Source organism: Parabacteroides vesiculifaciens (assembly GCF_049860805.1).
GTDB lineage: Bacteria > Bacteroidota > Bacteroidia > Bacteroidales > Tannerellaceae > Parabacteroides.
On sequence record NZ_CP187555.1, the window covers coordinates 2883573 to 3806318 of the forward strand.

675 protein-coding genes, 20 tRNA genes, 3 rRNA genes, 11 pseudogenes and 2 riboswitches (1 of these 711 cut by a window edge) are annotated in these 922746 nt (G+C 45.7%); of the genes and pseudogenes, 355 read left to right on the plus strand and 354 right to left on the minus strand.

Annotation, left to right across the window (positions count from 1 at the left end; genetic code table 11):
• Window positions 1-22 precede the first annotated feature (22 nt).
• From ACPYIV_RS11755 to mnmA, 5 genes are all read left to right on the plus strand, one after another.
• Window positions 23-466 carry a DUF2141 domain-containing protein gene (locus ACPYIV_RS11755; protein ID WP_302132916.1) on the plus strand — a complete coding sequence of 148 codons (444 nt, stop codon included), beginning with the start codon at window positions 23-25 and terminating at the stop codon, window positions 464-466.
• A gap of 4 nt (window positions 467-470) precedes the next feature.
• The gene (locus ACPYIV_RS11760) at window positions 471-2849 is read left to right on the plus strand and encodes an outer membrane beta-barrel protein (RefSeq protein WP_425883141.1); all 2379 of its coding nucleotides are present in this window, start codon (window positions 471-473) and stop codon (window positions 2847-2849) included.
• Between the two features lie 53 nt (window positions 2850-2902).
• On the plus strand, window positions 2903-3493 hold the full coding sequence (locus ACPYIV_RS11765) for a hypothetical protein (RefSeq protein ID WP_293734146.1): 591 nt from the start codon (window positions 2903-2905) through the stop codon (window positions 3491-3493).
• Window positions 3478-3762 (plus strand): winged helix-turn-helix domain-containing protein, encoded by a 285-nt coding sequence (locus tag ACPYIV_RS11770; protein WP_293734145.1) that lies wholly within the window; start codon window positions 3478-3480, stop codon window positions 3760-3762. The genes ACPYIV_RS11765 and ACPYIV_RS11770 overlap by 16 nt, the downstream gene beginning before the upstream one ends.
• Window positions 3763-4038: 276 nt before the next feature.
• Window positions 4039-5115 carry a tRNA 2-thiouridine(34) synthase MnmA gene (gene mnmA / locus ACPYIV_RS11775; RefSeq protein WP_293739845.1) on the plus strand — a complete coding sequence of 359 codons (1077 nt, stop codon included), beginning with the start codon at window positions 4039-4041 and terminating at the stop codon, window positions 5113-5115.
• Between the two features lie 97 nt (window positions 5116-5212).
• Here mnmA and ACPYIV_RS11780 read toward each other — a convergent pair whose 3' ends face one another.
• The 4 genes from ACPYIV_RS11780 to ACPYIV_RS11795 form a co-directional block, all read right to left on the minus strand.
• Window positions 5213-7810, minus strand: a complete 2598-nt coding sequence (locus ACPYIV_RS11780) for a DUF5916 domain-containing protein (RefSeq protein ID WP_425883144.1) — start codon at window positions 7808-7810, stop codon at window positions 5213-5215.
• A 126-nt stretch (window positions 7811-7936) separates the two neighbouring features.
• Window positions 7937-8878 carry a ribose-phosphate pyrophosphokinase gene (locus ACPYIV_RS11785; protein ID WP_293734142.1) on the minus strand — a complete coding sequence of 314 codons (942 nt, stop codon included), beginning with the start codon at window positions 8876-8878 and terminating at the stop codon, window positions 7937-7939.
• Window positions 8879-9024: 146 nt separating this feature from the next.
• On the minus strand, window positions 9025-10716 hold the full coding sequence (locus tag ACPYIV_RS11790; protein ID WP_425883147.1) for an alpha-amylase family protein: 1692 nt from the start codon (window positions 10714-10716) through the stop codon (window positions 9025-9027).
• 58 nt (window positions 10717-10774) lie between these two features.
• On the minus strand, window positions 10775-11614 hold the full coding sequence (locus ACPYIV_RS11795; protein ID WP_293734881.1) for a patatin-like phospholipase family protein: 840 nt from the start codon (window positions 11612-11614) through the stop codon (window positions 10775-10777).
• Between the two features lie 180 nt (window positions 11615-11794).
• Between ACPYIV_RS11795 and ACPYIV_RS11800 the strand changes: the two genes are divergently transcribed.
• From ACPYIV_RS11800 to ACPYIV_RS11810, 3 genes are all read left to right on the plus strand, one after another.
• Window positions 11795-13999, plus strand: a complete 2205-nt coding sequence (locus tag ACPYIV_RS11800; RefSeq protein ID WP_425883149.1) for a sodium-translocating pyrophosphatase — start codon at window positions 11795-11797, stop codon at window positions 13997-13999.
• Window positions 14000-14512: 513 nt separating this feature from the next.
• Window positions 14513-16705 (plus strand): glutamine synthetase III, encoded by a 2193-nt coding sequence (locus ACPYIV_RS11805; protein WP_293732750.1) that lies wholly within the window; start codon window positions 14513-14515, stop codon window positions 16703-16705.
• A 97-nt stretch (window positions 16706-16802) separates the two neighbouring features.
• The gene (locus ACPYIV_RS11810; protein WP_293732751.1) at window positions 16803-17963 is read left to right on the plus strand and encodes a 6-bladed beta-propeller; all 1161 of its coding nucleotides are present in this window, start codon (window positions 16803-16805) and stop codon (window positions 17961-17963) included.
• Here the strand turns inward: ACPYIV_RS11810 and ACPYIV_RS11815 are convergent.
• Complete coding sequence (locus ACPYIV_RS11815) at window positions 17937-20792, minus strand: ATP-binding protein (protein WP_301703987.1); 2856 nt, start codon at window positions 20790-20792, stop codon at window positions 17937-17939. The genes ACPYIV_RS11810 and ACPYIV_RS11815 overlap by 27 nt on opposite strands.
• Window positions 20793-20968: 176 nt before the next feature.
• Here ACPYIV_RS11815 and ACPYIV_RS11820 point away from each other — a divergent pair, with 176 nt between their 5' ends.
• Window positions 20969-21325, plus strand: a complete 357-nt coding sequence (locus ACPYIV_RS11820) for an Hpt domain-containing protein (RefSeq protein WP_293732753.1) — start codon at window positions 20969-20971, stop codon at window positions 21323-21325.
• 69 nt (window positions 21326-21394) lie between these two features.
• Here the strand turns inward: ACPYIV_RS11820 and ACPYIV_RS11825 are convergent, their stop codons facing one another.
• The 7 genes from ACPYIV_RS11825 to ACPYIV_RS11855 all read right to left on the minus strand — a co-directional run bounded on the left by ACPYIV_RS11825 (window position 21395) and on the right by ACPYIV_RS11855 (window position 34088).
• A complete protein-coding gene (locus ACPYIV_RS11825) occupies window positions 21395-23125 on the minus strand; it encodes a discoidin domain-containing protein (protein WP_425883152.1) in 1731 nt (576 codons plus the stop codon).
• Window positions 23126-23127: 2 nt separating this feature from the next.
• On the minus strand, window positions 23128-25431 hold the full coding sequence (locus ACPYIV_RS11830) for a hypothetical protein (RefSeq protein ID WP_425883154.1): 2304 nt from the start codon (window positions 25429-25431) through the stop codon (window positions 23128-23130).
• An 11-nt stretch (window positions 25432-25442) separates the two neighbouring features.
• On the minus strand, window positions 25443-27683 hold the full coding sequence (locus ACPYIV_RS11835) for a hypothetical protein (RefSeq protein ID WP_425883156.1): 2241 nt from the start codon (window positions 27681-27683) through the stop codon (window positions 25443-25445).
• Between the two features lie 28 nt (window positions 27684-27711).
• Window positions 27712-29295 carry a glycoside hydrolase family 43 protein gene (locus tag ACPYIV_RS11840; RefSeq protein WP_425883158.1) on the minus strand — a complete coding sequence of 528 codons (1584 nt, stop codon included), beginning with the start codon at window positions 29293-29295 and terminating at the stop codon, window positions 27712-27714.
• A 14-nt stretch (window positions 29296-29309) separates the two neighbouring features.
• A complete protein-coding gene (locus tag ACPYIV_RS11845; RefSeq protein WP_425883160.1) occupies window positions 29310-31733 on the minus strand; it encodes a beta-galactosidase in 2424 nt (807 codons plus the stop codon).
• Window positions 31734-31785: 52 nt separating this feature from the next.
• A complete protein-coding gene (locus ACPYIV_RS11850) occupies window positions 31786-33780 on the minus strand; it encodes a DUF5054 domain-containing protein (RefSeq protein WP_300761425.1) in 1995 nt (664 codons plus the stop codon).
• A gap of 173 nt (window positions 33781-33953) precedes the next feature.
• A complete protein-coding gene (locus tag ACPYIV_RS11855) occupies window positions 33954-34088 on the minus strand; it encodes a lipocalin family protein (RefSeq protein WP_425883162.1) in 135 nt (44 codons plus the stop codon).
• A gap of 290 nt (window positions 34089-34378) precedes the next feature.
• Here ACPYIV_RS11855 and ACPYIV_RS11860 point away from each other — a divergent pair, with 290 nt between their 5' ends.
• Both ACPYIV_RS11860 and ACPYIV_RS11865 read left to right on the plus strand, forming a co-directional pair.
• A complete protein-coding gene (locus ACPYIV_RS11860; RefSeq protein ID WP_293732759.1) occupies window positions 34379-34984 on the plus strand; it encodes an HU family DNA-binding protein in 606 nt (201 codons plus the stop codon).
• Window positions 34985-35111: 127 nt separating this feature from the next.
• Window positions 35112-36281, plus strand: coding sequence for an ATP-binding protein (locus ACPYIV_RS11865; RefSeq protein WP_425883165.1), 1170 nt, complete (start codon window positions 35112-35114; stop codon window positions 36279-36281).
• 76 nt (window positions 36282-36357) lie between these two features.
• On the opposite strand, the gene ACPYIV_RS11870 is transcribed toward ACPYIV_RS11865, so the two are convergent.
• From ACPYIV_RS11870 to ACPYIV_RS11890, 5 genes are all read right to left on the minus strand, one after another.
• A complete protein-coding gene (locus tag ACPYIV_RS11870; RefSeq protein WP_425883167.1) occupies window positions 36358-37812 on the minus strand; it encodes a family 43 glycosylhydrolase in 1455 nt (484 codons plus the stop codon).
• Between the two features lie 25 nt (window positions 37813-37837).
• On the minus strand, window positions 37838-40351 hold the full coding sequence (gene galB, locus ACPYIV_RS11875) for a beta-galactosidase GalB (protein WP_425883169.1): 2514 nt from the start codon (window positions 40349-40351) through the stop codon (window positions 37838-37840).
• A 130-nt stretch (window positions 40352-40481) separates the two neighbouring features.
• Complete coding sequence (locus tag ACPYIV_RS11880) at window positions 40482-42182, minus strand: RagB/SusD family nutrient uptake outer membrane protein (RefSeq protein WP_425883171.1); 1701 nt, start codon at window positions 42180-42182, stop codon at window positions 40482-40484.
• A 41-nt stretch (window positions 42183-42223) separates the two neighbouring features.
• The gene (locus ACPYIV_RS11885) at window positions 42224-45493 is read right to left on the minus strand and encodes a TonB-dependent receptor (protein WP_425883173.1); all 3270 of its coding nucleotides are present in this window, start codon (window positions 45491-45493) and stop codon (window positions 42224-42226) included.
• 253 nt (window positions 45494-45746) lie between these two features.
• Window positions 45747-46772, minus strand: a complete 1026-nt coding sequence (locus tag ACPYIV_RS11890) for a FecR family protein (protein WP_425883175.1) — start codon at window positions 46770-46772, stop codon at window positions 45747-45749.
• A 142-nt stretch (window positions 46773-46914) separates the two neighbouring features.
• On the opposite strand from ACPYIV_RS11890, the gene ACPYIV_RS11895 reads away from it, so the two are divergent.
• On the plus strand, window positions 46915-47508 hold the full coding sequence (locus ACPYIV_RS11895; RefSeq protein ID WP_301703999.1) for an RNA polymerase sigma-70 factor: 594 nt from the start codon (window positions 46915-46917) through the stop codon (window positions 47506-47508).
• A gap of 19 nt (window positions 47509-47527) precedes the next feature.
• Window positions 47528-48418, plus strand: a complete 891-nt coding sequence (locus ACPYIV_RS11900) for an AraC family transcriptional regulator (protein ID WP_301704000.1) — start codon at window positions 47528-47530, stop codon at window positions 48416-48418.
• Window positions 48419-48474: 56 nt separating this feature from the next.
• On the opposite strand, the gene ACPYIV_RS11905 is transcribed toward ACPYIV_RS11900, so the two are convergent.
• The 6 genes from ACPYIV_RS11905 to ACPYIV_RS11930 form a co-directional block, all read right to left on the minus strand.
• Window positions 48475-52257: a glycoside hydrolase family 97 catalytic domain-containing protein gene (locus tag ACPYIV_RS11905; RefSeq protein WP_425883178.1), complete on the minus strand. Its 3783-nt coding sequence runs from the start codon at window positions 52255-52257 to the stop codon at window positions 48475-48477.
• A 158-nt stretch (window positions 52258-52415) separates the two neighbouring features.
• Window positions 52416-53765, minus strand: a complete 1350-nt coding sequence (locus tag ACPYIV_RS11910) for a TolC family protein (protein WP_293732768.1) — start codon at window positions 53763-53765, stop codon at window positions 52416-52418.
• 17 nt (window positions 53766-53782) lie between these two features.
• Window positions 53783-54904 carry an efflux RND transporter periplasmic adaptor subunit gene (locus ACPYIV_RS11915; RefSeq protein WP_293732769.1) on the minus strand — a complete coding sequence of 374 codons (1122 nt, stop codon included), beginning with the start codon at window positions 54902-54904 and terminating at the stop codon, window positions 53783-53785.
• A gap of 106 nt (window positions 54905-55010) precedes the next feature.
• On the minus strand, window positions 55011-56276 hold the full coding sequence (locus tag ACPYIV_RS11920) for an ABC transporter permease (protein WP_425883180.1): 1266 nt from the start codon (window positions 56274-56276) through the stop codon (window positions 55011-55013).
• A 107-nt stretch (window positions 56277-56383) separates the two neighbouring features.
• A complete protein-coding gene (locus tag ACPYIV_RS11925) occupies window positions 56384-57649 on the minus strand; it encodes an ABC transporter permease (RefSeq protein ID WP_425883182.1) in 1266 nt (421 codons plus the stop codon).
• Window positions 57642-58325, minus strand: a complete 684-nt coding sequence (locus ACPYIV_RS11930) for an ABC transporter ATP-binding protein (protein WP_293732783.1) — start codon at window positions 58323-58325, stop codon at window positions 57642-57644. The genes ACPYIV_RS11925 and ACPYIV_RS11930 overlap by 8 nt, the downstream gene beginning before the upstream one ends.
• 462 nt (window positions 58326-58787) lie before the next feature.
• Between ACPYIV_RS11930 and purT the strand changes: the two genes are divergently transcribed.
• On the plus strand, window positions 58788-59969 hold the full coding sequence (gene purT / locus ACPYIV_RS11935; RefSeq protein WP_425883184.1) for a formate-dependent phosphoribosylglycinamide formyltransferase: 1182 nt from the start codon (window positions 58788-58790) through the stop codon (window positions 59967-59969).
• Window positions 59970-60030: 61 nt separating this feature from the next.
• Here purT and ACPYIV_RS11940 read toward each other — a convergent pair whose 3' ends face one another.
• Window positions 60031-60984: an Rpn family recombination-promoting nuclease/putative transposase gene (locus ACPYIV_RS11940; protein WP_425883186.1), complete on the minus strand. Its 954-nt coding sequence runs from the start codon at window positions 60982-60984 to the stop codon at window positions 60031-60033.
• Between the two features lie 158 nt (window positions 60985-61142).
• On the opposite strand from ACPYIV_RS11940, the gene ACPYIV_RS11945 reads away from it, so the two are divergent.
• From ACPYIV_RS11945 to ACPYIV_RS11980, 8 genes are all read left to right on the plus strand, one after another.
• Entirely contained in the window at window positions 61143-61865 is a 723-nt protein-coding gene (locus tag ACPYIV_RS11945; protein ID WP_425883188.1) for an MBL fold metallo-hydrolase, read from the plus strand.
• A 42-nt stretch (window positions 61866-61907) separates the two neighbouring features.
• Window positions 61908-62285, plus strand: coding sequence for a VOC family protein (locus ACPYIV_RS11950; RefSeq protein ID WP_293732775.1), 378 nt, complete (start codon window positions 61908-61910; stop codon window positions 62283-62285).
• A gap of 120 nt (window positions 62286-62405) precedes the next feature.
• Window positions 62406-63368, plus strand: a complete 963-nt coding sequence (locus ACPYIV_RS11955) for an ROK family protein (RefSeq protein WP_293732776.1) — start codon at window positions 62406-62408, stop codon at window positions 63366-63368.
• Between the two features lie 90 nt (window positions 63369-63458).
• Window positions 63459-63971: an NUDIX domain-containing protein gene (locus tag ACPYIV_RS11960; RefSeq protein WP_293732777.1), complete on the plus strand. Its 513-nt coding sequence runs from the start codon at window positions 63459-63461 to the stop codon at window positions 63969-63971.
• 80 nt (window positions 63972-64051) lie between these two features.
• Complete coding sequence (locus tag ACPYIV_RS11965; RefSeq protein ID WP_425883191.1) at window positions 64052-67051, plus strand: tetratricopeptide repeat protein; 3000 nt, start codon at window positions 64052-64054, stop codon at window positions 67049-67051.
• 9 nt (window positions 67052-67060) lie between these two features.
• Window positions 67061-68812, plus strand: a complete 1752-nt coding sequence (locus ACPYIV_RS11970) for a TonB-dependent receptor (RefSeq protein ID WP_425883193.1) — start codon at window positions 67061-67063, stop codon at window positions 68810-68812.
• Between the two features lie 177 nt (window positions 68813-68989).
• Window positions 68990-70318, plus strand: coding sequence for an MATE family efflux transporter (locus tag ACPYIV_RS11975; protein WP_293732780.1), 1329 nt, complete (start codon window positions 68990-68992; stop codon window positions 70316-70318).
• A gap of 63 nt (window positions 70319-70381) precedes the next feature.
• Window positions 70382-71659, plus strand: a complete 1278-nt coding sequence (locus ACPYIV_RS11980; RefSeq protein ID WP_293732781.1) for an O-acetylhomoserine aminocarboxypropyltransferase/cysteine synthase family protein — start codon at window positions 70382-70384, stop codon at window positions 71657-71659.
• 471 nt (window positions 71660-72130) lie between these two features.
• Here ACPYIV_RS11980 and ACPYIV_RS11985 read toward each other — a convergent pair whose 3' ends face one another.
• The 3 genes from ACPYIV_RS11985 to ACPYIV_RS11995 form a co-directional block, all read right to left on the minus strand.
• A complete protein-coding gene (locus tag ACPYIV_RS11985; protein WP_425883196.1) occupies window positions 72131-73285 on the minus strand; it encodes a glycosyltransferase family protein in 1155 nt (384 codons plus the stop codon).
• Complete coding sequence (locus ACPYIV_RS11990; protein WP_425883198.1) at window positions 73282-74082, minus strand: UDP-2,3-diacylglucosamine diphosphatase; 801 nt, start codon at window positions 74080-74082, stop codon at window positions 73282-73284. Before ACPYIV_RS11990 ends, ACPYIV_RS11985 begins: the two co-directional genes overlap by 4 nt.
• Before the next feature lie 127 nt (window positions 74083-74209).
• Complete coding sequence (locus tag ACPYIV_RS11995; RefSeq protein ID WP_293733811.1) at window positions 74210-76366, minus strand: elongation factor G; 2157 nt, start codon at window positions 76364-76366, stop codon at window positions 74210-74212.
• Window positions 76367-76581: 215 nt separating this feature from the next.
• On the opposite strand from ACPYIV_RS11995, the gene hemW reads away from it, so the two are divergent.
• The 4 genes from hemW (at window position 76582) to ACPYIV_RS12015 (ending at window position 81023) form a co-directional block, all read left to right on the plus strand.
• Window positions 76582-77709, plus strand: a complete 1128-nt coding sequence (gene hemW, locus ACPYIV_RS12000; RefSeq protein ID WP_425883200.1) for a radical SAM family heme chaperone HemW — start codon at window positions 76582-76584, stop codon at window positions 77707-77709.
• A gap of 173 nt (window positions 77710-77882) precedes the next feature.
• The gene (locus ACPYIV_RS12005; RefSeq protein ID WP_008154394.1) at window positions 77883-78458 is read left to right on the plus strand and encodes a zeta toxin family protein; all 576 of its coding nucleotides are present in this window, start codon (window positions 77883-77885) and stop codon (window positions 78456-78458) included.
• Window positions 78451-78621, plus strand: coding sequence for a hypothetical protein (locus tag ACPYIV_RS12010; RefSeq protein WP_005637232.1), 171 nt, complete (start codon window positions 78451-78453; stop codon window positions 78619-78621). The genes ACPYIV_RS12005 and ACPYIV_RS12010 overlap by 8 nt, the downstream gene beginning before the upstream one ends.
• Before the next feature lie 125 nt (window positions 78622-78746).
• Window positions 78747-81023 carry an ATP-binding cassette domain-containing protein gene (locus ACPYIV_RS12015; RefSeq protein ID WP_425883204.1) on the plus strand — a complete coding sequence of 759 codons (2277 nt, stop codon included), beginning with the start codon at window positions 78747-78749 and terminating at the stop codon, window positions 81021-81023.
• 485 nt (window positions 81024-81508) lie between these two features.
• Here ACPYIV_RS12015 and ACPYIV_RS12020 read toward each other — a convergent pair whose 3' ends face one another.
• Window positions 81509-81868 (minus strand): hypothetical protein, encoded by a 360-nt coding sequence (locus tag ACPYIV_RS12020; protein ID WP_293733808.1) that lies wholly within the window; start codon window positions 81866-81868, stop codon window positions 81509-81511.
• A gap of 465 nt (window positions 81869-82333) precedes the next feature.
• Window positions 82334-83470: an aldose epimerase family protein gene (locus tag ACPYIV_RS12025; RefSeq protein WP_293733807.1), complete on the minus strand. Its 1137-nt coding sequence runs from the start codon at window positions 83468-83470 to the stop codon at window positions 82334-82336.
• Between the two features lie 137 nt (window positions 83471-83607).
• Between ACPYIV_RS12025 and ACPYIV_RS12030 the strand changes: the two genes are divergently transcribed.
• From ACPYIV_RS12030 to ACPYIV_RS12060, 7 genes are all read left to right on the plus strand, one after another.
• Window positions 83608-84402 carry a thymidylate synthase gene (locus tag ACPYIV_RS12030; protein ID WP_299361530.1) on the plus strand — a complete coding sequence of 265 codons (795 nt, stop codon included), beginning with the start codon at window positions 83608-83610 and terminating at the stop codon, window positions 84400-84402.
• A 51-nt stretch (window positions 84403-84453) separates the two neighbouring features.
• Window positions 84454-84951 carry a dihydrofolate reductase gene (locus ACPYIV_RS12035; protein WP_293733805.1) on the plus strand — a complete coding sequence of 166 codons (498 nt, stop codon included), beginning with the start codon at window positions 84454-84456 and terminating at the stop codon, window positions 84949-84951.
• A 96-nt stretch (window positions 84952-85047) separates the two neighbouring features.
• Entirely contained in the window at window positions 85048-90735 is a 5688-nt protein-coding gene (locus ACPYIV_RS12040; RefSeq protein ID WP_425883207.1) for an alpha-2-macroglobulin family protein, read from the plus strand.
• Window positions 90736-90996: 261 nt separating this feature from the next.
• On the plus strand, window positions 90997-91374 hold the full coding sequence (locus tag ACPYIV_RS12045) for a DUF1573 domain-containing protein (RefSeq protein WP_293733803.1): 378 nt from the start codon (window positions 90997-90999) through the stop codon (window positions 91372-91374).
• A gap of 26 nt (window positions 91375-91400) precedes the next feature.
• The gene (locus ACPYIV_RS12050) at window positions 91401-92516 is read left to right on the plus strand and encodes a DUF1573 domain-containing protein (RefSeq protein WP_293740606.1); all 1116 of its coding nucleotides are present in this window, start codon (window positions 91401-91403) and stop codon (window positions 92514-92516) included.
• 92 nt (window positions 92517-92608) lie between these two features.
• Window positions 92609-93709 carry a methylmalonyl Co-A mutase-associated GTPase MeaB gene (gene meaB, locus ACPYIV_RS12055; protein WP_293733801.1) on the plus strand — a complete coding sequence of 367 codons (1101 nt, stop codon included), beginning with the start codon at window positions 92609-92611 and terminating at the stop codon, window positions 93707-93709.
• A 125-nt stretch (window positions 93710-93834) separates the two neighbouring features.
• Window positions 93835-96240: a PQQ-binding-like beta-propeller repeat protein gene (locus ACPYIV_RS12060; RefSeq protein ID WP_425883210.1), complete on the plus strand. Its 2406-nt coding sequence runs from the start codon at window positions 93835-93837 to the stop codon at window positions 96238-96240.
• Window positions 96241-96318: 78 nt separating this feature from the next.
• Here ACPYIV_RS12060 and pfkA read toward each other — a convergent pair whose 3' ends face one another.
• The 4 genes from pfkA to porQ all read right to left on the minus strand — a co-directional run bounded on the left by pfkA (window position 96319) and on the right by porQ (window position 100195).
• Entirely contained in the window at window positions 96319-97299 is a 981-nt protein-coding gene (gene pfkA, locus ACPYIV_RS12065; RefSeq protein ID WP_293733799.1) for a 6-phosphofructokinase, read from the minus strand.
• Window positions 97300-97395: 96 nt separating this feature from the next.
• Window positions 97396-98268, minus strand: a complete 873-nt coding sequence (locus ACPYIV_RS12070; protein ID WP_425883212.1) for a 4-hydroxy-3-methylbut-2-enyl diphosphate reductase — start codon at window positions 98266-98268, stop codon at window positions 97396-97398.
• Window positions 98269-98270: 2 nt separating this feature from the next.
• Window positions 98271-98963 (minus strand): (d)CMP kinase, encoded by a 693-nt coding sequence (gene cmk, locus ACPYIV_RS12075; RefSeq protein ID WP_293733797.1) that lies wholly within the window; start codon window positions 98961-98963, stop codon window positions 98271-98273.
• Window positions 98964-99202: 239 nt separating this feature from the next.
• Window positions 99203-100195 carry a type IX secretion system protein PorQ gene (porQ, locus tag ACPYIV_RS12080; protein WP_293733796.1) on the minus strand — a complete coding sequence of 331 codons (993 nt, stop codon included), beginning with the start codon at window positions 100193-100195 and terminating at the stop codon, window positions 99203-99205.
• Between the two features lie 222 nt (window positions 100196-100417).
• Between porQ and ACPYIV_RS12085 the strand changes: the two genes are divergently transcribed.
• The 8 genes from ACPYIV_RS12085 (at window position 100418) to ACPYIV_RS12120 (ending at window position 105563) form a co-directional block, all read left to right on the plus strand.
• On the plus strand, window positions 100418-101107 hold the full coding sequence (locus ACPYIV_RS12085; RefSeq protein WP_293733795.1) for an energy transducer TonB: 690 nt from the start codon (window positions 100418-100420) through the stop codon (window positions 101105-101107).
• Between the two features lie 65 nt (window positions 101108-101172).
• On the plus strand, window positions 101173-102147 hold the full coding sequence (locus ACPYIV_RS12090) for a polyprenyl synthetase family protein (protein ID WP_293733794.1): 975 nt from the start codon (window positions 101173-101175) through the stop codon (window positions 102145-102147).
• A 1-nt stretch (window position 102148) separates the two neighbouring features.
• Window positions 102149-102934, plus strand: a complete 786-nt coding sequence (locus ACPYIV_RS12095; protein ID WP_293740611.1) for a TatD family hydrolase — start codon at window positions 102149-102151, stop codon at window positions 102932-102934.
• 147 nt (window positions 102935-103081) lie between these two features.
• Window positions 103082-103169, plus strand: a tRNA-Ser gene (locus tag ACPYIV_RS12100).
• A gap of 82 nt (window positions 103170-103251) precedes the next feature.
• Complete coding sequence (locus ACPYIV_RS12105) at window positions 103252-103989, plus strand: MotA/TolQ/ExbB proton channel family protein (RefSeq protein WP_293740612.1); 738 nt, start codon at window positions 103252-103254, stop codon at window positions 103987-103989.
• A 9-nt stretch (window positions 103990-103998) separates the two neighbouring features.
• A complete protein-coding gene (locus tag ACPYIV_RS12110; protein ID WP_293740613.1) occupies window positions 103999-104472 on the plus strand; it encodes a hypothetical protein in 474 nt (157 codons plus the stop codon).
• Window positions 104473-104505: 33 nt separating this feature from the next.
• The gene (locus ACPYIV_RS12115) at window positions 104506-105096 is read left to right on the plus strand and encodes an ExbD/TolR family protein (protein WP_300761380.1); all 591 of its coding nucleotides are present in this window, start codon (window positions 104506-104508) and stop codon (window positions 105094-105096) included.
• Entirely contained in the window at window positions 105096-105563 is a 468-nt protein-coding gene (locus ACPYIV_RS12120; protein WP_293740615.1) for an ExbD/TolR family protein, read from the plus strand. The genes ACPYIV_RS12115 and ACPYIV_RS12120 overlap by 1 nt, the downstream gene beginning before the upstream one ends.
• Before the next feature lie 69 nt (window positions 105564-105632).
• Here the strand turns inward: ACPYIV_RS12120 and ACPYIV_RS12125 are convergent, their stop codons facing one another.
• The gene (locus tag ACPYIV_RS12125) at window positions 105633-106190 is read right to left on the minus strand and encodes a GNAT family N-acetyltransferase (protein ID WP_425883217.1); all 558 of its coding nucleotides are present in this window, start codon (window positions 106188-106190) and stop codon (window positions 105633-105635) included.
• 150 nt (window positions 106191-106340) lie between these two features.
• On the opposite strand from ACPYIV_RS12125, the gene ACPYIV_RS12130 reads away from it, so the two are divergent.
• Complete coding sequence (locus tag ACPYIV_RS12130) at window positions 106341-106814, plus strand: Lrp/AsnC family transcriptional regulator (RefSeq protein WP_008152579.1); 474 nt, start codon at window positions 106341-106343, stop codon at window positions 106812-106814.
• Between the two features lie 67 nt (window positions 106815-106881).
• Here ACPYIV_RS12130 and asnS read toward each other — a convergent pair whose 3' ends face one another.
• The 3 genes from asnS to purB form a co-directional block, all read right to left on the minus strand.
• Window positions 106882-108288 carry an asparagine--tRNA ligase gene (asnS, locus tag ACPYIV_RS12135; RefSeq protein WP_293734833.1) on the minus strand — a complete coding sequence of 469 codons (1407 nt, stop codon included), beginning with the start codon at window positions 108286-108288 and terminating at the stop codon, window positions 106882-106884.
• Window positions 108289-108354: 66 nt separating this feature from the next.
• Window positions 108355-109860, minus strand: a complete 1506-nt coding sequence (locus tag ACPYIV_RS12140; RefSeq protein ID WP_293740618.1) for a pseudouridine synthase — start codon at window positions 109858-109860, stop codon at window positions 108355-108357.
• 61 nt (window positions 109861-109921) lie between these two features.
• On the minus strand, window positions 109922-111265 hold the full coding sequence (purB, locus tag ACPYIV_RS12145; protein WP_425883221.1) for an adenylosuccinate lyase: 1344 nt from the start codon (window positions 111263-111265) through the stop codon (window positions 109922-109924).
• A gap of 169 nt (window positions 111266-111434) precedes the next feature.
• On the opposite strand from purB, the gene ACPYIV_RS12150 reads away from it, so the two are divergent.
• The 3 genes from ACPYIV_RS12150 to ACPYIV_RS12160 all read left to right on the plus strand — a co-directional run bounded on the left by ACPYIV_RS12150 (window position 111435) and on the right by ACPYIV_RS12160 (window position 111712).
• Window positions 111435-111509 (plus strand) — tRNA-Val (locus tag ACPYIV_RS12150).
• A 27-nt stretch (window positions 111510-111536) separates the two neighbouring features.
• Window positions 111537-111611 (plus strand) — tRNA-Val (locus ACPYIV_RS12155).
• A gap of 26 nt (window positions 111612-111637) precedes the next feature.
• A tRNA-Val gene (locus ACPYIV_RS12160) sits at window positions 111638-111712 on the plus strand.
• Window positions 111713-111893: 181 nt separating this feature from the next.
• On the opposite strand, the gene ACPYIV_RS12165 is transcribed toward ACPYIV_RS12160, so the two are convergent.
• The gene (locus ACPYIV_RS12165; protein WP_293734626.1) at window positions 111894-112334 is read right to left on the minus strand and encodes a DoxX family protein; all 441 of its coding nucleotides are present in this window, start codon (window positions 112332-112334) and stop codon (window positions 111894-111896) included.
• Between the two features lie 107 nt (window positions 112335-112441).
• Window positions 112442-112515: transfer RNA gene (locus ACPYIV_RS12170), tRNA-Arg, on the minus strand.
• A 197-nt stretch (window positions 112516-112712) separates the two neighbouring features.
• Between ACPYIV_RS12170 and asnA the strand changes: the two genes are divergently transcribed.
• On the plus strand, window positions 112713-113750 hold the full coding sequence (gene asnA / locus ACPYIV_RS12175) for an aspartate--ammonia ligase (protein WP_293741041.1): 1038 nt from the start codon (window positions 112713-112715) through the stop codon (window positions 113748-113750).
• A gap of 115 nt (window positions 113751-113865) precedes the next feature.
• Window positions 113866-114528 carry a uracil-DNA glycosylase gene (locus ACPYIV_RS12180; protein ID WP_425883223.1) on the plus strand — a complete coding sequence of 221 codons (663 nt, stop codon included), beginning with the start codon at window positions 113866-113868 and terminating at the stop codon, window positions 114526-114528.
• A gap of 7 nt (window positions 114529-114535) precedes the next feature.
• Here the strand turns inward: ACPYIV_RS12180 and ACPYIV_RS12185 are convergent, their stop codons facing one another.
• Window positions 114536-117298, minus strand: coding sequence for a putative LPS assembly protein LptD (locus ACPYIV_RS12185; protein ID WP_293734623.1), 2763 nt, complete (start codon window positions 117296-117298; stop codon window positions 114536-114538).
• Window positions 117299-117363: 65 nt separating this feature from the next.
• Window positions 117364-117906, minus strand: coding sequence for an HDIG domain-containing metalloprotein (locus ACPYIV_RS12190; protein ID WP_293734622.1), 543 nt, complete (start codon window positions 117904-117906; stop codon window positions 117364-117366).
• 90 nt (window positions 117907-117996) lie between these two features.
• Between ACPYIV_RS12190 and ACPYIV_RS12195 the strand changes: the two genes are divergently transcribed.
• Both ACPYIV_RS12195 and ACPYIV_RS12200 read left to right on the plus strand, forming a co-directional pair.
• A complete protein-coding gene (locus tag ACPYIV_RS12195) occupies window positions 117997-119190 on the plus strand; it encodes an exo-beta-N-acetylmuramidase NamZ family protein (protein WP_425883226.1) in 1194 nt (397 codons plus the stop codon).
• A 143-nt stretch (window positions 119191-119333) separates the two neighbouring features.
• Complete coding sequence (locus ACPYIV_RS12200; RefSeq protein ID WP_293734620.1) at window positions 119334-121130, plus strand: sensor histidine kinase; 1797 nt, start codon at window positions 119334-119336, stop codon at window positions 121128-121130.
• A 53-nt stretch (window positions 121131-121183) separates the two neighbouring features.
• Here ACPYIV_RS12200 and ACPYIV_RS12205 read toward each other — a convergent pair whose 3' ends face one another.
• From ACPYIV_RS12205 to ACPYIV_RS12215, 3 genes are all read right to left on the minus strand, one after another.
• Window positions 121184-121627: an META domain-containing protein gene (locus tag ACPYIV_RS12205; RefSeq protein ID WP_293734619.1), complete on the minus strand. Its 444-nt coding sequence runs from the start codon at window positions 121625-121627 to the stop codon at window positions 121184-121186.
• A 10-nt stretch (window positions 121628-121637) separates the two neighbouring features.
• On the minus strand, window positions 121638-122063 hold the full coding sequence (locus ACPYIV_RS12210; RefSeq protein WP_293734618.1) for an META domain-containing protein: 426 nt from the start codon (window positions 122061-122063) through the stop codon (window positions 121638-121640).
• A gap of 635 nt (window positions 122064-122698) precedes the next feature.
• Window positions 122699-123598, minus strand: coding sequence for an Rpn family recombination-promoting nuclease/putative transposase (locus ACPYIV_RS12215; protein WP_425883229.1), 900 nt, complete (start codon window positions 123596-123598; stop codon window positions 122699-122701).
• Window positions 123599-123823: 225 nt separating this feature from the next.
• Between ACPYIV_RS12215 and ACPYIV_RS12220 the strand changes: the two genes are divergently transcribed.
• From ACPYIV_RS12220 to ACPYIV_RS12230, 3 genes are read left to right on the plus strand one after another with little or no spacing between them, the layout of a single operon-like run.
• Window positions 123824-124306, plus strand: coding sequence for a helix-turn-helix domain-containing protein (locus ACPYIV_RS12220; RefSeq protein ID WP_293733860.1), 483 nt, complete (start codon window positions 123824-123826; stop codon window positions 124304-124306).
• Window positions 124299-125549 (plus strand): M23 family metallopeptidase, encoded by a 1251-nt coding sequence (locus tag ACPYIV_RS12225; RefSeq protein WP_301842684.1) that lies wholly within the window; start codon window positions 124299-124301, stop codon window positions 125547-125549. Before ACPYIV_RS12220 ends, ACPYIV_RS12225 begins: the two co-directional genes overlap by 8 nt.
• 10 nt (window positions 125550-125559) lie before the next feature.
• Window positions 125560-125928 carry a YccF domain-containing protein gene (locus tag ACPYIV_RS12230; protein WP_293733862.1) on the plus strand — a complete coding sequence of 123 codons (369 nt, stop codon included), beginning with the start codon at window positions 125560-125562 and terminating at the stop codon, window positions 125926-125928.
• A 10-nt stretch (window positions 125929-125938) separates the two neighbouring features.
• Here the strand turns inward: ACPYIV_RS12230 and ACPYIV_RS12235 are convergent, their stop codons facing one another.
• The 9 genes from ACPYIV_RS12235 to ribD form a co-directional block, all read right to left on the minus strand.
• Entirely contained in the window at window positions 125939-126598 is a 660-nt protein-coding gene (locus ACPYIV_RS12235) for a M15 family metallopeptidase (RefSeq protein WP_293733863.1), read from the minus strand.
• Between the two features lie 37 nt (window positions 126599-126635).
• The gene (gene murI, locus ACPYIV_RS12240; RefSeq protein WP_293740955.1) at window positions 126636-127469 is read right to left on the minus strand and encodes a glutamate racemase; all 834 of its coding nucleotides are present in this window, start codon (window positions 127467-127469) and stop codon (window positions 126636-126638) included.
• Between the two features lie 99 nt (window positions 127470-127568).
• Window positions 127569-128066 (minus strand): OmpH family outer membrane protein, encoded by a 498-nt coding sequence (locus ACPYIV_RS12245; protein ID WP_293740956.1) that lies wholly within the window; start codon window positions 128064-128066, stop codon window positions 127569-127571.
• Between the two features lie 72 nt (window positions 128067-128138).
• Window positions 128139-128654 carry an OmpH family outer membrane protein gene (locus ACPYIV_RS12250; protein ID WP_005637338.1) on the minus strand — a complete coding sequence of 172 codons (516 nt, stop codon included), beginning with the start codon at window positions 128652-128654 and terminating at the stop codon, window positions 128139-128141.
• Window positions 128655-128861: 207 nt separating this feature from the next.
• Window positions 128862-131555, minus strand: coding sequence for a BamA/OMP85 family outer membrane protein (locus ACPYIV_RS12255; RefSeq protein ID WP_301705462.1), 2694 nt, complete (start codon window positions 131553-131555; stop codon window positions 128862-128864).
• Between the two features lie 14 nt (window positions 131556-131569).
• Window positions 131570-132313 carry an isoprenyl transferase gene (locus ACPYIV_RS12260; protein WP_293733867.1) on the minus strand — a complete coding sequence of 248 codons (744 nt, stop codon included), beginning with the start codon at window positions 132311-132313 and terminating at the stop codon, window positions 131570-131572.
• Between the two features lie 17 nt (window positions 132314-132330).
• Window positions 132331-133050 carry a DUF6089 family protein gene (locus ACPYIV_RS12265; protein WP_293740957.1) on the minus strand — a complete coding sequence of 240 codons (720 nt, stop codon included), beginning with the start codon at window positions 133048-133050 and terminating at the stop codon, window positions 132331-132333.
• Window positions 133051-133137: 87 nt separating this feature from the next.
• Window positions 133138-134562: a DUF6242 domain-containing protein gene (locus tag ACPYIV_RS12270; protein WP_308526334.1), complete on the minus strand. Its 1425-nt coding sequence runs from the start codon at window positions 134560-134562 to the stop codon at window positions 133138-133140.
• A gap of 71 nt (window positions 134563-134633) precedes the next feature.
• Window positions 134634-135680: a bifunctional diaminohydroxyphosphoribosylaminopyrimidine deaminase/5-amino-6-(5-phosphoribosylamino)uracil reductase RibD gene (gene ribD / locus ACPYIV_RS12275; RefSeq protein WP_301705523.1), complete on the minus strand. Its 1047-nt coding sequence runs from the start codon at window positions 135678-135680 to the stop codon at window positions 134634-134636.
• 283 nt (window positions 135681-135963) lie between these two features.
• On the opposite strand from ribD, the gene prmC reads away from it, so the two are divergent.
• Both prmC and ACPYIV_RS12285 read left to right on the plus strand, forming a co-directional pair.
• Window positions 135964-136812 carry a peptide chain release factor N(5)-glutamine methyltransferase gene (prmC, locus tag ACPYIV_RS12280; protein ID WP_425883235.1) on the plus strand — a complete coding sequence of 283 codons (849 nt, stop codon included), beginning with the start codon at window positions 135964-135966 and terminating at the stop codon, window positions 136810-136812.
• A complete protein-coding gene (locus ACPYIV_RS12285; RefSeq protein ID WP_425883237.1) occupies window positions 136809-137309 on the plus strand; it encodes a regulatory protein RecX in 501 nt (166 codons plus the stop codon). The genes prmC and ACPYIV_RS12285 overlap by 4 nt, the downstream gene beginning before the upstream one ends.
• Before the next feature lie 43 nt (window positions 137310-137352).
• Here ACPYIV_RS12285 and ACPYIV_RS12290 read toward each other — a convergent pair whose 3' ends face one another.
• Genes ACPYIV_RS12290 through ACPYIV_RS12300 form a run of 3 tightly spaced genes read right to left on the minus strand, consistent with a single transcriptional unit; the run spans window position 137353 to window position 138659 of the window.
• The gene (locus ACPYIV_RS12290) at window positions 137353-137913 is read right to left on the minus strand and encodes an outer membrane beta-barrel protein (protein ID WP_293733873.1); all 561 of its coding nucleotides are present in this window, start codon (window positions 137911-137913) and stop codon (window positions 137353-137355) included.
• Window positions 137914-137917: 4 nt separating this feature from the next.
• Entirely contained in the window at window positions 137918-138406 is a 489-nt protein-coding gene (locus ACPYIV_RS12295) for a C10 family peptidase (RefSeq protein WP_425883239.1), read from the minus strand.
• On the minus strand, window positions 138399-138659 hold the full coding sequence (locus ACPYIV_RS12300; protein ID WP_293733875.1) for a hypothetical protein: 261 nt from the start codon (window positions 138657-138659) through the stop codon (window positions 138399-138401). The genes ACPYIV_RS12295 and ACPYIV_RS12300 overlap by 8 nt, the downstream gene beginning before the upstream one ends.
• Window positions 138660-138820: 161 nt before the next feature.
• Here ACPYIV_RS12300 and ACPYIV_RS12305 point away from each other — a divergent pair, with 161 nt between their 5' ends.
• The 8 genes from ACPYIV_RS12305 (at window position 138821) to ACPYIV_RS12340 (ending at window position 142895) form a co-directional block, all read left to right on the plus strand.
• Window positions 138821-139504, plus strand: a complete 684-nt coding sequence (locus tag ACPYIV_RS12305; RefSeq protein WP_293733876.1) for a ComF family protein — start codon at window positions 138821-138823, stop codon at window positions 139502-139504.
• Between the two features lie 126 nt (window positions 139505-139630).
• Window positions 139631-140272 (plus strand): orotate phosphoribosyltransferase, encoded by a 642-nt coding sequence (gene pyrE / locus ACPYIV_RS12310; protein WP_008152633.1) that lies wholly within the window; start codon window positions 139631-139633, stop codon window positions 140270-140272.
• Between the two features lie 6 nt (window positions 140273-140278).
• On the plus strand, window positions 140279-140689 hold the full coding sequence (locus tag ACPYIV_RS12315) for an SRPBCC family protein (protein ID WP_293733877.1): 411 nt from the start codon (window positions 140279-140281) through the stop codon (window positions 140687-140689).
• 11 nt (window positions 140690-140700) lie between these two features.
• Window positions 140701-142038 carry an argininosuccinate lyase gene (gene argH / locus ACPYIV_RS12320; RefSeq protein WP_425883242.1) on the plus strand — a complete coding sequence of 446 codons (1338 nt, stop codon included), beginning with the start codon at window positions 140701-140703 and terminating at the stop codon, window positions 142036-142038.
• A 6-nt stretch (window positions 142039-142044) separates the two neighbouring features.
• On the plus strand, window positions 142045-142506 hold the full coding sequence (locus ACPYIV_RS12325; protein ID WP_425883244.1) for a hypothetical protein: 462 nt from the start codon (window positions 142045-142047) through the stop codon (window positions 142504-142506).
• A gap of 96 nt (window positions 142507-142602) precedes the next feature.
• Window positions 142603-142675, plus strand: a tRNA-Gly gene (locus tag ACPYIV_RS12330).
• Window positions 142676-142696: 21 nt separating this feature from the next.
• A tRNA-Leu gene (locus ACPYIV_RS12335) sits at window positions 142697-142781 on the plus strand.
• A gap of 41 nt (window positions 142782-142822) precedes the next feature.
• Window positions 142823-142895: transfer RNA gene (locus tag ACPYIV_RS12340), tRNA-Gly, on the plus strand.
• Between the two features lie 124 nt (window positions 142896-143019).
• Here ACPYIV_RS12340 and gltA read toward each other — a convergent pair.
• The 8 genes from gltA to ACPYIV_RS12380 all read right to left on the minus strand — a co-directional run bounded on the left by gltA (window position 143020) and on the right by ACPYIV_RS12380 (window position 151507).
• Complete coding sequence (gene gltA, locus ACPYIV_RS12345) at window positions 143020-144489, minus strand: NADPH-dependent glutamate synthase (protein WP_425883246.1); 1470 nt, start codon at window positions 144487-144489, stop codon at window positions 143020-143022.
• A gap of 18 nt (window positions 144490-144507) precedes the next feature.
• Entirely contained in the window at window positions 144508-145305 is a 798-nt protein-coding gene (locus ACPYIV_RS12350) for a sulfide/dihydroorotate dehydrogenase-like FAD/NAD-binding protein (protein WP_293733881.1), read from the minus strand.
• A 95-nt stretch (window positions 145306-145400) separates the two neighbouring features.
• Window positions 145401-145784 (minus strand): co-chaperone GroES, encoded by a 384-nt coding sequence (locus tag ACPYIV_RS12355; protein ID WP_005637370.1) that lies wholly within the window; start codon window positions 145782-145784, stop codon window positions 145401-145403.
• Between the two features lie 109 nt (window positions 145785-145893).
• Entirely contained in the window at window positions 145894-146466 is a 573-nt protein-coding gene (locus tag ACPYIV_RS12360) for a DUF4251 domain-containing protein (RefSeq protein ID WP_293733882.1), read from the minus strand.
• Between the two features lie 71 nt (window positions 146467-146537).
• Window positions 146538-147890, minus strand: coding sequence for an MATE family efflux transporter (locus ACPYIV_RS12365; protein ID WP_425883249.1), 1353 nt, complete (start codon window positions 147888-147890; stop codon window positions 146538-146540).
• Window positions 147891-147982: 92 nt separating this feature from the next.
• The gene (locus tag ACPYIV_RS12370) at window positions 147983-148990 is read right to left on the minus strand and encodes an ABC transporter ATP-binding protein (protein WP_293740856.1); all 1008 of its coding nucleotides are present in this window, start codon (window positions 148988-148990) and stop codon (window positions 147983-147985) included.
• A 7-nt stretch (window positions 148991-148997) separates the two neighbouring features.
• Window positions 148998-150032, minus strand: a complete 1035-nt coding sequence (locus tag ACPYIV_RS12375) for an iron ABC transporter permease (RefSeq protein ID WP_293733885.1) — start codon at window positions 150030-150032, stop codon at window positions 148998-149000.
• Window positions 150033-150079: 47 nt separating this feature from the next.
• Window positions 150080-151507, minus strand: coding sequence for an MFS transporter (locus ACPYIV_RS12380; protein WP_425883252.1), 1428 nt, complete (start codon window positions 151505-151507; stop codon window positions 150080-150082).
• Window positions 151508-151703: 196 nt separating this feature from the next.
• Here ACPYIV_RS12380 and ACPYIV_RS12385 point away from each other — a divergent pair, with 196 nt between their 5' ends.
• Window positions 151704-155774: a hybrid sensor histidine kinase/response regulator transcription factor gene (locus ACPYIV_RS12385; protein ID WP_425883254.1), complete on the plus strand. Its 4071-nt coding sequence runs from the start codon at window positions 151704-151706 to the stop codon at window positions 155772-155774.
• A 186-nt stretch (window positions 155775-155960) separates the two neighbouring features.
• Here ACPYIV_RS12385 and ACPYIV_RS12390 read toward each other — a convergent pair whose 3' ends face one another.
• From ACPYIV_RS12390 to ACPYIV_RS12405, 4 genes are all read right to left on the minus strand, one after another.
• Window positions 155961-156860, minus strand: a complete 900-nt coding sequence (locus ACPYIV_RS12390; protein ID WP_293734012.1) for an alkaline phosphatase — start codon at window positions 156858-156860, stop codon at window positions 155961-155963.
• Between the two features lie 74 nt (window positions 156861-156934).
• A complete protein-coding gene (locus ACPYIV_RS12395; RefSeq protein ID WP_425883257.1) occupies window positions 156935-158146 on the minus strand; it encodes a glycoside hydrolase family 88 protein in 1212 nt (403 codons plus the stop codon).
• Between the two features lie 407 nt (window positions 158147-158553).
• Window positions 158554-159639 carry an IS110 family transposase gene (locus ACPYIV_RS12400; RefSeq protein WP_293740859.1) on the minus strand — a complete coding sequence of 362 codons (1086 nt, stop codon included), beginning with the start codon at window positions 159637-159639 and terminating at the stop codon, window positions 158554-158556.
• Between the two features lie 119 nt (window positions 159640-159758).
• Window positions 159759-161687: a heparinase II/III family protein gene (locus ACPYIV_RS12405; protein ID WP_425883259.1), complete on the minus strand. Its 1929-nt coding sequence runs from the start codon at window positions 161685-161687 to the stop codon at window positions 159759-159761.
• 1017 nt (window positions 161688-162704) lie between these two features.
• Between ACPYIV_RS12405 and ACPYIV_RS12410 the strand changes: the two genes are divergently transcribed.
• The 4 genes from ACPYIV_RS12410 to ACPYIV_RS12425 all read left to right on the plus strand — a co-directional run bounded on the left by ACPYIV_RS12410 (window position 162705) and on the right by ACPYIV_RS12425 (window position 171296).
• Window positions 162705-165941, plus strand: a complete 3237-nt coding sequence (locus ACPYIV_RS12410) for a SusC/RagA family TonB-linked outer membrane protein (protein WP_293734008.1) — start codon at window positions 162705-162707, stop codon at window positions 165939-165941.
• A 14-nt stretch (window positions 165942-165955) separates the two neighbouring features.
• The gene (locus tag ACPYIV_RS12415; RefSeq protein ID WP_293734007.1) at window positions 165956-167671 is read left to right on the plus strand and encodes a RagB/SusD family nutrient uptake outer membrane protein; all 1716 of its coding nucleotides are present in this window, start codon (window positions 165956-165958) and stop codon (window positions 167669-167671) included.
• Between the two features lie 111 nt (window positions 167672-167782).
• The gene (locus ACPYIV_RS12420; protein ID WP_293734006.1) at window positions 167783-169708 is read left to right on the plus strand and encodes a heparinase II/III domain-containing protein; all 1926 of its coding nucleotides are present in this window, start codon (window positions 167783-167785) and stop codon (window positions 169706-169708) included.
• A gap of 4 nt (window positions 169709-169712) precedes the next feature.
• A complete protein-coding gene (locus tag ACPYIV_RS12425) occupies window positions 169713-171296 on the plus strand; it encodes a sulfatase family protein (protein WP_425883262.1) in 1584 nt (527 codons plus the stop codon).
• A gap of 48 nt (window positions 171297-171344) precedes the next feature.
• Here the strand turns inward: ACPYIV_RS12425 and ACPYIV_RS12430 are convergent, their stop codons facing one another.
• The gene (locus tag ACPYIV_RS12430; RefSeq protein ID WP_425883264.1) at window positions 171345-173381 is read right to left on the minus strand and encodes a glycoside hydrolase family 2 protein; all 2037 of its coding nucleotides are present in this window, start codon (window positions 173379-173381) and stop codon (window positions 171345-171347) included.
• 174 nt (window positions 173382-173555) lie between these two features.
• The gene (locus ACPYIV_RS12435; RefSeq protein WP_425883266.1) at window positions 173556-176111 is read right to left on the minus strand and encodes a TonB-dependent receptor domain-containing protein; all 2556 of its coding nucleotides are present in this window, start codon (window positions 176109-176111) and stop codon (window positions 173556-173558) included.
• A 181-nt stretch (window positions 176112-176292) separates the two neighbouring features.
• Between ACPYIV_RS12435 and ACPYIV_RS12440 the strand changes: the two genes are divergently transcribed.
• The 10 genes from ACPYIV_RS12440 (at window position 176293) to ACPYIV_RS12485 (ending at window position 192218) form a co-directional block, all read left to right on the plus strand.
• A complete protein-coding gene (locus ACPYIV_RS12440; RefSeq protein ID WP_293740734.1) occupies window positions 176293-176928 on the plus strand; it encodes a SagB/ThcOx family dehydrogenase in 636 nt (211 codons plus the stop codon).
• 322 nt (window positions 176929-177250) lie between these two features.
• Window positions 177251-177823 (plus strand): RNA polymerase sigma-70 factor, encoded by a 573-nt coding sequence (locus ACPYIV_RS12445; protein ID WP_293734001.1) that lies wholly within the window; start codon window positions 177251-177253, stop codon window positions 177821-177823.
• 1058 nt (window positions 177824-178881) lie between these two features.
• Window positions 178882-179808 (plus strand): FecR family protein, encoded by a 927-nt coding sequence (locus ACPYIV_RS12450; RefSeq protein WP_425883269.1) that lies wholly within the window; start codon window positions 178882-178884, stop codon window positions 179806-179808.
• A 110-nt stretch (window positions 179809-179918) separates the two neighbouring features.
• Window positions 179919-183302 carry a TonB-dependent receptor gene (locus ACPYIV_RS12455; RefSeq protein ID WP_293740731.1) on the plus strand — a complete coding sequence of 1128 codons (3384 nt, stop codon included), beginning with the start codon at window positions 179919-179921 and terminating at the stop codon, window positions 183300-183302.
• Between the two features lie 11 nt (window positions 183303-183313).
• Window positions 183314-185161: a RagB/SusD family nutrient uptake outer membrane protein gene (locus ACPYIV_RS12460; RefSeq protein ID WP_300762788.1), complete on the plus strand. Its 1848-nt coding sequence runs from the start codon at window positions 183314-183316 to the stop codon at window positions 185159-185161.
• A gap of 22 nt (window positions 185162-185183) precedes the next feature.
• On the plus strand, window positions 185184-185879 hold the full coding sequence (locus ACPYIV_RS12465; RefSeq protein ID WP_425883271.1) for a DUF3823 domain-containing protein: 696 nt from the start codon (window positions 185184-185186) through the stop codon (window positions 185877-185879).
• A gap of 66 nt (window positions 185880-185945) precedes the next feature.
• Entirely contained in the window at window positions 185946-187085 is a 1140-nt protein-coding gene (locus tag ACPYIV_RS12470) for a glycoside hydrolase family 130 protein (protein ID WP_293734346.1), read from the plus strand.
• Between the two features lie 8 nt (window positions 187086-187093).
• On the plus strand, window positions 187094-189787 hold the full coding sequence (locus ACPYIV_RS12475; protein ID WP_425883274.1) for a glycosyl hydrolase 2 galactose-binding domain-containing protein: 2694 nt from the start codon (window positions 187094-187096) through the stop codon (window positions 189785-189787).
• A gap of 205 nt (window positions 189788-189992) precedes the next feature.
• Window positions 189993-191084, plus strand: a complete 1092-nt coding sequence (locus ACPYIV_RS12480) for a metallophosphoesterase (protein ID WP_425883276.1) — start codon at window positions 189993-189995, stop codon at window positions 191082-191084.
• Window positions 191085-191090: 6 nt separating this feature from the next.
• A complete protein-coding gene (locus tag ACPYIV_RS12485) occupies window positions 191091-192218 on the plus strand; it encodes a metallophosphoesterase (protein ID WP_293740725.1) in 1128 nt (375 codons plus the stop codon).
• A 115-nt stretch (window positions 192219-192333) separates the two neighbouring features.
• Here ACPYIV_RS12485 and ACPYIV_RS12490 read toward each other — a convergent pair whose 3' ends face one another.
• Both ACPYIV_RS12490 and ACPYIV_RS12495 read right to left on the minus strand, forming a co-directional pair.
• The gene (locus tag ACPYIV_RS12490; protein WP_299360085.1) at window positions 192334-194097 is read right to left on the minus strand and encodes a S41 family peptidase; all 1764 of its coding nucleotides are present in this window, start codon (window positions 194095-194097) and stop codon (window positions 192334-192336) included.
• A 47-nt stretch (window positions 194098-194144) separates the two neighbouring features.
• Entirely contained in the window at window positions 194145-195122 is a 978-nt protein-coding gene (locus ACPYIV_RS12495; protein WP_293734351.1) for an adenosine kinase, read from the minus strand.
• A gap of 108 nt (window positions 195123-195230) precedes the next feature.
• On the opposite strand from ACPYIV_RS12495, the gene ACPYIV_RS12500 reads away from it, so the two are divergent.
• The 6 genes from ACPYIV_RS12500 (at window position 195231) to ACPYIV_RS12525 (ending at window position 199776) form a co-directional block, all read left to right on the plus strand.
• Window positions 195231-195304: transfer RNA gene (locus tag ACPYIV_RS12500), tRNA-Asn, on the plus strand.
• Window positions 195305-195340: 36 nt separating this feature from the next.
• Window positions 195341-195414 (plus strand) — tRNA-Asn (locus ACPYIV_RS12505).
• Window positions 195415-195452: 38 nt separating this feature from the next.
• Window positions 195453-195526 (plus strand) — tRNA-Asn (locus ACPYIV_RS12510).
• A 133-nt stretch (window positions 195527-195659) separates the two neighbouring features.
• Entirely contained in the window at window positions 195660-197030 is a 1371-nt protein-coding gene (locus ACPYIV_RS12515; RefSeq protein ID WP_425883279.1) for a PepSY-like domain-containing protein, read from the plus strand.
• 849 nt (window positions 197031-197879) lie between these two features.
• Entirely contained in the window at window positions 197880-198638 is a 759-nt protein-coding gene (trmB, locus tag ACPYIV_RS12520) for a tRNA (guanosine(46)-N7)-methyltransferase TrmB (RefSeq protein WP_293740987.1), read from the plus strand.
• A 28-nt stretch (window positions 198639-198666) separates the two neighbouring features.
• Window positions 198667-199776 carry an Mrp/NBP35 family ATP-binding protein gene (locus ACPYIV_RS12525; protein ID WP_293740988.1) on the plus strand — a complete coding sequence of 370 codons (1110 nt, stop codon included), beginning with the start codon at window positions 198667-198669 and terminating at the stop codon, window positions 199774-199776.
• Between the two features lie 97 nt (window positions 199777-199873).
• Here the strand turns inward: ACPYIV_RS12525 and hutH are convergent, their stop codons facing one another.
• From hutH to secDF, 6 genes are all read right to left on the minus strand, one after another.
• Entirely contained in the window at window positions 199874-201364 is a 1491-nt protein-coding gene (gene hutH, locus ACPYIV_RS12530; RefSeq protein ID WP_293734383.1) for a histidine ammonia-lyase, read from the minus strand.
• 12 nt (window positions 201365-201376) lie between these two features.
• The gene (locus ACPYIV_RS12535; protein WP_425883282.1) at window positions 201377-202012 is read right to left on the minus strand and encodes a cyclodeaminase/cyclohydrolase family protein; all 636 of its coding nucleotides are present in this window, start codon (window positions 202010-202012) and stop codon (window positions 201377-201379) included.
• A gap of 218 nt (window positions 202013-202230) precedes the next feature.
• Window positions 202231-203481, minus strand: coding sequence for an imidazolonepropionase (hutI, locus tag ACPYIV_RS12540; protein WP_299361848.1), 1251 nt, complete (start codon window positions 203479-203481; stop codon window positions 202231-202233).
• Between the two features lie 3 nt (window positions 203482-203484).
• Window positions 203485-204390 (minus strand): glutamate formimidoyltransferase, encoded by a 906-nt coding sequence (ftcD, locus tag ACPYIV_RS12545; RefSeq protein ID WP_425883284.1) that lies wholly within the window; start codon window positions 204388-204390, stop codon window positions 203485-203487.
• On the minus strand, window positions 204387-206390 hold the full coding sequence (locus ACPYIV_RS12550; protein WP_425883286.1) for a urocanate hydratase: 2004 nt from the start codon (window positions 206388-206390) through the stop codon (window positions 204387-204389). Before ACPYIV_RS12550 ends, ftcD begins: the two co-directional genes overlap by 4 nt.
• A gap of 173 nt (window positions 206391-206563) precedes the next feature.
• A complete protein-coding gene (secDF, locus tag ACPYIV_RS12555; protein ID WP_425883288.1) occupies window positions 206564-209578 on the minus strand; it encodes a protein translocase subunit SecDF in 3015 nt (1004 codons plus the stop codon).
• A 164-nt stretch (window positions 209579-209742) separates the two neighbouring features.
• Here secDF and ACPYIV_RS12560 point away from each other — a divergent pair, with 164 nt between their 5' ends.
• On the plus strand, window positions 209743-210744 hold the full coding sequence (locus ACPYIV_RS12560) for a DUF4468 domain-containing protein (protein WP_293734389.1): 1002 nt from the start codon (window positions 209743-209745) through the stop codon (window positions 210742-210744).
• 8 nt (window positions 210745-210752) lie between these two features.
• Window positions 210753-211304, plus strand: coding sequence for a DUF4468 domain-containing protein (locus ACPYIV_RS12565; protein WP_425886520.1), 552 nt, complete (start codon window positions 210753-210755; stop codon window positions 211302-211304).
• A gap of 347 nt (window positions 211305-211651) precedes the next feature.
• Here the strand turns inward: ACPYIV_RS12565 and ACPYIV_RS12570 are convergent, their stop codons facing one another.
• The 9 genes from ACPYIV_RS12570 to ACPYIV_RS12610 all read right to left on the minus strand — a co-directional run bounded on the left by ACPYIV_RS12570 (window position 211652) and on the right by ACPYIV_RS12610 (window position 221556).
• Window positions 211652-212653, minus strand: coding sequence for an IS3 family transposase (locus ACPYIV_RS12570; protein ID WP_425886495.1), 1002 nt, complete (start codon window positions 212651-212653; stop codon window positions 211652-211654).
• Complete coding sequence (locus ACPYIV_RS12575) at window positions 212638-213015, minus strand: transposase (RefSeq protein WP_425883291.1); 378 nt, start codon at window positions 213013-213015, stop codon at window positions 212638-212640. Before ACPYIV_RS12575 ends, ACPYIV_RS12570 begins: the two co-directional genes overlap by 16 nt.
• Before the next feature lie 70 nt (window positions 213016-213085).
• On the minus strand, window positions 213086-214714 hold the full coding sequence (locus tag ACPYIV_RS12580; RefSeq protein WP_293734391.1) for a flotillin family protein: 1629 nt from the start codon (window positions 214712-214714) through the stop codon (window positions 213086-213088).
• 20 nt (window positions 214715-214734) lie between these two features.
• Window positions 214735-215229: a hypothetical protein gene (locus ACPYIV_RS12585; RefSeq protein WP_293734392.1), complete on the minus strand. Its 495-nt coding sequence runs from the start codon at window positions 215227-215229 to the stop codon at window positions 214735-214737.
• A gap of 934 nt (window positions 215230-216163) precedes the next feature.
• Window positions 216164-217162: an IS110 family transposase gene (locus ACPYIV_RS12590; RefSeq protein WP_290092606.1), complete on the minus strand. Its 999-nt coding sequence runs from the start codon at window positions 217160-217162 to the stop codon at window positions 216164-216166.
• Between the two features lie 471 nt (window positions 217163-217633).
• On the minus strand, window positions 217634-218812 hold the full coding sequence (locus ACPYIV_RS12595; RefSeq protein ID WP_425883294.1) for a 6-bladed beta-propeller: 1179 nt from the start codon (window positions 218810-218812) through the stop codon (window positions 217634-217636).
• 56 nt (window positions 218813-218868) lie between these two features.
• On the minus strand, window positions 218869-219990 hold the full coding sequence (locus ACPYIV_RS12600) for an endonuclease/exonuclease/phosphatase family protein (protein ID WP_425883296.1): 1122 nt from the start codon (window positions 219988-219990) through the stop codon (window positions 218869-218871).
• Window positions 219987-220865: a rhomboid family intramembrane serine protease gene (locus tag ACPYIV_RS12605; RefSeq protein WP_293734185.1), complete on the minus strand. Its 879-nt coding sequence runs from the start codon at window positions 220863-220865 to the stop codon at window positions 219987-219989. Before ACPYIV_RS12605 ends, ACPYIV_RS12600 begins: the two co-directional genes overlap by 4 nt.
• Entirely contained in the window at window positions 220846-221556 is a 711-nt protein-coding gene (locus ACPYIV_RS12610) for a rhomboid family intramembrane serine protease (RefSeq protein WP_293734184.1), read from the minus strand. Before ACPYIV_RS12610 ends, ACPYIV_RS12605 begins: the two co-directional genes overlap by 20 nt.
• A gap of 187 nt (window positions 221557-221743) precedes the next feature.
• Between ACPYIV_RS12610 and ACPYIV_RS12615 the strand changes: the two genes are divergently transcribed.
• The 3 genes from ACPYIV_RS12615 to ACPYIV_RS12625 all read left to right on the plus strand — a co-directional run bounded on the left by ACPYIV_RS12615 (window position 221744) and on the right by ACPYIV_RS12625 (window position 224868).
• Entirely contained in the window at window positions 221744-222016 is a 273-nt protein-coding gene (locus ACPYIV_RS12615) for an HU family DNA-binding protein (RefSeq protein ID WP_293734183.1), read from the plus strand.
• A gap of 180 nt (window positions 222017-222196) precedes the next feature.
• Window positions 222197-223990, plus strand: a complete 1794-nt coding sequence (gene argS / locus ACPYIV_RS12620; RefSeq protein ID WP_293741004.1) for an arginine--tRNA ligase — start codon at window positions 222197-222199, stop codon at window positions 223988-223990.
• A gap of 5 nt (window positions 223991-223995) precedes the next feature.
• Window positions 223996-224868, plus strand: a complete 873-nt coding sequence (locus ACPYIV_RS12625) for a VIT1/CCC1 transporter family protein (RefSeq protein ID WP_299359613.1) — start codon at window positions 223996-223998, stop codon at window positions 224866-224868.
• A 62-nt stretch (window positions 224869-224930) separates the two neighbouring features.
• Here the strand turns inward: ACPYIV_RS12625 and topA are convergent, their stop codons facing one another.
• Window positions 224931-227276: a type I DNA topoisomerase gene (gene topA, locus ACPYIV_RS12630; protein ID WP_293741005.1), complete on the minus strand. Its 2346-nt coding sequence runs from the start codon at window positions 227274-227276 to the stop codon at window positions 224931-224933.
• Between the two features lie 149 nt (window positions 227277-227425).
• Here topA and ACPYIV_RS12635 point away from each other — a divergent pair, with 149 nt between their 5' ends.
• The gene (locus tag ACPYIV_RS12635) at window positions 227426-227689 is read left to right on the plus strand and encodes a tetratricopeptide repeat protein (RefSeq protein ID WP_293741006.1); all 264 of its coding nucleotides are present in this window, start codon (window positions 227426-227428) and stop codon (window positions 227687-227689) included.
• A 66-nt stretch (window positions 227690-227755) separates the two neighbouring features.
• Here the strand turns inward: ACPYIV_RS12635 and nagB are convergent, their stop codons facing one another.
• The 4 genes from nagB to ACPYIV_RS12655 form a co-directional block, all read right to left on the minus strand.
• On the minus strand, window positions 227756-228568 hold the full coding sequence (nagB, locus tag ACPYIV_RS12640; RefSeq protein ID WP_186930675.1) for a glucosamine-6-phosphate deaminase: 813 nt from the start codon (window positions 228566-228568) through the stop codon (window positions 227756-227758).
• Window positions 228569-228644: 76 nt separating this feature from the next.
• Complete coding sequence (locus tag ACPYIV_RS12645; RefSeq protein WP_293734177.1) at window positions 228645-229841, minus strand: FprA family A-type flavoprotein; 1197 nt, start codon at window positions 229839-229841, stop codon at window positions 228645-228647.
• A 29-nt stretch (window positions 229842-229870) separates the two neighbouring features.
• Complete coding sequence (gene lgt / locus ACPYIV_RS12650; protein WP_293734176.1) at window positions 229871-230704, minus strand: prolipoprotein diacylglyceryl transferase; 834 nt, start codon at window positions 230702-230704, stop codon at window positions 229871-229873.
• Window position 230705: 1 nt separating this feature from the next.
• A complete protein-coding gene (locus tag ACPYIV_RS12655; protein WP_425883302.1) occupies window positions 230706-231602 on the minus strand; it encodes a diaminopimelate dehydrogenase in 897 nt (298 codons plus the stop codon).
• Between the two features lie 186 nt (window positions 231603-231788).
• Here ACPYIV_RS12655 and ACPYIV_RS12660 point away from each other — a divergent pair, with 186 nt between their 5' ends.
• Window positions 231789-232463 (plus strand): response regulator transcription factor, encoded by a 675-nt coding sequence (locus tag ACPYIV_RS12660; RefSeq protein WP_425883304.1) that lies wholly within the window; start codon window positions 231789-231791, stop codon window positions 232461-232463.
• 62 nt (window positions 232464-232525) lie between these two features.
• Here ACPYIV_RS12660 and ACPYIV_RS12665 read toward each other — a convergent pair whose 3' ends face one another.
• The 6 genes from ACPYIV_RS12665 to ACPYIV_RS12690 all read right to left on the minus strand — a co-directional run bounded on the left by ACPYIV_RS12665 (window position 232526) and on the right by ACPYIV_RS12690 (window position 241096).
• Window positions 232526-235039, minus strand: a complete 2514-nt coding sequence (locus ACPYIV_RS12665; RefSeq protein ID WP_425883306.1) for a hypothetical protein — start codon at window positions 235037-235039, stop codon at window positions 232526-232528.
• Window positions 235040-235492: 453 nt separating this feature from the next.
• Window positions 235493-237082: a vitamin K epoxide reductase family protein gene (locus ACPYIV_RS12670; protein ID WP_425883308.1), complete on the minus strand. Its 1590-nt coding sequence runs from the start codon at window positions 237080-237082 to the stop codon at window positions 235493-235495.
• 202 nt (window positions 237083-237284) lie between these two features.
• Window positions 237285-237467, minus strand: coding sequence for a hypothetical protein (locus ACPYIV_RS12675; protein WP_425883310.1), 183 nt, complete (start codon window positions 237465-237467; stop codon window positions 237285-237287).
• Window positions 237468-237503: 36 nt separating this feature from the next.
• Window positions 237504-238454: a GLPGLI family protein gene (locus ACPYIV_RS12680; RefSeq protein WP_425883312.1), complete on the minus strand. Its 951-nt coding sequence runs from the start codon at window positions 238452-238454 to the stop codon at window positions 237504-237506.
• A 1268-nt stretch (window positions 238455-239722) separates the two neighbouring features.
• Entirely contained in the window at window positions 239723-239923 is a 201-nt protein-coding gene (locus ACPYIV_RS12685) for a hypothetical protein (protein WP_425883314.1), read from the minus strand.
• A 183-nt stretch (window positions 239924-240106) separates the two neighbouring features.
• Window positions 240107-241096, minus strand: coding sequence for a sugar phosphate isomerase/epimerase family protein (locus tag ACPYIV_RS12690; RefSeq protein ID WP_299364598.1), 990 nt, complete (start codon window positions 241094-241096; stop codon window positions 240107-240109).
• A 141-nt stretch (window positions 241097-241237) separates the two neighbouring features.
• Here ACPYIV_RS12690 and ACPYIV_RS12695 point away from each other — a divergent pair, with 141 nt between their 5' ends.
• Together ACPYIV_RS12695 and ACPYIV_RS12700 are read left to right on the plus strand one after the other, a co-directional pair.
• Window positions 241238-242197, plus strand: a complete 960-nt coding sequence (locus tag ACPYIV_RS12695; RefSeq protein ID WP_293740230.1) for a hypothetical protein — start codon at window positions 241238-241240, stop codon at window positions 242195-242197.
• 71 nt (window positions 242198-242268) lie between these two features.
• Complete coding sequence (locus tag ACPYIV_RS12700) at window positions 242269-242679, plus strand: hypothetical protein (RefSeq protein WP_301704710.1); 411 nt, start codon at window positions 242269-242271, stop codon at window positions 242677-242679.
• Window positions 242680-242712: 33 nt separating this feature from the next.
• Here the strand turns inward: ACPYIV_RS12700 and ACPYIV_RS12705 are convergent.
• Window positions 242713-242784, minus strand: a tRNA-Arg gene (locus tag ACPYIV_RS12705).
• Between the two features lie 72 nt (window positions 242785-242856).
• Window positions 242857-243582, minus strand: coding sequence for a DNA repair protein RecO (recO, locus tag ACPYIV_RS12710; RefSeq protein ID WP_299359720.1), 726 nt, complete (start codon window positions 243580-243582; stop codon window positions 242857-242859).
• A 94-nt stretch (window positions 243583-243676) separates the two neighbouring features.
• Between recO and ACPYIV_RS12715 the strand changes: the two genes are divergently transcribed.
• The 10 genes from ACPYIV_RS12715 to ACPYIV_RS12760 all read left to right on the plus strand — a co-directional run bounded on the left by ACPYIV_RS12715 (window position 243677) and on the right by ACPYIV_RS12760 (window position 253205).
• On the plus strand, window positions 243677-244072 hold the full coding sequence (locus ACPYIV_RS12715; RefSeq protein WP_293740233.1) for a DUF2721 domain-containing protein: 396 nt from the start codon (window positions 243677-243679) through the stop codon (window positions 244070-244072).
• A gap of 132 nt (window positions 244073-244204) precedes the next feature.
• Window positions 244205-244276, plus strand: a tRNA-Glu gene (locus ACPYIV_RS12720).
• Between the two features lie 43 nt (window positions 244277-244319).
• Entirely contained in the window at window positions 244320-244577 is a 258-nt protein-coding gene (rpsT, locus tag ACPYIV_RS12725; RefSeq protein ID WP_293740234.1) for a 30S ribosomal protein S20, read from the plus strand.
• Window positions 244578-244637: 60 nt separating this feature from the next.
• Window positions 244638-244709: transfer RNA gene (locus ACPYIV_RS12730), tRNA-Glu, on the plus strand.
• 162 nt (window positions 244710-244871) lie between these two features.
• Window positions 244872-246827, plus strand: a complete 1956-nt coding sequence (gyrB, locus tag ACPYIV_RS12735; protein WP_293740235.1) for a DNA topoisomerase (ATP-hydrolyzing) subunit B — start codon at window positions 244872-244874, stop codon at window positions 246825-246827.
• Window positions 246828-246922: 95 nt separating this feature from the next.
• A complete protein-coding gene (locus tag ACPYIV_RS12740; protein ID WP_425883318.1) occupies window positions 246923-248701 on the plus strand; it encodes a membrane dipeptidase in 1779 nt (592 codons plus the stop codon).
• A gap of 10 nt (window positions 248702-248711) precedes the next feature.
• Window positions 248712-249710, plus strand: coding sequence for a M28 family peptidase (locus ACPYIV_RS12745; protein WP_293740236.1), 999 nt, complete (start codon window positions 248712-248714; stop codon window positions 249708-249710).
• 14 nt (window positions 249711-249724) lie between these two features.
• Entirely contained in the window at window positions 249725-250150 is a 426-nt protein-coding gene (locus ACPYIV_RS12750) for a SufE family protein (protein WP_293734054.1), read from the plus strand.
• A gap of 558 nt (window positions 250151-250708) precedes the next feature.
• The gene (locus ACPYIV_RS12755) at window positions 250709-251872 is read left to right on the plus strand and encodes a 6-bladed beta-propeller (RefSeq protein ID WP_293740237.1); all 1164 of its coding nucleotides are present in this window, start codon (window positions 250709-250711) and stop codon (window positions 251870-251872) included.
• Window positions 251873-252035: 163 nt separating this feature from the next.
• Entirely contained in the window at window positions 252036-253205 is a 1170-nt protein-coding gene (locus ACPYIV_RS12760) for a 6-bladed beta-propeller (RefSeq protein ID WP_293740238.1), read from the plus strand.
• Window positions 253206-253217: 12 nt separating this feature from the next.
• Here the strand turns inward: ACPYIV_RS12760 and ACPYIV_RS12765 are convergent, their stop codons facing one another.
• The 4 genes from ACPYIV_RS12765 to ACPYIV_RS12780 all read right to left on the minus strand — a co-directional run bounded on the left by ACPYIV_RS12765 (window position 253218) and on the right by ACPYIV_RS12780 (window position 256091).
• Entirely contained in the window at window positions 253218-253817 is a 600-nt protein-coding gene (locus ACPYIV_RS12765) for a ribonuclease HII (protein WP_293734051.1), read from the minus strand.
• A 320-nt stretch (window positions 253818-254137) separates the two neighbouring features.
• Complete coding sequence (locus ACPYIV_RS12770) at window positions 254138-254395, minus strand: hypothetical protein (RefSeq protein ID WP_425883323.1); 258 nt, start codon at window positions 254393-254395, stop codon at window positions 254138-254140.
• 53 nt (window positions 254396-254448) lie between these two features.
• Window positions 254449-254853 (minus strand): VanZ family protein, encoded by a 405-nt coding sequence (locus ACPYIV_RS12775; protein WP_293734049.1) that lies wholly within the window; start codon window positions 254851-254853, stop codon window positions 254449-254451.
• A 23-nt stretch (window positions 254854-254876) separates the two neighbouring features.
• On the minus strand, window positions 254877-256091 hold the full coding sequence (locus tag ACPYIV_RS12780; protein ID WP_293734048.1) for an aminotransferase class V-fold PLP-dependent enzyme: 1215 nt from the start codon (window positions 256089-256091) through the stop codon (window positions 254877-254879).
• Between the two features lie 192 nt (window positions 256092-256283).
• Here ACPYIV_RS12780 and ACPYIV_RS12785 point away from each other — a divergent pair, with 192 nt between their 5' ends.
• Both ACPYIV_RS12785 and ACPYIV_RS12790 read left to right on the plus strand, forming a co-directional pair.
• Window positions 256284-256580, plus strand: a complete 297-nt coding sequence (locus tag ACPYIV_RS12785) for a nucleotidyltransferase family protein (protein ID WP_293734047.1) — start codon at window positions 256284-256286, stop codon at window positions 256578-256580.
• Window positions 256581-256712: 132 nt separating this feature from the next.
• On the plus strand, window positions 256713-256946 hold the full coding sequence (locus ACPYIV_RS12790) for a DUF86 domain-containing protein (RefSeq protein WP_425883326.1): 234 nt from the start codon (window positions 256713-256715) through the stop codon (window positions 256944-256946).
• Window positions 256947-256956: 10 nt separating this feature from the next.
• On the opposite strand, the gene ACPYIV_RS12795 is transcribed toward ACPYIV_RS12790, so the two are convergent.
• The 6 genes from ACPYIV_RS12795 to ACPYIV_RS12820 form a co-directional block, all read right to left on the minus strand.
• Window positions 256957-257745, minus strand: coding sequence for a glycoside hydrolase family 16 protein (locus ACPYIV_RS12795; protein WP_370648508.1), 789 nt, complete (start codon window positions 257743-257745; stop codon window positions 256957-256959).
• Between the two features lie 106 nt (window positions 257746-257851).
• Window positions 257852-260512, minus strand: coding sequence for a glycoside hydrolase family 2 TIM barrel-domain containing protein (locus ACPYIV_RS12800; protein ID WP_425883329.1), 2661 nt, complete (start codon window positions 260510-260512; stop codon window positions 257852-257854).
• Window positions 260513-260607: 95 nt separating this feature from the next.
• Entirely contained in the window at window positions 260608-262659 is a 2052-nt protein-coding gene (locus ACPYIV_RS12805; RefSeq protein WP_425883331.1) for a beta-N-acetylhexosaminidase, read from the minus strand.
• Window positions 262660-262797: 138 nt separating this feature from the next.
• On the minus strand, window positions 262798-264354 hold the full coding sequence (locus ACPYIV_RS12810) for a RagB/SusD family nutrient uptake outer membrane protein (RefSeq protein WP_293734043.1): 1557 nt from the start codon (window positions 264352-264354) through the stop codon (window positions 262798-262800).
• 13 nt (window positions 264355-264367) lie between these two features.
• Window positions 264368-267658 (minus strand): TonB-dependent receptor, encoded by a 3291-nt coding sequence (locus ACPYIV_RS12815; RefSeq protein ID WP_425883333.1) that lies wholly within the window; start codon window positions 267656-267658, stop codon window positions 264368-264370.
• A gap of 259 nt (window positions 267659-267917) precedes the next feature.
• Window positions 267918-268865, minus strand: a complete 948-nt coding sequence (locus ACPYIV_RS12820) for a FecR family protein (RefSeq protein WP_293734041.1) — start codon at window positions 268863-268865, stop codon at window positions 267918-267920.
• A 155-nt stretch (window positions 268866-269020) separates the two neighbouring features.
• On the opposite strand from ACPYIV_RS12820, the gene ACPYIV_RS12825 reads away from it, so the two are divergent.
• From ACPYIV_RS12825 to ACPYIV_RS12845, 5 genes are all read left to right on the plus strand, one after another.
• On the plus strand, window positions 269021-269212 hold the full coding sequence (locus tag ACPYIV_RS12825) for a hypothetical protein (protein ID WP_425883336.1): 192 nt from the start codon (window positions 269021-269023) through the stop codon (window positions 269210-269212).
• Between the two features lie 2 nt (window positions 269213-269214).
• Window positions 269215-270081, plus strand: coding sequence for a hypothetical protein (locus ACPYIV_RS12830; protein ID WP_425883338.1), 867 nt, complete (start codon window positions 269215-269217; stop codon window positions 270079-270081).
• 203 nt (window positions 270082-270284) lie between these two features.
• Window positions 270285-271151 carry a rolling circle replication-associated protein gene (locus tag ACPYIV_RS12835; RefSeq protein WP_425883340.1) on the plus strand — a complete coding sequence of 289 codons (867 nt, stop codon included), beginning with the start codon at window positions 270285-270287 and terminating at the stop codon, window positions 271149-271151.
• A gap of 28 nt (window positions 271152-271179) precedes the next feature.
• A complete protein-coding gene (locus ACPYIV_RS12840) occupies window positions 271180-272826 on the plus strand; it encodes a major capsid protein (RefSeq protein WP_425883342.1) in 1647 nt (548 codons plus the stop codon).
• A gap of 54 nt (window positions 272827-272880) precedes the next feature.
• Window positions 272881-273249, plus strand: a complete 369-nt coding sequence (locus tag ACPYIV_RS12845) for a hypothetical protein (RefSeq protein WP_425883344.1) — start codon at window positions 272881-272883, stop codon at window positions 273247-273249.
• 756 nt (window positions 273250-274005) lie between these two features.
• Here ACPYIV_RS12845 and ACPYIV_RS12850 read toward each other — a convergent pair.
• The 15 genes from ACPYIV_RS12850 to ACPYIV_RS12920 form a co-directional block, all read right to left on the minus strand.
• Window positions 274006-274797, minus strand: coding sequence for an O-methyltransferase (locus tag ACPYIV_RS12850; RefSeq protein ID WP_293734040.1), 792 nt, complete (start codon window positions 274795-274797; stop codon window positions 274006-274008).
• 242 nt (window positions 274798-275039) lie between these two features.
• Window positions 275040-276035 (minus strand): Gfo/Idh/MocA family protein, encoded by a 996-nt coding sequence (locus tag ACPYIV_RS12855; RefSeq protein ID WP_293732086.1) that lies wholly within the window; start codon window positions 276033-276035, stop codon window positions 275040-275042.
• 28 nt (window positions 276036-276063) lie between these two features.
• A complete protein-coding gene (locus ACPYIV_RS12860; RefSeq protein WP_425883347.1) occupies window positions 276064-276834 on the minus strand; it encodes a glucosamine-6-phosphate deaminase in 771 nt (256 codons plus the stop codon).
• Window positions 276835-276977: 143 nt separating this feature from the next.
• The gene (locus ACPYIV_RS12865) at window positions 276978-278294 is read right to left on the minus strand and encodes a sugar MFS transporter (RefSeq protein ID WP_425886521.1); all 1317 of its coding nucleotides are present in this window, start codon (window positions 278292-278294) and stop codon (window positions 276978-276980) included.
• Window positions 278294-279634, minus strand: coding sequence for a Gfo/Idh/MocA family oxidoreductase (locus tag ACPYIV_RS12870; protein ID WP_293740250.1), 1341 nt, complete (start codon window positions 279632-279634; stop codon window positions 278294-278296). Before ACPYIV_RS12870 ends, ACPYIV_RS12865 begins: the two co-directional genes overlap by 1 nt.
• 50 nt (window positions 279635-279684) lie before the next feature.
• The gene (gene nagA / locus ACPYIV_RS12875) at window positions 279685-280878 is read right to left on the minus strand and encodes an N-acetylglucosamine-6-phosphate deacetylase (protein ID WP_425883349.1); all 1194 of its coding nucleotides are present in this window, start codon (window positions 280876-280878) and stop codon (window positions 279685-279687) included.
• Window positions 280879-280975: 97 nt separating this feature from the next.
• On the minus strand, window positions 280976-282133 hold the full coding sequence (locus tag ACPYIV_RS12880) for an AraC family transcriptional regulator (protein WP_293732090.1): 1158 nt from the start codon (window positions 282131-282133) through the stop codon (window positions 280976-280978).
• Complete coding sequence (locus tag ACPYIV_RS12885; protein ID WP_293740252.1) at window positions 282126-283445, minus strand: TolC family protein; 1320 nt, start codon at window positions 283443-283445, stop codon at window positions 282126-282128. The genes ACPYIV_RS12880 and ACPYIV_RS12885 overlap by 8 nt, the downstream gene beginning before the upstream one ends.
• Before the next feature lie 85 nt (window positions 283446-283530).
• Window positions 283531-286572 (minus strand): efflux RND transporter permease subunit, encoded by a 3042-nt coding sequence (locus tag ACPYIV_RS12890; protein ID WP_293732092.1) that lies wholly within the window; start codon window positions 286570-286572, stop codon window positions 283531-283533.
• A gap of 8 nt (window positions 286573-286580) precedes the next feature.
• Window positions 286581-287678 (minus strand): efflux RND transporter periplasmic adaptor subunit, encoded by a 1098-nt coding sequence (locus ACPYIV_RS12895; RefSeq protein ID WP_293740254.1) that lies wholly within the window; start codon window positions 287676-287678, stop codon window positions 286581-286583.
• 188 nt (window positions 287679-287866) lie between these two features.
• Window positions 287867-289921: an alpha-L-fucosidase gene (locus tag ACPYIV_RS12900; protein ID WP_425883352.1), complete on the minus strand. Its 2055-nt coding sequence runs from the start codon at window positions 289919-289921 to the stop codon at window positions 287867-287869.
• 159 nt (window positions 289922-290080) lie between these two features.
• The gene (locus tag ACPYIV_RS12905; RefSeq protein ID WP_425883354.1) at window positions 290081-291577 is read right to left on the minus strand and encodes a hypothetical protein; all 1497 of its coding nucleotides are present in this window, start codon (window positions 291575-291577) and stop codon (window positions 290081-290083) included.
• A complete protein-coding gene (locus tag ACPYIV_RS12910; protein WP_425883355.1) occupies window positions 291574-293334 on the minus strand; it encodes a DUF6057 family protein in 1761 nt (586 codons plus the stop codon). Before ACPYIV_RS12910 ends, ACPYIV_RS12905 begins: the two co-directional genes overlap by 4 nt.
• A gap of 76 nt (window positions 293335-293410) precedes the next feature.
• Entirely contained in the window at window positions 293411-295162 is a 1752-nt protein-coding gene (locus ACPYIV_RS12915) for a RagB/SusD family nutrient uptake outer membrane protein (protein WP_293732097.1), read from the minus strand.
• A 19-nt stretch (window positions 295163-295181) separates the two neighbouring features.
• The gene (locus ACPYIV_RS12920) at window positions 295182-298478 is read right to left on the minus strand and encodes a SusC/RagA family TonB-linked outer membrane protein (protein ID WP_293732098.1); all 3297 of its coding nucleotides are present in this window, start codon (window positions 298476-298478) and stop codon (window positions 295182-295184) included.
• 897 nt (window positions 298479-299375) lie between these two features.
• Between ACPYIV_RS12920 and ACPYIV_RS12925 the strand changes: the two genes are divergently transcribed.
• From ACPYIV_RS12925 to ACPYIV_RS12970, 10 genes are all read left to right on the plus strand, one after another.
• Window positions 299376-299960 (plus strand): RNA polymerase sigma factor, encoded by a 585-nt coding sequence (locus ACPYIV_RS12925; protein ID WP_293739025.1) that lies wholly within the window; start codon window positions 299376-299378, stop codon window positions 299958-299960.
• Between the two features lie 78 nt (window positions 299961-300038).
• A complete protein-coding gene (locus ACPYIV_RS12930; protein WP_293739026.1) occupies window positions 300039-301250 on the plus strand; it encodes a FecR family protein in 1212 nt (403 codons plus the stop codon).
• A 116-nt stretch (window positions 301251-301366) separates the two neighbouring features.
• Entirely contained in the window at window positions 301367-304732 is a 3366-nt protein-coding gene (locus ACPYIV_RS12935; RefSeq protein ID WP_425883359.1) for a TonB-dependent receptor, read from the plus strand.
• A gap of 20 nt (window positions 304733-304752) precedes the next feature.
• Window positions 304753-306225, plus strand: coding sequence for a RagB/SusD family nutrient uptake outer membrane protein (locus ACPYIV_RS12940; RefSeq protein WP_301704504.1), 1473 nt, complete (start codon window positions 304753-304755; stop codon window positions 306223-306225).
• Window positions 306226-306442: 217 nt separating this feature from the next.
• Complete coding sequence (locus ACPYIV_RS12945) at window positions 306443-309214, plus strand: glycoside hydrolase family 2 TIM barrel-domain containing protein (RefSeq protein ID WP_425883361.1); 2772 nt, start codon at window positions 306443-306445, stop codon at window positions 309212-309214.
• Window positions 309215-309492: 278 nt separating this feature from the next.
• Window positions 309493-312693 carry a SusC/RagA family TonB-linked outer membrane protein gene (locus tag ACPYIV_RS12950; protein ID WP_425883363.1) on the plus strand — a complete coding sequence of 1067 codons (3201 nt, stop codon included), beginning with the start codon at window positions 309493-309495 and terminating at the stop codon, window positions 312691-312693.
• Between the two features lie 14 nt (window positions 312694-312707).
• A complete protein-coding gene (locus ACPYIV_RS12955; RefSeq protein WP_293732105.1) occupies window positions 312708-314192 on the plus strand; it encodes a RagB/SusD family nutrient uptake outer membrane protein in 1485 nt (494 codons plus the stop codon).
• Window positions 314193-314371: 179 nt separating this feature from the next.
• A complete protein-coding gene (locus ACPYIV_RS12960) occupies window positions 314372-316657 on the plus strand; it encodes a GH92 family glycosyl hydrolase (RefSeq protein ID WP_425883366.1) in 2286 nt (761 codons plus the stop codon).
• A 10-nt stretch (window positions 316658-316667) separates the two neighbouring features.
• Window positions 316668-317750, plus strand: a complete 1083-nt coding sequence (locus ACPYIV_RS12965; RefSeq protein ID WP_425883368.1) for a Gfo/Idh/MocA family protein — start codon at window positions 316668-316670, stop codon at window positions 317748-317750.
• Between the two features lie 54 nt (window positions 317751-317804).
• Complete coding sequence (locus ACPYIV_RS12970) at window positions 317805-318365, plus strand: RNA polymerase sigma-70 factor (protein WP_300761991.1); 561 nt, start codon at window positions 317805-317807, stop codon at window positions 318363-318365.
• A gap of 19 nt (window positions 318366-318384) precedes the next feature.
• On the opposite strand, the gene ACPYIV_RS12975 is transcribed toward ACPYIV_RS12970, so the two are convergent.
• The 8 genes from ACPYIV_RS12975 to rimP all read right to left on the minus strand — a co-directional run bounded on the left by ACPYIV_RS12975 (window position 318385) and on the right by rimP (window position 327793).
• Entirely contained in the window at window positions 318385-318765 is a 381-nt protein-coding gene (locus ACPYIV_RS12975) for a VOC family protein (protein ID WP_293739031.1), read from the minus strand.
• 91 nt (window positions 318766-318856) lie between these two features.
• The gene (gene sufD, locus ACPYIV_RS12980; RefSeq protein ID WP_293732109.1) at window positions 318857-320209 is read right to left on the minus strand and encodes a Fe-S cluster assembly protein SufD; all 1353 of its coding nucleotides are present in this window, start codon (window positions 320207-320209) and stop codon (window positions 318857-318859) included.
• Entirely contained in the window at window positions 320202-320957 is a 756-nt protein-coding gene (gene sufC, locus ACPYIV_RS12985) for a Fe-S cluster assembly ATPase SufC (RefSeq protein WP_293732110.1), read from the minus strand. The genes sufD and sufC overlap by 8 nt, the downstream gene beginning before the upstream one ends.
• A gap of 87 nt (window positions 320958-321044) precedes the next feature.
• A complete protein-coding gene (sufB, locus tag ACPYIV_RS12990; RefSeq protein WP_293732111.1) occupies window positions 321045-322490 on the minus strand; it encodes a Fe-S cluster assembly protein SufB in 1446 nt (481 codons plus the stop codon).
• A 33-nt stretch (window positions 322491-322523) separates the two neighbouring features.
• Entirely contained in the window at window positions 322524-323015 is a 492-nt protein-coding gene (locus ACPYIV_RS12995; RefSeq protein ID WP_293739033.1) for a CvpA family protein, read from the minus strand.
• A 2-nt stretch (window positions 323016-323017) separates the two neighbouring features.
• Entirely contained in the window at window positions 323018-326023 is a 3006-nt protein-coding gene (infB, locus tag ACPYIV_RS13000; protein ID WP_293732113.1) for a translation initiation factor IF-2, read from the minus strand.
• Window positions 326024-326043: 20 nt separating this feature from the next.
• Complete coding sequence (nusA, locus tag ACPYIV_RS13005) at window positions 326044-327318, minus strand: transcription termination factor NusA (protein WP_293732114.1); 1275 nt, start codon at window positions 327316-327318, stop codon at window positions 326044-326046.
• 7 nt (window positions 327319-327325) lie between these two features.
• Window positions 327326-327793: a ribosome assembly cofactor RimP gene (rimP, locus tag ACPYIV_RS13010; protein ID WP_293732115.1), complete on the minus strand. Its 468-nt coding sequence runs from the start codon at window positions 327791-327793 to the stop codon at window positions 327326-327328.
• Window positions 327794-328359: 566 nt separating this feature from the next.
• Here rimP and ACPYIV_RS13015 point away from each other — a divergent pair.
• The 3 genes from ACPYIV_RS13015 to ACPYIV_RS13025 are packed head-to-tail and all read left to right on the plus strand — an operon-like array spanning window position 328360 to window position 331805.
• Window positions 328360-330570, plus strand: coding sequence for a TonB-dependent receptor (locus ACPYIV_RS13015; RefSeq protein WP_293732116.1), 2211 nt, complete (start codon window positions 328360-328362; stop codon window positions 330568-330570).
• 13 nt (window positions 330571-330583) lie between these two features.
• On the plus strand, window positions 330584-331192 hold the full coding sequence (gene pnuC / locus ACPYIV_RS13020; protein ID WP_293732117.1) for a nicotinamide riboside transporter PnuC: 609 nt from the start codon (window positions 330584-330586) through the stop codon (window positions 331190-331192).
• Window positions 331176-331805 (plus strand): thiamine diphosphokinase, encoded by a 630-nt coding sequence (locus ACPYIV_RS13025; protein WP_293739037.1) that lies wholly within the window; start codon window positions 331176-331178, stop codon window positions 331803-331805. The genes pnuC and ACPYIV_RS13025 overlap by 17 nt, the downstream gene beginning before the upstream one ends.
• Before the next feature lie 120 nt (window positions 331806-331925).
• Here the strand turns inward: ACPYIV_RS13025 and ACPYIV_RS13030 are convergent, their stop codons facing one another.
• From ACPYIV_RS13030 to ACPYIV_RS13040, 3 genes are all read right to left on the minus strand, one after another.
• Complete coding sequence (locus tag ACPYIV_RS13030) at window positions 331926-332270, minus strand: hypothetical protein (RefSeq protein ID WP_293732119.1); 345 nt, start codon at window positions 332268-332270, stop codon at window positions 331926-331928.
• 102 nt (window positions 332271-332372) lie between these two features.
• Window positions 332373-333842: a DUF3868 domain-containing protein gene (locus ACPYIV_RS13035; RefSeq protein WP_293732120.1), complete on the minus strand. Its 1470-nt coding sequence runs from the start codon at window positions 333840-333842 to the stop codon at window positions 332373-332375.
• Between the two features lie 8 nt (window positions 333843-333850).
• Window positions 333851-334408, minus strand: a complete 558-nt coding sequence (locus ACPYIV_RS13040; RefSeq protein WP_008154165.1) for a DUF3575 domain-containing protein — start codon at window positions 334406-334408, stop codon at window positions 333851-333853.
• A 367-nt stretch (window positions 334409-334775) separates the two neighbouring features.
• Here ACPYIV_RS13040 and ACPYIV_RS13045 point away from each other — a divergent pair, with 367 nt between their 5' ends.
• Window positions 334776-335057, plus strand: coding sequence for a prevent-host-death protein (locus tag ACPYIV_RS13045; protein ID WP_425883375.1), 282 nt, complete (start codon window positions 334776-334778; stop codon window positions 335055-335057).
• A 225-nt stretch (window positions 335058-335282) separates the two neighbouring features.
• On the opposite strand, the gene ACPYIV_RS13050 is transcribed toward ACPYIV_RS13045, so the two are convergent.
• The 15 genes from ACPYIV_RS13050 to ACPYIV_RS13120 all read right to left on the minus strand — a co-directional run bounded on the left by ACPYIV_RS13050 (window position 335283) and on the right by ACPYIV_RS13120 (window position 358159).
• A complete protein-coding gene (locus tag ACPYIV_RS13050) occupies window positions 335283-338342 on the minus strand; it encodes a fimbrial protein (RefSeq protein WP_425883377.1) in 3060 nt (1019 codons plus the stop codon).
• Window positions 338343-338360: 18 nt separating this feature from the next.
• Entirely contained in the window at window positions 338361-339371 is a 1011-nt protein-coding gene (locus ACPYIV_RS13055; protein ID WP_425883379.1) for a fimbrial protein, read from the minus strand.
• 30 nt (window positions 339372-339401) lie between these two features.
• Entirely contained in the window at window positions 339402-340454 is a 1053-nt protein-coding gene (locus tag ACPYIV_RS13060; RefSeq protein WP_425883381.1) for a hypothetical protein, read from the minus strand.
• Window positions 340455-340780: 326 nt separating this feature from the next.
• The gene (locus ACPYIV_RS13065) at window positions 340781-341674 is read right to left on the minus strand and encodes an Rpn family recombination-promoting nuclease/putative transposase (protein WP_425883383.1); all 894 of its coding nucleotides are present in this window, start codon (window positions 341672-341674) and stop codon (window positions 340781-340783) included.
• A gap of 175 nt (window positions 341675-341849) precedes the next feature.
• A complete protein-coding gene (locus ACPYIV_RS13070) occupies window positions 341850-342515 on the minus strand; it encodes a hypothetical protein (protein WP_293739045.1) in 666 nt (221 codons plus the stop codon).
• A gap of 1 nt (window position 342516) precedes the next feature.
• A complete protein-coding gene (locus ACPYIV_RS13075; protein WP_425883385.1) occupies window positions 342517-342978 on the minus strand; it encodes a hypothetical protein in 462 nt (153 codons plus the stop codon).
• 196 nt (window positions 342979-343174) lie between these two features.
• A complete protein-coding gene (locus ACPYIV_RS13080) occupies window positions 343175-344518 on the minus strand; it encodes a fimbrial protein (RefSeq protein WP_425883387.1) in 1344 nt (447 codons plus the stop codon).
• Between the two features lie 48 nt (window positions 344519-344566).
• Complete coding sequence (locus ACPYIV_RS13085) at window positions 344567-345679, minus strand: fimbrial protein (RefSeq protein ID WP_293739048.1); 1113 nt, start codon at window positions 345677-345679, stop codon at window positions 344567-344569.
• A gap of 19 nt (window positions 345680-345698) precedes the next feature.
• Window positions 345699-346640, minus strand: coding sequence for a FimB/Mfa2 family fimbrial subunit (locus ACPYIV_RS13090; protein WP_425883389.1), 942 nt, complete (start codon window positions 346638-346640; stop codon window positions 345699-345701).
• Between the two features lie 38 nt (window positions 346641-346678).
• The gene (locus ACPYIV_RS13095) at window positions 346679-347998 is read right to left on the minus strand and encodes a fimbrial protein (RefSeq protein ID WP_425883391.1); all 1320 of its coding nucleotides are present in this window, start codon (window positions 347996-347998) and stop codon (window positions 346679-346681) included.
• Between the two features lie 305 nt (window positions 347999-348303).
• Complete coding sequence (locus ACPYIV_RS13100; RefSeq protein ID WP_425883393.1) at window positions 348304-349611, minus strand: fimbrial protein; 1308 nt, start codon at window positions 349609-349611, stop codon at window positions 348304-348306.
• Window positions 349612-350144: 533 nt separating this feature from the next.
• Complete coding sequence (locus ACPYIV_RS13105; protein ID WP_293739052.1) at window positions 350145-351038, minus strand: hypothetical protein; 894 nt, start codon at window positions 351036-351038, stop codon at window positions 350145-350147.
• Between the two features lie 200 nt (window positions 351039-351238).
• Window positions 351239-353368 (minus strand): hypothetical protein, encoded by a 2130-nt coding sequence (locus tag ACPYIV_RS13110; RefSeq protein ID WP_425883396.1) that lies wholly within the window; start codon window positions 353366-353368, stop codon window positions 351239-351241.
• A gap of 16 nt (window positions 353369-353384) precedes the next feature.
• Entirely contained in the window at window positions 353385-355979 is a 2595-nt protein-coding gene (locus ACPYIV_RS13115) for a hypothetical protein (RefSeq protein ID WP_425883398.1), read from the minus strand.
• Between the two features lie 140 nt (window positions 355980-356119).
• Window positions 356120-358159 carry a response regulator gene (locus tag ACPYIV_RS13120; RefSeq protein ID WP_293739056.1) on the minus strand — a complete coding sequence of 680 codons (2040 nt, stop codon included), beginning with the start codon at window positions 358157-358159 and terminating at the stop codon, window positions 356120-356122.
• Between the two features lie 1031 nt (window positions 358160-359190).
• On the opposite strand from ACPYIV_RS13120, the gene ACPYIV_RS13125 reads away from it, so the two are divergent.
• A complete protein-coding gene (locus ACPYIV_RS13125; RefSeq protein WP_425883400.1) occupies window positions 359191-360114 on the plus strand; it encodes a FimB/Mfa2 family fimbrial subunit in 924 nt (307 codons plus the stop codon).
• A gap of 609 nt (window positions 360115-360723) precedes the next feature.
• Window positions 360724-361647 carry a FimB/Mfa2 family fimbrial subunit gene (locus tag ACPYIV_RS13130; RefSeq protein ID WP_301703647.1) on the plus strand — a complete coding sequence of 308 codons (924 nt, stop codon included), beginning with the start codon at window positions 360724-360726 and terminating at the stop codon, window positions 361645-361647.
• Window positions 361648-362783: 1136 nt separating this feature from the next.
• Here ACPYIV_RS13130 and ACPYIV_RS13135 read toward each other — a convergent pair.
• Window positions 362784-362857: transfer RNA gene (locus ACPYIV_RS13135), tRNA-Met, on the minus strand.
• Between the two features lie 199 nt (window positions 362858-363056).
• Between ACPYIV_RS13135 and ACPYIV_RS13140 the strand changes: the two genes are divergently transcribed.
• From ACPYIV_RS13140 to ACPYIV_RS13160, 5 genes are all read left to right on the plus strand, one after another.
• On the plus strand, window positions 363057-363440 hold the full coding sequence (locus tag ACPYIV_RS13140) for an START-like domain-containing protein (RefSeq protein WP_293732137.1): 384 nt from the start codon (window positions 363057-363059) through the stop codon (window positions 363438-363440).
• A gap of 101 nt (window positions 363441-363541) precedes the next feature.
• Window positions 363542-365476, plus strand: a complete 1935-nt coding sequence (locus ACPYIV_RS13145; RefSeq protein WP_425883401.1) for an LptF/LptG family permease — start codon at window positions 363542-363544, stop codon at window positions 365474-365476.
• Between the two features lie 27 nt (window positions 365477-365503).
• The gene (locus ACPYIV_RS13150; protein ID WP_293732139.1) at window positions 365504-366721 is read left to right on the plus strand and encodes a bifunctional 3,4-dihydroxy-2-butanone-4-phosphate synthase/GTP cyclohydrolase II; all 1218 of its coding nucleotides are present in this window, start codon (window positions 365504-365506) and stop codon (window positions 366719-366721) included.
• 25 nt (window positions 366722-366746) lie between these two features.
• Entirely contained in the window at window positions 366747-367940 is a 1194-nt protein-coding gene (locus tag ACPYIV_RS13155; protein WP_293732140.1) for a pyridoxal phosphate-dependent aminotransferase, read from the plus strand.
• A gap of 221 nt (window positions 367941-368161) precedes the next feature.
• Window positions 368162-369520 (plus strand): transposase, encoded by a 1359-nt coding sequence (locus ACPYIV_RS13160; protein ID WP_425883030.1) that lies wholly within the window; start codon window positions 368162-368164, stop codon window positions 369518-369520.
• Window positions 369521-369759: 239 nt separating this feature from the next.
• Here ACPYIV_RS13160 and tsf read toward each other — a convergent pair whose 3' ends face one another.
• The 9 genes from tsf to ACPYIV_RS13205 form a co-directional block, all read right to left on the minus strand.
• Window positions 369760-370749 (minus strand): translation elongation factor Ts, encoded by a 990-nt coding sequence (gene tsf / locus ACPYIV_RS13165; RefSeq protein ID WP_293733019.1) that lies wholly within the window; start codon window positions 370747-370749, stop codon window positions 369760-369762.
• Between the two features lie 149 nt (window positions 370750-370898).
• A complete protein-coding gene (rpsB, locus tag ACPYIV_RS13170) occupies window positions 370899-371741 on the minus strand; it encodes a 30S ribosomal protein S2 (RefSeq protein WP_122298226.1) in 843 nt (280 codons plus the stop codon).
• A 141-nt stretch (window positions 371742-371882) separates the two neighbouring features.
• Window positions 371883-372269, minus strand: a complete 387-nt coding sequence (gene rpsI, locus ACPYIV_RS13175) for a 30S ribosomal protein S9 (RefSeq protein ID WP_293739060.1) — start codon at window positions 372267-372269, stop codon at window positions 371883-371885.
• 5 nt (window positions 372270-372274) lie between these two features.
• The gene (rplM, locus tag ACPYIV_RS13180) at window positions 372275-372730 is read right to left on the minus strand and encodes a 50S ribosomal protein L13 (RefSeq protein ID WP_005637644.1); all 456 of its coding nucleotides are present in this window, start codon (window positions 372728-372730) and stop codon (window positions 372275-372277) included.
• A gap of 277 nt (window positions 372731-373007) precedes the next feature.
• Window positions 373008-373937: an Rpn family recombination-promoting nuclease/putative transposase gene (locus ACPYIV_RS13185; RefSeq protein WP_293733021.1), complete on the minus strand. Its 930-nt coding sequence runs from the start codon at window positions 373935-373937 to the stop codon at window positions 373008-373010.
• Window positions 373938-374614: 677 nt separating this feature from the next.
• Entirely contained in the window at window positions 374615-377326 is a 2712-nt protein-coding gene (locus ACPYIV_RS13190; protein WP_293733022.1) for a fimbrial protein, read from the minus strand.
• Between the two features lie 40 nt (window positions 377327-377366).
• A complete protein-coding gene (locus ACPYIV_RS13195) occupies window positions 377367-378947 on the minus strand; it encodes a hypothetical protein (RefSeq protein ID WP_301703631.1) in 1581 nt (526 codons plus the stop codon).
• A 26-nt stretch (window positions 378948-378973) separates the two neighbouring features.
• Window positions 378974-380179: a hypothetical protein gene (locus ACPYIV_RS13200; protein ID WP_425883407.1), complete on the minus strand. Its 1206-nt coding sequence runs from the start codon at window positions 380177-380179 to the stop codon at window positions 378974-378976.
• Window positions 380180-380752: 573 nt separating this feature from the next.
• Window positions 380753-381382 (minus strand): porin family protein, encoded by a 630-nt coding sequence (locus ACPYIV_RS13205; protein ID WP_293733025.1) that lies wholly within the window; start codon window positions 381380-381382, stop codon window positions 380753-380755.
• Between the two features lie 126 nt (window positions 381383-381508).
• Here ACPYIV_RS13205 and dnaE point away from each other — a divergent pair, with 126 nt between their 5' ends.
• Together dnaE and trxA are read left to right on the plus strand one after the other, a co-directional pair.
• On the plus strand, window positions 381509-385309 hold the full coding sequence (gene dnaE / locus ACPYIV_RS13210; RefSeq protein WP_293733026.1) for a DNA polymerase III subunit alpha: 3801 nt from the start codon (window positions 381509-381511) through the stop codon (window positions 385307-385309).
• Between the two features lie 69 nt (window positions 385310-385378).
• Window positions 385379-385693 carry a thioredoxin gene (gene trxA, locus ACPYIV_RS13215; RefSeq protein WP_005637649.1) on the plus strand — a complete coding sequence of 105 codons (315 nt, stop codon included), beginning with the start codon at window positions 385379-385381 and terminating at the stop codon, window positions 385691-385693.
• Here trxA and mnmD read toward each other — a convergent pair.
• Window positions 385688-386368 (minus strand): tRNA (5-methylaminomethyl-2-thiouridine)(34)-methyltransferase MnmD, encoded by a 681-nt coding sequence (gene mnmD / locus ACPYIV_RS13220; protein ID WP_293733027.1) that lies wholly within the window; start codon window positions 386366-386368, stop codon window positions 385688-385690. The genes trxA and mnmD overlap by 6 nt on opposite strands.
• Before the next feature lie 80 nt (window positions 386369-386448).
• Between mnmD and ACPYIV_RS13225 the strand changes: the two genes are divergently transcribed.
• Together ACPYIV_RS13225 and ACPYIV_RS13230 are read left to right on the plus strand one after the other, a co-directional pair.
• On the plus strand, window positions 386449-388839 hold the full coding sequence (locus ACPYIV_RS13225; protein WP_293739065.1) for a TonB-dependent receptor: 2391 nt from the start codon (window positions 386449-386451) through the stop codon (window positions 388837-388839).
• Window positions 388840-388943: 104 nt separating this feature from the next.
• On the plus strand, window positions 388944-391295 hold the full coding sequence (locus ACPYIV_RS13230; RefSeq protein ID WP_301703607.1) for an ATP-binding protein: 2352 nt from the start codon (window positions 388944-388946) through the stop codon (window positions 391293-391295).
• An 18-nt stretch (window positions 391296-391313) separates the two neighbouring features.
• Here ACPYIV_RS13230 and ACPYIV_RS13235 read toward each other — a convergent pair whose 3' ends face one another.
• Together ACPYIV_RS13235 and ACPYIV_RS13240 are read right to left on the minus strand one after the other, a co-directional pair.
• The gene (locus ACPYIV_RS13235) at window positions 391314-392315 is read right to left on the minus strand and encodes a sensor histidine kinase (RefSeq protein ID WP_293739067.1); all 1002 of its coding nucleotides are present in this window, start codon (window positions 392313-392315) and stop codon (window positions 391314-391316) included.
• A complete protein-coding gene (locus ACPYIV_RS13240; protein ID WP_293733031.1) occupies window positions 392312-393676 on the minus strand; it encodes a sigma-54-dependent transcriptional regulator in 1365 nt (454 codons plus the stop codon). Before ACPYIV_RS13240 ends, ACPYIV_RS13235 begins: the two co-directional genes overlap by 4 nt.
• Window positions 393677-393846: 170 nt before the next feature.
• Here ACPYIV_RS13240 and ACPYIV_RS13245 point away from each other — a divergent pair, with 170 nt between their 5' ends.
• On the plus strand, window positions 393847-394761 hold the full coding sequence (locus ACPYIV_RS13245) for a hypothetical protein (RefSeq protein ID WP_301703605.1): 915 nt from the start codon (window positions 393847-393849) through the stop codon (window positions 394759-394761).
• Window positions 394762-394773: 12 nt separating this feature from the next.
• On the opposite strand, the gene ACPYIV_RS13250 is transcribed toward ACPYIV_RS13245, so the two are convergent.
• Window positions 394774-396228, minus strand: a complete 1455-nt coding sequence (locus ACPYIV_RS13250; RefSeq protein WP_293733033.1) for a sensor histidine kinase — start codon at window positions 396226-396228, stop codon at window positions 394774-394776.
• Between the two features lie 269 nt (window positions 396229-396497).
• Between ACPYIV_RS13250 and ACPYIV_RS13255 the strand changes: the two genes are divergently transcribed.
• Genes ACPYIV_RS13255 through ACPYIV_RS13285 form a run of 7 tightly spaced genes read left to right on the plus strand, consistent with a single transcriptional unit; the run spans window position 396498 to window position 411226 of the window.
• Complete coding sequence (locus tag ACPYIV_RS13255) at window positions 396498-397964, plus strand: TolC family protein (protein ID WP_293733034.1); 1467 nt, start codon at window positions 396498-396500, stop codon at window positions 397962-397964.
• 21 nt (window positions 397965-397985) lie between these two features.
• A complete protein-coding gene (locus ACPYIV_RS13260) occupies window positions 397986-399236 on the plus strand; it encodes an efflux RND transporter periplasmic adaptor subunit (protein ID WP_301703604.1) in 1251 nt (416 codons plus the stop codon).
• Window positions 399237-399268: 32 nt separating this feature from the next.
• Entirely contained in the window at window positions 399269-401632 is a 2364-nt protein-coding gene (locus tag ACPYIV_RS13265; protein WP_301703603.1) for an ABC transporter permease, read from the plus strand.
• A gap of 16 nt (window positions 401633-401648) precedes the next feature.
• Window positions 401649-404051, plus strand: coding sequence for an ABC transporter permease (locus tag ACPYIV_RS13270; protein ID WP_425883413.1), 2403 nt, complete (start codon window positions 401649-401651; stop codon window positions 404049-404051).
• Window positions 404052-404063: 12 nt separating this feature from the next.
• The gene (locus ACPYIV_RS13275; protein WP_425883415.1) at window positions 404064-406469 is read left to right on the plus strand and encodes an ABC transporter permease; all 2406 of its coding nucleotides are present in this window, start codon (window positions 404064-404066) and stop codon (window positions 406467-406469) included.
• Window positions 406470-406482: 13 nt separating this feature from the next.
• On the plus strand, window positions 406483-408876 hold the full coding sequence (locus ACPYIV_RS13280; RefSeq protein WP_425883417.1) for an ABC transporter permease: 2394 nt from the start codon (window positions 406483-406485) through the stop codon (window positions 408874-408876).
• A 25-nt stretch (window positions 408877-408901) separates the two neighbouring features.
• Entirely contained in the window at window positions 408902-411226 is a 2325-nt protein-coding gene (locus ACPYIV_RS13285; RefSeq protein WP_425883419.1) for an ABC transporter permease, read from the plus strand.
• A 403-nt stretch (window positions 411227-411629) separates the two neighbouring features.
• On the opposite strand, the gene ACPYIV_RS13290 is transcribed toward ACPYIV_RS13285, so the two are convergent.
• Together ACPYIV_RS13290 and ACPYIV_RS13295 are read right to left on the minus strand one after the other, a co-directional pair.
• Complete coding sequence (locus ACPYIV_RS13290) at window positions 411630-412631, minus strand: IS3 family transposase (RefSeq protein WP_425886495.1); 1002 nt, start codon at window positions 412629-412631, stop codon at window positions 411630-411632.
• Complete coding sequence (locus ACPYIV_RS13295; RefSeq protein ID WP_425883291.1) at window positions 412616-412993, minus strand: transposase; 378 nt, start codon at window positions 412991-412993, stop codon at window positions 412616-412618. The genes ACPYIV_RS13290 and ACPYIV_RS13295 overlap by 16 nt, the downstream gene beginning before the upstream one ends.
• 590 nt (window positions 412994-413583) lie before the next feature.
• On the opposite strand from ACPYIV_RS13295, the gene ACPYIV_RS13300 reads away from it, so the two are divergent.
• From ACPYIV_RS13300 to ACPYIV_RS13370, 15 genes are all read left to right on the plus strand, one after another.
• A complete protein-coding gene (locus tag ACPYIV_RS13300) occupies window positions 413584-415974 on the plus strand; it encodes an FtsX-like permease family protein (protein WP_425883421.1) in 2391 nt (796 codons plus the stop codon).
• A 19-nt stretch (window positions 415975-415993) separates the two neighbouring features.
• Complete coding sequence (locus ACPYIV_RS13305) at window positions 415994-418351, plus strand: ABC transporter permease (protein ID WP_425883423.1); 2358 nt, start codon at window positions 415994-415996, stop codon at window positions 418349-418351.
• 7 nt (window positions 418352-418358) lie between these two features.
• Window positions 418359-420710, plus strand: a complete 2352-nt coding sequence (locus tag ACPYIV_RS13310; RefSeq protein ID WP_425883425.1) for an ABC transporter permease — start codon at window positions 418359-418361, stop codon at window positions 420708-420710.
• Between the two features lie 443 nt (window positions 420711-421153).
• Entirely contained in the window at window positions 421154-421783 is a 630-nt protein-coding gene (locus ACPYIV_RS13315; RefSeq protein ID WP_302137972.1) for a DUF4858 domain-containing protein, read from the plus strand.
• 107 nt (window positions 421784-421890) lie between these two features.
• On the plus strand, window positions 421891-422394 hold the full coding sequence (locus tag ACPYIV_RS13320; protein ID WP_293739079.1) for a hypothetical protein: 504 nt from the start codon (window positions 421891-421893) through the stop codon (window positions 422392-422394).
• A gap of 106 nt (window positions 422395-422500) precedes the next feature.
• Complete coding sequence (locus ACPYIV_RS13325) at window positions 422501-423214, plus strand: FadR/GntR family transcriptional regulator (protein WP_301706220.1); 714 nt, start codon at window positions 422501-422503, stop codon at window positions 423212-423214.
• Window positions 423215-423234: 20 nt separating this feature from the next.
• Window positions 423235-425826, plus strand: a complete 2592-nt coding sequence (locus tag ACPYIV_RS13330; RefSeq protein ID WP_425886522.1) for a sodium:solute symporter family transporter — start codon at window positions 423235-423237, stop codon at window positions 425824-425826.
• Between the two features lie 4 nt (window positions 425827-425830).
• On the plus strand, window positions 425831-426742 hold the full coding sequence (locus ACPYIV_RS13335; protein WP_425883428.1) for a dihydrodipicolinate synthase family protein: 912 nt from the start codon (window positions 425831-425833) through the stop codon (window positions 426740-426742).
• Between the two features lie 85 nt (window positions 426743-426827).
• On the plus strand, window positions 426828-429992 hold the full coding sequence (locus ACPYIV_RS13340; RefSeq protein WP_425883430.1) for a SusC/RagA family TonB-linked outer membrane protein: 3165 nt from the start codon (window positions 426828-426830) through the stop codon (window positions 429990-429992).
• A 36-nt stretch (window positions 429993-430028) separates the two neighbouring features.
• Window positions 430029-431483, plus strand: coding sequence for a RagB/SusD family nutrient uptake outer membrane protein (locus ACPYIV_RS13345; RefSeq protein WP_425883432.1), 1455 nt, complete (start codon window positions 430029-430031; stop codon window positions 431481-431483).
• A gap of 9 nt (window positions 431484-431492) precedes the next feature.
• On the plus strand, window positions 431493-432431 hold the full coding sequence (locus ACPYIV_RS13350) for a dihydrodipicolinate synthase family protein (RefSeq protein WP_234212590.1): 939 nt from the start codon (window positions 431493-431495) through the stop codon (window positions 432429-432431).
• 21 nt (window positions 432432-432452) lie between these two features.
• Window positions 432453-433580, plus strand: coding sequence for a sialidase family protein (locus ACPYIV_RS13355; protein WP_425883435.1), 1128 nt, complete (start codon window positions 432453-432455; stop codon window positions 433578-433580).
• Between the two features lie 5 nt (window positions 433581-433585).
• Entirely contained in the window at window positions 433586-434398 is an 813-nt protein-coding gene (locus ACPYIV_RS13360; RefSeq protein ID WP_425883437.1) for an alpha/beta hydrolase, read from the plus strand.
• A 15-nt stretch (window positions 434399-434413) separates the two neighbouring features.
• Window positions 434414-435850, plus strand: a complete 1437-nt coding sequence (locus ACPYIV_RS13365) for a sulfatase (protein WP_301703851.1) — start codon at window positions 434414-434416, stop codon at window positions 435848-435850.
• 6 nt (window positions 435851-435856) lie between these two features.
• Complete coding sequence (locus ACPYIV_RS13370; protein WP_425883439.1) at window positions 435857-437491, plus strand: exo-alpha-sialidase; 1635 nt, start codon at window positions 435857-435859, stop codon at window positions 437489-437491.
• A 70-nt stretch (window positions 437492-437561) separates the two neighbouring features.
• Here the strand turns inward: ACPYIV_RS13370 and ACPYIV_RS13375 are convergent, their stop codons facing one another.
• The 4 genes from ACPYIV_RS13375 to tnpB (ACPYIV_RS13390) form a co-directional block, all read right to left on the minus strand.
• Window positions 437562-439706: a DPP IV N-terminal domain-containing protein gene (locus ACPYIV_RS13375; RefSeq protein ID WP_425883441.1), complete on the minus strand. Its 2145-nt coding sequence runs from the start codon at window positions 439704-439706 to the stop codon at window positions 437562-437564.
• A 34-nt stretch (window positions 439707-439740) separates the two neighbouring features.
• Window positions 439741-440526: an NAD(+) diphosphatase gene (gene nudC, locus ACPYIV_RS13380; protein ID WP_293734823.1), complete on the minus strand. Its 786-nt coding sequence runs from the start codon at window positions 440524-440526 to the stop codon at window positions 439741-439743.
• A 593-nt stretch (window positions 440527-441119) separates the two neighbouring features.
• Window positions 441120-442700: an IS66 family transposase gene (gene tnpC, locus ACPYIV_RS13385; RefSeq protein ID WP_425883139.1), complete on the minus strand. Its 1581-nt coding sequence runs from the start codon at window positions 442698-442700 to the stop codon at window positions 441120-441122.
• 61 nt (window positions 442701-442761) lie between these two features.
• The gene (gene tnpB / locus ACPYIV_RS13390) at window positions 442762-443295 is read right to left on the minus strand and encodes an IS66 family insertion sequence element accessory protein TnpB (RefSeq protein WP_336527059.1); all 534 of its coding nucleotides are present in this window, start codon (window positions 443293-443295) and stop codon (window positions 442762-442764) included.
• A 283-nt stretch (window positions 443296-443578) separates the two neighbouring features.
• On the opposite strand from tnpB (ACPYIV_RS13390), the gene ACPYIV_RS13395 reads away from it, so the two are divergent.
• From ACPYIV_RS13395 to ACPYIV_RS13415, 5 genes are all read left to right on the plus strand, one after another.
• On the plus strand, window positions 443579-444253 hold the full coding sequence (locus tag ACPYIV_RS13395; RefSeq protein WP_293734352.1) for an ABC transporter ATP-binding protein: 675 nt from the start codon (window positions 443579-443581) through the stop codon (window positions 444251-444253).
• A 139-nt stretch (window positions 444254-444392) separates the two neighbouring features.
• The gene (locus ACPYIV_RS13400) at window positions 444393-444584 is read left to right on the plus strand and encodes a hypothetical protein (RefSeq protein WP_293739090.1); all 192 of its coding nucleotides are present in this window, start codon (window positions 444393-444395) and stop codon (window positions 444582-444584) included.
• A gap of 60 nt (window positions 444585-444644) precedes the next feature.
• Window positions 444645-446585, plus strand: a complete 1941-nt coding sequence (locus tag ACPYIV_RS13405) for a TlpA family protein disulfide reductase (protein WP_293734354.1) — start codon at window positions 444645-444647, stop codon at window positions 446583-446585.
• 10 nt (window positions 446586-446595) lie between these two features.
• On the plus strand, window positions 446596-448296 hold the full coding sequence (locus ACPYIV_RS13410; protein ID WP_425883444.1) for a formylglycine-generating enzyme family protein: 1701 nt from the start codon (window positions 446596-446598) through the stop codon (window positions 448294-448296).
• A 60-nt stretch (window positions 448297-448356) separates the two neighbouring features.
• Entirely contained in the window at window positions 448357-451041 is a 2685-nt protein-coding gene (locus tag ACPYIV_RS13415; RefSeq protein ID WP_425883446.1) for a prolyl oligopeptidase family serine peptidase, read from the plus strand.
• On the opposite strand, the gene ACPYIV_RS13420 is transcribed toward ACPYIV_RS13415, so the two are convergent.
• Window positions 451038-452039: a HAMP domain-containing sensor histidine kinase gene (locus ACPYIV_RS13420; RefSeq protein WP_321781476.1), complete on the minus strand. Its 1002-nt coding sequence runs from the start codon at window positions 452037-452039 to the stop codon at window positions 451038-451040. The genes ACPYIV_RS13415 and ACPYIV_RS13420 overlap by 4 nt on opposite strands.
• Before the next feature lie 759 nt (window positions 452040-452798).
• Between ACPYIV_RS13420 and ACPYIV_RS13425 the strand changes: the two genes are divergently transcribed.
• From ACPYIV_RS13425 to ACPYIV_RS13440, 4 genes are read left to right on the plus strand one after another with little or no spacing between them, the layout of a single operon-like run.
• Window positions 452799-454034 carry a 6-bladed beta-propeller gene (locus ACPYIV_RS13425; protein ID WP_425883448.1) on the plus strand — a complete coding sequence of 412 codons (1236 nt, stop codon included), beginning with the start codon at window positions 452799-452801 and terminating at the stop codon, window positions 454032-454034.
• 6 nt (window positions 454035-454040) lie between these two features.
• Window positions 454041-455345, plus strand: a complete 1305-nt coding sequence (locus tag ACPYIV_RS13430; protein WP_293734360.1) for a DUF4933 domain-containing protein — start codon at window positions 454041-454043, stop codon at window positions 455343-455345.
• An 18-nt stretch (window positions 455346-455363) separates the two neighbouring features.
• Window positions 455364-456575 (plus strand): 6-bladed beta-propeller, encoded by a 1212-nt coding sequence (locus ACPYIV_RS13435; RefSeq protein WP_293734361.1) that lies wholly within the window; start codon window positions 455364-455366, stop codon window positions 456573-456575.
• Between the two features lie 32 nt (window positions 456576-456607).
• The gene (locus ACPYIV_RS13440; RefSeq protein WP_293734362.1) at window positions 456608-457921 is read left to right on the plus strand and encodes a DUF4933 domain-containing protein; all 1314 of its coding nucleotides are present in this window, start codon (window positions 456608-456610) and stop codon (window positions 457919-457921) included.
• 14 nt (window positions 457922-457935) lie between these two features.
• Here ACPYIV_RS13440 and ACPYIV_RS13445 read toward each other — a convergent pair whose 3' ends face one another.
• Entirely contained in the window at window positions 457936-458568 is a 633-nt protein-coding gene (locus tag ACPYIV_RS13445; protein WP_425883451.1) for a response regulator, read from the minus strand.
• Between the two features lie 388 nt (window positions 458569-458956).
• Here ACPYIV_RS13445 and ACPYIV_RS13450 point away from each other — a divergent pair, with 388 nt between their 5' ends.
• Window positions 458957-461359, plus strand: coding sequence for an ABC transporter permease (locus ACPYIV_RS13450; RefSeq protein WP_425883453.1), 2403 nt, complete (start codon window positions 458957-458959; stop codon window positions 461357-461359).
• A gap of 8 nt (window positions 461360-461367) precedes the next feature.
• Here ACPYIV_RS13450 and fsa read toward each other — a convergent pair whose 3' ends face one another.
• From fsa to ACPYIV_RS13465, 3 genes are all read right to left on the minus strand, one after another.
• Window positions 461368-462024 (minus strand): fructose-6-phosphate aldolase, encoded by a 657-nt coding sequence (gene fsa / locus ACPYIV_RS13455; protein ID WP_299360829.1) that lies wholly within the window; start codon window positions 462022-462024, stop codon window positions 461368-461370.
• 75 nt (window positions 462025-462099) lie between these two features.
• Window positions 462100-463371 (minus strand): porin family protein, encoded by a 1272-nt coding sequence (locus ACPYIV_RS13460; protein ID WP_425883455.1) that lies wholly within the window; start codon window positions 463369-463371, stop codon window positions 462100-462102.
• Window positions 463349-463909 (minus strand): RNA polymerase sigma factor, encoded by a 561-nt coding sequence (locus ACPYIV_RS13465; protein ID WP_293734550.1) that lies wholly within the window; start codon window positions 463907-463909, stop codon window positions 463349-463351. Before ACPYIV_RS13465 ends, ACPYIV_RS13460 begins: the two co-directional genes overlap by 23 nt.
• Before the next feature lie 124 nt (window positions 463910-464033).
• On the opposite strand from ACPYIV_RS13465, the gene ACPYIV_RS13470 reads away from it, so the two are divergent.
• Genes ACPYIV_RS13470 through ACPYIV_RS13480 form a run of 3 tightly spaced genes read left to right on the plus strand, consistent with a single transcriptional unit; the run spans window position 464034 to window position 467306 of the window.
• The gene (locus tag ACPYIV_RS13470; RefSeq protein ID WP_425883457.1) at window positions 464034-464864 is read left to right on the plus strand and encodes a hypothetical protein; all 831 of its coding nucleotides are present in this window, start codon (window positions 464034-464036) and stop codon (window positions 464862-464864) included.
• Between the two features lie 35 nt (window positions 464865-464899).
• Window positions 464900-466366: a glycoside hydrolase family 30 protein gene (locus tag ACPYIV_RS13475; protein WP_425883459.1), complete on the plus strand. Its 1467-nt coding sequence runs from the start codon at window positions 464900-464902 to the stop codon at window positions 466364-466366.
• A gap of 43 nt (window positions 466367-466409) precedes the next feature.
• Window positions 466410-467306, plus strand: a complete 897-nt coding sequence (locus tag ACPYIV_RS13480; protein WP_425883461.1) for an endonuclease/exonuclease/phosphatase family protein — start codon at window positions 466410-466412, stop codon at window positions 467304-467306.
• On the opposite strand, the gene ACPYIV_RS13485 is transcribed toward ACPYIV_RS13480, so the two are convergent.
• From ACPYIV_RS13485 to ACPYIV_RS13525, 9 genes are all read right to left on the minus strand, one after another.
• Window positions 467281-468375, minus strand: a complete 1095-nt coding sequence (locus tag ACPYIV_RS13485; protein ID WP_425883463.1) for a DUF4249 domain-containing protein — start codon at window positions 468373-468375, stop codon at window positions 467281-467283. The genes ACPYIV_RS13480 and ACPYIV_RS13485 overlap by 26 nt on opposite strands.
• 6 nt (window positions 468376-468381) lie before the next feature.
• Entirely contained in the window at window positions 468382-471090 is a 2709-nt protein-coding gene (locus ACPYIV_RS13490) for a TonB-dependent receptor domain-containing protein (protein WP_425886523.1), read from the minus strand.
• Between the two features lie 815 nt (window positions 471091-471905).
• Complete coding sequence (locus tag ACPYIV_RS13495; protein ID WP_293733290.1) at window positions 471906-472916, minus strand: DUF4249 domain-containing protein; 1011 nt, start codon at window positions 472914-472916, stop codon at window positions 471906-471908.
• 5 nt (window positions 472917-472921) lie between these two features.
• Window positions 472922-475582: a TonB-dependent receptor gene (locus tag ACPYIV_RS13500; RefSeq protein WP_425883465.1), complete on the minus strand. Its 2661-nt coding sequence runs from the start codon at window positions 475580-475582 to the stop codon at window positions 472922-472924.
• 11 nt (window positions 475583-475593) lie between these two features.
• Window positions 475594-476439, minus strand: coding sequence for a FecR family protein (locus tag ACPYIV_RS13505; protein WP_425883467.1), 846 nt, complete (start codon window positions 476437-476439; stop codon window positions 475594-475596).
• Between the two features lie 39 nt (window positions 476440-476478).
• Complete coding sequence (locus ACPYIV_RS13510) at window positions 476479-477249, minus strand: outer membrane beta-barrel protein (RefSeq protein WP_301705122.1); 771 nt, start codon at window positions 477247-477249, stop codon at window positions 476479-476481.
• 82 nt (window positions 477250-477331) lie between these two features.
• Window positions 477332-477847 (minus strand): RNA polymerase sigma-70 factor, encoded by a 516-nt coding sequence (locus ACPYIV_RS13515; protein WP_425883470.1) that lies wholly within the window; start codon window positions 477845-477847, stop codon window positions 477332-477334.
• 231 nt (window positions 477848-478078) lie between these two features.
• Window positions 478079-479131 (minus strand): tryptophan--tRNA ligase, encoded by a 1053-nt coding sequence (gene trpS / locus ACPYIV_RS13520; protein WP_293733295.1) that lies wholly within the window; start codon window positions 479129-479131, stop codon window positions 478079-478081.
• A 67-nt stretch (window positions 479132-479198) separates the two neighbouring features.
• The gene (locus tag ACPYIV_RS13525) at window positions 479199-480065 is read right to left on the minus strand and encodes an ion transporter (protein ID WP_425883472.1); all 867 of its coding nucleotides are present in this window, start codon (window positions 480063-480065) and stop codon (window positions 479199-479201) included.
• Between the two features lie 126 nt (window positions 480066-480191).
• Here ACPYIV_RS13525 and ACPYIV_RS13530 point away from each other — a divergent pair, with 126 nt between their 5' ends.
• The 5 genes from ACPYIV_RS13530 (at window position 480192) to ACPYIV_RS13550 (ending at window position 486762) form a co-directional block, all read left to right on the plus strand.
• Window positions 480192-481337: a 6-bladed beta-propeller gene (locus ACPYIV_RS13530; RefSeq protein ID WP_425883474.1), complete on the plus strand. Its 1146-nt coding sequence runs from the start codon at window positions 480192-480194 to the stop codon at window positions 481335-481337.
• A gap of 5 nt (window positions 481338-481342) precedes the next feature.
• Complete coding sequence (locus ACPYIV_RS13535; protein WP_293733297.1) at window positions 481343-482425, plus strand: 6-bladed beta-propeller; 1083 nt, start codon at window positions 481343-481345, stop codon at window positions 482423-482425.
• 111 nt (window positions 482426-482536) lie between these two features.
• Window positions 482537-483538, plus strand: coding sequence for a 6-bladed beta-propeller (locus tag ACPYIV_RS13540; protein ID WP_425883476.1), 1002 nt, complete (start codon window positions 482537-482539; stop codon window positions 483536-483538).
• Window positions 483539-483638: 100 nt separating this feature from the next.
• Window positions 483639-485192: an ATP-binding protein gene (locus ACPYIV_RS13545; RefSeq protein ID WP_425883478.1), complete on the plus strand. Its 1554-nt coding sequence runs from the start codon at window positions 483639-483641 to the stop codon at window positions 485190-485192.
• Window positions 485193-485208: 16 nt separating this feature from the next.
• Complete coding sequence (locus tag ACPYIV_RS13550) at window positions 485209-486762, plus strand: ATP-binding protein (protein ID WP_293733300.1); 1554 nt, start codon at window positions 485209-485211, stop codon at window positions 486760-486762.
• A 729-nt stretch (window positions 486763-487491) separates the two neighbouring features.
• On the opposite strand, the gene ACPYIV_RS13555 is transcribed toward ACPYIV_RS13550, so the two are convergent.
• On the minus strand, window positions 487492-488598 hold the full coding sequence (locus tag ACPYIV_RS13555; protein ID WP_425883481.1) for a hypothetical protein: 1107 nt from the start codon (window positions 488596-488598) through the stop codon (window positions 487492-487494).
• Window positions 488599-488742: 144 nt separating this feature from the next.
• On the opposite strand from ACPYIV_RS13555, the gene ACPYIV_RS13560 reads away from it, so the two are divergent.
• From ACPYIV_RS13560 to ACPYIV_RS13620, 13 genes are all read left to right on the plus strand, one after another.
• A complete protein-coding gene (locus ACPYIV_RS13560) occupies window positions 488743-488973 on the plus strand; it encodes an NVEALA domain-containing protein (RefSeq protein ID WP_293733302.1) in 231 nt (76 codons plus the stop codon).
• A 2-nt stretch (window positions 488974-488975) separates the two neighbouring features.
• Window positions 488976-490031, plus strand: a complete 1056-nt coding sequence (locus ACPYIV_RS13565; protein ID WP_293740567.1) for a BF3164 family lipoprotein — start codon at window positions 488976-488978, stop codon at window positions 490029-490031.
• A gap of 7 nt (window positions 490032-490038) precedes the next feature.
• Complete coding sequence (locus ACPYIV_RS13570) at window positions 490039-490902, plus strand: DUF1573 domain-containing protein (protein WP_425883484.1); 864 nt, start codon at window positions 490039-490041, stop codon at window positions 490900-490902.
• 231 nt (window positions 490903-491133) lie between these two features.
• The gene (locus ACPYIV_RS13575) at window positions 491134-491367 is read left to right on the plus strand and encodes an NVEALA domain-containing protein (RefSeq protein WP_217803232.1); all 234 of its coding nucleotides are present in this window, start codon (window positions 491134-491136) and stop codon (window positions 491365-491367) included.
• Between the two features lie 80 nt (window positions 491368-491447).
• On the plus strand, window positions 491448-492473 hold the full coding sequence (locus tag ACPYIV_RS13580; protein ID WP_425883486.1) for a 6-bladed beta-propeller: 1026 nt from the start codon (window positions 491448-491450) through the stop codon (window positions 492471-492473).
• 65 nt (window positions 492474-492538) lie between these two features.
• Entirely contained in the window at window positions 492539-494569 is a 2031-nt protein-coding gene (locus ACPYIV_RS13585; RefSeq protein WP_425883488.1) for a discoidin domain-containing protein, read from the plus strand.
• A gap of 25 nt (window positions 494570-494594) precedes the next feature.
• On the plus strand, window positions 494595-495458 hold the full coding sequence (gene lepB / locus ACPYIV_RS13590; protein ID WP_425883490.1) for a signal peptidase I: 864 nt from the start codon (window positions 494595-494597) through the stop codon (window positions 495456-495458).
• A gap of 13 nt (window positions 495459-495471) precedes the next feature.
• A complete protein-coding gene (locus tag ACPYIV_RS13595; RefSeq protein WP_425883492.1) occupies window positions 495472-497295 on the plus strand; it encodes an O-antigen ligase family protein in 1824 nt (607 codons plus the stop codon).
• A 70-nt stretch (window positions 497296-497365) separates the two neighbouring features.
• Window positions 497366-498430: an efflux RND transporter periplasmic adaptor subunit gene (locus ACPYIV_RS13600; RefSeq protein WP_293733309.1), complete on the plus strand. Its 1065-nt coding sequence runs from the start codon at window positions 497366-497368 to the stop codon at window positions 498428-498430.
• 68 nt (window positions 498431-498498) lie between these two features.
• Complete coding sequence (locus ACPYIV_RS13605) at window positions 498499-501642, plus strand: efflux RND transporter permease subunit (RefSeq protein WP_425883494.1); 3144 nt, start codon at window positions 498499-498501, stop codon at window positions 501640-501642.
• Between the two features lie 61 nt (window positions 501643-501703).
• Complete coding sequence (locus ACPYIV_RS13610) at window positions 501704-503149, plus strand: TolC family protein (RefSeq protein WP_299362238.1); 1446 nt, start codon at window positions 501704-501706, stop codon at window positions 503147-503149.
• A gap of 168 nt (window positions 503150-503317) precedes the next feature.
• Window positions 503318-506590, plus strand: coding sequence for an efflux RND transporter permease subunit (locus ACPYIV_RS13615; protein WP_425883496.1), 3273 nt, complete (start codon window positions 503318-503320; stop codon window positions 506588-506590).
• Window positions 506591-506873: 283 nt separating this feature from the next.
• Entirely contained in the window at window positions 506874-508700 is a 1827-nt protein-coding gene (locus ACPYIV_RS13620) for an O-antigen ligase family protein (protein WP_425883498.1), read from the plus strand.
• Between the two features lie 76 nt (window positions 508701-508776).
• Here the strand turns inward: ACPYIV_RS13620 and ACPYIV_RS13625 are convergent, their stop codons facing one another.
• Window positions 508777-510606, minus strand: coding sequence for a heparinase II/III domain-containing protein (locus tag ACPYIV_RS13625; RefSeq protein ID WP_425883500.1), 1830 nt, complete (start codon window positions 510604-510606; stop codon window positions 508777-508779).
• A gap of 395 nt (window positions 510607-511001) precedes the next feature.
• On the opposite strand from ACPYIV_RS13625, the gene ACPYIV_RS13630 reads away from it, so the two are divergent.
• The 5 genes from ACPYIV_RS13630 to ACPYIV_RS13650 all read left to right on the plus strand — a co-directional run bounded on the left by ACPYIV_RS13630 (window position 511002) and on the right by ACPYIV_RS13650 (window position 520290).
• Window positions 511002-512414, plus strand: a complete 1413-nt coding sequence (locus tag ACPYIV_RS13630) for a C10 family peptidase (protein ID WP_301704683.1) — start codon at window positions 511002-511004, stop codon at window positions 512412-512414.
• A 27-nt stretch (window positions 512415-512441) separates the two neighbouring features.
• Window positions 512442-512978, plus strand: coding sequence for a hypothetical protein (locus tag ACPYIV_RS13635; protein WP_301704684.1), 537 nt, complete (start codon window positions 512442-512444; stop codon window positions 512976-512978).
• A 269-nt stretch (window positions 512979-513247) separates the two neighbouring features.
• Entirely contained in the window at window positions 513248-516466 is a 3219-nt protein-coding gene (gene carB / locus ACPYIV_RS13640) for a carbamoyl-phosphate synthase (glutamine-hydrolyzing) large subunit (protein WP_293734794.1), read from the plus strand.
• 193 nt (window positions 516467-516659) lie between these two features.
• The gene (locus ACPYIV_RS13645; RefSeq protein WP_425883503.1) at window positions 516660-518717 is read left to right on the plus strand and encodes a triple tyrosine motif-containing protein; all 2058 of its coding nucleotides are present in this window, start codon (window positions 516660-516662) and stop codon (window positions 518715-518717) included.
• 196 nt (window positions 518718-518913) lie between these two features.
• A complete protein-coding gene (locus tag ACPYIV_RS13650; RefSeq protein WP_425883505.1) occupies window positions 518914-520290 on the plus strand; it encodes an NAD(P)/FAD-dependent oxidoreductase in 1377 nt (458 codons plus the stop codon).
• A gap of 397 nt (window positions 520291-520687) precedes the next feature.
• On the opposite strand, the gene ACPYIV_RS13655 is transcribed toward ACPYIV_RS13650, so the two are convergent.
• The 4 genes from ACPYIV_RS13655 to ACPYIV_RS13670 form a co-directional block, all read right to left on the minus strand.
• Complete coding sequence (locus ACPYIV_RS13655) at window positions 520688-523975, minus strand: DUF6383 domain-containing protein (protein WP_425883507.1); 3288 nt, start codon at window positions 523973-523975, stop codon at window positions 520688-520690.
• Window positions 523976-524884: 909 nt separating this feature from the next.
• Entirely contained in the window at window positions 524885-526006 is a 1122-nt protein-coding gene (locus ACPYIV_RS13660) for an ABC transporter substrate-binding protein (RefSeq protein WP_425883509.1), read from the minus strand.
• A 2-nt stretch (window positions 526007-526008) separates the two neighbouring features.
• Window positions 526009-527415 carry a DUF5074 domain-containing protein gene (locus tag ACPYIV_RS13665; protein ID WP_425883511.1) on the minus strand — a complete coding sequence of 469 codons (1407 nt, stop codon included), beginning with the start codon at window positions 527413-527415 and terminating at the stop codon, window positions 526009-526011.
• Between the two features lie 20 nt (window positions 527416-527435).
• Window positions 527436-529442 carry a TonB-dependent receptor plug domain-containing protein gene (locus ACPYIV_RS13670; RefSeq protein ID WP_425883513.1) on the minus strand — a complete coding sequence of 669 codons (2007 nt, stop codon included), beginning with the start codon at window positions 529440-529442 and terminating at the stop codon, window positions 527436-527438.
• A gap of 34 nt (window positions 529443-529476) precedes the next feature.
• Window positions 529477-529791, minus strand: a riboswitch (cobalamin riboswitch).
• Window positions 529792-530286: 495 nt separating this feature from the next.
• Here ACPYIV_RS13670 and atpD point away from each other — a divergent pair.
• The 11 genes from atpD (at window position 530287) to nrdG (ending at window position 540517) form a co-directional block, all read left to right on the plus strand.
• A complete protein-coding gene (atpD, locus tag ACPYIV_RS13675) occupies window positions 530287-531804 on the plus strand; it encodes a F0F1 ATP synthase subunit beta (protein ID WP_293734265.1) in 1518 nt (505 codons plus the stop codon).
• A gap of 6 nt (window positions 531805-531810) precedes the next feature.
• Entirely contained in the window at window positions 531811-532044 is a 234-nt protein-coding gene (locus ACPYIV_RS13680; RefSeq protein WP_425883515.1) for a F0F1 ATP synthase subunit epsilon, read from the plus strand.
• 16 nt (window positions 532045-532060) lie between these two features.
• Window positions 532061-532489: a hypothetical protein gene (locus tag ACPYIV_RS13685; RefSeq protein WP_293734267.1), complete on the plus strand. Its 429-nt coding sequence runs from the start codon at window positions 532061-532063 to the stop codon at window positions 532487-532489.
• Entirely contained in the window at window positions 532467-533525 is a 1059-nt protein-coding gene (gene atpB / locus ACPYIV_RS13690; RefSeq protein ID WP_425883517.1) for a F0F1 ATP synthase subunit A, read from the plus strand. The genes ACPYIV_RS13685 and atpB overlap by 23 nt, the downstream gene beginning before the upstream one ends.
• Window positions 533526-533593: 68 nt before the next feature.
• Entirely contained in the window at window positions 533594-533848 is a 255-nt protein-coding gene (gene atpE / locus ACPYIV_RS13695; RefSeq protein ID WP_075965872.1) for an ATP synthase F0 subunit C, read from the plus strand.
• Window positions 533849-533860: 12 nt separating this feature from the next.
• Complete coding sequence (atpF, locus tag ACPYIV_RS13700; protein WP_293734269.1) at window positions 533861-534361, plus strand: F0F1 ATP synthase subunit B; 501 nt, start codon at window positions 533861-533863, stop codon at window positions 534359-534361.
• Between the two features lie 3 nt (window positions 534362-534364).
• A complete protein-coding gene (locus ACPYIV_RS13705; protein ID WP_293734270.1) occupies window positions 534365-534907 on the plus strand; it encodes a F0F1 ATP synthase subunit delta in 543 nt (180 codons plus the stop codon).
• Window positions 534908-534920: 13 nt separating this feature from the next.
• Entirely contained in the window at window positions 534921-536507 is a 1587-nt protein-coding gene (gene atpA, locus ACPYIV_RS13710; protein WP_293734271.1) for a F0F1 ATP synthase subunit alpha, read from the plus strand.
• Window positions 536495-537352 carry a F0F1 ATP synthase subunit gamma gene (locus tag ACPYIV_RS13715; protein ID WP_293734272.1) on the plus strand — a complete coding sequence of 286 codons (858 nt, stop codon included), beginning with the start codon at window positions 536495-536497 and terminating at the stop codon, window positions 537350-537352. Before atpA ends, ACPYIV_RS13715 begins: the two co-directional genes overlap by 13 nt.
• A gap of 440 nt (window positions 537353-537792) precedes the next feature.
• On the plus strand, window positions 537793-540006 hold the full coding sequence (locus ACPYIV_RS13720; RefSeq protein WP_293734273.1) for an anaerobic ribonucleoside triphosphate reductase: 2214 nt from the start codon (window positions 537793-537795) through the stop codon (window positions 540004-540006).
• Between the two features lie 10 nt (window positions 540007-540016).
• The gene (gene nrdG / locus ACPYIV_RS13725) at window positions 540017-540517 is read left to right on the plus strand and encodes an anaerobic ribonucleoside-triphosphate reductase activating protein (protein ID WP_293734276.1); all 501 of its coding nucleotides are present in this window, start codon (window positions 540017-540019) and stop codon (window positions 540515-540517) included.
• A gap of 29 nt (window positions 540518-540546) precedes the next feature.
• Here nrdG and ACPYIV_RS13730 read toward each other — a convergent pair whose 3' ends face one another.
• Both ACPYIV_RS13730 and ACPYIV_RS13735 read right to left on the minus strand, forming a co-directional pair.
• A complete protein-coding gene (locus ACPYIV_RS13730; RefSeq protein WP_300761886.1) occupies window positions 540547-541896 on the minus strand; it encodes a threonine/serine ThrE exporter family protein in 1350 nt (449 codons plus the stop codon).
• 199 nt (window positions 541897-542095) lie between these two features.
• Entirely contained in the window at window positions 542096-543184 is a 1089-nt protein-coding gene (locus tag ACPYIV_RS13735) for an acyltransferase (RefSeq protein WP_293740961.1), read from the minus strand.
• A gap of 516 nt (window positions 543185-543700) precedes the next feature.
• Window positions 543701-543906: riboswitch (cobalamin riboswitch) on the plus strand.
• Window positions 543907-544034: 128 nt separating this feature from the next.
• Between ACPYIV_RS13735 and ACPYIV_RS13740 the strand changes: the two genes are divergently transcribed.
• From ACPYIV_RS13740 to ACPYIV_RS13750, 3 genes are all read left to right on the plus strand, one after another.
• Complete coding sequence (locus tag ACPYIV_RS13740) at window positions 544035-546395, plus strand: carboxypeptidase-like regulatory domain-containing protein (protein WP_425883522.1); 2361 nt, start codon at window positions 544035-544037, stop codon at window positions 546393-546395.
• A 24-nt stretch (window positions 546396-546419) separates the two neighbouring features.
• Window positions 546420-547709, plus strand: a complete 1290-nt coding sequence (locus tag ACPYIV_RS13745; RefSeq protein WP_293734910.1) for a hypothetical protein — start codon at window positions 546420-546422, stop codon at window positions 547707-547709.
• A gap of 225 nt (window positions 547710-547934) precedes the next feature.
• Window positions 547935-548246 carry a hypothetical protein gene (locus ACPYIV_RS13750; RefSeq protein WP_293734909.1) on the plus strand — a complete coding sequence of 104 codons (312 nt, stop codon included), beginning with the start codon at window positions 547935-547937 and terminating at the stop codon, window positions 548244-548246.
• A gap of 163 nt (window positions 548247-548409) precedes the next feature.
• Here the strand turns inward: ACPYIV_RS13750 and ACPYIV_RS13755 are convergent, their stop codons facing one another.
• Complete coding sequence (locus tag ACPYIV_RS13755; RefSeq protein ID WP_293741053.1) at window positions 548410-549198, minus strand: inositol monophosphatase family protein; 789 nt, start codon at window positions 549196-549198, stop codon at window positions 548410-548412.
• Window positions 549199-549372: 174 nt separating this feature from the next.
• Between ACPYIV_RS13755 and ACPYIV_RS13760 the strand changes: the two genes are divergently transcribed.
• Both ACPYIV_RS13760 and ACPYIV_RS13765 read left to right on the plus strand, forming a co-directional pair.
• Entirely contained in the window at window positions 549373-554001 is a 4629-nt protein-coding gene (locus tag ACPYIV_RS13760; protein WP_425883525.1) for a translocation/assembly module TamB domain-containing protein, read from the plus strand.
• A complete protein-coding gene (locus ACPYIV_RS13765) occupies window positions 553998-556301 on the plus strand; it encodes a BamA/TamA family outer membrane protein (protein ID WP_425883527.1) in 2304 nt (767 codons plus the stop codon). Before ACPYIV_RS13760 ends, ACPYIV_RS13765 begins: the two co-directional genes overlap by 4 nt.
• Window positions 556302-556395: 94 nt before the next feature.
• On the opposite strand, the gene rocF is transcribed toward ACPYIV_RS13765, so the two are convergent.
• Together rocF and rocD are read right to left on the minus strand one after the other, a co-directional pair.
• Window positions 556396-557292 carry an arginase gene (gene rocF, locus ACPYIV_RS13770; RefSeq protein ID WP_293732201.1) on the minus strand — a complete coding sequence of 299 codons (897 nt, stop codon included), beginning with the start codon at window positions 557290-557292 and terminating at the stop codon, window positions 556396-556398.
• 6 nt (window positions 557293-557298) lie between these two features.
• Window positions 557299-558507 (minus strand): ornithine--oxo-acid transaminase, encoded by a 1209-nt coding sequence (gene rocD, locus ACPYIV_RS13775; protein WP_425883529.1) that lies wholly within the window; start codon window positions 558505-558507, stop codon window positions 557299-557301.
• A gap of 678 nt (window positions 558508-559185) precedes the next feature.
• On the opposite strand from rocD, the gene ACPYIV_RS13780 reads away from it, so the two are divergent.
• Both ACPYIV_RS13780 and ACPYIV_RS13785 read left to right on the plus strand, forming a co-directional pair.
• On the plus strand, window positions 559186-562152 hold the full coding sequence (locus ACPYIV_RS13780) for a DUF6383 domain-containing protein (RefSeq protein ID WP_425883531.1): 2967 nt from the start codon (window positions 559186-559188) through the stop codon (window positions 562150-562152).
• A gap of 248 nt (window positions 562153-562400) precedes the next feature.
• Window positions 562401-562622: a hypothetical protein gene (locus ACPYIV_RS13785; RefSeq protein ID WP_425883533.1), complete on the plus strand. Its 222-nt coding sequence runs from the start codon at window positions 562401-562403 to the stop codon at window positions 562620-562622.
• 403 nt (window positions 562623-563025) lie between these two features.
• Here the strand turns inward: ACPYIV_RS13785 and ACPYIV_RS13790 are convergent, their stop codons facing one another.
• Window positions 563026-564258, minus strand: coding sequence for an MFS transporter (locus tag ACPYIV_RS13790; RefSeq protein ID WP_293732198.1), 1233 nt, complete (start codon window positions 564256-564258; stop codon window positions 563026-563028).
• A 226-nt stretch (window positions 564259-564484) separates the two neighbouring features.
• Here ACPYIV_RS13790 and ACPYIV_RS13795 point away from each other — a divergent pair, with 226 nt between their 5' ends.
• Window positions 564485-568453, plus strand: a complete 3969-nt coding sequence (locus ACPYIV_RS13795; RefSeq protein WP_425883536.1) for a two-component regulator propeller domain-containing protein — start codon at window positions 564485-564487, stop codon at window positions 568451-568453.
• A gap of 149 nt (window positions 568454-568602) precedes the next feature.
• Here the strand turns inward: ACPYIV_RS13795 and ACPYIV_RS13800 are convergent, their stop codons facing one another.
• The 17 genes from ACPYIV_RS13800 to ACPYIV_RS13880 form a co-directional block, all read right to left on the minus strand.
• On the minus strand, window positions 568603-569940 hold the full coding sequence (locus ACPYIV_RS13800) for a Gfo/Idh/MocA family protein (protein WP_299362592.1): 1338 nt from the start codon (window positions 569938-569940) through the stop codon (window positions 568603-568605).
• A 476-nt stretch (window positions 569941-570416) separates the two neighbouring features.
• Complete coding sequence (locus ACPYIV_RS13805) at window positions 570417-571574, minus strand: 1-acyl-sn-glycerol-3-phosphate acyltransferase (protein WP_425883539.1); 1158 nt, start codon at window positions 571572-571574, stop codon at window positions 570417-570419.
• Window positions 571575-571579: 5 nt separating this feature from the next.
• Entirely contained in the window at window positions 571580-572557 is a 978-nt protein-coding gene (locus ACPYIV_RS13810; protein WP_293732194.1) for a D-alanine--D-alanine ligase, read from the minus strand.
• Window positions 572558-572560: 3 nt separating this feature from the next.
• Complete coding sequence (locus ACPYIV_RS13815; protein WP_293740850.1) at window positions 572561-573640, minus strand: RluA family pseudouridine synthase; 1080 nt, start codon at window positions 573638-573640, stop codon at window positions 572561-572563.
• Window positions 573641-573642: 2 nt separating this feature from the next.
• Window positions 573643-574275, minus strand: a complete 633-nt coding sequence (locus ACPYIV_RS13820) for a PASTA domain-containing protein (RefSeq protein WP_293732192.1) — start codon at window positions 574273-574275, stop codon at window positions 573643-573645.
• A gap of 120 nt (window positions 574276-574395) precedes the next feature.
• Complete coding sequence (gene rpmH / locus ACPYIV_RS13825; RefSeq protein WP_005633099.1) at window positions 574396-574548, minus strand: 50S ribosomal protein L34; 153 nt, start codon at window positions 574546-574548, stop codon at window positions 574396-574398.
• Between the two features lie 140 nt (window positions 574549-574688).
• Window positions 574689-576530 (minus strand): O-antigen ligase family protein, encoded by a 1842-nt coding sequence (locus ACPYIV_RS13830; RefSeq protein WP_425883545.1) that lies wholly within the window; start codon window positions 576528-576530, stop codon window positions 574689-574691.
• Between the two features lie 13 nt (window positions 576531-576543).
• On the minus strand, window positions 576544-577407 hold the full coding sequence (gene lepB, locus ACPYIV_RS13835) for a signal peptidase I (protein WP_301704323.1): 864 nt from the start codon (window positions 577405-577407) through the stop codon (window positions 576544-576546).
• A gap of 5 nt (window positions 577408-577412) precedes the next feature.
• Window positions 577413-578897 (minus strand): transglutaminase domain-containing protein, encoded by a 1485-nt coding sequence (locus ACPYIV_RS13840; RefSeq protein WP_301704322.1) that lies wholly within the window; start codon window positions 578895-578897, stop codon window positions 577413-577415.
• Window positions 578898-578937: 40 nt separating this feature from the next.
• Window positions 578938-580026, minus strand: a complete 1089-nt coding sequence (locus tag ACPYIV_RS13845; RefSeq protein ID WP_293740844.1) for a 6-bladed beta-propeller — start codon at window positions 580024-580026, stop codon at window positions 578938-578940.
• A 7-nt stretch (window positions 580027-580033) separates the two neighbouring features.
• The gene (locus ACPYIV_RS13850) at window positions 580034-581050 is read right to left on the minus strand and encodes a BF3164 family lipoprotein (protein WP_293740843.1); all 1017 of its coding nucleotides are present in this window, start codon (window positions 581048-581050) and stop codon (window positions 580034-580036) included.
• Window positions 581051-581113: 63 nt separating this feature from the next.
• A complete protein-coding gene (locus tag ACPYIV_RS13855; RefSeq protein WP_301704320.1) occupies window positions 581114-581344 on the minus strand; it encodes an NVEALA domain-containing protein in 231 nt (76 codons plus the stop codon).
• Between the two features lie 424 nt (window positions 581345-581768).
• The gene (locus ACPYIV_RS13860) at window positions 581769-582929 is read right to left on the minus strand and encodes a 6-bladed beta-propeller (protein ID WP_301842357.1); all 1161 of its coding nucleotides are present in this window, start codon (window positions 582927-582929) and stop codon (window positions 581769-581771) included.
• A 121-nt stretch (window positions 582930-583050) separates the two neighbouring features.
• Window positions 583051-583278 carry an NVEALA domain-containing protein gene (locus tag ACPYIV_RS13865; protein WP_301704318.1) on the minus strand — a complete coding sequence of 76 codons (228 nt, stop codon included), beginning with the start codon at window positions 583276-583278 and terminating at the stop codon, window positions 583051-583053.
• A 225-nt stretch (window positions 583279-583503) separates the two neighbouring features.
• Window positions 583504-584367 (minus strand): DUF1573 domain-containing protein, encoded by an 864-nt coding sequence (locus ACPYIV_RS13870; protein ID WP_301704317.1) that lies wholly within the window; start codon window positions 584365-584367, stop codon window positions 583504-583506.
• A 7-nt stretch (window positions 584368-584374) separates the two neighbouring features.
• A complete protein-coding gene (locus ACPYIV_RS13875) occupies window positions 584375-585388 on the minus strand; it encodes a BF3164 family lipoprotein (protein WP_425883549.1) in 1014 nt (337 codons plus the stop codon).
• Window positions 585389-585432: 44 nt separating this feature from the next.
• A complete protein-coding gene (locus tag ACPYIV_RS13880) occupies window positions 585433-585564 on the minus strand; it encodes an NVEALA domain-containing protein (protein WP_425883551.1) in 132 nt (43 codons plus the stop codon).
• Between the two features lie 288 nt (window positions 585565-585852).
• Here ACPYIV_RS13880 and ACPYIV_RS13885 point away from each other — a divergent pair, with 288 nt between their 5' ends.
• A complete protein-coding gene (locus tag ACPYIV_RS13885; protein WP_425883553.1) occupies window positions 585853-586875 on the plus strand; it encodes a DNA-binding response regulator in 1023 nt (340 codons plus the stop codon).
• Window positions 586876-587570: 695 nt separating this feature from the next.
• Here the strand turns inward: ACPYIV_RS13885 and ACPYIV_RS13890 are convergent.
• A complete protein-coding gene (locus tag ACPYIV_RS13890) occupies window positions 587571-588536 on the minus strand; it encodes a tetratricopeptide repeat protein (protein ID WP_425883555.1) in 966 nt (321 codons plus the stop codon).
• Between the two features lie 182 nt (window positions 588537-588718).
• Between ACPYIV_RS13890 and ACPYIV_RS13895 the strand changes: the two genes are divergently transcribed.
• The 5 genes from ACPYIV_RS13895 (at window position 588719) to ACPYIV_RS13915 (ending at window position 595630) form a co-directional block, all read left to right on the plus strand.
• Window positions 588719-589000 carry an OadG family protein gene (locus ACPYIV_RS13895; protein WP_293732180.1) on the plus strand — a complete coding sequence of 94 codons (282 nt, stop codon included), beginning with the start codon at window positions 588719-588721 and terminating at the stop codon, window positions 588998-589000.
• A gap of 25 nt (window positions 589001-589025) precedes the next feature.
• Window positions 589026-590936 carry a biotin/lipoyl-containing protein gene (locus tag ACPYIV_RS13900; protein WP_300761877.1) on the plus strand — a complete coding sequence of 637 codons (1911 nt, stop codon included), beginning with the start codon at window positions 589026-589028 and terminating at the stop codon, window positions 590934-590936.
• Window positions 590936-592171, plus strand: coding sequence for a sodium ion-translocating decarboxylase subunit beta (locus ACPYIV_RS13905; protein WP_293732178.1), 1236 nt, complete (start codon window positions 590936-590938; stop codon window positions 592169-592171). Before ACPYIV_RS13900 ends, ACPYIV_RS13905 begins: the two co-directional genes overlap by 1 nt.
• A 174-nt stretch (window positions 592172-592345) precedes the next feature.
• Window positions 592346-594259 carry a DUF349 domain-containing protein gene (locus tag ACPYIV_RS13910; protein WP_425883558.1) on the plus strand — a complete coding sequence of 638 codons (1914 nt, stop codon included), beginning with the start codon at window positions 592346-592348 and terminating at the stop codon, window positions 594257-594259.
• Between the two features lie 162 nt (window positions 594260-594421).
• Window positions 594422-595630 (plus strand): hypothetical protein, encoded by a 1209-nt coding sequence (locus ACPYIV_RS13915; protein ID WP_293740376.1) that lies wholly within the window; start codon window positions 594422-594424, stop codon window positions 595628-595630.
• Between the two features lie 421 nt (window positions 595631-596051).
• Here the strand turns inward: ACPYIV_RS13915 and ACPYIV_RS13920 are convergent, their stop codons facing one another.
• Entirely contained in the window at window positions 596052-596546 is a 495-nt protein-coding gene (locus ACPYIV_RS13920; protein WP_425883560.1) for a cupin domain-containing protein, read from the minus strand.
• A gap of 70 nt (window positions 596547-596616) precedes the next feature.
• Between ACPYIV_RS13920 and ACPYIV_RS13925 the strand changes: the two are divergent.
• Window positions 596617-596846, plus strand: a pseudogene (locus tag ACPYIV_RS13925) (type II toxin-antitoxin system YafQ family toxin).
• A 66-nt stretch (window positions 596847-596912) separates the two neighbouring features.
• On the opposite strand, the gene folE reads toward ACPYIV_RS13925, so the two are convergent.
• From folE to ACPYIV_RS13995, 14 genes are all read right to left on the minus strand, one after another.
• Complete coding sequence (gene folE, locus ACPYIV_RS13930) at window positions 596913-597506, minus strand: GTP cyclohydrolase I FolE (protein ID WP_293732174.1); 594 nt, start codon at window positions 597504-597506, stop codon at window positions 596913-596915.
• A 1-nt stretch (window position 597507) separates the two neighbouring features.
• Window positions 597508-598008: an SPOR domain-containing protein gene (locus ACPYIV_RS13935; protein ID WP_299362563.1), complete on the minus strand. Its 501-nt coding sequence runs from the start codon at window positions 598006-598008 to the stop codon at window positions 597508-597510.
• Between the two features lie 112 nt (window positions 598009-598120).
• Entirely contained in the window at window positions 598121-598882 is a 762-nt protein-coding gene (gene tpiA, locus ACPYIV_RS13940) for a triose-phosphate isomerase (RefSeq protein WP_008153249.1), read from the minus strand.
• Between the two features lie 32 nt (window positions 598883-598914).
• Window positions 598915-600189 carry a BT_3928 family protein gene (locus tag ACPYIV_RS13945; RefSeq protein WP_293732172.1) on the minus strand — a complete coding sequence of 425 codons (1275 nt, stop codon included), beginning with the start codon at window positions 600187-600189 and terminating at the stop codon, window positions 598915-598917.
• A 21-nt stretch (window positions 600190-600210) separates the two neighbouring features.
• Complete coding sequence (locus ACPYIV_RS13950; protein ID WP_293732171.1) at window positions 600211-600768, minus strand: DUF1599 domain-containing protein; 558 nt, start codon at window positions 600766-600768, stop codon at window positions 600211-600213.
• 139 nt (window positions 600769-600907) lie between these two features.
• Window positions 600908-602155, minus strand: coding sequence for a peptidoglycan DD-metalloendopeptidase family protein (locus tag ACPYIV_RS13955; RefSeq protein WP_293740373.1), 1248 nt, complete (start codon window positions 602153-602155; stop codon window positions 600908-600910).
• Between the two features lie 210 nt (window positions 602156-602365).
• Complete coding sequence (recG, locus tag ACPYIV_RS13960) at window positions 602366-604462, minus strand: ATP-dependent DNA helicase RecG (RefSeq protein ID WP_425883564.1); 2097 nt, start codon at window positions 604460-604462, stop codon at window positions 602366-602368.
• A gap of 15 nt (window positions 604463-604477) precedes the next feature.
• Window positions 604478-605173: a 2-C-methyl-D-erythritol 4-phosphate cytidylyltransferase gene (locus tag ACPYIV_RS13965; RefSeq protein WP_293732168.1), complete on the minus strand. Its 696-nt coding sequence runs from the start codon at window positions 605171-605173 to the stop codon at window positions 604478-604480.
• On the minus strand, window positions 605173-605370 hold the full coding sequence (gene xseB / locus ACPYIV_RS13970) for an exodeoxyribonuclease VII small subunit (protein ID WP_293732167.1): 198 nt from the start codon (window positions 605368-605370) through the stop codon (window positions 605173-605175). The genes ACPYIV_RS13965 and xseB overlap by 1 nt, the downstream gene beginning before the upstream one ends.
• 53 nt (window positions 605371-605423) lie before the next feature.
• Entirely contained in the window at window positions 605424-606785 is a 1362-nt protein-coding gene (gene xseA, locus ACPYIV_RS13975; protein WP_425883567.1) for an exodeoxyribonuclease VII large subunit, read from the minus strand.
• Entirely contained in the window at window positions 606766-608136 is a 1371-nt protein-coding gene (locus tag ACPYIV_RS13980) for a S8 family peptidase (RefSeq protein ID WP_293732165.1), read from the minus strand. Before ACPYIV_RS13980 ends, xseA begins: the two co-directional genes overlap by 20 nt.
• A gap of 90 nt (window positions 608137-608226) precedes the next feature.
• Window positions 608227-608694 carry an Lrp/AsnC family transcriptional regulator gene (locus ACPYIV_RS13985; protein WP_293732164.1) on the minus strand — a complete coding sequence of 156 codons (468 nt, stop codon included), beginning with the start codon at window positions 608692-608694 and terminating at the stop codon, window positions 608227-608229.
• Between the two features lie 173 nt (window positions 608695-608867).
• Window positions 608868-609578: an FKBP-type peptidyl-prolyl cis-trans isomerase gene (locus ACPYIV_RS13990; RefSeq protein WP_293732163.1), complete on the minus strand. Its 711-nt coding sequence runs from the start codon at window positions 609576-609578 to the stop codon at window positions 608868-608870.
• 14 nt (window positions 609579-609592) lie between these two features.
• A complete protein-coding gene (locus ACPYIV_RS13995) occupies window positions 609593-610180 on the minus strand; it encodes an FKBP-type peptidyl-prolyl cis-trans isomerase (protein ID WP_293732162.1) in 588 nt (195 codons plus the stop codon).
• A gap of 784 nt (window positions 610181-610964) precedes the next feature.
• Here ACPYIV_RS13995 and ACPYIV_RS14000 point away from each other — a divergent pair.
• The 5 genes from ACPYIV_RS14000 (at window position 610965) to ACPYIV_RS14020 (ending at window position 617133) form a co-directional block, all read left to right on the plus strand.
• Entirely contained in the window at window positions 610965-612104 is a 1140-nt protein-coding gene (locus ACPYIV_RS14000; RefSeq protein ID WP_425886524.1) for a glycoside hydrolase family 76 protein, read from the plus strand.
• A 13-nt stretch (window positions 612105-612117) separates the two neighbouring features.
• Window positions 612118-613587 carry a glycoside hydrolase family 125 protein gene (locus ACPYIV_RS14005; protein WP_293732161.1) on the plus strand — a complete coding sequence of 490 codons (1470 nt, stop codon included), beginning with the start codon at window positions 612118-612120 and terminating at the stop codon, window positions 613585-613587.
• 213 nt (window positions 613588-613800) lie between these two features.
• Window positions 613801-614499, plus strand: coding sequence for an SIR2 family NAD-dependent protein deacylase (locus ACPYIV_RS14010; RefSeq protein ID WP_425883571.1), 699 nt, complete (start codon window positions 613801-613803; stop codon window positions 614497-614499).
• 2 nt (window positions 614500-614501) lie between these two features.
• A complete protein-coding gene (locus tag ACPYIV_RS14015; RefSeq protein WP_299362540.1) occupies window positions 614502-615968 on the plus strand; it encodes a Na+/H+ antiporter NhaC family protein in 1467 nt (488 codons plus the stop codon).
• Complete coding sequence (locus ACPYIV_RS14020; protein ID WP_293740367.1) at window positions 615937-617133, plus strand: dicarboxylate/amino acid:cation symporter; 1197 nt, start codon at window positions 615937-615939, stop codon at window positions 617131-617133. Before ACPYIV_RS14015 ends, ACPYIV_RS14020 begins: the two co-directional genes overlap by 32 nt.
• On the opposite strand, the gene ACPYIV_RS14025 is transcribed toward ACPYIV_RS14020, so the two are convergent.
• From ACPYIV_RS14025 to ACPYIV_RS14060, 8 genes are all read right to left on the minus strand, one after another.
• Window positions 617117-617896, minus strand: coding sequence for a DUF5040 domain-containing protein (locus tag ACPYIV_RS14025; protein ID WP_425883573.1), 780 nt, complete (start codon window positions 617894-617896; stop codon window positions 617117-617119). The two genes, ACPYIV_RS14020 and ACPYIV_RS14025, sit on opposite strands and share 17 nt — an antisense overlap.
• A gap of 48 nt (window positions 617897-617944) precedes the next feature.
• A complete protein-coding gene (locus ACPYIV_RS14030; protein ID WP_293732157.1) occupies window positions 617945-618469 on the minus strand; it encodes a 3'-5' exonuclease in 525 nt (174 codons plus the stop codon).
• A 163-nt stretch (window positions 618470-618632) separates the two neighbouring features.
• Complete coding sequence (locus ACPYIV_RS14035; RefSeq protein ID WP_425883576.1) at window positions 618633-621872, minus strand: S41 family peptidase; 3240 nt, start codon at window positions 621870-621872, stop codon at window positions 618633-618635.
• A gap of 45 nt (window positions 621873-621917) precedes the next feature.
• The gene (locus tag ACPYIV_RS14040) at window positions 621918-622328 is read right to left on the minus strand and encodes a hypothetical protein (RefSeq protein ID WP_293732155.1); all 411 of its coding nucleotides are present in this window, start codon (window positions 622326-622328) and stop codon (window positions 621918-621920) included.
• Window positions 622329-622836: 508 nt separating this feature from the next.
• Entirely contained in the window at window positions 622837-624639 is a 1803-nt protein-coding gene (locus ACPYIV_RS14045) for a RagB/SusD family nutrient uptake outer membrane protein (RefSeq protein ID WP_293732154.1), read from the minus strand.
• A gap of 22 nt (window positions 624640-624661) precedes the next feature.
• Window positions 624662-627997: a TonB-dependent receptor gene (locus ACPYIV_RS14050; protein WP_425883579.1), complete on the minus strand. Its 3336-nt coding sequence runs from the start codon at window positions 627995-627997 to the stop codon at window positions 624662-624664.
• 88 nt (window positions 627998-628085) lie between these two features.
• Window positions 628086-629072 (minus strand): FecR family protein, encoded by a 987-nt coding sequence (locus tag ACPYIV_RS14055; protein ID WP_425883581.1) that lies wholly within the window; start codon window positions 629070-629072, stop codon window positions 628086-628088.
• A gap of 267 nt (window positions 629073-629339) precedes the next feature.
• Window positions 629340-629915: an RNA polymerase sigma factor gene (locus tag ACPYIV_RS14060; protein ID WP_308526286.1), complete on the minus strand. Its 576-nt coding sequence runs from the start codon at window positions 629913-629915 to the stop codon at window positions 629340-629342.
• Between the two features lie 130 nt (window positions 629916-630045).
• On the opposite strand from ACPYIV_RS14060, the gene ACPYIV_RS14065 reads away from it, so the two are divergent.
• The 3 genes and pseudogenes from ACPYIV_RS14065 (at window position 630046) to ACPYIV_RS14075 (ending at window position 633744) form a co-directional block, all read left to right on the plus strand.
• Entirely contained in the window at window positions 630046-633309 is a 3264-nt protein-coding gene (locus tag ACPYIV_RS14065) for a S41 family peptidase (RefSeq protein ID WP_425883583.1), read from the plus strand.
• Between the two features lie 121 nt (window positions 633310-633430).
• Window positions 633431-633593: pseudogene (locus ACPYIV_RS14070) on the plus strand (AAA family ATPase); the annotation flags it as partial.
• Window positions 633574-633744, plus strand: coding sequence for a PD-(D/E)XK nuclease domain-containing protein (locus ACPYIV_RS14075; protein ID WP_425883585.1), 171 nt, complete (start codon window positions 633574-633576; stop codon window positions 633742-633744). The pseudogene ACPYIV_RS14070 and the gene ACPYIV_RS14075, both read left to right, overlap by 20 nt.
• A gap of 115 nt (window positions 633745-633859) precedes the next feature.
• Here the strand turns inward: ACPYIV_RS14075 and ACPYIV_RS14080 are convergent, their stop codons facing one another.
• The 6 genes from ACPYIV_RS14080 to ACPYIV_RS14105 all read right to left on the minus strand — a co-directional run bounded on the left by ACPYIV_RS14080 (window position 633860) and on the right by ACPYIV_RS14105 (window position 637902).
• A complete protein-coding gene (locus ACPYIV_RS14080; RefSeq protein WP_425883587.1) occupies window positions 633860-634360 on the minus strand; it encodes a hypothetical protein in 501 nt (166 codons plus the stop codon).
• Window positions 634361-634371: 11 nt separating this feature from the next.
• Window positions 634372-635115, minus strand: a complete 744-nt coding sequence (locus ACPYIV_RS14085) for a hypothetical protein (protein WP_425883589.1) — start codon at window positions 635113-635115, stop codon at window positions 634372-634374.
• A 26-nt stretch (window positions 635116-635141) separates the two neighbouring features.
• Window positions 635142-635927 carry a DUF6261 family protein gene (locus ACPYIV_RS14090; protein ID WP_293732147.1) on the minus strand — a complete coding sequence of 262 codons (786 nt, stop codon included), beginning with the start codon at window positions 635925-635927 and terminating at the stop codon, window positions 635142-635144.
• A 664-nt stretch (window positions 635928-636591) separates the two neighbouring features.
• Complete coding sequence (locus ACPYIV_RS14095; protein WP_293732146.1) at window positions 636592-637218, minus strand: lysine exporter LysO family protein; 627 nt, start codon at window positions 637216-637218, stop codon at window positions 636592-636594.
• Window positions 637215-637493, minus strand: coding sequence for a LysO family transporter (locus ACPYIV_RS14100; protein WP_293732145.1), 279 nt, complete (start codon window positions 637491-637493; stop codon window positions 637215-637217). Before ACPYIV_RS14100 ends, ACPYIV_RS14095 begins: the two co-directional genes overlap by 4 nt.
• Before the next feature lie 13 nt (window positions 637494-637506).
• A complete protein-coding gene (locus ACPYIV_RS14105; RefSeq protein ID WP_293732144.1) occupies window positions 637507-637902 on the minus strand; it encodes a hypothetical protein in 396 nt (131 codons plus the stop codon).
• Between the two features lie 257 nt (window positions 637903-638159).
• Between ACPYIV_RS14105 and ACPYIV_RS14110 the strand changes: the two genes are divergently transcribed.
• On the plus strand, window positions 638160-640418 hold the full coding sequence (locus ACPYIV_RS14110; protein ID WP_425883592.1) for a GH92 family glycosyl hydrolase: 2259 nt from the start codon (window positions 638160-638162) through the stop codon (window positions 640416-640418).
• 131 nt (window positions 640419-640549) lie between these two features.
• Entirely contained in the window at window positions 640550-640876 is a 327-nt protein-coding gene (locus ACPYIV_RS14115) for a YbjQ family protein (RefSeq protein ID WP_293732142.1), read from the plus strand.
• Window positions 640877-641474: 598 nt separating this feature from the next.
• Here ACPYIV_RS14115 and rrf read toward each other — a convergent pair.
• The 6 genes from rrf to ACPYIV_RS14145 form a co-directional block, all read right to left on the minus strand.
• Window positions 641475-641585 (minus strand): 5S ribosomal RNA (rrf, locus tag ACPYIV_RS14120).
• 109 nt (window positions 641586-641694) lie between these two features.
• Window positions 641695-644570, minus strand: a 23S ribosomal RNA gene (locus tag ACPYIV_RS14125).
• A 183-nt stretch (window positions 644571-644753) separates the two neighbouring features.
• Window positions 644754-644827 (minus strand) — tRNA-Ala (locus ACPYIV_RS14130).
• A gap of 11 nt (window positions 644828-644838) precedes the next feature.
• Window positions 644839-644915: transfer RNA gene (locus tag ACPYIV_RS14135), tRNA-Ile, on the minus strand.
• A 157-nt stretch (window positions 644916-645072) separates the two neighbouring features.
• Window positions 645073-646599: ribosomal RNA gene (locus tag ACPYIV_RS14140) — 16S ribosomal RNA — on the minus strand.
• The 16S, 23S and 5S rRNA genes sit together here with 2 tRNA genes alongside, the layout of an rRNA operon.
• A 530-nt stretch (window positions 646600-647129) precedes the next feature.
• Entirely contained in the window at window positions 647130-647972 is an 843-nt protein-coding gene (locus ACPYIV_RS14145) for a LytR/AlgR family response regulator transcription factor (protein ID WP_425886525.1), read from the minus strand.
• A 182-nt stretch (window positions 647973-648154) separates the two neighbouring features.
• On the opposite strand from ACPYIV_RS14145, the gene ACPYIV_RS14150 reads away from it, so the two are divergent.
• A complete protein-coding gene (locus tag ACPYIV_RS14150) occupies window positions 648155-649300 on the plus strand; it encodes a DUF6051 family protein (RefSeq protein WP_293733958.1) in 1146 nt (381 codons plus the stop codon).
• A 71-nt stretch (window positions 649301-649371) separates the two neighbouring features.
• Here the strand turns inward: ACPYIV_RS14150 and ACPYIV_RS14155 are convergent, their stop codons facing one another.
• Entirely contained in the window at window positions 649372-650814 is a 1443-nt protein-coding gene (locus ACPYIV_RS14155) for an MFS transporter (RefSeq protein ID WP_293740795.1), read from the minus strand.
• 154 nt (window positions 650815-650968) lie between these two features.
• On the opposite strand from ACPYIV_RS14155, the gene ACPYIV_RS14160 reads away from it, so the two are divergent.
• Window positions 650969-652918: an alpha/beta fold hydrolase gene (locus tag ACPYIV_RS14160; RefSeq protein WP_425883595.1), complete on the plus strand. Its 1950-nt coding sequence runs from the start codon at window positions 650969-650971 to the stop codon at window positions 652916-652918.
• 537 nt (window positions 652919-653455) lie between these two features.
• Here ACPYIV_RS14160 and ACPYIV_RS14165 read toward each other — a convergent pair.
• The gene (locus ACPYIV_RS14165; RefSeq protein WP_425883597.1) at window positions 653456-653890 is read right to left on the minus strand and encodes a helix-turn-helix domain-containing protein; all 435 of its coding nucleotides are present in this window, start codon (window positions 653888-653890) and stop codon (window positions 653456-653458) included.
• A gap of 203 nt (window positions 653891-654093) precedes the next feature.
• On the opposite strand from ACPYIV_RS14165, the gene ACPYIV_RS14170 reads away from it, so the two are divergent.
• Window positions 654094-654501, plus strand: coding sequence for a hypothetical protein (locus ACPYIV_RS14170; RefSeq protein WP_293733954.1), 408 nt, complete (start codon window positions 654094-654096; stop codon window positions 654499-654501).
• Here ACPYIV_RS14170 and ACPYIV_RS14175 read toward each other — a convergent pair.
• Genes ACPYIV_RS14175 through ACPYIV_RS14185 form a run of 3 tightly spaced genes read right to left on the minus strand, consistent with a single transcriptional unit; the run spans window position 654496 to window position 658981 of the window.
• Complete coding sequence (locus ACPYIV_RS14175; protein ID WP_425883600.1) at window positions 654496-655461, minus strand: hypothetical protein; 966 nt, start codon at window positions 655459-655461, stop codon at window positions 654496-654498. The two genes, ACPYIV_RS14170 and ACPYIV_RS14175, sit on opposite strands and share 6 nt — an antisense overlap.
• Before the next feature lie 15 nt (window positions 655462-655476).
• The gene (locus tag ACPYIV_RS14180; protein ID WP_425883602.1) at window positions 655477-657762 is read right to left on the minus strand and encodes a glycosyl hydrolase; all 2286 of its coding nucleotides are present in this window, start codon (window positions 657760-657762) and stop codon (window positions 655477-655479) included.
• Window positions 657763-657784: 22 nt separating this feature from the next.
• Window positions 657785-658981 (minus strand): DUF4272 domain-containing protein, encoded by a 1197-nt coding sequence (locus ACPYIV_RS14185; RefSeq protein WP_425883604.1) that lies wholly within the window; start codon window positions 658979-658981, stop codon window positions 657785-657787.
• A 152-nt stretch (window positions 658982-659133) separates the two neighbouring features.
• On the opposite strand from ACPYIV_RS14185, the gene ACPYIV_RS14190 reads away from it, so the two are divergent.
• Entirely contained in the window at window positions 659134-659961 is an 828-nt protein-coding gene (locus ACPYIV_RS14190; protein WP_293733950.1) for a hypothetical protein, read from the plus strand.
• 209 nt (window positions 659962-660170) lie between these two features.
• On the opposite strand, the gene ACPYIV_RS14195 is transcribed toward ACPYIV_RS14190, so the two are convergent.
• The 6 genes from ACPYIV_RS14195 to ACPYIV_RS14220 form a co-directional block, all read right to left on the minus strand.
• The gene (locus tag ACPYIV_RS14195) at window positions 660171-660776 is read right to left on the minus strand and encodes a hypothetical protein (protein WP_425883606.1); all 606 of its coding nucleotides are present in this window, start codon (window positions 660774-660776) and stop codon (window positions 660171-660173) included.
• Between the two features lie 179 nt (window positions 660777-660955).
• The gene (locus tag ACPYIV_RS14200) at window positions 660956-661162 is read right to left on the minus strand and encodes a Fic family protein (protein ID WP_425883608.1); all 207 of its coding nucleotides are present in this window, start codon (window positions 661160-661162) and stop codon (window positions 660956-660958) included.
• A complete protein-coding gene (locus ACPYIV_RS14205; RefSeq protein ID WP_425883610.1) occupies window positions 661155-662312 on the minus strand; it encodes an ATP-binding protein in 1158 nt (385 codons plus the stop codon). The genes ACPYIV_RS14200 and ACPYIV_RS14205 overlap by 8 nt, the downstream gene beginning before the upstream one ends.
• Before the next feature lie 337 nt (window positions 662313-662649).
• Window positions 662650-662723, minus strand: a tRNA-Ile gene (locus ACPYIV_RS14210).
• A 77-nt stretch (window positions 662724-662800) separates the two neighbouring features.
• A protein-coding gene (prfB, locus tag ACPYIV_RS14215) for a peptide chain release factor 2 (RefSeq protein ID WP_293733947.1) occupies window positions 662801-663926 on the minus strand; the annotation gives its coding sequence in 2 pieces (ribosomal slippage) (window positions 662801-663862 and window positions 663864-663926; 1125 coding nt in all).
• Window positions 663927-664168: 242 nt separating this feature from the next.
• On the minus strand, window positions 664169-665989 hold the full coding sequence (locus ACPYIV_RS14220; RefSeq protein WP_293740784.1) for an AMP-dependent synthetase/ligase: 1821 nt from the start codon (window positions 665987-665989) through the stop codon (window positions 664169-664171).
• A gap of 186 nt (window positions 665990-666175) precedes the next feature.
• Between ACPYIV_RS14220 and ACPYIV_RS14225 the strand changes: the two genes are divergently transcribed.
• Genes ACPYIV_RS14225 through ACPYIV_RS14235 form a run of 3 tightly spaced genes read left to right on the plus strand, consistent with a single transcriptional unit; the run spans window position 666176 to window position 668354 of the window.
• Window positions 666176-666502 carry a PadR family transcriptional regulator gene (locus ACPYIV_RS14225; protein ID WP_005635619.1) on the plus strand — a complete coding sequence of 109 codons (327 nt, stop codon included), beginning with the start codon at window positions 666176-666178 and terminating at the stop codon, window positions 666500-666502.
• 12 nt (window positions 666503-666514) lie between these two features.
• The gene (locus tag ACPYIV_RS14230; protein WP_293733945.1) at window positions 666515-667606 is read left to right on the plus strand and encodes a PspC domain-containing protein; all 1092 of its coding nucleotides are present in this window, start codon (window positions 666515-666517) and stop codon (window positions 667604-667606) included.
• A gap of 16 nt (window positions 667607-667622) precedes the next feature.
• Window positions 667623-668354 (plus strand): head GIN domain-containing protein, encoded by a 732-nt coding sequence (locus ACPYIV_RS14235; protein ID WP_425883614.1) that lies wholly within the window; start codon window positions 667623-667625, stop codon window positions 668352-668354.
• 216 nt (window positions 668355-668570) lie between these two features.
• Here ACPYIV_RS14235 and ACPYIV_RS14240 read toward each other — a convergent pair whose 3' ends face one another.
• The 3 genes from ACPYIV_RS14240 to ACPYIV_RS14250 all read right to left on the minus strand — a co-directional run bounded on the left by ACPYIV_RS14240 (window position 668571) and on the right by ACPYIV_RS14250 (window position 670818).
• Window positions 668571-668966, minus strand: coding sequence for an HIT family protein (locus ACPYIV_RS14240; RefSeq protein ID WP_293733943.1), 396 nt, complete (start codon window positions 668964-668966; stop codon window positions 668571-668573).
• A gap of 12 nt (window positions 668967-668978) precedes the next feature.
• Window positions 668979-669449, minus strand: coding sequence for a transcription elongation factor GreA (gene greA, locus ACPYIV_RS14245; protein ID WP_293733942.1), 471 nt, complete (start codon window positions 669447-669449; stop codon window positions 668979-668981).
• 211 nt (window positions 669450-669660) lie between these two features.
• Window positions 669661-670818 carry a TlpA disulfide reductase family protein gene (locus ACPYIV_RS14250; RefSeq protein ID WP_293733960.1) on the minus strand — a complete coding sequence of 386 codons (1158 nt, stop codon included), beginning with the start codon at window positions 670816-670818 and terminating at the stop codon, window positions 669661-669663.
• Between the two features lie 199 nt (window positions 670819-671017).
• Between ACPYIV_RS14250 and pnp the strand changes: the two genes are divergently transcribed.
• Window positions 671018-673273 carry a polyribonucleotide nucleotidyltransferase gene (pnp, locus tag ACPYIV_RS14255; RefSeq protein WP_293740782.1) on the plus strand — a complete coding sequence of 752 codons (2256 nt, stop codon included), beginning with the start codon at window positions 671018-671020 and terminating at the stop codon, window positions 673271-673273.
• A gap of 712 nt (window positions 673274-673985) precedes the next feature.
• On the opposite strand, the gene ACPYIV_RS14260 is transcribed toward pnp, so the two are convergent.
• Window positions 673986-677333 (minus strand): DUF6383 domain-containing protein, encoded by a 3348-nt coding sequence (locus tag ACPYIV_RS14260; RefSeq protein WP_425883617.1) that lies wholly within the window; start codon window positions 677331-677333, stop codon window positions 673986-673988.
• 1032 nt (window positions 677334-678365) lie between these two features.
• Window positions 678366-680006, minus strand: a complete 1641-nt coding sequence (locus tag ACPYIV_RS14265; protein ID WP_293732951.1) for a fumarate hydratase — start codon at window positions 680004-680006, stop codon at window positions 678366-678368.
• Window positions 680007-680142: 136 nt separating this feature from the next.
• Here ACPYIV_RS14265 and ACPYIV_RS14270 point away from each other — a divergent pair, with 136 nt between their 5' ends.
• The 8 genes from ACPYIV_RS14270 (at window position 680143) to ACPYIV_RS14305 (ending at window position 690310) form a co-directional block, all read left to right on the plus strand.
• Window positions 680143-681795 carry a trypsin-like peptidase domain-containing protein gene (locus ACPYIV_RS14270; RefSeq protein ID WP_425883619.1) on the plus strand — a complete coding sequence of 551 codons (1653 nt, stop codon included), beginning with the start codon at window positions 680143-680145 and terminating at the stop codon, window positions 681793-681795.
• A gap of 304 nt (window positions 681796-682099) precedes the next feature.
• Window positions 682100-683791, plus strand: coding sequence for a hypothetical protein (locus ACPYIV_RS14275; RefSeq protein ID WP_293732953.1), 1692 nt, complete (start codon window positions 682100-682102; stop codon window positions 683789-683791).
• A gap of 111 nt (window positions 683792-683902) precedes the next feature.
• Window positions 683903-684115, plus strand: coding sequence for a hypothetical protein (locus ACPYIV_RS14280; protein WP_301705581.1), 213 nt, complete (start codon window positions 683903-683905; stop codon window positions 684113-684115).
• 227 nt (window positions 684116-684342) lie between these two features.
• On the plus strand, window positions 684343-685341 hold the full coding sequence (locus ACPYIV_RS14285) for an IS110 family transposase (protein WP_290092606.1): 999 nt from the start codon (window positions 684343-684345) through the stop codon (window positions 685339-685341).
• A gap of 44 nt (window positions 685342-685385) precedes the next feature.
• The gene (locus ACPYIV_RS14290) at window positions 685386-685865 is read left to right on the plus strand and encodes a hypothetical protein (protein ID WP_301706088.1); all 480 of its coding nucleotides are present in this window, start codon (window positions 685386-685388) and stop codon (window positions 685863-685865) included.
• Window positions 685866-685985: 120 nt separating this feature from the next.
• A complete protein-coding gene (locus ACPYIV_RS14295; protein ID WP_425883622.1) occupies window positions 685986-688295 on the plus strand; it encodes a GH92 family glycosyl hydrolase in 2310 nt (769 codons plus the stop codon).
• Between the two features lie 17 nt (window positions 688296-688312).
• On the plus strand, window positions 688313-689965 hold the full coding sequence (locus tag ACPYIV_RS14300; RefSeq protein WP_425883624.1) for a hypothetical protein: 1653 nt from the start codon (window positions 688313-688315) through the stop codon (window positions 689963-689965).
• Between the two features lie 90 nt (window positions 689966-690055).
• Complete coding sequence (locus ACPYIV_RS14305) at window positions 690056-690310, plus strand: DUF6722 family protein (protein WP_425883626.1); 255 nt, start codon at window positions 690056-690058, stop codon at window positions 690308-690310.
• A 490-nt stretch (window positions 690311-690800) separates the two neighbouring features.
• Here the strand turns inward: ACPYIV_RS14305 and ACPYIV_RS14310 are convergent, their stop codons facing one another.
• The 4 genes from ACPYIV_RS14310 to ACPYIV_RS14325 all read right to left on the minus strand — a co-directional run bounded on the left by ACPYIV_RS14310 (window position 690801) and on the right by ACPYIV_RS14325 (window position 697499).
• Complete coding sequence (locus ACPYIV_RS14310) at window positions 690801-692270, minus strand: glycoside hydrolase family 28 protein (protein WP_425883628.1); 1470 nt, start codon at window positions 692268-692270, stop codon at window positions 690801-690803.
• Between the two features lie 36 nt (window positions 692271-692306).
• Window positions 692307-695189, minus strand: coding sequence for a glycosyl hydrolase (locus ACPYIV_RS14315; RefSeq protein WP_425883630.1), 2883 nt, complete (start codon window positions 695187-695189; stop codon window positions 692307-692309).
• A gap of 14 nt (window positions 695190-695203) precedes the next feature.
• On the minus strand, window positions 695204-695956 hold the full coding sequence (locus ACPYIV_RS14320) for a glycosyl hydrolase family 28 protein (protein WP_293732960.1): 753 nt from the start codon (window positions 695954-695956) through the stop codon (window positions 695204-695206).
• A gap of 61 nt (window positions 695957-696017) precedes the next feature.
• Complete coding sequence (locus ACPYIV_RS14325) at window positions 696018-697499, minus strand: glycoside hydrolase family 28 protein (RefSeq protein WP_293732961.1); 1482 nt, start codon at window positions 697497-697499, stop codon at window positions 696018-696020.
• Between the two features lie 657 nt (window positions 697500-698156).
• Here ACPYIV_RS14325 and ACPYIV_RS14330 point away from each other — a divergent pair.
• Window positions 698157-699089: a TolB family protein gene (locus ACPYIV_RS14330; protein ID WP_425883633.1), complete on the plus strand. Its 933-nt coding sequence runs from the start codon at window positions 698157-698159 to the stop codon at window positions 699087-699089.
• A gap of 13 nt (window positions 699090-699102) precedes the next feature.
• On the plus strand, window positions 699103-700788 hold the full coding sequence (locus ACPYIV_RS14335; RefSeq protein WP_425883635.1) for a DUF6057 family protein: 1686 nt from the start codon (window positions 699103-699105) through the stop codon (window positions 700786-700788).
• Window positions 700789-700855: 67 nt separating this feature from the next.
• Here the strand turns inward: ACPYIV_RS14335 and ACPYIV_RS14340 are convergent, their stop codons facing one another.
• Entirely contained in the window at window positions 700856-702697 is a 1842-nt protein-coding gene (locus ACPYIV_RS14340) for a RagB/SusD family nutrient uptake outer membrane protein (protein ID WP_425883637.1), read from the minus strand.
• A gap of 12 nt (window positions 702698-702709) precedes the next feature.
• The gene (locus ACPYIV_RS14345; protein WP_425883639.1) at window positions 702710-705868 is read right to left on the minus strand and encodes a SusC/RagA family TonB-linked outer membrane protein; all 3159 of its coding nucleotides are present in this window, start codon (window positions 705866-705868) and stop codon (window positions 702710-702712) included.
• 199 nt (window positions 705869-706067) lie between these two features.
• Between ACPYIV_RS14345 and ACPYIV_RS14350 the strand changes: the two genes are divergently transcribed.
• Window positions 706068-706988 (plus strand): AraC family transcriptional regulator, encoded by a 921-nt coding sequence (locus ACPYIV_RS14350; RefSeq protein WP_425883641.1) that lies wholly within the window; start codon window positions 706068-706070, stop codon window positions 706986-706988.
• Between the two features lie 13 nt (window positions 706989-707001).
• Here the strand turns inward: ACPYIV_RS14350 and ACPYIV_RS14355 are convergent, their stop codons facing one another.
• Window positions 707002-708612, minus strand: a complete 1611-nt coding sequence (locus tag ACPYIV_RS14355) for a dipeptidase (protein WP_425886526.1) — start codon at window positions 708610-708612, stop codon at window positions 707002-707004.
• Between the two features lie 228 nt (window positions 708613-708840).
• Between ACPYIV_RS14355 and ACPYIV_RS14360 the strand changes: the two genes are divergently transcribed.
• Window positions 708841-709497: a hypothetical protein gene (locus ACPYIV_RS14360; protein WP_293732969.1), complete on the plus strand. Its 657-nt coding sequence runs from the start codon at window positions 708841-708843 to the stop codon at window positions 709495-709497.
• Window positions 709498-709582: 85 nt separating this feature from the next.
• On the opposite strand, the gene typA is transcribed toward ACPYIV_RS14360, so the two are convergent.
• On the minus strand, window positions 709583-711379 hold the full coding sequence (gene typA / locus ACPYIV_RS14365) for a translational GTPase TypA (protein ID WP_293732970.1): 1797 nt from the start codon (window positions 711377-711379) through the stop codon (window positions 709583-709585).
• A gap of 170 nt (window positions 711380-711549) precedes the next feature.
• Between typA and rpsO the strand changes: the two genes are divergently transcribed.
• The 3 genes from rpsO (at window position 711550) to ACPYIV_RS14380 (ending at window position 714231) form a co-directional block, all read left to right on the plus strand.
• Complete coding sequence (gene rpsO / locus ACPYIV_RS14370; RefSeq protein WP_293732971.1) at window positions 711550-711819, plus strand: 30S ribosomal protein S15; 270 nt, start codon at window positions 711550-711552, stop codon at window positions 711817-711819.
• Window positions 711820-711978: 159 nt separating this feature from the next.
• Window positions 711979-712563, plus strand: coding sequence for a helix-turn-helix domain-containing protein (locus tag ACPYIV_RS14375; RefSeq protein ID WP_293732972.1), 585 nt, complete (start codon window positions 711979-711981; stop codon window positions 712561-712563).
• A gap of 12 nt (window positions 712564-712575) precedes the next feature.
• Window positions 712576-714231 carry an AMP-binding protein gene (locus ACPYIV_RS14380; RefSeq protein ID WP_293732973.1) on the plus strand — a complete coding sequence of 552 codons (1656 nt, stop codon included), beginning with the start codon at window positions 712576-712578 and terminating at the stop codon, window positions 714229-714231.
• Between the two features lie 146 nt (window positions 714232-714377).
• Here the strand turns inward: ACPYIV_RS14380 and ACPYIV_RS14385 are convergent, their stop codons facing one another.
• A complete protein-coding gene (locus ACPYIV_RS14385; protein ID WP_293732974.1) occupies window positions 714378-714791 on the minus strand; it encodes a DUF5053 domain-containing protein in 414 nt (137 codons plus the stop codon).
• A 659-nt stretch (window positions 714792-715450) separates the two neighbouring features.
• On the opposite strand from ACPYIV_RS14385, the gene ahcY reads away from it, so the two are divergent.
• From ahcY to ACPYIV_RS14415, 6 genes are all read left to right on the plus strand, one after another.
• The gene (gene ahcY / locus ACPYIV_RS14390) at window positions 715451-716869 is read left to right on the plus strand and encodes an adenosylhomocysteinase (protein WP_425883645.1); all 1419 of its coding nucleotides are present in this window, start codon (window positions 715451-715453) and stop codon (window positions 716867-716869) included.
• Window positions 716870-716934: 65 nt separating this feature from the next.
• Window positions 716935-717705 carry a class I SAM-dependent methyltransferase gene (locus tag ACPYIV_RS14395; RefSeq protein WP_293732975.1) on the plus strand — a complete coding sequence of 257 codons (771 nt, stop codon included), beginning with the start codon at window positions 716935-716937 and terminating at the stop codon, window positions 717703-717705.
• 309 nt (window positions 717706-718014) lie between these two features.
• Window positions 718015-718338, plus strand: a complete 324-nt coding sequence (locus ACPYIV_RS14400; RefSeq protein WP_293732976.1) for a nucleotidyltransferase domain-containing protein — start codon at window positions 718015-718017, stop codon at window positions 718336-718338.
• Window positions 718265-718849 carry a plasmid pRiA4b ORF-3 family protein gene (locus tag ACPYIV_RS14405; protein WP_293732977.1) on the plus strand — a complete coding sequence of 195 codons (585 nt, stop codon included), beginning with the start codon at window positions 718265-718267 and terminating at the stop codon, window positions 718847-718849. Before ACPYIV_RS14400 ends, ACPYIV_RS14405 begins: the two co-directional genes overlap by 74 nt.
• A gap of 2 nt (window positions 718850-718851) precedes the next feature.
• Window positions 718852-719850 (plus strand): glycosyltransferase, encoded by a 999-nt coding sequence (locus tag ACPYIV_RS14410; RefSeq protein ID WP_425883648.1) that lies wholly within the window; start codon window positions 718852-718854, stop codon window positions 719848-719850.
• Window positions 719851-719965: 115 nt separating this feature from the next.
• Window positions 719966-721228, plus strand: coding sequence for an ATP-binding protein (locus ACPYIV_RS14415; RefSeq protein WP_425883650.1), 1263 nt, complete (start codon window positions 719966-719968; stop codon window positions 721226-721228).
• A 4-nt stretch (window positions 721229-721232) separates the two neighbouring features.
• Here the strand turns inward: ACPYIV_RS14415 and ACPYIV_RS14420 are convergent, their stop codons facing one another.
• The 4 genes and pseudogenes from ACPYIV_RS14420 to ACPYIV_RS14435 all read right to left on the minus strand — a co-directional run bounded on the left by ACPYIV_RS14420 (window position 721233) and on the right by ACPYIV_RS14435 (window position 726251).
• The gene (locus ACPYIV_RS14420; RefSeq protein WP_425883652.1) at window positions 721233-723752 is read right to left on the minus strand and encodes a YfhO family protein; all 2520 of its coding nucleotides are present in this window, start codon (window positions 723750-723752) and stop codon (window positions 721233-721235) included.
• Between the two features lie 25 nt (window positions 723753-723777).
• Window positions 723778-723933, minus strand: a pseudogene (locus ACPYIV_RS14425) (glycosyltransferase); the annotation flags it as partial.
• A 68-nt stretch (window positions 723934-724001) separates the two neighbouring features.
• Entirely contained in the window at window positions 724002-725465 is a 1464-nt protein-coding gene (locus ACPYIV_RS14430; RefSeq protein WP_425883654.1) for an ATP-binding protein, read from the minus strand.
• Between the two features lie 24 nt (window positions 725466-725489).
• Window positions 725490-726251, minus strand: coding sequence for a glycosyltransferase family 2 protein (locus ACPYIV_RS14435; protein ID WP_425883656.1), 762 nt, complete (start codon window positions 726249-726251; stop codon window positions 725490-725492).
• Between the two features lie 253 nt (window positions 726252-726504).
• Here ACPYIV_RS14435 and ACPYIV_RS14440 point away from each other — a divergent pair, with 253 nt between their 5' ends.
• The 3 genes from ACPYIV_RS14440 to ACPYIV_RS14450 are packed head-to-tail and all read left to right on the plus strand — an operon-like array spanning window position 726505 to window position 727987.
• Window positions 726505-726720 carry a helix-turn-helix transcriptional regulator gene (locus ACPYIV_RS14440; RefSeq protein ID WP_293739933.1) on the plus strand — a complete coding sequence of 72 codons (216 nt, stop codon included), beginning with the start codon at window positions 726505-726507 and terminating at the stop codon, window positions 726718-726720.
• Complete coding sequence (locus ACPYIV_RS14445; protein WP_293739932.1) at window positions 726717-727049, plus strand: HipA N-terminal domain-containing protein; 333 nt, start codon at window positions 726717-726719, stop codon at window positions 727047-727049. Before ACPYIV_RS14440 ends, ACPYIV_RS14445 begins: the two co-directional genes overlap by 4 nt.
• Window positions 727046-727987: a HipA domain-containing protein gene (locus tag ACPYIV_RS14450; RefSeq protein ID WP_301703948.1), complete on the plus strand. Its 942-nt coding sequence runs from the start codon at window positions 727046-727048 to the stop codon at window positions 727985-727987. The genes ACPYIV_RS14445 and ACPYIV_RS14450 overlap by 4 nt, the downstream gene beginning before the upstream one ends.
• Before the next feature lie 18 nt (window positions 727988-728005).
• Here ACPYIV_RS14450 and ACPYIV_RS14455 read toward each other — a convergent pair whose 3' ends face one another.
• Window positions 728006-728335: a hypothetical protein gene (locus ACPYIV_RS14455; RefSeq protein WP_293734967.1), complete on the minus strand. Its 330-nt coding sequence runs from the start codon at window positions 728333-728335 to the stop codon at window positions 728006-728008.
• Here ACPYIV_RS14455 and ACPYIV_RS14460 point away from each other — a divergent pair.
• The 5 genes and pseudogenes from ACPYIV_RS14460 to tnpC (ACPYIV_RS14480) all read left to right on the plus strand — a co-directional run.
• A pseudogene (locus tag ACPYIV_RS14460) lies at window positions 728295-728435 on the plus strand (glucosaminidase); the annotation flags it as partial. The gene ACPYIV_RS14455 and the pseudogene ACPYIV_RS14460 sit on opposite strands and share 41 nt — an antisense overlap.
• 10 nt (window positions 728436-728445) lie before the next feature.
• Window positions 728446-728721, plus strand: a complete 276-nt coding sequence (locus ACPYIV_RS14465) for a hypothetical protein (protein ID WP_425883660.1) — start codon at window positions 728446-728448, stop codon at window positions 728719-728721.
• A 182-nt stretch (window positions 728722-728903) separates the two neighbouring features.
• Complete coding sequence (gene tnpA / locus ACPYIV_RS14470; protein ID WP_301424079.1) at window positions 728904-729248, plus strand: IS66 family insertion sequence element accessory protein TnpA; 345 nt, start codon at window positions 728904-728906, stop codon at window positions 729246-729248.
• A 57-nt stretch (window positions 729249-729305) separates the two neighbouring features.
• Window positions 729306-729611: an IS66 family insertion sequence element accessory protein TnpB gene (tnpB, locus tag ACPYIV_RS14475; protein ID WP_425883662.1), complete on the plus strand. Its 306-nt coding sequence runs from the start codon at window positions 729306-729308 to the stop codon at window positions 729609-729611.
• 87 nt (window positions 729612-729698) lie between these two features.
• Window positions 729699-731363: an IS66 family transposase gene (gene tnpC / locus ACPYIV_RS14480; protein WP_425883664.1), complete on the plus strand. Its 1665-nt coding sequence runs from the start codon at window positions 729699-729701 to the stop codon at window positions 731361-731363.
• Between the two features lie 374 nt (window positions 731364-731737).
• Here tnpC (ACPYIV_RS14480) and ACPYIV_RS14485 read toward each other — a convergent pair whose 3' ends face one another.
• From ACPYIV_RS14485 to ACPYIV_RS14590, 22 genes and pseudogenes are all read right to left on the minus strand, one after another.
• Window positions 731738-732970: a glycosyltransferase gene (locus ACPYIV_RS14485; RefSeq protein WP_425883666.1), complete on the minus strand. Its 1233-nt coding sequence runs from the start codon at window positions 732968-732970 to the stop codon at window positions 731738-731740.
• Between the two features lie 114 nt (window positions 732971-733084).
• Window positions 733085-734509, minus strand: coding sequence for a phosphoethanolamine transferase (locus ACPYIV_RS14490; RefSeq protein WP_425883668.1), 1425 nt, complete (start codon window positions 734507-734509; stop codon window positions 733085-733087).
• Between the two features lie 458 nt (window positions 734510-734967).
• On the minus strand, window positions 734968-735984 hold the full coding sequence (locus ACPYIV_RS14495; protein WP_425883670.1) for a GNAT family N-acetyltransferase: 1017 nt from the start codon (window positions 735982-735984) through the stop codon (window positions 734968-734970).
• Window positions 735985-735997: 13 nt separating this feature from the next.
• The gene (locus ACPYIV_RS14500) at window positions 735998-736228 is read right to left on the minus strand and encodes a hypothetical protein (protein ID WP_425883672.1); all 231 of its coding nucleotides are present in this window, start codon (window positions 736226-736228) and stop codon (window positions 735998-736000) included.
• A gap of 133 nt (window positions 736229-736361) precedes the next feature.
• Window positions 736362-736526 carry a hypothetical protein gene (locus ACPYIV_RS14505; RefSeq protein WP_425883674.1) on the minus strand — a complete coding sequence of 55 codons (165 nt, stop codon included), beginning with the start codon at window positions 736524-736526 and terminating at the stop codon, window positions 736362-736364.
• Window positions 736523-737155, minus strand: a complete 633-nt coding sequence (locus ACPYIV_RS14510) for a hypothetical protein (protein WP_425883676.1) — start codon at window positions 737153-737155, stop codon at window positions 736523-736525. Before ACPYIV_RS14510 ends, ACPYIV_RS14505 begins: the two co-directional genes overlap by 4 nt.
• Window positions 737156-737395 carry a hypothetical protein gene (locus ACPYIV_RS14515; protein ID WP_425883678.1) on the minus strand — a complete coding sequence of 80 codons (240 nt, stop codon included), beginning with the start codon at window positions 737393-737395 and terminating at the stop codon, window positions 737156-737158.
• 152 nt (window positions 737396-737547) lie between these two features.
• Entirely contained in the window at window positions 737548-738549 is a 1002-nt protein-coding gene (locus ACPYIV_RS14520) for a hypothetical protein (RefSeq protein ID WP_425883680.1), read from the minus strand.
• Window positions 738543-738770, minus strand: coding sequence for a hypothetical protein (locus ACPYIV_RS14525; protein ID WP_425886540.1), 228 nt, complete (start codon window positions 738768-738770; stop codon window positions 738543-738545). The genes ACPYIV_RS14520 and ACPYIV_RS14525 overlap by 7 nt, the downstream gene beginning before the upstream one ends.
• Entirely contained in the window at window positions 738697-739083 is a 387-nt protein-coding gene (locus ACPYIV_RS14530) for a methyltransferase domain-containing protein (RefSeq protein WP_425883682.1), read from the minus strand. Before ACPYIV_RS14530 ends, ACPYIV_RS14525 begins: the two co-directional genes overlap by 74 nt.
• 167 nt (window positions 739084-739250) lie before the next feature.
• A complete protein-coding gene (locus ACPYIV_RS14535) occupies window positions 739251-740147 on the minus strand; it encodes a hypothetical protein (protein ID WP_425883684.1) in 897 nt (298 codons plus the stop codon).
• A 51-nt stretch (window positions 740148-740198) separates the two neighbouring features.
• Window positions 740199-741098 carry a glycosyltransferase gene (locus tag ACPYIV_RS14540; protein ID WP_425883686.1) on the minus strand — a complete coding sequence of 300 codons (900 nt, stop codon included), beginning with the start codon at window positions 741096-741098 and terminating at the stop codon, window positions 740199-740201.
• 39 nt (window positions 741099-741137) lie between these two features.
• Window positions 741138-742124 carry a glycosyltransferase family 8 protein gene (locus ACPYIV_RS14545; RefSeq protein ID WP_425883688.1) on the minus strand — a complete coding sequence of 329 codons (987 nt, stop codon included), beginning with the start codon at window positions 742122-742124 and terminating at the stop codon, window positions 741138-741140.
• 114 nt (window positions 742125-742238) lie between these two features.
• Entirely contained in the window at window positions 742239-742955 is a 717-nt protein-coding gene (locus ACPYIV_RS14550) for a class I SAM-dependent methyltransferase (RefSeq protein WP_425883690.1), read from the minus strand.
• Complete coding sequence (locus ACPYIV_RS14555; RefSeq protein WP_425883692.1) at window positions 742948-743700, minus strand: class I SAM-dependent methyltransferase; 753 nt, start codon at window positions 743698-743700, stop codon at window positions 742948-742950. Before ACPYIV_RS14555 ends, ACPYIV_RS14550 begins: the two co-directional genes overlap by 8 nt.
• Window positions 743690-744538 (minus strand): hypothetical protein, encoded by an 849-nt coding sequence (locus ACPYIV_RS14560; protein ID WP_425883694.1) that lies wholly within the window; start codon window positions 744536-744538, stop codon window positions 743690-743692. The genes ACPYIV_RS14555 and ACPYIV_RS14560 overlap by 11 nt, the downstream gene beginning before the upstream one ends.
• The gene (locus ACPYIV_RS14565; RefSeq protein ID WP_425883696.1) at window positions 744535-745974 is read right to left on the minus strand and encodes a lipopolysaccharide biosynthesis protein; all 1440 of its coding nucleotides are present in this window, start codon (window positions 745972-745974) and stop codon (window positions 744535-744537) included. Before ACPYIV_RS14565 ends, ACPYIV_RS14560 begins: the two co-directional genes overlap by 4 nt.
• A gap of 50 nt (window positions 745975-746024) precedes the next feature.
• Window positions 746025-746801 carry an FkbM family methyltransferase gene (locus tag ACPYIV_RS14570; protein ID WP_425883698.1) on the minus strand — a complete coding sequence of 259 codons (777 nt, stop codon included), beginning with the start codon at window positions 746799-746801 and terminating at the stop codon, window positions 746025-746027.
• Between the two features lie 160 nt (window positions 746802-746961).
• Window positions 746962-747590 (minus strand): annotated as a pseudogene (locus tag ACPYIV_RS14575) (BRO-N domain-containing protein).
• 248 nt (window positions 747591-747838) lie between these two features.
• Entirely contained in the window at window positions 747839-748156 is a 318-nt protein-coding gene (locus ACPYIV_RS14580) for a nucleotidyltransferase domain-containing protein (RefSeq protein ID WP_008147053.1), read from the minus strand.
• 78 nt (window positions 748157-748234) lie between these two features.
• Window positions 748235-748669 carry a type II toxin-antitoxin system antitoxin SocA domain-containing protein gene (locus tag ACPYIV_RS14585; protein WP_425883701.1) on the minus strand — a complete coding sequence of 145 codons (435 nt, stop codon included), beginning with the start codon at window positions 748667-748669 and terminating at the stop codon, window positions 748235-748237.
• A 25-nt stretch (window positions 748670-748694) separates the two neighbouring features.
• Complete coding sequence (locus tag ACPYIV_RS14590; protein ID WP_293734190.1) at window positions 748695-750008, minus strand: UDP-glucose dehydrogenase family protein; 1314 nt, start codon at window positions 750006-750008, stop codon at window positions 748695-748697.
• A 463-nt stretch (window positions 750009-750471) separates the two neighbouring features.
• Here ACPYIV_RS14590 and ACPYIV_RS14595 point away from each other — a divergent pair, with 463 nt between their 5' ends.
• The 14 genes from ACPYIV_RS14595 to ACPYIV_RS14660 all read left to right on the plus strand — a co-directional run bounded on the left by ACPYIV_RS14595 (window position 750472) and on the right by ACPYIV_RS14660 (window position 764103).
• On the plus strand, window positions 750472-751605 hold the full coding sequence (locus ACPYIV_RS14595) for a hypothetical protein (RefSeq protein ID WP_425883703.1): 1134 nt from the start codon (window positions 750472-750474) through the stop codon (window positions 751603-751605).
• Complete coding sequence (locus tag ACPYIV_RS14600; protein ID WP_293734192.1) at window positions 751593-753458, plus strand: DNA topoisomerase IV subunit B; 1866 nt, start codon at window positions 751593-751595, stop codon at window positions 753456-753458. Before ACPYIV_RS14595 ends, ACPYIV_RS14600 begins: the two co-directional genes overlap by 13 nt.
• Window positions 753445-753918 (plus strand): pantetheine-phosphate adenylyltransferase, encoded by a 474-nt coding sequence (gene coaD / locus ACPYIV_RS14605; RefSeq protein WP_293734193.1) that lies wholly within the window; start codon window positions 753445-753447, stop codon window positions 753916-753918. The genes ACPYIV_RS14600 and coaD overlap by 14 nt, the downstream gene beginning before the upstream one ends.
• 11 nt (window positions 753919-753929) lie before the next feature.
• The gene (locus ACPYIV_RS14610) at window positions 753930-755522 is read left to right on the plus strand and encodes a S41 family peptidase (protein ID WP_293734194.1); all 1593 of its coding nucleotides are present in this window, start codon (window positions 753930-753932) and stop codon (window positions 755520-755522) included.
• A gap of 74 nt (window positions 755523-755596) precedes the next feature.
• On the plus strand, window positions 755597-755791 hold the full coding sequence (locus ACPYIV_RS14615) for a hypothetical protein (RefSeq protein ID WP_227225855.1): 195 nt from the start codon (window positions 755597-755599) through the stop codon (window positions 755789-755791).
• Window positions 755788-756066 (plus strand): type II toxin-antitoxin system YafQ family toxin, encoded by a 279-nt coding sequence (locus ACPYIV_RS14620; RefSeq protein WP_005651399.1) that lies wholly within the window; start codon window positions 755788-755790, stop codon window positions 756064-756066. Before ACPYIV_RS14615 ends, ACPYIV_RS14620 begins: the two co-directional genes overlap by 4 nt.
• A gap of 6 nt (window positions 756067-756072) precedes the next feature.
• The gene (locus tag ACPYIV_RS14625; protein WP_299364178.1) at window positions 756073-756603 is read left to right on the plus strand and encodes a chromate transporter; all 531 of its coding nucleotides are present in this window, start codon (window positions 756073-756075) and stop codon (window positions 756601-756603) included.
• A gap of 1 nt (window position 756604) precedes the next feature.
• On the plus strand, window positions 756605-757156 hold the full coding sequence (locus tag ACPYIV_RS14630; RefSeq protein WP_293734196.1) for a chromate transporter: 552 nt from the start codon (window positions 756605-756607) through the stop codon (window positions 757154-757156).
• A 140-nt stretch (window positions 757157-757296) separates the two neighbouring features.
• Window positions 757297-758652 carry a TolC family protein gene (locus tag ACPYIV_RS14635; RefSeq protein WP_293734197.1) on the plus strand — a complete coding sequence of 452 codons (1356 nt, stop codon included), beginning with the start codon at window positions 757297-757299 and terminating at the stop codon, window positions 758650-758652.
• Window positions 758653-758784: 132 nt separating this feature from the next.
• Window positions 758785-760014, plus strand: coding sequence for an efflux RND transporter periplasmic adaptor subunit (locus ACPYIV_RS14640; RefSeq protein WP_293734198.1), 1230 nt, complete (start codon window positions 758785-758787; stop codon window positions 760012-760014).
• A 44-nt stretch (window positions 760015-760058) separates the two neighbouring features.
• A complete protein-coding gene (locus ACPYIV_RS14645; protein WP_293734199.1) occupies window positions 760059-760799 on the plus strand; it encodes an ABC transporter ATP-binding protein in 741 nt (246 codons plus the stop codon).
• 144 nt (window positions 760800-760943) lie between these two features.
• Window positions 760944-762164, plus strand: a complete 1221-nt coding sequence (locus ACPYIV_RS14650; RefSeq protein ID WP_293734200.1) for an ABC transporter permease — start codon at window positions 760944-760946, stop codon at window positions 762162-762164.
• A gap of 112 nt (window positions 762165-762276) precedes the next feature.
• The gene (locus ACPYIV_RS14655; RefSeq protein WP_425883709.1) at window positions 762277-763344 is read left to right on the plus strand and encodes a sensor histidine kinase; all 1068 of its coding nucleotides are present in this window, start codon (window positions 762277-762279) and stop codon (window positions 763342-763344) included.
• 42 nt (window positions 763345-763386) lie between these two features.
• Window positions 763387-764103 carry a LytR/AlgR family response regulator transcription factor gene (locus ACPYIV_RS14660; RefSeq protein WP_425883711.1) on the plus strand — a complete coding sequence of 239 codons (717 nt, stop codon included), beginning with the start codon at window positions 763387-763389 and terminating at the stop codon, window positions 764101-764103.
• A gap of 75 nt (window positions 764104-764178) precedes the next feature.
• Here the strand turns inward: ACPYIV_RS14660 and dacB are convergent, their stop codons facing one another.
• Window positions 764179-765636 carry a D-alanyl-D-alanine carboxypeptidase/D-alanyl-D-alanine endopeptidase gene (gene dacB, locus ACPYIV_RS14665; RefSeq protein ID WP_425883713.1) on the minus strand — a complete coding sequence of 486 codons (1458 nt, stop codon included), beginning with the start codon at window positions 765634-765636 and terminating at the stop codon, window positions 764179-764181.
• A gap of 133 nt (window positions 765637-765769) precedes the next feature.
• On the opposite strand from dacB, the gene ACPYIV_RS14670 reads away from it, so the two are divergent.
• From ACPYIV_RS14670 to ACPYIV_RS14690, 5 genes and pseudogenes are all read left to right on the plus strand, one after another.
• Window positions 765770-766918: an AI-2E family transporter gene (locus ACPYIV_RS14670; RefSeq protein WP_425883715.1), complete on the plus strand. Its 1149-nt coding sequence runs from the start codon at window positions 765770-765772 to the stop codon at window positions 766916-766918.
• A gap of 78 nt (window positions 766919-766996) precedes the next feature.
• Window positions 766997-767069, plus strand: a tRNA-Lys gene (locus tag ACPYIV_RS14675).
• Between the two features lie 242 nt (window positions 767070-767311).
• Window positions 767312-768298 (plus strand): annotated as a pseudogene (locus ACPYIV_RS14680) (phage integrase SAM-like domain-containing protein); the annotation flags it as partial.
• Between the two features lie 565 nt (window positions 768299-768863).
• Window positions 768864-770684, plus strand: a complete 1821-nt coding sequence (locus ACPYIV_RS14685; RefSeq protein ID WP_425886488.1) for a reverse transcriptase domain-containing protein — start codon at window positions 768864-768866, stop codon at window positions 770682-770684.
• Window positions 770685-770790: 106 nt separating this feature from the next.
• Window positions 770791-771030 (plus strand): annotated as a pseudogene (locus tag ACPYIV_RS14690) (tyrosine-type recombinase/integrase); the annotation flags it as partial.
• A gap of 55 nt (window positions 771031-771085) precedes the next feature.
• Here the strand turns inward: ACPYIV_RS14690 and ACPYIV_RS14695 are convergent.
• The 5 genes from ACPYIV_RS14695 to ACPYIV_RS14715 all read right to left on the minus strand — a co-directional run bounded on the left by ACPYIV_RS14695 (window position 771086) and on the right by ACPYIV_RS14715 (window position 774080).
• Window positions 771086-772198 (minus strand): putative phage abortive infection protein, encoded by a 1113-nt coding sequence (locus tag ACPYIV_RS14695; protein ID WP_425883717.1) that lies wholly within the window; start codon window positions 772196-772198, stop codon window positions 771086-771088.
• Between the two features lie 320 nt (window positions 772199-772518).
• The gene (locus ACPYIV_RS14700) at window positions 772519-773046 is read right to left on the minus strand and encodes a GNAT family N-acetyltransferase (RefSeq protein ID WP_425883719.1); all 528 of its coding nucleotides are present in this window, start codon (window positions 773044-773046) and stop codon (window positions 772519-772521) included.
• A gap of 92 nt (window positions 773047-773138) precedes the next feature.
• Window positions 773139-773432, minus strand: coding sequence for a helix-turn-helix domain-containing protein (locus ACPYIV_RS14705; protein ID WP_425883721.1), 294 nt, complete (start codon window positions 773430-773432; stop codon window positions 773139-773141).
• 53 nt (window positions 773433-773485) lie between these two features.
• Entirely contained in the window at window positions 773486-773779 is a 294-nt protein-coding gene (locus ACPYIV_RS14710) for a DUF3876 domain-containing protein (protein ID WP_425883723.1), read from the minus strand.
• Window positions 773766-774080, minus strand: a complete 315-nt coding sequence (locus ACPYIV_RS14715) for a helix-turn-helix domain-containing protein (protein WP_036610024.1) — start codon at window positions 774078-774080, stop codon at window positions 773766-773768. The genes ACPYIV_RS14710 and ACPYIV_RS14715 overlap by 14 nt, the downstream gene beginning before the upstream one ends.
• A gap of 329 nt (window positions 774081-774409) precedes the next feature.
• On the opposite strand from ACPYIV_RS14715, the gene ACPYIV_RS14720 reads away from it, so the two are divergent.
• The 13 genes from ACPYIV_RS14720 to ACPYIV_RS14780 all read left to right on the plus strand — a co-directional run bounded on the left by ACPYIV_RS14720 (window position 774410) and on the right by ACPYIV_RS14780 (window position 787124).
• Complete coding sequence (locus ACPYIV_RS14720) at window positions 774410-775243, plus strand: AraC family transcriptional regulator (protein ID WP_425883726.1); 834 nt, start codon at window positions 774410-774412, stop codon at window positions 775241-775243.
• An 85-nt stretch (window positions 775244-775328) separates the two neighbouring features.
• Entirely contained in the window at window positions 775329-775814 is a 486-nt protein-coding gene (locus ACPYIV_RS14725) for a DinB family protein (protein WP_425886527.1), read from the plus strand.
• Window positions 775815-776190: 376 nt separating this feature from the next.
• On the plus strand, window positions 776191-776994 hold the full coding sequence (locus tag ACPYIV_RS14730) for a class I SAM-dependent methyltransferase (RefSeq protein ID WP_425883728.1): 804 nt from the start codon (window positions 776191-776193) through the stop codon (window positions 776992-776994).
• A 39-nt stretch (window positions 776995-777033) separates the two neighbouring features.
• Window positions 777034-777660 carry a hypothetical protein gene (locus ACPYIV_RS14735; RefSeq protein ID WP_425883730.1) on the plus strand — a complete coding sequence of 209 codons (627 nt, stop codon included), beginning with the start codon at window positions 777034-777036 and terminating at the stop codon, window positions 777658-777660.
• Window positions 777661-777789: 129 nt separating this feature from the next.
• Window positions 777790-778122: a helix-turn-helix domain-containing protein gene (locus ACPYIV_RS14740; RefSeq protein WP_425883732.1), complete on the plus strand. Its 333-nt coding sequence runs from the start codon at window positions 777790-777792 to the stop codon at window positions 778120-778122.
• A gap of 284 nt (window positions 778123-778406) precedes the next feature.
• A complete protein-coding gene (locus tag ACPYIV_RS14745; RefSeq protein ID WP_425883734.1) occupies window positions 778407-778940 on the plus strand; it encodes a BfmA/BtgA family mobilization protein in 534 nt (177 codons plus the stop codon).
• A gap of 4 nt (window positions 778941-778944) precedes the next feature.
• On the plus strand, window positions 778945-779913 hold the full coding sequence (locus ACPYIV_RS14750) for a DUF5712 family protein (protein WP_425883736.1): 969 nt from the start codon (window positions 778945-778947) through the stop codon (window positions 779911-779913).
• Window positions 779914-780080: 167 nt separating this feature from the next.
• A complete protein-coding gene (locus tag ACPYIV_RS14755; RefSeq protein WP_425886528.1) occupies window positions 780081-780290 on the plus strand; it encodes a helix-turn-helix transcriptional regulator in 210 nt (69 codons plus the stop codon).
• A complete protein-coding gene (locus ACPYIV_RS14760; RefSeq protein ID WP_425883738.1) occupies window positions 780287-781339 on the plus strand; it encodes a DNA cytosine methyltransferase in 1053 nt (350 codons plus the stop codon). The genes ACPYIV_RS14755 and ACPYIV_RS14760 overlap by 4 nt, the downstream gene beginning before the upstream one ends.
• The gene (locus ACPYIV_RS14765; protein ID WP_425883740.1) at window positions 781332-784328 is read left to right on the plus strand and encodes an ATP-binding protein; all 2997 of its coding nucleotides are present in this window, start codon (window positions 781332-781334) and stop codon (window positions 784326-784328) included. The genes ACPYIV_RS14760 and ACPYIV_RS14765 overlap by 8 nt, the downstream gene beginning before the upstream one ends.
• Window positions 784312-785970 (plus strand): response regulator receiver domain, encoded by a 1659-nt coding sequence (locus ACPYIV_RS14770; protein WP_425883742.1) that lies wholly within the window; start codon window positions 784312-784314, stop codon window positions 785968-785970. The genes ACPYIV_RS14765 and ACPYIV_RS14770 overlap by 17 nt, the downstream gene beginning before the upstream one ends.
• 63 nt (window positions 785971-786033) lie before the next feature.
• Window positions 786034-786420, plus strand: coding sequence for a very short patch repair endonuclease (locus tag ACPYIV_RS14775; RefSeq protein WP_425883744.1), 387 nt, complete (start codon window positions 786034-786036; stop codon window positions 786418-786420).
• Complete coding sequence (locus ACPYIV_RS14780) at window positions 786420-787124, plus strand: hypothetical protein (RefSeq protein WP_425883746.1); 705 nt, start codon at window positions 786420-786422, stop codon at window positions 787122-787124. The genes ACPYIV_RS14775 and ACPYIV_RS14780 overlap by 1 nt, the downstream gene beginning before the upstream one ends.
• Before the next feature lie 414 nt (window positions 787125-787538).
• On the opposite strand, the pseudogene ACPYIV_RS14785 reads toward ACPYIV_RS14780, so the two are convergent.
• The 10 genes and pseudogenes from ACPYIV_RS14785 to ACPYIV_RS14830 form a co-directional block, all read right to left on the minus strand.
• Window positions 787539-788183: pseudogene (locus tag ACPYIV_RS14785) on the minus strand (GNAT family N-acetyltransferase); the annotation flags it as partial.
• A gap of 129 nt (window positions 788184-788312) precedes the next feature.
• On the minus strand, window positions 788313-789851 hold the full coding sequence (locus ACPYIV_RS14790; RefSeq protein ID WP_293739911.1) for a YifB family Mg chelatase-like AAA ATPase: 1539 nt from the start codon (window positions 789849-789851) through the stop codon (window positions 788313-788315).
• A gap of 92 nt (window positions 789852-789943) precedes the next feature.
• Window positions 789944-791059, minus strand: coding sequence for a redoxin domain-containing protein (locus ACPYIV_RS14795; RefSeq protein ID WP_425883748.1), 1116 nt, complete (start codon window positions 791057-791059; stop codon window positions 789944-789946).
• A gap of 151 nt (window positions 791060-791210) precedes the next feature.
• Window positions 791211-792818: a phosphoenolpyruvate carboxykinase (ATP) gene (gene pckA, locus ACPYIV_RS14800; RefSeq protein ID WP_293733204.1), complete on the minus strand. Its 1608-nt coding sequence runs from the start codon at window positions 792816-792818 to the stop codon at window positions 791211-791213.
• Window positions 792819-793064: 246 nt separating this feature from the next.
• Window positions 793065-793469, minus strand: coding sequence for a DUF86 domain-containing protein (locus ACPYIV_RS14805; protein ID WP_425883750.1), 405 nt, complete (start codon window positions 793467-793469; stop codon window positions 793065-793067).
• Window positions 793453-793746, minus strand: a complete 294-nt coding sequence (locus tag ACPYIV_RS14810) for a nucleotidyltransferase family protein (protein WP_425886529.1) — start codon at window positions 793744-793746, stop codon at window positions 793453-793455. The genes ACPYIV_RS14805 and ACPYIV_RS14810 overlap by 17 nt, the downstream gene beginning before the upstream one ends.
• Window positions 793747-793857: 111 nt before the next feature.
• Entirely contained in the window at window positions 793858-794874 is a 1017-nt protein-coding gene (locus tag ACPYIV_RS14815; protein WP_293733202.1) for a 2-oxoacid:ferredoxin oxidoreductase subunit beta, read from the minus strand.
• A gap of 3 nt (window positions 794875-794877) precedes the next feature.
• Window positions 794878-796734 carry a 2-oxoacid:acceptor oxidoreductase subunit alpha gene (locus ACPYIV_RS14820; protein WP_293733201.1) on the minus strand — a complete coding sequence of 619 codons (1857 nt, stop codon included), beginning with the start codon at window positions 796732-796734 and terminating at the stop codon, window positions 794878-794880.
• An 89-nt stretch (window positions 796735-796823) separates the two neighbouring features.
• Window positions 796824-798023 (minus strand): alanine dehydrogenase, encoded by a 1200-nt coding sequence (locus ACPYIV_RS14825; protein ID WP_425883753.1) that lies wholly within the window; start codon window positions 798021-798023, stop codon window positions 796824-796826.
• 89 nt (window positions 798024-798112) lie between these two features.
• Window positions 798113-798634, minus strand: a complete 522-nt coding sequence (locus ACPYIV_RS14830) for a shikimate kinase (RefSeq protein WP_293733199.1) — start codon at window positions 798632-798634, stop codon at window positions 798113-798115.
• Between the two features lie 326 nt (window positions 798635-798960).
• Between ACPYIV_RS14830 and ACPYIV_RS14835 the strand changes: the two genes are divergently transcribed.
• Complete coding sequence (locus tag ACPYIV_RS14835; RefSeq protein WP_293733198.1) at window positions 798961-799593, plus strand: viroplasmin family protein; 633 nt, start codon at window positions 798961-798963, stop codon at window positions 799591-799593.
• Between the two features lie 282 nt (window positions 799594-799875).
• Entirely contained in the window at window positions 799876-800325 is a 450-nt protein-coding gene (locus ACPYIV_RS14840; RefSeq protein WP_425883755.1) for an HI0074 family nucleotidyltransferase substrate-binding subunit, read from the plus strand.
• On the opposite strand, the gene ACPYIV_RS14845 is transcribed toward ACPYIV_RS14840, so the two are convergent.
• The 7 genes from ACPYIV_RS14845 to ACPYIV_RS14875 form a co-directional block, all read right to left on the minus strand.
• Window positions 800320-801609 (minus strand): nucleotide sugar dehydrogenase, encoded by a 1290-nt coding sequence (locus ACPYIV_RS14845; RefSeq protein ID WP_425883757.1) that lies wholly within the window; start codon window positions 801607-801609, stop codon window positions 800320-800322. The genes ACPYIV_RS14840 and ACPYIV_RS14845 overlap by 6 nt on opposite strands.
• Window positions 801610-801624: 15 nt before the next feature.
• The gene (locus tag ACPYIV_RS14850) at window positions 801625-802506 is read right to left on the minus strand and encodes a beta-1,6-N-acetylglucosaminyltransferase (protein ID WP_300762465.1); all 882 of its coding nucleotides are present in this window, start codon (window positions 802504-802506) and stop codon (window positions 801625-801627) included.
• 1 nt (window position 802507) lies between these two features.
• Window positions 802508-803332, minus strand: coding sequence for a glycosyltransferase family 2 protein (locus ACPYIV_RS14855; protein ID WP_370648535.1), 825 nt, complete (start codon window positions 803330-803332; stop codon window positions 802508-802510).
• A 140-nt stretch (window positions 803333-803472) separates the two neighbouring features.
• Window positions 803473-804939, minus strand: a complete 1467-nt coding sequence (locus tag ACPYIV_RS14860) for a glycosyltransferase (protein ID WP_425883760.1) — start codon at window positions 804937-804939, stop codon at window positions 803473-803475.
• An 8-nt stretch (window positions 804940-804947) separates the two neighbouring features.
• A complete protein-coding gene (locus ACPYIV_RS14865) occupies window positions 804948-805664 on the minus strand; it encodes a glycosyltransferase family A protein (RefSeq protein WP_293733192.1) in 717 nt (238 codons plus the stop codon).
• 48 nt (window positions 805665-805712) lie between these two features.
• Entirely contained in the window at window positions 805713-806747 is a 1035-nt protein-coding gene (locus tag ACPYIV_RS14870; RefSeq protein ID WP_301704929.1) for a glycosyltransferase family 9 protein, read from the minus strand.
• Window positions 806748-807323 (minus strand): DUF4254 domain-containing protein, encoded by a 576-nt coding sequence (locus ACPYIV_RS14875; protein ID WP_293733190.1) that lies wholly within the window; start codon window positions 807321-807323, stop codon window positions 806748-806750.
• Window positions 807324-807512: 189 nt separating this feature from the next.
• Here ACPYIV_RS14875 and ACPYIV_RS14880 point away from each other — a divergent pair.
• Window positions 807513-807794 (plus strand): annotated as a pseudogene (locus ACPYIV_RS14880) (winged helix-turn-helix domain-containing protein); the annotation flags it as partial.
• Between the two features lie 171 nt (window positions 807795-807965).
• Here ACPYIV_RS14880 and ACPYIV_RS14885 read toward each other — a convergent pair.
• Window positions 807966-811589, minus strand: a complete 3624-nt coding sequence (locus ACPYIV_RS14885; protein ID WP_425883763.1) for a glycosyl hydrolase 2 galactose-binding domain-containing protein — start codon at window positions 811587-811589, stop codon at window positions 807966-807968.
• A gap of 119 nt (window positions 811590-811708) precedes the next feature.
• On the minus strand, window positions 811709-812509 hold the full coding sequence (locus ACPYIV_RS14890; protein ID WP_293733182.1) for a KilA-N domain-containing protein: 801 nt from the start codon (window positions 812507-812509) through the stop codon (window positions 811709-811711).
• Window positions 812510-812869: 360 nt separating this feature from the next.
• Between ACPYIV_RS14890 and ACPYIV_RS14895 the strand changes: the two genes are divergently transcribed.
• The 5 genes from ACPYIV_RS14895 (at window position 812870) to ACPYIV_RS14915 (ending at window position 815518) form a co-directional block, all read left to right on the plus strand.
• Window positions 812870-813241, plus strand: coding sequence for a hypothetical protein (locus ACPYIV_RS14895; protein WP_425883765.1), 372 nt, complete (start codon window positions 812870-812872; stop codon window positions 813239-813241).
• Window positions 813242-813394: 153 nt separating this feature from the next.
• Window positions 813395-813886: a MutS-related protein gene (locus ACPYIV_RS14900; protein WP_425883767.1), complete on the plus strand. Its 492-nt coding sequence runs from the start codon at window positions 813395-813397 to the stop codon at window positions 813884-813886.
• Between the two features lie 98 nt (window positions 813887-813984).
• Complete coding sequence (locus ACPYIV_RS14905) at window positions 813985-814185, plus strand: helix-turn-helix transcriptional regulator (RefSeq protein WP_293733180.1); 201 nt, start codon at window positions 813985-813987, stop codon at window positions 814183-814185.
• 2 nt (window positions 814186-814187) lie between these two features.
• Window positions 814188-814514, plus strand: a complete 327-nt coding sequence (locus ACPYIV_RS14910) for a HipA N-terminal domain-containing protein (RefSeq protein WP_293733179.1) — start codon at window positions 814188-814190, stop codon at window positions 814512-814514.
• The gene (locus ACPYIV_RS14915; protein ID WP_425883770.1) at window positions 814511-815518 is read left to right on the plus strand and encodes a HipA domain-containing protein; all 1008 of its coding nucleotides are present in this window, start codon (window positions 814511-814513) and stop codon (window positions 815516-815518) included. Before ACPYIV_RS14910 ends, ACPYIV_RS14915 begins: the two co-directional genes overlap by 4 nt.
• A 412-nt stretch (window positions 815519-815930) precedes the next feature.
• On the opposite strand, the gene ACPYIV_RS14920 is transcribed toward ACPYIV_RS14915, so the two are convergent.
• From ACPYIV_RS14920 to ACPYIV_RS14935, 4 genes and pseudogenes are all read right to left on the minus strand, one after another.
• Complete coding sequence (locus ACPYIV_RS14920; protein WP_293733177.1) at window positions 815931-816488, minus strand: AAA family ATPase; 558 nt, start codon at window positions 816486-816488, stop codon at window positions 815931-815933.
• 1097 nt (window positions 816489-817585) lie between these two features.
• A complete protein-coding gene (locus tag ACPYIV_RS14925) occupies window positions 817586-817963 on the minus strand; it encodes a hypothetical protein (RefSeq protein WP_293733176.1) in 378 nt (125 codons plus the stop codon).
• Window positions 817964-818189: 226 nt separating this feature from the next.
• The gene (locus ACPYIV_RS14930; RefSeq protein ID WP_425883772.1) at window positions 818190-819998 is read right to left on the minus strand and encodes a reverse transcriptase domain-containing protein; all 1809 of its coding nucleotides are present in this window, start codon (window positions 819996-819998) and stop codon (window positions 818190-818192) included.
• Between the two features lie 574 nt (window positions 819999-820572).
• Window positions 820573-821715 (minus strand): annotated as a pseudogene (locus tag ACPYIV_RS14935) (site-specific integrase); the annotation flags it as partial.
• A 687-nt stretch (window positions 821716-822402) separates the two neighbouring features.
• On the opposite strand from ACPYIV_RS14935, the gene ACPYIV_RS14940 reads away from it, so the two are divergent.
• From ACPYIV_RS14940 to ACPYIV_RS14965, 6 genes and pseudogenes are all read left to right on the plus strand, one after another.
• On the plus strand, window positions 822403-822531 hold the full coding sequence (locus ACPYIV_RS14940; protein WP_425883774.1) for a hypothetical protein: 129 nt from the start codon (window positions 822403-822405) through the stop codon (window positions 822529-822531).
• 201 nt (window positions 822532-822732) lie between these two features.
• Entirely contained in the window at window positions 822733-823032 is a 300-nt protein-coding gene (locus tag ACPYIV_RS14945; protein ID WP_425883776.1) for a type II toxin-antitoxin system HigB family toxin, read from the plus strand.
• Between the two features lie 10 nt (window positions 823033-823042).
• Complete coding sequence (locus ACPYIV_RS14950) at window positions 823043-823405, plus strand: helix-turn-helix domain-containing protein (protein WP_293733173.1); 363 nt, start codon at window positions 823043-823045, stop codon at window positions 823403-823405.
• A 376-nt stretch (window positions 823406-823781) separates the two neighbouring features.
• Window positions 823782-824648 (plus strand): HlyD family efflux transporter periplasmic adaptor subunit, encoded by an 867-nt coding sequence (locus ACPYIV_RS14955; protein WP_293739899.1) that lies wholly within the window; start codon window positions 823782-823784, stop codon window positions 824646-824648.
• Between the two features lie 15 nt (window positions 824649-824663).
• Window positions 824664-826348 (plus strand): annotated as a pseudogene (locus ACPYIV_RS14960) (peptidase domain-containing ABC transporter).
• A 601-nt stretch (window positions 826349-826949) separates the two neighbouring features.
• Window positions 826950-827081 (plus strand): hypothetical protein, encoded by a 132-nt coding sequence (locus ACPYIV_RS14965; RefSeq protein WP_293734499.1) that lies wholly within the window; start codon window positions 826950-826952, stop codon window positions 827079-827081.
• Window positions 827082-827138: 57 nt separating this feature from the next.
• Here the strand turns inward: ACPYIV_RS14965 and ACPYIV_RS14970 are convergent, their stop codons facing one another.
• The gene (locus ACPYIV_RS14970; protein ID WP_293734498.1) at window positions 827139-828497 is read right to left on the minus strand and encodes an ATP-binding protein; all 1359 of its coding nucleotides are present in this window, start codon (window positions 828495-828497) and stop codon (window positions 827139-827141) included.
• A 715-nt stretch (window positions 828498-829212) separates the two neighbouring features.
• Here ACPYIV_RS14970 and ACPYIV_RS14975 point away from each other — a divergent pair.
• From ACPYIV_RS14975 to ACPYIV_RS14990, 4 genes are all read left to right on the plus strand, one after another.
• Window positions 829213-832560, plus strand: a complete 3348-nt coding sequence (locus ACPYIV_RS14975; protein ID WP_425883779.1) for a DUF6383 domain-containing protein — start codon at window positions 829213-829215, stop codon at window positions 832558-832560.
• Window positions 832561-833151: 591 nt separating this feature from the next.
• A complete protein-coding gene (locus ACPYIV_RS14980; protein WP_293740035.1) occupies window positions 833152-834006 on the plus strand; it encodes a hypothetical protein in 855 nt (284 codons plus the stop codon).
• Between the two features lie 35 nt (window positions 834007-834041).
• Window positions 834042-835154 carry a 4-phosphoerythronate dehydrogenase PdxB gene (gene pdxB / locus ACPYIV_RS14985; RefSeq protein ID WP_425883781.1) on the plus strand — a complete coding sequence of 371 codons (1113 nt, stop codon included), beginning with the start codon at window positions 834042-834044 and terminating at the stop codon, window positions 835152-835154.
• A gap of 18 nt (window positions 835155-835172) precedes the next feature.
• Window positions 835173-836372, plus strand: coding sequence for an MFS transporter (locus ACPYIV_RS14990; protein ID WP_293740037.1), 1200 nt, complete (start codon window positions 835173-835175; stop codon window positions 836370-836372).
• Between the two features lie 11 nt (window positions 836373-836383).
• Here ACPYIV_RS14990 and ACPYIV_RS14995 read toward each other — a convergent pair whose 3' ends face one another.
• Both ACPYIV_RS14995 and ACPYIV_RS15000 read right to left on the minus strand, forming a co-directional pair.
• Window positions 836384-837628, minus strand: a complete 1245-nt coding sequence (locus ACPYIV_RS14995) for a glycosyltransferase (RefSeq protein WP_293734492.1) — start codon at window positions 837626-837628, stop codon at window positions 836384-836386.
• Between the two features lie 179 nt (window positions 837629-837807).
• Window positions 837808-838659: a helix-turn-helix domain-containing protein gene (locus ACPYIV_RS15000; RefSeq protein WP_293734491.1), complete on the minus strand. Its 852-nt coding sequence runs from the start codon at window positions 838657-838659 to the stop codon at window positions 837808-837810.
• 155 nt (window positions 838660-838814) lie between these two features.
• On the opposite strand from ACPYIV_RS15000, the gene ACPYIV_RS15005 reads away from it, so the two are divergent.
• Both ACPYIV_RS15005 and ACPYIV_RS15010 read left to right on the plus strand, forming a co-directional pair.
• Window positions 838815-840005, plus strand: coding sequence for a DUF4925 domain-containing protein (locus ACPYIV_RS15005; protein WP_425883784.1), 1191 nt, complete (start codon window positions 838815-838817; stop codon window positions 840003-840005).
• An 11-nt stretch (window positions 840006-840016) separates the two neighbouring features.
• Window positions 840017-842686, plus strand: coding sequence for a TonB-dependent receptor (locus ACPYIV_RS15010; protein WP_425883786.1), 2670 nt, complete (start codon window positions 840017-840019; stop codon window positions 842684-842686).
• Window positions 842687-842691: 5 nt separating this feature from the next.
• On the opposite strand, the gene purN is transcribed toward ACPYIV_RS15010, so the two are convergent.
• The gene (gene purN / locus ACPYIV_RS15015) at window positions 842692-843264 is read right to left on the minus strand and encodes a phosphoribosylglycinamide formyltransferase (protein ID WP_293734488.1); all 573 of its coding nucleotides are present in this window, start codon (window positions 843262-843264) and stop codon (window positions 842692-842694) included.
• A 154-nt stretch (window positions 843265-843418) separates the two neighbouring features.
• On the opposite strand from purN, the gene ACPYIV_RS15020 reads away from it, so the two are divergent.
• The 3 genes from ACPYIV_RS15020 to rnc are packed head-to-tail and all read left to right on the plus strand — an operon-like array spanning window position 843419 to window position 845864.
• On the plus strand, window positions 843419-843655 hold the full coding sequence (locus ACPYIV_RS15020; protein WP_005639879.1) for an acyl carrier protein: 237 nt from the start codon (window positions 843419-843421) through the stop codon (window positions 843653-843655).
• A 21-nt stretch (window positions 843656-843676) separates the two neighbouring features.
• Window positions 843677-844942 (plus strand): beta-ketoacyl-ACP synthase II, encoded by a 1266-nt coding sequence (gene fabF / locus ACPYIV_RS15025; RefSeq protein WP_293733229.1) that lies wholly within the window; start codon window positions 843677-843679, stop codon window positions 844940-844942.
• A 1-nt stretch (window position 844943) separates the two neighbouring features.
• On the plus strand, window positions 844944-845864 hold the full coding sequence (gene rnc / locus ACPYIV_RS15030) for a ribonuclease III (protein ID WP_299362518.1): 921 nt from the start codon (window positions 844944-844946) through the stop codon (window positions 845862-845864).
• A gap of 24 nt (window positions 845865-845888) precedes the next feature.
• Here the strand turns inward: rnc and ACPYIV_RS15035 are convergent, their stop codons facing one another.
• Window positions 845889-846902, minus strand: a complete 1014-nt coding sequence (locus ACPYIV_RS15035; protein WP_293733227.1) for an ATP-dependent 6-phosphofructokinase — start codon at window positions 846900-846902, stop codon at window positions 845889-845891.
• Between the two features lie 106 nt (window positions 846903-847008).
• On the opposite strand from ACPYIV_RS15035, the gene ACPYIV_RS15040 reads away from it, so the two are divergent.
• Entirely contained in the window at window positions 847009-847905 is an 897-nt protein-coding gene (locus ACPYIV_RS15040; protein ID WP_293733226.1) for a sugar phosphate isomerase/epimerase family protein, read from the plus strand.
• A gap of 167 nt (window positions 847906-848072) precedes the next feature.
• Window positions 848073-849578, plus strand: coding sequence for a GH3 auxin-responsive promoter family protein (locus ACPYIV_RS15045; protein WP_293740042.1), 1506 nt, complete (start codon window positions 848073-848075; stop codon window positions 849576-849578).
• Here ACPYIV_RS15045 and ACPYIV_RS15050 read toward each other — a convergent pair.
• Window positions 849575-850342 carry a phosphatase PAP2 family protein gene (locus tag ACPYIV_RS15050; RefSeq protein ID WP_425883793.1) on the minus strand — a complete coding sequence of 256 codons (768 nt, stop codon included), beginning with the start codon at window positions 850340-850342 and terminating at the stop codon, window positions 849575-849577. The genes ACPYIV_RS15045 and ACPYIV_RS15050 overlap by 4 nt on opposite strands.
• A gap of 360 nt (window positions 850343-850702) precedes the next feature.
• Window positions 850703-852958, minus strand: coding sequence for an inorganic phosphate transporter (locus ACPYIV_RS15055; RefSeq protein ID WP_425883795.1), 2256 nt, complete (start codon window positions 852956-852958; stop codon window positions 850703-850705).
• 195 nt (window positions 852959-853153) lie between these two features.
• Here ACPYIV_RS15055 and ACPYIV_RS15060 point away from each other — a divergent pair, with 195 nt between their 5' ends.
• The 7 genes from ACPYIV_RS15060 to ACPYIV_RS15090 all read left to right on the plus strand — a co-directional run bounded on the left by ACPYIV_RS15060 (window position 853154) and on the right by ACPYIV_RS15090 (window position 867152).
• Window positions 853154-853717 carry an RNA polymerase sigma-70 factor gene (locus tag ACPYIV_RS15060; protein ID WP_293733223.1) on the plus strand — a complete coding sequence of 188 codons (564 nt, stop codon included), beginning with the start codon at window positions 853154-853156 and terminating at the stop codon, window positions 853715-853717.
• A 189-nt stretch (window positions 853718-853906) separates the two neighbouring features.
• The gene (locus ACPYIV_RS15065) at window positions 853907-854899 is read left to right on the plus strand and encodes a FecR family protein (protein ID WP_301704464.1); all 993 of its coding nucleotides are present in this window, start codon (window positions 853907-853909) and stop codon (window positions 854897-854899) included.
• 219 nt (window positions 854900-855118) lie between these two features.
• Window positions 855119-858391 (plus strand): TonB-dependent receptor, encoded by a 3273-nt coding sequence (locus ACPYIV_RS15070; RefSeq protein ID WP_425883797.1) that lies wholly within the window; start codon window positions 855119-855121, stop codon window positions 858389-858391.
• Window positions 858392-858418: 27 nt separating this feature from the next.
• Window positions 858419-860104, plus strand: a complete 1686-nt coding sequence (locus ACPYIV_RS15075; protein WP_293740046.1) for a RagB/SusD family nutrient uptake outer membrane protein — start codon at window positions 858419-858421, stop codon at window positions 860102-860104.
• A 125-nt stretch (window positions 860105-860229) separates the two neighbouring features.
• Window positions 860230-862230, plus strand: a complete 2001-nt coding sequence (locus tag ACPYIV_RS15080; protein WP_425883799.1) for an FAD-dependent oxidoreductase — start codon at window positions 860230-860232, stop codon at window positions 862228-862230.
• 50 nt (window positions 862231-862280) lie between these two features.
• Complete coding sequence (locus ACPYIV_RS15085; protein ID WP_425883801.1) at window positions 862281-865283, plus strand: FAD-dependent oxidoreductase; 3003 nt, start codon at window positions 862281-862283, stop codon at window positions 865281-865283.
• Window positions 865284-865289: 6 nt separating this feature from the next.
• The gene (locus tag ACPYIV_RS15090; RefSeq protein ID WP_425883803.1) at window positions 865290-867152 is read left to right on the plus strand and encodes an FAD-dependent oxidoreductase; all 1863 of its coding nucleotides are present in this window, start codon (window positions 865290-865292) and stop codon (window positions 867150-867152) included.
• A gap of 503 nt (window positions 867153-867655) precedes the next feature.
• Here the strand turns inward: ACPYIV_RS15090 and ACPYIV_RS15095 are convergent.
• Window positions 867656-869623 (minus strand): family 20 glycosylhydrolase, encoded by a 1968-nt coding sequence (locus ACPYIV_RS15095; protein WP_425883805.1) that lies wholly within the window; start codon window positions 869621-869623, stop codon window positions 867656-867658.
• An 87-nt stretch (window positions 869624-869710) separates the two neighbouring features.
• Here ACPYIV_RS15095 and ACPYIV_RS15100 point away from each other — a divergent pair, with 87 nt between their 5' ends.
• From ACPYIV_RS15100 to ACPYIV_RS15125, 6 genes are all read left to right on the plus strand, one after another.
• Entirely contained in the window at window positions 869711-870436 is a 726-nt protein-coding gene (locus ACPYIV_RS15100; RefSeq protein WP_301704471.1) for a tRNA threonylcarbamoyladenosine dehydratase, read from the plus strand.
• Window positions 870437-870498: 62 nt separating this feature from the next.
• On the plus strand, window positions 870499-871152 hold the full coding sequence (locus ACPYIV_RS15105) for an ABC transporter ATP-binding protein (RefSeq protein WP_425883807.1): 654 nt from the start codon (window positions 870499-870501) through the stop codon (window positions 871150-871152).
• 27 nt (window positions 871153-871179) lie between these two features.
• The gene (locus ACPYIV_RS15110) at window positions 871180-872547 is read left to right on the plus strand and encodes a sodium-dependent transporter (protein WP_425883809.1); all 1368 of its coding nucleotides are present in this window, start codon (window positions 871180-871182) and stop codon (window positions 872545-872547) included.
• Window positions 872548-872708: 161 nt separating this feature from the next.
• Window positions 872709-872891, plus strand: a complete 183-nt coding sequence (locus ACPYIV_RS15115; RefSeq protein WP_425883811.1) for a hypothetical protein — start codon at window positions 872709-872711, stop codon at window positions 872889-872891.
• Window positions 872864-873199 (plus strand): type II toxin-antitoxin system RelE/ParE family toxin, encoded by a 336-nt coding sequence (locus ACPYIV_RS15120; RefSeq protein ID WP_363317885.1) that lies wholly within the window; start codon window positions 872864-872866, stop codon window positions 873197-873199. Before ACPYIV_RS15115 ends, ACPYIV_RS15120 begins: the two co-directional genes overlap by 28 nt.
• A 12-nt stretch (window positions 873200-873211) precedes the next feature.
• On the plus strand, window positions 873212-873982 hold the full coding sequence (locus ACPYIV_RS15125; RefSeq protein WP_425883814.1) for a helix-hairpin-helix domain-containing protein: 771 nt from the start codon (window positions 873212-873214) through the stop codon (window positions 873980-873982).
• Window positions 873983-873985: 3 nt separating this feature from the next.
• Here the strand turns inward: ACPYIV_RS15125 and ACPYIV_RS15130 are convergent, their stop codons facing one another.
• The 4 genes from ACPYIV_RS15130 to ACPYIV_RS15145 form a co-directional block, all read right to left on the minus strand.
• Entirely contained in the window at window positions 873986-874864 is an 879-nt protein-coding gene (locus ACPYIV_RS15130) for an endonuclease/exonuclease/phosphatase family protein (protein ID WP_425883816.1), read from the minus strand.
• A gap of 26 nt (window positions 874865-874890) precedes the next feature.
• Complete coding sequence (locus ACPYIV_RS15135; protein WP_425883818.1) at window positions 874891-876663, minus strand: RagB/SusD family nutrient uptake outer membrane protein; 1773 nt, start codon at window positions 876661-876663, stop codon at window positions 874891-874893.
• A 19-nt stretch (window positions 876664-876682) separates the two neighbouring features.
• On the minus strand, window positions 876683-879961 hold the full coding sequence (locus tag ACPYIV_RS15140; RefSeq protein WP_425883820.1) for a SusC/RagA family TonB-linked outer membrane protein: 3279 nt from the start codon (window positions 879959-879961) through the stop codon (window positions 876683-876685).
• 214 nt (window positions 879962-880175) lie between these two features.
• Window positions 880176-886613: a YDG domain-containing protein gene (locus tag ACPYIV_RS15145; RefSeq protein ID WP_425883822.1), complete on the minus strand. Its 6438-nt coding sequence runs from the start codon at window positions 886611-886613 to the stop codon at window positions 880176-880178.
• Between the two features lie 1002 nt (window positions 886614-887615).
• Here ACPYIV_RS15145 and ACPYIV_RS15150 point away from each other — a divergent pair.
• Window positions 887616-888383, plus strand: coding sequence for an AAA family ATPase (locus ACPYIV_RS15150; RefSeq protein ID WP_425883824.1), 768 nt, complete (start codon window positions 887616-887618; stop codon window positions 888381-888383).
• A gap of 104 nt (window positions 888384-888487) precedes the next feature.
• Here the strand turns inward: ACPYIV_RS15150 and ACPYIV_RS15155 are convergent, their stop codons facing one another.
• Together ACPYIV_RS15155 and ACPYIV_RS15160 are read right to left on the minus strand one after the other, a co-directional pair.
• Window positions 888488-892618, minus strand: coding sequence for a hybrid sensor histidine kinase/response regulator transcription factor (locus tag ACPYIV_RS15155; protein ID WP_425883826.1), 4131 nt, complete (start codon window positions 892616-892618; stop codon window positions 888488-888490).
• 88 nt (window positions 892619-892706) lie between these two features.
• Window positions 892707-893213, minus strand: a complete 507-nt coding sequence (locus tag ACPYIV_RS15160) for a flavin reductase family protein (RefSeq protein WP_425883828.1) — start codon at window positions 893211-893213, stop codon at window positions 892707-892709.
• Between the two features lie 147 nt (window positions 893214-893360).
• Here ACPYIV_RS15160 and ACPYIV_RS15165 point away from each other — a divergent pair, with 147 nt between their 5' ends.
• Window positions 893361-894761, plus strand: a complete 1401-nt coding sequence (locus ACPYIV_RS15165; protein ID WP_425883830.1) for an alanine/glycine:cation symporter family protein — start codon at window positions 893361-893363, stop codon at window positions 894759-894761.
• A 7-nt stretch (window positions 894762-894768) separates the two neighbouring features.
• On the opposite strand, the gene ACPYIV_RS15170 is transcribed toward ACPYIV_RS15165, so the two are convergent.
• Window positions 894769-895995, minus strand: coding sequence for a M16 family metallopeptidase (locus ACPYIV_RS15170; protein ID WP_425883832.1), 1227 nt, complete (start codon window positions 895993-895995; stop codon window positions 894769-894771).
• A gap of 548 nt (window positions 895996-896543) precedes the next feature.
• On the opposite strand from ACPYIV_RS15170, the gene ACPYIV_RS15175 reads away from it, so the two are divergent.
• The 4 genes from ACPYIV_RS15175 (at window position 896544) to ACPYIV_RS15190 (ending at window position 901126) form a co-directional block, all read left to right on the plus strand.
• A complete protein-coding gene (locus ACPYIV_RS15175; RefSeq protein WP_293741062.1) occupies window positions 896544-897161 on the plus strand; it encodes an SIS domain-containing protein in 618 nt (205 codons plus the stop codon).
• A gap of 5 nt (window positions 897162-897166) precedes the next feature.
• The gene (locus tag ACPYIV_RS15180; RefSeq protein WP_293734853.1) at window positions 897167-898096 is read left to right on the plus strand and encodes a carbohydrate kinase family protein; all 930 of its coding nucleotides are present in this window, start codon (window positions 897167-897169) and stop codon (window positions 898094-898096) included.
• Between the two features lie 78 nt (window positions 898097-898174).
• Window positions 898175-899239 carry a tyrosine-protein phosphatase gene (locus ACPYIV_RS15185; RefSeq protein WP_308526374.1) on the plus strand — a complete coding sequence of 355 codons (1065 nt, stop codon included), beginning with the start codon at window positions 898175-898177 and terminating at the stop codon, window positions 899237-899239.
• Window positions 899240-899365: 126 nt separating this feature from the next.
• On the plus strand, window positions 899366-901126 hold the full coding sequence (locus ACPYIV_RS15190; RefSeq protein ID WP_299361335.1) for a DEAD/DEAH box helicase: 1761 nt from the start codon (window positions 899366-899368) through the stop codon (window positions 901124-901126).
• A 236-nt stretch (window positions 901127-901362) separates the two neighbouring features.
• On the opposite strand, the gene ACPYIV_RS15195 is transcribed toward ACPYIV_RS15190, so the two are convergent.
• Entirely contained in the window at window positions 901363-901998 is a 636-nt protein-coding gene (locus tag ACPYIV_RS15195; protein WP_293741064.1) for an outer membrane beta-barrel protein, read from the minus strand.
• 711 nt (window positions 901999-902709) lie between these two features.
• On the opposite strand from ACPYIV_RS15195, the gene ACPYIV_RS15200 reads away from it, so the two are divergent.
• The 5 genes from ACPYIV_RS15200 (at window position 902710) to ACPYIV_RS15220 (ending at window position 905729) form a co-directional block, all read left to right on the plus strand.
• Window positions 902710-902791 (plus strand) — tRNA-Leu (locus ACPYIV_RS15200).
• A 91-nt stretch (window positions 902792-902882) separates the two neighbouring features.
• Complete coding sequence (locus tag ACPYIV_RS15205; protein ID WP_425883835.1) at window positions 902883-903779, plus strand: metal ABC transporter solute-binding protein, Zn/Mn family; 897 nt, start codon at window positions 902883-902885, stop codon at window positions 903777-903779.
• Entirely contained in the window at window positions 903763-904524 is a 762-nt protein-coding gene (locus ACPYIV_RS15210; RefSeq protein WP_425883837.1) for a metal ABC transporter ATP-binding protein, read from the plus strand. The genes ACPYIV_RS15205 and ACPYIV_RS15210 overlap by 17 nt, the downstream gene beginning before the upstream one ends.
• Window positions 904517-904720, plus strand: coding sequence for a PLDc N-terminal domain-containing protein (locus ACPYIV_RS15215; RefSeq protein WP_293741057.1), 204 nt, complete (start codon window positions 904517-904519; stop codon window positions 904718-904720). The genes ACPYIV_RS15210 and ACPYIV_RS15215 overlap by 8 nt, the downstream gene beginning before the upstream one ends.
• Window position 904721: 1 nt before the next feature.
• Entirely contained in the window at window positions 904722-905729 is a 1008-nt protein-coding gene (locus ACPYIV_RS15220; RefSeq protein WP_425883839.1) for an NAD-dependent epimerase/dehydratase family protein, read from the plus strand.
• Between the two features lie 22 nt (window positions 905730-905751).
• Here the strand turns inward: ACPYIV_RS15220 and ACPYIV_RS15225 are convergent, their stop codons facing one another.
• Together ACPYIV_RS15225 and ACPYIV_RS15230 are read right to left on the minus strand one after the other, a co-directional pair.
• Entirely contained in the window at window positions 905752-906537 is a 786-nt protein-coding gene (locus ACPYIV_RS15225) for a head GIN domain-containing protein (RefSeq protein WP_425883841.1), read from the minus strand.
• A gap of 82 nt (window positions 906538-906619) precedes the next feature.
• Complete coding sequence (locus tag ACPYIV_RS15230) at window positions 906620-907432, minus strand: head GIN domain-containing protein (protein WP_425883842.1); 813 nt, start codon at window positions 907430-907432, stop codon at window positions 906620-906622.
• A 550-nt stretch (window positions 907433-907982) separates the two neighbouring features.
• On the opposite strand from ACPYIV_RS15230, the gene ACPYIV_RS15235 reads away from it, so the two are divergent.
• The 7 genes from ACPYIV_RS15235 to ACPYIV_RS15265 all read left to right on the plus strand — a co-directional run bounded on the left by ACPYIV_RS15235 (window position 907983) and on the right by ACPYIV_RS15265 (window position 914280).
• Window positions 907983-908183 carry a helix-turn-helix domain-containing protein gene (locus ACPYIV_RS15235; RefSeq protein ID WP_293732616.1) on the plus strand — a complete coding sequence of 67 codons (201 nt, stop codon included), beginning with the start codon at window positions 907983-907985 and terminating at the stop codon, window positions 908181-908183.
• A 5-nt stretch (window positions 908184-908188) separates the two neighbouring features.
• On the plus strand, window positions 908189-909166 hold the full coding sequence (locus tag ACPYIV_RS15240; protein ID WP_425883844.1) for an adenine-specific methyltransferase EcoRI family protein: 978 nt from the start codon (window positions 908189-908191) through the stop codon (window positions 909164-909166).
• A gap of 372 nt (window positions 909167-909538) precedes the next feature.
• Window positions 909539-910390: a BRO-N domain-containing protein gene (locus tag ACPYIV_RS15245; RefSeq protein ID WP_425883846.1), complete on the plus strand. Its 852-nt coding sequence runs from the start codon at window positions 909539-909541 to the stop codon at window positions 910388-910390.
• A 20-nt stretch (window positions 910391-910410) separates the two neighbouring features.
• The gene (locus tag ACPYIV_RS15250) at window positions 910411-911580 is read left to right on the plus strand and encodes an HNH endonuclease family protein (protein ID WP_301704452.1); all 1170 of its coding nucleotides are present in this window, start codon (window positions 910411-910413) and stop codon (window positions 911578-911580) included.
• 46 nt (window positions 911581-911626) lie between these two features.
• Entirely contained in the window at window positions 911627-912550 is a 924-nt protein-coding gene (locus ACPYIV_RS15255) for a tyrosine-type recombinase/integrase (protein ID WP_293738874.1), read from the plus strand.
• 450 nt (window positions 912551-913000) lie between these two features.
• Complete coding sequence (locus tag ACPYIV_RS15260) at window positions 913001-913384, plus strand: GntR family transcriptional regulator (protein ID WP_293738872.1); 384 nt, start codon at window positions 913001-913003, stop codon at window positions 913382-913384.
• 2 nt (window positions 913385-913386) lie between these two features.
• Entirely contained in the window at window positions 913387-914280 is an 894-nt protein-coding gene (locus ACPYIV_RS15265; protein ID WP_293732622.1) for a slipin family protein, read from the plus strand.
• Window positions 914281-914523: 243 nt separating this feature from the next.
• Here ACPYIV_RS15265 and ACPYIV_RS15270 read toward each other — a convergent pair whose 3' ends face one another.
• Window positions 914524-915813 carry an O-acetylhomoserine aminocarboxypropyltransferase/cysteine synthase family protein gene (locus ACPYIV_RS15270; RefSeq protein WP_293732623.1) on the minus strand — a complete coding sequence of 430 codons (1290 nt, stop codon included), beginning with the start codon at window positions 915811-915813 and terminating at the stop codon, window positions 914524-914526.
• 175 nt (window positions 915814-915988) lie between these two features.
• Between ACPYIV_RS15270 and ACPYIV_RS15275 the strand changes: the two genes are divergently transcribed.
• Complete coding sequence (locus tag ACPYIV_RS15275) at window positions 915989-916459, plus strand: Lrp/AsnC family transcriptional regulator (protein WP_293732624.1); 471 nt, start codon at window positions 915989-915991, stop codon at window positions 916457-916459.
• Window positions 916460-916485: 26 nt separating this feature from the next.
• Here the strand turns inward: ACPYIV_RS15275 and ACPYIV_RS15280 are convergent, their stop codons facing one another.
• From ACPYIV_RS15280 to ACPYIV_RS15295, 4 genes are all read right to left on the minus strand, one after another.
• Entirely contained in the window at window positions 916486-917505 is a 1020-nt protein-coding gene (locus ACPYIV_RS15280; protein WP_293738868.1) for a Gfo/Idh/MocA family protein, read from the minus strand.
• Between the two features lie 9 nt (window positions 917506-917514).
• Window positions 917515-918663: a DegT/DnrJ/EryC1/StrS family aminotransferase gene (locus tag ACPYIV_RS15285; protein ID WP_425883850.1), complete on the minus strand. Its 1149-nt coding sequence runs from the start codon at window positions 918661-918663 to the stop codon at window positions 917515-917517.
• A gap of 173 nt (window positions 918664-918836) precedes the next feature.
• Entirely contained in the window at window positions 918837-920876 is a 2040-nt protein-coding gene (gene metG, locus ACPYIV_RS15290) for a methionine--tRNA ligase (RefSeq protein ID WP_293738866.1), read from the minus strand.
• A gap of 50 nt (window positions 920877-920926) precedes the next feature.
• Window positions 920927-922746, minus strand: partial view of an InlB B-repeat-containing protein gene (locus ACPYIV_RS15295; RefSeq protein ID WP_425883853.1) — the end only. Its footprint extends 2392 nt past the window's final position; only the last 1820 of its 4212 coding nucleotides appear in the window; the start codon falls outside the window, past its right edge — the gene reads right to left on this strand; the stop codon is at window positions 920927-920929.

Genomic DNA, 922746 nt, shown 5'->3' on the forward strand with positions numbered 1-922746 from the left:
CAAACTTAGAAAGGAGTCAAAAATGGAAGCAACAACAGAGACAGACAAAAGAAATCATTCATTATATTATCAAACAAGAGGAGGAGAGAAAATGAAACGCATTATTATAACAAGCATATTGGCCCTGATTTTTAGTTGCAGTTCGGTTATGGCACGGACCATTATCGTGAAAGTCAGCAATATCCGGGGTGAAAAAGGAAACATCCTGGTGATGGCACAACAAGGAAAAGAGAGCAAACCGGTTTATGGAATGGCAAAGGCCGAAAAGGGAACTGCCGTCATTAAATTGGAAAATGTGGAATGGGATGAATTCGACCTGTCCGTTTTTCATGACGAGAACGACAATTGGAAAATGGATTTCTCTGAAGATAAAAAGCCTGCGGAGGGTTACGCAATGAAAAGCTGTAAGCCCAAACAGGACGAAGAAACCGTCAGCCTGAAATTGTACTATCCGACTAACGAATAAAGCCATGAAACGGGTATCACTCCTGATCCTGCTGACGTTAACCAATCTCTCCGCTTACGTATATGGCCAGACGAATACGACAGTATACGCCGGCCATATACAAGGCCCGCAAGGGGAAGCGATAGATTATGCGACTGTCATCCTGTTACGGAACGGCGACCAAATAGCCGGAGGCGTAACCGACAGCATCGGTGACTTCGCATTGAAGGTCGACACGGGAGCCTACACGCTAATCATTCAATGCATAGGTTTCGAACCGATACGAAAGTCAATCCGGATATCAACCGACACACACGAGAAATTTGTATTGCAAACTTCAACCTATGCCTTGAAAGAGGTGGTGGTGCAGGCCAGAAATATCGAGCGCAAAGCAGACCGTTTCGTCATCAACGTCTCTCCCACCAGTGGCAAAGACGGGACGGAACTGTTGACACAGGCACCGGGCATATGGCTGGCCGACGACAATATTTCCATCAACGGAGCCTCGGGAACCAAAGTATTTGTGGACAACCGCGAAATCAAACTGAGCGGGGAAGAATTGCTTTCCTATCTGCGTTCGCTGAAATCGGAAGATATCAGGCAGATCGAAGTGATCCCGATCGCCGGAGCCGAATATGATGCCAATATGCGGGGTGGAATTATCCGGATCACGCTCCGCCGCAGACTGGACAACGGCGTACAGGGGAATGTTGCGATAGGAACGGTTTTGGCTCCTTCATTAACCCGGTATTTGCCTTCCGCAAGCATTTATGCGCGAATCGGAAAATGGAGTGTTAATGCGGCAGCTTCGGGGATATTCACACCGGACGATAAAAGCAAGATGGGTTCGGAAAGGAAATACCCGCAGGAAGATGTCCGTTTCTCGAGCCTTTCCGGATTCGACATCCGCTCCGGTTACGGTACAGGACGTTTGGGGGCGATCTTTGAGATAGATACGGTCAACAGTGTCGGAGGAGAAATCGAATACATCCGGCAAACGGCCAAAGGACCGTCCTGGAGCCGGACGGATCTCACGAAAGGAGGATTCATAATGAACAGTAACGGGAAATACGGGCAGACGAGCCAATACCAAACTGTTGCCGCCACAATAAATTACCTGCGCAAAATCGACAATAGAGGTTCGGCTCTCAAACTGATCGTCGATTATGCAAATAAGAAATCGGAAGGCGATAACGACTACAATGTCACACAAGAAACAGAGATGCTGAAACACGACAGCCTCTACAGGAGCCATGCGGATGCGACATACAAAATTGTCACCACCGACCTGTCGGGAATGAAATATTTCAGCAAAAAACTATCCCTGAATGCCGGAGTGAAGTACACGCATACCTCTATGGATGACTATTCCCGCTATGACGGCCTGACGCTACGGCAGGAATGGGAAGAGAATCCGGCATACGGGTACATCCTGAAATACAAAGAGAATATCATGGGAGCGTATGCCTCCTTTTCGGCCGAAGCAGGCAAATGGTCGCTTATCGCCGGCCTACGGGGAGAATACACACGAACGGACGACCGGAGCGACCACATCGAACGGGATTATTTCGATCTGTTCCCCAACCTGAGTGCCACGTATGCATTCGACCGGATGAAAAGATGGCTGCTGGTCGGACAATACGCCCGCAACGTCGAACGTCCGGCATTCTACACCCTGAATCCCAACCGGTTGCAGACGTCCGACTTCAGTTACCAGATCGGGAATCCCTATCTGCGTCCGACTTACATCAACAGATTCAGTGCAACATTGGTCTACAACTACCGGTATACGTTGACCGTCGGCGGTAACCTCCACCACGACCTGATTCGGGAGTTTTGCAAACAGGATAAAGGAAATCCTGATATCTCCTACATTACCTACGAGAACCATCACTCGGAAAACCATTGGTTCGTTGCCATCAACCTGCCGATGCAACCGACCGCGTGGTGCAATCTGACAGCAAACTTCGTAGGCGTGCGGCAGGACATCCGGATGACGGAAGAGGCCGCCTTTAAGGCGCATTACCTGGCCTTCGTCAATGCCAACGCGACGTTTCTCTTGCCGGCGGATTTCACGGTGGAGGTCCAATATAGCGGGACAAGCCGCCTCTATTCAGGGAACAGCGAGGTCGATCCCCGCCATACGATCAATCTGAGCGTACGCAAGAAGTTTGCCGACAACCGTTTCCTTCTGACGGCTTCCGCCAATAACATTTTCGACCGCCAACAGTCTTTCGTCAGCCGTATCGACGCCTACACGACTTACAGCCGGTACGAAAGCGCTCTTTCGGGACGGACTTTCAAAGTATCCCTCACCTGGAACTTCAACAGCGGGAAGAAAGTGAAAAAGAGCAAGATCGAAAGAAGTTCGGCGGACGAAAGAAGCCGTCTCAATGAAAAATAATTATCTTTGAATTAATAAATTACATACGAACAAAATAAAAAACAAATAAAGTCATGGAAGACAGAAAATTAAACGAAAAAGAGAGTCTGGAGCTAATAGCCAGGATGATTAAGGAAACCCAGGAAAACACAGCCCGCTATGCCGCCTATCCACTCCTGATATGGGGGTACACGACGGTCCTTGTCGCAATCGTCATTTGGTGTACCTATTTGCTGACCGGCTCATACAAGGTGAACTATATATGGTTTGCCCTACCCGCTATAGCCGGTCCCTTCACATGGTTTTTCAGCAGGAAAAATGATAAAAGAGGGATAAAGAATTATATGGACCGGATTACCAACCAGATATGGCTCGTGTTCGGATTAGTCGGCTGGTTCCTGTCACTTGTCGCTTTTGCAGGAAAGGTGGACATTTTGTTTATCATCCCGTTGCTAATGGGAATGGCAACTACGCTTTCAGGATGTGTCAGCAAATATAAACCGATGATCATATCCGGCACAATCAGCACAGCTTTGTCCTTTTCCATCCTGTTCATCCACGGAACCGATAGATTATTAGCATTTGCCGTAATCTTTATTATCATGATGGTTATACCGGGACATCTCTTGAATAAAAAAATGAAGCAGTTATGTTCAAAGAATTAGATCCATTATTACATTCCCAGCTCCGGCTTGCGGTCATGTCCATTCTCTTGTCGGTAGACGAAGCCGATTTCGTCTACCTGAAAGAAAAGACACAAGCGACCGCCGGCAACCTAAGTGTGCAGATAGACAAGTTGAACGAAGCCGGATATATCGAAGTCGAGAAGAGCTTCGTCGGGAAAAAGCCTCGCACAGCCTGCAGGATTACGCCTGTCGGAAAGCAGGCTTTCGAGGATTATGTGAATGCACTGAAAGGATATATCGGGACCTAAAAATTTACACCAAAAGTAGATATCCACCTACTCCATCAGTAGAAGGGTATCTACTCTCTTAGAAGAGGGGCATCTATTAATCCCGTAACAAATCGCGTGCAAAAAACTTTATCGAAATCAGCCGGATACGCCAATAATTGATACATCAAAACTTTTACCATCCGGTAATGCCCGGCCGCATTCGGATAAAGGCGATCCGAGCGTCCAAAGCATCGATCCTGTTTTTAATTGAAAAATTTACCGTACCTTTGTACAATTCTTATTCATTGTAGAAATATGGAAATTGCAGCATTAGTTTCGGGAGGAGTGGATAGCTCCGTAGTCGTCCACCAGTTGAAAGAGGCAGGATACGATCCTACCATTTTCTATATCCGTATCGGCATGGAAGATAAAGACGGATATATAGACTGCCCCGCCGAAGAAGATATCGAGATCACCTCTTATATAGCCAAGAAGTACGGATGCCGGTTTGAAATCGTCTCCTTGCACGAGGAATACTGGGATCGCGTCGTGAGCTACACCATCGACTCCGTAAAGCGCGGCCTCACGCCTAACCCGGATATGATGTGCAACAAATATATCAAATTCGGTTGTTTTGAAGAGAAATGGGGCAAAGACTTCGATAAAATAGCAACCGGCCATTACGCCACAACGACCGAGATAGACGGTAAAGTATGGCTCTCGACCGCCAAAGATCCGGTGAAAGACCAGACCGACTTCCTGGGCCAGATCACCCGTTTGCAAATACAGAAGTTGATGTTCCCGATCGGACACCTGATGAAGAGCGAAGTCCGCGCCATCGCCGAACAACAGAAATTACCGAGCGCCAAGCGGAAAGACAGCCAGGGAATTTGCTTCTTAGGCAAAATCAATTACAATGATTTCATCGAGCGCTACTTAGGTAAACGGACCGGAAAGATCGTCGAGTTGGAAACGGGCAAGGTGTTGGGTAAGCACAACGGCTACTGGTTCCATACCATCGGGCAGCGTAAGGGGTTAGGCTTGAGCGGCGGCCCGTGGTTCGTGATCAAAAAGGATATCAAACGGAACATCATCTATGTGTCCAACGGCTACGACCCGGAAACACAGTACGGCAAGATCATCAACCTGCACGGCTTCGACTTTATCACCGAAGACCCGTGGGGAGAGTTTGCAGACGAGAAAGAGATCACGTTCAAGATCCGCCATACGCCGGACTTCACGCACGGCCACATCCGTCGCATCGGTGACCTGTACCGTATCGAATCCGACAACAAAATCCAGGGAATCGCCCCCGGACAGTACGGAGTGGTCTACGATAAAGACCATCATCTTTGCCTCGGTAGCGGCATGATTATAGATGAAGAGAAATAGGCAAATTGCCGATTATTATGTCTATCTTTGTGTCAAGTCGTAATATTCAAATTAAGCAAAGATGATAACCGGTACGCATGCCGATCTATACTGACCGTTACAGATTAAACCAATAATTCATCTTAATCATAAAAGTATTCGTTGCGGGAAGGCCGAACATACGGTCCAGGTTATTGCCCCAGCCGGAAAGGGAATGGCTGTCGCGGTCCGACATCCGGTGCTCCCAGACAAAATACAAGGTCGAACCGGGCAGATACTCCCAACGGGCCACCAGATTGGAGCGGAACTCATTAAAACTGAAATCCGGCTTTTCCTTTATAAAAGACATTTCGTCCTCCGACAACGGGCGGAAACGGTCTTCATACGTACGTGAAGTCGTATTTGTCATGGATTTGAAATCACTGAACCGGGCGGTCGAGGTAAAAGGCGATCCGTAGAACTGGACCGAGATATCCGGCGTTACGTTTACCTGCAACTTCATGGTCAGCCCGTAGGTTTTCTGATCCATATATGCCGTCATATAAGGCGCCGTACCGCTCTCCGGTGCAGCCTGCACAAATTGCATATTATCCGTGTTCCAGGCATAATTCACCTGCCCGGAAAGATAGACATGGTTTCCAAGGCGGAAGGTCAGCCCCGGCATAAAGGAGTTGAACCGGTTAAATCCGTCCAGATTATGATTCCCTTCATATTGCAACGTCAGCATAACCCGTTTAGCCTTGTCTGTATTAAACTTGACCGATGTTAGGAAATAAGGATCAAACCGCACATCCGGTCCACCCCGCAACAAACGGCTATCTAAGCTATTCCAACAGAACGTTTCCGACAATACCAATTCATAACGGCTCATCGTCATCGTTTGCCATTTCAAAGCCGCATCATTATAGAAAGGATCCCCGCCATAATTCCATTTGTTCCGTTGTGTCAACGTAAAAGCATTATAACGGAACATCTTCCAAATATCCGTCTGCCGATACGCAACCTCCGTTTCATTCGACAAATTATCCGTTTGCTTCAGATAACCGATATCATTCAGGTCGAAACCGGGGGACGACCAGCTGAATGTCTCCGCAAAAGCCCATTTTGCATTTCCTTTCCTCCCCAGTTTCAGATAACCTCCCGTTCCGCTCAATGAGCGCCGGTCGGGATCGACTCCCAAATAACCGGCGGAAGACGACCGTTGATAATAATGCACCGCATTTTCCTGTAAGGCACGGATCGCCTCTTTACTACCATTCAAGGAGCTGACCATCGCTTTCGCCTCGATATAATACAAGCGGTTCTTAAAGTACTGGGTAAAATCAATCCCTGCCGTAAATGCATTGCGCACCATGAGCTCCTCTAAATACGGCTCGTCCAAAGCCCGGTTTACAGAGGTAACCATTCCACCCAACAACGTATTCCCTTCCCAGTTTTTCTGCACACGGGCTACGGTATAATTGGTTAACGGTTCCACTACGACCTTATCCTCCATGCCGTTGAGCGTCACTTTAGAAGACGACTGAGCCGTCAAGCTCTGCACCACTCCGATCGTCACCCCCCTGCGATTCGTCCCCGTCAGCTTCAAGGCTCCGATAATAGGAATATTCTCTTTCCGGCTGGCGAAGTTGTTGACATTATCGATACCCGGAGGGGTGTAGGAAGGGGCTGCCCCGATACGGCGCGTGTAAAACATCATATCATTGCCATTAGCAAAATCTAAAATATGCTTGCCTTCCAGGAAGAAAGGACGCTTTTCATCATAGAAAGTCTCGTAGGCCGTCAGGTTCATCACCGAAGGATCCAGCTCCACCTGTCCGTAATCAGGATTGATCGTCAAGTCCAACGTAAAATCCGACAAAGCGAATTTGGCATCCAACCCCACATTTCCGCCCCAGCTATGCCCCTTCTGATAAGGGCTGCCGGGAATCTCCGGCTCACTTCTATACTTGCCCATCACATAGGGCAAGAATTCTATACCGCGAGGTTTCGGCAATCCGGTCATGCCGTGCATCTCCCCGAAAGAAAAGACATGCCCGTTGTTCTTCAAAGGGATCATGCTCCAGTTCTGAACCTCATTGTTCCGCCGGATGATGCGCCGCACATGAAGTCCCCAGATACCATCTTCGGACTTCTGGTTATAACGAAGCTGGCTGAACGGAATACGTAATTCCGCCGTCCAGCTCGAATCCGGCAGATTGACTTGCGTCTTTCCTTCCCAAACGGCATTCCAGCTCAGGTTCACATTCAACTTGTCCGTCACAATCAAATCGGTCTTGTTCCCGCCCAGATTAATATTGAATTCCGGGGCCGCCCGATAGTCATGGTAGGTATCGAAGGCCACGCTGATCAGGTCACCCATGCTGTTATCGTCCCGGTTCCCGATAAAACGGTTCATCTTCCCCGGAACTTTATCTTTGCAATAAACCCCTACGTAGATATATTTATCATCATAAAAGAGCTTGACCCGCGTAGGCGAAGAAGAGACGATCCGCTCATAAGGGATAATCTGGACAAAACGGTCGGACCACTCGCCCTGCTCCGTCCAGAAAGGCTCGTCCAGCTTTCCGTCTATTACCGGCTTGCTGCCCGACACTTTCGTTACATTATAGACACGCTTGTAAGCATCCTTGAAAGGGACAATAGAGTCCTGTTGCCCATAGCATAACGTACAGGCCGACATAAAGAGGAGATTTAAGAGATAACGGTATTTCATGGTCAAACGAATCAAGCGAGAAGGTTATCGCTCTTTTTCATGCACACAAAGTTAAGAATTATATGGAAATAAAAAAGGCTGCTCTCCCGACACGGGATCGCAGCCTTTACTTGATATATGAATTAATTAAATAGCATATAAGGAACTGATAGACTCACCGCTACACACACGACGGATAGCTTCGGCAAACATATCGGCAACAGACAACACTTTCACCTTTTCGCATTTCTTTGCATAAGGGATGGAGTCTGTAAAGATCATTTCAGTCAAAGCAGACTGGTCTACACGTGTAGAAGCAGGATCAGACATAACAGCATGGCTGGCAATAGCACGTACAGATTTAGCACCATTCTCAAGCATAAGGTTGGCAGCCTTGGTAATCGTACCGGCTGTATCTACCATGTCATCAACCAAAAGGACATCCAAACCTTCTACATCACCGATGATACGCATTTCTGCCACTTCATTGGCACGCAGACGTGACTTGTGGCAAATAACCATCGGTAAGCCCAGATATTTGGAATAACTGCTGGCACGTTTCGTACCTCCGACGTCCGGTGTAGCGATACACAGGTTATCTAAAGGCAAAGATGTTTTAATGTAATCCAGGAAAATGGAAGATGCATACAAGTGGTCGACCGGAACATTAAAGAATCCCTGAATCTGATCGGCATGCAAATCCATCGTAATCAAGCGGTCGATGCCGGCTGTACTCAGCATGTCTGCGATCAGCTTGGCACCGATAGACACACGCGGTTTGTCTTTTCTATCCTGACGTGCCCAACCGAAATAAGGAATAACTGCGATTACAGAGTGTGCAGAAGCACGCTTGGCAGCATCAATCATCAGGAGAAGCTCCATCAGATTGTCAGAGTTAGGAAACGTTGATTGTACCAGGAATACATCGCGACCGCGGATAGACTCTTCGTAAGAAACGGAGAACTCTCCATCAGCAAAGTGTTGAATGTTCATCTGTCCCAGCGGACAACCAAGACTATTGCAAATTTTCTCTGCAAGATACCGGGAGTTGGTTCCCGAAAACACCAAGAAAGGAGTTTGTGCACTCATTATTCCGAATATTTATCTTAAGTAAATAGATTTGAATTGTGGGTGCAAAGGTACAAAACAATTATGATTTATGATTTATGATTTATGATTTATTACCAAACACATCGGTCAGAGCAGATCATAAATCATAAATCATAAATCATAAATCAATATGTAAACTTCAGTAAACGACCGGAATAAGCAGGTATGACGACTTGGTAAGGCCAGGCAGCCGTCAAGGTGCTGATGCAGGTTTCGCCGGTCATCAGGTCGGTCAGCGCCGCCACCTTGTTGTCTCCGAAGTCGAGCGCATTGAATGCCTGGTCGGGCACCTGGATGCGTACCGTCTGCTCCGCCTTGTCAAAATTAACCACCACTAACAGCACTTCATTCTGATATTTACGCATGAACACGAATTGGCGGTGCGGATTAAAATAGGGGTTGCTCAGGTTTGCATACATCAAATCATAAAAAACACCTTCCGTGATAACCCGTTCGGACTTGGATATATTCAGAATCTTTGCATACGCCTCGCGCAATTGCCGTTGCTCAGCCGTCAGTTTACCACCATCGAAAGCCCCTTCGTTTATCCAGTTGCGCAAGCTGGCAAGGCTCCAATAATCAAAAATCGTCGTGCGCCCGTCACGTCCGCTGAAACCTTCATCGTCCATTCCCGGCTCCCCTAACTCCTGTCCACTATAGATCATCACCGGGTTGGTATTCATCACTGCCGACACGATCATTCCCGGGATGCCCGGACGTGGATCACCGGCAAAGAAGTAAGAAGCGATACGTTGTTCATCATGGTTTTCAAGGAAGTTCAACATATTATGCTGGATGCCCTCAAGCGACTGCCAACATCCGGAAATACTGCTTGCCGGAGCCTGGTTGCACATGACAGCCCGTACCGTATCGTACAATCCGACCTTATCATACAGATAATCGAAATGTCCGTTCCGGATATAATTACGATATTCCGCAGGATTGTAAACTTCAGCGATAAAGCAAACATCATACACCTGCTTCACCTTCGGGATCACCCAGTTCCAGAATTCAACCGGAACCATTTCCGCCATGTCGCACCGGAAACCGTCCACCCCTTTTCCCGCCCAGAAAAGCAGGATATCCAGCATCTTCGCCCATGTATTGGGAACCGGATCGAAATGCGGGGTACGGCCGTTCATATAATCAACACCATAATTCAATTTGACCGTCTCATACCAATCGTTTTGTCCGGGACAGGTGCTGAAGCAATCGTTACCCGTGACTTTTGCCGGAAATTCGCTATATTCAAAATCTTCCTGCTGAGCTCCGAATTGCAGGCACAAGGTCTGCCCCGGTATATAATAGAAATTATTATTGGGATCGAAAGCTTTCGAAGTATTGTCTTTTTGTCCCAGATCTTCGACATACGCCATCTTGGCATCCGAATAATACTGGCGGGCAACATGGTTGGGTACGAAATCGATGATTACTTTCATTCCGGCTTCATGCGTCCTTCTGACCAGCGATTCGAATTCTTTCATACGGTCAGGCACATGATCGGCCAGATCCGGATCTATATCATAATAATCTTTGATAGCATAAGGTGAACCGGCATTTCCCTTCACGACCGCCGCATGATCTTTTCGTATCTGGTAAGCAGTATAATCGGTATTCGTAGCATGTTCAATCACTCCGGTGTACCACACATGAGTGGTTCCCAACTCTTTAATTTTGGACAAAGCAACCGGTGTAAAGTCCGAGAACTTTCCTACTCCGTTTTCTTCTTTACTGCCATTCTTTATCAGGGATGATTTCTTATTTCCAAACCAACGTGGAAAGACCTGATATATTACCATCTTATTTGTCTGTTTCATCGCGCTATTTGTCAACTTAGTTAATATTTGGGGTGAACACTGGAACATCCGGAACAAGCTATGGCATCAGGGCATTGTTTCTTCTTGCCATAATAGCGTTCACCAGGGTTTCATATTTATTTTCTTTTATCACGACCTCGAACGCCCGGATTGCCGCAGCATATCCGATATCAACGATCTGATCTACATTTTCCAGGTCGAATGTCTTATACATGCCGAACTCCTCCGCTTCAATCAACACATCACACATCTCGCGGTCTTCCAACGTATTCGCCCGGAACATATAATGGTAAGAACGTTCTGCGATATGGAAAATCGTCTGCTTGTACTTTTGCGGGACAAGTGGACTGACATTCACACCGACGACACGTTCACATTCCTCACGGATAATGGAAACCGGGAAATTATGGAAAAGACCTCCGTCGACATAATGCACCCCGTTTATCACGACCGGACTAAAGATAATCGGAATGCTACAAGAAGCAGTCACCGCCTCCACGATGGGACCGCTACGGAACTCATGGCTTTCACCGTTGTCAAGATCGGTAGCCACGACAACCAAAGGAGTTTTCAGTTCTTCAAACGTTTTAGCTCTCAAATGGCGCCGGAGGAAATAACGGAACCGCTTGCTATCGAACAACCCCGATTTCGGGATTTGCAACTGGGCGAATTCGGAGAACTCACGTCCGGTAAAGAGTTCTTTTATTTCGTCAGCCGTATAGCCATCGGCAAACAAAGCGCCCATTAACGAACCGACACTTGTACCTACGATGATATCAGGCTTCAGGCCGCATTCTTCGAGTAATCTAAAAACTCCGATATGAGCAAAGCCTTTCGCTCCTCCTCCGCTCAGAGCCAAGCCCAGCTTGTAGGTCTTATGGTCCGTTTCTTCCGTCATTTGCGTTTTCATTCTTATTCAGTGACAAATATGCTGTTTTTTTTAGAATGAAACATTATTATTTACGAAAAAGTTTCTCTACGTCTTTATTTTCGTTATATTTACAGGTGAACAATAAAGGATCGTAAGACACTAAGTGTCAAAACGACTAAATCCATATTAAATTTAAATCTCATTGCTATGATTACACCTATTTTTTGGATCATACCGGTAGCCTCTATCCTGGCGCTGGTATTTGCCTGTTTTTTTTTCAGGCAGATGATGAAAGAGAGTGAAGGGACAGAGTTAATGGCAAAAATAGCCCGACATGTACGCAAAGGGGCTATGTCGTACCTGAAACAACAATACAAGGTTGTTGCTTCGGTGTTTCTCGCCTTAGTGGTTTTATTCTCCATCATGGCGTATGGGTTCGGGGTACAAAACGAATGGGTACCGATCGCCTTCCTAACCGGCGGTTTCTTTTCCGGCCTTGCCGGTTTCTTAGGTATGAAAACAGCCACTTATGCATCCGCGCGTACCGCCAATGCCGCCCGTTCGTCTCTGAACAGCGGCTTGCAGGTTGCTTTCCGGAGCGGTGCCGTCATGGGGCTGGTCGTCGTCGGGCTCGGTCTGCTGGACATTTCGTTCTGGTATATATTATTGAATATCTGCATCCCTGCGGAAGCGATGGATGCCACACATAAACTGACCATCATCACCACCACCATGCTGACCTTCGGAATGGGAGCTTCCACCCAGGCGCTCTTCGCCCGTGTCGGCGGAGGCATCTACACGAAAGCGGCCGATGTCGGGGCGGACCTGGTCGGGAAAGTAGAGGCCGGCATCCCCGAAGACGACCCGCGCAATCCAGCAACCATCGCCGACAATGTGGGAGACAACGTAGGCGACGTGGCCGGTATGGGGGCGGACCTGTACGAATCCTATTGCGGTTCGATCCTGGCAACCGCCGCATTGGGAGCTGCTGCATTCGTGGCGTCGGGTGACGTGGAGATGCAATATAAGGCGGTCGTAGCTCCAATGCTGATCGCCGCGGTCGGGATCGTCCTGTCGATCATCGGTATCTTTGCCGTCCGTACAAAAGAGAATGCGACGATACGCGAACTGCTGAAAGCGCTTGCGATAGGGACAAACCTCAGTTCCGTATTGATCGCCCTTTCCACCTTTGGAATCCTTTATTTGTTAGGGTTGGACAATTGGTTCTGGATCAGCAGTTCTGTTATCGTCGGGCTATTGGTCGGAATCGTGATCGGGCAATCGACGGAATACTATACTTCCCAATCCTTCAAACCCACCCAGCGGGTTTCGGAAGCCGGGCTGACCGGACCGGCAACGGTGATCATCTCCGGATTGGGATTGGGCATGCTGTCCACCGCAATTCCGGTACTGGCCGTAGTAGTCGGGATCATCTGTTCGTTCCTATTTGCTTCCGGGTTCGATTTCAATAACATAGGAATGGGATTGTACGGCATCGGTATCGCCGCCGTCGGAATGCTTTCGACTTTGGGCATCACACTGGCAACAGATGCCTACGGGCCTATTGCCGACAATGCCGGAGGCAATGCGGAAATGTCTGGCCTGGGCAAAGAGGTTCGCAAACGTACGGATGCGCTCGACTCCTTAGGCAACACGACCGCCGCAACAGGTAAAGGGTTTGCGATCGGATCGGCAGCCTTGACGGGCCTGGCATTGCTGGCCTCTTATGTAGAAGAGATTAAAATCGGCTTGCTCCGGTTGGGCGAAACGGTTCTGCAATTTGCCGACGGCAGGGCGATCGAAGTGTCAAAAGCATCATTCTCCGATTTCATGATTTATTATGACGTAACGCTTATGAACCCTAAAGTGCTGGCGGGGATGTTCCTCGGTTCCATGATGGCTTTCATGTTCTGCGGATTGACGATGAACGCAGTCGGACGGGCCGCCGGACATATGGTGGAAGAAGTACGCCGCCAGTTCCGGGAAATTCCGGGAATTTTGACAGGAAAAGCCGAACCCGATTACGCCCGTTGCGTGGCTATCTCGACAAAAGGGGCACAACACGAGATGGTTCTGCCTTCCCTCCTGGCCATCATCGCCCCGATCGTCACCGGCCTGATATTCGGAGTGACGGGAGTCGTCGGCCTGCTGATCGGCGGATTGAGTACGGGTTTCGTACTGGCGATCTTTATGGCCAACTCGGGAGGGGCCTGGGATAACGCCAAAAAACATATCGAAGAAGGGAATCATGGCGGAAAAGGCAGCGAAGCCCATAAAGCAACAGTAGTCGGCGACACGGTCGGCGACCCGTTTAAAGACACTTCCGGACCCAGCCTCAACATCCTGATCAAGTTGATGAGCATGGTGGCAATCGTCATGGCGGGGTTGACGGTCGCCTGGAGCTTATTCTAATCCGGTTCACTATCAACAGATTAAACCAGCAGGCATTCGTGACAATATGACAATATTACAATATTACAATTAAGTAAAAAGAACAGATAAAGACTTTATAGTATATTTATATATAATATATATAAATATACTATAATACTATTTTTCCTCCCCCAACGGCGATTCTTGTTATTGTAATATTGTAATATTGTCACATTGTCACACATCAGGATACAGGTAGGCGGAAAAGCTAAAACATAGTTTTATCCCGGACAAAACTATGTTTTACGGGATAAAAACCTAAGAGTTACAGATATTAACAGATTTTTACGCCTTATCCCCCTCTCCGATTTGCAAAAGGGGACATGAAGCCCTTATCTTTGCGATATGAAACGGTTCAAAAACCGGCAACATGCAAAACGGCACGTACCGGATCAAATCGTTTCTTGCTCATCTATTTTTAACTACCGGATGAAAGCATTCATGAAGAATTGCATGTATCTTTGCAGCCGGAATAACATAAAAACAATCTGTATGTCAATCTCACGCTTTAATGCAGTGGAGAAAGCATCCAACCGAAAGGCCGTGGAAGCCATTACTCCCAATCAGAAAGTATCCGAATATTATGGCGAGAACGTCTTCAACCGGAAGGCAATGCAAAAGTATCTCTCCAAGGAAACCTACAAAGCCCTGACTCATGCCATCGACAACGGCACCCCTATCGACCGCGAAATAGCCAATCATGTGGCTGCCGGTATGCGCATGTGGGCACTGGAAAAAGGAGTTACACACTACACACACTGGTTCCAGCCTCTTACCGACGGAACAGCCGAAAAGCACGACGCTTTCGTCGAACATGACGGTGGTGGTGGTATGATCGAAGAATTCAGCGGTAAGCTGCTCGCCCAGCAGGAACCGGACGCCTCCAGTTTCCCCAACGGCGGATTGCGCAACACATTCGAAGCCCGCGGTTATTCAGCCTGGGACCCTTCCTCACCTGCGTTTATCGTAGACGACACCTTATGTATCCCGACCGTATTCATCGCCTATACCGGTGAAGCGCTGGACTACAAAACCCCATTGATCCGCTCTATCGAGGCGCTGAACAAGGCAGCCAAAGAAGTCTGCAATTACTTCAACGAAGAGGTGGGCAAAGTTATCACCTATTTAGGTTGGGAACAGGAATATTTCTTAGTAGACGAAGACCTCTACTCCGCCCGTCCCGACCTTTCGCTGACCGAGCGTACCCTGTTGGGTCACGAAAGCGCCAAGAACCAGCAGTTGGACGACCACTATTTCGGAGCCATCCCCTCCCGTGTACAGGAATTTATGAAAGACTTGGAAACAGAATGCTATAAGTTAGGCATACCGGTCAAGACACGCCATAACGAGGTTGCCCCGAACCAGTTCGAACTGGCACCTATTTATGAGGAATGCAACCTGGCCAACGACCATAACCAGTTGTTGATGTCGGTGATGAAACGCGTTTCCCGCCGCCATAACTTCCGCGTGCTGCTCCACGAAAAGCCTTTTATGGGCGTGAACGGTTCCGGCAAACATTGCAACTGGTCGATGGGGACCGATACGGGCATCAACCTCTTCTCTCCGGGAAAAGACCGGGAAGACAACCTGCGTTTCATCACATTCGTGGTCAACTCGCTGATGGCCGTTTATAAATACAACGCCTTGTTGAAAGCCAGCATCGCTTCGGCCACCAACGCACACCGCTTAGGAGCCAACGAAGCCCCTCCTGCCATCATCTCTTCCTTCTTAGGAACTCAGATCACCGAAATCTTGGACAAATTCGAGAACTGTTCCATCGAAGATGCCATCGAGGTGGACGATAAGAAACGCCTGCACTTGGGCTTCGGGCAGATCCCCGAACTGCTGTTAGACAATACGGACCGTAACCGTACCTCTCCTTTTGCTTTCACCGGAAACCGTTTCGAATTCCGCGCATTGGGATCATCGGCCAATTGTGGCTCGGCTATGTTGGCATTGAACTCGGCCGTTGCCTACCAGCTCCGCCAGTTCAAACAAGATGTCGAGGCATTGCGCGCCAAAGGGAAGAGCAAGGAAGCCGCCATCTTCGAAGTGCTGAAAGCCTACATCAAAGAATCCAAACCGATCCGCTTCGACGGAAACGGCTACGGCGACGAATGGAAAGAAGAGGCTGCCCGCCGCGGCCTGGACTGCGAGAACAGCGTTCCGTTACAATACGATGCTTACCTGAAACCGGAAGTCATCCGGATGTTCAAGGAAACCGGTGTACTGAGCGAAAAGGAGCTGGAAGCCCGCAACGAAGTGAAATGGGAAATCTATATAAAAAAGGTACAGATCGAAGCCCGCGTCCTGGGCGACCTCTCGCTCAACCATATCATCCCGGTTGCCGTCCGCTACCAGTCGTTGTTGCTGGACAACATCGCCAAGTTGAAAGAGACATTCGGCGGATATCCGGAATATGACGATATGTCGGAAGAACCCCGCCGACTGGTCCGCAAGATTGCCGGACATATCTGTTCCGTCACCCGCATGGTAGACGAAATGGTGGAAGCCCGCAAAAAAGCAAACCGTATCACGGATTTGCGCACCAAGGCGATCGCTTACCACGATACGGTCGCTCCTTACTTAGACGAAATCCGTAGCCATATCGACGATCTGGAACTGATGGTCGACAACCAGATGTGGCCGTTGCCAAAATACAGAGAACTTCTGTTCATCCGTTAAATTAGATTAATCATCTAACTATAATATAAGTATGAATAGTTCGTATCTACGAATTATTCATACTTTTGTTTTTATAATCACTTAAATCTGCATGAATATGAAAACAAAAACACTCCTTCCCGCCATTGTTCTTCTCTTGGCAAGTCTTGCAAGTTGTAATTCTTCCACACCGAAATCGTTGAAAACAAACGACGGGAGTGTCAGTATAATCGAAAACCCGGACGGCCCGCTTTACATCTGCGACCTGAAAGCGGCAAGCGACACAATAGACATCCCGTTGAGCGAATTGATCGAAGATTGCCGGATCGTGCGTTTCGAGACTTCCGACGAAGCCATGTTCAATGCCTGGTGGATAAATGTAAGTGACAATTATATATGTATACGGCAGGAATCGAACGTGGTCAAGCTATACGACAAGGACGGAAAATATCTTTGCGACGTAGGGGCAATGGGGAACGGCCCCGGTGAGTATTCGATGACCGTGTATGACGAAATTATCGACGAAAAGGGCGGCCATATATTCTTCTCTCCCTTTTATGGAAAGAAAATCATGATGTACGGCCTCGACGGGAAGTGGATAAAAGATATCGACCTGCCCGGACAAATCAATAAACCGAAAATCGAAATCAATGCAGACGGTACACTCTCGGTCGTCCACATGCCATTTGAAGAAGGAGCGCCGATCGCTTTCCGGATGGATACGGACGGAAAGATACTCTCACAGGTTCCGGCACGCGACTATATGCTGGCAGGAAATTTCGACGGTGAGATTTTCTCTTACCGGAATACCGGAACATTCGACTTCTTCTATACCGGTATCGACACGACTTTCACATACGATGCGGTAGCAAACAAACTGGTCCCCCGTTTCACGATGAACTTCCCGGGGCTTGCCCAAAAGCCTATCCATATTTACACGGAACTGCCTGACCATATCCTCGCCTACTACTACACTTGGGACAAAGGCCGATTCATACCCGGAGGAAATATATTGGTTGACAAGAAGAAAATGTCGTCTTCCCAATACCGCCTGGTCAACGACTTCTACGGGAATCTCCCGATTCCCAATCCGAACATGCGTTTCAACAAGGGCCGATTCATTTTCAATGTCGAACCGAGTGCACTTCAGGATATGATCGAAACACACCTTTCCTCCGGCAAATGCCCTGACCAAGACAAAGCTAAACTGAAAGAGCTGGCGGCAACCTTGCATGAAAACGACAACAATCTGCTATTTGTCGGCAAATTGAGAAGATAGAGCCAGGTATTCTTTCATCTTCTCATACACGGCATGGACATCCAATGGTTTGGATATATGGGCGTTCATGCCGGCCTCCTTACTTTTCTCCACATCCTCGGCAAACGCGTTGGCCGTCATGGCGAAGATCGGAACCTTGCAGGCATCGGGGCGCCCCAACGTCCGGATATGCCGGGTTGCTTCGTAGCCGTCCATGTTCGGCATCTGTATATCCATCAGAATCAAGTCGTAATATCCTACCGGCGAATCTTCGAACGCTTTCACCGCTTGCACGCCGTCTTCGGCACTCTCCACACATGCACCGGTGGCACCGATCAGTTCCATCGCGATCTCCCGGTTGAGTTCGTTGTCTTCAACCAGCAGAATCCGTTTACCCTTGAAATCATAATCCGCCACATTGTAGCTGTCCACAAGGTCAGGCTGCTTATCGATATCGGAGAAATAAGCCGTCTCGCCCTTTTCCTTTACCTTACCGAAAGGCAGATCCACCGTAAAGACACTACCATTGCCTAACTCGCTCTTCACCGAAATGCTTCCCCCCATCAGCTCGATAAAGTTTTTAACAATCGCAAGGCCGAGGCCGGTGCCCCCGTATTTATGAGTGATATCGGCACTCTCCTGTTCGAACGATTCAAATATCTTATCGTAATTTTTTTCAGCGATACCGCAACCCGTATCGATCACTTCAAAACGGATATGCACGTTATTGCCATCATCGGACGTCCGGGAAACCCGGAGTGTGACGGTTCCTCCGGCAGGCGTAAACTTCAGCGCGTTCGACAACAGGTTGGAAAGTATTTGATTCAGGCGCAGGGAATCCCCCACCAATTGCACCGGGATATCACCAACCAGAACCGTTTCGTAATCCACCCCTTTGCCATGGGCTTGTTCATGATAGAGATTTTCAAACATGCCGAGAAAAGTCCGGAAATCGAAAACCGCCAACTTCAATTCCACTTTCCCGCTTTCGATCTTGGACATATCCAGCACATCGTTGATAAGCATCAGGAGATGCCGGGAAGACATGACCACCTTCTCGAAGCAGTCTTCCACTTTAGCGCTATTACCCAGATTTTGCATAGCGATGGCGCTCATACCGATAATCCCGTTCAGAGGCGTACGTATCTCGTGGCTCATGCGGGACAGGAACTCACTCTTCGCCCGGCTTGCGGCCTCGGCCCGTTCCAGGTTGCCCTGCATCACGACAGACTTGACCCGTGCCCTCGCTACCAGCAATAACGCCAGAACCAAAACCAGAATGAACGAGATTACGATGCTTATGAACAACACCGGGTTAGCATAAATAAAGTCTGTCAAGGAAAACCGTACCGTACCGATTGACACCAGATTGCGATTGCGTATGTTGTCCTTCTCCGAGCTTGAGAGGTTATTGATTGATTTATTGAGTATTGTAAGCAAATCGGGATCAGCCGCCCTTACGGATAGGGCAAAGCATATGGCACACGGATCGTTGCCCAGAGTGACAGGAATAAGGTTTGCGAAATGGTAACGTTGAATATTCTGCTCTATACGGGACGACAAACCATACACAAAGTCAACCTCCCCACGATTAACAGCAGACAGGGCCGCCGTTATACTCGGATAGGAACGTATTTCGGCAACCGATATATCGTCGGGCAATTCCCTTCCTTCCAGCACCGCCCCCGACAAACCAGTAGCAGGGTAGCTGCAAGCCTTGTTACGAACAATGATGTTATTCATACTCGTATAGACGGCCGTAAGGGCCAATCCTTGGCGGATCGCATCGTCTTCATCATCCAAAAAGAATCCCAAGACATCGGCATTCCCCTGCTGGACCTGATGAATTGCATCTTGATAATTCTTAGCATAGACGTATGAAAACTCGAGGCCGGTGAACTTTTTGATTTCATCCAGCATATCCACTACGATCCCGGAATTACCCTCCCCGGATGTCCCTCTGCTGAACAAGGGAGCCCAATCATCGAGAACAACGACCGTGACGGTCTTCTTCCGCTCGATATAGGCCAGGTCCCGATCAGACAATTGTATATTCACAAAGCTGGCGGGGAAATTGGCGGCAGAACGTTCCGCGGCAAAATTAGGGTTCGCTTCCAAAATCCTTTCCAGAGCCATATTCAGTCCATCCAGGACTAACTGGTTGCCCGGCGTCGTCACAATGTAGTAAGGTTGTGAGTCGTAAGCCGCCACCACACGGACAGAATCCCGGTTGAATGAAATGTTGTTCAAGAGCAAGTCGATCTCCTTATTCATAAGGAAGTCATGCCCTCCCTTACTATTCTGCATTTCTTCCCCGGTAAAATACCGTAGGTTGCATTGCAAACCGTTTATGGCCAAAAACTCTTTCAGCCGACGGACGTTTTCTTTGGAATCCTCACGCACACCGATGGTTTTCCCATTCATACTCGTCAGGTCGTAACTATGGACATTCCGGTCGTTATTGCGGGCCAAAATGACTGAGCGGCTATATCCAGTATTGTAATCGGGATAAGCGAAATATTTTTCCAAAACAGGATAGTAGTAGCATCCCCCAACCAAATCAAACTTACCCGCTTCATATTCATTCATCATGGTACGTCCATCAGTATCGATGTATTCATACTCCCAACCCGTATATTTCGCAATCTCATTGAGGTAGTCCACCAACAGGCCATGGTGACTTCCGTCGGCCGCCGTCCAACTCATACCCTGCACCTGTGGAAAAGCCACCCGTAGCAAGCGCCTCCGACTCTCTTCTGCCTGAACAGCGAAAGTCGATACCAACACCAGGAACGCCACCAAACACAAAATGATCTGTTGCCCGAAATGTTTTCGAGGTAAATCTGCCATAATTACCCTATTCATGCATTACTTTTTCAAACATCTTCGCAAATATAAGTACTAATTTTCAAGTTTTCAACAAATGATATTTGCATTTTCCCTTGTCTATATAAGATTTTCTCAATACCTTGCCCCCCGAATTTCAAATTCAGTACAGTCTTGGTTTCAAGCAACTTTTATCTCTTATGACAAATACATACAAAAAGCAATTACAGGAAGCCGGCGTCAACTTAGACAAAGCCCTGAATCGTTTTATGGGAAATGAAGCGATGTATGACAAATTCCTCTTCTCTTTCACACAGGAGAAAAGTTTCGGAAAACTGGAAGAAAGCCTGAACAATAAAGACATCAAAGAATCCTTCATGCTGGCCCATACGATGAAAGGGATCGTTTCAAACCTGGAAATACAGTCCCTTTTAGACCTCATCTCTCCGATGACGGAACAATTAAGAAACGGGAACATGGAAGGTATAACAGAACAATGGGAATTGTTGAAAAGCAAATACAATGAAGTTTGCAACTTGATCAAAGACAATCATTGAGAGTGCCTCCGCCGAAAATATTTCCACCGGAAGCACTACCACCAATAATCGTAATCGGAGAAGAAATACTTAGCGGATCAAATAAGTCATATTGCTTTTTGTAATTCCATTTTCATTATAACTATCAATAGTAAAATAATAATTCACTCCGCTATTCAAGCCGGTCAATTCGAAACGGGTGCTATCCGTTACCTGATAGTTATGGTAGAGTTTATCTACTGCGATACCGGAACGAATGATATATCCTTGGGTATTATCCACCGGAGTCCAGGATATGACAGCCTTGCAGGAATCGTCCGGATTCCGGACAACTGAAAATTGGGATACCGCACCGGGAACTTTCCCCTTGCCTTTCCCGAAAACACGTAACTCACGGAGAGAAACATGGTCGGCTATCGTATAGCCACAATTTTCCCATTTGATATAACGCGCCGAAAAAGGAGATTCGAACTCGACATAGTCATGAGGGGTATCTGTCCGCTTCATACGCTTGTCCGCCACCACATACCACTTCTTTCCATCATGGGAGGCATACAAGACATAACTCTGATACAGGTCCGGATTAATCCCCTTCTGCGTAGCGCCATACTCATCATAATTCAGTTGGATCGCATATACATCTGCCTCTCTTTCCAGATCAATTTGGACCCACTCCGTACCCTTTTTGCCATCAGCAACCCAAGCCGTACGAACCTCTTCGTCCACAAGATTCTCCGCCGGATATCCGGATAAAGAAGATGAAACGGTTACAGGCTTACGAAAAGAAAGAAGCATCCAGTCCGGACGGCTGCCTTCCGGATCGACGGTGGGCAGGTACATGGGATAATCACCCAGATAGGTGTCCGTATACATATAATCATCCTGATCGAAACCGGAAGGAAAGAAAGATATCCGACGTTCAAACATATGCCGTACGGAAATCGAGTTCGTCGCCACTTTCCAATACCGGCCTCCCATCTGGAAGACGCATCCATGACCGGCTCCCCCGATAAAACCGGTCGGTTTGTACGAAACAGGACTATTCCCGGCATACCGGAACGGCCCCATCGGCGTATCGCCGACATAAACACCATCGGCATAAGATTTCCATTCGGTTCCAGGCCCGGCATATTGCAGATAATAGCGACCATTATGTTCCGTCATCCAGGCACCTTCAATATAGGGACGGCGAGGCAGTTCGTTTTGTTCGCCTGTACGTTCCCAACCGTGATGTTCCTTGTCGCTGTTCAGGCAATCGATCACCTCGCTCTTTTCCTCCAATGTATTCAGGTCCAGAACCCGGGCATGAATCGGATCGATAGGGGAACAACCATAATACATATAAAGGTTATCTCCCTCCACATAAAAGGCAGGGTCCCAATACGACCAGATTTCCCTGACAGGTTCCCACCTGCCGGCTACAGGATCATTTGAGCGGTAAAGCATCCCTTTGCCATGCGTAGAACCGACATAATAGACGTAATCATTGTGAACGAACAAAGCGGGCGCATAATCCTCAACCGGCAATACCGTATCGGGTATAATCACATGATCCCAATTCACAAAATCTTTAGAATACCAATAGCCGGACGACTTGGAAGCAAATAGCAGATACATATCCCAATAAGGGACAACTACCGGATCGGCAGCTTCCCTGATGCCGTCCCCTCCTTCAATCACCATAAAACGATAATCCAGATTCACCGGATTACAAAAAGTCTTCGGGCTCTCTGCTATCCGGGCGTGAATCTCTTTCTCCTGCTGGCATCCTGTCCATAAGAAAGAAGTGCATGCCAGTAACATAAACAGTTGCTTTTTCATATTTATCTTTTATCTATCGAATTTGCAGTTTTTTGTGTGATCGTACTTGATAAGTTGAAAGACTCGCATACCTGTCCGTCTTCCAGGCGATGCAAGGTCCAATGGTTACCATCTCCCAACGCTTCCAACGTCCAATCGTATTCAGGATTTCGAAGCATTTTCCTGACATAGCGGGGGAACGCATTGGCTGCACGGGCATCCTGCCAGGTACGGATTGCCTGAAAGATACGGTCTTTCTGCGGACAGCTTTCCACATCTTTCTGGTTGATGCGCAAAAAATAAGTAGCACCATATCCCACGGAGATCGCTTGCACATGCTCGTATTGCTCGACCGTAGAAGTATCTTTTATTGCAAAATTTCCACCGAAAGAGACCGGAAAGAAATTAGAATAAGTCACATCGCGAAGATCTTTCCCCTGGCTGGTCGTACTTCCCCATTCACGGGTATCGATATCGTACAGGTTGCGTCCGCCGCCGACATTCCAAACACTTTGATAATGCCATGAACCTTCGGACAAGGTCGCACCGGAGAAACGGATATAAGGAACGCCCAATTCTTTGGCTCGTTCAAACATCTTCCTGAAAAAACGCTTAGCCGAATAATAGCCATGCCCATTGTTGAATAAAAATTCCTGTCCGTCGAAATCATAAAGCGTCACACCGCTATGGCAGGCGATTTCGGCATAATGCCCGGCAATCTTGTCCTGAAGGGCCATATTGGGGATCAGGCCGTCATATCCGTAATTAACCGTCACTTGCAATTTATAGACAGCCTCATCTGCTTTATGCGCCATAGCCTTTGTTCCCCAATACCCTCGTGTCACGTTTTGCAAGGTATAAGGGGCGGTATCCGACACACCTAAGTAGTGTATCAGTTCCTTGCCGATCTTTACGATATTCAGATTCCTGCAATGTCCCTCCCAGCTGGCTATCTCGTCCAAGTACTTGGGTTCGTCCACCACGATAAGCGTATCATCGGCAGAGATGTCTTTTGCCAATTTCTTTTTTTGTTGAAAACAAAGACTGTCACTCGGCAGCGGGCTGGCATCCGACGTACCGGGAGCCAGTGCATTGGTGATACAGACACGCCCCAACATAATACCCTGTTCTGCCGCCATATCAGCAAATTCGCGATGCGACTTATTGCCGGAAGTAAACTTGAAAGGCTTCCTGGTTTGATCATTTCCATCCAAATAGCCTTCATTCCTTCTGTCGGCACGCAAGAACCCTTGGTCATAAGCATGAATGGCAGGAAACCCCAACCGGGCTGTATAAGAGATAATGCTGTCATACTGTTGCCCATCGGTCATCACGTCCGGACTGAATGAAGCGGGATCCTTCACCCATTTTCCATTTACCATCGGATAAGGTAAACCTTCTGATAAAACAATGTCTTGTATTACATCCATCAAAGCCGTACTGTCAGGGCTTCCCCACAAAGCCACCGACGAACCAATAAAATCGACTCCGGGCAAAGGCTCTACTTCTATATGATTCGGCGTATTGGCTGCCATATTCGGAATCAAAGAATAATACACTTCTCGCTCCTTTGAACGGTCACGAGACTGGTAATTCAGGAAAACACGTCCTTTCCCGTCGACCAAAGCCGCATTGCCATACATAATCCTGTAGTAAGGCTCCTTGTTCGCATAAAAAGCGACATCACTGATGCCATTCCCTCCAAGCGTAAACACCTGGCCTTCATGCAGACTGTCCGGCAACGGATAGCGTCCGGCATCGGGAGTATGGATAATATACTGGAAAGGAGCGGCATCTCCCTCGATATCAGGCGTCCCCCCTATCGTATTGTCATCCAGTGCCAATATACCGATGCTATAGTTCACGGCATCGCTGGTATCACGGGCTACACCGATGATTTCCCCAAACAGATTCGTAATATTCGTATAATAAGTTCCCCATTGAATCGCATCTATGCCATTTCGCGGCTCCAAACTTTGCAAAGTCAGCCTAAAATATTTGTTACAAGGCTTCAAACCGACTTTCGCCACGGATCCGTTCGGATATTCCAATGTAAAACAACCGTTTGTTTCATCAAAGGAGGCGTCTTGAGGCAAATAATAAACTTTCTTTCCGCTATCATACAAAGATAATAACGGAGAAGGCTTGTCGACCGGACTGAATTCACGATTCGGCACAACGGTCGTATTACGCATACTTGTGATATACCCCTTGCCATTTATTTCTATACAGAAATAATCCGTATCGAAATTCCAACTATCTCCTCCCATACATCCACAAAGCGACATAGCAGCCGCACAAGCCGGAAGGATCTTCTTCAAATTCATAATAATACCAGTTAGTTTATTCTGAGTCTATATTTCACATCTTTACCGGCTTTCACCACGACCTTATCCTTCCAATGCAAAAAAGCATTGTCACCCAAGGGGCAGGCCGCCTCTTCCGCGTTTTCGGCAAAAACGGTTACAACTGCATCATAGGCAGTCGGATTAGTAACCTGCAAAAGCAAATATTCGGGATTCCGTTTCAAGATCTTTGCTTCCACATGGTCGAACACATAAAGCCTTCCCTTGTCCGTACGGACATAAATGCCCGGAATCTCCAATGCCATCAAAGCCCCGTTCGTCTCGTTCCATCCGGTATTCCAACCATCCGCCCGGCTTCCTCTATGGTCTGCATCACAATAAGTCAGCCGTTCTGATATTTTACCGTCCGGCTGGATCCCCTCGGCATGAGCATGGATAATATCGCGCAGCAGTTCTGCATATAAAGTATCGCCCGTAGCCCGGTAAAGCTTAAACAAAGCATCTCCTGACTGTGTACAAAATCCCGGAGTACCATGCTTATTCTGCGTGCTGGCCCATACCGCTCCGGTTAATTTCGCTCCTAACCTGGCTAACGGAGTTTCCTTAGGCAGACGGTAAGGAAAAGAGACCGTCCAGGTTGCGCATAAGTTCGCCAAGTCGGCAGACTGTTCCAGATAAAGTTCCTCTCCTGTCACTTCATATAACGTCATCAGAGAGGTCATAAGCGCAGCGGCTGTCTCCGAATCCGAGTTTTGCAAAATATCTCCACAACCGCCCGAAGTAAAGCCGACCAAAGCAAAACTGTCATAATAAACTTTGGCAGCCTCGCGGGCGATCGAAAGATAAGCGGGTTCCCGATAATAGACCGAAGCCAAAGCCATGCCTCCGACAGCCATTGCACCTCCCGTCGTATTATAAACGGCCACCTCTCCAGTTTCCACATTCACATAATTGCCCCATGTCCCGTATTTCCGCCAAGTCGACTTAAAAGCATCTGCCAATTTCCGCACATCCGATTCCCATGCAGACGAAATCTCACAACCTTTACCCTGTTTCTTCAATAAACCAAATTGCTTGACCATCCAATAAAGGACATCCGCATTCCGGCGGGTCAATCCGATTTGCGGAACAAAAGCGCTGGCATCCCTCCGGACCACCTCTTTATTGGCCCGCACGACATCGTAGTAATAGCCGCTTTTCCCTTTCGCGTTGGGAAGCGCGAAGTCAAACGTATTTTTGACCTTCTGCAAACGTCCCGCATCTCCCATCACCAGCATCGGATAAGTATTGATCAGGCCGCCTATCCAACCATAAGACATCCAGTCGGCATTTTCCGGACGGTAGAAACCGACTTCACCATCTTCATAATAACGTCTATCGATATTTTTCGACATGATCGAAAACACTTCGCTCATCGGTATCAAATGACGGACATCCTCTCCGGTATTATACCATTTGCGTACTTGCATGAAACGATTCAGCAAAGCCGGAACATCAGGACAAAGAAAGTCAAACTTCGTCATCTTCAAGACAATCCTGTCGCCCTTTGCAACAGAAAGTCCCCGATCATGGCTTTCGCTGAAACCGATAAACTCCGGCTTTCTCGAACGGACACCTGGAGCACTGATGACAAAAGAGGCTCTCTGCCGATCCGGAGTTTCCGCAACAATCAGTCCGTGATCCAACACTTCGCCGTTCCGCTCAATCCCCTGCTCAGCCAGCAAGATCGTCCCGATACCCTTCTTCCGGTCCAGCCACACGATTGCCGGCGTAGCCGCATTGCAGACGCTCAATTCCAACAAGGAAGGAGTGCCGAAATCCGGAGACAGTTGCGGGATCGGATTGGAAGTCAAAGCCAAATCCGCCCGATAATAGTCCGTACTATCCAAACCCGTTGCATATTTTCGGTTGACTATACGCTGGCGGTTCCCATTATAAACCGAAGCCGGAACCATCACATAATTATCGCTACTCCAGTCATACTCGTCGAACGCCACGGCCACCCCAGCATTCTCCAACTCCCGACGGGCAGTAAAAGTAAAGGTATAGGAAATACCGTCGGCAACCTTTTCCTCCTTTGTCTCGACCAGCCAGGAAGCCGAAGCCGGAAGGACCGGCCGGCAAGTTTCCAACCGTACTTCCCGGTAATCGCATTCCAACAAACGGAAAGCAGACTCTCCGGGAAGAGCCTGCGGCAACCAACTTTGCGCCCTTGATATTCCGGCCAACAGGCACAAAGCAGTTATCAGTGAGAATCTATGGTTTATCTTCATTATCCGATGACAATATTCATTCTACTTTTCATTTTCCGTTAAACCGGAACCAATTGAAATCTGCGGTTCCATTTACTCCGGTTTCGCGGGTGGTAAAATTAAACAAGGCAAACCGGTTAGCCGTCCAGGGTAATCCCAATCCCATCTTCAGCACATCGCCTACAGGAGAAAAATCGACTCCGTCCAGGCTGTAATAAAAACGGGCCGTAAAATCCTTGTCCGTCACGCGTGCCTTGATCCAGAGTTTGTTTTGAGTCAGGTTATCCACCGCCGTCTCGACAATCTTTCCATCATTGCACATGACGACTTTCCTGACATTCCCCTCCTGCTGAACCGCTACATAGGCATACGGAAATTCAAACACGCCGAAACCAGCCACATTGCCATCTTTCAAACCGGAAAGATCCATCTCCACTGTTCCTTCCGAGTTCGGCCCCTGTACCCGCTGTGTCAGCGTGTTCCGGGCACTTTTGAAATCGGACGCCAGAGATGCTTTCAAACGCATATGGCCCGGACGCTCGGACAGGGACCATTTTGTAGGATCCGGATTATGGTTCCACTGCCATTGCAGCTCCAATTTCTTACCATTGAATTCATCAGTTGTTGCCGGCACTTTCACCTTATACGTCTTGCCGACATCCGGTTTACGGTACGTTACGGCATCTTTTCCGTCGATGCCCAAAACCGGCCAGCCATCCACCCATTTGACAGGCAACAGATGAGGCACACGCCCGATCGGTCCGCGGTCCTGCATGATGACAAACCACCAATCTCCATTCTTCAACTGCACCATTCCTCCCTGATGCAAACCGTTTGGCGGATAGGAACTGTCGTCCTGCAAAATCACCTTATGCTCGTAAGGCCCGTAAATATTCTTCGAACGAAGACAAACCTGCCAACCTTCCGTACCTCCGGCAGGACAGGTGATATAGTACATTCCGTTTATCTTATACACGTGCGAACCTTCCATCCCGGCTTTCTTCCCGGAACCCCGGCTATCGTCCACACCTTTGTTCCAGATCTCGACCGGTTCCCCTTTGACGGATTTCACATCGGCATTCAGTTCCGTGACATACAGTTTATGTTGCCCGTGCACGACATAAACCTTTCCGTCGTCATCAAACAGCAATCCCGGATCATAGAGATATTCAGGAAAGACCGTCCGTTTCCACGGTCCCTCCGGCTTCTCCGCTTCACAAACGGAGAAATGCCCTTTTTCCGTTCCCCAACCATAAGGTGTACAAAAAGCAACATAGAATTTCCCGTTATGGTGCCGGATGGAACTCGCCCACGAGCCATTCAGATAAAGATTCCCGCCTTTCAGATCATAACGGGGATCATCATCATACCGGTCTACCGCATATCCGACCATCTCCCAGTTCACCAAATCTTTAGATTTGGCTATCGGGCAACCGGGTACATAGTGCATACTGGTAGAGACGAAGTAGAAATCGTCCCCTACCCGTATCACATCCGGATCGGGCCAATCGCCCCACATGATCGGATTGGTAAACGTCCCGTCGCCATTATCCGGCGTCCATACTTGCTGTGCCTCCACCGAAAGAGCACTCATTCCGAAAAGGCAACCTGCTAAAAAAACTTTTATATTCATAATGCAAATCGTTTTTACTTTCTGATTTCCGCCATATCCCGGTAAGGAGCAATCTCCACCGCCTTCAATTTAGCCCCGTTGGCTGTTTGGCGCAGCCCCATCACCAGTACATTTTTCTTCCCAGATCCGAAATCGAGCCAACATTCCGGCAGATAAAACTCACGTTGCGGGCCCGCTTCCCAATGGCGGCCGATATTATGTCCGTTCAGCCACATAAACCCGTTGCCGGACGCATTGATCCGCGCCAGCCAAGGAATCCAGACACCGGCTTCCTGCTTCGGTAACTCAAACTCAATCCTGTACCAGGTGAAAAGGCCGTCCGGCCCTTCTTTCAGCTGCACGCCGTTTCCTTTCGCCGGTATTTCTCCGTTTGTATCCAACGCTACGACCTCCCAATCTCCGGACATGAACTGCGGCAAATTCCAACCTTCGGTTATTCCGGCCGCATCCACCGCACATTCCCATTCCAACGGATGCGTCAGGGCTGTCTCGGTTACGGAAAGCCCGGCTTCGCGGATACCGGCCAACTCCTCCATCGGGAAATAACCATGTGCATGGCCCAAGTTTTCATAAACGACCAATATCTCGTTTTCTCCCTCTTTCAACAGGCCGGACACATCGAAGCGGTTATCATATTCATCCGGACGTATCCGGTCGAAACAATCGCGGGTGGTCCATGACTGGGCATCGGCACAGTCGGGAAACAAACGTTCGGCCGTTTTTCCATTTACCTGGACCGACACGATGTCTCGCGTGTACATATTAAATAATAAGAAACGTTCCTTGGCTGCCTGGCCGGCGGTCAGTTGCACCTTCGAACGGTATAGACTGTAACGGAAATCATTTACCCCCAAATCAGACAAAGAAACCAAACGCGGCAATTGTACCCAACCGGCTTCGGCAAAAGCATCTTCCTTTCTTTGTACAGAAGCTATGCGAACAGGAGCCGGCAAACGGGACGGGCGCAACGGACGCATCTGTTCCCGCGGCCACCATTCCCCTTGTTTCGCCGACTTACCGGCCTGAATCACCAATACTTTCGTACCCAAAGCTGGCAGGTCATAATCGACATCTATCGGGTCTACCGTCACCATCTTGTCGTCCCCCGCATCAGAAGCAGTAATCAAGACTTTCTCTCCATGCTGGTTGATATTGTACATCGGCTCGGCCGGGCAATCCTGCTTACCCGGGATCAGGCGGGCTTTACCTTTGACCGGATTCTTCGGGTCCGTATTGTGCAAAAAGACAAAACGGGTTCCGTCGACTGCCACCCGAACACCACCGAACAATGATTTCACTCCACCTTCGACCGTACAAGGGCCACCGGCCGAGCGGACCAATTGCGGCTCGAAAGCCCGGATGAACTGCCCGATCGCCTTCGCTTCATAATACTTATCACCCAACGCTCCATTTTCGCGGATCGCAGCATTGTAGTCGTAGCTGGTAGTCATGCCACGCGCTCCCCATCCGGCAAAATGAGTCCCGCCAAAAAACATATAATAATTGATGCCGGAAGCACCTCCCAACAATGACATCAAACCTACAGCCTTAAAATGGCGTGCATCCGAATAATGGTCTTCGCTCAAACGCCCTGTGACCAAAGAGAACCATCCTCCCTGAAGCTCGGTCACGAATCCCGGTGCATCCGGCTGCGCCTTTTTCAGGTTGCTCATGCGATAAGCACAATCAGGGGCGGAAGAAAGGCCGACATAATAATTGTCGCTATCGAACACCTGAGACAATTCCGGGTCCCGGCTGCTACGACACTCATTCGTCAGACAAGTAAAGACCGGAATATCCAACCCACTCTTACGAACAGAACCATAAAGGGCTTTCAACAGTTTTTCCTTTCCGTCACAGCCATGATGATTGTATTCGTTCTCGATCTGAATCAAAATAATACCCTTATCACCAACCGGCTTACGTGTGATCTGCTCGTCCGCCACAGCTTTACAAACAGCATCGAACCAATGCTGCGACCAGCGGATATGCCGCTCGTCCGCACTTCTCAGCCAGAAATCATCTACACTTTCAGGACGATACTTAGCCAGCCAACGCGGATAACCACCTCCCGAATATTCGGCACAAATAAAAGGTCCCGGACGGACGATCGTATAAAAACCGTATTCTTCCTGCGCCATCTTCAACCACCGTTTCAGATCGGAAAAATCGAAATGAGTCGTATCGTCCAGGCTAAGCGGCATAGTCCTTTCATGCCAGTTCCAAGGAACATAAGTCTCGACCGTATTAAATCCGGCCTCCTTGATCTGGCGGAAACGATCTTTCCACAATTCCTCCGGACAACGGAAATAATGAAAGGCCGCACTATAAACAAACACATCTTTTCCTTCGATCGTCATACACGAACCGTCATAGCGGACGCGTTCAGGATGCACAAACTTCTTCTGCGCAAAAGATAACTGGCTAATAAAAACCATTAAAGCAAACAATAAGCTTTTCAAGATATACTCCATATTCATCTATTAAGATTTATAACATTTCCACAGTAAAGCGATACGTCAGCGAACCTTCGTTCCACATGCTGAAATTCGTACCCCAAAGATTGTTGCTCAGGTTAAAATGAACACCGCCACGCTTATCCGGATACCGGGTCGAATAGTTGAGACCTCTCGCTTCCCCCACATTGACCAGGAAAGCGGCCTCGCTCCAGATACGGACCGTTCCGCCGGAAGTGATCAGATCGACATAGCGGTCTATGCCGTGCTGCTGCCGGTTCCCTTTCTCCACCACATCGAGCAAGTCGACCGCCGCCCCCGTTTTCTCGGCAACGAGCGAGACGATATCGTCCGTATTGAACGAGAGCCAATAGGCTTCGGGGAGGCGGACGGCCGGTTTATTGAATACGGTCAGTTCTATTTCCGCTCTTTTCCCGTTCTTGTAATCCAAGCAGTTCACGATCATTTTCTCTGGATACACACGTTCATCCACACCTTCCTGCCGGGGAAAAGACAGTTCATAGAGCGTGCGTGTCCCTTTCTTCTCCTTCTGCACTTCCCGTTTTACGACTTGCGCCGGCAACGAGACGCTGACAGCCTTCGAACGGTCCAATCCAGTTTTACCCAGATCATCCAGCGCCCAACCATAACGGGCACGCAGATAATTATCCAGAAAACGATCATAGTCATGGCTGTCATACATCTGGTAAAACAGACCTTCCACTTTTAATTTATCATTTTTCAGCAAAGAGAGTTTCCAAGGTTCGGGCTGCACATCAACTTTCTTTTTCGAGAAAGCCGGCAAAACGGGAGAATCGATTTCCTTCATCTTAGCCAATGCCTCCTCTTGCAAAGATCCGGGCAAGCAATCGATCGCTTCATAAATATACCAGTCGATCTCCTTCCAGGACCTTTCGACTTTCCGGAACGGTTCGGTCGGACGGGCGGCAAGAAACAGATCCATGTCATATTTGTCCCAATTCCGGAGATGAGTCTTGATATCCATCCCTTGCGTATGTTCGGCAATCAGTCCGAGTTCCACGGCGAAGTTCAAAGACTCGTCACTTCCACGTTCCAGTTTTTTCTCCTTCAGCCATTTCGAATAAAGGGAAGAGAGCGCCCTGAATTTCGCCATCCGTACGGGAGCACTTCCATATCCATAGATCCAAGTATCCCCAATCTCGGAAGTCACGACAGGCAGCGACGCCTTCATGTCCAATAGCTCCTGTGCAATTTCATTAAAGGAAGCAGCTACCAGCTGCGCATGGGGATAACGTTTATGCAGATTGGCGTAAATCTCTTTTACCTTTTCATACGAATGCGGTCCGTGATTATCACCGGTAAAGTTGACCGATATAGCCGTCTTCCCTCCCGGCAACACATTGTCGGAACCATAATCCTGCTGGTAAACCAATATCAGTTCGTTCCCCTCCGGGTCCCTCCACCGGCAAAACTCAGGAACAGCCGGTATAGGAGATGCCGGATTCACTCCGATATGAAGGAAACGGATACCGGCGCGGTTCATCGGGGCAATGATGCTGCGGGTATGCCCCGGAACATCGGTCATCTTGGCGGCTATCGTCTTTTTGCCGTATTTCCTGTCCAGCTTATGTGCAAGCAACAAATTGGTTTCCAGCAAATCCAGATTCATCGACTCGGTTTCCACCGTATAGGGAACACCGTTCCAGACAATGTCTCCCTGCCGGATCGCTTTTTCCAAGCGTTCCACGTCGCGGTCAGAAGCCGTTTGAAGATATTTCCAAATCAGCCAGGAACCGGTTGTCCAGACATATCGTTCACCGGAACGGTCCGCCCTCAACTTTTCCGCCACATCCAGTGCTTTCGGAATAAACTCGTCGACATAGCGTTTTTCTACAACCGAGCTCAGATCGGTGAACCCGACATCGAGGTGTGTCTTAAATACGACATAGACTTTCGAGACCTCTTCGTTCGCTTGTGCTTGCCCGGCACTTATCGCCAGGCAGCAGCACAATAGAATTAATAACAATTTAATAAGAGAAGTTTTCATGGTATTTGATTTCAACTATCGCTACTTATTGTAAATAATACAAGATCAAGGCGACAAAAATAGCAGATTCAGCCAGATATCACCTTATCTTTTATTACTATTTATTTGGACAATCTTTCGACCTCCGCCAAAATAAAGGCAGATTAGCCCGCTTGCTTCCGGGTCAATCCCGCTCAAGTTTTCACATCGTTGACCCTGGCATACCTCTGCACATAATCACCTTGGCAGATGATCAAACTGTCCGACGTCAACTTTTCGATTGTCCAAGTATCAGAGAAAGAGGCTGTACCCATGCCCCTTCTCGACATGGTAAATGTTTCCCGACGTCTCAGGGCACGGACACTCTTAGCTGATTTAAAATTTGCATATCTTGTAAAGATAAGGCAAAAAAACAGATACAACAAGCCTTTATCCCATTATTCTTTGTATCTTTAGTGCCATGTTTGTTATTGCCCGACAGCTGTGAAACGCTTGTAAGACATATGACGAACAAGCGTCTCACAACTGTCGCACAAGCGTCCGGCAATTGAGAGACGAAATAGGGCATGGCAGCCAGCTGCCAACGAGTGCAATATTTAATCTTAAATATAATACGGATATGTGTGCAAGATACAGATTAGTCCGGAATCCGGACCCGACAGGAGAGCATAAAAAACAGGCTTTGCATCCTCGTGTCGTACCTTACGGGACGCTACGCATCAGTGATTTGATGTACCAGGTGGAATCACGTAGCGGCCTTTCGGCAGGAGATGTCAAAGGGGTTTTGCAAACGCTTGCCGACGTGATGGCCGACAAATTGGAGGAAGGATACATCGTCGAGTTAGAAGGAATCGGCTTTTTCAGCATCTCGCTTTCCTCCCGCCCGGTCATGGACAAGAGCGAGATCCGAAGCGAATCGATCCACTTCCGCAGCGTCAACTTCCGTTGCGGGAAATACCTGAAAAAGAAACTGAAAACGATGCATCTCGAACGTATGCCGGAAACCAAATCGACTCTTCCGCCTTTTGAAGAACGGCTTCGCCGCCTGACAAACTATCTGAATACGCATCATTACATCACATGCGGCGACTACCGTGAACTGACCGGCTGCTCCAAATACCGCGCCTTGCAGGACCTGAACCAACTGATAGATGAAGGAAAATTGACGAAAAACGGGTATAGGAGTACGAGGGTTTATTCATTTCCTTCATCCGTAGGCAAGTAAGGGACAATTGGATAGGCTTACGGATGAAGGAATGCTGATTTAATTCGGCAATTTCATATAGAAACTGCTAATTTAATTCGGCAATTTTCGTATATTTGCCCATACGAACTATTCAACCGGACAGGACATGGAACAACTTATAGAACTTTTCAGAAGATTGCTCAGACTCACCGATACGTCATACGTCAGATACCTGCACGACCAGATCGACTGGTCCTCCCGTATGTTGGGCATAGTCGGTCCCAGAGGTGTCGGCAAAACGACTATGCTGTTACAGCACATCAAGCTATACCACGACATAAAAGACACACTTTTTGTCAATGCCGACGATCTGTATTTCACGGAACATCGTCTGTTTGACTTAGCATCGGACTTCTACAAGAACGGAGGGAAGCACTTATTTATCGATGAAGTACACAAATATCCGAACTGGTCAAAAGAATTGAAAATGATTTATGACTATTATCCCGATTTCCATGTGGTTTTTACCGGCTCTTCCATTTTGGATATCCATAAAGGAAATGCGGATTTGAGTCGCCGTGTACTCAGTTATTTCCTGTCCGGACTCTCTTTCCGCGAATATCTTATACTGGCAAAAGCGATCCGGTTACCGGCCTATTCCCTATCGGAGATATTGGAACACAAGGTAGAACTGCCGGGCACGGAACGTCCGTTGGTGCTGTTCAAGGAATATCTGAAAAATGGATATTATCCTTTCTTCAACGATCCGGGTTATGACACACGCTTGCGCAACGTGATCACCCTTACCGTCGAAAACGACATTCCGGCTTATGCCAAACTGAACGTCGCTTCCACAAAGAAAATCAAACAACTGCTCTACGTCATAGCACAAAGCGTACCTTTCAAACCCAACTTTTCCAAAATCGGACAGATGATAGACCTGCATCGTAACCAGGTGGCGGATTTCCTCTTTTATTTAGAAAAGGCAGGCATCGTTTCGCAACTCAGAGGAACAACAGAAGGCATCCGGCAATTAGGAAAAGTAGAAAAGACCTACTTAGAAAACACCAACTTAGCTTATGCACTCTCCGACAGCACACCGGAGATCGGAAATATCCGGGAAACATTTTTCCTTTCGCAAATGAAAGTAAACAACGAGGTCTTTGCTTCCGACAAATCAGATTTCACAATCGGCCCTTATACCTTCGAAGTAGGCGGTCCTAACAAGCAACAGAAACAAATACAAGGGATCAACAATGCCTACATTGTGAAAGATGACATCGAATACGGCCACAAGAACATAATTCCTCTTTGGCATTTCGGGTTTAATTATTAAGGAGGATGCTCCATTTCCTTCATCCGTAGGCAAGTAAGGGACAATTGGATAGGCTTACGGATGAAGGAATGAAGGATTATTTTTGGGAAAGTTTTGTGGGGTGAGTCGTAGAAAAAGTAAACCATTCCAGATTCATCAGGTCCTCTTCCTCTGTTCCAGCTGGTTCTGCTGCTTTAAAGACCAAAACCAACGCATGTTTACCGGTAACCGGTTTGATATCGGTTTCATGGATAGCATAAGCTACCTCACCATTCATTGCCTCCAGGTCACAGACTCCGAGCAACTCGCCCTCCGGACTATCCAACCGGATTTCAATCTTCGCTTTCTTGTTCTTATCCCAAGTCTTACAAATAAAACGATCCACATCCGTACCGGTAAAATCGTAATATTTCCAATAGGCATGATCGCCATCACGGATAGACGACAAATACTCTACCGGAACATCATTGTCCGGCCTGCGTACGGCAACCGCCACATGACCGGACAACAAGCAAGCCCTGGCCGCATCCATCCGGTAGGACGGAGAGATCGGACCGCCAATGCCTTGTGTTGTCATTTCCACTTCCGGTATCGTGCCATCCGGATTAAAAATGATGGGTTCCAAGCAGGCTTTCCGCATGGTTCCAGTCTCTGTCGCATGGGTAGGACGATGATAAGCGATATACCATTGTCCATTGATTTCGATGATACAGCCGTGATTGTTCACCAAGTTACGGTCGCTTCCCCAATTGTCAATAATCACTCCCCTATAAGTATAAGGTCCCAGAGGAGAAGTGGCTGTCGCATAGTCCAATGTAGCACAATTAGACTCACCGTGCCGAGAATGGCTACCATAGATCAAATAATAGATACCATTCCTTTTTCGAACAGAGCTTCCTTCGTTGAAGAAATGCGTTTTATAAGTCAATAAACTATCATGGACAGCCCCTTCGATAGAAAGCATATCCTTGCTTAACTTTGCACCTCTGACATGCCATTGCCCCCAAAACAGATAAGTCTGCCCGTCATCATCGACAAAAATCGAAGGATCTATGCCTGAAATTCCCTTAATCGCTTTTCCCTCTTTGAACGGGCCATAAGGAGAAGAAGCAACAGCTACCCCTTCGTTTTCACCATCAGCTGCCAAACAATAATAAAGGTAATATTTCCCATTATGATAAATGCAATCCGGAGCATAAAGGATCTTGTCCGTATAATCCGTCTGCTTTCCCGGTCCTTTCGTAGCAAAAGAAAATTGTTCCACATGCCAGTCTACCAAATCTGAAGAAGAGAGCACGTTATAGGAGTTTGAACACCAACTGTTACCAGGTTCGTCACGCGAACCATAAACATAGATCCGTCCATCAGGCATCTGTCTGACCTCCGGATCAGCAATGAACACACCCGGAGGAGCAATTGGATTGAGTGCCCGATGGGTAGTAACAAGACTCTTGTTTTCCTTTTTATCGGACAAGTCACCTCTCTCACCGGGTTGACATCCGGCTAATAAGCCTGCAATAAGCAAATTACAAGTTTTTAAATAAAAATTCATAAACATCTTTTTTTATCATTTTCACTCACATCGTTATATCCACCACCGCTTTTTCCAGGTCTTTCGATTCGATTGTCAGACGGATCGGTTTGTGTCCGCCACGTTTCGCCTTGACGATGGCCAAGAATAAACCGTTAAAGGCCGGGCGGGTAGGTTCTGAAAAGGTGATCAGGCAAGTCGGGTCACCATTGTCCGTTGCCACAATCTCCCCGTCGCCCGTCAAACTACAAGAAATAACAGGCTCGGCTGTCGGCACGGCACGCCCTTCCCTATCGACCAGCGATACCGTCACAAAAACAAGGTCTTCTCCATCCGCTTTGATTCTCTTCTTGTCAGCCACGGCCTTCAATGCAACGGCTTGTCCCGTAGTCCGGACAAATGTTTCCGCCCATTTACGGCCTTGCTTATAGGCGATTGCTTTCAGTTCACCGGGTTCATACACCACACTATCCCAACGAAAACGATATTCATACGGTTTCCTTTCCTTCTTCCCCAACGATTTTCCATTCAAAAACAGCTCGACAACATCGCCTGAACTATAAACAAACACCGGAGTAACCTCCCCAATCCTATCTGGGAAATTCCAGTGCGGAAGGATATGTACCATCGGCGTATCGGGCATCCAACGGGATTTATATAAGTAGTAGCGGTCTTTCGGGAAACCGGCCAAATCGACAATACCAAAGTAGCTGCTACGCGATGTCGGGCGGTTACGTTCTATCCGAACCAACTCTTCACGCTGTTTCTGCAACTCTTCTTCCGTCATGGCGGCTGAATGGTTGAGCAAAACGCTGGCATCGCTATTGAAAGGAGTGGGCTCACCCAAATAGTCAAAACCCGTCCAAACAAATTCTCCGCAAATACCCGGATATTTATCCAAAGCGGCAAATTCCCAATCGGGTAATCCGCCCCATCCGGGTTCCGTCAAATCATACGAATCTACATGGAACTTACGTGGAAAGTATTCCCCTCTCGAACTCATCGTCGAACTGGATTCACTCGAATAGCCCGAAAGATGTTCGTGTCCTTTCTTATTCAGGAACTCACCATAAAAATCAGGTCCGCCATACACGCCTGCCGCGTAATTCATGCCATGTACATCCACCTGCAACTCCGTCCCGTTCATCGCCGACTTGCTGGGATAAGAGGCGCCGAACGTCGCCGGACGAGTCGTATCGAAACGGTGTACCACCTCTGTCAGATGTCGGGCAACGCCTGTTTCCGGTTTATACTGCTCGTACACCTCGTTACCGGTACTCCACATAATGACCGACGGGTGATTTCGGTCGCGGCAAACCAACATCTCTATATCTTTCTCGTGCCACTTCTCAAACAGCGTACTATAATCATTCTCTTGCTTCCCGACCGTCCAACAATCAAACAGTTCATCCATCACAAGAAACCCCATCTTGTCAGCCAACTCCAACAACTCCGGAGCAGGAGGATTGTGGGAAGTACGCAACGCATTACAACCAAAGCTTTTTAAGATCCGCAACTGGCGTTCCAGCGCAACCCTGTTCACCGCCACCCCCAATGCACCTAAATCATGGTGATTGCAAGTGCCATTGATGGGTACCCGTTTCCCATTCAGCAAAAAGCCATTATCGTGTGTAAATTGAATGGTACGAAAACCGAAAGGAGTCTCATAAACATCCGCCAACTTGTTTTTGTCATATACGGAAACACAAGCCATATACCGATTTGTGTGTTCCAAATCCCATATTTTCGGAGATTCTACACGCAAAGAGACCGAATCCACAACCGTCGATGCAGCATTCAACGCAATCGGACGTTTGCTCGTCGAAGCTACCCTCTTCCCGATCACGTCATGGGCATCCAATTCATAAATATCAACCGTATAGTGTCCGGCAACCGCCTGTTGCCTATTATTGTCAATTTCTACACGAACAGAAGCCATCGCATAATCGTCCGTAATTTCGGGAGTTGTCACAAAAACACCCCAATGTGCCACATGGACCGGCTCGGTTTTTACCAGCCGGACATGCCGATAGATACCGGCTCCCGGATACCAACGCGCTCCGAACTTTTCCGTATTCAGGCGAACCGCCACCACATTATCCTCTCCAAAACGGACATACGGTGTCAAATCCACCCGGAAAGAGCTATAGCCAAAAGGACGCCCACCGACTTTTTGCCCGTTCAACCACACTTCAGCATTCGCCATCGCTCCGTCGAAATCCAGATAAAACCGTTTCTTTTTATCCTTGACCGACACCGTAAAATGCTTCCGATACCAACCGATCCCCTTCCAAGGCAATTTCCCGGTAAACCCTTCCAGATCAATCCGGAAAGGGCCTTCGATGGCCCAGTCATGCGGAACATCCAACTTCCGCCACCCTGTATCGTCTGTTCCATACGCTTCCAGCGAATCCGGTTCAGGCAAACGTGCCCCGTCTGCCTGCAAGCCGAATCGTGCAAAACGCCAATCCCGGTCAAAGTTCGAAACTTCCCGTTGCCCCCAAGCCGATAATCCGAGCAAGTCCAAACAGGCGATTGCAAAAAAAATGATCTGTTTCATATTCCTCTTTTCTCTATGTTTAATTGCCAAACCAAGAAGAGCCATATTAAACCCTACTTACGAGTAATAATATGGCTCTCCATCACTGATCCTACATCAGTCCGTCACTGATCCTACATCAAGAAAATGGTTAACGCAACCACCACTTATCTTCCTGCTGCTTAATGTTTTCATTTTGGTCGATAGACTCTTGAGGAATAGGCCAGAAATAACGGCCTTCGCCTTCTGCCCAAATACGTTGTTCAAAAATAAGCGGATTATCGTGTTTCTGAGTTTCCTCGTTCCAACGTTTCCATCCATAGGCAGGTCCATTGAGTACTTTAGGCGCAATACCCCAACGTATGATATCGTAGTAACGCAATCCTTCGAAAGCCGTTTCGACACGACGTTCATGGCGCACTTTGGCAATCATATCGCTTTGGCTGGTCACGGCCGGATACTCGGGCATTTCAGCACGATTACGAATATCGTTAATAAGGTTCAAGGCTTCACCTAAATTTTCATTTAACTCGATCAGTGCTTCAGCTCTCATCAACAACACATCGGCATAACGGAAAATCGTTATGTTCTTATGTCCCAACCAACGATCAGGTTCCTCCCCTTCCAAATCCGTCCACTTGGTCAACAAGAAACCGGTACTTACAGGTTCTTTACCAATATAGTCACGGCTATCAGGGTCTTCTACACCATAGTGTGAATCCACTTTACCACCTTTAATCCATTCCCATCCCGGGTGAATAATCGTTGATTTCAAACGGGGATCACGGAACTCATATTCGCCATAGCTCAACATTCCGGCTTGATCCAGAGCTGCACGTTCGGCAACGTGAGGACAATTCAACGCTTCACATTGATCGTAAGGGTGACCTTCGACACATTCGTATTCATCAACGATATCTTGCAAAGGAAGCAAACCCTTCCATCCGCAATATACGGATGAAGGATACGAAAGGTTGTTATTCAAGTTATGAGTCTTCAAAGAAGGGAAATATTGACGTTCGAAAATCACCTCATTGTTATTCCCATCTGCCTGAGGCCGGAACAATTCTTCGTAGCTATGCTTTTTAGGATCACCATCGTAGGCACGATATAATCCATAACGCCCACCATCGATAATCGCTTGAGTAGCTGTCAACACTCTTTTATAAAGATCTTCTGTTGATTCTTTACTATTCTTCAAAAAACCAATGTATTTCGATTTGGCCGCTTCGTGTAAAGAGATGCGAGCAATCATGGCATTCACCACATCCTCGGTAACACGACCTGATTCGAAATTAGGCGCTTTCTTGATGTCCACCAAACATTCTTCCAATTCACTGATTACAAAATCATACACATCAGCACGAGGAGTACGGGTCAGCGCACGCGATTCTTCCACGGTCAACACTTTGTCCACCAAAGGGACATCGCCAAAGAAAAAAAGCATATCATAGTAGTTCAACGCACGAATGAAACGAACCTCGGCACGCATATGAGCATATTCATCCGGCTTCAGATACTCTTTAGAAAGCTCCAACCCTTGAATCACATAGTTCATCTTAGCAATGGCTTCGTACTTCCATTCGTCTTTCAGGCCACGAGAGGTCGGGCGCAAATCGCCATTGGCAAAATGTTCTAACCCCCACCATGTCGAATTATCGGTCCAAGCGTCACGGAAAGCAATGATGTTGTCGCCATCGCCTTGGTAAACGTAATCGTAGCATCCGTCTACCATCATTTTAGTTTGCTGCTCGTTCTTCCACCAGGCATCTTCTGTAATTTTATCCAACGGAGGAGTAGTCAGGAAGTCTTCACATCCTGTCAAGGCAACCGTACAAAGTGTTGCCATCATAATATGTTTTAAAGTATTCATTACACTATCTTTTTTTTCAATTAAAACTGTAGATTCAAACCGAATGAGTAAGTTCTTGACAATGGATACGTAAACGCATCGAGTGTTTCAGGATCGTATCCGGGAGTAAAATTACTGATGGTAAACAGGTTGTTTGCCGAAAAGTACAGGCGGATATTGGAGAATCCTGTGTTCTTCAACAGATCGCTCGAGAAATTATAACCAACCTGCAAGTTCTTCATACGCAAATAACCGGCGTTGATCATCCAATAATCGGATGTCATGTGATTGAATCCCAAAGAGCTTGTCGCTTCCAACAAACGTGGATATTTAGCGTCGCGATTGTCTTCCGTCCAATAGTCTAACTGATGTTCGAAAGCCGGACCTTTACCCTGATCCGACAAAGGACGGATGCTCGGACCATTCAATATATAGTTACGTTTACCAACTCCTTGCAAAAATACACTAAAGTCGAATCCTTTCCATGCACCATTCAGGGTGATACCGAACAAATAATGAGGATCGCGGTCACCCAGAACCACCCGGTCGTCTGCATCGATCACACCATCATTATTCTGGTCTTTGTACTTCACATCACCCGGCTTAGCGTAACGACGACTGTATACGGCAGAGTTTTTAACTTCTTCTTCTGTTTGGAACAAACCTAAAGCTTGATAACCATAGTAAGAATTCATGGCTATACCTTCAGCCGTATAACCATCCTTCCAAGGACTGGTTCCACCCAAGTCTTTTACTTCATTCTTATTATTAGACAAGTTGGCTTGTACACCATATCTGAAGTCACCAATATTATCGTTCCAGCTCAATTCCAATTCCCAACCCTTGTTTTGCACTTCACCAATATTGACATTGGGTTTACCAAAACCATATTCCAAAGGAACAGGAAGACCGATCAAGATGTCTTTGGTGTTTTTGATATAATAGTCGAACGTTACCCCAAAGCGGTTATCCAACATACGAGCATCAAAACCGAAGTCAAGCATAGAAGTTTTTTCCCAACCCAATTCAGTGTTTCCCAATCCACTCAAATAAGCCGACAAAATATATTGATTACCCAAAGCAGCATTTCCAAAATCTATAGTAGTGTAGCTCGGATAGAGGCCGATACCAGTAGTTGCACCTGTCAATCCCCAAGAAGCGCGAATCTTCAAATCATTCAGGAAATCTTGTGTCTTTTCCATGAAACTTTCGCTGCTGATACGCCATGCAGCCGAAACGGAAGGGAAGGTTGACCAACGATGGCCACTCGCCAAACGAGAAGATCCATCCGAACGCATCTTCAACGAAAGCAGGTACTTGCTGGCATAGTCATAGTTCACGCTACCGATGAAAGAAGCAATGGCCCAATGGGTAGCCGTACCATAGTTTGACCAGTTTTCTTTCGAACCGGCATTGAGGACATGCAGGATATCGGTCGGGAATCCGTCACGATAAGCCCCCATGTTATCCCACTTTTCATTTTCCTGCTGATAACCGGCCAAGACATCCAAATTGTGTTCGCCGAATTTTTTCTGGTAAGTAAGCAATGCCTGCAAGTTATAGTATTGGTTAAAGGAACGTCCTTCGTCTAATGCGTTTTGCCCCATATACGTTATCTCTTGCGTGTCAAAGTTGGTGTAACCTACCTGACGATGGAAAGTCGTTGTTTTTCCAAACTTATAGTTCACGTTGGCAATACCCTGGAATTTCAAACCATCCCAAATATCATAGGTCAACTTAAAAGTACCCGAAGCATCGTGGGTGTCATTCAAATCATGGCCTTTTTGATGCAAATCGGCCATAGGATTGACTACGGATTTGGGGTTCAAGGCATAGCTTCCATCGGTATAGTAAGCGATATCGGTGGGGTTCATTTTGTACACATCGATAATGATGCCATCTATACCACTGACTTCATCCCTTTGTCTTAAGATATAACGCAGATCAAATGCTAAATTCAACTTTTTTGTAAGCTGAGCATCAATATTCGAACGGACATTGTACACCTTATGTTGCGATTCGGGCAACGCACCTGTCTGATAGTCCATGCCGGCACTCAAGAAGTACTTCACATTCTCAGCACCACCGTTAGCCGAGATAGAGTGGCGAGTCGTGATACTGTTTTCGAACATCAAATCCACCCAGTCCGTATTACCATAGTGGTTCCGATCTGACCCATCGGCATATTTACGTATTTGTTCTTCACTATAATATTGGTTTTTACCGGCTTCCGGCTTCAAATTATACATAGCTTCATTACGCATACGGGCATATTGTGCCGAGCTGACCATCTTAGGCATATCGGTCGGAGTGTTCACCCCCACGTAACCATTGTAGCGGAAAACAGGCTTACCTGCTTTACCTCGCTTGGTCGTAACCAAAATCACACCGTTGGCAGCACGCGAACCGTAGATAGCAGCCGAAGCGGCATCTTTCAAAACAGATACGCTCTCGATATCTTCCACGTTCAAGTAGTTGAAGTCCTCTGCATCAGTAGGAATACCATCGACCAACAACAATGGTGAACCACCCGAATTTAGAGATGTAGCACCACGCAATTGCATACTGGAGGCTTCCCCCGGACGACCGGATTGAACGATTGACAGACCCGGAACTTGGCCTTGCAAAGCATCTGCCATCGAACTGACAGGACGGTTTTCCAGCACTTCAGCCTTCACAGAAGTGACCGCATTAGTCAGGTTGCCTTTCTTGACAGTACCATACCCTACGACTACCACTTCATCCAACGCCTGCATATCCTCGCGCAATGTAATATTGATCACACTCTCCTTGCCGATTTTCACCACTTGTTCATTAAAACCGATAAAAGAAATTTGCAAACTGCTTCCCGGCGTAACAGTCAACATGTATTTACCGTTTGCATCCGTCACCGTTCCGTTGGTTGTGCCTTTCTCAACAACGTTCGCACCAATGACAGGATCACCGAACTCATCTTTAATGATACCGCTTACCGTTTTCTTATCCTGTTGGACACCGGAAACAGAAGCTGATTCTGTGGACAGGATAATCTTCTTATCCACCACCGAATACCTTACATTCGTCCCGGCAAAAATATTATCCAGCACTTTGAATATATCGCTTTCCTTTGCAGATACTGACACCTTGCGATTTAAGTCAACATGTCGATTGTTGAAAAAGAAAGAAAATTCCGTTTGGTTTTCAATCTTATCAAGTACCGTTTCAACTGTCTGGTTTTGAGCATTCAGGCTGACAGTCGCTTTTTGGGCATAACTACCAGCTGCGTGGCTTATGGCCATCGAACCGACTAACAATAATGTAGATAGTTTCATAACTCTCGGGATTTTACTCAAGGGATTCCAGCATCTATTTTTATCCCTAAGTAATTGGACATTACAATGTTTTTGCATAATTTTGTAGTGATCTAATTAATAAAAAATGATTTATTACTGCTTGTCGCCAAACAAGCGTTTTAAAGTCAACTCATTTCATCCGGGAGAATACGCCAAATTTTTCCGGATGTTTTTCTTTAAGGCGGAAAATCTGTGTGCTTCATCATACATTTTGTGTGTTTAATAGTGTTTATCAATAAATTTCAATTTTAGTTTTTTCATGCTGTGCATCCTGCGTATCCAAATAACGCCATCTGATATTGGATGATATTTTGAAGATCTCCAATATACGCTCCAACCGTTGATGACTGAAAGATCCGGTAAACGCTTCATTCCGAAGGCGGTCATTGGATAAGACGAAAGCTACATTAAACCGCTTTTCCAGCATCCGCAAAGCTTCGGGCAAAAGGGTCGCTTGGAAAACAATCTTTCCGTCTTTCCAGGCTATTTCTGACTCACCATTCGTTTTTATCAGTTGTACACGGGAAGAAGAAGAGTCATAGGTCAGTTTCTGCCCTGGCTTCATCTGTACAGCCATGCCCCGCCCGTTCTTCATATAATCGAAACGGACCTTTCCTTCGATCAGGGTAGTAGAGACAAAAGCGTCTTTTTCAAATGCCTCGACATTGAATGAAGTGCCCAACACTTCTATTTTCGTTTCATGAGGAGTAGAAATGATAAAGCCATGTTCCGGGTCTTTCCGCACTTCGAAAAAAGCCTCTCCCTGCAAAGTTACTTTTCTTTTGTCCTTATCGAAGAAAGACGGATAAGACAGTCTCGATTCCGAATTGAGATGGACGACGGAACCATCCGGCAATTGCACCGTAGTCGTCATGCCCGGATTTGTTTTTACTTCGATCATCCGGGCGATTTCGACCGGACGGGGTTTTAAGTTTTGATAAACGAAAATAGTTAAAAGAGGAATAAACAGAATGGCTGCAACGCGTTGCAGCCAAGTAACCCTGGTTACTTTAGGACGAACACTGTTTTTGCTCATCTTTTGACAAACAGAAGACAACGCTTTCTCCGTATCCACTTTCGATAATACCTGCATCGTATCCGTTGTCAGATAAAGAGTATGAATTTGCTTGGCAATCCGATAATTCTCATCCGATTGCCTTATCCATTCCTCAACCTGTCGACACTCTTCGACTGTCGCTTCGCCGGAACAATAGCGGGGAAGAAGGTCTTCTATTCGATCTGTATTCGGTGTTTCCATGTCCGTCTTTATCCTTGTTTATCTATTAGACAAGAGAAGTCGAACGGATTCCTAAACGAAAATGCAATTTTTTTCAAAAATAAATTTGGAACAGTTGTCCTGCCGGAAATATAGCCAAAAGCATTATCTTTGTAAACATATTATGAAAGGAGAAAAACTACAAACCACAGAGGAGCGCTTTTTACTTTCAGCCATGCAACATGGAGATCTAAAAGCCTATGGTGTCTTGTTCAGGAGATACTATCCGATACTCTGTGCTTATGCGACAAAGTTTGTGGATTTAAAAGATTCCGAAGAGATCGTGCAGGATGTGATGCTGTGGCTATGGGAAAACCGGGAAACGCAGACTTTCGAGACATCCCTAAGCCAATATCTGTTCAAGACTGTTTACCATCGCGCCATCAACCAGATTGTCCGCCATCAATCCCAACTAAGAGCCGACACCCTTTTCTACGAAAACATGCAGGAGATGCTACAGGACACCGATTTCTACCAACTCGAAGAGCTGCAAAGAAGGATCAGGGAAGCGGTAGACGCTTTGCCTCCAGCTTACCGGGAGGCTTTTGTCATGCACCGCTTCGATAATAAAAGCTATAAAGAAATAGCCGAAGTCCTGCAAGTATCCCCCAAAACAGTGGATTACCGGATCCAACAGGCATTGAAACAATTACGGATAACGTTGAAAGATTATTTGCCGTTGATCCTGCTATTGTTACCCAGAAATATGCTATCATAAAACCCTTATTTAAAAGAATATGACTAAAAAAAAAGAAGGTTTTAAAGGAGAACGTTTTATTTATTTGCCGGAAGAATTACTATTGGAATACAAGAAAGATCCCCTTATCGGAAATCTTTATGTTCGCAAGATCGGATTTTTCCCAAAAGTAAAATCTCATTATGTCGAGAAGGAAGAAGGAACCGACTATGCCATGCTGATCCATTGCATAGAAGGAAAAGGGTGGTATCATATCTATGGTAAGACATATCCTATACAGAAAAATCAGTATATCATCGTACCTCCCCACGTCCCTTATTCATTTGAGGCAGACAGCCATGATCCCTGGACAATCTATTGGGTCCATTTCTGCGGTAAACTAACCGAATCTTTCCTTTCCCCCAACCCTGCCCCACAAGAAATCTTGGCAGACGAACATGTACGGCAACTTGTCCGCATCCGTCTGTTTGAAGAAATATACAGCAGTTTTGCCAGAGGTTATATAAAAGAATATCTGGCTTATTCATCCATGTGTTTATATACGTTTCTCTCAACTTTCATTTTTCAGGAGCAGTTTCGCCATATCGATCTCCCGACACACAAAGAGAATCCATTCTCGACGCGGGTTATCTATTACTTACAAGAACATGTGGAAACAAATCTGACCTTAAAGGATTTAGCGGAATATTTCAACTATTCGGAATCCCATTTTTCCACCTTGTTCCAGAAAGAAACAGGAACTTCCCCCATCCATTACTTTACACGCCTGAAAATACAGAAAGCCTGCCAGTATATCGAACTTACGGATATGAAACTGAACGAAATCGCGATGCGGCTCGGATTCGAAGAGCAAGCCTATTTTTCCCGTGTCTTTACCAAAGTCATGGGAATATCACCTTCCGCTTACCGAAAAAAAGAAACAGATAAATAAAAAGAAAGCCGGAAAAGGGATATCCCCCTCCGGCTTACCGAGTTGAAATAATCCTATTAAAGATTAAGAATCGAAAAATGCAACACACATCCACTATTCCCGATCAGATCGATAGTAATCTCATTGCGGTTATCCAATTTGATCTTCTTGATATCAACGACATCCTTTTTCTGCTCGGAAGCCTGATAATAGAGTGTGGCGGTATAGCCCTTCTTGTTTTTCAGAAAATCAAGAGGTAAGGAGATTTGCTTCTTGTCTCCGGCATTCAACATGCTCACATACCAATCGGAACCCGAACGGCGGGCAACCACAGCGTATTTGCCCATCTCGCCCTCCAGAAAGCGGGTTTCGTCCCATACGGTCGGAATAGAATTATAAAAACGGGTGGCGGCATCTGTTTTTATCACAGATTCGACAGAGCCTGCACCACCGGCCCGTCTCGGTGATTTTTCGGGACGGTCATACCAATAGACAAATTGCCAAGGACTGTAAATAGCGACCAATTTAGCCAATTGGCCAGCACGTCCCCCCATCTTTTCGGTAACCCGTTCGGCGAAATAGCAGTTGGTGTTGTCCCCGGCACCGGCAATCATGCGGTTATAAAGCGTGTAGATGGATTGTTGCAAGGAAGGGGATTCCTCATCACCCCGGATGCCCTCTTGTGTCAGTAGGTTCGGATACGTACGTGAATAGCCTGTCGGACGATACTCGTCATGGATATCAACCATCAATTCATATTTGGCTGCTTTGCGCACTGCCTGATGCAACCACGCCGTAGCATACTGGTCACCTACATTCACAAAACCATATTTTACACCTTTGATCCCCCATTTCTTATACAAAGGCAGGATTTCATCCAGTTGCTGATGCAGTGCTTTTTTATTCACATAGACCAGTATGCCAACTCCTTTTGAATTGGCATATTCTATTACCTTAGGCAGGTCGAGCGGACCTTTCGAACGGGCCGGATCGACTGTAACGGTGGTCGCATCCGATTTTACGTCTTCTTCCGCCCCATACCAACCGGCATCAAACAACACATAAGCGATATTATTTTCTGCTGCAAAATCAATACAAGCCATACTGCCAGCCGTTGTCAACGTGACTTCACGAATCACCTGTCCGGGCTTGATCCAGTTAGTATTCGCAATCTGATTCGGTTCGTTCAAATTTAAGACAAAGTAATTATTTTCGACCAACTTTCCCGGATGACCGGCAACCATCACATAACGCCAGGGAGATCGATAGCCGGCCAGATCCAGATTGACCTTTCCCGACAAAACAGATTGTACCCCGAACCCAGTCTCACTCTTTTCCAACTTCATGCGGGAATAATTGACAAGAGCAGCTTCCCCGATTGCAACAAACCGGTTATCATCGACCCGGATCACCTGAGGACGATCGGCAGCCCCTTTCAATCCACTCAAATTCGTTTCGGAATAAGCACCTTGTGCCATACCGGTCACCCAAGTCTTACAGTCTTCCTGAAAAAGAAATTGCGTCTTCTCATCGGTGACCGTACGATTCCAGAAATCCAGTTTATCGAATGCATAACGAAACGCCAGTCCTTCATCGTAAAGACGGACACTCAACACCATCTCTTTCCGGTTCTCATCCGATTGAAGCGTTAGCTCAACCTCATTATACCGGTCTGACACGACAGAGCACTCCCCATAGACCGGTTGCCAAGTCTGGTCGACCGATTTCCGTTTCTGATCAATGACACGCCAGTCGCCTTTCAGAATATTTTCATCGAGGAAGAGCTGCAACGTTTTTGCCGTCACCACCTTTTCACCCTTATCAAATAAATCTATTTCTACATTCTTCCCCCCGACTTTGATATCGGCATTCATTTTTTCGGAAGGGCTGACAAGCGGAATTGTAGCTTGCTCACAAACACGCATAGACGGAGTTTTCTTAATAACAAGGCACGCACCACCACCGGGAGCCAGCTTCAATGTCAGTTTATCATTGTTTGTCAGTTGTCGGGTCGTAGTCTTCAAGCTTTCGCGATTTGTCAGATAGTGGGCATCATCACCGTCTTCAATGATCTCCACATCATACTTCCCTTTTTCCAGGAAAGAAAGAGGCAATTCAATCGTTCTACCGGATTCATTCGTGGCCGCACCGACCAGATACGCTTCATCCGTTTCCCTCATCATAACGATATACTCCCCGATCTCACCGGCCAGGGTACGGCTCTCTTTCCACGGCATCTTCTGGGCAGACAGGAAGTTCAGCAAAGCCGGATACTTCCGGTAATATTCAGGAATATCCGGTAAAATAGTCACACCTGAAAAAGTTATTAACGTACGGGCGGCCTCCGAAACCAATGTAGAAGGAACCGGCTGGCTCTCATCCACACGTGTCGTATGTCCCTGGCGCAGGTCGAACATCCCGTTGTTCATATCGACCGGGCCGGCAACCATATTGACGAAAACGGTCGTCACAAATGTTTTAGGTTCGAACACATGATGTCCGTCTAATTGGGCATGGCAATATTCGCGTGTCACGGCATTCGGCCATGTACGCATTTGTCCATAAGGATGAACCGGACCGTCATGGAAATCGACTAACAGATGGTTTTGTGCACAAAGCTCGGTAATCTTCTTCGTCCACTGGTTTTTTTCTTCCTGTGTTCCGTTCATAAAACCGTATTTAACTCCGGCTGCTCCCCAATCGCCATACTGTTTCAAGGTCTTTTCTATCGGATATTTCCGGCCTCCGACATCATTCAGATAAAGCCAAATTCCGACACCTTTTTCTTTTCCATACTTCAACAGCCGTTGTACATCCTGCGCTTTTTCCCCTTTAATCGGATCGGAATCCGATTCGAATTCCGGCCCGTACCAATTGGCATCCAACACCAGATATTTAAAGCCCTGTTCAGCAGCAAAATCGATCATCCGTACCCAAGAAAGATAAGACATTCCATATGTGAACCCATCCCACACAGCCCCGTTGATACGCCAGTCCCAGACAGCCAATCCCGGTTTCACCCACGAAAAGTCATAGCGAGGGTCGGGGTCCGGATTCAGCAACTCCAACAAATGGGAATCGGTCAACGCGCCGGGCGTCGTCCCATACAAAACGACACGCCAAGCTGAAGTATATCCCGGTGACAAACCGGCCGGCTTAGAAGCGACCGAAAAGAGCGATTCGCCCCCTTTGGATTGTAAGACAAGAGGTGCTCCTGTTTCCAGACAAGCTTCATGGATCGCCATATAATGTTTATCGCCCGCCTTCACTGTCATGACCGGTAGACGGGTTCCATCTGTTTCCGTCAACTTTTCAGGTCCTAAATTGTGGTTCTCTCCATTATAGAACCATGCCGTATAATCTCCGGCAAAGTTATAAGCCGTCAGTTCGGACTGCACATTTACGCACTTTCCTTCACCTTCCGGTATTTTATAACAGAATGCAAAGCCGTCATTATACCCCCGGACCACCAACTGCATCCGCTCGGGTTGCCCGGCCGGATTCAGCAAATCGATCACCAATTCATTGAAATGGTCTTCGACCACAGCCCGCTTTCCCCAAAGCGGTTTCCATTCATCCCTGACTTTCCGATCAGAGACTTTCTCTATTTTCCAACCGGAAGAAGGAACCGTCTCTTGCGATTCCAGCTTGAATCCCAACGGGGATTCTTTAATCAAAACTTCTCTATTGGCTGTAAAAGTGTATGTCAGCAAACCGTCGTTATGCCGCTGAATAGCCATCACCAACTTTTTATCAGGAGAGAAAACCGGATAAAGCTTGGGAAGATATTGAGCCCAAACGCTGTTCCCCCCCAGCCATACGAACAGTAGCAAAACAAATGTTACAAATCTTGTATTCATAATATGTTTTTGTAGGTATTAATATTAGATTCTTCCATTCTACTTTCATGGTCCTCGAACTGTAGATCATCATCTATCGGGCAAATATAAGAACAAAAAGAAGGTTTCCATCACAGAGACCTTCTTTTTCTTAAACAAATGTGTCTAACCTAAATATGTTATAGTGTTATGGGTGTGCCGTTATAGAAGTCCAGGATTTTGGTGCGGAAGATGAAGTCATACTTGGCTTGAGCCTGTTCGGACAGGCTTTGGGCATACTTCGTCTTGGCTTCGCTGTATTCGAAGACTGTGCTCTTGCCGGCGGCATAACGGTCTTCGGCATAAGAGAAAGCTTCTTTGCTGGCGAGGACCGATTTGTCGGATGCGGTGTATTTATCCTGGGCGGCGGTCGCATTATAATAGGCTTGCTGGATTTCCTTATACAACACTTTCTTCGTATTCTCCATCATCAACTCCCGGTTCCGGATGCCGATACGGGCGGAACGGACATTGTTGCGGACCTGGAAACGGTTGAACAGCGGGATGCTCAAGCTGAACCCGATCGTTTTACGCCCGTTATTCTTCAGCTGATCACTGAAAGCGAGGTTCGTATAGTCGCCATCGCCGGAATAATGGTAGTAACCGTTGCTGTAGCTGGCGCCGAAATTCAGTTTCGGATAGTAGCCGGCCTGAGCCACTTTCAGCATCTTCTTCTGGCTTTCCAAGAGATATTCCTGTTCCTTGATCTGCGGTTTGAAAGCAACGGCATGATCATAGACATTGTCAGGCGGGAGGATGCTGCTCATATATTGTTCGACGGCATCTTCAACCTCAGGGACTACGATGTCGAAGTTTTCACCGTCGCGCTCCAGTTCGAGGCTTTGCGTCAGGTCGAGCAATGCCAGTTTCACATTGTTGCGCGCTTCGGTCAACGACACTTCGTCCTTGGCCAGCTGCGCTTTCATATCGTATAGCTGGGAAAGGGGGACTTTCCCGTTCTTTACCAACGCTTCGGTCTTCACGACCTGCTCGTTGCTCAGTGCGACCTGCAACTCGGCTATCTTCTGGACTTCCTTATTATACAGGACCTGCACATAGAAGGAAGCGACCTGTATAGACAAGTCTTCCTTCGCCTTGTTCAACGTCTCGACAGCCGCTTTCAGATCCAGCTTGCGGGCGGCGATATCGTTCGGGATGCGCAAACCGTCGAACACCGGCATGCTCAAAGAAACGGAGGCCGAGGTATTGGCCGAGTTCTGATCCACAATCACACCCGATTTGGAGGGAGAACGGCCGAAGTCGAAGTTCTGCCCGACATTGGCATTCAGATCGGGCAACCAACTGAACTTGCTGGTGTTCAATTCCACTTTCCGGCTTTCCTGGTCCTGTTCTTTCTGCTTCAGATCGATGTTGTGCTCGATCGCGTAACGGATGCATTCTTCCAAAGACCATTGTTTGGCGGATTCCTGCCCCCAGGCAAAAGTGCCGGAAAGGAACAAAGTCGTAGCTATTATTAATTGGCTTCTCATCATTTTATCGTTTACAATTATTTCTTATTCGGATCGGCAATCGCCCCGCGTATCTTTTCGTTTTCGGCAAGACCTTCCTTTATCTCGATCTTGATGCCATCGGACAAACCGACCTTAACGGCCCGCTTTTCAAACTGTTGTTCTGGCTTTTCCGCTTTTACCACCTGCACGAAAGTAGAGTCGCCGCTAAACTCGACGCAACTTTCGGGTACGGCCAAGACATTCTCCGCACGCTTCAGCACGATCTCGGCATTGGCACTGTAGCCGGCACGGATAAAAGCATCGCCGGGCATATGCACGGCAGCCTTCACTTCAAACAGCACGGCCCCGTTTTCTTCCACTCCCTTAGGAGCCACATATTCCAGTTCGGCATCGAACGTGCGGCTTTCCATTGCGCCGACCGTCAGTTTGATCGGCATCCCTTCGTGGATGCGGCCGACTTCCGTCTCGTCTACTTTCCCCTTAAAGATCATATTGTTCATATCGGCAACGGTCGCAATCGTCGTACCGTCATTGAACGTGTTCGACTGGATCACCGAGTTGCCGACCTTGATAGGCACATCCAAGATCATGCCGGTGATGGTGGAACGGACCTGTGTCGTACTGGAAGCGGCAGACCGTTTGGAGATCCCCTCGCGGATGATCTCAAGAGCGTCCTGGGCGTTCTCGGCCTCTTCCTGCGCCTTCTTATAGTTGGCAAGAGAAGTCTCGTAATCTTCTTTGGAGATAACGCCCTGCTTATGCAACTCTTCATCCCGCTTGAAGGTAGCGCTGATCTGTTCGAGGCTGATCTTCGCCACCCGCACACGCGATTCGGCGCTGTTCAACTGGACCATTTCAGGGATCACCTTGATACGGGCAATAATCTCCCCTTCTTTCACCATCTGTCCGGCTTCTTTCATCAGTTCGGAGATAATACCCGACATCTGCGGTTTGATAAGGACTTCATCACGAGGTTCGACCTTTCCGGTCGCCACGGTCTTCGTCTCAATCGTGTCACGTGCAGGAGTAACCAACTCATAGACGGTAATGACGGGTTGCGCTTTCTTCCACAAGAAATAGAAAGTGCCGACAACAGCAGCTCCCACTAATACCAAAAAGATGATCCGCAGGGCTTTTTTTACGATACGATTCTTCATAACTATATTCTTTTTTAATTGACAATGGAAATATTTATGATTTCAGATTTATGATTTATGATTTGTATCAACGTATAAATCATAAATTATAAATCATAAATCCAATTTACTCTTCCCTAATAGCATCAATAGCCTTGATCTGCATAGCACGCCAGGCAGGGATCAACCCGGCGAGGAGGCCGCTGAACAGTAGGATTACGGTAGACGCCACCGCTGTTCCGATATGGATTTCGGGATTGGAGAAATAGGTCTCGTTAGACGCCTCTCCGCCGCCGCTTGCCATCGCATTGTTCACCACATCGAGCAGGAACACACCGACGCTAAGCCCGATCAGCCCGGCAAGGGATGTCAGCAGCAAGCTCTCGCTCATGATCTGCGATATAATATCGAAAGGCTTCGCTCCGATCGCACGGCGCACCCCGATCTCGCGCGTCCGCTCCCGGACCGTCACCATCATAATATTGCTCACCCCGATGATACCGGCCAGCAACGTGCCGATACCGACCAGCCAGACCAGAATATTAATGCCGGTAAACAGCATATCGAATGTTTCAAACTGCTTGGCTATCGTAAAACTGCTGATGGCATGTTCGTCTGTCGGGGAAATCTCGTTCTGCGAACGCAGGACCGTCTTTATGTCTTCCACCATCTTATCACAGGAGTAACCGCCATCGGCCGTCGCACACAGGAACCAGAATTTATCTCCCTGGTTGGAAGCCTGCTGGAGCGTCTTGAACGGGATCATCACGCTCTCCTCCGTACGCCCGCCGATCTGGACACGGGGCTTCGGCTTGATCACACCCACTACCTGGTAATAGATGCCGTTCACCCGTATGTACTGCCCGATAGGATCTTCATCCGGGGTGAAAAGGACTTCTCGCACGATATTACCGATCAGGCATACCTTACGCTTCTCGATCATGTCGATTTCGTTCAACAGACGTCCTGCCAAGATATGCTGCGTTTCGATATTGAAGTATTCGGAATAGACGCCACGCACGTTGTATGTCCCCGCCTTCTGGCCTCTCACCACATTGTTCTGTCCGCCCCATTGCATAATCATCGGCGAAAGATAGCGCACCCCTTTCACACGCTGATGGATCGTCTCCAAGTCGCGGTTGCGCATCTGCCAGTAACGTCCTTTCTTATACCCTTTGTAAGGTTCGCCGGTCCGTTCGGAAAAGAAGAATGCAGAGTTCGTCGAAAAACCGTCGACGTTCTTCAACACGCCGTTCTTCAAACCGTTGCCGGAGCCCAACAGGATCACGAGCATCAGGATGCCCCAGAACACTCCGAAGCCGGTCAGCAGGCTACGGGTTTTATTACGGGTGATCGTCACCCATATTTCCACCCAGCGATCTATATCAAACATTTTACTTTGATTTATGATTTATAATTTATGATTTATGATTCCCGATCCATGATTTAACTTTATTCCGCTTGACGCCATAAATCATAAATCTAAAATCATAAATCTTTTCATTCATTACGCATAGCTTCAATCGCCGTGATCTTGACCGCCTTGCGGGCAGGGAAATAGCCGGCCAGCACGCCTGCCCCGATGATCAGGGCCGTAGCAGACAACGCCACATTGAGGTTCACCGTCGGGTTCAGGAAGATGCTCATGTCATCCCGTGAAAGATCCTTTCCGGCATTCATCATCTCCATGACCGAATTGATCCCTTCCGTCAACCCGATTCCTAAGATCATGCCCAAATAACCGAATACCGCCGTGATCAGGATGGACTCGACAATAATCAGTTTCAGGATGGAAAACGGAGTCGCCCCTATCGCCTTCCGGATGCCGAACTCCCTCGTCCGTTCCCGTACCGTTATCAGCATGATGTTGCTCACGCCTACAATGCCGGCGGTCAGTGTCCCGATACCGATCACCCAGATAAAGAGAGCGATGCCGTTCAACATCCCGTTCAGCATCATGAAGTTTTCGAGCGTGCTCCACATTCCGATCGCCCGGCGGTCTTCGGGGTCGAACTTATGCCGTGCTCCCATCTGCTCGCGGAAACGTTTCTCGAAAGCGTCAAATTCTTCTTGTGTGGAAACGCCTTTCACCGTAAAGACGATCTCATCCAACCCGTAGCCGGCATTATACAAGGTCTGCGCCGTGCTGAAAGGGATATAGGCCGGCGCGTTGTTGTCGTTGTTTTCCGTCTTATAGACGCCAATCACCTGGTAGGCGACACTTCCGGCATTCACATATTTGCCCAGCGGGTCTGCGCCTTTGAAAAGCACTTCTTTCATACGGGGGCTCAGGACGATCACTTTCCTTTTTTCCTTTACATCTATATCATTGATAAAGCGGCCGTTCCCAGCCGTCATTTCAATATTGTCGATCACCGCCTTCGACGGATGCACGCCGTTTAAGGAATAGGCGTTATATTCGTCTCCGTAGGAAAGCGTATCGCTCCGGCTGATACTCGCCGTGATCAAGTCTACTTCAGGGTTTTCACGCGGGATGGCGACCAGGTCTTCATCCTTGTATTCGATCCTGCGGTTCATCTGCATGCCCTTGTACGGCTTGCTCGTGTAGCGCGGCCATGTCTCCACCCGGTTCAAGCTGAAATTGCTGAAGTTCGACATGATCCCGTTCTTCAACCCGTTGCCTGCCCCCAAGAGGACAATCAACATGAAGATCCCCCATGCCACGGAGAAGCCGGTCAGGAAGGTACGGAGTTTATTCTTCTGGATCGTACTCCATATTTCTCGGAAATTATCAAAGTCAAACATGTCCCAACCCTTTTTCTATTGTTTCTATCAAACCGTCTTTGACACGTACGATCCGGTCAGTCGCATCGGCCACCGATTGTTCGTGCGTCACGATCACCATCGTCAACCCTTCGAGGTTCACTCTCCGGAGCAGCTCCATCACCTCGACCGTCGTCTTGCTGTCCAACGCTCCGGTCGGCTCGTCCGCCAGGATCACCTGAGGTTTGGCAATCAGGGCGCGTGCAATGGCGACACGCTGTTTCTGTCCGCCGGACATTTCGTTCGGCATATGTTCCGCCCAGTCCTTCAGACCGACCATATCCAGATATTCCAACGCCATAGCATTCCTCTTCTTGCGGCTTACCCCCTGGTAGTACAGGGGCAACGCTACATTTTCCATCGCATTTTTGAATGAAATCAGATTGAAGGACTGGAAGATGAAACCGATCATCCGGTTGCGTAATTCGGCCGCTCGGGTTTCGCTCAGATTGCGGATCAACTGTCCGTTCAAGGTATAGGTTCCCGTATCGTATGTATCCAGTATCCCCAAGATATTCAGCAAGGTGGATTTTCCCGATCCCGACGCGCCCATAATAGACACCATCTCTCCCTTCTCTATATCCAAGTCTATACCTTTCAATACATGCAGCGGCGCACCGTTGAAATACGTTTTGTTAATTCCTTCCAGATGAATCATCATATTTGTTGTTGCTTTTTCTATTAGACGAACATTTTGCAAAATTGTTACACAAATAGGAAAATATTTTGTTATTAACTGCCACAAATATATATCTTACCAAGATACCTTGTATCACAAGGTACTAATATTTAACCTATGTTAACCGCATAAAGATTCATATTCCTTCGCAAAAGGTTATATTTACATCAGCATCTAACTTCCGATGCTTCAGAATCCGTCCTACATTTTACTGCATCCATTTTGTTTTCGACGTCGTCGTGTATATTCTCGACGATGTCGAATATATATACGGCAACGTCGAGAATATACACGACGACGTCGAAAACAAATTACACTTACATCAAATAGGAAATACATCCACATCAAATTAAAAATACATTCCTATGCTCTTCTTGTTAATTGCCGATATTACCCTACCTTTGTGCCTTATAAGAAAAAACAACATTACATCAATTTAATATGGTAACAATAGGAACACCGAAATCGGCTACCGCAACAAAGATTTTGCTTTGCGGTTCCGGTGAATTAGGCAAAGAGTTTGTAATCGAATTACAGCGTTATGGAGTGGAAGTGATCGCATTGGACAAATATGCAGACGCCCCGGCCATGCAGGTCGCTCACCGTTCATATGTAGTATCGATGTTGGACGGAGATGCTTTGCGTGAGATTGTAGAAAAAGAAAAACCTGATTATATCGTTCCCGAAGTGGAAGCTATCGCGACACAGACGTTGATGGAACTGGAAAAAGAAGGATTCCACGTGATCCCGACTGCCCGTGCCACCTGGTTGACCATGAACCGCGAGGGTATCCGCCGCCTGGCAGCCGAGGAATTAGGCTTGCCGACCTCTCCTTACCGCTTTGCCGCGACGGAAGAAGAGTTTATCGAGGCTGTCAAAGTGATCGGAATGCCCTGTGTCGTCAAGCCGATCATGAGTTCGAGCGGACACGGACAGAGCGTGATCCGCAAAGAGGAAGACATCGACCGCTCCTGGCATTACGCGCAGGAAGGCGGACGTGCCGGCGCCGGAAAGGTGATCGTGGAGGGCTTTGTCGATTTCGATTACGAAATCACCCAGCTGACGGTTCGCCATATCGGGGGTACTTCATTCCTGGAACCGGTCGGGCACATACAGGTCGACGGCGACTATCGCGAGTCCTGGCAGCCACAGGCGATGAGCCCTGTTGCCAAAGAAAAGGCACGCGAGATCGCAGGCAAGATCACAGAGGCGCTTGGTGGCCGCGGTATTTTCGGGGTAGAATTGTTTGTGAAGGGCGAAGAGGTTATTTTCAGCGAAGTCTCTCCCCGTCCGCATGACACGGGAATGGTCACGATGATCACGCAAGACCTTTCGCAATTCGCCTTGCATGCCCGTGCCGTATTGGGCTTGCCGATCCCGAACATTGCTTTCCACGGTGCAGGCGCTTCGCGTGCCGTTGTGGTCGAAGGGGACAGCAACCAGCTTTCGTTAGGCAACTTAGATAAGGTACTGGAACAACCGGACACACAAATGCGTTTCTTTGGCAAGCCGGAGGTTCACGGACATCGCCGTATGGCTGTGCTGCTGGCCCGCGGACTGGATGTGGCCGATGCACGCCGGAAGACCGGAGTGATGATGGAAAGGTTGGAGATAAAGTTGTAATATTCAAAAAAGCCGCTTGTCTTAATCATGGACAAACGGCTTTCTTTTGATTTCTCAGATTCTACAATGTCGCAATCGTTTCAGCGTTCAGGCCCGTAACTGAGGTAATGGTAGCAAAGTCTATTCCTTGCTTTTTCATCTTGGCTGCCACCAAATATATGCCTTTCTCCATACCTTTTTCCATTCCTTTCTCCATACCTTTTTGCATTCCTTTCTCCAATCCTTTTTGCATTCCCTTTTGCATACCTTCCTTTATACCCTTTTCCATACCTTCTTTTAAACCCTTTTCAACACCTTCCATATATCCTTTCTCAATAGCATAATCCAATACACCCTGATTATCTCGATATATTTTGAGGCTTTCCTCGTATTCCATGCGTTCTTTCTTGTTCATGTTGACTATCTTTGCCAACCTTTCCAATTTTTCAAACAGCTGTTTCTGACCTTTGAACGGTAATGTTTCCAACTTTTCCATATACTTTAGTGTATAAAGCCAATAATCTAAACTCGTTTTACATTCAGCCTCTTCCTTATTGAAGAAGGGCATCTCCAAATAGATCTGGCGCATCGTGTCGCTCATCTGTTTTCCGGTTTCACGATCCGCCAATACAATATCGGTACGCACTTTATCCGTCTTCCCGGATTTAAAATTCAAAAGAAAAATACCATACACCGGATAAAGTTCAAACTTCCAATCATTTCCACGCCGGTCCTGATCGCTGATAATACGACAAAGATAATATAAACCTCGTTCATAAAAATAAGTTTGAGGAGCATTTTGTACTTCGACGATGAAAATACGACCCTCATTGTCCTTGCATTTCAGGTCAAAAACCGCCGCACGGCTATCCGTACTTTCCGCCGGCATTTCCACATTCAAAAAAGATAATTCCGTGATTACCCGTTCACCTTCGAACAGGCCGTTCAACAGGTCGATAAGAAGTTCCTTACTGTCTTCTTGTCCGAAAAGATGCTTAAAGCCTCTATCTACAAAAGGATTGATAAATGTTGCCATAGTTATATGGTTTTAGGTTGTTGTCATTCAATAAGCGAATGATGCCTCAAAAATCGGATTTTTATTTTGAAAAAACAAATATTCTTACCAATTTTACCTTTGCACAACAAGAATGCAACTTTCCGTGTTTTGTTTATAAAAAGAAAGGAAAAATAGGAATGAGACTTACTTATATCTATCATAGCGGTTTTGCTATCGAGGCAGACGGATTTGCCATTTTGATCGATTATTACAAAGACACAGGGAAATCACCGGAAAAGGGCTTTGTACATGAGGAATTGTTGAATCGCGCGGGTACATTATATATATTAGCATCCCATTTCCATCCCGATCATTTCAACCCGGAAGTATTGAGATGGAAAAATTATAAGAAAGATATCGTTTACATATTTTCGAAAGATATCCTTAAACGGGGACGAGCCGGAAAAGAAGATGCGATCTATCTCAAAAAAGAAGATACCTATGAGGATCACAACCTGCGGATCGAGGCATTCGGATCGACAGACTCCGGTATATCCTTCCTGATTGATGCCGGAGGGAAACGGCTTTTCCATGCCGGCGACCTGAATAACTGGCATTGGAAAGACGAATCGACTCCCGAAGAAGTAGCGGAAGCGGAAAAGAATTATCTGAAAGAGTTAGATGACCTGGTGAAAGTGGCCGACAAGCTGGATGTCGCCATGTTTCCGGTCGATCCGCGCATCGGGACCGACTTCATGCGCGGTGCACAACAGTTTGTAGATCGCATCAAAACCAATATCTTTGTCCCGATGCATTTCTGGGAACGTCCGGCGGAAGTAGTTGCTTTCGGGCCTTATGCAGAATCGCACGGTTGCCGGTACGTGCTGATTTCCGTTCCGGGGGAAGGGACAGACATTTGAGGATTGAAAATTAAGAATTGAAAATTGAAAAATAGAGAGAGTATGGAGATAAAGAGTAGATTTGATCATTTTAATATTAATGTCCTGGATCTGGACAGAAGTATTGCGTTTTATGGAAAAGCGCTTGGTTTGAAAGAACATCACCGCAAGGAAGCGGCAGACGGTTCCTTTATTTTGGTCTACCTGACGGACAATGAGACAGGCTTTCTATTGGAACTGACCTGGCTTCGCGACCGGAAAGAAGCGTACGAATTGGGAGACAATGAAAGCCATCTCTGTTTCCGTGTAGCCGGTAATTATGACGAGATACGCGAATACCACCGTGAACTCGGATATATCTGTTTCGAAAATAACGAGATGGGATTGTATTTCATCAACGACCCGGACGATTACTGGATTGAAATTTTACCTGCTAAATAACATATAAGGTAACATATTCACGCCTATTTCGGTTTTTTTTGAATAAAATCATTGCGCCTTACCAGATTCCTCTTATATTTGCTTTCCAGAAAAAGCATTATTAATCTAAAATATAAAATCATGGAGAAGCCTTATGTAGTAGGTATCGATATAGGTGGTACCAATACTGTTTTTGGCGTAGTAGATGCAAGAGGAACAATCTTGTACAGTAGTTCAATTAAAACCGGAAAGTATACTGACATCGACGATTATGTCAGCGAACTTGCTAATGGCTTGAAATTAGTGATCGACCAGGCTGGTGGCGTGGACAAAATAAAAGGTATTGGCGTAGGAGCTCCGAACGGTAACTTCTTTAACGGTTGTATTGAATTTGCACCGAACCTTCCCTGGAAAGGTAAAATTCCTTTGGCCCAATTGATCAGCGAAAAATTGGGTGGTGTGCCAGTAGCATTGACAAACGATGCGAATGCGGCTGCTATCGGTGAAATGACGTATGGCGCTGCCCGCGGTATGAAAGACTTTATCGTGATCACACTGGGAACCGGTGTCGGTAGCGGTATCGTAATCGGTGGTAACTTAGTTTACGGACATGACGGATTTGCAGGCGAGTTGGGTCACGTGATCATGCGCCGTAACAACGGACGTCCTTGCGGTTGCGGTCGTCAGGGTTGTCTGGAAGCGTATGCTTCGGCTACAGGTGTTGCCCGTACCGCACGCGAGTTTCTGGAAATCCGTAAGGATGACAGCCTGCTTCGCGAATTGGATCCGGACGAAATCACATCAAAAGATGTGTATGACGCAGCGATGAAGAACGACAAGTTGGCTTTGGAGATCTTCGAGTTCACAGGTAATATCTTAGGTGAAGCATTCGCTGATTTCGTTGCTTTCTCAAGTCCTGAAGCGATCATCCTGTTCGGCGGTCTGACCAAATCCGGCGATCTGATCATGAACCCGATCAAACGTTCAATGGAAAAGAACATGCTGAAAGTGTTCGAAGGCAAGACTAAATTATTATTCTCTCAATTGAAAGAAAGCGATGCTGCCGTATTAGGCGCAAGCGCACTGGGTTGGGAAGTAAAATAAATTTCAGTTGAAAGTTGAAAGTTAAAAGTTGAAAGTTGCGACAAGCCATATTTTCAACTCTCCACTTTCAACTTTCAACTTTTAACTCTTATGCATCCTTTACATCAATTTGAATATTGCCCAAAATGCGGAGCCAGGGCATTTGTGGAACGCAACGAGAAAGCCAAACACTGTACGGCCTGCGGGTTCGTCTATTATTTCAATCCTTCCTCGGCCGTTGCCTGCTTTATCCGTAACCCCAAAGGAGAATTGCTGCTGGTACGCCGGGCCAAAGAACCTGCCAAAGGGACGCTCGATCTGCCGGGTGGCTTTGTCGATATGCATGAATCGGCAGAAGAAGCAGCCCACCGGGAAGTGAAGGAAGAAACAGGCCTCGACATCACCGGTTGCCGCTACCTTTTTTCCATACCCAACCTCTATCCCTATTGCGGCTTCGAAGTGCATACGGTCGATATGTTTTTCGAATGCCTCACCGATTCCTTCGACGGAGCAAAGGCTGAAGACGATGCTGCCGAGATCATTATCCTGCCCGCCAACCGGTTGAATCCGGACGATTTCGGATTGCAATCTATCAAAAAAGCAGTAGACCGCTATATAAAGTAATATATTTCTTATATTTGCAACTTAGAACCAACATATACCGTTATATTTATATATATCTGTATTATAAAAGCTAAGGAGTGATGAAAAGAATACTTATTCCACTGTGCATAGTGGTGGGGAGTCATGTTGCATACGGGCAACGGTCGTACCAGTTTGATGCACCGGATCGCCTATTTGTAGAAGGAAAAGAGTTGTTTAGTTTAAAAAATTATGCTGGTTGCATCGACAAGTTGGAAGCCTACAAGCAGCATTCCAGCGATGCCGACCTGATCCAGGAGGCAGACTATATGCTGGTCTATGCCGCTTATGAACAGGGGCGTCCCAATGCAGACGAGTTGCTAAAGGACTACCTAGAAGAATACCCGGCTTCCCGCCATAGTGACGAAGTCGACTACATGATCGGTTCCGTGCATTTCGAACGCGGAGAATATGAAAAAGCAATCTTCTGGTTCAACGAGGCCGATATCGACGTGTTGAGCCCCGAACAACAGGAGGCTTATTCTTTCCGCCTGGCTTATTCGCTGTTGCAGACAGGCGAGATGGAAAAGGCTCGCGGCTACTTCGCCCGGATCGAACAGATCGGGGACAAATACAAGGAGGCTTCGACCTATTATGTCGCCTACATCGACTACGCGATGGGGAATTACAACAATGCCCTGATCGAGTTCTCGCGTCTGAAAGAGAGCCCCAAATACCGGGAGCAGTCACAATACTACATCGCACAGATTTATTTTATCCAGAGCAAATACGAAAAGGTGGTGAAAGAAGGTGAAGAACTTCTCTCCCTCTACCCCGATAGCAAAAACAACAGCGAGATGTACCGGATTGTCGGTGATTCATATTACCACTTAGGCGACCAGGGAAAAGCGATCCAAATGTTGAGCAAGTATGTTTCTTCCACGGAAAACCCGCTCCGCAGCGATTTATACATTTTAGGTATATGCTACTTCAATAAAGGAAATTACAGCAGTGCAGTCAACGCCTTGAGCCGGACCGTACGCCAGAACGACGAGCTGACACAGAACGCTTATCTCTATCTCGGACAGTCTTACCTGAAGTTAGGCGACAAAAATAATGCCCGCATGGCATTCGAGGCAGCCGCCACCTCTTCATTCGACAAACAGATAAAAGAGGTAGCCATGTATAACTACGCATTGCTGATCCACGAAACGGCCTTTACGGGATTCGGCGAATCGGTGACGATCTTCGAAGACTTCCTGAACGATTTCCCGAATTCGCAATATGCGGACAAGGTGAACGACTACTTAGTCGAGGTCTACCTGACCACCAAAAACTACGAAGCCGCCCTGAAATCGATCAACAAGATCAAACATCCGAGCACCAAGATACTGGAAGCCAAACAAGACATTCTCTTCCAACTCGGCACACAGGCTTTTGCCAATGTCAAACTGGACGAAGCCGTCAGTTTGTTCAGCCAGGCAATCCAGCTCGGTTCCTACAATATGGAAGCCCGCAACGACGCTTATTTCTGGCGCGGCGAATCCTACTACCGCATGGGCGAATACGAAAATGCGATATCGGACTATCGCACATACCTGAACAATACGCGCCAGCGCAATACCGACATGTACGCTCTGGCTTATTATAACTTAGGTTACAGCTACTTCAAACTGAGGGATTACAGCGCGGCCCTGAACCGCTTCCGCCAGTATGTCGACCTGGAGAGCAACCAGCAGGCGGCATCCCTGGCAGACGCTTACAACCGTATCGGCGACTGCCTGTATCAGAACCGCCAGTTCAGCTTAGCCGAAGAAAACTATTCACGTGCAGCCCAGTTGTCTCCTTCCGCAGGCGATTACTCGATCTACCAGAAGGGATTTCTGCTGGGGTTGCAGAAAGACTATAGAGGCAAGATCAGCGCAATGGACCGCCTGATCAGCGAATATCCGGAATCACAATACGTAGACGACGCGCTGTTCGAGAAAGGACGCTCCTATGTATTGCTGGAAAACAGCTCTTCCGCCGCACAGGCATTTGAAAAGCTGATCCGCGAATTTCCGCAGAGCAGCTTAGCACGTAAGGCTGGCATCCAGCTCGGTTTGCTCTACTACAATGACAACCAGCCGGAAAAGGCGCTCGCCGCCTACAAGCAGGTGATCAGCAATTATCCGGGTAGCGAAGAGGCAAAAGTCGCTTTGCAGGATTTGAAATCCGTTTATATCGACCTCAACGATATCAATGCTTATGCCAACTATGTAAACTCCATAGGCGGCAATATCCGTCTGGAAGTGGGCGAACAAGATTCGTTGACCTATATCGCCGCCGAAAAGCTCTTCATGCGCGGTGATAACGACGGCGCGCGCCGAAGCTTAGTCAACTACCTGCAAACATTCCCCGAAGGAGCGTTCAGTTCGAATGCAAACTTTTACTTGGGAAGCATCGCTTTCGCCAAGAAAGAATTCGACGAGGCGATCCAGCGTTTCAAATCGGTTATTGCAAGCAATGACACCAAGTTCCTCGAAGAATCGGTTGCCCGCACGGCTGAAATCGAATATCTCAACAAAGATTACCCGGCAGCCTTGGAAAGCTTCAAACGCTTGCAGATAGTAGCCGAAAACCCGGAGAACAAACAGGCCGCCCGCTTAGGTATCATGCGCTGCGCTTTGCAGACCGGACAGCAGAAAGACGCACTCCTGGCGGCAGACGAGTTGCTGAAAGAGCCGAAACTCTCGCCCGAACTGGAAGCCGAAGCCCGTTATGTACGTGCGAAAGCCTATATCGACCAGAAACAGGCGAACAAGGCGCTTGCCGACCTGAAAGAACTGAGCAAAGACACCCGCACGGTACACGGTGCGGAAGCCAAATATCTATTGGCCCAACTGTATTACGACACCAACGACGACAAGAATGCCGAAAAGGTGTTGATGAACTTCATCGAAAACGGTACGCCTCACCAATACTGGCTGGCTCGCGGATTTATCCTGCTTGCCGACGTTTATATCCGCCAGGGTGACGATTTCCAGGCTCGTCAATACCTTACCAGCCTGCAGAACAATTATAAAGGGGATGACGATATCGCCGGTATGATAGAAAATAGATTGGGTAAACTTAAGAACTAAGAAGAAGTGATGAAGACAATATATAACATCAAAGCATTGTGTGTGATGGCCCTGTTAGGCAGCGTCGCAACCGTTAGCGCACAGGAAGACAAAACGAAAGAAAAAGACCTGAACCGGGAAATGACGCTCGAACGCGAATATGACCCGACTGTACAAGATGCCAGCAAGGTGAACACCCTACCGGTCATTAAAGAGCCGGTTGTCAAGAAGATGCCGATCGACTACGCAACTTTCACCGTCCCGACTGATCCGGAAAAGGAAATCAGCCTCCTGCCCTCAGGCAATATCATGACGGATATCCAGTATAATAAACGTCGTGGCTATTTCAACTTCGGCGGCGGCACGTACCTGAACCTGAACGGCGACTTGGGCTATCATATCCTGAGCACGGACAAGGATAAGCTGAATATCTGGTTCTCCCATCGCTCGACGAACGGGAAGGTGAAATATATCGATACGGACTTCGACAAGGTGAAGGCCAAATTGAACGACAACTTAGGCGGCCTCAACTTCAAACATACGTTTGAGAAGCTGTCGCTGGATATGGGGATCAAATACGGATACTCCGCATTCAATTACTATGGGCTGCCGGTTCCCAGTCCCGAATCGTCGGTTACATTAGTACCGGACGATTTCGACCGTGAAACCAATCAGGTAAACCAGGCTATCCAGGCAAAGATCGGAGTCGAATCGAAAGAAGACGCTCCTGTCGGCTATCTGTTAGATCTCGGATATACCAACTTCTCCCATAAATATGCGTTAAGCAAGGAACAGGACGGACCTACGGAACATACTTTCGATGTCAAGTTCGACCTGAACGCCCGTTTCGGCGGTGAGCAGCGCATCGGATTAGGGGGTAACGTAGAGTACTTCAATTACAACCTGCCGACAATGGGCGGACAGGAATATTTAGAATTTGAGAACCATGCCGAAGCAACCCTTTCGCCTTATTATAAGGTGTCGGGAGACAACTGGAATCTGAAACTTGGCGCAAACATCATGTTCGTGACCGGTGACAACAGCAAGTTTATGGCTTCTCCGAATATTACGGCCGATGTTGAAGTTGCCGATAAAACACAGCTTTACTTAGTTGCCGGCGGTAAGCTCTACTCTAACAGCATGTACGATATTTCCCAGGTCAACCGCTATATCAACCCGGCGATGGAACTGCTTCCTTCCCGTAACTATCTCGACGGAACGGTCGGTATCAGAAGCGGTATCGCTCCCGGTTTCTGGTTTGATGTATTCGGCGGTTATAAGATCACGAACGACGAGGTTTTCTTCGTTCCGACTCTTCTTGCTCCAAGTGCGCAAGGCGATATTTTTGCCAATACTAGCAGAGCTTTGCAAGCAAATGCAAAACATGCGTTCGGCGGTGTCAATCTGAAATACAGCTACCAGCAATTATTCGACATCAACCTGAAAGGAGTTTACAACAATTGGAACGTCGATGACCTCGGAGCTGCTTACGGCAAACCCGAAATGGAATTGACAGCCGGTGTTACCGTCCGCCCGATCAGCCAGGTAACAGCTTCTTTGGATTATTATTTAGCTACCGGACGTAAGGCTTTCTTAGGATTACCTGAGGGAGAAAAGATGAAAAACATCAACGAACTCAACCTGACCGGTTCCTACACCCTGAACGACACCTTCGGGCTGTATCTGAAACTGAACAACGTCCTGTTCCAGAAATACGAACTCTATTACGGCTATCCGATGCAGAGTTTCAGCGCGATGGTCGGTGTGAACATCAATTTCTGACAATATTTTCCTCCACGACAGCCTGCCGCCACTCCGCGACAGGCTGTTCTCGTTTATAGAGAGGCTGTCGAGCTGCTCGACACCCTCCTTTCCACAAAAAACACCCCGGCGAACTGCTCGACAGCAACCTTTCAGCAGAAAACATCGTATCTTTGTCCCCGAATTAAACAAACGGACATGCAAGGGACAAAAAATCTGACGGAAGGGCCTATTAAAAAACAGCTATTCAATCTGGCGCTTCCCATCATGGGAACCTCTTTTATCCAAATGGCGTATAGCATTACCGATATGGCCTGGGTGGGACGCTTAGGCAGCGAAGCGGTAGCCGCCATCGGGGCAGTCGGTATTCTGACATGGATGACGACTTCGATCTCTTACCTGAATAAGGTAGGCTCGGAAGTCAGCGTAGCGCAAAGTATAGGAGCGCGTGAGGAAGAGGAAGCCCGCGCTTTTGCCTCCCATAACCTGACGATCGCACTCATTATCTCCATCTGCTGGGGATTCCTGCTATTCGTCCTGGCAAATCCGGTGATCGGTTTTTTCAAGTTGGAAAATGATATTTCGGCACAGGCGGTGTCCTACCTGCGGATCATTGCGACCGGTTTCCCGTTCATACTCCTGTCGGCCGCCAGCACGGGTATCTATAATGCTGCGGGATTAAGCAAAATCCCGTTCTATGTCAGCGGCAGCGGATTGATTATGAATATGGTGCTCGATCCGCTATTTATATTCGGGTTCGGGATGGGTACGAACGGTGCTGCCTGTGCAACCTGGCTATCGGAAGCGACCGTATTTGCCATTTTCATCTATTATCTGAAAAAGAAGAACAAACTGTTTGGAGGATTTCCTTTCTTTGTCCGGTTAAAAAACCGCTACAGCAAACGTATTTTCCAGTTAGGGCTTCCCGTTGCATTGTTAAACAGCTTGTTTGCCGTTATCAACCTGATGATGGCGCGCACGGCATCCACCTATGGCGGACATATCGGACTGATGACGATGACAGCCGGAGGACAGATAGAAGCGATTGCCTGGAATACCTCGCAAGGATTCAGTACGGCACTTAGTACGTTTGTAGCACAGAATTTTGCCGCCCGTAAGAAAGAACGTGTCTTGGGCGCCTACCATACAACCCTGAAGATGACGGCTCTGTTCGGTATCTTCTGTACCCTGCTTTTCGTATTCTTCGGCAGTGAAGTGTTCTCGCTGATCATACCCGAAAAGGCAGCTTATGAGGCGGGAGGCGTTTTCCTTCGTATCGACGGCTACTCGATGTTGCTCATGATGCTTGAAATAACGATGCAAGGATTGTTCTACGGGACAGGGCGTACGATCCCTCCCGCCATCATCAGCATCACGTTCAACAGCCTGCGTATCCCGCTGGCGATCGCACTGACGGCTATGGGGCTGGGCATTACCGGCGTCTGGTGGGCGATCAGTATCTCCAGTATGTTGAAAGGAATCGTTGCATTCATCTGGTTCCGTATTTTACAGAAGAAGATATTGTGATACAAACAAACTATTCCTTATTTTTGCCGGATAATAACAAATACATAGTAAAACATTATCATAATGAACAATTCATTAAAGCCGGAAACCCTCTGCGTGCAGGGAGGCTGGCAACCGAAAAAGGGAGAACCGCGCGTCCTGCCTATCTATCAGAGTACGACATTCAAGTATGACACCAGCGAACAGATGGCCAAACTCTTCGACCTCGAAGAAAGCGGATACTTCTACACCCGCCTGCAAAACCCGACAAACGATGCTGTTGCCGCCAAGATCGCCGCTTTGGAAGGTGGCGTAGGCGCTATGCTGACCTCCTCCGGGCAGGCTGCCAACTTCTATGCCGTGTTCAACATCTGCCAGGCCGGCGACCATATGGTTTGCTCGTCCACGATCTACGGCGGAACGTTCAACTTGTTTGGCGTGACAATGAAAAAATTGGGTATCGAAGTGACATTCGTCGATCCGGATGCTTCGGAAGAAGAAATCTCGGCCGCTTTCCGTCCGAACACAAAAGCTTTGTTCGGCGAAACCTTGTCCAATCCGGGTATGAGCGTACTCGATATCGAGAAGTTTGCCCGTATCGCCCACAGTCATGGCGTGCCTCTGATCGTGGATAACACGTTCGCAACACCGATCAACTGCCGCCCGTTCGAATGGGGAGCCGATATCGTGACCCATTCAACAACCAAATATATGGACGGTCATGCGACAAGCGTAGGTGGTGCGGTTGTAGACAGTGGCAATTTCGACTGGGACGCACATGCCGACAAGTTCCCCGGGCTGACAACTCCGGACGAATCCTACCACGGCCTGACCTACACTAAGGCTTTCGGAAAGATGGCTTATATGACGAAGGCTACGGCACAGCTGATGCGCGACTTAGGCTCTATCCAGGCTCCGATGAATGCCTTCCTGTTGAACTTAGGGCTCGAAACCTTGCACCTGCGTATGCCGCAACATTGCAAGAACGCCCAGCAGATTGCCGAGTGGCTCGAAGCAAACGAACAGGTTGCCTGGGTGAACTTCCCCGGTCTGAAGAGCAACAAGTATTACGAGCTGGCTCAGAAATATATGCCGAACGGTACTTGTGGCGTAATCGCCTTCGGCCTGAAAGGTTCCCGTGAAGACGCAATCCGTTTTATGGATAACCTGAAGATGATCTGCATCGTGACCCACGTAGCTGACGCCCGCACCTGTGTCCTCCACCCTGCCAGCCATACGCACCGCCAGCTGACAGACGAACAGCTGATCGAAGCAGGCGTAGCTCCCGACCTGATCCGCCTCTCCGTCGGCATCGAAAATGCAAACGACATCATCGCGGATATCGAGCAGGCGTTGAAATAGTATATAACCATTAAATGAAGATTTATCTGTTACTTTTGGCTTGATCCAAAAGTAACCAAAAGATCAAGGCTTAACCGGCTGAGCTACTCCGGGCAAAGACTACGCTGTCGCCTGCGAAACTCGCTGCGCTCAGACAGCGCAGGCTCCGGACGCTTCGTCTTTACCCTCCGCTTTACGCCCACCCGCTTAGGCCTTTCTTAGAAAGCTGCGCTTTCTCTTGGGATGGCCGATACCGTCTCTTGCATAGGTGTCGGTATCGGCCATCCTCAAAGAGCCGTCAGGCTCTATTTCCGGCCTAAGCTGGTGAGCGTTAAGCGCAACGACCGCAGTGAGTGCCCGGAGCGTCTGCTGTTTGAGCGAAGCGAGTTTCAGACGCGACAGCGAACGAAGGGAACGGAGTAGCGAAGCAGGTTCGGCCTTGATCTTTTGGTTACTTTGGGATCAAGCCAAAAGTAACATAATTCATCCCCATCAAATCGATAACGTCTTCCCCAACCGGTATATCCACCGGGTAGATAAACGATGCCACAGGGAAGGAGGTGTTTCCTCCATCAACAAGTCCGGTCGGAATTCACGTAAGATCAGCCAATCCGCCTGTTTCACCCAATGAGAAAAAGCGGGATTCGGCCGATGAGTTCGCGATAGTTCCAACAAAGCATCCAGATCAAACCGGTCTGCAACAACCCCTGCGCCTGCCTGAACCGCGTCGAAAGCATTACAGGACTGTTCGATATGGGTCGGTACCATCAAAACGGGCTTCCCCAGATACATGGCCTCGCAAACAGACTCGAAGCCGGCAGTCGTAGCATACGCTTTCGCCCCTGCCATATAGCGGACAAACAGCATATCATTTAATTGATGAAAAGAAAGATGGGCATCCACTCTTACTTCCGGCCGAACGTCTTTTTTATCCCAGAAGATATGAAGATCGACTGCTGGATGAGCCTTATGCCAAGAACGTATTTCCTCACTGAAGCCGCTATTTAAAATATATCCATGCAGATAATCACCCTTCTCAGGTGTCATATCCAAAACCTCTTTACGCAAAAGAGGAGGGACCACGACAATCCCTTCCGCCGGTACCTCGCGCATCTTGCGAAAAGACAAAGCCAGCTTTTTAGCGGCTCCTATAGCCGTGATACGGGTGAAAAACTTCAGAGAAGCAAGTGATAATTTATTTTGTTTCGGAAAATCAAAGTCCGGATGCAGAAATAAATACTGGTGCGCAATACAAACCATCAGGGCTTTCGGACGGCAAAACAGATAAGTCAGCCCGGTCAGCAGTTCGTAGAAGTTCACAACGACATCCGCTCCCATCTCCTTTATCATCCGGTTGATATACCGGATACTAGAAAAATATTTATGCAATCTAAACAGGTTATAAGCCACACTCCTTACCAAATTGACCTGCTTATTCTTGGCCGAAGGAAGGAAGTTCGGGCTCTCGAACGGATAAACAGGAACACCGATCTTCTCGCTAAAAAAAACGGGAAGCCTGCGTGCCGGACTTTTTCCGACCAGAACCCCCACGATCTCATGTCCTTCATCCGCCAATTTCTGGCGAAGAGAAAGCGCCTGGGTCAGGTGACCACGTCCTTCACCTTGTATGACAAACAGTATTTTCATATTACTTCGGCATAATACAGACCGGAAGAGACCTTTTCATTACGGTCATAATCTTCCTTACTATATGAAACAATATTCCATTCGCCTTGTTCATTTTCAACGAGTGCCGTAAGGCTTTCCACCCAGTCGCCGGAATTCAGGTAATGGATATTCCCGTACCGTACGTTAGCTGCCTGATGGATATGTCCGCAGATAATACCGTCCAATTTCTTTGCTTCGGCCAGCTTGACAAGTTCTTTTTCAAAATCAAAGATATAGGGAACAGCGCTTTTCACCTTATGTTTGACATGCTGGGAAAGGGAGAAGTAAGGCTTTCCTACTTTTTCCCTCCGCTGGTTGTATATACGGTTCAGCCACAACAGAAAAGTATAGCCCATATCTCCCAACATCGCCAGCCAACGCATATTCGTCGTAACCGTATCGAAGATATCTCCATGCGTCACTAAGTAGCGTTTCCCGTGCGTATTCAGAATATAATCCTTTACGATAGACAAGTTGGAAAAGGTAAACGGGACCAGGTTGTCCAGAAAATCGTCATGATTGCCACGTATATAGATAATCTCCGTCCCCTGCTTCTCCATCATCTTCATCAGGACTTTGAAGAAGTCGGTCTGTTGCTGCTTCCAACGGCGCCCGGATTTCTGAAGTTGCCAGCCGTCGATTATATCGCCATTCAGTATCAGGCGGTCGCAGTTAACATGTTTAAGGAAATTCGTCACTTCTTCGGTCCGGGAATGCTCGGAGCCTAAGTGAATGTCCGACAGGACAAGGGTTGGATAGTACTTTCTTAGTTTCATGTTGTTTCTATTAACACAATACAAAAAAACGTACTTCATATTACGCCGCTACAACAGCCGTATGAAAAAACAATGAAGGCCACTCCTTCACAGGGGCAGCCTTCATCCAATTTATAGAAAATCCAAATCAATCTTCTGCCTGAGTTGCCTCGTAAGCTTTCAACAGCTTATCCTGGACATCCGACGGAACCAGTTCATAGCTGGAGAACTTCATAGTAAATGAAGCACGTCCACCAGTGATGGAACTCAAAGATGTCGAATACGAAGACATCTCTTTCAAAGGCACTTTAGCTAACAGCTTTTCGTAGCCTTTTTCACTATTCATACCCATAATGATGGCACGACGTCCTTGCAGGTCGCTCATCACGTCGCCCAGATAATCAGCCGGAACCGATACTTCTACATCATAAACAGGTTCCAGGATCTTAGGACCGGCTTCTTTAAAGGCGGTACTGAAAGCATTACGGCCAGCCAGCATGAAAGAAATTTCATTACTGTCCACCGGGTGCATCTTTCCGTCATAGACGATGATGCGCACGTCACGGGCATACGAACCAGTCAACGGTCCCTGCTCCATACGGGCCATAATACCTTTCAGGATAGCCGGAAGGAAACGGGCATCGATGGCTCCACCAACGATACTGTTAATAAATACCAGCTTTCCACCCCAGTCCAAATCTATAGTCTGCGTATCACGTACGCTGATTTTATATTCTTGTCCGCCAAAACGATATGTATCCGGTGCCGGCATACCTTCGTAATACGGTTCGACAATCAGATGAACTTCACCGAACTGGCCTGCGCCACCCGACTGTTTCTTATGGCGGTAGTCCGCACGGGAAGCTTTCGTGATGGTTTCACGATACGGGATCTTCGGTTCGTAGAACTCGATCGGCAATTTATCATTGTTCTCAATTCTCCATTTCAACGTACGAAGATGGAATTCTCCCTGGCCGGAAACGATTGTCTGTTTCAATTCCTTCGACTGTTCGATCATCCACGTCGGGTCTTCTTCGCGCATACGCATCAGGATTTCCATCATCTTTTCGGCATCTGCTTCATTAACCGGTTTCACGGCACGGCGATACTTTGGATCCGGATATTTGATAAAGTCGAAACGATAATCACATCCCTTACCATTCAAGGTATTACCACGGCGTACATCTTTCAGTTTAACCGTAGCACCGATATCGCCGGCAACCATTTCAGTCACGGAATTACGGGTTTGTCCGGCAACCGAGAACAACTGTGCGATACGCTCTTTCGAACCGCGATCGGCATTCAACAAGTCGTCACCTTCTTTTACTTTACCTGATATCACTTTAAAGTAGGAAACCTGGCCGATATGCGGTTCTACAGTTGTTTTAAAGAAGAACAGGCTGGTCGGTCCGTTCGGGTCGGGAGTCACTTCCACACCTTCGGTAGTAACCGGGCGTGGCATCTTATCCGTACAAGGAACCACATTTCCTAAGAATTCAAGCGTACGGCGAACGCACATATCACGGCCTGCGCATACACAAAATACCGGAAACATCCCCCGGATAACCAGACCGGCACGAATACCTGCACGCATATCGTCTTCACTCAATGTACCTTCTTCAAAGAATTTTTCCATCAGCATATCGTCATGTTCGGCAGCCGATTCAACCAATGCCTTGTGAAGTTCCATTGCCTTATCCATTTCTTCCGCCGGAATTTCCAATACTTCGGGGACACCGCCTTCGGGCTTCCAGCGATACATTTTCATCTTCAACACATCGACAACCGCATTAAAAGACGAACCTGTAGAAACCGGGTACTGGATAGGAACAACCTTAGCTCCCCACTGATCCCGCAACTGGGCGATTGTCCCGTCATAATCAGCCTTATCATTATCCAGTTGGTTCACAACAAAGATAACCGGCTTATGAAATTGTTCTGTATACCGGAACTGGTTGATCGTACCGACTTCCACACCATACTGGGCATTCAGTACCATCAGCGCAGTGTCTGTCACGTTCAAAGCGGAAACTGCGCCGCCGATGAAATCGTCTGAACCCGGACAATCGATGAAATTCAACTTTCTGTCCTGCCATTCTACACTGAAAACGGTCGAGAATACCGAGTAGCCATACTCTTTCTCAACCGGGAAATAATCGCTCACAGTGTTTCCGGATTCCACACTTCCACGACGTTTTATAACTCCACCCTCGTAAAGCATCGCTTCAGCGAGAGTGGTTTTCCCAGAGCCCGAACTTCCCAAGATAGAGATGTTCTTGATTTCGTTTGTTTGGTATACTTTCATGATATCAAGGTATTAATTTGTGTTTAACAATAAAGATTGACCGTAAACCCTTTTTATTCACGGGACCGCAAATTAGAGATTGTAAAGGAGAAAAACAATTTCAAACCCGGTGTTTGAGAACTATGTTATTTAACAGATCAAAGATAAAGGGCGGAAAGAAAGATAGATAGAGATAAAAATGTTGCTATCTTTGTATTACTAAAAAGCAGAACAGAGTGGCAGGTTTATATATCCACATCCCTTTTTGCACCAAACGGTGCCTGTATTGCGACTTCTTTTCCAATACGGATATGAAGTTCAAAGAACCGTATGTCAATGCGGTTATCCGGGAGATGGAATTACGCCAAGGATATATAGAAGGAGAACCCTTTGAAACCATTTATTTTGGAGGCGGTACCCCTTCTCAACTTCAACAGGCTGACTTCGAGCGGATATTCGAGGCTACAGACCGCCTGTTCGATACAAGCGCATGTAAAGAAATCACGCTGGAGGCCAATCCCGACGATATGACTCCGGAATATGTAGCTTCCCTCCGCAACCTACCCTTCAACCGGGTCAGTATGGGCGTGCAGAGTTTCAAGGAAAAGGACCTCCGTTTCCTGAACCGCCGCCATAACCGCGAACAAGCCTTGCGTGCAGTCGGGCTTTGCAAAGAGAACGGCATCCAAAACATCAGCATCGACCTGATATACGGATTACCCGGACAAACCTTGGATGAATGGCAAGAGAACCTGGATGAAGCGATCCGCCTGGAGATTCCCCATATCTCGGCCTACCATCTAATATATGAAGAAGGGACAGCCTTATATAAGCTGATGGAAGCCGGAAAAGTGACACCCGTCGAAGAAGATCTGAGTGTCGCCCTTTTCTCCACCTTAATAAATAAGTTGACCGGAGCCGGCTATCTCCATTATGAGATTTCCAATTTCGCCCGTCCCGGCTCCTTTTCCCGGCACAACAGTTCCTATTGGACCGGCAAGAAATATATAGGCATCGGACCTTCCGCCCATTCTTATAACGGAGAAAGCCGCCAATGGAACATCTCTTCCCTTCCACTCTATCTACAAGGGATCAAGGCCGGCATTCCCGATACGGAAATAGAAGAATTGAACCCCAACACAAAATACAACGACTTTATCATCACCGGTCTACGCACCATGTGGGGAATCCGGTTGGCCGATATCCGGGAGCGGTTCGGCAAGGAAAAGCAGGCCTATTTCGAACGGCAAGCAGCCACCTATTTACGTCAGGGATTACTTATCCGCGAAAACGACACCTTAACCCTCTCGAAGGAAGGTATTTTCATCTCCGACGGCATAATGAGCGACCTTTTATGGGTATAAAGGTATGTTGCAGACATTTGACAAAGCCATTAAATTACACCAAACAGCCTGTTTTTATAACGAACCGAGGGGTTAGCCGTACATTTTCTGCACATTTTTACTATTTTTGAGAATAAAATTAACCAACATATTAAACTATTATCTATATTTGCCCCAACAAAAGACAGTAAGTAGTGCCATATCTATACATAATATCGGGATGCAACGGGGCAGGAAAGACGACAGCTTCCTTCACAATTCTTCCAGAGATGTTGAAGTGTAAAGAGTTCGTTAATTCCGACGAGATTGCCAAGGGGCTTTCCCCTTTTAATTCTGATAGTATCGCGGTAGCCGTTGAAGCCAGTCGTATTATGTATAAACGCATTAAAGAACTAATCGCTTCGGGCGAAACGTTTGCAATGGAAACTACACTGGCTACCCGTTCAGGCGCAAACCTGATCCGGGAAGCACAAAGGGAAGGATATTATGTGACATTGCTATATTTCTGGTTGAACACACCGGACTTGGCAGTGGAGCGAGTTAAAATGAGAGTGGCCGCCGGAGGACATAACATTCCGGAAAGTACTATCCGCCGTCGTTACGAGGCAGGTATACACAATCTTTTTGAACTATATATCCCCATTTGTGATTATTGGATGATTGCAGACAACTCTATGTCGCCGATGGAAGTAATCGCCAAAGGCTTCAGGAGTGACAAAAAAGAGATATATAATTCGGATATTTATACAAAACTTGAGCATCATGAGTGAACAAGAAGTCAGAGAATTTGAAGAGAATATAGTTAAAGGTGCCAATATCGCTTTCCAGCGATTAGTAAACCAGAAAAAGAAAGAAGACGGTGAATTAGTCTTCTCGCGCAACGGATACATCTTCCGCGTAAAAGCTGCTGATTTAGAAAAAGGAATGTTTTAACTATCATATTGGATATACGAAAGAGGCTGGTGAATCAGATTCGCCAGCCTTTTTTATATCCGGACGTTTCTTCTTACAAATTATATGATTACTTTTGAATCTGCCCAAAAAGAAGAATTATAAATATGGAAAATATAAAAGTAACAGGTGCTTACGAGAATAACCTCAAACATATCTCACTGGAAATCCCCAAGAAACAGATTACGATCTTTACAGGAGTTTCCGGCTCCGGCAAATCATCCTTAGTATTGGACACCATTGCCGCCAGCTCACGGCGGGAACTGAACGAGACTTTTCCCAGCTTCGTCCAGCAATATCTGCCGAAATACGGACGTCCGCATGTGGACAGGATCGAACACCTCCCCGTAGCAATCGTGATCGACCAAAAGAAACCGGCGCCCAATGCCCGCTCGACCGTGGGGACTTACACGGATATCTATTCCCTGCTCCGGTTGCTGTTTTCCCGCATCGGCAAACCTTTTGTCGGGTATTCCGACACGTTCTCCTTCAATCATCCGCAAGGAAGATGCCCCCGTTGCGACGGATTGGGGGAAGTGCGCGAACTGGATGTCCACAAACTCGTCGACTTCAACAAATCGCTGAATGATGAAGACACGATCCATTACGTCGCCTTCCATCGCGGCGGATGGCGATGGATCCGGTATGCTTGCAGCGGCCTGTTCGACTTAGACAAAAAAATCAAGGACTATACGCCGGAAGAATTGGAGCTATTTCTTTATTCACCCCAAATCCGGCTCAAGAACCCGCCGGCCGACTGGCCCCGGACCGCCAAATACGAAGGTCTGGTCACCCGTATGTACCGCAGCATCATCAATTCGGAAGAAGGCAAACTGCATCAGAAATTACTGGAACCGATGGTAACGATGGGTGTATGTCCGGATTGCGGTGGCTCGCGTCTGAACCGTACTGTTCTTTCCTGCCGGATCGGTGGGAGAAACATTGCCGAGGTTACCAGTCTCGCCATTCCCGATATCCTCGACTGGCTACAGAAAATCGACGATCCTTTGGCAAACGACCTGAAGCAGGCTATCGGGAGCCGTCTGTCCGCCCTCGAAGAGATCGGATTGGGCTACCTGACACTCGACCGCAATATGGGAACACTTTCCGGAGGCGAGGCACAACGTTGCAAGATTGCCAAATATATAAACTCCGCCCTGTCCGATATGCTGTATGTACTCGATGAGCCCAGTGTCGGACTGCACAGCCACGACATCCGCCTGCTCAAAGCATCCGTACGGAAGTTGCGCGACCACGGCAACACAGTTCTTTTAGTAGAACATCACAAGGAAATGATTCAGATCGCGGACCATATCGTCGATATGGGTCCCGGTTCCGGCATGGACGGCGGCAATATCCTATATGAAGGTAGCTATGAGGGCTTATTGGAAAGCGGCACACAAACCGGATCGATGATCGCAGAGAAATCGCCACTGAAAACAGAAGTCCGTAGGCCGTCCGGTTGGTTTACACTCGAACATGCGGGAGAACATAATCTGAAGGATCTGACAATCCGCTTTCCACTCGGCCTCTTTACCGTGATTGCAGGAGTTGCCGGTTCGGGAAAAAGCTCCTTGATGGAGTGTTTCCGCCAAGCCTGCGAAGAAGATGTGATTTACATCAGCCAGAGAAATATCGGCATCAGCCTGCGCTCTACCCCCGCGACCTATATCGGAGTAGCGGATGATATACGCAAACTCTTTGCCCGGAAAAGCAAAGCCGGATTGAGCATGTTTACCTTCAACGGAAAAGGCGGTTGTCCGGTATGCGGTGGAAAAGGCGTCATCGTGTCGGACATGGCTTTTATGGATTCGATCGAAACCGTCTGTGAAGCCTGTGGCGGATTACGCTATTCGCAAGAAGCACTGCAATACACTGTCGACGGATTGAATATCGCAGAAGTAATGAACCTGACCGTACGGAAAGCCTCGCTCCGTTTCGCCGGGACAGAAATAGAAAAGAAATTACAGCCCCTGATGAAAGTCGGCCTGGGCTACCTGCACCTCAACCAGGCGCTTTCGACTCTTTCCGGAGGAGAGCTACAGCGTGTCAAACTCGCCTCCTATCTGGATAACAAGGGTAAAATCTTTATCTTGGACGAGCCGACCGACGGGCTCCATGTCAAAGATATACATCAAATCATCCATCTTTTCGATTCAATGGTAGACCAAGGTAATTCCGTCTTCCTGATAGAACATAATCTGGATGTTCTGAAAGCAGCCGACTATGTGATCGAACTGGGGCCCGGTGGCGGACAAATGGGTGGCGAACTGCTTTTTTCCGGTACCCCGACAGAAATGCTTGCATGTCAACAATCCGTCACTGCGGAATATTTAAAGAAAGAATTGCCTCACCCGATATTCTCTGCGGCAGATGAAGTCTAAAGTATTGTTTAAACATGAAACAAGTAGCCAGTATACATCCAAAAGCAAAAGGAATCGTGCCGATATGCATTTATGAGGAGGTTATTTCATCAACATCAGGTATTTTTTTTAATAAAACAAGCAGGAAAAGAGCGGAAAACAAGCAGAAATGTTCAGAAACACCCCCATCTTCCGGCTTTCTACACCCGGATGTAGCCACTCTCTACATCCGGATGTTCAGGACGGCTCCACCCGGATGTACAGATTTATCTCATACTATTGTATTGTAATTAAGACGCTTACCATATAATAAAAGATTATATGTATCCCCAAAACATAGATAGGGTGTGATAGATATGTGACACAAGTGTGATACATGAATCCGGTATCTATCACACCCTACACATCGTGTTTATCAAAGCATACAAAGCAAAGTGTGATAGAGTGATAGAGAATTCCGCAAAAACCACATGAATATTCGTCAGTATTCTTTTACCCTATCCCCTTTATTCCGTCCTGCTGATCGTCAATATCTCGGAGAACGAGATCGGCCATTCGATGGCATTCATTAAGGTTTCGAAAGCGATCCTCAAATTGAGGGAAACGTGTGCGTGAGCGGAATAAAGATCGCAGACAGTCAAGGCGAGCAGCATCTTCTTATTATAGTGCATACCCTTCAAAGTAACCAGGCTGGACAATACCGAGACGGAGCGTGCCCGTTCAAAGTCAGAATCGGTAATATCCGTTTTATCTCTCAACGATTGATAATGGCGACAGCTCTTTATATCGGCACTTGTACCCATAGCTTCCACAATATCCAATAACACGCAACAGATTGCAATTTTCTCCGATTCTCCTGAGCTCATACTCAAATTATGGTGCCGCCCTGCTCCCCTACGTTTGGCATCTATATAATTAAAAAGCGTGGGAACTGTTAATTTACTATTTGAAACTGAGGTATCGCCAAACACCCATCGGACAAATAATAAACAACAGCCCACGCTCTATTCTATATACACGAGTATATATAACAAGCGTGAGCGTCCAGTTGTCTATTATCTTTGTCCGACTTGAAAGTTGGCGATTTTCAGTTCCAAAGATAATATCTTAAACGCTTAACGTTATCCTCAGTAAAACAGCCGAAAAGTCAAAGCATCGGCGATTCTACGTCAAATGCAAAGATAAATAAAAACGGCAAACTATATTGTTTACAAAGAAATATTAACAGATATAAATCATAGATTCTTGCTAATAAAAGGGGCGGCCTTTTACAGCCGCCCCTTTCCAATCATTCCGATTGTCAGAAAGTTTCCCCAAAAATATAATGTCTTTTACTTTTCAACCGTAAATTTATAAATACATTCGCTGAAATACTTTTCACCGGGACGTAACACGACGCTCGGGAAGTTCGGCTGGTTGGGAGTATCAGGATAGTGCTGTGTTTCCAGGCACAACGCGCCGCGATGCGGATAGATCACTCCCAATTTTCCTTTATCGCCATCCTTTGCCATTGCATTTCCGGCATAGAACTGGATGCCCGGTTCGTTGGTATATACTTCAAGGCCGATACCGCTCTTTGCAGAAACGGCCTTTGCAGCCAGGACATTGATGTCGCAATTATTATTCAGCACCCAGTTATGGTCGTAGCCTTTGCCCCTTACCAACTGGTCGAACGGTTCGTCGATGTGCGCACCGATGGCAACAGGTTGACGCAAATCCATCGGAGTTCCTTCAACAGGATCGAGCGTACCGGTCGGAATCAATGTTTCATCCACCGGGACGTAAGTATCGGCCGCAATCATCAGCGAATGATCCAGAATCTGGGAACCCGGAACGCCGGAAAGGTTGAAGTAACTATGGTTTGTCAGGTTTACGACAGTCGGTTTGTCTGTTGTAGCCTCATATTTGATATCGACAGCATTATCGTTTGTCAGCGTGTACGTCACCTTCAGGTTCAGGTTTCCCGGAAAACCGGCTTCACCGTCTTTGGAGAGATAAGTCAACTCCACACTCTGGTCATTCACCTGCTTGGCATCCCAAACAACCGTATGATAGCCATCCGGACCACCGTGCAAGCAATGCCCGTTGTTATTCTGCGGCAACTGATATTCAACACCGTCCAACGAGAATTTACCGTTCGCGATACGGTTACCATACCGACCGATCAATCCGCCATAATTATTGTTGGGATTGTCCACATACTGTTGGATGTTATCATACCCCAGAACGACATCCGTCATTTTGCCATCCTTGTCAGGAACCATAACCGACACCAGTCGTCCGCCCCAATTCGTCACACATGCTTCCGCACCATTCTGGTTCTTCAACACATATAATGCAGTCGGTTTTCCCTGTACTTCCGATACGAAATTAGATTTCATCAGTCCGGAAAGAGTGGCCTCCTCTTTTTTCTCAGTACATGACAACAAAACACACATTGCCATGACAGCCATACATAGTCTCTTCATTTTTGATACCTATAAATTAAATGTTTGTTAGATATGCAGCAAATATACGCTATTATTGTCAAAAACAAACGATGCTGTAGAATAATGTTGTTTAATACAAATCACTTTCGTACATTTGTCTGTCATAATAGAGAAAAATGAAACAGTATTTAGAATTACTCGATCGTGTCCTCCGTGAAGGAGTTAAGAAAGAAGATCGGACAGGAACCGGTACATACAGTGTTTTCGGACATCAGATGCGCTTCAATCTTGAAGACGGTTTTCCTCTGCTCACAACAAAGAAACTGCATTTGAAATCCATTATTTATGAACTGCTTTGGTTCCTTCAAGGTGATACAAATGCAAAATACCTGCAGGAACATGGAGTGAGAATCTGGAACGAATGGGCCGATCCGGATGGGAACTTAGGACATATCTACGGTTTCCAATGGCGTTCATGGCCGGACTACAAAGGCGGAAGCATCGACCAGATCAGTGAAGCGGTAAAGACAATCAAGCATAATCCGGATTCACGCCGTATCATCGTCAGCGCCTGGAATGTGGGAGATCTGGATAATATGAATCTGCCTCCCTGCCACGCTTTCTTCCAGTTTTATGTAGCCGATGGCCGCCTGAGCCTGCAAATGTACCAGCGCAGTGCCGATATATTCTTAGGCGTACCCTTTAACATTGCCTCATACGCCCTGTTATTACAGATGATGGCACAGGTAACCGGACTGAAAGCCGGAGATTTTGTCCATACGCTTGGCGATGCACATATTTATACGAACCATCTTGAACAGGTGAAGTTGCAACTGACACGTGATCCGCGGCCGCTCCCCCGGATGGAAATCAATCCGGAAGTGAAAGACATATTCAGTTTCCGATATGAGGATTTCAATCTGACGGGATATGATCCCCATCCTCACATCAAGGGTGAAGTAGCGGTATAAGAGATTGAAGAAAAGATAAAAACAGCAAGTTCTATTAAATTCGATAAGTTTATGAGTACTATTTCAATTGTAGCAGCTATTTCCGACAACAATGCAATCGGAAAGGATCTCGGACTGCTTTGGCACATGCCGGCAGATATGAAGCGTTTTAAAGATCTGACAACAGGTCACGCCGTAATAATGGGACGTAAAACTTTCGAGTCTTTACCTAAAGGCGGATTGCCCAACCGTAAAAATGTCGTACTGACCACCATGCCGGAAGCGGGCTTCATCAACTGCTTTGCCTGCGAATCCATGCACGACGCATTAGACATATGCGAAAAAGAAGAAGATATCTATATCATCGGAGGTTCCTTAGTTTACAGACAAGGGCTGGGAATCGCCGACAAGATGTACCTGACTCGCATACACGGAGAGTTTCCCGATGCAGACGCGTTTTTCCCCGTTGTCAACTGGGATCTGTGGGAAGAGGTGGAACGCCAGGAATTCCCGGCAGACGAGAAAAATCCATATCCCTACACATTCCTGACTTACGTCCGTAAAAAATAAAATTACTCCTAATTAACGGTAATTTTACAACTTTTTGCTCTTTCTTTGTATCTATACTTGAAAGGATGTTTGTTTAACAAGTAAATCCATATAGATATGAAGATAAGAGCAATTATTGTTTCAGCCCTGATCGTATGCGGAATAGTATCTACTATATTTTACGTGAAAGCGGATCGGGCCTCCGTCAACGAAAAGGCTATAACAGAAGCCATTCAAACGAAAAATACTCCGTTGCTGATCCAGTCGCTTATCACCCGGATGAAAAACCAACTGGAAAAAGATACCGACACATTCCCGGAACTGATCAAGGAAGTGGAAACGTATGCCAAAACATGTCCCGATCCGGCATCGGTGGCAGTCCTCCATTCCATGATTGCGGAAATGTACAACAACTTTTATATGCAAAACCGCTGGAGCGTCAACCAACGGACCCAGCTTGCAGGCTATGTGCCCGAAGATATCCGCGAATGGACTTCCAACCTTTTCCGCGACAAGATCAAACAAGAGCTGACGCTATCCCTCCAACCGGCACAGTTGCTGCAACAAACACCGGTCAGCCAGTATAACCTGATCCTGAAGAAAGGAAAAGACACGCCTCAACTCCGCCCTACCCTGTATGATTTCCTGGCTTTCCGGGCGATCGACCTGCAGCCGTCGGATAAATGGTATGAAGATTTGATCGCTTTCCGCCGTACACAACCGGAGAAGAAAGCCTTATTGTTGGACGAACTGGATTACTGGCAATACAAATACGACATCCAGTCGGTAAATGCCACCGACTACAGAAACGCGCTGGACAGTTTGTATAAGGTGTACGATAAAAAAACCTTTGCCGCCGAAATACGCATTGCCGAAATGAATCTTCTCCAACGGGAACGTTACCAAGGCGACAAGGCTCACCAAGACTCCATCCAGGCACTCATTTATACGCTTTGCAAAGAAAGTATTGCGCAATATCCGGACTACGACCGTGTAAACGTTTTCAAGAACCAATTGAACGAAATGGAAACGCCGGTCCTGAATATCCAGTCCGATAATAACGTTTATCCCGGCAAGGATCTGACGCTGCAACTCAAATATGTCAACACGCCTCAACTAACCGTACGCATCTACAAAAGCCTCCGTCAGCCAGAAGATGTCTGGCGGAATCTGTATAAGAACAGTAAAAGTATGCGGGGAGAACTGGTAAAAGAAGTCACATTCGACATGCATCTCCCCAACTCCTACACCGAGGCCGATTCCATCCTTACCATCCCGATGGATAAGTTAGGATTGTACGAATACGTGATCACGGTTCCCGGCAAGCAACTAACAGTTTCCAACCGTTTCAGCGTCAGCCGCCTGGCGGCCCTTACCCGCAGCCAGGCAAACAATTCGGAAGTACTTGTCACCGACCTGGAAAGCGGCAAACCGATCGAAGGCGCAACCGTAATCTATTACAAAACCAACAGGATGAACGGAACCGTCCAACGTCAGGGAGAAGTGAAAACAGACCGGTTAGGTATTGCCGTCCTCCCTGCCAAAAAGAATATCACGCAAATACGTCCGGTGTTCCGTGAAGACACCTCCTCCATTTTCACGAATATATATCCTTACGGTTCTTTCCGTTCGGGACAGGATAAAGAAGAAGTCGACCTGTCGCTCTTCACCGACCGGGGAATCTACCGGCCGGGGCAAAACGTATTCTTCAAAGGCATCGCCTACGTAAAAGATACGGACAACCCGCATGTCGTAGCCGGACGAACCTACACCGTCGCCTTGCGGGATGCCAACTACAAGGAAGTAGCCAGCAAAACATTCAAGACCGATAAATTCGGTTCCTTCAACGGCGAATTTACCATTCCGGCACAGACATTGGGCGGAAGCTTCACTCTTGTATCGGAGAGGGCCCGCACAAACATCCGGGTAGAAGAATACAAACGCCCGACATTTAAAGTCAGCTTCCTGCCACTCAAGGAAGAAGTATCTTTCGGCAACCCGGTGAAGCTGACAGGCGAAGCACAGACATTCTCCGGTATCGACCTTCAGACAGGCGAGGTGAACTGGACGATTACGCGCCGTCCGTTCTGGGCACGCCTCTACATGCCGAACCCGTTCGACTTCACATACAAGCAGGTTGCAAGCGGAACAGCAAAAGTAGACAGCAAAGGCAACTTCACGATCTCTTTCGTACCCGAACGGCCGGAAACAACAGGTCTGCGCCCCGCCTTCCAGAGCTACGAGGTAACGGCAACCCTGACCGACAGCAAAGGGGAGACGCAAGAGGCAAGCTATACTTTCTCGGTTGGCGATACGGGCATCCTGTTGGATATCCAAATGCCCGGACAGGAAATGGAGAGCGATTCCGCCAAAGCAGTGATAACGGCTTATACGCTAAACAGACAAAAAGCATCCGCGGAAGGAAGTTATACCATTTATTCCTTACTGGATGAAAAGCCGGAAAAGGACCTATTCGGTGTAGACCGGTATAAGATCGATAAACAGATGGCTACAGGCAACTTCATTACAGGAGATGAAATATCGCCTGTCGTATTCCGTGAACTTCCCGCCGGGCGCTATCGCTTGGAAGTAAAATCGACCGACTCCAACGGGAAAGAGGTTTCCGCCAATCAGGACTTCATCCTCTACAGCCGCCGGGACAAACGCCCGCCCGTATTTATGCATACCTGGCTGATCAAGGAACATACGAGTTGCGTGCCGGGAGAAGAGGCCGCGTTTATATTCGGGACCTCCGACAAAGACACGCATATATTATATGAAATTTATACAGCATCCAACAAATGCATGGAACGTAAATACATCCGGTTGAGCGATGAAAACCGGACATTCCGCATCCCGTTTAAAGAAACGGACGGCGAAGGTTTCACCGTATCTTTCACGTTTGTCAAGGACGGCAAGATGTATGTCACCGAAGTACCGGTTTACCGCCGCCAGCCGGACCGGAAACTGAACATCCAGGCAAAGACGTTCCGCGACCACCTGCTGCCGGGAAGCAAGGAGAACTGGAAATTCCGTATTACGGATGCCGATTCCGCAACCGTCTCCGCAGAGGTTCTGGCGAGCATGTACGATGCTTCATTGGATAAGTTATTGCCTTTTAGCTGGTCTTTCTCTCCCCGGAGATCTGTTTACCTGTCAGCTCCGCGCTTCTCGGAAGGGGCTGCATTCAATAGCAGCAGCCGGTACGAGACAGGAGACCGGAAAGGATTGAACGTCCCGCAATACCAATACGACCGCCTCAACTGGCAGGACGTGTTGTCATTAGGATACCGTTACGGACGTAACAACCGCACCTTTGCAACCGGAGCCGTCATGAAATCGGCTGCCGCCCCAGCAGTGGCCGAAGCCATCAGCATCACAAACGACAGTGCACCGCTGGAAGAATCTGCAGTAAGGGCGGACCAGGGTGTTGCAGATATCATAGCAGAAGAAGAGGTGGAAGAAAACGGAAAATCTTTCGTTCCGAACAACCCGATCGAACTCCGCGAAAACTTTGCCGAAACCGCATTCTTCTATCCGGCATTAGTGACCAACGAAGCAGGCGATGTTGCATTCAGCTTCACAATGCCCGAAAGCAACACGACCTGGAAACTGCAACTGTTAGCCCAGACGGAAGACCTGAAATACGGCTATCTGTCCCGCGAAATCATCACCAGCAAACCGCTGATGGTAACCCCTAACCTTCCGCGCTTCCTGCGCCAGGGCGACGAAGTGACCATCACGACACAAATCAGCAACCAGTCGTCCGCCACCATCGACGGACGCGCCAGCCTGGAACTGTTCGATCCGGACAACGACCAGCCGGTGATCTGCCTGACCAAATCGCAGAAGCCATTTACACTGCCGGCCGACAGCACCACGACCGTAAGTTGGTCGTTCAAGGTGCCGGCAGCAGCGGGCGGCGTCATCGGTTGCCGTATCGTGGCCGATTCGGATAAAGGGAGTGACGGCGAACAGCATCTGATCCCGGTTCTATCGAACGAGATATTGGTGACGGAAAGTACCCCGTTCTACCTGTTCGACAAGAGCGAAGAAGTGATCCGCCTGAAAGACAACAAAGGCATCCGGCCGTTCCGCACGACACTGGAGCTGACGGCCAACCCGGTCTGGTATGCCGTACAGGCGCTACCGACCCTCACCCAGCCGGAAAACGACAACGTCATTTCCTGGTTCGCCTCTTATTACAGCAATACGCTGGCAAGTTACATTGCCACCGCCCACCCGCGCATCCAGCAGGTCATCAGCCAGTGGAAAGCACAGGGCGGAAATGCCTCTACGCTCTATTCCAACTTAGAAAAGAATGCAGAACTCAAAAACATCCTTTTGCAAGAAACTCCCTGGGTGTTGGAAGCGGACAATGAAACGGAACAAAAACAGCGTTTGTCCCTCCTTTTCGACATGAACCGGGCAGCCGGACAACGGGAAATAGCCCTCCGCCATCTTCTCGACCTGCAAACGCCGGATGGAGGCTGGAGCTGGTTCAAAGGCATGTATCCGAGCCAGGAGATCACGCTTTATATATTGAAAGGGATGAGCCAGCTGACAGAACTGAATGCAGTCGAATATAACCAGCAGGAAAAAGAGATGCAGATAAAAGCGCTCAAATTTGTAGACAAACAAATCCAGTCCGATTATGAAGCGCTCCAGAAGATCAAGAACTGGCAGAAAAACGAAATTTCCCCATTGGAAATCGAATACCTGTTTGTCCGCAGCAATTACCGCGACATCCCCGAATTGGGTTCGGCCCGTGAAGCGATCCGCTACTACACGAACCTGGCAGAAACGCAGTGGAACAAACAATCCATCCACGGGAAAGGCGAAATTGCCTGGCTCATGTGGCGGAACGGGAAGAAAGAAGTGGCCGGAAAGATCATTGCCTGGCTTCGTAAAACAGCTTCCACCTCATCAGACAAAGGCATGTACTGGGCGAACAACCGGAGAGGGGAAAACTCCTTTGTCTCCCCGGTCGAAACCCATTGCCTGTTGATGGCTCTCTTCAACGAAACGTCGCCAAACAAGCAAGACACCGACCGCCTGAAACAATGGTTGCTCAGCCAGAAGCAGACACAGAACTGGGAGTCCGTCCCAGCTACGGTCAACGCGATTTATGCTTTACTCCTGACAGGTAGCGACTGGTTAGACACAAACAACACCTGTACCGCCGTGTGGGGTAAGCAAACGTACAGCACGACAAACGGCGAATTGGCCACCGGCTACCTGAAAGTAACCGTATCGGATGAAAAAACAATTGCATCCGAAGGTAATTCCATCTCCATCCAAAAGGAAGGTTCCGCACCTGCGTGGGGAGCTGTCTACGAACAGTATTTCCAGAACATCAACGATGTGAAAAAACAGAAAGGGGTCCTGAACGTAGAAAAAAAACTGTTTGTCGAAACGAATAACGGAACGGAACAACAACTTCGTCCGGTCACCCCGGATAAGCCGCTTCGTATCGGCGACAAAGTGATTGTCCGCCTCGTTGTCCGCACCGACCGTGAAATGGATTACGTCTTCCTGAAAGACCTTCGTGCCGGTTGCTTTGAACCAGCGAACCAACTTTCCGGTTCTGTCTACAGAGACGGGGTTTGGTATTACCAGTCACCGACGGATGTTTCGGAGAATTTCTTCTTCGACCGCCTGCCGCAGGGGACTTTTGTCCTGGAATATGCCGTATACGTCAACCGTCCGGGTGAATATGCAGGTGGGATCAGCACGATCCAATGTCTCTATGCGCCCGAATTCGTATCGCATACGGAAGGGAACACCGTCCGGGTGGAGTTCTAAACTCCCGGCAGAAGCCGATACACGTGCAGCTGCGCCCGCTGAATGCCAGCGAAGCCAGCTGCATGTGAATCTGCTCCCGCTGGCACTCAGCGAAACCGGCTGCACATGAATCTGCCTCCGCTGAGAGCCAGCGAAGCCAGCTGCACGCAAATCCGGCGTCACCGGTTCCCAGGGAAAGCAGAATTTCATTTTTTTAAAGAGACTAATTCCATCGTAAACATTATCTTTGCATTCTAAACAATAGCTAAATAAAAAGAGAAGATGAAACAGATTATTTTTATTTTTATGGCAATCCTGCTGGCAACAGGGATGGCTTCGGCTCAGAACAAGGCCGTAATCTCGGCAGATGAAACCTCTCATGATTTCGGAACGATCAAGGAAGCGAACGGAAACGTGTCGCACACTTTTAAAATAAAAAATATCGGCGAAGCGCCGTTAGTCCTGACACGTGTCATCGCCTCTTGCGGCTGCACGACACCGGAATGGACCAAAGAACCCATCGCTCCGGGTAAGACAGGCGACATCAAAATCACGTACAACCCGAAAGATCGTCCCGGTCCTTTTGTCAAGACTATTTCAGTGTACAGCAATGGCAAAACCGGTAGTTTTATCCTGACAATCCGGGGAGAGGTAGAATAATAACAGGAAAACTGAATAATCTAAGAATGTTGAACAGAAGCAAACTGGTCTTTATTCTTGCCGGTATACTGTTTGCAATAAGCAGTATATCGGCACAAAATAACGCCCAAATCAGTGCAGACGAGCTGATCTATAACTTCGGTACGATAGGGGAATCCGATGGATTGGCAAGTCACATATTTACGATCAAAAACACAGGTAACGGTCCGCTTGTCATCACGCGGATCACGGCTTCTTGTGGTTGTACACAACCCGAATGGACCAAAGCCCCCATCGCTCCGGGAAAGACCGGAGAAGTCAAAGTTACTTATAACCCGAAAGGGCGTCCCGGCCCTTTTTACAAGACAATCGCCATCTACAGCAACGGCAAGAAAGGCAGCTTCTCGTTAGGCATCAAAGGAAACGTGACCCCTAAAGAGGCTCAACCCATACTAATTTATCCTTACAGCATCGGCGATCTGAAACTGCAAACCAAGAACATCCTTTACAGCACGATCCGCCCGGAAGAGACGCTGGGAGAAAAGATCGGCATTATCAATGAAGGAAAGACATCCCTGAACATTCATTTAGGAAAAACGCCTCACTATCTGAACGTCGTAGCCAATCCGGCTAAACTGGCTCCGGGAGAGACTGGTGAAATATCCATCCTCATGAATGCGAAAGAGGCAAAACGGAAAGGACGCGTGACTGCCGAAATCCCGTTGACCGTCGAAAGTATCGGCCAAAAGAAAGGGAAGGAAAGCTACCTGCACGTTGCCGCCAATATCATAGACGATTTCAGTAAACTGACTGCATCGGAAAAAGCGAAAGCTCCGGTAGCACAACTGTCCGGCACATTGCTCGACTTCGGCAAACTGCCCAATAAAGGCAGCTTTATCCCGTTGGTAGGCGGCCGGGTGAGCGGCACGATCGAAATTACCAACTCCGGCAAATCACCGCTTATCGTCTACAGCGCCACCTGCGATGACGAACGCGTAGCCGTTTCCGGCGGTAAAAGAGAAATCAAACCGGGTACGACAGCCACTTTCAAAGTGACGGTCCGCCCGAAAGAGATAAAAACAAAACTGGAAGCCCTCATCAATTTCGTATGCAACGACCCGAACGGTCCGGTACGGCTTGTGAAGGTAACCGCAGAAAAATAATTAATCAGTTGAAAGGTGAAAGTTGAAAATTGAAAGTTTAATAATCTTTCTCTCCCAACTTTCAACTCTCAACTCTCAACTTTCAATTAAATATGCAACATCCCGAGAACGACGATCTGTACAGAGGATTAAAGGTGAATAAGGGAGTAGCCGATGTACCGACCGTAAATCCTTATCTGAAAAAAAGGATTCAACGCAAAGAATATACGCCCTCCGAATTTGTTGAAGGTATCCTGAAGGGGAACATTACGATCCTCAGCCAGGCAGTGACGCTGGTGGAAAGTTCCAAATACGAACACCAGCAAGTAGCGCAAGAGATTATCGAAAAATGCCTACCGCACGCAGGAAAGTCTGTCCGCATCGGTATCACCGGAGTGCCGGGAGCCGGTAAAAGTACGTCTATCGACGCGTTCGGTATGCACTTGATAGGCGAAGGACGTAAACTGGCAGTGTTGGCAATCGACCCGAGCAGCGAACGCTCGAAAGGCAGTATCCTCGGCGACAAAACCCGTATGGAGGCTTTGTCACGCGAAAAAAATGCTTTCATCCGCCCTTCACCTTCGGCAGGATCCCTGGGTGGCGTCGCCCGCAAAACACGCGAGACGATCGTCCTTTGCGAAGCAGCCGGATTCGACACGGTATTTGTTGAAACGGTCGGTGTCGGACAAAGCGAAACGGCCGTCCACTCGATGGTCGACTTCTTCCTGCTGATCCAACTCGCCGGTACCGGAGACGAATTGCAAGGTATCAAACGCGGTATTATGGAGATGGCAGACGGCATCATCATCAATAAAGCGGATGGCGACAACCTCGAAAAGGCCAAATTAGCGGCAGCCCAGTTCCGCAACGCCCTGCACCTGTTCCCCGCGCCCGAATCCGGTTGGTTCCCGAAAGTATTGACTTATTCAGGTTACTACAATCTGGGGATTAAAGAAATCTGGGACATGGTCGGAGAATATATGGAATTTACCAAAAAGAACGGCTACTTCAACTACAAGCGCAACGAACAGGCCAAGTACTGGATGTACGAAAGCATCAACGACACGCTCCGCGAAACGTTCTACCACAACCCGGCTGTGGAAAACATGCTGAGCTTCACGGAGCAGCAGGTATTGAATAACGAGATCAGCTCGTTCGTCGCTGCCAAACGGATGATGGACCTGTTTTTGGAGAATCTGTCTGCTAAGAAATAAATAGAAATACACAATACCGGTCTTATCCGGTCACAAAGCTGTGTCAAAACAGTCCCGTTCCCGCACTTGACACGGGATCGCATAAGAACTGTTTTGACACACATTCTTTATTAATCTAAATTATCATGGAAAAGAAAAAACTTATACTGCTATTACTAAGTTGTGCGGCAATCACGGAGGCTCATGCAGCCTATCAAGGTCGCGTGTATATAGATTCCAATCAAAACGGGATTTATGACAAAGGAGAGAAAGTTTTAAAAGACGTCCGGGTGTCCGACGGATTAAACGTAGTTAAAACAAATACCGAAGGTGTTTACACACTCCCCGGACACGAACGGGAACGGTTTATCTTCATCACTACTCCTTCCGGCTACAGGACAGACAACCGGTATTACCAACGGATCGAAGGGACGGAACAAGCATACGATTTCGGGCTGCAACCCTGGAAAGGACGCATCAAGCCGGATGGCAATCACAAGTTCATCCATATTTCCGATACTGAAATATTCAATACGGAAAACCAGGAAGACTGGGCGAATAACATCCGGGATTACGCGGCCAATCAGGATATCGCATTTATCATCCACACCGGCGACATCTGTTATGAAAACGGATTGAAGAGCCATATCCATCTGATGAATACGTCCAATATGGACTGCCCGATGTTCTACTGTGTCGGCAACCATGACCTGGTAAAAGGAAAATACGGGGAAGAAGTATTTGAAAATGTCTACGGGCCGGTTTATTATTCTTTCGATTTCGGAAACGTCCATTATGTCGTAACCCCGATGGCAGGAGGCGATTACCAGCCCGGCTATACAAAAGAAGACCTATACCGTTGGTTAAAGAACGACCTGGCGCAGGTTCCGGCAGAAAAGCCGGTCGTCGTTTTCAATCATGACTTGCTGACTTACGGCAATGACTTTGTTTTCGGCATCAACGAGAATGAGAAGGTCAACCTGAACGAACATAACCTGAAAGCCTGGTTGTACGGCCATTGGCACAATCATTTCGTACGCAGGCAAGGAGAAGTCTTAACCATATCGACAGCGACACTCGATAAAGGGGGAATCGACCACTCGACTTCTGCCTTCCGCGTGATAAACGTAGACCGGAAAGGGGATATCCGAACAACCCTCCGCTATACATATATAAATAAGTCCATTGAAATTGCCTCGATCGCAAATGATGCAAGTGCAATGACGGCGGACGGAAAGGTTCCGGTATCGGTCAACACATACAATGCGGTTGCTCCCGCCGTACGTGTCACTTACAGTTGTACCATGGACGGCAAGACTGTCTTGCCGGAAACGCAGCTTACTCAAAATACAGACTGGAACTGGTCCGGAATGGCCAAGCTCCCGGCAGACTGTAAAGGCAAACGTGTTTTCATCACAGCAAAAGCGTTGTTCAACAATGGAGAAATAGCAGTCAGCCGTTCCTCTTTCTTGTCCCAGCCGGAAGAGATTGGCGGAACTCCGCAACTGGCTTGGATCCGTAATGTAAATGCCAACCTGTACTTTTCTTCTCCGGTCGTTGCCGGCGGCAAAGTATATGCCGCTTCTGTCGATGAAGATTTGAAGGGAGAAGGCGCAGTCTTCGCTCTGGATGCAAAGACAGGTGAATTACAATGGAAGTATCCGGTTCGCAACTCCATCAAGAATACGATTGCCGTAGACGAAGGAACCGTCTTCGCGCAGGATGCGGAAGGTTATTTATACGCTATCGATGCACAGACCGGCAGACTTAAATGGGACAAAAAGATGAATGTTGCCGGTCTTCCCGTCCTGGTTGACGGATTGACAGCCGCTAATGGTATTGTCTATGCCGGAAGCGGAAAAGCATTCGGGGCGTACAACGGGAAAACAGGCGAAGCTATCTGGTTGAACAAAGGCTGGCCGCAAGGAGAAGCCACGACATCTACCCCTCTGCTTGCAAACGATGTTATCGTTTCAGGCGCTAACTGGCGGGGCTTCTACGGCAACGATGCAAAAACGGGAGAACTGCTCTGGAAACTCGATAAAGACGGGATCACAGACAGAGGTGCAACGCCGGCTTGTGTCGGCAACCTGCTTTACGTCGCTTCCCGCCAGTCTTTATTCATCATCGACAGCCGTCGGGGAAAGGTGATTGTCCGCAAAGAATTGCCATTCAATGTTCAGGTTAATTCCACTCCATTAGTCACGGACAACCTGATTATTCTCGGAACGCAAACAGACGGTCTGGTAGCACTCGACCGTGAAACATTTGAAGTCAAATGGAAAGCTCAAACTTCACCGGCACTGGTTTATACCGCTCCTTACTCCCGCCATCCCGTCGCTACTATCGAAACAAGCCCTCTGCTTGTCGGAGGTACGGTTTACTTCGGCGCATCCGACGGCATTATCTATGGAGTCGATCCCCAAAACGGAAAAACGACCTGGAAGCACAAAACAGGAGCTCCGCTATTCTCTACATTCACAACAGACGGCAATATGATTTTCGCTACCGACTTCGGAGGGAATGTCTATGCTTTCAGATGCAACAAATAAATAGAGTTGGATTCTATATATAAAAAGCCCCGCGAATGAAATATTCGCGGGGCTTTTTATATGCTTGTTAATGACAAATCAAATAGAAGAAATACGAAGCGTATTCAACAGATCGCGATTGATCGGTTTGTCATTCTTGATTGCTTTGGAGAAAGGAACGTAAACAATTTCATCGTTTTGGATACCCATCATCACGTTACGCTGGTCATCCAGCAATGCATCGACGGCAGCCACTCCCATACGAGTAGCCAGAATACGGTCCTGTGCCGTCGGCGAACCACCACGTTGCAAGTGTCCCAGGATAGAAACCCGTACGTCGAACTGCGGATATTCGCGTTCTACACGTTCGGCAACTCCCATAGCGCCACCGGTCACTTCGCTTTCCGCCACCAGCACGATACTACTGTTCTTGGATTTGCGGAAACCGTTTTCGATCATTTCCGCCAACTGGTCCTTCTCAAGAGAGATTTCCGGGATGATAGCTGCTTCGGCGCCCGATGCAATCGCACCGTTCAAGGCAAGGAAACCCGCGTCACGTCCCATCACTTCGATAAAGAACAAACGGTCATGTGAGGTTGCCGTGTCACGGATTTTATCGACACACTCCATGATTGTGTTCAATGCCGTGTCATAGCCGATCGTAATATCCGTGCCATACAAGTCATTATCGATCGTACCGGGCAAGCCGACAATCGGATAATTAAACTCTTGGGCAAAGATACGGGCACCTGTCAGTGTTCCGTCACCTCCAATGGCAACCAAGGCATCGATACCATGCTCCATCAGTTTGTCGTAGGCCTGCTTACGGCCTTCCGGTGTCTTAAACTCTGCACAACGGGCCGTCTTCAGGATAGTACCGCCACGCTGAATAATATTACTTACGTTCTGAGTCTTGAAATCTTCAATTTCGTCGGTTATCAAACCTTTGTATCCACGATAGATACCCTTAACGGACATTCCGTTGTAAATAGCGGAACGTGTCACTGCACGAATGGCAGCGTTCATTCCGGGAGCATCACCTCCGGACGTTAAAATGCCAATACACTTAACTGCAGACATAGCGTCTTATATTTTATATGTTCGCGGCAAAAGTAATAATTATTTGCCAAAAAGCTGTCTATTTTCCAAAACTTCATCAAATCTTAACCCGAAAAGTCAGCGGTTGGCATTCAACTCACGGATACGCACAGCCACTTCCTCCATCAACCATTTCGGAGTGGATGTAGCTCCACACACACCGACACTGTTCACACCCTCCGGCAGCGGTTCGGTAATTTCCTTCGCCTCCGAGATGAAGACCATGTTCGGGTTTGCCTTCCGGCATTCTTCCAGCAGCATCTTACCATTGGAACTTTTCTTTCCGGCAACAAAATACACCCAATCATGCCTGGAAGCAAACGTCTTGATGTTCGGCAACCGGTTGGCGACCTGGCGGCAGATCGTATCGAAATATTCGAATTGAACTCCGTCCGCAATACGCCGTCGGATTTCAGCCACTACTTCGCGGAACCCGTCCAACGACTTGGTCGTCTGTGAGAACAGGCAGATGTTCCGGTTAAAATCAAGACGGTCGAGGTCCTCCACCTTCTCGATAACGACAGCAGTGCCTTCCGTTTGCCCGACTAAACCGTTCACCTCGGCATGCCCTTTCTTTCCGTAGATCACAACCTGCGTACGGCTATCGCGCGTAGCCACATAACATTTATGGATCTTACGCTGCAATTGGAGCACCACCGGACAGGTCGCATCTACGATCGTGATGTTGTTCTGCCGGGCAATCTCGTAGGTCGACGGCGGCTCTCCATGTGCCCGAAGCAAGACCTTTTCGCCTTTCAGGCGGGTAAACTCGTCGTGCTCGATCGTCCGCAGTCCCGACTCCTCGAGCCGTTCCACTTCCAGGCTGTTGTGCACGATGTCCCCGAGACAATACAACCTGTCCGTATTTTTCAGTTCACGTTCGGCACTTTCGATAGCTGTCACCACACCAAAACAAAAACCGGAACCTTTATCTATCTCGACTTCTATCATGGCTACTCCGCTGTGATTACCTTCTTATACTGTTCCAAAAGCCAAGCCTTCTGCCCGGCAACCGTCATATACGAGTTATCCAGTTCCAATGCATCGTCTGCTTTGCGGAGAGGGCTCTCGGCACGCGTCATGTCGATATGGTCGCGTGTCTTCACATTTTCAAGGACTTCCTCAAAAGAAGCCGCCTCCCCTTTGGCTTTCAGTTCGTCCAAACGCCGCTGAGCACGCACTTCCGGACTGGCTGTCACGTAAATCTTGAGTTCCGCATCCGGGAAAACGACCGTGCCGATATCCCGGCCGTCCATCACGATCCCTTTCGCTTTTCCCATCTCCTGCTGCTTGGCAACCATCGCACGGCGTACAAACCCCAGGGCCGCGATCAGGCTTACCCGGTTGGCGACTTCCATCCCGCGGATCTCCTTCTCCACTTTCACACCGTTCAGATAGGTGTCGGGGCGCCCGGTTTCCGGATTAAAACGGAAAGATATATCGATATCGCCCATAGCGTCCTGCAATTTGTTTTCATCGATTACCCCGTCCATAAAGAATCCATGCTGCAGACTGTACAACGTAACCGCCCGGTACATGGCTCCGGTGTCGATATAGGTATATCCCAGTTCCTTTGCCAAATCTTTTGCCATCGTGCTCTTCCCCGTGGAAGAGACACCGTCTATCGCTATAATTATTTTTTTCATCGCTACATATATATATTAATGTATAGGGAATGCAAAGATAAAACTTTTACCGTTACCCAATAAGAACATCCCGGCAATCCGGTATGTTTTCCTGTCGTTTCCTGCCGAGGGAACTGCCGTTTCCTGCCTGGGGAACTCGCGTTCCCTGCACGGGAAACTTTTGTTTCCTTGGTGAGGAAACTCCAATAGGTTGCTTTATAAGCAATTACAGAAAGGAGAAAAAAGAGAGGAAAAACGCATCAAAAATCGCTAATCGTAGTGGAGATGCTCAGCATCATGGAGAGGGCCGAAGGATGGTATTTGGCAACGGAAAAGCCCACGTCGAACATCCTAATCCGCACACCGGCACCACCGGAGAAACCGGCGAAGGCATTCCCGCCCTGCAATTTCATATCCAATGCCGTTTTAGGATTATATCCGATACCGAGCCAGAAGTTGTCGGAAGGAACATAGTCGACACCGATCACCAAGTGTTTCACAAAAGATTTGAAAAAATTATCCCCTGTATATTCTTTATCGTTATCGTCTATGTAATCGATCTTCCATTTCGTCAGATACTGCGCGGTGAGCGACAAGCGAATCGGTGCATGCGCCATCTGCTTGGTGATTCCCAGCTGGATATCCCAGGGCATTTTCTGGCGCTCGTCTTCATAAGCCTTTAGTTGCGCACCGATATTCTTGAAAGCAAAGCCGAAAGAGAATCCTTTTTCAGAATCATAATAGCTCAAGCCGGCATCGACAGCCAACCCGATCGACGTATAATCCCCGATGCCCGAATACAAAAACTTCAACGAAGCCCCGCCACGCCAGCGCTCGGAAAGGTCATACGAAAAGAAACCGTTCAAACTGATATCCTTTGCCGTAAAATCGCCCGTCGGAAGACCTTCCTCCGACATTCCCCGTATCTTTCCCTGGCTGAAAAACGAAGCTCCCACACCCCAGGCGCCTTTTTCCTTATACGCCTTGGTAAAAAGGGCGCTGCCGACATTAATATCCGATATGTAATTCAGATAATTCAGATTGACCATTTTATCCATCTCGGCTCCCAACAAAGCCGGGTTATGAAAAATCAGGGAAGGGTCCCGTTCGATCAAAGACATCGTATTGCCTCCCATCGCATTGGCCCTTGCCGAAGAAGGATAACGGAGAAAGGTATATCCGGTGTCGCCGGTTTGTGCGACTACAGACTCCAACAAAAAGGAAAAGAAGAGTATAAATAGAATATTTCTCATATTTCTCTGGTAAAATGCATACAAAGATAAATAAATACGGGTATATACGTCCCAATTACAGAAACGGGAAAAAGCCGAAAAAGGTATATGAGAGCTATTATTTTTATTCCCAGTCAAAAAAAAAGTAAAAATAGCGTATATTTAATACGAATTATTCGGATTTAAAAAATAACTCCGTATATTTGTCGCAAAAGAAAAACACATCTTTAAACATTAAGAGATATGGAAGTTAAGAAATCACCAAAAGCGGACCTGGAAAGAGGTAAGACGATGGGTATCCTGATGGGTATGATCGTCGGACTTGCAGTACTGTTCGTTGGCTTCGAATGGAGCGACCGTGAGATCACAATCGTCCAAGATCAGGGCGTTGCTGATATCATCGCGGAAGAAGAAGTTGAAATCACGAGACCGGAGGATACTCCTCCCCCTCCTCCGCCACCCCCTGCACCTGCAGCTGCAGAAGTATTAAACGTTGTAGAAGATGACGTCAAGTTGGACGATGTCGAGATCATTTCTTCGGAAGACGATGCATCATCGGCACAGGTTGAAGCCTATACGCCTCCAGCAGTAGTTGAAGAAGAAGAAGAATCTTCACAGCAGATCTTTACGGTTGTAGAAACAATGCCCGAATTCCCGGGTGGACAGGGTGCTTTGTTGCAATACCTGGCAAAATCTATCAAATATCCGGTTATTGCCCAGGAAAACGGTATTCAGGGTCGCGTATCCTGCTCGTTTGTGGTCAACAAAGACGGTTCTATTGTAGATGCAGAAGTTATCCGCGGAGTAGACCCTTCATTGGATAAAGAAGCTCTCCGTGTGATCAACAGCATGCCGAAATGGTCACCGGGTAAACAGAGAGGTAAACCCGTACGTGTTAAATACACAGTGCCTGTTACTTTCAGACTGCAATAATAACATGTAAATATGACAAAAAAGGCTGCTTCAATCGCAGCCTTTTTTATTTAAACAAAAAATCTATGTTCGCTTTTAATGATATCCTTCAGAAGATAGAGCAGGAAATAGCTCAACTTCAATTCACCTATCCTCCCAAGAGTTTATACGATCCCATCGAATACATCCTTTCACTGGGTGGGAAAAGAATCCGTCCGGCACTCGTACTCATGGCGTGCAACCTATATAAGGAAAATGTAGATGCAGCAATCAAACCGGCATTAGGGCTCGAAGTATTCCACAACTTCACTCTTTTGCACGACGACCTGATGGACGAAGCCGATAAAAGAAGAAACAAACCGACCGTACATAAAGTATGGAATGCCAACACAGCCATCCTTTCAGGCGATGCCATGCTGATCGCGGCCTATCAACTGATCGGCGAAACGGAATCTGAATCATTAAAAGATATATTGAATCTGTTCACCATTACGGCGCTCGAGATATGCGGCGGACAGCAGTACGACATGGAATTCGAATCGAGGACGGATGTGACGGAAGCGGAATACATAGAAATGATCCGGTTAAAAACAGCTGTATTGCTTGCCTGCGCCCTGAAAATGGGGGCCATTATGGGAAATGCTCCCGAAGCAGACGCAGAAGCGTTGTATCAGTTCGGCATCAATATCGGACTGGCTTTTCAGTTGCAGGACGACCTGTTGGATGTCTACGGCGACACGGCCACGTTCGGCAAAAATATAGGAGGAGATATACTCTGTAACAAAAAGACATGTATGCTGATCAATGCTTTCCATCGTGCTTCGGATACGCAGAAAGCCGAACTGAACAGCTGGATCGGCAAAAAGACATTCGATCCGGCCGAGAAGATCGCCGCCGTAACAGCTATTTACGACCAGCTGCGGCTAAAAGAGTTGTCTGAAGAAAAAATACATACATATTATAATCAGGCGATGAAGTGCCTTGCCTCGTTAAGCGTCGCTCCACAAAGGCTGAACATCCTGAAAGAGGTCAGCGCCCGTTTAATGAACCGCCAGTCTTAATATGAAACTGATCGACACACACAATCATCTATATTTAGAAGATTTTGACCCGGAGCAGGACCAATTAGTCACTGCCGCCAAGGAGTCAGGCATAGACACATTGCTCCTTCCGAATGTCGACACGACCACCATCGGGCGGATGCACGATTTATGCGATCGTTATCCTGATTTCGCCTATCCGATGATGGGTTTGCATCCGACCAGTGTGGACGGGCACTATGTTGAAAACTTAAAAGAGACAGAGTCGTGGCTCGGCAAACGAACTTACTGCGGAATAGGAGAAATAGGCATAGACTTATACTGGGACAAAACATATCTGAAAGAGCAAAAAGAGGTATTCGAAGAGCAGCTCAGATGGAGCCTCGATCTCAATTTGCCAGTTGCCATCCACACCCGTGAAGCATATCCGGAAGTTTTCGAATCTTTATATAAAGTGGGAGCCGATGCCCTCACTGGAGTCTTTCACAGTTTTACCGGCAATGAAACCGAGTTGGAAGAAATAAATAAACTAAAAAATTTCAGAATCGGAATAAATGGGGTTATTACATTTAAGAACTCCCGCCTATCGGAAATAATCCGTCAAACAGACATCAATAAAATAGTATTGGAAACAGATGCTCCTTACCTTGCTCCTGTCCCTTACCGGGGGAAAAGGAACGAGCCGGCCTACATCTGGAAAACGGCTGAAAAAGTAGCCCAGACCTATGGACTGACGCTTGAAGAAACCGTTGAAACAACAAGAAAAAATGCTCTAAAACTATTTAAAATCGAGAATAAACCGATATAGTGAGATATTTTAACGCGTATTCAAAATTTATCTGTCAGATATTGTGCATATGTCAGGCAAAAACTATAGATTTGTGCACTGAAACGTTTGGATATGCGATTTTTTTCGTATTTTGCACCCGTTTTAGAAAAGCGGTGACTTGTTTTTGGAGAGATGCTCGAGTGGTTGAAGAGGCACGCCTGGAAAGCGTGTAAACTCCTAAAGGGTTTCGCGGGTTCGAATCCCGCTCTCTCCGCTTTAAGATACCATGATGATTATTAATAACAAAAAAATAAAAACAAATAAGAGAATTATTAATCTTAAAAATTAAACACACAATGAAAAAGTATTTTGCAAAAACATTCATGAGTTTATGTGCTCTTGGAATCTCTTCTGTAGCATTCGCACAAGAAGCTGCCACAGCCGCAGTTGAAGGTGGTATGTACCAGGCATTGAAGACTAAGTTTATCGAAGGTGGTGCCAACTTCATGAGTTTGGTTGCTATCGCATTGATTTTCGGTTTGGCTTTCTGCTTGGAAAGAATTATTTATCTGAACTTGGCTGAAACTAATTCCAGCAAATTGCTGAAAGGTATCGAAGATGCATTGGATAAAGGTGATGTAGAAGGTGCAAAAGCCATCGCTCGTGACACAAGAGGTCCTATCGCTTCTATCGCTTATCAGGGTTTGATGAGAATCGACCAGGGTATCGATGTAGTTGAAAAATCTATCGTTTCTTATGGTGGTGTTCAGGGCGGTCTTTTGGAAAAGAACATGTCTTGGATCACATTGTTTATCGCAATGGCTCCGTCATTAGGATTCTTGGGTACTGTAGTAGGTATGATCATGGCGTTCGATAAAATCGAACAGGTTGGTGATATCAGCCCGACGGTTGTAGCTGGTGGTATGAAAGTGGCTTTGATCACAACTGTAGGTGGTTTGATCGTTGCTTTGATCCTTCAGATATTCTATAACTATTTGTTGAGCAAATTGGAAGCTATCCTGAACCAGATGGAAGATGCTTCTATCACTTTGCTGGACTTAGTTATCAAATACAACCTCAAATTCAAAAAATAACAAACAACTATGGCAGTTACTAAAATAAGAAAAATGTCCAGTTGGACACTGCTGATAGTATCGCTTATCAGTATTGTCGTACTGGGTATGTTCTTCGGCGGAGGAATTACGAATCCGGGAGAAGAAATGATAGAATATGTATACACAGGCCTGTTGCTCAACTGGACCTCTGCATTATTCTTTATTACGATCATAAGCATGGTGCTGTTTGCAATCTGGCAGTTTGTCACATTGCTGACATCTAATCCAAAATCAGCTATTACCTCATTGATTGTTGTTGTAGCTTTTGTTGCCGTATTGTTCATCACTTATTCAATAGGCGATGCCACTCCGCTACAAGGATTGAATGCAGATTCTCAAGAATTTAACACAGCCGGCTGGTTGAAAATTACAGATATGTGGATTTGGACAACAGTAGTTCTGTTGGTTCTGATCGTCGCTTGTGTTATTTGGGGTTCCGTTAAAAGAATGATCAATAAATAATAGTAATAACGAATTCGATTAAACAAGAAAGAAATGGGTAAGAAAAGAAAGACACCGGGTATCAATGGATCTTCCTCAGCCGATATTGCTTTCATGTTGCTTATCTTCTTCCTTATTACTACATCCATGGATACAGATAAAGGTTTGGCAAGACGCTTGCCGCCTCCTGTGCCTAAAGATCAAAAGAAGGATGAACAGGTCGATGTAAATAAGAGAAACTTGCTAGTTGTATTGATCAACAGTAGTAATCAGATTCTCTGCGGCGACCAGTTTGTTGACATCAAGCAATTGAAAGACAAGGTTAAAGATTTTATTGATAATCCGTACAACGACGCTAATAAGCCCGAAAAAGTAGAAGAGGACGTTCCTTTCTTCGGAAAAGTAATGACTGCTAAAAAACACGTAATTTCTTTACAGAATGACCGTGGTACTGAATATCAGGCTTATATCAGTGTTCAGAACGAATTGGCAAAAGCATATAATGAACTGCGTGATGATGTTTCCAAAAAGAAATTCGGAAAAGCATTCGCAGATCTGGAAGAAGATCAACAAAAGGCTGTGCAGCAGATTTATCCGCAAAAGATTTCTGAAGCAGAACCTAAAAATTATGGAGATAAGAAGTAATGGGAAAGTTTAGTAAAGCGGGCGGACGTGAAATGCCCGAATTGAATACGTCATCATTACCTGACTTGGTGTTCGCTTTCTTGTTCTTCATCATGATGGTAACATCTATGCGTGAAGTAACATTGATGGTGCAATTCCGCGCTCCACAGGCTACTGAACTTCAGAAGCTGGAAAAGAAATCGTTGGTTACATTCATCTATGTAGGAAAGCCGACTCAGGAATATCAGGCGAAGATGGGTTCTGAAGCCCGCTTGCAGTTGAACGACAAGTTTGCTGAAGTAGCTGAAATTCAGGACTACATTGCTCAGGAAAAATCCAGTATGAAAGAAGAAGACCAGCCGTTTATGACTGTATCTATCAAGGCCGATCAGGAAACAAAGATGGGTCTGATCACAGACGTAAAGCAGGCGCTTCGTGAAGCATACGCATTGAAGATTAGTTATTCTGCCCGTCAGGCAGCTGAGTAATCTCAGGATATACAAAACAAAAAAGGCGGGGTTTTTATCCCGCCTTTTTTATTGCCCTTTTGTTTCCGATTAGAAGTCTTTCACTCCATAGACATTCTTGTGCAAACAATTCTTCACCTGCTCGAAAGAATGCTCCAGATCTATATTTCCATACGTCATAAGCCGCATCTCAAGCCATTCTCCACCATTCCGGTATGGAGGCTGGTGATAGACATGATTATCCAGCTTAAAGCCCAGACGCTCATAAAAACCGATTCTACGTTTACTCATCTCATCAACAGGCATTTCTACCTCCAAAACGACCGGAGTCCCGCAGAAAGCCAGAAATTGCTTCATAGCCTCAGCCCCGATTCCACCATTACGGGCAGACGGATCGATCGCAAAATGCTCCGCATAGGTATAACCATCGAAAAGCCAACCGGTAATGAAACCCACATAGCGGTTCTCCCTTGACAATGCATACACAATAAATTTCGGTTCATCCTTTACCAAACCGCGAACAAGAGAGAAGTCACGACGTTCTACTTCCGGAAAAGATTCCGTATATGTTTTCTCTATCAAGTCCAATACCGGATCTAAAAAATCTTTTACAGGCCGGCATACTACTACTACTGATTGTAAACTCATAAAACTACAAAATTGATGATTATTATTACAAAAGGAACTTACAAACTAAAATATTCCACTAAAAAATAGAGGTTAATCATTAGATATTATTTATATTTGTATTAAGAATGTAAGACACTGATAATACAGATATACAAATATACATAAATTATGGCACACCATCAACTGGATGAACTCGACGAGAAGATATTAAAACTAATCATAGGCAATGCCCGTATGCCTTTCCTCGAAGTTGCACGGGAATGTAATGTATCAGGTGCTGCAATACACCAACGCATACAAAAACTCACTAATCTGGGTGTAATCAAAGGGTCTGAATTCATCGTCGACAATACGAAAGTGGGCTATGAGACTTGTGCATATATGGGCTTATTCCTCAAATCTCCCGGACAATTCCCATCTGTTACGGAAGCACTGAAAGAAATCCCGGAAGTAGTTGAATGTCATTACACAACAGGGCAATACGACTTATTTATAAAGATATATGCAAAGAATAATCAGCATTTATTAAGCATTATCCATAATAAATTGCAGCCGTTGGGCCTTGCCCGAACCGAATCGCTGATCTCCTTCAAGGAAGCATTCAAACGGCAGATTCCAATCGATCTCGAAGATGAAGATTAAATAAAAAAACTCCGCATAGAACATTCAGAACTATGCGGAGTTTTTATTTTTTCAGTTCCATACGGAATTAGAAATCTGCATTCTTCGGTGTACGCGGGAAAGGAATCACGTCGCGAATATTTGTCATACCTGTCACAAACAGCAACAAACGTTCAAAACCCAAACCAAAACCGGAATGAGGCACTGTACCGAAACGACGAGTATCCAGATACCACCACATATCCTTCATCGGAATACCCATTTCATTGATACGGTTCATCAACTTATCATAATCCGCTTCACGTTCGGAACCGCCGATGATTTCACCGATTTTCGGGAACAATACATCCATGGCACGAACCGTTTTACCGTCTTCATTCTGCTTCATATAGAAAGCTTTGATCTCTTTCGGATAGTCTGTCAGGATTACCGGACGTTTGAAATGGTCCTCAACCAGGAATCGTTCATGCTCAGAAGCCAAATCGACACCCCAATATACAGGGAATTCAAATGTATGTCCTTTTGCAACCGCTTCTTCCAGAATCTTGATTCCTTCCGTATAAGGCAAGCGAACGAAATCTTCTTTCAGCACTCCCTGCAAACGTTCGATCAAACCTTTATCGAACATATCGTTCAGGAATTTGATATCATCCATACAGTTGTCCAAAGCCCATTGTACACAGTACTTAATGAACTCTTCCGCCAGCTGCATATTATCCAGAATATCATTGAATGCCACTTCCGGCTCGATCATCCAAAACTCGGCCAAATGACGCGGCGTATTGGAATTTTCTGCACGAAAAGTCGGACCGAACGTATAAATCTGCCCTAAAGCCGTTGCAGCCAATTCACCTTCCAATTGTCCGGAAACAGTCAGGCTCGCCTGCTTGCCAAAGAAATCGTTATCATAAATGATAGACCCGTTTTCATCCTTCTTCAGATCGTACAGGTTCATGGTTGTCACCTGGAACATCTGGCCAGCACCTTCACAGTCAGAAGCCGTGATCAGCGGCGTGTGAAAATAGAAGAACCCTCTGTCATGGAAAAATTTATGAATGGCATAAGCCATGTTATGACGGATACGGAACACTGCACCGAATGTATTCGTACGCGGACGGAGATGAGCGATCTCACGCAAAAATTCCATCGAATGGCCTTTCTTCTGCAAAGGATAAGTATTCGGATCGGCAGAACCGTAAATTTCTATTTCAGTAGCCTGGATCTCCACATTCTGTCCTTTACCCTGTGACTGCACCAACGTACCGTTTACACTGATACTGGCACCTGTTGTTATCGGCTTCAGATATTCTTCGCCCAACTTATCCACGTCTACAACGATCTGAACATTATTTATTGTAGAACCGTCATTCAGGGCTATGAAACTAACCTGTTTACTACCACGGCGGGTACGCACCCAACCTTTCACATTAACGGTCGTACCGAAAGCATCGCTTTTCAGCACATCTACAATCTTTGTTCTTTTAATTGCTTCCATGTTTATATTTTTATTCTTAGGTAATCAAAACAAGTTAGCCGGCTTTTCCACCGGCTAAACTCCATATTATTCAAAAGCACCCATGCGGAGCGCGTTCACCTCACGTTCGTTCAGATAACGCCACTTTCCACGTCCCAGGTTCTTTTTAGTCAGACCGGCAAAATATACACGGTCCAGTTTAACCACATGATAGCCCAGCGATTCGAAAATACGACGGACGATACGGTTGCGTCCTGAGTGGATCTCGATACCGACCTGGCTCTTATCATCTTCGCTTGCATAACTGATAGCATCAGCATGGATTTCTCCGTCTTCAAGCTCCAGCCCGTTAGCGATCTTTTCCATATCTTCAATAGAAACGTTCTTGTCCAACCACACATGGTAAATCTTCTTCTTCTTGAATGACGGATGCGTCAGCTTAGAAGCCAGATCACCATCGTTAGTCAGAAGCAGTACGCCTGTCGTATTACGGTCCAGACGACCCACCGGATAGATACGTTCCTGGCAAGCGTTCTTTACTAAATCCATAACCGTCAGACGTTCCTGAGGATCATCAGAGGTTGTCACACAGTTTTTCGGCTTATTCAGAACGATATACACTTTACTTTCGATCTGAACCGGTTGATCTTTGAACAACACCTTGTCCTGGCGGGTAATCTTCGTTCCCAATTCGGTTACAACCTGATCATTTACCTGAACAACGCCTGCCTGGATAAATTCATCTGCCTCGCGACGTGAACAAACACCTGCATTAGACAAGAACTTATTCAAACGGATCGGCTCATTCGGATCAGCCAACACTTCCTTATACTTCAACTGCTTCTGGAAGTTATACTTGGCATTCGGATTGTAATCACCGGTACGGCGATTATTGTTCGGACGTCTGCCGTTGTTGTAGCCTCCACGTCCTCCACCACTATTCCCATAACGGTTGTTGTTACCGAATGAAGGTCTGCCTCCACCACGATTATCGCGGTTGTCGTAAGGCGAGCTTACACGGGTATCACCAACACGCGGCCTTCTTTTCTTTACACCATCACCCGAAACGCCATCACTGGACGGAGTGGCTGAATAAGCCTTTCCTCTGTCTTCATAGTTCGGACGAGACGGACGATTGTACGGGCGGTCGTTTCCATAAGAACGATCATTGCCGTAAGAGGGACGATCGCTGCTACCGTAAGAAGGACGATCGTTGTTGCCATAAGAGCGATTACTGCCATAAGAAGGCCTGCTGTTATAGCCACCTTCACGATTAGAGTTACCATAGCTACGGTTTCCACCATTATCGCGGTTATACGGTTTATTGTAACCGCCATCACGGTTATCATACGTACGTGGGCGACTCGGTCTGTCACCATAAGAAGAGCGGTTGTCCCCATAAGAATTATAACCTCCGCGGTCATCCCGGTTAGGACGGTTATATGGTCTCCGTTCATAGTTGTTTCCTTCAGGTCTGTTATAACCTTGATTGTAAGGTCTTCTTTCAGAATCCTGGTCTGTGTTTTCCCGTCTGATACTTGGTATCACCTTTCTTGGACGCGGTTGAGATTCATCTCTTTCTTCTGTGCTCATTTGATGTAAATTAAATGATAATTAACTACTTGGTAACCTCACGGCTACCCATTGTTTCTCACTAAATACCTGTATAATTATGCGGCGTTATCGCCTTTAATTCAGCTTTAACAGCATCACTCACCTGCAGCGTTTCGATGAAATTACTGATCGATGCGGCTGTGATGCCTTCATTCGTACGGGTTAAGGCTTTCAATGCTTCATAAGGTTTCGGATATCCTTCACGACGAAGAACAGTCTGAATTCCTTCGGCCACTACAGCCCAGCAATTATCCAAATCCCGGTACAATGCTTTTTCGTTTAATAACAACTTACCCAGCCCTTTTGTTAAACTTTTGAATGCGATTTCGATATGAGCCATCGGCACGCCAACATTACGAAGGACTGTAGAGTCTGTCAGGTCACGCTGCAAACGTGAAATCGGCAACTTAGTCGCCAGATGCGTCAGGATAGCATTTGCCATTCCCAAATTACCCTCTGCGTTTTCAAAATCGATCGGATTCACCTTGTGCGGCATGGCAGAAGAACCCACCTCACCAGCTTTGATCTTCTGTTTAAAATATTCCATAGAAACATACTGCCAGAAATCACGGCACAGATCGATCAAAATCGTATCGATGCGTTTCATCCCGTCGAAAACAGCAGCCACATTATCATAATTGGAAATCTGTGTAGTCCATTCCTCACGGCTCAGTCCCAGCACTTCATTCACAAACTTATTTCCAAACGCCTTCCAATCATATTCAGGATAAGCCACATGATGTGCATTGAAGTTACCGGTTGCTCCGCCGAACTTTGCAGAAACAGGAGTCGCTTTCAACAGCTTCACCTGCTGTTCCAAACGGTAGACAAACACCATCACTTCTTTGCCCAAACGGGTAGGAGAAGCCGGCTGTCCATGTGTTTTGGCCAACATAGGAACATCCTTCCAGTCTTCAGCATATTTCTTCAACATATCGATTACCTCCTGCAGACCGGGGAAATACACTTCATTCAGTGCATCCTTGATAGACAATGGAACAGATGTATTGTTTATATCCTGGGAAGTCAATCCGAAATGGATAAATTCCTTGTACTTCTGCAAAGACAACAAATCGAATTTTTCTTTGATAAAATATTCAACTGCCTTTACATCATGATTTGTCACACTCTCGATCTCTTTAATACGGGTAGCGTCCTCAACCGAAAACTCGCGGTAAATTTTCCGCAAAGCTTCTTTATTCTCCACAGTCGCTAACGCACGAAGCTGCGGTAAAAATTCAGACAGAGTAATAAAATACTCGATCTCTACCTGCACTCTATATTTAATGAGCGCATACTCTGAAAAGTAAGCCGCCAGGTTCTCGGCTTTATTTCTGTATCGCCCGTCTACAGGCGAAATTGCTGTCAGTGTCGAAAATATCATATACATTATTAATATGGAGTTGCAAAGTTACTATAAATCTTAATACATATAGGAAGAGATGAAGTTTTTTTCTACTTTTTCTCAAAAATATTTGGAGGTAATAAAAAAAGCCGTATCTTTGCAGCGCTTTAGAGAGATAGAGCGTATTAAACTTAATGAATTAATGAAAGGGCGTTTAGCTCAGCTGGTTCAGAGCATCTGCCTTACAAGCAGAGGGTCGGCGGTTCGAATCCGTCAACGCCCACCTTTCATAACGAATTGATTTCACTTTGGGCGTTTAGCTCAGCTGGTTCAGAGCATCTGCCTTACAAGCAGAGGGTCGGCGGTTCGAATCCGTCAACGCCCACTCATTACCAAAATGATTTCACATTCGGGCGTTTAGCTCAGCTGGTTCAGAGCATCTGCCTTACAAGCAGAGGGTCGGCGGTTCGAATCCGTCAACGCCCACCTCTTTTTAAGAGCAATCATGATTACATGGTTGCTTTTTTTATTTTCCCAACCAACACAAAAGCACCTTATTCTCCCACTATTTTTAAGAGAAGGCTAACACAACAAAAAGGCAGGAATAATAAATCCCGCCTTTTTTGTTTCCTTCCGGATGCATATATAGTTTCGCTAGTACAAAACCTCACCGTTTCTTTTTCGATAATGCAGAAGATATGATATGGTCGATAGAAAATTTACCCGGTCCCGTTATATACATCAATATAAATACCACCAGATAAATAAAGGCCAATTCTTTTATAGCAAAGGGATCATTCGCATGTATCACAAAGAAGGCCATCCCCATCGTAAAGATCATTGGGATCAGAGCCAGGCGATAGAACGCCCCGAAGATAAACCCCACGGAACAAAACACCTCTCCGAAAATAGCCAGTCCCAACGACAACGTACTCCCTACACCCAGCGGGTCCGGGAAAGATCCAGACATAGCACTAAAATTCATCCATTTCTGAACACCATGTGAAAGCAGCAATACACCAAAGAGAATACGTAATGCTAACAAAAAAAGGGAAAACGCATTTCCTTCCGGCTTGGAAGGAAAAAGAAATTTATAAACTACTGCCATAAACCTTGTTCTTAATTAATTATTTATTTATAAAACATGAACAAAAAAGAAAAGTTTACGCGTAAGCCAATAAAAAAAAGGACTTCCAGCACTTGGAAGTCCTTCTGTGATCCGGGTGGGATTCAAACCCACGACCTTCAGAACCGGAATCTGACGCTCTATTCAGCTAAGCTACCGAACCAAAGACAGCGCAAAAGTATATATAATCTTGCAGGAAAACAAATGAACGGGCAAAAAAAGATTACATTTGATATTTTGCAAGCTACCTATCGACAATCACTTCCATTTTGCAAATAAAAAAAGGCGCACAATTGCTATTTTGCCATTAATTTGTATCTTTGCCACGCATTATTTACAAACATAAAGCACAACAAGTATATGAGCTACTTAATTAAACCAGCAGGATATAAGGCTTTATTGAACTTATCGCAGACCGAGATGGGTATCAAAAAGATCAAAGACTTTTTCCAGCAAAACCTGTCTTCCGAATTACGGCTACGGCGCGTCACCGCCCCATTGTTCGTTTTAAAAGGGATGGGTATTAATGATGACCTGAACGGTACAGAACGCGCTGTCACGTTTCCGATCAAGGACCTGGATGATTCCAAGGCAGAAATCGTCCACTCGCTTGCCAAGTGGAAACGCCTTACTCTCGCCGATTATCAAATCGAAAAAGGTTACGGTATCTATACCGACATGAACGCCATCCGGTCCGACGAAGAATTGGGGAACCTCCATTCTTTATATGTCGACCAGTGGGACTGGGAGCGCGTCATGGGAGCCGAAGAACGGAATGTGGAATTTCTGAAAGAGATCGTGCGTCGCATCTATGCCGCTATGGTCCGCACCGAATATTTAGTCTATGAGATGTTCCCGGAAATCCGTCCGACGCTTCCGCAGCAAATCCATTTCATACATTCCGAAGATTTGTTACAGAAATATCCGGCTTTCACGCCGAAAGAACGGGAAGATGCGATCACAAAAGAATACGGAGCCGTATTCATCATCGGTATCGGTTGCAAGTTAAGTAACGGAGAGAAACACGACGGGCGTGCCCCGGACTACGACGACTGGTCGACAGTTGCCGAAAACGGACAAGTCGGGTTAAACGGCGACCTGCTCGTCTGGGATGAAGTCCTGAACCGCTCGATGGAACTGTCATCTATGGGTATCCGCGTGAATAAAGATGCGCTACTTCGCCAACTGGAGATTTGCAATGCAGAAGAAAAGAAAGAACTATACTTCCATAAACGCCTGCTGAACGGCGAACTACCCCTGAGCATCGGCGGAGGTATCGGACAGAGCCGCCTATGTATGTTCTACCTGCGTAAAGCCCATATCGGGGAAATCCAGGCAAGTATATGGCCGGAAGAAATGCGCCGCGAAGCACGCGCTGCCGGTATGTACCTTATTTAAATGAAAATTAAAAATTGAAAATTGAAAATTAAGGATGGATTATTGATAATTATTTCTGATATTCGCGTGACAAAGATAATTTTCAATTTCTAATTTTCAATTTTCAATTACCGATATGGACGTCAAGATAGAACAAAGCTGGAAAGAGAGACTAAGTTCAGAGTTTGAAAAAGACTATTTCAACCGGTTGATCACATTTGTTAAAGAAGAATACCGCCAAAGAACCATTTATCCTCCCGGTCGCTGCATATTCAGTGCGTTCGAACATTGCCCGTTCGACAAAGTCAAAGTGGTCATCCTCGGACAAGACCCCTATCACGAACCCGGGCAGGCACACGGACTTTGTTTCTCCGTCCAGGACGGGACTCCTTTTCCCCCGTCGCTCGTCAACATCTTCAAAGAAATCGAAAGCGATTTAGGCAAACCTGTTCCGCAGACCGGAAACCTGCTCCGATGGGCAGACCAAGGCGTCTTGCTTCTCAACGCAACCCTGACCGTTCGTGCACACCAAGCCGGCTCACACCAGAATAAAGGCTGGGAAGAATTTACCGATGCCGTAATCCACCGTCTGGCAGAAGAGCGGAGCCATATCGTTTATATCCTGTGGGGTTCCTATGCGCAGCGGAAAGGTGCTTTCATCGATGCCTCCCACAACCTGGTCCTGAAATCGGCCCACCCGTCTCCCCTATCCGCTTACCGCGGGTTCTTCGGGAACAAGCATTTCAGCAAAGCAAACGATTATCTGATCGCAACCGGACAGACTCCTATCGAATGGTGATATTTTATTAATCCCATTTCTGTCCGTCACGATAGTTGCTGCTCTGGCGCCATTTCAGGTCTTTCAGCAGAGACGAACTTACAGCGATATTAAAGGTATAGGACTTATACGGGCCCACCGGAACAAAGCTGGCTGTCATTTGCCAACAATGCAGGTCACGGGTTATATTACAAGTCATATAAGAGATCTTATGCGTGTCAAAGTCATAGGTGGCGTTGAAGTTAAAACGCCAGTTCTTCGTCGGCTGGATATTGCCGTTAAAGCTCAACGCATGCGTCAACTTGTACTTATACTCGAGTTTGTTCGGATCAAAGTCTCCATAACGCAATTGCATGCTATAGCTGAACGAAAGGCTCCAGGGCACTTTATTGATCATATAACCATACGAATCATATTCGCCCGTCTCTTTCTTTGCGCCACGCAAACGGCCACCCTCGGTTTTACCCTGTTCACCGTCTTCCCCCGAAGAGATTTGTTCGAATTCAGGATCGTTAGATGCATTCGGATCAGTCGGAGGATTATCGGAATCGCCGTTGCTATCCTTCTTACCGAACAATTTGCCGAACGTATCGTTATTAAAGGTATAAGAGAAACTCGTTCCGGTCTGGCGCAAACGTCCGATCCCCTTACCGGCCTGCCAACGCGGGATATCCAGGCGGCGGACTGTCCCGGTCGATTTATCATAACCATAGGTGTACGTATCGAACGTCCCGTTCAGGTTCAAGGTATAGCTCTTTGAAAACTTAAGGCGCAAGCCTACGCTCAAGTCACTCCATTTGAATGAATCGGCCGCCATATTATAGCTCATGCCCAGCGACAACTTATCGATCAGGCTGATCTTACGCTCACCCGTCGAATCGCGATCCGACTTGATCTTCATTTCAAGGTTGTTATCCAGCTGGAAGCTAAGGCTCCCCGACTTCCCGTTGGGAGCATAACCAAACATTCCACTCTCGAACGGAGTATAAGAGACATGTTGCTCTTGTCCAAACTGGTCTTCATACATAAGGTCTTTCCAAAAACCATATTTGGAGGCTCCGAAATCAGGCGTATAGCTCAAGGTTACCGAAGGCTCGAAGCGGTGACGGATCATCTTAACCTTATCCCCCAAAAACGGCAGCGGTTTGTAGAAACCATATAAGGTAGTAGAAGCCGAAACCGAAGTGCTGTAATCGAATACGCGGTAGAAACCGTAGGTCGTATCACGCGCAACCACCTGTTTCTTCTGCATATCGTATGCTTTCTCCACCTTATTGGTGTACCAACGTTCGGTATAGTTGAACGACGGGGAGATATTCAGATATTTGAACAAGGAGAAAGTCGCACTCACCGGAATCTGATGCTGCATGGCATTCCGCCAGTCCTTCACTAAGCTCGACTTGAACAATTTGTCTTCTTTCGTATCGATACTGTTACGCAGGTAACCGTTGTAACTCATGGAAATCTTTTCATACCACCGTTCTTTGCCGACCGCATTCTTGCGTTTGAACGGAAAGATACGGCTCATTGTAATCGTAATATCGGGCAAAGTCAACGAGATCGTGGAGTCTTTCGAGCGCTGGTTCACGTTCATAGTAGCCGACAGGCTGAACGGATTGTTCGGGAAACGCTGTGTAAGACTGATACTGGACCCTTTGGTATTCTGGTTTGCATCTGCAAATCCCTGCGAGCCCGGATAGAAACTGTTCAGGTTGTTACGGTCGTAGCTGCTGGTCGCAAAGTTCACACTTGCTGAGAAAGTCCGGTACGGGTTGGCTTTCGGGTCCTGCGAATGTGTCCAGTTCAGTTTGAAGTCCTTCGACAGGCTATAGTCGGGAAGCCCTTTGTCGCCCAAGCGGGTAACCAGATAGGAAGCATTGAAGCTACCCGAATATTTATACCGCTTGCGGTAGGAAGAGCGTGCAGACAATCCCCAAGAACCTTTCGTATAGATTTCACCGGTCAGCGCCAGATCCATATAATCGCTTAAAGCAAAATAATACCCCCCATCGCGGAGGTAAAAGCCACGCGAGCTTTCATCCCCGAAAGTCGGCATGATAATACCCGAAGAATAAGAGCTTGAGAATGGGAAGAAACAGAAAGGCAGGCCGATCGGATAAAGCGGAACATCTTCAAACACCATATAGACAGGCCCCGTCACGATATTCTTCTTCGGCCGGACTTTCGCCTTCGTCATCTGGATATAGAAGTGGGGATGATCATGTTCGTCGCAAGTCGTATAACGTCCGCCGACCATATTCAGGACATCGTTATCCATCTTTTTGGTACGTCCGGCCGTCACATATCCTTCGCCCTGTTGCGTGATCACATCCGTGATGTATCCCTTCTTCGTACCGAAATTATAACGCATAGTCTTTGATTCATATTGCTGGTCACCGTCTTTAAAGAGCGGATAGCCGAATTCTTCACCGATCGAGTCGAGACCGAACGTGGCATAGACGAGGCTACTATCCATATTCATCTCGATTTTATCGGACTGGAGTTCGATCTGCTGGTACTTCACGTTACTTTCCCCGAACAGATATGCCCAGTTCGCCCCCGTCATGATAATGGAGTCTTTCGCCTGGTAAGAGACCGGAGCGTCCAGACCCGCCTGCTTTTTGGGAACGCTGTCCAAGGCAAGCACACTATCCTGTCCGGCGGGTACGATCGTATCGCCCACGACAGCCATCACAGTGTCGGTCGGGGCAATAAGTTCCTGCGCCTCAGTCATCATGTTTCCGGTGAGGAAAAGCAACAAAATAATCAGGCATTTGTATTTCAAAAACATTCCGTCGTTATTTGCAGTGTGTTACAGCGGGCAAATGTATAACAATTTAGTGAGCCAATCCCTTTTTATTCCCCTAAAAAGAGTTTACACCAGTTATCAAACCGTTCGACCGTTTCGCTTCCATACTTGGAGAGGCCTTGTTTTACCTTTACGACAGACTTTTCTTTGTCCAGCTTCGTTTTGCTGTAAAACTTATCGGCGAAACAAATCAGTTGTTCTTCCAACGTTTCCGGCATAAAATCGCGGTGCGGAAGAGGCAGGTCACGCTCTTCGATCATGGCCAGCGTGATGCCCGTTCCGGTATGCCGTTCGCACACACGGGCATGGCGTGGATAGCCCTCCGTCCGCATCAGTCCGGCCCCCAGGTAACCATGGCAAATATACTCCGCATCCCCATGACAATCTATATCGGGAGCATTACAACGGAAAATACCGATATCGTGCAGCATGGCTGCTTCCTCTATAAAGGTAAGGTCGAGATTCATCTCCGGATGCATCCGGGCTATAGCCAAAGCTTTATCCGCCACACTTCTACTATGAACAACCAAAATCCGGCGCACCTCCGAATCTGCCGGGTAATATTTGGCAATAATATCTAAAGGGTTCATAACATTCAATCACTTTATTGGGAGACAAAGATACGTAATAAACAAAAAGAATCGTTACTTTTGCAGAAACAAATAGTAAGGAATGAGTCTATGAGAACAGTTATCAGGTGTGCCTTCTGGCTGTTAAGCCTGTTCTTAATATCCGAAATTCAGGCTGTCACTCCACAGAAAGAACCTCTAAAGCTGGGAGCCGAACGTATGGATGTCGTTACCCGCCTGTTGAAAGACAAACAGGTCGGATTAGTGGTGAACCAAACCTCCATCCTCGAAAAGCAGCAGAAACATTTGCTTGACGCCCTGTTGGAAGAGGGTGTCAACGTAAAGAAAGTGTTTGCCCCCGAACACGGTTTCCGCGGGACGGCCGATGCCGGCGCGGAGGTCAAAGACAGCCGTGACGTGAAAACAGGCGTCCCCATCATCTCTTTATATGGCAAAAACAAGAAACCGACGGCTGAACAACTGGCCGGCTTGGACGTGGTCGTATTCGACATCCAGGATGTCGGAGCCCGTTTTTATACCTACATCAGCACCATGCACTACGTGATGGAAGCCTGTGCTGAAAACGAAGTCGAGTTTATCGTCCTGGACCGCCCCAACCCGAACGACTTCGTCGACGGCCCAGTCCGCCAGAAAGGATTCGAATCGTTTGTCGGCGTGGACCCGTTGCCCATACTGCACGGGCTGACGATAGGCGAACTGGCTTGGATGATTAATAAGGAAGGTTGGCTGAAAAGCACGCCCGACACCTGTAGACTGCATATCGTCAAGATGGAAAACTGGCGTCACGGCGATCCGTACTGGTTGCCGGTAAAGCCCTCCCCCAACCTGCCGAACGACCAGTCGATCCGCCTGTATCCGTCGCTCTGTTTCTTTGAAGGTACGAATATCAGCGTAGGACGCGGTACCTATTACCCGTTTCAGATACTGGGCGCTCCAGATCCGCGATACGGAGATTTCACATTTACGCCAACTTCGCTGCCCGGATTCGATACGAAACCGTTGCACCAGGATAAAGAATGTTACGGCCTGGACCTTCGGGAATATCCTTTTGCGGGAGGACTGACACTGAAGTTCTTCCTCGATTTCTATAATAAAGCCGGCAATGACCAGGCCTTTTTCTTCACCCGCCCGCAATGGTTCGACCTGCTTGCCGGAACAAAAGAACTGCGCTTCCAGATTGTCCGCGGCTTAAACGAGGACGAAATACGCGCAAGTTGGCAACCGGCATTAAACGAATATAAGAAAATCAGAAAGAAATATTTGTTATATCCCGATTATCGTTAACTTTGAACGTTTTTTACAAAACAATACGGGTACAATTGATAAGTGTTTCTTCTTTGAAAATACATATATACATAGCGATACTAATATTAGCCCTTTGTTTTCCGCATGAAGCAAAGGGTTTCTCCGATAAAAAAGAAAAGGATTTGTTTCATATCCTTGTCATACAGTCTTACAATCAAAGTCTGAGTACCTACTCCAAGTTCGACGAGTTGTTGCACGGGAAACTCGAGGAAAAACAGATACACTCTTCCATCCACACATTCTACCTGGACTGCGAGCGTTATAATGCCACAGACGAAGAAGCCCGGATGTATTCCTTCCTCGACACTTTAAGTTTCAAACCGGACATCATCATTTCCAATGACGACCAGGCCACCTACACTTTAATGGCCTGCAATCATCCGCTCGGCAAGACGATCCCGGTTGTCTTTTCGGGTGTCAACTTCCCCAACTGGGAACTATTGGAACAGCATCCCAACTTCACCGGCTACTGGGACAAGCCCGAATACCTGAAAAACATACAACTGATCGAAAAGCTATACGGAAGATCGAAAATCCTGATCTTTAAAACGAAAGAGTTCATCGGCAGAAAAGCGTTCGAAGCCTTGATGGAGAATATCCAAGGTCATGGAATAGCCGTTTACGAAGGTCTGTATCAAACAAGACCCCAAACGACTTCCACAGAAATCCAGCCGGGCAAAGAAGGCGCATCCGCTCTATATACGACCGCAACCGCAAGCCTGACCGCCCGCCAGCTTCTTTGGGTGTTCGAAGACAAGCCCTACACCGCTTGTATGCAAATCATCCTCGACTTCAATGTCCTGACTGTCGGACGCCTGGCCAATGTACCGAACTTCACGGTCATTAACAACGGTTTTAACGACAACAAGGGGATCACCGGAGGCTATTTCACAACCCTGCAAATACAGGCTGAGTGTGTTGCCAAAACAGCTGCCCGCATCCTGAAAGGCGCTTCTCCAACTGACATTCCTATCGTAGAAAGTCCCAAAACATTTGCTTTCGACTGGAAAGAGATGCAACGTTTCAACATACGGCTGGACGATCTGCCACAAGGAAGCGTCATCTATAACATGCCATTGGAAGTCCGTTACCGAAACTATATTATTGCAGGTGGAATCCTGCTCGCCATAGCGGTCGTCTATATCATCCTCCACCTCATTTACATGTATCGCCGCGAAAGCGAACGGAAAAAGCAGGTACAGCTCCGGTTGGTCGAAGAAAAAGAGCGGGCCGAAGAAGCCAATAAGATGAAATCGGCATTCCTCGCCAATATGAGTCATGAAATACGTACGCCCTTAAATGCGATAGTCGGCTTCACCAACCTGCTGCAAGACGAACAAGATCTGAGCAATGAAGAAAAGGATCTTTTCCGCGATACGATCAATAAGAACAGCAACCTGTTACTCAAGCTAATCAACGACATTCTGGAACTCTCGCGCATCGAGTCGGGACGTATGTCATTTACATTCGACGATTGCTCCCTGAACGAGTTGCTGGAGGAGATTTACCAGACGCATCATCTGCTTATGCCTTCCAATATCCGCTTTCTGAAAGAGTTCCAGGAGACGGAACTGGTTATCCATGTAGACCGTTTCCGCTTTACACAGGTGATAACGAACTTCATCAACAATGCCGTCAAATTCACTTCAAAAGGCCATATCCTGTTAGGGTATATCTACAAAAAGGAAGAAAAAGAAGTTCATATTTTCGTCGAAGACACCGGAAAAGGGATGTCGGAAGAAAATCAAAAAAAAGTATTCGAACGCTTCTTCAAAGCAGACGAATTTGCACAGGGAACCGGCTTGGGCCTGGCGATCTGCCAGACCATCGCCGAACGCCTGAACGGACGGATCACCCTCTCGTCCCAGGAAGGCAAAGGCAGCCGCTTCACTCTGATCATCCCCTGCAGGCCGAAATAAAAAAGGCGGACCGTGTGCCGGAACCGCCTTTTAAAACATTTCTACAATGAATATCACTTCTTTTCCAATACCATCAGTTTAGTATTGTCTATGCCATACAGAGCGATCTTATCGACTGGCTTCGTATCTCCTTCCGCTTCAAAGCGAACGACTTTGTCCAAAGCCTCCAACAGTTCGCGCTCACCACTCATATCCGGGCAAGCCATACGCGTCGTCGCGACCTGCGGGAACTTAATGATATGCTTGTGAGAATCGCTATATTCGATCTGCCCCATCATCCGGTTACAACCAGCCTTCCCGGAAAGAGAATGACGAGCCACGTCAAACTCGATCACCTGGTTCGTTTCGGCAGGATTCAACGTCTTTCCGTTCAGCTCGATAATGTTCCAGCTACCGTCCAGATCGGAGAAAGTCGCCTCCACGCCCTTTTTCGCCTTACAGGAAGCAAAGATACCGATGCTCAAAACAGCCAGGCAAAGATATATGTACTTCTTCATTTCCGTCCGATTAGTTTTTTGACAAAACCAACAATACGTTACCGTTGGCATCGACCAGCAGCATTTCATTCTCAGACTGGCCGGCTTTTACGCCTTTCACGTCTCCCATAGCTTTCAGGATCGCATCTTCGGTTTCCATATCCGGGCAAGCCATCATAGTGGTAGCGGCAGGATTGATCGTGATGGAAGAAACATCCTGGTCATCCAGCACGACAGTCGAATTAAAGATGTTACATCCCGCATTACCGTGGACTTTATTATCTTTCATATCAAACTCCATATTGGGCAAACCTTCTTTCAGTAACTTTTCACCTTTCACTTCCACAATATTCCATTTACCTTCCAACTTCTTTGCATCTGTTTTGGCTTCAGAGCAAGAAAACAACATCCCGACAAAAGCAGGAACCATCAAAAGTGTCAAAATAGCTTTTTTCATCTTTTTCTTTTCATTTATAATTATCACTCGTAAGGATAAGACGTCGAATCCTTGCAAAAAGTTCCCGAAGGAGTTATTATTTAATATATCTTAACGCATAGTGTTCCTGATAAAACAAGTATAATCCATACTGTCAAGAATGAAGCTGCCTCTGCTTATTAAAACACAGGTATTTTGATTGCAAAGCATATATGTTTTGAAATCGAATCACCGGTGTTTTGAAAAGGAATGCCTGGCCCTTCCCCAAAAAGCAGGCATTCGTTGCCGAAAAGATGCCTACCTTTTTTCCATCCCCCTATAGGCTTTTCCCCAACACCCTTAAGGGTATTTTTTTTAGCCTTTAGGCTATATTTTATGGGACAAACCCCAATCCGCCCTCCTATATCACAAAACCGAAAACCGGGTTCACAGGTTGTAAAAGACCTAATGATCAATATTTTGAAGTGAAGGCAGTGAAGTTTGATTACATGATTGAATAAAAAATATGGAAGAGGAGACTATCAATCACGATCTATTTTAGCAGACATTCACAGATTTCACAGTAATATTCTGATTTTTAACACCTCACAGCAAGGTGAACCCAAATTGAATAAAACAACCGGAGAAGGTCATTTAGAGGATAAGCATCGATAGATTTACAAACCGCTGATTTCTTCCACCGACAGACCGGTGCATTGCGCTATCGTTTCGATATTTACTCCCTGTTTCTTAAAATTGGCAGCAATAAGGCGCTGTTCTTCCGCTTTGCCTTCCATTTTACCTTCCGCTTTACCTTTCTCCATCCCGTCTTCAAAACTGGTATCGAGGGCGGCAGAAAGATCGCGTTCGACGGAAAGACTCAATTCGTATTCTAAGCGCTGGTCGGGAGTCATGCGCTCTACCTCCACGATGCTTTTCAGCTTCCGGAATATCTGATTGTTCAGTTCTTTGGGTAATCGTTCCATGATCTCGATGTTGTTTAAGACATATAACCACTTCTTATAAAGCGTATCGCACTCATGCAAAGGTAATACAAATTTCGGCATTTCAAGATAGATTTCATTAAGCGTTTCACTAAACGGAACCTTCAACTCACGATCCATGCGGACGATGTCCCAGCGGTATTTGTCTGGCAATGACGGTTCCATGATGTAATTCAGGACACAAATGACGTACACTTTATTGATCTGGTAGTTCCAACATTTACGAACCGCCTCGTCGGGTTCCTTCTCCAACTTTTCCTTTACGATCATCGTCTGTTGCTGGATAGCAAACGAAGCGTAGTATAACACTCTGTCGGAGAAATACTTCTGACGGCTTTTCTGCATCTCGACAATAAACACTTCGCCTTTTTCATTCTCACAAAAGATATCGAAGACAGCCCGTCGCTGGTCTTGTTTCAGGCCGAGCATCTCGACGTTCCGAAACGTGATGTCGACTATCACTTCTTGCTGGATAACTTCATTGAGAAAACTGATAATAAGATCTTTACTTAATTCACTCCCGAAAATCAACTTCCACCCGTAGTCCGAAAAAGGATTGACAAATTTACTCATAGCTAAAATGTTTTAGTTATGCCCAATAGCAGGCATGCGGTAAATGTAGGCATTATTATTTACATCGAATACCTATTGAGGGATTTATTTCAAGATCTGCAGGATATGAACTATAAATGATGGATCAAATCAGCCAATATCCTAACCACCAACAAAGGATTTAGCCAATTAAGAAGCCTTATGGATTAATTTTGTATATTTGTTGCAACGTAAAAATAGTATAATATGGACGCAAAAGATTTATTGAACAACAGCTGTATACATCATGGACGCAACCTCGTTCGTCTTATGAACAGAAAAGGACTCAAAGTGGAAGATCTGGAGAAAGCACTCCAATTATCACAAACACAGATACAGGAACTAATGGAGATGAAAAAGATCGATGACGAGATGTTGGATAAACTGGCAAAGGCTTTGGATGTTTCGGTTGAGACGATTAAAGAAATGAGAGAGGATGAGGCTTCGGTCAATATTGAAAATAACACATTCAATATTGAAAATGAGAATAACACCAACAGCCCTGTTTATAATAATATAGTTGGCAATCAGGAACAGACGAACAACCACAAATACGACAACGTTTCTTTCACCCAAATCATCGAAGCCTACAGGCTGATGCTTAAACAGGAACGGGAAGAAGTGAGCAAACTTCAAAAGCGTGTCGATGAATTGGAAAAGCAAAAGAACCGGAAGCCTGAGAATGAATAAGAGTATCGTCCTATATTTGTTACTGGCAGGATTGCTGACCTGCTTTTCCTGTACACATACGAAACAACAACCCGAAGAAGAAGGCGTCGACAGCGAATGGCTCGACAGCCTGCAGCACGTATACCAGTACGGCGTTTGTATCGATTCGCTGAACGTGACGGAATATAAGATGAAAAACGGCGATAACCCCGCCTCTATCTTTTCCAGTCTCGGTTTCTCCGCCATGAAAGCGGACAGCATCACGAAGGCTTCGATCAATGTCCTGGACCCGACCAAGCTCCGCGCGGGCATGAACTACTATACGTTTACGACCCAGGACAGCGTGGCTGATATCCGATATATCGCTTTTGCCAAGTCGCTCGTCGACTACGCCGTCATCGACCTGACAGGCGATTCGATCCTGGCTTACGAATTTAACAAGCCCATCACCATCAAACGCCATTATACGGAAGGCACGATCAATTCCTCTCTCTGGAACGTGATCAAGGCGAACGGGGCGGACCCGTTGCTGGCTATCAAGATTTCGGATGTGTATGCCTGGCAGATCGACTTCTTCGACGTGAAAGAAGGAGATTCGTTCCGGGTGCTGTACGACGTCGCCTATATTGACGACACGACCGCCCTCAATATCACATCCATCGAAGGGGCCGTATTCACGCATCAGGGAAAAGACTTTACCGCCATACCGTTTACACAGGATAGCGTTTTCGAATATTTCGACCTCGAAGGGAACAGCCTCCGGAAAGCATTCCTAAAAGCGCCGCTGGATTTCTTCCGCATCACTTCGCGCTTTACAAACGCCCGCTTCCATCCGATCCTAAAGCGCTACCGGGCGCACCACGGAGTGGACTACGCGGCTCCCGTCGGGACGGAGGTCAAGAGTATCGGAGCCGGAACTGTCATCGCCAAAGGATATATGGGCGGTGGCGGCCATACGTTGAAAGTGAAACACAACTCCGTATACACAACTTCCTACATGCACCTGAGCAAATATGCCAAAGGCATACAAGTCGGCAGCCACGTACAACAAGGACAGGTGATCGGCTACGTCGGTTCGACCGGCCTCTCGACAGGGCCTCACCTCGATTTCCGGGTATATAAGAACGGACAGCCGATCAACCCGCTACAGATGGAAGCTCCGCCTTCGTTGCCGGTCAAACCGGAACTACGCGACAGTTTCGCGATCGTGAAACGGACGGTATTGGCGGAATTGGACAGCATGAGAGTTAATAACAATTTATAATAATGACACTATGAAGTTTTTGGGAAATATCATCTGGCTTATCTGCGGCGGATTGATCACGGCCGTGGAATATCTGATATCCAGCTTGCTGCTGATGGTTACGATAATCGGTATCCCTTTCGGGTTGCAGACCTTGAAGTTAGGGATGCTGGCCCTCTGGCCTTTCGGCAGCCGGGTGACGGACAACGGCAATTCAGGCGGTTGCCTGTGCCTGATCATGAACGTGATCTGGATATTCATCGGCGGCTTTTGGATCTGCCTGACGCATTTATTCTTCGGGTTGCTGTTGTGCATCACGATTATCGGCATTCCCTTCGGCAGGCAGCATTTCAAAATGGCTGCGCTGGCTCTTACGCCGTTCGGAAAAAATATCGTTTAGAAGAAAAGAATCAGTCTATCACCGGATAGCTCTGCCGTGCCTCTTGGCGCGTGCAGGCGTTGAAATGCCACCATTCGTACAGGATGGAACGGAATCCTGCTTTTCGCATCAGCCGTCGTAACAGACGGCGGTTTCCGTATTCGGTGCGGGTAATCCGGCCGTTCTCCAGCAATGCCTCTTCATTATTGGTATGCGCTTCTTCGCCAAAATAATCGAAAGGAGTGCCCATAGGAAGAGGCATGCCTTTTTCGTCGAGGATCGTCAGATCGACTGCCAAGCCGTAGTTATGCAGGCCTCCCCCGTTTGCCGGATTGCTGACATAGTTAGTTTTATCCGTTCCACGGACAAGCGCCCACATCTTCTTTTGTACCGACATGGGACGGGCGGCATCATAGATTACAAACCGCCATCCGGGATGTTCCTCTTTCAACAGTCGATGGGCGGCAAGCAGTTTGCGGGCCGCATCGGGATGCAGCCAGGCACGCGTGATCCCGGAATAAACAGCCTTCCCAAGAAAATTCTCCGCCGTCGCATACACCAAATCCACCCGCAACGTCGTATCCATAGCAGAAACATCCACCAAGTCCCGTTCTGCCATATATCCATCCAAATCCTGCCCCTGACAGAATACGGAGATAAGAAAAAAGAGTATGACGTAAAGATATTTCATAATTGACAGATATGAACTACCTCATATTCTTATATTTTCAATCAATCGAAATCTGTTCCACCTCTACGGGATGGCTCAGGAAGACAGAGGCGGCATCGGAGAATTTGGTGGCGGACTCGGTGGTCAGGAAACGGCAATTACCCTGTTTTGTCAAACGGCCATCCATTTCGGGATGGCGACGCAGGTAATCGATCAGGCTTGCGGCCACGTATTCCCCTTGCGAGAATAAAGTAATTCCGGCAGGCAGGAATGCCTTGATCTTTTCAACCAGCAACGGATAATGCGTGCACCCCAAGACAAGCGTATCGATCTCCGGATCGGCAGCCAGGATATGCTCCAGATGCTTCCGTACGAAATAGTCCGCTCCCGGCGAAGCAAACTCATTATTCTCGACCAGCGGGACCCACATCGGACAGGCTTCACCCGTAACCGTTATATGCGGGAACATCTTCTCTATTTCCATCGCATAAGAGCCGGAAGTGATAGTTCCGGTCGTCCCCAGAATGCCGACATGCTTGCTCCTGCTGATCTGATCCATCAACTCCACCGTAGGCCGGATTACGCCCAACACCCGGCGGTCCGGATCCCACTGTGGCAAGTCCCGCTGCTGGATCGTACGCAAAGCTTTTGCCGACGCCGTATTGCAAGCCAGGATAACAAGCTGGCACCCTTCATTGAAAAGCGTCTCCACAGCCTGCCTTGTAAAACGGTAGACGACTTCGAACGAGCGTGTGCCATAAGGCGAACGGGCGTTATCGCCTAAATAAATATAATCATACCCCGGCATGGCTTCCCGTATCTTATCAAAGATGGTAAGCCCTCCGTAACCGGAGTCGAAGATACCAATCGGGCCTGGTGCAGATGAAAACATGGGAGAAGTTATTTATTTTGAACTTTGAAAGATATATAGACAACGAAGGATGCCTTTCCGAGAGAGGCATCCTTCACTATTTTATGATTGCTAATGCTATTAGTTAATACCTAACTTAGCTTTTACGAACTGAGTTGCGTCAACAGCAGCGTTACCTTGATAAAGAACAATCTGCGGATCCAGAATATAAACATATCCTTTTTCATCACCGACTGCCTTGATTGCATTTTTCAGTTTGTCCTGGATCGGAGTAAACAACTCACCCTGCTTCTTCTGGAAATCCTGCTGGGAGATCTGGATGAAGTTCTGTGTACGCTGTTCCATATCCTGCAATTCCTGCATTCTTCTCATTTTGATATTTTCTGTCAATGAATCCTGCTGAGCGACAAAATCAGAATACTTTTTATTGTATTCGTCCTGCATTACCTGCATTTCGTTCTTGTATTTGGCTTCCATGTCAGCCATCTGTTTCTGCATAGTTGCAAATTCCGGCATAGCCTGGATTACTTCCTGCGTGTTTACAATCGCAATTTTAGATTCTTGAGCAAAAACACCCAAGGGGAGCATCATCAACAAAAAAATAATCAGTTTCTTCATTTTCCTATAAAATATTACTTGTTATTAATCATATTCTTAACTTGCTTCATTAAAGCGCACAAATGTAAGCATTTATTTTGAATATCCTAACTTTATCAGGACTTCATTGCTTATATCGATCTTAGGAGAAGCAAAAATGATATTCATCGACGAAGCCCGGTCCATGACCATCTGATAACCTTTGTCTTCAGAGATTTCCTTCACGGCATTGTAAATTTCATCCTGTATCGGTTTCATCAGGCTTTCACGTTTCTTAAACAGCTCGCCTTCGGGACCGAAATACTTACGCTTCAGATCCTGTGCTTCCTGTTCTTTCTGAACGATCGCTTCTTCACGTTTCGATTTCATCTCGGCAGACAGGAATACAAGATCACTCTGGTAAGTTTTGTACATATTCTGTGCTTCCTGCTGGATAGCATCCACTTCATTCTGCCATTTCTTGGAGACCTGGCTCAACTGCTCATTCGTCATCTCATAAGCCGGAATATTTTTCAATATATATTCCATATCTATTAAAGCAAACTTTTGTGCGTGCCCTGCAAACGAGCAGAGGAACAACAGACAGCTTAAGGCAATAATCTTTTTCATACACATGTCATTTATAGTTTTACCTTCTGACCGCAAAGATAAGAGATTTGAAAGTTGAAAACTGAAAATTGAAACTTAATAAGATACAATTAACAATTTAACAGACTTGGGATAACTTCGTAAGGAAAGCCCGAACGCAAAAAAGGCAACCGGAAACGAATCCGATTGCCCTTTCTATCTAATTTTCAACTTTCACTTCTCAATTTCCTAAAATTCCTGTCCGATAATGAAGTGGAAGTTGCTGCCACCTCTTTGCGAACTTCCGTCAGGACGATCGAAACCGTAAGCCCAGTCGATACCCATCAGACCGATCATCGGGAGGAAGATACGGACACCGGCACCGGCAGAACGCTTCAACTGGAACGGGTTGAAGTCTTTCAAATCTCTCCAGGCATTACCCGCTTCCACGAATACCAGACCATAGATCGTTGAAGACGGTTCGAGCAAGAACGGATAGCGCAACTCCATCGACAAGCGAGAGTAGGCATAACCATACGAATTGTAACCACCGTTACCGGCTATACTACCGTTTTCGTAACCTCTCAAACCGATCGTTTCAGTTGCATAAGTACTGGAATATCCACTCATACCGTCACCACCCATATAGAAAGTTTCGAACGGCGATTTCTTATACTTGTTGTAAGAGCCCAGGAAGCCGTATTCGACACGTGACATCAACACCGGTGTACGTTTCACAGTCAGCGGAGCCAACGGCGAGAAGATCTTCGCTTTGAATTTCCACTTATGATATTCGATCATGCGGAACTTCGATTCATCCTGGTCGCTCATATTCTTATAATCCTTTCCGTCCCACAATGACCAAGGCGGAGTAGCGGCAACCGAGAACATGAACTGTGAACCTCTACGTGTGTACAGCGGGTTGTCGATAGAGTTACGTTGCAGGTTCAATTCCAAGTTGATGTTATGGCAATTACCATTATTTACCAGGAAGTAATCCCAGTCTTTCATCATATATAACTGGTAGTTCAAAGTCGCCATAAACTGGAAGTAGTCATCCGGCCAGTTCAAACGCTTACCGTAACCGGCTGAAAGTCCGAACATCATGATCGACTTGTCTGGGTCGTATGCCAACTCATAGTTGTTATAACCGCCATAACCATAATTGCCATAACCGTAACCGTAACCGTAGCCATAACCACCATAACCGCCATAGCCACCATAATACGGATATCCACCGTAACCATAGCTGTTATTGCTCAGATAATTGCTACTGATATCCGTCTGTTTGGAGAAGTAGGCGCTTACGGACAATGTATTCGGGCGTTTGCCGCCGAACCACGGATCCATAAATGAAATACTGTATGCCTGGTAATAACGTCCGTTTGTCTGGCCGCTCAATGTCAACGTCTGTCCTTCACCCTGCGGGATAATACCTTTATAGGTGCTTGGGTTCAGCAAGTTCTTCATGGAGAAGTTTGTAAACTTCAAACTCAACTTACCGATCACACCTGTCTGTCCCCAACCGGCCGAGAACTCGATCTGGTCGTTAGCCTTTGACACGAGGTTGTACTGGATATCCACCGTTCCGTTATCCGGATCGGGCAGCGGTTGCGGAACTAAGTTTTCCGGGTCGAAATGTCCCATCTGGGCGATTTCACGGGTAGAACGCATCAGGTCTTCACGGCTGAAAAGCATACCCGGCTTCGTACGAAGTTCACGACGAACGATATCTTCATACAAACGGTCGTTACCGTTAATGATCACCCGGTTGATAGTTGCCTGGGGACCTTCCTGGATACGGACTTCCAAAGAGATGGAGTCGTTGTCGACATCCACTTCCACGGGATCGGCGCCGAAGAAGATGTAACCGTTGTTGTAATACAGGTTGGAAACGGCATCATCGTCCGTCGTCAACCGTTCGTTCAGTTTCTTCTGGTTGTAAACGTCGCCCGGCTTCATACCTAAAATATACAACAGCTGTTCGGTCGGATATTTCGTATTACCGACAAAGTTGATATCTTTCAGGTAATATTTGTCGCCTTCTTCGACTTTCAGGAAGATATCCACCCGTTTATCGTTATAGTTCACAACACTGTCTTCAAGAAGGACTGCATCACGATATCCTTTTTCATTATATTTCTCGATAATGTGTTTCTTATCGTTTTCGTATTCTTCAGTCGTAAATTTCTTTGTACTGAATGCTTCCAGGATACTGCTCTTCCAGTCATTCTGCAAGTTGAACTTTTCGTTCGTCTTCTTCATCGCCTTTTTCAACTCGCGATCAGACAACGCACTGTTCCCTTCGAAATGGATCTTGTGGATTTTGGTCTTTTCGTTCTTGTTGATATTGATGTCGACGATCACTTCGCCTTCATGTGCGAGATCGTCCTTCTGAAGGATTTCGACATCCACATTCTTAAAGCCTTTGCCATCGAAGAACTTCTTGATCAACGTGGTTGCACGATCGATCAGGTTAGGGGTCACCTGATATCCTTTGCGCAAACCCAGGCGGGCTTCCAGATCCTCACGTTCCCCTTTCTTGATACCATGATAGTTGACTTCCGAAATACGCGGACGCTGCTTGAGTTGGATTTCCAACCAAACCTGATCCCCCTCGATCTTAGTTGCCAGAATCTTTACATCCGAGAATAGTCCATGTTTCCAGAAACGCTTTACAGCATCTGTAATCGCTCCGCCCGGCTCGGGTATAGTGATCTCATCCCCTACCGACAAACCGGAAAAGCCTATTAACACGAAATCATCATAATTTTTAATCCCCGTCACCTTGATATCCGCAATTTTATACCTTTTGGGAGGTGACGAATAGGAAATGACCGGCACTTCTGCCGGCTCTTCAACCTTGGTAGTGTCAGTTTCCTGAGCAAAAGCCCCGAAGGCAAATCCCAGGAACATGAAAAACAGCACTATTCTTTTGTACATATAACAGCTATTGTTTATAAGATTAATTGCTCACTTGTCTTACCAAAGCGCCGTTCACGCTGCTGGTAATACAATATAGCTCCATACAACTCTTCTTCTCTAAAATCCGGCCAATACACATCGGTAAAGAAGAATTCGGCATACGACAACTGCCAAAGCAGGAAGTTGCTGACGCGTTGTTCTCCTCCGGTACGGATCAACAAATCCGGATCGGGAATACCTTTGGTTGTCAGGTGATCCGAGACGACAGCCTCGGTTATATCGTTGGGGTTTATTTTCTTCTCCACCGCCTCCCCGGCCAGGCGTTTCACAGCTTCGGTAATCTCCCAACGGGCCGAATAGCTCAAAGCCAATACGAGCGTAGTGCCGGTATTGGCCGAAGTCTGTGCGATACAATCCAGCAAGGTGGCATGTGCATCCGCCGGCAAGCGGTCGAGATTGCCGATAGCCATCAGACGGACGTTATTCTTCATCAGGTCGGGAGTCTCACGATGGATGGCTGCAACCAGCAAACTCATCAACGCCTGCACCTCCGCCTCCGGACGATTCCAGTTTTCGGTCGAAAACGTGTACATCGTCAGATATTTCAAACCCACGGTTGTAGCAGCTTCCACGACCTTACGAACCGAAACAACGCCCTCCTGGTGTCCGTAGCTCCGGTCTTTCCCCTTCGCTTTGGCCCAGCGTCCGTTGCCGTCCATAATAATCGCCACATGCTGCGGCAATCGATTCTTATCTATTTGTTCAATCAGCGACATAGTGTTTTCATCTATAACTACTGTATATTATCTATATTCCTCGCGTTGTTGCAGGTTCTGCACCGCGGACCGAAATCCCAGGTTACTGTAAACAACAAAAAAGAATACCAATCTTTATTCTTCAAAAAACTACCTTTCATGTGGTAGGGATCATCCAAAAACGCATTGTTGTCGTCCGTCACGTCCAAGCCGTCGCCAAAGAGTTTGCGGAACGAAAACTCGCATCCCAGGTTAATCCGGTTCTTCACCTTATATTTCACACCCACACCGAGCGGGATATTCGGACCGGCAAAAGTCTTCCCGCTGCCTGGCGCTACCGTCACACCCAATCCCATAAAAATATAGGGAGTGAAACGTTTTGCGTTTGAATATGCAAACTTATCACTGTACGGAAAGAAGTTGAACTCCATCTGTCCGCCCAGTTCGATCAGGCTCCGGCTGAAGGAACCTTGTGCATGATCCGGAAAAACATTCTCTTGCCCTTCCGTCGTGCCTGAAACCTGCCCCCACATCAGATTGGTCTTTAACGCCCACCTGAAATTGGGATTATAGCGGAAAACAGCTCCGAACGCGGGATTCAGCCCTTTAAAAAAAGCGTTCTTGTTGACATCGCCCATATAAAAGGCTCCGCCTGCCATTCCTCCGATCTCGTATTTATATTCTTGTGCGTGAAGACCGGCAATACTACCGGCCAAAAGGACTAATATGAGTATACGCTGAAAGAAAGTTGAAGTCATAATCGTTTTTTATTATAATCTATACCTTCTTTTCTAACGCTGAATCGCTCATAAAATTATATGGTCCTCCACGAACTTTCTTTATGCTTAAAAACCCAGGCGGTTAATACGGCCGCGCCAGATTTGATTCAATACATTCGAACTATTGGTTTCTTTTCCGCCGAAAAGATACATATAATTGTCCTTATCCACATGGATAGAAGAGAACCCTCTTGCTTTGAAATCCTGCGGCATCATGACTAACGAGTCGGAGACGTTCCAGGTTATGCCGCCGTCTCTGGACAGGTAAACGTCGGAAGAAGCCTTGCCTGTCTCGCCGATTCCGCTCAACATGAAGAGCTTCTCGTCATATTCCGCCACGGCTACGCCTTCCTGCTTATCGAAAGGAGCCGCTTCGTCATCCGTCAGCTTCGTCCAAGCTTTGCCATCATCCGTCACCCAAGCCGTATTCGTCAGTTTATTGTCCTTATCTCTTCCGGCAACCACCAACAGGCGGGCGCGGAACATTAAATTATAGGAAAGGCTGCCGAAACCGGTCAAAGGAAAACCTTCGTTCAGAAGAGTACCTTCATTCCATTCCATCTCTTTATTCATATATCCGTAAAGCAGCGTGCCGTCCTTATCGATGACTGCGCTAAGGGCCGACGGCTGTTTGCCGGCTGCCGTAAAGTCATCGTCCACATCGATCGCACCTAAAAGGGCCTTGATCACCGGAGTATTCCCAACAAGCGTCCAGTTCTGGCCATCGGTGGAGCGGTAGAGAGCGCCTTTCGTCGTCACGGCGTAGAACGCATCGCCGTAAGCCGTAATCTGGGACAGACGGACTTCTCCGGCGGGAAGACCTGCGACCGTCAGTTTCGTCCAGTTTTTGCCGTCCGAAACAGCCGAGCGGTACAACTGATAGCCTTCGCTTGCATTCGCAGGCTGCGTATACATATAATAAGACTCGTCATTTCCTTCACCGAAAACAACGACTTTTTCTTCCTTGACTGCACCGTCCGTAATGCCCTCTTTATAAATGCCCCAGACCATCGAGTCGGGAACAACCTGGTGGATATTGACTTGTGCGAGGTATGCCTTCGTGGTCTGTAGATCCCACAAGGTATTTATGAACTTCACCGGCTTAGAGAAATCCAACGAATCCTCCAGATTCCAGGAAATCGTATCGCCGACCGCTTCCTGTATAACCTGGCAGCTATACACTGTCGAAGCCAGCTTAACCGTACAAATCACCTTTTCGTCCAGCTTCGTTCCATAAGGCATGGAATCTATATTGAAGATACGCCCGGTTGTCTGATCGATCGTAAACACGACATTCTTCAATTCCGGGATAGAATCGTTCGACAAAGAAAAAGATAGAATCTGACAATCTCTACTCAGCTCATATTCATTATCGTCCGAACCAAGGCAAGAAGACAACAAAAGAGCACAACATCCGGCTATAAACAGTACTATTCTATTTTTCATCAAAAAATAAGTTTGTTGCATATAAAGGCACAAAAGTAGAAACATTTTTTGCTTTATACCTCATATAGGACAATATTTATAATATTTTAGTGTCGTTACGAATTATAAAGTTCATTTCAAACCTTTCGTTTCCAGGTTTCCAAGAGATGCCCATGCCTCAGCTCCGTACCGGTCAGCACACCGGGAACAGCGGGAGCTTTTACGCCTGAACCGAGAACCGCCGGAGCCGTTTCAACCCAGGCCTCGTCCCATAAGCCGGCGTCGAGGAAGCTACCCAACAGCGCAGCGCCTCCTTCCACCATCAATGAATCAAGTTTCTGTTCATATAAATATTGTAAAACCTGCGGCAAGACCTCCTGCCCAAAATCAATTCGCACATATTCCACATTCGGACGGCTTCCGGCCTCACACGCCGTAAAAACGAGCGTACGCACCGCACCGTCCAACAAATGCGCATCTGCCGGCAGCTTCAGCGTCTGGTCAAGAACCACCCGGACGGGAGATTTCCCGGCCCAATGCCTCACCGTCAGCGAAGGATTATCCAGCAAAGCCGTACGGGTCCCCACCATAATGGCAGCCACTTCGGAACGGAGCCGGTGAACCCTGCGGAGCGTCTCTGCTGAAGACAGGAGAACCGGCGGCACAGACGCAGCCTCGCGGTGTGCATCCATAAACCCGTCCGCACTCTGCGCCCATTTCAGATAAATATAAGGACGTTTCAGGATTTGGAATGTCATAAAAGCAGGATTCAAGGCGCGGGCTTCCTTTTCCAACACACCTGTCACAACCTCGACACCTGCCTCGCGCAACATGCGTACTCCCCGTCCCGACACTTCCGGAAACGGGTCCAACGTACCGACCACGACACGCGGAATGCCTTTCTTTATGATCAACTCGGCACAGGGAGGCGTCTTTCCATAATGGGAACAAGGTTCAAGACTCACATAAATCGTAGAATCCCGCAAAAGCGTTTCATCCCCGACGGAGCCCACCGCATTCACCTCGGCATGCGCCTCGCCGCACTTGCGATGAAACCCCTCTCCTATAATCTTCCCGTTATGCACAATCACCGCACCGACCATCGGGTTCGGAGCCGTATTTCCTTCTCCTCCCCGCGCAAGCTCGATGCAACGGGCCATAAACTTCTCTTCGACAACCATCATTGTAAACTATTTTTACATCCCAACAAACAATGATTCGCCCCGCATCCATTCCTGAATTACTTCCCAGGTAATTGCCTGCCGACAATTGTCGGCAGGCCTGCTGACAATTGTCGACAAACCTGCCGACGGTTGTCGACAAGCCTGCCGACAATTGTCGACAAGCAAATTATTCGCTACTAAGGTACGGAGAAATCCGCTATATTTTTTATTCCCTTCATCATATTTTCAAAAATCGGCCTATATAAGCGAAGAATTCCGTACTTTTGCAGAAAAAGAATATCTCATGACTGAAACCATCACATACATTAAAGATTCTTTAAGGGATCTATATCCACCTTCCGAGGTCAGCAGCCTGGTTCGCTTGATCATGGAACGAGTTTGTAATATTCAACCGCATCATTTTTTATTTTGCAAAGACAAAGAACTGCCCGAAAGCGAAAAGAAGCGGATCCATGAAATAGTCGAACGCCTGAAACAAATGGAACCTATTCAATATATATTAGGTACGGCCGACTTTTACAGTCTCCAGTTCGAAGTGAATCCGTCTGTCCTGATCCCGCGTCCGGAAACAGAAGAGTTGGCCGAACAGGTCATTCTCGACAATGCCGATAAAAAGATTAAGATATTGGATATCGGGACCGGTAGCGGTTGCATTGCCGTTACGCTCCGGAAACATCTGAAAAAAGCAAGCGTGATTGCAATGGACATCTCAGCGGAAGCGCTCGAAACGGCTCGCAGGAATGCCAAGCGCAATAATGCAACGGTCACTTTTATCCAAACGGATATCCTGGACCCGGAGAAAGCGGAAATGGACATACCGTTCATCTTAGATGTTATCGTCAGCAACCCGCCCTATATCAAGGAAGAAGAAAAAAAGGATATGGAAAGGAACGTGCTGGACTACGAGCCGCACCTGGCTCTTTTCGTCCCCGACAACGACCCGTTGCTGTATTATTGGCATATCGCCCATTTCGGTAAGAAAAAGCTGAGAAGAAACGGCCGCCTCTATTTGGAAATCAACGCGGCATGCGGCAGTATGGTTGTCGAGATGCTGGAGGAAGAAGGCTATAAGAATATCGAATTGATACAAGACCTGTCGGGCAGGAACCGGATCATAAAAGCACGCAAATGAAACAGATCAGCGAGTCTGAAATGCTCCACCGGGCAGCGGCCTATTGCTCGGCCAGCGAACGTTGCATCCAGGACGTAGAGAAGAAAATCAAAGCGGCGGGATTAACCGGGGAAGAAAGCGACCGGATTGTCGCACGCCTGCTGGAAGAACGTTTCATAGACGAAAGCCGCTTCGCCCGCTATTTCGTTAACGACAAACTGCGTTTCAACAAATGGGGACGAATCAAGATCAATTACGAAATGCAACGGAAGGGAATCCCGTCCGATATCCGCTCGGAAGCATTGGCGGGTATCGACGAACAGGAATATCAGTCTATCCTCCTTTCCCTTTTGAAAAGCAAAAAAAAATCTACCCGTGGCAAAGACGACCGGGATGTTTACACCAAACTGCTCCGGTTCGCCGCCGGCCGCGGGTTCGAAACGAAGGATGCCGGCCGTTGCCTGAAACAGTTTTTCAACAGTTCCAGCAATGAAGAATATGACAACGATGACTATTGATCGAATAGCTTCATTTCAATGGTCATCGTTGTCATTACATAAACTACTTGTTCCTTCTATACAAACACCAACCAACCGATATCTGAAATACACTATTCCTCATAGAATCGAAACCGCTTGTTTTCATATTTGACAATAAACCGATGTTATAATTGGCAGCCAAGTCTAATCCGAACTGAAAGCTATATCCCAGACCAAACGTTGCAGACAGCATACAGTTGCGAGGTTCGGCAGGAGCACCTCCATCAAACAGCATCGTATTGCGATCCAGACAAATATCCAATTGAGGTCCAGCAAAAACATTTAAACCTTTGCAGGCCGGTATATAATATTTACCTTTTAAAGGAATCAACAGGTAATGATCTTTCTGGCGATACCCATCGAAGTCTGCTCCCTGCATCGAATACAAAACATCAGTTTCCAATGCCCAACAATCTTTTTTCCATTCCCCAAACAGCCCTACATTTCCGAAACATCCCCAATCATCATTGTAATTGGTTATTTTGGCCACATTCAAACCTCCACGCAGACCAACAGACAGTTCTTGAGCCGAGGCGGTTAGAAAGAAAAAAGATAATACAAAATACACTACTATTTGTTTCATGACATCATTTTATTCCATTTAACATTTTCCTGTTTTTAGTATAATTGAAAGGTTCTTTCTTTCCTTCACCTTTATCATAATAACCAGTAAAGCAACTATACCAACCATCAGCATTACCATATTGCCCCCAATTACATCTCAGATATTGACTTATCGTTCCTCCAATATCTACTTTTATCCTCCAAATATCATATCCATCATCTTTTTCATATAAATCATAATTCGTGACAATCACAGTTTTTGTTCCTTCCACCAACCATGCATGCCCTCCACTACTATCACCTCCTCTAATTAAAACAGGCCCACAAGTATTTAACGCCTTTTGCAAATCGAGATAATCATAATCACATTCATTTCCTACACTATATCCATTATTCTTTAAAAACGTCGCAGCCTTCCCCAAACTGGAATTAGTTCCAGAGACTTTCGGATCCCCTATCTTCATACTATAAAATAAATCATACATAAGTGATTGCAATTTTTTATTATTCAAATAGATCATTGTTTTTTGTTTGAACATTTTCCATGAACACTTTTTGGACCATTAATACTGCCTCTTTCTCAGGAATAACAGTACTACCATTCGATTCAATCCTTAATGCTAAAGCCTCGTCCAAAGACAAATTCAGTTCCAGCATTTTCACATTACACCCTACTTCCTCTTTTGTATTTTCCGAACAAGAAATAAAAACAGAAAGCATCAATCCCAAGTAAATTAAATTGCTACTAAATAAAGTTTTATTCACAATCATATTATTTATGAAGTTAATCATTCATTCCGCTATAAAGATATCAAAAAATCAAGACTTGATCACAAAAAACATAATAAAAAAGTACATTGGTTAAAGTTTAACATTATAGCTCGACAACCAATTATTTCTTATCTTTACAAAAACAATTAATAGTTATGACGATTTTGAATGACCTCCTGAACCTTTTCTATCCCCGCCTCTGCCTGCTTTGCCAGGCGCCTTTGATGGAAGGGGAAGAGCATATTTGTTTGCGTTGCTCGAACCATTTGCCCTATACGCATTTTACAGATATGGAGACTAATCCGGTCTGCCGGCTTTTTCAGGAAAAAGTCTCTTTTGTTGCCGCTACCGCTTTGCTCCACTTCAGGAAAGGAGGAAGCGGACAGAAGTTGATCCATTCCTTGAAATATCATGGAAATAAAAAGCTCGGATACGAACTGGGACGCATGGCGGCAACCGCCTATCGGGAGACCGGACTGTTCGACACCGTCGATCTCCTTTTGCCGGTTCCGCTCCATCCGAAGCGAATGAGGCAAAGAGGTTATAACCAGTCGGAATGGATCGCACGAGGCATCCGATCCGTCACAGGAATCGCGATCGACACCTCGTCCCTGTCCCGCGTAAAAAAGACAGAAAGCCAAACCCGCAAGCAGATATTCGAACGCTCGGAAAACGTAGAGAACATCTTTCGTTTGGAGAATGCCGGCGCATTGAAAAACAAACACGTTTTATTGCTGGACGATGTCATTACGACCGGCTCCACCATAAGCGCCTGTGCAGAGGCGATGAAAGCCATATCCGGCATCCGGATCAGTATATTAGGCATAGCCGTCGCCTAAACCGGCACAAACTCACCCTAAACCTGTTATACAATATATATGGCTTATTTTTTTGAATAACTACAAGGTTATCTCATTCCCTTTGTCTACCTTTGCGGACTGATATAAACATATTTATTAGGTTGTATGAAAACACTGGAAAGATTAGTAGCAGAGAGATTATTAAAGATTAAGGCGGTCAAATTGCAGCCAGCCAATCCTTTCACATGGGCATCCGGTTGGAAATCACCAATCTACAACGACAACAGAAAGACACTTTCCTATCCGGAAATCAGAAGTTTCATTAAGTTGGAACTGGCTCGCACAATCAGCGAAAAGTACGAAAATGCCGATGCTATTGCCGGTGTTGCAACCGGAGCAATTGCTCAGGGTGCATTAGTTGCCGACCTACTGGGTCTGCCGTTTGTGTACATCCGTTCAACTCCTAAAGATCACGGATTGGAAAACCTGATCGAAGGCGAACTGAAGCCGGGCTCAAAAGTCGTGATCGTAGAAGATTTGGTTTCTACAGGCGGCAGCAGCTTGAAAGCAGTACAGGCTGTCCGTAATTTCGGTTGCGACGTGGCCGGTATGGTTGCCATCTTCACGTATGGTTTCCCTGTTGCAGTAGAGGCTTTCAAAGAGGCAAAAGTAACACTGACGACTTTGAGCAACTACGATGCTGTCCTGGAAGAAGCATTGCGTACAGATTACATTGACGAATCCGAAATCGCAGTCCTTCAGGAATGGCGCAAAGATCCGGCAAACTGGAATCCCGAAGCAAAGTAAGTAGAAATGACTGAATTTGTTAGTGAAGTGAAAACGATCCCCTTTAACGAGGATCGTATTTTTAATATGCTGTCCGACCTATCCAACCTGGAAAAGGTGCAGGACCGCATACCTGAGGATAAAATTAAAGATTTCGAGTTCGACAAAGACTCTTGCAGTTTTTCCGTCGCACCGGTAGGTAAGATAACCTTCCAGATCGTGGAACGTGAACCGAACAAAACAATCAAATTCACGACTACGAACTCCCCTGTTCCCCTGTTCCTCTGGATCCAGCTGAAACAGGTGGAAGAGAACGACACACGGATGAAAATAACCGTCCGCGCCGAACTGAATCCGTTTATCAAACCAATGGTATCAAAACCGTTGCAGGATGCGATCGATAGAATATCGACCATACTGGCATCCCTGCCTTATTAATTGTATTTTTGATGGCTCAGAAACTTTGGGAAAAGAATGTTCAGGTAGACCAGGAAGTGGATACCTTTACGGTAGGTAAAGACCGTGAGATGGATCTCTATCTCGCCAAGTACGACGTGCTTGGCTCGATGGCTCATATCACCATGCTGGAAAGCATCGGGCTGCTTACCAAAGAGGAACTGACGGTTCTGCTTGCCGAACTGAAAAATATCTATGTCGTTGCCGACAGCGGCCAGTTTGTAATTGAAGAAGGTGTGGAAGACGTCCACTCGCAGGTGGAACTGATGCTGACACGCCGCTTGGGTGATACGGGGAAAAAGATACACAGCGGCCGTTCACGTAACGACCAGGTGCTGCTGGACCTGAAACTGTTCACCCGCGCACAGATCCAGGAAATCGTAGAGCTCGTATCCGGCCTGTTCGAGGTGTTGATCTCGCAGAGCAACCGGTATAAGGACGTGCTGCTTCCCGGATATACGCATTTACAGATTGCCATGCCGTCATCTTTCGGACTTTGGTTCGGCGCTTATGCCGAAAGCCTGGCCGACGATTTACAGATGATGCAGGCTGCTTATAAGGTTTGCAACCGCAACCCGTTGGGTTCTGCGGCCGGATATGGTTCTTCTTTCCCGCTGAGACGCCAGATGACAACGGATCTGCTCGGCTTCGACTCGCTCGACTACAATGTCGTGTATGCCCAGATGGGACGCGGCAAGATGGAACGTACCGTGGCTTTTGCCATGGCGGGAATTGCGGCAACCCTTTCCAAACTGGCTTTCGATGCATGTATGTTCAACAGCCAGAACTTCGGTTTCATCAAGTTGCCGGACCAGTTCACGACAGGCTCCAGTATCATGCCGCATAAAAAGAATCCGGACGTATTCGAGTTGACGCGTGCCAAATGCAACAAGTTGCAAGGATTGCCCCAGCAGATCACGTTGATCTGCAACAACCTTCCGTCGGGCTATTTCCGCGACTTGCAGATTATAAAGGAAGTATTCCTTCCCTCTTTCGACGAGTTGAAGGATTGCCTTCGCATGGTTACGCACATGATGCGTGAAGTAAAAGTGAACGAGCATATTCTGGACGATGACAAATATGCACTCCTTTTCAGTGTGGAAGAGGTAAACCGTCTCGTGCTGGAAGGCGTGCCTTTCCGCGACGCCTACAAACAGGTTGGATTGAACATCGAAGCGGGTAAATTCGTCCCTGTTAAGGAAGTCAATCATACGCATGAAGGAAGCATCGGTAATTTATGCAATGATCAGATTTCTGCCTTAATGCAAAATATTGTGGATGGTTTCGCGTTTAATAGAGTAAATGAGGCTGAACAACAGCTATTATCTTAATAAACGATGAAACGATTTTTATATTGCTTACTTATATTATTGGTATGTTCGTGTTCCAAATTTGAGGAATCGGATATTCCTTATGCACCGGTATATTTGGAAATAGACCTGCGCTATCAGGACAAAGATTTAGTAGGCATATACAATCACAAATCCATTACCAAAGCTCGTACCGCCGGAGAAAAGACCGGATATTCGGGTGTATTGGTCGTTTGCGGGATCGATTCGTATGGCAATACGACATACTTTGCTTTCGACCTTTGTTGCCCTCATGAAGCAAAAAGAAACATCATTATCGAACCTAACGATGCAGGTACGGCAACTTGCCCCGAATGCGGCACAGAATACGACATAGCTGCTTATGGCGGTACAGGAGCTCCGGTAAAAGGGGTTTCCAAATATCCTTTAAGAAGGTATGCTGTCTCCTCCAATTCGTCCAGCAGACAGGAATGGGTCGTGATAAATTAAAAAATACAAGATAAAACGTAACTTTTTTATCCAAATATTTGCAGAAACAAAAATTTCATCTACCTTTGCACTCGCAAACGAAAACAATGCAACAACGCGGAAGTAGCTCAGTTGGTAGAGCATAACCTTGCCAAGGTTAGGGTCGCGGGTTCGAGTCCCGTCTTCCGCTCATCTCTTAAGAGAAAGGGATGCTCGAATGGTGGAATCGGTAGACACGAAGGACTTAAAATCCTTTGGCCATTGCGGCTGTGCGGGTTCAAGTCCCGCTTCGAGTACCTGTTGAGACGCACGGCCGTGCGTCTGTACACAAAATATTGCGGAAGTAGCTCAGTTGGTAGAGCATAACCTTGCCAAGGTTAGGGTCGCGGGTTCGAGTCCCGTCTTCCGCTCGCTTCCAGAAGGCCTCGTTATTCTTAGGAATAGCGGGGCTTTTTACTTTCAATAGTATATTTACTAAAAAAGGGCAAGGATACTATATCCATGCCCTCTTTATTATCATATTAAAACTCTAAATTATCCCCGTAACGCCTCATCCATTGCAGCAGCAGCCTTACGACCGTCACCCATTGCCAGGATTACGGTTGCGCCACCACGAACGATATCGCCACCCGCATATACATCAGGCAAGGCAGAGCGCATATTCTCTTCATTCACCACTATTGTTCCCTTCTTGCTTACTTCCAATCCCTGGAAAGCACGCGGGATAAGCGGATTGGGAGAAACGCCGACGCTGACAATCACTTCGTCCACATCAATTGTTTCGATCGCTCCTTCGACAGGTATAGGACGACGACGTCCGGAAGCATCCGGTTCACCCAGCTCCATCTTCTGCAAGCGCATCTGTTTGACACGGCCCCGTTCATCACCAAGATATTCGACCGGATTATGCAAGGTCATAAACTCCACACCTTCCTCTTTGGCATGCTTCACCTCCTCCAGTCGGGCAGGCATTTCTTCCTCGCTACGACGGTAAACGATCATAGCTCGTTCAGCTCCCAGACGACGTGCGGTACGAACAGAGTCCATAGCCGTATTACCACCACCGATTACAGCCACTTTCTTACCCTGCAAGACAGGCGTATCGCTATCCGGATTGGCAGCATCCATCAGATTGACACGTGTCAGATATTCGTTGGACGACATCACCCCGATCAGGTTCTCACCCGGAATGTTCATAAAGTTAGGAAGTCCGGCACCACTGGCTGCAAAGATTCCTTTGAAACCATCCGCATGCAAGTCATCATAGCTGATCGTCTTACCGACAATACAGTTTGTCAGGAACTTCACACCCATCTTGCGCAGTCCTTCAATTTCGACATCCACAATCTTATTCGGCAGGCGGAATTCAGGAATACCGTATTTCAACACACCACCGATCTCGTGCAAAGCTTCGAATACCGTCACGTCATAGCCGCGCTTTGCCATATCGCCGGCAAACGAAAGACCGGCGGGACCGGAACCGACAACGGCAATCTTAATACCGTTCTTCTCCGCTACTTCCGGAACGGAAATGTTTCCGCTCTCCCGTTCATAATCGGCGGCAAAACGTTCCAAGTAACCGATAGCAACAGCCGGTTTACCCATCTTCAGATGAATACACTTGCTTTCGCACTGCTTTTCCTGCGGACATACACGACCGCAAACAGCGGGCAACGCGCTTGTTTCCTTCAGCACTTTAGCCGCTTCCAGAAACTCGCCCCGCTCGATGTTCTTCACAAACGTCGGGATATTGATACTTACCGGACATCCCTGCATACAAGTCGGATTCGGACAGTCCAAACAACGCTGGGCTTCCTGCATGGCCTGCTCTTTCGTCAATCCGAGGTTCACCTCTTCGAGACGGGTATGGCTACGGTATTCCGCATCCAGTTCATTCATTTCCACACGGGGAATATCCGTGCGCTCTTTATTCTTTTTACTTTTACGCAGTGCTTCTCTCCACGGTTCGGCACGACGGGCAGCGATCAATTCTTCTGTTGTCATTTGTTTACTGTGGTTTTATTATTTCTTTTCAATATCTTTATAAGCACTAAGGCGCATCAGCATCTCGTCGAAGTCAACCTGGTGGGCATCAAATTCCGGTCCATCCACACAAACGAACTTTGTCTTTCCTCCGACTGTAATCCGACAAGCGCCGCACATACCAGTTCCGTCCACCATAATCGTGTTCAGAGAGGCGACTGTCGGGATCTCGTATTTCTTCGTCAAGGCAGAGACGAATTTCATCATGATAGCCGGACCGATCGTCACACACAGATCCACCTTTTCCCGGTTGATCACACTCTCCACGCCATTCGTCACCAAACCTTTCGTACCGTAAGAACCGTCGTCTGTCATCACGATTACCTCATCGGAGTTGGCACGCATCTGCTCTTCTAAGATCACCAGGTCTTTTGTACGGGCAGCCAGCACCACGATCACACGGTTGCCTGCCTTATGGAAAGCCTCTACGATAGGTAATAAAGGAGCCACACCGACACCACCTCCGGCACACACGACCGTACCGACTTTCTCGATATGGGTGGCTTGCCCCAGCGGGCCGACCAGGTCGGTGATATAATCGCCGGCATTCAGTTCGCATATCTTCTTTGACGAACCGCCTACCGCTTGGATCACGAGTGTGATAGTTCCTTTCGTGGTATCAGCTCCGGCGATGGTCAGAGGAATACGTTCCCCCTTCTCACCTACCTTCACGATAACAAAGTGGCCTGCCTTACGGGAGCGGGCAATCAGAGGTGCTTCCACTTCCAGTTTCACTACGTTGGCAGAGAAATGTTCTTTACTTACAATTTTATTCATTATAATCGCTACTATTGATAGTTAGTCTTGTTGATTTGGTTGCAAAAATACATCAAAAAACTGGATAGCATAGTATTTTGCCAAACAAAAAGGAGTTATTCAAACAAACCTTCGTCGCGAACCAACATCAAAATAGCCGAATGAGGAACAATCAGAAACTTCTCTTCATTAAAATTGATCTCGTAGGCCGCATTCTGCAGAAATACAGCCAGATCGCCCTCATGCGCCTGTAAAGGGAGATAATGAACCTCGCCTTCTTTCTTCTTTTCCCACACTTCATGTTCCTCACTCTGGGAAGGGAGTGGAAAACCGGGACCGACCTTGATGATATAGCCGCTCTGGATCTTTTCCTGCTGGACGGTAGGCGGCAGGTACAATCCGGATTTTGTCTGACTCTGCGGGTTCTTCGGCTTGATAAGCACCTTGTCGCCTACCATCAGGAACTTATCGATGTCTTTCTGATCTATTGCTAATTGCATAACTTTTATGTTTATGATATTTTAGAGAACAAAGATATAAAATACGTTGCATAAAAAAAGCTGCTTCCCTTTCCGAAAGCAGCTTTTCCTGAACAAAAGAATCTACACATCAGATGGCACGTCCCTTAAATACATTAGACTGATCCGACGGATACAGATAACCGGTAAACGAAATACGGTTGCTGTTGAAGTTCGGACTCACAGTTGCCGTACACTTATTCGTACCTTTCACCATGCGGATTGTCACATTGGCGGAGACTGCAACACCTTGTACCATCATACTGAATGTAACATTTCCTTTTTTGTCTGTTTTCATTTCTATATTCGAAGCGCTTCCATCAACCGTAATACCTCCGATTCCGTTCGGTCCGGCAGCGGCAACATTAAAAGCCAGCTGGATAGTAGCCCGGTCGCCATCCATAGAAACGAAATTCGTACTCGGAGTCACATAAACGAATTGTCCACGCTTAAACTCGACACGTTCGGCTTCCAATACGAAATCTTTATTTTTCAGTGCTTGTACACCTTGTTCGAACAAGGCCATCTGTTCGGCTGCTTCGGCAGCTTTCTTTGCTTCTTTCTCTGCTTTTTTGGCGGCCTTTTCGGCAGCTTTATCCTGCTGGGCCATCATTGTTCCTGCGCTAAAAAGCAGGACAGCCAGTAATAATAATACTCTTTTCATACTTCTCATTCTTTTAGTTGAAACCTAAATAATCTACTTTCATATAGTAGACAAACAACATACTGAAAAGTTCAATGTAAATTCTTACTTTTCATGTTTTTAACATGATGCCATAAGAAGAGCCAGGCAGTTGTAGCGGCCAGAAAATCCGAAAACGGCGCGGCATACCAGACGCCATCCAATCCCCAAAAACGGGAAAACAACAACATCGCCGGTATAAGGAACAGCACCTGGCGGCTTAAACTCAAAAACATTGCCTTCCAGGCAATCCCGATGCTCTGGAAGAACTGGCTGATCGAGATCTGCGAACCGACGACTACAAACACCAGCAAACTGATCCGTAAACCATTCGCCGTGACATCCAGCAGAGCCGGGTCATTCGTAAAAGCACGGGCGATCAGTTTCGGAAATGCCACACTACAAAAGCAACCGATCCCCATAATAATGGTAGCGGTAATAATGACCAGACGCAAAGTTTCCTGGACACGCTGATATTTCTTTGCTCCGAAGTTAAAACCGACAATCGGCTGCATCCCTTGCGCAATCCCGATAATCAGCATCACCAAAAGCATCCCGACGCTGGTAATGATACCGTTTGCCCCTAATGCCAAATCTCCCCCGTGTTGTTTTAGCGCATAATTCTGGATCACCACCACCAGGCTTCCTGCCAGCTGCATTGCAAAAGGAGAAACCCCGATCGTCAGGATATTCCATACCACATGCTTCTCCAACTTGAATATGCCCTTATGGAAGCGGACAACGCTGTCTTTCTGGAGAAAATGGTTCATCACAAAAAGGGTACAGAGCAGCATCGAGATGATCGTCGCTATCGCCGCTCCCTTAATTCCCATATCCAGCCAGAAAATGAAAATCGGATCGAGTATCACATTGGTTATCGCCCCGATCAACATGGTGTACATCGCCTTCTTCGGATAACCGGAAGCACGCATGACCGCATTGAAACCAAAGCTGAGTGAAGTCAGGATCGTCCCCGGAACGACAATATCCAGGTAGTCTTTTGCGTACGGAATCGTCTGTTCGCTTCCTCCGAAAGCAAGCAACAAGTCCTTCATCCAGATCATACAGGGAACTACCGTCACTAGCGTTATAATAAATGTCAAGGTCAATGCATTCCCTAATACTTTCTCCGCCATGTCATTCGCTCTGCGTCCCAGATGAATGGAAACACGCGTCGCAGCACCGGCTCCGACGAGCATGCCGAACGCCTGAAGAAACAACAGAATTGGGAATGTCAGCGTAAGCCCCGCCATCGCCAGCGGGCCAACTCCCTGACCGATAAAGATACGGTCGACAATGTTATAAAGAGCATTCACCATTGTACCGATCACTGCCGGTATCGCATAATGTAACAATAATCGGCCGATCTTCTCATGTTCCAGCCGCCATGTTATTTCGTTCGCCATATTTATATTTTTAATCTAAATTATACCTTTTGTTCCATACCCATGAAACTATGTTTTCATCGGCATGGAACTATAGTTTCACAAGCATGGAACTATGTTTTCATGCTAACGAGAGACACGAGCTCCGCCACTGTCCTGAGTTCTTTTTCCCCACCTTCGGGAAAAGCCACGATCAGTTGATGAGGACTTTTGCAAGTGACATTCAACTGTCCCCTTTTTACGGGCGAAGGACGGTAGCCATTACGGATCAGAGCATTTCCCACCCAATAGGAAGTCAGGAAGTCACCTTCCACACCTATCGGCAATGTGGGGGCTTCCGTATTCAGCTTTCCGGTCGCCGGATCGAAAACGATTCCTTCCTTGCCGAAAAAGGATTCAAAAGCCCCGCTCATAATCAGGTCTTCGGGAGTTCCGCAAGCCATCGGGCGCCCTTTCTCCTGCAACCAGAGGCAATCGCCCATTTGGATAGCCAAATCCAGGTCGTGGGTAGAAAGCAGAATCGCTTTCTGTTGTTCGACGGCCAGACGATGCAACAGAACCATTGTCTCGATACGGCTGGTTACATCCAGGAAGGCAGTCGGTTCGTCCAGCAAGATTATCGGGCATTGCTGGGCAAGCGCTTTGGCTATCATCGCTTTCTGCCGTTCCCCGTCGCTCAGTTCCGAAACATAGTTATGGGCTTTATGGGATATTCCGGCAGCTTCGAGCGATTGTTCTATGATCTCACGATCCGGCTTCTTCAATTGCCCGAAAAAGCCGGTATAAGGATGTCTTCCGAGCGAAACCAGTTCATATACGGTAATTCCACCCGCATTCGTTTTTTCCGTCAGTACAACACCGACGGTCAGGGAAAAGTTTGCCTGAGAGTAATCGGAAAGCGGTTTCCCCATCAAGCGTATTTCCCCTCCGAGCGGAGGCTGGAAACCGCAAAGCGTACGGAGCAATGTCGATTTGCCGGCTCCGTTCAAGCCTAACAAACAGGTGACTTCACCGGGGACGAGTTGCAGGTTCAGATCGTCGTGGACCACTTTCCGTTTACCGCCTTTCAGCAGGTAGCCGATAGCGAGTCCTTTTGTTTCTATTGCAGATATTCTTGTCATAAGTCGATCAGTCAAAGTATTGGATATTCTTCCGGTTCACAATCACATAAATAATAACAGGCGCGCCAAGCATCGGGGTCACGGCATTCAACGGCAAAATGTTATGAGTACCCGGTAACACCATCAACAAATTACAAAGCAACGCAATGCAAGAGCCGGTCAACAACGTGACGGGAACCAGCATCTTATGATTGGATGATCCTAACATCAAACGGGCGATATGCGGAACCGCCAGACCGATAAAGGAAATCGGACCGCAAAAAGCAGTCGTTGTCGCAGTAAGCAGGCCCGTACACAACAGGATCAGAATGCGCGTCCGCTTAATCTTTATCCCCAGATTGGCGGCATACATTTCTCCCAAAAGCAACGCATTCAGAGGTTTGATCAAGAGTATCGCCAATAGCAACCCTATGCATGTAAAACCTGCAAAATAAGGCAACTGCTGTAAAGATACCCCGGAGAAGTTTCCCAATCCCCACATCACAAATGCATGCACCTTATCGGTCGAAGCATAATAATTCAGAACCGAAATCAATGAAGATGCCAGATAGCCGATCATAATACCGATGATCAGCAACATGACATTATTTTTGACCTTCGCCGAGAAGTAAATAATCAATCCTAAAATACAGGCCGCCCCACTAAATGCAGCCAGAATCACCGCCAGGTAGCCACTGACAGGCAAATCGGTTACCATACTCAGCGAACCACCGAAATAGAGCATAATCGCGGCAACTCCCAGGTTAGCCCCGTCACTAATACCCAGGATAGATGGACCGGCAAGCGGGTTCCTGAACAATGTCTGTAGCAACAATCCGCTAACGGCCAATGAAGCACCAGCCAACAATGCCGTCACCGCCTGGGGGAAACGGCTCTGCAACACAATGTTCTGCCATGCAAGCCGCTCCGTCCCTTCTCCCGACAATATATTCACCACACTCTCAACCGGAATAGAAACGGCACCATAGACCAGACCACCGGCAAACAGCATCAACAGGAGAACCAACAAAAGCGGATAAAAAATAAAGGCTTGCTTTTTCATGCCTGCAAAGATAATGCTTTTTTAGTTGTCCCATCCAATACTTTTGGCTACCTTGCACGGGACGTCACCCGATCATACACAAATAGAGCAAAAGCCGCTCCTACGCCAATTGCCAACAAGACCAGCCAGATTTGTGAAGGGTGATAGGTGTCCCACAGGTAATTCGTCAATTCCCGAGGGCTCATACCGGACTGACTGGCAACCTCATCGAAATAAGCATTATTCGATAGCCCTTCCGGAATCCGGAATCCTTTCTCTGCCACATACTTCTGAACAATCATCACCTTATCCGACATCTGCTGGTAGACTGATCCGGAGATAATACCGGCTAAAACATTTCCCAAAAAGACAGGAATAAAGGAATATCCCATATACAGAGCTTTCTTGTCAGCCGGAGCAATCCGTCCGATATATTCTGTAATTTTGGGCGATCCCGCCATCTCTCCCAAAGAGAAAACCAGAATGGCGACCATCGTAAACAACACATTCTGGAAAGCAAGCGTCAACGACATGCCAATCGCACAAACCAAAAAACCGGACATCATGGAGCGCAATGGCTTCATCTTCATCACGACACTCGAAACCATGACCTGAAGCAGAATAATGTAAAGCGCATCTATATTCGTCACAAACTCCGAGTCCATGACACCGGGAGCGGGACTATAGTTATGGCTGATAAATGGGAAATGAGCCTGAAAGAAATCATATAAGACACTCGTATCTACCCATTGCGAGATAAACACCGGCAAGGTAAAAAACAACTGGTTATACATCGTCCAGAAACCAGCCACAATCAGAAGGAAAACGATAAACTTCACATCTTTCAGGATACTTCCCATATTCCGGAATATACTGGCAAACGTTTCAAACAGGCTTTCCGTACTCTTTTCATTCTCCACACGCCCCGGTTCCTTATAGAACAGCAGCAAAATAAAATTCAACGAAACAATCCCGGCCGACACATAAAAAATCAAAGACGAAGTCCCCTTAAAAAGCAAAGTGACAAGAGGCCCGAAGAAAGCCCCGATATTCACCATCATATAAAAAATGCCGAAACCGATAGAAGCCGTTGCATTCGTTGTTGTCTTGGCTATCGTAGCCGATATGATCGGTTTAAACAACGCCGCTCCTACTGCCAGATACAAAAACATAAGAAAAACACCCGTAAAAGTAGAGAACTGAGGTAATAACAGAAAAGCCGATACATAGATCATAAAAGCCAGCAACAACACCTTCTTGTATCCGTATCGGTCAGCGATCGCCCCGGTCAAGACCGGAAGGAAGTAAAGAATCCCTGTCCCGACTCCCATCAACCAACCTTTCTGCTCCTGGGTAAACTCCAAACCACCGGCATCGGACGAACCGGTCAGATAGTTCGCAAACAGCATAAAAAATCCATACCAGGCCCATCGTTCGAATAGTTCTATCACATTGGCCACCCAAAAAGTTCGGGGAAACTTTCCAAAAACACTCATAATTGTATTTGTTTATATCATATTGTCATCAAAGCATCGGTAAAGATAAAACATTTTTACAAAATTGAGTAAACAATTATACGAATACCTTTTAAATATAGATACCAGGCAGAACATTTAAGACAACATCCTTTAACTATCAGAAAAATTTCTTTATCTTAGCCCCTCAAACAAATAGCTGCTAATGTCATATACTATGAGAAGAATCATCATATCACTCATAATGCTTTTAGGATTCTGTTCCGGCATATATCCAATCTATTTCAAACATATAGGCATGCAGGAAGGCCTGTCACAACTATCCGTCATGGCAATCTACCAGGATAATTTAGGTAGGATGTGGTTCGGAACGGAAGAAGGCATCAGCATATACGACGGGGTCCAGACCACGGTCTACAAACCGTCGGAATATCACCGTCAGAGCACCAACCCGATAGGCAACCAGACGCATTTCATCGCCGGCGATAAAGACGGGAATGTTTTCTTCGACTCCGACTATTCCTTGATCCGTTACGACATGCGGGCACAAGAATTCAGATGCCTGCGGGAATCAAACGTATATAGCGTAGCCTCTATCAAAGGAACGATATGGGTCGGAATAGCCGACTCCGTATTCACCTGGAATCCGGATAAGAACGAACTCGATTTCGTTACGAAGCTGGAAAACCGGCACCAACATGCGACTTGTTTCAGGCAAGATTCCAACGGCCGGTACTGGATCGGCACCACAGAAGGGTTATTCAGGATGAATGACGACAAATCCCTCACCTGTATGATCATGGGTGAAGACATTTACGGCCTGTATGAAGACTCCAGATACAACCTCTGGATATCCATCCGCATGAACGGCATGTACAAAAAAGACGTACGCGGCAATTTCACACGTTACCGCTATGACCCGTCCAATCCCAACAACATATCGAGCAACCAGGTACGGGATTTTGTGGAAGATAATTTCGGAAATATCTGGATCGGAACCTTTACGGGATTGAACAAATACAATCCGATCAGCAACCAGTTCGAGGTTTACGCCCGGAACCCGTTGCCCGGAAGTATGGCTCACTCATCCGTATTCCCCGTTTACAAAGACCGGCAGGGCACGATCTGGCTGGGCACCTATTATGGTGGCGTCAATTATTTCAATCCGGAGACAGACCTTTTCACGGTTTATGCAGCCAACAATGTCCGAAACGATTGCCTGAACTACCCTTTCGTCGGTAAAATGGTGGAAGATAAAGACAATAACATCTGGATCTGTACCGAAGGCGGCGGACTGAACTTCTTCGACCGGAAAAAGAAAAAGTTCACCTACTTTATGGCCGATGAAAACCGTAATTCCATCGCCCACAACAACCTGAAAGCAATAGCCTACAGCCCGGAGCATAACAAACTCTATATCGGGACCCATACCGGAGGACTTTCAATCTTCGACATCAAAAGCAAGAGGTTTAATAACCCCTACTTCGAAGATCCGTCTTACGCCGTCATTGCAGGCGACCGTATCAACCAGATGAGAATCTACAAAAACGAATTGATCTGCACCGGTCCGAAAGGGATCTTCAAAATGAACCTGGACACCGAAAAAGTATCTCCGCTGTTCAAGAGTGGCAAATATTACGGGAACACTTGCTTTCTGATCGACTCCAAAGGATATATGTGGCTGGCTTATGGCAAAGGTGTCTGGAAGATCAACCCCGAAAACGAAGAAGACCAAGTACAATTCCGTTCAGGCGAAAACGGCTTGGGGACATTTCCCATCTCCCAAATAATCGAAGACAAAGAGGGACGGATTTTCCTCGGGACCCGGGGCTCCGGACTGTTCTATTACGACGAGGAAGATAAACGGTTCATCGGGTATACGACCGAAAACAGCTTTATCGCCAGCGACTATTGCTATGAACTGACATTGTCGACGCTGAACCAATTAGTGATAACCGGCGATAAAGGCATTACCTTCTTCGATCCGGACCAAAACCTGTTCAAGGTTGTGGAACTGGGAACCGCACTTCCCCTGACAGGTATAAACATCGGTTGCGGCATCTTAGTCTGCAAAAACGGGGAAATATTTGTCGGAGGCAGTAATGGCATGGCGACTTTCTTCGAGCAACAATTGTTCAACTCCGCCAAAGATTACCAACTGTATTTTTCCGACCTGTTTATCAACAATGAACTGGTTTTTCCGGGCGACCACAACAAGGTGCTCACCGCCGCCCTGCCCTTCACCCAGGAGATAGAACTGGCCTATAACCAGAACAACCTGATCTTCACTTTTACATCCAACAACTATGTCAACACGCTGAAAAAGGCGTCTTATGAATATATGCTGGAAGGTTTCGACAAAAAATGGATTCCCAGTAAGGACAACAACATATTCTATACGAACCTGAACCCCGGAAAATATACGCTTATCGTCCGGGAAATACAATACGACCCGAATCTGGAACAACCCCGCACCATCAAGATGGATATCCATATACATTCCCCCTGGTATGCTTCCAAATTGGCTTATTTCATCTATCTGGTATTGATCATAAGCATACTCTACAGTATTTACCGTTTCAAGAAGTCACAATACATGTTGCAAACTTCCTTAGAGATGGAACGGAAAGAAAAAGAGTCGATCGAAGAGCTGAACCAGGCAAAGCTACAGTTCTTCTCCAATATCTCGCATGAATTCAGGACACCGTTGACGCTGATTATTTCCCAGATAGAACTTCTGTTGCAAAGCAGTTCATTGTCTCCTTCCGTGTACAACAAACTACTGAAAGTGTATAAGAACACCTATCACATGCGGAACCTGATCAGTGAGTTGCTGGATTTCCGTAAATTAGAACAAGGACACATGAAACTGAAAGTGTACGAACAAGACATCGTCCCGTTCCTAAAAGAGATTTACCTGTCTTTCTACGAATATGCATCCAGCCGTTCCATCACTTATAACTTCACGGCTCCAAAAGGCCCTGTTATATGCAACTTCGATCCGAAACAAATGCAAAAGGTATTCTATAACCTGCTTTCCAATGCCTTCAAATATACCAAATCGAATGCAACCGTTGAAATGATATTAGAGAACAAAGAGGATGAAGTTATTATTAAAGTAATCGATAACGGTATCGGTATCAGCAAAGAGGATATAGATAAGATATTCGACCGCTTCTATCAGGCGGAAAACGGCATTTCGAATATCACCAAGACCCCCAGCACGGGTATCGGGCTTTCATTGACCAAAAATATTATCGAGTTGCACCACGGGACGATACTGGTGGAAAGTACGCCGGGCTACGGTAGTATTTTCATTGTCCGTCTCCAGAAAGGCTCTGCTCATTTCACCGAAGAGGAACGGACAGAAGGTCGGCAGGAAAAGCTACCTGAAAACCTGATTCCCGACACGGTCGCCTTCACAGACCACATGGAAGAATTTTCCGATACCGAACAAAAGGAGGTGTTGATCAAAGGAGACGATTCACCCCGCACGATCCTGCTGGTCGAAGACAATGAAGAACTGCTTCAGATCCTAGCCTCCCTGTTCTCGCCGATCTACCGCGTCTTGTTGGCACGAGACGGTAAGGAAGGGTTGGAAAAGGCACGCGAGGAACGGCCGGATATTATCGTGAGCGACGTCATGATGCCGGAAATGTCCGGTACAGAGATGTGCTTGAAGATCAAAAATGATTTTGATGTATGCCACATCCCGGTCGTCCTGCTTACAGCACTCACTTCCGCCGAGCAAAACATCGAAGGGTTGCAGCGGGGCGCCGACGACTATATCAATAAGCCGTTCAATGCCAAGGTACTGTTGGCACGCTGCAATAACCTGGTCCGCAACCGTATTATCCTGCAAAAGAAATTCAGCCAGCAGAAGGATTTCGACGCACAATCGCTGGCAAGCAACCCGATCGACCAGAAATTCCTCGATACGGTCAACTCGATCATTGAAAAGAACTTAGATAATATCGACTTCGACATGAATATGATGGCACGTGAACTGGGACTCAGCCGCAGCTCGTTGTATGCCAAATTCAAGGCGCTAACCGGCATGACGCCCAACGACTTTGTCCTCAGCTGCAAGCTGAAGCGAGCCGCAGCTATGTTGACCGGTAACCCCGATTTACAGATTGCCGATATCTCCGACCGGTTAGGCTTCGGCTCTCCGCGTTATTTCACCCGCTGTTTCAAAGCCCAGTTTGAAATTACCCCGGCAGAATACAGGAAAAAGTCCGAGAAAGAAAAGGAGGGAGAGAAAAAAGAAGAAAAAGGGGAAGCATAAGGCTACGAAACGTCTGTTTCCATCATAAAAGCCTCGTTGCGCATGCGCAAAAGGACATTTTATTAAGGTAATGACCAGTTGCGCACGCGCGAAAAGGTATTTTAATCTCAAAACGACGAATTGCGCATGCGCGACAGGTCTTATTCTAAGAAAAACAACGTATCGTACACGCTACGGGACATTTTGTCATTTAAACACTTGAGTCATCGGGCGACCGATCCAAACCTGCGGTTGTTTCAACCCGAAGATATAAGCGATTGTCGAAGCACAGTCGAACTGCATCATGCTTTCTTCAAATTCATATCCTTTCTTGATCCCCTTACCGGAAATAATAAAGGCTGTTTCCATCTCTTCCATTGTCTTGCCGCCGTGTCCTTTTTTGATGCCGCCATGATCGGCTGTCACGATAAAGATCGTCTCATCCAGCATACCTGCATCCTTAACCGCCTGGATGATCTGGCCGACATAACCGTCAAGTTCTTTCAACTTTTCATAATAGGCAGGCGTGTCATGTCCTTCCGCATGGCCGACATGGTCCGGTTCGTCAAAAACGATATTCACCAAGGCAGGACGTGCACTCTTGATATAATCGACCGCACATTTGGTAGTGGCAGGATTCTGTGGCTTTTCCGTGATATTTTTATCATAGCTCAAAGCCAACGTATCGACAACATAACGGATTCCCGCCCATTCGCAAATACAGCCGATTTCGGCTTTCGGATCGGATTCACGGAGCAAACTGAATACGGTCGGGAAAATGCCATTCTTATTCACCACTCGCGAGGGCAATTCCGGGGTTTGCGATCCCCATTCCGTATACCCGTGAAGTTCCGGTCCCGCTCCCATATACATAGAAGCCCAGTTCACGGCACTGGAAGATGGAAGGACCGAACGTTTTTTCAACGTATAAGATCCTTCGGCCATCAGCCTCTTCACATTCGGCATATCGGCCTTGTCCACACTATAAGCGCCCCAGCCGTCCAGCCCGATCAAAACTACATGTTTGGCTTTCCATTTGGCAGCCATCGAAGCATCGGCAAACAACATCAGAAATGCCAATGCAAAAATCAATTTTCCTATTTTCATACTATTCTAATTAACGATGCAAAGATAGTTTACAGGTGTGATATTTAGTCATCTTCGGACAGTTCAAATCTCGATTAAATATCTTTTTCAATATCCCGTTTACGTTTTAATGCTTCCAGGTAATAGTAATCGGCATAGTTCAGCGGAACGTCTATTTCGGAATTGTGGGGAATGCTGCCTACGGAATGCATCAACAGGAAGTTTCCGTTCGTCCCCAAAGCTGCGCGATAAGCCGGAGAAGAAAGTGAGACCATGATACTGTCGGCATACGTTTTATAGCCAGCTGCATCCGGCACATCCATTGTACTAATCTCGTAAAGGGCGGAAGCGATACAGGAAGCCGTCGAAACGTCACGCGGTTCGTTCGGGATGTTCGGGGCGGACATATCCCAGTAAGGGATCAGGTCTTCAGGCATATTCTTCAGGTTCTTCATCATATTGAAAGTCTTCAGGGCCTGGTCCAGATATTTACGATCTTTGGTTTCACGATAGCATACTGTATAGCCATAGATAGCCCATGCCTGCCCGCGGCTCCAAATAGACTCGTCGGCATATCCCTGTGCCGTCTGGCGATGGCGCACCTGACCATCTTTGACACTATAGTCGATCACATGATAGCAACTTCCATCCGGACGGAAATGCTCCTGCATCGTACGGTCGGCATGAGACACGGCAATTTTATAGAAAGAAGAATCACCAGACAAACGCGTTGCTTCGAACATCAGTTCAAGGTTCATCATATTGTCGATGATAACCGGACACTCCCAACCCCGTTCGGACTGCCAGCCGCGTTCCACATCCCACGACTGGATAATACCGGCTGCCGGACGGAAACGGGTAGACAATGACTGGGCCGCCTGTACCATCACATCCTTATAAGAAGGCGTTCCGGACAACCGCAAACCATTCCCGAAACTGCAATTTATAATAAATCCGATATCATGATGCCAGGTCAGGTTCTTGGCTTCCTCTATGGCATCCGTATATTTGGCGGCCAACGGCATCAACGTACTGTCACCCGTCAATTCATATAAATACCAGACTGATCCGGGGAAAAAGCCGCTCCGCCAATCCGCATAACTGCAATAGTAGACGGAACTGTCCGTCTTCAGCGTTACAGGGTTCAGGCATTTCCCACTCGCTTCAATCACACCGATCTCATTTCCTAATTGTGCACGGGCAAAATCGATATTCTCGTCGATAAAACTTTTTTCCTCTGTTTTAGGGGCACCTGCACAAGATAGCAGAAATGCCGAAAAAGCAAATGCAATCAAATTTTTCATCATGATTCAATTTTCCATTTAAAATCCAAACAAAGTTGGATAATTCATTAATAATTAACTTTTGTATCTTATCTTTGTATCAGGATGTTAAGAGGAAGTAGGCTCTGCAGAGGAGCAACCTACCAGCAATAAACATCCTGACGGTACGCAGTAATGCTACTTGGGGAGGCGGTCACACGCCTCTCTTTTTGTATTACTGATATCGTCTGATATGGCTAAGAAAACCTGAGCCAAAATCCTATGGTAAAACAAACTTTCCACAGCGGACATCAACCAAGTGAGCCGCAAGTTCCTTTATCAGTCAAACCATGTAATGAGAGTTACAAACTATTTTGAGCGGACTTCAATGCCGCAATAATCATGTAGTATTTCTCTCAAAAGAAAGTTGTTTTACCTTATAGGATTCCATATCATTTGACAACACATGGCACATATTCCTTTTCATGTTTGAGTACATAATATACTCTGTTTACCAGCCGGCGGGCAATCTTTACAATAGCCTTTTGCGGATTCATACGTTTTCTGTATTCCGTGTAAGCCTGTGTCATGGCCGGGTCTTTTCGGATGGCTATCCAGGCGGCTTCCACCAACAGACATCGGAGCATGAAGTGACGACGGGGCGTAATGTCACCCACATTATCGTTATCACCACTGGAGTGACACATGGGAACCAATCCAATGAAAGAGGCTAAATGCTCCGCATTGCTGAAACGGACTATGTCGTCAATCTCGACCATCAGGGTGGCGGCGGTTGTAACGCCTATACCCGGAACGGATCTCAACAGACGTATAGGTTTGTCGAATGGTGCCTTCCGGGATATTTCACGGATGGCACGTGTTTCCTGCAAGAGCATCTTCCTCAAACGGATGAACTGTTCAAGATGAAGTCCCAGTGTTTTCTTGCCATATTCAGTTGAGAGTTCAAGCGAGTGCAGCCAAGAAAGAAAACGTTTCGACCAGCAGCCTATGGAACAACGGGGAAACTCTTCAGGAATCTCCACGCCATGAAAACGGAGCAATGACTTGATACGGTTCTTGGCACGTGTGCTGTCCTTTACGATCAGGTTTCTCTGTCTTATCAAAGAGCGCATTTCCAGGATGTCAGCCCCCGGAACATATATCCCTTCCAACGACCCGGAACGTAGCTCACGAGCGAGCTTGTTACAATCCACCGCATCGGTCTTACGTAACTTCTCCTTACTCATGGTCGGAACATCGGCAGGATTGACCACTATGTTGTTGATACCTAAATCCGTTAACTTCTCGTGTATCCAGAAGCCACAGAAACCAGCTTCATAAACCGAGAAGTAATTGGCTCCCGGATAATTGCTCACTAAATATTTGTGCAACACTTCCGGCTCCGGATCTTGTCTGAATCTCCTCAGTACGGAATGCTCTGATAAGATCGCTACAGACCAACTCTTCAAGTGGACATCAATTCCTACATAAATATTTTGCCCAATAAAATCTAATGTGTTACTTTGTACACGTTTCATAAGCTATATCGTTATTAGTTAATATTGTTTTCCTTATATGCAAAGTTAACTATAATGGTATAGCTTTTTTAGGGCTATCGTATGTTATCCGTCACTTCCGATTTTAAACATAGGAACTATTATTTTATTGTTGTTATTGTATAAGTATAAGAGCCGGAAAGGGTTTGTTTCTTGACGTTCAACGATACCCGGTAGATCTGCTCGCCCCAGACATTTGACAGCCGGGGATCGTCCAAGCGGACCGTTTCGACAACCGGTGTAAAGACGCTCTTATTGTAGGTCATCCGGGCTTTCTCACCGTTCACCTCAACCGTGACTACTCCCGGAACCGAAACATCCACTTTCCCCCAGGTGAGGAAATTGACCTGATTCGGTTTATCCGCCTTGTTCAAAGAAAACGAATCTTCTATTTTCAGAGAATTCTTTCCCAATTGGTATGAACGAACCCATTTTTTCACATTCGCCTCAGCCGGATAAGCAGTCGCAATATTTGCAGAGAAATACATACGCTTCGGATCGAACTTCACATCCGAAGCTTTGTATTTCGCGCCGAACTGCTGAGGCGTACCATTGATCATCGGCAGGTTATGATAGTTGCTCTGCATCGTCCAGATAGAATAGCGTTCGGAGCTGAATGTCTGGCGGGTATATGTACCGACCCCGGCATCAATAAAGACAGGCGTTGTATTTAAGTAAAGGGAGAAGGTTCCTGCATCGTTGTGGTTGTGGCTTTCATTATTATATCCGCCTTTCGTTGCCACGAAAAAGCCATTCTTGTTTGTCATATAGCAAAACTCAGTTTCCGGATACCAGGAATAAGGAGATGTCTGGTAACCGCTCGTCCTTGCCTTCAGTTCGTCACGCGAAAGCAAAGATTGGAACAAGCGGAATGCATCGCCCGAAGGTGCCTCGTTTTGGGCTGAAAGCTTCCTGAGATAGGCAGCATAATCCATCATAAGCGAACTTCCCGTCGCTTTTCCATACCGAAAGATCAAGTCGGAATCGCCTCCGCCTTTTGCCGATGCATCGGCAAAATTGACCACCCAGCCGTTACCCACATACGAGCGAGCGATATATTCGCCCATGTTCTTGACAATAGGCTGATCGAAAAGGGAGACTTGTCCTCCGGTTCCGTCAGAAAGCATTTGCAGGTAATCGTACATCTTGCCGGCAGCATGCCCCCAATAAGAAGGGCCTTCCTCGCATCCGCCGTCCGAATGCGTATAGTTGATGAAATGATCCACAGAGGTCATCGTCCGGTAAACCGCCTTGGCCAGTTTGTCGCGGTCGTTTTCGAGCAGGAAGAAACATTGCAGCACATTGAAGTTACACCACGGGTTCCAGTTGTTGACTAATCCGCCAGGTTTCAGATGGAAAGCCATCCACCAGAAATGATCTTCATTCATATATGTATCAAGGATGCGCACCTGCAATTCATGCCGGAGCCGTTTCGCGACCAAAGGATTCACCTGATCTAAAGAGGGCTTCAGAAAATAATAAATCCAAGACAACTGCGAACCAAGGTTCCCGGCGCCCAAATCGATCACATGCTCTTCGTAGCTTGGGAAACATCCTCTGACTTTCTGCAACCCCAAATGAGCCGAGGCTGCCCAACTTGTCATCTCACAAAAGACGAAAACGCCATTGACAATCTGGTCGACAAAACGCCCTTTACCTTCCGCCATCTCTGCCATGAACAGACTTGCGAGCGCGGTATCGTTCTGACCGAACAGTTTTTGCATGATCGACCGGTTGCCACTACGTCCGAACTCTAAATAGTCCGTAGCCTTTACGACTTTCCATTCATAATCCAGAAAACTTTCTCCTTTCCGGATATACTCATCTTTATATTCGCCAAGAAACTTATCCCAACCGGCCCGGTCGGAATAATCAGGATAGGGCACCCACTTTTGCCCCATTACCAATGCGGATTTTACTTTTTCAAAATCAGCTTCCTTCTGTAGCAAGTTGCGTTTTTCATACGCGTGCAAGTGTGCGACTGTCCAAAGCAACAGGCACACGATTGTAATGAATCGTTGTGTTCTCATAGGTATTATTTTTCAATATCACAAAAATAGAGTTCCCCTTAATGAGAAAGAGACATATTCATCCAATTCATGTGCACAGATTGTCCAAAAGCAAAGATTTAAGAAGTTTCCTGCCACATAATAATTCTCATTTCCCTAAATTGACACCTTGTATTTTTCTATACGTACTTTTTTCAAAAGAGTATTTTTATCGTAGTTCTTCAAGAACTATGGTACTTCGTCATCCTTTACGATCCAATATAGGCAAAAGGCGAGGGCGGATATCTATATAGTTTTTGCTGGATTCTCTATCACTCTATCACACCTTGCTTTATAAACATTGATAAACATAACGTACAAGGTGTGACAGATACCGGATTCATCTATCACACCTGTGTCACACATCTATCACACCCTATCTATGTTTTGGTGATATATATAGTCTTTTCTTGTACAATAGGCGCCTTAATTACAACATATTAGTATGAAATAATTCTGGACATCCGGGTGTAGCCGTCCCGAACATCCGGATGTAGAGAGCGGCAAGATCCGGGTGTAGAAAGCCGGAAGATGGGCGTGTTTTTGAACATTTCTGCTTATTTTCCTCTCTTTTCCTGCTTGCTTTCTGCAATAAAACACCTTATGTTGACAAAATAATCTTCGCGCAAATACGTATCGGTTTCAATGTCAAATGGTGATACAGGTGTGACAGAGGTGTGATACATAAATTCTAAACAAACATATTGCTTATTAAGCCTAATTTATATGTTATATAAAATATGCAAACCACAACACATTAATATATAAAGACTTAACGTATTGCTAAAAACTCACTGCTGGAAGATTAGTGCATATCAAATGGATAAAATTATACATCCATGCATATTATTAACATCTAAATTTGCAGCGTTTTGGTCATAGTTCTTGAAGAACTTAGATCAGTAACACACTTTTGTGAAAAACACATTTGAAAAACACAAAGTGCCTATTTAGAGAAATGAGAATTATTATCAATTTATTAATCAATCTGGTGTTATTATGACAAAAGATTTTAAACGCTTTTATGTATCGAGAGCGATGTTCCTGGGAGCTTCCATGTTCCTGGCATCAATCGGGATGGCCTCAGCTAATCCTTCTACCGATACGTTTGGTTCAAACGAACCGAATCCCGTTGTAGCTTCTCCTCAACAGGCAAAACACAGTATCAAAGGTGTAGTCGAAGATGCACTTGGTCCTATCGCTGGAGCTAATGTTGTAGAAAAAGGAACTACCAACGGTACAATTACCGACATGGATGGTAATTTTTCTTTGGAAGTATCTCCTAATTCTATTCTTGTTGTTTCTTATATCGGATATAAGGACCAGGAAATCCCCGTAAAAAACCAGACTTCGTTCAAGATTGCATTGGCTGAAGATTCACAGGCTTTGGAAGAAGTTGTAGTTGTAGGTTACGGCACACAGAAAAAAGTTAACTTATCCGGATCTGTTTCGACCATTAATGTTGCAGAATTGACAGAAAGCCGTCCTATCACCAACGTTTCTCATGCATTAGCAGGTCTTGCTGCCGGTGTAAACGTACAAGGTACGGCCAATCAGCCGGGTAACGACAATGCCTCTATCAAAGTGCGTGGCCAGGGTACACTGAATGACTCTGCTCCGTTAGTTATCATTGATGGTGTCGAAGCTGGCATTAACACTGTCAACCCACAGGATATCGAATCAATGACCGTATTGAAAGATGCCGCCTCTTCGGCAATCTACGGTTCTCGTGCTGCCAACGGTGTCATTTTGATCACGACAAAGCAAGGTAAAGCCGGTTCTATCAAATTAGACTATAACGGTTACGTATCATTTACCTCCCCGGAAATTCCAAGTTCCATGGATCCGGTATCAGATTATGCCACCTATATGGAATTGATCAACGAAGGATACGAAAACTCGGGATTAAAGAAACAATTCTCACAAGAAGTTATCGATGAATGGCGTGCCGATGGTGGAAGAGATCCGCTCAGATATCCGAATACCAACTGGTTAGATGAAACATTCAAAAATTCGACATCCCACAATCATGTGATCTCGATGAGCGGCGGTAGCGACAAGATCCGCTTCTATTCATCATTCGGTTATCAGAAAAATCCGGGTGTCATGGAAAACACGGCATTCGAGAAGTATAACGGACGTGTCAACATCTCCGCCGATGTGAAACCTTGGTTAAACTTAGGAGCTCAGGTGAGTGGCTATGTATCCAATATGGATCCGGCTGCCAAATATACGGCTAATGATCAGAAAGACACAAATGTCGATGATGTATTCACATATGCTTCAGCAACAACTCCCGGTATGGTGTTCCGTGCACCGGACGGACGATACGGAGCCATGAATAACAGCGAAGATGATGCACAGGCTGCTGTCAATAACCCATTGCGCCGTTTGAATGCTACTGCCGGTAACATCCGTAAAACCAATATGCGTTCCCGTTTCGTCGGTACTTTGAAACCGTTTGAAGGATTTTCGATAACAGCCTCTTACTCGTATGAGTTTGTAGACGAAGAGCGGAGCAAAAAACCGGTATTCATTGACGCTTGGAACTTCCGCGACGAAGTGATCACCTCTTCTACACGCGGTAAAACGAGTATCATGAACTATGACGGCAAAGTAGAACGTTTCTTCGGCGATGTTGTGGCACGCTATGAAAAACGTTTCTTAGATAGTCGCTTAGGCATGAACGCTATGGTCGGAGCCAGCCAGGAAATGTATCGCAGCAAGAATTTCTCCGCCACAAAATATGATATGATCGACTTAAGCCTGAACGTGATCAATGCCGCTATCGGCGATGCGTCCGCTTCCGGTTCAAGCACAGAATGGGCGATGCGTTCTTTCTTCGGTCGTGTCAATATGGACTGGGATAACAAATATTTGTTGGAAGTGAATCTTCGTGCAGACCAGTCATCCCGTTTCCTTTCCAATAACCGTACAGGGTATTTCCCCTCTGCTTCCGTCGCTTGGCGTATGGACCAAGAAGCATTCATGGAAGACTGGGTAGAAAAAGGATTGAGCAATTTAAAACTGCGTCTTTCTTACGGTTCTTTAGGTAATAACTCCGTCGGCAACTATGATGCCCTCGCGACTTATGCCAACAAACCAAGTAGCGGAAGCGCTTTCAACTACTCATTGAACAATGCCTTAGTTTTGGGACTTGCACAAGCTAAATTGGCAAACCCGAACCTGACTTGGGAATCCACCTACATGACTAATATCGGTGTAGACTTCGGATTAGTTAACAACAAACTTACCGGTACAATCGATTATTTCAACAAGAAAACTAAAGACATCTTGATCAACCTGCCTGCTCCCGATGTACACGGTACGGCTTCCATTCCTAAGCAGAACAGTGCAACCGTTACGAACCAAGGTATCGAAATGACACTTGGATGGCAAGATAAGATCGGCGACTTCTCTTACGGTGTGAACGGCAACTTTACATTTGTAAAGAATATGGTCAACAAATTCAAGGGGAAAGAGAAAGGTGGCCAGTCTATCGACGGCGCCAACTTGATCTGGGAAGGACACTCGATCAACTCTCAATATTTGTTGCGCGCAGATCGTATCATCCAGACAGATGAAGATTTGGCTTTGGTACAAAAAATGATCGACAACGCACCAATAGACGAAAAAACAGGTAAAAAAGTCAATCCGTTTGCAGCATTCGGTACACCTCAAAAAGGTGATTTACTGTACAAAGACATCAATGGAGACGGGATTATCGATATGGATGACCGCGAAATTGTCAGCGATGGTCCAAACCCGAAATTCCAATTCGGTTTGAACCTGAATGCAGCCTATAAAGGTTTCGACTTTTCCGTCCTGTTCCAAGGACAAGCAGGTGTAAAGACGTATTGGCAGCACGATTTAGCCAACACTTCATCCGTTCGTTTCGGATACCAGCTGAACAAAGAAGTGGCAGAAGGCCGCTGGACTGAAGGCCGTACGGATGCTACCTATCCGCGTTTGCTTCAGTCCCAGAATGAGATCAACAAGCAGAGAAGCGACTTCTATCTGTCAAACAAAGCCTATTTGAAGATTCGTAACATCCAGTTGGGTTATACCCTTCCAAAGACTGTTACAGATAAGATGCAATTGGAAAGACTCCGTTTCTACGGTAGTTTGGAGAATTTCTTCACCTTCACGTCATACAGAGGTCTTGATCCGGAAATCAGCGGTTTAGGTTATCCGGCCATGAAATCGGCTGTATTAGGTATTAATGTCACCTTTTAATTGAATAAAACATCATGAACAAATATAAATTATTTTTCACTTGCGCTGCTTCGCTTTTATTCATGAGCAGTTGCTATGACCTGGATCGTTATCCGGAAGACCAAATGAGTGCCGGAACCTTCTTCCAGACACAAGACCATGCCGATCAGGCAATGATGGGCGTTTACAGCCAGATGACGCATGACGACGTATTTGGCCGCCAATTCGGTTTCGACTGTTTGGGTGGTGTAGGAGCCGGATATGACGCTCCTTCCTATCCGAATATCGGGCGTGGAACCTATACTACGACAGAAGGAGCTGTCGGCAATAAGTTCAAACAATTGTATGAAGGTGTCGCACGTGCAAACATCGTTTTGCAGAATGTAGACAAATGCGATATGTCAGATGAGTTGAAGAGCCGTTACAAATCGGAAGCTCGTTTCATGCGCGGCCTCTATTATTTCACCTTGCTCGATTTCTGGGGTGGTGTTCCTATCTATGACGAAAAGACAATCGTAGCGGAAGATTTCTCCAACATGATGAACCCGAGAAGCTCAGCCGACGAAGTGCGTACGTTTATCATCCAGGATCTGGATGACGCCATAGCTAACCTTCCGGCAAAATGGGACGACACGAATAAAGGTCGTGCCACATCCGGCGCCGCAATGGCATTGAAAGGGAAAGTGCTTCTTTTCAACAAGCAATATAAGGAAGCCGCCACATGCTTTGAAAGTGTAGTTAACAGCGGCGAATATGCCTTATATTCCGACTATGCCGATCTGTTCAAACCGGGTGGTGACGATAGTTCCGAAATGATTTTTGCGATCCAGAACATCGGTGGTATTGGGACAGACTTCGGTATGCCGACAACCTTCTATATGGGAAGCCGTGCTTCTTTCGGAAGTTGCTGGAACAATGTAATGGTCGCCACTGATTTCGTAGACTCTTATGAATGGACCGATGGCCGTCCGTTCGATTGGAACGAAGTAATTCCAGAATTCAACGAAAGTGACGATGTGAAGAAAGCTACATTCTATGCGACACTGAACAAAGGGTTGGACAAAGTAGAAACCTATCCGGCCGCCAAAGACAAATTGTTGGATATGTACAGTAAACGCGACCCACGTATGATGGCTTCTATCATCCTGCCGTACACTACTTATAAAGGCTGGTACGCCAACGCTCCGATGGATACCGAATACATAATTACTGCAAAATCCGGACAGGCAAACGAAAAGAACGGTTTCATCCGTGTCAACGGAAACTACGAAATGTATTTATGGCGCAAGTTCGTTGCCGAATACGATATGAACGGAGCCATCAACAATCGTGCCGATACGCCGATAAACTTCCCGTTGATCCGCTATGCAGACGTTCTGTTGATGTTGGCAGAATGCTATAATCAGACAGATCAGCAGAGCAAGGCAGTAGATCTGATTAACCAGGTTCGTGCACGTGTAGGTATGCCAGGACTCAACAGTGGTCCGGACTATTTGAAGGCGACAACCAAAGACGAAGTATTCAATCGTATCAGACATGAACGTGCAGTCGAATTGGCAGGTGAAGGTCATAGCTTCAGTGACATGAAACGTTGGAAACTGCTCGAATCTCTGGATGGAAAAGTAAAAGGTTTCACCGGACAGTTCTATTATAATCGTGTCGTTCAGGAACGCGACTACCTGTGGCCGATTCCAAATAGTGAAACGGAAAAGAATCCGAGTCTGAAAGAAAATCAGAACCCTGGATGGTAATCATCTACCATTAGACGAATACAAATAAGAGGGCAGGCAGTAATGTCTGCCCTTTTTAGTTATATTTGTACTTCATTATCTATATACTTCAATCGGTAAAAGGAACTACGTATGAAAAAAGCATTCTATATCATTTTACTATTATCCTGTCTCGGTACAGTTTCTGCCCAGGACAACCTTTTAGAACATAGCATCTCTAAAGAGAAACTATTTTCAGTATTAGCGGCAGATGAACATTGGATCTCATATCCTTCTTATCAGGACCGGGAAAAGTGGCAACATATAGCCACACCGGAAATCAGGCAAACTATCATATCCGAAGGCGAGAAAGCACTTTCTCATATTTGGAAACCGGATTTGGCAACAGATTATCTGGCTTATAAACGCACCGGAGAAATCCTAACCGGCCGTGAAAATCACATGGCGTTAATATCTCTCACTTTAGCCGAGTTAGTAGAGGGGAAAGGGCGTTTTATGGATGCCATCATCAACGGAGCATGGTTTCTATGTGAAACTTCCTGGGTACATTCGGCACACGCCTATTTTCAAAAAGACCAGTCAGGCCTGCCCGATCCGGACGAACCGACTGTCGAACTCGTCGTAGCCGATATCGGTGCGCAAATGGCCTGGACATATCACTTTTTTAAAGAAGAATTCGATAAAATCAGTCCGCTAATTGCCAAAAGAATAAAAAAAACAGTCATAGAACGATTGATCGACCCTTATTTTTCCCGTACCGATTATTGGTGGATGGGGCTGCATGGAGAAAAAAACGTAAATAACTGGAACATCTGGATTAACTATAATGTATTGCAAGCCGTCATGCTATTGGATGACGACCAACACCAAAAGACCGAACACGTATATCGGTTGATGCGTTCGGCCGATCGCTACATCGACGTGCAACATGAGGACGGAGCTTGCGAAGAAGGTCCGACCTATTGGGGACATGCCGGAGCTAATTTGGTTAAATTCTTGGACCTACTGTATCGTATTACCGATGGGAACATCAATATTTTCAACCGGGAAAAGATACAAAATATTGGAAAGTACATCTATCGTGTCCATATTTACGACCGCTATTTTGTGAACTTTTCCGATGCGGGAGCGGTTTGCAATATCAATTCCGGAGCGGTTTACCACTATGGCAAATGTATCGGTGATCCTGTTATGACCGGTTTTGCCTCTGATTTTGCCAGAATAAGCAACTGGGCAACCACACTTCACCGGGGAAGTATCTTCGCAAGGGTCCTGGACGATGTCATCCTGTCAAAAGAGATTCTGGAGGGAGAAGGTTGCGACATCGACTTCCTTTCTTATTATTTCAAAGATTCCGAACTTTGTGTTGCCCGGGATAGGAAAAAATTAAATGACGGATTCTTTTTTGCCGCACACGGAAGCCATAACAATGTACCGCACAATCATAATGATGTCGGGAGTTGTATGCTTTATTATAACGGTTTGCCGGTTCTAATCGATGTCGGTGTCGGGCGTTATACCCGTAAGACATTCAGTTCCGAACGCTATTCAATCTGGACCATGCAATCGTGCTATCATAACCTGCCGACCATAAACGGGTATGACCAGCAAAACGGGGAAAAATTCAAAGCGGCTGATGTACATTTCAGAGATACCAAGCAAAGCGCCTATTTCACTGCCGACATTGCGAATGCCTATGCAACAGAAGCTAATATCAAATCCTGGATCAGAACGTATCAGCTAAAACGCAAAAAGGAATTTATTATTTCCGACAGTTGGTCGTTAAATAAGACAACAGGAGAAACAGTTGTGAACTTCATGACAGCCTGTGAAATAGAAGAGAAAGACGGCTCGCTGTTCCTGAAAAGAGACGATGTGAGAATACAAATCATGTACGACAAAAAACTATTGTCTCCAACAATAGAGACGATTAAAATCGATGACAGTTCACTATTATCTTCCTGGACAAACGGAGTTCTTTACAGAATCCGTTTTTCTATAATCAATCTGCAACAAAAAGGTAATTGCAAAATATCATTACGTCCTATAAATCAATAAATATATGTATAAACAAATCAATCATTCCAATCAGGATGCGGTATATCTTTTAGGGGGGATTCTTCTTTTTTCCTTACAAGGATGCAAAGAGCAACCTGTCACCACCCAAGATTTATCGAACGCCCCTAACGTCATCTACATCTTCCCCGACCAGATGCGTAACCATGCGATGGGGTTCTGGAGGGAGACGGGATTCAGGGAGGCGGTGAACTTTGAGGGGGATCCGGTGCATACGCCTAATTTGAACCGATTTGCGAGAGAATCCGTTGTGCTGACTTCGGCTATGAGCAACTGCCCGCTGAGCAGTCCGCACCGGGGAATACTGTTGACGGGGATGTATCCGGAACATAGCGGCGTGCCACTGAACTGCAATGCCAACCGCCCGGTCAGCACGTTGCGTGAAGATGCGACCTGTATCAGCGACGTGTTCAGCCAGGCCGGCTATAATTGCGCTTATATCGGCAAATTGCATGTCGACTGCCCGACTCCCAATGACCCGCAACGTCCCGGAAAATTTGTAGAAGATCGCGTTCCGGCCTGGGATGCATATACGCCAGCGGAACGCCGGCACGGTTTCGACTACTGGTATTCGTATGGGACCTACGATGTACACAAGCATCCGCATTATTGGGACACCGAAGGCGTAAAGCACCAGATCAACGAGTGGTCGCCCGAACATGAAGCGGATAAAGCAATCTCCTACCTGCGGAATGAAGATAATGTGCGGGACCCTAAGAAGCCGTTCTTTATGATGGTCAGTTTCAATCCGCCCCATAGTCCCTATGCTTCGCTGGAAGATTGCATGGAAGAAGATTATAACTTGTACAAAGACCTTCCGTTAGACAGCCTGCTGATTCGTCCGAATGCGGACCGGGAAATGAAAAAAGCACCTTCCGTACGTTATTATTTTGCTTCGGTTACAGGCGTTGACCGGGCTTTCGGACGAATATTGGACGAGCTTAAGAAGCAGGGATTGGACAAAAATACAATCGTTATATTTTCTTCCGATCATGGAGAAACCATGTGCAGCCAGAAGACGGACGATCCTAAGAACTCGCCCTATGCCGAAAGTATGAACGTCCCGTTTATGGTCCGTTTTCCGGGAAAAGTGCCCCCCCGGATTGACAACGAACTTCTGTTGTCTTCTCCCGATATCATGCCGACTATCCTCGGACTCTGCAACTTAGGGAAACAGATCCCGGCGGAGGTGGAAGGGCGGAATTACGCAGGACGTTTCACAGGAAAAGATTCCTCCGTCCCTTTGCGTGAAGGGGCTTTGTACATCAAAAATGTAGACGGAGACAAAGATACCGACGGAAAAGTCATTTCTTATTTTCCGGTAGCAAGAGGAATCAAGACACATCGATATACGATGTCGCTCACAATCGACCGGAAGACAAAAGGACTTAAGGAAGTCCTTTTATTCGATGATCAGAAAGACCCGTACCAGATGCAGAACCTGCCCTGGCAGGAGAACAAAGAAATCGTGTCCGATTTATGCAAGCAAATGGTCCCGTTGCTGGAAGAGGCGGACGATCCGTGGTACAAGGAACAAATACTAAAAGAACTGATTCCTTATGGAAACTAAGAAAAAGGAGGTGATTTTGACACACCTCCTTAAAAATACTAACCATTATTATTTCACCGTCCAGGCCACCTTATCGCTTACATTGTTCTTCTTTTGGGTCGAACGAGCCTCTATCGTGTTCTCCCCCTCCTGCAAAGCGACACCTTTCCATTCAAATGTCGCATAGTCGTCCGGCTTTTGCTTGCCGATGCTCTTTCCGTTCACAAACAATTCGACTTCGGGCTGATTGGAGAAGATCATGATATCCGTTATAGCTAATGAGCGGTCGCGATGGCGGCGGTTCGTGATGTAAACGAACGGTTCGTCTTCATTCCAGTTCGCTTTATAGAAATAGAATGCATCTTTCTTTACCTTACGGTCGAAAGTCACCAAACCTTTGTCGTTGATCCCGGGACGATCGCCTTCCACGCGATGAGCAGCACCGAAATCAAACAGGTTCCAAATGAAAGAGCCCCAGACAAACGGACGTTCGGCCAATGCTTTCCAGTTTCCGATATGATAATAAGTCTGATAATTTTCGGGATGCCACCAACCGGAAGCAATCCCCCGTTTTACCGAATCCTGCTGATGGTAGATGCTTGCTCCGGCTCCATATTCACTGATGGCGATTTTATATTCCGGATGCGCCTTATGATTAGCATCCAACCATTTCCCCATATCGGACGGAGAACCGCCATACCAACCGAAATACTGGTTCCAGGCAATCACATCGGTTACCTTGCTGATATCATCATCATACGAAAGGAAGCTGGCAGATGTAGTGAGGCGTGTCGGATCTTCCTTGTGTGCCAGATCGTTCAACTCCTCGATATATCCGGTCGGGTTGTCGCCAATGGTTTTCAATTCATTAAACAATCCCCAAAAACAGATGGACGGATGATTATAATGCTGGCGAATCAGTTCTTTCAACTGCTCTTTCCCGTTCTCGCGGAAAGAAGCCTGGTTGATGTAGCCCCTATCCTGATATCCGCCCGGTCCGATCTGCGGGATTTCAGCCCAGGTAACAATACCGTACTTATCCATCAAGTCATAAAAATAAGTAGCTTGCGGATAATGGGCCAGACGAACGGCATTTGTTCCCATCTCGACCATAATAGCGGCATCTTCATCGTGATGCATCTTGTAAAGTGCATTTCCTCTTTCGGCCCGGTCCTGGTGTCGGCATACTCCTTTCAGTTTCAGATGCTCGCCATTCAGGAAGAAACCTTCCTCCGCATCCACATGATAATAACGCAGGCCCAACGGCTGTACGATCCGATCGATTATTTTGCCCTCGGAGAAAAGGGATATCTCGGCCTTATAGATGAACGGATCTTTGCGGCCATTCCATAAATGAGGGTTCCGGATGGTCAAATCCATTCCGGTCGTTGCCCAATCATTAGCATCCACAGTCACCTTTATATCCTGCTGTTGTACGAGCTTATCGCCATCCCAGATCTTGACATCCACCTTTACAGGCTGAGCCGTCGCGCTTCCGTTAGAGACGAGCACTTTTGCCCTTACATCGGCTTGCTCTTTCGTTACTTTATTCTGGATCAGATAGACACCGGGAGAAGCATAATCGGTCAGCGAGATATTGACCGGATCCGTGATAATCAGATTTACGTCCCGGTAGATACCTCCATAGAAGTTAAAATCGCCGACCAACGGCATGACATCCTGCTGCAAGGCGTTGTTGACCTTCACCAATATCCGGTTGTCGGCATCATATTTCACTTTATCCGTAATCTCGAATACAAAGGCGCCATATCCCCCACGGTGTTCGCCGATATGGACATCATTGATGAAAACATTCGCGATTGTATTGGCTCCTTCAAAACGCAGAAAGAGGCGTTTGCCTTTCCATTCGGGTTTTACAAACAGCGTTTTGGTATAATTACCCATCCCGCGATAGTAATCCTGTTTACCGGAAAGGGCATCGCCACTGTTCCAGGTATGGGGCAGGTTCACCCGTTCCTCACTTTTAAACTGTACCTGATGGGAAAAACGGAACATCCAGTTCTCGTTCAACAGAATTTCCTTACGTGCAGCAAAGATCGATGTGCTGATAAAAAGGAGTACCAGACTCAAGATTGTGTGTTTCATGTTTACAAAATTCTTAATTTACGGTTCAAAAGTAGGTGATTGGCGGCAGAGATACAGGCACAATTTGTCTAATTGGACGGATAGATTTGTCCGAGAGCGCCATTTTAAATAAAAAAACCAGCGAAGATGCCTCCGCTGGTTTTCAGTAACCGATATATTTCTAATAGGACAAGATTACATCGTTTGTTCTCCACCGCCTGAATTGTTTTCTCCACCACCTTTGGAATCATCGTTGCTGATACCACGGCGAACCTTCTTGATCTGGCCTTTCATCGTACCGAAACGGTAAGATACGCTCAAACGGAATTCGCGGGCATGGCGCCAAGTGGTAGATACGTCGTGGAAACCTTCACCTTTCGTAGTCGTCTCCATCTTCATCGTTTTCCAGAATGGGTTTTGTGCTCCAAGCGAAATAGACAGCTTCTTCTTCAGGAAATCCTTACTGATATTCAAACCTGCAAAGTAGAAAGGAGACATCTTGCTCTGCAACTGAATCCAGGGGCTGAAATAACCGCCATGCAGATTAATGCGGAAATCTTTCGGCAACGTGAACTGTGAACCGGCGAACACACGTCCACTCCAGCCTTTGTTGCTCATGCCCAAATCGGAGGCCTTCATATCCGTATAATCCGCACCACCATTCATATAAATACGGAACCAAGTTGTCGGAGACCAGTTTCCATACAGGAAAATACCGACCTGTTGCTTTTTACCGATATTATCGTATGTATTCCACAAAGCTCCATTATATTGGGAACGGGGATCGGTCAATGGGAAATCGGCCGTCGTCGTATAACGTTCGATCGCATTATTGACAAACGTATAACTTAAACTGGCATTAATACTGAACTTCTGAGTGAACTTACTGAAGTTCAAGTTCACATTATTACTCTTTTCCGAATCCAGATTCGGATTACCCTGCGAGATATTCTGCGGGTTCACGTCATTGATATATGGATTCAAGAACCAAATACCCGGACGCTGAATACGCATATTATATCCTAACCGGATTTGGGAAGACATATCCATCTGATAAGTAAGCGTCGCATTCGGAACCACATCGAAATAGTCTGTACTGAAATTCAAATTCGGCTTACGGGCAAAAGACGCTTTCAAGCTTGTTCCTTCAGCACGCACACCTGCTTTGATACCGAACTTATTCAATCGTATCAGATATCCTAAATAAGCAGAATAAATATGTTGCGTATGTTTAAACTGACTGTTGTCTCTCGAGCGATCTTCCCAGATCTTGGTAGAATCGTTATAAATCTGTTCCAGCGTATTACTCTTATTTTGCCTGTTGATATATTTTACACCAACTTCCAATGTTTGTTTCTCGAACAAAGGCGTTGTATAATCGACCTGCCCGGTGTGTTCTACGGTAGAAGCATCATTGATATTCCATTTCGGATATTCTCCAGACAAATAGTAATAACCTTCTTTCACATCGACCTCCGTATGTCCTTCATTGTCATTCGGAGACTGGCTAAAGCGGTAAGACAACGTCAGCAATTCATCTTTCTTGCTGGTCGAATGCTGGAAATCGACATTAACATCCGTAGAACCGAACGTGCCCTGCGAAACAGAGTTACGGTTATACCTGTAGACAGGATCGAAAGAACGCAAACGGTTTTCCAGCCCTCCCAACGGGTTCAAAACAGCATCCAATTCGGAATAGCTCTTGTTCTTTCCTCTGAAAAGGTTCACCCCGACACTCAACAAATTCAGCGTGTCGATCTCGTAGCTACCTTCCAAATACCCGTATTGGAACGGGCCTTTATTCTTACTACGTCCTTTTTCCTCCAACTGGGTGGGATTGCCATCTGCCAACATATCGGCATCCGTAAAACGTTCACTATATGAATCGTTCCATGGCGAATTACGATTGTTATATCCATAATTGGCAGTAAGCCCCAACTTACCTGCTTTCAGCGAAACATACGCGCCGCCACCAAAGCTCCCCAACGTACTGGCATTGGCACGAACCGTACCCGTATATCCCTGCAGTGCATTCTTGGTTGTAATGATATTGATAATACCGCCAACCCCTTCCGCATCATATTTAGATCCCGGATCGGTAATGACCTCGATGTTCTTGATCGAACTTGCCGGCATACTTTTCAGCACATCGGAAGCATTGTCACCGCTCAGCAGGTTTGAGGGCTTGCCATTCATGTAAATTTTGTAATTGGAAGATCCTTTCAACTGGATTTTATCTTCGCCATCCACTGTGACCATCGGAACTTTACGGAACATTTCCAATGCATTGCTGGTTTTAGCTTCCGGGTCGTCTTCCAGGCTGTAAGTCAATTTATCGACCTCAACCTTGACCAATGGCTTTTGGGCTGTTACGGTAACTTCTTTCAGTTGCTGCGTATCGTCATTCATAAACAGCTTACCGAAATTCACGACTTTCTTGTTTTCCGACAATGTAAATGCTTTTTTGGCGGGGATTTTCCCTAACGATTCCATCGTCATGATATACTTACCCGGTTTGTTCATCGTTGCCGAAAACTTACCATCATCATCACAAGCCAACAATTTCACAGGATTCTGTGGCGCGGAAGCCAAAGCTATCCTCAATGTGGCATAAGGTACTGACTCGTTAGATAACGAGTCGACTACTTGTCCTTTAATCGTAAAGGCGGTAGCTGATCCACTTCCGGTTTGCGCAAACACTGACGCAGACACGAATAGTATCAGCATTAAGTAGAGTAGTTTTTCTTTCATTAAATTTGAGAATTTAGATATTATCGATTATACATTCACATAAAACAGTTGCAAATGTAACTTTATCTACGAAGCATTCGTATATTTACGATTTAAAGAATTGTAAAAGTTGTATTTTGGTGTTCGATTTATACAGATTTCACTTATTTTTGTAGAAACCATTCGTAAAAAGAACAAGTTTATGAGAAGATTATCATTCATTTTTACAGCATTATTGCTAATTGTCACTATGCATGCACAAGATCTGAAAACAGTCAAATTAAACTCTCCTGATAAAAGCAGGGGTAGTTCCGTCATGAAAGCGCTATCCGATCGCCACTCCGACCGGGAATATGCGGATAAAGAACTCAGTCTACAGGATCTGTCGGATTTGTTGTGGGCTGCAAACGGCATCAACCGCCCGGATGGGAAACGCACTGCCCCCTCCGCTCTGAACAAGCAAGACATCGATATTTATGTCATCATGAAAGAAGGTGCTTATCTGTATGATGCCAAAGCAAACAGCCTTCAGCCAATAGCTAAAGGAGATCATCGCGCCGCCGTTGCCGGGAGTCAGGACTTTGTGAAATCGGCGCCGGTCAGCCTCGTGCTCGTTTCCGATCTTTCACGCTTCGGAAACATTGCTGACCATACCAAACTGATGGCCGCAGTCGATGCCGGTATCGTTTGCCAAAACATCAATATTTTCTGTGCTGCCACCGGTCTGGCAACTGTTCCCCGTGCCACTATGGATCAAGCTGCTTTAAAGCGAATTTTGAAATTAACAGATAACCAGTTACCGATCATGAATAATCCGGTAGGATATCCCCTAAAGTAGATATACACATCAAGCATATTTGCCTGTAATACAATATAACAATTACAATAAAAGCCATAGTCCTAAGAGAACTATGGCCTTCAAAATTATAAATTTATTTCTGAATTGTTGAAATATGTTGTAAAGAATTAGTTTTATTGCGTTTTTCAGCTACTTTAGGCTTAAAAATCACACTTGACATAAAGAAAGAGTCAGTAAACAAAAATTATCTCTAAAAACACAATATCCTGAATCATAAAGATATAGTTTTTCTCTTCCCTATGCTGATGAAAAAATATGGCCATAGTTCTCTTAGGACTAAATCCCATTCGAACAGCACATCATGGATGAGAAAACGGACATAAAAAGATTCAACAATATATTCGTTACCCATCGGGAACGATACATTCGATTCGCCTATTCTTATACATACAACCAAGAAGCTGCAGAAGATCTGGTAACGGAAAGCCTGATGTACTATTGGGAAAACCGTAAACGGTTACAGGATGTCAAAGACATACCTTTATATATATTAGTCACCCTAAAAAACAAATGCCTGGATTATCTTCAACGTGAACGCACATGGAATAATATCGCAGAAAACTTACTCTCCAACAAAGAGTGGGAATTGCAAATGCGCATTTCCAGTTTGAAAGCATGCGAGCCGGAGACACTGTTCAGTAATGAAGTACAGGAACTTATCAACCGGGCTTTGGCCAAATTGCCGGAAAAGTCCAGCCACATTTTTATCATGAGCCGATACGAGGGGAAAAATTATCAAACAATTGCCGAGGAAACCAACCTCTCGGTAAAAAGTGTCGAGTTCCATATCAGCAAAGCACTGAACATATTGCGTAAAGAATTAAAAGACTATCTCCCCTGCCTGTTATTCGTATTGGATTTCTTTTATCAATAGGCAGGTAAACAATCATGATTCATAGTATCTGCCAAGAAGTGAACCTGTCTTTTTGATATGTTAAATCATACAGGAACCTCTCCTAAAAGGCGAATATTCATATCTATTTATTACTCAGCATTTTATATTATCACAAGTTTCTTAAAAAATATTACCCGCAAGGGTAATTTGAAATAGATGGGGTAGAAAAACGAATTTCATGCACTACTGTTTCGATTTGGACCAACGGGTATTTTAGTGAATCGTACAATAAGTAAGAGATGACAATAAGATTCGTATTGAGGAAATAATGAACCTTTTGGGCAATGTGCCAATAGACCAATGGAAGAAAATGTGAACCTATTAAATGATTCACATCTGGCAATATTTGAATTCTTCTTTTTCCATTAAGACGGGAAATATATCACGACTCAATTTGTTGCATATATAGGTCATTTACCTTCAATTTGGTCTTTTTCAGACGTTTTTTCTGACACGCATATTCCTGTATTTATGTTTTTCAGCCTAAAGCCCACTTGTTTTTGTGCCCTTTCCGGAAAATCATCTAAATGATTTTTCAAATGATCTCAATGATTTTCCAAAATCATTAGGATGTTTCAGGCAAATCATCGGGATGAATTTGGGAAATGATCTAAATGATTTTGTCGGGCGGACTGAAACAAAGGGAAAAAAGGTTGTAAAAAGGCTCAAAAAAGGCCTTTGAAAACTATTTTAACACCTCACAGGCCCTATAAGGAAGACCTTCGGCGATTGACGTTTTAACAGAAATCCGCCCTTTCTACCGACACGCCCATTTATTCTTCTGCACCACTCCGGCTTTCCGACGACAAAAAAATAACTTTCCAGTGCTCCTGCGAACAAAATGGCAATTACAAACCCCGTTTCCTTGTCCTCTATGCATCCGTTTAGACGAATGAACACATACAGACGAATCAGAGGATAGCTAATTTAGCATTTTGTAAAAACCATGTTAGCCCATGTAATCCGTACCTAAAAAAATTCATTTTCCCTTTAGGGTATTTTCCTTCCCGTTCGCCCTTAATATAGAAACGGAAAAAATGGAACAGAAACTACTACATAAAATGTTTAGCGGAGAGGCAACGGACAAAGAATTGACTCAGATCCGCCAATGGGTGAATACCGATAATGCAAACAAAAAGGCTTTCTACCATGAACGCGCTTTGTTTGACGCACTCCAATTAAATGCTTTTCAAAAGGGGAACCATATTCGCAAACCTTCCGTATCACTCTGGAAATGGGTGGGTAGCGTTGCTGCTGCCGTTATCACCCTGTTCCTATTATATAATATTCCTGTATTCATGAAAAAGGATGTTCAGCAAGAAATAGCCCTTAACACCATTAAAGTACCTGCCGGACAACGGGTTGAGGTGACATTGGCAGACGGGACCCACATCTGGTTGAATGCCCGGTCGGAGTTTTCCTATCCGGTTTCATTTAATGGAGACAAGCGGGAAGTTTATCTGAAAGGAGAAGCCTTTTTCGAAGTAGCCAAAAATAAAGACAGAAAATTCATTGTCAACACCGGACGTTGCGAAGTTGAAGTTTTAGGGACACAATTTAATGTAGAAGCCTATGACGAAAATGAATTTTCTACAGCCCTTATACGAGGAAGCGTAAAAGTCACCGACAAATCGCAACCAAACGAGTCAGTTGTGTTAGAACCCAATAATGCCGTCAGCCTCTACAACGGGAAATTGACGGTCACTCCCATCACCGACTTCAATCCATACAGTTGGAAAGAGGGACTTATCACATTTAAGGATATCAATTTCAAGGATTTGATGAAGAAGCTCGAGAAAAATTTCGGTATCCGGATAATTGTCGACAATCATACGCTCGATAATTACGCATGCAGTGGAAAGTTCCGTACCTCCGACGGGATTGAACAGGTGCTGAGGGCTTTACAACAAGACGCCCACTTCACCTTCGAGCGAGAGAGCGGAACTGAAATTCGTATTCAATAAACAATTAAATATATAGCCTATGAAGAGGAGATAATTAGAATGAAGGACAAACTATGTCCAATGTAAAAATGAAGTTTCAATCTAATATCATTTATTTAACTATCACAAAGATGAAGAAAAGAAAAATTTGTGTATCTCGTGTTTTAAAGATGACATCTCTGTTCTTCCTTTCTTGTGCCATGTTCGCACAAGCAGAAACGGAAAGTTCACAGAGCATACGCATCACACTCAACAAAAACAATGTCCGGCTGGAAAATATCTTAAACGACATTGAAAGCCAGACCAATTTACTGTTCATTTACAATAAGAACGTAAATGTTAACCGAAAAGTCTCAGTAAATGCCGAAAATACTTCTTTGCAGGAAGTATTGCAAAACCTGTTCGACAACAATGTATCCTTCAAAATCGAAGGTTCTTACATCGTTCTCTCACCGGCAGGAGCAACAGGCAGCCCACAACAAGCGAAACACACAGTTAAAGGTGTGGTAGAAGATGCATTAGGCCCTATCGCCGGTGCCAATGTTGTAGAGAAAGGCACTACCAACGGTACGATTACCGATATGGATGGTAATTTCACATTAAATGTAGCCCCGAACGCCGTACTGGTTATTTCGTATATCGGCTACAAAGACCAGGAAATGCCGGTAAACAACAAGACAAACATCCAAGTCAAATTGGCCGAGGACTCACAAGCATTGGATGAAGTAGTCGTTGTCGGTTACGGTGTCCAGAAACGTGCATCCGTAACAGGATCGGTCGCTTCACTTCAAGCCAAGGATATCGCCACTGTCAAAACTCCGAATGTCAGTAATGCGTTAGCAGGTAAATTACCCGGTTTACGTGCCGTACAAAGAAGCGGTGCTCCGGGTGACGACGATGCAAGCATCGATATTCGTGGTTATGGTGATGCCTTAGTCATTGTCGATGGCGTAGAACGTGATTTCAAGCAAATCGATGCCAACGATATCGAATCGATCAGTATCTTGAAAGATGCTTCCGCCGCCGTTTACGGTTTTAAAGGCGCAAATGGTGTCATCCTTGTTACAACCAAAAAGGGGGAAGTTGGGAAACCTAAGATCAATTATAACGGATATGTCGGAATACAGAACATTACCCGTTATCCGGAATATTACAACGGATACGAGTATGCGACTTTGTACAACGAAGCCCAGCAGAATATCGGAGTTACAGCCCCCTATTCAGCTGAAGATCTGGAACGCTTCAAACAAGGAATCGGGACGACAGACTGGTATGATGAAGTCATTCGCAAAACAGCTCCTGCCACTTATCACAATCTAAGCGTATCGGGAGGTGCAGAAAAAGTAAAATACTTCTTTTCACTTGGTTTGACAGATCAGGAAGGTATCTACAAATCCAAAGCGTTCAACTATAAAAAATATAATGTACGTTCCAATATCAGTGCAGAAATCGTCAAAGGCTTTACCGTAGACTTACAGTTAAGCGGTCGTCTGGATACTCGAATGAAACCATACGAAGCAGAGCCGTTAAGCCGTAGCATCCAGATGGCAAAACCCGTATTCCCGATTTACGCTAACAACAATCCGGATTATTGGTCCAATCCGGGTGATAAAGGGAACCCTGTACATCTGTCCGATATCGACAATGTCGGCTACGACAGAAGAGATCGCCGTGAATTTAACGGATCAATCGGTCTGAACTGGGAAGTGCCCTGGGTGAAAGGTTTATCCGCAAAAGCGTTGTTCTCTTACGACTACAACAACAAATACAGCAGAAAATGGTATAAAGAATATTATGAATATACCTACGACGCGGTCAATGATGTTTATAATGCTTCCGGCAGCCACACCATTTCAGAGTTGACAACTCAGAATGACAACTATTTCAGACCGAACGGACAAATCTCGCTGAATTATAAGAATACATTCGGCAAGCATGATATCGGAGCGTTGGTGTTGTGGGAATTCTACAACGACCGTACCGACATCCTGAAAGCATACCGCCAGTTTACAGTCGGAGCACTCGATCAGATAGACGCAGGTGACAAGACAAACATAAACAACGGCGGAACAGCTCGTGTTTCCGCTCATGCCGGTTTGGTCGGACGTCTCAATTATGCCTACGACAACAAATATCTGGCAGAGCTTAGCTTCCGTTATGACGGTTCCTACAAGTTTGCCCCGGACAATCGTTGGGGATTCTTCCCTGCCGTATCTTTGGGTTGGCGTGTCTCTGAAGAAGCATTCTTCAAAGAAGCATTACCGATGGTCGACAACTTCAAGATCAGAGGCTCCTTCGGAAAAGTGGGAGATGAAGGGGTAACCGGTTATAGCGATGATGACGAAAAGAATGGCAAATACAGAGCTTATCAGTATTTAATGGGATATCGGTATCCCTCAGGAAACTATGTTTTAGGAACAGGCGGTCTGACGAACGGAGCAAAGGACAGAGGTATGCCGAACTTGGCTCTGACTTGGTATGAATCTAAAACAACCAATGTCGGATTCGAAGCATCCGTATTATCCGGTTTAATCAATGTCGAATTCGATTATTTCGTTCGTAAAAGAAGTGGTCTGCTGACAAAGCGCCAACTTACATTACCGACGACATTCGGCCAGGAACTTCCGGTAGAAAACCTGAACTCCGACAGAAACCAGGGATTTGAAATCGTTCTCGGACACCGTCATAAAATCGGAGATTTCACCTACGATGTAAAAGGGAACTTCTCTACTACCCGTATCTACAATGAGCATGTTGAACGTGCAGCTTCAGCCAATATGTATGATGACTGGAGAAACAACAGCAATGATCGTTATAAAGATATCCAGTGGGGTAAAGTCTGCATCGGACAGTTCCAAAGCTACGAAGAAATCCTCAATTCACCGATCCAGGATAACAACGGTAACAAATCATTGATGCCGGGCGACTTGAAATTCCAGGATTGGAACAATGATGGTATCATCGACGGAAAGGACGACCAGCCGATCGGACATGGAAATACACCGCGCCTGTATTATGGATTGAACCTTTACGGAGAATACAAAGGTTTCGATTTGACTCTCTTCTTCCAAGGGGCTGCCGGTCATGAAGTATTCACGACTGGAGACTTTATGGCTCCATTCATCCAGCAAGGTCTTGGTAATGGTATCACACTAAACTTGGATCGCTGGCATCGTGAAGATCCTTCAGATATGAGTAGCGAATGGATTCCCGGATATATGCCGGCACTCCGTCCGACTGGTTTCTCTGCCAATGCAGGTACAAATACTTGGACAAGACAAAAGGCTAACTATTTACGCCTGAAAACCATCGAATTAGGATACACATTCCCAAAGAAATGGATGCAAAGAGCCGGAATCGAAAACCTGCGTATTTATGTAAACAGTTTCAATACTGCAACAATAACAAGCCGCGAAGGCATCATGAAATACATGGACCCGGAGAACAAAGACGGTATGTTCCGCTATTATCCGCAAATGAAAACATTCAACTTCGGTGTTAATCTAACATTCTAAAATAAGAAACGATGAAGACAACAATTATAAAAAATATCGGATGTGGATTACTTTTGTTAGGTACGACAGCATGTGCCGACTACCTTGAAAAAGAATCTTTCGACATCATCACTCCCGAACAAGTTTGGAAAGATCCTAAACTGATCAATGGTGTCATGGTCAACCTATACAATGACCTGAATGTTGAAGATTTCAACTATTGGTATCGTGACTCATGGCGCCTGCAAAACGCCTCTTCCATGTCTGACGAAGCACAAGGTTCTTTCCAGAAAGATCCTCTATTTGACAATGGAAATGCGACATACACGTATGAAGATCATCTATTTGAACAAAAATTTGCAGACCGCTATAAAAACATCCGTAACTGCAACGACTTTATCAGCCAGTTACAGGAAGCGACAGCCTTGTCGGACTCTGAAAAGAAATTACTGTTGGCCGAATCCCGTTTTATTCGTGCCATGCACTATTTCACATTGGTAAAACGCTATGGCGGTATACCTTTGATTGATGCTCCGCAACAATATGACCCCAATAATCTGGAAACCTTGATGGTTCCTCGTAATAAAGAAGTCGAAATTTATGATTTCATCGTGAAAGAATGCCAGGAAGCCGCTCAGGATCTTCCCGAGACAAGAGATGCCGGAGCCAAATACCGGGCAAGTAAATATGTAGCCTTATCCTTATGTTCACGGGCAGCCTTGTATGCCGGTTCCATTGCTCGCTATGGGACAGTTCAAAAAGAGGGACTCGTAGGTATCCCGTCATCCGAAGCAGACCGCTTTTTCCAAACGGCATACGATGCATCCAAAACGATCATCGCTTCCGGCAAATATGCCTTGTACAACAAAAAGCCCGATAATAAAGCACAGAACTTTTGCGACATGTTCCTGAAAGGTAACGGTGATAACGGAGAATATATCTTCCAGAAACAATATAACGTTGCAGGAGGCAAAGGCCACGACTGGGACAAACGTAACGCACCGTTCTCTTATCGTGCCGGTGGTTGGGGATGCGGTATCGCACCTACCCTTGAAATGGTTGAATCATACGAATATATAGACGGTTCAGAAGGCACTCTGAAGTTGGAAGAAAATGGCAAACAGCTTCGGTTCGACGATCCTTACGAAGTATTCGCAAACAAAGATCCGCGCTTGTTCGCTTCCGTTTATCTACCCGGTTCCCCTTGCCAGAGCACAAAGGTCGAATGGAAAAGAGGTATCATCGTTTCCGACAACGAAAGATATCAGGCGACCAGCCAGCCGGATGGTGGTAATACGGTTGAAATCAACGGAGTCACCTATAGCACATCAGGCAAAGATGGTGGAGCCGATGCCGGAGATGCCTCCAAAACAGGTTTCTATCAGAAGAAATTCTGGGACGAAACATTGACCGATATGAATATGGGTAAGTCAGAAACTCCATGGCCGGTTTTCCGTTTAGGAGAAATTTATCTAAATTTGGCGGAAGCTGCAATGGAGTTGAACAAATCATCTGAAGCATTGGATGCAGTCAACAAGATTCGTGAACGTGCCGGAATCGCCTTATTGTCAAACATCAATATGGAAAAGATCCGTCACGAACGTAGAGTGGAATTGGCATTCGAAGGTCATCGCTTCTGGGATATGAAACGTTGGAGAATTGCTCACTTGGATGTAGCACAAGGCGGTTTGAATGGATTCAGAGGAACGGCATTGTATCCTTGGTATGATATTCGTGATGGTAAATATGTATTCGAAAGAGGAGCCAACACTCCGAAACAGAAACGTATTTTCTTGGAAAAGAACTATTATACAAAGATCAACCAGACAGATATGAATTCAAATCCGAATCTCATTCAGAACCCGGGTTATACCAATTAATCATCTAATTTAGAAATTTGATATGAAAAAGATAAGTTTATTACTGATGGCCGTTTGCTCGTTATGCTTCACAAGCTGTTTGAGCGATCTGGATAATTATGAATCTCCCAACGGAGGTATCAAAGGACAAATTCTGGATGCAGAAACGAATGAACCGATTCCACTGCCTGTTCAGGGATCCACAGGTGTTATTATCAATATGTTCGAACAAAACACAGATGCAACACAATCGGTCGATTTTTATGCAAAGATGGATGGTTCATACGAAAATGCAAAGTTGTTCAACTGTGATTATAAAATTGTTGTAAACGGTCCGTTTGTTTCTCCTTGCGAAGAATTTGTAACCATAAAAGGACAGACAACATTGGATCTGAAAGCAACTCCTTATGCAAGAATCAACGCTTCAGCACAAGTTACAGGTAAAAAAATCACGATTACATACAAGGTGAACCCAACAAGTAGCAATTTCAATGTATCCGAAGTGTACGGTTACTGGAATTTTGCTCCGGGCGTCGATAATGGAAATGCCAACCAAGCAGGAAAGCAAATCGTTAAGGAGCAGGAAGGGACGATCGTTTTCGATCTGGAAAACGATAAAACCTACAAGGACAATCTGTACAAAATACAAGCAAATGGCAACAAAATATATGTACGTGTCGGTGCTAAAACAGAAGGCGCAGTCAACTACAGTTCCATTATCGAAGTAATTATAAAATAATACAAAGCGAAAAAAGCACAGATATCATAACCTATGAATATCTGTGCTTTTTCTTATTTTTGAAGCATGAAAAAAAGTATCATATTCATCAGTATGCTTGTTTTACCCTTGTTCGGACATGGGCAAAACATATTACCGGATTGGGCATTAGGAGGATTCGTCAGACCGGCTAATGTAAATCCGATTATCACGCCGAATCCTAATAACCATTTCGACTGCCCAATGCAAGGAAAATCTATGGGGTGGGAAGAAAGCGATGTCTTTAATCCGGCAGCCACCATCAAAGATGGCAAAATCTGTGTTTTATATCGTGCCGAAGACAATTCGGCAATCGGTATAGGTAAACGGACTTCTCGAATCGGGCTTGCCGAATCAAAAGATGGTATAAACATGAAACGTCGGAAAACCCCCGTGATGTATCCGGATAACGATAATGCTAAAGAGTTTGAGTGGACCGGCGGTTGTGAAGACCCTCGTGTCACAATGACAGAAGACGGCTTGTATGTCATGGCTTATACGGGATGGAATCGGAAGGTAGCTCGTTTATGCATTGCGACTTCACGCGATTTGATCACTTGGGAAAAGCACGGTCCGGCTTTCGCTAAAGCCTACGATGGCCGGTTCAAAGACATGTTTTGCAAATCAGGTTCGATGGTAACAACAATCAAAGATGGCAAACAGGTGCTGGCCAAGATTGGAGGCAAATATTTTATGTATTGGGGAGAGCATGCTGTTTATGCGGCAACTTCCGATGACTTGGTAAACTGGACCCCGATATTGGATGAAAATAACGAACTGGCAACCGTCATCAAACCCCGCCCACAATATTTTGACAGTGCTTTAACGGAATGTGGCCCCCCCGCAGTCTTGACCGACAAAGGAATCGTTTTGCTTTATAACGGTAAAAACCAAACAAACGATAGCAAACGGGACAAGCGTTTCACAGGTGGGGCTTATTGTGCCGGACAACTTCTGACCGACTCGAAAGAGCCAATGAAAGTATTGGGGCGATTGGATGTCCCTTTCTTCCGTCCAATGGATGCTTTTGAAAAAAGCGGACAGTATGTAGACGGAACCGTCTTCATCGAAGGGCTTGTATTCTTTAAAAACAAATGGTATCTCTATTACGGATGTGCCGATTCACAAGTGGGTGTGGCAATTTACGATCCGACCCAAAAGACTGTTGGTGATCCGATTCCCTATTAAAAAAGCAGATGATGAAACATATTATTTTTGGATTGTGCTTACTCCTGTCTTCAGGATTAACACAAGCTCAGACACCCAATTATTACCGGAACCCGGATAAAATATATCTGGATTCGAAAGAAGGACATAACGGAAGTTTCACCTGGCAGATGCATAAGGCCGACGAGACGAAAGATCCGGCTGAAAAAATCTCGCAACCAGGCTATCAGACCGGACAATGGATGCCGGCAATCGTTCCGGGAACAGTCCTGAACTCCCTCGTCCACAACAAGGTATATCCGGAACCTTATTATGGCATGAATAACAAGTTAGACCGGAATATCATCCCGGATCTTGCCAAAACAGGACGCGAGTTCTACACCTATTGGTTCCGTACGGAATTTGACGTACCGGAAAACTATAAAGACAAAATCGTCTGGCTTCAGGTAGACGGTATCAATTACCGCGCCGAAATATGGGTAAACGGCTATCTGCTTGGCAATATGTCCGGTATGTTCAAACCGGAATATATCAATATCACTGATTTCGCCCGCATCGGCCAGAAGAACGCTCTGGCAATCAAGATTCATCCGGTCGATATGCCGGGGACCATCAAGCCGAAACAGTGGGGAGCCGCCGGTGAGTTTCACAATGGCGGAGACGGTAACATCGGACTGAACACAACCATGCTGATGAGTGTCGGTTGGGATTTCACCTTCAACGACGGTATCCGCGACCGTAATACCGGTATCTGGAAAAACATCAGCCTCTATGCTACGGACAAAGCGGTCATCCGCCATCCGTTCATCAAATCCGAACTCTCCAAACCAAGCTACGATTTGGCAAAAGAGACGGTCAGTGTAGAGGTGACAAACCCGACACAGCGTGGCGTAAAATGTACGGTCAAAGGAGAAATCGTCGGTGAGAACATCACATTCAGCAAAGAGTTGAGCCTGTTCAGGGGAGAAACGCGGGAGGTTTGCTTCACTCCGGAAGAATTTCCGCAACTGACAATCAAGAACCCGCGTCTGTGGTGGCCGGTCTTCAAAGGGAAACCGGAGCTGTACGAACTGAAACTGACCGTAAGCGTAGACGGTAAAGTGTCCGATGAGACGAAAACCCGTTTCGGTATCCGGGAAATTACATCCGACCAGAATACACCGGACAAATCCCGCCAATTCTATGTGAACGGCAAGAAGCTCTTCATCCGGGGAACCAACTGGATTCCGGAAGGAATGCTCCGTACCTCCGACGAACGTACTTATGCAGAATTGCGTTATACAAAACAATCCGGTATCAACCTGGTCCGTATGTGGGGAGGTGGAATTGCCGAATCAGACTATTTCTTCCAGCTCTGCGACGAAATGGGACTCCTTGTCTGGCAAGAATTCTGGATGACCGGCGACACCAAACATCCGCAGGATAAAGATTTATATCTGAGTAATGTCGAAGCAACCGTAAAACGCCTGCGCAACCATCCTTCACTGGCCTATTATGTATCTTCCAACGAGAGCACGGAAATGCCGGGAGCAAAAGACCTGATCATGAAACTGGATGGGACACGCGGCTACCAGATGCAGTCGGAATGTGACGGCGTACACGACGGCAGCCCCTACAAACAGGTGAACCCGATGCAGCACTACGAGAATACGGCCTCCGAACGCGGTAGCCGTGTCGATGGCTTCAACCCGGAATATGGTTCGCCCACTATCCCGACAGTCGAAACGCTCCGCGAAGTAATGGACGAAAAAGATCTCTGGCCGATCAATAAAGAGGTATGGGATTATCATGATGGCGGAGGATTCCATCTCATGTCAACCATGTACACAGACCTTACCAACCATTATGGTCCTTCCTCCTCCATCGAAGAGTTTGCCACCAAAGGTCAGGCAGTCGGTGCCATGAACTCCAAATCGATCTGGGAAGTCTGGAACTATAACAAATTCGGTTATGGCGACCGCTATGCATCAGGCTTATTGTTCTGGTATCATAACTGTCCTGTAAGTCAGGTTTGCGCCCGTATGTGGGATTATTCTTTGGAACCGACCGCCTCTTTATATCATACCCAGAACGCATTGGAACCGCTTCATGCCCAGTTTGATTATCTGAAAAATACGGTTTCCGTTTATAATGACTACTATCAGGCATTCAACGGCTATAAGGTAGCTGCCGAAGTCTACGATCTGAACAGCAAGAAGGTGTGGAGCAAAAGCCAGAAGATCGATATCCCGGAAGACGGTGTCGTAAACGATGTCTTCACAATCGACTTTCCTCAGAACATCACGCAAGTTCATTTTATAAAACTACGTCTGTTCGATACGAAAGGGAAAGAAGTCGCCAATACATTCTACTGGCGCTCTAACGATAAATATGAAGGTCGCAAGACCCTGACAGGCCCGACCTCATCCGGCTTCGAAGATCTGTCGAAACTGAAACAGGTACAATTGAAGACTCGCTACAAAGCTTATCAAGAAGGCGACCGCCATTTCATTAAAGCAGAAATAAGGAACCCGTCTTCAACCGTAGCATTCTTCACCCAGCTTCAATTGCTCGATCAGGACAAAAAGCCGGTGCGCCCCAGCTTCTACACAGACAACTTCTTCTCGCTCTTACCGGGAGAAAGTAAAACCGTCATCATAGAAACGGCCACAAGCGATATGCCATCCGAACCGACATTCGTTGTGAAAGGCTGGAATATCAAACCAAACAATTTCAAATTGTAATATCATAACGGTAAATGAAGTATAAGATAGGTTTCCTTGTTGATATCGGCAAGGGAACCTATCTTTGTATTATATAATGACACTTCAAGCTTGCCGACACCTGCCTGACTGCCCAAGACCATTTCAAGGCTTTGTTGGACAAATTCCGGATTAAATACGAGAATAACTAAAATTGTTTCCGTACTTTTGCCGAAAATTTACAACTATGCCGACATTTTTTGTTGTCCTCATTAGTATTTATCTTGCAGGAAACATTTATATATTCAGGAGAGGGGCACAGGCTTTGGTAGCTCAGCCTTTCGGGGTTAAAGTTTTATTAGCTGTACTGTTTTGGTGCGGAGCATTAGCATTCATCGGTAGCTTCCTGGCTCGAGATACAAAATTACCAGTCGTTTTGGCCCATACGGCCCACGAAATAGGAACCGGCTGGTTGGTCTTTACGCTTTATATGGTATTGTTTCTGATCGTATTCGACTTATTCCGACTTTTCAACTTTCCGTTCAAATATGGGTTTTATATGTCCTTATTTCTAACACTCAGCCTGTTAAGTTATGGATATTATAATTATCAACACCCGAAAACAGAAGTTATCAACATAGTTATCAACAAGCAGGCGGTTCATAACGAACAACCGTTGAAAGTTGTTTCCGTCAGCGATATCCATTTAGGATACGGGACAGACAAGGAAGAACTCAAACAATATGTCGGGATGATCAACGCACAAAAGCCGGACCTGATCCTGATAGGTGGCGACCTGATCGACAACAGCGTAGTTCCCCTTTATGAAGAGAAGATGATGGAGGAATTAGCGGAATTGAAAGCCCCTTTAGGTATTTACATGGTACCGGGGAATCATGAATACATCAGTGGCATACGGAAAAGCATACAATTTATTAATGAGACACCGATCCACCTGTTGCGGGATGAAGTCGTAACGCTGCCTAACGGTATACAAATAGTCGGACGGGATGACCGCAGCAACAAATCCCGGCTATCCTTGCAGGAGCTGACGAAAAACATTGACCCGGCAAAACCTGTTATTCTTCTGGATCATCAACCGTACAATCTGTCGGATACGGAACATGCAGGCATCGACCTTCAGTTCAGCGGGCATACGCATCGCGGACAGGTATGGCCGCTCAGCCTTATTACCGACCATATATTCGAACAAAGCTACGGTTACCGCAAGTGGGGGGACAGCCATGTTTATGTTTCCTCCGGCCTTTCGCTCTGGGGGCCTCCTTTCAGGATCGGCACCGACAGCGAACTTGTCGTATTCAACATTACTTATAAATAGCTTAAAATGAGGGTTTTCATTCAATCGATAGTTGCACAGATATTACTGAATCCTTATATCTTCTGGAGAGGGTATCAGGCAATTCCTCCCAAAAAGAGCTGGCGGATTCCCTATATCTTGTTTTTTATCCTTGAATTATCTCTCTTCTTCTTCGGCTTTACATTCCGCAATGTGCTGCCGGATCCTGTCATGATTGCCATCCAGTATATTTGCAACACCTGGTATATCGCTTCTCTTTACATCACCCTCTCCCTGCTCCTGTTAGAAGTGCTACGTCTGGGCAACCGCTTTTTCCATTGGTTCCCCGGTTGGGTTACGGCACATTGGAGGCAGACAAAACTGACTTTATTCTTCCTGATCATAGTTTTTGTGACCGGCTTGATGTTTCATGCTTATCATGTCGTTGCCTACCCGGTGGTCAAAGATGTATATGTCACCCTTCCCAAAGGGAGCAGCGACCGGGATAGCATGACGATTGTCATGATGAGCGATCTCCATATCGGGGAAGTGATCGGCAAGGAACTGGTACAACGATACGTGAAGATGAGCAACGAACAGCATCCCGACATGGTCGTATTGGTAGGCGATATCATGGATTATGAATCCCGCTTTGCTGAAAAAGCCCGTATAGAAGAGGATCTGAAACAGCTGAAAGCCCCGTTAGGTGTATATGTGGTGTATGGCAACCATGAGTATCGTGCCAACCGCATAGCCAAATACCGCTGGCTGAAGAAAACAGGGGCAACGCTTCTGATCGATTCCGTTGCCCGGCCGGATTCATCCTTCTACCTGATCGGACGGGACGACTATATCAACAAGAAAAGAAAACCGTTGCATGCGCTTATGGCAGGTATCGACACAACCAAGCCGGTCATCGTATTGGATCATCAACCCTGGTCGTTTGCCGAAATGGCGATGAACGGAGTAGACCTCGGACTCCACGGGCACACCCATAACGGGCAACTATGGCCCTACCCCCTCGCAATGAAACTGATCTACGAATGTCCGTACGGCTACCATAAGAAAGGACCGACCCAGTTCTATGTATCTTCCGGCATCGGGATAGCCGGACCTCCCTACCGGGTCGGGACTGTTTCGGAGATGGTAGTGCTGCATATCAAGTTTGTCAACTAAATATCACGTTTTTTTATTTTTATCATTAGTCAATAACTTGCGTGACAAGTTCAAAAACAAACAGACTCAAGGGTTAGTTTAGTCCCCTACGAAGTCTGTTATTATGACAAATTACTTATACAAAGAATATGCCGGGATTATACTGGTAAGCCATTTCTCCTCCTCCTTTACCGGATACAGGCTTTTTGTTGGTTACCGGTTGTTCTTCGGTTTTCTCGGGAGCGCTAAGCGTTTGCTTGTAAATCTCCGGATCACCCAACACTTCCAGCGCCTTATCCAAAACGTCATCTTCCTTCAGGCTGTTTACCAGCTCGCCTTTCTGGAAATAATAACGCTTCATGATCTCGGAAGTCAACAGCTTCTTGATTTGATCCTTGTTACGATCGAAATCCCGTTCCAGATCCGGAGTCAGTTTAGCTTCCAAAGACTTGAAGATAGTGGAATCGTTATCCATATAGCCTTCAAACTTAGCTACCTCTTTCAGATTCTTCAACAGCTTTTCACTCTGCCGGTCATAGGTGAAGTTCTTTTCTTTGGCATATTGCTTGAAAGCTTCAAAGTCTTCGTCCGTCACCTCGAAATCTTCAGGCGAAGCGATTTTCTTATGCTTCTGTGACCAGTTGGCGACAAAATCCGTCAGGATAAAATCCGTCATCAAATAGAACATCATGGTCGGCGTTTCCGGTTCTTCTATTTTGAAGTCAGGGGTAATACCGCCTCCATCCCGCACGGGACGCCCTTTGGATGTATAAAAGACAGATGTCAGGCTATCCGGAATAGCCCCGACACTTCCATCGGCTTTCCGGTGCGAATAGTCCATCTGCTGGATACAACGTCCGCTGGGAATGTAATACTTGCTCATCGTCACTTTCACACTCCCGTTATACGGAAGTTCACGGGTAGACTGCACGAGCCCCTTTCCGAAAGAACGCTGTCCGACCAACACGGCACGGTCCATATCCTGCAAAGAACCCGAAACGATCTCGGCAGCAGAAGCAGAAGCTCCGTTAATAAGGACAGCCATCGGGATCACCGTATCGAGCGGTTCGTTAGGCGTGCGGTAGGTACGGTCCCACTGGCTGATCTTTCCTTTTGTCGAAACCACCTCTTTTCCCTTCGGGACGAACATGCCGACAATTTGCGTGGCACTTTCCAGCAGACCGCCGCCATTGTTACGCAAATCCAGAATCAACGATTTAATGTGATGGTTCTTTTTCAGATCCTCGAACGCATTTTTCACTTCCTGCGCACTCTTATCCGTAAAACCCTTCAAATAAATATAACCTACACCGTCACCACGCACACCATAGTAAGTAACCTGGTTTTCCAGAATCTGTTTACGCACCAGTTCCACTTCACGCGGTTTCTTGTCATACGGACTCTGTATCTTCAATACCATTTTCGTATTGGGGACACCTTTCAGCAAGGCGCTTACCTCATCCGAAGATTTGTCGGTCACATCCACCGTGTCGATCGCCAGGATGCGGTCGCCCGCTTTCAATCCGGCCAAAGCAGCCGGCATCCCTTCAAACGGCTCGATAATATAGACACCGCCCTCTTTCCGTTCACGGATATAAGAACCGATACCGCCATATTCACCGGTCGTCATGAATTTGAGCTTATCCATTTCCTGCTCAGGGTAGTATTCGGTATAAGGGTCCAGCCCTCCTAACATGGCATCGATCCCCCGGCGTACCGTTTTCTCGACGTCGACCGAATCCACGTAAAACATTTCCACCTCTTTTACCAGAGCGTTAAAGATATCCAGGTTTTTACTAACCTCGAAACGGTTGTCTTTCTGTGCCTGTCCGGGGGTCACGCCACCCAACAGGAGCAGCAAACTAAAAAGAGCTATTATTTTCTCTCGTTGTTTATACATAGAATATTTAGTTAATTAACGACGTAAATGTATATAATAAACGCTTGTCAGGCCAATATACCATTTACTTTTAACTTTATTTGTTCCCATTTATCATCCGGTATCTGTGCCCCGATCACATCGATTATGTAGCCTGCCAGAAGCGAACCGATACGGGCCGACTGTTCCAATGTCGCACCGACCGACTGCCCGTACAGGAATCCGGCAGCAAAATGGTCGCCGGCCCCCGTCGTATCAACCGGTTTGCCCCCTTCAGCCGGAACAGCGATGACCTGTCCTTTGCTTCCCACCAAGGCACCCTCTTTTCCTAAAGTAACTAAAGAAATCTCCACCTGTTCCGACAGGACTTTGACAGCTTCGTGCGCTTTCAGCCCGGTGAAGGCTTCCGCCTCGCTTTCGTTAGAGAAAAGAATATCGACATATTTAGGGATAATATCGTCCAGCAGCCCCCGGAAAGCATTCACGATATTGAAGTTGGAAAGGTCGAGGGCGACCTTCAATCCCAACTTCTTTGCTTTCTGCATAGTGGTGCGTACAAGCTCTTCGTTCACCAACAGATAGCCTTCGATATAGATACATTGGTAAGAAGAAAGCATATCTTCCGTAATTTCATCCGGTATGATCGTCGGGGCCGGTCCGAGGAACGTCCCCATCGTGCGCTCGCCATCCGGTGAAATCAAAACCGTACAGCTACCGGAAATACCATCTGTCTTGGCAAAATAGGGAGAGACATTCGCTTTTTTCAAGGCTTCTTCATAATATTCACCTACGGAATCAGAACCGATCTTACCTATAAATCCGGCATTTGCTCCTAAAGTTGCCATCGCACGCATAGTATTGCATACCGAACCGCCCGGTGCCTGGCTACGTTCGAGGCTTTCCTGCGACTTACGGATTTTAATCATCTGTTCCTGGTTAATCATATCCATTGCGCCTTTCTGTATGCCTACTTCCGCCAACACATCATCGTTTTCAAGCCTCAGCAGAACGTCTACCAAAGCGTTTCCTAATCCAATCGTATTCATTTTTTCTATTTTTTTTCGCAAAGATATTGCATATTTCAAAAAGAACCTCTACTTTTGCAGTGCAATTTCAGAAAGGGGTACGATAAGTACTAAACTGAAAAAAATTATTCTTCCTTAGCTCAGTTGGTTAGAGCATCTGACTGTTAATCAGAGGGTCCTTGGTTCAAGTCCAAGAGGAAGAGCAAAAGACATCGGGAAAGACTGAAAAAGACATATTTTCTTCCTTAGCTCAGTTGGTTAGAGCATCTGACTGTTAATCAGAGGGTCCTTGGTTCAAGTCCAAGAGGAAGAGCAGGAAAGACATCGGGAAAGACTGAAAAAGACATATTTTCTTCCTTAGCTCAGTTGGTTAGAGCATCTGACTGTTAATCAGAGGGTCCTTGGTTCAAGTCCAAGAGGAAGAGCGAAAAAAGAGATACTTCACAAGAGTGTCTCTTTTTTTATACCCGGCAAGATTAATCATATTTAACTCCGATACATTCGTATCTTCCAGATATTCTCTTACATTTGTGTAGTTTACCACAAAGCAGAAAATATATGAAAACACTACTACGTGCATTATGTTTAGTATTGAGTTTGTCTCTGGTTTCATTTTTTTACGGATGTTCCAATGACGAAATGGAAAGGACACAAGAAATAGAAGCTGAAGCACTGCCTCCTTACATCAAATCGTTTCTTTCCAATGTCTTCCCCGGTTTAACATTAGAGAAAGCCGAGAAGATCAACATTATAGATTCGACCTCCATGTATCCATACAAAGTATATCTTCCGTATGAAATAACGGTGGAATTTAATGAAGAAGGAATATGGCAACAAGTTAACGCCACTGAACAAACCCCACAAGAACAGCTCAGGCCTCTTTTAAGAGACATACTGTCCTACATCCAAACAAATCACCAGAATGAAGTGATCACCAAGGTCTTTCAGAAAGATCAGGGGACAGGTGTTGTATTGGGAAATAACAAGAAACTGGTATTTCAGTCTTTTGAGAGTCAATTCTTAGGATATGAACTTAATAAAGACGAATATACTTCACTTCCTTCACAAATCCGGAACTTCATATCAACACATTTTCCTGATGTGGACTACAAGGAGGTATTATATAAAGAAAAAGAAGATGAAAAAGACAAGGGGGATTACACCTATCTGATATATCTGGAAAATAATATGGATTTAAGATTCAATCATAATCTGGATTGGACCTTGATTGAAGGAAACGACCAACTGCTGCCGGCTTCGCTTATTGAATCGTTGCCCGAAAAAGTAAAAGAAATGCTACAAGAATATTCTGACGTCGCCGTAACAAGGATGGCTTTTTTCTCTCCCGAATATCATATAAGGATAAGTAGCAGCACTACTGTGATTATTAATCTGAATGCAAAACCGGTCGTTATCCCGTACGAAACCATCAACAAATTCGTCAAAACCTATTTCGGAGAATTGCACCATATAGCAATCAGCCATCCTCTTCATGAAGACAGGATTATTTTCAACATTTCAATTCCCAACGGATTCGATTTCACAACAGATGAGGCAGGACAATGGTTCAAAATGAACGGACATGGCTATCCTGTACCGGAATCGTTAATAGCTACATTACCTTCGGGCATCCATGAATATGTAAGCGCACAATATGACGCTAAAATCACAAGGATAGAAATATCGGATCATTATCTGATCGAATTGACGGATGGTACAGGTCTGCTATTTGATAGACAAGGTATATTTATCAATAAAGAAAAGATAGAACCCAGTGCTTATGACAAGGCCTATTCATATATACGCTATCGATACCCGGAAGATCTCAATGCACATTTCTCTTCTTGGAATGGCAAAGACGGATTTACTTTTAATTTGGGAGATGGAACCGTCGTCAAATTTGATTTGGAAGGCAATTTGATCGAATAAATGAACAGCCGTCGACATCAAAAACAGCTATAGAGACCTGCAAGATACCCTATTCATAAAGAGCTATGTATAAACACTATACCTCAGAGAGGCCCAAAAAGGGCTAAAAAGGCACTCGATAGTTTTTTCAGAAAATGAATCATAATTGATGATTTTCTTGTTACTTTTGGCTTGATCCAAAAGTAACCAAAAGATCAAGGCTTAACCGGCTGGGCTACTCCGGACAAAGACTACGCTTTACGCCCATCCGCTTAGGCCTTTCTTAGAAAGCTGCGCTTTCTCTTGGGATGGCCGATGCCGCCACCTAATATAACAGGCGGCATCGGCCATCCTCAAAGAGCCGTCAGGCTCTATCTCCGGCCTAAGCTGGTGAGCGTTAAGCGCAGTGACCGGAGTGAGCGCCCGGAGCGTCTGCTGTTTGAGCGAAGCGAGTTTCAGACGCGACAGCGAACGAAGGGAACGGAGTAGCTCGCCAGGTTAAGCCTTGAACTTTTGGTTACTTTTCTTTCAAGAGAAAAGTAACAGATAAAATAAGCATCGGATAAACCAATGCATAACCCTGCAATGCCAATCAGAACAAAACGACATAGAGACGAAGAACATTCCGAACAAACAACTATTTATCAATAGATTATCAAAATTATTTCTTTCTGCACATCCAAAATGTAGAGAGTGCCTTTTCAGCCTCTTTTGTCCTTTTCTATATTCCGACACTTCAAAAACACGTTTCAAAGCTCAAAAAGCTATAGCTTTTCCGTTTGCAAGTTATACCCTTTTCGATAAAAAGCTATAGCCTTTTGCCTGACAGGTTATAGCTTTTTTTACGCGTAATTATATTACCTTTGCAACATGGGAAAGAATAAATTAGCAAAGTTTGACGACATGGAGGGTTATCCTCATGTGTTCCAATATCCGTTTGCAACCCTTCAGGAGAAAGGATTCGAATTGAAGGGGCACTGGCACGAACGGTTCTTTAAGAACGACAATCCGATCGTGCTTGAATTGGGTTGCGGAAAAGGAGAATATACGGTAGGTTTGGGAAAGCTGTTCCCGGACAAGAACTTTATAGGCGTCGATATCAAGGGAGCGCGTATGTGGACAGGCGCGAAAGAATCGCTCGAGGCAGGCATGACCAACGTGGCGTTCCTCAGGACCAGCATCGAACTGATCGCCCACTTCTTCGCTGCCGGAGAGGTAGCCGAGATCTGGCTCACCTTCCCCGACCCGCAGATGAAGAAGGTGAACAAACGCCTTACCTCCACCCGATTTATGAAGATGTACCGCGAGATACTGGCAGGAGACGGTATCGTGCATCTGAAGACGGACAGTAACTTCATGTACACCTACACCTCGGAGATGGCGAAGGCGAACCGTTATCCCGTACTGTTCAGCAACGACGACCTGTATCATTCCGACCTCGCGGACGACATTCTTTCTATCAAGACCTATTATGAACAGCAATGGTTAGACCGCGGCCTGAACATCAAATACATCAAGTTTGTTTGTGAAGAGCGGGAAGAACTGGTCGAACCGGAAGTGGAAATCGAATACGACCCGTACCGCAGTTTCAACCGCAGCAAACGGAGTGCATTGGCCTCCGGCAAATGACAAGGTAATTAACAATTAACAATACATTATGGCAATATATCCTAAACTGATCATGGACGCCCTGGCAAAGGTGCGTTACCCGGGAACAGGGAAAGACCTTGTTACGATGGGCATGGTAGAAGACAACATCCGGATCGACGGTAACAAAGTGAGCTTCTCGCTTCTTTTCGAAAAACCGAACGATCCGTTTATCAAATCGGTGGTGAAAGCGGCCGAGACAGCCATCCTTACTTATGTAGGCGAGGATGTGGAAATCAAAGGTAACATCACGGTAGACGCCAAGCAGGCAGCCCGTCCCGAACCGGACAAGCTGCTGCCGGAGGTAAAGAATATCATCGCCGTATCTTCCGGTAAGGGGGGTGTGGGCAAGAGTACCGTTGCCGCCAACTTGGCGGTGGCGCTGGCTCTGCAAGGCTATAAGGTCGGTTTGCTCGATGCCGATATCTTCGGGCCTTCGCAGCCTAAGATGTTCAATGTGGAAGAAGCCCGTCCCTATATGGTGGAGGTAGGTAACCGCGAACTGATAGAACCGGCTGCCAACTACGGAGTTAAACTGTTGTCCATCGGTTTCTTTGTCAATAAGGAAGATGCCGTTCTCTGGCGTGGTGCGATGGCAAGCAATGCCCTGAAGCAGTTGATCGGAGATGCCAACTGGGGAGACTTGGATTACTTCCTGATCGACCTGCCACCGGGAACAAGCGATATCCACCTGACAATGGTACAGACTTTGGCTATCACAGGTGCCATCGTTGTCAGCACGCCGCAGGAAGTTGCATTGGCAGACGCCCGCAAAGGTATCAGTATGTTTATGGGCGAGAAGATCAACGTGCCCGTATTGGGATTAGTCGAGAATATGTCCTGGTTCACGCCTGCCGAACTGCCGGAAAACAAATACTATCTGTTCGGCAAAGAAGGGGGCAAACGCCTGGCGGAAGAGCTGAATATCCCGCTACTGGGACAGATCCCTATCGTACAAAGCATCTGTGAAGGCGGAGACAGCGGGAAACCGGTTGCCCTCAATCCGGACAGCATCACCGGACAGGCTTTCCAGAAGTTAGCAGAGAATGTAGTGAAGCAGATCGACTACCGCAACGAACATTTGGATCCGACAAAACGGGTGGTCATTACTAAGAAATAGAAAGTTTCAGCCCAAATAAGAAGTGTGTCAAAACCGCCCTATTCCCGTGCTTGACGCGAGGACAAGGGAATTTTGACACACCTTCGAACTATTTTCCTTACCCCGAATACCGCCTCAGGAAAGCGACCGTCCGGTGGATTTCGGGATACATGATGATGTCTTCGTCTATGAAGGGAACCTCTTTGCGATAGGCTTTCAAAAATTTCTCCAGGACAGGTGAAGTACGCGCCGGACGGCGGAACTCGAGACCTTGTGCCGCATTCATCAGCTCGATCGCCAGGATATGATCGAGGTTGTCCATAATCTTAAAGAGCTTTGTCGCCGCATTGGCTCCCATACTCACATGATCTTCCTGCCCGTTGCTGGACACGATCGAATCGCTGCTGGCGGCATAACAGTACATCTTGTTCTGGCTCACCATGCTTGCTGCCGCATATTGCGGGATCATAAATCCGGAGTTCAGTCCGGGATTGGCAACCAGGAATTCAGGCAAGCCCCGAAGCCCCATGATCAGCTGCGCCACACGCCGCTCGGAAATATTCCCCAACTCAGCCAAAGCAATTGCGAGAAAATCATAGGAGATCGCCAACGGCTGACCGTGGAAATTACCGCCCGAGATGATCTTGTCCTCGTCGGGAAAGATCGTCGGGTTGTCCGTCACGGAATTGATCTCGGTAAGTAACACACCGGAGACATACCGGATCGCATCTTTCGTCGCCCCATGTACCTGCGGGATGCAGCGGAACGAATACGGGTCCTGCACATGCTCCTTCTTCCGGCCGATCAGTTCGCTGCCCTCCAGAATACGGCGGAAAGCATCCCCCGTCTCGATCTGTCCTTGATGCGGGCGCATCTGCTGGATACAATCCATAAAGGGATCGATCCGCCCGTCGAAGGCTTCGAGAGACAGAGCGGCAATCAGGTCCGCCCGCTTCGACACGGCAAAAGCGCGCATTAGGGCAAAGACTCCGTTAGCACTCATAAACTGCGTGCCGTTCAGCAACGCCAGCCCCTCCTTGCTCATCAGCCGTACCGGCTTCCAGGCAAACTCGTCCAGGACGCTGATAGCCTCCCTCTTCTTCCCTTTATAATACACATCTCCCACACCGATAAGCGGAAGGAAAAGATTCGCCAGCGGAGCCAGGTCGCCCGAAGCCCCGAGCGAACCCCGGTCATAGACGATCGGGAGCACGTCATTATTAAAGAAATCCAGGATACGCTGCACCGTTATCACCTGCACGCCGCTATGCCCCAGTGACAGAGCATGTGCTTTCAGGAGCATCATCAGGCGGACAATCACCGGACTCACCTCATCCCCCACGCTACAGGCATGGCTCTTCACTAAGTTTTCCTGCAAGGTGCTGAGTTCGTCCGGCGAGATATTCTTATTACACAAAGAGCCAAAGCCTGTCGTGATGCCGTAAAGCGGTTCACTCTGCGTCTCGATCTTCCGGTCCAGATAATCGCGGCAACGCTGGATGCGTTCCTTCACTTCCGGGGTCAGTTCCAGCTTCATGTTCCCAGTCAGTATCTCTTCGATACGTTCGAACGTCAACGGTTCCGCCCCCACATAATGTACATTTCCCATAACTTTCAACTTTCAATTTCCAACTTTCAATTGCTCCTGCGTCCAATCCAGTAACTTCTTTTCGATCCGGACGGCTTCCGATTCGAGGAAATCCGCTTTCTCCGCCATCCGTCTGACAAAAGCCTCATCCTTGATGGATGTAAGATTGATGCGGACATTCAGTAAAGCCCCCAGCACACAGGTACGAGCCGTCATCATCGCCACACAGGCATCGGTCACGGCATTCCGGTTACCTTTATGCGCCACATATATGATAGTCTCCATCACCGATGCGATCTCTTCGGCCACTTCCATCGGGACCATCGCCGCCTGTTTCGTCGCGTCCTGGATCACCCGGCTGCGTTCGGCCTTCTCCTCCTCCGTTTCCTTCGGGAGTTTGAAGGCGGCAAAAACGCGGTCGTATGCTTCGCTGTCGCAGTCTATATCGCGGATCAGGCGTTCACGGATAATAGCCGCTTCCGTCGCGATTGTCTTCATCTGGCCTTCCACTTCGGCATATTTTTTCTTCCCGATCGTCAGGTTTGCCACCATCTCGGTAAGCGCTGTCGCAATAGCCCCGTTCAGAGCCGAAATACTTCCACCGCCAGGAACAGGTGCGTTACCTGCCGTTTCGGCAAGAAATCCTTTGATTGTCAAATCTGCAAGCATAGTGTCTATTATTTAAGATTAAACATTTTATTCAGTTTCATTGTAAACAAATGATTTACGGATGTGAAGCCTGGATGGCAGGGCTCTGCCCTGCCCATAACCAGGGCAAGGCGGACGTTATTTTCATTGGGCGGAGTAGAACCCCGCCCCTACGAGCCGTCTTATCAATTCGCAACGGTGAATCATCATTTACTCATACTATTTAATTTTTTATCCTGTCAAATAATATAAAGTACCCCATCTTTAATAACAGTATCTACTATATTCATTCCTACATGATAAGGAAGGAACTTATACGAAGGGAACTTCAACAAGATCAGGTCCGCTTTCTTTCCGACATCGATACTGCCGGTCTTCTTTTCCCGTCCCAAGGCCGCCGCTCCGTTGATCGTCAGTGCAGTCAGAGCTTCTTCGGGAGTCAGCTTCATCTGGATACAGGCCAGGGCGAACAACAACGGGATCGAACAGGAGAAGCAACTGCCCGGATTCAAGTCGGAAGCCAGCGCCACGGCACAACCGGCATCTATCATCCGGCGTCCCGGAGCATAAGGTTCATCCAGCGAGAAAGCGGTAAGCGGAAGCAAAGTCGCGATCGTCCCCGAACGTGCCAGCCGCTTAATGCCGGTGTCGGACACGTGCAACAGATGGTCGGCACTCACGGCTTTCAGGCGGGCAGCCAGTTCGGCGCCCCCGAAAGGCACGATCTCGTCGGCATGAAGTTTCAGCTTGAAACGCTGGCTGCGGGCTGCTTTCAACAAACGTTCGCTTTGTTCGATCGAGAAAACGCCTTGTTCGCAAAAGACATCACAAAAGGTTACGGAGTGTTCCGCACGGACATGGGGTAACACTTCCTCTATTAGATAGTCGACATATGCATCCGTACGCCCGGCAAATTCGGGAGGAACGGCATGCGCCCCCAAGAAAGTGGAGACCACATCCAACGGGTGTTCGTCATTCAGTTCTTTCATTACGCGGAGCTGGATCAGTTCGGTTGCGAGGTCAAGGCCGTAGCCACTCTTTCCTTCGACAGTGGTTACACCCATGTCCATCATTGTGTCGAGACGGTCGTATGCATCCCCGAACAGGTCGTCATAACTGGTGCTGCGGGTTGCATTCATCGTATTGACGATACCGCCGCCCCTTTCCATGATCGACATATAACTGTCTCCCTTCATCCGCCAGGAAAACTCTTCTTCCCGGTAACCACCGAAAACGAAGTGCGTATGACTATCCACAAACCCAGGAAGAAGTGCGCGCCCGGAAGCGTTTACCTCCAGATAGTCTGCGGCATCCACTTGCCGGAGGACTTCCTCGGTCGGTCCCACATGCGTAATAATACCATTCGAAACAGCAACCGCTCCGTCTTCGATCACCCCGACATCAGACATAGCCTTACCTTTCTTCGCCTCAAAGCCGGAGCAGGTCACCACCTGCGCAGCATTCCGTATCAATATCTTTTCTTCTTCCATAGTCTATTCCATTATTCTGGCTTCCAACACCTGATCCATTGAAAAGTCTTCCAGTCCCAAATAATAAGAAGCCGTGTCGATCAACGCCTCCATCGGGAGCAGCCCGATGATCTCGCTCCCGACAACCGGAACACCGTAACGGCGGGCTTCGATGCGTACCAACTCGAAAGCCCGGTAGAGGGCTGTGCGGGTATAATCCGTCATATTGATCGAAACCTGCACGATGCCACGCTCTTTCAGTTCCACTCCCATCGCCTTGCAGTAGCGGAGTCCGCCACCTATGAAGCGGATCTTCTTGGCGATGCTGCTCGCGATTTCCAGGTTTGCCGTACCAAGGTTGACGTTATATGCCACCAATGGCATACGTGCACCGATCGCCACTGTTCCCGCCGACGGGTGCCGTTCGGCAGGCCCGAAGTCCGGTTTCCATTCCGGCAGCTTGATCTTTTCTTCCATACCTTCAAACTCTCCTTTACGGATAGCAGCCAGGTTCTCCCGGTGCGGGGCCGAAGCCGACTTCTCATACAGGAAGACCGGCACTCGATAGAGAGCCGCCACCTTCTCGCCCACTTCCCGGGAGAGTGCGATCGCCTCATCCATCGTACACCCTTTGATCGGGATAAACGGAACGACATCTACCGCTCCCATCCGGGGATGCTGCCCGGAGTGCTTCGTGAGGTCTATCAGTTCCACCGCCTGCCCGATGGCTTCGAGCAGTGCGTCTTTCAAGGCTTCCGGTTCGCCGACTACCGTCACGACCAAGCGGTTGTGATCTTCGTCATTACTGTAATCCAACAGCTTTACACCGGCTTTGGCACGAAATTTATCTACTATCTTTTCTATTTTCGCTAAATCTCTTCCCTCGCTGAAATTGGGGACACATTCCATTATTTTACTCCAGGCACTCATACTTTGTGATTTAAAGAGGTACGTATACTATTTTGAATCAAATCTTCTTTCGGAATAAAAGGCAGCGTGATATGATACCAGTCGCCATAGCTTTCGTTAAAGGCAGCACTCGTAGACATGGCGTTGGGATTCCGGGCCCAGGAACGGCGTGCCACTCCTCCCATCACATCCCAAAGCATGGCGGAACGAAGGATTTCGTCCACCCGTTCGCTTCCGTCCAGCACCATCCCGAAACCACCGTTCACCGCTTTACCGATACCGACGCCACCCCCATTGTGAAGGGCAACAAGGCTCATGCCCCGTGCCGCATTCCCGGCAAAACATTGGACGGCCATATCGGCCATGACGTTGCTTCCGTCATAGATATTGGAGGTTTCCCGGAAAGGCGAATCCGTCCCGCTTACATCATGATGGTCCCGGCCGAGCATGATCGGGCCGACTTCACCGTCGCGCACCATACGGTTGAAGCGGAGTGCGATATTCAGCCGCCCTTCCGCATCCTGGTAGAGGATGCGTGCCTGTGTGCCGACCACGAGCCGGTTCTTCCCGGCATCACGAATCCAGTTGTAGTTATCCATGTCCTGTCCGCGCCGGCTGGGATCGATACAATCCATAGCGGCACGGTCGGTCTTCACCAGATCTTCCTCTTTCCCGCTCAGGCATACCCAGCGGAAAGGCCCGTAGCCGTAATCGAACAGCTCCGGCCCCATGATATCTTCGACATAAGAGGGCCAGATAAAACCGTCTTTCTCATCGATCCCGTTCCGGGAGATTTCCTTCACGCCGGCATCATAGATAGCTTTCATAAACGAGTTCCCGTAATCGAAAAAGTAAGTGCCGCGAGCCACCAATTTCCTGATTACTTCGAAATGGCGATGCAGGGAGCGATCGACCAACGAGCGGAAACGGTCTATATCGTGGGAAAGGAGTTCCGTGCGTTCGGCAAAGGAGATGCCGGCAGGGCAGTAACCTCCTTCATAAACGGCATGGCAGGAAGTTTGGTCGCTCAGCAGCTCGATCCGGATCGCCTGCGAATCGGCAAACTCCAACAAGTCGACTATATTGCCGTGATAGGCAATCGAAACCGGTTTCTTTGCCTGCATAGCTTCCTTTGCCATGCGGAAGGCTTCTGCTTTATCTTCGGTCACATATTGCACCCAGCCCTGCGAATAGCGAGTTTCGATGCGGGAGCTGTCCACTTCGGCAATAATGCTGGCGGCGCCGGCTATAACGGCCGCTTTCGGTTGCGCCCCGCTCATACCCCCGAGTCCGGAGGAAACAAAGAGATGTCCGCGCAAGTCCTGATCCTGCGGAATGCCTAATTTCTTGCGGCCTGCATTTAATAAGGTGTTGAATGTGCCGTGCACGATTCCTTGCGGACCGATGTACATCCAGCCGCCTGCGGTCATCTGTCCATAGTTGGCAACACCCATCTGGGCAGCGACATGCCAGTCTTTCTGGTTATCGAACATACCGACCATCATGGAATTGGTGATAATCACGCGGGGAGCGTCCGGCCTGGAACGGAACAGCCCTAACGGATGCCCGGACTCGATCACGAGCGTCTGCTCGTTTGTCAGTATTTCGAGATACTGCTTGATCAGCCGGTATTGCATCCAGTTCTGGCAAACCTGTCCGGTCTCGCCATACGTAACCAGCTCATAGGGATAAAGGGCTATATCGAAACAAAGGTTGTTATCGATCATTACCTGAAATGCTTTCCCCTCCAGACATCGGCCTTTATACTGGTCGACAGGCTTGGCTTTCAGGTCACCCTCCGGCCGGTAACGGTATCCGTAGATACGGCCACGGGTCAGCAACTCTTCCATAAACTCGGAAGCCAGCACCTCGTGCAACTCTTCGGGAACGTAGCGAAGGGCATTCTTCAAAGCAGTCTCTGTTTGTGCAGGCGTAAGCGAATAGCCGCGATCAGGGGCGCGGCGAATACCGGGAACAAAAGATGGATAAACCGGCAATTGGTTACTCAGGCGTACTTCCATAACATGACATTTTAAGGTGTTTGCTTACAATCTGTAAGTAAATAGCAGAAGTAAGAGGCCTACAAGATAAGCATTCTCTTTCATCTTGCCAACCGGCACGGTTATGTTTAGAAGCACAAAAAGGGCCATTCCATACAAGGAACAGCCCTTTTTTATCGGATTAAAATGTATTCTTATTTACCTGCTTCAGCAGCTGCTTTCTTATTGATCTTTTTCTTCTGCAATTCGTAAGCGATAGGAGTTGCCACGAACAGAGTAGAATATGTACCGATAATGATACCTAACAAGATAGCGAACGTGAAGCTACGGATCGTTGCACCACCCAGGATGAAGATACACAATACAACAACCAAAGTAGTTAATGATGTATTAAATGTACGAGACAAAGTCGAGTTCAATGCATCGTTGATCACCTGGTAACGGTCGCGCTTCGGATACAGGCCGATTGTCTCACGGATACGGTCGAATACAACAACGGTATCGTTGATAGAGTAACCGATGATCGTCAGGATAGCCGCAATAAACGTCTGGTCGACTTCCATAGAGAAAGGCAATACCTTCCAGAGCAATGTGTAGAATGAAATAATACACAAAGTTGTAACAGCTACGGAAGCGAATGCACCGATAGAGAATGAAATGTCACGGAAACGGAGCAAAATGTAAGCCGCCATACAGAACATTGCGAAGATTACAGCTAAGAATGCTGCATTCTTGATATCGTCAGCCATACTCGGTCCCACTTTCTGCGAACTCTGGATATACTGTCCTGTGAACTGATCCAGTGTCGTGCCTGCCGGAAGCAAGCTCTTGACGCCTTCAAACAATTTATTTTCGATTTCCTGGTCGATAGCCGGATCGTTGTCGTCAATCTTATAGTTGGTAGAGACACGAACCTGGTCGGGAGTACCGATCTGGATAACGCTTACCGAACCGTCCAACTGGGCATCCAACATATTACGAACTTCGTCAGTCTTCACATCCTGGTCGAAACGGATCACATAGTTGCGTCCACCCGTGAAGTCGATACCGTTGTTCAAACCGATAGTAGACATGGATATCGCACCTAAAACAATGATACCGGCCGGGATCAGATAGCCTACCTTACGGGCGGCAAGGAAGTTGATCTTCGGATTCGTCAACAGGTCTTTTGTAATAGAAGTCGTAAAGGTTACGTTCTTCAGTTTATCTTTTGCCAACAGCGCTTCGTAAACGATACGAGTCAGGAAGACTGCCGTCAGGAAGGATGCGAACAAACCGATAATCATCGTCGTGGCAAAACCACGGATAGGACCTGTACCGAAATAGAACAATACAACACCTGTGATAATAGAAGTCAAGTTCGAGTCGAAAATAGCAGAGAATGCATTTCCGTAACCATCGGCGATAGCTTTGCTTAATGACTTGCCTGCACGGAGTTCTTCTTTCGTACGTTCGTAGATCAACACGTTAGCATCGACAGCCATACCCAGTGTCAACACCATACCGGCAATACCCGGCAATGTAAGAACAGCCTGGAAGGAGGCAAGGATACCCATCGTGAAGAAGATGTTCAACACCAGAGCGCCGTCGGCGATCAAGCCCGGAATAACTCCGTAGAATGCACACATATAGAACATCAACAATACCAATGCCAACGCAAATGAGATAACACCGGAGTTGATAGCTTCCTGACCCAGAGACGGACCGACAACGTCTTCCTGTACGATACTTACCGAAGCAGCCATCTTACCGGACTTCAATACGTTTGCTAAGTCCTTCGCTTCTTCCGGAGTAAAGTGACCTGTAATTTGAGAACGTCCACCTGTGATTTCCACCTGTACGTTCGGAGCCGAATAAACCATATCGTCCAGAACGATAGCAACCGCTTTACCGATATTTTCTTTTGTCAGGCGGGCCCATGCTTTAGCACCTTCTGCGTTCATGGTCATGCTGACCTGCTGTTCCGAACGACCGGCCTGCTGAACGAAGTCGGCGTTAGCATCCGTTACAACGTCACCACCCAAAGCAGGCGTTCCGTCGCGGTTCGTCATCTTGATTGCATACAAGTAGAAATATTGTTCTTTTTCATCGATAGCCTTTACACCCCATTTCAAAGAAAGGTTACGCGGCAAGATATCTTTTACCTGCTTCATGTTCAGGTATTCGTTGATCTTGGCAATGTCTTTCTTATCGGCAATACCGACAACAGGACCGGAAGCCAACTGTCCGTTATACTGGTTGATTTGCAGGATAGCGAACAACGGATGTTGCTTTGCAAATTCTTCCATGCTCTTGGCAGCCTGTGCTTCAGGTTTGTCTTCACCGATCTTAGCCAACAAAGAATCAGCATCGTTTGTTGTTTCGGCAGCGGCATTGTCGGCAACCACTTCTCCTGTTGCTTCGGTAGCGGTCGTTTCCGTACCTTCGGCAGCAGTATCGTCCGATTTCAGGATTGTAGCCAGCATATTATCGGCTGCAACCAACTGCTGGTAGATTTCCGGCAAGTTGTATGTTTCCCAAAATTCGAGGTTGGCACTACCCTGTAACAATTTACGCACACGTTCCGGTTCTTTCACACCCGGAAGTTCAACCAGGATACGACCTGCTGTTTCCAGACGCTGGATGTTCGGAGATACCACACCGAAACGGTCGATACGGGTACGCAACACGTTAAATGAATTATCGATAGCGCTCTTCAGTTCTTCCTTCAACACAGCAATTACCTGTGCGTCCGTACTCTGCGGAGTGATTTTGTCTTTCAATTCGAAAGTACTGAAAATAGCGGATAAACGGGCGCCATTATCTAACTTCTTATACTCTTCTGCAAATAGATCAATAAAATCCTTCTGACTTGTAGCCTGGTGTGCATAGGCCAAATCCAATGCTTTGTTGAAGTTCTCATCCTGGTTGTTATTTGAAAGCGAGCGGATTACATCTGCCACATTCAATTCCAGAACGACGTTCATACCGCCCTTCAAGTCAAGTCCTAAACTGATTTCCATTTCACGGCACTGCTTGAGCGTATAGCCCAGCCATACCTTCTGAGTAGATAACGAGTCCAAATAAGAACTCTCTTTTACCGGATCTCCACCTGCATACTCAGCGGCTTTACTGTTGTAATGTCTTGTCACGAATGAGAATGACAGATAAAACATACAGACAAGCGTAAGTAACACCGCAAAGACCTTTACAAATCCTTTGTTTTGCATTTGAATCTTATGTTTATGTTATTATTCGTTTTTTCACAGGGTGCAAATATAGGCTTTTTTTCTTTGTCCAACAGTAATTAGATTAATTTATTTGTCACACTCTTAGTTTATTTCAGCCACAATTATATATCTTTGCCCGTAAAAAACATAAGTAAAGAATAACCATGAAGCAACTTTTATTATTAACACTATTTATCCCGACCCTGCTCTGGGCTCAGGACGATTCCAAGTATTTAGCCGGTGCTGTTCCTATTGAGAACGGCAAAGTAGTATTTGCAAAAGAGATAGACGCTCCTTCTTTTTCAAAAGATGAAGTATATGACCGGATGCTGGATTGGGCGGACGGATTCTTCAGCGAAGACGGCAACCGCGTTGTCTATTCGGACAAGGCAAAAGGCGACATCGCCGCTGTAGGACAAACCAACTTAGTGTTCCAGAGCACGGCCCTTTCTTTGGACCGTACGGAAATGAACTATCGCGTCACGATGGAATGCGAGAACCGGAAATGTGTTATGAAAGTGGCCGGTATCCGTTATGAATATAATGTATCTTACCAGCGTGAGCCGGAAAAATACACTGCTGAAGAATGGATTACCGATAAATATTGTTTGAACAAGGACAAGACCAAACTGAACCGCGGCAATGGCAAGTTCCGCAGAATGACGGTCGATTTCGTTGACGAGATGTTCGCCTCCGCCTCTGTCGCTTTAGGTGCACAGGTAGCCGCCAACGTAGTTCCGGCAACTCCGGTCACTCCGGCCCGGGCTGTGACACCTGCCCAGACCACCCGACCGGCAACTCCGGTTCCGGCAAAAGAAGGATATGTGGCTTTTGCCGCCGACAAGGTTCCGTCTACATTATTACAAATGTTGCCCGAAAGCGATATGCAGGTTGCATCTGCCGGTAAACCGGAAACCAAAGAGACATCTGCCGAATGGAAAGGCACAGGTAATATGTTCGGCAAATCGATCGCCTCGATCGCTATCAGCAAAGACAGCCCTGTTTATAAAGAAATAGGAGACAACGACACCTACAGCCTGTCTTTCTTTAAGAAAGGCGAAAGCGGAGATGCCTGGTTGATCATCGACTGCCGCAAACAGGGCGAAACGGCAGAAGGCCAGCAGATAACCGTTATCGGTGAAATTATCAATGTATGGATGAAATAATCCGGATGATGAGAAAGCTGGTTTTCCTTCTATTAATCATGCTCCCTGTGCTGGCAATGGCACAGGGGCATAAAGGCGAAGTCGACGAGTGTGCTCCGATGAAAGACGGGAAAGTATGCTATCGCGACACGGTCCATGTGAATGACATGAGCCAGGATCAGATATTCGAAGTAATCAGCCAATGGGCGAAGAAAAACTATGCGAAAGATGTATTCCTGTCGAATGTCAACTCCAAGAAGTCAAAAGGTACTATCAACGTTTCATCCAAAGTTGAGATGCTGTTGAATGATACGGACAAAACGATCATCAAATACAAGATGAAGATTACCTGCCACGACAATAGTTACTCGGCGGAAGTAAGCAATATCGTCTACCAATACGATCCGGAAAACAATAAGAAATTTAAAACGTATTCGGCTGAAAGCGTGATTTCAAATAATGGCAAGAGTAATACGGTCGCTTTGATCAAAGACCCGAAGTTGTTCTGCAATGCCACGTTCTTCTTTGTCGAGAACCTGTTTGCCAATATCCTGGATGCAGTGAACGAAGCGGAGCTTTAGCATGAAAAGCTAATTCCATAGGCATGGAACAAAAGTTTCACAAGCATGAAACTATATTTTCACGGGCATGAAACTAAAGTTCCCCTATAGAGAAACTATGTTTTCTTTACAGGGGATGTCTTTTCCTGATTTAGCTAGACACTTTTTTTGTTTATAAACGTAATCAATAGACAGATCTTAGAAAGTAGTACTGATAGAGTAGTCACATCTTAAATCTTCATACTGATAATATAGACAAATATCCTCTGCCTTTAGCCGTATTAAGTAGTCACATGCTGGATTTGCAGAGCCCGTGCTTGCTTGTTCGGCAAGACAAATTGCCCCTCGCATGGGGCAGTTTGTCTTCGTCAGATGCGCTGGCATGTGCCCTCGCCCGGACTTGTTGTTCGGCTTTGCAAAGATATTGTATCCATCTGTTTTTCTCTACTTTTTATCGAAGCTTTTTTCTTTTGCCAGATCTTTATCTGTACTCCCTCTTCCTTATGCACTACGCCGGGAGTTTTATAACCGACACTCATGTGCGGTCGGCGGTAGTTGTAGAAGTGGATGTAGCGCCCAATCACACTTGTGGCATGTTCGAGGCTATCGAATACCCCTTGTTTATAGAGGCGTTCCACTTTGATTATCCCATTGACACGTTCCGCCACGGCATTATCCGTGGGCTTGTAATCCTCTGTCATGCTGATGGCAATGCCATAGTGTTGAAGCCGCTCCACGTAGGCATCGCAACAATACTGTACTCCACGGTCTGAATGGTGTATCAGACCTTCCAGATTCTCACTTCCTGTCATCTCCACGGCCTGGTCTATGGCCTGCTGCAATGCTTCAAGCGTAGCGGATGCACGTAGAGTGTTTGCTAGGCGCCATCCCACTATTTTATGAGAATAAGCATCCGTAACCAGATGCAGGTAACAGACATCTCCACCGGCAAGCGGTATATATGTAATATCGCTAACCCACAGTTGATTGGGCGAAGTTGGAACAAAGCCTTTTATCAAGTTTTTCCACTTATGGTAGCGGTGGTTGGAATTGGTTGTGCTCCTGCCTTTGCGGGGAGGAAGCATCAGACGGTGCCGGCGAAGCAGCGTATAGAAGCTGTCGCGACCGGGCATGAACTTCTCTCCGAAGAGGGCGATGAGCATGATCCACAGCTTGTAACCACCAATACCGGGATCCTCACTACGTATCTCACGTACGGTATCCAGCATGAGACGCTCATTCTTTACCTGGACCTCAATGTCTGCCTTGGACTGGTAATAGGCTTGACGACAATGGCCAAACAGACGGCAGGCGGGTGCAACTTTTATTTTGCCCTGCCCGACCAGTTCCGTTACTATTTGGCCCCAGATTTTTTTCTGATGGGAATGTTAAAATACTCTTCTGCACGCGTAATCATTAAATCACGGGCTTCGGTTTCCAACTGCGAGAAGGCAAGCGCCTTCTCTAACTCCTTAACGCGCTTCTTGAGTTGCGCATTTTCATCCTGGTAATCTTCTTTGCTTCGATTGCTCATATCCGTAGGGGCTTGACAAGGAGCTAAAGATACCTCTTTTACCTCTGATTCATACTTCGCCAACCATTTATTTAACAAAGTTATACCACTAATACCATGTTGTTTGCAAAAACGAGTTTTGCTCATACCTGATAGATAATAAGATTGAAGAAGATGCAATTTCTCTTCTTCGCTGTAATGCTGATGTTTTTCCCGCATAGTTATTACACATTTTATTGTTTTTGAATGTGTCTACCTATATCAGTATAAGACAGGAACTTTTTATATATTATAATGTAGGAGCAGGATCATCCTTGCCTTTCTCGTCCGGCTTGATCATGTTCTTAACCGTTTCGCCGATCGGCAGCTTATCCAGTACGCCGAGACTTGGGGCAACAGTCTTTACCAACTGGTTCAGGAAGTTCCCGGTAGCGCCGTTTCCACCATCGAATACGGTAATATTGCCGAGATTGATATGCTCGAAAGCCTTTACCTGTTCACCTGCGATCTCTTTCCACTGGTCGACCATCTTGTATTGGATCGCAATCGCCGGATTCGACTCGGCCGCTTCGACCATCGCCCGGAATCCATCGGCTTCGGCCAGCAATGATTTCTTCTTACCGTCGGCTTCGGCTTCCAGCTTCATGCGGATGGCAGAGGCTTCGGCCTCGGCCTGTGCCAGCAATGCTTTCGCACGTGCTTCCGCCTCGCGGATCGTCTTTTCAGCAACGGCATCGGCCTGGAGGATGGCTTCCTGCTTAGCGACTTCGGCTGGAACAATCTTTTGGGCTTTCAAAGCCGATTCGACCTTTTTGGCTTTTGCCTCTTCCACTTCCTTCTGGGCTATTTCGCGAGCAGCCTGGACAGCGGCTTCCGAACGGGCGGCGGCTTCACCGGCTTTCTTATCGGCATCCGCCTGCGTCACGGCAAGTTCGGAGTTGGAAAGTGCGATGTCTTTACCGGCTTCGTTTCGTCCGATAGCCGCTTTCTTCTCTGCATCGGCTTTTTTGATTTCCATATCAGAGTTCAGTTCGGCAATACGGCTTTCCTTTTCCGTATTGGCTTTCTCTATATTGATATTTTTCTCGGCTTCAGCTTTTGCGACTTGCGATTCTTTTTCGGCATTGGCTATGGCAACCTGGGAAATACGGTCCTTGTCGGCATTGGCTACCGAGATTTCCTGCTGCTTCTTGGTTTCGGCAATCGCGATATCCTGGTCTTTACGAGTTTCGGCCACCTTTGTTTCACGTTCCTTTATCTGGTTAGCTATTTTGATCGCACCTAACTTTTCCTGTTCTTCGATATTGGCCTGCGCCTCATTCAAGGCCTTGCTTTCAGCTTCCTTACCGAGGTTGACGATATAGTTGGCGGCATCGCGAATATCACTGATATTGATATTCATCAGATAAAGACCGAACTTACGGAGTTCCGTATCGATATTTTCACGCACCTTGGACAGGAATTTATCACGGTCGGAGTTCAATTCCTCAATCGTCATATCGGCAATCACCAGACGCATCTGTCCATAGACGACATCCGTAATCAGGTTTTGTTTGTCTTCAGACTGTAACCCGAGCAAACGTTCGGCTGCATTCTGCATCACTTCGGGATCGGTACTGATGGCTACCGTAATCGTCGTCGGCACATCCACGCGGATATTCTGGGCAGACAAAGCGCCGGTCAGTTTGCAATCGATCTGCAAAGGTTTCATCGATAAAAATTCATATCCCTGGATGATCGGCCATACGAATGCAGCACCACCATGATAAAGCTTGGCAGACTTTTCCCCGGAAGTCTTACCATAAACAACCAACACCTCATCACTCTTACATTTCCGGTAGCGCGAAAGGATGCCGATAAACGAAATGATGACCACTACAACCAGTATAGCGATCATGATTAACATCTCCTGTGTCATAATTTTAATAGATTTGTTATTTACTGAATATACATAATTCCCGATTCGACTCTGACAATCGTCGTCTTGTCTCCCGTCTGATACTTCCGCCCTTCAAGCGAGCGGACATCCATCTCACGCAAGGCTCCGTTGACGGCAATCTGCACGATATAGCGATTCCCGTCGTGAGCATAGATCGTGCACTCCCGTCCTAACAAGGCCTCCGGCTTCTCCGGTTTATTCTCTTTCTGCAATTGCCAGGCTTTCTTATACAGGAACCAGAGCACAAACACAAAGACAAGTCCAACCAGAATACCGACTACATAAGACGAGATATCCGTCCCCTGTGTGATATACATATACCAGCCCATACCGATACAGAAATGCGTCAGTCCCTTAAAAGAAATGACACTGCCGATATCGGCATCCATATCGACATCCGTATCGATTTCACCAAAAAAGATGGAAACAATGAACTGAATCAGAAAGATAGCCGTTGCAACGATGGCTACTGTAAGGAAGATTGTGCTTGTCATGATCGCCTTAATTTAATTAGGTGGGTAAGATATGAAAAAAATCAAGAATGGGCAATTATCACGGATTAATTGTTTATTTCTATAAAAAGAAGAGGCTGTGCAAAAACTCACTCTCCTATTATTTCCGGCCTAACCCGGAATCTCATCCTGGACTGATTATCAATGCCTCACACATCCATCACACCCTATCTATGCTTTGGGGATATATATAGTCTTTTCTTGTGTACTAAGTAATAAAATACAGCGAATTAGTATGATATAATTCTAAACATCCGGATGTAGCCGTCCTGGACATCCGGAGGTACAGAGTGGCAAGATCCGGGTGTAGAAAGCCGGAAGATGGGCGTGTTTTTGAACATTTCTGCTTGTTTTCCGCTCTTTTGCAGCTTGCTTTCTGCAATAAAACACCTTATGTTGACAAAATAATCCTCGCGCAAATACGTATCGGCATGTTTCCTTTCGTTTTTGAAACAATACCGGCTACCCGTTTCAATGTCAAATGGTGATACAGGTGTGACAGAGGTGTGATACATGAATCCGGCATCTATCACACCTTGTATGTTATGTTTATCAACGTTTGTAAGGCAAAGTGTGATAGAGTGATAGAGAATTCCGGAAAACAATGGAAGGAGATCAATCGTTTTTAGTGAAATTTTAACAAATAAGACAGGCTCGTAGGGGTGGGGTTCTACTCCACCCAGAGGATAACAGGATAATATTTAATGTGTTGTGGGCAGAGCAGAGCCCTGCCCCTACGGAATGACAATCATTTTGTATAACTCTGTCATCCATGTTTCATGCCGGTAAATCAGCATTTAATAGGTTCATTATTTCCTCAAAACGAACCTTATTGTCATTCCTGGCTTATTGTAATCTATGTTCCCAACCAAATAAACGGAAAGATTTTAAAACAAATTAAGAATATTGCAAAAATCTAAGCCGTTTGGTCGAAAGTTTGGTTCCTGACCAATGCACAGATTCGATGTATCAGTTTGTTTCTAATATTGTTTATAACTAAATTATGATGCTTCCCCTCTTCTCTTTTGCGCCTGTAATATTCTCTTAATATTGGATCATGTATGGCAGCGGTTCGTGCCGCTTGGGTGAGTAGCGTGTTTAGTTTTTTATTGGCAAATCCACTTGTCTTGGCATTGCTTTTGACACTGGAGCCGGAGGTTCGTTGGAACGGTACCACTCCCGCATAGCAGGCCAGCTTGCGCGGATCGTCAAAACAGGTGAAGTTTTCGGTATAAACGATCAAAGCAAGGGCGTTGACAAAAGCCACGCCTTTGATGGATGTAATACGCTCATAATTGTTTTTGATCTCCTCTTCACTGTTGATCAGATCCATTATTTCCTTTTCCACATCTTTTATTTCACGGTTCAAGTTATCCACTTGTGTCAGGCTATGTTGATATATGTAATCTGTTGCGTGATTCCCTTTTAGGACCGAATGGAGTTCTTTGGCATGTACCAATGCTTCATTTTTCATTTTCACCAATAAATCACGGAATGTGAAAAATGAGTGCAGCGCCCGGATGGTTTCCGTATTGGGGGTATAGACCTTGGCCATATCCTCGAAACGGCAAGCGTATTGTGCGATCAGCAATGAATCCAATTTATCGTTTTTCCCGCGTTGCATGCCGCTGCTGTGTTTGATCCTGTAAGGATGTTCCAGCCACAGTGTATAACCCTCGTGCGCGAGAGTGTTACTCAAACAAACGCTGTAAAGTCCCGTGTTCTCACCGCAAAAGAGCATCTGATCTTTGCCTGTCTGCGGATAGCTATCACAAAGCCATGCCAACAGACTCTCATGTCCGGCAACATCATTACTGAACTCACGGTGGACACCTGAAGATATGTTTTCTTTCTCTATCACACTTACATCTACTTTTTTCTTGGAGAAATCAATCCCGATAAATAATTTATTCATACCTTTATATTGTTTTTGGATTAACCGAAAGCAGGAATGGGCTACTACTCTAAATGATATCCTATTATATATCAATAATCTATTTAGTCTTTGCCTGCTTGACTAACGGAAGTCTGTTACAATAACTAGTCTTTAAAGACTATCGTTTTCCATTAGTGTACTTCCGTTAGTCGGTTAATTTAGTTTCTTCATACAACAAAGATATAAATTAACCTCAGCTTCTTGCTTTACGCAAACTTAGAGTACAGTTTTCCGAAATACCCGTTGGTCCAAATCGAAACAGTAGCACATAAAATTCGGTTTTCTACCCCATCTATTTCAGATTACCCTTGCGGGTAATATTTTTTAAGAGTGCGCGCCACGACCACCGTGCGGCTCCGGTAGAACCGGTGCAGGTGCTCCATGATCTTCTTTCTCGCTATTGGCGTCCAAGGCATTCGTCGCTTCGTCTAAGAAGATAAACTCCGAGTACTATTTGAAGTAATATTTAACAATTATAGGATTCATTTCTTCCCTTGCATCTAATAATTCATGGTATTTTTTCCGGTTGTTTTCATCTAACATGTCTTCGGTAATATAATTTTCCAATTCACCATGTTCATACCATGTCAACACATATTCGTTTGTTATTTTTCGAGGAATAAAACCTACCGATTCTGTAAAATGTTTAATATATTTACATTCGTCAATGGATTTGTCGTGTATCAAATAAGCTCTCGCTCTATCACGTAGGTATATATAAGCTATTACATACCGATTATTTTGACCCTGAATATCTATTTTATAAGGAAGAGTAGTAATGCTATTTGGATCATTGGGCAAATTTAAATTTTTCGCATCATAATTATACTTCCCAAAATCCCATGTATAAGCACTTCTTAAGGAATCCATCCCCACTTCATAAGTTTGATTATCTAAAAGGCGATAAAAATAATACTTCCCATTATATTCATAAAATGGAGGAACTGTAGGAACTTGAGCATAATTATTTAAAAACTCATCCTCTACATACTCCTTATGAATGATTTTATTTTCCTTTGCGTCATAATAATTGATTTTATACGCATCTAAACTATTAAACAACAATATAAAACAAACATACAAATTATCGCTAAGAGGTATTATGTTCCAATAAAATCCGGAAGCCTCTTCATTCCTCGGAATTGTTCTTACATGTTTGCCGGTCAAGTCATAACTGTAAATACAGCCCATGTCTGTAATGTCAATGTTTCCGGTAAAAGGATTAAGGAAAATGCTTGTTAAATTAGGGGTGTACTCACCGGGGCCCTGTCCCCGCTTGTCTATGAGAGATATGAATTTTCCGTCTTGGTCAAAAATCTGGACAACGGCCCGTTTCCTGTCGAAAATATAATACCTATTTTGAAAGGGGACAAGATCCTCACAATACCCTATCAATATATCATCGTTTGTCTCCAATGGTATCAATTCTATATGACTGAAATAATCAAAAAGCGAGACTTTTTGATTATTATCAAGATTCACTATAATACGGTCGTCTTGTATAGGGTAACATACAAATGAATCCGAATCTGCAGCCCCAGATATAGCCCCCTCTACTTTATATGCTTGTTTGGGTTTGTTACAAGAGCAGCAGATGACAAATACAAAAAACAAATAATTAATTTTCATGGTATTAGAGCCTGTCTAAATTTTGCAGTTTGAAATAAAAAGAGTGTTTCTTCTTGTCAATTATCCATTTTCAATTGCAAATAACACCACATCGGATAATGGTCGGAATAATGCACCTTGTCGACCGTACAGTTGATCGGTTTCATGTTGGCAGAATGTAGGATATTGTCAATCCGGAACCAGAAAAAGTTTTCATTATAGGTGATCCCGACACCACGTCCCGAAGCGGCATAAGCATCTTTGAGCGGTCCTTGAATCGTACGGTGAGCATAAGATATAGGCGTATCGTTGAAGTCGCCACAGACCAATATATAATCCGTATCGATCTTTTTTATTTCATCCGCAACTGCTCTCGCTTGGCGTGCCCGTATGCGAAATGCAGGTCCTAACTTCTGTTCGATGGAACTTCGCAGGCCGTCGAGCGTTTCAGAATTCAGATTCTTGAGAAACGCGGAATAATGGCTCCGGTCCTCCATTGTCAGCTTGAAAGACTCCAGATGGTTGTTGATCAAAGTCAGTTTCTTTCCGTTTATATCCAGTTCATGGATAGAGGAACCGTTAAAGGAACTCTCATATTTGATCTTACGGGATTTGGAGATCGGATATTTAGAGAATACAGCTATGTTGAATTTGAGCGTACCGGAAGTTCCGACCGGGATAACAGAGCGATATCGATACATTTTCAAAGCATCGGCTATCTTCTGATTCGTTAAAAAACTCTTGGAAGTACCAACCGCATATTCCTGCAAGCATACGATATCGGCATCCGAATTTGCAATATAACGTATGATCGGATTCGGAGAGTCTTCCGTATGGCCTTTATACCCGAATCCCATAACATTATAGGTCAAGACTTTCAGCACGTTCTCTTTCGGTATCTCGCTCACTCTGTTGTGGAAAGGGAAATAACGGGTTACAGGTCCCCTGCAGATCAGGAACGAACACAGGCCGATCAACACGAACCGCCATTCCCAAAGGAACAGCCAATAAATAATAAAACAGAGGTTCAAAATGCAAAACACAGGAAATCCCAACCCAAGATAAGAGAATAACACGCTCCTATCCGGTGAAATCCGGTCAGAGAAGGCAGAAGCAATGAATAGCAGGATGACTATCACATTGGCAGTACCGACTACAGACTTAAACAGAATCCTGATCGCTTTAAACCGCTCGCTCATTTTTTGCTGGCATCAAATAGTTTTTTCTTTTCTTCTGCCGAAAGGCTTTCGTAACCGGAACGTTTTAATTTGTCTAATATTGCATCCAGATCGACTGTTTCCTGATGTTTACGGGCGTTATAATCATAATCGGTCTCCGGGCGTTTATAGGTTACACGCATCTTAGGTTTCCGTTTTCCCAGATTCACCACCCAATCGAGCAGGCGGTTCATCGGAGCCGTCAAATCTTTGCCTTCCTTAATCCGGGCTGCAAACCAGATACCGAACAACGCTCCACCGATATGGGCGATATGACCGCCGGCATTTGTCGATGTAATAGCCAACAAATCGATAACAAAAGTAAACAGTGCCAGGTAAATCAGTTTGATCCTTCCGATCAGGAACAAGCCGATCTCCAGATCTTTCCGGTAAAAAGAAACCGCAAACACAATCGCCATAACCGAAGCCGATGCTCCCATCAGATAACTATAGGCGGCAACACTGCGGAAATATGGGAATATATTATATGCTACCAGGAACAAGATAGCCCCCGCAATACCCCCTAACAGATACAAACCGCCCAACTGCCGTTCACTGAAGAAAGTCAGGAACAAACCACCGAACCAGTATAACCACAGCATATTAAACAAGATATGCAGGAAGTCGAAATGCGTGAACATATAAGTGATGATCGTCCACGGACGGTACAGAAGCAATTCGGGAGACGAAGGCATCTGCAGATACTGTAAAAACGGAAAACCGCTCAGATTGAACAGCATCAGGATCACACCTGTCAACCGTATGAGAACAAACAACCCGACATTGATATAGATCAGTTTCGCCAGGATGTTACCGGAATTAAAAGTCCGTTTGAGATTAATAAAAATATCGCCCATTGCCTATATCTTTCTTTTTCCAATACCGAACTAAGAAATAACCGAAAACCATACCACCCAAGTGTGCAAAATGCGCCACTGAGTCGCCGCCATTATTGGCGACACCCATAAACAATTCGGCCAACCCGTAAAAGATCACAAAATATTTAGCTTTGATAGGAATCGGGATGAACATCAGATACAGCGGAACATTCGGGAACAACATGGCAAACGCCAGCAAAATACCGAATACGGAACCTGAAGCACCGACCGTAATCAAATAGTTCAACGAGGGATCGCCTGCAACCAATTGTGCTAAAGTAATCCCGTTCGCACTTGCGAAAGAATGGACGGAGTACAACCAAACCAGCTCCTGCGTGAGACCGGCACCGATACCCGTCACCATATAAAAAATCAGGAAACGCTTCGGCCCCCAGACATTCTCCAGTACACGCCCAAACATATACACACCGAACATATTGAAAAATACGTGCGCAAACGAATGCGTATCATGCATGAACATATAAGTCACAAACTGGAAAGGATAAAAATCCTTCACACCCGGAAAGTGCAATCCGAATAACTGGACTAAATCAATCCCTACTTTAGGTAAAACAAGGCTCGCTACCCAAAACAACAGGTTGATAATGATAAGGTTTTTCGTAACCATCGGGATGCTGCTCAGAAATCCCGAACTATTTTGATTCATCATATATTTATCAATTTAAGGACAAAGGTATATATATTTTGGTAGTTTTCTGACAAAACAGCACTAAAACATAGTAAATCAATAAAAAAAACTCTTTTTTTCTTTGCGATATATTAAAATAGAATTACATTTGACACCAACTTTTTAGGCTATCACAAAAATTGTTTAATATATTAATTATCAAACCATCATGAACAAAACAGAATTTATCAATGCTATATCGGAAAAATCCGGTTTAAGCAAAGTTGATGCAAAAAAGGCTGTTGAGGCTTTTGTTGAAACAGTATCCAGTGAATTAAAAGAAGGCGGCAAAGTTGCCCTTTTAGGTTTTGGTTCTTTCTCTGTAGCTGAAAAATCTGCACGTAAAGGCGTTAACCCGAAGACTAAACAACCAATCGAAATTCCGGCACGTAAATCAGTTAAATTTAAAGCGGGTGCTGAATTGACAGAAATCATTAAGTAAATTAGTCTTACATTCTCATAGTAAAAAGGCATTCCTTTCCGGAGTGCCTTTTTTATTGCATACCGCCCACTTTATCAAATCATAGTTATGTCTTTCCTTACTCATACCGATCCTATGGTTTTTACAAAATAAACCTGTACCTTTGCAGACAAAATAAATCCGAACATATACTAAACGAATATGGTTATCGAACAACAGATTACCGGTGCGATTATAGCCGGCATAAAAGAACTATATGGCGCCGATGTGGCCGCCAGCCAGGTACAACTGCAAAAGACAAAGAAAGAGTTCAAAGGACATTTGACTCTGGTAGTTTTTCCATTCCTCCGCATGTCGAAGAAATCGCCGGAACAGACAGCCCAGGAGATTGGCGAGTACCTGCTTCAGCATGAACCGGCCGTAGCCGGATTCAATGTGATCAAAGGATTCCTCAACCTGACCATCGCCTGTGCCTGCTGGATCGATTTATTAAACGGAATTAACAGCCAGCCGGCATACGGGATCATCCCCGTGACGGAGCAGTCTCCGCTGGTCATGATCGAATATTCCTCCCCTAACACAAACAAACCGCTTCACTTGGGACACGTGCGCAACAACCTGTTAGGCTACAGTTTATCCGAGATCATGAAAGCGAACGGTAATAAGGTGGTAAAGACGAACATCGTGAACGACCGTGGTATTCATATCTGCAAGTCCATGCTCGCCTGGCAAAAATGGGGCAACGGCGTGACTCCCGAGACGGCCGGAAAGAAAGGCGACCACCTGATCGGTGACTTCTACGTCCTTTTCAGCAACAAACTAAAAGAAGAGACTGCTGCCCTCGAAGCAAAAGGCATGACGAAAGAAGAGGCGGAAGCCGCTTCTCCTCTGATGGCCGAAGCACGCGAAATGCTCCGCAAATGGGAAGCTGGCGACAAAGAAGTACGTGCTCTCTGGGAAATGATGAACAACTGGGTATACGCCGGATTCGACGAGACATACAAAAAGATGGGCGTAGACTTCGATAAGATCTATTACGAATCACAAACCTATCTGGAAGGTAAGGGCAAAGTGATGGAAGGCCTTGACAAAGGCATCTTCTACCGCCGTGAAGACGGTTCCGTATGGGCGGACCTGACAAAAGACGGCCTGGATGAAAAACTCCTGCTCCGTGCCGATGGTACTTCCGTCTACATGACACAGGATATCGGCACAGCCAAGTTGCGTTTCGACGACTACCCCATCAATAAGATGATCTACGTAGTTGGAAACGAACAAAACTACCATTTCCAGGTATTATCCATCCTGTTGGATAAATTAGGTTTTGAATTCGGCAAAGGCCTTGTACATTTCTCTTACGGAATGGTCGAACTGCCCGAAGGAAAGATGAAAAGCCGCGAAGGCACGGTTGTAGATGCCGACGACCTGATGGAAGAGATGGTAGGCACAGCCCGCGAAATCTCACAGGAGTTGGGCAAAGTGGATGAAATGACACCGGAAGAAGCCGAAAACATCGCCCGCATGGTCGGCCTCGGTTCCTTGAAATACTTCATTCTGAAGGTAGACCCGCGCAAGAACATGACCTTCAATCCGAAGGAATCGATTGACTTCAACGGTAATACCGGCCCGTTCATCCAATACACATACGCCCGTATCCGTTCCGTGTTGCGTAAAGCAGCCGAACAGGGTATCGTATTGCCGGAACAATTGCCGACAACGACTACTATCTCTGAAAAAGAAGAAAACCTGATCCAGATGATAGCAGACTATGCTTCTATCGTTCGCGAAGCAGGAAAGGAATACAGTCCCGCTCTCATCGCCAACTATACTTACGACCTGGTAAAAGAATACAACCAGTTCTATCACGATTTTTCCATTCTCCGCGAAGAAAACGAGGAACTGAAGAAATTCCGCCTCGTCCTCTCCGCCAACGTAGCCAAAATTGTAAAATCGGCTATGTCGCTACTGGGGATAGAGGTTCCGGAGAGAATGTAATAATCATGAACATAGATCAACAGACATACGATGCTCTCCTGCGGTTTCAGCGTAATGAAATCACGGAGAGCATTGTTTATACAAAGCTGGCGGTAATCGAGAAAGATCCGGACAACCGAGACGTGTTATTGCGTATTTCTGCCGATGAAAAAGGGCATTACGGCATCCTGAAGAAATATACCGGCCAGGATGTTACTCCTTACAAATGGAGGATACTGAAATATTACCTTCTCGCCCGCATATTAGGGATTACGTTTGCCATCAAGCTGATGGAAGGTAATGAAGAGGGAGCAAAAAATGGTTATGCCGCCTATAAAAACTATCCCGATCTTATGCAAATTGCTAAAGATGAAGATGAGCACGAAGAGAAACTCATTGCGCTGATCAACGAAGAACGGTTGGAATATATGGGATCGGTCGTCTTGGGTCTAAATGACGCTCTGGTAGAATTTACCGGGGCTTTGGCAGGCTTCACGCTAGCATTGAGCGACTCCAAACTGATTGCCCTTACAGGAAGTATCACCGGGATTGCCGCCGCCCTCTCGATGGCCTCGTCCGAATATCTATCCACAAAATCGGAAGGAGAAGCAGGTAAGCACCCGATAAAAGCGTCCCTCTACACAGGGATCGCCTATATCTTCACAGTCATTGCGCTGGTGGCTCCTTTCATTTTTATCAATAATGTATTGGTGGCATTAGGCATTATGCTGCTTTCCGCACTACTGATCATCGCCTTATTCAATTACTACTATTCCGTAGCCAGAAGCGAAAGTTTCCGTAAACGGTTTACCGAGATGGCAGTCCTTAGTTTCAGTGTCGCCGCACTAAGCTTCCTGATCGGATATGCGTTAAAAGAATTTACAGGCATAGATGTATAAAAAAAGATCCGGCACTTTCCACTATGGGAAAATGCCGGATATTCTTTTTCCAGGGTTTTGCACTATTTTTTCTTACGTGTCGTTTTCTTTCCTGTCGCCGCCTTTTCAGGAGCATCTGCAATAATTTTCTTACAATCTTCCAGCGTCATGGCAGTCGGATCGGTAACTGTCTTCGGAATACGATAGTTCGCTTTCTGATAAGAAATATAGGGACCAAAGCGACCTTTCAGGATTTCCATCTCCGGATCCTCTTCGAATTTTTTGATAAAACGCTGTTCGTCTTTCTCTCTTTTCCCATCAATCAAGGCGATCGCCTCCTCAGCCGTGATCGTCAGCGGGTTCAAGTCTTTCGGGATAGAAACGAATTTACCGTCATGGCGGATAAACGGTCCGAAACGACCTACCGCAGCCACCATCACCTTACCTTCATATTCACCGACCGTACGGGGAAGGTCAAAGAGTTTCAAAGCCTCTTCCAATTTAATCGTATCGATAGACTGGCCTTTCATCAGAGAAGCGAACTGTGGCTTCGGAGCCTCTTTATCGTCGGCATGGGCAACCCCGATCTGAACAACAGGACCGTAACGGCCGATCTTTACAAACACAGGATTACCGCTCTTCGGATCGATACCGAGTTGACGCTCCCCTACTTTGTGCTCGGTCTTAACGGCAGCCGTTGCCTCCACGATGGGATGAAAAATCTTATAAAATTTATCGATAGCCTCCGTCCAGATTAATTCACCTTCCGCCACCGAGTCGAATTCCTTTTCAACGCTGGCCGTAAAGTTATAATCCAACACATCCGGAAAATACTCCATCAGGAAGTCGTTCACCACCGTACCGATATCCGTCGGCATCAATTTATTACGGTCGGCCCCGACAATCTCAGTCTTCTCCGTCTCTTTGATCTTTCCTTTGGAGAGCGATACAACCGTATACGTACGTTCAGTACCTTCCTTATCACCTTTCACCACGTATTCGCGGTTCTGGATCGTCTGGATAGTCGGTGCATAGGTAGACGGACGTCCGATACCCAGCTCTTCCAGGCGACGGACCAGGCTGGCTTCCGTATAGCGCGGCGGACGCTGCGTAAAGCGTTCTGTTGCCACAATATCTTTCAACGACAGGACCTCATGAAGCTTTACCGGAGGAAGCAAGCCGTTTTCCTGTTCTTTCTCCACGTCATCGTCATTGCTTTCCATATAAACCTGAAGGAAACCTTCAAAACTGATCACTTCGCCGACAGCGACAAAACGCTCTGTCTGTCCGCTGATACCGACCGAGATCGTCGTACGTTCCAATTCGGCATCCGCCATCTGGCAAGCGATCGTACGTTTACGGATCAGTTCGTACAACTTCTTTTCCTGCGGAGAATTTCCGGCCTCCACATTACTGATATAGGTGGGACGGATCGCTTCGTGCGCTTCCTGCGCCCCTTTGCTCTTGGTATGATACTGACGGAACTTATAATATTTCTCACCGTATGTCTCGAAAATAGCCTCTTTTGCCGTACCTAATGCCAGATCACTCAGGTTCACGGAGTCAGTACGCATATAGGTGATCAACCCGGATTCATATAAACGCTGTGCGATCATCATCGTCTGTGAAACGGAATATCCCAACTTACGAGCCGCTTCCTGCTGCAAAGTGGAGGTTGTAAAAGGGGGGGCAGGCGATTTCTTCACCGGTTTCTTCGTGATATCGTCGATCGTAAACGCAGCATTCTTACAGGATTCGAGGAACGCTTCCACCTCTTTCTTATCCTTCAGACGGCGATTCAGCTCGGCTTTCAGCACCGTCGTTCCGTCGGGCAGGATGAAGTTGGCAATCACACGGAAAGCCGCCTCGCTGACAAAGTCGTTGATCTCCCGCTCCCGTTCCACGATCAGGCGAACAGCCACAGACTGCACACGACCGGCCGACAAAGCCGGTTTGACCTTACGCCACAAGATCGGCGATAGTTCGAAACCCACGATACGGTCCAACACACGGCGTGCCTGCTGGGCGTTCACCAGGTTAATATTGATGTCGCGCGGTGTTTCAATAGCATGCAGAATCGCATTCTTAGTAATTTCATGAAAGACGATACGTTTAGTATTTTCCGGTTTCAGACCCAGTACTTCATACAGGTGCCAGGATATTGCTTCTCCCTCACGGTCCTCATCGGACGCGAGCCATACCTGTTCGGCAGACTTGGCTTCAGCTTTTAGTTCGCTGACTAACTTCTTCTTATCAGTCGGTACCACATACTGCGGAGTGTAGTCGTGTTCAATATCAATACTAAACTCTTTCGTCTTCAGATCGCGGATGTGACCGTAGCTTGACATAACCTTATAATCTTTTCCGAGGAACTTTTCAATGGTTTTTGCCTTAGCGGGTGACTCCACTATTACCAGATTCTTTTGCATAATAACGTCTTATCTATTTGAAATCGGGTGCAAACTTACACAAAATCTATGATTTATAGTTTATGATTTATGATTTATGATTTAAATTTGCACTTTATCTGCCCAAATCGGCATCGATAATTCATAAATTATAAATCATAAATATCGAAATGGAAACTATTAAACAACTCATTACCGAGGGTAAAACAGATGAAGCTATCCGTTTGTTGGACGAATACATAGAAAAAAACGCCTCTTCCGATGAAGCGTATTACTTACGCGGCAATGCCTACCGCAAAAAAGGAGATATCCGGCAGGCCTTGAACAACTATCTTACGGCGATGGATTTGAATCCCGACAGCCCTGCACATATCGCTCACAATCAGTTGATTTCAATCATGAATTTCTACAATAAAGATATGTTCAACCATTAAAAAGGCTGCATCTATCGCAGACACAGCCTTCCAATGTTAAATCAAAACTATTATGAATAAAAAAAATCACTTCAATAAAGAACAAGGACAAAGATTATCTTTCTCGATGTCTTTAAAATAGTTGTATGTACCGACTTTAAGATCTGCACAAGCAGCTTCGTCGGCAACAATTATACCCTTCGGATGCATCTGCAGAGCCGTGATGGTCCACATCTGGTTTACTGCACCTTCGACAGCCTGTTGCAAAGCGCGGGCTTTGTTGTGGCCATTTACCATGATCAGCACCTCTTTTGCATCCAGTACCGTAGCGACACCAACCGTAACGGAAGTCTTCGGAACTTTGTTAACATCGTTGTCGAAGAAACGGGAGTTAGCGATAATCGTGTCGGTAGTCAAAGACTTGACACGGGTACGGGAAGACAAAGAAGAACCCGGTTCGTTGAAAGCGATATGCCCGTCAGGACCGATTCCCCCCAAGAACAGGTCTACACCACCGACAGCTTTCATCTTCGCTTCGTAAGCAGCACATTCGGCTTCCAGATCTTCTGCGTTTCCATTCAGGATATTCACATTCTCCGGCTTGATGTCGATATGGCTGAAGAAGTTATTCCACATGAAAGAATGATAGCTTTCAGGATGATCTTTCGGCAGGCCTACATATTCATCCATATTGAAAGTTATGATATTCTGGAAAGAGATCACGCCCTGTTTGTTCAGTTCGATCAGGTTCTTGTACATGCCCAAAGGAGATGAGCCGGTAGGCAAGCCCAATACAAATGGTTTTTCTGCCGTAGGATTCGCTTTCTTAATCTTAGCAGCTACATAGTTAGCAGCCCACTTTGAAAGCTGCTCGTAATTAGGTTCAATAATTAGTCTCATAACGCTTTTTTTTAATTTAGTTCTTTCGTTCCTAAAAGTAGTATCTTTATTCTTTCCGACCAAGAATTTTCCATTCTCAATTCTTAAATTTCAATTTCCGGGCCATTTCTTCTCCCAAAGCCCAGCATTCTTCGTATTTGTCTGCTTTCAGAGCTTGTTTCTGCTCGACCGGAGCACCCACAACGTCCCATTTCATCTTCTCGCCGAATGCTGCCAAGTTTTTCACCGCAGCTCCTGCCCAAGTGAAAGAACCGAAATATCCGTAGAGGCGATGCTTCACTTCACGTGTTTCTATTTTATCGAGGATCGATTCGATTTCGGGGAACAAACGGTTACTATAAGTCGGACTGCCAATAATCAATCCCTTATACTTGAAAACATCTTTCAAGACATAGGATGCAGGACTTTTGCTAACATTGTGCATGACAACATTCTTCACTCCGTTTTCGGCCAAAGATGCAGCAATAGCTTCCGCCATCTGCTCTGTGTTGCCATACATACTGCCATATACGATTACCACACCTTCTTCACCTTCATAACGGCTCATGCGGTCGTAAATATCGATTGCTTTCGCTGCATATTCGCGCCACACCGGACCGTGGGTCGAACAGATTGTCCGGATATCCAGAGCCGACAACTTCTGCAAAGCGCGCTGTACAGGATTTCCATATTTACCGACAATATTGGAATAGTAACGGATCATTTCCTCCCAATAATGCTCCACATTCATTTCAGAGTCGATCACACCGCCGTCCAGTGTCCCGTAGGTTCCGAAAGCATCGGCAGAGAACAGAATCTTATCAGTCGAATCGTAAGTGACCATTACTTCCGGCCAGTGTACCATCGGAGCCATATAAAAAGAGAGCTGGTGACGGCCCACACTCAACGTGTCCCCTTCTTTTACTTCATACAATCCGGTTGAAATACCGTGATATCCGTTCAGCATGCCGAAAGTCTGCTTATTTCCGATAATCTGGACATCCGGATATTGCTGGCGCAACAAACGGATACTACCCGCATGATCCGGTTCCATATGGTTTACGATCAGGAAATCCAAAGGACGCCCCTCAAGAGCATCTGCAATCTTTTTCAAGAAAATATCGGAATAACACACATCTACCGTATCGACCAGGACCGTTTTCTCATCCACGATCAGATAGGAATTATAAGATACTCCGTAAGGCAAAGGCCACATATTCTCAAAAAGAGCTTTTTGCCGGTCATTTACACCTACATAGTAAACTTTATCTGCTATTTCTTTTAATTTGTACATCTTGGTAATTAAAAATTGAAAGTTGAAAATTAAGATTTAGGGGACATATTCCCTTTCTTCAACGCACGCCATACGAAGTAGACACCCGCTAAAACAAACGGAATGCTGAGCCATTGCCCCATATTCAACATCATATCGGCCTCGAACTCTTCCTGGTTATTTTTCAAAAATTCAATGAAGAAGCGCGATCCGAATACGCAAATCATAAACACACCGAAGATAAGCCCCTCCTTCTTCCAAGCATCTTTTTTGAAGTAAAGCCACATGCAAATAACGAAAGTCACTAAATAGCTGGCGGCTTCATAGAGCTGTGTAGGATGGCTGGGAACGGAAAAGATGGGAGCCGCCCCTCTTTTCCAAGCGTGCAGATTCTCTATAAAACGGAATCCCCAGGGTAAATCTGTCGGATGCCCGTATATTTCATGATTCATCAGATTTCCTAAACGGATCATGGCAGCCACAAGCCCTGTAGGAACCACCAGTTTGTCGAATGTCCAAAGCATACTCCTGTGGCTAACCCGTTTAGAATAAAAATATACAGCTATGATTATACCCAACGTACCACCGTGACTGGCAAGTCCCCCTTCCCAAACTTTTAAAATTTCGATCGGGTGGGCCAGATAATAATCCGGCGCATAAAACAGGCAATGTCCCAAACGGGCACCGATCACCGTTCCCAGCATCGTATAAATCAGCAGGGAGTCGATCCATGCCGGATTGAGTTTTTCTCTTTTCCACATCTTCTCCACGATCTTGTAACCGATCAGGAAACCGATGGCAAACGCCAGTCCATACCAGCGTATCTCACGCGAACCAATGGAAAAGATGGCGGGATCTGCCGTCCAGGTAATAAAATCAAGCATATTAAACGAGTTTACGAATTAAGTCTTCTCTTTCGCCGTAAAGCATATCGATCACCGGCAATTCGATCATCGTGTAGGCACCGGGCTGCTGTTTGAAACTTGCACGGGCAACACAAACCAAAATTTGAGCCGTCAGAGCCGGATTGTTGATCTTCATGTCGAATTCGATCAACTGGTTCTGCGTTTTACCGGAAACACCTTTACGAACAAGGTTCACGCCATGTCCCATATCTTTCAGGTCATCCACACAGTCAACCTGGATCACATGCGTTTCGTCGTGAACAAAATAGTCGTCAGCCTTAATAGCAGCGGCAACTTTATCGAAATCATATCCTTCTTTCACTTCGATATAAACCATACGGCGATGAACACCTGTTCCCATCGGGATCGTCATAGACAGGGCGGCCTTTACACCTTCGATGGCTTTCACCGCAACGGTATGTCCCATGCTCATGCCCGGTCCGAAGTTTGTATACGTAATCCCTTTCGGAACGATCGCCTGCAACAAAGCGCGAACAATAGAGTCGCTCCCCGGATCCCATCCGGCAGAGATTACAGCCACCGTATTATGAGCCTTAGCAACAGCATCGAGCGAATGGCGCAACTCAACAATACCTCCGTGAATATCGAAACTATCCACCGTATTGATGCCTAAAGAAAGTATTTCTTTGGCGTAAGTCTCTACGCTACGGGTCGGAGTTGCCAGAACAGCAACATCTACTTTATCTAACTTCGTGATATTATCAGTGACAGCATATCCTTTCAATTCGTCCGGAATATCATTCGGATTACGACGTACAACACCCGCTACCTCAAAATCGGGAGCAGCTTCCAAAGCCTCCAATACATACTTTCCAATATTGCCATATCCAACAATGGCAGCTCTAATCTTTTTCATACTTTAGTTTTTACTTTTTCTTCAGCCACAAAAGTAGTTATAATTAGGGGATTGACAAAAGAGGGGGATGTTGTTTTTGTTTAAAATGAAAAGGGATCGTTTGGCGACAACAGAAAATATCTCACGACAATCATTACCGCCATCCGTCATATTTTTATTATCTTGCCCCCGGAAACAAAAAGGCAGATGATGAAAAACAGACTCATATACATCGAAGATGATCTGATTTTAGGAGCTGTGATAACACAAGCTTTGGCTAAAAACGGATTTGAAGTTGACTTTAGAACAACTTTAAACGAGCTTCCGGAAACATTGTTCTCTACATTACCCGATTTATTGATATTGGAAATTGAAGTAAATAGTCAAAATTCCCTCGATATTCTCCCGGCCATCCGCACGCAACACCCGCATCTCCCGATCATTATCGCTTCCTCTCATACGGATGGTAACGCAATCATTCGCAGTTATAAAGCCGGAGCCAGCCATTACATCAAAAAACCGTACGACATAATGGAGTTGTTATTTCATATTCAAAAAATATTACAACAGCCGGCAAAACCAACAGCAAGCGTATGGACAATCGGCAATTATCGAGTAAACACAGAAAAACACCTTCTGATTTATCCTAATAAAAAAATCCAAAGTCTCTGTCCTAAAGAATTTCTGGTATTACAGCGATTATTTTTTAACAAGGGGCAAGTCGTTACACGCAAACTTTTGCTTGAAGAGATATGGGAAAATGATTCAAGCGACGAAAGCCTGAATAACATTATCGCACATCTCCGGAAATATTTCCGTCAGGATGAGCGCATTCGTATCAAGACCTATCCTTGTATCGGATATCTGCTCGACTTTTATTAATTGGTTTCTAAAGAGAATAGCCAATCCCCCAGGCACACCATTTCGATAAATATAGTTGATCTTTATAACAGTTTAAAACGAACCCGCAATAGGATCTCCCCGGGCCGCAGATCATATTCGGTATAATAACGTCCTGTTTCGTTGAAAACAGTCGATACATAACGACGTGTATTAAACAAATTCGTATAATCTAACCGAAATTCCACCTTTTTAAGCATATAAGATATATTCATATCGGCAAACCACATATTACGACTACCAGAATGAATTGCGTCATTATAAAAGTGTTCGCATGATATTCCAGCTATCAACTTTTTTATTGGCAACCAACTGAATAAGAGTCGTTGGGAAAGTAACCATACCGGATTAATATTCAATTTACTTTCCTGAAATAAACTTTTATTCCAGCTTCCCTGTATCTTATAATCCAGAATAAAATGCTGATTTATCTTTGTATGAAACTTACCGCCTACAGATACTCTATGAGATTTATAACCAGATATCTCACCTTGCAAAATCTGTAAAGAACGATTGTAATGGTAATCGGCATTCAATGAAAAAGAAGAATTTATCGCTCCCAAATCCTTTCCGACCACCAGATTGGAAGACAATGACTGTGAATTATTGGGGATATGCAAAGTTGACTTTTGTGCCAAAATTCCTTCATACAGATACTCACTTAACAAACGGACACGTGTATGTATATAGAAAGTAGTCAGTGAAGCAAACAAAGAGGAAAAAGGACTTTTATACCCCAATATCCACCAGAGGGTATGTATTTTATAACGATCCCGCTCCCCATCATTCCTCATGAGATTCCGGTATGAAGTCATGACATTTCCGGTATACGCATTTCCAATACCCGAAATATCCTGAGTAAACGAATAATTCAAAGAAGAAGACAGATAGGCCGAAACCAGCTGTTCTAATACCAAAAACGGATCTACAAACAGGTAATGCGATGTATTCCTCTTCCTCCCTATTGTTTTATCGTGCTCACGCACCAACAGATAGCGGACCGGACAGAAAAGATGAACATTAATGTTATCTCTCAACGCAAAACTATGTGAAACATTCAATTTCCATTCATAATGTTCCCGCTTCAGATTATTTGAAAGCGAGTCGCCTCCGACCATCTCCATGCCGTTACCCTTCAAAAATAGATTGCTTTGAAAATGTTGTATATGGGCATTGAAATCCAAAGAATAATTCTGTGTTACCTTTCCTTTCCGTCCGTACGTAAACGTATTAGCCGTTGTAAAATCCTTCATCATTGCATTTTGCCTCATCCCATCCATTGCCAATGAAGCCGAAGGGAATAGATTTTCATACAAAACAGGCAAAACATCCAATGTTTGAGACATATCTTTATAACCGGCAAACGAGGTTATCTTCAACATATTCCTTTCATTCGTCTTTACCCACTCGAACTGATTACTAATCCCATATACCGGATTATCCAAATGTTGGCGTATAGAGTCGCCTGTAAAAACGCGTCCATTTTCCTTATCCCAGTGTCCCTCTGCCCTGATACGGTTTTTTAAATAAAAATTATCCGTATTGGCCTTTAACTCTATTTCTGCATCCATTCTGTTCTGATACATATTGGAAAAATTACTTTCCTGTATCGTCAAGCTACTGTCACCGGGCAAATAATAATCGGTCACCACATTACTTTCCCGCTTCGGTTCATCATAGGCATAATGAATATTCGTGCTTAAAGTATAATGTTTCTTCAATGCATGCAGATGATTAACCGTTCCGATATGTGCATCATTAAACAGATACCGTTGCTGGCTGACTGCAGGTAGACGGGGTTTCAAAACACTGAGCCAATCCAGATCCTGCACCTCCGGTTCCGGATTATACAAGCTATTCAATTCACCGGTAATATCCCGTCCAGAATTATCTCCTTTATAAACGCTCAAATCCTGCATCTTTTTGGAGAAATACATCCCGAGCAGCTCATTACTAAGTAATAACGGAGAAGCTCCCACCCCTAACTGTGCTGTAGCCATTAAGATACCTTTTGAGGATTTCTTCAATTTCAGGTTTATAGCGGCCTCTGAAGACGATTCATAATCTTTTAATGCCCTCACTGGTTGATGACGCTGAAGGACCTGAACCGTTGCCACATCATCCGGGTTCAAATTGTTTGTAGCTATCCCATACCGATCCTTCAACATGTCCATATCTTCTATATAAAAACGATTTATCGGGTTATTCTGATAAAGAATCATTCCATTTTCCAGAACTTGTATCCCTGGCATTTTCTGAAGTACATCCTTTAATGTGCGGTCTGTTTCATCCGTAAATCGTTCGACATTATAATTCAAAGTGTCACCAGATTCATTAATCTTAGGAGCCACAACAATCACTTCCTTAATCGAAATCATCTCATTCCCAACCATAAAGTCAACAATCTGGCTTTTATTCGCTATATTTTTTGCAACTTTCTTCAAATTAAAACCGGTGACTGCAAGAGTAATACTATCTTGTTTGCCTTTATATACAATCTGATATTCCCCTTTTTCATCCGTTTGCGTATAAGCCAGAATCCTATTACTTTTTAGCATTGATAAACAAACAGTTGCAGCCTCAACAGGCATTTTAGTTTTCTGTTCCGTAATAAAACCCTTAATTACGGTTTGAGAAAATAATGGCTGTGAGATTAAAAGTATATATAGAAATATATAATATTTCATTCACAATAATTATTTACGATTCTGACAATGTTCTTCATATATAAATAATAATATAGCAAAATCTCTCAGCATATTAATACTAAGGCGATACAGTATCTTCCCATTCTTTAACTGATAGGATAAAATCCTATGAAAACCTATATCATCAGCTTTCTTACAAATCTCCAACATAGAAATAACATCTTTCATTAATATAATTTTTTCTCTCACAAGACAAAACGAATATGTTTACCATAATAAGCAGCAATCATTTATAAGCTGGTAAGAGTGCTATACATTACGTAAGATTATTCCCATAGAACTAATCTCACCACTCAAAATTAATCAATAATTCGCAATAACTGATAGAATATCTCCGTCTGATAATAACAAAGGCAAGTCTTTAAAATTATAAACAGAAGGAAACTTCTTATTGTTAATAAAGATCGATGGCACAAAATCGACTCTATTTTCTCTTATCCATTTAAAATGTTTTTCAAATAAATTAGAAGAAATAGCATCATCAATAGTAACATTATATATATTTAATTTTTCATTCATACACCACATTTTAAGCAAATAAAAAGCTCTACATTTATCCTTCATATATTCAGCAATAATTGCTTTAAACACCGTACACTTATCCAAATTATAATTCATACAATAGAAGCGAATATTCCACTTTATATTAAAATTTTTATTTTCTATTATATTTATCAATAACTCTACCAAACTCTTACAATGTTTACATGATTCACTTATAACAGTTGTAAGCACACAATTAGAATTCAAATTTCCAAAACAAATGTCATCTACAGAAAAATTCATTAAATAATTATTTTGCAATCGATATACAATTTCAAATATTTGAGAATTACGTTTAAATCTCATTGATTTTATCTTGATATCCAAATTAAGCATGCGTTCTTCAAAGATAGAACGAACCAACATCACAAAAGCAAATACATTTATATAAATAAAACAAAGCAATAATAAAGTTTTATATGACACAAAAAACGCTCTTGTTAACATAAGATTATAGGAAATAAATAATCCCCACATCATTGATATAGCCACTAAACAAAAAGGACACCATTTATGAATAACAAACTTTTGGTAAATCAAAGAATATAGAGTATAAGGTAATGAACATATTGCTATTATATATAAACTATTCAAATAAGATTCTTTATCTACAATTATTGGCAAAATAAAAAGCATCAAAGTAGTTGCAAGAAAATAACTCAATCCAATTTCTCCTAACGATATTTTCCCAAACAACATCGATGATTTAGAAGACAGAACTGCATTACAATCTATATTTTTACCCATTTTACAAATATTCTCAGTAAATCTATCTTCAAGATGTAACTCATGTCGGTTTATAAACCAAGTTACTGCAACTCCAATTATACTAATTATCAATGGTAGCAGACAAATTAAAAAGCCTAATAAACAGCATAACATAGCATACATCAATACAATCAACAATACACAAACTACAATAATATTATTTTTCACTTTATCAAGATTAAATATATTATTTCTTTTATAGTTCGTATTACTTTCTATTTCTAAAGATATTTTAGACCATTTACTCAAGAACTCTTTTTTAGCTATTGTTACTTTCTTATTCAAATTAAAATCATAATAATAAATTTGATTATTTGTAGCAAAATCTAATATCACAAAATTTCCACCATTTATAGTATTTAAATGCAAAAGACTATTTCCCTGCTTTAATAAATCTTCATATTCCAGTTTATATACAAAATGTGGAATATCTAACAATGTCAAAGTATCAGAAATTGACGCTAAAGAAGGAAAATCAGGATGAGAACATAATAACTCATATATGAAATTTTTCTTAACCTTATAACCTCTAATTCTTATTAAATTAACAATTGGTAAAACAACCGAGTCTATATCTTTCATGATTTTATCAGATTTTCATATCGTAATCAAAAAGGATGTGTAAAAGTATATGTCACAATAAACTTGATCTTTCAACTAACACTAAGTATTTGTGATCAATAATATATACAAACATGTTCAATTTCAGAACAACAAGATAGCAACTTTTAACACATCCTCTTTTTAAGATCAAAGCAAACCATGCATCACGTTTAGCAATTAATTATCTCTCACAATTTCTAGAGCAATCTAATTTAAAACCACAATGCCCTTTCTCAGAGCCAACATTTGCACCATTACAAGCTTCGCAACTAAGATTATTATTGTTTGCTATTATAAATAGCTGATTACAATAATCACCACCCTTAATTGCCTTCATTTCTTCTCTTGAAAGTTCTCTTTTCATAACATTAATAATTTTACAATACATCAACTTTACACACTAGTTAATCTCTAATTCTTCAAATAGCCTCCTATCTATATCAAAGTTAGTAGAAAGAACACCATCCGAATCCAAATAATTACGAATATACTTTTTCTTAAATTCTAAAGTTCTTATCCGTTTGCGATCAATATCAAAATACTGATCTTTCAATATGTTTATAGGAAAATCATTCAAAGCCTGCAAACCTATTGTCTGAAAAGCAAATGCTCCGTTATCAACTTCAACCTTTAAGATTAAGCCTGGAAGCCCATACAATTTCCAAGGACCATCCTGTATCGGAATTTCCGGAGTAAACCAAGCAATATATTGCCTACCTCGAAAAGTCGTTTCCGCTTTTTGACAAACATAGCCTAAAATAGCCATTGTATCTTCATTCAAATTCCACGATTGGGGGCAGACTTCATCTATACATTTGTAAGCCGCATTCATATCTCCATCAACAATCATGACATACTGTTTCTGTTTATTCTTATATACCTTAGATGTTTCTCCCTTATTAGACAATTCCCGATAAACCCCATTTCCCTGTTTTCGCAAATCTTCTATCTCATTTACCCTCATTCCTTGCCTGATAAGTTTAGTCTTATATCTGATTTTTTCACCTTCGGAAGCATAGACAGAATCCCGCATAAATCTATTTTGATCATAATAAACAGAATATTTAAGACCGACATCCAGAGTAAAAGTGTCAATTACTTGCTCCTTTACTCCCTCATTCAAACAGTAGTGAGTAAACTCATACCAGCAACGCAAAGTCGCTTTATCCAAAACCTGTTTCTTCAATTTTCCTTCTATACGATCTGATGTACTTTTTGATATCACAAATTGCGGATACATATCGGTACAAATAGTAAGGAAAAAGACAATTGCCAATAAAGATTTTATTTGCCTGTGAAATATAGAATATCCTTTAATGGATGCTATTTTAGAAATCCTTAAACTTATCATCTTATTGAATATTATTTTTTACATAAAAATCGTACTAAAAAGTAAACCTCTACATAACAAAAACATCATATTTATATCTAAGACACATTATAAATATAACTTCTCCATTAATGTAACCGGAAAGGACAATGGTATTTTTATCATAATAATAGTTTTGGCAAGTCATAATTATGATTTTTCAAAACTACAACTATAAAACAGAGGATAAGCATTCGTCAACACAAGATCAGTTCTCTTAGCACCCAACAACTCAGTTTATTTCCGTTAAGATAAGATGTAAAAACAAAAGCCCTTCATCACATCGGGTATTTTCACGTTCAACAGCTCCCGATTGAACGTAATATAAATAAAGAGGTGTGGAAACTGTCGATATACTCATTGGGGCTCTGGAAAACCCAAAGAATGATGATTTATCGGCATTGCCAACCATCCGGAGTCGCACATATCCAAAAAACAATTTGACAATATGATAAATTGTCAGATTTACTATCCTCAGATTCGTCCGTATGCGTCCATTTCCCGGAATGGTTGCAAATAGGAGAAGGAAACAGGGTTTGCAATTGTCATTTTGTTCGCAAGACCATTGGAAAGTTTTTTTCCTGTCGCCGGAAAACCGGAATAGTGCAGAAGAATAAATCGGAGTATCGGTCGGAAGAGCATATTTCTGTCAAAACGTCAATCACAAAAAGGCTTCCCTGTAAGGCTTGTGAGGTGTTAAAATAGTATTCAAAGGCCTTTCGGGAGCCTTTTTATAACCTCTTTTTCTTTGTTTCAGCCAGTCCGGTAAAATCATCTAAATGATTTTCCGGATTCATACTGATAGTTTGCATGAAACATCCAAATGATTTTGGAAAATCATTTGGATCATTTGAAAAACCATTTAGATGATTTAAAGAAAAGGGTGCAAAAACAAGTGGGCTTTAGACTGAAAAGCATAAAAACAGGAATATACATGTTAGCAAAAACGTTCAAAACAAAACGATTTGACAGCAAATAGCACATATTTACAACAAATCAAGTAGCAAGATGCTTTTCCCCTTGAGGGAAAAAACAATGGTTCAAATATCCTCAATTATAAACCTGAAATGATGATTTATCCGTTACTTTTGGCTTGATCCAAAAGTAACCAAAAGATCAAGGCTTAACCGTCCGGTCTACTCCGGGTAAAGGTTCCGCTGTCGCCTGCGAAACTCGCTTCGCTCAAACAGCGCAGGCTCCGGACGCTACACCTTTTCCCTCCGCTTGACGACCGTCCGCTTAGGCCTTTCTTAGAAAGCTGCGCTTTCTCTTAGGATTGCCGACACCGACAGATCTTTTGCGGCCCCGTGCGGGGCACGGGGACAAGCCTGTTCCCGCACTTGATGCGGGATCGCAGGAAAACTGCCGGTATCGGCAATCCCCAAAGAGCTGTCAGGCTCTATCTCCGGCCTAAGCTGGTGAGCGTTAAGCGCAGTGACCGCAGTGAGCATCCGGAGCGTCTGCTGTTTAAGCGAAGCGAGTTTCAGACGCGACAGCGAACGAAGGGAACGAAGTAGCGAGACAGCTTAAACCTTGAACTTTTGGTTACTTTTCTTTCAAGAGAAAAGTAACAGGTAATTCATCATTTACCGGAGATACCAATAATTTATATTTATATGACAATTCACATTTTTTTATCTTTCAAAACAAGCATCAAAAGCATGCGCCGACGGCTGGAAATCCACCTGTTTGACAAAAGCGCAGGATTCGCGTGCTCCATGTTCGCGATCCATACCGCTATCTTCCCACTCTACCGAGAGAGGACCTTGATAGCCTGCATCGTTCAGAGCACGGATGATTTCTTCAAATTGGATCTTACCACGCCCCAGGCTACGGAAATTCCAAAAACGACGGGCATCTCCGAAAGTGGAATGACCGCCAAACACGCCGATCTGTTTCGGGCTATCGCTCCAATACACATCTTTCATGTGTACATGGAAAATGCGATCCGGGAATTGATTGATAAAGTCTACATAATCTACTCCCTGATATCCCAAATGGCTCGGATCGTAGTTAAAGCCGAAAGCCGGATGATAACCGATAGCTTCAAGAGCTTTACGGGTGGAATAAGTATCGAATGCGATCTCGGTCGGATGCACTTCGAGGGCGAAACGGATACCTAACTTTTGATATTCGTCTAAAATCGGGATAAAACGCCGGGCAAAATCAGCATACCCTTCATTAACCATCTCATCGGTAACAGGAGGAAAAGAATAGAGCCATTGCCATATCGAACTTCCCGTAAAGCCGGCTACAGTATCGATTCCCAACATTTTAGCGGCATGGGCTGCCTGGATCATATTTTCGGCTGCCCGTTGATGTACCCCTTCGGGATCACCATCTCCCCAGATATAATCAGGCAATACGGATTTATGCCGCTGATCGATATTATCACATATAGCCTGGCCAATCAGATGATTCGAAATACAAAACAATTTCAAATCGTACTTATCGAGCGTAGCTTTGATATTCCGATAATACTCAGGATCTGTCCGCCGGACATCCAAATGAGAAGGTAAACCTAATTCAACACCATCAAAACCAAATGATTTTGCTTTCTCACAAACAATTTCCAGTGGTAAGTCTCCCCACTGCATCGTACATAATGTTACAGGACGTGCCATGTTTTTCGTTCTTTTTTAAGGTTAATACATTGTGTCTATTCGACAAATATAAAATATATTTTTAAATTTATCCACTAATATTTTTTATTTCTGAATATTTATCTTTCCTTTGCAGCATTACAGAAACTAAAAAGCTTAGCTATGAGAAAGAAAGTGTTTTATGCACTTGCCTGTGTGCTTTATCTGACAGGCTGTAGTAATAATCCTTCACTTGAAGAAGTTATTAATCCGCAAACAGAGATTTACCCTATTCAATTCAGTGTTCAGATGGAAAAAGAAATCATATCTTTTCCTACTACCCGCAGTATGCCTGACTGCACGATTCCGGAACCAGCGGTTTCGAAAGCCGGAGAGAATGATGTGGAACTGAACGAGCTATGCTCCACCATCGAGTATGTGGTATTTAAGGATGAAGGGACTCCCGCTTTTATCAAACACAAGCAGTTCACATACAATCCTACTGATTTAGATGCGGATTTCAGCTGCATATACGACAGTTTGCCGCAAGGCAATTATAACTTCTACTTTTTGGCCCACAATTCTAAAACCGCAACATTGTCCGGCTCGACTTTCGCTTTCGATAGTATTTCAGATACATTCTATGAAATGCTTTCTCTGAACATTAGCGTTGCTGAAGTAGTCAACAAAGACATATCCCTGCAACGCATCGTCAGCCGCATCGAATTTATGGCAACCGATTCAGTCTCTGACTTACTGAAACAGTTCAATATGGAGATCGACGGCATAGCCAATCAACTGGATATCACCACCGGGCTGGGAATTAAAACCCCGGACAAGCAACTATTTTCATATACATTCAAGGATGATGAAATCGGAGAAGTAAACAAAATACATTCTTTCTACACCTTCATCCCTGCCACCGACAATAAAATAGCCGCCCATCTTTCAGCCATCGCCCAAAACGGCGAACTGATCCGTGAACGGCAAATCAATAATATCACCCCGGAAAAGAATAAAATCGTCCGCTACAAAGGCCGCCTCTACAGCCGCTCCGAATCCGACGACACATTTCAGGTCAGCATTTACAATAATGGGAAATGGGAGGTGACGACGGATGTCGATTTGCCTGATTACGAGTAAAGAGAGTTCGTACTTTCTATTATATCGTTTTAATTCATATCTTTGCCATTGAATAGTAAAAGCATGGAATTATGATTAAAAAGAATATACTCGGCTTATTATTTCTGCTGTCCGCACTCTGCTTGTTCAACAGTTGCGAGGATTATCCGTATTATGATGATTACGGTTGGGAGACCGATGCTTTATGCAACAATACTTGGGTTGATTTTTACACCAATAGTAACGGGTATAAATGCGAACAACGACTTGACTTCTATAACGACCACACGGGAAAGGATTTTACAATCATATACTATCCCAATGGCATGACCGACGAACTGAAAACAAGTTTTTACTGGGACTGGGAAGACGATTATTTCGATTCTTTCTATGTCGAATATGTAAACGGGACTGATTATTACGAAGACGTCCGGATAAGCAACGGATATTTAAAATGTGTCCTCAATGGAGACCGGGTCACATTTGAACCATTTTACTGGTAACAAGAAAGGCAATCGCAATGATTGCCTTTTTTGTAGCTCCGAGGGGAATCGAACCCCTATCTAAAGTTTAGGAAACTTCTATTCTATCCGTTGAACTACAGAGCCGTTTTTTCGTAATAAGTGCGGCAAAAGTATAACCTTTTCTGCAAACTGGCAAGTATTTAACGGGGCAATATGCTAATCGAACAAACTTTGCATGACAGATAAGGACTTTATTTCGGGAAAATCAGGCAAATGCAAACGATAATATTCAAGAATACGATTTATAACATCCACGCGATCCTGGCGGGAAAAAGAATATAACGACATGTTCTCAAAACTGATCTTCAACAACCGGGCAAAGACCACACTCTCCTGTGGATTCAGATAATGACGGTGCATCGGTATGCGATCGACAAACACGCCGTTCAACATATCGAAGCAGGAACCTGCCACATACGAATCGACATTCGGATATATCCCCATATAATGCAAAAGCCGCAGCAGGAAGACCAGATGAAAATTAGCGACTCCTTTATCCGAAAGTTCCAACAACTGTATCGACTCGGACAAATATTCGAAAAGACGCGGGTCCGGTTCCGTCTCCTTCACCACGCGGAAAAGGACTTCGGAAAGGAAAAGAGCAAGTACGTTCTTTACCGGATTACAGAACACTTCGGTCAACGGATAGCAGAGTTTCGTTTCACGGATACGGTGCAAATCCCGTTTATTCAGATGCTCCACCTCCATCTCCACTACCGAAAGAGGCATGAACAGAGCTTTCGAGACAGACGATCTCTTCCCTCGAGCATGGGCAACCAGATAAGAAGCACGTCCGAAAGCCTCCGTATACATATATATAATAGAGTACTTATCATTATATGGAATGGAATGCAGGACAATCCCGCGCGTTTTACATAACATACGGCTGAAATTTGGGAAACAAAGTTACAACATTTTCCGTTTCCGTTTTGTTTTATGATATAACAAACTACTAAATTATAAAGGACATACAAACATGCAAGAACTCACGCTTACCACCCCATCGTTGCTATTTTCGGCAGTATCTCTTATCCTGTTGGCTTATACGAACCGCTTCATCTCGTATGCGAGTCTCGTACGTACATTAAAAGAGAAGCATCAACAGACACACGATCCGAAAGACGTTGCCCAGATAGCCAACCTCCGAAAACGGTTATACCTGACACGCACCATGCAAATATTAGGACTGCTCAGCCTGCTCTTTTGCGTGGTCTCGATGTTTTTCATCTACATCTCGTGGCAAATCATAGCCGCCTGGATATTTGGAATAGGGCTACTCCTGCTGGCAGCATCGCTATGTGTATGTATCTGGGAAATAAATATTTCCGTCAACGCATTAGAGATACATCTACAGGATATGAGTTCCAAATAGATGTTAAATGCGACAGACATCCAATATTTTTCTTTCAAATATTTTGTCAGTTTAAAGAGAACATCTATCTTTGCACTCGCAATCGGGAAATCAACAATCCCAGATAGCTGAAAGCAAGAGCTTTGACATGATGGCCCGTTCGTCTATCGGTTAGGACGCAAGATTTTCATTCTTGAAAGGGGGGTTCGATTCCCCCACGGGCTACAATAAACAGGATTAAAGAATAAATAAAGAGAATAGCTAAGAAATGGCAAATCACAAGTCATCAATTAAGAGAATCAGACAGACCAACGCAAAACGTCTGCATAACAGATATTATGCTAAGACTGCAAGAAATGCAATGAGAGTTTTGCGCGCTACTGAAGACAAGAACGAAGCTCAGGATCTGTTCCCGAAGGTGTGCTCTATGTTGGACAAGCTTGCTAAGAAGCACATTATTCACAAGAATAAGGCTGGCAACTTGAAATCCAAATTAGCAAAGCACGTTAACGCACTTGCAAAATAAGGTATTATACTTTATATAGTATAAAGCCGGACTGGTTAGCCCGGCTTTTTTAAACCCGCCGGCCCGTTCGTCTATCGGTTAGGACGCAAGATTTTCATTCTTGAAAGGGGGGTTCGATTCCCCCACGGGCTACCTTTTTAAAAGAGACAAAGTTTGACTTTGTCTCTTTTTTTGTTATACCTCTTCTTTTGACTATTTTCACACTATCTATGCCATCTAAGTTAATTATTTTCACTATATTTGTTAGCTTTTTTAGACAGACAGATAATTACAGATTTTAAACGATAAAGACTCATGAGTGAAGAAATTAAGAATACTTCCACAGAGTACTCTGCGGATAGTATTCAGGTACTTGAAGGGTTAGAGGCAGTGCGAAAGAGACCGTCCATGTATATTGGCGATACCAGCGAAAAAGGTCTCCACCATTTAGTATACGAAGTTGTTGACAACTCTATTGACGAAGCACTGGCCGGATTTTGTACCCAAGTTGACGTAGTGATAAACGAAGATAACTCCATCTCTGTTACGGACGATGGACGTGGTATTCCGGTAGATATTCATGAGAAAGAAGGTGTGTCAGCACTGGAAGTCGTATTGACTGTGCTCCATGCGGGAGGTAAGTTCGACAAAGGCTCTTACAAGGTTTCAGGAGGTCTGCACGGCGTGGGTGTATCCTGCGTAAACGCACTTTCCACTTACCTGAGAGCAGAAGTCCGTCGTGACGGAAAAATCCATATGCAGGAATTCTCCTGCGGTAAGCCGCTTCATTCCATCGAGGTGATCGGCGAAACAGACGTGACCGGTACAACTGTCCTGTTCAAGCCGGACGCAAGCATTTTCTCCGTAACCGAGTATAAGTATGAGATCTTGGCCACACGCTTGCGTGAGTTGGCATTCCTGAATGCCGGTATCACACTTAGCCTGACTGATAAACGTGTCGTGAAGGAAGACGGGAACTACAAATCCGAGATCTTCCGTTCCGAAGAAGGTTTAAAAGAATTTGTCCGCTACATCGACCGTTCCAAAGAGCAGCTGATCCCGGATGTGATCCATATCGTAACTGAAAAGCAAGGCATTCCGGTTGAAGTAGCCATGACCTACAATACTTCATTCAACGAAAGCGTATTTTCGTATGTAAACGATATCAACACGATAGAAGGTGGTACGCACCTGGCCGGTTTCCGCCGCGGTCTGACCCGTACGTTGAAAAAATATGCAGACGACTCGAAGTTGCTGGAAAAAGCAAAGGTTGAAATCTCCGGTGATGACTTCCGCGAAGGACTGACAGCGGTTATCTCCATCAAGGTAGCGGAACCGCAGTTCGAAGGACAGACCAAGACGAAGTTAGGAAACAACGAAGTTACCGGTGCCGTTGACATGGCAATCGGCGAAGCATTAGGCTATTACTTGGAAGAACACCCGAAGGAAGCCAAGATAATCGTCGACAAGGTGATCCTGGCAGCCCAGGCACGCCAGGCAGCCCGCAAAGCCCGCGAACTGGTACAGCGCAAATCGCCGATGACAGGCGGCGGCCTTCCCGGCAAACTGGCCGACTGTTCTTCTAAAGATGCCGAGCTTTGCGAGTTGTTCCTCGTCGAAGGGGACTCTGCAGGTGGTACAGCCAAGCAGGGACGTGACCGTAACTTCCAGGCAATCCTGCCGCTTCGCGGTAAGATCCTGAACGTTGAGAAGGCGATGGACCATAAGATATTCGAAAGCGAAGAAATCCAGAATATTTTCCGCGCAATGGGTGTGACCATCGGCACGGAAGAAGATCCGAAAGAGTTGAACCTAAGCAAGCTGCGCTATCATAAGGTAATAATCATGACCGATGCCGATGTGGACGGAAGCCACATTGCCACTCTGATTCTGACCTTCTTCTTCCGCCGTATGCGTGCGTTGATCGAAAACGGATATGTCTATCTGGCCACCCCACCCCTCTACCTGTGTAAAAAAGGTAAAGTGGAAGAATATTGCTGGACAGAACAGCAGCGCCAGGCATTCATCGACAAATTCGGCGGTGGTAACGAAAACCAGATTCACACACAGCGATACAAAGGTTTGGGAGAAATGAACGACCACCAGTTATGGGATACGACCATGAACCCGGATAACCGTACGCTGAAACAGATCACGATCGACAGTGCAGCCGAAGCAGACCAGGTATTCTCCATGTTGATGGGTGAAGATGTCGGTCCGCGCCGTGAGTTTATCGAAGAAAATGCTACATACGCAAACATCGATGCGTAAAGATTTATGATTTATAATTTATGATTTATTACCGGTACATAAATCATAAATTATAAATCATAATCCAAAAATCATAAATCAGAAATAATAAATACATGAAGCTCCGTCGTCCGAATTTAGAGGCCCTCTACAGGGAAGTTGATAATTATATTCCGAAAAAAGAAAGTCTTCAACCTCCCCGCATAGGAATATCCGCCAATCGGAAAGACGGACTTTCCTGTATAGCTGAAACATACGTGCAGGCGGTACTGAAAGCCGGCGGCGCTCCGATCCTGGTTCCCGCCATTACGGATATCGAGGCACTGACAGCGATCGTGAACGGATTGGACGGACTGGTCATGAGCGGAGGTGGCGACATCAACCCGCTTTATATGCAGGAAGAACCGATCCCCGCCTTGCAGGATGTGGACACTTACCGGGATGAATACGATCTGATACTGCTCCGTCTGGCTACCAACCGTCAACTACCTGTTATGGGGATATGCCGCGGACATCAGATACTCAATGTCGCATTCGGTGGGGGCGTATACCAGGATATCCATACCCAACACGGACAGAAGTTACTGAAACACAGTCAGACACTGCCCCGCGAACAGGCTTCCCATTCCGTCACGCTGAACGAAATCCCCTCTAAGCTCCGCACCATCCTGGACGGAGAAAAAGAACTTTTGGTCAACTCCTTCCATCACCAGGCAATCAAAGAGCCGGCCCCCGAATTTATCGCTACGGCGACAGCCCGCGACGGGATCAACGAAGCGATGGAGCATCCGGAAAAAGAAATATTCAGCGTCCAATGGCATCCCGAAGCAATGGCTGCCAACGACGACGAACAGATGTTGAAACTTTTCAGGCATCATGTCGAATCGTCCCGCCTGTTCAAAGCGGCCAAACACATCCATCACCGCAACGTGACGCTCGACTCCCATACCGACACCCCGATGATCTTCCCCGGTGAATTCAACATCGGGCTGAAAGAGGGCGGCAAGGTCAACCTTCCTTTTATGGAAGAGGGGCTGATCGACGCAACAATCATGGTCGCCTATATCCCGCAGGGACCGAGAGACGAAGTTTCATTGCAGAAAGCGACGGACTTCGCCATGAACCGACTACAGGAAATTCACCGGCAAATGGAACTGAACCGTACCCGTATGTGCATCGCCTACACACCGCAGGAGGTCCACGTACTGAAAGCAGCCGGAAAGAAAGCAATCATGCTGGGCGTGGAAAACGGATATGCAATCGGCAAAGACATCGAGAATATCACCCGCTTCCGGAAAATGGGAGTCTCCTATATCACCCTCTGCCACAACGGAAGCAACGATATATGCGACTCGGCAAGGGGAGACGCGGAATGGAACGGTCTCAGCCCTTTCGGAAAAGAAGTCGTGCGCAAAATGAATGAATCCGGCGTGCTGGTCGATATCTCGCATGCTGCGGAAAGTACGTTCTACGACGCACTCGAAACAAGCGTTTACCCGATCATCGCCTCCCACTCTTCCGCCCGCTCGCTTTGCAACCATCCGCGCAACCTGACGGACGAACAACTGAAAGCACTGGCCGAACAGGGAGGCGTCGCACAGATATGCCTCTACAAAGGATTCATCAACGAAGATGCCGAAAAAGCGTCTCTAAGCGATGCGATCCGCCACATCGACCATATCGTGGACCTGATCGGGATCAACCACGTCGGGATCGGTTCCGACTTCGACGGTGACGGCGAACTGATCGGCTGCCGGGCAAGCAACGAGCTGATAAACATCACTATGCGTCTTCTGAAAGAAGGATATACAGAAAATGATATTGCTAAAATATGGGGAGGCAACCTGTTGCGCGTGATGAACAAAGCGCAATCCGCCCCCGATAATTCCTTATAAACGACAAGATATGACTAAACTGATTTTATTATTATTCTCTATGGCCCTGTTTTCATGCGGTCAGAAAGGAGCCGGCGAAACAGCGGCTCCCGTCCCGGAAGTGAAGAAAGCATCGGCAACAGCCGCCCCATCGTTCGATGCGGACAGTGCCTATGCTTATGTCGAAAAGCAAGTGGCATTCGGTTACCGCGTCCCGAACACGCCGGGCCACAAGGCTTGCGGCGATTACCTGGCATCCGAGCTAAAACGCTTCGGAGCACAAGTCTACGAACAGGAGGCTACACTCAAGGCATACGACGGGACTCCGTTGGAAGCGCGCAACATCATCGGCTCCTTCAATCCCGACAAAGATAAACGTATCTTGCTTTTTGCCCATTGGGACACGCGTCCTTATTCGGACCATGATCCCGACCCGGCCAATCACAAGAAACCATTGGATGGCGCCGATGACGGTGCAAGCGGCGTAGGCGCCCTGTTGGAGATCGCCCGGCAGATGGGAATGAAGGCACCTGAAGTAGGGGTAGACATCATCTTCTTTGATGCTGAAGACTACGGGACACCCGAATTTGCGAAAGACAGATACAACGACACGAGCGACACTTGGTGCCTCGGCAGCCGTTTCTGGGGAAAGAACCCGCACAAACCGGGCTACAAGGCCGAGTTCGGTATCCTGCTCGACATGGTCGGAGCCAAAGATGCCGTGTTCTACAAGGAATACATCTCCATGAAATATGCCGCCCGCTATGTGGACGAAGTATGGGAAGCGGCCCGCAACTTAGGATATGGCAAATATTTTATCAATGCAAACGGCGGAGGCGTGACAGACGACCATGAAGCGGTCATCGAAGAAACCGGCATTCCCTGCCTGGACATCATCAACTACGATCCGAACTCGGAAAATGGGTTCCGCGAGCATTGGCATACACAGAACGACAACATGAGCAATATAGACAAAAACGTACTGAAAGCCGTTGGCCAGACAGTACTCGAAGTTGTATATAACAGATAAAAGATAAAAAAGCAATGACAATTAATGAACTTCAGGACAACGTCATCGAAGAGTTTGCAGACTTCGACGACTGGATGGACAAGTATGCGTTACTGATAGACCTGGGTAACTCGCTTCCCCCTTTGGAGGAAAAGTATAAAACAGAAAGCAACCTGATCGAAGGTTGCCAGAGCCGTGTCTGGTTGCAAGCGGATTATGTGGATGGCAAGATCCTTTTCAAAGGCGAGAGCGATGCTGTGATCGTCAAAGGGATCGTCTCTTTGCTGATCAGCATCCTGTCCGGCCATACCCCGCAGGAAATACTGGATGCCGACCTTTATTTCATTGAAAAGATCGGCCTGAAAGAACACCTCAGCCCCACCCGCTCGAACGGCCTCGTGGCTATGGTCAAGCAGATGCGTATGTATGCACTGGCGTTCCGGACAAAGGAACAGGGATGATGTTCAAAGCATATAGGTTTCAAAAAGGATGCCTACAGCTCTCTGGAAAGGTAGGCATCCTTCTCGGAAAAGGTTAGCACCTGTCGGGAGACAGCCTATAACCTTTTTGCCAATAGGATATAGGCTATATCGTATAGGTCGGGAGCCCATAATTACCGGATTCCCCCCCATTATCTAAAAAAACAAACGGGGTTCACCCTCCCGTAAAACGATAAATTTCAAGAGTTTGTGGTGAAGACTGGAAAAACGGAACTGCCCAGAACTATTTTTACCCGGAAAAACGGACTGGATTCACAGCATTCACTGTAAAACAATGATTTAATAGGGCTTACAGTAGTGTGAACCCAATATAAAAAAACAACAGAGTAGGTTAAACCCGTGCTTATCCCCTCCAATCTGTGCCTTCTGCGTCTCTTGATAACCCCAAATATAGCGATTCACCGAATGGACACCGTACAGTCATTAATAACATTTAACCTCAATAACCTCTAAGGTTTACTAATTTGCAGTAGTTTTGCGAAAAAACAGTAATAAGCTGTCTGTTAAAATAATAACACCATGAACAAAGTGAACACATTCTTAGCGATCTCCCTGTTTGCAATGACAAGCTGCGGAGAGGGGAACAAACAACCTGCAGAAGTTATCACCGTAGACGTAAGCACCAATTATCCGGAGAAAGAATTAATCCTCCAAGATATAATGGATGTGGAATATGTCCCTTTGGAAACTACCGACGAATTTATTACCAAGGGCGTAGTAAAAGCCATCGGAAAAGACCTCCTGTTTGTCACCAACCAGAGTAGCGACGGGGATATTTTCATCTTTGACAGGAAAACCGGCAAAGGATTACGGAAGATAAACCGTATGGGACAGGGCGCTGAAGAATACTCTTATGTCTCCGCCATCGCCCTGGACGAAGAGAACCAGGAAATATTTGTCTCAGACTTTGGAATCCGGAAAATATTGGTATATGACTTGTCCGGAAACTTCAAAAGAAGTTTCAAGAACGCCGATACCTCCTACTATAACGATCTATTCAATTATGACCGGGATCATTTGATCACGTACAAGAGCTATCCGACACCGAAAGAAAACGAACAAGCCTGTCATATACTGATTTCCAAGCAAGACGGTAGCATCGCCCGTGAAATCCGAATCCCTTTTAAAGAGATGGAAACGCCTATTGTAACGAAAGATGAATACGTAATATCTCCGGAATTTCACCAAACATACCCGATGCATACGGACTGGTTGCTTGTCAATACTTCATCCGATACCCTGTACTGTTATCTGCCGGACGGCAACATAAGCCCCCTTATCGCCAGAGCCCCTTCCATACATACGATGGAAGCTCAAATATTCCTTTTCCCTACCGTCATGACCGACCGCTATTATTTTATGCGGGCCATGAAGAAAGAAGTGAGCTTTAAAACGTTCAGAGGATTCCCTACCACCGACCTGGCATACGATAAGCTGGAAAAGACGCTGTTCCAATATACTTTGTGCAACGCCGATTATTCGAACAAGCAAAAAGTATCATTAGGACTAAATTTCAACGGTATTGTCAATCAAGAGATAGCAACCTGCCAGTCTTTAGAAGCAGCAGGCCTGATCGAAGCCAACGAGAAAGGACTACTGAAAGGCAGACTGAAAGAAATCGCGGCCGGCTTAAATGAAGAATCGAACGCCGTAATCATGTTGGTAAAATACAAGAAACAGTAACTCCCGACACCCAATCTTTCGTCCATTAACAACGTTTAACCAGATAAGCGTCCTCATTCTACTTAAATTAAATAGATTTGCGTGTAAATAGTAGATTATTATTCAATAAAATAAAAACAATCTTCCTATCTAAAGTTTTATTAAACATCTTAAATCGACAAACATGAAAAGCGTAAATTCTATTTTAATCATGCTCCTGCTCGTTGTAGCAGGATGCGGAGAGAGCAAACCACCGACAGATGATCTTATCACCGTAGACGTCACAGCCAATTACCCCAAAAAGGAACTGATTCTACAAGACTTTATGGATGTCGAATACATTCCGTTGGAAACGAGTAGCGAATTTATTACAATGGGATGGTTACATGCCGTCGGTAAGAAAGTCATAGTAGTCAGGAACAGAAATCGGAATACCGACGGAGACATCTTTATCTTTGACAGAAGCGGTAAAGCCGTGAATAAGATCAACCGTTTAGGTCAAGGTAACGAGGAATATCAATTTCTTTTGGGGATTACTTTAGATGAAGATAACAATGAAATCTTCGTCAACGACCATTGGAGAAAAAAGATAATGGTGTATGACCTGTCCGGCAATTTCAAACGGAGCTTCGACCATAAGCAAGGCTGGTATGGCATGGATATATATAACTTCGACCGGGACAATCTCATTTGCCGCATTAACGGTACCGATGACAATGACAATTCGAATGCATTTGTGGTTGTGTCCAAACAGGATGGAAGTATAACTAAGGGAATTTCTATTCCTTATAAAAAGAAAATATCGTCGTTGGTCTTTTCGGCAGACAGCAGCTACGTAATGCCAATCCGCAACCGGACATTGGTTCCACACCGTGGTGATAGTTGGATGCTCATGTACGATCCGGCCGATACGATATATAAACTCCGGACAGATTACAGTTTGGCTCCTCTTATTGCCCGTACCCCTCCCATCGGTTTGATGAATCCCCGGATATTCCTGTATCCGGCAGTAGTAACAGACCGTTTTTATTTCATGCAAACCGTAAAGGCCGAATGGGATTGGGTTGCCAACACCGGACATAAACGGACCGACCTGATGTATGACAAACAAGAAAATGCCATATTCGAATATGTAGTAAAAAATGCCGATTACCCCAACGAACAGCCTGTCAGCATGATGGTATCGGAAATCACATTCGGAAATGACGAAATCGCACTTGTGCAGAAATTAGAAGCATACGAACTTATAGAAGCCTACCAAAAAGGCCATCTGAAAGGCAGACTGAAAGAAATCGCGGCCGGATTGGAAGAAGACTCTAATCCGGTGCTGATGTTGATAAAATATAAAAAGTAAATTCTACCCTGTTCAGAACTTCAATTCCAACTGTTCCGGCAGCAAGGTAAATGTCTTGCGGTGATACGGGGTTATCCCACATTCCCGGATGGCTTCACGATGGGCTTTTGTGGGATAGCCCTTGTTCTCCTTCCAATGGTAAGCCGGATATTCCAGGTCGAGGTGGTCCATATAGTCGTCACGATAAGTCTTCGCCAGGATGGAAGCGGCGGCGATGCTTAAATATTTACCGTCTCCTTTTATAACCGTCGTATGCTTGATATCGGGATAGGGTGTAAAGCGGTTTCCGTCGATCAGCAGATGTTCAGGTTTGATCTTCAACCTGTCGATTGCCCGGTGCATGGCCAGGAAAGAGGCTTTCAATATATTGATCTTGTCGATCTCTTCTGCCGTGACGATACCGATAGCCCAGGCAATTGCCTCACGCTCGATAATCGGACGGAGCGCATATCGTTTCTTTTCACTCAACTGCTTACTGTCGTTCAGATCTTCATTATGAAAATCAGGGGGAAGGATAACTGCGGCGGCATAAACCGAACCCGCCAGACATCCACGACCGGCCTCATCACAGCCGGCTTCTATACGATTTGCTTCTAAGTAGGGTAGTAACATTATTATTCAACTTCTTTTATCAAATCCAGCAAATGACCGGGATCTTGTCTGCAGTCCCACAACAAATGGATAAATATATAATTTTCTTCAACCGTATAAAGTATTTTATTATGCTTAATAACAAGGTAACGGTAGACCAAAAGTTCTTTCCTCCAAAAGCGGCTCGACAGTCCCCATATTAGGAAATAATTTCAATAGGAAAACCTTTTTCTCAATCTCATTTTTGACACGAAAAGCAATCCGTTTACCAAAAGCCACTTTTAAATAACAAACCAAGTCAGCCACTTGCTGCTTGAAAAGTATGCTTGACCGAATTTCCATCAACAAAAAGATTGAAAGAAATCACGCATTTCCTGTTCGGAAACGTAAATTCCGTTTTCCTTATCCCGATTTGTTTCTTTCAACATTTCCTTCACTTCCTCCAATGTGAAGCAATTTGGACGTTTCAGTTCCGATTTTTCAATCTTAATCAACTTACGGGCAAGGCTTTCCATATAGGATATCGCCTCCTTGCTATTGCAAGCCTGCAAAATATCCAACGCCCAGTTTTTACGTTCTTGTAATTCCAATGCAGTCATAAGACATCTGAATTTTGATACAGTACAAAAGTAACATTCTTCCGGCACATAAGCTAATGAACCCCAGTCTTTCTTTTCATCATCCAGGGACGAAGGATGAAATAAGAAAAGAGTGTGGCAAGTATGACACCGCAGATATTTGCGAGGAAATCGAACCAGTCGCCCCCGCGGTAGGTCGTACAGTATTCCTGCAAAAGTTCGATTGCCCCGCTCATCAGAATCGGGCACAGGACAGCTCCGATCCAGGCATGCCACAACACATCGTCGTATTTGCGGTGATTGCGCAGGAACTCGATCCACAGCATACCCGACAGACCGGCGTACATACAGATATGGGCGACCTTGTCTATCCCCACGATCTTACTTACCTCCAACGAAGGCGGTTTAAAGAAAGAGAGATAGATCACCACTGCGATAATCGTCAGCGAAACCGGATATTTCTTCAGGTAATACAACATCACAATTGCTATTTCAGATATGATCAGAACATCTTCCGCACCCGTTCGATACCGGCGGCAAAAGTATCTATTTCTTCTTTTGTATTATAGAACGAGAAGGAGGCGCGAACCGTCCCCTCGATTCCCAAATCCTGCATCAGCGGCTGGGCGCAATGATGCCCGGTACGGACTGCAATACCCAGGCGGTCCAACAGCATTCCCATATCATAATGATGGATATTGCCCACCAGGAAAGAAAGCACCGCCCCTTTATGAGCCGCCTGCCCGAAAATACGCATACCGTCGATTGCATTCAGTTTATCGGTTGCGTAACGTAGCAGTTCGTCTTCATAGGCCGCAATATTGCCCATTCCTAAACGGCCTACATAGCGCAGGGCTTCTGCCAAAGCCGTACTTCCGATATAATCAGGCGTCCCGGCCTCGAACTTGAATGGCAGTTCGTTGAAAGTCGTCTTCTCAAAGGAAACGGAAGCGATCATCTCCCCTCCTCCCTGATACGGAGGCAACCTGTCCAGCCACTCCTCCTTGCCATACAGGACACCGATACCGGTAGGACCATACACCTTATGGCCGGAGAAAACATAAAACTCGGCATCCAGATCCTGCACATCCACTTTCAGATGGGGAACGGCCTGCGCTCCGTCGATCAATACCGGAACTTCGTGATTATGGGCTTCCTCGACAATCTCCTTTACCGGATTGATCGTACCGAGCACATTGGAGACATGCGTAACCGAGACAAGTTTCGTCCGTTCGGAGAAAAGGCTGCGGAACGTGTCCATGCACAATTCGCCCTTTTCATTCATCGGAATCACTTTCAGCGTGATCCCTTTACGGGCCGCCTGTATCTGCCAGGGAACGATATTGGAATGGTGTTCCATCACCGAAACGATCACCTCGTCGCCGGCCGACATACATTCGTCGGTAAAACTGGAAGCAATCAGGTTGATCGCCTCTGTCGTCCCGCGTGTAAAAATAATCTCGTTGGAAGAACGGGCGTTCAGGAATTGCTGCACGGTCTTGCGTGCGTCTTCATGCGCTTCCGTCGCCGCCTGGCTCAAGAAATGGACACCACGGTGAATATTGGCATTCACATTATAGTAACCGCTCTCGATCTTTTCCACCACACAGCGCGGTTTCTGGGTTGTCGCTCCGTTGTCGAAGTAAATAAGCGGCTTATCGTATATCTTATGATCCAGAATCGGGAAATCCTTCCGGATAGACTGTACATCTAACATAACTGTAACTATTTAACTTAATAACAAGCGCCAAAGATACGATGTTTAAATGATTTATTCATAATCAAAAAGATTACCTTTATAGAATGCCTGTGAAATAACATCTCTCCACCAATATTTTCGTCTGAAAACAATTTATCTTCAGAATAATATTTATCTTCGCATTGGTTATTGATACTAAATGTAATAGCGATGAAAACAAGAAACGAATACATAGATATGCTCAAGGCATGCGGTAACGTGCTGCGTACGCGTTTTGGTGTTAGCTCACTGCGTTTATTTGGTTCCGTAGCACGAAATGAACAAACTGAAAATAGTGATATCGATGTTTGTGTAGAAATGAAACCTAATTTATTTCAGCGTATCCAATTAAAACAATATCTGGAAGAGCAATTAGGTTGCCAGGTAGATGTTATACGCATTCATAAGAATATGAATGAATTGCTAAAAAGTCAAATAGAAGAAGATGGAATATATATCTTTTCATAAGAAGAAGGTAGCTGTTGGCATCTTAAGACAAATTGAAGACGCCATTCAACGATTACAGGAAAGGACTGCATGCATTCATTGTGTGGATGATTTTTTATTGAGTCCGAACGGAATGGAAAAGTTAGATGCCACATGATGTTACTCATCGCTATTGGAGAAAGCTTGAAAAGCTTTGATAAAGTAACAGAAAAGAAAATTTTATCCACCTACCCTTCCATTCCATGGAGTGATATTATGGGGGTCCGGGATGTTATAGCCCATCACTATTTCAACATAGATGCAGAAGAAATATTCAGCATCATAGATCAGGAATTAGATCCTCTACTAAAAGCGATTCGCGATCTTATTACGACTTTGTCCGAATAGCCTCCCCTCTTTATTTCTTCTTCTGATAGAAACGAACCCAGTCGATCTCCATCTCAACAGGCAAGTCGGAAGGATTGACTTCTCCTACCCAACTTCCGCCTAACTGCATATCGAGCAGCAAATAGAACTCTTTGTCTGTGAACGGGAACTGCCCTTCCTTGTCCGTTTCGATGCGGGGATAAGCAAAAGTGCGGGTATTGTTGATAAAGAAGACGAGACTGTCCCGGTACATTTCCACACTATATACATTATAATCATCGCGGTCGATCGCACCGGTCCCTCCCTGCTGCGGATTGTCTTTGATCCCCAAGACATGGGTATAGGCAGAATGAACGGTCTGATACGCGATCGTATCATTATTCAAGCGTTCCATAATATCGATTTCCCCTCCATCCGGCCAGCCTTCATTTTCAGGCAACAGCCAAAAAGCAGGCCACGCTCCGGTCGCACCGTACAGCTTGGCTCGGATATCCAGGCGCCCGTCGGAGAAACCGACCTTACCCTTCGTATAAACGCCTCCCGTGATAAACGGAGCCGTATCGGCCGGCAAGCTATAATTGACTAATCCACGCAAAACCAAATTGCCGTCGCGCATGGCATAGCAGGAATCGAAGTCCGACATATAATTATTCCAGTCTGACCTTCCACGCGGTATCTTACTCCACGAAGCCTCATCGAAATGATCCGTCTGGTCGAAATTATCCTCCCATACCAATTTCCATCCCTCCTGTTGTGGCCGGCAACCTGCCATGATCGACAGAACAACCGACATTCCTAATGCGAATAATCCCTGCTTCATTCTTAATCTGTTTTCGATTTTTTGCAAAAGTAATTCTTTTCAACACAAAGGTACAGAGATTCCTGTTCATTTTAAACACCAAACTCCGTACCTCCGTATTTTAGAACTACTCTTTTTCGCCAAACTCCGACTGCTGCCGTTCCACCTCTTTCAGCTTCAAGGTGTTCAGTTCCTTGCGCAGACGTTCCACTTCCCGCTCGGCATCCGTTTTGGAGGCGGTGTTCTGTCCGGCGGAGACGCTGGCAAGCGGGATGCGGGCGGCATCCGCAGCATCATAAACCAACGGGAAAGCAGACGGTTTCGATTCGAGTTCCAGCTCACCGCTTATCGGCATTTGCGAACCTTCGAACAAGACGCTCGCCGTGACCCGTATCTTACCCGGTTTCAAGGTAGACTGAACTAAGACAGGTGCAGTCCCCCACTTTACGGGAGCCGGATTTGCCAATACGCCGGGTCCACCCAACAAACGGCCTTCGCCTTCAATGGAGAAGCGGATGTTGTAATTATTCAGCCGTTTGATATTTCCGTTCTTATCCGCAACGGCAGCCACTACCGTCACGAAATCGGAACCATCGGCTTTCAGGTCCGTACCCTCGTTGTCCACCCACAACAGAATCTTTTCGGGGCGGCGGGCAGGTACGACTTTATGCGTAGCCACGACCTTGCCGTCGATCAGACCTTCGGCAAGCAGATAGACATCGTCTTGTTTTTGAGCTCTCGAAAGCGCCTTGTCGACCATAAAATCATAGACATCCGGGAAGGTGATAACCGGCGAAGGCATTCCCGGGCGGTTCTTGTCTTTCTTATACGTATAGGTCTTTCCCCCTTTATTAAACGTGAGGCGGACCTCGTCGCAATTGGAATAGACCGTCACATCCTTACCGGAGAAGGGTGTCATTTCATGCGCGATATACACCATCGGCCCGCTGCCGGCAAGTTGTGCGTCCTTCACTGCCGGACGTTGTGCCATAAACATATAATACGAATATTTCGGCTGGCGGAAAACGTCCATTAAACCTCCGTAGAACGGATCGGGATGGTAGCCGCGCTGGTGGTCGAATGAATGCCAGAGGCAACCGCCGACATGTTGCGGAGACTGTTTATAAAGGATATCGTAGTTAGTCACCGGATAAGAAGGGCTTGCATAATGCCGGGCCTGTACGCGCATCGGTTCTTCACCCCAGTTACGGGCTACACGGCTCGGCGAATTGTGCGAACTCCAGTCATCCACATTGTCGCCCCACTCACGGGTGAAATAGGTCTTCGTCGGATCGATCTCTTTCGAAGCATCCTGCATATTGGAGGGATGGGCAAAATAGACCGGGAAATTCTCATGTCCGCGTGCTTCGCTGTCACTCCCGCTGTAACAGTAGGGATAGGGGTACTCGGCATCCACGATATCACGGGTGTTCTTGGCAAAATCCGCCGGATACCAGGTCTCGTTCAGGATCGGTTCCCACAGCCAGACAGAGGGATGATTGCGGTCGCGGCGCACGACATTGCGGATATCGCTATACACGCGCTGCGCAAATTCGGGCGCATCATTCCAGAACTGCCAGCCGGGCGTATTGACGATCACGAACAAGCCCAACTCGTCGCAGGCATCCATAAAGGCCGGGTCCTGCGGACAGTGGGCGTTACGGATAATCTCCATCCCGGCCTCCTTCAGCTTCTTGGCATCCCGCCAATGGATGCTGTTAGCGACCGCGTTTCCGACGACAGCAAAATCCTGGTGGCGGTTCGCACCGATCAGCGGCTTTTCATACGGTTTGCCGTTCAGGTAAAAGCCGTCTTTTCCCTTAAACTCAATGCTGCGGATTCCGACGCGGCGACGATAACCGTCGATCACATTTCCGTCTTTATCGAGCACCCGCACCAGCAGGTTGTACAAAGTCGGCGTCGAAGGCGTCCAGAGCATCGGCTGCTCGACCGTCATCCGGTCGGAAACGGTAGTAGTCTTCCCCGCCTTCACCTGGATCTTGTCACTCAGGCGGGCGACTTCCATGCCGTCCGGCTGTAACAACGTATATTCCACCTGGCCGGAAAAAGACTTCTTCGCTGCATTGCGTACCTGTATTTTTAACTGTACCTCCGCCAGCGCATCCGAGATCTTCCCGAAAGCGACAAACAAGCCGCCTCCTGCCACCTCGTTTTCATAATTGGGATCGGTGATGAACACCTGGTTATGGGCGATCAGCCAGCAGTCCCGGTAAATACCGCCGAAATAGGTATAATCCAGCACATCCTGCGCCTTTCCGGGAGGGTAGGAAGGATCGTCGCTGTTATCGGCCCAGACGGCAATCACATTGTCGGCGTTCCAGTCCAACGCATCCGTCACATCGACGATAACAGGCAGGTAGCCACCGAAATGCTCCGTCAACAGTTTGCCGTTCACGAACACCTTGCTTTTCCCCATTATGGCCTCGAAATGCAGGAAAAGTTTCTTCCCTTTCAGTGCGACATCGGGCGTAAAGTGCTTGCGATACCAGACTTCGCCCTGGTAATTGATGCAACCGCTCGCCTCGGTCGGCAGATACTCGATGCCGTTCGGCAAAGAGACGACCGTCCAGTCTTTATCATTAAACTCTTTCGTTTCCGCACCATCGGCAGCGCCTTTATAAAAGCGCCAAGCCGGGTTCATCGAAAACACTTCACGCCCGCTATTGTCCAGCCGGAAGAATCCTGCTGTCGAAAACTCAGGCTGATGGGCCGCCCACAAAGAGAGGCTAAGCCATATAAACACGAAACTGAATATAATTTTCTTCATAACATGAATATTTATAATTTCTCATTAAACGGATCATCCGTTTTCGTCGTAGTACTTCAATGAGGCCAAAATATTTTTTTGGTCATTCTGTACGACTATTTCATCCACGCGCGTACTTTCTTCACCATCGGAATCTCGTAATAATACCACCAGTCACTATTGTTCGTTTTCGATGCCAAATGATTATGATGGTTCAGGTCGGAGATGAAGCCTTCGGGCTGCTCCATGAAACGGGTTTCGGAATAGACCGATTCCAGGTCAGAGCGCATGACTTCGAAATAATCGCATACCTCTGCGACCTTCTCCAAAGCCGCTTTCCGGGCTGCATCGTCCTTTGCCGTGTCATAAGCGTTCAACGTCAGGATCAGGCGTACCGGATAGTTTTGCAGGTTATTCGTTTGCTCGTAGACCTGCAACGCATAGCGGTTGCGCAACGCCTCTGCCTCCGCCGTCCGGATTCCTTCGGCAATCTTCTCATAGCGGCCGGCTTCGATCTTTGCCTGCGCAATTTTATCTTTATACAGTTCGCTCCATGCACCCGGATTCGCCTTGTCGGGCAACCCGATCAGGGTAAAGCCGGACGTGCCCCAAGCCGGATTGCGGTGACCGGAAGTCACCAATGCGCTATCGAAGAAAAAGATCGCCTTTTCCAGTTCGTCGAGAAATTCCATCCGGTTATCCTCCGGGCGGAAACCGTATTCGCGCTGTGCATGTACTTTCTTAAAAGTCGCGATATCCCGTGCCGACGGATTCCAGCCGAACTCCCCTTGCGCAATGAGACCTCGCCAAACCGTTTCCATGTGCGGCGAGCCATCGTCCCAGGCTGTCGCCAATATTCCCTCCAGATGATTGTCGGAAACCAACTGGCTGAATCCTTTCACATATTCCGAACGGGTATTCCGACGCGGCAAGAAAGGCGAGTCGCCGGCAGAAGCAGCCGTCGCTCCCATCACCTTCAGTCCCTTATCATGATACCATTTCAAAAGGCGGCGATGGGCAGGCGTCGTCGCATCTTCATATTTCCAGCGCATATACACGCATTCTTTCGGGAAAAGATCGATCGCCTTATCCAGCTTATCGGTATTCCAGACTTTCGCCACTTCCTCTTCGGTTTTATCGCTTAACGCCAGTTCCCAGATCCCGGCATATTTCAACGGCATATCATCCCAGAAGATCGGAATGCGCCCATGTTCGACTGCGAACCGACAGACTTTCTTCAACCAGATCATCTGCAATTCGAAAGCCGTCTTGCCGGTCGCCTTGCAACGTTCGTCGATACCGATTGCCGTGATCTCATCGCCTCCGACATGCAGGTATTTGCCGTACGGCATCGCTTCGATCGCATCTAAGTAGAGGTCGAACTGCACCTCGTAGGTACGCGGATCGGACGGACAGAACTCCCAGTCGCTCGCCGGATTCTCGCGCAATTCCCAGTGATGCTTCAGGATAAAACCGGCATGGCCGAGTCCCTGCACAAGCGGGCTGATCTCCACATTCCGTTCCTTCGCATACCGGCAGAGCGCCTGCATCTCCTGCTTGCTGATCGCATTCGGAGCACCTATTTCCGGACGGCGGGTGAAACGGAGCTTGTCTTCCAGTTCCCAGATAACCGCATTCACCTTATAGCGCGCCAACCGATCGACCATCCGATAGTAATAGTCCATCCGATCCAGATGATGCTTCGTGTCGAGATGAACAGCGCGGTAGGCAATGGCCGGATAATCGGTGATCTTCATCTGCGGGATCTCCCGCCCGAAATCGCGGCTGTCTTCCAACAACTGTTCCAACGTCTGGCAACCGTAAAAGAGTCCGGCTTCCGTACGGGCCGTCACCGTCACCCCTTTATTATTCACTTCCAGGACATATCCTTCAGGCGAATCGGGCACGTGCTGTCCGGACAGTTGCAGGAACAATCCTTTTCCCGCACGTCCGGCACGGGGAAGGACATCCGTCAACGCTCCCAATACGGGAACAGGTGTGCCGGGTGCGGCCGAGACAAACTTCAAATCCGAATATAGAATTCCTTTCCCCGGAAGCACCTCGACCGATTGGGGTTGGGGCAACAGCCGGAACGCCTTATCCAAGCTACGGGCATGGAGACTGCTTGCCGCAAGCAACAGACTGATCACAAATAGCTGTATTTTCATGATATACATATTTTTTCCAAAGATACATTTACAAGGGAACAAGACCTAACGAATCGATAAGAAAAGGGCCGGCCATGATACGTTAGACACCATTACAGCCGACCCATAAAGATAATACCTATTAAAAAATACCTCTAATTACCAACCTTCGTTCGGTGTACACAACGGATTTGCCGAGATTTCCTTCGCCGGTATCGGATAATAGTAATAACGGTTCGTATCGCCGACTTTTCCGGTATTCAGCTGTTTGTAACGGTTCTCATTACAAGTCTGCATACGGGTTTCCAACAACCCCCACCGGCGCAAGTCGTAGAAACGTTCTCCTTCGACAAAGAACTCCACGGCACGCTGATGTTCGAGATCTTCGAAAATTCCGTCATAGGTCTGCGGGCCACTATACGGATTCAGGTTCGCACGTTCGCGGATCTGATTCAGGTAACCGATCGCTTTCGCCAGATCCTGTTTGCCGGTACTGCGCAGGTACGATTCAGAAAGCAAAAGAAGGACGTCGGCATAACGGATTGCACGCTCGTTGATGACTGACATAGGAGGATCGGCTTCCGATTCAGCCGTATTCCAGTTTTGATATTTCAAAATCCAATACGTATTCCATTTTTCTTCATTAAAGATTTGGCGGAAAGGCTTCAGATAATACATGCAACCGTCATAATCCCATGCTACAGACGAGCGGGCACGATAATCATAATTGCCATCCTTATCCTTTTCTTTCAGGAAGATATTCATCATCTGCTGGGTAGGATTGGCCTCGTACCAGCCACTGGCCTCAGGAGCTGCATATTCTTTCGGACGAGTGTTCGTCTGAGTAGAGTTGATATTTTCACCGTCTCCCCAGATATCGGTACCGCCGACCGGTTCCATCAGTAATTCGAAAATGCTTTCGACGTTGTTCTCATGCGTATCGTCAAAGTTCCATGAGAAATCTTCGACCAGGCGATAAGTATAAGGAGACTGCGTCAGAGGTTCCAACACATCGATCGCCTTATCGAAATCTTCTTCATACACATATATCTTGCCTAAGACAGCATAAGCAGCACCTTTGGTAGGTTTGCCGATAACATCATTCGTCACCGGCAGCAAAGAAGCAGCCGTAATCAGGTCCTGTTCGGCCTGCGCCCAGATCTCGGCCTGTGAAGATTTTTCCAACGGGAAAGTAGACGGAGACTGTGAAGCAGTCAGGCGCAAAGGCGCGTCCTTAAACTCCTTACCCAACTGGAACAGATAAAATCCACGTATAAACAGACATTCGCCTTTCACTTTATTGATAAATTCTTCGGAAAAATCTCCTTGTTTTTCTTCCAGCTTCTGCATGATCGAGTTCGTCCGGTACAAAGCATTATAGAACTGGTAGAACATTCCCTGCGACAGTGTGTTGCCATTCGTATTGGTGAAATAGCAGGCTTGGAAAACTTCAGTGATATCATTCCTGAACTCCACTTCGTCGGCACGCGCAATACGCATCATGACTCCGCGAGTTCCATAATATCCGCCGTTCAGCGCATTCTTCAAAGGAGTATAGCAAGAGGTCAAAGCTAACTCGAAATCAGCTTCGTTCTTCCAGAAAGTATCTTCCGTCGCCTTGTTCGGATTTATTTGTTCCAATTGGGCGTCACATGATGTGCACAAGCCGACAACAGCCATTGCACAAAATATAAAATATAGATATATTCGTTTCATATAATTGCTTTATTTAAAATGTTACGTTCAAACCCAACATAAATGTACGGTTGGAGGGATATATAAATTCGTCGAAACCACGGGAATATACATTTGAAGAGTTTACGTCCGGCGTATAACCCGAATAAGAAGTAATCGTAAAGAGGTTTTCTGCATTGACATACACGCGGGCTTTCTGAACAAAGCCGTGGAACCAGGCTACAGGCAACGTATAACCTACTTGCAGGTTTCTCAGACGGAAATAAGAGCCGTTTTCCAGGTAACGATCGGATTCGGAACGGGCGTTCCGGTTCGGGTCGGTCCAGATCAGACGGGGCTGGGACGCGTTATGATTTTCCGGTGTCCAATAGTCTAAAGTGCTCGCCAGATAATTCGTGCCACGCGTGACATCCGTCAATTCCAACCGGGTCGCATTATAAATTTTATTACCGGCAACTCCCTGGAACCCGATGGAGAAGTCCACATTCTTATAAGTAATGTTACCATTGATCGAATAGGTAAATTTCGGGAACGGACTACCGCTATACACACGGTCATCGTCATTGATCGTACCATCGTTGTTCGTATCTTTGAAACGGATATCGCCCGGTTCAGCACTCGGCTGAATCAAGACACCGTCCTTCTGGTAAGCCTGTACTTCCTCCGTGCTGTTGAAATAACCGTCGGTCGGGATCAGCCAGAAACCACCGATAGGATAACCGGCTAATGTTCTACTTGTGTACGTTCCGTTATGAATCGTACCGCTTTCAATCGGTTGCATCCCTTCTCCCAAGGCAATCACTTCGTTCTTATTATAAGTTCCTAAGAAACTTACGCCATAAGACAAATCTTTATTCAGCGATTCATTCCATCCGATATTAAATTCAAAACCCTGGTTCCGGATCTTACCGGCATTCTGGATCGGATCATTCGCACCACCGGACGATATAGGAATCGGGACATTCAACAAAATGTCTTTCGTATTCTTCACATACCAGTCGGCAGTCAACGTCAAACGATTGCGCAAAGCCATGAAGTCGATACCGACATTCGTCATTGCAGTTTCCTCCCATTTGATATCCGGGTTGGCAAACGTTTTCGGGAAAGCACCCTGTATCAATCCGCTCTTTCCATCCGGGTAGTTAATACCAGTTGTCACGACTGATACATATTGGTAATTGTCTATTTCCTGATTACCCAGCACACCATAACCACCTCTCAGTTTCAACTGGTCCAGCCAAGACACGCTATTCTTCACAAAATCTTCCTCCGCGATATTCCATCCGGCAGAGAACGACGGGAAATTACCATACCGATTGTTAGATCCGAACTTGGAAGAACCGTCACGACGGATAGTAGCCGTCAACAGATAGCGGTTCTTGTAAGAATAGAACGCACGGCCTAAGATTGAAGTCAACACGCTACGGTTTGAATTGCCGCTTACAGCCAATCCTTGGGCGGCAGCATCTATCTCCTTGATTCCGGTAGGCATGCCTTGTCCTGATCCCTGCATATAACGATACCGGGAATCCTGGTAAGTATAACCGGCAAGAACCGATATTTTGTGATCACCGAAAGTACGATCGAAAGTCAACAAGTTTTCAACCAGCACGTTGCGAGTCCGGGTCTGCTGTTCCGTCACCTGCGTGATATCGTTTTTATTCAATCCGTAATCATACAAGCCCAGATAGCTGTTGTAACGGTAGAACTGGAAATCGGGAGTCAAATTCAATTTATATTTCAAACCCTTCATAAACTCAACGGAAACATAAGCATTGGCATAAATTTTCACGTTTTCGCTATAACGGTTCATCAGATTATCATCCACCATGCCTAACGGGTTATAGAGGTTTACGACGTCGCCATACAGAGCGCCATAACCGCCTGTCTGGTTCGCGTCATATTGTTCAAGTGTCGGAATCGCTTGTATCGTATGGCCGACATATCCTCCGCGAACTTCCGAAAGCAGCGGTTTATCCTGGTTATAAGTCAGGACGATATTCGTTCCTGCCGAGAAAATACCTTTCTTGAAGTCCTGCTTGCTCTGCAACGTGTAACGCTGGTAATTCGTTCCCTTCATCACACCGTCCTGGTTCGTATAGCCCACACTATTATAATAGGTAGAATATTTTCCACCGCCTTTCACCGACAAGTTATAATTCTGCATCAAGGCCGGGCTGAACATCAGGCTCTGCCAATCATTGTCCGGCTTGGAAGCCAAATCCGTCGCCATTTCGAGCGGGTTCATTCCTGCCGCTTTTCTGGAAACAGTCGTCACTTCCGCCCATCCGGCAGCATCCAACAAATCCAAATATTTGGATGGCGAGCTGACTCCGACATTGGCCGAAAGGTCGATGATCGGTTTCCCCTCGGTATTGCTACCCTCTTTCGTCGTCACGATGATGACACCGTTGGCAGCACGTGAACCGTAGATAGCGGACGAAGAAGCATCTTTCAACACGTCGATACTGGCGATATCGTTCGGGTTGATATGATCGATTCCACTCATATACATACCGTCCACGATATACAAAGGAGACGAGTTGTTCAACGTTCCGATACCACGGACCATGACACGGGTACTACCGCCCGGCGCACCTCCCTGCGAAACGATATCCACACCGGCAATCTTACCTTGCAAGGCCTGCCCGATAGTCGTGTTGCTCTGCGTATTCAAATCGTCCGTGCTGACATTGGCTACGGAACCGGTCAAGTCCGCCTTTTTCTGCGTACCATACCCGATCACGACAACTTCGTCCAGCGTTTTCGTATCTTCCAATAATACGACATTGATTGTTTTCTGGTTACCGACAACGATCTCTTTTGACAAGTAACCAATATAAGAAATATTCAAAACCGATTTAGGATCAGCCTCGATAGAGAAGTTACCATCTATATCGGTAACCGTACCATTTGTAGTGCCTTTCACCACCACATTCGCCCCAATGATCGCTTCGCCGTTATTATCGACGATCCGGCCTGTCACTGTTTGTGTTTGTTGTTTAACGGCAGCGATCGCATCCCGGCTCTTAGAGGATAGGATAATGTGAGTTCCTTCCATTTCATATTCGATCCCCTCATTTTTAAACAGGTTATCCAATACCTCGGAAACAGGCTTCGTTTTTGCTTTCACCGAAACCTTCCGGTTAACATTTACCTGGTTATTATAGATAAACAAGTAATCTGTCTGACTTTCAATCTCATTCAGAATCTTTTCCAACTGAGTATTGTTCTTGTTAATACTAACCCGGGCGTTCTGTGAATGCGAATTTTCAGCATACGAACAGAATACACAGGCTCCCAATAGGAATGTGGATATTCGCATAGTTCTCAAGATTTTTTTACCTGACGGGGTTTTCGGATAATATCCTCCCGACAAAAAGTTTTTTTTCATACCTTTGTAACTGATTTGAAGTTGATACAATGAATTTTAAAAAAATTGTGTTGATTGGAATGCCGGTAAATGCCCCCCAGCGCTTGCCGGCATTTTTCTGTTATTGACTGTTTGTTTTCATGTCTCTTACTATTTATAAGGTTAATACTAATTATTGTGTTTTTTATTTCTGATCTTTTATCACTTGTGTTTATCTGATATAAATAATTTGATTTTCATCGTCCCGTTCATATTTGAAGCGAATATCCCTCTGCAAGACCCTCAACGCGTAGTCGATACCGTCCGCCTGCCTGAACTTTCCCGTGAAATAATATTTCAATACATTTTTATTCTCAACAACTATGCTGACTCCGAAATATTTCTCCAGATCATTCATAATCGAAAGGAATGATTCGTTCCGGAAACAAATCAACCCTTCTTTCCAGCGATAGGGGTTGTAATCGTCGACCGGAATGACTTTCAGTCTGCCGTCCTTTTGCAGGCAAGCCTTACTGTCCGGCTTCAACGTCAATGTATCTCCCAGACCTATACGGGAGGCTACCCGCACGCTTCCTTCCATCAGCGTAACCTCGAAATCGTCTTTATCGGAATAGCCTTCCACGTTGAACTTTGTTCCCAGCACTTCCATATTGCATTTGCCCGTCTCCACGACAAAAGGTCTTTTCTTATCCTTGGCAACATCGAAATAGGCTTCTCCGTCTACCGTTACCTGACGTATTGAGTTGTCGAACACAGCCGGATAAACGATCTTCGTCCGGGCATTCAGCCAGACATTCGTCCCGTCCGACAGCGTTATGTTCACCCGTTGTCCGGTAGGGACGTAAATGGACTGCATCGGCACGTCTCTGTTCTTATCCGAAACAAATTGATATAAGAAGCTAAGTCCCAATGTGACAGCGACAACTGCTGCAACCTTGATTAACTCAGTTCCGAGAGAACTTAAGTTCCAGGACCTGTTCCGCTTCTTTTCTTCAATCGTTTTTTCATCGCCAAGAAGCAACATCGAATCGAATATCTTTCTCTCTTTCAGGAATTCGCGTCTGTTTTCCGGGGAATGTTCCATCCATTGCCGGATCCGAACTTCTTCTTCATAAGAAGCCGTTCCTTCAAAGAATTTATATAGCATTTCCCTATCCATTTTCATCTTTTTTACTTACGCTTACATAATACTAACAGTTCACAAGACGGCATCCCTAGTTGAAAAAAGAAAAAAAATTTCATTTTAATACATTTTTCTTTCAACACTGGTACTGTAGTTCTCTCGGAACTACAGTAACTTTTAATTACACAATTATGAAACAGTTCTATTTTCATGTTCAGTATGTTGATACTCAAAGAATTGAGCATTTTCGTTCTATTCAATTTGCCGCCCGTGATATGATTCAAGCCCATACCGCTGGTAGAAAATTGGTAACTCTTTTGGCTATTGATCTCGAGATAGTTGATATAACTGCTTATTATTTGGAATCTTTAAAACTTAGTTAATTATGGCTATTGGTGCTGCAATAATTGGTGGTCTTGGCGCTCTTGGTAGTTCTTTAATTGGAATGTCCTCACAGCGTAAGGCTAACATTCAAAATATGGAGCTTGCCAAATATCAAAACAATTGGCAGACGGCTGAGAATGAGCGTGCTTACGCTCGCAATTTGGAGATGTGGAACATGCAGAATGCGTATAACGCACCTACTGCGCAAATGTCCCGTCTTCGGCAGGCTGGCCTTAATCCCAATCTTGTTTATGGTAATGGTGTTACTGGCAATAGCGCTGGTTCAGCTCCGCAGTATGAACCTGCGAAAATTCAGCGTGCTCACATGGAGCCCTACCGTGGCTGGAATCTTGGTCTTTCGGATGCTGCTTCTATGTACATGGCAGCTCGGCAGAATAAAGCACAGGTTGAAAATATGGAGGCTCAAAATAAGCTCATTCGTGAACAGGCACGTACCGAAGGTATTCGACAGGGCAATATTGCAATGTCTACTGCTCGTTCTGGTTTTGACCTTAATTTGGCTCGTCAGCTTCGTGATGTTTCGATCGATCGTGCTATAGCAGAGAAAAATCTCGCAGAGGCTCGCAATGCTGGTTCTTGGACTGATGCGAATCGTAAGGTTTTGCAATATGAGCTCGATCGTGCTTTGTTTGATAATAAGGTTAGGCTTTCACAGGCTGAATATTCTTCCGTTATGGAGGGTCTTCGCAAGCTTAAACAGGATAATGATATTAATGCATTTAGGTATCATCTTGAACGTGTTATTGGTAATGGAAAAACAGCTATTGAAGTGGCTCGTGAATTTGCTGCTCGTTTGGCTGCTTCTCTTTCTGATGACCGTTTGGATAAAATGTTTAACCCCAAATAAATTATTTTATGAGACGTAGAAGAAGCAGAGGCCGTAGACGTGGATTTCTCGGCCGTAGTCGTAGACGCAGGATTCGTAGTTATCGTGTAAGTAGAGGAGGTATTCGCTTATGAAACCTGTTTGGAAAATCCTGCTCGTAGTTCTTGAAACGGTCATAGATGCTGTTAAGACTATTTTTGGTAAGGATGATACTCCGGCTTTAAATGGCTAAGTGTCTTCATCCTATGTATCTCGCCAGTGTTGAATCTAAAGTGCCTTGTGGTTGGTGTGTAAACTGTCGGCAGAATAAACGCCAATCTTGGGTATATAGATTACAGGCGGAAGCTAAAGAGTATCCGTTCTCCTTGTTTGTCACTTTAACTTATGATGATGAACATTTACCTATAGAACGAATTGGTAGTGACCTATTTCAGTGTAATGTAGCCGTGGTATCTAAGCGTGATGTACAATTATTTATGAAACGGCTTCGAAAGAAATATGAGGATTATAAAATGAGGTATTTTGTTACCTCTGAATATGGCGCCAAAGGCGGCCGACCTCACTATCATATGATACTTTTTGGCTTTCCCTTCACTGGCAAGAAAGCTGGTGATTTACTCGCCGAATGTTGGCAAAACGGTTTTGTACAGGCCCACCCGCTTACGGTAAAAGAGATTGCTTATGTCTGTAAGTATATGTATGAAAAATCTATGGTTCCGTCTGTTTTAAAGGATGAGAAAAAGTACAAGCCGTTTATGCTGTGTTCTCGGAATCCTGGTATCGGTTTTGGTTTTATGAAGGCCGATATTATTGATTTCTACCGTAAACATCCTCGTGATTATGTTCGTGCTTGGTCAGGCTATAAATTGGCTATGCCACGTTATTATGCCGACAAACTTTATGATGATGATATGAAGGCTTTTCTTAAGGAGATGCGTGAGGAATTTTTCCGCAACAAAATGTATGACGAATGGGTTCATTTTTGTTGCTCTCCCGGTACAAAGGATGGTGTTCTCACTGATCTCATGAAGCTCGAGCAAACAGAGGAATATGAGAATAGAATGAATGAACGTTTAAGATGTAAAATGTAAAATGGCAAATATTTTTAACTCGATCAGAATGAAGCGTCCTAAAAGAAACGCTTTTGATCTTTCATATGAATCTAAGGTTACAATGAACATGGGTGAACTTGTTCCTATCATGTGTAACCCTGTTGTTCCTGGTGATAAATTTCGTGTGAATACTGAAATGCTGGTGCGTTTGGCTCCGCTTGTTGCTCCTATGATGCATCGTGTAAATGTGTTTACACATTATTTCTTTGTCCCTAATCGTCTCCTTTGGGACGAATGGGAAACATTTATTACTCAAGGTATTGATGGTGAACAAAAACCTGTTTTCCCGAAAATTCAATTAAATGATAGTATTCCTATCATGGACCTTGCTGACTTTGGAGACTCATCTCTTTGGGACTATCTCGGTTTGCCGTCTCTTCAGTCTGTTGGTACTTCTAATTCTAAGAATCCTCCTGCAAATGGTGTGAAGGCTCCTAATGGTTTTGCAGTTTCTGCACTTCCTTTTCGTGCTTATCAGCTTATTTATAACGAGTATTATCGTGATCAAAATTTAACTGACCCTGTTGATTTTCTTTTATCTTCTGGAAATATTACAGATGGTAATGAGATCACTCGGTTGTTAACTCTCCGTCGGCGAGCTTGGGAAAAGGATTATTTTACATCCGCTCTTCCTTGGTTACAACGTGGCCCCGAAGTTACTGTTCCTATTCAAGGTTCTGGACAGAGTGTTGATGTTATTTATCAAAATGATAGTAATGGTGAATTACGTCAGAATTGGATAGATGCTTATGGTCGTAATTGGGACCAAGGAGATTTTTATAATGCTCGAGTTGTCACTAAGGACTATGATGGTGGTAAAGATGGTTATTTAGTTGGTGCTGCTAATTCCGGTGGTTCGAATAATCGTGCTCCCGAATTTGACCCTAATGGAACCCTTAAGGTCAATATTGATGAACTCGGTGTCAATATCAATGACCTTCGTACTTCGAATGCTCTTCAACGTTGGTTTGAACGTAATGCTCGTGGTGGTTCTCGTTATATTGAGCAAATCCTCTCCCACTTTGGCGTTCGCTCCTCTGATGCTCGTTTGCAGCGTCCGCAGTTCCTCGGTGGTGGCCGCATGCCTGTTTCTGTTTCCGAAGTACTTCAAACTTCTTCTACTGATGAGACTTCACCGCAGGCAAATATGGCCGGACACGGTATTTCTGCTGGTGCGCATAATGGTTTTAAGCATTATTTTGAAGAACACGGATATATCATTGGTATTATGTCCATCACTCCGCGTACAGGTTATCAGCAAGGTGTTCCTCGTGATTTTACAAAGTTCGACAATATGGATTTCTATTTCCCCGAATTTGCTCATTTGTCAGAGCAGGAAATAAAAAACCAAGAACTTTTTCTTTCCTCCGAGGAATCTTATAATCAGGGTACTTTTGGTTATACTCCGCGCTATGCTGAATATAAATACAAGGCCTCTGAGGCTCACGGTGATTTTCGTGGTAATCTTGCATTTTGGCATTTAAATCGAATTTTCCAGTCTCAACCGAATTTAAATACTACTTTTGTCGAGTGTAACCCGAGTAATCGTGTTTTTGCAACGTCGAATACTAATGACGATAAATTTTGGGTACAGATTTATCAAGATGTCAAAGCTCTTCGTTTGATGCCTAAATATGGTACTCCAATGTTATGATGTTATGTTTATGTTTTGGTACTTTGTTTTGTTTTTTTTGATTTTTGGATGCTTATGTTTGTTACCGCTTATAATTATAGCAATGTTCCTTCGGAAGTGGTTCAAGAAAAAGTAAGTAATGACTTGCTTGTTGAGCCTTCTGAAAGTTTTACAGTTCGTGAGCTTGTTTACAGGTTAGCAATGGGAATGCCTGTTTCATCTGGTCTTCGTTCTGGTGAGTACCCTGATAGAGATCAGGATTTTGACGATGTTTTGCCGACCGATAATCCCGATTTTGATTTCGCGGATTATGCAACCCTCTCACGTGAGATTTCAGAGCGTGAAAACGCCCGGAATGAAGCTAAAGAGAAAGCTTACAGAGAAAAGCTCGCTAAAGAGAAGGCTACCGTTGATGAGAATAACGAGACGGTGAGCACTTCGTAAATTTTTCTCTTATTTGAACATTTGATTTAGAACTGTCTGTAGACCTCACTTCGTTGTTTCGGAGTGAGGCTACTTTGTTTAACCCTAAAGGAAGTGAGGCGAAGTTTGGGTAGAAATGAGGTAGCGTAGCGTCCCGAATGTATACCCAAACTTCGCCGAGCGACCGCCTTCGGCTCACGTAGTGAGACGTGATGAGACTGTCGAAAAAAGTTAAGACAGTCTTAATAAAGTATAAATATAGATAGCGTGAAAACGCTTCGTGTACGTATAAAACACGCCTGTGCGCGCGTAATAGGTAACTTGATTAATTATGCGCGCACTGACACCAACACAATTTTTAACAATTGTGTTTTAGTGGCTGTTGTGTATGTCGATTTTAGTTTGGAGCTTTGTATAGTTCTCTCGGAACTACGTTAAATTCAAGGAAAGCAAACGCCCCTTCCAATAACAGTTAAGGCCGGAACAACTATACGGAAAAGAAAAACGGATAAGCCTCATTTTGTTTTCATTTTCTTTCTATCCATTCCTTGTCCGACAGCTATCTGCTAACCATTCGATATCCAACCCATTACAGTTTCCCTGCCGAGGAAACGACAGTTCCCTGCCGAGGAAACGACAGTTCCCTGCCGAGGAAACGACAGTTCCCTGCCGAGGAAACGACAGTTCCCTGCCGAGGAAACGACAGTTCCCCGCCGAGGAAACGACAGTTCCCTGCCGGGGAAACGGTAAAACGATCGGGAGACTTCTTTTTCTTCCTTAGAAATAAACAATATAATTCTTCTTATGCAGCCTCTTGTTAAAAAACACGATTCCCATCGAATACAGGTCGATTGTCACCGTCACTTCGGGATGTCCGCATACTTCCTGCCAGAACTCACGCATCTTGCGGCTGGCTTTGATGCCTTCGAAGACAAAGACCGTATCACCGTGTACATGCTTCAGACATTCTTCAAACAGCCAGCTGTTGTTTTGCTGTTCATACAAGGTATTGAAAAAGACGAAATCAAGCTGCTCCATATCTTTCAAGGCTGCCGGGAGTAAATCCTTATACCCTCCGACACGCAGGTCGACCGGATTGCGGGCTGCCTTATCGAAAGCGATACGGGCGATGGAGGCAAACTCCGGCACGTTTTCCAGGGCGATACATTTCAGATTGGATGCGTATGAAGTCAGATACAAAGTGGACAAGCCCATAGAAGGGCCCAACTGAAGGATATGTTTCGATTTGAAATAGTTGGTAAGGCGGAAAAGCAGGGCACCGTGTTTGGGACGTATCGCCTCCCGTTCGACAATCTGGCCGATCGTGCGCCTACGCATCTTTCCCCTTTGCTGGCGGTCGGGATAGGTGATCCCGCCATTTTGGAAAAGCAACTGTTTGCGGATCAGTTCGATGTCATAGAAACTATAGTATTGGCAACGCTCCTCGATCACCTTCGTGATTAGGTTGAAAACAAAAGGGGAATGCACCCCGAAGCCTTTGCGGTAACGGATGCCCCGGTATAGAAGTACGCCTTTTCTTAGTGTATTAGCTTTGGGGATGATCTGCATAAATTATTAATTATAGGTTTCCTCGGGGGTAAATGATGATTTATGGGTGTGATGGAATGACATCGTTGTCGAAATGATTGTCGTTCTGTAGGGGGCAGGTTCTAAACCTGCCCGATATCGACAAATATACATGTTGTAATTGGGCGGGTTTAGAACCCGCCCCTACAGCGACACCTTAAATATACCGATAAATCATCATTTACCTGCGATAATAAGGCAAAGTTAATACTTTCTACCTGAATTCAGCGCACAATAGGAGCCTCTTTAGTAGCTTTATCGTATACGGATTTGATTGTCACAGGTTTCCCTCCCTGCCGTTTACTCTCGTTAGCGGCTTCCATAAAGGTGTAGATCTCCAGGGTTTCCACTTTGTCGACAGGCGAAACGCGGGTTTTGAAGAAAGTCAGGATCGTTTCCAGCAGCTTCCCATAGCCCTCGTAACCGCCTGCGGGAAACATCTTCTTCTCGCAGAAAGCGGTTCCCCCGTAAGGGCGGGCGCCTTCACGCAAGCCTCTGAATGTGCCGATACGCCCGTCTTTCCAGACGCCGACAGCCACATCGGTTCCTTCGGTCGACACGCAGGAGACGGATTCGCAGCCCGTTCCCATCAGCGTATAAAGCGTTTCCACGCCATGAATACCGTACCAGTAGAAGCCGGCGTGCGAAGGTTCTTCCGTGCAGGGAGAATAGCAGTCGGCACCGACAACTTTGCCTTCCTTTCCTGCTCTCAGTTCCTGGTTTCTGGGCGAGTAGCGCAGGGCGGACGAGGAGAAGATCGGGACGTTCCGTTCTTCGGCAAAGCGATAGATGGCGATGGCATCCGGCAAGGTGGCGGCAACGGGCTTGTCGAGGAACAGGGGTTTACCGCTTTTGATGACTTCCACGGCTTGTTCGAGATGAAGCGTCCCGTCGTTTGTCTCCAACAGGACGCAATCGACCGTTTTCAGCAGTTCGGCTATCGAGGAGGTGATCTTCACGCCATTCTTTTTAGCTCCTTCCGTGTATTCGGGGATGCGTTTCATACTCGATTCGATAGTCCTGGAGCCGTAAGGATAGGCAGCCACGACCTTGAAGCCTGCGTATTGCGGTTCCGGGTTTGCCGCATTCAGAAGACGGATAAAGGCCTCTGAATGGGAGGTGTCGAGCCCGACCACGCCTATGCGGATTACTTCCTGTGCCTGAAGAGCGAACCAGGCGAAAAGCTGGACTAATAAGAGTAATGCAATTCTATGTTTCATGTCTTTTAATTATTAAAAGGTTATTCATTTATTCACCTGCCCGGTCCTCCGGAAGAAGAGACGCACTGCCGGCATCTAAATAAAGCCGGGCATTCTCTTTACGGCGGAGGATAGTCGAAGGATTCCGCTCGCTGACCGCGGCATAGAGCGTGTTATAGACGGCCTCGGCTTTCGAGCGGGCGGGGACGATGCAGAAGGTGTAAGGGGCGGATATCAAGACCGGGATCGTGAGCGTGAAAGCACGTTCGGGGACTTCCGCAAGGGTGGAAAAACACCCGTCGTTCACCTGTTGACGGCGGCATCGCGGATCGAGTTCCACGACCTTCATCGGTACGGGATCGGCAAAGTCCGCGACATGCGGATCGTTAAAGGCGATATGACCGTTTTCTCCGATTCCCATGCAGACGATATCGACTCCTTTACCGGCCAGCAGGCGGGAATAGCCGGCTATGGCGGCAGCGGGGTCGGTGGCGTCGTTCGGGATGTAATACACGTTCCGGAAAGACACTCTGTCGAACAGGCGCTCTTTCAGAAAGTTACCGAAACCTTGCGGGGCGTCCGGGGAAAGCCCGATGTATTCGTCCATGTGGAAAGCGTTCACGCGTCCCCAAGGTATGGAAGGATCGGCGGTCAGGGCGGCTAAGAATTCGTTTTGCGAAGGAGCGGCAGCGAAGATCATGCCGATCTCCGCTTTCCTCTCCAACAACTCCCGTATCGCCGCCGAAACATCGGCGGCAGCTTGCCTCCCCATCGCCTGCCTGTCCGGGAAAATATAGATGGATAGATTGTCTATTTTCATTTTAATTTAATCAGCTGTTTGATGATTGGATGAAAAGTGATTTACCGGTATGGTTTGCCAGTTATGTTTTGCCTCTTTCCATGCCGTCTGCTGAAGCTGACGGCAAAAGAGAACCGACAGATCTTTCATCCGTATTATTAAACCTATTTGTTGCGACTCCAATGTGTGATCCGGTAACCTGATACTGCATACCAGATCAGGTACAGGAAACAAGGGATCAGTACCCAGTAGCCTTGTTGCAGGGAAGTCATGTCCGCCATTTTGCCGTAGACGAGCGGCAGGATTGCATTTCCACACAACGCCATCACCAGCAGAGAAGAACCGATCTTCGTGAACCGTCCCAGATCGCGGATCGCATGCGGCCATATACCCGCGTATATCAACGAATTAGGGAAGCCCAATGAGGCTAAGAACCAGATGGACAGATTCGCGTCATGCCCCAGGAAAGAGACATTCACGTCGGCAAAGACCACACCAAAGGAAAGCGCCAGCCCCAACACCGTACAGAAGATCAACGCATTCTTTTGGGAAACCACTTTAGGGATCAGCAGGATGCCCAACATATAGCCTAAAATAGTAGCTCCCAACGTATAGGACGGAAAGAACTTGGCATCCAACAACCCGACTCCCATCGAGCCGGCATAGCTGATGATCGTATCGATCGCGATCACCTGCGTACCGACATGCAGGAACAGCGCCAGCACGCCCAACACTAAATAGGGGAACTGGAAAACGGATGTCTTATCCGAATTGGCAGCCGCCACCTTCTCATCCTCATCTTCGGGATTGATATCCGGCAATACGGAACGGTAGATAAACACGCCGATCGCCACCAACAAAAGCGCCAACACGCTATAAGGCAGGATCACGCCCCGGATCAACTCGTCTAAGGCCGCTTCCTTATCCGCCCCGGACAACAGCCCGTCCTCGACCGCCCGCAAGATGTCTTGGCTCTTTCCCAATACGACAGCCGCAAAGATCAGGGGCGAGACGATGCCGGCAAACTTGTTGCAGACGCCCATAATACTGATCCTTCGCGCCGCGCTTTCGATCGGCCCGATAATCGTGATATACGGGTTTGCCGAAGCCTGCAGGACAGAAAGCCCCGTCCCCATCGTAAACAGGCCGGTCAGGAAAACCCCATAGGCGCGGTTCAACGCGGCCGGCACGAACAACAAGGCGCCGACAGCCAGACAGAAGAAACCGTACATCATTCCTTTCTTATAGCCCGTCCGCTTCAGCAGGTAGGCTACAGGAACCGACATCACCAGATAGGCGATGTAGAAGGAGAAAGTGACGAAATAGGACTGATAGTTCGTCAACTCACAGGATATCCGGAAATAAGGGATCAGGATCGAGTTCACCCACGACACGAAGCCGATGATGAAAAACACGACTCCGATAATGGCAATCCCGATCGCCACCTGCCGCTTATCGGCTGTATGGTCAGCAGTCGCCATCATAACTTCATCTCCCAACCTTTTTCATATGTACGGGCCCAATACTTACCGGCAGCCTCCTTATTCCGGATATGGCCGTCGGACGGATCGACCAGCAGGCGTTCGGACGAGCGTTGGGCGATATTTCCCAATTGCACCAGCAACGTGCTCTTATGGCCGGACAGGATATCGGCATGAAGCGGCGTTCCTTTCGTGATGCCGTCGAAGAAGTTCTGGATATGAAGGGCATCTAATTGCTGGGCGGGGTTCATCTTGTTACGCGGGTCGATCTGTATCTTGCTTGTCACGTGTTTGATCACCTGGTTCTTATGATCCAGTATCTTATATTCGTTGCCGCCGCCAATCAGCAGGTTCGCTTTCTCGCCATAGAACAAAAGGCCGACCACTTCACCCTCGATGCGGAACGGATTGCAACAATGGCCTTCCCACATCATCGACTTTTTGCCGCCGAAATCCAGATTGATCACTTGCGTATCGGGCGCTTCCCAGTCGTCCTTGTAATAGTAACGGCCGCCGGTAGAGGTCACAGCCGTAGGAAAGTCGAGATCCATCCCCCAACGCAGCAGATCGACCATGTGCGTCCCGTTGTTCAAAGCCTCGCCGGTTCCCCAACGCCAGAACCAATGCCAGTTGTAGTGGAGGAAGTTATCTTTGTATGCAGTGCGCGGAGCCGGTCCCTGCCACAGTTCCCAATCGAGCCATTCGGGCACGCCTGTTTCCTTGCCGGTCCCGATGGAAGGACGGTTATTCGTGTACCAGGATTTGCCGAAATAGACATTTCCGATTGTCCCGGCTTTGATCTCATTGATAGCCTCTACGATATTCGGCCACGAACGGCGCTGGTTACCCATCTGGACCACCCGTTTATACCGTTTGGCAGCCTCGACCAGCATCTCGCCTTCCGCCGGAGTGTGGCTACAGGGTTTTTCCAGATATACATGCTTTCCCGCCTTCATCGCCAGCAAGGCGGCAGGCGCATGCCAATGGTCGGGCATAGCGATCACGACGGCATCGACATCCTTATGCTCGAAGGTCTTGCGAAGGTCTTTGTCTCCGGCAGGCTTCTGTCCCGTGATTTCATCTACGGCCGCAATACATTTGGACAAGGCGCGCGAATCGACGTCGCAGATGCGCGTAACCTGGCAATTCGGCTGCTTGGCAAAGTTCTGCGCCAACGCTTTTCCACGCGAATTGACACCTATCACGGCTGCGTTTATCCGCTCGTTCGCCCCGACTATATTGGCATAACTCCGGGCACTGAAACCGGGTAAAATTCCTCCAAACGAAGCGATCGCCGTACCGGCTGCCGCTCTCTTCAAAAAACTACGTCTCGTTATCATAATTGATTATTTTTAGGTTTTTCATTCCTTGATTTCTATGTAACCCGTGCCTAAACGATCCGATCGAATATGGCAACTGTCTTTCCGCCGATCAACGTCCGGGCAACGCGGATGTGGTCGTCGAAGAGGATGATATCGGCATCTTTTCCGACTTGCAGGCTGCCTTTCCGGTCGTTCACACCTAAGATACGGGCCGGTGTGGCCGTCATCATCCTGACGGCTTCCGCAAGCGGGACTCCGGCTGTTTCAACCATCGTCCTCACCAGACGGTCTGCGGTTGCCACACTTCCCGCGAAAGCTGTGCGATCCGGCAACTTGGCTACTCCGTCTTCCACCACGACTGTCTGCCCTTCTTTCAGGCTGCCTAATTTATAGGTTCCTTCCGGCATACCGGCTGCACGCATCGAATCGGTAATCAGGGCGATCCGGTCCGCACCCTTGAATTTATAGATCAGTTGTAAGAGACTTTTAGGCAGATGAATGCCGTCTGCAATAATCTCGACATCCATCCCGTCGATTAGGAACGCCGCTTCGACTGCGCCGGCATAGCGGTAAGCGTTCCGGCGGGTAACGCCTTGCATGCCCGAATAAAGATGAGTCATCAGGGAATATCCGGATTCGAAAGCCTCCGTTACCTCCTCGCAAACGGCATCCGTATGCCCGACCGAGGGCAGGATATAGCGGCTTTTCAACAGCCGCCCCAGTTCGAGGGCGCCCGGCAACTCAGGCGCAATGCTCCAACGGACGATATCTCCGGATGCTTCCAATATTTTCATATAATGTTCGGGAACGGGTTGTTTCAGATTGGCCGGATCTTGCGCTCCCCGCTGGCTGTAGGCGAAATAAGGGCCTTCCAGATGGATGCCTAAAAAATGTGCGCCTTTCGTATTCCGGGCTTTAGCTTCCGTGTAGACATCGAACATATGGAACAGTTCTTCATCCGGGCAAGTAAGTGTAGTCGGCAACAAAGCCGTCGTCCCGTAGCGGGCATGTGTCTCTGCCACGGTGAGATAAGCCTCGACAGTGCCGTCCATAAAGTCGGCTCCACCAGCTCCATGCGTATGCAAGTCTATAAAACCGGGGGAAATATAAAGGGAATGGGCGTCGATCACTTCGCCGGAAAGCGGGCCGGCCGGTTCGCCTTTCTCCACGGCCGCAATTTTGCCGTCTTCTATTACGACATACCCGGTTTCTCCTATTCCGCCGGGCAGAATCAAACGTCCGTTTATCAGTGTTGTCCCCATGGCAATCGTATATTAGATTATCTATGCACAAATTAAGCACATTATTTTTCGCAATTAGGGTATAATCACGAAACAAAATCCTCAAAACACGAATACTTTACCGGATGGCAAACCGTTTTCGGTACTGCAATGGCGTCATGCCTTTCATTTTAACGAAAATGCGAGAGATGTTTTTGTAGTCGGTGAATCCGGCATTGGCCGCCGCTTCGACTAAAGGAAGGTGGGTTGCGATCAGCAGAGAGGCGAACTTATCGATGCGCTGCTGCTGAATGTACTGGTAGACGGACATACCGGTCTCGCCCTTGAATTTCTTTTCCAGCACACGGCGGGAATAGGGAATGATCCGGATCAGGTCGTCCACAGAAAGCGGATTGCGATAGTTCTCATCGATATAGTCCAGCACTTGGCCGATATATTTATCGGACACGGCAAAGCGCTCCGTCGAACCGCGGGCAACGATCCGTACCGGCTTGATGATAACGTCGACAGGAGCCGTGATTTTCTTCTCGATAAACTGGTGAAGCAACTTGCCGACTTCATACCCTCCGTTCTCGACATCCAGCTCGATCGAGGAGAGGGACGGGTCCGAGATATTGCACAACAGATTGTCATTGTCCACACCCAGGACGGCGATATCTCCGGGAATATCGATGTTGTACATTTTACAAACCTCTGTAATCTGCAAGGCATAATAATCGTCACAGGCAAAAAGGGCAACCGGTTTAGGCAGGTCGAGCAACCAACGGCTGACACGTTCGGCATCGAAGTTCCACTGTCCACCGGACATCTGTCCATCATCATCCAAGACATAAACGGGATAACCATGATCCGCCACCGTGTCCCGGAACCCTTCGCCCCGTTCCCGCATCCAGACCGTATCCAGAAAACCATAATAGGCAAAAGCCTTATATCCTTTGCGAATGAAAAAACTGGCTGCCATCACACCTGTGCCATAATAATCGCCGGTCAGGTTGGAGAGGCCGTGATAGCGCTCTTTGTAGTTCTGGACAATAATCGGGATATCGAGCCGGTTCAGAATATCCAGATCCACATCGGTCAACTGGGCAATAATCGCATCGGCTCCCCATTCCTCGGCCCAACGTACCACTCCTTCATCACCATGCAGTTCACGATAATAGAGCGGCATCCGGTAAAAGGCCCAGGGACCCGCCTCACGGGCATACCGGACCACACCTTCCAGCAGGCTACGTCCGTAGCCGCTGGAGAAATCCGTCAGCAACAGAATCTTAATCATGAAACATATCCATAATTTTTCCACTAAGCTGCAAAAGGGAGATTTCGCATATCTTGGTGGCATACTCGGCGATGGACTGCCGTTCTTCCGCTTCTAACAGGCTGTTCTGGGCTTCACGCAGTTCGATACCGGACAGGTCGCCCAGCTTGTAACGGTCGATCGCAATCCGGTAGTTCTCCTGTGCGGCAACTAAATTCTCTTTTTCCAGGCTCCACAAATCCAGGTTGTTCCGATAGGCCATCCAGAAATTGCTCATATCGGCCCGCAGCCCCAATTCCAGTTCCCGTGTACGCAGTTCCTGGTTCTGGATCTGGATCCGGGCATTCCGCTGCTCGCGTTTGCGGTTGAAACCGTCGAACACGTTGATGCCGACCGTCACACCGTAGTTCAACCCGAGACGGCGTTGGAGGTCGGTCGCTCCCACCTCGTACCAGTTCGCCGTATAACCATATCCTGCATTCAGCTTGACGTATGGATAGTTACGGCTCTTTATCTTTTTATAGTCTAACTCAGATATCACCTGGTTCTTCTTGGCGATCAGCAGGGATGAATTGGTCGAAAGCGTACTTTTCCAGAGTTCCACTTCGTCTAAGAACGGATTGGGGGTAATGAGGGAATCTTTGATCTGTACCTGCTCCTCCACATCTTCCAAAGCCATCAACCGGTTCAGACGGATCCGGGAAGTATGCACCTGCTCCAACTGGTTCAGGACATTGGAACTGTCGGCATTGAAATCGACCTGTGCCTGCTGGAGATCGAGGCGGGACATCGAACCGATATAATACCGTTCTTCCACGATACGCAAGCGTTCACGCGAAAGATCGAGCGTGGAATGGAGGTTGCGGAGGCGGATCTTCTGGCGGATCAGATTATAGTATTCGCTCGAAAGATCGGCAACGAAGTCCTCGATCGTCATGCGGGTGTTCAGTTCGCCTAAGTTCTGCAACTCTTTCAGTTTGTCGTAAGTGGCCTGTATGCCCAACCCGTCGAAAACGGTCCAGTTCACATTCAGGCCGACATCCGCCGTCTCGTTACTGACGCCGTTCGTCTTTTCGGTCGTGCCATCGGAGAGTTTATTGCTGTTGTTATTAAGCGTACCGCTAAGACCTCCGCTCAGGTCAACGGTCGGCAAATAGCCGGCATTGCCGGGAGTCGCATTGTTCGCGCTGACCTGCTGTTCGTTGCGAATGATGCGGATCGAGTAATTACGTTCCAATCCGGTCCGGATACAGTCGTCGAGGCTGAACACCCGTTGCGCCCTGGCCGGAACAACTGCAAATGCTATACATATTAATAAAAAGAGTCGCTTCATATTTCAAACTTTTATAGTCTTTCCCGTCTTAGCCCTTAGACGACACTCGTCTTAACCCTAAGACGACACCCGTCTTAAATAATTTTCAATTCTCAATTTTCAATTTCTTCTGCCTGTCGGTAGAAATAAAGCTGTACATTGCCGGGACGATAAACAACGTCAGGAAAGTAGAAACCATCATACCTCCCACAACAGCGATACCCATCGCAATACGTCCCTGTGCCCCTTCGCCCGATGCATATACCAGCGGGACCAACCCGAGGATCGTCGAAATACTCGTCATCAGGATCGGACGCAGACGTTGGACGGATGCCGAACGGATCGCCTCTGCCATACTTGAACCCGCCTCCTGCCGCTGGTTGGCAAACTCCACGATCAAGATACCGTTCTTCGCCACCAGACCGATCAGCATAATGATACCGATCTGGCTGAATATATTCATCGTCACACCCGAATAACTCATAAAGATCAACGCCCCCGCAATCGCCAGCGGAACGGTGAACATCACCACCAGCGGATCCTTGAAACTCTCGAACTGCGCCGCCAAGACCAGATAAATCATGAACAAAGCCAGAATCATGGCAAACATCAGGCTGGACGAACTCTCGCGAAACTCCTTCGACTCGCCGGAGAGTGCCGTACGGAAACTGTTGTCCAACGTCTCTGCCGCGATACGGTCCATTTCGTCTAAGCCGTCCCCGATCGTATATCCTTTGTTCAGGCCGCTGGACACGGTTGCCGCCACAAAACGGTTATAACGATATAACTGAGGCGGCGCCACGTCCTCTTTCAGTGAGACGAGGTTATCCAACTGGATCATCTCGCCCGTATTGCTGCGCACATAAATGGACCTCAGATCCAACGGCGTGTTACGCTGCTGGCGGTTGATCTCGCCCAATATCTGGTATTGTTTCCCATTCATATAGAAATAGCCCATGCGCTGGCCGCTCAATGCATATTGCAAGGTTTGCGCAATCGTACGGGTACTGACACCCAAAGACGAGGCCTTGTCGCGGTTGATCTCGATACGGGCCTCCGGTTTCGTAAACTTAAGATTCACATCCGCCATCTGGAACACCGGGCTTTCGCTTACCTTCTGCATGAAGGCAGGCAAATGCTCCTGCAGCTTCTCTAAGCTGGTCGCCTGCAAAACATACTGCACCGGCATACCGCCACGGCGGCCGCCGAAAGTGGACTGCTGTTGTACGAAAGCGCGTGCCTCCGTCTTGCCGCGCACATGGGCCGAAAGGACATCGGCTATCTCCATCTGCGAACGTTCACGTTCTTTGATATCGGGGAGCAGGACGGTGATATATCCCATGCTACTGTTCGCACGCACCGTCAGCGATTGGCGCTCCGGGGCGAGCGTATCGGCCATCGCAGCCACCTGATCCGTAAAGTCGCGTATATATTCGAAGGTCGCCCCTTCCTGTGCCGAGATGCGGATAGATATGGAAGAACGGTCTTCCAACGGAGAAAGTTCGGAACGGATCGTCCGCCAGAAATAACCGATAGAGCCGAAAAGGATCGCCACAATCGGCAACGCCCACCACTTGCGGTTCAGGAATGCATTCAGCGCCTTCGTATAGACATTGTTCATCCCGTCGAAGAAAGGTTCTGTCTTGGTATAGAGCCAACCTTTATTTTCACGTTTTTTCAACAACTTGGTCGCCAGCATCGGCGTGAAGGTCAATGCGACAAAAGAAGAGATCGTCACCGAACCGGCAATCACGATACTGAACTCCTTGAACAGACGTCCCGTCATCCCCTCCATAAACACAATCGGGAGGAAGACGGACACCAGCGTCACCGTTGTCGAGACGACGGCAAAGAAGATCTCCTTCGATCCTTCTATACCCGCCTCTTTCGGTTCCATCCCCTGCTCGATACGCACATAGATATTCTCCGCCATCACAATGGCATCATCCACCACTAAGCCGACCGAGAGTACCACGGCCAACATCGTCAGCACGTTAATGGAGAATCCGGAAATATACATCACGAAAAACGCCCCCACCAGCGAAACCGGAATAACCACCACAGGCACCAGCGTCACGCGCCAGTCGCGCAGGAAAAGGAAGATGATCAGTACCACCAGCAGAAAAGCGACATAGATCGTCTCTTCCACTTCGCTGATAGAAGCACGGATAAAGCGGGTGTTGTCATAGACCATTTCGACCGTCACATCTTCGGGCAGGTCTTTCTTCAGTTGCTCGATACGTTTGTATGCCTCATCGGCAATCTCGATCTGGTTGGCTCCGGGCTGCGGGATGATCACGTCGATCACCATCGGTTCGCCGTTCTTGCGCATCACGCTTCGCAAATCCTCCGGGCTTACTTCCGCCCTGCCGACATCCTGAAAACGGATGATATTATCACCTTCCTGTTTAATGATCAGGTCGTTAAACTCTTTAGCCGTATGCATCAGCCCTAACGTACGGATGGACAGGTCGATCGTATTTCCCTCGATGCTGCCGGAAGGAAGCTCCACGTTTTCAGCATCCACCGCATTTTTCACATCCAACGGAGTGACGCCATAGCCTGCCATCTTGATCGGGTCCAGCCACAAGCGCATGGAATAACGCTTCTCTCCCCATATATCGACGCTACTCACGTTCGGAATGGTCTGGAGCCGTTCCTTCACCGTCAGTTCGGCGATTTCGCTTAATTCCATCAACGACCGTTTGCTACTCCGGATACCGATCTGCATAATCGGCGTTGCATCCGCATCCGCTTTCGACACGGTAGGAGGGTCGCAATCCCGCGGAAGGTAACGCTGGGCGCGCGAAACTTTGTCACGCACATCGTTTGCCGCCGTTTCCAAGTCGACTGACAATTCAAATTCCACCGTGATGCGGCAACTGCCCTGGCTGCTGACACTACTTAGCGAGCGGATGCCGGGAATACCGTTGATATTCTGTTCCAACGGCTCCGTAATCTGGTTCATGATCACCTCCGCATTAGCCCCCGGGTAGGAGACATTGACCGAGATAATCGGGTTATCCACACTCGGGAACTCACGCACCCCCAGGAACTTATAGCCGATCATTCCGAACAACAGGAGGATAATCATCATCACTGTCGAAAGAACGGGTCTCTTTATGCTTATTTCAGAAATATTCGCCATATCGCTCCTTACTTCAGATTATCAATCGCAACTTTCATACCCGTGCGGAGCTGCATCACACCGGAGGTGATCACCGTATCGCCCACACTCAGCCCTTTCAGCACCTGGACCTGGCTTTCCGTACGAAGTCCCAGAATAATCTCGGCAGGTTCCGCCACACCTCCCTTATACAAATAAACGATGTTTTTCCCCATTTCAGGGATCAGCGCCTCGCTGGGGATAGCCAATGCATCCTCTATCTCGCGGCGGGTAATTTCGACAGAGGTATAACGTCCCGGCACGATCGACTCATCCCGGTTCGGATAGGTCGCACGTACTTTCAGCGAACGGGTCGCCTCGTCGATTTTACTCTCTACGGCATAAACGGTCGCTTTATAGTCCTGCATCATGCCGACGGACGAGTTCATCCTGAACACGATCGGTGTGCCGTCCTTGATATCCGCCGAGTAGCGTTCGGGAACGGAAAACTCGATTTTCAGAGGAGAAATTTTTGTCAGTTTGGTGATAACGGTCGAGGGAGAGGCATAGGCGCCTTCGCTGACATTTCGAAGACCGATGATCCCGTCGAACGGCGCCCGTAGCTCGGTCTGGGCGATATTGGCCTTTACCAGCTCGATGTCCGCCATCAGTTTTTCATATTCGGTCGCCACCTGTTCATAGGCTTCCTGGCTGACAGCGTCCTTTTCCAGAAGCGTATGCTGGCGATATACGCGGTCTTTGGCCAGCGGCACCTGCGCCTCCAACTTTTTCAGTTCGGCCTGTAACGGTTTATCGTTGATTTTAGCAAGCAGGTCACCGGCTTTCACATGCGTTCCTTCCGTGAAATAGATAGCCACGATCTTGCCCGACGACTCGAACGACAGATCCACCTCTTCATCGGGAATCGTACTGCCGGTTACAATGGTTTTATCGGTCAAAGACTGATATTTCAACACTTCCGCATTAATATTCAAAACTTGTTTCCGAACCTGGTTTCCGGCAGGCGGAACCACTTCGGCTGCATCCTTGGATGCTTTCATCCGGCTTTTAATCTGCGGATAAGCGATCATCCCGACAATCATCAAAACAATTACGGCAGTCACGCTCCACTTCACTTTCTTTGTCATATTTTCCAGGTATTCTACTTAAAAACACGTATTGACACGTAAATATACATAAAGTACGTGCAAATATAGACGAACCGGTAACAAAAAGGTTTAATAAAAAACAAACTTTTATTTTCTTCCGACAGAAAAAAGACAGCAAGGACCTTCACAGGCACTTGCTGTCAAACACAAATTATGTTGAAAATCGTTTAGTCTTCCGTGATAACGGAGAACTCAGCAATTCCAACACGTTTTACGTTATCCACTATTCGTGTCGCCTTAAAAACTAATTTTTGGCCTTTGACAGGCGCAAAACGTATTTCTTGTTCAATCGGGTTATGCTTGATGTTCGAGAACTCACCGGAGGCCACGACCTTTCCGTCCACTAACAGTTGGAAGTTCGAAATATGTCCCTGTGAATCACGTCCCTGGTTGGGTGTATAAACAAAACCGCTGATCGTATGGGGAGCAGCCAGCTCCACAACTATTTCGTTCTTACCAACGGGCAGGTAATAGGTAGAATAGCCATTTCCGTCAAACATGAGATCCGCCTGTTCGTCGGAAGGGCTAAGCACCTTATAATCGGCAGCAGGCAAATCGAAGTTACGGATGGCAACAGGGCCGGATTTGCCGGACTGGGCATCGTAAGTAACCGCCTTGACCGTTCCTTTATGGTCCAATGTAAAAGGAGCATCATATTTTGCGGACTGTGCCGTCGGCTCCGATCCATCTACCGTATAATAGATGTCGGCTCCCTCGCTTTCCACTCCGATGCGCACTTCGTTCTTTGCATTTCGCACAATGCGCGGCTGTTCCAGCAAAGGAGGAGCCAGAAATGCTTCCACATTATTAATGCACAATGGTCCTTTCGCCTCCGTGAAATGGATGCGCAAAGCATCTGCCGGAGTCGTTTTGAAACGGACGAGACGTTTGTAACCCACTGTCGAAAGCGTATCGGCTGTTTCGACCGGCATCCATTTGCCATCTTTTTCCACTTCTATGGTAAAGGCGCATACACGCTGTCCGAGCGGGATATATTCCTGTATCATGACCCGGTTCAGCGAAGTTCCTGCCGGTAGCGGGAAAGTCAGGGAGCCGTCCGTTACCTCATCGGAAGTCGCCCAATAAGAATCCCAGTTGCCGTCCGTCACGTTTGCGGGCTTATAAGCACCGCCGCGGGTTTCGTTTGCCTTCGGCTTGATGCCGGCCAAAAGGTTCTCTTTCAACTCTGTCTGCATCGTATGATACCAGTCGACGGCGCGGGCGGAATCGACCGGATGGATCTGTCCGCTGAGGGCTACCGGGAAGTTCAGCAGGAAGTTGGCATTATGCCCTACGCTGCGGTAATAAAGGTCCACCAGGTTCGGAACGGTACGTACCTGATGATCCTCACGATGGTGGTAAAACCATCCCGGACGGATCGACACGTCACATTCTCCCGGCAACCACCGGTCGCCGTCTTTCATGCCCCATTGATTCTGTGTATAATGGGTTTCCTTATCCAGAGAATAGGGCGACCAGTTCGTTTCGCCAGCCCAACCGGACTCATTGCCGATCCAACGGATATCGGGAACCGTCCCGCCGAAGATCATCGCTCCCGGATGTTTCGCCTTGATCATCTCACGGGCCGTCTCATAACCGTAATACGTTTTCGGATCGATCGAACGTGTTTCATTCGCTCCGCCGTACCAACCGTTTCCACCATTCGCTCCGTCAAACCAAAACTCGAACAGCGGGCCGTAATTGGAAGTCAACTCGTTGATCTGTTCGTGGTAGGTCTTTTGGTAGCCTTCCCGCCCATATTCGGAATTATGGCGATCCCAGGGAGAAAGGTAAAGCCCGAATTTCAAGCCGTGCTTCTTGCAGGCATCGGACAGTTCGCGAACCATATCGCCTTTTCCACCTTTATAAGGGGAATTGGAGATATTATAATCGACCGTCTTCGTCGGCCATAAACAAAAACCGTCATGGTGCTTAGCAGTCAGGATCACGCCTTTCAAACCAGCCGCCTTGATAATCCGCACCCATTGTTCACAATCCAAGTCTGTCGGGTTAAACGTTTCGGCGGGTGTATTTCCATATCCCCATTCCAAATCATTAAACGTATTCAACCCGAAATGCACAAATGCATAGTTTTCCATTTTCTGCCACTCGATCTGTTCCGGCGTCGGAACCGGCAAAACAGGTGCAGGCGGTTCCACTTCCTTACAGGAAAGGAACAACCCGGCAAACATACCGGCAATTAAAAGATTCTTTGTGTTCATGTTACTGTATATTACTATATGTTAGTTTTCAAATCATGTTTCACATCCACATATCTTATTGAGATACATCCTCTTGTTGTGAACCCTGGTTTATTTATTCCATGCTTGTCCGTCCTCAAGCGGACAGGCAGTTATCCGGTAATGGCCCGGCATCCGTTTTCAGCGGCTGCCGGGCCGTTTCTTTTGATTCAGGTCCGAACCGCTCCCGGCAAACTTCACTTTCCGAAGATTCCCTTCCTTTACTTGTGAAGCCAACTTATAAGTATCCGTTTTCACTTTGCCCTTGATAAATTCCGGGATATTATACGATTTGGTCAGGAAAGTATAATAGTCCGTCGATTTTTGGGGCAAGACGAACGGTTTGGAGAGAACGCCTCCTTCACCGACGTGGGCGATGAAAGGACGTGTGTACAGGCCGTCCAGACGACGGCTGCTGAATACCACCCATTTGCTGTTGGACGACCAGGAATGATAGCTGTCCGTATCGGGACTGTTCGCATCGTCCGCCGGAACCTGCTCACCTGTACGCAGGTCGAACATACACAGGTCCGCATCTTTATGCCAGATCGGGAACGTACCGTAAGAGGTCGTTGTACAGAGCAGGTACTTCCCGTCCGGCGAAACACGCGGGAACAGGATGCTCCGCTGCTCCATTTCCGCCTGAAAGATCGTGTCGACAACAGAACCGAATGTCCGGCTTTCCGGATCGAAAGATATACGACAAAGGCTATAGCGAAGGTCACGCAATTCGCCCGGAACCTTCAATGCCGGGGCGGAACAAAAGTAAAGTTGTTTTCCATCCGGTGAAAAGGTGGGAAATGTTTCAAAACGCTTTTTCGAGAACAATGCTTGCGTCGTGACGATTTCCTGTTTTTCTACATCGTAGACGACGACATCCGATACCTTGTCATATACTTCTGTACGATGTACCGGATGCGTATCCTGAGTTGTATTATTGATGGAAAAAGCAACAAACTTTCCCGAAGGATGCCAGGAAGGATAGACCAATGCCGATATCGTCCGATCGGTTTTCGTATCGAGCGTTTCTATCCGATCGCCATCCACCAACACGGTACAACCATGTTTTGCACGGACATGAAACAGCATTTTATCCGGATCCTGCATACAAAACGAATGACAGTTCATGCAGTTATTATCCGTCAGGCGGTTTTCCAGAATCGGCTCCTGATCGAAAGAAGCCAGTTCCCGCTGATAGATTCCCATCTCGTTCCACAGCTGGTAACCGGGATCGATCAGGCGGTAAGCAATATACGGATCGACCGGATCTTCCGAAACCCGGATATGGAACGGAAGAAAGGCATTCCATTTCCCCTTTTCTTCCGTCAGGACAGAAACTTCCACCTGTTTGCCCTTTGCCGCAACCAACAACTTTTTCCAGTCCGCTTCAGGAATAGAAAATGCTCCGTCGGAGGCATAAACGGCAAATGTATATCCTTCGGCCGTGAATACCGCACACGCTTTTCCATCCGTCCGCACACTGAAATTCAACGGAGCGATCGATTCCGGCACAGTCACACCGGCATAATCCGGATAGATAACCGGCAGTTTCTCTATCTGCCCGGAGACGGCAGGCGGCTGGTTGGAAGAACATCCTCCCAACAGCAACAGGAATATGTAGAAAAACAATTGTTTCATTTGTCTATCGTATTAAACATATAATAGTACCAATACGTCTTGCCATACTCGGACGCCAAAGCCACCGCCGGGTTCTGTCCCGAACGGGAAATATCCTGTACCTTCTGCATAAAAGCAAGCGCCTTGTTCCTCACTTTGATGCTCACACCGTGCTCCAGCCAGAAATGCGGATCATTGGGGCTGCAAATCACAATCGCCTCCTGCTGGCACTCCGTCATATCACGCCAGGCGGGGGTGCGGTACAAGCTCTCCTGCAAGACTCTATATGTCTCAATGTCTTTATTCAAGAGCAAAAACGAAGTCAGATACTGTAATCCCACCTTGTTTTCCGGACAAGACGGAACCAGATGAATCAGAGTGCTGACCGGGTCTGTATATACTTCGGGAATAAGCGTTTCCGCTTTCCAGCAACGGCGTCTCACGCCCAATTCCTTATCTTCTTCTATAGCCTGGTCATTATAGAGAAAACGGCGATGAGCAGCGGCCCAGTCCTTATAATACCAAGTGTTTTCCAATAACCGTATATATTTTTCCGCGGCCGGATAAGCCCCCGTAATAAGATTGGTTTCCACCAACCTTTTCAACATCCGGGGATTTCCGGAAGGATGCGAACTGACGAATGCCTCAAAAGCGAACTTCTGCGCCGTACTGATGATTCCCATGCAATAATAGAGGTCACTATGCAGCTCCGCTGTAAATACCGACTGGTCCCAGCGTAACATCAACGTCTCGATTCCGCGTTGCGGATAATCCAACAACCTTTCCGAAAGTATCCCTTTGTGGGCAAGCGCTAAGTTCAAACCGCACATACGGCGCTTGGACAGAGTGGTTTGATTAAACGACGTTATCACCTTATCCCATTCTCCATTGCGAATATAATAGTCCTGTTCGAGATGGTCGATCGTATCTAATCGTCCCCAATGCATAATTCCCTCATAAGCTACGAACCCCATCACCACCCACTGAATCCCGATCCAAATACATTTTTTCTTTAAAGATGTGGGTTCTTTCCATTTTCTTAAATACGCGCCCAATACCATCATAACCGGCAAGGCATACCAGGAATAATAGATCCGGGAAGTGTGTAACATCGGATCATAATAGGCATCCGGTAAAAAAGCGAACTTCAAATTCCTGCTAAATCCTAAATAAGTCCCGATAACAGCAGACAAAACAGCAACAAGCGGATAGACCAAACTTGTATATTTTTTATTTCCATTGGTAAGAAAATCAAACAACAAAGCGGAAAGAGCAAATAAATGAACAACAGGTCCGCCAATGCAATATAATACAGGGATTAAGCAAATTCCGTATATCAACCGAATCTTGGGCTTCAGATTCGTGTACAACCATAAGAAGAACAATAAAAAAAGATAAGCGACCGTTCCCTGTTCTTGATAATCGTAATCCAATTGCATAATAAACAAGGAAAGCCAAGGAAGCAGGCCGACGAAAGGAAGATCGTAACGCAATGCTATTTTCTTTAAAAAGAGGAAAGAAAAAAAAGCAATTCCTGTCAGAATAAGTGCAGCGATAACAGGCCCTATACCTATTACGACATAAAACTGAGAAAGAAATTCTGAAATATAAAGAGCGACACCACCGGCCTGCCCTAACGTAGTAGTTGCGTATTGGTTTGTAAACTGAAACATTTGCAATTGCTCCTTAAAGGGGAACAAATAGCAAAAGGCATAATAAAAGACTGTCACTTGCAAAAGGAACAAGAGGAATCCGGATATTAAGCTCTTATATTTCATATAGATACATAATGAAAAAGACAGGAAGACTATGCCAAAATGACTTTTGACACAGTCCTCACCTGTCAATTATTTATCATTTCCAACCTGGGTTCTGTTCCAGATTCGGATTCAATGTCAATTCGTCTGTCGGTAATGGGCTTAACCAACGCTTATCGTCGGCAGACCATTTGCGACCTGCATCATTCAAGTTCTTGCTCGGATACTGGTACAAATAAGTTTTACCTTGATATTCAATAACCGGACGACCACCTTCACCTCCAAATGTGATATTACCTGGTTTATATTGTTCACGGACAGCGTCGGTAACTCGAACACCGAACATGGTTTTTGGATTTTCTAAAGCAGTCATACCGTTCCAACGTTTCAAATCGTCTAAACGGAAGCCTTCTGCAACCAGTTCAATACGACGTTCACGACGGATTTCATAAATCAGGGGAGATACAGAATAACCATAATTGATGGCAGCAGGGTCAGCAACCGGATTGGTTGTCAAATGAGGCATATCTACACGATCACGCAACAGATTAATGGTCTGATCCAACACAGCTTGAGTACATTGTCCTAATTCTGCATTTGCTTCTGCATTGATCAGCAAAACTTCTGCATAACGATATACAAACCAGTCATAAGAAGTCTGGTTTGCTTCCCATTGTGCCTGTAACGGAGAACGGTATTTTACACACGGATAACCTGTTACGGCGCTTGTAGCACTACAATCCGGATAAGGATTCGTCTGACGTTCTCCATTAATAATCGTGTAAGGCTTGTGCTGGTTGTCTACTATCTGATACATACGCGGATCGCGATTTTCAAATTCATTATCCAGCGTTTCATCACCTTTATACTGATCACTGATCGATATAGGTTTTCCATCTTTACAAAGAAATGATTCGACAAAATCTTTAGACAAACCGGTTCCGCTGCTTCCAGCCTGACGGCCTGTTTCATGCATTAAAACACCTGTTTCATAAATACGTGCCAAAATGCATTCTTTGTTCTTTGTCAAATCTTCCTGAACAAACTGATTTGAATAATACAAAGGATAATTCTCAAACGGATCTTGACCGCAACCGGCATCCGAACCTTTGACAATTTCATAATTTCCCGTTGCGATAACGTCATTTGTCAGACTAACTGCTTTTTTCAATAGTTCTTCTGAAGAAGGAGTACCGCTTTCATTATGGTATTTTTTGTATGTGCCGAAATACAAACATACACGTGCTAATTGAGTACGAGCTGCATCTTTAGTCAAACGGCCACTTTCCTGCTGTCCATAATCAGGTAACCACTGAATCGCAAATTCCAGATCTTCTATAACCTTGCCCAATACGAAATCACGGGAATCCCGACCTTTATAAAGTTCTTCCGTATCAGAAGTCTGCAAGTCCTTTTCATACCAAGGGACATCTCCGAATTTCTTTATCTTGCCGAAATAGTCCAATGCACGGAAGAAACGAACTTCGGCTACATACAGATTGATTTCGCTTTCAAGACCTTCCACACGCTTATAGCGTTGAAGGAAGAAGTTACACGCACGGATATTATTCCATTTCCAATCTGCGTTATCAGCCGTTGTCGGAATCACAATTTCATTAAATAGCGTTGAACTATAATTGGTTGTCACACAATTGTCGCTTGTGTTGTCCTTGTCTACGCCTGGTTTATCCAAATTATCATATAAACCGTTTGCATAATATTTCAGATCGCTAACCTTGGTCCAATACGATTCGTCAGTAAAAGAATCGATTGGCTTTTTATCAGTCACATCGCAGGAGTTCATCAATCCTACAGCTGCAACCATTCCAAAAATATATTTCAGTTTCATATATGTTCCTTGTTTTTTATTAGAATGTTAAATTAAGTCCGATAGAATACTTCTTCTGAATCGGATAAGACATATTATTCAAAGTCTCAGGATCGAATGAATCGATAAGAGGAGTGAATGTTAACAAGTTTTCGCCCAATACATATACTCTCAGACGGCTGATGCCAACTTTAGAAAGATGCTTTTGTGGAATTGTATAACCGATGGTCAGATTCTTCAAACGCAAATAAGCGGCATTTTGTAAATAACGATCTGTGTTTTGTCTATTACCACCGTTTACCCAAGTCGGACGCGGGAAATATGCACCTGTATTTTCAGGTGTCCAATAATCCAAAGCTTCTTTCAAAGGAGTATCCCATTCTGAAGTGATTCCCCAGAAAGCATTACCGCCGCACATGTAATCACGTTTTCCAATTCCTTGCCAGAACATTTCAAAGTCAAAGCCTTTATATTCGAAACCGGCAGTAAAACCGTAACTGTAGCGAGGAGTATCATTACCGATGATTTTTTCATCTCCCATATTGCTTAATGTTTTACCCTTCGTGATTTTTCCATCATTATTACGGTCGACGTAGCTTACATCACCTGCTGCCCATGTTCCGCCATATAATTCGGATTTATCTAATTTCTGTGCATCAGCATCTGTTTGGTACAAACCATTGGATTCATAACCATAAATTGTTCCAATCTTATAGCCTTCGTAATACATATTTTTATTATCTTTATCTCGAAGAGTTCCTGTCGGATTAGCAAATCGGGTAATTTCTGATTGATAGTCAGACAAAACACCTTTCACCCAATAGCCAAATCCACTTTCCAAACGATCATTCCATCCAAGGGACAATTCCCATCCTGTCGTTTTCAAATCAGCAGCATTTTCAACTGGAACACTGGCCCCTAATACAGCAGGCAATGCCTGTCCAGCTGTTAACATATCTTTTGTATCACGACGATACCAGTCAAAACCGGCACTCAAGCGCTGGTTCAAGAAAATAGCATCGAAACCGAAGTCCATCTGATTAACTGTTTCCCAAGTAAATGCAGCACTAACCAAGCCGGCCGGTGTAACGGCGACTGGACGAGCACCTCCTAAAATCATGCCATAGCTGGTTTTTGTTCCATAAGATGCCAAATAAGGGAAGTTTCCTAAATCACCTGTAACTTGATTACCCAACGAGCCATAAGAAGCACGAATCTTCATGTCATCCCACCATGTTCTTAATGGTTCCCAGAATGATTCCCCGGAAATACGCCAAGCAGCAGATACTGAAGGGAAGAATGCATAACGATCATCTTTCGGGAATTTGGAAGAACCGTCATAACGTCCGTTAAATTCAATCAGATAACGTTGTTCGTAGTTATAATTCAACCGGAAGAAGAAACCGTTTATAGACCAGTGAGTTTCTTCATATCCAACGTTCTTTTCACCTGTAGCTAAGTTCATTGCCGGATTAGAATCGTCAATCAATCCTTTACGACCAGCCCAAAAATATTTATTATGCTTATATTCCTGGTTGTAACCAGCCATCACCTTGAAATTATGAGAGCTATTGAAAGTTTTTGTATATTCGGCAAAAGCATTGAAAGCCGTATAATAATCCTCGTTATTTGTCATTACTACACTGCTTGGGTTTGTCCAGGGATAAACACCCTCTGTTCCAGCGACAGCCTTATACTCCGTAAAACTCTGCACATGTTGTTTAGAGCCTTTATTATACATATTGAATGTATAGTCTGCATTTATAATCAGCCCTTCCAATGGAGTAATGCGGATAGCACCTGTCATCCATAAGTCATTTTGCTTATAGTCGTTATTACCACCCTGTGCTTGTAAAGCGATCGGGTTCGTATAACTACCCATACCGGCATAATAACGTTGGCCGTTATCCACATATTGCTTGCCTCCAAGCGTTGTAATGCCTAACGTCGGATCGTTGATTGCAGCAGCTCCGGCTGTATTATATAAAAGTCCGGTGTGGCCATGATAGACAGGCATTAACGGGCTCAAGTCATTTTTCATCATACCGCTATAAGCCTCAATACCAGACCATGCCGTAGAGTTCATTGCTGTTGTACCGCCGGAAGGATGGGACTCTTTCGTATAAGTATGCATAACTTTAGCAGAAACATTCAACCACTTTGTAACATCAGTTGAAACATTCATGTTTACGTTAAACTTATGGTAACTATCATCTGCCTCTTTTAACAAACCTCCAACATCATTATAACCAACAGAAGCATAATAAGTCGTTTTTTCACTACCCCCGTTAACATTGACATTATACATTTGAGAGAAGCTTGCTTTTTTATACAATTCGCGGAACCAGTCTGTATTACCGCAATACTGCCACTTGTTCGGATCAGACGATTCATTATAAAATTCAGGATAAGCATATTCACCATTGGCATATGCTTCCGCATATTTATAAACATCTTCATTATAATAATGACCGTTACCACCACCATTCTGGTAGGCCAAATCCTTCATCGTCAGGAATTCCATTGAATTTGCATTCTGAATTCGCTTAGAAGGACTTTGCCAATAACCATTGGCAGTCAAAGAAACCTGAGGTTTACGTTCCTTCTTTCCTTGTTTAGTTGTTATCAAAATGACACCATAGGCAGCACGTGCACCATAGATAGCAGCAGATGCGGCATCTTTCAAGACAGAGATAGAAGCAATATCATCCGGATTAACCAAGTTTGCATCCATCTGTACGTTATCGACCAACACCAACGGGCTACCACCATTGATAGATGTTGTACCACGAACGTTGAAATCAGATCCTTTACCCGGAGCGCCGGATTTGATGGTTACGTTCAAGTTAGGAACGACACCCTGCAAACCTTGTCCGATATTGGCGATAGGACGGTTTTCCAAAACATCACCTGCCACCTGTGCAACCGCACCGGTCAGGTTAGCTTTCTTTTGTGTGCCATAACCTACGACCACAACTTCTTCAAGAGCTTGTGAATCTTCCTTCAAATTGATTTTCAAAGATGATTGTCCAGTATACTTGATCTCCTGCGTAACATATCCGATAAAAGAAATCTGGATAATATCTCCTTTGTTTACACCATCTAAAGTAAAGTTACCGTCCATATCGGTAACGTTACCATTAGTCGTTCCTTTTACTACCACAGATGCACCGGCTACAGGGCCCAAAGCATCTTCTACAACACCGGACACTTTCCCGTTTTGTTGGAAAATGTTCGTTTCTTGCTTAAACGGTGCAGTTTCAGCAAAAGCACCTACGGGGACAGCTAAGGCTCCCGAAAGCAAAATCAAACTTACTAATTTAGTTTTCTTCAACATAGAGTATATATTTAAAAGAATAATACATACTACGAAAATGGCTTTCATCTTTTGAGTGTCTCGTTAGATCAGGCTCATTAGATTTGGCATATTTTTATAGCGTTTTTCTGTGTTTTTATATTTAGTTCTATCAGAACTAATGCATTTGCTAAGAAACATATACAATTGATGTGATTTTTTTACAATTAACACGGTTTACAAATAAATACCAAATGATTATTTAAGGTAGGATTAATCAAAATCATTGATATTACGAGGCATTAGTTAGAAATATATAAATCCAAATTGTTAAAATCGAACCTCGCACTAACTTTTTTAATAATAATACACACAATGAAATGAAATTTTCATATCTTTGGCCCAGAAATGAGATAATTGAAAACCATAGTTCTGATAGAACTCACACTAATTCCACAATGCCTACTCTTAAAATATAATCTTATTTTTATAATATTACCCATTTATCTGAATATTTTGCAGTTATGTATTTTCCCATTCGCACAGGACGTACTTCTAAATCGGCTAAGAAGAAGATATAGGAACGATGAGTAATGAAACACAATGCCTCTGTTAAATTTTCCAACATAACCGGAAAGAAAAAAACTTTACTTGGGATGTATCTGAAATGAGTCGGAATGAAATTGGAATTTTGCCTCTATCAATTCCTTAACCGACAGCTGTCGGCTAACTGTTCCACAACTGTCAGCCAGCTGTTCGACATTTGTCGGCTGGCTGGCTGACAGTTGTCGGATAAGAAATAAATACTATACGAATTGAAAACAGATACCGATTATACGGAATTATCATCCGGATAATAAAAAATAAGTCCGGGACAACGATACCGGAACGTTCGTTATTCTGATAAAAGTCTTATATTTGTGTCCATACAGCAAATTTATGCGGGAAGACGAAAGTAAAATAAAATGGGACTTATTCTTAGCCGGTGATAATGAAGCTTATTGCTGGATATACAAGGTCTACATACAAATGCTATTCCGTTACGGCCATCGTTTCACCTCCGATACGGAACTTATAAAAGATTGCATACAGGACGTTTTTACCGGATTATACAAAAACAGGAAACAACTGGTCACCCCCAAAAACATAAAAGTGTACCTGCTCATCTCTTTGAAGAATAACCTGCTCAACGCCCTTTACAGGAAAGACCGCTTTACGCCTTATAATAATGAAACAGTCTCCTTCACGCTCGGACTGACCGTTGAAGAACAGTATGTAAACGACGAACAACAAACCAACCAACAGAAAAAGGTACAGGAAATCCTGAATGTACTGACCCCGCGCCAAAAGGAAATCATCTATTACCGTTTTATCCAGGAACTTAGTTTCGATGAAATCTGTATCATGATGGACATGAATTACCAGTCCGCACAAAACCTGATTCAACGCTCTCTGAAGAAGATACGCGACTTATACGGACCGGCAGAAGTATTCCTCCTGCTCCTATCCATTTCCGCCCAATAAGAAAAATAAAAAAATTCCACTACCGGTGAGTATAAAGAAGAAATGACTTTGTCCTTTATATAAAATGTTTACCGGAGAATGGATAAAAACTATATAACATATACCACAGAGCAACTGCTGAATGATGACTTCTTCATACAGTCGGAATTACACCCGACAGAAGAAAGCCGGACTTTCTGGAGTAATCTTCAGGAAAAAAATGCTGCTTTGTCCACAGAAATCGAAAATGCCCGCCTCTTCCTATATGCCATTAATATAGAACAAAATTGTTCATCCTTGTCTGACAAGGATGAACATGCGTTATGGCAACGCATCGAATTAAAAAATAGAGAGGTGGAGAAAAAGGCGAAGCGCAAGCAATTTATCCGCTTTGGCATCAGTACGGCAGCCTCCCTCCTTCTGCTATTGGCAATCGGCTGGTATGCGACCCAACGCCCGGAGGAAACCGAAACCGACTATCTGGCGATCATTCAAGCGAATCCGGCACCGGATAGCACAAACGAAAAAGTGCAATTGGTCCTTTCCAACAACGAGAAGCTGACCATCGACGGAACGGAAACCCAACTCGAATATAAAAAGGAAGGAAAGGTTAACGTAAACTCGGAACAAGTGGACCTCAGCCCGAAAGACAACCCGGAGCAGGTGCAGGAATTTAACCAACTGATCGTACCTGTCGGCCGGCGATCGTCCATCACATTTGCCGACGGAACCCGTATCTGGGTAAACTCCGGCTCGAAAGTCGTGTATCCGGTCAAGTTTACAAAAGAGAAAAGAGAGATATTCGTCGAAGGAGAAATATACCTGCACGTCAGCCAGGACGAACAAAAACCTTTCATCGTCAAAACACATCAGATGGATATAAAAGTGCTGGGGACGCAATTCAACGTCACGGCCTATGAAAACGAAGCGGATACGCGGGTGGTCTTAGTCAGCGGAAAGGTCGAAGTAAACCTCAACAAACACAAAAACGTCCTGACTCCAAACCAGATGTTCTCCTACGACAGCAAAATGCATAAAGGAAAAATAACGACAGTCGATACCGACGACTATGTGGCCTGGAAAGACGGATATTACCAGTTCCGTCAACAGCCGCTCAAAGAGATCGTGAAAAAACTATCCCGTTATTACGGAGTCCGCATCTATTGCGAAGGACCGGCCGACAAGCTGACTTGCAGCGGTAAGCTGGATCTGAAAGAGAGCCTGGACGAAGTGATGAAGGCTCTGAAAGAAGCGGCCCCGATTCAAATAGAAAACAAATATGAGAGTGTAGAAATAAAAGTCAAACATTAAAAACAGTACAGTATGGATCCTTAAATCACAACGACACAGGAGGAGAACGTATATCCTTCTCCCCTATTAAGATGAGAAGTATTAAATCTTTACCAACTTAAATCACTATAAGCAATATGAAAAATAACACAAGGTTTAGCATTTGCCTGCTTTTTTTATGGATGAGTATGAGTTTCTGCCTGGCGGCGGAGACATACTCGCAGGAAACATTCTTCACCATCGAATCGAACAGTCTCACGGTGAAAGAAGTATTTAATAAAATCGAGAAAGAGAGCGAATACATCTTTTTCTATCTGGATAACTCGGTCGACCTGAACCGCAAAGTATCCGTCAAAGCACAGAAAGAACAGGTAAGCAAGATTCTTGATCAAATATTTGAAGGAACCGACACACATTATTACATCTCCGACCGGCAGATCATCATCTCGAAGGATGAAAAAGCCGCTCCGGTCAGTTTACAACAAAAAGGGCAGACCATCACCGGTATTGTCAAAGATGCGACAGGCGAACCGGTCATCGGAGCTAATATCGTAGAGAAGGGAACGACCAACGGTACGATTACCGACATGAACGGTCATTTCACCCTCACCGTTAATCCGAAGGCAGTGTTGCAGATTTCCTATATCGGCTTCAACACACAGGAAATGCCGGTAGGGAACAAATCATCGTTGACTATCAAACTAACGGAAGACACAAAAGCATTGGATGAAGTGGTCGTCGTAGGTTATGGAGTGATGCGCAAAAGCGACCTGACGGGTTCCGTCGGATCTGTAAAGTCGGACGTAATCCAGAAACAGGCGATCTCATCTTTCGACCAGGGCTTGCAAGGCAAAGTGGCCGGTGTGCAGGTTATGGCGACCTCCGGTTCTCCGGGCGGCGTTGTCGATATCCGTATTCGTGGCGGCAACTCGCTGACTTCGGGTAACCAGCCTCTGTATGTAATCGACGGTTATCCTGTTACGGCAGGCGGTTCGGCCGGTGGTTCCGGTGCCGGACAAAACCCGCTGGCGACTTTGAACCCTGGCGACATCGAAAGCATGGAAATCCTGAAAGATGCTTCCGCCACTTCTATCTACGGTTCACGTGGAGCCAATGGTGTAATCCTGATCACGACCAAGAGAGGTAAACAGGGAAAGACAACAGTCACTTATGACGGGTATGTCGGTTTCCAGCATGTAGCAAAGAAACTGGATATGATGAACGCAACCGAATGGGCTGAAATGGCAAACGAAGGAGCCACGACAGACGGTCGTCCCATCTACTATCCGAGCGCATCGCCCAACCCGCTGTATCCGTCTGTCGACCAGTTGGGAGAAGGGACAAACTATCAGGACCTGATTTTCCGTTCCGCCCCGATACACAGTCATAATGTTTCGGTAAACGGGGGAAGCGAAAACACGAAATTCTCGGTTGTTGCCAGCTATTTCGCACAAGACGGTGTTGTGAAGAACCAGGATTTCAACCGTGTTTCTTTGCGTAACAACATCGACACAAAAATATCCAAAGTCGTCGACCTGTCGACCAGCTTCACGATCAGCCGTGTATTTTCCAATATCGGACGCGAAAACGGTGATGGCGGTGGTAACACTTCCGTTATCAATGCCGCACTTGTATTGCCGCCGACCGTTCCGGTACGGGATCCCGAAACAGGCGACTTTATCCGCATGAACTACCTGTCCGGCTCTTCTGCCGTTCCCAACCCGGTTCCGTATGTGGAATATCTTCAGGATAAAGGGACGATCGACCGTATATTGGCTTCTGCCGACCTGACGTTCCACATCATCGACGGACTGACGCTGAAAGTCAGCGGTGGTGCCGATATGTCAAGTGCTTTGCGCGAAGTGTACGAACCGAAAGAAACGAACACCGGCTACAATGCAAACGGTATCGCACAGCAGCAAAACCGCCGCAGCAGTTCTTACTCAAATGAAAACATCCTGACGTATATCAAAAAGTTCGGTGCACATTCGCTGAACGTAATGGTCGGTTCTTCCCTGTTGTATGAAGAAAACAAGACCAGTTCCATGACGGCCCGCGATTTCATCAGCGACGTATACGGATATAACAATCTGGATGCCGGTGCACAATGGGACAAACCGAATACGGGAAGAAGCAAAAGCACGCTATTATCCGGTTTCGGACGTATCAACTATGTCCTGATGGACAAATATCTTTTCACCGTAACGGGACGTGCCGACGGTAGTTCCAAGTTCGGGACGAACAACAAATGGGCGTTCTTCCCGTCATTCGCTGCCGCCTGGCGTATCAACCAGGAAAAGTTCATGAAAGATCTGGACTGGATCAGCAACCTGAAAATCAGAGGCAGCTGGGGTGTAACCGGTAACCAGAATATCTCCAGCTATTCCTCACAGGAAAAGATGAATACGTATGTCTATCCGATCGGGGGCGTGACCAGTGTAGGTATCGGTGCAGGCAATATGCCGAACCCGGACCTGAAATGGGAAACGACGGCTATCACCGACATAGGTGTTGACTTCGGCGTACTCAACAACCGCATCAACTTCACGGCCGACTATTATTACAAAAAGACAACCGACCTGCTGTGGAACATCTCCGTCCCGCTGACAACCGGTTTCGGCACGGTATTGAAAAACATCGGTAGCTTGCAGAATAAAGGCCTTGAATTGAGCGTGTCTGCCGATGTGCTGACCGGACAGTTCAAATGGAACACTATGGTCAACTGGTCAACCAACAAAAACAAGGTGCTGGAAATTCCGGGATATATCCCGACTCAGCAAGGTACGATCTCCGGCCACCTGAAGGTGAACGGTAGCTGGCTCGAACCCGGATTACCTGTCGGTGTATGGAACTTATTGAAGACGGACGGTGTGATGCGTACGGACAAAGAATGGCAAGACGCTCCGCGCGTAGCAGACTCCAACTTCGACAAAGTAGGGGATATGCGTTTCGTGGATAAGAATGGAGACGGCAAGATCAGTTTCGGAGAAGACCGTCAGATCGTCGGTGACCCGAACCCGGATTTCATCTTCGGTTGGACCAACAATTTCTCTTATAAGAATTTCGACCTGTCTATCTATATTAACGGTTCTGTCGGCAACGATATATATAATGTATTACGGGCCGAGACGAATATCGTCAGCACTTGGGGTAACCAACGCAAAGAAGTGATGAACCGCTGGACGGCCAACAACCCGAACGGCAAGTACCCGCGTGCCCACGTATTGGTAAACCAGAACTTGCTGCAGTCCGACTTCCTCATCGAAGACGGTTCTTTCCTGCGTGTACAAAACGTGACATTTGGCTATACTTTCCCGAAAGTTTCATTCCTCAGGTCACTACGTGTTTATGCCACCGCACAGAACCTGCTGACGATCACGGGCTATTCAGGTTTCAATCCGGAAGTGAACAGCCAGGGACAAAGCAATCTCCAGATGGGTGTGGACTATAACGCCTACCCGACTGCCCGCTCTTTCATTCTTGGTGTAAACATTGGTTTTTAATCATCTAAAACGAACAGAATATGAAACTATATAAATATATAATCGGATTAGCATTACTGGTGTCCTCTTCCTCCTGTGATTTTTTGGATGAAGAAGCGTACGAGTTTATCACACCCGACAACTTCTACAAAACGGAAGCTGATGCAAATGCTGCGCTGACAGCTGTATACAATACATTCAACGACGATAAGGGTTTCAGACGTTATATCTGGATGGGAGCCGATTTTCCGGGCGAAGCGGCTTATGCCAATGCCAGTGCTCCCTCGCGTGTGGAAATGGACAACCTGACCTGGACGCCGACAACGGACTTTTGCAAAAATATCTGGCAGATCTCTTATTCCACCATTCGCCGGGCAAATAACCTGTTGCTGAACATCGATAAGATCTCATTCAAATCGGAAGATACGAAAAAACAGGTTATCGGACAGGCTAAGTTCCTGCGCGCGCTCTATTACTTTACCCTGATGCGTTTTTATGATCATGTTGTAGTGATTCGTGAGACAGACAACCTGAACGAAGAAACTCCCTCTAACCAGGGCACGGACGATGCCGCCTGGACTTTGATCGAAGAAGATTTACAGTATGCGGAATCCGTTCTGCCGGTAAAATGGGGAGACTCTGATGCCGGACGCGCTACCAAAGGTGCTGCAATGGCCATACTGTCCAAAGTTTACCTGACACAGGCTGGCTGGCCCTGGAACAAAGCCGGTTTCTGGGAAAAGGCTGCTTCCAAAGCAACCGAAATTATCAACAATGAAGGGGCTTTCGGTTACGGACTGGAAGATAACTTCAGACGTATTTTCGATGTGACCAACGAACACGGCAAAGAATATATCTTTGATGTAGAATATCAGACCAATATCAATGGCCAGGATATTCCGGCTTTGTCGGGCATGCGCGGTTACAACATCAAGAAAACGGACGGTTGGTCTTCTTTCATTTCCACCCCTGAATTCTATAAGACTTATGAAGTGGGTGACAAGCGCTTGTCTACCACATTTGTAACGGAATTTACGGACATGAAGAACGGGAAACACTATGTTTACGATCCGGACAATGTAACGGAGCCGTCTTTCCCGCTTTGCCATTTTGCAAAATATCTGGACCCGAACGACAATCAGTCCACAAAAGCAGGCGACTATGGTTGCAACTGGAAGATTGTCCGTTATGCCGATGTCCTGATGATGCAGTCGGAAGCCTATTGCGAGATGAATCGTGTCGGAGATGCATTGACGGGTATCAATCGGGTACGGGCAAGAGCCGGACTCGATCCGATTCCTTCGTCCATCTCACAAGCAGACTTGCGGAAAGCGATCATACAGGAACGTATTTGGGAGTTTGCAGCAGAAGGTCACTCCTTATTCGACATGAAACGGCAACATTGCATGGCAGAACGCTTGGGCAGAGCAGTAGATGATAAATATTATTCATTACCTTTGCCTCAGGACGAAACGGATAAAAATCCGAATCTGAAACAGCATCCGCTGTGGTAGTTCGATAAATGATGATTTATCGGTATATTTAAGGTGTCGCTGTAGGGGCGGGTTCTAAACCCGCCCGATTGCAACATGTATATTTGTCGATATCGGGCAGGTTTAGAACCTGCCCCTACAGAACGACAATCATTTCGACAACGATGTCATTCCATCACACCCATAAATCATCATTTATCATCCTTATTTATCAGAAAACCTCTTAATTCCTATCTATATGATGAAATATTTTTATTCTTTTTTATTTTTAATAGGTAGCCTGTTTGCAAGCGGGCAGACCACTGATGTAAAATACCTGTCCGGACAAGGTTCGGACGATGCGGTCGAATGGGACTTCTTCTGTACCGGTGGCAGGAAGAGCGGGGAATGGAATAAGATCAAGGTTCCCTCCTGCTGGGAAATGGAAGGATACGGAACTTTCAATTACGGGCATGACAAGCCGAAAGCCGATGAATCAGGATTGTACAAAACGACATTCGAAGTACCGGCGGCATGGAAAGGGAAACGTATCTTTATCGTTTTCGAAGGTTCTATGACTGATACGGAGATTAAGGTAAACGGAAAACAGGCAGGTCATCCCCATCAGGGAGCTTTCTACCGGTTCAAACGGGAAATAACCCAATTAGTCCATACGAACAAAGAGAACCTGTTGGAAGTCAAAGTGAATAAAATGTCGTCAAACACCAGTATCAACGAGGCGGAACGGCAATGTGACTTTTGGGTGTTCGGAGGCATCTTCCGTCCGGTTTACCTCGAAGCTGTTCCTAATAACTTCATCGAATATACAGCGATCGATGCCCGGCAACAGGGTGAACTGAACGCAGATATCTTTATCGACAAGAAACTTTCCGGCATAAAAGCGGAAATAGAGATCAAAGATGTCCAGAACCAGACGATGGGGAAAATCACATCTGCTCCCATAAACGAAAAAACAGGAAAAATATCCCTATCTGGCAAAATCGACAATATCAAACCCTGGTCAGCCGAAGACCCACAATTGTACACCGCCATAATCACCCTTCGCCAGAAAGACAAGGTACTGCATACCATAACCGACCGGATCGGGTTCCGTACAGTCGAAATGAAGCCGAAAGACGGTGTCTATGTCAACGGGGTGAAAATACGCTTCAAAGGGGTGAACCGCCACTCCCACTGGCCCACTACGGGACGAACGACAAACAAACAGCTTAGCATCAATGACGTCAAGCTGATGAAAGAAATGAATATGAATGCAGTCCGTATGTCACACTACCCGCCCGACAAACATTTTCTGGAAGTTTGCGACTCATTGGGAATGTATGTGATCGACGAACTGTGCGCCTGGCAATATCCTCCTTATGATACGGAGGTCGGAACCATATTGGTAGGTGAAATGCTGAAGCGGGACCTCAACCGTCCGTCTATCATTTTCTGGGCAAACGGAAATGAGGGAGGTTTCAATTTCGACCTCGACCCGTTATTCCCGCAATATGATCCGCAAAAACGGGCCGTCCTGCATCCCTGGGCGTTATCGGGAAATATCAATACGGTACATTACATCAAATATAATTCCGGCATCGGCAATATGTTCCACGGAAGGGATATCTTTATGCCGACAGAAATCCTGCACGGATTATACGACGGAGGTCACGGGGCCGGGCTCGACGACTACTGGAACCTGATGCTCTCCAATCCGCTCTCCGCCGGAATGTTCCTTTGGGACTTTACGGACCAAGCTGTTGTTCGCGAAGATAAAAACGGATTTTACGATACCGACAAGGATCATGGAGCCGACGGTATCGTGGGACCTTATCGTGAAAAGGAAGGCAGTTTCTTTACAATCAAAGAAATATGGTCGCCTATCCATCTGCCGGAACGCTATCTCACACCGGGATGGGACGGTCGTTTCGAAATAGAAAACAGATATGCGTTCACAAATGCAAACGCCTGTGGTTACACATACCGGCTGGCTAAAATCAATTCGCTTTCGGAAAAGGCCATACAATCTGTTTCCGGCAAGATCGAGGCTCCGGATATCCGTCCCGGAGAAAGGGGCTACTTACAGCTTGAACTTCCCTCGGGCTGGCAGGACTACGACTTCTTATATGTCACAGTAAAAGACCGCGACAATCAGGAATTATTCACCTGGAGCTACGAGATCGGCACACCCGACCGTCTTGCCAATCGTCTGTTGTCACAGGATGGTATCACACCGGTTGTAAAAGACAATAGCGATCACTGGAGTTTTTCCGCCGCCGGTACGGAGGCCTTGTTCGACAAGCAAAACGGCCTGCTCCGGTCGGTCATTTCCGGTGGTAAAGCAATACCTTTGAACAACGGGCCGGTACTGATATCCGACCAGGATCTCATCTGCAAATCGGTCGAATATAAAAAGGATGGAGAAAAGCCGCAATTGATTGCCACCTATACAACCAAGAACGGAAAATACACGGTCTATACATTCACCTGGACCATGCTTCCTACCGGTATCGTTGAACTGGATTACAATTACCGCCCCCAGGATATGGTCAAGATGGCGGGTATCACATTCGACTTCCCTGAAAAGGAGATCGCCGGAGCAACCTTGCTCGCCAACGGGCCATACCGTGTATATAACAACCGGATGAAAGGCGGTTCACTGGATATCTGGGAAAAGAAGTATAACAACACCATCACCGGTGAAAGCTGGGATTATCCGGAATTCAAAGGGTACTATTCTTTGTTCTACGGGATGAAGCTCGATTGCCCTACTCCTTTCGAAGTTTACAGCGGTAAAGAAGATGTTACCTTGCATCTCTTTACCCCTGCCGTACAAAAACAATACGATCCGAAACGCAACCATACGATTGTCGACTATCCGGAAGGAAATATATCTTTCATGAATGCAATTCCGGCAGTCGGGACGAAATTCGGAAAAGCGGAAGATTTCGGTCCCCAATCGCAGCCGCACCGTGCCAGAGGAAACGGACCGGAAAATAATGTCAGTGGAAAATTGTATTTCCGCTTCTGACAGAAGCGAATACAATTAAAAGAGATTAACAGTTATATTCGGAGCGCCCCGGAATAGCTGTTAATTTTTTTTGTTTAATAACAACTTTATCTATATTTGTAAAATCTTAAATGAAATCAGAGAACGTAAATGAATTGTGTTTTATAAATATAAACTTAAATCAATCATCCAATGGGACCATGAAGTCAAAGAATCTTTGTATGTAGAGAATAACTACGGCAATTCTCAATATCCATATAGTTAACTTATTGAGTAGTAACTTAAAATACCACGTGAACATGAAAAATAACAAATTGGCAAAAATTTGCCTGCTTTCTCTTTTGCCCAGCATCAGTGTTCTGGCAAGTGAGAACTACATCACGGCCCCTGCAACGAGCCTACGGGGAAAATCAGACTCGGCAGCTCCTACACGTTTGCAACAAAACGGAAAAACCATCACAGGAGTCGTACAAGACGCACTCGGTCCTATAGCCGGCGCCAACATTATCGTAAAAGGGACGACAAACGGGAATATTACGGACATGGACGGTAAATTCACGCTTGAGAATGTGCCCGCAAACGCTATCCTCGTTGTTTCCTACATCGGGTTTACTCCACAGGAAATACAAGTAGGAAATCAGAGCACTTTTAACATCATTCTTCAGGAAGATTCGGAAGCACTGGACGAAGTTGTAGTAGTCGGCTACGGTGTCATGAAGAAAAAAGACTTGACAGGAGCCGTTTCACAATTGGGCAGCAGTTCGATGAAAGACCTCAAAGTGTCGCATCCGACAGAAGCGATGGCCGGAAAACTGGCCGGTGTACAGGTACAACAGGTCGGAGGGCAACCGGGGCAAGCGGCCACAATCCGTGTGCGCGGGTCCGGTTCCATCACGGCATCCAGCGCCCCGTTGTATGTTGTCGACGGATATCCGCTGGGAGAACAAAACCTGAATGCGATCAACCCGAACGATATCGAATCTATCGAAGTATTAAAAGATGCTTCGGCAGCCGCTATCTACGGTTCGCGTGCAGCCAACGGTGTCGTATTGGTCACAACCAAGTCGGGAAAGACCGGCAAGGTCAGTGTAAGCTTGGATATCTATGCAGGTTTCCAGAACGTAACAAAGAAGATGGACCTGATGAACGCACAGGAATTTGTCGAATTCAGCCGGGAAGCTTTCAATAACAACTATATAAACAAGGTTCCGGGAGCATCTGCCAGCGATCCGCTGAGTATGCGTCCGTCCGGAAACCGCTATCGCTATCCGGCTATCTACGACGATGCTACCTATATTGCCTCTTTAGGTGCCGGAACAGACTGGCAGGATGAAATCTTCCGCACTTCGCCCGTTCAGAACTACCAGTTGACAGTAACAGGCGGTGACGAAAAGACCAAATATATGTTCTCTGCCGGCTATTTCAACCAGCAGGGGGTCGTTATCAACAGTGATTACGAACGGTTCTCGGCAAGAGCCAAAATCGACAGCGAACTGAACAGTTGGCTGAAGATGGGCGTTAATCTGGCTCCAACCTATATGAACGCGAACAAGACAACCCAAGGCCATTGGGCAAGTGACGGTGTCATCAACGCTGCTTTGGCGACATCCCCCGTAGTACCTGTATACAATGAAGACGGTACATGGGCTTCACAGTCCATGTACGCCGTCGCCAGCGACGGGTTGACCGGTGTACCGAATGCTGTGGCATGTACGAATATCCACAATTACGACACGGACCTCCGCCTGTTCAGCAACGGTTACATCGAACTCTCCTTGTTGAAAAACCTGAAGTTGAAATCCACGATCGGTGCCGACATCCGCGAATACAGAAGCGAATACTTCCGTCCGGCAAACATCCCTAACAACGGTAATGTAGCTCCTCTTCCTTCAACGGAAAGAAAAGCGACAGAAAAGTCCACCGAGGTAATCAACTGGCTGAACGAAAATACCGTTACCTATTTCGGATCATGGGACAAACACGAACTCGACGCTGTCGCCGGTGTCACTGCACAGAAAAACATCTACCGCTACACCGAGGCTACAGGTTCCGATTTCCCGAATGATAAAATCCAGACACTCAACAATGCAACCGTAAAAAGCAGCAAGTCGGAACGCAAGACCTGGACATTGCTTTCTTATCTGGCACGTGTCAACTATCGTTATAACAACAAATACTACCTGACCGCATCCATCCGTGCAGACGGTTCTTCCCGCTTCGGCAAAAACAACCGCTATGGTTACTTCCCTTCCGGATCAGTAGCATGGCGCCTGTCTCAGGAAGACTTCCTGAAAGATGTAAAATGGTTGTCGGACATGAAGATCCGTGCAAGCTACGGTATCACAGGTAACAATAATATCGGTGATTATGCGTCGATCGGTATCATGGAAAATGCTAACTATGTATTGGGAACGGGTACGGGTAATATCGTAAACGGTGCAGCCCAAAAGAGCTTCTCCAACGCTGACCTGACCTGGGAAAAGACACGCCAAACCGACCTCGGTTTCGAAATCTCCGTTTTGGACAGCCGTCTGTCTTTGTCTCTGGACCTGTACTATCGTAAGACTACCGATCTGTTGATGAACGTCGACATCCCGACAATCACTGGATTTGATAAAGCCATGCAAAATATCGGAAAAATGCGTAACAAAGGTCTTGAAATCACTATTAGCGGTACTCCGTTCAGAGGAAAAGACTTTACTTGGGATGCAACCGGGAATATCTCCGTCAACCGCAATAAAGTACTGGCTTTAGGACCGACAGGCGACCCGATCTTCAGCGACGGCGGTGCCGGGACGACCCATATCACGATGGTAGGCGAACCGATCGGTGCTTTCTACGGATATAAGATGCTGGGAATCTTCAAAACGAAAGAAGAACTGGATTCATATCCTCACCTGGCCGACACGCAGGTGGGTGACGTTATGTTCGAAGATGTCAACGGAGATCAGAAAATCGATGCCGACGACCGTACGATCATCGGTAACAATATGCCGGACTTCACCTGGGGGATGACACACTCTTTCACCTACAAGAACTTCGATGCCAGCATCTCCCTGCAAGGGGTTGTCGGAAATGAAGTGCTACACTTGGGAAGACGTTTCTACACACAGGGCGAAGGCAACCAGAACCAGCTGAAAGAGATGATGGGACGGTGGCAGTCAGAATCAAATCCGGGCAGCGGATGGATTCCGAGAGCCAACTCACAGCCGACCGGACAGAACAATGCCATCTCCTCACGCTGGGTGGAAGACGCTTCTTTCCTCCGTGTAAACAACCTGACAGTCGGTTATACGCTGCCCGAAGCATTCACAAAGAAATGCAGCATCCAACGTGCACGCGTATATGTTTCCACACAGAACCTGCTGACAATCACAAGTTATAGCGGCTACAACCCGGAAACAAGTTTCAAGGAAGACAACGTAACAGCTCCCGGTACCGACTACGGTATGTACCCGCTGTATCGCACCTGTACTTTCGGTATTAACGTAACCTTTTAAATAGCAGACGAATTATGAAACTAAAATATAATCTGATCGCAATTGCTCTCCTGGGATTCAGCTTCTCATCCTGCAGCGACTTCCTGGAACAAAATCCACAAACGGATTTAAGTGAAAACGATTTCTACAAGACGGCCGACGACATTCTCTCGGCAGTAAACGGAGCCTACTCTTCCCTACAGGAGAATGACATATATGGTAACTGGTATGTTTTCGGAGAAATACCCTCCGATAATACCCGCAACCAGCTCTCCGGTTCGGTAACGACCCAGAACGAGTTCGACCAGTTCTACATCGACACGCAGAACAGTATGATCGCCAATTTCTGGAAAGCGGCCTACAAAGTCATCAACCGTACCAATACGGTCTTGGGACGCATCGACGGCATCGATATCAACGCCGATCTGGCAAACCGCTATAAACTGGAATGCAAGTTTATCCGCGCCCTGATGTATTTCAACCTGGTCCGCGTCTACGGCGATGTACCTCTGGTACTGAAAGAAATAAGCATCTCGGAATCTTACGACATCCTGCGCGAACCGAAAGAAAATGTTTACAACCAGATCATCGCCGACCTGAAAGAGGCACAAGGTCTTCCTGTATCCTATCCGACAGCCGAAGACGGACGTGCCACCCAGGGAGCAGCCAAAGCATTACTGGCAGATGTCTATATGACTTTGCACAAATATGCAGAAGCGGAAACGATCCTGGCCGAAATTATTAACAGTGGACGGTACAGTTTGTTGGAAAATACGCCGGGAAGCCTGAACATCGACGGTTACAAAAACGTGTTCAGCCCGGTTAACCACAATAGCAAGGAAGGTATCTTCGAAATCCAGTTCCTGAAAGGTGGCTATGGCGAAGGCTCCAACTATGCCAATAACTTTGCGCCTGAAAACTCAGGAACAAATGTAGTGGCAGTCGGCGGTACAGGTGGTAATAATATCCCGGAAATGGACATTTACAATGCTTATGAAGAAGGCGACCTCCGCCGCGACTTCTCCATGTCCTTAGGATATTACGATAACCGTAAGAACAACGAATGGGTGGAATCCCGCTATGTTTGCAAGTACATGGACGTTCCATACCAGAACAATGATGCCAGCAACAACTATCCGGTGATCCGCTATGCCGACGTGATCCTGATGTATGCCGAAGCCCTGAACCAGAACGGAAAGACGGCAGAAGCCTGCAAGTATCTGAATATGACGCGTCGCCGTGGTTTCGGTTACCAGACGACAGAGACCAGCCCGGTCGACCTGCAGACAACCGACAAGGCCCAGTTCTCCCTGATGGTGGAACAGGAACGCCGCGTGGAACTGGCATTCGAAAACCATCGCTGGTTTGACCTGATCCGCACCGGACGCGCAGTCGAAGTGATGAGAAGTAAAGGATTCTCTCTGAACGAGACAAACCTGATCTGCCCGATTCCGCAAAAGCAGATCGATGTCAATCCGAAGCTGACGCAGAACGACTACAGGATCGAGTCCCGGAATTGACAGACCAAACAACACATACTGACAGATGCTCAAAACGACATCTTGATGTCACCCGCTATGACATCAAGATGTCCCCACTGCCGACATCGAGATGTCCCTGCCCCTGACATCCCGATGTCGTTTTGAGGCTTCCAAGCCCTCCTTTTTTGTATATTTGCACCATCTATAATTCTAATGACATGAAGACCTGGACAATTTTATTAAGTACGTTGTGTTTATTCTCATGTAACCAACAGGAAAGCAAATTCGAGAAGTATGTCAACCCACTGATCGGTACGGATATCCGCATCGTACAGGGGAAAGATAAGAATTCGACGGAAGAGCGTGGACAGATCATGCCGGCTGTCGGAGTCCCGCACGGTATGACCAATTGGGTGGCGCAGACACAGGCGACCGAACAGAAATGCCATCCCCCCTATTATTATTTCCAGGACGCTATCCAGGGATTCCGCGCCAGTCACTGGATGAACGGTTCCTGCACACAAGACTACGGAAGCGTCACGATCATGCCGCTCAGCAATAAGCTCGAAACAGACCCGGCCAAACGCGCCTCCTCTTTCGACCATGCACGGGAAACAGCGACTCCCTCCTATTATTCAGTCGATCTGAACGACTATGGCATCCATGCCGAACTGACCGGACTCTCCCGCGCCGGTATCATGCAATTCAGCTTCGGGCAGGATGGCGACCACTATATCGTGATCGAGCCTAACAGCGACGAAGGTGTCGCCTTTGTCGAAGTCGATCCGGAGAAGAAAGAAATTACCGGTTACAACCCCGTACACCGCATCTACCAGGGATACGGCAAGGAAGCCGGATTCAGCGGACATTTCGTGATCCGGCTGAATGAAGAAATTGCCGACTATGGCGTTTGGGACAACACGACCGTCACAGCCGGCCGGAAATCGGCCCAGGGACAAAAGCACTCCGTCGGAGCGTGGGTTAAGCTGGCCTCCCAAAAACCGGGTAAGACATTAATCAAGGTAGCCACTTCCTTTACAAGCATCGACAATGCCCGCAAAAACCTGGCCGCCGAAATCCCAGGATGGGACTTCAATGAGGTGCGCCAGGCTTCATCCGACATCTGGAATCAAGCGTTGGGCCAGATCGCAGTCAAGGGGAACAACGAGGAAGAAAAGATCAAATTCTATTCCGCCCTTTACAACGCGCACTTCCTGCCCCGCACATTCAGCGATGTGGACGGTTCCTATCCGAAATTCGATGGCGGCGGACAGGTTATGAAGATGGACCACGGAACCTATTATTGCGACTTCTCGCAATGGGACACCTACCGTGCTGTCCACCCGCTCTTCTCCATCCTCAATCCTTCCCGCAACGGGGATATGGCGCATTCGCTCGTATTGAAAGGACAGCAGGGCGGCTGGTTGCCCATCTTCCCGTCCTGGAACAGCTACACGGCTGCCATGATCGGTGACCATTGCATCGCCATGATCGGAGACGCCATCGTCAAAGACGCTCCGGGCTTCGACTATGAAGAAGCTTACACGCTGATGCGCAAAAATGCTTTCGAAGCTAATCCGGACTCCAACAGCTACCGGGACGGGAAAGGCCGCCGGGCAATGGAATCTTACCTGAAATACAACTACGTCCCGTTAGAGGATCAAGTAATGGAAGCATTCCACCGCCGTGAACAAGTCTCCCGCACACTGGAATATGCCTATGATGATTTTGTCCTTGCACAGGTTGCCAAGAAGTTAGGCAAGACAGACGATTATAAAACGCTCATCAAGCGGGCGGAAAACTACCGGAACGTAATCGACCCCGAAACCGGCTACGCCCGTGGACGCCATGCCGACGGAACCTGGATCGAACCCTTCGATCCGTTTGCCTCCACTTCGTTTATCTGTGAAGGGACTCCTTACCATTACACCTGGTACGCTCCCCAGGACATAGCCGGGCTAATCCGGCATATGGGCGGAAAAGAGCGCTTCATCAACCGCCTGGATACCTTCTTCGAAGGAGACTATTACTGGCATGGCAACGAACCGGGACACCACATCGCCTATCTTTTCGCTTATGCCGGCGAACCCTGGAAGACACAAAAATGGGTGCATGACATCATCAACCGCGAGTATTTCACGACCCCCGACGGACTTTCCGGCAACGACGATGCCGGCCAGATGTCTTCCTGGCTGGTTTTCAGTATGGTTGGCTTCTATCCGGTCTGCCCGGGCATGCCCTACTATGTGATCGGTAGCCCGTCATTCGAAGAAAGTGTTATCACACTTGAAAACGGCAAGAAATTCACGATCGAAGCCAAAGGAGCATCGGAAAAAAATATCTACATCCAGTCGGCCACCCTCAACGGCCAGCCGTACGACAAGAGCTACATCCTCCACAAAGACATCATGAACGGGGGTATCCTCTCGTTCATCATGGGAGATACCCCTAACAAAGAATGGGCCTCAGCTACCGGATCGCTTCCACCTTCACTCGGTTTATAAAGAACGACACATGAAAAGAATCATTCACATACTCCTGCTCTGTCTTGCCGTCCTGTCGGCAAAGGCAGGGCAGGATGCACCCGTCAGATTAGGAATCATCGGGCTGACCCACTCGCATGTGGGAGGTGTTTTAAACGATAAAAACAAACCTTATGTCATAGCCGGCATTGTCGAACCTGACAAACAATTGGCGGAACGTATGTCCAAGCGATTCGGTTTCAGCATGGAAATCGTATATTCCACCATGCAGGAACTTTACGACCAACAGCATCCTGAGGCTGTTGCCTGCTTCAACGCAACCTATTATCATCAGGATGTCGTCCGGTTCTTCGCACCCAAAAAGGTTCACATCATGGTCGAGAAACCGTTGGCTACGAATAGTAGACAAGCCAAAGAGATGGCGGAACTTGCCATCCGGCACGGAATACACCTGCTGACCAACTATGAAACGACTTGGTATGGTTCTCATGAGGCAGCCGCACAACTCATACGGAAAGGGGAAATCGGAGAAATACGCAAAGCGATCTTCCGCGACGGACATACCGGCCCAGTAGAACGGAAGACGCATCCCGAAATGATCCCCTGGATCAAAGACCCTGTCTTAAACGGTGGTGGTGCCGTGATGGATTTCGGCTGTTACGGAGCCAATTTGATGACTTGGCTGATGGACAACCGGAAACCTCTCTCCGTAGTATCGGCTTTCCAGACCATCAAACCGGATCAATATGAAGAAGTGGAAGACCAGGCCACCGTTATCCTGACCTATCCGGAAGCCCAATGCATCCTCGAAGCCTCTTGGAACTGGCCGGTCAATATGAAGACCTCCGAGATATACGGAAAAAGCGGCTATATTCAGATTCCGGACAAAGAAACGCTACTGATCCGTACAGGCGAAAAGTCCCCCGTACAACAAATCAATCCGGTAAGCCGTACCGCCCCCTATAATAACCCGTTCTCCTATTTTTGCGCCGTGGTTAGAGGGAGTGCAGAAGAAGATCCCCTGTCATCCCTGCAGAATAATCTGATTGTAATGGAAATTCTTGATGCAGCAAAAGAATCGGCAAAAACGGGAAAGGTAATCTATCTGAAATAAGTATCGCATTTCCTTTAAATTTTACTATATTTACGCGCTAATCGATAGGAGGTAATGGAATATTCAGCAGATTTAAAGGCTTTCAATCAATTATTCTCAGATTATCAAGGACGGTTCATCCGCTTTGCTAATATGTATGTAAGGGATATGGCCGTAGCTGAAGATTTCACCATAGAAGCCTTGATGCAATACTGGGAAAACCGGAATGTGCTGAAGGCTGATTCCAATGTCCCCGCCTATATACTCACAATCATCAAGAACAAATGCATCAATTACCTGCAACATATACAAGTCCGGGAAGACGTCAGCGAACACCTGAAGAACCATGCCGAATGGGAACTGAACACCCGCATCTCCACCCTCGAAGCCTGCAACCCGGAAGAACTGTTTACGGCGGAGGCGCAAGAGATCGTCAATAAAACCTTGGCAACCCTGCCCGAACAGACCCGCCGTATATTTATCATGAGCCGCTACGAAAACAAACCCTACAAAGAAATAGCTGAAACACTCGGTATGACTACCAAAGGCGTGGAATACCATATCGCGCAGGCCCTGAAAAGGCTTCACACCAATCTGAAAGACTATATTCCTCTTCTGCTATTTTATTTGTATTAGTCGCTCGTTTCCGGCGTTATCAGGCTATCACCTCGATATGGTTGCCGTCCGGATCTAAAAAAGCCCCCTCGTAAAAACCATCCCCCGTTGTTCTCGGTTCACCGATGATGGTATACCCGTCACGGCGCAACTGTTCGATCATGCCATCCACATTCTCTTTCGTCCCAACAGAAAATGCGAAATGTGCAAGACCGATATATCCCCCGTTTTTCTCTTCCGTTATATCCGTCCGCTGCATAATTTCCAGAGAGGCGCCTCCTTCAAAAGTCACAAAATACGAAGCAAAGCCTTTTTTCGGGTTGACATACTTCTCGTTGCTTTTCCCTCCGAAATACTTCACATAGAAATCTTTCGAACGTTCGAGTTCATTAGTCCAGATAGCAATATGAGTTAACTGCATAATTAAATAAATAGTTGATTAGACGCAAAGATACAAAAAAGCCCGGATAGAGAAACTCTTCATCCGGGCCTTTATAACCAGAATATTATTCCTATTTGCAAATCCGGCAACCGGCGCATCTCGCCAGTTCTCCGCGGAAACGTTTTTCCACTAATTTGTGCAGACGGTCTTTCAAGGCATCCAGACGCACATAGTCAATCACATCCGAGGTGAAAGCTACACTCAGCAACATACGCGCCTCATCGCGGGGAATGCCGCGGCTCTGCATATAGAACAAGGCGTTTTCGTCCAACTGCCCGGTGGTCATACCATGCGAACATTTCACATCGTCGGCATAGATTTCCAACTGGGGCTTGCTGTACATGCGGGCTTCACGGGTCGCGCAAAGATTGCGGTTCGTCTGATAGGCCGCTGTCTTCTGTGCATCTTCCTTTACTAAGATACGGCCGCTGAACGCACCGACCGCATGGTCATCCAAGACATTCTTGAACAGCTCGTTGCTGGTGCAATGAGGTACGGCATGCGTAATATGGCTGTAGGTATCTAACTGCTGTTCCTTGTCCAGGATCGACATACCGCACAAAGTCGCTTCAGCCTGTTCGCCGTTCAGCTCGATATAATAGTTATTGCGGGTAAGGCCGTTATTCAGTGTAATGCCGTTCACCAATACGTTACTGCCCGCTTCCTGCTTCACATGGACGGAGGCAAAACGGGTAGTCGACACGCTGCTCTCTTCGAGGTCGTAATAATCGAAGATGGCGCCTTCGCCCGCGAAGATCTCGACAACCTGTGTCGCTAAGAACTTGACATCGTCGATACTATGGTCGCACACCAGCAACTTGGCTTCCGAACGGGCCTCCATAATCACCAGGATACGACGGTTCGCCATCGTGTCCACATCACTACGGAAAATATTCACCAACTGGATCGGACGCTCCACAACGACACCTTCCGGCACGTAGACCACAAAGCCGTCCTGAGCCAGCATCGTGTTCAGGGCAATGATCCCATCCTTACCGGTCGGAGCCGCTTTGCCGTAATAACGGGAGGCCACTTCGGGATATTTCTCCATGAAGGTCCGCATCCCACCGGCATAGACACCTTCGGGAAGATGGGCTTTCGGCAACATCTTGTCGTAGAAAGTATCGTTCACAACAAAATAAAGCGAAGTACTCAGGTTGGGAACGTCGCAACGGAACACGTCGTACGGATTGACCGGGATATCGAGACGATTGATATTCACCCCGTAGTCCGGAGCAAAAGCCTGCGCCACATCGGTATACTTATAATCTTCACTCTTCACCGGCGGGAATCCCAACCGCTCCAAATCGGCCAAAGCCTGTGTACGGGGTGCATTCTGCACGTCCGAGGCATGGCGGCGGATCAGGTCCTCATAGCGGGTGAAAAGATCAATATATTGTTGTTCAGCCTTCATGTCACTCATCTCCCATCTCTTTCTTGATCCAGTCGTAGCCTTTTTCTTCGAGTTCGAGGGCCAGTTCGGGACCGGCGGTTTTGACGATACGTCCTTTGTAGAGGACATGGACCACGTCGGGCTTGATATAATCCAGCAAACGCTGGTAGTGCGTGATAACGATAGCCGCATTCTCCGGTGTACGGAGTTGGTTCACACCATTTGCCACGATACGGAGGGCATCGATATCCAGGCCGCTGTCCGTTTCGTCGAGGATCGCCAGCTTCGGTTCGAGCATCGCCATCTGGAAGATTTCGTTCCGCTTCTTCTCACCGCCCGAAAAACCCTCGTTCACGCTGCGGCTCGCCAACTTATTGTCTAATTCGACAATCGCACGCTTCTCGCGCATCAGCTTCAGGAAGTCGGTAGCCGAAACGGGTTCCAGCCCTTTGTACTTACGATGTTCATTCAGAGCGGCACGCATGAAGTTCACCATGCTGACACCCGGAATCTCAACCGGATACTGGAAACTCAGGAAAATACCTTCGCGGCTACGATCTTCCGGCTCGAGATCCAGCAGGTTCTTCCCGTTGAAGATCACCTCCCCTTCCGTTACTTCGAATGCCGGATTACCGACCAGTACACTGCTCAAGGTACTTTTACCGGAACCGTTCGGTCCCATGATAGCGTGCACCTCACCCGCCTTGACAGAAAGGTTGATCCCTTTCAATATCTCTTTGCCATTGACATTGGCATGTAAATTCTTTATCTCTAACATAACTTTATAATTTATGATTTATGCGATTTATGATTTATGATTTATGATTTATCATCAACGCATAAATCATAAATCATAAATCATAAATCATCCTACGCTTCCCTCTAAAGAAATGGTCAGCAGCTTCTGTGCCTCAACCGCAAACTCCATAGGGAGCTTGTTCATCACCTCGCGTGCATATCCGTTCACAATCAGGCCGACAGCTTCTTCCACCGAGATGCCGCGCTGCTGGCAGTAGAACAATTGCTCTTCGCTGATCTTGCTTGTTGTCGCTTCATGTTCCACTACCGCCGTTTCGTTCTGGATATCGGCATAGGGGAAAGTATGGGCTCCGCAAGTCGAGCTGAGCAGCAGGCTGTCGCACTGGCTATGGTTACGGGCGCCTTCGGCACGGGGAGAAACCTTCACCAAGCCGCGATAGCTGTTCTGGCTATGTCCGGCAGAGATACCTTTGGAGACGATCGTGCTACGGGTATTCCGTCCGAGGTGGATCATCTTCGTACCGGTATCGGCCTGCTGGTAATTGTTGGTGACGGCCACCGAATAGAACTCGCCAACCGAATTATCGCCGGCCAGGATGCAACTCGGATATTTCCAGGTGATGGCGGAACCGGTCTCCACCTGCGTCCAGGAGATCTTGCTCCCTTCGCCTTTGCACAGTCCGCGTTTGGTCACGAAGTTGTAGATACCTCCCTTTCCTTCCTTATCGCCCGGATACCAGTTCTGGACGGTTGAATATTTTACTTCGGCACGTTCGTGCGCCACGATTTCGACGATAGCGGCGTGAAGCTGGTTCTCGTCGCGCATCGGTGCAGTGCAACCTTCGAGGTAGCTGACGTAAGCTTCATCGTCTGCCACGATCAACGTACGTTCGAACTGTCCGGTATTGGCCGCATTGATACGGAAATAGGTGGAGAGCTCCATCGGGCAACGCACGCCTTTCGGGATATAGACAAACGAACCGTCCGAGAATACCGCCGAGTTCAAAGCCGCAAAGAAGTTATCGCGATAGCTGACCACGCTTCCCAGATATTTCTGTACCAAGTCGGGATGATGCTGGACGGCTTCGCTGAAAGAGCTGAAGATAATACCTTTCTCGGCCAGCGTTTCCTTAAATGTCGTTTTTACGGAGACACTATCCATCACGGCATCGACTGCCATCCCGCTGAGTTGTGCACGTTCGTGCAGGGGAATCCCCAGTTTGTCGAACGTCTTCATCAGCTCCGGATCCACCTCGTCAAGGCTCTTCGGGCCTTCCTTCTTCTTCGGGGCGGCGTAGTAGATGATATCCTGATAGTCGATCGGCGGGATATTCAGGTGAGGCCAAGCAGGCATCTCCAGCGTCTGCCAGTGGCGGAAGGCTTTCAAGCGGAACTCAAGCAGCCATTCCGGTTCGTTCTTCTTGGCAGAAATAATGCGGACGGTCTCTTCATCTAATCCGCGATGAATCACCTCCGTATCAATATCGGTAACGAATCCGTATTTATAGTCACCGGTCGTTACCTCGTTTAGTATGTCGTTTGAATCTTCCATTATACATTATATATATTGTTCTAATTATGAAACTCATTCCTGCTTAAAAAACAAATTTTGGAAGTAAATAGTTGGGATTATCTCTTTGACTGAATTATAAAAACGGGATTCGACCTTTGCCTCACGCGGGATCAGGACCGATCCCCGGTCTATCATCTCCATACTGTTCAGCAGGAGGCTGACAAATGCCATCATAAAACAAAGCCCGACCACACCTCCGGCCAAATGGTTCAACACACTCAACGGCGTCGCTCCCACCACACGCGTCAGAATCTCTCCCGCCAGCAAGATGACACCCACGATCAGCAGGAATCCTGCCACGTAGCTGAGCACCGTCACCCCTTGCTCGGGAAACCAGCCCAATGCCAGTATATATCCGCGCAGCCAGAGTGCCGCTTTCGTGCAAAAGAAAATCCCGACCAAGAGGGCTATAAGCGAAACAACCTGTTTGATGACTCCATCAAACAGGCCTTTCACAAATCCTATTCCTGCCAGACATAGCAATGTAATGTCCAACCAGTTCATGTCTACAACGTCTTCTTGATTTCCGTTTCTTCGTATGCCTCGATGATATCACCTACCTGGATATCATTGTAGTTCACCAAATTCAAACCACAATCCAATCCGGCAACCACTTCTTTCACATCGTCCTTGAAACGTTTCAAAGATTCCAGCTCACCGGAATGAACCACGATACCGTCACGGATCACGCGCACTTTGTTCGAACGTTTGATCTTACCTTCACGAACCATACATCCGGCAATCGTACCCACTTTCGTAATCTTGAATACCTGCAGTACTTCCACGTTGGCCGTGATCTCTTCCTTGATTTCCGGTGAAAGCATACCTTCCATAGCACTCTTCACTTCTTCAATCGCATCGTAGATGATCGAATACAGACGGATTTCGACTCCTTCTTTCTCTGCCAGACGACGTGCAGGCAATGCCGGACGCACCTGGAACCCGATGATGATCGCATCGGAAGCGGCAGCCAGTACGACATCCGATTCGGAGATCTGGCCGACAGCCTTGTGGATCACGTTCACCTGGATTTCCTCCGTAGACAGACGGATCAGAGAGTCTGACAACGCTTCTACCGAACCGTCCACGTCACCCTTCACGATCACGTTCAGTTCCTGGAAGTTGCCGACTGCGATACGGCGGCCGATATCATCCAATGTAAGCATCTTCTGCGTACGCAAGCCCAACTCACGCTGCAGCTGTTCACGACGATTGGCGATTTCGCGGGCTTCCTGATCTGTCTCCAGTACGTTAAACGTATCGCCGGCCTGCGGAGCACCGTTCAGACCGAGGATCAGCGCCGGTTCGGAAGGACCAGCCTTTTCGATACGCTGGTTACGTTCGTTGAACATCGCTTTTACACGACCGAAATGAGTTCCGGCCAATACGATATCGCCGACCTTCAGCGTTCCGTTTTCAACCAGCACGGTAGAAACATATCCACGTCCTTTGTCGAGCGAAGACTCGATGATGGAACCAACAGCACGTCTCTTCGGGTTAGCCTTCAGGTCGAGCAAGTCTGCTTCGAGCAATACTTTTTCCAACAGGTCCTCTACCCCCATGCCCTTCTTGGCTGAGATTTCCTGGCTCTGGTATTTACCGCCCCAGTCTTCAACCAAATAATTCATGTTAGCCAGTTCTTCCTTAATCTTGTCGGGGTTGGCATGCGGCTTATCGATCTTGTTGATGGCAAATACGATAGGTACGCCGGCAGCCGAAGCATGGTTAATCGCTTCGACAGTCTGCGGCATGACATTATCGTCGGCAGCCACAATGATAATCGCGATATCCGTCACCTTGGCACCACGGGCACGCATAGCGGTAAAGGCCTCGTGACCCGGCGTATCTAAGAACGTGATACGGCGTCCGCTCTGCAACTTCACGTTGTAAGCACCGATGTGCTGCGTGATACCGCCCGCCTCACCGGCAATTACGTTTGCATTACGGATATTATCCAGCAAAGAAGTTTTACCGTGGTCAACGTGCCCCATCACCGTTACGATAGGCGGACGTGCTACCCAGTCTTCTTCGTTGTCATCTTCCTCGTCGGCCTTGATGGCTTCCACCACTTCGGCACTTACATATTCAGTCTTGAAGCCGAATTCTTCGGCTACTATATTAATTGTTTCCGCATCTAAGCGCTGGTTGATGGAAACCATGATACCGATACTCATACAAGTCGCGATAACCTTGGTAACCGGAACATCCATCATGTTGGCGAGGTCGTTGGCGGTAACGAATTCCGTCAGCTTCAATACCTTGCTTTCCATTTCTTCCTGCTCCATCAGTTCGTGTTCACGCTTCTGGAAGGCATCACGTTTGTCACGACGGTACTTGGCGCCTTTATTGTTCTTATTCCCCTTGTTGGTCAGGCGTGCCAAGGTTTCTTTTACCTGCTTCTGTACATCTTCCTCGCTGATCTCCGCCTTCACCGGCTTACGCAGGCGCGGCTTGCGATCGTCGTTCGGACGTGACGGGCGTGCGTTGGTTCCCGGCGTATTGTTTACGTCTACGCGGTCTTTCTTGATACGGTTGCGTTTCTTCTTTGCATCCGCAGCACCGCCTTCTCCCGGTTTGACGGGAGCACCGGGTCTTGCTGCCGCATCTTTCGGTCCTTTGTTGAAAGGTCCGTTACCCGACTGTTGCCCCGACTTGTTACCGGCGAACTTCTCGCGCTTGTCTTCGCGCTCTTTCTTCCGTTCTTCCTTGGTCTTTTTCTTCGGACGGGTAGACTGATTCAACGCGTTCAGGTCTATCTTCCCTGTTACCTTGATTTTCGACTCGAACTTCGGAGTATTCAACCGGAATAATTCTTCATCAGAACCGTTGCCGGCAGGTGCCGCGGGTTCTTCGGATTTCGCGGTCGTTGACTCTACATTTGCAGCTTTCGGCTCCTGTACAGGCTCCGGTTTAATCACTTCTGCTGGTTCCTTTTCCACTACTATAACTTTTTCTTCTTTTATCTCCTCAGGCTGCTGTTTTACTTCCGGGGCTTTCACCTCCGGCATTTTCACCTCCGGCGCTTTTACTTCAGGGGCTTTTGCTTCGGGAGCTTTTGCTTCGGAAGCTTTCACCTCTTGAACCGGGGTTTCAGCAGTTTTTGCTGCAGGCGCCTCGACAGGCTTCTCTACATTCTTTTCCACAGGAGCGGAAACAGGCTGATGCTGTACCTCCTGTGCTTTTTTATGCGGTCTGTCCAGATCGATCCGGCCCTTCGTCACAATTTTGGGCTTGAATTCTTCCGGTATCACAGTCTTTATTTCCGAACTCTTTTCTTCTTTCACAGAAGAAGCCTCCCTGTGAGGACGTTCGGGTACAGCCCGTTCACGCTCACGTCCGCCGTTCGGTAAATCTTTTCCAAACTCTTTTACGAGCAAAGCATACTGTTCATCACCGATTCGCGTGTTGGGATTGTTATCCTCAACCTCGAACCCTTTCTTGCGTAGAAACTCAACAACTGTGTTGATCCCTACATTTAATTTCCTTTGTACTTGTATTAATTTTATGGGCATATCAAACTTTGTCGTAATACTTATTCCTGGGTTTCATCCTGTTCTTCTTCAAATTCGGCAGATAAGATAGCAAGTACCTCGTCAACTGTCTGTTCTTCGAGGTCGGCACGTTCTATAATCTCTTCACGGTTCATAGCCAATACGCTCTTCGCCGTGTAGCACCCGATATTTTTCAGTGCTTCGATTACCCAGCTGTCGATTTCATCCGAGAATTCATCCAAATAGATGTCCTCTTCATCTGCACCTTCCACATCGCGGAAGACGTCGATAGCATACTCGGTCAGCATACAGGCGAGCTTGATATTCAAACCACCCTTACCGATAGCCAATGAAACTTCTTCAGGACGAAGATAAACCTCTGCCTTACGTTCTTCTTCGTTCACTCGTATAGAGGAAATTTTTGCCGGGCTTAATGCACGCTGGATAAACAGCGATACATTGGATGTATAATTAATAACATCGATATTCTCGTTTCTCAGCTCGCGAACGATACCGTGAATACGTGAACCTTTCATTCCGACGCAGGCGCCAACCGGGTCGATGCGGTCATCGTACGACTCAACGGCCACTTTTGCTCTCTCTCCCGGAATACGGGCAATCGCCTTGATGGTGATCAGGCCATCGTTGATTTCCGGCACTTCAAGTTCGAACAAACGCTGCAGGAATAATTTGTCCGTACGGGAAAGGATGATCTTCGGATTGTTGTTGTAGTTATCCACCCGCTGTACGATAGCACGTACGGTTTCACCTTTGCGGTAAAAGTCTGTCGGGATCTGTTCTGTTTTCGGGAGCAGCAACTCATTCCCCTCATCGTCCAACAACAGGATCTCTTTCTTCCATACCTGATAAACATCGGCTGCGATGATGTTGCCGATTTTATCCTTATATTTAGCAAACAAGCTGTCTTTCTGTAATTCAAGTATCTTTGAAGCCAGCGTCTGGCGCAGGTTCAGGATGGCGCGACGTCCGAAATCGGCAAAATGCACTTCGTCGGTCACCTCTTCGCCCACTTCACAGTCGGCATCGATCTTGCGGGCCTCAGTCAGTGTCAGCTGAAGATTCTCATCTTCCAGTTCTTCATCGGCGACAACCGTACGGTTTCTCCAGATTTCGAAGTCACCTTTTTCCGGATTGATAATTACGTCGTAATTTTCATCCGTACCGAACATTTTAGCGATCACGTTGCGGAATGAGTCTTCCAACACGCTGATCATCGTATCTTTATCTATATTTTTCAACTCCTTGAACTCAGCAAGTGTGTCAATCATACTGATTGTTTCCTCTTTCTTGGCCATAATCTTTTTACTTGAATCTTATTAGGTATTTTGTATATTTTATTTCATCGAATGTATATGACTGGTCTTCCTGGACAGTCATTTTACGCTTGGCTCCTTCGGGTTTCACTTGTTTTTCAACAGTGACTACCACTCCGTTTTCGTCGGCCGACTTCAATACGCCGGTCAGCTTCGTGCCGTTTTTAAGCAGCATTTCCACTTCATTGCCTATATTTTTCACATACTGGCGAAGCACTTTAAACGGAGATGTTATGCCTGCGGAGCCGACTTCCAGCTCGAAGTCTTCCACATCCCGGTCCAGGTGACCTTCCACATAGCGGCTCAATTCCGCGCAGTCGTCGATACAAACACCCTCATCATTATCTATTTCTATGATAATCAGGTTACCTGGTTTAATCACTACGTCTACTAAATAATTGTCGGAAGAAGCTAATTTTTCTTCTACCAACTGACTTATCACGTCCTTTTCAATCATATACATACAGTTAAGAACAAAAGAAGGGGACTGCCCGCCCCCTCCTCATCTTCGCTTAATCGCCCGCAAATATACAAATAATCAGTGAGTTTTCAAATAAATATATATTTTTTCTGCATATTCTGGAGTTTATCGTGTATATATTATGCCTATATCCCCGGTAACGGATTATTATCAAAATGACACCCCTATCCCATCTAATTCAAATTAATAGGGCATCTTTTGAAAATTACCCGCAAGGGTAATATTTTTTAACATTCTATTTGATAGCAAATATCCTCTTGGGCTATCGAAATGATAATACGAAAGGAAGAAAATATCGAAAAAAGGTCTTCTTTTGGTGTAGCCATCCTAAAGTATTTGATCATTACCCGTTTTTTTCGTTCCTTTGCCTACGAATATAAGGGGTGCTTGCCGGAATGACGCCCAGAAACAGGAAGGCAGGCTGAGATCATACCCATTGAACCTGGACGGGTAATGCCGGCGAAGGGAAAAAGTGTATCTTCAGTAAAAACAGCCCACCTCTGCTATTCCTTCTAAAATTCAGGTTATCAAAAAGAAAAAGGATGAAAAGAGTTTTTATCATTGCCTCATCATTATTAGTGACATTGTCGGCGCAAGGCAAGACAACCATGCCTGCCGATTCACTGAGAATCACAAAAGACATCTCATTGGACGAAGTAGTCGTCACCGCAACCAAAGTAGCCAAAGGGACACCGGTTGCCTACAGCGAACTAACAAAAGACGAACTGAGCCGCCGGAACGACGGGCAGGGAATCCCCTTCCTGATCCTCCAATCGCCATCCGTGATCATGACATCGGATGCGGGAACAGGCATCGGCTATTCCGGCTTCCGCATCCGGGGGACGGATGCCAACCGTATCAACATCACCGTCAACGGCGTACCGGTCAACGACTCCGAGTCGCACACGGTCTTTTGGGTGAATATGCCGGACTTCGCTTCTTCGGTCGATAATATCCAGATACAGCGTGGAGCCGGGACCTCGACCAACGGGGCAGCCGCTTTCGGGGCCACCGTCGCCATGCAGACGCAGAAATCGGAATTGAAACCTTATGCCGAATATTCAGTCTCGGCCGGCTCATACGGGACAGTCAAAAACATGGTCAAGCTCGGAACCGGGCTGCTACAGGACCATTTCGTCTTCGATGCCCGTTATTCCAATATCCAAAGCGACGGATACATCGACCGGGCCGATGCCAACATGCACTCCTACTTTGCCTCGGCGGCTTACTACGGAGATAACACGCTGATCCGCTTCCAGACATTCGGCAGCATCGAAAAGACCTACCAGGCATGGACCGGCGTCCCCTCCTATATGCTGGACTCGAACCGCACCTACAATCCTTGCGGGGAATATGAGGAAGACGGGATCACCCGATATTACAAGAACCAGACGGACAACTACCAGCAGCAGAACTACCATCTTACTGCCAGCCAACGCCTTAGCGACCTTTGGAATATGAACCTGACGCTCCATTACACACATGGGGCCGGCTACTACGAAGATTATAAAAGCGGAGCCAAATTCAAAAGCTACAAACTGGCTCCTTATATCGACAGCGAGGGAGACACCATTGCCAAGACAGACCTCGTCCGCCGCAAGTGGCTGGAAAACGATTTCTACGGAGCCATCTACAGCGCCAACTACCGGGGAGAGCGTTTGCAATTCTCCGCCGGAGCCGCCATCAACCGCTACGATGGCGACCACTTCGGACGCGTCATGTGGGCGAAGCAGTCGAACAGCCTTCCCGAACCGGACTACGAATATTACCGTAACACGGGCGACAAGCTGGACTATAATATGTACGCCAAGGCCAACTACCAGTTCCACCCCTATCTGAACGGCTATTTGGACATGCAGTACCGGGGCATCCACTACACCATCGAAGGTAGCGACGACAAAGCCGGCGACCACGTGGATGTCGACAAGCACTGGAACTTCTTCAACCCCAAAGCGGGCATTAATTTCCAGAAAGGCGGCCACAACGCTTTCGTCTCCTTCTCGGTAGCCAACCGCGAGCCGAACCGCGACAACTTCACCGAAGCCGGCCAAGACGAACGCCCGCAACATGAGACACTCTACGATTATGAAGCCGGCTACGGTTTCGGCAACTCGCGCTTCCACATCGGCGCCAACCTTTACTTCATGGATTACAGCAACCAGCTGATCCTGACCGGGAAAATCAGCGAAATCGGCGAAGCCCTCACTTCCAATATCAAAGACAGCTACCGGATGGGAATAGAACTCACGGGAGGCGTGGAAATCGCCCGTTGGTTAGACTGGAGCGCAAACCTGACACTAAGCCGGAACAAGATCAAGAACTTCACCGAAAGCATCGAGGTCTACGATGCCGGCTGGAACTACCTGCGCGAGGATCGCAACAACTTAGGAACGACCAATATCGCCTTTTCGCCGGACATCATCGCCAACAGTATGTTCAACTTCAGCTGGAAACAATTCAGTGCGAGCTTCAATTCCCAGTTTGTCGGCCGCCAGTATATCGACAACACCTCTTGCAAAGAGCGTTCCATCGATCCCTATTTCGTCAGCAATCTGCGTGTCGGATATGTTTTCAAACCGAAGTTCATGAAAGAAATAGCCCTCGATGTCACAGTAAACAACCTGTTCAACGAACAATATGAAACGAATGCCTGGGTCTACTCGGCAATCGTCGGCGGCGAACGCTATAAAGAAGACGGCTATTTCACCCAAGCAGGCACAAACGCGATGGCGCGAGTCACATTCAGGTTTTAAAGCAAATTATCATATGCAACTATTGGAATATTTCGGAGTATTGACCGGGCTGCTTTATCTGTTTTTGGAGATCAGGCAGCACCGGGCCATGTGGGTGGTAGGTTTCCTCACCTCCCTTGTCTATGTCTTTGTCTTTTTCTTTTCAAAGATATATGCGGATATGGGATTGAATATATATTATGTAGCGATCAGCATATACGGTTTCTGGCAATGGACACGCAAGAGCGGGACCGGAACGTCCGGAACCGGTGAAGCCGCCGCCTCCCAAGAAGCAATCCTCTACCGCAATATGACGCCCCGCCTTTTTGCCGGGATCAGCTTCGCCATCCTCGCCCTGTTTGCGTTGCTCTATTACGTTTTGCATCATTTCACCGATTCGCCGATACCGGTCGGCGATGCTTTTACCACCGCCGTCGGGATCGTCGCCACCTGGATGCTGGCCCGCCGGATCATCGAACACTGGATATTCTGGATCATCGTCAACTGCGTGTCCGTCTATCTTTATTACCTGCGTGGGCTCTATCCCACAATGTTTCTCTATATTTGCTACGCCGTACTGGCGGCAATCGGATTATACACTTGGAAAAAGAAAGGAATAAGAAAAAATGATAGCACCTTATAATTGCGTAGTCGTGGCAAACGGCAGTTTTCCTCAAACAGCTTTGCCGCTTCGTCTCCTTCACGAAGCCTCTGTCGTCATCGCCTGTGACGGGGCCGTCGAGGCATTAGACAAAGCAGGCATCCCCCCGGCAGCCATTGTCGGCGACTTAGACAGCATCCCGCCCCGTTTCCGCGAACGCTATGCCGACCGCATCCATATCGTAGAGGACCAGGAAATAAACGACCTGACGAAATCCGTCCGTTTCGCCCACCGGTCCGGACAGCAGGAAGTCCTGATCTTAGGGGCTACCGGGCTGCGCGAAGACCATACGTTGGGCAATATCTCCCTGCTGATGGACTATGCCCCACTGTTCCACCGGATAGAGATGCTTTCGGATTATGGCATTTTCACCCCCATCAGCCAGACAACGACGTTGGAAAGCGAGCCCGGAACCCAAGTGTCCCTTTTCTCCCTTGCCCCTTCCGCCACGATTTCCACTACCGGACTGCGCTGGCCCATCCGCAACCGACGGCTGACAGCCTGGTGGCAAGGCACATTAAACGAAGCGACAGGTAATAACTTCACCATCACCCTCTCACCGGAGGCCCGCGTCATAGTCTACCGTACTTTCTAAATAAAAAGTCCCGAAGGGGATCTTACAATCAGCCTTCGGGACAAAATACACCCTCAATTTTACAACTTAATATTTATTCAAGCCTCACGGCTGTTTAATAAAAATGCAATTCTACGCCTGTCACGCAGGCAACTTATTCAATTGAGAAGCCTTCCACTCGGGAAAACCATCAATGTTGTCATAAATGTGGAACTGTAACTTGTCATCCGCCACCTTTTTCAACTCCGTTTTAGGAGCCAGTGGCAAACACATGTCATCCACTGCAAACAATGCTTTTAACAAAACCACATCATATCCTTCACGGATCACTTCTTTCTGCAGTACTACCGGCACATTCAACCTGGCCAGATAATAAGCAGATCGTTCATACGCGCACCATGAATTGCCTTCAAGATATAAGTAGACACCATTCTGGTTGTCTATCTCATTGATCAAGACTTTCTCGACATCAGCTATGCGTTCCATAATTTTTTTAATTTTAAATCCTCAATCTTTTATATGCAAACTCTATACTGCAAAGATATGGGCTATTCCTGCAATCGTTGTACTGCAAAAGTCTCAATCATACTACTCAAAGCTATCAAAAAGCTGATTATCGGCCTCTTTCTTTCGCAACTCGTCCAAATTGGCCGCAGCCCCCTTCACACCGGCAGCTTTTGCCTGTTCCAACAGCTTTCCTGCCTCGTCCAGATTCCCTTCCAACAGGTTCAGGACACCCCGTGCATGGATGGCTTCGGGGCTATTGCCAGCCTTAGCCAGATAAGTCCGGGCGGCATCCAGATCGTTCTTCGACAATGCGATATTGGCGGCGTTCAGGTTAGCGACAGGATCATCGCCATACATACGGACCGCAATCTCAAACACTTCATTATATTCTTTGCTTCCGATCTCGTAGCTGTTGGCCACCGCAAACATTTCGCTCAAACTCAACTGCTGCGGACGTGTCTTGATAATCTCGCGGCCTTCTTCGACCGTAAAGAAACGCACCTGGTAAGCGACACGGTAGTCGGAACGACGCAACGAAGGATAGATATTCTTCAATACATACCGGTAAGGAGCGCCACCATCCAAAGCTGCCAGCTTGGCATCCTTCTTATCCGGGTCGTCATTGCTGTTGATGATAGCCAGCACAGCCTCACGTGAAGGGACACTCCGGTCGGCCTCCACTTTCGCTTTCAGGCCTTCCCAATCTTCTGAACCGTTTTCCAACGTGAAAAGCTCCGGCTTGAAGTCATGTTTCTTCCGTATATATTCGGAAAGCGCTTTCACACGATTGCCGGCCAGGACCGTATTGGACTTATAGCTGCCTTCGGGCGATGCAAAACCTTTCAGGATAATACCTTCCAGCGTGATGTTCTTATCGTTTACAACCGTACTGATCGTATTGTCGATCTTTGCCAGTTCCACCGCATTATTACGGAAATCCGGAAGGATCGCATATTTACCCACCTGGAAGTCCAGATAAGCCGTTCCTACCTCGGCACGATGTTTGACCGTTTCGGCCTCCGGAGAAATATAAGCCAGAGTAGGCTGCACTTCATACCGCTTGTCCGGACGAGTCACAACCTTGTCGGCGATCAGCAGCGGTGCGCCCTGTGCTTCCTTGCCGCATCCGCACATATTCGGGACCAGCACGAAGCGCGCATCCTTCATCCACGCTTCAAAAGGGACAGTCATTTTATAGTTGATCACACTATTGCCCTTTCCGGCCTGCACCACGAGAAAACGGGGTTCATCCTGCAAATTGTTCAACGCGATCTCGCGGTCATAGACTTTCTGGCTGATCCGTCCGTTCAACAAGATGGAAGGCAGCCCTTCTTTCTGCGAAGCCGATTCCAGGACCGGTGTCAGGGAGAGATTCTCACGCGATTTGATCTGGCTGCCGTCGACCGTGATCACGGCGTCGATAACCAGTTCATTTCCTTTTTGTCTCAGTTCGTTACTAACCACTTTTACCGGGGCCTGAGCCAGGATAGCCGGCGAAACGACAGCCAGCAAAGCTGCTGCCATCATATATATTTTCATTGTCTTCTTCATAGCTCCGATTATTTAATAAAGTAAATAATAGAAAGAGCAGCCTTCGTCACCCCGAAATAGTCTTTCGTCTCGCTCTTCTGGACCGTGCCGCATGATGCGCACGGATATTTATCATAGTCCAGATGCGCCCATCCGATACCGATCACTGCCTCCATGCTCCACCGGTTGCTGAGCAGCCATTGGTAGCCATAGGACAAGCCGGCTCCGTAGAGGTTGCCCTGATAACGATAATTCTCCATATTTTTACTCAGGAACTTGATCCCGCCGACATTATAATCGGCATAATGGGCATGCACTCCGAGAAAATGGCCGTTAAACTTCTCACATAGCCAATAACGTGCCTCCGGCTGAACCATCCAATGTTTCCAACGCATATCGTCGCCAAACTTCCACCCGTTGTAGTTACCAGACAAGTCCAGTGTCCACTTCTTGCTCAATCCCATCTCAACCCCTAAGTTGATCGTTGCAGTCGCGTCGTACAGTAAGTTTGACTTTACCGCAAACTTCTGCCCATAGACGTTCGTCATTCCGGCCAGAAGCAAAAAGAGGAAAAGTACTTTTTTCATACACTTCATTTTTAATTATCTTTTGTTTTTCTATCGCATATTAAACAACAAAGGAGATAAAACTGTTTATTCCGATACAAAAATAGAATAAGTCTTTACTACGCGCGATAGGTGCACGTTTCAAGTTTCACGGGCAAAGCTACCAAGAACGAACCGTGTGATATAAATACCGACGAAAAAGGGACAGGACGATAGAAATACCGATTAACACACGGAAATATTATCATATCGATGACTTCATCATACAAGCTTCACCATAAAAAGAATCAAGAAGACAAAAAGCACCCCAAAACTATAAGCAGGATTAAAAACTTTTCCGTATATTCGCAAAAGTTTAAAGTATGATTAAAACGAAAGAGAGGTTTTTATGAGGATTATTAGCAGTCGTGAATTTAATGACAATCAAAAATTGTACTTTGACTTGGCGGATCAAAATGAACAAATTATTGTTCAAAGAGGAAAAGACAAGGCTTATATGCTTATCCCCATTACCGAGTCAGACAGGTTGTCGACAAGCCCTGCCCTGATAAATAAGATCAAAGATGCCGAAAGAGCCATCCGCGAAGGAAAGACGACAAAAATCAATGATATTGACAATATATGGGAAAGTATTACTTCTCCGATTCCCTCTCGAAACGCGCCCATCTGAGTTTTTTGTTGACTACTTCCGAAGCACGGACGTGCATGCCCTTTACGAAAATGGATTCGGCTCGGCAGGTTTCATAAAGCAACGAAATACGGCAGCCTTGCCGGGTGAACCAGACCTCCCCTTTTACACTCCAATCCGGTCTTTATAAGAGTGGTTTACAAAGAAAGAGGCTTCAGCCCAAGGATACACCTAAGACTGAAGCCTCAAAAAATTCTTATCTTGAAGTTACTTGCTTTTCACATCCTTTACACAACGAACATTAAATTTAGTGTTATCTTTATTTGGATACAAACCGATAATATTTTTTCCAGTATTATCATTTAGTTGCTGATAAAACACAGAGCCAAATTGAGCTCTCTCCTTCAATTTCAAAGAAGATCTTGTACGAGACAAAGTTATATCCTTTGTTGCTATGTATGAAACAATCAGCATAAGCTCTCTTTGGTTAGGCATACGCCAAGTACCTTTATCATCATTCGATTCCGAATAATCTTTGCACGGGCTTTTACCTTCATAAACCTCCTTTTGGGTAATTTCACCTGATGTCAATTCTTTTGCGACCTTGAAATATTTATAAGGACGATTAGCCTGATTAAGTTCATCCGTAACAGCAAGCTCTCCTGTATAAAAATCGGTACGAATAGCCTTACTATTCATTTTTGTCAAATCAAAAATCCGCGTATTCGGATCATAAGATATATAATCAAGAGGCTCCTTTGCTTTTTCAGGAGTATCTTTATAATACCCCCCTAAATTACGGACACAACGGTAATCTAAAGGATTATTATCATTATTATTTCCTGTAGCAGCCCCTTCTTCCGCCCAAAACATAACATTATTACTATTCTGGAAATGGTACTTATCACGACCACTCTCTCCAACAATCTTTGTAGGATCACCATTAAACAGGTAAACCTCCGAAGATGAGAATCCATTACGCCCGGTCCACATACCGACCATCTGATTGATTGAAGGCAGATACCATCTAACTTCATCATCAGAAATAAATCCATCTCCATTCAAATCCCGATTCCGTTGTAAACAAGCATACGCTACTTTATTATACGTACTCGTAAGAGTGTTAGTCGAAGATTGAACATAAGTGCTCCAACTATTCCCTGTATACTTCATATAGTCGTACATATTCCAACGGCCATTGGTCAAACTGGCATTTCGAGAATTTATATTCCCTTTATTCAACATCTCACCTTCACGAACAGTTTCCACTCCCCAAGCGGTTGCAGCATTATCCAGATCGTAGAATGTTTTAATAGACTTCTGACTAATCAAGAAATTAGATGTTGTCAAACTGCTTTCCTGATCTTGACTGTATCTCGTATCGCAAAGAATATGCATTTCGCGATTCGGGACATTCACAAACTCCTTCCAGTCTGATGCATGATCTTCATAATAAAACTCATCTATAAATACGGTAAATGCAGCCTTACCTTCAGCATCATAAATCGAAGTTGCACTGGGTTCCTCATTCTTGTGAGCTTGCAACAATTTGATTAAGTCTTTAATATTTATTCGCTTGCCGACATAATCAGTACCAGAGTAATTTCCTGAAGTATTCTTATATTTACTATTTACAAAAGAAGCAAAATTAGTCTCTCCTTTTTTATACTTCCATCCATTATTAGAAGCTGGAACAGCTGGAGTCCATTCACGTTTTTTATAACCATACTTATACTCCCTACTACGCTTACGCCAAGCATAATCACTATTATCTTCATCAAAAGTATCAGTATTTGAACCTGTATAGCATTGAATGTCTTCACGCCACTTCAAAGTCACTTGTTCTGAATATGTATAATATCCACGAGTTCCTTCCGTCCTATCCTCTACCTTTTCATTCTGCACAAACCACACCCACTCATAATCAGTAGCATTATCTCCTATTCCATTCGGATCATACGGAGTCTTAACACGGAAAGAGGCATCATCAGAAACTAATTCTTTTGAAAAAGTTATAGACTTGGTCACATAATGGGCATCGACATAAATATATTCTTTCGATTTTACCACATCCCCTTCTGCACCCGGCTGTCCTTCAGTCGGCTCTTCCTGATCTGAAGTTTCAACCTCCACTTCAATAGCTGTAACGCCCGTTACACGTACATTATATGTATAATCACAAGCTCTTCTACTTCTAAAATTACTTGCATCATCGCTTTCATACCCTAAGTGGATCGTATATTTTACTTCTGCACTCTTTTCAACATCAGTACTTGTAGCATTTTGGTGGAAAGAGCCTGTCATTTCAACATAAGTGGCATATTTTGCAGCATATATATAATCTCCATTCTCCACAATGGTATTACCACTTGCATCCTGCCCTTTATTTTCTTTCTCTTGTTTTTCCCTTAATTGGTACGGAACAACATTTTTATCTCGTGCATCCTTATTGATGTCACCTTGTACATTCTTTCTATTTTCCAACATATAAAAGGTAAAACTCCCCCCCTTTGTCACATCACCATCAATAGCTTTCTCAAAATTAGATAATGGAGAAGTGAAATAATCGTCGGCTGCGTCATAACCAACAGCATCATGATCGGTCCCTCCTTCTACATAGTTTTTTTCTATGACATTAGAAGCAATTGGGACATTAACTACCCTCCATTCTTTTGGAGTAAAAGATATTCCATCCGCAGTAGTTACGACAAATGTAATCTTAGAATCCAAATGTTTTAGTCTGATCTTACCTGAAGATAGAGTCTTATTATTATCTTCGGGGCTAATCGTGACCGTACCATCTACATTATTCCCTGTCTCAAACATACCACTCATTACCAAATTAGATTGTCCGCGCTCAACTGTTTGAGTATTCATGATAGCTGTCAATGCTAAAAACTGATCTAATGATTCGACAGCTTCAAGATTAGCAATTGGCATCAAAGGGTTACCTTTCCCATTCGCAACAGCATAAATACGTTTAATCCCTGAAGTTATAGAAAGTGAAACCGTGCCTGCAGTAGATCCGCCATCAGCCGTTTTGTTGGAAGTTGTTGTATAGGCCTCCGTCATTGTCTCTTTTACCCAAGTATCATTCACTTGTTTAAACACAAAAACCAGCATATTATACACACGATACTCTTCCGTTACATCTATTTCGCTTTTTGTCGCAACCTTATCAGCATCCTGCGTTGCGAAAGAGAGAGAAACCGTCGTCGGTATTCCATCTATCACATCTTTGTCCTTTTTCACTATATCATCGTCCACACAAGCATTCCATGCAAAAAGACAAAATAAAAATCCTATAATATTTATATATCGTTTCATATCCAATGTTTTTATGTATTATTCAAAATCAGGAATTGTTACTGACACCGATTCAAGAGATTTCACTTCCCACTCTATTGTACAATTAAGTTCTACATCTATCGACATATTGCCTGTAACCTCATAATAATGACCATGTACAATACCATTTGTCGAACACTTGTCTTTTTCGTATGCCGGCAATAAAGAGAGCTTATACGTCTTCTTTTCAGAACGGCCGCCATAACTTAAATTTACCGGTACTTCTATAGTAACAGGAGTATTTTTTTCATACGTATAAAAAGACATCTTATTATCAGAGACTGGAACACTTGTCTTGTTTTTCAAATTGGCATCGCCAAATGTATAATTATTAATATCGTATTTGGGCAAAAAGACTTGTGATCGGACGTTAATATCTTTTATCGTATTATTTTCTATTTGTGCATTCCAACCATTTTCAACTGTTACTTTATATGTAACATCTACCCGCGCTGCAACTTGAGTAAGTGGAACTACTATTTCAGACTTAGCTGTAGTTGCTATCTGTGCTGTAACCTCGCCAAACTTAATCAGATTCGATGCAACAAAAGAATTTGCATCGTCATAAGCGACTGATTGGTTTTTGAATTTAGCATAAGTATCTAATTTTTTTAATTCTGTTTCACTCAAAGTAGAATTAGCCACCACCAATATTTTAACATTGCCGGACCTTGTCTCAATATCCGCAACTTTGTAAGCTTCTTTTTGTTCATAGGTAGCATTAGAAGTTCCATTAAATGTGGAATATTTAAATCCAACCATCCTACTATCTCCATCTCCTGCAAATACAGCAACAGCACAAGTCTGGATTTTAATTTCCTCCGCCGTTGCATGTTCATATCCGGTTGGAGCAGCTTTCGTTTCAACTCCTCCGGAAACAAGTGTGATATCAAAAGAGGTATCAGGTTTTCCTATCACATCCGGTCCGTCAATCGCCGATTCCTCTGAACAAGAAACCAGCATCAGACTCATTGCAGATATTAATCCAAATATATTCTTTAGTTTCATAATATAAAAATTTACCCGTTTATACCCTAATTATTTAATCTCACTCATATCTACAGACACCTCATCATGCTCCCAATCCTGAGTATAGCAAATAACATCGGTATCAACGACATGAGTATTAACCGTCATGTTTACATTTACACGATAAAGATAGCCAGAATTTACATAATTATTACTTCCTTCCCCTTCAAATGTTGTATTATCATTTGATTTATTAATGACGTAAGTTTTTGTAACAGTTTCTGCTTGCATACTGCCAACTTCATCAATACGGAAAGTCAATGTCATTTTTACAGGAGAGGATGCATTCGTATTTGCATAAGAATAGATAGAGCTACCTATTGAATTTTCACCTTCCGCTAAAGATCTATTCATTTCAAATGTTTTAGAATCTTTTAGAAGTGCAGATTCATTGAATACATGACTTTTTTTGTTTATATTATCAAAAGACACAGAAGTCAGAGTTACCGTTTTTTTCTTTTGAATACCAGTTGCATATCTGATATTAAATTCAGACAATTGTATTTTTGCGGCTAATTGAGAAACCTTAATGGTTACCGACAATGTGTTTTCTTCGGTCTGAGCTGTAGAAGAAGAGCCGAAGCCTGCAGGGAATTCAATTAATTTTTCTCCTTGTTTGACTAAACACTCTGTACCATTAGGATCAATTACAACTTCTTTATTCAAATCACTACGGGTCGCTGCACCTAAATAAGCAGCAGGATCAGCTACATTAACTATTGCAATAACACTCAAACCGCTTTTTACTTTAGTCAAAAATGTTACGCCATTCACTTTCCCAGTTTCAGCAATATCATTTGATGTTCTTACCGAAAGAACATCATTGCCTTGCATTAATGCCAATACGCAATTGTTCAACTTCAATTCTTTATCGCCCGTAGCATTTACCGTTGCTTTAGTAAGTAAAGCATTTGCATCCAAATTAAAGCTTAATATAGCTTCCCTATTAGTATCTTGATTCTGGATTTCTTTTCCTGCATCATTTAGGATATCATCTTCCATCGAGCAAGCGGCTGCTACAAATAAAAAGCACAATACGGATAATATATTCTTTAGTTTCATAACCCTAATATTTTTTCGTTTAACTTACGTCAGCAAAAGTAGGGGGAATATAAAGAGGGGGCGATAGGCGAAACTTTCAAGATTAATAGGTAAAAATACCAGAGGAAAGATTGAGAGGCGTACCCTTTAAATGCGATAGAAATAACGACAAAACAGGAGGTTCTGATAGAAAAGAGGACTAAACGGGGATATTTTCGAGTTTTAATAGAATTACCGTTATTTATGAAAGGTTTGGCTATGAGAACGGCGTATAAGGAATAAATAGAATTGTGCCAAAAGCATCATACTCACATCGATAAGGCTTTTGACACAACTATATCTATAAATTACAAGGCAACGATCGCTTCGGCATCCAGACCGGTGCAAGCAATGATAGAAGCAAGATCAATCCCACGTTCTCTCATGTTGCGGGCTATTTGGTATATTGCTTCTTCACGACCTTCCTGGCGACCTTCTTCGCGACCTTCTTCGCGACCTTCCTGACGGCCTTTTTCATGGCCTTCCTGGCGGCCTTCTCTGAGGGCGTAGTCCCAGACGTTTTTGTTGTCGCGGTAAACTTTGAGGCACTCTTCATATTCATCTCGCTCTTTTTTGTTGAGGTTGACGATTTTAGCTAATTTTTCAAGCCGCTCAAAGAGGGCTTTCTGGCCTTTGAAAGGCAGAGTTTCTAACTTTTCCATATATTTCAACGTATAAAGCCAATAATCCAATCCGTTTTCACATTCCGCCTCTTCTTTGTCGAAGAAGGGCATTTCCAAAAAGATTTGCCGCATCAGGCCACTTGCCTGGCAGCCGGTTTCGCGGTCGGCCAGCACAATGTCTGTACGCACCTTATCCGTATTGCCGGATTTGAAATTCAAAAAGAAGATGCCGTAAACCGGACAAAGGGAGAAATCCCATTCATCCCCTTTCCGGTCTTGAGCGCAGACCGTACGACAAAGATAATAAAAACCGCGTTCATAGAAGTGATCTTGACGAGCATTTTGTACTTCGACTATAAAAAAGTTGCCTTCTTGGTCACGGCATTTCAAGTCAAACACTGCCGCCCGGCTATCCGGACATTCTGCCGGCATTTCCACATTCAGGTAAGAAAGGTCAGAGATGATATGCTCACCTTCAAAAAGATCATTCAAGAGGTCTATCAGCAAAATCTTGCTTTCTTCCTTACCAAAAAGGATTTTAAAACCTCTGTCAACAAAGGGATTGATAAATATTGCCATAGTTATATGGTTTTAGTGGTTGTCATTCAATAAACGAATGGTACAACAAATATAAACATTGTTTAAATAAAAAGCAAGTGGGCAGCACTGAAAATATTTTAAACATCGGCCCGGTGAAAGTACAATTATTCACTGTGCCGGCTGCAATCCCGGCTCAAGTCCGGGATGACAGGATTTAGAGCTTGATCGCATTCTGGGGAATGATATACTTTACTTCACCTATCAAATATTTTACAGGATGGAAAGAATATCCAATCGCTCCATCACGACACGTAGAGGAAATGATCAGCTGATCTATTCCTTCATAATATTTGATTGCATTCTTATATCTTTCAACAATATCGTCCTTATTATCTGCTAATAATGGATTTATCTCCAAAATACGCTGTAGATCAGCCTCTATGTCGGCTCCACATTTAAAATAAGCCACGAATTTACGCAATTTGTATTCCGGCTCCACAGACAGTTCAACTTCAGGATTTCTATATTTTTTCCTGTTGGGATCTATTTCAAAGACGATAAGGGGAAAACCGGAAAGTTGCAATTTCTGTTCGCCATACAACTTTTTTACAAGAATGCCATTACCGGTATGTATTCCATTCTGTGCCATCGACTCGCCGTCAACAACAAAAATGTCATAATCCGAAATATTCTGCTTCTCTCCGTTATAAACAAAAATCTTCTCGTCAAGATTATTTATTGTCGCAGTCAAACTCGGCAATTTGGATATCTCGCCAGCTTTAACAATCTTGCACTTTGTTCCTTCCTGTGGTTTCGTATTTACCAAGAACAGGACCAACACTCCTATCAGGAATAAAAAAACAATAACAAGTACAATCATACTATAACTCCGGTTTAATTAAGTTAATCACATCTTTATCTGCTATAATCAAACTAACCCATTTAAGTGCCGATACTAAAAGGAAAGTACCAATAAAGCAAATGACTTTTACCGTAGGATCAGTAAAATACATAGCAAAAACAATTCCAATCAGCGAAAAGGCTAAAAGGATAATCATATAGATAAACCCCATTCTCATCTTATTAGGGCCTGGACTGATGGTCGCCAAAGTGTAAGTCGTATCCAATAAATATCCTACAATGATCATTGTCATCGGGACGACAAAATTAACAATGCCGCTCTGACAATCAGACGTGCTGATCAAACAGGACGTATCACCTTCCAATACTAAACGCGGAAAAGCGGCAAATAACATAACTGCACACCATCCAAGCAAGTAGAGTAAACGCTGTCCATTCCTTTTAAGCCATGCCGATAACTTATTGAATTTTCCTTTGTACATACTACCAATTACATAACAAGTCTGTTTTCTCTTTTGTTTAATAAGAAAAGAGGCTAACAAAAATACGAAAAATAATTTAAATACAATCTTTTTGAGAGATAATACACATCTTTAACAGAGAAATACATAGGTAAAACAAAAAAAGCAGGCAATCCATAGAATGGATTGCCTGCTTTTTAAAATTTGTAAATGTCGATTAGTTGGCATCATCTTCGTTCTGCTCAACCACGTTCCACGGAGCAACATCGATTGTTGCGGCGACGTGGGCGTTCAATTGATAATCATCTTCATTACCCGAACCTTCACCGGTGATTGTCACAGTCAATTTGTAAATATAATTCGCAACAACGCGATAATCAACTACAGTACTCGGATCATGATCGATCTTCACACGGAAATGTCTCTTTTCTGCTGTAGAAGCCGAAGTCGCTTTATAGTCGCCGGCAATCAGTAACAAAGTATAACCCGTTGCATCTTTTTCATTCGGAGTACCAAGAGAGGCGGAGCCTAACGTAAATTTAAACGTATCGTTTCCTTCATTCGGATATATATAAGAGACAAATTGATCAAGAGCATCCGTTTCCGTACCAAAATTATATGTACCGGTATTGAAAGCCTGCGAAGAAGTATAACTCTTCACCAACGAAGGTACAGCTTCGTCATAAGGATCCGCGGAATAAGGAGCGATAACCGTATCCTTGGAGACAAAATTCTCACTCTGATACCCTTTTGCCCAAACACTGGTAGTTGCAGTAGTACCGACAGGAGTCACATCCGTATGTACATTAGCCAAAGCCAAATGTGTCAATTTGAATGTTGCATTCGAACTGATAGCAGACAGATCCACTTCAATCTTCTCAACCTGGACACGTGCAACCAAACGCTCTACAACGACATCTGCATTGTCGGAAGGAGCCGTAACCGAAGCTTCATGGGCAGTCTTATCAACAGGATCTGCAGATTTTACTGTACTGTTATTCTGAATCCAGTTCTCCACATACAAACCATCTGAATTAACTAACGGCTTTACACCTGTGAAAGTGATTTTTTTAGCCATCGGCAGATATTTATAAGTGCTGGATTGCTCGTCATTAGTAAAGTCCTCTACCGATTTTGCAGCTACAGCAGATTCAAAAGTAGACAAAGTCGTAGCTGTTATATCATCGCAATTGGCCAGAAAATAGGCAGTGAACTGATCAGTAGAAGCCTCATCCAATGTATTTCCCGGACTAACTTTTACCACAATATGGTCAACCTGGGAAACAGTTACTCCATTTTTAGCATTTACGGTTTTCTTATTTGCCAATGTAGCAGTACCATCCTGGCCTCTGAATACATAGACATCCAGTTTGTTTATAAAATCTTCCTTTACCGAACCATCCTCTGTTTCCGCCTTTGTTTGCAGTTCATCGCTTGTTACTACAAATGCCAAGGAAGCATCTACATCGGCTTTCGGACCGTTATTCGAATCGTCGTCTTTTGAGCAGCTCGCCATCGTTGCGATAGCCAGGCCTGCGAATAATAAGTTTCTTAGTTTCATAATTTCTTTTGTTTTTCTTTGTTCGATTTTCTATTTACCCTATATGCTTTAGATTTCCACTTCCTGGTTCACAGGTCCCCAGCCAACAACTTCGACTTGTACATCCAGTTCGCCTGTAGTAGGTACCGGAGGCGTAGGGGGCGTGGGAGGTACAGGCTCGTCTTCTTCGATGCCTTCGAAGCTGTTCGGGCCGAAGGAGATGTTCAGGCGGTAGATGTAGTTGCGCTTCACATATTTGTGAGCTTCGCCTTTCAACACGACTCCGTTTTCATTGATGGTAGCGGCAAACTCTTTTGTTTCGGCCTGGTAGCCGGTAGAAGCCAAAAGGGTAGCGTTGATCACAATCTGCGTCGGGTTGGCGCTGTCGGTGTTTTCCATCACATACTGGCGGAAAGGAGTTCCGGAAACCGGAAGGTTCTGTCCCAGATTGGAAGCGGCGCTGTTGCCCAGATGACCGTCTGCCATCACTGCACCCCAATAAACGGTACTGGCAAAGCGGGATGCTGTTTTCTGGTTGGCAATATAGATGCTGTTGATACGGACGGTACGGCCATTCAGCCTTGCATTCGTTGCAAAATTGGTTGTCGCGCCGACCAGTTCGATGCGGGCTGCCAAGCGGGTCAACTCCAAGGGAGAGGAAATGCCGTTTATATTGTCTTGCGTCGCATATCCGATGTAATTATCTCCATCTACCAAGCTGGCATTAGCAGCAATCACATAAGCGCTCATGGCGAGGTTGCTTTGCGACTGGTCCGAGAGTTGCGCTAGGCGATCCTGAAAATCGCTATAGGAAGCCACTCCGCTGAAAGCATTCTCCGGAACATTGGCAAGGACAGCAATCAGGGCGTTGGTAGCCTTTGTCGGAACGTTGAGCACGCTTGCCTCGCCACCGGTAGAGGTCACACTAGCCCAATAGGGATCGACCAGAATCTGCGAGCCGTCTGCCGTGAACGACAGGACTGCCACATTATTTATATTTGTCTCGCCGGGGAGAGCATTGTCGTCACCGTCCGCTTTTGTAGCTCCCGGAGCAGATGCCTTTAGCGAAATATTCACTTTTGCATCTTTCATATCACTCACTTCCACAGGCTGGCTGTCTTTCGAGCAACTCGCCAGGGTGACCAGAGACAAACCGACTGCTATTATATTTTTCAGTTTCATATCTTAACTTCTTTAGAGATTAAAATTCAATGTCATCCTCCACTACGCCCCACGGAGTGATACGCATGCGGGCCGAGATACTGCCGTCTTCGCCGAAAAGGATCTGTACGTCCATACGACCGCCTTCAGGTATTTCGAAAGGATTACCTTTGTCATCCACATATACAGTTCTATTGACAGCCCCGTCATTGCTGACGATCTTTATACCCAAGTTTTCGCCGGAAAACGAATTTTGTTTTCCTCCAAAACTTGCGTTATCAATAATTCCCTTTGTCAGCCATTCCTGCGTAGCATCATATTCGCCTTCGGGATTATAGGTGACGCTGTCGCCACTGAGGACACCGGCATTATTGTATGTGTCCAGCGTCTGGTCGATATAGAAATCGAAGTCCGAGGCGCTCTTCAAGCCATAGGCTTTCAATGCGTTCGACAGGCCGATTGTCTTGATCGTATAAGTTCCAGTCTTGAGGCGAACCACCACTTCACCATCGCCACCGACGATACCGCTACCCAGTGATGTCACTTCTTTCGTCCCGAAATAGAGGCTGTCGGGAGATTGGGCATATCCTTCGGCGCTCTTCAGTTGCAGTTGCAGGTCGTCCATATTTTTCGGCTGGGTGATTTGTTGGTTTCCCCCTCCGAGGTTTCCCCAGGCAACGATATGCAACTTCGTATGGTCCGGATATTTATCCAGTTTGATTTCTTCTTTTGCCAAGATGAAATCTGCATCCAGTTCGCGCGCTTCCAGGAGGTTCTTGTTTTCATCGAAGATATACAAGGTCGCGTCGGTGACCAACCCCAACCGTGTGATGTCGAGTATCTCTCCATTATTAAGCCCTTCGACTTTCAGCGTCAACTTGCTACATTCTGCCAGATCGTCCTTGATGCAGCCGGTCATCAACACGGCCAAAGCTGCAAGTGCAAGGAATAATGTTTTCTGTGTAAATAATTTGTATTCCATATTCAAATCTTTTTTCACTATTGTTTACCCTATATTGATTAATCTACGCCTTCGTTGATCTCTACAACGTTCCACGGCATCACCTTGACAATCGCGGCTGCATGTGCATAAACATCCCAACCGTAAGGAGTAGAAGAACCCGTGCTGGCAATTGTCAGGGCAATATTATATTTCACGTTGCGCTTGATAAATTCATGCTTGGCAACCCCCGTAGGCGTTTCCGCTCCAAATTCCTTGTTATTTACCGGAACAGCATAATAGCCATGTTCCGTTACCTGAGCGCCATTATCAAACTTGCGGGTATAACGTCCACAGACCACCAGAATAGTCTGTTCACCCAACGGAACGAGATTTTCCTTGTTGCGGCTCATATTTTCGTAGACAAGGAATGATTTGCCAAGGCCGTTAACATCTTCAATTGTAGTATTTGTTGTTGTAAGAGTCTGTGTTTTGTCCCATTTCTTCTCTTCCACTGCTTTAACAACATTATAAAGCAACAAGTCTTTCTGCTCTCCGCTGACCTTGCTCAACGTATCATTGTAGGCATCCGTATTGAAAGCACCGAACCACCACTGATTAGTACCGTCCATATCTGTTTCGACAGCTGCCCAATTATTATTATCGGTCTTACTTCCCAAATATTTATTTGAAGCGATTTTTGAAGCGGATTTCACGTTTGATACAAAGATTGAATCCAACTCGAAACTTACCGGTTTGCTGCCGTCGGGCAATACATACCCAGATCCATCATCATTTTTCGTTTTCAATGTCAGGCTGACCAGGTTGATCTTTGCGACATTGCGCACCAGAACCACAGGATCAGAAGAAAGGGAAGCCTGAGGCGTATGCGAAGAGAAATCGCTGGAAGCCCCCATAATATTATGTTTTCCTGGAACAATCGTAATATCATATACTTGGCTGCTCATGGTATAACCATTATTACCTTCTTGTTCCAAGGAAGCAGTATTCTCTATGATATCCGACAATGTAGGAGAATTTGATACACTTATCTTCGGATAATTAGCTAAAACCAACAGAGAAGCCGAACCGGACTGGACCGGCAGGTCTTCCAGTTTAGCGGAAGTAGCAGGGTTTGTAAGTACCGTATCTTTGGAGGTCTGATACGTTGCATTATCACCTGTCCCTGAAAATACAAACATCTGCAATCTGTGAATCATTGCATCATTCGAAGTGTCATACGAAGCATTCGCTTTTGTTTCTTTCTCCCCCGTTCCTGCCGTCAGCGACAAGGTTGCATCAGGAGTAAAGACATGCACTTCAGGAATGTCATCATCCGACGAACAGGCAAAGGCTGCTCCTACCACTATACTTAATAGAAAATAACTCCTAAATTTCATAATATATATATTTTTTGTTTCTACTTTATCCCTCACTAATTATATGCAACAAAGGTATTAATCTTTGATTATGGCATGAATAGGTGCTACTCTCTTTATTAATAGATAAATCTATCACACAAGCGTTTTGATAGATTTGCATAGGTTTGTGCAACAGATACCGCAAAGATACAAATATTTAAACCAAGAGCCTTTTTATTTGACATTGAAAATCAATATATATTAAAAAAATACTCCCCTACTGTTTATCGGAAACAAAAAATCCCCGGCGTTTGCCGAGGATTCTTGTTTTATGGGAGGTGGGATTAGATTTCCACAGACTGGTCAACTGTTCCAAACGGAGCTACTACACATTCAACATCCAAGAATGTATAATCATCCAATTTCGGACCAAACGGAGTTTCATAACCAGGACCATTAACTGTCAAAGAAATGCGATATTCCAAGTTTCTCAAAACACCAGCAATATCACGACTAACCAAGGTTCCTGCTGGTTTTGCAGTACTTCCCAAACCATCTGTACCAATACCTACCGTATAATAAGAATAATCAACATTTGTTGCGTTCGTATTTCCATCAGGATAGAACTTTCCGACAACAACCAATAAAGTAGTATCACCACCTTGAACAGCCGGATTTTCATATACATAGAAAGAATCCACTTTGGAAACTGAAGAAGTTTTAGTAGCAGTAAAGTTGCTCACTGCTTCTCCTAAAGAAGTAACCGCAGTTACGTCATAATTATTAGTAGCTGTTTCAAAGTATTTTTTCACTGCTGCTTTACCATTCATTAAAGTAGCCCATTTCTGATACAAACCACCAGATACACCGTTCAAATAATTAGCTACGTCATCTACCTTTACAGCAGTTGCGCCCCATCCCTGACCAGATGTACTGTTATTGGCAGCTAAATTAGAGTATTTACGTGCATGCAGAATATATACACTGTCGATCTTCAAAGAAGCATTCGGATATTTAGCTTCGCTTCCTGTTTTCATCTTCACTTCAGACAACATAACTTTTGCAACATTACGATACAAATAAATAGGAGATGTTGCTACTGCTGTCGTAGACTCTGCACTTACCGTTGCATCAATAGCACCCGTCGGTTTGGTTGTATATCCCAGACAGTTTTCTTCACCTGCCTTTACATACAATGTATAAACTGCACTATTCATCGATAAACCATTAACCTCTGCAGTAGAGTAAGTTAATCTTTGAGCGCAAAGATTTTCCAATGTAGAAGTTCCAGCAGTTAACGTTGCAGTTGCATTTGCATTTGCCAAAACAATAACTTTCTTCATACCTGCTGTTACAGGAATCTTTTCAACCTTCTTAGCTGCTGTCGCAGTCTGGCTCGTTTCATAAACAAAAGAAGAACCACCATCTAAACTTCTGAATACATAAGCAGTTAAAGTATTAATAGTAGAATCAGTCACTGCTGTTCCAAAAGGATTCGATTTAGTATCTACGCTACCAAAAACCTGTAAAGACAGAGTAGCATCACCTTCAGCTTCCGGTTCAGTACCTGGAGTTGGGATAACATCGTCCTTTGAGCAAGAAGCGAACGCACATGCAATCATAGTTGCATACATAAAATTTCTTAGTTTCATATTCTTTAAAAAATTAAAAAGTTAATAAATTCGTTTATCTAATGATTATTATTTCTCTTACCCTATAGCTTACTGAGTTGTTCGGAACGACTGTTGTGTTTTGTGTTGTCCTACTCCTTCCCATCGGCTAATTACCTTTACTTTACTTATACCATTTGTAATATCACCTTTATCTATGTTCATCGTCTTAGGTTGTTGTCTTTCGACATTGCAAAGATGGATGAAAAAGTAAAGATGTGTTAGCGGCATACCTCTCAAATTTAAGCGGTATCCCTCTAAACCTCATTTTTGACTTATTTGCATATAATTTTGATAGTATTTTGGGAAAGAATATGATTTTTTCCCCTCAATTTTTTACCCTTTGCTACCCGTCCCCCTAAGTATGTGTTTTTTCGTTTACCCTTCAAATCATCCCTCAATCATGCCCGTAACGGATAACAAATCAATGGTATAAAATAATTTGATAGAAATGCATGGGGAGGTTGATAATTTTAACGTCAAAAGTTAAAAAATACAGCAGTCCTGACATTTGTTCACCCCCTGTCCAACTCTTCTCTTGTGACTTCGATCAGATTGCGAAGAATACTCTGCAACTCTTCTAAACGAGCCTTTACATCTTCCGGAGACAAATGAGGTATCTGCCTGGATGTCTTTTTACCCCATGAACGGGCTTTAGAAAGCACACAATGTGCATTCATGTCCAGATAAAATGGCTCTAATGTCTTAAAAAGAACCTGTATCTGAAGAAGATATACTAAGAAATAATTCAAGTATTTTTCATTTTGGCTATCATTAGATGATGAAAAGCTATCACAGTCAAAAGTATGTATATAAACAGAATTCTTTTCCAATAGAAGACGAAAAAGAATGATCCAATGTTCTTTCTGTTCGGGTGTAAAATAGTGACGGCTAAGTTCTTTCAAAGTTGTCGCACAGTTGATCACGGCTGATATCTCATTAAAGATATGCATCTTCTGATAGTTGTTATTCAATTTTTTCAAGAATAACTCTTCTTCGCCTTTCAAATCATCCATTATTTTCAGCTCTATATTAGCCGCATGTGTTGAAAAGTTGAATTTAAGCTGCTCTGTTTCATTATATATTGCTTTAATTTCTTCTTTAGCATTCGCGTAGTCTACTTTATATTGATTTTCAAATTGCTTCTGTTGTTCCCGGTGATCAAAACGGACCATATAGGTTATCAACAGAGGCAACACAACTCCCATAAAAGAGAGTGCGCCAAGCCAGAGCGTCAACCATGTATTAAGCGAACTTAGCTGGTTATTAGTTTCTTGTCTGAGGTCAGACAGGGTATAGTCCAGGCGTCTGTTGTACTCACTATCGATCTTAACGACCCAGTCACCAACTTCTTTTGCGAAACGGCGGACACTATCTGCAGCATATTCCGTCTGTAAATCCTGCATCATAACCGCGAGGTTTGTGCTTCTTAACCCACTCGAATCTTTTAAAGCCTGAGCATACTTCATGCTTTTGGTCGCCATGCTATCCAGCCTGGTATACGTGCAACATCCCAACAAAATCAAAATGCCAGCTTCAACCAGCAACAAGTTGAATATAGCTCTTTTATATCCAATCTTTTTCCCTTTTTCTTTTAGCCAACACATAGTCAATCACCCTCCTCGTCAAACAATTTTAAATACAAATTACTAAATCCATATCCTTCCGGGTCTATACAATTTTGCTTCTCGCTTTTGTTTTCCATGACCCGCTTGTAATCCAGAAGCCTTCCGAAAATAACATTGCTCTTCTGATTTTCTTTTTCAAAGGCAGTCTCGATGGCATCAAACACCAGTTCGTCGTGCGTAAAACAGATCAACTGCATCTTCATCTTGCTGTTTCCCCATATACGGCGGAACAGCACGTTCAGCTCTTTGACAAATGAGGTGATAAGCTCGCGGTTATAATAGTCGCTTGCATAAAACACATCATCAAGGATAATAGGAAAATTAATCCGGTAACGCTTCATGACTGCCAGTGCGACCGAGAGTTTCAACATCATGCAAAAAAGCTTGTATCGAAAGGTGTTATAATATTTACGAGGGGTCAGCACCGGTTCTTTCCGGCTACCGCTTTTATCATCTGCACACTCGTCGTAGCGGATCTGCACGCTGATCTTCCCTCCTTCCGTATAGAGCAAATCGATGTCTTCCTTATCGATAGGAGAATAGACAAAGTGGCTCATCACGCGCTTAACAGTTTGGCGAATAATGGAAAAGACATCACGGGTAGTTGCGTCGAGGGCTTTTTCGAGTTGGCTTCGATAAGCCTCCAAAGCATCATGGAGCGCCACTACATTTTCTAAGTTCGACTTGGCAGCTTCTTCAATTTCGACCCGGAGCTTTTCATGTTGAATAATAAGGCTTGAAAGCTCTTCGAACCTTTCAGGAGAATAGTTTTTCACCTTTTCGGCAGCAAGGCTGTCAAGCTTCGAAAGTATTTCTTTGATAAATTGGGAACAACCAACCAGATATTCATCCAAATAACGATTATTCATGTACTTATCCAGGTCGGTAAAGGCCTGCAACAAAGCGGCTGGGCTCAACTTATCGTCTTTGGTCATCTCGTTCCAGAGGTTATCCAAACTACGCTTATACATTTTCAACATTTCCAAATAGGTATCGACGGGCACTAAAGTGACTTGACTCAAGCGCTCCAACAGCCTAGAAACTCTCTCCCTGACTTCTCGCAAATCTTCAACATATTCGTCCATACAAGCAGTAACCAGCCGTTGTTCTTCTTCGTTTTCCGTCATCAGAGGCAGTTCGTCCACACGTTTTTTATTAACTCTCAGCCTCATTTCCTTATCAAGCCATTCTTTTGCATCACGCTTGAAATTGGCTATTTTTATATTGCTCTTGGCGTTCACTTTCCGTAATTGAGCAAGGCAGTTCTTTTCCTCCGCAATCTGCCTGTCTAATTCTTCCAGATTGTCTCTCTGGGTTTTCAAATCCACGCCATGACTCATATTAATCAGTCCGGCCAGTTCTTTTTGCCAGTCCGCTAAAGTTTTTTTCAAATCAATCAATTCACCAAATCCGAGATTTTCAGCAAAAAAGTCATGAAAAGCAGCTTCCTGCTCATGCCCACCTTCCGCCTTCCTCTGTCCGATCGAAATAATATCCCACTCCGAACAAAAGAAAGGATTGACATTCAGATCGCCAATAGATTTCTTAAAATCGGCGAATGAAGTAAAAACACCTTCACGAGTAAATATCCTAATTTCGTGGGAAGAGGCATCGGCTTCTGCATCCGAGTGGGTGGCAAACTCTTCGACCTCATAATTTCGCAGGCGCGCTTCACTGATAATGCCTTCGAAGATATACTCGAAAGAAGCAAAGAGGGAGCTTTTCCCTACGCCGTTCTTACCCAAAAGAATCAGGCTTTCCGGGTCGTCCTTATCCTGACTGCTCAATTTGAGCCCAAAAGGGATATCGAGCTTGGGAAACTTACGAAAGTTATTGATCGTCATGCAGTTGATTCGAAAGTCGCGCACTTTGTCAGCCGTTTCTTTATACTGCTCATCGTTCTGCTTTTCTTGATCAGCCTGGTCCAATTTAACTCGCAACTCCTCGTGTATCTCCCACTTGAATGCTGGAGCAAAATGCTGGCGCCACAAATCCAAAGGCAGATCTTTCAGTAATCCGCCTTTATAAAAATACTCGAGGAGCATATGTGACAAACGGGATTGGAGTTTTTTGTCTATTTCGTATAGGATTCTAAGGTTATCTGCGTTCATACCTGTAGTTGATTAATTACCAATAATCCAATATAGTTAATATATTATCTTTCACAACATTATTATCTTGTTCCACGAAAAATTCCCGGTTTTTCATATATTCGAGCCATTTTGAAAGTTCGTAACTTCCTTCGATCGGAGAAATAGAAGCTATAAGCACATCGATCTCGTTTGTTATAAAATCGGGATTTTTCAATACAAACTTATAAATAACCAAAAAAGCCAATGCATGGTAAACATTGATCCGAGTATTTACCGACGAAAAATAGGAGTCATTTATCACTCCATCAATAATCTTATCTATCTTTTCGAACAATTTTTGCGTCAGAACTTTTATGTCCGCATCTGCATTATTTTTCAAATGAATATCAAGATCACGCTTAATTTTTTTTAAATCGTCGATCGAAGGAAATCGCTCACGCAATACATTGATACCATTCAAAAGCATAAAATGTTTCACCCCCAGCGTGCTTTCTAACGATTCGTTCTTGAGCGCTTCCATAAATATTTCTTCCTTCCAAAGATGAAGTTCGTCAACAAACCGTGTATAATCTTGCTTTATCAACCAATTATAGATTTCGCGTATGCCCTCAATGCCAGCATGCCAACCTATAAAATGAGCCACTTTAACATATTTGCATATTTTTTCTATGGTTTCACCATCAAGTATGCACCCCCCTTCCAAATATTCCGTATATTCCGTATGGTTGAGCCGCCAAAAACCATCACTTTCTTTAGTCAGGAAATTATAATCAGCCACATACTCTAATAAATCTCGGGATTGATTTTCATCGCAAGTTTCATTTAAGAAAACAGTTCGATAGAATCCAGCCCGCTCATCATATACCACCCGAAACTCAATGCCTGCCAATTGGCTGAAAACCTCTTCGCCAACCAGATTGGCGGCAATCAGATTGAAACAGGCAAGAATCAACTCTTGGGGCAACACGACCGATTTATATTCTTTTGCCAATTCCGACAACATGATCCAGACAACTCTGTGCAACTGATCCTTATATTTGTCTTCATTCTCTCCGGCACGGAAAAGGCGCAACCACGAAGTTTCGGTGTATCCTTCCACTCGTACATACTTTGGGACAATACTTCCCATGTCAATTCTTTCATCCATACCACGGTGCAAATCGTACCGAACCGATGAACCACCGAAATAGAGTTCTGCTTTTTGCTGCATCGAAGTATAAGACTCGCCGAATGAAAGCCGATCGAATGAACTTACGTCGTCTTTGCGGGTCGCCAACTCCAGAAAGCGATGCTGGTTGCTGTAATTACAGGAAAGGAACTCCGACACGCTGGCACATTTCACAAATTCCATGCGATTATGATACAGGAAATTATCACTGTATCTTTCCGGCAAGACCTCATGTTTTGATAACGGGTCGATACGAACGACAGGGAAATGTATCTTAGTGCCTTCCACATAAAGCTTCTGCAACTCACCAACCATCTCTCCAGCAAGTTTTTCACCGATCAGAAGCGATAAATCATTTCTATCCAGCAAGCAACTAACACCTTTCAGGCAGGAGGCTTCGAAAGCGTTATCCATCTCGTTTTTCATATCCAGCAAAAGCGCAAATGACAACAAGTAGTTTGCCCAAATCAACAGACTGCATGAACGATGGTAAAGATAGTCTTTCACTTGTTCATTCCAACGAATTTCCAACGTACGTTCATCCTCCGACTGATGCAACACATACTTTGCATATTCTGGGCGGTAGACCCTTCGGCCAGGTAAAGGCCAAAAGGCGGCATTCCACACACGTGCCCACAAGGGAGCTAACGGAGTGCCACGAAATAAGGGGGAATCTTCGACAAGCATATCGTCGGTTAATATATGAGGAGCAAAAGACGCTATACAAAGCTTATCATCCTTTACAAAAAAACGCAGTTTCCTAAACTCCGGCTTCACGCGATATTTGTTATCAGGAATCAGGATGTTCAACAATAAAGTCCAATTTTCTTCCTGTATTCCCGTACCTCCTTGCAGGTGTTTCAATGAATAAGGATTATCGAAAGAAGCCTTTTTCTCTAAAGGAAGCCTAATCTCTAAAATTGATTTTAACCTTTTAAGAAAATCGGGCATCTTTTCCTTTATATTCACTTCTGAAAAATGAACATATAAAAGCGGAAATTCTACATCATAGGGCTTTCCCAAATGCTGAAATTCAGAAATAAGTGAATTTATATAATAAGGTATCTCATTTTTTTCCACTATTTGCGGCTCATAACCACCCAGACATTCCACTATAGGGAAAAAACGTTTTGCTTCTACCGAAAGAATCGCCGGCCTACCAACAACCCGGCTTGGTGGCATATCCCCGCCTCGCAACGCAATAGTCGTTAAGACACAACTGTATATCCGTTCAAATGTACTGCCAAAATATATCGCATCATCTGCAATAGCAATTGATTTGATAGAAGGAATGTCTAAAAAGGGGATAGCATGTTCAGATACATATCCCTCTTCCGAATATTCGGGATTCCATTTTTTAGCCCTGCAGAATTCAACCATCCTAGGCCCTTTTCTGGCAATAACAAGCTTTAGGCCGACAGTAGAAAAAAAATCTACATACCAACTCTTCAGAATCTCCATAAAAGAGCTCTTACTATTAATCTGCGTTTGAAAATCTGCCACTGCTTAACATTAAATTACACGAAAAAGGCTACTACAGCCTAAATGTGCGAAAAATACGATTTAATTCAATAAACAATCCCTTATAATTATTAATTATACTAAACAGGATAGGATATTCCATATTGCGACGGCGTAACTCCGTATTGCTCGGTAAAACGTTTACGGAATGTGGCTGTATCATTAAATCCTACCATTTCAGCGACTTCCTGTACGGAATATTGCTGGCTGGCAAGCAGTTCGGCGGCTTTTTTCAGTCGGATGTTACGTGTCAGTTCGAGGATGCTCAGATCGGAATATTGTTTGATCTTCCGGTACAAGGTCGGCAGACTCATATTCAATGAGTCTGCGAGCACTTTTGCTTCAAAAGTGGAGTCGTCGAGGTGTTTTTCAATATTTTTGATGACAGCATCCATGAACGGGTTGGAGGGCAGCGTGTTTTCTTCATTGCTCGAGGCAGTAGAAGAATTCGAGAAGTAGCGTTTCATATCGTCTCTCTTCTTCATCAGGCTGTTGATCTTGCTTCTGAGGATTTCCACATCGAAAGGTTTCGTGATATAATCGTCTGCCCCCGCTTCGATCCCGGTAATCACATCTTCGCTTTCCACTTTGGCCGTCAGCATCACGACCGGTGTTTGTGCCATTTTGGGATCGCTCTTAATTTCGCGGCAGGTTTCATATCCGTCTTTCACCGGCATCATGACGTCGCAAAGGATCAGGTCCGGCTCTTCTTTCAAAGCGACGTTTACCCCGTCCTGGCCGTTGCGGGCTTCCAATATCTCGTATTCCTTATTAAATACATGCTTCAGGAACCAGCGGATCTGGTCGCTGTCATCGATTACGAGGAGCTTCTTTCCGGTTTCCTTCTTTTGCGGGATCACCTGGATCAATTCGGCGATCTCTTCTTTCTGGCGGGCATTCAGTTTGACCAAGTCGGCTTCGGGTTCCACAAACTCGACACGGCGGTCCAGCAGATGTTGTTTGCCCAGCGGGATCATGATCGTGTAGGATGTTCCGTTTTTATCAGATTCACTGCGGTAAATACCACCTATCGCGTCTGCCATGTCGATGATCTGCTTCAGGCCACGGCGTGCACTTTCGTCTTCGTCCAAGCCTTCATCGGTCACGACCACTGCACTGTAGGCTTTGCCGTTTTCGCTCACGACGGATATGTCGAGCGACACTTTACCATAAGCAAACGTATTTTTGAAGGCATTCGACAACAACATACGCAAAGCGAACTCCATCTTACGTCGGTCCATCCAAACCCAAAGGACGGGTGTCTGCGTGTTGATACGGAAATCGACATTGTTCATGGCCACCCAATCGACAAAGATATCACAGATCTGGCGGGAAATCTCGACCATATCGTAACGGGCTATACGCAAATAGTTGGCGACGTCGTTCGAACGGCGCGTGCCGATCAACTGGTCTGCCAAGTCCTGCATGGCAAGTGTGTTACGATAGGCGGAAAGCAGCTGGGTGGACATATCCTTCTCCGGATCGTCGTTCTGCACCACTAAGGCAAGCGAACCCAACACTAAGGAAAGCGGGGTACGCATTTCGTGGATCGTCTCGATAAAGAAATTGTCGTGGATGCTCTCGGCGTCTTTCAGGCGGTTTTCCGCTTCGGCAAGTTTGTCGGCAGCTTCGCGCTGGATCGTATCGTTTTCCTTAATCTTGGCTACAATGAGTTGCTCCAGCTCTTTCTTATTATTATTTAATGTAGAAATCACCAATTGAAGTTCGTTGTTCTTCCGGACCAAATCGTTGTTTGTTTTTGCCAAATCGTCATTTTGGGTACGCAAAGCCTGGGTCCTTTCTTCCAATTGCCCTATTTCGCCTTCCAATGACTTGTTCCGGGAATCAATTTCTTCATTCCGGGCTTTCATCTCTTTATTCAGATTTTCAAGTGCGGCGTTTTCTTTAATGATCTGGTCGGAACGGTCATTCATATTGGAATGCAGTTTTCTCACATAAAGAAACAAGGGGACAAAGAATAGTAGTAAAGCAATGACTACAATCAGTGTCTCACTTCCGAATAGTTGTTCGTTTTCATTGGCAGCTAAAATTAATGAAGTACTGACAAAAAGACCAGCCAATACTCCACTCACCCTCCTGAACAGAGATTTCTTCTTCATATTTATATGCATTTATTAAAAATCCTTCTATATCTTGCAAGCTCATCGTCTGCATTACACTACAAAGATGGTAAAAATATTTGTCTTACGATACATTTAACACTAATTATTTTTCAAAAATATCATGATAATCATCATATTTTACACTTCCTCAATCATTCTATGCCCGGAACAGGGCCCATATTTCATAATAACCAGTATTATAGCCTTCCTTTTTTGCAAGCCGCGATACGAACACCTATGCTTTGATATGTTTAACATCTTTTACGCACCGATTATTGCAGAACTGCAAAAGCTATTTTATCTTTGTACAAGAATAAAGGACAGAGATTTCGACAAGTGCTTATCAATCCTAAATGAGGTATTATAAAATACTGCTTGTTTCATCGAAAACAAGCGTTATCATCAATAATATATAGTACTAAGGACTTTCCAAACTAAGCCTATAGAAATGATTTGTCCGAAAACAGAACTATTTCATTTGATTTATTTTACCCTCAATTTTTTATATGCATAGGCGTACATCCGGATTGTTCCGCGTGTGCGCCACTTTTTTTTTGTCAACGACGATTCGCGCGTACATTATATAATATATACACACATATCGCCACATCGATCCGGAACAGCCAACACCCTTCACAGAAAGAAGACACTTTCGCTACTTATGTTTGACACTTTTGCCACTCATATTTGATACTTTTGCCACCATTATTGCCTACCTTGATTTTATTCAGACACAGATTACATCGTTTTTCCCATTTATCCTTTCCATGAAATCCGTGTAATCCATGTAATCCGTGCTTAAATGACATTTTTACAACCACAAAACGACATTATTAACCTCCTATTTGATATTATCTCCGATTATTTTGATCGGTTTAACATATTTTACACGTAAAACTATTGCGAGTATCGAAAAGCCATGATATATTTGCAATATCAAAAAGGAACAAAGGTTTCGATGAGGGTCTTAACCGGAAAAAAGTTTCTTTGAGAGTATAGGGTATTAATTAGCATATAAAATTAGGGTCATGAAAAAGGGTAAAATTTTCACAAATTGTTTGTTTTCTATCTGGACTTTGTCAGTAGTTCTTTCGTTCGCAAGCTGCTCAGCCGATAGCGATTCCAATTCAATCATAGACGAAAGAGTTCCTCTGGAAACGGAAGTTCCTTTCTCTGTAATCCTAAAAGCATATTCTGAAAACACAGACATCACTGCTAAAGGTGATGTAAAAAGCACTACACTGTATATTTTCGACGAAAATAATGATTTCTACAAACAAATCACGGTGGACAGAGATTACCTTTTGCAGGTAAAGCCTGTTGAAATAAGCTGTCCGGGATCTGAAAAGATCACTGTTGTGGCTTGGGCAGGCCTTTCAAGTGAAAACGAAGAAATCAGCAATATGAATCAGGCAAACATCATCTCCGATCTGCAGGTAAGCCTGAAACAAAACAATGGTGTTGCAAATAATCTTCCGGGCGACCTGTTTTACGGACAAATCGTTCTGCACCGCTCTTCCACTAAAGCCATTGCACAGGAATTAAAAATCGAACGCAAAGTTTCCGCCATGTCGATCTTGGCAAAAGGAGCTTTAAAGGTTTTCGATTCCAAAGAAGGCAATTATTATTATAAAATCAAAAGAACTAAAAGTTCATTCAACTGCAATGGAGAATTGACAGGCAGTGATATCGAATATATTATTCCGGCTTCTTTGCAAGACAATGGAAACCTGACTACAGGCACATTCTCTATTTTACCGGCAGATAATATGACTATTGAGCTTTATAGAGACGACGTTTTGGTACTTTCTTCCGAAAATGTCAAAAATTCAGAAAACGTGGCTGCAAACGAAGGAGAACAAACGAATATCGTTTTTGACCTTTCACGCAACAATATCAATATTAACGTTTCAGACTGGGGTACTGTTATTCAGTACGTTACAGTCGGATAATTCGACCCTCAATTTTTTATATGCAATAGGCGCACATTCGGATTGTTCCGAGTGTGCGCCGTTTTTTTGTAAATATACGATTCTCCGTGATAGGAATACCCATCTATTTGATACTATCACAATCCACAAAATATATTAAGATCAACAATGCAGATACACGATCAAGGCTTATGATACGAATACACACCTTAATAAAACAAATACCCATCATCATAAAAACAAACACATCCAGCACAAGCCGTTTGAGACTTTTAGCAACGACATTCAATACATTTACCCCTCACTGACCCGCTCAGGATGCTATTCTATTTTCTTTCAGGCATGGATCACACAGTTTTTCCTCATTTATCCTTAGCATAAAAACTGTGTAATCCACACCTAAGTGATATTTTCACAACCACATAATGAGACTATTGCCCACCTATTTGACATTTTCCCCGATTATCTTGATCGGTTTAACATATTTTACACATAAAACTATTGCGAGTGTCGAAAAGCCATGATATATTTGCAATATCAAAAAGGAACAAAGGTTTCGATGAGGGTCTTAACCGGAAAAAAGTTTCTTTGAGAGTATAGGGTATTAATTAGCATATAAAAATTAGGGTCATGAAAAAGGGTAAAATTTTCACAAATTGTTTGTTTTCTATCTGGACTTTGTCAGTAGTTCTTTCGTTCGCAAGCTGCTCAGCCGATAGCGATTCCAATTCAATCATAGACGAAAGAGTTCCTCTGGAAACGGAAGTTCCTTTCTCTGTAATCCTAAAAGCATATTCTGAAAACACAGACATCACTGCTAAAGGCGATGTAAAAAGCACTACACTGTATGTTTTCGACGAAAATAATGATTTCTACAAACAAATCACGGTGGACAGAGATTACCTTTTGCAGGTAAAGCCTGTTGAAATAAGCTGTCCGGGATCTGAAAAGATCACTGTTGTGGCTTGGGCAGGCCTTTCAAGTGAAAACGAAGAAATCAGCAATATGAATCAGGCAAACATCATCTCCGATCTGCAGGTAAGCCTGAAACAAAACAATGGCGTTGCAAATAATCTCCCGGGCGACCTGTTTTACGGACAAATCGTTCTGCACCGCTCTTCCACTAAAGCCATTGCACAGGAATTAAAAATCGAACGCAAAGTTTCCGCCATGTCGATCTTGGCAAAAGGAGCTTTAAAAGTTTTCGATTCCAAAGAAGGCAATTATTATTATAAAATCAAAAGAACTAAAAGTTCATTCAACTGCAATGGAGAATTGACAGGCAGCGATATCGAATATATTATTCCGGCTTCTTTGCAAGACAATGGAAACCTGACTACAGGCACATTCTCTATTTTACCGGCAGATAATATGACTATTGAGCTTTATAGAGACGACGTTTTGGTACTTTCTTCCGAAAATGTCAAAAATTCAGAAAACGTGGCTGCAAACGAAGGAGAACAAACGAATATCGTTTTTGACCTTTCACGCAACAATATCAATATTAACGTTTCAGACTGGGGTACTGTTATTCAGTATGTTACAGTCGGATAATTCGACCCTCAATTTTTTATATGCAATAGGCGCACATTCGGATTGTTCCGAGTGTGCGCCGTTTTTTTATAAATATGCGATTCTCCGTGATAGGAATACCCTTTAGCATGATAGGAATACAATCGTTAATAAGTATTATTGCTAACTATCAACACTTTACAAGCACAAAGAATGACACGAATACAACACCCTATGACAATTTCACCATGCATAAAAACGCAATTGATGATGTAACTTTGTAGCAAGAAATAACACAATACAATTTGTGAAATTTTACCCTATACTCTGTTTGCACGAATCCCTTAATTCTGCAAGCAAACCTAATTAATATAACCGTGAGGTTACATAATTATTATAAAAGTCCAGACTTTCTGTTTCTTTTATAGAAAACAGATGATCTGGACTTTTTCCATCTCCCTCTCACCCACTGGAATCACATTCACTACTTGGCAAATATGCGCCATTTACTGTCAATAAGATTTTTTTTGAATGTTTTTACTGACATGCATATTTCTGTTTTTAGGGTTTTCAGTTTAATGGATGCTTGTTTTTACACCTTTCCCTTCAAATCATCTAAATGATTTTTCAAATGATCTGAATGTTTTTGAAAAACCATTGGGATGTTTCAGGCAAACTATCCGGATGAATCCGAAAAATCATTTAGATGATTTTGCAGGACGAACTAAAAAAAAGAAAAAGACATTGCAAAAAAGCTTTCCAAAAGTACTCAAAAGTCATTTTAACACCTCACAAGTCCGACAGGAGACATCTTTTTCTATTGACGCTTTGACAAAAATCTCCCCTTTCAACCGACACTTTTATTCACACATCCACACTATTTCGGCAACATAAAAATTACTTTCCGGTGATTTTGCAAACAAAATGACAATCACAAAGCCCATTTCCTTGTCTTATTTGCAACCATCCAGATATATGGGCCTATCCAAGCGAATCTAAGGATAGCAAATTTGGCATTTTGACAAATTGTTTATTTGGATAATCCCCTCCTCAGGTTTTCAGAATGAACTAAGATAAGATTTTTTCATTCCCTCAGAATTTCGGTATGCGCCCGAATTCGCTCTTTCTAAAAAAACAAACATAAAAAAAGGCACTCCTTTAAAGAGTACCTTAATCGGTAGCGAGACCCGGGATTGAACCGGGGACCTCATGATTATGAATCATGCGCTCTAACCAGCTGAGCTATCTCGCCATCATGTTGTCATCATTTCTTTGATTGACGCTGCAAAAGTAGAGCTTATTTTTATATTGTGCAACACTTTCATGAAAAAAATTTCAATTATTTCGAATGTCTCATATTAAGATCTTAATACATAGATTCTTTTTTTATAGACAGATTTGGCAAATACCAATTCTTTTACTACCTTGCTGCGCAATAAACACAATGAAAGATGAAAAAAGAGAAATTTCATATCGAATACATTTTCGATAAAGTTTCAAGACGAAGCTTATGGAATCACCTCACTACTCCTCCAGGGCTGTCTGCCTGGTTCGCCGATGATGTTATTATTAATGGTAACATATATGTTTTTAAATGGAACAAAGCCGAACAGGAAGCAGAAGTACTGTCTATGAAACCGGAAATAAGTATCCGTTACCGTTGGACGGATGAAGAGGATGAAAATGCCTATTTCGAATTCCAGATCCACAGCCATGAATTAACGGGATCGACTTCTTTGCAAATAACGGATTTTGCCGAACAGGATGAAAAAAGGGATTCTATCGATTTATGGGACACCCAAGTAGAAGAACTGAAGCGTACACTCGGTATTTAGGTTGTTTTAGTGATTTCTGTTAGCTACAGAATCGTTTTTTCACTACTTTTGCGCCGTCAACCGGATAAGTAATGTTGAAAATAAAACGATTATATACATTTATGCTGCAGACTTTCCTGCCGTTGTTCTTGATGACCTTCGGCATCTGTCTGTTTATTGTGCTCATGCAGTTCCTGTGGAGGTACATTGACGACATGGTCGGGAAAGGTCTGGGGATTCCTGTTTTGGCGGAAATGTTTATGTATGCCGCCCTTTTTCTCGTGCCGATGGCACTTCCACTGGCTATTTTGCTTGCCTCGCTTATGACTTTCGGGAATCTCGGCGAACGATTGGAATTGTTGGCTATGAAATCGGCGGGCGTCTCGCTTGTCCACATCATGCGCCCGCTAATCATCACGATCAGTATTATAAGTATAGGGGCTTTCTTTTTCCAGAACTATGCCATGCCTGTCGTACAGGTCAAACTTTACACGTTACTTTGGTCCATGCGCCAGAAATCACCGGAACTGGATATTCCGGAAGGAGTTTTCTATAGCGAGATCACCGGATTTAATGTATATGTAAAGCATAAGGATAATAAGACGGGGCTCCTCCGCGACATGATGATCTATGATTATTCAGAAGGATTCAACAAAGTAAGCGTGATGGTCGCGGATTCGGGACGCCTGAAAACTTCGGCAGACAAAATGTTCTTAGTCCTTTCCTTATTTAACGGGGAATCGTTCAGAAGCTTAGACAAACAATCGAGTACCACAGGGACTAAAAGTTCCGTTCCCTACCAGAGGGAGACATTTAAAAGCCGGGATATCCTGATCGAATTTGATGCGAATTTCTCACGGACGGACGAATCGTTCATGCAAAACCAGTTTATGGGAAAAAACATGCATGATTTGCAAATCTTCGTGGACTCCGTTTCCGTGCGTTTGGACAGCATACAAAGCGTAAATGCCAAGAACGTCTACGAAACTTCATACAAAAAGACGCTTAAGAAACCGCAAGACGTAAAGCAAAGCGGTTCAAAGGACGATCCTGACAGTGAAAAAGGAGAAACAAAGGCAACAGCCGTGAGCAAGACGGATGAACCGGTAATCGTCATGAACTTCGACAGCCTTTACCAGGCAGAAAATCCCGGAAAGAAAGCGACTATCCTGACACGCGCGAAATCGAGCATCGAGAATACAAAAGCCGATTATTTCTTTAAAGCAGCTACTATCGGAGACGAGGCCTACAGGGTGCGCCGCCATTTGACGGAGTGGCATAAAAAGTTCACCCTGTCTTTCGCCTGCATGGTCTTTTTCTTTATCGGTGCACCATTAGGCGCCATTATCCGTAAAGGTGGCTTGGGAATGCCGGTCGTTATTTCGGTCGTACTATTTATTTTCTATTATATCATAGACAACATCGGCTTCAAGATGGCCCGCGACGGCGTATGGGAAGCATGGCAAGGAATGTGGTTGAGTTCCGCTGTTTTGGCTCCGCTGGGTATCTTCCTGACTTATAAAGCAGTTAACGATTCTGTTATCCTGAATGCCGACACCTATCTGAATGCATTGAAGAATCTGTTCGGGAAACGCTCAGGCAGAAAAGTGGAACTGAAAGAGGTGATCATGTTTAACCCGGATTACGGGCAGATCATCCCCCGCCTGAAACAACTGGTAGAAGAAAGCAATGCATATCTGGCCGGACATAAACGATGGACAAACTATTTCCGTTTCTGGAAACAGGGTGGCCGTGACCATACGGCCGAACAATTGGCGGTAGAAATGGACGGTATCATCGAAGAGTTATCGAATTCAGACCAGAATTTAGTTCTGAACAAGTTGATGGACTATCCGGTCATTAGCGGTTACAACCAGATAAATGCGAAAATAAACGGAAAATCAGGATTGGCAATCGGTCTCTTTTTCCCGATCGGGCTGCCGGTATATCTGCTTGCCACGTACCAGCGCAAACTTCTGCGGCATGATATTAAGATGGTACAAAAGACAAGCAATGAACTGATTGATATAATTGAAAAATTACCCGTATCTTTGTGAAATAAGAAATATAAGTAAAAAAAATATATGAGCGAAATCAAATTAAACACCATTGAAGAAGCTATTGAAGACTTCCGCGAAGGAAAATTCTTAATCGTAGTCGATGATGAAGATCGCGAAAACGAAGGTGATTTTATTATTGCAGCCGAAAAGATAACTCCCGAAAAAGTAAACTTCATGTTGAAAAACGGCCGTGGCGTATTGTGCGCCCCGATTACGGAAGAGCGTTGCCAGGAATTGGAATTGGATATGCAGGTAGCAAACAACACTTCTTTGTTGGGAACTCCTTTTACAATAACGGTAGACAAATTAGGAGGCGGCTGCACGACAGGCGTTTCGATGTTCGACCGTGCAGAAACCATTCTGGCGCTGGCCGATCCGAAAACAAAGCCGTCCGACCTGGGCCGTCCGGGACATATCAACCCGCTTCGTGCCCGTTCGCGTGGTGTGTTGCGCCGTGCCGGACATACCGAAGCAGCTGTAGATCTGGCACGCCTTGCCGGTTTATACCCTGCCGGCGCATTGATCGAAATTATCAATGAAGACGGGACAATGGCCCGCCTGCCCCAACTGATCGAGGTTGCCAAGAAATTCGATATCAAAATCATCTGTATCAAAGACTTGATTTCATATCGCCTGAAAACAGAATCGATCGTAGAAAACGGTGTCGAAGTAGACCTGCCGACCGAGTATGGGCACTTCCGCCTGATCCCTTTCCGACAGAAGAGCAACGGACTGGAACATATCGCCCTGATAAAAGGCAAGTTCGAGCCGGACGAACCGATCTTGGTACGCGTACATTCTTCTTGTGCGACCGGCGACATCTTCGGTTCCATGCGCTGCGAATGTGGCGAACAGTTGCACAAAGCGATGCAACGCATTGAAAAAGAAGGGAAGGGCGTAATCGTTTACTTGAACCAGGAAGGACGCGGCATCGGGCTGATGGAAAAGATGAAAGCCTATAAACTTCAGGAAGACGGTTTGGACACTGTCGATGCGAACCTGCATCTCGGACATCAGGCTGACGAACGCGACTACGGTGTCGGTGCCCAGATCCTGCGCCACCTGGGAGTCACCAAGATGCGCCTGATGACTAACAATCCCGTTAAGCGTGTCGGATTGGAAGCATACGGGCTGACAGTCGTAGAAAATGTTCCCATCGAAGTGGCCCCGAATCCCTACAACGAATTCTATATGAAGACGAAAAAGGAACGTATGGGACACGTCTTACACAATATCAAATAATTCATAATTACATAATAACACTATCATGACACAAGTATCAGCACGTTTAGCAAGTTTGTCGCCATCCGCAACATTGGCGATGTCCCAGAAGAGCGGTGAATTGAAAGCTCAGGGAGTTGATGTTATCAACTTAAGCGTCGGAGAGCCCGACTTCAATACTCCCGAGCATATTAAGGAAGCTGCCAAAAAAGCTATCGACGAAAACTATTCTCGTTATTCTCCCGTTGCTGGTTATCCGGCCCTGCGTAACGCCATCGTTGCCAAACTGAAAAACGAAAACGGATTGGAATACACAGCCAACCAGATTTCCTGTGCAAATGGTGCCAAGCAATCCGTTTGTAATACAATCATGGTATTGGTAAATCCGGGCGACGAAGTGATTATCCCGGCTCCGTTCTGGGTTAGCTATCCGGAAATGGTAAAGTTAGCCGAAGGTAAACCTGTTATAGTTGCAGCTGGTATCGAACAGGATTTCAAAATCACTCCGGCACAGTTAGAAGCAGCTATCACTCCGAAAACAAAAGCTTTGATTCTCTGCTCTCCGTCCAACCCGACCGGTTCGGTTTACAGCGCTGAAGAATTGGCTGGTCTGGCTGAAGTCCTGAAAAAACATCCGGAAATCATCATAATTGCAGACGAGATCTACGAACATATCAACTATATCGGCAAACATAACAGCATCGCACAGGTGGACGGGATGAAAGACCGTACCGTCATTGTCAACGGTGTATCCAAAGCATATGCCATGACCGGATGGCGTATCGGTTTCATTGCCGGACCGGAATGGATCGTTAAGGCAGTGAACAAATTACAAGGACAATATACTTCAGGCCCGTGCTCTGTATCCCAGAAAGCGGCAGAAGCAGCTTACACGGGCTCACAAGCACCGGTAGAAGAAATGCGCCAGGCATTCGAACGCCGCCGCAACCTGATCGTCAAGTTGGCGAAGGAGGTTCCGGGATTCGAAGTAAATCAACCGGAAGGAGCTTTCTACCTGTTCCCTAAATGCAGCTATTACTATGGTAAGACCGACGGCACACGTACGATCGGGAATGCTGACGACCTGGCCATGTACCTGTTGGAAGTCGCCCATGTAGCTTGTGTCGGCGGTACATCGTTCGGTGCTCCCGAATGCATCCGCATGAGTTACGCTACCAGCGATGAAAACATCGTGGAAGCGATCAAACGTATCAAAGAGGCTTTGGCTGCTTTAAAATAAGAAGATCAAAATCCCCTTGTTCCCGCGTCAAGCGCGGGAACAGGATAGTTTCGACACACCCTCGCCTAAAAATAAGAAGGGATATTCAGTAAATCCTATAAAATTAGCCAACTAATTCATACTAAAAGTATTGCGAATTAGTTGGCTTTTTTGTATCTTTAGGTATTCCCCCGTAAAATACGGTTTGACGGCCAAAACGGGGGAAATATCCACACTAAGATATGGCGAAGATACAAAATATTTCAGAAATTCACCCTACTTTAGGGTTTACAGAATTCGATATTCTGGAAAAATATCGTAAGAGTTTTCATGCGAGTGAACTTGGCAGTCTTCATTCCGTGTTTCCGTTCGAGAGCATAGCCAAAGAGATAGGCCTTTCACAATCCCGCTTGGGTCGCAGGAACAGTTTCAGTCCTTCCTCGAAGATAGCCCTTATGGTACTGAAGGCTTACACCGGATTCTCTGACAGGTTATTGGTAGAACATCTTAACGGAAACATACACTATCAGTTGTTCTGTGGTATCATGATAGACCCGTCCTGCCCTATAACGAACTACAAGATAATCAGTGCTGTCCGTAATGAGATAGCATCCCGTCTTGACATCGACTCCCTTCAGAAAATCCTTGCCTCACACTGGAAGCCTTATCTTGAGAACCTTCACGTATGCATGACCGATGCCACATGCTATGAAAGTCATATGCGTTTCCCTACGGACATGAAGCTCCTTTGGGAAAGCATCGAATGGCTCTACCGGCATATCCGCATACATTGTGGGCAACTCGGCATAAGGCGTCCCCGTAACAAATATGCGGATGTTGCGGTATCCTATCTATCCTATTGCAAGAAAAGAAAGAGGAAGGCTTCAAGGACAAGGATGCTGAGGCGTCGCATGATCAGACTCCTGGAAAAACTCATCATACAACGGGATGACATTCACAGAGAATACGGCTCTTCACTCACATATACACAGGATTATCAGAAGCGGCTTTCCATCATCAGAAAGGTCCTTGTACAGGAAAAGGAACTCTTTGAAGGCAGGAAGGTCAGTGACCGTATTGTCAGTATTGACCGTCATTACGTACGCCCTATCGTAAGGGGCAAGGAGGTAAAATCTGTAGAGTTCGGCGCAAAGGTTAATAACATACAGATAGACGGGATCTCGTTCATCGAGCACGTCTCTTTCAAGGCATTCAATGAGGGCATACGCTTGAAGGATTGTATCCGTATGCATCAGAAGTTGATGAATGTAAGGGTCAGGTGTGTGGCCGCCGATTCCATATACGCCAATAATGCCAACAGGAAGTTCTGTACAAAATATGGGATATCAACCTCCTTTGTACGCAAGGGAAGGGTCGCGAAGGATGAGCGGGTGAGGAAGGTTCTCAGGAGTGAACTCTCAAGGGAAAGAGCCACCAGGCTTGAAGGCAGTTTCGGTACGCAAAAACAGCATTACTCGCTATCGAAAGTCAAAGCACGGAACAGGAAAACAGAAATCCTGTGGATTTTCTTTGGAATACATACGGCAAACGCCATATTGATGATTGATAAAATCAAAAACAGACAGAAGAGAGCTGCATAGCATAAGTATAAAGAATCTATTAGAAGAAGTCCCAGGCTTCTTCCGGAACATCGTGCCCGAAAGGAGAAGATTTTAGGTCAGAGAGAAAAAATTGATAATAAAAATGGCATATGAGATGATATGAACAAAGCATCTTCATATGCCATTTTATGTTTTTAAAGACATTTACTGAATGTCCCTAAGAAAGGAGATGTTTTTTGAAAACACCTCCTTTTTTATTTCATACTGCCGCAGCAGAATTATTCGGCACGCAAAGTGAAGCGTTTGAATGCAAGGATCTGCAATTCAGGATCAGCTTCCTTCATTGTTTCTCTTACCGTCTTCTTGCCATCCATGATATCTTCCTGGTTCAGCAAGCAAACTTCCTTCAAGAACTTGCCAAGACGTCCCTTAGCGATGTTCTCGATCATCTGCTGAGGCAGGTTTGCTGCTTTTTCTGCAGAAACAGTAGCGATAATTTCTTTTGCCTTGGCAACATCTTCAGCCGTGATCCAACCTTTAGCCATATTGCTTTCCATATGATCTTCGCTGTCAACGTGCGTCGGGTTGATGCCGGCTTTCTTCAGAGCAGCTTCAACAGCTTTCTGAACCTGTTCAGCCTTTGTCTTTTCGATTGCCACCTGGATTTCCTGTTCTTTTACAGCTTCAGGAACACCGGCTTCATCGATAGCGATCGGGTTCATGGCAGCGATCTGCATAGCGATGTTGTGGGCAGCCTCTTCAGATTCCTTGTTGAATGCAGCGATCGTACACAACTGGTTCTTTCCCATATGGTTGTAAACAGTGGTATAAGCACCTTCTACAACGTTATAGCCGTCCAGTTCCATCTTTTCGCCAGTGATACCACTACGGTCGGTAACAGCATCCTGCACAGTGCCTTTACCCATCGGCAAAGCTTTCACTTCGTCCAGAGTCTTGCACTTGTTAGCCACAGCAGCATCTAAGATGGCCTGAGCCAACGCGACGAAATCTTCATTCTTAGCCACGAAGTCGGTTTCGCACTTCAAAGCGATGATAGCAGCGAATTCTCCGTCTTTCTTTGCCAAAACGCAACCTTCGGCAGCGTCGCGGTCAGAACGCTTAGCAGCGATAGCCTGTCCTTTTTTACGGATAATTTCCATTGCCTTTTCGATATCACCGTCGGATTCGGTCAAAGCCTTCTTGCAGTCCATCATACCAGCTCCGCTCATTTTGCGTAGCTTGGTAATATCAGCCATAGTTACAGCCATAATCTTATTTCCTTATTTATTTAATGTTTACTTTATTAATTGACAATGGACAATTGACAATTGACAATTCAAGTCAAAAGCCAATTGCCCATCGTTTCATTTTATGTTTCTCTTAATTTTCAATTGTCAATTTTCAATTGTCAATTGAATTACTCTTCGTCCTTAGCGAATTTGTCAGCAACGTTAGCGTTCAGTGCTTCGTCGTCTTCCTTCTTAGTACGTTCTTTCTTTACAGCAGCTTTAGCTTTGCGATCTCTTTTAGGAGCTTCGCCTTCGCCAGCAGCTTCCGTATCGATCTTTTCAGCTTTACGTTCCTGCAGGCCTTCGTTCATGGCTTCGCAGATAGCGCCTAAGATAACTTCTACAGATTTTGTAGCGTCGTCGTTAGCCGGAATCACGTAGTCGATGTTGTTCGGATCGGAGTTAGTATCAACCATTCCGAATACAGGAATACCCAGACGGTTCGCTTCACGAACTGCGATATGTTCTTTCATTACGTCAACAACGAACAAAGCTGACGGAAGACGAGTCAGGTCTACGATAGAACCCAAAGTCTTTTCCAACTTAGCACGCTGACGAGTGATCTGAAGTTTTTCTCTCTTGGAAAGATTATCAAATGTACCATCTTTTGTCATCTTATCGATAGTAGCCATCTTTTTGATAGCTTTACGGATAGTCGGGAAGTTGGTCAACATACCACCCGGCCAGCGTTCGATAACGTAAGGCATACCTACAGAAGAAGCCTTATCAGCGACAACTTGTTTAGCTTGTTTTTTAGTAGCAACGAAAAGCACTTTCTTGCCCTGTTTTGCCAGGTTCTTCATTACTTCTGCTGCTTCGTCTACTTTAGCAACTGTTTTATATAAGTCAATGATATGAATACCATTGCGCTCCATGAAAATATAAGGAGCCATTGCGGGGTTCCACTTTCTTTTTAAGTGTCCGAAGTGTACGCCAGCTTCTAATAACTGATCAAAATTAACTCTTGACATTGTTTTTTTCTTAAAATCGTTTACTTTCTTTTGTTTAACTCAATCATCAGGTAGTCCTCCCGTATGTCAGCATATAAAAAGAATCCTGATAATTTAGATACTAAACGCTTTGCTATACTTGTAAGGGACTCACAAATAAGATTAACGTTTACTGAACTGGAATCTCTTACGAGCTTTAGGACGTCCCGGTTTCTTACGTTCAACAGCACGCGGGTCACGAGTAACGAAACCTTCTGCGCGAAGAGCGGGTTTGTCTTCCGGATTGATCTTAACCAGTGCGCGGGCGATAGCCAGGCGAGCAGCTTCAGACTGTCCTTTGAAACCACCTCCATCGAGGTTGATCTTGATATCATATTGTTCTGCAACGTTCAGCTTTGCGAGCGGCTGCTTAACAATGAACTGAAGGATTGTAGAAGGAAAGTAATTAGCCAGATCACGTTTGTTGATAGTAATCTTTCCTGTACCTTCGCTTACGAATACGCGAGCAACTGCTGCTTTACGTCTTCCTATTGCATTTACTACTTCCATTGTGATTATTTATATGAGTTTATATCGATTAATTTAGGCTGCTGAGCTTCGTGTTTGTGCTCTGTTCCTGCATATACATACAGATTGTTCAACAGTTTAGCACCCAGACGATTCTTCGGAAGCATACCTTTTACTACTTTACGGAACAGACGGTCGTCACCTTTAGCCTGTAAGTCAGCCGGTGTATAAGCGATCTGTCCACCGGGATATCCGGTATATCTCAAATAAATACGATCGTTCCATTTATTACCTGTCAGAACGATTTTGTCTGCATTGATGATAATTACGTTATCACCACAATCAACGTGCGGAGTAAAATTGGGTTTGTACTTACCACGCAAAAGCTTTGCTACTTTTGCGCAAAGGCGTCCCAAAGTCTGTCCTTCGGCGTCAACAATGACCCACTCTTTGTTTACAGTTGCTTTGTTTGCAGAAATGGTCTTAAAACTTAAAGTATCCACTTGCTTAAAAAATTAATAAATTAATAACTCTAAAAAACAAGAATCCAATTCCCGCGTGCGCTGTCACTACGGACACTTGACGCAACAACGTGCTAAGAATTAAACTCTTAGTACAATTTTGATAATATTCGGCTTGCAAAGGTACGGTTTTTCTGCAAAACTCAAAACTTTTCATGAAAAGAATTTGCACAAGTAGGTCAATTACAGGAAAAAAAGGTCCGGCACCCCTCAAGCTACCGGACCTTAACATTATATCTTCACCAAACGATTATTCCAACTACAATTCCGCAATCGTCCCGGCATCCAGACCGGTACACTCCATAATGGCAGCGACCTCCATGCCTTTTCGTTTCATATTGAGGGCCACTTGGCGGACTCCCTTTTCCATTCCCTTTTCCATTCCCTTTTCCATCCCTTTTTTTAGTCCCTTTTTCAATCCATCTTCCAGACCCTTTTTCAACCCGTCCTTCAATCCTTTATCCACACCTTCTTGATAGCCTTTCTCTATTGCATAATCCCACGTGTTCTGATTATCACGATAGACTTTCAGACATTCTTCATACTCCATACGTTCTTTTTTGTTGAGATTAACAATCTTTGCCAACCTTTCAAGTCTCTCGAACAAAGCTTTTTGACCTTTGAATGGTATTGTTTTTAACTGTTCCATATATTTCAATGTATAAAGCCAATAATCCAAACCCGTTTTACACTCCTCCTCTTTCTTATCGAAAAAGGGCATCTCAATAAACACTTCGCGCAGCAGGTTGCTGGCTTGGCAACCTGTTTCACGATTCGCGAGCACAATATCCGTACGCACCTTATCGTTTTTGCCCGACTTGAAGTTCAGGAAAAAGATGCCATAGACCGGACATAAAGAGAAGTTCCACTGTTCACCTTTCCTGTCCTGATCACAGATCATACGACAAAGATAATATAATCCTCGTTCATAAAAATAAGTTTGCAGTGAATTCTGGACCTCAACGATAAAAAAAGCTCCATCTTTATCCTTACATTTCAGATCGAACACAGCATTACGTCCATCGGTACAATCAGCAGGAGCTTCCACATTCATAAAAGATAGTTCAACGATCGCACGTTCACCCTCCAAAAGATCATTCAAAAGATCGATCAAAAGAGCCTTACTGTCCTCTCTTCCGAAAAGGAGTTTGAAACCACGATCCACAAAGGGATTAATAAATATAGCCATAGTTATATGGTTTTAGTTGTTGATTATAAAGAGAAAGAAGATTCATTCCCTCTTTCCTTACCGGCAAAGGTAACATTTATTTAGAAATGACCAAATAGATATCAACTTTTATACTTTTAGATTTACACAAGCAGGATATTTATGTCCGAACCGCCTTATGCCATATTTATTAATCACGGGTTCACACTCCGATAAACAGCTATAAAGCAGCGTTTAGATGTGAACCCTGTGAACGTTGTCCCAACGCCGGTCAAAAACGTTACCCGCATTCACAAGGTTCACTTTTAGACATTGACTATCAGGGATGTTGCGGACGTGTGAACCCGGAATTAATTTTCCTGGATATATAGAGAGAAGTGATAAATCCGATGTTTATCGGTTTCGGAAAGGATGCTTGTCCGGTCGGAAAACGATACGCATCCCCAAAAAGCCAGTCCCTATCCGATAAAAAACAGCCTATAGGCTATGCATCAAAAGGCTATAGCTTTTACCCCAAAAGATGCCGACCTTTCGAGAAAGAAGTACATACCTTTCGGCACATTTTTTCAAGTGCGTTGCGACAATATTATACACTACCTTCCATATATCACAAAGGGCACGAAGAAAATCTCCGCGCCCTAAGTTACCTATATCCCGTTAAGGATTCGGTGTATGTAAGTTAAATGAAAAAATATAGGCTATCTTGTTGATCTGACACAGCGGACAAAACTTCCATGCAGATAAGAATCAATACCTGTATGACCTTTACTCGGATCCCAGTCCACATACGACTCTTCAACATTCGGGTCTAAAAGATCATAGGAAAAATTCACACGCGATAAACGATCACTATCACTAAACTTAGTAGCGCCCCAATAATATGCACCATACGTATGTTCTTCTATATTTCCGGATGTCCAATTTAAAAACTCATAATACTTCAAATATCCCATCCTTGAATAGCGACCATTATTATTTTTACTACTATCATCTGGCCCTCTATGGCCAACACCTATTTCATCAATCAGATTGTTATCTCCACCTGCAGGTACTGTTTTTATCCCTTTCCCATAAGTAAAAAAGATACTTGAACCATTTCCATTTACAAGCAAAGAACCTTTTGCCGGATTACAATGGTTGCCTGTTCCTACTACAATTTCATGACCCGAACTACCCATTCTATACCCATAAGGTAAGTTATCCTCATTACCATCCGACGGATAATCATCATCATAAACATAACCGGTATAAGCGGTGGAGCTCTGGAACAAATTATAGAAATTTTCACCGGAGGCCAATCTATATCCCTCCGGACAAGGACCTTGCTGTGCCACTCCACGTGACGAAACCCAATTTTCAACACCCTGTCTTGGACCAGATCCTGGTATAGCTTCGAAAGAACGATTCCGGCCATCCGAACAAGGCAAGCTACTGTTCGGATTTACTTCATACCCCGGTTCATACGGTGACATCGCGATGTCACATGCGCCTTTAAACAGCCAACCGGTCTCTGTCGGATAAGAGGTATAAGCTTGTTGACCGTTTGATTGTTCGCCCAAACAATTGAACATAGACCAAACGGAACCTCCCATCGTAGTCGGCTGATATCCCTGACGAACATAAATACGGTGTTCACACTGTTCATTATGATATTTAACAAGTATCACGCCATAACGTGCCTTATCCGCATTATTTAAATCTTGTGCAAAAGACAAGTTCTTATTACTAACTCTATCATCACTATTATTATTTTCAGATTTAGGTTGATAGGTAAATGTTACAGGTCCGTCTCCACGTATGACACTTCCTTGCTGATCTGCGCGACCTTCATCATTACGAATTTCAAACCAGCACCCACTGCTTCCTGAATATGATTCAATCGTGGCACTCCACGGACCTACTGAAGACAATAAATCATAATTTTTAGTTTTTGCGCTATATTCTTTAACCTTAATAACAGAAGGATTGGTGTTTTTTGCATTCTTAAAAATAGCAATCGGATCGACCAAACGAGGAACCTGGGTTACCTTTGCGGTGTACCGAGTTCCACTTTTCATTGTAAATGTAACGGTACAAGTCCTCCTTCCATTATCATAATCGTTAATATTATTCTTTAAAGCTGACACATAATATCTACCCTCTGTATCAGAGACTTTTTCTAAATCCTCCCCCTTAAAAATAGTGTTCTTATCATCAACTACATTAGTTGTTATCTCGTAAGATACAATATCACCAATATCCCCTACGATAGGAATATATGTTTTTGAACCGGCTACATATCCGACATAAGCATCAGATACAGTAATCACCCCCATAAAGTCTTTAGTCACACGCCAAGAAGCTTCATCAGTACCTCCATTGCCGGCAAGATTCAATGTCAACTTATAATAGCAATTTCGTTCTACATCAAAATTATTATATGAATTCTCCCCCAGGAAAAAACGATAAATAATCTTATCGTTATCAGTTTTACTTTCTCCTCCACTATACTTCGCTATCAATTCGATATAAGAACAGGTTCTATCTTTTCCCGATATTTCACGGTCTTTTGTTGCTTCGGTAATTGTAGGAGGAGTTTTATATGATTCATCGTCTTTATGTACCCCTGTATTATTCCCATTACCCTGCATATTTTCATACAGAAATAAAGGAATGGCCTGATCATGTCCCTCCTTCAAAAAGTCAGAGCTATTTCCTGCCTCTATTATTGTACCCTCTTCCACACATTCAACAGAATTTGAACCGATCTTATTAGGAGCAGTTACATATCCTTGATTCGGAATGTGTTTCAGTTGCAATGATAATGGGGTAATCACAACCCCACTGTTCAAATTACCGGTATTGACCTGTACAGTCAACATCGAATAAATACGAACCAACCGAGCACTAACCTGTGAGTTTCCATTTCCGACATTAAAACTTTGTCCTTCTGCAAACATGACCAATTGAGGATCTAAACCATTCAAACCGACAGAATACTTTTTGACAGATTCCTCCGTATCAAGTACATTTCTAACGTCACCGGCATTTGCCAATAAATAAACTTTCTTATCACCCGGCTCAATCGGAATCGTATAAGTATGAGATACGTCATTGCCATCCGTACTTTCTTCGCTTAAATCCGACAATCCTTCATTATCACCATTCGTAGAATAATATTTAGACTCTTCCTGTATTAAGTTGCCACTATTATCATAAATCAAGACTGACAAATCATTGACACGCTCCGTATCCTCTTTCGTAGCTTTCGTCATCGGTGTTGACACACGGCTTGGAGTCGTACTGATCGTGATCTGCAGGTGTTTTCCGTCACCAGAAGCTTCTCTTTTCTCCAATTCTTCTTCGGAACAAGAAATAAGTCCCAAACCGAGAAAGAAGCATATTGTTAATATCGAATATATTGATTTCATATTATTATTGCTTAAAAAATTCATATTACTAATCAGTCTATTACTTTCCATAATTAACCTCAACATCCTTTTCGCTCCAAGCTGCCTTAACAACCGTAACTTGCAAATCGTTCTGCTCTACACGAACATTCAATTTGTAACGATAACCATGTTGCAACGTGACCGGGTTTCCCGACCCGTCTGTTAAATCTTTCCAGTTCAACACGTAAGTAGTTTCGCCACCTGCTTTGGTTGAAGCGGCTTTTGTCGTAGTGACATCCTCGATGATATCATCGTACCAAGTAATAGCATAGCTATTGATATTATCCGCCGTAAGTTCTGGTGCACCGCTCCATCCGTTGTTGCCACGCGTTTGCATCAAAATGCCATATACATATTTCGCACTAACCGCCGTTTCGGTTGAAGAACCGGGGGTAGATAAACTTGTATTTCCGGTAATCGTTAATTTCAACGGCACTTCATCCGGATATTCATACGTATAAAAAGAGGTATTTACAGCGATATTACCATCCAAGTAAGGAGAGCTTGCCAGATTATTGCGCTCTGCACCCGACATCAGAATATTAGTCTTACCATTTATTCCCTCTATTGCGATATTTGTCGGGGTAAAACCACCCTCAGAACCTCCACTTGTTTCCGTTTCATAAGTCACGACTTTCTTACGGACGATTAGGAGGCGGTTTTGGTAGTAGCAGGTGCGTTCCATTTTTTCATATCCCAACCTATCAACTGTTTTTTTATAGTCAGAAATCAAGGCATCATAATATGCTCCAAAAGTTAAGACTTCATCCCAATTTGAATAATACTCCCTTGTAGCAATCAGATTAAATGATTCTGTCTTATCCAAATATACACCTTTTTTCAATTCAAGATCCCCACTCCAAATCACACTTTCCTCAATCCTACCTTTAATCAAATTCAGAATCGCATCCCCCGGTAACGTTGAGCAATATTCATAACCTTCGATTTCTTCACGGTTTGTCCCCGCAGCAGCCTTTGTTTCAACTCCAATCGTTCCAAAGTCGATTCGTGCGGAAAGCTGAGTCAGCGGAACGGTAAGGGTAATTGTCGTACCTTTTACCAAAGCCGCCGCATCGCTTTTTCCTGCTTTGGCCAGTTTATCAGCCTCAAAAGACTGAGTATCAATGGCTGTCTTTGTCGCATCCACATAGTCCGAATAGTTATCATAACCGGAAAGCGTTGTATATAATGAACTCGCATTAGCGATAACCATAGCATATACTTTCTTATCAGCACTTAGGTTACGTAAGTAAACATCATTGAAATCAACTTTATATCCTGGTTTGCTATCAATCGTTACAGCTGTCACATCAGAAGAAGCGGTAGCAGCAATCGTTTTATCCGCTATTTTAATATTCGTTTTCGCATCAAAGATTGCCACATAGAAATCATTGATCTTTATCTCATCCGCCGTTGCAATCGCATAGCCATCATCCGTCGCCGGACTGTCAATCGCTTTTGTCGAAACATCCCCCACCGAAAGGACTACAGAAAGGGCTACATCCCCTTGTTCCTGCTCTCCAATCAATTCTTCGGATGTGCAGGAGAACAACCCCAACACAGCCAAACTTATTCCACTTACTAATTTTACTATTCTCATAATATTTTGTATTTTACCCGTTAACATTAATTATTTGAAGGTTTAAGGACGATGTCATAAGAACCGCCTTCTTTCCAGTCCTGCGTATAACATTGCACGGCAACGTTGGCTACATTATTCGTGATCTCAACGTTTATGCGATATAGATAACCGGCTTTGACTGTTTCAGAATAACCGTTTCCTGATGTATCAGGTGTTTTAACCGAGAAAGAAATCGTTTGATCTTTGCCGTCTCCATTTACATACGGAATCGTGATCATCGTTGCATCTGCCGTATTCTGATAAGTGTAAAAACGATATCCCATAGGGTTGGATTGTTCTTTTTCCTCTGCAGACATCTTGTTATATCCCGTTAAATAAGATGTGTAGCTTCTGACTTTGGAATTGGCCTCACCTGCATTCAACATAGTGTTGACAATCTGCCCTCCCTGTTTTGGAGTACCTAACTGGATATCCTTTACTACTGCTCTCGTTGCGGATGCACTATTAGCCGTTTCGCTATCAAAGGAATAGTTTCCTTTTGAATCTTTAATCTTAAACGATGCGATCTCGATAGCAGCCGCCCGAAGTGCCAACGTAATATCAGCGTTTCCACATTTTACTTCACCGCCATTACAGTTAAACTGTGTTGTCTTGTCAGAAGACTGATAACCATTGGGATGGGTTGCATCATACGGATGGATTTCTCCTTCTCCGACCTTGATAAAATCAGATAGAGAGTTGCCCTCGTCGTTTGCATTTTTCCCTATAACAGAACTCTTTAAAGTGCTCAAAGATGTTGCTTTTGAGAATATGTTAGTTTCAAAATAAGATCCGTTATCATTTTTCATCCCGACAACATAGACTTTCAATATCGGTTGATTATTCTTCGGCACCTTAACGAGGATATGCTTCGTTAAAGTATATTTTCCATCGGAAAACTCCATGTCTGCACTTGTATAATGTCTACTACCAATAATAGCATTATCATCTGCCACAAAGACAAAACAATGGTTGACAGCCATTTCGTTATTTTTAACATCATTATCAGTACCATCAGTCGGCCCGCTTACAGAAGAAGATTTGGTAACTAATTCAGTTTTCGATGAAATATTAAATTGAAGGGCAGCATAGACTTCTTCTCCATCTACCGGATTCATTCCATTATCATTCTGAGCGATATCGTCTTCCATCGAACAAGAAAACATGGCTACAAGGAACCCTATACCTAATGCGATGTTTTTCAGTTTCATATTGTTTATCTTTTTATTGTTTTTATCTTACTTCCAATTCTTCCTATAATTGACATAGTTCTAATAGAACTTAGAGTAAGAAAAGCTGAAAAACAAACAGTTACGGAGAGTTTTAGATAAGCATATAGAAAAGCGAAACTGGCTTAAGTACTGATTTACAAAACAAAAAAACGACATAGTCCTATTAGAACTATGTCGTTTTTATCACTGTTTTAACTTTACATTGCAAAAATATACCAGATAAATAAGAGAGATAATAGGCACAACTTTCATCTTTAAGGGGTAAATGTGGCAATCAATCAAATTGAGAGAGATACCCCTTGAAACGATAGATTTACTGTAATAGAAGAAAGAATAGGGTTCATAGCGTTTCTAAGGTTCATAGGGCTTATAGCACGACTATCAAAATGTCACTACCATCCCATCAAAATAGGATTACTACCCCATGTATTTGGAATTAGTAGTAAGGGTAATATTTTTTAACATTTCTATTTGACATATAACGCCCTCTTTTCTCTGTCTAAATGACAAAGAAGGATCATCTCGTTTTCGGTATGCCGGAGTAATAAATATTTACCGGAACATGTATCCCAACGACAACGTCACATTGTTCTGATAAAGGGAAGATTCGCCTTCGCGCTCTATGGCACGGCGATCCAGCGTACCGCAAAGGGCACCGATGGAAAAGAAGTAGCGGCTGTAATCCACGCGCAAGCCGACATTGACACCCAAGTCAAATGTTTTCAAGTCGGCTTCTTTGTTTTGGCCGAAATGGATGTCGACGTTCTGGTTTTCGGTTTTCATCTTTCCAAAGAGAGAAAAGTCGAGAGCCGGACCGGCGTAAACGCCCAATTGTACATCGTTTATAATAAAGGTATAGGCTAAGTTCACCGGAACCTGGATAGAATAGTAACTGCATTTATTGAAAGAATTCTTTGCACCTTCCACCTGCGGATTGGAATAAAAAGAACCTCCCTGGTTCGTAAACGCCAGTTCGGGACGCAAGGATAAACCTTTATATAAATGTATATCGGCAAGACCGGCTAAACTAAAACCAAAACGGGCGCCGGCGTTATAGGTACCTTCGACTTTTTGCACCAGAGAAGAATAAGCACCACCTGCACGTACACCGAAAGTAACCTGGCTGACTGCCGGCATAATCATCAACATTGCCAAAAAGGCGATAAATATAATTTTTCTCATATTGCTAACCTCTGCTTTATCAAAAGCAAAGATAGAATTTTTCAGCCGGATTATAACAGCCGATAGAATAAATTTATAAAATAACCCGTATCTTTATAGGCCGAAATAAAAAGATTAAGAATTGATATGGAACCGTTTATACATCTGCACGTACATACCCAGTATTCCCTGCTGGACGGACAAGCATCGATCGACGCTTTGATTGACAAAGCGCAAAAGGATGGTATGCCGGCAATTGCCGTTACCGACCACGGTGTGATGTTCGGGATAAAAGAATTCTTCAACAAGGTATCCAAGAAAAACGGCAAGCCGTTAGGAGCCATCAAGGATTATGAGAAAGAACTGAAGGAACTGAAAAGTAAAACGGAACTGACTGCGGAAGAGCAGGCCCGTGCCGGAGAGATACCCGCTAAGATCGAAGAAGAAAGGAAAAAGATATTCAAACCGATCTTCGGTTGCGAGTGCTATTGCGCCCGCAACGGACGGCTTAGCAAACTCGCTTCGCAGAACGACCGGAGCGGATGGCATTTGATCGTGCTGGCTAAGAATCTGAACGGATACAAGAACCTGATCAAGATGGTTTCCCTCTCCTGGACAGAAGGGTTTTACGGACGTCCGCGTATCGACAAGGAACTTCTGGAAAAATATCACGAAGACCTGATCGTATGCTCCGCCTGTATCGGTGGGGAAATTCCGCAGCATATCCTGAACGGACGGATGGACAAGGCGGAAGAATCCATCCTTTGGTTCAAAAACCTGTTCGGAGAAGATTACTATCTGGAAATACAACGGCACGAGACACATGATCCGAACGCCGCACAGGATGTTTACCCCCACCAGGTAACGGCCAACAAGGCGATTCTGGAACTGGCGCGTAAACACAACATCAAGGTTATCGCAACCAACGACGTCCACTTTGTCAACGCGGAAGATGCCGAAGCGCACGACCGCCTGATCTGCCTCAGCACGGGAAAGGACCTGGACGATCCGAACCGTATGCGCTACACCAAACAGGAATGGATGAAGACGACTGCTGAGATGAATACCATCTTTTCTGACATTCCTGAAGCCCTTAGCAACACGCTGGAAATAGCCGACAAGGTGGAATTCTATTCCATCGACCACGGCCCTATCATGCCTACCTTCGCCATCCCGGAAGATTTCGGAACGGAAGAAGGATATCGCCAGAAATTCACCGAACAGGATTTGTTCGACGAATTCACCCGCGATGAAAATGGAAACGTTGTCTTAAGCGAAGAAGCGGCCCGCGACAAAATAAAGAAATTGGGGGGCTACGAAAAGCTATACCGTATCAAGCTGGAAGCAGACTATCTGAAAAAGATCACATACGACGGTGCAAAGGTCTGTTACGGAGATGACCTGAACGACGAGGTCAAGGAACGGTTGAACTTCGAGTTGCATATCATGAAGACGATGGGTTTTCCGGGCTACTTCCTGATCGTGCAGGACTTTATCCGTGCCGCCCGTGAAGAACTGGGCGTTTCGGTCGGCCCCGGCCGTGGTTCGGCTGCCGGTTCGGCTGTTGCCTACTGTTTGGGGATTACCAAGATCGACCCGATCAAGTATGACTTGCTGTTCGAGCGTTTCCTGAATCCGGACCGTATCTCCCTCCCCGATATCGATACCGACTTCGATGATGACGGCCGGGGGGAAGTGCTTCGCTGGGTAACGGAGAAATATGGAGCCGAACGTGTGGCGCATATCATCACCTATGGTACGATGGCTACCAAATCGGCTATCAAGGATGTCGCACGCGTACAGAAACTCCCGCTTTCCGAATCGAACCGCTTGGCTAAACTCGTCCCGGACAAGATTCCGGATATGAAGAAGTTCAAGCTGAAAGATGCGATCAATTATGTGCCGGAGCTGAAAGAGGCGGCTACCGGGAACGATCCTCTGGCGCGTGACACCCTGAAATATGCCCAAATGCTGGAAGGCAACGTACGCAACACGGGGGTACATGCCTGCGGCGTCATCATCGGGCGTTACGATATATCGGATGTCGTACCTGTCAGCACGGCAAAAGACAAAGATACCGGCGAAGAGATGCTCGTCACCCAATACGAAGGTTCGGTTATCGAAGAGACCGGTTTGATCAAGATGGACTTCCTGGGACTGAAAACATTGTCCATTATCAAGGAAGCTATCGAAAACATCCGGTTGACGACGGGCCATGAACTGGATATCGACCATATCAGCCTGGAAGATCCGGCAACCTACAAACTGTATTGCGACGGAAAGACAACAGGGACATTCCAGTTTGAATCCGCCGGTATGCAAAAGTATCTGAAAGAACTGCAACCATCCAAATTCGAGGATTTGATTGCGATGAACGCCCTGTATCGTCCGGGACCAATGGATTATATCCCTTCTTTCATCGCCCGTAAACAGGGAAAAGAGGAAATCAAATATGATATTCCTGTCATGGAACGGTATCTGAAAGACACGTATGGCATTACCGTCTACCAAGAACAGGTCATGCTCCTGTCCCGTTTGCTGGCGAACTTCACCCGTGGCGAGAGCGACGCCCTTCGTAAAGCAATGGGTAAAAAGCTGATTGAGAAGATGAACCACCTGAAATCCAAGTTCATGGCAGGTGGGAAAGCGAATGGCTACAAAGAAGAGACCTTAAATAAGATATGGGCCGACTGGGAGAAATTCGCTTCATACGCTTTCAATAAGAGCCATGCGACCTGCTACTCATGGGTGGCCTACCAGACGGCTTTTCTGAAAGCGAACTATCCGTCTGAATATATGGCTGCCGTCTTGAGCCGGAGTTTGTCTAACATTGTGGATATCACAAAGTTTATGGACGAATGTAAAGCGATGGGTATTCAGGTTCTGGGACCGGATGTGAACGAATCGATCCTGAAATTCAGCGTAGATAAAGATAAAAACATCCGCTTCGGCCTGGGGGCAGTCAAAGGTGTCGGTGAAGCCGCCGTACAAAATATTATCGACGAACGGAAGAAGAACGGTCCGTACAAAGATATCTTTGATTTTGTAGAACGCGTCAACCTGACAGCCTGCAACAAGAAAAACATCGAATCGTTGGCATTAGCCGGCGCCTTCGATAATTTCGGCATTCAACGGGAACAGTTCTTCACCGAAACCGGGAAAGGGGAAATATTCCTCGAAACGCTGGTTCGCTATGGCAATAAGTTCCAGACAGACAAGAGTACAGCAACGAACTCTCTGTTCGGAGGAGATGCTTTTGTCCCCATCGCCAAGCCGGAGATTCCCAAATGTGAACGCTGGAGCGACCTTGAACGCCTGAATAAGGAAAAAGAACTGGTCGGCATCTATCTTTCCGCCCATCCATTGGATGAATACCGTATTATACTGACTTATGTATGCAATACCGGCATGGCGGAAATAAACGACAAGGAAAACTTAGTAGGGAAAGACCTGTTATTCGGAGGTATCGTTACGGATTTCCGCGAAGGGATGACCAAGAAAGGGAACCCATACGGCATTATCAAAATAGAAGATTTCACCGGTAGCGGAGAAATAGCATTGTTCGGTAAAGATTTTGTCGATTACAGCAAATTTGGCAAACGCGGTATGTATTTGTTAATCAAGGCACGTGTGGAAGACCGCTACAATTCCGGCCGTTTGAGCCTATCTATCGGATCCATACAGTTGCTGCAGGAAGAGAAAGACCGCCTGATCGAAAAGATCAGTATCACGGTCCCGATCCATGACCTGGACGAACCGACCGTGAATGAACTGTCGACCTTGATTAAAAACAATCCGGGCCAAAGTCTGTTATATTTTAAGGTGGTTGACGGCGAGCACAATATCATGCAGAATTTTTTCTCGCAAAACATACGGCTCAATGTCACACGCAACTTAGTCGAATTCTTGCAAATGAACGAGAATATGGATTTTAAAATTAACGGGTAGTATTTGTACGGTATAAAAGAATTTGTACTTTTGCAACAAAATTCGAATATATAATTCATAATTAAAGATATGGCACTACAAATTACAGATGCAAATTTTGAAGAGTTGGTAAACTCTGGTAAGCCTATGGTTCTCGACTTCTGGGCTGAATGGTGTGGTCCTTGCCGCATGGTCGGCCCGATCATTGACGAACTGGCTACCGAATATGAAGGCCGTGTAACAATCGGTAAAATGGATGTAGACAACAACAACGACGTGGTTGCACAGTTTGGTATCCGCAACATCCCGACCGTTCTTTTCTTCAAAGACGGCAAGGTTGTGGACAAACAGGTAGGTGCTGCTCCTAAAACTACATTCGTATCTAAAATCGAAGCTCTTTTATAATTTAATAGCACGAAGCATTTCGCGCTTTCCAGGGGGGCCGGGTATTCTTTCGACAGAATATCCGGCTTCTTTCATCATGCGCCTGACGACACCTTTCGCACAATAGGTCGTCAGAAGCCCGCCTTCGGTCGTATGGGCATACAACCGGTTGAAGATTTCCTGGTTCCACATCTCCGGCTGCTTATCAGGAGCAAACGCATCGAAATAGATCAGGTCGATCTGTTCCGGCAAACCGCACGTATTACTGTCTCCTTGTATTTTATGCAGTTCAAAAAACTCCGTGACCCGGACTGAAGTATTCCATTCCGCCCCGTGCAAGGCACGGAAAACATCTTTTCGTCCGCCACAAATGATTTCTCCGTAATTCAGGCTCTCGATTACATCGATATCCAAAGGATAGAGCTCAACCGAATAGTAATGTATTTTTTGTTGATGCGCTTCAGCATCCAATAAAGTCAGAAAGGCATTGAGCCCGGTGCCAAAACCTATTTCCAGGATTGTGATCTCCTCCCGTTCCAGACGGTGCAACCCGGCTTCAATAAAGACATGGCGCGATTCCTGTACGGCACCGTTCACAGAATGATAGTGCTCGTCCATTTCGGGGATAAAAAGCGTATGGCTTCCATCTGCCGTCAGTTGTAATTCCCGTTTGATATGATTCGTTGCGTTCTGCATATATTTTTATAATATGCCTGCAAAGGTAAGTTTTTACTCCCGGTTTTTATATATCTTTGTGATCATAACAAGAATCAAGGATGACCAAGAAATTCATTTTTCTTTTACTCTTGCTGTTTACGGGTTTACAGATTATTCAAGCCCAACAAACATACTCCATAAAAGGTATTTTAAAAGATGCTGCCAATGGTGAACCAGTAAGTTTTGCCAATGTAGTTATCTGGAATACGACAAAAGGAACTGTCACTGATTCGATCGGCCAATTCGAGATTACCGGGGTTGCTCCCGGAAGCTATCGCCTGCAAGCCTCCTTCATTGGCTATAAACCAACAGTCACGGCTGAATTCAGAATTTCCAACAAAGATATGTTTTTCCCTATTGAGCTGGAAGAAAGCAGTGAAAGCCTCCAGGAGGTAAGTGTCGTTGCCTCCCCATTCCGCAAAACAGCTGAAAGCCCGCTCGGACTACGTGTAATCGGCTTCAAAGAGATCGAGAAAAGTGCCGGAGGCAACCGGGACATATCACGAGTCGTACAATCTTTTCCAGGTGTAGCATCAACGGCTGCCTTCCGAAACGACTTGATGGTCAGAGGTGGAGGGCCGTCTGAAAACCGTTTCTTTCTCGATGGCGTAGAAATACCCAATATTAACCACTTCTCCACGCAAGGTGCTTCGGGCGGACCTGTCGGGATCATTAATCCGGACTTCATACGCGAAGTCAATTTCTATTCAGCCGCCTATCCCGCCGCACGTGGAAATGCTCTCAGCTCGGTTCTCGACTTCAAGCTACAGGATGGCAACAAAGAAAAGTTTTCACTTCGAGGAGTAATAGGAGCTTCGGATATCGGTTTTTCAGCCAATGGCCCAGCCGGGAACAAGACGACTTACCAGGTATCCGTTCGCCGTTCATACTTGCAATTTCTGTTTGATATGATCGGACTGCCCTTCCTACCGACCTTTACAGATGCGCAATTCAAGGTGAAACATACATTCAACCGGAAAAACGAACTGACGATTTTAGGATTGGGAGCTATCGACGATATGAAGCTCAATACGGGAATGGAAGATATGAGTGAAAAGAACCAGTACATTCTGGCCTATCTCCCGGTTGTCAAGCAAAAAACATATACGCTGGGAGCGGTTTATAAACACTACTCCGGCAAAAACATTTATTCGCTGATTGTCAGCCGGAGTCAATTAAATAACCGGAATACCAAATACAAAGATAATGACGAAAGTTCGGAAGAGAACCTGACACTCAATTATCGCTCGGACGAGACCGAAAATAAGCTGCGCAGTGAAAATATATTCCGCTTCCCCCTTTTCCGGCTGAATGTCGGTGGGAATCTCGAATATGCGACCTATACCAACCGCACATACCAGAAGCAGTTCACCACAAGCCCCAAAGTAATCAACTATCACACCGATCTCGGGCTTTTGAAATGGGGGCTTTATGCCACAGCCATATATGAAAGCGACAACGAGCGTTTTACCGCGTCTTTAGGTGTACGGGCAGACGCCAACGATTATTCATCGGAGATGAACAACCTCCTGGACCAGCTCTCCCCTCGCCTCTCCCTTTCCTACCGTCTGTTTGGAGCGGTCTATCTGAACGGGAACATCGGCAGGTATTACGAATTGCCTCCTTATACAGTTCTCGGATTCAAAGACAACCAAGGCAATTATCTGAATAAAGCCAACCGCTTGACTTATATCCGAAGCGACCAGGCAGGACTCGGGCTGGAATATCGCCCTTCCTCTTATCTGAAATTCTCCGCTGAAGGCTTTTACAAGAAATACGACCAGTACCCGATGTCATTGATAGATAGCATTCCACTTGCCTCCAAGGGCACGGATTACGGGGTTTTAGGAAACGAAGCGGTCAACTCGACCGCTACCGGAAGAGCATACGGCCTCGAACTTACCGGACGATGGTATAACTACAAAGGGCTGACTTTTATCGCCTCTTACACTTACGTCCGCAGCGAGTTCAAGGATGGGCGCGGAAGCGGGAAATACATCCCGTCAGCCTGGGACAACCGCCATCTTTTTACATTCAGCGGAACCTATGCATTACCTAAAAACTGGGATATCGGAGCCAAATTAAGGGTAGTAGGCGGCGCGCCTTATACTCCATATGACGTTGAAAAAAGCAGCTTAGTCGAAGCTTGGGACGCCAGCGGCAGCCTTTATTACGATTACAGCCGTTTCAACAGTGAACGGCTAAAGCCTTTCACACAACTGGATATCCGGATAGACAAGACCTTCTATCTGAAAAAGTTCATGTTGGGAGCTTATATTGACTTGCAAAATATCCTGAATTCCAAATATAAAGAACAAGATGTGTATATCAAAACAGGTAAAATCTTAAATCCTGAAGCTCCCCTCGATCAACAACGCTATGAATTAAAGTCAGTGGAACGTCGTACCGGCACCCTATTACCCAGTATAGGGATCATGATCGAATTTTAGAAAAGTATTGATTTATGCAAGGTTATATCAAATAATTCCTATTTTTGCATGCGGGATTCAAAATGGGATTAATTTTGGAGCTTTAGAATAATAATATTTATTTAATGAACAAATCATCTGTTTACAACGCAAAGCACAGGTGGCTATTTTTTTTCATAATCATATGCCTGCTCTTCACATGCCAAGTTCATGCTGATGAAAATAATCCTATACTGATAATAAGTTCTTACAATCCCGACACACGCAATACGACACAAAATATTTCCGAGTTCATGGAAGAGTACAAGAAGCATGGAGGGAACTCGCCTGTAGTAATCGAGAACATGAACTGCAAGAGTCTTCCCGAAGCTCCCCTCTGGAAAAGAAGAATGAGGAAGCTACTGAACAAATACCAGGGAGAAAACCGCCCCAACCTGATTGTGATACTCGGACAGGAAGGATGGGCTTCTTACCTTTCTCAAGATGACAGCATAGTCCGGGATATCCCGATACTTTGCGGAATGGTCAGTCGAAATGCCGTTTTATTACCTGACAGCAATATAAATATTGCGGAATGGAATCCGGAAAGCGTAAACGTTGAAGATCTGAAAAACAAAGAAAGGAACCTGGCCGGATTTGTCTACAATTATGATATCAAAGCCAATATAGAATTGGTCCGCAAACTGTATCCGAGCACCCGGCATTTTGCCCTGATTACGGACAACAGCTATGGAGGTATTTCTCTTCAGGCTCTGGTAAAAAAGGAAATCGGAAAAATTGACGGGATAGACTTCATCCCCCTGGACGGACGAAAGAACGACATCTATAGCATCATCGAAGAGATCAAGCAATTGCCTCCACAAACTGTCATTCTTCTGGGTACCTGGCGTGTCGACGTCAATGACGGATATTATGTCGGCAACGCGACCTACACAATGATGCTGGCCAATCCCAAAGTCCCGGCATTCTCCCTGACTTCTATCGGATTAGGCCATTGGGCGATCGGAGGATGTATTCCTAAATACCGCTCGATAGGAAAAGATCTGGCTCTCCAAGCCATTCACCTGTTGAAAGAACACCCGGATGAGCTTGACACGGAAACGATTCCCAACGTATATACATTCGATGCCAAGAAGCTGAAAGAACGAGGTATCGTGACAAAAGAACTGCCACCACATTCGGTATTAATCAATACAGAAGTGGGATTATTCGTCCAATATAAATTTGAAATCCTGTTGCTGGTAGCAATCGTGTTGTTACTGTTCCTTATCATGGTGCTTTATTTCTACTTGCGAACCAGCAAGCTGAAAAATAAATTACTGGTCCTGATCGACAAACAGAAGGAAGACGAAATCGAGCTGAGAAAAGCCAAAGACAAAGCAGAGGAATCCGACCGGTTGAAATCAGCTTTCCTGGCCAACATGAGCCATGAAATCCGTACGCCGTTGAACGCGATTGTAGGTTTCTCCAATCTGCTGACCATAGCAGAAAACGAAGAGGAACGGGATGAATATATCAACATCATCAGTAGTAACAACGAATTACTCCTGCAACTGATCAACGATATCCTGGATGTAGCCAAGATCGAGGCCGGCACACTGGAATTTATCGACTCTGAAATAGATCTCAATGTCCTATTATCCGATATCGAACAGTCTTCCCGCCTGAAAGCGCCGGAAGGGGTACAGGTCTCCTTTGTCGAAAAAATGCCTCACTGCATCATCACATCGGACAAGAACAGGCTGGCGCAAGTCATTACAAACTTCATCAACAACGCCATAAAGTTCACGAAAGAAGGAAGTATCCGGTTCGGTTACCGGCATAAAGACAATAAACTGATATTCTACGTCAGTGACACCGGTTGTGGTATCGAACCGGAAAAGAAAGATCTCGTGTTCAACCGTTTCGTAAAGCTGAACAGTTTCGCACAAGGTACAGGCCTGGGACTTGCCATTTGCCAGATGATCGTCAAGAAGCTGGGCGGCGAGATCGGTGTGGAATCCGAACTGGGGACAGGTTCGACTTTCTGGTTTACTTTACCGGATACAGTCATTCATGACTTAAAAGTCCAGCCGGTAAAACCAATGACGGATAAAGAGGTCACAATCGACAATACGAACCCGCAAAAAGCGACATTACTGATTGCTGAAGATAACGAAAGCAACTACATACTGATTCGTGCAGTCCTGAAAGATTATAACCTATTGCATGCCCATGACGGGGACGAAGCAGTCCGGCTTTATCGCGAGCACCATCCGGACCTTATCCTAATGGATATTAAAATGCCGAATATGGACGGATATGAAGCGACTGCCGAGATCAGAAAAGAGGATCCCGATATCCCCATTATTGCCGTAACAGCTTTTGCTTTTGCAGAGGATGAACAACGGGTAAAACAAAGCGGCTTCAACGGTTATGCAGCAAAGCCGATCAAACCGGCGGAGTTGAAAAATATCATCACCCGGCATCTACACTAAGCCTCCACGGAACCATCCCTACAGCACGCGAGTCTGGGGAAATCGCAAAGTGAAAGTGGTACCCTTCTCTTCTTCCGAAATTACGGAAATGCTGCCGCCATGCCGGTTCATGATCTGGCGGCAAACGCTCAGGCCGATCCCCGAACCTCCCTGCTTAGTCGTAAAAAACGGGACAAATACTTTATCCATAGCTTCCGGCACAATACCATATCCGTTGTCGGAGACCGTAATAACCGGAACCCCTTCATGCCTGAACGCATTCACCCGTACTTCCGGATAAGGACGCTCCTGGCAGGCCTCGGCTGCATTTTTCAACAGGTTTATCAACACCTGTTCAATCATGGCCCGGTCCGCATAAATACGCAAATCCGTCGGACGGACAGAAAAAGAAAACGAGACAGCACCGGCAGGATACAACCCCCTTAAATCGTTAAAAAGAGAGAAGACCGGAAACAACTGCAGTGTAGGAGCCGGAATACGGGTTAGTTTCCGGTAATTCTCGACAAAGTCCAGCAACCCTTTGCTGCGGCGGTGTATCGTTTGCATGGCTTGCAGCATAATGCCGTAATCCCGTTCGTTCAGACCATTGGAGGTCGCCCGTTCAGTCACAGTCTCCGATAGAGAAATGATCGGAGCGATAGAATTCATGATCTCATGCGTCAGTACACGGATCAGTTTTTGCCAGGCATCAGTCTCCGCCTCCGCCACCACTACATTATATAAACGGGTACGAAATGCAGAAAGCGCTTCATTCATGGCACGTGTCAAGTCTGCTTCCGGTCCTTCCGCCGAAGGGACAGGAAAAGACAGGTTCATATCGCCGTAGTGGATATTAGCAATGAGATGCTCCATCCTCTGAAGCATTTTCCGCTGGTCCAGATAGAGTGAAAAAGCAATTCCCAGCAAGATTATAAAACACATGACAGATGTAAAATACAGACCCTTCAAAAGCAGAAAAGCGATCGAAAGGGATAGTACGACCAGTAATCCGATCTTCAGGAAAAGGACATATCGTCTCATAGGCCCAACTTATCCAATTTCCGGTACAGGGCAAAACGGGTAATTCCCAGCAATTCGGCAGCACGGGTAATATTTCCGTCCGCCCGGCGAAGGGCACGTTCGATCGCTTCCTTCTCGAGGATGCTTAGGTTCAGTTCATCCGGTTCTCCTTTCTTTTGGGCAGGCGCAGGATGCAGCATAAAGTTTTCCGGTTTCAACATGGAGCTGTCGGAAAGAATAACGGCACGCTCGATTGCATGTTGCAGTTCGCGGACGTTACCCGGCCATGCATAACTTTGCAACTTCGTTTTCGCATCCCGGGTAAGACCTCCTATTTTCTTCTTATACTTGCGGGCATACCGGTTCAGGAAATGGTCGGCCAACAACAAGATATCATTTCCCCGCTCACGGAGCGGAGGGATATGGAGTTCGATCGTATTGATCCGGTACAACAAATCCTGCCGGAAAGTTCCTTCCTGGACCATCGCGTGGATATTCATATTCGTAGCTGAAACCAACCGGACATCGATCGGGACGGAACGGGTAGCTCCCAAACGAAGAATCTGTCTTTTCTCAATAGCCGTCAACAACTTCGCCTGCATCGGCAGGCTCAAATTACCGATCTCATCCAGAAACAAGGTTCCCCCGGAAGCTACCTCCATACGTCCGGGTTTATCGCGACGGGCATCCGTGAAAGCACCTTTCTCATATCCGAACAGTTCGCTTTCAAATAGTTGTTCCGGAATACTCCCCAGATCGATACTGACAAAAACCTGGCCGCTACGGGGCGAATGATGATAGAGTGCACGTGCTATCAAATCCTTTCCAGTCCCGTTCTCTCCTAAAATCAAGATATTGGCATCCGTATCTTTCAGTTTGGCAATCGTTCCGAAAAGTTCCTGCATGGCATCGCTTTCACCGATAATATCGAAACCGGTATCTTCCGTACTTTCCAATACTTCAACCCGTTGTTTCAACGTATGGACTTCCGTACGGCTTTCACGCAGTTTCAAGGCTGCCGAGAGCGTTGCGAGCAGTTTCTCTTTTTCCCAAGGTTTCGGAATAAAATCGGTAGCTCCCGCTTTTATGGCACGTACGGCCTTCTCCGTATCTGCATAAGCCGTAATAAAAAGGACTACGGCATCAGGATCGGCGGCCTTTATTTTTTCGAGCCAGAAGAACCCTTCCTGTCCACTGATCGCATCCCGCCGGAAATTCATATCCAACAAAATAACATCAGGTACGAATGTCGACATAAAATGTTCGATCCGTTCCGGTTGTGTCGTTACCTTCACCTGTTCCACATAAGGCTCAAGCAACAGATTCAACGCGAAGAGGACATCTTCGTTATCATCGATAATCAATATTTTCCCGTTCTTCATATTCCTGCTATTATTCTATTTCCTGTAAAAATCATCCTTGACGTGGCAAAGATATGTATTATATATATGGAATGTATGTGCGATATTGCACATAATTTGTGCGGAATAACACATTTTTTTCATACATTTACAGGCAAATACAACATAAACCATTTTTAAATATTACTACGATGAGAACATCCCTGCTATTGATTTCCGCCATTATAGGTATGGCAATCCTTACAGGTTGCCAACCTGCGGTTAAGTCAGACAATACCTGCAATGGTACATGTACCTGCCCGGCAGTAACAACCGAAGAGGCTCCGATCGCGTTGTTGACAGACACTCCTGCAATCACCGCTCCTCCTGCTGAACTCAAACTCGATCCCTTCTATAAAAAATATATGAATGTGAACGGCATTCATGTCGCCAGTTCATGGCGTGTACCCGACTCCTGCTTTTACGCTGCTTATATCAGCATTAAGGCCTTGACTGACGTGCTTCCGCGCGAAGTCATGAAATCGTTAACCGACCGGCATACCCGTATCGGTATCATGGCACGTTACGAAGGGACGACAGACATTCCCGAACATGCTTTCCTGGCAAAAGACACTACGCTTAACTGGGATGTACGTGCCCGTGGCCTGGGTGGCGATTCGGAACACCCGTTCTCGACTTGTGCCGAAGAGAATATCCTCGCCTACCAGATTGATAAATATCATGCGGAAGATATCCTGATACACGAGTTCGCCCATACCATACACGGGGCCGGTATTCTCCCGATCCATCCTGAGTTCAACGACGAATTGCAGGCTTCTTTGGATGCAGCCGTAGCGAAAGGACGCTGGAAAAATGTCTATGCCGCAACAAATGTCTGGGAATATTGGGCGGAAGGAGTCCAGGACTGGTTTAACGTGAACGCCGAGGTCAATACGGATGACGGCGACGGCAAACATAATAAAATCAACAGCCGTGAAGAACTGAAAGCATATGATCCGGGGCTCTATGCCATTCTTGCCCGATACTTTTCGGAAGTAAAAGAACAGGTCAGCCGACATAAAAAGATCGATTCATACCACTGGACAGAAATCTACCCTCATCATTAAACAACACTTCAGCTACTTCCTGTCACATTCAAATGGAAGTTTAAAGCTAAAGGAAGATCCTTTCCCTTCTTCCGAAGTAACCCATATCGAACCTCCCATTCCTGTTACCAACCCTTTACAAATAGCCAATCCCAAACCGACTCCCTGTTCGAACTCGTCCAATTGTACAAAACGGTCGAAGATCAATCCTAATTTGTCATGCGGAATACCCCGTCCCGTATCCGTGACATAAAATTGTACGCTAACAGGATAGAGCGACTTATATCCAAAATGGATTTCTCCCTTCGTCGTGCATCGCGCCGCATTCAAAATCAGTTTGACCAGTATTTGCAGGATTTTCCGTTTGTCGGAATGAATAACGACTTCCGGCACAGCATCGACAATCAACTTTACGCCTTCTGGCACACGAGATACAGCCATCTCATACACGGCATTTAAAATCGGGGTCAGATAAATGTTCTCAAAGTCCCACACGACCATATTCGCGTCAATCCTCGACATTTCCAACAAGTCATTGACAAGTTCCAGAAGAGCGCAATTATTACCTTTAATAATATCTATATACATTTTCCGGGCTACCGGATCTGCTTCATCTTCCAGCATATCTGAAAAACCGACAATGGCGTTCAGAGGTGTTCTGATCTCGTGCGACATATTATCCAAGAATGTCGATTTGAGCATTTCCAATGCCTCCGCTCCCTGATGTTCTTCATGCTCGTGCTCGTTTCTTTCGATCACACTACCCAAAATCACATGTGGAACACCTTCTTCATCCAAATCAGCCCCCTTCCCCGTAACTTCATACATTTTATAAGTTCCATCTTGACCTTTCAAATGGAATATCACATTATATCCGGGCAACTTTTCATCATGTATCTTGTTGAACAAATAAAAAAAATCCAAGCTGTCGTCCGGCTTGCGTACTGAAGACAAGGCGCGGCAAATAAATCGATTTTTATCCAATAACGTATTTGTTTTACCATAAAATTGGAAACAACGATTACAATGCTTTTTATCACACGCTTGAAAACGGTCAAAGCTAAATGAATAGGCAGCCAATTTCCCATCTTCCAATGCCATCCGCATCAACATTCGGCTCTCGGCCAACTGCCCCATTAACAATCTATTTTCGCGATCTACTTCTGATTTTCCCTGTTCCAGTAGCCAGAGCGAATAACCAATCGAATCATCACAATCAGAATGAATCATCTCTACTTTAAAAGGGACAGGCTCGTCACAAACGACCGTTTCACCTTCTCTCAACAGATCCTGTTGATGGGCGTTCAAAACTACATTATCAAAAAGGTTGTCTATCACAAAATCATGTTTGTCCGAAAGGGAGAAGGCTGTAATCATCGCACGGTTCAGATCAATCAGTTTTCCCTCTTTATCATACATAGCCCCAGCTAACGCGCATGAATAAAATGTGGCGGACAAAAGGTCATTCATAGAATCAGTATTTTTCATATTCTTATGATTTTATGGCGTAGGTCAATTATTATCTGTTATTTATAGAATCCAAAGATAAGAATTATTTTGATAATCAAGACGAAATAAAAATATTATCTATAATAGGTATTCCTATACAGATATTAGAGACATACGAGGCTCGGCATATAGTGCAAATCCGCACAAAATATGTGCGGATTTGCACTATAAAGATTCGGCACTTTCTCTCATTAACACTTAAAGCCAACGATTTACGACTATGGCATATATTTTGCTTTGTATTAATCATGAAACAGATATTATTCATATTTATATGTATGCTGTCCTCCTCTCAGCTTTTGGGACAGAAAACACTTACGCTGACATTGGACGAAGCGATCGAAATGGCACGCCAGCATTCTCCTGAAGCCATTGCCGCCCGCCATGCTTTTAGGGCTTCTTACTGGAACTGGCGTTCGTTCCGGGCAAAACAGTTACCGAGCCTGACGCTTACATCCGATCCGAGCCTAAATCGTTCCATCCAGTCGGTTACATTGGAAGACGGTAGCGACAAATTCGTACACCGGAACCAACTCTCGGTCGATGCCGGACTCGAAATCCAACAAAACATCGCCCTTACAGGCGGTAAGGTTTTATTGAAAACCGGACTGGAAAGGCTGGATATGTTCACCGACAATGTCTCGTCTTATAAGAGTACCCCGGTCGTCGTAGGATATGAACAAGATTTATTCGGTTTCAACGACCTTAAATGGGAACGCCGCATCGAACCGATCAAATATGAAGAAGCCAAAAAGAACTATATCGAAACACTCGAACTGGTAGCAGCCTATACGACCAACCGCTTTTTCAACTTGGCAACGGCACAGACCTCGCTGGAAATCGCAAACTATAATTTCGCATACGCCGACACGCTCTACCGGTATGCACAGGGACGCTACAATATCGGGACAATCACCGAAAACGAAATGCTCCAACTGGAACTCAACAAACTGACCGAACAGACAAACCGCCTCAACGCACAAATCGAGGTGGACGATTATATCCAGTCGCTCCGTAGCTATTTAGGTATTTCTGAAAATATCACATTAGCGGTGATCCCCGACGACAGCATTCCTCACTTCACAGTCGATGTAAACGAAGCCATGCAGCTTGCATTCCAGAACAATCCGGATATCAGCGCCTTCGAACGCCGCCGGCTGCAAAGTGAAAGTACCGTTGCCGAAGCAAAAGCCAACCGGGGTTTTAAAGCTGCTCTCTATGCACAGTTCGGCTTGACGCAGAGCAACGAAAAGCTGAAAGAATCCTACCGCGATCCGATGGACCAGCAATTGGTGACATTGGGCATACGCATACCGATACTGGACTGGGGCGTAGGAAAAGGCCGGGTGAAAGTAGCCAAAAGCAACCGCGACAAGGTCTACACCGAACTGGAACAGGAACGGATGGACTTCGAACTGAATGTCGCCAAGATCGTCAAACAGTTCAACATACAGGCCGGTAAAGTCGCCATAGCCTACAAGACAGACCAAACGGCCCAGCGCCGTAACGATGTGGCGCGCAGGCTTTACCTGTTGGGTAAATCGACTATCCTCGACCTCAACGCTGCCATAGCCGAAAAAGACAACTCCCGCCGTGCCTACATCGCGGCTTTATATAATTATTGGAACCTCTATTATGGTCTCCGCAGCCTGACCGGTTACGATTTCGAAAAGATGATTCCGATCACGGAAGATTACGAACTCCTTCTAAAATAATTCATCAATCAACAATCACAAATGGATAAACCAATTGCAAAGAAACCCGTTTATTACCGTTACCGCTGGCATATCGCCGGAGGAATCGCATTCATCGCTCTTCTCGTCTATGTCGGGGTCGCTGCCTCCGGCGGCAGGAAACTCCGCACCGAAGCAGAAAATCTGATCATCGGCGAAGCGACTAATGATAAGTTTCTGGAATATGTAGACGTCGAAGGGGTCGTGCAACCGATTCTCACCATCCAGATCAACGCCCGTGAAGCCGGTAGCGTTGACCGGATCATCGCAGAAGAAGGAACCATGATGGAAAAGGGAGATACAATCCTGACACTCAACAACCCCGACCTTATCCGTACCATTGAGGACCAGCAGGATGAATGGGAAAAGCAACTGATCTCTTATAAAGAGAAAGAGATCGAGATGGAACAGAAAAGCATCGACCTGCAACAACAGACTTTGCAGACAACTTACGAACTGAACCGTCTCAAAAAAAGCTATGCACTCGACGAAGAGGAATTTAATATGGGAGTCAAAAGCAAGGCACAGCTCGAAGTGGCGCGGGACGAATTCGACTACAAAACCCGGAGCACCGCCTTGCAACTGGAAGGCCTGCGCCATGACAGTGCAGCTACGATCCTGCGCCGGGAATTGATGAAAAACGATCTCGAACGCGAACGTAAAAAGTTCGAACGCGCCCAGGAACGCATGGAGGACCTGGTTGTCCGCGCGCCCCTCTCCGGCCAGCTCAGTTTTGTCAAAGTAACCCCCGGACAACAGGTACAGAGCACCGAAGCGATCGCCGAGATCAAAGTCCTCGACCAGTTCAAGATCCATACTTCCCTCAGCGAATACTACATCGACCGGATCACCACCGGCCTGCCCGCCACCGTCAGCTGGCAAAGCAAGAAGTTCCCGCTCCGGATCACCAAAGTCGTACCGGAAGTCAAAGACCGTAACTTCGACGTCGACCTGGTCTTTACGGAGACAAGCCCGGAAAACGTACGCATCGGCAAAAGTTTCCGTGTCCAGATCGAACTCGGACAGCCGGAAGAGGCTCTCGTCATCCCGCGTGGCGACTTCTTCCAGACCACCGGCGGCCAATGGATATACAAGCTGAACGAATCCGGCACAAAAGCCCGGAAAACCCCGATCAGCATCGGCCGCCAAAACCCGCAACAATACGAAATAACCGGCGGCCTCCAACCGGGCGACAAGGTAATTGTCACAGGATATAGTACCTTTGGGGATGCGGAAGAGTTGATTTTAAAATAAAAGAAGGATAAGCCTGATATAGCTGCATAAATATGAAAATAATACTATTAGCTTTACGATCGCTGACACGTTTCAGACTCTACAGTGCCATCAACATCATGGGGTTGGCACTGAGTCTGGCGTGTGTCATAATCATCAGCAGGTATGTCTATAGTGAATTGACAACGGATCACTTCGCGTCCAACCATGAACGGTTGTACTTAAGCGTCAGACATTGGAATAATAACGAAAAAGCCCCTCTCTTTTTTACTACACAGAATGTCATGATGAGAAAGGATTACAAAAACCCTCTGGATATTCCTGAAATAGAAAAACATACTTCATTCGTTTCTCTTAAAAACGTAACGGTCGAAGCCGGAAATAAAGGATTCAGTGCAGATGTACTGGCGGTCGATTCGGTTTTCTTGCAAATACTGAACTTCCCGGTCTTGAAAGGCGATGTGGCAAAGCTGTTAAAGGAACCCAAAGGCGCAGTCCTCACCGATTCTTTCGCAAAAAAACTGTTTAAAGACCAGGATCCCATCGGAAAAATCATAAACTATAACGGGCAACTACTGACCGTACAGGGAATTACGGGGAAAGCCGGGACTAAAAGTTCTCTTTCTTTCGACCTCATGATTTCGCGTGAGTTACAATGGAGATGGCCCCCTGTGAATTATTACAGCATAGCTTTGACTGTTCCGCACGCTGATATAGACGACATAAATAAGAAACTGAAATCCATGTACGATCCACAAAACACACGCAGTTTCCTGTTCCAGCTTTTTCCTTTGGATAAATTATATATGGAAACCTACATCCAGAAGGGAGAAAAGACATTTTTGCAAGGAAATGCCAGCAGCGTTCATATCCTGTCCGTCACAGCCTTACTGCTTTTACTTATCGGGGTATTCAATTTTGTCCACCTCAACTCTGTTGTCATCCTTAAAAGAAGAAAAGAGTTCAGCATGAAAAAAGTGTTCGGAGCCCGACCATTCCAACTTTTCATCCAGCTGTTTATAGAAAACCTCTTTATGACGGCACTTGCCCTGTTCCTGGCTTGGGTTATTATCGAAATGACTTATGGCATACAAAGCCATATACTGGAAATCAAAGCCATAGTTTCCGAACGTTATAATATCGGGATATCTATTCTATTATTGTTATTCTTACCTGTAATCACAGCTTTACATACATTCGTGCGTTTCAGCCGGAAGCCGGTCACAAGTTCCCTGCAAAACATTGACCGGAGCAAAGGTAAGCCGGAGATAAAAACCATATTTCTTACTTTGCAATATGGACTGACACTCTCTTTGATCGTTTGCTCTCTATTTTTTATCAAGCAATTGAATTATATGCTGGATACAGACCCCGGGTACCGGACTAAAGACATCATAAAGGTTTGGTTCCAACGCCCAACCTCTTCGATGTCATACACCGTCGAGGAAATAAAACATCAAGAGGATGCCAATAAATACATTCTGGAGACGCTGCAATCTTCTCCGGTCTTCGAAACTTCCTGTTTCGGTATAAGCCCATATGAATTTCCGTTGAATCCTATTAATAAAAAGAAAGTAAGAATTCCGGGAGGTCAATGGGAAGAAGTTATCCATATAACTGTCAGCCCTGACTTCCTTAAGCTATACGACATTCCGATTTCCGGAAAAGATCTTCCTGTTGCAGAAAACGAGGTCCTGCTAAACGAAACAGCCAAAAGGCTTTTCTCTAAAAACGGAAAACTGCCTGAGGAACTGGAAGATGAAAGAAGTGCAAAAGGGACATCACTGCTTGTCAAAGGATTTACCGGTGACTTTCAAACAGTACATCTTTCGCAAAATAACGAACCGGTCATTCTATCCATACACAACGAGTCTCCTTTTTCACAAAATAAGCTGATGGCTGCAATCTCACCGGGCCATCGCCAAGAGGCCATTCGTTTTTTGAAAAAATTACATGGCGAAGTGGGGCAAGGTGATTTTGAATATACTTTTGTTGCAGATGAAATCGAAGAACTATACAATAAAGATAAGCTGGCAGCTATCATCTATACGGTTTTTGCCTTAATAGCAATCCTGATCTCCTCATTAGGTTTGTTCGGCCTATCCCTGTTTGACGTACAGCAACGCTACCGGGAGATAGCTATCCGCAAAGTCAATGGGGCAACAACTTCCATTATCATGCAAATGCTACTACGGAAATATTATAAGCTTCTTGCAATCGCATTTATTGTGGCGACTCCTGTCACCTGGCTTGCCATTCACAAATATCTGGAAAATTTCGCCCACAAAGCATCGATCTCCTGGTGGTTGTTTGCAGCCGCTTTGTTGCTCACTGGCACAATCTCTTTGCTGACTTTAGTTTGGCAAATACGCAAGGCAGCCCGGACTAATCCGGCGGAAGCTATCAAATCGGAATAAAAACAAACAATCATATATGAAAATAATACTATTAGCCTTACGATCGCTGACACGTTTCAGACTCTACAGTACCATCAACATCATGGGGTTGGCACTGAGTCTGGCGTGTGTCGTTACCTTGTCCCGATATCTCTATCAGGAAACTACAGTAGATCATTTCCACGAGCATCTGGATCGTCTCTATTTTACGACAATTCAATACCGGAATTCTCCAATGATACGCTTTTCCGGGAGTTTCAATATGAATCACGAACCCGACTACAGAGAACCGTTAGAAGATATTGCGGTAGAACGAAGCACCACATTCATCCCCATGCAGGAGTCTGATATCTATTATGAAAATAAGAAGTTCACAACAAATCTATTCGCTGCAGACACCAACTTTCTGCAAATGTTAGATTTCCCGATCCTCATTGGAAATCGAAATACACTACTTTTAAAACCGGAAAGTGCGGTAATTACACGGGAATTCTCAAAAAAGCTGTTTGGGAATGAGAATCCGATCGGTAAAACTCTTTCTTTCACATTCGGGCAACCGGTAACAATCGAAGGTATAATTGGAAATCCAACAGGCAAAAGTTCCTTGCACTTCGACATCCTGATCTCCAAGTCTATGCAAAAGAAATGGTCGAGAATGCCTCAAAGCATTGCCCTGCTTTATCCGGGAAGTGACCTGAAACAAGTAAACAAACGGTTGGATTATTATATGTATATGAAAGCAGGAGAACGATACCAACGATATCAGTTCTTTCCCATGAAGAATGTTTATTTCAACCATACTATTCATGACTTTAATTTGTTTCATAAAGGAAATAAGACAAATGTCCGGATATTGACAGTCGTAACTTTTTTAATCCTGATTATCGGGCTTTTTAATTTCACCAACATCTATACTGTACTTATACAAAAACGAGCCCGGGAATTTGGTATGAAAAAAGTATTCGGAGCAAAACGCGTGCATCTGCTCGGACAAATCTACATCGAAAATATATTTATTATCGCTTGTGCCTTGTTTATCGGATGGGTATTTGTAGAGTTAACACAAGATTATCTGAGCAACCGCTGGGACATCTCTCAATCAAACGACTGGCATTTGAATCTTATGCTTGCGTTCATATTATTGATTCTTTTACCCATGTTTACCTCTTCTTATCCTTTTTTCAAATATCAATATGCTACACCGATTCATACTTTGCAGTCCATAAACAGAGGAGGAAATTCAGTCGCTTCAAGAAATATATTCCTGGTTATCCAATACGGTATATCGCTCTCTCTCATCATTGTGTCGTTATTTTTCATTAAACAATTACATTTCATGTTGAACTACGATAATGGGTATCGTACGAAAGACATCATCAAAGTCCAATTTCTCCGTAACGATTATGCATTAGATGATACAAATGAACAGGCAAAGGCCAAAAGAAAGAAACAAAGGCAACTCGACAATATCATCACGACAAAGATGAATGAATCTCCTCTGTTTACAGATTGGGCTTACGGAAAAAGCCCTTACGAATATAGAGAGCCACACACACAATTCGAATTCCAGGGAAAAAAACAAATGGTTGTTTATAATAACATAGACGAAAGGTACATGAAGATATATGATCTTCAAATGGTAGAAGGACGTAGCTGGAACGATTCGATCGATCATTTCGGCACATACGACTTGATTATCAACGAAACCGCAAAAAAGATATTTGGCATCACCGATATTGCGACAGCCAAGTTACAACCTGAAAGTAGATTATGGTGGAGTTCCGACATGCCGGATATGGATAAAAACCCCGCTTACAACATCGTGGGCATAGTCAAAGATTTTCAAATAGGACATTTGTCTCAAGCAACACTTCCACTCGTTTTTGCCTATGACATAGGATACCGTTATGAACGTTTGACGGCTCACATTGTTCCGGGCAAACGTCAAGAAGCAATTCGTTTTCTACAAAAGTTACATGAAGAAACTGTTGGAGGAGAATTCATCTATTCTTTTGTAGAAGATGAGATAAAAGCAATTTACAAAGAAGACCAAAAGCTGACTAATATCTATACGGTTTTTGCACTAATAGCAATCCTGATCTCCTCATTAGGTTTGTTCGGCCTATCCCTGTTTGACGTGCAACAACGCTACCGGGAGATAGCTATCCGCAAAGTCAACGGGGCAACAACTTCCATTATCATGCAAATGTTACTACGGAAATATTATAAGCTTCTTGCAATCGCATTTATTGTGGCGACTCCTGTCACCTGGCTTGCCATCCACAAATATCTGGAAAGTTTCGCCCACAAAGCATCGATCTCCTGGTGGTTATTTGCAGCCGCTTTGTTGCTCACTGGCACAATCTCTTTGCTGACTTTAGTTTGGCAAATACGCAAGGCAGCCCGAACTAATCCGGCGGAAGCTATCAAATCGGAATAAAAACAAACAATCATGATACTACAACACTACATCAAAATTGCATTTCGCAATCTGGCAAAATATAAAGTACAATCCGCTATCAGTATCGTCGGATTGGCGATCGGACTGATCTGTTTTACGTACGGATGGAACTGGTACCGGTATGAGACGACCTATGACGGGTTTTATCCGCAATCAAAAAACATCTACAGAGTCTATGGAATTGACAAACAAACGGGAAAAAAAGCAGAGGAATTACCACTTATCCTGGCACGCAAACTGAAAAAAGATTTCCCGGAAGTAATAGAGACAACGCAGATTTATTCAAAATTCGGTTCTACTTTCAATTATGGGGAAATAAGCCTGGAGGATCCGGAAGAAGAGTTCATTGACGAACAGTATTTCAATTTCTTTCCACGTCCCGTAATTTGCGGTAAAAAGAATGATATTCTAAAAACACTCGATGAGATAGCCGTTACCCGGTCTTTTGCCGTGAAATATTTCAAAACACCGGAGAATGCATTAGGTAAAACTCTCAAAAACGGATACCGTAAAAGCATTACGATCGTCTCCGTCCTGGAAGATTCGCCCAACAACTCCATGATGCAAGCCGATGTTTATGAACTGGATAAATTCGACCGTGACCGGGAAAATCGGATCACAGACGAAAAGCAATGGGCTCTGCTAAACACTAAAATCTATCTATTATTAGAACCTAACATTAATATAAAGGTATTTGAGAAGAAGATCAATTCTTATATAGTTGAACATGAATATAATAAATCAATCCTGTTAAAGTTAGTTCCCCTAACGGATGTCCGCCATACATTCGGTAGTGAATTGACTTTTAATCTTTCTTATATCCGGACATTCACGATAACCGGGCTCTTATTATTGCTCTGCGTCTTCTTCAATTTCACCAACCTGTTGTTGAACCGCGTCTATTTGCGAAACAGGGAAATGAAATTAAGAAATGCGATCGGCGCCGATAAAAAAAATCTGGTTATCCAATTGCTACTTGAATTGACATTGCTCGTCGGGATCAGCTTTTTACTGGCCTCTTGCCTGTTGGAATTAACGGCTGGCGGTTTCTCACACCTCTTCGAAACGACATTACAGCGGAAACTACTATTTAGTCATCTATGTATCATAGCTGGTATTAGCTGGTTTATACTCACAATTATCTGCCTACCGCTATTCTTGCATTTTGTCCGTGCTTCTTCTCTATTAATATCCGGTGGAATCTCTCCCACCCGGAAAAGCGGTTTCCGCAAAGTCAGCATGGCGCTACAACTGGGTATTTGCATTTTCTTCCTGATGAGCACATTCATCATGTTCAGGCAAATATCTTTCATGCAACATAAAGACTTGGGATTCCAAAAAGAGGGTCTGATCCAGATGAAAATGACATTCAGAGACCGGGAAGGAATTAGCCGCGAGATTTCTTCACTGGCCGTTCTGAAAGGATTCACACAAGCCGGGATATTCAATATCACCCATGAGCCTTATACACAAAACGAGGTCGAATGGGAAGGCAAGCCTTTGGATTTCAATCCAAACTTCCAAGTTCTACAAGTAGGCGGCAACTTCCCGGAAGTTTTCAACATACCGATACTGAAAGGCCGTTTCATCGATGAAGGAGATTTGGCAAACGATGAAGGTTGGCGAGCCTCTTGGACAAAAGCCGTCATCAATGAAGAGGCAGCTCGCCTCATGGGCATCGATAACCCGATCGGCAAGAAGATCAGCATTTGGAATTATACGACCATGCGAGACGGAAGCAGAGGACGTGCCGAAATGGAGATCGTCGGGATCATCCAAAACTTCCAAGCAGCCAGTTTACGCAACCCGATACTGCCGCAAGTGATCGTGATCGATGAAAGCAAATGGGACAGCTACTTCTATTATGCGAAAACAGAACCGGGAAAAGAGGCTGCAGCGATCAAAGCAATCCGAAATATATTCAAAAAGCACTCCAAGCAAGGCGACCCTGCCACCTGCGAAGTACAGACCATGAACCAGATACTCGATCAGCTCAACACTTCCGAGAATGCCAGCCTGCAACTCTTTACTTTGCTGGCACTGTTCTGTACGCTTATCTCCATCTTCGGACTTTATTCCATTTCGTCCAGTAATATGGGACAACGGAAGAAAGAGATTGCCGTACGGAAAGTGATGGGCGCCTCTGCCGGAACGATTGTCAAGATGTTTTTCCGGGAATACCTTGTAATTGTATTGATTGCCAACCTGCTGGCATTGCCGCTGGCATGGCTGTTCATGCAAAATTGGTTGCAGCAATATGCCTACCGGAGCAGTATTTCTGCCTGGATGTATATCCTAATCATATTTGTCACCGTCATCCTGATTATCGGAACCGTCCTTTATCAAACGATACGGGCTGCCCGGACAAATCCGGCAGATGTGATCAAGTCGGAATAAATATCAGAACATCATGATACTCCATTATATAAAAATAGCCTGTCGGATCATAGCCCGATATAAGTTACAGAATACTATTTCAGTCGTCGGATTATCTGTCGGCCTACTCTGTTTCAGCCTTTGCCTGTATTGTAGCCGCTTTATGCAAAGCATCGATTCTTGTTTTTCGAACCATAAACGGATTGCAGAAATCCAGTTCTATATAGACAACAGGCTTTTTTCAGGGACAACGGCCTCTTTTGCCCATGTACTGAAATCCATGCAATATCCGGAAATAAAAGAGATTTGCCGCACGGCATTCTCAAGAGAGCGTTCGTTTAACGTCTGGCTAAAAGAGGAAAAAAATCTTCCTTATACATTTCAGACAATAGAGGTCGATACTTCCTATGCCTGCATATTTACCCCGACTATCCTTTTCGGCAGTTGGCAACAGGCAGTGACATCCGCAAACTCGATCGTCATTACGGAAACAACCGCACGTAAAGTTTTTAAGAATGCCGCGGAAGCGATCGGCAAACAATTGGAGTTAAATAAACGCCTTCTCACATCTCCCGAATCAACCCCCGAAACGGGAGGTATTTATTATACTATCCGGGCTGTCATAAAAGACCTGCCGACAAACACCAGTATGCATCTGATGGAAAACATAGATTTGCTGACACTCAACGACAGCGAAGGCTTATTCATGTTCGAAGGAAATAATGCGATGACCGGTTGCCACACATACGCCCTTCTGAAAACAGGCAAACGGCCGATCGATTTAGACCGGCACTTGACCAGGGAAAAACAAACATATCCCCTCTTCGATGCAGAAGCTGACATCAGAAGCACACAAATCGGGAATGACAAGTACGTACGGCAAATAGCTAATATACTGTCATTGATAACCGGTATCACCGGGATATTGATCTTACTGACCGGATTACTGAACTTTTTCTATTTCCTGATCGGTCAGTTTATGAACCGGACGCATGAGTACAGTATACGTAAAGTCAATGGCTGCAATGGCATCCAATTATTCACCCAACTTTTTATACAGTCGGCATTGCTGGTCTTCTTAACAGCCATTCTAACAGGATGCCTATTGGAACAGATCGCCTCCGGGTTACAAATCGATCTGTTCAAAATACATCTTACATTCGACACGAAACTATTATTGCTGCATACCGGAGAATATATCCTGCTGATTCTTCTTGCCTGTATATTCGTATGCCTTCTGATCGTCTTACGCATCCGGAGAATATCGATCCAAAAAAGCATCAGGGGTGGAGAGTTGCGCCACGGAAAACATTCCAGACGCAACATAATGCTGGGAATACAATTTTTTATCTGTTGGTTATTTGTTTCATTGACATTCGCACTCTACATGCAAACAGAGACAACCACAAAAGCAATTTTCAACACACTCAGTTTGCAGGAGAAAGAGTCTATTCTCAGCTTTACACTCGATTATCCGTTTATGAAAGCAGAAGAAAAACTGGCTATCGTTAACCGTATCCGTCAGCAGGCAGGGGTAAAAGATGTACTGTTAACCAGCCAGTCTTATACGGAAGACAATTCCCAGACAGGTTTCTATACCGACAAAGCCAATACGGGCAAAGCAATAGAAGTGCAAGTGCAATGGATACCCGCCAATTTTTTCTCATTCATGCAAATCCCGCTGCAATCCGGACACACGTTAAACAATCCGGGTGAAATGCTCGCAGATGAAGTGTTCATACAAAAACATCAAGGGATCAGTATCGGCATGACATTATACAATTACAACGATGCTTATCAACTGTGCGGTATCTCCTCTTCATTCTATTCCGATATTTATAGTCAAAACATCGGAACCGTTTTCCTACCGGATAAATTGGAGAAAAAGATCGGGCACTGTTACATCAAAGCATATCCGGGACAAGAAAAGCAGATTCGAAAACATATTTATACGGTACTCCGGGAAACTTTACCGTCTAATATCCAACCCTACATCCGGACATTCAGAGATGATATAAGCGAAAAGCAGGCATTGGAAACCAAGATGAAAAGTATTATCCTTTTCTTCACGATCGTTTGTCTGATCATCACATTATTAGGGGTATACTCCGCCATTACACTCGACACCGAACATAGGCAAAAAGAGGTGGCTATACGAAAAATAAACGGGGCGACTTCTACAGCCATTATACGGCTGTTTGCCATGTTCTACATCAAACTGCTACTATTTTCGGCGTTGTTGGCGATTCCCGTCATCCTGCTTATCCTGCATTTCTGGAAACAAATGTACATTGTCTTCTTCAAACAGGGATTTATATATTGGGGTAGTATTTCATTTACGATCCTGCTACTGACAACCTGTACAGTCATATTCCGGATCAAAAAAGCAGCCGGCCGAAACCCGGCAGAAGCGATTAAAACCGAATAATAAAAACAAATTAAATCATAGAGCCATGTTACATCATCACATCAAAATAGCTTTCCGCAATCTCCTGAAATACAAATTGCAATCTTTCATTTGTATTGCCGGACTCGCGATCGGATTTACCTGTTTTGCCTTGTCGTCGCTTTGGATACGGTATGAACTGACGTATGATACGTTCAGGAAGGATGCAGACCGGATTTATTATGTACGGGTGGAATCGGAAACCAACGACCAGGGACTATCGAGCGTTACTCCTTACCCGCTGGCCCGGTATTTGAAAGAAACATTCCCGGAGATAGGGGAAAGTTGCAATACCAGAGCCTGGAAAAACGAGTTCCTTTACAACGGAAAGAAATATGATTCTTTCGAATTGTCAATCGATTCAGCCGCCGAACATATGTTTGAAATCGAACTGATCTCCGGCAACCGGGATTTTATGATTCCGGGAAGCAACAAAATCGCGATCACGGACAGGCTTGCCAAAGAAGTCTTCGACACTAAAAATCCAATGGGCGAGAAGCTGAAGATTTGGTCTGACGAAATGGAGATATGCGCCATTGCCAAAAGCCAGGACCAACACTCGAACTTCCCGTTCGGGATGCTGAGACCGGCCCGGCAATTAGAAGATTGGAACATTTCCTCCTGGCAAACTTTCATAAAGGTTCGCCCGGGTACAGATATAGAAGCCTTTAAAAAGAAACTTTACGAACACAAAGTAAAAAAAGACAGAGATTCGCTGACTCATCTCGTCCTGACATCGGTCACCTCCATGCGATATGACCGTCCCTCAGAGGAACCGACCATCAAGTTCGAGCATATCCTGCTTTTCGCCCTCGCCGGCGGACTGGTGATCCTGTGTGCACTGTTCAACTATCTGACCTTGTTTGCCAACCGCATACGGATTCGGAGCAAAGAGATCGGACTCCGGAAAGTGTGCGGATCGTCCGACGGCAACCTGTTTGCCCTTTTCGCATCCGAATACCTGTTGACACTTTTCATCGCTCTTTTAGTCGGGATAGCCCTGATCGAAATTATATTGCCGACATTCAAGGATCTGTCGAATGTAAAGACAGATTCGTGCAACCTCTATCTGGAAACATTTGTCTATTTCGGCATCATCACCTTGCTGGCTTTCCTGTTCTCTTTGTTCCCTATCTACTATTTCAGGAAGCGGTCGTTGCAGAAAGCCCTTAAAGGTTCATCCGACGGAAAAGGGAAGAATATCTTCCCGAAAGTCAGCCTTACCTTACAACTGATTATCAGCATCGGGTTCATATTCTGTTCATCGGTACTGGTCAAGCAAATTTATCATTTGCATACGACCGATCTCGGATTAGACAGGAAAGACCGGGGCGATGTCAGTATATTCCCGAAAACAGACGGTTTGAAAGAAGAGGTCGCCAAACTATCTTCTATCGCAGAAGTATATCCGGACAGAAACGATCCGCTATTTCCAAGTCACTCCCGCTCCTACAGCTACTTTACCGAGTGGGAAGGCAAGCCGGCCTCCGTGGAAGGTCTCACGATCCAGATGATACCATGCAACAATCGTTACTTTGAATTTTATGGCCTGCAATTGCTAAAAGGCAAGTTTCCGGAAGGAGATACCGAACGGCATATACTCCTGAACGAAGCAGCGGTAAAAGAGTTGAAGATCGATAATCCGGTCGGCAAAACGCTTAGGGCCAAAAATCAGAAAGGATTTATCATCGACGGTATTTTCAAAGACTTCTACATAGCCCCGCCCACCGTTCCGGTAAAGCCGGTGATGCTCGACTTCAGCCCGGCAAAGAAAAATATACAGAACGATTACTCGACGGATGTCATATTCCGGCATCAGCCGGGAAGCCGCGAACTGTGCAGACGGCAGGTCGAACAGTTGGCAAAGAAGATGCAACCGGACGCAGTCGACATACACGTCGCTTTTATGGAAGAGGAATACGAAATGTTTCTGAAATCGGAAAAGGCATTGCTCAAGATGCTGGACTTCGTAACCCTTGTCTGTATCCTGATCTCGTTGTTCGGCGTATTCTCCCAGGTAACTCTGGACTGCGAACAGAGAAGGAAAGAGATCGCCGTCCGCAAAGTGAACGGAGCAACGGCATCGGATATCATGAGCCTGTTTTTTGCCACCAATCTGCGCCTGTTATGTATTGCTTCGGTCATCGCATTTCCGGTCAGCTATCTGATCATGAAATCATGGATCGAGAACTATGTGTTACAGGCTACGATCAGCTGGTGGCTTTACCCGGTCATCTGGGCTGTCCTGGTCCTGCTACTAACTTTTTGCACCGGCTGGCGCATCCATAAGGCTGCCAACCAGAACCCGGCGGAGGTGATCAAGTCGGAGTAAAAAGGGCTTTGCATCCGTTAGTCTACGGACCGGCATTCATGGATAGTTTCATGCCGATGGAACTTTTGTTTCATGCCGATGGAACTTTTGTTTCATGCCGATGGAACTTTTGTTTCATGCCGATGGAACTTTTGTTTCATGCAGGGGAAACTTTTGCCGGCCGGTAGTCTTGTGTCTTTTCCTGATTTAGCTAGACACTTTTTTTGTTTATAAACGTAATCAATAGACAGATCTTAGAAAGTAGTACTGATAGAGTAGTCACATCTTAAATCTTCATACTGATAATATAGACAAATATCCTCTGCCTTTAGCCGTATTAAGTAGTCACATGCTGGATTTGCAGAGCCCGTGCTTGCTTGTTCGGCAAGACAAATTGCCCCTCGCATGGGGCAGTTTGTCTTCGTCAGATGCGCTGGCATGTGCCCTCGCCCGGACTTGTTGTTCGGCTTTGCAAAGATATTGTATCCATCTGTTTTTCTCTACTTTTTATCGAAGCTTTTTTCTTTTGCCAGATCTTTATCTGTACTCCCTCTTCCTTATGCACTACGCCGGGAGTTTTATAACCGACACTCATGTGCGGTCGGCGGTAGTTGTAGAAGTGGATGTAGCGCCCAATCACACTTGTGGCATGTTCGAGGCTATCGAATACCCCTTGTTTATAGAGGCGTTCCACTTTGATTATCCCATTGACACGTTCCGCCACGGCATTATCCGTGGGCTTGTAATCCTCTGTCATGCTGATAGCAATGCCATAGTGTTGAAGCCGCTCCACGTAGGCATCGCAACAATACTGTACTCCACGGTCTGAATGGTGTATCAGACCTTCCAGATTCTCACTTCCTGTCATCTCCACGGCCTGGTCTATGGCCTGCTGCAATGCTTCAAGCGTAGCGGATGCACGTAGAGTGTTTGCTAGGCGCCATCCCACTATTTTATGAGAATAAGCATCCGTAACCAGATGCAGGTAACAGACATCTCCACCGGCAAGCGGTATATATGTAATATCGCTAACCCACAGTTGATTGGGCGAAGTTGGAACAAAGCCTTTTATCAAGTTTTTCCACTTATGGTAGCGGTGGTTGGAATTGGTTGTGCTCCTGCCTTTGCGGGGAGGAAGCATCAGACGGTGCCGGCGAAGCAGCGTATAGAAGCTGTCGCGACCGGGCATGAACTTCTCTCCGAAGAGGGCGATGAGCATGATCCACAGCTTGTAACCACCAATACCGGGATCCTCACTACGTATCTCACGTACGGTATCCAGCATGAGACGCTCATTCTTTACCTGGACCTCAATGTCTGCCTTGGACTGGTAATAGGCTTGACGACAATGGCCAAACAGACGGCAGGCGGGTGCAACTTTTATTTTGCCCTGCCCGACCAGTTCCGTTACTATTTGGCCCCAGATTTTTTTCTGATGGGAATGTTAAAATACTCTTCTGCACGCGTAATCATTAAATCACGGGCTTCGGTTTCCAACTGCGAGAAGGCAAGCGCCTTCTCTAACTCCTTAACGCGCTTCTTGAGTTGCGCATTTTCATCCTGGTAATCTTCTTTGCTTCGATTGCTCATATCCGTAGGGGCTTGACAAGGAGCTAAAGATACCTCTTTTACCTCTGATTCATACTTCGCCAACCATTTATTTAACAAAGTTATACCACTAATACCATGTTGTTTGCAAAAACGAGTTTTGCTCATACCTGATAGATAATAAGATTGAAGAAGATGCAATTTCTCTTCTTCGCTGTAATGCTGATGTTTTTCCCGCATAGTTATTACACATTTTATTGTTTTTGAATGTGTCTACCTATATCAGTATAAGACATTGTGTTCATCGGCTGCTTTCTATAGGCCGAAAGCGAGCAGCCGAAAGCCGGTATTTATAATACACAAAGATAACACAGGTTTGTCCCAAAAGAAAGTGAAAAAGCAAAAAAATAAAGAAAAAGTGGTAGATAAAGGCATATAGTGGTAGATGCTTTTTCACCTGCCACCACAGATGTAAGAGTTGTTAAACAAGGTATTCAAAGAACAGTGGCAGTTATTGCTGTTGTTTTTACTAATTGAAATATGAAGTAACTGATGGTCTATATTCAATTCGGATTGGGAGTTTGTTCGCATCGTGCGGAAAGGAACGCCTTTTGTGCGAATACACACGTTTTCCGCATTCAAGGGGCAGAGGTAACAAACATTCTAATAACCGGTTACGGCATTGGCACAACTTTTGCGTCTTCATTTATTGCGATCAGCATCTTATGGACTTTTATCGGCTGTATGCAGAAAGGAGATAAACCGAAAGGCTGCTGATGCCGGTGCGGAGATTTTAAACTATATATTTGAACAAAATATCATAACAAACAATGCTAACACACTATATCAAAGTTTCTTTCCGGGAACTGCTTAAATACCGGACCCAATCGGTCGTCAGCATCATCGGTCTGGCTGTCGGATTTACTGCCTTCATCTTAGGCGGCTACTGGCTATGGTGGGAAACACATTTCGATAGTTTCCACCCGGAGGCAGACCGGCTTTATTGTCTGACGACGGAAGGGCTTGTCAAACGTGCCAACGGGACGCAAGCCGATCTGGACCAGTTGCATATTAACGACCGGGAAGAATTGTTTAAATTGCTCCCCGAAATTGAAACTTCCTGTTCATTTAACCATCTCAGCTTTACCCTGAAACAGGATAATGAGACAATCACTCTGCACGGGATGGAAAGCGGACAGTCTTTCTTCGAGCTTTTCCGGACTGATTTTATCGAAGGAACACATAAAGGGATCGCTCCCGACGGCAGTTCCGTCATACTAACGGAGCGGACAGCCCGCCAACTGTTCGGGACAACGAGCTGCATCGGCAAGGAGGTGGCATTGGACGATAACCTGCGTCCTTCGGTAGCTGGTGTCATACGGGATTATCCGGACAATACTGATTTGCTGTTCGACTTCCTGCTGATCAGGACACCCGAACCCAATCATGTCAAACGCATGACGACCTACGTGCGACTCCAAAAAAGTACAAACGTAGCTAAAGTACGAAACAAACTGGCGCATTATAAAAGTCATGCCGAAGACAAATGGGATCGGGAACAGGTAAAAGATTGGAAAATAAACTTGTTGACGGCCTCCGAAGTGCATCTACGATGCCATCCCGAACTGACGGACCGCATCCGTAACATCCATATCCTGGCATTAGCCGGGGCAATGGCTTTCCTGAGTGCTCTTATCAACCTGCTTGTCCTTTTTATCGGGCAACAGCAACGGAAACAACAGAAAAACCGGACGTATCTTTGTGTAGGAGCCTCAACCGGAAGCATGATCCTAAAAGGTTTTACCGAGTTGATCTTGCCCTTGATCATCGCTTTTATGGCCGCTTTCTGCCTGATCGAAAGCCTCTATCCCTATTATGAAAGCTACACGACATGGAACAGGTACGGCATCTATGAAAACATCAGCCGTCATCTTTCACGTACTTCGCTTTTCGGCAATACGCTGTCGCTCGCCGGAATCAGCATTCTGGCTTTCCTTCTTATCTGTTATTATCCGATACGGAATCTTTTGGAACACAAGATACAAAGACCGGTCCTCTTTAAACAAAGCCTGATCGTTGTCCAGATATTTATCGGTTCGTTGTTCTTTATTACCTCTTTGGGATTGTTCCGGCAGTTGCATTTTATCCTTTCGAAAGACAAAGGGATCGATTACGAACGGGTCATACAGGTCAATTTAGGCTACAGCACCGCCCACCAGACAGATCTGAGCGTCCTGAAACCGGAAATGGCCAACCATCCGTATGTAGAGGGAGTCACCTTTACCTGCGAAAACGCGCCGGTCTTTACGGAACAGGGAGATTGGTACGGTTCTTTCTACTCTCACTTTTGTTTCGACGCGAATGAATCCGACCCAAATAGCAACAACGCGGTAGTGGTTACCGACAAAGACTTCTTTTCGTTCTTCAACCTGCAACTGAAAGCTGGCAGCTGGCCGACGGAGGCAAACCCATACAGCTATCTCGTAAATGAAACTTGCCTGCAATCATTAGGATACACAGACCTGCTTGAACGGCCTATATACAAAAGAGGGCAGGCGAGCCAAGCCAATGTTTGCGGTGTCATAAAAGATTATCTCTATGCCCCGATGCAATATCCTATATTACCGCTGTTCTTTACCACGTATGACAATCCGAGGGTAAAAGACTTCGTGCGTCCTTACCTTCTTTATGTCCGCTATGCAAAAGGGCATAAAAAAGAAGTGCTGGAACATCTTCGTGAGATAACATCGCATATTCAGAATGACAATGTCAACCGGAGCAAAATGTTCACGGAGCTATCCGATCTGGTCGACCTTTTCAACCGGCCGGAGAAAGTGATCTTTACCATCTTTAGCATCCTTTCTCTGGTTTGTATACTGATCTCCACTTTCGGCATCTACTCATTAGTGAGCCTCGCCACCGAACAACGCCGGAAAGAGATTGCGATCCGCAAAGTAAACGGAGCTACGTTTTATCACATCCTTCAACTGTTCTTCCGGGAGTATTTCCTGTTAGTGGCATTAGGCAACGCTTTTGCCCTTCCGGTCGGCTACTTGGTAACAAAACGCTGGTTCGAAACGTATGCCAATCATACCACGTTGCCGGTATGGTTGTTCCTTCTGGTCTTTCTGATCACCAGCGGAATCGTGTTGCTCTCTATTTTCCGCCAAGTTAAAAGGGCGGCCGCTACCAACCCGGCGGAAATTATTAAAACCGAATAATAACAAAAGACATCACATCATGTTCAGACACTACTTAAAAATGGCCGTCCGGCAGATTCTTAAAAACAAGACGCAATATTTGCTTTCCATTATCGGAATCGCAATCGGACTCCTTTGCTTCAGCATGACCTCTTATTACATAAGAAGATTCAATAACCAGTTTACGGCTTGGGCAAACAGTGACCGAATGGCGAATGTATATGTCAAATCGACTCAAAACAACTATGAGAATCCTTATATTCCAGGCAAAGTTGTGCAGGAGTTGATGGGGAATCCGATAGCCGGAATCGGACGGGTTGCTTATTCATACGGATACGGGCGTGCTAATATCACCCTGTCCAAAGACGGTCAGGAAGAAGTTTCGTTCCAATGCAGTTTCCAGAATATCACAAAAGACTTTCCGGTCATATTCGGCGTTCAGACGTTGGAAGGACAGGTACCGGCGTTAGAACCGGGAGAAGTCTGGATCAGCAAATCAGCGGCGGAAAAGATATTCGGTCAAGAGAATCCTATCGGAAAAACGCTCTATTTCAGCCGGGCGGACAGCGATACGTCTGCCATCCGATATTCCACGATCAGCGCCGTTATCAGGGACCTGCCGGACGGGGCGCGTGAAAAGAGCGACCTCTATTTCCCGGAGACAGCAAGCATCCAGCCGAAACGTGAATACCGCGATCTGGTGATCCTGCTGGATAAAAATGTCTCGAGCAAGGAAATAAACCAGCGGCTACGCCAGCAAATACCGGCTTTCGGTGAAAAAAACGATTGCTATCTGGCTGTACGCACTTTTAAGGAAGAGATGTACAAGCCGGACAATATCAGTGCGACATTCTTCATCCCGCTGATCGGCTCTCTGATATTGATTGCTGCAATGATAAACTTCCTGAAGTTCTGTATCCAGTCGTTCTATAACCGGACGCGCGAACTCAGTCTGAGAAAGTGTTTAGGCTCGGACTCAAAAGGGTTGTTCGGTTTGCTCTTCAGTGAAATTGCGGTCCTTTTTATTTTGTCGGCATTGACGAGCCTTGCTCTGATCGAATGGATTATACCTGTCTATTACCAATATATGGCTTCGAAAGAATTGATCAATGAAAACCTGTTTATCCACACGCCAACCTTGATCCGCCAGGAAATGGAATACCTCGGTTTCCTGTTCATTCTCTGTGCCTCGATTGCTGCATTAGCCGTTTTCCGCATCAGGCACATAACATTGACGGAAGGTGTGAAAGGTATGAAACGAAAGAAACATAGTGTAAGAAACTTCATGCTGGGAGTCCAGTTGTTTATCTGTTTTCTTTTTATTGCAGGAGCGATCGGATTAGGAAACATATATCAGCTCGCGGAAGAAAAAAGGAATAACACTTTGACGGAAGAAGAATGCGATCGTATCTGGAAGATGGAACTTTGGGAACCGCAGGTACAGGGGCATGAAGAGGAAATCGTCTCCCGTATCCGTACGCTTGCAGGGGTGGAAGATGTCCTGCTGGAAACTACCGGCAAATATCTGGATTATAAGAACAAACATGGAGAAGTGCTACATGGGCTGCAATACCTTACCGGCAAGAATTATCCGTCTTTTATGAAACTGCCGATAGAGGGAAGGATGCCAGAGGCTTCTAACGAGATACTGGTTTCGCGTTCTCTTATCTGGGAATTGGAGAAAGACGGGGAAAAGAACCCGACATCCGTGCAATTAGGCGATCAGACTTTCCAGATCACCGGCATATACGGGCAGCTCCCGTTCGAACCGGTATATAACAGGGAACAGACAGCAAAAGCAAATCAATATCTGCGTTTCTCTTTCATCACCGTTCCCGAAAAAGCAAATTACAGAACAGTCTACGTCAAATGTGTAGCCGGACAGGAACAGAACATACGAAAAGAAATACTCAAAATCGTACATAGCCGGCTGCCGGCATCCATTCCCTTCCTGTTGACCACCAAGCAGGAAGAGCGATTCCGGTCCAACGGGGAGTCGAAATTGATAAGCGACCTGTTCACCCTCCTGTCCGCCATCAGTGTAATCATCACGGTTTTGGGTATCTATTCCGCCATTACGCTCGACACAGTCAGCCGGCAAAAGGAAGTTGCGATACGCAAAATTAACGGGGCCGGGCCAAAGGTTATCGCTCTCTTATTCGGAAAGCTGTATATTCGTTTACTGGTTATTTCAGCCATCCCTTCGTTGGCAATTGTCTATATCCTCCTGTGGATATTGACGAAAGAAAAGATAACGATTGCCCCTGCATGGCTGAACAATCCACTGATGTGGTTAGGAATTATTCTTCTAACCGCCACAATCGTATTCGTAACCGTCGCCTACCGGATCTGGCTGATTTCACGGTTAAACCCGGCGGAAGTAATCAAATCAGAATAAAACCAATATGATGTTTGCACACTATTTCAAAATAGCATTCCGTCACCTGCTTGCCCAAAAAGGGCAAACACTGATCTGTGCTATCGGCCTTTCAATGGGAATCTTAGTATTCTCGGTCTGCACCTATATAGTCACGCTCATTTCAGAAGTGAATCATCAGTTTCCCGAATACAAACAGATGGCAGAGTTAATTCCCTATAACGACAGGGGAGGGAAATGGTATGCCTATCCTTATTCGGAAGTAAAAAAGCTGAAAGAGGCACGATTACCTGAAATCAGAAAAATCGTATTTGGCAGCCGCGAAGGGAACAAGGTGTGTTCCTTCCAAACAGGCCAGCAGAAGGAGACCGTTTTTGAATTGGCTTATACTAAAATCAATGACGGCGTGCCCGATTATTACTCCATGCAACTCGTCTCCGGCACGATCAAAGAGGCCTTCCATTCCCCTTTCTCATTGCTTATTTCTGAACCTATGGCTAAAAAAGTATATGGGAACAGTCATGAGGCGGTAGGAAAGACGGTCAAAGTGGAAAATGTGTTTTATACAATCCGGGGGGTTATCAAAGAGCTATCGTTGCCCAATCAGTTGACCGGGACAAAGAGAGCCGAATTATTCCAATGTTGCACGGAAGACGAACTATTAGAGCTAAACGCCCGCGTGGCACTTTTGCTCACACCGGATGCCGACATAAAAAAACTGAACCGCAAAATAGCAGAATTGGGAATTTGCTTCAACTATAGCCATATCGACCCCCGTTTCGGGCTGGGCGATGAACCGTATCATTTTAAAGTTGAACGTATCAATGAAGAGATGAGAGGGGCAAAAGGATTTGCAGACAGGATATTATTACAGAGTTTAGGTTTCCTGATCCTGTTAAGCGGTTTGATAAACTTCTTCAACCTGAGTATCGGTTCTTTCTATAACCGCACAAGGGAATTAAGTATGCGAAAAAGTATTGGTGCCGGTAACCGGCATTTGTTCTTCCAACTATTTATAGAACAAGCACTCACTATATTATTGGCAACAATCCTTGCTTTCTGCCTGAGTGAAACATTCCTGCCGTGGGGCATCCAATTGTTGGATTCGGTCACGGAAACCGGAATCTATCTGGATATACAGGCTTTTTGGCTGGAAACGGCCGTCATCTTCCTGGAATTATTAATCGTAAGCGCCTTTATCGTCGGTATCACAATCTGGCGCATCCATAAGATCCCGACAATGAAAGGGATGAGAGGTGGTAATGCGACAGGCAACAAACATCGGGTACGCAACGTGATGTTGGCTATTGAGTTCCTTATCTGCCTGTTGTTTTTAGGTGGTTCCGAAATGCTCTACCTGCAGAACAGCAAAATGGATGCCAGCATCTATTCCACCTGTCCGAAGGAAGAACAGGAACGAACATTTATAGTCCCGCTCACAGCCGGGCAGTTAAAAGGCATTGAAAAAGAAGTAATTCGAAAGCTCACGGAAAACTCACTGGTCACGGAATATCTGCTGACAGAGAATACGACCTTATGCAATTCCGAAACAGTCAGTCATATAACGGTAGAAGATATTGAATACCTTATCCTGATTCTCAAAGTTTCACACAATTTCCCGGAATTTATGCACATTCCCGTTCTACAAGGAAAAAGCCCCGATGGAGAAAAGCAAGTCATAGTCACAAAAGCTTTAGCCGACGCGATGGAAAAAGAGAAGATGGGAAACAGGTTATCTCTTGACAGCACAGATTATACCGTCTGCGGAATAATGGATAATATCTCCCAATTATTCAAATACGAAGAAGGCTATTATGCTGTTATGCCTGTAGAAAATCCGCGATATTGTTACCTTCGTTGTTTACCGGGCAACGAACAAAAACTGATCCTGCATATTGACCAAGTTATGCGGCAGTGGATTCCGAGTACACTTCCGGTTCAGGTTAAAACGTTTTATGAAGACCTGAATAACACGATGCTGGTACTTAGGATTATGCAATACATACTGATCGTTTGTGCCTTAATGTGCATCTTTATTACGATATTAGGGATTTATGCGGCTATCACGTTGGATACTGAAAAGCGACAAAAAGAAGTGGCCATCCGCAAAGTAAACGGAGCCACGTTCGGAAATATCGTGCTATTATTCGGTAAGTTATACATACGCATTTTCTGTATTGCCGCATTGTTCGGTGTCCCGGTTTTATGGAGTCTCGCGACCTCCATACAGGAGGATTTCCGGGAAAAATATAATTTCAACAATCCTCTGTTCTGGCTCCTTCTTTTGACTGTAACAGCCGGCATCATTGCTATCACAATCGGGTATCGCCTCTACAGAATTGCCCGTATCAATCCGGTAGATACGATTAAAACGGAATAAAGATCAATCATTTAGGATTGCAATTCAAATCAATGTTTACCTTTAGCCTGTTAAACTATAAAAACGAAACTATGAACTATCATCGAATCCTTCACCAAGCTTCGGGTATTCTCCCGTAATCTTTCTTCTTTTGCACAAGAAAATGATTCCGACAAACAAAAGAGCCTTTTAGAAAGAAGTAGCGAACTCTTGAACGATCTACTTGATACAGACGGAGATTTTACGGAAAACGAATCGACCGTCGAACTGAATCTTGCCATCCTCAAGATGAAGAGAACAATAAAAAAGAAAACCAAAAACTAATTAAGCTAATACATTCCAAAAACAATTAACATTTTAAATCGATAAGACAAATTACACTAATTATAGCTTATAAGAACAGTAACTTATCTACTTTCGCATCAAATTTATGGATTTTAATGCACAAACAGCTACTTATAGTGATGTTGATTTGTCTGAGAGGTGCCGATTATATATCGGCACAGCAATGGACAAAAAAGGATTCAATCTGGCTTCAGAACGTTCTATCCGGTAAAGAAAAGCTGGAACTGAATCCAGAGACGATGAAAGCGATTCAATCAGGTTCTTTTATCAACCTGGATGAACCGGCTTCTAATATGAAGATGTCGCCAACTACCCCGTTACCCATTCTTAAAGATTTTACCGAATACATACGTACGGATTCGACACACCGCAAGAAAGCCATGAAAGACCTCCCGCCGGGCGTCTTTTGGCTATACGCTCCTCCTCCCGGAAAAATCCTACCGGTCTACAAAAATATGCTCGAAGCGTGGAAAAGCGATCCTATGAATCGTTCTCATAATACAGGCTTTGCCACTTTCGACTTCGCAGAAATGACCAGCAGAAAGAGTTATATACACAAACGTAATGCCAAAAGAGAGGGGACGTGGAAGAATTACAACAATCTGCCAACTCCCGACATCATCAAGAAAAAGAAGAAATTAGCAGAAGATCATCCGGAGATAGCCGGACAAGATACACTTTTGTTACACAAAGACTCGTTGCTGTCGAAGGACACGACACACGTAATATCCCCCGCTATGATGAACTAAATAACCTATAAGATAACTTTTTTTCAAAAAAGTCGTATTATTTTGCAACAATTTAGTGTTATATAACGTCTTATAGTTATACAAGAAACATTAATCGGAAACAGATTATGACAAAAATACAACTATTAGCTACGCTGTTGGCACTTTTCATCATTGCCATGCTGGGAGCATGCAGCAACGAAGACTATTCGGAACCGGATGTATTCAAGGTAACGCCTGACCTCCGTGCCCGCATCAATACAGGGGTAAAAATGGCCTCCCGTAAAGAGAAGGGGCTGTTCAATGAGAAATTCAACTCCTTCCTAAATAAGTGCGATGAAATGGGACCGGAAAACACCCCTTACCAATATATGGAAACGGAAGAGTATGCCGACTTGAAAAACCAAGTCCTGTCATCCTCTCCCGCTGCCTGTTATCTGCTAATGGACCGCTATCTGAAGCGTAACCCGCCGTTCTTCTCTTTCATTCTGAACGATCTGATCGAAACAGCCTATCCCAATACGGCGGACGAAATTGCCAATCGGATGAAATCATCGACCACCGTACAGGAGACAATGGAACTATTTCCCCAGGTTTGCCTGGAGATCTGGCTGGATGAGATAGAGAAATAGTTAATTTATTCAAAAAAAACAGCTTTTCTATTGCATGTAAAATATCTTTTGCATTAATTTGTCTGACAAATAAGATTAATCATAATTATCGTCTAATATTATTGCAATGGATACATTAAAAGTACATAATCAAACAATCACCCTTGTGGACCAGGTTGAAGACAAACTTCTCAACTATTTAAAAGAAAAAGATATTCGTACAGGAGATTCTATTCCAAATGAATTAGAATTAGCAGCTGCACTTGGTGTAGCCCGTAGCGTTCTTCGAGAAGCATTAAGTCGGCTAAAAATGATGGGAATGATAGAAACTCGTACTCGCCGGGGAATGATCCTAACAGAACCGACTATTCTTGGAGGCATGAAACGAGTCGTCGATCCACGTATCTTAGGAGAAGAGGCACTTTTTGATATTTTAGGATTCAGAATTGCTTTGGAGATAGGGATATGTAGTGATATTTTCAGAAATATTACCCCAGAAGACATTTTAGAACTTGAAGAAATAGTAAAAATGGGAATTGTTTTTGAAAACAATGAATATGCTCCAGTCAGTGAGTTTACGTTTCATGCTAAATTATATGAAATTACCGGAAATAAAACTATTTCCGAATTTCAAGGGATTATTCATCCTGTAATGATCTTTGTGAAAAATAAATTCAAAGATCTATTAGAACCTATTAATATAGAAATGAAAGAACAAGGTCAGATAATCACTCACGCAGATCTTCTTAAATTTCTCAAAAACAGAGATGAATCAGGGTATCGAAAAGCTATTGAACAACATTTTGAAGTGTACAAAAGATTTTTGAATAGCAGAAAATGAATAACCAACTTGTTAATAATATGTCTAATACAATCAAAATAGAAATAATTCTTCTGATTTGTTTCTTGAATCTATTTCAAGGCAAAGCTTTAAAAGGAAGTATGTCTTCAACTAATTCCAGATTGGAAAAAATCGAATGGGATAATTCTTTAACATTACCTGATCTAAATGGAAAACCAAATATCGGAGTTGCGGGTGCTTTTTCAGGTTTTATAGGTAATAACCTGATAATTGCAGGAGGAGCGAACTTCCCAGACACTACACCTTGGAATGGAGGGCATAAGACTTATTGGAATACTATATATTATATAAATACAACCAAACCAAACTCTAAATGGATAATATCATCAGAAGGTATGCCAAAGCCTTTGGCATACGGCAATTCTATAGAATTGCCTACAGGAATATTATGCATTGGAGGTTGCGACTCCGCCCAATGTTACAATGATGTTTTTCAAATTCAACTAATTGATGGACAAATAAAAATTGATACAGACTGGCCAGTCCTACCTGTACCCTTAGCAAATGCAACCGCCTCTTTACTAAATGAAAAAATATATGTAGCCGGAGGTCAAAAAAGCACAAAAGACCCAGAAGCGACCAACCATTTTTTTGTTCTGGATCTCAACAATCGCAATAAAGGTTGGAAAGAATTACCATCATGGCCTGGAGAACCTCGAGGATATGCGGTTAGTGTATCCCAAAGTGACGGTTTTGATAAATGCTTTTATCTTTTTAGTGGACGTAATTACAAAGCCAACGGATACATAAAAACGCTTACGGATGGCTATGTCTTCAATCCTCGTTTAAATTCATGGAAAAAAATAGAACAAAACTTTCCAGTTATGGCAGGCAATGCATTGGCCTCTGGAGCAAACCATATTCTTTTTTTGGGCGGTGTACCTCAATTAATTTCAGGTTCTGATAACCATCCTGGTTTTGATAATACAATTCGCCTTTTCCACACTATCACTCAAAGTTTGATAAAAAAAGAGATTGTTCCTTATCCGATCTCTGTTACAACGAATATTGCCAGAAAAGATGATACATTCTATATCGGAAGTGGTGAAATTAAACCTGGTATTCGCACATCTCATATTCTGAAAGGTAAAATTATTCCATTCGAAAAGAAATTGGGGTTAGCTAATATAATTGTTATCATTTTATATTTTGCGTCTCTTGCCTGGATTGGCTACTATTTTTCTAAGAAGCAAAAAAATACAGATGATTATTTTAAAGGAGGAGGACGACTCCCTTGGTGGGCTGTCGGATTAAGTATTTTTGGAACAAGTTTAAGCGCTATCACATTCATGTCCATACCTGCAAAAGCTTATTCTTCCGATTGGAGCTATATGCTTGTAAACGCAGGCATCATAATGGTTGTTCCTTTAATATTGTACCTGTTTATTCCTTTCTATCGAAAATTGAATGTTACAACTGCATTCGAATATTTGGAACAACGGTTCAGCCCTTTAATTCGCGTACTTTGTAGTTTAGCTTTCATCCTGTTTCAGATTGGCCGTATGGGAATCGTCTTATTCTTACCCGCCATAGCCTTGAATGTCGTTACAGGCTTTGACATATTTCTTTGTATAGGACTAATGGGAGCATTAAGTCTTATCTACACTATGATGGGAGGTATTGAAGCAGTAGTGTGGACTGACGCTTTACAAGTTGTTGTCTTATTAGGTGGTGCTATTTTGGTTATTATTATGGCAGCATTCAATATTCCAGATGGGATCTCTGGTATTATCCAAGAAGCTGCAACTGACAATAAATTCGACCTAGGAAGTTTAAATTTTGACCTGAAACAATCGACTTTATGGACTGTACTAATTGCAACTTTTTTCACCAATTTAACAACTTATGGTACAGATCAGACAATGGTACAACGCTATATGACTACCGAAACAGAGAAACAAGCTCGGAAAAGTGTATTGACAAATGCAGTTCTTACTATTCCTGCGACACTTCTTTTCTTTTTCGTAGGTACAGTATTGTATGTTTACTACAAAAATAATCCGACAGATTTAAGTTTGACAATCACAGACGGTGATGCTATTCTCCCATGGTATATTTATTCTCAACTACCGGAAGGTATCACAGGGCTTTTGATTTCAGGGATATTTGCAGCAGCCATGTCAACTCTCAGTAGCAGCATGAATTCAGCCGCAACAGCCTACATTGTCGATATTCATAGTAAAATAGTAAAAAGAGAAAGGGGAGACAGCTTACACACAGCTAAAATAGCGACCCTTTTCTTAGGAATTTCAGGAATTGCATTTGCTTATATGATGGCTACATGGGAAATAAAATCATTATGGGACGAATTTAATAAAATATTAGGTATCATATTAGGCAGTCTAGGAGGACTTTTCCTATTAGGAATGATTACACGAAAAGCTAATACATCAGGAGCTTTATGTGGCATTATCGGCAGCATATTTATACAGTTGATCGTCATTCAACAACAGTCCGTACATCTTTTACTATACACAACTACAGGATTTGCCTCTTGCTTCATTATTGGGTATACAGCAAGTTGGCTTATTCCCTGTAAGACAAAAGATATAGATCATCTAACAATTTACAAGATATTCTCAAAAAAATAGAAACATGAAAAATTATCAACGTTTAAAAGGATTGATTGCGGCATCTTTCACTCCTATGGATGCCAAAGGAGAGATTAATCTTTCCGTAATCGATAAGTATGCAGATCTGATGGCTAAATCTGATATGACAGGAGTGTTCGTATGCGGAACGACCGGAGAGTCTCAATCTCTAACAACAGATGAGCGAAAAAGCATTCTGGAGCAATGGGTTAAGTCTTCGAATGGCCGTTTTAAGGTTATAGCTCATGTAGGAAGCAATTCACAGGTAGAAGCGATAGAATTAGCCCACCATGCAGCAGAAACAGGTGCTAATGCCATTGCAGCAATGGCACCTTGTTTCTTCAAACCGGAAACAGTCAAAGACCTGATTGACTTCTTTGCTCCGATAGCCCATAGTGCAGAAGAACTACCATTCTATTATTATAATATGCCATCTATGACTGGTGTATCTTTATCAGTTGCCACCTTCCTGACAGAGGGCAAAAAAGTAATGCCTAATCTTGTGGGAACAAAATTCACACATAATAACCTAATGGAAATGGGTGAATGTTTAGCATTAAATGACGGTGAATTTGAAGTGCTTCACGGGTATGATGAAATTCTAATCTCAGGATTAGTATTTGGAGCGATAGCAGGTGTTGGAAGTACCTACAACTATCTCCCCGAAGTTTACCACGGCATTTTGAAAGCAGTTGAAAAAGGAGATTTCCATAATGCAAGGAAATTACAGATGAAATCAATAGAAATAGTAAAAATAATCATTAAATACGGAGGAGGTGTACGAGGAGGAAAAGCAATTATGAATTTGATCGGAATAGATTGTGGTCCATGCAGACTGCCCATTCCTGCTGTAAGCAAGGAAGAATATGATATGCTGAAAAACGATTTACTAAAAATCGGTTTTTTATCTAAATAAAAAAGACACGGGGAATAAAACTTTGACCGGTGATTATTCCCTCGTGTCAATCTTAAAATAGCACTATTTTAAAACCAGTACAAAGATGAATAAATTAAATCATTTATGTTTACTGTTAGTCCTCTTATTATTCCCTTTTATCTCAATTTCTGCTCAAGAAATGAATATTTCGGGCGTTGTTATAGACAACGATGGACTAACTATGCCAGGAGTTTCTGTTTCTGTCAAAGGAACAACAACAGGTTCTATTACCGATATTGACGGTAAATACAGCCTCAATGTACAAAAAGGGGCTACTCTTCTTTTCTCTTTTATCGGATACTCTACAAAAGAAGTAAAGGTAGAAAAGGATAATATTATAAATATCACACTTAACGCCTCTACTATAGGCTTGGATGAAGTTGTAGTAGTCGGTTACGGAACACAATCAAGAAGAACAATCACTTCTGCCATTACAAAAGTAAGTGGCGATGCATTGAAAAATGTTCCGGTAAATACTATTGGTGAAGGCTTGAAAGGTAAAATTGCCGGAGCACGCCTATATTCCAATAACAATACCCCGGGAGCCGATGCTACGATCCGTATCCGTGGTGGTTCTTCTATCAATAAAAGTAACGACCCTCTGATCTTGGTAGATGGTGTCGAACGGGCATTCTCGGGTATTAATCCAAATGACATTGAATCTATCGAAGTTTTAAAAGATGCAGCATCCACTGCAATCTATGGTTCAAGAGCTTCTAATGGTGTAATTCTTATCACTACAAAAAAAGGATCAGCCAATCAAGCCCCCCGAATAACATTCGAGGCCAACTTGGCACTACAACAAGCAGAAACATTGTATGATTTTATGAATGCCGAAGATTATATCAATACTGTCCGTCCTGCTGTTGCCTTAGGTCCAAAATCTCACTATAACTTTATGGATGGCTATTCAGCAAGTTCCGGGAATACAGAATCCTCAATCTATTCAACTCGTTACCTAAAAGATGGGGAAAATGTACCAGCAGGATATAGATATATGCCGGATCCATTAGATCCAACTAAAACATTGATCTTCCAAGATAACAACTTTCAAGACGAAATCTACAAAAACGCACTATGGCAAAACTATTACGTAGGAATTGATGGAGGAAGTGAATCAGTCAGATACAGTGCCAGTGCAGGATATACAGATGACGGAGGAGTCGCTTTAGCAACAGGTTATTCCCGTTTAAGCATGCGAAACAATTTGGATGTAAAAATCAATAGTAAATTATCCTTTGCGATGGGTTTTGATTATTCAAAAACCAATTCTTCCGAATATCCCAATCAGATGAATGTAATATCAAGAGGTTTAGCAACTCCACCGACTCAAAAGAAATACAATGAAGATGGAACACCTACAAAAGGCTATAATGCAACCTCTCCTAACCCATTGTGGTATCAATATTACAACGACCAAAGCAAAGAGGAAAAACGAATGTCTGCATTTGGGAAGCTGACATATCGTATTATTGACGGCCTGAGAGCAGACGTACAAATGTCCACTTACAATCATCACTGGAGGAGTGACAGTTTCGAAAAAGCCAATGAATTTAGTGGCTTACGCACTACTACAGCTAAATTCGGAGAATTAAACAGAAACAAATTGGAAGCCTATGGAACATACAATAAAACAATCAAAGATCATTCCTTCTCTGTAATGGCTGGTTATTCCTATCAGAAAGATAAAAATCAATCAATGGAAGCAACCGTTACAGGTGCCAGTTCAGATAAAGTTCCGACATTAACAGCAGGACCCAATAAAAAAGACGCAAAAAGCGATTTCACAGAAGATGTCACAATTGGTTATTTCGGCCGATTATCCTATGATTTTCAAAAGAAATATTTGTTTTCTGCAACATTTAGAGAAGACGCTTCTTCCCGTTTTGCGACAGGAAATCAATGGGGCTTTTTCCCTGGTGCTTCTGTGGGTTGGGTTATGTCTGACGAATCCTTCATGCAAAACATAAAAACCATTGATAACTTGAAATGGCGCATAAGTTATGGACAAACAGGTAACAATGCAATCGGGCTATATGACGCTTATGGCAAATATTCAACAGATGCCAAATACGATGGAGTTGCAGGAATTGTCCCGTCTACTATGCCTAATTTAGGATTAACATGGGAGGTTTCTACACAGTTAGATGCAGGCTTCGATTTGTCAATGTTTAATAATCGTTTAAACATCAGTGCAGACTATTTCGACAAAAGAACTGACAACCTATTATTTAGCAAAGAATTACCCAATACTTCCGGTTTTGCCAATGTTCAAACTAACATCGGTAAAGTCAAATTCTATGGTTTCGATGTCGAAATCAGTTCCACAAACATCGAAACAAAAGATTTTATATGGACATCCAAATTCACATGGAGCTACGTAAAAAATAAAGTTTTAAAACTCCCTGATAATGGACGAGACAAAAACCGTATAGGAGGTATTACCTTGGCAGATGGAACAGCCTTTGGGGGAACAGCAGAAGGAGAACCGTTGTATCGTTATTATGGCTATGTAGTTGACCATATTATTGAAACACAAGAACAGGCAGACAATGCAATGTATGATAATTCTGCAAAAGGTTATCGGCCTTCTGATGGGAAAAACATAGCCGGACGTAAAGAAATCGGTGATTACGAATGGAAAAACCGTGAAGGCAGCCAAACAAAAGATGGGAAAGATTATATTGACAGTCAGGATCAATTCTTGCTTGGTTATACAGTTCCACATTCAACCGGAGGTTTGAACAACAATTTCACTTATAAAAATTTCACTTTGAATATCTTTTTAGATTGGGCTTTAGGCCACTCCATCAACAATAATTCAGAAATGCGTTATTTCATGAATACATTTGCAAACAATTATACGCTAATTGATGAAGTAAAACAATGTTGGAAACAGCCGGGCGATAATACAAAATACGCACGTTTTACTGCCAATGATCCGGATGATGGAAATGCTAATTTTAGCCGTACATCGAATGTGTTCAACTACAAAGGCGATTACCTCTGCATCCGTGAAATAAGTCTGCAATACAATGTACCGACAAATAAGCTGACAAAACTGGGTATTCAAAATTTGGCTATTACATTAGCAGGAAACAATCTGCACTACTTTACAGCTGTAAAGGGTGTCTCTCCTGAAGTGGGTGCTTCTACGACCTATAATAAGGATTATTACAATTATCCTCCTATTCGCAAATATTCCGTAGGAGTAAAAGTTACTTTCTAATCAAATGATTTCTTAAGTTATAAAAACATTTATATCATGAAAATCAAAACAATATTATCAATATTATTGGCTGGAACTCTACTTGCTTCATGCCATGGTGATCTGAATATCATCCAGAAAAGTGAAGTATCAGCCAACTCCATGTGGCAAGATGAAGGAGATGCTACTTCTGCCATGTATGGCATGTTCAATAAATTCAGAGCGACATTCAGTACTGGTTACATTTACTGGGGAGAATACAGGACCGGTCTTTGGGCAGACGGTTTAGCCGGACAAACAGCACGTGACCAAGTATATCAAAATCAGATACCAACTAACCATGGTTATGCAAATTGGGCTGATTTATATACGACAATCAACAATGCTAATTTGATTTTAAAATACACACCGGATATTGCGTTCAATAGCGAAGATGCTAAAAACAAGATTTTAGCAAACGCGTATTATGTAAGAGCATTTTGTTACTACTGGATTGGACGTATCTGGGGAGATGCTCCCATATTACTGGACGGATTTGAATCGGATCAGCAAGAAGGGCTTTTTCCGACTCGTCAACCAGCCGAAGATGTTTTCAAACAGGTAGGAAAAGACATCAACAATGCTTTAACCTTGATGCCTACATCTGTAACAGACAGAAATTTGGCATCATCAGGAGCCATTAATATGCTGAAAGCAGACTACTATTTATGGATGTATAAAGTACGGAATGCAGGAGAGTCAGCACTCGACAATGCAAACACTGCTGTCCAAGCTGTTTTGAACAACTCAAATTACTCACTTGAAGAAGATTTCGGCAATATTTTTTACAACGAATTAGGTAATGAGATTATATTTGCGTGGAGTTACATTCAAGATGAATATACAGGTGGATATCCAGGAGATTATCTGGTTCCTTCTCAATATGTTTCTGTCGAAGCAATAGAAAATCCGGTGAAAGTAGGTAGCCATCAGCAATGGTGCTTCTATACAGAAGATTACAAAGCTTTACTTTCAGAAAATAAAGAAGATCAAAGAACAATTGTAAGTTTCGAAACATATTTCGATGAACCGAAAAATGCAACATTTCAATGGATCAATAAATTTGCCGGAACATGGACAAACGGAACACGTATCTTTGATTCAGATATAATCGTATACCGTTATGCAGATGCCATCCTGTTTGATACAGAAATCAAATTAGCAAAAAATGATATTACCGGTGCGATTGCTTCACTTAACAAAATAGCGGAACGGGCTTACGGTAAAAAGGACTTCTATCCTTCCTCCATGGCTGCTAATGATTTGAATGAAGCCATTGTAACAGAGAGGATGAAAGAGTTTGCTGCCGAAGGTAAACTATGGTGGGATTTCATCCGTTTAGGAGTTGTCTTCAAAAAGGCTCCTTATCTGGTTGGTCGTGAAAACGAGCTAAATATTTTGTTATGGCCCGTAGCTCAGACATCAATCAATAAGAACCCGAATATCACACAGACTCCGGGATATGATAAATAATTGATATTTATGCATCCGTTAACACATACAACTCTTGTCGGCAACTGGGCAACTCTTTTGCTGGCAACAAATAAAAACGGAGAAATAGATTATAATCGCATGGGAGATGAAATAGATATCTTAATAGCATCATCTCCCTGCGGAATCTATTCGAATGGGACAGCGGGAGAGTTTTATACTCAGGACGAAGAAGAGTTTATAAAAATAAGTGAATTACTGGCAGAGAAATGTTCCGCTGCCAGTATTCCCTTTCAAATTGGTGTCAGTCACATGAGCCCACAAATATCTCTGTGTCGGCTACAAGCTGTCAAGTCTCTAAATCCGGGAGCAGTCCAAGTGATCTTACCTGATTGGTTTCCGGTCACATTGGAAGAGTCTGTTATTTTTTTGCAAAGAATGGAAGAAGTTGCAGACGGAATTCCTATCGTCCTTTACAATCCGCCACATGCAAAAAAGATACTTTCTCCTCATGATTGGATGTATCTAAAACAACACATACCATCTTTGATCGGTGTCAAAGTTTTTGACGGAAACCGGAATGCCGAATGGTATAAACAAATCAGAGAAAAGGTACAAGGATTATCCGTTTTCATTCCAGGCCATAATCTGGCAAGCGGTATATTCTCCGGAGCTCATGGAGCGTATTCCAATATAGCTTGCCTAAACCCTTTTGCTGCTCAAAAATGGTATGAACAAATAATAACGAATAAGGATATGGCACTCGAATTGGAGAAACGTATTCATCTGTTTATGGACAAATTGATAACCCCTTTCATCGTAAAAGATCATTTTCCAAATCATGCTTGTGATCGTTTTATGGCATTAGTAGGAAAATGGGCTGATATAGGCAGTCATTTGAGATGGCCTTATCGTTCGATACCGGAAGAATTTGTTATTAAAGTAAGAAAAGAAGGCAGCCGTATCATTCCAGAATTTTTCAATCAATAATCTCAAATCAGTTAACAAATCATGAAGAATATAATAGTAACATGCTTTTTCGTTTTGATGCAATTGGGGATTTTAGTCCAAGCACAAACAAATACAACAACAGACATTTACCAAAAAGGGCAGGATGGATATGCTTGCTTCCGTATTCCAGCTATCGTCCAAAGCAAAGCGGGAACCCTGCTTGCCTTTGCTGAAGCCCGAAAAAAGAGTTGTTCTGACACCGGCAATATAGATTTAGTAGTGAAACGTTCCGAAGACGGAGGTAAAACTTGGAGTCGCACAATTACGATATGGGACGATGGTGATAACGTATGTGGCAATCCGTCTCCTATAGTAGATCAAGAAACAGGTCGTATCATCTTAATCAGTTGTTGGAATTTAGGAGAGGACCATGAGAAACAAATCATCGATAAAACAAGTAAAGACAGCCGGAGAGTATATGTTCTTTATTCCGATAACGATGGCAAAAGCTGGTCTGCCCCCAAAGAAATCACATCATCTGTCAAACGCCCTGATTGGACTTGGTACGCAACAGGTCCCTGTCATGGAATCCAATTACAAGGTAAAAAGAATAAAGGACGGTTAGTGGTTGCCTCCAACCATATGGTGGCAGAAACAAAGACTTATCATTCCCAACTTATTTATTCCGATGATAAAGGTGAGACTTGGAAACTTGGAGGAATCGTCAGCGAACATGGAGGAAATGAAAGTAGTGTTGTAGAATTAAAAAATGGAGACTTAATGCTAAACATGCGCAATTATAACCGGAAAGAAAGTAAAACCCGTTCGTATGCAATTAGTAAAGACGGTGGAGAAACGGTCTCCCAAATGTCATATCTTCCTGAACTGGTTGAGCCTATTTGTCAAGGGAGCACACTAAATTATATGAAAAGGGGAAAGATCAGCAATAACATTTTATTCTCCAATCCCGCTTCCGCAGACAAAAGAGAGAAGATGACAATCAAACTGAGTGAAAATAATGGTAAAACCTGGCCCTATGCCTATCAAGTCTATTCAGGTCCAAGCGCTTATTCAGACCTGACCAATCTGGGAAATGGGAATATCGGACTGTTATATGAATATGGTATAAACAATCCGTATGAAAAAATCGGTTTTACAATAATACCATTCGAACAACTAAAAAAATAAAACAAATGAGATCTTTTCTTTTACTTTTCCTGTCTTTATTCACTTCAGTAATCTGGGCACAAAATATAGAGCAATCCAAACTCTGGCCAGATAAACCGAATGCAAATGAGGCAGAAATATATATATACCAGCCGAAAAAAAGTGATAAGGCCGTACCAGCCGTACTAATCTGTCCAGGAGGAGGTTATTCGGGATTGGCAATGGATCGTGAAGGGCATGATATGGCTAAATGGTATGCATCCAATGGATTTGTTGCAGTTGTTTTAAAATATAGAATGCCGAAAGGCATACACTCTGTTCCATTGGAAGATGCAGAAAAAGCAATATCGGTTATCCGAGAGAACGCTGATAAATGGAACCTGGATAAAAATAAAGTCGGAATAGTCGGTTCTTCTGCAGGCGGCCATCTGGCAGCCTCATTATGTACGATAGCTAAAGATGCCAATCGTCCCAATTTTGCAATCCTATATTATCCGGTAATTAGCTTTGACAGCAAAATGGCACATAAAGGTTCTATGAAAAATCTATTAGGAAAGGATATTGATAATAAAGAACTGGTCGATCATTATTCTCTGGATAAACAGGTTGATGACAAAACTCCAAAGACACTACTTCTACTAAGCAATGATGACCGTGTTGTTCCTCCAATGAACTCTATTTTGTATTATATGGCTTTGAATGAGCACCACATTCCAGCTTCGCTTTATATGTTTCCTAACGGAGGGCACGGATGGGGTATCAGATATGATTTCGGTTATTATCAAGAAGTAAAAGATCTCATACTAAAATGGCTGAGACGTATGCAAATTATCGATTAACTAAAAGAAAGACGCATGAAACAGAAGACTACTCTGACAGCCATTTGGGTATTATTACCTTTTTGCATACAAGCAAAAAATGATGTCAAAAATGTACTTTTCATAGCTATAGACGACTTGCGTCCGACATTGGGATGTTATGGCGATCCATACGCCGTAACTCCCAATATCGATGCATTTGCGACTAAAGGTCTCCTCTTTGAAAACACATACTGCCAGCAATCTGTCAGCGGTCCTTCACGGGCATCCCTGCTAACAGGATTGCGCCCGGATGAAATCGGAGTTACCGATCTAAACACACATTTCAGAGAAAAATGTCCGTATATTACTACTCTGCCACAACTTTTCAAGAATAATGGATATGAAACTATCGGTATAGGTAAAATCTATCATGGCAGTTCCAAGACGCAGGACACAGTTTCCTGGTCCCAAGTTCCCATATACAATTTATCTATTAAAAAGGAAGAATATACATTGGCACAGAACCGACAAGGAAATAAAGCGACAGCAATTGAAGTTGCCGATCAACCGGACACTTCTTTTCTGGATGGTAAAGTTACCTCAGAAGCTCTGAAGACATTGGATAAATTATCCGAATCCAAGCAGCCTTTCTTTTTGGCAGTCGGATATATCAAGCCCCACCTACCATTCAGTATGCCGAAAAAATACTGGAATATTTACCAAAATAAATCCTTCATTCGAAAAGAGGCAGAAAAGAAACGGCCTGTACATGCTCCTGTTATATCCTTCCACAATTGGGAGGAGTTGAGAGGATATACCGACATACCTAAACACGGAAATCTCTCAACAGAAAAGCAGGAAGAACTTTGTAAAGCTTATTACGCATGCGTCAGTTTTATCGACTCACAAGTTGGAAAATTATTTGGCAAACTCAAAGAACTCGGATTGGAGAAAAATACAATCATTGTCATTTGGGGTGACAACGGTTTCCATCTCGGAGAGCAGCACCTATGGGGAAAATCAACAAATTTTGAATTAGATTGTAAAGTCCCTCTACTTATATACAGTCCAGAATATAAAGATCATCCGAAACGAATAAACGACATTGTAGAGTTGATTGACATCTATCCGACATTGACCGACCTATGTGGACTAAAGCCTGCACATACTTTATCCGGGCAGTCTCTTCGTTTTCTGATAGAAAACAAAGCAAACTGGAAGAATCGTGCTTTCAGCCAATTTCCAAGGCCTTATAAAGCAGTAATTTCCTATAAGAACCAGACACACATGGGATACACAGTCCGGACTAAAAACTGGCGTTACATTCTGTGGTACGACAATGCGTCAAACCATATTACAGACCGGGAACTTTATTGCATGAGCGGTAATAAAGCAGAAAAAGAAAATCTAAGCGGAAAAAGAGAATATGTTGACATTGAAAATGAACTACAACAAATGATTGAAGATTATAAAAACACTCATAATAAATAAGATTCCATGAATAGAGCATTATTATTTACAATCTTTTCAAGCCTGTCATTATCCTGTACGAACTATACAGATAACATATCCATGACAGCAGAGCATCCGGTACTTCCCATTCTTACCATGAAGGAAGCCAACCCTATCTTTAAAATTGAACTGATAAGACATCAAACAGGCGATAATTATTCATTACAAAAATTAGAAGTGGATCTTCATGGCACAACAGATATCGATGATATTGAAAGTATTGGTCTTTATCATACTAATTCCAAAGGGATGATCGATATCAATAAGCCGATTCTCCACGCTGCGTCCGCATCTGAAAAAGTTATTTTCAATACAGATATTTCAATTGACACGGATACTTTCCCTCTTTGGGTATCTTTTAAGTTAAAAGACAAAATAGATCTCAGCCATCGCTTTAAAGCAGGCTGTACCAAGATAGAGACAAATGAAGGAGAGATAAAAGTGCCCGTAGCTGTTTCGCCTGAGCTTCGTGCAGGCGTGGCTGTACGCCAGCACAAACAAGACGGCGTTCACACGTCCCGTATACCAGGGTTAGCAACATCTACAAAAGGAACATTATTAGCGATTTATGATGCCCGCTACGAAAGTCCACGAGATTTACAAGGAAATATAGATATTTGTCTGAATCGCAGCACAGACGGAGGACAAACCTGGCAGCCTATGCAAATAATCCTGGACATGAAAGATTGGGGTGGATTACCTGAAAAATACAATGGAGTTAGCGATGCCAACATCCTGGTTGATGAAAAAACAGGTGATATTTATGTAGCCGGTCTTTGGATGCATGGAGTATTAGATGGAAAAACAGGGAAATGGATGTCCGGGATGACAAAAGATAGTACCCGTTGGATGCACCAATGGCGTGAAAAAGGTTCCCAACCCGGGTTTGGCGTAAAAGAAACCTGCCAATTCCTTATTACCAAAAGTACTGACGATGGCCAAACCTGGAACGCTCCTATAAATATAACGAAACAAACCAAGCGAAAAGAATGGTGGTTGTATGCCCCAGCTCCTGGACACGGTATTACACTAAAAGACGGAACCCTTGTTTTTCCGACACAAGGACGAGATAAAGACGGGCACACATTCTCTAACATAACCTGGAGTAAAGATGGAGGTAAAACCTGGACTGCCAGTAACCCGGCTTTCAAAAACGTAACAGAATGTATGGCTGTACAACTATCTGACGGTAGTATAATGCTGAATATGCGCGATAATCGTAACCGAGGAAATAAAGAGGTGAACGGACGACGTGTTTGTGTCACTTCAAATCTGGGGAAGACTTGGACTGAGCACAATACTTCACGAAAAGCATTAATCGAACCGACTTGTATGGGCAGCATACATAAACACACTTATCACCAGGCCGACAAGGTAAAATCGATTCTGCTTTTTGTTAATCCGGAATCATATTCAGAGCGTAATCACATTACATTGAAGGTTAGCTATGACAATGGAAACACCTGGCCGGAAAATAAGAAAATCTTATTAGATGAATACAACGGACGCGGCTATTCCTGCATCACATCTGTAGATGAAAACACAATCGGTATTTTATATGAAAGTAGTCAAGCCGATATGGTATTTCAGCAAATCAAATTAGAAGAATTACTACCTTAAACAGGAAATATCCTGTATCCGAAGTTCAAAACCTTTCAGATACAGGATATTTTTACTATTTAATACTCCCTTATTCCCATGCCGGCGGCTCCTGCCCCAGCAAGTTCTTTACGAAAAAGTCGTGCATCTTGTGCATTTCGAACGGGCCGCCGAGGCTGTGTGTCTTGCCCGGCAGGTAAAGCTGTTCGAAGTTCTTGTTCGCTTTCATCAGGGCGCTGACTACCTGTAGAGTTGAGGCCGGATCGACATTGTCATCCAGTTCGCCGTTGATCAGAAGCAACTTGCCTTTCAGACGGTAAGCATTGTCGACATTGGAGGAGGCGCTATAAGACTCGTCGATCGGGTAGCCCATCCACTGTTCGTTCCACCAGATTTTATCCATCCGGTTGTCATGGCAGCCGCAAAGGGCGACCGCAACCTTATAAAAGTCGTTATGGAACAGCAGAGCCGCCATTGCATTCTGTCCGCCGGCCGACCAGCCATAAATGCCGACACGATTCAGGTCCATATAATTATACTTCGCACCAGCCGCCTTCATCCAGGCGATACGATCCGGGAAACCGGCATCTTTCAGGTTCTTCCAGCATATATCGTGGAAAGCTTTCGAGCGGTTGGACGTCCCCATCCCGTCGATCGAAACGACGATAAAGCCGAGTTCCACCAACTTTGAGATCAAATGATTAGCCGGTTTAAAATCCTTATCCACGTGCGAATCATGCGGACCGGCGTAGATCATCTCTACTACCGGATAAGATTTGGACGCATCGAAGTGCATCGGGCGGTAAATGTTCCCCCAGATATCCGTCCGCCCGTCCCGTCCTTTCGCACAGAACACTTCCGGCATCTGCCAGCCTTCCTCCTGCAGCACACTCACATCACACTTCTGTAATCCGGCAACCAAAGACGCATCCGATGTCCGCTTCAACTGACTGACAGCCGGCAGATCGGGACGGGAATATACATCGGTAAAATAAGAACGATCGGCAGAGAAGGTCACGCGGTGGTTTCCGTTCTCAGGAGTCATATCGGTAAAGCCCGTTCCGTCCAGGTTAATCCGGCAGTAATGCAGGTTATAAGGATCTTCGCCTTTATTGAAGCCCGAAGCGGTGAAGTAGACAACCCGGTTCGCTTCATCCACATAATCGACCTGGCGAACCACCCATTCGCCCTTTGTGACCTGTTGCTTCACCTGTCCGTTCATGCCGTCTATCAGGTAAAGATGGCGCCATCCGTCCCGTTCGGAAATCCAGAGCAACTCTTTCCCGTCGGCGAGGTCATACCTATAGTTGTTATAATAATAGATAAAAGTCTTTGTCTGTTCATCTACCAGATGACGGATAGAACCGTCGGCCGCATTCACTTCGCCAATCACATAACGCTGATGGCCACGCTGGTTGAACTCGAACGTGAACGCACGGCTGTCTTTCCGCCAGCCCGTCAGATTCAGATAATACTGGTTTTCGTAAGGAGCGACATCAAGCGCCACCTGCTTACGTGCCTCCACATCGAAAAGGACAGGCAAGTAAACCGGCAACACGTCGCCCGGCTTCGCATAATCGCGCCATTGCAAGATCGGTTGCTTCTGGCTGGACGGGCTGGATTCGATCAGCGGAATACGGCGTTCCTGCACGTCGCGCACTTTCACCGCCGCCAACTTCCGGGAGTCGGGCGACCAGATGATCGACCAGGCGTCATAACGCAGGTTGTTCGTGCCGTCCATCGTCAGGGCAACCTCTTCTTTCGGCTTATCCTTCTCTTTCTCATCCCGGACAGGCGAGATATAGAGGTTGTTGTCTTTCACATACGCTTCCCATTTCTTATCAGGCGAGACGACAGGAGCCGGAGCTTCTTCGCGACGGCGCCAGCGGTCCGGTTTCTTTTCCTCTTCTTTCAGCAAGGATTCGGCCAGCTCCTTCTGTTTTTTAGAGAAGAATGCCGCCAACCCCTTCTTGTCTGCGGCACGTTGCTTCTTTCCGTTCTCCGCATTGACAAGATAAAAGAAATCTCCCTCTTTCTCATGATTCTTATACCAGAAATAGTGAGAACTGTCTATCCATTCGGGATGAATAGCGGGAGAATAAACCCGGTCGGAACATTTCAGGATCGTGTCGGCGCGCTCATAATCGGCACGCGTCACCTGGGCTGCGGTGCTTCCTGCACCGAACGCCATCGCCAACAGGCACAGGCAAGAGATAAACAAAGTCGTTTGTTTCATAATAAACAATGATTTAATTTTCAATTCTCAATTCTTAATTCTCCAACCACCAGTCGATCATCTTCCGCGCCAAGCTCAGTTTGCGCGGTATCTCCGGCAGGTTGTCTTTCGAGAAGAACGAGCCGGAGCTCAACTCCTCATCCTGCAATTTGATCTCCCCGCTGACATAATCGGCAATAAAACCGATCATCAGGTTGCTCGGATAAGGCCAGGGCTGATTGCCGAAGTAAGTGATGTTACGGATCGTCAAGCCGGTTTCCTCCCGCACTTCACGTTCTACACATTGCTCCAACGTCTCACCCGTTTCCAGGAAACCGGCGACAAGCCCATGAAACGTCCCCCGGAAGTTACGTGCATGCACCAACAGGATTTCCTCGCCTTTCCGTATCAAGACAAGAATGGCGGGCGACACTGCCGGAAACATCTCGTTCCCGCATTCCGGACATTTCTTCATAATCGGCCCTTTCTGCTCCGTCGGCGTTCCGCACACAGGGCAAAACCGGCTGTGCTGATCCCAATAAATAATCTCGTACGCCTTCCCCGCCTGGTCGTAAAAGCAGCGGTCGATATGATCGTAAGAGGCCCGGAGTCCCATTGGCCGGTAAACGTCCGTCTCCACCAGCGGCTCGGCGGTCGCAACAACCATTGCCATCGTCCCGTCCTGCATTTCGACCATCTGTTGCAGAGACACACGGCCGTGCGTCTCTACAGGCGATTTATCCATAAAAGGGATAACATAGCCATCGGCTTTCTTTTGCAGTAAAAGCTGGTCATTGTAGAAAACATACCAATATAGAGGAGCGTTATTTGTCATTTTCATACGTCTGATTCATTATATCGAGGACAAACATACGAAAAAAAAAACACCTAACTACCACTATCTTTTCCTATCGCAAAAGAAAACATATCGCATAGGTAATACATCTTCGCCGAATGCCTTATTATTCTATAATCAGTGGTTGCGATTTTATAATCAGTGCCGTTGATTATAAAATCGCAACCACTGATTATGTAATCGCTGCCACTGATTATAAAATTATATGGCATCTAAGTAAGCATCCGCCCCGGTACATCATCCTTATCCAAATCAGTAGGATCCTGGGCTATAACTTCGCTTGTAAAGACTATATGTATAAAAGCAGCAAGGGTTGCCGCCTGAACCAAGCGACAACCCATCCTACCAATTTTCATAATTAAAGTTTCAAACGTGTACGTGTTTATTTGTGCCCAAAACGTGAAAGAATTCGTCTTTACATATAAACCGCCACCAGTCACCCCTTGATGTTCCCATCGGACAACGTTGCAAAGGAACGCATTTATAACCAGCCATCCTATATTTTAGACGATTATTACTTGCCGTTTTACATGTTTGAGAGCATAAGAAGCAGGGCCTTGGCCTGGTCATGGGAGGGATTACGCTTCTTTCCAGTTGAAAGGCAGCAGGCTCGAGTAGTCGTTAGCCACTGCCAGGCGTTCGTCTTTCACCCTGATGAGCGCGTCCTGCATCCATTTTTCGGGATTGACATTGTTCTCTTTGCAGCAACCGATCAGTGTGAAAAAAATGGCGGCGGCATGGGCGGCTTCGTGGGAACCTGAAAAAAGGGTATTCTTACGGTTCAGGGTTAGGGGACGGATGCTTCTTTCCACTGCGTTGGAGTCGATATGGAAGTCGGCATTAGTCACGTATAGCGATAATTGCTCCATACGGGCATAAGTGTATTGCATGGCTTTGTCCATCGGACTGCCACTTTTCACCTGCCCTATGTTACTCTTGATCCATGCCTCTATTTCCTGCAATACCGGATAAGCCTCCGCCTGGCGGTAAGCCGTTTTCGCATTTCCTTCAAGCTCTTTTTCCCTGATTTCGGATTCGGTTTTGTAAAGTTTTCCGATCAGGGAAAGTATTTCCCCCGCCCGGGGAGGATCGCTGTTCTCGGCTTCTTTGAACTTCCGGCGGGCATGTGCCCAGCAGCACAGATGCAGGTAACCGGGCAGGTCGTCAAAGATGTCGTATACCTGATAACCGTCGCTTTGGACTGCTTTCCCACCCTCCAGCAACAGCCCGATGCAACTTGCCCCCCTTCCCTTATGATACTCGAAAAAAGGGCTCTTCACCTCCGGGCAGTAGAAATTCCACATGTAGCCCTGGTGTAAGCTCCCCTTACGGTCACTTCCCTGGACTTTGTAAGGAGTTTCGTCGGCTATGACATAGCGTGAGGAACGGACTTTTTCACGTAATTCGTTGTAGATTGGTTCCAGTTCCTGGGCTGTGGACAGGCACCAGTCGCTTACCGTCGAGGCCGGCAGGTGAAGGCCGATGCGCGAGAAGATATCTATTTGACGGTACAGAGGCAGGTGGTCGCCATATTTGCCCACTGCGATATGGGATAACACGCTGGCGCCTGCCTTGGCGTGGGCTATGGCTTGGACCGGCAGGGGCGCTATCAGGATACGTCCATCCGGGGTTTTGTATTTGTTGCGGATGATTTGACGGACATACACATTCTTTTCTATCTCCAGTTTTTCCGTGATTTCCTGTCCTATATGGCGACAAGACGACAAGTCCCCTGCCGGGTCCAGAATCTCCTGCCGCCGAGGAATATCCAGGGGGAAAGGCTTACGGATATTTCCTTTATGTTTCTTCTTTTTGAACCCGTCGCGATCATGCAAGTAGTTTTTCTCTTCCTTTTCTACTTCCCCACGTGCTTCTTCACGCACGGTTTCCACCGGAGCCGAGTCTACCGGCGTTTCCCAGCAGATATTCAACTGGGAGGGATCCCGGGGAAGTCTTTTTTCGCTTTTGGGACTCCAAAGGCGGCGTTTGAGGTCGTAAATCTCCCACACATACTGTTGGTTCAGGTCCAATAAGCGCTGACGTTCGAGTAGCCATTGCATCCGCTCCTCCTCTAACGCCTTGCGTCGGGCAAGCAGCGCCTGGTAATCGGCCAGCGGGACCTTGACTTCGGGGACTTTATTTGCCGTCTTTGTTTTCATCTCTTTCACGTAATAAAGATACGAATAATATTTGATATTATGGCACTGATTTATAAATATATTACTTGCTTTTACGCCTTTTTTTCGGACAATCGAGCAACCGGACGAGAGAGGTACGGTTTACCTGTTCGTAAGATTGTTTTTCAAATTGCCGGGGAAGGTCATAAGTCCCTTCCGAAAGATGGTAAAGGTAAACCCGTTCCTGGTTAGGGGACAGGTAATATACTTTAAGCTGCTTGTGTCCGCCGTTGATGAAGACATAGATTTCCCCCTCTTTCGGATAATGTCCCAAACGGCTGTTCACGATGCCGCTAAGGCACGGGATGCCGGCATGGAAATTCTTCAGGGGAAACAAATAGACACGGTCCGTTGAGGGAAGGCCATAATGCCGGTCTTCTTTACTTTTGACAAGATCGGATACGTTATAAATGCCCAAGCTCTCCGGAGAAAAGCGGTAATGGTGAATCCTGAAGCGGACCGCACCGCCCGATTGGTAACGCAGGTACTCGAAGGTTATTTCATTCAGTTCACCCGGTTCTGACAACATTGATAACAATTGGGCGTTTTCAAAGATTTCTTTTTCACGATTTTTCATCTGAGTCCTTTTTTTTGTTTTTTCGGAACAAAGATAAAGAGCACATATAATTAGAGGAGGATGTACTGGGGCGGATGCTTACGCATCTAACAATCTTTTCCAGTAAGGGATAAAAAGATTTTCTTATGCAGGCCGGAAGAATAATCGTGCGTTTCCGAACTCCATCCGTGCGGACAAGCACAGTTACAGATTCACGGATAAACGATAATCATCTACATATAAGAAACTTATGATTATGGCACGGCTTTTGTCCAATTACTCATAAACAAAACAATTGAATGATATGATTAAAACAGTTGCATTAGAAAAGATCTTCCGTACGGAAGAGGTGGAGACGTTGGCTCTAAACAAAGTAAGCATAGATGTTAAAGAAGGAGAGTTCGTTGCCATTATGGGGCCTTCCGGATGCGGCAAATCTACGTTGCTGAACATCTTAGGATTGCTGGACAACCCGACTACCGGAGAATATTACCTGAACGGGATCGAAGTTTCTCAATATACGGAAGCCCAGCGTACGAAGTTGCGTAAAGGGATCATCGGTTTCGTCTTCCAGAGTTTCAACCTGATCGACGAGTTGAACGTGTACGAGAATATAGAACTTCCTTTGCTTTACATGGGCGTTTCAGCTGCCGAGCGGAAGAAGAAAGTGCAAGAAGCGATGGAGCGCATGGCGATCGTGCACCGCGAAAAACATTTCCCGCAGCAGTTGTCCGGCGGTCAGCAACAACGCGTCGCCATCGCTCGCGCCGTGGTAGCCAACCCCAAACTGATCCTCGCCGATGAACCTACCGGTAACCTGGACAGTAAAAACGGACAGGAAGTGATGAACCTGCTTAACGAACTGAACAAAGAAGGGACGACGATCGTCATGGTAACGCACAGCCAGCACGATGCCGGATTCGCTTCACGCATCATCAACCTGTTCGACGGACAGGTGGTGACGGAAACCCTGATCTAAGCCGTAAATGTTATAAAAGGGAAAGAAGAAGCCGTAGCGTATTAAGATATGTTACGGCTTACGAGATTATCGTATTTTACTCGATTCCAAATCAAATAAACTTGTATATTGCCGGCACTAATCATAAATCGAATTGCTTATGAAGACACTTGCATGGTTGTTTGGAATCTTTTTCTGCGTTTCTTCCGCCTACGGACAGAAGACCGTTACGATCGAAGGGGATATACGGAATATGCCGGATACCGTTCGATTCTCCTGCGCAGCATGCACTTCCTACATTTATCTATATTACACCGGAAAGCTCCGTTCTGAAAGTCGGACAAGGGTATAAATTCTTATCGGAAGAGATCCGTACATATATAAAAGACAAATAAACTAATTCAAATTCAATATGAAACAGACGCTACTTATATGTTTATTACTTCTGGGCTGCACAGGATTGCAGGCACAGGAGCGCGTAGTCGAACAACCGGCTTTTGACGCTTGGAACTCGACAACGATGGAAATAGATAAAATCGTACTGAGCGACACCGCTACGGTCTTTTATATCGACGCTTACTACCGCCCGAAATATTGGATTCAGGTCGCAAAGGAAACCACCTTGCGGGCCGACGGCAAAACCTATCCGATCAAGGCGGGCGACGGCATCACCCTGAGCGAAAAGTTCTGGATGCCTGAATCGGGAGAAGCCTCTTTCCGCTTGATCTTCCCTCCGTTGCCGAAAGGGACGAAAACCGTTGACTTTTCCGAGGGAGACGTAGAAGGCGCCTACAAGATATGGAACATCCGGTTGGACGGCTCACCTGCCTACTCTTCCTTGGCAGGGAAAAAGAACCCGGCAGAAATTCCGGTACTGGAAAAGCCGGAATTCAAAAACGGCACGGCTGTACTGAAAGGACATATCGCCGACTATAAGCCGGACATGAACCTGAAAGGACGCGCCTGGAATTTCAACTTGTTGAACGGAGGCACGGATGAATATAACATTACGGTACAACCGGATGGAAACTTCACGCTGGAAGTTCCGCTGTATTATCCTACCAGCCTGAACATTGCCAGCAGCTTCATAAACGGCCTGATATATCTGAAACCGGGAGAAACGACTTTCGTAGAAATCAATATGCCGGAGATTTGCCGTTCACAGTCCAAAAAGCAGAAAGACAAACCGTCATTGGGCGAGAAATATTATTTCACCGGAGCATCGGCGGCCCTCAACAACGAATCCTGCAATTCCTCCCTTCGTTTTGTTTCCGTCTCCCCCAAGTCGCAGAAAGACTATATGCAGATGTTTTCCGATATCAGCACGATGAATGCAGATCAGTTCAAGGCTTACTGGATGGATCGTTACCAGAAGGAGAAAGCCGTATTGGACAGCCATACGGAATTAAGCGACGCTTACCGCACGCTCCTGCAAAACAGCCTGAAAAAAGACTTGGCCGAACAATTGCTCAGCATCAGCGGAATGATGGAGTACGCTTATCGTACTATCAATCAGATTCCGCGCGACTCGTTGATACCTAAAGACAAAAAGGTAATACCGGCTATGGAATACTATGACTTTATCCCGGAACTGGTAAGCAACGATCCGTACCTGCTGTATGACGGCTCTTTTACCTATCTGATCTCTTACTTGCAATATACGAACTTCACCGGAGCAGAAAGGGTAGCCGGAAAGGAAGCCCCCGATAACACCGCCGATCTTATCAAGGTCATGGGAACGGACAAAGGGATTCTTTTCGACCTTCTTACCGCACAGCGCCTGGCCAAACCGATAAAAGAATTCCGTCCGCTAAGCGACGAAGAGATTGCGCAGGCCGGGAAAATATCTCCGGTCATCCAGGACGCACTCACCCTGATGAACAACAAAGTCAAGCAACTTATCGAAGAAAACAAAAAGAAATCCGGCTACACCGTCAACCGCGTGAACATTGCCGACATCCCGGCCGAGGAGTTGTTCAATGCCATCACCACGCCTTACCGGGGCAAAGTCGTGTTTGTCGACTTCTGGGCGACCTGGTGCGGCCCGTGCAAGGCAGCAATGAGAGAGTCCGAACCGGTCAAGAAAGACTTCGCAGGAAAGGATATCGTATTCCTCTACCTGGCGGGCGAGAACTCCCCGAAAGGGACCTGGGAGCAGATGATTCCGGACATCAAAGGCGAGCATTACCGGATGACGGATGCGCAATGGACCTATATCTGCAACAAGTTCGGCGTGCAGGGCGTTCCTTCTTATATGATCATCGCCAGAGACGGCACACCGACCCATTTCCAGGTTGGCTTCATGGGAGCGGACAAAATGAAAGAGATGCTCACGAAGGAATTGGATAAATAAAACGGTTACTATGTATAAAACGTTGCTTGCTCTATTGTTTTCAGGGATCAGCCTGTTGTTACATGCGGATGATTCCTATGTCATACAGGCCCGGATACGGGATGTGAAAGACGGGACTGTATTCTTCCTGAAACAATTCAGCACGCAGCGGATTATAAATTCGATGCGCCTCGAAGGAGGCAAGTTGCAAATGAAAGGCGAGCTGGTAGACACTCCCCAACATCTTTGGCTTTGTACGACCGTCAAAGATGAGTTCTATTATTGCGACCTGCTGGTAGACACGGGGAAGATCGTGATCGAAGGAAGCATCCACGATTTCCCCAACGGCCTGCACTTCGAAGGGGCTCAAACCCAAATGCAATATGCCGCTTATCTGAACCGGACGCAGGAAGTACATCATAAGCTCGACAGCCTGAACCAATTGTCCATGCAATTGCATAGGCTCAGTACCGGAAGCGATGCATACAACAAACACGTCGTAGACGGAGGTTACAAGCTCAGGGAGGAAATCGAGATAGAACAACTTTCCCGCCGGCTGGACTCCATCCGGTCTGTCTTTATTCAAAACCACATGAACCAGTATGCCGGCCAATTCCTGTTGACGCGCGTCATGAAAAATATTCCGCCCGATTCGCTCAAGGCACTTTACCGCCTCATCCCGGTCGAGATGAAGAAAACCAGGTTCACCCGTTTGATCAGTAACCAGATCAACCCGTATGCCGACAGTTACATCCGGGAGGCGGACGACTTGTTGCGCCTGACAAGCCGCAAATCCGAAGAGATGGACAGCTACGCGGAAGAGGCTTACAAGCTGTATGCCAAAGCAGTCCGGCTCGATTCCACCCGGACAGACGGATATATGGCTTTGGCGACTATGGCCGAGCGGTTGCTTCCGGTTAAAGGGATCGAGGCCTATGATATTTCAATCCGCTACCTCCGGAAATTTATGGAAAGCGATATCCGTCCGAACGAGTATGAAGCTGCAGGGAAAAAGATGGAAGATCTTCAATTCCGAAAATGGCTAAAGCAGAATGAGAGCCCGGAAATGGTAACGGTCAAAGGAGGGACTTTCGAGATGGGATCTACTTATAAGGAAGATAATAACCCGCCTCATCAGGTAAAGGTAGACAGCTTCCGGATCAGCCGGTATGAGATAACGAATTACCAGTTCGCCCGCTTTCTGGCTACGCTGGATAACGAAAAGATAAAAAACAGTCCTCCCATGTATTATCCCTGTAACTGGGGAATCCTGAACGGGGAACCAGTACCGGGTTATGAGGCTCATCCGGCGATCTACATTACCTGGTACGGCGCACAGGAATATTGCAAATGGGCCGGAGGCCGCTTACCGACCGAAGAGGAATGGGAGTTCGCCGCACGGGGCGGCAACTACGGAAACCGCGACCATCTCTATAGCGGCGGCATGGAACTGGACAGCCTGGGTTGGTATGCCGGAAACTCCGGCGGCAAACCGCATCGGGTAGGGACACTAAAACCCAACGAATTGGGTTTGCACGATATGAGCGGAAACGTATGGGAATGGTGCAGCAACACCCAAATAAGAGACGGCAAAGAATATGTCGCCGTCCGTGGCGGAACCTGGTTCAACGAACGTGCCATCTGCCGTCCGACCTGCCGCTATTATATCTTCCCCAACAGCAAACATTTCAACAATGGTTTCAGGCTGGTAAAAGATATTGCCAAACGATAAAAAGATTTGTTTCCTTATTTGATCTTTTCATCATACATTTGTACAAACAAAATATGTATCATGAAATATTCCAAGCAATTCGTGTCTCTGATCTGCCTGCTCACTAATTTGGCAGTTCAAGCCCAGGAAAAGAGAGCGATGACATTCGAAGAGATGGTCGGATGGGAACGCATATCCGAACAACGTATTTCCGATGACGGGAAATGGGTATTCTGCAAGATGGAACCCTGGCGGGGAGATGCCACAATCCAATTATACAACGGCAAAGGAGAAGAGAAAGGTATTTTCAAACCCGCTTCGAAAGCGCAGTTCAGCGCTTCATCCGAATATCTGTTGGTGACAAAAGTCCCTCCTTTGGAAAAGGTGGAAGCCGAGAAACTGAAGAAAACAGACAAGGATAAAATGCCGATGAACAGCCTCGTCATCTCCCGGCTTACAGGCGGAGAAGAGACGGTAGATTCACTCAAGACATACAAACTTTCTGAAACGGCTGATTGGCTGGCTTATCAGCGCGGAAATAAAAAAGACTCCACCCTTTATATCCGTTCGCTCGACGGGATGCAAAAAGATTCGTTCCCGGCAGTAAGCGATTTCGGATTCGCTAAAAAGGGAAATGTCCTATACGTCGTCTCCGACTCTGTCTTATACACCTACATTCCAGAGAAAGGGAACAACCGGATATCCGGCGAAAAAGGAGTATTCAAAAAGATTGCATTCAACGAAACCGGCAACAAGCTCGCCTATCTGTTCTGCGCAAACAAAGACTCCGCGGCAACCCAAAGCAGCCTGTATCTGGCAGAGGACAATGCCCCCGGCAAACGGATCGCGGAACGGGGAGACAAAGCATTCCCCGCGTCGTGGATAATCAGCGAAAACGGAACCCTTTATTTCTCCGAAAACGCAAACCGCCTGTTCTTCGGCACAGCCCCGGAACCCCGACAGAGAGACACGACCGTACTGGCCGAGAACCGGCCGGACGTACAAGTGTGGAGCTGGGACGAAAAAGTGCAATATACGCAGCAGTCCTTTAACAAGGCATCCGACTTGAAGCGGTCTTATACGGCGGTCTACAACATCGGTTCCGGACGTCTTATCCAACTGGCGACTGAAGAACTCCCCGCGCTACAAACCGCCGATGAAGGGAATGCCCCGCTGGCACTTCTCTCCACATCAAAACCATACGGCACACAAAGTATGTGGACAGCCAAAAACTTTTATGACATTTATACGGTCGACCTGGAAACCGGGGAACGCCGGCAGATAAAAGAAAAGAGTCCCGCTCACATGCGTTTCTCCCCGAAAGGGAAATACACATACTGGTATCAGGAGCAAGACAGTTCCTGGTACACCCGCTCCATGACCGACGGGAAAGAATACCGCCTGACCACACCGGAGACATTCATTGCCTGGGACGAAGACAACGATGTTCCGGACTATCCTTCCCCTTACGGAATTGCGGGGTGGACGGACGACGACCAGGCCATCCTGATCCGGGATCGCTACGACATCTGGAAATTTAGCCCGACGGCTTCCTCCTCCCCGACCAACCTGACCGTAAACGGCCGGAAAGAGAAGATCACCTACTCGCTGATTCAACTGGACCGGGAAAAAAGGTCGTATAACCTGGATGCTCCCCAATACCTCAACGGCTTCAACGAAGTCACCAAAGGTTCCGGATATTATACCGCCCGCCTGAACAAACCGGTTGCCCCCAAAGCATTGCTGGCCGGTAACTTCAAGCTGGCCGCCCTGTCGAAAGCGAAAGACGCGGATGCCGTAATCTATACGCAGGAGACTTATGAGCAATATCCGGACACCCGGCTGTCCAACCTCAGTTTCCAGAAATCCATCCGGCTGACGGACGGCATCCGCCAGCAAGACCCGATCATCTGGGGAACAGCCGAGCTCACTTCCTGGATCTCCTTAGACGGCCGCCCCCTGGAAGGTGTCATCTACAAACCGGCTGATTTCGATCCGAATAAGAAATATCCGGTAATCGTGAATTTCTACGAACGCAATGCCCATACACTGTACAGCTACCATATGCCCAGCCCGGGACGTTCCACAATCGACTACCCGTTCTACCTGAGCCACGGTTTTATCATCTTCAACCCCGATGTCCGTTTTACAGACGGCTATCCGGGTGAGAGTTCCTACAATTGCGTGATGCCGGGGATCACCTCCCTGATTGCAAAAGGGTATGTCGACGAAAAAGCAATCGGCGCGCAAGGCCATAGCTGGGGAGGTTACCAGGTTGCCTACCTGGCCACCCGCACCAACCTCTTTGCCGCAATCGAATCGGGTGCTCCGGTAGTCAATATGCTGAGCGCCTACGGCGGAATACGCTGGGGTTCGGGGCTAAACCGTTCCATGCAATATGAACACGGGCAAAGCCGCATCGGGGGGAACATTTGGGAAATGCCGCTGCAATACATCGAGAACTCTCCCCTTTTCAATATGAACAAGGTGACCACCCCGATCCTGATCATGCACAACGATGCAGACGGACACGTGCCCTGGTATCAGGGAATCGAATATTTTATCGCCCTCAAACGCCTCCAAAAACCGGCTTGGCTGCTCAACTACACCGGCGAGCCTCACTGGCCGGTGCGTTTGGCAAACCGCATCGATTTCCAGAAACGTATGTTCCAGTTCTTCCACCACTACCTGCAAAACGCTCCCATGCCTAAATGGATGAGCGAAGGTGTACCGGCGGTAGACCGGGATTTCGAGTTGGGATATTAAAACTCCATCTTAAACGTTGTCCGGACATTCGGGATGGATGAGACGGACAGTTTACCGCCATGCAGTTGCATGATACGTTGGGAGATAGGCAGGCCGATACCGCTACCACCGGATTTGGTGGAATAGAAAGGCGTAAAGATAGCAGACAACCGTTCGGAAGGAATGCCCGGGCCGTTGTCTGTTATCGTTATAAGGAGACGGCCGGATGCTCCGATGCATGCATCTACCTTGACGATTCCATCCTGTTGCCCCTCCACCGCCTGCAATGCGTTCCGGATCAGATTGATCAATGCAAGTGTAACCAGATTGGCATCACCATACATTTGAAGTTCCTTACCAGTCGATCTATCGGCCTTACCAGCGGAGTAAACGATCCGTCCGCTCCCCGGTTCTGCCTGTAACAGCCGTTCCAACTTAGTAAATAACGCCTGTATCGTAACCGTCTTATATTCCGGCTCCGGCAAATGGGTCAGGCGATGATACGAATCGAGAAAAGCCGTCAGGTTCTTTGCCTGGCTGTTGATAACTTCAAGCTCTTCGCGTTGCTGCGATACGGAAGTATGATCCAGATGTTTTAACAGGTCCGCCGAAAGAGATGCAACCGGGGCGATAGAGTTACGAATCTCATGCGTCATCACCCGGAGAATACTTTCATAATAGAGGCTTTTTTCCTCAACCTCAATATGTTTATCGGCTAATTGCCGGAGGATATGATTCATATCGGTATATAAAGAACTCAAAAAGGGATCGGCCGGATCGACCGGGAAATGCTGTGTCGTATCCTCATTCCGCATTGCTTCGAAGAAGACGGACAACTTAGAATTAAGATGGGTTGCCAACCGGATTATAAACAGAGTTATCAACAGGATAAATATCAGGCATACAAAAGACAAGGTATATGACAGCTGCGTTATTAACAACCAGGAGCCAACCAGGGATAAAAGCACAATCAATACTACGCTCCCTACAATCTTAGCATATAACCTGCGACTGTACATGAGGCAAAGATACATTAATTACCACAAACCCACAAAAAGACACACTGAATACATATCCGTTTGAAAAAGGATGCTTGCCGCCCGAGAAAGGGACCGTTATCCGTTTGGAAAAAGGTGGTAACCTTTCCTCCGGAAAGCAGGCACCTTTTGCTCCGGAAGTCGGTACCTTTTCCCGAACGGCCTATAGGCTATAAAATATAGCTATAAGGGTATATTTTATAGCTCCCGTCCCATAAGAAACTACCCTATAAGGTGTTTTTAATGCGCCATCACACACTTGCAACACATTAAATAACTGCGAGTTGTTGTGAACCTAGCGATTTTCATCGATATTGCCAGTACTTCCGTGTTTACCGCCTTGCCTCCTCCATTTTTCTCTATTTATTTACTTCTTCTTCTTTCCATTTGTTTTTAAGACAAAGGCAGGTACTCTTTTATTTTTGGAAAAAAGGGGACTGCGGAGACGCTTACCTGCATGATACGATCAAGGGTTCACAGGGTTCACACCAAACCACTGTCCTTAAATTGTTTACAACGATGTGAACCCTTTATATAGTCACATCTTTACGGTTATTGGAACGTGGAAAGATGATTGCAGGTATCTTTCCTCAATATTCCAGCGCGGTTGCCATGAAAGGATACGGATTGTACGTTTATTTACGAATAAATAGTAATAAACTTGTTTTTAACAAATTAAATTGCTTTATTTGTATCAGACTATCTAATGCAAATAAAGTACAAACAATTAATCCGGAGATTATGAACAAGACAACAAGACTTTTAGGAGGTTTGCTGATTGCCGCAATAGCAACATCCTGCGGAACGGGAGGCAAAAACCAACCCGCACAAACCACCGATCCGTTGGCCAATAGCCCGGTAGTCGGTCAATATGTACAAGTGGGGGATGATCAGGTTATGTCGTGCGACCAGAAATTCCTGGGCGATACCGTACGCATCCCGCTCAGCCACTTTGCCGAAGAAATGGAGATTGTCAAGCTGGACAGCCGGGATGAGGCATTGGTCGGACAAACCGCTATAACAGTCTCCGATAATTATCTTCTGGCACACAGCGGCTACCCACCTACGGCATTCAAACTCTTCGACAGAAAAGGAAATTATATTGCCGAAATAGGAGGAATCGGTCAAGGGCCGAATGAATATACATCTGTCTACGACGCCCAGATCGACGAACTGAACCAACGTATCTACCTTATGCCCTGGCAAAGCGACAAACTGTTGGTTTTCGATATGCAGGGGAAGGTTTTGGAACCGATCCCGCTCGGTTATCGTTGTCCGAAAGCAAGATTTTATGTCGATCCGGTCAAAGGTACAATTACCGTAGCAACGCTTCCCTGGTCGAAGACACCGGCAATCGTATGGATACAAGATAGGACAGGGAAACATCTGCAGGAAATAGAACCGGGACATCTGAAAGTTGAACACGATACCTTCAATCAGGAAATTATGTACAGCCCTACTCTTCCTGACGTATTCAATCTTTGTCTGTTTTCCATGTTCCCGCCGCAAGTGGACACCCTGTATCAGTATGATACGGAAAGAAACCGTCTGAAACCGGTCTTTACATTCAATCATACGATAACCGACCCGGTTCCCTGGCACGGCTACTTCGAATGGCCGGATCATTTTGTAGGAGAATTTTCAGAACCTCCCGTCGAGCGAAAGACTGAAGAATCATGGACCTTCACACAAGGGGAAACCTTCTCGTATATCATTGACAAAAAGAGCGGCAAAGGGGCCTACCTCAAACTGTATAACGATTATCTCGGGAATCAGGACATACAGTTTCCCGATGGTATTTTCAATAAAGGATATTTCGTCCGCAGCATCGAACCGGGCAACCTCCTGACCGACATCGAGAACGCGCTGAAGAAGCAGGACATTACCGATGCCATGCGTAAGAAACTCACAGACCTGCAAGGCACGATCGACGAAGATGACAACAACTACGTCATGATCGCCAAGCTCAAAAAATAATCTTCCATGAACAAACAACTACTTCTCATCCTGTTGCCGGCACTCCTGTCGGCAACAGGATGTAAACAGCAAAAGGAATCCGAAGCGGGAGAACCGGCAGAACAGACAGCAGTTCATCAGCCGCTTCCGCCGAAATACACGGCCCGGTACGATCAGTCGGTTCCACCTGCACGTATCGATATAGAGAAAGCAGTTGCCGACTCCGTCCCTGTCAACCTGAGTAAGGTTGCCTCTTCCATCGAGTATTTTATGGTCGGAGACGACAAATACCCGATTACAGATGTAGTTGCCGCTAACGAAGGTTTTATTGCACTGAATCAGCCTAAGCTATATCTGTATCGTAAAGGAATGAAGCGGAAACGGGTGGGGTTGAAGACAACGTACGGGAACTGGATAAATGTATCCGGCACAAAAATCTGTTTTGATAAGGCCACCACGCGCCTGTATGCACATCTGAAACGGATCAATCCCGAAACCGGCTACGGAGAAAAATATATTGTGGAACTTCCTCCGTTGGACACTGTTTTGGCAAGAGTTTATTATCTGTATCCGGATTCGTTGCCCAACCGGTTTTTCCTTCCTCAAAAAGCATCCTTCGTCAGATATCTGTCACCGGATCGATATGTTACCAAAAAGGAAAACGAGAACGGACATCCCGAAGGCATTATAACATTCAATCTGAACAGTGATACAATCTGTACATTTACCGGAGGCATAGATCCTACCACTAAGGTAGGTGCTTACTTGTATCAGCCTCCCTTCTTCGACAAAATATACCGCCATGGCGAGCAGATCACATTCCGTCTGTCTTTCTGCGATACCATCTACCGGCTCGTGGACGATCAGACTTATGCCCCGGCATTCGTTACCGATTTCGGGAAGATGCGTCTGACTGCAATCGAAAACATCCAGGGGAAAGATCTGAAGAACAAGGCATGGATGAGCGCACTCGAAGAGAATGCCAAGGCCCTCTTTATCCAGATATATAAGGAAGGGAAAAGCACAAAAAGCGGCTGGCTGGATGCAGACCGCGAGCCGGACAGGCCATCGGAAGAACGGCAAATCGTTTATTTGAAATCATCCAAACAGACTTTTGCACTACCGTTTAAAAGCCGGGGGCTTACAAACGACCTGGACGGTGGCCTCCCCTTCTGGCCGGACGGGCAGACAGATGGTTACCTCTATATGATCCGCCCCGCCAAAGAGTTGAAAGCTAATATTAAACTGACTGGATCGCCCAGGCAGAAAGAATTGAAAGCGTTTCTGGACGGCGTAGACGAGAAACAGAATGTGATGATCGTTGTCAAATAAAAAAGCAATTGTAGAAATATGAATAAACTTCTTGCCCTGATAATCGGTGTATGCTGTTCAGCCTGGACAGGTTGCAGCAGCATAAGCACCAAAACACTGGATGAATGCCCCGTTGTGACTCAAACAGAAACTCTTGCCGGGCATCCGTTAACGGTATGCGACCAGAAACTGTTAAACGATACTCTGCAAATACCTCTCAGCCTGTTTGCAGAAGATTTGGATATCATCCGTTTCGATAACCGGGATGAAGCGCTGATGGGCGAACAAATGGTTATCGTTTCAGAAAATTACCTGCTGGTATGGAATCAGGAACATCCGGTCAGACTATTCGACCGGAAAGGGAAATTCCTGACAAACATCGGAGCGAACGGACAAGGCCCGGGTGAATATCAATCCCTTTACGATGCGCAGATCGACGAAGCCAACAACCGGATCTATATGCTCCCCTGGACAGTCGGCCAACTACTGGTTTACGACTTGCAGGGGAATGTGTTGCCGTCTATTCCGCTTTGCCTGAATATCCCGAAAGGCAAACTATGGATCAACGCAAAGGATTCCCTGATAGCCGTATTCGCCCTGCCCTTCCCCAATATACCGGCAGTAGCCTGGACACAGGATTTCAAAGGGGAACGGAAGAGCTTTATTGAAGCGGGATCGCTCACGGCCTACGATTTTAACTCGGAAGTATATTGCGGTTACAACATAGACGGCGTGTTCGATTGTATGCTCAACTATTACCTGCCGGCACGAAAAGACACGCTTTATCATTATGATTTTCATAATAACCTGTTGATGCCTCATTTCACAATGACTTTTACGACCACCAATCCGGTCCCGAACCATACATTTTATGAACTGCCGCATCATTTCCTGGGTACTACAGCCGAAAGCATACAAATATCCAAAAACATCTTCGGTTCCACCAATCACAAACATTTCATCATCGATAAAGCAACCGGAAAAGGCGCTTATATGCACCTGATCAACGACTTCCTGGGAAACGAAGAGTTGCCGCTCAGTAGCTTTGACGGCAATTTTCCTCCCTACCCCAATTTCCGCAACGGTTACTATATCCTGAACCAGGACCCGGGAAACCTCCGCGACAGACTTGAAAAGAGCATGAAAACAGGCAAACTTTCCCCCGAACAGAAAGAGAAAGTAACCCGACTTCTCAACTCCATCAACGAGAACGACAACAACATTCTCTTTTTAGCTAAGTTAAGGAAATAATTCATTACATTTACCACAAATACAGTTTTAAGATGAAAAAACAGTTCCATACTTTAAGTATTCTCTCCGCACTCATGATGATAACGGGATGTAAGCAAGCGGAAGAAGCGAAACAACACATTCCGACCGCCCCGCAGACGGAAGCCCGGATAGACCGTTCCGAGCCGGTGAAGATCGTGGATGTAGAACAAGCCTCGCAGAAGCCCGAACCGTTGAAGTTGAGCCAGATCGCATCCAAGATCGAATACTATACCGTTGGAGACGCCCGGTTCACCGTCACCCAGGCGATCGAGCTGCCGGACAGCAATGCTTTTATCACGTTCAACAATCCGCGCATCTACTACCGCAAACAAGGTATTCCGAGTAAGCGGTACGGCTTCAAAGCATTGGCCTATAAATGGAACAACGAGATGAACGGACAGAATATGTTCTATGACAAGAAGACAACCCGTATGTATGTAGCCCTCAGCGGAAAGACACAGGAAACACGGAGAACCGGGACGGACAGCATCCCCTTCATCGGCGTTTTGCCGCCATTGGACACGATGCTGACAATCAAAAGTTACTTCTTCCCCGAAAGCCCCATCGAGAAATACCAGCTCGGCCGGCGTGGCGATAGGCTGCTCGGCTTCTCCTCCACCGGCTACACTTTGTGCAGCTACAGAGAAACGGCGGGAGAACCGGACGGAATCACGACATTCAACCTCCAAGGCGATACACTCTGCAAGTTCCGGTTGAAAGAAGGGGAATTGGCCCCGCGCACGATGACGGACAGCATTCCATTCTTCCAAACGTTCTACTGGAACACCGGGCAAGACAAAATGACATTCATGATGCCCTATTGCGACACCGTCTACCAGTTGCATGATCCGCAAACCGTCGCCCCGCTCTATGCCATCCGTTACGGGGAGCAAGGACTTAACCTGAAAGAGATGAAAGATGCTAAAATCCCGAAAGGCAAAATGTGGCTGAAAACCTTTTACGAGAATCCCAAAGGGCTGTTCATGGGCCTTTACCAGAAAGGGGGACGGATCATCGCAAACTGGATCGGTTGGGAATATGACTACAAACCGAGCTTGACCCACCAGGCTGTCTACCTGAAAGAAGAAGGACGCACGGTCATGCTGCCGGCCGACAAGAACAGGGGCTTCATCAACGACCTGGACGACGGGATGCCTTTCTGGCCGGACGGACAAACAGACGATTGCCTGTATATGCTCCGTACCGTCACGGAAATGCGCGTACTGGTGAAACGAACCGGCTCGCCCAAGCAAAAGAAACTGCTCGAACTATTAGACAACCCGAAGGTGTTGGAACGGGATTATGTGATGATTGTCGTACGATAGGGACAAGCCCCCGGTTACAAACCGTATTTCCGCATCTTGTTATATAATGTCTGCCGGCTGATATCCAACTGTTGGGCACAGAGCGTCAGATTGCCGTTCTTCTCGCGCAGCACTTCACTGATAAACTGCTTCTCCATCTCCTCCAAGGTCACCGGGTGGGATGTGGAAGCCGTTTTTTCTATATGGGAATCGTCCGCCCCAAGCGAAGGCGAGTCTGTTAGCAGGACGGCCCGCTCGATCAAAGCCATCTCTGCCCGCTCTTTCCGCCTCCGCCGGAAAGCCTCTTTCAAAGTCGCCACCAGCTTCTCGTTATCCCAAGGTTTTACAACAAAATCCGCCGCTCCCCTTTTCAAAGCGGAGATGGCCAGTTCGATATCACCAAAGGCAGTGATCAAGACGACTTGAGGCGGATCGGGACGGTCGGCGATGCGCTCCAACCAGAACAGACCTTCGCTTCCATCATGTCTCCCGGTACCGAAATTCATATCCAGCAAGACAACGTCAACATCTTCTTCACGCAACAAAGCTGGCAAAAGCGTCGGGACAGACACTCCCACTACCGTTTTGAACTCGCGTGCCAGAATCATCTTCAACGTTTTCAGCACCGCTTCGTTGTCATCCACAAGGATTATTTTCCCGTCCTGCATTGTCTCATTTCTTTTAGTAATACATAAAAATAAAATGGTGTAAATGATGATTTATGTACCATGTTATTACCCACTATCTATCGGCAACAAAAATAGGATTTAATACCTGTCTTTCCGAAAAAAGAATAACTTATTTTTCCGGCGTTACATTCGTGACGATATGACAATATGACAATAACCTGAAATCAGAAAAGAAACGTATAAAAGGCTTTATATTTGCAAAAGGACGCTTGGCCCTTTACCTTTGCGATGCGAAAAAGAAACACAGCCCCTTTCCTGAACTGTCCAACAATTAGACAATTTATATGCTCTCCGGAGAAAAAGAAGATTATCTTTTGACGCGTTCGGGAAAAGAGGATAGTTTTGATTCGTATAAAAAAATAAAGTCATGAAAGCTGTAGCACTCAAACTCGTCCTCCGTAGTTGGTGGCGAAACAAAACATTCTCCGTTATTTCGATTGTCAGCCTGGCGATCGGGATTGCCTGCACGAACCTGTTGGCGGCTTTCGTCATCTATGAATTCAACATTGAAGCGGGCAATCCGGATAAGGACCGGATCGTCTATATGGCACAAGATTCGCCGATGAAGTCGGGAGAAACTGTTTCGTATGTGGCCGGTGACATTCCGGTCCAGTTGAAAGAGAAATATACGGAAGTGGAAGATTACCTGCGTTTCAATGCGATCGGTTGCAGCTCCGTCACAATAGGAAACAAACAATACGAACCGATTACGATTGCAACTACCGATACGGCATTTCCCCGTTTTTTCAGGTATAAAGTGCTATACGGCGATCTGCACGACGCACTTTCCGCCCCGGACAAAGCTGCATTAAGCGAATCATGCGCCCGGAAACTGTTCGGAGATGTAAATCCGGTGGGAAAGATCGTTCAAATAGATCTTACGGATGGAGGTATGCGATACAATGACGAAACAACGGAACCTTCCCGCTCTTTCCAAATCGCCGCCGTATTGAAAGAATATCCGCAATCCTACCTCACGTTCGATATGCTTACCGGCAACGGACAGGATTTCTACGGCGGGATCACTTTGCTGAAAGTCTCCGCTTCGTTCGACAAAAAGGAATTTGCCAAGAAGATAAAAGCGGATGGAGTCCCTACTCTCCAACAAGAGAAAGGAAGCTATCATTTCTACACCTTGCAGGACTCCTATTTCCAACGCTATACGCAAGAGACCATCCCTTACATCACCCGTTCCCAACGTCCGCTGTTACTCGTCGGGATGATCTCGGCGCTACTGATTCTGCTGATCGCTTGCTTCAACTATATCAACCTCAGCTTTTCCCGGATTCTTAAACAGATACGGATCGTACACACCCAGAAATTGATGGGAGCGACACATGCTGAGATCAATTACCAACTGTTTTTAGATACATTCCTTACGGTCGGCATCGCATTCCTGCTCTCGCTGATGATCGCCCATGACCTGATCCCGCTATTCAACCGGATCATGTCCGGACGGATCACCACCGGCTTCTTCCTAAACAGGCAGGTCTTGCCTTTCATCTGCGGACTAATCCTGATCCTCTCCGTCATTCCCGCCTGGTACATGAGCCGCAAAGTCTCTGCCCTGACGGATAGCAACTACCGCCTGTTCTTTACCGGAAACAAGAAGCGGAAGATTGTCACCGCACTCTCCATCGCACAATACGTCATATCCATCGGGCTGATTATCGGCACGCTGACCATACACGCGCAACTCGGGCTGATCCGAAAGAAAGGAGAATGTTATCGCAACCTGATCGAGATCGGGAACTGGAGAAGCAGGAATCCGGACGTCAGCACATTTGCGACTGAGCTGAAGAACAAGCCCGAAATAGTTTCCGTCACACGCGCCGGAGGCTCTATCCTCAATGCCTGGCTCCGGCAGATCATTATTGAAAACAAGGATGGATCGGAGACCTATTACTCCATGATCCAGTATATGGGAGAAGAAAACCTCCTGCAAACATTGGGCCTGCAAATCCTCCGGGGTGTAACTCCGCAGGAAGCGATACGGAAATATGACCGCCCGGTCTACATCAACCAGCGGTATGCCGACATACTGGTTCCTGCCGGCGAAGATCCGATCGGGCATCCGGTCAACCAGTACGACAAGTCTTTCAACGACGGTCCGGCCGGCAATCCGGAACAGGCGTGTACGATCTGCGGGATCGTAAGCGACCTCTACATCAATTCGATTGAAGAAGAGGCGATGCCTTCCCTGGTTTATCTCAACAATTCAAGTGCCGGGAATTTCCAAATGCTTTACATCAAGCTAAACGAAAAATTGAAAACGGAAGGAATGGAAGCGATACGGACCGTATGGGAAAAGGTAAATCCCAGCGAATATTTCACCTACGAAGATGTATATGCCGTATTCATGCAACGTAACCGCAAAACGACCGATATGGCGAACTTGCTGTTGATGTATTCCGTCATCAGTATCTTCCTGACTTGCTTCGGCCTGTTCGGAATGGCTTTGTACGCGACCGAGCAACGGACAAAAGAGATCGGCATCCGGAAAGTGAACGGAGCCAGTACCCGGAGCATCATGTTCCTCCTGATCCGGCAGTTCATCAAATGGATAGCGGTAGCATTCGTGATCGCAGTGCCTCTAACCTGGTTACTACTGAACCGTTGGCTGGAAAGCTTCGCCAACCGGGTGAGTGTTTCGCCGCTCTATTTCCTGCTGGGCGGAATTATCGTCCTGGCTATCACGTTGCTGACGGTAGGCTGGCATACTTACCGGGCCGCCTCGGGCAACCCGGTAAAAAGTCTCAGGAGTGAATAAAAGAGAAATTATCCGTTCACTTTCTTATAGTCGGCCAGGAAAGTAGCCAAGCCGCTATCGGTAAGCGGGTGTTTCAATAAGCCTTTGATAGCGGAGAGCGGGCAGGTTGCCACATCGGCGCCTGCCTCCACGCATTGCATGATATGTTGCGTGGAACGGATGGAGGCCGCCAGGACCTGCGTGTCATAATCATAATAATCATACATTTCGACGATCTTGCGCACCAGTTCGATTCCGTCACTGGCTATGTCGTCCAAACGGCCTACAAAGGGAGACACATAGGTCGCACCGGCTTTGGCCGCCAACAACGCCTGCCCGGGAGAAAAAACGAGCGTACAGTTCGTACGGATGCCTTTGCCGGAGAAGTGCTTGATTGCCTTAATACCGGTTTCGATACAAGGGACTTTCACCACGATATGCGGATTCAGGGCGGCCAACTCTTCACCTTCCCTGATCATGCCTTCGTAGTCCGTGGCAATCACTTCGGCACTCACGTCACCATCTACCATTTCGCAGATCTCGATGTAATGTTTACGCTGGTTTTCTACTCCCTTGATCCCCTCTTTTGCCATCAGGGAAGGATTGGTGGTAACGCCGTCGAGCACACCTAATTCGTTTGCTTCCCGGATCTGATCCAGGTTAGCCGTGTCAATAAAGAATTTCATCGCCTGTTTTTATTTAAGTAACTATAAGATATAACAAGCGGAACCGCATTATAGTTTATGCCGCTTCATTGATTTTCAGAACTCGAAACGTATACCGGCTCCTATGCCTACCAAGGTCGTGTTCTCGGTGCGATAGCTCACCGGCTGGTTGTTATCGAAATAATAAGAATAACGCGGTTCCAGGTACAAGCTCCAATCCCTATAGAAACGGTAAGAAACGCCGATAGACAGGTTCAACGACCATTGCAGACCGTCTATACCGGAACGATAGGTGGCCGATTTATGCTCCTTCAGGTTATACGCGTCCAGGCGATAAAGGGAATGCAACCCTTTCTCCATCATAAAGCCTCCGGAAAGATACACGTTCCAGTTCGGATTGTCACACAACTTAATCACTAAGTTGACCGGGACACCCAAATAATGGAGGGCGAGTGTCGCTTTATAGCTGGCAGATACGTTTTCCTGCATTTTCGAATATAAGTATGTATAGACCAGCCCGCTTTCAAGAGCGACACGGTTGTTCAGGTTCTTGCGGACCGTAAAGCCGAAAGATAGCGGAGGCGCACAATCTATGTCGGCAAAGGATTCCGGCTTCTTATCCATGTCCAAAACCGGCTCTTTGTCAATAGGAGGATGAGGCCAACCGGGTTCCGCCGGATCATTATTCATGCTATCGTTAGAAGCGTCATCCATTCCGTCCAGAAAATGAAAAGAAAGATGTCCTCCTGTCCCCATATTCGCTCCGACTTGCCATTTGCCGCCTTTCGCTTTTGGCCGGTCCGTCCTTGCGACCAGGTTCCCGGCACGACGTTTTTCCGGTTCCGGTCCCCGATGTCGTACGCCCGGAATTTTTACCTCCGGTTGTGCGGTTTCCGCCTTAGCAGGAAGCCCGACTTCCCCTTCTTCTCCAATAGCATCTTCCCAAGCAATCGTATCGACAAGAACGGGAACGACTGCATTCTTTTGTACTACACGGGCAACTACCCGTTCCCGCGCTTGATGCGGGATCGCAAAGGGACCTCCTTTATCCGGTCGTTGCTTTTCAATATCCATTTTCTTAGGATTCGTCCGTTCAGCAATCTGTTCGTTCTTCTGCGTTCCCGCGTCAAGCGCGGGAACGAGTTCGGGTTCGTACAAGCGGATCACGAACAACAACGCAAGAATAGCTACGGCGGCAGTTATCCAGCCACCGATCCGCCAGACGGAAAGACGCGGACGGCCGGTCACCTTCGCCTCGATCTGTTCCCAGCACTCCGTATCAACGGGCAGCCGGTGATCTTCCAGTTTCTGCTTTAACTTTAAACTGAACAGGTCTAAATGCTCATTATGTTCTGTTTCTGCTGACATTGTCCTGCGCTATTAAAGATTGAACCATTTCCTGCAATGCTTTCCTTGCCCGCGCAAACTGGGAGCGGGAAGTGATCTCCTGGATATGAAGCATAGCCGCTATTTCCTTATGCGTATATCCTTCGATGGCATACAGGTTGAAGACGGTCCGGTAACCGTTGGGCAACCGGGAGATGCATTCCAGCAAATCGCCGGCCGACAAGCGGTCCAGCACGGAAGCATCCACATCTTCAACCTGTTCTCCATATTCATCAATCGGGGCACTCAACCGGAGAGCATCGTATTTACGGAGATATTCGAGTGCCGTCGTCACAAATACCCTTCGTATCCAGGCGCCAAACGGACCTGTCGCCGAATAGGTATGTATCTTGGTGAATACTTTGATAAATCCATCCTGAAGCAAGTCACGGGCCGTCTCCCTGTCACGGACGTAACGGGCGCATACGCTCATCATGGCAGGTGCGTACAGCTCGTATAATTCCTTACGAGCCGATGCTTCGCCACGCTTACATCCGTCGATTAACAGTTGTTCGTCCATAAATACTTGCTACTCTCTGATTATATGATGAAACAGGTTTCCGGATAGTTGCACCTATCTTCATTATTTATATACAAATATCTAAATTTATTTTTATCTTCGCAGAAATTAAATGAGTTGTTGTATGAAGCGGGGAATAAATTTAATCATATTGTTATTGTGCACATTATGTCTGCAAGCACAATCCGATCTGACTTGGATCAGGACCAGAGAGGGGAAAATGGTAGCAGTACCTAAACGGGCGGTTTTCGACCTGAACCTACCCAAGTTCGCATACAAAAGCTTTACGCCATCAGAGAGACAACTGATCGAAGCCAAGCTGCGTGAATTCATTCCCGACCTGCCGGTCCAATCGGCCTATGAGCAGGAGCGTCCGATGGATATGATTATTTCATCTGCCGCTTACCAGCCTTTCTTCAATCCGTACACACCGATGTTAAGGCGCGTTTCGCCGATGGCACTGGATTTCCATGAGATCTCGGTCGTCCCTGTCGGCGAACAAGTGGACTTTATCACAAGCGGACAACAATACACATGGCCGGGCGTAGGCGGTCTTACCCGGATCAATACGGAACTGCTATGGACACACGACCGGTTCTCCCTGTCGGGAGGCGCTTTCGCCGGACGCTATTTCACACCGTTCAACCCCTCGCCCCAATTCATGGGCGGCTTCAACGCGATGGCCAGCTATGACTTGACCGACTGGATGACGGTCAGAGGCTGGGGACAATATACGTTTTACGATCATAACGAGAAAAAGAACCCGCACATGCTGATGAACCCGTTCTACAATCATACAAACGTAGGCGGCGCATTCGAATTCAAGGTGAACGACAGCGGTTTCAAGGTCGGCGTAGGAGTCAACTACGAATACAATCCGATCCGTGGAAAGATGGAACGCCAGTTCATGTTTTACCCGGCAGGTAAGATCGGAACGTTCCGGATCGGAAACTGAACAGAAAGAAAAATTAAACAAAAACACATAATCACATGAGAAGATCCAATCCTACACAAATGGACAGATACAGAAACATCTTTCTTTTCATCCTTATATCCGTCATCGGCTTTTCCTGCAAAGAAGCGCAAGAACCGGACTGTAAGATAAATATTCTCTGGAATAATGAAAAACAGACCATAGACGGCTTCGGTGTTGCACAGGCCGGATGGTCGGATAAACTTTACGCGCATTTCAAACGGGAAGAAGTGCTGCAAAAAATGTTCGGAAACGAAGGACTCCGCCTCAGCATCCTGCGGGGTGAAGTTTTCCCCCATTACTGGGAAAACCCGCAAGACAAAGATTTCGACCTCGATGCAGATATCGACCTTCCCCTGACGGACAGTTTCTTCACCGGAGAATCGGATGACCTGAAACGTCGCGGACAATTGTGGATCGCCCGTTATGTAAAAGAGAAATGCAAAACCGACAAACTGTTCTTCTCCGTCTGGAGCGCGCCGGCTTACATGAAAAGCAACGGCAAAGTGTCGCAAGGCGAACTGAATCCGGCTTATAACCAGGCTTATGCCGATTACCTTGCCGCATTCTACCAGGCATACAAATCCGTCGGATTGGAACCTTATGCTATTTCACCATCCAATGAACCCGGTTATGCAGCTCCCTGGAACTCTTCTTTATGGACGCCTGAGAAGATGGGCGAGTTCATTATGGAATATCTGGGGCCGACTTTCCGGAAAGAAGAAATACCGGCACGTATCGTATTCGGTGAAAACCCGTTCTGGTCAGCCGTCAGCCAACAAGCGGCTTTCGTTTCTTCCCGGCATTTCACCGATGCAATCATCAGCCAGTATCCGGGCATAACCCAATACCCGGTAATTGCTGCCGGACACGGATACACGTTGCCCGACTCCTACCCGGCCCCCAAAGACAGCCTAAGTACACCTATCGAACCGTTTGGCGAAGCTGAAAAGACGGATATCCCGGTCTGGCTAACGGAAATAAGCAATACGGAAGCCTTAGATACCACCATCCGGGACGGTATCGAATGGGCAATCACATTCCATAAGTATCTGTCCATAGCCAATGCAAGCGCCTGCATCTGGTGGGCTGGTGCACTCCCCGCCGGGAACAATGAGGGATTGATCGTGCTGGATCCCGACCGGCAGAATTACCTGACGACAAAACGTTTCTATACATTCGGCAACTTCTCCCGTTATATTCCGGTCGGAAGCAAGCGCATCGGTACCGAAATCAGTAGTGCCGCCACGGACAGTTTATTCTTCTCCGCCTATAAAAACGGGAAAGACTTCACCGTTGTGGCAATCAACCCGACAGCCACCGGCAAACGTGCCAGCCTGCAGATAGACGGACAGGTTTTATCGGGGAAATTAAACTGTTTCCTTACCGACGAAAAGAACAACTGGAGCAGCTCGGAAACAAAAGGAAACCAAATCGAGATCCCGGCTAACAGCGTAGTGACGGTTACCGGAACGATCAAATAGAAGAAACTGAAAAACTAAACATCAAGAATAAAACAACATAACCATGAAACGTCTTCACTTACTCTATATCTTCCTGTTCACGCTATTAGTGCCCGTAACAAGCTATGGACAACCGGCTGGAAAAGAGAAACTGCGGGTTGTCTCCTACAATATTTGGAATGGTTTCGAGAACGATACTTCCCGCCGGACAAACTTTATCAACTGGGTAAAAGGACAGCAACCGGACATTCTGGCCATGACCGAACTGGTGGGTTTTACGGAAAAGGATCTGGGTAAACTGGCCTCCGAATACGGTCATAAGTATTATGCCATCGTGAAAGAAGAGGGATATCCTGTCGGCATAAGCTCCGACGAACCGATCACAGTCGTCAGGAAACAGGTGGAAGGTTTCTGGCACGGTATGCTGCATGTCCAAACTCACGGGCTGGATATCATCGTCACCCACCTCAGTCCCCACGACTGGAAATTTCGTTTGAAAGAAGCGCAGATGTTGACAAAATACATACAGGACAACCAGCTGGACGGTTGTATGATCATGGGAGACTTCAACTCTTATTCGCCTTTTGATGCCGATTGGGTAGAAACGCACGGCCAACTGATCGAGAACATGCGGAAGTGGGATGCCGAACAGGAAACATACCGGAATATGCGTGACGGACGGTTCGATTATTCCGTCCTGTCCCAGTTCCTTTCGGCCGGGCTCACCGACATATGCCGTATGTATGTTCCCGCCGATAAACGAACGACATTCCCGTCCGCTTTCCTCTACGGATGGCAACATGGCGACACCCGCCTGCACGGGATAGGCGAACGGTTGGATTATATACTGGTTTCTCCGTCCTTAGTTTCCCGGTGTGTCGATGCCCATATTCATAACGGGATAGAGGCGGAAGGGATTTCAGATCATTATCCGGTCAGCGTGGACCTTCAAAAGAAATGATATCCCTTTCATCCCACTCATAAATACATTCCGTTGCGCTACCCAGTACTCCCGTTCCCCCTTCCACGTTGGAAGGGAGACGGATCGGTTCTGCAAAACCGGCTGACGCAAGATCGCCGGTAAAGGAGCCGGACTTAAGTTCCTGCAACGTCTTCAAATAATCAAAATAGTCCTTGGAAATAGCCTGCAGATAAAAACGGAACTTTCTGGGATAAAGAATCGACTGGTCTTCCTTGCTCTGATAAATAGTATAACCATACCATCCGAGAGGAAGCTGCATGCTATAAGTCCGTCCATCTATCAGCTCATCGGAAAAAGCCCCCCAATAGTTGTTTTGGGAACCTCCGGTACCAAAAATATAATCGAAAGCTGTTACCACGTTTTTAAACAACGGTTCTTCGGAAAAGTGGATGTAGGTATAATTCCAATAAACAGTATCACCCTGATTTACGTCGAAACCGTTAACTCCACCTTCATATCCATATCCTGCCCCATTCTCATATCCATATCCATATTTGCCACGCCAGAATTCTTTTCCATAGATCAGGTAATAGTTCGCCTCTGCCGGCTCATCCTTGACCGTCAAATCCAACGTGTAATTTACACTATATTGACGAACAGAATCATCATCTACAACCAATGATTTCTGAGCCAGCAACCGACAACTGGCAACCGGCATAGGCAGCGGAAGTTCGGAAACAGCAGCAATGTCAGGATAGCCGGGAGCGGAAGCCGTGATACGGATACGGTCACCGGCCGAAGGAGAATAGGCCGCTTCATAAGAACCGGATTGAGCCTCTTTGGCTGGAGCGACAAATGTCAACTGTTCAAGGAAAACATCGTTCACATATAATCTCACGTCTGCATCCGGGATCGTCAGGTTAGGTTTTCCATCCGTATGGAACCAGGTACGGGAAAGGTTTGCACGTACCGGTTCACCCGCTTTCGCCACCCCGTTAAGCACCAATTTCGGAGCGGGCTTGAAAGAATCGAGTTCAACGATTTGTTCACAACTTTGAAAAAACACTGCCAAGAAAAGCAGGAACGGGAATATCTTGTTTGTCTTCATCTTCTTTTAAAATTTATAAGTGTAAGTGATAGACGGGACTATCGGTAAGAAACTATATTGCTTAAACACAGGATACGATTTCTTTTCGGCAGAATCATACTCTTCCGTCTTTTCGATCATAAAAGGGTTCATCCGGCAATAGGCATTGTAAACGCTGACATTCCAGATACCCATACGTCCCTTTTTCTTCGGACGATAGATATTGATTCCCAGGTCAAGACGATGATAGGCCGGAAGCTGGTAATTATTGCGATCGCCGTAAAGGTCGAACTCCTCTTGACTGGAACTGCCATATGGATCCTTAGACGGAGGATTCAAGCCCTCGTAATTTTCTGTCGAGAGCGTGGTATAGTTGCCGGATGTATAGGTCCAGGCAGCCGAAAGTTCCACACGTTTCGAGAGTTTATGCATGACGACAATATTCAACTTATGGCGGTTGTCGTAGCGGGAAGGGAACCGGCGTCCCCCGTTCAGTTCGTCAAACTGGCGGTCCGACCAGGCAAGGGAATATCCGATCCAGCCGGTCGTACGTCCTGTAGACTTCCTCACCATCCATTCCAAACCGTAAGAACGTCCTTTTCCGGCAACCAACTTCCGGTCCCATGTGATCGATGAGGGGACCAAGCTGTGTCCATCCTTATATTCGAGCAGGTTACGGCTATCCTTATAATATCCTTCCATCGAGAAGTCCAGATCCTTCCAGTTGTAGTAGGCACCCAACGAATACTGGTCGCTGATCAGCGGCTTCAGGTTGCGGGTGACAGGCATCCACGAATCGGTCGGCAAATTAAGAAAACTGTTGCTGATAAGGTGCACATATTGATTCATCCTCGAATAGGAAGCCTTCAAACTAAGGTTTTTGCCGAGCAGCCAGCGCAGAGATACGCGCGGCTCGACACCGGTATAGGTTTTCCGGTCGATGTTGAAAAGGCTCAAACGGACTCCGGCGTTCAGACGGAGCGCAGGCGTCAATGTCCAGTCGTCTTCTGCAAATGCCGACAACTCGTATGCCAGCAATTTCTCGTTGCTGAACACTTTGCCGACCTGCATGGAATCCGGTTTATTACTCTCCTCTGTCAGGAAACGGCTGTATTCGGGACGGAAATCATGCCGCACATAATCGCCTCCGAAACGGATATGATGGCTCGACACCGGCTGATAGTCAAACGACGTACGGACACCGAAATCATTGATCCCGGAAGCGCTGACCGTTTCGTCAAAACTCAGGGAATAGGCTTCGTTATTATAATCCCACGACTTCTCTTCTTCCCGGTAGGATATTTTCGCATTATAACGGGTATAGAAACCGGCAATCTTACCGAACAGGCGGTTATTGAACGCATACGTCCAGCCAGCGGAAGCGACAAGATTCCCCCAGCGCATGGAAACCCGTGTTTTATCCAGATAGCCACTGATAGAGCCATCCCTCTTCGGATTGTCTTCACTTGTAACCTTCAGCACATCGTTCCCGTTATAGATACTGACAAAGAGACGGCTCCGGTCGTTGACGCGGTGGTCTATACGGGCATTCAAATCATGAAAGGCATAACGGAAATTAATATCGGAACTCTTATCTTTTTTCACGGCATTGAAGATTGCCAATGTGGGAGCGGTAATCGCATCGAGCCAAGTACGGCGTAGAGCGATCGAAAAGGAGGTACGATCTTTGACAATCGGACCTTCCAGGCTCAGGTTCCCCGCAATCAGCCCGACCGACGCACTACCGTGGTATTCTTTCATATTTCCTTCCTTCGTCTGCACATCGACAACCGACGAAAGGCGGCCGCCGTAACGGGCAGGAAAACCTGCCTTATAGAAATCCATACTTTTGATCGCTTCGCCGTTAAAAGCGGAAAATATTCCTCCCAGGTGGTTAAGCTGATAAACCGGATTGCCGTCTATCAAGAACAGGTTCTCGTCGACATTCCCCCCGCGCACGTACAGGCCGGAGACACCTTCGGTTCCCATCGAGACGCCCGGCGTCAGCTGTAATGTCCGAATAATATCCGCTTCACCCATCAAGGTCGGAGTGGCGCGGATCGTCGCCTGGTTTACCTCCAAGGCGCCCATCTGCACATTGTGGACGGGCGAACGCAACGAACGTTCATTGCCAGTCACCACCACTTCGCCGATCGAAGCATTTGTCTGTAAAAACAAGGTAAGCATCGTATCGCGTTCTAATGCGGGAAAATCGAGTTTCCGGTTTTCATAACCGATATAGGATACCGAAATCCGTACCGGATCATCGGAGGCAGGTATCGTAAGGCTAAAAAAGCCAAAAGCATTCGTAGCAATCCCCAGCCGGCTGCCGATATCATACACAGAAGCCCCGACCAGGGATTCTGCGGAAGTTTTATCCCGCACAAAACCGCTGATCGTGACCTGCCTGGGTTTGCGTTTCAGAACGACAATGTTTCCTGTCCTCTTGTACACGATCGGATAGCTGGCAAAAAGTTGTGTCAGGCAATCGTCAAGTGCTGCATCTTCCACCTTGAAACTCGTCTTCGGAAACTCTTTCAACAAAGATGATTCATACGAAAAAGTCACTCCGGCCTGCTTCCCGATCTCTGTCAGAATCTCTTTCAAAGAAACGTTCAGCATGTTCAATGTAACCGTTCGAACCTCATCTCCACCGTTTACCTCTGCCAACATCTTCTCTGACATCAAAAAACAACTCAAACACACAAATGCACAGGTAAACCATCCTCTCAACATTAACTTCTTCATCTTATCTTTATTGACTTTTCATCCATAAGACAGGGAAAACGGAAAAACCCCTATCCGATCCGGTAAAAAAAGAAATAAAAGCAAATTGTCAGATGAAATGCGAGTATTCCAAATGCTGGTTTGTCAATGCACTTTGTAGGGTTTAGCTCCTAAAAAGACAAAATGCATTTCACATTTTCCCATAAACGATCTTTACACTAGGGCAACCGCACCAAATCCAGCAGTAACAATTTTTTATTTCCATGGAGAGAAAAAACCGTTTTTATCCCGAATAATTCTTTCTTAAGTGCCTGCTAATTCTGTAATCGGTGTCAGTGACTTTATAATCAGTGGTTGTGATTATATAATTGCTGGCACTGATTTTATAATCACTGGCACTGATTATAGAATTGATAGGCATTCCGATGTTTTTTATGCCTATGTAGATAAGTTTTCTTGTAGCGGGGATAGATTATTCCTTATATTATGTAGTCCATAAGATCGTATTGCTTAAAAATTTTGGTGCGGTCGCCCTGTCACGGATAGCCTTAAGGGTATATTTTATGGCCTTAGGGCTATATTTTACAGCTCCCGTCCCATAGATACACATCCCGGGAAGACCTTTTATATAAATTGCATTCCCCCTTCACTTCGTTGCAACTTGCTGAATATATGCCGGTTGCATATGAGCATTTAACGGGTAAACCCTAAAAAACAAAAAACGGATATGAAGGTTCTTTTACTGAATCGGGACCTTTTTTAGGTCCGCCAAAGAACGCAGGTCATCCTGTAGATACCAATTTTCAGATAATATCCTGATGCGGTTACCATGGATTCCAGTAGGGCTCCTTGTCTCCGAAAGGCATTGTGAAACGGCGATGGGCCAGTTGGCAACCGGCTACGATTCCAAAGCCGCCTTCTACATTCGTATAGGTGGCGGTAGGCTCCACCAGGCCGTCTAAGTAAGCATCGCCCAACGAGATTGAAAAATTGCGGATTACGACCAGATACCGGTAATATTCTTCCGAAATAGCCACCAGACGGACATCATAGTGTACCGTTGTCGTGACCGAATCACCCTTAAAGGAATTATCGACAGGCCAGAAAGAGGAGCGGACCGTATAGTCTTCGCCATCGAACATATCATCCGTAAACGTGCCCCTGCAGGTCGCCCCGTCCAACTGTTCGATAACCGGATTCGTCGCCGTCGAGCGAAATACCGGATCTTCATAAACCACACTCAACCAATCCGTATAATCAGGTTCCGACCGGTACATCGAACTACAGGTTATCACGCTGTCTCCTTTCTGAAACTCCGTCAGCTTCTCGATAATCAGGCGATAATAATTGCGTTTGTCCGGTTTGTCCCGGAAGCGGATATACAACCGTATGGAAGGATATTCGTATCCGCCATAGCCAAAACGGGTAAAACGGGCCGTATCGACAGACAACACCTCCACCGGATCCGGAATAACCGTTTCCCCTCCTACCGGATCGAAACCTCCGGCCCCAGCTTCCAGCCGTAAGCGATCGCCGGCCTTCACCCGGCAACCGGGCAAAACATATTGCCCGGTAATACGGCTATCGGAAACGGGCTGCATACGTCCTTGCAAACGGCCGTTTATAAATACGTGTATGTTGCCGTCCGCAACCCCGTCGTCCGTGACCGTGTCCAGGACAAACCAGCTTTTGGACAAGAAGGCCGTCACATCCGTATCCGGCGAGACGGAAGCATTCAACACTAAGCGCGGAGGCACGGGCGGCAGAACCAGCACCACGTCGCGGGTACAGGAGGCAAACAAAAGCAGGCACAAGGCAAACAGTATCTTTTTCATCGCCATCAGAATTTATATGTATAAGAGACGGAAGGGACGAAAAGGAACAACAAGGTCTGTTCCAGCACGACCTCCCGGCCTTTTTCCGTTTGAGAATAAACAGGACGGACCGAGAAAGGATTCGCCTTAAAATAGGCATTGCAAAGGCTCAGGTTCCAGATTCCCATACGTCCGTTCTTTTTATACCGGTAGAAATTAACGCCCAGATCGAGCCGGTGATAAGCAGGTAGCTGGTAATTATTGCGCGAACTTGCGTTCTGCCCATCTCCCCACCAAAGTTCCTCCTGGTAACCGCGCTCCGTCAACTCCGGTAACGGACGGTATTGTATGTCCTGAATCGTCAGGTGATTGCCGGATTTATACATCCACGCAGCCGTCAGTTCCACCTTTTTAGAGAGTTTGTAGGAAGCGACGATATCGATCTTATGCCGGTTGTCGTATTTGGAAGGGAAACGGCGCCCTTTATTGACCGTCCCGTCCGGGAACCAGCGGTCCGACCAGGAGAGCGTATACCCGATCCAACCGTTAAACCGCCCCGTCTTTTTCTGTACCATCAATTCCAGGCCGTAGGAACGTCCCTTACCTACTCCAACCCGGTCTTCCCAACCCGAAAAAGAAGACAAAACCGGACCGTTATCCTTATATTCCACCAGATTATTCATCCGTTTATAATAGCCTTCAGCCGAGAAGTCCAACCCTTTATAATGCCAGAACAGACCACCCGTCGCCTGGTGCGCATGCATCGGGCGGATACTCCCGGTTACCGGCACCCAAATATCCGTCGGCTGACTGATATAACTGTTGGACAATAAATGGATATATTGGTTCATCTTCGTATAAGACACTTTTGCCGACAAGTTCCGCCCCAGCAGGTAGCGGGCGGAAAAACGGGGTTGGAACGACTGGTAAGTCTCTCCCTGCACATGGAAAAGGGTAAAGCGCAACCCGGCATTCACCCGCAGCCGGTCGGTCAGCGACATTTCGTCTTCCGCATACAGGGAAACCTCATGGCCATGAATCAGGGAATGCGAGAAGATCGTATTATTCATTTGCGAAACAACCGAATCCTTATACCAGGAACTCATGTTACTCTGTTCAGGACGAAAAAGATGAAACAGGTAATCGCTCCCCATCCGGATCCGGTGGTCGATATTCAGGCGATAGTCGAAAGAGGCTCTCAGGTTCACATCTTCCATAGCCGAACGGTAATGTCCTTCCTGGAAATAAACCTGTCCGCTCTTATCCGGCGAAGAGACAAATGCATTCTGCTTCTGGATAATATGTGAACGGTAACGGGTATATCCGCCTGTAAAAGAGGCAAACAGCTTCTGATTGATCAGGTAGTTCCAGCCAGCGGACCCGATCAGGTTCCCCCAACGCCAACGGAAATCCCGGTCTTCGCCATGCACGTCTTTCGAGGCCTCGCCGTTCCGGTAACTGTCGCTTCCCATATAAAAACTCAGGTACCCGCGGCTACGGTCCGTAAAAGAATAATCCACCTTGGCATTCATATCGTAGAAATGATATCCGCCTTTCACTTCCGTATCTGCCCTTTTGCTCACAGCCGTCATGATGGGCCAGGTAATCAGTTCCATCCAGGTACGCCGCACCGACACATTGAACGAAGAACGGTCCTTGATGATCGGCCCTTCCAGATTGGCACGCGCCGCCAACAATCCGATCGAGATGTTCCCGTGATATTCCTTCCGGTTCCCCTCGTTCGTACGCACATCTATAACGGAAGAAAGTCTCCCGCCATATTCCGCCGGAAAACTTCCTTTATAAAAAGTGGCATTCTTTACAGCATCCGGATTGAAAGCCGAGAAAAAGCCCAACACATGATCCGTATGATAAACCGGGTTGCCATCGAGTAAAAACAGGTTATCGTCGCCATCGCCTCCCCGTACAAACAAGCCGCTCATGCCTTCCGTACCACCGGCGACTCCCGGTAACCGTTGCAAGGTCTTGACTACATCTGTTTCACCTAACAGGGCCGGCAACGATTTCACCCGGCTTGCCGGGACATCCGACACGCCCACCCGGCTGTTCAAAACATCCGATCGGGGCGAGATACCTTTTATTACGACTTCCCCCAGCACACCGGCAGGCGACAAGGGCAGGTCGATCATCGTATCGCGGGTCAACTCGAACGTAACGGAACAAGGCTCGTAGCCGACATAAGAGGAAGACAGCTCCACCTTCCCCGGAGGCAGCGTAATGCTGTAAAAGCCGTAATTATTGGAAACCGACCCTTTCCCGGAAGAACGCTCCACCACGGTTGCTGCAATCAAACTCTCGTAGGAAGCAGAATCCCGCACAAAACCGCTAATGGTATATTGCCGGGGCTTACGTTTCAATATCACATAACTTCCCGTAATCCGGTAAACAAGAGATAAAGGTTCGAACAGCCGTTTCAGGCAATAGGAAAGGGACTCGTCGTGCGCCGTCAACGAAACATGGCGGTATTCTTTCAACATCGACGACTCATAGGAAAAAAACAGGCCGGTCTGCCTTTCTATCTCCAGTAGAATATCCTGTAGCGGCACCCGCCTCATATCTAATGTGACAGTAGGAGTCGGATCCGCCAACAGGGACAGAGGTTCTTTCGCCCTGATCAGCGGGCAACACATACAAATCCCGATGACAAATAGGTAAACACGATACATATGTTCTTTTTTTACTTATCCTTCCGGGGAGCCAGTCGGATATCTAACGTCTGATTGATAACCAGCAAGACTTCGTCAAGAGGCAGATCGTTGAATGTGGCGGTCAGCCTGGAATCCGGCGAATCCACCTTGTTGGTGATCTCCACCCGGTAATACTCGTTCAGGTCCCTGATCACCTTTTCCAAAGGCGTATCGTTGAACCTCAGTTGCTTCGTTTTCCAGGAAAGATTATTCGGATTTTCTTCCGCCAAGATATCTATCTCTTTCTTTTCATTCGAATAAGAGGCCGACATTCCCGCCGTCAAGATAACAGGTTCAGCTTCTTTCCCGGCAGCGAAACGGACTTTTCCCGTCACGACATCGACTTCCGTCATACCCGGTTGTTCGCTTACCTGGAAACTGGTTCCTAAAACCGTTACCTCCGTCATGGCCGTATGAACGGAGAAGGGGCGTGCCTCATTCCTCTTCACCTGGAAAAACGCTTTTCCAGTCATCTCCACAACACGCCTTTCCTTTCCATATTCTTTCAAATCATACCGGAGCGACGAATTCCCGGCCATCGAGACCAGCGTACTATCCGGCAGATAAACATCTTTCAACTGTCCCGATGCGGTAACGACAGATACCCATTCGGGGTTATTCCGCTCCTTCATATAAAAAGTACCGAATCCAATAAGCAAGAGCATGACAGAAGCTGCCGCCATCCAATAACGGCGGAAAAAGACCTGACGACGGATTCCCTGCCGGGCGGCAAACCGTTCCCAGGCCTTATCCTCATCCAGGCTTCCCTCTTTGTAGCGCCGGGCTACAAAACGAAGGCGTTTTTCAAATCTATCATCTTGCTCGTTGTTCATCATTTATCCAGTTACGAATACCCGCAAGGGGCATCTCTACGATTATTTACCTAATTTGAATTTATACCCGACAGACAAACTGAAGGTATGATATTTCAGGCTGGCGGAATCCCATTTGTACTCTTTGCCCAAAGAGGCGTCGTATCCGACGTTTATGACCCATTGTCTCACTTCCAATCCAACCTGGAAAGAAACGCCCCAGTCTAAAGGATTGTCATGAGTCCAACCTTCACTCCTAAAACCTTGCCCAGCCCATCCGCTTCCATATAGATAGCCATCGTTACCACCTACATAAGTATAGTTGTTTGAACCATAGCTATAACCATAGCCAAAACTCTTACCGCCGGTCGAAATATATTCGCTATATTCAGCCAGGCCTTTATCTCCCAACGAATAAGCGATATAGGGACCGGCAGCCAGATTCAGCCGCACATCATCTGCCAACCTGATGGAAAAATTCGCCATCAAAGGGACTTGCAAGAAATGCCGGTTCGTTTTGTACCACATCTCTCCGAATGTGTTGTCATTCTGTCCCGAAACCGAATAATAGCCTCCATATGACATCGAATGAAACGAATATCCACGTTGCGTATAATACAGTCCTGATTTCAAAGAAAAGACATCCGGTTTAACCGCATATTCCACGCCCACTCCGACTTTCCAACGCGTATTGTATCGCTGCTCGGCCGGATGGGCGCCTCCTCCTCTTTTAATGGCTGTCATTCCCATCTCAGGGGTTAGCGACCAACGTTTTTGGGCCCAAAGCGAACTCACACTCATCATCAACATCACAAATAACACGAATTTCTTCATTTCTCTTTTTGCATTAGTGATACATAAACATTTTAACCTTTCTATCACTAAGACAAGAAATCATGAAAAACCCCTATCCTTATCAAGAAAAAAAGAAACAATAAATCCGTACGGCAGTTTCCCGCAAAGTCTTTAGCGCTTTCCCGATCTGGTTTTCAACTGTTTTAATGGAAATATGCAACTCCTCCGCAATCTCCTGATATTTCAATCCGTCCCGTTTGGAAAGCAAAAATATCCTCTTCCGTTCGGCAGGCAATTCGTCGATAGCCGCCCAAAGGCGCGCATCCCGTTCCGATTGATATATCTGCTCCTCTTCCGACAGGTCCTCCATATCGGCAATACATTCTGTCGCCTGTAATGTATCGGAAGATTGGGCAATAAGCGTAAGCGAACGATTCCGTACCGCCTGGTAGAGATAGGATTTAAAGTTAGCAATTACCACATTATGGCTGTTTCTATCCCAAACGTCGGCAAAAGCCTGCTGCACGACATCCTCGGCATCTTCCATTTTTTCTGTAAAACGGAGTGCAAACAGACACAGGGGCTTATAAAGCTCCTTGAAAATACGTTCAAACTCTCCCGCAGATATTGCCGCCATACATTTGTTACTTGTCTCTATTCACCGCAAAGTAAAGTAGTTTTCCATTTAACATTCCGATTTTCAGGTTATTTATTATGATTTTAATAAATTATATCGTATTATGAGAAGGTACAGTTTTTTTATACTAAAAGAGATAAAAAAGAACTGTGTCAAAACGGCCCTGTTCCTGCGCCTGAGGCAGGGACAAGGCTGTTTTGACACAGCCCCCGGTTATAATTTTATAAATGCTTATCCTCTGAATCCGATAATCTCGCGTACTTCACGCAACGTTTTTGCTGCGCTCTCGCTTGCTTTCTCGGCACCCATACGGGCGACTTTCGCCAGATATTCCTCGTTAGAACGAATATCTAAAATACGTTCACGAATCGGAGCACAGAAATTATTGATATCTTCAGCCAATTGCTTTTTCAAATCTCCGTAACGGATTTCACAATTGTTATATTTCTCATTGAAGAAATCAAAAGTATCTTTTGCCGATACGATTTCCATCATCGTAAACAAATTGGCAATCGGTTCGGGCTTCACGCTGTTCGGCTCCGTAGGACCTGCATCCGTCACTGCTTTCATCACCTTTTTCTTAATTGTCTTTTCATCATCGATCAAGTAGATGGCATTCCCTTCGCTCTTACCCATCTTTCCGGACCCGTCCAGACCGGGCACTTTGATCGCTTTGTTGGAATAATAAAAAGAGGCGGGTTCCGGGAAACATTCGACTCCATAGGTCGAATTGAAACGGCGGGCAAAACGGCGGGCCATTTCCATATTCTGTTCCTGGTCTTTCCCTACCGGCACCTTCACTGCCTTATGGATAATGATATCGGCTGCCATCAGAGTCGGATAGGTCAACAAACCGGCGCTTACGCTATGTTTGTTCCCCTCGTTGAAGATTTCCTTTTCCACATCGCCTTCCGTGGTGTTGACACGGTCAATGTGCAATTGTTGGCGTGCCTTGTCCTTGAAAGAAGTAGTACGCATCAACTCGCCGATTCCGGCATTCATGTTCAGATACAGATACAGTTCGGGGATTTCGCGCACATCGCTCTGCAGATAGATGGTCGCTTTTTCCGGATCGATGCCGCAAGCCAGATATTCAGCCAGGATCGTCTTTACACTGTTACGGATATTATCAGGATGCGGATGTGTAGTCAACGAGTGCCAGTCTGCAATAAAGAAAAAGCAATTATACTCATTTTGCATTTGCAAAAATCCTTTTACTGCTCCGAAGTAATTCCCCAGATGCAAATTACCCGTTGGGCGAATGCCACTTACTACTGTTTCCATATTCTTTCTTAATTATTAATATCAAATGGCGGCAAAGATACTAATTATTTTGACAGATTCCGAATCTTTATGCCTCCGGCTGATCCAATTTAGTACCGCAATATTTACAATATTCCGCCCCCTCTTCATGTCCGGCCTGATGGCAATGCGGACACTCCAGCCTGCTCCTTTTACGCTGTTCACCAACCATTGTGGCCGACACAATCCCCGTCGGAACAGCGATAATCGTATAACCGATCAACATCACGATAGCCGAGAGAAAACGTCCGACAGGTGTCACCGGCGTTATATCTCCGTAGCCGACAGTCGTCATCGTCACAATCGCCCAATAGATGCTGTTCGGTATATTATTGAACTGCGTACCGGGTTGGTTTCCTTCTATCATATACATTATCGTACCGATCGAAGTCACCAGAATCAAGACAAAAAAGAAAAACACGAATATCTTCGGTGAGCTGATCCTTAGCGACTTCAATAACAGATTCCCCTCTTTCAGAAAATTGAACAGCTTAAAGACGCGGAAAACGCGGATCAACCGGAATGCACGGATCACAAGCAGATAACGCGTACCGGCAAAGAAAAAACTCAGATAAACCGGTAATGTCGACAGCAGGTCCACAATCCCGAAAAAGCTGAAAATATACTTTTTCGGTTTTGGCGAACAATAGATACGAACCAGATACTCAAAAGTAAAAAAGGCCGTAAATACATACTCCAATATCCGCAATCCCAACGTATAGTGATATGAAAAAGACCGTATACTCTCCAATACCACCACTACTACGCTTGCGATAATAAATCCGATCAGGCAGGTATCGAACAGTTTTCCCATCGGGGTATCTGATTCGAATATAATAACATACAGCTTCTTCTTCAATTTTTCATCATGAAGAAAAGCATCCACACGCTCCCATATTCCCGAAAAAAGCTTCATAATCCGAATCTTTACTTTACTAAAAACAGTTGAAGTTTATTATTGTTACAAATATAACAAACTCAAATTATTTATAGTACATTTGTGATAACCTGTTGGAGATATTTAAGTCTACACAATATGACCATGAAAATAAAAATACTTATTCTATTTATCACCGTTTGTTGTTGTGCAAAGGGCAGTACGCTTCCTATCCAATCGGACGAAGAAAACAATACGGTGACGCGAATAGATATGTCCGGGTATAAAACAATCAATTTTGACGACCTGGTGAAAAACATCTCCTGTACTCGACTGGAATCCAACTTGTTTGATTATGGCGCAACCATGATTCCGTATAAAGACCGCCTCTACATAATAATGGGTAGGACAATTGCCGGAAATAAAGTAGTGATCTTCGATAAATCCGGTCAACTCGTTAAAGAACTGACTTTTGCCGATGCGCTTCTCGTTATCTCGATGACCATCGTACCGGATGCAGAAGAATTATGGGTCGTCAGCCGTTTCAAAATAATCAATAAATTCAAACTGGACGGGACACCCATTAAAAGGGTATCGTTACCTTTTCCCTGCGCCAACCTCATACCGGTCGGACAGCAAAACTTTCTCGTTTACTCAGGAGGCACATGCAACAGCCGGGGAAGCATTGAAGGTCACTTTTTTGCACTAACGGATTTCAAATCTATAAATAAGCTGTTCCTGCCGAAATGGGGAAAAGAAGAATGGCCATCTGCCCCGCAAAATATGTATGCACAAGATGAGAAGGCGAATAATTTATTCATTTTTCCTAATAACATAGATACGATCTATTCTTATAATCAGCAAAAAGGTGCAGTCGAACCTTTCTTTTTTCTCGATTTCCACGGAGATTTCCTAACAAAAGACAAACATCCGTACGGTCCTGAAGAAGATCAGGAAATGTCGGAAATCATCACAAAACGAAAGTACATTTATTCCCATTATAGTTTCAATCAGGCTTCCGGCAAATTATTCTTTAAATTAGCAGGCAAACGGGAAGATTTCTGTTCGATCAACTTGGTGGATAACGCTCTATATTCCTTCAACCGTTTGTTTGACAACTTCATGCCCATCTCTTATAATCCGTTTATCGGTTCCGACGGTAAGAATTTATATGTGCTCGCCCAGGAAAAGGAGCTTGCCGAACATTACCAGAATATAAAATGCACCTATCCGGCCATCCAAAAGTTATTACCGGCATTATCTCCCGACGGAAGCAACTGGATATTACTAACTATCGAAATAAAAGAATAAAAATTATGAATAGAACCGTCTTTTTATTCGTCACTTTATTATGTCTGTGCTTTTCCTGTACGGGAAAAAAGCAAGAGGAAAAAGTTTTATTGGAAAATTTTTCCACCCCAAAGGAGATGCATCCCGGATGGTCCGATTTATTTACGGATAAAAGTGAGATTACACCTCTGGAAACCACTTCCGAGTGTCTGGTCGGGCAAATAGACAAAATAAAAAAATTCAAAGGCCACTATTATATTTCTTCATCCGGCGGACAATCGATCCTGCACTTTAATGAAAAGGGAAAATTTGTTTCCGTACTGTCTAAACAAGGGCAAGGGCCTGAAGAATATCAGCGTATCGAGGATTTCGATATCTGTGAAACAGAGGGAACTACTGAAATCTGGATTTCAGATAATATAAGCCTGAAAGTGTATGATGCGGCTGATTTATCGTTTAAATTCAAAATACCCTATTCCTATGTTATCCACAAATTCAAAAGACTGGACAACTCGCATATCCTGTTGGTAACGGGACAAAATGAAAACACACTCACTTTGACCGATAAAGAAGGAAAGATCCTTTCCGACTATCTGAAAAAAGAAATTCCTTTCATTATGTTCCGCCCAGTACAGTTCATAGCATGTGGTTCAGACTACCTGTTCCAGTTAGGGATATCCAACACGTATGTAGCATTCAATCCCGAAACGGAAACATTCAAGGAGGGGATATTTACCCAAGATCAATCATATCTTTCAAAAGAACAACTACTCGAGTCTTTCAAGATCAACGGAATGGATTTCATCCGGAAAGCCAACCAAGGTTCATACATTAATAACCTCGTTTCACTGCGCGATATTATCTGGGTACAGACGCACAATAGCGGACAAAACTTCCTGACCAAGATCCACAAAGGGCAGACTGTATCGACCGAATTTACTTATGGCTCCGTGCTCTCCACTATATCGGTGGCCGACAGTGACAATAGCGTCTTGCTATATGCTAATCCCGAACAACTATCCGAGTACGGGAACGATCTTCTTGACAAGTTCGGCAATAAGATAAATTGCCATGCAGAAGATAATCCCTGTATAATAGAGTTCTTTTAATTATACATCTTCAGAAAAAGCGCCATCAGCAAATAAGCACAACGATAATTTCGTAATCAAATAATATCATTATATTTGTATCATGACAACACACTAAAAACAGAAAAAGTCATGAACAAATTGTTATACCTCTTATTGATTATCGCCAGTTGGAGTTGCAGCCAGAATCCTGAAACGGAAAAACATCAGAATAAACGCGACCAGGTCATCGACGTGCGGGACAGAGTGAAAGAATTTTCAACACAGGACGTGCTGATAGGCCGGATATCGAGAAGCTATCTGATTGATGATTATTTAATTGTCACCGACTATAATGCACCGGACAAACTTATTCATTTGTTTGACAAAAACACATTCGAACATCTCGCCAGCAGCACGTATCAAGGACAAGGTCCCGGAGAAATTACAATTATAGGCCATGTTGAATTCGACGAGGCGAATCGCCGTTTCTTTGTGTCGGATCACGGCAAACTGAAAATATTCGCTTACGACCTGGATAGTGTTTTAACGAATCCCGACTATCAGCCAAGTGTAAAAACAGATATGAAAAAGAAACAGTTTCCGGACAGATACCTATATCTGAATGACACGCTTTGTATCGCCCAGATCATAGAACCGATAGGAAATAACAACTACAAGCCATCCGTAGCCAAATGGAACATGTCCACTGGAGAGATAATTCCTATGCCTTATGAATTTCCAGGGCTAAAAAAAGTCCGTTTCATATATGCCGCTTCTGCCGAACACAAGCTATATGTACAATGCTACACGCAATATGACCTGATGACGATCTGCGATTTCAACGGAAAGTTAAAATGCAACATCTATGGCCCCAAATGGGACAGCGAAATAACCCAAACACAACACTACACGCTCGGAGTCGCATTTTGCGGAGATAAAATCCTGGCCCTTTATTCCGGTGGCGACCACCGTACAGACGCCTATTATCCCACAAAATTCTTAGTCTTCGATTTAAACGGTAATTACCTTAAAACCCTGGAAACAGGATATATGATAACCGACTTCTGTTATGACAAAGATAACAACCGGCTTATCATAAATTTTAATGACGAAATACAGTTTGCTTATTTGAATTTAGAAGGTATAATTTAGGCTATATCAGTCCGACAAGCTTGGCTATGCAAAGAAACATTACTATCTTTGTTGTATTATGAACTGGATGCACAGTTTAAATAAATAAAACAAGATAGGTATGAGCAATAAAATTTATCCGATAGGCATACAGAACTTCGAAAAACTTCGAACCGGCGGTTATTTCTATATCGATAAAACCGAACTTATCTACCGGATTATCAAAACCGGCAGCTACTATTTCCTGAGCCGTCCCCGCCGCTTCGGGAAAAGCCTGCTCATATCCACGATCGAAGCCTATTTCCAAGGCAAGAAAGAACTGTTCGAAGGGCTTGCCATGGAAAAGCTGGAAAAAGACTGGATCGAGCATCCGATCCTGCATTTAGACCTGAATGCTAAAAAATTTGATACAGAAGACGACCTACTCCGTCTGATAGACCGCCAGTTTCTCATCTATGAACAAGAATACGGTTCTGTCCAATCAGACGAAACAATAGACGACCGTTTTGTCACACTTATCCGCAAAGCCTATGAAAAGACAGGTCGTAAAGTGGTGATCCTGATAGACGAATATGATAAACCTTTACTGCAAACCATAGAGAATACGACTTTACAAAAAGAGTATCGTGAAACCTTAAAAGCATTCTATGGAGTAATGAAATCGATGGACGGCTATATCCAGTTCGCCATGCTGACAGGAGTGACAAAATTCGGAAAAATCAGCGTATTCAGCGACCTGAACAACTTAGACGACATTTCCATGCGTGAACCCTATGTCAATATCTGTGGTATTTCCGAACAAGAGATACACGACAACCTGGAAGAAGAACTTCATGAGTTGGCAGATATACAGGCCATGACATATGAGGAAACCTGCGCTAAACTCAAAGAGCATTACGACGGTTATCATTTCGTAGAAAATACCATTGGCATATATAACCCGTTCAGCCTGCTCAACACATTTAAATATAATAAGTTCAGCAACTATTGGTTCGAAACAGGCACACCGACTTATTTGGTTGAACTGTTGAAACGAAGCCATTACGATCTGGAACGCATGGCAAACGAAGAAACCAGCTCGGATGTACTGAACAGCATTTATGCAGACTCGTCGAGCCCTATCCCGGTAATCTATCAAAGCGGGTATCTGACCATTAAAAGTTATGATGAAGAATTCGGCATTTACCAGTTAGGTTTCCCAAATCGTGAAGTAGAAGAAGGCTTTGTACGGTACCTGATGCCTTTCTATACGAGTATAAACAAAGTAGAATCTCCCTTCGAAATACAGAAATTCGTCAGTGAAATCCGTAAAGGCCAACCCGATGCGTTCCTCCGACGCCTGCAAAGTTTCTTTGCAGACACCCCATACGAACTGGTCCGCCAATTGGAATTGCATTACCAGAATGTCCTCTTCATCGTTTTCAAACTGGTCGGCTTTTATACGCAAGTCGAATACCACACAAGCAGGGGACGTGTCGATTTGGTATTGAAAACGAATGACTACATCTATGTGATGGAATTCAAATTGGAAGGTACTGCCCAGGAAGCGCTTAAGCAAATTAACGAAAAGCAGTATGCACTTCCATTCGCTTCCGACCCAAGAAAATTATTCAAGATCGGAATAAATTTCAGTAACCGGTTGCGGAATATTGAAGAGTGGATTATTGAAGAATGAATAAAAAAAGAACACTATGAGCAATAAAATTTATCCGATAGGCATACAGAACTTCGAAAAACTTCGAACCGGCGGTTATTTCTATATCGATAAAACCGAACTTATCTACCGGATTATCAAAACCGGCAGCTACTATTTCCTGAGCCGTCCCCGCCGCTTCGGGAAAAGCCTGCTCATATCCACGATCGAAGCCTATTTCCAAGGCAAGAAAGAACTGTTCGAAGGGCTTGCCATGGAAAAACTGGAAAAAGACTGGATCGAGCATCCGATCTTGCACATGGACCTGAATATCGAGAAATACGATTGCCAGGAAAGTCTCGATAATATGCTTGAAAAAACATTGGCCGGTTGGGAAAGCCTGTATGGAGCCAATCCATCCGAACGTTCTTTTTCCCTCCGTTTCGCTGGAGTCATCGAACGAGCCTACAAACAGACAGGCCAACGCGTCGTAGTCCTTGTGGACGAATACGACAAGCCGATGTTACAGGCTATCGGCAATGAAGAGCTCCAACAATCATTCCGTAACACCCTGAAACCTTTCTACGGAGTTTTGAAAACGATGGACGGCAATATCAAATTCGGTATGCTAACCGGCGTAACCAAATTCGGAAAAGTAAGCGTATTCAGCGACTTGAACAATTTAGACGATATTTCCATGCGCGAGCCATACGTCAATCTTTGCGGGGTTTCCGAACAGGAGATGCACGACAATCTGGAAGAAGAACTCCATGAATTAGCAGAACTCCAAAACATGACATACGAGGATGTTTGTATCAAACTCAAAGAGTATTACGACGGTTATCATTTCGTAGAAAATACCATCGGCATATATAACCCGTTCAGCCTGCTCAACACATTTAAATATAATAAGTTCAGCAACTATTGGTTCGAAACAGGCACACCGACTTATCTGGTTGAACTGTTGAAGCGAAGCCATTACGATCTGGAACGCATGGCAAACGAAGAGACCAGTTCGGATGTACTGAACAGCATTTATGCAGACTCGTCGAACCCTATCCCGGTAATCTATCAAAGCGGGTATCTGACCATTAAAAGTTATGATGAAAGATTCGGTATTTACCAGTTAGGATTCCCTAATCGCGAAGTAGAAGAAGGGTTTGTACGATACCTGATGCCTTTCTATACGAATGTCAATAAGGTTGAGTCTCCTTTTGAGATCCAAAAATTTGTTCGTGAAATAGAATCAGGCCAACCCGATGCGTTCCTCCGCCGCCTGCAAAGTTTCTTTGCAGACACCCCATACGAACTGGCCCGCCAATTGGAATTGCATTACCAGAATGTCCTCTTCATCGTTTTCAAACTGGTCGGTTTTTATGCGCAAGTCGAATACCACACAAGCAGGGGACGTGTCGATTTGGTATTGAAAACAAATGACTACATCTATGTGATGGAATTCAAATTGGAAGGTACTGCCCAGGAAGCGCTTAAGCAAATTAACGAAAAGCAGTATGCACTTCCATTCGCTTCCGACCCAAGAAAACTATTCAAGATCGGAATAAATTTCAGTAACCGGTTGCGGAATATTGAAGAGTGGATTATTGAAGAATGATACAATAACCCCCTTTTTGTCATTTTTCTATTTCACTTAAAATATTGCTTCACTTTGATCTGACATTTTGTGAAATTAAACTGTTTCACGGTGACAGCAAATGCGATGTGGTCGGCAGCTCATCCACATTACGGCTCTGTTTTGTCATCCTGAACAGCAAAACAACGACAATATGAGAAACCTTAACTTCCGGAGAATCGAATATTCGTAGACAAAGTTGATCCGCGCCCGTTAACTCCAAAAGCTTTTTCCCGCTTTTTCTCCGTGAGCTGCGCAGAACTTTTCCGAGACGACCGTCTTCGTTGCCGTGAGTTGCCGAGTCCATAGATAGTGACGACCGTCTTCATGGCGATGAAGTCCATTGTCATGGCGATAAAGACGGTCGTCGCGGAGAAAAAGCGGCAAATCAATGAAAAAAGCACAGTTTTACCTATTGAAGAGGAATACTTGCCTTTTACACTTCCAAATGCAAAAAAACATTTTATTTACAATAAGGTATAGAAGCCGCCTCCTTATTGCCATTCCATTCCTTATTGTATAGATTATCAAAACACCCATTGGTCCAAATAGAAACTCTACCGCATCTATTTTAATTTTCTACCCTATATTTTTCAAATTACCCGCAAGGGTAATATTTTTTAAGAAACACAGGATCTAATAAAGAGCTGAAATACAGACGAATGTCAAATACAACTATTTAGCAGGGGGATATTGTATGGTTTAACATATTTAAAGAACATCAGATTCACATTCTGTCAGCCCTATGTTGCTCTCCCGGACAGTTCCAATATTCAGGCGATAAGATAAACCGGAAGCATTTTCGATAGACAACTCCGGAAAATTTATCAAATCTTCTCGCAGGCGCTTTATGGTTTGCGTCATAGATTTCCTTATCGCTCGATTGAACTTCTTATTTTCTTCTGTCGATTCATCTTCGCTCAAAGGCCGCCCTAACACATCATTACAAAAAACAGGGTAACTGACAGTATGATCCGGTGCTTCTAAAAAGCAGATAAAAGCGAGTAAACGGTTTTTTGTCAAGTAAACTTCATGATCCCGATCTTTTAATCCTCCCGTTTTCCTATTGAAAAAAACACCCGGCGCTATCTCTATCCACTCCGAAGCATCCGAAGAGAGTGCTGCCGGTATTGGTGTAACAGGAGTAACAACAACATTATTATACTCCACCTTTTTGCGCCGTTGCCATATATACATTATAATAACAAGAATGCACCACAACAAAATCAGCCCCCAAATCAGAGGCATCCGGCTAAATAAATAGGAATGGGAAAACAGGACATACGCTTGTAGTTTTATTTGCCTTTGATCATTTTCTACGCCAAAGACAATGGGTTCTAAAGCGATCCCTACCTGAGATAACGGTTTATTCGAACAACTGACAAGGCTGTCACCCTGTGAAAAAGAAACAGATGTTTGAGCGATTATGCCTTCACTTTTTAATTGTTCTTGAAAAAGACTGTCGAGGGTAAAGGCACGATTGGGATTTTTCAATGCAATGAACAATTGAAAACTCCATTCTCTTTTATCGATCAAAGCAAGACTATCCGCCTGCTCACTTTTTTTATAAACAACTTTTCCCTTTTCGGTTTCGATAACAGTAGAATCAGAAGAAATGCCGGTATCAGATCTTGGGAAAGAGATAAACTCCGGTTGCATCAATTCCTTTTCCTTATCGACTGCATGACTAAAAAGATAAGTTGCTTTAAGAATCTGCTCATTTTTAATTTGAGAAAAGTAACAGCAAGATAAAAACACAACCAATATCATTAAAATCAATATCCCTCCAAAGACTATAATCAATCTGCGTTTTTCCATTTTCATCTCATTTGTGAGACAAAAGTAACAAAACGAACAAGCAGAATCAACACTTTGGCAACATTTCACTGGAAACACCAAAGTGTTTCCACATTTAGTTGAAAATCTTAAACCATAAGATTACTTTTACACCAAAAAAAGAACATGAAAAAGAAAACACTATTAAAATTGATTTTTACAGCAAGTTGTTTTGTGGCTGTGTGCAGTCTGTCTTACAATAATGAAACAAGCACATTGGGTTGCCTGGCATCTCAGAATATTGAAGCATTGGCCCAAGGCGAAAATGATGAAGGAGCCTATTGCTTTGGTTGCGGTTCGGTTGATTGCCGAGGCTACAAAGTAGAAGTCAAAATATCAGGTTTAAGTTTAGAATAATTTTGAAACGTTTTGCATACATATTATTAATAGGTATCAGTGCGATAATCTCCTGTACCGATTCCCCCGGTACTTACTACCCCCGATATTCGACTTTTCCCAATGAAAAGGCAATAAGTGCGCGGGTTATCGAACTGGATACTGTTTTTTTCCGCTACCCATTCCGGGTAGCGGTCAAAGACAGTATGGCTATTGTAATGGATTTGCACAACGCCGATTACTATTTTCATGCCTTTACCTACCCTAATTGGAAACATATCGTTTCTTTTGGCAAACGGGGGGAAGGACCGGAAGAAATGCTTTCTGCTGAAACATTCCAGTTTGATTCGCCCGATGCAATCTATGCTCTCGACGCAAATAAAATGCAAATATCGCGTTGGGCTGTCTCTGCTGAAAATCGTTTGGCAACAAGACAAGAAGTGATACAATTAGATAAAAGTTTAGTACGTTCGTTAGACTTTTATGCTACAGATTCCTGTTTCCTCATCCCCGACTATTTAGGCGAGCACCGTTATTGGCAAGTCGACTACAGTGGTAAACCTATCAAAAGCATAGGTAAAATCCCATCTGAAAAAGATTTTGCACAAGAAAACCATCCGGCACTGGCCCAGGCATGGCGTAGCTTTATTGATTATAACCCGCACAATGGCATATTGGCTATGGTCACCCAATTAGGGGAATCCATTGAAATCTATAACACCCAAGAAAATACCCATACCGTATTATACGGTCCGAACGGCGAGCCCCAATTTAAGAGTGTAAAAGGTGAGGGCTTCCCGACCGGAATAATGGGATTCAGTGATATTGTCATTACGGACAAACATATCTACAGCGTATTCCAAGGAGTCCGGTTTAAAGACAAATTAGCCTCTTACCAACGAGGTGAAAAGCCGGAAGACGGAGGCCGTTACATTTATGTATTCGACCTGAAAGGAAATCCCATACAAAAATACACATTAGACAAACCCATATACGGAATCGATGTAAACGAAAAAACAAAGACGATCATCGCCACATGTGTAGAAAGTGATGAACCGATCATGGAATTTAAAATATAACGATTAAATGAAAAAACAACTCTACATATTACTACTTCTTTTTTTGTTAACCGCTTGTAAAGAGAATAACAAAGAAAAGTTCGCCCTGTTGGTTCAGGAATGGCAAGGGAAAGAGATCGTGTTTCCACAGAATATGGCGTTCACCCGTTTCGTCACCGAGCCGGTGGACTATCGGATACCCGATGCGGAATATAAAGTGCTGATTTATGTTGATTCAACCGGTTGCACCAGCTGCAAACTGCAATTGCCGAAATGGAAAGAGTTGATCGCTCATGTCGATTCGGCAACAAATGGTAATATCCCGTTCATCTTTGTCTTCCAGTCGAAAGACGACCGTGAGTTGCAGTACATCCTAAAACGCGACAACTTTGCCCGTCCGGTCTGTATCGACCGGGACAGCAGGTTGGACAAGTTGAACAAGTTTCCGCAGGATATTACCTTTCAGACTTTCTTGCTTGACAAGGACAACAAGGTGAAAATAATCGGCAACCCGGTACATAACTTGGCAGTTAGGGATTTGTATCTGAAACAGATAACCGGCATGCAATATCAAGAAGCATTGCCCAAGACAACACTCGAAGCGGACAAAGCGGAATATGACTTAGGAACGGTTAAAGAGGGAACAACCCAAAAGCAGACGGTCACCGTCCGAAATACCGGAACAAGCGCCTTCAAGTTGAAAGGTTTTACCACCTCTTGCGATTGCACCGAAGCAACCTGCGACTGGAAAGAACTGCAACCGGGAGAGAGCGGAATAGTCACGGTCAGCTACGAAGCGGAACAGCCGGGAGATTTTTACCGAACGGTGGAGATATATGGAAATATTCCGAACAACTCACTGATGATGAGTTTTATCGGGACAGTCGAATAAAACAATATAATTGGGAAAAGAAAGGAGTTCCTGCCTACAGATTCACAAACTTCAGCAGAAACTCCCGGACTTTTCCTCATTCAATAACAGATAAAGAAGGAGGTGAGCACAAAAGTAGTAAATTTAGGAACAACAACAAAAGGGTTAGAAATCACCCATTCCGGGAAATGATACCGGACAAAAGATTCAAAACTAATTATAAGTCTATAAATCCCTAAAAATAATACGAAAATGGGAAAGAAATTTTTTGGCGTAATCGCTTTTGTTGCGATCGCCGCAGCAGCAGGCTGGAACTACCAGCAGAATAAACAAGAAGTTGAACTTTCTGACTTGGCATTGGCTAATGTGGAAGCGTTAGCTGCTGGTGAAGGAGAAGGCATCCTAGATTGTCCCAATGGTTGCTTAACTGATAGCGGTATTTGTTTCTGTTATGGTTACCATCCATATAAAGAAGCAAGTTGGTAATTTATACAAATTACAAAATAGTTAAAGGGGAGGAAAACTAACCTCCCTCTTTTCTACATAAATTAAACATCTAATATAAAATGAAATATTTTTTTCTTCTATTCAACCTCCTGTGGATATTACTCACATTAAGCTGTGAGCAACATTCGGAATCTATCAAATACTACAATGCGCAAAGCAAGATCCAAAATATTAAAGAGAACATACGGGAAATTCCAATTGAAGATGTTGCCATATCCAACTTCGGGACACCTTTTATTCTGAACAATTACATAATAATCAGTGATTACAAATCGTTTGACAAGTTGATTCATGTCTTTGACAAAAACACATTTGCTTACTTGGCCAGTGTAGGAGATCGTGGGCAAGGACCGTCAGAAATAGCCAATATGGGAAGTATTATTCCTGATGAAGCGAATAACTCATTTTATGTTTTCGATCATGGCCACCAATTGTTATATGATTATCCTATAGACAGCATACTTTCTAATCCAGTCTATCAGCCTCAGAAAAAAACAGACATAAACGCTTTGGAATTTCCTTTTATGATGCAATATGTCAATGATACACTTTCCTATGCACTATATATGCATGTTCTAAATCCAGGAGATTATATTCCTATGGTCGGAAAATGGAATATGCAAACTCAAAAGACGAAATTTATGGAATATACCGGACATCCCCAAATAACTAAAAAACGTGTAAGTTTTGCAGCTTCCCCAGAAAATAATCTTTATGCAGAAGTATATTGGTATCACGATTTGATAACCCTATGCACATTAGAAGGGAAACTTAAATATACATTATATGGGGCGAAATGGGATAAGCAAAAATCCAACCAAAATGGTTACTACTCCCATGTTACCTTTTGTAAAGACAAGTTAATCGCAGACTATTTAGGAGATACCAGATTCAAAAAGGGATCAAACAAAAGTAACAGCACAACCAAGTTAATTGTCTTCAACTTGACAGGAGAGTATTTGACCACTTTAGAAACAGGCTACTCAATCCAGTCTTTTTGCTATGATAAAGAAAACAATCGACTTATCATTGCCTTTGACGATGAGATTCAATTTGGATATTTAGATCTTGACACGATTATATAATCACAAGAAATATCTTCCTTTCCATTTTTAGAAAAAGAAAGAATATAGATTAAACGGAACAATATATGTCAGTAAGATTCTTTTTACACCTGCTATTATTACTCTCTGCCTGTACCCCCGTTGAAGACAAATCATTAATTCATGCCTTCAAATTTGCGGATAAAAACAGGCAGGAGTTAAAACGTATATTGGAACAGTATCAAGAAGACTCCCCAAAATTTGCAGCATCTCATTTCATCATCCGAAATATGTTAGGGAAACAGTCGGTGGACACAAACTCCATCAAAGCCTCTCAACCCTATTTTGATGCGTGGGCTGCCTACTTTGAAAAGTACGGTCGATATAAAAACGGAGCCCACTATGTTATTTGCGATAGTATCAATCGGTTGCATCCAAATAAAAGAGTGCATACTCGATATATAGCAGATCTTCAACACATATCCGCTGATTTTCTAATCCGCCACATCGACTATTGCTTCCATATATGGCAACAATATCCGTGGTGTAAAGACATTGACTTTGACACATTTTGTAAATACATTCTTCCATATACGACAAGCAACTGTTATTGGGAATATGCTTCTGATTTTTTTCTTCAAAAATATGCAGAACTGCGAGACACTGTTCAACAAAAATCATACAAAGAAATCGGAGCTATCCTGTCGAAAGATGTTGACAGGACCTTTGCTCAAAATTGGGTGCTTTTTACTCGAAAATATCCGGGATTGCTTCCCACCACCTTTGAAAACCTTGCAAAAGCACAGATCGGGACCTGCCTGGAAGCAAATATCTATAAAATCGCTGCATTACGGGCAAACGGTATTCCAGCAGCTTTAAATACTTTTCCCAACTGGGGCAATGCCAATTCTCCCCATTTTTGGACGGAAATAATCGGAGATGAACACATTGAGAAATTGTACGATAATGCCCAACGACCATACATTTCAGATAGTGATATACTGGTCGACAATATATTCTGGAAAAACACCTACAGCCCGACAGTAAAAGATACACTCCCCCATGTTTCCATACAATACTGTAGAACGATTCCAAAGGTGTACAGGATTAATTATGAGATACAACAAAACTGTTTGGCACTCAGAGCGAAAGAGGAAATTCCCGATTTTTTCAGGAACCCGGGGATAGAGGACATTACGGATAAATACATCGTGTGCAAAGACATCGAGGTTCCCCTATGGGACAACAAACACAAAAAAGAATATGTCTATTTATGCTGTTATGACGATAATAATTGGATTCCGGTATGTTGGAGCATCCCAAGAAAAAAACAGGCCTTATTTACTAAAGTCGGTGTGAATGTGCTTTACCTGCCGGCTTACTACGAGAACGGGGCAATCATTCCGGCAGGAAATGCTTTTATTCTCAAAGAGAATGGAGAATTAAAATGTTTTTCTGAAGAAGCAGACAAAAAGGAAATATCTGCAACATTCTACTCGAAAACTCCATACCGCCTACATACAGCGTTGCAAGCCGCAGGAACAATCGGAACCCGTTTTTCCGTTTGCAATAATAAGGATTTATCTGACAGTCTAAACGTATATACGATTGAGAAACTGCCTTTTTATGAAGACAGTTTCAAAATTCCGACAAACAAGAAATATCGCTATTTAGTTTGCAATTTTCAAAATACGCCAACCTTCCAAGATTCTTATTCCATTGCAGAAATAAAGATTTTCGGAAAAGACCGGCAACAGTTGAAAGGGAAGCTGACAGGAACAAAAGGAATAAGTGACAATAAACTCGAAAACGTAATAGATGGAGACAGAGTCTCATTTTATCAAAATGATAAATCAAAGAAACACCAATATATCGTTTTCGACTTCGGTAAACCTTGTAAAATCGAAAAAGTCGAGTTTTACCCAAGAAGCGACGACAACAGAATCGTTACGGGAGAATTATATGAATTATTCTATTGGGACAAAAAATGGATTTCATTAGGTCAGCAATATAGCAAAGATAACAAATTAACATTCCATAATATACCCCAAAATGCCCTATTCCGCATTCATAACCATACGCGGGGAAAAGAACATAGGCCATTTACTTATGAGGAGGGTAAACAGATGTGGTGGTAACTGATAGAACAGGGCAATGAAGTATATGAATAACATACTAAATTGGGGTGTGAATTTGGCCCTGACTATTTTCACATTCATTACTTTATGGTTCTTTTGCCAAGTCTTCCTCCTCGCCTCCTTCCGCATCCCGAGCGACTCGATGGAGCCGGAACTGACGGAAGGGGACTTTGTGGCGGTCTGGAAACCGACGCTTGGCGCACGGTTGTTCGACCTCAACGCGACGCTGCGGCTGGAACAGACCGCGATACACCGCGTACCGGGATTTCGGAGAGTAAGGCGGGGCGATGTGCTGGTCTTTAACTTCCCGCACCCGAACGGCTGGGACAAGATCGAGATGCACATCCTGAAATATTACATCAAACGCTGTATCGGTTTGCCGGGCGACACGCTTTCCATCCGGAACGGAAGGTTCCGGATAAACGGCGTGAGTGAACCGCTCGGAAACCTCGACTCGCAGGATCGGATCGGGCAGACGCCACCGGAAGGGTTCGCCGATGGTATTTACAAGGCATTCCCGTTCGACTCCGCTGTCGGCTGGAACATCCGGAATTTCGGGCCGCTTTATATTCCTAAAGCCGGCGATCGGATCAAAATGGACCGTACCAACTATGCTTTATATCGCAAGTTGATCGCATGGGAGCAAAAAACAGAAATAGAATACAGGGATTCAACGGCCTATCTGAACGGTAAACCGATGCAGGAATATCATTTTCAAAAAAACTATTATTTCATGGCAGGCGACAAAGGTATGAACTCGCAGGATTCCCGTTATTGGGGCTTATTGCCGGAAGAATATATCGTCGGCAAGGCGACGTTTATCTGGAAATCGGTCGATCCATACACCGGCAAGTTCCGATGGGACCGGTTCCTCAAAAAGATCGAATAAAAAACAGATGGGTATGAAAATAAAATACACTGGCATGGAACTCAAACTGCATAGGCATGGAATCCGAATTGCACTGGCATCCGTTTTCGGGGCGATGCTGATCGCCACGCCGCTTGTCGGCGACAGCGCGTTGGCGAACGGCATCGTGATGGGAAAAGTGTTCTGGTTCCAACTGTCGATGGCGTTGATGGCGATCGGGACAGCCGCAACGGCATGGTTCGGCGAGAGGAAGGGCATTTCGCTTGCGCTGCCGGATGGACTGTTGCTTTTGTTTGCCGGGATCACGCTTGCAACATACGACTGGCTACTCGATCCCGAACCCGCGAAATTGCTTTTCGCCGGGCAATTGGTTGTATTATGGTTCCTGTTGCGCTATTGGCTGGCAGAAGCTCCTTTCTTGAAATTCTTTTTCCTGTTTGTACTGATGCTCACCGCCCTGATCGAAGCCGTCTGGGGAATGCTGCAACTACATGGTTATAGTTATTCCAACCATTCGCTTTTCCGGCTGACGGGCTCTTTCTTTAATCCGGGGCCCTACTCCGGATATCTGGCGGTTATACTGCCGGTTTGCCTGTGGGCTGCCTTGAAGTTTCAAAAGGGGATGCACTATTTTGCTTGGATATGTGTCGGAGCTATCCTGCTTGTTTTGCCTGCCGGGATGAGCCGGTCGGCCTGGATGGCGGCGGTCGTGGCTTGCGGATGGGTGTACTGGGCGGAACGGATCGGATGGAGAAAAACGAAAGCTGTATATATAAGGTATAAGAATGCTACAATTCCTTTTATTGTGATTGTGGCGATATTGGCGGGATGCGCTATTGCCGGGGGATACGGGATGAAGCGGGATTCGGCGGACGGGCGATTGCTGATGTGGAAAGTGACAGGGAAAGCGATAGCCGGACATCCGGTTACGGGAACGGGGTTAGGAGGTTTTCCGGAGGCTTACGCGGAAGCGCAGGCGGAGTATTTCAAGTCCGGAAAGGCGACCGAGAAAGAGAAACGGGTAGCCGGATGCCCCGAATATGCCTTCAACGAATACCTGCAGGTCGGGCTGGAACAGGGGATCGGAGGTTTGATCGTGTTCGTGGCATGGTTGGGGAGCATAGTGTATTATGGGATCCGGAACAGGCAACATGGAGCGGCCGGTGGCGTGTTGGCGTTAGCGGTGTTCGCAGTATCGTCCTATCCGTTGCAGTTGCCGTCGTTTTGGGTGGCACTGGTGTTTTTGGGGGCGATCAGCGTGACGAAAGGCGGCACGCTGACACGATCATCCGCCTTGTCTGTTTCATCCGTGTGTCCTATTACTATAATCAGCCTGTTGTCGCTTGCCTCCGTCTGCCTGTTCATCTTGCAGAAAGGGCAATATGAGGCGTATAAACGGTGGGGGCGGATACAGATGATCTACAACAACAAGGCGTATGAATCGGTTGCGGAAGATTATCACGGCTTGCATGACAAGTTGAAGCATAAACCGGAATTTTTGTTTGAAGAGGCGCAATGCCTCAGCAAGACGGGACAATACACGGAGGCGATACGGGCGTTGGAACGGGCGAAGCGGCTAAGCGGAGATCCGATGATCCGGTACATGATCGCTAAGAACCGGCAGGCGCTCGGTGACTACCGGGAAGCGGAAAGGGAACTGCTTCATGCCATCGAAATACTGCCGGAAAGATTGTATCCTTACTATCTGTTAGCCAAGCTATACGCAGAGCCGGCATTCTACCAGGCGGATAAATTCCGGGTTGCCACCGAAGCTGTACTGGCTAAAGAACCGAAGGTCGAAAGCCCCGCAATTCGGGAAATGAGAGGAGAAATAAAAAAGATATTAGAAAAAAAGTAATTACGAAAGGCTCGTAACTAAAATATGTTTGTATATTTGCGAAATGACAACTTTGATAAAACGATAAGATATGAAATACTACAAATTGTTTGCGATACTGATTCTGGCCGGGATGATGGCTTGCTCCGGTGAAAAGAAAGAAAAAGGAACCGAAGAAAGCGTAGAAACCGTTCTGCCGGATGAAACAAACGAAGTGACGGTGATGAAGCTGAATATTACTGATTTCAACCACGAACTGATCAGCAACGGCAAACTGTCTGCCCGGAACTTTGTCGACCTGAAATTCGAATCGGCAGAACCGATCGCCAAGATCTATGTGAAGAACGGCGATCGCGTGACGAAAGGGCAAAAGCTCGCTGAGCTCTCCACCTTCCGCCTTGCCAACAAGACGGCACAGGCTAAAGATGCACTCGAACGCGCCAAACTGGAACTGCAGGACGTACTGATCGGACAGGGCTACAAACTGGAAGACTCCACGAAAGTACCGCCCGCAACCATGCAGTTAGTCCGGGTAAAAAGCGGATACGACCAAGCTTTGATCTCCTATCAACTCGCCGAATATGAACAGCGCAATGCAGTCCTGACCGCCCCTTTCGACGGCATTGTAGCAAACCTGTTCGCCAAACAATTCAACACCGCTTCGACCTCGGATGTTTTCTGCTCCATTATCGATACACGCACGTTGGAAGCCGCTTTCACGGTTTTGGAAAGCGAACTGCCGCTTATTAAGACGGGCGACCGCGTAGAGGTAGCTCCCTTCGCCTTGTCGGACGTCATGGCTGACGGACGTATTTCCGAGATAAACCCGTTAGTGGACAAAGACGGTATGGTGCAGGTGAAAGCGGCCGTAAGCGATAAAGGCAAGTTGTTCGAAGGTATGAATGTACGCGTGAGCATCCACCGTTCGCTGGGCAAGCAGTTGGTCGTTCCGAAAAGCGCTGTCGTACTCCGCTCCGGCAAACAGGTCGTATTCACATTAACGGAAGATAAAGCATACTGGAACTATGTACATACAGGTTTGGAAAATGCTGACAGCTACACGATAATTGACGGACTGAAAGAAGGAGATACCGTGATCACAAGCGGCAACATCAACCTGGCTCACGAAGCGCCGGTCAAGGTAATTGAAAATTGACAATGGACAATTGACAATTCATAAATCATAAATCACAAATCATAATTTATAAATCATAGTTCTAATACATGATAAAGTTTTTACTACAACGCCCTATCGCGGTATTGATGGCTTTCACGGCTTGCTTTATCGTGGGATTGGTTACCTACTTCACCATTCCTGTGTCGTTGTTGCCGGATATTGCAATCCCGGAGATCACCGTACAGGTGTCCGGCCAGAACACTTCGGCACGCGAACTGGAAAACACGGTAGTAAAAACCATCCGCCAGCAGTTGATGCAAGTTGCCAGCCTGCGTGATATCCATAGTGAGACACGCGACGGAGCTGCCATCATACGCCTTAACTTCGATTTCGGGACGAATACGGACCTGGCTTTCATCGAAGTCAATGAAAAGATAGACGCGGCCATGAACTACCTGCCGCGTGAAGTAGAACGCCCGCGGGTAATCAAGGCCAGTGCCACCGACATTCCGGTGTTCTGCCTGAACCTGACTTTAAAAGGTGAAAGTGGAAAGGTGAAAGGTGAAAGTGAAACGGCTACACAAAGCAACTCTCAACTTTCAACTTTCAACTCTCAACTGGAAAACGAAAACGCATTCCTCGACCTTTGCCAGTTTGCCGAAACGGTGATCAAACGCCGGATCGAACAGCTGCCCGAAGTGGCGATGGTGGATGTGACGGGAGTGCTGAAACGGCAGTTGCAGATCGTCCCGGACATGAAGCTGCTGAAAATGTCGGAGATCACGCTCGACGACCTCGAAGCGGCGCTGACATCCAACAATATCGAACCGGGCAGCATGACCGTACGCGACGGTTACTACGAGTATAACATCAAGTTCTCGACGTTGCTGCGCACACCCGAAGATGTCGAGAATATTTATATCCGAAAAAACAACCATATCTTCCAACTGAAAGACCTGGCACGCATCTCTGTCGTACCGGAGAAAGAGACCGGGGCTTCCCTTTCCAACGGTAAACGGGCCGTAACATTGGCTGTAATCAAGCAGGCGGATGAAAATATGGACAACATGAAGGAAGCGTTGCAGGAGGTTACCGATTATTTCGCATCCGTCTATCCGGACATCGATTTCAGCATCAGCCGTAACCAGACGGAACTATTGGATTATACCATCTCGAACCTGAAGCAGAACCTGTCGCTGGGATTCCTTTTCATCTGTATCGTGGCCATCCTTTTCTTAGGGGATATCAAGAGCCCGGCAGTAATCGGATTGAGTATGGTGGTGAGTTTGGTCATCAGCTTCCTGTTCTTCTATCTCTGTAAGATGTCACTGAATATCATCTCTATCTCCGGTATGATCTTAGCTTTGGGTATGATGATCGACAGTTCGATCATCGTAACGGAAAACATCACCCAGTACAGGGCGCGCGGGGATTCGCTGGAAGAAGCTTGCAACAAAGGGACGACCGAGGTAATCACCCCGATGCTGAGTTCCACCTTCACGACGATTGCCGTATTCGTCCCGTTGGTGTTCATGAGCGGAATTGCAGGAGCGATCTTCTTCGACCAGGCATTTGCCGTTACCGTGGGGCTGATGGTTTCCTATTTCACGGGGATCATGTTGCTGCCGGTACTTTACAAACTGGTATACAGCATTCCGGACATCAAACACAAGGGATTCAATATGCGGATCAACAATCTGGTGAAAGAACATACACTGGACCGCTTCTACGATGCAGGGGTCGATTTCATATTCCGCCACAAAACAGCTTCATTGGTTTGCGTAGCCATCACGCTCCCGCTTTGCGCTTTCCTGTTCTACGAAATACCGAAGAGCCGTATGCCGGAGATCGACCAGAATGAACTGATCGCCCATGTCGAATGGAACGAAAACATCCACATCGACGAAAACCGGACTCGCACTAACCGATTGTTTTCTTCAATCGACGATCAGGTGAAAGAACACACGGCCTACATCGGCCAGCAGCAATTCCTGTTGAACCGTGACCGCGAAATGTCGGTTTCTGAAAGCGAACTGTATTTCAAGACGGAGAAACCGGCCGGAATCGCACCTTTGCAAAAATCGGTCGAAGAATGGATCCGGCTACATTATCCGATGGCTGTAATCTCCTTCTCCCCTCCCGAAACAGTATTTGAAAAACTGTTTGTGACGGGCGAAGCCGATATCGTCGCCGAACTGTACACCCGTAATAAATCCGAAGCACCGGAAGCCTCCGTCCTGCGCAAGACAGAACAGCAGATAGGAACCCGGACGGGCCATACACCTGTCGGCATTGCTTTTGACAACCAGTTGAACATCACGATAGACCGACAGAAACTCTTGCTTTACAATGTCGACTACAACGAAGTGTACCGGTTGCTGAAGACGGCATTCAAAGAAAATGAAGTAGCGACTCTCCGCTCCTACCAGCAATATCTGCCGATCACACTGGCTGGGGATGAACAAACGGTAAACGAGGTGTTGCAGAAAACATTGGTGAATACAGTCGCCGACGCGGAGGGAAATGTACGATATATCCCGTTGCAATCGCTGGTGCGTGTCACCCCGGGTGAAGACCTGAAAACGATCACGGCGGGAAAGAACGGAGAATATATTCCGTTCAGTTTCTACGATGTAGACAATGCGGAGCAGTTGATGGAAGGTGTTAAAAAAGAGGTCAAGGCCGATTGGGACATCGACTTTTCGGGTAGCTTCTTCTCCAACCGGCAGATGCTGGACGAACTGGTCGTGATCCTGTTTATTTCGATCCTGCTGATGTATTTCATCCTGGCAGCCCAGTTCGAAAGTTTCCTGCAACCGCTGATCGTGTTGCTTGAAATACCCATCGACGTGGCAGCCTCCCTGCTGGTGCTATGGATATGCGGACATACCATGAACCTGATGAGTGCCATCGGTATTGTCGTAACCTGCGGTATCATCATCAACGACTCCATCCTGAAGTTAGATGCCATCAACGAGCTTCGGAAAGAGGGAGTCCCGCTTATGGAAGCCATACACGAGGCCGGACGGCGACGCCTGCGTCCTATCATCATGACGTCGTTAACGACCATATTCGGAATGGTTCCGCTACTTTTCACATTCGATATGGGTAGCGAACTGCAAAAACCGCTCTCCATCGCCATGATCTCGGCGATGCTGATCGGTACGGCAGTCAGCCTTTTCGTCATACCGCTGATATATTGGTTTATTTATCGCAAACATGACGTTGGGAAATTGAAAATTGAAAGTTGAAATTTGAAAATTGGAAGCTATGGACAGGAAATTCATTTATAGATATATCATCACGTTGTTGATGCTTGCATGCGTGTTCGGGGGGAAGGCACAACTCACGCTGACGCTGGACCGGACCATCACGCTGGCGGCGGACAGTTCGCTGGACGCTTTCCGGTACAAAAACATGTATCTGGCCGGATACTGGGAATACCGGACCTACAAGGCCGGCCGCCTGCCGAGTCTTACCCTGAATCTGACACCGGCGCAATATCAGCGCTATTTCACCCAACGATACGACTCGGAAGCCGATATCGATGTTTATAGAAAGCAACAACGGTTTTATGCGGGTGGCCAACTGGAAATAGAACAGAATTTCGACCTTTTGGGCGGTACGTTCTATTTGGATACGGATCTGGACTATATGCGTTATTTCGGTGACGAGACCTATAACCAATTCTCATCCGTCCCCATCCGTCTCGGCTATCAGCAAGATCTGTTAGGTTATAACGCTTTCAAGTGGGAACGGAAAATAGAACCGTTGAAATATGAGAAAGTAAAGAAAGAACTGCTTTATAATGTGGAGCAGATGAGCGAGCAAGCTACTACCTATTTCTTCGCCCTGGCAATGGCACAGGTAGAATATGACCTGGCAAAAGATAACGTCTCGACTACCGACACCCTGTACCGTACGGGACAGGAACGCCACAAGATCGCTTCTATCAGCCAGGCAGACCTGCTGACTTTGAAATTAGATGCCGTGAACGCCCGCAATACATTAAAGAATGCGGAAATCGCCCTGAAACGTGCTATGTTCAGCCTGGCATCCTACCTGAACTTCGACAAGAATACGGAAATCCGCTTGCGTCTTCCGAGCCGCCCGCGCAACATGGAAATTTCAGTCGACAAGGCGCTCGAACTGGCGCGTGAAAACAATCCGACTTTCCTCGACCTGAAACAGCAAGTGCTGGAAGCTCAACAACAGGTAGACAAAACAAAGAAAGAAGCCATGTTTAATGCCAAGATCAACGCCAGTGTCGGCTTCAACCAGGTGTCCAAGAACATACAGGATGCCTACAAAAATCTGCAACAGCAGGAAATCGTCTCTTTGTCCGTTTCGATCCCATTGGTGGACTGGGGCGTGCGAAAAGGGAAACATAATATTGCCAAGAACAACTTGCTTGTCACGGAGACATCCGCCAAACAAAAAGAGTTGACGGTCGAAGAAGACGTGATTATGACGGTCGGCGACTTCAATATCCAGCAGGCCCTGATCGGGAGTGCCGAAGAAGCGGTAGACCTGGCAGAGACTGCCTACAGCGAAACCAAGCAGCGCTTCATGATCGGAAAGGCGGATATCAACAGCCTCACCCTTTCGCTGAACCGCCAGCAGGAGGCGCAACGAAATTATATTCTGGCTTTGCAAAATTACTGGTTGAGTTATTATAAGATTCGTAAACTGACGTTGCATGATTTCGAGACAGGGGTTTCCCTTTCGAACGAGTTCGATTATAAGAACGGGTTGTAACGGTGGTCGTTGCTGCCCGGCAACGGGCATCGCTGCGCCTCGGCAACGGAGGTCGCTGTGCTCCGTCAGCGACTGTCGTTGTGCTTCGGCTGCAAAGGTCGCTGCCGCCCGTCAGCGACAGTCGCTGCAACTTCAGGCTATCGAAACAGATTATAAAAAGAATGAATAATGAGTGCATCTCCTAAAATATCCTCTTTCACGATCATCGTCACCTTCCTTTGCGTGGCGCTGGCAGGGATTGCCTTTATACCGCTGCTGCCGATCAAACTGTCGCCATCGCGCACGTTGCCGCAGCTGACCATCAGCTATAACATGCCGGGCAACTCGGCGCGCGTGATAGAGATGGAGGTAACCTCGCGCCTCGAAGCGATGCTGGCACGTATCAAGGGGATCAAGGAGATCAATTCCACTTCCGGTAACGGATGGGGATATGTCACGCTCGAACTGGACAAACATACCAATATCGACGCCGCCCGTTTCGAAGCGTCCACCATCATCCGCCAGACATGGCCCAGCCTGCCGGACGGCCTCAGCTATCCGGTTCTGGAAATGAGCCGGCCGGACGATAAGGAAGCACGGCCGTTCATGAGCTACACACTCAATGCGGCGGCTACTCCCATATTCATACAACGTTTTGCCGAAGACCAGATTAAACCTCGCCTAAGCGGAATCCCCGGCATCTACCGGATCGATGTCAGCGGAGCCACTCCGATGGAATGGCGACTGGAATATGACAGCCGGCAATTAGTGACGCTGGGTATCAGCATCCCGGATATACAGAAAGCCATCAGCCAGTATTATCAAAAAGAATTCCTGGGGACCGGGAATGTGGAAACCCAATTGGCGACTTCACACAAAAGCGGACAAAGCAGCCAATGGATACGCCTCGCTCTGGTTCCTGAAAATGAAAAAGACGGGTTCAACCCGTCACTCATCACCGTCCTGAACAAAGACGGCAAGCTGATCCGCTTAGACCAACTGCTGAAAGTGACGCGCCAGGAAGAGGCGCCACAGAGCTATTACCGCATCAACGGGCTGAACTCCATCTATCTGTCGATCCGTGCCGAAGAGACAGCGAACCAGTTGGAGCTTGCCAAACAGGTAAAAGCCGAAATGGAACATATCCGGTCCTTACTTCCGCCCGGTTATGAAATACACACCAGCTATGACGCGACTGAATTTATCCAGGACGAGTTGAACAAGATTTATATTCGCACAGGACTTACCGTCCTGATCCTGCTGATTTTTGTCTTGCTGATCACACGGGAACTCAAATATCTGTTGCTGATCGTCATCAGCCTCTCGATCAACCTCTGTATCGCGGTGATTCTTTACTATCTGCTGGGGTTGGAAATGCAGCTTTATTCGCTGGCAGGGGTCACGATCTCGCTCAGCCTCGTGATCGACAACACGATCGTCATGACGGAACATATCCGCAACCGGCATAACCGGAAGGCGATCTTGTCCATACTGACAGCAACCTTGACAACAATGGGCGCGCTGGTCATCATCTTCTTCTTAGATGAAAAGATACGCCTCAACCTGCAGGATTTCGCAGCTGTCGTCATCATCAATTTAGGGGTTTCCCTGATGATCGCACTATTCCTGGTTCCTGCCCTGATCGATAAGATGAACCTGGAATGGAAGAAAAACGGGAAAAAGAAAGCACCCGCAAAAGAGACGCAGAATACATGGAGAAGCCGGATCAGGAAAGGGACAAACCGCTTTCTCAAACGCTTCCCGGTCTATTATAACCGATACTATCAAGGACAGATCAATTTCCTTTGCGGATGGAAGAAACTGACGTGTTTCATTTTGCTACTGGCATTCGGCATCCCGGTTTTCCTGTTGCCGGAGAAAATCGAATACGACACGAAAGACAAGAAAAAGGTCTACACGGCAACCGACTCCCTGCTGATCGAGAAATATAATAAATTCGCCTCCAACGAAACATATAAGGAAAAGATCAAACCGATTGTGGACAAGGCGTTAGGCGGAACCTTACGTTTATTTGTTCAGAAAGTATATGAAGGCAGTTACTTCACCCGCAACGAAGAAACCGTTCTGTCTGTCAGCGCATCGCTCCCGAACGGAACAACCTTGTCTCAAATGAACAACCTGATGGGCCGGATGGAAGCCTATCTCAGCACCTTTAAAGAAATCCGTCAGTTCCAAACTAACGTCTTCAGTGCGCGCCAGGCCGGCATCCGTATCTATTTCACGAAAGAGAGCGAGCGGAGCGGTTTCCCGTATACCCTGAAAAGCAAAATCATCAGCAAAGCGCTCGAATTAGGGGGCGGTAGCTGGCAGGTCTATGGCTTGCAAGATCAGGGATTCAGCAACGATGTACGCGAAGGTGCCGGTTCTTTCCGCATCGAAATGTACGGTTATAACTACGACGAACTGTATGAGTGGGCCGAACAGCTGAAAGCAAAACTACTCACCCACCGCCGCATCAAGGAGGTGCTGATCAACTCGGAATTTTCATGGTGGAAAGACGATTACCAGGAGTTCTACTTCAACCTCAACAAAGCCCGGCTGGCGCAGGAGGACATACGCCCGATCGAGTTGTTCGCCTCCATCAATCCGGTTTTCGGAAAAGATATTTATACCGGCACGATTGTCGTGAACGAGGAGACGGAGAAGCTGAAACTCTCTTCCCGCCAATCACAGGAATATGATGTATGGAGCATGCAGTATGTCCCCCAGACGATCGACGGCAAACCTTACAAACTGGCCGAACTCGCCAGCGTCGAAAAAGGACAGATGCCGCAGAAGGTTGCCAAAGTGAACCAGCAATACCGCCTCTGCCTGCAATACGAGTATATCGGTGCGTCCAACCAGGGAAACAAGATACAGGAACGTGACCTGAAAGAAATCAATGCCATACTGCCGATGGGCTATACAGCCAAATCGAATAGCGCTTACTGGTATTGGGATAAAAAAGACAACAAGCAATACCTTTTGCTATTGCTGATCATTGTCATTATCTTCTTTACCACCAGCATCCTGTTCAACTCACTGAAACAGCCGTTGGCCGTTATCTTCGTGATACCGATCTCTTATATCGGTGTATTCCTTACTTTCTACTGGTTCAAACTCAATTTCGACCAGGGAGGGTTCGCCTCCTTCGTCCTGCTGTGCGGTATAACTGTCAATGCAAGTATCTATATCCTGAACGAATATAACCAAATCCGGCTACGCAAACCCTTGATGTCGCCCTACAAAGCGTATCTGAAAGCCTGGAATGCGAAAATCACACCCATTTTCTTAACTGTCGTTTCCACTATCCTGGGCTTTATCCCGTTCATGTTAGGTCCGGATAAAGAAGCATTTTGGTTCCCGCTGGCTGCCGGGACCATCGGTGGACTTGTCATGTCTATTTTAGGAATCTTCCTCTACCTTCCTCTTTTTACTTTGAAAAAACAGCAGAAGCCTTAACCTATTTACCTGTCATTTATACATTGTCAACAAAATGTCACCTCTAACATCCACTCTTCAATAAAGCAAAATATACTTTTGCGACCTCTTAAGGCCTGTTGAAATCTTTCCTTCCTAAAAGGAAAACACACAGGCTTCTCTTTCTGTTTAAATAGGGTATACTTGCTTCGGTCCATTCCTTTGCCATACGTTTGGTAATGCCTGACAGATAAGCTGTGAGAAGGTCTCTGCCTCTCTACCCACAGATCGCAGAGTTTTTTTTCACATTTTAATATAACAGATTATGAACAATTTTATTAGTTATCTGAGATTACTTCTGCTCGCAACGAGCGGAATGTTACTATTGTGTATAATTTTCGCCATGAATCCGGAATTAGCCGACGGTACTTTATCCGGAAGAGTTTGTTGGTTTCATTTCACATCTGTCTTGTTAGCCGGTGGAGTCCTGCTCATGGAATTTACTACACAGAAAAGCCGTTTTATTTTTTCATTACCAGATGTCCTATTGTTGCTCCTATTCGGTATTGTATTAGTTTCTTACAACAAAGAAGAAAACCTTCAACCGGAACGTTTCCTTTTCATAGCCCAACTGGCCGCCCTCTGGTTTATGCTTAGAGGAGCTTTACAAGCACACCAGGAATTACGGCCGTTTTTCATTACGATCATCATATTCACCGGGATCGTTCCAGCCATTTGGGGGATCGGCAATTCGATAAACCCAGCCCCTTCCACCCATCCGATCTTCAAATTACTGGAGATATCGTTGAAGCCGGAACCCTTTTACGGTTATATCGCAATCATTTTTCCGGTCTGCCTGAACACTTTACTCCGCTTTAAGGATTGTGACAAGACAGCAGTGTGGGAATCTCGTACATTCTTGTTTTATTTCTCTGCTTTTGGAGCGACTTTGATTATTACCGCCTTGTTCTTCAACACGAATGAGCCCGTATGGATCGCCGCCATTCTTTCCGGCATCTGGGTTTGCTGGATGAGAATGATCGGGTGGAAGCAGACGAAAGAGGCCATACAACGGCATAACAAACTTTTTGCCATTTCTTCAATAATCCTGTTTGTAATCGTCACGGCAATTATTCTGGCCGGAAACATCCGAAAAGCCCAGGCTGGGGACCGCCGGCTTTTGATCTGGAATATTACAACCCATGCAATTATGGGACATCCGATAACCGGTACGGGTATAGGCGGCTTTCCAACAACATACGCCAAAGAGCAATCTGCCTACTTCAAGACCGATATCGCATCTACGAAAGAAAAGCGAACCGCAATCTGTCCTCTATATGCCTATAATGAATATCTGCAGATCGGACTTGAGTTAGGAATAGCAGGCTTGCTGCTCTTTATCTTCTGGCTGGCCTTTTCCCTCTATTACGGGATCAAGCACAGACAGATAGGAGCCTCCGGCGGAATTCTGGCACTCGGGATCTTCGCCCTCTATTCTTATCCGCTTCAACTTCCGACTTATTGGGTCCTGCTCTTATTCCTGACGGTTATATGTGTAACCAATCCGAAGCACGACAAACAAAGGGAACAGAGAAGCATTCCGTATATCAGCGCCATCGCTGCCGTTCTCACTTGCATTCTTTTCTATGGACAAAAAGATTCCTATTATACATATAAGGAATGGAAGGCACTCCAGGATTTATATCATAATCAGGCCTATGAACAAGCTGCCAACCGGTATGCCGGCCTATTCATCCAGTTATACCACCGGACAGATTTTCTATATGAGGGAGCGGAATGTTTCTGCAAAACCGGACAGCACGACATAGCCATCATGTGGTTGGACAGGGCTTTAAAACTAAGTGCAGACCCTGAGCTATATTATGCAATTGCAGAAAATAAAGAAGCGATCAAACAATATCGGGAAGCGGAAAGTTATCTGCTGGAAGTCAGCCGAATCCTGCCCGAAAAAGGATATACCTATTTCCTGCTTGCCAAATTATATGCAGATCCCTCTTTTTCCCATCCGGACAAGTTTCAGAAGGCTGCTAAAAAGTTTCTTACCTTCCAGCCAAGTACGCAGAATAAAATAACGAAAGAGATGAAAAAGGAGATGCTCCAAATTATAAAGAGCCGGAATCATAACAAGTAGCAAATAGTCAGCAAAGTATACCGATATGCCCATCCACCCGTTTTATTCCGGCACGGCATATCGGTACATTATTATGTTACTCCATAACCGGAACCAACCTCACTTTCAATATTTCTTTCCGGCCCGCTTTCACATCGGCATCAAAAACAATCCGGACAGAACCGGGATTCGGAGCATCATAGCTATGCAACGGGACATTATCGATCACCGAGAAAGTTGCAGCGGAAGGACTATCGATAATCAAATGCAACTTCTTACCCTCTTTCGTCAGCTCCATGGTATGGGAATCTATCTGCCTGGGCGTGGCGGATGTCACCATCGTCCACCGGACAGAAGCCGGCTTACCGGCAGCCTGCACACGGTCCGTCACCTGCAAATATTGTTCTTTGACAAGCACGACTTCACGAGTCGCCTTTTTCAGATCACCGCCGAACAGAGTTGTCATATCCAGGTTAGCCCCTAACTTGGTATCCTTCGTATACGTCTCGAGGATTGGCACCTCGCCTTTTACCTGATGTTTCGCGCCATTCACCGTCAAAGTATTATGAACGAAATTATTATAACGGAACACATCCCAACGCTGCCCGTCCTGGTCGCCGTTCCACAGGCGCACGTTTTCCTTCTCGAGCGAATAATACTCCTGCATGCCCAGGTCCTGTGCCCAACGAACCCCCAAAGCCTCGAACACGAAAGAACCTGCATCCATATGGGCATGGTTGGCAGAAGCCGTCCCCCCTTTGATACCTACATAGAAACCTTTTCCCTCATCCCATCCTGTACGAACCAAGGCTACCGGCACTTTGCCATGGCCGGTCCAGATTTTGGCGGCCGGCGGCGTCACCTTCTTCATATCGAAACGTGTCCCGTAGATCAGGATGAGAGGCAAAAACCGTTCTTCCTCGGCAGTGAACTGCGTATCTCCGCGTGTAAGGAATATCTTCTCGTTCCACAACAAAGAGGGATCGTCCAATTTGGAAGCGAACCAAAACATTGCGGGGAAAGACTGCGTTGTCTCGCGCGCATCGCTGAAGTTAAAAGCGAGGCCGGTCGTCCCTGCCATATACTGCATGAAACGGGCAGAGGGCATAAAGCCTTCCGTTTCGCACAAGCCGCCGTCCGAACCGAACGCCGACTCCAAAGCTGCGATCAGCATGGCATTAAAACTCGTCCCATACCCCCAGTAGTTATACCCTTCGGGATAGTTGCCATCAGGCGCATACACCTTCATTGACAAAGGTACGGACGACATGGCCCGCTCGATAACCGCGGCCGCCTCTTCACCATCCGACTCGAGAATGGCAAGGGCGCCATATACCAGTCCGGTATTACAAACCTGGTTCCAGTTATTTCCCGCTTTCAGGAACCAGTTATACTTTTCATCGTTCGACGGGGCGAACCCTTTCAACCGGATCGACTCGCGCACCAACGCCTTAGTCTCCGGCGCCAACCCGTCATACAACCAGTCATAACCGATCGCTACCGCCATCGTCATCTCGCCGACATCCAGAAAATGAGACGGGTTCCAGTCTCCGAACGAGCATACTGACACCATTTCCTGCTCGGCACGCAGGCGGTATTTATCTTCTCCGGTCATCCGGTAGACGAACGAGAGGTCGAATATACGCTTCAGTGCCTCACGTGAGACAGCCAGCAGACGGCGTCCTTCTTTCTTGTACGTCAGCGTCGGGCAGATCAGCAACCGGTCAGCCTCTCCGACAATCTGGTTATAGACGCGTTGCATTTCAAGATTATCTTTCAGGCTTTCCCGTATCTTCAACTCTTCCCCCTGCTTCATCAACAGGCGGGGATGATCGGTCACCCGGTTATAATCAAACGCTTGGGCTGCCAGATGTGTTCCGGCACACAAAAGGAGGCACGTAAAAATGAGAAAAAACACCTTATTCATATCTTTCAGAATTAATGAATTAACGCAGTAAAGATAGAAAATCGGAACAACCGCGCCAAAAAATTACTCCTCACTTTCGTCCCTGCATTGCGACCCCATGAAAGATATCTTCCCAGACTTCGTCAATGCGTGCCCCAAAACCCGCCTTGGTCAAGTATCATTCCGTCATCTTTATTGGGGCAAGACAGTACATTTTGAAACGTTAAAGAATATTACCAGCAATAGTAATTCCAAAAACATGCGATAGTAATCCGATTTTGACGGGATGGTAGTGACATTTTGATAAAAACAAGAAGCTTTAAACAAATCGTAATTTTTCTGTTGCAATACTTGTAAAAACTCGGCATTATTTTATATATTGTGCACACATTATAAAACTTCTAAATTTAAAAAACATGAACGTGAAAAACCTATCTTTACTACTCGTAATGGGGTTGCTATTTGCATGCACCAATGAGATTCCGAACAACAAGCCGCAAGGAGATGATGTTAATGCAAAAATTAACCAACTAAAAAAGAATTCCTCCTTTGTATCTGAAGAATTAGCTATATCAGTAGCCGGAAAATTTCAACACGGCAAATCGACTCGTTCTAATGGAGCAGAGATTCAAGATATTCATGTAATATCGGATGAAAGCAACCATCCACTCATGTATGTGATAAATTACACGAATCAAAAGTTCGTAATTATCAGTGCTACGAAAAATTACTATCCCATATTAGCTTATTCAGATGAGAACAATTTGGATGTTGAGGCTGAATCGTTCAAAAATAATGAATGGCTGATAGAAACCCAACACATTATCAAACACAGTTCTGATTTGGACAAAAACACCATTTCACAAATAAATTTCCAGTGGAATGATTATGAAGAAAAACAAAAAAATACTGATGCCACATTGGTAACCCAAGGTAGTGTAGAAGAAAATCAAGTATTAGCAGCTCGCATTAGCGAGTTAAGAGATCAATACCCTGATTTTTATTTTCGTCCTTTATCGAGATGTTCTTCCTATGATTTCGCTTATGCAGGCGGAGACATATATGACAACTTATGTTCCTTAGCAAATCAATATGGTTCACCTATAGAATATACTATATTGGGCATTAAAAATATCGACAAAAACCAGAAAGTCGGCCCTCTGTTAAAGACAAATTGGCATCAAAAAGCTCCATACAACGAGTTGTGTCCTAATAAGTATCCTGCTGGATGTGTTGCTATTGCTATGGCTCAAATTATGAAATTCCACCAATACCCAACACGTTATAATTGGAATAACATTCCGAACATAGATGCAACATATGATACTCAAAAATTAATTTATGACATAGGTTTGGCTGTTGATATGGATTATGGATCGGACGGTTCTGGATCAAATATAAATATGGCAAAAAAAGCATTTGACGGAACTTTTCAATATAACACACGATTAGCAGATTTTAAGGATGAAGAAGTAAAGGGAGAAATTTTAAACAACAATCGCCCCGTTTACATGAAAGGAAGCGACAATTTTTTATTTTTCCCTAAAGATGGTCATGCATGGGTTTGCGATGGCTGCCAAGTCACAGGTAGTGAAACTATCTACTTTTTGGAATATCGATCCGGTACTCCTGGTAATTACCGATATAGTTGCCCTGGAGGTCCATCAGTAGACTACCCAGGAAGAACCGGTACAGAAGGACATTCTTATCACATGAATTGGGGATGGAAAAATGGCGATGGAAACGGTTGGTTCGCATACAATAACGTAAAAGTAAATGGATATAATTTTGATCATAATAGAAAAAATCTTTTCGTCAATCCACGATAATTCGACATCATTCAAATTAGACACAGTATGAGAACATTCATTATTACCTTAATCTGTCTCTTTTCTGTTTTAACGACACAAGCGCAATTAAAAGAAAAGGGATTTTTCATAGAGGCAAGTGCCGGATACGGACAATACAAATGGAACGCTTCAACCGATCGGTTTGCAATGATAGCACCATCCATCGGATATAAATTCAATCCTAAATGGACTGTCGGTATTAAAATGCAAATTGAAACTGCATCACCGAATTTTTTATATCTGACCGGATATGCTCAATACCATTATTGGTGTAAGAGACGACTTAGTTTATTTGGAGAACTTCAAACAACTTATGCTTCTTCGACTAATTTAACACCATCAAACGAACACGGAGAAGTCGGACTTACTTTAGGAGGCACTTTCGCTTTGACCAACCGATTAGGATTGATCCTTCACTACGGGTACATCGGCTATAGCGGAGACCATTACGGAAGAGATCAGGGAGCCTGCTGGAACGAAGGCGATTTCATTGTAGACGTTGATTGGCGCCGACTGTTGTTAGGAGTACAATTCATATTCTGATTGAGCTATTGCACATTTAAAGATTTATCTTTATCTTTGCCGAAATTTTGAAGATAGAGTTTCATGACACAGAGAGCACATAAGGATAATCCAGCGTACTTTTCCGGTTATATGTCGGACAATGAGGCTCATTTCTTTATTTTAAAGGATTTTCATTTGGTTATATAGGATGCGTTAGTTATTTTTACTAACGCATTTTTTTTGTGCCTTATGAGCAACAGACGTAAATAACATACTATAAAATCAATAATTAAACAACCCAAATTACTATGTCGAAAAGTGGTATCAAAAAGGTAATTGTTCTGGGCTCGGGTGCCCTGAAGATCGGACAGGCCGGAGAATTTGACTATTCCGGTTCACAAGCATTGAAAGCGCTGAAAGAAGAAGGAATCAGCACCGTATTGCTCAATCCGAACATTGCAACCATTCAAACATCAGAAGGGGTAGCCGACAAGGTGTATTTCCTGCCGATCACTCCTTACTTTGTTGAAGAAGTAATCAAAAAAGAACAACCGGACGGTATCCTGCTGGCTTTCGGCGGACAAACTGCCCTGAACTGCGGAACCGAGCTGTATACCAGCGGGACACTGGCCAAATACGGTGTAAAGGTACTGGGAACTTCGGTCGAAGCAATCATGTACACGGAAGACCGCGACCTGTTTGTAAAGAAACTTAACGAGATAGAAGTAAAAACTCCGGCCAGCCACGCTGTAGAAAACCTGGAAGATGCCGTAAAAGCTGCTTACGAAATCGGTTTCCCGGTCATGATCCGTTCGGCATACGCATTGGGCGGTATGGGTAGCGGTATCTGCAAGGACGAAGCCGAACTGCGTACGCTGGCAGAAAGCGCTTTCGCTTATTCCCCGCAGGTATTGGTAGAAGAATCGCTGAAAGGCTGGAAGGAAATCGAATTTGAAGTAATCCGCGATAAGAACGACCACTGCTTCACGGTCGTAAGCATGGAAAATGTGGACCCGCTGGGTGTACATACCGGCGAAAGTATCGTTGTCGCTCCTACCTGCTCGTTGACAGAGAAGGAACTGGACCTGTTGAAAGAACTTTCGACCAAAACGATCCGTCACTTGGGCATCGTAGGCGAATGTAACATCCAGTATGCGTTCAACTCCGAGACTTGCGACTATCGTGTGATCGAAGTAAACGCCCGCCTGAGCCGTTCTTCCGCACTCGCATCCAAAGCGAGCGGTTATCCGCTGGCATTCGTGGCTGCCAAATTGGCTTTAGGTTACAGCCTCGACGAAATCGGCGAGATGGGAACTCCCAATTCCGCTTATAAAGCACCGGAAGTAGATTACATGATCGTGAAGATCCCGCGTTGGGACTTGACCAAGTTCGTCGGTGTAAGCCGTCTGATCGGTTCGAGCATGAAGTCTGTCGGCGAGATCATGTCGATCGGTAAGAGCTTCGAGGAAATTATGCAGAAAGGTCTGCGTATGATCGGACAGGGCATGCACGGTTTCGTCGGCAATAACGACGTGGAATTCGACAATCTGGACGATGCGTTGGCCAACCCGACCGACCTGCGTATCTTCGCCGTAGCCAAAGCGCTGGAAGAAGGTTATACGGTAGACCGCATCCATGAACTGTCCAAGATCACCCCGTGGTTCCTGGAAAAACTGAAAAACATCGTAGACTATACGAAAGTATTGTCTGCCTACAATAAGATCGAAGACCTGCCGGAAGATGTGCTGAAAGAAGCAAAACGCCTGGGATTCTCGGACTTCCAGATCGCCCGCTACGTAGAAGAGCCGGAAGGCAATATGGAAAAGGAAAACATCCGCGTCCGCAACCTGCGTAAGAAGATGGGTATCCTGCCGAGCGTAAAACGTATCAACACGATCGCATCGGAACATCCCGAACTAACGAACTACCTGTATATGACATACGATGGCAGCCAACACGATATTTCTTACTATCCGAACGACAAGAGTGTCGTGATCTTAGGTTCGGGAGCTTACCGCATCGGTTCGTCCGTAGAGTTCGACTGGTGTTCGGTAAATGCCGCACAGACAGCCCGCAAGTTAGGCTACAAATCCATCATGATCAACTACAACCCGGAAACGGTTTCCACTGATTATGACATGTGCGACCGCCTGTACTTCGACGAACTTTCGTTCGAACGTGTACTCGACGTAATGGACCTGGAACTTCCGAAAGGTGTAATCGTATCCGTAGGCGGCCAGATCCCGAACAACCTCGCCATGAAGCTGCACCGTCAAAATGTGCCTATCTTAGGAACTTCGCCGTTATCGATCGACCGTGCTGAGAACCGCCATAAATTCTCTGCAATGCTGGACACACTGGGTATCGACCAGCCGCGTTGGGCCGAGCTGACCAGCATGGAAGAGATCGACGACTTTATCGCAAAGGTTGGTTTCCCGATCCTGATCCGTCCGTCTTACGTACTGTCCGGTGCTGCTATGAACGTATGTCATAGCAAGGAACAGATGATCGAATTCCTGAACTTAGCAGCCAAGGTTTCCAAAGAATATCCGGTAGTCGTTTCCGAATTCCTGCAGGGAGCGAAAGAAATCGAGTTCGACGCAGTAGCCATGAACGGCGAAGTGGTTGAATATGCCATCTCCGAACATATCGAGTTTGCCGGTGTCCACTCCGGTGACGCAACTTTGGTATTCCCGGCACAAAAGATATATTTCGAGACAGCCCGCCGCATCAAGAAGGTCAGCAAGATGATCGCCAAAGAGCTGAACATCAGCGGCCCGTTCAATATCCAGTTCCTGGCTAAGAACAACGATGTGAAGGTAATCGAATGTAACCTGCGTGCATCCCGTAGCTTCCCGTTCGTATCGAAAGTGCTGAAACGCAACTTTATCGAGACCGCTACCCGTATCATGCTCGACGCTCCTTACACCAAACCGGACAAGAGCGCATTCGATATCGACTGGATCGGAGTCAAGGCGTCACAGTTCTCATTCGCCCGCCTGCACAAGGCCGACCCTGTACTGGGTGTGGATATGAGTTCGACAGGCGAAGTAGGTTGTATCGGCGACGACTTCGACGAAGCATTGCTTTCTGCCATGATGGCCGTCGGAAACAGAATACCGCAGAAGAACGTACTGGTTTCTTCCGGTGCAGCCAAGAGCAAAGCCGAACTGTTGGAACCGTGCCATATGCTGGCAGCAAAAGGTTACCAGATCTACGGTACTGCCGGAACAGCTAAGTTCCTTAATGAAAACGGCATACCCGCAATAACAGTCTGCTGGCCGGATGAACAGGGCGACCTGAACATCATGGATCTGTTCAGCCAGCACGTGTTCGAACTGGTTGTCAACATCCCGAAGGACCACAGTAAGCGCGAACTGACCAATGGCTACAAGATCCGTCGTGCCGCGATCGATCACAACATCCCATTGATCACCAACGCCCGCCTGGCAAGTGCTTTCATCGGCGCCTTCTGCAATATGGATGAAAAAGACATCCAGATTAAGAGCTGGCAGGAATATAAATAATTAAGAATTTAATTATATTTGCAGCACAATTCAGGGAGGTGTGTCGAAACTGTCCTGTTCCCGCGCTTGACGCGGGATCGCATTAAAACCGACCCTACAAAAATCTGATTGATAAGGTCTGTCCTTTTGCGGCCCCGCGCCAAGCGCGGGGACAAGAAGATTTTGAGACACCTCCCTATTATTCAATAGACCCATGTATAGACTACTGATCACCCTCATTTCCTTCCTGTTCACGGCACATGCCGTGTGCGCGTCAGTAGCTATCCCCTATGTATTTGTTAAGAACTATACGGTCGACGATTATAAGGCGAGTTGCCAGAACTGGGGCTTTTCGCTGACACCGGACGGTATGTTGTATGTCGCCAATAACTCCGGCCTGCTTGCATTCGACGGCAATACCTGGAAACTGTATTCGCTGCCGGGACAGGAAGAGGTGACCGGCGTAACGAACTATAACGACACGATCTACACCCGCAACGAAACGATGCTGGGAAGCTGGACACGCAACAAGGACGGAATCCTCCACTACCATCCTTTGAACACGGTTCCACCCGAAATCCGTTTCACTCCACCACCCCTTGAGATACCTTTTACTTTACCGAAAGAAATACAGGATGCACATCCGAGTGCCTTTGCTACCAACGGCACCCTCTTTTTCATCGGCACCCTGACACAAGGATTATACATCACGGCCTCCGACGGTACTATCCTACAACATCTGTCTCTGCAGAACCAGCTACAAGACAACATCGTACGCTTTATCTGCGTACAGGACACCCGACAAATCTGGGTAGCACTCGATAACGGATTATCACAAATTTCTTTCGATCCCCCGATCACCTTATTGGGGAAAAGAAGCGCGATCGGCAAACTGGCGAATGCCGGGCTGGATGGCGAAGAACTGTATATCCAGACCAACCTCGGCTATTTCAAGCGCTCACTGAGCGCCGCAAGCCCTTTCGTCCCCGTAACGGAAGCCGAAGCGCAACCCTATCTCAGGGTCGACAATGTACCCGTACCGACCGTCAAGCAATTATTCCGGGACACGGAAGCATTGGGTATATTCGCCCAAGCCGAACTTATCTATCCGGCCGGTGACGACCTGTACTGGCTCTCCGTCGGCAACGAAGCCGGGCTGTTTCATGTGGCGGACGGTATCGGGACATTGAAATGCCGCCTGCTCTTCGACAACTACAATATGAATCTCGTGACAAGAGGCAAACGGATCATCCCTTTAAACGATTCCTTAGTCTTGGTCTCCGCCATGCAAGGGGCCTTATTGATCAATATCCGGGAACTGATCGGAAACAGCCTCGGCAATACTTCCCTGAAGGTTTCGGGACTCGAATATATCGATGCTTCCGGCATACATCATCTGCCGATCAATACGCAACGCATCTCTCTCCCGCACGATTTCCAGGAATTCAATGCCTGGGTAGGCACCACGATATTCACCTCCAACCATCAGATCAGCTACAAGATCGAAGGAGTATCATCGGATTGGTCCGCCTGGCAGCACGACGGGAAAATCACTTTCATGCAATTACCGGAAGGAAAGTATGAATTAAAAGTCCGCAAGTACGTTATCAAAGGTCCCTATCCCGAACTCACATTGTCCATCGAAGTCCGCCCTCCCTGGTACAACACGGTATGGGCATGGCTGGTCTACATTGCAATCGTCTGGTTCCTTGTGCAGAGCGTACTCCGCTACAACCTGAAAAACCTGCATAAGGAAGAGCAGGAAAGAGCCGAAGCCGAGCGGCAGGCCGAACAGCAACAAATGCAGGTAATCAAAAACCGGATGCTCGAAGCAGAGTTGCAGAACAAAAACAACGAACTGACACTACAGACTACGGTCCTTGTCAAGCGCAACCAGGCCGTCCAGAGCCTGTTGGAGGAACTGGAAAAACAAAAAGACACGTTGGGTGAACGGTATCCGAACAAACTATACACCCGCATGAAGACCTTAATGGAAGAAACTTTGAACAACCAGGCGGACTGGGTGCTGTTCGAAAGCTATTTCAACAGCACACACCAGAATTTCATGGACCGCCTCAGACAGCAATACAGCGATCTTACGACAGGTGACCTTCGCATCTGCTGCCTGCTCCGCATGAATCTCTCCACAAAGGAAATCGCCTCCCTCATGAACGTATCCGTACGGGCGGTAGAGCTGCGCCGGTACCGCCTGAGAAAGCGTTTGGAGCTGGAAGGAGATACGAATCTGGTCGATTTCCTAATGAGCTTCTAAAAATATTTTCTCAGAAAAGCATACTCCATATCAAATTGTATATTAAACAATTACACATAGAAGAAAAGGAGATGAGAAAGTAATGTAGTAGTATTTCTTTCCTCTCAAAACACTTGCGCAAGCCATGTAGTAGTCCTTTCTTTGTACACCCTTCCGGATTATCCTTTCTTTGTAACCAAAATCTAATTTTTTAGACATGATGAAACACGAACTGGAAGATCAATTGAAGGCGTTTGAGAAGAAAGGTATCGATCGCCGCCACTTTTTCAAACTAATGGCAATGGCCGGTTTACTGACCGCTGCAAGTACACAAAAGGCAAAAGCATTTTCAAGCAATGCCAAAGGTAAAATTGTAATTATCGGTGGAGGTGCTGCCGGTATTAGTATGGCTGCCCGTTTAAAGAGTTGGCTGGATAAGCCGGATATCACGTTGATCGATCCCAGTGACCGTCAGTTTTATCAACCGGGCTTCACCCTGATCGCGTCGGGTGTGTACCAGCCGGATGACGTCTGGAGAAAGCAGGAAGACTGCATGCCCAGCGATATCAAATGGATTAAAGATTCTGTTGCTGCCGTCGATCCCGTATGGAATCAGGTAACGACTCAAAATAACGGTAAGATCGCTTACGACTTCCTGGTCCTGACCCCCGGAATCCAGATCAACTGGGAAAAGGTGGAAGGTATCACGCATGATACGTTAGGACAAGGAAATGCCAACAGTATTTATGACTATGAAGGTGCACAGAAGACCTGGAAAGCCTTGCAGGAATTCTCCAAGACAGGCGGACGCGGAATCTTCACCGACACCTACACGAAGCATAAATGTGGCGGCGCACCGAAAAAGATCTGTCTGTTGACAGAACATTACAACCGTAAGCAGGGAACACGTGACAAGGTAGATCTGAATTACTATACAGCTTCCAAGGAATTGTATGATATTCCCTACTTCACTCCCCGCCTGTTGGAAATCTATAAGGAACGCAATGTGCCTATCAACCTGAACGTACGGGTCAAAGGAGTGGATACATCCGCCAAACAGGTACATTTCGAGAAGATCGAAACAGTGGGCGACCAGAAAGTCTACACGCCGTTTGTAGAAGATTATGATTTCCTGCATTTCACACCGCCGATGTCGGCTCCCGACTTCGTGAAAGAAGCCGGACTGGGATGGACGGAAGGCAAGCTGGCTGCCGATGCATGGGTAATGGTAGACAAAGAAACGCTGGTGCACAAGACCTATCCGAATATCGTTTCCTTAGGTGACGTTGCCGGAATCCCGACCAGTAAGACATCCGCCGCCATCCGCAAGCAGGTGCCTATCGCTGCCAAAAACCTGATTTCGCTGATGGAAGGCAAAGAGCCGGCAGAGAAATATGACGGATATGCCGCCTGCCCGATTGTAACGGACTATGGACACGTTCTTTTGTGCGAGTTCAATTACAAGAAAGAGGCAGAAAACTCATTCCCGTTCACGATGATGGACACATCAAAGGAACTCTGGGCTGCATGGCTGTTGAAGGTTTATTTCCTGAAACCCATGTATTTCTACGGAATGTTGAACGGCTGGGCATGATAACCTAAACAACTCCCTATAATAAAAATGCCAAACTGAAAATCCCCCCGGCTCGCTTGTAAGAGTACGGGGGGATTTTTTATTCCCGAATCCCTCGAATGACGTTTCCGTCTTGCTTCGATATCAGGGTATGGTAAAACACCTTATCTATTGATCTTTTATGACAAATTAAATCTGTCCCAGAGCAACCGTACCAACAACGAAGCCCCGGAGATGTCGAACACCTCCGGGGCTTGTTTTGTGTCTGCCTTCGTCCTTCGCAGGGGAAAGGCAACATTCAATATACTTTAGTATTATTAATATTAAATCCGGCCGCCTGTTCGCCTGTCGCAGGGTAATTGCCGTTTCCACGGCACGCGGCCAAACATTTTAGAATTATTTGATTATAAATTCAATCTTATTTTATGATAGCCTTTACAGCTTCTTCACCTTCAACAGCTACTACGACCACACCCTGAGGAGCAGCGATTACAGCGTTGTCGGAAGTCAGAATTGTGTTGGCAACCGGCTGGCCTAAGATGTTGCTGATAACAACTTTCTTGCCTGCAGCGCCGGTGATTTCTACCTGGCCTTCAGATGCGATCACTTTCACACCTTTAGCTGCGATAGTTTCGTTATCTGTAGCGGTTTCGTCTTCAGCTGAAACGTCAAGAACGTTTACGACAACTGCATCTTCTTTCGGACCCATTGCCAATACACCGTTAATGTTGTGAACGTAGTTCTTACCATTGTTGTTCTGGCATACGATGTTGTATTCGCCTTCAGCGTCTTTGCTTGCAAATTCGAAGCTGAACTGGAAGTTCTTAACACCTGCTTTAACAGCGTTCTTCAAGCCGTCAACTGATTTACCATCAGCGATAGATACTGTATCGATCTTGGCAGCAGCATCCAAAGCCGGAACTAACAAGGTATCCTGAGCCATGATAGAAGCTGTGCGGAACATAACGCGGTTTGCACCTGTACCATAGATGTACGGAAGTTCTTTGTTTGCATCCTTTGCATCAGCAGAGTCTACAGAGTTCCACATATACAGTCTGCTTGCAGCAGTTTCTTCAGTAGCCTTAACACCCTTCGTGATGTAGTAAGTGTAAGGAGCAGCATTGTCATAATGAGCGGTATCCAACCAGAAGATAAAGTCTAAGTTGCTATAAGCATCAGCTTTCAAGTCACCTTCGCGAACTGCGATACCCTGGTTCTTAGCATTAACAGCAGCATAGTCGCCATTGATAGCCTGGATGCGTACGTGTTTCGGCAGAGATTTGTAAGAGCCAGGAGCTGACTGCGGTTTAACGATGAACATGTCGTTACGAGCGTCCAAACCTTCACCGGAGATGGTCTTGTATTGAGTGCTGACAACTAACTTTTTGTCGTTAACATCATCAAACAATACGAAAGTAGAATCCGTATCTACAGCGATCATAGAGAACTGAACCGGAGTACCGTTCTTTGTTGCATATTTACCGTTAGAGAATACATAGCGGTCACTTGCATCTTTGATGATAAATGCGCTGTCGGCATCCATGATTGTATAAGTCACTTTCTTCAAAGCATCTTCTACGCCGTATTTGCTTTCAGTAGAAGGAACTAAAGTGTACAGCACTTCGTCTTCCGGAGCAGCTACTTTCAGCGTAGAGTCTTTTGTCATTACAATGCTCTGTCCTTCCAATACGTCAGCAGCAGAAGTGATCGTGAACTTGTTGTTCTTGGCATCGTTAGCTGTGATATATTTGAAGCCGATATAAGCGTTGTCTGCATCTACGTCTTCGGCTGCTACCAACTGGATTGTATCGCTACCGATAGCGAAGATGTTTTTGTCTTTGTCGACAACGTTAGTTACACCAAACCATTTATCCACAGTCTTTGCATCTGTAGCACCTGCACGATTAAGAATCGTATAGTTACCCTTAGCCACGCCTGCTGCTTTTTCTACAACGAATTGTGCATACGGATTGAATGCCTGAGCTTTTCCTACATATTTAGCAGGATTTACCGGACTCAAATCAAAGTATTTGCCATAATATTCGTTAGCAACACCTGCACTCTTTTCTTTCTCTGCGTTAATAACATAATACAGACCTTCTGCTATTTCAGCGTCACCACCAATACCCGGTTTTGTTGCATATGGTTGAATCAGGGCGATCAGGTTTGAAGGATCGTTTGCAGTTGCGATTGTTACAACCTTTGTATCAGAGAGTTTGCGAACAACTATTTGTTTGTCTGTTTGTGCAGAAATATTCAAAGCAGTCAAACCATCTTCAAAGTTCGCTTCGTCTTTGTATTTATCGGTAGTGACAACAGCAGGAGTTCCATCAGCAGTTGTAGCAGTAACCACTTTTAAACCTTTGATTGCTGCGATCAAAGCATTTGCATTCGCTTTTTCTGTAGCCAAAGCTTTTTTATCAGCATCGCTTGCACTGGAAGCATCTTTAGCTTCTTTGATCTGCTTTTCTGCAGCTTCAATCAGTTCTGCACCAGTTGTTGTTTTGCTTGCATCGTATGCAAATGCATCACTAAAAGTAGCTTTAGCAAAAGTAACATCAGCTGCCGGTTTGCCAGAGGCAGCACCTTCATAGAATGATTTAATAGCTGTTACCAAAGAGGTGACCTTTGTTAAAGTAGCATATGTAGGCGTTGCTAATTTATCCAAAGTCGTTGTTACCAGAATAGAAGCAGGCTGATACAAAGAAGTCAACACTATAGAGTCGTTGGCGATATAGTATTCAGCCTTGAATGCAGCCGCAAACGGATGGTGCTTGCCATTGTGAGCTGTGCGAGCATTGATTTTTGCAGTTGTACCATCTGCCGCTATTTTTGTAGGATCAAATGACAACGTGTCAACAGTTAATGCATTTAATGTATTTGCCGGAGCATTATAGAAACTGTGATCAACTACCAGATATTTTTTCTTATCTTTAGTTGCAGCTAATGCATTATCATAGCCTTCTACTTTTTCGCCGTTTGTCAAATACAAAACATCTGCTGGAGAAGTAGCTCCTGCAAATCCCTCTGTTGCAATCTCATAGCTTTCAGCTGTCCACTTGTTTGCAGTCAATACATTCTTCTGACCAGTCGAAACATTTTCACCATTGAAATACAGTTTGCCGTCTTTTACCAAAGCAGCAAAATCATCGGCTGTCATTTCTATTTTAGCATCTGCTGCAACTTCTCCATAAGTAATTTTTGTGGATGGAACTGTACTTTTACCTTTTTCGACAGCAATCATATTAACGCCATCAATCCAGAAAGTTGTATCCTTTGTACCTACAGCATATAAACCATTAGTCTGATCCCATCCCCAAGTAGTATTACCTGCTTCAATCTTCAAATTGTCTTTACCTGTAGCAGCTTTATTCGATTTCAGTTCGATAGAAAGCAACTGGCCTGTACCTTTATTTGTAAATTGATAAGCATAAGTCGTTCCTGTAACAGTCGTTGTAGGAACAGCTTTAATTGTCCAAAGAGCAGAAGACAAATTTGCTCCAGTCAACGCTCCTGAAACAACTTTCAGAGAGCCATCTTTGTCAACTGTAAGATAGTCGCTTCCTGCCTTTAAATACGCATTGACCCCTTCCTTAACGGTTCCACCATCTACCGTTGAAGGCAAATAGCTGTCGGCAGCCGCATTGAAAGACAGTCCACCGGCCACCAGAGCGGCAGCCAAAAGAGTAGAAAATCTCTTGTTCATAATCATTAAAAATTAATTGTTAATAAAATAGTGTTTAAAAATCCAACAACTAATTTCACGAAGGAGAGAACAACTCCCCGCGAGTGATTATGAACGGGCATAAAAAAACGCGGGTCTATTGTCTACTATTTAATTGAAGGCTCTGGTAAGCCCGTGTTGCAATAATAGAACAATAGCCCGCGCCTTATACGATATAAAACAATCTTCCCATAAAAATGGTAGATGAACTTATACGTAACCAGCGCAAGCATTTACTGTCCATTATTCCGCAACACTTAAAAATTTACCAGATTTTCAATTAGGAATAATCTTCGTAAAATGCTTACAATATGTAATTGATCCCGCGCTCCGTGAGCCGCTGCCCACTACGGAATCGTTGCAAAGGTAAATAGGTTTTCCGAATCAACAAGGAAAAATGCCCACAATTTTCCAAAATAGATGGGTTACAGGACAAAACAATACCGTTTATACAACATACTCCAACGTTTTGGGGATAAAAAACCTCCAACAATTATTTTTCTAAATCAGGGTTCACGTTTTTGCAAGACGTTCTTAATCATCATGTTGTTGTGAACCCCGTGAATGCTGCATGAAAATGGACAGGATCGATAGGCAGGATTGGCAAACCGAAGGCCAGCTTCACAGTCCTCACAACAAACTAATAACTATTAGTATCTTACCAACTGTGAACCCTGTTTTTAGTATTTATAATACAGGGGTTTGGATTGGTTTTTGTCCTATAAATAGCCTTTAGGCTGTTTAGAAAAAGGCTATAGGGAAGCAAGGAAAAGGCTATAGGGGAGCGGGGAAAAGGTAGGCGTCTTTTCGGAAACGGATGCCTACCTTTTTGGGTAAAGACAGGCATCTGTTTTTCAAAACACCAATGATCCGATCTTAAAATCAGGGCAACTAATCCTGCATCTTCCGATAATAACGGGGTGTGTAACCGGGTAGCAATTCCGGATGGAATACCCAGATCAGGTCCTTCAGCAGGTAATCGGGATGCAAAGGGAATTCCTCATAATAAGGAACAAGCCCCGTGTTACAGGAATAAATCCGACGGTTCTTAAAGGCATCGAAGTTTTCGTACGGCGTATATTCGGCACGCAGGTCGCCGTAGGTCATATCTTTGGACTGGTTATATTTAATCAGCCACATATCGGCATGGATGGCCCGGTCGAGCACCGTTTCGAAAGCCAATGGCGTACTTCCGGCTCCGGGGAGATCTTTAAAGACATAATCGGCTCCGGCATCGGCGTACATATTCGCGATATAGCTTTCTCCCGCCGGCATAAACCAGGATGCGCCGAACTTCTTCTCGGAAATAACGGTGGGGCGGAACGTATCGGCCGTTATCAGCCGTTTCAGGTCGAGATAGTTTTTTTCCGTATTCCTGAAAATAGAATCGGCCAATGCTTCCTTGCCGAACAACATCCCGTAGAAACGAATCCATTCGGTACGTCCCAAAGGCGACGATTCCATATAATCGGCTCCTTCGAGGATAGGTATTCCCAGTTTCTCGACAGGTCCGTAGCCGCTATTCTGGAAAGGGGAAACGATCACAAGCTCGGCGCCTTTGTCGATCATCAGCTCCACATTCGGCGCGGTCGCCTCTCCCATGTCGGCAATCCGTCCGGCTTTCAACCCCTCCTGAATGGAAGGCGTGTCCATATAGCGAGGTTCGCAAACGCCTATGATCCGTTCGGTTTCTCCCAACTGTTCGATTATAGCTGCATGCACGGATGTATAAACCACGATATTCTGCGCCGGAACCTGCACGACCGTTCCTTTCGGAAGGTTTCCGGGAACAGGCCGGTCACGGTCTATCAAAAGATAACGTTGCAACAAGCGGGTGCTATCCCACGGGTCACGCACTTCAACAGCCGTATAATCATCGAAGCGATGCACGGTAAAACCTTGGGCATAGCGGATGGTGTCGGAGGAGAGGGATTCTTCGGAATGGGAACTCTGCCTCACATTACAACTTAACGTGAGGCAGAGCAATAAAAGGAAAGAAGCAAGCAACCTCATTTTTATCGTTTTACGTATACAGCCTTAACAGGGTTCAAACCAACCTCAAACTGGAATACCTTTTTACCGCTCGCATCAAATGCATACACATCGCCATTTGTCTTATAATCGGAAGCAGTAATATAAATATAGCCTGTTTTCGGATCCGCACCGATTTTATACGGCTTAGCAATAGAGGTTCCATCCGTGATAAAGTTATCTGAAATAACCTTCTCATTTATTGCATCATAAGAAATAAACGAGATAACCTGGTTCCAGTTTGCATCATACTGTGAATAGATCATATAAAGCTTATCGCCGGTGGAAGCCATTTCCGTTGCATTTGTTTCCGTAATGATTGTAACTTCATCCGTCTTGCTATCGATACGTTGGAATGTATTGGGTATCGCACCGTAATCACCCGTAGATACCAAATAGACATCACCCTGGCTGTCTGTCACCAAGTTTGTAGGATTTATAACCACTTCAATCTTCTTCGTCTCCTGGAAAGAAGCCAGGTCGACAACCGAAACAGTCTTATCATACCCGAGCGGCGTACTATAATCCAGACCTCCTGAGTTTGCCACATATAATTTATTATTGGCAACTACCAATTGTTCGGGGTTACGGCCGACTTTTACTTTTTGTTCGATTTCCAAAGAAGCCGTATCCAAACGGGCTACATAACCATCATACAAGGACACATACACTTTCCCTTCGTTAGCTGTAAAGAAACGGGGTAATAAGGCATCGCCATCCGATTTGATCTGTTTGATCGATTTACCGCTCAAGTCTGTCACTTCGATGATATTGGAACCATAAACGGCTATATACATTTTAGAACCATATACAATCATATCATTAGCCGTGTCTCCCAAGCCTCTTTCGTTCACGTTCATGAACGTATCAACAGTCATTGTCAACGTATTCAGATTGAAACAAGAAAGACCTGCATTGTTGCTACCTATCTTTCCACTATTCAGAAAATAGATACCGCCATTATCTGTAGGTTCCGGTTCCGGCCCGGGGCTTTCCGGCGTGAGATCCCGGATTTTCACACTTGCCAATGCATCTGATTCTCCCTGCGCATTACAGGCAACCACTATAATATAGGTATCGGCAGTTATACTGGTTTCAATTGCATAGCTGTTTGTTCCGACTTCAACTTCACCCAATTTCGTATCTCTGCCCTTTCCATCGGCAGACAGATAAATAACATATTTCGTGATATTTGATACATCTCCCGGGGCAGTCCATTTCAATGTACCTTTAATCGCTCCTTCGACCTGATCCGTATCTGTAAAAGTGACCCCAGTCACAACTTCTGTCGGAACAGTAGGCTGATTTTCATCATCATCCTTACATCCGGTAAAGACAAAAGACATCAGTGCACATAGGACTGAAACTAAAAGAATGCTTTTCTTTTTCATACCATTTCTATTTTATCTTATTAATATGTAATACTTAAACTAAGTCTCCACGAACGCCCCGGCATCGGATAATACTGAATAATATCATACGTTTTGTCTGCCAGGTTCAGGATATCCCCCTGAACCCTGAACGCACACTTCTTCAATGCAAAACTCTTGTTTACAGAAAGGCTGTGTTCGAGATACGAGTCAATTCGATTTGTCTCAATATTCTGGGGAAGGGCATAACGGTCACCTGCCGCCACAAGCGTATAAGTCACATTCACCCAAGGATTCTCCAACGATACCGAAACAGATCCCGAATGCCGCGGGGTATAAGGTATCTGGTCCTTATAGTTTTTGTCTTCCGGGTCAGTAACGTCGATTGCATCCTGGTAACTATAAGCGGACGAAAGCAAGAGGGACATATCCTTATATATATATAAAGGTATATTGGCACTTAGGTTTACATCTATCCCCTTGATTTCGACTTCCCCCATATTCATCATTTTCCAGATGTACATATTCGGAATAGCGACAATCTTATCACTCACCTTATTGTAATACCCGTCAACAGAAACGCTCAACAAGCGTATAAAAGGGCCGATCTCGTCATTCCATGTAAGTCCAATGTTATATTGAGTTGCTTTTTCGGGTTTCAAATTGACATTCCCCATACGCAAGTAATAGAGATCCGTAAAAGTCGGGACACGGAATATATCTTTGTAAGAAGCCCGGATACGGAAAGACTGTTCCGCGAACGGACGCCAGGAGAGACTTACTGCCGGAGAAAGCCTTTTCTTATCAGCCGGCCTGTCTCCATTCTCCACCTTGTCTGTTATAAAAGTGCCCAGCAAACTGGCCGTTGCTGTCAATACCGGACTTTTATATTGTGCGGCAAATGCGGTAAGCGAAGTCCAACGTTTGGGAGCCGGAGCCTTTACAAAATTATTGTCCAACGTATTTCGCGCGATATCCGTATTCAACGAAAAAGAAATAGAAGAAAAGGGCGTATACAAAATTCCGGCCGATCCGTAATACTCGTTCTGAGTATTCAAATCTTCCTGTTTGCCTCCTGAATATTTATTACTGATATCCCGATACTTGCTGAACGAATAATTGTATTTGGCATTTGCCTGGAACTTCAGGCGGTCAGTCCACTCATTCTCATAATGAAGCTGCGTAAAAAAGTTATTATCCCACACCCGTTCACGGGCATTACTGTTATAAAGGATTACCGAGCCGGGAAGTCCCCGTTCCGAATCGTAATAATACACCTTGCCGTTCAGTTTTCCAGCCCGTCCGAAATTACCATACACATTTCCTTCCAGACGAAGAGATTGCACATCGCTGTTCTTACGTATTTCTTCTGTAACTTCCTTACCATTTACCAATGTAAAAGGATAATCCCCTTTTGCACTCAACCAATCTGCATGCAGAGAAGCGGACCAACGATTTCCCATCCTCTGCTCATAACGGACCACCGGATTGAACAAGCCGAATGATCCACCTTTCAGTTTCACATAAGCATTATAGGATTTATCCTTAAATAGGGGAGCCGCAGTCTTTATACTCAACGCCCCCGCCGACGCATACATCCGTGCCGTCTGAAAAATATCATCCGCCTGGCCGATCGACAAGGAGATCATATCGACATTATCTAAGGAGAAGCGGCTGATATCCACCTGGCCGCTCTGCGCGTCCGTCACCGTCACCCCGTCATAGCTGACAGCCGTATGCTTGGCGCCGAGGCTGCGGACGGAAACCGTTTTCAAGCCTCCTATACCCCCGTAATCCTGCACGGTCACACCGGAAAAGCGCTTCACGGCTTCCGACAAATCCTGCACACCGAGCCGTTCGATCCCGGCCTTGTCCATCACCTGGAGCGGCGTGCTCTCGCGGGTTGTGGAAGGGCGTACCTTTCCCAGCACCTCGACACCCGAAAGCTGGTGATAGGTCGTCGTGTCTACCTGCGCATACAAAGCGACAAGCGGAAACAGCCAGGCACATAACAAGCCCGACAATCGTTTTATTAATAAATTCTGCATACCTTTTCGATTCATCAGTCCCTTTACCCGAGGAACCGGATACCGAATAATGGCAGGTTTTCTGGCTTGTTCTCCCCTTTTCGATTGATAATTGATAACGGACAATTACCAACTAACGGCAGCCTTCCCAACGAATCGGTCGGAAGTCGAGAGTTAAAAGTTGAGAGTTATTCGCATTTAAACTTTCAACTTTCCACTTTCAGCTTTCCCCTTTCCCGTCAGTGGCAACAAGATTTGCCGGGGTTTCAGAACTTACAGCTACGGGTACAGCTCCGGACTTTCACCGGATTCCCTTTTACTAACCGTCAGCGGAAGCAAATACGGTTACACCATAATCCGAATGCAAAGGTATGGAAAAAAATCCGATCTGCGTGCAACCTCGTCTCCAATCATCATAAAAAAATAGGTTTCCCTTCAGAAAAAGCCACACACTCTCCCAATAAAAAACACAAACTATGCCATTTATTCTGTAATCAGTGGCACTGATTATATAATCGGTGGTTGGGATTATATAATCGCTGGCACTGATTTTATAATCACCGCCACTGATTATAGAATAAATGCCTTCTCGTTTAACAATACAAAACATACTACCCGTTTTTTGTCGGCAAAACGTCACTTCCCGCTTAGGAACTTCTTTCTCTACAATTTACAAAATAAGCGATTCCTGTCATTTTGGTTTATTTCAGAACACAATTGGTTTATTTCAGAAGAGGTTGAAATTAGTTGAATATCTAACTAAGTACAAAAAGAATCAAAAAGTAATATTTCCGGTTTTCGGAAATTCATAATTCGTAATATTGCAGCCGAAGATTTGAATAGGATTAAGGAAAAAAGAGATTGTATGGGAGAAATAAAAGGTTATATCTCACAGGTTATCGGTCCGGTCGTGGACATTCATTTCGATAATGACAAGGAAGAAAAGATAACGCTTCCCCGTATTCACGACGCAATGGAGATAACCCGCCCCAATGGAAAAATTCTGATTGTGGAAGTCCAGCAGCATATTGGGGAAAACACGGTCCGCACCGTAGCAATGGATACGACAGACGGGCTGAAGAGGGGAATGGAAGCCGTTTCATATGGTTCGCCCATCACAATGCCGGTCGGCGACCAGGTAAAAGGGCGTTTGATGAACGTAACGGGGCATCCCATCGACGGGATGACCGAACTCGACAGGAAAGGGGCTCTTCCGATCCACCGCGAACCGCCTAAGTTCGAAGATCTGACCACCAGCCGCGAAGTCTTGTACACCGGCATTAAGGTGATCGACCTGCTCGAACCTTATTCCAAAGGAGGCAAGATCGGTCTGTTCGGGGGAGCCGGCGTAGGCAAGACGGTCCTTATCATGGAGCTGATCAACAACATCGCAAAGAAGAACAACGGATTTTCCGTTTTTGCCGGTGTGGGCGAACGTACACGTGAAGGAAACGACCTGCTGCGCGAGATGATCCAATCCGGAGTCATCCGCTACGGCGACGAATTCAAGAAAAGCATGGAGGCAGGTCATTGGGATTTGTCGAAGATCGATTACGACGAACTGGCCAAGTCGCAGGCTACATTAGTGTTCGGACAGATGAACGAACCGCCGGGAGCCCGCTCTTCCGTAGCCCTTTCGGGACTGACGATCGCCGAGTCCTTCCGTGACCTGGCAGCAGAAGGGGAAACGAAGGACATCCTTTTCTTTATCGATAACATCTTCAGGTTCACGCAGGCCGGCTCGGAAGTTTCCGCCCTGTTGGGACGTATGCCGTCCGCCGTCGGTTATCAGCCGACACTGGCAACCGAAATGGGAGCCATGCAGGAACGCATCACTTCCACCAAGAAAGGTTCCATCACTTCCGTCCAGGCTGTTTATGTGCCCGCAGACGACTTGACGGACCCGGCTCCGGCAACGACCTTTACGCATCTGGATGCCACGACGGTATTGAGCCGCAAGATCACCGAGCTCGGTATCTATCCGGCCGTCGACCCGCTGGAATCCACCTCGCGCATCCTGGACCCGTTGATTGTCGGCAAAGAGCATTATGAAACGGCACAGCGTGTGAAACAGATCCTTCAACGCAACAAGGAATTGCAGGACATCATCTCGATCCTCGGTATGGAAGAGCTTTCCGACGAAGACCGTCTGACCGTCAACCGCGCCCGCCGTGTACAGCGTTTCCTTTCACAGCCGTTCTCCGTAGCGGAACAGTTCACCGGCGTGCCGGGCGTCATGGTCCCCATCGAAGAGACAATCCGCGGATTCAAGATGATCATGGACGGAGAAACCGACAACATCCCCGAACAGGCCTTCCTGAACGTAGGCACGATCGAGGACGTGATGGAAAAAGCAAAACGATTGGCAGAACAAGCAAACTAAACGGATATGAAACTGGAAATTGTATCACCGGACGGCATTCTTTTCGAAGGCGAAACAGAACATGTTTCGTTTCCGGGAGCAGCCGGTTCATTTGATATCCTCCCCCATCATGCCCCCTTGATAGCGGCCCTCCGCCAGGGAACCATCCGATATGAAAAGGATGGTAAAACAGGTGAACAGGCTATCAAGAGCGGATTCGTAGAGGTAAAAGGAGATTATATATCCGTTTGTATCGAATAAATAAAAAGTATATGACATGACTGGATGGTTAAGTATGAAGCTGATGGGGTTGATAACCCTAATCAATGTAGCCATTGGTGTGATATTGGGAGTATTGTTATACACAATCTGGCCGGAACATTATTTCAGATGGTATCCTTCCATCCCGATCTTTTATTGGGTGATGGGGTTAGTTATGACTTTCATACTCGACCGGGTAAAAAAGAACAACGGCGATATGACCATAACGGCTTTTATGTTAGTGCGGTTCTGCAAATTCACGCTTGCGATTATTTTTCTGTGGCTGTATGCCGCATTGGTCAGAGAAAACCTGAAGATGTTCGGCTTCACGCTGATGCTTTTCTATTTTATTTATCTGGGATTGGAAACATATACGGTTTATCTGTTTGAAAGGAAAAGAATGAAAAGGGAGAAAGAGGAAAATGATGAACAATATCAAAAATAACAGGTCGATATGGCCAGTGTTGCTGATGTGGCTCTGCTTTTTGGTCCCGGCCCATGCAGATACCATAGAAAAAGGCGTCGATGTTCAGGAGATTGTCTTTTCGCATATCCAGGATGCTTACACCTGGCACATTACCGAATGGAACGGGAAAGAAATAGCAATCCCGTTGCCGGTACTGGTCAAGAGTGAAGAGCGGGGATGGGATCTGTTCCTCTCCCACCATCTGCATCACGGGCAGGTGCATCACGACTACTATCTCGCCTCCGAAGGCGAACATGCCGGAAAGGTGGTGGAAAAGAACAGTCGCGGAGAAGAGGTTCGCCCCATCGATTTGTCGCTGACGAAGAATGTATGCGGCTTGTTTCTGAGTTGCGGCATCCTGTTGTTCGTGGTTCTCCGGACAGCCCGCTGGTATAAGAAACATCCCAACCAGGTTCCGGGCGGATTCACAGGGGTGATGGAAACAATCATATCTTATGTCCAGGACAGCGTGATCAGGGAATCGATCGGGAAAGAAGGATACAGGCCGTTTTCCTCTTATCTGTTGACCGCCTTCTTTTTCATCCTGATCAACAACCTGATCGGAATCATACCGGTCTTTCCGGGAGGTGCCAATATCACCGGAAACATCGCTATCACGGCGGTACTGGCCGGGTGTACGTTTATAGCCGTTAATCTGTTTGCGACAAAGGAATACTGGAAAGAGATATTCTGGCCGAAAGCGCCGATCTATCTGAAACTGCCGTTGCCGATCATGCCCTTCGTCGAGTTTTTCGGAGTGTTCACCAAACCGTTTGCCCTGATGATCCGTTTGTTTGCCAATATCATGGCAGGCCATTCGATCATTCTGGCGCTAACTTGTTTGATTTTCATCACGGCCTCGATGGGGTTCGCCGTCAATGCAGGAATGACGGTCGTTTCAGTGCTGTTCTGCGCATTCATGAATTGCTTAGAACTGTTCGTAGCGTGCCTGCAAGCCTATATTTTCACTTTGCTATCTGCCAATTACATCGGGATGGCAAGAATAAAAGAATAACAATCTGCCGTCAGGGCGGAGAAAAACAATATTAAAATTATCTGGTTACAAATTTAAAGTTAAACACTATGTTATCGACTATTTTATTACAAGCTGCCGCCGGAATGGGCATGGCAAAATTAGGTGCAACAATTGGAGCCGGATTCGCTGCCATCGGTGCAGGTCTGGGTATCGGGCTGATCGGAAAAGGTGCGGTCGAATCGATCGGCCGCCAACCGTCCGCCGCAGGGGAAATCCGTACTTCCATGTTGATCATGGGCGCCTTGATCGAAGGTGTGGCGTTGTTTGCGATTGTGGTATGTTTCTTGGCTTTGTTCCAATAAAAAGTACAGGCCATGTCATTATTAACACCGGATTCGGGGCTTCTGTTCTGGATGATCGTTTCATTCGGGATTGTCTTTATCGTCCTTTCCAAATATGGATTCCCTGTCATCATCAAGGCAGTGGAGCAGCGGAAAGCCTATATCGACAACTCTCTTGAAACGGCACGCCAGGCCAACGAACAGCTCGCCAATATCCAGGCCGAAGGAGCCAGGATACTTGCCGAAGCAAAGGAAAAGCAAAATGCCATCCTGAAAGAAGCCTTTGCCGAAAAGGAACAAATCATCGACGAAGCTCACCGGAAAGCTGCCGCCGAAACCCGTTTGCAGGTGGAAGAGGCTGCCCGCCGTATCCGCGAGGAGAAGGAAAAGGCAATCCGTGAAGTCCGTTCGGAGATTGCCGACCTCTCGATCGCCATAGCAGAGAAGGTGATGAAAGAAAAGATCAGCCGCGACAAGGAACAACAACAAATCATCGACCGGCTGTTGGATGAGGTATCGTTTTGTAAATCGTAACGTATGGATATAGGAACAATCTCTTCCCGGTATGCAAAAGCCCTTTTCTCCCTCGCAAAGGAGAAAGGACAGGAGAGCCGGGTATATGATGACATGAAGATGCTAACAGATAGCTTCTCGCTCGAGCCGGAGCTGCGGGTGGCCCTCGGCAATCCGATCATCCCGGCAAAGGAGAAGCTCAAGTTGTTGACGGCGGCAGGCGGCATAGAGGTTTCGGACCTGTATGAACGTTTCATCCGCCTGGTACTTCAGCATAAACGGGAAAACTTCCTGCTCTTCATGGCGCACATCTATATCCACCTGTACCGGAAAGACAAGTGCATCACCCGTGTACAATTCAGTACCGCCGTTCCGGTCGACGAGGAGGTGAAAGAACATCTCCAGAACAAGCTGAAGGAAGAGACAGGCAGCACTATTGAGTTTTCCGGCATCGTACAACCGGAACTGATCGGCGGTTTCCGCCTGCGCATCGGGAACTACCGGATAGATGCCAGCTATGCGACACAGCTACGGGACCTCCGTAGCCGGTTACTCGAAAACAAATAAAAAAGAAAGAAGTATGACAGATCAGATAAAAGTGAGTGAAGTTTCCGCCATCCTGCGCCAGCAGCTGGAAGGGATCAGTACCGGCATCCGGACGGAAGAAGTGGGTACGGTGCTCCAGGTGAGCGATGGCGTAGCCCGCATTTACGGTCTCGACAATGCCGAGGCTAACGAACTCCTGCAGTTCGACAATGGGATGGAAGCGATCGTGATGAACCTGGAAGAGGATAATGTAGGAGCCGTCCTGCTGGGACCGACAGACCGGGTGAAAGAGGGTGACACCGTCAAACGCACAGGACGTATCGCCTCCATCGATGTCAGTGAGGGCATGGTCGGGCGTGTGATCGACCCGCTCGGTAATCCGATCGACGGGAAAGGGGAAATCGCAGGAGAAACCTGTGAGATGCCGCTCGAACGCAAGGCGCCGGGTGTTATCTTCCGCCAGCCGGTCAACGAACCGTTGCAGACCGGTATCAAGGCCGTCGATGCTATGATCCCGATCGGACGCGGACAGCGCGAACTGATCATCGGAGACCGCCAGACCGGAAAGACCTCCATCGCCATCGACACGATCATCAACCAGCGCAGCAGCTACGAAGCCGGTAATCCGGTCTACTGCATCTATGTGGCAATCGGACAAAAAGGTTCTACCGTAGCCGCCCTTGTCAACACGTTGCAGGAAAAAGGCGCGATGGACTACACGATCGTTGTCAGTGCAACCGCATCCGACCCGGCGGCCATGCAATATTTCGCGCCTTTTGCGGGCGCTGCCATCGGCGAATATTTCCGGGATAGCGGACGCCATGCTTTGGTTGTCTACGACGACCTTTCGAAACAGGCGGTCGCCTACCGCGAGGTTTCCCTGATCCTGCGCCGTCCTTCCGGACGCGAGGCTTATCCGGGAGATATCTTCTACCTGCATTCCCGCCTGCTCGAACGGGCTGCCAAGATCATCAACCAGCCGGAAGTGGCCCGGCAGATGAACGATCTTCCGGAAAGCATGAAAGGCAAGGTGAAAGGCGGCGGTTCCCTGACAGCACTGCCGATCATCGAGACACAGGCGGGCGACGTGTCGGCCTATATCCCGACGAACGTCATCTCCATCACCGACGGACAGATCTTCCTCGAAACCGACCTCTTCAACCAGGGGAACCGCCCGGCTATCAATGTCGGTATCTCGGTATCCCGTGTAGGTGGCAACGCCCAGCTGAAAGCTATGAAGAAAGTGGCCGGAACGTTGAAGATCGACCAGGCGCAGTTCCGTGAACTGGAATCATTCTCCAAATTCGGCGGCGAGATGGATGCCGTAACAGCATTCACAATCGACAAGGGACAAAAGAACACGCAACTACTGATACAGCCCCAATACAGCCCGATGCCTGTCGAAGACCAGATCGCCATCCTCTACTGCGGTACACAGGGGCTGCTGAAAGAAATCCCGCTGGATAAAGTGCACGACTTCGAAAAGGAATTCCTGCGCGAACTGCACACATCACACCAGCACGATATACTGGACATCCTGAAAACCGGAACCATTGATGACAATATCCGGAAGGAACTGGAAGAAACGGCAAAAACAGTATCGAAATTATGGCATCATTGAAAGAAATAAAAGTCAGGATCGCGTCTATCCGAAACACGCAGAAGATCACCGCAGCCATGAAAATGGTTTCTTCGGCTAAGCTTCATCACACCCAGACGCTGACCGAGCATACACTTCTCTATGCAAACAAGCTGTCCGCCATCTTAAACGGTCTTTTAGGAGCGGAATGTGACCTGGAATCACCTTACACCGAAAAGCGTGAGGTGAAACAGGTCGCTATCGCTGTTTTCTCGTCCGGCAGCGGATTATGTGGCACGTTCAATGCCAATGTATGGAAAGAACTCTCCGCCCGCCTGCATGAATTGGAAGCACAGCACATCGCCGTCCGCCTCTACCCCGTCGGGAAAAAGATCGCCGACGAATTGCACAAAGCGGGTTATGCGACCGAAGACGATTTCCTGCATTTAGGAGAGAAACCGTCATACGAAGGGGCTGCCAGCCTCGCCGACAAGCTGATGGGACTGTTTTCTTCGGGTAAGGCCGACCGGGTGGAACTGCTTTACCATCATTTCAAAAATATGGCGACACAGGTATTGACCCATAAAGTCTACCTGCCGGTCACCCTGCCGCAAGCCCCGGTTGAAAACACCGCCCCTGCAATCGATTACATCCTGGAACCGTCACCGGAAAGCCTGCAGGCATTGCTTTTCCCGAAGCTGCTCAACCTGACGGTCTACACGACGTTGCTCGACACGACGACCTCCGAGCATGCCGCCCGCATGATGGCGATGCAAACGGCCAACGACAACGCCAACGACCTGATCCAGGAACTCACCCTCCAATACAATAAAACCCGCCAGCAGGCCATCACCAACGAGCTGTTGGATATTATGGGAGGGCAGTAAAACCAACTTACTATCGGCATAAAAACACGAAACTCCGGTGAATCACTTCGACGGAGCTTCTTTATTTAATTACTATTGAACAATATTCTAAAAACAAATAACAATATTATTTATGATTTGATAATACCAAACCGATTGAAATGCAAAATCAGATAATAAAAAGAATAGCGTATATCACTTTCCGAAGTCATTTTTCCGCATTAACACTTCCTTAAGAAGTTTCCTACATTATATACAGGAAATTAAAAACATATACGCTTTTGGAAAACCAAAAACATCATCAAGGTCAAGAAGTTTTCCATTTTATCAAAATTCATATCTGATTACCAAATAATTGACATATTTTAACCACGCAAAAGTTTTCCAAAAAGTTTACCGTATTGTTATACTATATACCTTTGCAGACATAAAAGCATATAAACCTCAATATTAGATTTATCATGATTCAGACAGTTATCAAACGCGACGGACGTATTGTCGGGTTCAACGAAGAGAAGATAGCGACGGCTATCCGCAAAGCGATGTTGCACACTGAAAACGGGGAAGACCGGGAACTGGTCCGCCAGATCACCGATCACATTTCTTTCAAAGGCGACACGCAGATGACTGTCGAAGCCATCCAGGATGCCGTCGAACTGGAACTGATGAACAGCAGCCGCAAGGATGTAGCACAAAAATACATTGCTTACCGCAACCAACGCAGCATCGCCCGCAAAGCCAAGACGCGCGATATGTTCTTAGAGATCATCAACATCAAGTCCAACGACATCACCCGCGAGAATGCCAATATGAACGCCGACACGCCGGCCGGCATGATGATGAAGTTCTCCAGTGAAACGACCAAGCCGTTCGTCGACGACTACCTGTTGAGTGAAGAGGTTAAGGATGCGGTTGAAAACAACTACCTGCACATTCATGATAAAGATTATTATCCGACCAAGAGCCTCACGTGCGTACAACATCCGTTGGATCGCATCCTGAAATACGGTTTTTCCGCCGGACACGGCGAATCACGCCCGGCAAAGCGCATCGAAACAGCCAGTATCTTAGGTTGTATCTCACTCGAAACAGCCCAAAACGAAATGCATGGCGGCCAGGCAATCCCGGCATTCGATTTCTATCTGGCTCCCTACGTGCGTAACAGTTTTATCGAGGAAATCAAGAACCTGGAAGAACTGAACGGGCAGGATTATTCGCATCTCTACCAACGGGAACTGGACGACTACGTAAATCGTCCGCTCGAAGGATTGAGCGGCGATGAACGTATCATCCAACACGCCGTCAACAAGACTGTCAGCCGCGTGCATCAGTCAATGGAAGCCTTTATCCACAATATGAACACCATCCATTCCCGTGGCGGCAACCAGGTGGTTTTCAGCTCCATCAATTACGGAACGGACACTTCGGCCGAAGGGCGTTGCATCATCCGCGAGATACTGAAAAGTACATACCGCGGGGTCGGCAACGGCGAGACAGCCATCTTCCCGATCCAGATATGGAAAAAGAAACGCGGGGTGAGCTATCTGCCGGAAGACCGCAACTACGATCTCTACCAGCTTGCTTGTAAAGTAACGGCCCGCCGTTTCTTCCCGAACTTCCTCAACCTGGACGCTACATTCAACCAGAGCGAAGACTGGCGTGCCGACGATCCGCAACGGTATATCCATGAGGTAGCGACTATGGGATGCCGCACGCGTGTATTCGAGAATCGTTTCGGCCCGAAAACATCTATCGGCCGCGGCAATCTCTCTTTCTCGACAATCAATATCGTACGCCTCGCCATCGAATGCATGTACATCGATAATAAAGAAGAACGGATAGCCAAGTTCTTTGCCAAGCTCGACCGTATGCTGGATATAACCGCCCGCCAACTGCACGAGCGCATGGAATTCCAGAAAACAGCTTATGCAAAGCAGTTCCCGTTGCTGATGTCGTCCCTCTGGCTGGGCAGCGAAAAGTTGAAACCGAACGACACGATCGCTTCCGTTATTAACCAGGGAACATTAGGTATCGGCTTTATCGGCCTGGCGGAATGCTTGGTCGCCCTTACCGGCAAGCACCACGGGGAAGACGCAGCCTCGCAGGAATTAGGATTGAAAATCGTCAGCTACATACGCAGCCGGGCCAATCAGTTCTCGGAAGAATACCAGCATAATTATAGCGTACTGGCAACGCCGGCCGAAGGTTTGTCCGGTAAGTTTACCCGCCGTGACCGCAAGAAATTCGGCTCGTTGCCCGGCATCACGGACCGCGACTACTATACGAACTCCAATCATGTCCCGGTCTACTACAAATGCAGCGCCCGCCACAAGGCGGAGGTGGAAGCTCCCTATCATGAGATGACACGCGGCGGCCATATCTTCTATGTCGAAATGGATGGAGATGCCACCCATAACCCCGAAGTGATCATGCAGGTTGTCGATATGATGGACCGTTACAACATCGGCTATGGCTCTGTCAACCACAACCGTAACCGCTGCCTGGACTGCGGCTATGAAAATGCGGAAACCCATCTCGAGAAATGCCCGAAATGCGGTAGTACTCATCTTGACAAACTACAACGCATCACCGGTTACTTAGTCGGCACGACAGACCGCTGGAACAATGCGAAACTGGCGGAACTGAACGACAGAGTTGTTCATAGTGAAAAATGAAATTCACAACGTGCTTTCCATCATTGATATCATAGAAGATACGACAGTCGACGGTCCGGGATTCCGGACCGCGATCTATGCGGCAGGTTGTCCGAACGCCTGTCCGGGCTGTCATAATCCCGAATCGTGGGATATTAAAAAAGGGAAACAAGTCCCGACGGAAGATATCCTGGAAAAGGTTCTGGCAGACGATTTTGCCAATGTGACCTTCAGCGGCGGCGACCCCATGTTCCAGCCAGAAGGTTTCACCAAGCTGGCACAGGCGATCAAAGAAAGAAGCCGGAAAAACATCTGGTGTTATACCGGCTATACTTTCGAGCGCCTCCTGAACAATCCGAAGCAGGCAGAACTGCTCAAATATATCGACGTCCTGGTAGACGGTAAATTCAAACAAGCCTTACGCGACGAAAGCCTCCTCTTCCGCGGAAGCAGCAACCAACGCCTGATCGACGTCAAAGCTTCCCTAAAAGCCAATAAGACAATCTGCCTGGAACTGAATTATGATTTATAAGCTATAAAAAATCATCATTCATAAATTCTTCACCATTCAATAAACTTGCCACGCTGCCGGCGTTTTTCAAGTTCTTCTTCAAGATAACGCTGGCGATCTTTGGCGATGTAGCGTCGGGCGAAGATATTCGGGACAGCAACCCCTAAAGAGATACACAGGATAATCAAAGCCGAATTGATCCCGTTGGCAAACGCATTGGTCACCTCCCCAATCACCCCATGCAGGTTGATAAAGGCGAACAACGAACGATACATCAGTACCCCCGGAATCATCGGGATGACAGACGGTATCGTCAGCACGTGATTCGGCACATCGAACCAATGAACCGCCTTTACCGCAATCAGACTCACGACAAAACTTCCCATAAACGAACCGATCACCGGACCATACCCCATTTCGAAATTTACGAAGTTACGGGTACACACCGCAATGACGCCCCCTAAGGCCACCACCCACAACAGACGCCGCTGGATATTAAAGATCATCGAAAAACCGACAGCCGAAATAGCAGCAGCAATAGCATAAATATAATACGGATCATGCGGCACCATACTCAATTCGCTGAACTTGTGGTCGATCTCGATATCGTTCATCACCAGCACCCGCATGGCAAAAGCAATCCCGAACGTCATCGCCCCGACCATCATCACCGTATTGGCAGCCCGCGTAATCCCGACAAGCAGATGATTATCGATCATATCATCCACAAAATTGATCAACGGCACACCGGGCACGATAAACAGGGCACAAGCCAGTAGCGGCTGGTAAGGCGTGGACGACAACCCCGAAAAAGAAGAAGCATACGCCAGGCAGGTCGCCACAAACGCTGCAATCGCAATACTCATATACACATTTATTCCGAACTCGATGCAACGCGCCCGGACGCGGAAGCCGGCAAACGCACAAATAGATGCAAACAAAAACGCGATCCAGTCACAGCCGAACAACTTACAAAAACCGCCACAGGCAAACCCGGCACCGACCGCCACAATATAAGGCACATAATTACGAGGTTTACACGCAATCCTTTCAAGCTCTTCCTCATAACGGTCCAACGAATAGTCTTGTTCGATAGCCTTCCACGACAAATGGCTGACCTCCGTAATAGTCGTCATGTTGATGCCATGCTTCTCACACTTCTGGAATTTGGAAAAGGAATGCGTCTCGTCGCTCACATTCACCATAATCATCGTCCACCTGATATCCAAGTGGAGCTTTTCTTCCGGAATTCCCATAAAAGCAGCCACGCGTTTCATATTCCGTTCGATGCGGTTCGTATCCGCCGCACTCTCCATCAACAATTTCCCCGTACGGAGTAATAAGTCCAGTTTTCTCCGTAATAACAAGACCTCCCGGTCTGTCAAAATCTCTTTTTCCATCTTTTTGTTTTTTCTCTATTAAATGCGGGTACAAAAGTAAGAAGGCCTACCTTCCCAAGCAAGCCTTCCGTTAATCAATTCTATTGATTCTGCCGAATGATTCTTTTGTTCACCATGTTAGTTATTTATAATATCCAAATCGACAGATAAATATATTTTTTAGTGGATAATGAAGTTCTAAAAACATATATGCAAATATTTACCCAACAATCCATTTACTACCAGGAATAAGCGAAATAATCTTGGTTGCAACAAAGCAGCAAATGAATGTGCATACCGCAATACAAGGTATGGCGGCAACTGTAGGCAATGGCACGACAGACTTGAACACCGTAACCCACAAGCCGAGCCAAAAGATATGCATCAGATACATACCATAGCTGAGTTTCGATATTTCCATTATGAGCCGTGGAGTTTCCGAAAGCTTTATACAGCTGAACATCAAGAATGTGCCCGCCGTGAGAAGCACACAGTTGATCGTGCAGAACGCCCATCCTATTTCCAATACGGGCGTGGGAAGGATCTCTCCGGGTATGGCCTGTACATAGAATGAGTAGATGGTCAAAGCAGCCCCGACAATCATCAAGGCGGTTCCGATGATGAAACGTCTGGAACGGTTCCAGGTCAGGTGGACATGTATGTAATGTGCCAGCACGAGATAACCTAAGTAACCGGAAAAGTACCACAACATATGGTATTCGTTCCAGAAACATTGCCCCCAGACTTCCCCGAACCAGCGGTTTAAGTATGGCATACAGGTTGTTAACAGGAACAACCCGATAAAGAAACGTTCTTCTTTGGGCGTAGCCTTGCTCAACCAGGGCGAAATGATAGGTATGAAGAGGTAGATGCCGATTAAGGGGTACATGAACCACAAGTGTCCGGCTAATGTCGGGAAGTTAAGGAAGATACGCGACAGATCTTTGAGGGATGTCTCTCCGTCGATCTGTCCCCACAACATCGGCAGGGTGCTGTAGAGTATCATAAATATGAAAAACGGCGGCAGGATGCGGATGCAACGCCGGCGGTAGAATTGCCACATGGTCTGTCCTTCTTTCATCGGCGCAAGGAGAAAAGCGGAGACAATTATAAACAAAGGCACAGCCATACGCGAAAAGCCGTCGTACATAGACACCCACAACCGGTCCGACTCATTGGCCAGAAAGGCTTGCGGTCCCACCATGTCAGTCGAACCGGGAGCACCGTAAAAATTTTCACTGGCGTGCACGACTATCACAAGGAAGCAGGCGAACACGCGTACATAATCCAAAAAAACGATACGTTTCATTTGTTTGCTTAATTACTAATATTAATAAGATGATTTAATTCTTCAGGCGAAACATGTATTCATGGTGGAAAAACTTCGTGATTTTCCGGATACAGTTTAATTGGAGGGCAAAGATAGGGAAAAAGCCGGGAATCCCCTCAAACAGGTATAGACGACTAGGGCAACCGCACCAAATCCAGCAGTAACAATTTTTTATTTCTATGGAGAGAAAAAACCGTTTTTGTCCCGAATAATTCTTTCTTAAGTGCCTGCCGATTCTGTAATCGGTGTCAGTGATTTTATAATCAGTGGTTGTGATTATATAATTGCTGGCACTGATTTTATAATCACTGGCACTGATTACAGAATTGATAGGCACTCCGATGTTTTTTATGCCTATGTAGATAAGTTTTCTTGTAGCAGGGATAGATTATTCCTTATATTATGTAGTCCATAAGATCGTATTGCTTAAAAATGAATTTGGTGCGGTCGCCCTGGTTTTTTAGCAGCCCCATTTGTGAGGACAGACTTTTTTCTTACCTTTGCCACAGTTTTGGTTTCACGACTCCCAATCGCTACGGGAACGTGATGAAAAGGGAATCAGGTGCAAATCCTGAACAGACCCGCTGCTGTAAGTTCCTCTCCAAATCTTTGAATACGCTATAAGCCACTGTCCGTTACCGGATGGGAAGGCATTCAAAGACGGAACAAGTCAGAAGACCTGCCAAGAACGAACATAGTTTTAATGCTTTCGGGAAATAAAGCAGCAAAACATCGAGTCAGGTCAATCTTTATCTCTCTACATAAAGAAATCGTTTCTCCTTGTGTGCATTCCCTTAAGCAAGTCATGAACGCTATATCAAGGATTAAAATGAAAGTCTTTGTACATGTACTTCTTTTGTTTGTCTGCCTGTCTCAGTCGGGCCTGACGGCACAAAACAAAATTACGATCTCCGGGAGAGTCACCGACCGACAAGGCGCTCCCCTGTCATTAGTAACGATCGCTGTCGAAAATACAACATCCGGTACTTATACGGATGACAACGGGCGTTATTCCCTGAAAGTATCTCCCGGCAAACATACGTTTGTCGTCTCCTCCTTAGGATACCGGACAATTAAAACTTCACTCGACCTCCACCGCGACAAAACCCTCGATTTCAAACTGGAAGAAAGTTCTGTAAACCTGAACTCCGTGGAAGTGTATGGGAAGACACAATCGCAAAAGGCAAGGGAGGGTGCGCTTTCGGTCAATGCGCTCGATGTGAAACCTGTCATTAATTCGCTTCATAACCTGAATGAACTAGTCAATCGCACGGCTGGTGTCAAAGTACGTGAAGAGGGGGGCATAGGTTCTGATTTCGACCTCTCGATCAACGGACTGTCCGGTAATTCCGTGCGCTACTTCATCGACGGTGTGCCGTTGGATAGCAAAGGGAGCAGCGTAACGCTCGCAAACCTGCCCGTTAACCTGATCGACCGGGTGGAAATCTATAAAGGCGTAGTACCGGCCTCGTTGGGTACGGATGCGTTGGGTGGCGTAGTCAACATCATTACCCAGGCGGAAAAGAAGAACTTCATGGATGCTTCTTACAGCGTCGGTTCTTTCCATACCCATCGCGCCGACCTGAACGCTCAGTTTGTCGAACGGCATACCGGATTGATCATTCGCCCTGCCGCCGGCATCAACTATTCCAAGAACGACTACCGGATGAAAGACGTACAGATGCGTAATGAAGCAGGTGATCAATTTATCTATGGCAATCCAAAACGTTTCCATGATGGCTATTTCTCGCTGTTGGCACAGATAGAAGCCGGAATTACAGGCAAGCGATGGGCTGACGAACTGTTTGTCTCCGCCTCTTACTCCAAAACAGACAAAGAGTTGCAGACCGGTTCCGTACAGACTAAAGTCTATGGCATGGCTGAGCGCAATTCGGATGCCTGGAACCTGTCGGCACGTTACAGCAAATATAATTTCATAACCGAAGGCATGACACTGAAAGCGACTCTTTCACATACATGGGACCATTCTATCACAATCGATACGGCCTACCGGAAATATTATTGGGATGGAGGCTACATCGTGAGCCAGCGCAACGAAATCAGGGGCAATGAACCCTCCATACGCCACTACAAACGCCCCCTGACTATCGCGCGTGCCAATCTGGATTACCGGCTGAACGGTCACCACGGCTTCAACTTGAACTACCACATGAGCCGGACCGGGAACGACCGCTATGATGACCTGGACCAGAGCTTCGAACCCTCGAACGATGCTGTGACCAAACATATTATCGGGCTGACCTACAGCCAGTCGTTTCTGGACGGAAAGATGCAGAATGTATTCTTTGCCAAAGATTATGTGAACCACCCGGATATCCGGCAGACGGACCAGTCCGCCGTGACGGGATCGGACAAAGTGCAGGGTTCCGCCACCAAAAATTATTTAGGCTACGGGGTCGGGCTGCGTTACATCTTCTTCGACCCTCTTGCGGTAAAAGTATCTTTTGAACACAGTGTACGTCTGCCCATCGCCCGTGAACTGTTAGGCAACGGGACCACCGTCTATGCCAATGTCGCACTGGAACCGGAGAAAAGCAACAATGTCAACCTCGCCCTGTTCGGGACCTGGCATCCTGCCGGCCGGCATACGGTCTATTATGAGGCAAACGGGTTCCTGCGTTACGTGGATAATTATATACAGACCTCAGTTATCGAAAAAGAAGGCATGATGCAGTATGTCAACGATCCCGCCGTCCATATCAAAGGAGTAGAGGGGGAAGTCCGCTACGACTGGGACGGCCGGTTGCAGTTCATGGCCAATGTCAGCTACCAGGATGCCCGTGACCAGCAAAAATACAAAGAAGACGGCAAACCTTCGGCTACATACGACAACCACGTACCGAACCGCCCCTGGCTGTTCGGCAGCGCGGAGGCGAGCTATACGTTCCGCAACCTCCTGCAACAGGACAATAAGCTGCGTCTGGGCTGTACCTTCCAGTGGGTGCACTGGTATTTCCTGACCTGGGAGGCTTATGGCAACCGCGATACCAAAGCCCGTATTCCCTCGCAACATATCTGCAATGCCAATGTCACCTATTCATGGAAGCATGACCGTTATAACATCGCATTGGAATGCTCGAATTTCCTCGATGAAACAGCTTATGACAACTATAAGCTCCAAAAACCCGGCCGTGCTTTCTTTGCAAAGTTCAGAGTCTTTATCTATTAACATTCATATTTAAAAACAAAAAAAATGAAGAAGTTCAAATTCACATTGCTTGTCTTCATGACAGCCCTGATCTCACTTGGTTTCACGGCTTGTTCCGATGACGATGATTTAAAAGACGTGCCGGTAACCGGTGATGAAAGCAAATATCATTTCGACCTGTTCCTAACCGTAGGCAAACATGGCGGCATGAGCAGCAAGAACACGACAGTGGTCAACAGTGTCGATAAACTGACGGCCGATATGGGGACCATCACTATTAAAGGCGAAGGGACCGAATTGGGAGACTATTCGATGGAAAGCATCTCGAGAGGGAAATATTACTACCAGATCCCTTCAAGCAACGACCGTTTCGTGAAATATCAGATTAAGGATAACAAGGTAACCGAAACGGGAGCATGTCCGTTCAAGACGAACACCTATAAGGTACGTTCCTATACACATTCCTGGATCAACGACAACACGCTCGTCATCATGTCTGCCAACGGTGACGCAAGCCAGATCATCTGGAGCAAACTGAACACAGACGACATGTCGATCCTCGAAGAAGGTACCTTGAAGATCCCACTGCCAAAATCAGAGATTGAAGGGGAAGAGACGAAGAAGTTCACGACATCAGGCATCCTTACCTATAATGAAAAGGCAGAAAAACTATACTACTTCTATTACGGTAAAAACGGCGAGTCCGGTAGGGCTGGTAAGACAACCACCGCCTTCTATACGGCAGTCCTCGATCCTTCCACCTTGGCGGTAGAAAGCAACACCCGCAACTCGCTTGCCGGAGAAATGGCAGGAAGCGCCTACGGGGAACTTATGCAAGACTGCGTGATGTATGACGAGAACGGTAACCTCTACCTCGCCGCGCTCACCGACACCGGAGAGATGGAAGAAGGCCACTTGTTGCGCATCAACAAGGGTGAAACCGACTTCGACGCCACCTACGAAGGGTATCCTGACACAGACGGGAAACTGCTTACCCTCCAATATCTGGGCAACGGAAAAGCTCTTGCTTATGCCCGCAACGATGCTGCCGGCACGGCGATCGACAGCTATAGCCATTATTACTCCATCATCGACCTCGCCACAAGCAAAAGGACACGCTTGAGCTACGGCGGCAAAGAACTTGCTTACAGTGGAGGCCGTTTCTCACAGCGTTCTGTAGTCTTCGACGAAAAAGCCTATTTCGGAGTGAACACTGAAGCGGATGCCAATGCCATCATCTACATCTACGACACAAAAACCGGAGCTGTTGAAAAGGGAGCAGAAGTGGCCGGCGAATTCTACTTCGACATGATCCGCGTGGTAGAGAACGATTGATCCGATTCATGTCGGGCTTGATCCGGTATTGCATCCTGCACGGACGATAAATCGGGTCAAGTCCCACTTCTCATCTGTAAGTGTTATAAAAAGATATAGAAGATGATTTTAATATATTACGGAGAAGGGGGTTCTTGTATAATATTGTTTCGTTAACAACAAAACACATACTTTGTAAATAGTTACAAATTCAGGTTCTTTGTCGGAAAAAGAGAGGGAGGCGCCATGAGGTGCGCAGTTTTTCACCACGAAGACGGTCGTCATCGCCATGAGAAGCCAAGGTCACAGACCATGAAGACGGTCGCCATCGCAACGAAGACGGTCGTCGCCACGATGAGGACGGTCGTCATGCCGGTAAAGAGGCAAATCTCTTTTGGTATATTCAGATCTGCGGCAACATTCGTTTGCTACAGGCGATTCTCCGGGAGTTTAGTTTTTCCACAACGTCAGGATTTCTTGCTTTTCGATAACAAAAAGGCTCCGTATTCCTATTTCCTGCCGATCGCGTTTTACTGGTTGCGGTTAATCCCGATCTGAAAAGAGAAAAACGTCAGACATGAATCGTCCGGAATTTCATTCCAAATAGAATAACGCCCCAATAAGGGTTATTGTCTATTTTAGCAACCAGCCGAACAAACGCACGGGCAGGAATAAGCCTCCGGACGGCAACTTTAACAAAGTGCCAGAAACGCCCAGCCATTTACAGCAAGCGGAGGATCGTGTCGTGTATCACCCCGTTGCTTGCCACCACCTGCTCGGCTGAAGGCCAAGTGTCGCCACCGGCAAAATCGGTCAGTTTGCCGCCCGCCTGCATCAGGATCAGACCGCCTGCCGCCACATCCCACGGGCCGAGATATCCCTCTATCCGGGCATCGAACCGGCCACAGGCAACGTAGCAGAGCTCGGCCGCAGCAGATCCCAACAACCGTGTTCCTCCGGCAAAACCATACAACCGGTCTACCAGCTTTTGAGCGACCGGACGGTAGTGGTCGGAATCATACGGGAAACCGAGTGCGACAAAAGCCTTGTCTAAGACGGCGACATCCGTTACACGGATTTCTTTGCCGTCCAGATAAGCCTTGCTTCCTTTCCAGGCATAAAAACATTCATTGCGGCAGACTTCATACACGACGCCTAATAGCAATTCTTCCTTATTCCGCAGGGCGATGCTGACACAGTAAGGGGCCATATCGTGGATATAGTTGGAAGTCCCGTCGAGCGGATCGATCACCCAGCAGTAGTCCTCGTCTGTCAGGCTGCCCGAACCTTCTTCGGCAATAAACCCGGCTCCGGGAAGCAACGCCGAAAGTTGTTCGACTAAGCGCCGTTCGGATTCTTTATCCACATACGAGACATAATTGTGTGCACTCTTTTCCTCTACCCGCTCCCGGTCGAACTTTTGCCGTTCGTCGCGGAGGAAAGCACCGGCTTTACAGGCTATTTGCCGTACTTCCGTACAAAGATATTCCAGGTCCGATATTCCAATCATCGTTTCATCTTTTTATGTTATGCCTTAATATAACGGCTCCTAACAGTTATTATTACCGTTTTATCGATATTACTTCTTTATTTTCATTTTATTCCCTATTTTTGTTAACGGAATGTCAAACAAAACAGACCCTTTAACCGTTATGCATATAACGAAAACACACAATAAGGACAAATGAGACGTTGGATGAAGCGAATAGGAATCGTATGCCTGATGCCGGTCGGATTGGTCATCTTGATTTCCATTCTTTTATATATACCTCCCTTCCAGAATTTCGCTGTGCGGTTAGCCACCAGATATGCCAGTGAAGCTACCGGTATGAATATCGGGATCGGGCAGATACGTCTTTCTTTCCCGCTCAACCTGACGGTACGGGAGGTGAGAGTCATAACGCCCCCCGACACGTTGTTGCTGCTCGAAAGTTTCCAGGTCAACATCCGCCCCCTGCCATTGCTGAAAAAGGAAGTGTTGGTGGATGCGATCGACCTCAGGGGGGTGAAAGCCAACACAGGCAACCTGATCGAGGGGATTGAGATCAAAGGGACCTTGGGGAAATTCTATGCCAAAGCAGACCGTATAGACCTCGGAAAAGAGGTTGCCCGGCTGAACAAGATCGATCTTTCGGACACGGCTATCACTCTCTTGCTGAACGATACGACAACAAATAAGGATACGACATCGACGGCTGTCCATTGGAAACTGCAGCTGGACGAGATCAACCTGGACCGGGTGGCCTTTGCCATGCAGATGCCGGACGATTCGCTACGTCTTTCGACCTATATAGATAAAGCGGGACTGACTGACGGGCTGGTCGACCTCGGAACGGCGCGCTACAGTGCATCGCGGTTTCTTTTGTCCGGTTCTTCCTTAGGCTACGACGGCAGCTACAGTGATCCGGTGCCGGGCTTCGATCCGGCGCATATAACCTTGAATGATGTGAACATCCGGATTGATTCGCTCCTGTACGGGGGCAGGGATATCCGTGCACAAATCAAAGAGTTTTCGGCCAACGACCGTTCCGGGCTAACGCTGAGTTCACTGACCGGAGACATTAGCAGTGACAGCACGACAATACAAGTACCGGGGCTTCTGCTGAAAACGCCTTACTCGGAGATCCGCCTGCTTGCAACCATTCCCTGGAGCTCGTTCGACAATACGCCAAGCGGTACGCTCCGCACCCTGCTGACCGCCTCGGTTGGGAAAGAGGATGTATTCATATTTGCCGGCCCGCTCCCTAATGAGTTTAAGCAAGCCTATCCCCAAAAAGAAATCAGCCTGACGGCCGGAGTAGAAGGAAACCTCGCGGCTTTGCGGCTGCGCCAGCTGAAAGGTACGTTACCCGGTGCTTTCGACCTGAATATAACGGGAGAGATGAAAGCCGTCACAGACAGCATCCGCCGTTCGGGTAAATTCCAGTTGGACGCACAGACCGGGAACCTCGATTTTATCCTCAGTATGCTGCCGGAATCCGAACGTTCACGCTATAACCTTCCGGCAATAACGCTGAAAGGGGAAGCGACTTTGCAGAACCAAGAGTACCGCGCCGGCCTTTTGCTCACACAAGGTAAAGGCAAGGTCGGGCTGACCGCCCGCTATAACCCCGCACAGGAGTCTTATCTGGCCGACCTGGAGGTCGACAGCCTGAGACCGACGGACTTCCTGCCCAAAGACTCCCTTTACCACCTGACAGCCTCGATACGTGCCGAGGGAAAAGGGTATGATCCGTTCCGCGCTTCCACCTGGGCTAAATTAGATGGGAAGATTACGAATATCAAATATGGGACATACGCCGTATCCGACGTAAAACTGGATGGATCACTGGAAAAGAACCTGTTGAAGTTCGACCTGATCAGCCATTATCCGCTTGCGAAGATGGATATGTCGCTGAATGCGACCCTGCACAAGAAGAAAGTAAATGCGATGCTGATCGCCGACGTACAAAACCTGGACCTGTACGGCATGCACCTGATGACCGACTCGCTGGCTACCTCCTTCCAGTTGTTCGCAGAGGCGGAAACGGATATGGGGAAGAACAACCAGGTGGATATAACCCTCGGTAACTGGGAACTGATAAACCCGACCGGCAAGTTCCACCCGAAGACATTGACTTTACACGCCCATAGCGACCAAGACACCACCCGCGTCTCCTTCCACGCCGGGGACCTCGGAATCGTCCTGACCGGTAATGCGGACATCGAGACGATGGCCGATAAGTTCACGAAAATAAACGAAGGCCTCACCCAGCAATTAGAGCGCGATTCGATGATCAACATTCCCGCTTTCCGCCCGCTTCTGCCGGACATGGACCTGAAGATCACGGCCGGCAAGGACAATCCGATCTACAATATCCTGCAACAGTACTATATTACTTTTGACGACCTGCATATCGAAGCCAGCACTTCGCCGGAAAAGGGCTTTTTCCTCGACGCCGACCTCTTCAACCTGATGCAGGACACGACACGGATCGACACGATCTGCTTCATTGTCCGCCAGGATTCGCTCGGCTTGTTGTACGATACGAAAGTCATCAAGACCAAATACAGGAAACAACAACCTTTCACGGCCAGTTTGTTAGGGAAGGTCCGTAATACCTTTGCCGATGCCTGCCTGACCTATACCGACGGACAGGGGAAGACCGGCATCTTGTTAGGGGCCCGTCTCGATAAGGAACGGGAAGGCCTGCGCCTGCATCTCTTCCCGGAAAATCCGGTATTGGCTTTCCGCACGTTCAAACTGAATGCCGATAATTACATCCTGTACCGCAACATAAAAAATATTGCCGCCGATGTCCGGCTGACAGGCGATAACAATGCTTCGCTCTGGATCCATTCGCTCGCAGGAGGAGAAGGGACGGAAGAAATTCATGCCGAATTGAGCCAGATAGACCTGGATGCGATCACAAAAGGGTTCCCGGAACTGCCAGCCATGCGGGGGATGCTTAGCGCCGACTTGCAATATGCTCCTTCGGACAGCAGCTTCATGGTGGTGGCGGACGCCCATATCGACAGCCTCTTCTATGAAGGGGGACGGGTGGGCGAACTGATGTTCAACACCGTCTACCTGCCGCTTAGCGACAACGAGCACCAGGTCGATATGCATCTTTTCCGCGACCGTAACGAGGTGGCGGCTATCAATGCCTACTACAAAATGGGGAAAACGGATTACTTAGACGGGAATATGAATATCACCGCTCTGCCGTTGGAGATGGTAAACCCGTTCATACCGGACAACATGGCCAAACTGACGGGAGCCTTGCAAGGGGAGCTGGCGATAACCGGGACCACCTCGGCCCCTGCCGTCAACGGGTACGTGCGGATGGACAGCTCGGCGGTATTTGTCACGGCGGTCGGTTCTTCCTTCCGCTTCGACAAGCAGGATATCAAGGTCAAGGATAACCTGGTCAGTTTCGATAAATACAACATCTATGCTTCGGGGACTAACCCGTTTGTTATCGACGGGACGATCGACATCCACAATCCTTCCCGGATGATGGCGAACCTGAAGCTGACGGCTCACGACATGCAACTGCTGAACGTGAAGCGTAATAAGGAAAGCATGGTGTACGGCAAGTTGCTCGTCAACCTCAACTCGACGGTGAAAGGGCCGCTCGATGCCTTGGTCATGCGAGGGGATTTGCAACTGTTAGGCGGGACAAATGTCACTTACGTGATGCAGGAATCCGCTCTTACGGCACAGGACCGCCTGGCGGACCTTGTGACCTTTACCGACTTCTCCGACACGTTGCTGAACCGCCGTCACCGTCCCGAAGCGCCCCTGCCTATCGGCGGCCTGGATATGCTGATGACCATCCGGATCGACCAGGCCGTACGCCTGAACGCCGATATCACCCCCGACCAATCGAGCCGCGTGGAACTGGAAGGCGGCGGCGACTTGTCGTTCCAATACACGACACAAGGAGAAATGATCCTGAACGGGCGGTATACGCTTTCGGGCGGTATGGTAAAATATGCCATGCCGATCATTCCGCTCAAGGAGTTTACGATACAGGACGGAAGTTACGTCCAATGGAGCGGCGACCCGATGGACCCGATGCTGAACCTGACGGCAACCGAGCGGATGCGGGCATCCGTCACACAGGACGACGGCAGCTCACGGTTAGTCACCTTCAACGTCGGTGTGGCTATCAAACAGACGTTGGAGAACTTGCAACTGCAATTTATCCTCTCTGCGCCGGAAGATCCCTCCATGCAACAGGAGCTGGAGAAGATGGGCGAAGGGCAACGGTCTCAGATCGCCGTCACGATGCTTGTCACGGGAATGTACCTCAACATGAGTGATGTCGGCGGAGGCGGAAAGAAACCGAGCCTCGATATGGGCGCCGCCCTGAACAGCTTCCTGCAAAGCGAGATCAACAACATCGCGGGTAGCGCCTTGAAGTCCGTGGATATCACCTTAGGCATGGAGCAGTACGACCAAAACGGCACGGGATCGGGCGGGGAACGGACAGACTTTTCCTTCCGCTTTGCCAAACGGTTCTACAACGACCGGATCAGCATCATACTGGGCGGACGCGTTTCGACCGGGCAGGATGCAGGCACCGGGCAATCGCAACAGTTCATCGACAACGTCTCGATCGAATACCGCCTCGACGGCAGCGGAACCCGTTACATCAAACTCTTCCACGACAAAAACTACGAGAGCCTGTTAGAAGGCGAGATCACGGAGACCGGCGCAGGTATCGTCCTGCGCAAAAAGATGCTCCACCTCCGTGAACTCTTCATCTTCAAAAAGAATAAACCCAAGCCGGTAACGGACGACAAACAAACTGAAGAGAAGAAATGAAACACATCAAGTATATTGCATATATTTCGTTATTCCTCCTTGCCTCCTGCTCCACTACGAAGAATCTGCCGGAGGGGGAAGTTTTATATACGGGGATCAAGAAGATTGAAGTGACGAATGAAGACAAGAGCAAGGAGGGAGAAGAGGCTCTGACGGAAGTGGAAGCCGCCCTCGCCTATCCGCCCAACAACGCCCTGCTCGGCAGTTCGTCCATTCGCATTCCTTTCCCGTTCGGGCTATGGGTATATAATGCGTTCGTACACAAAAGGGGGAAGCTCAACAAATGGATCTTCAATAAACTGGCGGCCAAGCCCGTCTTCATCAACACGGTCAATCCGGAAGTCCGGACAAAGGTCGCCTATAACCTCCTCCGCGAATACGGCTACTTCAACGGAGCCACCTCTTTTGAAGTGGAACCGGACCCCAAGAACCCTAAAAAGGCAAAGATCAGCTACAAAGTGGAAATGAACAATGCCTACACATACGACAGCATCGCCTATGTCCGCCTGCGTCACCGGATCGATACCCTGATACAACGGCACATCGGCGACCGCCTGCTGCATGACGGCGATAACTTCAACGTCGTACAGCTCGAAGCCGAACGGCAGCGCATCTCCTCCCTGCTCCGCAACAACGGATATTACTATTTCCGTCCCGAATTTATCAGCTACCAGGCCGATACGGTCATGAATCCCGGAAAGGTGGCGCTCCGCATCTCCACAAAGCCGGGCCTGCCCCGCACCGTGCTGCGCCCCTGGAAAATCGGCGATATATCGGTCTACCTGAACGGCTACAACAACGAGCCGCCGACTGACTCCATCCGGTATAAAGAGATGAACATCTTTTACGAAGGGAAACTGCGCGTCCGTCCACGTGTCTTGTACGACCGGCTGAAATTCCGCTCCGGCGACTTCTATTCACAGCAACAACAGGAAAAGACGCAAACGAACTTCTCCCGCCTGGGCATCTTCCGCTATTCGGAAATGCAATATACGCCCAAAGATACCGCCCGCCGCTGCGATACGCTGAACCTGCAGATCAACACAGTCTACGACCTTCCGCTGGACGGAGAGCTGGAACTGAACGTGACCACCAAGAGCAACGACCAGACTGGTCCGGGCGCCATCTTCAGCGTCACCAAACGGAACGTCTTCGGCGGAGGAGAGACATTTGGCGTCAGCATGCGCGGTTCCTACGAATGGCAGACCGGCAAACGTGTGTCAGGAAGCAGTTCGAGGATCAACAGCTGGGAGTTCGGCGTCAGCGGTACGCTTACTTTCCCGCAAGTGCTATTCCCCAGCCTGATGAAGAAAGACTTGAAGTACCCGTCCAGCACCTCTTTCCGTATTTATGCGGATCAGCTGAACCGTGCCAAGTTCTTCAAGATGCTGGCATTCGGCGGAAGCGCCTCGTACGAGTTCCAACCGTCGGCAACCAGCCACCATTCGGTGACGCCGTTCAAGCTGACCTATTCGCTGTTGCAGCATACGACACATGAATTCGACTCCATCGTAGACGTCAACAAAGCGTTAGGGCGAAGCCTCGAGAACCAGTTCATCCCGGCTATGGGCTATACCTATACGTATGACGATGCATCCATCACCACCAAAAAGAATCATCTCTGGTGGCAATCGTCCGTCACGCAAGCCGGCCTTATCCTCGATGCCGCCTATGCCATCGCAGGTAAAGACTTTAACAAACGGGACAAGAAGCTATTGGGAAACCGTTTCGCCCAGTTTGCCAAATTGACCAGCGAAATACGGTACAACTATTATCTCGGGAAGAAACAGCACCTGGTAGGCCGCCTGATGGGCGGGATCGCCTACAGCTACGGCAACTCGATCACGACACCTTACAGCGAACAGTTCTACATCGGCGGCGCCAACAGTATCCGCGCCTTCACGATCCGGAGCATCGGGCCGGGCAGCTATCGCCCCACCGACTCCAAATACGGCTACTTAGACCAAACCGGCGACATCAAGTTCGAAGCCAATCTGGAATACCGTTTCCCGATCTTAGGCGACCTGCATGGCGCGACCTTCCTCGATGCCGGTAACGTCTGGCTACTGCGCTACGACAAAAGCCGTCCCGGCGGGCAGTTGAAATGGGGGCGTTTCTTGAAAGACCTTGCTTTGGGCACAGGCGTCGGGTTGCGCTACGACCTGACTTTCCTCATTATCCGCTTAGATTGGGGAATCGGGTTGCATGTTCCGTACGACACGGGAAAGAAAGGCTATTACAATATCCCGGACTTTAAAGACGGAATGGGCGTCCACCTGGCAATCGGCTATCCGTTCTAAAGAAACGTTTCCAAATATGCACTCCGCTTCAGGAGCGGCTCTTGGAGTTCCAAAAAGTTTCAGCCTTGGAACTTTCTTTTCCAATAGAGTCCCCTTACAGGCGGGCCGTTATATAATCGATGATATCGAGGCAGAGATTGGTTGTCTGGTCGTTCACATCCAGATCCGGATTCAGTTCCACCAGGTCCATCGACTTGATCAGGTTGGTGGAGAGTATATGTTCGACGAAGTCCTTGAACTCGTCCGGCATCAGCCCTTCGCACACACGTGTACCCGTGCCGGGAGCAAAGCGGGGATCGATGCTGTCCACATCTATACTGAAATGGACGTTGCGTATCTTCCGCTCCTTCAACTTCCGCTTGATATCTTCGGCAACAAAGCCGATGCCTTTGAGGTGGATCGTGTCCATCGTGTAGACACTTAGCTGCTCACGCTCGATCAACGCCTGCTCCCCTTCATCTAAGCTGCGGGTCCCGACTAAAAAGACATTCTGCGGGTTCACCTTATTGCCGGGGGCATAGATATTGACTAATTCCTCGCTGCCCATCCCCATCAAGGCGCTAAGCGGCATTCCGTGGATATTGCCGCTGGGGGAAGTCTCGCTCGTATTGATGTCGCCATGCGCATCCAGCCAGATGATACCGAAATCGTCGAAACTCTTCCCCACCCCGGACGCACTACCCAGGCCCAACGAATGATCGCCGCCGATCACCAGCGGGAAAGCACCGCCGCGCAAGATGTCGTAGACCAACTCGGCGAGGTTGTTATTGACTTCGACAATCGCGTCTAAATATTTCAGGCTCTGTCCGCGGACAAACTTATCCGCTTCCGAAACCGGAGGGACATACAGGTTACCCAGATCGAAAGCCCGATGGCCGTTTTTACGGATCAGCTTCATCAGCCCCCGTTCACGCAGGTGGTTCGGGGCGCGCTCCACACCTTCGCGGTCGCACCCTAAGTTGAGGGGGACTCCTATCACATTTATCTTCATAGGCAATCAAAATTGAGCGAATGTATCTTTAATAATACCGACAGCCTCCATCATCTGGTCCCGGTCGATGACCAACGGCGGAGTGAAACGGATGATATGGTCGTGCGTAGGCTTGGCGATCAGCCCGTTCTCTTTCAGGGCGAGGCAGATGTCCCAGGCGACTTTTCCATCCTTCGGTTCAGTCACGACAGCGTTCAGCAATCCTTTTCCGCGCACTTGCCGGATCATCGGGTTGTCGATCTTCTCCATCTCGCCTCGGAACAAAGCCCCCATCTCGAAAGCGTTCTCCGAAAGATGCTCGTCGCGCACCACCTCGAGGGCAGCTATCGCCACACGGGCAGCCAGCGGATTGCCGCCATAGGTCGATCCGTGTTCGCCCGGAGCGATCGTCAACATGATCTCGTCATCCGCAAAGACCACCGAAACAGGCGTAACGCCGCCAGACAAAGCCTTTCCTAAAATCAGAATGTCAGGATGGACATCCTCGTAATCGCAGGCAAGCAGTTTGCCGGTACGCCCGATACCCGTCTGGATCTCGTCGGCGATAAAGAGGACGTTATGTTGCCGGCAAAGGTCATAGCATTTACGCAGATACCCTTCATCGGGGACGACCACGCCGGCCTCCCCCTGTATCGGTTCCAACAGGAAACTGACCACATCCGGGTCTTTCAACGCTTCTTCCAGTTCGGCTACATTATTATATTGCACTTTGATAAAACCGGGCGTATAAGGTCCGAAGTCCGCATACGAACCGGGGTCCGTACTCATGGAAATGATCGTGATCGTCCGCCCGTGGAAGTTCTCGCTGCAAACGACGATCTTCGCCCGTTCGGGGGCGACCCCCTTCACCCGATACCCCCAGCGGCGCGCCAGCTTCAGAGCCGTTTCGACAGCCTCGGCGCCGGTGTTCATCGGCAGCAGCTTATCATATCCGAAGAACTTGCAGGCAAACTCCATGTACTCTCCCAGCACATCGGCATGGAAAGCACGCGACACCAGCGTCAACTGCTGTGCCTGGTCGGTAAGAGCCTTAATGATCTTCGGATGGCAATGTCCCTGGCTCAGGGCGGAATAGCCGGACAGGAAGTCAAAATATCGTTTTCCTTCCACGTCCCAAACATAAACTCCTTCTCCCTTCTGGAGAACGACAGGCAGGGGATGATAGTTGTGTGCACCATACTTCCCCTCACGGGTGATGTAATCTTCCGGTCTCATCTTCATTCAGATTTAAAATTAGCAGACTGTAAGCGTTTCTTACGTCCTTGTCCCAAAGATAAGGAATAAGGATAACATTATGTCATACAAAAGAGTATGTTAAGAAACATACGTCAGCATCATTCCTTTCAGCATGATTTAGTTCCATTGCCTTTTTTTGCTTCAACTTACTTGTCTTTTATCCCTAAACTAAGGGAATATGTTGTCCAAACGGTATTGTTTTGTCCTGTAACTCATCTATTTTGGAAAATTGTGGGCATTTTTCCTTGTTGATTCGGAAAACCTATTTACCTTTGCAACGATTCCGTAGTGGGCAGCGGCCCACGGAACGCGGGATCAATTACATATTGTAAGCATTTTACGAAGATTATTCTACCATGTAAAATCGGCAAAATTTTAAGTGTAACGGAATAATGGACAGTAAATGCTTGCGCTGGTTACGTATAAGTTCATCTACCATTTTTATGGGAAGATTGTTTTATATCGTATAAGGCGCGGGCTTTTGTTCTATTATTGTTACACGGGTGTTTGCCGATACCTACAGGGTGATAATAGACAACAGGCCCGCGTTTTTTTATGCCCGTTCATAAGCATTCGCGGGGGAGTTGTTCTCTCCTTCGTAAAATTAGTTGTTGGATTTTTAAACACTATTTTATTAACAATTAATTTTTAATGATTATGAACAAGAGATTTTCTACTCTTTTGGCTGCCGCTCTGGTGGCCGGTGGATTCTCCTTCAATGTGATGGCTGCTGCTGGTCCGGGAGCTGTCAAGGATGGGGAGTTTACGTTTTTGGAAGTTGGTTCCGGTGTTATGACCATTGACGCAGATGGAACTTTGAAGGAAGGGACAACGCCGATCGCTACGTCATCAATGGATGTAATTAACGCTGCTTTGTGGAAAGTGACTGTTATCCCTGGTGCGGATATAACAGGTGTACCGACTTACAAGTTTCAAAACAAGAAAACAGGCCAGATGTTGTCAGTGAAGTTGCAGAATGATACTAAAGACGCTGATTCAGATGGCATTGTTGTATCCTCTGCTGCTGCAAAGATCGGTGCCGGTAATTCAACTTGGGCTTGGGATGCAACAAAAGGTTTGTATGCCGTTGTGGGTGACTCTACTTTTTACTTTACTACAGGTTTGAAGTTGGCCGCTGCTCATAAAACAGCAACAGGTCAGGTTACATATCTGCCAGTTGGTTATACAGCACTTAATATTGAACATACTTTGACAGCCGACGAGTTCAACACTCTGACAAAGGGTAAATTGTATTTCAATGGTGGCAAGGATGTTTCTACTGGAAATACAAATATTTTGACTGCTAATACTTGGACAGCGGAAACAAAGATTGGTTCAACGACTAGTAATTATCTGAACTTAAAGAATGCTTCCGGAAAATATTTGGTTGTTGATACGGCTCTTTATTCTGGTACCACTTCTACGGCCGACCCGGCATTTGTGTTGAATGTGGATACTGTATATAAGAAGTCGACACTTCCTGCCGGTGTAAATGAAAATGATCCTGCTTTCCAAAGAGTAAAGGAGTTCTATGAGTTTAAAGCAGACTATGTAGTGGCAAAAGACTCTCTTGTCTTGTCGATAGCTAAAGTACCGACTTATAATGCTACTAAACAGAACGGTTCTAATTGGAAGGATGCAGCTACTACTTATGATGGTCAAGTGATCCTGCGTAATTTGGCTAATGCGACAGTATTGACTGTAGAGAAGACAGCTGAGTTAGCTAATAAAGCTTATGTTGTTGAACCTCTTATTCAGCCGACCCCCGGAAATATCGGTGGTACAGCCAAGATCGCTCCGAACAAGGTGTATTATGTGGCTAATATGAACGAATATAATGATGCTGGTACTGCAAAGAACCCGGGTTATGGTAGGTTCTTTGACTACAATTTCCCGAATCAAGCTAAGTATTTGGCAGAAGGTCAGGACTTCAACGTATTCTCACAGTTTGTAGTATATGCAACTCCTGGTACTGATAATGGCAATTACACTGTTAAGACACGTTATAATGGTATAACTACTTGGGAAGGTGTTGCTGATTCTTTGGCGAATGGCAATATCGTATTTGGTGACGACACTCTTAAATTTGTTGATGCAAACATCGAATACAAGGGTGCAGCTCAGTATATCGGATATCATGCAAATGACCATGCATTGGCTAATAAACAATTTAAGATTCAGTCTGCATCTCCGTTGCTGAATGATGATATGTTCTTGCACATGAAAAAAGATAGCACAATGACATTGAAGGCAGGAGAAGTCCTCTATACAATGAAACGTGTAAATACACTCAAATTTGAAGAAACAGCTATAAAAGATGCTGTGGATCCTTTGGCTTGGGATGTTTATACGATCGAGACTGATAAGGGTGAATACTTGATCATGGATAAAGATGGTCGCTATATTTTAACTGCTGATCCTGAAATATATAATTATACGGTTCAGTATAATTATGAGACTAGCAAAGTCACAACTAAGAGTTTTATTGCAACAGGTTTCGCATTCATTCCTACAGAAGCGGCTGACAAATATGTTATCATGCCTACATTCCCGAGAGTGAAAGTCGCAGCTGACCAGAGTAAGAAATTGAATGAAATCGCAGTTTCTTGCGAATATTCATCTGTACCGGGTCAGACGGCAGATAATGCAACTGTAACCTCTACAAACACTGTTCCCGATGCGATGAAGAATAGCATGATTACGGTGAATACAAACACGGGCGATTTGGAAAGGTTTACTTTGGGTACTGCTAAATACGATCTCTTCTACGTTGCCGAAGAAGAAGATCCGCAGAGCTTGTTCTCAATGCCGAAACATATCCAGTTGGAAACAACAAACAACCAGTTCGTCACAGTAAATGCCAAGAACGAAGCATTGGTTGTAGCTGAAAATGCACTGAAATCAGCTAATTATACAAGTGAAGACTTTACATTCTGGTTAGATACTGCTGCTTACGAACGCAACGGTGAGGTATTGGTCGCTCCTTATTACTATGTGACAAAAGGTGTTTCTGCCGATGAAGAAGCCGGTGTTGAAGCTCACAGACTGTATATGTACAATGCTACCGATTCTGCAGAGAACGCAACAGTAGACAAAGAACAGTACAAGGCTTACGGTGCAACCCGCGTAATCTTCCGCGAAGCACTTCGTTACGGTGCCGATTCTTTGATCGTTGCCGGTGATACGCTGACATTGGATGGCAAAAAAACAGCCACAATCGCTGAACCGAAGAAAGGCGTGGCAGACTTCCGTTTCAATTTCTTGCAGGCTAAAGACGAAGCTGCCGGTGTTTACAACATCAAGAGCGGCAACGATTACCTGCGTAACCTGAACGGTGTGTTGGTTGTCAGCACATTGGAAGAAGGTGTGATGGTAACCGTGAATGCAGCCGAAGCTCCTACAGCCAACGGAGGCGTAGAAGTATCTGAAGTAATGGTTATCGCAGGCGAAGGTCAGGTAACAGTAGCCGGCGCTGCAGGCAAGAAGGTTGTTATCAGCAACATCTTAGGCCAGCCGGTTGCCAACACGGTTCTGACTTCCGACAACGCTGTAATCGCTGCTCCTCAGGGTGTGGTCGTAGTAGCTGTTGAAGGCGAAGAAGCTGTAAAGGCTATCATAAAATAAGATTGAATTTATAATCAAATAATTCTAAAATGTTTGGCCACGCGCCGTGGAAACGGCAATTACCCTGCGACAGGCGAACAGGCGGCCGGATTTAATATTAATAATACTAAAGTATATTGAATGTTGCCTTTCCCCTGCGAAGGACGAAGGCAGACACAAAACAAGCCCCGGAGGTGTTCGACATCTCCGGGGCTTCGTTGTAAGGAAAATGTGAACCTATTAAATATGCCAAAATATGAAACTTCGATGTGCTTGACGGTTTTCTGACCGTCATGCTGGGCGAAGAAGACATCAACATCCAAAACGACGCGATCTACACCTCCAAATTGGAAGGGAGAATAGAGGGCTCGCCGAAGGTGAAGCGAAAGGGAAGGCGGAAGGCCTTGCCGAAGGAATGGGCCAAGTCGCTTCCCGAAAAGACAGGCATCGGTTGCCGAATAGATGCCTACCTTTTTCCTGCTACCCTATAGGCTTTCCCCGGACAGGCTATAGGCTGTATTTTTTAGCTTATACCCTATATTTTATAGGACAGGAATCAATCCGATCCCCCTATATGACAAAACTAAAAACAGGGTTCACAGCAGGTAAAAGGCTAATGGCCAGAAATTTGTTGTGAAGGCAGTGAAAGCAATGAAATCGGTTTACATTTACGATCAGCCAATCCTATCGATCAATCACGCTTTTTTATCTTGCATTCACAGGGTTCACTGTAACATGCTAATCTATAAAGCCCCCAAACAGTGTGAACTCTGATTAAACAAAAGCGGGCTGTCTAAACTTGTTGGACAGCCCGCTGTACATCTGGCGTATGATACTATATTTAATCTTGAGAATTAAAAGGGTTTGATAAAATTATTACTTTACTACTCTATGTTATTTATTAGTCTTTAATGCTACCGGCTTGAATAAAAAGACAAAAAGGATCAATAATACGAATGAAAACACAGTCGAAATCGCAAAGACGACAGGCCAGTCACATCTATCCCCGTCACGGAAAAGGCTGATCAGCCATCCGTTCCAAAGCGTCCCGATCAGGAAGCCGATGCCCCATACCAGGAAGAAAAGCAGGCCTTGCGCCTGGGCTTTCATATCCTTGGGTGCCACATTATCCGTATAAACCTGGCCGCCGACAAAGAAGAGGCCGAAGATCAACCCATGTACGATAATCCCGATATAATAGAACCATTGCAGACCGGTTTCCGCCCCGATATAGAACGACGCATACCTGACCACGAGGGCGATCATACCGAAGATCAGGGTATTCTTAATCCCGGACTTGATCAGGATCGAAGTGGTAATGACTAAGAAAAACATTTCGGCCAACTGTCCGAGGTTCAGTGTCACCGTTATATTCTGTACATGCTCGTCGGCAAGAATCATCGAACCATATACGTGATACAGGTTGAACGGGATGATAGCTAAAAATGTCAGGATCATAAAAGCGCGGTAATTCTTATCCTTCATCAAGGAGAAAGCGCTGAACCCGGTTATATCCATCACCGAGATGCCGGCACTCTTATCGACCGAAGGCGGTGTGTGAGGCAACCGCAGGTTCAGGAGCGCAGCCACGAAACAGACGGCGGCGCCGCAATACATCGGCAGGTTCGTATCGTCGAAAGCAGGCAAATGCATCACATGAAGGGCGATCACGCTGAAGATACCCGAAGCTACCCATCCCACCGATCCGAACATACGGATACGCGGGAACTGCTCCGACGGCGTGTGGCTCATGGCGATCGTACTCGTCAGGCTCTGTGTCGGCATGTGGCAAAGCATCGCCAGCACGACACAGGTCATAAGCGGGGCGAATGTAATTTGCTGGGCTGCTAAGAGCAGAAAGACACCTGTTAATATATTCAGTACTGCCAGGATTTTCTCGGCCGCAAAATAGCGGTCGGCAATCGCACCGATAAAAGAGGATGCCATCGCACCGATAGCCATCGCACTCAACACCAGCGACACCTGGTACACTTCCAATTTAAGCGTGTGGGAAAGATAAGCGGCTAAAGGGACCCACCAGACTGCACTCAGCATATACTGCATAAACATCATTGTGCAGAGTTGAACTTTCGTTCCGATTCCTTGTTTTGTAGTAAGCGTGTTCATATAATAAATTAGAATAAAAGGTTTCTATCACCTGTGTTTTACATGATGCAAATGTATCGATTCCCTCACGGCCGGTTTGTTTGACCTTGTTGCAATCTTTCCTGTATTCTTCTCATTCTCTGCCGTTATCAGCCTTATTGAGATGATTTATGAAATCCGTGATACGATAAATGGAAATCCATACTGCTTTTTTCAGTATCTTTCGCCCATAATAGCAAAGTCATATATGAAACATTTGAAGTTAATCTTATCCATCCTATTCATATTTTGTCTCACCCGGACATATGCAGACGACAGCAACTACCTTTTCCGCCATTACCAGGTCGAAAACGGACTCAGCGACAACATGGCCACCTGCTGCGTGCAGGACAAGAAAGGATATGTCTGGATCGGTACGCGCGACGGTCTGAACCGTTTCGACGGATATGCATTCAAAGTATTCCGCAACGACCCCGACGAAAACGAAACATTGGGCAGCAACTGGATCACCTGCCTGGGCTGCGACATGAACGGCGACTTATGGGTAGGGACGCTTTCGGGATTATACCAATATAACGATAAAAAGGAATCGTTCCGGCACATCCCTTTTACCGCAGACAAAGGGATCGACATTTTCCAGTTCGACAAAGACAATAAACTATGGATACTGATGGACGGCAACCTGATCCGGTTCAATACCGAAGACAACCAGTTCCGCATCTTCGCCCCTGAAAACAACCAAAGCTACACCACTTTTTGCATTACCTGCGAGGGGAGCATCTGGATCGGAAGTTCGGACGGACTGATCTCATTGCTGAATCCGGAAGACGGGACGACAGAGTCTTATAATGTATTCGCCCATTCTTCCCTGAACACCCCGCGAAAGCTCTCGATGCTGTACCCCTCTCCTACGACCGACCGTATTTACATCGCTTTCGAACATGACGACGTTAAGATATTCGATCCGACAACACGCGATTACCAGGATCTGAACATTCAAAAGATCAACCGGCTCACCATCCTGATCAACAGCTTCCTGGAAAAAGATGAAGACGAACTGTGGATCGGAACGGACTCCGGCTTGTTCATCTATAAGACCAGCACCGGCGAGTGTACCCGCATCCGGCAGGATCCGTTGGACCCGTATGCCTTGTCTAGCCATTTCATTTCGGCTTTCTGCCGCGACCGGGAGAACGGCATCTGGATTTGTTTCCACCAGAACGGGCTCAACTATTATTCCCCTTTCCGTCCTTTCCATGTACATTATCCCTGGGACGGGCAGTATTCGATGAAAGGGGAAGTGATCCGCGACATTTGTACAGATGTATACGGCAATATATGGGTCGGTACGGAAGATGCCGGCGTCAACTGCCTGGAAAAGAAAACGGGGACATTCACAAACTACCAGCCGGTTCCGGGAGGGAACGGGCTGTCGCACACCAATATCCGGGGCCTGGCGGCATCGGGCGACCGCCTCTGGATCGGGCACGTCATCCACGGTATAGACCTGATGGATATCAAGACGAGGAAGATAATCAGGCATTACAACCTGTTGAAAGACTCGCTGACGGTAAAGAACAGCACCGTGCACTGCATCAAAGTATTGCAGGAGGGGCAAGTCTACGTCGGGACCGACGACGGCATCTATAAATATGACTTCCTGAACGACCGCTTCCTGTATGCCCCGCAGTTTCCACCGTTCGCGGTGAACTGCATCTATGAAGACCGCTTAGGAAGAATCTGGACCGGCATGTTCAACCGCAGCTTCTATTATAATCCGATCAGTAATAGCGGCATGTACCTGCCGTACGACAAGTTGAACACCCAACGCCACAATTTCGTCAACGACGCTTGCGAAGACAAAGACGGCAATATGTGGTTCGCCACCGTGGAAGGAGTTATCAAGTATGACTTCCAGACAGGCGAATCCCTGCACTACACCGTCAAGAACGGTATGCCGAGCAACGTTGCCTTCCGCATCCTGCCCGACGAAAACGAAAATATGTGGATCAGCACGGCTAACGGACTGGTCAGCCTCGAAACCGGGACGGGCAAGATCACGACCTACACGGAATCGCACGGGCTTATCACCCGCCAGTTCAACGACAACTCGGCCTTTAAAGACAATGAGGGGACTTTCTACTTCGGTTCGGTCAAGGGCTTTATCCATTTCAGGCCATCCGAAGTGATCCCGACAGCCGAGAAGATGGACGTCCACCTGGGTAGCCTCGAAATCCAGAACGAAGCCGGGGAGAAACGCATCATCAACTGTTCCGCCGAGTCGGAAGTGAAGAAGATCACGCTGACTTACAAGCAGTCCACATTCAGCATCAACTTCTCCGCCCTCAACTTTATTGCCCCCAAATCCGTCCAGTATGCATACAGGATGGGGAATATGGATAAGGAATGGATTCCGATCGGCGAACGTAACACGGTCTATTTCACCGAACTGCATCCGGGCGATTACACCTTCGAGGTGCGGGCGGCCAACCTGTCGAACACCTGGAGCGACACCCCGACACAACTAAACATCACCGTTTTGCCGCCCTGGTGGGCATCCGACATGGCGTATGCCTCTTATATCGTCGTCATTCTCACCATCATCGCCGGCTCTTTCTGGTCCTGGCGCCAAAAGACCAAGCGGGCAATGGCTTACAATATGCAACTGTTCGAAGACCAAAAAGAGAAGGAACTGTATCAGGCCAAGATCGATTTCTTTATCAACATCGCCCACGAGATCCGGACGCCGCTCACACTGATCAAGAACCCGCTCGAACGCCTCCTGAAATCCGACAAAATCGGGGAGAAAGAGAATAAGTCGCTTACGTTGATGGATAAAAACGTGTCCCGCCTCCTGTCGTTAGTCAACCAGTTGCTGGACTTCCGTAAAACGGAGATAGAAGGCTATCGCCTCAGCTTCGTCCGGACAGAGATCGTCTCGCTCCTGAACGAGACGGCCAAACGGTTCCAGGAATCGGCGACGGCAAACAACCTGTTGCTGAACCTCGATTTGTCTTTGCCGGAGTTGTATGTCTTTGTAGATAAAGAAGCAATCACCAAGATATTCAGCAATCTGTTCACGAACGCAATCAAATATGCATCGAGCAGCATCATCGTGCGGCTGCAACTGACTCCCGATTACGAAACTTTCACGATCGACTTTATCAACGACGGTACTCCCATTCCTGCGGAATTGAGGGAAAAGATATTCGAACCCTTCTATCGGCTGGAAGGAGATGCAGTAGGCAAACCGGGGACGGGACTCGGCTTGCCTCTGGCACGTTCGCTGGCTGAAATGCACCACGGGAGCTTACAGTTAGGCACCTTCGCCGACAGCCCGTCCATGACGATGTTCCGCCTGACCTTGCCAGTCAAGCTGCCCGAATCCATCAAACAAACAGAAGAGGAAGCGACGGCACAGGCCGTACCGCAGAAAACGGAGTTCATCCACGACGAATCGCGCCCGACAATCCTCATCGTCGAAGACAACAAGGAAATGGCTATCTTTATCGCCGACGAAGTCAACCTGTTATATAATGTAGAGATAGCCGGAAACGGCGCCGAAGCGATCGCGCTGTTAAAGGAGCGCAGCTTCCAGCTAATCATCAGTGACGTGATGATGCCCGTCATGGATGGCTTCGCCCTTTTGAAAGAAGTGAAAACAGACCTCGAATTCAGCCATATTCCGGTCATCCTGCTAACAGCCAAAAACACCATGCAGTCCCGTCTGGAGGGATTGGAGCTGGGCGCCGACGCTTACTTAGACAAACCTTTCTCCACCAACCTGCTGATGGCACAGATCTCCAACCTGATCTCCAACCGCGACAACATACGCAAATTCTATTTCAAATCGCCGATTGCCAACATGAAGTCGATGGCTTATACCAAAGCAGACGAAAGTTTTCTGGAAAAGCTGAATGAGATCATCAACGAGCATATCAGCAATCCGGCCTTAGATGTAAACATGATTGCAGACCTGATGCACCTGAGCCGCCCGACCTTGTACCGGAAGATCCGTGCCATCTCCGATCTGACACCTAACGAGCTGATCAAGATAAGCCGGCTGAAAAAAGCTGCCGAGTTGTTGATACAGGGGAATATGAAGATATATGAGATTTCGGAAGCGACAGGTTTCAGCTCCCAGTCCTATTTCTGGTCTGCCTTCATCAAGCAGTTCGGCATGAGCCCTTCGAATTATGCGAAAGAGAATAAATAATCTGACAAAATCCAAGCGCAGATTACATAGGATTTCACGGATTCATTTATTTTCTTTCCGTGTAAATCCCATGTTGTCTACGCTTGAAAAGGTGTTTTGACGCACTCAATAAACAAAAGGTATTTTTATGGTCATATTATTTTTTTATCCTATTTGTCCCAATATGGCAACTTGTACGGATTACGATATGCATAGTGGTACAAGCGGTGGGCATAAGCCTCTTTGTCATTACCAAAACTAAGCGTTGCGGGATTCCATTTTACAGGCCGTCCCAATTCATTTGCGATATTATTGATACAGCACATAATGTTAGTACTGCAACCCACCTCCACCGGAGCGATCGGGTCAAGCCTTGAACGGATAGCATCAATAAAGTTCTGCATATGTGAAGGGCTTGTCTCAAATTCACCGGCTTTGACATCCTTCTCTACCTTTTTTAGAAGAGCCGGATCCGAACATTCGATATAGCCGCGTTCGACCTGTACCCAGCCTTTCGTTCCGAAGAACTTGATGCCTTTGTTATCCGGTTTGTCTTCGCGATAAGCTTGTTCGGTCACTACAATACCGTTGGCATATTTCATTGTGCAATATTTCGTTCCGTTGTAGCCTGCCGGGATGTATTCGACCGGACCGGAACCATCCATACCCAATGCAGCCTGCGTGATGTCGTAATGATGCGCACCCCAGTCGCCCGTAAACCCGTTTCCGGTTTCCTGATAATAACGCCATACAGCCCAAGGGCCTGTTTCTTCCATTTTGGGATTGTCAATAGGAGGGCACATATCCGGATGATAATGTATTTTCGGATCAGTCAATGGCCCCATCCAACGGTTGAAATTGAGATTAGCAGGAACAGGCATTTCCGGCAAATCGAACGGTTTGGGAGGTTCGCCGATGCGTACATACACTTTTTCGATATGCCCGATAGCCCCTGAACGAACCAACGCGATTGCCTTCTGGAATTCTTCGCTGGAACGCTGTTGGCTTCCAACTTGCAAAATACGATTGTTTTCACGCACGGCTCTTTTTAAGGCAAGACTCTCGGAGATCGTATAGGTCAACGGCTTTTGCAAATAGATATCTTTAGAGGCCTGACAGGCATGAATAGCTGCCAGGGCGTGCCAATGATCCGGAGTTGCGATTGACACTACATCAATATCTTTCCGATCCAACAAATCCTCATAAAATTCATAAGTATCGCAGCGGGGATTCCAGCCCGCTTTTTTTTGCCATTCGGTGACCCGTTTTACAAAGCGATCCCTTTTTAAAGAGTCCACATCAGAACCGGCTACGACTTGTACGCCCGGACATGTTGACGCCGCATAGAAATCGCTCATGCCTTGTCTCCCTAAACCAATGAATCCCATAACAATACGCTCACTTGGCGCATACTTCTTTCCGTTGACAGACCAACTGGGAAGAATGGTGAAACTTGCCAGCCCCAAAGCCGACAAGCTAAGAAACTCTCGTCTATTCAATTTGTTCATGATAATTAAATATAAGGTCCAATAACCTATTTTACTTCGTTCTTAATTTGCCAGTAAAATTAAATAGATAAAAATGAAAAAACAACTCGGGAAATAGAAGGGAGGCATAAAATAGCAAGACGGGAAACACCCATAAACGATCTATGTAACAATACCGAAACGATTTCGTTTATGTTATTTATACAATAAGTCAGGAAGGATTATCGGCTGACTACTTAATTAAGGTAATATTACTTCAACGAAGCAAATTGATTTTCTTTAAGAAAAAGACAATTAGTGAGGCCCACACTTCCTTGCCCATCCACATAAAACAAGAAACAGCATCATGCTGTATAACATAATAATAAAAGAAACTTTTTTGAATCAGATTCCTATCCCAACATACAAAAACAGCATATGAAAAAGGAGGGGTAAACTTTTTTTCATATGCTGTTTTACTTATCGGTTACTTACCGTATCTCTCTAATAATAGTCTTTTACTCCTGAACGGCTAAGAAATTCTTCAACGGATTCGTATACATTTCCAGAATCTTCGTGCGCAAGAATGCTTCATCTTTATTCGGCAATACGATCTTGTCTAACTGACCTTGCAGATAATCTTCAAACTGTTTTTTATCTTTCAAGCCGTAATGTTCGCTGAAACAATGCGTACCCGTCAACATGTCGTAGGCCACATAGTTGCAGGGATAAAAGCGGTAATGCTTGTAAATCTGCTTGTCGATAATGGAAGCGATAGCGGCGATCAACTCGTTCTTCTCCATATTCGGGTCCAACTGTGCCAACTGGTCGTTAATCGGGGAAGTCAGGGTGAAATGAACGCGTCCTTTGTTATTCAGGATACCGGTTTCCATGCTCAACAGGTCGTCACGCTGGCTCTTTACGAAGTCCGGATCGTCGCGCTTCTGCTGGAATTCCTTTGCTTTCAAGAAATCGCAAGGGTCGAACTCATAAGAGATTGCAACCGGGAAAATATTCAGTTCCATCAGGTTCGACAAAATATCCTTGTCGCCGCTCATGTTCAACATTTTCAATATGCTGCCCTGGGTACGGTCGTCCGAATCTTTGGCACGGCCTTCACGCTGTGCGATCCAGATGGATTCTTTCGTCTCCGTGATCGTATGGCGGATATAAGCGGAGAGGACTTTGCTTACTTCCAGCATCTGCCGTACCGGAATGTTACGCTTCACGATGAAACTATTGTTCAGGCGTACCAGCGTTTCGATCCACGGACGGATCAGCAGGTTGTTACCGATAGCCACCTGTGTCATTCCATACCCGACATCATACAGCATGACATTCAGGAAAGAAGCATCCAGTACGATGTCGCGGTGATTAGAAATAAAGGTACAAGGCTTTTTATCTTTCGGCAAACGGCTACGGCCGGAAATCGTCAACGAGAAAGTGGTCTTGTTTGCCACCATCATGACCGCTTCATACGCCAACTTCGTCTTGAAATCCTCCTTTGTCTTAAAGGAACGCATGGTTTCTGAAAACTCTTTCCAATCCACATCCGGCTTTATATACCGAAAGGCCCGCTCAAAATCTTCGTTGGCAACCAGCGATTCGATCGCATCTTTTACCTCGTCGTTATTCAGCGGACGAATATCATCAAAATCATTAATAGGAACTTCCATATCTTTTAGTTAAACTCGTTTTCTATAATATCTGTCATTACATCTTTTATATCCAGACCGGCAGCCCTTACCTGCTGCGGGATAAAGCTGGTTGCCGTCATACCGGGAGTCGTATTGATTTCGAGCAGCTTCGGCTCGCCGTCCGCCGGAATAATATAATCCACACGGATCAATCCTTTCGCCCCCAATATGTCATAAATCCTTGATGTCTCGCGTTGTACCTTTTCTGTTAGTTCAGCAGAAATACGGGCGGGCGTAATTTCCTGTACCTGTCCGTTATACTTGGCGTCAAAATCAAAGAACTCGTTATCCGTAACGACTTCGGTAAGCGGGAATACCACTTCTTTGCCGGCGGTCTTATAACAACCGCATGTCACCTCGGTCCCTTCGATGAAACTTTCAATGACCACTTCCCTGCCTTCTCCGAAAGCTTTGGCAATCGCCGGCTGGATAGCCGAGACTTCTTTCACTTTCGTAATCCCGAAGCTGCTGCCTCCGTCGTTCGGCTTCACAAAGACCGGAAGTCCCAAACGGCTGACCACTTCTTCGTCCGTTACAGTCTGTCCTTTAAATAAATGTATGGAATGAGCGATATTCACACCAAATCCTTTCAAATAATGATTGCAGGCAAACTTGTTGAACGTAAGTGCACTGACAAACATACCACAAGAAGAATACGGCATTCCGATCATATCGAAATATCCTTGCAAACGTCCGTCTTCTCCCGGAGTGCCGTGGATTGTGATGTAGGCAAAATCAAAATGCTTGACCTCGCCGTTCTCACGAAAACTAAAATCATTCTTGTCTATTGGTGTGTGTTCCCCGCCGGGAAGTATAACCGCCCATTCGTCTCTTTTTACGATGGCAATATATACATTATATTTGTCTTTATCAAGAAAAGAGAAGATTCCTTCTGCACTTTTTAATGAAATAACGATTTCGGAGGAATCGCCTCCGGCTACAATAGCAATGTTTCTTTTCATCATCTATAGTTCTTTAGTATTTGCATATACGCGCCATTTATCGATCAACGCAGTCATGTCGGCAGGTATTTCGGAATCAAAAAACATTTCCTCGCCTGTAGTCGGATGAACGAAGCCCAGCGTCTTGGCATGAAGCGCCTGCCGCGGGCAAATGGCGAAACAGTTATCGACAAACTGTTTATATTTAGAAGAGGTTGTTCCTTTCAGGATCTCGTTTCCACCATAGCGCGCATCATTGAACAACGTATGCCCGATATATTTCATGTGGACACGTATCTGATGCGTACGTCCGGTTTCGAGGCGGCATTTCACCAGCGTAACGTAGCCCAGGCGTTCCTGCACCGAATAATGCGTTACGGCAGTCTTGCCCTGGTCGCCTTCCGGGAAAACCGTCATCTGCATACGGTCACGCGGGTTACGGCCGATATTGCCTTCGACCCGTCCTTCGTCATCGCGAACGATGCCCCATACGAGTGCCCGGTATTCGCGCTTGGTCGTTTTGTGGAAAAATTGCAAACTGAGGTTTGCCTTTGCATCCGGCTTTTTGGCTACAACCAGCAGTCCGGATGTATCTTTATCGATACGATGAACGAGTCCCAGGGCGGGATCGTTAGGATCGTACGTAGGATCATCTTTCAAATACCAGGCAAGGGCATTCACCAGCGTGCCGGTATAGTTTCCGTGTCCGGGATGCACGACCAATCCAGCAGGTTTATCGACCACCAGCAGGTCCTCATCTTCATACACGATTTTTATAGGAATATTTTCAGGGAGAATCTCAAAAGTCCGCGGAGGCCGTGTCATCATGATCGTCACGACATCCTCCGGTTTCACCCGGTAATTACTTTTCACCGGCTTGCCGTTCGCCATGATGCAACCGGCATCGGCAGCCGACTGTATCCGGTTACGAGTAGCGCCGAACATGCGGTCAACTAAGAATTTATCCACACGCAACAAGGACTGTCCGCGATCGGCAACGAAGCGGAAGTGTTCATACAGTTGAGGAGTCTTATCTTCGCCCTCTTCCGGTTGCAACAGGTCGTCTACCTGTTCATCATCCATTTCGTCTAAAAACTCATCCATAGTTAAAACCAGTTTTCTTCTTCACTATCCAACGATTCGACCGGCACACTGTCATCCGGAAGTCCGAGCGAGTCTGCCGGCATCTCTGCTTCGCCACTGCTGACCTTTAATATCAAAGGGGCGGTAAGCGGGACGTGTTCGCCTTTCTGTAAGGCGCGCCCGTGCAACTCGACACCGAGAGCCAAGTCTTTAAAATCACCGGGGACATATTCGATCTCGATTTTTTCAAAACCGCGGGCACGGAGGATGGCGTAGGCTTGCCGGAACGAGAGGTCTTCCACTTCCGGTATCGTCGCCATCTGCGAAGTGAGCGCATTTACCGTGACGAACACGATACGCCCTTCCTTCACTTTGGAACCGGCCATCGGGACCAGTTCGACAATCGCCCCGGGCTTCACGTCTTTCGAAAAGACGGAGTCGATCACGTTATAGCGTAAATTACTATTCTTGAAAAATTCAGCGGCTTCCTCCAATCCCAATCCTTTGACATCCGGCACCACAACAGCCTCGTTATGCCGGGTGTACGAGTCGAGCCACTTCAGTGTTCCGAACACCAGAGCGCATGCTACGACTACAGCCAGCAACAAATTTAAGACGTACGGATTTTTTATTCCTTTCACCAAAAAGTCTTTCATTTCTATCTTGTATTTGTAGGCGGATCAAAAGTAGAAAACAAAGCCGTTAAAACAAAGAAAGTAAAGGCTTTTTAGTAAAAACCTCTACTTTCTTTATGAAAAATCTTCAAACGGAAAGAATTATCCGTTGTATTCGTCAGAAACTGTTAACTTAGCTCTTCCTTTAGCACGACGAGAAGCTAATACTCTGCGGCCATTAGCTGTAGCCATTCTTGAACGGAAGCCATGCTTGTTCTTTCTTTTCCGGTTGGAAGGTTGAAATGTTCTTTTCATCTTTCTGTTATATTATATTTATTATTATCTTATTCTCATACCAATTTGGGCTGCAAAGATAGAGGCTTTTTTTTAATAAACAAAGAGTTGCAAGAAAAACTTTATTTATATCAAGGCTCTTTCTGCCACAAATACAACATTCAATCAGCATCTCCCTTCTCCACCATCTTTTTTATTTCTCCTCTCATTTCCCGGATTGCGGTGCTTTCGACCTTCGGTTCTTTGGCCAGTACAGCTTCGGCGGCAACCCGGAATTTATCCGCCTGGTAGAATGCAGGCTCTGCGTATAGCTTGGCTAACAGATAATAAGGATACAATCTTTCCGGCAGTATTTCGATGGCATGAAGCAGTTCCCTTTCCGCTTCCCGGTAGTCACCGAGCGCCTGCCGGTTCTTAGCGATCATGTACCGGATCATCGGATCTCCGCTTAACCGCTTCGCCCGTTCCAATAGTTGTATCGCCTCTGTATATTGTCCGGTCTTGTTCAGGCATTGTGCCTCTTCAAACAGAAACTCCGGCTTATGTTTCAGTTTGCCGTACAAGTCTTTATAATCTTCTATAACCGATTCATAGGCCTTGTTATTATAAAACATCTGCATCCGTCCCCACCGTTTATAAACCTTATATTGCCCCTTCTGCACTTGGAAAAACAGGATTCCTGCCAATGCCATAATCGTAATTTCCCCTTTAGCCAGTAGTGCCCGGTAGTATCTTCTCCCTTCTCGAGAGGGGGCAGTGTGTGTGTCATTACCCGTTACGCATATCGCTCCCAAAAACACCAGCACCACCCAAAACGACGGCAATTGCAACGGATAGGACGACACCGCAAACACCGCCAGTGCAAACACGCCTCCAACCGCCCCATTCTGCCTGTTCCGGATTCCGTAATATCCCATACTCCCCAGCCACAACACAAACACGATCAATCCCCCGATCCCTTGTTCAAGTCCGATCTGCAGATATTCATTGAACGCATATTCCGGACATCCCGCCACCTGTTTCTCCTGGTCGGTTGCAGTCCTTGTTGTGAAATACTCGCCTTGCGCCTCTATGTATGCCGCCGGAAAACTGCCTAACCCGGTTCCTGCAAGCGGCTGTCCGGCAATTGCTTTCCCCGTCACTTTCCACATCAGCAGCCGCCCGTCCGCCGAATCCCGTTTCAGTCCGTATAACCCCATTACCGTGCATCCTGCCAATATGGTGACAATCACAAAAAACGGGATTGCCGCGTTCTTATACCTTATATATACAGCTTTCGTTTTTCTCCATCCGATCCGTTCCGCCCAGTACACCCATCCGCAAGCCACGATCGCCGCCACCCAGGCCGACCGGCTCATCCCGGCAGGTAAGACAACCAAGATGGCCCCTACGCATACCCAGCCGAAATAGCGCATTCCCTTTTGAAACCGCAACGCTGTCCACAGGCAAACCGGCAGCACGACCGCCAGATACCCGGAATAGGGACCCGGATTAAAGAAAGAACCCGTCAGCCGGAAAAGCGAATGATGGGAATAGGCATGGCCATGCAATTGCTGCATTCCCCAAATGGCTTCGGCCAGTCCGGTGAGCATCAGTATGAACAGAAAAAAAAACTTCAGGCAAGGAGCTTCCGTAAGAAAATAGCGCAACAGGAACCATAAGACGATCAACTGCCCTCCGAAAAGCAGTTTTTCGGGTTCGGGACCGAGCTGCCAGTCATACGTTACGAGTGTGATCCCGGCAAAGAGGAGCAACAACCCGTCCGGCAGTGAGAATGAAACGCTTTTCTTCCCGCCGAACCCTATTGTTACGATCGTACCGATTGCCATCAGGACCATCGAGAGATGGAACCAGAACACTTTCCCCATCACGATGCCGTTCGCCAACGCGCTGTCGCCGACAAGTGGCGTGGCGATCAGCATCGCCACGAAAACGGATGCCAGTGCAATTCGGATTCCATGCCTATGCAGTTTGAGTTCCATGCCAGTGTATTTTATTTTCATACCCATCTGTTTTTTATTCGATCTTTTTGAGGAACCGGTCCCATCGGAACTTGCCGGTGTATGGATCGACCGATTTCCAGATAAACGTCGCCTTGCCGACGATATATTCTTCCGGCAATAAGCCCCAATAACGGGAATCCTGCGAGTTCATACCTTTGTCGCCTGCCATGAAATAATAGTTTTTTTGAAAATGATATTCCTGCATCGGTTTACCGTTCAGATAGGCCGTTGAATCCCTATATTCTATTTCTGTTTTTTGCTCCCATGCGATCAACTTGCGATATAAAGCATAGTTGGTACGGTCCATTTTGATCCGATCGCCGGCTTTAGGAATATAAAGCGGCCCGAAATTCCGGATGTTCCAGCCGACAGCGGAGTCGAACGGGAATGCCTTGTAAATACCATCGGCGAACCCTTCCGGTGGCGTCTGCCCGATCCGATCCTGCGAGTCGAGGTTTCCGAGCGGTTCACTCACGCCGTTTATCCGGAACCTTCCGTTCCGGATGGAAAGCGTGTCGCCCGGCAAACCGATACAGCGTTTGATGTAATATTTCAGGATGTGCATCTCGACCTTGTCCCATCCGTTCGGGTGCGGGAAGTTGAAGACCAGCACATCGCCCCGCCTAACTTTCCGCCATCCGGGTACGCGGTGTATCTCGGTCTGTTCCAGCCGCAGTGTCGCGTTGAGGTCGAACAACCGTGCGCCGAGCGTCGGTTTCCAGACCGCCACAAAGTCCCCTTCCGTCAGTTCCGGCTCCATCGAGTCGCTCGGGATGCGGAAGGAGGCGAGGAGGAAGACTTGGGCGAAGAGCCAACAGGTTGCCAAAGCAGCCAAGGCGAGGAACAGATCTAATAATATGTCAATCCAGCGTTTCATCCGACTCAAAAATCTTTGCTTCTCTTAAACTCTCCATCGACCGCCAATCCGGTTTCCTGCCAAACCCCGTTTTTATCTTCGTAGGTATGAAGCAGGAGTGCATTGGCCGGGATATTGTCGTAATATTGGGTACTGTCAGTCACTTCCTTGCTTTTCAACGGGACAAACGCTCCGCGTTCCGTATCCCAAAAAGCGAGGGGAAAGACTTGCCAACCCGCCTTTTGACGGCAAACCGCAAAAGTTGTCTGCGATAAGTCCGGTTTGAACAGGCGGATTCCCCCTTTGTCATCCGTCAGAAAGGGTTCGCTGATATATCGCAATTCGTCTCTCCCGGCAGCCTCCGCCACAATCAGGAAATTCCGGCCCGCGACGTGGTCAAAACGCGCGATGTCCTCTTCGCGCGTCCCGATGGCAATCGGTTGCCAATCATCGTTGTTATATGTACACAGATATACCCATCCCTTTTTCTCTATGCTTTTTGTACCAATGGGGACACGAAGCGTGTATGTGGGTAATTTTTGTTCCTGCGTCACATCTGTGAATAGCGGATTTTTGAGTTGTGTGACATACCCATCGTCCGGTTGTGGCAAAACAGAAAGGTTAGCGTCAAAATGCCGGCGATACACTTTTGCCGGTTGCAGGTAATAGGCCGCTGCTAATTTGTCCGCATAGCTGTACATGGCCGTATCGCCCGGATTGAATTGATGGAAACAACCCTTATACGGGACCGCGCACCAATTGTGGATAAAGGCCATACGTGTCCATGTCGTTTGATAAACAGCGACAGGTATCCCGACGGCACGCATGACAAAAGTAATGTAATCGCATAACGCTTCGCAGGTTCCGATACCCAATTGTTCTGTCCCCTCAATTGTATTTGATAAAGGGCAACCAGTCTCTTGATACTTGATTTTTTTACAAAGCTGTTCATGAACGATTTGAGCCGCCTCCAACGGATTTTGAGCCTGAGCCGAGTCCAACAATAGCATATATCGGGACATAAACATCTCCCGCAGGTTAGAAATAGCTTCCGTCTGGGCGCGGTAAGGAAGGATGAAACGGCAAAAGTCCTCAAACGAAACATCTTTCGCCCAAGGTTTTTGCCAAACTTGAAAAGCCAAGTCTATATTCCTGATCAGGAAATCGCCATGTAGGGTTTTGATATCATACACGATCTCTTTCCTGATCGTATATCCTTTTTCCAGCAAAGAATCACAATGCCTTTTTACTGCTTGGTTATCCGTGAAATTCCGAATATCTGGCACATACCGTTCACCTTCGGGCGATACGAAATGTTCCATCCGTGAAAAATGGAATGGCATGTTCCGGATCAAAAATCGGGTTGCTTCCAGCTTTAAGCTGTCGTTTTTGTAATATTTGAGCACTTTTTCCAATTCTTCCCGATTTTCCCCGCTCATGGACAAGGCTTGTTCCAGACTGATACCTTTTGTTTTTTGTATAGTACAAGAGGTCAGAAGACTTAATATCATGAATAAGAAACATGTTTTCATGGACGGTATAAATTGTTTATTAACGTTCGACCAGGACGACCACGGGGTTATTCCCGTTTTCGGGTATTTCATAATCGATCAGATATTTCCCGTCTGTCGATATGAAATGAGGGACAAAAGTACTTCCTTCCTTGAATTCGTACGAATTGTCCGGATAGATGACCTTTTGATAAAAAGCTTGTCTGGCATTTTTGTCATAGCTGTAAGTGTACGGATCAGTTACATCATGGTGCGCCAGATAAATGATACCGTCTTTCTCTCCAGTGGCGGTAAGCGCAATTTTGCCGTTGAAGAAGTCCCATTTTTTCATCAGTTGTTCAGCCGTGTAAGCGAACATGGCTTTTTTGGTTGCCTTAAATTTCCCTAACTCGACCACGGCATAAGGAATCAAATTCAAGTTTTCATCAACCTGATAGATCGTGTCGTTGAATACTTCTTTGAAGGCAGGGACAAGGCCGTCAAACGCTTTCATTTCAGAAGGTATGCTATATACGACCATTGGCGATGCAGGTTCGAGTTTTTCCGTAACCGGGATCGTTTTAAAGGCTGTAGTGTCCCGGAAGAAGACAAACCGTACTTTCTTTTGGCCGGTAAAATTATCGACATGACCTAAGAATAGGTCTGTATTGGGAACTATGAAGAAATTCATTGTATGCCGTATTTTGGGCTGAAACTTTTTTCCTAAATATTCCCCTTGCCAGTTGTAAAGTGTGAAATCGTAATTCCCGTCTACGACAAACAGCGTGTCATTTCGCAAAACAACACCAAACATCCCTTTATATTCACCTTCCTTATTTCCTTTTTCCCCGATGTTATACTGATATTTCCCATCTTTATCAAATAAAGATAATCTGTCCGAATGAATCACTAATAGTTTTTCATCGTCCAATATAATCTTTTGGATGGATTTGACTTGGACGGAGTCGTTGGTTTCCAACTGCACGTATCGAAGATTTGTCGCCCATTCATTTAAATCTATTTCCTGTGCTTTATTTTTGACTAAGGGACGAAAATCTATCCGATAAAAATCCTCATGATCGGAAGATTGCATTTGTCGGTTGCTGCAAGATGTAAAAAGCAGGCAAAAGAAAAGAATCCATGTTTTCATAAACTTGTCATTTCAATATGTTGCTAATATCAAATCGTATGATCGCCACTTCAGGCTCTTCGGTTGCGGCATAAATTGTTTTTTCATCTTCGGAAATGGTAAACCGGGCTAAACTTCTTTCCGAACGTAAGTTTTTCAGTAAATTGCCTTGGTGATCAAACACCAGCATATTTCTGGGTTTTATGTTTTTCCGATTGTCCCGGTTATACTTTTGCCCGAAATAACTACAGAAAATATAATTCTTTGTCATTTTCACATCTGCAAAACCTAATTTCAAAAGAGTCAAGTCTAATTGATCCTTCTTATAGATTGGTTGTTCTGCACAAGCATCCCATAATATTTTGCAAGTGCCATCTGCTTGTTGCTCATAGCAGGCGATGTAACCAAATGATGCCATTGTAGACACGAACTTATTTCCATACGAACTGACTGAACCTCCATAAGTAACTAATGCTTCACTTTGATGGTCTTTATCCGGAATATTCCCCATGTTACCGATTGTGTTCAACTCTTTATCCAGTACAATTATAGGCTGGGGCATACCAACGACGACCGAACCTACAAAATAATCCTGATTAAGTACCTTACCGAATAAGATATTTTTCTCATTACCTTTCAAGTTTATTGTTTTCGCTTCCGGTAATTCTTCTGCATTTAAGATTTCATGCCATGAATATGTCCTCAGGTACATTTTTGCTTCATCATAAACATATACTTCTTTACCATTTTTTCCCCAATAGACAGGTTGTACAAATTCTTTAGGTCCGCCACCGAATAGACCAATTTGTTTAATCTCTTTGCCATTATTAGCATCAACTATTCGCATAAAGTAGTCACCTTTAGTGGCAAAGAGTAATAATTTATCATTTATGATATCTATTGACCAGGGATAATTCATAAAGAGTTCATTGGGATAGTCGATCCCGCTGACGGGCGTCTCTTCAGGTAGTGTGAAAATGCGATACTGTTTTTCACTACAAGAGGTTAAAAGAAAGCATAAAATAATGATGAATAGACTTTTCATAATCATGTTGTTTTAGGAAAAGGGCTGCCCTGTTAAATTTAAGTAGCACCTATAGTTTATAAATTATAAACCGCAAGCAGGATACATATTATAATATGTATGTCCATTTGACAAGCAAGTCATTGTAGTGAAGTCGTCACAACGATGATTTGCGCTCTCGCCTCTAGCAAGAGCCTCGACGTTTTCCAACGCCAAGTCAGAGAGTTCAACTTCCTGTTTATTTTGCTGATAATTCCAGCCTGCTGCGGCGGCGATCGCGGCAAAAGCGATTACGTCCAAAATTTTCTTTCCCATGTTGATCTTATTTTTAGGGATATATACTCTATTGTTTCTTTTGAACCTTTCGCCCGGTATCATTTCCCAAGGCTGGTGATTCCAACCTCTTTTTGTTGTTTTCTGCAAATTTACTACTTTTGCCGTTACCTCCTTCTTTATTTGTTATTGAATGAGGAAAAATCCGGGAGTTTCTGCTATGCTTGTGAGGCGGTGGGCAGGGACTCTTTTCTTTTTCCTGTTAATTGCTTTATTTGACTGTCCCGATAAAACCTACCATCAATGAGTAGTTCGGAATATTCTCATAAATTTTTACTGTTGGTAGAACTCTCCCGGCTGCAGTTCTTTCCAACCACAGCGTTATATCGAAGTCGAACAACCGTGTGTTGAGTGCAGGTACCAGACCGCCACAAAGTCCTCTTCGGCCAGTTTCGGTTCCATCAAGTCACTGTTTTATTTTGTATAAAAGTAATATAGGATTATCGTCTTTTCTTGCCGCTAAAATGAGATCCATAAGGATTTTATTATTTTGGCAACTATCCTTGTTATCATGATAATAATCAATTATAGTATTAGGATCAATATCAACTACAATATAATTTTTATATTTTGTCATTATATATCCCTTTTTAAAAAGATCAATAGCGGTATTCGATGGTTCACTTTTTGTTAATCGATAAGTACTTTTTGTCGTATTGTCATATATTATGGGAAGTGATCCGTTAGGGAATACTCCGAATGCACAAATATTTTCAATAAAGACAAATTCACCATTGAAAAATGTATGTGTATTTGCAAAATCAATATAGTCACTGTTTTTTATTGATTCTGTTATTTTAGGTTTCTTGTCTCCAAGAATTGCATATAACGCTTTAATTTTATTGGGGAAAATTTGATATATTGTGTCTGATAAATTAGGATTATAGTAAATGTTTTTCCCATCTTTTTTAAGGTGATCCGCATGTGTAACAAAATTAAACCAAGTATCAATATTAGTAGGAAAATTCGAATACTTTATTTGATTATTAGAATTTGATACCACAAGTGTATTTTGAATATTACTCTTATAGCCTTCATAAACTCCGGAAGTATTGGCATAAACAAGATATTCTTCCATATATTCCATATTCTCACCTCTATAAGTAAGTTTTTCAGATCTGATATGTTTTGCATTTTTGTCATAAAATAACAACTCATTCTTCATCGCATCAACAATAACTATTTCGTTCCCATCTTTGGATAATGTAACGTGTGTTAAATCAGAATATTCTCCAGGCCCTTGCCCAACTCGACCTATTTGTGTTCTAAATTGTCCATTAAGATCAAATATAAAAGCGGACTTAGAGATAATCTTATCCGCAACAATAATAAAATCATCTAAAAACAATAGATTCGTTATAATGCCAATACAAACATCATCACTCGTTTCCAAATGAATATATGAATCATATTCCAGTACTTCTTCTATGTTTTTTTCTTTAGCTTTATTTATATCAATACATACAATGTCTTTGACTTCTATATTGTCAGAAACACTCTTATCACTACAAGAGATCAAATTAATGATCAAGATAAATGTTAATATAAAATCTACATTTTTTTTCATATCCTTTCATTATCAAGCAGACGTGCCAAAATTCATTTCATGGTTGCCCAATTCTCCTCATTCGAATTATTCTAAGATGGCAGAATAATGAATTTTGACACATCTCTATTTTTACATATGCTTAACAAGCACTACCTGGTCCTAAACAAATATTCTTGTTTAAAACGGAATTATATGTGTAAGCTCTATGATGCTCTCCATTACCTCCTTCAGCTTGTTGTGCCAGCGCCTCGACATTTTCCAACGCCAAGTCCGAGAGTTCCACTTCCTGTTTGTTCTGCTGATAATTCCAGCCTGCTGCTGCGGCGATCACGCCAAAAGCGATTACGCCAAAAATTTTCTTTCCCATTTTCGTATTATATTGATGGTTTTTTAAATTCGTTTGTTTCAGTTCTTTGTCCGGTATCATTTCCCGGGACAGGTGATTTCTAACCCTTTTGTGTTTTTCTACAAATTTACTACTTTTGCCGTTACCTCCTTCTTTATTAGTTATTGAATGAGGGAAAGTTCGGGAGTTTCTGCTATGCTTGCAAGGCGGTAGGCAGAGACTCCTTTCTTTTTCCCGTTAATTGCTTTATTTGACTGTCCCAATAAAACTCACCATCAGCGAGTTATTGGGAATATTCCCATATATCTCTACCGTTCGATAAAAATCTCCCGGCTGTTCCGCTTCGTAGCTGACCGTGATCGTCCCGCTCTCTCCCGGTTGCAGTTCTTTCCAGTCGCAGGTTGCTTCGGTGCAATCGCAAGAGGTGGTGAAGCCTTTTAACTTGAAGACATTTGTTCCGGTATTTCGGACGGTGACCGTTTGTTTCTTGGTTGTTCCCTCTTTGACCGTTCCTAAGTCATATTCCGCTTTGTCCGTTTCAAGGGTTGTCTTGGGCAATTCTTCTTGATATTGTATGCCGGTTATCTGTTTCAGATACAAATCCCTGACTGCCAAGTTATGTACCGGGTTGCCGACTACTTTCACCTTGTTGTCCTTGTCAAGCAAGAAGGTCTGGAAGGTGATATCTTGTGGAAATTGGTTTAACTCGTCGAACCGATTGTTCCGGTCGATGCAGATCGGGCGGTCGAAATTGTCGCGTTTCAGGATATACCGCAACTCACGGTCGTCTTTCGACTGGAAGACGAAGATGAACGGGATGTTGCTGTTTGTTGCCGAATCGATGTATGCGATCAATTCTTTCCATTTCTGCAATTGCAGTTTGCAGCTGGTACACCCGACCGAATCGACGTAAACCAATACTTTATATTCCGCATCGGGTATCCGATAGTCCACCGGCTCGGTGACGAAACGGGTGAACGCCATATCCTGTGGAAAGACGATCTCTTTCCCTTGCCATTCCTGAACTAAACGGGCAAATTGCTCTTTCTTCCCTTCCTTACAGGAACTGAACAGAACTAAAGCAACCCATATTATCCACTTATAATTCATGTTTTTTTTACAAATTCAATGTAACAATCGGTTTATCCGTATCTGTTGTCGTGCACGTGACGATCCCGTCTTTTTCATTGACGGACAGCCCGAACACCGAACGGTTCAGAAGGAAACTCCGGACCGGATTGCCCTGCAAGTCGAAAACATACAGGTATCGACCGCCTTCAAGTCCTTTCTCGCCGGTTTCGTATTGCCGGTATTTTTCCTTGAAAGCAATGCCGTCGAACGTGACATATATATGCTTATCCGTGACTTGCACATCGTTATACCCCTTGATGCCTTTCGGAAACGCCTCGTTGCCTTGCGAAGAGAAAACCGGTTCTCCGCCGGGACCGTAGAGAACAGTATGAAACCCGGTTTTCAGATTATGGATTTCAAGCACTTCGCCCAGTTGGGTCGCGATAGCCAGCGTCCCTCCTTGCGGATCATAATCCATGAAACTACGCCAGGCTTGCGCCAACGCCATCGGGTTCTTCCGTTTTTCCTCATCTTCGGTCGGCACCGTTCCCATGCTGCGGATAATCCGTCCGTCTATCCCGATTTCATGGAAACGATGTTCACCTGTGTAATCGTCAACCAGAAAACCATTGGCAGTCTTACAGAAATCAAGAGTGCGTAGCAACCGTTTGTCTAAAGAAACGGTTTCGACACGTGAGACTTGTCGGTTCGCCACATCGACTGACCAGCGCGTGATTTGCATCCGATTTGCATCCAACACCCAGACCGAGTCCGACGCACACAACCGCACTCGGTCTGCCGATAGCAACTCTTCCGGTCCTTCCCCACGTTTCCCGAAAGGCGCAACAGGTTGCCAGTCAGGATAGGTAAAAGCATACAGATAATGACTATCATTGTGCAAATCCAACAAGACGGCCAACCCGTTTCCGATCTCCACCCGGTAAGGATAGCGTAAGTAAACAGAATCCAAGGCGGTCTCACCGACTGTCACCTCGTCCGTTTCCGGAAAAGTTCCATAACGCGAATAACCGGAAGGGTTGGGAGGGAAGCAGGAGGACACAACTAATAAAATTCCTATATAAAATATGTATAATAGGATGTTTTTCATCGAAATCCTTCAAAACGTTTCTTCACCTTTATTCCTTTGCAATCAATATCACCTTCTCCAAAGCAGTAAAGATTTGTGTTCTCACCTTGTGCCAATGCCTCAATATTGTCCAAAGCCAAATCTGTCAAGTTTTCTTTTTTAATTTGGGAACAAAAATACGTTCCCGTAAGGCAGATGATGCCGGTTAAAAATTTTAATCATGTTCGTTTCATTGTTTTATCTGAAATAGAAGTTTATATTTGTAGACCCTTTTCAAGATCATAGCTTCTTGGAAGTAACCTTGCAAAGGTATGGTTATTTAAGAAAAACAGGCTGTTTTTGGGTTGAACAAAGATTGAAAAGTCATAAACAGCAGACAATCAATCATCAAGCAGGGCAAACGTCAACCTTTTTTCAACTTATATCAATAATAAAACATGAATAATTCCAGCAAAAACTCAGCAAATAGCTTAGACAAACGTTTCTCTTTTCTATTATGTGCATACATACTATCATCTTTGTTTATCGTTTTTGTCGGCCATCTGTTTATATCCGAACGCAAAAAAGCGAACCTGAAAGAAGCCGGAATCGCCTTTTTCAAAGCGATCGAAAAAGAGAAAAAACAGTATATAACAACTTTTGTTTTCCAATATGATTCCCGACTTTCACCCAATACCATTTCAGGAGAGGAAAAGAGAAACTGGTACGAACAAATATGTTTGATAAGCGATGATCCGAATCGTCACCATTTGGACAGTATTTTTCAAGCGGAATTGGACAACCGGAAAATCCGAGGTTCCGTAGCCATACAATGTGCAGTCGGAGACAAAGTGACGATCAGCCGACCGGAGGCTTTTTACAGAAAAGCGACAGCATTGGATGCCGTTTCTTATCGGAAAGATTTGGATGCCGGACAGAAAATCACCTTGCAACCTTATGTACATTTGCCTTATCGATGGTTGGCTGGCTGTTGGCCCGTTTATATGCTTGTCGCAGTCTGGTTGTCCGGAACAACATTGTTCATCTATATATTACGGAAAAAACATAGACAACCTCACCTTGCTGCAAGTATCGACGCCGAACAGATCGTAGAAAAAATGCATGAACCGCAAATCAAGATTCAATGGATGCTCTTGCCGGGAAATATTGCTTTTGATGAAGAGCACGGCATCTTGAAACAGGACGACAAGGAAGTTTCGTTATCCGGCGATAGCCTGCTTTATTTCCGGCATTTCATTCAGAAAGAAAATTACATGCTGACCTACCACGATATACTCGTGCATGTATATGATGTTAAGACGGATGAAATTTCAAAGAACGACAGAAGCCGGATCTCGCATGGGATAGAACGGTTACAAAAGCAATTAGAAGGTTTTGAAAACTTCAAGATTATACTTGTCAGGGGTAAGGGCTACCGGATAGAAGTCAGCTCCGACAACAGCCAAAGGTCTCTTCCCTAAAATCAAAATGTCACCACCACCTCATGAAAATAGGATTAGTACCCCATATATTTGGAATTACACTTAAGGGTAATATTTTTTAACACAACAAAATGAACTGCTTTATCATAAAAAAGTGGCAAATTGTCAAATTATCAAATTTGCCCTCTCCTGATTCGTCTGTATGTGTCCTTTTGCCGGAACGATGGCGAATAAGGCCGGGAAAACAAGTTGGTTATTGTCATTTTGTCTGCAGGATCATCGGAACGGTTCTTTTCTGTCACCGGAAAACGAAAAGATACAGAAGAAACGGATGAGTGTGTCAGCAGGGAGAAAGGATTTCTGTCAAAACATCAATTCCATACAGACTGTTTTATAGAGTCTTTGAGGTGTTAAAATTGCTTTCAAAGGCCTTTCGGGAGACTTTTCACGGCAATTTTTCCCTTTACTTTCATTCGCCTACCAAAATCATCTAAATGATTTTCCAGATTCATCAGGATGGTTTGCCTAAAACATCCTAATAGTTTTGGAAAAACATTCAGATCATTTGATAAATCATTTAGATGATTTGGAGAAAAGGAAGAAAAAAAGCCGGATACAAGAGTTTTTTAGGCTAAAAAGAGTAAAAATGGGCATTTACCTGTCAGGTAAAATGCCCAAAACGAATCATATTGACAGCAAAAATGCATATAAAAAAAACAAGCCGCCTTACTTTCTTAGAAGATTCCCCCCTTATACATATCATCGAAGTTCGTATGCTGTCCTTCCAACTTTTGGGCTTCATCGCCTTCGGGGTTCAGTTCGATGGACTTTTTCAGGTCTTCGAAGGCGCCTTCCTTGTCCCCTTTCAGGTTTTTGGCACGGCCGCGTTCGGCGTATGCTTTGCCGAAATCCGGCTTCAGGTCGATCGCTTCGTCAAAGAAAGTGATGGCTTCGTCCAGACGTTCCTGTGTGATCAGGAGCTGGCCGACGAGCAACATCGCTTCGTCATTGAAGGGATTCAGTTCCAGCACATTCTGGTAATCGGCGGCCGCAGCGTCGATATTTCCCATCGCTTCGTGGATACGGCCGCGCAGCAAGTAGGATGTTTCTTCTTCCGGAGCGAGCGTGATGGCTTTTTCCACATCGGGAAGCGCTTCGGTTGCCTGCTGCATCGAGAGCAATATCCGGGCACGCATCAGATAGGCATCTGTGAAATCCTCCTTCAGGGCAATCGCTTTCGTCAGGTCGGCAATAGCGCCCAACGGGTCGGAAAGCGTCTGTTTCGCCTTTCCCATCAGGAACCAGGCAAGGTGATTCGACTCTTCCAATTCGAGGATATGCCGGCAATCGGCGATCACATCCGCATCTTTGTCCAGCATGAAAAGCACGTTCACCCTTGCCAAAAGCGTATTGATATGGTCCGGCTCAAGCTCCACCATGCGGTTCAGCACCTCGAGCGCGTCCTCTGCCTTATTCGCCGTCGTATAGGCAGCGACCAGATACGTCATCGTCTCGAAATCCTCCTGCAACTTCAACGCTCCGGTAAAACATTTGATGGCATATGCCACCTGCCCCATCTTCTGGGCACGGACACCGTCGTATTTCAAAATATCAAAATTTTTCTGATCGTTCTTGCTTTTTTCTTCTTCGGGCGTTACAGCCTTAGAGGAAGAGAATAGTGATGTAAAGAAGTTTCCCATGATTTAATTACAAATTGTTTTCAGGGAGGCAAAGATAAGAAAAGTCGTAATCCTTTTCATATTTTTTATGAAGAATCTATAAGTGAATTTCAGACATTTTTCTAATTTTGTACCAGAATTTTTAACTTGGGAAGGATTGTGCCAGCCACACCAACCGCACGCTTTCCCGTCAATAAATGAGTATGGAAAACATAGAAACTGGACTTTTGTTAATGATCGTAGGAATGACCACTGTTTTTGCTATCCTGCTGATCGTTATCAATCTTGGGAAGGGCCTGATCGTACTGGTCAACAAATATGCGCCCGAAGAGATCGTTGTAAAAAAACAGGTGGCGCCGCAAAGGCAAACGGCAACATCAGCACCGGCTGCCGGGATTACGAACCAGACAACCGCCGCTATCGTATCGGCAGTAAGCGTTATGACGGGCGGAAAAGGGAAAGTCGTAAAGATCGAGAAATTATAATCGCACTTATACATATTATTATATCATGAAAAGAGAAATCAAATTTAGCTTGGTCTTCCGTGACATGTGGCAATCTGCCGGAAAATATGTTCCCACCGTAGACCAGCTAACACGGGTAGCACCAGCCATTATCGAGATGGGATGCTTCGCCCGCGTAGAGACCAATGGCGGAGGATTCGAACAAGTAAACTTATTATTCGGTGAAAACCCAAACAGAGCCGTACGCGAATGGACGAAACCGTTCCATGAAGCCGGCATACAAACCCACATGCTGGACCGTGCACTGAACGGCCTGCGTATGAGCCCCGTACCTGACGATGTTCGCCAGTTGTTCTATCAGGTAAAGAAAGCACAGGGAACGGATATCGCCCGTACTTTCTGCGGACTGAACGACGTACGCAACATCGCCCCTTCCATCAAATATGCGAAGGCGGCAGGGATGATCTCGCAATGTTCGTTGTGTATCACCCACTCGCCGATCCATACGGTGGACTATTACACTAAGATGGCGATGGAACTGATCGAACTGGGAGCAGATGAAATCTGCATCAAGGACATGGCCGGCATCGGCCGTCCGCATTCCTTAGGGCAAATCGTCGCCAACATCAAAGCCAAACATCCGGAAATCCCGGTCCAGTACCATAGCCATGCCGGCCCCGGATTCAATGTGGCTTCGATCCTCGAAGTATGTAACGCCGGTTGCGACTACATCGACGTAGGTATGGAGCCGCTTTCATGGGGTACAGGCCATGCAGACCTGCTGACCGTGCAGGCGATGTTGAAAGATGCCGGCTACAAAGTACCGGAGATCAACATGGAGGCTTATATGAAAGTCCGCAGCTTGATCCAGGAGTTCATGGATGACTTCCTCGGCTTGTATATCAGCCCGAAGAACCGCCTGATGAACTCGTTGCTGATCGGTCCGGGGCTGCCGGGCGGTATGATGGGAAGCCTGATGTCCGACCTCGAAAAGAACTTAGAGACTATCAACAAGAGCAATATCAAGAACAACAAGCCGCTCATGAGCCAGGACCAGTTGTTGATCAAACTGTTCGATGAAGTGGCCTATGTATGGCCGCGTGTCGGTTATCCTCCATTGGTTACTCCGTTCAGCCAGTATGTCAAGAACCTGGCGCTTATGAACGTGATGCAGATGGAAAAAGGGAAAGCCCGTTGGAGCATGATCGCCGACGATATCTGGGATATGATCTTAGGCAAAGCCGGACGCCTGCCGGGTCCGTTGGCTCCCGAAATCATCGAGAAAGCAAAAGCCGAAGGACGCGAATTTTTCGAAGGAAACCCACAGGACAACTATCCTGACGCACTCGACAAGTATCGCAAACTGATGAACGAAAAGCAATGGGAAACAGGCGAAGACGATGAAGAATTGTTTGAATACGCCATGCACCCGGCACAATACGAAGCCTATCGTTCAGGAAAAGCCAAAGTGGAATTCAAAGCCGATGTCGCCAAGAGAAAAGCCGAAAAACAAACGATTGCCCAGCCTGCCGTTTCTGCTCCGGCAACTCCGGCGAGTGTAACAATGGCCATGCCGACAACACCGCAGGTAATGACTGTCGACGTGAACGGACAAGCCTACAAAGTAACCGTTGCATTCGGTGATACAGCAAACACTGCCGCCCCGGCCGAAACGTCGGCTGCCCCTGCTGCAACACCCGCACCTGCGACCGCTCCGGCCGGAACCGGCAAAGAAGTGCTCTCGCCGCTGGAAGGTAAATTCTTCTTAGTGAAAGGAGCTTCCGACACGCCTGTAAAAGTGGGAGATGTCGTAAAGGAAGGCGACGTGCTTTGCTATGTGGAAGCCATGAAGACCTATAATGCCGTACGTGCGGAATTCGGCGGGACAATCACGGCTATCTGCCCGGCTGCCGGTGACGCTGTTTCTGAAGATGACGTATTAATGACGATACAGTAATGAACGAGATATTTCAAAATCTATATGAGATGACTGCGTTCAGCAACATCATTGCTGAACCGCAGTTCCTGATCATGTATGCCATAGCATTCATACTGCTTTATTTAGGTATAAAAAAGCAGTATGAACCGTTATTGCTCGTACCCATCGCATTCGGCGTGTTGCTTGCCAACTTCCCCGGAGGCGATATGGGTGTGATACAGGCCGACGAGAATGGTCTGATCAACGTGCACGGGGTGATGAAGAACATTTGGGAAATGCCGCTCCATGACATTGCGCATGAGTTGGGACTGATGAACTTCATCTACTACATGCTGATCAAGACAGGTTTCCTTCCTCCTATCATCTTTATGGGTGTGGGAGCATTGACGGATTTCGGGCCGATGTTGCGCAACCTGCGTTTGTCCATATTCGGAGCGGCCGCCCAGTTAGGTATTTTCACCGTGCTGCTGGTAGCCATCCTGATGGGATTCACACCGAAGGAAGCAGCCTCTTTAGGTATTATCGGAGGTGCTGACGGACCGACTGCCATCTTTACGACAATCAAACTGGCTCCGCACCTGTTAGGTCCGATCGCCATTGCCGCCTATTCTTATATGGCGCTGGTTCCGGTTATCATCCCATTGGTAGTCAAACTGTTTTGCTCAAAGAAAGAGCTGCGTATCAATATGAAGGAGCAGGAGAAGAAATACCCGTCCACGACGGAGATCAAGAACCTGCGCGTATTGAAGATCATCTTCCCGATCGTGGTGACTACGATTGTAGCCTTGTTCGTTCCGAGTGCGGTCCCCTTGATCGGTATGTTGATGTTCGGTAACTTAGTAAAGGAGATCGGGACCAATACGTTCCGCCTGTTCGACGCTGCTTCCAACAGCATTATGAATGCGGCGACCATCTTCTTAGGATTGTCGGTCGGTGCGACCATGACGGCAGAAGCATTCCTGAACTTCACGACCATCGGTATCGTTGTCGGGGGCTTCCTTGCGTTTGCCCTTTCCATCACGGGCGGTATCTTCTTCGTTAAGCTGTTCAACCTCTTTACGAAGAAAAAGATCAATCCGCTGATCGGGGCGACCGGACTGAGCGCCGTGCCGATGGCATCCCGCGTTGCGAATGAAATCGCATTGAAATACGACCCCAAGAACCATGTACTTCAATATTGCATGGCCAGTAACATATCCGGCGTTATCGGTTCTGCCGTAGCCGCCGGTGTATTGATCTCGTTCTTAGGATAATTTCAACACGGATCATATTTTAGGCACGGATTTCACGGATTTTGGTCTTATCTGTGCCTAATTTAACATCTACCTGCAAATTATTTGCTCTCAAATGCTGTAATCCAAAAATATTTACTTTAATTTGTGACTTGATATAGGATACATTTATCCTTTTCTTAAATGCGATTGAATATGAAGGACACTCACGAAGCTAATTTGCCAACTGAAGAAATCGGCAAATTGGAAGAAACTAAAGCTCCGGAAACAACACCGGAAAACACGGCGGATGAAGTTGTAACAAACGAAACACCGGATGCCGGAGTTGCAGCAGAAGAAACATCTGAAGCAGAAGTCAAGAATGACGAAACTGCGGCAGGTGAAGAGATTGTTGCGGCTGCGGGGAAATTGTCGAAAGAAGAAATTCTAGAGAAACTGACCGGTTTGGTTGGAGCGGCAGCAGACGCGACACGCAACGAGGTGGAAGCACTCAAACAGGCTTATTACAAAATCCACCGGAGCGAAGTGGACGATTTGAAGAAAGCATTCTTGGAAGAGGGTGGCGAAGAGAAGGATTTTGTGGTTCCCGAGGATGAAACCGAAAACAAGATCAAGGAACTGCTCACCGTTTACAAAGAAAAACGGGCAGCTATCCTTGCTGAAGAAGAACGGGTTAAAGCTGCCAACTATGCCTTGAAACTCCAACTGATCGACCAGCTGAAAGTGCTGACCGAAAGCCAGGAAGATTTCAACAAACTATATAACGACTTTAAGGACATCCAGCAGAGGTGGAAAGAGGTGAAAGCCGTTCCGCAGGAACATGTCAACGAATTGTGGAAGAACTATCAGATATACAGCGAGAAGTTCTACGATATCATCAAGATAAACAACCAGTTCCGCGATTACGATTTCAAGAAGAACTTAGAAATGAAAACGGCTCTTTGCGAAACAGTTGAAAAACTGCAAACGGAACCGGATGTAGTATCGGCCTTCCACCAGCTTCAGAAGTTGCACCAGCAATGGCGTGAAATCGGTCCGGTGGCGAAAGAACTGCGCGAAGACCTGTGGACACGCTTCAAAACCGCTTCCACGATTATCAACAAACGCCATCAGGAACATTTCGAAGGGCTGAAAGCAAAAGAACAGGAAAACTTAGAAGCCAAGACAGCCATCTGCGAACAGATAGAGAACATCGATTTCAGTGCTTTGAAGTCATTCAAAGACTGGGAAGAAAAGAATAAGGAAGTCATTGCCCTGCAGGACAAATGGAAAACGATCGGCTTCGCCCCGAAGAAATCGAATGTGAAGATATTCGAACGTTTCCGCGCTGCCTGCGACGTTTACTTCAACCGCAAAAGCGAATTCTACAAGAACATCAAGGACGAGATGGAAAAGAATCTCGAACTGAAAAAAGCCTTGTGTGAAAAAGCGGAGGCATTGAAAGACAGCACTGAATGGAAGAGCACGACTGAAAAGATGATCGCTTTGCAAAAAGAATGGAAGACGATCGGCTCGGTAGCCCGCAAACATTCCGATGCAGTCTGGAAACGTTTCATCTCGGCCTGCGACTATTTCTTCGAACAAAAGAATAAAAATGTATCTTCTCAAAAGAGCGTGGAACAAACCAACCTGGCCGCTAAAAAGGCCTTGGTTGAAAAGATCAACGCCATTGACGAAACCGACCACGACGAAGCACTCGCCACCCTGAAAGGATGTATGGCAGAATGGAACACGATCGGCCATGTACCTTTCAAAGAGAAAGATAAGATTTATAAGGAATATCACGAAGCAGTCGACAAACAGTTCGACCGTCTCAAAGTCGACCAGAACGACCGTAAGATGCAAACCTACCGAAGCAACCTCAGCGACATGAGCGGCGGCGAACGGGGAAAAGGAAAACTCTACGGCGAACGGGAAAAACTGATGCGTATGTACGAACGGATGAAGAACGAACTTCAAACCTACGAAAACAACATCGGGTTCCTGAGCATCTCCTCCAAAGGTGGCGGCGGCTTGCTTAAAGAGATGGAACGCAAGATCGATAAACTGAAAGACGAAATGGCACTCATCATTAAAAAGATTGACGCCATCGACGAAAATCTCGAATAGCCCCAAAACGGTATTTACCGTACGCAGATAACGCACATACGCAGACAAGCGCAGATATTTATTAACGATCAATAAAATAAGTCTGCGCTTATCTGCGTATTCTGCGTTATCTGCGTACGTTTTATCTGATTGTTAGACACAGCTTTGACTTTTACATAGCATATGAAACCTAAAATACATTTCTTTAATCCAGGACACGAAACAGCCATACTACAAGGCTCTGAAAATTACACTCCGCCTGCAAACGTACAAAGGATGATCAGGGAGTTATCCTATCTTCCTGTCTGGTATGCGGACCCGGAGGATTTTGTCTTTACGGAAGAGGTTACTTCACCGCGTTTCTTCTCCTTACAGCCTAAAGAGTTCAGGCCGTTCGCCAAGCTCATCTCCCGCAAGGAGATTGAGAAACAGCGGGATAGCCTGCCCGAAATGCAAGCTGCCCCCTGGGGACTTTCCCCGCATAGCCATTCTCTTTTTGAGAAGCTCCGGAAAAGCGGTAACCTGAATCTCACGATCCCGGAATGGAAAGAGGAATATACCCGGTTGACAGGCCGCCAGACAGCAGCCGAATGTCTGGATAAAATACGTGAACTTCTGCCCGATATGGAGGTGCCGGTATCGCCGAAATTCTGCAAAAAAGTGAGGGAAGTGGAAAAATACCTGATCCTCCAGAATGCTCCCTTCGTGTTGAAGACTCCCTATTCATCCTCCGGCAGAGGCTTGCTCTGGTTGCCGGAACGCAAACTGACAGCGAAAGACCGCGTCTGGATCGAGGGTGCACTGAATAAGCAGGGATGTGTCAGCATAGAATGTGCACTGAATAAATACCAGGATTTCGCCATGGAATTTTATTCGGACGGGAACGGAAACATACGCTATGAGGGACTTTCCGTATTCGGAGCTGAAAAGAAAGGCGCTTATTCCGGGAATGTATTGGGCGACCAGACGTATCTGGAAAGTTTCTTTGTTGAAAACTTCGGAGACAAATTCCAGCAATTGAAAGAAGCCGTCGGAGAGGCAATCCGGCAAATATATGGTAACATTTATACCGGTTACTTAGGCGTCGATATGTTGGTCTATCGTAGAAAAACAGATAACGGATTCGCCATACACCCTTGTATTGAAGTAAATATGCGCTATACAATGGGCATGGTTGCCTTGCGCATCAGCCAAAAATACCTGGCGCCTACGGCGCGGGGAGATATGAGCATTACATACGAAAGCAAACCGGGAGAAGCATACGAACGCCACTGTTTCATGAAAAAGGCATATCCGCTTGAAATGAAGGACGGGAAAATAAAAGAGGGGTATATTTCTCTCTGCCCAGTCACAAAAGAGACTAAATACAGGGCCTACATATTGGTTTTCTGATATATATTACGGAGCATTTAAATAGATTATGACCTTGATATAAGACGCTTTTATAAGAAAAACAGGCGGAAAATGTGCGAAAAGTAAGCAGAAACACTTGTCTACATCCCCATTTCCACACATTTTACACCCCCATGTAGCCGGTTCCAAGATCCGGATGTTGCAATCATGAACACCCGGATGTACACGGATCTATATGCTTAGTCCGCTGAAAACAAGTAATATACTTTTCAAAAAAAGAGAGTATCTTTAATAAGGCAGTGATAGAGATGTGATAGATGTGTGATAGATAAAAAAGCCATCTATCACACCTTTCATGCTATGATTATCAATGATCACAGGAGAAAGTGTGATAGAGTGACAGATATTTTGAAAAAACATTTTAATAGAAGAAAATGTGAACCTTTCAAATAATAGAAGCCTAACGAGTTAATACAGAAATTTCTTTTTCATAACCTGGATATTCAGATAGTAATGTATTCCGGTTTGCCAGTTCAAAATCTTTATATTCGAATCCCGGAGCGACGGCACAACTGACCAGTGCAAAGCCTTGCGCCTCTTTCAACCGGGCGGCAAACCAAACGCCTGGCTCTATAGTGATCTGTAAAGCCCCGCTTTCCTGATCAGACAATTCACGGCAAACCAGTTTTCCTCCCTCGAAAGAATAGATCAACAGAGGCTCACCTTTATGAAAGAACCAGCTTTCGGGCGATTTTATCCGGTGGAAAGCGGAGAACTCATCCTTTTCCAACAGATAATAAATCGTCGTCAACACCCGCTTCCCTGCCGGAATCCCATCTACCGGTTGCCAGGAGTCCGGACGATATTCTTCCTTGCAATAGCCCCCTTCAGGATGGGGGGTCATCCCGAGCCTTTTAATCCAATAGCTTGCTTGCTTTTCTTGTATTTCTTCCATCTGCTAATATTCTTTTAAAGACAAATATATCCTATTTTCTTTGACAGGCTAAATAAAGTGGAATCTTAGGATGAAGTACGAACTGGAATATGCGAACAGTTTTAAGAAAGACCTTAAAACTTGTAAAAAAGAGGGTACAACTTAGCCTTATTACAAGAGGTAATCGACTTATTGCAAGAAGCCGGAACCCTCCCCGAACGCTATCGTCCACATAAACTTAGCGGAACCTTTGAAGGACTATGGGAATGCCATATCAAAGGCAACTGGCTCTTGATATGGCAGGCAACAAAACGACACTAAACTAAACTCAACTTGATTATGACCGACACCGGCACTCATGCCGACCTGTTCTGATCTTCGATGTCGTTACCGGTTATGTTTGATCAGGTTCATGAATTCTTCGCGTGTTTTGGCTTGCTGGAAGAATCCGGTGAAGTCGGAAGTTGTGGTCAGGGAGTTCTGCTTCTCAACGCCACGCATCTGCATACACATATGTTGCGCCTCGATTACGACCATCACACCTAACGGGTCGAGAGTATCCTGAATACAATCTTTGATCTGCATGGTCAGGCGTTCCTGGATCTGAAGACGGCGGGCGAAGATATCCACGACACGGGGAATTTTGCTCAACCCTGTAATATATTTTTTAGGGATATAGGCGACATGGGCCTTTCCGAAGAAAGGCAACATATGATGCTCACAAAGAGAAAAGAAATCGATATCCTTTACAATCACCATCTGCTTATAGTCTTCTTCCTTGAACATGGCACCGCGAAGCACGGCAGCCGGGTCTTCATGATACCCTTTTGTCAGGAACTGCATAGCTTTGGCAACCCGTTCGGGCGTTTTCAACAGACCTTCGCGGTCTACATCTTCACCAAGCAGATTGATGATACTTTTATAATGGCCGGCCAGTTCTTCACGGGCCAGCAAAGTCTTCTCGTTTAGTTCTTCGTTCATTTCAATTCAATGGGATTTTTACTTCTTCCCTTACGATGTACATTTCTTTCTTATAGGCCGGAAATGCATCCATCAGAAGACGTTGCATATGATAAGCCTCTTCATGTGAACGGAAATCACCGATACGCACGCGCCAGAACGGAGCATTGTACGTCACATAAGTCGGGACATCAGGGAAAAGTTCCTTAATTTCTTTCTCTTTCCGAAAAGCTTCGTCTTTGGATTTACGCTGGTTATTGCCGGAAAACACTTGTGTACGATAGCCTTGTATCTTCAAAAAGGCCGTACTATCAGTCTTCTCTACCCCCTCGCCATGCAAGCGTTTACCGAGCATATTACGAAGAGCATCCGGTTGGCGCACCACAACAGTCCCCTTTCCGGGAACTCTCTCCTGCAAGGCGTCGATGATGTCTTCCGCCTGTCCATCGACACCCGTCTGGGCAGACAAGGCAGATGCACCAAGCAGCATACATAAAGATAGGATACAAGATAGTCGTTTCATATTGAATGTCGGATATGATATCGTAATCGTAGGGGCGGGTTCCAAACCCGCCCTGTTTATATCATTTGCCACGTAAACGGACAGGTTTGGAACCTGCCCCTACGAAAGACAATTATTTATCAAATGCTTCGATAATCGGCATAAATTTATCAACAGCCAAAGAAGCACCACCGATCAGACCACCGTCAACGTTCGGTTTAGCAAACAATTCCTTAGCGTTACCGGCATTGCAGCTTCCGCCATAAAGGATCGTACAGTTGTCAGCAATTTCCTGGCCATATTTAGCAGCCAAAGTAGCGCGGATATGAGCGTGAATTTCTTCAGCCTGGTCGGATGTAGCAGTTTTACCTGTACCGATAGCCCAAACCGGTTCGTAAGCCAGAACGATCTTAGCGAAATCTTCAGCAGACAGATCGAACAAAGAGCCCTTGATCTGAGCATCTACAACTTCAAAATGCTTGCCGGCTTCTCTTTCTTCCAGAACTTCACCGATACAGAAGATCGGGGTCAGCCCATTAGCTAAAGCCAATTCAACTTTTGTTTTTAAGATTTCCGGAGTTTCGTGATAATAAGCACGTCTTTCAGAGTGGCCCAGGATCACATATTTTGCACCTGTAGAAGCAACCATAGCAGCAGAAACTTCGCCCGTGTAAGCACCTTTTTCTTTGTCTGCGCAGTTTTCAGCAGCAACACCGATCTTGTTCGTGTCGATAGCAGCAGCAACGCTTGCCAAGTGAGTGAACGGAGTGCCGATGATCACATCACAGTTAGGAGTTTTACCTTTAAGAGCTTCGTCCAAGCCTTTTGCCAAAGCAAGACCTTCAGGAAGGGTAGTGTTCATCTTCCAGTTTCCAGCAACAATATTCTTTCTCATGACTTAATTAATTAAATATGTAATACAAATAGTTATTTCTTTTCTTTCCGTTTGCGCCTGAAACGCAGCAGGTCATACGCCCAAACGAGCAGCAAAGGTACGGTAAAAGTCAATAGGTTGGTTGCGAGGGCCCCATCTTCTTTACTTTTTATATGGCTCTCGTCCAAGCAACGATCCACAACCTCCTTCACATCCTCCTCTACCGGAATGTCGTTATAATGCCATTTGCCCAATATCGTACCGCCTTTCAGCAACACAAGCCCTGGGTTGGAACGGATAATCGTCTTAAGCAGCACCTCGTCTGCCATCCGGAAAGGATATTCGGCTCCGGTATTGTCGCTCCAGGCATCGATCGCCTCCGGCGAAGAACCCGTGACGCAATAGAACGGGATATTATGTTCGAGCGCATAATCATACACACCGTTGATCTCATCCATCTGTTCGTCGTCCGCATCTTCCAGCTTCGGAGCCACGAGCAACAGCACCGGACCGGGGTTACCGATGATTTCTTCCGTCACGTCATCGCCTTCCCCATTATAAATATTGAAAGCGGCGACAGGGGGTTGATACCCTTTCTTGACCAGTTCGGTCTTCGACTCGACAAACGTCCAGCTACTGTCGTTTGCCGGGTAGTCTTCAAGCGAAAACTCTTTCTTCACTCCGTCCTTTTCATACACGAAAGTATACTTGTATTCGTCCTGCGGCGCACCCTCGGGCATCTCCATCAATTGCGGGATATTCGCACCGACTTTATAAGGACGGAAATCGATCACTGGCAAATGATTGTAATTATAATAAGCAAAACCGACTCCGAACAGATACGCATACAGGGCGACAAACCAGTACACCCGATACGTAAAACACTGGAACAAGCGTTGATTATAAATAAATGTAACAATAGCGGCAAGTGAGAGGACAATATTTTTGAAGAACGTTTCCCAATTGGTGATCACCAGCGCATCCCCGAAGCAACCGCAATCCGATACGGGATCGAAAAGAGCCAGATACAAAGTTAGCGGTGTCATAAACACCATAAATACGAGGACAAGGAAAGAGACATACCGCCGGTACACTCCCAACAGCATACAGACACCGAGCGCAAACTCGATCGCCGAAAGATTAAAGGATAACAATACCGTAAAAGGCTGCAGCATATCCAGTCCGAAGGAAGCCAGGTATTCACCTATCTTGATCGCCCCTCCCACCGGATCGACCGCCTTGACAAAACCGGAGAAGATAAACACAACCCCGATCAGCAAACGGCACAATTCGACTAATATCTTTAAAGCGACATCTTTATTCTTCACTTAACTTTCAACTTTTATCTTTCAATTTTCAACTGTTTCTTCACCATACTCCAACTTGATCAGGCCAAATAGAGCATAGTTGATCATATCCATATAGTTGGCGTCGATGCCTTCGGACACAATCGTCTTGCCTCCGTGGCTCTCGATCTGCTTCGTACGATAGAGTTTCATCAGGATCAGATCCGTATAGGAACTGATACGCATGCCACGCCACGCCTCATCATAATCATGATTCTTGGCGTACATAAGTTCTTTGGTTTCCGTGATGTATTTATCGTACAAGGCCAGCGCCTCTTCATTGCTTATATCAGTCGTGTCGGCAAATCCTTTTGCCAATTGTATCAGGCCGATAACCCCGTAATTCACAATTGCGACAAACTCGGGACGAATACCTTCATCCACCATGCTCACGCCTTTTATCTCGAGGCTGCGAATCCGGTTTGCCTTAATAAATATCTGGTCGGTCAGCGACTGCGGACGCATGATCCGCCACGAGGGACCATAATCTTTCAACTTCTTTTCAAACAGTTCCCGGCACTGGGATATTACTTTTTCGAATTGTTCCTTCGTATCAGCCATACTTTCTTACCATTTACATCCGTACAAAGATACGGATAAATCCATACCTGACCAAAAGAGAGGTCACTTTAGCCGGAAATAAAAAGAGCCGCCCGTACACGACAGACAGCTCTTTATTATCGTATTTACTAAATCTTTATTAAGAACAACGAAGCGAACGGCCCAATTTCAGAATCGTAGTTTTTGTAATGCCATTCAACTCACAAAGCTTTGTGACAGTCGTACCGTATTTAGTCGCGATAGCACCTAACGTATCACCGGATTTCACGCGATGGTAAACCGGAGTACCTTCCTGCTGTCCAACCGCTTTCTGAGATTGACTGATAGAAGCGACGGCGGCGGCATCGGCAGCCACAGTTGTCTTCACCTGTTTCGTTACGGCTGAAGAAACAACCGGTTTTGATTTTCTATCCTTTGCGGATGTAACCGCACCGGCACTACAACGGATAGACTGTCCGATTCGCAAAACAGACGTACCTTTCAATCCGTTCAGGCGGCACAATTCATTCACGCTGGTTCCATATATCCGGGCAATCTTGCCTAACGTATCGCCCGACTTCACACGGTGATAAACCATCCGATCGGAAGAAGAAGTATAGATATTGCTTCTGCGCCCGTTGATCTTTACATTATGGAACACATACGTATCTTGATGGGGAACACCATTTTCAAAGTCTATAATTTCAGCCGGATTAATAGCCTGTCCCAGGAAACGGGTTTCAAAATGAAGATGCGAACCGGTAGAACGTCCCGTATTACCTCCCAAAGCGATCGGATCGCCGGCATGAACAATATCGTTAGGTAGCACAAGAGCCTTAGACAAATGTCCATATACGGTTTCGAGGCCGTTCGGATGGCGGATCACCAGATAATTGCCATATCCACGGCGTTCGAAGTTCTTGATACGCACTTTTCCGTCAAATGCTGCACGAATCGTATCGCCGATCAGAACTTTCAAGTCGATTCCACGGTGCATACGGCGGCGACGCGGGCCGTATTTGGAAGTAATTCTCGCTATAGAATCGATAGCTATCGGATAAACAAAAGAAGAACAATCGATCGCAAATGAATCCGGGAAATTGACCTTTGCTGTTCCACGGAACGGATCGACCCACTGGTTTTCCCAATTAGAACCGTATAATTCATCGGCGGGGAACATCAAATCCTCCCTTGCTTCCATCGCTTTTTCGTTGAGTACAGCAAGCTCTTTCAACTCCATATTCTTCCGGATCCCCACACGGTCTGCCATTAATTCGGAAACACGCTTATCCATCTTCTTGATGTGAACAATCTGTTTCGGAACGTCTTTGTTTTTTTGTGCATTTGCCTCGAAGGCTGATACCAAAATAGTGGTACAACAAATAAATAGTAATGCCTGTATCTTCATTATTTTTATCACTTTCGATAGTAATCCACGATGAAAAATCATGAAATAGGATGGTTCATTTCACCGTCATTTCGTCAAAGTTCGTGATTTTGAGCAACCCGGCAAAATACAATACAGAAAAATTTCCGCAATGAAAATAAAGAAAAGCAAAACAAGGCACGAGAATCATTGATTTACATACAATTAAAGGATTATATGTTTCACAACATATCAGCTGATCATTCCCCAATTAACCTTCTTGGCAAAGAGTGTCTTCAGGCGTTCGTTCAATATACGGTTAGGTTCGGATAACAAATCGGGATCTTCGTTCAAAACTTCCTGTGCCATATCGCGCGCATACTGAAGGATTTGTCCATCGGCTGCCAGGTTTGCAATTTTAAGATCTACGCCCTCTCCACTCTGGCGCGTTCCATCCAGATCGCCATGACCGCGCAGACGCAAATCGGCCTCGGCAATCTCAAAGCCATTGTTGCTGCTTACCATTATTTCGAGTCGTTTGCGAGTCTCGTTACTCAGTTTATAGGAAGAGACAAGGACACAATAAGACTGTTCGGCTCCACGACCCACCCGGCCCCGGAGCTGATGCAATTGGGAAAGGCCGAAACGTTCGGCGCTTTCGATGACCATCACAGACGCGTTCGGCACGTTCACCCCTACTTCGATCACGGTTGTCGCCATCAATATCTGGGCCTCTCCGGAAATAAACTTCTGCATTTCCGCATCTTTATCGGCCGCTTTCATCTTTCCGTGAACCATGCACACCTTATATTCAGGAAAGATTTCTTTGAATGTTTCGAAGCCTTCTTCCAGGTTCTTATAATCCAGCTTCTCACTGCCTTCAATCAATGGATAAACGACATAGACCTGCCGTCCCTGCTCGATTTCCTTGCGAAGGAAATCGTAAAGTTGCGCTTTCTTATTGTCATAGCGGTGTACCGTCTGGATCGGTTTACGACCGGGCGGCAGCTCATCGATCACAGAGACATCCAGATCACCGTACAAAGTCATGGCAAGCGTACGGGGAATAGGCGTTGCCGTCATCACCAGGACATGAGGGACGACCGCATTTTTCGTCCACAGGCGGGAACGCTGTTCTACCCCGAAGCGGTGTTGTTCATCTATCACCGCCAGCCCAAGAGAAGAAAAAACGACCGTCTCCTCGATCAAGGCATGCGTCCCGATCACGATCCGGATCTCACCGTTCGCGATAGCCGGCAATATTTTGTTCCGTTCCTTCTTTTTCGTCGAGCCGGTAAGCAAGGCCACTTTTATATCCATATCTTTCAGGAAACTCATAACCGTCGCATAGTGCTGAGTCGCCAGGATCTCGGTCGGCGCCATCATACAAGCCTGGCAATGGTTATCGACCGCCAACAGCATGGAGAGCAGAGCCACCAAGGTCTTCCCGCTTCCCACATCGCCCTGCAGAAGACGGTTCATCTGCCGCCCGCTTCCCATATCGGCACGGATCTCGCGGACAACACGTTTCTGGGCATTCGTCAGTTCGAAAGGCAGATACTCTTTATAAAATGTATTGAAATAATCTCCGACGGAAGGAAAGACAATCCCTTTCAGCTTCAACTTACGCAGATTGGAAGTCCGGAGAATATTAAGCTGGATAAAAAACAGTTCGTCAAACTTCAGACGCAACTGTGCTTTCCGCAATTTATCCACCGATTCGGGAAAGTGCACATTCCGTATCGCTTCCGGAAACGACATCATGCGGATACGGTTCAAGACACCCGGAGGAAGTGTTTCCGGCAGCGTCCAGTTCAGGCCGCTCAACAAAGTGTACTGCAAATTCTGTATCGCCCGCGAATTGAGGAACGACTTCTTCATCTTCTCGGATGTATTATAGAACGGCGTCAAGCCGTTGGCCACCTTATCCGCCTGGTCGACGGGATCTATATCCGGATGGGGGATGTTATAGATATGCCCGAACTCTGTCGGTTTACCGAACACGATATAATCGACGCCGGTTTTTATTTTGTCCATAACATAGTTAATCCCCTTGAACCAGACCAGGTCGATCGTACCCGTCCCGTCCGTAAATTTCCCGATCAACCGCCTTGTACGCCCCTCGCCTACCGTATCGAAAAACAAGATGCGCCCTTTCAACTGTATATAAGGCATATCACCGGTCACCTCCGCAACCTTATAGAAACGGCTACGGTCAATGTATTTGTACGGAAAGTAGAACAGCAAGTCTTCATACGAAGAAATGCCGGCTTCCTTCTGCAATATTTCCGCCTTTTTCGGGCCGACGCCCGGCAGATACATGATGGAACGTTTGTCGAGATCGAGCATATTCTATTCAACTATTTATTTTACGAGTAACGCTTTTGCCACCAATAAATCGAACGGAGTCGTGATCTTTATATTTTCCCGGTTTCCCGGAACGGTCTTGACCATATGTCCAAAAGCCTCCACGACAGATGCATCGTCGGTAAAAAACCCCGAGTAAGGTTGTTCATACGCTTTCAGAATCAAACCGTAATCGAACACCTGCGGGGTTTGCACCGCTTGATAACGCGAACGGTCGACCGGACGGCTGGACTCACCGGTAGACTCGCGGAGAGAATCGACCACAGGCACGACCGGAATCGCGGCCCCTGACGCTCCGGCTTCGGCAAAGCACCGGCTGATGACTTCGGGAGCCACAAAGGGACGAACCCCGTCATGCACGGCAACCAGCACCTTTTCATTCTTTTCGGATGCTTTTCCAATCTCATCCGAAAGGAATTGCAATCCGTTGCGAACGGAATGAAAACGCGTTTCGCCTCCGTTCGCGATCCGGTGCGGAACCTTACAACCGATCTCCCGGCAAAGCATCTTCCAATAGGATTGATGGTCTTCCGGCAGTACCAGAACCAAACCGGCAGACGCATCCCAACGGTGAAAAGCCTCCAACGTATGCATCAGGACCGGCTTTCCCTCTATCGGAATAAACTGCTTCGGCAAGTCGCCCCCCATGCGCAGCCCACGACCTCCGGCAACTATCAGAACGTATTTCTTCATTACTCCAGTTCCTCCAAAACCTTCTTGACCTCTTCGTCCGCCTTATAAAGTTTCTCTTTGCACAATTTAATCAGCCGGGTCGCTTCCTTTACCTTTTCAGAAAGGATATCGACGTCCAGATCACCGTTCTCTATATCGGCGACGATCTTACGCAGTTTCTCTACTGCTTCATTGTATGTTTCTGTTGTTTCAGGCATATCGTATCGTTTTTAATGTTCAATATTTTGTTACTCCGTCAGTAGACGGGCGTCTATGGTTGGAGTAAATTTCCATTCTGCTTTCCATTTACCACCGAGCGAACTTCGCCGTCCGCAAAACGGGTCACCAGTTCGTCTCCGGCAGTCAATCCGGCAGCCTGTTTGATGATCTTGCCATCCTTTAAAGTCAGGCTGTAGCCCCGCTTCAAGACATAGTCGGGAGAAGCCATCTTGATGAACTGTTCCGTCAGCTGGACAAAGCGGTTTCGTTCCGCCAAACAAGTCTCCGTACGATTTGCCAAACGCACTTGCATCGTCTCCAACTTCGATGCCTGTTGCTTTAGGAATGCATGGGCATTCGCCGGTAATTGCATGCCTATCCGTTGAAGCAAAGAACGGCTGCGCTCGATCCGGTTTACCGCCAGGACCGGAAGGCGGCTGCCCAACAGTTGCAGGAGATTCTTTTGCATAGAGAGAATATCGGTTGCCAGCCTGGAAACGTCCTGTTGCAACTCTTCCACTTCTCCGGCAGCCTTGTCCATCTGCCCGATCAGGAACTCGGCCACAGCCGTCGGCGTTTTCATCCGCGTATGGGCAACCATATCCAGAATCGTATCATCCCGTTCATGCCCGATACCGGTTATGATGGGAAGCGGGAATTGCGCACAATTTGCCGCCAGCAAATAGGAATCGAAACTATTCAAGTCCGAAGTCGCACCGCCGCCCCGGATAATCACGACCACATCGAAGTGATCGGCATAGCGGTACACCCGGTCCAGTGCTGCAATCACCGACTCTTCCGTCCGTTCGCCCTGCATAAGAGCGGGAAACAGTTTCGTGTAGAAAGGATAGCCGGCCTTGTTGTTCGCCAACTGGTTCAGGAAGTCCCCGTACCCGGCGGCCGTAGGCGAAGTGATAACAGCGATCCGCTTGGGCAATGTCGGAAACGGCAACTCCTTATTCAACGTGAAAACACCTTCTTCCTGCAATTGCCGGATGATCTCCATCCGTTTCCGGATCATGTCTCCCAACGTATAGGCAGGATCGATGTCCAGCACGGTCAGGCTATAACCGTACAATTCGTGAAACTCGATCGACACTTTCACCAGCACTTTCAGGCCGGAGGCAAACATCTGACCGGTTTCCATCTCAAAATAAGGCTTCAGCATCCGGAAGGTCTTTGCCCAGATGGAACCGCGCGCTTTTGCCACTAACTGGCCGGTTACCGCATTCTTTTCGATAAACTCCAGATAACAGTGCCCAGATGCCGCATTCGTACGCACGTCGCTCATCTCGGCACGCACCCAACACGTCTCCGGGAAGGTGTTCAAGACAGCCCCTTTCACCCGGTTATTCAACTCCAGCAAAGAGAGCTCCTGCCGTTCCTGATTCTGCTTATTTTGACCGTATCCCATTTTTCCTTTCCTTTTTATATGCTTTATAGAAATCGGGAATACCATATCCCTGCTCCGTATCCGGATGTTTATACCGGTCACACGAACGATGCAGCAAGTCGATCATCTCCTTATGATTCAACCAAGGCAACGATTGCCAGAGACAAACTCCCATCCCGGCGAGGATAGGCGTCGCAAAAGAGGTCCCGTTTGCATACCGCACACTGCCGCCCGGCCCTATCACGCAACTGCCCGTTCCCAAGGCAACGGCATCCGGTTTCACCCGCCCGTCCGCGGTAAAGCCCACGGAACTGAAGCCGCTTTTTTTCTTGTCTTCATCTATCGCGCCGACCGTAAATACCCCGGCAGCATCCGAAGGGAACGTGATCTTTTTCCACTCGCCGCTCCCCTCATTCCCGGCACTGCAAAACACCAGTATTCCTTTAGCGGCAGCCAGACCGGCCGCCCGGCTGATCATGGCAGTCTTTCCATCCAAAGCCGCTTGGTCGTATGACAGTTCGTCCGCATCAAAAACAAAATATCCGAGTGACGAAGAGATCACGTCCACCCCGGCACTGTCCGCATATTCGACCGCGGCAGTCCAATAGTCTTCCTCGACCGGATATTCGGAATCACTATCTTCACTCTTGAGCAGCAGGTAAGAAGCTTTCGGAGCAGTCCCGACCATCACTCCCGGGATATCGGCAGCGAGGCAAGAAAGGACTTTCGTCCCGTGGTCGTCTCCGACAAATACGCTTTCACCGGGGAAAACGACATTATGCGTGCCTAACAACTGCAAGGAATCAAAAGCCGACATCCGGTCCGCATTCATAAAACCGGCATCGATGACAGCCACCCGCATTCCTTCGCCCCTGAAACCGGCTTCGTGCAGTTTGATCCCGTTCAGCATCTTGATCTGCTTATGAGCATAACCATATTCATTATGCAGAGGTTCATCCTCCGGCACAAAACGGTCTTCTCCCTTTTCCCCGGCCGGAACCCGCAGGTTGCCTTTCCAGATCCACTTGACAGAATCGACGATAGCCAGTTGCTGCAACTGTTCGGCCACGGCGCTGTCGGGACTTTCCACCACGACGGTCGCAAACCATTTGCTTTGCACGACCGGTGTCGCGCCCGTTTCCGACAGCATGTCGATATACGACCGGGATATGGGAAAATCGGCATCCGTGACGGCGATACCATTTTTAGCTCTCCGCTCGATCGCCTGTTCGGAGAGATAAGCCTCCGGTTCTTCCACCCGGTAGCCGTCGTCCCCCTTATCTTTCAGATAGACACGAAAACGATAATTCTCCCCTGCCCACAACCAGGCAGGAAGACAACACAATAATAGGATTGATAAAAACTTCAACATTCTATCTTTTTCTGCAAAAATATAAATTGTAGAGCATATAAAAAAGCCCGGCTACTCATTCGAGGCCGGGCCCATACTATCTATTTTTTCTTAATCGAAAATATCGCAAATCGGAATTTCACGTTTCACACTCTGACGCAAAGAGATAAGCGTTTCCGTAGCCGTCACACCCGGAATCTCCTGGATCTGCGTGTTCAGCAATTCCATCAGGTGTTCATTGTCACGCGCATATAACTTGATCAGCATAGTATACGGTCCCGTCGTAAAATGGCATTCCACCACTTCCGGAATCTTCTCGAATTCAGGAACCACATCTTTATACATCGAGCCGCGTTCCAGTTTTACACCGATATACGTACAAGTGTTATAACCTAAAATCTTCGGATTAATATGATAGCCCGACCCAACGATCACATTCATATCAATCATGCGTTGTACCCGTTGATGAATGGCAGCGCGCGAAACACCACATTCTTCGGCTACATCCTTGAAAGGAATCCTGGCATTTTTTGAAATAATGTTCAATATCTGCCGGTCCAGTTTGTCTATCTTCTCCATTGCTTGCTTACTTTACTTTCCTTTTTAGATTTAATGTATCAAAAGTATATAATTAATTTCAATACTATATCATTGTGAAAGAAAAAAGTATGAAATAAATAATAAAAGCGGGCGAAAAATGCTATTTAACATATTCCGCCCGCCCAATATCGTATAAAACGATAGTTTGTCTCTTATTTATCTTTTACGATATCCAGCAATTCGATTTCGAATTTCAATGTGCTGTTCGGTTTGATATCCTGTCCTGCGCCACGTTCGCCGTAAGCCAGTTCTGAAGGAACCCAGACGATATATTTAGAACCTACCGGCATCAGCTGCAGGATTTCCGTCCAACCTTTGATCACGCCGCCAACCGGGAATTCAGCCGGTTCGCCGCCACGGTCCATCGTACTGTCGAATTTAGTTCCGTCCAGCAAAGTTCCTGTATAATGCACTTTTACTTTATCGTCGGCAGTCGGCTTAGCACCTGTACCTTCCGTAACCACCTGATACTGCAAACCGCTTTCGGTTGTCAGAACGCCTTTCTTCGTTTTGTTTTCAGCCAGGAACTTTTCGCCTTCTTCTTTGGTCTTCTTTGCATCTCTTGCAGAAGCTTCCATGAAGTAAGTCTGAACATAAGCCTGAGCAGCCTGCGGAGTCATCTTCATAGCAGAAGAATCGCCCTTGATAGCCTGGATAAAGCCGGCGATCAGATCATCAACGTTAGCAGGATCGCCCGGCAGAGTCTTTAAATTGTCTTTATAACCTGCACCTGTGCTGATACCGATGGCATAGCTCACGCTATCTGCGGCAGTCTTCAAAGATGCACTTTTATGTGAATCACCACATGATGTAATACCCATAGCTACAATCGCTGTAGCAACCAATACACTAATCTTTTTCATTTTTCTCTATTATGTTATTTTACTATGTCCAATAATTCAACGTCGAAAACCAATGCGCTGTTCGGTTCGATCGCATCGCCCGCACCATGCTCGCCGTAGGCCAGATTGGAAGGGATGAAAAGACGCCATTTAGAACCTACCGGCATCAACTGCAACGCTTCCACCCATCCCGGGATCACCTGCGACACACCGAATACGGCAGGTTCGCCACGCTCTACAGAGCTGTCGAATACGGTTCCGTTGATCAATGTTCCGTGATAATGGCATTTCACCTTGTCGGAAGCAGTCGGCTTGACACCTTCGCCTTGCTTCAATACCTGATACTGCAAACCGCTGGGTAACGTAACGACTCCGGCTTTTCCCTTATTGATATTCAGAAATTCCTCTCCGGCTTTTTTATTAAGCTCCAGTCTTTCTTTCTGAAGATTCATGAAGTAATCGTTGATAACCTGTTTTGCTTCATCGTAACCGATTTCCGGCTGTGCTCCGCTCAGCACGTCATTCAATCCTTTTACAAAATCCTCAACCTGAAGATTATTAATGCCCGAGTTCTGGAAATTATTTCCGATACTTAAGCCAAGTGCGTAACTAATCTTATCCATTCTTTTTCTTTTCAACTAATTATGAACCACAAAAGTAATGCTTTTAACTACACAAACTGCAAACAGCAACACTTTTTTATTACATTTGCATCACTTATGGAAGAACGAACGATATGGGCATTGCCGAAAACGTCTATGTAGAAGCAATGTAAGAACAGAAGCAAATGAACAATTGTTCAGCTACAACATCAGAGAATTCAAATTCCCGCAACAGGAGATTGCCTGCCGACTCACCCGACATTTATTGGGATTGCCTCTTCAGATTGTCAAAAGAACAGAAAAGAGGCAAATCCGTCTTTTTCAAATGTTAAATCAGACAATAACTCCCCTAAAAAGGGGATATTCACATTTCGCTATCATCCAGCGTTTTATATTATCGCGAGTTTCTTAAAAAATATTACCCGCAAGGGTAATTCGAAATAGATGGGGTATAAAACCTAATTTTATGCACTACTGTTTCGATTCAGACTAACGGGTATTTGAAAAAAGCAAACAATAAGCCTGGGTCGACAATAAGCCCCGTGATGGGGGAATAATAAGCTAATGGAGTCTGTCCCCTATGGATATCGGGTAGACCTGCATGCCACCCGATCCGAGGCAAAGCCACCCTTCTTTTCCAATAGGCTTCATGCAAAAATGGCTCTTCCATCCTGTTCGTTAGGGCAAGACTTAGTAACAATATATAGAATAAATAGTATCTTTGCAAAGAAAATGATATTTATTCTATTAGACCATGAAGCAATTGACATTATTGATTATTCTTTGTAATTACCTGCTGTGGGGGATGTCTTGTAATCCTACGACAGCATCCTCCTCTGCCGATCGCGACCTCTCCATCGCCGATTCCATGTTTACCAACATCCTGAACAAGTATAACGTCGAGAAGTACGGCTTGTTGCAAGAAACGTATCCGGCCAATCCCGACAACCAGGTCACCTATCTGGCGGAAGGAGCCGAACAGAAACGCAATCAGGAGGTATCGTTCCTCTGGCCCTACTCCGGAATGCTTTCGGGAGGGATTGCACTGTACAGGACGACGGAAGACGAGAAATATCTGAAAGTGCTCGAAGGACGGATCCTGCCGGGACTGGAACAGTACTGGGATGATAAGCGCGAACCGTTCTGCTACCAGAGCTACCCGATGTTCAACGGGGAGAGCGACCGCTTCTATGACGATAACGACTGGCTGGCGATCGATTTCTGCGACCTGTACGCATTGACGAAGAACGTGAAATACTTAGAGAAGGCACAGGCACTATACAATTATATATATAGCGGATGGGACGACGTGCTGGGCGGCGGTATCTATTGGTGCGAGCAAAAGAAGACATCCAAGAACACCTGCTCCAACGCACCTGCCACCGTCCTCTGCATGAAGCTGTATAACCTGACGCAAGACAACGCCTACCTCGAACAGGCCAAGAAGACATACAACTGGACCAAAAACAACCTTCGCGACCCGGAAGACTTCGTTTACTGGGATAATGTCCGCTTAGACGGAAGCGTAGACAAGGCCAAATATACTTACAACAGCGGGCAGATGATACAGGCAGGCGTCCTGCTCTACCAACAATCGGGCGACGAAGCCTATCTGAAAGACGCACAGGAAACCGCCCGAGGCGCCTACCAACGCTTCACCGAAGTACGCAAAGGCGCAGACGGAACGGAAACCCGTTTCTACACCGCCAGCCCCTGGTTCAACGTGATCCTGCTACGCGGCCTGACGGCCCTTTACGAAGTGGACCACAACCCCGAATATATCCGGACGATGGCGGACAACGCCCGTTATGCGTGGGATCATACCCGCGACGTGAACGGATTCCTCGACAACGACTGGACCGGCATCAAGACCCAAGAGCATAAATGGCTGCTGGACAACGCCTGCATGGTCGAACTTTTCTCCGAAATCAATAACATCAAATAAATAGCAAACAAAGATGACAACACGCAGAAACTTTCTGAAAACAGGCGGCCTCTCGCTCGCCGGCCTGATGGTGGGTCAGAACTCGTTCGCCCGTATGGCTGAAAATAGCGCCAACACATTAACGGGAACCGCCTCCGCCATGCAATACGTTTGTAAACGTCCGGCACCAGGCAAACGGCAGTTCACATCCGAGGCCGTGGAAAAAGCGATCGCCACCACAAAAGCCAAGTTGAAAGATCCGAAACTCGCCTGGATGTTCGAAAACTGTTTCCCCAACACGCTGGACACGACTTGCGAACACAAGATGGTGAAAGGCAAACCCGACACCTTCGTCCTGACCGGCGATATCCACGCCATGTGGCTCCGCGACTCGTCTGCACAGGTATTCCCGCACATCCAGTTCGCCAACGACGATCCGAAGGTGAAGACCATGCTCGCCGGCGTCATCAACCGCCAGACCTGGTGCATCAACATCGACCCGTATGCCAACGGATTCAACGAAGGACCGACCGGCAGCGAATGGGAAAGCGATTTTACGGACATGAAAAAGGAACTGCACGAGCGCAAATGGGAAATCGACTCGCTCTGCTACCCGATCCGCCTCGCCTACCATTTCTGGAAAAAGACGGGCGACACCTCTCCTTTCGATGCCGATTGGGACAAAGCGATGAAGACCGTTTACAAGACCTTTATCGAACAACAGCGTAAAGACGACCTCGGCCCGTACAAGTTCAGGCGCAAGACAGACCGTCAGGGCGACACCTTGCTGAACGACGGTTGGGGCAGCCCGGTCAATCCGGTCGGCCTGATCGTTTCATCGTTCCGTCCGTCGGATGATGCGACACTGTTCGGATTCCTGATCCCGTCGAACCTGTTCGCCATCACGTCACTCCGCCAGTTGGCCGAGATGATGCGCGAGATCAAGAACGATAACGATTTTGCCCGCCGTTGCGATTCATTGGCAGACGAGGTAGCGGCTGCTGTCGAGAAATACGGAATCATCAACCACCCCGAATATGGCAAAGTATATGCATTCGAAGTAGACGGTTTCTACAATCATGTATTTATGGATGACGCCAATGTTCCGAGCTTGCTCGCGCTGCCGTACCTGGGATGCGTGGAGATAGACGATCCCATCTACCGGAATACCCGCAAGATGGTGCTCAGCGATGCAAACCCCTACTTCTTCCAGGGTAAAGCCGGCGAAGGTATAGGCGGCCCGCATATCGGTTTCGGATATATCTGGCCGATGAGTATCATTATGCGTTGCAACACGACCCACGATGATGAGGAAATCCGCAAATGCGTCAAGATGCTTCGCGACACGGATGCCGATACAGGGTTTATGCACGAATCGTTCTACAAGGATGATCCAGCCAAGTTCACCCGTTCCTGGTTTGCCTGGGTTAATACATTGTTCGGAGAAATGATCTACCGCCTGGTGAATGAAGGGAAGGTGGATATTCTGAATAATTTAGGATAACAAGGGAATAGGAACTCCCCCGATTGGCAACAGGCCATAGGGCAACAACAAAAAAACGGTCGGCATCCTTTTACCGGAAGATGCCGACCGTTTTCACTAAAGGGTACATGCTGAAAGAAAAAAGTACGGGGGCGATCCTTTTTGCAGGCAAAGTTGGGAGGCCGGAATGATTTTTCTTTTCTATATTTGTAAAGTATATAGAACAACTGCCTTATGAAAAAGAAATTAGTCGTACTGACCGGTGCCGGGATGAGCGCCGAGAGTGGTATTTCGACCTTCCGTGACTCGGACGGCCTGTGGGAGAAATACCGGGTGGAAGATGTGGCAACCCCGGAAGGCTTTGCCGCCGATCCGGAACTGGTGCTCAACTTTTACAACCAGCGACGCCGGGAATTGCTGAACACGAAGCCCAACGCCGGACATACCGGGCTTGCAGAGCTGGAAAAAGAGTTCGACGTGCATATCATCACCCAGAATATAGACAACCTGCATGAACGCGCAGGGAGCAGCCATGTGGTGCACCTGCACGGCGAACTGATGAAAGCCTGCTCGGTGTGCGACCTGAATACGACTTATGACATTTCGCCGGAGAATCCCGACCTGCACATCGGGGATAAAGATCCCCACGGCGTGCAACTCCGCCCGTTCATCGTATGGTTCGGTGAGGCGGTCCCGATGATAGAACCGGCGATCCGCTTAGTGGAAGACTGCGACATCTTTGTGGTGATCGGAACTTCGCTCAACGTCTATCCGGCAGCCGGGCTGCTGAACTACGTGCGCCGCGGCCAGCCGATCTACCTCATCGACCCGAAAGAGGTGAAAGCCTATCGCAACGATATCCATTTCATACGCAAAGGAGCATCGGAAGGGGTGAAAGAGTTAAGTAAACACATAAGAAATAAGTATTATTGAGAATGGAGCATAATCCGACGAAGATTCCTTCGCCCTTACTTTCCCTGGTTCCCATACTTGTTTTGGTAACCCTACTGTTTGTAACGATACGCACGTTCGGTAGCGACTCCCTTAGTGGCGGCAGCCAGATCGTGCTGCTTACCGCCACAGCCGTCTGCTGCCTGATCGCCATGACCTACAGCAAAGTGCGCTGGAAGGTGTTGGAGCTGGCTATGATCAACAATATCACCGGTGTTGCGACGGCCTTGATCATCCTGTTGATCATCGGGGCGTTGTCGGGCAGCTGGATGATAAGCGGTGTCGTCCCCACCCTGATTTACTACGGGATGCAGATCATCCATCCCAGCTTTTTCCTGGCATCGACCTGTATCATCTGTGCCGTCGTCTCAGTCATGACGGGAAGTTCATGGACTACGATCGCCACGATCGGGATCGCCCTCTTAGGCATCGGGCAGGCACAAGGTTTCTCCGACGGCTGGATCGCAGGGGCGATCATTTCGGGCGCTTACTTCGGGGATAAGATCTCGCCGCTCTCCGACACGACGATCCTTGCCGCGTCGGTAACAGACACGCCGTTGTTCAAACACATCCGGTATATGATGATCACAACGATTCCATCCCTGTTGATCACGCTCGCCATCTTCACGATAGCCGGGCTTTCGCACGAGGCGACGGCTACGGACCAGATCGAGCAATATTCGGTTGCCCTAAACAACACGTTCCATATCACGCCCTGGTTGCTGATCGTGCCGGTCGTCACCGGTATCTTGATCGCGAAAAGGGTCCCGTCGATCATCACCCTTTTCATCTCGGCGGCGCTGGCGGGCCTGTTCGCGCTGATCTTCCAGCCGCACTTGTTGCAGGAGATTTCCGGGTTGCCGGTAGCGGATATACAATCCAATTTCAAGGGGCTGTTGATGACGTTCTACGGCAGTACGGGAGTTGAAACGGGCAATACGGAACTGAACAACTTAGTCGCCACGCGCGGTATGTCGGGGATGATGAACACGATCTGGCTGATCCTTTGCGCCATGTGCTTCGGCGGAGCGATGGCGGCAAGCGGTATGCTGGGAAGCATCACATCCGTATTCCTGCGCTTCATGAAACGGACGGTGGGGCTGGTTGCCTCGACGGTCGCATCGGGGCTGTTCCTCAACATCTGTACGGCCGACCAGTATATCTCGATCATCCTGACCGGGAATATGTTCAAAGATATTTATGAGAAGAAAGGATATGAAAGCCGTCTGCTGAGCCGCACGGTAGAGGACTCGGTAACGGTCACATCCGTACTGATCCCGTGGAACACCTGCGGTATGACGCAGGCGACGATCCTGGGCGTTGCCACTTTCACCTATCTTCCTTACTGCTTTTTTAACCTAATCAGCCCGTTGATGAGCATCACGATTGCCGCCATCGGGTTCAAAATAAAACGGAAAAATGAAAAGACTGAAAGTATCGTTGCTGGCTAAGGTAGTGATAGCCATCGCAGCCGGTGTTGTGTTCGGGCAGTTCCTGCCCGGTGGGATCGCCCGTATCTTTGTTACGTTTAACTCGCTGTTCGGCAATTTCCTGTCGTTCTCAATCCCGCTTATCATCCTGGGGTTGGTGACGCCGGCCATCGGAGAATTGGGCAAAGGAGCCGGCAGGCTGCTGGCGCTGACGGCGCTGATCGCTTACGGCTCGACCATCTTCTCCGGTTTCTTCACCTATTTTAGTAGCTCAGCGATCTTCCCGCATATCCTCCCGGTCAATGCCGAGTTGACGGCGATGGAGAATCCCGAAGATTTCATGTTGCAGCCCTATTTCACCGTTGCGATGCCTGCGGTGATGGAGGTGATGACAGCCCTGTTGCTTTCCTTCACCATCGGGCTGGGCCTTTCATATATCAACGGAGGCGCGTTGCGTGAAATGTTTTCCGACTTCCAGAAGATCATTATCAAGCTGATCGAGGCGGTTATCATCCCTTTGCTGCCGATCCACATCTTCGGTATCTTCCTGAACATGACGGTGAGCGGGCAGGTGATGAGCGTGATCACGATGTTCCTGAAAGTGATAATCGTGATCTTCGTGCTGCACGTGCTGTTGTTGCTTATCCAGTTTACGATCGCCGGGAGCGTGAGCGGGAAAAACCCGTTGCGGTTGCTAAAGAATATGCTTCCGGCCTATGCAACCGCGCTGGGGACGCAGTCCTCAGCCGCCACGATCCCAGTGACACTGGCACAGGCAGTCAAGAACGGCGTGCGTGAGAATATTGCCATCTTCGTCGTCCCCCTCTGCGCCACCATCCACCTGGCGGGCAGTACGATGAAGATCACCGCTTGCGCGATGGCGATCATGTATATGTCGGGCGAACCGGTTACCTTCAGCGCCCTTGCCGGCTTTATCATGATGCTGGGCGTCACGATGGTTGCCGCCCCGGGTGTGCCGGGCGGGGCTATCATGGCTGCGCTTGGCTTGCTACAAAGTATGTTAGGGTTCAACGAGACCTTGCAGGCGTTGATGATCGCCCTCTATATCGCAATGGACAGCTTCGGGACCGCCTGCAACGTGACGGGCGACGGTGCGATCGCGATCGTTGTGGACAGGATCGCCGGCAAAGGCTATCCGATACAAAGTTCTAAAGCCCGGGCTTAACAGAAAGAATCCGTTTCATTACATCGACAAATACGGCTGCCATCCGTTGCTGGATATACTGATCTTTTCCACGTCTCGGATGCCATCCGTATTTGACGCCATCCGTTATTTGTGAATCTTGGGCATAAATCAGGCTGATTTGTTCGCCGGTAACCGGATGCAGCTCCGCTTTAGAAAAACCGATATTCTTATCAAACTCTACCAAGGGTAATCCCCATTTAGCTGCCAATTTACGAATCGAACTGTTCAACAAAGTTCGCGCGTCATGCCAGTGTGTACAAAGCACTATAATCACAGGTTTACCCATTTTATTCCCGTAATATTTGGATTTTTCGTCGAACTGGAGATTATAACATTCCGTAATATAGCGTTTGATAACATAATCATAGGCAGCTGCATAGTTAGAACGGTCGAAAGGAGTCGGGTAGTCTGTATACTTCGCTTTTAGCATTGAGCCTTCGAACACGTCTTTGTCATGTACGTGCATAATAACAAGCGCATCTATATTTTCCAATTCCTCCGGTGAGTAGAGCGTCCCGTCCATCATTCGATTTGCCGTGTTTGCAATCGCTTCCCCGCCTATCGCTCTATTCATGCAAACGGCATCCAGTTTTTCACACCCCAATTCAAACCAACCATTTTCAGGAGAAGCAAAAGAGGCTCCCGTTAATAAAACTGTATATTTACAGGAAGTCGCTTTTTCCTGGCAGAAAAGAGGGCTAAAGCCCATAATGGCCAACAATACAAAAATTAGTTTTCTCATAAAAACACATTATACAAATATATGATCATACAAATGTACAGATTATAATCAAAGATCACACAGCCTTCCGACTCCTTTTTCCCGCATCATAGCCACTGCGATATGAGCACAAGCATAAGCATCGGCCATCGCATGGTGGTGATGAGTCAGGTCATACCCGCAATAGGCGGCGACGGTCTGTAGCTGGTGGTTGACAAGGAAAGGATAGATACGCCTCGACAGGCGGCAGGTGCAATAGAACTGATATTTGGGATAGGCGAGGTCGTAGGCTTCGTGGGCGGCCCGCAGGCAGCCTTCGTCGAAGGGGCTGTTATGGGCGACAAGCGGGATATCCCGCAATTTGCCGGCGATTCCGGCCCAGGCTTCCTCAAAGTCCGGCGAATCGATCGTGTCCTGCATGGTTATGCCGTGAACGGCAGTCGTAAACCGGGTATAAAAGTTCGGGTACGGACGAACCAAGGTGTAAATGGAGTCGACGACCCGGTTGTCTTCAATAATAGCGATCCCGATGCTACAAATGCTGCTCCGTTTTCCATTAGCAGTCTCAAAGTCTATTGCTGCAAAGCGCTCCATGGTTAGGAATTAAAGATTGAAAATTAATTGATCAGGTAAAAGATGATTTATTTTAGTTACGGATTACACGGATTAACACGGTTTTTTCTAAAAATCAATATATTATCCGTGTAATCCGTGTAATCTGTGCCTAAATATTATGCTGATAAATCATCATTCAAAATTATTTAGAGAAATCCCTCGGCGCCGGAATCCCCGGAAGCGGCTTGCGGCTCTGGAGTTCTTTCATGACTTCCTGGATGGCGCGGTCGAGTTGCTGGTCTTCACCGTTCCATTCCTTAACGGGATCGTTGTCGATCAGGATGTCGGGATCGACACCATGATTCTCGATGATCCAACTGCCGGTCTTCGGATCGTAGCTTGTGAAGAAAGGCACGCGGATGTCCGTCCCGTCCATATAAGGCAGCGGGCCGCTGATGCCGACAATGCCGCCCCACGTACGCGTCCCGATCAACTTGCCCAATCCCAAGGCACGGAATCCCCACGGGAAAAGATCCCCGTCCGAAGCCGAATATTTATTGATCAGACAGACCTTCGGGCCTACCTGCACGGCATCGGGCACGGTTCCGACGCGGGAGGAACCGCGGCGCATCGTCAGACGGTAGGGTTCGCGGGCGAGGCGTTCGAGGATCATCGGCGAAACATTACCTCCGCCATTCGCGCGGTCGTCGATAATCAACCCTTCTTTGTCGAGTTGCGGATAGAAATAGCGGGAAAACTCGTTCAGTCCTTCCGGCCCCATGTCGGGGATATAGATGTAACCGATCTTGCCGTTCGAAGCTTTATCGACTTTCTTGATATTATCCTGCACCCAGTTGTAATGGTAGAGCGAGTATTCTTCTGCAAGCGGACTGATCACGATCTTGCGCGCACCAGCCAGTTGCGGTTTGCTGTTCAGCGAAATTTCGGTCGGGACATCCGCCTTGCCGACCAGCAGCGAATACATATCTTTCACACTGTTTGTCGGCACGCCGTCGATCGCCACGATAAACTCGCCTGCCTTTGCCTCGATGCCCGGCTCCGTCAACGGAGAGCGCAACGATTTGCTCCAGGATGCACCCGGCAAGATTTTTTCGAGGCGGAAGAAGCCGCTTTTGTCACGAGAGATTTCAGCGCCTAACAGACCGGTCTTAATCCGGTTGGGGCGTTCAACCTCACCCGGGTTCACATACGCATGGCCACAGTTCAGTTCGCCGATCATCTCGCCGATGATGTAGTTCAAGTCTAAGCGAGTCTTGGCATACGGGACGAGCACCTCGTATTTTGCTTTGATCGCATTCCAATCCGTCCCGTGCATATTCTCCAGGTAGAAGCCGTCACGGAAAGCGCGCCACGCCTCATCAAAGATTTGCGCCCATTCCTGCGGATAGTCGACCGTGATCTTCATATTCGACAGGTTCACCGGATCGCTCAGGTCGGCTTTGCCCGAAGGGATATCCGTCACATAAATATCCTGACCCTTGAAGAAGAAGGCCTTCTTGCTGCCTGCCTCAACGCCCATCTGGGCGCCGTCGGCCACCACTTCTTCTTTCTGTTCTTTGAGGTCGAACACTTTTGTACCGCCGAGCCCTAAATAATAGACCTTATTTCCATCCGAATAGAAGTTGCCGTAATAAGAAGGGCTTACCGGTAGCTTGACGATGCGTTCCGTCAGCCCGTCGAAGTCGATCTTGACGGCCGAAACTGCAGACGCATCTTTCTTTGCCTCGTCTTTCTTCGCCGTGTCGTTTTTCTTTGCCTCATCTTTGGCTACGGCGACTACCGCATCCTTTTCTAAGAAAGGCGAAGGCGTATCGCTGGATAGCAGCAGCAGGTAAATTCCGTACATATTATCATACACATGGTTCCATTCCAGTGCCCCGTACGTCGGGTTGAAATCGCGGGCGGATGCGAAAATCAGATATTTGCCGTCCGTACTGAATGCCGGGGAAGAGGAGTTATACCATTTGTCCGTCACCGCATATTCTTTCTTATCGGCAAGGTTATAGACATAAACGATGCTAACATCATTGTCTCCCGTGCGGGTATACGTCAGCCATTTGTTATCCGGAGAGAAGGTCACGCCGCGGGGTTCGCCCATCGGATCCTGCAACAAGGTTGTCACCTGTTTCGTAGCTACATCCAGCAGGTTCACGCGGTTCTTGCGGTCTGTATAAACAATCGTCTTGGAATCCGGGCTCCATTCAAAACCGCGGATATACGTGTCGTTATTTTTCGTCAGTTGCACGGGTTCGCCGCCGGTGGCATCCTGCATATAGAGTTCCGTTTCTCCGGTGGCATCCGAGATATAGACAATGGATGTGCCGTCGGGCGACCATTGTGCATCGCGGTCATGTGCTCCCGGCGAGCGGGTGATATTCTTTGTCACTCCTTTCCCTACCGGCAGGTTGAACACTTCGCCGCGGGCCGTCACCACTAAGCGTTCGCCGTCGGGCGAGAGGCTGGCTTCGGTGATATAACCGGCTCCGTCCTTGATTTCGCTGCGAGCGTAGATGTTATCGGACGTCAGGGTGATATTCACCTTTTCCGGCTTCTTGGTTCCGGCATCCATCTTGTAGATATAACCGCCGTTCTCGAAAACGATCGTATTGCCGTTTGCGCTTGGGAACTTCACATCGTATTCGGTGAAGTCGGTGACCTTGTCCGTCTGTTTGGTCTTCGTGTTATAAACGAAGATGTTCATCGTCCGGTCGCGGTCGGAAAGGAAGAAGATTTCGTCGCCGATCCACATCGGGATAATGTCCTGTGCGGGGTTGTCGGTAATATTCTCGACCGTTTTCTTGTCGGGATTATAGATCCAGACATCATCCGCCATCCCTCCTTTGTAGTATTTCCAGGTACGGAACTCACGCATGACGCGGTTATAAGCCAGTTGTTTGCCATCGGGAGAATAACTGCAGAACCCGCCTTCGGGAAGCGGGATAACTTCGGACAGTCCTCCCTCCTTATCCACCGTGAACAGCTTCCCGCTGAAGCCGTCGCTGATGCGGTTGCGGTACACGATGCGGCTGCCGTCGGGTGTCCAGTTCATCACGATGTTGTTCGGTCCCATGCGGTCGCCCAGGTCATCCCGGCTGTTCGTGGCCGTATAGGTCACACGCAACGGTTCCCCGCCCGACACCGGCATAGTATACACTTCCGTATTACCATCATATTGCCCGGTGAATGCAATCGTTTTGCCGTCCGGCGAAAAACGGGGAAACATTTCGTATCCCACATGCGAAGTCAGGCGCTTGGCTTCGCCACCCGTAGCCGGAACCTTGTAGAGGTCTCCCGCATACGAGAATACAATCTCATTACCGTTCGTTGCCGGGAAACGCAACAGACGCGCTTCATCCGCCGCCATCAACAGTGAAGGCGCGCCGGCAAGAACCAATAAAGAAAAGATAAGTTTCTTTTTCATACCTATTATCGTTTAGTATACCGACAAAGGTAAAAAAAGTAAAGCTCAAAGTATATTCCTGCGCAGATATTCCTTTATCTTCCACCATAATAATTGCCGTTTAGCGACAAAAAGGGACCAGCCGGGCAACAATTTTCCCGTGCGTTTATAAAATTCGGGATCGCAAACCGATATACACTGCTGATCCATGCTCGATGCGGAAAACAAACAGAAGCGCCCGTTCTTCAACAGAATGCCCAAAGCGTCCTTCAACAGGACGAAAGCGGCTATATCAGCAAAACTAATAATACCGACTGACGAAAAAGAGAACGAAGATTCTTTAAACTCGACATGATGCAGAACGACATAGGGACGCAATTGCCAAAAAAGTTCAGTAATGTTGACAGGATCAAGTTTTTCCAAAAAAGATAGCAACCATTGCTCCTGAAGATTTGAGATAGATAAAGGTAATTCCATATTTGCTTAAATTCGACCTGAAATAATCCGTATATCCAACAATTCCCAAATTGGATGGTTATTATAAAGAAACGTGGGAATTAACAACATACACTCGATTAAGGACCTCGAATAACCTATAACTAGTTGTATGCGATAATTACCCACGTTTTTTTATCTTGGATACACGAGTGCATAGGCACCCGTCCTGTATGACAAGAAAAAACGCGAACAAAATCCACATACTATCCACTAGTTATTCTGAAAATTTCGAGGTTTCAATCAAGAGATAATATATAAACTTTCGTGTTCATCACTAAAGTTGCACCAGCGATAACGCTTTATCTGGCTTATTGTACACGGCAAAGATAAACAGAAGATTCAAAATACGGATATTCCTTCCCCGTTTTTTCAAGGTTTCTTGGAAAAAACAAAAAAAGCCGGCTACGACCGGAATATCATCATTCCATCGCAGCCGGCCACTTTCGGCTAATACCTATTTACTATATTTGACCTCCGGATATAGAGATTAATAGTAACCTTCATTCTGTTCTTCGCTGATTTCACCGACAGGATTCAGGCGGTCGATGTGTTTCTGCGGGATCGGACGAAGTTTGTGATACGGTTTGATATAGATCGCATCCGGGTTATATTTTTTCACCCAGTCGTACAACAGTTCGCAACGCACCAGGTCTTCCCAGCGGTTGGTTTCTCCCAGCAATTCGCGTCCGCGTTCGTTCAGGATAAATTCGATAAAATCACCTTGCAGGTCGGCAGGAGTAACTTTCAGTGCGTCATACGTGCTTCCGGTATCATTCGTACCTCCTTCGAAGAGCCAGATCTGTTGGTCTTTCTGTTCACCTTCGGACCAGGCGGCACGTTTGCGGATCACATTGATATATTCGGCAGCCTTGTCGAAATCCCCTTTACGGCCGGCAGCTTCCGCAGCCAACAGATACGTTTCGCCCAAACGCATACGAACCCATTCGCGAGAACCCTTCTCTTCGGAAACGGAAGGACGGTTCGGGTCGAGGTATTTCACCAGTGACGGGAAATAACGGATCGAGTGTGTTTCGCGGGGGAAATAAGAATAGGTAAAGTTGGCACGGAACTTACGCATATCATTGCTGTTAGATTCGTATCCGGTCTTTTCCATCGTATAATAGATAGCCGTATCGCCATACTGGAATTTCAGTTGGCCGGCAACCTGTCCTTTTGAAGGATCCGGGTTGAAGTAAACAGAACCGTCATAAGACAGGGATTCCCAAACAGGTAAGGTTTTCACATTATTGGCATAATATACCCACTTGAAACTCTTGTAGAAACGAGAATCATGCAGACGGTCGTACAGATCATCCATAGTCTTTTTAGTAGCCACATGACGGCGGAACGGACGGCCATTCTCAATGTCACGCAACATACCGGGCTGGTCTTCATACCAAGATAACCAATAAAGATGCTGTTTGTTGCCGTCCCCATTGAACATAGGCTCTGTCGTAAACTGAACGGCAAACACGGTCTCGGAATTCCCCTGATTCTTGATATCCCACAGAGAGGAGAAGTTTTCTTGCAGAGAGTAAGCCCCACTGTTGATCACTTGCTCTGCATAATAAAGCGTACTGTCCATATCCGTCGCTTTCTGACCACGCGCATCCTTGACCGCACTGCCACGAGTCAAATAAACCTTCGCTAACAGATGGGCAGCAGAATAACGTGTGGCACGTCCCAAAACCGAAGCCTTCTCCGGTAAATTTTCGGCGGCATTACGCAAATCACTGATGATGACATTATAAATATCTGCAACCGGAGCACGCTTAAAGTCCGTCCGAATCTCGAAACTGCCTTCCGTTACCAAAGGAATACGTCCGAACTGTTGCACCAAATCAAAATATAAATAAGCACGGATAAATTGCATTTCGGCATAACTTTGTGTTTTCACACTTTCCAACAAGTCTTGGGAATCCAGAATCTTCTGCATCGCGATATTGGCATCACTAATCCCTTTATAATGATTTTCCCACATCTCATACAGAATACCGTCGTCCGGATTCAGCTGTGTCGCATATTTATTATACGATTCACGGTTACTACCATCTTCACCTTCCGTAAACAAGTCAGTTCCTAATTCGGTCAGAACATTGAAGCGTTCACCGCCGACTCCCCAGCGGAGGAAACCGTAAGCTGCCGTAATGGCGGCATTTACCCCGGCTTCCGTTTCATAATAATCGTACGACATCACCGGAGCATCGTCTTCGCTTAACCAGCTGCTGCAACCTGATGTAGAAAGCGTCAGGCCTGCCAGCATATAGTAATATATAGATTTCATTTTCATTCCTTATTTATTAAGATTAAAATTACAAAGTCAAGTTTATACCAAAAATCCAAGAGCTGATACTCGGAGTACCGAAACCACTACCGTTTGTTTCAGGATTACCTGCCGCATTGACTTTGGACGCTTCCGGGTCGATACCTGTATAGTTGGTAAAGATGAACGGATTCTGTGCCGTGAAGTAAACACGCAGTTTCTCAACCATGAACTTCTGAGTCAAGCTCTTCGGCAACGTATATCCCATCGTCATTGTCTTCACACGGAGGAAATCCGCCTTTTCATAATAAGTGGACGTGATGTAGATCGGACGCTCTTCGTCGATACTCGGGCGAGGATAAGCGTTCGTCGGGTTGTTTGGTGTCCAGTAGTCCACTTTCACACCACCATTACGTCCGCAATGTTCCACCGCATAAATATCGTTATACAGCATAGCGCCAAAGCTCGCATATAAGAAGACCGACAAGTCGAACCCTTTATAGTTGAAGGTATTCACCATACTGGCAATCAGTTTCGGACGCGGGTTACCCAGAATCTGCTTATCAGCATCCGTAATCTTATAGTCACCGTTCACATCCTCAATCTTGATATCACCTGGAGCAAAGTCCGTACCGTTGGCGGCAAATTTCGCCATCTCGGCAAGATCTGACTCCGTGTTCTGCCAGATACCCACCTTGTGGTAGTCATAGTGAACATTCACCGGCTGACCGATAAACCATTTGCTACCGATATCGTCGTTCTTGCCATTATACAGTTCAACGATTTCCTCCTTGTTGGAAGACAGCATCAAATCAGTTGTCCACTGGAAGTCTTTCGTATTGATGTTCATAGAGTTGATAGAAACTTCTATACCTTTATTACGCGTCTTACCCACATTCGAAAGCACATCGGGAAAACCGGAAACAACCGGCAACTGGCGTTTCAGCAACAGATCATGTGTGTTCTGCATATACAAGTCGATCGTACCGTTGATACGTCCTCTCAACACACCAAAATCGATACCCAAGTTCCACTGATCCGTCGTTTCCCACGTCAACAGACTGTTTGCCATCGCATTCGGAGCATATCCGATCGTCGGAATTCCACCATTATCAAACGGATAACGGATCAGCGACAATGTACCTTTCGTCTGGTAAGGATCTACGGCCGAGTTACCGGTCTTACCGAAGCCAAGTCTAAACTTCAGGTTATCCAACCAGCCGGAAGTATTCGACATGAACGATTCTTCATTGACACGCCATGCCAATGCGGCGGAAGGGAAAAGCACCCACTTGTGTCCGTCGGCCAAACGGGAAGAACCGTCGTAACGGGCGGAAACCGTCAACAGGTAACGTCCTAAATAGTTATAATTGATACGTCCCATGAAGGAAGCCATATTCCACTTAACCATCGAGCTACCGATCGTATTGGTCACCAATCCCGATCCCAGGTCATAATATTTCAGGTTATCGGCAGGCAGGTTCTCCATTGCGACATTCACATTTTCTCTTTTATCTTCCTGGATGGACTGCAACAAGGTTACACCCAACGTATGCTTGTCGTTAAACGTCTTATCGTAGAAAAGCATGTTTTCCAGTGTAAACATTGTGTACTTGTCCACCGCGTTCTTGGCATAGGAAGTACCCATACCCCGGTTGCTGGTCTTAGCAGACCTGAACTCGTAGTCCTGTACGGTACGGGCATCGATACCCAGGTTGGAACGGAACTTCAAACCGTCAACAGGCAGTTTGATATCCAGTGAATAGCTGCCTAAGTAGCGCGTCGTCTTCAACGGACGGTCCACGGCTCCCGGAACAAGGTCCATCATCGTATTGTAAACATTATAAGAACCCGGTAACGGAATAATCTCGCCGTTATCATCCCACAACTGGGCCAACGGGCTTAAACGCCAACCACCGGCAAGCCCGGCTCCGCGTTGCTGGACGGCACGCGAATATTGCGTCTGCGCCCCGATCTTCACATATTTGTTGATCTCGTGGTTCAGGTTCAGACGGATCGAATAGCGTTCATAATCTTCATCTTTGAAAATACCGTTATTCTTATTGTAAGTAGCGGAGGCAAGGAAATTCGTCCGTTCGCCACCGCCGCGGATACTCAGTTGGTGGTCGGTCACCATACCGGTGCGAGTCACATGATCCATATACCGGGTAGTACGTACGCGGGACGGATTATAAACGCCATCTTCGCCCCAACCCATCATGACCGATTCCATGATCGACGGGTCGCGTGTGAATCCCGGACAGACCATATCCTGATCCCTGGAAGCCACATCCGAGTTATAGCGGATCGAACTATTGCTCGTATTACGATAAGACTCGCGCGTATATTCGGCATATTCCGGTCCGTCCCAGAAATCGAGCTGGTTCAGGATTGTCTGTGCTCCGACATATCCGTTATAGTCGATCTGCGTCTTACCTGATTTACCTTGCTTGGTCGTAATCAGGATAACACCGTTCGCACCACGGGCACCGTAGATAGCAGTTGCCGACGCGTCCTTCAACACTTCCATGGATTCGATATCCGACGGGCTGATTTCGCCGATACCACCGGTAACGGGGACCCCGTCGATCACATACAACGGATCGTTGCTGGCGGTGATCGAACGTTTACCACGGATCATCACACTCGGGGTAGAACCCGGCGACCAGTTGGCATTGGAAACGACAACACCCGGAATACGTCCCTGCAATGCTTCCGATGCGGTGGAAGTCGGAACGGCCGAAATCTTGGCGGCGTTTACAGAAGCGACAGCCCCGGTCAAGTCTCTTTTCTTCACCGTACCATAACCTACGACGACCACTTCATCCAGGCCCAGTGCATCCTCTTTCATCAGGATGTCAAACGTATTCTTGCCGTCGACCTTGACCTCCATCGGTAAAAAACCGATATAGGATATTTCCAACAATTCCCCCGGAGCTGCCTCCAAAGAGAAGTTACCATCCATGTCCGAGATGGTCCCGTTGGTCGTCCCCTTGACAACGATATTCGCTCCGGCTACCGGAAATCCCGTTTCGTCCGTAATCACACCGGATATTTTCTTGGCTTTTTGCTGTTTGACAGGAGCCTCGGCCTTGACGATCACAATCGTCTTGTTGCTCACCTTGTAAGAAAGGCCATGCTTTTCCAATACCTGGGACAGGATATCCTTTAGCGGACGGTTGGAAGCGGAAACGACTACATCCGGATTTTCACTTAGAATGATGTCCCGGTAAACGACTGAAAAAGACGTTTGGGCTTCCAGATTCTTAAAAAACTCTTTCAATGTGACATTCTGCAAATTCATTGACATTGTTTGCGAGATGTCCTGTGCGTACATAGTTGTACACAAAAGCAGGAGTGCTGCACTCCGAAATACTTTCTTCATGACTATGATAAATAGACTTAAGTTAGAATTAAACAATTGATTTTTAAAAACACTTTTTCTTTGATCTCACCTGTTCATTTCATAAGCTTTATTGAATTTTTAATTGATTAGACTTATTAATCGTTACATTGTTTCCTGTGATCTCATAAGTAAACCCATACTGGAATTTCAGAGCTTCCATGACGTACGGGAGTTGTTCATCCTTGAATGAACCGGAAATCGGATCGTTCGCGATCTCCGGGCATAGCAGGTCGATATGCACTCCATACCATCTTTCGATCTTCTGGAATACCGAACCCAGCTTTTCCGATTCGAACACCAGATGATTTTGCGTCCAAGCTGTCTCTTTTACATTATCTGTATCGTGAAAACTGATTTTCCCATTATTTTTCGAATAGATCGCTTTCTGCGAAGGCTTCAATATAAAACTTTCCGAAGGCGACCCGGAGTCGTAAAGACGGACGGAGCCTTCTATCAAAGAAGTCTCCACAAAGTCATTCTCCTCATACGAGTAGACATTGAAGCTGGTTCCCAGCACTTCGATATTCAAATTGCCGACCTGCACGACAAACGGATGCTTCCTGTCTTTGGAAACCTGGAAATAGCCTTCGCCCTTCAAACAGGCGACGCGCTTTCCATCGACAAAAGCATAAGACAAGGAACTTTCCGAATTCAACTTGACAGAGCTCTTATCCGGCAATGTCAACTGCACTTTATCACCGGCCGGGACTTCCGCCAGGAAAGAAGTGTTCCCATTCTGCAATTCATGCAAAAGAGAAAGGTTCCACGCCGTAACGGATAAGACGGCAACCACGGCAACGGCCGCCACGATACGGGACCAGCGAATAATGGTTTTAGGAGAATTTATCTGCAACCGGAGCCTCCGGTGAATCTCCCGCTTACGGCCGGCTTCCATAGGCGGGAAATCGGAATTTCCATTCCAAAACGCTTCCATCCTTTCAGACAGTTCCTGATCCGAAAGATGATTCAAGGACTCCTTGAAGTCCCCGAAATCTTCATGATTGGTCTTTCCGCTTAAGAATTGAGAATATAATTTATTAAATAAACCGGTCATAATTTGTCGATTGTTTATAGTTACACGAACAAGTACTAAAAAAGTACCAGGCGTTATTATATGTTCTAAAGCATATTCCCGCTCCTTTCCCTTATGACGTGCCCGAAGTTCCATCTAATGAAACCAAAAGTTTCATGCCTTGGAACCTTTAGTTTCATTTAAAGGAACTCTTAGTTCCATTGAGAGAAACTCTTAGTTCCAAGCCATGAAATTATCTGGAACTCCGGGAGCGGCTTGGGAAAAGGGATGCAGGCTTTTTTGGTCTTCCTATATGAAAAGGGCAAAAAGATAATTATATTTCCGGAGCTCCTCACGCAGAATCTTTAATGCGGCGGACAAATGATTCTTTACCGTTTGCTCGGACAAATCCGAAAGGGCGGCTATTTCGGCGTTGCTCATTCCTTCCTCTCGGCTCATTTCAAAGATGTTCCGCTGTGCGGGAGTCAGTTTTTGTTTGGCGATTGCCAACTTGTCGATAAAATCATCATAATATATTTTCTCTACGGAAGTATTATCCAATAGGTTCTCGTCTTCGCAAAAGCGAATGTAATCTTCAAAATCAGGGCGGTTGATCTGTTGGCGGAAAACGTCGATCACCTGGTTCTTGGCAATCGTGAACAACATGGATTTGAAAGAGCCCTCGACAGATAGGGTGGCACGCATGTTCCACAGCTTGAGAAACGTCTCCTGCACGATATCTTCCGCCTGGACAACAGACTTCGTATGCAACAAGGCGAAACCGTACAAAGAATCCGCGTACATATTATATAATGCATCGAACGCTTCATAAGAGCCACGTTTAAGTCTTTCTATGATATTGCTATGTATCGATAATTCACGCATAATTACCTCAGTCACCCCTAACTTTTAGTTCGTAAAGATAGAAATAAACTACTGAACGACTACTATCAAACTTATTTATCTCTTTTTTTATAATAATACCGTATCTTTATGCCCATCAAAAAAGCGAAGCATGAAATCATTATTTATCCTGACTTCAGCACTACTATTTACGACAAACGTGCTGGCCGAAAATGATCCGCTATGGATGCGCTATCCGGCAATTTCTCCAAACGGTGAAACAATTGCCTTTACTTACAAAGGCGATATCTACACTGTTCCGGCAAATGGTGGCAAAGCCACCCAGTTAACAACCCATCCGGCTCACGATACACGCCCGGTCTGGTCGCCTGACGGCAGCCAGATTGTGTTCGCTTCCGACCGGAACGGAAATTTCGACATCTTCGTGATGGACAAGGAAGGGGGCAGCCCGAAGCAGTTGACCACCCATTCCGCAAACGAATATCCGGAAACGTTCAGCGATGCGAAACACATCCTCTACTCTGCCTCCATCCAACAGGATGCCAAAGACAGCCAGTTCCCGTCAAGCCAATTCCCGCAGATTTATCAAATCGGTCTGGACGGCGGACGGCCGGAGTTGTATTCATCCCTCGCCATGCAGAGCCTGGCGCTCAATAAGCAAGGCGACAAGCTCCTTTACCAGGATATGAAAGGATATGAAGATCCCTGGCGCAAACATCACCAGTCGTCCATCACACGCGACATTTGGTTGTGCAACCTCGGGCAGGACCGCACCTTTAAAAAGATCACTTCTTTCAAAGGAGAAGACCGTAACCCGGTATGGACGCCAGACGGTTCTTCCTTCTACTACTTGAGCGAAGAGAAAGGGAGTTTCAACATATTCAAAAACGACCTGACCGGCAAGAACAGCCGGCAGATAACCAACCATACCACGCACCCGGTCCGTTTCCTGACTTCAGACAATAACGGCAACCTCTGTTACGGATATGACGGCGAGATCTATACGGTCAAAGAGGGTGCACAGCCTAAGAAAGTGGATATCCGGATCATTTCGGACAAGGTGGAAAACGACCTGATCCACCAACTCAAGACAAACGGTGCTACCGATATCGCCGTTTCCCCCAGCGGAAAGGAAGTCGCCTTTATCGTACGCGGCGATGTGTATGTGACTTCGGTCGATTATGAAACGACCAAGCAGATCACCAACACACCGCAGCAGGAACGCGACCTCGACTTCAGCCCTGATGGCCGCTCATTAGTTTACTCTGCCGAGCGGGACGGAATCTGGGGCGTTTATCAGAGCAGCCTCGTACGCAAGGACGACAAATATTTCACCTATGCACAGGAACTGAAAGAAGAACCGCTGGTGGTAACCTCACAGGTCTCTTTCCAGCCGATGTACTCGCCTGACGGAAAGGAAGTCGCTTTCTTAGAAAACCGTACGACCTTGCGCGTGATCAACCTGAAGAGCAAACAGGTCCGCACCGTCCTGGATGGTAAATACAACTATTCGTATGCGGATGGTGACCAGTATTACCAATGGTCGCCCGACAGCAAATGGTTCCTCGCCAAATACATCGCGATCGGCGGCTGGAACAATACGGATATCGTACTGGTAAAAGCGGACGGCAGCGGCGAAATGACCAACCTGACCGAAAGCGGCTATTCCGACAACAACGCCAAATGGGTACTGGATGGAAAGGCGATGATCTGGTCGTCCGACCGTGCCGGTTACCGCAGCCACGGAAGCTGGGGAGCGGAAGATGATATTTACATCATGTTCTTCGACGGCGAAGCCTATGATAAATTCCGCCTCACCAAAGAAGAACAAGCCCTGCTGGACGATGGCAAAGAGGACAAAGACAAAGATAAGGACGAAGAAGACAAGGACAGCAAGAAAGATAAAGACAAAGACGGCGGCAAGAAGAAGGACGAGAAGGCAGACAAGCCTGTCGAACCGCTTAAATTCGACCTGGCAAATCGCAAAGGCCGCATCATGCGCCTGACCGTCAACTCTTCATTCTTAGGAGATGCCGTCCTGACTCCAAAGGGCGACAAGCTATACTATTGCGCCACGTTCGAAGACGGTTACGACCTGTGGGAACACAATTTCAAGGAGAACACCACCAAGCTGCTGATCAAAGGCGTAGGCGGCGGGACCATGTTCCCCGACAAGAAAGGCGAAAACATCTTCCTCGTTTCGAGAGGCCAGCTGAAGAAGATCGAGATCAAGGACAGCAAAACGAAACCGATCGCTTTCAAAGCCGAATTTGCCTATCGCCCGGCAAAGGAACGCGAATATATCTTCCACCACACCTGGCGCCAGGTATTGGACAAGTTCTATGATCCGGCAATACACGGCATCGATTGGGCTGGATACGAAAAGGCATACGAAAAGTTCCTCCCGCATATCAACAACAACTACGATTTTGCCGAAATGCTTTCCGAAATGTTGGGCGAACTGAACGGTTCACATACCGGCGCACGTTACCGCTCCGCCTCTTCCGCACCGGCAACAGCCAGCCTCGGCGCTTTCTATGACAACAGTTATACGGGCGACGGGTTGAAGATCGAAGAGATCATTGCCAAAGGCCCGTTAACAAAAGCCGGAACCAAGATCAAACCGGGCTGCATCATCGAAAAGATAGACGGCACAGGCATCAAGCGCGGCGAAGATTATTATCCGTTATTAAGCGGCAAAGCCGGCAAGAAAGTGCTGCTGTCCGTTTATAACCCGGCTACTAAGGAACATTTTGAAGAACAGGTTAAACCGATCACATACGGCGCTCAGTCGGATCTGCTTTACAAGCGTTGGGTGGAACAGAAGCGCCTGATGGTCGATAAGTTGTCGAACGGAAAGATCGGATATGTGCATGTAGAGGGAATGAACAGCGAAAGTTTCCGCGAGACCTATTCCGAACTGTTGGGCCGTTGCCGCGAGAAGGAGGCTGTGATTGTCGATACGCGCCATAATGGTGGCGGTTGGCTGCACGAAGACCTGGCAATCCTGCTGAGCGGCGAACTGTATGCCAAATTCACCCCGCGCGGGCAATTCATCGGCAACGATCCGTTCAACAGATGGATCAAACCGTCTTGCGTACTGATGTGCGAAGACAATTATTCGAACGCCCACGGTTTTCCCTGGACATACAAGACGTTGAAAATCGGTAAACTGATCGGTGCTCCCGTACCAGGCACGATGACAGCCGTATGGTGGGAATCCCAGATCGACCCGTCGATCGTCTTCGGCATTCCGCAGGTCGGCATGCAGGATATGCAGGGCCGCTACCTCGAAAACCAGCAACTCGAACCCGACATCGAAGTCTATAACTCCCCCGAATCCCAGCTGAAAGGCGAAGACCACCAGCTTGAAGAGGCGGTGAAGGAGATGTTGAAAGAGGTTGGTAATAAATAATTAAAAGGAAGAGGCTGTTATGAGGACAGCTTCTTCTTTTTGCAAAACTTTAGCCGGACAGATTGTTATATACACAAGAGACACGTATCTTTGTAATATTCAGAATCCTAAAAATCATTTGATTATGAGCAAGATTTATCCCATTGGAATCCAGGATTTCGAAAAAAATCCGTAAGGATGGATATTTCTACATTGATAAAACTGCTTTAATTTATCAATTAGTTAAAGCCGGCAGCTATTTCTTCCTGAGCCGTCCGCGCCGTTTTGGAAAAAGCCTGCTCATTTAAACTCGACGGCACAGCCGAAGACGCTCTCCGCCAAATCAATGAAAAAAATTATGCCCTGCCTTTCGTATCCGATCCCCGCAAGCTGTTCAGGATAGGTGTCAACTTTAGCAAGGAAACGCGGAATATCGAGAGGTGGGTAGTGGAATAAATAGTAGATATGAGGATATGTCTCAAAAAGTAATTTCCAATGTGGAGATAAATCACTTTTTGAGACATTCCTAAATTCATATTATGACTATTCTTTATAAATTATTTCACACACGTTAATACATATCAATATCTTCTCCTTCTGACTCTTCTGATATACGAACCCAAACTAATGTATCATCTTTTAGGCCACTTGGCCTAACCTCGGACACTATATTAAGCCGAGAAAAATCATTAGAAAAATGATATGAAGTAAAACCATTTGTTTTTGCAGCCCAGTATTTTCCATATTCTTCTGAAAATATATCATAGTTTCCCCATGACTTACATAATTCCTCATAAATATGTATACCTTTACTATTTGTTTTTTTCAAAACCATTTCATTTACTTTTACCAAATTAAATCCATTTGACCTTAGATAAATATTACCTGACTTATCAGATTGATAACACATCTTACGTCCATTAATAAAAGTAACATACATGGTACGACCATCACCTTTACTCTTTATACCATTATCATCAACAAAATAATCCAACTTATAAAAATAAGTTTGTCCAAAACATTGACATGCAGCTATTAGCATCAAAGTCATAATAAATAATACCTTTTTCATACCTCAATTTTTTAATAGTTTTTTTTCTTTTCAATATGTATTGTGTAAGGACTGGGCTGCTGTATTTCCCATGCCGATTGGGAAAGAGTAACCCCTTGCCGTGATGCATAATCACGCCAGTCCTTCATTTGCCGTTGAAGATTAATGATAGAAGTTGCGACTCCCATTGCAGCTGATTGTGAATCAGAAGAGCTTGAAAGATATCGTTCATAAGTATTAAAATAACCTCTTAACTTTTCTTCCATTGAATTATAATGAGACTGTAACATGCTAACATTTGGTTTTTCTTTTTCTACTCCTTCTAAATTTAATGTATTGATTGGTGTAGGTATAATATCGATATTCTTAGTAGATGTTGATTTTTTAATTAATGAGCATGTCATTATTCCATTTGGTGGAGTTGATCGCTCATAAATATAGATACGATCAATATCATCTAAAACAATATTAATCCTACTCTTATCTGTTGAAACACGATATTTTACCATTCCCCAGAATGATTCCCCATAATAGGTTGTAAATTTTGCATTCGTATTAAAGAGAGTCAAGTTTCCATTATTTACAGTATAACCTTCACGATCTGAATCATAGCAACCTTTTTTTGTAAAAGTTATAAACTGCCCTGAATCTTCATCTCCATTTGATACTTTTCCATTATGCTCCTTTATTCCAATCTGTTTATAATAATAGGTTTGAGCATTTACATTATAACAAATCAGAAGAAACAAGAAATATCCAAATACTAATTTATTCATGATAAATTCAATAAATATATTCATTTTTACAACTCACCAGGCCTTTCTTCTTCCCCGCCTGACGGAGGAGTGGAGTTGCCGCCACCGGTTTTGCCGCCTTTGCCCTTGCCTAAATGGTTAGAGATGACGACACGGTAGAAGTCGATACGGGCATTTAGCTCACGGAAAAGATCGGCATATATCTTTGTCTTGTTGACAAGTGCCTGAGCATTAAGCAGCTCTCGCAAATCTTCATAAGCAGACTTCAAAAGAGGACGGGTATCGACTGTTTTCCCTGCTGCCAAGCGAGTTGCTTGTTCATCGGTACGGTCATTTGACAATGAGATACATAAATTATTTAGTGTATCTAAATCATCTACCCGTTTGGTCAGGCCAAGTTTTTCAATGTGAGGTTTGTTTGCATCAGATCGTAGTTCTTGTATCAGGTTGATTGTATAACCAGAAAGATCAGTAAAACGTTTGTTTTGTCCTTTCTGAAAACTTCTTGCAATCGGTTCCAAGATTCTTGCTGATTCACTGTTTACAGAATCGAGGTCATCAAGATTCATCAATATACGATTGATAATGCCTGAGAAGCGCTTCTTACGAAGATTTCCGGCATTTTGTAATAGAATGGTGTAGCGACTACCTTTTACTTTTACGATACTGTCGTCATAAATGATAAGAGATGATTTAAATTCTGAAAAAACAGTTTCTACTTTTAACTCGGTAGGATCAAATTTAGTGACTAAAGCTTCTACATCTTTACTAAAAAGTAAAAATTCATTGTTTACTAATCGATCACTATTAAAAAACTGGATGTACATTGACATAGTAATTAGATTTATATTTGAATTAATAATTTAAAAATCTAACAAAACGGACACTCGGGAGACGAAAAATGTATTTTGTTCCAACAAAATGGATTTTTTGTCGGCAAAAAATGGATTTTGACGTAACATAATGGATTTTTCGTCGAAGAAAAATATATTTTGACTGAACAAAACGGACACTTTGTCGACAGAAAATACATTTTGATCTGTCGGAATACTTTTTTATGCATTCAAACAAAAATTTTACAATAACCCGGCATTCTTGAAAGAGAAGAAAATCTTTCAATTTTAGCGGAAAATGAAATTTTGAGCCTATTTGTGCCATTTTTTTCAGAATCTTTTATTTTGTGTAATGTGTGAAAGCCGCTTTTGAAGCGGCTTTGTAAAAAACAACTTTGAAAAAATGACTAATGAAAACGTACGTTTTTTTTAGTCATTACAAATGTAGGTAAAAATTTATACTTGGAAAATTTATTGCTCTCATATTTTTCTAAGGTTCAATATTTTATCCTTTAAAGTGAAAGGTAGGAGGCCTTTTTTTAATGCCAAATTTTGTGTCAAAAAATGACTAAAAAAAACGTACGTTTTCTTTAGTCATTTATTTTTGACCATATAACCCCCAAAAATCAACGTTTATCCTTTTTCCCACATCCTGCAAATAGTGTCAAAATGAACAAAAGAACGACACAAAGAACGGAACGGTAAAATCTACAATAATCCCATGAAAAATTGATACGAAGACAAGGTCTTTTCCCGAATAGCGGGTGATGATTGGTAAAGTCGTATCCATTGTCGTGGCACCGCCGGCACAGATAGGCGACAAACGACCGAAATATTTGACAAAAAGGGGTGCTCCGAGAAGAGCCATAATCTCGCGCATGATATTTGCCATCAAAGCGATCGTTCCTAATTCGGTGGCGAGTTGGACCCCTAAAGACGGCTCCTTCAACTGGGTGATCAGGATAGACGAAAGCGAATAATAGGCAAAGCCGCTCCCTACTGCTAAGCAATCAAAAACACTCCATTTAGTAAGCAACAGACTGACTAAGGCCGAAAAGACCAGCGTCCCGCTAATCGTGGCCAAAGGGACTAAAAGCAGTTTCGGACGGATGCTGCGGAGTATCTCCTTTAGTTTCTTATCGCTGCCGATGCTTAGCCCGACCTGGAACATCAGCAGGTAAAGGACATATACCGTAATGTCGTTTTCAACCACGACATCGGGTAACCAGCCGCTCCATCCCAAGAGGCAGCCGAGCACAAAAAATCCGACGACGATCAGGCTTCCTTTCATCTGCGGCTCCTTTCTTTAAAAAACAGGTTATAGACTCCCCAGGCCGCAAGCACACTTCCAGCCGTAGCTGCCAGGGCGAGCAGGAAAGCCTGGCCGCCCAGCGTGGCGAGGTTATCGACAATCTCTTTGTTTGTCCCGACGGAGATTCCCAGGAGGAAAAGGAGCAAAAAGATCGTGTAAGAAATAGGTTTGCCGATCTTCTGCAAAAGTTCGATTTTGCGTAAAAGATAGCCTGCGGCAATGCCCGCAAACATTATACCGATGACAGTGAACATATATAAAGAAAGATTATTGGGCTTTGACGGCTTTGACAGCTTTATGGAATGTGATAGGGATCATCATGCCTTCGGCATCAGCATTCCCGACCAGTTTATTCTTGTCTTTCTGTTTGAAAGTGAGCGAGACATAGGTCCCGTCCACATAAAAATTGCATTTATAGGTATCGGTCTCCTTCTTGATTTCCTTGACGGTCATTTCCGTACCGCTGATCGTGAAAACGGCTGACAGGTTATCACCGGTTTTCTTAATCTGGCAAGTTCCTTCCTGGTAGCCGTAAGGGGCATCAGGGGCGGAGAAGTTCCACAGTCCGATAACCGCACCGGAATGAGATTCCTGCGCATAGAGCGATAAGCACATCATCATACAAAGAAGCGTTGCAAATACTTTTCCAATATTCGTTTTCATAATAAAAATAGGATTAAATTAGACTTAGCGCTTCAAAGATAAGCATTATCAACTACAAATGAAGTGGTCAGGATAAGAATAAATAGAATAATGCACAAAAGGACGAGGACGGCCATGGCGGAGGAAGGTCGCAGTTCCGGCGGACTTTTTTTTGAAGAAAAGCGGGATATATGCGTATATTGTTCTTTTTCATTATATTTGTATTCGTAAAAGCAACAAATCATTCGTTCAGGAGATAAAAACACAGATAATATAACATGAAGAAAACAATCCTATTCCTTCAGGCTGCGGTGCTCGGGCTTCTGGCAGCTTGCAGCCAGCCATCGGGCGAGGAACAACTACGCGATGAGATCCAGTACGTGAACCCATTTATCGGAACAGGGTTCCACGGGCATACTTTTCCCGGGGCTACCCGTCCGTTTGCTCTTGTACAGGTCAGCCCCGATACGCACATCATGGGCTGGGATGCCAGTAGCGGCTATCATTATGATGATGACCGGATATATGCTTTCAGCCATACCCACCTGTCGGGCACGGGAATCGGCGATCTGGGAGATGTGGCGATCCTGCCTTTCTCGGGTGGCGATTCGATCAAGCCGGTAGCGACCTTCAAGAAAGAGACGGAGAAAGCGACGCCGGGCTATTATACGGTGCGCCTCGATAATTTCGGTATTAATGTAGAACTAACCAGCACGGATCGCGTCGGTTTCCATAAATATACGTACGATAATCCGAAAGACCGCCGTGTCCTTCTCGATCTCGGCCATGTGCTGCAACCGAACTGGGGGCACAAGCTGGTGGGGAATGAATATCTTTTTGTAAACGATTCGACGGTCGAAGGGACTGTCAAAACGCAGGGGTGGGCACATTTCCATTCTGTCTCTTACCGGATCACTTTCTCGGAACCGATCGAGACGCTTTACCAGTATATCGACGGAAATTTGCGGAAGGACTCACTGTTCTTGCGTCTCAACACAACGGGCGACCTGAAATTCCATTATAAATTTGCGGAGAGCGACAAACCGCTGTATGTAAAAGTGGCGATCTCGCCTGTCGACACGGATGGTGCGGACAGGAATATGCTGGCCGAACTGCCGGGATGGGATTTCGAGGCGACACGTGCCGAATCCGCCCGTATCTGGAACGAAGCTTTAAACAGCATCCAGATCGAAAGCACGGACCCGAAGGTGATGGTGAATTTCTACACGGCTCTCTACCATACGATGATCGCGCCTTATGCTTATCAGGATGTGGACGGGCGTTACTTAGGGATGGACAAGAAGGTACACCGGGCGGAACCGGGTTATGTGAACTATTCCGTCTTCTCGCTCTGGGACACTTTCCGCGCCTTGCATCCGCTGATGACGATCATCCAGCCTGAACGGGCTGCCGATTGGGGTAAAGTGCTCGTGCAGGGATATAAAGAGGGGGGAATCCTTCCAAAATGGCCGCTGGCTTCAAGCTATACGGGCTGCATGGTTGGTTATCCGGCTGTTTCCGTACTGGCGGACCTGGTGACTAAAGACCTGGCGGAAGGTGACCTGAATGTTTGGGCCGAAGCGGGTGCCCGTTCTTCTGTCTACAGGGACGATCTGGCTGAGAAATTCAAGGGGACGCGTGAACTGGATTTGATTACCCTCCATCCTTATTATAAGGAAAAGTATGGTTTTGTTCCGGCCGACTCGGTTCCCGAATCTGTCTCCTGGGGGTTGGAGATGGCCTATTATGACTGGTGTATCTCCCAGATCGCCGCAAAAGCTGGCAATACGGAATTGGCCAAGGAGTATGCCGCAAAGGCGGAATATTACAAGCGTTATTTAGATCCGGATACCAAGATGATGCGTGGGGTAATGGGTGACGGTTCTTTCCGCACACCGTTCAATCCTCGTTATTCTTCCCACATGAAGAGCGATTATACCGAAGGGAATGCCTTCCAGTGGAGTTTCTTTGCCCCACATGATATGGATAACTTCATCGAGACGATCGGTGGCAAGAAGGAACTGGAAACGCGTCTGGACACATTATTCACCACCTCCTCCCATGTTGACGGCGAAGAAGCCTCCGGCGATATCACCGGACTGATCGGGCAATATGCACACGGTAACGAACCGAGCCACCACATGGCTTATCTCTATAACTGGACGGATGCACCTTGGAAAGGGCAGGAACGCCTGGACCAGATCATGCAGAACTTCTACACCAACGAACCGGACGGTATCATCGGGAATGAGGATTGCGGACAGATGTCTGCCTGGTATGTGATGAGTGCATTAGGCTTCTATCAGGTCGCTCCGGGCATCCCAGTCTACACATTAGGCCGTCCGATGGTCGACAAAGCGCTCATTCATGTAAAAGGCGGTATATTCGAAATCCTGGTAAAGAACAACAGCGCCGCCAACAAATATGTCAAAGAAGTCAAACTGAACGGCAAAATCCTCGACACTCCGTTCATCAGCCATAACGACATCGTAAAAGGCGGCAAGCTGGAATTTGTCATGAGCAATACCCATAATTAAAGTGTGATACATAAAAAGGCAAAGCGATTTCTCCCGTAACAGGAAAATCCGCTTTGCCTTTTTATCCGTCAAATAAACAAATATCCTACAGAATAAATATATTTGTTCCCGGGTTCCATAATAATAAAGCTATGTTAATAACAACAACAAACAACCTCGAAGGAAAAGAAATTACCCAGTACTTCGGAATCGTCTCCGGCGAAACAATCATCGGAGCCAACATCTTCAAAGATTTCTTTGCCAGCATTCGTGATATCGTTGGCGGACGCGCCAGCTCATACGAAGGCGTCCTACGCGAAGCCAAAGAAAGCGCCCTGGCAGAAATGAGCCAACAAGCCGCCCAAATGGGAGCAAATGCGGTAATTGCCGTCGACCTCGATTACGAGACCGTAGGCGAAACCGGTAGCATGCTGATGGTAACTGCCGCAGGGACAGCCATACGCTACCAGGATAAATAATAAACTTCCAAATCAAAAGACTTACGCCTTTGCCGGAAAAGCCGCCCATGTTTCCCTGAAACTATCGGCGGTTTTTTCATGCCCGCTCCTTATCGCATCCGCACATTCCGCATGTTTCGCACTATACACTCCTTCGCTGGTGAATTCAACAGATAACAACCTATATTCCTTACATTTACTCTGTTTCAAAATTTTCCAGAAGCCGCAAGATGAATGCGGAAAGCATAGCTTCTTAAACAGCCCAAAAGAAAAGCATAAACAAAGGGGATAAAGACTAATAAACGGACTATGCACTTACCTGAAAAGTCTATATATACTCAACGGTAGAATCTATATGCACGCACCGGCAAAGTCTATTTCCTATAGATATCAACCTTTTTATACTCGATTGCTTTCCGCATCCCATTCAGCGGAATGGCTGGAAAACAGAAAAGGACAAACAATTATATATTAACTGCTTAACCCTGTTTTTTACCAGCAAAGGAGTGTATAGTGCGGAACATGCGGAACGTGCGGAAACTATCGGTGGTTCTTCTGTTCCACCGACCTTCTTAAACGAAGAAAGCCGACCCAAAACTGGATCGGCTTTCTTGCTCTAAAACGGCGGCTATCTACTCTCCCACTTTTACGCAGTACCATCGACGTGGTTGGGCTTAACTTCTCTGTTCGGAATGGGAAGAGGTGGATCCCCAACGCTATAACCACCTTAATATCTTTTTTCTTATATATTAAGACTTTTGACTGGACAACCCCAAGGATTTGTCTTGTAACTCTTATGTTCTTTTCAAGCATACCGCCTATATAGCAACCCTTACATGATTTGAAAGTCCCGGGCTATTAGTACTACTCGGCTTCGACATTACTGCCCTTACACCTGTAGCCTATCTACGTCGTAGTCTACAACGACCCTTGAGGGATATCTCATCTTGAGGCTGGCTTCGTACTTAGATGCTTTCAGCACTTATCCAATCCAGACTTAGATACCCGGCGGTGCTCCTGGCGGAACAACCGGTAAACCAGTGGTCTGTCCAACACGGTCCTCTCGTACTAGTGTCAGAGCCCCTCAAATATCCTACGCCCACGATAGATAGAGACCGAACTGTCTCACGACGTTCTGAACCCAGCTCGCGTGCCACTTTAATGGGCGAACAGCCCAACCCTTGGGACCTTCTCCAGCCCCAGGATGTGACGAGCCGACATCGAGGTGCCAAACCGCTCCGTCGATATGAGCTCTTGGGAGCGATCAGCCTGTTATCCCCGGAGTACCTTTTATCCTTTGAGCGATGGCCCTTCCATGCGGAACCACCGGATCACTATGCTCTAGTTTCCTACCTGATCGACTTGTGAGTCTCCCAGTCAAGCACCCTTATGCCATTACACTCTACGACCGGTTACCAATCGGTCTGAGGGTACCTTTAGAAGCCTCCGTTACTCTTTTGGAGGCGACCACCCCAGTCAAACTACCCACCATACAGTGTCCTCTTTTCCAAGAGTTAGAACTCAAACAATCAAAGGGCCGTATTTCAACGTCGACTCCACAAATACTGGCGTACCTGATTCATTGTCTCCGGCCTATCCTACACATCAATTGCCCAAATTCAATGTAAAGCTATAGTAAAGGTTCACGGGGTCTTTTCGTCCCATCGCGGGTAATCGGCATCTTCACCGATACTACAATTTCACCGAGCTCACGGTTGAGACAGTGTCCAGATCATTACACCATTCGTGCAGGTCGGAACTTACCCGACAAGGAATTTCGCTACCTTAGGACCGTTATAGTTACGGCCGCCGTTTACTGGGGCTTCAATTCAAACCTTCTCTTGCGATAAGCTCTCCTCTTAACCTTCCAGCACCGGGCAGGTGTCAGGCTGTATACTTCATATTTCTATTTCGCACAGCCATGTGTTTTTGTTAAACAGTTGCCTGGACCTATTCTCTGCGCCCAGCCTTACAGCTGGGACCCTTTATCCCGAAGTTACAGGGTCAATTTGCCTAGTTCCTTAACCGTGAATCACTCGAGCGCCTCAGTATTTTCAACCCAACTACGTGTGTCCGTTTACGGTACGGGTACTTTATGAATATGCTTAGCGGATTTTCTAGGGAGCCTGATTACATCCATATTGCCTTGTACAAGTACTCGGCATACTGTCAGGTTCAACTCTCGGGGCGGATTTGCCTACCCCGATCGACGCCTACACCCTTCAACCATCTATTCCGTCAGATGGCAGGACTGTCACTTCTCCGTCTCCACATCGCTCCATAAAGTAGTATGGGAATATTAAACCATTCTTCCATCGGAATCGCCGTTCGGCTTATCCTTAGGTCCCGACTTACCCTGATCCGATTAACGTTGATCAGGAAACCTTAGTCTTTCGGCGAGGGAGTTTCTCACTCCCTTTATCGTTACTTATACCTACATTTGCTTTTCCATGCGCTCCAGCAACGGTTATCCCTTACCTTCGACGCACATGGAATGCTCCCCTACCATGTATTACTACATCCATAGCTTCGGTAAACAGTTTATGCCCGAGTATTATCCACGCCAGACTCCTCGACTAGTGAGCTGTTACGCACTCTTTAAATGAATGGCTGCTTCCAAGCCAACATCCTAGCTGTCTCTGCAGTCTGACTTCGTTAGTTCAACTTAACTGTTATTTGGGGACCTTAGCTGATGGTCTGGATTCTTCTCCTCTCGGACGCGGACCTTAGCACCCGCGCCCTCACTCCTTATCAATATATAGCACGCATTCGGAGTTTATCTGGACTTGATAGGCGGTGAAGCCCTCGCATCCAATCAGTCGCTCTACCTCATACTATACTTAATAAAGGCTGCACCTAAATGCATTTCGGGGAGTACGAGCTATCTCCAAGTTTGATTAGCCTTTCACCCCTACCCTCAGTTCATTGGAACACTTTTCAACGTATACCCATTCGGACCTCCAGTTAGTGTTACCTAACCTTCATCCTGACCAAGGGTAGATCACTTGGTTTCGCGTCTACTCCCTCCGACTATGGCGCCCTGTTCAGACTCGCTTTCGCTTCGGCTCCGGACCTGAAGTCCTTAACCTTGCCGGAGAAAGTAACTCGTAGGTTCATTATGCAAAAGGCACGCCGTCACATCTTACGATGCTCCGACCGCTTGTAGGCAGACGGTTTCAGGGACTATTTCACTCCTCTGTTCGAGGTGCTTTTCACCTTTCCTTCACAGTACTGGTTCGCTATCGGTCTCTCGGGAGTATTTAGCCTTACGGGATGGGCCCCGTAGATTCACACAGAATTTCTCGTGCTCCGCGCTACTCAGGATACCACTAAGCTTCGTCAAGGAGTCGTATACCGGGCTATCACCGTCTATGGCCATCTTTTCCAAGATGTTCTACTTCCTTAATTTCTTGCCACGCCGTGGTCCTACAACCCCGACAATGCCTAAACATTGACGGTTTGGGCTATTCCGCGTTCGCTCGCCACTACTTGCGGAATCACTTTTGTTTTCTTCTCCTATGGGTACTTAGATGTTTCAGTTCCCCACGTTCGCTTTCCTTACGGAATGGCTGGCCTTCAACCAGCCGGGTTGCCCCATTCGGAAATCCCGGGATCAATGGTTATTTGCACCTACCCCAGGCTTATCGCAGCTTATCACGTCCTTCATCGCCTCCGAGAGCCAAGGCATCCACCGTCTGCCCTTACTTACTTTCTTTATCACTGACACTTGACGGATTCGCAATTTTGCAATTGCTTATCCATCGCGCGTCGGATTGATATATCTTCAGTTTGCTCTTATTTATTCGTTACTTAACTTTTTTGAAGTTGTCCAATACGTCAAAGATCTTTTGTTTAATGAATAATTAATAATTAACAATTAAAAACCACTCATCTTATGTGGAGAATAACGGATTCGAACCGTTGACCCTCTGCGTGCAAGGCAGATGCTCTAGCCAGCTGAGCTAATCCCCCGTTTGTCATTTTGGTAGTCCCAGGCAGAGTTGAACTGCCGACCTCTACATTATCAGTGTAGCGCTCTAACCAACTGAGCTATAGGACTGTCAACTGTTGTGTTGCCTGAGAGTTTCTCATCTCAGCTTCATCTTTCTCTTTACTGGTTGTCCAGTTTTAAGATCATATATGAATACATATTCAACCGTAGTACACGAGAACTACATACCTGTCGTTCTCCTACTTTAACCAGATTCAGGCTCCAGAAAGGAGGTGTTCCAGCCGCACCTTCCGGTACGGCTACCTTGTTACGACTTAGCCCCAGTCACCAGTTTTACCCTAGGCCGATCCTTGCGGTTACGGACTTCAGGTACCCCCGGCTCCCATGGCTTGACGGGCGGTGTGTACAAGGCCCGGGAACGTATTCACCGCGCCATGGCTGATGCGCGATTACTAGCGAATCCAGCTTCACGGAGTCGAGTTGCAGACTCCGATCCGAACTGAGACATGGTTTGGAGATTAGCATCACATCGCTGTGTAGCTGCCCTTTGTCCATGCCATTGTAACACGTGTGTCGCCCCGGATGTAAGGGCCGTGCTGATTTGACGTCATCCCCACCTTCCTCACAGCTTACGCTGGCAGTCTCACCAGAGTCCTCAGCTTTACCTGTTAGTAACTAGTGATAAGGGTTGCGCTCGTTATGGCACTTAAGCCGACACCTCACGGCACGAGCTGACGACAACCATGCAGCACCTCGTAATCAGCTATTGCTAGAAGGCCTCTTTCAAGGCCGGTCCGACTACGTTCAAACCCGGGTAAGGTTCCTCGCGTATCATCGAATTAAACCACATGTTCCTCCGCTTGTGCGGGCCCCCGTCAATTCCTTTGAGTTTCACCGTTGCCGGCGTACTCCCCAGGTGGATTACTTAACGCTTTCGCTGTAGAGCTTACTGTCTATCGCAAACTCCTAGTAATCATCGTTTACTGCGTGGACTACCAGGGTATCTAATCCTGTTTGATCCCCACGCTTTCGTGCTTCAGTGTCAGTTATGGTTTAGTAAGCTGCCTTCGCAATCGGAGTTCTGCGTGATATCTATGCATTTCACCGCTACACCACGCATTCCGCCTACCTCAAACACACTCAAGTCTTCCAGTTTCAACGGCAATTTTATGGTTGAGCCACAAACTTTCACCGCTGACTTAAAAAACAACCTACGCACCCTTTAAACCCAATAAATCCGGATAACGCTCGCATCCTCCGTATTACCGCGGCTGCTGGCACGGAGTTAGCCGATGCTTATTCATACGGTACATACAAAACACCACCCGTGGCGCACTTTATTCCCGTATAAAAGAAGTTTACAATCCATAGAACCTTCTTCCTTCACGCGACTTGGCTGGTTCAGACTCACGTCCATTGACCAATATTCCTCACTGCTGCCTCCCGTAGGAGTTTGGACCGTGTCTCAGTTCCAATGTGGGGGACCTTCCTCTCAGAACCCCTATCCATCGTCGGTTTGGTGGGCCGTTACCCCGCCAACTGCCTAATGGAACGCATGCCTATCTATCAGCGATGAATCTTTAACAAATAGTCCCATGCGGGACCCCTGTTTTATGGGGCATTAATCCGACTTTCGCCGGGCTATTCCCCTCTGATAGGTAAGTTGCATACGCGTTACTCACCCGTGCGCCGGTCGCCGGCAATGTATTGCTACACTCCGCTGCCCCTCGACTTGCATGTGTTAAGCCTGTCGCTAGCGTTCATCCTGAGCCAGGATCAAACTCTTCGTTGTTAAATTGTTTATATCTTCGCTCAGAATCTCGTTAATTTATCGTAGTTCCTTGACGGTATGTTTAGTATTTCTACTACGTCTCTTGTACTACTTGTTGATATGTAAATCTTTCAAAGAACTTATGCTATCTTTCGATTGCGGCTGCAAAGGTAAGGACTTTTTTTTAACTGCCAAATTTTTTCGAAGAAAAATTTCGGAAAGTTTTTTCAAGCCACCGGGAGGCCGGACATCTCGCTTAGCTTTGCTAACCTCATCCACCTTTCCGGGATACCTTCTATCATCATGTTGACTGCTGCCGTTCTCTCTCGAATGCGGGTGCAAAAGTAGAACTTCTGATTCTACTATCCAAATTTTTTACGGAGTTTTTTTCATGTTTTTTCCACAACTGATATTGGTTATTAAAGGTACGCACACACGAGGATTTTGATCTCTTTTTTATTACAACCAGGAGAAAAGATAACGAAACAAGACAGAAGCGAGCTTTATCGAAAAGGAAAAAATCTGCGAAAAAGAGGAAAAAAAACATTGGCTTACGACGAATAGGTCATAAACCAATGGGTTACTTTTTCACTATAGGTCTTTGAAATCGGAATATCGGGCACATTTTCAATCCCCAACTCCAGATAAACCCCATCTTTCTCACGGCGGATGACTTTTACCTGGTCGAAATTGACCATATAGGAACGATGGCAACGCAACACATTCGTATCCGCCAGATCCTCTTCCAACGTTTTCAAGGAATTGCGCAACATGAACTTAGTCAGTGCGCCCTTATTCAAATACCAAATGCAGACATAATTATCAGCAGATTCCATATATAAAAGGTTGCTACGTTTGACAGACAAACGCAACTCGTGCTTTTCATCATAAAACGAGAATACGTTTTGCCGCCCGGCAACCTCCGCCTGACTTTCTTTCAACAAAAGCAATTGCCGCTCCTTCTCCTTATAAGAAAAATAGAGATGCAAAACCGAATAGGGCAGCAAAAGAACAAGACTGGTATTTATAGCCGATTCCTTGAAAGCGCTCAGGTACTCCCGTTCCGGATTAAGGACAAGTGTATATATCGTATAGAAAAGAGACATGAAAAAGATCTCGAGTACGATCCAAGCCGCATAAGCGCTAATGGTAATCGTATGCTTCTTTCCCCAATAATACATGATGATACGGCTGATAACCACAACCAGCACACCTGTCAAAATGATCAGGCTCGAAAAGATGAAAAACTTAAATTCCGAAACAGCATACCAGCTGGAAGAGCTGAAAGGCTTATAGATGTTGATAAAAACCAACGCAAAGAGGGCTGTCATCAGAATGAGACGAACAATATTCGACTTTTCATAAATATATTCCGGTATCCTATAACCTCGCATTCCCATACTTTTTACCTCTGTTTTGGAAACAAATGTACATATATTTCGCTACACATTCACCCCGCATATAAATATTTCACCCCTCCATCCGGCTTTCTACCCCCAACCCAAGTAGCCGGAACCATTTATTTTGAAGGATTGTTTTTCTGTTGTTAGTTTGCAGGAAACAATTCAAAACACATATGGATATTTCGATTCGTACACAACAGCTCAACAGTCTTTTTTCGTATGATAAAAAAGCTGATTTGACAGACAGCCATCTGGAGATCGTACCTTTTCGCTTTACCCAGAGAATCGGAGCCAGCGAGATCAACGAATTTCAGAAGGGACTTGCCGGCACCGAATTCTGTCCGGTAACCGACAATCATATTCAAGAAAACAAGAGTTTCACCTATACCGTCTTCACCCCTTCCGGCAAAGAAAAACGCGACAAAGCCATCATCCTGCTGCACGGCCTGAACGAACGCACCTGGGAGAAATATCTGACCTGGGCGGAATATCTGACCAAGAATACGGGGAAACCGGTAATCCTTTTTCCCATCGCTTTCCACATGAACCGTACCCCCAGTCGCTGGTGTAACCCAAGAGAGACATTATCGTGGGCGAATGTCCGGAAAAGCGAGATCAACAACCTCAGCAACTCCACCTTTGCCAATGTAACGCTGAGCAGCCGGCTTTCCAAAAATCCGTTACGCTTTTACGCGTCCGGCAGAGAGTCCGTCTATAATCTGTGGCAACTGGTCCAGGAAATAAAAGAGGGCAAACATCCGCTTTTCAAAGAAGATACCTCCATCAACCTGTTCGCTTACTCCATCGGAGCCCTCTTGTCGCAAGTGCTTTTGCTCGCAAACCCGGAAAAGATGTTCAACGATACGCGTCTGTTCATGTTTTGCGGCGGTTCGATCTTTAGCGAAATGGACGGGAATGCACGGGATATCATGGATAAGGAAGCTTTCGAAAGCATACAGAAGTACTATCGCCATGATTTCCTGGAGCAACGTTTACTGCCGACAACCTTCAAAAACGATTTTATGGAACAGGCATTCAAAGCCATGATCCGCGAAGACGTCATGCAGGATTACCGCGAGACGTTCTTCCAAAAGGCTTGTAACCGGATACGGGCGATTTCGCTTAAAAAAGACAAGGTCATGCCGACCCTGGGAATAAAGAAGGCTTTCGGCAATATATCCAATAAGATTCTGGAAGAGATGGACTTCCCTTTTTCATATTCCCATCAGGTTCCCTTTCCTTTCCGGAGCAAAGCAGATCAAATGCTGGTCAACCAGTCATTCCTGAACGTATTCGGAAAAGCAGCCGCTTTCCTATAATGAAGAAGGAGAATGCACCCCTGTAGATGCATCCTCCTTCTTTCGTATAAACTATATACTCTCTATTTCAATTATTCAAGAACGATCACTTTATATTTCGGAACCAATACCTTCATGATAACCCAACCGATCAAATAAGCGACAGAACATACACAGAAGATAATAAAATAACCGGCAGGCTTACCCGTGAAGCCCATAAACGTCATCTGGGTAACATCTGCATAAACAAACAGGTTTCCGGCTGCTTTCTGCAAGATCATAGAACCGACACCGCCAGCCATACCACCGATACCCGTAACGGTTGCAATAGCCGATTTCGGGAACATATCACCGACAGTCGAGAAAATATTGGCCGACCATGACTGGTGGGCAGCACCACCGATACCGATCATAATAACCGGGAACCACGGGGAAATCGTACCTAACGGCTGTGCCAACAATACCAGCAACGGGAAAAATGCAAAAATCAACATCGCTTTCATACGTGCGGCATAGGGGTTCAAACCAGTCCGGTTAATAAAGATCGTCGGCAATTTACCTCCGTAAATAGATAACATCGTAATGGCATACAAAGTAAAGATCAACCCCATGCCCAACGGATCTGAAGTCTTGATCCCAAACTGCGTATTCAGGTAAGAAGGAGTCCAGAAAAGGAAGAACCACCAAACTCCGTCTGTCATAAATTTACCGACAATGAACGCCCAGGTCTGTTTGAAAGTGAAACATTGCAGGAAACCGATCTTCTTCTCATGTTCTTCTTCGACGATGACAATATCTTTCTCGTTTTTATCCTGTTCGATATACTCCAACTCGGCTTTGTTCACATGTTTGCTCCTGTCCGGAGTCGTGTACATGAATACCCACAGCCCCATCCAAATAAAACCAAGCGCACCGATCACGATGAAGGCCATCTCCCAACCCCAGGCTTTTGCCAGCAAAGGGATCGATATAGGAGCGATCAAAGCACCGATAGAAGCCCCGGCATTGAAGATGGAAGTTGCATAAGCACGGTCTTTCTTCGGGAAGTATTCAGCCGTAACCTTAATGGCTGCAGGGAAGTTACCGGCTTCACCCAATGCCAGAATACAGCGGGCGGCCAGGAAGAAATACATACTCACGGTAGCCAATACAACAACAACATCTCCTGTTGCTGCTATCAATTCCGCTGCACTGTTCATACCGACATAATGTTCGGTTGCGATACCGCAACCGGCATGAAGACAGGCTCCGAACGACCAAACACCGATAGCCCAAAGATATCCTTTTTTCGTACCCATCCAGTCGATAAAACGGCCGGCAAACAGCATACAGATTGCATATACAATTGAGAAAACTGATGTTATCGTACCGTAATGGGATTCGTTCCAATGGAACTCCGGTTTGATAAATTCATCCCAGGTCAAAGAAAGAACCTGGCGATCGAGGTAATTTACTGTTGTTGCGAAAAATAACATCGCGCAGATTGTCCATCTGTAATTTGTCATTTTCTCACTTGCTTTTTGAAATGTGTTCATGATATTAATATTCGTTTTTCATAATACGGGGACAAATATAAAGCATTTTTTTGGTTATATACAAGTTTGTGTGTGCGAATACACAAAGTATTTCATTTCTTTCACATCCTGAGCCGGATTAGTAGGGGTTTGATTTGCATAGAATAAGCATTTTATGTACGTTTGCCTCTCCAATGTAAACATTATTAATACCATTATTATTATGAAAAAGATTATTTATCTGGCACTTCTGTCCCTGATAACCGGTCTGGCCGTCCAGGCCCAGGAAAAAACAGGCGAATGGAACGGATGCGACCGCTACGATTTCACATTCAAGGATCGGCAGGCAATCATCGTCACTCCTAAAAAAGCAGCAAAAGGAAAACCGTGGATCTGGCGTCCGGCCTTCTTCGATGCTTTCCCGAGTGTGGACAAAGCGTTACTGGAAAAAGGATTCCATGTTGTTTACTATGACGTAACCCATCTGTATGGAAGTCAGAGGGCGGTTTCGCTCGGTACGGAGTTCTATAAGAATATGACAAGCCATTACGGACTCTCCGAAAAAGTCACGCTGGAAGGATTCAGCCGCGGCGGTTTGTTTGCATTCAACTGGGCTGCCCAAAACACAGACAAAGTAGCTTGTATATATGTAGACGCTCCCGTTTGTGACGTATTCAGCTGGCCGGGAAGAAAAAATGCGACTTTATGGAACGACCTGTTGAAGGAATGGAACCTGACAGATGCCGAGATGGAACATTTCAAAGGGAACCCGGTTGACAACCTGGCCCCGATTGCCGCCGCAGGCATACCGATTATCAGCGTATGCGGCGATAGCGACCAGACCGTCCCCTACAAAGAGAACATGGATGTCGTACGTTCGCGTTATCTCGCGGCAGGAGGTCCGGTGGAAGTGATCCTTAAGAAAGGATGCGACCATCATCCGCACAGCCTCGACAATCCGGAACCGGTAGTAGACTTTATCCTTCGCCAGCAACCGGAATATGAAAAGTATTTACATTATACTATACGCGGCAACCTGCAAAACTCATTCCGCAAATTCGAGAAAGAACGCCGGGCGCGAGTCGCCTTCCTGGGAGGTTCCATTACGGAAATGAACGGATGGCGCAATATGATAGAGCAACAACTACAGCAACGCTTTCCTTATACGCAGTTCGAATGGGTGGAAGCAGGCATCGGTTCGACGGGAACGACTCCGGGTTCCTTCCGGTTGCAACATGACATCCTTTCGAAAGGGAAAGTCGACCTTCTTTTTGTCGAAGCAGCCGTAAACGACGACACCAACGGGTTCAACGCCCTCGAACAGGTACGCGGCATGGAGGGTGAAGTGCGCCATGCTTTGGAGAGCAACCCTGAAATGGATATCGTCATGTTGCATTTCATCTACGACCCGTTTATCCCGATGATCGCCCGCCGCCAGATGCCGGATGTTATCCTGAATCACGAACGGGTAGCGAATCATTATCTTATCCCTTCAATCAATCTTTGCCAGGAGATCGGCGAACGGATGCAAGACGGCGAATTTACTTGGGATGAGTTCGGCGGCACTCATCCGAAACCTTTCGGTCATAAATTCTATGCTGCCGCTATCGGCCATCTTTTCGACGAAATGTGGAAAGGGGTTTCACCGGAAGGTGCAATCACTGCACACGAAATACCGGCTAAACCGCTGGATGCCTACAGCTATTATAACGGCGATTTCATCGACCTGCAAAAGGCACGCTTAAACAAAGGCTGGAAATTAGTTGACAACTGGCATCCCGACAACAAGGCCGGCAAACGGAATGGTTTTGTGAATGTCCCGATGCTGGAGGCTACACATCCGGGCGACCGGCTAACATTGGATTTCCGGGGCAAGGCAATCGGTATCTTCTGCGTCAGCGGACCTTCTGCCGGGATTCTGGAATATAGCGTCGACGGCGCCCCGTTCAAAGAACTGGATACTTTCACGCAGTGGAGCCACAATCTCTACATTCCCTGGGTCTACATGTTGGAAACGGAATTGAAGGATACAGACCATAAGCTGGTTCTCCGCATATCGAAAAAGAAAAACACCGAATCACAGGGGACGGAATGCCAGATACGGAATTTTGTGGTGAACAGATAAATGTTTCTTCCAAAATGTCTATCACTCTATCACACTTTCTCATGTAATCTTTGATAATCATAACATGTGAAGTGTGATAGATGGCGTTTTTATCTATCACACCTCTATCACCGCCTTATTAAAAAGGCTTACTTGTTTTATAAAGTATATTACTTATTTTCAACAAAATAAGCATATAAATACGTATACATCCGGATGTTCATGATTGTTACATCCGGATGTTGGAACCGGCTACATGGGGGTGTAAAATATGTAGGGATGGGGATGTAGACAAGTATTTTTGCTTACTTTTAGTACTTTTTTCCGCTTGTTTTATAAGAAAAACTGCTTATATCAATGGAAATAATATATTTCGGGATAAGACAGTGTGATAGATGCGTGATAGAAGTGTGATAGATAAAAATGCCATCTATCACACCTTCCATATTATGATTATCAAAGCATATAAAAGAGAGTGTGATAGAGTGATAGACATTTTAGAAAAGACATTTAATATTGCCCTGCAGGATTATTGTTTGCTAAAGGAGAAACACAGACTTATTTCTCTTTCAACAGCATTTCCAAAAGTGCGTTTTTCTCTTTCTCTATGGTGAGCATCCGTTCGTAGAGAGAGGCTTGTTCCTTGCTTAGGACCATTAGTTGATCGACTGGGTGATTCACTATATTATCCCGCTGATTTTCCACTACTCCGACATTGCTACTTCCCGACTGGAACGTATTATTCTCGATCACGATTGAAGTCGGATTCTCTTCCAGTTTCTGGATAATCTCAGGAGCAACGTGCAGGATATTCGCAACCTTGAACAGCGTATCTTCGTCGAGCACCTTCTTCTGCTCCAGACGTGACACAGCTTGCTGGTTCATTCCCATCAGATCACCAAAGGTTGTCTGCTTCATGCCGACTAACTGGCGTAACTTCCTGACATTAGCTCCCTGGTGTACATTTCTTGTTTTGATATTTTCGGTTTCCATATTATTCTGTTCTATTTACAATGTGTGAAACAAATATAAGAACTTTTATCTCATTCTGAATCCATTCTGAGAAAATAACAAAACAACAATATAAAAAAGCCAAAAGAAAGAGGCGGTAAAAAACTCACATACCGGTGTTTTTTACAGGCTCCGGGCATATACACTCCATTAGCTATTCTGCCTTTCTTTGCAAAAAATATACCATGAAAGAAATCCATACATTAACGTACATCCTCCTGCTTTTCGCATTGATACCGGCAAGCAACGCTTACTGGCAAAAGAAAGAAAAACCCTGCTACGTAACCTATCAAGTATCGACACATGACCAGCACCCACACAAACTATTGATTTCCTACCAAACGGAAAATTCGTTAGAGTCTTTTTTCTGCTACGAAAATAAATGGGAAAAAGAGGTGTATTTGTCGTCAAAAGAAAAGGCTTCGATCTTTGTCCAAGACATTTTCGCACCGGAAAGCAGCTTCATCTACCTCGAAAACAAAAAGGATTCTTCCTCCCGCGAATGGGACATCGCCCCGATCTCCGTCCGCATTCTCGGCAAGAACCAAACCAAACTGGCTCCGGGGTACAAATTTCCCCGGTTACAACTATAAGTCTTTTCCCAACATCAGATCCGTTATTAAGGCTGCTACTTTCCGGGGATCAATTCCAGATCTAAACTTGACAATAAATTGATTACCACTCTTGCCGGGAATCCAACGGTTACTTCCATCTGCTTCAAGCTGGCAATGTCCGGCATTGTCCATATCAAAATAATGAGCCGCCTGATCTGTCAACAAAAAAGCCGTAACCTGGTCCCAACTGGCTCGCCCATCAAAATTATTATACAGTTCATAGGCTCTATACATAGGTCCTCCGGAGGTTAACATTGCACGCAGGGCAGAATCTCCTGTAAGAATCTGCTGGCCGATCTCCCACCCGCAAAAGACGACCTCTTTCGTCCAATTTGCCAAACAATAAACAGTTGAAGCCGGGTCCGGTCGTGAGAAGTTCGCTTCTTTTCCTTCCGGGAACAACCCGCCCATACAATACCATTTCTTTACCTTAGCCTCAACCAATTGCTTACCGTTTAGCGGAGAATATCGATCGGCAGGCGATTGTAATAATTTCTGCAAACTGCTTAAATGTCCTATTGTCAGGATAATCACGGAATGATCAGGACTTCCGGCCAATAATTTCCGATAGGTATTAGTGGCCGTCTCCGCCTCATTCCAAGAAGCAAGGTCATGCGGGAACTCTTCTGAAATCTGCCGGGTATAGCGGGAATGATTTTTCAGCATGGACTGCCCTTCCAGGAAACCTAACGGCAATTTCCTCATTCCATAATAAGCATTGAAAGCACTCACACAAGTCGCTGCAAAAGGATCATCACTGGTTACTATAGTCCCTAACAGGTTTATCTTATGTTGCTTATGCAGGGTATAAAGCATAGCCAACGTCCCGGCATCATCTACATCCGAATCTATATCGGTGTCCACAATCACCCTTTGCTGAGCCAAAACGAACAATGGCAGCAAAAAGATTACAAGAACTGAAATTAATCGTTTTTTCATATCATCCTCTATTATTTATTCCTTCATCTTTCCCACAACAAACACCCCCGACACTTTCGGTATCGAGAGCTTGATGTTTGTTACATAACCGCCATCCGGTTGTTTGGCGGATTCGGAATTCCGGACTGGCACGATTTTGCCGATGTGCGGGTTCCAGAATTCAAGATTATCGAATTTGCCACGCAGAGAGACGGTCGTGTGAACCGTACTTCCGGTCGTATTGGTGATGTAATAAAAGTCACGGCCTTCCTTCTGTTTATGAATATAGTTCAGGTAGCCGATCTGAGCAGGCGGTATAGTCGATTCATCGAAAGCAATATCTGCACGAAGTTCCCAGCGCGTAAACAAATCGGCAAGGATTTCGGGAGTCGGATTATGCAGAAAAGCCAAGCAACCTTTGTTTACATTCGAATCGAACTTGTCCGGATAGTTTTCCTGACGCGGGTCTATGCCGAACATTTCGGTAACGAGACGAACCACTTCCTCATCTCTTCCAAACTCAGCGGCGCGCTTCGGAAGAGAAGAAGTGGCAACCACCTTTCCCCCATTATCATAATACTGCTTGATCGCTTTCATCGTTTCGGCCGAAATCACATCGCCGCCCGGCATTAAAAGCACTTTGTAATGCTGGATATTCGTTTCATTATTCAAAACCAGTTCACTGCCTGCAGCCGTAATCTTGCCGTTCCACAAATCTTCCGGATGGATAAATGTGAAATCACGACGGAGTTTATTGGTCAGCAGGTCACTCAGTACATGATGATTGACGTGCTCCGGTAACCAGTTTGCCACCGGAAGGCCGGAATCGGCATCCCGGTTAATATACGTCTCTGCCTGAATTGCTGTGATCGGCCATAGCAAAGCAATGTCCGAAACTCGACGCCCTCCTTGAAGGATCAGGCAGGAACGGCCCACACAGGCACTATAATTCGGTAACGCATCCCGTAACAATGGATTTTCAGGAGCAATCAGCGGCGGGATGCGAATCTTATCCGCATCCGTCGTATACCACATTCCATGAGGCACGACAAAACTGACACCCCGCACCATCGCTTCAAGAGCTACACGGTATAAAGTCAGTGAATCCATATCCGCAGGAAAAGCACCGCACAACTCGGCTCCCACAACCGGTTTATCTCCCCGGTCAGCAGCCGAACTGATCTGTTTAAAACCATTCAGGCCGCGGCCATAAAAAAAGATAGCATCCAACAACGGTATCTGCACATGCCGGTAATACTTCAGGATATCCCCGTTCGCCACCACCGAATTAGGGCTGTAGTTTTCAGGCGGATGCCCCATACTGCTCAAATGCCGTTTGCCCGACCATTCCGAAACCTGTTTCACATATCCTTCCGCCATCAGCTCGGAACGGATATCGAAGAAGGCGACACGCGTCGCACCTGTCTCCGGTCCGATGTCGTAGAACAAAGCCGGATAATACAACGCCGGATTCTTTCCGTATTTCTCTTTAAAAATATCGGTAATGGCAGGCGTCCATGCATTCTCTTGATGGACAAAGCCCACATCATCAAAGAAAGTCTTCGTAATCACACTACCGAAATAGCGATTGAAACGCTTATCATATTCGCCATAGGTCATTTCCAACAATCGGGAGACTGCTTCGGGCTGCATATAATCCACCAGGTTCCCATGATAAGAATCCATGCTGACGCCACAGTTGAAAAACATCACGCGCCATTCTCCGGCAGGAGCTTTCCAGGTCAAAGTGTTCCCACTCATATAAGGTCCCAGGTCCAGCACTTCGCGTGTCTGTTCATTCAAAGCAGAGACGGCAGCCAGGACGGAGGCCGTATCTTTACGTTGACGGCTGACCGGCTGGTTTCCTTTCACCCTGAATTCTTCTTTCGACAAGTATTTACGGACATACTGCGGGTATTCCTTACGCAACCGTCCGCCTGCCGAACCGCTTGGAAAATCGATATCATCGTAGAGGATAACCTGTGTCCCCTGTTTCCCGGAAATATCAAGAATATCGGCATAGCGTTCGAAATATTCGTCACTCAAATAAGCAGGTTCGGTCCCCGGACAAGGTTTACCTGTTCCCCACTGCGTACCGGGGCTGACAGGCAAAACTGTCACCCCTCCGAAACCAGAAAGGCTTTTCGCGTCTCCCAGTTCTTTCTCGATACCCGCACGGGTCATGTACCCGTTAATATGCCAAAACGGCATCGGACGAAATTCTTCCGGTGGATTCTCAAAGTCTGTCCTCAATCCATCCTGCTTAGAGGAACAGGATGAAAAACCAAGAACAAGTATTACAGCAGCCCATAGTTTATTCATATCGTAGCAGATTAATAAAAGATCATGTATTCGGTTGTATATCATCCCAATCGGCACCGCCATTCGCACCGATAATCCAGTTAAAGGCATAATGCCGTTCCATTACAACACCCCCGTTTAGCGAAGCCGGAGCGTCTTTTTCGTGAATTTGCGCTTCCACACAAGCCCAATCATACCGCAATGTAATATCGGCAGCATCCAATATTTCGGACTGCGAACGGGGAAAACCTTTCGAAAGCAGTTCACCTATGCCTTTATGTTGCCAAAAAATAGCAGCCAGAACAGGGACATCGATAATCTTGGACGGATAAGGCAGATCATCCACAACGCCTGCCGCCCAAAGCAGGACACCTGCACATTCATAGCGCCATCCGAACTGAATGCACTCCTGCTCTTCCGGATCGGGGTTATCGATATAAGCGGCTTCGTCTGGTGTCAGGTAAGATTCTACCCCGTACAACTGCTCCATCTTATTAAAATAAAAAAGAGCTTCTTCCCGGCCTGAACCTTCGGACAGCATGACTTCCGAATAGACGGCAACGGCAAACAAGGCGGCGGCGCGTTGCACCATCTCCTTCCGGCTTCTTAAATGGACTTCGCTTTCCAATGCTTCGCTACGCAAATATTCCATATACGGAATGTGTTTATCTTCAAGCAACGCGATCGAACGCAAACGTCTTTCTACATCGGCCTGAGCTTCTTCCGGGCGGTTCCCATCCAGTAAATCGGCATTCCCTACCGGGATAAATCCGGTCAGCTGGCTTTCACCTTTAGTAGAGAAGAGGAGTTTCCCTTCGCCGGTAAAGATCTGCATACTCGGATAAAGCAGAAAGCCTTTCACGTCTCCGGCAATCTCGAACAGACGATTCAGGATGTAGTTCGTCCGGTCTTCATTGTCGTTCAGGTCGAAAGTGATGCCCGTCACACAGTTGAACACACGTATCTGGCGCAAAACATTTTCTTTCAGTTCAGTCAGCGGTGTCTCGACCTGCGAAAAATAATTGGCCATACCGGACGTATGGGAAGCAATAAAATCCGGCTTACTCCGCCGGTGTTTGATCGAGAAGAGGACATGCGTTCCATCCGGCAAAGTCAAGTCGACCGTTTCATCTTCACAAACAAGCTCTTCGGTCATCTCCTTAAAACGTTCCTGAATCGCTTTTACGATGCGGTTAGGATCTCCGATGACCGTATACAAAGTGACATTCGCTTTTTCCATTCTCTTACTTTTTTATATCCGAGCCACCGGATGGTTATAGCATTCCACAAAAATAGCAAAATATAAATATCCACAAAGAAAATAGACAGGATGATGCAACCCTTTTTACTCCCCATTCATCATCTTATTAGAAACAAACACTAAATATTATTATGAACAAGTTATTTTCGACTCTTTCATCCGCCATCCTGTTGATGGCCGGATTATGTCTATCCTCCTGCAGTGATAATGACGACTTCAGGTTGACAGGTATAGACGGACGCCCCAGTGCTCTTTTTTCAAACGGGCAGGTTACCGCTTCTTTCATTTACTCCGGCAACCTGTTTGCCCGGATTCAATATCCGGACGGACGTGCGGCTCATTTCAATTATGAGAATGGAGAATTATCCGGCATATTCTACACGCCTCCCAAAGATGTTGCCGACGGACATGCCTGGGTTGATTTTTCCAAGACCGGAGACAAGACCTACAAAGTCAGCAGAGGTGGCGAACCGGCAGGAGATTTCAGTTACAGGGAAGAGATTGAACTCGACACGAATGAATTGCCGTTCAAAGTAACCTTTGCGGGTATTTACCAACAAACAGTTGATGGAGAAAAGTTGATAACGGAAGACGGCCGGTATGCTCTCCTGACCTTCGATCCAGCCACCCGGCAACTGCTCAAACAGGAAGTGTTCGACAACGAATCAAACTTGCTGGTAAAATATACCTACGAATATGATAACGCTTCCGGCAATATCAGCCATCTGGAATTCCCCATGTATTTTTTAGGCTGGTGGTACTATCGAAATGCCAACTCAAATGACTTTGAGAATATCCAGTTCCTGAACCGGCGGAATAATATAACCAAGATAACATCCGAAAACAGAGAAGGAAATATCTCGACCGTCACCTATACCTATAAATATAACGAAAACAATTTCCCCATTTCCGTATCCTGTGACAAATGGGAAGGTGAAGAAGTAGGAGTCCGGTATTGAAAAGCGACCGATAATTACCCAAAAACGGATATTTTAAACACCCATACTTGCCTATTCGAACGTACCTTTATATGTTTTATCAGATAAGTATCCTTCCTCAGATTGCTTACGCCTTCAACTGCAATTGAGCTGTTGGCACACGGTTCCATATCTTGCAAATGATTTCTGAGATAGATTAGTGCTTTACCAGCGTTAATAATTGGGAAAACTTATAATTTCGACAATTCGTCAATCAGCGCTGGTCGACGAGGAGTTCTCGATTTCTGTTCAGTCGCAATCTGTTCAGCCTCAGACTTTCCTCCATACTTTATGAGATTACGGAGTAGTCCGACACCTTCACGATAAGAATCCCGGTTAGCCGCACATTGAAAGAAGCTTCTGACCGCCGATGCATATAGATTGATTATTTCATCCTTGAAAAGTTTTCTAACTTCTTTGGGGGCGGTGTCAATATCGTATGTGGATGGATTCTTCCGAAGGTAAGACATATATTCGTTCCACATCTTCTCTTGGGTATAGATATATAGCAAACGTCCGACGTCTCTTTTATTCTGAGCCTCACTAATCAATGTTTCGGAATACTTTCCCCATCCGTCAGTTGGAATAAGCCGTTTCATCGCAGCATACATGGTTGCCATAGAATATTCTTTTTCTCCCCATCTTCCACCACCGAAAAAGAAATATCTTGCCAACTGGAGAGTATTTTCTATATCCCCAATCGCGCGATAGACTTGATATTCCCATTTGTACCAGTCGCTGACAATTCCCGCATATTCTGCATCATGGTTAACTCCATCCTTGGCAAGTCGAAGCACTTCATCAAAGTCGGATTTGGCTTAAACAGTGTTCCCGCACCAAGTGTAAGAAACCGGTCTTGGAACCGGCTGTCGTTGGCACATTCCTTGCGTATGAAGTCCGTAAGTTGCTTCTTGTCTAATTTAGACAGGAGTAATTCCACATCATCTATTTTCTTTTTTGTCATGGTTCATACAATTTAAATGTTCATATTCAAATTCTTCCATTCTTTCGCCACCTCTGTCAGACGGTATCTTTGTTTGGGATGCTTGGGATGGTCTGGATACAAGAGCTCTATAGCACCATCTACCAATGCAGGGACAAAATAATTCTCTTTAAACGTGGGGCGGTGTTTTAATCCGATCTTAGCCATAATCTCATTCATTGTCATATAGCTGTCATTCATAGCATTTATCATTATCTGAACTTGGTCGGTACTTGGTCGATACTTGGTCGGTACTTGGTCGGTACTTGGTCAGTGGTTCAGCGACAATTCCATTGTTTTGGGCAACATTTCTTCCAAAACTATCTTTTGGAGAGTCCTCAATTGGCTTGTAGAACGGGCGTTTGAAGGTGACGGTTATAAAGCCGCCATTGTCGCACCACGTCGGTTCCTCGATGTTTTGCACTCGGCAGGCATCAATGATGCGTCTTGCACCGCTGCCCCAGTTCTCCAAGTATGTCATGCGAAACAAAGCTTCCGCAACATTAAGGTTATGTGGGAACGATTCGTGAGGCTCCTTGATATTCTCCGGAGTGATCTGACGTGGGAAATGGCCGGGACTTGCTATCTCTATGCGGTCATCATAAATGGCAAGACTGATCGTGAGATTATGCAGTTCCCACCAACGATGACAAAGAGCGTTGATAAGGGCTTCTCTCAACGCATGATAAGGCACTTCGAGTTGCTCTTCCCGCTGAAGGCTCTTGTTTGTTATGCGCCCACTGAGCGAAAGATGTTTGAAACAAAAATCTATACCGGCCTGCAAGAGCTCAAAAAAATTGCCTTCGGCACGTTGGTTATCGCGGAACATATTCTTGTCAGTCCCCACAAAACGCGCCATTCTCAACCTGAAGTTGGGATACTCATCAATATTCTTTGAGAAAAGAAGCACAGCCCCATTCGTTGGAATACCATTCTTCAACAATTTCCATTTCGCAAGAATATCCCGCGTAGGTTCAACCAAAGCATCATACGGAATCCTACCACCATCAATACCTAAACGGATACAATTACGGATAAGTCCTTCATTCAAGTCGGCAAGAGTCACCCCGTCAGCCACCATGCCTTCCCATGCGTATATTTTTGGCTCATGAATCCGAATCCGCTCGTCGTATAGATTTTGCGGCATAACCTTAGTAGTGCTCTCAACCTTGTAGTAAGGGCAACCATGAAAAGTATGCGGACGCTCACCCCAAACCCAGCCGTCAAAGTGCATGGCTATGACCTTATGCCTTGGATATTCCGGTACATCGACATATTCAACATGTACATCAACGGCAGGCTCCAGACCGGCTAAAGCCTGCGCAATCTCTTGCTGCGTCTTGTCAGTCACCTCTTGGCCGACTATCTTCAGCGACTTGGGAGCTACCCCGAAAATCAGCCAGCAACTTCTGTGTTCAGAAACGCGCACGCCGTGTGCATACCGTCCTTCAACTCGCCGGTCGTCTTCTTCAGTTCCAGAGTCCTCGACTCATCTGCTGCCACCAATGCTCTTATATCGTCAATAGTCATAATATTTTAATCTTATAAAGTCAACAACCAAAACAAAATTACAAATTATTACGAAAGTTTTCCAACCATCCCACTCGTGGAAATTAATTTAGTAAACAATTCAGACAAAACAAAACCTCCAACCATCTATGTGTTAGATAATTGGAGGTTTATATGAGTGGTCCCACTTGGGCTTGAACCAAGGACTCCCTGATTATGAGTCAGGTGCTCTAACCAACTGAGCTATAGGACCTGTTCAGAGCATGGCTCTGAAATCGGGTGCAATATTACGATTTATAATCGAAATATGCAAGTGTTAATGTAGAAAACTTACTTTTCTGCAGATTCCTCAGCGCCGAATTCCATCAGGTAAGCCTTGATGAAATCATCGATTTTACCATCCATCACACCGTTGACATCGGAGGTCTGGAAGTTGGTACGATGGTCTTTTACACGGCGGTCGTCGAACACGTAGCTACGAATCTGGGAACCCCATTCAATCTTCTTCTTGCCGGCTTCTACCTTCGCCTGCTCTTCCATGCGATGTTGTAATTCCTTATCGTACAAGATCGAGCGTAATTGGCGCATTGCATTCTCGCGGTTCTTGGGCTGGTCGCGGGTTTCCGTATTCTCGATCAGGATTTCTTCTTCTTCGCCCGTATAAGGATCTTTAAACTGATAGCGCAAACGTACACCGGATTCCACCTTGTTTACGTTCTGTCCACCGGCTCCTCCCGAACGGAACGTATCCCAAGAGATGGCAGCCTGGTCGATCTTCACCTCGATCGTATCGTCGACCAACGGGGTCACAAATACAGAAGCAAATGAAGTCATTCGTTTGCCCTGTGCATTATAAGGAGATACACGAACCAGACGATGCACGCCGTTCTCACCCTTCAAATACCCGTAAGCATAGTCGCCTTCGATATTGAGAGTCGCCGTTTTAATACCGGCCTCATCCCCTTCCTGATAGTTGGCTACGGAAATTTTATATCCGTTCGACTCCGCCCAGCGCGTATACATACGGAGCAGCATGGAAGCCCAGTCCTGGCTTTCCGTTCCACCGGCACCGGAGTTGATCTTCAGCACACAACTCATCTGGTCGGCTTCCTGGCGCAACATATTACGGAATTCCAGGCTTTCCACCAATTGAATTGCTTTGCTATAAGCATCATCAACTTCTTCTTCGCTGACAATCTCTTCTTTTACATAATCATAAGCCAACTGCAATTCTTCCGCTGCGGCATGAACCTCGTTGTAAAGCTCGATCCACTTTTTCAGTTCTTTTACTTTCTTCATCTGGACTTCCGCCCGTTTGGCATCTTCCCAGAAACCGGGATCATGAGTGCGTAACTCTTCTTCTTCTAACTGGATGGTCTTGCCATCTATGTCAAAGATACCCCCTCAGCGCCTGCTCGCGCTCCAACACATTGTGTAGTTGGTCTGATGTGATCATAATATTCTTTTTTTAATTTGTCCGGCAAAGATACTCAATTTTCCTGACTATCAAAATGTCACTACTACCCCATCTAAATCGGATTACTACCCCATATATTCGGAATTAGTAGCAAGGGTAATATTTTTTAACATTTCTATTTGTACATAAGACACCTCTTTTTTCTACCGAAATGACAAAAGCCCGACAGGAAGTTTATTTCCCATCGGGCTTTTGTTTATCGACACGCTTCTCAAAGACCGTCAAGAAGGGTTTGAAGCTTCTTCGTACATATTTTCGATTGAATCCGCGTATTTTTTCAAAATAACTGAACGGCGGAGCTTGAGTGTATCCGTCAGTTCACACCCCATTACAAAAGGTTCGGGCAATAAGATGAAACGCTTGATCTTCTCATAAGAAGCCAGATTCTTCTGGTTTTCCTCAATATGTGCCTCGATCAGACGAAGGATTTCCTTATTCCTGACAAGTTCTTCCCGGCTACCGACATCCAGCCCTTTTTCTTCCGCATACTTTTCCAGCAACGGATAAGCGGGAACGATCAGCGCACTGACAAACTTACGCTGGTCACCGATAACAGCAATCTGTTCGATATACTGGTCGCCACTCATAACCATTTCAATTGCCTGCGGAGCGATGTATTTGCCATTCGATGTTTTATATAAGTCTTTGATGCGCTCGGTAAAGAACAATGTGTTTCCTTCCATACGCCCGGCATCTCCGGTGCGGAAGTAGCCGTCTTCTGTAAACGCCTTCTCATTTTCCGCCGGTTTATTATAATAACCGGACATTACAGTCTTTCCTTTTACCAGAATTTCACTATTCGCCGGATCGATCTTGACCTGTACATCCGGCATCACTTCCCCGATCGAACCGAACTGGAATCCGACTTCCGGATAGAAACAAACCGTTGCCGTCGTCTCGCTCAAACCGTAACCATAGACAATCGGGATATTGACAGACTGCAAAAATTCATTAACCGTATCCGAAAGAGGTGCACCGGCCACCGGGAAAAAGCGTCCGCGCTCGATTCCCAGCACCCGCTTAAGCAGATTGAAAACGGTCCTGTTATACATTTCGAATTTCAATTTCAATCCACAGGGAGCCGGAATGCCTTTGTTCTTATATTCCAGATTATACTTGCGTCCGGTTTCAATCGCGTTCAGAAATATCTTCTTCATAGCAGGAGACGACGAGTTGATCTTTTCATGTACACCGGCATAAACTTTCTCCCAGAAACGAGGGACGTTGCACATCAATGTCGGGTGTACCTCCGGTAATGTCTTCTGAATCATTTTCGGATCTTGGTTGATTGCAATTACCACCCCTTTATGCAAGCAATAATAGCACCAAGCTTTTTCAAAAATATGAGTCAGCGGCAAGAAACACATGGAAAGATCCTTATCCGTAACCATCGGAAGGCGGATATCATGGATACGCATGGCTTCCAGATAATTGGAATGATGAAGCATCACCCCTTTCGACTCGCCGGTCGTACCGGAAGTATATATTATGGTAGCCAGATCCTCCGGCACAGCTTCATTCATACGGATCTTTACCGTTGTTTCAGCATGCGCATTATCACCTAACCGCAGGAAGTCGTCAAAATAAATCGAAGTCTTGTCTTCCGGATTCAACTTGACGGCCGGATCGAACACAACCAGGCGCTTCAGGTATTGGGAATCTTTCTGCACCTTGAATGCATTATTATACTGCAACTGTTCACCGACAAACAATGTATGTATATGAGCATCATTAATTATATACTCGATCTGTCCCGGAGAATTTGTAGCATACATCGGAATAGAGACTACGCGATTGGCGTATGCTCCGAAATCCGTATAAAAACATTGTGGCATATTCTGTGAATAAACCCCGATATTCTCCTGTACTCCTATCCCGAATTCGGCCATTGCCTTAGCCGTAAGCATAACTTTTTCAGAGAATTCCCTCCAAGATATTTTCAACCATTTCCCGGTGGCATTATCACGATGTTTCAATGCAGTACGGGAACCATATTTTTCTGCCTGTCGATGAATTAACTCGGCATAATGGTAGTAAATCATAATTCTTTGTTTTGAATTGATGTTGCAAAAGTACTGTTTTCTATTCTATTTGTCATGATATTAGCCTCTTTTTTACACAAAAGTGTCAGATTTGTGCAATATTAATGTTAAATTAGGATAAACATAGTAGTATGTATTGCATAGTACATAGGCAATACATATATTTGTGACGTAAAACAAAATACAATGAATGCAGAGAACGTAAAATCACAAATGAGAAAGGGGACATTGGAATATTGTATTCTATTGCTCCTCAAAAAAGAGCCGGCGTATACCTCTGACATTATCCAGAAGTTACAGGAAGCTAAATTGATTGTAGTGGAAGGTACCCTATATCCTCTGTTGACGCGATTAAAGAACAGCGAATTGTTAAGTTACCAGTGGATAGAATCTACTCAAGGACCGCCTCGCAAGTATTACCAACTCACACCGAAGGGAGAAGAATTCCTGGGGGAGCTGGAAACATCCTGGCAGGAACTGAACGATACAATAAACCACATCAGAAACAATTAAAATCAGAAAACAATGAAGAAGACACTGACAGTTAATTTGGGAGGAACGGTTTTCCACATTGACGAAGATGCATATCAACTGCTCGATAAATATCTGGCAAACCTCCGCATCCACTTCCGCAAAGAAGAGGGCTCGGAAGAGATTATGAACGATTTTGAAATGCGTATCTCCGAACTGTTCAACGAACGGGTCCGGCTGGGACATGAAGTGATCACGATCGAGCATGTCGAAGAAGTGATCAAACGCATGGGCAAGCCGGAAGAATTGTTCGAAGGCGAAGATGAAAAAGAATATAAGGAGGAAGCCAAGACGCATGCTTTCCAGGAAGAAGTGATTACCGGAGGCCGGAAAAAGCTGATGCGCGATCCGGACAACCGGGTATTGGGAGGTGTAGCCGGCGGTATCGCGGCTTATATGGGATGGGATGTCACAGCCGTACGTCTTGCCATGATCATCCTGCTTTTCATCCCTTATGCACCGATCATTATCCTATACCTTATATTATGGCTGGTAATGCCATTGGCACGGACCGCAGCCGACAAGTTAATGATGCGCGGGCAAAGCGTTACCCTCGAGAACATAGGCAAAACGGTTACGGATGGTTTCGAGAAGGTCAGCAATAATGTAAACGATTATATGAGTTCCGACAAGCCAAGAAGCTTTCTGCAAAAACTGGCGGACTTGTTTGTCAGCGTGGTAGGCTTCATCCTTAAATTCTTGGCCATACTGATCGGGATCATCCTGCTGCCGCCATTATTGCTCGTAGCCTTTATATTGGTAGTTGTCACCTTTGCACTTATTGCCGGAGGAACAGGCTTCCTTTACCAGGTGTCGCCATTCGGGGCCGATCTGATAGCGGGAGCACCGATTCCATTAGCTATCATGGGATGCATCGGTTTCATTCTGCTAATCGGCATTCCGATCTTTGCCTTGGTATATGCCATCTGTATGCAGCTATTCAAAGCAAAGCCATTGCCCAACACGGCAAAATGGACACTGCTGATCTTATGGTTAGTATCCGTAGTGCTGTGCATCATCTACTTCTATCAAACCGGAATAAACGGATGGAGCACATTGCCCTGGTATAATTTCTTCAACATATAAGCTATAAAACATAATCATGAAAAAATCTTATTCATTTATATTTGTATTCACATTGATGGCAGGGCTTTTATGCTCCTGCCATATCAACAAGGTTTCCGGTGACGGCAATGTCGTAAGCAAGGAAATCCCGATAGAGGATTACGATGAGATACAAATCGAGGGAGAAAACATCGACCTCAAATATATGCAATCGGGCGATGTCCCTTATTTGAAAGTTGAAACAGATCAGAATATCATGGATATGCTGGAAATCAGTTCCGACAGTAAAGAATTGGTTGTTCGCCCCCAAAACAGGCATATCGGGATCAGACCTACCCGCTTTGTTGTGATAACCAACTCGACCGCTCTGAAAGAGTTTGCAATAGCAGGTGGAGGCCATTGCGACTTAGGCAAAGGCCTCACAGGCGAGAAACTTGAAATTAAATTTGCAGGAGGAGGAGTTATAAAAGCCGATTCAATCGCCATCACCCGTTTAGATTGCGAAATTGCAGGCAGCGGAACGGTCTATCTAAGCGGTAAAACAGAAAATATGAATATAAAAAGTGCCGGTAGCTGCAAGATCAAAGCGTTCGATCTGGAAACCGAGAAACTTAATTGCAAAGCCGCCGGTAGTACCAATATTGAGATCACGGCAAGCAAATCAATATCCACCAAAATAGCCGGAAGCGGAACCATCCGGTACAAAGGGAATCCGGATATAAAGGAAAAGAGCATTGTCGGAAGCGGTTCCATAACCAAAGTCGATTAAGAATACGAAATAGAATTGTGTAAACATTGTGTGTTAAAAAAGAAGGCCGTCCTTTCACAAGGAGGGCCTTTCTTCTAAGGTTAACAAATTTATGAGTAAAAACCACTAATGAATCTTTACAAAAAAACCGCTTCCTTCCTCACAATATTGTCATACAGAGGAAGAAGCGGTTACAAATATACATAAAGTTTTTTATTCAAAAAGACTTTGCCCTATTTATTTAAAGGCATTTCTTATCTGAGCAGCGGTGTCTGCGAGCACGTCGTGCGTAACCTCCATTTTCTTTCCGCCAAAATACATATCCGACTCTTTTTGGATCGGAATTAAATGAATATGCGCATGAGGAACTTCCAGTCCCATTACAGCCAGACCAACCCGTTTGCAAGGAATAACAGCCTCCTGTGCGCGAGCCACCCGTTTGGCAAATGCCATCATACGTCCGAGCATAGGATCATCTATGTCGAAAATATAATCAATCTCCTTCTTCGGAATCACCAGCGTGTGGCCGGTAGCCACCGGATTGATATCCAGGAATGCAAAGAATTCGTCGTCTTCCGCTACTTTATGGCAAGGGATCTCGCCCGCCACAATTCTACTGAATATAGATGCCATAATGTTATATTATTAAATCGATATATCCATAATTTCAAAACTCATCATACCGGACGGCACTTTGATATTCACGACATCTCCAACCTTTTTGCCCATCAGTCCCTGTGCAATCGGAGTGCTGACCGCAATCTTACCTTCCTTCAGGTTTGCTTCCGAGTCTGATACTAAAGTATACGTCATGACTGCATTATTCTTGGTGTTTTTGATCTTCACTTTGTTCAGAATCTGAACCTCGTCTGTTTGAACACGCGTTTCGTCAATCAGGCGGGCATTGGAGATCAAACCCTTCAACTGGGCAAGCTTAGCTTCCATAATACCTTGTGCTTCCTTTGCCGCGTCATACTCAGCATTTTCAGACAAATCTCCTTTGTCACGGGCTTCTGCAATCTGGGCAGATATTTCCGGACGTTTTACGGTTTCCAGATAATTGATTTCAGCCAAAATCTTATCATAACCCTCTTTCGTCATATAGCTCACTGCCATACTAAATCCTCCTATTTGTTTAAAATGTTATTATTGATTACTGCATAATAAAAAAAGAATCCCGACCAACTACTTGGCCGGAACTCCTTTTTTCTGTATTTTCAGACTTTGCAAAGATAAATGATCTTTTTAAGATCTACAACCTCTCCGAAGTGCTTTGCAACATGTTAGGATTTATGATTTATGAATTATACATCGATGAAATCATAAATCAAAGTACTGCTTTTACATCTGATTCCAGTTTTTTCACGTCTTCGACACGCTTGACCAGGTTTCCTTTACGGTCCAGGATGAAAAGAGCGGGCAGTTGTTTTACATTGTACAAACCTGCCACCTGTGAGTAAACAGTCTGCGGATCGCGGACAGTAATCCACGGCAGATTAGATGCCCCGTTTCTCCAGAAATGGAAATCGCTATCCAACGACACCTGGTAAATCTCGAGACCCTGATCATGGTATTTCGTATACAACTCGCCCAATGCCATATTCAAAGCCGGCGACCATTCCGTCTGATAGGCCGTAAAGTTGATCAAAACGACCTTCCCGGGAGCAGCTTCAGACAGTTTCACCACTTCGCCCCGAACATCGGGCAACTCGATATCGAGGAACGATATTTCCTTTGTTTCCACACTGCTATAATCGATCGGACGTTGGGCGCGCAACACTTTCATCGATTGCAATGTCAGATTATACAAATGCTTCGAACGCGGGCTTTCCGGATAATAATGATCGTAGCTGGTTGCAACCGCTCCATACGCTTTGACATCATTCCTGTCGTACAAATCGAAGAACAACAGGCCGTCGATCTGCTGGAACAACGCGAAATAAGCAGCCGTGGACATCGGTGCCGAATAGATGTATTTCCGTGCGGCTTCCTTGTAGGCATCGGCTGCAGCCAAGACCTTCGAACGGTAGGTCGTATCTGAAATCATTTTATCCTCATACTCCTTACGCAAACGGCTGATAGCCTGGTGCGCATCCAGTTGAGCCAATGTAATTGCTTTTATCGCCTTTGAGTTTTCAGACCCTTCGACCGAATAGGAAGTTGCGAAAGTTCCGGCGTCGGCTACGAAAGAGATAGTCTCGGTCGAATCGACAGCGAAATTGATCAACTGATTATTCAGACGCAAACGATAAAAATCCGGATACTCAGGACGTTTCTCCGTAAATTTGAACTTCCCTCCGGGAGCCAACTTGATGGAGTCGAGTGTCACAACATTCGAAATTCCGACATTTTCTAAATACATAAATTGACCGTCAGCTCCTGCCACTACACCCTTTACCGTAAAATCCGAGGAGTTGTTACAAGCTGAGAATAAGAACATACACAGTCCTAAAACAGTTAATAGCCGTGTGGATATTTGTTTCATCATATCTTTACTTCTTGTTTTAATCCGCTGCAAATATACATTAATTTACAATTGTGGCACTATTATTCGCTAAATCTTCCCGCTATTTTTATAAAAAAGAGCATTTCTCATGTTTTTTATTTTCATTTTCACACGTTTACAGATAAACTTTCATTACATTTGCACCAATTTTTACAGATAGAAAAATAAGAAAAAGATTATGCTTAATCCAATTAACAAGACGATCGAATTGGCTGATGGAAGAACCATCACCATCGAAACCGGGAAATTGGCAAAACAGGCGGACGGTTCTGTTACCGTACGTATGGGCAACACCGTGTTGCTGGCTACTGTTTGTGCCGCAAAAGATGCAAACCCGGGTGTTGACTTCATGCCGTTACAAGTAGAGTACAAAGAAAAATTCTCGGCATTTGGCCGTTTTCCGGGAGGTTTTACAAAAAGAGAAGGTAAAGCATCCGACTACGAAATCCTGACTTCACGTTTGGTTGACCGTGCCCTCCGTCCTCTCTTTCCGGACAATTACCACGCTGAAGTATATGTAAATGTTATTTTATTCTCCGCAGACGGTGAAGATATGCCGGATGCGCTGGCCGGACTGGCTGCCTCTGCCGCATTGGCCGTATCGGATATTCCTTTCAACGGACCGATCTCCGAATGCCGTGTTGCACGTATCGATGGCAAGTATGTAGTCAACCCCACGTTCTCTGAATTGGAAAAAGCAGATATTGATATTATGGTGGGTGCTACGCTTGACAACATCATGATGGTGGAAGGCGAAATGGACGAAGTACAGGAATCCGAAATGCTGGAAGCAATCAAAGTTGCCCACGAAGCAATTAAGGTACAGTGCCAGGCACAGCTTGAACTGTCCGAAGCTTGCGGCAAGATGGTTAAACGCGAATATTGCCACGAAGTAAACGACGACGAACTGCGCAAGGATGTACATGAAAAATGTTTTGCTAAAGCTTATGCTGTCGCCACATCAGGCACAGACAAACATCAGCGCGCGGAAGCATTCGAAGCAGTCGTTGAAGAATATAAAGCCCAGTTCTCCGAAGAAGAACTGACCGACGAAAAGGTTGAAATGATCAACCGTTACTACCACGATGTGGAAAAAGAAGCCATGCGCCGTGCTATCCTGGATGAAGGGAAGCGCCTGGACGGTCGTAAGACAACCGAGATCCGCCCGATCTGGATCGAAACGGACTGCCTGCCCGGTCCTCACGGTTCCGCTATCTTTACCCGTGGTGAAACACAGTCTCTTTCAACCGTCACATTAGGTACGAAGTCCGACGAAAAGATGATCGACGACGTACTGAACCACGGCAAAGAACGTTTCCTGTTACACTATAACTTCCCTCCGTTCTCTACGGGCGAAGCAAAAGCTTCCCGCGGTGTAGGCCGTCGTGAAGTCGGTCACGGAAATTTGGCTCACCGTGCATTAAAGCGAATGATCCCGGCAGACTATCCTTACGTGGTACGCGTAATCTCCGATATCCTCGAATCCAACGGCTCTTCTTCGATGGCAACCGTATGTGCCGGTACGCTGGCATTGAGAGATGCAGGTGTTCCGATGAAGAAACCGGTATCCGGTATCGCAATGGGTCTGATCTCCGAAAACAAAGGTCAGAACTATGCTATCCTGTCCGATATCTTGGGTGATGAAGACCACCTGGGCGATATGGACTTCAAGGTAACAGGGACAAAAGACGGTATCACTGCCACCCAGATGGATATCAAGGTTGACGGTCTGTCATACGAAATTCTTGAAAACGCATTGGCACAGGCGAAAGAAGGCCGCATGTACATCTTAGGCAAGATCACGGAAGCTCAGCCGGAAGTTCGTTCGGATCTGAAACCTCACGCTCCGAGAATCGAAACAATGACCATCGGTAAAGAATTTATCGGTGCGGTAATCGGCCCGGGCGGAAAGATTATCCAGGGTATTCAGGAAAAGACCGGTGCCGTCATCACTATTGAAGAAGAAGACGGTGTTGGTAAAATCGAAATCTCAGGGACCAATAAAGCAACGATCGACGCTGCTATCCGCGCTATCAAAGGCATCGTAGCTGTTCCCGAAATCGGCGAAATTTACGAAGGTAAGATCTCTTCTATCATGCCTTACGGCGCATTCGTTGAATTTATGCCAGGCAAAGACGGTTTGCTGCACATTTCCGAAATCGACTGGAAACGTCTGGAAACAGTAGAACAGGCTGGCTTGAAAGAGGGCGATACTATCAGCGTCAAGCTGGTAGACATCGATGCCAAGACGGGTAAATTCAAATTGTCTCGCAAGGTTCTGATGCCGAAACCGGAAGGTTACGAAGAACGTCCGCCGAGACCCGAACGTGGTGACCGTGGAGATCGTGGTCCCCGTCAGGATCGTGGTGACCGTGGACCCCGTCAGGACCGTGGAGACCGCGAAGACCGCGGACCTCGTCGTGATCGCTATTAAGAATCAGTAAAACACATACGTGTATAATTCCAAGTAGCTCCCGTTCCATATTTTTGGGGACGGGAGCTATTTTTTTTCGGACGGGAGGCATAAAAAGGGGTGGACGTGGTGGACGTTCTTTTACGTTTTCAAGACTTTATACACAATGGTAATGGTTTTACCCCACCTAATACCAATGACCATTACATATAAAGTTTATAAAAGTGCATTTTAACGTCCACCACGTCCACCACATTCATTTGTAACACAATGGTAACAAATCCATTAACTGTCCCCTATATCTCCATCCACGATCCCTTCACCTGTCCAAAAGTTCGCTCAACTACGAAAAAAAGAGGCTTTTTCCATCGTATTTTCAGCTCAAATCCCTCCTTTTTCTACCATTTTCGACATCATTCACATCCATTTCGGGTCACTAATGACCATCGTTGAGACCTATTTTGGCTATTATTCCGCTACTTGACAGAATATTTAATATGCTTATATGAATGAAATGGAAAAACGAAGCCCCAGAGATGTCGATCACCTCCGGGGCTTGTCTTGTGAATAGCTTTCGCCCTTCACAGGGATACAGCTACTTGAACTTTTAAATTCAATATACTTTAGTATTATTAATATTAAATCCGGCCGCCTGTTCGCCTGTCGCAGGGTAATTGCCGTTTCCACGGCACGCGGCCAAACATTTTAGAATTATTTGATTATAAATTCAATCTTATTTTATGATAGCCTTTACAGCTTCTTCACCTTCAACAGCTACTACGACCACACCCTGAGGAGCAGCGATTACAGCGTTGTCGGAAGTCAGAACCGTGTTGGCAACCGGCTGGCCTAAGATGTTGCTGATAACAACCTTCTTGCCTGCAGCGCCGGTGATTTCTACCTGGCCTTCAGATGCGATCACTTTCACACCTTTAGCTGCGATAGTTTCGTTATCTGTAGCGGTTTCGTCTTCAGCTGAAACGTCAAGAACGTTTACGACAACTGCATCTTCTTTCGGACCCATTGCCAATACACCGTTGATGTTGTGAACGTAGTTCTTACCATTGTTGTTCTGGCATACGATGTTGTATTCGCCTTCAGCGTCTTTGCTTGCAAATTCGAAGCTGAACTGGAAGTTCTTAACACCTGCTTTAACAGCGTTCTTCAAGCCGTCAACTGATTTACCATCAGCGATAGATACTGTATCGATCTTGGCAGTAGCATCCAAAGCCGGAACTAACAAGGTATCCTGAGCCATGATAGAAGCTGTGCGGAACATAACGCGGCTTGCACCTGTACCATAGATGTACGGAAGTTCTTTGTTTGCATCCTTTGCATCAGCAGAGTCTACAGAGTTCCACATATACAGTCTGCTTGCAGCAACTTCTTCAGTAGCCTTAACACCCTTCGTGATGTAGTAAGTGTAAGGAGCAGCATTGTCATAATGAGCGGTATCCAACCAGAAGATAAAGTCTAAGTTGCTATAAGCATCAGCTTTCAAGTCACCTTCGCGAACTGCGATACCCTGGTTCTTTGCGTTAACAGCAGCATAGTCACCATTGATAGCCTGGATGCGTACGTGCTTCGGCAGAGATTTGTAAGAGGCAGGAGCTGACTGCGGTTTAACGATGAACATATCGTTACGAGCTGTCAGAGGTTCGCCGGAGATGGTCTTGTATTGAGTGCTGACAACCAACTTCTGAGCAGGAGTTGCTGTTGCATCATACAATACGAAAGTAGAATCCGTATCTACAGCGATCATAGAGAACTGAACCGGAGTACCGTTCTTTGTTGCATATTTGCCGTTAGAGAATACATAACCTCTTTTTGCATCATAGATGATAAATGCGCTGTCAGCGTCCATGATTGTGTAAGTCACTTTCTTCAAAGCATCTTCTACACCGTATTTGCCTTCAGCAGAAGGAACTAAAGTGTACAGCACTTCGTCTTCCGGAGCAGCTACTTTCAGCGTAGAGTCTTTTGTCATTACAATGCTCTGTCCTTCCAATACGTCAGCAGCAGAAGTGATCGTGAACTTGTTGTTCTTGGCATCGTTAGCTGTGATATATTTGAAGCCGATATAAGCATTGTCTGTATCTACGTCTTCGGCTGCTACCAACTGGATTGTATCGCCTTCGATTACGAAGATGTTATTGTCTTTGTCGGCAACGTTAGTAACACCCTGCCAGCCTTCAGTTTCATCACCACGGTTTGTAATAGTATAGTTGCCTTTGTCTACACCGGCAGCCTTAGCAACGACATACTGTGCAAACGGGTTGAATGCCTGAGCTTTTGCTACATATCCTGCAGCATTAACCGGGCTTTCATCAAAGTACAAGCCATAATATTTGTTAGCAACACCGGCACTTGCTTCTTTTTCTGCATCAATTACATAATACAGACCTTCAGCGATTGTTGCGTCACCACCGATTGTAGCGTCTTTGTCGGATGTTTTGATAGTTGCAACCAAGTTGCCATTGGCAGGAGTAGCAGGATCTGCACCGATCGTCAGAACTTTCGTGTTAGAAAGTTTACGGATTACTACTTGCTTAGAAGCAGCAGCAGCAACAGTCATAGCGTTCAAGCCATCAGTATAGTTTGCACCATTTTTATAGCTGGTAGTAGTCACAACAGCCAGATCAGAAGCACTTGTAGCTTCTTCTACAATTTCCAAACCATTCAGAGCATTAATAAAGTTGGTAAATGCAGCCAATGCTTTTTCTTCAGCAGCCTTCACTGTAGCATCTGTTGATTTTTCAAAACCTTTAATTGCTGTCTTTGCATTGTCAATCAATGTTTGTCCGGAAACGCCCGATGCATTATAAGTTCCGTTTACATTAAAAATTTCTTTGGTCGCAAACTTATCTCCCTCATCAGCATAAGCACTACTATTATTATTATTATAGTCACGGAAAGTCGTATACGCACCTACATAAACGAAATAAACTTTGTCCCAAACTGAATTCAAGGTGCTATTTGCTGTTGTATTAGCAGCTTTAGCTGTAGCTGCCAAATCATAGAATTTTTGAATTGTAGCATCAACAGCAATAGAACCTTGTGTAAATTGTGGAGCAATCACCATTGAATCATTCGGAATGTAATAAGTCACCTTGAAGGCAGCGGTTGCCGAATGATGCTTAGCAGCCAAACGAGTATCGAAAGCTGCAGGAGAAGTTGCATCCGGTTCAACGGCGATCGTGTCAACAATTAACTTATTGAAATCTTCCGATGGGTCATAGAAACTATAATCGACCAGCAGATATTCTTTCTGAGTTGTTTCAGCAGTTGCCGGAGCAATTACCCGTTTGTGTTCTTTTCCGTTTGTAAGATACAGAACATCATTACCACTACCGAATGCAGAACCATCAGCGGCAATTTTTGCATCAACGGCCTTCCATTTATTATCTGTCAACACATTCTTTTCTGTTGAAGAAACGTTTTCGTCAGTGAAGAACAAACGACCGCCTTCTTTCTCGACCAAAACGTTGAAGTCTGAAGCTTTCAGAGTAACGGGTGATGTTGAGACTGCAACCTGAGTCAAAGCGGTAGTCGAAGTAAGAGCACTGGTAGGAGCAGTATTACCCGGCTTTACAGCCAACTGAATACCATTAGCAGTAAAACCTAACTGGAAGACAGAGTCTTTGCCTGCCCCGAAGTTTTTCACGCAATAAAGACCTGCAGTTCCATCCCAAGCCCAATCAGTCTGGCCTTGCTTTTCGTTAGCCTTGATGTTCTCACGTTTTGTACCATCAACAGACTGCAACTTGATGGAAAGCATCTGGCCGGACAAACGGTTTACAAAAGAATAGGTGTATTGGACACCAGCAGATGTGGTATGAGCTGTTTTCTTTACCTGCCACAATGTACCAAGCAATTTATCGACATTGCCAGACCAAGTCGTAGTGCTTTGCAGGCCAAACTCGCTCTTGTCATTGACAGACAGAACATCGCTTGAAGCTCCCAAATGAATAAAAGAACCGTCCTTAACGTCATCTGCACCGTAAGCAGTAGCATTCGCATTAAAGGACAGTCCACCGGCCACCAGAGCGGCAGCCAAAAGAGTAGAAAATCTCTTGTTCATAATCATTAAAAATTAATTGTTAATAAAATAGTGTTTAAAAATCCAACAACTAATTTCACGAAGGGGAGAACAACTCCCCGCGAGTGATTATGAACGGGCATAAAAAAACGCGGGCCAATTGTCTATTATTAACTCAAAGGCTCTGGTAAGCCCGCTAAACAATAATAGAACAACAGCCCGCGCTTATACGATATAACAAACGCCGATCTAAAACGGCAAACATTATACGTGTAAGCGCAAGCATTTATTGTCCATTATTCCGTTTAGCTAAAAATTTACCAGATTTTTGAGTTGGAATAATCTTCGTAAAATGCTTACAATATGTAATTGATCCCGCACTCCGTGAGCCGCTGCCCACTACGGAATCGTTGCAAAGGTAAATAGGTTTTCCGAATCAACAAGAAAAAATGTCCACAATTTTCCAAAATATATGGATTACAGGACAAAACAATGCCGTTTATATAACATATCCCTTAGGTTTTGGGGATGAAAAAGATAATTTACTTTTTCCTGCTCCATTCGGACCAGCTATAACTGCAAATTCAGGACGTACGCTCATAGTCTCCTTTATTTTAAAAGATAAGCATATCGTCCTTGCCCTTTATCCGCCACCCTTGAAATCACTTTATAGCTTCTATCTTTACGATTGAAATCAACTAAATCTTCACTTCCGTCTGGATTGGCTAAATAAAAACTACATAATATAAGGAATAATCTATCCCCGCTACAAGAAAACTTATCTATATAGGCATAAAAAAATATCGGAATGCCTATCAATTCTATAATCAGTGCCAGTGATTATAAAATCAGTGCCAGCAATTATATAATCACAACCACTGATTATAAAGTCACTGACACCGATTACAGAATTAGCAGGCACTTAAGAAAGAATTATTCGGGACAAAAACGGTTTTTTCTCTCCATAGAAATAAAAAATTGTTACTGCTGGATTTGGTGCGATTGCCCTAATAAAAAAGAGGAAATGTCGTTACCGACACTCCCTCTCTTTATTATATGAATGTAAAGTACGTCTTACTTACCGCAAGTGCAACGCGGTTTGATCTGTTTGAAGAAATCGTTGCCCTTGTTGTCTACCAGGATGAATGCAGGGAAGTCTTCCACTTCGATCTTCCAGATAGCTTCCATTCCCAATTCGGGATATTCCACACATTCGATACTCTTGATGTTGTTCTGTGCCAGGATAGCAGCCGGACCACCGATACTTCCCAAGTAGAAACCGCCGTATTTCTGGCAAGCATCCGTCACCTGCTGGCTCCGGTTACCTTTCGCCAGCATAACCATACTACCGCCGTGGCTCTGGAAGAGGCCGACATACGAGTCCATACGGCCGGCAGTCGTCGGGCCCATGGAACCGCAAGCCATACCGGCAGGAGTCTTGGCCGGACCGGCATAATAGATAGGATGATCCTTGATATACTGGGGCAGATCTTCACCGCGGTCCAAACGTTCTTTCAGCTTGGCGTGGGCGATGTCACGGCCAACGATGATCGTGCCGTTCAGGGACAAGCGGGTTGAAACCGGATATTTATCCAGTTCTTTCAAGATCTCTTCCATCGGCTGGTTCAGGTTGATCTTGACAGCATCGCCTTCGCCTGCCTCGCGCAGTTCAGCCGGGATGAGTTCGCCCGGATGGCTATCCAGCTTCTCGATCCAGATACCGTCTTTGTTGATCTTACATTTCACGTTACGGTCAGCCGAGCAGCTAACACCCAGACCTACCGGGCAGGAAGCACCGTGGCGCGGCAGGCGGATGATGCGGATATCGTGTGCCAGATACTTACCGCCGAACTGTGCCCCCAAACCGATGTTGTGAACTTCGGCCAGCACCTCTTTTTCCAGTTCCACGTCCCGGAAAGCGCGGCCATATTCGTTACCGGTCGTAGGCAATTCGTCATAATAATGCGTAGAAGCCAGCTTCACCGTCAGCAGGTTCTTCTCGGCAGAAGTACCGCCGATAACCACAGCGATGTGGTAAGGAGGACAGGCAGCCGTACCCAATGTCTTGATCTTTTCGATGATGAACGGAACCAAAGTGCCGGGGTTCAGGATCGCCTTCGTTTCCTGATACAGGTAAGTCTTGTTAGCCGAACCACCGCCCTTTGTTACGCACAGGAACTTATATTCCATACCTTCCGTAGCTTCGATGTCAATCTGGGCGGGCAAGTTGCACTTAGTGTTCACTTCATCGTACATATTCAGGGGAGCGTTCTGCGAATAGCGCAGGTTCTCTTCCGTATAGGTTTTATAAACACCCAACGAAAGCGCTTCTTCGTCGCAGTAGCCGGTCCACACCTGCTGTCCCTTTTCGCCGTGGATGATAGCCGTACCGGTATCCTGGCAGAAAGGAAGTACACCCTTAGCAGCAACTTCTGCGTTACGCAGGAAAGTCAACGCTACATATTTGTCGTTATCACTTGCTTCCGGATCGCTCAGGATCTTAGCCACCTGTTCGTTGTGCGAACGGCGAAGCATAAAGGATACATCACGGAAAGCGGCATTAGCCATTGCCGTAAGACCTTCTTTCGCAACTTTCAGAACCGGAGTTCCTTCGAACTCGGAAACCGAAACATAATCTTTTGTAAGCAGATAATACTCTGTCGTATCCGGGCCCAATGGGAACGGAGCCTGATACTTGAAAGGAGTTGTTGCCATAGCGTTTGTATTTTAATTTATAATAATGGTTTTAGAATCATATCCTTGAACGGACTGGCAAACTTAATTAAAAATGATGAGATTCAAATCTGAAATAGGGAGATTATTTCCTTAAAATCGTATATTTGCCGTTACTATGGCAAAGCATCTTATCATATATTTCGGATTATGCCTTTTTCTTAGTGTTTCCGTTAAGGCACAAATCAGTCACGGAGGACGGCCGTTACCTCTCACGGCTACCAAAAGCCTGGCAGAGGAAATGTTTATCACAATGCCGCCGTTCGACCTGGCAGAGCAACTCCGGATCGACTCGCTCGAGGCGACCGACCTGCGCAGCGGTTTCCGTTTTGCCTATAAGTTCATGACGGATTATACGCCGGAAAACTCCGGAATCCGTTTCACGCTGCCCGACGGCACAAAGGTATGGCGGCTCGGAATACGCTCCGAAGGTGCACTCTCCATTAATATAATGTTCAGCGAATACCATCTGCCCGAAGGGGCACGCGTATTCCTATATAATAGCGATCAATCGGAAGTATTGGGATCATTCAACCACCTGAACAATTCGGAACGCGGTATCTTGCCCGTCGCCCCGGTACAGGGAAATGAGCTGATCGTCGAATACCAGGAACCGGCGGAGGTTGCTTTTCCCGGCAAACTCGCGATCGGCGAGGTAAACCACGGCTACCGGAACCTCAGAATCTCGGAACCGCAACCCGACTTCACGGCTTTCAAATGCATGCCGGCCGTAGCTTGCTACCAGGACTCGACAAACCGCTACGACGCGGTCGAGCGCAGTGTTGTCCTCATGATCATCAACGGGACGACGGGTTGTACAGGAACGCTTGTCAACAACACGGCAAACGACGGAAAGCCATATCTCCTTACGGCTTCGCATTGCCTGAACAACCAGTTCAGCATTAAAAACCCGGATTACGAAGAGGTGGCGGGCAATGTCGTCTGTTATTTCAATTACAACAGCCCCCAATGCAGTCCGGTTGAACCCGGGCGTACAGACCAGACGGTCGCCTCGGCACATTTCCGGGCAGTGAATGAATTGACGGATATGGCTTTGCTGGAATTGCAGGACACGCCGCCCGCCGATTACCGGGCTTATTATGCCGGCTGGAACGCGCAGGACGCGGGAACGGCCCCTTATGCGTGCATCCACCATCCGGGCGGCTCGCTGAAACGGCTTAATCTTGTCGAGGGGGATGTGGAACTTAAGACCTATAAAATATCGGTTACCGACTTCAATGAGAATTCGCACTGGAGAGTAGCCCGCTGGGCTACGGGCTGTACGGCCGGCGGTTCGTCCGGTTCTCCCCTCTTGGATGGCAACAACCGGGTTATCGGAGGTTTGACTGGCGGTGCTTCCAGCTGTGGCAATCCGGTCGAAGACTACTTCTTCTCCATACAAAAAAGCTGGTCTATGCCGGAAGATAGCAGCAAGCAGCTCAAATACTGGCTCGATCCTGTCGGAGTGGAGGCTCCTGTCTGCGCCGGAATGGACCCGAACGAAGGAGGGGGAACGGCAAACGAACGGATAGAAGCAGCGACGGATGTCAGCCTGTCTGCCGACACATACCGGCGGACGATCCACATACACTTTACAGTCCCGGTCAGCCGGACTTCGCTCACCCTAATATCGCTTACCGGAAAGCCTGTGCGCAGTTATTCCATCGCCGGGCAACAAGCGACCTTATCGATTGGTTCGATTCCTACCGGCGTGTACATCGTGAAGATTGTTTATAATAACAAACTTTATACTCAAAAAGCCCTGTTTTGATTAAATTTTGACAATAAGGGTCGGATAAAATCCGGAAAGATTCTCCGGATAAAAGAAGGAATGAAAGACATATTAACATAAGATATTCAGAGCAAAAAGCATAAATCTGCTTCATTTCGTATCTCTTTTGACATTAGACAGGAAAAAATGGAGACAAGATTCATTAATAAGTATTAATTAGAAAGTTTTTATCTCTTGTTTGCTCTTCATAACAAAAAAATGCTTTAGTTTTGCACTTTGATGGCTAAGGAATATTTGAAAGTGAATATATAAACATAGTAACATTTTAAACTTACATCAAATTATGAACAAAAAGTATTTAATGCCTTTCCTTGTATTGGCAGCAATTCTGACTTTTTCTTCTTGTTCAAACAAGTTGAAACCGTTAGCTGAAGAGTACATCAAAGCTGAACCGCAGCCGCTTGAGGCCATCGGAGGCAAAGTTCCTGTGACTATTAATGCCACATTCCCTGCAAAATGGTTCAACAAGAAAGCTGTTGTAACTGTAACTCCGGTTCTTCGTTATGCCGGTGGTGAAGCATGGGGAACATCTTACACTTACCAAGGTGAAAAAGTAAAGGGTAACAACCAGGTTATTCCGCAGAAAGCTGGTGCTAACGTAACCATGAAATCTGCTTTCACTTACAAACCGGAAATGAAGAAATCTGAATTGTATCTGACTTTCGACGCAAAGATCAAGAACAAGACAGTTAAATTGCCGGATGTAAAAATCGGCGAAGGTGTAATCGCAACATCTGAATTGGCTGACGCAGCTACTGCCAACGCAGCTATCGCAGCAGACAAATTCCAGCGTATCATCAAAGAAGCTCACGATGCTAACATCATGTTCCTTATCCAGCAGGCTAACCTGCGTGCTAAAGAGTTGAACTCCGACGCAATCAAAGAATGGAAAGAACTTGTTAAGAATGCTGACGAAGCTCCTAACCAGAACGTAGCAATCGAGATCTCTGCTTACGCTTCTCCTGATGGTGGTGTTAAACTGAACACTGGCCTGGCTGAACGCCGTGAAGGTAACACAAACAAATATCTGGCTAAAGAGTTGAAGAAAATGAAAGTCGACGCTCCGGTTGACGCTCGTTACACTGCTCAGGACTGGGAAGGCTTCAAAGAATTGGTACAGGCTTCCAACCTGCAGGACAAAGACCTCGTGCTGAGAGTGATCTCTATGTACCAGGATCCTGAAACAAGAGAAAAAGAAATCAAAAACATCTCGGCTGTTTACTCTGACCTGGCTGAAACAATCCTGCCGCAACTTCGTCGTTCCCGCTTGACTGCCAACATCGAAATCATCGGTAAGTCTGACGACGAAATCAGCGCATTGGCTAAGAGCAATCCTTCTGAACTGAACATCGAAGAAATTCTGTACGCAGCAACTCTGACTAACAACGATTCAGAAAAGATGGCTATCTATACAAAGGCTTCTGAACTGTATCCTAACTGCTACCGCACTTGGAACAACATCGGTATGATGGCATTCCGTGCCGGCGACTTGGCTAAGGCAGAACAGATGTTCAACAAATCAAACTCTGTAAAAGCTAATCCTGAAGCTAACATGAACTTAGGTTTGATCGCTTTGACAAAGGGTGATCAGGCTAAGGCTCAGCAGTTGTTCGGTAGCGCAGCAGGCGTTGCTGAATTAGGCGAAGCTCTGGGTGTTCTGTACCTGGAACAAGGCGAATGGGCTAAGGCTGCCAACTCTTTCGGTTCAGTTAAGTCTAACAACGCTGCTCTGGCTCAGATCCTGACTAAGGACTACAGCAAGGCTTCTCAGACTTTGAACGCAGTTGCTAAACCCGACGCTACAACTTCTTACCTGAAAGCTGTCGTTGCTGCCCGCACGAACGATGCTAACGCAGTTATCAGCAACCTGAAAGCTGCTATTGCTGCTGACAAGGCTATGGCTAAAGAAGCTGCTATCGACCTGGAATTTGCTAAATATGCAACTAACAGCGAATTCGCTGCTTTGGTTAAATAATAACAAACTTATTCCATATATCCGAAAAGCCGTCTCTGTAAAAAGAGGCGGCTTTTTTTGTTTTATCCGTAACTATACGTATCTTTCGTAAGAATTCAAAAAGTAATTGCCATGAGAAAACTAATTTATACTTTAATCATCTGTCTGATGGCCATAACATCCGACTTATCAGCCCAGGAAGGTAAGTCCGAGTATCTTTTCAACGAATTTCAGAAAAGTCTCATCTACTATAAGGACGGGAGGGTGTTCAGTGTAAAGGTAAACTACAGCCTGGCAAGAAATGCTTTTATGTTCATCGATGAAAACGACTCTAAGTTTGCGTAAAGCAAGAAGCTGAGGTTAATTTATATCTTTGTTGTATGAAGAAACTAAATTAACCGACTAACGGAAGTACACTAATGGAAAACGATAGTCTTTAAAGACTAGTTATTGTAACAGACTTCCGTTAGTCAAGCAGGCAAAGACTAAATAGATTATTGATATATAATAGGATATCATTTAGAGTAGTAGCCCATTCCTGCTTTCGGTTAATCCAAAAACAATATAAAGGTATGAATAAATTATTTATCGGGATTGATTTCTCCAAGAAAAAAGTAGATGTAAGTGTGATAGAGAAAGAAAACATATCTTCAGGTGTCCACCGTGAGTTCAGTAATGATGTTGCCGGACATGAGAGTCTGTTGGCATGGCTTTGTGATAGCTATCCGCAGACAGGCAAAGATCAGATGCTCTTTTGCGGTGAGAACACGGGACTTTACAGCGTTTGTTTGAGTAACACTCTCGCGCACGAGGGTTATACACTGTGGCTGGAACATCCTTACAGGATCAAACACAGCAGCGGCATGCAACGCGGGAAAAACGATAAATTGGATTCATTGCTGATCGCACAATACGCTTGCCGTTTCGAGGATATGGCCAAGGTCTATACCCCCAATACGGAAACCATCCGGGCGCTGCACTCATTTTTCACATTCCGTGATTTATTGGTGAAAATGAAAAATGAAGCATTGGTACATGCCAAAGAACTCCATTCGGTCCTAAAAGGGAATCACGCAACAGATTACATATATCAACATAGCCTGACACAAGTGGATAACTTGAACCGTGAAATAAAAGATGTGGAAAAGGAAATAATGGATCTGATCAACAGTGAAGAGGAGATCAAAAACAATTATGAGCGTATTACATCCATCAAAGGCGTGGCTTTTGTCAACGCCCTTGCTTTGATCGTTTATACCGAAAACTTCACCTGTTTTGACGATCCGCGCAAGCTGGCCTGCTATGCGGGAGTGGTACCGTTCCAACGAACCTCCGGCTCCAGTGTCAAAAGCAATGCCAAGACAAGTGGATTTGCCAATAAAAAACTAAACACGCTACTCACCCAAGCGGCACGAACCGCTGCCATACATGATCCAATATTAAGAGAATATTACAGGCGCAAAAGAGAAGAGGGGAAGCATCATAATTTAGTTATAAACAATATTAGAAACAAACTGATACATCGAATCTGTGCATTGGTCAGGAACCAAACTTTCGACCAAACGGCTTAGATTTTTGCAATATTCTTAATTTGTTTTAAAATCTTTCCGTTTATTTGGTTGGGAACATAGATTACAATAACAATGTCAAGCTTTTTGCAGAGCCGGATATGGTTCGGGTACTGAAGATCAATGACCGTATCTTCCAGTTAGATCCCAAAGGACTGGCACAGGAGCATCTGAACCAGGAGCCGCCTCTGGTCGTCACCTACAGGGGCAAATCACGCCCGCAAGGGAAGCAGGTCGGCTATGGCGGGCGTTCGGAAACAGCCTCTGTCGATAGCTACTCGAGCATCCAGTCAGGCGGACATTCCTATAACCTGGAAACAGAGAAGATCATTGTTGCCGATGTGGAAAAAAAATATACGATCAAGAAGAACAAGAAGCAAAAGCAGTTCCAAACTCCCAAGCAGTTTCTGAAACTATATCCGAAAGACCGGGAGGAAACAATAAGGACATATATTAAAAGTAATAAAATCAACTTTGACGAGCCTCAGCAAGTTCTCCAACTGGTCAAATATGCAGAGGCTTTGTAGCTTTCCGCTATTTAGCCAAATATCTAAATAAATCCGACAAAAAATACATTTGCATATTTGCGACTTTTCCTACTTTTGGGCATCCATGGTAATAAGAAAAACACGCACATGCAAAAACAAATGAAATCACTGATTGTCGCCTTCGCCTGCATAACCATGCCGGTTATGGCGCAAAAGACCGATCTGGTAAACCCGATCATCGGAACGAACGGGATGGGACATACGTTCCCAGGTGCTTGCGCTCCGTTCGGTATCGTACAGGTGAGTCCTGATACCGATACCATTCCTCATAACATCGACGGTGTCTATCAACCCCGGGCATATGAATACTGTGCCGGCTACCAGCATAAGGACAGTTCCATCGTCGGCTTCAGCCATACGCATTTCAGCGGGACGGGGCATTCCGACCTCGGCGATATCCTGCTGATGCCTTTCACCGGAGAATTGCAGATCAACCCCGGTACGGCCGATAATCCGGACAGCGGCTACCGTTCCCGGTTCAGCCATGACACCGAAATATCCCGGCCTGGATACTACGAAGTCCTTCTGTCGGACGACCAGATCAAGGTGCAACTGACGGCAACCGAACGGACTGGCATTCATAAATACACCTATCCGGCCGACCGGAAGAAACAACTGATACTCGACCTCAATCACGGTATCTACAATTACGACGGCAAGGTGCTGTGGGCAAACCTCCGGGTCGAAAACGACACCCTGATCACCGGCTACCGCATTACCAACGGATGGAGCCGCGTAAACTATACCTATTTTGCCATCTCCTTCTCCCAGCCGGTTACCCGCTACGGATATACGGACCGGGAAAAAGTCAACTATCCGGGTGGTTTCCGGCGTTTCAACACGGCTGAGAACTTCCCCGAAATCGGCGGGCGTAAGGTCGTTTCTTACTTCGAGTTCAAGGAAGGAAGTGCACCGCTTGAAATCAAAGTGGCTCTTTCGGCTGTCGGAACAGACGGAGCCGTAAAGAACCTGCAAGCGGAGGCTACGGACAAATCGTTTGACACGATCTGCAAGGAGACGAACGGGAAATGGGAAAACGCACTGTCCGTAATCGATGCGAAGGGCAGCAACGACCAGCTATCCATGCTTTATACTTCTTTGTACCATACGATGATCAACCCGTCCGTTTATATGGACGTGGATGGTAAATACCGGGGGATCGACCACAATATCCACCAGGCCGAAGGCTTTACGAACTATACCGTATTCTCTGTCTGGGACACGTACAGAGCTTTGCATCCGTTGTTTAACATCATCAAGCGGGATGTCAGCACGGACCTTGTCAAATCGATGCTCGCCCATTACAGCCAAAGCGTGCACCACCTGCTTCCGGTCTGGTCGCATATGGGGAACGAGAACTGGTGCATGATCGGTTATCATTCTGTTTCTGTCCTGGCAGATGCCATCACCAAAGGTCTTCCGATCGACAGACAGGAAGCGATCAGGGCGATGATCAGCAGTTCAAACGTGCCTTATTATGATCATACGGATGCGTACAAACAGTTGGGATATGTTCCCTTTGACGATTCTCCTACTTCCGCCTCCATCACATTGGAAAATGCGTATGAAGACTGGACGATCTATCACACAGCGCTTCTGATGGGTGACCGCCAGACAGCAGAGACTTACAGGAAACGGGCACTCTCTTATAAGAACGTGTTCAAACCCGGCCTGGGTTTCGCCTGTCCACGATACAAAGACGGTAGCTGGAAAGAGGATATCAACCTGCTGAGCACACACGGACAAGGGTTCATCGAAGGGAATGCCTGGAACTATTCTTTCTATGTTCCGCAAGCACCGTCCGACCTGATCCGCCTGATGGGTGGCAACCGCAGCTTCATCAACAAGCTGGACTCCTTGTTCACCATGCACCTGCCTGACGAATTCTTTGCCCAGACCGAAGATGTGACACGGGAAGGACTGCTCGGCACTTACGTACACGGCAACGAACCGAGTCACCACATTCCCTATTTATATAACTGGACAACCGAACCGTGGAAGGCGCAATACTGGATTCGCGAGATCATGAACCGTATGTACCGCAACAACATCGACGGCTTGTGCGGAAATGACGATTGCGGCCAGATGTCCGCCTGGTATATCTTCTCGGCAATGGGTTTCTATCCGGTATGTCCCGGAACCGACCAGTATGTGATCGGTACTCCTTACCTTCCCTATATGAAGGTAAACCTGGAAAATGGAAATACATTCGTGATCAAAGCTGATAAAGTCAACGACAAGAACCGTTACATCAAATCCGTCACCCTAAACGGGAAGCCTTACAAAAAGGCTTACATCACCCATCAGGACATCATGAACGGAGGCGAACTCGTCTTCCAAATGACTTCGAGCCCCAATAAGAAAAGGCAGTTCACAGCAGAGGAAAAGCCTTATTCGTTAGTCGAATAAAAACATAGCAACACATCATGAAATCACTTATAATTAACTATCTCTCAATTCTTTTATGTGCACAGGCCTTCTTTGCCTGTGCACCCGATGTGAAAAAAGTCCCCGAACGGACATTCCGGATCATCCATAATAACGACGGTTCCGACCTGTTGGGAAACCGCTGGTTCAAGTATCGTCCACTTACGCTTGCCGACCTGGACTCCAGTGTCGATATGGTGGCGAACTCACAGGTCACGACCTATATGATGTGCTCCGGCAGCGATTTCTTCTATGTCCGTTCCAAATATGGCCATGTGATGGGAGACGACCTGAACGGGACGCTGGATTGCGGCTGTGATACAGCTCAGTATAACTCTTTCCGAAAATACTATCGGAACCACCTGAACCTGGAAAAAGAAGGAACGGACCTGGTCGCTTATACCTTGAAAAGGGCAAAGGAGAAAGGGATGGAGGCATTTATCACCTACCGGATGAACGACCTTCATTTCAATGATACAACCACCCATTGTCCAATCTGGTACACCGATTTCTGGATTCAACATCCGGAATACTGGCTGAACGACACGACACAAGGTTATAACAGCGGCGGAGCTTTTGACTTTGCCATAAAGAAAGTGCGCGACCGCAAGTTGGCGATTATTTCCGAGCAATTAGAAAATTACGCCGACATAATCGACGGATACGATCTCGACTTCATGCGCTTTATCGTTTACTTCAAGTCAGGCACAGGGCCGCAGAACGCACCCCTTATGACACAATTGGTGAAAGATATCCGCCAAAAGGTGGATGAAGTTTCGGCCAAACAAGGCAGAAAGATCCTGCTCTCCGCACGTGTAGCACCAACAATCGAACAAAACATGATGAAAGGTCTGGATATACGTGAATGGCTGCGCCTCGGACTGCTGGACTTTATCAGTACGGGGGTCCATTGGAGGGGAGATCCTGCCATGCCGGTAGCCAAGTTCCGGGAAGAAATGGGGAAAGATCTCGACATTCCGTTCTACAGTTCGATCGACGACGGAGGCTACCGCCCACGGGAATTCTGGTCACACGGCATGCACAGGGGCATGTGTTCCCATATCCTCTCTCAGGGAGCAGACGGGATCTACCTGTTCAATTACTATTTCGGCGCCTTCAACTCCGAGCATGACGGGAAACTATACTTGGAAGACGGCGGCCAGGTTTGCCGGATTATGATGCCGGAACTGCTACAAGAGTTAGGTTCGCTGGAAACTTTAAAAGGCAGGAATAAGATATATGCGCTGTCTGACGGGGTTGTCCAATATAATATAAAGCCGGACTCTCCACTCCCGCTAAAAATAGGCAAGGACGAGCGGAAAGAGGTCGATCTCTATATCGGCGATTCGGTAGAAGAAGGATATCCGGAAGAAGCAATCCTATTCATCCGCACTAATCATCCGATGGCCTGCCGGCTGACGGTAAACGGGGAAGCGGTTGAGAAAGAAATGCCAGCCTATACTCACCTATACGACAGGGAGCGCGGGCTGGAAAGAGAAGAAAAAGAATATGCCTTTATCCTACCCGACAAAGCCCTCAAACAGGGATATAACCGCATCGGTTTCCAGTCCGAAGATGAAAAGACATTCACTGTCAAACGGGTGGAAATAGCCCTTAAATACGGAGATGTGGAAACGCACGGGTATTTCTAAAACCGCCTTCATCACGAAAATGATCTATGAAAGGTAGGAAAGGTTCAAAATCTTTTCTACCTTTGTCTTTGTATAACTAAACATTTAATTATGAGAAAAAAACAGAACGTAAATTTTCATCTGCTTCCGATCGTGAAGGAAGAAAGTGTAAACATCCCGAAAGAGGTTGCAAGGTATTTATTGGATATATCCAAGTTGATTATCGGGGGAGCCGTTATTACGGCGGCACTGGATATTTTCCCCAACAAGGTAAGTTTGATATATACCTCCGGTGTTGTAGCAATGCTAATTGCTATTGCTGCTTTTATAACATTATCAATAACGAATAAAAAAGAAATACAATGAGTGCAGGGCTTATATTTTACTGTATTTTAGGTGGATTAGCATTAGTCTACCTGATCTTTATTCTGACTCCCGCCGGGAAACGTTGGATAAGATCTTGGGATAAATAAACGTAAGTTTTTCATTTGGAAAACGTACATCTTTTCGGAAAAAGATGTACGTTTTTTTATAGGTATCCGCACATTCCGCATGTTCCGCTCTATACACTTTTTCTATGGAGAAAATCACTATATAACAGGCCATTAAGGCGATTTTATCTCTTTCCATCCTGCGGAAAACAAAAAATATGAAAATAGAGATCCGTTATCCCTATGGAAGGGGAATCAAAATAACTTTTGCAATGTTTCCCCCGATAGAGCGGAGTAGTATCGTAAACCGCATGTTAAAAAAGTTCCATCTACATTTTTTAGATATAAGCCATTATTATACAACCATATAAATACAAATTTCACCAGCAAAAAGGTGTATAGAGCGGAACATGCGGAAACGCGTTCTACTTTTTGATCTTCGTAGACTTGTAAGCATGTATTTTTTCCTTCTTTCCGGCAGACGGTTCAACCGCTTTGATCTTTGTAAATACACCGTTGTGCACATCGTCCAGAACGATAGCCGGACGATAGTCTTTCTTCAAAGCAGTCAACTTCACATTTTTAAAAGTAACACCATCGGCATGACGGACGTAGAAGCCCCAAGCCGGTAACTCCTTATGCTGAGAAAACTCAGGGTACGCCTTCGGCATTTCCGGCACCTTGTCCAGTTCGTCCAGCCCAACTTTAGCATACAACGGGTTACCGCCGCCCGGATAAACGATCTCGACGTTCTCTATGGAGACATTCGTAATCTTGTTGTCTTGCAAGCCGACAATGCCGGAAGGCGAGACATTGCGGGGATTATCTTCCGTCGGTCCTTCGTATTCATATCCTGCGTCCGGTTTCGTTGCCGGGACTTCGGCATAAACATTCGAGATATGCACGTTGTCCATCCGGCTACGACGACCTTCACGGCGTTCTCCCACCACCAAATAGATCGGATTTCCGGTATTGATGGAACGGAGGCTATCCACTATCACATTTTCAACCTGTCCGCCATCAACCGCCTGGATCGTTATGGCCGAACGGAACGTATCGAATACAGTATTATTGATAATCTTTATATTCTTGAAGCCACCCGTCGAAGCCGTACCGAACTTAATACCGCTTGCACTTGAACAGGCCGTATTGTTGCGTACCTCGATATTCTGGCAGACAGCATCGGCGCTATGGGATTTCAGGCAGATCGCATCGTCAGTCGCATCCACATAACAATTTTGGATCAATGCACCGTTACAATCGACAATGTCCATCCCGTCGTTATTCCAGTAAGCACGGCTATGCACCGTGATACCGTCGATCAACAGATTTTCGCACTGGTCATAGGTCTGTGTCCAAAACGCCGGATTCATCATCGTCACACCTTTTACTTCCACATTCTTGCACTCGCGGAAATAGACCAGCTTCGGACGGTTGGCAACACGTCCCAACTGCAACTTATCCTTGATCACCCCGGAATACACCTGGTTGATGAAATTATTGGCAAGCTCACGTCCGCGACCGTCGATCACCCCTTTTCCGGTAATACCGAGATTATCCTGCTTGTTCGCCAGGATCAGACCATACCAGGCATTCAGTTCCATATCATAATCATAAGGGTTGGTGGAACCGACCAGCACGGCTCCTTCTCCCAAATGGATCGTCACATTCGACTTCAGATGAATACTGCCGGTCAGATAACGTCCGACAGTAAACACCAAGCGTCCGCCTCCATTCTCGGAAATAAAATCGATCGCCTTCTGTATGGAGCGGGTATTCATAGTCGTTCCATCCGACTTGATCCCGAACATAGTCATCTGGTAATCTTTCGCCCACATCGGAATCACCATTCCCGCCAGCAAGCACAGGATCATTATTTTTCTAATCATATTCATAGCTCTTCAAATTCCTAATTTCTTAATTTTTAATTCTCAACTTTTAATTCTATAAACGGTGACCGGTCCGACCAATCCCGCCGGCTGCACAACATCCTGCCTCCGGGTCCACGCCTGAGCAATCTTATTATCCTTCAGCGTCTTCAAATAGTTTCCCATAACAGTTACGACATGTACCTCAACCGTATTCTCCCCCTGTTTCAATCGGGTTGCGACCGGATGGATACGACGGCCATACCATTTGACACCGCAACTCTGCCCGTTCACGAATACTTCCGATACACCATGCACCAAACCGAGGTTAAGCACCATTCCGGCTGACGAAGAGACATTGACTTTCTTTCTATAGACAATTGTCCCGCAGAAGTTCACATAGTCCGTGTCCTTCAAATCCTTCAGCTTATCGAAATGAGCATTCTGTACCGTATTCTCACGACTATGGCGAAACTCTACATCCCAGTCGGACGACAGATCTTCCAGATCCGCGCCGGAAACCGGAAGCGGCTTATAATCATTCCCTCTCTTTTGCTTATCGAACACGACCAAAAGAGAATCGGCCGGACCGAAGTCGAACAGGAAGCTGTTATTGGCATCCAGCGTCAAGCGGTAACGTTCGCCCGTTTCCAGATCCCACACCCAACCCTGACGGCCTTTCACAATCTCGTTGCTGAAGGAGATACGGGTCTGATGCGAATTATAGCGGTGTGCATAACTGAAGAAAAACATCTCTTCCTTATTATCGCCCTGATAGCGGTTCTGCATCAGGTAAGGATCAGGCTTTTCGATGGTTATATACGGTGTCAGCCCATAGTCTTTCTGTACACCCTGATACCAACCGACAAAATCTTTCTCCGGTTTATGGAGCAGGACGAAACGTCCGTCCATCCGCTTCATCTTCTCCACCCATTCCTGCACTTCCTTATCGTGCTTGTCATGATCTTTCAAGCCGACTGATTTATGCGGATAAGCCTCGATACAGAAGATACGTCCGCCTGAGGCCACAAAGTCGTACAACTTGCTAGCGGTAGCCGGTTCCATACTCTCCACTTCGATCAGGAAAAGCGTTTTATATTTGCGGGGACCGTAGCACAAGTATCCGTCTTTCATCTCGGCATCCCGGATGATCGATTCGGAAACATAGTCGCAACCGCTACCGTTCTTATTGATCGCCTCCCATACCAAGGTCTTATATTTCACATTGGTAGTGGCGGGGAACGGTTCGTTCTGCATTCCAAGCGTGCTCCACATATCGGCAATCGGATTCAGAATCGCGATATCCGCGTACATAGTTCCGTGTTGCAGGGCGGAAGCCATACGTCCTTTATAGGCGGTATAATATTTGAAATACGGCCACCAGTTGTTATTCTCGTTATAGTAGGCCCCATAGCGGATCCATCCGGGGAACGAAGCTTCTTTCGGAGAATAGTTGAAACCGTGGAAGATGGAATGTGTCACTCCGGAGATAGCGGTCTGGTCGCCTCCGATCTTCAACAACTCCAATGTCATATTGAACACGGTATAGGTGTTGGTCATCTCCTCGCAACTCACCAGACGTTTCCCACGCAAGTGGGCGGCAGAAGACACATACTTATTGACCATCGTATAAGCACGGCCCCGGCGGTAGTCCTCTTCCGACATCTCCTCGCCTAAGCGATGCCGCAGCCAGGTCATTGTCCAGGACTCGCATTCGGGAATATCATAATCCAGACTGCTTTCAAGCGGGAAGAAACCACGTCCGTAGGCTTGTGCACGCGATTTCACCTTCAGCCCCTTGCACCAGTCCAGGTAAGTCTGTGTAAAACGTTCACGCAGCAGTTCGGCTTTCGTATATTCGAAGTCGTAGCGCACACGCTGGATCGTATCGTCTAATTCGGGTGTGAACTGCACCTTCGGCTCGTAGGTCAGCACATTCCCCATGCTCCCCATCTTAAAGAGAATAAAAGGCAGATACGGCTGCACGTCATATCCCCGACGTTTCTTAAATTCTTCCGCCATATCGTACGACCAGTTCGAACCTTCCAGTTCCATGCTGTCGGTAAACAGGGAACGGATATTGCCGGACAACGGGCCTAAGCGGTTCTGAATCTTGTCCGACATATTATTCAGATATTTCTGTACAGCCGGCTTATTGAAGTGGTTCAACACAGGCCCCGTAGCACCGGGAGCGCCATTGATCACTTCGAGAAAGCCGCGTATCTTGACAAGGGCAAACAGGACATATTTGCCATCAGGTACTTTGAACTTGAACGTCCCGTCCACCTCCTGCTTCATCAGGTCGATGGCCTGGTCGAGGCTGCCGAACGGTTCGGGAACTAATTGCAGGGAAACCAGCTCCATCTTCTTTCCGAGGAAAGGAGAACTGATAGCAGGATCGGCCGCACAGAACAGGCCGTCGCGAGAGACTTCATAATCGATCGGACCGCTCAGTTTCTCGGAGTAGTTCACTACGACATCCGCCCTCTCGTCTCCCGTCAGGAACTCCGCCCCGAACGGCCAGCCGGAGCCGACGATCAGGTCGCAGGTCATATCGAGCGACTTCGCCTCGTCGAAAGTCACCTGCAACATATCGATCCATTCGTCGCTCAACCAGAGCAATGACTTCTTACCCAGATCGTCCGTGTCATTTCCGGGAAATTTGACCGGATTGATCTCCACCCCGCCGATACCGGCCTCCTTCAATACGTGCAGTTCGCGTTTCAACTCGTCAGCTTCCACCTTATCCCCGTTCCACCACCAACGGACAAACGGACGGTAAACGGGTTGCGGATCGCGGAATAACTTATATAGCTCACCGGAACACAAGGCCGTACCCTTGCCCCCGTCAGTTGCATCTATTGCACCCCATAGCGGCATACGGCTACCGACAGCACAACCGGCTGTCCATAAAACACTCTGTTTGATAAATGATCTCCTCTGCATAATTTTTCCTCCTCTTATTGATCGCTTGAGACAGCTTTGCCGTCCGGTGTTATACAATTAGTAAATATCAGATTGCGGGATGTCCCGGCAGTCTCCAACGGGTTCCCCGTCATATTGAAGTAGCAGTCCGTCATCTTCACTCCGTCACACCCGGAGATCAAGATCGCTTTCCGATCCGATGAACCAGCGTTCACAACGACCTTATCGACCGTCACATGGCGGCAATTCTTATATACTTCGACGATGTTGGCGGCATCCTGCAGGGTGACCTGCTCGATTTTCACATCTTCGCAGCCATCCATACAGATCAGAGCCGGTGCATAACCGGAGACATCTCCTTTGATATGGCCTTTCTGCAACTGCTCTTCCACGCTTGCCCGTACGGCGGCGCTACGGCCTTCGATAATGCCTTTTCCACCGATACCGATATTCTTCTGATTGCCGGCGTAAATGACCGCGTTGCATCCACCTACTCCCTTAAAATCATAGATGGATGGAACTGCTACCAGCACGGCACCCTCTTCGATACAGATCGTCACATTCGACTTCAACTCGATCGAACCGGTCAGATAACGGCCTACATAAAAAATAAGCCGGCCGCCTCCCTGCTCGCTGATATAATCGACTGCCCGCTGGATGGAACGGGTATTGAGCGTTACCCCGTCCGATTTGATGCCGAACATCGCAACCTGGTAATCCTTCGCCGAAAGACTCGCCACGAAGGCCAGAAGGCCTATCACACTTGCAAATAATTTATTTCTATACATATCCCTATTCTTTATATTTTAATCTTCTGACTTTTTATTTATGCTCCGCGAACATCGGTTACTACTTTACTATTTTCGACTTATAGGGGAATATTTGTTCTTTACCCTCGCTTTCCGGCTCTATGAACCGGACATTCTTAAGTGTAACCCCCTCCGCATCATCCGTTACAATTGCAGGACGGTAATCTTTTTTTAAAGCCTTGAAAGTCACATTATCGAAAGTGATTCCCTCGGCATGGCGGATATAGAACCCCCAGGCCGGCAATTCCTTAAACTGCGAGAACTCCGGATAAGAGGTTGCCATTTCAGGAATGCTGTCCAGCTCGGCCGGAGTCAGTCCCCGGTAAGCATAGTAAGGATTACCGCCTCCGGGAGAGACGATCTCGATGTTCTGAAGCGTTACGTTCTGAATCTTATAGCCCGGCAACCCGACAATGCTGGCGGGCGAGATATTGCGCGGAAGGTCTTCGATCGGCCCTTCGTAATTATATCCGGCATCCGGTTTATCCATCGGGATCTCGGCATAGACATTCTTGATCGTAATATTTTTCATGACCGGTTTCTTTCCGGCACTCCAGCGGTCACCGATACGGAGGTAAATGACATTTCCGGTATGGATGGAGCGCACGCCGTCCACTTCAATGTTCTCGATCAGGGCGCCGTCGACCGCGGCAAATGTGATGGCCGAACGATACGTATCGTATATCTTGATATTCTTCACCTTGAAATTACGAAAACCGCCACGCGACACGGTCCCGAACTTCAACCCGCTGGCACTCGAACGGCCTACGCAGTTCTCGACCACCACATTCTGGCACATGCTGTTGGCATCATGCGATTTGAAACAAAGGGCATCATCCGCCGCATCGAGAAAAGAGTTTTTCAACACGACGCCGTCACAGTCCACAACATCGATCCCGTCGTTGTTCCAGTAGGATTTGCTATCGACGTGTATGCCGTCTACATACAGGTTCTTGCATTGGTCGTAGGTCTGGTTCCAACTTGCCGGGTCCCGCAGGGTGATATCCTTGATCGTCACATTCTCGCATTCGCGGAAATAGATGTTCTGCGGACGGTTCGTCTCATTCGGACGACCCAGTTTCAGAGGGTCTTCGTAGATACCCCGCTGGATGTAGTCCACCATATTGTTGGCGGTTTGAAAGCCGCGCCCGTTAATCGTTCCCTTTCCTGTTATACCGATGTTCTGTTGTTTGACTGCGAATATCATGGACATCCAACGAATATACGAATCTTTCTCGTAATCCCAGGGATTGGTCGATCCGAGTAAAGTCGCCCCTTCTTCGAGGTGGAGCGTCACATTCGATTTCAGGTAAATAGACCCCGTCAGGTAATTGCCGGCAGTAAAGACCAGCCGTCCCCCACCCTGTTCGTTCACAAAATCGATCCCTTTCTGAATGGAATTCGTATTCAAGGTCTTGCCATCCGCTCTCACACCGAAGTCCGTGGCATAGTAATCTTTAGCCGGCAAGTGCAACGCGCACATCAAGCCGAGGCAAAGAATAAAGAATTTGTATCTGTTCATCATAATACGGTATTTACATAAATAAGATTAATGCATCTTCCCATGTGTCTTTCACAAAGGACAAAAATATTTACGTTCGCAGAGATTTTATCTATGCTTTTGATATTTATAATTAAAAATTTGATACATCTTTGCAAAGTGCTATTATTAACAGGACGAGATATGAAACAATTATTATTTTCTTTATTAGCCTTCTTCCTCTACACCGGATGCACCGAAAACAGAGTCGCATCAAAACAGGAAAATACCTATCCGGATATCTTTCCGGATTACAAAGGAATAAGTATTCCTGTCAATATTGCACCTTTAAACTTTACAGTCAAGAATTCTTCTCACATAAAAGCTGTTTTTTTCAATAAAAACCAACCCTTATTTAGCATTGAAGGGAAAAACAAAATTGATATACCCTTAAAGAAATGGCAGCATATAATATCTCATAATATTGGAAAACAAATAGATATATCCATATCTATTTGGAACAATTCTTATCCGGAAGGTGTACAATACAAATCTTTTCCTATTTATATTACCACAGACTCTATCGATCCATATATTGCCTACCGACTGATCGAGCCTGGTTACGAATCATGGCATGAAATGGATATACGACAAAGAGCCTTAAATTGTTTCAAAGAAGAAATTATCATTTCCAGTAATATGACTGAAAAAGGATGTGTCAATTGTCATTCATTCTGTAATTATTCACCTACCGATTTCATGTTTCATGCACGGACTACTCCGGGAGGGACAATCATCATTAAAAATAACCAGCCCGTCAAAGTGCAATTATCGCAACTCGGATCGTCCAAAGAAGGAACTTATCCCCATTGGCATCCATCCGGCAAATACATTATTTTTTCAACCAATACCACACGTCAGTCTTTTTATAGCCGAAATCCGAACCTTATAGAGGTCTACGATCTGGAATCAGACCTGATACTATATGATCCGGTCCGTAACACAGTCACAACAGATCCTCGTTTCAACGGTCCGGAATCTTTCGAAACATTTCCTGCATGGGCTCCTGACGGGAAACGCCTATATTATTGTACGGCTCCTGCCAAACAATTACCCAAAAGGTTGAGAGAGGTCAGGTACTCCATTTGCAGTGTCTCCTTTGATCCAGATAGCGGTTCTTTCGGAGAAACGATAGACACGATCTATACAGCACACAATAAAAGCGCTTCATTTCCCCGCATCTCACCAGACAATCAATATCTGCTTTTCACCGAATCGGATTATGCAACTTTCCCTATTTGGCATAAGAAAGCAGATCTGAAAATGATATCTTTACAAGATTCTGCTTCCGTAAATACCGATATACTGAACAGCCCGGACGTGGAAAGCTATCACTCCTGGTCTTCAAACGGAAAATGGATCATATTCAGCAGCCGGCGTTTAGACGGACTTTATACCCGTTTCTTTATCGCCCACCTAAATGAAAACGGAAAGTTCAGTAAACCGTTCCTGCTCCCGCAGAAAGATCCTGACGAAAACAACCTCCGGATGAAGTCATTCAACATCCCGGAATTTATCAAGGATAAAATCACAATCACCAGATCCCGGCTGGATCATACCGTAACCGATTAAAACATACATAAAAATGAAAAAAGAAAACATCATACTTCTGATCCTGTCAAGTATTTATGCACTCATTATCGAATATATGTTCTATCCCGAATATATTCGTTATCAAGAAGCAGGTGGATTATTCCTGACGACAAACGACTACCTGACAGGTTATCTACTTGCTCCAGCAGGCTGGAACAGTCTGCTAACTAATTTTTTGTCCCAGTTCTACCACCCATTCTCACTGGGACTTTTCGTGGAAACAAGTTTACTTCTGATTACTGCAGCTATTACCCTACTCTACTTGCGGCAATGGAAAGCCACACAGCATAGATGGGTAATCATCATTCCGGTTATTATGTTCTGTATCTATCAATATGCCTGGAACTTATCTACACTATTACAATACAATCTGTTCCTTCTGACACTCGCTTTTTACCTTTTCCTCCGAAACAAAGTCATACGGCATATCAGCGCTTTGATCGCTGTTCCTTTCTTGTATCTTCTTTTACCAGAAAACAGCTTACTCTTGTTATATCTGTATGGAGTTGTTTTCGAACGTATTTTCTTCAAACAAAAAGACTTTCCTGTATTACCGGCTATAAGCCTGGTACTCGTTGCCGCATGGCCTCTATTATGGCAAAATTTTATTTATTACACCCCGACCAATCAGTTGTACACATTCATCAACCCGGAATATGGAATGCGATATGTTTACGTATATTATGCCTTGTTCCTGATTCCGCTCTGCTCCGTCTTCCTCTCCGACCGGAAAGGAAACCGCTATGTTTCCTTCGCATTCCCTCTTCTGTTAATCGCATTCAGCTGTTACAGCATTTACTCCTCCCCTAATCGGGAAAGGGAGAAACGCCTGGCTATACAACGGCATGCGGAAGAACAACAATGGGACCAGGTACTGCAAACAATCCATACCTGTAACATTAGCGAAGCCTATTATCATCCTTACCTGATGCTTGCCCTTAGTGAGGAAGGCATCCTGCCGGAACAACTCTTCCACTATCCGGTACAATCGGCAGACCGCATCTATTTTCCGGCAAACGAATTGGACGGAGCTAATTTCAACAGCCTTTTCGCCTATGCCCTCGGACTGAAACACGAAGCTCTCCATCAACTTGCACAAGCAAATGCCATGTCCCCGCAAGGCCTTTCTTTCTCCCGACTCAGAAGGATGATCGACTGGCAAACAGAATTCGGGAATCTTTCCCTGGCCCAGAAATATATGGACATCTTACAAACCTCCACCTGCCATAATCAATGGATAAAAGAACGGAGCAAACGGTTCTCCACCTCTCTAACAACATTCAAAGAAGCCTACAAGGAAGATTTCATTATCGACGCATCTTCTCCTCTTATTCTTCTGACACAAGCAGTAAAAGCCGATACCACCAACCGCAAAGCGCTCGACTATCTGTTATGTGGCGTCCTTTTGGGCAAAGACCTGAAAGGATTCTATAATTTATTCCGACAATACTTTCCACACAGTGAAACGATACCGGTTCATTATCAAGAAGCCCTATTAGTGGTTGACCTCATGTTCCCTCATTTGGAGGCCACCCGCAACTACCCGGTTAGCCCAACCTGCAGGCAGGCTTTCGAAGATTTCGGCGTACTGATGTCGCAGCGTCCGAATACGGATCATATACTCCGCCAAAAATACGGAAACACCTATTGGTATTATGGATTTATCCGTACCGCCTAAATCCGATACAAAGTAAAAGCCCGGAAGCTTTTCTGCCTCCGGGCCTTTATTAGTTTGATAGTTCAGATTAATACCCTTCATTCTGCGGGAAATTCGCACCCGAGTTCGCTTCGATTACCTGTAATGGTATTGGATATTGCCATTGATAATTCTGAATATTAGGACCTGCACCCTTCAGTTCGTTTGTTGCGGCCGGGAAACGATATCCATATTTACGTGTACGCTCTACTAAAATCGGATTTTCCTTAGTTGACAAACGGGACAATGTTACCGCACGATGCTCTTCACCATACAGTTCACGGGCACGTTCATCCAAAATATAGTCTAACGTCACATCAGCAGCCGTACACAACGGAGCTTTGGCGCGGGCACGAACAACATTGATAGCTTCTGCCGCACTTGCCTTATCACCTTTATTCAAATATGCCTCTGCCAACAACAGATAAGTCTCAGCCAGACGAATTACATACCAATCCGGATCATATCGGCGATAGTCACCATCTACATGTTTATCCGTACCGAACTTCCAAATACGCGGGAAAAGAGTGACCGTATCATTAGCCGTTACTTTATAAAGATCGGCATCCGGATCACCGGCAGCTTTTTTAGATTCATATAAAGCCTTCGCTTCGTCAATAGCCTGCCTCCATGGCTTGCCGCCCGACTGATACAGATTACGCTGAATCATCTCTTCAGAGCCACGAACATCACTACCACAGCCATTCCACAGATCACCCAAGAACCATTCAGTCGGGTGGCAAGTTCCACCACCACCGTACCCTGTCGAGTCGGTTGCTACATTCGACTTATTCTTATTCGCGTCATAGTCTGCCTTACTATTTGTAAAGGTTACAGCCCCCCAACCGAATATCTGAATAATTTCACCATTCGACAAAGTTCTTTTCTTGTCCACGTTATAGAAATTGGAAACAAAAGCCTGTTCGATATGGCATTTTGCAGGAGCAGAACCCCAGCTTACGACACCACCGCCACCGGTATTGCTGATTCGTCCTTCATAATCATATTGAGCGACCCAGATTGCTTCCTTATTTCCTTCCTGATAATTAAAATTCCCCATACGGAACAAGTCCCAATAAGAACTATGAGGATTGCCATAGCGGTCTGTAGCCTCACCCGCACGGGTTCCGAAACGTTCCGTCATCAGATGATAATCACCATCTGTTCCATCGATCACACGTTTTGCAGCTGCAATTGCTTTATCATAATCACCGATACAAATAGCTACTTCAGCCAGCATATGGTCTGCAGCCGCTTTCACGATACGGCCGTTTTTCGTTGTTGTCAACGGTAAATTCTGAGCTGCCCATTCGAAATCTTCAGCACATTGTTTCCACACATCGATACGAGGAGAGCGTTCATAATCCACTTTCGCTGAACGCGCAGGTTCCAACATAATCGGAGTGTCACCATACATTCCAGCCAGGCATCGATGAGCCCATGCACGGAAGAAGATCGCTTCCGCCCGAACCTCATTCTTCTGAGTGTCACTATCCCATTTGATATCACGATTATCGATAGCGTCGATAATTACATTTGATTGTTGGACAATCTTGCATAAATTATCATACCAATGACGTGAATAGCCCGGTTCGCCAGGAGTAAACGTCTTCCAGTTACTTGTAATATAATTCTGGTCTGTTGCAGCAAAAGTATCCAAACCCATACCAGTCATAAAGTAGTTATGATTGCCCCATACGCCAAAAAACAAGTACTGAATACGACCATGTAAATAACCGATCGCCATGTCTAACTCTGCAGGTGTATTATAAGATGTCGAAGAAGTATATTCGTATGATTTTTCTTCCAGGAAATCATTGTCACAGCTAACTAATCCACACATGGACAAAGAGCCAACAACCGTTCCTAATAATATATTTTTGATTTTCATATCCGTTCAGTTTTAGAATGTTATATTAGCACCAATTGTAATTGTCCGATAAGCAGGCTTACTTCCATAACGAGCACTACCAGGACCTGCAGCAATCGTACCGCCTGTTTCAGGATCCAGACCAGACCAGCCAGTAATAGTGAACAAGTCCGTACCACTCAGATAAAGACGCAAATTCTGAATATTAGCTTTTTTTACCCACGGCTGGTCAAATGTATAAGAGAGACTTAAATCTTTCAGTTTCAAATACTGGCGTTGAGACCAGAAATAATAGGAATAAGTGTTTACATACCCCAGGCGCGGATGGTCGTTTGTCGGATTATTCTCACTCCATGGAGCTACTTTCAACTGAGCGCCTGATGTCGTTGCCGTATTATGGTAATTACCAAACGGGTCACTACCGATAAAATGAGAACTATTACCAGCATCCCAACGGAAGTTGAAATACAGAGAGAAGTTCTTCCAACTTAACGTATTGCTCAAATTGATCGTGAACAGCGGATCCATATCACCAATGCAATGACGGTCATCCGTACTGATCTTACCATCACCGTTATAATCCAGGAATTTGATATCACCAGGTACAGCATTCGGTTGAATCTTATTACCGTTCACATCTATATAGTTGTCAATCTCAGCCTGAGACTGGAAAATGCCTAACTTTTTCAGGTCCCATGCAGCGTTAATCGACTCACCTATTACTAATGCACGAGCAACTTCATAACCATTTGTTGTCGCATTACCGGTATCGTTAGCTTCTTCTCCATTAGCATCTTTACCGAAAAGGTGAACAATCTTATTTTTGTTACGATAGAAAGTCAATCCACTTTCCCAACGGAAATTATCTTTACCGTCGCCATTTATATTGATTGTATTCAAAGCCAGTTCGACCCCACGATTCATCACTTCACCCGCATTAAACTTTGCTTCCGAAAAACCGGTCATATAAGGCAATGAACGGTTAAGTAACATATCATTTGTCTTTGATTTATAAACATCGATAGAACCGGAAATACGTCCGTCCAAGAATCCGAAATCAAGACCGAAGTTACCAGTTTTAGTTGTCGCCCAGGTCAATTCCTCATTTGCCAACGAATTCTGATAGATATACAATGAAGATGCATCATACCAAGTATAACCGGAAGCGACTGTTGCCAATGTAGCATAGGCTTCGATACTCTGATTACCGGTCAAACCATAGGATCCTCTCAACTTCAAAAAACTCAATCCCGGAATTACATTCTGCATAAAATCTTCCTGGGACAATGTCCAAGCAGCAGACACACCTGGGAAGTTAGCCCATTTACTACCTTTTGCAAATCCAGAAAAACCATCACGACGGAAGTTTGCCGTCAGATAATACTTGTTTGCATAGTTATAATTGACACGAGCCATATAACCGACATTCTGCCATTCCTTCAATGTCTTGTTAATCTGTTGAGTCGTTGCCAAGTTCTGTCCGTACGGGCCTAATACAGTCGGTAATTTGAAACCGCTATAAGCAGTTTTCAACTGATTCTGATGAGTTGCGTCACGCGTATAACCGAGCATCGCATCCAAATGGTTCTTTCCGAAATCTTTCGTATAAGTAAACACATTATCCATTGTCCACGCATACGTCTGGTTAATCTCCGATTTACCATTTGCCTCCACCGTATATTTATACGGATCAGCCAGTTCCTCTACTTTTCTCGTATCTAAAAAATATTGAGGGTTTACAAACATATCGACATTATTCGTATTCTTTACCGCATTCATGGTAAACTTATAGCTCAGGCCTTTTACAAACGGGAAATCGATCTGTACAAATCCTGTTCCATTCAGATTATCATACTTCTTCTCGCGATCTGTCCACAAATAAGAAGTAGTTTCGGAAGAACTCCAGAACGGACTGGCAACATTACCATTTGCATATCTTTCATACCAATCAGTATAGCCATCATAACGTACATACTTATGACTATAGGGAGACAGCCATGTTGCAGACTGAATATTTGCAATCTGGCCGGGATTAGAGGCATTATAATAAGATGCACGCATACCTACTGTCAACCAATCAGTAACTTTTGCATCCATTTTTGCCATGAAAGTCAACTTTTTATAGTCATCACCAATAATCAAGCCATCCTGTTTCATATAACCGGCTGACAGATAGTAATTCACTCTATCCGAAGCATTACCGGAAATACTTAGGTTATAATTCTGGATCTGTGCATTCTGAGATACCTCATCAATCCAATCAACCCATCCTCCTGCATTATAAACTTCCAGTTCTTCCGCATTCAGCAACTGTGCAGCATCCAGACCTACGCTCGGATCAATTGAACCCTCAGCAATCATCGCTTCACGGCGACGATTCAAAAATTCGCTTTGATCCGTTACCATCTGCGGTTTTCTTGTCCAACTCTGAATACCATAATAAGCATCCAGATTAACTGTCGGTTTGGAAGAACGACCACGTTTGGTTGTAATAATAATTACACCATTTGCAGAACGTGAACCGTAGATAGCAGCAGAACTGGCATCTTTCAGGACATCGATAGACTCAACATCTGTCATGGCAATTTCATTGATACTACCATTAAAGATGGAACCATCGACAACCAACAACGGTTTGTTCAAACTTGCCTCCGAAGGACCTGTAATAATAGAATTCATACCACGAATCGTCATTGAAGCCGTATTATCACCACCGGCATCTGTCGTCGGAGAATAATTAAAGCCCGGAATCTTACTTGACAAAGCCACCAAAGCATTTACATTTGCCAACTGTGTCAAAGGAGAATCTTCCAATTTAACACTGGAAATAGACCCTGCCAAATCTTTTTTACGGGATGTACCATACCCAACAACAACAACCTCATCCAATGCCATATTGTCTTCCTGCAATTTCACAGTCAGACTCTTGGCATTCCCCACCTTTATTTCTTGTGTCTGGAAACCGACATAAGAAAATACCAATACGGCATTACTGCCGCCCGGAACATCAGGAATTGTAAACTTTCCATCGCCATCGGTCAATGTACCGACAGTCGTTCCTTTTACCATCACATTTACGCCTGGAAGCTCCATACCTCCTGCATCAACCACCTTTCCTGAAATAGAAATCTGGGCAAATGCTTGCAATCCTACGCATAGGAAACATAGCAATAATAGAATTCGATTTCTCATAATCTCCAAACTTTATTAGGTTAAACGATATTTATTTTCACAAATATCCGCCTTTGTTGTCTTTAAAATCATGAAAAAATGATATTTTTCCCTCGGTTTTTGACAGATGTAATAAATTTAATATCTTTGTAAACAGAGATAAATGTAATCTTCACTCAGAAAAACATTTTATCCGGAAATACCCAAAAAGAAAAACTAAATGGATTTCGATCGCAGCAAACATAACGTCATAAAGTACTTACCGACAAATAATGATGAAAATATCTGGGGAATGTCAATCAGCGGTATAGGCTTTCAGTCTATCGATCCGAAAGACAACTATCCCCTTAAAGGCCATCCAATCGGATACACGTTCAACCCCGACCGGGGTCGGATTATCGATGAGTTCGCACTGGTTTATATCATAAGAGGGGAAGGGACTTTCTCTTCTATCAATTGTTCGGAAAAGAAAATATCAAAAGGAGACGCTTTCTTCATATTCCCAGGACAATGGCATAGCTATCAACCTGTCGCCAATGTAGGATGGGATGAATATTATGTGACCTTCCAAGGTGATTATTTCGTAAAATTACTAAACGAAATTATTAACCGCGCAAATCCCATCTTTCATATCGGCATAAATGACCAGATTGTCAAGCATTTCGGGGAAATGCTTGACTGTGCCAGGGCACAGAAGTCTGGGTTCCAGGCTGTTTTGGCGGGAATTACGATGCATACGATCGGCTTGATCTATTCGATTAGCAAGAATCAGGATTACGGACCGGTCTCCATGCAGAAGATACAGGAGGCATGCGTACTGATGCGGGAAAACATTTACGACAAGTTTACGCCCGAGGACATTGCGAAATCCATAAACATGAGCTATTCCAATTTCAGAAAGTCATTCAAACAATACACCGGAATCGCCCCTCATCAATATATGCTACAACTGAAGCTCAGCAAGATCAAGGATCTGCTAAGCAGTACGGAAATGTCGATCCAGGACATCGCAATGAAGCTCAACTTCGAATCGGCCGACTATTTTTCTTACTTTTTCAGAAGCAAGACGGGCATAAACCCGCTCTCTTACCGGAAAGAAATCGAAAAGCAGCGGGAGAAAGCCAAAAAGAATTCGCATTAAAGGGTTCCCTCGATCAGAAACCCCGGCCGAACTTATGCCAAAGTTGTCCTTCCATTTCTTCCCAGCAACGCAAGGTCGAATAGATAAAATCGAAGGAATAGCGGGTAAGATAGGCTCGGGCTTCTTCCTTTTTGCCTTCCCGGATAAGAGCCGATACTTTGTTTTCGACCAAAGGCATCTCGTCTGCCGCCTTCTGCTCGAAGGAGAGGACGGCAGGCTCGATCAGTTTGCGGCCATGTCCCCAACTCACCTGCGCCAGACGGTTCGTACGGCGGTAAGTCCAAAGGGCGGCATCCGGACGATAACGCTTATGTCCACAAACCTTAAAACTTTCGGGGACGTCTGTCATCCCGGCAAACAACGGCACACGGGGACTCTCGCCCGGATTATCCTCCGACCACCAGCAAACGCCTCCCACCTCGTCCGGCAACCAGTCACGGCACTGGATCACAAATGAATAAGCACACCAGACTACCGATATCGTCCGCTGTTTCCCGATCTTCTTTTCACCGCGCTGTGCATTTAGGAAATCAAACATATCGTTCGTCATCCAGTTTTGGGCCAGCGGGCTTTTATATGTCGTATCGCGCTCGGTTCCATCTTTATCCTTGATCTTCTTCGTAACCATCATATCTTTTGTCATATCCCATTCCGTACCCTCGTACGTTTCACGCAGCAGACGGTTCATATCCGCCAAAGAGACTTGCCGGTCGGGCTTGACAGACAAAGGAAGTTCCTCCATATCCATCGACAGGTCCAAAGAGGGAGCAAGCGTTTTCAAAACAAAAAAGTCGCGGATGGTAAAAGGCTTCTTCCCTGTTTCGTGGATAACTTTCCAAAACTTAAAAGGTTCTTTCCCGTCCCAATATCCCAACTTGCGGGCTTTTTCTTTAAGCCCTTCGCTATACATATAATTATCCTTGTCCTTGAAATCGACATCGGAGATGCGAGGCGTGTTGGCCGAAACCGTCACATGGTCGTCCGGTATGCACCGGGCGACCCACAAAGCTCCCGGCTCTTCCGGCCCAGCACCCGTAATTTCGAAAAACCAAAGTTCTTTTTTATCGGCGACCGTCAGGCATTCCCCGCCGTCACGATAGCCGTATTGCTCCGCCAAGCGCCCCATCAACAAGACCGCTTCACGTGCCGTACTGCAACGTTGCAAGGCGATTCCCTGCAAATCCTCGATATGGAACAGTCCTTTCGGATTGCGCAGCTCTTTACGTCCGACAATCGTCGTTTCTCCCATCGCCAGTTGTTTCTCGTTCATACAAGGATAACCGGTATTCAGGTAAGCGTATGTATGAGGCGCCTGCGGGATAGAGCCTTTCAGCTTTACGCCCAAACGATCGTTTTTACTTTCCGTGTGACGTAGATCCCAGTAGATATCGAGCATTGCCGTATCCGGCCAGTTTTGAGCAGGCACAACCTCCATCCAGGTGCGCGAGGTCCCGTCGCAGGTCTGCGAGGTCATAACCGAACCGTCGGTCGTCGCCAGTTTGCCGGCAGCAATACTTGTACAACTTTCATCCGGATTTGTTAATTCGACTACACGGTCCTGAGCATAGAGAGAGGTCGCGACACAACAAAGGCATACAATCGCCTTATATACTTTTTTCTTCATCATCGATTTGTAAAGCTTATCATTTCGGGTGGCAAATATAAGACTTTCCTTCCACATAAGAGACATTACTCATGCCTTCGAAATTCATGAGAAAAACATACGAAAAGTTCGTTTCTCCCGCAGGCAAGGAGTTTGCATGCAATATTTACCTATTTTTGTTAGGGTATTTATTTTCCAGACGATCTATAATATATAGAAAAAGTATTCACCTTAAAAAAGGAGGCTATTATGAGACATTTGTTTTTCTTCTTAGCGGTATTCCTGATCGGCTTACCAAGAGGATCTTTTGCACAGGAAAAACATAAAAGATTCTTTTTCAAAAACTTCCAGGACACCTATGTCTATTACAAGGATGGACGCACCTTTTGTGTTCCGGCCAATTACGATCTGGTAAAAGGTTCATTTGTCTTTATCGACAAAGAAGATGAGAACCAGTTGAAACTGTTTGGCGAACAGGAACAGATAGGCAGCGTAAAGGTTGGCGAGCGCACCTTTCTGGCTTCCCGCTTCGGCCCGACAGAAATCCTGCAAACGGAACCGGAGTTCAAAATCCATTATCAGCCTCGCTTGCTGGATGATGGTAAAGCTGTTGGTTACGGTATCAAATCGAATACGTCGGCTACCCGCACTTACTCGCACCTGAATACGCCGGGGTCATCCGTACACCAACTCGACAAAGAAGACGATTGGGTCGGAGAGATTATAAAAGTCTATCTGATCAAAAAGAACGGGAAAGAAAAGAAGTTCTCAAATGAGAAACAATTCCTGAAAATTTACGGAAAGCATAAGAAAGAGCTCCAGACTTATATTAAGCAGAAAAGCATCGATTTCAATGCCGCCATGCAGGTGTTCGAGCTTTATAAATATGCAGAGTCTTTACCATAAGGGCTATACATTAATATATAAAGAAAAAGCCGGAAGTGGATGCCACTTCCGGCTTTTCGATTTATCGTTGTTTCGAAACAATCCCTTATCTTCCCTGACGCTTACGTTCGAGTTCGTCGAGAATGATCTTACGCATACGCATACTGTTCGGGGTGATTTCCACATATTCATCGCCTTTGATATATTCCAAAGCATCTTCCAGGCTGAACACCGTGGGAGGAGCCAAAGATACTTTGTCGTCCGAACCGGAAGCACGCATATTCGTCAGCTTCTTCGATTTCGTTACATTTACAACCAGGTCATTGTCTTTCGTGTGTTCACCAACTACCTGGCCGGCGTATACTTCTTCCTGGGGAGCGATAAAGAAACGTCCGCGGGATTGCAGGTTGTTCAAGGCATACGCATAGGCTGTACCGGTTTCCATCGCGATGATAGAACCATTCGTACGGCGTTCGATATCTCCCTTCCACGGTTGATATTCGAGGAAACGGTGCGCCATGATCGCTTCACCGGCTGATGCAGTCAGGACAGCATTGTTCAGGCCGATAATACCGCGGGAAGGAATCGTGAACTCCAAATGCATACGGTCGTTCTTGCTTTCCATCATCGTCATTTCACCCTTACGTTTGGTTACCATATCGATGATACGGCTGGAACATTCTTCCGGCAGATTGACTGTCAGCTGTTCAACAGGTTCGCATTTCTCGCCGTTGATTTCCTTGATAATAACCTGCGGCTGGCCGACCTGCAATTCGTAGCCTTCACGACGCATGGTTTCGATCAGGACAGACAAGTGAAGCACACCACGTCCGTACACCAACCACGAATCGGCAGAATCTGTCGGAACCACACGCAAGGCGAGGTTCTTGTCTAATTCCTTCATCAAACGGTCGTAGATATGGCGGGATGTCACGAACTTGCCATCTTTCCCGAAGAACGGGGAGTTGTTGATCGTAAAGAGCATGGACATCGTCGGTTCGTCGATAGCGATCGTCGGCAGCGGTTCCGGATCGTTTGCATCGGCAATCGTCTCACCGATTTCGAAACCTTCCACACCGATAATTGCACAGATATCGCCAGACTGGACAGCGTCTACTTTCGTACGCCCCAGCCCTTCGAACACGTCGATTTCCTTGATCTTCGATTTCACCATCGAGCCGTCACGCTTGCAAAGCATGATGTCCTGTCCTTCGCGCAGTTCGCCACGATGTACACGGCCCACAGCGATACGGCCTACATATTTGGAATAGTCCAGGGAGGTAATCAACATCTGTGAAGAACCTTCCAATACCTTAGGTTCCGGGATATACTGGATGATGGCATCCAGCAAAGCGGTAATATCTTCCTTCGGCTCTTTCCAGTCTTCCGACATCCAGCCCTGCTTGGCAGAACCGTAGATAGTCGGGAAGTCGAGCTGTTCTTCCGTCGCATCGAGACTGAACATCAGGTCGAACACCATTTCCTGCACCTCTTCCGGGCGACAGTTCGGTTTGTCAACCTTATTAATAACCACAATCGGTTTCAGTCCCAACTGGATAGCCTTCTGAAGCACGAAACGGGTCTGCGGCATCGGACCTTCGAAAGCATCGACCAGCAACAGACAACCATCGGCCATGTTCAATACACGCTCCACTTCACCTCCGAAGTCGGCGTGTCCCGGAGTATCGATAATGTTGACTTTATAACCTTTATAATTAATAGAGACATTTTTGGCAAGGATCGTAATCCCTCGTTCGCGTTCCAGGTCGTTATTGTCCAGGAACTGATCCGGCTCTGCCTGTCCTTCACGGAAGAGCTTACCGGCTAATAACATCTTATCCACGAGCGTTGTTTTACCGTGGTCTACGTGCGCGATAATCGCGATGTTTCTAATCTTTTGCATTGAAAACTAATTTATTGGCCGCAAAATTACAATAAATTTGCGAGAAGTATATGACATTGACGCTTCAAAATAAAAAAGATACATAAAAAAATTTGCCAATCAAAAATGAATACCTACCTTTGTCCCCGCTTAGATAACATAGTATTAATTTATTAAAGTACACAAGAATCATGTTTTTAGATTCAGCAAAGAAAAAAGAGATTTTCGAAAAGTATGGTAAATCTGCCACAAACACAGGTTCGGCAGAAAGCCAGATCGCACTGTTCACAGTTCGTATCGCACATTTGACAGAACACTTGAAGGTTAATCACAAAGACCATAGCTCTGAAAGAGCTCTGAAGATGTTGGTAGGTAAACGTCGTCGTTTACTGGATTACCTGATCAAGATAGATATCGAAAGATATCGTGCTATCATCAAAGAGCTTGGCATCAGAAAGTAAGAAACAATTTCTTCGCAAGAAGTTACAAAAAGGATGGTCTCTACGGGGATCATCCTTTTTTCTTTTACCAAATGCCTTTGTTTAATGAAAAATTAATGTAATTTTGCGCCGTTCTGTTACAAATTAAAAGATTCAATAAACAATAAACATATAATACTCATGGGAAACAACAAAATCATAGGAGCTAAAATCAAAAGCATCCGTGAATCCAAACAACTTTCTACTGAGGAAGTAGCCGAACGCTCAGGTCTGGGCATCGAACAAATAGAACGTATCGAGGGCAATATAGACTTCCCGTCTCTCGCCCCGCTAATCAAGATAGCCCGCGTGTTAGGCGTACGACTGGGCACATTCTTAGACGACCAGTCCGAACTGGGTCCCGTTATCTGCCGCAAGAAAGACAGTAACGATATGAACAGCATCGGTTTCAGCAACAACGACAGCAAGGCGCGCAAGCACATGGAATACCATTCGCTGTCGCAAGACAAGTCCGGCCGCCATATGGAACCGTTCCTGATCGATGTCGCCCCTACTGAAGACGGGGTGGATTTCGTGCTCTCCACGCACGAAGGGGAAGAATTCATCTATGTGCTGGAAGGCATCCTCGAAATCAACTACGGCAAAAACACCTACATCTTGGAAGAAGGCGACAGCATCTACTATGATTCCATCGTCGCCCATCATGTACATGCCGCAGCCGACAATACGGCGAAAATTCTCGGAGTCATCTACACCCCTTATTAATCTGCCGCCTCTATGGAAATACAATTACAAGACAGGACACTCGGCCAGTGGATGGAACATTGGGCCGAAACGACACCTGACAAAGAATATCTGGTATACTCCGACCGCGATCTGCGCTTCACCTGGAAAGAGTTCAACGAACGTGTGGACCGGATGGCGAAAGGCATGCTTTCGATCGGTATCAAACATGGCACGCATGTCGGTATCTGGGCAACCAACGTTCCGGACTGGCTCACATTCCTGTATGCCACCGCAAAGATCGGGGCTGTGGCCGTTACCGTCAATACGAACTATAAGCAGAGCGAACTGGAATTTCTGGTGGAGAACGCAGATATCCATACGATGTGCATCACCGACGGGGTGTTTGATGGCAGTTATGTTGACATGATGTACACCATGCTGCCCGAACTGAAGGAATCGCAACGCGGCTACCTGAAAAGCAAACGTTTCCCGATGCTGAAGAATGTGGTTTATATCGGTCAGGAGAAATACAGAGGGATGTACAACACTCCCGAATTGTTGCTTTTAGGTGAAAACGTAAGCGACGAGACGCTGGTGGAAGCAAAAAAACTGGTGACTCCACAGGATGTCGTGAATATGCAATATACTTCCGGCACGACCGGTTTCCCGAAAGGGGTCATGCTGACGCACTATAACATTGCCAACAACGGCCTGCTGACAGGCGAGCACATGAAGTTCACGGCAGACGACAAACTATGCTGCTGCGTCCCCTTGTTCCACTGCTTCGGCGTCGTACTGGCGTCCATGAACGTCCTGACACACGGATGTACACAGGTTATGGTCGAGAAATTCGATCCGTTAGTCGTACTCGCCTCCATCCATAAGGAACGGTGTACGGCGCTCTATGGCGTGCCGACCATGTTCATCGCCGAGCTCAACCACCCGATGTTCAACATGTTCGACCTGACGTCCCTCCGTACCGGTATCATGGCAGGTTCCCTTTGCCCTGTGGAACTGATGAAACAGGTGGAAGAAAAAATGTTCATGCGTGTAACCAGCGTATACGGTTTGACGGAAGCATCACCCGGCATGACGCATTCGCGCATCGACGATCCGGCAGAAGTCCGTTACAACACGGTGGGCCGTGACTTCGAGTTTACCGAAGTCCGCGTGATCGATCCGGAAACGGGCGAAGAATGTCCGGTAGGCGTACAAGGTGAAATGTGTAACCGGGGTTACAACACCATGAAAGGCTACTACAACAATCCGGCTGCAACGGCCGAAGTCATCGACAAAGACGGCTTCCTGCATAGTGGCGACCTGGGTGTGAAAGACGAAAACGGCAACTACCGCATTACCGGCCGTATCAAAGATATGATTATCCGGGGTGGAGAGAACATCTATCCCCGTGAGCTGGAGGAATTCCTCTACCATCTGGAAGGCGTGAAAGATGTACAGGTTGCAGCCGTTCCATCCAAGAAATACGGTGAGGAAGTAGGCGCCTTTATCATCTTGCACGAAGGCGTCAGCATGACGGAAGATATCGTCAAGGACTTCTGCCGCGGAAAGATCGCCCGGCACAAGATCCCGAAGTATATATTCTTTGTCGACACCTTCCCTATGACCGGTAGCGGAAAGATACAGAAGTTCAAACTGAAAGACTTAGGGTTAAAACTGTTGGCAGAACAAGGAATCACACCGGTCTAAACAGCCGGTCCTATCCTAATAGGTATAAAGGCAGTGTCGGAAGCTTTTTGCTCCGGTACTGCCTTTCGCTTTTTCTTTTTTCAAAAATGGCTACCACTACCACCACTCCGCCTACAAAAAGACAAATATAAATTGTTCTATAATTTTTATACAAGCTGTAATGATGAGAGACGCTGGCTAATATCTTTCAGAGCCATATCGAGCGTTTCCAACTCCTTATCTGTAAATCGACAAACTTTCCCGTGTATTTTATTCCCGTTTAAACGCTGGTAGAACCAAGAAGAAGATTTATTGAAATAGTCCTTTGACAATTTAGAAACAGATAAATAAGGCAACACCGGTCCCAATCGTTCCCGGATCGTCAATTGCTCTTTGATTTCGGCTACTTCCTGATGAACATTGTCAAAGTCATTTTGTACACCAACAGCAAGCAGCTCCACTTCCTGGTCAGTCATACTATCCATCAATTCTGTTATCTGCCGATCGATAGAGAAACGATCTACTTCGGCACTCTGTTTCCACAGTTCCTTCAATTCAAAAAAACGATTCACTTTGTCCATCTTACCACAATTTTTAGTTTATACGAAAAAGGTAACTCCCCCTCTGGCCATGAGAGGGAGCACCTTTCTGGTTAATAATACTTTCCAAGTTCTTTTAACTCTCGCTCCAATCGTCGGATTTCTTTATCAACCACCGCTTTCATGAATTTGCTTCTCGAAGTCAGTTCATGATACTTGCGGAGATAGAATAACAGATCTTTTTCAACCTCTTCTATCCGAGCTTTTAGCCCATCGTCACTATGTATAGAACGTTTGTCTTAACGACATTACAAAGATAACAAAAATATTATCAGCAACACAAAGGACTTTGATAATATTTTTCTTATCACATTTAATCATAAAAAAACGCCCGAAATATAACCTGCATAGGCATAAAAAATTATCCAAATGCCTATAAATTCTATAATCGGTGACAGTGATTATATAATCAGCGCCACCGATTATATAATCACCACCACTGATTTTATAATCACTGCCACTGATTACAGAATTTGCAGGCATTTGAGAAAAAATAATTCAGGATGAAAAAAGTTTTTTCACCCCATAGTAAAGAAATTGTTGCTGCAGAAATAGGTCAGTTGCCCTAATACAACTCTGTTTTTAATAAACAACAAGAAAATTATTACTACCTTTGCCCCATAATCATTTAGTATCAATTTATGTCACAATTATTTCCAACTAATCTGCCTTATAAAGTAGCAGATATGAGTTTGGCTGAATTCGGTCGTAAAGAAATCGAAATCGCCGAACACGAAATGCCGGGATTGATGGCGCTTCGCAAAAAGTACGCCGATCAGAAACCTCTGAAAGGGGCTCGTATCACCGGCTCACTGCACATGACGATTCAGACCGCAGTGTTAATCGAAACATTAGTTGCATTGGGAGCAGATGTCCGCTGGGCAAGCTGTAACATCTTCTCTACACAGGACCACGCTGCCGCAGCCATTGCTGCCGATGGTGTTCCCGTTTTCGCCTGGAAGGGTGAAACACTGGAAGAATACTGGTGGTGTACCGACATGGCGCTCCGTTTCCCCGACGGCAAAGGTCCGCACATGATTGTGGATGACGGTGGAGACGCATCCCTGCTGGTTCACATGGGCTACCGTGCAGAGAACGATGCTGAAACGATCAACGGTAAAGGTGGCAATCACGAAGAACAAGTCATCCTGGATACCTTGAACCGTATCCTGGCTGAAGACAATACCCGTTGGCACCGCACGATCGCCGAAATGAAAGGTGTTTCCGAAGAAACAACCACCGGCGTACACCGTCTGTACCAGATGATGGAAAAAGGCGAGCTGCTGGTTCCGGCCATCAATGTCAACGACTCCGTTACAAAGTCGAAATTCGACAACCTGTACGGTTGCCGCGAATCACTGGCCGACGGCATCAAGCGCGCTACCGACGTGATGATCGCCGGTAAGGTGGTTGTCGTTGCCGGATATGGTGACGTTGGCAAAGGCTGTGCCCACTCCATGCGTTCTTACGGAGCCCGTGTCCTGATCACGGAGATCGACCCGATCTGCGCCCTGCAAGCCGCTATGGAAGGTTTTGAAGTGACAACAATGGAAGAAGCCGTCAAGGAAGGTAACGTCTTCGTTACGACCACCGGTAACTGCGACATCATCACCATCGAACATATGGCCCAGATGAAAGACCAGGCCATCGTTTGCAACATCGGCCATTTCGACAACGAAATCCAAGTCGACAAATTGGTGAACTACCCGAACATCAAGCACACCAACATCAAACCGCAGGTTGACAAATATACGTTCCCGACAGGCAACTCCATCTTCCTTCTGGCAGAAGGCCGCTTAGTTAACTTGGGTTGCGCGACCGGCCATCCCTCTTTCGTAATGAGCAACTCCTTCACAAACCAGGTATTAGCCCAGATGGATTTGTGGACAATGCCTTACGAAGTAGGTGTCTACCGCCTGCCGAAACGCTTAGACGAAGAAGTTGCCCGCCTCCACCTGGAGCGCATCGGCGTCAAACTGTCCAAGCTGACACAGAAGCAAGCGGATTACATCGGCGTACCGGTCGAAGGGCCGTATAAGGCTGAACATTACAGATATTAATATACCTGAGGATGTGTTCAAAAGCATAGTGACTTTTGGCGCATCCTCATTTTTATTTTGTAGATATGCAAAAAAGACACGCTGACAGACAACTCTATTTCAACGAACAAAGTATTACGACACAAAAATATGTAATACCTTTCATTGAAAAGCATAAACCGATAACAGCTGATTCACACATCCTTGAAATCGGTTGTGGAGAAGGAGGGAACATAAAACCCTTTCTGGATCTCGGTTGCCAAGTAACAGGCATAGACATCAACGGAGGCCAGATTGCGATCGCAAAAGAAATCTACAGCACACACCCAAACAACAAAAACCTGACATTGATCTGCGAGGATATCTACAAAGTGACCGAACTGCACAACAAGTTCGACATTATCATCATCCGGGATGTGATAGAACACATCCCGAACCAAGAATTATTCTTGCCTTTTATAAAGAGGTTCTTAAATCTCCACGGCGTTATTTTCGTGGCTTTCCCTCCCTGGCAGAATCCGTTCGGAGGCCACCAGCAGGTTTGCGGCAATAAGTTCTTAAGCCATTTGCCTTGGTTTCACTTGCTGCCCCGCCCCGTGTATAAAAAAGTTTTGGAATGGGGGAACGTCAATCCCGGAGGACTTTTGGAAATCAAAGATACCGGCATTTCATTGGAACGTTTTCTCTCGATCGTCCACAAAGAGAAGTACCGGATAGAAGAAGAGGTCCTCTATTTCATCAATCCGAATTACGAAACAAAATTCAATCTCCACCCTCGAAGACTATGGAGATTCTTGAATATCCCGTATATCCGTAATTTCTATACTACCTGCGGATATTACATTTTAACTGACTGATTCAAATCGGAAGCGCTATGCATCAACCACCATAAACTATGGCTTGGGTGTTCTAAAATCACCCCCTTTCGGGAAAGTCGCTGGTTTCCGAAAGGGGACAGCTTATCGCTATCCGATCCACTTTCACTCCTAATGCTTCATCTTGACGCTCTCACAATCCATAAGCTGGAAAGATGAAATCAAAGCCTCCAGATAAAAGGCTAAAGTGAAATCTCACCCGGACAATAAAACAAAAGAGTATCTCTTTTTCTACAAACATAGATAACAATCGCGAATTTTTATCTATGTTTGCAGAAAAGGAAGAGAAGTATGAAAGTCGATTATCAATTGATGTTAAGCCAAATCAAGCAAAACGTGCATGAAGTCGATCCGACCGTGCAAGTTTGGCTGTACGGTTCCCGCGCCAAAGGGAACGCGAGGGAAGATTCGGACTGGGACATATTGGTTCTTTCTTCCAAAGACAAACTATCGGTTGAAGAAGAAGGCCGGGTACTTAACCGACAAAATAGCAAGCAGAAAACCAAAAAGGATTATCTTTGTGTAAATAATTATCTATCATATGGCATACTTATTCAAAATCAAGCTAAAAGGAATCACCAAACCACCGATATGGAGAAAGGTTTCCGTTCCTGAGAATTTTACATTCCTGCAATTTCATGAAGTGATACAAATCGTCTTCGGCTGGTACAATTACCATCTGTTTGAATTCAGGGAAAAAGAATACCAGGGTAATTTCCGTATTACAATTCCTTCCGAAGATGATTTCGATTTTGAGACTAAGACATACGATGCCTCAAAAACAAAACTATCGGGATTCTTTTCAGGAAACATGAAAAAACTTCTGTACATCTATGACTTCGGTGACGACTGGGTACACGAGATAACACTGGAATCCGTATCCGAAGAAAAATCCAACAAGGCTTATTGTATTTCCGGTAAAGGAACCTGTCCGCCGGAAGATTGTGGGGGTATATATGGTTACAAGCATTTGAAACAGGTATTCCAAGAAATGCCTGAAAGCGAAGAAGCACAAGAATTCAGAGAGTGGCTGGGGCTGGGGCTGGATGATGACGAGGATTGGAACCCCAATCTTTTCGATGCAGAAGAGAAAAAAGATATAAATGAAGATTTGCAAAACATTTGAATATGGCAACACCCCATTTGTCCCTTATCATCCCTGTCTACAACCGCCCAAACGAGGTAGAGGAGTTGTTGGACAGCCTTACGCGGCAGAGTGAAACAAACTTCGAAGTCGTCATCGTCGAAGACGGTTCGAAGGAGACCTGCCAGCATGTGGTCGAGGCTTTCAAGGATAGGTTGGATGTTTCCTATTTTTATATTCCGAACGGCGGTCCGGGTAATGCCCGCAACTACGGGGCGAAGCAGAGCAAAGGCGATTATCTGATCGTACTCGATTCGGATTGCATCCTGCCTCCCGGCTACATCAAATCGGTAAATAAAGAACTTCAGGAAACCGGTGCTGACGCTTTCGGAGGGCCTGACAGGGCTTCTGACAGTTTTACGGATGTTCAGAAGGCCATCAACTATTCCATGACTTCCTTCTTTACGACAGGCGGAATCCGTGGCGGCAAAAAGAAAATGGATAAGTTCTACCCCCGCAGCTTCAACATGGGGATCCGGAAAAGCACATACGAAGCGTTAGGCGGCTTCTCCCCCATGCGTTTCGGGGAAGATATCGATTTCAGTATCCGTCTGTTCAAGAACGGCTACAAAGTATGCCTGTTTCCCTCAGCTTGGGTCTATCACAAACGACGTACGGACTGGCGCAAGTTCTTCCGCCAGGTTTATAACTCCGGCATCGCCCGTATCAATCTGTATAAAAAATATCCGGACTCGCTTAAATTAGTGCATCTATTGCCGGCGGTCTTTACTTTAGGAGTATTCTTTTTCCTGATCGGAAGCCTCTTCTGCGTTTGGAGCTTACTACCGCTCGGACTTTTCAGCTTGCTGATCTTTGTGGATTCTTCGATTCAGAATAAAAGTATTAAAATCGGCTTCCTGTCGATTATCGCCTCCTTTATTCAGTTGTTAGGATATGGATGCGGATTCTTGGATGCCGTTTGGAACAGGCTGGTGCTAAAGAAAGAGGAGTTTTCGGCATTCCAAAAGACGTTCTACAAATAAAAAAATCTATACGTCCCCACTTTGTTTTATATACAGAATAAAAATATTCCAATTTTATCTTGTATACAAAACAAAAATACGCTAATTTTGTTTTATAGACAAAACACACAAGGATATGAACAAAGAGCTTATTAAAAACATAATAGTTGAATATCAAGAATTTGTATTCAACAAAACGTTTATGGAACGTCCTTTTGTATTAGAGGAGCATGCGAATTATGTATTTGTAGGGTTACGGCGTTCGGGCAAATCCCATTTGATGTATCAACAAATCCACCGGCTCATTAAAAATGGCCATACCATCGATGAGATCCTATACATAAATTTCGAAGACGATCGTCTTACCGGTCTGCTATTAGAAGACTTGGATACAATCAAACTTTCCTACGAAGAGCTTTATCCTTCTCGCCCCATATTCTTTTTGGATGAAATTCAAATCATCCCCCAATGGGAAAAATTTGTCCGGCGGTTGGCCGATATCGGCTATCAAATATATGTGACAGGCAGTAATGCCCAAATGCTGAGTAGTGAAATTGCCACAACATTAGGAGGACGTTTCTTGATTCAAGAAGTTTATCCCTATTCATTTGCAGAATATTTACAAGCCCAAAATATCCTTTTGGAAACGAACTGGATCTACAAGACAGCCATTCGTTCTGAGATCATTCGGCAATTCAATAACTATTTTTACGACGGAGCACTTCCGGAACTTTTACTTTTCAAAGACAAACGCTCGTGGTTGAGCAATTTGTACCAAAAAATATTTTTCGGAGATTTGATTGCCCGCTATACGGTACGAAATGTCAATGCCATGCGTCTGCTCATAAAAAAACTGGCCGAAAGCGTCAAACAGCCATCCTCCTATACGCGCCTTACACATATCATATCAACAACCGGAACTAAAGTCGGAACCCAAACCATTATCGACTACCTCAACTATGCAGAAGAATGCTGGCTTACATTCAGCATCAGCAACTATGCAACAAAATTCGTTGAAAAAGAATCGAACAAGAAATATTATTTCATCGATAACGGGTTGCTCAACCTTTTCTTGTTCGACCCGGAAACTTCTTTATTGGAAAACATGGTCGCCATCCAACTTCGGAAAAAATATAAAAAACAAGTCTATTTCTACAACCAAAACGTAGAAATAGACTTTTATATCCCGGAGGAAGCCTTAGGCATCCAAGTTTCTTATAGCCTGCACGACCCGGAAACAGAGAAAAGAGAATTAAATGCATTCCTCAAAATCTCCGGTCTCTTGAATTTGGATCGAATAATCATCATCACCAAAGATGAAAAAAGATCCATCCCGATAGCAGAAAATAAAAGTATTGAGGTAATACCTATCTGGGAATGGTTATTGGCCATTCCCTAAAATTTCACTCTTTACTCTTTTTCCAATATCCCCATCCCGACCAACCGATCGCAGCGATCAGTAATAACAGGATCAGGAACGAGCTGTAGGTTGAGACATAAGCAACCGTTACATAACCGGAAGGCCGGAACTCGAATACAATCGTATGTTCGCCTGCCGGCACACGCATACCACGCAAAATCCAGTCCGCACGGAAATGAGGCACTTCCTTGCCGTCGATCGTTGCCTTCCAACCCGGCTGGTAATAGACTTCGGAGAAGACTGCCAATTGTTCTTTATCCGCTTTACTCTTATAAGTCAGACGATTCGGACGGTATTCTTCCAACACGATCGTAGCAGTTGAATCTTTCTGCGGAACAAATCCTTCCAGATCCTTCTGGAAACGCTTGTCCACAACTGCCGTTTCCAGCGGATCGATCGTATTCAAGGCTTCTATCTCGGCATCCGCATTCTCCACCATATCCAGCTTATCCACAAACCAGGCATTCCCGAATGCATACGGATTTTTCAACGGCTGCTGTTCCGGGTTATAGATGATATAGCGGGTATTCAACATATTCAAGGAAGGACAAGCAGCCAGCGCGGACATCACATCCCCAGCCGTCTGTGCCTTCTGCAAAGCGCCGATAATTCCACGTAACTCACCGTCCAGCCGATGGTCGATCAACTCCTGGTAACGGCGCAACTTGACGGCATGATATCCCCCGATAGAATGATGATAGTAGGAAGTATTCGTTTCCTGCCACGGGTTATTGATGTTCAACACACGGAAAGTCGAACCCGTGTCCTGCAGGATTGCTTTATCGGCTACCGTTTCCTTATACATCTCCGCCGGTTGTTGCTTAACAAAATTGCTGTCATCCAGATAACGGCGGTCCACCGTCCAAAGATCAATCAAAATAAGGGCTGCCACACCTGCGCTCACGAAAGTCGCCGCAGTCTTCTTGTTCTTCGCTTTCCAGAACCAGACAAGCAGCCCGGCCCCCAGCAGGATGAAAACCAAAGAACGCAACGCATCGGCCGAAGCCAGCGAAGCACGGTCCATCAACAAGGCCGTGTAATACCACTCCGGAACCTGGTTCTGGAACTGTGCATCATAGGCAGACCGGAAATCCAACAGCAAGGAAGGCATCAGCCAAAGGACCACACAAAGGCCTCCGGTCAGCCCCAAAGCCCAAAGAAATCCTTTTTTCAAACGAGCCTCCTCCACTTTTTCAGCTAAAATCTCCCGCAATCCCCAAATGCCGACAATCGGAAATACCAATCCCGGTATCACCAACGCCATCTCGACCGTACGGAACTTATTGTACAAAGGCAGATAATGGAACATCAAGTCGTTGAAAGAATCGAAATTACGTCCCAACGCAAGGAATGTCAGGAACACCGATCCTGCCAACAGCCACCATTTCATCGGGTTCCGGATCACGAACATTCCCAGGACGAACAAGAAACAAACCAAAGCCCCGAAATAGACCGGCCCGGAAGTGAATATCTTATCTCCCCAATAGGTATAGGTTTGTACTTCTTTCCCCACCTGAGCCCCGTTTTTCTTCAACTCCTTGTATAACTCGGACGAACTGTCCAACGTGCCTCCCGAACCACCACCATATACGTTCGGTACGAGAACGGTCATCAACTCCTTCCAGCCGTAACTCCATTGAAAAGCATAATCCTTATCCAAACCGGTGGAAGCCTTCTCCACTTTTCCCGAAGCATCCGGTTTCGGCGTCAGCTCCGAAGCCCCACGGATGGAGTGCTGCCCCAAGTCCCAATTGGAATACATCCCCTGCGCATTAGGCAATACGGCCAATACGACACAGGCCGCCATAATCAGGGAAGTCTTCAACCATTCGCCATACGCTTTCTCCCGGATCTTTTTGATCGCATACCCTAAATAGATCAGCACGCAAAGCAGTACCAGATAATAGGTGATCTGGATATGCCCGTTCGCCAGCGACAAGGCTACCCCCAACAGAAACAAGACGGCTCCCCACAGATAGGATCGCCTGAAAAGCAAAGCCATACCGGCCAACGTCACCGGCATATAACCGATCACATAGGCTTTCACGATATGCCCCGCCTCGATAATAATGATATTATAGGATGCGAATGCAAAAGCGAACGCCCCGGCGATCGCGAGCCACCAGTTCACTCCCATGACACACATCAGCAGGTAAAAACATACCAACCCGACAAATACCATAGCCGCATCGCCATACCCCACCTTTTTCAACCAGCCATCCACAATCGAATAAGAGGGCATATTCGGTGCGGCCTGGCCATATCCTGCCACATACGGCATCCCACCGAACATCGCATCCGACCAGACACTGAACTCACCCGGCTGTGCCGTCTTGGCGTATTGATCCATTTGGCTATGTCCCATTCCGGCCGCCTTGATATTATCGCCTTGCATGATTACTTTCCCATCAAACACCGCCGGTGAAAAATAAACCATCACCAGCCCCAAAAACAAGATCAGGGCAACAACATGTTTCCCCCATTGCTTTAGCAAATCCTTCATATATGTCTCATTAAAATTCATACTATCAAACCCGCCCCTTCAGCCATTTAGCCGTATAAAAACGGACAGCGAACCACCCGTGGAGCAAAACCGTAACAAAAGTACCATAATATTTGCACATAATCGCATACTTCTCTCGCAAGGATGCTTTTCTTTGCGTCGTACTCGTCCCGCCGTCCAAGGTGAGATAACGTTTACTGTGCATTTACTGTGCATTTACTGTGCATTTACTGTGCATTTACTGTGCATTTACTGCAACACCATTTCATAATATTGTACCGGGTCATTCTTCCTTCCATACCGTCTCACCAAACCATATTCAATCAGTCGATTTAGCCTCAGCAAAACCGTACGTCTCGCTTTGCCCGTATACGCTTCCAACTCCAAACGAGTCACCTTTGCCTTACTACCCATATAGGTCAAAATAGCCCTCTCCAAATCATCAAGAGAGTTCCATATGTCCGTACTTACATTTGCTTCTGCACGCGCGGATTGGCGCATAGTACGCATCACAATATTATTCTTCAACACAAGTTTTACAGACTGCTCAGGTTCTGTGTATATGGGTTCATCCAGAAAAAGTTCTTTCATGTCCGAATAAATACGCTTTACTCCCTCATTTAACTCACGAACCCATCCAAAATCGGTCAACACACGAGCTATTCGAGGATTCCTTGAATAACGTGTAACTTGTATATTGCTGACAGTTACGATATTGGGCAATCTGCCAGGACTCAATATTTCCAATCGATCATCATACATCGTCACCTTTATGTAGCTTCCGCTCATACCATATTCCCGATGCGTAACAGCATTGACAATTCCCTCAAGCCACGCAAACTCCGGATATTCAGGAACTATTTGAAATTTACCGGTTCGTTGATCCAACGCCGTAAACTCCCTCAGTTGCGAACCTATAAATCTTTTGGCTTCATCTATAATCTTAACAATTGAACATTCAATATTGACATCCCTAATGATATTTATATTTGTCCCCACTTGGGCGGAATTGCCTTCATAACGGACAAAACGAACTCTGCAATTAGGATAAAACTGTTGGACATTTTGAGCAAACAAAAGGACAGCAGCATTCGTCAAATATTCTCTTCCTCCCAGCTTTTTAAGAAAACCACGGGCACGCAACACTTGCTCCGTCGACAGATGAGAGGCTTTAATATACCGCTTGTATTCCATGATACTATCGTTATCCAAATCAGACAACGACGCATCCATATTACATTCATCCTCATAATGGCGGGTACTTTTACTATACTCAAGATTCCGCAAATCCACGCCTTTCAGTTCTTTCGTCTTATCACCGATCCTCAGATAAGTCGAATCGTTTACCGTTCGTATGATCTGATCGATACTGGCATGAATATGTAAAAATAAAATCCTGTCTTGCTCTCCCTTATTATTAATGACATCCAAAAATTCATCATCATAAACCGGCATCGGCTTACAACAATCTTTAGGAGCATTCAAAAAATTATTGATTTTTTCTATGCCACAACTATTTATACCTTCTATTGTTTTGGTTTTATCGCTGATACCTATAGCAATAGTTCCACCTTCCGCATTCGCAAATGCAGAGATCAAATCTGCAATATCAGCCACTTTTATTTTTGCAGACTTCCTGTCAAAATGTTTATTTTCATCTTGAGAAGTCAAATAGTCCAAGGTCAGTATTGGATTTATTTCGGATCGTATCATACCGATAAATTAAAATTCATACTATCAAACCCGCCCCTTCAGCCATTTAGCCGTATAAAAACGGACAGCGAACCACCCGTGGAGCAAAACCGTAACAAAAGTACCATAATATTTGCACATAATCGCATACCTCTCTCGCAAGGATGCTTTTCTTTGCGTCGTACTCGTCCCGCCGTCCAAGAAGTCGGACAGGGTGAGATGCGTATTGTAATACGAACGGGCCTGCTTCATGCAACGGATACACCAGTCGAAATCGGCCGAATAGCGATACTGCAAATCATATAACGGAGCAACCGCACGTTTTGGTATGAACGACTGGTGGCAAACCAGCATTCCCATCCTGAAACTCTTCCACGAAAGCTTCCGCGGAGCCTTGAGACGGCGCAATCCCAACGACCGCCTTTCCTCATCGACAATATTCGTCTCTCCATAGATGATATCCGGCAAAGTCTTCCTCTTCTGCAGCTTGGAAACGACCGACTGGACCGTATCGGACGAACAGAGAGAATCACCGGCATTGATAAACCAGACATAATCTCCCGTCGCCTTTTGAAGCCCCTTGTTCATGGCATCGTATATCCCCTTGTCCGGCTCGCTCACCCAATAAGCAAGGCCCGATTCATACCGCTTGATAATATCCGCCGTCCCGTCCGTCGAACCGCCGTCTATCACGATATATTCGATATTCGGATAGGACTGGCTCAGCACGTTCAACAACGTCTGCTCCACCAGACGCACGGCATTATAGGTAATCGTTATGATTGAAAATGTAGGTTGTAACTGCATATAATTATAATTGTTTACACCACCACATTCCTCCCCAGCCGCACTGTCACGCGGGAGAGGCGGGATTTTTGTTTTGCGAGCAAAGATAACAAAGATATTCGGTCTTCACATGAAAGACAGCGAGATAAATCGTTTTAAGCATTACTACATCTATACCCGTAAAGGTATAATTATATTTATCCAATCCAATTTTATACCCTTTTGGGTACAATAATCAATTAATTCATTATATTTGTACCCAAAAGGGTATAAAATGGATAATCAGACAATAGCTGAATATGTAAAATATATGCGTAAGGAAACAGGGCTTACACAAGTAGATCTATCCGAAAAAGCAGGCGTAGGCTTACGTTTCGTACGCGAATTGGAACAAGGCAAGAAATCACTCCGGCTGGACAAAGTCAACCAAGTACTAAACCTGTTCGGAAGCGAAGTGGGCGTCGTTTCAATAGACCGGGATAAGTTATGAAGAAAGCAGAAATACATATCGGCGACCAATTGGCCGGCCTTCTAATTGAAGACGAAAACGGCTTCACATTCACCTATACTCCGGAATATATCTCCCAAGATCATCCGCAACCGGTCAGCCTGACACTTCCCATCACTCCCGAACCCTATACCGACACAATACTATTCCCATTCTTCGACGGACTAATCCCCGAAGGCTGGCTACTCGACATAGCCGAACAAAATTGGAAAATAAACGCCAGAGACAGGATGTCCCTTCTTCTGGCATGTTGCAAAGATTGTATCGGAAACATAAGTGTAATCGCTCAAAACGAGGAGGAGAAAGAATGAAAAGATGTTTATACTGCTATAAAGAATTGAATGACGAATCATCGGACTATCACCCCCGATGTTCCACGAAGATATACGGTTCCCCCATTCCCCCGATTCTTCCCTATGGAAAGAAAGATCTGATCAGGCTGGCAGAAAAGGTTATAAGAAGCCGAACTACGCTTACCGGAGTACAGCCCAAACTGTCTTTAGACATCGAAAAGGCAGAAAAATCATCCAAAAGATTCACCATTGTCGGTTTATGGGGACGTTATATCCTAAAGCCCCAGAGCCAACATTACGAGCAATTGCCGGAGTTGGAGGACTTGACTATGCATTTGGCGGAAATTGCCAAAATCAAAGTAGTCCCTCATTCCCTAATCCGCTTCCAGGACGGTGACCTGTGCTACATCACCAAACGCATCGACAGGGGAACAAAAGGCGAAAAATTTGCAATGGAAGACATGTGCCAATTAACAGGAAGATTGACGGAATACAAGTATAAAGGCTCGTATGAACAAATAGCCAAACACATCCTCAAATATTCATCCACCCCAAAATTAGACGTGGTCAATTTTTGGGAACAAGTCCTTTTTTCGTGGATAACAGGTAATTCGGACATGCATTTAAAGAACTTTTCCTTATATAGCAACAAGCCGGACATATATGTCCTGACACCAGCTTACGACCTGTTAGCCACTAAACTGGTCATCCCGGAGGATTCCGAAGAACTGGCTTTGACACTTGGCGGGAAGAAAAAGAAAATAAAAAAGACCGATTTCGTGACCGCCATGCAATCGACCGGACTAGAAGAGAAAATAATAAAAAATATCTTGGACAAATTCAGAAAAGCATCATCCGGATGGATGGACTTTATCGATCTCTCTTTTGTGAGGGAAGAAACAAAAGAGAGATATAAGAATCTGATCGATAGCCAGCTAAGCAAGCTCGCACAATAAAGTCACCATCCCAGCCGACTACACCACCACATTCCTCCCCAGCCGCACTGTCACGCGGGAGAGGCGGGATTTTTGTTTTGCGAGCAAAGATAACAAAGATATTCGGTCTTCACATGAAAGACAGCAAGATAAATCGCTCACGGTCTTCGCGATCTGGCGAAGCAGGCGGTGTTCGTAGGTTTCCAGCAAGGCCAGATGAAGGGAAGCGGTGATCTGACGGCGAAAAGAGACGAGGCCCGATCCATGCAGCAGGCTGTCCGGGTCCTCCCCGTAAGGAAGCTGCATCCGGCTCACTTCGAATACACAGGCCGGCTCCAGCAACGACCCGCAGGCTTTCGCCCGCTCCATCTCATGCAGCCGTTACATCAGCGAAGTCAACGGCGACAACCGCGAAGCCTACCGCATCTTGCTGGTGAAGCTCTGCCGACAAATCGAGAAGAATTCATAAATTATAAATCATGAAACTCCTTGAAACAGTACTCAACTTCCTCCTCACGCTCGCGCAAGTCATCTTTCCCCGCAAGCGAAAACCGTCTCCCAACGACCGTCCTTGTCCTTCTCCCCTGCCTCGTCCTCCTCTCCCTCTGGAAGGGGGAAACGGAAGTGACCTTAGCCTGCATCGGCGGGATTCTCTCCCTCCTGAAGGGCAACCGGCCGACTGGTTAGGAATATCCGGCTACACGCTAATCGTCTGCAGCAGGGTAGGAAGCATTTGCAAGTGGCTGCTGGGATGAAAAGTGAACACAAGGTGAACAAAGAGAAGAGCCGTGCTCCCGCACGGCTCTTCTTCATTTATCCACAGGAATATCCTCTATTCTTTCCATCTTTCGATCTTCGTAAGCATTCAGCAAACCGCGTATTATAGGCCAATATAGTTCTTCATACCTTTGTGCGCAAATTATAAAACGTGAAAGATATGAAGAACTTAACTTTAGATGAATTCAAAAAGATTCATGAGGATTGGAAATCTACTGGCCTTTCCATTCGCGACTATTGTGGTAATACAGGTTTTGAAGAAAGTAAATTCTACTATTGGCGTAAAAAGCTTACAGAGTCATTGTTACCGCAAAGCAATGGATTCGTACCGGTACAGATGAACCGTCAAAATGGAAAAATCACTATGGGCACCACCATCATTCCAGAAGTGAAGATGGAGAACAATGCCGCTTGTGAAATAGTATACCAAAATGGTGTGACCCTTCGAGTGAATAGCGACATGCCGCTTGAGATGCTCCGCTCCTTAATCCTTTTATGCCAGTAGTCTATGTTTAATCTAAATGACTCAAACCGATTCTTCCTATACCCATATCCCACGGATATGCGCAAAAGTTTCTATTCACTAAGTGGTATCGTAACCAATCACATGGGTATGGACGTTCAGGATGGAGATGCTTACATCTTCATCAATAAATCATTAACCGGTTTAAAGATCCTTCATGCTGAATATGGGGGCTTGGTTATCTATAATATGAAACTTGAGAGAGGAGCCTTTAAACTTCCCGAAATAGACTCGGATGATACAGCTACCTCAAGAAATATAAAGTGGTCTGACTTGATGATGATTGTGCAAGGAATATCAACTTCAGATGTTAAGCGATGCAGCCGTTGGAACCCTAAGAAATAGTAGTGTTTATTGTGACTTTTTGGCATCACAAAGCATGTGAAAATGCCTGATTTTCGTATCTTTACACCATAAATAAAGAACTAAAAGATGTCAGAAAACCCGAATCAACAAACCCTCATTGACCAGCTGCTTCGCGACCGCGATGCAGAATATCGTCGTGCTACTAAAGCAGAACAACAACTGAAGGAATTGAGCGATGCAAAGAAAATGAAGGCTACGTACGAGGCTAAGCTGGCAGAAAAAGAGGAAGCTCTCCAGAAACGAGATAAAACGATTGAAGATAAAGACAATCTTATCGCCCAACTGGAACAGAAACTTCTCTATCTGGAACGGAAGATGTGGGGAGCCATGTCGGAAAAACGACGAATCCCCGATGATCCGAATCAACTCAAACTTGACTTTGAACAACTTGAGATGACGCCTGAAGAGGAGGAAACCGCTCGAAAGGCCATTGAAGAGATTACCGACTACAAAAAAGTAACAGTCAAAGAGCACGAAAAGCGAGTCCCTGTTCGGCAGAAGTTACCTGAAAGCCTTCCTCGTGTAGAAGAACATATCTATCCTGATGGTTACAAAGGGCATGAAGATGAATGGGTACTGTTTGATGATACTGAGACATCTGAACACTTGGAGTTTAATCCTGCTGAATTATATGTTCGAGTGACTATCCGCCACAAAGGTATGCGCAAAGACACGAAGGAGATACTGACCGCTCCTGTACAGAATGAACCCATTGCCAAAAGTTACGCAAGCGCATCGCTACTTACAGACCTAATGGTTGGAAAATATGTAGATCATCTTCCTTTCTACAGGCAAGTCCAAATGTATAAGCGATTAGGGGTTAGCATACCTCCATCAACCATCGAATCCTGGTTCCATGATGTAGCAGATTTAATGCGGCCTGCTTATTATCGATTAAGAGAACTCGTTTTAGCCACAGATTACGTTCAGTCTGATGAAACTACAGTTCCGGTTATTAATAATGAGAAGCATCAAACGGTAAAAGGATACTTATGGTTGGTTCGGAGTGTAGTAAACAATTTGATTTTCTTCTCCTATAACGAAGGATCAAGAGGCCAAAAAGTGGTTATCCAACTCTTTAAAGATTATCAAGGAGCCATACAAACAGATGGTTACGCTGGATATAACATCTTGGAAAAGTTTAAAGGTATCACCACCCTGTGCTGTTGGGCGCATGCCAGACGCTATTTTGACAGAGCATTAACCCATGATAAGGCTAGAGCAGAACATGCGTTAGCCCAAATCGGCATGCTCTATGATGTAGAACGAATGGCTGACGATCAAAATATGGATACCATCCAACGCATGGAGTTACGCAAACGACTCGCTTATCCCATTATACGTGCTTTTGAAAAATGGTGTATATGTGAACAGAACAATGTGCTTTCCAAGAGCCCTATAGGAAAAGCCATCGGCTACTTCTTGAATTACTCACGTCAGCTGGTGCGTTATACCATGGATGGTCGATATCTGCCCGATAATAATCTCATCGAAAATAGTGTACGCCCGGTAGCTTTGGGCCGCAAGAACTATCTCTTCTGCGGCAATCATGAAGCAGCTGAAGATGCTGCTGTGATTTACTCTCTGATGGGATGCTGCAAAGCGGTAGGCGTAGACTTCAAAGAGTGGATGAACTACTTCCTTAACCACGTTCATGAGTATGATAATGATTACTCAAAGGACTTGGCCGAGTTGCTTCCTCACTCGCTCAAAGAGCGTGCAATCATTTAAGAATCTCCTAAAAAGTAAGAGATGTCTCTTAAAAACTGGAACTTTTTCAGAGAAAAGTCGGAATTCTTAAGAGACATCTCAATATCTTTAAAGACCGTCGTGAGACGGGGTTTACCGAATGCTTACGATATTTCCCCCGTTTTGGCTGTCAAACCGTATTTTAGGGGGAATACCTAAAGATACAAAAAAGCCAACTAATTCGCAATACTTTTAGTATGAATTAGTTGGCTAATTTTATAGGATTTACTGAATATCCCTAATTACTTTCTACAAATTCAAGTAAAATAAAAAATCTGGATATACTTCCGCAATTTGTATCATAGTCATATTCTGTTTCCTGCGAATTTACATATAGTTTTCCAATTAAAAAAACATTAGTTACATCCTGCAGTCTTATTCTCTTTCAGCAACTTTTCGTATAAAGTCATATACTGTCCAGCAACCACTTCCTCCGTATAATTCTCCTGTACTTTCTTCACACAAGCATCCGAAAGAGTCAGCCGATCTTCATGCTCCAAAACCCATTGGATACCGTTAGCAAGGTCGCTGGCATCCTTATAACTGGCTACATAGCCGTTTATTTTATGATCAATAATATCAGTCTGTCCACTATTGTTAAAACTGACAGCAGGACAACCACATGCCATTGCTTCTATAATCGTCTGACCAAACGTTTCATAAAAAGAAGGGACAACTGTAACATCCGCAGCCGAATACAACTCTGCAATTTGATTATTATCACTTAACAGGCCCAAAGACAAATAAGGGACAGTCAAGTGATCAAAAAAAGGTTTATCGTTTTTAATCGCTCCAAATAATACTAACAAAATATCATTTCGAGCACATGATAAAATATTTAAAGCATCTTTTAGGAACTCAAAACCTTTAATCGGGTCATCAAGTCGAGCAGCTCCCATTAATACAATTTTCTTATCCAATGGGAAAGAAAATTTTTTACGTATTTCTATTTGTTCTTTTTTAAAGAAAACAGAAACATCAATCGCATTAGGTATAACTACAACTTCCAAATCCTTGGTTAAAGAACTTTTCTTTGCTTGTTCAGCTAACCAAGAACTCACAGCGACCAATTGAATGTCGGATGCTTTAAGAAAGCCTTTCTTCTTCCAAACATAATATGACAAATCATGCAGGTTATTTGATTTTAGGAAGGGGCACTTTCCACATTCATGATAAAAACGTTCACACCCCCAAGCATGATGACAAATACCTGTACAAGGCCACATATCATGCATAGTCCACACGATAGGCTTGTTCAGTTTCACCAATTCTTCTATATCCTTTAATGAAAGAAAGCCCTGATTAATCCAATGAAGATGAATAATATCAGCATCTTTTACCGAAGGATGCCCGGACAGATCTGTTCCGGTATTGGCGATGGAAACCGCAAACAGATTCTTACGATTTAAATGGTTACATAAAAAAATAATCAACCGCTCCCAATAAAATCGGAAACGGTTCAACCAGGTATCATCGCGGACAAGCTTCTCAACCAATATCCCGACACGTTCTAATGCTTTACCTAAACGCCCGGCAGCTACGGCTGCGCCGCCGGTACGTTCGGATGTGTTTAAGATGACAATTTTCATTCTCTTATTCAACAATAGTCCTTCCTTTTATTTGTTCTAACTGTTCTATAAACATCACACTCTTCTAAATTTATGTCTAAAACAACCACACCTTCCTACTTAGCAAGATAAGGTCTACAAGCCTCTCCATTCACGATTGGAACCTTTTAAATAAGCGTCATAATCAACACCATTAACAAGCCTTGTACGAGTTTCATCATAACAGTCATTCACTACGCTTTTCGTACTGTCATAATAAAATGTATGAATCCCTGTCAAATCCAAAATCGTATGAATTATATCATCTGTCATATAAGGCCTGTCTAAGGATTTTACTATCCTGGAAGATAATCCAGGATAGCGATTCTTTAAAGAATCGGAAACATAAACCAACATCGGGATCTCCAACATATACCGTGTCACTTTATCCGGATATCTTCCTGCAAAATTTCTAAAATCATAAACCTCTTCCCCATGATCCGAAACATATATAATCAAAGACTCCTCTTCCTGAAAAAAACGAATGATAGAAGAAACAATATAATCATTGTATAATACGGAGTTGTCATATTCAGCAATACATTGCTTTTGTTCTTCTGTTTTGCCTTTTATTTCATTTTTTGCAGAAAAAACAGAGTATTCAGAAGGATATCGTTTCTTATAAGTAAAATGGGATCCCCAAAGATGCACTACTACGAAACGCATATTATCAGATGGATTGATAGAATCTTTCAATATCGGCAACAGCTGCTCATCATACAATCCATCTTTCAGTTCTTCAGCGACCTCCTTGTCCCTATACACAACCACATCGCAAATATCATCACTCAAAAGAGGCGTTGTTTGATTGGAAATCCAATAAGTCCTATAACCAGCCGCTTTCATTATATCCGGCAAAAGCCCTTTCTGATACCATAACCCGCTTGAAGACGGATCATTCCCAGCAAAAGAGAACATATTATTGATCGATATGAATGTTGAAGGTGAAGAACTGATGACATCCTCATATTTGAAAATATTTCCTCTCAATAAATCCAAAGCTGGAGTAGTCTTCAAAGGATAACCATATAGGCTCATGTGGTCTCTGTTCAACGATTCCCCTATGACAAAGACTACATTCTTTATTTTGTCACCCTCCTTAGTAAGCCGGACTACATGAGATTTCCTATATTCATTTATGGTTTTCTGCTCCCGAATTCCATCTACAACCCCCTTACCTGAAACCAAAAGGCGATGAATCGGCGTGATGGTCTTGTAGAACGTAAAAGGAGAAAACATACGATAGCAGAATAAAAATATCCCTCCCATTACAGATAAAGACAAAAAAAGATTCAAATATGGAATTTTAAGCAATAGTTTCTGAATTGGCCTTTTCTTCATTAAAACGTATATATATCCTCCACTCAATATCAACACCAATAACAAAACCAGTAGAACCTCACTCCCCCAAAACGATTCTATAAAATTGGCAGCTTCTTGCTGATCAGTTCTATAAACAAGATTGAGTAACGGAACACTATAAGTCGACTTGAAATCCAAAACTAAAAACAATTCACTCACTGTGACTAAATAAAAAAATATCAACACCACATTCCGTACAAACTTCTCTAAACGGAATAAATTAAAAAAAACAACAATCACCAACGACAACAAAAAAGAGTTTAAGCAAATTTGTAACATCTTAAATATTAGAGATACTCCACTTACAGTGTATAATACATAGCAACAACTTGGAAGTATGTTCAAGAAGAACAGAATGAAAATTATGTAAAAATTGGCTATAAAAAATTTTCGAATACGTCGCATACACATGGCTTTATACTAAATTTCAACTAATTGCTACATAATACAGCAATATTTTTTATATGTTTTTCAAAAGAAAAGTAGATACGAAATGAATATATTCGTCATATCAGAATTTTTGAATTCAACAATTTGTTTTTTGTTCAATTGCCCCAAGCTGTCTAACAAAAGACTTCATAAATGAATCGAAAGTAAAAGGAATTTCATTAATAAATCTATTTTCTCAAAACATTCTTCCACAAATAACGAATTTTTTCATTACTCTTTAAACGCAGATAGATATCTTGCTTTATCTTTTGCAAATAAACACAGAAATAATCCCAAGAATAATTTAAATACAAAATCTGTCGATACAGTTTTATAGCACTTCCTCCAAAACGATACTTATATTCACAGTTTCCCCATAAAAAATGAAACGTGTCCATTTTTGAATCTATTTCAGAATTTATTGTTTCTAACAAACATAATTGTCCTATATTATATTTATTATAAGCATTATCATGTGCAAGAATTTGTAGATAAAAATCCTGTCCTACCTCATAACCAAGAGTACCTGCAACCGGTTTATCATCCAAATACATCATACATATTTTACCATAATATCGAATATATTTTTTTATATGCTTTTCATAATCATCATCAATTCCTGAAATTTGTCCTTTACTCTGAATTCGCTCACGATTAAATTGAACGATCTGGTGAACTAAACAATCTGAACATTCTTCTTTATGATAAAAAATAAATTGGATATCAGAGAACTCTTTTTTTACTTTTGTTTTATAATATTTAAGATGTTTTTTGGTCTGCTTTCCAAAAGAATTAAAATATAAATCTTTTGTTGTAGGTAATCTTAAAATAATATCTTCTATATTTGCAAAAATGATATTCGGCATTGCAATTTGCAATGCCGAATACTGAGTGCTCAGTATTATCTTTTTTACTATATGTTTTTTCGTAATATACTCAATAATAGTTTTTCCTTCATTATCAGAAAATGATGAAAATGCATTCAGTATTTCACAAATACGATCCTGTATTTTATAAATAATAACATCCAAACAACAAGAATCATTCCAAACTTCTATACCATAAAAATCATATCCTACGACAGTATGATAAACTTGAATATAAGGAATTGTATACAAAAAATTGTGATATAATCGAACCAATTTTTCATTACAAACTTCTGTGAAAACATCTATTTCTTTTATCGTATAGTTCTGATACTCCATATTTATGTTACAATTATCTATTCAAAAAATAGGATCTATACATTTTTCTAAAACGGCTTACAGTTCTTATCTTCAAACTAGGACGAGAAGCTATAAAAAAATGTTCATATATAGCTCTAACTTCTAAATTTTCCTCAACTAAGAGATCTACAACAGGAATTTCAGTCTCAGATAATTCAACATCTAACCATTTATCAGAGGAATCTTCACCTTCATCAAAAGAACTTGTATATAATAAAGCCAACGGCTAAACGTACTTTTGCCGCAGCCATTAATCCCCGATAACACCGTAATACCATTAATATCCACACTGGCACATCGGATAGCTTGATAATTTTCTATAGTGAAATGATAGGTATGCATATTTTTCCGTTTTTTTAATGGCATTCTAACTTATGATATGCAAATATAGTCAAACCAAATAGATAACGCACATCCGCATCTAAAATCTGTTCAGACAAAATTGTACTTCCATGTTGAATCTTCACTACAAATAATAAAAACTGCTCTTCAGAAAGTATACCCAATTCGTCTATCTTCATTCTAATATCAACTTACGTAAAAAATCACACGAGATGAAGATTGAAAGAATTCCGGAAACGAGAACAGAAATGAACCATGCCAAAATAGTTACTCCACGTCTAATGAGGAATTTCTTCTTAGCCCATTTGACATCCGGCATATTATCATCAACAAGATTCTCCAATTCACAATACAAATTATATCCTTCTTGATACTTCGCCAAAGCATCTTCCGTATTAATAGCCTCTGCACGTTTAGCATCTCGGATCATTCCAACAGTCAATCTATTCAATTCCCTGAAACGCGGATAAAACAATCCATTATTTATAACTGTCAAATCTACATTCCGAGTTTGCTTTTCAAAGCGAGTGATAGAGTCATGCAAGGACACATTCAAATATTTAAAACAATCCAATGTCAATCTCTTCACATGACGCTTAGCCTTCATTATTTCCTCAAATATCTCACTATCAGATATATTTTCTCTATAGCATCGGGCTATATGATCGTTCAACGCTCTTATTTCGTTGAACAATGGTTGTGGAGAAGTCTCTTCTCTTGCTTCCAGCTCTGCTATCAATGGTTTTATGACTTGGTTGTACTCCATATATAAAGGAGATACCAAACCATGCAATATTTCTATATCCATTTAGATTTTCGCCAATTTCTTATCTATCGTTTCCCGACTTACCAAACGTTGCAAAAACATATAAACAGAACCTCTATTTACTAAAGAGGCTCCTTTTCGATAAGACAGACTTAGTTTTTTCCCTATTTTTTTTTCAATATGAGAATCCACTTCTTCTGCATCCATCGAAAGTATTTGATCAAAAGACAAACCTGTAGATTTTGCTATAGAAGCCCGCGTTTTCTGATTCAATTTAAACATACCATTATTTTTATTGTACAAATAAAAGAAATTACTATCATATTTGCAAATCATAATTGCCTATGCATTAAAGTTGTGCCGTTTTTTGGCCGAAACGTAACGAACATATTCGTCACGCCAAGATTCCTTAAATTCGGTGATTTGGTTTTCTTTCATTGCAATATTTGAAGCAGCTCTTTCATGTCTAAGCAAGTATACCCAATTCGTCTGTCTTCATGAAAATTATCAACATATCCGACTACAGAAAAATACAAATGTAATCTATCTCCATCAATATAAGCAGAAGGACGATATGTTTTGATATGCGCTACTATCGGCTTCTCATAAATAGAAAAATTTTGATAATCTTCCGACACAGCCAAATACGTTTCCATCGGTGAACGAAATGTTTTTTGCTTATGATCCCGCCCACAGAAAAGCATATACAACTTCTGCCGGTATTCAAACAAACAACAATGCCAGGGTTCTATCCGTACTTCATCTTTATTCAGAAAAGAACCAGTTGCGACCTCCTTAAAAACTGATCGCTTCAAATTATCCCCTTCCAAAATATGAATACCTGTACAATGCCCCCTTTTAGAGATACCGGCATCCCCATTTAGACAATAAAGACGAAGTTTGTCATTATAACGAATGATAGAAGGAGATAATAATTCTTGCTTCGGATCTGTTGTCTCAAAAAATAAACGTGGAGTACTCCAGAATTGTCCATCTGTCGAATACTGAACTTTCAATTTCTTTGAAAGAGTTTTATCATCATACTCCCTAATAATAGAATATAGCACATTATCCTCAAAAAACAGTTCAATATCCGAATTGAAGCAATCTCCTCCTGGCCATTCCAAAATAGGATTATTTTTTATCGGAATAAATTGTATAGGAACACTATTATTTTGAACATCAGCATAATAAATACACGGATTTTCATATTTCACCTGCGCTTTAGGATAAGGCGTTGTCCCCAACCAATGGGTAGCCCCGTTCCATCCTTGTTTCAAATAAATGATCGAAGGATGAGTCTGGCTTTGCTGAGGATATAATTCAGGGACAGGGATGTCACACCAAGAAAAAGATCGATTCCCCAATATAATAGAATCTTTATATCGTAAATAGATAAAACGATCTAATATATATTGTAATAATTTTCTCAACATTTAGTAGCTTTAATTCCAATCGTTATTTGATAATCCGGATCCTTCTTATCCAGCAAAGACGTATCAGGTAAATCATCTACCGCTAAACCTTGCAAAAAGGCAGTAGCTGCCAACGCATTTCCAAAAGTAACAATTTCCACGTTTCCTTCATCGAAAACAGATTCCATCAACTTCCTTATAGATAAATCCGTAAAACGCCAATAATCTCCCCAACGATCCATATCGTATCGAGAAATTTGAGATATCAACCGTGCACAACAGCGTTCCACCTTGTTTCAATACTTTATAACTGCCTTCTACAGCTTTTGGTAGATCAAAAATAAAGTTCAAAGTCTGTGTACAAATAAAGCAATCTATTCTTTCTCTCGGTAGGGTTTCCGGCTTCGTCAGGTCACCTACGATTGTTGCTTTCTTATTCGAATCATCATAATGAAGAACCTCATACAATGATATATCATGTCCAAATTGTTTACTGTACGTACTTTCAGCAATCTCAAGAACTGAACCTGTTATGAGATTCTGATTTTGTTTCAAAAAAGAATCGATATAATAACGATCTATTGGACATCCACGATCAAAACCAAATTTACGGCTTATAGGTTCAGTCCTTAAGGGGGCTTAAAACTTACTGGTCTACGAAAAAACGACTTATGTGTCTACGTAATTTTCCCATTTCTATTTCATATTCATATTTAACCTAATCAAAAATCACGAAATATATATCGAACTAATCTTTTGTAAGAGAAAAAATGTTTAAAAACATCTTTTGTATTTATTAAATGATTATTCAAAACATAAGCAGGATGTTTTAATGGGAAAGACATGGAACTTGATGGAATATATAATGCATGATTCAATTTCACAGTATGGGTGGCATTCACATCTCCCAATCCTATATTAGTAACTAAATTAACAGAAGGATATATTGACAATTGGTGTTGCAATCTAAGAGAAAAATAATAAAACACTGCCCAAGGATTCAACCCATGCCGGTTAGATAATGAATCTGAAATAAATGAAGAAAAATAAATTTCCTCCCACTTATTACAAAATAACCTAGAACGTTTTTCTTTAGACTCATTCCAAAATGGGAAGTCGATATCAACTTTTTCCCAGACACGACGCCAAGTAGCCCATCCCCAAACATGTGTAATCGAACAAAAATCATAGCTTATTCCACCATTGATAATCCCCGGCAAAAAACAATTTCCCCCAATATGCCCAATCCTCTCATCATCTTTGTATTTAATCAACAAATCCTCGCAAAAAGGGAAAAAAGATAAATCGGGCAGGCAATCATCTTCCAAAATGATACCATATTCCTCATTTTCAAAGAACCAAGTAATCGCTTCCGAAACAGCCCGCTTACAACCCAAGTTTTGATCTCGGAATAAAGTTTTCAATTCACAAGGCCAATCTATCTGATTAATAATCGCACGTGTCTGCAAACAAGCCTCTTGCTCTCCTGCCTTATGCTCCCTTGCCCCATCAGCGGCTACATACAAACGCTTAGGCTTGATTTCACGGATACGATTAAAAACAATTGACGCGTTATCTTGACGGTTAAAGATTAAAAATAGAATGGGAACAGAGTACATATTTTATATTTTATTTTTTATATTTTTTTTGACAAATAACGAAAATAATCATTACACGAGATCTGAAAATATTTTATGCCGTAATCTGACACAAAGAAATGTCAACTTAATATAAGAAACAATAGATGATTGAGAATGGTAATACGCCAACTTGATAGCATCTTTTGTATAAGAAGCATCATTAGGAAATTCCTTAAGCAAACGATAAATTTCCCCAAAACGTTCCTTCATTATAGGTCGAAGTTCTCTAAATAAAGAAAATGTTCGAAAAATAGAACCAACTATATTATAAGCACTTTTCCGATAATTATTAGGAGGTGTATAAGTCACAGCGTTTATATGCCTTCTATGATTTACCAATATTTTATCACAAAAATGTATTTTACCATAAGAAGCTGCTAACATTGACAATAACCTATCATAAGTCATATTATAGTTTTCAATCTTCATTTTATCTAAGATTTCCAAAAATTTTCTTTTAAATAGAATAGTATGTCCTGGAATACCTCCCACATAAATAAAGCGTTCCAATGCATAATTTGGAATTCTTGAATCAAAATGTATAAAAACATCTTTTTCTGTAGCAAAAGGGCGAGAGAAGCAAAAAGACAATAAATTATCACCTATGCTATTCACTTGATTTTCTATTTTATCTAATTCCCATATATCATCCTGATCCGATATAGCAATATAGTCACCTGAAACTTTTTTCATTGCAGAGAAAAAGTTTCGATTTACTCCCAAATTTTCGTCATTCTGATACACATAAATATATGGATAACGCTCAGAATATTTTTGCAGAATACTATATGTGTCATCGGTTGAGCAATCGTCTTGAATAATCAATTCATAAATAGGGTAGGTTTGATTTACAATTGATTCCATTTGCTCTTTTAAAAATTTTTCACCATTATAGGTACACATTACTATGGAAACTTTTTGCTCTTTCATATTATTTCTTCTCCTTAATTTCTGTGAATATCACAATCGCTATTGAACTTTAAATACAAAACAACGCAATTTTTTTTTAAATTTGGATGGCAACAAAGTTCCTATTTGTTGTTTCTTTTTCATTGTCACTTTCTTTTTTACCAAAGAAACAAAAAAATAAAGTGGAAATAAAAAAATGTTTTTCAACGTTCTATCTATGGGCTTATAATATTTAAATGGAGTCTTCTTAAGATATTTCCACCACTCCTTTTTCTTAGTATGCATTGACAAAAACAACCACGGTTTTACAGGACCTATGTAATGAATTATACGAGGTTTTTTCTTTACTTCCTCATATTCATTCTCTGAAAACATTTGCAAAACAATATCTTTTTCTATCCAATAATTAAAATTATAAACAGGAGATACAAATTTCACACTATCCCAAAATACACCATTTAAAACATCCTGATCATTAGCTCGAATAATATCTAAATTGTTTTTCAAATAGGATAAGCAAGTCTCAACTGCTCCACTTTCTCGCATTTTTTTTAAATTCAAATATATCACCCCTGCATTAAAATAGTCTTTATCCATTGGTATACCTAATGGCAATAAATAAGATTTATCATAAACACCTATACTATCCTTCACGGCAGCTAAACTATAAGATCCCAAATCCAACTGCAATAATTCCTTTATAGAACCAGAAACAACAATATCAGAATCCAAATAAAGAACTTTATCTACATCTAAAGGCATCAACTGAGGTAAAAAGAGACGTAAATAAGTAGTTTTAGTATGCCTACAATCAGGGACGTCATTCAAAATAGCTTCAGAAACAGGCAGAAAACGACACCTATGACCATTTTCCTCTATATATTCCAACAAAAAAGTGCGATCTTTTTCAAACAGCTTATCTATCAAATACAATATATTAACAAAGAACTTGCAATCCCTATTGTTATCAAACAGAGACTTTAATAAAACTGTTGCAGGAACGACATAATTAGAATCGGCAGCCAAAGCTATCTCATAATATATCATATTGTTTTTTCCTTATGTAATACAATTAAAAATCAGCAATAACCAATAATGTTTCAAAATAGATCTCAGAGAATAAAGACTTTAAGCCAAATAAAGTCTTTATTTTTCTTTTAGCTAAAAGAAAAATAAAGACTTTAAGCCAAATAAAGTCTTTATTTTTCTTTTAGCTAAAAGAAAAAAGGGCAATCTACATCTATTTACATAATAAATTTGTGGATTTTTATATCCAGCAATTTTCAACACTTTCAAAATTGTATATGGAGTAAACCAATAACGATGATCTGTATTAATATGTTCTATTCCTTTTTTCATATAATTCATTGCAGAAACATTCAATATATTTGGCACAGTAACTACAATTTTATTAATTTTTCCTTCATAATCCATTCGAATTCCTTTAATAAAAGACACCGGATTGTCAATGTGCTCCAATATTTCACCCAACAAGATAAAATCCCATACACCCGATTTACTTTTCAGAATATCTGTTGCACTTATATCAGCACAAATAACATTAGGATAGTTATAATTACTCTTTACATAATCGACTGCTTCCAAATTTATATCCACACCATAACACTCAGAACAAACACGATCTAATAATCCATGTAACCATTGCCCCTTTTTTATTTTTTCTGCAATCAATGGAATATGGTCTGTAAAACCTAAATGGATAACACGCTTTCCTTTTAAAATCTCCAACAATTTTTCAATCCTCGTTTTTTCCTCATACAAAGATTTTTTCAATTTAATGTCAAGACTTGACGAAAATTTCGTTCCATCTAAATATTCACTAATGTTATCCAAAGAAATTAAATTCATATTACTCATATTTATTACACTTTTTTGCAACCACAACATAACCTAACGGAGTTGAAGGGGATGTCCCTTTTCTTATTCGCTTACCTAATTTTGTTTTACCCAAAAACAAAATTAAAGATTGTACAATCTTTGCAAACCAAAAACCAACTACAGGAATTCTAGCAAATATCTTCGCAGTCAAATCCCCCCAACAATCAAGCACACCACCTATTGTCTTAATCTCTACGACCTTATAACCAGCATTTTTCAGCAATGACTTTAATGCATATTCTGTATACCGAAAATAATCATAAGGTATTTCATGCAACCAATAATAAAAGGGAACCCCTAAAATTAACACTCCATTTGGTCGTGTCACCCTATACAACTCACCAATAAGTATTCCTGGTTTTTCAATATGTTCTAACACGTCTGATAAAATAATCGTATCAAAAGTGTTTTCTGGTACATTCAATTTATTATTAAGATCACACTCAATATCTAAAAAATCATTTTTATGCAATGTATTTGCCCAATCAATACAAGTTTGACTTTTCGTTAGCCCCTTATACATTTCAAATAAAGGGACATTACCACAACCCAAATCTGCTAAATCTCCAAAAGCATACTTATGGATTGCATCAAAATAAGCATCAACAACTAAATCAGCAACAAGATATGATCCCACATACAAATACTTAGAATCATGATTTGCACAAAAACGACCATTTTTTTTTATATATTTTGTAGGTCGCCATTCATTTTCATTTTTCATACACTACTTTATTAATATACTCCAAATCAATTCCTGACAAGTGAGCTGCTAGCCAAGAATAAGAACTATTACATGAACCATATATTTTCTTCATAGAAGCCAACGCATATAATTCCACAACAGCGTCAACTATTCCTTGCTGAGTATCTCTTCTAACCACATCAAACATTGTAACAACTCGTTCCCCAAATATCTCTTTTAACTTTCTTTTTTCATCCAGATCATCAGAAGCAATATAAAATCTAATTGAAGGCTCTTTCATTATTTCTTCCTTCATTTTAGAAATAAATAAAGAAATAGGACTATTATCTATTGAGGAAACATGATCTGTTCTTCGTATATGAATACCAATCATGTTTTCATCTAATTTTAGTTTTTTCTTCCTACTTTCTATAAGATTATGAATATACAAATTCGGTTTTAATATTTGATTTACTTTCTTTAAAGGATAGAAATAATGATACTGAACTAAATATATCGTTTTGTAATAGTGAACAACTTTTTTTAAATCATCTACCGAAAATTTATCCACACGAATATCCTTTTCGTATATTCTTTTTCCAAAATAAAATCGCTGAAACAAATAGGGCAACCAAAGATTTCTTTTACGCGGACGATCAAAAATATAATCTTTCCACCGTGCATCTATTATCTCAACATCTTGAAAATGTTGAGATAATTCCATTATGGAATTAAAACTTGTACCCATTCCCCAATCCTTAAACCAAATAACTCGAAGCCTTACATTGTGATCCTGACAAAATGAAATAGCCGATGTGATAGCAAAAAAACGATTTGCCAAACCACCTATAGGAATAAAAGTAATCGTTGATTTCATTTTCTTTTCAATAAAATATCAATAGACTCTCTAAATATAACCGAATTACTCAAATACATACAAATACAATATAAAATAGCCGCTACAACTATTTTACCGACAAAAAGCAAATAAATATTCCCTATCGGAGACGTCACAAAATAAGTACAGACCAAGACCACACATGTAATAACACAAAAAGGAAATACATCTTTCAAAACATTCAGAATTGAAATCTTCATGCACTTATTCACAAGATAATGCCAAGCAGATAACCATAACACATTGACAATGACAAATGCTAAAACCATATAGTAAATGCCAAATGACAACATACAAACTATAACTGTCAATTGAAGCACTCCCAATGTAATCGTATTGTACAAATACAAATCTGATTTTCCATGACTTAACAGCACATGGCTATACAAATTAGCAATAGGCGTCACAGCTCCCCAGACACACAACAACTGCATGATAGGAACACAAGGCAACCATTTATCAGAAACCCCTATAACAATCAATTCAGGAGCGACAAAAGCCAATCCCAACATTGAAGGAAAAGAAACAAATGACACAAAACGCAACATCTTACGAAAAACCTTTTGTTGCCGTTCCACATCCGAAGCCACTTCCGTCAGCACAGGAAGAGAGACACCTCCTATCATGTTCCAAATAAAGGAATATCCCATATTCATCCATTTATTCCCTTGAGTATAATAGCCGACTTGCTCCGGTCTGTAAAAGCGTCCAAGCAAAACAGAAAACACATTTGCATTGATCTGAGTAAATATATTTGTAAAAAAGACTTTCACCCCGAACGTGTACATTTCTTTCAATGGAGTAACCTTAAATGTCAAATTAGGATGCCACGGAACATAATACCAACGCAGAGTCGCACCTACCAAACTATTCGTCACAGTCTGTACCACAATACCCCAATAAGCGAATCCCTTAAACGCCAATATAACACCAACTACTCCCGATGCTATCATCGCACAAATATCTATTTTTGCACGTTCTTTAAACATCATCTTTTTTAACATCAATGCATTAGGAGCTACCGTTGTAGAACCTATCAAAAACCAAAGAAACAAAACACGTGACAATGATTCTAATTCTGGACGATCAAAGAAGATAGCGATAAGAGGAGCTGAAAAAAATAGAATAACATAACACATCAATCCAACAGAAAGACTAAACCAAAAGACCGAATTATAATCATCATGTCGGATTTCTTTACGATTTATTAAAGCCAAACCAAATCCACTATCAAACAAAACAGTTGCTATTCCCATAAAAATGCCCAGCATTCCTACTAATCCATAATCTACTGGGGACAACAAACGAGCCAAAAAAACACCAAAGACGACATTCAAAATTTGTTGAATACCGCCATTAAGTCCTCCCCAAAAGAGTCCTTTAGCAGTCTTTTGTTTCAATGTCTGTTCTGTCATATTCTATGTTATTGGGCTTCAACTAAAGACACCATTCTTATCTGATCTACTTAAAAACTATTCATTTTAGCATAAATATCTCCAAAACCTGTCTTTATAAAAGTTTCCTTCTGTATATAATCTATCACTGTATCATAATCAATCCATTCATTTAAAGCAAATTTCATTGACTCCCCTACTGAATAATTATAAACATATTTATCAGATAAATGATGCAAGCGATTTATACAATCTGACAAAACATTAGACATTTCAGGAACTGTATATTCCAAACTAATCATTTGAACAGGTGTCGATAAACCTTTCAAAACTTCAAATTCAAACCCCTCTACATCTACCTTTACAAACGCGGGTACACCATATTTTCTAATTAAAGCATCCATCGTTGTAATCCGCATAGTTGTAGGTTTCCACCTTGAAGTCTTAAACCGTCCATCTTTCGTTTTCTCAATCTGCTCCGTTGAAAAGGTTGATAAAACAGATTGATTACTAACATAAAAATCACGTATTTCTTCTTGTGCACCTAAACCTGTATGCTCTATAACAATCTTATTACCAAATAAACTTCTCAATCTTTTTACACAAAACTTTTGAGGTTCCACAGCTATCACCTTAGCACCAACCCTTAACATAGGTGCAACCCTGTTTCCCACATTAGCACCTACGTCAAAATACAAATCACCATCTTTAACAAATTGTGAATAAAAATTCATTCTCATTTCCAATTCAGCAAGTTCTTGTTTTTTCTGTTCTTTCGTTTTCAAAAACTCACCGATCAAATACCTAATTTTTTCTGGTACTATTTTCCAATAAAATTCTTTAATCATAATTTATTTTAATTATTTATATTCAAATAACACCAACCTTCAAGTTCATACCTGCATCCCCTCTGGCTTGCGAACCATAAAGAATGATCTCTGCCTCAGGTGCTATCCGGTGAATCAAATCACTGACTTTATGTATTAAATTTGATCTTTGCATTATCCTTCATTCTTCCGATTTTCCTTTCTCCAATCTCAACCCGCTTTTCGCATTCAGCGGAGAGATCACCGAATGTCCCAAGTCGCTTTCCAGCTGGCGACGAGCAGCTTCGGCTGCTTTCCCGCCTTGTTGGGCGATTTGGGCGTGTTCTTCAGTTTCCATTCGTCCGTCAGGTCTTTACGGATTTCGATGCTTTTCAAACGTTGGTTGATCCAATGATCGGAATAACCTAACGCTTTATACTCCCTCATTGCCCGGTCGATCGTCAGTTCCAGATCCTGCATCTCGTCCAAACGTTCTTTGGCGACTTGTGCCATCCAGAGTTTGAACGGCTCGGCTTTAGGGGATGGGATGGATTGGATCAGGCGGAACAACTGTTCCGTTGTGGCGACATCGGTTTTATAATATTTACCGTCTGCTGATGGTAATTTCAGTTGGTGACAATTTGTCACCAACTCACTTCCCTCCGCTTTTAGCCTCTGTTTGAGTTTGTTCCAATACTTCCGTCCATCTACACTGTCCGTCAGTACACTCACTACATCAACAACAGAGAAATACCATTCCTCCGTCTCGTCATCCCAAAGGGTACGTACTTTCTTTTCTTCAAAGATTTTGATTGCTTCTTTCTTTGTCATGGTTTTAGTTTTTAAGACTATCGGACGTATTCATTAATGATCCAAGCTCCCTTTTCCCAATGTCAATAGTACCTCCATCGAATGAATAAACTCTGTTGTTTTAGGAATAAAAGGAGTAACCTCGTCCTCTGTCGCATCATAAAGATCATCATAATCGCCGGATTGTCTCAATTCATATAATCGTGAGAGTAAACTATCATAAGACTTTTGTATACGATAATTGATAATGGCTATTTTTTCCTCCATCGTCAACATAACTCAATTCCCTCCTGCTCTACGTTTTTATACAAGATAGAGAATTTTCGCTTCAACCAATCTTTTGTGGTATAGAGCATGGGATGTATTTGAGCATTGATATTCCATCCCAACTCAAACAAAGGATAAGAATAGTTATCATGATCTGAATTGTCCAGCTTTTCTTTATTCAAAAGAATCAAAATATCCCAATCAGAATCTTCACGAGCATCTCCACGAGCTTGCGAGCCAAACAAAATCACTCGCGTACCAGAGGGCATAATCTGTTTGGCTGTTGTCTTGATAGCTTGTAATATTTCGTTTTTATCCATCCTATATATATTATTTTAGGCTGAGGCATTGCCCCGTTCTTAAAATAAAAAGGGGTAAACAATAACAGATTCCCTTCTTCAAACATTCCCTTTTATCCTTAATTCGTTTGCTGTCTCTCGGATCTCCAAACTTCTTTTATAGTCTTCTGCTGCACATTCCGGCAAGATCTGGGAAAAATCAATGCGAAAATCCGAATTATTACATTCATGATTTCTAAAAGCCTCCAACAAACCATGCTTTTCCGCCTCTTGATACCAAAGTGTTCCTGGTTTATGGGTTTCTGCGACCAATTGTTTTGCTGTCATAGCACCATATTTGTGCAATATGTCATCCATCATGTCGATTTCACAATCCATAAATTCATCATCGCTAAAATCACAGATAGGCAAGATGAATGTTCCTCCTTCACACACCACGGTTTTCACAAAATCCTTCAATAGGAACGGACCATCGGACAAATCAATGAATACGTCCTTTGCGACAGGCCCGGCTTGCCACACTTCGTAAGGCATACTCAAGAATGGCTCGGATTATCCATTATCTTCCTACGCAATGATAAACAAACCCATTCTCCTCCAACTCCTTCACATCGTAAATATTACGTCCATCCAAGATCAGAGGGGTCGCCATCAGTTTTTTGACGGCTGACCAGGAAGGCATACGGAACTCTTTCCATTCCGTGACGAGCAGGAGGGCATCGGCATCCACTACCGCATCATAGATGTCTTTGGCATAGTGGACGGCATCTCCCAAGCGACGGCGGGTTTCTTCCATCGAGACAGGATCGTAGACATACACATCGCAACCGGAAGCCAATAATTTATCGATCAGGATCAAAGAGGGAGCTTCTCGCATATCGTCCGTTTCCGGCTTGAAGGCCAAGCCCCACATAGCAATGCGCTTGCCTTTCAGATCACCTTTGAAATAATCGTCCAACTTACGGAACAAGATGGATTTCTGCTCTTCGTTGACCTCTTCGACCGCTTCTAAGATACGCATGCGGTAACCGTTCGACTTGGCCGTTCTAATCAACGCTTTGACATCTTTTGGAAAGCAGGAACCGCCGTAGCCGATACCCGCATACAGGAAACGGTTGCCGATACGGGCATCCGAACCGATCCCCTTACGCACCATATTCACATCAGCCCCGACGATCTCGCACAAGTTGGCGACGTCGTTCATGAAGCTGATGCGGGTGGCCAACATCGCATTGGCGGCATATTTCGTCATCTCTGCAGATGGCACATCCATGAAAATCACACGGAAGTTATTCAGCAGGAACGGACGGTACAAACGGGTCATCAGCTCCTTTGCACGCTCCGATTCGACGCCTACAACCACACGGTCCGGACTCATAAAGTCCTTGATCGCCGCACCTTCCTTCAGAAATTCCGGATTCGAAGCGACATCGAACTCGATCTGCAAGCCCCGTTTATCCAACTCTTCCTGAATCGCCTCACGGACCTTGCGGGCCGTACCTACCGGAACGGTGCTCTTCGTCACGACAAGGAGATATTTCGTCATGTTGCGACCGACAGTACGAGCAACTTCGAGCACATACTTCAGGTCGGCGCTGCCATCTTCGTCGGGAGGAGTACCAACAGCACTGAAGAGGACTTCGACCTCGTTCAGGCATTCTGTCAAATCGGTTGTGAATTGGAGACGGCCGGCTTGCTGGTTACGGTGAACCATCTCTTCAAGGCCGGGCTCGTAGATAGGAATGATACCCTGTTTCAGGTTTGCGATCTTTTCGGCATTTACGTCGACGCAGAAAACTTCGGTTCCCATTTCTGCGAAACAAGTACCGGTGACAAGTCCCACATAACCTGTCCCGACTATAGCTATTTTCATGATTTTATAATCAAATAAATGTTAGATATCAGTGCCTTCAAGCAGGGTTTCGGGCACACAAAGGTTCGTCACTCCCATACAGGAAATAACGAAAACGCCACAAAGATAAGAAATTGGAATCATTATACACCGTAAAACCGGGTTATTTGTACAAAAGCATCGATACTGAGATTAAAAAGCACAATCCCCCTTATCCAGCCGACAAAACATCACGATCCGTTTCAAATCCGATGCAAGTGTAATTTGTTTTCGACGTTGTCGAAAATATACTCCACATTGTCGAGAATATACACGACATTGTCGAAAACATATTCGACATGGCCGAAAACAAATTACACTTGCATCGAACACTAAACAGATGCCGAAGATTTCATGCAATCAAGCAGAGAAAACATTTTCTTCCTGCCAACCGGCACTAAAAATGAATTAATTGTGTAAATTTGCCGTTCAAACTAAATGACCGATGAGCGTAGTAATTAAAGAAGTTACCAGTAAGAAGGAACTCAAAAAGTTCGTAAAGTTCAATATCGAATTATATAAAGGCAACCCGTATCACGTGCCCGGCCTGATCGAAGAAGAGATGGTGACGTTGGATAAAAAGAAGAATCCGGCGTTCGAAGTGTGTGATGCCATCTACTTTCTGGCTTACAAAGACGGGAAGGTTGCGGGACGTATCGCGGGGATGATCAACCGCCGTAGTAATGAGACGTGGAACCAGAAGCATGCGCGCTTCGGGTTTGTCGACTTTATCGACGATGTTGAAGTAGTGGATGCTTTGTTCGGGGCCGTAGAGAAATGGGCGAAAGAGCAAGGCATGGACGCGCTGCACGGACCGATGGGTTTTACCGATATGGACCACGAAGGGATGCTGATCGAAGGGTTCGACCAGATCGGGACGATGGCGACCATCTATAATTATCCTTACTATCCGAAGCAAATGGAACGTATGGGATATGAGAAAGACCAGGACTGGCATGAGTTCAAGATCTACATACCGGACGGAGTGCCGGAGAAGCATTTGCGTATCGGCGAGATCGTAAAAAAGAAATACGGGCTGAAGGTAATGAAGTTCAAGAATGCCAAATCGATTATGCCGTATGCGCAGAAGGTGTTCCAGACATTGAACGAGTCGTACGCGCCTTTATACGGATTCGCACGTCTTACCCAAAAGCAGATCGACTACTATATTAATATGTACATACCGATGCTCCGCTACGACCTGGTGACGCTTATCGTTCGGGAAGAAGACGACGAAGTAGTCGGCTTCGGCATCTCACTGCCTAATCTGTCTCATGCGTTGCAGAAAGCAAAAGGGCATCTTTTCCCATTCGGCTGGATTCACCTGCTGAAGGCTTTGAAAAGCAAACCTAAAGTGATCGACCTTTATCTGACGGGCGTCTTGCCGGAATATCAGAGCAAAGGCGTGAACGCACTGCTGTTCAACGACCTGATCCCGGTTTACAAAAGTGTCGGAGCCGTTTACGCAGAAAGCAATCCGGAACTGGAAACAAACAACGCCGTACAGGCCCAGTGGGATTACTTCAAACGCGAACATCACAAAACAAGAAGAGCATATATTAAAAAATGGACGAACTAAATTCAACAATGCAACAGCCGACAGCGTACAACGATGACGATATCAAGACGCTTGACTGGATGGAACATATCCGTCGCCGCCCCGGTATGTATATCGGGAAGTTAGGCGACGGTAGTTATGCCGATGACGGTATTTATGTATTGCTGAAAGAGGTGCTGGATAACTCCATCGACGAATATATGATGGGGTATGGTAAAACGATAGAAGTGACCGTTGAAGAAGGCACCGTCTCCGTACGCGACTACGGCCGTGGCATTCCGCTGGGCAAGGTAGTCGACGTTTCCAGTAAGATGAATACCGGAGCGAAGTACGACAGCAAGGCTTTCAAAAAGTCGGTCGGCTTGAACGGTGTCGGTATCAAGGCTGTGAATGCACTGAGCAGCTATTTCCTGATCACCAGTTACCGGGATGGCGAATGCAAGCGGGTGGAATACAGCAAAGCGATCATCACGGAAGAAGCTCCGGTAAGCCCGACGGAGGAGCAGAACGGGACTCTTATTTATTTCATTCCCGACAAAGAGATCTTCAATGATTACTTGTATAAAGACGAGTTTATCGAAAGCCTCCTGAAGAATTATGTATTCCTGAACTCCGGGCTGACGATTATCTTCAATGGCAAAAAATATCATTCGCGCAACGGGCTTGTCGACTTGCTGAATGAGAATATGACTACCGAGCCTTTATATCCTATCATCCATCTGAAAGATGAGGACATCGAGGTAGTAATTACCCATAGCAATCAATACGGGGAAGAATATTACTCGTTCGTGAACGGGCAGTACACGACGCAGGGAGGTACGCACCTTTCTGCCTTCCGCGAAGCGTTGGGACGCGTCATAAAAGAATATTATAATAAGAACTTCGAATATTCGGACATTCGCGCCGGTGTGGTGGCGGCCATCAGTATCAAGGTGGAAGAGCCGGTATTCGAAAGCCAGACAAAGACCAAGTTAGGTTCGAAAGACATGGGGCCGGACGGTCCTTCGGTTGGCAAGTTTATCGGGGACTTCATCAAGAAGGAATTAGACAACTACCTGCACAAGAATGCGGAGACATCGGATGCCCTGCTGCGTAAGATACAGGAATCGGAAAAAGAACGCAAGGCGATCGCCGGCGTAACAAAGCTGGCCCGCGAACGTGCGAAGAAAGCAAACCTGCACAACCGTAAGTTGCGCGACTGCCGCATTCACCTGAACGATACGAAAGGCGACAATCTGGAAGACAGTTGCATCTTTATCACCGAGGGAGATTCGGCAAGCGGTTCTATCACGAAAAGCCGCGATCCGAACCTGCAAGCGGTGTTCAGTCTTCGTGGTAAACCGTTGAACAGTTTCGGGCTGACCAAGAAGATCGTGTACGAGAACGAAGAGTTCAACCTGCTACAGGCCGCCTTGAACATAGAAGACGGACTGGAAGGTTTACGCTACAACAAAGTGATTATTGCAACCGATGCCGATGTGGACGGTATGCATATCCGCCTGTTGCTGATCACCTTCTTCCTTCAGTTCTTCCCGGACCTGATCAAGCGGAACCATGTCTATATCCTGCAAACGCCGCTGTTCCGCGTGCGCAATAAGCAGAAGACCTGGTATTGCTACAGCGAAGAGGAACGCGTGAACGCAATCGCCGCCGCCGGAAAGAATGCCGAGATCACCCGGTTCAAAGGTTTGGGAGAGATTTCGCCGGACGAGTTCAAGCATTTTATCGGAAAGGATATCCGCTTAGACCCGGTGACCATGAAGAAAGAAGACCTTGTCAAAGATATGCTGGAGTTCTATATGGGCAAGAATACCATGGAACGACAGAACTTTATTATAGAAAACTTAGTTGTAGAAGAAGATGTCGTCAATTGAAAATAAGCGTATCGCCCTTTTCCCCGGAACGTTCGACCCTTTCACGATCGGACACGAATCGCTGGTAAGCCGCGGGCTCGAGCTGGTGGATGAGATCATTATCTCGATCGGTATCAACGACACGAAACGGACTTATTTCTCATTGGAGAGACGGTTGGAGGCAATCCGGGATCTCTACAAGGAAGAACCGCGCGTACGGGTCATGTCGTACGATTCGCTGACGGTCGATTTCGCCCGGCAAATGAATGCAGGCTTTATCCTGCGCGGCATCCGTACGGTGAACGATTTCGAATATGAGAAGAGCATAGCCGATGTGAACCGCAAGTTGAGCGGGATCGAGACATTTATTCTTTTTACGGAACCGGAACATACGCATATCAGTTCCAGCATTGTGCGGGAGCTGCTGCGTTACGGCAAAGATATTTCCCAGTTTGTGCCGAAAGGGACAAACCTTTACTAAAAAATAGAACAATGAAACGAATTTTCCTTCCACTCCTTATATTGAGTGTGTTTGCCGCTTCGATGTCGGCACAGCGCGGCAACAATGTAGATGCCCGCAAGCTCCAGTTGGCTTTGTATGCCATCACAAATTTATATGTGGACTCAACAAGCGAAACAAAGCTGGTTGAGGACGCCATCGTCGGCATGCTGGAAAAGCTGGACCCCCACTCTACCTATACGGACCCGGAAGAGACGAAAGAGATGACGGAACCGTTGCAGGGTAACTTCGACGGGATCGGCATCCAGTTCAATATGCTGACGGATACATTATATGTGATCCAGGTAATTCCCGGCGGACCGTCGGAAAAGGTCGGCTTGATGGCCGGCGACCGTATTATCATGGTAGACGACACGCTGATTGCCGGCGTCAAGATGAAGAATACGGATGTGATGAAACGCCTGCGCGGCCCGAAGAACACGGAAGTGCGGGTAAAGGTCCTGCGCGGCGGAGTGCCCGACCTGATCGAGTTCAAGATCACACGCGGAAAGATTCCTGTATACAGCTTAGACGCCGCTTATATGGCGGATAAGACTACCGGATATATCAAATTGAACCGTTTCGCCGCTTCGTCGGCTGACGAATTCCGCGAAGCCTTGGAGAAACTGAAGAAACAGGGCATGAAGAACCTGATCCTCGACTTGCAGGGAAATGGCGGAGGATATCTGAATATAGCGATCGACCTGGCCGACGAGTTCTTAGGCAAGGACAAGTTGATCGTTTACACAGAAGGGAACAAGCAGCCGCGCGAGGAAGCCAAGTCTTCGGCTCGTGGGGGTTTTGAAGAGGGACGTTTGGTCGTACTGGTAGATGAGACATCCGCATCCGCCAGTGAAATCCTTTCCGGCGCGGTGCAGGATTGGGACCGTGGCGTTGTCGTAGGCCGCCGTACGTTCGGAAAAGGACTGGTGCAGAAACCGATCCCGATGCCCGACGGCTCGATGATCCGCCTGACGGTTGCCCGCTATTATACGCCTACAGGCCGTTCCATCCAGAAACCGTATATAAACGGCAACCAGGAGCAATATAACCATGACCTGATCGACCGCTACAACCGGGGCGAACTGATGAGCGCGGACAGCATTCATTTCCCCGACTCGATGAAGTACAATACGTTAGAGACAAAACGTATCGTATATGGCGGAGGTGGTATCATGCCGGATGTCTTTATCCCGGTCGACACATCCCGCTATACGGATTATCACCGTAGCGTCGTAGCCGCCGGCTTGGTAAACCGCATCGCCATGAATTACTTAGACCGCCATCGTGCCGAGCTGAACAAGAAATATCCGAAGTTCGCCCAATACAAGCAGAACTTCAATGTGACAGACGACATGATGCAGGAGCTGATCTCATTGGCAAAAGACGACAAGATCGAATTCAACGAAGAACAATACAATCGTTCCAAACCGCTCATCAAGCTCCAGATCAAGGCGCTGATCGCCCGTGACCTGTATGACATGGCCGAATACTTCCAGGTTATCAACGACGACAACGAAAGCTTCCAGGAAGCGTTGCGCCTCATCAACGACGACCGACGATACGAAAAAGAACTGGGACGGTAAACCTATTATCGATAATACTTCCTATATTTGTATTAATCAACGAAAAGAAAGGAACACAAAAGATGGACACAACGATGAAAACGATAGAACTTACTTTGCCGGATTCGGAATTGTCTTTCATTAAGACAATAGCAAAGAAATTCGGATGGACTCTGACAACCAAACACACAAAAACTCAGAAAAGTCTTGATGAAGGCATTGCCGATATCAAAGCCGGGCGTGTTCGCGAAGTTTCTACGGATGAATTAAAACAAATGATGGGATTATGAGTTCATACACGATCCTAATCACTAAACGATTTGAAAAGGACTTGGAAATATGTAAGAAGAGGGGACTAAAACTTAGCCTCCTCTATACTGTAATAGAGCAACTCAAATTGAACGGGACATTATCAAAACAATATCGTGCCCACAAACTAAGTGGTAATTATGCTAACTATTGGGAATGCCATATTAAAGGCGATTGGTTATTAATATGGGAGCAAAACGATGATGAACTCATTTTGATATTAACTTCAACCGGAACACATTCAGATTTATTCTAAAGGATTATGTACTGGACACTTTTTCTGACATTCGTTAAAATAGGAACTTTCACTATCGGGGGTGGGTATGCAATGCTGCCCCTGATACAGCGGGAGGTGGTAGATAAAGGATGGCTTTCGAAAGAAGATTTTATCGACCTCTTCTCCGTGGCCCAGTCCTTGCCCGGCATCTTCGCCGTGAACATCTCTATTTTTGTCGGATATAAGTTGAAGAAAGTGCCGGGAGGTATTGTTTGCGCTTTGGGAAGCATCCTTCCCTCTTTTATTATTATATTGGCGATCGCCTTGTTTTTCACCCATATCCAAGACAACGTATGGGTAGAGAAAGCATTCAAAGGATTGCGTCCGGCGGTCGTTGCCCTGATTGCCGTGCCCTGCCTGACGACGGCACGGTCGATCAAGATGAGTTACAAAGAGTTGATTATCCCTATCGCTGCCGCATTGCTGATCTGGCAGGGAGGATTATCGCCTGTATGGGTGATCGTCGCAGCTATTATAGGAGGACTTATTTACGGACTGAAAATAAAGAAAGACTGATATGATCTGGTTGCAATTATTCTACGTATATCTAAAAATCGGGATATTCGGTTTCGGCGGCGGCTATGCAATGCTCTCCTTGATACAGGCGGACGTGGTGGACCGCTACGGCTGGATATCGTCGCAGGAGTTTACGGATATCGTCGCCATCTCCCAGATGACACCCGGCCCGATCGGGATCAACAGCGCTACCTACATCGGATATACGGCTATCCACAACGCCGGTTATTCGCCCGCCATGTCCATATTAGGCTCCTGCCTGACGACCTTTGCCGTCTGCCTTCCTTCTTTCCTGCTGGTACTGGCTATCTCATACGCCTTTGCCAAATTCAGGAACAACAAATATGTAGCAGCCGCGTTCTACGGGCTTCGTCCGGCTACGGTCGGCCTGATTGCAGCGGCGGCCCTGCTGTTGATGAACAGCGAGAACTTCATCGACTATAAAAGCTTCCTGATCTTCGGAAGTGCATTCATCCTCACCTGGAAGTTCAAGATCAATCCGATATTGATGATTATTCTGGCAGGTATCGCCGGAATTGCCCTCTACTGGTAATTCCTTTCATCGATAGAAATTCCCCTTTTGTCGAGGAAACACTCCTCTTTTTCTAATCCGGTTGTGCAGGTTTTCATCACGTTGTAGTTTTGCTTTCGTAAAAAGGTAAAAAGATTGTCAGGTTACAAAACGAAAGCATCATGAAACAGATTTCTTCCATACTCCTCTCCTGCCTGCTCCTCCTGCCCGCCGGGATGAAAGCGGAGGAAGACGCACCCAAGCAATGGACGCTTCGCGATTGCATCGATTATGCGTTGGAGCATAACATCACTATCCAGCGGAACCGCATCAGTGTCGAAAGTGCGCAAGAAGACGTAAAGACAGCCAAGGCGGACTTCCTGCCCTCCCTGAGCGGGAACATCAGCCAGCGCGTTGTCAACCGCCCGAACAGCGCAAGCGGAACCATCATCAGCGGCGATAACATCACGACAAGCGAAAGCAAGACTTCGTACAACGGCAGCTATGGCATCGACGCCAACTGGACCGTCTATAACGGCAGCAAACGGGTAAACACCGTCAAGCAGCAAAAGCTGAACAACCGCATCGCCGAACTGAGCGTGGACGAAAGCGAAAACTCCATCGAGGAAAATATCACCCAGTTGTACGTGCAAATCCTCTACTCCGCCGAAGCCGTCAAGGTGAACCGGTCGACACTGGAAGTGAGCCAGAAGCAATACGAACGGGGACAGGAACTGTTCAACGTCGGTAGCATCGCCTCGAGCGACCTCGCCCAACTGGAGGCACAGGTCAGCAGCGACAACTACCAGTTGGTAACCTCCGAAGCCACCCTGCAGGATTACAAATTGCAATTGAAACAACTCCTCGAACTGGACGGAGACTTCGAAATGAACCTCGAAATGCCCCAGCTGGGCGACAGCAACGTGTTGATCCCGCTCCCGGCAAAGGACGACGTCTACAACACCGCCCTCAGCCTCCGTCCCGAAATAGAAGCCGGAAAGCTGAACGTGGAGACCTCCGACCTGAGTATCAAGATGGCTCGCGCAGGCTACCTCCCGACCCTAAGCCTCAGCGCAGGTATCGGTAGCACGAATGCCAACGGTAGCGACTTCAGCTTCAGCGAACAGGTCAAGCAAAACTGGAACAACTCGCTGGGATTGACCCTCAGCATCCCCATCTTCGACAAACGGCAGACGAAAAGCTCCATCAACAAGGCCAAACTGCAAAAGCAGACCAGCCAATTAGACCTGCTGGATAACCAGAAGACACTCTATAAGACCATCGAAAACCTCTGGCTGGCCGCCAACAGCGCACAACAGCAATACGTGGCAGCCGCCCGGAAGTTGAAGAGTACGGAAACCAGCTACTCCCTCGTCAGCGAACAGTTCAACGTCGGCATGAAGAACACGGTGGAGTTGCTCACAGAGAAAAACAACCTCCTGAGTGCACAACAAGAGACGCTCCAGGCCAAATACACGGCCATCCTGAACGCTGGCTTGTTGCGCTTCTACCAGGGAGAAGAGATCAATTTGTTCTGAATCACGCATTAGGGGTGAAACACTAATGAATATATTCACTCTCTTTTTGTTTCGGTCCCTGCTTCGAGTCACTCCGGCAGGGACCCCACAAAAGGGACCGGTATCAAAAAAGAAATAAAAACAGATAAAGATATGAACAAGAAGAAACTTATCATCGGTATAGTAGGCGTACTGGTTGTGGCAGGCGGCATCTGGCTCTTCACAGGCAAAACGTCGAAAGGCGGTATCCGGCTCGAAACCGCCAAAGTGGGCCGTAGTTCCATCTCGAACACGGTAACGGCAACCGGTACGGTCGAACCGGTAACGGAAGTCGAAGTCGGCACGCAGGTGTCCGGCATCATCGACAAGTTGTATGCAGACTACAACGACGTGGTCAAAGCCGGACAGTTGATCGCCGAAATGGACAAGGTCAACCTGAAAGCCGAACTCGCCTCCGCCCAGGCACAGCTGGCAAGCAGCAAAAGCGAATACGAGTACCAGCAGAAGAACTACGCCCGTAACAAGATCCTCTTCGAAAAGAAGCTGATCAGCGACTCGGACTATGAAACTTCCACCTACAACTACGAGAAGGCAAAAGCCGCCTACGAACAGAACCAGGCGGCAATGGTCAAAGTGAACCGCAACCTCGAATATGCGACCATCACCAGCCCGATCGACGGTGTCGTCATCAACCGCGCCGTTGAAGAGGGACAGACAGTGGCCGCCGGCTTCGAGACCCCGACCTTGTTCACGATCGCAGCCGACCTGACCAAGATGCAGGTGATCGCCGACGTGGATGAAGCCGATATAGGCAACGTGGAGAACGGGCAACGCGTCTCCTTCACCGTCGACGCCTATCCGAACGACGTATTCGAAGGGACAGTCACCCAGATCCGCCTCGGCGACAGCGAAAGCAGTAGTTCCGCCAGCACCTCGACCTCGACGGTCGTTACCTACGAGGTGGTGATATCTGCCGAGAATCCCGACCTGAAACTGAAGCCGCGCCTGACCGCCAACGTGACGATCTTCACCCTGGAACGTGACAACGTGCTGACAGTCCCGACCAAATCGCTCCGCTTCGTGCCGGACGCTGAGATACTCGCCCAACTGGGCTACATCGTCACCGAAGCCGGGACGGAAGCCCCTGCCGGAAAACGCCTCGTATGGATCAGGAACGGACAGGAATTGAAGCCGAAAGCCGTCACCGTCGGTTCCACCAGCGGAAACATGATCGAGATCACCGACGGCCTTTCCGAAGGTGAAGAGCTGGCAGTCGACCTCGAAGCCTCCTCCGTAACCCCGACCGCCGAGTCCGGAACGGAAAGAAGCCCGTTCATGCCAGGCCCTCCGGGAAGTAATAAGAACAAAAAGAACGCCAAGTAGGGGCAGGTTCCAAACCTGCCCTCCCAAACAAGGAGTACAACAATATGAAAGAGATAATCAAATTAGATAACATCAAACGTGACTTCAAGGTCGGAGACGAAACGGTCCATGCCCTGCGTGGCGTCTCCTTCACGATCTACGAAGGCGAGTTTGTCACCATCATGGGGACATCCGGTTCCGGAAAGAGCACCTTGCTGAACACGTTGGGTTGCCTCGACACGCCGACGAGCGGGGAGTATTACCTCGACGGCACATCGGTCCGCACGATGGGGAAGAACTCCCGTGCCACCCTGCGCAACCGCAAGATCGGATTCGTCTTTCAGAGTTACAACCTGCTCCCCAAGACCACTGCAGTGGAGAACGTGGAACTTCCCCTGATGTACAATCCGAACTATAGCGCCTCCGCCCGCCACCAAAAAGCAGTCGAATCGCTGGTAGCCGTCGGACTGGGCGACCGCCTGATGCACAAGAGCAACCAGATGTCCGGCGGACAAATGCAACGCGTCGCCATCGCCCGGGCATTAGTGAACGATCCAGCCGTAATCCTCGCCGACGAAGCGACTGGAAACCTCGACACCCGCACCTCGTTCGAGATACTGGTACTGTTCCAGAAGCTCCATGCCGAAGGACGTACCATCATATTCGTGACCCACAACCCGGAGATCGCCCAGTACAGCAGCCGCAACATCACGCTGCGTGACGGGCATGTCACCTCCGACACGGTCAACGAGAATATCCTGAACGCAGCGGATGCTTTGGCACGATTGCCGAAGAACGATGATTGATCATTTAATCGATATTAAATGAATATAAGGTTATGCACCTTGCCGCCCTTCCGTGGGTGCCCCTTTATGCGAATACCGGAATCATCCGATACAAGCGGAAGGAGGCGAAGGTGTTTAAAAAGTAACATATAAACAACAAAAACAATGAACGGTACAAACCTAATAAAAATAGCTGTCCGGGCGCTCGCCAACAACAAGATGCGCGGTTTCCTGACGATGCTCGGCATCATCATCGGCGTAGCCTCCGTGATCACGATGCTCGCCATCGGGCAAGGCTCGAAGCGAAGCATACAGGCACAGATCAGCGAGATGGGTTCCAACATGATCATGATACATCCGGGCGCCGACGTGCGTGGCGGTGTCCGTCAGGATGCCTCCGCTATGGAGACCCTGAAGCTGCTCGATTATGAAAATATAGTAGACGAGACACGCTACGTCTCCGCCGTCTCGCCCTCGGTCAACAGCAGCGGGCAGGCGATCTACGGCGCCAACAACGCCCCGACCACCGTCTACGGCATCAGTCCCGACTATCTCGAGATACGCCGTTATAAAGTAGACGACGGCGAGATGTTCTCCGAGCAGGACATCCAGACGGCCGCCAAAGTCTGCATCGTCGGCAAAACCGTCGTCGACAACCTTTTCCCGAACGGGGAAAACCCGATAGGCAAAGTGATACGATTCAAGAGTCTGCCGTTCCGCATCGTAGGCGTGCTGGAAAGCAAAGGATACAACAGCATGGGAATGGACCAGGACGACCTAATCTTAGCTCCATACACAACTATTCAGAAAAAGGTCCTGGCCATCACCCATCTGCAAGGCATAACCTGTTCGGCCCTCAAGGAGGAATACACCGACCAGGCCATCGACGAGATTACCGAAATACTCCGCCGCAACCATAAGTTGAAGGAAAGTGACGATGATGATTTTACCATCCGTAGCCAGCAGGAGTTGAGCACGATGTTGACAAGCACTACGGATATGATGACCGTGCTGTTGGCGGCTGTGGCGGGTATTTCGCTTCTCGTAGGCGGCATAGGAATTATGAACATCATGTACGTCAGCGTCACCGAGCGTACACGTGAGATCGGCCTCCGCATGAGCATCGGGGCTAAAGGCATCGACATCCTGGCACAATTCCTGATCGAGTCCATCCTGATCAGTGTGACAGGCGGTTTGATAGGTGTAGTCTTTGGAGTGGGCGCGGCCCTTGTCGTGAACGGGGTCGCCCACTTTCCGATCTTCATCCAACCCTGGAGCGTTGTCCTGTCGTTCGCCGTATGTACCGTCACCGGCGTATTCTTCGGATGGTATCCGGCCAAGAAGGCGGCACAACTCGACCCGATAGAGGCTATACGCTACGAGTAGCAGGCGGTAAGCGTCTCCTGCACGCATTGCTTACCGGCATCCGATGGAGATACAATGCTTCATTTATATCCATCGCTTCTCTTACTATAGAATAAACAGTATCTTTGCAGAAATGGAAACAACAGAGACAATGCACACATTACCGGCCGCCCCCTTCAAAGGCATGGGGAAACTGATCCATATCGCAGCCTGGGCGATCCTCTTCGGGCTGCCGTTCTTCTTCACCGGACGCGAGTCGCAGACGGTGACAGTTCTGAGCTACGTTCGCTCCGTGATCGTCCCGCTGTCGTTCATGTTTGTATTCTATGTCAACTATTTCGCCCTGATCGATCATTTCCTGTTCTCGAAGCATCCCTGGAAATACATCCTTTGCAATGTCGTGTTGATCGCCGTTGCGATGGAAGCCGTCCACCTGATGTTCGAACTGCTCCCGCATCCCGAATGGAAGCATCCGAAGCCGGAAAAGGAATGGCAGGAGACCGTCGGCTTCTTTATGGTGAACGCCATGCTGTATATGCTGGTGGCAGGGCTGAGCGTCGCCATCAAGATGACCGGAAGCTGGTACGAGATGGAATCGTCGCGCCGGGAGTTGGAAAAAAGCCGCGCCGAAGCGGAATTGCAGAACCTGAAGAGCCAGTTGAACCCGCATTTCCTCTTCAACACGCTGAATAACATCTACAGCCTGATCGCTTTCAGCCCGGAGAGGGCACAGGAGGCCGTGCACGACCTGAGCCGTCTGCTGCGCTACGTGCTTTATGACAGCAGCCAGCCGATGGTCCCGTTGGAAAAGGAGCTCGACTTCATCCGCAACTATGTGGAGCTGATGCGCATCCGCCTGCCGGAACATGTGAAGCTGACGACCGACATATCGGCTGCTACGCCCGATACCCAGGTGGCGCCCCTGCTCTTCATCTCCCTCATCGAGAATGCTTTCAAGCATGGGGTGAGCCATAACAAACCCTCTTTCATCGACCTGAAGATCCACCAGGAGGGGATGCGGATCGTCTGCTCCATCCGCAACAGCCATTTTCCGAAAGACATCGGACAGGACAAGAGCGGCTCCGGCATCGGGCTGCAGAACCTCAGCCGGCGGTTGAAATTGCTCTACCCCGCACATCATATTTTCACGTACGGGCAGGAAGGGGATGAATATGTTTGCCTGTTAGAGTTGCAGACATAAGGATTTGTTGTATTTTTGTCTGATACATTAATACAACCTGTTATGACGTTAACGTGTGCGATCATTGATGATGAACCACTGGCCATCAGCCTGCTGGAAAGTTATGTGGGCAAGACCTCGTTCCTCCGCCTCACGGCGAAGTTCAACAGCGCCCTCGAGGCATTGCCCGTGTTGAGCGCCCAACCGGTGGACCTGCTCTTCCTCGATATACAGATGCCGGAGTTGAGCGGCATGGAATTTTCGCGAATATTAGAGGCGGATACCCGTATCATCTTTACGACGGCTTTCGAACAGTATGCGCTCGACAGCTACAAGGTGAACGCGCTCGACTATCTCCTGAAACCGATCGCTTACCCGGATTTCCTAAAGGCGGCCAACAAGGCGTTGCAATGGCATGAACACATGCAAGCGACGACGACGACGACGGAGATCGAATCGATCTTCATCAAGACCGAATATAAGTTAGTGCAGGTCGAACTGCGCAAGATTCTCTACATCGAAGGGCTGAAAGATTATGTCAAGATATTTATCGAGGACGAACCGCACCCCATCCTTTCGCTGATGAGCATGAAGTCGCTGGAGGAGATGCTGCCGGCGAGCCGCTTTATCCGCGTGCACCGTTCCTTCATCGTACAACCTGAAAAGATCAAGGTGATCGAACGCAACCGGATCGTGTTCGGAAAAGAATACATCCCGATCTCCGACAATTACAAACAGAAATTTATCGAGTTCCTCACTCAGCGGTCGCTATTGACGTGAGAGGTGAGAGTTGAAAGGTGAAAGTTATGAATACAAACGCGAAGCCAAACTTTCACCTTTCACCTTTCAACTGCTTTAGAACAGTTGCAGCAACAACTGTTCTAAAAGCCTTGTCATTTGACTCATCGGGCAGGAGTAGTTATTGGAGAAAACGGCTACCGCATACGTCTTTCCGTCTTTCGTAATATAGCCGGCATAGCTTCTGACGCCCGTAATGCCTCCGCTTTTCAGGCGGGCTTTCCCTTGCAACTTCGAAGCTTTCAGGAAATTGCGCACAGACCCTTCCACCCCGGCCTGCGGCAGAGAGGCGATGAAGGCATCCGAAACGGCAGACTCCGTTGCCATATAGACAAGCAGCTCTCCCATAAAGCCGGCCGACACCTTATCCGCCGGAGCCAACCCGCTACCGTCGTTCATCCGGAGCGGGAATACATTCAGCCCTTTCTTCTCCCAATATTCTTTCACCACCCGCACACCGCGGCCGAACGAAGAGACCACCTCGTTCCTACGCGGTTTGTATTGCAGCCCGACCGTTTTGAGCAGGGCGTCCGCATAGAGGTTATGGCTGACATGGTTGCACACGCTTGCGATCTCCCTGAGGGTGGGCGAATAGGTCGTGACAATCTCCTGCCTTTCCCCTTTCTTCCACCGGTTCTCTTCCGCCTCGATACGGTAGCAGGAAGGAGCGCCATCCACCCGGATTCCTTTCTGCTGAAGCAGAGTCGTCAGAAAGCGTGCCAAATACAAGGCGGGATCGGGAATATCCCCTTTCAGCACATACGCCTCGCGGTTTGCCGGCAGGACTCCGTACAGATACCGCACGTCATCGAGCGGAGCGCCGATAATATAGGCGCTGTCCGAAGAGACCGGGGCAGCTTTCAGGTAGTTCTTAAACCGGATAAAGGGGATATCCGGCTCCGTCCCCTTCAGGGCCGGCCGTGTCCCGGCAGCCCCCGTTTGCAACGATAACTTATACATGTTGTCGAAGACGGAAAGACCGTAACTTCCGGGAGCATAGTAGTTCCCCATATCTTCGCGGAGCCATTTGATGGACGCCCCTTCGGTGTCGAAGATGCTTTCGTCGGATATGACAGAACCTGTTATATGCCTGATGCCGGCCTTCTGCAAGGCAGCTATCCAGGTGACCAGGAACTTGTTCTGCTCCGGCGCAAAATGCGAAGAGCCTAAGGAGGGATCGCCGCTACCTTTAATATAGAGGTTCCCCTGCAACGTCCCGTCTTTCAATGTCCCGTCATATTCCAGCGTGGTCGGATAACGGTAATCTTCTCCCAATATCTCGAGGGCTGTCGCCGTGGCAACCGTTTTCAATACCGAAGCGGGTGACTGCAACCGGTCCGTATCGTAACTGTAGACCGTTTTGCCCTCCTGCACATCTCTCACTATCAGGGAAAAAGAAGCTCCCCGCATATAAGGGGACTGCAATAACCGTTTAACGGGGACGGGAGTCTGCGCATCGGCGACCCAATGGATGCAAATCAGCAGACAAAGCGGTAATATTTTGTTTCGTATCATCCTTTCTATTCGACTTTATTCTATCTTTGCCACAAAGGCGAAGATAACGGCACCTCGGCATAAAAAATGAACTTGTTCATGTTATTCTGCTCTCGGTTTGCATTATCTTTGCCCACAAAGATAAGAATTTAATATGAACCCATTATTTGATAAACCATTCACATTCGACAGGGTGGCACGTATTCTGTTCGGCTTGGCTGTTATCAGCGGCATCATCTATCTGATCGCTGTCCTGCGCAATGCTTTGTTGCCTTTCCTGATTGCCTGGCTGCTGGCTTATATGATGCAACCCTTCGTCAAGTTTTTTCAGTATAAGATGAAGTTGAAAAGCCGCCTGTTAGCGATCCTGGCAGTTCTTGTTTCGACTCTCCTGGTGTTATCACTGGCCGGTGTCGTCATCGTCCCCTCCGTTACCCAGGAGGTAAACAAGACTTTGGAGCTGATGCAGGAGCATAACAGGGGCTACGGACATATCCCGATGATCCCCCAATCGTGGGCGGAATACCTGGAAAAGAATATCGACCCGGACCAACTGGCACAACTCTTGAGCAAAGAAAATATAGAGAAGGCGGTTAAACAGATCGCGCCTAAATTGTGGGTCGTACTGACCAATACCTTCTCTATCCTCTTCAGCATCACGATCGTGTTTGTGATCTTTCTCTATTTTATCTTCATCCTGCTGGACTACGAACGGATTGCAAACGGTTGGATCCACCTGATCCCCGAACGTTACCGCCCCTTTGTTCAAGGGCTGGCAGATGATGTGGAATACAGCATGAACCGGTATTTCCGCGGGCAGTCGCTGATTGCTCTTTGCGTCGGTGTCCTGTTAGCCATCGGGTTTAAAATTGTCGGTTTCCCGCTGGCTGTTATCCTGGGGCTATTCATCGGTGTCCTCAATCTCATTCCTTATATGCAAGCGATCGGCATTATTCCGATGATTCTGCTGAGTCTCCTTAAATCTGCAGAGACGGGAGAAAACTTCTGGATAGTCTTCGGATTGGGTATTCTTGTCCTTGGCGTCGTACAATGTATACAAGACCTATATCTCACCCCCCGTATTATGGGGAAAGCTATGGGCCTGAATCCTGCCATCATCCTTCTTTCTTTATCAATATGGGGCACTTTATTAGGCTTTATCGGTTTAATCATCGCTCTTCCCTTAACGACCCTCTTTCTCTCTTATTATAAACGTTTTATACTCATGGAAGAAGATCAATCTCTCGTAGAGAAGCACGAGTTATCAAAGTCTCAAAAGAAAAAAATAGCCTCCCAAGAGTAAAAAAAGTCGCATCAACTATTGCATATATAAAAAAAAGCCTTACCTTTGCACCCGCATTACAGAAGTAACGCACCGGATGATTCGCTAGCTCAGCAGGTAGAGCACATCCCTTTTAAGGATGGGGTCCTGGGTTCGAACCCCAGGCGGATCACTGAAAACAAAAGAAAAATCAAGCAAATCCCTGATAATCAAGCATTATCGGGGATTTCTTTTTTCTAGCAGGTGGCAGAAAATAGCCGTTTCAAGCATATTATCGGTGGATAAATCGTGGGACTAAAATTAAACAGAAAAAAGTCCCACGAATTTGCACCTTTATCGCTGATTCATAGTATTTTGCGTAGCACTACTTTGGAAGAGAATACATAGTTTTGTAACTCTAAAAACGATGTAAAAATGGCTAGAAAATCATTTTCTGTTTTGTTCTTCATCAAGAAAGGCAAATTATTAAAGAATGGAGAAGCACCCGTGTGCATGAGAATCACCGTAAACGGCTGTATGGTAGATATTTCTATCAAAAGAAGCTGCCCCGTAAACCTATGGAATCAGGCAAAAGAAAATTCAAAAGGTAAAGACCGCATGTCGGTGGAACTGAACCACTACTTAGAAATCACACGTTCACGCATACACCAAATTTATAGGGAACTGGAAACTTCCGACAAGGTTATCAATGTCGATCTGGTGAGAAAGTTGTTTTATGGTGTGGATGATGATAACAAAACCTTATTGCAGGTATTCAGGGAGCATAACGAACAAAGCCGTAAGTTGATAGGCAAAGATTTCGTTAGTAAGACCGTCCAACGGTATGAAACCACTACCCGATATTTGGAAGAATTCATTAAGAAGGAATACCAATTATCAGATATTGCCTTGAATAACTTAGAAGCGAATTTCATTTCTAAGTTTGATGCTTTCTTGAAGATTGAAAAGGGTTGTGCGCAGAACTCCGCTATCACCCGATTAAAGAATTTGAAGAAGATTATCCGCATCGCCTTAGAAAACGACTGGATTAAGAAAGATCCATTCGCTTACTATCGCTTTAAATTGGAAGAAACCGATCCTGAATTCCTGACGATGGATGAAATCAAAATCATTCTCGTCAAAGAGTTTACTATTAAGCGAGTAGAGCAAGTACGGGATATTTTTGTCTTTTGCATTTTTACAGGTTTGGCTTTCAGCGATGTGAAAAATTTATCTCCTGAACATTTAGTACGAGATAACAAAGGGGAGCTTTGGATAAGGAAGAACCGCCAAAAGACAAAAATCATGTGTAATATTCCTGTGCTACCTGTGGCAGCTTCTATTCTTGAAAAGTATAAGGATGTGGCAGAATGTACCGGAAAACTCCTGCCTGTATTGTGTAATCAACGCATGAATAGCTATTGTGCGCCCGTAAAGGTTGCGTAATGAATGTCTCTTTAGCAAGAGACTAGACTAGATTCTAAGTCTACTCCCAACCGACTTATCCGGCGGGGAAACCCAATGGGGAGTATCGCATGTCGGTTGCAGCATGGCCGCCCTAATTGCCAAGAGCGAGTGCATCGCTGGGGAGAAAGACAGACACGAGGATGAAACCTATACTGGTTGAACGATAGTTCAGTGAGGCATGTTGGACTTGTGACGAAAGGCAGTTGTATTGTCACACCGTGGCTCTCTCATTTGTCAGGTAGCCTTTGAGAGCATAGAACATAGCTACGGCACAACCGCAATAAGCGGAGAAAAGAACGAAAGTCGCATCCGACAGTCTGTCGCGCTAATAGTCATTACGAAACTAAACGGGGATTTCCTAAATCGGGATGCCTATGGAAACAAGGGCTATGTATAAAGATACTGAATACCCGATATGGAAACGGAGCTTCCGTAGTAGTCCGAGCAAGGTAACGCCTTGCACATGGCGAAGGGAAGCAGTTGTCAACTTAATACAAACTAAGGAAAACGTGTGAGACGTATGAGAGATCCACAGCAAGTATTAAACGCTTTATGCGAACATAGCAAAGATTCGGATTACCGATACGAAAGACTCTACCGGATTCTGTTTAATGAGCAGATGTTCTTCATTGCCTATCAGCGTAAATATGCCAATCAAGGTAATATGACGCCCGGCAGCGATGGTAGAACCATCGACCGAATGAGCATTGACCGTATACAGAAAATAGTGGCAAGTCTGAGGGATGAATCTTATAAGCCCCACCCGACACGTCGAGTGTATATTCCTAAAAAGAATGGGAAGAATCGCCCGCTGGGCATTCCATCTTTTGAGGATAAACTTGTGCAAGAGGTAGTGCATATGATTCTGGAAGCCATTTACGAGGGACACTTTGAAGATACCTCGCATGGATTCCGCCCCAATAGAAGTTGCCACACGGCATTAAGAGACATAAAGGTGACATTCAAAGGAACACGATGGTTTATCGAAGGTGACATCAAAGGCTTCTTTGACAATATTGATCATAACATTATGATTGATATCCTCAGAGAGCGCATCTCCGATGAACGGTTCCTGCGATTAATCCGCAAATTCTTAAATGCAGGCTATATGGAGAAATGGACATACAACAACACCTACTCTGGAACACCACAAGGTGGTATCATTAGCCCTATTTTGGCTAACATCTACCTTGACAAGTTCGACAAGTATATAAAGGAGTATGCCGATAACTTCAATAGAGGCAGAGGACGTAGACTAACCCAAGAGTATCAGCGTAACCGGAATCAAAGGAATGTATTACGATGGAAACTAGAAGCAGAAACGGATGAAAACCGCAAGGTTGAACTGAAATCAAAAATTGCCGAAATGCGCAAGAAGATGCTGGATATTCCAGCAACAAGGGACATAGACGATGCGTTCAGAAGATTGAAGTATGTGAGGTATGCCGATGACTTTCTTATAGGAGTGATTGGCAGCAAAGAGGAATGCGAGAAAATCAAGGCTGATATTACGACGTTCATGAGTGATAAACTCAAATTGGAGATGTCGCAGGAAAAGACCTTGATTACGAACGCACAGGAACCTGCAAAATTCCTTGGGTACGAAATCAATGCACGCCGTTCTATGGACCACACACGCACACGGAGTGGACTACAACGACGCCCGTGGCTGGGAACAATTGTGTTGAAAGTCTCTTACGAAACTGTACTTAAGCGTCTTCAATACTATGATGCTGTGCTTATCACACAAGTAAACAGAAAAGAGACACTTAAGCCTTCGTCTCGTAAGTATATGGTAAATAGACAAGACGCAGATATCCTGGCGCAATACAATCTTGAATTGCGGGGATTCTACAACTACTATTCCATTGCGGACAATATCGGCTATTGGGGGTGGAAGTTCAATTACTTCATGAAGTATAGTATGCTCAAAACTCTCGGTCGCAAGCACAAAAGAACCGTCGGACAAATACTTGAAAAGTACAAAGACGGAACGGATGTGATTATCCCTTATAAGGATAGCAAAGGCAATGCGAAACAAAGAGTATGGTATAACGGCGGATTCAGATGCAAACGCTTCACCGACATCTATGAGGATAACCATTACGACAACATACCGAACACCATGTATCTTCCTGCCCCCACACTTGTGGAAAGGCTCAAAGAGAGAAAGTGTGAATTATGCGGTGCAATAGGAGACCTTGTGATGCATCACATACGCAACATCAATCAGCTTAAAGCTGACACCAAGTGGAATGTTGTGATGATTAAACGCCATCGTAAAACTCTCGCAGTCTGTCATGATTGCGATGCATTAATCCATAAAAGCTATGATAAGTAAAGTGATGTTGACAATGGAGAGCCGTATACATGGAGACATGTACGTACGGTTCGGGGGCAGGTTAGCGGAAACTTACCACCGAAAGGTGGAAAAGCGCTGCGGGCCTAGCCTACTGAAAGAAATTGCTGATGTGTGCGGAATTCAGAAAAATTTGAGCACACATACAGCCCGCCACAGCTATGCCACAAGCATTTGCCTAGCAAATGGTGTAAGCATGGAGAACGTAGCTAAGATGTTAGGTCATGCCGATACCAGCGTAACAAAACACTATGCACGGGTACTGGATCAGAATATTTTAAAGGATATGCAGAAGGTTAATAGTTGTCTGTCAGAACTAACTATATAGAAATTATGAAGTATATACTAGTGTTGTAATGTCCTCTTTATTACACTAGTATATATCATTGAGTATTTTTCAACAAATTTAAAAAGAGATTTTTTTTATCTTTAAGTTTCAAATCATCAATACAGTTATGATCGTTTTTAATTAGATTTTGAATAGTCAAGTTTTCTAATAGATCATAATATATTATCAGTTCTTTAGCTTTATCAAATAAAAAGCTATTATAAAACAGCAATAATAATTCGTCTATTGACATTTGTGCTTGAATAAACTGGGCATACTGCTTAAATTGATTATGAATGTTCTCCTTTTCTGCTTCTGATGCTTTACCTTTCCAAATTCCAAGTTTTTCATCTTCACTCATTTTGATAAATTTTAAAATCCGATATAAGTGTCTGAAATAATATCCAATATTCTCATAATTATTAAAGAAAAAAGCATAACCTAAAGCTATTTTTTTCTCGATAGACATGCTTTGATACTCACTATGTAGTTTTTGCGAGATTTTGTATTTATCATTTATATAAGATATTCTAAAAGGTTTTCTTGCATTTCTAATGAGTATATCTTGTTCTTTTTCTATTTCGCTAGGAATATTACATCCTCTTATTATTTTCACCTCCAAATCCATTTCAGCTTCATATGCTTCTTCGATATTATAATCTTTATAATATTCTTTAGAATCCAACGAGTAGAAAATAAGCTGCAATTGTTCTTTTGCTAGTTTAAAAAATTCCAGCCCTCTACTTTCAACATCAATAGGCTTATTCTTTACTGTAGCCCATTCTTTGTTCCCTTTCATAATCTTAATATCATTATTATGCTGAGGATATTCTTCATACACAAAGAGTCCTAATTTCGTAAATTTACCAGACACTCTTTCAAGTATATCTCTTTGAGTTTGCAGCAAATTAAAAAATGTAGACTTAAACTGTTCATCTATTGATATTTCTTTCTGTTTTTTATTAAACTCTATTTGTTCCCATAGTGTGTAAAAAAGTAATAAAACGCTAAGGAGTCCTATTATTGGAGCTGTAGTTCCTCCAATAGTATCACCAATTTGACCAGTTTGCATAAAATCAATATTACTCCACTTTTGAGTAAATAAAAGGGGAGCAGATAAAGCAAACAGAATGCCTATAATTATTAGAAACCATATATACCTTTTCATAATTCAATTGTTTGATGTACAAATATAATCCTTTTCCACAAAGAACATTCAATGATTTCAAACAATATTGATTCAAAATATAATTTATCTCTAAATCTAATATGAAGCATTGACAAAGGTAAGTTCTGCATTTAGCCTGTTCAAGTCCAAGCCTTCGGTTTAGATAAAAATCTTCCTCTCATTGCATTTCGAGCGTATTTTTATCTAAAGACTTGCACAGACTAAATACTTCACTGGAAAAGTCAATGATTCAAATTAAATTCCGAAAAACAATATTTTCGGGGCTGGCATGAGGAAGGCGTCTTTCACTTGAATCTAGTTTAAACAAGTTTTTCATACAGTTTGAACCAATCCAGCCCATAGTTGCCAAAGCCTAAATCTACGGTATCAATGTATTCAAAACCGCATTTCTCATAGAGGGAGATTGCTGGAAGATTATTTTCATACACATCTAAACGAATAGATTTTATGCCTGATTGTTGAGCCAATTCAAACGAATAGTCCATCAAAGCACGACCAATACCCATTTTCAAGAATGAGGGATGCACCACAAAAGTGCGTATCACAAAAATATGGTTGTAATCAGCATCTATTTTCCACCTTACACTATTATAGGCTTCATCGGGATGATGGTCTAAGATAATAGAGCCAGCTATCTTTCCGTCATACCTGACAACAAAAAGAGTATTATTTTCTATGCCAACAACCGCATCTTCACGAATAGGATAAATGCCTTTTATCCATCCAGGATAATTGGTGGTTGCTGATAGATAATCATTCAGATCATCATATAACTTTTCTAATTCGTCAATGTCGGCAGTCGTACCGGATTCTATTACAAACTTCATAATTTCAACTGTTTGGGATGCAAAGGTATAATTTCCACTATAATAAAAGAGGTTTCCTTTTAAGATAGTGGAAATCATACTCTTTCAGATAGTTATTCTTTCCAGCTTTCAAAGTAGTGCTTTTGGAGCAGCTTATCAATATCACTTTGGCGATAGATGATTTTACCTTTTATCTGGATAAAGGGGATTAGCCCTGTATCTCTCCACTCTTGCAGGGTTCGCAGACTAACATTCAGTTTTTGGGAAACTTCATGGTTGGAAAGAAAGCATTCCCCATTCAGGTGGGGCTTATAGTGCTTGACGATTGATTCAATACCATTTAGCATTGAATCGAGCGAAGAAATAAATTCTTTGACTTGTGGGGTATCTTTATTTATTAGTTCCATGATTGAAAGATTGATTTATTGAAATATTGATTTCAAGATTGCTAGATAGCCGGTCAGTTGCGCAGATAGTCACCCAGCGATGAAATGCTAAGTACATCTTTTCCCGGATCATAATCTATATAGAGCCGTTTGGATGCAGTGGTAATAAAATACTGGCTACCATCTTGCTGTATCTCATAAGTAGCGGGTGAAGCCTGTTTAGTGGTTTCCGATACATAGATAATAGAGAGAAGATAATCTTTGTCGTTCCGATAGATGATAACCGTAGGATTCAGATTAATGCTTTCCCATGTGCCAACAATGGAGAACAGGTTGAAAGACGGATAATCTTCTTTAGTTCTTTTCATAAGGCATGATTTGTTTGGGTGATTGATTTTGTGTTTCACTGTCCGCAATAATTCTTTCAATATCGGAAGACTTATAATAAATCTTGCTCCCAATTTGGGAATAAGCCAGTCGCCCACTACTTCGGTAATATTGCAGCGTTCGTTTACTAAAGCCTAACAACAGGCATACTTCCTGACTATCCAGCCAGTTTTCTACTTTTTGGGTATGAGTGCTGCATAAACTTTCTATCCGTTTGGCAAACTCTGTGAACCGTTCGCAGACATACGAGAATGTTCTTTTTTCGATGGTTACTACTTCCATACATTCAATTTTTAATGGTTTATAAAACGTGTTGATTCTATTTCACCAGCAAATGAAAGAAGAATCAAGAGCCGTTTTCCAAACTGTCTGGAAGTGGTAGGATAAAGCTACTAATGTCTAACTACCTAAATATATATATAAGAATCTGGGGTAGTTAAAATAGCAAACTCACTATCAGAATCACTTAATAAAACAGATAAAAGGACGCAGAAAACTAGTTATGAACTTACATCATAGTCTATAGCCTGTTTTTATTTGCTTCATTATTGTAATGCGGAGATTAAGCATTATATTTACCGCAATATGTTCAGCAGACACATAGGTGTGAAATGAGAGAAAGTGAAATTCTATATCCGTCACTATCGCTTTCCCAATATATTAAATATTATTGGGTGCTAAAGACCGATGAAATAGAACCGGTAAGGATTCAAACTATTCCATCTGGCTGTGTACATCTTGTTTTTCATCGAGGTGATAATTTGAATATCCAATCAAAGGGCTTACAGCCAAAGAATTTTATTCGAGGGCAATTTTCTGTTTATGGGAGTTTAGCTTCTAAGGGTAATATTGATATGATTGCTATTATATTTCATCCCTTGGGCTTAACCCCTTTTATACAATGCCCTATGAGTGACTTATATAACCGTTACATAGACATTGAAGATTTAGAGGATATAGAATTAAACCATCTTAAAAATGCCATTTCCAATGAAAGAAACGTTCAGACTTGTATTGAGTTTATCGAACTTTTTCTCATGAAGCGGCTGATTGATATAGATTACAATCACAAAAGGGTACAGAATTCTATCAGCCAAATAATCAATCAACCGCAAATAGAGGTGAATACTCTTGCTGAAAGTGCTTGTTTAGGATATAGGCAGTTTAAAAGAATATTTACCAACCATGTAGGGATGAGCCCTAAAGAATATTACAGAGTAGTCCGTTTTCAGCGAGTTCTGTATCTATTACAGAATAATCCGGAAATAGAGATTGCAGATCTGACTTATTCCTGTGGCTTTTATGATCCCTCGCACTTGGTAAAGGACTTTAAGGAGTTTTCAGGTTGTTCGCCAACTCAATATTTATCTTCCCATTCTCCTTATTCTACATTCTTCTCCGAAGACTGTAGGCTTAATGTTATCACATCCAATCGTTTTGCATAGCTTCGATTTGTATAAAGTCAGTTTTTTACAAGTGAACGATAGGCAAAAGCCTTATTTTTGCAGAAGAATTTAAAACTGAAACATGATGCAAAGAACTAATTTTAGCTATATAACCGATGGAATTGCAAAGGTTATTGAAACGGAAGAGAGGTTGTTAAACGACTTGTCTGAAGAAGTGATAACACAAAGAAGAAACAGGCAGAATCGTACCATCAAGCAGATACTCGGTCATTTGATTGATTCGGCATCTAACAATCACCAACGAATGGTGCGCCTGCAATACAGCAAAGACCTGCTTTTTTTCCCTGATTATCGTCAGGATAATGACCTGTGGATAGCTCTGCAAGATTATCAAAATGCAGATTGGGCTAACTTAATCCAATTATGGAAGTTTTATAATTTACATATCATTCACGTTATTACATCCGTAGATGTAACGAAATTAGATAATTACTGGTGTGATTTTGAAGGAACTAAGGTTACACTAAAAGAAATGATAGAGGGTTATTTAGATCATTTACACCTGCATATGAAAGAAATTCATGAACTAGCTGAAAGCACTATTCAATAAACTATGCAGTTATTTGCGATAAGTATAACATATTGGAGTATAATTCATAGAATATTTTATCGAACTCGTGAAAAAGAGTTGCCCATCAAATTTGTTTTCAGAAAAACATTAAAATATATCGCTATTTAAATAGAAATCGCTATTTTAGCACACTGAACCAATACACTCTATATGTAGATACGCGGATATTCTATCCATACAAACTTTTAGTTGTAGCAGAAAACCTTTCTGTTACTTGTTTGCGTATCATTTCCTAACATTTTAGCAATATTATTTTTAGCCCGAAAAAGGTGCGTAAATTTCTATGTTTGTAACGGATAGTTGTATTTCTTATCCTATTATGGGATTTTTATAATAACAAATATTCAAAATACAAATGAGAATCATCAACAAAAAACCAGTTCTATTTGAAAAGTCCAATCATAATATTTGGACTGATCCTTATATTCAGCAGCAAATATTAAAAAAACATCTCGACTTTCAGTCTGACGAAGCTAGTCGAAGACAAGAATCTATTTTAAAGATAGTGAATTTTGTTCTTAAACATTCAAAACCTAAAAGTCATTTACTTGATTTGGGATGTGGACCGGGATTATATACATCACTTTTTGCAGATGCAAATTATATTGTAACAGGTATTGACTTTAATAAGTCTTCAATAGAGTATGCTAAAAGAAAACGGAATGGAATAAAATACATTCTGAATGACTACATTAATGATTACCCCAATGGCAAGTACGATACTATAACAATGATCTATTGTGATATGGGAACTCATTCCGATAGTGACCGTGATCGATTACTGGATAATATATATTACTCTCTTACTAATGGCGGAACTTTTATTTTTGATGTTTTCTCGGAAAGGATAATTAGTGACAGACGGGAAAATAAAAATTGGGAATATGCACCTTACGGTGGTTTCTGGGATGAAAATGAATATCTGCTTTTGAGCCAAACATTCCATTATCCTAAGAACAAAGTATTTGCATATCAACATAACTTGGTACTCGAAGGAACAATCAAACATTTTATTATTTGGGAAAGATATTATTCAGAGAAAGAAATAACAGACCTATTAGAAAAGGTTGGATTTCGCAAAATAACAATTTATAGAGATTTACTCGGTAAGAACAATTTCACATCAAGCAGTGAAATTTTCATAGTTGCAGAAAAGTGAAATGTATGATTATATGTAACCTAGCCATTTAAAGTATAAGTGAAACGTTTCTTAGAAACAAAGTTATTCAAACTACTCTCTTGCTCTGTTAATGGCAATGAGATTGACCGTATAGAATTATCAATGGCTTATGATGATTTTGTACGGCAACTCCTTTTGTTTTGTCAGGAAGAACAGAATATTATATTATTATGCTTTGCTATAAATTACACAGTAACAGAGGTAAAAGAATTGAATATGCGTCTAGAGGTTGAGGATGATAAATCTTCGCTTGAAATCCGGTTGTTAATAATTAAGGTATTAAGTATATTGGATTCTACTTTTAAGGTGATACAATTCCGCTTGGATAACCCTGATTTATTTCCGATAAACACAGAAAATAGTTTTGATCCTGATGTGTATTTAGCTAATGATGTTGATATGATTGACATAATGGAATTGATATGCGGTTTATTTTATTCACACTCCGTAAAAAACAAGATTGGAAATCCTGTGAATTTTTCAGAGTTGGCACGAGTATTTAAGAAAGGAATGAACTTTAAATTTGCAGACATATACAAGAAAAGGGATGATGTTTTTAAGCGTAAAGCCACAAAACTGACAGAGTTTCTAAATGAATTAATAATCGCTATCAAGATAGAAAGTAAAAATAGAGGGTATTTGTAAATCAGTATCTTATCAATAATTTATAGGGGAATAGATGATCTACTCCCCTAATTTATTTGCACCCGTTTGCTGAACTTTGCTTTATCAATCGATTGGAAATCTTAATGTTTAACTTAAAAATGAAGCAAAATGTATATTGACAATGAAGACTTTGAAAAATGGATGGCAAAGTTATCCAAGAAACTGACTGAAATAGGGCAAGACCTAAAATCTCTTATAAACACCGATAAGGTACTGGATGACAATGAAAAGATACTTGACAATCAGGATTTAGCCTTTCTATTGAAAGTATCTTTCCGAACGCTTCAACGTTACAGAGTAAGCGGACAACTACCCTACTTTACCATCGGAAAGAAGACCTACTATCGAGCGAATGATATTCGGGCTTTTGTTCGTGAACGTGCCGACTCTCAAACCTACAAACAGTTTGAAAAAGCTAATCAATTAGAGAATCAGCCGTGAAAGCAAAAGGTAGCAGAGGAAAGAAGCCTATGTTTGGACTATTCCTCTATGTTATCCCCCCAATTTAGCAGAAACAGCTACGCCTTCCGGCTTCGCTCATTTCGCTAAATTGAGCAAGAGGGAACTGGACAAGTCCTGTTCTTCCCTCTTGCTCTGCGAGGCAAAGCCTTCGGCTTTAGCGTGTTACAAGAACACGCCGTAATGACACCTGTAATAAGCATTTTCTTTGTAATGCTTATTATCAGGAATTTATCTATTCATATTTCTATAAAAAAGTAATTACCATGCCAAACAGCAGTCGAAAAACGATATTCACTACCATTTCCATAGACAAGGAAACAGCAGCTTTGGTAGAGAAGGGATATATAGACAAGGCACATATCAACCCATCCGAAACCCCTGAATCTGTAAAATCGGAACTGGCGAAAATAAATAAGAGGCAGGACGATATAATCCGCTTCATTCGTCATTACGAGGAAGAACAACTGAATCCCATGATACGGGCTACAAATTCTATTGCTTTACGCTTCAATACTATCGGCAAAACTTTAGAAACCTTTATTCTCTCACAACTGGAAGCCAGCCAAGAAAGACAAACATCCGTACTTAAAAAACTAAGTGAACAATTCGGCAAACATGCCGATGTGATAAACAACCAATCCAAACAGATCAATGCACTCTACCAGATACATCAACGGGATTATAAAAAGTTACTTCTCCTGATACAACTCTATTCGGAACTATCCGCTTGTGGTGTGATGGACAGCAAACGGAAAGAGCACTTGAAAACTGAAATCAGCAACCTGATAAACACATAGAGTTATGTACATAGACTTTGCCCCACCATCAAAGGGGACATATAATAATACTGGGAGCAGCCGACAATTAGCTAATTATTTAGAGCATGAAGATTTGGAACGGATGAAAAAGGGAATCTACACCGAAGGCTTTTTCAATCTAACAGATGATAATATCTATAAGTCAAAGGTGATAAAGGATATAGATACAAATATCGGGCAACTTCTGAAAACGGATGCTAAATTTTATGCTATCCATGTCAGCCCATCGAAAAAGGAACTTCAAGCGATGGGTAATACAGAACAGGAACAAGCCGAAGCAATGAAACGCTATATTCGTGAAGTGTTTACTCTCGAATATGCTAAAAACTTTAATAAAGAGCTGTCCTCTTCGGATATAAAGTTTTACGGGAAGATTCATTTTGGCCGTAGCCGTTCAGATAACAAACTGAATATGCACTGTCATTTGATAGTGAGCCGGAAAGACCAAGCCAATAAAAAGAAACTTTCACCGTTAACTAACCACAAAAATACCACGAACGGAGTAATCAAAGGTGGCTTTGAGCGAGTAAACCTATTCCGACGAGTTGAACAAGGATTTGATAAACTGTTTGGTTACAATCGAGAACTAACAGAATCATTCGATTATCACAACACAATGAAGAATGACTCTATATCCAAGCAGTTCACACAACAAAAAGAGATTCAATCCACTGAAAGAGAAACAGAAGTTAGCCAAGGTCGCAATATAGACAACTTGCTTTCTATAAATCTTGAAAACAACGAAGCAGGAAAGCCGAATGTTAATGCAGACACCGATATTATCGTCAATCAAGAAAATAAAACATATATCAATCCGTCTTTCTATCAGAGAAATAATCTAACGTCAAATTCATTCATTTCATTTATCCCATTAGAAACAACCTTCTTAAGCAATGCCAAAGAAGAAATATCAAAACTAAAGAAATCTAAGAAAAAAAGGCGTAGGTTGTAACTTCTTCTTTATGTGGGTACACTAATACAGTATAGGAAATTTAATAATTTCTTTATTCATACTCTCTACAAGGAGAATATTCAAAACTTCATCTACAACATGAAATCAAACGATTGATATTTTTGCATAGTCGGGATAATTTAATAAATTTGCATTTTATGTCAATCATGATGAAAACAAAAACAATAAATAGATTAAAAGTTGTACTTGTAGAAAGGCAAGTAACAAATAAATGGCTTTCTGAGAAAATGAACCTCAGTACTACTACCATATCACGATGGTGTACTAACAAAACACAACCTTCTTTAGAGAATTTAGTAGAGGTTGCGGGGATTCTAAAAGTTGATGTGAAAGATTTGATTATTTCAACAAAATGAAAAAGTCCAGAAATAGAAAGCTTAAAGCAATTGATTTTTTTTGCTCAGCTGGTGGAGTAACTTGTGGATTTAAACAAGCTGGAATAAATATTTTAGGGGGAATTGATATAGATCCTAATTGTCAAGTTACATATGAAAAAAATAATAAAGCAAAATATTTATGTGCAGATGTTTCAAATCTTGAGATAAAATCGCTGACGAAAATATTCAATATTAAAAGAAATCAGTCCAACTTAATCTTTGTAGGCTGTAGCCCTTGCCAGTATTATTCAAACATGAATACAGACAAGACAAAATCTAGTGAAACCAGATTACTATTGGATGATTTTAAACTATTTGTAGAATACTACAAACCAGGTTATATCTTCATAGAAAATGTACCCGGACTAAAAAGAAACGCAGAAAGCCCATTGGGTAAATTTAAACAATTTCTCATAGATAATAATTACGTTTTTGATGATGGAGTTGTAAATGCTAAATACTTTGGCGTACCTCAAAACAGAAGAAGATATATTCTAATAGCAACTCGTATCAAACAAAATATTCATCTTCCTAAAGAAGATAAAAAAAACATCAAGACAGTGAGAGATGCTATTGGAAATTTAGCAAAATACTATCCAATCCCTTTTGGGCATAGAGATAAAACTTCATTTATCCACACGTCCGCAAACCTGGCTGAGATAAATAGAAAAAGATTAGAACAAGTACCAGTCGATGGTGGAAGTCGTGCTGCCTGGTCAGAAGAATTACAATTAGATTGCTATAAAAAACATGAAGGGCATACTGACATTTATGGCAGAATGCATTGGGACAAACCTTCTCCAACTATAACAACTCGATTCTGTAGTATTTCTAATGGAAGATACGGGCATCCAGAACAATTAAGAGCTATATCTTTGAGAGAAGGTGCTACTTTACAGAGTTTCCCAGAAACATATACTTTTCATTCAGAAAGCCAAGGTGTAATAGCTAAGATGATAGGAAATGCAGTTCCACCTCTTTTAGCTAAAGCAATTGGCGAAACAATAAATGCGTCTTATAATGGCTAAATTTAAAACAAGTGCAAGAACATTAGACCTTTTAGGAAGACAGCAAATAGCTGGGATTCCTACTGCAATTAATGAACTTTTTAAAAATGCGCATGATGCATATGCAGATTATGCAGAAATTGACTATTTCCGGAGCAATAGAATATTTATTCTTCGCGATAATGGTTTAGGCATGACTAAAGAAGATTTTGAAACACGTTGGCTGACGTTGGGTACTGATAGCAAATTAGTTAATTCTTCAATGACTCCACCACCGCATGATAGCAATAAACCCAAACGTGAAATAACAGGAGAGAAAGGAATAGGAAGATTAGCTATTGCATCTATTGGGCGTCAGGTTCTCGTTTTATCAAGAGCAAAATGTGGAGATAGATTAAGTAAGACTCTTGTTGCATTCATTAACTGGGGAGTATTTGAATTACCGGGATTAAATCTTGATGATATTATTATACCTTTAAAAGAAATTGAAGGAGGAGAATTACCTAATCAACGTTTAATTCAGGAACTTAAAAATGAATTAATCTTTTCTATTGAAAAGTTGATTAAAGATAATCGCATAGATAAAGAGAAAGGATTTTCATTAAAACAAGAAATAGAAGGATTTAATGCAATTCCTGAAACAATAGAAAAAACTTTACCAAATCCATTTCTAAGTTTACTAAATAATGGTTATGGAACACATTTCTATATTTCTCCTGTTGATGAAATGTTAGATAATGATATAGATGGAGAACCGAATAGCACTGATGCAACCAAAATTGAAAAGATGTTAGTCGGCTTCACCAACACAATGACCCCCAATCACCCAAAGCCTCTAATCGATTTAGCTTTTAGAGATTATAAAAGCGATGATGGAACCTATAAAGACATTATAAATAAAGACTATTTTTTCACTCCTGAAGATTTCCTCACAGCAGATCACCACATAGAAGGAAAATTTGATGAATTTGGACAATTTGAAGGGTCAATAACTATATATAGAGAAAAGGAATTTCAAAATCACATCATAAATTGGAATGGAAATCATTTTAGAAAAGCTACTTGTGGTCCTTTTAGTATAGATTTTGCTTATGTGCAAGGAGCTCAAAGACAATCTATAATAAATCAAGAAGATTATGATCGAATTACTGCTAAATGTGATAAATATGGAGGTATTTACATATATAAAGATAACATTCGAATATTACCATACGGAGATTCAGACTATGACTTTATTGATATAGAAAAAAATAGAACAAAGAGTGCATCATTTTATTTCTTTTCTTACCGTAGAATGTTTGGAGCCATAAATATAAGTAAAAAAGAGAATTCAGAATTAAAAGAAAAAGCAGGGAGAGAAGGGTTTATTGAGAATAAAGCTTATCGCCAAATGAGAGAGATTTTAAAGAATTTCTTTGTGCAATTGGCAGCTGATTTTTTCAGAGAGTCGGGAGGCCCTAAAAGTATATTTTGGCAAGAAAAAAGAGAAGAGCAACTTAAAGTTTACAAAGCTCTTGATAAAAGAGAAAAACAGGCGAAAATTAAGAAAGAACTATTCCAAAAAAGGCTTAACACTTTTTTTCAGACTTTATCTGCTGGAACAATAAAGCTAAATGTACAAAACATCTTAAAAGAAGCAGAGGCTGAGTTTAGTAGTATTGTATATATTAAGGATATAGAAAAGGCAAGCCAAAAGTTATTAGATATTGAAACTGCAACTAGAAATAATTTGGACGAATATAAAAAAACAATAAAAATATCTCAACCAAGAGGTTTTTCATTGTCTAAACGTTCGATGGAGGATTACAACTATTATATAATAGAATTCGAAAAAGTTAATAAAGATATCTTCATTCACGCTTTACAACAATTAGACAATATTATTGAGCAATATTCTTCAAGGCTACATATAGAAATAAGTAAAAGAAAAAGGCTAGAGCTTGCTGTGGATCAAGTTTCTGCTGATGCTAAAAAAATAGCGTCAAAAAAAGGAAATGAAGCTAATGATGCAGCTAACAGTGTAAAACAAAGAGTCAAAGAGTTAGCCAATCAATTAATGATTGGACTTGAGGATAAAATCCGAATAATAAAAGATGAATTCAAGCAACTTCAAATTAACAATTCTGAAGATTTTGATCTTGTTATAGAGAGAAAAAGAATGGAGGATGAAATACTTGCAGAAAAAGAAAAAGCTACAAACATTTTAGATATTGTTTTAAAACAATTAGATAGCATCTACTGGGAGGAAGATAAACAAGGAAACATTGTCACCAATGATGATATAACACAAGCCCTTCAAGAGAAAGTGCTTGACTTAGAGGATAAAATAACAAGTGATGTTGAGCTAAGTCAATTAGGATTGGCTATTGGAATTATCCATCATGAATTTAGTAGTACTGTTCATTCTATAAGAAATAGCATAAAAGATCTAAAAGCATGGGCTGATGTTAATGAAAAAATGGAAGGAGTATATATTAACATAAGAACTAATTTTGAACATTTAGATAGCTATCTTAATATGTTTACTCCACTGAATAGAAGGTTACAAAGAATCAAAGAAGATATACCTGCAAATGACATAAGAATTTATATTGCAGATTTATTTTATCCAAGATTTGAAAGACATTGTATCAGCCTAAAACAGACAAAAGGTTTCTCTAAAAGATCTATATATGGTTTTAGATCAACTTTCTACCCTGTATTTGTGAACATAATAGATAATGCTATTCATTGGGTTAAGCAGATTGATGTTGATGAAGAGAAATTCATAAAACTGCATGCAGATGATACAGGCTTCTATATTTCAAATAATGGCCCAGAAATACCAATTACTGATTATGACCGAATATTCTCTTATGGATTTACCCGAAAACCCAAAGGCCGAGGTATGGGATTACACATATCCAGAGAAGCATTAAAAGGCTCAGGATATAGACTATTTGTAACAACTCCGCTAGAAGGATGTAATGTAACCTTTAAAATTGAAAAGACTGATGATACAGAAAAATAATAGTTATTATAATGAGTCATTAAACGTTGCAAAAGAGTTTATTCAATCTATAACTATGGTTGATGACAAGGCTATTTTTTCTAATGGTGCTCCTGTTAATACTGGCTTTTTTGATGCAGGAAAAATGGCAAAAAGTTTTGCAAGTCTGGGAGTAATGTGTTCTATTTTCAAATTCACAGAAGAAGCAGATATAAGCCGAATAGCTTCAATATCTCAGAAAAGTGATATCACAGTTCTTGATTGGAGAATGCTTTTATCTAATGGAAATGACACTGAAGAAGATGATGATTTAGAAGAAGACACTAAAGACTCTAAAGGTTTTTACACATTAGAAATATTAAAAAACGTAATAGCATGTAAGTACAATAAGTTTAAGTTATTCATTATATATACTGAAGAGATTGATTTTAATAGAATAATTGATGAGATAGAAAAAAATCTACAGTCGATAGGATTAGAGGTAATAAAAGAAAGAAAATCTTTCTCTATAATGTGCAATAGTAATAAAATTACAATTTTCGGTAAAGAATCCCTTAAAAGCGCAGTCAAACACACCCAGGAAATAGGAGTACGTTCTTTTACTTATGATGAGCTTCCAGATGCAATATATGATGAGTTTGTAAACTTTACCCATGGAGTTGTTTCAAATATTCTACTTAAATCAATAACAGCAATTAGGGCAAATACTTTTTTTCTATTAAATACTTTTAAAAGAGAGATTGATGCAGCATTTATTGCCCACAAAGGACTACTGCCAAATCCAGACGATGCACATGATCATATCATGGAATTAATTGGTTCTGAGATCAAATCAATAGTAGGAAGCGCTCTAAAAGAGACAATTACCAATTCACAAATAGAAAGCTTTATAGAATCTCTTGATGCTAAAGAGTTAGTATTTGATACAATTAGAGAAGGTTTAAATAATACAGCTAATATCCCTGAAAATTTTACTATAGATGAATTTAAAGATTTGCTCAATTGTGGAATAATTACCAAGTTTAATTATGAAAATGAACCTGTAAAGTCTAAAATTGAACTTTCCAAAAAAGTCATTAAGTTATTACCTCAGATTATTATAAAAGGATACAATCCACAATTAAGCAGTTCCAATGTCCTAAGTCAGGCAAAGAAAAGTAATATTTTATTTGCAAAATTGACAACATTAAAGAATAGATATCTGAATTCAAATAAACCAATTCTAACACTAGGATTAATATTAAAGGGTACCACTATTTCTGGAAAAGATGAATACTGGATATGTATTCAGCCTAAATGTGATAGTGTGAGATTAGTTGAAAGTGAGAATATGTATCAGGGACGTTCGTTTATGTTTCTTAGTCTAACAAAAACATCAAGTAATGGAGATATTATGTTAGAATCAAATCTTGGTTTTAGGATTGAGTATAGTGTTATAAAATCAAGACAGTTTATGTTTAGACCAACAAAAAAGGGAATGGTTGTTGTTAAAGGGAATAGTTCTAAGGAGTGGTTTTTTCTCGATTCTTTTGGGCGTCGATTTGAATATGTAGCAGAATTAAAAAATGATTTTGCACAAGGAATAGCAAATATTTTTGCATCTCAAATGTCTCGGGTTGCGACAAATCATTCAGAATGGTTAAGACTTAATGTTTCTAAATAAAATACTGATAATTTATATACTTTATTTGTGGATATATATTCAAAAAACAAAAGATCTAATATCATGTCGAGAATTTCCGGAAATAATACTAAGCCGGAAATTCTCGTACGTAAATATTTATTCTCTCACGGATTTAGATACAGAAAAAACAAAAAAGAATTACCAGGAAAACCTGATATTGTATTATCTAAATACCATGTAATCATATTTATAAATGGTTGTTTTTGGCATGGGCATACGTGTAGAGCAGGAAGACTACCAGAAACCAATCATGCGTTCTGGGAAAATAAAATACACAAAAACATCTTGCGTGACAAAAAAAATATCCAAGAATTAGAAACAAGAGGATGGAAGGTTATCGTAATATGGGAGTGTGAATTAAAAAATACAACATTGCAAAATAATAGATTAACTTTGCTTATCTCTGAAATTAAATCAAATTTAGCTTGATGACTGCTACAGATAAAATTCATAAATATAACAAAACTGAAGAGTCTATTTTTACGTTATTATCTCTGACCACGCAAATAACTCAATCATACGATTCTATTTTTGATAATGAAGATATTCTTAACTCTGACTTTGAAAACTTTAAAGGTAATTATCATGAATTAATCGATGATACAATATACGACGCCTTAGCCTCACAAATAATATTGAAAACTATATCATATTTAGATGAATGGAATAATTATTTTGGTGTACAAACTGAACTTAAAGATAAAGATAGGATTCTTTATGTTAAAAAGATAGCAAAACCTGCATATTCTCTTTTAAAAGAATGGAAAGATTTGAATGATTATAGAAATCACGCTTTAGCTCATAATCATAGAGATAGAGAAAAACAAAATATTTATTTAAATAACAAGAAATATGACATACCTGGTTCTAATGGAGAATTAATGTTACTTTGTTACTGCGTAAATAAGATATCTCAGGTCGTGGCGGCATTCTTTCTAGATGAAGTAATAGCTATTATATCTATTATAAGTGATATAATGGTAAAGAATAAAATTGAGAAATCTGAAAGTATCACTTTTAAATCAAAATATATTGAAAAGATTAGAAATATGGATGATACTATTGCTGATGAATTAATGCGAAAATCAGTCTATGAATCTTTTATTTATGGAATAATAAATAAGAAAACATAGTATAGCTTTCTCAATATTTTAAAGAATATCAATTTTTTCTTTTAATAATAGATAAAAATACTATCTTTTTTTGTGGTAACTCTACAAATAATTATCTTTGTCCAGATATTCTCCATGAGCAAACTACCGCAAAAGCACGTAACAAATTAGTGGGATAAATCATGGGATATGCTTGAAGCTAAAAATATAAAGTTTTAAATATCAGCGTGGTAACTCTACAAGGAGAATCCCAGGCGGATCACTGAAAACAAAAGAAAAATCAAGTAAATCCCTGATAATCAAGCATTATCTGGGATTTCTTTTTTCTCCCAAATAGCAAAAAGGGGTACTCGATTAACGGCAAACAGACCCAATTCAATACCAAGTTAGAAGTCCTTGAAGCTAACTGGAAATCCGGCAGAGCCATAGGTGAATCAATGGAATTACTTTCAAAGGAATATTTCTTTCTTGTGCAAGAACACGCAACATTCCATTTACATAATAATCCGTATATGGGCAACGATTGGAATAATAAACCACTATTCCCTGTTTGTCAGGGCATTCTCCACTTTTGACGCAATCATTAAAATTTGGGACCGCACTATTCTCATGAAAACTCATCACCAACAATGAAAATCCATTTGGAAGTTTTTCTATTTCCTTAAAGCCATGTTGCAATAACCATTTCGTATCACTCATGAAATGGTTCTTTTTTGTACCTACAACAGTAACCAATCCATTTTTCTGTTGCTTTTTTGCATCTCCAATCACAGATTGAAGCAAATTATATCCATGCCCTTGACCTTTATACTGCCCTGAAACCCAAAAACAATTAACCATTAAATAATTGGGAGCAGTAACCGGAAGCCACGCATATTCAGCAGGAACATATTCTATAAAAACCTTGGCTCGTACATCAAGCCGTCTGAAAACATAGCCATTAGCAAATTCCTTCGTTAGCCATTCTTTTTTTAACTCATAGCCTGCCAAGCATTATTTGTCAGAGAATGCGCAGCAGATATGCTCTTTGTCTATATTCTCTTCTGTTAGAGTTATGTATTTAGATAAATTATTTTCCATGATTTCGTCTATTTTATCGGTATGTAGATTTTTGTGATATTCTCTTTTTTATTTTCTTTTAAATAATTGATATATTCCTCAAAAGAAATGGAAATATTCTCTGGAAAAAAACATCCCTCCTGTCTATTCTCACGTTCCCCATGTCTCCCGGTCTAAGTTCCGGTAGTTGATTGCTTCCGCCAAATGACGCGCTTCGATATCCGGGGAGGCTTCCAGATCGGCAATCGTACGGGAGACTTTCAGGATGCGGTCGTAGGCACGGGCAGAAAGATTGAGACGCTGCATGGCGACCTTCAGCAAAGACAGGCCGGCAGCATCGGGCACTGCGTATTCATGAAGCAGCTTGGAGGTCATCTGAGCATTGCTATAAATGCCGTCATGCCCGGCAAAGCGTTTTTCCTGGATGGCACGGGCTTTCATCACACGCTCGCGTATCGCTTCGCTACATTCGGAAGGACGTTGTTCCGATATCTTCTCAAAAGGAACCGGTACGACTTCCACCTGTATGTCGATCCGGTCCAGCAGAGGACCGGAAACGCGATTCATATATTTCTGAACGGCGCCCGGAGAGCAGAGGCAAGGGCGGTCGGGATGATTATAATATCCGCAAGGACAAGGATTCATGGAAGCAACCAGCATAAAGTTGGCCGGATAATCGACCGAGAAGCGGGCACGCGAAACCGTTATCGTCCGGTCTTCCAAAGGTTGGCGCATGACTTCGAGCACGCTCCGGTTAAATTCAGGCAATTCATCCAGGAACAAGATTCCGTTATGTGCCAGACTGATCTCTCCCGGCTGCGGGAAAGCGCCTCCCCCGACCATTGCCACATTCGAAATCGTGTGATGTGGCGAACGGAAAGGGCGTTGCGTCATCAAGGAAGTGTTCAGGCCGATCTTGCCGGCAACCGAATGTATTTTGGTTGTTTCCAGCGACTCTTGCAAGGTAAAAGGCGGCAAGATGGAAGGAAGACGTTTGGCAAGCATCGACTTACCGCTCCCCGGCGGACCGATCAGAATCAGGTTGTGGCTGCCGGCGGCGGCAACTTCCAACGCACGCTTCACATTCTCCTGCCCGCGCACATCCGAGAAATCCGCTTCAAACTGAAGCTGCCGAGCATAAAACTCTTCGCGGGTATTGACAACCGTCGGTTCCAAACTCCGTTTTCCCGCAATAAACTCAATCACTTCTTTAATAGTCGAAACGCCATAAACCTCCAGATTGTTGACAACTGCAGCCTCGCGCGCATTCTGTTCGGGAACGATAAAGCCTTTGAATCCTTCTTCACGCGCCTTGATTGCGATCGGGAGTATTCCCTTTACCGGCTTCAAGCTACCGTCTAACGAAAGCTCTCCCATCATCATGTACTGATCCAACCGGGAGGCTTCCAACTCTCCGGCGGCCGCCAGAATACCGATTGCAAGCGGGAGATCATACGACGAACCTTCCTTCCGGATATCGGCAGGCGCCATATTGATCACAATACGGTTACGGGGAAACTTGTAGCCACTTACCTGAAGAGCTGAGATAATGCGCTCATGACTTTCACGGACAGCCACATCCGGCAGTCCTACTAAAAAGAATTGAATACCTTTTGTGCAATTCACTTCGATCGTAACGACCGTTGCCGATATACCCTGCACGGCGGCAGCATAAGATTTGACCAACATAGTTAAAGATTTATGATTTATAATTTATGATTTATGAGGCCGGATTATTATGATTTACGAACAGTGACATTAGATAAATCATAAATCTGAAATCATAAATCAATCAGTTTTTCCAACGTCTGCTTTATCTCGATCCCATTATCCGTTTTCAGGATAATCTTCCCATCTTCATCGATCAGGAAACAACGGGGCAAAGCACTTACATTATATAGATCGACCAGCATAGCCGCCTGTCCGGCAGAATCGGTTACCAAATTCCAGTCGATGCTATCTTTTGCTATCACCTTCCGTACTTCGGCCTGATCGTCATCTAAGCTGATCAGCAACATCTCCACCTTTTCTTTCGGATATTTCATTGCCACTTCATCCAGATACAAGTCTTCCGTCTGGCACATATCACACCAGGGAGCCGTAAAAGCAAGCAGTAAATATTTCTTGGGAAAAGAATCCAGGCTGACAGGAGTTCCGTATATGTTCTTCACATTAAAACCAGGCGCTTCAGCACCCAAAGCCGTCCTTTTTGCCCGGGCACTATATTCCTGTAGTTTCCGCACCAGATAGAAATCATTCAGCTTCGGACTCAACACGGCAAGCAGTTCATCCATTTGCCGGGTATCGTCAGGATGGTTAAAATAATGTTGTATCAATATGACGGAAGCCTCTTCATCCGGATATTTCTTAATAGCGGCAGCAGCCTCTTCGCTCAACAGGTGGTTCACATTTGCCAAACGTGAGGCAACATCCGTATCCTCTATTGAGCTGTTAACATTTTCCTTATTCTTATTCTTCTTATTCAGTTGGTGGATCAGATCGGCCTGTTCCTTCAACAAAGGAGCCATTTCTTTTTTTATCGCGGAAAGACGATCGTTGATCCGCCCTCCTTTGACACGCAACATGGCAGGATAATTAGCATCTCCGGTAATCGTCACCTTCTCTCCTTTTTCCAGATAAGCCGTAACCCAATGCATCTTATCGGCAAAGAAAATCGTCACTTCCCTGAAATCCCCTTGTTTCCGTTCGATCAAGAATTCACCCGGCTTCCCGCAAGTCACCGTATCTACAACTTTTATATCTTCATTTTCGAAAACGGCATATAAGGTCTGATCCTCCAGATTGGTAAGTTTGCCCTCTATCCGGTAAGCAATATCTCCGCCACACGATGACAAAGACACGATAATCCCTACGACCAGTAATAAATGTCTAATCATGTTATACCTCATATCCCACATTAACAGATAATTTGGGGTAAAGATAAGAATAGATTTTAAAACATCCTAACAATTATGCTAAAATTAATGTATATATATAAAAAAAGCGCAGAACCGAAGTCCTGCGCTTTTATAGTCGTTATGTATTTGATTACAACTTCGGACCAGCAGCAACCAATTTCTTACCAGCTTCGTTACCTGTGAACTTAGCGAAGTTCTTGATGAAACGGCCAGCCAGATCTTTTGCTTTTTCATCCCACTGTGCAGGATCAGCATATGTATCGCGCGGATCTAAGATCTTCGGATCGACACCCGGCAATTCTGTCGGTACAACGAAATCGAAGTACGGGATAACTTTTGTCGGAGCTTTGTCGATAGAACCGTCTAAGATAGCATCGATGATACCTCTTGTATCTTTGATAGAGATACGTTTGCCAGTACCGTTCCAACCCGTGTTAACCAAATAAGCCTTAGCACCGGTCATTTCCATCTTCTTAACCAATTCTTCGCCGTATTTTGTCGGGTGCAGTGACAAGAAAGCAGCACCGAAGCAAGCAGAGAATGTCGGAGTCGGTTCAGTGATACCACGTTCCGTACCAGCCAATTTAGCTGTAAAACCAGACAAGAAGTAGTACTGAGTCTGTTCAGCGTTCAGGATAGATACCGGAGGCAATACGCCGAATGCATCAGCAGACAGGAAGATAACCTGTTTTGCGTGCGGGCCTTTAGAAATCGGCTTAACGATGTTTTCGATATGATAGATCGGGTAAGAAACACGTGTGTTTTCTGTTACGCTCTTATCAGCGAAGTCGATTGTACCGTCAGCAGCAACTGTAACGTTTTCAAGAAGAGCGTCACGTTTGATAGCGTTGTAGATATCCGGTTCACTTTCTTTGTCCAGGTTGATAACCTTAGCGTAGCAACCACCTTCGTAGTTGAACACACCTTCGTTGTCCCATCCGTGTTCGTCGTCACCGATCAACAGACGTTTCGGGTCAGTAGACAAAGTAGTCTTACCTGTACCAGACAAACCGAAGAAGATAGCAGAGCTTGTACCTTCCTTATCCGTGTTAGCGGAACAGTGCATAGAAGCGATACCACGCAACGGGTTCAGATAGTTCATGATAGAGAAGATACCCTTCTTCATTTCACCACCGTACCAAGTGTTCAGGATCACCTGTTCTTTAGTTTTCAGGTTGAAAACAGTAGCTGTTTCAGAGTTCAAGCCTAATTCCTTGAAGTTTTCAACTTTAGCCTTAGCAGCGTTGAAAGAAACGAAATCAGGTTCTCCGTAGTTAGCCAGTTCTTCAGCTGTCGGGCGGATGAACATGTTAGTTACGAAATGTGCCTGCCATGCTACTTCCATGATGAAACGAACTTTCAGACGAGTTGCTTCGTTAGCGCCGCAGAAAGTATCGACAACGAACAAACGTTTGCCAGACAATTCTTTTACAGCTTTAGCTTTCAGATCAGCCCAAGCTTCTTCAGAACAAGGCTTGTTATCGTTTTTATATTCTTCAGAAGTCCACCATACTGAATCTTCGCTGGCTTCGTTCTTTACGAAAAATTTATCTTTAGGAGAACGACCTGTGTAAACACCAGTCATCACGTTTACAGCACCCAGTTCAGTCACCTGACCTTTTTCAAAGCCTTCCAAACCCGGTTTTGTTTCTTCTGCGAACAGAACATCGTAAGACGGATTGTGAATGATTTCCTTCACATCTTTAATTCCGTACTTGCTTAAATCTAATGTAGCCATCTTGAAATTAATTTAATTGATTGACTTTATATAACTTTTTCTCTCTACTCGATGTTAAAACACAAGGCAACTCATCTTTGTTTTTACTTGCTGCTCCCTCGCCTTGTTAATCGCGGTACAAAAGTAATACAAATTTTCATAGTACATACTGAATTAAGGAAATTTTTCAGTAATAATTATACTTTTCTATGCCGTTAACATCAAACCCTACCATTTTGTAACATAGAGTTTACAAATCAGCTACTTTTATCCAAAGATAGCATCATGTTTCCCGGCATTTAAGTCATCCTGGATGCGGTAAAGAACGACAAGCAGAGGGGATAAATTATGTTTAACGATATCGGTTATAATCTCCGGGTCAACAGACAAATGTTCATGAGAAATAATATTTCGCATGGCAAAAATCTTGCGCCAGGGAATTCCCGGATAATAGACCAGCAACTTCTCCTTTGTTTCAGTATCTATTTGTTTCAATGTCTCACCGATAGTCTGTATTCTCATGCAAGTTGCATCAAATAAATCGACACCCTCCGGAGTACGAAGCAAATCATCGCAGTTTGCAACATCGGAAGTTCGTTTCAATGCCAATTCAAATCTTTGTATAACAAAAAGAAGCTTATCTGTTATTTGATCCTTAAAGATAAATTGCATCCTGTTCTATTTTACGCCGAAACAAAGCACGCATTGTTTCATGCAAGGTTATTAAATCGACTTTTTGCCTGAAAACTTGTTCTAAATCATCTTTTATATCCATCAATGTGTAATAACTTGTTTTTCTCAACTTAATAAACACATCGATGTCACTCTTCTCATTCTGTTCACCACGAGCCACGCTACCGAAAAGACCCAATGTTTCGATTCCGTATTTTTCGGCGGAACGGGCTTTGTAATCTCTCAGGATTCCTATGATTTCGGCTGTTGTCTTCATTGCTATACCCTTTTGTTTCACAAAGATAGAAATATAAATAAGAAAAGCTGTAAACCCTTGCATCTTTTTTCAAGGTTTACAGCTTTTCTTATCACAGATCGGCTTACCGCCTTACTTTACTTCCCAGATTTCTCCGCTCATCAGGTAATCCTGTAATTTGCGGGTCGGATTCTTTGCCTGGACTTCTTCGATTTGCTGATGGACAGCTTCATCGTATACAGGGGCATCCACATCGCGGATCACGCCGAGTGCGATCGGCATATCTTCGCTCATCATGGCAAGCATCATGTGCAGGGTGTTATCCTTTTCATGTGCGTCATGTACCAGGACATCATCCAACGTATAACCATCCTGCCCGATTGTTACGGCTTTCAGTTTCAGACCATCCAGAACGATACCCTTTTCGTTGTCCTTGCCGAACAGCATCTTTTCGCCGTGGCGCAGGAAGATCGTACGGTCGGCACGGAATTCCTTATCGACAATCTTCTTATGGATACCGTCGTTGAAGATCACGCAGTTCACCAGCACTTCGGTTACGGAAGCCCCTTTATGGCGGGCAGAAGCAGCCAACACTTCGGTCGTATTCTTCAGATCCACATCGATCACGCGGGCAAAGAAGTTGCCACGGGCGCCCAAAGCCAGTTCAGCCGGGATAAACGGATCTTCGACCGTTCCATAAGGTGAACTCTTGGAGACGAAACCACGGTCGGAAGTCGGCGAATACTGTCCCTTCGTCAGACCGTATATTTTGTTGTTGAACAATACGATATTCAAGTCCACATTGCGGCGGACAGCATGGATAAAGTGGTTACCGCCGATAGCCAGACAGTCGCCGTCGCCGGTAATCAACCAGACGCTCAGGTCCGGACGAGCCGTCTTCACGCCGGTAGCAATAGCGGCTCCACGTCCGTGGATCGTATGGAAACCGTATGTGTTCATATAATAAGGTAAACGGGAAGAACACCCGATACCCGAGATAACAGCCATATTATGAGGAGCCACTCCTACTTCGGCCATTGCTTTGTGCAAGCAGTTCAACACGGCATGGTCTCCACAACCCGGACACCAGCGTACATACTGATCGCTCTTATAATCTTTCGGTTGAAATTTTACTTCTTCAGTTGCCATCTTTTAAGCCTCCAATATTTTCGTGAATTCCTCAACTAATCTCGCTACAACAAAAGGTTGTCCCTTTACGCGGTTGAAACGGTACGGATTGAATCCGGCCACTTTACCACGCAGGTAGTTGGCAAACTGTCCGTTGTTCTGTTCGGCAACGACCACCTTCTTGTATTTACCCAGCACTTCAGCCGTGTTCTTAGGCAGCGGGCTGATGAACTTGAAATGAGCCAGCGCGACTTTCTTTCCCTGTTCCTGCATCGTTTCCATTGCTTCGTAGAGATGTCCGTATGTTCCGCCCCATCCGACAATCAGCAGGTCGGCATCGGGATCTCCGATCACTTCCAGTTCGGGGATATAATCGGCAATCTTGTCGATCTTGGCCTGACGGGTGGTAACCATCTTCTGGTGGTTGACCGGGTCGGTCGAGATAGCGCTTGTCTCATAATCCTTTTCGAGACCACCCAGACGATGGGCAAAGCCTTCTGTTCCCGGAATAGCCCAGTAACGAACCAAGCTTTCCTTGTCGCGACGATACGCTTTCCATACTTTTTCACTCGCATCGTAGTTGGAGACATAATTCGGTTTGATTTCCGGATATTCAGCCAGGTTCGGCAGCTTCCATGCGGAAGAACCGTTGGCGATGAAGGCGTCCGTCAGCAGGATAACCGGAGTCATATGTTCGAGTGCCAATTTCCCTGCCCAATAAGCGGCATCGAAACAGTCTGTCGGAGTCGAAGCGGCAATCACGACAGCCGGGCTTTCACCGTTACGTCCGTAAAGCGCCTGCATCAAGTCGGTTTGCTCGCTCTTGGTCGGCATACCCGTAGAAGGACCGCCACGCTGCACGTCGATAACGACCAACGGCAGTTCGGCAATCACGGCCAAACCGATCGCTTCGCTCTTCAACGCCAGACCGGGACCGGATGTGGAAGTCGCAGCTAAGCAACCGGCAAAGCTGGCACCGATAGAAGTACAGATCCCGGCAATTTCATCTTCCGCCTGAACGGTGATAACGCCGAGTTCCTTATGTTTCGACAGTTCATGCAAAATATCGGTAGCCGGAGTAATCGGGTAGCTTCCGAGGAACAACCGCAAGCCGGCCTTCTCGGCGGCGGCGATCAACCCGTAGGAAGTAGCCTTGTTCCCGTTCACGTCAGTATAAAAACCAGGTGCAGCCTTCTTACTTTCGATACGATAAGTGGAGACTGAAGCATGGATATTGTGCCCGTAGTTGTAACCGTCCGTCAGCGCCTTGATATTGGCCTGTGCGATGGCCGGTTTCTTGGCGAACTTATTCTGCAACATGTGCATCGCTTCTTCCAGCGGACGTTCGAACAGCCAGCAAACCAACCCCAGTGCGAACATATTCTTACAACGGAGTGCAGATTTGTTGTCTAAGCCGAATTCAGCCAGGCCGTCTTTCACCATTGTCGAGATAGGAGCCGCCACGACCTGTACGCCGCCGAGTCCTAATTCCTGGAACGGGTCGCTTGTCGTAAACTGCGCCTTATCCAGATCACTCTTCTGGAACGAATCCGTATCGATGAGAACGATTGCATTGGGTTTGAGGTTTTTCACATTCACTTTCAGCGCAGCGGGGTTCATTGCGACCAATACATCCGCCTTATCACCTGGAGTAAAGATTTTACGGGACCCCAGATGCACCTGGAAACCTGATACGCCACTAAGTGTTCCCTGAGGAGCACGCACTTCTGCCGGATAATCGGGGAATGTAGAGATTTCATTCCCGAAAACAGCCGACAGATTGGAAAAGATTGTTCCGGTCAGCTGCATACCGTCACCGGAGTCTCCCGAAAAACGGATGACAACCTTTTCCAGAGTTGTTACTTTTGTCTGTTCTGCCATAATATACTTATATTAGCTTAATCGCTTATTGATATTTAAGATCGTCGCAAAGTAAAGAATAAACTTTGCGAGTTCAAAACTTTTAAGGGTTAAAACGCAGAGAGGTATAGATCGATGTTATTCGACGATAAACCGAATCTATTGGAAACGTAGTTATTAACGGGCTTTCCGCAATACATATAGACTCCGTTCCTGAACCCCGGATCGCTCTTGATCATCCCCTGCACGGCACCTGCATCGCCCAACTGGAAAAGCATCGGGACGAAGATATTGCTCAGCGCCATCGAAGTGGTACGCGCCACACGGTTGCTGATGTTCTGCGTGCAATAGTGCAACACGCCATACTGCTCGAAAACAGCCGGATCGGAAGGACAGAGGCAACAGGTCGTCTCGAAACAGCCTCCCTGGTTGATCCGGAGGTCTATGACCAACGCGCCGCGCTTCATGAGGCGGATCATGTCTTCGGCGATAATATACCGGCGGCGCGTATTGATGTAGCGCATCGCCCCGATCACCACATCGGCGCTGCGGAAAGCATTCTGCAAGACATTCGGATGGAAGGTGGAAGTAAACAAACCCTGCCCCAACACCTGCTGGATCGTCCGGAGCTTGTTTATATCGTCGTCGAAAACTTTCACGGAAGCGCCCAGCGCCATAGCGGCCCGGGTGGCGACAGTCCCGGCATTGCCGGCTCCGATGACCACGACCTCGGTCGGCGAAACGCCCGGTATGCCTCCCAGCAAGATCCCTTTTCCGCCCTGCGTATTGCTAAGCAGTTCGGAAGCTATCGTGATGGAAGCGGTCCCTTCGATCTCGGAGATCACGTTCAAGACCGGACAGCGTTGCATATCGTCCGCCAGCAGCTCATAAGCTATGGCTGTAATCCGTTTAGCCATCATCAACTCGAAGGCTTCATGTGAGAAGGTATTGAACTGGACGGTCGAAAACAGGGTGGTGCGCGGTTTCATCATCATCACCTCGGCAGTCAGCGGCGGCAGTATCTTCAGGATAATGTCCGCCTGGTAGACTTCGGCAGGCGTCGCCACGATCTCGGCTCCCGCTTCCGAATAACGGTTATCAGAGTAATTGATTCCCAGGCCCGCCCCGGCTTCCACCAGGACACGATGCCCGCGGCCGATCAGCATATCGACCGCTTCGGGGGTCAGAGCCAGACGTCGTTCTCCTTCCACCCGTTCACAAGGAATACCTATCAGTAAGCGATTACTCGCCTTACTGATTTCTTTCAATAGCTCCTGCGGGATATAAGCTCCCAGCCCTTGTCTGTCCATAACTTAATAGTTGAAAGTTGAGAGTTGAAAGTTGAAAGTTAAGGTTGTGCCAGTTTTCACTTTCAACCCTCAACTTTCAACTTTCAATTCTATAATCGTGTTGCCAATGCTTTCGATATAGCCTGTACATCCTGATCGGTCATCATCTCTTCCGCATCGAACACAATCGCCGCCTTCGAATAGAAAGGTTCCCTTTTCTCCAGGCTTTCGGCGATAAAGGCTTTCAATTCGTCGCCCGAACGTCCTTTCAACACCGGGCGGGTGGATTTGCAGAGTTCCAGGCGCTTCGCCAGCTCCTCCACCGAAACCTTCAGGTAAACGGTTTGTCCGGCTCCGTTCATAAACTCCATGTTATCGAAAAAACAGGGAGCCCCGCCTCCGGTCGACACCAGGACATCTTCAAAAGTCGCGACTTCGCGGAGCATCCTCCGCTCGATATCCCGGAATGCTTCTTCCCCTCTCTCGGCAAAAAGCTGCCCGACGGTCTTATGATAACGGCCTTCAATATAATGGTCCAGATCAATAAACGAGAGCCCCAACTGCCGGGACAACACCTTTCCCACAGTGGTTTTTCCGGCTCCCATATATCCAATCAGAAATACACGCTTCATATCTATATGATTGTTTCCTGCAAATGTATACTTTTTCCGCTAAGAACTTCTGTTTTGTGCCGGATAATTTTTTATCTTTGACCCCATACTTCTTCGATTCCCCGCCCAACAATTTGCCTGTCGACAATTGTCAGCAGGCCTGCCGATAATTGTCGACAAGTTTGCTGACAACTGTGGGCAGGTTTGCCGACAATTGTCGACAGGCGATTATCCGCCGGGAAAACCGGACTTATCCGGTGGTGTAAGAGGCATTTTCCGCGGGATAAAATCTATTTCCAGCCGGGGGAGAGCGGAGAAGGCTGAAAGGAACTTACAAACAGAAAGCAATGGCAAAGAAATATTATGTAGTGTGGAAAGGCATCACTCCGGGCGTATATGACAACTGGGGCGAATGTAAGGCGCAGGTGGACGGACAGGAAGGAGCGAAATATAAGTCGTTCGAGACTGAAGAAGAGGCAACAAAAGCTTTCGAGAAGGGATACGAGCATTATCTGAAAACCGCATCTTCAGCCAAAGCGGCTGCCGGCTTAGCTCCGAAAGCTCCGGTCGGGAAGCCGATCTGGGAAAGCCTCTGTGTAGACGCCGCTTGTAGCGGGAATCCGGGAGATATGGAATACCGGGGCGTTTATCCGCCGACCATGCAGGAGATCTTCCGGATCGGGCCGTTAAAAAAAGGGACAAACAACATCGGCGAATTCCTGGCTTTGGTGCACGGGCTTGCCCTGTTGAAACAGAAAGGAAGCGACCTACCGATCTACTCGGACAGCCGGAACGCCATCGGTTGGGTAAAAAAGAAGAAATGCAAGACGCTTCTGGAACGCGTACCGGAGAACGAACCGGTCTTCGACATGATCGAACGGGCGGAAAAGTGGCTCAACACCAACACCTATACCACGCCCATCCTGAAATGGGAAACATCGGAATGGGGAGAGATTCCGGCGGACTTCGGACGGAAATAATTTGTCTAAGTTGACATTTGTGTCACTTGTATTAGGGGGCGTTGCGCCTTTATATACAAGTATATCAAACGAGGTAAATTGGGTGACTATACTATCAGGAGTATTCTCAACATATATATTTGCCTTTTTTGCCAACAGAATTTTAAAACAGTAATATATGGACGCTTTAGGGATTATTTTTTTATTCACAAGTGCTATAGATGCAGGATTGGTCATATGGTCTTATACTCCTTCCGGAAAGAAATGGCTAAAAAATCTATAATATAGATTTGAAGGAAAACTATGGCTCAAGAGATTCGCTGGGTACAGCTGTTTATGAAATATAAAAAAGCATTAACACGTTTACAAAAGGTGCAGGTCTCCGACCTAGCATCATTATCAGAATTAGAAAAAGAGGGACTTATACAACGTTTCGAATATACATATGAATTATCTTGGAAAACATTACAAGATTTCCTTCGTTATAAAGGTTATATAGACTTTGCCGGACCCAACGCCACGTTATCGCTGGCATTACAGGATGGTTACATCACGGATGCCGACGACGGGTGGCGCAAAATGAAGAAATCACGGGAACTTATGCCTTATATTTACGATAAAGAACAAGTAGATCTAATCGACATTGCCGGAATTTTTGCAGACCTACTCAAACAGTTATGTATCCGGTTGGAAAAAGAACTGGCTCTCCAAGAGCATATCGACCAGGCAGGAAAGTTGTTCTACCCTTTATAGCCGATCGTCCACCCAAGCCGGATCGAGACAACCTTTCACATCATATACGACGCTGTGCTCCTTTGTCAGCGCCGGAATGTCTAATGACAGGAAACAGGTATGGGCGACCGCCAGCACGACAACGTCGAACTTCTTGTCCGGCAGTTCGGAGAGGACTTCCAAACCGTATTCGCGCCGTACATCTTCCGGCCGCGCCCAGGGATCATAGACCGTCACGCCGATCCCGTAATCACCGAGGTAGCGGACGACATCGCCGACTTTGGAGTTGCGCACATCGGGACAGTTTTCCTTGAAGGTAAAACCTAAAACTAATGCTTCCGCATTCCGCACCGGCACATCTTTCTTGATCATGCACTTCACAACGCGACCGGCAATATATTCGCCCATCGTGTCGTTGATACGGCGTCCGTACAGGATCAGTCCCGGATGGAAACCGTAATCCTGTGCCTTACGAATCAGGTAATAGGGATCGACTCCAATGCAATGTCCGCCGACCAGTCCGGGCTTGAAGGGCAGAAAGTTCCATTTCGTCCCGGCAGCCGCCAGCACTTCGTTCGTATCGATACCGATCAGATGGAAAATCTTCGACAGTTCGTTCATAAAAGCGATGTTGATATCGCGCTGGGAGTTCTCGATCACTTTGGCCGCCTCCGCCACTTTGATACTGGAAACCGGGAAAGTCCCGGCCTGGATGACCGAGCGGTACAGGGCGTCCACCTTAGCAGCCGCATCGGGCGTGGAGCCGGATGTCACTTTCATAATCTTCTCCACCGTATGCTCCTTGTCCCCCGGATTAATGCGCTCCGGCGAATATCCGGCAAAGAAATCGCGGTTAAAGACAAGACCGGACGTTCTCTCCAAGATGGGAACGCATTCATCCTCCGTTATGCCAGGACAGACAGTCGATTCATAGATCACGATATCGCCCCGGCCCAAAACCTTTCCCACTGTCTCGCTGGCCGAATACAAAGGGGTCAGATCGGGACTGTGATGCAAGTCGACCGGCGTAGGGACCGCCACAATATAATAGTTGCACCCGCGGAGCTGTTCCGCATCGGACGTACAGAACAACCCCGTCTCGCCTACTTCCGGCAACCGCGGCAGCAACACGGACTTCAACAATTCGCCCGACACCTCCTGCGTCGCATCACGCCCTTCCATCAAGGCGGCCACCCGCTCCCGCTTCACATCATACCCGACCACCGGATAACGCGTCGCAAACAACCGCGCCAACGGCAAACCGACATATCCGAGGCCGATAATGGCAAGTTTTATATTTTCCATCCTATTCTCTTCGTTTTATTCACTATAGTGTTTCCGTATCTTATCAATCAAACCCTGACTGGCGGAACTGAACTTACGGGCGAAAAGCTTTTCCGAACGGAACAGTTCTTCATAATCCGCATCCTGCCACACATAAGGGCTTCCCCGTTTCCAGTCTATTTCACGCATACAGCTCGTTTCCGCATCTTTCTTTGAATAGACATTGTGCCGGAAAGGTGAATTCCATAGAATCGTTTGTAGAAATATCTCATCCGGACAAAGCGTGTACCGGAAACGTTTCAGTACAAAAGGTTTCTTTGCTATCAGATATTCAACAAAAGCATGCGTGACACTCGACCATTGCGGCCCTTTCCTGAACTCCAATTCATGAGGCCTGCGATAGCGGGAAATCTTCTGCAAACTTAATACGATATTCCGAGTGAAAGAAGAAGCCGAGTGAAAAAAAACATTTCCGCCCTTAATACGTTCCGTAAACAGATAATATCGCGATACCTTACGGTCCAGATCCCGACGATGGGCATTGTCCTGCCAGAAACCGACAAATTCGTGTCCTTCATTTTCCTGAAAGAAAGCATGAATATAATCTTGGCTTTGTATCGGTAAATCAACACCCGACAGAAGATGATAATAAGCATACGGACCATTCTGGAAAGCAGCTTGGAATAACAGATATTCCACTTTCACCAGACTGATGTCTCCCCAGCACACCTTTATCGGATTCTGCAAAATGTAGAACCCGGCTTTCTTCATGCTGAAGAGGCTTATCCGGCAAAAGAGCTCGCGCGCGCGCTTATCCACATGCAGATACACGTCATTCCGCTCATCATCCAGCATGGACAACAGCGCTTCCAACACGTACGGCTCGCCATGAGCAATAACCAAATAAGCATGTTTCATTTTATCGGTTCTTATTTAGCACTGCAAACAAATCCGGTATAGTAGAATCCGTCCGGATATACCCATCCCGTTTCAGCAGGTCAAACGAAGCGGTTCCCACCACCTTATCATATTCGGCCTCCAACAAACCTTCTTTATGCAACTGATAAAAATAGCGCCAATGGCGACCGCCATGCTTCCTGGGGTTCTGCTCCAATTGTCTGCCTCCGTTTATCATTTTCTCTAAAAACGGTTGCTTCCCCCGAATATTATAATGATACACACGGATTTTACTTGCTTCCTTCCGTTTTGGGAACATCGCGACCTTATGGTTTCCCATCGAAATCTGCAGATAACCGGCGGCGCGGTGAATCACCTTATTATTCTGCCGCCCGAAAAGAGAATATTGAGACAATTGATATCGTCCGGGATCAGTTACCGGTTCGACTGTCTGGTTCCATAACCAAAAAGGTTTACCGTCTTCCGGATAGACACACTTGACTTCGCAAGTCAGTACATTGGCGGTTGTAGCCATTAGCTCGGATTTCAGATTTCCGGACGGCGTATACCACAATTCATCGGCATCGGCATTAATCACCCAATCGGCCTTGTAATCCCTCTTCGCTTTCCATACCATACGATCGACCCACTTCTTTTGCTCATAGTTTGTCGCTTTCTCGTCTATGACTTCAAGTACCCAACCTTTTTCCTGGTATTTACGGATAATCTCCGGTGTACGGTCTGTCGAATTATTATCGGTTATGATAAACCCGTCGACTCCCATTGCCTTATGGAACAAAAGGTTTTCTTCCAGCATGTCTTCCTCGTTCTTAACCAGCAACGTCATGATCAACCGTGGAGCCGGACACGGCCTGAATGCCTTATAACCTTCTATAACGGCTATGGAGAACTTTTTTAATGTAAATAGGTAATTCATTACTTTTATGTCTAAGTGATACTTTATAATCAAGTATGAAGAGCAGATGTTTATTGCAAATCCGGATTATAGCTTATGATTTGCTTCAAACATTCTTCCGCATCGAATCCTCTCGCTTTCGCGTATTCATCGGCAAGGACGGCAAACATTTCCTTTGTACCCGGCAAACGCTCGAAGTTTTTACAACCCGTCTCCATATCGATCTCCATGAAACGAATCCGGTTTAAATCGATAATCTCGACTTTTACGCCTTTTTCCGTTTCTTTAAACAGTATATTTCCACGGGAATAATCTTTGTGCAGATAACCATGTTCATGCATGGCAGCTGTCGTGCGGGCAATCGCACGAAGGATCTGTTCCTGATTCGGGAAATTGGTTTTCACCAGATCATAATAAGTATGCGGACACTCGGATCTCAGGCTGACATAGTAACTTCGGGTAAAAAACAAACCGTCTCTTTCGGTATAATAAGCTACAGGACGGGGAGAGCCGATCCCGGACTTCAACAGCATATCTGCATATTCGAAAGAACGCTCCGCTTTTGAAGAACGGAACAGGCCATATACGATCTGGTTCACCAAATTAGGCTTTCTAAAAGACTTAACCACCAAATCAAGGCCTTTATAATTAAATTCACGCAATTCATTACGTCCCTTATAAATCACTTTCCCATCTCCATTCTTAAAATGAATGGGAAGCGCTTTTACAAAGTCGCCGAGGTCTTTATACGCTTCGTTTACAAATACAACACGGGGATGGAATATACGATATATTTTATTAACCAGCTTCGACCACGTCCTTTTGTAGCATAAAGGCCCTCCCAACTCACGCTCGAAGAATTCCGGATATGAACGGTTCAGATAGTCGATCACTTTCTTTTTTTGCAGCCGGTCGGTGACACGTTTCGAACCACCCCGTACACGGTAATACATGGACAAACGCGGCAAGGTAACGACCTTTCCTCCATCTTTCAAGACTGCGATCCAAAAAGCCCAGTCTTCACGTGCCGTAATTTCCCTGGCATATCCTCCCGCCCGCTCCCAGTCACGTTTGTAATAAAGCGAGCAGATCGGTATCATATTCTTACGGGCCAGCAAATTTAACGAGAAAGGAGGCAGGTTCCAGTTTCCTGTACGTTCGCCGAAAAACTCTGCTTTAGGACAGACCACCACTACTTCAGCATCCGCCATAATCGCTTTTACTGCATCGCCAATGAAGTTAGGACACATCTTATCATCTGCGTCAAAAGGAAGAATCAACTCCCCTTCCGCCAGCGCTATCGCATGATTACGGGCAGCACAAGCTCCGGCGTTCGGTTGAGTATGGACTTTTACCCGGGGATCTTTACGGGCATACTCTTTTGCGATCTCCAACGAAGCATCTTTCGAGCCGTCATCCATGACGACCACTTCAAAGGATGGATAGTCCGAGGCCAACACCGAGTCGAGCGTTTCACCCAGATACTGCTCCATGTTATACACGGGGACGATTACCGAAACCAACGGCGAATGTTCCATAAAGCCAATCAGATTTTATCGAGCCCTTTTGTAAACTTCAACCAGTAGTACTTCAGGGGATTCGTATATTTAAGTTGTTTCCACGGACGGCTGCCGTGCGGGCGATGCCATACGGTCAACGTTGTAAACAGGTAGTTTGTGAATCCTTTTTCCAGAGAACGATGCGAGATGGTCACATCGTGCCAGTTCTTTTCAGGGTCCAGTTGGTGGAAATCGAAAGCTTTCAGGAAAGAGACAGTCAGCAGGGAGCAACAGAAGCTCAAATGCTTTTTCTCCGGAAAGACTTTGCCCTCCTTGCCTTTGGCATATAAATACGGATAGTTGATATTCTCCTGTTCGTCGACCGTTACAGCGGCGGCGATACCACAATCCGAACGTATCAAAGCCCCATCGAACAGCGATTGCAACGTATGCTTCTTCACGATCACATCCGACTCGACGATCAAAAGCCCTGCATCGGCGTCAATCGCTTTTTGCTGTGCAGCCTGAAGAATCAGCAGGTAGTTGGGGGAAGGATGATCGGTCAGATCCGACAGGTTGATCAGTTCGAACCCCATTTTGCCGGAGGCTTCACTGAGACGCGCCGTATTTTCGTCCGTACTGAAATCATTATAAACATAATAATGATATGGAACCGTAAATTCGGACGCCATGATCGATTCGATCGTCTGTAAAGTCAACTCTATCGAATCTTTCACCGGAGTAATGATATGTAATTGTTTCATTTTTCCTTCTTTTTTAATTTCACTCTCTGAATTTATATCTACAGCCGACTATTGTTCTTCTAATGCGGCCTGCACGCGTGACACGATCTTTTCCGCCGGCAGCTGCGTCAAGCAGGCCCAATCTCCCCTGGAACATTCTTTCTGTCCGAACTGCGAACAGGGGCGGCAGGGCAGCGGTAATCCGATCACATCCTCCGGACGCTGCCGATAGCCATAGAAACCGGTATAAATATGTGTCGCTCCCCATACGGACAATACGCGAGTACCGACCAACGAAGCAAAATGCATATTCGCCGAATCCATGCTAAGCAACAAGTCCAACTGACTAATTAACGCCAATTCATTATCAAGCGTATATTTACCCACCACATTCTTTACATGCGGATAGCGATAGGCCCAATCCTCCAATACCGCTTCTTCATATCCTTTCGCTCCGAACAGGAACAAAGTCAGGCCTTCCCTTTTGGAAAGAGTAGCCACGACCTGCTCCATCTCATCAATCGGATATACCTTGCCCTGATAACGGGCAAAGGGAGCGACACCCAACCATTTCCCGGTCTTGACTCCGGCAATAGCTTCCATTTTCGACAAATCTGCCGGCCGCGACTCATATAAAGAAGTGAATGATTCGGTATAGGCCAACCCTGCCCCACGGAACACGTCGGCATACCGCTCGATAACGGTCGGCAGCGGTTTCAGCTTCTTGTTTTCCTTGCGCATAAGCGGAGGATATTTTTTTCGGATTTTATCCAGGACGTAGACCGGCTTTCCTTTCAACCGGAAAGCAGCACAAATAATCCAAGTCCGGATCACATCTTGCAGATCCAGGACAATGTCGTAATCGAACTTCACCAAAGCAGACGTAAACCGCAAGAGGCCGATCAGCGTTTTCTCCGCCCCTTTGGTACTGATGCCGATCACCTCCAGATTGGAAGGGCGGTTCATGAATACCGGCATCATAAAGGCTTGCGTAAGCACCGTAAACGAATCTTGCGGATTAGCTTTGGCTGCGGAATAGATGACCGGAAGAGTCATCGCCACGTCGGCAATCGCAGCGAGTCGTATCACTAATATCTTTGCCATTTATTTCTTATCGTACATTTTCATTTGTTTATAGACCGCCATCTGTTTATGTCCGGCCTTGATATCCGCCAGCAGTTGATCCAATGCAATGGATAGGTTCCTTTTCTGTTCCAAAAGGATTTGTAGCTTCTTCTCACATTTAGCTTTATGTTCGGGAGTCACATCCGAGGCCGCTACCTCCTGCCGCATATGATAGATTTTCAGAATCAGGATAGAAAGGCGGTCTATCGCCCAAGCCGGACTTTCCGTGTTAAAGGTGGCATCCGGCTGAATCTTCACGTTTTTATATTGATCGAGGAAGAAACTGTCAATCAACTCCACCAGGTCTGTACGATCCAAATTCGACTTATCAATACGACGGACGATTGCCAAAGCTTCAGCGGGTTCGATAGCAGCACTTCTGACAAGATCCTCCATATGCCACTGCACCGCATCAATCCAGTTTTTCAGATAGAGATAAAACTCGATACTCTTCACCTCATAAGGATTATGTACCGTAGCATCTATATGGTTAGTGATATGATATGCATTCGTAGCCTGCTCAAAAACCCGGCAACACTTCTCGCTGAAACTCATACAGTTCAATTTACTTAGTAAATACAGACGTACAAAGATAGCAAGTTTTTTTATCCTTTCAGCATATAGACTTTTTTCTTTGACAAGTTCGAGCGCGCCTCCGCCAACCGTCGCAGCGCGGCAAACGGCGTTACCGGTTTCGGACTGGGGCTGAACTATGTGATGAACGTCAGCCGCTCGCACGGCGGCTATACATTAGACCCTGCCCAGGCGACACTGCGCCATACCTCCGGCAGCACCCAACTGCTCACTCCACGCGAAACGGGCATTCTGGAACTTCTGTTCCGCAAGCCGGGCGAAGTAGTCCGCCGCGAAGTAATCTTAGACAAGTTTTGGAATACGGAAGAAGATTATTTTGCTTCCCGTAGCTTATATGTATTCGTGACCAAACTACGCAAACTGATTTCAAAAGACGAGACGGTCTGTATCAAGACGGTAAAAGGGATCGGACTGATGCTCACGACGGTTTGACGGCAGTTCCCATTTAACATTTTTTCTATGGTATACTCATATCAGAGGGGATATGACAGGTATCTTCCTCCCGGATATGACAAGTGCTATCCCCCCTGATATGAAGGGTGATATCCGGGAAGATATGACACCCCATATTCGAGAGGATAGCACTATTGCCTCTTTCTGATATTATTCTACGTTATACCCGGTAATCAAAACCTTTCCTTCATTACCTCTGGTATCTTCATCCTTCCAGTTCATGCGGATTTCCTTCTTTTCACCCGGGAGCAAAGAGAAGTAGTTGTCGGAATAGAATACCGGCAGAATCTGTTGGCCGTCTTTGTCGCCGACTACATTGAGGCGGATCATCAAGGCCGGAGCGGAAGTCTTGTTCTCGATAACGGACACGGCGCTCCAGGTTCCATCTGCATTCTTATCCACTGTAGTGGCAGATTCCAAAGCGACTTTCGGCAATTGCTGCAAATCCTGGTAGTTGTTCTCTTCCAAGCTGCGGTGGTAGAAGTTGTCGGAGATGACGTTGCCATCTTCGGTCAGCGTCATTTTGATGAAATGAACCTTCGACAAGTTCTCCGGGAATTCCAGCTTGATACACTTCTCGGTCGTATCTTCGTTGCTGTCGACAACCGTTTCCTTTTCCCAGGCTACGGATGCATCCATATTCAAGACCTGGACTTTTGCAGTCAGACCTTTATGCGTACCGGCGCTGTAATTGACCACTTCCACCTCGTCCGTTGCGGGATTCCACTGGATATGCAACGGCTCGGAAGCCTTCTTGATAGCAAAATAGGCGGCAGTCGGTTCGAAATAGTAATCATACGTCTGCCATACCATAGAAGGCCAGCAGGAATGACTCATCCACATCAGCAGACCTTTGCGGTTCTGGCTTCTGGATTCGAACAGGCTGCGGTGTCCGTCGTAGTTCACCCACTGGGCCAGGTCGGCAAACTCTTTCGCACTCTGCGGTTCGCCATATCCTTTCGCGATGATCTCGTTGAAAGAAGTGCAACCCTGTGCCCCTTCGCGAGTATAGTCGTGCATGCCCCATTCGTTATCCTGCGGCCAGATTCCTTCCGGCGAGAAGGTGCGGAGCATACTTTCGTAGGTCATCACGTTCGGCATGCCCCGTTCGCTATGGAACTTGTCGTTACCGGTTTTCAGCGTAAAATATTCCTTTGCCGGGAGCATCCGGTACGGGCCATGCCCGCTCACCACTTCATCAGCCGAGCTGGAGATATAATGAATGTCCGGATGATCTTCCTTGATGATACGGCGCAACGCCTTGTCGATCTGTTCAGGCGGGAAACCTTCGTTACGACCGCAATAAAGTCCGATAGACGCATGGCTGCGAATCCGTTTTACATAATCTTCCGCATTGGCGATAAACATTTCCGGATAATACGGATCAGGTCCGTCGGCCGGGTTAGCCAGCCAGAAGTCCTGCCAGATCATGATACCGTGGCGGTCGCAAGCCTCATACAGCTCCTTGTCGCCGATCATGCCGACCCAGTTACGCATCATCGTGAAGTTCATATCCGCATGCAAAGCCACAGCAATGTCATATTCGCGGGCGCGATAGTTCAGGTTCGACTCACCGAAGCCCCAGTTACCGCCACGTCCGATAAAGCGGCGACCGTTGACGAAGAGACTCAGGATATCATTGTCCTCGTTGAACGTCATCTGGCGGATACCGACTTTAAAGTCTTTCGCATCCGAAACCTTGTCATCCACTTTGAAGGTGAAGTTCGCATCATACAGGTTCGGCTCGCCGTAGCCTTTCGGCCACCACAGGCGCGGGTTCTCCATCTTCAGCTGCGGGAAATCCTTGGCATCGAAGACGACAGCCTTTTCTTCTCCCGCCGCCAGTTCGACCGGCTGCTGGAATGTGATATCTCCAACCTTTCCTTCCAAAATACCTTGTACGGCATTCGCGTCGTGGTTCTTCACGATCACTTCGGCCGTCAGCGTAGCGGAAGTCGTGTCAGGCAACGGCAGGACAGACGTAACAAGCGGATCGGCAACCGTCACCTTTCCGGTAGAGGTCAGGAAGACATCGTTCCAGATACCGATATTACGTCCGCGGACAGTAGGAATCCAGTCCCAACCGATCGTAGCATGGAACGTCGGGTTGTCAGCCCCTAAGATTCCACCGTTAAAGTCCGTGCTCTGTTTGTTCTTTTCCTTGATCGCACCGATATGGGCATTCTTGATAATCTCTACCGCCACGACATTTTTGCCCGGAACGACAAGATCCGTCACATCGAACTTACCTCGCATAAAGGCGCCGTCGATACGTCCCACCGGTTTGCCATTCACAAACACGTTCGCTTTCCAGTTAATACCGTCGAAGTTCAGGAACAGGCGATCCTGCTTGAAACCTTCGGGCACCTCGAACTCGTCGCGATACCAGAAATCGGAATTAAAGAAAGACTCGGATACCTGCAACTGGTTGTCCGCATAGTTCGGATCGGCGATTGCCCCGATATTCTTGTAACTGCTCAGGACTGTTCCCGGCACAGTGGCCACGATCCAGTTCTCCGGCTTGTAACCCGGAGTCGAGATTTCCTCGCCCGAAGCCGTCACTTCCGACGCACGCTGTAACTTCCAGTTCCCGCCTGAGAGATTGATTTCCCCTTTTGCAGCGGCAGGAAGAGCAGCAGGCTGAGCCACCAAGCCGCCTTTGCCCATTACTTCCACCTCGCTTAAGATGTAACGGCTGCCGTTCGCCGGCTCTTGCATCAGGACACGCACATAGCGGGCATTCTGCTTGCCGTTCAGAGCTATTTCATCTTTCAGCCCGTCGCCACCCGGCAACTCGGCTACGTCTTTCCACAGCTTGGCATCATCCGACACCTGTATCTTACCTTTAACAGCTTTGTTGATCCAGTTCAACACCACCTTGTCGAACTCGGAAGTGCTGCCGAGGTCGACGTACAACCATTCTTCACCTGTCGTGCCGCTCATCCAGGCACTGTTGAAGAACTGCGACGGCTTCATTTCCACCAGCCCGTCCTTATCCATGAAGTTAGCTTCCGTAAACACCCAATCGTGTGCGCCCGCCATCTTCAGCAGCACGCGGTAATCGGAATAAGCCGCTTCGGTATCGAAAGTAATCGTTTCGTTTAGTTTACGCACCGGCATGGTTGTTTCGCCCGTCTGTTTGTTCGGGTCGGTCACCACCACCCGCCCGGATACAGCCTGACCGGGTAAGCCGCTACCGCTCAGTTTGCCGATTTCCGTCCAGTTCTTTCCGTCATTGGAACCTTGGCAGATGATCTCGTAGCCGCCTTTCGATACTTTATCGTCATACACGACTGTTCCTACCAGTGACAATTTGCCGGCCGCTTTGCGATAGTTTGCCAGCGTAAACCGGAAATAGGTATCTCCTCCGGGAAACGTATTCCGGGAATATGGACCTTCGTCGATCATCCATTCGCGTTCGCGTCTCGGGACATCTCCCTCCGGCGTAGACAAGTTCAGATACTGCGGTTGCTCGTCCGTCACGATACCGTCCGTTGCCAACTGCGCCACTAAGTTATAGTCATGGCTGGAAGAGGCAAAAGCCGAACGCAACAGGGCAATGTTCCGGTAAGTGGAAGGATCCGGAACCAATGAAGGAGAGAAATCCTCTTTCGGGTCGCCCGGATACTGTCCGATGCCGCGCGTGTAATAGTCCGACCGTTCGAACGATTCGGCCGTAGGGCTTGTTCCGCCGCATCCCCAAAGAAGCAGCGATGCCATCGCCGCCCCGCAAAGGGTAAGGGCATTCTTTTTCTGTTTATTCAAAGTCATCATTTATGAAAGTTTGCTTTATTTTGTGCTTTTTGACTACCTAACTCCTTACTTGAAAGAAGTTTGCACAAACTTACGGAAAAAAGCCGGAATATACGAATAAATCCGAAAGAATAACCGACCTATTTCAGTAACTTCCTGCTCCCGTTATCTTCCAACACACGCATTTGCTGAATGGCAATCCGGTTGAGTTTTATGAGCCGCTCTCCCTGTGCAATGCCTTGGTCAATAAATACTGCATTGAGGTTTTCCATATTCGAAAGACAAATCAGCTCGTTGATTGTCGCATAGTCGCGGATATTCCCCTTCAGTTCCGGATTCTGTTCCCGCCACATCTTTGCAGTCATTCCGAACATAGCCACATTCAAGACATCGGCTTCATTGGCATAAATGATGCTTGCCTGTTTAGCGGTTACTTCCGCAGGTATCAGATTTTGTTTGATTGCATCGGTGTGGATGCGGTAATTGATTTTCGACAGTTCACGCTTGGCAGTCCAGCCGAGTTGCGCTTGCTCTTCTGTCTTTAGTCGCTGATACTCCTTCACAAGAAGCAATTGGAAACGAGGACTAATCCACATTCCAAAATGATATGCTATATCACGATGCGCATAAGTACCGCCATATCTGCCGACCTTTGAGACAATGCCTATAGCTCCAGTCCGTTCTATCCAGGTTTTAGCAGAAAGGACAAAGTTATTGCTACCAGCCATATTTTTAATTGTACCGAATTCGGTACAATTAAAATGGGGATTATATAACATTTCCCACTCACCTATATATTCTAATGTACTTTTCAAACTAAGCCATCGAAAAATAATATGTTCCTGCATTTGGCTACGCGCCATGTCTGTAAGCGAGATGTAGTCGTTATCATTATATGCAACAACAGTAATCTCCGTATCCTGAACCGTAATTTTTGCCATGTCTTATTGGTTTAATAGCTACAAAATTATTTTAAAAACAGGAGAACACAACATTTTTCACCAACCTTTTTCCGTTATTCTCTCCTTAAAGAAAAAGGGAGGAATACCCCTCCCAAAACATTTCAGTAATAACTTTACTCGTCCCGGAAGTTTGCCGTCCACTACATTTGCAGCAAACAAACACTCTAAAACGATTATGGTTATGAAAAGAATCCTATTATCCACAGTTCTTTTACTGGCATGCGGGGCTGCACAGGCCCAATTCAATATCTGCCCGCGTGAATTTATAGCCTCGGTACGGTACAAGTTCTGAATACTTTATCGTATCTTTGTAACTGTCACACAAACAATTCAAGGCAGATGGGACGAAAAGCAGACAGCCATGCAGGCGGAATAAAGGACGGCATTTTCAACCTTACCGATATCTCCGCCTATTTCCTCCATAAAAGCCGGGCAGGAGAAAGCAGCCTGCTGTCCGACCAGACTTGTTCGGACCTGGGGATGGAAGAACTGTTTACTTTCGCGGACAGGACCGTTTCGAGAGTCGGACAACAATACCTGTACCACACCTTAAGGACGATTTCCCAGACGGCAGGCGAAATCGAGCAAAACGAAGAGATCATCGGACACCTGCAAACGGACAGTAACCTGCGGAACCGGCTGGCAAAAGATTTATCCCGCATGCAGGACACGGAAGCCTACAGCATCGTGCGGCTATTGTCGGACGAGTAACCGGCTGTTTTCCAAAACCGGAAGATCGAAACAGTTTACCGGTTCGTCGGGTTGGCAGATTGCCTGTTATCCGTCTGTTTTCTGCGGGAACATCTGCCTTATTATTGTCTGCCGGGAAAACCCGGAGAGGGGCACAGGTTAGTCAGCGAAAGCATGTATCATCCCTTGATAGAAGATTGCGTAGCCAACTCCATCGACATACAGGATAAATCGGTTTTGCTGAACGGTTCGAACATGTCCGGCAAAACGACCTTTATCCGCATCATCGGCATCAATGTCCTGGCCGCACAAACGTTGCATACGGCATTCGCCCGTACTTTCTTCCTGTTCGACGAGATATTCAAAGGCACGAACACAACCGAACGGATTGCCGCTGCCAAAGCTGTCCTGTCGTACTTGAATACCCGCGACAACATCATCGTCGCCTCCACCCACGACACGGAACTGACAACCTTGCTCGATAAGGAATATGATCTTTACCATTTCAGCGAAGTGATCGAGGGCGAAACCTTTTCTTTCGATTACAAACTCAAAAGCGGTCCCCTCTACCAGCGCAACGCCATCCGCCTGCTGGAAATAAACGGCTTCCCGTCGGCTGTCATCCGGGATGCTTACCGGACGATAGAAGGAATGACTAAGCAATAACAAATACACCATAATATATATGCAACATATTGCATATATCATTTGTTTATTTCTGTTTTATAACTATCTTTGTCTTACAATATGCAATATATTACACAATGAGTATCGGTGAACAAATAAAAAAAAGACGAGCAGTACTGAATATTACTCAACAAAACCTGGCAGATTTTTCAGGAATCAGCCTGAGAACAATCATCGCGTTGGAAGATGATTCCGGAAATCCCTCTTTATCCACGCTCTCCAAAATAGCAGATGTATTAGGATTGGAAGTTCAACTGGCCCTGAAAACAGATAGTTAATAATGAGAAAGGCAGAAGTACTCGTAAACAACCGGCTTGCCGGTATTCTGGAAGAAAAATCCGAAGGAGGTTATCAATTCAGTTATACAAAGGAGTATATGGAAGACATCTCCGCACCGGCCGTATCCCTGACATTGCCTAAAAATCAGGAAATATACCAATCTGAATATTTATTTCCATTTTTCACCAATATGCTGGCAGAAGGGAGTAATAAAGAGGTTCAATGCAGGTTGCATAAAATAAACAAAAACGACTTATTCGGTTTACTTCTGGCAACAGCAGGTACAGATACGATCGGTAATATATTAATAAAAAGAATTGCAGAATGAAAAATATCCAAGTATGCCCATCTACACTGAAAACAGGCTTTCAAACCTATTGCCCCTCTGCAATAAAAAACCTGTTTTCAGGAGTGAAAGTCAGCCATCTGACAGACTTCACCATTTCGGATGAAGATACAATAAAAAAACTGAACGATAATGTAGGAAAACTTTCTCTATCCGGTGTCCAGGAAAAATATTCAGCCATCATAAGAGAGAAAAAAGTTATTCTGACACCTCAAGGAATGCAAGGAACTTACATCATAAAACCGGCACCGACAGATCGCCGTATCCGGAACAGGAAGCAACTTCCTGCAAACGAAAACCTGACCATGCAAATAGCCCGGCAGGTATATAAAATCAACACCGCTGAAAACGGGATGCTTTTTTTTAGTGACGGAGAACCGGCTTATCTGACTAAACGATTCGATGTATTACCGGACGGACAGAAACTGGCACAGGAAGACTTTGCCTCATTAACCGGTAAAAATGAAGCGACTCATGGAACTAATTACAAATATACTGGGACGTACGAAGATATTGCCTGCAAAATAAAGCAATACGTAAAAGCCTGGCAGATTGAAACCGCCCGTTTCTATACACTTATCATATTTAATTATCTCTTCGCCAACGACGATGCTCATTTGAAAAACTTCTCATTACGACAAACTATCGATGGTGATTATATACTAACACCGGCATACGATCTGGTGAATACCTCTCTTCATATCGATGAGGGGGATTTCGCTTTACAAGATGGTTTATCGAAACGGATCGAAAAGTCGGATATCTATGAGAAAAAGGGACATCCATGTCAAACCGATTTTATTCGTTTTGGGCTGCAAATAGGACTTTCACACAACATTATAGCAAAAATAATCAAACCCTTCCTCAACGAACAAGCCAAAGTCTATGAGCTCATTACAAATTCTTTTTTAGATGAAAAGCTAAAACGTATGTACCGGAAAAGTTATACGGAAAGACTTGACAGATTCAGGAGAGCCAGCTCTTAGCCCCGACAGTTTTCCACCAACATTAACCCGACTCCTCTCACAGTCCGGATTTCAACAGAAGGATCGTCTGAAAAAAGTTTGCGCAACTTCTACATTCATTTATTACATTCACTTAAAATAGCAAGAACCACCGACCGCATTGTTGTATGTTAGTATTTTAGATTTTCAATGGTTTAATATAACCGTTTGAAAAATAAACATTTAACCGAGTATTTGAGAAACAGTGGTAACGAGTTGGCAACTGTACTATTTTCAGCGTTTTGCGGTGCTATACTGTCAAATAACTCTTCTGTTGCAAATATAGTATTTTTTTCAATCCTAATGAATATAGAACAAAATTTCTTTCTATTTGATTTTCTGTTTTGATGAAAGGTGTTTTGCCATTACATATTATACCTCACATCGTGCTAAATCAGTCTGTATCACTATATAACAAGTGCTTTCTCTCTTTAATATGTTCTTTGATTATTGAAATAGTTTTTTCAATGGAACAATCTGTGGTATTTATAACAAACGGCTCATAATCACCGATATTAACAAACTGTTTCCACATTGTTTCCACTAACTCGATATTGGTATCTTTACTTAATTTAGTCCGTTCAATGGCTCGTCTTATCGTTTCCTCTTTGTCCGCTCTCAATATGATGTAGTGAATTTCATACCCCTCTTGTACAGCTTCTTTCCAAGGGGTTAAGAACCAAGGGCCTACAATGCCATCTACAATTACATCATATCCACTACGGGCATAACGTTTGGCAGCCTCTAAAAAAGCTTCGATAACAACAACATTCTGTTCATGAGATTCGAGTAAATGGGGCAGTATCGCACCTTTACTCAAATAATGGTAAAAATCATCTGTATGCATATGTACAGACTTCGCAAAATCAGATTCTTTTGCGATAATTGTTGCTACTGTAGTTTTACCGGTTCCCGGAGAACCTGTAATTATAATAATTCTACCGTTGTACATATCAATATTCTGTTTTTAAATTTTTTCTTTCGCACTGCATATTTCAGTTACAGTACACTAATTGGTAAACTCTTGATTGGTTCACCTCAAGGATGATAACAATCGCCTATATATTGAAAACTGAATTTCTCATAAATACAAAAGTACAAAAAATCCGTGATATGTCTTTCAAGTATCATTATACCTCTGCTCTTTCTTGGTTTCAACATTCCGATAGCTCCTCAGAACTCGTTCATCCTCTTCCTGAATGTATGGTTCTCTTTTTTTAGCTCGTGAAGCAATAATTGAATTGTACGGCTTCTGCTGTTGGTTTGGGAGAGTCCAGAGAGGTGCAACCTTTTTGGCTTATAGGGGAATTTTCAACGGTACGGAGTATTGTGGCTCGGAAAATTCCCTAATAAGCTACGGTATTTTCCGTGCAAATACCTGTACGTGGTGTCTGTGATATGCTCGTTTTCAAGTGTAGTCATTGTAGCTGCTGTATAGACCAACGGGATGCACCTCCCTATGATTGGGGAGAGGGTGGCAAGGGGTTTCGGGCAGACCGAAACATAAACTTGCTACCTTCCAAAACAAAAGAAACCTATTTTGAGCAACTCAAATTACTCAGACAAGGAATAGGCGTTAGAAAGACGGAATTAAGACAAAAATCCATTCGAAACGAAAGAGCGATGTAGCATAGCCATCCAACCTTGAAACCGTCAAGTCCGTATGCCTGCTTTGCAAATGGGAATAATTGCATTTCTTCTGCTATGAGGAATTATCCTCCTACGCTTTCCCAGCGGACTGATGATGGATGAAAAATCCGATGATTTGATGATTAGTATACTCAATCTACTGTTATTTAATCATTTACATCCTCATCGAGTTCTCATCAAACTACTTGCGAAAAGAGAAACTTATCATTTGCTAAGTCGGTTTGCTTTGCCTGCCCTGCTTTCTCTTCTTTTCATCGGTAAAATACTTCTGATAAGTATTTGATGAGAGTATAAGTATCTATATTTCAATATGATTATATTCTTATTCATCAATTCATCAAAAATAAAGGTATATTTTTCCGAAAAGCATTGCTCTTGGTTCGCTTCATGCGCACCGTACTAACAGCTCCATCCACCTCTGAATGGCAGTGTTAGCAGGTATGTTTTTTCTTTTCGCCGGTACATAATCTTATCCAATAGCATCTTACGGACTTTTGAAGCCCCGAGCGATTCGATACGGAATGCAAGGGCAACAACCATATCAAGGCTGTAAACATCCAAACCGCAACCGTTCGACAAATACAGGTAGCGTTTGGTTTCGTATTCTTTCAGAATTCCGCTCTTGTAAACTGCCTTTATTCCTGCACGGATGGTCGGAGCGATAACCCCGAACAGTTCTACAAGTTCTGATTCCGACATCCATATGTTGGCGGTATCGGTCGGCAGGGCGATATTGCCCTGCCCGTCCATCGTGATGATGCTTCTTTCTTTTTTCATCGGTACTCGGTTTTTATAGGTTATCAAATGGCACTGCAAATGTTTTTCTCCATATCCACCAGCTTGTGCGACAGGGTTTCCATATCCTGACTAATCTTCTGATTCGTTATTTGTAGGCTCGGCAAACAACGCCTTTCCGCTTTACAGCGGTAGGTTTTCGTTTACCTGCCCCCGAACCGTACTTACACGTCTCCATGTATACGGCTCTCCATCTGTAACATCATTTTTACTTATCACAGCTCTGGATTTTTGCGTTACACTCCGCGCATACGACCAAAGTCTTTCTGTGCATATGGAGCATTTTGCGTTCCCAGTCATTTTTACCTTTTAACTCTTTGAGAGTGCGGACATGATGCATTACCACTTCTCCGTGCTTGCCACATAGTTCGCACGTTTTTGTTGTAAGCCTTTCTATCAAACTCAACGATGGCGTTTTGAACATATACGGCAGATTGTCACTTGGGGCTGTTTCACAATCCGTTTTACGGGCGTAACCCTCATTGTAGAATACCCTGTACTTGGTTTCTCCTCCCTTGTTTACAAAAGGCACGACAAAGAGATTGTCCTTGCGGTATGTTTCAATGACTTTTCTCACTGACATATTCAGCTTTTGAGCAAGAGTTTTGTACATGGAGAACTTCATAATACAGCCGAAAGAGCGTCCCAAAGCCGATGCATTGTTTGCTATTGAGTAATAGTTATAGAACCCTCGTATTTCGGTATTAAACTGAGATACAATCTCGTGCGCTTCATTGTCAATCATATAAGTCCTGCCTTTTGACACCCATGTTTCCTTGCCGTGTTTGGTGACAACTTTCATGGCTTCGAGGCTGAGCAGTTTATTCTTGATTACTTCTCTTGAAACGTGCAATATCACATTCCCGTTGAAGTATCTGCGCACTGTTCCGTTACTGTTTCTCTTTGTGGCATAGTCTTTACGGACATATATTTCGTAACCCAAAAATTTTGCGCTGTCTTGTGCATTTGTAATCAAAGTTTTTTCCTGTGACATCTCCAGCCTTAACTTTTCCTGCATAAACCTAGTGATGTCAGCTTTGATTGTCTCACATTCATTTTTCGTTCCGATAACCCCGATTAGAAAATCATCGGCGTAGCGCACATATCTCAGTCTGCGAAAATTTCTATCCATATCGTTGCCACTTGGCATTGTTAGTATCCGCTTCTGCTTTTCGTGCAGTTCTTCTACCATTTTTGTTCTTTCGTTTGCATCCTTCACTTCGTTTATCCTACGCTTTAGGTAGTGTACTCTGTTGTTGAGTTTGCAAATGTCCTTGTTACGACTTCTGATTGTCCCTTTATTGAATTTGTTGGCATATTCTTCCATGTATTTATCGAACTTGTCAAGGTATATATTTGCCAAAATAGGACTTATAATACCACCTTGCGGTGTCCCTGAATAAGTCTTGTTGAATTGCCACTCTTCCATGTACCCTGCATTGAGGAATTTCCGTATCAGACGAAGAAATCTGTCATCTGCTATTCTACCTTTCATTATTTCTATCAGCACATCATGGTCTATGTTGTCAAAGAAGCCTTTTATATCTCCCTCAATGAACCATTTTGCACCGTTGAAATTGTTTTGTAGACTTTTCAGTGCTGTGTGACAGCTTCGGTTTGGTCTGAAACCGTGCGATGTCCACTCAAAGTGTCCCTCATATATGGCTTCAAGCACCATTCTTACTACCTCTTGAACCAATTTGTCTTCAAAAGACAGTATTCCTAACGGACGCATTTTCCCATTCTTTTTCGGAATGTAAATTCTCTTTGCAGGATTGGGGCTATAAGTCTCATCCTTTATACTCTTTATGAGTTTGTTTATCCTATCGATGCTCATTTCATCCTCTGTTTTGCCATCTGTGCCGGGTGTCATGTTTCCCGGCTTTGCATACATACGTTGGTAGGCGACAAAGAACATCTGTTCATTGAATAGAATACGGTAGAGCCTTTCGTATTTATACTCAGGCTCGTTGCTGTGTCCAGCTAAAATGTTTAATACTTGCTCTGGATTTCTCATACGTCTCTCACGTTTTCCGTTGTTTGTATTAAAATTACAGACTACTTCCCTTCGCCATGTACAAGGCTTTCCCTTGCTCGGACTACTACGGAAGTTCCGTTACCATATCGGATATTCAAAAGCTTTCTTTATAGCTGTTTATTCCAGCGTTCCGACTTAGGTAATCCCCAGTTAGTTCTCTTAATAACTATTAGCACGTCATACTGTCGGATGCGACTTTCGTTCTTGTCCGCTTATTGCGGCTGTGTCATAGTCGGTTCTTTATGCTCTGCACTAACGCACAAAATAGGCAGAGTACTATGAAACAACGTATGTATAATAGTCTTCCGTTGTTGCAAGATTTGGTACCACAGAACTATCGTTCAACCAATCAAGGCTTCATCCTTATGTATGTCTTTTCGTCTTGCCCCTCAGTCGCTACTTGACTATTAGTAGACTTAGGGCTTTAATCAGTATGCTACACTCCCCACCAGGTTTCCCCTTTGGATAAACTGATTGACGATAGGATTATATCGAACCCAATCCTAACTTCTTGCTAAAGAAGTATTTATTAAGCGACCATTCTGGGCGCACTGGCGTATATCTGCGTGGTCTTTATGTTGGTATGCCCTAACAGACGGCTAACGGTTTCAATAGGTACACCATGCGATAAAAGCACAGTCGTGGCATTCGTATGTCTTGCAACGTGTGTGCTGAGCCGTGTCTTGAAACCGCATTGCTTACCGATTTCTTTCAGTATCTTGTTGCAACTGCCGTTGCTCGGTACTGAGAACACTCGGTTGTCCCTCGTCAGCCCCTTGTACTTCCCGATGATTCGCAGGGGAACGTCCAACAGGCGGATATTGGATTCCGTATTCGTCTTCTTTCTTCGGGTGATTATCCACAGGTTACCGTCAAAGAATGTTTGCAGGTTATCGGTGGTTAGGTTCTTCACATCGGAATATGACAAACCCGTGAACACCGAAAACAGAAACAAGTCCCTTACAAGCTCGTGCGTCTTGTTCTTTATAGGAGCGTCCATGAGCGTCTGTATCTCCTGTTGAGTAAGATACCCCCTGTCCACGCTTTCGGAAGAGTTGATATACCCGGCAAAGGGATTGAATGGCAGACGTCCGTCATTCCTCGCTATGGAAATGATGTGCTTCAACACAATCATGTAGCCCCATACGGTATTGGTGCGGCACTTCTTCACGGTTCGCAGAAAATACTCGAAGTCGTTGATGAACGTGAGGTTCAACTCTTTTAGGGGAATATCCTCACGCTTATAGGTATGAGGCAGGAACTCCCGTATATGCTTGCATACGGTCTGATAACGGTTAAATGTCCCTTTGGCTCTGCTGTGTCCGACTTTCTTCGCAAACTCGGCATTGTGCTGCTCAAAGAGTTTCAGTAAGGTTTCCTGCTTGACACCGATGCCGAGATAACCGTCTTTCAATTTGGCAGCGGTTACATATCCGTCCGTCTGCATCAGTTCTTGGTATCGGCGGTTCACCTCTACCCGAATCTTGTCAACCGCATGGTTGATTCTCTGCGCTTCGGCACTCTTGCCCGAAGCGCGGTTGTTCTTCACGTCCCATAAATGGGGCGGAACGTCCATCTTGCAGCTGAACTGTTTAATCTCTCCGTCCACCGTAAGGCGACACATCAGTGGCAGGTTGCCGTTGGGCTTTGCACTGCCTTTTTTCACGTAAAATAAGACCTTGAATGTACTTCGCATAACTCACATTTTTTGGTTACAAAATTAGTTTACCGTGAGTTACCGACAGCTACGCAAAATTACGCAAATCGCAGAAAAACAGATGCTTATTCTGAGAATCCACACACTACGGCAGTAATGATGTGGTAACTGAACTCTTGCGTTGTGTGGCTTTTAGATGTCTGTAAACGACCTTTTTCACATCAAAAGCAAAAGCGTAACGACCACTCTTTCAGTTGAATCGCTACGCTTTTCTCAAATTTACTTTTTGGCTATATGTTTATTTTATGAAATGCAAATTTGTAGCGAAACAGGCTATTTACCGTCAATTTGATTTATTTTAAACGCTCTTTCTTACAAGCAAATTCTTATTTTCAGTCTTTTCAGCCTAAAGTTTCCTTGTTTTTGTACTTTTTCCTCCAAATCATCTAAATGATTTTTCAAATGGTCTGAATGTTTTTACAAAACCATTAGGATGTTTCGGACAAACCATACGGATGAATCCGGAAAATCATTTAGATGATTTGGCCGGACGGATGGAAACAAAGAAAAAAAGTATCGTAAAAAACCATCCTGAAGCCATTTGAAAACAATTTTAACACCTCGCAAGCTCCATCGAACGGGCCATTTAGGATTGACGCTTTGACAGGAATCCATCTTTCCTGCCGACACGCTCATTCATTTCTTCTGCACCATCCCGGTTTCCCAATGACAGAAAAGAAACTTTCCGATGATCCCGCAAACAAAACGGCAATAGCAACCCTCGTTTCCCGCTCCTATCCGCAACCATTCCGGAAGATGAACACGTACGGACGAATCTGGGATGGGCTGATCTGACAGTTTGACAAATTGACAAGATCTTTTTTCAATACTACTGGTGCGATAAAATCGCACCACTACTATTTTTTTTGCTTTAGGTGCTATCAATCCATCTGAATTAAGTAAAGCGTCTGAAATAATTCTATTTTATAAAACATACACCTTGGAAAATTTTATAATTCAAAATTAATTCGTATTTTTGCATCAAACAAAAGAGAGATGAGAATTGTATCACATAAAAAATTGAAAGAGTTCTACGAAACGAAAGGTTATGAAGATTCACGCATTGCCTTAGAACGTTGGTATGACATAGCGGAAAAAGCTGAATGGAAGAACCTATCAGACATTAAAGTGGATTTTCTTTCTGCTGATTATGTAGGCAATCAACACTACGTTTTCAATATCAGAGGCAACAATTACCGTTTGGTTGTAGTTGTTAAGTTTACGATAGGATATATATTTATCCGTTGGGTAGGTACTCATAAAGAATATGATAAAATAGATTGTTCAACCATTTAAGATACAGGATATGAATAAAGTTAGCAAAGAACAATATGAATTTGCATTGGCAAGAGTAGAGGAACTTTTGCCATTGGTTGATGATAATACCCCTGCAAACGATAAGAATGCGGTGGAACTCACAGTTATGTCTGACATTGTGATAGCTTATGAAAAGGAACATTTCCCAATAGAAAAACCAACTGTTGCAGAATTGATAGAGTTATCTCTTGAAGAAAAAGGAATGAGTCAAAAACAACTTGCCGGTGAGATTGGAATAAGTCCTTCACGCGTGAATGATTATATTTCTGGTCGTTCGGAGCCTACTCTCAAAATTGCGAGGTTGCTATGTAGGGTGCTGAATATTCCTCCAGCTGCGATGTTGGGTTTCTGATAAGATAATATATTTGTTTGGGCGTGGCTTCGGTCACGCTTTTTTTATGCCATTTTACGACAACAATCGTTTTATTTATTGTCGTGTATCGCCAAAATAATGAAAGACAAAGTATTGGAATGGGTCGAAGACAAATTAACTCCAAGAGATGTTGTTTAACAGTAAAACATTAATCACAAAAATACACAAACATGAGTAAATCATTAAATAACAGCATAATGAGTAAGTTGCCATCAAACAAGTCATTCATGATTGACAAATTGACAAGATCTTTTTTCGTTAACCTAACATTAACCTACCGATAACATACCCCGCTTTATGCTCTTCATACCTTTGTCGAAAACAACGATGTATAAACCATAAAACAAATAAGATCATGTTATTACCGAACGAATGGATAGAGAACAGCATCGAGACGTACATCTATCAGCACACGACAAAATCGCAAGTTATCTACTGGGTCGTATTGGCAGCTATCACAGCGACAATCATTGCTTTGCCTTTCGTTTATGTGGATATTTCCGTACAAGGCGGAGGAGTGGTACGACCGGTAACCGAGAAGACCGAAATCAAGGCGGCTATCACCGAATATGTAGACTCCGTATTCGTGCGGGAAGGGCAGCAGTATAAAAGCCGTCAAAGCGAACTGGCCTCCTTGCAGGAAAGCCAGCTAAGCACCTGGCAAACCGACCTGAACACCTACCGGAACCAGTATAGCGAAATGAGTACCAGCCTCCGGCAGGAAGAAAAGGAGAAAGACCTCTATATCGTACGCAGCCCGGTAGACGGGACGATCGACCAGTTTTCCGGCATCTACCGGGGCAGCAATATCCAGGCCGGGCAGTCGCTTGCCGTCGTCAGTCCGGATTCGACCCTGTGCGTGGAAGTATATGTGACGCCTCGCAATATCGGGTTTCTCTATCCCGGCATGCCGGTCAATATGCAAGTGGAATCGTTCAACTACAACGAATGGGGGACGATCCCCGGCAAAGTAAAAGACATCTCGTCCGATTTCCTGACCGACAGTGAGGGAAACTCTTTCTACAAAGTCAAATGCAGCCTGGAACGGGATTACCTGACGCTCCGTAAAAGCGGCAAGAAAGGCATTCTGAAAAAAGGGATGACTGTCAGCACGCATTTCATGATCACGGAACGCTCCTTGTTCGACCTGCTGTACCAAAAGATAGACGACTGGGCAAACCCCGTACAATATAATTCCAATACGATGATTGCAAAAAATTAAACACACAAGAATAAGATGAAAAAAGGAATCAAGATCAAACAACACGACATTACCGATTGCGGCGCCGCCTGTCTGGCGTCCGTATGTGCTTATTACGGCCTTCAATTTCCGGTAGCCCGCATCCGGCAATATGCATTTACCGACCAGAAGGGAACCAATATTTTAGGATTAGTAGAAGCTGCAAACAAGTTGGGGCTGTCTGCCAAAGGTGTTCGCGCCCAGTTCGAAGCCTTGCAAATCGTGCCCAAGCCGACAATCGCCCATATTGTCATCAAAGAGGTACTGCAACATTTTGTCGTCATCTACAAGGTGACGGACACACATATCACCTATATGGATCCGGGAGACGGACGGATGCACAAAAAGACGAATGAGGAGTTCCAGGCAGAATGGACGGGTGTGTTGGTCCTGATGGAGCCGGAAGAGACCTTCCGCCAGGGAAATCAAAAGGTCAGCATGGCACGCAAGTTCCTGTCGCTACTGATTCCACATAAAAGCGTCATGTTTCAGGCACTGTTCGGCGCGTTTGTCTACAGTATCTTAGGACTATCGACTTCCGTCTACGTCGGCAAAATAACCGACTACGTCTTGGTGGACAAAAACCTGAACCTGTTGAACCTGATGGGAATCATCATGTTATTGATCCTGCTGCTACGGACGTTTATTGGGGCAATGAAAAGCATTCTGGCATTAAAGACCGGGCAACGCATAGATGCGGCCCTAATCTTAGGTTACTACAAGCACCTGCTCACGCTGCCCCAACAATTTTTCGATACGATGCGTGTCGGCGAAATCATTTCGCGTGTGAACGATGCCGTGAAAATCCGCAATTTCATTAATAACGTGTCGCTGGACTTGGTGGTGAACATGATGATCCTCGTCTTTTCCGTCTGCCTGATGTTCGTCTATTCCTGGAAACTGGCGTTGATCACATTGGTATCGGCTCCCTCGAACCGGACATGATCGGCGACATCACGTTCGAAAACGTTTCCTTCCGGTATGGTTCGCGCAAGCAAGTTTTCGAATCGTTGAATCTGACCATCGAAAAAGGAAAGACGACAGCCATCATCGGCGCCAGCGGTTCCGGCAAGACTACACTGATTTCGTTGTTGCAACATATCTATCCGATACAGTCCGGGCAAATACGGATCGGCAATTACGACATCGCCCAAGTCGACAACCGGAGCCTGCGCAGCCGTATCGGTACCGTACCGCAGCAGATCGAATTGTTTGCCGGAACAATCGTTGAAAACATCGCCGTCGGCGACCTGCATCCGGATATGAAACGGATCGTCGATCTAATAAGCCGGCTGGGGTTACAATCTTTTATAGAACGTTTGCCTAAAGGGTATATGACGTATATAGGGGAACACGGCACTTCTCTTTCAGGCGGAGAACGCCAACGCATCGCCATTGCCCGTGCCCTGTACAAAAAGCCGGATATCCTGATTTTCGACGAGGCAACCTCTTCGCTCGACTCCATTTCCGAAAAGTTTGTCAAGCAAGCATTGGACGAATTGGCACGTGAAGGCAAAACGGTCATTGTCATTGCCCACCGCCTCAGTACGATAAAAGCAGCCGACCGGATTGTCGTCCTCGACCACGGACAAGTAACGGAAACCGGTACGCATCGCGAACTATGCAGTTCCGGCGGCATCTACAACCAGCTCTGGAACGAACAGTTCGACATGCTGACATAAAGGGCATGATGTCGTTTCGTAGGGGCAAGGCAGACGTTATTTCCATTGGGCGGAGTAGAACCCCGCCCCTACGAGACGCCATTGTTTTATTACTTATTGTACGATTCGATAAAATAGCCGTTGGTCCAAATCGAAATACATGGGCATGAAAATCGATTTTCATACCCGTGAAAATAAAAATTCATGCAAGGGTAATATTTTTTAATAAACAGTCATTTGCTCAAACAACTAATATTCAACAAAATACAAAAACATGACATTTCAATAGGGTTATTGTATGTTTTAACATTTTTAAAAAATAACAGATTCGCATTTTGCCACTTTCGGATGACAGGGCCGTTAACCTAACGATAACATACCGATAACCTGACTTTTTTTACCATCCCTCTACTTTTGCGACAAACAAAGCAATCAAACATATATATGAAACGAACAATCATCCTTTCTTTACTTTCATTGTTTGCCGCTACTATCTCGGCACAAGAAATATGGACCTTGCAGCAATGTATCGACTATGCCCTGGACCACAATATCAGCATAAAAATGGGACAACCATACGAACAGCTACTCCAATCAGGAAGACAAAATCATTTATTCGCAATTGGACAATCACGTGCTCAGCGTATGCAACTATACCTGGAACGAAAAAGACGAGAGCTGGAACCTCGTCAGCCGGATGGCAGCATACGATCCGACTCATGATCTTTTATATACGGATAACCGGATGGAATGAAAGCGGCTCACAACGAAGGTGTCCTCTTTTGATTAAGAAGTGTTGGCATGGGAAAAACTACAAACAGAAAGTCATATAGGCAGGCAGATATACCACTCCCTCCCTTACGCTCAAGTTTTTGGGATGAATCACATAGCTTTCCCCTATACGCTGATGAAAGCTCTCATTAAACCGGACAAGCGAACGGATGGTATATTTGTCGTTTGACTTTACCTCTATCGGAAAAATTTTATATTTTAGCTTGCTGTGGTTTGAAAGTATAAAATCTATCTCCACATCGTTACGGTGCTTCTCTTCATTGTAGCGGGTATAGAAATAAAGCTTGTGACCGGCAGCCACAAGCATCTGCGCGATTACATTCTCATAGAACATGCCCTCGTTCACAGACAGTTTTCCTAACAGGATTTCCCGGTAAAGCTCCCCGTCTGAGATTTCATTCTCATCAAACGTATGGCTGACAAGCAGTCCGGTATCGCCCATATAGCATTTCACGTATGTCCTGTCTTCATTCAGCGAGAGTCCCACATTAGGGTCGGAACAATTGAAACACTCATTGGTGATCATCGAATCAGAGAGCCAGAAAAAGGTATCGTGATACTTAGGAAAGCTGGCTCCCTTCTCTATCCGGCTCATCACCACCCGCCTTTCCGAGCGCGATAAAAAAGCCGGGATCTGGTCAAAGATGCTCAGCACGCTTGACCTGTAACCGGACTTAATCTTCATTATATCATTCCGGTACAGTGTCAGTATATCTCTTTTTTCCATGTCAGCCATCTCAAAGCTCCGGTTGTTCTCCAAATAGGCCGACAAGCTTTTCGGCATGCCGCCCACAATCATGTATTGACGGAACAGCAGCATGGCCTTGGCATGAAGCCCTTGTTCCAAAGGTTCCTTTTTATCGAAGCATTGACGGATATACGCTATCAACGGTTCTTCTCCCATGGCCCAGGCAAACTCCTCAAAATCCATAGGATACATAAGCAGTACCCTCTCTTCCGATGGAATGGTTATATCCTTTACATTTTCCTTTATGGAAATAAGCGAACCTGTTTCTATATAGTCAAACCGCCCGTCCGCTACCAGATACTTGACCGCTTGCCGGGCTTTCGGGAATTGTTGTATCTCATCAAATATAATAATGGACTCTTTCGGGTAAAGTCTCACTCCGTACTCCGAAGACAGGATCAGAAAAAAGGTATCAAGGTCGTTCATGTAATTGTTGAAGGCCGAGACAACCGAATCGCTTACCTTGTTGAAGTCAATCAAAAGATAGCTACGGTACTCATTCTTTGCGAACTCTTCCACAAGCGTAGACTTGCCTATCCGTCGGGCGCCTTCTATCAGAAGTGCCTTGGTGCCTGCCGTCTGTTGTTTCCATGCAAGCAATTTGTTGTACACTTTACGTTTAAATATCATATCGCTCAATATTTATCTGTCTGCAAACTTAACCATATTTTCTGCAATACGCAAGTTTGACACACCGTAATCAACCTGCAATGCGCATATTTGCAAGACAGGATTTTATCTGCAATACGCTTTTTTACCCTCCGACATTAATCCCTATTCTTTTGCGCCCTCTATTCTTTATAAATATGATTTACTTCATTCAAAGCATATCACTTACTTGTCCTTTATCCCTAAACTAAGGGAATATGTTGCCCAAACGGTATTGTTTTGTCCTGTAACTCATCTATTTTGGAAAATTGTGGGCATTTTTCCTTGTTGATTCGGAAAACCTATTTACCTTTGCAACGATTCCGTAGTGGGCAGCGGCTCACGGAGCGCGGGATCAATTACATATTGTAAGCATTTTACGAAGATTATTCTAAGTTTTAAAATCGGCAAAATTTTAAGTTCAACAGAATAATGGGCAGTAAATGCTTGCGCTGGTTACGTATAAGTTCATCTGCCATTTTTATGGAAATGGGTGTATTATATCGTATAAGGCGCGGGCTATTGTTCTATTATTGTTGGACGGGTGTTTGCCGATACCTAAAACTTGATAATAGACAATTGGCCCGCGTTTTTTTATGCCCGTTCATAATCATTCGCGGGGAGTTGTTCTCTCCTTCGTGAAATTAGTTGTTGGATTTTTAAACACTATTTTATTAACAATTAATTTTTAATGATTATGAACAAGAGATTTTCTACTCTTTTGGCTGCCGCTCTGGTGGCCGGTGGACTGTCTACAAATGTGATGGCGACAAATATTGCCACTGCAGATTTGAAAGACGGTCAGTTCATCCATTTGTCAACGGCAACTGGTGGAACCACTTACCTGGCAATGGATGATAAAGGTGCTTTTTCAACAGTAAACGCTTCAGACTGGTCCGGCAAGATTAACAGCTTGTTGGGTTCTCTTTGGCAGGTAAAGTTGATTCCTCATACGACTCAAGCAGGAACAATTTATACTTATTCATTTACAAACCGCTTGTCAGGACAGATGCTGTCTGTTAATTTGCAATCAAATATTGTTGGTGGCGGTAGAGCAGCAATTGCTGATCCTGCTGTGGCAGCAAACGAAATTGCAGCAAACGAAAAAGGTGGTAACACAGAATGGGCTTATGAAGTAGGAAAAGGATTTTATGCTGTTAAAGGCGACTCAATCTTTACTATTGGAACAAGTTCTTCTACCGGTCGTTTAACGTTTGCGGCTGCTAAACTAACAACTGCTCCTTCCAATACAACAATGTATTTAGGTGATGTCTCAACAACAGGTGTTACTCTGACAGCCGATGACTTCAACGCTTTGGTCGAGAAAGAAGGCGGTCGTTTGTTCTTCACTGACGAAAACGTTTCTTCTACTGAAAAGAATGTGTTGACGGCTAATAAGTGGGAAGCGGTTGATGCCGTTGTTGATAATACTACTGGCGCTTATGATGCAGCAGGTAGTGGTAAATCTTCTGTCCTGTATCTGACAAACGGTAAAGAATACAAAAACCGTATGAACGATGCAATGACTGCTGCTGATAAAACGCAGAAAGAATATCTGTTGGTTGATTATAGCTTCTATGATCCAAGCAAAGAGTTTAATGTATTGAAAGTTGATACAATTGCTGTAGAACCTGCTTCTGCCGCAGTAGCAAATTTCGATAATCGTACAGTTATCGCAAAACATCATCCGGCAACAGCCGCATTTACGGTGAAATATTTCATTCCGAATGATTCTATGGTGATTGCCCCGGCGTTTGTCCAGACTTCTATTCCTGTGGCAACAACTTTGGATGCCCAATATGCATTAATCACTGGTGCACCAAGTGAAACTGGTGTTTCTGAAATTACTACAGCAGTAGCTCTTGTAAAGACTGCGATAGGTAATTTTGCTGCAGATGGCGCAGGTGCTGCTGGGGATAAATTTGCAGAAAGCAAGTTTGATGAAAATGGTGATTATAATTCAGCCTCCGGTACAAAGACAGGTAAAGATTTTACTGATGGTGTTACTGCAAAAGTCAAAGCTCTTTCTGATGCTGTAGCAAAGAAAGATGACGTTAAAAAATATGTAGCAGCCGTAAATGCATATTTGACTAAATTGAATGGTCTGGAAATTGCAGGTCTTAATAATGGCTCTGCTTCTTCTCTGTCCACTTCCGCTATCAAAGATGGTGCAAACTACGCAGATGGTTTGACTAAACTTACTGCTGCCGCTGTTTCTCCTGCTAAGCAAGTAGTAATCCGTAAACTTTCTAACACGAAAGTTTTGACAATTGGTCAGATCACTTCTGCTACAGAAACTCACGGTAACTTGATCGCCACTATCAAAACATCCGACAAAGACGCTACTATCGGTGGTGACGCAACAATCGCTGAAGGTTTGTATTATGTAATTGATGCAGAAAAAGAAGAAAGTGCCGGTGTTGCTAACAAATATTATGGCTTATACTTTGATGAAAGCCCGGTTAATCCTGCTAATTATGTAAGCAAAGCTCAGGCATTCAATCCGTTTGCACAGTATGTCGTTGCTAAGGCTGCCGGTGTAGACAAAGGCAACTATACTATTACAAACCGTGGTGATAAAACTGAAGGCTGGCAGGGTGTAACTAACGTTGTCGACAAAGACAATAACATCTTCGTAATCGGTGGTGACACAATCCAGTTGGTAGCAGCCGAAGACGTAGATGCAGACAACGCTTATATCGGCTTCAAATATATCACAGCTAACGATGCCAAGAACAACAAGTTCACGATCACTTCTGCTGCTGACGTATTGGAAGGACAGAGCATTGTAATGACAAAAGACTCTACGCTGAAAGTAGCTGCTCCGGAAGACGAAGTGCTGTACACTTTAGTTCCTTCTACTGAAGGCAAATACGGTGTAGAAGATGCTTTGAAGAAAGTGACTTACACAATCATGGATGCCGACAGCGCATTTATCATCTATGATGCAAAAAGAGGTTATGTATTCTCTAACGGCAAATATGCAACAAAGAACGGTACTCCGGTTCAGTTCTCTATGATCGCTGTAGATACGGATTCTACTTTCGTATTGTATGATGCAACAGCAACTCCTGCTCAGAAGTTGGTTGTCAGCACTCAATACAAGACCATCTCCGGCGAACCTCTGACAGCTCGTAACGATATGTTCATCGTTAAACCGCAGTCAGCTCCTGCCTCTTACAAATCTCTGCCGAAGCACGTACGCATCCAGGCTATCAATGGCGACTATGCTGCTGTTAACGCTAAGAACCAGGGTATCGCAGTTCGCGAAGGTGACTTGAAAGCTGATGCTTATAGCAACTTAGACTTTATCTTCTGGTTGGATACCGCTCATTATGACAATGCTGCTCCTTACACTTACTACATCACGAAGGGTGTTAAGGCTACTGAAGAAGTTGCTGCAAGCAGACTGTATATGTGGAACTCTGTAGACTCTGCTGATGCAAAGGATGCAAACAAAGAACTTCCGTACATCTATGGTACAGGTGCAAACCGCGTTATGTTCCGCACAGCTTCTATCATGGCTCAGGATACCTTGTTAGTTCCGGCTTTGGATGCTGCTGCTAAGATCGATACAGTATCTATCGCTGATGGTAAATCAGTTGACGGCTTGAAGAACGCTGTTAAAGCAGGTGTTAAGAACTTCCAGTTCAGCTTCGAATTTGCAAGCAAAGACGCTGAAGGCGAATACAACATCGTATGCCAGAACAACAATGGTAAGAACTACGTTCACAACATCAACGGTGTATTGGCAATGGGTCCGAAAGAAGATGCAGTTGTCGTAAACGTTCTTGACGTTTCAGCTGAAGACGAAACCGCTACAGATAACGAAACTATCGCAGCTAAAGGTGTGAAAGTGATCGCATCTGAAGGCCAGGTAGAAATCACCGGTGCTGCAGGCAAGAAGGTTGTTATCAGCAACATCTTAGGCCAGCCGGTTGCCAACACGGTTCTGACTTCCGACAACGCTGTAATCGCTGCTCCTCAGGGTGTGGTCGTAGTAGCTGTTGAAGGTGAAGAAGCTGTAAAGGCTATCATAAAATAAGATTGAATTTATAATCAAATAATTCTAAAATGTTTGGCCGCGTGCCGTGGAAACGGCAATTACCCTGTGACAGGCGAACAGGCGGCCGGATTTAATATTAATAATACTAAAGTATATTGAATGTTGCCTTTCCCCTGCGAAGGACGAAGGCAGACACAAAACAAGCCCCGGAGATGTTCGACATCTTCGGGGCTTCGTTGTGAGGAAGATGTGAACTCTATTTTGATGCAGTTGCCCTGCAAAATAACAAAGACAACCTCCATTGTCAAAAATTATCACTATCTTCGTTCACAACTCATACTGTTAGCATGAAGAGCAGAAATAAAGTTTCAAACAAGTATAAGCTATGGATAATAAATACATCATACCCGAATTGCCTTCAGTACATGATTTGGAAACAAAGACAGTGCTAAAACAGTTGAATCTGTCCATAGTGCACAATAAACGCAAAACGGGTACATGATAAACTTGTCATGTACCCAAAAAGCCGAAAACGGGTACATGATAAACTTGTCATGTACCCAAAAAGCCGAAAACGGGTACATGATAAACTTATCATATATCTGCAAAACATAAAAAGGAGGTATCGATATGGCAAATCCCAGATTACCCAATATAACAGAGGCGGAACAGGGGCTCCTGTATGAGAAATTGAATATTTATAACCAAGGGAAAGCCTCGTATAAGGAGGCGGGGTGCTATCTTGTGGTTTTACCGAGGGAAGGGCATCCGAACTACAGCCTGTGGTTCTATACGCCTCTGCTCGACAAGCGATGCATCCTGTTTATCGAAGACTTGAAAGCGGACATTATCCAGTCGCTGCGCATCGTCACTTCCGAATTGTGGTATGCCAACCGCCAGATCTTAGTCACGGACTACAACGAGAAAAGGATGTCGACACACGGGGACGATCTGATCGCTTTCGGCAAATACCGCGGACATTTCCTGTATGAAATCTTGCGGATAGATCCGGGCTACGTGAACTGGATCGCGCATAAATATACGCCGACGATCCCCAAACAGGAACGTTTTGTCAAAATGGCACAAGCCTACAACTGCGTCTACTTAGACAAGATGCTTAAAAAGAAATACCAGCCACGCCCCACCAGCCGTTTCTTAGGTAAAAAGGGGGATAAACTGACCGATCTCACCCTGAAAATAACCAAAGTACGGGTGGAAGACGACCCGTACAGGACCCATGTCATCGGGACGACTCCGGTCTTCTTCGTCCGCCAGCGCCTGACCGCCATAGATGCGAGCGGCAACCTGGTCAACTTGACCTTTGCCTCCGGCAATCCCAGTCATGTCTCCGGGCAGCTGCCCTCCCTGGAACATGCCTACCGGCCGGGTGAAGTGCTGCATATTTCTTCGGCACGTATCGCTGCGACGTTTGAGAATTACGGCATACAGTACACGCGACTGAATTATGTCAAGATTGGAAAATAATCCCTACCTTTGTCTCCTCGAAAAAGGACAGCAAGATGAAAATAGTCGCCGACAATACCGTTCCTTACCTGAAAGGAATCGCAGAACCGATTGCAGAGGTAAAATATCTCACTTCCAAAGAGTTTACACCGGAAAACGTACAGGATGCAGACGCACTGATCGTGCGGAGCATAGACAAATGCACGCGCGAGCTGCTGGAAGGAAGCCGGGTGAAGTTGATTATCAGCGCCACGATAGGCTTCGACCATATCGACACCCGGTATTGCGGCGAGGCAGGTATCACCTGGAAGAACTCGCCGGGATGCAATGCCGTTTCGGTTGCCCAATATGTACTTGCCGGGTTGATCACGATTGCGCTCCGCAAGGGAGAAGCACTACAGGGGAAGACAATCGGGATCGTCGGAGTCGGCCATGTCGGGAAAGAGGTGGAGAAGTTATGCACGGCCTACGGGATAAACGTGCTTCGCAATGACCCGCCGCGTGCGGAAGCGGAAGGAGAAGAAGGTTTCGTCTCGCTGGACACGATCGCCGAACAAGCCGACATTGTCACTTTTCACACGCCGCTAACGAAGGAAGGCCGATTTGCCACCCGCCACCTGGCTGGAGAGGACTTCTTCTGCAAACTCCAACGGACCCCCTGGTTCATCAACGCATCCCGGGGAGCTGTCCATGACACGGACGCTCTATTGCGTGCCCGGAGAGAAGGCAAGATCGGCGAACTGATCTTAGACTGCTGGGAAAACGAACCGGACATAAACCGTGAATTACTGGGACTGGCCACGATAGCGACTCCGCATATCGCCGGATTTTCGGCAGACGGAAAAGCCAACGGGACGCGTATGTGCCTGAAAAACATCGAAAGATTCTTCCGGGTGAAGATCGACAAGATCGATGAAGTGGTTCCGCCGGCACCCGTAAACCCGATTATCGACCTGGACCGGTTCGATGGGAAACGGATTGAACAGGCGATCCTGACCAGCTTTAATCCGCTTGCCGTGGACCGGGCGCTGCGGGAGAACCCCGACAAGTTCGAATGGTTCCGGGCAAACTACCATCATCCGCGGGAATACCAGGCATACACGATCGTCCATGCAACTCCGGAAGAAGCCGGACTGCTCCAAAAATTAGGATTCGGGATTCAACAATAACACAAACAAAACGGAACAATGGCAAAAGACAAACTCGTTTCACCCAGCTTCTGCTATATCTTGGCAGCCAACTTTTTGCTGTTCTTTGCATTCTATCTGATATTGCCGGTCCTGCCGTTTTACCTGCAGGACCGGTTCGATGCGGATAAATCGATGATCGGTTTTATCCTGTCGTGCTATACCATAGCCGCCCTCTGCATCCGTCCGTTCTCCGGGTATCTGCTGGACACATTCGCCAGACGGCCGTTGTATCTCTTAGCCTATTCCGTTTTCATGGTCATCTTTGCCGGATATATGATCGCCAGCCTGCTGAGCATCTTTATCGTGCTCCGTATCCTGCACGGCTTCGCCTTCGGCATGGTGACGGTGTCGGGCAATACGATCGTGATCGACATCCTGCCCTCCTCCCGACGCGGCGAGGGGATCGGTTATTATGGGCTGGCAAACAATACGGCCATGAGTTTCGGGCCGATGACCGGATTGTTCATGCACACTAACTTCTCCTACGAAACGATTTTCGCCTGCTCGCTCCTCTCCTGCTTCCTCGGCTTCCTCATGGCCTATCTGGTGAAAACGCCTCAGAAGCAACCGGTAAAGAAGGAACCGATCTCGCTGGACCGTTTCTTTTTGGTGAAAGGGACCTGGGCGGGCATCTCTTTGCTGCTGCTCTCCATCCCCTACGGCATGACGACCACATACGTGGCCATGTATGCCGATGAGATCGGGATTTCCGTCAATTCAGGACTCTATTTCACCTTTATGGCGATCGGACTTGCTGTCTCGCGCATGTTCTCCGGGCGGCAGGTCGACAAAGGAAGGATTACGCTCGTTATCTCGTTGGGAATGTACCTTGCCGCCGCCAGCTTCTTCGGACTGGCAGCACTGGAAAGGCTGATGCGGTGGAACCCGGTCTTTACGTCCTATTTATATATCGGGATCGCCCTCTCGCAAGGGATTGCGTTCGGAACCATGTTCCCGGCTTTCAACACCCTGTTCGTGAACCTGGCTCCCAACAGCCAGCGGGGAACGGCGACCTCCACCTATCTGACCAGTTGGGATGTGGGGATCGGTATCGGGCTGATGATAGGCGGTAGTATTGCGCAGGCTTTCGGCGGGTTCAACCATGCTTACCTGTTCGGGGCGTGCCTGACTATTCTTTCGACGCTGTTCTTTTTATTGAAAGCAGGTCCTCATTTCAACCGGAATAAACTGAGATAGATGTTCGCTCTTTATTCCCGGCCAAAGCTCTCTATATAATCGCATAAATTGGCAATGCCTCCTTCCTTACGGATTTGTTCGCCCAACGCGGCGGCATTTTCCTTATAGAGGGGGTTGGACACCAGGTCGCCGATCTTCCGGTCGAGTTCCTGTTCCGTCACCTTGGATATCTTCACCCTTTCCGGCCCCAGGCCCGACTGGCTGACACGATAGGCCCAATAGGGCTGGTCGATGATAAGCGGCGTTATCAATTGAGGCTTACCCGCACGCGCCGCACTATGGGTTGTTCCGCTCCCGCCGTGATGGATGACAGCGTCGCAATGGGGGAAAATAAGGAAATGGGGAATCGGGTGTTGCATCAGATACAGATGTTCGTCCGCCTGCATGGAAGCTCCCGTTTTTGCCCAGCCCGAACCGACCACGAGCCGGTAGTCACGCCGTTTACAAACTTTCAGCAGCATTTCGCAGAACCGGTTCCGATCCTCCGTACTGCAACTGCCCAACGTGAAGAACAGGACAGGCGTACCGGCACTTTTTATAAAAGAGATGAGTTCCTGATACGCATGCTCATCATATTCGAACGTATCGTTAAAACAATACCCGCCGATCTTCCAGCGGAATTTACGGTCCCATTCGGGGTCCGTCTGCCCCAGGTACTGGCTATACATCATATAATTGTATGCCGACTGTGACGCGTCGTTCCCGAAATTTTTTATCGGGGGAAGTCCATATTGCAGCCGGTTCCGGTTGACCGTCTTTTTGGCTGTAAAATTAGACATCCGGTTCATCAGGAACCACAAGAAGCGGGGCTGGATGATCGGGTTCGGTTTTGGGAAAGGCAGTACGGCAGGCGGTATCTTGTTTCCGGGCAAAAAAGGAGCGTAAGCGGTCCGGATAACCGGCTTATGGCAATACCCGGCAACGCTGGTAGCGGCAAACTCGGTATTGGTGGCCACCAGGATGTCATGCTCCTGCAACAAAGGGATCAATTGGTCGAACTGTGCCCCGATCGTGTCGCGGGTCCATTGCAGGACCTTGCCAACGCTTTTCGACTCCTTCGCCACATCCGCCATCAGTCCGCTTATATCGTCAAACTTCTGCAAGACATAATTCAGCCGATAGCTTTTGGCAGTTTCCTCAAAAATACGGGGCAAGTTAACCGTCACCTCATGCCCACGGTCCACCAACTCGCGGGCAACACCCAGATAAGGAAGCACATCACCTTGCGATCCCCTTGTAACCAGTAGTATTTTCATTGCGTTGCTCTTTTTTGGTCCTTGCCTTCCGTTTGAATAGCCAACGGATCCAAAAGGCAAGGAAGCCCAATAACATACTCATCAACATAATGAGACAAAGAACGGGTTTATCTCTCTGTCAATCAATATCCATCTTTACGATTCATCATTCAAATTTTAATATTTTTAAATGTCGCGTCTTAGCTGTTGCGGTATTCCAGCGGCGACATTCCCACATAGCGGCGAAAATACTTGTCGAAGAAAGCCACATTACTGTAGCCCAGTCCGATAGAGATTTCCTTTATCGGAAGATTCGTGGATTTCAGTTGCGCCTTGGCGTCCATTATCACCACATTGGCAATGATATCGAGCGCCGTCATCCCGGTCGTCTTTTTGATCACGTAGCAAAAATGAGGCAAGGTGATCCGCAACTTTCCGGCATAGAAAGAGGCGCTACGCTCTTTCGTATAATATTGCCAGACAAGCTGCACGAACTCGCGGGCAATTTCCTTGTCACGACTCAGGACCGGTTCTTTCCAGGTATTGAACTTCCTGTACATATTGATCACTCCCTGGATCAGCAGGTCGAGAATCGGTTTCAGGCTGTCGGTAAAGAGGATAGAGTCCGGATCGTTGTCGGCCCGCACCAGCAGGGAGAAAAAGTCTTTGTAGATAGCCGCCGCATTATCGGGCAAAGGCACTACCGGATTCTCGATGATCGTAACGATCAGATTGGAGATCGTGCGGATAAAGTTGATACTTTCGAGGAAACGGGAAGAAAAGGCGACGAAGCAGACCTCCGCATCGTCCGATACCTCATGAATCTGGATAAAAGTATTGGGAAGCAAGGTTATAAAATCGTTTGCCTGTGCCGTATGTTCATCCAGGTTTATCGTCACACGGATCGTCCCCCGCGTGCAAAAGGCAAACACGCCCGCTTTTATCTTACAGGGGAAAAGCCCGTACATATTCAGGATATCGCCCGTAATACCATCGCCTACAATAAAATCCTTCGGGATATCGAATTTAGGCAAGTCAACGTCTATCTTCATAAAACATCGTTTTGTTGTTTCAAAAGTAGCAAAATATGCTTATCCAACCTAACAATCTTAAAAATAGAATATTTATTCCCAAACATGGAGATTGTTTGATTCAAACTTAAGCCTGTTCTTTGTATCATCATATAATATGACTAAAAGCAAAATATATGAACAGAAAATCAGTATGCAGTTTCCTTTACGCCATGATGCTGGCTATCCTCTTGATATCCTGTAATGACGATGATGATCATGACGCTCTTGCCCCGTCGGAATTGAACGGGACCTACTCCAACAAGCTAAGTGCGCCAGCCAACGAAGATTCCCTTATTTTGAGCTACAACGGGAATACATGTATCGGAAAAGATGTGGAATTCAAGACGGATGACGGGAAAACCGCCGATATTATTCTTAAATATGTACTACCGCACGATAAAGAAACGGCAATAACCGCGATTCCTCTGACAGCGGGAACCGGCAGCTATTCCTTCAGCGGCAACGCGACTGCTTCGACCGGCACGGTGTTCCGTTACCAGGGTAGCATACAGGCCGGAAGACTGGTACTGGAACTGTCGGACATCACGATTCCGGAGAACCGGCTGGCGACGAACAGGACCTGGTTTGTCGCCCACGGAAATGCCTCTTATTATGATGTAGACAACGGCAGTATGCAGACGATGATCGGAATGCTGTATAACTTAGTAGGCGGCAAGCTGGTCAGCAACCTGATCAGTTCGGTGTTGGACGACCTGAGCTTCCAGGCGGACGGCAACATTATCGCCCGCTATGCTCCCCTGCCAGATTCGGTCCGGATAGGAAATCTGATAGGCAGCTATGTCAAACATTCCACGAACGACTGGATCGCTTCGCCTCCCAACCTGGCGGCTTATTACGTGGAAGACAATACATCTTTATATGTAATCCCGCAGATCGACATGATCATCCGCCAGGTGATGATAAACAAACAGACAAAAGCCGGCTCCGGGGATAGCTCAATGGAAGATGCGCTCCTTGCAGCCTACAGGAAGATCAATACCTGGTCTACAACCGGTATCAAAATGACGATCCGCGAGAGCGAGGAACCGGCAAAAGGCGATCTTATCCTGATCCTCGACAAATCGGAAATACAAGAACTCTTCGCCCTGCTGGATATCGTGAAAGTCTTTATCCCGGAAGAGACGCTGAACACACCTGTCATGGATCTGCTCGGCGACCTGATCCCGCCCCAGTTCGCAGGTATCGCGGGCATACTTCTGAAAGGAAAAACGCTCGGCGCGATCTTAGACCAGCTGAGCCAGGAGCTGAACACTATTCCTATCGAGATCGGCATCTATTTATATAAGGACAAACCTGTCAACTAAAAGCAATTCGCATGAGAAAGCTATATATCCTGATTTTTACCCTGCTGCTCTTCACGGGAGCTACTTTCGGACAAACGGTGAAAGGACACGTCTATGACGCAGAAACCCATGAACCGCTGCCGGGTGTCAACATCACCTACAAGAAAATAAACGGAGACACGAACGGAACCATATCGGATGCCGACGGAGCCTACGAAATCTCCCTGCCGGACGGCGGGATCGACCTCCTGTTCAGTTACATCGGGTACGAGAACGAACAACTCCCGCTGATACTCCGCAAAGGGGACATCAAAACAAAAGATGTCTATATGCACATCAAAGCCAACCTGCTGGGCGACGTGGTGGTCAGTGCCGGACGCTTCGAGCAGAAACTAAGCGATGTCACCGTTTCGATGGACCTGTTGAAAGCGGGCGATATCGCCAAACAGGCCCCTACCGACCTGAGTTCGACACTGAACACGATGCCGGGCGTGGATATCAACGACAAACAACCCTCCATCCGCGGCGGAAACGGATGGACGTACGGTGTCGGTTCGCGCAGCCTCGTGCTGGTGGACGGCATGAGCGCTTTGAGTTCGGGCAACGGGGTGATCAACTGGAACATCGTCCCGCTCGAAAACATCGAGCAGGTAGAGGTGATGAAAGGCGCTTCGTCCGTGCTTTACGGTTCGTCGGCCCTGAACGGGGTGATCAACATCCGCACGAAACGGCCGGGACTCACGCCGACCACAAGCGCCCGCGCATACGTCGGGATCTACGACCATCCGGCCCATGACGAATACGAAGGGGCGGATATCTCGCACGCACGGCGGATCGGGAACTTCGACGTGTCGGGAGGGCTCAACCTGTTTTCCGATGACGGGTACCGCCAGCAGGGATACAACCGGCGCCTGCGGTTCGGAGGCAATATGACGTACCACCACACGATGAAAGAGGGAAAGCTCCTGAACTACGGGTTCAACTTCAACTACCTGGCCGACAAATATGCCGATTTCTTCATCTGGCGTTCGCCGGTAGAAATCTACCAACCGTCATCCATCGCCAATATGGGGCGCAAGGGGAACACCTTCTATATCGACCCGTTCTTCAACTTTACCAATCCGAACAACAACACCTCGCATAAGATCAAAACCCGTTTCTATTACCGGGGTGACAACATCATCGACGGAAGTTCCAGCCGCAAGTCGCTCGACGACATCTTAGGTAATATGGGAAGCGATGCCGCCACGGTCAACGCTTATATCGACAACATCAAGAACGGAGACTACAGCCCGTTTTTCCCGCTGATCCAGCCGATACTGCAAGGCGACCTGAACGGGATCGTAGACGGGGCCGTCAACATTCTGAACGGGGTATTCCCGACCGCCACGACTGCCGATTACTGCGACCTGATCTCCTGGGTGATGAACAACAACAAGGAGAATGTACCCAAAGGAACGGACAAGAACTACACCTACTATGTAGACTACCAGTTCAATAAGAAATGGGACAGCGGAAGCCAGATCACCGCCGGGGCTACCTACGAACACATGAAAAGCGCTTCGGAAACGACCGGAACGCACGACAGCGACAATGCCGCCCTGTTCGTCCAGTACGACCAGCGTTTCTTCAACCGCCTGAGCGTCTCGGCCGGTATGCGTGCCGAATACTACCGGGTGGACAACTACTTGCGGGAGGCGGACACCAAACTGTTCGGGACCCGGATTCCGGTAAAACCGATCTTCCGTGCCGGACTAAACTACCAGCTTGCCGACTACAGCTTTATCCGTGCCAGCTTCGGGCAGGGCTACCGCTATCCTTCGCTGACCGAGAAATATGCCCGCAAGGACATCGGCGGTGTCGGCGTCTACCCGAACAGCGAAGTGCAGGCAGAGAAAGGCGTGAACGCCGAACTGGGTTTCAAACAGGGATATAAGTTCGGCAATCTGATGGGATTCTTCGATGCGGCGGGATTCTACACCCAGTACACCGACATGATCGAATTCCGCTTCGGTATCTTCAACAATACGACATTCCAGTACATAAACGGTACGCGTGACCTTCTGAGCATGATCACCCAAGGCCAGATGCCGGGATTCGGCGCCCAGTTCTATAACGTGTCGAAAGCGCGTATCTACGGGGCGGAAATCAGTACGAACGGCGTTTACACGTTCAACCCGAACGCCACACTAAGCTACAACTTAGGGTATGTATTCATCGAGCCGGAAGATGCCGGCTACAAGAAAAAGAACGAGGAAGAAGCGGCCTACGACGACCCGATGCGCATGAAAGAGAAGTCCAACACATCCAAATACCTGAAGTACCGCCAGAAGCACACCGTGAAAGCCGTCCTCGACTTCCAGTGGAAACGGCTGACGCTGGGAACCAATATCGTCTGGAAAAGCAAGACGCTGGCCGTCGATTACCTGATGGTGGACGAGCGGGCAAAAGAGCAGCCGGAAATCATGGATTATGTGCGCGACATCCTCTTCGGCAACGTGAACGGGCAAACACTCCATTCCTATTGGGCGAAGAACAACACGCCCTATTGCGTGGTCGACTTGCGTGCAGGCGTGAAGATCACGAAGGAGCTGTCTTTCCAGTTCATGGTGAACAACTTGTTCAACAAGGAATACAGTACACGCCCGATGCTCGTCTCGGCACCCCGCACCTACGTCATGCAGCTGAGCGCGAATTTCTGATACGATCAGATACGGGCAGTAAGCAAATCTTCTATGACTTTAGGATAATGGGCGTATTCGAGTGCGTGCACTTTCATGGCGACCTCTTCGGGTGTATCGGTCGGAAGGACGGGGCATTTTGCCTGGAAGATCGTCGTCCCCTCGTCGTAATGCTCGTCTATATAATGGATGGTAATGCCGGTCTCCTTTTCACCGGCGGCAACGACCGCCTCATGCACATGCATCCCGTACATGCCTTTGCCGCCGTATTTGGGCAGAAGGGCGGGATGGATATTGATGATTTTACCCGGATAGGCATTTAGCAGTGTATCGGAGATTTTATTCATGAAGCCGGCAAGGACGATCAGGTCCGTATCGTACTCGGCAAGTTTCGCCAGGATAGGCCCCCCGTCTGCAAAATCTTCCCTCGAAAAGACAAAAGAAGGAACTCCCAACTTGTTTACGCGGGCATGCACGCCTACATTCCGGTTGTTAGACAAAACAACCGCCACTTTAATATTTTCACTTTTAGAGAAATATCGGGCGATATTCTCCGCGTTCGTACCCGATCCGGAGGCAAAAATTGCTACGTTTTTCATGTTTTCCCCTGTTTTTGTGCACAAGAAAAGAAAAAATGTGCAGTTTTCCGCATTTTTAGCTCATTAAATTTGTTTTGTAACATAAAAAATTCTTTTCTTTGCACTGCAAATTTAAAAAGTATATTCGTATTTATTAATCTAAATTGAAAAAGTTATGTCTGAAGTTGCTGAAAGAGTAAAAGCTATCATCGTTGACAAATTAAGTGTTGAAGAAACAGAAGTTACAAACGAAGCAAGCTTTACTAACGATTTAGGGGCAGACTCTCTTGACACTGTAGAACTGATTATGGAATTCGAAAAAGAATTCGGTATTTCTATTCCTGATGATCAAGCAGAAAAGATTACAACTGTAGGCGACGCCATTGCTTACATCGAAGCTAACGCGAAGTAATCAATCCTTTTAATTAAAGGTATGGAATTAAAAAGAGTTGTGGTAACAGGTCTTGGAGCTATTACTCCTCTTGGTAATACTCTTCCGGAAACATGGGAAGGTATTATCAATGGGAAGAGTGGAGCCGGGCCTATTACTCAGTTTGATGCATCCAAATTCAAGACACAATTTGCATGCGAAGTAAAAGGCTTCGACCCGTTGACAGTAATGGATCGCAAGGAAGCCCGCAAGTGTGACCGTTATAGTTTATTCGCAATAAATGCCGCAAAACAAGCGATTGACGACGCAGCTATGGACTTGGACAAGGAAGACAAGAACCGTATCGGCGTTATCTTTGCCTCTGGTATCGGTGGCATCAAGACTTTCGACGAAGAAGTATTGGGATATGCAAAGATCAAAGACACGATCGGCCCGAAGTTCAATCCGTTCTTCATCCCGAAGATGATTTCCGATATCGCAGCCGGACATATCTCCATGCTTTACGGATTCCACGGTCCCAACTTTGCGACAGTATCAGCTTGTGCATCTTCTACCAACGCGATCAGTGACGCGTTCAACTATATTCGTCTGGGAAAAGCAAACGTGATCATAACCGGTGGTGCCGAAGCAGCTATTTCGGAATCAGGTGTTGGCGGGTTCAACTCGATGAACGCACTGTCGACCCGCAACGATTCGCCCGAAACCGCTTCCCGCCCGTTCAGCGCAAGCCGTGACGGATTCGTGATGGGAGAAGGCGGAGCCTGTCTGGTCCTGGAAGAAATGGAACACGCTTTGGCTCGCGGAGCTAAAATATATTGCGAGATTGCCGGAACCGGTATGTCTGCCGATGCTTACCACCTGACCGCTTCCCATCCGGACGGATTAGGAGCCAAGTTGGTTATGCGTAACGCACTGGAAGATGCCGAAATGACTCCGGAAGACATCGATTACATCAATGTTCACGGAACCTCTACCCCGGTAGGAGATATCTCGGAAGTAAAAGCGATCAAGGAAGTTTTCGGAGATCACGCTTACAACCTGAATATCAGTTCGACGAAATCAATGATCGGACACCTGTTGGGTGCAGCCGGAGCAATCGAAGCAATCCTCTGCATCAAGGCTATAAACGACGGTATCATCCCTCCGACAATCAATCATGCGGATGGCGACGATGATCCTGAAATAGATTATAAACTGAATTTCACATTCAATAAAGCTCAAAAAAGAGAAGTACGGGCAGCGCTCTCCAACACCTTCGGGTTCGGTGGCCACAATGCTTGTGCTATTGTTAAAAAATTTGTGAAGTAACGTGTTTACAAAACTATACAAAAGAATAAGGCTCCTCAAGAACATGGGTAAGGAGCCTTATTCTTCTTTATATAAGATACTCGGTTTTTATCCCGATAACATCCACGTTTATGAACAAGCCTTCCTCCACAAATCCTCTTCCGTAGAAAGCGGTGACGGCAGATGGCTGAACAACGAACGGTTGGAGTTCTTGGGCGATGCCATATTGGATGCTGTCGTAGCCGATATCGTTTACAAACACTTCCAAAACAAGCGGGAAGGTTTTCTGACCAACACCCGCTCCAAAATCGTACAGCGCGAGACGATGAACCGCGTTGCCGTCGAACTGGGACTCGACAAGATGGTCATATACTCCGCCAAATTAAGTTCCCACAACAACCATATGTATGGAAACGCCCTCGAAGCATTGATCGGTGCGATCTACTTGGACCAGGGCTACGAGGTTTGCTATAACTTCATCCAGAATGTGCTCATCAAGAAATATGTAAACTTGGAAACGATCGCCCGCAAAGAGGTCAACTTCAAGTCGAGTCTGATCGAATGGAGCCAGAAGAACAAGCTCGAAATATCGTTCGACCTGATCGAATCTTTTACCGATAACGACGGAAACCCGGTATTCCAGACAGGTGTGACACTTTCCGACACGCAGATCGGCGTAGGCATCGGTTATTCGAAGAAGGAATCCCAGCAAAGCGCCGCCAAGATGGCGATCAAAAAACTGCGGACCGACAAAACATTCCAGCAATTCATCTCAGAACTCAAGAAGAAGAAAACCGGCGAAAACACAGCCGATAACGAGTTCGAGGATCTCCCCGAAGAAGCCGTAGAAAGCAATAGCCAGGAAACGGCAGAGCCGGAAATCGCAGGCACGGAAAAAAGAAAAGCGGAAACAAGCATGAAAGCCATCCCCGCCGAAACCTAATTTTCAATTTCCCATTTTCAATTTTTAATTTCCAAACGATATTCCCATACGTTTTCCCTGGACAATCAGATCATGTTCGGGAGTTACCAGTTTTAGCTTACCGGCCACTTCCGAGAGGGGTACCGACTCGACATCATTACCTTTCATGCAGACCATACGCCCGAATTGTCCGTTTGCGATCAGCTCCGTTGCATGTCCGCCCAAGCGGGTAGCCAGGTTGCGGTCGAAGGGGGAAGGATTGCCTCCACGCTGGATATATCCCAAGACGGTATCGCGGGTTTCGATCCCAGTCGCCCTCTCGATGGCACTTGTCACATAAACAGAGGGACGCTCCTTGTCCGGCGTTCCGATCCCTTCGGCTACCACGACGATGGAATAAGGTTTGCCCCGGCGGGCTCGGTCCAGGATCACTTCATTGATCCGATCCATGTTAAAGCCCAGTTCGGGCAGCAAGATCACATCGGCGCCTCCGGCCATCCCGGCATAGAGCGCGATCCAGCCGGCGTGGTGTCCCATCACCTCTACCACCATCACCCGTTTGTGCGAGCTGGCGGTCGAATGCAGGCGGTCGATCGCTTCGGTGGCAATGTTGACGGCCGTATCGAAACCGAACGTTATGTCCGTTCCCCAAATATCATTATCGATTGTCTTCGGTACGCCGATCACATTCAAACCCATCGCCGAGAGCATGCCAGCAGTTTTCTGCGTCCCGTTGCCGCCGATGCAGACGAGGCAGTCCAGGCCGAGTTCTTCATAATTCTGCCTGATGAGCTGCGGTTTCTCGCTTTCACCGGAGGCTAAGAGTTTACGGAAAGGTTTCTCGCGTGAAGTCCCCAGGATCGTACCGCCCAGGTTCAGGATGCCGGAGAGGCTGCGTTCGTCGAAAGTCTGGACGTCTTTATTCAGCAGACCGACAAAGCCGCTGTGTATGCCGATGACTTCCATGCCATAGTGCATAATGGCCGTTTTACCGACACCGCGTATCGTGGCGTTTATTCCAGGACAATCGCCGCCGGAGGAAAGGATACCTATTTTCATTGTCTTTTGGGATTAAGTACTTGTTGCACAAAGATAAGAAAATTATCGTATCTTTACCGGAAACTTATTACTCGTATGTGTTTTATTCATCTAATTCTATAATATCATGAAAAAGTATCATTTTCCCGGAGTTTTGACTCTTATCGTGTTAATGGCAATCGCCTGTTGTTCGGCTATCACCGCCCAGAAGCCGGATTCCAAGTTTGGAGGCGTACAGATCGGGGCCATCTCCTACAGTTTCCGGAGCATGCCGGACCAATCGTTGGAAGCGACCCTCGATTACTATGTCCAATCGGGCGTCAGCTCTGCCGAACTGATGGGCTACACGGTTGAAAACTACCTGGGGATTCCCCAGACCAAAGACAAAGAGGCTTTGAAGAAATGGCGTCTCTCCGTGCCGATGAGCAAATACAAGGAAGTGCGCAAGATGTTCGCCAAGAAAGGCGTCGGCATCCATATCCTGAAATTGGGCAGCCCGGACTGGTCGGACGAAGAAATCGACTACGCGTTCAAGGCCTGCAAAGCCATCGGCGCCAAAGGTATCACGATGGAAATCTCCGAAAAGGCAGCCAAGCGCATGGCTCCGTTTGCAGAGAAGCATAACCTGTATGTGATCTTCCACAACCACGGACAGCCCCGCGATCCGAAATTCAGTTTCGACGATATCCTCGCATACGGCCCGAAACTGATGCTGAACCTTGACGCCGGACACTATTTCGGTGCAAGCGGCTTGCATCCGAACGGTATCATCGAACGCCTGCACAACCGCATCGTCAGCATACATATTAAAGATAAAACGGCTAAAACCGCTTCCGATCCCGACAAGAACCGTTCTTTCGGCGAAGGCGACACCCCGGTTTACGAGGTCCTGCAACTGATTCGGAAGAACAAATGGCCGATCTACTGCGACATCGAACTGGAATATGAGATCCCACAAGGCTCCGATGCCGTCAAGGAAGTCAGGAAATGCATGGAATACTGCAAAAAAGGACTTGAGAACTGATCTATTTAGCCCGCAAACGAAAAAGAAGTCGTGCGAAAGAAGTATAAATGATGATTTATACTTCTTTCGTCAATAGGAAATTTTAGTGTAGTGATTCTGATTATCTATAATCTATTGTCCATTGTCAATTGTTTACTACATTTGCAAGCAATTCAAACAATAGGAGCATGGATATTCTGACAAATACAATATCACTACTCTTCCGCCCCCGGCAAAAAGAGATCGCAAGGTTTGCGCAGGATGCAGACGCCATTCAGCACAAGCAGTTGAAGTCCCTTTTATCTGCCGCCCGGAGCACCGAGTGGGGCCTGAAATACGACTACAAGAGTATTCAGGGATATGCAGACTTTTGTGAGCGGATTCCCTTGCAGACTTACGACGATCTGAAGCCATACGTCACCCGTATGATAAACGGAGAAAGGAATATCCTCTGGCCTTCGGTCGTGCGGTGGTACGCAAAAAGCAGCGGCACCACAAACGACAAAAGCAAATTCCTTCCCGTCACGCCCGAAATCCTGAAAGGGTGTCATTACAAAGGCGGTTTCGACACCGTTTCCGTCTATCTCCGGAATAATCCCGAAAGCCATTTCTTCGCCAGCAAAGGGTTGATACTTGGCGGAAGCCACAGCCCTTCCCCTTTGAATCACAACGCGCACTGCGGGGACCTCTCGGCCGTCCTGTTGCAGAACCTGAACCCGCTGGTCAACCTGATCCGCGTCCCCAGCAAGAAGATCATCCTGATGGATGAATGGGAAAGCAAGATCAAGGCGATCGTCGAAAGCACCTGGCGGGCCGATGTGAACAGCCTCTCAGGCGTTCCCTCGTGGATGCTGGTGCTAATCAAGGCCGTCTTGCAAAGGGCAGGAAGCGAATGCCTGACAGATGTCTGGCCCAACTTGGAGGTCTTCTTCCACGGCGGGATCAGTTTCGAGCCGTACCGGGACCAATACAAGGCGCTGATTCCTTCGGACCAGATGCATTACATGGAGACTTACAACGCTTCGGAAGGCTTTTTCGGCCTACAGGACGATCCGGCGGAACACAGCCTGTTGATGATGATCGACTACGGCGTCTTCTACGAATTTATCCCGATTAACGAAGTGGGCAGCGAGCACCCGACCGTCCTTCCGTTAGAAGCGGTGGAGGTGGGGAAAAACTATGCGATGGTGATCACGACCTCCGGCGGGTTGTGGCGCTACCAGATCGGCGACACGGTCCGTTTCACCTCCCTTTATCCACACAAGTTCGTGATCTCGGGGCGCACGAAGAACTTTATCAATGCCTTCGGCGAAGAGCTGATGGTCGACAATGCCGACAAGGCGATCAGTAGCGTCTGCCGCCAGACAGGCGCCAAGGTGAAGGAATACACCGCCGCTCCCCTCTTTATGCTGGATAAGGCGAAAGGCCGCCATCAATGGATGATCGAATTTGAAAAAATGCCGCCATCATTAGATGATTTCGCCTCCTTGCTGGACAAGACTCTGCAGCAACTTAACTCCGACTACGAGGCCAAACGCTATAAGGAAATTTCTCTCCAACCGCTGGAAATCCGGGTTGCCCGCGAAGGGACCTTCTACGAATGGCTCCGCCGAAAAGGAAAATTAGGCGGACAGCACAAAATCCCCCGCCTCAGCAATGACCGGACGATGATCGAGGAGCTGATGGCTATCTAAAACCGCCACGAAAGATAGAGTCCGCCGCCATCGGGACTGAGCGTCGGGGCGACGACTAAGCGGTCGCTTCCCTTCATATTGATTTTGCGGGCGATCGCATTGCGGATCGGTAAATAGGTCAGGTAGGCGAGCTCGACGGAGAGGATGCCGAAACCGGCTCCCGCCACCACATCGGCCACCCAATGCCGGTTATTGTACAAGCGCGAACAGGCAACGAAGGTTGCCAACGCGTAGCCGGAATAGGCCAACACCGGACTGCTGTCCTTAAATTCCTTCCAGGCGACGTGCGCCCCTAAGAAAGCATTGGCGGTATGCCCGGAAGGGAACGAGTGGGGACCACCGTCGGGACGTATTTCGCCTACTGTATACTTGACCGTCCGCGTCATGGCGGCATTGAAGCCTTCGGCAATGGCGACCAGGCAAAGCTGGTCCACCCAGTTATGTTTCTCCTTCCCCATCAGGTCGCAGACAAAAACCCAACCTAACATGCCCCATTCCATATAATCGTCGACCCGTATCTTCTTGACGGAATCCTTGCGGGAAAAGAGGTGGAAATCGTTCATTCCGTCGATGGCAGTGCCAATCGCCCCGACCGTTATCAGGGAAGCGGGAAGGATCAGGCTTTTCGGTTTGAATTTATACTCGACGACGGGTATGCGGGATATACTGTCCTGTGCCCCCGCATCAGATACGAGTACGGAAGCTACGCCTTTCTCTATTGTAAACTGGAATAATACCAGCAGGATGCAAATAAAAGATTTCACTAAACACCTTATTGATTTTCGCCCCCAAAGGAACAAAAATCTTCTTACATCACAACTATCGATTTGCTATTTTGGCGTTAAAACTTTTAGTAGCTTATTGATCGTATCGCCTGCAAAAGCGCTTTCATATCGCCAGAAAAAGAACTGCCAGTATCGGCAATCCCCAAAGAGCCGCCAGGCTCTACTTCCGGCCTAAGCTGGTGAGCGTTAAGCGCAGTGACCGGAGTGAGCGCCCGGAGCGTCTGCTGTCTGAGCGAAGCGAGTTTCAGACGCGACAGCGAACGAAGGGAACGGAGTAGCGAAGCAGGTTCGGCCTTGATCTTTTGGTTACTTTTGGATCAAGCCAAAAGTAACAACAGACTATTCTTTTTGGAACTTCCGGCTCACCTTCAGCAAATTCGCCGTAAAAGAAACCACATTCTGCGCTTCCTGCACCATATTCAGATAGACCATGCTCACCTTCGTGCTGCCGCTCTGTCCCTGTATACGTTTCAGTTCTTCTTTCTTCAGAAGTGTCAGTTTGGCAAACAAATCCGTCGACTCATTTATCAGATCATCCATCCGATGATAGTCGTTGCTTTTGATCATAGCCGAGCAGCGGTTCAAGAAAGAGACGATGTTGCCGGTCATCTTTCCGAAGTCCTCCTTCTGCACCTCGCTCAACGGGCTGAAATGGTTATCGACATGCTCCTTGCCCGGTTCCGTCAGACGGCGGATGCTGAACACGATCTCGCTGGCAAAGTCATTTCCCTGATAATAGTACAGCCCCTTATCGATCGCAATATCATGTTCCAGTTGTGTTACTCCTAACGTGCCGACGCGTTTGACCTGTTTCAGGTAACTCTTCTCCTCCTCGATCGCACTCATCACCTTGCGGAGTTCGCGCAGGTTCTCGTCCATAAAGCCATGAACGGAGCGGTTGAAAGCATCGGAAGCAAAGTTCAGGACGTTGCACAGTTCGTCGCGGCTATGTTCGCGGAACAGGGAAAGAGCTTCGCGCTTATCGGTTGTCTCGCGCAGCTTGGAAATCGTGGAGTCGACCTCTTCCTGCATAGCTTCCTTCTTTATCTTTTTCCGATAAGTAAGATGGCTGCGGATCAGCATATAAACGGCAAGCCCGACCATCGCCGCCATAGCCGCAACCCCTCCGACATGGATCAACAGCGCCACAACGAAACAGATCGTAAAAGCAGCGCCGGCCGTAATGAACCAACCGCCGATCACGGAAAGCACACCCGTTATACGGTAGACGGCACTCTCGCGTCCCCAGGCACGGTCGGCAAGCGAACTACCCATCGCCACCATGAAAGCCACATAAGTAGTGGACAAAGGCAACTTCAAAGAAGTACCCACGGCAATAAGCAAACCTGAAAGCACCACATTGACAGAAGCACGTACCAGGTCGAAGCTCGCTTTATTCTCAAGAATAATCTCATTATTGTTAAAACGGCTGTCGATCCAATCTTTCACCCGCGGGGGCACGACACTCAAGATCGTAGTCGAAATATTATTGGAAGTGCGTACCAGCGTCCTTGCCACAGGCGAAGTCCCGAAGTTCTCGTTCCCTTCCGACTGTCGGGAAAGGTCGAGGGAAGTCTTTACCACATTGTGCGCCTTCTTTGAAGTGGTAAGCGCGATCACCATCACAAGCCCCGATCCCACTAAGAAATACCAGGGTGTCTTGGCCGGTTCGAGCAACGATTCCATCAGGAACGTATCGGTAGTTGTCGTTCCGCCCTGCGCCATCAAATCCATATAAGACGAATATCCGGCCAGCGGGACACCGATGAAGTTCACCAGGTCATTACCGGCAAAAGCCAGCGCCAACGCAAACGTACCCATCAGAATCACGACCTTGAAAACATTCACTTTCAACCAATATAGCACCTGCATCAGGATCGTGAAGAAGATAAACGCTCCCCACACCACCTTATCCGTATTCCCATAGATCAAATCCTTCAGGCCGCCTTCCATAAAAAAACTTCCTTTCAGGCCTTTGATCAGCATGAAATAAAGGATAGACGTGGCAGCCAGGCCAGCAAACAACCCGATGAAATAGCGCGCATGCTTCTTATAATTAAAGGTAAAGATCAAACGCGAAATATATTGTACCACCGCCCCGAAGAAAAAAGCTATCGCTACGGAAAGGAAGATACCGAGTATCACCGTAAAGGCCTTGTCGGTATTCAGCAGGTCGCCCAACTGAAGCATCCCGTTGGAATTGGCAATCTTGATCAATGAAATCGCAACCGTACCGCCCAGCAATTCGAAAACCAACGAAACGGTAGTCGAAGTGGGCATACCCAGAGAGTTAAAAATATCCAGCAACACCACATCGGTGAGCATGACGGCCAGCAAAATGCACATAATCTCCGAAAAGAAGAAATGTTGCGGCTGGTAAATCCCGTGCCTGGCAATGTCCATCATACCGTTGGAAAGCGAGGCACCGACAAAGATGCCGATTGCGGCAATCACCATAATTACTTTAAAAGATGCAGCCTTCGACCCGATTGCCGAATTCAAAAAATTCACCGCATCGTTACTGACCCCGACCGACAGGTCGAATACCGCCAGTACAAAGAGGAAAATGATCAGAAAGAGATAGAATGTCTCCATAATTGCTTGTTATGTATTTGGTTGCAAAGGTCTGAAACAAATATTACGCAAAAATGACATAGATGTTACAAACATATTACAAGGCTTATTATCCGCTTATAAGAACAGCCGAAGAAAAAATAATGTTACCGGACTAAGGGTTTTTCCCTATATTCGCGACTTTTATTATAAGAACATTGTTAATCTTGCTCACACTTGGGAGAGAATCGGGACGATATCATACATTGGGTTTGCGAAATGGCTCTGTCGGATTCACAAGCTGCTCTTAAATCGCTTTATATGACCTATTTCGGGCCGCTAATGCGATTTACGGGTATGTACGTCTCGTCGCCGGCAGAAGCCGAAGAAATTGTTTCCGATACCTTCTTAGCTATCTGGAACAACCGCAAGCAACTTCCCGGCATCTCCAATTTCGATTCATATATATATACGGTGGCCCGCCACAAAGCGATCAGCTATTACCGCAAACAGCACATGCAGCAGGTATCGCTGGACGAAATATCTATCGACCTTTTCACCTCGACCGAGACAACTCCCGAAGAAGACCTGATCAGCCGCGAAGGGATCAGACGCCTGAACCTCGCGATCGACTCGCTACCTGCCAAGTGTAAGATGGCTTTCAAACTCGTCCGCGAAGACAAGCTCAAATATAAAGAAGTGGCTGCCATCCTCGACATCTCCGTCAAAACACTGGAAGCACACTTAGCAAATGCCGTCCGCAAACTGCGGGAAACACTTGCCGACGACACACAACTGTAAACTCCTGACAAGAGGGGACTGAATGTTTCAACGGTGGAACTTCCAGTTTCATGCAGTGAAACTCGGAGTTTCATTGCTTGGAACTTGGAGTTTCACTGCATGAAACTTTTTGGAACTCCTGCAACTTTTTTTCAGTCCGACTAAGGGTATTTCTCCTTCCCTGCGACTATACATATAGAAACACACAGAATGGAAAATAGAATAAACCATATAATCGCACGTGTCCTGAGCGGGGAAAGTTCTTCGGATGACATCCTTTCGTTAAGCGAATGGCTGAACGAAAACGAAAAGAACCGGGATGAATTCCGGCGGCTAAAGAATTACTGGGATGCGGATGTCGCTTTCAAACATTCCGTCGCCCCTGCTTTCTCGGCCGACAAACTGCTCCGGCAGATCGATCTCCAGGACAAATGCGCCAGAGAGAGACAGTTATGGAACAGATTTACTCCTCTGATTGCGGCAGTCACCCTGCTGTTTATCTTCTCGACTGCGTTCTTCCTCTATCATACAAACAACCATGTTGCAGAATATTACACCTTGCTGACAGACGAACATAAGTCTAACTTTACGATGGAAGACGGAACTGTCATCACCTTAAACAAGAACAGCCGTCTCAGCTATTCCGATACATACGGAAAAAACAGCCGCAACGTCAAATTGGAAGGTGAAGCCTATTTCGAAGTGGCAAAAGATTCAGGCAAGCCCTTCCAGGTAGAGATGAACGGCGCCTCTATCGTTGTTTTAGGCACGCATTTCAATGTAAAAGCGGATGCAAAAGCCGATGATATCACGGCAACACTTGTGGAAGGTTCCATCCGTTTCAAGGGTGCGAAACAGAATATCGTGATGACTCCGAACCAACAGCTGACTTTTAGCCGGTCGACAAATAAGGTTGATATCAAGCATGTCGATACGGATCCTTTCACTTCTTGGAAAGACGGCCTGTTGAAATATAAATCGATCCCGTTCATCGAGCTTATCGAAGAGCTTCAAGCGACCTATAAAGTGGAAATCCGGATCGACAGCGGGGAATTGATGAAACCGGCCGTAACCGTTTCCGGAACCTTCAGCGAGGAACAGAGCATCGAGCAGATCCTGAAAGTAATTTCCCGCAGCCTGCCTATCCGGTGGCACAACAGTGACGGAGTTTATTATATCCAATATGCAACACTTAAAAGATAATGCCTATGAAGTAGCACCAGCGTTAACCTAAAAAACCGGTCATACCCGAAAGTACAACCGGTTTAAAGTCTTTAAATTTAATGTTCCGCTCCGTCCGCTCCGCGACCAAACATTGTGGATGAAGCGAATTATCAATCTTTAAATCAGTACAAAAATATGGAAAATGTTTCGTATTACAAGCCTTTCTTACCCAAAGGCTTAAAAAAACTTGTTACAATTATGAGAATCACGGTTATCTTACTATTCGTGGCTCTGTTCCAGGCAGTAGCTGTGGAATCGTCTTATTCCCAATCTGCTACTGTATCAGTCAAAGCAGAGCAAATGTCCCTCACCGACCTGTTCTCCCAGATAGAGAAACAGAGTGAATTCCTTTTCTTTTATGTGGATGAGGAGGTGAAAAACGTCAAAGTCAGCGTCCAGGCAACAAACAAACAAATCAACGAAGTCCTATCGCAAGCGTTAGCTAATACGGATCTGACCTACACGATCCATGATCGTAACATCAACATTACCCGGAAAGCATATGCCGCCCAGCAAAAGCAGACCAAACGTATCACCGGGAAAGTGACCGACGCAGACGGCGAACCTATTATCGGAGCAAACGTTGTCGAAAAAGGAACCACCAACGGTATTATCACCGACGCGGAAGGTAATTTCGATCTAAACGTTACGCCCGCTTCCATCCTGCAAATTTCTTACATCGGGTACATGACACAGGAAATTCCGATCGGAAGTAAAAATATGTTCAGCATCAAACTTGCTGAAGACTTACAAGGGCTTGACGAGGTGGTAGTCGTAGGTTACGGTACACAAAAAAAAGCAAACCTGACAGGTTCCGTTACATCCGTATCTATGAAAGATATGACCAAACGTCAGGTTGGTCAAACCTCAATGGCCCTACAGGGCCTCATTCCGGGTGTTGCCATCACGCAACGCAGCGGACAGCCGGGTGCCGACGGAGGAAATATCAGCATTCGCGGTAAAACGACTTTGAACAATAACGACGCCCTGATCCTGGTAGACGGAGTCGAGATGGGCATTAATGATATCGATCCGTCGCTAATCGAATCTATCTCCGTATTGAAAGATGCGGCCTCTTCTGCCATCTACGGTTCACGTGCCGCCAACGGCGTTATCCTGATCACTACGAAACGGGCTGAAGCAGATAAATTTACCGTTTCATACAACGGTTATGTCGGTTGGCAAAGTGCTATCGACCTTCCCAACAAAGTCGGGGCCATAGACCATATGTTGATGACAAATACGGCCTATACCAATATCGGTAAATCACCTCTTTATTCAGATACTTACATCGACGAATATCGCCAGGGTATGTTGACTGACCCGGACCGCTATCCCGATACGGATTGGTATGACGAATGTTTGACTAACAGCGGTTTGATGCAAAATCACTTCGTCACATTGAGCGGCGGTTCAAAACGAATCCGTACAAATGCCAGCTTCGGCTATATGGACCAGCAAGGTATCATCGAAAACTCCAATTACAAACGTTATACCTTCCGCATGAATACGGATATGGATATTTCTTCTACCTTATCCGCCCGTATTGATGCACATTTGAATATGATCGACCAGAAAGAACCGTCCAGAACGGATGCTTTCCACTGGATGAGCCGTATTCCCGCCATCCAGGCCGGCGTCCTCAGCACAGGACAGTGGGGTGAAGGTTGGAACGGTGACAATCCGATCGCTTTCACGAACGACGGAGGTTTGAAGAAACAACGTAAACCGACCGCTGTTGTTAATGTTGCATTGAACTACCAACCGTTTGAGTGGTTGACTTTCCAGGGTAACTATGCAGCCAATTACTGGGAAAACCATACATCTGATTTCAGAAAAGTGGTTCAGACTTACAAATACGACGGCTCCCCTTATTACCGTTCTCCACAAAAGAGTACGCTGAACGATCAGACATCGAGAAACCTGAGAAACCTGTTGACTGCCTCCGCTACATTCGACAAACGGTTTAATGATCACGGCATAAAAGCAATGGTAGGTTACCAACAGGAAGACCACCGCTATGACATGCATAAAGGCTATCGTGAGAACTATGCATTCCCTGATTACCCGGTATTGGATGCCGGTGGAGAAGAAAATCAGAAAGCATACGGCAATTCCTACGAATGGTCTTTGCGCTCTGTTTTCGGACGTATCAACTATGACTATCAAGGTAAATATCTGTTCGAAGCCAATATGCGTTATGATGGTTCTTCTCGTTTTGCAGAAGGGAACAAATGGGGTATTTTCCCTTCAGTATCTGCCGGATGGCGTATATCGGAAGAAGCCTTTTGGGAACCGATCAAAAACGTTGTCGACAACCTTAAATTCAGAGCTTCATGGGGACAACTGGGTAACCAGAACGTAATGAATGCCGACAATTCAGCCATCGATCCCTATCCATTCTCCTCAAATGTGAACCTGGACACGAAATATGTATTCGACAAAACAATATCATCCGGTGCCGCAATCACGAATATGGCAAACAGAAAAATCACGTGGGAAACTACGACTTCTACCGACATCGGTATCGATGCAACACTGTTCGGTAAGCTGAATATCACCGCCGATTATTTCTATAAGGTGACCGACGACATTTTGATGAAACTGAACGTGCCTCTTATCATCGGTATGAACGCACCGTCTCAAAATGCAGGTAAGATGGAAAATAGAGGTTGGGAAGTTTCACTTAGTTATGCCGACCAGGTAGGTGACTTCAACTATCGCGCATCTTTCAACATTTCTGATGTACGCAACAAGATTCTGGATATGAAAGGCGTAAACCAAACAGGTTTGACAGTTAACCGCGAAGGGCACGAGATGTACTCCATTTATGGTCTGGAAGCTATCGGTTATATCCAACCGGAAGATTACGATGCAGAAGGGAACTATTTAGGGGCTACCCAGTATGGTAACTTCGGTCCCGGCGATATCAAATACAAAGATCAGAATGGTGACGGTGTTATCAATACTTCCGACTACAAGATCATCGGTGGAACAATTCCACGTTATACCTTCGGCTTGTCACTCTACGGAGATTACAAAGGATTTGACCTGAGTATGTTATTGCAGGGAGTCGGAAAAGCCGACGGCTATATCAACGGACAAGGCATCCAGACTTTCATCGAAGGCGGTACGGTTCAGGAACAGCATAAAGATTACTGGACTCCAGAGAACAGAAACGCTAAGTTCCCACGTTTGGCATTCAACGAAACAAACAATATGCAGAACTCCTCCTTTTGGATGAAGAATGCAGCTTATGTTCGTTTGAAAAACATACAATTGGGTTATACACTTCCTAAGAATGTCATAAGAAAAACTCCAATCTCTTATTTGCGTTTCTATGTAAGTGGTGACAACCTGTTGACAATAGACAGTTTTTGGGATGGATTCGATGTTGAAGCTCCTATCGGTAATGGCGGTTATTATCCGCAATTAAAGACGATCAGCTTCGGTGTAGATCTTAAGTTCTAATGTTCAACCTTTAAATTAATTCTGAAAATGAAAAAAGTAATATTATATGTAACTGCCGTATGTTCTGCCCTATGTATGAATTCGTGTAGTGACTATCTGGATAAAAATCCGCTAAACTCTCCTTCGGACCAGACTTTTCTGGCGACCGAGACAGAAATGCAAATGGCTCTGGCTTCTTGCTATTCGACATTATGGACAGATTGGGAAAGCATGACGTTCTTTCTGTCGCTTGATGAGGCATCTGATATTGGATATGACCGCAATACCAACGCTATGCAAGCTATTGCACAAGGAGCTGCGGATGCCAATAGCAGCCTTGCCAAAGATTATTGGAAAGCATTTTATTCCGGTATCTCAAAATGCAATTACCTGATACAAAATATGGAAAGAGGAGAAGCGAATGTGGCTACCGCAACCTATGCGCAGATCAAGGCAGAAGCCCGTTTTCTGCGTGCCCTCTATTATTCCTATTTAATAGAACTATATGGAGACGTTCCGCTTATTACGGAAGTATTGACACTTGAAACAGGGCAGCAGCCACGGAATCCGAAAAGCGACGTTGTAGATTTTATTCTGAAAGAATATACAGAAGCCGCCGCTGATCTTCCCTCTACCAACAATCCGACCTCCGGGCGTGCAACTAAAGGTGCTGCCTTGGCTTTAAAAGCGAGAACAGCTCTATACAACGAGCGCTGGCAGGATGCAATTTCCGCATCACAGGCAGTTATGGCAATGGAAGGGACGGAGTATGCCATCGAAGACGAATATCCAAAGCTTTTCAGATATGAAGGCCAAACATCGAAAGAAGTTATCTTCTCCGTTCAATATTTGTTAGGAACGAAAGTCCACTCCTTGTATCGTCTTTTCGGTTCACGTAATGCATTGGCGCATACGAATAAGAAACCGGCTTACCAGTTGGCTGATTCCTGGGAATGTACAGATGGGAAACAGATAGACGAATCTCCTTTGTTTGATCCGAAACATCCGTATAAGAACAGAGATCCCCGCCTGGAATATACTTTAGCTGTTCCCGGTTCTGAATTTTTAGGATTCCAGTTCGAGACTCACGGCGATAGTGTAAAATGTTGGAATTACATGACAAATAAACGTGTGGACAACCTGGAAGCTACTCATGCTTATGCGACATTTACCGGTATTTGCTGGCGCAAATATGCCAACATAGAAGATAAAGACGCGTTGAATGACTGCGATATGAATACGATTCTGATCCGTTATCCGGAAGTCTTGCTGACGTATGCCGAAGCAAAGATAAAAGCGGGAGAAATCGATGCATCCGTTTTGGAAGCCATCAATAAAGTTCGCCAGCGTCCGTCTGTCAAGATGCCGCCGATTACGACCACCGATCCGAATGAACTGTTCTATGCAGTTGCCCGCGAACGCAAATATGAGTTTTCAGGTGAGGGCTTGCGCCTGTTCGATATTCGCCGTTGGAAAATTGCCGAGACAGTAATGAACCTGCCTCTTTTAGGAAGGATGAAGAAGTCTTATCCGGATAAGGCACCGCGTATTGATGAATGGGGCACGGCGTTTTATGAAGGTATTCCTATTGCTGAGAGCGGTGAGTCGGCAGACTTCAAGATGCGTGTCGTAGATATCCGTAAATTCGACAAGAACAGAGACTATTTATGGCCGATTCCATATATCGAAAGACAAACGAACCCGAATCTGACTCAGAATCCGAATTACGAATAAATTCGTCTCTCTATACTTATTACCCGGATGTGACATCATTTTTAATAAAAGCATATCACATCCGGGGTAATTTCCCGATCCCGGGATCACTTATTCTTTTTTGAACTTATCAATAAAATAATCACATGAAATATCAAATACTCTTTCTTATTTTTTGTGTTTCCCTATTCTCTTGCCAATCCGGAAAAGAGGACAGCCAGACTTCTGTCAAAGAAGTGGACATCTGTATTTACGGGGGAACATCTGCAGGCGTTGTAGCTGCTTACTCTGCAAAAAAAATGGGTAAATCCGTGCTGCTGGTAGAACCCGGTAAATATCTGGGAGGCATGACGACCGGTGGTCTCGGTATGACGGATATCGGGAACAAATATGCGGTTACAGGGCTGGCCCGGCTTTTCTACCGCCGCATAGGAGAGCATTACAATAAATTCGAACAATGGACTTTTCCGCCGAGTGTTGCGACTGCAACTATGGATCGCTTTGTGAAAGATGCGGATTTGGATGTCCTGTATTACCGTCGTATAACAAATGCCCGGATGCAAAATAAAAGGATAGAAAGCATCACATTGGAAGACTCCCGGCAACCGGACGGGAAACCTTTGATACGGGTTAAAGCCAAACAGTTCATCGATTGTTCGTATGAAGGAGATCTGATGGCAAAAGCCGGCGTTTCCTATTTTGTAGGACGTGAAGGAAACGAAGAACAGGATGAAACACTTAATGGAGTTCAGATGTCTTTCTGGCATCAATTCCCGGACGGAGTCGATCCGTACCTGAAAGAGGGAGATCCTGCCAGCGGCTTATGTTGGGGAATCCAACCCAATACATTGCAGGAAAGGGGAAGCGGTGATAAACTCGTACAAGCATACAATTTCCGCCTCTGCCTCACTGACAATAAAGAAAATCAGCGGCCATTTGAAAAGCCGCTGAACTATGATCCCGCCAAATATGAACTCTTGGCACGCGCCATTCGTAAAATGGATTTGCATATAGACAATTATCTCCTATTCAACTGGGGAATGATGCCGGACAATAAATATGACGTGAATAACCGCGGTCCCTTATCGACCGATATGATCGGTATGAACTACGAATACCCCGATGGCGACTATGCAACCCGGGAAAGGATCTGGCAGGAACATGTCGATTACACAAAAGGACTGCTTTACTTCCTTACACACGATGAAAGAGTTCCAGCGGAACTACGCCACCAGGTTTCCAGGTTCGGATGGGCGAAAGATGAGTTTGTCGATAATGATAACTTCCCCACTCAGCTATATGTACGTGAAGCCCGCCGCCTGAACGGCGAATATATCATGACACAAAAAAATTGCCAGGGAGAAGAAACGGTAGGAGATGCAATCGGAATGGCAGCCTATGGGATGGACTCCCACAATTGCCAGCGTATTGTTACGAACGGAATGGTAAAAAATGAAGGAGATGTCGAATACCACGGCTTTCCCCCCTACCCGATTTCGTATAAAAGCATCACGCCCAAGCGCGAAGAATGTACCAACCTATTGGTTCCCGTATGTGTCTCTGCCACCCATATCGCTTTCGGATCGATCCGGATGGAGCCGGTATTTATGGTGCTCGGACAATCGGCAGCCGTAGCATCGGCGTTGGCAATCGAGGACAATACCGATGTCCAAAAAATAGATGTAACCAAGCTACGGAGAATCCTCAAAGAGAATCCTTACTTAGACGGTTCGACTCCCGAAATATTGGTCGACGACAGCGATATCGACAAAATAGAAAGAGCCGGACACTGGCAAAAGAACTTTGGAGCCCATTACAAAAACAGCTACTTAAAGTCGGCAAATAACAAAAACGATTGCTCTTTCACCTTCATGCCAGTGATCAAAAAAGGAGGCGCATACGAAGTATTCTTCTACTGCACAGCTCTTCCCGACCAGGAAATGCCCGAAGTCATGGCCTTCGACATTACAGGCAAAGAGGGCGTCAAGCAAGTCGAGATATCTCCCCGATCACACAAAGGCTCCTGGGTAAGCTTAGGCACATACGCTTTTGAAAAAGGTTGTTGGAACTCTTCCGTCAGGATTGACGGAGGCCGTTCGAAGGGAGCTTTATTTGCCGATGCCATTATATTAGTTCCTGCAAAATAAAATTCTTATCTTTATGGCTCCCATAAAGACCAGTATAAAAAGGAAATACCATGATTACACGACGTAATTTTTTAAAAGTAACAGCGGCCGGGGGGGCATTAGCCTCTTTAGGCAATGTAACGGAGGCGAGAGCCACGATACAGATGGCCGTTCCCGATGAAGCCTTCTGCCATGAAGGACCGCGTAAGATACCGGTGATTAGCGAAGTAGACCTTGTAGTCGCCGGCGGAAGTTCGCGCGCCATTGCCGCAGCCGTCGCGGCAGCGAAAACAGGCAGCCGGGTATACTTAGTAGGCTATATGCCTTATTTGGGTGAAGATATATGCGGTTCGCACCTATATGAACGGAATGAAACCGAAAAACTTCAGACCGCTCTTGCCCGCAAACTCTTTCCGGGGAAAAGTTTTCCGGCTCCGCTTCATATAAAGAAAACTTTGGAAGACGAATTGATCGACAATGACGTTCAGTTCCTTTACAGCAGTTATGTAACGAACGTGCTGACAGACCCGTCCGGTAAACTTGCGGGAGTTGTGATCGCGAACCGTTCGGGCAGGCAGGCTATCCGTTGCAAAACAATCATAGATGCGACACACAATGCCTCCGTTGCCGGACTATCGGGGGCGGAACGCAAACCTTTCACCCCCGGTATGCAAGAATACAGCTATACCGTTGTAGGAAATACCAAAAAAGAAGCACCTGAAATCGTCCTGGCCGAAGAATTGTCCCAGCCCATCAAAGTTGGAGATAAAAGCTATCCGGTCACCCGCTATACGTTCCGTTTGCCGATTAAGGACGACACGTATGCTTCGTTGGCGGAGGCCGAACAGATCATCCGCAGCCAGACATGGGATATCGAGCAGGTCGATAGCTCGGATCTGCTCTGGTACATTCCGAAACAGACGATTATAAGCGAGAAGGCATATAACGGAGACCCGATTTCCCTGCGAAAGCTACCGATGCAGGCATTCAAATCAAAAAATATCGCAAACCTGTGGGTACTCGGTCCCTGCGCCGATATATCGAGGGAACTGGCGGCAAAAGTGATGCGGCCTGTCCCGGCCATGTTCATAGGAGAGATGATGGGCGAAATAATTGCCCGGCAGATAAAAGATATACCCGTACCGGCCCAGGCCACCGTCCGCCAGCCCAAAGTGAATGCTTCGAACTATGGGCAAACAGGCGAACTGCTCTCCCCGCTCCGCCCCTCCCTGCAAAAAGGATTCGTCGACTCTCCGGCAGGTGCGCTCCCGGTCCTGGGCAGCTACGATGTGGTTGTGATGGGAGGCGGTACGGCCGGTGCTTCAGCCGGAATATCCGCAGCGAAACAGGGAGCCGACACATTGGTATTGGAATATCTTCACGGACTTGGCGGATTGAGCACATTGGGGATGATCGGAGTCTATTGGGACGGGTTCCGGGGCGGATATACCGCCCATATTGACAAAAGCGTCTTGGCCATGGCCCCCAAAGACCATCCGAGGCAGCCAAAAGGGGAAGGACGTTTCCCCGCCGACTGGAAAATGGAATGGCACCGCAAGGAACTGCTACAGGCAGGAGGCAAACTCTGGTTCGGCGTGATAGGATGCGGGGCGTTGACAGAAGGCAACCGGGTAAAGGGCGTTGTCGTCGCCACTCCCTTCGGTAGAGGCGTCATATTATCGAAAGTCTTGATAGACAGCACAGGAAGTGCAGACATAGCGATTGCCGCCGGCGCATCATTCGACTATACAGGCAAAAAAACAATAGCCGTGCAAGGAGCCGGAACCGGCAAATGGGCCCCGGGAGACTATTACAACAACAACGACTGGCTCTTCGTCGACGATACGGACATCCTCGATATCTCGCGCGCCTTCATCCAGGCCAAGACAAAACTGCAAGGGCAGTACGACTTGGTCAAAATGCCCCAGACACGCGAGCGCCGCCGGGTGATCGGCGATTATATCATTTCGGTATATGACGTAATCAACCACCGGCGTTATCCTGACACTATTTCTTACCACAAAAGCTCGTTCGACACACACGGGATGATTATCGACCCGCTCTTCATCCTGAACCCGCCGGAAAAACGGCATATGATCTACGACGCGGACGTTCCGCTGCGCAGTCTTCTGCCAAAAGGCCTGGAAGGAATCCTGACAACCGGTCTCGGGGCAAGTGCACATCGGGATGCCATGCCGGTGATCCGTATGCAGCCCTGCCTGCAAAACCAAGGGTATGCAGTCGGCTATCTTTCCGCCCAATGCGTCAAAGAAAATAAATCTCCGCGCAAGATAGACATCAAAAAGGTGCAGCGCCACTTAGTCGAGATCGGAAATCTTCCTGAACGGGTCCTGACGGATAAGGAGTTTAAAGGGTTCAGTAATTCCCAGATGAAGAAAGCCATCGCCAGTGTGACGGATAATTATAAAGGGCTCGAAATATTGCTGACCGACCCCGAACGTTGCATACAGCTTGCCGGCAAACAGATCGCCGCAGCCACTATGCCGGAAGAGAGGGTGATCCTCGCCAGCATCCTCTGTATCTTAGGACAAGGGAAACACGCCCCGGTACTGGCTGAAGCTATCCGCCAATATAAGGACTGGGACGAGGGCTGGCACTATACCGGAATGGGACAATTCGGTATGTGCCTCAGCCGCTTGGATGCCCTTATCACCGCATTGGGAAACGCCCGCGACACATCCGCCCTTCCCGCCGTACTGGAGAAGGCGGAGAAGCTGGAGCCGGAAGACTATTTTTCCCATTTCCGTGCCGTCGCGATGGCAACGGAGGCTATAGGCAGCCGGGAGGCAGTCTCCCGACTGGCAGCCATGCTCACAACACCGGGAGTACGGGGACATTCGATCCTTTCCTACGCCGAAGCGCGCAGCAAAGCCGTTCCCGACCTCAATGACACGTCCACCCGCAACCTCGCATTGAAAGAATTACACCTGGCAAGGGCCCTTTACCTCTGCGGGGACCAGGACGGTATCGGGGAAGATGTGCTTCGCCGATATGCCGACGGCCTGCAAGGCCACTATGCACGTTATGCAAAAGAAATATTAAACAGTAAATAATACTTTATGAGAAAGAAAACACTTATACTCTCCCTCCTCTTGGCCTGTGCCGGCGCTTTCGGCCAGACGTCTTACGACCTGGTGATCGTCGGCGGAAATCCCGGAGGGATCATGGTAGCCATCTCGGCCGCACGTATGGGGAAAAAATCAGTGATACTCGAGCGCACCCGCTATGTCGGCGGACTGCCCGCGAATGGGCTTGGGGCGACCGACATCGCTACACGCGCCGCAACAACCGGATTGTTCCGCGAGTTTGTCGATGGAGTGAAACAATACTATATCGACACATACGGAGCAAACTCCGAACAGGTAAAAGTATGCAGCGACGGCTACCACTTCGAACCTTCTGTCGGAGCACGAATCTTCAAAAAGATGCTCGACGAGCAGAAAGATAAAATTACAGTCCTCACCATGCGCCAGTTCGATGCCGAAGACGAAAACATAGTCATGCGCGACAACCGCATCGAAAAGATCCGCATCCTGAACCGGGAAACCGGGGAGACGGAAGAATATACCGGTTCCATATTCCTCGACGCCACCTATGAAGGCGACCTCGGAGCGACCGCCGGAGTCCCCTTCCGCGTAGGCCGCGAAGGGAAAGACGAATTTAACGAGCCGGGAGCCGGTCGTGTCTACAAATATTGGGGCGGACCGGAGGGGGACGGCAGCACGTTCAAGGAAGACAATGCCGTGCAGTCCTACAATTACCGCCTCTGCCTGACCAATAATCCGAAAAACCGCGTGCCCTTTGCAAAGCCCGCCCGTTATAACCGCGAAGACTATGCCACCATCGTGGAGGATGTCTGGACCGGACGCAATACGGATGCCGCCATGCAACACGTCACATCCGAAATGATGGAAGAGAACCGGAAGCATATCAAGGCCGGCAATCCTTCCAAGCTTCCGGGTGACAAATGGGGGATCGCCAAGATCACCAACATCGTTCATGTCCCGAACATGAAGACGGACGCCAATAACCAGCACGGCGTGTTCGTCTCCACCGACCTGCCGGAAGAGAACTGGCCTTGGCCCACCTCTTCGTGGGAATGGCGCGATAAATTCGCCCGACGTCTGCGCGAATATACCGAAGGCCTCTTCTGGTTCGCCCAAAACGACCCCGAACTGCCTGCCCACTTCCGCAAAGCAGCAAAAGAATGGGGCCTTTCGAAAGACGAATATACGGACAACGGCCATTTTCCACGTCAGGTCTACGTTCGCGAAGGCCGGCGTTTCGAAGGCGCATACTTCTTCACCGCCAACGATGCCCTCCCGGTAACGATCGGCAGCCGCCCGCCTATCCACGAGAGCAGTATAACGGCCAGCCATTATGCACTGGACTCGCACGCCGTACGGAAAAGAGAAAAGGGAAGGGTACATTTGGACGGCTTCCTGAGTTATCCGTCGGCCGTCTATACAGTGCCCTACGGCGTGATGGTTCCGAAAGAAGTGGACAACCTCCTGCTGCCCGTCCCCGTGTCGGGTTCGCATATCGGATTCTCCACCCTGCGCATGGAGCCTTGCTGGATGGCGATGGGACAGGCGGCCGGCATCGCTTCAGCCCTTTCGATCGACAGCAAGGTGAAGGTGCAGAACATCGACCTCTCCCGCCTGCAGGACAAGCTGATCGACCAGAAAGCGACGCTTATCTATTTCAAAGATGTGGACAACACAAGCCCTCGCTTCCGTATGGTGCAATATTTAGGGCTGCGCGGCTACCTCCCCGAATGGAATGCCCGTTTGCTGGAACCGGTGGATGCGGCGACTCTCGCCGCCTGGAAAAAATTAAGCGGAGAAAGCCTGCCGGGCGTTGAAGCCGGGAAAACGACAAGGCTGGCGGCGTTGGAAATGATCTATCGGAAAATAAAATAAAACAGGCTCGACACCGTAAATTGACAAAATAATCGTTTTTTACATTTTCCGGCGGCCGGAAAGTGATAAATTTCTTTTTTTATTACTTTCCGGCCGCCGGAATATAATATATTTCTCTTTTTTTCTACTTTCCGGCCGCCGGAAAATGATATATTTCTTTTTTTTCTACTTTCCGGCGGCCGGAAAATAACATATTTCTTTTTTTCCTACTTTCCGGCGGCCGGAAAATGACATATTTCTTTTTTTTTCACTTTCCGGCCGCCGGAAAATGATATATTTCTTTTTTTTCCACTTTCCGGCGGCCGGAAAATAACATATTTCTTTTTTTCCTACTTTCCGGCGGCCGGAAAATGACATATTTCTTTTTTTTCTACTTTCCGGCGGCCGGAAAATAATAAATTTCTTTTTTTAGACATAGACGGCCGCCGTCTAACAACAAAAATCATTTTTTATTGCCGGACGGCGGCCGTCTTCTATCCTTATCAAAAATATAAACCCGGAATCTATGGCTTACAGTAGTTCAAAACCTCCAAATTACGGATCGAGCTTCTGAAATCCCCTGCTTTTTCCAATGGGAATACCAATGTGCGGACGTACCGCATCGAATCTTTCCCTCCATTGAAGTAACGTTTCTGGATATCCAAGTCTTCTTTCAGTTTGCCGTCGATGTATAGCCGCGTGGATTTCTCGTCACCGGTAATCGTTACCGAGGCAGTCTCCTCGGGATAAAACCGGTAGTTGAAGGTATTCAGGTAGCCATCCCGGATAAATCCCAACTTACCGGAAGCCGGATCGGACAGGTAAAAGACAGCATCCGGCGAACGGAACAACTCGGTTCCCTTTTCTTCATCAGCCGCTTTGATATCGAATGAGACGGTATAGTGGTAGCCGATCTCTTTCAATCCCGTCTCCATTCCCGGTTTCAAGGTTTCAAGGTTGTAGACTGCACGAGGCTTCGTGCCGATACGTCCGGCTACGTTCACGCCCGGGGCTTCGCTGACCGACATCCGGGCGCTGTTGAATTCTTCATACGGGACGGAGCAATCCTTCCCTGTCCACATCTTGACGGCCAATGTTTGCATGGCGGGGAAAACGCGGTAATGGATATCCTTCGTGCTGATGCCGTTACCTGCATGATCGTTCCAAACGGCAAACATACCGCCTTTGATCTGTTTGTGTTTTTCAGGGAATACCTCTTTTCCGATGTGGGCGGGTGTCCATTCCTTATAAAGCATTTCCGTATTCAGGTAATCGTAATAATAGCCTGCTGCGGGAACGATATACAAGTAGCCGTCGGGGATGCTGATCAGGTCATATCCCTGTTTGATCATCTCTTTGGGATCGGCGTAACCGTTATACCAGGCGCTCATCAGTACGTTTTCAGACTTGACAGGTGTCTCGCCCTTCGCGTGCGTCAAGGCTCCCCAGACACAGGCTTGCTTGCCGAAACTTTCCACGAAACGGATGTAGTGGTCGGTGAAAGCACGGAATTTTTCTACCACATCCTGCTTCTTATTGGAATATTCGTCCGTGCCGATATGGACACGCTTGCCGGCGAAGACCGGATTACGTCCTTCTAAGTACTCACGGAAAAGGGCGTCTACAAATTCGTAGGTTTCGGGCTTGAACAGGTCGAGGTGATCCATGCCATACTCTTCGCTGCCGATCTCCGGCTTATATTGCGTAAGTGCAAGGGAGTGGGCGGGGACATCTATCTCGGGGATGATCTCCACACCCAAGCTGTCGGCAAGTTGCTGGAGGGCGATAAATTCCTTTTTCGTATAATAGCCGTCGCGGGCGGTCAGTCCGGGGAAGGTTTCGCATTCGAGGCGGAAAGCCGAATAGGTTTTGTTCCAGTCGTGACTATAATATTGCTTGAAGGCATTATCGTTCAGGTGGATTTGGAAGGTGTTCATCTTGTAGTATGCCATCATCTTCACATAATCGCGCAACATACTCATCGGGATGAACTTGCGGCCGCAATCCATCATAAAGCCACGGATCGCATAGTCGGGATAATCGCGTGCCGTCCCTTTCGGAAGGGCCTGGTCGCCCTGCTGTTCGGTCAGTTGGAGCAACGTACGGGTAGCCCAGTACAGCCCCTTGCTTTTAGGAGCGGTCAGGGTGACGCGGTCGGTGATCTTCATCGTATAACCTTCATCCCCGAGCCGCCTGTCTGCCGAAAGCGACAAAACGAAGTCGCCTGCAGCCGCACGGCCTTGCACGACCTTCATCCGGCGGCCGAACATTAGCGCGTAGTCTTCGGCAAACTGATTGGCGACGCGGGCTACGGCCGGGTCTTTTCCGGTATACACGATTCGGGACGTTGCCGTAGGCGTAAACATTCCCTGACTGCCTCTCCATTCCTGTAATTCAGGGATGACGAACGGTTTCTTGTTGTTCGCGGCGTCTGCCTTCGCAGGCAATAACAATAGAGCTGCCGATAGCAGCCAATAGAGTTGTATCTTCATAGATATTTGAATTAAAATGTGACAAAGATATATAAAAAAACGGGCGTTTCTGATTGATTTATTACTTTTGCACCTAAAATCATTTTAATGAGTTACAATTGGAACACACGGACGGAACTTTTGTTAGGCGCCGACTCTATCGAACGGTTGGCACATAGTCATGTGCTGGTGGTAGGATTGGGTGGCGTGGGGGCTTATGCAGCCGAACAGATATGCCGGGCTGGAATCGGCCATATGACGATCGTCGACGCCGATACGGTAAACGAAAGCAATATCAACCGCCAGCTGCCTGCCTTGCATTCCACGTTGGGGATGCCGAAAGCCGAAGTCGTAGCCCGTCGCCTGTTAGATATCAATCCCCGGATGAAACTAAGCGTCCTCAACGAATTCTTGCGCGATGAACGGACGGAGGAGGTGCTCTCCGCGACCCGGTATGATTTCGTTATCGATGCGATCGACTCGCTCAGCCCCAAAGTATTCCTTTTGTATCACGCCTGTAAGAAGGGAATCCCTGTCGTCTCTTCAATGGGCGCCGGGGCCAAGATGGACCCGGCTTTAGTCAGGATTGCGGATATATCGAAGACCTGCAACTGTGGTCTGGCGAAAGCGGTACGCAAAAGGTTACGCGGGCTGGGTATAAATAAAGGGATTCCGGTTGTCTTCTCCACAGAGATCGCCAATCCGGATGCCATCATAGAGGTAGAGGGCGAGCAATGCAAACGAACGACGACCGGAACGGTTTCCTATATGCCGGCGATCTTTGGATGCTACTTGGCCTCTTATGTTATTAACCGGTTGAAAGCTGAAAATTGAAAAGGGAAAGTGATTCTTGTCCTTTTCAACTTTCAACTTTCAACTTTCAACTCTCAACTGATATGATACAAACAGAAGGAATAACAAAGAGCTTCGGCTCCCTACAGGTCTTGAAAGGAATCGACCTGACGATAGGCGAAGGCGAGATCGTAGCGATTGTCGGTCCGAGCGGAGCGGGGAAAACGACCCTGCTGCAGATCATCGGGACGCTCGATGCTCCGGACAGTGGCAAACTATATATAAACGGGACTGAAACTGTCCGTCTTTCGGAAGAAAAGCTGGCGGCTTTCCGTAACCGGAACATCGGCTTCGTCTTCCAGTTCCATCAGCTTCTCCCTGAGTTTACCGCCTTGGAGAACGTGATGATCCCGGCCCTGATCGCCCGTGAAAAGCCGGCCGCGGCGGAGAAAAGAGCGAAGGATATCCTCGACTTCATGAATCTCTCCGACCGGATGTCCCACAAGCCTAACGAACTTTCGGGCGGCGAGAAGCAACGCGTAGCGGTTGCCCGTGCGCTGATCAACAAACCGTCCGTTATCCTTGCGGACGAGCCGTCGGGTAGCTTGGACACCAAAAATAAGGAAGAATTGCACAAGCTCTTTTTCGACCTGCGCGATCAGATGCACCAGACATTCGTGATCGTCACACATGACGAGCAGTTGGCAACCGATACGGACCGCGTGATCCATATCAAGGATGGAGTTGTTCAACTCTAATTGACAATTAATTAAACTATTCTCTTCATGACAGACAACAGAGTCACATTCGGTAGCAAGCTCGGGGTTATCCTGGCTACCGTAGGATGCGCCGTGGGACTGGGAAGTATCTGGCGTTTCCCCTATATGTTAGGAACGAACGGCGGTGCCGCATTCCTGCTTATTTATATTCTTTTCATGATATTCTTAGGTATTCCGGTGATGGTAACCGAATTCTTCATCGGCCGGTACTCCCGCAGCAATACGGTCGGTTCGTTCAAGAAGATGGCTCCCGGGACAAAGTGGTGCTGGATCGGATACAACGGTATCCTGGCTGCCTTCCTGATCCTGGGTTTCTATGCGGTCGTTTCGGGCTGGACACTCGAATATGTCTGGCAGACGGTGAACGGCAGCCTTTACAGTACGCCGGGGGTGGATTTTACTGCCGACTTCGACGACTTCTCTTCCAATGCGCTACGGCCGATCTTCTGGACTGCCGTGTTTATCGGGCTGACGCATTTCGTGATCGCTTCGGGTGTGGAGAAAGGGATCGAGCGGGCTTCCAAGATCATGATGCCGCTCCTGTTCCTGATCCTGGTCGTGATGTGCATACGTTCCGTCACGTTGCCGAATGCAGAAGCGGGTTTATTATACCTGTTCAAGCCGGATTTCAGTAAACTGACTTCATCCGTCGTACTGAGTGCCGTCGGGCAGGCTTTCTTTTCGCTGAGCCTCGGCATGGGGTGCCTGATCACCTACTCTTCCTATTTCGGTAAAGACACCAATATGCTGGCTACGGCCTGGCAAGTGACGATCATCAATACTTTTGTAGCAATCTTGGCAGGGATCATGATCTTTCCGGCTGTCTTCAGCTTCGGGATCGCCCCGTCCGCCGGCGCCCAATTAGTATTCATTACGTTGCCGAACGTGTTCGAGCAGTTGCCGTTCAGCAGCATGTGGTCGCTCATCTTCTACATCTTGCTGGCGATGGCGGCGCTGACTTCCACCATTTCCCTGCATGAAGTAGTTACGGCTTATATCCATGAGGAGTTCCATATGACGCGGAAGAAAGCGGCCTGGTTTGTATCTGCCGGCGTTTTATTCTTAGGGGTTCTCAGTTCCCTCTCGTTCGGGTTGCTGAAAGAATTCACAATAGGCGGCCTGATCTTTTTTGATGCGTTGGATTACCTTACGGCCAAGATTATGTTGCCGCTGGGGGGAATGTTGACCTGCATCTTCGTCGGGATACGTGTCGACAAGAAGATCCTGAAAGCCGAGCTGACCAACGAGGGAACGATCAAGTTCCGCCTCTTCTCCGTTTATGTCTTCTTCATGAAATACGTCTCCCCGATCGCCATCGGCATCGTATTCCTGAACGAACTCGGCCTCCTCAACCAATTGAAGAAACTATTCTAAAATAAACCTGTAAGTTCCTTGCATATCGGCAGGGAACTTATACCTTTGTGAAACAATATTCATTTAATAATAATTGCCTTATGGAAATCAAAACCATTAAAAAAAAGAGAGCGGTATCTTCCAGGAAAATAACAGGAAATCCATTTCCGACATGGAAAGAAATGCTGCAGATAAGAGAAGAAAGAACTTCCCGCTACGGATTCGACCCTGCCACCGAAAGCGGAACGCTTTCCACCGAACAGCTAACGAATATGATTCGTGAAGCCGAACAGGGACCTTTCTATACACTTGAAGACGGCAAACGAATGATGCAACAATGGAGGGAACAAAGGCTAAACCGGTAATCGCCTCTTTGCTTTTTTATTCATCAGTCGACCAAATCTTTATATATGGAAAAGAAAACTTCGGTGAAAGATCAGCAATCCAATACGAGAACCTTATATTTGAAAAAGTACGGCAATTAGCGACAGACTACTTGCTACATGCGGAATATCCTTATCTTCCGACAAAAGATAAACGATATAGAAGGATTGTCCTTCCGGCCCACCTCATCGTCTACCGTATAACGGCTAAACAAATCGAAGTATTAGACATTATACACCAGGCGCAGAGCATCTCCCAAACAAAACGATTACGAAATATCAAACCATAAACAGATGCGACTATGAACTGGCGCGACCTTCTCTATTTCTCCAAAGGCGAGCGGAGGGCACTGACTTTGCTCCTTTGCCTCATCGTCATTTCCTGGATTTTATTGCTTTGGACGGACACGAAACGGATGCCTGTCGATTCGCAGACGGATGCCTACCGGATGGAAAACCGACCGGCATCGGGCGAAAGACGGATAATCACCGGGAAAGATACATCCGGAAGGGAAACAAATATCATCCGAAAGGAATCCGGATCCCATCCGAATGGAACTAAAAACACCCTTAAAGGTAAAAATTCCGCCCGTGCGGGTAGCACCTCCTACCCTACAGGGAAGAAATGGAAAGCATATACCCCTTACCCCCGGACGGAAAAGTACACGGCTGGAACCCTCGTCGAACTCAACACCGCCGACACCATGATCCTGAAAAAAGTCCCCGGCATCGGCAGCACCTTCGCCCGACGGATCGTGAAATACAGGGAACTCTTAGGCGGCTTCTACGATGTCAGCCAATTGGCGGAAGTGTACGGGATCGACGAAGAACGCTATCAGACCCTCGCCCCCTGGTTCATCGCCGACACGCTCCACATACGCCGGTTAGAAGTCAACACCTCGTCTGCCGCCGACCTCCGCAAACATCCTTACATAGACTACCGCCAGGCGAAAGCGATCGAACAGCTCCGGAAACAAAAAAGCAGGCTCTCCGGGTGGGAGAACCTGCAACTGATAGAAGAATTTACAAATACGGACAAGAAACGGCTCATACCGTACCTGTCATTTAAGTAAACTTTAAAACGCAACTTGTGTCATCACGGGGAAATGATCCGACGGGAAACGACCGTACTGCATATCGTTGAGAACAGCATACTTCTTCACCTTCGTCCCCTTTGTCACCCAGATATAATCGATGCGGTTCTTCATCTCGGAATCCGTCTTGAAGCTGTTGTAAGTGCCTTCCGTACCGTAGCGCGGCTGTTCGCTCAGGTCGTAAGAGTCCAGCAACAGGCCATCGGAAGCCAACGTCACCACCGGTTCGTCGGTCGGGACGGCATTGAAGTCTCCCGTCGCAAAGACCGTCGCATCCGTCCCGGCAATCTGCCTGATCCGGGCAATCAGCAGCTTGGAGGATTCCCGGCGTGCCACCCGGCCCTGATGGTCGTAATGGGAATTGAAGAAATAGAACACGTTGCCGCTCTCTCTGTCGCGAAACTTTCCCCAGGAACAGATCCGGTTGCAACAGGTGGCATCCCAGCCTTTGCCCGGAACATCGGGTGTCTCGGAGAACCAAAAGTTCCCCTTGTCCAACAGATCGAAACGGCCGGTCTTATAGAAGATGGCGGAGTGTTCGCCCGCATCCTCCCCGTCATCGCGTCCGGCGCCGATATAGGCATAACCGTCCAGTTCGGCAATTCCGTCCAGCATGTGCTTAAACCCCTCCTGCGTCCCGAAGATATCGAAATCATGGAAGCGGATCAGCCCTTTCACCATCTCCTTGCGGTTCGGCCAGGCATTCACGCCATCCTTCTCCGTGTCCATACGGAGGTTAAAGGTCGCCACATTCAGTTCACTCTCCCCGACAGCAACCTGCCGGGATTCTTTCATGGCCCATGACTGGAGTAAAACTGCCAGCAGGAGGACCGAAACAAATACACTTGTCGTCTTTATCATATCCTTATCATTTATCGATTACACATTTACCAACCCGGATTTTGTTTCAGATTAGTTGTCCCGTCAGGTAATCTCGCATTATTGATAGCCGATTGCGGAATCGGATAGTAATACTGGCGGCCATCGCTATACCAGATACGCGGATCATCGTCTGACCAGGTCAGGTTACCCGAAGTCGCCCCGGTCAATCCCTGCTGCGTGCCCACTCCTACCGAAACTGGCGTACAAGAAGCAGGCAGCCCGGTCGGTTTCTCTCCCTTATAGAAGATCACGTCCGGCGTACCGTCCTTGTCAAGGTCCATCTGGACATTCAAGGCGGGGACATAGATGCCGGTCCAACGCATCGTCATCAGCTCGCCACGTTTCCAACGTTTCAGGTCAGTGAAACGGAAACCCTCCAAAGCCAGTTCGATGGAACGCTCACGGCGCACTTCGAGGATGACCGGGTCGGAAATATTCGGGAAATAGTTCTGCTGGAAATATACATCAATCCGGGTCGGTTTGGCAGAAAGGCCGCCGGTGATACCGGCACGTGCACGCAGCACACCGACCGTATTCGCCCAGTCCGCATCCGTCAATGTACCCAACTCAGCTTTTGCCTCGGCATAGTTCAGCAGGACTTCGGCATAACGGAACAACGGGATCGCATTCGTATTCAAAGCGCCGGCATCGTATTTCGAATCATCCAACGTGTACTTGATCGGTTGGTAACCCGTATAAGAATAGCCGTTGAAGTTAGGAGCGGCAGGCGCCCCGTCGCGTTCATATCCCGGTATGCGGATCGTCTGGGCAAGGCGTGCGTCACGGTTCTGGCATTCGTCGTAGAACTCCATCGTCTCGTAGCCGGCACGGTCCGTAAACGGTGTCCCGTCCGTATTCAGGAATGTATTGACGAATGTACGGATCATACTGAAACGCGCCCCGTACGTACCCGAAGTCCACCACCAGTTAGCCTCGCCCAACACGGCCAGCCCGGCATCGGCGCAGCTCGCCAACATCACTTCTCCGGTAACCGGCTTGTCACTGATGAACAGTGAGCGGAAAGAAGCATCCGTACCCTCACCCGTATAAATGGAGTACCCGCTTTCCTTCATTACTGCTTCGGCTGCACGGACAGCCTCCTGATACCATTCGTCGGCCGAACCGGTCAATCCCAACTCCGTATGATACTTGCGGAAAGAAGCCTCGAAAAGACAAACACGGGATTTCAATGCATAAGCCACCCATTTCGTCACCAACGAACCGGTCTCGTCCTTCGTCCGCGAGATATTCTCACAAGCGAAGTCCAGGTCTTCCAACACATGATCCATCACCGTCGTACGGGAATCGCGGGCGGCATACAGCTGCTCATCATCGACTCCCAGCGTACGGTCTATCCAAGGCACATCGCCGAAACGCACCACCATCTTATAGTAGAAAAAGGCGCGGAAGAAGCGGGCCAGGCCGATATAGTTGTTACGGACCGTCTCATCGACAGCCTCATTCGTACAGTTCTCAATGAAGTAATTGATGTTGCGCAGATTGCTCCACGACCATCCGTCGCTCAACTCGGCCGAGTAAGCCCCTTCGCGGATAAAGTTGTCGAAGCTGGTCACCGCCCCATAGTCGCACATGGCATCCTGCTTGAATCCATCTCCGACAGAAGGGAGCAAGTCATAGAAAGAATAAGAATATGTTTCCAACCCTTTCTCAGTCCGGAAGATCGTGTCCTTGTCCACAGAGGCCTGTGGCAGCTCGTCCATCGAACAAGAAGAAAGGAATAAACAGGCAGTTACAAAAGAATATATAATTCGTTTCATGTCGTTGATAGTTCTTTAATTAAAATGTTACTGATAAACCTAAACTCACACTCTTCATCTGCGGATAGCTGTTTCCATCGCCGCTGCCACGATTTCCGTTTAAACCAGAAGACATATCAGCACTCGTCAGGTCGGGATCGGAACCGTAGATGTTCGTCACATCGAGGTCGCGCGTATGCTTATAGAGCGGAGACCAACACCAAAGGTTTTCGGCGGAGATGTAAACCCGTACGTTCTGCAATTTGGCTTTCGAGATGACCTGTTGCGGCAGGGTGTAGCCGAATTGCAGGTTCTTCAGGCGGATATAAGCGACATTCTGCAAGTAACGGGTTTGTGGCGTAGACTTCAGCGAAGCATTGTAGCCGGCATAACGGGGCAGGTAAGCATCCGTATTGTCTTCCGTCCAGTAATTACCCTGGTGCCAAGTCGGCATATTGTTGTACGGGCGGTTGTACTGTCCCCAGAAGATACATTCCGAACTCGGATACCAGTCCTGTTTCCCTACCCCCTGGAAGAAGGCGGAGAGGAAGAAGTTGTTCCAGTCGCCGGAAAGGTTGACGCTGTACGAATAGCGGGGCAGTGAATTTCCGATCACCTTCTTGTCGCCGTGGTCGTCCAGCGTGTTATTGCCGTAGTCGATCACTTTATCGCCATTCAGGTCCTTGATCTTCACGTCTCCCGGATAGGTGATGCGTTTGGAGGAGGACTGGATCAGCGTCTGGTCGGCATGGCCGTCGATATCGGCCTGGTCCTTGAACAGCCCTTCGGTCACATATCCCCAGATTTCACCGACACGCTTACCGGCATAGTAGTCGTCTAAGTTGCCCGTCTGGTTGTTATAGCGGTCGATGGTCGAAATATAGTCGGACAACGTACCGCGGATCTCGTAGTTGAACGGTTTCTCCGCCAATGTGAACCGGTCGCGCCAGGTCAGCGTGATTTCCCATCCTTTGGTCGTCATATCGGCATAGTTGCCTTTGGGAGAAGAAGCACCGAACACGTCGGGAAGTGTCTTGCCGACCGTATACATATCTGTCGTTTTACGGATATAATAGTCACCGTTCAAAGACAAACGGTTGTTCAACATTCCTACATCCAATCCGACATCGGTTGTCGTTGCCGTTTCCCACGTCAATCCGTCGGGCATGACTCCCGGAGCACTGGTGTATTTGTTCTTCAAGCCGTTTAACACACGGCCGGAAGTGCTGATCCCCAACAATTCCAAATAACTATAAGGCGACACATTTCCATTTCCCAACGAACCGTAAGAAGCACGGACCTTCATATTGGATACAAGATTCGGATTGACCTTCCAAAAAGCTTCTTCCGACACGCGCCATCCACCGGATACAGAAGGGAAGAACGCCCATTGCTGGTCGGTCGGGAATTTGGAAGAACCATCATAACGCCCGTTCACTTCCAATAGATAGCGATCCTTGAACGCATAGTTCAGACGGAAAAAGCCACCTGCCACGCGCCATTTGCTATAACCTCCCGATGTAGTGATTGCATCTCCCAATGCCAGGTTGATGTTTTCCGAATCATCGAGCAGCAAACCGTTACGTTGCACATATGTACTCTTATAAGTAGACTGTTCATAGTTGTAACCGACCATTCCTTTGAAATAGTGCGCATCCGCAAAAGTCTCTTCATAGTCTGCATAAAGGTTCGTTGCCAAATATTCAGTCCGCATATTGCTTTCCTTCAAATCATTGTATTTGGTACTAAGCTCGCGTTTCTCTCCCTCATACGTACTGTAAGGAACCGGTACGCGGCGTTGCGTTTGCCCCTCGTCCGTGTTGCGAAAGGTGAAGTCGCCCCGTACGTGCAGTTTGTTCTCTAAGAAGGAAGCAGTAAAGCCGGTCGTATTCTTCAAGATCTTGTTATTGGTGTCGATGCCGTTCTTGCCATAGATAAAGTCACCGACCGAATAGGCGGCCGAGAAGGTCAGGCTGCCGTCGGGATTGAAGATAGGCGAGGTCGGGTGGCCCTCATCGGAGATGTTACGCCAGATGGAACCGCCTTCGCCGACGTTGATCGGGTTATGGTAATCCATGTTGGAGAAGTCCATGTTGTTCTCGATCTTCAGCCAGTCGAACACCTGCACGGAACCTTTCGCACGCAGGTTCATCATCTTATAATCGTCGGTATTATAGCGGAACAAACCGTCGTAGCCGTAGAAACGCCCGGAAACGTAGTAGTTCAGCTTCCCGTTGTTACCGGTCACCGACAGGTTATGATCCTGCGCGAAAGTCGTTTTCTTGTACAGGGCATCGTAGTAGTCCTCGTTGCCGTAGTAGACATATTTGCCGGTAGCATCCGTCTCCACTTCACCTGTAATACCTTGCTCCTTGCGGGTTTTGAAGTCTTCCAGCCAGCCGAGGGAGAAGTCCTGCGTCTTGTTTATGTTCTTAGGGTCGGCGGAATAGTTGTTCCATGCATGGTAGGCTTCATAGAAGTGGCTGGCATATTCATATCCGTCGGTCACAAAGTCGGGGACCGTGACGGGTTTCTGCATGGAGAAGTTACCGGAATACGTGATAGAAGTCTTGTCCTTTGTCGGCTCTTTCGTGGTGATCAGGACGACACCGAACGTACCGCGCGCGCCGTAGATGGCAGCCGAGGCGGCATCTTTCAGGACAGACACGCTGGCGATATCGTTCGGGTTCAACATCGAGGGATCGCCTTCCACACCGTCGATCAGGACCAGCGCATCCCCTCCCTGCCCGATCGAAGTCGTACCGCGGACATTATAACTTGCCGAGCGAGTCGGCTTGCCGTCGGTCAACTGGATGTTCAGGTTCGGGATCGAACCTTGCAGGGCCTGGGTCACGTTGGGGACGGAACGGTTGTCAAACACTTCGCTGGTCACCTGTTCGACGGCGCCGGTCAGGTTCACTTTCTTCTGCGTGCCGTAGCCGACAACGACCACCTCGTCCAACGCCTGCGCATCTTCCATCAAAACAACTTTCAGCTCTTTCTCTCCTTTCAGTGTGATTTCTTTCGGAATATATCCGATAAAAGAGATTGTTAACACAGCGTTAGGGGCTACTTCCAGCGAGAACTTCCCGTCGATATCAGTCACCGTCCCGTTAGTCGTTCCCTTTTCCACAATATTGGCGCCGATAACGGGTTCCCCGTATCCGTCCACAATCGTACCTGTCAGATGATGCGTCCCCTGCCGGGCTACGCTCACGATTCCGCCCGGATTGGCGGAATAAATTACAGGGATTCCCTGTAATGCACCTGCGATACATAGTAAACCCGCAAACCGGGTCACTCTACTCTTAATCTCCATGTTCGTCCTTTTTGTGTTAAAACAAATATATTTTTACCTATTAAAACCGTTGCAAAGGAACAACCGGAGTATTAAGCCGCTGTTTACAACCTGTTACAATCCTATTACAAATTCGCGGACCGAAACAGCATATTGCCGGGGCAGGCTATAAAAGCGAAAGGGCATCCTCCCGGACGCCCTTCCTCATTCAATACTAAAACTCTCTATATATGAATTAGTATACACTTACCTTAGTAACATTCGTATTGCCGGCATTGGTTAATTTCACAATGTAAATGCCTTTTGTTACCGGTATTTGCGTATTGCCACTGATACGGGCATTGTAAACGATCTTACCGATCATGTTTACAACAGTCACCTGCAGCGGCTGCAGCGGGTTCACATAAATATTTCCCTTTCTTCCAAACACTTCGGTATTAGCAAGGGCTTCTTCAAGACCGGTTGCGAAGTCGACGGTTACTTCACAAGTTGCGGTCACGTCACCGATCTTAGCGGTGATAGTTGTCGTACCGACTTTAAGACCTTTGACAGTAGCCTTGTTTCCATCGGCTGTCACACTGGCTACAGTAGGATCGCTGCTGCTCCATGTCACTGTTTTACCGGAAGGAGAAACTGTTGCTTTCAGAACGAATTCTTCGAGACGCGGAAGAACTTTCGTTGTTGCGTCCAAAGAGATCGTAACGGTTTCGTCAACGTCGCCACCGCCATCAGGAGGAGTCACAGGGTCTGACTTAGTCACTGCTCCATTGTTTACAATGATAACACAGTTTTCGTTATCTGTAGCTTTCACCGAGAATGGATTAGAACCTGTAACTGTTACATATTGATTAATGCCTGCATTTGCTTTAACAGTTTCACCTGATTCACGAATTACATAGGTAATATTATTCTTCAAATTAATGGCATCCGTCGCCTTTTCCGGCAAAGTTGCCTCCAACGTGGATTTAGAAATATTACCTTTAGCCGTATTGCCATCCTTAGCTAAAACGTAGTTACTATTATTACCCTTCAATGCTAACTCGATAACTTTATCCAAGCCCACATTGGCATCGTTAGTAAATGTTGCTGTAACTATCGGTGCAGCTTCTTCCGTCAATAATCCTGTCGCAGAATAATCTGTCAAATCGATTGTCTTGGTTCCATCATAATATTTACTTACCTGGCTGGTTACAGTCAGTGTACGCGGAGAGATTTTACCACTCAACGATATAGTTTCCAATTTATAGTTATCTGCATTATTACCCTTCAAAATAATATCCTTTGACGGAAGAATGTCCCTATTACCTGCATCTTTACTTGCATAGTTGAACGATACACCTTCCAAATCAAGAGAAGCGCCTTCGGCTGCATCCAACTGCAGTGCGATATTGGCAGTTGTCGTACCGTCATACTCTTTATTCTGACCGGCTGCAGTCACCTTCAATGTAGCAGGAACCACATCAATAGTCTTAGAAGCAACGGCATCACCCACTTTAATCAGGATAGCACCTGTTCCTACACCTGTTCCCTTAATATAGTACTTATCATCATCCTTCTTATACACAGTAATTACAGAAGGAGTTATTGATTCCACCGTATAGGTTCCAGCTACAGTTATGTTCAAGACCTTTTCTTCACTGTAGCCAAGTTGGCCATCAGCCGCCTTTGTCATCGGAGCTTTGCGGGAATATAAAGAAGCAGAAGCAACATCAGCCAAGTTGATTGTTACTTCAGGTGCTGTCTGCTCCTTATTGATAATATTACCGGTTACGGTTCCATCAGGATATACCAATTTTGCAAATACTTTTCCGTTTTCTGTAGCATCAGCAATCTCCGGCGTTCCAAGATTTTCCCAACCGCCATTATCGACAACCATACCTGCAGCACCAGCATTTCCTTCCGTATTATAAGTTACAAGAGTCGGAACTCCCTTTATAATGTTAACATCACCTCCGATCGGTTGAACACCTGCATAATCATAATTACGGAATGCAACACCAGCCATATCTATTGTGTATTTGCCTGATTTCTCTATCACACGGATTGTTCCGGTGTATAAGCCCGGCGTACCAATAGGTTCATCACCTAACAAGCCTTCAACATTCAGTTTATAAGACAATGAAGTTGTTTTGTAGCTGCGCTGTACGTCAGATGCAGAAATAGCTGTAATCTTAGCTTTTGATATTTTGGCTGTCGGATTAGCCGGTTGAGCCAAGACATAGTTACCAGCTGTATTATTATTCAAAGAACATTTGCCTTTAAGTATTATAGTCTTTGCACTCTCACTGGCATTTTTATCAGTAAAGGCTCCCGTTACATTTGTAGCAGAAAGAGTGATCGATGACGCATCTTTTTCCAAAATACCTTCTGCCGTAAAAGTAACTTTAGCATCAAGTTTACCATCATAAAGCTTATTCTCTGCAACAGCTTTGACTGTTACCAATTTAGGTTCAACCTTAATTGTTTGTTTAGCAATAGCTGTTACATATTCAGCTTTAGTAGCCGTTATCGTTACAGTAGCCTCTCCTGCTTTTACAGCTTCAACTTCTGTCGAATCAGAATTAAACTTTATAGCTTCACCTGTAATGGTATAAGCAAGCTTGGCATCAGCTTCCGTACTTACAGCAGCTATACCGGCTGTACTTCCGTAAGTCATACGGACAGGAACAGATGTGAAGTTTACATTTTGTAGTTTTGCACCCAAATCTACTTCTCCGGAAGTTACTGGTTCAGAAACAAGACTTTCGTTTGCCGCCACTTTAAGTTCTACCGTATACTTTGTAGCAGTAAGTGCTATATCTTCTGCTTTAAAGGTACCGTCCTTTGCAACATCAACAGTTGTTCCCGTTGTTTCCGTCCCAGATCCGTTTGTTTTCGGTGTAATAGTAGCCTTTAACTGATCTGTCGGTGTACCGCCATTGGACAAGATACGGCCAACAACAGAGATAGAAGCCTGATCGCCTACTCCATTCACTGTTACAGCCGTGATTTCAGCTTTCGGTGCAACAGCATTCACTTGAAGTGAATCCGCTTTATAAAAGATTTCGTAATTATTAGAAGTATAGCCATAAGGCATTACAGGATACTTACCAGCTAAAGATGCATCGGTTGCCGGGCAATCAAATTGAAGTGTACCACCTAAAACACTTGCATCTTCGCTATTTACAAAGTTTGTTTTATCAGCCAAATCTGCTGTAAAAGTTTTGGTACTAACCTTACCAAATTCAATTGCATCCGGAGTAGCAGTCTTATAAGTCAGTTTCACTTTCTTAATCGTATCCATCACACCGGTTATATCTGCCAGCTCGTAATAGTCACCATAACTATCTTTCAAAGTAGCTGTCACTGTCACCGGCTGTACGCCTGCGTTAGCAGAAAGAGCCTCACCTTTAGTCGGAGCAGTTATAACATTTTCAGAAGTATGATCTCCGACAAGGCCGTTTACTTGCATATCGGTTGTAACCAAATTAACCTCTTGGCTACCATTATAAGGTCTTGTCGTAGCCGTGATACCTGTGATCGTCAATGTCTTTTTCAGAACATCCAAAGACTGTGTAACAGCAGTATCACCTACAGACAATGTAAGAATTGCCTTACCCGGCTTCAATATCTGCAAAGAGTCATTTTCTATCTTTGCAACAGCCTTGTTATCAACAGTAATATTTACTTTGTTAGCTTTATAGTAAGCACTGTCCACATTTGTCAGCAACGGCAGATTTGCCTGCCCGTAGATAACAGATGAAGGAACAGAAGTAATGGCAAAATTCAAACCGCTAGTAGCACCGTTGATCCAAACAGAAGCTCCATCTTGCTTCGTTTTGAACCATCCGTTACCAACAACATAATTTGCAGGTGCATCTGCAACATCCGACAAGATAGCAATCGGTTCATCAAAGCTACAGCCTGCTCCAATTGTAAAGACCGGATCACTTATAACATCTTGCCCTTTATCCACATTCACACCATACCAATCATTGCCGGAAGTACGGAAGTTAGTTGCAGTGACTGTTGAACCGTTTACAATCAGACCGGCTGCTTTGTTGTTTCTTGAAATTACGTTATCCAATGTCACTCCGGTCGATGTATAGACATTAATGCCACTACCTGAACCTCCTTCTGGAGATTTTAAACCATCGATCACCAGATTCTTCAAAGTGGCCTTGTTTACTTGAATGCTTACAAGATGTTTACTGCTACCGTCCGAACCAGACCAATCATCAGCAGCAATAAGAATCGTGGAATCTTTATCGGTAATCGTTCCTTGCAAGGTGATAGCCTCTTTGATCGTCAACTGTTTGCTTAACTTATACTCTCCAACAGGAAGCAGGATCGTTTCACCTGCAATCGCATGATCGATCTTGCTTTGCAAATCTTGTTCACCATAACAAATAAGTCCGGAAGCAGGATCATAAGTTTTTCCGTTTATAGTCAACTTATCATACGCTTTCTCTGCTTTATCACGATATGAATAAACAAGACTCTCACCGGTTTTTCCGTTCAATTGTGAATTAGTGATTTCAATCGTATTGTCTGCCAATGCAGATTTATCATCGGAACCATGCCAGCCTAAACTAATAATAGCGGCATGCAAAATATTTTCACCCAGTTTATGATAATTTTCACCATAAAGAGACGAAAGATTACTCCCCTTAACAGTAACCTTATTTCCATAAGAACGGATATCCAATGCAGACAAAGCACTTACGCCCGCTTCATTGGTTCCTTTATTATCATCAGTCGCCTCCAAAGTAGAACCGTCAATGGAGAGCACCACACCATTATATTTTTCTTGTAATACAACGACTCCATATTCTTCATTTGAAATAGTAGCCGATTTCAGTGTTGCATTCTTTATATCTATAGATGTTCCTGTACTTGCCATTGTGCCATCACCAGTCGTTAAGCCACCGGCACTTGTCATTATTGCAGCCCAACCTTTAATCGTACCGCCATCTACCGATACTGTCTGTCTTTGATTACGAACACTTACACCATAATAGCGAGCTGTTATATCCGTATTTTTCAATGTCAACTTAGCTCCGGCACCCATTAAACGCACACCATTATCAGCATTATCAATCACACAATCGGTTATTGTAATATCTGGACTTTCACTACCCTTATCTGTGCCTACTCCAATTGCATGTGCAGCAGTCGAAGTCGCCGACAAATGCAAATTATTAAAATTTACTTTTGCACCATCTGTTGCTGTCACTTGGACTGTTCCGATAAGAGTAGTCTTGTCTTTGCCAGCTCCCTCTATCGTAAGGGATTTGTCTAAAACAAATTTTTGAGGAAAAGTAAAAGTACCTTCTGGAAAAACAACTTTATCGCCATCCGAAATTGAAACTTTTGTTAGTAATGTTGTCACATCTGTAGCAGCGTTCCGGAAAGAACCGTCTGCCTTATATACAGTAATACAAGGTTTACCTCCCTCCGACTGGAATTTTACATTTTCAATTCCCTTTATTGTTAATGCAGTCTCCGATTCTAATACAAATATAGTCGGTGTATATACATCATTATTGGATTGAATTAGACAAGTATCTCCACTCACAGGAAGGAATGTCCAAGTTCCTTTAGTCTTTTTACGAACATCAGCCACAGCCATATAAGTATTGACGCTCGATTGAATATTTTTATGCGTAGCCGTAATACGACACTTCGAGTCCATTACCAAATCCATTTGCTGGCAATTATCCAATACAATAGTCCCAAAACCATCGGTAGGTCCATTGTTATAACAACGTCCGTTCAATCGGGTATCACTTATTTTCACTGTATGAGGAAAAGCAGCTTTGGCTAGATCGCCACGCAAGAACAAAGCAGACCACGCAGTAATATCACTTCCTTCAATATTAATTACAACCGGTACAGCCGGAGTTTCCTGATTATTAGTAAACACGGCATAATAGTTTACATCGACTACCGAGTTTTTTATATTATATGTAACCGGTTTTGTTACAGAAGTCGCTCCTGGCCAGGAACCAATACCTATCACATACGGATAACCAGATGCCCCAGATGGTCCGTCAATTTTGCTATTCTCCATATTGAGTGTATGTCCAGCTCCATCCCTAAAACATAATCCTCTCTGATAACCTTTTGACATATACATACGGGAAGTTATGAAATTAACCGTATTATTATCAACCTCAAGTTGAGAAACAATACCAAAACAAGCCGTAGAACCACCATCGCCTGTACCAGCCTCTTCAATATCAAGTTTAGTATCTTTAAAAGAAACTGTTGTATTGGAAGACTTGATATCAACAAGCCCTCTTCCTGTTGCCGTCTTTGCTGCGATTTGCAAGGAAGCAAAAGATACATTTCCTTCTGTGGAAAGTATAATATCAAACGGAGATTTTATGATAACCTTATTAGAATCAGTACCAATAATACTAACTCCAGACTTTGTTATAGAAAAAGAAGCACCGGATAGAACTTCATATTCTCCATCCGATAGATTAATCACAATACTATCCGATTCAGTATTCGCATTTGCAGCAGTTAAAACAGCATCTAAGGAAGTCATAATGAAAGGATCTTGATCTGTTCCGGTTCCACCATCAATATTACCTACCCCATAGTAGGAAATTTTTTGCGCTTGCATCCACCCTACACTCGTTATCGTCATAAAAACCGATAACAACATAAGTAATCTTCTCTTCATAATTTTATAATTAAAGTATTAATAATAAGTTCATTAAAATAACATTTTTCATTTTTACTTTAACCGCTTTATTAACTTACCCTATACAAATATTTACATCTAAAAAGTAGTTAACAGGTGTGATTTTATGTACTTTGGCGACCGAAAACGATCGTTTTTTTTAGTCATTTTTAGGCTGGATGCGGGTTTGAAGAGGTTTTTCTCAAAAAATAATTGCAGGTCTTGAAATTTAAAGAGTTTTTATTTAAATAAAATTTGGTGGAATAGAAAAAAATACCGTCATTTGGATGACTAAAAAAAACGATCGTTTTTTTTAGTCATTTTTTTTGGTAGATTTTTGATCTACGAATAAGATATGATTATTCAAATATAGTAGTATTTTATCAAAAACACTTACATTTTTCCGGAAAAACCTGCCGAGAGTTTTCCAAATGTATTTTTACAAAACGGCGTTTTTGAGAAAAAGTTTCCGCACATTCCGCACGTTCCGCACTATACACTTTTCTGCTGGAGGGTTTATCTGTTTTTCAGCTTGTTACGCATATATTTTCCTTTCGTGATCCGCACGATCAGGCTCTTTTTGCACCAGCGTGTGAGGGCCGATTCGACCGTCTTTTTTCCATTCCGAAAACATGGCTCTTTTCTATGGCTTAGCAAGTGTTAAAATTTTCACCCAGGTGGGATGCTGGTCAAGAAAAAGGGCGATGTTCGTAAACCGCATCCGGGAAGCATCGAGGCATCTCTTTTGTTTTTTACAACCGTTTGTTTTCCAGTATTATATCTACATTTTCCTCCAGCTGAGGAGTGTATAGTGCGGAACATGCGGAATGTGCGGATGAGGCCTCCTTTTCCGGGGTGCCAGTCCAATGCCAGGAGGAAGACAATTTAATTGAAAATGGGAAATGGAGAATTGAATGTTGTTTTTCTTTCGTACCTTAGTCCCCCGGAGACAAGTGCTCCTTACAATTTTCAATTTTCCACTTTCAATTTCCAATTAACGAAATGGTTTATCTGAAGCAAATCAAACTAATCAATCCGGACGAGGTGTCGGGGCCGGTAGAAGATCTGAAATATCCGTACAAGGCGGCAGCCGTGCGATATATGGACGAACTGGTATTCACGAAGCCCGTCACTTTCTTAGTGGGAGAAAACGGGATCGGCAAATCGACCTTGCTGGAGGCCGTCATGTATAAATACGAGAGACGTGACGAAGACAGACAAGGCATGCTGAACGACGGCGACGAGAGCCACAAGGTGCTCACCAATGTCCTGCCCGGCCAGATCCGCTTAGTGGAGGTGCGCAAGCCGGACGACCATTTCTTTTTCCGTGCCGAATCCTTCTTCGACCATGCCCGCGAAATCGATGCGCAATCGATGCGCGACATCCTCAAATACGGGCGCGACTATTCTATGGGGCGCTACGGGGGACGGCGCTTGCTGGAACAGTCGCACGGCGAAAGTTTCCTCAGCACGTTCCTCAACTACGGGGAACGGAACATGCTCTACATCCTCGACGAGCCGGAGGCAGCCCTCTCTCCTCAACGACAGTTGTCGCTGCTCGTACGGATCAAAGAGTTGGTGGATCAGGGATGCCAACTCATCATCTCCACCCATTCGCCGATACTGATGGCTTATCCGGGAGCCGACATCTACAACATAGACGAAGACGGAGCCCGCCTGACCTCTTTCGAGGAGACGGAACATTACCAGCTGACGAAATATTTCCTGACACACACGCAGCAGATGCTCCGAGAACTGGGGATCGCCTAAGCCGGGCGGCATGGAGAGATTTACGGCAGAACGACAGGGACAGGAGGGATGCCAACAGGTTCTTCTTTGTTGCAACGGTGCTCTGAATCATAGTATTAAAATATTTAATAAGAAATAGAACCTAAAACAAACTTCTCCAGATACTCGCTGGGTTGCATGCCGAATTCTTTCTTGAAACAGACACTGAAGTACTTCGGATCGTTAAAGCCGACCGCATAAGCCAGTTCGGAGACGCGGATATGCCTTTTCTCTTCCATGATCCGGCAGGCTGCTTTCAGGCGGATATTGCGGATAAAGGCGGAAGAGTTGAGCCCGGTAAGCGATTTCAGCTTGCGGTAGAGGGTGGATTTGCTTGTACCCATTTCATCGAGAAACATTTGCTGGTCGAAGTCGGGGTCCGAGAGATGGCGGTTGACACAGTCGATCGCCTGCTGCAGGAAGTTCTCGTCGATACTCGTATAGTTGAGCTCGTTTGTCTCGAACACAAGCTGTTTCTTAAAGTCGCCCGACACACGTTCCTTCTGTTTCAACAAATTATTGATACGGGCGTGGAGCACACTCAGGTTGAACGGCTTCGTAATAAAGCCGTCAGCACCGGCATCATACGCTTCCGCCCGGTCTTCCTCCCGGTTCTTTGCCGTCAGCAGAATGATAGGGATATGGCTGGTTTCAAGGCTGCCTTTCATCTGTTTGCAGAACTCGATCCCGTCCATTTCGGGCATCATGATGTCGGAAACGATCAGGTCGATATCCTCCTGGCCGATGATCTCCATCCCCTCTTTTCCGGTGGTAGCGGTAAAGAGCTTATAGTTTGGGCTCAACAGGCGGACCATCAGGTGCAGCAGGTCTTCATTGTCCTCGATCAGCAGCAGGGACCGGAAGTTGCCGTCCGGTTTCGCCGGTTCGGCTTCCGGCGCTTCCAATGCCGGAAGGGTTTCTGCCGGATCGGTCTGAACCTGTATGCTTTCATCGACCTCTTCCGGGAGATAACAATCGCGGTGGATAGGGACTGTGACAGTAAAGACGGTACCTTCTTCCTCCTTGCTGGACACCGTTATATTTCCTTTGTGAAGCAGCACCAGGTCTTTGGTGAGCGAGAGTCCGATACCCGTCCCGATTGTCTTGAACTTGCGGTAATCGCCTTCGTAGAAGCGTTTAAACAGGTTCTTCACAGCCTCCGGCGAAAGTCCCTTTCCATTATCTTTTATAACGATCTCCGCTTTTCCCGGATCAACGGCCGACAGCTCCACCCGAACCATGCCACCCGGCTCATTGTACTTGGCGGCATTGGACAGCAGATTATACAAAATCTTGTCCACTTTGTCCGTATCGAACCAGGCCGGCAACTGTTCGGGCCGGCAGGTCAGGGAGAAGTTTATCTCCTTCTTCTTGATCAGCGGGCGGAAACTTTCCACACTGTTGCGGACAAACGCAGCCAGGTCGCCATGCGAAACCTTCAATTTCAAATTGCCGGTCTCCGCCTTCCTGAATTCCAGTATCTGCTGGAGCAGGCGGATCAGGCGGTTGATATTGTTGGTCATGACCTGATAGTGTTCCCCGTTATTCGGGCTGATGATCTTCAGTTCGTCCACCGAGGCCGACAGGATGGTGAGCGGAGTCAACAACTCATGCGTAATGTTTGTAAAGAATTGCAGCTTGGAATGGTTCACTTCCTCCGCCTTCGCCTGTTCAAGGCTTCTGAGGTGCAAGGCGTTCTGCATCTCGATCCGGTAATGCACAATCCGGTAAGCGATGTATGCCAACAGGCACAACAAGAGGGCATAACCGGCATACGCCCAGCCCGACTTCCAGGGCGGTGGCAGAATCACGACCGACAGATGCCTGACAGCCTGATTCCAGGTGCCGTTCGAATTGGTCGACCTGAGTTGAAAATCGTAAGTACCCGGTTTCAGGTTATTATAATAAGCAAAATGCTGGGAAGCATCGGCATATTGCCAACCGGCATCGAACCCCTCCAGCTTATAGGCATATTTGATCTGCCGGGGATTGGAGAAACTTAGGGCTGCAAACTCGATACTGAAGTTATTCTTACGATAGTCCAGCCGGATGCAGTCGGTAAAATCAGGCGCCAGCCGGGAAATCTTTTCCTTCTCCCCCGCATCGAGCAAAGACCAGGGGTGATTGAATATTTTGATATCCGTAATCCGAACCGGCGGGAATGTCTCTTCATCTGTCATCCGGTCGGGGAAAAAGCTGTTATAGCCCCGGTAGCCTCCGAAAAACATCTCGCCGTTGGCATCGGTAAAAGCCGTGTTGCGGTAAAAGACATTATCCTGCAGGCCGTCGGAAACGGTGTACAGGCGGTAGGTTACGTCCGAAAGATTGTCCGGGATGCGGACTTTCATCAGACCGACGTTCGTACCCATCCAAAGATTCCCCTGGCGGTCCTCTTGGATGCTGAATATAGCGTCGCCGGGCAAATTGGCAAGTTTGTGCACCGGGATGAATTGATCCCGCTCCGGGTCATAGAGGTTAAGCCCCCCTCCTTCCGTCCCCGCCCAAAGGCGTTTGCGGCTGTCGATAAAAAGAGAAAGGACGGAAATACTGTTCAACTTATCTTCATCGAGGGAATAACGTTCGAACGACATTCCGGCCGGTTGCGACAGGTTGCCCGTAATCCTGATCACCCCGCCGTTATTCGTGCCGGTCCAGATCTGTCCCTGCGAATCCTGTACAATAGCCTGATAAGCATAAGCATTGACAGAGGTGCCATCCAACTTTAAGGAATCGAACCGGACCCCTTCGCCGTTTGCCATAAGGACGCATATTCCGTTACGGGTACCGAACCAGGTGTTCCGTTCCCGGTCTTCACAAATCGAATAGATGCACTGGTTGGACAGCCAAGGGGCGGAGTCGTAGTTAAACAACTGCGCCTGTTCGCCGGCAGGCAACGACCGGTCGTAAGAAACGGCTCCCCAGTCATACGTCCCCAGCCAAATCTTATCCGAGGAAGGAGATTGGACGATCGTATTGATCGTAGGCAAACGGCCCAGCTTCTTAAACTCGGGCAAGTCCAGGTTATGGGTATAGCTCCCGGCCGCACGGTCATGGACAAAGAACCCCCAGCTTCCCAGGCCGATCCAAAGCAGCCCCTCCCTGTCCACCATAAGACTGCGGACGGCGGAGTTTGTAAGCAACGGATTGTCGATCGACTCCAGCCGGTCCAGCTTAAACTCGGGTTTGCGTGTGATAACCGTGTTCACCCCTCCTCCTAACAATCCGAGCCACATCATCCCTTCGCGGTCCCGGAACACCGAATTGACATCATTATAATATACGGACTTTTCCGAATCGTCCGGACAGTAATTCCTGAACAAGCCGTTCTTTTCATCATAAAGCACGCTCAACCCGCCACGGGTTCCCACCCAGAGGGTCCCCGTATTCAGGTCTTCCTCCATATCGTAGACGATATCGTAGCCCAGGCTGTTCGGATCGTTATCGTCATGCCTGAACTGTTTCCAGGCCAGACGATCCGGCTCATAGGGATTCTCAAGCAGGAACAGGCCATATCCCCACGAAGCGATCCAGATACGCCGCTTGCTATCCTCGAATATATCGAAAGCGGAGTTCAACTCGTTCAGTGGCGGATAGGCATATACCTTGTCCTCCTGCTGGTCGTACCGGAAGAAGCCGTCGGACCAGGTCCCGATCCACAGGTTCCGCCTGGAATCTTCCACCAAAGCCTTGATAGAGCCTTTTACGATATCGGGTTTGAAGGCGATGCAGGAATCCTGGCCGGGAAGATATTCGAACACACCCGCTTCCGTACCGATAAGCACGCGGTCGGAGGAGGTGATCAACAAACGGTCCACAATGCTGCGCTGCAATCCCGGACAGGTGATTTTCCGTATCTGCCCGGTCGTCTTATCCAGCACGTTCACCCCGTCGTAGGTGGCAATCCACAAGTTATGGCGGTTGTCATCCGTGATGCAGTTGATCGTATTGTTGCTCAGTAAGCCGGGCGTATGCAAGTTCGATTTGAAAGTCTTGATCTGATACCCGTTATAGAGGCACAACCCGCTATTGGTTGCAATCCAGATATACCCGTCCTTGTCCTGGTATACCTGGCGCACTTCGTCTGTCGGAAGCCCGTTCTCTACCGATATATGCCCGAAATGCAATGCAGGAAGAGAGGTATCCGAAGCATACGAACGGGGAATGGCAAAGGATAACAAAATCGTCATCCATAGACGTATCGACGTAATATCAGACATAGTGTTTTTGTTGTGTTTCGGGCAAAAATAAAGAAAGTTTTCTATTTAATTGTGCTTCCATACACTTATTTCCGACAATGCCGGGAGATTATCCCTCCCAGGCATTCACGATTTCCGCCACATAAACGTTATGCGGATTTCCTGCCATTGCACTGTACCACTTCTCGTATAGGGCCGGATCGACAAAATGATCCTTATCCATTTTAGCCACATAAAGGGTTTTGCATTCAAGCGTCAGGCGCGATTCCTCGAAGCAAGGATTACCCGACTCGGTGAAGCAGGGAGTCAAACCCGTTGCAGCCACCTTATCGATATCGCGGCCCGACTCCGAACCGCAAATCTTATGGGCGGCCTTATGTGCTTCTCCCAGGAAGGAAAGGGTGAAAGCGCCCTTAGCATCGACAAACTCGCGGGTATAACGTTCCGGACGGATAAAAACGAACACGACCGGCTTGTTCCACAGGAAACCTGCGCCTCCCCAGCTTGCCGTCATCATATTGAACTTTTCCTTGTCGCCTGCGCTTACCAGCATCCACTCTTTTCCGATAATCTCTATAAAATTGTCTTTGATAAGACCCGGTTCTATTGCCTTCATAATTTCATACTTTATATTAATAACCTCTCAAAGATACAGAAATATTTATTTGTGTGTGCAAAATTTAATATGCTTGTCCATACAGAATATTTTCTTTAGGTTTGCATTCTGATATACACGTAATAATCAAGACAATAAACAGCCTAAATGGAAATACTAAACAACTGGATCAGCGGGATCAACGATATCTTATGGTCGTATGTTTTAATTATCATGCTATTGGGATGCGCCGTCTGGTTCACCCTCAAAACCCGTTTCGTCCAATTCCGTATGTTCCGGGAGATGATACGCGTACTCAGCGACTCCGCCAACAAAGCCCATGAGGGCGAAAAACATATCTCATCCTTCCAGGCGTTCGCCGTGTCGCTCGCCAGCCGTGTCGGGACAGGAAACCTTGCCGGGGTAGCAACGGCCATTGCCGTAGGAGGCCCGGGGGCGGTGTTCTGGATGTGGGTTATCGCCCTGCTGGGCTCGGCCAGCGCCTTTGTCGAGTCTACGCTTGCACAGCTTTATAAACGGAAAGGGAAGGATTCTTTCATCGGAGGACCGGCCTACTATATGCGGTACGGATTGGGGCTGAACTGGATGGGTGCTTTGTTTGCCTTCCTGATTTCCGTCACTTTCGGATTCGCGTTCAATTCGGTACAGAGCAACACGATCTGCGCAGCCATGCAGGGCTCGTTCGATCTCGATCCGAGGATCGTAGGTACGATACTGACGGTGTTGACGCTTGCCGTTATCTTCGGGGGAATACAACGCATAGCCAAGGTCAGCAGCGTGATCGTCCCCATTATGGCATTGGGATATGTGGCGCTTGCATTGGGAATCGTGCTGTTCAATATTACGGAACTGCCGGCAGTGATCCAGCTGATCGTAGGCAGCGCATTCGGATGGGAACAAGCGTTAGGCGGTACGGTTGGCGCAGCTTTGATGCAAGGGATCAAACGCGGACTGTTCAGCAACGAAGCCGGTATGGGTTCGGCTCCGAACGTGGCAGCCACGGCATCCGTCACGCATCCTGTCAAACAGGGGTTGATCCAGACCCTGGGCGTGTTCACCGATACCTTGCTGATCTGCACCTGTACGGCTTTCATCATCCTGTTCAGCGGGGCTCCGTTGGACGGTTCGGTAAACGGGGTGCAACTGACACAGCATGCCCTGACGCTCGAAGTGGGAAAAGCCGGAGGGATATTCGTAGCCGTAGCGATCTTCCTGTTCGCTTTCAGCAGCATTATCGGGAACTACTATTACGGGGAGGCGAACATCCGGTTTATCACGCCAAAGAAAAGCGTGCTTTATATCTACCGTTTGTTGGTCGGCGGCATGGTGATGTTCGGGGCGTTAGCGAGCCTGGATCTCGCTTGGAGCCTGGCGGATATCACAATGGCTTTCATGACGATCTGCAACCTGATCGCGATCTCGTTGCTGAGCAGACAGGCATTCCTGCTGCTGCACGACTATGTTGCCCAGAAACGCAGCGGGATCAAGAGTCCGGTGTTCGATAAAAACAAAATACCGGAATTAAAAGACAAGGCGGAATGCTGGTAAGCGTCAGTTATTGATAGATCAGGCTGAACAATCGTTCCGGCGCGAAGACCTCGTTGGCAACCTCTTGTATCTCTTCGGCAGTCAGGCTTTCCACCTTGGCAAAGACTTCCGGCAAGGTGTCGTAGCGGTTATAATGGAGGTAGCTCTTGCCCAACCCCAGGAACAGCCCTTCCCGGTTATCACCTGAGACACCCAACTGTCCGATCACCTGCTTCTTGGCCGCCGCCAACTGGGTTGCGGTCAGTTTCACATCGCGCAGCTTCGCCAGTTCCTGATGAACGAGCTTGACCGCTTTCTCCTTATTCTTCGGATCGGTCCCGAAATAGACGCTTGCCAGTCCCGTATCAGTATAAGAGGTCACGTTCGATTCGACATTATAGACAAGCCCGTGCTTCTCCCGGAGAGACACATTCAAACGGTTGTTCATACCCGGACCGCCCAGGAGGTTATTGAGCAGGAACAACGGCAGGCGCTTCTCGTCGTGCATGCTGTATGCCCGTCCTCCGATCAGCACATGCGCCTGGTGGGTGTCTTTGTGTATCTGGCGGCTGACGGGAAGTATCTCGCCGGGTGCCACCCGGTTACGTGCCGCCATCGGGAAAGCGACATCAGACAGGGCGCTTTCCGCCATCTGCACGATCTTCTTGAAGGGAATCCGCCCCATCGAGAAGAAGACCATGTTTTCGGGGGCATAGAACCGCTTCATAAACGACTTGCCGGACTCGCTGCCGAAACCGAGCAACGACTGTTCATCCCCCAGGATGTTATGTCCCAGCGCATGGCCGTCGAACAATAAATTCTCAAACTCATCGAAGATAAGTTCCGAAGGGCTGTCTTCATACGAGTTGATTTCGTCCAGGATCACATCCACCTCTTTCTCGATCTCTTGCTCCGGAAACTGCGAATGGAACACTAAGTCGGTCAGCAGTTCGAAAGCCCGCCGGAAATGTTCTTCCATAAAAATGGAATAGACGAAGGTTTCCTCCTTCGTGGTATAGGCGTTCAGCTCTCCTCCCACATTCTCCATCCGGTTCAGGATATGCCAGGACTTGCGTTTTTCCGTTCCTTTGAATATCATGTGTTCGACAAAGTGAGCCAAGCCGAATTCGTCCGCTTCCTCATCCCGTGTCCCGGCATTCACGGCAAACCCGCAATACGACACCTGGGAAACAGAAGGGAGATGTACGATACGCAAACCATTCGGCAAAATATGTGAGAAGTAATCTTTTTCCATTATCCATTCATTAGAGGACACAAAAGTACAATAAATATTTGTTTACATACTTCTTTTAACAACCTTACAGGGCGACCGCACCAAATCCAGCAGTAACAATTCTTTATTTCCATGGAGAGAAAAAACCGTTTTTGTCCCGAATAATTCTTTCTTAAGTGCCTGTTAATTCTGTAATCGGTGTCAGTGATTTTATAATCAGTGGTTGTGATTATATAATTGCTGGCACTGATTTTATAATCACTGGCACTGATTACAGAATTGATAGGCACTCCGATGTTTTTTATGCCTATGTAGATAAGTTTTCTTGTAGCAGGGATAGATTATTACTTATATTATGTAGCCCATAAGATCGTATCGCTTAAAAATGAATTTGGTGCGGTCGCCCTAACTACCTTAGTCCGTCTTGATATCACAGTTTGTGACATCAAGACGGGGTGGAACCCGAAAGCTATAAAAATATAAGTCTTTCCTTATGTAGGTATCATTAAAATAGATACTTTTGTACTTTGTTAAATTCATAACACGATAATAGAATCATTTTAAAAGCTATGATAAACGAAGCAATCTCGTCTATTCTGCAACAGGAAGCTGAAGCAGTACGCAATATTCCGATAACCGACGGCTATGAAGAGGCTGTGACACTCATTGTAAAACACGTGCACGAACTCGGAGGCAACCTGATCACCAGCGGTATGGGGAAAGCAGGGCAGATCGCCATGAACATCGCGACCACGTTCTGTTCGACCGGCACGCCCGCCTACTTCCTGCATCCCAGCGAAGCGCAACATGGCGACCTCGGCATCATCCGGGGAAACGATATCATGTTGCTCATCTCCAACTCCGGAAAGACGCGCGAACTGCTCGAACTGGTGGAGTTGACACGCGGCCTCGTGCCGGAGATGCAATTTATCGTTATCACCAGTAACCCCGACAGCCCATTGGCAGCCGAAGCGACGATCTGCCTGCCGACCGGCGCGCCGAAAGAAGTATGCCCCTTAGGCCTCACCCCCACCACCTCGACCACGGTCATGACGGTGATAGGCGATCTGCTGGTAGTAGGCACCATGAAACGAATCAACTTCGGCTATCCCGACTATGCCAAACGGCATCACGGCGGTTACTTAGGTTCTAAAAGCCGCGAACAGTGTAAAACCGGAAACAAATAAACAGCATGAGGAAGGTAATCGGCATCGGAGAAACCATTCTCGATATCATCTTCAAGAACAACCGCCCCCATACGGCAGTGCCCGGCGGATCGACCTTCAACGGCCTCATCTCGTTAGGACGCCTCGGAGTGCCCGTCTCCTTCATCAGCGAAGTAGGAAACGACCGTGTCGGCGACATCATCCGCGACTTCATGGTGGAGAACAATCTCTCCACCCGCTACGTCGACCGTTTCCCGGACGGCAAAAGCCCGATCTCGCTCGCGTTCTTAGATGACGACAGCAATGCCAACTACACCTTCTACAAAGACTATCCGAAGCAACGCCTCGACGTGCCCCTGCCGGAGATCAACGAAGACGACATCTTCATCTACGGCTCCTACTATTCGCTGAACCCCGCGCTCAGAGGACGGATGGTGGAGTTCCTCGACTATGCACGCGAACGCAAGGCGATCCTCTACTACGATCCGAACTTCCGCAAGGCGCATGCCCACGAAGCGATACGCCTCGCCCCGACGTTACTCGAAAACTTCGAATATGCCGATATCATACGCGGCTCGGACGAGGACTTCCTCAACATCTTCGGGGAGGCGGACAGCGACAAAGTCTACACCGACCGGATCCGTTTCTACTGCGACCGTTTTATCACCACGCACGGAGCCGGAGGCGTGAACCTCTACCACGGCGATCGGCGCTGGCACTTCGATTCGCCCGCCATCCACCCGGTCAGCACGATCGGGGCCGGCGACAACTTCAACGCGGGCATCCTCTACGGTTTGTTAAAATATAATGTCCGCCATCGCGACCTCGCCACCCTCCCCCAGGAGACGTGGACCAACATCATCCGGTGCGGGATCGACTTGGCGACCGAGGTTTGCCGCAGTTACGACAATTACATTTCTAAAGAATTTGCAACTTCATACATATCCCAGTCTTAAATATCATTAACCCGGGAGATAAAGGGGTATAAAGACACATGTTTTTCATTATCTTTGTAAAGCATGAGTAGTAGAAGTATGATATTGAATAGGATTCTTTTTTTGTTCACCAGTGTGACCTTATTGACAGGATGCAGCTCCGGAAGGGCACCTGAAATTCGCGCTATATGCTTGCGTGACGACATCGGCAACTATATTATCAAATGGGAAACCGACCCGCACACCGACGGAACGATGAAACTATATGTTTCCGACACCCCCAACTCCTTCGATATGTCGCAACCCTGCAGTTATGCCAGCATCAACGACGGGAGAGTGACCTACATCACGAACGACAATATCACCCGCAAATACTTTCTCCTGTCGTTCAACGACAAATACTTCCGTACCGTCGGCGCCCGCTCGGTCCAGATGGACAGCGTGCAGAACCTGCGTGACATAGGAGGCTATTTCAGCGAACACGGAGACCGTGTGACCAGCTGGGGCAAGATCTTCCGCTCCGGCGAACTCCATTCGCTGAGCCGCAACGACACGATCCGGTTAGACAACCTGAAGATCAAAACAGTCATCGACCTGCGCGGTGAAGACGAGGTTGCCGTCGCCCCGGATAAATATACGGGAGTAAACTTCATCTCGATCCCGATCCCCGTAAGAGACAAAGACCTGATAGCCCGGCGGCTGGAAGAAGGGCGCATTCGCAAAGGCGACGGGCTCGTGTATATGCAGGATACATACCTCCGCTACGTGACGGAAGACAGCGAGCAGTTCAGCAAAGCCCTGAAAGTCTTCCTCGACAAAGACAACTACCCGATCTTAGTGAATTGCTCGTTGGGCAAAGACCGCGCAGGTTTCCTGACAGCCATGCTGCTGACAGCCCTCGACGTGCCCGAAGAAACGATCATGAAAGATTATATGGCTTCAAACAACTATATAGACCTGCGCCACCTTGCCTCAATGGCAAGCAATCTCAATACGGATGCCCAGGAAACCATCACCGTGCTGCTCAACGCAAACGAAAGCTGGTTGGACCTGGCTTTCCATAAAATAAAAAAAGAGTACGGTTCGACTGACAAATATCTGTCAAAAGGGCTGCATCTTACGGAAAAAGAGCGCGATACACTAAAAGATATTATTCTATACTGATAGGTATCCGAATTATTTGCGTACCTTTGCCCCCACTCTGAATTATTATATATACATATATATCACATTTTGAAAACATTTGAAGAATTAGGAGTTGCCGCACCAATACTGAAGGCAATTCAAGAAATGGGCTACGAATCGCCCATGCCGGTACAGGAGGAAGTGATTCCTTTCTTACTGGGAGACGACAACGACGTAATTGCATTAGCGCAGACAGGTACAGGGAAAACAGCCGCTTTCGGGCTTCCCATCCTGCAAAAAATCGATGTGACTACATATCAGCCCCAAGCACTTGTACTTTGTCCCACTCGTGAGCTCTGCCTGCAGATCGCCGACGACCTGAACGACTATTCCAAGTATATCGACAACCTGAAAGTGCTGCCGGTTTACGGCGGTTCCAGCATCGAGAGCCAGATCAAGACGCTGAAACGCGGTGTACACGTGGTCGTAGCCACTCCGGGACGTCTCTTAGACCTAATGAACCGCAAGACGGTAGACCTCAGCTTAGTGAAGAACGTCATCATGGACGAGGCGGACGAGATGCTCAACATGGGCTTCACCGACAGCATCAATGCGATCCTCGCCGAAGTACCGGAGAACCGCAACATGCTGCTCTTCTCGGCCACCATGCCGAAAGAGATCGCCAACATCACGAAGAAGTACATGAAAAATCCGAAGGAGATCGTGATCGGCAACAAGAACGAAGGGAACAAGAATATCCGCGATATCTATTATATGGTACAGGCACGCGACAAATACCTCGCGTTAAAACGTATCGCCGACTTCTACCCGAACATCTACGGCATCGTCTTCTGCCGCACCCGTAAGGAGACACAGGAGATCGCCGACAAACTGATACAGGACGGCTACAACGCCGACTCGCTGCACGGCGAACTGAGCCAGGCACAGCGCGACTACGTGATGCAGAAATTCCGCGTCAAGAACATCCAGCTTCTGGTCGCTACCGATGTGGCTGCCCGCGGCTTAGACGTGGACGACCTGACACACGTGATCAACTACGGCCTGCCCGATGAAGTGGAATCCTACACGCACCGCCGCGGCCGTACCGGTCGTGCCGGAAAGACGGGTATTTCCATCTCCATCTGCCACGTGAAAGAAAAAGGCAAGATCCGCGAGATCGAACGCATCATCAACAAGAAATTCGAGAAAGGCGAAATGCCTACCGGCCACGCAATTTGCGAAAAGCAGCTTTTCAACCTCGTCGACCAGATCGAGAAGGTAAAGGTGGACGAAGAGGAAATCGCTTCCCTGATGCCCCAGATCTACCGCAAGCTGGAATGGTTAGACAAGGAGGACATCATCAAGCGTGTCGTTTCGCTCGAATTCAACCGTATGATCGACTACTACAAGGATGCCGACGAGATCCAGCAGGTAGACGAACGTTCCTCACGCCTCGACCGGGGCGAGAGAGGCGAACGCCGTGCCCACGGAGCCGAAGAGGGTTACTCCCGCTTCTTCCTCAACTTCGGTAAGGCCGACGGCCTCTACCCGAACCAGCTAATCGAATTAGTCAACAAATGTGTGCCGGGCAAGGTGCGCATCGGCAAGATCGACCTGCGCGAAAACTTCTCTTTCTTCGAAGTGGAAGAGGGTGAAGCCAAGCGAGTGATGGACAGCATGAACGGCTTCGAAGTGGACGGACGCCGCATCTCCGTCGAGCCTGCACAGGGCAAGAAGGAAGAGGGCGGACGCGGTGGCAAGCGCAGCTATGGCGGCCACAAAGGTAGACGCGACAATGGAAAAGAAGGCGGATACCGCAGCAGCGACCGTTCGGACCGTACCTATAAAAAAAGCGAACGCGACAGTGAACGCCCCTGGAAACGGACAGCCGCCGCACGCGACGCACGCAAGAAAAGACGTTTCTGACTCCCTGCACACTAACAGAAGCAGGAGACAGCAGCATACATCAGCAACCCCCAGCCGGCAACGACGGGGAGTTGCTGTTTTTGTTTCCACCTCCCTTCTCACACCGTTATATCATACGCTTCTGTATATATACAACCGACGTGAGCATTTTATTGCTATCATCCCGGGACAAAAATGCAATTTGGGGAAATAATATTATTTGATACAGATTGTGATTAGGTTCATATCTGATCCTCTTATTTGAAAATCGGGACAAAGACCGACAATTGAAGATCTCTTGTTTCTGTATTGCCGACTACATAATTCCTATAAATCCGTTTGAATCCATTTTTGTAAGACAAATCGACCTGAAACCAGTTGAAATCATAACCGACTTTCACGACAAGAGGAATATCAAATTTATTATCCTCCAAATTGGCTTTAGCTTTCGTACTAAAATAAACTGTCGGTTCCACTCCAATTCCGGCCTTTAGCCCTTTCCATAGTTTATAACCGGCGGCAACATTCAAAGATAATCCATTAAATAATTTTGTTTTATCGTAAACTGCGCCCCCCGGTTGCTGTTCGCCATAATCAATGTTAGGATCAGACCCTTGTTCTTGGAAAGCGATATTCACTCTCCTCGCTTGATACAATAGGGCAGCATCAATTAAAAAATGATTTTTAAATTCATACTGGAATTGATATCCAACATTACAACTAAAACGATGGTCCCATTTCAAATCTTTTTCTCCTGATAATAACAGAGAATTGATTTTCGATTTATGCATCCAGCTATCACCCACACCAACTACAATACCTGATTTTAGCTGTGATTGTGATAACATAGGAAACAATAATAAACATGCAAGTAAAATAAATGTCTTTTTCATGTCACTCTCTTTTTATGGTTGTTCCAAATGTAATCAAATTATTAACGCCGCACATTTATTTAGCCAATTTTACATATTGTCACCTACAATTACAACCGCATCAAAAACCTTATTTCATGCGCTACTGTTTCGATCCGGACCAACGGGTATGTTACTTTTGGCTTGATCCAAAAGTAACCAAAAGATCAAGGCTTAACCGTCCGGTCTACTCCGGCCAAAGGTTCCGCTGTCGCCTGCGAAACTCGCTTCGCTCAAACAGCGCAGGCTCCGGACGCTACACCTTTACCCTCCGCTTAACGACCGTCCGCTTAGGCCTTTCTTAAAAAGCTGCGCTTTCTCTTGGGATGGCCGATACCGACAGTTCTTTTGCGTCCCCGTGCTCCGCACGGGGACAAGCCTGTTCCCGCACTTGAAGCTGTCGACAGAACAACAAAGCCGGCAGTAGTACCATCCTCAACAGAGCCGTCAGGCTCTATCTCCGGCCTAAGCTGATGAGCGTTAAGCGCAGTGACCGCAGTGAGCGTCCGGAGCGTCTGCTGTTTGAGCGAAGCGAGTTTCAGACGCGACAGCGAACGAAGGGAACGGAGTAGCGAAACAGGTTCGGCCTTGATCTTTTGGTTACTTTTGGATCAAGCCAAAAGTAACAGATACTAAAATCTCACCGGCAGTATTTGCATATTAGCATAATTTGTTTACCTTTGCACACGCAATGCGCCTGTGGTGTAATTGGTAGCCACGCCAGACTTAGGATCTGGTGTCGAGAGACGTGTAGGTTCGAGTCCTATCAGGCGCACACAAAGTAGAGACACACAGCCGTGTGTCTCTACTTTTTTATTTGCCGGAATGTTTCTATTTTTGTATCATTGTCAAAAATAAAGAGTAAAATGAAATATACTGGTATATATATCCTGTTGACGGCGCTGTTGCTACTTACCGCATGTGCCGGAAAGCTAACGGAAGGAAAGGTGGTGACGGTGACAATAGAGCCGCAACGCTTCTTCGCCGAGAAGATTGCAGGAGATAAGTTAACTATCCATTGTGTAGTTCCCTCCGGGCAAAGTCCCGAAACCTACGACCCGACCCCGAAGCAAATGGTGCAGATCGGACAGAGCGAAGCGTATCTGCAGATCGGTTATATCGGCTTCGAGCAGGTGTGGATGCAGAAGATTCGCGAGAACAATCCTGATCTGAAGATATTCGATGTCTCGAAAGGTATGCAGTTTGTAAAAGAGACGGAAGAAGAAGGGCACGCACATGAAGCGGACGACGGACACCATCACCATCATGCTGGCGGCATCGACCCGCATATCTGGAGTTCCATCGAAGGGGCCAAGGTGATTGCCTGGAATACGCTGAACGCTTTTATCGAGTTGGATAAGGAAAATACAGAGTATTACTGGAAGAATTATAACGATTTGCTTGCGGAGATCGATAAGACGGAGGTGGAGATCAAGCGCCTGCTCGATCCGCTGGCCGACCGTACTTTTATCATCTATCATCCTGCTTTGACCTATTTTGCCGATGAATTCAACCTCGTCCAACTCTGCATCGAGATGGATGGAAAAGAACCTTCACCTGCACAGTTGAAGCAATTGGTGATGACGGCAAAAGAGCACCATACGAAAGTTGTTTTTATCCAGCAGGAGTTCGACCAGAAAAATGCCGAACTGATTGCAAAGGAAACAGGTTGCCGCCTCGTGAAGATCAACCCGCTGGATTATCATTGGAATACGGAACTGATTCATATAGCGAAAGCATTGGCTGATGGAAAAACTGATTGACATGGAACATGTAACCGCTGCCTACGGCAATAAGACCGTATTGCGGGATATTTCTCTTACGGTTTGGAAAGATGATTTCCTGGGGATTATCGGACCGAACGGAGGAGGAAAGACGACCTTGTTGAAGGTGATACTCGGCTTATTGCCGCCTGTTTCGGGAACTATCCGTTTCTACGATGATGGACATCCGGTTTCTTCTCTCCAAATCGGGTATCTTCCTCAGTTGAACAATATAGATAAGAAATTCCCGATCTCCGTGCGCGAGGTGGTCGCTTCGGGGCTGGCTGCGGAAAAGCGGCTTTTCCGTTCTTACAGTGCAAACCAGAAACAGCGTGTGGAAGAGGTGCTTGGAAAGATGGGACTGGAAGGCTTGTCGGACCGGGCGATCGGCGAGTTGTCCGGCGGACAGTTGCAGCGGGTGCTGTTGGGGCGCTCCATCGTTTCCCGCCCGCAGGTGCTGATCTTAGATGAGCCGAACTCGTATGTGGACAAGCGTTTCGAATCTCATTTCTATAAGCTTCTGGATGAAATCAATAAGGAGAGTGCGATCATTCTGGTTTCGCACGATATCGGAACTGTATTGGCGATGGTGAAAAACATCGCTTGTGTAAACGAAACATTACATTACCATCCCGGAGCGGATGTGTCCGAAGAGTGGCTGGGCGAGAAATATGCCTGCCCGATAGAACTGATCGGACATGGCGATTTGCCGCACCGGGTTCTGAAAAAACACGGACATGAGTAACCTTTGTTTTATAAGCCTGCCGGAGATAGGATATATCATCGGTATCGCCGTTATTATTTTCGGTATTACCGCTGTAAGGCAGAACCCTTTCATCAGCCGCGGACAGAAGATTCTTTGGATACTGACGATTATCGTATTGAACTGGATCGGTCTGTTGCTGTATTATTATACCTATTATATAAAGAATAAGAGTTGATATGAAGATATTGATTACCGGCGCCAGCGGTTTTATTGGCGGTTTTTTAGTGGGAGAAGCGCTTAACCGGGGATATGAAACCTGGGCGGGTGTCCGTTCGACAAGCAGCCGTGCTAATTTGCAGGATGAACGGATTCATTTTATCGATCTGAAATACTCCGACCGTGAGGTGTTGACCGCCCAGTTGGCGGATTTTGTTCGTGAGCATGGTCCCTGGGACTATGTGATCCACAACGCCGGACTGACGAAAGCACTTGATAAAAGAGACTTCTACCGCATCAATGCCCGCAATACGGCGAATCTGATTGAAGCGCTTGCCGCAGCGGGTTGCAGACCGGAGAAGTTCCTCCTGATGAGTAGCTTGAGCAGCTACGGACGTGGCGACGAGAAGACGTTTCGCCCTATCTCCTTGGATGATCCTCAATTGCCCGATACAGCTTATGGGAAGAGCAAGCTGGAGGCGGAGAATTATTTGCGCCATCAGTCTTATTTCCCGTACGTGATCCTGCGGCCGACAGGCGTGTACGGTCCGGGTGAGAAGGATTACTTTATGGAGATAAAAAGCATAAAGTCCGGTTTTGATTTTGCCGTCGGTTTCACGCCCCAGCGCATTACTTTTATATATGTAAAGGACCTGGCTTCCGTTGCTTTCCTCGCATTGGAGAATGAGGCGGTCCGGAACCGTCATTATTTTGTGGCGGACGGCGATGTCCATACGGATGAATCGTTTGCCCGGATGATACAGGAGATCTTACGGAAGAAGCATGTCCTGCATGCCCGTATTCCAATGGGGCTGGTGCATGTCGCCTGCCAGGGATCCGAATGGATTGGCAAGTTGTTGAAGAAAAGCATGACATTGAATACGGATAAATATATAATCCTGAAACAGCGTAACTGGATTTGTGATGTTACACCGCTTCAGGATGAATTGGGCTTTGTCCCGGCTTACCCGTTGCGCCGTGGCCTGGAAGAAAGCATTGAATGGTATCGGAAAGAGGGTTGGCTGTAGATCGGTCTGCTTTCCTTCATTTTCATTTTACTTCTTCAACGGTTCCTTTTCCGATGACTTTCTGTTGTACGGCTGTCGGGCCTTTATAACGGATATTTCCTTTGCCGACAACTGTAGCTTTCAGGTTGTTGGTCGGGTGGATCTGGGCAGAGCCTTTCCCTGTGATTTTACAGTTTACCTCGGGAACAGCTACTCCGAAGGCCATGATCTCACCGTCGGTAGTGATGCTGTAGTCCGCCTCTTCGGCACTTCCTGCTTTCAGGTTGATCGTGCCGGAGCCGTTGATGCTGCATTCCAGCTTGTCAGTCTGTAACTCGTTCACAACCATATTCGCGCTTCCCGATACATTCAGATCGAGTTTCCCGATTTCTATTTTCTTTTTCAACTGAACCAAGCAGTTGGAGTTTGCCTTGATTTTCAGCTCGTCTCCGGTGAGTTTGCTGTTGACCATAAAATTGGCGTTTCCGGCAGCTTTTACTTCTTTCAACCATTTGGAGTTGGTCTTGACGATGAATTTGGTGAAGTGGTCCACCTTGGCGCCTTTGAAGTTGACCGTCAGCTCGCGATCCTGAATGTCGATATTCACATAAGGATGCAGGTTCTCGTCGACCGTCACTTCAAGATAAGAAGCGGCATCCGACTGTTCGTAGTTGAAATCGATCACACCGTCTATCTTGATGGCATTATAATCGCCTACGGCTATTTTCTTGGTCGAGAGTTTTCCATTTCCTTTCACATGGTCTACTGCCTGGGCAGAGAAAAACATTCCTGCGAGGAAAGCGATCATTAATAATCCTTTTGTTTTCATGTCTGTCTTCTTTATATTGTACTTATGGACACGTTTGCCGCGCCTTGGTTACAAATGTAGGAAATTTATTTCACTCTTGTTATTAATTTTTCTTGATCGAACCTCCACCTACAACGTTTTTGCTGAGTTCCGGATCTCCTTCATATCGTATATGACCGCCACCGGCAATACTGGCATCCAATTGTTCGGCTGCATATACCTCAATGTCTCCACCACCGGCAACACTGCATTCCACTTTCCAGAAGACGCATCCGAAAGCGCTGATATCTCCGCCACCTGCCACGCTCAGGTCGCCTCTTTCTGCTTCTCCTTTGAGCAGGACGGAACCGCTACCTGCCACGCTGCAATCCAGGTTGTCTACTTTCAACCGGGTCGCATTGATGTCTCCCGATCCGGCCACGCTAAAATCTATTTTGCGTGCTTCCAGCCGTTTATCGAAGTTTATTGTACTACTTCCGGCGATGTCGACATTTAACCTGTCGACTTTAAGAGGGGTTTTGGCAACAAATTCGCCGCCACCGACTGCGCTTATATCTTTCAGTTCACGGGAGTTGGTCTTTATTTCGCATACGGTCGGTTTGAGATTGAGCCCATAAGAGTTTCCCTTAAAATATTTTCTTTCGTCTTTAGGTTGTATGATCAATGTCTTACCTTTTATTTTTATGTCGAGGTGAGACAGTATATTCTCATCTGTCGTGATCTTCAAATAGGGGGAAGCGTTGGATTGTTCATATTCGATGTTTACATTTCCCACATACGAGATTTCATCATAATCGGATATGGAGATTTCTTTTGTAATAATATTCCCGTCTCCTTCTATTGTATTCTGCTGGGCAAATCCGCTTGTTGCCAGCAGTAAGATACACGCCATAAAGAAAAATGTTCTTGTTTTCATGTCTTATTCTATTTTTGTTCGTTTTCTTTTATAGACGAGTTTGGAGATGTTACAGTTGCATATTTTCTTTACTTTTTAAGAATTAAATTTTCTTATATGCTTTACAACACTAATTAGCATTTTAACTATTGACAAATTGGGAAAAGCCCGTATCTTTGCATCGTGGTTTTTTCATAATAGTATTAGATTTAAGGTTAACAAAGTTGGTTAGGGGTTGTCGTGAGACAGCCTTTAATTTTTTATAGGGGTTTCTGCGGATGCAGGAGCCTTTTCTTTTTTCCAGACAACCGAAGTTTTTTCTTTTGGCACATGAATTTTCAATAATTCTGGAAAGTTTTTCTTATCGCCTTAGAATAAGGGCGTTGGGCGGATTAACCGATTTTGAGGTAATAATTTAGCAACCGTTATATTTGCAGCACTCTGCTTTAGTTTGCTTGTTTCAAGTCCTTTTGTCCTCGTTTGGCACAAAAGTAATACTTTATTTTTGATAGGACTACTGATTACCCAATAAAATTATGTACCTTTGAAATCATCTTAAGAAAATGTTGCAATGAATAGGATAAGAGAGGTCTTGATTGAGAAAGGCATTAGCCAAACTGAATTGGCTAAACGGCTTGGCAAAGGTTTCAATATGGTTAACCTATATGCCACGAATAGAGTGCAACCGCCAATAGCTGTATTATACAAGATAGCGGAGATATTGAATGTGGATGTGCGAACACTTCTTATACCCAACGAAATAAAAAAATAAACTATATGGCAAATACGAATCTAAAAGAAGCTAAGGCAGCAAAGAACGATGAGTTCTATACACAGTTTCATGACATTGAGATTGAAATGAACGCTTACCTTGAATACGACCCCGATGTGTTCCGGGGCAAGACGGTGCTGTTGCCTTGCGATGACCCCGAATGGAGTAACTTCACCCGATACTTTGCGGCTAAGTTTGATGAGTTGGGATTGAAAAAACTTATTTCTACCAGCTATGCGCCGGATAGCAAGAAGTACAAAACGCCTTATCAACCTTCATTATTCGAACAAGACGCTCCCCAATTCGACCCTGCCAAAGCGCAAGTGAAAGGGAAGATATTCATTCTTGACCATGACCACAGCGGGGATGGCCGCATTAATATTGACGACCTTGAATGGGAATACATGGAAGGTGATGGAGATTTCCGTAGCAAAGAAGTTACCGATTTGCGTAATGAGGCGGACTTCATTATAACCAATCCGCCTTTTTCCTTGTTCCGTGATTTCTTGGCATGGATAATGGAGGGTGGAAAGATGTTTGCTGTAATAGGCAACATGAATGCTATTACATATAAAGAAGTGTTCCCACTAATTAAAGACAATAAAATATGGCTTGGCGCAACAGGAAACGGAAATGATATGGTATTTGGTATTCCCGAAGGGGCTAAGATTGATGAAAAAGACAGAGCAAAAGCGGCACGATTGGGATACGTAGGCAATTACACTCGATTAGGCAATTCTTGTTGGTTTACAAGTATAGAACATGGTCGTCGTCATGAGCCTATTCCACTAATGACGATGGCTGATAATTTACGCTTCTCTAAGCATAAGGAATTAAAAGGCAAAACTGCTTACGACCACTACGATAATTATGATGCCATCGAAGTCCCTTTTACAGATGTAATACCCTCAGATTATAAAGGAGTAATGGGAGTTCCTATTTCTTTTTTGATTAAGTATTGTCCGGAGCAATTGAAATCTTAGGGATAGATAGATATATCGAAAACAATCCCAATCGTGGAAAAAGATTCACTATTGATAACCGTGAAATATATGCAAGAGTTCTCATTAGATTTATATTACGTGACTGATAAAGATACGTTTATATACTCTATTTGAATAAACAAGGGGTTGTGCAATATGACTATCTGGTTTCCATAAACCATTTGAAAAGCCTTTGCCTTCACTTTCAGTAGCCCCTAAGATTTCAAATTCCTATATCGAATAAATAATCTTTTAAACACTTCAACTCCATGAATATAAGCACTTTTGCCATATATTTTATTAGGGTCTTGGTCGACACCACGATTACAACCTAAGATTTCACTTAAAACTAAGAATTAAAAACATAATATCATGACCCAGCATAATGCCATCAAGCTTTTCGAAGCAAAGAAAGTCCGAACCATTTGGGACGATAAAGATGAAAAATGGTACTTCTCGATAGTAGATGTGGTGGCAGTCTTAACCGACAGTCCTAATCCACGTAAGTATTGGAGTGTTTTGAAAACACGCCTTAAAAAGGAAGGAAGTGAGTTGACTACAAATTGTAGTCAACTGAAAATGAAATCGGCTGACGGGAAAATGTATTTAACCGATGTAGCCGACACTCAGCAACTTCTCCGCCTTATTCAATCCATTCCTTCGCCCAAAGCGGAACCTTTTAAGCAATGGATGGCACAAGTAGCTGCGGAACGTCTTGACCAAATGCAAGACCCCGAACTATCCATTAATCAAGCATTGATGGACTATAAACGATTGGGTTATTCAGACAATTGGATTAACCAACGGCTCAAATCTATAGAGATACGTAAAGACCTTACGGATGAATGGAAACGTCACGGGCTGCAAGAAGGAGTACAGTTTGCTACGCTGACCGATATAATCTATCAGACTTGGAGCGACATGACCGCCAAGGAATATAAGCAGTTCAAAGGCTTGAAGAAAGAGAACCTGCGCGACAATATGACCAACAAGGAGTTGGTGCTGAATATGTTGGCAGAACTTTCCACCAAGGAAATATCGGAAAGCAAGAATCCCGAAACTTTTAAAGAGCATAGGGATGTGGCGGAAGCGGGTGGGGAAATTGCCCGTAATGCCCGTATGGAATTGGAAGCAAAAACAGGCAAGGCGGTTATCAGTCCGCTGAATGCCAAGACGGGAATCGCTCTTAATCCACCACAAGAGAGTGAAGAGAATAAACAGTAACCGTAAAATACCTATTATATATGATACCAATATTACATACAGAATGGACGGTTGCAGATGTCTGCAAAGGTTTTACCTATAATGAACTTGAGGGCAAAGGTTTATTCGGATTGGACGGACGGCTCACTATCCAGCCCGAGTATCAGCGCCATTACATCTATAATGACGGGAAACGGGACGTGGCTGTAATAGAATCTTTGTTGAAAAAATACCCCATCGGGCTGATATACTTCAACCGTACAAGCGATGGACGGTTTGAAGTCCTTGACGGGCAGCAGCGCATCACCTCTTTCGGACGGTTTGTTACAGGTAAGTTTGCCATTGAATATGCCGGACGCAATGAGTACTTCAGCGGACTGCCGGAGGAAGAAAAACAAAGGATTCTGCAAACAAAATTGCTCGTATATGAATGCGAAGGTGAAGAACGCGAAATAAAAGAATGGTTCAAGACTATCAACATTACAGGCGTTCCGCTTAATGAACAAGAAAAACTCAATGCCATCTATTCGGGTGAGTTCGTGAATGCAGCCAAACGTGTGTTCAGCAATTCCCAAAATGCAGAAGTTCAGAAATGGAGCCACTATATAAAGGGAGATGTTAAAAGACAAGATTACCTTGCCAAAGCATTGGAATGGGTCTGTAATGGCAAACAAATGAGCATAGATGCTTATATGAGCCTGCATCGCCATGACTGCTCTATCGGAGAACTTGAAAACTATTTCCGTTCTGTAATAGACTGGGTTACTACTACATTCACCATGGTAGTTCGAGACATGTGCGGACTAGAATGGGGACGGCTGTATGAAACGTATCACACCACGCCCTACAGTATCGACCACGTGACGAGTCGGGTAAAAGCCTTGCAAGCTGACGAGAGCGTGAGGTGCTCCCGCAATATCTACGAGTATGTATTGGGTGGGGAAATAGATAAAAAATTGCTCGACATCCGCATCTTTGAAGAATCGACTAAAAGAACCGCTTACAAACGACAGACAGAACAGGCTGAAAAAAAGGGTATTTCCAACTGTCCGCTCTGTGCATTGGGAGACAATGCCAACAGAACCCGTATCTACAAGTTGTCGGAAATGGATGCCGACCACGTGACGGCATGGAGCAAAGGAGGGGCAACCAACATAGAAAACTGCGAAATGCTTTGCAAAACCCATAACCGTTCGAAAGGGAATAGATAAAAGTGTATTATATTGAGAGAGTTACATCAATAAACTCTCTCAATATATGAACAAGAAAAAAACATTTCAAGAAGTTACCAAAATTTGGTGTGATGCGAAACGCCCGATAGTGAAACATTCCACCCTATGCGCTTATCTGCTTACGTTACAAACCCATCTATTGCCACAATTCGGTGCGATGGAAACAATAACAGAATGTGATGTTCAGCAATTTGTGATAAACAAATGTGCTGAAGGATTGGCAAAGAAAACGGTCAGAGACATGGTGGCAGTGCTCAAATCCGTTGTCAAGTACGGGAACAAGCACGGGATTTTTCCTTTTGAAGAATGGGATATCGAATATCCTACCGATACGGAAAACAAGTTATTGCCAACCTTATCCTTGAATCATCAACGGATATTGATGCATCATTTGATAGAACAGCCTACTCCGCAAAATATCGGTGTTCTGTTAGCTCTTTGTACGGGAATGAGAATTGGTGAAGTATGTGCATTAAAATGGGAAGATGTGGACTTCGCACAGAAAACAATTACCGTGAGGCATACGGTTGGCAGAATATACAACTGCGAATCGAAAACGACTGAGAGGATTCACTCTTCTCCAAAAACAAAGAGCTCCTGCCGTGAGATACCTATCTCTAAACAACTTTTTCAGTCTTTGAAAGTTGTCAGAAAACAGTCCCAAGCTACATATGTTGTTGGAACTTCTACACAATCTAAAGAACCACGCTCTTACCGTGATTATTTTAGCAGATTGCTAAAACGGTTGAATATTCCTCATTTGGTCTTTCACGGGCTTAGGCACACATTTGCGACCCGATGCATTGAAAGTCAATGTGATTATAAAACAGTCAGTGTCATACTTGGTCACTCGAATGTGGCAACTACGCTCAATCTGTATGTTCATCCTAATCTTAGTCAAAAGAAACGATGTATTGACCGTATGAGTAACTTTTTGGGGATTACATGAGGTTAAGAGATTATGCACATAGAGGACAGAAATATGTCATTCTGTCCTCTTGGCACGTTGCATTAGTTACAGTTTGAATCCTCTTGTTAAGGCTTGATATGCAAAATATTGCAGAACGGTGCAAACAAAATTTTAACTGTTAAAAATGCTCTTTTGCAGGGTAACGAGTTGGAAACCGTTCTGCTTCCATAATCCGCTTTTTCCTGCGTTTTTCGCTTACTACCTCTTGGCATCCTTTGTCCTTCACCTTATTCACAACTTTTCCGGTGACAACAAGCGACTTTTTCATTGCGTTTCCAGAGATTTTCAATAAATCCCGTATACGACTTTCCAAAGAATTTTATCCATGCACCTTAAAAATTTCCATAAAAGATTTTGCGGAATAATTTGTTCTTGTATCTTTGTACTATTATTATAGTACAATATTCATATAGCATAATATAAAATTATATGATCAAGTTTTTATTAGATTACTCCAGCGGTATGCCGATATACCGTCAGATCATCGATCAGATCAGGTTTGGCATAGCATCCGGACAACTTAAGCTGGGTGAACAGCTTCCTACGGTCAGAGCTCTTGCCGTAGAATTGAAAGTCAATCTAAACACGGTTTCCAAAGCATATAAAGAATTGGAGATCAAGAATATTTTGGAGACTCAACAAGGGACCGGAACGTTTATCAGCAAAACAGACCATGTTGTACCGGACAAAGAGCGGGAAGACAAGTTAAAAGAAATTTGTACGCAATTTTCTTCGGTTGTACTAAGTTACGGCTTCAGCCTGGACGAGGTCATTCAAGAATTAAGGAATATCGAAACTTTTAAAAAACAATGAATATGACAACAAATGTAATTAACAAGGGCTGGTTTAATCCCATTTCCCTTTCCGTATTGCTGATACTGGTTATCGCATCAGCAGCTTTGTATGTTTCGCAAATTGTAAACATACCGGTGTTGATCCTCTTACTCCTTCTTTCCGGATTGGTAGCTTCTGCGATCCGTATTGCCGATCAGTGGGAACGGGCGGTAGTCCTGCGCATGGGGAAATACTGCGGCTTGAAAGGCCCCGGGCCCTTTATGATTATCCCGGTTATCGACAGTGTGTCGACCTATATCGACCAGCGTGTGCGGGTAAGCGCTTTTAAGGCCGAACAGACTCTGACTAAAGATACGGTTCCGGTAAATGTGGATGCGGTTGTGTACTGGACCGTCTGGGACGTGGAAAAAGCGGCTTTGGAAGTACAGGAGTACCAAAAGGCTATCGAACATATTACGCAGACCGGTTTAAGAGATACCATCGGTAAGCACGAACTGTCGGACCTCTTGCAGGAACGCGACAAGATCGCTGAAGATTTGCAACAGGTCTTGGACAGAAATACGAATCCGTGGGGCATCACATGTCAGACTGTCGGTATCAAAGATATCGCCATTCCGCAAGATCTGGCCGAGGCAATGAGCAAAGAGGCTCAGGCCGAACGTGAAAGAAGGGCCCGTGTCATCTTGGGAACGGCAGAAACGGAAATCGCAGAAAAGTTCGAACAAGCCAGTAAGAAATATACCGACAATCCTGTGGCATTACATCTTAGAGGGATGAATATGTTGTTCGAAGGCCTAAAAGAGAAAGGATCGATGGTAATCGTACCGAGTTCGGCACTCGACACCATGAACTTAGGGGCTATGGGAGGCTTGGTTTCATTGGCTAAGAACAACGAAGCACCGGTAAATAAATAAGTATTACCTACACATCTATCTGAAATGCACTTGAATGCCTGGCAAGCATTCACAAAACTATTGCCCCTATTGTTCAAGGGGATGCAAGTGTAATCTGTTTTCGGCGTCGTCGTGTATATACTCGACGACGTCATGTATATTTTCGACGATGCCGAATATATTCTTGACGATGTCGAAAACAGATTACACTTGCATCTAAAGATGAATTCATCCCTTAGAAATAAAGGCATCATCAGGATCACATCACACCTTGGCCAAAGCCTGTTCCAAATCATCAATGATATCATCGATATATTCGGTTCCGATACTCAGGCGGACCGTGGAAGGCGTGATATGCTGCCCGGCCAACTCCTCCGGAGTCATTTGGGAATGGGTAGTCGTATACGGGTGGATCACAAGGCTCTTCACATCGGCCACATTGGCAAGCAACGAGAATATTTCCAGCGAATCGATAAACTTCCAGGCCGCTTCCTGCCCGCCTTCGATCTCGAAAGTAAAAATACTTCCGGCGCCTTTCGGGAAATATTTCTTATAAAGCGCATGATCAGGATGAGACGGAAGGGACGGATGGTTCACTTTGGTTACTTTCGGGTGTTTGGACAAATACTCGACGACTTTCAGAGCATTGGCAACATGGCGTTCCACACGGAGGGACAATGTTTCCAGCCCTTGCAGCAGGATAAAAGCATTGAAAGGCGAGATCGTGGCCCCTGTATCACGAAGAATGACAGCCCGGATGCGAGTGACGAAAGCTGCCGGACCCGCCACGTCGGCAAAGACCGCCCCATGATAACTTGGGTCCGGTTTGCCCAACGTCGGAAACTTTGCGGCATTTGCTTTCCAGTCGAAGTTGCCACTGTCCACAATCACTCCTCCCAAGCTCGATCCATGTCCGCCGATAAATTTGGTGGCGGAATGGACGACAATATCAGCCCCGTGCTCGATCGGACGGATCAGGTACGGCGTACCGAACGTATTATCCACGATCAACGGGATATGATGGCGGTGGGCCACCTCTGCAACGGCATCGATATGGGTGACATCAGAATTGGGATTGCCGAACGTTTCGACATACACCGCTTTTGTATTTTCCCGGATGGCAGCCTCCAACGCCTTCAGGTCGTTTACATTTACAATCGTATGAGTAATGCCCTGGGCCGCCAGCGTATGTGTAATCAGATTGAAAGAACCGCCATAGAGATTGTCGGCAGCCACAATATGGTCGCCTACTCCAAGTATATTTTGCAAGGCATACGTGACGGCCGCCGCACCGGAAGCCACCGCCAAACCCGCCACTCCCCCTTCAAGAGCCGCAACACGTGCTTCGAAAACTCCCTGTGTCGAATTGGTCAGGCGGCCATAAATATTCCCGGCATCGCGAAGGCCGAAACGGTCTGCCGCATGCTGTGAATCATGAAATACATAAGATGTTGTCTGATAAATAGGAACGGCACGTGCATCTGTTGCGGGATCGGCCTGCTCCTGCCCTACATGAACCTGTAATGTCTCGAAATGCAATTTCTTTGTTGCCATAGTCGTATTATTTTAAATTATTCTTCTTGCTTATTTTCCAGCAAAACTACGTCAGACAGATATATCAAACAAGATATTCGTAAAATACAGAAAATAATGCTATTTTTACAGCCGTCAACAGAACATACAAACTGTATCAAGATCGAAAAAAGGATTCCGATAGAATTTTATTCTTATGAACACACTTGAGAAATTAGACAAAGTAGACTTGCAGATCCTCCGTACCCTGCAAACGAATGCCCGGCTCACCACAAAAGAGCTCGCCGCAAGTGTCAACCTCTCGTCGACACCCGTATTCGAACGCCTGAAACGCCTCGAAAACGGAGGATATATAAAGAAGTACATTGCCGTGCTGGACGCCGAAAAGCTAAACCAAGGCTTCGTGGTCTTTTGCAGCGTCAAGTTGAGAAGACTGAACAAAGAGATTGCGGCGGAGTTCACAAGGATCATACAGGAGATTCCGCAAGTCACGGAATGCTACAACATATCGGGGAGTTACGACTACCTGCTGAAGATCCATGCGCCGGATATGAAGTATTACCAAGAGTTTATCCTGAACGTGTTAGGCACGATCGACAGCCTCGGCTCGCTCGAAAGCACTTTTGTGATGGACGAGGTGAAGCATGAATACGGAATACATATTTAATACGCCACCCCGCCCATAGATCGCATTTATTTCTTCAAGGCATAGATCCGCTGGATAATGTCCACAACCTTCATACCTTCCAGTACGTTGGTCGTGATACACTCCGAACTTGCACCGGAAAGGACACGGACCACATTACGGATCACGAAATTATGGTTCTGGGCGGAACCTTTATAAGGACCGTAGTCATTTCCCGGATTCGTCGGCGCCAGTTCCGGCATCTCATACTCTTTGATATGGCAGTATTCGACTTCGTTCATATACTGTCCGCCGATTTTCACGCTGCCGTTCTCCGCAACGATCAGCATACTGCTTTCCATGTTCTTGTTCCAGACGGAAGTGGAATAGCTCAAGCTCCCCATTCCCCCGTTCACGAAGTTGAAATTCACAAAACCCGAATCTTCAAAAGCCGTGAGCCCGGCATGGTTGAAATCGGCAAAGCGAGCCTGGATATTGCAGATATCTCCGAAAAGCCAGTACATAATGTCGATGAAATGGGAGAACTGGGTGAAAAGCGTCCCTCCGTCCAAAGCGGCATCGCCGTGCCAGCCTCCGGGTTTATAATAGCGCTCGTCACGGTTCCAATAACAATTCAACTGAACCATATAGATCTTGCCTAACTTGCCGGACTCCACCATCTCCTTGATCCAGACGGAAGGAGGAGAATAGCGGTTTTGCATGACGCAGAACACCTGCTTACGGTATTTGAGCGAAGCATAGACCACCTTCTCGGCATCGGCAAGCGTCAGTGCCATCGGCTTCTCGATCACGACGTTGCAACCGGATTCGATGGCCTGGATAGCCATCGCCGCATGCAGGCCGTTGGGGACGCAGATATTCACGACATCTATAAGGAGGCCGCTCTGCAATAATTCCGTAAGGGAAGAGAAGAACGGGACGTCGTATGCTTCAATGCCCAGTTCTTCACGGGGACGAATATCACAAAGGGCCGCCAGTTCGGCTCCCGGATCGCGTGTCACCATCTCGGCATGACGTTTGCCGATATGGCCACAACCGATTACTGCGAATTTTATCTTTTTATCCATAATTGTATATTATAAGAGGGCGAGTTTGGAACTCGCCCCTACGAGGGTTTCTGTTATATATTGCTGTTGTCCGGGGGACATTTCCGTATGAATGGGCAGGGAAAGGACGGATTCGCACAAACGGGTGGCGACGTCCAAATTGCCGGATATACGGGAGATGTGCCGGTAGGCTTCCTGACAATGCACCGGCAGGGGATAATAGATCATCGAAGGGATTCCCTGTTCTTTCAACAGATGCTGCAGGGCGTTCCGCCGGCCGTCTTTTACCTGAATCGTATATTGGTGATATACATGAGTCGAGAATGTCGATTTCGCAGGGATAACCAAAGAATCGCAGGAAGACAAGGCTTCATCGTACTGACGGGCAATCTGCCTGCGGGCTTCCGTGAACTCCTCCAGATGCTTCAACTTCACATCCAGCACGGCAGCTTGCAACGTATCCAGACGGGAGTTGCATCCGATCCGCCTATGATGGTATTTGCATTCCTGGCCATGATTGGCAATCATGCGGATACGGGCAGCCAACGCCTCGTCGGCCGTCATCAACGCACCTCCGTCGCCATAGCAGGCCAACGGCTTGGACGGGAAAAAGGAAGTCGTCCCGATATGTCCGATCGTCCCGACCTTCTGCCTCCTCCCATCCGAAAAAAGATAATCGGCACCGATGGATTGGGCATTATCTTCCACGACATACAGATGACAGGCATCTGCCAAAGCCATGATCGGCTCCATATCGCAGGCTTGTCCGAACAGGTGGACGGCCACAACCGCCTTTGTCCGCTCCGAAACAGCCGCTTCTATTTTCCGGGGATCGATATTGAAGGTCCGGGGATCGACATCCACCAACACGGGCGTCAGCCCCAACAAAGCGACAACCTCGGCTGCCGCTATATAAGTAAATGCCGGTAGGATCACCTCATCGCCGGGCTGAAGCTCCAATGCCATCAGAGCGATCTGCAAAGCATCCGTCCCGTTACCGCAAGGGATCACATAAGGAACCTGAAGATAGTCGGCCAGATGCCCGGCAAAGGTTTTCACCTGCGGGCCATTGATAAAGGCACAACTGCCGATCACCGTCTGCATGGCTGCATCGATCTCCTCTTTGAACCGGAGATATTGGCCATGCAAGTCGACCATCTGTATCTGTTCTTCAAACATTATGTTATCTGTTTCCCGATTTATATTTTTTATTCAACTTATTAACGAGAGAGCGGGCTGTTTATTACATCGGACAAAAAAGGTGTTTGACACCAAACAGGCCTGCGTAGCCTCGGAAAATAATTTTCCGGCACTAAACAGGCCTGCTTGATGTCGGAAAAAGTTTTTCCGCCCTATTTCACTTCGCTGCCCGGCTTCACCTCTTTTTCAGGCGTGATGACAGCCAGCTTGCCGTCGAAGTTTTCTGCAGAAAGGATCATTCCTTCGGAAACGATGCCTTTCAGCTTGCGCGGGGCCAGATTGGCGATAAAGCAAACCTGCTTGCCCACAAGGTCTTCCGGCTTGTAGTGCTGGGCGATGCCGGAAACGATCGTACGTTTTTCCAGGCCGTCGTCGATACGGAACTGCAACAGTTTGTCCGCCTTAGGTACTTTCGTACATTCCAGCACGGTCCCGACACGGATATCCAACTTCATGAAGTCATCGAAAGCGATATTCTCACGGATGGGTTTCGCCTTGTAGTTCGCTTCTTCGTTTGCTTTCTTCGTGTCCAACAGCTTTTGCACCTGCGCTTTGATCACGCTGTCTTCGATCTTCTCGAACAGCAGTTCCGATTTGCCTAACTGGTGGCCGGCTTCCAACAGATCGGTCGATCCCAGACGGTTCCAGCCTAAGGGTTCCACATTCAGCATCTTGTTCAGTTTCTCCATGCTGAACGGCAGGAACGGTTCGAAAGCGATCGCTAAGTTTGCCGTGATCTGCAAAGCGATATTCATGATCGTGGCGACACGTGCCATATCGGTCTTTGCCAGCTTCCAGGGTTCCATATCTGCCAGATATTTGTTTCCGATACGTGCCAGGTTCATCGCTTCTTTCTGTGCGTCACGGAAATGGTAGGTATCCAGCAGACGTTCCACGTCGGCCTTTACATTCGCGAAGTCGGTCAATGTCTGGCGGTCATAATCGGTCAGCTCGCCGGCTGCCGGCACTTTGCCTTCGAAATACTTTTCGGTCAGCACCAAAGCACGGTTGACGAAGTTGCCTAAGATGGCTACCAACTCGTTGTTATTGCGTGCCTGGAAATCTTTCCAGGTGAAATCGTTGTCTTTTGTTTCCGGAGCATTGGCCGTCAAAACATAACGCAACACATCCTGCTTGCCCGGCATATCCACCAGATATTCGTTCAACCAGACAGCCCAGTTACGGGAAGTGGAGATCTTGTCGCCTTCCAGGTTCAGGAACTCATTGGCCGGCACATTTTCCGGCAGGTTATAAGAACCTTCGGCTTTCAGCATGGCCGGGAAGACGATACAGTGGAACACGATATTATCCTTACCGATGAAATGCACCATCTTGGTTTCCGGATCTTTCCACCAGGTTTCCCAACTTTCGGGCAGCAATTCTTTTGTATTGGAGATATATCCGATAGGCGCATCGAACCAGACATACAGCACCTTTCCTTCCGCACCTTCCACCGGCACGGGAATACCCCAGTCGAGGTCGCGACTTACGGCGCGAGGTTGCAATCCCATATCCAGCCAGCTCTTGCACTGTCCATACACGTTCGATTTCCATTCCTTATGTCCTTCTAAGATCCACTGACGCAGGAACGGCTCCCATTTGTCCAAAGGCAAATACCAGTGTTTGGTCTCTTTCATCACCGGCTGGCTGCCGCTGATAGCAGACTTCGGGTCGATCAGGTCCGTCGGGCTTAAAGACGTACCGCAGGCTTCGCACTGGTCGCCATAGGCTTTTTCATTGCCGCAATGCGGACAAGTCCCGGTTATATAGCGGTCGGCAAGGAACTGTTTCGCTTCTTCGTCGTAATACTGTTCGCTTGTTTTCTCGATAAACTCGCCTTTATCATATAAGGTACGGAAGAAATCCGATGCCATCTGATGGTGAGTAGCCGAAGTCGTACGGGAATAGATGTCGAAAGTAATGCCGAATTCCTCAAAAGACTTCTTGATAATACCATGATAACGGTCCACCACATCCTGCGGCGTGATCCCTTCTTTCTTCGCTCTCAGCGTGATAGGCACCCCATGTTCATCCGATCCACCAATCATCAAAACCTCTTCCCCCTTCAGGCGAAGATAGCGTGCATAAATATCAGCAGGCACATACACCCCGGCCAAATGCCCGATATGCACCGGCCCGTTCGCATACGGCAACGCCGTAGTTATCAGCGTTCTCTTAAACTGTTTTTCCATACCTTGTGTTCTCTTTTTGAGGGGCAAAGGTAAGAAAATAATTTTAGATATTACCGGATGAAGACCTTTACAGCATCTTGCTCCCCAACTTTTACAATATATGTTCCAACAGGCATTTGGTAAGTAGAATGCCCCCCGGAAAGAGTCTCGCTTTTCACCAATAATCCGTTCAAGTTCCAAACAGATAAACGAGCCGATCTTTCTGTCTCGATATGCAACGTATGATTAATAGCATAGACTCGAATTCCTCCTATTTGAACATTTTCATTATCCAAAGGAATATCCGCTCTTCCATACTGAGCACTTAAAACACAATCTCCTGTCAAGGTGTACTTATACGGATTCATTGTATTCCCATCGCTCCATTTCAAAAACATATCTCCATTCGCCGGTTCAGCTGTCAAAGTAATGACAGTACCATGTTTCAATGATCCTGTTTTATCCGCCCGTATCGTACCGCCTGAAGTTTGCTTCAAGGCAAAATTATAGTTATTGAGCTCTACCCCCGATACTTCAACTTTCACATCTGTCGTCACCTTTTCTAAATTATAGAATAAAGTTTTTGTCTCCGAAGAGGCTTTCAACGACAAATCAGGCTCCAATACTATCCCGTTAGCTACTACTTTTACATTGCTATTACTATATTGTGGAAGGATAACCAATTTCAACTTCACATTTTCTCCCAAAGGGATAGCCTCCGAATTGATATTGACCGCTCCAAGTCCGGCTCCAACCAACTCCGGTAATTCAACTTTTACTGCAACTTCATCCGTAGCAGAGACAAATAACGGCAGCAACTGCTCCGCATCCCTTGCTGCGATAATACGAGGATTATCAGCTTTGCCATCATTCCACATTGAGAATTTCTTTCCCGCAGGTGCCGTTGCACGAATTGTAATCATCGAGACTGGGGTCAGACCTCCTTCTTTTATATCTTTGCCAGTTTCCATATTTATACCGGAAACATTCTGTGGCAAAGTAATATCCATTTCATTCAACCGAATACCATCAACGGCAATCACCATATTCTTGGATATATTGTAAAGACTGTAAACATCTTTATAAATAGTCAGCTTCTTCCCATCTGCAAACACTTCCGGAACAGAGTTCTTATAGTCACTTTCCATACTGATATAAAACTTAAATGTCCCTCCCTTTTTTACTTCAGTAGAATAACCCGATAACGGTTTAACCTTTGCGCCGGTCAAAGTTGGTAATACGACCAGATAACCCGGATCCGACTGTGTAAATCGCGCCTGGATAATAGTGTCTTTTTCTACAGTCACGATATAGGGATTATCCGTGACTCCATTTGTCCAAGAAACGAACTTTCCACCTTCATTTGGTTCGGCTGTTATCGAAACCCGGTCACCATGATTCACGATCAGTGGTGCACTACTTTTATCTTCTCCAGTAAAATAAATCAATCCATCGACCGATTGCTTTAACGTCACCATGTGTGTAATTCCAGTGATACCACTTACTTTTACGACCACATTTGCCATTAAATCGGACAACGTATAAATATTACGGGCATTAGGCAGAAGTTCTTTTCCGTCCACTTCCACTTTTAAAGACTCCAATGATTCAAAATAGTTTTTATCTACCTCCAGTTTGAATTCAAAAGAACCGCCACTGGCAATAGCCTCAACAACCTCTCCCCCTTCAGGATTAACGGCTTTTATTCCTTTAGGCAAATTGAAAGTTATAGTTACTTTTCCTTTGCCAAAAGTGATATTGCGTACGGTTACCCCATCTTTGCAACCCTCTTTTTTTGCATAGGCAGTCACACACACCGTCTTACCGGCAGAAAGACTACTAACCTGGAACGGTTGAGAGTAAACTTTTGGAGTCGAACCGTCTATGCTAT

What these genes read in the sequence shown, in the direction of transcription:
- ACPYIV_RS11755 (WP_302132916.1), top strand. Translation starts at nt 23, where the DNA reads ATGGAAGCAACAACAGAGACAGACAAAAGAAATCATTCATTATATTAT.
- ACPYIV_RS11760 (WP_425883141.1), top strand. Translation starts at nt 471, where the DNA reads ATGAAACGGGTATCACTCCTGATCCTGCTGACGTTAACCAATCTCTCC.
- ACPYIV_RS11765 (WP_293734146.1), top strand. Translation starts at nt 2,903, where the DNA reads ATGGAAGACAGAAAATTAAACGAAAAAGAGAGTCTGGAGCTAATAGCC.
- ACPYIV_RS11770 (WP_293734145.1), top strand. Translation starts at nt 3,478, where the DNA reads ATGTTCAAAGAATTAGATCCATTATTACATTCCCAGCTCCGGCTTGCG.
- mnmA (WP_293739845.1), top strand. Translation starts at nt 4,039, where the DNA reads ATGGAAATTGCAGCATTAGTTTCGGGAGGAGTGGATAGCTCCGTAGTC.
- ACPYIV_RS11780 (WP_425883144.1), bottom strand. Translation starts at nt 7,810, where the DNA reads ATGAAATACCGTTATCTCTTAAATCTCCTCTTTATGTCGGCCTGTACG.
- ACPYIV_RS11785 (WP_293734142.1), bottom strand. Translation starts at nt 8,878, where the DNA reads ATGAGTGCACAAACTCCTTTCTTGGTGTTTTCGGGAACCAACTCCCGG.
- ACPYIV_RS11790 (WP_425883147.1), bottom strand. Translation starts at nt 10,716, where the DNA reads ATGAAACAGACAAATAAGATGGTAATATATCAGGTCTTTCCACGTTGG.
- ACPYIV_RS11795 (WP_293734881.1), bottom strand. Translation starts at nt 11,614, where the DNA reads ATGACGGAAGAAACGGACCATAAGACCTACAAGCTGGGCTTGGCTCTG.
- ACPYIV_RS11800 (WP_425883149.1), top strand. Translation starts at nt 11,795, where the DNA reads ATGATTACACCTATTTTTTGGATCATACCGGTAGCCTCTATCCTGGCG.
- ACPYIV_RS11805 (WP_293732750.1), top strand. Translation starts at nt 14,513, where the DNA reads ATGTCAATCTCACGCTTTAATGCAGTGGAGAAAGCATCCAACCGAAAG.
- ACPYIV_RS11810 (WP_293732751.1), top strand. Translation starts at nt 16,803, where the DNA reads ATGAAAACAAAAACACTCCTTCCCGCCATTGTTCTTCTCTTGGCAAGT.
- ACPYIV_RS11815 (WP_301703987.1), bottom strand. Translation starts at nt 20,792, where the DNA reads ATGGCAGATTTACCTCGAAAACATTTCGGGCAACAGATCATTTTGTGT.
- ACPYIV_RS11820 (WP_293732753.1), top strand. Translation starts at nt 20,969, where the DNA reads ATGACAAATACATACAAAAAGCAATTACAGGAAGCCGGCGTCAACTTA.
- ACPYIV_RS11825 (WP_425883152.1), bottom strand. Translation starts at nt 23,125, where the DNA reads ATGAAAAAGCAACTGTTTATGTTACTGGCATGCACTTCTTTCTTATGG.
- ACPYIV_RS11830 (WP_425883154.1), bottom strand. Translation starts at nt 25,431, where the DNA reads ATGAATTTGAAGAAGATCCTTCCGGCTTGTGCGGCTGCTATGTCGCTT.
- ACPYIV_RS11835 (WP_425883156.1), bottom strand. Translation starts at nt 27,683, where the DNA reads ATGAAGATAAACCATAGATTCTCACTGATAACTGCTTTGTGCCTGTTG.
- ACPYIV_RS11840 (WP_425883158.1), bottom strand. Translation starts at nt 29,295, where the DNA reads ATGAATATAAAAGTTTTTTTAGCAGGTTGCCTTTTCGGAATGAGTGCT.
- ACPYIV_RS11845 (WP_425883160.1), bottom strand. Translation starts at nt 31,733, where the DNA reads ATGGTTTTTATTAGCCAGTTATCTTTTGCGCAGAAGAAGTTTGTGCAT.
- ACPYIV_RS11850 (WP_300761425.1), bottom strand. Translation starts at nt 33,780, where the DNA reads ATGAAAACTTCTCTTATTAAATTGTTATTAATTCTATTGTGCTGCTGC.
- ACPYIV_RS11855 (WP_425883162.1), bottom strand. Translation starts at nt 34,088, where the DNA reads ATGTCGAGAAGGGGCATGGGTACAGCCTCTTTCTCTGATACTTGGACA.
- ACPYIV_RS11860 (WP_293732759.1), top strand. Translation starts at nt 34,379, where the DNA reads ATGTGTGCAAGATACAGATTAGTCCGGAATCCGGACCCGACAGGAGAG.
- ACPYIV_RS11865 (WP_425883165.1), top strand. Translation starts at nt 35,112, where the DNA reads ATGGAACAACTTATAGAACTTTTCAGAAGATTGCTCAGACTCACCGAT.
- ACPYIV_RS11870 (WP_425883167.1), bottom strand. Translation starts at nt 37,812, where the DNA reads ATGAATTTTTATTTAAAAACTTGTAATTTGCTTATTGCAGGCTTATTA.
- galB (WP_425883169.1), bottom strand. Translation starts at nt 40,351, where the DNA reads ATGAAACAGATCATTTTTTTTGCAATCGCCTGTTTGGACTTGCTCGGA.
- ACPYIV_RS11880 (WP_425883171.1), bottom strand. Translation starts at nt 42,182, where the DNA reads ATGATGGCAACACTTTGTACGGTTGCCTTGACAGGATGTGAAGACTTC.
- ACPYIV_RS11885 (WP_425883173.1), bottom strand. Translation starts at nt 45,493, where the DNA reads ATGAAACTATCTACATTATTGTTAGTCGGTTCGATGGCCATAAGCCAC.
- ACPYIV_RS11890 (WP_425883175.1), bottom strand. Translation starts at nt 46,772, where the DNA reads ATGGAAACACCGAATACAGATCGAATAGAAGACCTTCTTCCCCGCTAT.
- ACPYIV_RS11895 (WP_301703999.1), top strand. Translation starts at nt 46,915, where the DNA reads ATGAAAGGAGAAAAACTACAAACCACAGAGGAGCGCTTTTTACTTTCA.
- ACPYIV_RS11900 (WP_301704000.1), top strand. Translation starts at nt 47,528, where the DNA reads ATGACTAAAAAAAAAGAAGGTTTTAAAGGAGAACGTTTTATTTATTTG.
- ACPYIV_RS11905 (WP_425883178.1), bottom strand. Translation starts at nt 52,257, where the DNA reads ATGAATACAAGATTTGTAACATTTGTTTTGCTACTGTTCGTATGGCTG.
- ACPYIV_RS11910 (WP_293732768.1), bottom strand. Translation starts at nt 53,765, where the DNA reads ATGAGAAGCCAATTAATAATAGCTACGACTTTGTTCCTTTCCGGCACT.
- ACPYIV_RS11915 (WP_293732769.1), bottom strand. Translation starts at nt 54,904, where the DNA reads ATGAAGAATCGTATCGTAAAAAAAGCCCTGCGGATCATCTTTTTGGTA.
- ACPYIV_RS11920 (WP_425883180.1), bottom strand. Translation starts at nt 56,276, where the DNA reads ATGTTTGATATAGATCGCTGGGTGGAAATATGGGTGACGATCACCCGT.
- ACPYIV_RS11925 (WP_425883182.1), bottom strand. Translation starts at nt 57,649, where the DNA reads ATGTTTGACTTTGATAATTTCCGAGAAATATGGAGTACGATCCAGAAG.
- ACPYIV_RS11930 (WP_293732783.1), bottom strand. Translation starts at nt 58,325, where the DNA reads ATGATTCATCTGGAAGGAATTAACAAAACGTATTTCAACGGTGCGCCG.
- purT (WP_425883184.1), top strand. Translation starts at nt 58,788, where the DNA reads ATGGTAACAATAGGAACACCGAAATCGGCTACCGCAACAAAGATTTTG.
- ACPYIV_RS11940 (WP_425883186.1), bottom strand. Translation starts at nt 60,984, where the DNA reads ATGGCAACATTTATCAATCCTTTTGTAGATAGAGGCTTTAAGCATCTT.
- ACPYIV_RS11945 (WP_425883188.1), top strand. Translation starts at nt 61,143, where the DNA reads ATGAGACTTACTTATATCTATCATAGCGGTTTTGCTATCGAGGCAGAC.
- ACPYIV_RS11950 (WP_293732775.1), top strand. Translation starts at nt 61,908, where the DNA reads ATGGAGATAAAGAGTAGATTTGATCATTTTAATATTAATGTCCTGGAT.
- ACPYIV_RS11955 (WP_293732776.1), top strand. Translation starts at nt 62,406, where the DNA reads ATGGAGAAGCCTTATGTAGTAGGTATCGATATAGGTGGTACCAATACT.
- ACPYIV_RS11960 (WP_293732777.1), top strand. Translation starts at nt 63,459, where the DNA reads ATGCATCCTTTACATCAATTTGAATATTGCCCAAAATGCGGAGCCAGG.
- ACPYIV_RS11965 (WP_425883191.1), top strand. Translation starts at nt 64,052, where the DNA reads ATGAAAAGAATACTTATTCCACTGTGCATAGTGGTGGGGAGTCATGTT.
- ACPYIV_RS11970 (WP_425883193.1), top strand. Translation starts at nt 67,061, where the DNA reads ATGAAGACAATATATAACATCAAAGCATTGTGTGTGATGGCCCTGTTA.
- ACPYIV_RS11975 (WP_293732780.1), top strand. Translation starts at nt 68,990, where the DNA reads ATGCAAGGGACAAAAAATCTGACGGAAGGGCCTATTAAAAAACAGCTA.
- ACPYIV_RS11980 (WP_293732781.1), top strand. Translation starts at nt 70,382, where the DNA reads ATGAACAATTCATTAAAGCCGGAAACCCTCTGCGTGCAGGGAGGCTGG.
- ACPYIV_RS11985 (WP_425883196.1), bottom strand. Translation starts at nt 73,285, where the DNA reads ATGAAAATACTGTTTGTCATACAAGGTGAAGGACGTGGTCACCTGACC.
- ACPYIV_RS11990 (WP_425883198.1), bottom strand. Translation starts at nt 74,082, where the DNA reads ATGAAACTAAGAAAGTACTATCCAACCCTTGTCCTGTCGGACATTCAC.
- ACPYIV_RS11995 (WP_293733811.1), bottom strand. Translation starts at nt 76,366, where the DNA reads ATGAAAGTATACCAAACAAACGAAATCAAGAACATCTCTATCTTGGGA.
- ACPYIV_RS12010 (WP_005637232.1), top strand. Translation starts at nt 78,451, where the DNA reads ATGAGTGAACAAGAAGTCAGAGAATTTGAAGAGAATATAGTTAAAGGT.
- ACPYIV_RS12015 (WP_425883204.1), top strand. Translation starts at nt 78,747, where the DNA reads ATGGAAAATATAAAAGTAACAGGTGCTTACGAGAATAACCTCAAACAT.
- ACPYIV_RS12020 (WP_293733808.1), bottom strand. Translation starts at nt 81,868, where the DNA reads ATGAGCTCAGGAGAATCGGAGAAAATTGCAATCTGTTGCGTGTTATTG.
- ACPYIV_RS12025 (WP_293733807.1), bottom strand. Translation starts at nt 83,470, where the DNA reads ATGAAGAGACTATGTATGGCTGTCATGGCAATGTGTGTTTTGTTGTCA.
- ACPYIV_RS12030 (WP_299361530.1), top strand. Translation starts at nt 83,608, where the DNA reads ATGAAACAGTATTTAGAATTACTCGATCGTGTCCTCCGTGAAGGAGTT.
- ACPYIV_RS12035 (WP_293733805.1), top strand. Translation starts at nt 84,454, where the DNA reads ATGAGTACTATTTCAATTGTAGCAGCTATTTCCGACAACAATGCAATC.
- ACPYIV_RS12040 (WP_425883207.1), top strand. Translation starts at nt 85,048, where the DNA reads ATGAAGATAAGAGCAATTATTGTTTCAGCCCTGATCGTATGCGGAATA.
- ACPYIV_RS12045 (WP_293733803.1), top strand. Translation starts at nt 90,997, where the DNA reads ATGAAACAGATTATTTTTATTTTTATGGCAATCCTGCTGGCAACAGGG.
- ACPYIV_RS12050 (WP_293740606.1), top strand. Translation starts at nt 91,401, where the DNA reads ATGTTGAACAGAAGCAAACTGGTCTTTATTCTTGCCGGTATACTGTTT.
- meaB (WP_293733801.1), top strand. Translation starts at nt 92,609, where the DNA reads ATGCAACATCCCGAGAACGACGATCTGTACAGAGGATTAAAGGTGAAT.
- ACPYIV_RS12060 (WP_425883210.1), top strand. Translation starts at nt 93,835, where the DNA reads ATGGAAAAGAAAAAACTTATACTGCTATTACTAAGTTGTGCGGCAATC.
- pfkA (WP_293733799.1), bottom strand. Translation starts at nt 97,299, where the DNA reads ATGTCTGCAGTTAAGTGTATTGGCATTTTAACGTCCGGAGGTGATGCT.
- ACPYIV_RS12070 (WP_425883212.1), bottom strand. Translation starts at nt 98,268, where the DNA reads ATGATAGAAGTCGAGATAGATAAAGGTTCCGGTTTTTGTTTTGGTGTG.
- cmk (WP_293733797.1), bottom strand. Translation starts at nt 98,963, where the DNA reads ATGAAAAAAATAATTATAGCGATAGACGGTGTCTCTTCCACGGGGAAG.
- porQ (WP_293733796.1), bottom strand. Translation starts at nt 100,195, where the DNA reads ATGAGAAATATTCTATTTATACTCTTCTTTTCCTTTTTGTTGGAGTCT.
- ACPYIV_RS12085 (WP_293733795.1), top strand. Translation starts at nt 100,418, where the DNA reads ATGGAAGTTAAGAAATCACCAAAAGCGGACCTGGAAAGAGGTAAGACG.
- ACPYIV_RS12090 (WP_293733794.1), top strand. Translation starts at nt 101,173, where the DNA reads ATGTTCGCTTTTAATGATATCCTTCAGAAGATAGAGCAGGAAATAGCT.
- ACPYIV_RS12095 (WP_293740611.1), top strand. Translation starts at nt 102,149, where the DNA reads ATGAAACTGATCGACACACACAATCATCTATATTTAGAAGATTTTGAC.
- ACPYIV_RS12105 (WP_293740612.1), top strand. Translation starts at nt 103,252, where the DNA reads ATGAAAAAGTATTTTGCAAAAACATTCATGAGTTTATGTGCTCTTGGA.
- ACPYIV_RS12110 (WP_293740613.1), top strand. Translation starts at nt 103,999, where the DNA reads ATGGCAGTTACTAAAATAAGAAAAATGTCCAGTTGGACACTGCTGATA.
- ACPYIV_RS12115 (WP_300761380.1), top strand. Translation starts at nt 104,506, where the DNA reads ATGGGTAAGAAAAGAAAGACACCGGGTATCAATGGATCTTCCTCAGCC.
- ACPYIV_RS12120 (WP_293740615.1), top strand. Translation starts at nt 105,096, where the DNA reads ATGGGAAAGTTTAGTAAAGCGGGCGGACGTGAAATGCCCGAATTGAAT.
- ACPYIV_RS12125 (WP_425883217.1), bottom strand. Translation starts at nt 106,190, where the DNA reads ATGAGTTTACAATCAGTAGTAGTAGTATGCCGGCCTGTAAAAGATTTT.
- ACPYIV_RS12130 (WP_008152579.1), top strand. Translation starts at nt 106,341, where the DNA reads ATGGCACACCATCAACTGGATGAACTCGACGAGAAGATATTAAAACTA.
- asnS (WP_293734833.1), bottom strand. Translation starts at nt 108,288, where the DNA reads ATGGAAGCAATTAAAAGAACAAAGATTGTAGATGTGCTGAAAAGCGAT.
- ACPYIV_RS12140 (WP_293740618.1), bottom strand. Translation starts at nt 109,860, where the DNA reads ATGAGCACAGAAGAAAGAGATGAATCTCAACCGCGTCCAAGAAAGGTG.
- purB (WP_425883221.1), bottom strand. Translation starts at nt 111,265, where the DNA reads ATGATATTTTCGACACTGACAGCAATTTCGCCTGTAGACGGGCGATAC.
- ACPYIV_RS12165 (WP_293734626.1), bottom strand. Translation starts at nt 112,334, where the DNA reads ATGGCAGTAGTTTATAAATTTCTTTTTCCTTCCAAGCCGGAAGGAAAT.
- asnA (WP_293741041.1), top strand. Translation starts at nt 112,713, where the DNA reads ATGAGCTACTTAATTAAACCAGCAGGATATAAGGCTTTATTGAACTTA.
- ACPYIV_RS12180 (WP_425883223.1), top strand. Translation starts at nt 113,866, where the DNA reads ATGGACGTCAAGATAGAACAAAGCTGGAAAGAGAGACTAAGTTCAGAG.
- ACPYIV_RS12185 (WP_293734623.1), bottom strand. Translation starts at nt 117,298, where the DNA reads ATGTTTTTGAAATACAAATGCCTGATTATTTTGTTGCTTTTCCTCACC.
- ACPYIV_RS12190 (WP_293734622.1), bottom strand. Translation starts at nt 117,906, where the DNA reads ATGAACCCTTTAGATATTATTGCCAAATATTACCCGGCAGATTCGGAG.
- ACPYIV_RS12195 (WP_425883226.1), top strand. Translation starts at nt 117,997, where the DNA reads ATGAGAACAGTTATCAGGTGTGCCTTCTGGCTGTTAAGCCTGTTCTTA.
- ACPYIV_RS12205 (WP_293734619.1), bottom strand. Translation starts at nt 121,627, where the DNA reads ATGAAGAAGTACATATATCTTTGCCTGGCTGTTTTGAGCATCGGTATC.
- ACPYIV_RS12210 (WP_293734618.1), bottom strand. Translation starts at nt 122,063, where the DNA reads ATGAAAAAAGCTATTTTGACACTTTTGATGGTTCCTGCTTTTGTCGGG.
- ACPYIV_RS12215 (WP_425883229.1), bottom strand. Translation starts at nt 123,598, where the DNA reads ATGAGTAAATTTGTCAATCCTTTTTCGGACTACGGGTGGAAGTTGATT.
- ACPYIV_RS12220 (WP_293733860.1), top strand. Translation starts at nt 123,824, where the DNA reads ATGGACGCAAAAGATTTATTGAACAACAGCTGTATACATCATGGACGC.
- ACPYIV_RS12225 (WP_301842684.1), top strand. Translation starts at nt 124,299, where the DNA reads ATGAATAAGAGTATCGTCCTATATTTGTTACTGGCAGGATTGCTGACC.
- ACPYIV_RS12230 (WP_293733862.1), top strand. Translation starts at nt 125,560, where the DNA reads ATGAAGTTTTTGGGAAATATCATCTGGCTTATCTGCGGCGGATTGATC.
- ACPYIV_RS12235 (WP_293733863.1), bottom strand. Translation starts at nt 126,598, where the DNA reads ATGAAATATCTTTACGTCATACTCTTTTTTCTTATCTCCGTATTCTGT.
- murI (WP_293740955.1), bottom strand. Translation starts at nt 127,469, where the DNA reads ATGTTTTCATCTGCACCAGGCCCGATTGGTATCTTCGACTCCGGTTAC.
- ACPYIV_RS12245 (WP_293740956.1), bottom strand. Translation starts at nt 128,066, where the DNA reads ATGAAGAAACTGATTATTTTTTTGTTGATGATGCTCCCCTTGGGTGTT.
- ACPYIV_RS12250 (WP_005637338.1), bottom strand. Translation starts at nt 128,654, where the DNA reads ATGAAAAAGATTATTGCCTTAAGCTGTCTGTTGTTCCTCTGCTCGTTT.
- ACPYIV_RS12255 (WP_301705462.1), bottom strand. Translation starts at nt 131,555, where the DNA reads ATGTACAAAAGAATAGTGCTGTTTTTCATGTTCCTGGGATTTGCCTTC.
- ACPYIV_RS12260 (WP_293733867.1), bottom strand. Translation starts at nt 132,313, where the DNA reads ATGTCGCTGATTGAACAAATAGATAAGAATCGATTGCCGCAGCATGTG.
- ACPYIV_RS12265 (WP_293740957.1), bottom strand. Translation starts at nt 133,050, where the DNA reads ATGACTTCAACTTTCTTTCAGCGTATACTCATATTAGTCCTTTTGGCC.
- ACPYIV_RS12270 (WP_308526334.1), bottom strand. Translation starts at nt 134,562, where the DNA reads ATGTTTCTACTTTTGTGCCTTTATATGCAACAAACTTATTTTTTGATG.
- ribD (WP_301705523.1), bottom strand. Translation starts at nt 135,680, where the DNA reads ATGATGGTTGTCGAAGAGAAGTTTATGGCCCGTTGCATCGAGCTTGCG.
- prmC (WP_425883235.1), top strand. Translation starts at nt 135,964, where the DNA reads ATGACTGAAACCATCACATACATTAAAGATTCTTTAAGGGATCTATAT.
- ACPYIV_RS12285 (WP_425883237.1), top strand. Translation starts at nt 136,809, where the DNA reads ATGAAACAGATCAGCGAGTCTGAAATGCTCCACCGGGCAGCGGCCTAT.
- ACPYIV_RS12290 (WP_293733873.1), bottom strand. Translation starts at nt 137,913, where the DNA reads ATGAAACAAATAGTAGTGTATTTTGTATTATCTTTTTTCTTTCTAACC.
- ACPYIV_RS12305 (WP_293733876.1), top strand. Translation starts at nt 138,821, where the DNA reads ATGACGATTTTGAATGACCTCCTGAACCTTTTCTATCCCCGCCTCTGC.
- pyrE (WP_008152633.1), top strand. Translation starts at nt 139,631, where the DNA reads ATGAAAACACTGGAAAGATTAGTAGCAGAGAGATTATTAAAGATTAAG.
- ACPYIV_RS12315 (WP_293733877.1), top strand. Translation starts at nt 140,279, where the DNA reads ATGACTGAATTTGTTAGTGAAGTGAAAACGATCCCCTTTAACGAGGAT.
- argH (WP_425883242.1), top strand. Translation starts at nt 140,701, where the DNA reads ATGGCTCAGAAACTTTGGGAAAAGAATGTTCAGGTAGACCAGGAAGTG.
- ACPYIV_RS12325 (WP_425883244.1), top strand. Translation starts at nt 142,045, where the DNA reads ATGAAACGATTTTTATATTGCTTACTTATATTATTGGTATGTTCGTGT.
- gltA (WP_425883246.1), bottom strand. Translation starts at nt 144,489, where the DNA reads ATGACAACAGAAGAATTGATCGCTGCCCGTCGTGCCGAACCGTGGAGA.
- ACPYIV_RS12350 (WP_293733881.1), bottom strand. Translation starts at nt 145,305, where the DNA reads ATGAATAAAATTGTAAGTAAAGAACATTTCTCTGCCAACGTAGTGAAA.
- ACPYIV_RS12355 (WP_005637370.1), bottom strand. Translation starts at nt 145,784, where the DNA reads ATGCAATTAGCAATAGATCAGAAAGACATCGATAAGTTCCTGATGGTA.
- ACPYIV_RS12360 (WP_293733882.1), bottom strand. Translation starts at nt 146,466, where the DNA reads ATGAAAAGAGTATTATTATTACTGGCTGTCCTGCTTTTTAGCGCAGGA.
- ACPYIV_RS12365 (WP_425883249.1), bottom strand. Translation starts at nt 147,890, where the DNA reads ATGGCGAACGAAATAACATGGCGGCTGGAACATGAGAAGATCGGCCGA.
- ACPYIV_RS12370 (WP_293740856.1), bottom strand. Translation starts at nt 148,990, where the DNA reads ATGACAAGAATATCTGCAATAGAAACAAAAGGACTCGCTATCGGCTAC.
- ACPYIV_RS12375 (WP_293733885.1), bottom strand. Translation starts at nt 150,032, where the DNA reads ATGAAAAAGCAAGCCTTTATTTTTTATCCGCTTTTGTTGGTTCTCCTG.
- ACPYIV_RS12380 (WP_425883252.1), bottom strand. Translation starts at nt 151,507, where the DNA reads ATGAGTGTTTTTGGAAAGTTTCCCCGAACTTTTTGGGTGGCCAATGTG.
- ACPYIV_RS12385 (WP_425883254.1), top strand. Translation starts at nt 151,704, where the DNA reads ATGAGAAGAATCATCATATCACTCATAATGCTTTTAGGATTCTGTTCC.
- ACPYIV_RS12390 (WP_293734012.1), bottom strand. Translation starts at nt 156,860, where the DNA reads ATGAAAATAGGAAAATTGATTTTTGCATTGGCATTTCTGATGTTGTTT.
- ACPYIV_RS12395 (WP_425883257.1), bottom strand. Translation starts at nt 158,146, where the DNA reads ATGATGAAAAATTTGATTGCATTTGCTTTTTCGGCATTTCTGCTATCT.
- ACPYIV_RS12400 (WP_293740859.1), bottom strand. Translation starts at nt 159,639, where the DNA reads ATGAAACGTGTACAAAGTAACACATTAGATTTTATTGGGCAAAATATT.
- ACPYIV_RS12405 (WP_425883259.1), bottom strand. Translation starts at nt 161,687, where the DNA reads ATGAGAACACAACGATTCATTACAATCGTGTGCCTGTTGCTTTGGACA.
- ACPYIV_RS12410 (WP_293734008.1), top strand. Translation starts at nt 162,705, where the DNA reads ATGACAAAAGATTTTAAACGCTTTTATGTATCGAGAGCGATGTTCCTG.
- ACPYIV_RS12415 (WP_293734007.1), top strand. Translation starts at nt 165,956, where the DNA reads ATGAACAAATATAAATTATTTTTCACTTGCGCTGCTTCGCTTTTATTC.
- ACPYIV_RS12420 (WP_293734006.1), top strand. Translation starts at nt 167,783, where the DNA reads ATGAAAAAAGCATTCTATATCATTTTACTATTATCCTGTCTCGGTACA.
- ACPYIV_RS12425 (WP_425883262.1), top strand. Translation starts at nt 169,713, where the DNA reads ATGTATAAACAAATCAATCATTCCAATCAGGATGCGGTATATCTTTTA.
- ACPYIV_RS12430 (WP_425883264.1), bottom strand. Translation starts at nt 173,381, where the DNA reads ATGAAACACACAATCTTGAGTCTGGTACTCCTTTTTATCAGCACATCG.
- ACPYIV_RS12435 (WP_425883266.1), bottom strand. Translation starts at nt 176,111, where the DNA reads ATGAAAGAAAAACTACTCTACTTAATGCTGATACTATTCGTGTCTGCG.
- ACPYIV_RS12440 (WP_293740734.1), top strand. Translation starts at nt 176,293, where the DNA reads ATGAGAAGATTATCATTCATTTTTACAGCATTATTGCTAATTGTCACT.
- ACPYIV_RS12445 (WP_293734001.1), top strand. Translation starts at nt 177,251, where the DNA reads ATGGATGAGAAAACGGACATAAAAAGATTCAACAATATATTCGTTACC.
- ACPYIV_RS12450 (WP_425883269.1), top strand. Translation starts at nt 178,882, where the DNA reads ATGGAACAGAAACTACTACATAAAATGTTTAGCGGAGAGGCAACGGAC.
- ACPYIV_RS12455 (WP_293740731.1), top strand. Translation starts at nt 179,919, where the DNA reads ATGAAGAAAAGAAAAATTTGTGTATCTCGTGTTTTAAAGATGACATCT.
- ACPYIV_RS12460 (WP_300762788.1), top strand. Translation starts at nt 183,314, where the DNA reads ATGAAGACAACAATTATAAAAAATATCGGATGTGGATTACTTTTGTTA.
- ACPYIV_RS12465 (WP_425883271.1), top strand. Translation starts at nt 185,184, where the DNA reads ATGAAAAAGATAAGTTTATTACTGATGGCCGTTTGCTCGTTATGCTTC.
- ACPYIV_RS12470 (WP_293734346.1), top strand. Translation starts at nt 185,946, where the DNA reads ATGAAAAAAAGTATCATATTCATCAGTATGCTTGTTTTACCCTTGTTC.
- ACPYIV_RS12475 (WP_425883274.1), top strand. Translation starts at nt 187,094, where the DNA reads ATGATGAAACATATTATTTTTGGATTGTGCTTACTCCTGTCTTCAGGA.
- ACPYIV_RS12480 (WP_425883276.1), top strand. Translation starts at nt 189,993, where the DNA reads ATGCCGACATTTTTTGTTGTCCTCATTAGTATTTATCTTGCAGGAAAC.
- ACPYIV_RS12485 (WP_293740725.1), top strand. Translation starts at nt 191,091, where the DNA reads ATGAGGGTTTTCATTCAATCGATAGTTGCACAGATATTACTGAATCCT.
- ACPYIV_RS12490 (WP_299360085.1), bottom strand. Translation starts at nt 194,097, where the DNA reads ATGTATAAACAACGAGAGAAAATAATAGCTCTTTTTAGTTTGCTGCTC.
- ACPYIV_RS12495 (WP_293734351.1), bottom strand. Translation starts at nt 195,122, where the DNA reads ATGAATACGATTGGATTAGGAAACGCTTTGGTAGACGTTCTGCTGAGG.
- ACPYIV_RS12515 (WP_425883279.1), top strand. Translation starts at nt 195,660, where the DNA reads ATGAAAACACTACTACGTGCATTATGTTTAGTATTGAGTTTGTCTCTG.
- trmB (WP_293740987.1), top strand. Translation starts at nt 197,880, where the DNA reads ATGGGAAAGAATAAATTAGCAAAGTTTGACGACATGGAGGGTTATCCT.
- ACPYIV_RS12525 (WP_293740988.1), top strand. Translation starts at nt 198,667, where the DNA reads ATGGCAATATATCCTAAACTGATCATGGACGCCCTGGCAAAGGTGCGT.
- hutH (WP_293734383.1), bottom strand. Translation starts at nt 201,364, where the DNA reads ATGGGAAATGTACATTATGTGGGGGCGGAACCGTTGACGTTCGAACGT.
- ACPYIV_RS12535 (WP_425883282.1), bottom strand. Translation starts at nt 202,012, where the DNA reads ATGCTTGCAGATTTGACAATCAAAGGATTTCTTGCCGAAACGGCAGGT.
- hutI (WP_299361848.1), bottom strand. Translation starts at nt 203,481, where the DNA reads ATGGAAGAAGAAAAGATATTGATACGGAATGCTGCGCAGGTGGTGACC.
- ftcD (WP_425883284.1), bottom strand. Translation starts at nt 204,390, where the DNA reads ATGAGTGCCTGGAGTAAAATAATGGAATGTGTCCCCAATTTCAGCGAG.
- ACPYIV_RS12550 (WP_425883286.1), bottom strand. Translation starts at nt 206,390, where the DNA reads ATGGAAGTACGCCTGAGTAACCAATTGCCGGTTTATCCATCTTTTGTT.
- secDF (WP_425883288.1), bottom strand. Translation starts at nt 209,578, where the DNA reads ATGCAAAACAAAGGATTTGTAAAGGTCTTTGCGGTGTTACTTACGCTT.
- ACPYIV_RS12560 (WP_293734389.1), top strand. Translation starts at nt 209,743, where the DNA reads ATGAAGCAACTTTTATTATTAACACTATTTATCCCGACCCTGCTCTGG.
- ACPYIV_RS12565 (WP_425886520.1), top strand. Translation starts at nt 210,753, where the DNA reads ATGAGAAAGCTGGTTTTCCTTCTATTAATCATGCTCCCTGTGCTGGCA.
- ACPYIV_RS12575 (WP_425883291.1), bottom strand. Translation starts at nt 213,015, where the DNA reads ATGCGGGAAAAACATCAGCATTACAGCGAAGAAGAGAAATTGCATCTT.
- ACPYIV_RS12580 (WP_293734391.1), bottom strand. Translation starts at nt 214,714, where the DNA reads ATGACACAGGAGATGTTAATCATGATCGCTATACTGGTTGTAGTGGTC.
- ACPYIV_RS12585 (WP_293734392.1), bottom strand. Translation starts at nt 215,229, where the DNA reads ATGACAAGCACAATCTTCCTTACAGTAGCCATCGTTGCAACGGCTATC.
- ACPYIV_RS12590 (WP_290092606.1), bottom strand. Translation starts at nt 217,162, where the DNA reads ATGAATAAATTATTTATCGGGATTGATTTCTCCAAGAAAAAAGTAGAT.
- ACPYIV_RS12595 (WP_425883294.1), bottom strand. Translation starts at nt 218,812, where the DNA reads ATGAAAATTAATTATTTGTTTTTTGTATTTGTCATCTGCTGCTCTTGT.
- ACPYIV_RS12600 (WP_425883296.1), bottom strand. Translation starts at nt 219,990, where the DNA reads ATGAGCGAGCGGTTTAAAGCGATCAGGATTCTGTTTAAGTCTGTAGTC.
- ACPYIV_RS12605 (WP_293734185.1), bottom strand. Translation starts at nt 220,865, where the DNA reads ATGGGCGATATTTTTATTAATCTCAAACGGACTTTTAATTCCGGTAAC.
- ACPYIV_RS12610 (WP_293734184.1), bottom strand. Translation starts at nt 221,556, where the DNA reads ATGATGAATCAAAATAGTTCGGGATTTCTGAGCAGCATCCCGATGGTT.
- ACPYIV_RS12615 (WP_293734183.1), top strand. Translation starts at nt 221,744, where the DNA reads ATGAACAAAACAGAATTTATCAATGCTATATCGGAAAAATCCGGTTTA.
- argS (WP_293741004.1), top strand. Translation starts at nt 222,197, where the DNA reads ATGGTTATCGAACAACAGATTACCGGTGCGATTATAGCCGGCATAAAA.
- ACPYIV_RS12625 (WP_299359613.1), top strand. Translation starts at nt 223,996, where the DNA reads ATGAACATAGATCAACAGACATACGATGCTCTCCTGCGGTTTCAGCGT.
- topA (WP_293741005.1), bottom strand. Translation starts at nt 227,276, where the DNA reads ATGCAAAAGAATCTGGTAATAGTGGAGTCACCCGCTAAGGCAAAAACC.
- ACPYIV_RS12635 (WP_293741006.1), top strand. Translation starts at nt 227,426, where the DNA reads ATGGAAACTATTAAACAACTCATTACCGAGGGTAAAACAGATGAAGCT.
- nagB (WP_186930675.1), bottom strand. Translation starts at nt 228,568, where the DNA reads ATGAGACTAATTATTGAACCTAATTACGAGCAGCTTTCAAAGTGGGCT.
- ACPYIV_RS12645 (WP_293734177.1), bottom strand. Translation starts at nt 229,841, where the DNA reads ATGTACAAATTAAAAGAAATAGCAGATAAAGTTTACTATGTAGGTGTA.
- lgt (WP_293734176.1), bottom strand. Translation starts at nt 230,704, where the DNA reads ATGCTTGATTTTATTACCTGGACGGCAGATCCCGCCATCTTTTCCATT.
- ACPYIV_RS12655 (WP_425883302.1), bottom strand. Translation starts at nt 231,602, where the DNA reads ATGAAAAAGATTAGAGCTGCCATTGTTGGATATGGCAATATTGGAAAG.
- ACPYIV_RS12660 (WP_425883304.1), top strand. Translation starts at nt 231,789, where the DNA reads ATGATGAAAAACAGACTCATATACATCGAAGATGATCTGATTTTAGGA.
- ACPYIV_RS12665 (WP_425883306.1), bottom strand. Translation starts at nt 235,039, where the DNA reads ATGCTAAAAAGTAATAGGATTCTGGCTTATACGCAAACGGATGAAAAA.
- ACPYIV_RS12670 (WP_425883308.1), bottom strand. Translation starts at nt 237,082, where the DNA reads ATGAAAGATATAGACTCGGTTGTTTTACCAATTGTTAATTTAATAAGA.
- ACPYIV_RS12675 (WP_425883310.1), bottom strand. Translation starts at nt 237,467, where the DNA reads ATGAAAAGAGAACTTTCAAGAGAAGAAATGAAGGCAATTAAGGGTGGT.
- ACPYIV_RS12680 (WP_425883312.1), bottom strand. Translation starts at nt 238,454, where the DNA reads ATGATAAGTTTAAGGATTTCTAAAATAGCATCCATTAAAGGATATTCT.
- ACPYIV_RS12685 (WP_425883314.1), bottom strand. Translation starts at nt 239,923, where the DNA reads ATGCTCACTGCGGTCACTGCGCTTAACGCTCACCAGCTTAGGCCGGAG.
- ACPYIV_RS12690 (WP_299364598.1), bottom strand. Translation starts at nt 241,096, where the DNA reads ATGGCACGTCCTGTAACATTATGTACGATGCAGTGGGGAGACTTACCA.
- ACPYIV_RS12695 (WP_293740230.1), top strand. Translation starts at nt 241,238, where the DNA reads ATGAGAAAGAAAGTGTTTTATGCACTTGCCTGTGTGCTTTATCTGACA.
- ACPYIV_RS12700 (WP_301704710.1), top strand. Translation starts at nt 242,269, where the DNA reads ATGATTAAAAAGAATATACTCGGCTTATTATTTCTGCTGTCCGCACTC.
- recO (WP_299359720.1), bottom strand. Translation starts at nt 243,582, where the DNA reads ATGTTATGTAAAACGCGCGGGATTGTCCTGCATTCCATTCCATATAAT.
- ACPYIV_RS12715 (WP_293740233.1), top strand. Translation starts at nt 243,677, where the DNA reads ATGCAAGAACTCACGCTTACCACCCCATCGTTGCTATTTTCGGCAGTA.
- rpsT (WP_293740234.1), top strand. Translation starts at nt 244,320, where the DNA reads ATGGCAAATCACAAGTCATCAATTAAGAGAATCAGACAGACCAACGCA.
- gyrB (WP_293740235.1), top strand. Translation starts at nt 244,872, where the DNA reads ATGAGTGAAGAAATTAAGAATACTTCCACAGAGTACTCTGCGGATAGT.
- ACPYIV_RS12740 (WP_425883318.1), top strand. Translation starts at nt 246,923, where the DNA reads ATGAAGCTCCGTCGTCCGAATTTAGAGGCCCTCTACAGGGAAGTTGAT.
- ACPYIV_RS12745 (WP_293740236.1), top strand. Translation starts at nt 248,712, where the DNA reads ATGACTAAACTGATTTTATTATTATTCTCTATGGCCCTGTTTTCATGC.
- ACPYIV_RS12750 (WP_293734054.1), top strand. Translation starts at nt 249,725, where the DNA reads ATGACAATTAATGAACTTCAGGACAACGTCATCGAAGAGTTTGCAGAC.
- ACPYIV_RS12755 (WP_293740237.1), top strand. Translation starts at nt 250,709, where the DNA reads ATGAACAAAGTGAACACATTCTTAGCGATCTCCCTGTTTGCAATGACA.
- ACPYIV_RS12760 (WP_293740238.1), top strand. Translation starts at nt 252,036, where the DNA reads ATGAAAAGCGTAAATTCTATTTTAATCATGCTCCTGCTCGTTGTAGCA.
- ACPYIV_RS12765 (WP_293734051.1), bottom strand. Translation starts at nt 253,817, where the DNA reads ATGTTACTACCCTACTTAGAAGCAAATCGTATAGAAGCCGGCTGTGAT.
- ACPYIV_RS12770 (WP_425883323.1), bottom strand. Translation starts at nt 254,395, where the DNA reads ATGACTGCATTGGAATTACAAGAACGTAAAAACTGGGCGTTGGATATT.
- ACPYIV_RS12775 (WP_293734049.1), bottom strand. Translation starts at nt 254,853, where the DNA reads ATGTTGTATTACCTGAAGAAATATCCGGTTTCGCTGACGATTATCGCA.
- ACPYIV_RS12780 (WP_293734048.1), bottom strand. Translation starts at nt 256,091, where the DNA reads ATGTTAGATGTACAGTCTATCCGGAAGGATTTCCCGATTCTGGATCAT.
- ACPYIV_RS12785 (WP_293734047.1), top strand. Translation starts at nt 256,284, where the DNA reads ATGAAAACAAGAAACGAATACATAGATATGCTCAAGGCATGCGGTAAC.
- ACPYIV_RS12790 (WP_425883326.1), top strand. Translation starts at nt 256,713, where the DNA reads ATGATGTTACTCATCGCTATTGGAGAAAGCTTGAAAAGCTTTGATAAA.
- ACPYIV_RS12795 (WP_370648508.1), bottom strand. Translation starts at nt 257,745, where the DNA reads ATGAAGCAGGGATTATTCGCATTAGGAATGTCGGTTGTTCTGTCGATC.
- ACPYIV_RS12800 (WP_425883329.1), bottom strand. Translation starts at nt 260,512, where the DNA reads ATGAAGAAAATTATATTCAGTTTCGTGTTTATATGGCTTAGCCTCTCT.
- ACPYIV_RS12805 (WP_425883331.1), bottom strand. Translation starts at nt 262,659, where the DNA reads ATGAAAATACAGCTATTTGTGATCAGTCTGTTGCTTGCGGCAAGCAGT.
- ACPYIV_RS12810 (WP_293734043.1), bottom strand. Translation starts at nt 264,354, where the DNA reads ATGAAACGAATATATCTATATTTTATATTTTGTGCAATGGCTGTTGTC.
- ACPYIV_RS12815 (WP_425883333.1), bottom strand. Translation starts at nt 267,658, where the DNA reads ATGCGAATATCCACATTCCTATTGGGAGCCTGTGTATTCTGTTCGTAT.
- ACPYIV_RS12820 (WP_293734041.1), bottom strand. Translation starts at nt 268,865, where the DNA reads ATGGATAGGGAAATGCTATATAAATTCTTTGAAGGAACGGCTTCTTAT.
- ACPYIV_RS12825 (WP_425883336.1), top strand. Translation starts at nt 269,021, where the DNA reads ATGAAACAGTTCTATTTTCATGTTCAGTATGTTGATACTCAAAGAATT.
- ACPYIV_RS12830 (WP_425883338.1), top strand. Translation starts at nt 269,215, where the DNA reads ATGGCTATTGGTGCTGCAATAATTGGTGGTCTTGGCGCTCTTGGTAGT.
- ACPYIV_RS12835 (WP_425883340.1), top strand. Translation starts at nt 270,285, where the DNA reads ATGGCTAAGTGTCTTCATCCTATGTATCTCGCCAGTGTTGAATCTAAA.
- ACPYIV_RS12840 (WP_425883342.1), top strand. Translation starts at nt 271,180, where the DNA reads ATGAAGCGTCCTAAAAGAAACGCTTTTGATCTTTCATATGAATCTAAG.
- ACPYIV_RS12845 (WP_425883344.1), top strand. Translation starts at nt 272,881, where the DNA reads ATGTTTGTTACCGCTTATAATTATAGCAATGTTCCTTCGGAAGTGGTT.
- ACPYIV_RS12850 (WP_293734040.1), bottom strand. Translation starts at nt 274,797, where the DNA reads ATGCAGATCATCCCCAAAGCTAATACACTAAGAAAAGGCGTACTTCTA.
- ACPYIV_RS12855 (WP_293732086.1), bottom strand. Translation starts at nt 276,035, where the DNA reads ATGAAACATAGAATTGCATTACTCTTATTAGTCCAGCTTTTCGCCTGG.
- ACPYIV_RS12860 (WP_425883347.1), bottom strand. Translation starts at nt 276,834, where the DNA reads ATGAAAATAGACAATCTATCCATCTATATTTTCCCGGACAGGCAGGCG.
- ACPYIV_RS12865 (WP_425886521.1), bottom strand. Translation starts at nt 278,294, where the DNA reads ATGGCGACTGCTGACCATACAGCCGATAAGCGGCAGGTGGCGATCGGG.
- ACPYIV_RS12870 (WP_293740250.1), bottom strand. Translation starts at nt 279,634, where the DNA reads ATGATAACGAGACGTAGTTTTTTGAAGAGAGCGGCAGCCGGTACGGCG.
- nagA (WP_425883349.1), bottom strand. Translation starts at nt 280,878, where the DNA reads ATGGGGACAACACTGATAAACGGACGTTTGATTCTGCCCGGCGGAATA.
- ACPYIV_RS12880 (WP_293732090.1), bottom strand. Translation starts at nt 282,133, where the DNA reads ATGATTAAGATTCTGTTGCTGACGGATTTCTCCAGCGGCTACGGACGT.
- ACPYIV_RS12885 (WP_293740252.1), bottom strand. Translation starts at nt 283,445, where the DNA reads ATGAAGCGACTCTTTTTATTAATATGTATAGCATTTGCAGTTGTTCCG.
- ACPYIV_RS12890 (WP_293732092.1), bottom strand. Translation starts at nt 286,572, where the DNA reads ATGGCGAATATTTCTGAAATAAGCATAAAGAGACCCGTTCTTTCGACA.
- ACPYIV_RS12895 (WP_293740254.1), bottom strand. Translation starts at nt 287,678, where the DNA reads ATGACAAAGAAAGTGAAGTGGAGCGTGACTGCCGTAATTGTTTTGATG.
- ACPYIV_RS12900 (WP_425883352.1), bottom strand. Translation starts at nt 289,921, where the DNA reads ATGAACACAAAGAATCTTTTAATTGCCGGTATGTTTGCCGGGTTGTTC.
- ACPYIV_RS12905 (WP_425883354.1), bottom strand. Translation starts at nt 291,577, where the DNA reads ATGAAACAATTGTTTTTCTACATATTCCTGTTGCTGTTGGGAGGATGT.
- ACPYIV_RS12910 (WP_425883355.1), bottom strand. Translation starts at nt 293,334, where the DNA reads ATGAAATATAAGAGCTTAATATCCGGATTCCTCTTGTTCCTTTTGCAA.
- ACPYIV_RS12915 (WP_293732097.1), bottom strand. Translation starts at nt 295,162, where the DNA reads ATGAAACTGAAATATATTTTTGGAATGGTTGCAGCTGTAGGATTGATG.
- ACPYIV_RS12920 (WP_293732098.1), bottom strand. Translation starts at nt 298,478, where the DNA reads ATGTTGAAGAAAACTAAATTAGTAAGTTTGATTTTGCTTTCGGGAGCC.
- ACPYIV_RS12925 (WP_293739025.1), top strand. Translation starts at nt 299,376, where the DNA reads ATGCGGGAAGACGAAAGTAAAATAAAATGGGACTTATTCTTAGCCGGT.
- ACPYIV_RS12930 (WP_293739026.1), top strand. Translation starts at nt 300,039, where the DNA reads ATGGATAAAAACTATATAACATATACCACAGAGCAACTGCTGAATGAT.
- ACPYIV_RS12935 (WP_425883359.1), top strand. Translation starts at nt 301,367, where the DNA reads ATGAAAAATAACACAAGGTTTAGCATTTGCCTGCTTTTTTTATGGATG.
- ACPYIV_RS12940 (WP_301704504.1), top strand. Translation starts at nt 304,753, where the DNA reads ATGAAACTATATAAATATATAATCGGATTAGCATTACTGGTGTCCTCT.
- ACPYIV_RS12945 (WP_425883361.1), top strand. Translation starts at nt 306,443, where the DNA reads ATGATGAAATATTTTTATTCTTTTTTATTTTTAATAGGTAGCCTGTTT.
- ACPYIV_RS12950 (WP_425883363.1), top strand. Translation starts at nt 309,493, where the DNA reads ATGAAAAATAACAAATTGGCAAAAATTTGCCTGCTTTCTCTTTTGCCC.
- ACPYIV_RS12955 (WP_293732105.1), top strand. Translation starts at nt 312,708, where the DNA reads ATGAAACTAAAATATAATCTGATCGCAATTGCTCTCCTGGGATTCAGC.
- ACPYIV_RS12960 (WP_425883366.1), top strand. Translation starts at nt 314,372, where the DNA reads ATGAAGACCTGGACAATTTTATTAAGTACGTTGTGTTTATTCTCATGT.
- ACPYIV_RS12965 (WP_425883368.1), top strand. Translation starts at nt 316,668, where the DNA reads ATGAAAAGAATCATTCACATACTCCTGCTCTGTCTTGCCGTCCTGTCG.
- ACPYIV_RS12970 (WP_300761991.1), top strand. Translation starts at nt 317,805, where the DNA reads ATGGAATATTCAGCAGATTTAAAGGCTTTCAATCAATTATTCTCAGAT.
- ACPYIV_RS12975 (WP_293739031.1), bottom strand. Translation starts at nt 318,765, where the DNA reads ATGCAGTTAACTCATATTGCTATCTGGACTAATGAACTCGAACGTTCG.
- sufD (WP_293732109.1), bottom strand. Translation starts at nt 320,209, where the DNA reads ATGAGTGACATGAAGGCTGAACAACAATATATTGATCTTTTCACCCGC.
- sufC (WP_293732110.1), bottom strand. Translation starts at nt 320,957, where the DNA reads ATGTTAGAGATAAAGAATTTACATGCCAATGTCAATGGCAAAGAGATA.
- sufB (WP_293732111.1), bottom strand. Translation starts at nt 322,490, where the DNA reads ATGGAAGATTCAAACGACATACTAAACGAGGTAACGACCGGTGACTAT.
- ACPYIV_RS12995 (WP_293739033.1), bottom strand. Translation starts at nt 323,015, where the DNA reads ATGAACTGGTTGGACATTACATTGCTATGTCTGGCAGGAATAGGATTT.
- infB (WP_293732113.1), bottom strand. Translation starts at nt 326,023, where the DNA reads ATGCCCATAAAATTAATACAAGTACAAAGGAAATTAAATGTAGGGATC.
- nusA (WP_293732114.1), bottom strand. Translation starts at nt 327,318, where the DNA reads ATGGCCAAGAAAGAGGAAACAATCAGTATGATTGACACACTTGCTGAG.
- rimP (WP_293732115.1), bottom strand. Translation starts at nt 327,793, where the DNA reads ATGATTGAAAAGGACGTGATAAGTCAGTTGGTAGAAGAAAAATTAGCT.
- ACPYIV_RS13015 (WP_293732116.1), top strand. Translation starts at nt 328,360, where the DNA reads ATGAAAAGAGTTTTTATCATTGCCTCATCATTATTAGTGACATTGTCG.
- pnuC (WP_293732117.1), top strand. Translation starts at nt 330,584, where the DNA reads ATGCAACTATTGGAATATTTCGGAGTATTGACCGGGCTGCTTTATCTG.
- ACPYIV_RS13025 (WP_293739037.1), top strand. Translation starts at nt 331,176, where the DNA reads ATGATAGCACCTTATAATTGCGTAGTCGTGGCAAACGGCAGTTTTCCT.
- ACPYIV_RS13030 (WP_293732119.1), bottom strand. Translation starts at nt 332,270, where the DNA reads ATGGAACGCATAGCTGATGTCGAGAAAGTCTTGATCAATGAGATAGAC.
- ACPYIV_RS13035 (WP_293732120.1), bottom strand. Translation starts at nt 333,842, where the DNA reads ATGAAGAAGACAATGAAAATATATATGATGGCAGCAGCTTTGCTGGCT.
- ACPYIV_RS13040 (WP_008154165.1), bottom strand. Translation starts at nt 334,408, where the DNA reads ATGAAAAAAGTACTTTTCCTCTTTTTGCTTCTGGCCGGAATGACGAAC.
- ACPYIV_RS13045 (WP_425883375.1), top strand. Translation starts at nt 334,776, where the DNA reads ATGAGGATTATTAGCAGTCGTGAATTTAATGACAATCAAAAATTGTAC.
- ACPYIV_RS13050 (WP_425883377.1), bottom strand. Translation starts at nt 338,342, where the DNA reads ATGAAACGATATATAAATATTATAGGATTTTTATTTTGTCTTTTTGCA.
- ACPYIV_RS13055 (WP_425883379.1), bottom strand. Translation starts at nt 339,371, where the DNA reads ATGAAACTAAAGAATATATTTGGATTAATATCTGCAATGAGTCTGATG.
- ACPYIV_RS13060 (WP_425883381.1), bottom strand. Translation starts at nt 340,454, where the DNA reads ATGAAACTAAAGAATATATTATCCGTATTGTGCTTTTTATTTGTAGCA.
- ACPYIV_RS13065 (WP_425883383.1), bottom strand. Translation starts at nt 341,674, where the DNA reads ATGGCAATATTTATCAATCCCTTTGTTGACAGAGGTTTTAAAATCCTT.
- ACPYIV_RS13070 (WP_293739045.1), bottom strand. Translation starts at nt 342,515, where the DNA reads ATGATTGTACTTGTTATTGTTTTTTTATTCCTGATAGGAGTGTTGGTC.
- ACPYIV_RS13075 (WP_425883385.1), bottom strand. Translation starts at nt 342,978, where the DNA reads ATGTACAAAGGAAAATTCAATAAGTTATCGGCATGGCTTAAAAGGAAT.
- ACPYIV_RS13080 (WP_425883387.1), bottom strand. Translation starts at nt 344,518, where the DNA reads ATGAAACTAAGAAACTTATTATTCGCAGGCCTGGCTATCGCAACGATG.
- ACPYIV_RS13085 (WP_293739048.1), bottom strand. Translation starts at nt 345,679, where the DNA reads ATGAAACTGAAAAATATAATAGCAGTCGGTTTGTCTCTGGTCACCCTG.
- ACPYIV_RS13090 (WP_425883389.1), bottom strand. Translation starts at nt 346,640, where the DNA reads ATGGAATACAAATTATTTACACAGAAAACATTATTCCTTGCACTTGCA.
- ACPYIV_RS13095 (WP_425883391.1), bottom strand. Translation starts at nt 347,998, where the DNA reads ATGAAATTTAGGAGTTATTTTCTATTAAGTATAGTGGTAGGAGCAGCC.
- ACPYIV_RS13100 (WP_425883393.1), bottom strand. Translation starts at nt 349,611, where the DNA reads ATGAAACTAAGAAATTTTATGTATGCAACTATGATTGCATGTGCGTTC.
- ACPYIV_RS13105 (WP_293739052.1), bottom strand. Translation starts at nt 351,038, where the DNA reads ATGATGCAGGATTTACAGACGGAATATGCTGCAGATAGTGTCCGCCGT.
- ACPYIV_RS13110 (WP_425883396.1), bottom strand. Translation starts at nt 353,368, where the DNA reads ATGAACGCAGATAACCTTAGAATCCTATACGAAATAGACAAAAAACTC.
- ACPYIV_RS13115 (WP_425883398.1), bottom strand. Translation starts at nt 355,979, where the DNA reads ATGGAGATTCTGAAGAGTTGGTATGTAGATTTTTTTTCTACTGTCGGC.
- ACPYIV_RS13120 (WP_293739056.1), bottom strand. Translation starts at nt 358,159, where the DNA reads ATGAAGAAGAAATCTCTGTTCAGGAGGGTGAGTGGAGTATTGGCTGGT.
- ACPYIV_RS13125 (WP_425883400.1), top strand. Translation starts at nt 359,191, where the DNA reads ATGAAAAAGGGTAAAATTTTCACAAATTGTTTGTTTTCTATCTGGACT.
- ACPYIV_RS13130 (WP_301703647.1), top strand. Translation starts at nt 360,724, where the DNA reads ATGAAAAAGGGTAAAATTTTCACAAATTGTTTGTTTTCTATCTGGACT.
- ACPYIV_RS13140 (WP_293732137.1), top strand. Translation starts at nt 363,057, where the DNA reads ATGAAAAAAGAGAAATTTCATATCGAATACATTTTCGATAAAGTTTCA.
- ACPYIV_RS13145 (WP_425883401.1), top strand. Translation starts at nt 363,542, where the DNA reads ATGCTGCAGACTTTCCTGCCGTTGTTCTTGATGACCTTCGGCATCTGT.
- ACPYIV_RS13150 (WP_293732139.1), top strand. Translation starts at nt 365,504, where the DNA reads ATGAGCGAAATCAAATTAAACACCATTGAAGAAGCTATTGAAGACTTC.
- ACPYIV_RS13155 (WP_293732140.1), top strand. Translation starts at nt 366,747, where the DNA reads ATGACACAAGTATCAGCACGTTTAGCAAGTTTGTCGCCATCCGCAACA.
- ACPYIV_RS13160 (WP_425883030.1), top strand. Translation starts at nt 368,162, where the DNA reads ATGGCGAAGATACAAAATATTTCAGAAATTCACCCTACTTTAGGGTTT.
- tsf (WP_293733019.1), bottom strand. Translation starts at nt 370,749, where the DNA reads ATGGCTGTAACTATGGCTGATATTACCAAGCTACGCAAAATGAGCGGA.
- rpsB (WP_122298226.1), bottom strand. Translation starts at nt 371,741, where the DNA reads ATGTCAAGAGTTAATTTTGATCAGTTATTAGAAGCTGGCGTACACTTC.
- rpsI (WP_293739060.1), bottom strand. Translation starts at nt 372,269, where the DNA reads ATGGAAGTAGTAAATGCAATAGGAAGACGTAAAGCAGCAGTTGCTCGC.
- ACPYIV_RS13185 (WP_293733021.1), bottom strand. Translation starts at nt 373,937, where the DNA reads ATGGCTATATTTATTAATCCCTTTGTGGATCGTGGTTTCAAACTCCTT.
- ACPYIV_RS13190 (WP_293733022.1), bottom strand. Translation starts at nt 377,326, where the DNA reads ATGAAATCAATATATTCGATATTAACAATATGCTTCTTTCTCGGTTTG.
- ACPYIV_RS13195 (WP_301703631.1), bottom strand. Translation starts at nt 378,947, where the DNA reads ATGAGAATAGTAAAATTAGTAAGTGGAATAAGTTTGGCTGTGTTGGGG.
- ACPYIV_RS13200 (WP_425883407.1), bottom strand. Translation starts at nt 380,179, where the DNA reads ATGAAACTGAAAAACATCGCATTAGGTATAGGGTTCCTTGTAGCCATG.
- ACPYIV_RS13205 (WP_293733025.1), bottom strand. Translation starts at nt 381,382, where the DNA reads ATGAGAAAAATTATATTTATCGCCTTTTTGGCAATGTTGATGATTATG.
- dnaE (WP_293733026.1), top strand. Translation starts at nt 381,509, where the DNA reads ATGGAACCGTTTATACATCTGCACGTACATACCCAGTATTCCCTGCTG.
- trxA (WP_005637649.1), top strand. Translation starts at nt 385,379, where the DNA reads ATGGCACTACAAATTACAGATGCAAATTTTGAAGAGTTGGTAAACTCT.
- mnmD (WP_293733027.1), bottom strand. Translation starts at nt 386,368, where the DNA reads ATGCAGAACGCAACGAATCATATCAAACGGGAATTACAACTGACGGCA.
- ACPYIV_RS13225 (WP_293739065.1), top strand. Translation starts at nt 386,449, where the DNA reads ATGACCAAGAAATTCATTTTTCTTTTACTCTTGCTGTTTACGGGTTTA.
- ACPYIV_RS13230 (WP_301703607.1), top strand. Translation starts at nt 388,944, where the DNA reads ATGAACAAATCATCTGTTTACAACGCAAAGCACAGGTGGCTATTTTTT.
- ACPYIV_RS13235 (WP_293739067.1), bottom strand. Translation starts at nt 392,315, where the DNA reads ATGAGACGATATGTCCTTTTCCTGAAGATCGGATTACTGGTCGTACTA.
- ACPYIV_RS13240 (WP_293733031.1), bottom strand. Translation starts at nt 393,676, where the DNA reads ATGAAGAACGGGAAAATATTGATTATCGATGATAACGAAGATGTCCTC.
- ACPYIV_RS13245 (WP_301703605.1), top strand. Translation starts at nt 393,847, where the DNA reads ATGAGAACATCCCTGCTATTGATTTCCGCCATTATAGGTATGGCAATC.
- ACPYIV_RS13250 (WP_293733033.1), bottom strand. Translation starts at nt 396,228, where the DNA reads ATGAAAAATACTGATTCTATGAATGACCTTTTGTCCGCCACATTTTAT.
- ACPYIV_RS13255 (WP_293733034.1), top strand. Translation starts at nt 396,498, where the DNA reads ATGAAACAGATATTATTCATATTTATATGTATGCTGTCCTCCTCTCAG.
- ACPYIV_RS13260 (WP_301703604.1), top strand. Translation starts at nt 397,986, where the DNA reads ATGGATAAACCAATTGCAAAGAAACCCGTTTATTACCGTTACCGCTGG.
- ACPYIV_RS13265 (WP_301703603.1), top strand. Translation starts at nt 399,269, where the DNA reads ATGAAAATAATACTATTAGCTTTACGATCGCTGACACGTTTCAGACTC.
- ACPYIV_RS13270 (WP_425883413.1), top strand. Translation starts at nt 401,649, where the DNA reads ATGAAAATAATACTATTAGCCTTACGATCGCTGACACGTTTCAGACTC.
- ACPYIV_RS13275 (WP_425883415.1), top strand. Translation starts at nt 404,064, where the DNA reads ATGATACTACAACACTACATCAAAATTGCATTTCGCAATCTGGCAAAA.
- ACPYIV_RS13280 (WP_425883417.1), top strand. Translation starts at nt 406,483, where the DNA reads ATGATACTCCATTATATAAAAATAGCCTGTCGGATCATAGCCCGATAT.
- ACPYIV_RS13285 (WP_425883419.1), top strand. Translation starts at nt 408,902, where the DNA reads ATGTTACATCATCACATCAAAATAGCTTTCCGCAATCTCCTGAAATAC.
- ACPYIV_RS13295 (WP_425883291.1), bottom strand. Translation starts at nt 412,993, where the DNA reads ATGCGGGAAAAACATCAGCATTACAGCGAAGAAGAGAAATTGCATCTT.
- ACPYIV_RS13300 (WP_425883421.1), top strand. Translation starts at nt 413,584, where the DNA reads ATGCTAACACACTATATCAAAGTTTCTTTCCGGGAACTGCTTAAATAC.
- ACPYIV_RS13305 (WP_425883423.1), top strand. Translation starts at nt 415,994, where the DNA reads ATGTTCAGACACTACTTAAAAATGGCCGTCCGGCAGATTCTTAAAAAC.
- ACPYIV_RS13310 (WP_425883425.1), top strand. Translation starts at nt 418,359, where the DNA reads ATGATGTTTGCACACTATTTCAAAATAGCATTCCGTCACCTGCTTGCC.
- ACPYIV_RS13315 (WP_302137972.1), top strand. Translation starts at nt 421,154, where the DNA reads ATGTTGATTTGTCTGAGAGGTGCCGATTATATATCGGCACAGCAATGG.
- ACPYIV_RS13320 (WP_293739079.1), top strand. Translation starts at nt 421,891, where the DNA reads ATGACAAAAATACAACTATTAGCTACGCTGTTGGCACTTTTCATCATT.
- ACPYIV_RS13325 (WP_301706220.1), top strand. Translation starts at nt 422,501, where the DNA reads ATGGATACATTAAAAGTACATAATCAAACAATCACCCTTGTGGACCAG.
- ACPYIV_RS13330 (WP_425886522.1), top strand. Translation starts at nt 423,235, where the DNA reads ATGTCTAATACAATCAAAATAGAAATAATTCTTCTGATTTGTTTCTTG.
- ACPYIV_RS13335 (WP_425883428.1), top strand. Translation starts at nt 425,831, where the DNA reads ATGAAAAATTATCAACGTTTAAAAGGATTGATTGCGGCATCTTTCACT.
- ACPYIV_RS13340 (WP_425883430.1), top strand. Translation starts at nt 426,828, where the DNA reads ATGAATAAATTAAATCATTTATGTTTACTGTTAGTCCTCTTATTATTC.
- ACPYIV_RS13345 (WP_425883432.1), top strand. Translation starts at nt 430,029, where the DNA reads ATGAAAATCAAAACAATATTATCAATATTATTGGCTGGAACTCTACTT.
- ACPYIV_RS13350 (WP_234212590.1), top strand. Translation starts at nt 431,493, where the DNA reads ATGCATCCGTTAACACATACAACTCTTGTCGGCAACTGGGCAACTCTT.
- ACPYIV_RS13355 (WP_425883435.1), top strand. Translation starts at nt 432,453, where the DNA reads ATGAAGAATATAATAGTAACATGCTTTTTCGTTTTGATGCAATTGGGG.
- ACPYIV_RS13360 (WP_425883437.1), top strand. Translation starts at nt 433,586, where the DNA reads ATGAGATCTTTTCTTTTACTTTTCCTGTCTTTATTCACTTCAGTAATC.
- ACPYIV_RS13365 (WP_301703851.1), top strand. Translation starts at nt 434,414, where the DNA reads ATGAAACAGAAGACTACTCTGACAGCCATTTGGGTATTATTACCTTTT.
- ACPYIV_RS13370 (WP_425883439.1), top strand. Translation starts at nt 435,857, where the DNA reads ATGAATAGAGCATTATTATTTACAATCTTTTCAAGCCTGTCATTATCC.
- ACPYIV_RS13375 (WP_425883441.1), bottom strand. Translation starts at nt 439,706, where the DNA reads ATGAAACAAACGACTTTGTTTATCTCTTGCCTGTGCCTGTTGGCGATG.
- nudC (WP_293734823.1), bottom strand. Translation starts at nt 440,526, where the DNA reads ATGAAAATGACAAATAACGCTCCTCTATATTGGTATGTTTTCTACAAT.
- tnpC (WP_425883139.1), bottom strand. Translation starts at nt 442,700, where the DNA reads ATGAAAACAAAGACGGCAAATAAAGTCCCCGAAGTCAAGGTCCCGCTG.
- tnpB (WP_336527059.1), bottom strand. Translation starts at nt 443,295, where the DNA reads ATGAAAAATCGTGAAAAAGAAATCTTTGAAAACGCCCAATTGTTATCA.
- ACPYIV_RS13395 (WP_293734352.1), top strand. Translation starts at nt 443,579, where the DNA reads ATGATTAAAACAGTTGCATTAGAAAAGATCTTCCGTACGGAAGAGGTG.
- ACPYIV_RS13400 (WP_293739090.1), top strand. Translation starts at nt 444,393, where the DNA reads ATGAAGACACTTGCATGGTTGTTTGGAATCTTTTTCTGCGTTTCTTCC.
- ACPYIV_RS13405 (WP_293734354.1), top strand. Translation starts at nt 444,645, where the DNA reads ATGAAACAGACGCTACTTATATGTTTATTACTTCTGGGCTGCACAGGA.
- ACPYIV_RS13410 (WP_425883444.1), top strand. Translation starts at nt 446,596, where the DNA reads ATGTATAAAACGTTGCTTGCTCTATTGTTTTCAGGGATCAGCCTGTTG.
- ACPYIV_RS13415 (WP_425883446.1), top strand. Translation starts at nt 448,357, where the DNA reads ATGAAATATTCCAAGCAATTCGTGTCTCTGATCTGCCTGCTCACTAAT.
- ACPYIV_RS13420 (WP_321781476.1), bottom strand. Translation starts at nt 452,039, where the DNA reads ATGTACAGTCGCAGGTTATATGCTAAGATTGTAGGGAGCGTAGTATTG.
- ACPYIV_RS13425 (WP_425883448.1), top strand. Translation starts at nt 452,799, where the DNA reads ATGAACAAGACAACAAGACTTTTAGGAGGTTTGCTGATTGCCGCAATA.
- ACPYIV_RS13430 (WP_293734360.1), top strand. Translation starts at nt 454,041, where the DNA reads ATGAACAAACAACTACTTCTCATCCTGTTGCCGGCACTCCTGTCGGCA.
- ACPYIV_RS13435 (WP_293734361.1), top strand. Translation starts at nt 455,364, where the DNA reads ATGAATAAACTTCTTGCCCTGATAATCGGTGTATGCTGTTCAGCCTGG.
- ACPYIV_RS13440 (WP_293734362.1), top strand. Translation starts at nt 456,608, where the DNA reads ATGAAAAAACAGTTCCATACTTTAAGTATTCTCTCCGCACTCATGATG.
- ACPYIV_RS13445 (WP_425883451.1), bottom strand. Translation starts at nt 458,568, where the DNA reads ATGCAGGACGGGAAAATAATCCTTGTGGATGACAACGAAGCGGTGCTG.
- ACPYIV_RS13450 (WP_425883453.1), top strand. Translation starts at nt 458,957, where the DNA reads ATGAAAGCTGTAGCACTCAAACTCGTCCTCCGTAGTTGGTGGCGAAAC.
- fsa (WP_299360829.1), bottom strand. Translation starts at nt 462,024, where the DNA reads ATGAAATTCTTTATTGACACGGCTAACCTGGATCAGATCCGGGAAGCA.
- ACPYIV_RS13460 (WP_425883455.1), bottom strand. Translation starts at nt 463,371, where the DNA reads ATGTCAGCAGAAACAGAACATAATGAGCATTTAGACCTGTTCAGTTTA.
- ACPYIV_RS13465 (WP_293734550.1), bottom strand. Translation starts at nt 463,909, where the DNA reads ATGGACGAACAACTGTTAATCGACGGATGTAAGCGTGGCGAAGCATCG.
- ACPYIV_RS13470 (WP_425883457.1), top strand. Translation starts at nt 464,034, where the DNA reads ATGAAGCGGGGAATAAATTTAATCATATTGTTATTGTGCACATTATGT.
- ACPYIV_RS13475 (WP_425883459.1), top strand. Translation starts at nt 464,900, where the DNA reads ATGAGAAGATCCAATCCTACACAAATGGACAGATACAGAAACATCTTT.
- ACPYIV_RS13480 (WP_425883461.1), top strand. Translation starts at nt 466,410, where the DNA reads ATGAAACGTCTTCACTTACTCTATATCTTCCTGTTCACGCTATTAGTG.
- ACPYIV_RS13485 (WP_425883463.1), bottom strand. Translation starts at nt 468,375, where the DNA reads ATGAAGACAAACAAGATATTCCCGTTCCTGCTTTTCTTGGCAGTGTTT.
- ACPYIV_RS13490 (WP_425886523.1), bottom strand. Translation starts at nt 471,090, where the DNA reads ATGTTGAGAGGATGGTTTACCTGTGCATTTGTGTGTTTGAGTTGTTTT.
- ACPYIV_RS13495 (WP_293733290.1), bottom strand. Translation starts at nt 472,916, where the DNA reads ATGAAAAAGATACTGTTTGCCTTGTGCCTGCTTTTGTTTGCCTCCTGT.
- ACPYIV_RS13500 (WP_425883465.1), bottom strand. Translation starts at nt 475,582, where the DNA reads ATGTATCGTGTTTACCTATTTGTCATCGGGATTTGTATGTGTTGCCCG.
- ACPYIV_RS13505 (WP_425883467.1), bottom strand. Translation starts at nt 476,439, where the DNA reads ATGATGAACAACGAGCAAGATGATAGATTTGAAAAACGCCTTCGTTTT.
- ACPYIV_RS13510 (WP_301705122.1), bottom strand. Translation starts at nt 477,249, where the DNA reads ATGAAGAAATTCGTGTTATTTGTGATGTTGATGATGAGTGTGAGTTCG.
- ACPYIV_RS13515 (WP_425883470.1), bottom strand. Translation starts at nt 477,847, where the DNA reads ATGGCGGCAATATCTGCGGGAGAGTTTGAACGTATTTTCAAGGAGCTT.
- trpS (WP_293733295.1), bottom strand. Translation starts at nt 479,131, where the DNA reads ATGGAAACAGTAGTAAGTGGCATTCGCCCAACGGGTAATTTGCATCTG.
- ACPYIV_RS13525 (WP_425883472.1), bottom strand. Translation starts at nt 480,065, where the DNA reads ATGAAGCTTTTTTCGGGAATATGGGAGCGTGTGGATGCTTTTCTTCAT.
- ACPYIV_RS13530 (WP_425883474.1), top strand. Translation starts at nt 480,192, where the DNA reads ATGAAAATAAAAATACTTATTCTATTTATCACCGTTTGTTGTTGTGCA.
- ACPYIV_RS13535 (WP_293733297.1), top strand. Translation starts at nt 481,343, where the DNA reads ATGAATAGAACCGTCTTTTTATTCGTCACTTTATTATGTCTGTGCTTT.
- ACPYIV_RS13540 (WP_425883476.1), top strand. Translation starts at nt 482,537, where the DNA reads ATGAACAAATTGTTATACCTCTTATTGATTATCGCCAGTTGGAGTTGC.
- ACPYIV_RS13545 (WP_425883478.1), top strand. Translation starts at nt 483,639, where the DNA reads ATGAGCAATAAAATTTATCCGATAGGCATACAGAACTTCGAAAAACTT.
- ACPYIV_RS13550 (WP_293733300.1), top strand. Translation starts at nt 485,209, where the DNA reads ATGAGCAATAAAATTTATCCGATAGGCATACAGAACTTCGAAAAACTT.
- ACPYIV_RS13555 (WP_425883481.1), bottom strand. Translation starts at nt 488,598, where the DNA reads ATGGAAAAACGCAGATTGATTATAGTCTTTGGAGGGATATTGATTTTA.
- ACPYIV_RS13560 (WP_293733302.1), top strand. Translation starts at nt 488,743, where the DNA reads ATGAAAAAGAAAACACTATTAAAATTGATTTTTACAGCAAGTTGTTTT.
- ACPYIV_RS13570 (WP_425883484.1), top strand. Translation starts at nt 490,039, where the DNA reads ATGAAAAAACAACTCTACATATTACTACTTCTTTTTTTGTTAACCGCT.
- ACPYIV_RS13575 (WP_217803232.1), top strand. Translation starts at nt 491,134, where the DNA reads ATGGGAAAGAAATTTTTTGGCGTAATCGCTTTTGTTGCGATCGCCGCA.
- ACPYIV_RS13580 (WP_425883486.1), top strand. Translation starts at nt 491,448, where the DNA reads ATGAAATATTTTTTTCTTCTATTCAACCTCCTGTGGATATTACTCACA.
- ACPYIV_RS13585 (WP_425883488.1), top strand. Translation starts at nt 492,539, where the DNA reads ATGTCAGTAAGATTCTTTTTACACCTGCTATTATTACTCTCTGCCTGT.
- lepB (WP_425883490.1), top strand. Translation starts at nt 494,595, where the DNA reads ATGAATAACATACTAAATTGGGGTGTGAATTTGGCCCTGACTATTTTC.
- ACPYIV_RS13595 (WP_425883492.1), top strand. Translation starts at nt 495,472, where the DNA reads ATGAAAATAAAATACACTGGCATGGAACTCAAACTGCATAGGCATGGA.
- ACPYIV_RS13600 (WP_293733309.1), top strand. Translation starts at nt 497,366, where the DNA reads ATGAAATACTACAAATTGTTTGCGATACTGATTCTGGCCGGGATGATG.
- ACPYIV_RS13605 (WP_425883494.1), top strand. Translation starts at nt 498,499, where the DNA reads ATGATAAAGTTTTTACTACAACGCCCTATCGCGGTATTGATGGCTTTC.
- ACPYIV_RS13610 (WP_299362238.1), top strand. Translation starts at nt 501,704, where the DNA reads ATGCTTGCATGCGTGTTCGGGGGGAAGGCACAACTCACGCTGACGCTG.
- ACPYIV_RS13615 (WP_425883496.1), top strand. Translation starts at nt 503,318, where the DNA reads ATGAGTGCATCTCCTAAAATATCCTCTTTCACGATCATCGTCACCTTC.
- ACPYIV_RS13620 (WP_425883498.1), top strand. Translation starts at nt 506,874, where the DNA reads ATGAACAATTTTATTAGTTATCTGAGATTACTTCTGCTCGCAACGAGC.
- ACPYIV_RS13625 (WP_425883500.1), bottom strand. Translation starts at nt 510,606, where the DNA reads ATGAATAAGGTGTTTTTTCTCATTTTTACGTGCCTCCTTTTGTGTGCC.
- ACPYIV_RS13630 (WP_301704683.1), top strand. Translation starts at nt 511,002, where the DNA reads ATGAACGTGAAAAACCTATCTTTACTACTCGTAATGGGGTTGCTATTT.
- ACPYIV_RS13635 (WP_301704684.1), top strand. Translation starts at nt 512,442, where the DNA reads ATGAGAACATTCATTATTACCTTAATCTGTCTCTTTTCTGTTTTAACG.
- carB (WP_293734794.1), top strand. Translation starts at nt 513,248, where the DNA reads ATGTCGAAAAGTGGTATCAAAAAGGTAATTGTTCTGGGCTCGGGTGCC.
- ACPYIV_RS13645 (WP_425883503.1), top strand. Translation starts at nt 516,660, where the DNA reads ATGTATAGACTACTGATCACCCTCATTTCCTTCCTGTTCACGGCACAT.
- ACPYIV_RS13650 (WP_425883505.1), top strand. Translation starts at nt 518,914, where the DNA reads ATGATGAAACACGAACTGGAAGATCAATTGAAGGCGTTTGAGAAGAAA.
- ACPYIV_RS13655 (WP_425883507.1), bottom strand. Translation starts at nt 523,975, where the DNA reads ATGAACAAGAGATTTTCTACTCTTTTGGCTGCCGCTCTGGTGGCCGGT.
- ACPYIV_RS13660 (WP_425883509.1), bottom strand. Translation starts at nt 526,006, where the DNA reads ATGAGGTTGCTTGCTTCTTTCCTTTTATTGCTCTGCCTCACGTTAAGT.
- ACPYIV_RS13665 (WP_425883511.1), bottom strand. Translation starts at nt 527,415, where the DNA reads ATGAAAAAGAAAAGCATTCTTTTAGTTTCAGTCCTATGTGCACTGATG.
- ACPYIV_RS13670 (WP_425883513.1), bottom strand. Translation starts at nt 529,442, where the DNA reads ATGCAGAATTTATTAATAAAACGATTGTCGGGCTTGTTATGTGCCTGG.
- atpD (WP_293734265.1), top strand. Translation starts at nt 530,287, where the DNA reads ATGGGAGAAATAAAAGGTTATATCTCACAGGTTATCGGTCCGGTCGTG.
- ACPYIV_RS13680 (WP_425883515.1), top strand. Translation starts at nt 531,811, where the DNA reads ATGAAACTGGAAATTGTATCACCGGACGGCATTCTTTTCGAAGGCGAA.
- ACPYIV_RS13685 (WP_293734267.1), top strand. Translation starts at nt 532,061, where the DNA reads ATGACTGGATGGTTAAGTATGAAGCTGATGGGGTTGATAACCCTAATC.
- atpB (WP_425883517.1), top strand. Translation starts at nt 532,467, where the DNA reads ATGATGAACAATATCAAAAATAACAGGTCGATATGGCCAGTGTTGCTG.
- atpE (WP_075965872.1), top strand. Translation starts at nt 533,594, where the DNA reads ATGTTATCGACTATTTTATTACAAGCTGCCGCCGGAATGGGCATGGCA.
- atpF (WP_293734269.1), top strand. Translation starts at nt 533,861, where the DNA reads ATGTCATTATTAACACCGGATTCGGGGCTTCTGTTCTGGATGATCGTT.
- ACPYIV_RS13705 (WP_293734270.1), top strand. Translation starts at nt 534,365, where the DNA reads ATGGATATAGGAACAATCTCTTCCCGGTATGCAAAAGCCCTTTTCTCC.
- atpA (WP_293734271.1), top strand. Translation starts at nt 534,921, where the DNA reads ATGACAGATCAGATAAAAGTGAGTGAAGTTTCCGCCATCCTGCGCCAG.
- ACPYIV_RS13715 (WP_293734272.1), top strand. Translation starts at nt 536,495, where the DNA reads ATGGCATCATTGAAAGAAATAAAAGTCAGGATCGCGTCTATCCGAAAC.
- ACPYIV_RS13720 (WP_293734273.1), top strand. Translation starts at nt 537,793, where the DNA reads ATGATTCAGACAGTTATCAAACGCGACGGACGTATTGTCGGGTTCAAC.
- ACPYIV_RS13730 (WP_300761886.1), bottom strand. Translation starts at nt 541,896, where the DNA reads ATGGAAAAAGAGATTTTGACAGACCGGGAGGTCTTGTTATTACGGAGA.
- ACPYIV_RS13735 (WP_293740961.1), bottom strand. Translation starts at nt 543,184, where the DNA reads ATGAAACGTATCGTTTTTTTGGATTATGTACGCGTGTTCGCCTGCTTC.
- ACPYIV_RS13740 (WP_425883522.1), top strand. Translation starts at nt 544,035, where the DNA reads ATGAAAGTCTTTGTACATGTACTTCTTTTGTTTGTCTGCCTGTCTCAG.
- ACPYIV_RS13745 (WP_293734910.1), top strand. Translation starts at nt 546,420, where the DNA reads ATGAAGAAGTTCAAATTCACATTGCTTGTCTTCATGACAGCCCTGATC.
- ACPYIV_RS13750 (WP_293734909.1), top strand. Translation starts at nt 547,935, where the DNA reads ATGAGGTGCGCAGTTTTTCACCACGAAGACGGTCGTCATCGCCATGAG.
- ACPYIV_RS13755 (WP_293741053.1), bottom strand. Translation starts at nt 549,198, where the DNA reads ATGATTGGAATATCGGACCTGGAATATCTTTGTACGGAAGTACGGCAA.
- ACPYIV_RS13760 (WP_425883525.1), top strand. Translation starts at nt 549,373, where the DNA reads ATGAGACGTTGGATGAAGCGAATAGGAATCGTATGCCTGATGCCGGTC.
- ACPYIV_RS13765 (WP_425883527.1), top strand. Translation starts at nt 553,998, where the DNA reads ATGAAACACATCAAGTATATTGCATATATTTCGTTATTCCTCCTTGCC.
- rocF (WP_293732201.1), bottom strand. Translation starts at nt 557,292, where the DNA reads ATGAAGATAAATGTGATAGGAGTCCCCCTCAACTTAGGGTGCGACCGC.
- rocD (WP_425883529.1), bottom strand. Translation starts at nt 558,507, where the DNA reads ATGAGACCGGAAGATTACATCACCCGTGAGGGGAAGTATGGTGCACAC.
- ACPYIV_RS13780 (WP_425883531.1), top strand. Translation starts at nt 559,186, where the DNA reads ATGAACAAGAGATTTTCTACTCTTTTGGCTGCCGCTCTGGTGGCCGGT.
- ACPYIV_RS13790 (WP_293732198.1), bottom strand. Translation starts at nt 564,258, where the DNA reads ATGAACACGCTTACTACAAAACAAGGAATCGGAACGAAAGTTCAACTC.
- ACPYIV_RS13795 (WP_425883536.1), top strand. Translation starts at nt 564,485, where the DNA reads ATGAAACATTTGAAGTTAATCTTATCCATCCTATTCATATTTTGTCTC.
- ACPYIV_RS13800 (WP_299362592.1), bottom strand. Translation starts at nt 569,940, where the DNA reads ATGAACAAATTGAATAGACGAGAGTTTCTTAGCTTGTCGGCTTTGGGG.
- ACPYIV_RS13805 (WP_425883539.1), bottom strand. Translation starts at nt 571,574, where the DNA reads ATGGAAGTTCCTATTAATGATTTTGATGATATTCGTCCGCTGAATAAC.
- ACPYIV_RS13810 (WP_293732194.1), bottom strand. Translation starts at nt 572,557, where the DNA reads ATGAAAAGAAACATTGCTATTGTAGCCGGAGGCGATTCCTCCGAAATC.
- ACPYIV_RS13815 (WP_293740850.1), bottom strand. Translation starts at nt 573,640, where the DNA reads ATGGATGAGTTTTTAGACGAAATGGATGATGAACAGGTAGACGACCTG.
- ACPYIV_RS13820 (WP_293732192.1), bottom strand. Translation starts at nt 574,275, where the DNA reads ATGAAAGACTTTTTGGTGAAAGGAATAAAAAATCCGTACGTCTTAAAT.
- rpmH (WP_005633099.1), bottom strand. Translation starts at nt 574,548, where the DNA reads ATGAAAAGAACATTTCAACCTTCCAACCGGAAAAGAAAGAACAAGCAT.
- ACPYIV_RS13830 (WP_425883545.1), bottom strand. Translation starts at nt 576,530, where the DNA reads ATGAAAATAAAATACACTGGCATGGAACTCAAACTGCATAGGCATGGA.
- lepB (WP_301704323.1), bottom strand. Translation starts at nt 577,407, where the DNA reads ATGAAACGCTGGATTGACATATTATTAGATCTGTTCCTCGCCTTGGCT.
- ACPYIV_RS13840 (WP_301704322.1), bottom strand. Translation starts at nt 578,897, where the DNA reads ATGATATTAAGTCTTCTGACCTCTTGTACTATACAAAAAACAAAAGGT.
- ACPYIV_RS13845 (WP_293740844.1), bottom strand. Translation starts at nt 580,026, where the DNA reads ATGAAAACATGGATTCTTTTCTTTTGCCTGCTTTTTACATCTTGCAGC.
- ACPYIV_RS13850 (WP_293740843.1), bottom strand. Translation starts at nt 581,050, where the DNA reads ATGAAAAGTCTATTCATCATTATTTTATGCTTTCTTTTAACCTCTTGT.
- ACPYIV_RS13855 (WP_301704320.1), bottom strand. Translation starts at nt 581,344, where the DNA reads ATGGGAAAGAAAATTTTGGACGTAATCGCTTTTGCCGCGATCGCCGCC.
- ACPYIV_RS13860 (WP_301842357.1), bottom strand. Translation starts at nt 582,929, where the DNA reads ATGAAAAAAAATGTAGATTTTATATTAACATTTATCTTGATCATTAAT.
- ACPYIV_RS13865 (WP_301704318.1), bottom strand. Translation starts at nt 583,278, where the DNA reads ATGGGAAAGAAAATTTTTGGCGTAATCGCTTTTGGCGTGATCGCCGCA.
- ACPYIV_RS13870 (WP_301704317.1), bottom strand. Translation starts at nt 584,367, where the DNA reads ATGAATTATAAGTGGATAATATGGGTTGCTTTAGTTCTGTTCAGTTCC.
- ACPYIV_RS13885 (WP_425883553.1), top strand. Translation starts at nt 585,853, where the DNA reads ATGAATAATTCCAGCAAAAACTCAGCAAATAGCTTAGACAAACGTTTC.
- ACPYIV_RS13890 (WP_425883555.1), bottom strand. Translation starts at nt 588,536, where the DNA reads ATGGGAAACTTCTTTACATCACTATTCTCTTCCTCTAAGGCTGTAACG.
- ACPYIV_RS13895 (WP_293732180.1), top strand. Translation starts at nt 588,719, where the DNA reads ATGGAAAACATAGAAACTGGACTTTTGTTAATGATCGTAGGAATGACC.
- ACPYIV_RS13900 (WP_300761877.1), top strand. Translation starts at nt 589,026, where the DNA reads ATGAAAAGAGAAATCAAATTTAGCTTGGTCTTCCGTGACATGTGGCAA.
- ACPYIV_RS13905 (WP_293732178.1), top strand. Translation starts at nt 590,936, where the DNA reads ATGAACGAGATATTTCAAAATCTATATGAGATGACTGCGTTCAGCAAC.
- ACPYIV_RS13910 (WP_425883558.1), top strand. Translation starts at nt 592,346, where the DNA reads ATGAAGGACACTCACGAAGCTAATTTGCCAACTGAAGAAATCGGCAAA.
- ACPYIV_RS13915 (WP_293740376.1), top strand. Translation starts at nt 594,422, where the DNA reads ATGAAACCTAAAATACATTTCTTTAATCCAGGACACGAAACAGCCATA.
- ACPYIV_RS13920 (WP_425883560.1), bottom strand. Translation starts at nt 596,546, where the DNA reads ATGGAAGAAATACAAGAAAAGCAAGCAAGCTATTGGATTAAAAGGCTC.
- folE (WP_293732174.1), bottom strand. Translation starts at nt 597,506, where the DNA reads ATGAACGAAGAACTAAACGAGAAGACTTTGCTGGCCCGTGAAGAACTG.
- ACPYIV_RS13935 (WP_299362563.1), bottom strand. Translation starts at nt 598,008, where the DNA reads ATGAAACGACTATCTTGTATCCTATCTTTATGTATGCTGCTTGGTGCA.
- tpiA (WP_008153249.1), bottom strand. Translation starts at nt 598,882, where the DNA reads ATGAGAAAGAATATTGTTGCTGGAAACTGGAAGATGAACACTACCCTT.
- ACPYIV_RS13950 (WP_293732171.1), bottom strand. Translation starts at nt 600,768, where the DNA reads ATGGCTGATACGAAGGAACAATTCGAAAAAGTAATATCCCAGTGCCGG.
- ACPYIV_RS13955 (WP_293740373.1), bottom strand. Translation starts at nt 602,155, where the DNA reads ATGAAGATACAGGCATTACTATTTATTTGTTGTACCACTATTTTGGTA.
- recG (WP_425883564.1), bottom strand. Translation starts at nt 604,462, where the DNA reads ATGCTCGATCTCGACAAACGTTCCATCATGTATCTGCCGGGCGTCGGC.
- ACPYIV_RS13965 (WP_293732168.1), bottom strand. Translation starts at nt 605,173, where the DNA reads ATGAAGAAATACGTTCTGATAGTTGCCGGAGGTCGTGGGCTGCGCATG.
- xseB (WP_293732167.1), bottom strand. Translation starts at nt 605,370, where the DNA reads ATGCCTGAAACAACAGAAACATACAATGAAGCAGTAGAGAAACTGCGT.
- xseA (WP_425883567.1), bottom strand. Translation starts at nt 606,785, where the DNA reads ATGGGATACGGTCAAAATAAGCAGAATCAGGAACGGCAGGAGCTCTCT.
- ACPYIV_RS13980 (WP_293732165.1), bottom strand. Translation starts at nt 608,136, where the DNA reads ATGTTGAAGTTTTTATCAATCCTATTATTGTGTTGTCTTCCTGCCTGG.
- ACPYIV_RS13985 (WP_293732164.1), bottom strand. Translation starts at nt 608,694, where the DNA reads ATGGAGAAGATAGACAAACTGGACCGGCAGATATTGAACATTATTTCA.
- ACPYIV_RS13990 (WP_293732163.1), bottom strand. Translation starts at nt 609,578, where the DNA reads ATGAAAAAGATTAGTGTATTGGTTGCTACAGCGATTGTAGCTATGGGT.
- ACPYIV_RS13995 (WP_293732162.1), bottom strand. Translation starts at nt 610,180, where the DNA reads ATGGATAAGATTAGTTACGCACTTGGCTTAAGTATCGGAAATAATTTC.
- ACPYIV_RS14000 (WP_425886524.1), top strand. Translation starts at nt 610,965, where the DNA reads ATGTCTTGTAATCCTACGACAGCATCCTCCTCTGCCGATCGCGACCTC.
- ACPYIV_RS14005 (WP_293732161.1), top strand. Translation starts at nt 612,118, where the DNA reads ATGACAACACGCAGAAACTTTCTGAAAACAGGCGGCCTCTCGCTCGCC.
- ACPYIV_RS14010 (WP_425883571.1), top strand. Translation starts at nt 613,801, where the DNA reads ATGAAAAAGAAATTAGTCGTACTGACCGGTGCCGGGATGAGCGCCGAG.
- ACPYIV_RS14015 (WP_299362540.1), top strand. Translation starts at nt 614,502, where the DNA reads ATGGAGCATAATCCGACGAAGATTCCTTCGCCCTTACTTTCCCTGGTT.
- ACPYIV_RS14020 (WP_293740367.1), top strand. Translation starts at nt 615,937, where the DNA reads ATGAAAAGACTGAAAGTATCGTTGCTGGCTAAGGTAGTGATAGCCATC.
- ACPYIV_RS14025 (WP_425883573.1), bottom strand. Translation starts at nt 617,896, where the DNA reads ATGAGAAAACTAATTTTTGTATTGTTGGCCATTATGGGCTTTAGCCCT.
- ACPYIV_RS14030 (WP_293732157.1), bottom strand. Translation starts at nt 618,469, where the DNA reads ATGGAGCGCTTTGCAGCAATAGACTTTGAGACTGCTAATGGAAAACGG.
- ACPYIV_RS14035 (WP_425883576.1), bottom strand. Translation starts at nt 621,872, where the DNA reads ATGAAAAAGAAACTTATCTTTTCTTTATTGGTTCTTGCCGGCGCGCCT.
- ACPYIV_RS14040 (WP_293732155.1), bottom strand. Translation starts at nt 622,328, where the DNA reads ATGGAATTACCTTTATCTATCTCAAATCTTCAGGAGCAATGGTTGCTA.
- ACPYIV_RS14045 (WP_293732154.1), bottom strand. Translation starts at nt 624,639, where the DNA reads ATGAAAATGAAATCTATATATTACTATATGCTGGCAGGCCTGACGCTT.
- ACPYIV_RS14050 (WP_425883579.1), bottom strand. Translation starts at nt 627,997, where the DNA reads ATGAAGAAAGTATTTCGGAGTGCAGCACTCCTGCTTTTGTGTACAACT.
- ACPYIV_RS14055 (WP_425883581.1), bottom strand. Translation starts at nt 629,072, where the DNA reads ATGACCGGTTTATTTAATAAATTATATTCTCAATTCTTAAGCGGAAAG.
- ACPYIV_RS14060 (WP_308526286.1), bottom strand. Translation starts at nt 629,915, where the DNA reads ATGCGTGAATTATCGATACATAGCAATATCATAGAAAGACTTAAACGT.
- ACPYIV_RS14065 (WP_425883583.1), top strand. Translation starts at nt 630,046, where the DNA reads ATGAAATCATTATTTATCCTGACTTCAGCACTACTATTTACGACAAAC.
- ACPYIV_RS14080 (WP_425883587.1), bottom strand. Translation starts at nt 634,360, where the DNA reads ATGAAAAAGGTATTATTTATTATGACTTTGATGCTAATAGCTGCATGT.
- ACPYIV_RS14085 (WP_425883589.1), bottom strand. Translation starts at nt 635,115, where the DNA reads ATGAATAAATTAGTATTTGGATATTTCTTGTTTCTTCTGATTTGTTAT.
- ACPYIV_RS14090 (WP_293732147.1), bottom strand. Translation starts at nt 635,927, where the DNA reads ATGTCAATGTACATCCAGTTTTTTAATAGTGATCGATTAGTAAACAAT.
- ACPYIV_RS14095 (WP_293732146.1), bottom strand. Translation starts at nt 637,218, where the DNA reads ATGAAAGGAAGCCTGATCGTCGTCGGATTTTTTGTGCTCGGCTGCCTC.
- ACPYIV_RS14100 (WP_293732145.1), bottom strand. Translation starts at nt 637,493, where the DNA reads ATGTTCACTGTCATCGGTATAATGTTTGCGGGCATTGCCGCAGGCTAT.
- ACPYIV_RS14105 (WP_293732144.1), bottom strand. Translation starts at nt 637,902, where the DNA reads ATGAAAACGAATATTGGAAAAGTATTTGCAACGCTTCTTTGTATGATG.
- ACPYIV_RS14110 (WP_425883592.1), top strand. Translation starts at nt 638,160, where the DNA reads ATGAAGAAAACAATCCTATTCCTTCAGGCTGCGGTGCTCGGGCTTCTG.
- ACPYIV_RS14115 (WP_293732142.1), top strand. Translation starts at nt 640,550, where the DNA reads ATGTTAATAACAACAACAAACAACCTCGAAGGAAAAGAAATTACCCAG.
- ACPYIV_RS14145 (WP_425886525.1), bottom strand. Translation starts at nt 647,972, where the DNA reads ATGCGAGGTTATAGGATACCGGAATATATTTATGAAAAGTCGAATATT.
- ACPYIV_RS14150 (WP_293733958.1), top strand. Translation starts at nt 648,155, where the DNA reads ATGGATATTTCGATTCGTACACAACAGCTCAACAGTCTTTTTTCGTAT.
- ACPYIV_RS14155 (WP_293740795.1), bottom strand. Translation starts at nt 650,814, where the DNA reads ATGAACACATTTCAAAAAGCAAGTGAGAAAATGACAAATTACAGATGG.
- ACPYIV_RS14160 (WP_425883595.1), top strand. Translation starts at nt 650,969, where the DNA reads ATGTACGTTTGCCTCTCCAATGTAAACATTATTAATACCATTATTATT.
- ACPYIV_RS14165 (WP_425883597.1), bottom strand. Translation starts at nt 653,890, where the DNA reads ATGGAAACCGAAAATATCAAAACAAGAAATGTACACCAGGGAGCTAAT.
- ACPYIV_RS14170 (WP_293733954.1), top strand. Translation starts at nt 654,094, where the DNA reads ATGAAAGAAATCCATACATTAACGTACATCCTCCTGCTTTTCGCATTG.
- ACPYIV_RS14175 (WP_425883600.1), bottom strand. Translation starts at nt 655,461, where the DNA reads ATGAAAAAACGATTAATTTCAGTTCTTGTAATCTTTTTGCTGCCATTG.
- ACPYIV_RS14180 (WP_425883602.1), bottom strand. Translation starts at nt 657,762, where the DNA reads ATGAATAAACTATGGGCTGCTGTAATACTTGTTCTTGGTTTTTCATCC.
- ACPYIV_RS14185 (WP_425883604.1), bottom strand. Translation starts at nt 658,981, where the DNA reads ATGGAAAAAGCGAATGTCACTTTGTATACGGTCATCGGAGATCCTAAC.
- ACPYIV_RS14190 (WP_293733950.1), top strand. Translation starts at nt 659,134, where the DNA reads ATGAACAAGTTATTTTCGACTCTTTCATCCGCCATCCTGTTGATGGCC.
- ACPYIV_RS14200 (WP_425883608.1), bottom strand. Translation starts at nt 661,162, where the DNA reads ATGAATGACAGCTATATGACAATGAATGAGATTATGGCTAAGATCGGA.
- ACPYIV_RS14220 (WP_293740784.1), bottom strand. Translation starts at nt 665,989, where the DNA reads ATGATTTACTACCATTATGCCGAGTTAATTCATCGACAGGCAGAAAAA.
- ACPYIV_RS14225 (WP_005635619.1), top strand. Translation starts at nt 666,176, where the DNA reads ATGAATGCAGAGAACGTAAAATCACAAATGAGAAAGGGGACATTGGAA.
- ACPYIV_RS14230 (WP_293733945.1), top strand. Translation starts at nt 666,515, where the DNA reads ATGAAGAAGACACTGACAGTTAATTTGGGAGGAACGGTTTTCCACATT.
- ACPYIV_RS14235 (WP_425883614.1), top strand. Translation starts at nt 667,623, where the DNA reads ATGAAAAAATCTTATTCATTTATATTTGTATTCACATTGATGGCAGGG.
- ACPYIV_RS14240 (WP_293733943.1), bottom strand. Translation starts at nt 668,966, where the DNA reads ATGGCATCTATATTCAGTAGAATTGTGGCGGGCGAGATCCCTTGCCAT.
- greA (WP_293733942.1), bottom strand. Translation starts at nt 669,449, where the DNA reads ATGGCAGTGAGCTATATGACGAAAGAGGGTTATGATAAGATTTTGGCT.
- ACPYIV_RS14250 (WP_293733960.1), bottom strand. Translation starts at nt 670,818, where the DNA reads ATGAAACAAATATCCACACGGCTATTAACTGTTTTAGGACTGTGTATG.
- pnp (WP_293740782.1), top strand. Translation starts at nt 671,018, where the DNA reads ATGCTTAATCCAATTAACAAGACGATCGAATTGGCTGATGGAAGAACC.
- ACPYIV_RS14260 (WP_425883617.1), bottom strand. Translation starts at nt 677,333, where the DNA reads ATGAACAAGAGATTTTCTACTCTTTTGGCTGCCGCTCTGGTGGCCGGT.
- ACPYIV_RS14265 (WP_293732951.1), bottom strand. Translation starts at nt 680,006, where the DNA reads ATGGCAACAACTCCTTTCAAGTATCAGGCTCCGTTCCCATTGGGCCCG.
- ACPYIV_RS14270 (WP_425883619.1), top strand. Translation starts at nt 680,143, where the DNA reads ATGGCAAAGCATCTTATCATATATTTCGGATTATGCCTTTTTCTTAGT.
- ACPYIV_RS14275 (WP_293732953.1), top strand. Translation starts at nt 682,100, where the DNA reads ATGAACAAAAAGTATTTAATGCCTTTCCTTGTATTGGCAGCAATTCTG.
- ACPYIV_RS14280 (WP_301705581.1), top strand. Translation starts at nt 683,903, where the DNA reads ATGAGAAAACTAATTTATACTTTAATCATCTGTCTGATGGCCATAACA.
- ACPYIV_RS14285 (WP_290092606.1), top strand. Translation starts at nt 684,343, where the DNA reads ATGAATAAATTATTTATCGGGATTGATTTCTCCAAGAAAAAAGTAGAT.
- ACPYIV_RS14295 (WP_425883622.1), top strand. Translation starts at nt 685,986, where the DNA reads ATGAAATCACTGATTGTCGCCTTCGCCTGCATAACCATGCCGGTTATG.
- ACPYIV_RS14300 (WP_425883624.1), top strand. Translation starts at nt 688,313, where the DNA reads ATGAAATCACTTATAATTAACTATCTCTCAATTCTTTTATGTGCACAG.
- ACPYIV_RS14305 (WP_425883626.1), top strand. Translation starts at nt 690,056, where the DNA reads ATGAGAAAAAAACAGAACGTAAATTTTCATCTGCTTCCGATCGTGAAG.
- ACPYIV_RS14310 (WP_425883628.1), bottom strand. Translation starts at nt 692,270, where the DNA reads ATGAATATGATTAGAAAAATAATGATCCTGTGCTTGCTGGCGGGAATG.
- ACPYIV_RS14315 (WP_425883630.1), bottom strand. Translation starts at nt 695,189, where the DNA reads ATGCAGAGGAGATCATTTATCAAACAGAGTGTTTTATGGACAGCCGGT.
- ACPYIV_RS14320 (WP_293732960.1), bottom strand. Translation starts at nt 695,956, where the DNA reads ATGTATAGAAATAAATTATTTGCAAGTGTGATAGGCCTTCTGGCCTTC.
- ACPYIV_RS14325 (WP_293732961.1), bottom strand. Translation starts at nt 697,499, where the DNA reads ATGAACAGATACAAATTCTTTATTCTTTGCCTCGGCTTGATGTGCGCG.
- ACPYIV_RS14330 (WP_425883633.1), top strand. Translation starts at nt 698,157, where the DNA reads ATGACTGAAAAAGGATGTGTCAATTGTCATTCATTCTGTAATTATTCA.
- ACPYIV_RS14335 (WP_425883635.1), top strand. Translation starts at nt 699,103, where the DNA reads ATGAAAAAAGAAAACATCATACTTCTGATCCTGTCAAGTATTTATGCA.
- ACPYIV_RS14340 (WP_425883637.1), bottom strand. Translation starts at nt 702,697, where the DNA reads ATGAAAATCAAAAATATATTATTAGGAACGGTTGTTGGCTCTTTGTCC.
- ACPYIV_RS14345 (WP_425883639.1), bottom strand. Translation starts at nt 705,868, where the DNA reads ATGAGAAATCGAATTCTATTATTGCTATGTTTCCTATGCGTAGGATTG.
- ACPYIV_RS14350 (WP_425883641.1), top strand. Translation starts at nt 706,068, where the DNA reads ATGGATTTCGATCGCAGCAAACATAACGTCATAAAGTACTTACCGACA.
- ACPYIV_RS14355 (WP_425886526.1), bottom strand. Translation starts at nt 708,612, where the DNA reads ATGAAGAAAAAAGTATATAAGGCGATTGTATGCCTTTGTTGTGTCGCG.
- ACPYIV_RS14360 (WP_293732969.1), top strand. Translation starts at nt 708,841, where the DNA reads ATGAGACATTTGTTTTTCTTCTTAGCGGTATTCCTGATCGGCTTACCA.
- typA (WP_293732970.1), bottom strand. Translation starts at nt 711,379, where the DNA reads ATGCAAAAGATTAGAAACATCGCGATTATCGCGCACGTAGACCACGGT.
- rpsO (WP_293732971.1), top strand. Translation starts at nt 711,550, where the DNA reads ATGTTTTTAGATTCAGCAAAGAAAAAAGAGATTTTCGAAAAGTATGGT.
- ACPYIV_RS14375 (WP_293732972.1), top strand. Translation starts at nt 711,979, where the DNA reads ATGGGAAACAACAAAATCATAGGAGCTAAAATCAAAAGCATCCGTGAA.
- ACPYIV_RS14380 (WP_293732973.1), top strand. Translation starts at nt 712,576, where the DNA reads ATGGAAATACAATTACAAGACAGGACACTCGGCCAGTGGATGGAACAT.
- ACPYIV_RS14385 (WP_293732974.1), bottom strand. Translation starts at nt 714,791, where the DNA reads ATGGACAAAGTGAATCGTTTTTTTGAATTGAAGGAACTGTGGAAACAG.
- ahcY (WP_425883645.1), top strand. Translation starts at nt 715,451, where the DNA reads ATGTCACAATTATTTCCAACTAATCTGCCTTATAAAGTAGCAGATATG.
- ACPYIV_RS14395 (WP_293732975.1), top strand. Translation starts at nt 716,935, where the DNA reads ATGCAAAAAAGACACGCTGACAGACAACTCTATTTCAACGAACAAAGT.
- ACPYIV_RS14400 (WP_293732976.1), top strand. Translation starts at nt 718,015, where the DNA reads ATGAAAGTCGATTATCAATTGATGTTAAGCCAAATCAAGCAAAACGTG.
- ACPYIV_RS14405 (WP_293732977.1), top strand. Translation starts at nt 718,265, where the DNA reads ATGGCATACTTATTCAAAATCAAGCTAAAAGGAATCACCAAACCACCG.
- ACPYIV_RS14410 (WP_425883648.1), top strand. Translation starts at nt 718,852, where the DNA reads ATGGCAACACCCCATTTGTCCCTTATCATCCCTGTCTACAACCGCCCA.
- ACPYIV_RS14415 (WP_425883650.1), top strand. Translation starts at nt 719,966, where the DNA reads ATGAACAAAGAGCTTATTAAAAACATAATAGTTGAATATCAAGAATTT.
- ACPYIV_RS14420 (WP_425883652.1), bottom strand. Translation starts at nt 723,752, where the DNA reads ATGAAGGATTTGCTAAAGCAATGGGGGAAACATGTTGTTGCCCTGATC.
- ACPYIV_RS14430 (WP_425883654.1), bottom strand. Translation starts at nt 725,465, where the DNA reads ATGATACGATCCGAAATAAATCCAATACTGACCTTGGACTATTTGACT.
- ACPYIV_RS14435 (WP_425883656.1), bottom strand. Translation starts at nt 726,251, where the DNA reads ATGCAGTTACAACCTACATTTTCAATCATAACGATTACCTATAATGCC.
- ACPYIV_RS14440 (WP_293739933.1), top strand. Translation starts at nt 726,505, where the DNA reads ATGGATAATCAGACAATAGCTGAATATGTAAAATATATGCGTAAGGAA.
- ACPYIV_RS14445 (WP_293739932.1), top strand. Translation starts at nt 726,717, where the DNA reads ATGAAGAAAGCAGAAATACATATCGGCGACCAATTGGCCGGCCTTCTA.
- ACPYIV_RS14450 (WP_301703948.1), top strand. Translation starts at nt 727,046, where the DNA reads ATGAAAAGATGTTTATACTGCTATAAAGAATTGAATGACGAATCATCG.
- ACPYIV_RS14455 (WP_293734967.1), bottom strand. Translation starts at nt 728,335, where the DNA reads ATGGAGCGGGCGAAAGCCTGCGGGTCGTTGCTGGAGCCGGCCTGTGTA.
- ACPYIV_RS14465 (WP_425883660.1), top strand. Translation starts at nt 728,446, where the DNA reads ATGAAACTCCTTGAAACAGTACTCAACTTCCTCCTCACGCTCGCGCAA.
- tnpA (WP_301424079.1), top strand. Translation starts at nt 728,904, where the DNA reads ATGAAGAACTTAACTTTAGATGAATTCAAAAAGATTCATGAGGATTGG.
- tnpB (WP_425883662.1), top strand. Translation starts at nt 729,306, where the DNA reads ATGCGCAAAAGTTTCTATTCACTAAGTGGTATCGTAACCAATCACATG.
- tnpC (WP_425883664.1), top strand. Translation starts at nt 729,699, where the DNA reads ATGTCAGAAAACCCGAATCAACAAACCCTCATTGACCAGCTGCTTCGC.
- ACPYIV_RS14485 (WP_425883666.1), bottom strand. Translation starts at nt 732,970, where the DNA reads ATGAAAATTGTCATCTTAAACACATCCGAACGTACCGGCGGCGCAGCC.
- ACPYIV_RS14495 (WP_425883670.1), bottom strand. Translation starts at nt 735,984, where the DNA reads ATGGAGTATCAGAACTATACGATAAAAGAAATAGATGTTTTCACAGAA.
- ACPYIV_RS14505 (WP_425883674.1), bottom strand. Translation starts at nt 736,526, where the DNA reads ATGAAGATAGACGAATTGGGTATACTTTCTGAAGAGCAGTTTTTATTA.
- ACPYIV_RS14510 (WP_425883676.1), bottom strand. Translation starts at nt 737,155, where the DNA reads ATGGATATAGAAATATTGCATGGTTTGGTATCTCCTTTATATATGGAG.
- ACPYIV_RS14515 (WP_425883678.1), bottom strand. Translation starts at nt 737,395, where the DNA reads ATGTTTAAATTGAATCAGAAAACGCGGGCTTCTATAGCAAAATCTACA.
- ACPYIV_RS14520 (WP_425883680.1), bottom strand. Translation starts at nt 738,549, where the DNA reads ATGTTGAGAAAATTATTACAATATATATTAGATCGTTTTATCTATTTA.
- ACPYIV_RS14525 (WP_425886540.1), bottom strand. Translation starts at nt 738,770, where the DNA reads ATGGATCGTTGGGGAGATTATTGGCGTTTTACGGATTTATCTATAAGG.
- ACPYIV_RS14535 (WP_425883684.1), bottom strand. Translation starts at nt 740,147, where the DNA reads ATGTACTCTGTTCCCATTCTATTTTTAATCTTTAACCGTCAAGATAAC.
- ACPYIV_RS14540 (WP_425883686.1), bottom strand. Translation starts at nt 741,098, where the DNA reads ATGAAAGAGCAAAAAGTTTCCATAGTAATGTGTACCTATAATGGTGAA.
- ACPYIV_RS14545 (WP_425883688.1), bottom strand. Translation starts at nt 742,124, where the DNA reads ATGATATATTATGAGATAGCTTTGGCTGCCGATTCTAATTATGTCGTT.
- ACPYIV_RS14550 (WP_425883690.1), bottom strand. Translation starts at nt 742,955, where the DNA reads ATGAGTAATATGAATTTAATTTCTTTGGATAACATTAGTGAATATTTA.
- ACPYIV_RS14555 (WP_425883692.1), bottom strand. Translation starts at nt 743,700, where the DNA reads ATGAAAAATGAAAATGAATGGCGACCTACAAAATATATAAAAAAAAAT.
- ACPYIV_RS14560 (WP_425883694.1), bottom strand. Translation starts at nt 744,538, where the DNA reads ATGAAATCAACGATTACTTTTATTCCTATAGGTGGTTTGGCAAATCGT.
- ACPYIV_RS14565 (WP_425883696.1), bottom strand. Translation starts at nt 745,974, where the DNA reads ATGACAGAACAGACATTGAAACAAAAGACTGCTAAAGGACTCTTTTGG.
- ACPYIV_RS14570 (WP_425883698.1), bottom strand. Translation starts at nt 746,801, where the DNA reads ATGATTAAAGAATTTTATTGGAAAATAGTACCAGAAAAAATTAGGTAT.
- ACPYIV_RS14580 (WP_008147053.1), bottom strand. Translation starts at nt 748,156, where the DNA reads ATGGATAAAAACGAAATATTACAAGCTATCAAGACAACAGCCAAACAG.
- ACPYIV_RS14585 (WP_425883701.1), bottom strand. Translation starts at nt 748,669, where the DNA reads ATGCCTTACGAAGTGTGGCAAGCCGGGCCTGTCGCAAAGGACGTATTC.
- ACPYIV_RS14590 (WP_293734190.1), bottom strand. Translation starts at nt 750,008, where the DNA reads ATGAAAATAGCTATAGTCGGGACAGGTTATGTGGGACTTGTCACCGGT.
- ACPYIV_RS14595 (WP_425883703.1), top strand. Translation starts at nt 750,472, where the DNA reads ATGAGCGTAGTAATTAAAGAAGTTACCAGTAAGAAGGAACTCAAAAAG.
- ACPYIV_RS14600 (WP_293734192.1), top strand. Translation starts at nt 751,593, where the DNA reads ATGGACGAACTAAATTCAACAATGCAACAGCCGACAGCGTACAACGAT.
- coaD (WP_293734193.1), top strand. Translation starts at nt 753,445, where the DNA reads ATGTCGTCAATTGAAAATAAGCGTATCGCCCTTTTCCCCGGAACGTTC.
- ACPYIV_RS14610 (WP_293734194.1), top strand. Translation starts at nt 753,930, where the DNA reads ATGAAACGAATTTTCCTTCCACTCCTTATATTGAGTGTGTTTGCCGCT.
- ACPYIV_RS14615 (WP_227225855.1), top strand. Translation starts at nt 755,597, where the DNA reads ATGAAAACGATAGAACTTACTTTGCCGGATTCGGAATTGTCTTTCATT.
- ACPYIV_RS14620 (WP_005651399.1), top strand. Translation starts at nt 755,788, where the DNA reads ATGAGTTCATACACGATCCTAATCACTAAACGATTTGAAAAGGACTTG.
- ACPYIV_RS14625 (WP_299364178.1), top strand. Translation starts at nt 756,073, where the DNA reads ATGTACTGGACACTTTTTCTGACATTCGTTAAAATAGGAACTTTCACT.
- ACPYIV_RS14630 (WP_293734196.1), top strand. Translation starts at nt 756,605, where the DNA reads ATGATCTGGTTGCAATTATTCTACGTATATCTAAAAATCGGGATATTC.
- ACPYIV_RS14635 (WP_293734197.1), top strand. Translation starts at nt 757,297, where the DNA reads ATGAAACAGATTTCTTCCATACTCCTCTCCTGCCTGCTCCTCCTGCCC.
- ACPYIV_RS14640 (WP_293734198.1), top strand. Translation starts at nt 758,785, where the DNA reads ATGAACAAGAAGAAACTTATCATCGGTATAGTAGGCGTACTGGTTGTG.
- ACPYIV_RS14645 (WP_293734199.1), top strand. Translation starts at nt 760,059, where the DNA reads ATGAAAGAGATAATCAAATTAGATAACATCAAACGTGACTTCAAGGTC.
- ACPYIV_RS14650 (WP_293734200.1), top strand. Translation starts at nt 760,944, where the DNA reads ATGAACGGTACAAACCTAATAAAAATAGCTGTCCGGGCGCTCGCCAAC.
- ACPYIV_RS14655 (WP_425883709.1), top strand. Translation starts at nt 762,277, where the DNA reads ATGGAAACAACAGAGACAATGCACACATTACCGGCCGCCCCCTTCAAA.
- ACPYIV_RS14660 (WP_425883711.1), top strand. Translation starts at nt 763,387, where the DNA reads ATGACGTTAACGTGTGCGATCATTGATGATGAACCACTGGCCATCAGC.
- dacB (WP_425883713.1), bottom strand. Translation starts at nt 765,636, where the DNA reads ATGATACGAAACAAAATATTACCGCTTTGTCTGCTGATTTGCATCCAT.
- ACPYIV_RS14670 (WP_425883715.1), top strand. Translation starts at nt 765,770, where the DNA reads ATGAACCCATTATTTGATAAACCATTCACATTCGACAGGGTGGCACGT.
- ACPYIV_RS14685 (WP_425886488.1), top strand. Translation starts at nt 768,864, where the DNA reads ATGAGAGATCCACAGCAAGTATTAAACGCTTTATGCGAACATAGCAAA.
- ACPYIV_RS14695 (WP_425883717.1), bottom strand. Translation starts at nt 772,198, where the DNA reads ATGAAAAGGTATATATGGTTTCTAATAATTATAGGCATTCTGTTTGCT.
- ACPYIV_RS14700 (WP_425883719.1), bottom strand. Translation starts at nt 773,046, where the DNA reads ATGAAGTTTGTAATAGAATCCGGTACGACTGCCGACATTGACGAATTA.
- ACPYIV_RS14705 (WP_425883721.1), bottom strand. Translation starts at nt 773,432, where the DNA reads ATGGAACTAATAAATAAAGATACCCCACAAGTCAAAGAATTTATTTCT.
- ACPYIV_RS14710 (WP_425883723.1), bottom strand. Translation starts at nt 773,779, where the DNA reads ATGAAAAGAACTAAAGAAGATTATCCGTCTTTCAACCTGTTCTCCATT.
- ACPYIV_RS14715 (WP_036610024.1), bottom strand. Translation starts at nt 774,080, where the DNA reads ATGGAAGTAGTAACCATCGAAAAAAGAACATTCTCGTATGTCTGCGAA.
- ACPYIV_RS14720 (WP_425883726.1), top strand. Translation starts at nt 774,410, where the DNA reads ATGAGAGAAAGTGAAATTCTATATCCGTCACTATCGCTTTCCCAATAT.
- ACPYIV_RS14725 (WP_425886527.1), top strand. Translation starts at nt 775,329, where the DNA reads ATGCAAAGAACTAATTTTAGCTATATAACCGATGGAATTGCAAAGGTT.
- ACPYIV_RS14730 (WP_425883728.1), top strand. Translation starts at nt 776,191, where the DNA reads ATGAGAATCATCAACAAAAAACCAGTTCTATTTGAAAAGTCCAATCAT.
- ACPYIV_RS14740 (WP_425883732.1), top strand. Translation starts at nt 777,790, where the DNA reads ATGTATATTGACAATGAAGACTTTGAAAAATGGATGGCAAAGTTATCC.
- ACPYIV_RS14745 (WP_425883734.1), top strand. Translation starts at nt 778,407, where the DNA reads ATGCCAAACAGCAGTCGAAAAACGATATTCACTACCATTTCCATAGAC.
- ACPYIV_RS14750 (WP_425883736.1), top strand. Translation starts at nt 778,945, where the DNA reads ATGTACATAGACTTTGCCCCACCATCAAAGGGGACATATAATAATACT.
- ACPYIV_RS14755 (WP_425886528.1), top strand. Translation starts at nt 780,081, where the DNA reads ATGATGAAAACAAAAACAATAAATAGATTAAAAGTTGTACTTGTAGAA.
- ACPYIV_RS14760 (WP_425883738.1), top strand. Translation starts at nt 780,287, where the DNA reads ATGAAAAAGTCCAGAAATAGAAAGCTTAAAGCAATTGATTTTTTTTGC.
- ACPYIV_RS14765 (WP_425883740.1), top strand. Translation starts at nt 781,332, where the DNA reads ATGGCTAAATTTAAAACAAGTGCAAGAACATTAGACCTTTTAGGAAGA.
- ACPYIV_RS14770 (WP_425883742.1), top strand. Translation starts at nt 784,312, where the DNA reads ATGATACAGAAAAATAATAGTTATTATAATGAGTCATTAAACGTTGCA.
- ACPYIV_RS14775 (WP_425883744.1), top strand. Translation starts at nt 786,034, where the DNA reads ATGTCGAGAATTTCCGGAAATAATACTAAGCCGGAAATTCTCGTACGT.
- ACPYIV_RS14780 (WP_425883746.1), top strand. Translation starts at nt 786,420, where the DNA reads ATGACTGCTACAGATAAAATTCATAAATATAACAAAACTGAAGAGTCT.
- ACPYIV_RS14790 (WP_293739911.1), bottom strand. Translation starts at nt 789,851, where the DNA reads ATGTTGGTCAAATCTTATGCTGCCGCCGTGCAGGGTATATCGGCAACG.
- ACPYIV_RS14795 (WP_425883748.1), bottom strand. Translation starts at nt 791,059, where the DNA reads ATGATTAGACATTTATTACTGGTCGTAGGGATTATCGTGTCTTTGTCA.
- pckA (WP_293733204.1), bottom strand. Translation starts at nt 792,818, where the DNA reads ATGGCTACATTAGATTTAAGCAAGTACGGAATTAAAGATGTGAAGGAA.
- ACPYIV_RS14805 (WP_425883750.1), bottom strand. Translation starts at nt 793,469, where the DNA reads ATGCAATTTATCTTTAAGGATCAAATAACAGATAAGCTTCTTTTTGTT.
- ACPYIV_RS14810 (WP_425886529.1), bottom strand. Translation starts at nt 793,746, where the DNA reads ATGAAGACAACAGCCGAAATCATAGGAATCCTGAGAGATTACAAAGCC.
- ACPYIV_RS14815 (WP_293733202.1), bottom strand. Translation starts at nt 794,874, where the DNA reads ATGGCAACTGAAGAAGTAAAATTTCAACCGAAAGATTATAAGAGCGAT.
- ACPYIV_RS14820 (WP_293733201.1), bottom strand. Translation starts at nt 796,734, where the DNA reads ATGGCAGAACAGACAAAAGTAACAACTCTGGAAAAGGTTGTCATCCGT.
- ACPYIV_RS14825 (WP_425883753.1), bottom strand. Translation starts at nt 798,023, where the DNA reads ATGGACAGACAAGGGCTGGGAGCTTATATCCCGCAGGAGCTATTGAAA.
- ACPYIV_RS14830 (WP_293733199.1), bottom strand. Translation starts at nt 798,634, where the DNA reads ATGAAGCGTGTATTTCTGATTGGATATATGGGAGCCGGAAAAACCACT.
- ACPYIV_RS14835 (WP_293733198.1), top strand. Translation starts at nt 798,961, where the DNA reads ATGGCAAAGAAATATTATGTAGTGTGGAAAGGCATCACTCCGGGCGTA.
- ACPYIV_RS14840 (WP_425883755.1), top strand. Translation starts at nt 799,876, where the DNA reads ATGGCTCAAGAGATTCGCTGGGTACAGCTGTTTATGAAATATAAAAAA.
- ACPYIV_RS14845 (WP_425883757.1), bottom strand. Translation starts at nt 801,609, where the DNA reads ATGGAAAATATAAAACTTGCCATTATCGGCCTCGGATATGTCGGTTTG.
- ACPYIV_RS14850 (WP_300762465.1), bottom strand. Translation starts at nt 802,506, where the DNA reads ATGAAACATGCTTATTTGGTTATTGCTCATGGCGAGCCGTACGTGTTG.
- ACPYIV_RS14855 (WP_370648535.1), bottom strand. Translation starts at nt 803,332, where the DNA reads ATGACGTTGCTGGTTAAGAACGAGGAAGACATGCTGGAAGAAAACCTT.
- ACPYIV_RS14860 (WP_425883760.1), bottom strand. Translation starts at nt 804,939, where the DNA reads ATGGAACATTCGCCGTTGGTTTCGGTAATCGTCCCCGTGTATAACATG.
- ACPYIV_RS14865 (WP_293733192.1), bottom strand. Translation starts at nt 805,664, where the DNA reads ATGAAACAATTACATATCATTACTCCGGTGAAAGATTCGATAGAGTTG.
- ACPYIV_RS14870 (WP_301704929.1), bottom strand. Translation starts at nt 806,747, where the DNA reads ATGGCAAAGATATTAGTGATACGACTCGCTGCGATTGCCGACGTGGCG.
- ACPYIV_RS14875 (WP_293733190.1), bottom strand. Translation starts at nt 807,323, where the DNA reads ATGAGTTTCAGCGAGAAGTGTTGCCGGGTTTTTGAGCAGGCTACGAAT.
- ACPYIV_RS14885 (WP_425883763.1), bottom strand. Translation starts at nt 811,589, where the DNA reads ATGATGACTTTGAATAAACAGAAAAAGAATGCCCTTACCCTTTGCGGG.
- ACPYIV_RS14890 (WP_293733182.1), bottom strand. Translation starts at nt 812,509, where the DNA reads ATGGCAAAAATTACGGTTCAGGATACGGAGATTACTGTTGTTGCATAT.
- ACPYIV_RS14895 (WP_425883765.1), top strand. Translation starts at nt 812,870, where the DNA reads ATGGGACGAAAAGCAGACAGCCATGCAGGCGGAATAAAGGACGGCATT.
- ACPYIV_RS14900 (WP_425883767.1), top strand. Translation starts at nt 813,395, where the DNA reads ATGTATCATCCCTTGATAGAAGATTGCGTAGCCAACTCCATCGACATA.
- ACPYIV_RS14905 (WP_293733180.1), top strand. Translation starts at nt 813,985, where the DNA reads ATGAGTATCGGTGAACAAATAAAAAAAAGACGAGCAGTACTGAATATT.
- ACPYIV_RS14910 (WP_293733179.1), top strand. Translation starts at nt 814,188, where the DNA reads ATGAGAAAGGCAGAAGTACTCGTAAACAACCGGCTTGCCGGTATTCTG.
- ACPYIV_RS14915 (WP_425883770.1), top strand. Translation starts at nt 814,511, where the DNA reads ATGAAAAATATCCAAGTATGCCCATCTACACTGAAAACAGGCTTTCAA.
- ACPYIV_RS14920 (WP_293733177.1), bottom strand. Translation starts at nt 816,488, where the DNA reads ATGTACAACGGTAGAATTATTATAATTACAGGTTCTCCGGGAACCGGT.
- ACPYIV_RS14925 (WP_293733176.1), bottom strand. Translation starts at nt 817,963, where the DNA reads ATGAAAAAAGAAAGAAGCATCATCACGATGGACGGGCAGGGCAATATC.
- ACPYIV_RS14930 (WP_425883772.1), bottom strand. Translation starts at nt 819,998, where the DNA reads ATGAGAAATCCAGAGCAAGTATTAAACATTTTAGCTGGACACAGCAAC.
- ACPYIV_RS14940 (WP_425883774.1), top strand. Translation starts at nt 822,403, where the DNA reads ATGACAGAAAAGAAACTTTCCGATGATCCCGCAAACAAAACGGCAATA.
- ACPYIV_RS14945 (WP_425883776.1), top strand. Translation starts at nt 822,733, where the DNA reads ATGAGAATTGTATCACATAAAAAATTGAAAGAGTTCTACGAAACGAAA.
- ACPYIV_RS14950 (WP_293733173.1), top strand. Translation starts at nt 823,043, where the DNA reads ATGAATAAAGTTAGCAAAGAACAATATGAATTTGCATTGGCAAGAGTA.
- ACPYIV_RS14955 (WP_293739899.1), top strand. Translation starts at nt 823,782, where the DNA reads ATGTTATTACCGAACGAATGGATAGAGAACAGCATCGAGACGTACATC.
- ACPYIV_RS14970 (WP_293734498.1), bottom strand. Translation starts at nt 828,497, where the DNA reads ATGATATTTAAACGTAAAGTGTACAACAAATTGCTTGCATGGAAACAA.
- ACPYIV_RS14975 (WP_425883779.1), top strand. Translation starts at nt 829,213, where the DNA reads ATGAACAAGAGATTTTCTACTCTTTTGGCTGCCGCTCTGGTGGCCGGT.
- ACPYIV_RS14980 (WP_293740035.1), top strand. Translation starts at nt 833,152, where the DNA reads ATGGCAAATCCCAGATTACCCAATATAACAGAGGCGGAACAGGGGCTC.
- pdxB (WP_425883781.1), top strand. Translation starts at nt 834,042, where the DNA reads ATGAAAATAGTCGCCGACAATACCGTTCCTTACCTGAAAGGAATCGCA.
- ACPYIV_RS14990 (WP_293740037.1), top strand. Translation starts at nt 835,173, where the DNA reads ATGGCAAAAGACAAACTCGTTTCACCCAGCTTCTGCTATATCTTGGCA.
- ACPYIV_RS14995 (WP_293734492.1), bottom strand. Translation starts at nt 837,628, where the DNA reads ATGAAAATACTACTGGTTACAAGGGGATCGCAAGGTGATGTGCTTCCT.
- ACPYIV_RS15000 (WP_293734491.1), bottom strand. Translation starts at nt 838,659, where the DNA reads ATGAAGATAGACGTTGACTTGCCTAAATTCGATATCCCGAAGGATTTT.
- ACPYIV_RS15005 (WP_425883784.1), top strand. Translation starts at nt 838,815, where the DNA reads ATGAACAGAAAATCAGTATGCAGTTTCCTTTACGCCATGATGCTGGCT.
- ACPYIV_RS15010 (WP_425883786.1), top strand. Translation starts at nt 840,017, where the DNA reads ATGAGAAAGCTATATATCCTGATTTTTACCCTGCTGCTCTTCACGGGA.
- purN (WP_293734488.1), bottom strand. Translation starts at nt 843,264, where the DNA reads ATGAAAAACGTAGCAATTTTTGCCTCCGGATCGGGTACGAACGCGGAG.
- ACPYIV_RS15020 (WP_005639879.1), top strand. Translation starts at nt 843,419, where the DNA reads ATGTCTGAAGTTGCTGAAAGAGTAAAAGCTATCATCGTTGACAAATTA.
- fabF (WP_293733229.1), top strand. Translation starts at nt 843,677, where the DNA reads ATGGAATTAAAAAGAGTTGTGGTAACAGGTCTTGGAGCTATTACTCCT.
- ACPYIV_RS15035 (WP_293733227.1), bottom strand. Translation starts at nt 846,902, where the DNA reads ATGAAAATAGGTATCCTTTCCTCCGGCGGCGATTGTCCTGGAATAAAC.
- ACPYIV_RS15040 (WP_293733226.1), top strand. Translation starts at nt 847,009, where the DNA reads ATGAAAAAGTATCATTTTCCCGGAGTTTTGACTCTTATCGTGTTAATG.
- ACPYIV_RS15045 (WP_293740042.1), top strand. Translation starts at nt 848,073, where the DNA reads ATGGATATTCTGACAAATACAATATCACTACTCTTCCGCCCCCGGCAA.
- ACPYIV_RS15055 (WP_425883795.1), bottom strand. Translation starts at nt 852,958, where the DNA reads ATGGAGACATTCTATCTCTTTCTGATCATTTTCCTCTTTGTACTGGCG.
- ACPYIV_RS15065 (WP_301704464.1), top strand. Translation starts at nt 853,907, where the DNA reads ATGGAAAATAGAATAAACCATATAATCGCACGTGTCCTGAGCGGGGAA.
- ACPYIV_RS15070 (WP_425883797.1), top strand. Translation starts at nt 855,119, where the DNA reads ATGAGAATCACGGTTATCTTACTATTCGTGGCTCTGTTCCAGGCAGTA.
- ACPYIV_RS15075 (WP_293740046.1), top strand. Translation starts at nt 858,419, where the DNA reads ATGAAAAAAGTAATATTATATGTAACTGCCGTATGTTCTGCCCTATGT.
- ACPYIV_RS15080 (WP_425883799.1), top strand. Translation starts at nt 860,230, where the DNA reads ATGAAATATCAAATACTCTTTCTTATTTTTTGTGTTTCCCTATTCTCT.
- ACPYIV_RS15085 (WP_425883801.1), top strand. Translation starts at nt 862,281, where the DNA reads ATGATTACACGACGTAATTTTTTAAAAGTAACAGCGGCCGGGGGGGCA.
- ACPYIV_RS15090 (WP_425883803.1), top strand. Translation starts at nt 865,290, where the DNA reads ATGAGAAAGAAAACACTTATACTCTCCCTCCTCTTGGCCTGTGCCGGC.
- ACPYIV_RS15095 (WP_425883805.1), bottom strand. Translation starts at nt 869,623, where the DNA reads ATGAAGATACAACTCTATTGGCTGCTATCGGCAGCTCTATTGTTATTG.
- ACPYIV_RS15100 (WP_301704471.1), top strand. Translation starts at nt 869,711, where the DNA reads ATGAGTTACAATTGGAACACACGGACGGAACTTTTGTTAGGCGCCGAC.
- ACPYIV_RS15105 (WP_425883807.1), top strand. Translation starts at nt 870,499, where the DNA reads ATGATACAAACAGAAGGAATAACAAAGAGCTTCGGCTCCCTACAGGTC.
- ACPYIV_RS15110 (WP_425883809.1), top strand. Translation starts at nt 871,180, where the DNA reads ATGACAGACAACAGAGTCACATTCGGTAGCAAGCTCGGGGTTATCCTG.
- ACPYIV_RS15115 (WP_425883811.1), top strand. Translation starts at nt 872,709, where the DNA reads ATGCTGCAGATAAGAGAAGAAAGAACTTCCCGCTACGGATTCGACCCT.
- ACPYIV_RS15120 (WP_363317885.1), top strand. Translation starts at nt 872,864, where the DNA reads ATGGAGGGAACAAAGGCTAAACCGGTAATCGCCTCTTTGCTTTTTTAT.
- ACPYIV_RS15125 (WP_425883814.1), top strand. Translation starts at nt 873,212, where the DNA reads ATGAACTGGCGCGACCTTCTCTATTTCTCCAAAGGCGAGCGGAGGGCA.
- ACPYIV_RS15130 (WP_425883816.1), bottom strand. Translation starts at nt 874,864, where the DNA reads ATGATAAAGACGACAAGTGTATTTGTTTCGGTCCTCCTGCTGGCAGTT.
- ACPYIV_RS15135 (WP_425883818.1), bottom strand. Translation starts at nt 876,663, where the DNA reads ATGAAACGAATTATATATTCTTTTGTAACTGCCTGTTTATTCCTTTCT.
- ACPYIV_RS15140 (WP_425883820.1), bottom strand. Translation starts at nt 879,961, where the DNA reads ATGGAGATTAAGAGTAGAGTGACCCGGTTTGCGGGTTTACTATGTATC.
- ACPYIV_RS15145 (WP_425883822.1), bottom strand. Translation starts at nt 886,613, where the DNA reads ATGAAGAGAAGATTACTTATGTTGTTATCGGTTTTTATGACGATAACG.
- ACPYIV_RS15150 (WP_425883824.1), top strand. Translation starts at nt 887,616, where the DNA reads ATGGTTTATCTGAAGCAAATCAAACTAATCAATCCGGACGAGGTGTCG.
- ACPYIV_RS15155 (WP_425883826.1), bottom strand. Translation starts at nt 892,618, where the DNA reads ATGTCTGATATTACGTCGATACGTCTATGGATGACGATTTTGTTATCC.
- ACPYIV_RS15160 (WP_425883828.1), bottom strand. Translation starts at nt 893,213, where the DNA reads ATGAAGGCAATAGAACCGGGTCTTATCAAAGACAATTTTATAGAGATT.
- ACPYIV_RS15165 (WP_425883830.1), top strand. Translation starts at nt 893,361, where the DNA reads ATGGAAATACTAAACAACTGGATCAGCGGGATCAACGATATCTTATGG.
- ACPYIV_RS15170 (WP_425883832.1), bottom strand. Translation starts at nt 895,995, where the DNA reads ATGGAAAAAGATTACTTCTCACATATTTTGCCGAATGGTTTGCGTATC.
- ACPYIV_RS15175 (WP_293741062.1), top strand. Translation starts at nt 896,544, where the DNA reads ATGATAAACGAAGCAATCTCGTCTATTCTGCAACAGGAAGCTGAAGCA.
- ACPYIV_RS15180 (WP_293734853.1), top strand. Translation starts at nt 897,167, where the DNA reads ATGAGGAAGGTAATCGGCATCGGAGAAACCATTCTCGATATCATCTTC.
- ACPYIV_RS15185 (WP_308526374.1), top strand. Translation starts at nt 898,175, where the DNA reads ATGATATTGAATAGGATTCTTTTTTTGTTCACCAGTGTGACCTTATTG.
- ACPYIV_RS15190 (WP_299361335.1), top strand. Translation starts at nt 899,366, where the DNA reads ATGGGCTACGAATCGCCCATGCCGGTACAGGAGGAAGTGATTCCTTTC.
- ACPYIV_RS15195 (WP_293741064.1), bottom strand. Translation starts at nt 901,998, where the DNA reads ATGAAAAAGACATTTATTTTACTTGCATGTTTATTATTGTTTCCTATG.
- ACPYIV_RS15205 (WP_425883835.1), top strand. Translation starts at nt 902,883, where the DNA reads ATGAAATATACTGGTATATATATCCTGTTGACGGCGCTGTTGCTACTT.
- ACPYIV_RS15210 (WP_425883837.1), top strand. Translation starts at nt 903,763, where the DNA reads ATGGAAAAACTGATTGACATGGAACATGTAACCGCTGCCTACGGCAAT.
- ACPYIV_RS15215 (WP_293741057.1), top strand. Translation starts at nt 904,517, where the DNA reads ATGAGTAACCTTTGTTTTATAAGCCTGCCGGAGATAGGATATATCATC.
- ACPYIV_RS15220 (WP_425883839.1), top strand. Translation starts at nt 904,722, where the DNA reads ATGAAGATATTGATTACCGGCGCCAGCGGTTTTATTGGCGGTTTTTTA.
- ACPYIV_RS15225 (WP_425883841.1), bottom strand. Translation starts at nt 906,537, where the DNA reads ATGAAAACAAAAGGATTATTAATGATCGCTTTCCTCGCAGGAATGTTT.
- ACPYIV_RS15230 (WP_425883842.1), bottom strand. Translation starts at nt 907,432, where the DNA reads ATGAAAACAAGAACATTTTTCTTTATGGCGTGTATCTTACTGCTGGCA.
- ACPYIV_RS15235 (WP_293732616.1), top strand. Translation starts at nt 907,983, where the DNA reads ATGAATAGGATAAGAGAGGTCTTGATTGAGAAAGGCATTAGCCAAACT.
- ACPYIV_RS15240 (WP_425883844.1), top strand. Translation starts at nt 908,189, where the DNA reads ATGGCAAATACGAATCTAAAAGAAGCTAAGGCAGCAAAGAACGATGAG.
- ACPYIV_RS15245 (WP_425883846.1), top strand. Translation starts at nt 909,539, where the DNA reads ATGACCCAGCATAATGCCATCAAGCTTTTCGAAGCAAAGAAAGTCCGA.
- ACPYIV_RS15250 (WP_301704452.1), top strand. Translation starts at nt 910,411, where the DNA reads ATGATACCAATATTACATACAGAATGGACGGTTGCAGATGTCTGCAAA.
- ACPYIV_RS15255 (WP_293738874.1), top strand. Translation starts at nt 911,627, where the DNA reads ATGAACAAGAAAAAAACATTTCAAGAAGTTACCAAAATTTGGTGTGAT.
- ACPYIV_RS15260 (WP_293738872.1), top strand. Translation starts at nt 913,001, where the DNA reads ATGATCAAGTTTTTATTAGATTACTCCAGCGGTATGCCGATATACCGT.
- ACPYIV_RS15265 (WP_293732622.1), top strand. Translation starts at nt 913,387, where the DNA reads ATGACAACAAATGTAATTAACAAGGGCTGGTTTAATCCCATTTCCCTT.
- ACPYIV_RS15270 (WP_293732623.1), bottom strand. Translation starts at nt 915,813, where the DNA reads ATGGCAACAAAGAAATTGCATTTCGAGACATTACAGGTTCATGTAGGG.
- ACPYIV_RS15275 (WP_293732624.1), top strand. Translation starts at nt 915,989, where the DNA reads ATGAACACACTTGAGAAATTAGACAAAGTAGACTTGCAGATCCTCCGT.
- ACPYIV_RS15280 (WP_293738868.1), bottom strand. Translation starts at nt 917,505, where the DNA reads ATGGATAAAAAGATAAAATTCGCAGTAATCGGTTGTGGCCATATCGGC.
- ACPYIV_RS15285 (WP_425883850.1), bottom strand. Translation starts at nt 918,663, where the DNA reads ATGTTTGAAGAACAGATACAGATGGTCGACTTGCATGGCCAATATCTC.
- metG (WP_293738866.1), bottom strand. Translation starts at nt 920,876, where the DNA reads ATGGAAAAACAGTTTAAGAGAACGCTGATAACTACGGCGTTGCCGTAT.